Annotated in this window: 855 protein-coding genes, 4 tRNA genes, 3 other RNA genes, 9 pseudogenes, 1 CRISPR repeat array, 1 riboswitch and 1 other annotated feature (2 of these 874 running past the window's edge); of the genes and pseudogenes, 390 read left to right on the top strand and 481 right to left on the bottom strand. The window is 65.6% G+C overall.

Features of this window, described 5'->3' with window-relative positions; translation table 11 throughout:
* The 3 genes from AB3G45_RS14390 to AB3G45_RS14380 form a co-directional block, all read right to left on the bottom strand.
* A protein-coding gene (locus AB3G45_RS14390) for a phosphodiester glycosidase family protein (protein ID WP_367831214.1) crosses the window boundary here: on the bottom strand, positions 1–565 show its 5' portion. Its footprint begins 188 nt before the window's first position; the window shows 565 of its 753 coding nt (coding positions 1–565); it begins with the start codon at positions 563–565; its stop codon lies beyond the left edge, outside the window.
* 53 nt (positions 566–618) lie between these two features.
* On the bottom strand, positions 619–1,311 hold the full coding sequence (locus AB3G45_RS14385) for a ferredoxin (protein WP_367831213.1): 693 nt from the start codon (positions 1,309–1,311) through the stop codon (positions 619–621).
* A 107-nt stretch (positions 1,312–1,418) separates the two neighbouring features.
* Complete coding sequence (locus tag AB3G45_RS14380) at positions 1,419–3,002, bottom strand: trimethylamine methyltransferase family protein (protein ID WP_367831212.1); 1,584 nt, start codon at positions 3,000–3,002, stop codon at positions 1,419–1,421.
* Positions 3,003–3,372: 370 nt separating this feature from the next.
* Here AB3G45_RS14380 and AB3G45_RS14375 point away from each other — a divergent pair, with 370 nt between their 5' ends.
* Complete coding sequence (locus tag AB3G45_RS14375; RefSeq protein ID WP_069058441.1) at positions 3,373–4,068, top strand: B12-binding domain-containing protein; 696 nt, start codon at positions 3,373–3,375, stop codon at positions 4,066–4,068.
* A 51-nt stretch (positions 4,069–4,119) separates the two neighbouring features.
* Here the strand turns inward: AB3G45_RS14375 and AB3G45_RS14370 are convergent, their stop codons facing one another.
* Complete coding sequence (locus tag AB3G45_RS14370) at positions 4,120–4,254, bottom strand: entericidin (protein WP_367833583.1); 135 nt, start codon at positions 4,252–4,254, stop codon at positions 4,120–4,122.
* 41 nt (positions 4,255–4,295) lie between these two features.
* On the opposite strand from AB3G45_RS14370, the gene AB3G45_RS14365 reads away from it, so the two are divergent.
* The 8 genes from AB3G45_RS14365 (at position 4,296) to AB3G45_RS14330 (ending at position 11,416) form a co-directional block, all read left to right on the top strand.
* The gene (locus AB3G45_RS14365) at positions 4,296–4,937 is read left to right on the top strand and encodes a DUF1638 domain-containing protein (RefSeq protein WP_367831211.1); all 642 of its coding nucleotides are present in this window, start codon (positions 4,296–4,298) and stop codon (positions 4,935–4,937) included.
* 115 nt (positions 4,938–5,052) lie between these two features.
* Complete coding sequence (locus AB3G45_RS14360; protein WP_367831210.1) at positions 5,053–5,835, top strand: formyl transferase; 783 nt, start codon at positions 5,053–5,055, stop codon at positions 5,833–5,835.
* 110 nt (positions 5,836–5,945) lie between these two features.
* Positions 5,946–6,248 (top strand): virulence factor, encoded by a 303-nt coding sequence (locus AB3G45_RS14355; protein ID WP_367831209.1) that lies wholly within the window; start codon positions 5,946–5,948, stop codon positions 6,246–6,248.
* Complete coding sequence (locus AB3G45_RS14350; protein WP_367831208.1) at positions 6,241–6,828, top strand: methylenetetrahydrofolate reductase C-terminal domain-containing protein; 588 nt, start codon at positions 6,241–6,243, stop codon at positions 6,826–6,828. The genes AB3G45_RS14355 and AB3G45_RS14350 overlap by 8 nt, the downstream gene beginning before the upstream one ends.
* A gap of 3 nt (positions 6,829–6,831) precedes the next feature.
* Entirely contained in the window at positions 6,832–7,926 is a 1,095-nt protein-coding gene (locus AB3G45_RS14345) for a methylenetetrahydrofolate reductase (RefSeq protein WP_367831207.1), read from the top strand.
* A gap of 90 nt (positions 7,927–8,016) precedes the next feature.
* Complete coding sequence (locus AB3G45_RS14340; RefSeq protein WP_367831206.1) at positions 8,017–8,982, top strand: methyltetrahydrofolate cobalamin methyltransferase; 966 nt, start codon at positions 8,017–8,019, stop codon at positions 8,980–8,982.
* A 1-nt stretch (position 8,983) separates the two neighbouring features.
* A complete protein-coding gene (locus AB3G45_RS14335; RefSeq protein WP_367831205.1) occupies positions 8,984–9,307 on the top strand; it encodes a hypothetical protein in 324 nt (107 codons plus the stop codon).
* Between the two features lie 36 nt (positions 9,308–9,343).
* Positions 9,344–11,416, top strand: a complete 2,073-nt coding sequence (locus AB3G45_RS14330) for an ASKHA domain-containing protein (RefSeq protein WP_367831204.1) — start codon at positions 9,344–9,346, stop codon at positions 11,414–11,416.
* A gap of 170 nt (positions 11,417–11,586) precedes the next feature.
* Here the strand turns inward: AB3G45_RS14330 and AB3G45_RS14325 are convergent, their stop codons facing one another.
* Positions 11,587–12,504 carry a LysR family transcriptional regulator gene (locus AB3G45_RS14325; protein ID WP_367831203.1) on the bottom strand — a complete coding sequence of 306 codons (918 nt, stop codon included), beginning with the start codon at positions 12,502–12,504 and terminating at the stop codon, positions 11,587–11,589.
* A 116-nt stretch (positions 12,505–12,620) separates the two neighbouring features.
* Here AB3G45_RS14325 and AB3G45_RS14320 point away from each other — a divergent pair, with 116 nt between their 5' ends.
* Together AB3G45_RS14320 and AB3G45_RS14315 are read left to right on the top strand one after the other, a co-directional pair.
* A complete protein-coding gene (locus AB3G45_RS14320) occupies positions 12,621–12,839 on the top strand; it encodes a hypothetical protein (protein WP_367831202.1) in 219 nt (72 codons plus the stop codon).
* A gap of 105 nt (positions 12,840–12,944) precedes the next feature.
* Positions 12,945–13,148: a hypothetical protein gene (locus AB3G45_RS14315; RefSeq protein ID WP_367831201.1), complete on the top strand. Its 204-nt coding sequence runs from the start codon at positions 12,945–12,947 to the stop codon at positions 13,146–13,148.
* An 88-nt stretch (positions 13,149–13,236) separates the two neighbouring features.
* Here AB3G45_RS14315 and AB3G45_RS14310 read toward each other — a convergent pair whose 3' ends face one another.
* The gene (locus AB3G45_RS14310) at positions 13,237–13,845 is read right to left on the bottom strand and encodes a GNAT family N-acetyltransferase (protein WP_367831200.1); all 609 of its coding nucleotides are present in this window, start codon (positions 13,843–13,845) and stop codon (positions 13,237–13,239) included.
* 297 nt (positions 13,846–14,142) lie between these two features.
* On the opposite strand from AB3G45_RS14310, the gene AB3G45_RS14305 reads away from it, so the two are divergent.
* Positions 14,143–15,150: a GlxA family transcriptional regulator gene (locus AB3G45_RS14305; RefSeq protein ID WP_367831199.1), complete on the top strand. Its 1,008-nt coding sequence runs from the start codon at positions 14,143–14,145 to the stop codon at positions 15,148–15,150.
* 37 nt (positions 15,151–15,187) lie between these two features.
* Here the strand turns inward: AB3G45_RS14305 and AB3G45_RS14300 are convergent, their stop codons facing one another.
* The 5 genes from AB3G45_RS14300 to AB3G45_RS14280 form a co-directional block, all read right to left on the bottom strand.
* Positions 15,188–16,432 carry a diguanylate cyclase gene (locus tag AB3G45_RS14300; RefSeq protein ID WP_367831198.1) on the bottom strand — a complete coding sequence of 415 codons (1,245 nt, stop codon included), beginning with the start codon at positions 16,430–16,432 and terminating at the stop codon, positions 15,188–15,190.
* A gap of 222 nt (positions 16,433–16,654) precedes the next feature.
* A complete protein-coding gene (locus tag AB3G45_RS14295) occupies positions 16,655–17,482 on the bottom strand; it encodes a response regulator (protein ID WP_367831197.1) in 828 nt (275 codons plus the stop codon).
* 186 nt (positions 17,483–17,668) lie between these two features.
* Positions 17,669–17,932, bottom strand: a complete 264-nt coding sequence (locus tag AB3G45_RS14290; RefSeq protein ID WP_367831196.1) for a hypothetical protein — start codon at positions 17,930–17,932, stop codon at positions 17,669–17,671.
* A 146-nt stretch (positions 17,933–18,078) separates the two neighbouring features.
* Complete coding sequence (locus AB3G45_RS14285) at positions 18,079–20,532, bottom strand: mechanosensitive ion channel domain-containing protein (protein ID WP_367831195.1); 2,454 nt, start codon at positions 20,530–20,532, stop codon at positions 18,079–18,081.
* A 103-nt stretch (positions 20,533–20,635) separates the two neighbouring features.
* Positions 20,636–21,190, bottom strand: a complete 555-nt coding sequence (locus AB3G45_RS14280) for a DUF924 family protein (RefSeq protein WP_367831194.1) — start codon at positions 21,188–21,190, stop codon at positions 20,636–20,638.
* A gap of 152 nt (positions 21,191–21,342) precedes the next feature.
* Here AB3G45_RS14280 and AB3G45_RS14275 point away from each other — a divergent pair, with 152 nt between their 5' ends.
* Complete coding sequence (locus tag AB3G45_RS14275) at positions 21,343–22,740, top strand: M10 family metallopeptidase C-terminal domain-containing protein (protein ID WP_367831193.1); 1,398 nt, start codon at positions 21,343–21,345, stop codon at positions 22,738–22,740.
* A 123-nt stretch (positions 22,741–22,863) separates the two neighbouring features.
* Entirely contained in the window at positions 22,864–23,190 is a 327-nt protein-coding gene (locus AB3G45_RS14270; protein WP_367831192.1) for a DUF3307 domain-containing protein, read from the top strand.
* Here AB3G45_RS14270 and AB3G45_RS14265 read toward each other — a convergent pair.
* Entirely contained in the window at positions 23,185–24,114 is a 930-nt protein-coding gene (locus AB3G45_RS14265) for a hydrogen peroxide-inducible genes activator (protein WP_367831191.1), read from the bottom strand. The genes AB3G45_RS14270 and AB3G45_RS14265 overlap by 6 nt on opposite strands.
* A 168-nt stretch (positions 24,115–24,282) precedes the next feature.
* Here AB3G45_RS14265 and katG point away from each other — a divergent pair, with 168 nt between their 5' ends.
* Complete coding sequence (gene katG, locus AB3G45_RS14260) at positions 24,283–26,457, top strand: catalase/peroxidase HPI (RefSeq protein WP_367831190.1); 2,175 nt, start codon at positions 24,283–24,285, stop codon at positions 26,455–26,457.
* Positions 26,458–26,512: 55 nt separating this feature from the next.
* Here katG and AB3G45_RS14255 read toward each other — a convergent pair whose 3' ends face one another.
* Positions 26,513–26,692, bottom strand: coding sequence for a hypothetical protein (locus AB3G45_RS14255; protein ID WP_367831189.1), 180 nt, complete (start codon positions 26,690–26,692; stop codon positions 26,513–26,515).
* 427 nt (positions 26,693–27,119) lie between these two features.
* Between AB3G45_RS14255 and AB3G45_RS14250 the strand changes: the two genes are divergently transcribed.
* Positions 27,120–28,010 (top strand): DMT family transporter, encoded by an 891-nt coding sequence (locus AB3G45_RS14250; protein WP_367831188.1) that lies wholly within the window; start codon positions 27,120–27,122, stop codon positions 28,008–28,010.
* A gap of 88 nt (positions 28,011–28,098) precedes the next feature.
* Here AB3G45_RS14250 and AB3G45_RS14245 read toward each other — a convergent pair whose 3' ends face one another.
* A complete protein-coding gene (locus tag AB3G45_RS14245; RefSeq protein ID WP_367831187.1) occupies positions 28,099–28,710 on the bottom strand; it encodes a TerC family protein in 612 nt (203 codons plus the stop codon).
* A 307-nt stretch (positions 28,711–29,017) separates the two neighbouring features.
* Between AB3G45_RS14245 and AB3G45_RS14240 the strand changes: the two genes are divergently transcribed.
* On the top strand, positions 29,018–30,493 hold the full coding sequence (locus AB3G45_RS14240) for an NAD-dependent succinate-semialdehyde dehydrogenase (protein WP_367831186.1): 1,476 nt from the start codon (positions 29,018–29,020) through the stop codon (positions 30,491–30,493).
* 24 nt (positions 30,494–30,517) lie between these two features.
* Here the strand turns inward: AB3G45_RS14240 and AB3G45_RS14235 are convergent, their stop codons facing one another.
* Positions 30,518–33,604: an efflux RND transporter permease subunit gene (locus tag AB3G45_RS14235; RefSeq protein ID WP_367833582.1), complete on the bottom strand. Its 3,087-nt coding sequence runs from the start codon at positions 33,602–33,604 to the stop codon at positions 30,518–30,520.
* Between the two features lie 23 nt (positions 33,605–33,627).
* On the bottom strand, positions 33,628–34,845 hold the full coding sequence (locus tag AB3G45_RS14230; RefSeq protein ID WP_367831185.1) for an efflux RND transporter periplasmic adaptor subunit: 1,218 nt from the start codon (positions 34,843–34,845) through the stop codon (positions 33,628–33,630).
* Positions 34,846–34,957: 112 nt separating this feature from the next.
* Here AB3G45_RS14230 and AB3G45_RS14225 point away from each other — a divergent pair, with 112 nt between their 5' ends.
* Positions 34,958–35,635, top strand: a complete 678-nt coding sequence (locus AB3G45_RS14225; RefSeq protein ID WP_367831184.1) for a TetR/AcrR family transcriptional regulator — start codon at positions 34,958–34,960, stop codon at positions 35,633–35,635.
* Here AB3G45_RS14225 and AB3G45_RS14220 read toward each other — a convergent pair.
* Positions 35,626–35,949 carry a hypothetical protein gene (locus tag AB3G45_RS14220; protein ID WP_367831183.1) on the bottom strand — a complete coding sequence of 108 codons (324 nt, stop codon included), beginning with the start codon at positions 35,947–35,949 and terminating at the stop codon, positions 35,626–35,628. The genes AB3G45_RS14225 and AB3G45_RS14220 overlap by 10 nt on opposite strands.
* Positions 35,950–36,179: 230 nt before the next feature.
* Here AB3G45_RS14220 and AB3G45_RS14215 point away from each other — a divergent pair, with 230 nt between their 5' ends.
* Entirely contained in the window at positions 36,180–37,973 is a 1,794-nt protein-coding gene (locus tag AB3G45_RS14215) for an FUSC family protein (protein WP_367831182.1), read from the top strand.
* Between the two features lie 4 nt (positions 37,974–37,977).
* Here AB3G45_RS14215 and AB3G45_RS14210 read toward each other — a convergent pair whose 3' ends face one another.
* The 8 genes from AB3G45_RS14210 to ltnD all read right to left on the bottom strand — a co-directional run bounded on the left by AB3G45_RS14210 (position 37,978) and on the right by ltnD (position 46,172).
* Positions 37,978–38,877, bottom strand: a complete 900-nt coding sequence (locus AB3G45_RS14210) for a carbohydrate ABC transporter permease (protein ID WP_367831181.1) — start codon at positions 38,875–38,877, stop codon at positions 37,978–37,980.
* 16 nt (positions 38,878–38,893) lie between these two features.
* Positions 38,894–39,826, bottom strand: a complete 933-nt coding sequence (locus AB3G45_RS14205; protein WP_367831180.1) for a carbohydrate ABC transporter permease — start codon at positions 39,824–39,826, stop codon at positions 38,894–38,896.
* A gap of 72 nt (positions 39,827–39,898) precedes the next feature.
* Complete coding sequence (locus tag AB3G45_RS14200) at positions 39,899–41,206, bottom strand: ABC transporter substrate-binding protein (protein WP_367831179.1); 1,308 nt, start codon at positions 41,204–41,206, stop codon at positions 39,899–39,901.
* Positions 41,207–41,353: 147 nt separating this feature from the next.
* Complete coding sequence (locus AB3G45_RS14195) at positions 41,354–42,421, bottom strand: ABC transporter ATP-binding protein (protein ID WP_367831178.1); 1,068 nt, start codon at positions 42,419–42,421, stop codon at positions 41,354–41,356.
* Between the two features lie 99 nt (positions 42,422–42,520).
* Complete coding sequence (denD, locus tag AB3G45_RS14190) at positions 42,521–43,513, bottom strand: D-erythronate dehydrogenase (protein ID WP_367831177.1); 993 nt, start codon at positions 43,511–43,513, stop codon at positions 42,521–42,523.
* A gap of 46 nt (positions 43,514–43,559) precedes the next feature.
* The gene (locus tag AB3G45_RS14185; protein ID WP_367831176.1) at positions 43,560–44,330 is read right to left on the bottom strand and encodes a FadR/GntR family transcriptional regulator; all 771 of its coding nucleotides are present in this window, start codon (positions 44,328–44,330) and stop codon (positions 43,560–43,562) included.
* 104 nt (positions 44,331–44,434) lie between these two features.
* Complete coding sequence (gene otnI, locus AB3G45_RS14180; protein ID WP_367831175.1) at positions 44,435–45,250, bottom strand: 2-oxo-tetronate isomerase; 816 nt, start codon at positions 45,248–45,250, stop codon at positions 44,435–44,437.
* 1 nt (position 45,251) lies between these two features.
* Entirely contained in the window at positions 45,252–46,172 is a 921-nt protein-coding gene (gene ltnD, locus AB3G45_RS14175; protein WP_367831174.1) for an L-threonate dehydrogenase, read from the bottom strand.
* Positions 46,173–46,301: 129 nt separating this feature from the next.
* On the opposite strand from ltnD, the gene AB3G45_RS14170 reads away from it, so the two are divergent.
* Genes AB3G45_RS14170 through otnC form a run of 3 tightly spaced genes read left to right on the top strand, consistent with a single transcriptional unit; the run spans position 46,302 to position 49,244 of the window.
* Positions 46,302–47,300, top strand: a complete 999-nt coding sequence (locus AB3G45_RS14170; protein ID WP_367831173.1) for a LacI family DNA-binding transcriptional regulator — start codon at positions 46,302–46,304, stop codon at positions 47,298–47,300.
* 22 nt (positions 47,301–47,322) lie between these two features.
* A complete protein-coding gene (otnK, locus tag AB3G45_RS14165; protein ID WP_367831172.1) occupies positions 47,323–48,576 on the top strand; it encodes a 3-oxo-tetronate kinase in 1,254 nt (417 codons plus the stop codon).
* Positions 48,573–49,244: a 3-oxo-tetronate 4-phosphate decarboxylase gene (gene otnC / locus AB3G45_RS14160; protein WP_367831171.1), complete on the top strand. Its 672-nt coding sequence runs from the start codon at positions 48,573–48,575 to the stop codon at positions 49,242–49,244. The genes otnK and otnC overlap by 4 nt, the downstream gene beginning before the upstream one ends.
* A 36-nt stretch (positions 49,245–49,280) precedes the next feature.
* Here the strand turns inward: otnC and AB3G45_RS14155 are convergent, their stop codons facing one another.
* The 11 genes from AB3G45_RS14155 to AB3G45_RS14105 form a co-directional block, all read right to left on the bottom strand.
* Complete coding sequence (locus AB3G45_RS14155) at positions 49,281–50,750, bottom strand: NAD-dependent succinate-semialdehyde dehydrogenase (protein WP_367831170.1); 1,470 nt, start codon at positions 50,748–50,750, stop codon at positions 49,281–49,283.
* On the bottom strand, positions 50,747–51,517 hold the full coding sequence (locus AB3G45_RS14150; RefSeq protein ID WP_367831169.1) for a TSUP family transporter: 771 nt from the start codon (positions 51,515–51,517) through the stop codon (positions 50,747–50,749). Before AB3G45_RS14150 ends, AB3G45_RS14155 begins: the two co-directional genes overlap by 4 nt.
* Before the next feature lie 2 nt (positions 51,518–51,519).
* The gene (locus AB3G45_RS14145; protein ID WP_367831168.1) at positions 51,520–53,511 is read right to left on the bottom strand and encodes an alpha-glucosidase; all 1,992 of its coding nucleotides are present in this window, start codon (positions 53,509–53,511) and stop codon (positions 51,520–51,522) included.
* 11 nt (positions 53,512–53,522) lie between these two features.
* Entirely contained in the window at positions 53,523–54,281 is a 759-nt protein-coding gene (locus AB3G45_RS14140) for an SDR family NAD(P)-dependent oxidoreductase (protein ID WP_367831167.1), read from the bottom strand.
* Positions 54,282–54,289: 8 nt separating this feature from the next.
* Positions 54,290–55,174: an SMP-30/gluconolactonase/LRE family protein gene (locus tag AB3G45_RS14135; RefSeq protein WP_367831166.1), complete on the bottom strand. Its 885-nt coding sequence runs from the start codon at positions 55,172–55,174 to the stop codon at positions 54,290–54,292.
* A gap of 10 nt (positions 55,175–55,184) precedes the next feature.
* Positions 55,185–55,988 (bottom strand): HpcH/HpaI aldolase/citrate lyase family protein, encoded by an 804-nt coding sequence (locus tag AB3G45_RS14130; protein WP_367831165.1) that lies wholly within the window; start codon positions 55,986–55,988, stop codon positions 55,185–55,187.
* A gap of 10 nt (positions 55,989–55,998) precedes the next feature.
* A complete protein-coding gene (gene araD / locus AB3G45_RS14125) occupies positions 55,999–57,732 on the bottom strand; it encodes an L-arabinonate dehydratase (RefSeq protein WP_367831164.1) in 1,734 nt (577 codons plus the stop codon).
* On the bottom strand, positions 57,729–58,583 hold the full coding sequence (locus AB3G45_RS14120; protein WP_367831163.1) for a carbohydrate ABC transporter permease: 855 nt from the start codon (positions 58,581–58,583) through the stop codon (positions 57,729–57,731). Before AB3G45_RS14120 ends, araD (AB3G45_RS14125) begins: the two co-directional genes overlap by 4 nt.
* A gap of 3 nt (positions 58,584–58,586) precedes the next feature.
* Entirely contained in the window at positions 58,587–59,522 is a 936-nt protein-coding gene (locus AB3G45_RS14115) for a carbohydrate ABC transporter permease (protein WP_367831162.1), read from the bottom strand.
* Positions 59,523–59,596: 74 nt separating this feature from the next.
* Entirely contained in the window at positions 59,597–60,832 is a 1,236-nt protein-coding gene (locus AB3G45_RS14110; protein WP_367831161.1) for an ABC transporter substrate-binding protein, read from the bottom strand.
* 19 nt (positions 60,833–60,851) lie between these two features.
* Complete coding sequence (locus tag AB3G45_RS14105) at positions 60,852–61,928, bottom strand: ABC transporter ATP-binding protein (RefSeq protein WP_367831160.1); 1,077 nt, start codon at positions 61,926–61,928, stop codon at positions 60,852–60,854.
* Between the two features lie 241 nt (positions 61,929–62,169).
* Here AB3G45_RS14105 and AB3G45_RS14100 point away from each other — a divergent pair, with 241 nt between their 5' ends.
* Complete coding sequence (locus tag AB3G45_RS14100) at positions 62,170–63,210, top strand: LacI family DNA-binding transcriptional regulator (protein ID WP_367831159.1); 1,041 nt, start codon at positions 62,170–62,172, stop codon at positions 63,208–63,210.
* A 128-nt stretch (positions 63,211–63,338) separates the two neighbouring features.
* Here AB3G45_RS14100 and AB3G45_RS14095 read toward each other — a convergent pair whose 3' ends face one another.
* Complete coding sequence (locus AB3G45_RS14095; protein WP_367831158.1) at positions 63,339–64,448, bottom strand: Gfo/Idh/MocA family protein; 1,110 nt, start codon at positions 64,446–64,448, stop codon at positions 63,339–63,341.
* A gap of 263 nt (positions 64,449–64,711) precedes the next feature.
* Between AB3G45_RS14095 and AB3G45_RS14090 the strand changes: the two genes are divergently transcribed.
* From AB3G45_RS14090 to AB3G45_RS14065, 6 genes and pseudogenes are all read left to right on the top strand, one after another.
* On the top strand, positions 64,712–65,959 hold the full coding sequence (locus AB3G45_RS14090; protein WP_367831157.1) for an ABC transporter substrate-binding protein: 1,248 nt from the start codon (positions 64,712–64,714) through the stop codon (positions 65,957–65,959).
* 101 nt (positions 65,960–66,060) lie between these two features.
* Positions 66,061–66,116, top strand: a sequence feature (sul1 is cis-regulatory element that is thought to sense ions involved in sulfur or methionine metabolism; They are found in Alphaproteobacteria).
* A gap of 70 nt (positions 66,117–66,186) precedes the next feature.
* Positions 66,187–66,426 (top strand): annotated as a pseudogene (locus AB3G45_RS14085) (SulP family inorganic anion transporter); the annotation flags it as partial.
* A complete protein-coding gene (locus AB3G45_RS14080) occupies positions 66,351–66,719 on the top strand; it encodes an STAS domain-containing protein (RefSeq protein WP_367833581.1) in 369 nt (122 codons plus the stop codon). The pseudogene AB3G45_RS14085 and the gene AB3G45_RS14080, both read left to right, overlap by 76 nt.
* A gap of 48 nt (positions 66,720–66,767) precedes the next feature.
* Positions 66,768–67,514 carry a GntR family transcriptional regulator gene (locus tag AB3G45_RS14075; protein WP_367831156.1) on the top strand — a complete coding sequence of 249 codons (747 nt, stop codon included), beginning with the start codon at positions 66,768–66,770 and terminating at the stop codon, positions 67,512–67,514.
* Positions 67,515–67,583: 69 nt separating this feature from the next.
* Positions 67,584–68,270 (top strand): N-acetylmannosamine-6-phosphate 2-epimerase, encoded by a 687-nt coding sequence (locus AB3G45_RS14070; protein WP_367831155.1) that lies wholly within the window; start codon positions 67,584–67,586, stop codon positions 68,268–68,270.
* 5 nt (positions 68,271–68,275) lie between these two features.
* The gene (locus tag AB3G45_RS14065; RefSeq protein ID WP_367831154.1) at positions 68,276–69,130 is read left to right on the top strand and encodes an ROK family protein; all 855 of its coding nucleotides are present in this window, start codon (positions 68,276–68,278) and stop codon (positions 69,128–69,130) included.
* A gap of 74 nt (positions 69,131–69,204) precedes the next feature.
* On the opposite strand, the gene AB3G45_RS14060 is transcribed toward AB3G45_RS14065, so the two are convergent.
* The 7 genes from AB3G45_RS14060 to AB3G45_RS14030 form a co-directional block, all read right to left on the bottom strand.
* Positions 69,205–69,987, bottom strand: coding sequence for an amino acid ABC transporter ATP-binding protein (locus tag AB3G45_RS14060; protein WP_367831153.1), 783 nt, complete (start codon positions 69,985–69,987; stop codon positions 69,205–69,207).
* Between the two features lie 32 nt (positions 69,988–70,019).
* Positions 70,020–70,751, bottom strand: coding sequence for an ABC transporter permease (locus tag AB3G45_RS14055; protein ID WP_367831152.1), 732 nt, complete (start codon positions 70,749–70,751; stop codon positions 70,020–70,022).
* A gap of 11 nt (positions 70,752–70,762) precedes the next feature.
* The gene (locus AB3G45_RS14050; protein WP_367831151.1) at positions 70,763–71,431 is read right to left on the bottom strand and encodes an ABC transporter permease; all 669 of its coding nucleotides are present in this window, start codon (positions 71,429–71,431) and stop codon (positions 70,763–70,765) included.
* A complete protein-coding gene (locus AB3G45_RS14045) occupies positions 71,428–72,048 on the bottom strand; it encodes a hypothetical protein (protein WP_367831150.1) in 621 nt (206 codons plus the stop codon). The genes AB3G45_RS14050 and AB3G45_RS14045 overlap by 4 nt, the downstream gene beginning before the upstream one ends.
* 65 nt (positions 72,049–72,113) lie before the next feature.
* Positions 72,114–72,887, bottom strand: a complete 774-nt coding sequence (locus tag AB3G45_RS14040; RefSeq protein ID WP_367831149.1) for a transporter substrate-binding domain-containing protein — start codon at positions 72,885–72,887, stop codon at positions 72,114–72,116.
* Positions 72,888–72,910: 23 nt separating this feature from the next.
* Positions 72,911–73,096 carry a hypothetical protein gene (locus AB3G45_RS14035; RefSeq protein ID WP_367831148.1) on the bottom strand — a complete coding sequence of 62 codons (186 nt, stop codon included), beginning with the start codon at positions 73,094–73,096 and terminating at the stop codon, positions 72,911–72,913.
* Positions 73,097–73,139: 43 nt separating this feature from the next.
* Positions 73,140–73,607, bottom strand: coding sequence for an Lrp/AsnC family transcriptional regulator (locus AB3G45_RS14030; RefSeq protein ID WP_367831147.1), 468 nt, complete (start codon positions 73,605–73,607; stop codon positions 73,140–73,142).
* A 118-nt stretch (positions 73,608–73,725) separates the two neighbouring features.
* Between AB3G45_RS14030 and AB3G45_RS14025 the strand changes: the two genes are divergently transcribed.
* The 4 genes from AB3G45_RS14025 to AB3G45_RS14010 are packed head-to-tail and all read left to right on the top strand — an operon-like array spanning position 73,726 to position 79,165.
* Complete coding sequence (locus AB3G45_RS14025; RefSeq protein WP_367831146.1) at positions 73,726–75,804, top strand: transketolase C-terminal domain-containing protein; 2,079 nt, start codon at positions 73,726–73,728, stop codon at positions 75,802–75,804.
* 2 nt (positions 75,805–75,806) lie between these two features.
* On the top strand, positions 75,807–76,982 hold the full coding sequence (locus tag AB3G45_RS14020; RefSeq protein WP_367831145.1) for a dihydrolipoamide acetyltransferase family protein: 1,176 nt from the start codon (positions 75,807–75,809) through the stop codon (positions 76,980–76,982).
* The gene (gene lpdA, locus AB3G45_RS14015) at positions 76,979–78,379 is read left to right on the top strand and encodes a dihydrolipoyl dehydrogenase (protein WP_367831144.1); all 1,401 of its coding nucleotides are present in this window, start codon (positions 76,979–76,981) and stop codon (positions 78,377–78,379) included. Before AB3G45_RS14020 ends, lpdA begins: the two co-directional genes overlap by 4 nt.
* A 48-nt stretch (positions 78,380–78,427) precedes the next feature.
* Complete coding sequence (locus AB3G45_RS14010; protein ID WP_367831143.1) at positions 78,428–79,165, top strand: helix-turn-helix domain-containing protein; 738 nt, start codon at positions 78,428–78,430, stop codon at positions 79,163–79,165.
* On the opposite strand, the gene AB3G45_RS14005 is transcribed toward AB3G45_RS14010, so the two are convergent.
* The 9 genes from AB3G45_RS14005 to AB3G45_RS13965 form a co-directional block, all read right to left on the bottom strand.
* Positions 79,139–80,581, bottom strand: a complete 1,443-nt coding sequence (locus tag AB3G45_RS14005; RefSeq protein WP_367831142.1) for an MATE family efflux transporter — start codon at positions 80,579–80,581, stop codon at positions 79,139–79,141. The genes AB3G45_RS14010 and AB3G45_RS14005 overlap by 27 nt on opposite strands.
* 144 nt (positions 80,582–80,725) lie before the next feature.
* Entirely contained in the window at positions 80,726–81,559 is an 834-nt protein-coding gene (locus tag AB3G45_RS14000; RefSeq protein ID WP_367831141.1) for a prephenate dehydratase, read from the bottom strand.
* Between the two features lie 179 nt (positions 81,560–81,738).
* Positions 81,739–82,806 (bottom strand): 4-oxalomesaconate tautomerase, encoded by a 1,068-nt coding sequence (locus AB3G45_RS13995; protein ID WP_367831140.1) that lies wholly within the window; start codon positions 82,804–82,806, stop codon positions 81,739–81,741.
* 89 nt (positions 82,807–82,895) lie between these two features.
* Positions 82,896–83,402, bottom strand: coding sequence for a tripartite tricarboxylate transporter TctB family protein (locus tag AB3G45_RS13990; protein WP_367831139.1), 507 nt, complete (start codon positions 83,400–83,402; stop codon positions 82,896–82,898).
* Complete coding sequence (locus AB3G45_RS13985) at positions 83,399–84,388, bottom strand: tripartite tricarboxylate transporter substrate binding protein (RefSeq protein ID WP_367831138.1); 990 nt, start codon at positions 84,386–84,388, stop codon at positions 83,399–83,401. The genes AB3G45_RS13990 and AB3G45_RS13985 overlap by 4 nt, the downstream gene beginning before the upstream one ends.
* A gap of 26 nt (positions 84,389–84,414) precedes the next feature.
* On the bottom strand, positions 84,415–85,929 hold the full coding sequence (locus tag AB3G45_RS13980; RefSeq protein WP_367831137.1) for a tripartite tricarboxylate transporter permease: 1,515 nt from the start codon (positions 85,927–85,929) through the stop codon (positions 84,415–84,417).
* Position 85,930: 1 nt separating this feature from the next.
* Positions 85,931–86,815, bottom strand: coding sequence for a DUF1932 domain-containing protein (locus tag AB3G45_RS13975; protein ID WP_367831136.1), 885 nt, complete (start codon positions 86,813–86,815; stop codon positions 85,931–85,933).
* 46 nt (positions 86,816–86,861) lie between these two features.
* Positions 86,862–87,536 carry a 4-carboxy-4-hydroxy-2-oxoadipate aldolase/oxaloacetate decarboxylase gene (locus tag AB3G45_RS13970; protein ID WP_367831135.1) on the bottom strand — a complete coding sequence of 225 codons (675 nt, stop codon included), beginning with the start codon at positions 87,534–87,536 and terminating at the stop codon, positions 86,862–86,864.
* Positions 87,533–88,267, bottom strand: a complete 735-nt coding sequence (locus tag AB3G45_RS13965) for a PIG-L deacetylase family protein (RefSeq protein WP_367831134.1) — start codon at positions 88,265–88,267, stop codon at positions 87,533–87,535. The genes AB3G45_RS13970 and AB3G45_RS13965 overlap by 4 nt, the downstream gene beginning before the upstream one ends.
* A 111-nt stretch (positions 88,268–88,378) precedes the next feature.
* Between AB3G45_RS13965 and AB3G45_RS13960 the strand changes: the two genes are divergently transcribed.
* Positions 88,379–89,611 (top strand): LysR substrate-binding domain-containing protein, encoded by a 1,233-nt coding sequence (locus AB3G45_RS13960; protein ID WP_367831133.1) that lies wholly within the window; start codon positions 88,379–88,381, stop codon positions 89,609–89,611.
* A 55-nt stretch (positions 89,612–89,666) separates the two neighbouring features.
* On the opposite strand, the gene AB3G45_RS13955 is transcribed toward AB3G45_RS13960, so the two are convergent.
* The 5 genes and pseudogenes from AB3G45_RS13955 to AB3G45_RS13935 form a co-directional block, all read right to left on the bottom strand.
* Entirely contained in the window at positions 89,667–90,521 is an 855-nt protein-coding gene (locus AB3G45_RS13955; RefSeq protein ID WP_367831132.1) for a hypothetical protein, read from the bottom strand.
* Positions 90,522–90,597: 76 nt separating this feature from the next.
* The gene (locus tag AB3G45_RS13950; protein ID WP_367831131.1) at positions 90,598–91,218 is read right to left on the bottom strand and encodes an SH3 domain-containing protein; all 621 of its coding nucleotides are present in this window, start codon (positions 91,216–91,218) and stop codon (positions 90,598–90,600) included.
* Positions 91,219–91,372: 154 nt separating this feature from the next.
* Entirely contained in the window at positions 91,373–92,302 is a 930-nt protein-coding gene (locus tag AB3G45_RS13945) for an electron transfer flavoprotein subunit alpha/FixB family protein (protein WP_367831130.1), read from the bottom strand.
* A gap of 56 nt (positions 92,303–92,358) precedes the next feature.
* Positions 92,359–92,614: pseudogene (locus AB3G45_RS13940) on the bottom strand (electron transfer flavoprotein subunit beta/FixA family protein); the annotation flags it as partial.
* Positions 92,615–92,658: 44 nt separating this feature from the next.
* The gene (locus AB3G45_RS13935; protein WP_367829618.1) at positions 92,659–94,695 is read right to left on the bottom strand and encodes an FAD-dependent oxidoreductase; all 2,037 of its coding nucleotides are present in this window, start codon (positions 94,693–94,695) and stop codon (positions 92,659–92,661) included.
* Positions 94,696–94,840: 145 nt separating this feature from the next.
* On the opposite strand from AB3G45_RS13935, the gene AB3G45_RS13930 reads away from it, so the two are divergent.
* From AB3G45_RS13930 to AB3G45_RS13915, 4 genes are all read left to right on the top strand, one after another.
* Entirely contained in the window at positions 94,841–95,470 is a 630-nt protein-coding gene (locus tag AB3G45_RS13930) for a TetR/AcrR family transcriptional regulator (protein WP_367831129.1), read from the top strand.
* A gap of 186 nt (positions 95,471–95,656) precedes the next feature.
* Positions 95,657–96,544: an ABC transporter permease gene (locus tag AB3G45_RS13925; protein WP_367831128.1), complete on the top strand. Its 888-nt coding sequence runs from the start codon at positions 95,657–95,659 to the stop codon at positions 96,542–96,544.
* Complete coding sequence (locus tag AB3G45_RS13920) at positions 96,537–97,595, top strand: glycine betaine/L-proline ABC transporter ATP-binding protein (RefSeq protein ID WP_367831127.1); 1,059 nt, start codon at positions 96,537–96,539, stop codon at positions 97,593–97,595. Before AB3G45_RS13925 ends, AB3G45_RS13920 begins: the two co-directional genes overlap by 8 nt.
* A 75-nt stretch (positions 97,596–97,670) precedes the next feature.
* Positions 97,671–99,656 carry an FAD-dependent oxidoreductase gene (locus AB3G45_RS13915; protein ID WP_367831126.1) on the top strand — a complete coding sequence of 662 codons (1,986 nt, stop codon included), beginning with the start codon at positions 97,671–97,673 and terminating at the stop codon, positions 99,654–99,656.
* Between the two features lie 170 nt (positions 99,657–99,826).
* Here the strand turns inward: AB3G45_RS13915 and AB3G45_RS13910 are convergent.
* A pseudogene (locus tag AB3G45_RS13910) lies at positions 99,827–99,949 on the bottom strand (mandelate racemase); the annotation flags it as partial.
* Between the two features lie 520 nt (positions 99,950–100,469).
* Between AB3G45_RS13910 and AB3G45_RS13905 the strand changes: the two are divergent.
* The 7 genes from AB3G45_RS13905 to AB3G45_RS13875 all read left to right on the top strand — a co-directional run bounded on the left by AB3G45_RS13905 (position 100,470) and on the right by AB3G45_RS13875 (position 107,012).
* Entirely contained in the window at positions 100,470–101,750 is a 1,281-nt protein-coding gene (locus AB3G45_RS13905; RefSeq protein WP_367831125.1) for a tyrosine-type recombinase/integrase, read from the top strand.
* Positions 101,750–102,124, top strand: a complete 375-nt coding sequence (locus AB3G45_RS13900; RefSeq protein WP_367831124.1) for a hypothetical protein — start codon at positions 101,750–101,752, stop codon at positions 102,122–102,124. The genes AB3G45_RS13905 and AB3G45_RS13900 overlap by 1 nt, the downstream gene beginning before the upstream one ends.
* A 78-nt stretch (positions 102,125–102,202) precedes the next feature.
* Complete coding sequence (locus tag AB3G45_RS13895; RefSeq protein ID WP_367831123.1) at positions 102,203–102,421, top strand: helix-turn-helix transcriptional regulator; 219 nt, start codon at positions 102,203–102,205, stop codon at positions 102,419–102,421.
* Complete coding sequence (locus AB3G45_RS13890; protein WP_367831122.1) at positions 102,418–105,252, top strand: phage tail tape measure protein; 2,835 nt, start codon at positions 102,418–102,420, stop codon at positions 105,250–105,252. Before AB3G45_RS13895 ends, AB3G45_RS13890 begins: the two co-directional genes overlap by 4 nt.
* Positions 105,253–105,289: 37 nt before the next feature.
* The gene (locus AB3G45_RS13885; RefSeq protein ID WP_367831121.1) at positions 105,290–105,793 is read left to right on the top strand and encodes a phage baseplate assembly protein V; all 504 of its coding nucleotides are present in this window, start codon (positions 105,290–105,292) and stop codon (positions 105,791–105,793) included.
* Between the two features lie 2 nt (positions 105,794–105,795).
* Positions 105,796–106,446, top strand: a complete 651-nt coding sequence (locus AB3G45_RS13880; RefSeq protein WP_367831120.1) for a hypothetical protein — start codon at positions 105,796–105,798, stop codon at positions 106,444–106,446.
* A gap of 329 nt (positions 106,447–106,775) precedes the next feature.
* Positions 106,776–107,012, top strand: a complete 237-nt coding sequence (locus AB3G45_RS13875) for a hypothetical protein (protein WP_367831119.1) — start codon at positions 106,776–106,778, stop codon at positions 107,010–107,012.
* A gap of 103 nt (positions 107,013–107,115) precedes the next feature.
* On the opposite strand, the gene AB3G45_RS13870 is transcribed toward AB3G45_RS13875, so the two are convergent.
* From AB3G45_RS13870 to AB3G45_RS13860, 3 genes are all read right to left on the bottom strand, one after another.
* Entirely contained in the window at positions 107,116–108,231 is a 1,116-nt protein-coding gene (locus AB3G45_RS13870; protein WP_367831118.1) for a hypothetical protein, read from the bottom strand.
* Between the two features lie 89 nt (positions 108,232–108,320).
* On the bottom strand, positions 108,321–108,626 hold the full coding sequence (locus tag AB3G45_RS13865) for a hypothetical protein (RefSeq protein ID WP_367831117.1): 306 nt from the start codon (positions 108,624–108,626) through the stop codon (positions 108,321–108,323).
* Positions 108,626–108,811 carry a hypothetical protein gene (locus AB3G45_RS13860; RefSeq protein ID WP_367831116.1) on the bottom strand — a complete coding sequence of 62 codons (186 nt, stop codon included), beginning with the start codon at positions 108,809–108,811 and terminating at the stop codon, positions 108,626–108,628. Before AB3G45_RS13860 ends, AB3G45_RS13865 begins: the two co-directional genes overlap by 1 nt.
* Positions 108,812–109,001: 190 nt before the next feature.
* Between AB3G45_RS13860 and AB3G45_RS13855 the strand changes: the two genes are divergently transcribed.
* Positions 109,002–109,187, top strand: coding sequence for a hypothetical protein (locus tag AB3G45_RS13855; RefSeq protein ID WP_367831115.1), 186 nt, complete (start codon positions 109,002–109,004; stop codon positions 109,185–109,187).
* An 89-nt stretch (positions 109,188–109,276) separates the two neighbouring features.
* Here AB3G45_RS13855 and AB3G45_RS13850 read toward each other — a convergent pair whose 3' ends face one another.
* Entirely contained in the window at positions 109,277–109,624 is a 348-nt protein-coding gene (locus tag AB3G45_RS13850; protein ID WP_367831114.1) for a hypothetical protein, read from the bottom strand.
* Between the two features lie 70 nt (positions 109,625–109,694).
* On the opposite strand from AB3G45_RS13850, the gene AB3G45_RS13845 reads away from it, so the two are divergent.
* The gene (locus AB3G45_RS13845) at positions 109,695–109,922 is read left to right on the top strand and encodes a hypothetical protein (RefSeq protein WP_367831113.1); all 228 of its coding nucleotides are present in this window, start codon (positions 109,695–109,697) and stop codon (positions 109,920–109,922) included.
* Positions 109,923–110,094: 172 nt separating this feature from the next.
* Here the strand turns inward: AB3G45_RS13845 and AB3G45_RS13840 are convergent, their stop codons facing one another.
* Positions 110,095–110,439 (bottom strand): hypothetical protein, encoded by a 345-nt coding sequence (locus tag AB3G45_RS13840; protein WP_367831112.1) that lies wholly within the window; start codon positions 110,437–110,439, stop codon positions 110,095–110,097.
* A gap of 474 nt (positions 110,440–110,913) precedes the next feature.
* Positions 110,914–111,354 carry a hypothetical protein gene (locus AB3G45_RS13835; protein WP_367831111.1) on the bottom strand — a complete coding sequence of 147 codons (441 nt, stop codon included), beginning with the start codon at positions 111,352–111,354 and terminating at the stop codon, positions 110,914–110,916.
* A 133-nt stretch (positions 111,355–111,487) separates the two neighbouring features.
* Between AB3G45_RS13835 and AB3G45_RS13830 the strand changes: the two genes are divergently transcribed.
* Positions 111,488–111,715, top strand: a complete 228-nt coding sequence (locus tag AB3G45_RS13830; RefSeq protein ID WP_367831110.1) for a multiprotein-bridging factor 1 family protein — start codon at positions 111,488–111,490, stop codon at positions 111,713–111,715.
* Between the two features lie 71 nt (positions 111,716–111,786).
* Here AB3G45_RS13830 and AB3G45_RS13825 read toward each other — a convergent pair whose 3' ends face one another.
* From AB3G45_RS13825 to AB3G45_RS13810, 4 genes are all read right to left on the bottom strand, one after another.
* Positions 111,787–112,677 carry a hypothetical protein gene (locus AB3G45_RS13825; RefSeq protein ID WP_367831109.1) on the bottom strand — a complete coding sequence of 297 codons (891 nt, stop codon included), beginning with the start codon at positions 112,675–112,677 and terminating at the stop codon, positions 111,787–111,789.
* 487 nt (positions 112,678–113,164) lie between these two features.
* Positions 113,165–113,240: transfer RNA gene (locus AB3G45_RS13820), tRNA-Lys, on the bottom strand.
* Positions 113,241–113,356: 116 nt separating this feature from the next.
* A complete protein-coding gene (locus AB3G45_RS13815) occupies positions 113,357–114,274 on the bottom strand; it encodes a PhzF family phenazine biosynthesis protein (protein ID WP_367831108.1) in 918 nt (305 codons plus the stop codon).
* Positions 114,275–114,376: 102 nt separating this feature from the next.
* The gene (locus AB3G45_RS13810; protein WP_367831107.1) at positions 114,377–115,483 is read right to left on the bottom strand and encodes an endonuclease/exonuclease/phosphatase family protein; all 1,107 of its coding nucleotides are present in this window, start codon (positions 115,481–115,483) and stop codon (positions 114,377–114,379) included.
* Positions 115,484–115,650: 167 nt separating this feature from the next.
* Between AB3G45_RS13810 and AB3G45_RS13805 the strand changes: the two genes are divergently transcribed.
* Positions 115,651–117,270: a hypothetical protein gene (locus AB3G45_RS13805; RefSeq protein WP_367831106.1), complete on the top strand. Its 1,620-nt coding sequence runs from the start codon at positions 115,651–115,653 to the stop codon at positions 117,268–117,270.
* Positions 117,271–117,273: 3 nt separating this feature from the next.
* Here AB3G45_RS13805 and AB3G45_RS13800 read toward each other — a convergent pair whose 3' ends face one another.
* Positions 117,274–117,690, bottom strand: a complete 417-nt coding sequence (locus AB3G45_RS13800) for an Lrp/AsnC family transcriptional regulator (RefSeq protein WP_367831105.1) — start codon at positions 117,688–117,690, stop codon at positions 117,274–117,276.
* Positions 117,691–117,828: 138 nt separating this feature from the next.
* Between AB3G45_RS13800 and AB3G45_RS13795 the strand changes: the two genes are divergently transcribed.
* On the top strand, positions 117,829–119,472 hold the full coding sequence (locus AB3G45_RS13795; RefSeq protein ID WP_367831104.1) for a M20/M25/M40 family metallo-hydrolase: 1,644 nt from the start codon (positions 117,829–117,831) through the stop codon (positions 119,470–119,472).
* 181 nt (positions 119,473–119,653) lie between these two features.
* Here AB3G45_RS13795 and AB3G45_RS13790 read toward each other — a convergent pair whose 3' ends face one another.
* The 3 genes from AB3G45_RS13790 to AB3G45_RS13780 all read right to left on the bottom strand — a co-directional run bounded on the left by AB3G45_RS13790 (position 119,654) and on the right by AB3G45_RS13780 (position 123,170).
* Positions 119,654–120,877, bottom strand: a complete 1,224-nt coding sequence (locus tag AB3G45_RS13790; RefSeq protein WP_367831103.1) for a PLP-dependent aminotransferase family protein — start codon at positions 120,875–120,877, stop codon at positions 119,654–119,656.
* Positions 120,878–121,433: 556 nt separating this feature from the next.
* Positions 121,434–122,453, bottom strand: coding sequence for a ketol-acid reductoisomerase (gene ilvC / locus AB3G45_RS13785; RefSeq protein WP_367831102.1), 1,020 nt, complete (start codon positions 122,451–122,453; stop codon positions 121,434–121,436).
* A gap of 60 nt (positions 122,454–122,513) precedes the next feature.
* On the bottom strand, positions 122,514–123,170 hold the full coding sequence (locus tag AB3G45_RS13780) for a TetR/AcrR family transcriptional regulator C-terminal domain-containing protein (RefSeq protein WP_367831101.1): 657 nt from the start codon (positions 123,168–123,170) through the stop codon (positions 122,514–122,516).
* 394 nt (positions 123,171–123,564) lie between these two features.
* Here AB3G45_RS13780 and AB3G45_RS13775 point away from each other — a divergent pair, with 394 nt between their 5' ends.
* From AB3G45_RS13775 to AB3G45_RS13760, 4 genes are all read left to right on the top strand, one after another.
* Entirely contained in the window at positions 123,565–123,945 is a 381-nt protein-coding gene (locus AB3G45_RS13775) for a hypothetical protein (RefSeq protein ID WP_367831100.1), read from the top strand.
* A 132-nt stretch (positions 123,946–124,077) separates the two neighbouring features.
* Positions 124,078–124,377, top strand: a complete 300-nt coding sequence (locus tag AB3G45_RS13770; RefSeq protein WP_367831099.1) for a hypothetical protein — start codon at positions 124,078–124,080, stop codon at positions 124,375–124,377.
* A 10-nt stretch (positions 124,378–124,387) separates the two neighbouring features.
* Positions 124,388–124,750: a DUF4087 domain-containing protein gene (locus AB3G45_RS13765; protein WP_367831098.1), complete on the top strand. Its 363-nt coding sequence runs from the start codon at positions 124,388–124,390 to the stop codon at positions 124,748–124,750.
* Positions 124,751–124,952: 202 nt separating this feature from the next.
* A complete protein-coding gene (locus AB3G45_RS13760) occupies positions 124,953–125,162 on the top strand; it encodes a cold-shock protein (protein ID WP_367831097.1) in 210 nt (69 codons plus the stop codon).
* 71 nt (positions 125,163–125,233) lie between these two features.
* Here the strand turns inward: AB3G45_RS13760 and AB3G45_RS13755 are convergent, their stop codons facing one another.
* Positions 125,234–126,478, bottom strand: a complete 1,245-nt coding sequence (locus tag AB3G45_RS13755) for an FAD-dependent oxidoreductase (protein WP_367831096.1) — start codon at positions 126,476–126,478, stop codon at positions 125,234–125,236.
* 44 nt (positions 126,479–126,522) lie between these two features.
* The gene (locus AB3G45_RS13750) at positions 126,523–126,930 is read right to left on the bottom strand and encodes a winged helix-turn-helix transcriptional regulator (RefSeq protein ID WP_367831095.1); all 408 of its coding nucleotides are present in this window, start codon (positions 126,928–126,930) and stop codon (positions 126,523–126,525) included.
* A 156-nt stretch (positions 126,931–127,086) separates the two neighbouring features.
* Between AB3G45_RS13750 and AB3G45_RS13745 the strand changes: the two genes are divergently transcribed.
* Positions 127,087–127,974 carry an SDR family oxidoreductase gene (locus AB3G45_RS13745; protein WP_367831094.1) on the top strand — a complete coding sequence of 296 codons (888 nt, stop codon included), beginning with the start codon at positions 127,087–127,089 and terminating at the stop codon, positions 127,972–127,974.
* A 44-nt stretch (positions 127,975–128,018) separates the two neighbouring features.
* On the opposite strand, the gene AB3G45_RS13740 is transcribed toward AB3G45_RS13745, so the two are convergent.
* Entirely contained in the window at positions 128,019–128,771 is a 753-nt protein-coding gene (locus AB3G45_RS13740) for a pyridoxine 5'-phosphate synthase (protein WP_367831093.1), read from the bottom strand.
* A gap of 247 nt (positions 128,772–129,018) precedes the next feature.
* Here AB3G45_RS13740 and AB3G45_RS13735 point away from each other — a divergent pair, with 247 nt between their 5' ends.
* Positions 129,019–130,098: a hypothetical protein gene (locus tag AB3G45_RS13735; protein WP_367831092.1), complete on the top strand. Its 1,080-nt coding sequence runs from the start codon at positions 129,019–129,021 to the stop codon at positions 130,096–130,098.
* A gap of 325 nt (positions 130,099–130,423) precedes the next feature.
* Positions 130,424–131,104, top strand: a complete 681-nt coding sequence (locus AB3G45_RS13730) for a MerR family transcriptional regulator (RefSeq protein ID WP_367831091.1) — start codon at positions 130,424–130,426, stop codon at positions 131,102–131,104.
* Between the two features lie 79 nt (positions 131,105–131,183).
* On the opposite strand, the gene AB3G45_RS13725 is transcribed toward AB3G45_RS13730, so the two are convergent.
* Positions 131,184–132,311: an ATP-dependent RecD-like DNA helicase gene (locus tag AB3G45_RS13725; protein WP_367831090.1), complete on the bottom strand. Its 1,128-nt coding sequence runs from the start codon at positions 132,309–132,311 to the stop codon at positions 131,184–131,186.
* Between the two features lie 203 nt (positions 132,312–132,514).
* Here AB3G45_RS13725 and AB3G45_RS13720 point away from each other — a divergent pair, with 203 nt between their 5' ends.
* Entirely contained in the window at positions 132,515–133,546 is a 1,032-nt protein-coding gene (locus AB3G45_RS13720) for an AbrB family transcriptional regulator (RefSeq protein ID WP_367833580.1), read from the top strand.
* Here the strand turns inward: AB3G45_RS13720 and AB3G45_RS13715 are convergent.
* Genes AB3G45_RS13715 through AB3G45_RS13700 form a run of 4 tightly spaced genes read right to left on the bottom strand, consistent with a single transcriptional unit; the run spans position 133,543 to position 135,803 of the window.
* Positions 133,543–133,902 carry a nitrile hydratase accessory protein gene (locus AB3G45_RS13715; RefSeq protein ID WP_367831089.1) on the bottom strand — a complete coding sequence of 120 codons (360 nt, stop codon included), beginning with the start codon at positions 133,900–133,902 and terminating at the stop codon, positions 133,543–133,545. The two genes, AB3G45_RS13720 and AB3G45_RS13715, sit on opposite strands and share 4 nt — an antisense overlap.
* Positions 133,889–134,548: a nitrile hydratase subunit beta gene (gene nthB / locus AB3G45_RS13710; RefSeq protein ID WP_367831088.1), complete on the bottom strand. Its 660-nt coding sequence runs from the start codon at positions 134,546–134,548 to the stop codon at positions 133,889–133,891. The genes AB3G45_RS13715 and nthB overlap by 14 nt, the downstream gene beginning before the upstream one ends.
* Positions 134,545–135,174, bottom strand: coding sequence for a nitrile hydratase subunit alpha (gene nthA / locus AB3G45_RS13705; RefSeq protein WP_367831087.1), 630 nt, complete (start codon positions 135,172–135,174; stop codon positions 134,545–134,547). The genes nthB and nthA overlap by 4 nt, the downstream gene beginning before the upstream one ends.
* Positions 135,175–135,209: 35 nt before the next feature.
* Positions 135,210–135,803 carry a LysE family translocator gene (locus AB3G45_RS13700; protein ID WP_367831086.1) on the bottom strand — a complete coding sequence of 198 codons (594 nt, stop codon included), beginning with the start codon at positions 135,801–135,803 and terminating at the stop codon, positions 135,210–135,212.
* A 126-nt stretch (positions 135,804–135,929) separates the two neighbouring features.
* Between AB3G45_RS13700 and AB3G45_RS13695 the strand changes: the two genes are divergently transcribed.
* Complete coding sequence (locus AB3G45_RS13695; RefSeq protein ID WP_367831085.1) at positions 135,930–136,775, top strand: aldo/keto reductase; 846 nt, start codon at positions 135,930–135,932, stop codon at positions 136,773–136,775.
* A gap of 223 nt (positions 136,776–136,998) precedes the next feature.
* Here AB3G45_RS13695 and ilvN read toward each other — a convergent pair whose 3' ends face one another.
* Both ilvN and AB3G45_RS13685 read right to left on the bottom strand, forming a co-directional pair.
* Entirely contained in the window at positions 136,999–137,571 is a 573-nt protein-coding gene (gene ilvN / locus AB3G45_RS13690) for an acetolactate synthase small subunit (protein ID WP_367831084.1), read from the bottom strand.
* A 19-nt stretch (positions 137,572–137,590) separates the two neighbouring features.
* A complete protein-coding gene (locus AB3G45_RS13685; RefSeq protein ID WP_367831083.1) occupies positions 137,591–139,369 on the bottom strand; it encodes an acetolactate synthase 3 large subunit in 1,779 nt (592 codons plus the stop codon).
* On the opposite strand from AB3G45_RS13685, the gene AB3G45_RS13680 reads away from it, so the two are divergent.
* A complete protein-coding gene (locus AB3G45_RS13680) occupies positions 139,295–139,669 on the top strand; it encodes a hypothetical protein (RefSeq protein ID WP_367833694.1) in 375 nt (124 codons plus the stop codon). The two genes, AB3G45_RS13685 and AB3G45_RS13680, sit on opposite strands and share 75 nt — an antisense overlap.
* A 45-nt stretch (positions 139,670–139,714) precedes the next feature.
* Positions 139,715–141,781, top strand: coding sequence for an ATP-binding protein (locus tag AB3G45_RS13675; protein ID WP_367831082.1), 2,067 nt, complete (start codon positions 139,715–139,717; stop codon positions 141,779–141,781).
* A 17-nt stretch (positions 141,782–141,798) separates the two neighbouring features.
* On the opposite strand, the gene miaA is transcribed toward AB3G45_RS13675, so the two are convergent.
* Complete coding sequence (gene miaA, locus AB3G45_RS13670) at positions 141,799–142,716, bottom strand: tRNA (adenosine(37)-N6)-dimethylallyltransferase MiaA (RefSeq protein WP_367833579.1); 918 nt, start codon at positions 142,714–142,716, stop codon at positions 141,799–141,801.
* Here miaA and serB point away from each other — a divergent pair.
* On the top strand, positions 142,715–143,605 hold the full coding sequence (gene serB / locus AB3G45_RS13665) for a phosphoserine phosphatase SerB (protein ID WP_367831081.1): 891 nt from the start codon (positions 142,715–142,717) through the stop codon (positions 143,603–143,605). The genes miaA and serB overlap by 2 nt on opposite strands.
* A gap of 163 nt (positions 143,606–143,768) precedes the next feature.
* Here serB and AB3G45_RS13660 read toward each other — a convergent pair whose 3' ends face one another.
* The 6 genes from AB3G45_RS13660 to AB3G45_RS13635 form a co-directional block, all read right to left on the bottom strand.
* Positions 143,769–145,295 carry a DegQ family serine endoprotease gene (locus tag AB3G45_RS13660; RefSeq protein ID WP_367831080.1) on the bottom strand — a complete coding sequence of 509 codons (1,527 nt, stop codon included), beginning with the start codon at positions 145,293–145,295 and terminating at the stop codon, positions 143,769–143,771.
* Between the two features lie 126 nt (positions 145,296–145,421).
* On the bottom strand, positions 145,422–145,610 hold the full coding sequence (locus AB3G45_RS13655; protein WP_367831079.1) for a DUF2065 domain-containing protein: 189 nt from the start codon (positions 145,608–145,610) through the stop codon (positions 145,422–145,424).
* A 7-nt stretch (positions 145,611–145,617) separates the two neighbouring features.
* Positions 145,618–146,562: a protease modulator HflC gene (gene hflC, locus AB3G45_RS13650; RefSeq protein WP_367831078.1), complete on the bottom strand. Its 945-nt coding sequence runs from the start codon at positions 146,560–146,562 to the stop codon at positions 145,618–145,620.
* A complete protein-coding gene (gene hflK / locus AB3G45_RS13645; protein WP_367831077.1) occupies positions 146,562–147,692 on the bottom strand; it encodes an FtsH protease activity modulator HflK in 1,131 nt (376 codons plus the stop codon). The genes hflC and hflK overlap by 1 nt, the downstream gene beginning before the upstream one ends.
* A 155-nt stretch (positions 147,693–147,847) precedes the next feature.
* On the bottom strand, positions 147,848–148,369 hold the full coding sequence (locus AB3G45_RS13640; RefSeq protein WP_367831076.1) for a dihydrofolate reductase: 522 nt from the start codon (positions 148,367–148,369) through the stop codon (positions 147,848–147,850).
* A gap of 15 nt (positions 148,370–148,384) precedes the next feature.
* Positions 148,385–149,179, bottom strand: coding sequence for a thymidylate synthase (locus tag AB3G45_RS13635; protein WP_367831075.1), 795 nt, complete (start codon positions 149,177–149,179; stop codon positions 148,385–148,387).
* A 341-nt stretch (positions 149,180–149,520) separates the two neighbouring features.
* Between AB3G45_RS13635 and ssrA the strand changes: the two genes are divergently transcribed.
* The 4 genes from ssrA to AB3G45_RS13615 all read left to right on the top strand — a co-directional run bounded on the left by ssrA (position 149,521) and on the right by AB3G45_RS13615 (position 151,021).
* Positions 149,521–149,881, top strand: a transfer-messenger RNA (tmRNA) gene (ssrA, locus tag AB3G45_RS13630).
* A 110-nt stretch (positions 149,882–149,991) separates the two neighbouring features.
* Positions 149,992–150,513, top strand: a complete 522-nt coding sequence (locus AB3G45_RS13625) for an SspB family protein (RefSeq protein WP_367831074.1) — start codon at positions 149,992–149,994, stop codon at positions 150,511–150,513.
* 9 nt (positions 150,514–150,522) lie between these two features.
* Entirely contained in the window at positions 150,523–150,732 is a 210-nt protein-coding gene (locus AB3G45_RS13620) for a DUF4169 family protein (RefSeq protein ID WP_367831073.1), read from the top strand.
* A 67-nt stretch (positions 150,733–150,799) separates the two neighbouring features.
* Positions 150,800–151,021, top strand: coding sequence for a ribbon-helix-helix domain-containing protein (locus AB3G45_RS13615; protein ID WP_367831072.1), 222 nt, complete (start codon positions 150,800–150,802; stop codon positions 151,019–151,021).
* A 6-nt stretch (positions 151,022–151,027) separates the two neighbouring features.
* Here the strand turns inward: AB3G45_RS13615 and AB3G45_RS13610 are convergent, their stop codons facing one another.
* The 4 genes from AB3G45_RS13610 to AB3G45_RS13595 form a co-directional block, all read right to left on the bottom strand.
* On the bottom strand, positions 151,028–154,828 hold the full coding sequence (locus AB3G45_RS13610; RefSeq protein ID WP_367831071.1) for an AsmA-like C-terminal region-containing protein: 3,801 nt from the start codon (positions 154,826–154,828) through the stop codon (positions 151,028–151,030).
* Positions 154,829–154,870: 42 nt separating this feature from the next.
* Positions 154,871–156,292 (bottom strand): FAD-binding oxidoreductase, encoded by a 1,422-nt coding sequence (locus AB3G45_RS13605; RefSeq protein ID WP_367831070.1) that lies wholly within the window; start codon positions 156,290–156,292, stop codon positions 154,871–154,873.
* A 261-nt stretch (positions 156,293–156,553) separates the two neighbouring features.
* Positions 156,554–159,733: an efflux RND transporter permease subunit gene (locus tag AB3G45_RS13600; protein WP_367831069.1), complete on the bottom strand. Its 3,180-nt coding sequence runs from the start codon at positions 159,731–159,733 to the stop codon at positions 156,554–156,556.
* Positions 159,733–160,908 carry an efflux RND transporter periplasmic adaptor subunit gene (locus AB3G45_RS13595; protein WP_367831068.1) on the bottom strand — a complete coding sequence of 392 codons (1,176 nt, stop codon included), beginning with the start codon at positions 160,906–160,908 and terminating at the stop codon, positions 159,733–159,735. Before AB3G45_RS13595 ends, AB3G45_RS13600 begins: the two co-directional genes overlap by 1 nt.
* A gap of 303 nt (positions 160,909–161,211) precedes the next feature.
* On the opposite strand from AB3G45_RS13595, the gene AB3G45_RS13590 reads away from it, so the two are divergent.
* From AB3G45_RS13590 to AB3G45_RS13580, 3 genes are all read left to right on the top strand, one after another.
* Positions 161,212–162,033 carry a cyclase family protein gene (locus tag AB3G45_RS13590; RefSeq protein WP_367831067.1) on the top strand — a complete coding sequence of 274 codons (822 nt, stop codon included), beginning with the start codon at positions 161,212–161,214 and terminating at the stop codon, positions 162,031–162,033.
* 52 nt (positions 162,034–162,085) lie between these two features.
* A complete protein-coding gene (locus AB3G45_RS13585; protein WP_367831066.1) occupies positions 162,086–162,499 on the top strand; it encodes a carboxymuconolactone decarboxylase family protein in 414 nt (137 codons plus the stop codon).
* A gap of 102 nt (positions 162,500–162,601) precedes the next feature.
* The gene (locus AB3G45_RS13580) at positions 162,602–165,058 is read left to right on the top strand and encodes an ATP-dependent helicase (RefSeq protein ID WP_367833578.1); all 2,457 of its coding nucleotides are present in this window, start codon (positions 162,602–162,604) and stop codon (positions 165,056–165,058) included.
* A 54-nt stretch (positions 165,059–165,112) separates the two neighbouring features.
* Here AB3G45_RS13580 and AB3G45_RS13575 read toward each other — a convergent pair whose 3' ends face one another.
* From AB3G45_RS13575 to AB3G45_RS13565, 3 genes are all read right to left on the bottom strand, one after another.
* Positions 165,113–166,312: a DUF2778 domain-containing protein gene (locus AB3G45_RS13575; protein WP_367831065.1), complete on the bottom strand. Its 1,200-nt coding sequence runs from the start codon at positions 166,310–166,312 to the stop codon at positions 165,113–165,115.
* A 253-nt stretch (positions 166,313–166,565) separates the two neighbouring features.
* Positions 166,566–167,999 (bottom strand): amidase, encoded by a 1,434-nt coding sequence (locus tag AB3G45_RS13570; RefSeq protein WP_367831064.1) that lies wholly within the window; start codon positions 167,997–167,999, stop codon positions 166,566–166,568.
* Between the two features lie 49 nt (positions 168,000–168,048).
* Complete coding sequence (locus tag AB3G45_RS13565) at positions 168,049–168,540, bottom strand: DUF1772 domain-containing protein (RefSeq protein ID WP_367831063.1); 492 nt, start codon at positions 168,538–168,540, stop codon at positions 168,049–168,051.
* Between the two features lie 107 nt (positions 168,541–168,647).
* Here AB3G45_RS13565 and AB3G45_RS13560 point away from each other — a divergent pair, with 107 nt between their 5' ends.
* The 4 genes and pseudogenes from AB3G45_RS13560 to AB3G45_RS13545 all read left to right on the top strand — a co-directional run bounded on the left by AB3G45_RS13560 (position 168,648) and on the right by AB3G45_RS13545 (position 171,948).
* The gene (locus AB3G45_RS13560; RefSeq protein ID WP_367831062.1) at positions 168,648–169,256 is read left to right on the top strand and encodes a TetR family transcriptional regulator; all 609 of its coding nucleotides are present in this window, start codon (positions 168,648–168,650) and stop codon (positions 169,254–169,256) included.
* Positions 169,257–169,363: 107 nt separating this feature from the next.
* A pseudogene (locus AB3G45_RS13555) lies at positions 169,364–170,153 on the top strand (DUF1194 domain-containing protein).
* 200 nt (positions 170,154–170,353) lie between these two features.
* On the top strand, positions 170,354–170,584 hold the full coding sequence (locus AB3G45_RS13550) for a hypothetical protein (protein WP_367831061.1): 231 nt from the start codon (positions 170,354–170,356) through the stop codon (positions 170,582–170,584).
* Between the two features lie 164 nt (positions 170,585–170,748).
* On the top strand, positions 170,749–171,948 hold the full coding sequence (locus AB3G45_RS13545; RefSeq protein WP_367831060.1) for an SRPBCC family protein: 1,200 nt from the start codon (positions 170,749–170,751) through the stop codon (positions 171,946–171,948).
* A 55-nt stretch (positions 171,949–172,003) separates the two neighbouring features.
* Here AB3G45_RS13545 and AB3G45_RS13540 read toward each other — a convergent pair whose 3' ends face one another.
* The gene (locus tag AB3G45_RS13540; RefSeq protein ID WP_367831059.1) at positions 172,004–173,428 is read right to left on the bottom strand and encodes an aminotransferase; all 1,425 of its coding nucleotides are present in this window, start codon (positions 173,426–173,428) and stop codon (positions 172,004–172,006) included.
* A gap of 261 nt (positions 173,429–173,689) precedes the next feature.
* Here AB3G45_RS13540 and AB3G45_RS13535 point away from each other — a divergent pair, with 261 nt between their 5' ends.
* From AB3G45_RS13535 to AB3G45_RS13525, 3 genes are read left to right on the top strand one after another with little or no spacing between them, the layout of a single operon-like run.
* On the top strand, positions 173,690–174,607 hold the full coding sequence (locus tag AB3G45_RS13535) for an ABC transporter permease (RefSeq protein ID WP_367831058.1): 918 nt from the start codon (positions 173,690–173,692) through the stop codon (positions 174,605–174,607).
* The gene (locus AB3G45_RS13530) at positions 174,604–175,428 is read left to right on the top strand and encodes an ABC transporter permease (RefSeq protein ID WP_367831057.1); all 825 of its coding nucleotides are present in this window, start codon (positions 174,604–174,606) and stop codon (positions 175,426–175,428) included. The genes AB3G45_RS13535 and AB3G45_RS13530 overlap by 4 nt, the downstream gene beginning before the upstream one ends.
* A gap of 30 nt (positions 175,429–175,458) precedes the next feature.
* Entirely contained in the window at positions 175,459–176,553 is a 1,095-nt protein-coding gene (locus tag AB3G45_RS13525; RefSeq protein ID WP_367833577.1) for an ABC transporter ATP-binding protein, read from the top strand.
* Between the two features lie 165 nt (positions 176,554–176,718).
* Here AB3G45_RS13525 and AB3G45_RS13520 read toward each other — a convergent pair whose 3' ends face one another.
* The 3 genes from AB3G45_RS13520 to AB3G45_RS13510 are packed head-to-tail and all read right to left on the bottom strand — an operon-like array spanning position 176,719 to position 179,355.
* Complete coding sequence (locus tag AB3G45_RS13520; RefSeq protein WP_367831056.1) at positions 176,719–177,801, bottom strand: ABC transporter substrate-binding protein; 1,083 nt, start codon at positions 177,799–177,801, stop codon at positions 176,719–176,721.
* Positions 177,802–177,829: 28 nt separating this feature from the next.
* A complete protein-coding gene (locus tag AB3G45_RS13515) occupies positions 177,830–178,495 on the bottom strand; it encodes a TetR family transcriptional regulator C-terminal domain-containing protein (protein WP_367833576.1) in 666 nt (221 codons plus the stop codon).
* Between the two features lie 41 nt (positions 178,496–178,536).
* Positions 178,537–179,355 carry a methyltransferase domain-containing protein gene (locus AB3G45_RS13510; protein WP_367831055.1) on the bottom strand — a complete coding sequence of 273 codons (819 nt, stop codon included), beginning with the start codon at positions 179,353–179,355 and terminating at the stop codon, positions 178,537–178,539.
* A 142-nt stretch (positions 179,356–179,497) separates the two neighbouring features.
* Between AB3G45_RS13510 and AB3G45_RS13505 the strand changes: the two genes are divergently transcribed.
* The 4 genes from AB3G45_RS13505 to AB3G45_RS13490 are packed head-to-tail and all read left to right on the top strand — an operon-like array spanning position 179,498 to position 184,133.
* Positions 179,498–181,117 carry a phytoene desaturase family protein gene (locus AB3G45_RS13505; protein WP_367831054.1) on the top strand — a complete coding sequence of 540 codons (1,620 nt, stop codon included), beginning with the start codon at positions 179,498–179,500 and terminating at the stop codon, positions 181,115–181,117.
* Positions 181,104–182,660, top strand: coding sequence for a phytoene desaturase family protein (locus tag AB3G45_RS13500; RefSeq protein WP_367831053.1), 1,557 nt, complete (start codon positions 181,104–181,106; stop codon positions 182,658–182,660). The genes AB3G45_RS13505 and AB3G45_RS13500 overlap by 14 nt, the downstream gene beginning before the upstream one ends.
* A gap of 5 nt (positions 182,661–182,665) precedes the next feature.
* Complete coding sequence (locus tag AB3G45_RS13495; RefSeq protein ID WP_367833575.1) at positions 182,666–183,889, top strand: aminomethyltransferase family protein; 1,224 nt, start codon at positions 182,666–182,668, stop codon at positions 183,887–183,889.
* A gap of 1 nt (position 183,890) precedes the next feature.
* Positions 183,891–184,133 (top strand): hypothetical protein, encoded by a 243-nt coding sequence (locus AB3G45_RS13490; RefSeq protein WP_367831052.1) that lies wholly within the window; start codon positions 183,891–183,893, stop codon positions 184,131–184,133.
* On the opposite strand, the gene AB3G45_RS13485 is transcribed toward AB3G45_RS13490, so the two are convergent.
* From AB3G45_RS13485 to AB3G45_RS13445, 9 genes are all read right to left on the bottom strand, one after another.
* Positions 184,125–184,748 (bottom strand): TetR family transcriptional regulator, encoded by a 624-nt coding sequence (locus tag AB3G45_RS13485; RefSeq protein ID WP_367831051.1) that lies wholly within the window; start codon positions 184,746–184,748, stop codon positions 184,125–184,127. The genes AB3G45_RS13490 and AB3G45_RS13485 overlap by 9 nt on opposite strands.
* A 6-nt stretch (positions 184,749–184,754) precedes the next feature.
* Complete coding sequence (locus AB3G45_RS13480) at positions 184,755–187,892, bottom strand: multidrug efflux RND transporter permease subunit (RefSeq protein ID WP_367831050.1); 3,138 nt, start codon at positions 187,890–187,892, stop codon at positions 184,755–184,757.
* Between the two features lie 11 nt (positions 187,893–187,903).
* On the bottom strand, positions 187,904–189,163 hold the full coding sequence (locus AB3G45_RS13475) for an efflux RND transporter periplasmic adaptor subunit (protein ID WP_367831049.1): 1,260 nt from the start codon (positions 189,161–189,163) through the stop codon (positions 187,904–187,906).
* A 177-nt stretch (positions 189,164–189,340) separates the two neighbouring features.
* Positions 189,341–190,342: an ABC transporter ATP-binding protein gene (locus tag AB3G45_RS13470; protein ID WP_367831048.1), complete on the bottom strand. Its 1,002-nt coding sequence runs from the start codon at positions 190,340–190,342 to the stop codon at positions 189,341–189,343.
* A 74-nt stretch (positions 190,343–190,416) separates the two neighbouring features.
* Positions 190,417–191,481, bottom strand: coding sequence for a Gfo/Idh/MocA family protein (locus AB3G45_RS13465; protein ID WP_367831047.1), 1,065 nt, complete (start codon positions 191,479–191,481; stop codon positions 190,417–190,419).
* On the bottom strand, positions 191,478–192,317 hold the full coding sequence (locus tag AB3G45_RS13460) for a carbohydrate ABC transporter permease (RefSeq protein ID WP_367831046.1): 840 nt from the start codon (positions 192,315–192,317) through the stop codon (positions 191,478–191,480). Before AB3G45_RS13460 ends, AB3G45_RS13465 begins: the two co-directional genes overlap by 4 nt.
* A gap of 15 nt (positions 192,318–192,332) precedes the next feature.
* Complete coding sequence (locus tag AB3G45_RS13455) at positions 192,333–193,283, bottom strand: carbohydrate ABC transporter permease (protein WP_367831045.1); 951 nt, start codon at positions 193,281–193,283, stop codon at positions 192,333–192,335.
* Between the two features lie 314 nt (positions 193,284–193,597).
* A complete protein-coding gene (locus AB3G45_RS13450) occupies positions 193,598–194,857 on the bottom strand; it encodes an ABC transporter substrate-binding protein (protein ID WP_367831044.1) in 1,260 nt (419 codons plus the stop codon).
* Positions 194,858–194,900: 43 nt separating this feature from the next.
* A complete protein-coding gene (locus AB3G45_RS13445; protein ID WP_367831043.1) occupies positions 194,901–195,794 on the bottom strand; it encodes an N-acetylmuramic acid 6-phosphate etherase in 894 nt (297 codons plus the stop codon).
* A gap of 197 nt (positions 195,795–195,991) precedes the next feature.
* On the opposite strand from AB3G45_RS13445, the gene AB3G45_RS13440 reads away from it, so the two are divergent.
* From AB3G45_RS13440 to AB3G45_RS13410, 7 genes are all read left to right on the top strand, one after another.
* Positions 195,992–196,879, top strand: coding sequence for a BadF/BadG/BcrA/BcrD ATPase family protein (locus AB3G45_RS13440; protein WP_367831042.1), 888 nt, complete (start codon positions 195,992–195,994; stop codon positions 196,877–196,879).
* Positions 196,876–197,640: a GntR family transcriptional regulator gene (locus AB3G45_RS13435; protein ID WP_367831041.1), complete on the top strand. Its 765-nt coding sequence runs from the start codon at positions 196,876–196,878 to the stop codon at positions 197,638–197,640. Before AB3G45_RS13440 ends, AB3G45_RS13435 begins: the two co-directional genes overlap by 4 nt.
* 20 nt (positions 197,641–197,660) lie before the next feature.
* Positions 197,661–198,683, top strand: coding sequence for an SIS domain-containing protein (locus tag AB3G45_RS13430; RefSeq protein ID WP_367831040.1), 1,023 nt, complete (start codon positions 197,661–197,663; stop codon positions 198,681–198,683).
* Positions 198,680–199,840: an N-acetylglucosamine-6-phosphate deacetylase gene (nagA, locus tag AB3G45_RS13425; RefSeq protein ID WP_367831039.1), complete on the top strand. Its 1,161-nt coding sequence runs from the start codon at positions 198,680–198,682 to the stop codon at positions 199,838–199,840. Before AB3G45_RS13430 ends, nagA begins: the two co-directional genes overlap by 4 nt.
* Positions 199,841–199,924: 84 nt before the next feature.
* On the top strand, positions 199,925–200,980 hold the full coding sequence (locus AB3G45_RS13420) for a dipeptidase (RefSeq protein ID WP_367831038.1): 1,056 nt from the start codon (positions 199,925–199,927) through the stop codon (positions 200,978–200,980).
* A gap of 22 nt (positions 200,981–201,002) precedes the next feature.
* Entirely contained in the window at positions 201,003–201,749 is a 747-nt protein-coding gene (locus tag AB3G45_RS13415) for a copper homeostasis protein CutC (protein ID WP_367831037.1), read from the top strand.
* Positions 201,750–201,853: 104 nt separating this feature from the next.
* Positions 201,854–202,336 (top strand): CreA family protein, encoded by a 483-nt coding sequence (locus AB3G45_RS13410; RefSeq protein ID WP_367831036.1) that lies wholly within the window; start codon positions 201,854–201,856, stop codon positions 202,334–202,336.
* A gap of 55 nt (positions 202,337–202,391) precedes the next feature.
* Here the strand turns inward: AB3G45_RS13410 and AB3G45_RS13405 are convergent, their stop codons facing one another.
* Together AB3G45_RS13405 and AB3G45_RS13400 are read right to left on the bottom strand one after the other, a co-directional pair.
* Positions 202,392–202,754, bottom strand: a complete 363-nt coding sequence (locus AB3G45_RS13405; protein WP_367831035.1) for a hypothetical protein — start codon at positions 202,752–202,754, stop codon at positions 202,392–202,394.
* Positions 202,755–202,898: 144 nt separating this feature from the next.
* Positions 202,899–203,363 (bottom strand): chemotaxis protein CheW, encoded by a 465-nt coding sequence (locus AB3G45_RS13400; protein WP_023514279.1) that lies wholly within the window; start codon positions 203,361–203,363, stop codon positions 202,899–202,901.
* Between the two features lie 265 nt (positions 203,364–203,628).
* On the opposite strand from AB3G45_RS13400, the gene AB3G45_RS13395 reads away from it, so the two are divergent.
* From AB3G45_RS13395 to AB3G45_RS13375, 5 genes are all read left to right on the top strand, one after another.
* Positions 203,629–203,787: a hypothetical protein gene (locus AB3G45_RS13395; RefSeq protein ID WP_367831034.1), complete on the top strand. Its 159-nt coding sequence runs from the start codon at positions 203,629–203,631 to the stop codon at positions 203,785–203,787.
* Between the two features lie 113 nt (positions 203,788–203,900).
* Positions 203,901–204,500 carry an SCO family protein gene (locus tag AB3G45_RS13390; RefSeq protein ID WP_367831033.1) on the top strand — a complete coding sequence of 200 codons (600 nt, stop codon included), beginning with the start codon at positions 203,901–203,903 and terminating at the stop codon, positions 204,498–204,500.
* Between the two features lie 64 nt (positions 204,501–204,564).
* Positions 204,565–205,446, top strand: coding sequence for a 50S ribosomal protein L11 methyltransferase (locus AB3G45_RS13385; RefSeq protein WP_367831032.1), 882 nt, complete (start codon positions 204,565–204,567; stop codon positions 205,444–205,446).
* A 428-nt stretch (positions 205,447–205,874) separates the two neighbouring features.
* The gene (locus AB3G45_RS13380) at positions 205,875–206,399 is read left to right on the top strand and encodes a hypothetical protein (protein WP_367831031.1); all 525 of its coding nucleotides are present in this window, start codon (positions 205,875–205,877) and stop codon (positions 206,397–206,399) included.
* Positions 206,400–206,618: 219 nt separating this feature from the next.
* Positions 206,619–208,454: an aminopeptidase P family protein gene (locus tag AB3G45_RS13375; protein ID WP_367831030.1), complete on the top strand. Its 1,836-nt coding sequence runs from the start codon at positions 206,619–206,621 to the stop codon at positions 208,452–208,454.
* Here AB3G45_RS13375 and AB3G45_RS13370 read toward each other — a convergent pair.
* From AB3G45_RS13370 to panC, 4 genes are all read right to left on the bottom strand, one after another.
* Positions 208,444–208,755: an AzlD family protein gene (locus AB3G45_RS13370; protein ID WP_367831029.1), complete on the bottom strand. Its 312-nt coding sequence runs from the start codon at positions 208,753–208,755 to the stop codon at positions 208,444–208,446. The genes AB3G45_RS13375 and AB3G45_RS13370 overlap by 11 nt on opposite strands.
* Before the next feature lie 2 nt (positions 208,756–208,757).
* Positions 208,758–209,492: an AzlC family ABC transporter permease gene (locus AB3G45_RS13365; RefSeq protein WP_367831028.1), complete on the bottom strand. Its 735-nt coding sequence runs from the start codon at positions 209,490–209,492 to the stop codon at positions 208,758–208,760.
* A gap of 129 nt (positions 209,493–209,621) precedes the next feature.
* Positions 209,622–210,446, bottom strand: a complete 825-nt coding sequence (panB, locus tag AB3G45_RS13360) for a 3-methyl-2-oxobutanoate hydroxymethyltransferase (protein ID WP_367831027.1) — start codon at positions 210,444–210,446, stop codon at positions 209,622–209,624.
* Between the two features lies 1 nt (position 210,447).
* A complete protein-coding gene (gene panC, locus AB3G45_RS13355) occupies positions 210,448–211,317 on the bottom strand; it encodes a pantoate--beta-alanine ligase (RefSeq protein WP_367831026.1) in 870 nt (289 codons plus the stop codon).
* 281 nt (positions 211,318–211,598) lie between these two features.
* On the opposite strand from panC, the gene AB3G45_RS13350 reads away from it, so the two are divergent.
* From AB3G45_RS13350 to AB3G45_RS13335, 4 genes are all read left to right on the top strand, one after another.
* Positions 211,599–213,542 (top strand): DEAD/DEAH box helicase, encoded by a 1,944-nt coding sequence (locus AB3G45_RS13350; protein ID WP_367831025.1) that lies wholly within the window; start codon positions 211,599–211,601, stop codon positions 213,540–213,542.
* 177 nt (positions 213,543–213,719) lie between these two features.
* Positions 213,720–214,562, top strand: coding sequence for a TIGR02587 family membrane protein (locus AB3G45_RS13345; RefSeq protein WP_367831024.1), 843 nt, complete (start codon positions 213,720–213,722; stop codon positions 214,560–214,562).
* 7 nt (positions 214,563–214,569) lie between these two features.
* Positions 214,570–214,980 carry a TIGR02588 family protein gene (locus AB3G45_RS13340; protein ID WP_367831023.1) on the top strand — a complete coding sequence of 137 codons (411 nt, stop codon included), beginning with the start codon at positions 214,570–214,572 and terminating at the stop codon, positions 214,978–214,980.
* Positions 214,981–215,147: 167 nt separating this feature from the next.
* Positions 215,148–216,062, top strand: coding sequence for a M23 family metallopeptidase (locus tag AB3G45_RS13335; protein ID WP_367831022.1), 915 nt, complete (start codon positions 215,148–215,150; stop codon positions 216,060–216,062).
* Here the strand turns inward: AB3G45_RS13335 and ligA are convergent.
* From ligA to AB3G45_RS13205, 26 genes are all read right to left on the bottom strand, one after another.
* On the bottom strand, positions 216,049–218,208 hold the full coding sequence (ligA, locus tag AB3G45_RS13330) for an NAD-dependent DNA ligase LigA (protein ID WP_367831021.1): 2,160 nt from the start codon (positions 218,206–218,208) through the stop codon (positions 216,049–216,051). The two genes, AB3G45_RS13335 and ligA, sit on opposite strands and share 14 nt — an antisense overlap.
* A gap of 67 nt (positions 218,209–218,275) precedes the next feature.
* A complete protein-coding gene (recN, locus tag AB3G45_RS13325; protein WP_367831020.1) occupies positions 218,276–219,946 on the bottom strand; it encodes a DNA repair protein RecN in 1,671 nt (556 codons plus the stop codon).
* 18 nt (positions 219,947–219,964) lie between these two features.
* The gene (locus tag AB3G45_RS13320) at positions 219,965–220,831 is read right to left on the bottom strand and encodes an outer membrane protein assembly factor BamD (RefSeq protein ID WP_367831019.1); all 867 of its coding nucleotides are present in this window, start codon (positions 220,829–220,831) and stop codon (positions 219,965–219,967) included.
* A gap of 155 nt (positions 220,832–220,986) precedes the next feature.
* A complete protein-coding gene (gene lpxC, locus AB3G45_RS13315) occupies positions 220,987–221,943 on the bottom strand; it encodes a UDP-3-O-acyl-N-acetylglucosamine deacetylase (protein ID WP_367831018.1) in 957 nt (318 codons plus the stop codon).
* A 361-nt stretch (positions 221,944–222,304) separates the two neighbouring features.
* Positions 222,305–224,026: a cell division protein FtsZ gene (ftsZ, locus tag AB3G45_RS13310; protein WP_367831017.1), complete on the bottom strand. Its 1,722-nt coding sequence runs from the start codon at positions 224,024–224,026 to the stop codon at positions 222,305–222,307.
* 94 nt (positions 224,027–224,120) lie between these two features.
* Complete coding sequence (gene ftsA, locus AB3G45_RS13305; RefSeq protein ID WP_367831016.1) at positions 224,121–225,452, bottom strand: cell division protein FtsA; 1,332 nt, start codon at positions 225,450–225,452, stop codon at positions 224,121–224,123.
* Positions 225,449–226,369: a cell division protein FtsQ/DivIB gene (locus tag AB3G45_RS13300; RefSeq protein ID WP_367831015.1), complete on the bottom strand. Its 921-nt coding sequence runs from the start codon at positions 226,367–226,369 to the stop codon at positions 225,449–225,451. The genes ftsA and AB3G45_RS13300 overlap by 4 nt, the downstream gene beginning before the upstream one ends.
* On the bottom strand, positions 226,357–227,283 hold the full coding sequence (locus tag AB3G45_RS13295; protein WP_367831014.1) for a D-alanine--D-alanine ligase: 927 nt from the start codon (positions 227,281–227,283) through the stop codon (positions 226,357–226,359). Before AB3G45_RS13295 ends, AB3G45_RS13300 begins: the two co-directional genes overlap by 13 nt.
* Before the next feature lie 311 nt (positions 227,284–227,594).
* Complete coding sequence (gene aqpZ, locus AB3G45_RS13290) at positions 227,595–228,281, bottom strand: aquaporin Z (protein ID WP_367831013.1); 687 nt, start codon at positions 228,279–228,281, stop codon at positions 227,595–227,597.
* Between the two features lie 309 nt (positions 228,282–228,590).
* Positions 228,591–229,565 carry a UDP-N-acetylmuramate dehydrogenase gene (gene murB / locus AB3G45_RS13285; protein WP_367831012.1) on the bottom strand — a complete coding sequence of 325 codons (975 nt, stop codon included), beginning with the start codon at positions 229,563–229,565 and terminating at the stop codon, positions 228,591–228,593.
* Positions 229,562–230,977, bottom strand: a complete 1,416-nt coding sequence (gene murC / locus AB3G45_RS13280; RefSeq protein WP_367831011.1) for a UDP-N-acetylmuramate--L-alanine ligase — start codon at positions 230,975–230,977, stop codon at positions 229,562–229,564. The genes murB and murC overlap by 4 nt, the downstream gene beginning before the upstream one ends.
* On the bottom strand, positions 230,974–232,095 hold the full coding sequence (gene murG, locus AB3G45_RS13275; RefSeq protein WP_367831010.1) for an undecaprenyldiphospho-muramoylpentapeptide beta-N-acetylglucosaminyltransferase: 1,122 nt from the start codon (positions 232,093–232,095) through the stop codon (positions 230,974–230,976). The genes murC and murG overlap by 4 nt, the downstream gene beginning before the upstream one ends.
* A gap of 100 nt (positions 232,096–232,195) precedes the next feature.
* Positions 232,196–233,350, bottom strand: a complete 1,155-nt coding sequence (gene ftsW / locus AB3G45_RS13270) for a putative lipid II flippase FtsW (RefSeq protein WP_367831009.1) — start codon at positions 233,348–233,350, stop codon at positions 232,196–232,198.
* Between the two features lie 70 nt (positions 233,351–233,420).
* Positions 233,421–234,818 (bottom strand): UDP-N-acetylmuramoyl-L-alanine--D-glutamate ligase, encoded by a 1,398-nt coding sequence (gene murD / locus AB3G45_RS13265; protein ID WP_367831008.1) that lies wholly within the window; start codon positions 234,816–234,818, stop codon positions 233,421–233,423.
* Positions 234,819–234,825: 7 nt separating this feature from the next.
* Positions 234,826–235,926, bottom strand: a complete 1,101-nt coding sequence (mraY, locus tag AB3G45_RS13260) for a phospho-N-acetylmuramoyl-pentapeptide-transferase (protein WP_367831007.1) — start codon at positions 235,924–235,926, stop codon at positions 234,826–234,828.
* Positions 235,927–236,042: 116 nt separating this feature from the next.
* A complete protein-coding gene (locus AB3G45_RS13255) occupies positions 236,043–237,476 on the bottom strand; it encodes a UDP-N-acetylmuramoylalanyl-D-glutamyl-2,6-diaminopimelate--D-alanyl-D-alanine ligase (protein WP_367831006.1) in 1,434 nt (477 codons plus the stop codon).
* The gene (locus AB3G45_RS13250; RefSeq protein ID WP_367831005.1) at positions 237,473–238,924 is read right to left on the bottom strand and encodes a UDP-N-acetylmuramoyl-L-alanyl-D-glutamate--2,6-diaminopimelate ligase; all 1,452 of its coding nucleotides are present in this window, start codon (positions 238,922–238,924) and stop codon (positions 237,473–237,475) included. The genes AB3G45_RS13255 and AB3G45_RS13250 overlap by 4 nt, the downstream gene beginning before the upstream one ends.
* A gap of 64 nt (positions 238,925–238,988) precedes the next feature.
* A complete protein-coding gene (locus AB3G45_RS13245) occupies positions 238,989–240,737 on the bottom strand; it encodes a peptidoglycan D,D-transpeptidase FtsI family protein (protein WP_367831004.1) in 1,749 nt (582 codons plus the stop codon).
* Positions 240,737–241,126 carry a hypothetical protein gene (locus AB3G45_RS13240; RefSeq protein WP_367831003.1) on the bottom strand — a complete coding sequence of 130 codons (390 nt, stop codon included), beginning with the start codon at positions 241,124–241,126 and terminating at the stop codon, positions 240,737–240,739. The genes AB3G45_RS13245 and AB3G45_RS13240 overlap by 1 nt, the downstream gene beginning before the upstream one ends.
* A 3-nt stretch (positions 241,127–241,129) precedes the next feature.
* Complete coding sequence (rsmH, locus tag AB3G45_RS13235) at positions 241,130–242,155, bottom strand: 16S rRNA (cytosine(1402)-N(4))-methyltransferase RsmH (protein WP_367831002.1); 1,026 nt, start codon at positions 242,153–242,155, stop codon at positions 241,130–241,132.
* Positions 242,156–242,169: 14 nt separating this feature from the next.
* Positions 242,170–242,610, bottom strand: coding sequence for a division/cell wall cluster transcriptional repressor MraZ (mraZ, locus tag AB3G45_RS13230; protein ID WP_367831001.1), 441 nt, complete (start codon positions 242,608–242,610; stop codon positions 242,170–242,172).
* A gap of 420 nt (positions 242,611–243,030) precedes the next feature.
* Positions 243,031–243,426, bottom strand: an RNA gene (gene rnpB / locus AB3G45_RS13225) — RNase P RNA component class A.
* 41 nt (positions 243,427–243,467) lie between these two features.
* A complete protein-coding gene (locus AB3G45_RS13220) occupies positions 243,468–244,649 on the bottom strand; it encodes an NAD(P)/FAD-dependent oxidoreductase (RefSeq protein WP_367831000.1) in 1,182 nt (393 codons plus the stop codon).
* A gap of 73 nt (positions 244,650–244,722) precedes the next feature.
* Positions 244,723–245,385, bottom strand: a complete 663-nt coding sequence (locus tag AB3G45_RS13215; RefSeq protein WP_367830999.1) for a lytic transglycosylase domain-containing protein — start codon at positions 245,383–245,385, stop codon at positions 244,723–244,725.
* A 225-nt stretch (positions 245,386–245,610) separates the two neighbouring features.
* Positions 245,611–246,393, bottom strand: coding sequence for an N-acetylmuramoyl-L-alanine amidase (locus tag AB3G45_RS13210; protein WP_367830998.1), 783 nt, complete (start codon positions 246,391–246,393; stop codon positions 245,611–245,613).
* Positions 246,390–247,130 (bottom strand): TerB family tellurite resistance protein, encoded by a 741-nt coding sequence (locus AB3G45_RS13205; protein ID WP_367830997.1) that lies wholly within the window; start codon positions 247,128–247,130, stop codon positions 246,390–246,392. The genes AB3G45_RS13210 and AB3G45_RS13205 overlap by 4 nt, the downstream gene beginning before the upstream one ends.
* Before the next feature lie 238 nt (positions 247,131–247,368).
* Here AB3G45_RS13205 and AB3G45_RS13200 point away from each other — a divergent pair, with 238 nt between their 5' ends.
* The 3 genes from AB3G45_RS13200 (at position 247,369) to AB3G45_RS13190 (ending at position 250,341) form a co-directional block, all read left to right on the top strand.
* Positions 247,369–248,583: a pyrophosphate--fructose-6-phosphate 1-phosphotransferase gene (locus AB3G45_RS13200; protein ID WP_367830996.1), complete on the top strand. Its 1,215-nt coding sequence runs from the start codon at positions 247,369–247,371 to the stop codon at positions 248,581–248,583.
* A gap of 84 nt (positions 248,584–248,667) precedes the next feature.
* The gene (locus AB3G45_RS13195; RefSeq protein WP_367830995.1) at positions 248,668–249,297 is read left to right on the top strand and encodes a LysE family translocator; all 630 of its coding nucleotides are present in this window, start codon (positions 248,668–248,670) and stop codon (positions 249,295–249,297) included.
* 132 nt (positions 249,298–249,429) lie between these two features.
* Positions 249,430–250,341, top strand: a complete 912-nt coding sequence (locus tag AB3G45_RS13190; protein WP_367830994.1) for a transglycosylase SLT domain-containing protein — start codon at positions 249,430–249,432, stop codon at positions 250,339–250,341.
* A gap of 16 nt (positions 250,342–250,357) precedes the next feature.
* On the opposite strand, the gene AB3G45_RS13185 is transcribed toward AB3G45_RS13190, so the two are convergent.
* Positions 250,358–250,945, bottom strand: coding sequence for a GNAT family N-acetyltransferase (locus AB3G45_RS13185; RefSeq protein WP_367830993.1), 588 nt, complete (start codon positions 250,943–250,945; stop codon positions 250,358–250,360).
* Positions 250,946–251,028: 83 nt separating this feature from the next.
* Between AB3G45_RS13185 and AB3G45_RS13180 the strand changes: the two genes are divergently transcribed.
* Positions 251,029–251,430, top strand: a complete 402-nt coding sequence (locus AB3G45_RS13180) for a ketosteroid isomerase-related protein (protein ID WP_367830992.1) — start codon at positions 251,029–251,031, stop codon at positions 251,428–251,430.
* On the opposite strand, the gene AB3G45_RS13175 is transcribed toward AB3G45_RS13180, so the two are convergent.
* The 3 genes from AB3G45_RS13175 to AB3G45_RS13165 form a co-directional block, all read right to left on the bottom strand.
* Positions 251,415–252,821, bottom strand: coding sequence for a serine hydrolase domain-containing protein (locus tag AB3G45_RS13175; protein ID WP_367830991.1), 1,407 nt, complete (start codon positions 252,819–252,821; stop codon positions 251,415–251,417). The genes AB3G45_RS13180 and AB3G45_RS13175 overlap by 16 nt on opposite strands.
* A gap of 64 nt (positions 252,822–252,885) precedes the next feature.
* The gene (locus AB3G45_RS13170) at positions 252,886–254,277 is read right to left on the bottom strand and encodes a putative bifunctional diguanylate cyclase/phosphodiesterase (protein ID WP_367830990.1); all 1,392 of its coding nucleotides are present in this window, start codon (positions 254,275–254,277) and stop codon (positions 252,886–252,888) included.
* A complete protein-coding gene (locus AB3G45_RS13165; RefSeq protein ID WP_367830989.1) occupies positions 254,277–254,444 on the bottom strand; it encodes a hypothetical protein in 168 nt (55 codons plus the stop codon). The genes AB3G45_RS13170 and AB3G45_RS13165 overlap by 1 nt, the downstream gene beginning before the upstream one ends.
* A gap of 234 nt (positions 254,445–254,678) precedes the next feature.
* On the opposite strand from AB3G45_RS13165, the gene AB3G45_RS13160 reads away from it, so the two are divergent.
* From AB3G45_RS13160 to AB3G45_RS13145, 4 genes are all read left to right on the top strand, one after another.
* Complete coding sequence (locus AB3G45_RS13160) at positions 254,679–255,347, top strand: outer membrane protein (protein WP_367830988.1); 669 nt, start codon at positions 254,679–254,681, stop codon at positions 255,345–255,347.
* A 181-nt stretch (positions 255,348–255,528) separates the two neighbouring features.
* A complete protein-coding gene (locus tag AB3G45_RS13155; protein WP_367830987.1) occupies positions 255,529–256,308 on the top strand; it encodes a GH25 family lysozyme in 780 nt (259 codons plus the stop codon).
* A gap of 138 nt (positions 256,309–256,446) precedes the next feature.
* Complete coding sequence (locus AB3G45_RS13150) at positions 256,447–257,643, top strand: lytic murein transglycosylase (RefSeq protein ID WP_367830986.1); 1,197 nt, start codon at positions 256,447–256,449, stop codon at positions 257,641–257,643.
* A 149-nt stretch (positions 257,644–257,792) separates the two neighbouring features.
* Complete coding sequence (locus AB3G45_RS13145; RefSeq protein ID WP_367830985.1) at positions 257,793–258,722, top strand: DMT family transporter; 930 nt, start codon at positions 257,793–257,795, stop codon at positions 258,720–258,722.
* A 494-nt stretch (positions 258,723–259,216) separates the two neighbouring features.
* On the opposite strand, the gene metF is transcribed toward AB3G45_RS13145, so the two are convergent.
* The 4 genes from metF to AB3G45_RS13125 all read right to left on the bottom strand — a co-directional run bounded on the left by metF (position 259,217) and on the right by AB3G45_RS13125 (position 263,810).
* The gene (gene metF, locus AB3G45_RS13140; RefSeq protein WP_367830984.1) at positions 259,217–260,119 is read right to left on the bottom strand and encodes a methylenetetrahydrofolate reductase [NAD(P)H]; all 903 of its coding nucleotides are present in this window, start codon (positions 260,117–260,119) and stop codon (positions 259,217–259,219) included.
* A gap of 1 nt (position 260,120) precedes the next feature.
* Positions 260,121–261,128 (bottom strand): ArsR/SmtB family transcription factor, encoded by a 1,008-nt coding sequence (locus AB3G45_RS13135; protein ID WP_367830983.1) that lies wholly within the window; start codon positions 261,126–261,128, stop codon positions 260,121–260,123.
* A 149-nt stretch (positions 261,129–261,277) separates the two neighbouring features.
* Complete coding sequence (ettA, locus tag AB3G45_RS13130; RefSeq protein WP_367830982.1) at positions 261,278–262,927, bottom strand: energy-dependent translational throttle protein EttA; 1,650 nt, start codon at positions 262,925–262,927, stop codon at positions 261,278–261,280.
* A gap of 130 nt (positions 262,928–263,057) precedes the next feature.
* Positions 263,058–263,810, bottom strand: a complete 753-nt coding sequence (locus AB3G45_RS13125; RefSeq protein WP_367830981.1) for a ribonuclease — start codon at positions 263,808–263,810, stop codon at positions 263,058–263,060.
* A gap of 173 nt (positions 263,811–263,983) precedes the next feature.
* Between AB3G45_RS13125 and AB3G45_RS13120 the strand changes: the two genes are divergently transcribed.
* From AB3G45_RS13120 to AB3G45_RS13105, 4 genes are all read left to right on the top strand, one after another.
* The gene (locus tag AB3G45_RS13120; protein ID WP_367830980.1) at positions 263,984–264,943 is read left to right on the top strand and encodes an alpha/beta fold hydrolase; all 960 of its coding nucleotides are present in this window, start codon (positions 263,984–263,986) and stop codon (positions 264,941–264,943) included.
* On the top strand, positions 264,940–265,887 hold the full coding sequence (locus AB3G45_RS13115; RefSeq protein ID WP_367830979.1) for a DMT family transporter: 948 nt from the start codon (positions 264,940–264,942) through the stop codon (positions 265,885–265,887). The genes AB3G45_RS13120 and AB3G45_RS13115 overlap by 4 nt, the downstream gene beginning before the upstream one ends.
* Before the next feature lie 159 nt (positions 265,888–266,046).
* Positions 266,047–267,243 carry a CaiB/BaiF CoA transferase family protein gene (locus tag AB3G45_RS13110; RefSeq protein ID WP_367830978.1) on the top strand — a complete coding sequence of 399 codons (1,197 nt, stop codon included), beginning with the start codon at positions 266,047–266,049 and terminating at the stop codon, positions 267,241–267,243.
* Complete coding sequence (locus tag AB3G45_RS13105) at positions 267,240–268,889, top strand: thiamine pyrophosphate-binding protein (protein ID WP_367830977.1); 1,650 nt, start codon at positions 267,240–267,242, stop codon at positions 268,887–268,889. The genes AB3G45_RS13110 and AB3G45_RS13105 overlap by 4 nt, the downstream gene beginning before the upstream one ends.
* Before the next feature lie 189 nt (positions 268,890–269,078).
* On the opposite strand, the gene AB3G45_RS13100 is transcribed toward AB3G45_RS13105, so the two are convergent.
* Together AB3G45_RS13100 and AB3G45_RS13095 are read right to left on the bottom strand one after the other, a co-directional pair.
* Entirely contained in the window at positions 269,079–269,417 is a 339-nt protein-coding gene (locus AB3G45_RS13100; RefSeq protein ID WP_367830976.1) for a TIGR01244 family sulfur transferase, read from the bottom strand.
* A 132-nt stretch (positions 269,418–269,549) separates the two neighbouring features.
* Positions 269,550–270,404: a DUF4432 family protein gene (locus AB3G45_RS13095; protein WP_367830975.1), complete on the bottom strand. Its 855-nt coding sequence runs from the start codon at positions 270,402–270,404 to the stop codon at positions 269,550–269,552.
* A 270-nt stretch (positions 270,405–270,674) separates the two neighbouring features.
* On the opposite strand from AB3G45_RS13095, the gene AB3G45_RS13090 reads away from it, so the two are divergent.
* Positions 270,675–272,081: a L,D-transpeptidase gene (locus AB3G45_RS13090; RefSeq protein ID WP_367830974.1), complete on the top strand. Its 1,407-nt coding sequence runs from the start codon at positions 270,675–270,677 to the stop codon at positions 272,079–272,081.
* Between the two features lie 74 nt (positions 272,082–272,155).
* Here the strand turns inward: AB3G45_RS13090 and AB3G45_RS13085 are convergent, their stop codons facing one another.
* The 9 genes from AB3G45_RS13085 to AB3G45_RS13045 all read right to left on the bottom strand — a co-directional run bounded on the left by AB3G45_RS13085 (position 272,156) and on the right by AB3G45_RS13045 (position 282,822).
* A complete protein-coding gene (locus AB3G45_RS13085) occupies positions 272,156–273,679 on the bottom strand; it encodes a methyl-accepting chemotaxis protein (protein ID WP_367830973.1) in 1,524 nt (507 codons plus the stop codon).
* A 145-nt stretch (positions 273,680–273,824) separates the two neighbouring features.
* A complete protein-coding gene (locus AB3G45_RS13080; RefSeq protein ID WP_367830972.1) occupies positions 273,825–274,541 on the bottom strand; it encodes an AAA family ATPase in 717 nt (238 codons plus the stop codon).
* A gap of 220 nt (positions 274,542–274,761) precedes the next feature.
* The gene (locus AB3G45_RS13075) at positions 274,762–275,907 is read right to left on the bottom strand and encodes an iron-containing alcohol dehydrogenase (protein ID WP_367830971.1); all 1,146 of its coding nucleotides are present in this window, start codon (positions 275,905–275,907) and stop codon (positions 274,762–274,764) included.
* Positions 275,908–275,912: 5 nt separating this feature from the next.
* Positions 275,913–277,292 carry an aldehyde dehydrogenase family protein gene (locus AB3G45_RS13070; RefSeq protein ID WP_367830970.1) on the bottom strand — a complete coding sequence of 460 codons (1,380 nt, stop codon included), beginning with the start codon at positions 277,290–277,292 and terminating at the stop codon, positions 275,913–275,915.
* Positions 277,293–277,466: 174 nt separating this feature from the next.
* Positions 277,467–278,831, bottom strand: a complete 1,365-nt coding sequence (locus AB3G45_RS13065) for a glutamine synthetase family protein (protein ID WP_367833574.1) — start codon at positions 278,829–278,831, stop codon at positions 277,467–277,469.
* A gap of 79 nt (positions 278,832–278,910) precedes the next feature.
* Complete coding sequence (locus AB3G45_RS13060) at positions 278,911–279,966, bottom strand: TRAP transporter substrate-binding protein (RefSeq protein WP_367830969.1); 1,056 nt, start codon at positions 279,964–279,966, stop codon at positions 278,911–278,913.
* 129 nt (positions 279,967–280,095) lie between these two features.
* Positions 280,096–281,418, bottom strand: coding sequence for a TRAP transporter large permease subunit (locus AB3G45_RS13055; protein WP_367830968.1), 1,323 nt, complete (start codon positions 281,416–281,418; stop codon positions 280,096–280,098).
* Positions 281,415–281,924, bottom strand: a complete 510-nt coding sequence (locus AB3G45_RS13050) for a TRAP transporter small permease subunit (RefSeq protein ID WP_367830967.1) — start codon at positions 281,922–281,924, stop codon at positions 281,415–281,417. Before AB3G45_RS13050 ends, AB3G45_RS13055 begins: the two co-directional genes overlap by 4 nt.
* 133 nt (positions 281,925–282,057) lie before the next feature.
* The gene (locus AB3G45_RS13045; protein WP_367833573.1) at positions 282,058–282,822 is read right to left on the bottom strand and encodes an N-formylglutamate amidohydrolase; all 765 of its coding nucleotides are present in this window, start codon (positions 282,820–282,822) and stop codon (positions 282,058–282,060) included.
* Between the two features lie 167 nt (positions 282,823–282,989).
* Between AB3G45_RS13045 and AB3G45_RS13040 the strand changes: the two genes are divergently transcribed.
* The 6 genes from AB3G45_RS13040 (at position 282,990) to AB3G45_RS13015 (ending at position 288,763) form a co-directional block, all read left to right on the top strand.
* Positions 282,990–283,892 (top strand): MurR/RpiR family transcriptional regulator, encoded by a 903-nt coding sequence (locus AB3G45_RS13040; protein WP_367830966.1) that lies wholly within the window; start codon positions 282,990–282,992, stop codon positions 283,890–283,892.
* Positions 283,893–283,989: 97 nt separating this feature from the next.
* Positions 283,990–285,096 (top strand): ABC transporter substrate-binding protein, encoded by a 1,107-nt coding sequence (locus AB3G45_RS13035; RefSeq protein ID WP_367830965.1) that lies wholly within the window; start codon positions 283,990–283,992, stop codon positions 285,094–285,096.
* Positions 285,097–285,179: 83 nt separating this feature from the next.
* Positions 285,180–286,070 (top strand): ABC transporter permease, encoded by an 891-nt coding sequence (locus tag AB3G45_RS13030; protein ID WP_367830964.1) that lies wholly within the window; start codon positions 285,180–285,182, stop codon positions 286,068–286,070.
* Positions 286,067–286,849 (top strand): ABC transporter permease, encoded by a 783-nt coding sequence (locus AB3G45_RS13025; protein WP_367830963.1) that lies wholly within the window; start codon positions 286,067–286,069, stop codon positions 286,847–286,849. The genes AB3G45_RS13030 and AB3G45_RS13025 overlap by 4 nt, the downstream gene beginning before the upstream one ends.
* A 9-nt stretch (positions 286,850–286,858) precedes the next feature.
* Positions 286,859–287,920, top strand: a complete 1,062-nt coding sequence (locus AB3G45_RS13020; protein ID WP_367830962.1) for an ABC transporter ATP-binding protein — start codon at positions 286,859–286,861, stop codon at positions 287,918–287,920.
* 124 nt (positions 287,921–288,044) lie between these two features.
* Positions 288,045–288,195, top strand: a riboswitch (FMN riboswitch).
* A gap of 91 nt (positions 288,196–288,286) precedes the next feature.
* Positions 288,287–288,763, top strand: a complete 477-nt coding sequence (locus AB3G45_RS13015) for a 6,7-dimethyl-8-ribityllumazine synthase (RefSeq protein WP_367833572.1) — start codon at positions 288,287–288,289, stop codon at positions 288,761–288,763.
* Between the two features lie 268 nt (positions 288,764–289,031).
* On the opposite strand, the gene AB3G45_RS13010 is transcribed toward AB3G45_RS13015, so the two are convergent.
* Positions 289,032–289,829: a LuxR C-terminal-related transcriptional regulator gene (locus AB3G45_RS13010; RefSeq protein WP_367830961.1), complete on the bottom strand. Its 798-nt coding sequence runs from the start codon at positions 289,827–289,829 to the stop codon at positions 289,032–289,034.
* 193 nt (positions 289,830–290,022) lie between these two features.
* On the opposite strand from AB3G45_RS13010, the gene AB3G45_RS13005 reads away from it, so the two are divergent.
* The 5 genes from AB3G45_RS13005 to AB3G45_RS12985 all read left to right on the top strand — a co-directional run bounded on the left by AB3G45_RS13005 (position 290,023) and on the right by AB3G45_RS12985 (position 294,945).
* Entirely contained in the window at positions 290,023–291,102 is a 1,080-nt protein-coding gene (locus AB3G45_RS13005) for an ABC transporter ATP-binding protein (protein WP_367830960.1), read from the top strand.
* Positions 291,103–291,132: 30 nt separating this feature from the next.
* Positions 291,133–292,296, top strand: coding sequence for a spermidine/putrescine ABC transporter substrate-binding protein (locus AB3G45_RS13000; protein ID WP_367830959.1), 1,164 nt, complete (start codon positions 291,133–291,135; stop codon positions 292,294–292,296).
* Positions 292,297–292,487: 191 nt separating this feature from the next.
* Positions 292,488–293,354 (top strand): ABC transporter permease, encoded by an 867-nt coding sequence (locus tag AB3G45_RS12995; RefSeq protein ID WP_367830958.1) that lies wholly within the window; start codon positions 292,488–292,490, stop codon positions 293,352–293,354.
* Positions 293,354–294,178 (top strand): ABC transporter permease, encoded by an 825-nt coding sequence (locus AB3G45_RS12990; protein WP_367830957.1) that lies wholly within the window; start codon positions 293,354–293,356, stop codon positions 294,176–294,178. The genes AB3G45_RS12995 and AB3G45_RS12990 overlap by 1 nt, the downstream gene beginning before the upstream one ends.
* Positions 294,179–294,183: 5 nt before the next feature.
* Positions 294,184–294,945 (top strand): SDR family NAD(P)-dependent oxidoreductase, encoded by a 762-nt coding sequence (locus tag AB3G45_RS12985; RefSeq protein WP_367830956.1) that lies wholly within the window; start codon positions 294,184–294,186, stop codon positions 294,943–294,945.
* On the opposite strand, the gene AB3G45_RS12980 is transcribed toward AB3G45_RS12985, so the two are convergent.
* Positions 294,942–295,664: a L,D-transpeptidase gene (locus AB3G45_RS12980; RefSeq protein WP_367830955.1), complete on the bottom strand. Its 723-nt coding sequence runs from the start codon at positions 295,662–295,664 to the stop codon at positions 294,942–294,944. The genes AB3G45_RS12985 and AB3G45_RS12980 overlap by 4 nt on opposite strands.
* Positions 295,665–295,831: 167 nt before the next feature.
* Here AB3G45_RS12980 and AB3G45_RS12975 point away from each other — a divergent pair, with 167 nt between their 5' ends.
* Positions 295,832–296,431 carry a YdeI family protein gene (locus tag AB3G45_RS12975; RefSeq protein WP_367830954.1) on the top strand — a complete coding sequence of 200 codons (600 nt, stop codon included), beginning with the start codon at positions 295,832–295,834 and terminating at the stop codon, positions 296,429–296,431.
* 34 nt (positions 296,432–296,465) lie between these two features.
* On the opposite strand, the gene AB3G45_RS12970 is transcribed toward AB3G45_RS12975, so the two are convergent.
* The 6 genes from AB3G45_RS12970 to AB3G45_RS12945 all read right to left on the bottom strand — a co-directional run bounded on the left by AB3G45_RS12970 (position 296,466) and on the right by AB3G45_RS12945 (position 304,753).
* Complete coding sequence (locus AB3G45_RS12970; RefSeq protein ID WP_367830953.1) at positions 296,466–297,503, bottom strand: GH25 family lysozyme; 1,038 nt, start codon at positions 297,501–297,503, stop codon at positions 296,466–296,468.
* A gap of 121 nt (positions 297,504–297,624) precedes the next feature.
* A complete protein-coding gene (locus AB3G45_RS12965) occupies positions 297,625–299,286 on the bottom strand; it encodes a urocanate hydratase (protein WP_367830952.1) in 1,662 nt (553 codons plus the stop codon).
* Between the two features lie 174 nt (positions 299,287–299,460).
* Positions 299,461–300,552, bottom strand: a complete 1,092-nt coding sequence (locus tag AB3G45_RS12960; RefSeq protein ID WP_367830951.1) for a DUF917 domain-containing protein — start codon at positions 300,550–300,552, stop codon at positions 299,461–299,463.
* Positions 300,552–301,823, bottom strand: coding sequence for a Zn-dependent hydrolase (locus tag AB3G45_RS12955; RefSeq protein ID WP_367830950.1), 1,272 nt, complete (start codon positions 301,821–301,823; stop codon positions 300,552–300,554). Before AB3G45_RS12955 ends, AB3G45_RS12960 begins: the two co-directional genes overlap by 1 nt.
* Entirely contained in the window at positions 301,823–303,202 is a 1,380-nt protein-coding gene (locus AB3G45_RS12950; RefSeq protein ID WP_367830949.1) for a dihydroorotase family protein, read from the bottom strand. The genes AB3G45_RS12955 and AB3G45_RS12950 overlap by 1 nt, the downstream gene beginning before the upstream one ends.
* Positions 303,203–303,214: 12 nt before the next feature.
* Entirely contained in the window at positions 303,215–304,753 is a 1,539-nt protein-coding gene (locus AB3G45_RS12945; protein ID WP_367833571.1) for an aromatic amino acid lyase, read from the bottom strand.
* 132 nt (positions 304,754–304,885) lie between these two features.
* Between AB3G45_RS12945 and AB3G45_RS12940 the strand changes: the two genes are divergently transcribed.
* Entirely contained in the window at positions 304,886–306,046 is a 1,161-nt protein-coding gene (locus tag AB3G45_RS12940) for a LysR family transcriptional regulator (RefSeq protein ID WP_367830948.1), read from the top strand.
* Here the strand turns inward: AB3G45_RS12940 and AB3G45_RS12935 are convergent.
* On the bottom strand, positions 306,043–307,011 hold the full coding sequence (locus tag AB3G45_RS12935; protein WP_367830947.1) for a GlxA family transcriptional regulator: 969 nt from the start codon (positions 307,009–307,011) through the stop codon (positions 306,043–306,045). The genes AB3G45_RS12940 and AB3G45_RS12935 overlap by 4 nt on opposite strands.
* A gap of 114 nt (positions 307,012–307,125) precedes the next feature.
* Between AB3G45_RS12935 and AB3G45_RS12930 the strand changes: the two genes are divergently transcribed.
* From AB3G45_RS12930 to AB3G45_RS12890, 9 genes are all read left to right on the top strand, one after another.
* On the top strand, positions 307,126–308,040 hold the full coding sequence (locus tag AB3G45_RS12930) for a 3-keto-5-aminohexanoate cleavage protein (protein ID WP_367830946.1): 915 nt from the start codon (positions 307,126–307,128) through the stop codon (positions 308,038–308,040).
* A gap of 80 nt (positions 308,041–308,120) precedes the next feature.
* Positions 308,121–309,614: a carnitine 3-dehydrogenase gene (locus AB3G45_RS12925; RefSeq protein ID WP_367830945.1), complete on the top strand. Its 1,494-nt coding sequence runs from the start codon at positions 308,121–308,123 to the stop codon at positions 309,612–309,614.
* A 48-nt stretch (positions 309,615–309,662) separates the two neighbouring features.
* Positions 309,663–310,823 carry an acyl-CoA dehydrogenase family protein gene (locus AB3G45_RS12920; RefSeq protein WP_367830944.1) on the top strand — a complete coding sequence of 387 codons (1,161 nt, stop codon included), beginning with the start codon at positions 309,663–309,665 and terminating at the stop codon, positions 310,821–310,823.
* Between the two features lie 178 nt (positions 310,824–311,001).
* On the top strand, positions 311,002–313,065 hold the full coding sequence (locus AB3G45_RS12915; protein ID WP_367830943.1) for an acetate--CoA ligase family protein: 2,064 nt from the start codon (positions 311,002–311,004) through the stop codon (positions 313,063–313,065).
* A complete protein-coding gene (locus AB3G45_RS12910; RefSeq protein ID WP_367830942.1) occupies positions 313,062–313,844 on the top strand; it encodes a carnitinyl-CoA dehydratase in 783 nt (260 codons plus the stop codon). The genes AB3G45_RS12915 and AB3G45_RS12910 overlap by 4 nt, the downstream gene beginning before the upstream one ends.
* A gap of 275 nt (positions 313,845–314,119) precedes the next feature.
* On the top strand, positions 314,120–315,709 hold the full coding sequence (locus AB3G45_RS12905) for an ABC transporter substrate-binding protein (RefSeq protein WP_367830941.1): 1,590 nt from the start codon (positions 314,120–314,122) through the stop codon (positions 315,707–315,709).
* Entirely contained in the window at positions 315,694–316,818 is a 1,125-nt protein-coding gene (locus tag AB3G45_RS12900; RefSeq protein ID WP_367830940.1) for an ABC transporter permease, read from the top strand. Before AB3G45_RS12905 ends, AB3G45_RS12900 begins: the two co-directional genes overlap by 16 nt.
* Positions 316,815–317,642 (top strand): ABC transporter permease, encoded by an 828-nt coding sequence (locus AB3G45_RS12895; RefSeq protein ID WP_367830939.1) that lies wholly within the window; start codon positions 316,815–316,817, stop codon positions 317,640–317,642. The genes AB3G45_RS12900 and AB3G45_RS12895 overlap by 4 nt, the downstream gene beginning before the upstream one ends.
* On the top strand, positions 317,635–319,266 hold the full coding sequence (locus tag AB3G45_RS12890) for an ABC transporter ATP-binding protein (RefSeq protein ID WP_367830938.1): 1,632 nt from the start codon (positions 317,635–317,637) through the stop codon (positions 319,264–319,266). The genes AB3G45_RS12895 and AB3G45_RS12890 overlap by 8 nt, the downstream gene beginning before the upstream one ends.
* A gap of 211 nt (positions 319,267–319,477) precedes the next feature.
* Here the strand turns inward: AB3G45_RS12890 and AB3G45_RS12885 are convergent, their stop codons facing one another.
* Genes AB3G45_RS12885 through AB3G45_RS12875 form a run of 3 tightly spaced genes read right to left on the bottom strand, consistent with a single transcriptional unit; the run spans position 319,478 to position 321,152 of the window.
* Complete coding sequence (locus tag AB3G45_RS12885) at positions 319,478–319,828, bottom strand: hypothetical protein (RefSeq protein ID WP_367830937.1); 351 nt, start codon at positions 319,826–319,828, stop codon at positions 319,478–319,480.
* The gene (locus AB3G45_RS12880; RefSeq protein ID WP_367830936.1) at positions 319,825–320,244 is read right to left on the bottom strand and encodes an ACT domain-containing protein; all 420 of its coding nucleotides are present in this window, start codon (positions 320,242–320,244) and stop codon (positions 319,825–319,827) included. Before AB3G45_RS12880 ends, AB3G45_RS12885 begins: the two co-directional genes overlap by 4 nt.
* Positions 320,241–321,152, bottom strand: coding sequence for an alpha/beta hydrolase (locus tag AB3G45_RS12875; protein ID WP_367830935.1), 912 nt, complete (start codon positions 321,150–321,152; stop codon positions 320,241–320,243). The genes AB3G45_RS12880 and AB3G45_RS12875 overlap by 4 nt, the downstream gene beginning before the upstream one ends.
* 123 nt (positions 321,153–321,275) lie before the next feature.
* Here AB3G45_RS12875 and AB3G45_RS12870 point away from each other — a divergent pair, with 123 nt between their 5' ends.
* From AB3G45_RS12870 to AB3G45_RS12820, 11 genes are all read left to right on the top strand, one after another.
* On the top strand, positions 321,276–322,184 hold the full coding sequence (locus tag AB3G45_RS12870; protein ID WP_367830934.1) for a LysR family transcriptional regulator: 909 nt from the start codon (positions 321,276–321,278) through the stop codon (positions 322,182–322,184).
* Positions 322,185–322,315: 131 nt separating this feature from the next.
* Positions 322,316–323,476, top strand: a complete 1,161-nt coding sequence (locus AB3G45_RS12865) for an ABC transporter substrate-binding protein (RefSeq protein WP_367830933.1) — start codon at positions 322,316–322,318, stop codon at positions 323,474–323,476.
* A 312-nt stretch (positions 323,477–323,788) separates the two neighbouring features.
* Complete coding sequence (locus AB3G45_RS12860; RefSeq protein WP_367830932.1) at positions 323,789–324,784, top strand: ABC transporter ATP-binding protein; 996 nt, start codon at positions 323,789–323,791, stop codon at positions 324,782–324,784.
* On the top strand, positions 324,781–325,731 hold the full coding sequence (locus AB3G45_RS12855) for an ABC transporter permease (protein ID WP_367830931.1): 951 nt from the start codon (positions 324,781–324,783) through the stop codon (positions 325,729–325,731). The genes AB3G45_RS12860 and AB3G45_RS12855 overlap by 4 nt, the downstream gene beginning before the upstream one ends.
* Positions 325,721–326,536 carry an ABC transporter permease gene (locus tag AB3G45_RS12850; RefSeq protein WP_367830930.1) on the top strand — a complete coding sequence of 272 codons (816 nt, stop codon included), beginning with the start codon at positions 325,721–325,723 and terminating at the stop codon, positions 326,534–326,536. The genes AB3G45_RS12855 and AB3G45_RS12850 overlap by 11 nt, the downstream gene beginning before the upstream one ends.
* Before the next feature lie 23 nt (positions 326,537–326,559).
* Positions 326,560–327,987 carry a gamma-aminobutyraldehyde dehydrogenase gene (locus AB3G45_RS12845; protein WP_367830929.1) on the top strand — a complete coding sequence of 476 codons (1,428 nt, stop codon included), beginning with the start codon at positions 326,560–326,562 and terminating at the stop codon, positions 327,985–327,987.
* A gap of 108 nt (positions 327,988–328,095) precedes the next feature.
* Positions 328,096–328,269, top strand: a complete 174-nt coding sequence (locus AB3G45_RS12840; protein ID WP_367830928.1) for a DUF1328 domain-containing protein — start codon at positions 328,096–328,098, stop codon at positions 328,267–328,269.
* A gap of 141 nt (positions 328,270–328,410) precedes the next feature.
* Positions 328,411–330,585 carry a TonB-dependent siderophore receptor gene (locus AB3G45_RS12835; RefSeq protein ID WP_367830927.1) on the top strand — a complete coding sequence of 725 codons (2,175 nt, stop codon included), beginning with the start codon at positions 328,411–328,413 and terminating at the stop codon, positions 330,583–330,585.
* A gap of 100 nt (positions 330,586–330,685) precedes the next feature.
* Positions 330,686–331,348: a siderophore-iron reductase FhuF gene (fhuF, locus tag AB3G45_RS12830; RefSeq protein ID WP_367833570.1), complete on the top strand. Its 663-nt coding sequence runs from the start codon at positions 330,686–330,688 to the stop codon at positions 331,346–331,348.
* Complete coding sequence (locus tag AB3G45_RS12825; protein WP_367830926.1) at positions 331,345–332,454, top strand: ABC transporter substrate-binding protein; 1,110 nt, start codon at positions 331,345–331,347, stop codon at positions 332,452–332,454. The genes fhuF and AB3G45_RS12825 overlap by 4 nt, the downstream gene beginning before the upstream one ends.
* Before the next feature lie 58 nt (positions 332,455–332,512).
* On the top strand, positions 332,513–333,028 hold the full coding sequence (locus AB3G45_RS12820) for a hypothetical protein (RefSeq protein ID WP_367830925.1): 516 nt from the start codon (positions 332,513–332,515) through the stop codon (positions 333,026–333,028).
* On the opposite strand, the gene AB3G45_RS12815 is transcribed toward AB3G45_RS12820, so the two are convergent.
* Entirely contained in the window at positions 333,025–333,585 is a 561-nt protein-coding gene (locus AB3G45_RS12815; protein WP_367830924.1) for an isochorismatase family protein, read from the bottom strand. The two genes, AB3G45_RS12820 and AB3G45_RS12815, sit on opposite strands and share 4 nt — an antisense overlap.
* Positions 333,586–333,693: 108 nt before the next feature.
* Here AB3G45_RS12815 and AB3G45_RS12810 point away from each other — a divergent pair, with 108 nt between their 5' ends.
* Positions 333,694–334,137 (top strand): Lrp/AsnC family transcriptional regulator, encoded by a 444-nt coding sequence (locus AB3G45_RS12810; protein ID WP_367830923.1) that lies wholly within the window; start codon positions 333,694–333,696, stop codon positions 334,135–334,137.
* Positions 334,138–334,189: 52 nt separating this feature from the next.
* On the opposite strand, the gene AB3G45_RS12805 is transcribed toward AB3G45_RS12810, so the two are convergent.
* From AB3G45_RS12805 to AB3G45_RS12790, 4 genes are read right to left on the bottom strand one after another with little or no spacing between them, the layout of a single operon-like run.
* On the bottom strand, positions 334,190–335,728 hold the full coding sequence (locus AB3G45_RS12805; RefSeq protein WP_367830922.1) for a trimethylamine methyltransferase family protein: 1,539 nt from the start codon (positions 335,726–335,728) through the stop codon (positions 334,190–334,192).
* Complete coding sequence (locus AB3G45_RS12800) at positions 335,721–336,566, bottom strand: oxaloacetate decarboxylase (RefSeq protein ID WP_367830921.1); 846 nt, start codon at positions 336,564–336,566, stop codon at positions 335,721–335,723. Before AB3G45_RS12800 ends, AB3G45_RS12805 begins: the two co-directional genes overlap by 8 nt.
* Positions 336,563–339,010 (bottom strand): FAD-dependent oxidoreductase, encoded by a 2,448-nt coding sequence (locus AB3G45_RS12795; RefSeq protein ID WP_367830920.1) that lies wholly within the window; start codon positions 339,008–339,010, stop codon positions 336,563–336,565. The genes AB3G45_RS12800 and AB3G45_RS12795 overlap by 4 nt, the downstream gene beginning before the upstream one ends.
* Positions 339,007–341,457, bottom strand: coding sequence for an FAD-dependent oxidoreductase (locus AB3G45_RS12790; RefSeq protein ID WP_367830919.1), 2,451 nt, complete (start codon positions 341,455–341,457; stop codon positions 339,007–339,009). The genes AB3G45_RS12795 and AB3G45_RS12790 overlap by 4 nt, the downstream gene beginning before the upstream one ends.
* Positions 341,458–341,586: 129 nt before the next feature.
* Between AB3G45_RS12790 and AB3G45_RS12785 the strand changes: the two genes are divergently transcribed.
* Entirely contained in the window at positions 341,587–342,435 is an 849-nt protein-coding gene (locus AB3G45_RS12785; protein WP_367830918.1) for a LysR family transcriptional regulator, read from the top strand.
* 71 nt (positions 342,436–342,506) lie between these two features.
* Positions 342,507–342,761 carry a hypothetical protein gene (locus AB3G45_RS12780; protein WP_367830917.1) on the top strand — a complete coding sequence of 85 codons (255 nt, stop codon included), beginning with the start codon at positions 342,507–342,509 and terminating at the stop codon, positions 342,759–342,761.
* A gap of 47 nt (positions 342,762–342,808) precedes the next feature.
* On the opposite strand, the gene AB3G45_RS12775 is transcribed toward AB3G45_RS12780, so the two are convergent.
* From AB3G45_RS12775 to AB3G45_RS12750, 6 genes are all read right to left on the bottom strand, one after another.
* Positions 342,809–343,582, bottom strand: a complete 774-nt coding sequence (locus tag AB3G45_RS12775) for an SDR family oxidoreductase (RefSeq protein WP_367830916.1) — start codon at positions 343,580–343,582, stop codon at positions 342,809–342,811.
* A gap of 120 nt (positions 343,583–343,702) precedes the next feature.
* Positions 343,703–345,352, bottom strand: a complete 1,650-nt coding sequence (locus tag AB3G45_RS12770; RefSeq protein ID WP_367830915.1) for an OFA family MFS transporter — start codon at positions 345,350–345,352, stop codon at positions 343,703–343,705.
* Between the two features lie 237 nt (positions 345,353–345,589).
* Positions 345,590–347,602, bottom strand: coding sequence for a cache domain-containing protein (locus AB3G45_RS12765; RefSeq protein WP_367830914.1), 2,013 nt, complete (start codon positions 347,600–347,602; stop codon positions 345,590–345,592).
* Positions 347,595–348,989: a sigma-54-dependent transcriptional regulator gene (locus AB3G45_RS12760; RefSeq protein ID WP_367830913.1), complete on the bottom strand. Its 1,395-nt coding sequence runs from the start codon at positions 348,987–348,989 to the stop codon at positions 347,595–347,597. The genes AB3G45_RS12765 and AB3G45_RS12760 overlap by 8 nt, the downstream gene beginning before the upstream one ends.
* A gap of 149 nt (positions 348,990–349,138) precedes the next feature.
* A complete protein-coding gene (locus AB3G45_RS12755) occupies positions 349,139–349,360 on the bottom strand; it encodes a hypothetical protein (RefSeq protein WP_367830912.1) in 222 nt (73 codons plus the stop codon).
* A gap of 212 nt (positions 349,361–349,572) precedes the next feature.
* Entirely contained in the window at positions 349,573–350,130 is a 558-nt protein-coding gene (locus AB3G45_RS12750) for a hypothetical protein (RefSeq protein ID WP_367830911.1), read from the bottom strand.
* Positions 350,131–350,199: 69 nt separating this feature from the next.
* Here AB3G45_RS12750 and AB3G45_RS12745 point away from each other — a divergent pair, with 69 nt between their 5' ends.
* Complete coding sequence (locus tag AB3G45_RS12745) at positions 350,200–350,859, top strand: glutathione S-transferase family protein (protein ID WP_367830910.1); 660 nt, start codon at positions 350,200–350,202, stop codon at positions 350,857–350,859.
* A 77-nt stretch (positions 350,860–350,936) separates the two neighbouring features.
* Here AB3G45_RS12745 and AB3G45_RS12740 read toward each other — a convergent pair whose 3' ends face one another.
* Positions 350,937–351,320 (bottom strand): hypothetical protein, encoded by a 384-nt coding sequence (locus AB3G45_RS12740; RefSeq protein ID WP_367830909.1) that lies wholly within the window; start codon positions 351,318–351,320, stop codon positions 350,937–350,939.
* A 428-nt stretch (positions 351,321–351,748) separates the two neighbouring features.
* Here AB3G45_RS12740 and AB3G45_RS12735 point away from each other — a divergent pair, with 428 nt between their 5' ends.
* Together AB3G45_RS12735 and AB3G45_RS12730 are read left to right on the top strand one after the other, a co-directional pair.
* The gene (locus AB3G45_RS12735) at positions 351,749–351,946 is read left to right on the top strand and encodes a hypothetical protein (protein WP_367830908.1); all 198 of its coding nucleotides are present in this window, start codon (positions 351,749–351,751) and stop codon (positions 351,944–351,946) included.
* Positions 351,947–351,957: 11 nt separating this feature from the next.
* Entirely contained in the window at positions 351,958–352,140 is a 183-nt protein-coding gene (locus AB3G45_RS12730; protein ID WP_367830907.1) for a hypothetical protein, read from the top strand.
* 39 nt (positions 352,141–352,179) lie between these two features.
* On the opposite strand, the gene AB3G45_RS12725 is transcribed toward AB3G45_RS12730, so the two are convergent.
* The gene (locus AB3G45_RS12725; protein ID WP_367830906.1) at positions 352,180–353,394 is read right to left on the bottom strand and encodes an MFS transporter; all 1,215 of its coding nucleotides are present in this window, start codon (positions 353,392–353,394) and stop codon (positions 352,180–352,182) included.
* A 238-nt stretch (positions 353,395–353,632) separates the two neighbouring features.
* Here AB3G45_RS12725 and AB3G45_RS12720 point away from each other — a divergent pair, with 238 nt between their 5' ends.
* Positions 353,633–354,853, top strand: a complete 1,221-nt coding sequence (locus tag AB3G45_RS12720) for a helix-turn-helix domain-containing protein (protein WP_367830905.1) — start codon at positions 353,633–353,635, stop codon at positions 354,851–354,853.
* A 34-nt stretch (positions 354,854–354,887) separates the two neighbouring features.
* Positions 354,888–355,520 (top strand): glutamine cyclotransferase, encoded by a 633-nt coding sequence (locus AB3G45_RS12715; RefSeq protein WP_367830904.1) that lies wholly within the window; start codon positions 354,888–354,890, stop codon positions 355,518–355,520.
* A gap of 28 nt (positions 355,521–355,548) precedes the next feature.
* On the opposite strand, the gene AB3G45_RS12710 is transcribed toward AB3G45_RS12715, so the two are convergent.
* Entirely contained in the window at positions 355,549–356,409 is an 861-nt protein-coding gene (locus tag AB3G45_RS12710; RefSeq protein WP_367830903.1) for an urea carboxylase-associated family protein, read from the bottom strand.
* A 259-nt stretch (positions 356,410–356,668) separates the two neighbouring features.
* Here AB3G45_RS12710 and AB3G45_RS12705 point away from each other — a divergent pair, with 259 nt between their 5' ends.
* The 8 genes from AB3G45_RS12705 (at position 356,669) to AB3G45_RS12670 (ending at position 366,585) form a co-directional block, all read left to right on the top strand.
* On the top strand, positions 356,669–357,946 hold the full coding sequence (locus AB3G45_RS12705; protein WP_367830902.1) for an ArgE/DapE family deacylase: 1,278 nt from the start codon (positions 356,669–356,671) through the stop codon (positions 357,944–357,946).
* A gap of 211 nt (positions 357,947–358,157) precedes the next feature.
* A complete protein-coding gene (gene uxaC / locus AB3G45_RS12700; RefSeq protein WP_367830901.1) occupies positions 358,158–359,558 on the top strand; it encodes a glucuronate isomerase in 1,401 nt (466 codons plus the stop codon).
* 56 nt (positions 359,559–359,614) lie between these two features.
* On the top strand, positions 359,615–360,790 hold the full coding sequence (locus tag AB3G45_RS12695; RefSeq protein WP_367830900.1) for an extracellular solute-binding protein: 1,176 nt from the start codon (positions 359,615–359,617) through the stop codon (positions 360,788–360,790).
* A 78-nt stretch (positions 360,791–360,868) separates the two neighbouring features.
* Positions 360,869–361,969, top strand: coding sequence for an ABC transporter ATP-binding protein (locus AB3G45_RS12690; RefSeq protein WP_367830899.1), 1,101 nt, complete (start codon positions 360,869–360,871; stop codon positions 361,967–361,969).
* On the top strand, positions 361,966–362,844 hold the full coding sequence (locus tag AB3G45_RS12685) for an ABC transporter permease (protein WP_367830898.1): 879 nt from the start codon (positions 361,966–361,968) through the stop codon (positions 362,842–362,844). Before AB3G45_RS12690 ends, AB3G45_RS12685 begins: the two co-directional genes overlap by 4 nt.
* A 51-nt stretch (positions 362,845–362,895) precedes the next feature.
* Positions 362,896–363,738 carry an ABC transporter permease gene (locus tag AB3G45_RS12680; protein ID WP_367830897.1) on the top strand — a complete coding sequence of 281 codons (843 nt, stop codon included), beginning with the start codon at positions 362,896–362,898 and terminating at the stop codon, positions 363,736–363,738.
* Positions 363,739–363,916: 178 nt separating this feature from the next.
* Positions 363,917–365,137, top strand: a complete 1,221-nt coding sequence (uxuA, locus tag AB3G45_RS12675; RefSeq protein ID WP_367830896.1) for a mannonate dehydratase — start codon at positions 363,917–363,919, stop codon at positions 365,135–365,137.
* Positions 365,134–366,585 (top strand): mannitol dehydrogenase family protein, encoded by a 1,452-nt coding sequence (locus AB3G45_RS12670; protein WP_367830895.1) that lies wholly within the window; start codon positions 365,134–365,136, stop codon positions 366,583–366,585. Before uxuA ends, AB3G45_RS12670 begins: the two co-directional genes overlap by 4 nt.
* A gap of 27 nt (positions 366,586–366,612) precedes the next feature.
* Here AB3G45_RS12670 and AB3G45_RS12665 read toward each other — a convergent pair whose 3' ends face one another.
* The 12 genes from AB3G45_RS12665 to AB3G45_RS12610 form a co-directional block, all read right to left on the bottom strand.
* Complete coding sequence (locus AB3G45_RS12665) at positions 366,613–367,296, bottom strand: GntR family transcriptional regulator (RefSeq protein WP_367830894.1); 684 nt, start codon at positions 367,294–367,296, stop codon at positions 366,613–366,615.
* A gap of 5 nt (positions 367,297–367,301) precedes the next feature.
* Entirely contained in the window at positions 367,302–368,084 is a 783-nt protein-coding gene (locus AB3G45_RS12660) for an amino acid ABC transporter ATP-binding protein (protein WP_367830893.1), read from the bottom strand.
* On the bottom strand, positions 368,081–368,740 hold the full coding sequence (locus AB3G45_RS12655; protein ID WP_367830892.1) for an amino acid ABC transporter permease: 660 nt from the start codon (positions 368,738–368,740) through the stop codon (positions 368,081–368,083). The genes AB3G45_RS12660 and AB3G45_RS12655 overlap by 4 nt, the downstream gene beginning before the upstream one ends.
* Positions 368,737–369,402 (bottom strand): amino acid ABC transporter permease, encoded by a 666-nt coding sequence (locus AB3G45_RS12650; RefSeq protein WP_367830891.1) that lies wholly within the window; start codon positions 369,400–369,402, stop codon positions 368,737–368,739. Before AB3G45_RS12650 ends, AB3G45_RS12655 begins: the two co-directional genes overlap by 4 nt.
* A 57-nt stretch (positions 369,403–369,459) precedes the next feature.
* Entirely contained in the window at positions 369,460–370,296 is an 837-nt protein-coding gene (locus AB3G45_RS12645) for a substrate-binding periplasmic protein (RefSeq protein ID WP_367830890.1), read from the bottom strand.
* 181 nt (positions 370,297–370,477) lie between these two features.
* Positions 370,478–370,804: a cupin domain-containing protein gene (locus AB3G45_RS12640; RefSeq protein ID WP_367830889.1), complete on the bottom strand. Its 327-nt coding sequence runs from the start codon at positions 370,802–370,804 to the stop codon at positions 370,478–370,480.
* 9 nt (positions 370,805–370,813) lie between these two features.
* A complete protein-coding gene (kduD, locus tag AB3G45_RS12635) occupies positions 370,814–371,569 on the bottom strand; it encodes a 2-dehydro-3-deoxy-D-gluconate 5-dehydrogenase KduD (RefSeq protein ID WP_367830888.1) in 756 nt (251 codons plus the stop codon).
* Positions 371,566–372,408 (bottom strand): 5-dehydro-4-deoxy-D-glucuronate isomerase, encoded by an 843-nt coding sequence (gene kduI, locus AB3G45_RS12630; RefSeq protein WP_367830887.1) that lies wholly within the window; start codon positions 372,406–372,408, stop codon positions 371,566–371,568. The genes kduD and kduI overlap by 4 nt, the downstream gene beginning before the upstream one ends.
* Before the next feature lie 31 nt (positions 372,409–372,439).
* Positions 372,440–373,171 carry an ATP-binding cassette domain-containing protein gene (locus tag AB3G45_RS12625; RefSeq protein WP_367833569.1) on the bottom strand — a complete coding sequence of 244 codons (732 nt, stop codon included), beginning with the start codon at positions 373,169–373,171 and terminating at the stop codon, positions 372,440–372,442.
* Positions 373,171–374,190 (bottom strand): ABC transporter permease, encoded by a 1,020-nt coding sequence (locus AB3G45_RS12620; protein ID WP_367830886.1) that lies wholly within the window; start codon positions 374,188–374,190, stop codon positions 373,171–373,173. Before AB3G45_RS12620 ends, AB3G45_RS12625 begins: the two co-directional genes overlap by 1 nt.
* Before the next feature lie 79 nt (positions 374,191–374,269).
* Positions 374,270–375,220 (bottom strand): substrate-binding domain-containing protein, encoded by a 951-nt coding sequence (locus tag AB3G45_RS12615; RefSeq protein WP_367830885.1) that lies wholly within the window; start codon positions 375,218–375,220, stop codon positions 374,270–374,272.
* Between the two features lie 216 nt (positions 375,221–375,436).
* Positions 375,437–376,951 (bottom strand): aldehyde dehydrogenase family protein, encoded by a 1,515-nt coding sequence (locus AB3G45_RS12610; RefSeq protein ID WP_367830884.1) that lies wholly within the window; start codon positions 376,949–376,951, stop codon positions 375,437–375,439.
* A gap of 124 nt (positions 376,952–377,075) precedes the next feature.
* On the opposite strand from AB3G45_RS12610, the gene AB3G45_RS12605 reads away from it, so the two are divergent.
* The 8 genes from AB3G45_RS12605 to AB3G45_RS12570 all read left to right on the top strand — a co-directional run bounded on the left by AB3G45_RS12605 (position 377,076) and on the right by AB3G45_RS12570 (position 385,225).
* Complete coding sequence (locus AB3G45_RS12605; RefSeq protein WP_367830883.1) at positions 377,076–377,777, top strand: GntR family transcriptional regulator; 702 nt, start codon at positions 377,076–377,078, stop codon at positions 377,775–377,777.
* A 299-nt stretch (positions 377,778–378,076) separates the two neighbouring features.
* Positions 378,077–378,808, top strand: coding sequence for a FadR/GntR family transcriptional regulator (locus tag AB3G45_RS12600; RefSeq protein ID WP_367830882.1), 732 nt, complete (start codon positions 378,077–378,079; stop codon positions 378,806–378,808).
* The gene (locus AB3G45_RS12595; protein ID WP_367830881.1) at positions 378,805–380,391 is read left to right on the top strand and encodes an ABC transporter substrate-binding protein; all 1,587 of its coding nucleotides are present in this window, start codon (positions 378,805–378,807) and stop codon (positions 380,389–380,391) included. The genes AB3G45_RS12600 and AB3G45_RS12595 overlap by 4 nt, the downstream gene beginning before the upstream one ends.
* 84 nt (positions 380,392–380,475) lie before the next feature.
* Complete coding sequence (locus AB3G45_RS12590; RefSeq protein WP_367830880.1) at positions 380,476–381,435, top strand: ABC transporter permease; 960 nt, start codon at positions 380,476–380,478, stop codon at positions 381,433–381,435.
* A gap of 7 nt (positions 381,436–381,442) precedes the next feature.
* Positions 381,443–382,312 (top strand): ABC transporter permease, encoded by an 870-nt coding sequence (locus AB3G45_RS12585; RefSeq protein ID WP_367833568.1) that lies wholly within the window; start codon positions 381,443–381,445, stop codon positions 382,310–382,312.
* 20 nt (positions 382,313–382,332) lie between these two features.
* Complete coding sequence (locus AB3G45_RS12580; protein WP_367830879.1) at positions 382,333–383,250, top strand: dihydrodipicolinate synthase family protein; 918 nt, start codon at positions 382,333–382,335, stop codon at positions 383,248–383,250.
* Between the two features lie 8 nt (positions 383,251–383,258).
* A complete protein-coding gene (locus tag AB3G45_RS12575; RefSeq protein WP_367830878.1) occupies positions 383,259–384,275 on the top strand; it encodes an ABC transporter ATP-binding protein in 1,017 nt (338 codons plus the stop codon).
* Entirely contained in the window at positions 384,272–385,225 is a 954-nt protein-coding gene (locus tag AB3G45_RS12570; protein WP_367830877.1) for an ABC transporter ATP-binding protein, read from the top strand. The genes AB3G45_RS12575 and AB3G45_RS12570 overlap by 4 nt, the downstream gene beginning before the upstream one ends.
* Positions 385,226–385,245: 20 nt before the next feature.
* Here the strand turns inward: AB3G45_RS12570 and AB3G45_RS12565 are convergent, their stop codons facing one another.
* The 8 genes from AB3G45_RS12565 to AB3G45_RS12530 all read right to left on the bottom strand — a co-directional run bounded on the left by AB3G45_RS12565 (position 385,246) and on the right by AB3G45_RS12530 (position 393,173).
* Positions 385,246–386,229 carry an Ldh family oxidoreductase gene (locus AB3G45_RS12565; RefSeq protein WP_367830876.1) on the bottom strand — a complete coding sequence of 328 codons (984 nt, stop codon included), beginning with the start codon at positions 386,227–386,229 and terminating at the stop codon, positions 385,246–385,248.
* On the bottom strand, positions 386,226–387,350 hold the full coding sequence (locus AB3G45_RS12560) for a mandelate racemase/muconate lactonizing enzyme family protein (RefSeq protein ID WP_367830875.1): 1,125 nt from the start codon (positions 387,348–387,350) through the stop codon (positions 386,226–386,228). The genes AB3G45_RS12565 and AB3G45_RS12560 overlap by 4 nt, the downstream gene beginning before the upstream one ends.
* Positions 387,351–387,483: 133 nt before the next feature.
* Entirely contained in the window at positions 387,484–388,374 is an 891-nt protein-coding gene (locus AB3G45_RS12555) for a glycine betaine ABC transporter substrate-binding protein (protein WP_367830874.1), read from the bottom strand.
* 20 nt (positions 388,375–388,394) lie between these two features.
* On the bottom strand, positions 388,395–389,153 hold the full coding sequence (locus AB3G45_RS12550; protein ID WP_367830873.1) for an ABC transporter permease: 759 nt from the start codon (positions 389,151–389,153) through the stop codon (positions 388,395–388,397).
* Positions 389,150–390,265: an ABC transporter ATP-binding protein gene (locus tag AB3G45_RS12545; protein WP_367830872.1), complete on the bottom strand. Its 1,116-nt coding sequence runs from the start codon at positions 390,263–390,265 to the stop codon at positions 389,150–389,152. The genes AB3G45_RS12550 and AB3G45_RS12545 overlap by 4 nt, the downstream gene beginning before the upstream one ends.
* Positions 390,262–390,924: an ABC transporter permease gene (locus AB3G45_RS12540; protein ID WP_367830871.1), complete on the bottom strand. Its 663-nt coding sequence runs from the start codon at positions 390,922–390,924 to the stop codon at positions 390,262–390,264. The genes AB3G45_RS12545 and AB3G45_RS12540 overlap by 4 nt, the downstream gene beginning before the upstream one ends.
* Positions 390,925–390,946: 22 nt before the next feature.
* Positions 390,947–391,627 carry an isochorismatase family protein gene (locus AB3G45_RS12535; protein ID WP_367830870.1) on the bottom strand — a complete coding sequence of 227 codons (681 nt, stop codon included), beginning with the start codon at positions 391,625–391,627 and terminating at the stop codon, positions 390,947–390,949.
* Positions 391,628–391,637: 10 nt separating this feature from the next.
* Complete coding sequence (locus tag AB3G45_RS12530; RefSeq protein ID WP_367830869.1) at positions 391,638–393,173, bottom strand: trimethylamine methyltransferase family protein; 1,536 nt, start codon at positions 393,171–393,173, stop codon at positions 391,638–391,640.
* A gap of 227 nt (positions 393,174–393,400) precedes the next feature.
* Here AB3G45_RS12530 and AB3G45_RS12525 point away from each other — a divergent pair, with 227 nt between their 5' ends.
* The 4 genes from AB3G45_RS12525 to AB3G45_RS12510 all read left to right on the top strand — a co-directional run bounded on the left by AB3G45_RS12525 (position 393,401) and on the right by AB3G45_RS12510 (position 400,166).
* A complete protein-coding gene (locus AB3G45_RS12525; RefSeq protein WP_367830868.1) occupies positions 393,401–394,288 on the top strand; it encodes a LysR substrate-binding domain-containing protein in 888 nt (295 codons plus the stop codon).
* Positions 394,289–394,507: 219 nt separating this feature from the next.
* Positions 394,508–396,928 (top strand): FAD-dependent oxidoreductase, encoded by a 2,421-nt coding sequence (locus AB3G45_RS12520; protein WP_367830867.1) that lies wholly within the window; start codon positions 394,508–394,510, stop codon positions 396,926–396,928.
* 436 nt (positions 396,929–397,364) lie between these two features.
* Complete coding sequence (locus AB3G45_RS12515; RefSeq protein WP_367830866.1) at positions 397,365–398,420, top strand: dsDNA nuclease domain-containing protein; 1,056 nt, start codon at positions 397,365–397,367, stop codon at positions 398,418–398,420.
* Positions 398,421–398,471: 51 nt separating this feature from the next.
* Positions 398,472–400,166, top strand: a complete 1,695-nt coding sequence (locus tag AB3G45_RS12510; protein ID WP_367830865.1) for a hypothetical protein — start codon at positions 398,472–398,474, stop codon at positions 400,164–400,166.
* A gap of 130 nt (positions 400,167–400,296) precedes the next feature.
* Here the strand turns inward: AB3G45_RS12510 and AB3G45_RS12505 are convergent, their stop codons facing one another.
* The 10 genes from AB3G45_RS12505 to AB3G45_RS12460 all read right to left on the bottom strand — a co-directional run bounded on the left by AB3G45_RS12505 (position 400,297) and on the right by AB3G45_RS12460 (position 412,736).
* Positions 400,297–401,796 (bottom strand): TniQ family protein, encoded by a 1,500-nt coding sequence (locus tag AB3G45_RS12505; protein WP_367830864.1) that lies wholly within the window; start codon positions 401,794–401,796, stop codon positions 400,297–400,299.
* The gene (locus AB3G45_RS12500; protein WP_367830863.1) at positions 401,789–402,745 is read right to left on the bottom strand and encodes a TniB family NTP-binding protein; all 957 of its coding nucleotides are present in this window, start codon (positions 402,743–402,745) and stop codon (positions 401,789–401,791) included. Before AB3G45_RS12500 ends, AB3G45_RS12505 begins: the two co-directional genes overlap by 8 nt.
* Complete coding sequence (locus AB3G45_RS12495; protein WP_367830862.1) at positions 402,742–405,135, bottom strand: hypothetical protein; 2,394 nt, start codon at positions 405,133–405,135, stop codon at positions 402,742–402,744. Before AB3G45_RS12495 ends, AB3G45_RS12500 begins: the two co-directional genes overlap by 4 nt.
* A complete protein-coding gene (locus AB3G45_RS12490; RefSeq protein WP_367830861.1) occupies positions 405,132–405,902 on the bottom strand; it encodes a hypothetical protein in 771 nt (256 codons plus the stop codon). The genes AB3G45_RS12495 and AB3G45_RS12490 overlap by 4 nt, the downstream gene beginning before the upstream one ends.
* A gap of 76 nt (positions 405,903–405,978) precedes the next feature.
* Positions 405,979–406,137, bottom strand: coding sequence for a hypothetical protein (locus AB3G45_RS12485; protein WP_367830860.1), 159 nt, complete (start codon positions 406,135–406,137; stop codon positions 405,979–405,981).
* A gap of 1,278 nt (positions 406,138–407,415) precedes the next feature.
* The gene (locus AB3G45_RS12480; protein ID WP_367830859.1) at positions 407,416–409,143 is read right to left on the bottom strand and encodes an AAA family ATPase; all 1,728 of its coding nucleotides are present in this window, start codon (positions 409,141–409,143) and stop codon (positions 407,416–407,418) included.
* Positions 409,029–409,826 (bottom strand): hypothetical protein, encoded by a 798-nt coding sequence (locus tag AB3G45_RS12475; RefSeq protein ID WP_367830858.1) that lies wholly within the window; start codon positions 409,824–409,826, stop codon positions 409,029–409,031. The genes AB3G45_RS12480 and AB3G45_RS12475 overlap by 115 nt, the downstream gene beginning before the upstream one ends.
* 71 nt (positions 409,827–409,897) lie before the next feature.
* Positions 409,898–411,814, bottom strand: a complete 1,917-nt coding sequence (locus AB3G45_RS12470; protein WP_367830857.1) for a hypothetical protein — start codon at positions 411,812–411,814, stop codon at positions 409,898–409,900.
* A gap of 38 nt (positions 411,815–411,852) precedes the next feature.
* Positions 411,853–412,341 (bottom strand): hypothetical protein, encoded by a 489-nt coding sequence (locus AB3G45_RS12465; RefSeq protein WP_367830856.1) that lies wholly within the window; start codon positions 412,339–412,341, stop codon positions 411,853–411,855.
* Between the two features lie 161 nt (positions 412,342–412,502).
* A complete protein-coding gene (locus AB3G45_RS12460) occupies positions 412,503–412,736 on the bottom strand; it encodes a hypothetical protein (protein ID WP_367830855.1) in 234 nt (77 codons plus the stop codon).
* A gap of 207 nt (positions 412,737–412,943) precedes the next feature.
* Here AB3G45_RS12460 and AB3G45_RS12455 point away from each other — a divergent pair, with 207 nt between their 5' ends.
* On the top strand, positions 412,944–413,249 hold the full coding sequence (locus AB3G45_RS12455; RefSeq protein ID WP_367830854.1) for a hypothetical protein: 306 nt from the start codon (positions 412,944–412,946) through the stop codon (positions 413,247–413,249).
* Here the strand turns inward: AB3G45_RS12455 and AB3G45_RS12450 are convergent.
* Complete coding sequence (locus tag AB3G45_RS12450) at positions 413,224–413,592, bottom strand: hypothetical protein (protein ID WP_367830853.1); 369 nt, start codon at positions 413,590–413,592, stop codon at positions 413,224–413,226. The two genes, AB3G45_RS12455 and AB3G45_RS12450, sit on opposite strands and share 26 nt — an antisense overlap.
* A gap of 335 nt (positions 413,593–413,927) precedes the next feature.
* Between AB3G45_RS12450 and AB3G45_RS12445 the strand changes: the two genes are divergently transcribed.
* Both AB3G45_RS12445 and AB3G45_RS12440 read left to right on the top strand, forming a co-directional pair.
* The gene (locus AB3G45_RS12445; RefSeq protein WP_367830852.1) at positions 413,928–415,187 is read left to right on the top strand and encodes a hypothetical protein; all 1,260 of its coding nucleotides are present in this window, start codon (positions 413,928–413,930) and stop codon (positions 415,185–415,187) included.
* Between the two features lie 568 nt (positions 415,188–415,755).
* The gene (locus AB3G45_RS12440) at positions 415,756–418,584 is read left to right on the top strand and encodes an NACHT domain-containing protein (protein WP_367830851.1); all 2,829 of its coding nucleotides are present in this window, start codon (positions 415,756–415,758) and stop codon (positions 418,582–418,584) included.
* 149 nt (positions 418,585–418,733) lie between these two features.
* On the opposite strand, the gene AB3G45_RS12435 is transcribed toward AB3G45_RS12440, so the two are convergent.
* Positions 418,734–418,809: transfer RNA gene (locus AB3G45_RS12435), tRNA-Ile, on the bottom strand.
* Positions 418,810–418,963: 154 nt separating this feature from the next.
* On the opposite strand from AB3G45_RS12435, the gene AB3G45_RS12430 reads away from it, so the two are divergent.
* Positions 418,964–419,719, top strand: coding sequence for an SIMPL domain-containing protein (locus tag AB3G45_RS12430; protein WP_367830850.1), 756 nt, complete (start codon positions 418,964–418,966; stop codon positions 419,717–419,719).
* Between the two features lie 220 nt (positions 419,720–419,939).
* On the opposite strand, the gene AB3G45_RS12425 is transcribed toward AB3G45_RS12430, so the two are convergent.
* The 5 genes from AB3G45_RS12425 to AB3G45_RS12405 all read right to left on the bottom strand — a co-directional run bounded on the left by AB3G45_RS12425 (position 419,940) and on the right by AB3G45_RS12405 (position 421,814).
* Positions 419,940–420,323 (bottom strand): hypothetical protein, encoded by a 384-nt coding sequence (locus tag AB3G45_RS12425; RefSeq protein WP_367830849.1) that lies wholly within the window; start codon positions 420,321–420,323, stop codon positions 419,940–419,942.
* Between the two features lie 111 nt (positions 420,324–420,434).
* Complete coding sequence (locus AB3G45_RS12420; RefSeq protein ID WP_367830848.1) at positions 420,435–420,785, bottom strand: nuclear transport factor 2 family protein; 351 nt, start codon at positions 420,783–420,785, stop codon at positions 420,435–420,437.
* Positions 420,786–420,848: 63 nt separating this feature from the next.
* A complete protein-coding gene (locus AB3G45_RS12415) occupies positions 420,849–421,271 on the bottom strand; it encodes a secondary thiamine-phosphate synthase enzyme YjbQ (RefSeq protein ID WP_367830847.1) in 423 nt (140 codons plus the stop codon).
* Positions 421,272–421,281: 10 nt separating this feature from the next.
* A complete protein-coding gene (locus tag AB3G45_RS12410; RefSeq protein WP_367830846.1) occupies positions 421,282–421,407 on the bottom strand; it encodes a hypothetical protein in 126 nt (41 codons plus the stop codon).
* 53 nt (positions 421,408–421,460) lie between these two features.
* Positions 421,461–421,814 (bottom strand): DUF1428 domain-containing protein, encoded by a 354-nt coding sequence (locus AB3G45_RS12405; RefSeq protein WP_367830845.1) that lies wholly within the window; start codon positions 421,812–421,814, stop codon positions 421,461–421,463.
* A 262-nt stretch (positions 421,815–422,076) separates the two neighbouring features.
* Here AB3G45_RS12405 and AB3G45_RS12400 point away from each other — a divergent pair.
* A pseudogene (locus tag AB3G45_RS12400) lies at positions 422,077–422,362 on the top strand (GIY-YIG nuclease family protein).
* Positions 422,363–422,368: 6 nt separating this feature from the next.
* Here the strand turns inward: AB3G45_RS12400 and AB3G45_RS12395 are convergent.
* Complete coding sequence (locus tag AB3G45_RS12395; RefSeq protein WP_367830844.1) at positions 422,369–422,941, bottom strand: transglycosylase SLT domain-containing protein; 573 nt, start codon at positions 422,939–422,941, stop codon at positions 422,369–422,371.
* 300 nt (positions 422,942–423,241) lie between these two features.
* On the opposite strand from AB3G45_RS12395, the gene AB3G45_RS12390 reads away from it, so the two are divergent.
* Positions 423,242–424,348 (top strand): branched-chain amino acid ABC transporter substrate-binding protein, encoded by a 1,107-nt coding sequence (locus tag AB3G45_RS12390; protein WP_367830843.1) that lies wholly within the window; start codon positions 423,242–423,244, stop codon positions 424,346–424,348.
* 60 nt (positions 424,349–424,408) lie between these two features.
* Here the strand turns inward: AB3G45_RS12390 and AB3G45_RS12385 are convergent, their stop codons facing one another.
* Entirely contained in the window at positions 424,409–425,293 is an 885-nt protein-coding gene (locus AB3G45_RS12385; protein ID WP_367830842.1) for a branched-chain amino acid aminotransferase, read from the bottom strand.
* Positions 425,294–425,476: 183 nt separating this feature from the next.
* Between AB3G45_RS12385 and AB3G45_RS12380 the strand changes: the two genes are divergently transcribed.
* The 3 genes from AB3G45_RS12380 (at position 425,477) to tam (ending at position 428,033) form a co-directional block, all read left to right on the top strand.
* Positions 425,477–426,517: a zinc-dependent alcohol dehydrogenase family protein gene (locus AB3G45_RS12380; protein WP_367830841.1), complete on the top strand. Its 1,041-nt coding sequence runs from the start codon at positions 425,477–425,479 to the stop codon at positions 426,515–426,517.
* An 80-nt stretch (positions 426,518–426,597) separates the two neighbouring features.
* The gene (locus tag AB3G45_RS12375; RefSeq protein WP_367830840.1) at positions 426,598–427,248 is read left to right on the top strand and encodes a haloacid dehalogenase type II; all 651 of its coding nucleotides are present in this window, start codon (positions 426,598–426,600) and stop codon (positions 427,246–427,248) included.
* An 11-nt stretch (positions 427,249–427,259) separates the two neighbouring features.
* Entirely contained in the window at positions 427,260–428,033 is a 774-nt protein-coding gene (gene tam / locus AB3G45_RS12370) for a trans-aconitate 2-methyltransferase (protein ID WP_367830839.1), read from the top strand.
* Here the strand turns inward: tam and AB3G45_RS12365 are convergent, their stop codons facing one another.
* The 7 genes from AB3G45_RS12365 to AB3G45_RS12335 form a co-directional block, all read right to left on the bottom strand.
* Positions 428,034–429,680, bottom strand: coding sequence for an alpha/beta hydrolase (locus AB3G45_RS12365; protein ID WP_367830838.1), 1,647 nt, complete (start codon positions 429,678–429,680; stop codon positions 428,034–428,036).
* A 209-nt stretch (positions 429,681–429,889) separates the two neighbouring features.
* Positions 429,890–431,944, bottom strand: a complete 2,055-nt coding sequence (rpoD, locus tag AB3G45_RS12360; protein ID WP_367830837.1) for an RNA polymerase sigma factor RpoD — start codon at positions 431,942–431,944, stop codon at positions 429,890–429,892.
* 421 nt (positions 431,945–432,365) lie between these two features.
* The gene (locus AB3G45_RS12355) at positions 432,366–432,713 is read right to left on the bottom strand and encodes a GFA family protein (RefSeq protein ID WP_367830836.1); all 348 of its coding nucleotides are present in this window, start codon (positions 432,711–432,713) and stop codon (positions 432,366–432,368) included.
* Between the two features lie 47 nt (positions 432,714–432,760).
* Entirely contained in the window at positions 432,761–433,798 is a 1,038-nt protein-coding gene (gene tdh, locus AB3G45_RS12350; RefSeq protein WP_367830835.1) for an L-threonine 3-dehydrogenase, read from the bottom strand.
* Positions 433,799–433,831: 33 nt separating this feature from the next.
* A complete protein-coding gene (locus AB3G45_RS12345) occupies positions 433,832–435,019 on the bottom strand; it encodes a glycine C-acetyltransferase (RefSeq protein WP_367830834.1) in 1,188 nt (395 codons plus the stop codon).
* 37 nt (positions 435,020–435,056) lie between these two features.
* Positions 435,057–435,512 carry a GFA family protein gene (locus tag AB3G45_RS12340; protein ID WP_367830833.1) on the bottom strand — a complete coding sequence of 152 codons (456 nt, stop codon included), beginning with the start codon at positions 435,510–435,512 and terminating at the stop codon, positions 435,057–435,059.
* A 78-nt stretch (positions 435,513–435,590) separates the two neighbouring features.
* Positions 435,591–436,031: a hypothetical protein gene (locus AB3G45_RS12335; RefSeq protein WP_367830832.1), complete on the bottom strand. Its 441-nt coding sequence runs from the start codon at positions 436,029–436,031 to the stop codon at positions 435,591–435,593.
* On the opposite strand from AB3G45_RS12335, the gene AB3G45_RS12330 reads away from it, so the two are divergent.
* Positions 436,030–436,800 (top strand): SDR family oxidoreductase, encoded by a 771-nt coding sequence (locus tag AB3G45_RS12330; protein WP_367830831.1) that lies wholly within the window; start codon positions 436,030–436,032, stop codon positions 436,798–436,800. The genes AB3G45_RS12335 and AB3G45_RS12330 overlap by 2 nt on opposite strands.
* A 9-nt stretch (positions 436,801–436,809) precedes the next feature.
* Here AB3G45_RS12330 and AB3G45_RS12325 read toward each other — a convergent pair whose 3' ends face one another.
* The 5 genes from AB3G45_RS12325 to AB3G45_RS12305 form a co-directional block, all read right to left on the bottom strand.
* A complete protein-coding gene (locus AB3G45_RS12325) occupies positions 436,810–437,280 on the bottom strand; it encodes a VOC family protein (protein ID WP_367830830.1) in 471 nt (156 codons plus the stop codon).
* A gap of 73 nt (positions 437,281–437,353) precedes the next feature.
* Complete coding sequence (gene recQ, locus AB3G45_RS12320; RefSeq protein ID WP_367830829.1) at positions 437,354–439,192, bottom strand: DNA helicase RecQ; 1,839 nt, start codon at positions 439,190–439,192, stop codon at positions 437,354–437,356.
* A gap of 72 nt (positions 439,193–439,264) precedes the next feature.
* A complete protein-coding gene (gene dnaG / locus AB3G45_RS12315; RefSeq protein WP_367830828.1) occupies positions 439,265–441,253 on the bottom strand; it encodes a DNA primase in 1,989 nt (662 codons plus the stop codon).
* Between the two features lie 85 nt (positions 441,254–441,338).
* The gene (locus AB3G45_RS12310) at positions 441,339–441,677 is read right to left on the bottom strand and encodes a hypothetical protein (RefSeq protein ID WP_367830827.1); all 339 of its coding nucleotides are present in this window, start codon (positions 441,675–441,677) and stop codon (positions 441,339–441,341) included.
* Between the two features lie 244 nt (positions 441,678–441,921).
* The gene (locus AB3G45_RS12305; RefSeq protein ID WP_367830826.1) at positions 441,922–442,371 is read right to left on the bottom strand and encodes a GatB/YqeY domain-containing protein; all 450 of its coding nucleotides are present in this window, start codon (positions 442,369–442,371) and stop codon (positions 441,922–441,924) included.
* Positions 442,372–442,695: 324 nt separating this feature from the next.
* Here AB3G45_RS12305 and carA point away from each other — a divergent pair, with 324 nt between their 5' ends.
* Positions 442,696–443,904: a glutamine-hydrolyzing carbamoyl-phosphate synthase small subunit gene (carA, locus tag AB3G45_RS12300; RefSeq protein ID WP_367830825.1), complete on the top strand. Its 1,209-nt coding sequence runs from the start codon at positions 442,696–442,698 to the stop codon at positions 443,902–443,904.
* A gap of 50 nt (positions 443,905–443,954) precedes the next feature.
* Here carA and AB3G45_RS12295 read toward each other — a convergent pair whose 3' ends face one another.
* The 3 genes from AB3G45_RS12295 to AB3G45_RS12285 all read right to left on the bottom strand — a co-directional run bounded on the left by AB3G45_RS12295 (position 443,955) and on the right by AB3G45_RS12285 (position 447,794).
* Positions 443,955–445,343: an MATE family efflux transporter gene (locus AB3G45_RS12295; RefSeq protein ID WP_367830824.1), complete on the bottom strand. Its 1,389-nt coding sequence runs from the start codon at positions 445,341–445,343 to the stop codon at positions 443,955–443,957.
* Between the two features lie 150 nt (positions 445,344–445,493).
* The gene (locus tag AB3G45_RS12290) at positions 445,494–446,747 is read right to left on the bottom strand and encodes a TCR/Tet family MFS transporter (protein WP_367830823.1); all 1,254 of its coding nucleotides are present in this window, start codon (positions 446,745–446,747) and stop codon (positions 445,494–445,496) included.
* A 144-nt stretch (positions 446,748–446,891) separates the two neighbouring features.
* Positions 446,892–447,794, bottom strand: coding sequence for a LysR family transcriptional regulator (locus AB3G45_RS12285; RefSeq protein ID WP_367830822.1), 903 nt, complete (start codon positions 447,792–447,794; stop codon positions 446,892–446,894).
* Between the two features lie 104 nt (positions 447,795–447,898).
* Here AB3G45_RS12285 and AB3G45_RS12280 point away from each other — a divergent pair, with 104 nt between their 5' ends.
* Positions 447,899–448,897, top strand: coding sequence for an aldo/keto reductase (locus tag AB3G45_RS12280; RefSeq protein ID WP_367830821.1), 999 nt, complete (start codon positions 447,899–447,901; stop codon positions 448,895–448,897).
* Between the two features lie 120 nt (positions 448,898–449,017).
* Positions 449,018–449,233, top strand: a complete 216-nt coding sequence (locus AB3G45_RS12275) for a hypothetical protein (protein WP_367830820.1) — start codon at positions 449,018–449,020, stop codon at positions 449,231–449,233.
* Here the strand turns inward: AB3G45_RS12275 and AB3G45_RS12270 are convergent.
* On the bottom strand, positions 449,217–450,155 hold the full coding sequence (locus tag AB3G45_RS12270) for a neutral zinc metallopeptidase (RefSeq protein ID WP_367830819.1): 939 nt from the start codon (positions 450,153–450,155) through the stop codon (positions 449,217–449,219). The genes AB3G45_RS12275 and AB3G45_RS12270 overlap by 17 nt on opposite strands.
* A gap of 101 nt (positions 450,156–450,256) precedes the next feature.
* Positions 450,257–451,156 (bottom strand): LysR family transcriptional regulator, encoded by a 900-nt coding sequence (locus tag AB3G45_RS12265; protein ID WP_367830818.1) that lies wholly within the window; start codon positions 451,154–451,156, stop codon positions 450,257–450,259.
* 110 nt (positions 451,157–451,266) lie between these two features.
* On the opposite strand from AB3G45_RS12265, the gene blaOXA reads away from it, so the two are divergent.
* Positions 451,267–452,073: a class D beta-lactamase gene (gene blaOXA, locus AB3G45_RS12260; protein ID WP_367830817.1), complete on the top strand. Its 807-nt coding sequence runs from the start codon at positions 451,267–451,269 to the stop codon at positions 452,071–452,073.
* A gap of 139 nt (positions 452,074–452,212) precedes the next feature.
* On the opposite strand, the gene AB3G45_RS12255 is transcribed toward blaOXA, so the two are convergent.
* Entirely contained in the window at positions 452,213–453,394 is a 1,182-nt protein-coding gene (locus AB3G45_RS12255; protein ID WP_367830816.1) for an FAD-dependent oxidoreductase, read from the bottom strand.
* An 82-nt stretch (positions 453,395–453,476) separates the two neighbouring features.
* On the opposite strand from AB3G45_RS12255, the gene AB3G45_RS12250 reads away from it, so the two are divergent.
* Entirely contained in the window at positions 453,477–454,052 is a 576-nt protein-coding gene (locus AB3G45_RS12250; RefSeq protein WP_367830815.1) for a TetR family transcriptional regulator, read from the top strand.
* Between the two features lie 179 nt (positions 454,053–454,231).
* On the top strand, positions 454,232–457,714 hold the full coding sequence (gene carB, locus AB3G45_RS12245) for a carbamoyl-phosphate synthase large subunit (protein WP_367830814.1): 3,483 nt from the start codon (positions 454,232–454,234) through the stop codon (positions 457,712–457,714).
* A 57-nt stretch (positions 457,715–457,771) separates the two neighbouring features.
* On the opposite strand, the gene AB3G45_RS12240 is transcribed toward carB, so the two are convergent.
* The 3 genes from AB3G45_RS12240 to AB3G45_RS12230 form a co-directional block, all read right to left on the bottom strand.
* Entirely contained in the window at positions 457,772–458,737 is a 966-nt protein-coding gene (locus AB3G45_RS12240) for an SDR family oxidoreductase (protein WP_367830813.1), read from the bottom strand.
* A gap of 11 nt (positions 458,738–458,748) precedes the next feature.
* Positions 458,749–459,066, bottom strand: a complete 318-nt coding sequence (locus tag AB3G45_RS12235; protein WP_367833567.1) for a hypothetical protein — start codon at positions 459,064–459,066, stop codon at positions 458,749–458,751.
* 160 nt (positions 459,067–459,226) lie between these two features.
* Entirely contained in the window at positions 459,227–459,490 is a 264-nt protein-coding gene (locus AB3G45_RS12230) for a hypothetical protein (protein WP_367830812.1), read from the bottom strand.
* A 226-nt stretch (positions 459,491–459,716) separates the two neighbouring features.
* Here AB3G45_RS12230 and greA point away from each other — a divergent pair, with 226 nt between their 5' ends.
* Genes greA through AB3G45_RS12210 form a run of 4 tightly spaced genes read left to right on the top strand, consistent with a single transcriptional unit; the run spans position 459,717 to position 463,343 of the window.
* Complete coding sequence (gene greA, locus AB3G45_RS12225) at positions 459,717–460,193, top strand: transcription elongation factor GreA (protein ID WP_367830811.1); 477 nt, start codon at positions 459,717–459,719, stop codon at positions 460,191–460,193.
* 16 nt (positions 460,194–460,209) lie between these two features.
* Positions 460,210–461,286, top strand: coding sequence for a glycosyltransferase family 10 (locus AB3G45_RS12220; protein ID WP_367830810.1), 1,077 nt, complete (start codon positions 460,210–460,212; stop codon positions 461,284–461,286).
* A gap of 50 nt (positions 461,287–461,336) precedes the next feature.
* Entirely contained in the window at positions 461,337–462,407 is a 1,071-nt protein-coding gene (gene gmd / locus AB3G45_RS12215) for a GDP-mannose 4,6-dehydratase (protein ID WP_367830809.1), read from the top strand.
* Complete coding sequence (locus tag AB3G45_RS12210; RefSeq protein WP_367830808.1) at positions 462,408–463,343, top strand: GDP-L-fucose synthase family protein; 936 nt, start codon at positions 462,408–462,410, stop codon at positions 463,341–463,343.
* 13 nt (positions 463,344–463,356) lie between these two features.
* On the opposite strand, the gene AB3G45_RS12205 is transcribed toward AB3G45_RS12210, so the two are convergent.
* Complete coding sequence (locus AB3G45_RS12205) at positions 463,357–464,088, bottom strand: hypothetical protein (protein WP_367830807.1); 732 nt, start codon at positions 464,086–464,088, stop codon at positions 463,357–463,359.
* A 114-nt stretch (positions 464,089–464,202) separates the two neighbouring features.
* Between AB3G45_RS12205 and AB3G45_RS12200 the strand changes: the two genes are divergently transcribed.
* Positions 464,203–466,434 (top strand): glycosyltransferase, encoded by a 2,232-nt coding sequence (locus AB3G45_RS12200; RefSeq protein ID WP_367830806.1) that lies wholly within the window; start codon positions 464,203–464,205, stop codon positions 466,432–466,434.
* A 1-nt stretch (position 466,435) separates the two neighbouring features.
* Positions 466,436–467,419: a mitochondrial fission ELM1 family protein gene (locus AB3G45_RS12195; protein WP_367830805.1), complete on the top strand. Its 984-nt coding sequence runs from the start codon at positions 466,436–466,438 to the stop codon at positions 467,417–467,419.
* Here the strand turns inward: AB3G45_RS12195 and AB3G45_RS12190 are convergent.
* On the bottom strand, positions 467,391–467,858 hold the full coding sequence (locus AB3G45_RS12190; RefSeq protein ID WP_023516337.1) for an Lrp/AsnC family transcriptional regulator: 468 nt from the start codon (positions 467,856–467,858) through the stop codon (positions 467,391–467,393). The two genes, AB3G45_RS12195 and AB3G45_RS12190, sit on opposite strands and share 29 nt — an antisense overlap.
* A gap of 253 nt (positions 467,859–468,111) precedes the next feature.
* Between AB3G45_RS12190 and trxB the strand changes: the two genes are divergently transcribed.
* From trxB to AB3G45_RS12170, 4 genes are all read left to right on the top strand, one after another.
* Positions 468,112–469,086 (top strand): thioredoxin-disulfide reductase, encoded by a 975-nt coding sequence (trxB, locus tag AB3G45_RS12185; RefSeq protein ID WP_367830804.1) that lies wholly within the window; start codon positions 468,112–468,114, stop codon positions 469,084–469,086.
* A gap of 112 nt (positions 469,087–469,198) precedes the next feature.
* Positions 469,199–470,095 carry a LysR family transcriptional regulator VtlR gene (locus AB3G45_RS12180; RefSeq protein ID WP_367830803.1) on the top strand — a complete coding sequence of 299 codons (897 nt, stop codon included), beginning with the start codon at positions 469,199–469,201 and terminating at the stop codon, positions 470,093–470,095.
* A 501-nt stretch (positions 470,096–470,596) separates the two neighbouring features.
* Positions 470,597–470,902 carry an ArsR/SmtB family transcription factor gene (locus AB3G45_RS12175; protein WP_367830802.1) on the top strand — a complete coding sequence of 102 codons (306 nt, stop codon included), beginning with the start codon at positions 470,597–470,599 and terminating at the stop codon, positions 470,900–470,902.
* A 34-nt stretch (positions 470,903–470,936) separates the two neighbouring features.
* Positions 470,937–472,058: an alkene reductase gene (locus AB3G45_RS12170; RefSeq protein WP_367830801.1), complete on the top strand. Its 1,122-nt coding sequence runs from the start codon at positions 470,937–470,939 to the stop codon at positions 472,056–472,058.
* Positions 472,059–472,220: 162 nt separating this feature from the next.
* Here AB3G45_RS12170 and AB3G45_RS12165 read toward each other — a convergent pair whose 3' ends face one another.
* Both AB3G45_RS12165 and AB3G45_RS12160 read right to left on the bottom strand, forming a co-directional pair.
* Positions 472,221–472,460, bottom strand: coding sequence for a hypothetical protein (locus AB3G45_RS12165; RefSeq protein ID WP_367830800.1), 240 nt, complete (start codon positions 472,458–472,460; stop codon positions 472,221–472,223).
* 217 nt (positions 472,461–472,677) lie between these two features.
* Entirely contained in the window at positions 472,678–473,880 is a 1,203-nt protein-coding gene (locus tag AB3G45_RS12160; RefSeq protein WP_367830799.1) for a pyridoxal phosphate-dependent aminotransferase, read from the bottom strand.
* Between the two features lie 325 nt (positions 473,881–474,205).
* On the opposite strand from AB3G45_RS12160, the gene AB3G45_RS12155 reads away from it, so the two are divergent.
* The 5 genes from AB3G45_RS12155 (at position 474,206) to AB3G45_RS12135 (ending at position 477,984) form a co-directional block, all read left to right on the top strand.
* Positions 474,206–475,111 carry an EAL domain-containing protein gene (locus tag AB3G45_RS12155; protein ID WP_367830798.1) on the top strand — a complete coding sequence of 302 codons (906 nt, stop codon included), beginning with the start codon at positions 474,206–474,208 and terminating at the stop codon, positions 475,109–475,111.
* Positions 475,112–475,285: 174 nt separating this feature from the next.
* Entirely contained in the window at positions 475,286–475,486 is a 201-nt protein-coding gene (locus tag AB3G45_RS12150) for a hypothetical protein (RefSeq protein WP_367830797.1), read from the top strand.
* 74 nt (positions 475,487–475,560) lie between these two features.
* Positions 475,561–476,727 carry a PQQ-dependent sugar dehydrogenase gene (locus AB3G45_RS12145; protein ID WP_367830796.1) on the top strand — a complete coding sequence of 389 codons (1,167 nt, stop codon included), beginning with the start codon at positions 475,561–475,563 and terminating at the stop codon, positions 476,725–476,727.
* Between the two features lie 444 nt (positions 476,728–477,171).
* Positions 477,172–477,387, top strand: coding sequence for a cold-shock protein (locus AB3G45_RS12140; protein ID WP_023515606.1), 216 nt, complete (start codon positions 477,172–477,174; stop codon positions 477,385–477,387).
* A gap of 135 nt (positions 477,388–477,522) precedes the next feature.
* Entirely contained in the window at positions 477,523–477,984 is a 462-nt protein-coding gene (locus tag AB3G45_RS12135; protein ID WP_367830795.1) for a BA14K family protein, read from the top strand.
* Between the two features lie 57 nt (positions 477,985–478,041).
* Here the strand turns inward: AB3G45_RS12135 and AB3G45_RS12130 are convergent, their stop codons facing one another.
* From AB3G45_RS12130 to AB3G45_RS12120, 3 genes are all read right to left on the bottom strand, one after another.
* Positions 478,042–478,683, bottom strand: coding sequence for an MBL fold metallo-hydrolase (locus AB3G45_RS12130; protein WP_367833566.1), 642 nt, complete (start codon positions 478,681–478,683; stop codon positions 478,042–478,044).
* A 74-nt stretch (positions 478,684–478,757) separates the two neighbouring features.
* Positions 478,758–478,922 (bottom strand): hypothetical protein, encoded by a 165-nt coding sequence (locus tag AB3G45_RS12125; RefSeq protein WP_367830794.1) that lies wholly within the window; start codon positions 478,920–478,922, stop codon positions 478,758–478,760.
* A gap of 136 nt (positions 478,923–479,058) precedes the next feature.
* Positions 479,059–479,517, bottom strand: a complete 459-nt coding sequence (locus tag AB3G45_RS12120; protein ID WP_367830793.1) for an Lrp/AsnC family transcriptional regulator — start codon at positions 479,515–479,517, stop codon at positions 479,059–479,061.
* A 129-nt stretch (positions 479,518–479,646) separates the two neighbouring features.
* Between AB3G45_RS12120 and hppD the strand changes: the two genes are divergently transcribed.
* The gene (hppD, locus tag AB3G45_RS12115) at positions 479,647–480,750 is read left to right on the top strand and encodes a 4-hydroxyphenylpyruvate dioxygenase (protein WP_367830792.1); all 1,104 of its coding nucleotides are present in this window, start codon (positions 479,647–479,649) and stop codon (positions 480,748–480,750) included.
* Positions 480,751–480,997: 247 nt separating this feature from the next.
* Positions 480,998–481,267 (top strand): hypothetical protein, encoded by a 270-nt coding sequence (locus AB3G45_RS12110; protein WP_367830791.1) that lies wholly within the window; start codon positions 480,998–481,000, stop codon positions 481,265–481,267.
* Positions 481,268–481,340: 73 nt separating this feature from the next.
* On the opposite strand, the gene AB3G45_RS12105 is transcribed toward AB3G45_RS12110, so the two are convergent.
* Complete coding sequence (locus AB3G45_RS12105; RefSeq protein ID WP_367830790.1) at positions 481,341–482,228, bottom strand: branched-chain amino acid aminotransferase; 888 nt, start codon at positions 482,226–482,228, stop codon at positions 481,341–481,343.
* A 269-nt stretch (positions 482,229–482,497) separates the two neighbouring features.
* Here AB3G45_RS12105 and AB3G45_RS12100 point away from each other — a divergent pair, with 269 nt between their 5' ends.
* From AB3G45_RS12100 to AB3G45_RS12085, 4 genes are all read left to right on the top strand, one after another.
* Positions 482,498–482,974 carry a MarR family winged helix-turn-helix transcriptional regulator gene (locus AB3G45_RS12100; protein ID WP_367833565.1) on the top strand — a complete coding sequence of 159 codons (477 nt, stop codon included), beginning with the start codon at positions 482,498–482,500 and terminating at the stop codon, positions 482,972–482,974.
* Positions 482,975–483,006: 32 nt separating this feature from the next.
* Entirely contained in the window at positions 483,007–483,714 is a 708-nt protein-coding gene (locus AB3G45_RS12095; RefSeq protein ID WP_367830789.1) for a response regulator, read from the top strand.
* 97 nt (positions 483,715–483,811) lie between these two features.
* A complete protein-coding gene (locus AB3G45_RS12090; protein WP_367830788.1) occupies positions 483,812–485,194 on the top strand; it encodes an ATP-binding protein in 1,383 nt (460 codons plus the stop codon).
* Positions 485,195–485,202: 8 nt separating this feature from the next.
* Complete coding sequence (locus tag AB3G45_RS12085; protein ID WP_367830787.1) at positions 485,203–485,787, top strand: DUF1349 domain-containing protein; 585 nt, start codon at positions 485,203–485,205, stop codon at positions 485,785–485,787.
* 12 nt (positions 485,788–485,799) lie between these two features.
* Here AB3G45_RS12085 and AB3G45_RS12080 read toward each other — a convergent pair whose 3' ends face one another.
* The 4 genes from AB3G45_RS12080 to AB3G45_RS12065 all read right to left on the bottom strand — a co-directional run bounded on the left by AB3G45_RS12080 (position 485,800) and on the right by AB3G45_RS12065 (position 488,296).
* Positions 485,800–486,141, bottom strand: coding sequence for a tRNA-binding protein (locus AB3G45_RS12080; protein WP_367830786.1), 342 nt, complete (start codon positions 486,139–486,141; stop codon positions 485,800–485,802).
* 184 nt (positions 486,142–486,325) lie between these two features.
* Positions 486,326–487,144 (bottom strand): pyrroline-5-carboxylate reductase, encoded by an 819-nt coding sequence (proC, locus tag AB3G45_RS12075; RefSeq protein ID WP_367830785.1) that lies wholly within the window; start codon positions 487,142–487,144, stop codon positions 486,326–486,328.
* Between the two features lie 2 nt (positions 487,145–487,146).
* Positions 487,147–487,647 carry a YbjN domain-containing protein gene (locus AB3G45_RS12070; protein ID WP_024271243.1) on the bottom strand — a complete coding sequence of 167 codons (501 nt, stop codon included), beginning with the start codon at positions 487,645–487,647 and terminating at the stop codon, positions 487,147–487,149.
* A 391-nt stretch (positions 487,648–488,038) separates the two neighbouring features.
* The gene (locus AB3G45_RS12065; protein WP_367830784.1) at positions 488,039–488,296 is read right to left on the bottom strand and encodes an accessory factor UbiK family protein; all 258 of its coding nucleotides are present in this window, start codon (positions 488,294–488,296) and stop codon (positions 488,039–488,041) included.
* Between the two features lie 210 nt (positions 488,297–488,506).
* Between AB3G45_RS12065 and lgt the strand changes: the two genes are divergently transcribed.
* From lgt to AB3G45_RS12030, 7 genes are all read left to right on the top strand, one after another.
* Positions 488,507–489,355, top strand: coding sequence for a prolipoprotein diacylglyceryl transferase (gene lgt / locus AB3G45_RS12060; RefSeq protein WP_367830783.1), 849 nt, complete (start codon positions 488,507–488,509; stop codon positions 489,353–489,355).
* A gap of 12 nt (positions 489,356–489,367) precedes the next feature.
* Positions 489,368–490,468: a class I SAM-dependent methyltransferase gene (locus AB3G45_RS12055; RefSeq protein ID WP_367830782.1), complete on the top strand. Its 1,101-nt coding sequence runs from the start codon at positions 489,368–489,370 to the stop codon at positions 490,466–490,468.
* Between the two features lie 100 nt (positions 490,469–490,568).
* Positions 490,569–491,360 (top strand): peptidoglycan editing factor PgeF, encoded by a 792-nt coding sequence (pgeF, locus tag AB3G45_RS12050; RefSeq protein WP_367830781.1) that lies wholly within the window; start codon positions 490,569–490,571, stop codon positions 491,358–491,360.
* Positions 491,361–491,397: 37 nt separating this feature from the next.
* A complete protein-coding gene (locus AB3G45_RS12045; protein WP_367830780.1) occupies positions 491,398–492,549 on the top strand; it encodes a M24 family metallopeptidase in 1,152 nt (383 codons plus the stop codon).
* A 115-nt stretch (positions 492,550–492,664) separates the two neighbouring features.
* Positions 492,665–493,426 (top strand): hypothetical protein, encoded by a 762-nt coding sequence (locus AB3G45_RS12040; RefSeq protein ID WP_367833564.1) that lies wholly within the window; start codon positions 492,665–492,667, stop codon positions 493,424–493,426.
* A gap of 124 nt (positions 493,427–493,550) precedes the next feature.
* Complete coding sequence (locus tag AB3G45_RS12035; protein WP_367830779.1) at positions 493,551–494,483, top strand: ribose-phosphate pyrophosphokinase; 933 nt, start codon at positions 493,551–493,553, stop codon at positions 494,481–494,483.
* 75 nt (positions 494,484–494,558) lie between these two features.
* Positions 494,559–495,062, top strand: a complete 504-nt coding sequence (locus AB3G45_RS12030; RefSeq protein WP_367830778.1) for a Kazal-type serine protease inhibitor domain-containing protein — start codon at positions 494,559–494,561, stop codon at positions 495,060–495,062.
* Between the two features lie 17 nt (positions 495,063–495,079).
* Here AB3G45_RS12030 and AB3G45_RS12025 read toward each other — a convergent pair whose 3' ends face one another.
* The 3 genes from AB3G45_RS12025 to AB3G45_RS12015 all read right to left on the bottom strand — a co-directional run bounded on the left by AB3G45_RS12025 (position 495,080) and on the right by AB3G45_RS12015 (position 498,200).
* The gene (locus AB3G45_RS12025) at positions 495,080–495,454 is read right to left on the bottom strand and encodes a DUF779 domain-containing protein (RefSeq protein ID WP_367830777.1); all 375 of its coding nucleotides are present in this window, start codon (positions 495,452–495,454) and stop codon (positions 495,080–495,082) included.
* Positions 495,455–495,582: 128 nt separating this feature from the next.
* Positions 495,583–497,091, bottom strand: coding sequence for an aldehyde dehydrogenase (gene adh / locus AB3G45_RS12020; protein WP_367830776.1), 1,509 nt, complete (start codon positions 497,089–497,091; stop codon positions 495,583–495,585).
* Between the two features lie 149 nt (positions 497,092–497,240).
* Positions 497,241–498,200: a helix-turn-helix domain-containing protein gene (locus tag AB3G45_RS12015; protein ID WP_367830775.1), complete on the bottom strand. Its 960-nt coding sequence runs from the start codon at positions 498,198–498,200 to the stop codon at positions 497,241–497,243.
* Positions 498,201–498,409: 209 nt separating this feature from the next.
* On the opposite strand from AB3G45_RS12015, the gene AB3G45_RS12010 reads away from it, so the two are divergent.
* Positions 498,410–499,600, top strand: a complete 1,191-nt coding sequence (locus AB3G45_RS12010; RefSeq protein WP_367830774.1) for a benzoate/H(+) symporter BenE family transporter — start codon at positions 498,410–498,412, stop codon at positions 499,598–499,600.
* A gap of 3 nt (positions 499,601–499,603) precedes the next feature.
* Here AB3G45_RS12010 and AB3G45_RS12005 read toward each other — a convergent pair whose 3' ends face one another.
* On the bottom strand, positions 499,604–501,058 hold the full coding sequence (locus tag AB3G45_RS12005) for a hypothetical protein (protein ID WP_367830773.1): 1,455 nt from the start codon (positions 501,056–501,058) through the stop codon (positions 499,604–499,606).
* 233 nt (positions 501,059–501,291) lie between these two features.
* Here AB3G45_RS12005 and AB3G45_RS12000 point away from each other — a divergent pair, with 233 nt between their 5' ends.
* From AB3G45_RS12000 to pth, 4 genes are all read left to right on the top strand, one after another.
* The gene (locus tag AB3G45_RS12000) at positions 501,292–501,900 is read left to right on the top strand and encodes a 50S ribosomal protein L25/general stress protein Ctc (RefSeq protein ID WP_367830772.1); all 609 of its coding nucleotides are present in this window, start codon (positions 501,292–501,294) and stop codon (positions 501,898–501,900) included.
* Between the two features lie 238 nt (positions 501,901–502,138).
* Entirely contained in the window at positions 502,139–504,523 is a 2,385-nt protein-coding gene (locus AB3G45_RS11995; RefSeq protein ID WP_367833563.1) for an EAL domain-containing protein, read from the top strand.
* Positions 504,524–504,544: 21 nt separating this feature from the next.
* Complete coding sequence (locus tag AB3G45_RS11990) at positions 504,545–505,294, top strand: substrate-binding periplasmic protein (RefSeq protein ID WP_367830771.1); 750 nt, start codon at positions 504,545–504,547, stop codon at positions 505,292–505,294.
* 71 nt (positions 505,295–505,365) lie between these two features.
* Positions 505,366–506,082, top strand: a complete 717-nt coding sequence (gene pth / locus AB3G45_RS11985) for an aminoacyl-tRNA hydrolase (RefSeq protein ID WP_367830770.1) — start codon at positions 505,366–505,368, stop codon at positions 506,080–506,082.
* 52 nt (positions 506,083–506,134) lie between these two features.
* Here pth and AB3G45_RS11980 read toward each other — a convergent pair whose 3' ends face one another.
* Both AB3G45_RS11980 and clpS read right to left on the bottom strand, forming a co-directional pair.
* Complete coding sequence (locus AB3G45_RS11980; RefSeq protein ID WP_367830769.1) at positions 506,135–506,518, bottom strand: hypothetical protein; 384 nt, start codon at positions 506,516–506,518, stop codon at positions 506,135–506,137.
* A 41-nt stretch (positions 506,519–506,559) separates the two neighbouring features.
* Positions 506,560–506,871 carry an ATP-dependent Clp protease adapter ClpS gene (clpS, locus tag AB3G45_RS11975; protein ID WP_367830768.1) on the bottom strand — a complete coding sequence of 104 codons (312 nt, stop codon included), beginning with the start codon at positions 506,869–506,871 and terminating at the stop codon, positions 506,560–506,562.
* A gap of 158 nt (positions 506,872–507,029) precedes the next feature.
* Between clpS and ychF the strand changes: the two genes are divergently transcribed.
* The 3 genes from ychF to AB3G45_RS11960 are packed head-to-tail and all read left to right on the top strand — an operon-like array spanning position 507,030 to position 509,070.
* The gene (gene ychF / locus AB3G45_RS11970; protein WP_367830767.1) at positions 507,030–508,133 is read left to right on the top strand and encodes a redox-regulated ATPase YchF; all 1,104 of its coding nucleotides are present in this window, start codon (positions 507,030–507,032) and stop codon (positions 508,131–508,133) included.
* A 6-nt stretch (positions 508,134–508,139) separates the two neighbouring features.
* Positions 508,140–508,616, top strand: coding sequence for a MaoC family dehydratase (locus AB3G45_RS11965; RefSeq protein WP_367830766.1), 477 nt, complete (start codon positions 508,140–508,142; stop codon positions 508,614–508,616).
* Positions 508,603–509,070, top strand: a complete 468-nt coding sequence (locus AB3G45_RS11960; protein ID WP_367830765.1) for a MaoC family dehydratase — start codon at positions 508,603–508,605, stop codon at positions 509,068–509,070. Before AB3G45_RS11965 ends, AB3G45_RS11960 begins: the two co-directional genes overlap by 14 nt.
* Positions 509,071–509,138: 68 nt before the next feature.
* Here AB3G45_RS11960 and AB3G45_RS11955 read toward each other — a convergent pair whose 3' ends face one another.
* The 8 genes from AB3G45_RS11955 to AB3G45_RS11920 form a co-directional block, all read right to left on the bottom strand.
* Complete coding sequence (locus tag AB3G45_RS11955; protein WP_367830764.1) at positions 509,139–509,681, bottom strand: adenine phosphoribosyltransferase; 543 nt, start codon at positions 509,679–509,681, stop codon at positions 509,139–509,141.
* Positions 509,682–509,787: 106 nt separating this feature from the next.
* The gene (locus tag AB3G45_RS11950; RefSeq protein ID WP_367830763.1) at positions 509,788–510,669 is read right to left on the bottom strand and encodes a cytochrome c1; all 882 of its coding nucleotides are present in this window, start codon (positions 510,667–510,669) and stop codon (positions 509,788–509,790) included.
* Positions 510,670–510,696: 27 nt separating this feature from the next.
* Positions 510,697–511,965 (bottom strand): cytochrome bc complex cytochrome b subunit, encoded by a 1,269-nt coding sequence (locus AB3G45_RS11945; RefSeq protein WP_367830762.1) that lies wholly within the window; start codon positions 511,963–511,965, stop codon positions 510,697–510,699.
* A gap of 14 nt (positions 511,966–511,979) precedes the next feature.
* Positions 511,980–512,558 carry a ubiquinol-cytochrome c reductase iron-sulfur subunit gene (gene petA, locus AB3G45_RS11940; protein ID WP_367830761.1) on the bottom strand — a complete coding sequence of 193 codons (579 nt, stop codon included), beginning with the start codon at positions 512,556–512,558 and terminating at the stop codon, positions 511,980–511,982.
* Positions 512,559–512,821: 263 nt separating this feature from the next.
* Positions 512,822–514,690 carry an ABC transporter ATP-binding protein gene (locus AB3G45_RS11935; protein WP_367830760.1) on the bottom strand — a complete coding sequence of 623 codons (1,869 nt, stop codon included), beginning with the start codon at positions 514,688–514,690 and terminating at the stop codon, positions 512,822–512,824.
* 76 nt (positions 514,691–514,766) lie between these two features.
* Entirely contained in the window at positions 514,767–515,078 is a 312-nt protein-coding gene (locus AB3G45_RS11930; protein WP_367830759.1) for a type II toxin-antitoxin system RelE/ParE family toxin, read from the bottom strand.
* Positions 515,075–515,347: a type II toxin-antitoxin system ParD family antitoxin gene (locus tag AB3G45_RS11925; RefSeq protein WP_367830758.1), complete on the bottom strand. Its 273-nt coding sequence runs from the start codon at positions 515,345–515,347 to the stop codon at positions 515,075–515,077. The genes AB3G45_RS11930 and AB3G45_RS11925 overlap by 4 nt, the downstream gene beginning before the upstream one ends.
* Positions 515,348–515,459: 112 nt before the next feature.
* Positions 515,460–517,313 carry an ABC transporter ATP-binding protein gene (locus AB3G45_RS11920; RefSeq protein ID WP_367830757.1) on the bottom strand — a complete coding sequence of 618 codons (1,854 nt, stop codon included), beginning with the start codon at positions 517,311–517,313 and terminating at the stop codon, positions 515,460–515,462.
* A gap of 419 nt (positions 517,314–517,732) precedes the next feature.
* Here AB3G45_RS11920 and AB3G45_RS11915 point away from each other — a divergent pair, with 419 nt between their 5' ends.
* A complete protein-coding gene (locus AB3G45_RS11915; RefSeq protein ID WP_367830756.1) occupies positions 517,733–518,194 on the top strand; it encodes a tRNA (cytidine(34)-2'-O)-methyltransferase in 462 nt (153 codons plus the stop codon).
* A gap of 46 nt (positions 518,195–518,240) precedes the next feature.
* Here the strand turns inward: AB3G45_RS11915 and AB3G45_RS11910 are convergent, their stop codons facing one another.
* Complete coding sequence (locus AB3G45_RS11910) at positions 518,241–519,449, bottom strand: MFS transporter (protein ID WP_367830755.1); 1,209 nt, start codon at positions 519,447–519,449, stop codon at positions 518,241–518,243.
* On the bottom strand, positions 519,446–520,018 hold the full coding sequence (locus AB3G45_RS11905) for an NADPH-dependent FMN reductase (RefSeq protein ID WP_367830754.1): 573 nt from the start codon (positions 520,016–520,018) through the stop codon (positions 519,446–519,448). The genes AB3G45_RS11910 and AB3G45_RS11905 overlap by 4 nt, the downstream gene beginning before the upstream one ends.
* 98 nt (positions 520,019–520,116) lie before the next feature.
* Here AB3G45_RS11905 and soxR point away from each other — a divergent pair, with 98 nt between their 5' ends.
* A complete protein-coding gene (gene soxR, locus AB3G45_RS11900; RefSeq protein ID WP_367830753.1) occupies positions 520,117–520,551 on the top strand; it encodes a redox-sensitive transcriptional activator SoxR in 435 nt (144 codons plus the stop codon).
* Between the two features lie 19 nt (positions 520,552–520,570).
* Here the strand turns inward: soxR and AB3G45_RS11895 are convergent, their stop codons facing one another.
* Complete coding sequence (locus AB3G45_RS11895) at positions 520,571–521,851, bottom strand: hemolysin family protein (RefSeq protein WP_367830752.1); 1,281 nt, start codon at positions 521,849–521,851, stop codon at positions 520,571–520,573.
* 112 nt (positions 521,852–521,963) lie between these two features.
* Positions 521,964–522,221, bottom strand: coding sequence for a hypothetical protein (locus AB3G45_RS11890; protein WP_367830751.1), 258 nt, complete (start codon positions 522,219–522,221; stop codon positions 521,964–521,966).
* 179 nt (positions 522,222–522,400) lie between these two features.
* On the opposite strand from AB3G45_RS11890, the gene hemF reads away from it, so the two are divergent.
* From hemF to AB3G45_RS11875, 3 genes are all read left to right on the top strand, one after another.
* Entirely contained in the window at positions 522,401–523,312 is a 912-nt protein-coding gene (gene hemF, locus AB3G45_RS11885; protein WP_367830750.1) for an oxygen-dependent coproporphyrinogen oxidase, read from the top strand.
* Between the two features lie 85 nt (positions 523,313–523,397).
* Positions 523,398–523,646, top strand: coding sequence for a hypothetical protein (locus tag AB3G45_RS11880; protein ID WP_367830749.1), 249 nt, complete (start codon positions 523,398–523,400; stop codon positions 523,644–523,646).
* Between the two features lie 162 nt (positions 523,647–523,808).
* Entirely contained in the window at positions 523,809–524,000 is a 192-nt protein-coding gene (locus AB3G45_RS11875; RefSeq protein ID WP_367830748.1) for a DUF1059 domain-containing protein, read from the top strand.
* A gap of 215 nt (positions 524,001–524,215) precedes the next feature.
* Here the strand turns inward: AB3G45_RS11875 and AB3G45_RS11870 are convergent, their stop codons facing one another.
* The 3 genes from AB3G45_RS11870 to AB3G45_RS11860 are packed head-to-tail and all read right to left on the bottom strand — an operon-like array spanning position 524,216 to position 526,715.
* The gene (locus AB3G45_RS11870) at positions 524,216–525,472 is read right to left on the bottom strand and encodes a CCA tRNA nucleotidyltransferase (protein ID WP_367830747.1); all 1,257 of its coding nucleotides are present in this window, start codon (positions 525,470–525,472) and stop codon (positions 524,216–524,218) included.
* Positions 525,469–526,101: a CoA pyrophosphatase gene (locus AB3G45_RS11865; RefSeq protein ID WP_367830746.1), complete on the bottom strand. Its 633-nt coding sequence runs from the start codon at positions 526,099–526,101 to the stop codon at positions 525,469–525,471. The genes AB3G45_RS11870 and AB3G45_RS11865 overlap by 4 nt, the downstream gene beginning before the upstream one ends.
* Positions 526,098–526,715, bottom strand: coding sequence for a DUF1285 domain-containing protein (locus AB3G45_RS11860; RefSeq protein WP_367830745.1), 618 nt, complete (start codon positions 526,713–526,715; stop codon positions 526,098–526,100). The genes AB3G45_RS11865 and AB3G45_RS11860 overlap by 4 nt, the downstream gene beginning before the upstream one ends.
* Before the next feature lie 183 nt (positions 526,716–526,898).
* On the opposite strand from AB3G45_RS11860, the gene AB3G45_RS11855 reads away from it, so the two are divergent.
* The 4 genes from AB3G45_RS11855 to AB3G45_RS11840 are packed head-to-tail and all read left to right on the top strand — an operon-like array spanning position 526,899 to position 533,728.
* Positions 526,899–527,912, top strand: a complete 1,014-nt coding sequence (locus tag AB3G45_RS11855; protein ID WP_367830744.1) for an AAA family ATPase — start codon at positions 526,899–526,901, stop codon at positions 527,910–527,912.
* Positions 527,913–527,926: 14 nt separating this feature from the next.
* A complete protein-coding gene (locus AB3G45_RS11850) occupies positions 527,927–528,847 on the top strand; it encodes a DUF58 domain-containing protein (protein ID WP_367830743.1) in 921 nt (306 codons plus the stop codon).
* Entirely contained in the window at positions 528,844–531,654 is a 2,811-nt protein-coding gene (locus AB3G45_RS11845) for a DUF4159 domain-containing protein (RefSeq protein ID WP_367830742.1), read from the top strand. The genes AB3G45_RS11850 and AB3G45_RS11845 overlap by 4 nt, the downstream gene beginning before the upstream one ends.
* 1 nt (position 531,655) lies before the next feature.
* On the top strand, positions 531,656–533,728 hold the full coding sequence (locus AB3G45_RS11840; protein ID WP_367830741.1) for a hypothetical protein: 2,073 nt from the start codon (positions 531,656–531,658) through the stop codon (positions 533,726–533,728).
* 33 nt (positions 533,729–533,761) lie between these two features.
* Here AB3G45_RS11840 and AB3G45_RS11835 read toward each other — a convergent pair whose 3' ends face one another.
* On the bottom strand, positions 533,762–534,292 hold the full coding sequence (locus AB3G45_RS11835) for a GNAT family N-acetyltransferase (RefSeq protein ID WP_367830740.1): 531 nt from the start codon (positions 534,290–534,292) through the stop codon (positions 533,762–533,764).
* 284 nt (positions 534,293–534,576) lie between these two features.
* On the opposite strand from AB3G45_RS11835, the gene AB3G45_RS11830 reads away from it, so the two are divergent.
* Positions 534,577–535,563 (top strand): glutathione S-transferase family protein, encoded by a 987-nt coding sequence (locus tag AB3G45_RS11830; RefSeq protein WP_367830739.1) that lies wholly within the window; start codon positions 534,577–534,579, stop codon positions 535,561–535,563.
* A gap of 1 nt (position 535,564) precedes the next feature.
* On the opposite strand, the gene AB3G45_RS11825 is transcribed toward AB3G45_RS11830, so the two are convergent.
* A complete protein-coding gene (locus AB3G45_RS11825; protein WP_367830738.1) occupies positions 535,565–536,062 on the bottom strand; it encodes an NUDIX domain-containing protein in 498 nt (165 codons plus the stop codon).
* A 110-nt stretch (positions 536,063–536,172) separates the two neighbouring features.
* Between AB3G45_RS11825 and AB3G45_RS11820 the strand changes: the two genes are divergently transcribed.
* The 4 genes from AB3G45_RS11820 (at position 536,173) to AB3G45_RS11805 (ending at position 539,349) form a co-directional block, all read left to right on the top strand.
* A complete protein-coding gene (locus AB3G45_RS11820) occupies positions 536,173–537,075 on the top strand; it encodes a metallophosphoesterase (protein WP_367830737.1) in 903 nt (300 codons plus the stop codon).
* Positions 537,076–537,164: 89 nt separating this feature from the next.
* Complete coding sequence (locus tag AB3G45_RS11815; protein ID WP_367833562.1) at positions 537,165–537,776, top strand: hypothetical protein; 612 nt, start codon at positions 537,165–537,167, stop codon at positions 537,774–537,776.
* A 197-nt stretch (positions 537,777–537,973) separates the two neighbouring features.
* Positions 537,974–538,492, top strand: coding sequence for an RNA polymerase sigma factor (locus AB3G45_RS11810; RefSeq protein ID WP_367830736.1), 519 nt, complete (start codon positions 537,974–537,976; stop codon positions 538,490–538,492).
* On the top strand, positions 538,492–539,349 hold the full coding sequence (locus AB3G45_RS11805; RefSeq protein WP_367830735.1) for an anti-sigma factor: 858 nt from the start codon (positions 538,492–538,494) through the stop codon (positions 539,347–539,349). The genes AB3G45_RS11810 and AB3G45_RS11805 overlap by 1 nt, the downstream gene beginning before the upstream one ends.
* Before the next feature lie 83 nt (positions 539,350–539,432).
* Here the strand turns inward: AB3G45_RS11805 and leuA are convergent, their stop codons facing one another.
* From leuA to AB3G45_RS11780, 5 genes are all read right to left on the bottom strand, one after another.
* Positions 539,433–541,142 carry a 2-isopropylmalate synthase gene (leuA, locus tag AB3G45_RS11800; RefSeq protein WP_367830734.1) on the bottom strand — a complete coding sequence of 570 codons (1,710 nt, stop codon included), beginning with the start codon at positions 541,140–541,142 and terminating at the stop codon, positions 539,433–539,435.
* Positions 541,143–541,612: 470 nt separating this feature from the next.
* Positions 541,613–542,191 (bottom strand): ATP-dependent Clp protease proteolytic subunit, encoded by a 579-nt coding sequence (locus AB3G45_RS11795; protein WP_367830733.1) that lies wholly within the window; start codon positions 542,189–542,191, stop codon positions 541,613–541,615.
* Positions 542,192–542,328: 137 nt separating this feature from the next.
* Positions 542,329–542,793 carry a preQ(1) synthase gene (gene queF, locus AB3G45_RS11790; protein ID WP_367830732.1) on the bottom strand — a complete coding sequence of 155 codons (465 nt, stop codon included), beginning with the start codon at positions 542,791–542,793 and terminating at the stop codon, positions 542,329–542,331.
* Complete coding sequence (locus AB3G45_RS11785; RefSeq protein WP_367830731.1) at positions 542,780–543,700, bottom strand: cation diffusion facilitator family transporter; 921 nt, start codon at positions 543,698–543,700, stop codon at positions 542,780–542,782. The genes queF and AB3G45_RS11785 overlap by 14 nt, the downstream gene beginning before the upstream one ends.
* A 131-nt stretch (positions 543,701–543,831) precedes the next feature.
* On the bottom strand, positions 543,832–546,021 hold the full coding sequence (locus tag AB3G45_RS11780) for an anthranilate synthase (RefSeq protein ID WP_367830730.1): 2,190 nt from the start codon (positions 546,019–546,021) through the stop codon (positions 543,832–543,834).
* Positions 546,022–546,415: 394 nt separating this feature from the next.
* On the opposite strand from AB3G45_RS11780, the gene AB3G45_RS11775 reads away from it, so the two are divergent.
* The 3 genes from AB3G45_RS11775 (at position 546,416) to AB3G45_RS11765 (ending at position 548,144) form a co-directional block, all read left to right on the top strand.
* Positions 546,416–546,724 (top strand): hypothetical protein, encoded by a 309-nt coding sequence (locus AB3G45_RS11775; RefSeq protein ID WP_367830729.1) that lies wholly within the window; start codon positions 546,416–546,418, stop codon positions 546,722–546,724.
* A gap of 211 nt (positions 546,725–546,935) precedes the next feature.
* Positions 546,936–547,535, top strand: coding sequence for an extensin family protein (locus AB3G45_RS11770; RefSeq protein ID WP_367830728.1), 600 nt, complete (start codon positions 546,936–546,938; stop codon positions 547,533–547,535).
* Between the two features lie 102 nt (positions 547,536–547,637).
* A complete protein-coding gene (locus tag AB3G45_RS11765) occupies positions 547,638–548,144 on the top strand; it encodes a DUF1993 family protein (protein WP_367830727.1) in 507 nt (168 codons plus the stop codon).
* Between the two features lie 157 nt (positions 548,145–548,301).
* Here AB3G45_RS11765 and AB3G45_RS11760 read toward each other — a convergent pair whose 3' ends face one another.
* The 9 genes from AB3G45_RS11760 to AB3G45_RS11720 all read right to left on the bottom strand — a co-directional run bounded on the left by AB3G45_RS11760 (position 548,302) and on the right by AB3G45_RS11720 (position 558,600).
* Positions 548,302–549,981, bottom strand: a complete 1,680-nt coding sequence (locus tag AB3G45_RS11760; RefSeq protein ID WP_367830726.1) for a formate--tetrahydrofolate ligase — start codon at positions 549,979–549,981, stop codon at positions 548,302–548,304.
* Positions 549,982–550,204: 223 nt separating this feature from the next.
* Positions 550,205–551,353 (bottom strand): DUF2333 family protein, encoded by a 1,149-nt coding sequence (locus AB3G45_RS11755; RefSeq protein WP_367830725.1) that lies wholly within the window; start codon positions 551,351–551,353, stop codon positions 550,205–550,207.
* Positions 551,346–552,647 (bottom strand): DUF6638 family protein, encoded by a 1,302-nt coding sequence (locus tag AB3G45_RS11750; RefSeq protein WP_367830724.1) that lies wholly within the window; start codon positions 552,645–552,647, stop codon positions 551,346–551,348. Before AB3G45_RS11750 ends, AB3G45_RS11755 begins: the two co-directional genes overlap by 8 nt.
* Complete coding sequence (locus AB3G45_RS11745) at positions 552,644–553,066, bottom strand: endonuclease domain-containing protein (protein ID WP_367830723.1); 423 nt, start codon at positions 553,064–553,066, stop codon at positions 552,644–552,646. The genes AB3G45_RS11750 and AB3G45_RS11745 overlap by 4 nt, the downstream gene beginning before the upstream one ends.
* A complete protein-coding gene (locus AB3G45_RS11740) occupies positions 553,060–554,970 on the bottom strand; it encodes an AAA family ATPase (RefSeq protein ID WP_367830722.1) in 1,911 nt (636 codons plus the stop codon). The genes AB3G45_RS11745 and AB3G45_RS11740 overlap by 7 nt, the downstream gene beginning before the upstream one ends.
* 39 nt (positions 554,971–555,009) lie before the next feature.
* Positions 555,010–556,158 (bottom strand): hypothetical protein, encoded by a 1,149-nt coding sequence (locus AB3G45_RS11735; protein ID WP_367830721.1) that lies wholly within the window; start codon positions 556,156–556,158, stop codon positions 555,010–555,012.
* 184 nt (positions 556,159–556,342) lie between these two features.
* Entirely contained in the window at positions 556,343–557,431 is a 1,089-nt protein-coding gene (locus tag AB3G45_RS11730) for a hypothetical protein (RefSeq protein WP_367830720.1), read from the bottom strand.
* 174 nt (positions 557,432–557,605) lie between these two features.
* Entirely contained in the window at positions 557,606–557,983 is a 378-nt protein-coding gene (locus AB3G45_RS11725) for a cytochrome c family protein (protein ID WP_367830719.1), read from the bottom strand.
* A 29-nt stretch (positions 557,984–558,012) separates the two neighbouring features.
* On the bottom strand, positions 558,013–558,600 hold the full coding sequence (locus AB3G45_RS11720) for a thymidine kinase (protein ID WP_367830718.1): 588 nt from the start codon (positions 558,598–558,600) through the stop codon (positions 558,013–558,015).
* A 229-nt stretch (positions 558,601–558,829) separates the two neighbouring features.
* Here AB3G45_RS11720 and AB3G45_RS11715 point away from each other — a divergent pair, with 229 nt between their 5' ends.
* From AB3G45_RS11715 to AB3G45_RS11670, 10 genes are all read left to right on the top strand, one after another.
* Positions 558,830–559,789: a choline ABC transporter substrate-binding protein gene (locus tag AB3G45_RS11715; RefSeq protein ID WP_367830717.1), complete on the top strand. Its 960-nt coding sequence runs from the start codon at positions 558,830–558,832 to the stop codon at positions 559,787–559,789.
* Between the two features lie 148 nt (positions 559,790–559,937).
* Entirely contained in the window at positions 559,938–560,810 is an 873-nt protein-coding gene (choW, locus tag AB3G45_RS11710; protein ID WP_367830716.1) for a choline ABC transporter permease subunit, read from the top strand.
* Positions 560,807–561,847, top strand: coding sequence for a choline ABC transporter ATP-binding protein (gene choV, locus AB3G45_RS11705; RefSeq protein WP_367830715.1), 1,041 nt, complete (start codon positions 560,807–560,809; stop codon positions 561,845–561,847). The genes choW and choV overlap by 4 nt, the downstream gene beginning before the upstream one ends.
* 44 nt (positions 561,848–561,891) lie before the next feature.
* The gene (locus AB3G45_RS11700; RefSeq protein ID WP_367830714.1) at positions 561,892–562,656 is read left to right on the top strand and encodes a HugZ family protein; all 765 of its coding nucleotides are present in this window, start codon (positions 561,892–561,894) and stop codon (positions 562,654–562,656) included.
* A 181-nt stretch (positions 562,657–562,837) separates the two neighbouring features.
* Positions 562,838–563,176: an ArsR/SmtB family transcription factor gene (locus AB3G45_RS11695; RefSeq protein ID WP_367830713.1), complete on the top strand. Its 339-nt coding sequence runs from the start codon at positions 562,838–562,840 to the stop codon at positions 563,174–563,176.
* 176 nt (positions 563,177–563,352) lie between these two features.
* Complete coding sequence (locus AB3G45_RS11690) at positions 563,353–564,678, top strand: aspartate aminotransferase family protein (protein WP_367830712.1); 1,326 nt, start codon at positions 563,353–563,355, stop codon at positions 564,676–564,678.
* A gap of 106 nt (positions 564,679–564,784) precedes the next feature.
* On the top strand, positions 564,785–565,654 hold the full coding sequence (locus AB3G45_RS11685; protein WP_367830711.1) for an aldose 1-epimerase family protein: 870 nt from the start codon (positions 564,785–564,787) through the stop codon (positions 565,652–565,654).
* Between the two features lie 87 nt (positions 565,655–565,741).
* A complete protein-coding gene (gene ade, locus AB3G45_RS11680) occupies positions 565,742–567,436 on the top strand; it encodes an adenine deaminase (protein ID WP_367830710.1) in 1,695 nt (564 codons plus the stop codon).
* Between the two features lie 97 nt (positions 567,437–567,533).
* A complete protein-coding gene (locus AB3G45_RS11675) occupies positions 567,534–567,779 on the top strand; it encodes a DUF4160 domain-containing protein (protein WP_367830709.1) in 246 nt (81 codons plus the stop codon).
* The gene (locus tag AB3G45_RS11670; RefSeq protein ID WP_367830708.1) at positions 567,760–568,005 is read left to right on the top strand and encodes a DUF2442 domain-containing protein; all 246 of its coding nucleotides are present in this window, start codon (positions 567,760–567,762) and stop codon (positions 568,003–568,005) included. Before AB3G45_RS11675 ends, AB3G45_RS11670 begins: the two co-directional genes overlap by 20 nt.
* Before the next feature lie 3 nt (positions 568,006–568,008).
* Here AB3G45_RS11670 and AB3G45_RS11665 read toward each other — a convergent pair whose 3' ends face one another.
* On the bottom strand, positions 568,009–569,652 hold the full coding sequence (locus AB3G45_RS11665; RefSeq protein WP_367830707.1) for an alpha-glucosidase family protein: 1,644 nt from the start codon (positions 569,650–569,652) through the stop codon (positions 568,009–568,011).
* A 165-nt stretch (positions 569,653–569,817) separates the two neighbouring features.
* Here AB3G45_RS11665 and AB3G45_RS11660 point away from each other — a divergent pair, with 165 nt between their 5' ends.
* Complete coding sequence (locus AB3G45_RS11660; protein WP_367830706.1) at positions 569,818–570,822, top strand: Ldh family oxidoreductase; 1,005 nt, start codon at positions 569,818–569,820, stop codon at positions 570,820–570,822.
* Positions 570,823–570,840: 18 nt separating this feature from the next.
* Positions 570,841–571,755, top strand: a complete 915-nt coding sequence (locus AB3G45_RS11655) for a sugar kinase (RefSeq protein WP_367830705.1) — start codon at positions 570,841–570,843, stop codon at positions 571,753–571,755.
* 178 nt (positions 571,756–571,933) lie between these two features.
* On the opposite strand, the gene der is transcribed toward AB3G45_RS11655, so the two are convergent.
* The 3 genes from der to AB3G45_RS11640 form a co-directional block, all read right to left on the bottom strand.
* Complete coding sequence (der, locus tag AB3G45_RS11650; RefSeq protein WP_367830704.1) at positions 571,934–573,367, bottom strand: ribosome biogenesis GTPase Der; 1,434 nt, start codon at positions 573,365–573,367, stop codon at positions 571,934–571,936.
* A gap of 92 nt (positions 573,368–573,459) precedes the next feature.
* Positions 573,460–574,131, bottom strand: coding sequence for a tetratricopeptide repeat protein (locus AB3G45_RS11645; protein ID WP_367830703.1), 672 nt, complete (start codon positions 574,129–574,131; stop codon positions 573,460–573,462).
* 96 nt (positions 574,132–574,227) lie between these two features.
* Complete coding sequence (locus tag AB3G45_RS11640; protein ID WP_367830702.1) at positions 574,228–574,812, bottom strand: NnrU family protein; 585 nt, start codon at positions 574,810–574,812, stop codon at positions 574,228–574,230.
* A gap of 139 nt (positions 574,813–574,951) precedes the next feature.
* On the opposite strand from AB3G45_RS11640, the gene AB3G45_RS11635 reads away from it, so the two are divergent.
* Positions 574,952–575,965: a polysaccharide deacetylase gene (locus tag AB3G45_RS11635; RefSeq protein ID WP_367830701.1), complete on the top strand. Its 1,014-nt coding sequence runs from the start codon at positions 574,952–574,954 to the stop codon at positions 575,963–575,965.
* 9 nt (positions 575,966–575,974) lie between these two features.
* On the opposite strand, the gene sbmA is transcribed toward AB3G45_RS11635, so the two are convergent.
* The 8 genes from sbmA to glpK form a co-directional block, all read right to left on the bottom strand.
* On the bottom strand, positions 575,975–577,240 hold the full coding sequence (sbmA, locus tag AB3G45_RS11630; protein ID WP_367830700.1) for a peptide antibiotic transporter SbmA: 1,266 nt from the start codon (positions 577,238–577,240) through the stop codon (positions 575,975–575,977).
* 95 nt (positions 577,241–577,335) lie between these two features.
* Positions 577,336–578,526: a YbfB/YjiJ family MFS transporter gene (locus AB3G45_RS11625; protein ID WP_367830699.1), complete on the bottom strand. Its 1,191-nt coding sequence runs from the start codon at positions 578,524–578,526 to the stop codon at positions 577,336–577,338.
* Between the two features lie 74 nt (positions 578,527–578,600).
* Complete coding sequence (map, locus tag AB3G45_RS11620; RefSeq protein ID WP_367830698.1) at positions 578,601–579,353, bottom strand: type I methionyl aminopeptidase; 753 nt, start codon at positions 579,351–579,353, stop codon at positions 578,601–578,603.
* A gap of 23 nt (positions 579,354–579,376) precedes the next feature.
* Positions 579,377–580,459: an LLM class flavin-dependent oxidoreductase gene (locus AB3G45_RS11615; RefSeq protein ID WP_367830697.1), complete on the bottom strand. Its 1,083-nt coding sequence runs from the start codon at positions 580,457–580,459 to the stop codon at positions 579,377–579,379.
* A gap of 132 nt (positions 580,460–580,591) precedes the next feature.
* Positions 580,592–581,074: an SRPBCC family protein gene (locus AB3G45_RS11610; RefSeq protein ID WP_367830696.1), complete on the bottom strand. Its 483-nt coding sequence runs from the start codon at positions 581,072–581,074 to the stop codon at positions 580,592–580,594.
* 79 nt (positions 581,075–581,153) lie between these two features.
* Positions 581,154–582,410, bottom strand: a complete 1,257-nt coding sequence (locus tag AB3G45_RS11605; protein ID WP_367830695.1) for an RNA polymerase sigma factor — start codon at positions 582,408–582,410, stop codon at positions 581,154–581,156.
* Complete coding sequence (locus tag AB3G45_RS11600; protein WP_367830694.1) at positions 582,407–582,781, bottom strand: YciI family protein; 375 nt, start codon at positions 582,779–582,781, stop codon at positions 582,407–582,409. Before AB3G45_RS11600 ends, AB3G45_RS11605 begins: the two co-directional genes overlap by 4 nt.
* A gap of 313 nt (positions 582,782–583,094) precedes the next feature.
* On the bottom strand, positions 583,095–584,588 hold the full coding sequence (gene glpK, locus AB3G45_RS11595) for a glycerol kinase GlpK (RefSeq protein WP_367830693.1): 1,494 nt from the start codon (positions 584,586–584,588) through the stop codon (positions 583,095–583,097).
* A 196-nt stretch (positions 584,589–584,784) separates the two neighbouring features.
* Here glpK and AB3G45_RS11590 point away from each other — a divergent pair, with 196 nt between their 5' ends.
* Together AB3G45_RS11590 and xdhC are read left to right on the top strand one after the other, a co-directional pair.
* Entirely contained in the window at positions 584,785–585,558 is a 774-nt protein-coding gene (locus AB3G45_RS11590; RefSeq protein WP_367830692.1) for a 3-hydroxybutyrate dehydrogenase, read from the top strand.
* A 97-nt stretch (positions 585,559–585,655) separates the two neighbouring features.
* The gene (gene xdhC, locus AB3G45_RS11585) at positions 585,656–586,492 is read left to right on the top strand and encodes a xanthine dehydrogenase accessory protein XdhC (RefSeq protein ID WP_367830691.1); all 837 of its coding nucleotides are present in this window, start codon (positions 585,656–585,658) and stop codon (positions 586,490–586,492) included.
* Here the strand turns inward: xdhC and AB3G45_RS11580 are convergent.
* Complete coding sequence (locus tag AB3G45_RS11580; RefSeq protein WP_367830690.1) at positions 586,489–586,785, bottom strand: hypothetical protein; 297 nt, start codon at positions 586,783–586,785, stop codon at positions 586,489–586,491. The genes xdhC and AB3G45_RS11580 overlap by 4 nt on opposite strands.
* Here AB3G45_RS11580 and AB3G45_RS11575 point away from each other — a divergent pair.
* Positions 586,769–587,662 (top strand): LysR substrate-binding domain-containing protein, encoded by an 894-nt coding sequence (locus AB3G45_RS11575; protein WP_367830689.1) that lies wholly within the window; start codon positions 586,769–586,771, stop codon positions 587,660–587,662. The two genes, AB3G45_RS11580 and AB3G45_RS11575, sit on opposite strands and share 17 nt — an antisense overlap.
* A 134-nt stretch (positions 587,663–587,796) precedes the next feature.
* On the top strand, positions 587,797–589,104 hold the full coding sequence (gene guaD, locus AB3G45_RS11570; protein WP_367833561.1) for a guanine deaminase: 1,308 nt from the start codon (positions 587,797–587,799) through the stop codon (positions 589,102–589,104).
* 6 nt (positions 589,105–589,110) lie between these two features.
* On the opposite strand, the gene AB3G45_RS11565 is transcribed toward guaD, so the two are convergent.
* From AB3G45_RS11565 to puuE, 3 genes are read right to left on the bottom strand one after another with little or no spacing between them, the layout of a single operon-like run.
* Positions 589,111–589,605, bottom strand: a complete 495-nt coding sequence (locus tag AB3G45_RS11565) for an ureidoglycolate lyase (protein ID WP_367830688.1) — start codon at positions 589,603–589,605, stop codon at positions 589,111–589,113.
* A gap of 51 nt (positions 589,606–589,656) precedes the next feature.
* On the bottom strand, positions 589,657–590,154 hold the full coding sequence (uraD, locus tag AB3G45_RS11560; RefSeq protein ID WP_367830687.1) for a 2-oxo-4-hydroxy-4-carboxy-5-ureidoimidazoline decarboxylase: 498 nt from the start codon (positions 590,152–590,154) through the stop codon (positions 589,657–589,659).
* Positions 590,151–591,083: an allantoinase PuuE gene (puuE, locus tag AB3G45_RS11555; RefSeq protein WP_367830686.1), complete on the bottom strand. Its 933-nt coding sequence runs from the start codon at positions 591,081–591,083 to the stop codon at positions 590,151–590,153. The genes uraD and puuE overlap by 4 nt, the downstream gene beginning before the upstream one ends.
* A gap of 136 nt (positions 591,084–591,219) precedes the next feature.
* On the opposite strand from puuE, the gene AB3G45_RS11550 reads away from it, so the two are divergent.
* Positions 591,220–591,594: a PRC-barrel domain-containing protein gene (locus tag AB3G45_RS11550; protein ID WP_367830685.1), complete on the top strand. Its 375-nt coding sequence runs from the start codon at positions 591,220–591,222 to the stop codon at positions 591,592–591,594.
* 7 nt (positions 591,595–591,601) lie between these two features.
* Here the strand turns inward: AB3G45_RS11550 and AB3G45_RS11545 are convergent, their stop codons facing one another.
* The gene (locus tag AB3G45_RS11545) at positions 591,602–592,780 is read right to left on the bottom strand and encodes an NAD(P)/FAD-dependent oxidoreductase (protein ID WP_367830684.1); all 1,179 of its coding nucleotides are present in this window, start codon (positions 592,778–592,780) and stop codon (positions 591,602–591,604) included.
* On the opposite strand from AB3G45_RS11545, the gene mnmD reads away from it, so the two are divergent.
* On the top strand, positions 592,779–593,501 hold the full coding sequence (gene mnmD / locus AB3G45_RS11540) for a tRNA (5-methylaminomethyl-2-thiouridine)(34)-methyltransferase MnmD (protein ID WP_367830683.1): 723 nt from the start codon (positions 592,779–592,781) through the stop codon (positions 593,499–593,501). The genes AB3G45_RS11545 and mnmD overlap by 2 nt on opposite strands.
* 4 nt (positions 593,502–593,505) lie before the next feature.
* Here the strand turns inward: mnmD and AB3G45_RS11535 are convergent, their stop codons facing one another.
* Entirely contained in the window at positions 593,506–597,144 is a 3,639-nt protein-coding gene (locus AB3G45_RS11535; protein ID WP_367830682.1) for a PAS-domain containing protein, read from the bottom strand.
* Positions 597,145–597,391: 247 nt separating this feature from the next.
* Between AB3G45_RS11535 and AB3G45_RS11530 the strand changes: the two genes are divergently transcribed.
* Complete coding sequence (locus AB3G45_RS11530; protein ID WP_367830681.1) at positions 597,392–598,987, top strand: trimethylamine methyltransferase family protein; 1,596 nt, start codon at positions 597,392–597,394, stop codon at positions 598,985–598,987.
* 6 nt (positions 598,988–598,993) lie between these two features.
* Here the strand turns inward: AB3G45_RS11530 and AB3G45_RS11525 are convergent, their stop codons facing one another.
* Complete coding sequence (locus tag AB3G45_RS11525; RefSeq protein ID WP_367830680.1) at positions 598,994–599,446, bottom strand: host attachment protein; 453 nt, start codon at positions 599,444–599,446, stop codon at positions 598,994–598,996.
* Between the two features lie 484 nt (positions 599,447–599,930).
* Here AB3G45_RS11525 and AB3G45_RS11520 point away from each other — a divergent pair, with 484 nt between their 5' ends.
* Entirely contained in the window at positions 599,931–601,361 is a 1,431-nt protein-coding gene (locus AB3G45_RS11520; RefSeq protein ID WP_367830679.1) for a DEAD/DEAH box helicase, read from the top strand.
* A 69-nt stretch (positions 601,362–601,430) separates the two neighbouring features.
* On the opposite strand, the gene AB3G45_RS11515 is transcribed toward AB3G45_RS11520, so the two are convergent.
* Positions 601,431–602,315, bottom strand: coding sequence for a DMT family transporter (locus AB3G45_RS11515; protein ID WP_367830678.1), 885 nt, complete (start codon positions 602,313–602,315; stop codon positions 601,431–601,433).
* Between the two features lie 336 nt (positions 602,316–602,651).
* On the opposite strand from AB3G45_RS11515, the gene AB3G45_RS11510 reads away from it, so the two are divergent.
* The 3 genes from AB3G45_RS11510 to AB3G45_RS11500 are packed head-to-tail and all read left to right on the top strand — an operon-like array spanning position 602,652 to position 605,826.
* The gene (locus AB3G45_RS11510) at positions 602,652–604,046 is read left to right on the top strand and encodes a circularly permuted type 2 ATP-grasp protein (protein WP_367833560.1); all 1,395 of its coding nucleotides are present in this window, start codon (positions 602,652–602,654) and stop codon (positions 604,044–604,046) included.
* Between the two features lie 4 nt (positions 604,047–604,050).
* Positions 604,051–604,992 (top strand): alpha-E domain-containing protein, encoded by a 942-nt coding sequence (locus AB3G45_RS11505; protein ID WP_367830677.1) that lies wholly within the window; start codon positions 604,051–604,053, stop codon positions 604,990–604,992.
* Positions 604,993–605,004: 12 nt separating this feature from the next.
* Positions 605,005–605,826 (top strand): transglutaminase domain-containing protein, encoded by an 822-nt coding sequence (locus tag AB3G45_RS11500; protein ID WP_367830676.1) that lies wholly within the window; start codon positions 605,005–605,007, stop codon positions 605,824–605,826.
* 39 nt (positions 605,827–605,865) lie between these two features.
* Here the strand turns inward: AB3G45_RS11500 and araD (AB3G45_RS11495) are convergent, their stop codons facing one another.
* The 6 genes from araD (AB3G45_RS11495) to chvE all read right to left on the bottom strand — a co-directional run bounded on the left by araD (AB3G45_RS11495) (position 605,866) and on the right by chvE (position 614,197).
* On the bottom strand, positions 605,866–607,605 hold the full coding sequence (gene araD / locus AB3G45_RS11495) for an L-arabinonate dehydratase (protein ID WP_367830675.1): 1,740 nt from the start codon (positions 607,603–607,605) through the stop codon (positions 605,866–605,868).
* Between the two features lie 49 nt (positions 607,606–607,654).
* Complete coding sequence (locus tag AB3G45_RS11490; RefSeq protein WP_367830674.1) at positions 607,655–609,088, bottom strand: aldehyde dehydrogenase family protein; 1,434 nt, start codon at positions 609,086–609,088, stop codon at positions 607,655–607,657.
* A gap of 50 nt (positions 609,089–609,138) precedes the next feature.
* Entirely contained in the window at positions 609,139–610,134 is a 996-nt protein-coding gene (gene araD1, locus AB3G45_RS11485; protein ID WP_367830673.1) for an AraD1 family protein, read from the bottom strand.
* A gap of 127 nt (positions 610,135–610,261) precedes the next feature.
* Entirely contained in the window at positions 610,262–611,470 is a 1,209-nt protein-coding gene (mmsB, locus tag AB3G45_RS11480) for a multiple monosaccharide ABC transporter permease (RefSeq protein ID WP_367830672.1), read from the bottom strand.
* On the bottom strand, positions 611,470–613,005 hold the full coding sequence (mmsA, locus tag AB3G45_RS11475) for a multiple monosaccharide ABC transporter ATP-binding protein (protein ID WP_367830671.1): 1,536 nt from the start codon (positions 613,003–613,005) through the stop codon (positions 611,470–611,472). Before mmsA ends, mmsB begins: the two co-directional genes overlap by 1 nt.
* Positions 613,006–613,123: 118 nt before the next feature.
* Complete coding sequence (gene chvE, locus AB3G45_RS11470) at positions 613,124–614,197, bottom strand: multiple monosaccharide ABC transporter substrate-binding protein (protein WP_367830670.1); 1,074 nt, start codon at positions 614,195–614,197, stop codon at positions 613,124–613,126.
* A 255-nt stretch (positions 614,198–614,452) separates the two neighbouring features.
* Between chvE and AB3G45_RS11465 the strand changes: the two genes are divergently transcribed.
* Positions 614,453–615,460 carry a LysR family transcriptional regulator gene (locus AB3G45_RS11465; protein ID WP_367830669.1) on the top strand — a complete coding sequence of 336 codons (1,008 nt, stop codon included), beginning with the start codon at positions 614,453–614,455 and terminating at the stop codon, positions 615,458–615,460.
* Positions 615,461–615,471: 11 nt separating this feature from the next.
* Positions 615,472–615,963: a hypothetical protein gene (locus AB3G45_RS11460; protein WP_367830668.1), complete on the top strand. Its 492-nt coding sequence runs from the start codon at positions 615,472–615,474 to the stop codon at positions 615,961–615,963.
* Between the two features lie 10 nt (positions 615,964–615,973).
* Here AB3G45_RS11460 and AB3G45_RS11455 read toward each other — a convergent pair whose 3' ends face one another.
* From AB3G45_RS11455 to AB3G45_RS11435, 5 genes are all read right to left on the bottom strand, one after another.
* Positions 615,974–616,198, bottom strand: a complete 225-nt coding sequence (locus AB3G45_RS11455; protein ID WP_367830667.1) for a hypothetical protein — start codon at positions 616,196–616,198, stop codon at positions 615,974–615,976.
* Positions 616,199–616,259: 61 nt separating this feature from the next.
* Entirely contained in the window at positions 616,260–617,054 is a 795-nt protein-coding gene (locus AB3G45_RS11450) for a 3-methyl-2-oxobutanoate hydroxymethyltransferase (RefSeq protein WP_367830666.1), read from the bottom strand.
* 20 nt (positions 617,055–617,074) lie between these two features.
* The gene (locus AB3G45_RS11445; RefSeq protein ID WP_367830665.1) at positions 617,075–618,298 is read right to left on the bottom strand and encodes an NAD(P)/FAD-dependent oxidoreductase; all 1,224 of its coding nucleotides are present in this window, start codon (positions 618,296–618,298) and stop codon (positions 617,075–617,077) included.
* 28 nt (positions 618,299–618,326) lie between these two features.
* The gene (locus AB3G45_RS11440; RefSeq protein WP_367830664.1) at positions 618,327–618,641 is read right to left on the bottom strand and encodes a MocE family 2Fe-2S type ferredoxin; all 315 of its coding nucleotides are present in this window, start codon (positions 618,639–618,641) and stop codon (positions 618,327–618,329) included.
* A gap of 25 nt (positions 618,642–618,666) precedes the next feature.
* Positions 618,667–619,752, bottom strand: coding sequence for a fatty acid desaturase family protein (locus AB3G45_RS11435; RefSeq protein ID WP_367830663.1), 1,086 nt, complete (start codon positions 619,750–619,752; stop codon positions 618,667–618,669).
* 163 nt (positions 619,753–619,915) lie between these two features.
* On the opposite strand from AB3G45_RS11435, the gene AB3G45_RS11430 reads away from it, so the two are divergent.
* From AB3G45_RS11430 to iolG, 6 genes are all read left to right on the top strand, one after another.
* On the top strand, positions 619,916–620,947 hold the full coding sequence (locus AB3G45_RS11430; RefSeq protein WP_367830662.1) for a LacI family DNA-binding transcriptional regulator: 1,032 nt from the start codon (positions 619,916–619,918) through the stop codon (positions 620,945–620,947).
* Between the two features lie 162 nt (positions 620,948–621,109).
* Positions 621,110–621,922 (top strand): TIM barrel protein, encoded by an 813-nt coding sequence (locus tag AB3G45_RS11425; protein ID WP_367830661.1) that lies wholly within the window; start codon positions 621,110–621,112, stop codon positions 621,920–621,922.
* 257 nt (positions 621,923–622,179) lie between these two features.
* Entirely contained in the window at positions 622,180–623,109 is a 930-nt protein-coding gene (locus tag AB3G45_RS11420) for a sugar ABC transporter substrate-binding protein (protein ID WP_367830660.1), read from the top strand.
* A gap of 105 nt (positions 623,110–623,214) precedes the next feature.
* Positions 623,215–624,753, top strand: a complete 1,539-nt coding sequence (locus AB3G45_RS11415) for a sugar ABC transporter ATP-binding protein (protein ID WP_367830659.1) — start codon at positions 623,215–623,217, stop codon at positions 624,751–624,753.
* A 37-nt stretch (positions 624,754–624,790) separates the two neighbouring features.
* Positions 624,791–625,810: an ABC transporter permease gene (locus AB3G45_RS11410; protein WP_367830658.1), complete on the top strand. Its 1,020-nt coding sequence runs from the start codon at positions 624,791–624,793 to the stop codon at positions 625,808–625,810.
* A gap of 107 nt (positions 625,811–625,917) precedes the next feature.
* Positions 625,918–626,910 (top strand): inositol 2-dehydrogenase, encoded by a 993-nt coding sequence (gene iolG, locus AB3G45_RS11405; protein ID WP_367830657.1) that lies wholly within the window; start codon positions 625,918–625,920, stop codon positions 626,908–626,910.
* A 222-nt stretch (positions 626,911–627,132) separates the two neighbouring features.
* Here the strand turns inward: iolG and AB3G45_RS11400 are convergent, their stop codons facing one another.
* The gene (locus tag AB3G45_RS11400) at positions 627,133–628,353 is read right to left on the bottom strand and encodes an ROK family protein (RefSeq protein ID WP_367830656.1); all 1,221 of its coding nucleotides are present in this window, start codon (positions 628,351–628,353) and stop codon (positions 627,133–627,135) included.
* Between the two features lie 243 nt (positions 628,354–628,596).
* On the opposite strand from AB3G45_RS11400, the gene xylF reads away from it, so the two are divergent.
* The 4 genes from xylF (at position 628,597) to AB3G45_RS11380 (ending at position 632,206) form a co-directional block, all read left to right on the top strand.
* Positions 628,597–629,637, top strand: coding sequence for a D-xylose ABC transporter substrate-binding protein (xylF, locus tag AB3G45_RS11395; protein WP_367830655.1), 1,041 nt, complete (start codon positions 628,597–628,599; stop codon positions 629,635–629,637).
* A 216-nt stretch (positions 629,638–629,853) separates the two neighbouring features.
* Complete coding sequence (locus AB3G45_RS11390) at positions 629,854–631,167, top strand: sugar ABC transporter permease (RefSeq protein WP_367830654.1); 1,314 nt, start codon at positions 629,854–629,856, stop codon at positions 631,165–631,167.
* Between the two features lie 14 nt (positions 631,168–631,181).
* Positions 631,182–631,967: an ATP-binding cassette domain-containing protein gene (locus AB3G45_RS11385; RefSeq protein ID WP_367830653.1), complete on the top strand. Its 786-nt coding sequence runs from the start codon at positions 631,182–631,184 to the stop codon at positions 631,965–631,967.
* 162 nt (positions 631,968–632,129) lie between these two features.
* Positions 632,130–632,206: transfer RNA gene (locus AB3G45_RS11380), tRNA-Arg, on the top strand.
* Here the strand turns inward: AB3G45_RS11380 and AB3G45_RS11375 are convergent.
* From AB3G45_RS11375 to AB3G45_RS11355, 5 genes are all read right to left on the bottom strand, one after another.
* Complete coding sequence (locus tag AB3G45_RS11375) at positions 632,177–633,802, bottom strand: recombinase family protein (protein WP_367830652.1); 1,626 nt, start codon at positions 633,800–633,802, stop codon at positions 632,177–632,179. The genes AB3G45_RS11380 and AB3G45_RS11375 overlap by 30 nt on opposite strands.
* A gap of 18 nt (positions 633,803–633,820) precedes the next feature.
* On the bottom strand, positions 633,821–634,036 hold the full coding sequence (locus AB3G45_RS11370; protein ID WP_367830651.1) for a hypothetical protein: 216 nt from the start codon (positions 634,034–634,036) through the stop codon (positions 633,821–633,823).
* A gap of 4 nt (positions 634,037–634,040) precedes the next feature.
* Complete coding sequence (locus AB3G45_RS11365) at positions 634,041–634,304, bottom strand: hypothetical protein (protein ID WP_367830650.1); 264 nt, start codon at positions 634,302–634,304, stop codon at positions 634,041–634,043.
* Between the two features lie 133 nt (positions 634,305–634,437).
* A complete protein-coding gene (locus AB3G45_RS11360) occupies positions 634,438–634,674 on the bottom strand; it encodes a hypothetical protein (protein ID WP_367830649.1) in 237 nt (78 codons plus the stop codon).
* Positions 634,675–634,746: 72 nt separating this feature from the next.
* Positions 634,747–634,941: a hypothetical protein gene (locus tag AB3G45_RS11355; protein WP_367830648.1), complete on the bottom strand. Its 195-nt coding sequence runs from the start codon at positions 634,939–634,941 to the stop codon at positions 634,747–634,749.
* 306 nt (positions 634,942–635,247) lie between these two features.
* On the opposite strand from AB3G45_RS11355, the gene AB3G45_RS11350 reads away from it, so the two are divergent.
* The 3 genes from AB3G45_RS11350 to AB3G45_RS11340 are packed head-to-tail and all read left to right on the top strand — an operon-like array spanning position 635,248 to position 636,255.
* Positions 635,248–635,793 (top strand): hypothetical protein, encoded by a 546-nt coding sequence (locus tag AB3G45_RS11350; RefSeq protein ID WP_367830647.1) that lies wholly within the window; start codon positions 635,248–635,250, stop codon positions 635,791–635,793.
* Positions 635,780–636,013 carry a hypothetical protein gene (locus tag AB3G45_RS11345; RefSeq protein WP_367830646.1) on the top strand — a complete coding sequence of 78 codons (234 nt, stop codon included), beginning with the start codon at positions 635,780–635,782 and terminating at the stop codon, positions 636,011–636,013. Before AB3G45_RS11350 ends, AB3G45_RS11345 begins: the two co-directional genes overlap by 14 nt.
* Positions 636,014–636,045: 32 nt before the next feature.
* Positions 636,046–636,255 (top strand): hypothetical protein, encoded by a 210-nt coding sequence (locus AB3G45_RS11340; RefSeq protein WP_367830645.1) that lies wholly within the window; start codon positions 636,046–636,048, stop codon positions 636,253–636,255.
* A gap of 205 nt (positions 636,256–636,460) precedes the next feature.
* On the opposite strand, the gene AB3G45_RS11335 is transcribed toward AB3G45_RS11340, so the two are convergent.
* Positions 636,461–636,667: a hypothetical protein gene (locus tag AB3G45_RS11335; RefSeq protein ID WP_367830644.1), complete on the bottom strand. Its 207-nt coding sequence runs from the start codon at positions 636,665–636,667 to the stop codon at positions 636,461–636,463.
* A gap of 715 nt (positions 636,668–637,382) precedes the next feature.
* Between AB3G45_RS11335 and AB3G45_RS11330 the strand changes: the two genes are divergently transcribed.
* Together AB3G45_RS11330 and AB3G45_RS11325 are read left to right on the top strand one after the other, a co-directional pair.
* Positions 637,383–637,718, top strand: coding sequence for a hypothetical protein (locus tag AB3G45_RS11330; RefSeq protein ID WP_367830643.1), 336 nt, complete (start codon positions 637,383–637,385; stop codon positions 637,716–637,718).
* On the top strand, positions 637,715–639,619 hold the full coding sequence (locus AB3G45_RS11325) for a relaxase/mobilization nuclease domain-containing protein (protein WP_367830642.1): 1,905 nt from the start codon (positions 637,715–637,717) through the stop codon (positions 639,617–639,619). Before AB3G45_RS11330 ends, AB3G45_RS11325 begins: the two co-directional genes overlap by 4 nt.
* A 209-nt stretch (positions 639,620–639,828) precedes the next feature.
* On the opposite strand, the gene AB3G45_RS11320 is transcribed toward AB3G45_RS11325, so the two are convergent.
* From AB3G45_RS11320 to AB3G45_RS11305, 4 genes are all read right to left on the bottom strand, one after another.
* Entirely contained in the window at positions 639,829–640,482 is a 654-nt protein-coding gene (locus AB3G45_RS11320; RefSeq protein WP_367830641.1) for a hypothetical protein, read from the bottom strand.
* Complete coding sequence (locus AB3G45_RS11315; RefSeq protein ID WP_367830640.1) at positions 640,479–641,009, bottom strand: gamma-glutamylcyclotransferase family protein; 531 nt, start codon at positions 641,007–641,009, stop codon at positions 640,479–640,481. The genes AB3G45_RS11320 and AB3G45_RS11315 overlap by 4 nt, the downstream gene beginning before the upstream one ends.
* Before the next feature lie 136 nt (positions 641,010–641,145).
* Positions 641,146–642,510 (bottom strand): type II toxin-antitoxin system HipA family toxin, encoded by a 1,365-nt coding sequence (locus AB3G45_RS11310; RefSeq protein WP_367830639.1) that lies wholly within the window; start codon positions 642,508–642,510, stop codon positions 641,146–641,148.
* Positions 642,500–642,784: a helix-turn-helix transcriptional regulator gene (locus tag AB3G45_RS11305; RefSeq protein WP_276200643.1), complete on the bottom strand. Its 285-nt coding sequence runs from the start codon at positions 642,782–642,784 to the stop codon at positions 642,500–642,502. The genes AB3G45_RS11310 and AB3G45_RS11305 overlap by 11 nt, the downstream gene beginning before the upstream one ends.
* 266 nt (positions 642,785–643,050) lie before the next feature.
* Between AB3G45_RS11305 and AB3G45_RS11300 the strand changes: the two genes are divergently transcribed.
* The 4 genes and pseudogenes from AB3G45_RS11300 to AB3G45_RS11285 all read left to right on the top strand — a co-directional run bounded on the left by AB3G45_RS11300 (position 643,051) and on the right by AB3G45_RS11285 (position 646,267).
* On the top strand, positions 643,051–643,875 hold the full coding sequence (locus AB3G45_RS11300) for a hypothetical protein (protein ID WP_367830638.1): 825 nt from the start codon (positions 643,051–643,053) through the stop codon (positions 643,873–643,875).
* Between the two features lie 262 nt (positions 643,876–644,137).
* Positions 644,138–644,455, top strand: coding sequence for a HigA family addiction module antitoxin (locus AB3G45_RS11295; RefSeq protein ID WP_367830637.1), 318 nt, complete (start codon positions 644,138–644,140; stop codon positions 644,453–644,455).
* A 52-nt stretch (positions 644,456–644,507) separates the two neighbouring features.
* A pseudogene (locus tag AB3G45_RS11290) lies at positions 644,508–645,785 on the top strand (DNA methyltransferase); the annotation flags it as partial.
* Positions 645,786–646,075: 290 nt separating this feature from the next.
* Entirely contained in the window at positions 646,076–646,267 is a 192-nt protein-coding gene (locus tag AB3G45_RS11285; RefSeq protein WP_367830636.1) for an ATP-binding domain-containing protein, read from the top strand.
* A 118-nt stretch (positions 646,268–646,385) separates the two neighbouring features.
* Here AB3G45_RS11285 and AB3G45_RS11280 read toward each other — a convergent pair whose 3' ends face one another.
* Both AB3G45_RS11280 and AB3G45_RS11275 read right to left on the bottom strand, forming a co-directional pair.
* Entirely contained in the window at positions 646,386–646,721 is a 336-nt protein-coding gene (locus AB3G45_RS11280) for a response regulator (protein ID WP_367830635.1), read from the bottom strand.
* Entirely contained in the window at positions 646,684–650,736 is a 4,053-nt protein-coding gene (locus tag AB3G45_RS11275) for a chemotaxis protein CheB (protein WP_367830634.1), read from the bottom strand. The genes AB3G45_RS11280 and AB3G45_RS11275 overlap by 38 nt, the downstream gene beginning before the upstream one ends.
* A gap of 38 nt (positions 650,737–650,774) precedes the next feature.
* On the opposite strand from AB3G45_RS11275, the gene AB3G45_RS11270 reads away from it, so the two are divergent.
* The gene (locus tag AB3G45_RS11270) at positions 650,775–650,957 is read left to right on the top strand and encodes a hypothetical protein (protein ID WP_367830633.1); all 183 of its coding nucleotides are present in this window, start codon (positions 650,775–650,777) and stop codon (positions 650,955–650,957) included.
* A gap of 40 nt (positions 650,958–650,997) precedes the next feature.
* Here the strand turns inward: AB3G45_RS11270 and AB3G45_RS11265 are convergent, their stop codons facing one another.
* Positions 650,998–651,591 carry a general stress protein gene (locus AB3G45_RS11265; protein WP_367830632.1) on the bottom strand — a complete coding sequence of 198 codons (594 nt, stop codon included), beginning with the start codon at positions 651,589–651,591 and terminating at the stop codon, positions 650,998–651,000.
* 23 nt (positions 651,592–651,614) lie between these two features.
* On the bottom strand, positions 651,615–651,932 hold the full coding sequence (locus AB3G45_RS11260) for a PepSY domain-containing protein (protein ID WP_367830631.1): 318 nt from the start codon (positions 651,930–651,932) through the stop codon (positions 651,615–651,617).
* 263 nt (positions 651,933–652,195) lie between these two features.
* Between AB3G45_RS11260 and AB3G45_RS11255 the strand changes: the two genes are divergently transcribed.
* The 7 genes and pseudogenes from AB3G45_RS11255 (at position 652,196) to arsC (ending at position 659,214) form a co-directional block, all read left to right on the top strand.
* On the top strand, positions 652,196–653,098 hold the full coding sequence (locus AB3G45_RS11255; protein ID WP_367830630.1) for a hypothetical protein: 903 nt from the start codon (positions 652,196–652,198) through the stop codon (positions 653,096–653,098).
* A 138-nt stretch (positions 653,099–653,236) separates the two neighbouring features.
* Positions 653,237–654,325, top strand: coding sequence for a PHB depolymerase family esterase (locus AB3G45_RS11250; RefSeq protein ID WP_367830629.1), 1,089 nt, complete (start codon positions 653,237–653,239; stop codon positions 654,323–654,325).
* A gap of 105 nt (positions 654,326–654,430) precedes the next feature.
* The gene (locus tag AB3G45_RS11245) at positions 654,431–654,937 is read left to right on the top strand and encodes a ferritin-like domain-containing protein (RefSeq protein WP_367830628.1); all 507 of its coding nucleotides are present in this window, start codon (positions 654,431–654,433) and stop codon (positions 654,935–654,937) included.
* Positions 654,938–655,032: 95 nt separating this feature from the next.
* On the top strand, positions 655,033–657,180 hold the full coding sequence (gene catE, locus AB3G45_RS11240; RefSeq protein ID WP_367830627.1) for a catalase C: 2,148 nt from the start codon (positions 655,033–655,035) through the stop codon (positions 657,178–657,180).
* Positions 657,181–658,141: 961 nt separating this feature from the next.
* Complete coding sequence (locus AB3G45_RS11235) at positions 658,142–658,354, top strand: hypothetical protein (protein ID WP_367833693.1); 213 nt, start codon at positions 658,142–658,144, stop codon at positions 658,352–658,354.
* A 222-nt stretch (positions 658,355–658,576) separates the two neighbouring features.
* Positions 658,577–658,828: pseudogene (locus AB3G45_RS11230) on the top strand (arsenic resistance protein); the annotation flags it as partial.
* A gap of 2 nt (positions 658,829–658,830) precedes the next feature.
* Complete coding sequence (arsC, locus tag AB3G45_RS11225; RefSeq protein WP_367830626.1) at positions 658,831–659,214, top strand: arsenate reductase (glutaredoxin); 384 nt, start codon at positions 658,831–658,833, stop codon at positions 659,212–659,214.
* Positions 659,215–659,329: 115 nt separating this feature from the next.
* Positions 659,330–665,194: a CRISPR direct-repeat array (repeat unit 32 nt; unit sequence GTTTCAATCCACGCCTCCGCGAAGGAGGCGAC).
* A 216-nt stretch (positions 665,195–665,410) separates the two neighbouring features.
* Here arsC and cas2 read toward each other — a convergent pair.
* From cas2 to cas3, 7 genes are all read right to left on the bottom strand, one after another.
* A complete protein-coding gene (gene cas2, locus AB3G45_RS11220; RefSeq protein ID WP_367830625.1) occupies positions 665,411–665,701 on the bottom strand; it encodes a CRISPR-associated endonuclease Cas2 in 291 nt (96 codons plus the stop codon).
* A gap of 9 nt (positions 665,702–665,710) precedes the next feature.
* Complete coding sequence (gene cas1c / locus AB3G45_RS11215) at positions 665,711–666,745, bottom strand: type I-C CRISPR-associated endonuclease Cas1c (protein WP_367830624.1); 1,035 nt, start codon at positions 666,743–666,745, stop codon at positions 665,711–665,713.
* Complete coding sequence (gene cas4 / locus AB3G45_RS11210) at positions 666,742–667,413, bottom strand: CRISPR-associated protein Cas4 (RefSeq protein WP_367830623.1); 672 nt, start codon at positions 667,411–667,413, stop codon at positions 666,742–666,744. The genes cas1c and cas4 overlap by 4 nt, the downstream gene beginning before the upstream one ends.
* 3 nt (positions 667,414–667,416) lie before the next feature.
* Positions 667,417–668,367 carry a type I-C CRISPR-associated protein Cas7/Csd2 gene (gene cas7c / locus AB3G45_RS11205; RefSeq protein WP_367830622.1) on the bottom strand — a complete coding sequence of 317 codons (951 nt, stop codon included), beginning with the start codon at positions 668,365–668,367 and terminating at the stop codon, positions 667,417–667,419.
* Positions 668,364–670,148, bottom strand: a complete 1,785-nt coding sequence (gene cas8c, locus AB3G45_RS11200) for a type I-C CRISPR-associated protein Cas8c/Csd1 (RefSeq protein WP_367830621.1) — start codon at positions 670,146–670,148, stop codon at positions 668,364–668,366. Before cas8c ends, cas7c begins: the two co-directional genes overlap by 4 nt.
* The gene (gene cas5c / locus AB3G45_RS11195; RefSeq protein ID WP_367830620.1) at positions 670,145–670,813 is read right to left on the bottom strand and encodes a type I-C CRISPR-associated protein Cas5c; all 669 of its coding nucleotides are present in this window, start codon (positions 670,811–670,813) and stop codon (positions 670,145–670,147) included. The genes cas8c and cas5c overlap by 4 nt, the downstream gene beginning before the upstream one ends.
* 292 nt (positions 670,814–671,105) lie before the next feature.
* Entirely contained in the window at positions 671,106–673,346 is a 2,241-nt protein-coding gene (gene cas3, locus AB3G45_RS11190) for a CRISPR-associated helicase Cas3' (protein ID WP_367830619.1), read from the bottom strand.
* A gap of 212 nt (positions 673,347–673,558) precedes the next feature.
* Between cas3 and AB3G45_RS11185 the strand changes: the two genes are divergently transcribed.
* Positions 673,559–673,792, top strand: coding sequence for a hypothetical protein (locus AB3G45_RS11185; protein WP_367830618.1), 234 nt, complete (start codon positions 673,559–673,561; stop codon positions 673,790–673,792).
* Positions 673,793–674,115: 323 nt separating this feature from the next.
* Here AB3G45_RS11185 and AB3G45_RS11180 read toward each other — a convergent pair whose 3' ends face one another.
* The gene (locus AB3G45_RS11180; protein WP_367830617.1) at positions 674,116–675,234 is read right to left on the bottom strand and encodes a hypothetical protein; all 1,119 of its coding nucleotides are present in this window, start codon (positions 675,232–675,234) and stop codon (positions 674,116–674,118) included.
* 310 nt (positions 675,235–675,544) lie between these two features.
* Here AB3G45_RS11180 and AB3G45_RS11175 point away from each other — a divergent pair, with 310 nt between their 5' ends.
* On the top strand, positions 675,545–676,561 hold the full coding sequence (locus AB3G45_RS11175) for a LacI family DNA-binding transcriptional regulator (RefSeq protein ID WP_367830616.1): 1,017 nt from the start codon (positions 675,545–675,547) through the stop codon (positions 676,559–676,561).
* Between the two features lie 2 nt (positions 676,562–676,563).
* On the opposite strand, the gene AB3G45_RS11170 is transcribed toward AB3G45_RS11175, so the two are convergent.
* The 4 genes from AB3G45_RS11170 to AB3G45_RS11155 form a co-directional block, all read right to left on the bottom strand.
* Positions 676,564–677,607 (bottom strand): Gfo/Idh/MocA family protein, encoded by a 1,044-nt coding sequence (locus tag AB3G45_RS11170; RefSeq protein WP_367830615.1) that lies wholly within the window; start codon positions 677,605–677,607, stop codon positions 676,564–676,566.
* Positions 677,608–677,614: 7 nt separating this feature from the next.
* Positions 677,615–678,400 (bottom strand): ThuA domain-containing protein, encoded by a 786-nt coding sequence (locus tag AB3G45_RS11165; protein ID WP_367830614.1) that lies wholly within the window; start codon positions 678,398–678,400, stop codon positions 677,615–677,617.
* A gap of 107 nt (positions 678,401–678,507) precedes the next feature.
* Positions 678,508–678,849 (bottom strand): multidrug efflux SMR transporter, encoded by a 342-nt coding sequence (locus AB3G45_RS11160; protein ID WP_367830613.1) that lies wholly within the window; start codon positions 678,847–678,849, stop codon positions 678,508–678,510.
* Between the two features lie 41 nt (positions 678,850–678,890).
* A complete protein-coding gene (locus tag AB3G45_RS11155) occupies positions 678,891–679,451 on the bottom strand; it encodes a TetR/AcrR family transcriptional regulator (protein ID WP_367830612.1) in 561 nt (186 codons plus the stop codon).
* Positions 679,452–679,589: 138 nt separating this feature from the next.
* Between AB3G45_RS11155 and AB3G45_RS11150 the strand changes: the two genes are divergently transcribed.
* The gene (locus tag AB3G45_RS11150; RefSeq protein ID WP_367830611.1) at positions 679,590–680,006 is read left to right on the top strand and encodes a group II truncated hemoglobin; all 417 of its coding nucleotides are present in this window, start codon (positions 679,590–679,592) and stop codon (positions 680,004–680,006) included.
* Between the two features lie 4 nt (positions 680,007–680,010).
* A complete protein-coding gene (locus tag AB3G45_RS11145) occupies positions 680,011–680,376 on the top strand; it encodes a DUF423 domain-containing protein (RefSeq protein ID WP_367830610.1) in 366 nt (121 codons plus the stop codon).
* Positions 680,377–680,378: 2 nt separating this feature from the next.
* On the opposite strand, the gene AB3G45_RS11140 is transcribed toward AB3G45_RS11145, so the two are convergent.
* From AB3G45_RS11140 to AB3G45_RS11115, 6 genes are all read right to left on the bottom strand, one after another.
* A complete protein-coding gene (locus AB3G45_RS11140; protein ID WP_367830609.1) occupies positions 680,379–680,753 on the bottom strand; it encodes a bleomycin resistance protein in 375 nt (124 codons plus the stop codon).
* On the bottom strand, positions 680,750–681,064 hold the full coding sequence (locus AB3G45_RS11135) for an antibiotic biosynthesis monooxygenase (RefSeq protein WP_367830608.1): 315 nt from the start codon (positions 681,062–681,064) through the stop codon (positions 680,750–680,752). Before AB3G45_RS11135 ends, AB3G45_RS11140 begins: the two co-directional genes overlap by 4 nt.
* Before the next feature lie 15 nt (positions 681,065–681,079).
* Complete coding sequence (locus AB3G45_RS11130) at positions 681,080–681,349, bottom strand: hypothetical protein (protein ID WP_367830607.1); 270 nt, start codon at positions 681,347–681,349, stop codon at positions 681,080–681,082.
* Positions 681,346–681,741, bottom strand: coding sequence for a DUF2325 domain-containing protein (locus AB3G45_RS11125; protein ID WP_050744227.1), 396 nt, complete (start codon positions 681,739–681,741; stop codon positions 681,346–681,348). Before AB3G45_RS11125 ends, AB3G45_RS11130 begins: the two co-directional genes overlap by 4 nt.
* 392 nt (positions 681,742–682,133) lie before the next feature.
* Entirely contained in the window at positions 682,134–683,030 is an 897-nt protein-coding gene (locus AB3G45_RS11120; RefSeq protein WP_367830606.1) for a TonB family protein, read from the bottom strand.
* Positions 683,031–683,090: 60 nt separating this feature from the next.
* A complete protein-coding gene (locus tag AB3G45_RS11115) occupies positions 683,091–683,525 on the bottom strand; it encodes a hypothetical protein (RefSeq protein WP_367830605.1) in 435 nt (144 codons plus the stop codon).
* Positions 683,526–683,758: 233 nt separating this feature from the next.
* Between AB3G45_RS11115 and AB3G45_RS11110 the strand changes: the two genes are divergently transcribed.
* From AB3G45_RS11110 to AB3G45_RS11085, 6 genes are all read left to right on the top strand, one after another.
* Positions 683,759–684,805 carry a hemin-degrading factor gene (locus AB3G45_RS11110; protein WP_367830604.1) on the top strand — a complete coding sequence of 349 codons (1,047 nt, stop codon included), beginning with the start codon at positions 683,759–683,761 and terminating at the stop codon, positions 684,803–684,805.
* Between the two features lie 74 nt (positions 684,806–684,879).
* Entirely contained in the window at positions 684,880–685,821 is a 942-nt protein-coding gene (locus AB3G45_RS11105; protein WP_367830603.1) for a hemin ABC transporter substrate-binding protein, read from the top strand.
* Complete coding sequence (locus AB3G45_RS11100) at positions 685,808–686,929, top strand: FecCD family ABC transporter permease (RefSeq protein WP_367830602.1); 1,122 nt, start codon at positions 685,808–685,810, stop codon at positions 686,927–686,929. The genes AB3G45_RS11105 and AB3G45_RS11100 overlap by 14 nt, the downstream gene beginning before the upstream one ends.
* Positions 686,930–686,936: 7 nt before the next feature.
* Positions 686,937–687,725, top strand: a complete 789-nt coding sequence (locus AB3G45_RS11095) for a heme ABC transporter ATP-binding protein (RefSeq protein ID WP_367830601.1) — start codon at positions 686,937–686,939, stop codon at positions 687,723–687,725.
* 127 nt (positions 687,726–687,852) lie between these two features.
* Positions 687,853–688,251 (top strand): hypothetical protein, encoded by a 399-nt coding sequence (locus AB3G45_RS11090; protein WP_367830600.1) that lies wholly within the window; start codon positions 687,853–687,855, stop codon positions 688,249–688,251.
* Between the two features lie 64 nt (positions 688,252–688,315).
* Positions 688,316–688,747 carry a hypothetical protein gene (locus AB3G45_RS11085; protein ID WP_367830599.1) on the top strand — a complete coding sequence of 144 codons (432 nt, stop codon included), beginning with the start codon at positions 688,316–688,318 and terminating at the stop codon, positions 688,745–688,747.
* A gap of 31 nt (positions 688,748–688,778) precedes the next feature.
* On the opposite strand, the gene AB3G45_RS11080 is transcribed toward AB3G45_RS11085, so the two are convergent.
* From AB3G45_RS11080 to AB3G45_RS11070, 3 genes are all read right to left on the bottom strand, one after another.
* Positions 688,779–690,284 (bottom strand): sensor histidine kinase, encoded by a 1,506-nt coding sequence (locus AB3G45_RS11080; RefSeq protein WP_367830598.1) that lies wholly within the window; start codon positions 690,282–690,284, stop codon positions 688,779–688,781.
* 125 nt (positions 690,285–690,409) lie between these two features.
* Positions 690,410–690,964 carry an RNA polymerase sigma factor gene (locus AB3G45_RS11075; RefSeq protein ID WP_367830597.1) on the bottom strand — a complete coding sequence of 185 codons (555 nt, stop codon included), beginning with the start codon at positions 690,962–690,964 and terminating at the stop codon, positions 690,410–690,412.
* A 7-nt stretch (positions 690,965–690,971) separates the two neighbouring features.
* Positions 690,972–691,178: a NepR family anti-sigma factor gene (locus AB3G45_RS11070; protein ID WP_367833559.1), complete on the bottom strand. Its 207-nt coding sequence runs from the start codon at positions 691,176–691,178 to the stop codon at positions 690,972–690,974.
* 131 nt (positions 691,179–691,309) lie between these two features.
* Between AB3G45_RS11070 and AB3G45_RS11065 the strand changes: the two genes are divergently transcribed.
* Positions 691,310–692,104, top strand: coding sequence for a response regulator (locus AB3G45_RS11065; RefSeq protein ID WP_367830596.1), 795 nt, complete (start codon positions 691,310–691,312; stop codon positions 692,102–692,104).
* 526 nt (positions 692,105–692,630) lie between these two features.
* Here the strand turns inward: AB3G45_RS11065 and AB3G45_RS11060 are convergent.
* The 9 genes from AB3G45_RS11060 to AB3G45_RS11020 form a co-directional block, all read right to left on the bottom strand.
* Positions 692,631–694,214, bottom strand: a complete 1,584-nt coding sequence (locus AB3G45_RS11060) for an FGGY-family carbohydrate kinase (protein ID WP_367830595.1) — start codon at positions 694,212–694,214, stop codon at positions 692,631–692,633.
* The gene (locus AB3G45_RS11055) at positions 694,214–694,906 is read right to left on the bottom strand and encodes an HAD family hydrolase (protein WP_367833558.1); all 693 of its coding nucleotides are present in this window, start codon (positions 694,904–694,906) and stop codon (positions 694,214–694,216) included. The genes AB3G45_RS11060 and AB3G45_RS11055 overlap by 1 nt, the downstream gene beginning before the upstream one ends.
* Before the next feature lie 79 nt (positions 694,907–694,985).
* Positions 694,986–696,470, bottom strand: coding sequence for a mannitol dehydrogenase family protein (locus tag AB3G45_RS11050; protein ID WP_367830594.1), 1,485 nt, complete (start codon positions 696,468–696,470; stop codon positions 694,986–694,988).
* 57 nt (positions 696,471–696,527) lie between these two features.
* Positions 696,528–697,301 (bottom strand): L-iditol 2-dehydrogenase, encoded by a 774-nt coding sequence (locus AB3G45_RS11045; RefSeq protein WP_367830593.1) that lies wholly within the window; start codon positions 697,299–697,301, stop codon positions 696,528–696,530.
* A complete protein-coding gene (locus tag AB3G45_RS11040) occupies positions 697,298–698,299 on the bottom strand; it encodes an ABC transporter ATP-binding protein (protein ID WP_367830592.1) in 1,002 nt (333 codons plus the stop codon). The genes AB3G45_RS11045 and AB3G45_RS11040 overlap by 4 nt, the downstream gene beginning before the upstream one ends.
* A gap of 24 nt (positions 698,300–698,323) precedes the next feature.
* Positions 698,324–699,148, bottom strand: coding sequence for a carbohydrate ABC transporter permease (locus tag AB3G45_RS11035; protein ID WP_367828899.1), 825 nt, complete (start codon positions 699,146–699,148; stop codon positions 698,324–698,326).
* Between the two features lie 69 nt (positions 699,149–699,217).
* Complete coding sequence (locus AB3G45_RS11030; RefSeq protein WP_367828898.1) at positions 699,218–700,090, bottom strand: carbohydrate ABC transporter permease; 873 nt, start codon at positions 700,088–700,090, stop codon at positions 699,218–699,220.
* Between the two features lie 255 nt (positions 700,091–700,345).
* Positions 700,346–701,656, bottom strand: coding sequence for a sugar ABC transporter substrate-binding protein (locus AB3G45_RS11025; RefSeq protein ID WP_367830591.1), 1,311 nt, complete (start codon positions 701,654–701,656; stop codon positions 700,346–700,348).
* Between the two features lie 169 nt (positions 701,657–701,825).
* Positions 701,826–702,779, bottom strand: a complete 954-nt coding sequence (locus AB3G45_RS11020; protein WP_367830590.1) for a sugar-binding transcriptional regulator — start codon at positions 702,777–702,779, stop codon at positions 701,826–701,828.
* A gap of 246 nt (positions 702,780–703,025) precedes the next feature.
* Between AB3G45_RS11020 and AB3G45_RS11015 the strand changes: the two genes are divergently transcribed.
* Positions 703,026–704,387: an NAD(P)-dependent oxidoreductase gene (locus AB3G45_RS11015; protein ID WP_367830589.1), complete on the top strand. Its 1,362-nt coding sequence runs from the start codon at positions 703,026–703,028 to the stop codon at positions 704,385–704,387.
* A 15-nt stretch (positions 704,388–704,402) separates the two neighbouring features.
* Complete coding sequence (gene preA, locus AB3G45_RS11010; protein WP_367830588.1) at positions 704,403–705,716, top strand: NAD-dependent dihydropyrimidine dehydrogenase subunit PreA; 1,314 nt, start codon at positions 704,403–704,405, stop codon at positions 705,714–705,716.
* Positions 705,717–705,891: 175 nt separating this feature from the next.
* Here preA and AB3G45_RS11005 read toward each other — a convergent pair whose 3' ends face one another.
* On the bottom strand, positions 705,892–706,530 hold the full coding sequence (locus AB3G45_RS11005; protein ID WP_367830587.1) for an exopolysaccharide biosynthesis protein: 639 nt from the start codon (positions 706,528–706,530) through the stop codon (positions 705,892–705,894).
* A gap of 162 nt (positions 706,531–706,692) precedes the next feature.
* Between AB3G45_RS11005 and AB3G45_RS11000 the strand changes: the two genes are divergently transcribed.
* Both AB3G45_RS11000 and AB3G45_RS10995 read left to right on the top strand, forming a co-directional pair.
* Positions 706,693–707,622: a DMT family transporter gene (locus AB3G45_RS11000; RefSeq protein ID WP_367830586.1), complete on the top strand. Its 930-nt coding sequence runs from the start codon at positions 706,693–706,695 to the stop codon at positions 707,620–707,622.
* A gap of 79 nt (positions 707,623–707,701) precedes the next feature.
* A complete protein-coding gene (locus AB3G45_RS10995) occupies positions 707,702–708,925 on the top strand; it encodes an OpgC family protein (RefSeq protein ID WP_367830585.1) in 1,224 nt (407 codons plus the stop codon).
* Here the strand turns inward: AB3G45_RS10995 and AB3G45_RS10990 are convergent.
* Entirely contained in the window at positions 708,906–709,556 is a 651-nt protein-coding gene (locus tag AB3G45_RS10990) for a TetR family transcriptional regulator C-terminal domain-containing protein (RefSeq protein WP_367830584.1), read from the bottom strand. The two genes, AB3G45_RS10995 and AB3G45_RS10990, sit on opposite strands and share 20 nt — an antisense overlap.
* A gap of 269 nt (positions 709,557–709,825) precedes the next feature.
* Here AB3G45_RS10990 and AB3G45_RS10985 point away from each other — a divergent pair, with 269 nt between their 5' ends.
* From AB3G45_RS10985 to AB3G45_RS10935, 11 genes are all read left to right on the top strand, one after another.
* Positions 709,826–711,076: a Zn-dependent hydrolase gene (locus tag AB3G45_RS10985; protein WP_367830583.1), complete on the top strand. Its 1,251-nt coding sequence runs from the start codon at positions 709,826–709,828 to the stop codon at positions 711,074–711,076.
* A gap of 75 nt (positions 711,077–711,151) precedes the next feature.
* Entirely contained in the window at positions 711,152–712,606 is a 1,455-nt protein-coding gene (hydA, locus tag AB3G45_RS10980; protein WP_367830582.1) for a dihydropyrimidinase, read from the top strand.
* Complete coding sequence (locus AB3G45_RS10975) at positions 712,603–712,974, top strand: hypothetical protein (RefSeq protein WP_367830581.1); 372 nt, start codon at positions 712,603–712,605, stop codon at positions 712,972–712,974. Before hydA ends, AB3G45_RS10975 begins: the two co-directional genes overlap by 4 nt.
* 163 nt (positions 712,975–713,137) lie before the next feature.
* Positions 713,138–713,941: an ABC transporter ATP-binding protein gene (locus tag AB3G45_RS10970; protein ID WP_367830580.1), complete on the top strand. Its 804-nt coding sequence runs from the start codon at positions 713,138–713,140 to the stop codon at positions 713,939–713,941.
* Complete coding sequence (locus tag AB3G45_RS10965) at positions 713,941–714,276, top strand: hypothetical protein (RefSeq protein WP_367830579.1); 336 nt, start codon at positions 713,941–713,943, stop codon at positions 714,274–714,276. Before AB3G45_RS10970 ends, AB3G45_RS10965 begins: the two co-directional genes overlap by 1 nt.
* A gap of 3 nt (positions 714,277–714,279) precedes the next feature.
* On the top strand, positions 714,280–715,164 hold the full coding sequence (locus AB3G45_RS10960) for an ABC transporter permease (protein WP_367830578.1): 885 nt from the start codon (positions 714,280–714,282) through the stop codon (positions 715,162–715,164).
* The gene (locus AB3G45_RS10955) at positions 715,161–716,030 is read left to right on the top strand and encodes an ABC transporter permease (protein WP_367830577.1); all 870 of its coding nucleotides are present in this window, start codon (positions 715,161–715,163) and stop codon (positions 716,028–716,030) included. Before AB3G45_RS10960 ends, AB3G45_RS10955 begins: the two co-directional genes overlap by 4 nt.
* A 23-nt stretch (positions 716,031–716,053) precedes the next feature.
* Positions 716,054–717,046, top strand: coding sequence for an ABC transporter substrate-binding protein (locus AB3G45_RS10950; RefSeq protein ID WP_367830576.1), 993 nt, complete (start codon positions 716,054–716,056; stop codon positions 717,044–717,046).
* Positions 717,047–717,420: 374 nt separating this feature from the next.
* Positions 717,421–718,572, top strand: a complete 1,152-nt coding sequence (locus AB3G45_RS10945) for an efflux RND transporter periplasmic adaptor subunit (RefSeq protein WP_367830575.1) — start codon at positions 717,421–717,423, stop codon at positions 718,570–718,572.
* Positions 718,573–718,713: 141 nt separating this feature from the next.
* On the top strand, positions 718,714–722,025 hold the full coding sequence (locus AB3G45_RS10940; protein WP_367830574.1) for an efflux RND transporter permease subunit: 3,312 nt from the start codon (positions 718,714–718,716) through the stop codon (positions 722,023–722,025).
* Between the two features lie 149 nt (positions 722,026–722,174).
* The gene (locus AB3G45_RS10935; protein WP_367830573.1) at positions 722,175–722,858 is read left to right on the top strand and encodes a Crp/Fnr family transcriptional regulator; all 684 of its coding nucleotides are present in this window, start codon (positions 722,175–722,177) and stop codon (positions 722,856–722,858) included.
* Positions 722,859–722,878: 20 nt separating this feature from the next.
* Here the strand turns inward: AB3G45_RS10935 and ureG are convergent, their stop codons facing one another.
* The 22 genes from ureG to AB3G45_RS10825 all read right to left on the bottom strand — a co-directional run bounded on the left by ureG (position 722,879) and on the right by AB3G45_RS10825 (position 744,015).
* Entirely contained in the window at positions 722,879–723,490 is a 612-nt protein-coding gene (gene ureG, locus AB3G45_RS10930) for an urease accessory protein UreG (RefSeq protein WP_367830572.1), read from the bottom strand.
* Between the two features lie 94 nt (positions 723,491–723,584).
* Positions 723,585–724,247, bottom strand: coding sequence for an urease accessory protein UreF (locus AB3G45_RS10925; RefSeq protein WP_367830571.1), 663 nt, complete (start codon positions 724,245–724,247; stop codon positions 723,585–723,587).
* On the bottom strand, positions 724,240–724,704 hold the full coding sequence (ureE, locus tag AB3G45_RS10920; protein WP_367830570.1) for an urease accessory protein UreE: 465 nt from the start codon (positions 724,702–724,704) through the stop codon (positions 724,240–724,242). Before ureE ends, AB3G45_RS10925 begins: the two co-directional genes overlap by 8 nt.
* A gap of 106 nt (positions 724,705–724,810) precedes the next feature.
* Positions 724,811–725,644: a GGDEF domain-containing protein gene (locus AB3G45_RS10915; protein WP_367830569.1), complete on the bottom strand. Its 834-nt coding sequence runs from the start codon at positions 725,642–725,644 to the stop codon at positions 724,811–724,813.
* Positions 725,645–725,785: 141 nt separating this feature from the next.
* A complete protein-coding gene (gene ureC, locus AB3G45_RS10910) occupies positions 725,786–727,492 on the bottom strand; it encodes an urease subunit alpha (RefSeq protein ID WP_367830568.1) in 1,707 nt (568 codons plus the stop codon).
* Positions 727,493–727,494: 2 nt separating this feature from the next.
* Positions 727,495–728,139, bottom strand: coding sequence for a Urease operon accessory protein (locus AB3G45_RS10905; RefSeq protein WP_367833557.1), 645 nt, complete (start codon positions 728,137–728,139; stop codon positions 727,495–727,497).
* A 59-nt stretch (positions 728,140–728,198) separates the two neighbouring features.
* A complete protein-coding gene (locus tag AB3G45_RS10900) occupies positions 728,199–728,633 on the bottom strand; it encodes a lysozyme inhibitor LprI family protein (protein WP_367830567.1) in 435 nt (144 codons plus the stop codon).
* Between the two features lies 1 nt (position 728,634).
* Positions 728,635–728,940, bottom strand: coding sequence for an urease subunit beta (locus AB3G45_RS10895; RefSeq protein ID WP_367830566.1), 306 nt, complete (start codon positions 728,938–728,940; stop codon positions 728,635–728,637).
* A 10-nt stretch (positions 728,941–728,950) separates the two neighbouring features.
* Complete coding sequence (locus AB3G45_RS10890; RefSeq protein WP_367830565.1) at positions 728,951–729,205, bottom strand: DUF1272 domain-containing protein; 255 nt, start codon at positions 729,203–729,205, stop codon at positions 728,951–728,953.
* 3 nt (positions 729,206–729,208) lie between these two features.
* The gene (locus AB3G45_RS10885; RefSeq protein WP_367830564.1) at positions 729,209–729,511 is read right to left on the bottom strand and encodes an urease subunit gamma; all 303 of its coding nucleotides are present in this window, start codon (positions 729,509–729,511) and stop codon (positions 729,209–729,211) included.
* A gap of 98 nt (positions 729,512–729,609) precedes the next feature.
* The gene (locus AB3G45_RS10880; protein ID WP_367830563.1) at positions 729,610–730,458 is read right to left on the bottom strand and encodes an urease accessory protein UreD; all 849 of its coding nucleotides are present in this window, start codon (positions 730,456–730,458) and stop codon (positions 729,610–729,612) included.
* Between the two features lie 134 nt (positions 730,459–730,592).
* A complete protein-coding gene (locus AB3G45_RS10875) occupies positions 730,593–731,711 on the bottom strand; it encodes a branched-chain amino acid ABC transporter substrate-binding protein (RefSeq protein WP_367830562.1) in 1,119 nt (372 codons plus the stop codon).
* Positions 731,712–731,823: 112 nt separating this feature from the next.
* Positions 731,824–732,168 (bottom strand): DUF6867 family protein, encoded by a 345-nt coding sequence (locus tag AB3G45_RS10870; RefSeq protein ID WP_367830561.1) that lies wholly within the window; start codon positions 732,166–732,168, stop codon positions 731,824–731,826.
* A 20-nt stretch (positions 732,169–732,188) separates the two neighbouring features.
* The gene (locus AB3G45_RS10865) at positions 732,189–732,914 is read right to left on the bottom strand and encodes an ABC transporter ATP-binding protein (protein ID WP_367830560.1); all 726 of its coding nucleotides are present in this window, start codon (positions 732,912–732,914) and stop codon (positions 732,189–732,191) included.
* On the bottom strand, positions 732,911–733,801 hold the full coding sequence (locus tag AB3G45_RS10860) for an ABC transporter ATP-binding protein (RefSeq protein ID WP_367833556.1): 891 nt from the start codon (positions 733,799–733,801) through the stop codon (positions 732,911–732,913). Before AB3G45_RS10860 ends, AB3G45_RS10865 begins: the two co-directional genes overlap by 4 nt.
* 35 nt (positions 733,802–733,836) lie before the next feature.
* Positions 733,837–735,225 carry a high-affinity branched-chain amino acid ABC transporter permease LivM gene (gene livM, locus AB3G45_RS10855; RefSeq protein ID WP_367830559.1) on the bottom strand — a complete coding sequence of 463 codons (1,389 nt, stop codon included), beginning with the start codon at positions 735,223–735,225 and terminating at the stop codon, positions 733,837–733,839.
* A gap of 3 nt (positions 735,226–735,228) precedes the next feature.
* On the bottom strand, positions 735,229–736,131 hold the full coding sequence (locus AB3G45_RS10850) for a branched-chain amino acid ABC transporter permease (protein WP_367830558.1): 903 nt from the start codon (positions 736,129–736,131) through the stop codon (positions 735,229–735,231).
* Positions 736,132–736,414: 283 nt separating this feature from the next.
* Positions 736,415–738,841, bottom strand: coding sequence for an FAD-dependent oxidoreductase (locus AB3G45_RS10845; RefSeq protein ID WP_367830557.1), 2,427 nt, complete (start codon positions 738,839–738,841; stop codon positions 736,415–736,417).
* Between the two features lie 121 nt (positions 738,842–738,962).
* The gene (locus AB3G45_RS10840) at positions 738,963–739,517 is read right to left on the bottom strand and encodes a sarcosine oxidase subunit gamma (protein ID WP_367830556.1); all 555 of its coding nucleotides are present in this window, start codon (positions 739,515–739,517) and stop codon (positions 738,963–738,965) included.
* Between the two features lie 10 nt (positions 739,518–739,527).
* Entirely contained in the window at positions 739,528–742,485 is a 2,958-nt protein-coding gene (locus tag AB3G45_RS10835; protein ID WP_367830555.1) for a sarcosine oxidase subunit alpha family protein, read from the bottom strand.
* Positions 742,482–742,757 (bottom strand): sarcosine oxidase subunit delta, encoded by a 276-nt coding sequence (locus AB3G45_RS10830; RefSeq protein WP_367830554.1) that lies wholly within the window; start codon positions 742,755–742,757, stop codon positions 742,482–742,484. Before AB3G45_RS10830 ends, AB3G45_RS10835 begins: the two co-directional genes overlap by 4 nt.
* 7 nt (positions 742,758–742,764) lie before the next feature.
* On the bottom strand, positions 742,765–744,015 hold the full coding sequence (locus AB3G45_RS10825; RefSeq protein ID WP_367830553.1) for a sarcosine oxidase subunit beta family protein: 1,251 nt from the start codon (positions 744,013–744,015) through the stop codon (positions 742,765–742,767).
* A 203-nt stretch (positions 744,016–744,218) separates the two neighbouring features.
* Between AB3G45_RS10825 and cysQ the strand changes: the two genes are divergently transcribed.
* The 4 genes from cysQ (at position 744,219) to AB3G45_RS10805 (ending at position 748,129) form a co-directional block, all read left to right on the top strand.
* Positions 744,219–745,025, top strand: a complete 807-nt coding sequence (gene cysQ / locus AB3G45_RS10820) for a 3'(2'),5'-bisphosphate nucleotidase CysQ (RefSeq protein WP_367833555.1) — start codon at positions 744,219–744,221, stop codon at positions 745,023–745,025.
* A 195-nt stretch (positions 745,026–745,220) separates the two neighbouring features.
* Positions 745,221–746,630, top strand: a complete 1,410-nt coding sequence (locus AB3G45_RS10815; RefSeq protein ID WP_367830552.1) for a hypothetical protein — start codon at positions 745,221–745,223, stop codon at positions 746,628–746,630.
* Between the two features lie 24 nt (positions 746,631–746,654).
* Positions 746,655–747,446: an ABC transporter permease gene (locus tag AB3G45_RS10810; RefSeq protein ID WP_367830551.1), complete on the top strand. Its 792-nt coding sequence runs from the start codon at positions 746,655–746,657 to the stop codon at positions 747,444–747,446.
* Complete coding sequence (locus AB3G45_RS10805) at positions 747,446–748,129, top strand: ABC transporter ATP-binding protein (RefSeq protein WP_367830550.1); 684 nt, start codon at positions 747,446–747,448, stop codon at positions 748,127–748,129. Before AB3G45_RS10810 ends, AB3G45_RS10805 begins: the two co-directional genes overlap by 1 nt.
* A gap of 85 nt (positions 748,130–748,214) precedes the next feature.
* On the opposite strand, the gene AB3G45_RS10800 is transcribed toward AB3G45_RS10805, so the two are convergent.
* The 7 genes from AB3G45_RS10800 to AB3G45_RS10770 form a co-directional block, all read right to left on the bottom strand.
* Positions 748,215–749,627: a hypothetical protein gene (locus AB3G45_RS10800; RefSeq protein WP_367830549.1), complete on the bottom strand. Its 1,413-nt coding sequence runs from the start codon at positions 749,625–749,627 to the stop codon at positions 748,215–748,217.
* Between the two features lie 176 nt (positions 749,628–749,803).
* A complete protein-coding gene (locus AB3G45_RS10795) occupies positions 749,804–751,831 on the bottom strand; it encodes a capsular polysaccharide biosynthesis protein (protein WP_367830548.1) in 2,028 nt (675 codons plus the stop codon).
* A gap of 74 nt (positions 751,832–751,905) precedes the next feature.
* The gene (locus tag AB3G45_RS10790) at positions 751,906–753,123 is read right to left on the bottom strand and encodes a polysaccharide biosynthesis/export family protein (RefSeq protein WP_367830547.1); all 1,218 of its coding nucleotides are present in this window, start codon (positions 753,121–753,123) and stop codon (positions 751,906–751,908) included.
* Positions 753,124–753,574: 451 nt separating this feature from the next.
* Positions 753,575–756,634, bottom strand: coding sequence for an efflux RND transporter permease subunit (locus tag AB3G45_RS10785; RefSeq protein ID WP_367830546.1), 3,060 nt, complete (start codon positions 756,632–756,634; stop codon positions 753,575–753,577).
* Complete coding sequence (locus tag AB3G45_RS10780) at positions 756,631–757,701, bottom strand: efflux RND transporter periplasmic adaptor subunit (protein WP_367830545.1); 1,071 nt, start codon at positions 757,699–757,701, stop codon at positions 756,631–756,633. Before AB3G45_RS10780 ends, AB3G45_RS10785 begins: the two co-directional genes overlap by 4 nt.
* Positions 757,698–758,783, bottom strand: coding sequence for an efflux RND transporter periplasmic adaptor subunit (locus AB3G45_RS10775; protein WP_367830544.1), 1,086 nt, complete (start codon positions 758,781–758,783; stop codon positions 757,698–757,700). The genes AB3G45_RS10780 and AB3G45_RS10775 overlap by 4 nt, the downstream gene beginning before the upstream one ends.
* Before the next feature lie 542 nt (positions 758,784–759,325).
* The gene (locus AB3G45_RS10770; protein ID WP_367830543.1) at positions 759,326–761,647 is read right to left on the bottom strand and encodes a methyl-accepting chemotaxis protein; all 2,322 of its coding nucleotides are present in this window, start codon (positions 761,645–761,647) and stop codon (positions 759,326–759,328) included.
* Positions 761,648–761,985: 338 nt separating this feature from the next.
* Between AB3G45_RS10770 and AB3G45_RS10765 the strand changes: the two genes are divergently transcribed.
* Positions 761,986–762,939 (top strand): ring-cleaving dioxygenase, encoded by a 954-nt coding sequence (locus tag AB3G45_RS10765; RefSeq protein WP_367830542.1) that lies wholly within the window; start codon positions 761,986–761,988, stop codon positions 762,937–762,939.
* Between the two features lie 98 nt (positions 762,940–763,037).
* The gene (locus tag AB3G45_RS10760; RefSeq protein WP_367830541.1) at positions 763,038–763,595 is read left to right on the top strand and encodes an NADPH-dependent FMN reductase; all 558 of its coding nucleotides are present in this window, start codon (positions 763,038–763,040) and stop codon (positions 763,593–763,595) included.
* Between the two features lie 64 nt (positions 763,596–763,659).
* Here AB3G45_RS10760 and AB3G45_RS10755 read toward each other — a convergent pair whose 3' ends face one another.
* Both AB3G45_RS10755 and AB3G45_RS10750 read right to left on the bottom strand, forming a co-directional pair.
* A complete protein-coding gene (locus AB3G45_RS10755; protein WP_367830540.1) occupies positions 763,660–765,216 on the bottom strand; it encodes a VOC family protein in 1,557 nt (518 codons plus the stop codon).
* Between the two features lie 154 nt (positions 765,217–765,370).
* The gene (locus AB3G45_RS10750; protein WP_367830539.1) at positions 765,371–765,589 is read right to left on the bottom strand and encodes a hypothetical protein; all 219 of its coding nucleotides are present in this window, start codon (positions 765,587–765,589) and stop codon (positions 765,371–765,373) included.
* 660 nt (positions 765,590–766,249) lie between these two features.
* Here AB3G45_RS10750 and AB3G45_RS10745 point away from each other — a divergent pair.
* Positions 766,250–767,674, top strand: coding sequence for an efflux transporter outer membrane subunit (locus AB3G45_RS10745; RefSeq protein ID WP_367830538.1), 1,425 nt, complete (start codon positions 766,250–766,252; stop codon positions 767,672–767,674).
* Between the two features lie 86 nt (positions 767,675–767,760).
* On the opposite strand, the gene AB3G45_RS10740 is transcribed toward AB3G45_RS10745, so the two are convergent.
* The gene (locus AB3G45_RS10740) at positions 767,761–768,444 is read right to left on the bottom strand and encodes a GntR family transcriptional regulator (RefSeq protein ID WP_367830537.1); all 684 of its coding nucleotides are present in this window, start codon (positions 768,442–768,444) and stop codon (positions 767,761–767,763) included.
* A 113-nt stretch (positions 768,445–768,557) separates the two neighbouring features.
* Here AB3G45_RS10740 and AB3G45_RS10735 point away from each other — a divergent pair, with 113 nt between their 5' ends.
* Positions 768,558–769,397: a fumarylacetoacetate hydrolase family protein gene (locus AB3G45_RS10735; RefSeq protein WP_367830536.1), complete on the top strand. Its 840-nt coding sequence runs from the start codon at positions 768,558–768,560 to the stop codon at positions 769,395–769,397.
* 59 nt (positions 769,398–769,456) lie between these two features.
* On the opposite strand, the gene AB3G45_RS10730 is transcribed toward AB3G45_RS10735, so the two are convergent.
* The 3 genes from AB3G45_RS10730 to AB3G45_RS10720 form a co-directional block, all read right to left on the bottom strand.
* A complete protein-coding gene (locus AB3G45_RS10730; protein WP_367830535.1) occupies positions 769,457–769,618 on the bottom strand; it encodes a hypothetical protein in 162 nt (53 codons plus the stop codon).
* Between the two features lie 109 nt (positions 769,619–769,727).
* Positions 769,728–770,369 (bottom strand): hypothetical protein, encoded by a 642-nt coding sequence (locus AB3G45_RS10725; RefSeq protein ID WP_367830534.1) that lies wholly within the window; start codon positions 770,367–770,369, stop codon positions 769,728–769,730.
* Between the two features lie 150 nt (positions 770,370–770,519).
* Positions 770,520–771,116 carry a hypothetical protein gene (locus AB3G45_RS10720; protein WP_367830533.1) on the bottom strand — a complete coding sequence of 199 codons (597 nt, stop codon included), beginning with the start codon at positions 771,114–771,116 and terminating at the stop codon, positions 770,520–770,522.
* 665 nt (positions 771,117–771,781) lie between these two features.
* Here AB3G45_RS10720 and AB3G45_RS10715 point away from each other — a divergent pair.
* Positions 771,782–772,852 carry a hypothetical protein gene (locus AB3G45_RS10715; RefSeq protein ID WP_367830532.1) on the top strand — a complete coding sequence of 357 codons (1,071 nt, stop codon included), beginning with the start codon at positions 771,782–771,784 and terminating at the stop codon, positions 772,850–772,852.
* The gene (locus tag AB3G45_RS10710; RefSeq protein ID WP_367830531.1) at positions 772,842–773,855 is read left to right on the top strand and encodes a site-specific integrase; all 1,014 of its coding nucleotides are present in this window, start codon (positions 772,842–772,844) and stop codon (positions 773,853–773,855) included. The genes AB3G45_RS10715 and AB3G45_RS10710 overlap by 11 nt, the downstream gene beginning before the upstream one ends.
* Positions 773,856–773,880: 25 nt before the next feature.
* On the opposite strand, the gene AB3G45_RS10705 is transcribed toward AB3G45_RS10710, so the two are convergent.
* The 8 genes and pseudogenes from AB3G45_RS10705 to AB3G45_RS10670 form a co-directional block, all read right to left on the bottom strand.
* Positions 773,881–774,063 carry a hypothetical protein gene (locus tag AB3G45_RS10705; protein WP_367830530.1) on the bottom strand — a complete coding sequence of 61 codons (183 nt, stop codon included), beginning with the start codon at positions 774,061–774,063 and terminating at the stop codon, positions 773,881–773,883.
* A gap of 36 nt (positions 774,064–774,099) precedes the next feature.
* Positions 774,100–774,306: a hypothetical protein gene (locus AB3G45_RS10700; RefSeq protein ID WP_367830529.1), complete on the bottom strand. Its 207-nt coding sequence runs from the start codon at positions 774,304–774,306 to the stop codon at positions 774,100–774,102.
* Between the two features lie 107 nt (positions 774,307–774,413).
* Positions 774,414–775,175, bottom strand: coding sequence for a hypothetical protein (locus tag AB3G45_RS10695; RefSeq protein ID WP_367830528.1), 762 nt, complete (start codon positions 775,173–775,175; stop codon positions 774,414–774,416).
* The gene (locus AB3G45_RS10690) at positions 775,172–775,483 is read right to left on the bottom strand and encodes a cytochrome c (protein WP_367830527.1); all 312 of its coding nucleotides are present in this window, start codon (positions 775,481–775,483) and stop codon (positions 775,172–775,174) included. Before AB3G45_RS10690 ends, AB3G45_RS10695 begins: the two co-directional genes overlap by 4 nt.
* A gap of 89 nt (positions 775,484–775,572) precedes the next feature.
* Positions 775,573–776,065: pseudogene (locus AB3G45_RS10685) on the bottom strand (site-specific integrase); the annotation flags it as partial.
* The gene (locus AB3G45_RS10680; protein WP_367830526.1) at positions 776,062–776,352 is read right to left on the bottom strand and encodes a HigA family addiction module antitoxin; all 291 of its coding nucleotides are present in this window, start codon (positions 776,350–776,352) and stop codon (positions 776,062–776,064) included. The pseudogene AB3G45_RS10685 and the gene AB3G45_RS10680, both read right to left, overlap by 4 nt.
* A gap of 13 nt (positions 776,353–776,365) precedes the next feature.
* Positions 776,366–776,647, bottom strand: a complete 282-nt coding sequence (locus AB3G45_RS10675) for a type II toxin-antitoxin system RelE/ParE family toxin (protein WP_367830525.1) — start codon at positions 776,645–776,647, stop codon at positions 776,366–776,368.
* A gap of 73 nt (positions 776,648–776,720) precedes the next feature.
* Complete coding sequence (locus AB3G45_RS10670) at positions 776,721–776,978, bottom strand: Arc family DNA-binding protein (RefSeq protein WP_367830524.1); 258 nt, start codon at positions 776,976–776,978, stop codon at positions 776,721–776,723.
* A 105-nt stretch (positions 776,979–777,083) separates the two neighbouring features.
* Here AB3G45_RS10670 and AB3G45_RS10665 point away from each other — a divergent pair, with 105 nt between their 5' ends.
* From AB3G45_RS10665 to AB3G45_RS10645, 5 genes are all read left to right on the top strand, one after another.
* Positions 777,084–777,290 carry a DNA-binding protein gene (locus AB3G45_RS10665; RefSeq protein ID WP_367830523.1) on the top strand — a complete coding sequence of 69 codons (207 nt, stop codon included), beginning with the start codon at positions 777,084–777,086 and terminating at the stop codon, positions 777,288–777,290.
* A complete protein-coding gene (locus AB3G45_RS10660; protein WP_367830522.1) occupies positions 777,287–777,478 on the top strand; it encodes a hypothetical protein in 192 nt (63 codons plus the stop codon). Before AB3G45_RS10665 ends, AB3G45_RS10660 begins: the two co-directional genes overlap by 4 nt.
* Complete coding sequence (locus tag AB3G45_RS10655; RefSeq protein ID WP_367830521.1) at positions 777,475–777,972, top strand: hypothetical protein; 498 nt, start codon at positions 777,475–777,477, stop codon at positions 777,970–777,972. Before AB3G45_RS10660 ends, AB3G45_RS10655 begins: the two co-directional genes overlap by 4 nt.
* 174 nt (positions 777,973–778,146) lie before the next feature.
* Positions 778,147–778,452, top strand: coding sequence for a DUF6074 family protein (locus AB3G45_RS10650; protein WP_367830520.1), 306 nt, complete (start codon positions 778,147–778,149; stop codon positions 778,450–778,452).
* 252 nt (positions 778,453–778,704) lie between these two features.
* Positions 778,705–779,013, top strand: a complete 309-nt coding sequence (locus AB3G45_RS10645) for a hypothetical protein (protein WP_367830519.1) — start codon at positions 778,705–778,707, stop codon at positions 779,011–779,013.
* A gap of 3 nt (positions 779,014–779,016) precedes the next feature.
* On the opposite strand, the gene AB3G45_RS10640 is transcribed toward AB3G45_RS10645, so the two are convergent.
* Entirely contained in the window at positions 779,017–779,520 is a 504-nt protein-coding gene (locus AB3G45_RS10640) for a hypothetical protein (RefSeq protein WP_367830518.1), read from the bottom strand.
* A gap of 436 nt (positions 779,521–779,956) precedes the next feature.
* The gene (locus tag AB3G45_RS10635; protein WP_367830517.1) at positions 779,957–780,367 is read right to left on the bottom strand and encodes a hypothetical protein; all 411 of its coding nucleotides are present in this window, start codon (positions 780,365–780,367) and stop codon (positions 779,957–779,959) included.
* Between the two features lie 272 nt (positions 780,368–780,639).
* Between AB3G45_RS10635 and AB3G45_RS10630 the strand changes: the two genes are divergently transcribed.
* Positions 780,640–781,386 carry a hypothetical protein gene (locus AB3G45_RS10630; RefSeq protein ID WP_367830516.1) on the top strand — a complete coding sequence of 249 codons (747 nt, stop codon included), beginning with the start codon at positions 780,640–780,642 and terminating at the stop codon, positions 781,384–781,386.
* A gap of 387 nt (positions 781,387–781,773) precedes the next feature.
* Here AB3G45_RS10630 and AB3G45_RS10625 read toward each other — a convergent pair whose 3' ends face one another.
* Entirely contained in the window at positions 781,774–782,577 is an 804-nt protein-coding gene (locus AB3G45_RS10625) for a hypothetical protein (protein ID WP_367830515.1), read from the bottom strand.
* Between the two features lie 227 nt (positions 782,578–782,804).
* On the opposite strand from AB3G45_RS10625, the gene AB3G45_RS10620 reads away from it, so the two are divergent.
* Positions 782,805–783,104: a hypothetical protein gene (locus AB3G45_RS10620; protein WP_367830514.1), complete on the top strand. Its 300-nt coding sequence runs from the start codon at positions 782,805–782,807 to the stop codon at positions 783,102–783,104.
* A gap of 196 nt (positions 783,105–783,300) precedes the next feature.
* Here AB3G45_RS10620 and AB3G45_RS10615 read toward each other — a convergent pair whose 3' ends face one another.
* Positions 783,301–784,059: a hypothetical protein gene (locus tag AB3G45_RS10615; protein WP_367830513.1), complete on the bottom strand. Its 759-nt coding sequence runs from the start codon at positions 784,057–784,059 to the stop codon at positions 783,301–783,303.
* Between the two features lie 829 nt (positions 784,060–784,888).
* Between AB3G45_RS10615 and AB3G45_RS10610 the strand changes: the two genes are divergently transcribed.
* The 6 genes from AB3G45_RS10610 to AB3G45_RS10585 all read left to right on the top strand — a co-directional run bounded on the left by AB3G45_RS10610 (position 784,889) and on the right by AB3G45_RS10585 (position 792,854).
* Positions 784,889–785,272 (top strand): hypothetical protein, encoded by a 384-nt coding sequence (locus AB3G45_RS10610; protein WP_367830512.1) that lies wholly within the window; start codon positions 784,889–784,891, stop codon positions 785,270–785,272.
* Positions 785,273–785,274: 2 nt separating this feature from the next.
* A complete protein-coding gene (locus AB3G45_RS10605; RefSeq protein WP_367830511.1) occupies positions 785,275–787,518 on the top strand; it encodes a hypothetical protein in 2,244 nt (747 codons plus the stop codon).
* Entirely contained in the window at positions 787,512–787,940 is a 429-nt protein-coding gene (locus AB3G45_RS10600; protein WP_367830510.1) for a hypothetical protein, read from the top strand. Before AB3G45_RS10605 ends, AB3G45_RS10600 begins: the two co-directional genes overlap by 7 nt.
* Positions 787,941–788,135: 195 nt before the next feature.
* On the top strand, positions 788,136–789,398 hold the full coding sequence (locus AB3G45_RS10595) for a tyrosine-type recombinase/integrase (RefSeq protein WP_367830509.1): 1,263 nt from the start codon (positions 788,136–788,138) through the stop codon (positions 789,396–789,398).
* A gap of 319 nt (positions 789,399–789,717) precedes the next feature.
* Positions 789,718–790,890, top strand: a complete 1,173-nt coding sequence (locus tag AB3G45_RS10590; RefSeq protein ID WP_367830508.1) for an efflux RND transporter periplasmic adaptor subunit — start codon at positions 789,718–789,720, stop codon at positions 790,888–790,890.
* Positions 790,891–790,892: 2 nt separating this feature from the next.
* Complete coding sequence (locus AB3G45_RS10585; protein WP_367833554.1) at positions 790,893–792,854, top strand: MacB family efflux pump subunit; 1,962 nt, start codon at positions 790,893–790,895, stop codon at positions 792,852–792,854.
* A 236-nt stretch (positions 792,855–793,090) separates the two neighbouring features.
* On the opposite strand, the gene AB3G45_RS10580 is transcribed toward AB3G45_RS10585, so the two are convergent.
* From AB3G45_RS10580 to AB3G45_RS10570, 3 genes are all read right to left on the bottom strand, one after another.
* Positions 793,091–793,396 (bottom strand): hypothetical protein, encoded by a 306-nt coding sequence (locus AB3G45_RS10580; RefSeq protein ID WP_367830507.1) that lies wholly within the window; start codon positions 793,394–793,396, stop codon positions 793,091–793,093.
* A gap of 270 nt (positions 793,397–793,666) precedes the next feature.
* Positions 793,667–795,124, bottom strand: a complete 1,458-nt coding sequence (locus AB3G45_RS10575) for a helicase HerA-like domain-containing protein (protein WP_367830506.1) — start codon at positions 795,122–795,124, stop codon at positions 793,667–793,669.
* A gap of 45 nt (positions 795,125–795,169) precedes the next feature.
* Complete coding sequence (locus AB3G45_RS10570; RefSeq protein ID WP_367830505.1) at positions 795,170–795,409, bottom strand: multiprotein-bridging factor 1 family protein; 240 nt, start codon at positions 795,407–795,409, stop codon at positions 795,170–795,172.
* Positions 795,410–795,530: 121 nt separating this feature from the next.
* Here AB3G45_RS10570 and AB3G45_RS10565 point away from each other — a divergent pair, with 121 nt between their 5' ends.
* Genes AB3G45_RS10565 through AB3G45_RS10555 form a run of 3 tightly spaced genes read left to right on the top strand, consistent with a single transcriptional unit; the run spans position 795,531 to position 796,681 of the window.
* Positions 795,531–795,833: a hypothetical protein gene (locus AB3G45_RS10565; RefSeq protein WP_367830504.1), complete on the top strand. Its 303-nt coding sequence runs from the start codon at positions 795,531–795,533 to the stop codon at positions 795,831–795,833.
* Positions 795,834–795,848: 15 nt separating this feature from the next.
* Positions 795,849–796,232 (top strand): hypothetical protein, encoded by a 384-nt coding sequence (locus AB3G45_RS10560; RefSeq protein WP_367830503.1) that lies wholly within the window; start codon positions 795,849–795,851, stop codon positions 796,230–796,232.
* Positions 796,229–796,681 carry a hypothetical protein gene (locus AB3G45_RS10555; RefSeq protein WP_367830502.1) on the top strand — a complete coding sequence of 151 codons (453 nt, stop codon included), beginning with the start codon at positions 796,229–796,231 and terminating at the stop codon, positions 796,679–796,681. Before AB3G45_RS10560 ends, AB3G45_RS10555 begins: the two co-directional genes overlap by 4 nt.
* A 9-nt stretch (positions 796,682–796,690) precedes the next feature.
* Here the strand turns inward: AB3G45_RS10555 and AB3G45_RS10550 are convergent, their stop codons facing one another.
* From AB3G45_RS10550 to AB3G45_RS10535, 4 genes are all read right to left on the bottom strand, one after another.
* The gene (locus AB3G45_RS10550; RefSeq protein ID WP_367830501.1) at positions 796,691–796,894 is read right to left on the bottom strand and encodes a hypothetical protein; all 204 of its coding nucleotides are present in this window, start codon (positions 796,892–796,894) and stop codon (positions 796,691–796,693) included.
* Positions 796,895–797,066: 172 nt separating this feature from the next.
* Positions 797,067–797,143 (bottom strand) — tRNA-Met (locus AB3G45_RS10545).
* Positions 797,144–797,275: 132 nt separating this feature from the next.
* Positions 797,276–798,472: a tRNA 2-thiouridine(34) synthase MnmA gene (gene mnmA, locus AB3G45_RS10540; protein ID WP_367830500.1), complete on the bottom strand. Its 1,197-nt coding sequence runs from the start codon at positions 798,470–798,472 to the stop codon at positions 797,276–797,278.
* A gap of 170 nt (positions 798,473–798,642) precedes the next feature.
* Positions 798,643–799,392 carry a LuxR C-terminal-related transcriptional regulator gene (locus AB3G45_RS10535; protein ID WP_367830499.1) on the bottom strand — a complete coding sequence of 250 codons (750 nt, stop codon included), beginning with the start codon at positions 799,390–799,392 and terminating at the stop codon, positions 798,643–798,645.
* A 436-nt stretch (positions 799,393–799,828) separates the two neighbouring features.
* On the opposite strand from AB3G45_RS10535, the gene AB3G45_RS10530 reads away from it, so the two are divergent.
* On the top strand, positions 799,829–800,104 hold the full coding sequence (locus AB3G45_RS10530; RefSeq protein WP_023515011.1) for a DUF1153 domain-containing protein: 276 nt from the start codon (positions 799,829–799,831) through the stop codon (positions 800,102–800,104).
* Between the two features lie 71 nt (positions 800,105–800,175).
* On the opposite strand, the pseudogene AB3G45_RS10525 reads toward AB3G45_RS10530, so the two are convergent.
* Positions 800,176–800,657: pseudogene (locus AB3G45_RS10525) on the bottom strand (paraquat-inducible protein A).
* A 108-nt stretch (positions 800,658–800,765) separates the two neighbouring features.
* On the opposite strand from AB3G45_RS10525, the gene AB3G45_RS10520 reads away from it, so the two are divergent.
* Positions 800,766–801,047, top strand: a complete 282-nt coding sequence (locus AB3G45_RS10520) for a GNAT family N-acetyltransferase (RefSeq protein WP_367830498.1) — start codon at positions 800,766–800,768, stop codon at positions 801,045–801,047.
* A gap of 79 nt (positions 801,048–801,126) precedes the next feature.
* Here AB3G45_RS10520 and AB3G45_RS10515 read toward each other — a convergent pair whose 3' ends face one another.
* Positions 801,127–801,477 (bottom strand): flagellar export protein FliJ, encoded by a 351-nt coding sequence (locus AB3G45_RS10515; RefSeq protein WP_367833553.1) that lies wholly within the window; start codon positions 801,475–801,477, stop codon positions 801,127–801,129.
* A 482-nt stretch (positions 801,478–801,959) separates the two neighbouring features.
* Between AB3G45_RS10515 and ctrA the strand changes: the two genes are divergently transcribed.
* On the top strand, positions 801,960–802,658 hold the full coding sequence (ctrA, locus tag AB3G45_RS10510; protein ID WP_367830497.1) for a response regulator transcription factor CtrA: 699 nt from the start codon (positions 801,960–801,962) through the stop codon (positions 802,656–802,658).
* Positions 802,659–802,803: 145 nt separating this feature from the next.
* Here the strand turns inward: ctrA and AB3G45_RS10505 are convergent, their stop codons facing one another.
* Positions 802,804–803,166, bottom strand: a complete 363-nt coding sequence (locus AB3G45_RS10505; protein WP_244768362.1) for a PleD family two-component system response regulator — start codon at positions 803,164–803,166, stop codon at positions 802,804–802,806.
* A gap of 115 nt (positions 803,167–803,281) precedes the next feature.
* Positions 803,282–803,935, bottom strand: coding sequence for a histidine phosphotransferase ChpT (chpT, locus tag AB3G45_RS10500; protein WP_367830496.1), 654 nt, complete (start codon positions 803,933–803,935; stop codon positions 803,282–803,284).
* A gap of 198 nt (positions 803,936–804,133) precedes the next feature.
* On the opposite strand from chpT, the gene AB3G45_RS10495 reads away from it, so the two are divergent.
* From AB3G45_RS10495 to AB3G45_RS10485, 3 genes are all read left to right on the top strand, one after another.
* Positions 804,134–804,733, top strand: coding sequence for a DUF1134 domain-containing protein (locus tag AB3G45_RS10495; protein WP_367830495.1), 600 nt, complete (start codon positions 804,134–804,136; stop codon positions 804,731–804,733).
* 136 nt (positions 804,734–804,869) lie between these two features.
* The gene (locus AB3G45_RS10490) at positions 804,870–806,018 is read left to right on the top strand and encodes a hypothetical protein (RefSeq protein WP_367830494.1); all 1,149 of its coding nucleotides are present in this window, start codon (positions 804,870–804,872) and stop codon (positions 806,016–806,018) included.
* 24 nt (positions 806,019–806,042) lie between these two features.
* Complete coding sequence (locus AB3G45_RS10485) at positions 806,043–806,426, top strand: hypothetical protein (RefSeq protein WP_367830493.1); 384 nt, start codon at positions 806,043–806,045, stop codon at positions 806,424–806,426.
* A gap of 7 nt (positions 806,427–806,433) precedes the next feature.
* Here AB3G45_RS10485 and AB3G45_RS10480 read toward each other — a convergent pair whose 3' ends face one another.
* Both AB3G45_RS10480 and AB3G45_RS10475 read right to left on the bottom strand, forming a co-directional pair.
* Positions 806,434–807,264: a TrmH family RNA methyltransferase gene (locus AB3G45_RS10480; RefSeq protein WP_367830492.1), complete on the bottom strand. Its 831-nt coding sequence runs from the start codon at positions 807,262–807,264 to the stop codon at positions 806,434–806,436.
* 6 nt (positions 807,265–807,270) lie between these two features.
* Positions 807,271–807,663, bottom strand: a complete 393-nt coding sequence (locus AB3G45_RS10475; protein ID WP_367830491.1) for a hypothetical protein — start codon at positions 807,661–807,663, stop codon at positions 807,271–807,273.
* Positions 807,664–807,698: 35 nt separating this feature from the next.
* On the opposite strand from AB3G45_RS10475, the gene AB3G45_RS10470 reads away from it, so the two are divergent.
* Both AB3G45_RS10470 and rpoH read left to right on the top strand, forming a co-directional pair.
* Positions 807,699–808,721 (top strand): RluA family pseudouridine synthase, encoded by a 1,023-nt coding sequence (locus AB3G45_RS10470; protein ID WP_367830490.1) that lies wholly within the window; start codon positions 807,699–807,701, stop codon positions 808,719–808,721.
* Positions 808,722–808,978: 257 nt separating this feature from the next.
* On the top strand, positions 808,979–809,884 hold the full coding sequence (gene rpoH, locus AB3G45_RS10465) for an RNA polymerase sigma factor RpoH (protein WP_367830489.1): 906 nt from the start codon (positions 808,979–808,981) through the stop codon (positions 809,882–809,884).
* A 71-nt stretch (positions 809,885–809,955) separates the two neighbouring features.
* Here rpoH and AB3G45_RS10460 read toward each other — a convergent pair whose 3' ends face one another.
* Positions 809,956–812,142: a hypothetical protein gene (locus tag AB3G45_RS10460; RefSeq protein WP_367830488.1), complete on the bottom strand. Its 2,187-nt coding sequence runs from the start codon at positions 812,140–812,142 to the stop codon at positions 809,956–809,958.
* 69 nt (positions 812,143–812,211) lie between these two features.
* Complete coding sequence (locus AB3G45_RS10455; protein ID WP_367830487.1) at positions 812,212–813,516, bottom strand: adenylosuccinate synthase; 1,305 nt, start codon at positions 813,514–813,516, stop codon at positions 812,212–812,214.
* A gap of 222 nt (positions 813,517–813,738) precedes the next feature.
* Here AB3G45_RS10455 and AB3G45_RS10450 point away from each other — a divergent pair, with 222 nt between their 5' ends.
* A complete protein-coding gene (locus AB3G45_RS10450) occupies positions 813,739–814,632 on the top strand; it encodes a DMT family transporter (RefSeq protein WP_367830486.1) in 894 nt (297 codons plus the stop codon).
* A gap of 135 nt (positions 814,633–814,767) precedes the next feature.
* The gene (locus tag AB3G45_RS10445) at positions 814,768–816,579 is read left to right on the top strand and encodes a methyl-accepting chemotaxis protein (protein ID WP_367830485.1); all 1,812 of its coding nucleotides are present in this window, start codon (positions 814,768–814,770) and stop codon (positions 816,577–816,579) included.
* Positions 816,580–816,661: 82 nt separating this feature from the next.
* On the opposite strand, the gene serA is transcribed toward AB3G45_RS10445, so the two are convergent.
* The 19 genes from serA to ruvC all read right to left on the bottom strand — a co-directional run bounded on the left by serA (position 816,662) and on the right by ruvC (position 836,287).
* The gene (gene serA, locus AB3G45_RS10440; protein ID WP_367830484.1) at positions 816,662–818,257 is read right to left on the bottom strand and encodes a phosphoglycerate dehydrogenase; all 1,596 of its coding nucleotides are present in this window, start codon (positions 818,255–818,257) and stop codon (positions 816,662–816,664) included.
* Between the two features lie 76 nt (positions 818,258–818,333).
* Positions 818,334–819,515 (bottom strand): phosphoserine transaminase, encoded by a 1,182-nt coding sequence (locus AB3G45_RS10435; protein WP_367830483.1) that lies wholly within the window; start codon positions 819,513–819,515, stop codon positions 818,334–818,336.
* Positions 819,516–819,691: 176 nt separating this feature from the next.
* Positions 819,692–820,525 (bottom strand): outer membrane protein, encoded by an 834-nt coding sequence (locus AB3G45_RS10430; RefSeq protein WP_367830482.1) that lies wholly within the window; start codon positions 820,523–820,525, stop codon positions 819,692–819,694.
* Between the two features lie 207 nt (positions 820,526–820,732).
* A complete protein-coding gene (locus AB3G45_RS10425) occupies positions 820,733–821,566 on the bottom strand; it encodes an outer membrane protein (protein ID WP_367830481.1) in 834 nt (277 codons plus the stop codon).
* Between the two features lie 264 nt (positions 821,567–821,830).
* Positions 821,831–823,183, bottom strand: a complete 1,353-nt coding sequence (gene glmM, locus AB3G45_RS10420; protein ID WP_367830480.1) for a phosphoglucosamine mutase — start codon at positions 823,181–823,183, stop codon at positions 821,831–821,833.
* A gap of 368 nt (positions 823,184–823,551) precedes the next feature.
* The gene (gene ftsH, locus AB3G45_RS10415) at positions 823,552–825,474 is read right to left on the bottom strand and encodes an ATP-dependent zinc metalloprotease FtsH (protein ID WP_367830479.1); all 1,923 of its coding nucleotides are present in this window, start codon (positions 825,472–825,474) and stop codon (positions 823,552–823,554) included.
* A gap of 200 nt (positions 825,475–825,674) precedes the next feature.
* On the bottom strand, positions 825,675–826,961 hold the full coding sequence (tilS, locus tag AB3G45_RS10410) for a tRNA lysidine(34) synthetase TilS (protein ID WP_367830478.1): 1,287 nt from the start codon (positions 826,959–826,961) through the stop codon (positions 825,675–825,677).
* A 20-nt stretch (positions 826,962–826,981) separates the two neighbouring features.
* A complete protein-coding gene (gene ybgF / locus AB3G45_RS10405; protein WP_367830477.1) occupies positions 826,982–827,983 on the bottom strand; it encodes a tol-pal system protein YbgF in 1,002 nt (333 codons plus the stop codon).
* Positions 827,984–828,134: 151 nt separating this feature from the next.
* A complete protein-coding gene (gene pal / locus AB3G45_RS10400) occupies positions 828,135–828,671 on the bottom strand; it encodes a peptidoglycan-associated lipoprotein Pal (RefSeq protein WP_367830476.1) in 537 nt (178 codons plus the stop codon).
* A gap of 243 nt (positions 828,672–828,914) precedes the next feature.
* Positions 828,915–830,219, bottom strand: a complete 1,305-nt coding sequence (tolB, locus tag AB3G45_RS10395) for a Tol-Pal system beta propeller repeat protein TolB (RefSeq protein ID WP_367830475.1) — start codon at positions 830,217–830,219, stop codon at positions 828,915–828,917.
* Positions 830,220–830,237: 18 nt separating this feature from the next.
* Positions 830,238–831,350, bottom strand: a complete 1,113-nt coding sequence (locus tag AB3G45_RS10390) for a hypothetical protein (protein WP_367830474.1) — start codon at positions 831,348–831,350, stop codon at positions 830,238–830,240.
* A gap of 9 nt (positions 831,351–831,359) precedes the next feature.
* Positions 831,360–831,812, bottom strand: coding sequence for a protein TolR (gene tolR, locus AB3G45_RS10385; RefSeq protein WP_367830473.1), 453 nt, complete (start codon positions 831,810–831,812; stop codon positions 831,360–831,362).
* A 31-nt stretch (positions 831,813–831,843) separates the two neighbouring features.
* Positions 831,844–832,560, bottom strand: coding sequence for a protein TolQ (gene tolQ, locus AB3G45_RS10380; protein WP_367830472.1), 717 nt, complete (start codon positions 832,558–832,560; stop codon positions 831,844–831,846).
* 312 nt (positions 832,561–832,872) lie between these two features.
* Positions 832,873–833,349, bottom strand: coding sequence for a tol-pal system-associated acyl-CoA thioesterase (gene ybgC, locus AB3G45_RS10375; protein WP_367830471.1), 477 nt, complete (start codon positions 833,347–833,349; stop codon positions 832,873–832,875).
* On the bottom strand, positions 833,346–834,392 hold the full coding sequence (gene ruvB, locus AB3G45_RS10370) for a Holliday junction branch migration DNA helicase RuvB (protein ID WP_367830470.1): 1,047 nt from the start codon (positions 834,390–834,392) through the stop codon (positions 833,346–833,348). The genes ybgC and ruvB overlap by 4 nt, the downstream gene beginning before the upstream one ends.
* A gap of 40 nt (positions 834,393–834,432) precedes the next feature.
* On the bottom strand, positions 834,433–835,050 hold the full coding sequence (ruvA, locus tag AB3G45_RS10365; protein ID WP_367830469.1) for a Holliday junction branch migration protein RuvA: 618 nt from the start codon (positions 835,048–835,050) through the stop codon (positions 834,433–834,435).
* Positions 835,051–835,061: 11 nt separating this feature from the next.
* A complete protein-coding gene (locus AB3G45_RS10360) occupies positions 835,062–835,478 on the bottom strand; it encodes a type II toxin-antitoxin system VapC family toxin (protein ID WP_367830468.1) in 417 nt (138 codons plus the stop codon).
* Positions 835,459–835,719, bottom strand: a complete 261-nt coding sequence (locus AB3G45_RS10355) for an AbrB/MazE/SpoVT family DNA-binding domain-containing protein (RefSeq protein ID WP_367830467.1) — start codon at positions 835,717–835,719, stop codon at positions 835,459–835,461. Before AB3G45_RS10355 ends, AB3G45_RS10360 begins: the two co-directional genes overlap by 20 nt.
* Before the next feature lie 55 nt (positions 835,720–835,774).
* Positions 835,775–836,287, bottom strand: a complete 513-nt coding sequence (ruvC, locus tag AB3G45_RS10350; protein ID WP_367830466.1) for a crossover junction endodeoxyribonuclease RuvC — start codon at positions 836,285–836,287, stop codon at positions 835,775–835,777.
* Between the two features lie 169 nt (positions 836,288–836,456).
* Here ruvC and AB3G45_RS10345 point away from each other — a divergent pair, with 169 nt between their 5' ends.
* Positions 836,457–837,458, top strand: coding sequence for an LLM class flavin-dependent oxidoreductase (locus tag AB3G45_RS10345; RefSeq protein WP_367830465.1), 1,002 nt, complete (start codon positions 836,457–836,459; stop codon positions 837,456–837,458).
* A gap of 165 nt (positions 837,459–837,623) precedes the next feature.
* Here the strand turns inward: AB3G45_RS10345 and AB3G45_RS10340 are convergent, their stop codons facing one another.
* The 3 genes from AB3G45_RS10340 to AB3G45_RS10330 all read right to left on the bottom strand — a co-directional run bounded on the left by AB3G45_RS10340 (position 837,624) and on the right by AB3G45_RS10330 (position 839,882).
* On the bottom strand, positions 837,624–838,370 hold the full coding sequence (locus AB3G45_RS10340) for a YebC/PmpR family DNA-binding transcriptional regulator (RefSeq protein ID WP_367830464.1): 747 nt from the start codon (positions 838,368–838,370) through the stop codon (positions 837,624–837,626).
* Between the two features lie 165 nt (positions 838,371–838,535).
* Positions 838,536–839,030 carry a hypothetical protein gene (locus AB3G45_RS10335; protein WP_367830463.1) on the bottom strand — a complete coding sequence of 165 codons (495 nt, stop codon included), beginning with the start codon at positions 839,028–839,030 and terminating at the stop codon, positions 838,536–838,538.
* A 15-nt stretch (positions 839,031–839,045) separates the two neighbouring features.
* Entirely contained in the window at positions 839,046–839,882 is an 837-nt protein-coding gene (locus tag AB3G45_RS10330) for an MBL fold metallo-hydrolase (protein ID WP_367830462.1), read from the bottom strand.
* Positions 839,883–840,060: 178 nt separating this feature from the next.
* Between AB3G45_RS10330 and AB3G45_RS10325 the strand changes: the two genes are divergently transcribed.
* Positions 840,061–840,597, top strand: coding sequence for a pyridoxamine 5'-phosphate oxidase family protein (locus AB3G45_RS10325; protein WP_367830461.1), 537 nt, complete (start codon positions 840,061–840,063; stop codon positions 840,595–840,597).
* Positions 840,598–840,600: 3 nt separating this feature from the next.
* Here the strand turns inward: AB3G45_RS10325 and AB3G45_RS10320 are convergent, their stop codons facing one another.
* Both AB3G45_RS10320 and AB3G45_RS10315 read right to left on the bottom strand, forming a co-directional pair.
* Positions 840,601–841,425: a YmdB family metallophosphoesterase gene (locus tag AB3G45_RS10320; protein WP_367830460.1), complete on the bottom strand. Its 825-nt coding sequence runs from the start codon at positions 841,423–841,425 to the stop codon at positions 840,601–840,603.
* Between the two features lie 9 nt (positions 841,426–841,434).
* A complete protein-coding gene (locus AB3G45_RS10315; protein ID WP_367830459.1) occupies positions 841,435–842,019 on the bottom strand; it encodes a 5-formyltetrahydrofolate cyclo-ligase in 585 nt (194 codons plus the stop codon).
* Between the two features lie 191 nt (positions 842,020–842,210).
* On the opposite strand from AB3G45_RS10315, the gene AB3G45_RS10310 reads away from it, so the two are divergent.
* The gene (locus tag AB3G45_RS10310) at positions 842,211–842,432 is read left to right on the top strand and encodes a transcriptional regulator (RefSeq protein ID WP_367830458.1); all 222 of its coding nucleotides are present in this window, start codon (positions 842,211–842,213) and stop codon (positions 842,430–842,432) included.
* Positions 842,433–842,435: 3 nt separating this feature from the next.
* Here AB3G45_RS10310 and AB3G45_RS10305 read toward each other — a convergent pair whose 3' ends face one another.
* The gene (locus tag AB3G45_RS10305; protein WP_367830456.1) at positions 842,436–843,422 is read right to left on the bottom strand and encodes a sugar-binding transcriptional regulator; all 987 of its coding nucleotides are present in this window, start codon (positions 843,420–843,422) and stop codon (positions 842,436–842,438) included.
* A gap of 289 nt (positions 843,423–843,711) precedes the next feature.
* Between AB3G45_RS10305 and tal the strand changes: the two genes are divergently transcribed.
* Complete coding sequence (tal, locus tag AB3G45_RS10300) at positions 843,712–844,674, top strand: transaldolase (RefSeq protein WP_367830455.1); 963 nt, start codon at positions 843,712–843,714, stop codon at positions 844,672–844,674.
* Positions 844,675–844,904: 230 nt separating this feature from the next.
* Here tal and ssrS read toward each other — a convergent pair.
* The 3 genes from ssrS to AB3G45_RS10285 all read right to left on the bottom strand — a co-directional run bounded on the left by ssrS (position 844,905) and on the right by AB3G45_RS10285 (position 845,783).
* Positions 844,905–845,063, bottom strand: a non-coding RNA gene (gene ssrS / locus AB3G45_RS10295) — 6S RNA.
* Positions 845,064–845,115: 52 nt separating this feature from the next.
* Complete coding sequence (locus AB3G45_RS10290) at positions 845,116–845,487, bottom strand: cell division protein ZapA (RefSeq protein WP_367830454.1); 372 nt, start codon at positions 845,485–845,487, stop codon at positions 845,116–845,118.
* A 23-nt stretch (positions 845,488–845,510) separates the two neighbouring features.
* Complete coding sequence (locus tag AB3G45_RS10285) at positions 845,511–845,783, bottom strand: DUF4164 domain-containing protein (protein ID WP_367830453.1); 273 nt, start codon at positions 845,781–845,783, stop codon at positions 845,511–845,513.
* A gap of 329 nt (positions 845,784–846,112) precedes the next feature.
* Here AB3G45_RS10285 and tkt point away from each other — a divergent pair, with 329 nt between their 5' ends.
* The 3 genes from tkt (at position 846,113) to pgk (ending at position 850,422) form a co-directional block, all read left to right on the top strand.
* Positions 846,113–848,095 carry a transketolase gene (tkt, locus tag AB3G45_RS10280; protein ID WP_367830452.1) on the top strand — a complete coding sequence of 661 codons (1,983 nt, stop codon included), beginning with the start codon at positions 846,113–846,115 and terminating at the stop codon, positions 848,093–848,095.
* A gap of 64 nt (positions 848,096–848,159) precedes the next feature.
* A complete protein-coding gene (gene gap, locus AB3G45_RS10275; RefSeq protein WP_367830451.1) occupies positions 848,160–849,161 on the top strand; it encodes a type I glyceraldehyde-3-phosphate dehydrogenase in 1,002 nt (333 codons plus the stop codon).
* Positions 849,162–849,222: 61 nt separating this feature from the next.
* Positions 849,223–850,422 carry a phosphoglycerate kinase gene (pgk, locus tag AB3G45_RS10270; protein WP_367830450.1) on the top strand — a complete coding sequence of 400 codons (1,200 nt, stop codon included), beginning with the start codon at positions 849,223–849,225 and terminating at the stop codon, positions 850,420–850,422.
* A gap of 235 nt (positions 850,423–850,657) precedes the next feature.
* On the opposite strand, the gene AB3G45_RS10265 is transcribed toward pgk, so the two are convergent.
* Entirely contained in the window at positions 850,658–850,813 is a 156-nt protein-coding gene (locus AB3G45_RS10265; RefSeq protein WP_367830449.1) for a hypothetical protein, read from the bottom strand.
* Between the two features lie 150 nt (positions 850,814–850,963).
* Between AB3G45_RS10265 and AB3G45_RS10260 the strand changes: the two genes are divergently transcribed.
* The 3 genes from AB3G45_RS10260 to AB3G45_RS10250 all read left to right on the top strand — a co-directional run bounded on the left by AB3G45_RS10260 (position 850,964) and on the right by AB3G45_RS10250 (position 853,315).
* Entirely contained in the window at positions 850,964–852,241 is a 1,278-nt protein-coding gene (locus tag AB3G45_RS10260) for an MFS transporter (protein ID WP_367830448.1), read from the top strand.
* A complete protein-coding gene (locus tag AB3G45_RS10255) occupies positions 852,238–852,426 on the top strand; it encodes a DUF1192 domain-containing protein (RefSeq protein ID WP_367830447.1) in 189 nt (62 codons plus the stop codon). The genes AB3G45_RS10260 and AB3G45_RS10255 overlap by 4 nt, the downstream gene beginning before the upstream one ends.
* A gap of 370 nt (positions 852,427–852,796) precedes the next feature.
* Positions 852,797–853,315: a DUF1465 family protein gene (locus AB3G45_RS10250; RefSeq protein WP_367830446.1), complete on the top strand. Its 519-nt coding sequence runs from the start codon at positions 852,797–852,799 to the stop codon at positions 853,313–853,315.
* A gap of 294 nt (positions 853,316–853,609) precedes the next feature.
* On the opposite strand, the gene rpmE is transcribed toward AB3G45_RS10250, so the two are convergent.
* Positions 853,610–853,831: a 50S ribosomal protein L31 gene (rpmE, locus tag AB3G45_RS10245; RefSeq protein WP_023516320.1), complete on the bottom strand. Its 222-nt coding sequence runs from the start codon at positions 853,829–853,831 to the stop codon at positions 853,610–853,612.
* A gap of 190 nt (positions 853,832–854,021) precedes the next feature.
* Between rpmE and AB3G45_RS10240 the strand changes: the two genes are divergently transcribed.
* Positions 854,022–855,845: an ABC transporter transmembrane domain-containing protein gene (locus AB3G45_RS10240; protein WP_367830445.1), complete on the top strand. Its 1,824-nt coding sequence runs from the start codon at positions 854,022–854,024 to the stop codon at positions 855,843–855,845.
* Between the two features lie 8 nt (positions 855,846–855,853).
* Here the strand turns inward: AB3G45_RS10240 and AB3G45_RS10235 are convergent, their stop codons facing one another.
* From AB3G45_RS10235 to AB3G45_RS10215, 5 genes are all read right to left on the bottom strand, one after another.
* Positions 855,854–856,885, bottom strand: coding sequence for a peptidoglycan -binding protein (locus tag AB3G45_RS10235; RefSeq protein WP_367830444.1), 1,032 nt, complete (start codon positions 856,883–856,885; stop codon positions 855,854–855,856).
* A 2-nt stretch (positions 856,886–856,887) separates the two neighbouring features.
* Entirely contained in the window at positions 856,888–857,955 is a 1,068-nt protein-coding gene (locus AB3G45_RS10230; protein ID WP_367830443.1) for a flagellar motor protein MotA, read from the bottom strand.
* A gap of 109 nt (positions 857,956–858,064) precedes the next feature.
* Positions 858,065–858,865 (bottom strand): inositol monophosphatase family protein, encoded by an 801-nt coding sequence (locus AB3G45_RS10225; RefSeq protein WP_367830442.1) that lies wholly within the window; start codon positions 858,863–858,865, stop codon positions 858,065–858,067.
* A gap of 180 nt (positions 858,866–859,045) precedes the next feature.
* The gene (locus tag AB3G45_RS10220) at positions 859,046–860,188 is read right to left on the bottom strand and encodes a tetratricopeptide repeat protein (RefSeq protein WP_367830441.1); all 1,143 of its coding nucleotides are present in this window, start codon (positions 860,186–860,188) and stop codon (positions 859,046–859,048) included.
* 7 nt (positions 860,189–860,195) lie between these two features.
* Positions 860,196–860,849: a thiamine phosphate synthase gene (locus tag AB3G45_RS10215; protein ID WP_367830440.1), complete on the bottom strand. Its 654-nt coding sequence runs from the start codon at positions 860,847–860,849 to the stop codon at positions 860,196–860,198.
* An 89-nt stretch (positions 860,850–860,938) separates the two neighbouring features.
* On the opposite strand from AB3G45_RS10215, the gene AB3G45_RS10210 reads away from it, so the two are divergent.
* Together AB3G45_RS10210 and AB3G45_RS10205 are read left to right on the top strand one after the other, a co-directional pair.
* Positions 860,939–861,709, top strand: coding sequence for a sulfite exporter TauE/SafE family protein (locus AB3G45_RS10210; protein ID WP_367830439.1), 771 nt, complete (start codon positions 860,939–860,941; stop codon positions 861,707–861,709).
* A 73-nt stretch (positions 861,710–861,782) separates the two neighbouring features.
* The gene (locus AB3G45_RS10205; RefSeq protein ID WP_367830438.1) at positions 861,783–862,043 is read left to right on the top strand and encodes an ArsR/SmtB family transcription factor; all 261 of its coding nucleotides are present in this window, start codon (positions 861,783–861,785) and stop codon (positions 862,041–862,043) included.
* Between the two features lie 189 nt (positions 862,044–862,232).
* Here AB3G45_RS10205 and AB3G45_RS10200 read toward each other — a convergent pair whose 3' ends face one another.
* Positions 862,233–862,406, bottom strand: coding sequence for a YdcH family protein (locus AB3G45_RS10200; RefSeq protein ID WP_367830437.1), 174 nt, complete (start codon positions 862,404–862,406; stop codon positions 862,233–862,235).
* A 215-nt stretch (positions 862,407–862,621) separates the two neighbouring features.
* Between AB3G45_RS10200 and AB3G45_RS10195 the strand changes: the two genes are divergently transcribed.
* The 5 genes from AB3G45_RS10195 to AB3G45_RS10175 all read left to right on the top strand — a co-directional run bounded on the left by AB3G45_RS10195 (position 862,622) and on the right by AB3G45_RS10175 (position 865,435).
* Entirely contained in the window at positions 862,622–862,825 is a 204-nt protein-coding gene (locus tag AB3G45_RS10195; protein ID WP_024271181.1) for a YdcH family protein, read from the top strand.
* 50 nt (positions 862,826–862,875) lie between these two features.
* Positions 862,876–863,343, top strand: a complete 468-nt coding sequence (gene purE / locus AB3G45_RS10190; RefSeq protein WP_367833552.1) for a 5-(carboxyamino)imidazole ribonucleotide mutase — start codon at positions 862,876–862,878, stop codon at positions 863,341–863,343.
* Entirely contained in the window at positions 863,340–864,398 is a 1,059-nt protein-coding gene (locus AB3G45_RS10185; protein ID WP_367830436.1) for a 5-(carboxyamino)imidazole ribonucleotide synthase, read from the top strand. Before purE ends, AB3G45_RS10185 begins: the two co-directional genes overlap by 4 nt.
* A gap of 213 nt (positions 864,399–864,611) precedes the next feature.
* Positions 864,612–864,737, top strand: a complete 126-nt coding sequence (gene ykgO / locus AB3G45_RS10180; protein WP_024271182.1) for a type B 50S ribosomal protein L36 — start codon at positions 864,612–864,614, stop codon at positions 864,735–864,737.
* Between the two features lie 80 nt (positions 864,738–864,817).
* Positions 864,818–865,435, top strand: a complete 618-nt coding sequence (locus AB3G45_RS10175) for a hypothetical protein (RefSeq protein WP_367833551.1) — start codon at positions 864,818–864,820, stop codon at positions 865,433–865,435.
* Between the two features lie 74 nt (positions 865,436–865,509).
* On the opposite strand, the gene pyk is transcribed toward AB3G45_RS10175, so the two are convergent.
* Both pyk and AB3G45_RS10165 read right to left on the bottom strand, forming a co-directional pair.
* On the bottom strand, positions 865,510–866,949 hold the full coding sequence (gene pyk, locus AB3G45_RS10170; RefSeq protein ID WP_367830435.1) for a pyruvate kinase: 1,440 nt from the start codon (positions 866,947–866,949) through the stop codon (positions 865,510–865,512).
* Positions 866,949–867,338 carry a DUF1036 domain-containing protein gene (locus tag AB3G45_RS10165; protein ID WP_306414950.1) on the bottom strand — a complete coding sequence of 130 codons (390 nt, stop codon included), beginning with the start codon at positions 867,336–867,338 and terminating at the stop codon, positions 866,949–866,951. Before AB3G45_RS10165 ends, pyk begins: the two co-directional genes overlap by 1 nt.
* A 383-nt stretch (positions 867,339–867,721) precedes the next feature.
* Here AB3G45_RS10165 and AB3G45_RS10160 point away from each other — a divergent pair, with 383 nt between their 5' ends.
* The 3 genes from AB3G45_RS10160 (at position 867,722) to AB3G45_RS10150 (ending at position 869,187) form a co-directional block, all read left to right on the top strand.
* Complete coding sequence (locus AB3G45_RS10160; RefSeq protein ID WP_367830434.1) at positions 867,722–868,510, top strand: N-formylglutamate amidohydrolase; 789 nt, start codon at positions 867,722–867,724, stop codon at positions 868,508–868,510.
* 10 nt (positions 868,511–868,520) lie between these two features.
* Positions 868,521–868,826 (top strand): DUF1244 domain-containing protein, encoded by a 306-nt coding sequence (locus AB3G45_RS10155; protein WP_367830433.1) that lies wholly within the window; start codon positions 868,521–868,523, stop codon positions 868,824–868,826.
* 97 nt (positions 868,827–868,923) lie between these two features.
* Positions 868,924–869,187 (top strand): DUF2312 domain-containing protein, encoded by a 264-nt coding sequence (locus tag AB3G45_RS10150; protein WP_367830432.1) that lies wholly within the window; start codon positions 868,924–868,926, stop codon positions 869,185–869,187.
* Between the two features lie 75 nt (positions 869,188–869,262).
* On the opposite strand, the gene AB3G45_RS10145 is transcribed toward AB3G45_RS10150, so the two are convergent.
* Positions 869,263–871,023 carry a DUF882 domain-containing protein gene (locus AB3G45_RS10145; RefSeq protein ID WP_367833550.1) on the bottom strand — a complete coding sequence of 587 codons (1,761 nt, stop codon included), beginning with the start codon at positions 871,021–871,023 and terminating at the stop codon, positions 869,263–869,265.
* A 196-nt stretch (positions 871,024–871,219) separates the two neighbouring features.
* A complete protein-coding gene (locus AB3G45_RS10140) occupies positions 871,220–872,749 on the bottom strand; it encodes a sigma-54-dependent transcriptional regulator (protein ID WP_367830431.1) in 1,530 nt (509 codons plus the stop codon).
* A 173-nt stretch (positions 872,750–872,922) separates the two neighbouring features.
* Between AB3G45_RS10140 and AB3G45_RS10135 the strand changes: the two genes are divergently transcribed.
* From AB3G45_RS10135 to AB3G45_RS10090, 10 genes are all read left to right on the top strand, one after another.
* The gene (locus tag AB3G45_RS10135) at positions 872,923–874,770 is read left to right on the top strand and encodes a M3 family oligoendopeptidase (protein WP_367830430.1); all 1,848 of its coding nucleotides are present in this window, start codon (positions 872,923–872,925) and stop codon (positions 874,768–874,770) included.
* A 21-nt stretch (positions 874,771–874,791) separates the two neighbouring features.
* The gene (locus AB3G45_RS10130; protein ID WP_367830429.1) at positions 874,792–875,949 is read left to right on the top strand and encodes an aminodeoxychorismate synthase component I; all 1,158 of its coding nucleotides are present in this window, start codon (positions 874,792–874,794) and stop codon (positions 875,947–875,949) included.
* A complete protein-coding gene (locus AB3G45_RS10125) occupies positions 875,934–876,563 on the top strand; it encodes an aminotransferase class IV family protein (RefSeq protein WP_367830428.1) in 630 nt (209 codons plus the stop codon). The genes AB3G45_RS10130 and AB3G45_RS10125 overlap by 16 nt, the downstream gene beginning before the upstream one ends.
* Positions 876,560–877,453, top strand: a complete 894-nt coding sequence (locus AB3G45_RS10120) for a DUF3445 domain-containing protein (protein ID WP_367830427.1) — start codon at positions 876,560–876,562, stop codon at positions 877,451–877,453. The genes AB3G45_RS10125 and AB3G45_RS10120 overlap by 4 nt, the downstream gene beginning before the upstream one ends.
* 132 nt (positions 877,454–877,585) lie before the next feature.
* Entirely contained in the window at positions 877,586–879,037 is a 1,452-nt protein-coding gene (locus AB3G45_RS10115) for a homospermidine synthase (protein WP_367830426.1), read from the top strand.
* A 171-nt stretch (positions 879,038–879,208) separates the two neighbouring features.
* Entirely contained in the window at positions 879,209–879,580 is a 372-nt protein-coding gene (gene omp10 / locus AB3G45_RS10110; RefSeq protein ID WP_367830425.1) for an outer membrane lipoprotein Omp10, read from the top strand.
* A gap of 206 nt (positions 879,581–879,786) precedes the next feature.
* Positions 879,787–881,745 carry a 5'-nucleotidase C-terminal domain-containing protein gene (locus AB3G45_RS10105; RefSeq protein ID WP_367830424.1) on the top strand — a complete coding sequence of 653 codons (1,959 nt, stop codon included), beginning with the start codon at positions 879,787–879,789 and terminating at the stop codon, positions 881,743–881,745.
* Positions 881,746–881,900: 155 nt separating this feature from the next.
* Complete coding sequence (gene hemH, locus AB3G45_RS10100; RefSeq protein WP_367830423.1) at positions 881,901–882,932, top strand: ferrochelatase; 1,032 nt, start codon at positions 881,901–881,903, stop codon at positions 882,930–882,932.
* A gap of 97 nt (positions 882,933–883,029) precedes the next feature.
* On the top strand, positions 883,030–884,064 hold the full coding sequence (locus AB3G45_RS10095; protein WP_162852996.1) for an SPFH domain-containing protein: 1,035 nt from the start codon (positions 883,030–883,032) through the stop codon (positions 884,062–884,064).
* A 2-nt stretch (positions 884,065–884,066) separates the two neighbouring features.
* On the top strand, positions 884,067–884,525 hold the full coding sequence (locus tag AB3G45_RS10090) for an NfeD family protein (RefSeq protein WP_367830422.1): 459 nt from the start codon (positions 884,067–884,069) through the stop codon (positions 884,523–884,525).
* A gap of 65 nt (positions 884,526–884,590) precedes the next feature.
* Here the strand turns inward: AB3G45_RS10090 and AB3G45_RS10085 are convergent, their stop codons facing one another.
* The gene (locus AB3G45_RS10085) at positions 884,591–885,586 is read right to left on the bottom strand and encodes an SIS domain-containing protein (RefSeq protein ID WP_367830421.1); all 996 of its coding nucleotides are present in this window, start codon (positions 885,584–885,586) and stop codon (positions 884,591–884,593) included.
* A 569-nt stretch (positions 885,587–886,155) separates the two neighbouring features.
* Here AB3G45_RS10085 and AB3G45_RS10080 point away from each other — a divergent pair.
* Positions 886,156–887,673 carry an outer membrane beta-barrel protein gene (locus tag AB3G45_RS10080; RefSeq protein WP_367830420.1) on the top strand — a complete coding sequence of 506 codons (1,518 nt, stop codon included), beginning with the start codon at positions 886,156–886,158 and terminating at the stop codon, positions 887,671–887,673.
* 3 nt (positions 887,674–887,676) lie between these two features.
* On the opposite strand, the gene galU is transcribed toward AB3G45_RS10080, so the two are convergent.
* Positions 887,677–888,564 carry a UTP--glucose-1-phosphate uridylyltransferase GalU gene (gene galU / locus AB3G45_RS10075; protein WP_367830419.1) on the bottom strand — a complete coding sequence of 296 codons (888 nt, stop codon included), beginning with the start codon at positions 888,562–888,564 and terminating at the stop codon, positions 887,677–887,679.
* 218 nt (positions 888,565–888,782) lie between these two features.
* On the opposite strand from galU, the gene AB3G45_RS10070 reads away from it, so the two are divergent.
* Positions 888,783–890,003 (top strand): lytic murein transglycosylase, encoded by a 1,221-nt coding sequence (locus AB3G45_RS10070; protein ID WP_367830418.1) that lies wholly within the window; start codon positions 888,783–888,785, stop codon positions 890,001–890,003.
* A gap of 130 nt (positions 890,004–890,133) precedes the next feature.
* Positions 890,134–891,282 carry a DUF459 domain-containing protein gene (locus AB3G45_RS10065; protein WP_367830417.1) on the top strand — a complete coding sequence of 383 codons (1,149 nt, stop codon included), beginning with the start codon at positions 890,134–890,136 and terminating at the stop codon, positions 891,280–891,282.
* An 18-nt stretch (positions 891,283–891,300) separates the two neighbouring features.
* Here the strand turns inward: AB3G45_RS10065 and AB3G45_RS10060 are convergent, their stop codons facing one another.
* Genes AB3G45_RS10060 through AB3G45_RS10050 form a run of 3 tightly spaced genes read right to left on the bottom strand, consistent with a single transcriptional unit; the run spans position 891,301 to position 893,641 of the window.
* Complete coding sequence (locus AB3G45_RS10060; protein WP_367830416.1) at positions 891,301–892,644, bottom strand: sensor histidine kinase; 1,344 nt, start codon at positions 892,642–892,644, stop codon at positions 891,301–891,303.
* Entirely contained in the window at positions 892,641–893,306 is a 666-nt protein-coding gene (locus AB3G45_RS10055; protein ID WP_367830415.1) for a response regulator transcription factor, read from the bottom strand. The genes AB3G45_RS10060 and AB3G45_RS10055 overlap by 4 nt, the downstream gene beginning before the upstream one ends.
* Positions 893,306–893,641 (bottom strand): PepSY domain-containing protein, encoded by a 336-nt coding sequence (locus tag AB3G45_RS10050; RefSeq protein ID WP_367830414.1) that lies wholly within the window; start codon positions 893,639–893,641, stop codon positions 893,306–893,308. Before AB3G45_RS10050 ends, AB3G45_RS10055 begins: the two co-directional genes overlap by 1 nt.
* 111 nt (positions 893,642–893,752) lie before the next feature.
* On the opposite strand from AB3G45_RS10050, the gene AB3G45_RS10045 reads away from it, so the two are divergent.
* Both AB3G45_RS10045 and AB3G45_RS10040 read left to right on the top strand, forming a co-directional pair.
* On the top strand, positions 893,753–894,016 hold the full coding sequence (locus AB3G45_RS10045) for a PepSY domain-containing protein (RefSeq protein WP_367830413.1): 264 nt from the start codon (positions 893,753–893,755) through the stop codon (positions 894,014–894,016).
* Positions 894,017–894,068: 52 nt separating this feature from the next.
* Positions 894,069–895,023: the 5' portion of a calcium-binding protein gene (locus tag AB3G45_RS10040; RefSeq protein ID WP_367830412.1), read on the top strand. It continues 11 nt past the right edge of the window; only the first 955 of its 966 coding nucleotides appear in the window; its start codon is at positions 894,069–894,071; its stop codon lies beyond the right edge, outside the window.

Genomic DNA, 895,023 nt, shown 5'->3' with positions numbered 1-895,023 from the left:
AGGAGATCCGCCCATCGGGAAGGCTGCCCACGCCGTTGCGGATCTGCCGGCTCGTGCCGTCGACAAGAAAGCGGGGATGGATGTTCCCGTCGATGACCAGCATCGGCCCGGACTGCGTCGCCGCGCGCGGCGAAAGCGCGGCCCTGGCGAAGGCTTCCGTCTCCATCACGCCGGCCTCGCCCTCACCCACCCAGAACACGCCGTTCGGCTTCAGGAAGAAATTGCCGAACGCATCGCCCCGGTTGAGCGCGCCCGTCTCGCGCCCCTCCTCCACCAGGAGCCCGACCGGCCCGTAATCGGGATGATACATGCCGCCGTTCATGGCGAAGGTCATGTGCTGCCCGTTGCGCAGGAGATGGGTGTTGAGATGGTCATAGCGCGCGCCGCGAACGCCGAGCGTCGCCGCGCCGAAGAGCCGGATGGTCTCCTTCGCCGGGTCGAACGTGCAGACGGTGTAGCGGGCGGAGAGATGCTCGATCTCGGCGCATTTCGACGGTTCGGCCATGGCAACGCTCCGCAAGGTCAGGGCGGCGAGGAGAAAGGAGAGGAACAGGCGGGCGCGCATGCTTCTGGCTCCCTTGGCAATGCGGCGACATTAGCAGCAGGCTCGCGACAAGATCAAAGCGACAGCGCCGCCATGTGAAAGCGAAGCTGGGCCGCGTCATAGCGATAGGCGGCCCCGACGGGACAGGTGGCGCGGGACAGACAGCCAGCAGCCATGCAGCCGCCCTGCCCTTCCGGCGTGCGCAGATGCGCGCGGCAGGCGGGCACGTCGAAAAGATCGCGGCGGACGGCGCCGGCGGGACAGGCCGCCAGGCACGGCTTTCCGGGACAGTGGTCGCACGGATGCGGCGCGGCCGCCACCGGCGCCGTTTCGAGCGGCGCGGCAAAGCCGAGCGCGCCGCGATAGCCGTGCCAGAGGCCGTAGACGGGGTGAATGAGGATGCCGAGCGGCGAGGCCTTCAGGCCTTCCGCCCGCATGGCCCATTGCTGGAAGGGCTGCCAGGGCGGATCGGAGGGAAACCAGGCCGTCGCGCCGGCCGTCGCGGCGACGGCCCGGATGACCGCCTTCGACCAGGTGTCGAGCGGGTCGTTGCCGCCGCGATCCGCCTGCGCCGCCCGCCAGCGCGAAAAGGCCGGCCAGATCGAACCGCCGATATTGCCGACGAGGACGACGCTGGCCGCGGGGCGGCCGCCGGCAAGCTCCGGCGCCGCCTCGCCCGCGGCAAAGTTCACGGTGCCGCGCAAAAAAAGACCGTGCGGCTGGAAAGCCGCACGGATCGTGTCGAGATCTGGACGACGCGCCCTCACCGGGTCACGTCTCCCTTGAGTTCGTAGTGGGGACGCCAGACTTCCTTCTGGATCATGTCCGCCACCCGCGTTGCTCCGCCTTGCTCCCTGGCGCGATCGGGACCCTTTCAGGTGAAGGCGTCGGGCATCGAATCCTTGCGGCTCTTGACGTATGCGAGCAGCGCCTCGTCGATCGCCGGATCGAGATAGGGCGCCTCGTAGCTTTCAAGCCAGGTGCGGCAAAGCGCGTTGGCGCGCTCCTCGATGCGCTTCTGGCCCTCGATCTCCCACTGCTCGAACGAATTGTTGTCGGCGAGCGGCGAGCGGTAGAAGGCGGTCTGGAAATTGGCCTGGGTGTGGGCGCAGCCGAGATAGTGGCTGCCCGGGCCGACTTCGCGGATGGCGTCGAGCGCCTGCGCGTTTTCCGACAGGTCGATGCCCTCGGCCAGCTTCTGCATCATGCCGAGCTGGTCCTGGTCGATCATGAACTTCTCGTAGGACGAGACGAGACCGCCTTCCAGCCAGCCGGCCGCGTGCAGCACGAAGTTGGTGCCGGCGAGCAGGGTCATGTTGATCGTGTTGGCCGATTCGTGCGCCGCCTGCGCATCGGGAACCTTCGAGCCGCAGAGCGAGCCGCCGGTGCGGAACGGAATGCCGAGACGGCGGGCGAGCTGGGCGGCGCCATAGGAGACGAGCGAGGGCTCCGGCGAACCGAAGGTCGGCGCGCCCGACTGCATGGAGATCGAGGCGGCAAAGGTGCCGAACAGCACCGGCGCACCCTTGCGGATGAGCTGGGTGAAGGAAGCGCCGGCGAGAACCTCGGCGAGGATCTGCGTCAGCGTGCCGGCGACAGTGACCGGGCTCATGGCGCCCGACAGGATGAACGGCGAGACGACGCAGGCCTGGTTGTGCCGGGCATAGACCTTCAGCGCGCCGACCATGGTCTCGTCGAAGACCATCGGCGAATTGGCGTTGATGAGGTTCATCATCACCGTGTTGTTTTCGACGAACTCATCGCCGAAGACGATTTTCGCCATGGCGATCGAATCTTCCGCGCGTTCCGGCGCGGTGACGGACCCCATGAACGGCTTGTCGGAATACTTGATATGGCTGTAGACCATGTCGAGGTGACGCTTGTTCACCGGAACGTCGACCGGCTCGCAGACCGTGCCGCCGGAGGAATGCATGGACGGCGCCATATAGGCGAGCTTCACGAAGTTGCGGAAATCCTCGATCGTCGCATAACGGCGGTTGCCTTCGAGGTCGCGCACGAAGGGCGGGCCGTAGACCGGCACGAAGACGGTGGCCTTGCCGCCGATCTGCACGCTGCGCTCGGGGTTGCGGGCATGCCAGGTGAACTGCGACGGCGCGGTCTTGAGAAGCTCGCGGCAGAGTCCCTTGGGAAAATGGACGCGCTCGCCCTTCACATCGGCGCCGGCGTCGCGCCAGAGCTGAAGCGCTTCGGGATCTTCGCGGAATTCGATGCCGATTTCCTCCAGAATGAGGTCGGCATTGGCTTCGATGAGCTGCAGGCCTTCTTCGTCGAGGACTTCGTATTCCTTGATCTTGCGCGTGATGTAGGGAAGCGACGGGCCCGGGCCGCCTCCGGTGCGCGAGGCGCGCCGCGCGGCGGCGCCCCGACCCTCGCGCGAACGGCGGCCGCCGCCTTCACCAGCGCCCTCGCCTGCCACCTGCTGAATATCCTCGCTCATGATCCGTCTTTCCTTGTTGTCGCGGTGCCGAAAGGCGCCGTGGGCCTTGTTCTTTCCGGCGCCTGAATGCGCCTCTCGTCCTATGCTAGCAAGCCGCCGGGGCGGGGCGGTTCTCAATGCGCCAAGCGGTGGCGCACGCGGGATACCGGCACGCCCGGGACCATAGCGGGATTGCGCGGGACATCGTAGCGGCATTCGCCTGTTTGCACTGTCAATTCACCGCTTTACCGGCTATGCATGGCACAAGCGGGAGGCGGGTCGCTTTTCACCATAAGCGACGTCGCTTTCAACATCGGGTTCGCGCAAGAGGAACGCTATTTCTTGTAGGGAGAGCCTGCCGCCGCAGCGCCACTGGAGACGAGGAAACACCATGTCTGACGACGAAATCATTCTCGCCGATCTCTCCGACGAAGAGCTCGTGCAACAGATGCACGACGACCTCTACGACGGCCTCAAGGAGGAGATCGAAGAGGGCACGAATATCCTGCTCGAACGCGGCTGGGCACCCTACGACGTCCTGACCCAGGCGCTCGTCGAAGGCATGCGCATCGTCGGCGTCGATTTTCGTGACGGCATCCTCTTCGTGCCGGAAGTGCTGCTCTCGGCCAATGCGATGAAGGCCGGCATGTTCATCCTGCGTCCGCTGCTCGCCGCCACCGGCGCGCCGAAGCAGGGCAAGATGGTCATCGGCACCGTCAAGGGCGACATTCACGACATCGGCAAGAACCTCGTCGGCATGATGATGGAAGGCGCCGGCTTCGACGTCATCGACCTTGGCATCAACAACCCGGTCGAGAACTATCTCGAAGCCATCGAGCGCGAGCAGCCGGACATCCTCGGCATGTCGGCCCTCCTCACGACCACCATGCCCTACATGAAGGTCGTCATCGACACGATGAAGGAAAAGGGCCTGCGCGACGACTACGTCGTTCTCGTCGGCGGCGCGCCGCTGAACGAGGAATTCGGCAAGGCCGTGGGTGCCGACGCCTACTGCCGCGACGCGGCCGTGGCCGTGGAGACCGCCAAGGAATTCATGAAGCGCAAGCACAACATGCTTGCCGGCTGATCTTGAATTCGACGGCGCCGGTCTTGAATCGGCGCCGTCTTCTGACGACCTTTAGTTTGCGGCGTTGTCGATATCCTGGCCGGCGGCCTGCGTCGCATCCACGGCATTGGCGGTATCCCGACCCATGCCACGAATGGTGTTGCCGCAGGCACTGAGCGCCAGAAGCGCGGCGAGAACGATGGCCATACGGGTCAGGTTCGTCCCAGTCATGATTGGAGTCCCTCTTCATGGATATGGTTGACGCGGAACTTCAGAACGGAAGCTCGACCGGTGAACGCGTGAACGCGGAAAAAGTTCGCATCATCGCCTGCGGCGCTATCGCCCGCGAGGTGCTTGCGATCCGCCAGGCGAACGGGCTCTCCCATATCGACCTGCTCTGTCTTCCCGCCATCTGGCACGCCCATCCGGAAAAGATCGCCCCCGGCGTCGAGCAGGCCATCGCCGAGGCGCGCGCGGAAGGGTTTTCCCGCATCTTCGTCGGCTATGCCGATTGCGGCACGGGCGGGCTTCTCGACCGGCTCTGCGAGCGCGAGGGCGTCGAGCGCATCGCCGGACCGCACTGTTACTCCTTCTTCGCCGGCAACGAGGCCTTCGCGGCCAAGGACGACGACGTCACCTCCTTCTTCCTCACCGATTTCCTCGCCCGCCAGTTCCGCTCCTTCGTCATCGAGCCGCTCGGCCTCGACCGCTATCCGCAATTGAAGGAGATGTATTTCGGCAACTATGAGAAGCTCGTCTATCTCTCGCAGGTCGAGGACGAGTGCCTGCAGCAGAAAGCGAAGGAGGCGGCGGACTATCTCGGCCTCGCCTACGAATACCGCTTCACCGGCTACGGCGACCTGACGGCCGAATTGCTGCGAGCGCGGTAAGCCCCCCTCGGAGCTAACCGATATTTAGCCTTTCCGGGCAAATCCCTCCTGCCGGTTACCGCTTCCTAAGCTCTCGCGACGATGATGCCGCGACAGATTGGGCGAGGCTTGGGAAATGACGGAACGCGACGCACGAATGGAAACGGTGGCCATTGTGATCCAGCCCGGCCCCAACCCGGAAATCGTCGTCAATGCCCTCAAGGTCGCCTTCCCGAACGTCGTCGTCATCGAGGAACAGCCCGAATCGAAGACGCTGTTCATCCGCCGGCGGGCGAAAAAGCTCGGCTGGATACAGGCTCTCGGCCAGCTCGCCACCATGGTCGTCTCGAAATACGGCAAGCGTTTCACCGTGAAGCGGGCTCAGGAAATTCTTGAGGAATTCGGCGCAAACCCCTCGGCCGATTCGACAATCCGCCGTATCGCCGTTCCCTCGGTCAACAGTCCGGAACTACTGGCAGCGCTGGCGGATATCCGGCCGGCGGCGCTGCTCCTCGTCAGTTGCCGCATGCTGAAGGCCGCGACGCTCGCCGGTATCCCCTGCCCCGTCCTCAATTTCCACGCCGGCATCACCCCGCAATATCGCGGCCTGCAGGGCGGCTACTGGGCGCGCGTCGCCCGCGACGAGGAGAGTTTCGGCGGGACGGTGCATCTCGTCGATCCCGGCGTCGACACCGGCGACATCCTCTACCAGCAGCGCGTCACCCCCTCCAAACGCGACACGATGCACACCTATCCCCTGCTCCAGACGGCGGCCTCGACCGGCGTCATCGTCGCGGCGATGCGCGATGCGGCCGGCGGCGATCTCAAGCCTTTGAAAATAGCGGGACCGTCGCGGCAATGGTATCATCCGCCGGTCTGGACCTGGCTCCGGCACGGCATGACCCGCGGCATCTGGTAAAAGCGCCTGTATAGTCGAATCCCGCGTCGTTTTTGAGCATGGGGCAGTCGTGGCGGGTGAAGCCCGCGGCGCGGCAAGATCGCATTGTCAGCGCAAGGAGAAATTTCGACATGGCAGACCGCATCATCGTCTACTGGCGCGACATCCCCGCCCAGGTCATCATCAAGAAGGGCCGCACGAGCGCCAAGCGGGAACTGTCGCTGCGCTTCACCGAGGCGATCGACATGTGCGCCATGCGCACCGGCGCGGCCGAAACGGACGACTACCTCGCCGAATGGCGCAAGGCCGCTCCGGTCCCGGTCTCCGACGACCTGGAGGCGGAAGCGGACGCCGCTGCCGCCGAACTGGAAGCCGCCTATGACCGCGAAAGGCTCGTCGCCCTCGTCAAGGCCGGAGGCCGCGACAATGGCTGACGCCATCCAGAAGCCCGGCAATGCCGCCCCGGCGAAGAAGGCCGCCACCGGCGCCTTCACGCCGGCCGGCGTCTCGCCCAGCCGCCGGGCCCGCCGCAAATACACGATCCGCCTGTGGGCGGTGCGCAACTCCCGCTTCTTCGAATGGTTCTACCACCGTTTCGCCGAGGTCTTCCTGCTTCTCCATCCCGTCTGGAAGCTCTTCGGCTACCAGCGTGTGGAACGGCCGATCACCTTCGTCGAGAAGCATGTGAAGGGGTTCCTCTTCGACTGTCGCATGTGCGGCCAGTGCGCGCTGTCGTCCACGGGCATGTCCTGCCCGATGAACTGTCCCAAGCAGCTTCGCAACGGTCCGTGCGGCGGCGTGCGCGCCAACGGCAATTGCGAGGTGGAGCCGGACATGCCCTGCGTCTGGGTCCAGGCCTGGAAGGGGTCGCAGAACATGGTGAAGGGAAATGCCATCATGAACGTGCAGAAACCGGTGAACCAGTCGCTGCGCGAGACCTCGTCCTGGCTGCGCGTGACGGCCGAAGCCGCCGCGGCCCGGGAAGCGGCCGCCGCTGCCCGAAAGGACGCCTGATCCATGGCGCATATCGATGAAAACCCGCTCGGCCCTCACCTGCCGCTCGATCCCCTGCCCGGCCATTCCTCGCTCGGCCGGCTGGAGCGCATCCTGCGCCGCGGCGAGTTCGCCGTCACGACGGAGCTCAACCCGCCCGACAGCGCCAATCCGGAAGACGTCTACGAGCGCGCCGCGATCTTCGACGGCTGGGTGGACGGCATCAACGCGGTCGATGCCTCCGGCGCCAACTGCCACATGTCCTCGGTCGGCATCTGCGCGCTGCTGACCCGCATGGGCTATGCGCCGATCATGCAGATCGCCTGCCGCGACAAGAACCGCATCGCCATCCAGGGCGACGTCCTCGGCGGCGCGGCCATGGGCGTCACCAACATCATGTGCCTGACCGGCGACGGCGTGCAGGCCGGCGACCAGCCGGGCGCCAAGCCCGTCTTCGATCTCGACTGCATGTCGCTGCTCGAGACAGTGCGCATCATGCGCGACAATTCGAAATTCCTGTCCGGCCGCAAGCTGACGACGCCGCCGAAGGTCTTCCTCGGCGCGGCGATCAATCCCTTCGCCCCGCCCTACGACTTCCGCCCCTATCGCCTCGCCAAGAAGATCGAGGCCGGTGCGCAGTTCGTGCAGAGCCAGTATTGCTTCGACGTGCCGATGTTCCGCGAATACATGAAGAAGGCGCGCGACCTCGGCCTCAACGAGAAATGCTTCATCCTCGTCGGCGTCGGCCCGATGGCCTCGGCCAAGACGGCGAAGTGGATCCGCTCCAACGTGCCCGGCATCCACATCCCCGATTCCGTCATCGCGCGGCTGGAAGGCGCGCAGGATCAGAAGAAGGAAGGCAAGCAGCTCTGCATCGACATCATCAACGAGGTGAAGGAGATCGAGGGCGTTTCCGGCATTCACGTCATGGCCTATCGCCAGGAGGAATATGTCGCGGAGATCGTGCATGATTCCGGCGTACTGAAGGGCCGCAAGCCCTGGAAACGCGAGCCGAACCCGGTCGACCAGCTCGTTGCCGAGCGAATCGAGAGAACCCGCGAGGGCGTCGAGCAGAACCAGCAGCAGATGGCGGAGATCGCCGCCCAACACCCCCATTGACCGCCGTGCCGGCCGCCGCCGGCATGCAGCTTGTAACACCGCAAATCGCGCGCTAGACCAGACCCAGCGCCCCGCCCCAGAGGACCTTATATGACACGCACCATCGTCGCCTCGGCCACCCGCGAAATCGTCATCGGTTTCGACCAGCCCTTCTGCGTCATCGGCGAACGCATCAACCCGACCGGCCGCAAGAAGCTGGCCGCCGAAATGCAGGCCGGCAATTTCGAGACCGTCATCAAGGACGCGCTGGAACAGGTCGCCGCCGGCGCGACGATGCTCGACATCAATGCGGGCGTGACCTCCGTCAACCCCAACGAGACGGAACCGGGCCTGCTCGTCCAGACGCTGGAGATCGTCCAGGGCCTCGTCGACATCCCGCTCGCGATCGACAGTTCGGTCACCGCCGCCATCGAGGCCGGCCTGAAGGTCGCCAAGGGCCGGCCGCTGGTCAATTCCGTCACCGGCGAGGAGGAGAAGCTCGAAGCCATCCTGCCGCTCGTCAAGAAGTACGACGTGCCGGTCGTCGCGATCTCCAACGACGAGACCGGCATCTCCATGGACCCGGACGTGCGCTTCGCCGTCGCCAAGAAGATCGTCGAGCGCGCCATGGACCACGGCATCAAGCCGCACGACATCGTCGTCGACCCGCTCGTCATGCCGATCGGCGCGCTGGGCGATGCCGGCCGCCAGGTCTTCCAGTTGCTCTATCGCCTGCGCAACGAGCTGAAGGTCAACACGACCTGCGGCCTCTCCAACATCTCCTTCGGCCTGCCGCACCGCCACGGCATCAATGCCGGCTTCATTCCCATGGTCATCGGCGCCGGCATGACGTCGGCCATCATGAACCCCTGCCGCCCGCAGGAAATGGAGGCCGTGCGCGCCGCCAACGTCTTGAACGGCACGGATGCGAACTGCACCAACTGGATCATGACCTATCGCGACCACAAGCCCGCCGAGGCCGGTGCGGCCGCTGCCGCCTCCGCGGCCCCGGCAGCCGGCGGCGGCCGCCGCGGCGGCCGTGCAGCCCGCGCCGGCGCCGGCGCGGTGCGCGAATAACATGGCCGGCGGGCGCCAGTTTCGCCGCGACGCCTTCAGCCTCTGGCTGGAGGCACCCCTCGTGATCGCCATGCGCTGCCACGAGATGGGCATGGCGGCGCTGACGGGCTCGACGCAGAACACGGCCGAAATGACCCGGATGGTCACCGAAAAGATGGCTGCCGCGACGGAAAGCGTCGTGGCAGCCAATTTTGCTGTTGCAAAGGCCATGATGACGGCGGCCTCGCCCGAAGCCACGGCCCGCGCCGTCTCGCAAGCCGCGCTGAAACCCTATGGCAAGCGCGTGCGCCGCAATGTGCGACGCCTCTCGGCCAGGAAGGGCTGAGAAGCGTCGCTTCACGCCGAAAAGAGAGTACGACCGATGCGCATCGAAGGTGAGAACGAGATCAACATGACCGAAGCCTCGGTGAAGGAGCCGCTCGTCCTCTTCATGCCCTCCGGCAAGCGCGGCCGCTTCCCGGTCGGCACGCCCGTACTGGAAGCCGCGCGCAAACTCGGCGTCTATGTCGAGAGCGTCTGCGGCGGCCGCGCCACCTGCGGACGCTGTCAGATCGAGGTGCAGGAAGGCAACTTCGCCAAGCACAAGATCGTCTCCTCCCTCGACCACATCTCGGAAAAAGGCCCCAAGGAAGAGCGCTACGAGAAGGTGCGCGGCCTGCCCGAGGGGCGTCGCCTCTCCTGTTCCGCCCTCGTCCTCGGCGATCTCGTCGTCGACGTGCCGCAGGACACCGTCATCAACGCGCAGGTCGTGCGCAAGGCGGCAACAGACCGCGTCATCGAGCGCAACGCCGCCGTCCAGCTCTGCTATGTCGAGGTGGACGAGCCCGACATGCACAAGCCGCTCGGCGATCTCGACCGCCTCAAGGTCATGCTGGAGAAGGACTGGGGCTGGAAGGACCTGCTCATCGCCCCGCACCTCATCCCGCAGGTGCAGTCGATCCTGCGCAAGGGCAACTGGGGCGTCACCGCCGCCATCCACCGCGACATGGATTCATCGCGCCCCTTCATCGTCGCCCTTTATCCGGGCCTCAAGAACGAGGCCTACGGCATCGCCTGCGACATCGGCTCGACGACCATCGCCATGCATCTCGTCTCGCTGCTCTCCGGCCGCATCGTCGCCTCCTCGGGCACCTCCAACCCGCAGATCCGCTTCGGCGAGGACCTGATGAGCCGCGTCTCCTACGTCATGATGAACCCGGACGGGCGGGAAGCCATGACGAAGGCGGTGCGCGAGGCCGCCAACGGCCTGATCGGCAAAGTCTGCGCCGAAGGCGAGATCGACCGGCACGACATCCTCGACATGGTGTTCGTCGCCAACCCGATCATGCACCACCTCTTCCTCGGCATCGATCCGACGGAACTCGGCCAGGCGCCCTTCGCGCTCGCCGTGTCGGGGGCGCTGCAATACTGGGCGCATGAAATCGACATCGACGTGAACCGCGGCGCGCGGCTCTACACGCTGCCCTGCATCGCCGGCCATGTCGGCGCGGACGCGGCCGGCGCGACGCTTTCCGAAGGTCCCTACCGGCAAGACCGCATGATGCTGCTGGTCGACGTCGGCACCAATGCGGAGATCGTGCTCGGCAACAAGGACCGCGTCGTCGCCGCCTCCTCGCCCACCGGGCCCGCCTTCGAGGGCGCGGAAATCTCCTCCGGCCAGCGCGCCGCCCCCGGCGCGATCGAACGCGTGCGCATCGACGCCGCGACGCTGGAGCCGCGCTTCCGCGTCATCGGCGTCGACAAGTGGTCGGACGAGGAGGGGTTCGCCGAGGCCGCGGCCAGCGTCGGCGTCACCGGCATCTGCGGCTCGGCGATCATCGAGGTCGTCGCGGAAATGTACCTCTCCGGCATCATATCCGAGGACGGCGTGGTCGACGGCTCCATGGCGGAGAAGAGCCCGCGCATCCTGCAGAACGGACGCACCTTCTCCTACCTGCTGCACGACGGCGAACCGCGCATCACCGTGACGCAGAACGATATCCGCGCCATCCAGCTCGCCAAGTCCGCGCTCTATGCCGGCATCAAGCTGCTGATGGAGAAGCAGGGCATCGACCATGTCGACACGATCCGCTTCGCCGGCGCCTTCGGCACGTTCATCGATCCGAAATACGCCATGGTGCTCGGCCTCATCCCGGATTGCGACCTCGCCGAGGTGAAGGCCGTCGGCAACGCCGCCGGCACGGGCGCGCTGATGGCCCTCCTCAACCGCGACCATCGCCGCGAGATCGAGCGCACCGTCGCCCGCATCGAGAAGATCGAGACGGCGCTGGAGCCCAATTTCCAGCAGCTCTTCGTCAACGCCATGGCGCTGCCGAACAAGGTGGATCCGTTCCCCGAACTCGCCAAGGTCGTCACCCTGCCGGAACGCAAGGTGCTGGCCGACGACGGCGGGGGCGAAGGCGGCGGGCGACGCCGGCGGAGAAGCCGGGAGTAGGACTGCCGAAGCCTCCCGCCATGAAGGCCCTCTCTGCCGGCCGGCATCTCCCCCACAGGGGGAGAAAGGCTGGCAGCGTACTTTTCCCGAAAATTTTCCGCCGAGGGTGCCGCGATGTAAGTCCCTCCCCCTTGTGGGGAGGGATTTAGCGAGGGGCTTCAAGCGCCCCCTCAGCAGGCGACCTGCAGCATGTCCATCGGCCGGCGCTCGATGCGGGCGAAGGCGGCGCGGATATAGTCCGCCACGGCCTGTGCCGGCGTATCGGCCTCCTCGCTGACGACGAGGCCGATGAGGTAGTGGCCGAGATCCGGCAGGCCGTCCTTCTCGCCGAGCGCCACCATATCGTCGCCGACGAGGAAGCGGGCGAGCGGAGCGACCGCAAGGTCGGCGCGGATGGCGGCGCGCTGGCCCATGTGGTGGGCGCAGAAATAGGCGACGCGGAAATCGCGGCCGGACCGGCTCAGTTCCTCCAGCGCCCGCGCCCGCCAGATGCAGCCCTCTTCCCAGACCGAGACCGGCAGGGGGTTCTTCAGATGGGCGTTGCCGCAGTTCTTGCCCGCCCAGACGAGCTGTTCCTTCAGCAGGATCTCGCCGGGAACAGGAAGGACGCCGTCCGTCGCGTTGAAGATGGCAAGGTCGAGTCGCCGCTCGGCGACGGCGCGGCGCAGGTTGCTGCTCGTCTCGATCGATACGTTGACGGCGATGGACGGATAGGTCTCGGCGAAGCGGCGCAGCACTTCCGGAAGGATGAGCTCGCCCACGTCGTCCGGCGCGCCGAGCCGCACCAGGCCGTTCATTTCCGGCATCATGAAGCGCGAGACCGCCTCGTTGCTGAGCGCGATCAGCCGGCGCGCATAGGAAAGCAGCACCTCGCCTTGATGCGTCAGCACCACGGAGCGCGCGTCGCGGCGGAACAGCGTGCAGCCGAGCAGTTCCTCCAGCTTCTTGATCTGCATGGAGACCGCGGACGGCGTTCGGTGCACCGTTTCGGCCGCCGTGGTGAAATTGCCCGTCTCGGCGATCGCCACGAAGGTTTTCAGGATGTCGAGTTCCAGCAAGGGGAGCGTCTGGCGCATCAGCAGGTTCATGCCTACCTCCATGGATCAGAAAATCTGAAGCAAACTGTCACTTCATTTCGTTTGATTGAAAACCGAGATGGGCGGATAGTCAACCTCACACGCCAACGGGTGGAAGGAAAAACGTCATGAAAACGCAGAAATCCTATGCAGACGGCACCGATCTTGCCGTTTCGATCCGCGGCAATGGATTCTACTACGCAATACGGCGCTTCGTGGGCGACGTCATCGAGGCCCGCCGCCGTCGCAATGCGGCCCGCCACACGGCCGAGGAGCTGGCGCAATTGCCGCCATACCTCAAGGCCGACATCGATTGGCCCGCCCTCGCCGACCATGAAGAACGCTGATCAATTCAATCAAATATATTCGTTTGATTGATGCATGAGGTTGCGACATAGTCACGATCAAGGTCGCGACCTTTCGAAACCTCCCAAGCTCGAAAGGACCCTGAAATGGCAATCGCATTGCAACATCGCCCGCTTCGGCGCGCGCCCGGCATCCGCCATGCCGGCACCCCGTCCCATTCCGCCCGGGACCTCTTCGGCCGGATCGTATCGGCCTGGCGGCGCTATCGTATCGAGCGCGAGCTGGAAGGCCTGTCCTTCGACCAGCGCAAGGATATCGGCTTCCGCTCGTGGGACAAGACCACCCGATGACGGACGGCTGTAGCGGCAATCCGCCAAGGGAAGACGACGCCGGATACCGCCGGAGCTGACCGTCAAACGTCGCTCCGGCGGTTTTCTTTCAGGCCTGCAGGATCGGCACCTGGGGTGCCGCCGTCTCCGGCAGGAGGCCCGTCAGCCGCGGATCGTCGAAGACCTCCACCTGGCGCTTCACCGGGGTGAAGCCGGAGCGGATGTAGAACGACAGGGCCTGCGGCGCATCGAGCGTGCAGGTGTGCACCCAGAAGCGGCGGATCGGCGGATGCCCGTCGCGCGACCAGGCCCGCGCGATCGCCCGGTTCATCAGCCAGCGCCCCGCTCCATTGCCGATCGTCGCGGGCGTCAGACCGAAGAAGGCGAGTTCGCAACTCCCCTCCTCGCGAAAATCCAGCTCCAGCAGCCCCTCGCCGCGCCCGTCCTTCATCACGGCATGAACCTCGACGTCGGGGTGATGCAGGATGCCGGCGAGGTCGGCATCGGGGATAGCAAGGCGCGAGGCCCAGAGCCATTCGGCGCCGATGCGGCCATAGAGGTCGCGATACCAGGCGATTTCCGGCCGGGCGATGCGCTCCAGCGCGATTCCGGCCTGTGCCGGGTCGGCGCGCCCGGGCGGCGGCGCCCGCATTTCGAGGCAGGTCACCACGGCGGCGAGCTTTCCCGCCGGCACATCCGAATATCCATCTGGCAGCATCGACATCACCTTGCAAAAGTCCCGCCTTCTATGTCGCGCGGCAGGCGCGGTTGTCAAACGGCAGGGCGCCGCGTGGGGGCATCGGCCGGACTGTCGCAATCGGGCGACGTCGCCGAAAAGGTCGCAAATGCGCAAGTGCGATGGCGCGGCCGCAATTTCGCCTGAAGGCACTGGCATTTCAGCGATAGGCAGCGCCTCCCAGTCGTAACCATCCCTTTCGGTGTCGCAAAAATACTAGCGCGGCGGCTGGCATGCCTGCGACGATTGCGACATCACGCCCCCAGCATGGACACTCCGATGAACAAGCAAGACGTCAAGAAGCGCTCTCTCGTTTTCTTTCTGGTGCCCAACTTCTCCATGCTGCCCTTCTCGGCGGCGATCGAGACGCTGCGCATCGCCAACCGCATGCTCGGCTACGAGGCCTATACCTGGCGCCTCGCCTCCGCGGACGGCCAGCAGGTGCTGTCCTCCAGCGGCATCGGCATCGAGGTGAACGCCTCGCTCGCCGACGAGCGGAAGTATCTCGGCGGGGAGAACCGTCCCTCCATGGTGCTGGTCTGTTCCGGCATCTATGTCGAGGACTTCTCCAACAAGTCGGTCAATGCGTGGCTGCGCGAGGTCTACAACCGCGGCATCGCCGTCGGCTCGCTGTGCACCGGCGCCCATGTGCTCGCCCAGGCGGGCCTGCTCTCGGGCAAGCGCTGCGCCATCCACTGGGAGAACCTGCCGGGCTTTGCCGAGGCCTTCCCGCAGGTCGACGTCTATGCCGACCTCTACGAGATCGACGGCAACATCTACACCTGTGCCGGCGGCACGGCCTCGCTCGACATGATGCTGAACCTGATCGACCAGGATTTCGGCGAGAACCTCGTCAACCGCGTCTGCGAACAGGCGCTGACCGATCGCGTGCGCGGGCCGCACGATCGCCAGCGCCTGCCGCTGCGCGCGCGCCTCGGCGTGCAGAACGCCAAGGTGCTGTCGATCATCGAACTGATGGAAAGCAACCTTTCCGAGCCGCTGTCGCTGCTGGAGATCGCCGACAGCGCGGACCTCTCGCGCCGCCAGATCGAGCGGCTGTTCCGCCAGGAAATGGGCCGTTCGCCCGCCCGCTACTATCTCGAGATCCGGCTCGACCGGGCGCGCCACCTGCTCGTGCAGTCTTCGATGCCGGTGGTGGAGGTGGCGGTCGCCTGCGGTTTCGTCTCCGCCTCGCACTTTTCCAAGTGCTATCGCGAACTCTACAACCGCTCGCCCCAGCAGGAGCGCGCCGAGCGCAAGCTGACGCTTTCGGCCATCGCCCGCTGAACGGGGACATTCCGGCCGGGCCCCGCCAAGGCGGGGCTCAGCTTGCCAGCGCGCTCATCAGCGACAGTTCGGAGAAGACCCGGTTCCGGCCGGCATGCTTGGCCATGTAGAGGAACTGGTCGGCGGCGTTCAGGTAGTTGTCGAAGGTTTCCCGGCCGGAAATCGCCGCAAGGCCGGCCGAAACCGTGATCGTCAACGGCTCGCCGTCCGCATTGATCGGCTGGTCCGCCAGTTCCAGGCGCAACTGCTCGCAATGGCCAAGCGCCTCTTCCAGTTGCAGGCCGTTGAAGATGATCCCGAACTCCTCGCCGCCGAGCCGCGCCAGGAGATGGCGGTCCCCCACCCGGTGCTTGAGCCGGCGCGAGATGGCCTTCAGCACGATATCGCCGACCTCGTGGCCGTAGGTGTCGTTGAGACGCTTGAAATGGTCGATGTCGAGGATGGCGATGGACATGGGCTCGCCCCGGCGCAGCGCCTGGTCGACGAGCCGCGGCCCCGCCTCGAAGAAATAGCGGCGATTGTAGATATCGGTCAGATAGTCCCGCGCGGCGATGCGATGCAGCGACTGCACGCGCTTCTGGATCGCAGCGACGTGGAAGATGCGGCTGTTGAATTCCTCGATGAGGAACGGCTTCTGGATATATTCGTCGCCGCCGGCGCGCAGGAAACGGGCCGCCACCATGCGGTCCTCCGAGGTCGAGAGGCCGACGACCCGCACGGTATCGTCGCCGTGGCGCTGGCGGATCTCCCTCAGGAGATCGAAACCGTCCATGTCGGCAAGCGCCAGATCGCACACCACCATGTCGATGCCGCCATGCGAATCAAGCACGTCGAGCGCGGCAGCGCCGCTTTCGACCGCGATGATCTGGAAGCGCTGCTTGGCGATCAGGCTCACCTGCCGCTGCCGGCTCTCCGGGTCGGAATCGACCACCAGCACCTGCGTCTTGCCGCTCGTCAGGATTCGGTCGACGGCCAGCACCAGTTGCTGGATCGCCGACGGATTGTCCTTGACGACATAGTCGAGCACGTTCTTGGCGAGGATATGGTCGCGGGTCGCATCGCTGAAGGAACCCGTGAAGACCAGCGGGGCGATGCCCTTGGAGATCACGTAGTCGAGCGCCTCGCAGTTCGGCGCGTCGGGAAGGTTGAGGTCGAGCACGGCCAGCACGAATTCCGGCGCATCGGCCTGGAAGATCGCCCGGACGGCCGCCATGCTGGAACAATGGGTGACGCAAAGGCCGAGTTCCCGCTCGAGGCGGTACTTGAGCGCGGTGGAGAACATGCGCGAGTCCTCCACGAGCAGCACCTGCTGGCCCGAGTGGCGCGGAAATGCAGCCCCTCTCTGCGGATTTGGATCCACTCCCACGTCGCCCCGTACCCCGATGATGTTCCGGTCTGGAACGCATTACAAACCACCGGTTTTACCAACTGGTTAATTGGCGAAGAAATATCTTACGTTACGTAAGGGATATATTCGGGTGGTTCATGGAAGATGGGAAGAAAATCAGGCCTTCTGGCGGCCCCGGGCCGTCCTGATCTGGGTCAGCGTGTCGAGGTTCTGGTTGACGCGGCAATAGAATTCCTCGTCGATGAACGGACGCATGATGAAGTCGTTGCCGCCGGCCTTGAGGAAGCGGGCGGAGAGCAGCCGGTCAGTCGAAGACGACACGCCGATGATGCGCAACTGGTGCGAGCCGATCGTGCTGCGGATGCGCCGCGTCAGTTCGAAACCGTCGATGTCGGGCATGTTGTAGTCGGTGATCATCAGGCCGATATCCGGGTTCGCCTTCAAGAGCGCGAGCGCGGCCGAACCGTTCTCGGCCGTGCTGACGCGGAAGTTGTAGCGCTTGAGGCGCGTCGTCAGCAGCGCCCGGGCCGTCGCGCTGTCGTCGACGATCAGGACGTGGTGATTGTGGTTGGTGAGGAAGCGGCAGACCGATTCGGCCAGCATCTCGACGGCGAAGATATTGTCCTTCAGGATGTAGTCGACGATCTCCTTGGAGAGCAGCTGGTCGCGCGTCGTCTGCTGGAACGTGCCGGTGAAGACGATCGTCGGGATGCTGAGGTCGACCAGGTAGTTCAGCGCCTCGCCGTTCTCGGCACCCGGCAGGTTGATGTTCGAGATCGCGAGCGTGATCTTCTCGCTGGACTTGTCATAGGCAAGCTCCAGCTCCTCGAAGCTGCGGCAGATCTCGACGTCTATGTCGAAAAGTTCCTTCAGGCGCTTGGAGATCATGGATGTGAAGACATTCGAGTCCTCGGCAACAAGAATACGGTGATGCGAGAGAGACGCGCCGGAATACTGCATCCCGGAAATGCCGATAAATGCCATGACATGCCTTCGTAATATCAATGTTCCCCAGGTTAAGACCTAGCGGCAACCCTTTGCGAAAGCGTTAAAATTAGAGGGCATGAAAAAGCGGTAGGCGAAGTTCGCCCGTTGGCGCGTAAAGTGCGTCGCACGAAAGCAAAACGGCGCGGTTCATCTTCCGCGCCGCAGCAACGTTCGCATCCGACCTTACTTGACCGAGGCGGAGCCCCCTTCGATCTCGACATTCTCGCCGCCGTTCAGGGCGATCCGGTCGCCGTTCGGCAGGGTGACGAAGCAACCCGAGGGGCAGATCGTTTCCGTCGCACCCGGTTCCAGCGCGACCTCCATGCGGCTGCCGCCTTCCACCACGATGAGAACCTGGACATCGCCGTCCTTGTTGGTCACCGAGGCGGCGATCGCCGGCGCACACATCGCGGCCGACACCAGCAGCATCATGATCATTCGCTTCATCGTCGCCCGGCGCCGCGGCGCCGCCCCTGTTCACAAGCCCTTGGGTAACACTATCGTTCCTCGTCGGGATTTGCATGTGTTTTATGGCAAGGCGGCTGAATGCAGCGTGAATGCGGCGTTCATGTGCCGCAAATCGGACGCGGCGCTCAGGCTTCGGGCGCATCGTCCATCGGCGGACGGACCTTGCGCACCGCGTCGTCGAGGAGCGCGGTGATGAGACCGGCCCCTTCCGGCGAGATCTTGATCGGCACCTCGGCCGCCGCCGGCGCGCCGATGGCGATGCCCTCGGCCCGGAACCGTTCGAGGACGGCGGCGCGCAGGTCGGATTTCACGCCCGTGCCGTTGAGGATGTCGGCGAGGAAGGCGCGGATCTCGAAATCGAGCGTCGCCGAGGAGAAGGCCTGGAAGACCACCATGGGCTCGGGATTGCGCAAAAGCCCCTGCTGCGCCCGCACGACCTCGGTCAGCACCTCCTGCACCTGGCGCGGATCGTTGCTGCCGTGCACGCCGATCACCATGTCGATGCGGCCGAGCTTGTTGCGGTGCGTCCAGTTGCCGACCTGCCCGTTGATCAGCACCGAATTCGGCACGATCACCGTCTGGCGCTGGAAGGTCTCGATCTCCGTAGCGCGCACGGAGATGCGACGCACGAAGCCCTCGGTCGTGCCGGCCACCACCCAGTCGCCCACCTTGAAGGGCCGCTCGGCAAGCAGGATGAGGCCCGAGACGAAGTTCGACACGATGTTCTGCAGGCCGAAACCGATGCCGAGCGAAAGGGCGCCGGCCACGAGCGCGAGGCTGGACAGATTGATGCCCGCCGCCGATATGCCGATGAGGCCGGCCAGCGCCACGCCGGCATAGCCGACGGCGGTGCGGACGGAATTGCGCACGCCGGTATCGACCTGGCTGCGCGCCAGGACGTTGCCGTCCACCCATTTCTGGAACCAGCGCGTGACGACGAGGCCGGCGACGAAGAGCAGGATGCCCGCGAGGATGCCGACCAGCGAGATCGTGATGCTGCCGATGCGGATTTCCGTGAAGATGCGATAGGCCCAGGATTCGATGTCGGCGACCTGGAAGCCCCATTGCAGGAGCACCATCGGCACGAAGAACACGAAGATCAGGAGATAGATGCCGAGCCCGGCGGCAAGCCCCACCTGGTCGAGCGCCACCTGGCCGAGGCCGAAGCGTTCCTCCAGCCGCTTGCCGACCGCCGTCTCGGTGAAGGCATTGGGCGCGGAGACGGCGCGGCCGGACAGGAAGCCGATATACATGGTCACGACGATCGCGCCCGTAACGACGATCTGAGTTGCCACGAAGCGCGCCATGCCGACATAGCCGAGCAGCGAGGCGAAGACGAGCCCGAGGCCGGTCAGCGTCAGCAGGACGAAGATCGACCGCGGCCAGGGGCGCCCCTGCGAATCATGCCTTTCCCCCTGGTGCAGCACCGGCTTGATGAAGGCGGTGACGACGAGCAGCGCGCCGATGACGATGGAGGCGAAGAAGCTTTTGACCACCGTGAGGACGACCGGGGAGCCCAGCGCCTCGCTGATCTTGCCGAGGAAGTAGTCCGCGCCGTTGACGATGGCCATGCTGAAGATCAAAAGCCACAGAAGCTGCGCGCCGCGATCGGACACCCGCACCAGCCGCCAGTGCCCGTCGCCGGGCGACAGGACCGCATTGGCAAGCTGCGCCACGAAGAAGACCGCCACGATCACCCCCAGCGCGACGGAGACGATCGGCGCGATATCGGGGCGCAGCACGTTGAACGTATCGAGGAAGAAATAGCTGGTGCCGGCGAAGGCGCCGACGGCGATGCTCGGCAGGATCGTCGACCAGAAGGCGACGGAAAGCCGCGTGATATAGTGCGGCTTCTGCTGCTGCACCGCGCGCGTGATGAAGGGCGAGAACAGCCGATAGCCGCCGGACAGCAGCACGAGCGCCGCCATCAGGGAGAGCGCGACGGCGCCCAGAAGCTGCATGCGCTTGAATTTCCAGACGAACTGCAGCCAGGCCGTCACCGTGCGCCCGAAGGTGGACGTCTCGTTGGTCAGTGCGGCGGAGGCTTCCGTGAAGAGCGCGGTATTGACGCCCGTGCGCTTGAGGATCGCGTCGGTGAAGAGCTGCCGGCGGATTTCCGTGATGCGGTTGGAAAGCTTCGTCGCCTCGATGGAGAGGTTTTCCGCCTCCCCCGTCAGCGCGTTGATTTCGTTGCGCTCTCCGGCGAGCTTCTTGCGTTCCTCCACCACGACGGCGGCCTCGGCCGGCGCGCCCTCGGCCGGCGGGTCGCCAAGTTCGGCCTGGCGCGCCTTGATCGCCTCCAGCCGCGGCCGCGTCGCGACGGAAATGGCAAGGATGGTCCGGTTCAGCGCTTCCGCCTCGACCTTCAGTTCGACGAGCCGCGCATCGTCGTCCTTGAAGCGGTCCACCCGCTCGGCGATCGTACCGATCTGGCCGCCGGCCCGGTCGAGGTCACGGCTCGCCTGATCGAGCTGCGTCGCATCGGCGATGGCGGGCGCGGGCGCGGTCTGCGCGCGGGCCGGGACGGCCGCGAGCAGGAGGGCCGCGAGAAGGATGGAGAGAAGGCGGAAGATCGGCAACGGGCCATCCTCGGTTGAACGGAAACGGGCGACGCGGCACGGAGCATGCGACCGTCCCCTTCTACCCACGAATGCGGCCATTTTAAACCGGCCGCAAGCGGAACTAGAAGCCGGCCCCCGGCTCGGCGAGATAGGCCTCCTCCTCGCGGGTGGAGACCCGGCCGAGAAAGCCGTTGCGATGGGGGAAGCGGCCGTACCTGGCGATGACGTCGCGGTGGCGGATGGCATAGTCGAGATACATCTCGTCGCCATGCGCCTCGAAGAGCTCGACGCACAGGTCCTGGTCCGCGAGCGCCTCGGAATGTTCGAGCGGCATGTAGAAGAAGTGGCGGCGGTCGTAGGACACGGCCTTGTCGGCGCCGGCCTCCAGCGCAAGGCGCGCCTCGCGCCGGGCGATCCAGTCGGTGGCGAAGGCCAGCGGCGAGGCGCGGTACATGTTGCGGGGGAACTGGTCGAGCACGATGATGGCGGCAAGCCGCGCCTCCGGGCTTTCCCGCCACGGCGCCGTCACCTCCTGCGAAAGGGCGAAATGGGTTTCGGCGAAGGCCTCGCGCACATGCGCGTCGAGCGCCGGGGTCGATTGCCACCAGTCCTTGGCCGTCAGCGTCTCGCACCAGAAGCCGACGACCTCCCGCGGTGTCTTGATCGTTTCATGCATGCCATCTGTCTCCATTCGTTTCCGCGGCAATATGGCGGCGCGCCATCCGGTTGCAAGGGGCCGCGTTAGCAAAGCGTTTCCCGTTTTCGTGAGCGGCGCCTTTACCCTTGGCGCGCTAGGCTGCGCGCACGCGGCGAAATGCAGGGCCAACAATGCTGAAATTCACCGGTCTTTCCACCTCCGCCTATCGGAAGACGGGTTTCGACCTGCTCCTCGTGCTGGAGGGCTCCACGCGGCGCGCCTATCTCGACACGGCGGCCGATCCCGCGCCGACGATCGGCATCGGCTTCAACCTGCGCTACAATCTCGAACCCGTGCTGAAGGCGATTACCGGCAGCGACTGGAACGCGACGCTGCAGGCCAAGCTGAAGGCCGTCATCGAGAAGGGCTATGCGAAGGGCGAGACCGCGCTGCTCAACAGCCGGCTCGACAAGGTCATGGCGGACTGGAACGCGACGCGCGATCCGGACGTGCCGGCGACCTTCGCCTTCTCCTCCAATGCCGAGATCCGCACGGCGCTGACCGCGCTCTCGACGCGCTACGAGACGGCGATCGACAAGTGGCTCGCCGGCATTCCCAACTCCACCGAACGCGCCGTGCTCTTCAGCATGGCCTATAACGCGCCCTCCCTGCTCGGCCCGAAGCTGAAGGCCGCGATCCTCGATGGCGACCGGGCGGAAGCCTGGTACGAGATCCGCTACAATTCCAACGGCAGCGGCCATGCGGGCATCGCCAACCGGCGTTATGTCGAAGCCGAGCAATTCAAGCTCTTCGCCAGGGACGGCACGGCCACGACGGCGGAGGCGCTCGATGCGGGCCGCATGTACGCCGCGCACCGCGACAAGATCCTCATCTATGAAAGCCGTTTCGACGCGGATGCCGCCGGCCGCATCAAGGGCTTTTCCGGCATCGATCCGATCCTCGATGAATATGCCCCCGCCATCGCCCGGCTGAAGGCCGCCTACGGCATCGGCAAGGGCATGGCGCTGGAGGAATTGCAGGTGGCCTCGGCCAAACTCCGCAATCTCTCGGGCGACGGCACGGCCGACGATAGGGCCGCCAACGACGCGGACCTCCTCGTCGGATCCTCGCACGCCAACACGCTTTCCGGCGGCCGCGGCAATGACGCGCTCGTCGGACTTGCCGGCAAGGACAGGCTCGACGGCGGCGCCGGCAACGACTGGCTCCGCGGCGGGACGGGCGCGGACCGGCTGACCGGCGGGGCCGGCGCCGACACCTTCGTCTTCCGCAGCGCCGCCGAAATCGGCCTTGCGGCGCACGACCGCATCACGGATTTCACTCCCGGCCGCGACCGGATCGATCTCTCCGCCATCGACGCCAACGGCCCCGAGGCCGGCCACGCCTTCACCCTTCTGGCACGCGGCAAGGCCTTCACGGGCGATGCCGGCGAACTGCGCTGGTACACGAAGACAACGGACGGCAAGGCCGTCACCGTGGTCGAAGGCGACATCGACGGCGACAAGGCCGCCGATTTCCGCCTCGATCTCGACGGCAGGCTGGCGCTGAGCAAGGGCGACTTCCTGCTGTAGCCTGTTCCCCAGGGAACAGCGCGGCGCGGACGGTGCAATAAAACAACGGTTCATCCCGCCGATCGCACGGATTCCCGGCCACCGGCGGCATCACCATAACGTCCAGGCTGCGCAGTTCATTCGATGACGAACGAAATTCTGACCATGGGTCTTTTGCTGTGCGCCGGGCACTGGCTGGCCGATTATCCCCTGCAATCGGACTTCCTGGTGAAGGCGAAGGTCGAGGGCCCGCTGCGGGCCTACCACCTCGTCGCCCATGCCGGCATCCACGGCGCCGTGGTGCTGCTGGTGACGGGGCACGTCCTGCTCGGCCTTGCCGAATGGGTCCTGCATGTGCTGATCGACGAGGCCAAGATCAGGCGGAAGATCAGCTTTGCGCAGGACCAGGCCCTGCATCTCCTGTGCAAACTGCTCTGGCTGGTCGCCGCCGTCGCCCTCATGCCCTCATGAGGGGAGCGAGCGCCCTTCCCCGGCGCGTTCCTGTTTCTTGAGGCCGGCGTCGCGGATGATGCCGGCGATCGTCGCAAGCTGCGCCGAAAGCGGGTTGCTCTTGCGCCAGACCATGCCGATCGTCCGCGTCGGCCGGGGCGCGGCCAGCGCGGATATGCAGACGGCGGCGGAGCGCGTTTCCGTATCGACGGCCATCTGCGGAATGAGCGTCACGCCGATGCCCGCCCCGACCATCTGCACCAGCGTCGACAGCGAGCTTCCCTCCATCAGGTCGCGCATCGCGCTCGCCCCGACATTGCAGACCGAGAGGGCCTGGTCGCGGAAGCAATGCCCCTCCTCCAGCAGCAGCAGGCGCATCTCGTGAAGCCTGTCGGAACTCGGCACCGGCTTGCCGGCGTCCTCCAGCGGCCGCACCAGCACGAATTCCTCCTCGAACAGCGCGATCTCCTCGAGCGCCGGCTCCGAAATCGGCAGCGCGACGATGGCGGCGTCGAGCTTCGCCTCCGTCAGGTCCTCGATCAGCCGCTGGGTGATCGCCTCGCGCGGCCGCGGGTCGATGCCGGGATAGAGCCGTGCCAGCGACTTGATGATGTCGGGCAGGAGATAGGGCGCGACCGTCGGGATGACGCCGAGGCGGAGGCGTCCGGCAATCGGCCCGTTCGCCGCCCGGCCGAGATCCTCCAGCTCGTCGACCGAGCGCAGGATCGCCCGCGTCCGCTCGGCGAATTCCTCGCCGAGCCCCGTCAGCCGGATGCGCCGCCCGCCCCGCTCGACGAGCGGCACGCCCACCAGTTCCTCCAGCTCGCGGATCTGCACGGAGAGCGCCGGCTGCGAGATGGCGCAGCTCTCCGCCGCCCGGCCGAAATGGCCGATGCGGGCCAGCGCCTCGAAATAGCGCAGATGTTTCATTGTCAGCCCATTCATAACCTGAGCATATCGGAGACTTTAGTTTTTACAATTGGAGTTTATGGTTTGGCTTTGCTACGCCTTGGCAACCCGGAAGACGCTTCACCGCGGCGCCGACCCAAGAGGCGCGCCTGCAAGTTCCCTTCCGGTGTCCTGTCGAATCAAGAAAATCCGTTGGAGGACCAAATGGATACGAAGACGACCACGACCGGCAAGTGTCCGGTCATGCACGGCGGCAACACGGCGCTCGGCAAGTCCGTCATGGAATGGTGGCCCAACGCGCTGAACCTCGACATCCTGCACCAGCACGACACCAAGACCAATCCGCTGGGCAAGGACTTCAATTATCGCGAGGAGCTGAAGAAGCTGGACGTGGCGGCGCTGAAGGCCGACCTCCATGCGCTCATGACGGACAGCCAGGACTGGTGGCCGGCCGACTGGGGCAGCTATGTCGGCATGATGGCCCGCGTCAGCTGGCACGCCGCCGGCTCCTACCGCGTTACCGACGGCCGCGGCGGCGTCGGCACGGGCAACCAGCGCTTCGCCCCGCTCAATTCCTGGCCGGACAACGTCAACACCGACAAGGGCCGCCGCCTGCTGTGGCCGATCAAGAAGAAGTACGGCAACAAGATCTCCTGGGCCGACCTCATCGCGCTCGCCGGCACCATCGCCTACGAGGTGGCCGGCCTGAAGACCTACGGCTTCGCCTTCGGCCGCGAGGACATCTGGCACCCGGAAAAGGACACCTACTGGGGTGACGAGAAGGAATGGCTCGCCCCGAGCGACGGCCGCTACGGCGACGTCTCCGCGCCCGCCACGCTGGAAAACCCGCTGGCCGCCGTGCAGATGGGCCTCATCTACGTCAACCCCGAAGGCGTCAACGGCAGGTCCGACCCGCTGGCGACGGCCGCGCAGATGCGCGAGACCTTCGCCCGCATGGGCATGGACGACGCCGAGACCGTGGCGCTCACCGCCGGCGGCCACACGATCGGCAAGTGCCACGGCAACGGCAATCCGGGCGACCTCAGCGCCGATCCGGAAACCGCAGGCCCCGAGTTCCAGGGCCTCGGCTGGATGAACACCAAGGGCCGCGGCATCGGCCGCAACACGGTCGTCTCGGGCCTCGAAGGCGCCTGGACCACCAAGCCGACCAAGTGGGACAACGGCTTCTTCGACATGCTGTTCAAGCATGAATGGACGCTGACCCACAGCCCGGCCGGCGCGTCGCAGTGGGTGCCGATCACGATTGCCGAGGAAGACAAGCCGGTCGACGTGGAGGATCCCTCGATCCGCGTCATGCCGATGATGACCGACGCGGACATGGCGCTGAAGGTCGACCCGGCCTACCGCGCGATCTCCGAGCGTTTCCGCGACGACTTCGACGCCTTCTCCGACGCCTTCGCCCGCGCGTGGTTCAAGCTGACGCACCGCGACATGGGCCCGCGCAGCCGCTACTTCGGCCCGGACGTGCCGGCGGAAGTGCTGGTCTGGCAGGATCCCATCCCGGCCGGCCGCACGGACTACGACGCCGCGGCGGTCAAGGCGAAGATCGCGGCCTCCGGCCTTTCCGTCTCCGACCTGGTCGCGACCGCCTGGGACAGCGCCCGCACCTTCCGCGGTTCGGACGCCCGCGGCGGCGCCAACGGCGCGCGCATCCGCCTCGCCCCGCAGAAGGACTGGGAAGGCAACGAGCCCGCCCGGCTCGCCCGCGTTCTCTCCGTTCTGAAGCCGATCGCGGCCGAGACCGTCGCAAGCCTTGCCGACGTCATCGTGCTCGGCGGCAATTACGGCGTGGAACAGGCGGCCAAGGCCGCCGGCTTCGACGTGACCGTACCCTTCGCGCCCGGCCGCGGCGATGCCAGCGCAGAGCAGACCGATGCGGACAGCTTCGCGCCGCTGGAGCCGATCGCCGACGGTTTCCGCAACTGGCTGAAGACGGACTATGTCGTCAGCCCCGAGGAGCTGCTGCTCGACCGCGCCCAGCTCATGCGCCTGACCGCGCCGGAAATGACGGTGCTGATGGGCGGCCTGCGTGTGATCGGCACCAACCATGCCGGCACCGCCCATGGCGTCCTCACCGACCGTGTCGGGGCGCTGACGACGGACTTCTTCGTCACGCTCACCGACATGGGCTATTCGTGGGTGCCGACGGGCAACAACCTGTACGAAATCCGCGACCGCAAGACGGGCGCCGCCAAATACACCGCGACGCGCGTCGACCTGGTCTTCGGCTCGAACTCGATCCTGCGCGCCTATGCGGAAGTCTATGCCCAGGACGACAGCCGGGAGAAGTTCGTCAACGACTTCGTGGCCGCCTGGGTCAGGGTCATGAACGCCGATCGCTTCGATCTCAAGGCCTGACGGCCGGGACGACACGAAACGCCTTCCCCCGCCCGCGCGGGGGAAGGCTTGAAGACTATGAGGGTTTTGCCGGGCGCTTCGACTGCTCGTCTCCGGATTTCGGCTTGCGCCCCTCCGGCGCCTTCCCGGCGCGCTCGTTCGCATGCGCCTTCGGGCCGGCGACGATCACGCCGGACTTGTTTTCCTCCCGGCGCTTGTCTTCCTGCGACGTCGAAACCTGAGACTTCTTGTCCATGGCTGCCTGTTCTCCATTGATAGGTGACAGACTAACGATCTCGCCGCACGCCGGTTCCCTGTGGTTTTCGGCTACCGCCGCCAGGCGGACGCGATCGTCACGGACACGGTGTCGCCCGGCACCGGCTTTTTCCGGCTGAAGGCCCGGAGGGTCCGGCCGTCCGCAAGCTCCAGCGTCGAGCGGACCCGCGCCGCCCAGACGGACGTCCTCCGGCCGGACGAGGACATCGGCACCGCCATCGGCGGCTGCCCCCGGCCTTCCCGTTTGCGCGGGATCTTGTTTCGCCGGCACACCATCCCTCAAGGGTGCCCGGCGCCGAAAGTCCCTGTTGACGGCTGCAAGCCCCTCTGGACGAAAGCCGTCCGATCCCGCTTTAACGGCACGACACGCGATTTTCTCCCGGCCCGTCCCTACCGATCGGAAAACCATGCCAATCCACGAACTTGCCGCGCTGGGCGCGGCGACCTGCTGGGCTTTTACCGGCCTGATCTCGGCAGGCCCCGCCGGCCATCTCGGCGCGCCGGCCTTCAACCGGACGCGCCAGGTCTTCGTCACCGGGCTGCTGGCCTGCTACGTGCTCGCCACCGGCGCCTGGCGCGAACTGGACATGGCGAATGCCGGGCCGCTGCTCCTCTCCGGGCTGATCGGCATCTTCGTCGGCGACACGCTGCTCTTCGAGACGCTGAATCGCCTCGGGCCGCGCCGCTCCGGCGTCCTCTTCGCGCTGAACGCGCCGATCGCAGCCCTGCTCGGCTGGCTGGCGCTCGGCGAAACGCTGTCGGGCCTTGCGGTGGCGGGCATCCTGCTGACGGCCGCCGGGGTGCTGCTCGCCATCGTCTTCGGCAAGCGCCGGGCGCAGATGCATCAATGGGAGGCGATCAAGGGACCGCTGTGGGCCGGCGTGCTCCTCGGCATCGGCGCGGCGACGGGCCAGGCGATCGGCTCCATTCTCGCGCGGCCCGTCATGGCGACCGGCATCGATCCCTTCCTCGCCTCGCTGCTGCGCGTCGGCATCGCCGCCTTCTGCCTCAGCATCCTGATCCAGCTTCCCATCCCCTCCGTGAAGCCGAAGGGGCCGCTGACGCTGAAGGTCGCGGCGCTGACGGCGCTCACCGGCATCCTGGCGCTGGCCATGGGCATGACGCTGCTGCTCTTTGCGCTTTCCGGCGGCAAGGTCGGCATCGTCTCGACCCTGTCGGCCACCTCGCCGGTGATGATCCTGCCCATGCTGTGGCTGAAGACCGGCGAGCGGCCCGCCGGCGGCGCCTGGGCCGGCGCCCTCCTCGTCGTCACCGGCATGGGCCTGATCTTCCTGTGAGAAAAGGCCCGGAAAAGCGGACGCCCCGGATTCTTGTTCCTACCGCATCGTCCGACGCCGAAGCGATGCCGCTTCGGCTAAAAATGCTCTAGCCGAGCGCCAGATAGGGCATCACCTCCATCGCGCCGCGATAGATCATGTCGAGCGAGACATAGAGGATGATCACGAGACCGACATAGGCGATCCAGCGGTGCCTGTTGAGCAGGTTGGCGATGAAGTTCGCGGCGATTCCCATCAGCGCGATGGAAAGGGCAAGGCCGATGACCAGCACGCTCGGATGCTCGCGCGCGGCGCCGGCGACGGCCAGGACGTTGTCGAGCGACATGGAGACGTCGGCGACGACGATCTGCGTGGCGGCCTGGAGGAAGGTCTTCCTCGGCATGTCCTGCAGGCTCGCCTCTTCCTCGCCGCCATGGCCGGCATGCAGTTCGCGCCACATCTTCCAGCACACCCACAAAAGCAGGAGGCCGCCGGCGAGCAGGAGGCCGATGATCGCCAGCAGGTGCACCGCGACGAGGGCAAAGACGATGCGCAGCACGGTCGCCGCCAGGATGCCGACCAGGATCGCCTTCTTGCGCTGCTCGGCCGGCAGGCCCGCCGCCGCAAGCCCGATGACCACCGCGTTGTCGCCGGCCAGAACGAGGTCAATCGCGATGACCTGCAAAAGCGCCGTCAGACCGGCTGCCGTTAGAATTTCCATGCTCCCTCACCCATTGGTATGCGCCGGCTGGCAAGTGCCTCGAAAACGCCCGGCGGTCGGTAATTTCCCCATGCGCGAACGAATCCTTGCCCCGAAGGTCCCCGATCCTTCCCGCATCCCCATTCATCGCCGAAAGCCGGCACAAGGTCAAAGCGTTGTGTTAACAATCCAACGCCGTTTTCGCCGAGGCGACCGCAGGGGCGCCTTCGCCGGATCACAGTCCTGTCTCCGGGACATGATCCCGATTGCAGGCGGCCCGTTGCTATCCTATTGCATCGTCGAGGACGCATCACCGGGAGGATACCGTTTGGCCCTGTCTCACAATCTCACGCGCCGCCTGAAGAACCCGGCGCTGTTCGAGGCGATCGGCGATCCCGCCTGGCTCGGCCTTGCCGCGGACAATCCCACCTTCGCGGTCCTCGATCCGGCCACCGGCGCGCATCTGGCCGACATTCCCGACATGGGCGCGGCCGAGACCCGTGCCGCCATCGACCGCGCCGGCGAGGCGCAGACGGAATGGGCCGCGCAGACGGCGCGCGAGCGCTCCGACACGCTGTGGCGCTGGCACCAGCTGATCGTGCAGCACACCGACGATCTCGCCACCATCCTCACCGCCGAGATGGGCAAGCCGCTCGCCGAGGCGAAATCGGAGGTCTCCCATGCCGCGGCCTATCTGCAATGGTATGCCGAGGAGGCGAACCGGGTCTATGGCGAGACGATCCCCGCCCCCTCCCGCGACCGGCGCATGATCGTCATCAAGCAGCCGATCGGCGTGGTCGGCGCCATCACGCCCTGGAACTTCCCGGCCTCCATGGTCGCGCGAAAGATCTCTCCGGCGCTCGCGGCCGGCTGCACGGTGGTGCTCAAGCCGGCCGAACAGACGCCGCTCGTGGCGGGCGCGATGTTCGCGCTCGCCGAAAAGGCCGGCTTCCCGGCCGGCGTCGTCAACCTGGTCTATGCCAGCGAGGGCGACGCCATCGGGCGGGAACTCTGCTCCAACGCGACGGTGCGCAAGATCAGCTTCACCGGCTCGACCGAGGTCGGGCGGCTCCTGATGCGGCAATGCGCCGACCAGGTGAAGAAGCTCAGCCTGGAGCTCGGCGGCAATGCGCCCTTCATCGTCTTCGACGACGCCGATGTCGATGCGGCCGTCGACGGCGCCATCCAGGCGAAGTTCCGCAATGCGGGCCAGACCTGCGTTTCCGCCAACCGGCTCTACGTGCAGGCCGGCGTGCACGACGAATTCGCGCGCAAGTTCACCGAACGGGTGCGCACGCTCCACGTCGGCGACGGCTTTGCGCCGGAGACGGCGATCGGCCCGCTGATCGACACGCGGGCGCTCGCCAAGATCGAGGCGCATGTCGCCGATGCGGTGGCGCGCGGCGGCAGCATCCGCTGCGGCGGCGCGCGCATCGAGGGCGCCGGCACCTTCTTCGCGCCGACCGTGCTCACCGGCGTCTCCCGCGACATGCGCATCGCGCAGGAGGAGACCTTCGGCCCGCTCGCCCCCATCATCCGCTTCACCGACGCCGACGCGGTGGTGCGCGAGGCGAACGACACGATCTACGGCCTCGCCGCCTATTTCTACGCCTCCAATCTCAGCCGCGTCTGGCGGGTCGCCGAGGCGCTGGAATACGGCATGGTCGGCATCAATACCGGCCGCATGTCCTCGGAGGCCGCCCCCTTCGGCGGCGTCAAGCAATCCGGCATGGGCCGCGAGGGCTCCCGCCACGGGCTGGAGGACTATCTGGAGATGAAATATCTCTGCATGGGCGGCATCTGACGGGCGCACCGCCGCCAGGGGGGCTCAGCCGCGCCAGCGCCCGGCAACGAGCACGAAGAGCAGCGGCACGAAGAAGATGCCGAGCACGGTCGCCGCGATCATGCCGCCCATCACGCCGATGCCGATGGCGTTCTGCGCCGCCGAGCTTGCGCCGGTCGCAAAGGCGAGCGGCAGGACGCCGAGGATGAAGGCGAGCGACGTCATGATGATCGGGCGAAGGCGCATGCGCGCCGCCTCCAGCACGGCCTCGACGACGCTTCGCCCCTGGTCGCGCAGGTCCTTGGCGAATTCGACGATGAGGATGGCGTTCTTCGCCGTCAGGCCGATCGTCGTCAGCAGGCCGACCTTGAAATAGACGTCGTTCGACTGGCCGAAGGCCCAGGCGGCCACCAGCGCGCCGAGCACGCCGACCGGCACCGCCAGGAGAACGGAGAGCGGGATGGACCAGCTCTCGTAAAGCGCGGCGAGGCAGAGGAAGACGACGAGCATGGAGACGGCGTAGAGCATCGCCTCCTGCGAGCCGGCGAGCCGCTCCTGATAGGAAAGGCCGGACCAGGCCGCGCCATAGCCGCCGTCGAGGCTGGCGACGAGCGTCTCCATGCGGTCCATCGCATCGCCGGAGCTGGCGCCCGCCTGCGCCGCCCCGTTCATGGAGATCGCCGCCGTGCCGTTGAAGCGGGACAGCGAGGGCGAGCCCTGGACCCACTTCGTCGTCGCGAAAGCCGAGAACGGCACCATCTCGCCGCTGCCGTTGCGGGCATACCAGCGATCGAGGTCCTCCGGCTGCATGCGGAACGGCGCGTCGGCCTGCACATAGACGGGCTTGATCTCGCCGTTATAGACGAAGTCGTTGACGTTGCTGCCGGCAAAGGCCGTCGAGATCAACCCGTTGATGCCACCGAGATCGACGCCGAGCGCGCCGGCCTTCTCCTGGTCCACCTCGATCTTGAGCTGGCTTTCCAGCGTGCGGGTGTTGCCGCGTATATTGCCGACCGTGTCATCCGCCTGCGCGAGATCGGCAAGCCGGTTGCTCGCCGCCGTCAGCGCGTCGCGCCCGTTGTTGCCGGTGTCCTCCAGATAGAGGGAGAAGCCGTTGCTCTGGCCGAGCCCCTGGATGGCCGGCGGGGCGAGGACGAAGACCTCCGCATCGCGGATCTGGCGGAAATGCGCCGAGGCCCGCTGCGAGATGGCGGACGCCGAGAGCGGCGCGTCCTTGCGCGCGTCGAAATCCTTCAGCCGCACGAAGGCCATCGCGGCGTTCTCGCCGCTGCCGCCGAAGCCGAAGCCGAGCGTCATAAAGACGCTCTGCACGGCGTCCTTCTCCTCGGTGAGGAAATAGTCCTCGACCATGTCGATGACGGCCTGGGTGCGGGCGGCGTTGGCGCCGGCCGGCAGCGTGATCTGCGTCATCAGCACGCCCTGATCCTCCTCCGGCAGGAAGGAGGACGGCAGTTGCCCATAGACCCACCAGGCGCCGCCGAGCAGCGCGGCGAACAGCACGAGCATGCGCAGCGGCCGCAGCAGCATGGCGCCGACGGCGCTGACATAGCCGCGCGTCGTCTTCTCGAATCCCCGGTTGAAGCCGCCGAAGACACGCGCCGCCAGCCCGCCATGCGTCGGCTTCAGCAGCATGGCGCAGAGCGCCGGCGTCAGGATGATCGCGACGAGGACGGACAGCAGCATGGCGCTGGCGATGGTGACGGAGAACTGCCGGTAGATGACGCCGACCGAGCCCGAAAAGAAGGCCATGGGGATGAAGACGGCGGTGAGGACCAGCGCCACGCCGATGAGCGCGCCGGTGATCTCGCCCATCGACTTCTCCGTCGCCTCGCGGGCCGAAAGCCCCTCCTCCGACATGACGCGCTCGACATTCTCCACCACGACGATGGCGTCGTCGACGAGAAGGCCGATGGCGAGCACCATGGCGAACATGGTGAGCATGTTGATGGAATAGCCGAGCGCCGCCAGCACGCCGAACGTGCCGAGCAGCACGACGGGCACGGCGATCATCGGGATGATCGTCGCGCGCAGGTTCTGCAGGAAGAGCAGGAGCACGAGGAAGACGAGCACGATCGCCTCGATCAGCGTCTCCACGACCTTCTCGATCGACAGCTCCACGAAGGGCGTCGTCTCGTAGGAATAGGCGATCTCGACGCCCTGGGGCAGCGCGCCGGCAAGGCTGTCGAGCTCGGCATGCACGGCCTCGGCTGTCGTGATGGCGTTGGCGCCGCTCGCCAGTTGCACGCCGAAGCCGGCGGCCGGCATGCCGTTGAAGGTCGAACTCTGGCCGTAGCGCTCAAGCCCGATCTCGACGCGCGCCACATCGCCGAGGCGCACGACGGAGCCGTCCGTCGCCGTCTTCAGGATGATCTTCCTGAATTCGTCCGCCGAGGTCAGTTGCGTCTGCGCGACGATGCTGGCTTTCAGCTGCTGGCCGCGCACGACGGGCGTCGAGCCGATGGAGCCCGCGGCGACCTGGGCGTTCTGCGCCTGGATGGCCGAGGTCACGTCGGAGGGGACGAGCTGGTACTTCTGCATCTGGTCGGGATCGAGCCAGACGCGCATGGCATAGCCGCTGCCGAAGGACTGCACGGAGCCGACGCCATCGAGGCGCTCGATTCGCTCCTCGATGCTGCTCGACATGATGTCGGAGAGTTCGGAGGACGTGTAGCGGCCGTCGCGCGAGACGATGTTGCCGATCATCAGGATGCCCGAGGGCGAGCGCGACACGCTAACGCCGGAATCCTGCACGGCCTCGGGAAGCTGCGATTCGACGCGCGCCAGCTTGTTCTGCACCTCGACCTGCGCCAGTTCCGGATCCGTGCCGCTGGCGAAGGTCAGCGAGATGGAGGCCGAGCCGGTATTGGAGGTGGATTCCATGTAGAGCAGGCCATCGAGGCCGGTCAGCACGCTCTCGATCTTCGTCGTCACCGAGTTCTCGACCGCTTCGGCGGTGGCACCGGAATAGCTTGCGCCGATGCGCACGGTGACGGGCGCGACGTCGGGATATTGCGAGATGGAGAGCGAGTAGATGCCCATCACGCCCGACAGAAGGGTGGCGATCGCCAGCACGATGGCAAAGACGGGGCGGGCGATGAAGAAGCTCGCCAGGGCATTGCGCCGGAGGCCTTCGGTCATTGGGCGGCTCCCGACGCATCGCCCGTCGCGGCCGGGCCGGCGAGGGATTGCTTGACGACGCCGTCCTCGTCGATCGTCACGTCCACCGGCCTGACGGCGGCGCCGGCGGAGATCTTCTGGAAGCCGTCGACGATCAGGCGATCGCCGTCCTTCAGGCCGTCGGTGACGATCCAGTCGTTGCCGCTCGTGCCTTCGGTGGAAAGCGTGCGCTGCTCGACCTTGCTGTCGGCGGAAACCACATAGGCGATCGGCTCGCCCGCACCGCTGCGCTGGACCGCGCGCTGCGGCACCAGGAAGGTGTTCGGCATGGTGCCGAGATCGACGGAGGCGCGCACGAACATGCCCGGCAGCAGGATGCGCTCGGGATTGGGGAAGCTTGCGCGCAGCGTGAAGGTGCCGGTGCTTTCGCTGACATTGACCGTCGCCAGCGAGATCGTGCCGGCAGCCTTGTAGTCCGCGCCGTTCTCCAGCGTCAGCCTGACGCTCGGCGCGCCTTCCCCCTCACGACCGAGGCGCCCGGCCTCGACGTCCTGGCGGATCCGCAGGAGGTTGGCGCTGGTATCGACGAGATCGACATTGACGGGATCGATCTGGCGGATCGTCGCCAGCGCATCCGTCTGGTTCTGGGTGACGAGCGAGCCGACGCTGACGCCCGCCGTGCCGATGATGCCGGCGATCGGCGCCTCGATCACCGTGTTGTCGAGATCGATGCGCGCCGTCTCCAGGCTGGCCTTCGCCGCCTCCACGTCGGCCTTCGCCTGGAGCAGCGCCGCCCGCGCCTCGTCCAGCGACTGCTGGCTCACCGCGCTCTGCGATTGCAGCCGCTCGTTCCGGTCGAAGGCGACCTGCGCGGATTGCTCGGTCGCCTCGGCACGGGACAGGGCGGCGGCCGCCGCCGCATAGGCCGCGCGGAACTTCGCGTCACGCACCTTGAAGAGGATGTCGCCCGCCTTGACCTGCCGCCCCTCGCGGAAAACGATGCTCTCGATGATGCCGTCGATCTGCGGGCGGATTTCCGCCGTGGCACGCGCCACGACGCGGCCGGAAAGCTGCGCGTGGCGCGGCACGGATTGGCCTTTGAGAACCACGACACCCACCTCGATCGCGGAAGGCGCGCCCCCGCCGGGAGGAGCGCTTCCGCCGCCTTGATCCGAGCAGGCCGCCAGAAGGAGGCCGGCGGCCACCAGGCCGATCCTCAGGGTCTTCACGCGCATCGTGCACCTTTTCATTGGCGGCGGGTCTCGATCCTGCCGGCGTGTTATTTACAAAACTCATGAGTACCATTAATTTCCACCGGACGACATTGTCAATGGCCTCCGGAATCCCATGCCCGAAACACCCGCCTTCCCCCCCGCCGCCGCAAGCAGGACCCGCGGCCGGCCGAAACGTGCCACACCGGCCGAGCAGCGCGCGAAAATCGTCGCGGCGACGCGCGACCTGTTCCTCGCCCGCGGCTATGGCGGGACGACCATGAGCGACGTCGCCGCCCATTGCCGCGCCTCCAAACGCACGCTCTACGAACTCTTCCCTTCCAAGACCGACCTGCTCGGCGCGATCATCGAGCAGCATCGCGAGAGCATGCTGGCCCTTCCCGGGGACTATGAGGGGCTTGACCTCGCGCAAGCCCTCGAACGGATCTTCCAGGTCGATATCGGTGAGGAGGAAGATAAGGCGCGCGCGGCGTTTCTCAATCTCACCATCGTCGAAGCCGTGCGCTATCCCGAGGTCGGCGAGATGATGCGACGCCTCGGCGGCCTGCGGGCGCATGCCCTGCTCACGCAATGGCTGGAGGGGGAAAGGCTGGCCGGGCGGCTCTTCGTCGACGACACGGCCAGCGCGGCGCGGATGCTCATGGACATGATGTTCGGCGCGATCGTGACGAAGACGGGCACGGGCGCCGAATGGCCCGGCCTCGATGCGCGCAAGGATTATATGCGGCGCTGCATCCGCATCTTCGTCTACGGCATCGGCAACCCGCCGGTGCCCGTCCCCGGTCAGACGTAGAGTTCCCGCTCGCCGAAGGGATCGCCGTCCTCGAAGTTGCGCGTGCCGATGCGCGAAGTGTCTTCGTCCGCCGACCCCTGCGCCGTCTGCTGGCGGGCCGAGCCCGCCTCCCTTGCCGCCTTCAGCGCGGCGATCTCGGCCTTGAGGCTGGCGATGGCCTCCTGAAGTTCCGCCTTCGCGTCCTCGTCCTGCGCCTCGGCAAGCTCGCCTTGCTTGCTGGAGAGCTGCGCTTCGAGCGCGGAAAGGCTGCCGCCGCCCGACGAGGATGTCAGCGTCACGGCCGCCGATGTCGATGAGGAAACTGCTGCGACCATGTCGATCCACCAAACCGTTTTCGATAGGCTGACATTGATCACACAGAAATTGAGATACCCTCAGCACATCTTTCGTACCGGCCCGCACAGCGCGCCGGATTGCCAATCCGGTCCGGGCGAACTAGGTTCGGCCGGTCTGAGCGCCCTGGACCGCCATGCCTGAACCGAACCGGAAACCCGATATTCCGCCGCCGAGGGGGCCGGCCTTTCGGTTGTCATCCCTGTTTGCCATGAGCAAGCCGAGCGCCCGGCGCTGGCCGTTCGCGCTGCGCGCGGCCCTGGCGATGGGCGTTCCGGCCGCCGCCGGCTGGCTGGCCGGCGACCTGCCGGCGGGCCTGATGGCGACGATCGGCGGCTTCACCGCCGTCTATGGCAACGACCGGCCGTTCGTGAACCGCGCCTTCCATCTCGGCGCCATCGCCATCGCCTTCGCGCTTGCCGTCATGATCGGCGTGGCGGCGGGCGGCGCCGTATGGCTGACCATTCCGGTGATAGCGCTGATAGCGACCGCCGCCGCCTTCCTGTGCAGCGCCCTGAAGGTCTCGCCGCCCGGCGCCTATCTCTTTACGCTCGCGGTCGCCGCCGGCACGGCAATGGGCGCCGAGCATCTCGCCTGGTGGCATGTGGGCGCGCTCGTCTTCGCCGGCGGGGCCTTCGCCTGGATGCTGCATATGGCCGGCGCGGTCTTCGCGCCGCGCGGGCCGGAGGTGCAGGCCTTGAAGGCGGCCGCCCGCGCGGTCGGCGCCTTCCTTTCCGCCGCCGGAACGCCGCGCGCCGATATCGCCCGGCACCAGGCGGCCATCGCCCTGCATCTCGCCTGGACCGCGCTGGTCGGCCAGCAGCCGGTGCAGCCCCGCCCGGACGGCACGCTGACGCGGCTGCGCATGGAAGGCCGGGAACTGCACATGATCTTCGCCGAGGCGATCAACGCTTCGGTGGCGGGCGAACCCATCCCGCAGGCAAGCGTCGAGCGCGTGGAGGCCATCGCCCGGCAGGGGTCGATGCCGCGCGACGTCACCGATCCGGGCCACATCCCCCTCGGGCGCGTCAGCGGCTGGCAATTGCTGAGGGAAAGCGCAAGGCCGGGCGCGCAGCCGTTCGAGATCGGCCTGCGGGTGGCCGTGGCCGCGGCGGTCAGCGGGCTCATCGGCTGGGTGACGAATATCGAGCATGCCTACTGGATCACCGCCGCGGCCGTGCTGATGCTCTACCAGGGGCTCGACCGGGCGACGATGCTGGAGCGGGGGATCCAGCGGGTCGGCGGCACGCTGATCGGCACGGTGCTGGCCGGCGGCGTGCTGTTTCTGCATCCCCAGGGGCTGTGGCTCGCCGCGACCGTCATGGTGCTGCAATTCATCATCGAGATGCTGGTGCTCCGGAACTACGGCTTGGCCGTCGTGTTCATCACGGCGATTGCGCTGACCATCGCCGCCGGCGGCCAACCGGTGCCGGATATACCGCACCAGGTCTGGATCCGCGCCGAGGACACGATTTTGGGCTGCGCGATCGGCATCGCGGTGTTTCTGCTGCTGGCAAGGCGCGACGCCACCCGGGCGATCGCGCAGGCGCTGCTGCGCAGCTGGGGCGCGATCGACCTCGTCGCCCAGCGCCTTTCCTCCGGCGATGCCGATACGGCGGAGGCACGCAGCGCCCGGCGCAACCTCCAGCATCACACGATCCTCTTGCTGCAGAGCTTCGACACCGCCGTCGGCAGCAGCACGGACAGCCGCGTCGCCGCCGAACCGCTCTGGCCCGCCGTGGTCGCCACCCAGCGCCTCGCCTATCGCCTGCTTGCCGCCGCATGGCGGATCGAAGCCGCCGCGGCGACGGACGGGAATGCCGCCCTGGCGGAGGACCTGTTCGGCAAGGACGGCGCGGCGCAATTGCACGCCGCGCTCGCCGAAATCATCGCCGCGTTCCACAAGGGCGCCGCGCCGCCTCGCCTGCCGGGCCTTCCCGCCTTTCTCGATGCGGAAGTCCGGCTGCTCGGCAACTCGATCGTCGCCGCGGCCCACCGCGCGTGACGGGCTATTCCTTCACCGCGCCCGTCATGGACGAGACGTAGTAGTCGACGAAGAAGGAATAGAGGATGACGACCGGCAGCGAGCCGAAGAGCGCCCCCGCCATGAGCGATCCCCATTCGAAGACGTCGCCGCGCACGAGTTCCGTCAGCACGCCCACCGGCACCGTCTTGTTCTCCGAGGACTGGATGAAGGTGAGCGCGTAGATGAACTCGTTCCACGACAGCGTGAAGGCGAAGATGCCCGCCGAGATCAGGCCCGGCACGGCGAGCGGCAGGATGATCCTGATGAGGATCTGCCAGCGCGAGGCGCCGTCCACCAGCGCGCTTTCCTCCAGCTCGAAGGGGATGGAGCGGAAATAGCCCATCAAGAGCCAGGTGCAGAAGGGGATGAGAAAGGTCGGATAGGTGAAGATCAGCGCGAGGCGCGAATCGTACATGCCGAGCTTGAAGACGATGAAGGCGAGCGGGATGAAGAGGATCGACGGCGGCACGAGATAGGCGAGGAAGATGAGCAGGCCGACGGAGCGCGAGCCCGTGAAGCGCACGCGCTCGATCGCATAGGCGCCGAAGACGGAGGCGGCGAGCGACAGGACGGTCGAGCAGACCGCCACCAGCATCGTGTTCCACAGCCAGCCCGGATAGGATGTCTCGAAAAGCAGGTACTTGATGTGGTCGAGCGTCGGCCCGACGACCCAGAACGGGCTATAGTTGTTGTAGTCGGTGAGCTGCGCGTTCGGCTTCACCGCCGTGATCCCCATCCAGTAGAACGGGAAAAGCAGCACGAAGACGAAGACGGCCATCGGCAGGTAGAGCGTGACGACGCGGCGCGGCAGGCGGTTGAGATAGCTCATCCCTTCCTTGTCGTCGGTCAGGACGTCGGCGGGGATCGTGGTCTTGGTGCTCATGGTCTTCCTCCCGGTCTCAATCCTGGCCGCCCTGCTGCCATTTGCGGCGTTGCAGGCCGAAGAAACTGAACATGATGGCGGCGAGCAGGAACGGCACCATCGCCACGGCGATCGCCGCGCCCTCGCCGAGCTGCCCGCCGGGAATGCCGCGCTGGAAGGAGAGCGTCGCCATCAGGTGCGTCGCGTTCACCGGCCCGCCCTTCGTCAGCACGTAGATCAGCTGGAAATCGGTGAAGGTGAAGAGGACGGAGAAGGTCATCACCACGGCGATGATCGGCGTCAGCATGGGAAGCGTCACATAGCGGAAGCGCTGCCAGCCCGTCGCCCCGTCGAGCGAGGCGGCCTCCTGCAGCGAGGCGGGAATGGTCTGCAGGCCCGCCAGCAGCGAGATCGCGACGAAGGGAATGCCGCGCCAGACATTGGCGGCGATCACCGAGGCCCGCGCATTGTTGGCGTCGCCCAAAAAGTTGATGGGGCCGTCAATGACGCCGAGCCGGATCAGCGACCAGGAGATGATCGAGAACTGGCTGTCGTAGATCCACCAGAAGGCCAGCGCCGACAGCACCGTCGGCACGACCCAGGGAAGCAGCACGACGGCACGGAAGAAGGACTTGAACGGCAGGTTCTGGTTGAGAAGCAGCGCCAGCCAGAGCCCGAGCGCGAATTTCAGGACCGAGGCGACGATCGTGTAGAGCAGCGTGTTGAAGACCGAGAGCCAGAAGACCTTGTCCTGCGCCAGGAACGCGTAGTTCTCCAGCCCGATGAAGACGCCGTCCCGCCCGATCCGCGTGTCGGTGAAGCCGAGCCACACGCCGAGGCCGAGCGGATAGGTGAGGAAGCAGAGGAGGAATACGGCGGCCGGCACCATGAAGAGGAAGCCGAGCACATTGTTGTTCTGCATCAGCGACGCCATGGCGGATGGCGGCTTACCGGACGGCACGACGGACATGGCTTCTCCTCTCAATCTCGTCTGGAAACCCCGGCGGCGCGATGCCGCCGGGGCCTGAAGCGGTACGTCCCGTCAGACGCGATAGTAGCGGTTGGCGCGGCGTTCGGCTTCGGCCGCCGCCTCTTCCGGCGTCATCTGGCCGGTCACGGCCGCCGCGAACATGTCGACGAGCACGTAGTCGGCCATCACGCCGGCCGACGCATAGCCCAGCGGGCCGGCATAGCCGTTCGGGCGCAGCGTCTCGGAAGCCCGCGCATAGGGCGCGTGGATCGGATCGGCCGTCCAGATCGGGTTGTCGGCGAAGGCCTTGAGCGGCTGGCAGCAATAGGCGCTCGCCCCCGTGATCCAGGCATTCATCTGGTCGGCCTCCATCATGAACTTGATGTAGGCCTTGGCCGCTTCCGGATACTTCGTGTGGCTGAAGAGCAGGAGCGAGCTCGTCTGGTGCAGCTCGACGCTCTGGCCGACCGGGCCGATCGGGAAGTTGGTCGTGCGCATGTCCGCCGCGATCTCGGCCAGCGCCGGGTCCTTCTTCGCCGCATAGTAGGCCGAGACGCCGTTGGCGATCAGCGATACCTGGCCGGCGAGGAAGGCGCGGTTGTTGTTGATGTCCTGCCAGCTCTCCGTGCCGGGGATGAAGGTCTCGTAGAGCGCCTTGGCATAGTTGATCGCCTTGATCGTCTCCGGGCTGTTGATGGAGACGACGCCGCCCTCGTCGACCATCTTGCCGCCATGGCTCCACAAGAGCCAGTGGGCATAGTTGTTGCCGTCGCCGACGGCCTTGCCGTGCGGGAAGCCGGCGGGCGTGCCCTTGGCCTTCAGCGCCTTGCACAGTTCAAGGAAGCCGTCCGTGTCCTTCGGGAACTCCTTGAAGCCGGCGGCCTCCATGTGGCTCTGGCGGTAGACGACCGCGTTGCCGATGGCCGTCAGCGGCATGGCGATGAACTTGTCGCCGCGCATCGCATAGCCCTTCATGCCGTCGTACCAGCCGCCGTACTTGCCGCCGAGATAGTTGGCGAGATCCGTCAGGTCGACCAGCTTGTCGGGATACTGGTGGGCATCGTCGAACCAGCACATGACCATGTCGGGGCCGGAGCCCACATTGGCGGCAACGGCCGCCTTCGGGCGGATGTCCTCCCAGCTTTCCTTGTCGACGCGGACCTCGACGCCGGTCGCCTCGGTGAACTTCTTGGTGTTGGCGAGCCAGGCGTCCTCGTCGCCCTGCACGAACGGCGTCCAGCGCAGGAGGCGAAGGCTGGCGCCCTCCTCCGGCGTGTAGGTCGGCTCGGCCGCCTGGGCGAAGCTCGGACGGATGCCGAGGCCGGCAAGGCCGGCCGCAGCGGCGGATGCTGCAAGAAAATCGCGTCTTTTGAACGTCATTTGCACTCCTCCTAGGATGCGGGCTTTGCTCGTTCGAGCATCCGCCGTCCCGCTTGGGCGAATGCCTCGCATCGGTGCCCGGCCTGGCCGGGACCCAATCACCGCACATGCCTCCGGGCCCCTCCTCCCGACGGCGCAAGACGATGTTCAGTCGACGAGCCTGACGCCCGTCTCCGCATCGAACAGATGCACATGGTTCGCATCGATCGAAACGCGGATCGTCTCGCCGGGGCGCACGTTCACCCGCTCGCGAAAGACGCAGGTGACCTCCGCGCCGCCGAACCTGACGACCAGCTGCGTCTCGTAGCCGGTGGGCTCGATCACCACGACCTCCGCCGGCAGGCCTGCCGCGTCGAGGCTGATATATTCGGGCCTGAGGCCATAGACGAGGTTCTTGCCGGCGGCTGCGGCCGGCGGGCGCGCGACCGGCAGGCGCGTGCCGTCCGCCGTGACGAAGGCATGGGCATCGCCGGGGTCGAGCCGGCCTGAGATCATGGTCATGGCGGGCGAGCCGATGAAGCCCGCGACGAAGAGGTTCGCCGGGTTGTCGTAGAGATCGAGCGGCGCGCCGACCTGCTCGACGATGCCGTCATGCATGACGACGATCTTGTCGGCCATGGTCATGGCCTCGATCTGGTCGTGGGTGACATAGACCGTCGTCGTCTTGAGGCGCTGGTGAAGCCCCTTGATCTCCGCGCGCATGGCCACGCGCAGCTTCGCGTCGAGGTTGGAAAGCGGCTCGTCGAACAGGAAGACCTGCGGATCGCGCACGATGGCGCGCCCCATCGCGACGCGCTGGCGCTGGCCGCCGGAAAGCTGGCGCGGATAGCGGTCCAGGAGCTTGGACAGCCCGAGGATGTCGGCCGCCTTGGCGACGCGGCTGTCGATCTCGGATTTCGGGCTGCCGGCGAGCATCAGCGAGAAGGCCATGTTGGCCGCCACGGTCATGTGCGGGTAGAGCGCGTAGTTCTGGAACACCATGGCGATGTCGCGCTCTTTCGGCGGCAGCGTGTTGACCACCCGCTCGCCGATACGGATCTCGCCGGCCGTGATGTTCTCCAGCCCCGCCAGCATGCGCAGCAGCGTGGACTTGCCGCAGCCGGACGGGCCGACCAGGATCACGAACTCGCCGTCCTCGATCTTGATATCGACGCCCTTGATAACCGGAAAAGCGCCGAAGGATTTCCTCACATCGACGAAGTCGACACCTGCCATATGCGTTCCTCCCAGAACCGATTTGCCGTGCCGTGCCGGGGGCGGGTCCTCCTCAAGACCCTGCACCCCGGCCGGTCCGCCACGAACTATGCTTGCCCGTCAGCCATCTGCGATACGTCCCTGCAATTCATCCTCGATATGGATGCGGATGATCTCGTCGAACGTGCTTTCCGCCGTAAAACCCAGTTCGCGCGCACGCTGCGCGTCGAAGTCCGTCGCCCAGCCGGCGACGATCCGGCGGATCACCGGATCCGGCTCGCGCCGGATGAGGGCGACCGTCTTCGGCCCGGCGATCCGCCCCAGCGCCTCGATCTCCTCGCCGACGAGGGCGGAAAGGCCTGGCATGGTGAGATTGCGGCGCGGGCCGATGCGCGCGGTGTCCATGCGCGCGGCATGGACGAAGAAGCCGACCGCCGAGCGCGGGCTTGCAAACCAGTGGCGCACGTTCTCGTCCACCGGAAGCACGGCTTCCTTGCCGGCGAGCGGCTCGCGCAGGATGTTGGAGAAGAAGCCGGACGCGGCCTTGTTCGGCGTGCCCGGGCGGATGCAGATGGTCGGCAGGCGGATGCCGATGCCGTCGAACACACCCTTGCGCGTATAGTCGGCCAGCAGCAATTCGCTGATCGCCTTCTGCGTGCCGTAGCTCGTCAGCGGCGTGGTGAAGAACGTATCGCCGATCTTCTCCGGGAAGGGCTCGCCGAAGACCGCGATCGAGGAGGCGAAGATGACCCGCGGCGCATAGGGCGCCTGCAGGCCCTCCCGGCGGATCGCCTCGAAGAGGAAGCGCGTGCCGTCGAGGTTCACCTTGTAGCCGAGGTCGAAATCGGCCTCGGCCTCGCCCGAAACGATGGCGGCGAGGTGGAAGACGACGTCGGGGCGCCTGGCGACGAGGCTTTCGGCGACGCCGGGGTCCGAGACATCGAGCGCCAGCGCGGAGGCAATCGCCGAAAGCCCGGCCGGGACCGGCGGCGTCACGACGTCCACCAGCGTCATCGCCGCGACGTCGTAGCCGAGCACGCCGGGTTCGGCCGAAATCCTCTCCACCAGCTTGCGGCCGATCATGCCGGCCGCTCCGATCACCATTACATGCATGTGCGGCGGACCTCCCTGCGTCGTGCCTGCCCGGTGGACAGGACCTTCAATCCTGCTCCTGCCCGAAACCCTTCCCGGCTTTGCCGGCCTGTGCGACCAGTTCCCCGGTGGTCGCGTAGATGCGCTGCAGATGCGTGTGGAACGCCCGGGTGACCGCCTCGCGGTCGCGCCGGCGCAGCCCCTCGACGATCTCCAGATGATCGCGATAGCTCGCCTCGATCGCCCCCGGCCGCGACATGGCCGAGCGGCGGAAATCCATCATGTAGGTGTAGAGATCGGTGACGAAATCGGCGAGCAGCGGGTTGCCGCAGGCCCGATAGATCGAAACGTGGAACTCGCGGTCGCAGATGAGGAACCGCATGGCGTCGTCGCCGCCGGCCCGTTGCGCCTCCAGAAGGTCGTCGAGCTTGGCGAGGGTCTCCTCGTCGATGGTCTCGGCCGCATCGCCCACCACCTTCAGTTCGACATGCAGGCGCGCCGCATGCACGGCCTCCAGGTCGTAGTTGTTGATGGCGTTCGGCGAGACGATCGTCACCGGCAGGTCGCTGAGGTCGATCGCGGTGACGCGCGTGCGGCTGCCCTGCGCGACGTCGAGGATGTTGCGGGCGGCAAGCTGCCGGATGGCGCCGCGCACGGTCTCCCGGCTGACATGCATGACATTGGCGAGCTCGCGCTCGCCCGGCAATTCGTCCCCCGGCCGCAGCATGTTGGTCGCGATGAGGACCATGATCTTCTCGGCGATGAGGTCGCGCGCGGTGCGCCGGTCGAGCGCCTTGCCCACCTTCGGCATTTCGACCAGCACGGGACGTCCGCCCATCGCCATCTCGCCCTCCAACTGATCTACTGGTTGGTCCAGCAGATCAGTTGCCAGCAAAGCCGGAAAGGCTGGGCCCGTCAAGACAGCTTCGTCGCCGCGCCGCATCAAAAAGCCGCCCTCCGATTGTGCACCGCATGGTCGGCTCGCGGCGCGCGCGCACGCTCCAGCCAGCCGAGGCCGTCGAGGGTGGCGCCGGCGGGACGGTATTCGCAGCCGACCCAGCCGTCATAGCCGAGCGCATCGAGCGCCGCGAAGATGCGGAAATCGTCGAGTTCGCCGGTGCCGGGCTCCTGTCGCTTCGGCACGGAGGCGACCTGGACGTGGCCGATCACCGGCATCAGCGTTTCTAGGCCCGTCAGCACGTCGCCGTGCAGGATCTGGCGGTGGTAGATATCGAACTGGAGCCTCAGGTTCGGGTGCTCCAGCCGATCGATAATTTCGGCCGCCCGGTCGAAATCGTCGAGGAAATAGCCCGGCATGTCGCGCCGGTTTATCGGCTCGATGAGAAGCGTGCGCCCCGCCGCCCCCGCCGCATCGGCGGCAAAGCGCAGCGCGTCGAGATAGGCCGCGGCGGCGGCCGGATCGCCGACCGGGGCAAGGCCCGCCATCACATGCAGCAGCGGCGCATCCAGCGCCCGCGCATAGTCGAGGGCCGTCGCGACCGAGCGGCGGAATTCTTCCGCGCGCTCCGGCAGGGCCGCAAGCCCCCGCTCGCCCTTCGCCCAGTCCCCCGGCGGCAGGTTGAAGAGCACCTGCCGCAGGCCCGCCGCCCGCAGCGCCGCGGCGACGGCTTCGGTCGGATGGTCATAGGGGAACAGATACTCGACCGCCTCGAACCCCGCCTCCGCCGCCGCGCCGAATCGCTCCAGGAGCGGCCGCTCAGTGAACATCATGGAGAGGTTGGCGGCAAAGCGCGGCATCTCAGTCCTTCTCCTCCGGCCCCATGCCGGGAAGCGTGAGGCCGGATATGCCGGCGAGCAGCCGGGCGACGGACGAATCGTCGTCACGCCCCATGCCCGCCGCCTCCGTCATGACGAAAAGCTGCAGCGCGGCGCTCGTCACCGGCAGCGGGAATTTCTGCCGCCGTCCGAGATCGGAGACGATGCCGAGGTCCTTGGTGAAGATCGAGACGGCGCTCATCGGCGCATAATCGCCGGCCAGCACATGCGGAATGCGGTTCTCGAACATCCAGCTGTTGCCGGCCGATTTCGTGATGACGTCGAAGACGCGGGATATGTCGAGCCCGAGGCTCTTGGCGAAGGTGATCGCCTCGCAGGCAGCGGCGATGTGGACGCCGGCCAGGAGCTGGTTGACGATCTTGAACGACGAGCCGATACCGACGCTGTCGCCGAGCCGGTAGACGGTCTCGGCCATCGCGTCGAGCGCAGGGGCGGCGGCGGCAAAGGCCTCCGGCGACCCCGACCCCATGACCGTCAGCGCGCCGGCGCCCGCCTTCGCGGCGCCGCCGCTGATCGGCGCGTCGAGATAGAGAAGGCCGGCCTCCTCCGCGCGCCGTGCGAAATCCTGCGCCTCCTGCGGCGCCATGGTCGGCGAGGCGATGACGACGGCGCCCGGGCCGAGCGCCGCGGCGGCGCCGCCGGCGCCGAACAGCACGCTTTCGACCTGGGCCGCATTGACGACGACGAGGACGAGGATATCCGCCCCGCGCGCCGCCTCGGCGGCGCTTGGCGCCGCCCGGCCGCCCGCCGCCTCCAGCGCGCCCAGCGCATCGGGATTGGTGTCGTAGCCCGAGACGGAAAGGCCGGCGCGCAACAGCGACCGGGCCATGCCGATCCCCATGGCGCCTAGGCCGATCACTGCGACCGATTTCGCTGGATCCATCCCGTCCTCCCCGTCCGCTATTCTTATGACAGCGCTAACATATGTTCAGTCAAACACATTGACGGGAGGCTCGCAAGAAAAATATGTTAGCGCTGTCATTCGACCTGAAACCACCCTGAAAGACTGCGCATGCCGCCGACCAAACCCACCCTGACCGATGTCGCCCGCCTTGCCGGCGTGAGCGAGATCACCGTCTCGCGGGTCGTTCGCGGCAAGGGGCCGATCGCCGAGGAGACGCGCCAGCGCGTGCGCGGCGCGATCGAGGCGCTCGGCTATGTGCCGAACCGGGCGGCCGGCACGCTCGCCTCCTCGGCCTCGCTGTTCATCGGCGTCATCCTGCCCTCGATGCACAACATCGTCTTCCCGGAGGTGCTGCGCGGCATCTACGAGGGGCTGGCCGGCAGCCCCTACCAGCCGCTTCTCGGGGTCAGCGAATACGACCGCGAGAAGGAGCAGGAGATCCTCTCCTCGCTGCTCGCCTGGCAGCCGATGGCGATCATCACCGCCGGCTCGGACCACACGGACGTCACGCGCCGGCTGCTCAGGGAAAGCGGCGTGCGCGTCGTCGAACTGATGGATACGGAGGGCGATCCCGTCGATCTCGTCGTCGGCTTTTCCCACCGGCAGGCCGGTTACGACAGCGGCCGGCACCTGATCGCCCGGGGCTATCGTCGCATCGGCTATGTCGGCCACGACTGGGTCGCCGACCGGCGCGCGCGGCTGCGCTACGAAGGCCTCGTCGCCGCGCTCGCCGAGGCGGGCCTTACCCTTGCCGCGGAGGTGCATGTCGACGGGCCGAGTTCCGTCACCGGGGGGGCGGAGATGCTGGCCAGGCTGCTCGCCGGGGCGGATATCGACGCCGCCGTCTTCGTCAACGACGACATGGCGGTCGGCGGCTATTTCCACTGCCTTGCGGCCGGCATCGCGGTCAAGGAAGAGCTCGCGCTCTTCGGCTTCAACGGGCTCGACATCGGCCAGGCGATCCCCATGCCGCTGTCGACCGTCCGCTCCAACCGGTTCGAGATCGGCCGCATCGCCGCCGGGCGCATCATCGCCGAGCCGAGGCGGCCCGCCGAAACCGAGGTCGTGAATACGGGATACGAGATCATCGAGGGCGCGACCGCCTGAGGATAGGAAAGAAGGACGAGACATGTTCATAGGCGCCATTGCCGACGACCTGACGGGAGCGACAGACCTCTGCCTCATGCTGGCGCGCGGCGGCATGCGCGTGGTGCAGGCGATCGGCGTGCCGGACGCAAGCTTCGATTTCGGCGCGGCGGATGCCGTGGTCGTGGCGCTGAAATCGCGCACGCTTCCCAAGGCGGACGCCGTCGCCCAGTCGCTCGCGGCCGCCCGCCGGCTCCTCGATGCGGGCGCCCGGCAGCTCTTCTTCAAATATTGCTCGACCTTCGATTCGACCGACGAGGGCAATATCGGGCCGGTGAGCGAGGCGCTGCTGGAGGCGACCGGCGCCGCGCTGACCATCGCCTGCCCCGCCTTCCCGGCCAACGGCCGCACGGTCTACCGGGGCCACCTGTTCGTCGGCGACCTGCTGCTTTCCGACAGCCCGATGAAGGACCATCCGCTGACGCCGATGCGCGACGCCAACCTCGTGCGGGTGCTGCAGCGGCAGACGGCGCTGCCGGTCGGGCTCGTCGGCCATGAGACGGTGGAAAAGGGCGCGGGCGCAATCCGCGCGGCGCTCGACAAGGCCGAAGCGGACGGCCTGCGCATGCTCGTCGTCGATGCCGTGACGGACGACCAGCTCAGGGCCATCGGCACGGCCGCGGCGGGGCTGAAGCTCGTCACGGGCGGCTCGGGCGTCGCCATCGGCCTGCCCGCCAATTTCGGCTTCTCGCAAGGCGCGGGAAGCCACCGGCCCTTTCCCGCGCCGGCAGGGCGCGCGGCCATCATCGCCGGTTCCTGCTCCGCCGCCACTCGCCGGCAGATCGCCGCCGCGCGCGCCGCCGGCATTCCCGCGCTGAAGATCGATCCGCAGGACATCGCCGAAGGGCGGATGACGGCGGAGGCGGCGGCGCGCTGGATCATCGAGAGCGACCATGCCACGCCCCTTATCTTTTCAAGCGACGATCCCGCGGAGGTCGCAAGGGCGCAGGCCGCGCTCGGCCGGATGCGCGCCGGGGAACTGGTCGAGCATCTTCTGGCGGGCGTCGCGGTCCGGCTGAGGGATGCCGGCTTCCGCCGCTTCGTCGTCGCCGGCGGCGAGACCTCCGGCGCGGTCGTCAACGCGCTCGGCCCCGCCGCCCTTGCGATCGGGCCGGAGATCGACCCCGGCGTGCCCTGGACCGTCAGCCTCGACGGCGCCCCCCTGGCGCTGGCTCTGAAATCCGGCAATTTCGGCGCCGACGACTTCTTCCTCAAGGCATGGGAACTGCTGCAATGACCGCCATCATCTCCGAGGAAACCAGGACGCGCGACGCGATCGCCGCAGCCGGAAAATCCCTCTTCGACCGCGGGCTCACCTTCGGTTCGGCCGGCAATATCAGCGTGCGGCTTTCCAGCGGCGACATGCTGATGACGCCGACCAATGCCTCGCTCGGCGCGCTCGATCCGGCGCGGCTTTCGCGCTTTTCGGCGGAGGGCGTGCATACGGGCGGCGACAAGCCGACCAAGGAAGCCTTCCTGCACCAGTGCATGTATTGCAAGCGGCCGCAGAGCGCCGCCGTCGTGCACCTGCACTCCACCCATTCCGTCGCCGTCAGCATCCTTGCCGATACCGATCCGGAGGATGTGCTGCCGCCGCTGACCGCCTATTACGTCATGCGCGTGGGAGCCCTGCCGCTGGTGCCTTATTTCCCTCCAGGCGACGCGGCGCTGGCCGAGGCCGTGGCGTTGAGGGCGGAGAAGAGCCACGCCGTCCTGCTCGCCAACCACGGCCCCGTCGTCGCCGGCGCGACGCTCACGGATGCGCAGTACGCGACCGAGGAACTGGAGGAGACGGCCAAGCTCTTCCTTCTGCTCCGCGGCTCGGCGATCCGGCCGCTCACCGCCGGGCAGAAGGCCGCGCTCCTTCCGCAAGCGCCGCCGCCCGATCGCCACCGCCCGGAATGAGCCGGGCGATGGAGCGGGCGTCCCGCCGAAGGCCTGTCAGAGCCCCGCGACGCAGACATATTTCAGCTCAAGGAAGCCTTCGATGCCGTATTTGGAGCCTTCGCGGCCGAGGCCCGACTGCTTGACGCCGCCGAACGGCGCCATCTCGTTGGCGATCAGGCCGGAATTGACGCCGACGATGCCGGCCTCCAGCGCCTCGGCGACGCGCCAGACACGGGCCATGTCCCTGGCGTAGAAATAGGAGGCGAGGCCGTATTCGCTGTCGTTGGCCATGGCTATCACCTCGTCCTCGTCCCGGAAGGTGATGATCGGGGCGAGCGGCGCGAAGGTCTCCTCGCTCGCGACCTTCATCGCCTGCGTGACGCCGGTGATGACGGTCGGCTCGTAGAAGGTGCCGCCGAGCGCGCTACGCCTGCCGCCCGCGACCAGCTTGCCGCCCTTCTCCAGCGCATCGGCCACATGTTCCTCGATCTTGACGACGGCCTTGTCGTCGATCAGCGGGCCCTGGGTGATGCCGGCCTCGGTGCCCCGGCCGAGCGTGATGGCCGACACCTTCGCCAGCAGCTTCTCGGTGAAGGCTTCAACGACGCTTTCCTGCACATAGATGCGGTTGGCGCACACGCAGGTCTGGCCGGCATTGCGGAACTTCGAGATCATCGCGCCCTCAACGGCCGCGTCGAGATCGGCATCGTCGAAGACGATGAAGGGCGCGTTGCCGCCGAGTTCCAGCGACAGGCGCTTGATGCCGTCGGCGGCTTCCTTCATCAGCCAGCGGCCGACGCCGGTGGAGCCGGTGAAGGTGATCTTGGCGACCTTCGGATTGTGGCAGAACTCCTCGCCGATCGGCCGCGCCTCGCCGGTGACGACGGAGAAGACGCCGGCCGGCACCCCGGCCCGCTCGGCAAGCACGGCGAGCGCCAGCGCCGAAAGCGGCGTCTGCGAGGCGGGCTTCAAGAGCATGGAGCAGCCGGCGGCGAGCGCCGGGCCGGCCTTGCGGGTGATCATGCCGTTGGGGAAGTTCCAGGGCGTGATGGCGGCGCAGACGCCGACCGGCTGCTTCAGCACCATGATGCGCTGACCGGCATTGGCGCCGGGGATGATGTCGCCGTCGATGCGTTTCGCCTCCTCCGCGAACCATTCGAGATAGGCGGCGTTCGAGACCACCTCGCCCCGCGCCTCGGCCAGCGGCTTGCCCTGCTCGGCGGTCAGGATCAGCGCGAGGTCGTCGGCATTGTCGAGGATGAGATGGAACCAGGCATTGAGCACCTTCGCCCGCTCCTTGGCGCTGCGCCTGGCCCAAAGCTTTTGCGCGACCTCCGCGGCGTCGATGGCGGCGGCCACTTCCGCGCGCGACAGCGAGGGGACCTCGGCGATCACGGCGCCGTCGAAGGGATCGGTTACAGCGAAGGTGCGGCCGTCGACGGCAGAGGTCCAGCAGCCGTCGACGAAGGCCCTGTCGGCAAGCAGGCGTCCATCCTTGAGCGCGGTCTTGAGCGGGTGCGTCATGAGAGATCTCCGAAAAGCGTGAGGAAGGCGGGGGCGGCAAGCGAGATGCCGGACAGAAACAGGAGGCAGAAGGCGACGCGGCGAAGCCCCGTCGGCGTCAGCGGCGGCGGATAGCGGCGGGCAAGCGCCGTGAAGGCCATGACGGCCGGGATGCACAGAAGGCCCCACCAGAAGGAAGCCGAGGGCATGTCGCCCGCCCCGGCGACGAGCGCCAGGCGCAGCACCGCATTGACGGCGAAGACGGCGACGAGCGTTTCGCGGATGGCGGCGGGGCTGAGCGGCTGGCGATAGAAATGATAGACGAGCGGCGGCCCGGCCGTGGAGAACAGCCCGCCCATCACCCCTGCAATCGCCCCGAAGAAGGCGAAGGAGGCCGGCCCCGACGGCGTGTCCAGCGGCGCGGGTTTGAGGAGCAACTGGATGCTGGAGAGCACGATGATCGCGCCGAGCACCAATTTCAGCCATTCGAGCGAGGACGAGACCAGCAGCCCCAGCAGCCAGTAGCCGACGACGAGGAAGACGAGGCTGACGAAGATCACCAGCAGGAATTCGCGCTTGGCGATCTCGCGCCACCCCCTGGCGAGCACCTGCGCCGCATTGACGATGGCGAGGATGCCGACGAGCACGGCCGCATCGGGCAGCGGCACGACGCCGGTCAGCCCGACGCCGCCCATGAACAGCAGGCCGAGCGCAAAACCGGTCAGCGTCTGCACATAGGAGGCGCCCGCCGCCAGCAGCAGCAGGACGGCAAGGCTCGACACGTCCATGGTCAGAGCGTCCCGATGCCCGCGAAGAGGTTTTCGCGCGCCGCGCCGGCGCGGTAGAAGACAGCCGGCTGGCCGAGCGGGGCCGGAACGGTCGCCTCGCGGCCGCCCTCATGCGCCTTGCCGCTCCAGACATGCACCCAGTTCGCGCCCTTCGGCAGGTAGACGCTACGCTCCTCTTCGCCCGCCTTCCAGACGGGGGCGACGAGCAGGTCGGCGCCGTAGAGATAGGCGTCCTGGATGGCATAGGTGGCGCGGTCGTCCTCGTGATGCAGGAAGAGCGGGCGCTGGACGGGCAGGCCCGTCTCGGCCGCTTCCGCGGAAAGGCTTTTGAGGTAGGGCGCCAGATGCACGTAGATCGCCGTCATGCGGGCGAAATGGGAAAGCACCGCCGCGTCCTGGTCGATCTGCAGGTTGTCGCGCGGGCGGTTGCCCTCGTGGCTGCGCATGACCGACGTGAACGCCGCCATCTCGGCCCAGCGCATCAGGAGTTCCGGCGTGCGGACATTGCCGAAGAGGCTGGTGTAACCGCCGATATCGGAATGGTGATAGGCATTGCCGAGAAGGCCCGAGGACAGCGCGCCGCAGATCACCGTGACGAGGCCGTCATGGCGCGAGAAATCCACCGACTGGTCCCCGCCCCACAAAAGCGGGCAATGGGCCTGCACGCCGGTATAGCCCGCGCGCATGAAGAACAGCGCCTCGCCGGTCTTGCCGCGGCTCTCCACGGCCTTCGCGTTCACCTCGGCCCAGAGCGTCGGCCAGGCATTGTGCATCAGCTTGGCGTCGACGCCGTTCGAAAGCTTCACGTCGATCGGGAGATACTCGCCGAAATCCGCCATCCAGCCGGAAAGGCCGAAATCCAGCATGTTCTCGCCGATCACCCGGTCGGCGAACCAGGCGGCCGCGCCCGGATTGGTGAAATCCACCACGCCGCAATCGAACTCGCCGAAATCGACCAGCGCGGTCTTGCCCTCGGCGTTCGTCGCGAAATAACCCTTCACCTCGGCCTCCGGGAAGAGCGAGCCGTCGACGCACAGATAGGGGTTCACGTAGCCGAGGAAGCGGATGTTCTCGTCGGCAAGCTCGGCGATTTTCTGGCGCAGGTGCGGATAGCGCTCCTCATTGCCCACCCAGTCCCAGAAGAGGCGTGCGCCGAAGGTGGTGTGGCGCAGGCCCACCCAGTCCTCGCACCAGAGCCCCGAGACCTTCACGCCGGCGGCGCGCATCTTTTCGAGGCGCTCGAAGGAGCCCTTGCCGTCCTTGAGGCCGATGATCGCGCCCTGGTAGACCCAATCCGGCAACTGCGGCTGGCGGCCGAAGCGCAGCGAGAGCTTTCCGACGAGATCGCGGAAGGTGGCGGCCGCGAAGAACTCGATCCTTTCCGGCACGTCCCAGACTTCCACCTCGTGAAAGCCGTCGCGGCGGAAATCGAAGGCGGCATAGGCGGTCGTATCGACATGCAGCGCATAGCGGCGGGAAGAGACGTAGGTCGGCTGGGGGTAATTGGTGTTGTAATAGTCGCCGCCGGCCTTGCCGGTCACGTCGGACTGGAAGGTGATCGCCGTCGTCTTGTCGCGGCCGACGCCGGGCTCCGACGTCCAGAGCGGGAAGCGGCGGCCGCGCAGGTCGAAATAGGACATCTGCTCGCCGGCGCCCCAGACATGCTCGTCCTTTTCCGCGACGGTGCGCAGCCAGAGGCGGTTGATCGAGGCGTCCGGCGCTTCAAGGCGAAGGCTGTCGCCGCCGACCGTCACGACGAGGCGCACCGGCTGGCCGGGCGCGCTGGAAAGGCGGATCGTCTCGCCCTCGATATCGGCATGGGTGAGCGCCACACGCTCCACCACATAATCCTCGATGTCGAAATTGCCGCGATACATGTCCATCCGCTCCTCGCCGCGGCCGGCGAAGAAAGCGGGGTTTTCCGCCGTGTGGGCGATGATCGGACGGTCGTCGAGGGAGAGCGTGAAGCCGGTGGCGGTCTTTGCGAGGAGCATGGCGGAAACCTTCAGTTCTGCGTGAGGCCGGCGTCGACGATGAAATTGGCGCCGGTGCAGCCGCCGCTCTCATCGGAGCCGAGGAAGAGTGCGAGCCGCGCGACATGGCCGGCGTCGAGGCGGAATTTCAGGGATTGCAGGTCGATGAACTTCTGGCTTTCCTCCGGCCCCGCCCAGAGCGCCTTCTGCCGCTCGGTGACGATGGCGCCCGGCACGATGCAGTTGACGCGGATGCCGTCCGGCCCGAGGTCGCGGGCGAGCGTGCGCGTCATGCCGTTGATCGCGGCCTTGGCCGTCGTGTAGCCGACCATGACCGGGTTGCCGCGCATCCAGGAGACCGAGCCCATCATGACGATGGAGCCCCCGCCCTTCTCGCGCATGCCTTTCGCAACCGCCTGCGTGGCGAAAAACTGGTGGTCGAGGTTCAGCGCCAGCATGCGTCGCCAGTAATCCGGCTCCACCTCGTCCATACGGTGACGGTCGTCCTTGCCGGCATTGTTGACGAGGACGTCGACCGCGCCGTGCCGCACCTCGACCTTCGCCACCGCATCGCGCAGCGCCGGAATGTCCGTGAGGTCGCAGGCATGAAAATCCGCGCCCGTCGCCTCCGCCGTCGCCTTGCCGGCCGTCTCGTCGATATCGAGGAAGGAGACGCGCGCGCCCTGCGCGCGGAAGGCCGCCACCATGGCCTCGCCGATGCCGGAAGCGCCGCCGGTGATCAGCACATTGCGGCCTTCGAGCGAATGATAGCGGACGGTATCGTAGGTCATGGCATGCCTCAGCGGGCTGGGTTGAACAGGGGCCGAGCGAGGCCGGCGACGTCGGTGCGCATGGAGAACAGCGCGCCGGAAAGCGGATATTCGACAAGCTCCTCGTCGGGTCGGCCGATGGAGGCGCTGGTGCAATAGAGCGTCTTCAGGTCCGGGCCGCCGAAGGCGATCATGGTCGGGCATTTCGCCGGGACGGGATATTCGGCAAGCAGCCTGCCGTCCGGCGCATAGCGCTGCACCCGGCCGCCCTCGTAGAGCGCCGACCAGTAGCAGCCCTCGGCATCCACCGCCCCGCCGTCCGGCCGGCCCTTGTCCGTCTCGCTGCCGAAGCGGGCGAAGACCTGCCGGTTCGTCGCCTCGCCCGTCGCGGCGTCGTAGTCACAGGCGTAAAGCGTGTAGCGCAGCGTATCGGAATGGTAGAGCCGCCGGCCGTCCGGCGAGAAGGCGACGCCGTTGGAGGTGAGCAGCCCGGCGGCAAGGCACGTCAGGCCGCTTCTGTCGTAGCGGTAAAGGCTGGCTATGCCCTTTTCGCGCGTCTCGTCCACCGTGCCGGCGATGAAGCGGCCGGCGGGATCGACGCCGCCGTCGTTGAAGCGGCTGATCGCCTGGTCCTCGGGATTGTCCACGAGCTTCTTGCGCAGCGTACCATCCGCATCGATGAGCCAGAGGCCGGAGCGCAGGCCCGCGATGAAGCCGCCGCCCTCGGCAAGGCCGATGCAGCCGACTTCCTCGGGCAGCTCCATCGCACCGAGCGATTCCGTTGTCGGATCGTAGCGGTGGATGCGGCAGCGCTTGATATCGACGAAATAGAGCGCCTGTTCGGCAACCGACCAGAGCGGGCATTCGCCGAGCGCAGCCGTAAAATCGAGGACGGGGGCAAAACCTTGTTCCACCGCGCCGCCCTCAGTAAGCCGCCATGGGCGTTGCGGGCGCCTTCTCGACGCCCTTCATCTGGCCGAGCCATTCGCTGGCGCGGCCGGTCATCAGGGCGATGTCGGAGGCGATGGCGGCGTAGTCGTAGCCGTAGCCGATGAAGCGCTTCACCATGTCGGGATTCGGGCCGACGATGCCGACGGGCTTGCCGGCCGCATGGGCGTCCTTCGCCGCCTTCTCGATCAGCGCCTGCACCTCGGGATGGGCGATATTGCCGATATGGCCCATGGCGGCCGAGAGGTCGCCGGGGCCGACGAACAGCGCATCGATGCCCTCGACGGCGGCGATCTCCGGCAGGCGCTCGATGGCCTCCGGCGTTTCGAACTGCACGATGGTGCAGATGTCGTCGTTTGCGGATTTCAGGTAATTCGGGATCGTGCCGAAGCGCGAGCCGCGATGCACGGCCGCGACGCCCCGGATGCCATGCGGCGGATAGCGCGTATAGGACGCGGCGGCCCTCGCCTCCTCGGCATTCTGCACGAAGGGCAGCATGACGGTGCGCGCGCCGGCATCGAGCGCGCGCTTCACCAGCACCTGGTCGTTCCAGGCGAGCCGCACCACGCTGTCTGCCGGCGTGCAGCCGATGGCGCGCAGGATATGGGCGAGATCGGTGAACTCGACCGGCACATGCTCCATGTCGACCACGAGGAAATCGAAGCCGCCATAGCCGAGGGCTTCCGCCGTCGCGGGCGCGGCGGCCATCAGCCAGGTGCCGAGCGGGGTGGCGCGCGAAGCATCGCCGAGCCAGGACTTGAAGGGGTTGTTGCTGCTCATGGGTTGTCCCTCAATAGATCGGCGGTTCGGGCACGGCTTGCGTGCCGGTCAGGAAATCGAAGTCGCAGCCCTCGTGCGCCTGGCTGACATGGCGCTGGTAGAGGGCGGCGAAGGAGCGTTCGTAGATCGGCGCGGTCGGTTTCCATTCCGCCCGGCGGCGCGCCAGCTCGTCGTCGGAAACGCGCATGTCGATGGTGGCGGCGGCGACGTCGAGTTCGATGAGATCGCCGGTCCTGACCAGAGCCAGGGGCCCGCCGACGGCGGCTTCCGGCGAGACGTGCAGGATGCAGGTGCCGTAGTGCGTGCCGCTCATGCGCCCGTCGCAGATGCGTACCATGTCGCGCACGCCCTGCTTGAGCAGCTTCTTCGGGATCGGCAGGTTGCCCCATTCCGGCATGCCGGGCGCGCCGACCGGGCCGGCATTGCGCAGCACGATCACCGTGTCCTCGGTGATGTCGAGGTCCGGATCGTCGAGCGTCCGGTTCATGGTGCGCGGATCGTCGAAGACGATGGCCGGGCCGACATGCTTCAGGAACTTCGGATTGGCGGCGGAAGACTTCATCACCGCGCCGTTCGGCGCGAGATTGCCGCGCAGCACTTCCAGCGTCTTGCCGCGTTCGAGCGGCACGACGGGATTGTCCTCGCCGCGGATCACCTCGTCGTTCCAGCACTCGGCATCGGCGATGTTCTCGCCGAGCGTCCTGCCGTTGACGGTCGGCCGGTCGAGCTTCAGGTGCCGCGAGAGTTTTTTCAGCATCGCATTGACGCCGCCGGCGAAGTAAAAGTCCTCCATCAGATATTCGCCCGACGGGAAGACATTGGCGACGACCGGCACCTTGCCGGCCATTGCCGCCATGTCGTCCAGCGTCAGCTCGACGCCGACGCGCTTGGCCATGGCGATGAGATGCACGGCCGCATTGGTCGAGCCGCCGAGCGCCATATAGGCGACGAGGCCGTTGAGGAAGCTGTCGCGGTTCAGGATTTTCGACGGCTTCAGGTCCTCCCAGACCATCTCGACGATGCGCACGCCGCAGGCCGACGCCATGCGCGTATGGCCGGAATCGACGGCGGGGATGGAGGAGGCGCCGGAGAGCGTCATGCCCATCGCGTCGACGATGGAGGTCATGGTCGAGGCGGTGCCGATGGTGTTGCAGGTGCCGGGCGAGCGCGTCATGCGGCTTTCGAGGTCCACCCAGTCCTCGCGGGTGATGTTGCCGGCGCGAAGCTCGTCCCAGTATTTCTTGGTATGCGTACCCGCGCCGGTCTTCACACCGCGCCACTGGCCGTTCGACATCGGCCCGGCGGGGCAGAAGATCACCGGGATATCCATCGAGAAGGCGCCCATCAAAAGCGCGGGGGTGGACTTGTCGCAGCCGCCCAGCAGCACCGCCCCGTCGATGGGGTGGCAGCGCAGCAGTTCCTCACATTCCATGGCGAGGAAATTGCGGTAGAGCATGGTCGTCGGCTTCACCATGACCTCGCCGACGGAGATCGCCGGCAGTTCGACGGGATAGCCGCCCATCTGCCAGACGCCGCGCTTGACGGCCTCGGCCCGGTCGCGCAGATGCGCATGGCAGGGGCTCATCTCGCTCCAGGTGTTGATGATGCCGATGACGGGCCGGCCCATGAATTCTTCGCGGCGCATCCCCATCTGCTGGGTGCGCTGGCGGTGCGCGAAGGCCCGCATGTCGTCGGAGGCGAACCAGCGCTGGCTGCGCAGTTCGGAAAGCTCGCGCTTCGTCATCCCTTGATCCCCCCGGCGGTAAGACCAGAGACGACGCGCTCCTGGAAGATGACGATCAAGACGGCGACCGGCACGATGCCGACGACGAGGGCGGCGGAGATGACCGGCCAGGGGAAGGCGAACTCGCCCTGGTAGAGCTGGATGCCGACGGGCAGCGTGCGCAGCGCCGGGTTGGAGTTGAAGGAGAGCGCCAGCAGGAACTCGTCCCAGGCATTGACGAAGGCGAGGATGCCGGCGGTGAAGACGCCGGGCGCGCAGAGCGGCACGACCACCTTGAAGAGGGACCCCATGCGCGTGCAGCCGTCGATCATCGCGGCGTTTTCCAGATCGCGCGGGATGCCCTCGAAGAAGGAGACGAGCATCAAGGTGCAGACCGGCAGCGACAGCACCGTGTAGGGCAGCACCAGCGCGATCCAGGTGTTGAGCAGGTTCAGCGTGCGCATGATCTCGAAGAGCGGCACGAGGAGCGTCACCAGCGGGAAGGTGGAGACCGCGATGATCAGCGACAGGATGAGGCCGCGATAGCGCAGGTTCAGTCGCGCCAGCGCATAGGCCGCCAGCACCGAGACGAGCAGCGTCAGGCAGGTGGACAGCAGCGCCACCATGAAGCTGTTGAACAGGAAGATATGCAGCGGCTGGTCGGAAAAGGCCTGCATGTAGTTGGACAGCGTCGGGGCGTGCGGGATCCAGGTGATGGGCTTTGCGGTCAGCTCGGCTTCCGTCTTCAGCGAGGTGAAGAGGATCCACAGCGCCGGGAACATGCCGTTGACGATCAGCACGCCGCCGGCGATGAGGCGCAGCGGACGGCCGGACAGAAGGCCGGAAAATCCGGGAGAGGCGGCGGCGCTCATGGCTTACTCCTTGGTCCGGATGGCGCGGAGATAGACGGCGGTCACGCACATCGACAGGACGAACATCACGACGGCGAGCGCCGAGCCGTAGCCGAGGTCGAGGAATGAGACCGTGTTCTGGTGGATGTACATGGCGAGCGTGGCGGTCGAGGTGCCGGGGCCGCCGCCGGTCATCATGTAGGGGATGTCGAAGGTCTGCAGCGCCGTGATGGTGCGGAAGATCAGCGCGACGACGATGGCCGGCTTGAGCAGCGGCAGCGTGATCTCGAAGAACTGGCGGATGCGCCCGGCACCGTCGACGTCCGCGGCTTCATAGAGCGAGCGCGGGATCGTCTGGAGGCCGGCCAGGATGATCAGCGCCATGAAGGACGAGGTCTTCCAGACGATCGTCAGACAGATCGCGGCGAAAGCCCAGTTCGGCGAGTTGAACCAGATGATGCCCGGAAAGCCGAGGCGGTTCAGCACGTCGTTGACGACGCCGTATTCGGAATGGAAGAACCAGGCGAAGATCAGGCCGGCGAAGGAGAGCGGCAGCGCCCAGGGGATGAGCAGCGAAAGGCGCACCGGCCACTGCACGCCGAAGGGGAGGTTCGCGAGCAGGGCCAGTGCCAGCCCGACCAGGAGGGCGCCGGGCACGGTGATGAGCGTGATGAGCACGGTGTTCCAGGTGGTTTCCCAGAAGACCGGGTCCTCCAGCATGAGGCTGTAGTTTTCGAGCCCGACGAACTCCGCCGGCAGGCCCGACGTCAGCGACAGGCTGAAGAAGCTGGTATAGCCGAGGCGCAGCACCGGATAGACGATGATCAGCGCGAGCAGGATCGCCGCGGGCGCGAGCAGGACCACGGCCAGCGCCCGGTCGCCGAGATCGAGCCAGCGCGTCCAGGCCGGCGGGCCGCGGTCGGCAGGGCTTGCCGCATTGAGGGTGGAGGTCGTCGTCACGGGGCTACTCCCGACAATTCAGGTTGGGGAGGCGGAAGGGCGGGCAGGCCGCCCTGCCCTTCCGGCGATGGCGATCAGCGCAGGATGCGCTTCAGGCGCGCTTCGATCTGGCTTGCGCCGTCTTCCGGTGTCGTCACGCCCGCGAGCACGGCGTTGACGGTGGTGCGGATGACCTCGCTCACCTCGTTGTAGCGCGGCGTGACCGGGCGGGCCTTGGCGGTCTCGACCACCTGAAGGGCGTCGGCGAACCACGGCACGGCCTTCAGCACTTCGTCGTTCTTGTAGGCGGCTGCATAGGTCGGCAGCAGCGAGCCGTTGGCGGCCATGAAGACGGAGACCTCCTCGCCGGAGAGGTATTCGACCAGCTTCTTGGCTTCGTCCTGATGGGTGGAATAGGCCGAGACGCCCCATTCCCAGCCGCCGAGGCAGCTTGCCTGCTCGCCGGAGCCGAGCGCCGGCAGGCGCGTGACGCCGACCTTGCCGGCGACGGCCGATTCCGCACCCTGGAAATGCGTCCAGGCATAGGACCAGTTCACGGCGAAGGCGACGGTGCCGGCCTGGAACTCCTTGCGCGTGTCGTCGGTGGCGACTTCCGCGATGTTCTTCTTGGCGACGCCCTGGTCGACGAAGTCCTTCCACAACTTCAGCGCCGTGACCGCAGCGTCGTGGTCGAAGGTGAGCTTGCCGTTCTCGACGAGGTTCCTGCCCTGGCTCCAATAGGGCAGCAGGAAGGTGCAGACCGCGCCCTCAATGGCCTTGCCCTGGAAGGAAAGGCCCTGCAGGTCGGGGTTCTTCTCGCCTTCGGCGATCGTCCTGGTGGCGGTCGCCAGCTCTTCCCAGGTCTTCGGCGGGGTGATGCCGTACTTGTCGAGCAGGTCCTTGCGGTAATAGAGGAACATGGCGTCGGCGAAGGCCGGCAGGGCGACGATCTTGCCGTCCACCGTGTTGGCCTCGGCATAGGCCGGCAGGTAGACCGACATGTCCTTGCCCGAGAAATCGGAGGTCCAGCCGGCGGCGGCGTACTGCGCCGGGCGGATGACGTCGAGCATCAGCACGTCGAGATTGGTATCCTTGGCGGACATGACCGTGTTGAGATACTGCGCCTGCGCTTCCGACGTGTTGCCGCCCGTCTCGATCGCCACCTTGACGCCCGGATTGGCCGCCTCGTACTTGTCGAGCACCTTGCGCCAGACGTCCGGCTGGTGCTGGCTCGAAACGAAGATCTTCAGGTCCGTGTCGGCGAATGCCGGGACCGCGAAGGCAAGCATGCTGGTGGCGGCGAAGAGGCTCGCCGTGATCCTGATATTCATTCTATCCTCCCGTGGATGATCAGTTGATGACGCGTTCGCTCGAAGCGTCGAAAAGATGGATCTTGGCGGGGTCCACGCCGAAGCGGATCTCGGCGCCGGGCTCCAGCCGCGTTTCCGGCGGCATGCGCGCCGTCAAGACGTCGCCGCCGACGGAGAAATGGACGAGCGTATCGGAGCCGAGCGGCTCGACGACCTGAACGCGCGCCGAAAGGGCGGCGGCGGGATCGACATTCGCGCCGAAATGCTCCGGCCGGATGCCGACGATCACCTCGCGTCCGTCAAGGCCCGTCTCGCGCCCGGCCCTGACGGCCGAAAGCGCCAGCCTGTTGCCGTCGGCGAAGGAGAGACAGCCCTCCTCCACCTTCGCCTTCGCGAAATTCATCGCGGGCGAGCCGACGAAGCCGCCGACAAACACGCTCTGTGGCCGGTTGTAGACCTCGTCGGGCGTGCCGACCTGCTCGATATCGCCGCCCTTGAGGATGACGATGCGGTCGGCGAGCGTCATGGCCTCGACCTGATCGTGCGTGACATAGATGATCGTCGTGCCGATCTGCTGGTGCAGGCGCTTGATCTCGGTGCGCACCTGGCCGCGCAGCTTGGCGTCGAGGTTGGACAGCGGCTCGTCGAACAGGAAGACCTTCGGGCGGCGCACGATGGCGCGGCCCATGGCGACGCGCTGGCGCTGGCCGCCGGAAAGCTGGCCCGGACGGCGCTCCAGCAGATGGCCGATGCCGAGCATTTCCGCCGCGTCGTTGATGCGGGCATCCGCCTCGCGGGGCGCGACGCCGCGCACCTTCAGGCTGAAGCCCATGTTCTCGCGCACCGTCTTGTGCGGATAGAGCGCATAGTCCTGGAAGACCATGGCGATGTCGCGCTCGCGCGGCGGCAGGCTGTTGACCAGCGTGTCGCCGATGCGGATCTCCCCGCCGCTGATGCCTTCGAGCCCCGCGACCATGCGCAGGGTCGTGGATTTGCCGCACCCCGAAGGGCCGACGAAGACCACGAACTCGCCATCGGCGATCTCCAGGTCGACGCCCTTCACGATGCGCAGCGAACCGTAACTTTTTTCCAGCTTTCGCAGACTGACAGAAGCCATTCCTCTCTCCCAAGCGCGGCCGGACATCCGGCTGATCTGCACGAATAATAGCGCTACGATTAATTTGACGCAAGACATGTCCAGCAAAATGTTTTTCGCTGCGGAAACAAATGAAAGAGAAACGAAAACTGACAAATATGCCTTTATTTTCAGCATATTATAGATTCGCCCGACTGCGATTTTCATTGCGACGCGGTGAAAACTATGCTACTGGTACGATAATAGCGCTACGGAGACATCCATGGACAACACAATGCGAAAGCCGCCCCGCAATCGCCGGAAGATGCAGTCCGTCACCATGTCCGACGTGGCCGAACTCGCCAATGTCTCGCCCTCCACCGTCTCGCTCTTCCTGCGCAAGCCCGAGGCTGTCTCGGCCACCGCCAGCCAGGCGATCAGCCGGGCGATCGACAAGCTCAACTACGTGCCGAACCTGATGGCCGGCGGCCTGGCAGCCGCCTCCTCCCGCGCCGTCAGCATCCTCGTGCCCTCGGTGCGCAACGCCTTCTTCGCCGAGACGGTCTCCTCCATGCAGACGGCGCTCAAGAAGCAGCGCCTGCAGCTCATCCTCGGCCATACCGAATATGACGAGCAGGAGGAGGAGGAACTGGTGCGCATGGCGCTGTCCTGGGCGCCCGCCGCCGTCGTCCTGACGGGCCTGTCGCACAGCGCGGCGACGCGCCGGCTGCTCGCCAATGTCGCCATCCCCGTCATCGAGATCTGGGAGCTGGGCGGCCCGCAGATCGATACCGCCATCGGCTTCCACCACGATCAGGTCGGCGTGGCGGCGGCCGAGCACCTCATCGGCCAGGGGCGCCGCAACCTGCTCTTCCTCGGCGCCCGCATGCACCAGGACCGCCGCGCCAAGCAGCGCTGCGACGGCTTCCTGCAGGCCGCCCGGGCCGCCGGGATCGCCGTAAAGGTCGTCGAGCATCCCGATACGGCCTCGGCGGAAATCGGCTCGATGCTCCTCAGCGAAGCCCTGCGGCTCCATCCCGATACCGACGGCATCGCCTGCTCCAACGACCACATCGCGCTCGGCGCGCTGTTCGCCTGCGAGCGCCAGAAGATCGCCGTGCCGGACCGGCTCGCCGTGGTCGGCTTCGGCGATCTCTCCTTCAGCGCCGCCTGCAACCCGCCGCTCACCACCATCCGCCCCTCCGGCGACCTGATCGGCCGCGAGGCGGCACGCCTGATCGAGGCGCATCTGCACGGCGAAAGGACGGACGGCCCCCGGCAGATCGACACGCGCTTCACACTACAGCACCGCCGCAGCAGCTAAGACGTCAGGCACAGAGCGCGAACGAATGGAGCGCTTCCGCGGCTCGAACGGGCGAAAACGCTCCAGGATCATTGCAGGACCGGATCGGCAGACTTGCCGATCCGCTTGCCTTTTATGGGTTCGCCCCGTCAGTCCAGTGTCAATCCGTCGAGGGCGACGACGCGCTTTTCCCGGGCGGAACGCTCTGCCGCCAGGCCGATGGCGACCGCCTTCAGGCCATCCTCCAGCGTCACCTCGACAGGGCCCGCGCCCAAAATCGCCTGGCGAAACTTGCGGTGCGCGTAGAAGGTCGCGCCGTGATGGGCGCCGGCGTGCAGCACGTCCGCATCCACCTCGACGACGCGGCGCTCCGGCTGGCGCTTCTCTTCGCGAAAACTGACCTCGATCTCCGAATGCCTGTCGGCCTCGTGACCGCGATAGCCCGGCACGAAACATTCGACCCGGCCGAGCGAGCCGGTCGCGGAAAACTCCTCCTGCCAGAGCGCGCCCTCGGCGAACATGCAAAGGTCGAGCGAGGCACGGATCCCCGACTTGAAATCGACGGTCACGAAGGCGTTGTCGATGATATCGGGCCGCGCGCCGTCCTCGCGCCGCTCGTCGGCATGGTTGACGTCGATGCCGGCGGAGGCATAGACGCGCACCGCCTCGTCCTCAGCGATCAGTCGCATGAGATCGAAGAAATGGCAGCATTTCTCGACCAGCGTGCCGCCCGTGCGCGCCGCATAGCGGTTCCAGTTGCCGACCTTGGCCTTGAAGGGAAAACGGTGCTCGCGCAGCGCGATCATCTTGAGGTCGCCGACCGTCCCCTTGCGAACCTCCTCCACCAGTTCCGTGACCGGCGGCATGTAGCGGTACTCCATGCCGATCCACAGCGGCGCCGTGTAGCCGGACAGCGCCGACGACATCCAGGCGAGCTGCTCCGTCGAGGTGCAGGCCGGCTTTTCCAGAAGGATCGGCAGGCTGAGGCCGCGATCGAGGATCCTCGCCAGCACGTCGGCATGCGTATCGTTCGGGGTCGCTATCACCAGCGCGTCGACCGAATTGCTGGCGAGGAGCGCATCGGCCGAATCGAAAAGCTGCGCTTCCTCCGGCACGCATTCGGCCGCCAGCGACCGCGATCCGGCATCCGGATCCGCTATGGCGGTGATCCTGGAGCCGGGCGTCATGGCGATGTTGCGAAGATGCTCCCGCCCCATCATGCCGGCCCCGATCAGGCCGTAGCGTATTTGGTCAGACACTCTTATTCCTCCTCTCGATTGCGCCCCGCACGGCGATGCCGCCGGAAGCCCGTGACAGGGGAAACGTTACGCATGGGGATTGAGAAAATCAAACAAAATCGTAGCGCTATTATTAGCCGTCACACAAAAGCAAGCCATATCTAGCTGATATTACTTCAATAATTTGTGGAATCTGAACGATATCAGAATTTCAACTCTCGAATTGACGGATTTATGTGCAGCGCTATCATGGCGGCGGGAGTATGTTGGAGGAGGAACCACGCATGAAACACCCCATCCTTGCCTGGACCGCGATCGCCCTTGCGGCCGGCACGCAAACACCGGCCCACGCCGACACGACGCTGCGCATGTTCGTGTCGAGCCAAGGAAGCCCCGAAACCCATCGCAAGATCGCCGATCTCTACGAGCAGAGGAATCCCGGCATCAAGATCGAGATCGAGCTTGGCGGCGCCACGTCGGAATTGCAGGCCCAGTATCTCAACACGGCCCTGTCGAGCCGCGACCCGTCGCTGGACGTCCTGATCCTCGACATCATCCGCCCCGCGCAGTTCAGCGCAGCCGGGTGGATATCGCCGCTCGGCGATGCGGCCGAGGCCGCGCCCGTGCTCAAGGACTACATCAAGGCCTATGCGGATGCGAACACGGTCGACGGCAAGCTCGTCGCCCTGCCCTCCCATGCCGATGCGCTGCTGCTCTACTACCGCAAGGACCTTCTGGACAAATACGGCCTGCCCGTGCCGAAGACCTGGCCCGAGCTTGCCGAGACCGCCGGGAAGATCCTCGCCGGCGAAGGCAATCCGGAGCTGCAGGGCCTCTCCTTCCAGGGCAAGGCCATCGAGGGCGCCGTCTGCACCTTCTTCCTGCCCTACTGGAGCGCCGGTCACGACCTGACGAGGGACGGCAAGTTCGTGTTCGACAAGGACGGCGCGGTCGCCGCCTTCAACGTCTGGAAAGGCCTCGTCGATCAGGGCATCGCCAAGAAGAACATATCGGAGGTCGGCACCGACGACACGCGGCGGGAATTCCAGGCAGGTAAGGCCGTCTTCGCGTCGCTGTGGGGTTACGGCTGGAGCAATTTCCAGGGCGAGGATTCCGCCGTGCGGGACAAGGTCGGCGTCGCTGTCCTTCCGGCCGTCGAGGGCGGCAGGCCCGTCAGTTGCCTCGGCGGCTGGGAGTGGGCGGTGTCGGCCTATTCGCGCCACCAGGAGGAAGCCAGGAAGCTCGTGACCTTCCTCTCCGGCATGGAGGCCACGAAGATCAAGGCCATCGAAGCGTCCTACCTCCCGCCGCAGACCGCGCTTTATGCCGATCCCGACGTCCAGAAGGCGATGCCCTGGGTGGAAAGCGCCCGCGCCGTCGTGGAGAGCGCGATCCCGCGGCCCGTGACGCCGCGCTACAACGAGGTGAGCGAGGTCATCCGCACGCTGTTCAATGCCGTCATCGGCGGCTCGATGACACCCGAGGATGCCGCCGCGCAGATCGATGCGCGCCTGCGCCGCATCCTGCGATAGGATCGCACTGAACAACGCGGCCATGCCCCCCGAAACCGGGCCATGGCCGCCATGTGCCTGTTGCGCCGGCAAGCGCCGCATTCTATAGGGACGTCACTCACCACGGACCCGGTGAAAGCCCGGGTGGCTCTTCTGGCCGCCGATCCGCCAGACTACGCAAAAGCATCGACCCCGTTCACGAGATCGGACGCCGTCCGGCCTGGATGCACTCCTTTGCGGACCTTCCCATGTTCAATCTGACGACCTACAGGCGCGCGTGGTTCTTCAACATTCGCGCCGACATCCTCTCCGGCATCGTTGTCGCGCTGGCCCTTATCCCGGAAGCGATCGGCTTCTCGGTCATTGCCGGCGTCGACCCGAAGGTCGGCCGCTTCGCCTCCTTTACCATCGCCTGCGTCCCGGCCTTCGCCGGCGGCCGGCCGGGCATGATCTCCGCCGCGACGGCGGCGACGGCCGTACTGATGGTCACGCAACCTTCGACTGCGCGGAAAGCCTGCGCAAGGTAACGATCGACCTCAGCCAGGCCCATCTCTGGGACATCACGGCCGTCGGCGCTCTGGACAAGATCGTGCTCAAATACCGCCGGCAGGGCGTCGAGGTCGCCGTCATCGGCGTCAGCGAAGCAAGCGCCCACATGCTCGACCGCTTCGCGCTGCACGACAAGGACCATGCGGCCTTCTCCGCGCAGGGCGGCCATGGAGGAAACCCGGAGCACCCCACCGGCGCTGAAATTCGTTGCACGAAACCAATACCAGTTTAAGATCAGAAAAATAGTCCGCCGGCGATCCACTCCAGGGAGCGTGCCTTCATGACCGATCGGCCGATCCTCGCCTTCCTCGCCGGCGAGCTTTCCGCGCCCAGCGCCGAGCCGCTCTATAGACGGCTGGAAGCGGCCCTGAAGCAGGCCGTCGCCGCCGCGCATATCAAGCGCGGCGCCGTCATTCCCAGCGAGCGGGTGCTGAGCCAGGCGCTCGGCCTTTCGCGCGTGACGGTACGCAAGGCCATCGACGGCCTCACCTCGGACGGCATCCTCGAACGCCGGCAAGGCGCCAAGACGGTGGTCTCCTCCCGCCTTGAGAAGTCGCTGGCCACGATGACCAGCTTTTCCGAGGACATGCGCTCGCGCGAGCTCAATCCCGGCTGCGTCTGGATTTCCCGAGAAACGTCAAGGCCTTCACCGGTCGAGATGATGGCGCTCGGCATTTCCGGCAGCGAAAGGGTCGTGCGGCTGCGGCGCCTGCGCACCGCCGACGGCGTGCCGATCGCCGTCGAGACGGCCACCCTGCCCGCCCGCTTCGTGCCCGAACCGCAGGCCATCGGGGATTCGCTCTACGACTATCTCGAAATCACCGGCGCGCTGCCGGTGCGCGCGCTCCAGCGCATGCAGGCAAGACCCGCAACGCCGGAGGAGCGACGCCTGCTGGCCGCCCCCGACGACGCCTCGCTCCTCATCATGGAACGCCGGTGCTTCCTTGCCGACGGGCAGATCGTCGAGTTCACCCAGACCAAGTATCGCGGCGACGTCTACGACTTCGTCATCGAGCTGACGCGATAATACCAGTTTAAAGCCTGTTGCCATCTGGCCCTGTTTTGCTACCATCCTGCCGATGACAGGAGATAGCCGGTGCCGCTTGATTTCAAAGCCTTCGACAAGGGTCTGATCGTATCCTGCCAGCCCGTGAAGGGCGGCGCCATGGACAGGGCGGAGATGGTCGTCGGCTTCGCGCTGGCGGCGCTGGACGGGGGCGCTGCCGCCCTGCGCATCGAATCGGCGGACTATGTCGCGGCCGTCCGCGCGGCGAGCGACCGGCCGATCATCGGCCTCGTAAAGCGCGACCTCGACGACAGCCCCGTGCGCATCACCCCCTTCATCGAGGATGTCGACGCGCTGGCGAATGCCGGCGCGGACATCATCGCCTATGACGCCACGCAGCGCCCGCGCCCCGTTTCGACCCGCATACTGGTCGAGCGCATCCTTGCGCACGGCCGCATCGCCATGGCCGACTGTTCCATCCTGCCGGATGCCGAGCGGGCGCTCTTCGAGGGCGCCGACGTGGTCGGCTCGACGCTCGCCGGCTATACCGGACCGGTCGAGCCCACCGAGCCCGACCTCGCCCTCGTCGCCGCCATGCGCCGCCTGACGCCGCATGTCGTCGCGGAAGGCAATATCCGCACGCCGGCGCAGGCCCGGCAGGCGCTGATCGCCGGGGCGTCCATGGTCGTCGTCGGCTCCGCCATCACGCGGCCGGAATATGTCACCTCCTGGTTCCGCGCCGCGCTCGACGACGCCATCGCGGCTACGGGAGCCTGATAGCCATGCGCCGTCCCGACACCGTCCTCGCTCTCGATATCGGCGGCACCAAGATGCTTGCGGCGCTGGTGCGGGAAGACGCGGTGATCGAGGCGCACACCATGCCGACCCCGCGCGGCGGCGATCCCGAGGCCTGGCTTGCCGCCCTCTTCACGGCGATCGTCGGCTGGAGGGGACGCTACGACACCGTAGGCGTCGCCGTCACCGGTATTGTCGACGAGGGCTGCTGGTCGCCGCTCAACCGCCGGACCCTCGATATCCCCGACCGCTTTCCGCTCGTGGCATCGGTCGCCCGGCTTTCCGCCGTCGACCGGGTTCTGGCGACCAACGACGCGCAGGCCGCCGCCTGGGGCGAATATGCCTTCGGCGCCGGCCAGGGCCACGACCTCGTCTTCCTGACGGTCTCGACCGTCATCGGCGGCGGCATCGTCGTCAACGGCCGCCTGCTCGGCGGCCTCGCCGGCCATTTCGGCCAGTTCCGCAGCCTCGGCGAGGAAGGCCGGGTGCTGGAGGACAGGGTTTCCGGCCAATGGATCGCCGCGCAGGCCGCGCCGCACAAACCGGACGCCACCGCGCGCGACGTCTTTGCGGCAGCGGCCGCCGGCCAGGGTTGGGCGGAGGCCGTCATCCGGGCCTCGGCGCGCGAGACCGCGCTTCTGTGCGGCAACATCCAGCTCGCGCTCGATCCCGCCCGCATCGTCATCGGCGGCGGCATCGGCCTGGCGCCCGGCTATCTCCAATCCGTCCGCCGGGACCTTCAGGGCCTGCCGCCCCGGCTCACGCCGCAGCTCCATCCCGCCGCGCTCGCCGAAAAGGCCGGCGTCGTCGGGATCGCGGATCTCGCAAGACGTCGGACCTAGCCGGGGGAACGGGAACACGGCCTCTTGCCGCCTTGCCCGACGTCGAACCGATCCCGCTTCGGCTGGAAATGACCCTAGCGGAGGACCTGGGACAGGAAGTCCCGGGCCCGCGGGGTTTTCGGATTACCGAAAAACTCCGCCGGCGAGGCCTCCTCCACGATGGCGCCGCAATCCATGAAGACGACGCGGTCCGCGACCTCCTTCGCAAAACCCATCTCGTGGGTGACGCAGACCATCGTCATGCCGTCCTGGGCGAGGCCGACCATGGTGTCGAGCACCTCCTTGACCGTTTCCGGGTCGAGCGCCGAGGTGGGCTCGTCGAGCAGAAGGATCTTCGGCTTCATGCACATGGCGCGGGCGATGGCCACGCGCTGCTGCTGCCCGCCGGAAAGCTGCGAGGGATATTTCAGCGCCTGCTCGGCGATCCTGACCCGTCCCAGGAAATGCATGGCGATGCTCTTGGCCTCCTCGCGCGCCATGCCCTTCACCGACATCGGCGCAAGGAGACAGTTCTCCAGGACGTTCATGTGGGGGAAGAGGTTGAAGCTCTGAAAGACCATCCCCACCTCCCGGCGGATCCGGTCGCGGTTCGCGGTCGCCTTGTCGAGCGGGACGCCGTTGACGGCGATGGTGCCGCTGTCGTGGCGTTCGATGCCGTTCATGCAGCGGATGAGCGTCGACTTGCCGGAACCGGAGGGGCCGCAGACGACGAGCTTTTCCCCGGCTCGAACGCAGAGGTTGACATTGTTCAGGGCCTGGAACGACCCGAACCGCTTGCCGACGTTGCGGATGTGAATTTCCCCGAATCGATCCGGCTCGCCCGAAAGGGCTGCCGATCCGTTTGCGTGAAGGGCCATGGTGATCTCCGTATGGGTTTTACCCATGCCCCTCAGGCGTGGGCAGCTTGCGCGTTCTGCAGGGGCGTGCTCGCAGGCGTCTTCAGGTTTTCAATGGAAAGTCGCTGCTCGAGCCGCCGCAACAGCCAGGAAAGCGTCGTCGTGATGCAGAAATAGATCGCGCCGGCCGTCAGGAAGATCTCGTAGGGCGCGTAGGTGTTCGAGACTTCGAGGCGGGCGACGCCGGTCAGGTCCATCAGCGTCACGGTGCTGGCGAGCGACGTCGCCTTGACCGTCAGGATGATCTCGTTCTCGTAGGCCGGCAGCGCGGCCCGCACCGCAAGCGGGATCGTCACCTTGCGCTGGGTCTGGAACCAGGAGAGGCCCAGCGCATAGGCGGCCTCGACCGGCCCCTTGGCGATCAGGCGCAGCGCCCCGGAGATGATCTCGGCGGTGTAGGCGGCGGAGTTCAGGCCGAGGGCGATGATCACGCACCAGAACGGATCGCGCAGGATCGGCCAGAGCGCCGAGTGCCGGACGACGTCCAGCTGGCTCATGCCGTAATAGACGAGGAACACCTGGAGGAGCGAGGGAATGCCCCGGATCACCAGGATGTAGGCGTTCGCCGGGCCATGAAGGTATTTCGAGCGGGCGTTGCGGGCATAGGCGATCGGGATCGCGAGGACCATGCCGAGGATCAGGATCAGGACGGCAAGCTTGCCCGTCACGCCGACCCCCTCGATCAGCCGGGGAAAGGCATCGGACATCAGTTGGAAATCAAGCATTTCGGCCTCCCTCAGGCAAAACCGCGATCGGCGCGTTTGCGGGCAAATCGCAGCCCAAGCGACGCAACGCCCGTCAGGACGAGATAGATGGCCGCCGCCGCGCTGTAGACGTAGAACGGCTCCCGGGTCGCGCCCGAAACCACGGAGGAGGCGCGCAAGAGCTCCTCCAGCCCGATGACGGAGATCAGCGACGTCTGCTTCAGGAGGATGATGGACAGGTTGCCGTAGCCGGGGAGCGCCAGCCGCCACGCCTGGGGCATCACGACCTTGCGAAAGCAGACCCGGCGGCTGAGCCCGAGCGCCATGGCCGCCTCGGTCTGCCCGCGGGGAACCTGGCGGATGGCGCCGCGGAAAATATCGCTCGCATAGGCGCCGAAGATGAAGGCGAGCGCGCAGACGCCCGCCGTGAAGCCGTTCACGTCGACATAGTCGCCGGTGAGCTTCGTCAGGGCGACCGTGCTGCCGAAATAGATCAGGTAGATGACGATGAGGTCGGGAACACCGCGCACGATCGCCGTATAGGCCTCGACAAGGTAGCGAAAGGGCCGGCTGGCATATGTCTTCACCGAGCCGAGGAAGACACCGAGGATGGTGCCGACGAACAAGGCGGCAACCGTCACGGCGATGCTGATGACAGCGCCGTTCAGCAGTTGCACCCCGTAGCCTGAGAAGATCGTCATACCGCCTCCTTCTCTCCCCGGAATTTTGCGCCCTTCTCCCTGAGGAGACGGCGGATCGGGGCATCGCGCGACGCCTGGAGCTTTCCACCGGACGTCCGCTCCCGACCATAGACGATCCACACGTCGTCGGGGGATCCGAGGATCGCATCGACCCGCACGCGATCCGGGAACTGGGCGGCGTATTCCAGGTAGACCAGCGCGGAATCATAGGCGCCGTTAAGCAGGTTGTCGAAGATGATCGGCAGCGAGACGCCGGGGATCAGCGTTTCCCACCTGTCCGGCTCGATGTAGCTTTCGGTTGCGGGCGCCAGGAGGCCGATCGTCCGTGGCGTCTCCACTTCCTTTCGCGTCAGGATGGCAAGCTCCTTGCTGCGCGAAATGAAGGAATCCACCGCGAACATCCGGTGGAAATGGCTCCCCATGGTCTCCGGCGTTTCGGGATGGACGGCGCACTGGACGACGAAATCGAAGTTGCCGTTCAGGAGCCCCCGGGTCGCGTGCTCGAAATTGGGGACCAGTTCGATCCGGGCATTCTCGATACCGTGAAAGCGAATGTATTCGCCGGTCACGCGTTCGTGGTTCGTCCCTTTCGGGCCGAAGGTGGCGAAAGTGATCATGGAGCACCTTTTGGGAGGAAATGAAGCGGCGCCCTGGTCGCCGCTTCGCAAAAACGTGGCCGTGCTCACATCAGCTTGAACTTGAAGTATTTCGACGTGATCTTGTCATAGGTGCCGTTCGCCATGATCGCATCGAGCGCGCTGTTGACCTGGCCGAGCAGTTCGGTGTCGTCCTTGCGCAGCGCGATCGCGTTGCCCTCCCCCAGGACGCCGCCGGAATATTCCTCGCCGACCAGTTCGTAATTGGCCGCTTCCGGGCGCGTGAGGAAGTTGACGAGGGACGTCACGCGGTTGGCGATCATGAGATCGACGCGGCCGGCCATCAGATCCATCTCCGGATCGGTCGTCTTGTCGTAGCGAACGATCTCGGAATCCTTGTAGGTGTCGGTCAGGAAGCCGTCCTGGCTGCTGCCGCGCTGAACGCCGATACGCTTGCCCTTGAGCGCTTCGGGCGAGGTATCGGGATAGGTTCCCTTCTCGGCGACGAACTGGCTGGTGGTGTTCTTGTACTTCTTCGAGAAGGCGACCTGCTGCTTGCGCTTCTCGGTGACCGTCATGCTCGCGACGATCATGTCGTATTTCTTCGCATTGAGGCCCGGGATGATGCCGTCCCATTCCTGGGCGACGACCTCGCACTTGACCTTCATTTCCTCGCAGAGCGCATTGGCGATGTCGACGTCCCAGCCGGTGAGCGTGCCCTGCTCGTCGACGAAGCTCCAGGGCGCGTAGGTTCCTTCGGTGGCGATGCGCAGGTCCCGCGCCAGGGCGGCCGTCGACAGGGCGCCGAATGCGACGACGGATATCGCCAGGACTGACTTCAGCTTTCGAAATTCGATCATTTCCGTTCCCCTTTTGTGGCCCTTCATTGAGCTGCCACGATTGTTCGCAAAGAGAGCCGGCGGGTCAATTCTGCTGCAAATATTTTCATCTCAGGAAACAGGGCCTGATCGAAGGAAGAATGGAGAAAGCGATAAAAATATTTATATTCAATATCTTGTAAAAGTATTGAGACCTCGCCTGCCCGTGCAAACAGGGCCGCAATGCGCATCGGCCCTGCCGTTTCCACCTGCGCCTTGCGGCGGCGGCGTGGGTCAGGTGGGAAGCGCGGTCGTGTATTTCACCGCCTTCAGCGCGAAGTGGGACGACGACGTCAGGACGGCGTCATGCGTGAGGATACCCCTCATGAGGAGCGTTTCATATTCCCGCACGTCCCCCACCACCGCCCGGATTAGGTAGTCCCACTCCCCCGACATCGAATAGCATTCGAGCACTTCGCGATGGCTGTTGATGAACAGTTCGAAATCGTGCCGCGCAGCGGGATCGTGCGATTTCATCCTGACCTGGCAGAAGACGTTCAGCCCCTTCCCCACCGCGTCGGGGTCCACGAGGCGGACGGTCTTGCCCAGCACGCCGGCCTGTTCGAGCTTGGCGATCCGCCGCCAGCAGGAGGCCGCCGATGCCCCGACCCTCTCGGCCAGCCGGGCCTGGCTGATATCGCCCTCCTCCTGCAACGCGCGCAGGATCGCTTTGTCGACACCATCGAGGGCGACCTGTTCCATTCAATTTCCTCGCAAAGATGAAATGTCCATTTCATATCCTAGGGCGCAGGCGCAAAGATTGAAAGGAAAATCGCGCGGCAACCCGGTACACTGATCCCAGTGATTTTGGGAGGATCTCATGGACCAGGTTGTCGTGAAGGGCCGCGAGCGGAACGCACCCGATGACAAGATCGACTGGCGGCGGCTTGCCTACGTGCTGCACCTGTCGCGCACACTGGACGAGATGGAGGAAAGCCGTCTCGTGCCGGAGAAGAAGGTGCTCTATCAGTTTTCGGCCCGCGGCCACGATATGGCGCAGATCCTCTTGGGGATGCAACTGACCGGCGCGCACGATGCGACCTGCGGCTACTACCGGTCGCGGCCCCTCCTCCTGTCCCTCGGCGTCGATCCGGCCGATGCGCTGGGTTCCGCGATGGGACGCGCCGGCGGCTATTCGGACGGGCGCGACATCGGCGTGGTCTTCAACTACCCGAACCGCTCCGGCGCGTCGGCTTTGCCGATGTGCGGCGGCGTCGGCGCGCAGTACACGCCGACCGCCGGCTGGGCGCAGGCCATGAAATATTACGCCGATACGCTCGGACGCGCGGACTATGCCCGCGATATCGGCGTCGTGCTCGGCGGCGACGGATCGGTCGCGTCGAACGGCTTCTGGGCGGCCATCACCGCGGCCACGACCCAGGCGCTTCCCATGCTGTTCTATATCGAGGACAACGGCTTCGGGATCTCCGTGCCGTCGACGGTCCAGACGCCCGGCGGGAACATCGCCGCCAACCTGGCGAGCTGGCAGGGCCTGCGGATTTTCGATGGAGACGGCTGCGATCCCGCCGCCGCCGCGCGGCTGATCCGGGAGGCCGTGGCGTTCGTGCGCGACATGCGCAAGCCCGCCCTGCTGCGCCTGACCGTTCCGCGCCTTCAGGGCCACAGCTTCCAGGACACGCAGGCCTACAAGAGCGAGGACCTCGTCCGGCAGGAATGGGACCGCGACCCCCTGCCGCGCCTCCGCGAATTCCTCGTGCCCGCCGTCATGACCGCCGGGGAATGGGACGACGCCCGCCAGAAGGCGCACGACGATGCGGAGCTTGCCCGGCAGGCCGCCGAGGCCCGCCCGGTGGCCGATCCCGCCACGGTGACCGACAACGTCTTCTACAGCGGCGCGATGCAGGCCATGGGCGGCCAGCATCGCGACGGCTATGTCGCCCCCGCCGGCACGGAGATTCCCCAGCCTTCGGGCGCACGGATGAACATGGTCACGGCGATCCGCAAGACCCTCGAGCATGAACTGTCGATGAACGAGCGCGTCGTCGTCTTCGGGGAGGATATCGGCCCGAAGGGCGGCGTTCACGCCGTGACGCTCGGCCTTCAGGAGAAGTTCGGCGTCGGACGGGTCTTCGACACCTCCCTGTCGGAGGAAGGCATCATCGGCCGCGCCGTCGGCATGGCGCTGGCCGGCCTGGTGCCGGTGCCCGAAATCCAGTTTCGCAAATATGCCGAGCCCGCCACCGAGCAGATCAACGATTGCGGCACCATCCGCTGGCGGACGAACAACCGCTTCGCCGCCCCGATCGTGGTGCGCATGCCGGGCGGCTTCTTCAAATGCGGCGATCCCTGGCACAGCCAGACGAACGAGGTCGCCTTCGTCCACCAGCCCGGCTGGAAGGTCGCGGTCCCCTCCAATGCGGAAGACGCCGTCGGCCTGCTGCGCACGGCGCTGCGCGGCAACGACCCCGTGATCTTCTTCGAGCATCGCGCGATGCTCGACCACGCCTGGGCACGCCGGCCCTATCCCGGCGACAATTTTACGCTTCCCTTCGGCAAGGCGAAATTCACGCGCACCGGCAAGGACATCACCATCGTGACCTGGGGCGCCATGGTCCAGCGATGCGAAGACGCGGCCGAAGGCATCTCGGCCGACGTGATCGACCTGAGGACGCTCATGCCCTGGGATCGGGAGGCCGTCCTGTCCTCGGTCAGAAAGACCCGCCGATGCCTCATCGTGCACGAGGATCTCGGCTCCGCCGGCTTCGGTGCCGAAATTGCGGCCGTCGTGGCCGACGAGGCATTCATGGACCTCGACGCCCCCGTCTCCCGCCTGACCATGCCCGATATTCCAAGCCCGCATAATCCGGTCCTCCTGGATTGGGCGGTTCCGTCCGTGGAACGCATCGCCGAGCGGATCGCCGCACTCCTGGAGTTTTGAGCATGGACACGACGATCGATATCCTGGCGCCAATCGAGCAGGAGGGCACCAAAGCCGTCGTCCGGAACTGGCTGAAGCAGGTGGGAGACAGGGTCGCCGAGGGCGACGCGCTTGTCGAACTGGAAACCGACAAGGTCACCCAGGAGGTTCCCGCACCCTGCGACGGCATCCTGACCGAAATCGGCATGCGCAATGGCGACGACGCGGCGCCGGGTTCGATACTCGGCCGCATGTCCGCCCAAGAGGAACCCGCTCGTCCCATGCCCGCAGAACAGTCCCTCCCCGATCAAGCCGGCGTGCACTACTCGCCGGCGGTGCGCCGCGCCGCGGCCGAATACGGCATCGCCCCTTCCACGGTCAGCGGCACCGGAAAAGGCGGCCGCGTCACGCGGGCGGATATGGACCTTGCGCATGAACAGGAGACCGGTTCCTCGGGCTCCGCTCCGGTCGCCACGGCATCGATCCCCTCGGCCCAGGGCGATCTTTCGCGAAAGGTCCCGCATACGGCCATGCGCCTCGCCATTGCCGACCACATGCATCGCTCGCTTGCGACCGCGCCCCAGGTGACCGCCGTCTTCGAAGCGGATTTCACGGCGATCATGCGCCACCGGGATGCCCACAAGGCCCTCATGAAGGCGGAAGGCGTCAACCTGTCCTATACGGCCTATATCGTGGCGGCCTCTGTCGCGGCGATGCGGGTCGTCCCCGAGGTCAACAGCCGGTGGCACGCCGACAGCCTGGAGATCTTCGGCGACGTCAATATCGGGATCGGCACCGCGCTGGGCGACAAGGGGCTGGTGGTGCCGGTGCTCCGCGGGGCGCAGAACCTCTCGCTCCAGGGCATTGCGGCGCGCGTGCAGGACATGACGGCCCGCGCCCGCGGCAACAGGCTGAAGGCGGAGGACCTGAAAGGCGGCACCTTCACGATCTCCAACCACGGCGTTTCCGGCTCTCTTCTGGCCGCGCCGATCATCATCAACCAGCCGCAGTCGGCCATACTCGGCGTGGGCAAGCTGGAAAAGCGGGTCGTGGTCCGCGAGGTGGACGGGGTCGACACGATCCAGATCCGGCCGATGGCCTATGTGTCCCTGACCATCGACCACCGCGCGCTCGACGGCCACCAGACGAACGCCTGGCTCGGCGATTTCGTGAAAACGCTGGAGACCTGGCCCCGATGACGGCGACGTTTGATTTCGACGTGCTCGTCATCGGCGGCGGCCCGGGCGGCTATGCCTGCGCGATCCGCGCGGCGCAGCTCGGCCTTGCGACCGCCTGCGTCGATGCGCGCGACACCCTCGGCGGCACCTGCCTCAACGTCGGCTGCATCCCCTCCAAGGCGCTGCTGACGGCCTCCCGCCACTATCACGCAATGGCCCGCGGCGACTGGTCGAGCTACGGCATCGCTGCTGAGAACGTGTCGCTCGACCTTTCAAGGATGATGGCCGCGAAGGATGAAACCGTGCACGGCCTGACGAGGGGCATCGACTTCCTCTTCGGGAAGCACAAGGTCCAGCGGCTGCACGGACGGGCGACGTTTTCAGGACCGGACCGCGTGTCGATCGCCGGCAGGGAATTCACGGCAAGGTCCATCGTGATCGCGACGGGCTCCGACCCCTCGCCCTTTCCCTCCGTCGAGGTCGACAACGCGGGCGGTGTCGTCGTCGATTCTACCGGGGCCTTGGCGTTGAAGGGCGTTCCGGGGAAGATGGTCGTGATCGGCGGCGGCGTCATCGGCCTGGAACTGGGCTCGGTCTGGAGCCGGCTCGGCTCGCAGGTCGTCGTCCTCGAATATCTCGACGATATCCTTCCCGGCATGGACCGCGACGTCCGTACCCAGATGCGGCAGCTCCTGCGCAGGCAGGGCCTCGATATCCGGGCCTCCGTTCAGGTGCGGGCGGTCGAACGGAACGGTGCGTCCGCGACGGTCACGCTTGAAACCGGCGGTGCGCTGGAAACGATCCCGGCGGACACGGTGCTGGTCGCGACCGGGCGCCGGCCGAACACGACCGGGCTCCGCCTGGGAGCCGCCGGCATCGAGACCGACGAACGGGGCTTCATACCGGTCGATCATGCGGCGAAGACCGCGGCGAGCGGCATCTACGCGATCGGAGACGTCACGAAGGGTCCGATGCTGGCCCATCGCGCCGAGGATGAGGGTATCGCCCTTGCCGAACGCCTCGCAGGCATCCCGCGCGCCGTTAGTCACAGCATCGTCCCGGCGGTCGTCTACACCGATCCCGAGGCCGCCGGCGTCGGGCTGACGGAGGAAGCGGCAAAGGCCGCCCGACGCCCGTTCCGTGTCTCGACGTTCCCGATGGCCGCAAACGGCCGGGCCAAGGCGAACCGCGAGACCGACGGCTTCGTGAAGATCATCGCCGACGAGAAGACCGACGTGATCCTCGGCGCACATATCGTCGCTTCCCTTGCGGGAACGATGATCGCCCAGATCGCCCAGGCCATGGAATTCGGCGCGACGGCGGAAGACGTCGCCTATACCTGCCACGCCCACCCCACGCACAGCGAGGCGATCAAGGAAGCGGCCATGGGGATAAGGGGGCGTCCGATCCACGCCTGATGCGACCGGGCCGGGCGACCCTGTCTCCGGCAGCGAAAAGGTTCTACAATGAGCGCGAACTGGAGCCCCAAACCTGTGCACGATCCGAAGAAGAAGGTCGTAGAGGGCAAGCGCGTCAAGCGCGGCGCCCTCTCGATGATGATCCGCCCGGCCTCGCATGACGAGGTCGAGGAAACGACGCCCCCGCCGCGCGCGGCCGCAGCGCGTGGTCCAGGCGGCGAGACGCTGGCGATCGCGGTCGGGAAGGAGATCAAGAGCCTGCGCCTGAGCCTCAGCATGGCGGCAAACCAGCTCGCCGAGGCCGCGGGCCTGTCGAACGGCATGCTGTCCAAGATCGAGCGGGGCTCGACGACGCCGTCCTTTGCGACGCTCGTGGCCATTTCCAACGCCCTGAAGGTTCCCGTCGCCCGCCTGTTCGCAAGCCACGAGCAGCGCGCGGACTATTCGCTCGTCCGCGCCGGGAAAGGCATCTCGGTCCATCGGCGCGGCTCCAAGATCGGCCTGGACTACGAGCTTCTCGGCCACCTCCTGTCCGGCGAGAAATATGTCGAACCCTATCTCGTCACCTTGAGCAGCGAATCGAGCACCAGCCCCGGCTTCCAGCACACGGGGATCGAGTTCATGTATATCCTGCAAGGCTCCATGGTCTATCGCTATGCCGACGCGATCGTGGAGTTGCGGCCGGGCGACACGATGGTCTTCGACGCGAATTCCATCCACGGCCACGAGCGGCTGATCGAGACCCCCGTGAAATACCTCTCAGTGGTTTTCAATCTCCGTGCCTGACACGGCCGGGGTCGCCGCCGGCCCCGGCATCCCACCCGCCGTGCCGGTCCGCAGCCCGGCGAGCCGCTGCGCGAGCCTTGCGGTCAGGACGACGGAGACGATGGCGACGCCGATCGACAGGCCGAGATAGACGCCGTTTCCGCCGAGGCCCGCGACATTGGCCAGCACCAGCGACGCCGGGAAACCGAAGGCCCAGTAGCCCATCAGAACCAGCAGCAGCGGAACGACGGTATCCGACAGTCCGCGAAGGACATGCGAAACGATCCCCTGCAGCGCATCGAAGATCTGCATGACCGCGACGATATGGAGGAAGACGATCGCCGTCGCGACGACCGGCTGGTTTTCCGGCAGCGTCCTGTCGAGGAACAGCGAGATGAAGGCGACCGGAAACAGGGCATAGAGCAGCCCCACGCCTGCCGCGATAACCAGCCCGAGGGCGATGGCGGAAAGGCACGCGCGCGTGACGGCGGCAAGGCTCCCCGCGCCATAGGCCCACCCGACCCGCACCATCGCCGCAATGCCGATTCCCGTCGGAATCGCGAATGCGAGGCCGTTCAACTGCCCGGACAAGGCGTAGGCGGCAAGCACCGTCTCGCCCTGATGCCCCATCAGCAGCGAACTGGCGCTGAAGAACGCGACTTCGAGCAGGATCGCCCCGCCGATCGGAAAGCCGATCCAGGCGAGCGCCTTCAAGGCTGCCGTGTCGAGGCGCACCGCGCCGCTGTATGCCGATACCGAGGCCATCCGGGGACTGAGCGCGATATACAGCATGAGCACCACCGCGACGGCGGCATTCGAGATCGCCGTCGCATAGCCGATCCCGGGCAGCCCCAGCCCGGCGAGCCCCCAAAAATCCGCGACGATGAAAGAGCAGAGCACGAAGTTCAGCGCAGCGCCCGCGATCAGCGTCGCCAGCGCGAAATGCGTCAGGCCGTGCGCGGCAAGGAAGTTTCGCGCCACGAGCGTCAGCATGTACGAGGGCAGCACCAGGCACAGGGTCGCCGCGTACTGGCCGGCAACGGGCACGAGGCCCGCATCCTGCCGAAGGAAAGCCAGCGCGGCGTCGGCATGGTAAAGCAGCGGCACCGAAACCGCCGAGAGAAGGGCGCAGAGCCAAAGCCCCTGCTGGAAATAGACGCGCCCGCCGGACGTGTCGCCGGACCCGATGGCCTGTGCGGTCAGCGGCGCCACGGCCGTCAGAACGCCACCGAAACACAGCATCAGCGGATTGACCACGGCCAAGGCCAGCGTTCCCGCCGCCAGCTCCCGGGCTCCGAGGTGCCCCATCATGACGACGTTGACGATCACGATCAGCCGCTGGGACACCTGGCCGAGGATCAGCGGCCAGGACAGCGCCAATGTCGACCTGAACTCGGCAGGCCACGACGGCACGGGAACGGGCGATCGAGCATTCATGGTATTTCAATCCGCATTCGGCGTGACGCCGGGGCGAAACGCGCCCTCTGGAGACTGTCAGGTTCATTCTGAACCAGATAGACTCCAGGTTTCTTTGTTTTCGTTTGTCAGGGAAAACCGGTTCCCACTTTTCCCTGACAAACTCTAGTATCGCCGCGGATAGGAGCCCAGCACTCTCAAGCCCTCCGCACTCGCAAGCCGGGCGATGGCGGGGTGGGAGACGACGTGGCCTTCCACGTCGATGACATACTGATGGGCGTCGAGGCGTTCGCCGGTCGGCCGCTCGTAGATGTTGAGAAGGGTCAGGCCCTCCCGGACGAGAGCGGCGAGGATCGCATGCAGCGCCCCTTCGTCCGCCCGCAGGTGGAGCGTCGTCCGGTCGTGGCCCGTCGGCGCGGGCGTCGCCCTTGCGAGGACCCACCATCGCGTGACGTTGTGAAGCCCCTCTTCTATGCCCGTGCGCAGTTCCTTAAGATCGAAGAGCCGGGCGCCCAGCCCCGGCCCGAAGGCGGCGAGCAAGGGGGAATTCTGCTCGGCGACATAGGCCGTCGCGCCGGCGCGGACCTCGCGCTCGACATTCGGCATGTTCGCGTCGATCCATGCACCGACCTCATCGAGGGCAACGGAATGTCCCATGACCGTGCGGATCGAGGCGAACGTCGCCTCCTTGCCGGCGATCAGGCTGTAGCTGAGGATTTTCGGATATTCCGCGATGATTTTCACATCGCCCAGCGCCAGGACATTGTCGAGATAGGGCGTCGCGCCCACCAGCGACGTGGTGACCGGAACGCATATCGCGTCGACCGCGCCCGCCGCATAGGCCTCGAACAGGCCTTCCGTGAAGGGCAGCAGCCTGACGCCGCCGCGGAAGAGATCCAGCGCCGCCTGGTGCGTCCATGTCCCTTCCGGCCCGATATAGCCGACGGTCTCGATGCCCGTGATGTCCGCTATCGCCGGCGGCTCGATGGTGGCGTCCATGCATGAACCCTGTCTTCTCGGCATCATTGCCTGCGAAAGGGTTATCCAAGCCGTGCGCGCGCTTCAATCGCACCGAAAAAATTTTACTGTCATGAAATTCCGGCACGGCGGGCGGGCACCGTCCGCGCGGAACGGGACCTTCTTCATCCCGGACGCCGTCACGCTTCCCGCGTGGGAACCTAGTCCACGAACACCCGGCCGTCGAAGAGCTTGCGCGCTGTGCGCAGGAAGGAGCACTCCCCGAGGCCGCCCGGCGCGCTTGCGTCGAGCCGCAGGAGGATTTCCATGTTGCCGGTCGGATGCTCAACGGCGACGGTCTTGGCGTCTCCTTCCGGAAGCCTCGCGAGGGCGGCGGCGGGGCTTTCGGGGAACATGCAGGCCGTCGCCACGCTGAGCGCGCCGAAGACCCCGATGGACGCATGCACGCGGTGGGGAATGAAGCTGCGCGTCATGATGGCGCCGCCCCCTGTCGGGGAAGCGACGAGCGTCATCTTGGGCACGGACTTGCTCGTCACGTCGCCGAGATTCATCAGGGGGCCGGCGGCAAGCCGGATGCGCTCGATGCGCGCCTTCGCGGCCTCGTTCGCCTCCAGTTCCGCGCGGCTCTCATAGCCCGTGAGGCCGAAATCCGCAGCGCGCATCACGACGACCGGCATGCCGTTGTCGATCAGCGTACAGGTGACGCCGTCGATCTGCGTTGCGGCCGAACCGGTCGGCAGCAGGGCACCGCAGCTCGAACCCGCGGCATCCGTGAAGGCGAGGTAGACGGGCGCCGAGGTGCCGGGCACGCCGTCGATGCGCGCCTCGCCGGCATAGACGGGCCGGCCGTCCTTCGTGCGGATGCGCGCCACGGCGGATTGCGCCGTGTTCTCCATGTAGATGCGGATGGCGGTCTCGCCCTCCCCGGCCGGCACCAGCCCGCGCTCGACGGCGAAGGCGCCGACACCGGCGAGGATGTTGCCGCAGTTCTGGCTGTCGCTGACGAGCGCCTGGTCGACGAAGACCTGCAGGAACAGGAAATCCACGTCGAAACCCGGCCGCGCCGAGGCCCGCACCACCGCGACCTTGCTGGTCAGGGGATCCGCCCCGCCGATGCCGTCGATCTGGCGGGGGTCGGGCGAGCCCATGACGCGCAGGAGGAGCCGGTCGCGCTCCGCCGGGTCCGGCGGCAGGTCGTCGGCGAGGAAATAGGCCCCCTTCGACGTGCCGCCTCTCATCATCATGCAGGGGATGCCATCCGCCGTCATGTCCGTCACTCCTATCCGTCAGGGGTATATGCGGCCGGAGCGGTGCCGCTCCGACGTCGAGGATTGTGGTAAATCCGGAGCGCGTCCGGTCAGGGAAGCGGCAGCTCCAGCAGCTTGCCGAACAGTCCCCAGGCGATCAGCCAGAAGCCGGCGCCCGTCGCGACCGCCCGCACCAGCGGCTTCTCGCCGGGAAAGAGCAGCGTCGCCACGCCCGTGCCGACGCCGAGGCAAAGGGCAAGCCCCATCCAGTTCGCACTGAGCACCACCGCGACGAAGAGGCCGAGCAGGCCGGCCACGCGCGCCACGTCGATCGTCTCGCTCGACCCGCCGAGATCGGTGCCGCGCAGCACCTGCACGAGATAGACCGCCGAGACGACGAGGCCGAAGCCGGACACTTCCATGGGCAGCGAGCCCGGCCCGACATCGCCGCGCGAATGACCGGCCGGAAGCGCGAGGCTCATGGCGAGAAAGCCGGCATTCCACGCCAGGCAGATGCAGGCCGCCACGAGGTTCTGCCGGAAGTGCCGGCGGGGCGCCTCTCCCCCCGATGCGGGGGAGAGGTTCGAGCCCGGAACAGCCGAAGCCTGGTTGGTCATTGGGCGTATCCATTCGCTTTCAGGAATTCGAGCTGGTTGGCGAGATCGCTTTCAGCACGCTTGGTGAACTCCTCCTCGTTCCAGTCGGGGCTGTCCTGGAACTGCTCGGTCTGGAACTTCTTCCAGTCCTCGGAGGCCGTGACCTTGTCCACCGCGGCCTGGATCGTGCCGACGACGTCGTCCGGCGTTCCCGCCTTCACGGCGATGCCGCGCCAGACCGCGCCCTCGATGTCGTAGCCGAGTTCCTTGAAGGTCGGCACGTCGGGCAGGAAGTCGCTGCGCGTGTCGGTGGAGATGCCGAGCAGCTTGATGTCGCCGTTCTTGACCTGCGCCAGGCCGGTCGACGGCGTCATCATCGCGGCATCGATATGCTTGCCGAGCAGGGCGAGCGTGACCTTGCCGGATGCGTCATGCGGGATCCAGCCGCTCTCGAAGCCGCCCGCCTTCATCAGCTGGTAGAGCATGTACTGGTGGAAGCCGCCGGGCGCGTGGCCGCCGACCTTCAGCCCGCTCGGATTTTCCTTCATGTGTTTCACGAAGTCGTCGACCGACGTGTAGGGGCTGTCGGACAGGACGGCCAGCGAGGACGGCTCCGACTGCATGGCGCGCAGCATGCGGAAGTCCTTGAGCTCGAAGGGAATGAGGCCCTGGGCGATGCCGAAGGTCAGCGTTCCCGTGAAGACGAGGATGTTGTAGCCGTCGGCCGGCTGGGTCATGATCTGCGAGACGCCGACGGCGCCGCTGCCGCCAGGCCGGTTGTCGACCTTCACGCTCCAGCCCGCTTCCTTTTCCAGGAGTTCGGCGAGCTTGCGGCCATAGGTGTCGAGCGCCCCTCCGGCACCCGCCCAGACCACGAGCGTCACGGACTTTTCCGGAAAACCGGCCGCCGCGGCAGGGGCCGGCAGCGCGACGCTCGACAGCGCGAGCGCCAGTCCCAGGGCCGCACCCGCCATGCGTGTGCCGAATGTTCTTCTGTTGATCGTCATGTCTTCTCCTCCAGTTGATAGGCTGTCTAGCGCGCCGCGCCGTTCACCGTTTCGTCGGGCCGGCGCATGCGGCGTGCCTGGACCCAGCGCCACACCGGCGTCAGCAGGCTGACGAGGCTGAGGACGAGGAACAGCAGGCTGACGGGATCGGTGATGAAAATCGTATAGTCGCCCTGCGAAGACACCAGCGCGGTCCGGTAGTTCGATTCCACGAGATAGCCGAGCACCATGGCAAGGATGATCGGTGCGACCGGGAAGCGCAGCTTCTTCATGAGATAGCCGACGACGCCGAAGCCGAGCATCAGGTAGACGTCGAACATCAGGTTGCGAATGGCGAAGGCGCCGAGGACGGCAAAGGCCATGATGCCGACGGCGATCACCGCATCGGGCAGGCGCATCACCCGCGCCATCAGGGGCAGGAACAGCGAGCCCGCGGCATATTGCACCAGCGACGCGATGATCGTGCCGAAGAGGATCGAATAGACCAGCGAGGGCGCCTCGGTGAAGAGCTGGGGGCCCGGATGCAGGCCGTGCATGATCAGCGCGCCGACCATGATGGCGGTGGTGGGCGAGCCCGGCACGCCGAGGGCGAGCAGCGGGACGAGCGCACCGCCGACCGTCGCGTTGTTGGAGGCTTCCGGGGCCGCGATGCCGTTGGCCGAGCCGTGGCCGTACTCCTCCGGATGCGGATCGCGCGCCCGGGCATAGTCCCGTGCCACCCAGCAGGCGATGTTGCCGCCGACGCCGGGCAGGATGCCGAGCAGCGTGCCGATGACCGAGCCCGACAGCATGGAGCGCCAGGTCTCCTTCCACAGCGCCATGGACATGAAGACATGGCCGACCTTGTCCTTGATCGGCGGCGCCGCGATCACCCGGCTTTCGATCATGACGAGGGCTTCGGAGACGGCGAAGAGGCCGATGAGCGCGGCAAGGAACGGAACGCCCTCGTAAAGCTCGAACAGGCCGAAGGTGAAGCGCGGCGTGCCGGCGATGGGATCGATGCCGATCGTCGCGAGCGCGAGCCCGAAGGCCGCGCAGACGAGGCCCTTTACCAGCGAGCCGCCGGAAAGCGCCGCGACCGAGCTGAGGCCGAAGACGCCGACGGCGAAATAACCCGCCGGGCCGAACTTCAGGGCGAGCGAGGCGAGCGGCATGGCCAGAAGCAGGAGCGCCAGCCCGCCGAAGACGCCGCCGACGGTCGAGGCGGTCAGCGAGATCGAGATCGCCTCGTTGGCCCTGCCCTTGCGCGCCATGGCATAGCCGTCGATGGCGGTGGCGGCCGCCGCCGCCGTTCCGGGCGTCGAAAGCAGGATCGCGCTGATCGACCCGCCATATTCGGCCGAGGTGTAGAGCGAGATCATCATCAGCATGCTCAGCTCGGGGCCGAGATTGTAGGTGAAGGGGATGAGAAGGCTCAGCCCGATCGACGGGCCGAGGCCCGGCAGCGCGCCGATGACGATGCCGAGCAGGGCACCGGCAACGAGCGCGGCGAGGCCCGAAAGGCTGAAGATGACGCCGAGCGACTGGAGAATACCGTCCATCTCACAGATCCTTTGCCATGCGGCGTGCCATCACCGGCACGAAACCGCGATATCCGTCGGCCACGGCTAGGCCCTGGTCCTTCATCGCCGCGTGGGCGGCAGCGATGGTCCTGCAGGCGGCCCGCGACATGGAGGCTTCGAGGCCGAGCGATTCGATCGTCTCGGCCGCCTCGGTCATCTCGGTCACGCGGCGCGCGCCATGCTCGAAGGTTCGCGACAGGTAGTAGTCGGCCACCTGCCGCCAGTCGAGCCCGGGAAAGGTCTCCTGCACGGAATCGAGGATGCGCTCGGTCACGCCCGCACGCTCGGCCGAGGAGAGCGCCTCGATCAAAAGCGCCTCCACACCCTTGATCATCACCGAGCGGATCATCTTCAGCGACGAGGCCTGGCCGGGCACGTCCCCGACGACCTCCAGGTTCATGCCGAGCGCGTTCAGCCGCTCGGCCGCCTCGCCCGCCCGCGCGCCGGCGACGAGGATCGGCACCTTCTCCGCATAGGGCGGGACACGGGCCATGACGGCCCCTTCGACGAAGCTTCCCCTGCCGGTCGCGATTTCCCCGGCGGCGAGCGCCTTGGTGTCGGGGCCGACGGAGTTGAGATCGATGAAGATCGCCCGGTCCGAAAGGTGCGGCGCAGCCGAGGCCGCCACGGCCCGCGTCGCCGAGCCCACGACGAGCGACAGGATGACGTCCGCCGCGGCGATGCCGGCGATGTCGCCGAGCGGTTCCACGCCGCGCTGCGCGGCCCTCTCGCGCAGGCCGGCGGACACCGCGGGATCGGCAAAGCGCAGGTCGTAGGCGGCGAGCCTTGCCGCATTGCGGCCGGCAAGGCCGCCGGCGATGGACTGCGCCGCCTCGCCGAAGCCGATGAAAGCAATCGTGGTCATTCGTCCTCCCTTGCGGAAAAAGGTCCTCCCCCTTTCCCGGCTTCGATCAATCGATGTAAGTCAACCCCTTGGCGGCCAGCGCCTCGCGCATCTTGTAGATATCGAGGCCGAGTTCGCCGGCGGCGAGCCGTGCGCGGGTCTGCTGCTCCTTGTCGAGCCGCGCCCGCGAGGCCTGAAGCGCCTTCTCCGCCTCCGCCTTCTGCACGACCATCACCCCGTCGTCATCGGCGACGATGACGTCGCCGGGCGCGATCGCGGCGCCGGCGCAGACGATCGGAACGTTGACGGAACCGAGCGTCGCCTTGACCGTGCCCTGCGCGGACACGAAACGCGACCAGACGGGAAAGCCCATCGTCTCAAGCTCCGCGACGTCGCGAACGCCGGCCTCGATCACCAGGCCGCGCACGCCGCGCGCCTTGAGCGACGTGGCGAGCAGTTCGCCGAAATAGCCGGCATCGCATAGCGAGGTCGGGGCGACGACGAGAATGTCGCCCTCCCGGCACTGCTCCACGGCGACATGGATCATCCAGTTGTCCGCCGGCGGGATCGAGACCGTCACGGCCGTGCCGGCGATCCGCGCGCCGCGCCAGACGGGACGCATGTGGGAGCGCATCAGGCCGACGCGCCCCATGGCTTCGTGCACCGTCGCCGCGCCGCATTCGGCAAGGCCGTCTACGATAGCGAGCGGTGCCCGTTCGATGTTGCGATAGACGACGCTCATGCCAGGGCTCCATGGCCGAGCGTGCCCGTCACATGCGGGAACACCGCCTCATAGGCCTCGCCGTGGACGATCTTGTGGTCGGAATTGCGCGAGGCCTGCACGCCGCGCTGGAGGGCGACGCGGGTATAATATTCCCAGAGATGTTCCTGCCCTTCCATGCACTTGATCGCCGCCAGCTTCTTCTCCCAGTCCGCGCTGATGTCGAGAAGGAAATTGGGCTTCCAGTTGCATTGTTCGGGCTGGTGCGGCTCGAAGAGATAGACGGGCGGCGCGCCGAGCACCGGGACTTCGGGCTTGTGGCCATGGGCCTGCGCGATGACCCGCGCATGCTGGGCGAACTCGGTCGCCATCGGATGGTCGAAATTGTACGGGTCCTGCCGGGAATGCGTCAGCATGAATTCCGGGCGGAGCGCCCGATAGAGGTCGACCAGCCGGTCGAAGGCCTCCGGCGTGACCTGCATGGGGTAGTCGCCGAGATCGTAGAACTGGATCTCGTGGACGCCGAGCGCCCGGGCCGCGTTTTCCGCCTCGCGGCGGCGGTCCGCCTTCACGGCCTCAAGCGTCATGCCGGGCTTGCGCCAGAGCTTCGCCGATTCCCCCCTTTCCCCGAACGACAGGCAGACGACCGTGACGTCGTAGCCCTGCCGCGCATGCGCCGCGATCGCGCCGCCGGCCCTCCAGACAAAATCCGCCGAATGAGCGCTGACGACGAGTCCGGTCTTGTTCTGCATGTCCATGCTCCTCACATTTTCGAGGGGACACTGGCACCGATCGGGTGTCCGGTGCTAATACGAAAGCTGCACCCCGTTATAGCTTTTTGCGAATCCGTTTTGGGAACCCCCATGATCGCCACCGGCCTGAACCTTCGCCATCTGCGCGCCTTCATGCAGGTCTGCGAGACGGGCAGCCTCAACCGCGCCGCCGCGGAACTGAACGTCTCCCAGCCCTCCGTCACCGTGGCGCTGGCCGGCATCGAGGCGCGCTTCGGCGCAAAACTCCTCGAACGCTATGCCGCCGGCAGCCAGCCGACTTCGGCCGGCGCGGTGCTTCTCGCCCGGCTGCGCCGCATGGACGACCAACTCGCCGCCGCGCTCGGCCAGGCGCTCGGCGCCGGCTTCCAGCGCGACCCGGCCCTGATGTCCAAGACGCTGGCCCGCATCGGCTTTCGCCAGATCGAGGCGCTGATCGCGCTTTCCGGCAGCAGCTCCATAACGGAAGCCGCCCGCAGCGGCGGCGGCTCGCCGGCGGCGCTGCACCGGGTCCTGCATGAATTGCAGGCGAATGTCGGCAAGGCGATCCTCATGCGCGGCCCGAGCGGCGTGGCGCCGAACGCGGTCGGGCACCGGCTTGCCATGCGGTGGCGCGTCGCCCTGACCGAACTCGAACAGGCGGTCGACGAATTGCGGGAGCTCGAAGGCCGCATGGAGGGGCGCATCAAGATCGCCAGCCTGCCGCTTGCCCGCACCCTGCTGCTCGCCCGCGCGATCAACCCGCTGCTGGCGGCCCATCCGAATGCCCGGATCGAGATCGCCGACGGCTCCTACGACCTCCTCTCCCAGCAATTGCGCATCGGGGCGAGCGACATCCTCATCGGCGCGCTGCGCTCGGGGAGCGATCTTGCCGGCCTGAGGACGGAGGCGCTGTTCAACGATCCCTATGCTATCGTCGGCCGGCCCGGCCATCCGCTTGTGGCGCGCGACGCGGCCGCCTCGCTCGACGACCTTGCCGGACAGGAATGGGTGGCGCAGCGGCCGGGAACGCCCATCCGCGCCGCATTCGACGCCCTGTTCGAGAAATGTCCCGTTGCTCCGCGCGCCAGCATCGAGACGAGTTCCCTCGTCCTCACGCGCGCCATCATCCTGGAGAGCGACCGCCTCTCCATGCTTTCCCGCCGGCAGATCGCGATCGAGGAACGGGAGGGCCTGTTGAAATGCGTGCCGATCGCAGACGACGTGCGCCACCGCCTCGGCACGCGGACGATCGGCATCACCATGCGCGAAAACTGGCTGCCGAGCGGGCTGCAGTCCCGCTTTCTGGAGCAATTGCGATTGCAGCCCCATCGACCCGGGTTCTGAGCCCGCGTTTCGGGCTGCCGATGTCCATGGAGCGAGGCCGACGGCACGCCCCCTGTCAGAAACGCCGCTCGTTCTCGCGCGCCAAGACGTCGAACGCGTCCGAATCGGCACTGTAACGCTCACCGGCGGCATCCCAGCGATAGGTCACGGCGATGCTGCGCGTTCCCGGTTCCGGAACGGTCGCATCGCCGCATTGTCCCGCGGAAACCGTCGTGCGTTCGCTCACCGTGGCCCTGATATCGGCAAACGGCGTGCCCGTCCCCTGCCGGATGCCGAGCCGCTGCGTGCGCTCGAAGGCGCATGCCCTGTCGTCGAACGTGAAGATACTGTCGACGAGCGCGAACCGGTCGCCGCGCAGGAGTATCAGGGCCGTGGTCGCATAGCCCTGGCTGGAATTGAAATGCGTGCTCCGGGTGACCAGCAGGTCGTCCCCCTCCCCGACCGGAAGCCGGACAGGTTCGGCAAAGGCTGTCCAGCGGTCGAAAGCGATATCGGCCGCGTCGAGCAGCCTCGGCTTACCCGTGACGTCGAAGAGCGCGAGCACGACGAAGCCGGAGGCGCTCTCGCGCGCCGGGCCGAAGTCCAGCAGCAGCACCGTTCGATCCCGGCCGCCGGAGCGCACCGGGACGGCCGCAAGCGTCAGAAGCCTCATCACCTCCGGTCCGGGATCGCTCCATGCGTCGCCGCCGATGTGGCGGACGTCGATCGTCCCCTCGCCAGGCGCCGCTTCGCCGTTTGCGACGGCCCCGGGCGCGACGAGCCGGACGAGGTCCGCGAAGGTCACGTCCTTCCTGCCGGCGACCGTATCCGTCAGGTCGGGAAACGACACCGGCTCGGCAAACGCCCGGCCGGCCAGAATCCAGAAGAGCGCAAGCGCAAGCAGGGTCACACGCGATAGGACGACCATCATGACGGCTCCTCTCAGATCACCGCGACAGGATAGCCTTTTTCATCGGGCCGGCACAGGTCAGCAGGAAATGCCGGCGTCAGGGGCAGGTCGTCACCTGGTTCGAACAGGTTCCCGTCGTCCAGCCACGCAGGCGGGGTCCGCGGACAATACCGTCGATCGTCAAGACGCCCTCGACCTCCAGCCAGTCGCCCCGGCAGGCGTGGATGCGGTCGACCAGGATCGAATCCGGCCCGTAGGGCATGCCGTCGATCGTGCCCGCGAGCGTGGCGACCACGGGGGCGTCGTGCGCGGGACCGCGGCGCAGATGCCGGTTGTTGAGCCCGAGACCGATATGGCGCCCCGACACCCAGCCCACGCCCTTGAAGACGACCTCGGTCGGGTCGTCACCGATATAGTCGAGCACCCAGCCCTCCGATATCCGCAGCCAGCCGTCCTTCGAGCCCGTGATCGACACTTCGGTGGCGAAGCGCTCGCCGCCGACGTCGCGGGCCGCCGGAAGCGTGCCGATGATCGCCGCGTCGTCCTGCGGGGCGGCCCGCACGTTGAGTCCGTTCGGATCGGGATCGGTGCTCCAGGCGGAGATCGCGCAGGCTTCGTGCGCGCCCTCCGCCACAGCGTCATCGGCCGCCGCCGCCATGGGGATGAGGCAGAAGAGCGCGGCGGCGCGAAAGAGGATCTTCGATCGGTCCCGGGCCATTCCTCTCACCGCCTTTCCGCCATGTCTTGCAGGGATGCGAACCTGAGATCCGGGCCTCCGCCCGGCTTCTCCTCATCATTCCACCAGATCGTTCCTGCGCAAGCGTTTTCGTCCGATGGGGCCCCCGATCCGGCTTGCCCTTCAGGCTGACCGCTCACAGCGCCCTTTCGAGTTCGGGCAGAATGTCGAAGAGATCGCCGACGAGGCCGTAGTCGGCGACCTGGAAGATCGGGGCTTCCTCGTCCTTGTTGATCGCAACGATCACCTTCGAGTCCTTCATGCCGGCGAGATGCTGGATCGCACCGGAGATGCCGCAGGCGATGTAGAGCTGCGGCGCGACCACCTTGCCTGTCTGCCCGACCTGCCAGTCGTTCGGCGCATAGCCCGCATCGACGGCAGCACGGCTTGCGCCAACCGCTGCACCGAGCTTGTCGGCGACGGGCAGGATGACTTCCCGGAACTTTTCCGACGAGCCGAGCGCACGGCCGCCCGAGATGATGATCTTGGCAGACGTCAGTTCCGGACGGTCCGACGAGGAGAGTGCATCCTTGACGTGGGTCGAGAGGCCCGGGTTTGCTGCGGCCGAGACGGTCTCGATGGCCGCGCTTCCGCCTTCGCCGGCAGCGGCGAAGGACGCCGTGCGGACGGTGATCACCTTCTTGTCGTCCGTCGACTGCACCGTCTGGATGGCATTGCCGGCATAGATCGGACGCTTGAACGTGTCGGAAGAGACGACCTCGACGATCTCCGAGACCTGCGCGACGTCGAGCAGCGCGGCAACGCGCGGCAGCACGTTCTTGCCCACCGAGGTCGCCGCCGAGACGATGGCGTCATAGCTGCCGGCCAGCGAGACGATGAGCGCTGCCAGCGGTTCGGCGAGGTTGTTGGCAAGGTTTTGGTCGTCGGCGACGAGGACCTTCGTCACGCCGGAGAGCTTTGCCGCCTGCTCGGCGGCGGCCTTCGCATTGCTGCCGGCGACGAGCACATGCACGTCCGAACCGATCTTGCTTGCCGCCGTCAGCGCCTTGGTGGTCTGGTCGGAAAGGGTGGCGTTGTCGTGATCTGCCAGAAGAAGAATGGCCATGGTTTAGTTCTCCCTTTCCGGTCTCAGAGCACGCCGGCTTCGTTTTTCAGCTTGTCGACCAGCACGGCGCGGTCGGCGCCCATGGCAAGGGCCGTGCGCAGCGTCTCTTCTGCCTTGGCCGGGCCGATCGACACGACGACCACTTCCTCGGCCTTGCCGGCTTCTTCAGCCGCAGCGCCTCTTCCACGGAAATCTCGTCGACGGGTTCATCGACATCTTGACATTCGCAAGCTCGACGCCCGAGCCGTCCGCCTTGACGCGGATCTTCACGTTGTAGTCGACGACCCGCTTGACGGGGACCAGGATTTTCATCGTCATTTCCTCCCACGGCCGGCCAGCGCCGCCCGCTCTCGTCATCAAATGTCCTTGGCGAGGCGCAGAGCGTCGTAGATCGCGGCATGCGTGTTGCGGGCGGCCACCGCGTCGCCGATCCGGAAGAGCTGGTAGGTGCCCTCCTGATTGCGCTCGACCGTCTGCGGCGCGCCGGCCAGCAACTCGTCATAGGAGACCGCACCGAGGTTCGTCGAACCGGGCTTCAGCTCGAAATAGAGATCGTCCAGCGGAACGGTGCCGTGGTTGACGACGATCTGGTCAACCGTGCGCCGCTTGCTGACGCCGCCGTAGTCGCTGCCGACATGGGCGATGATCTGATTGCCGCTCCGTTCCGCCGCCTCCAGCCGGTATGTCACCGTGAAGGTCGTATCGAGCTTCTGCAGCGAGCGCATATAGGGCACGAGGTTCATCGCCATGACCTCGGGCGCGAAGGACCGGTCCGGCGTCATGATCTCGACCTTGCCGCCCGCCCTGGCGATGAACTCGGCGGCCTGCAGGCCGGCATGGTCGCCCGCATCGTCGTAGACGAGCACGTTCGTTCCCGGCTTCACGTCGCCGGAGATGATGTCCCAGGAGGAGACGACCAGCTCGTTGCCCTTCGTCAGCACCTCCGTATGCGGCAGGCCCCCCGTCGCGACGATCACGACGTCAGGGTTTTCCGCCGTGATCGTATCGGCCTCCGCCCAGGTGTTGAAGTGGAAGGTGACGCCCAGCTTCTCGCACTGGCTCATGCGCCAGTCGATGATGCTGATCATCTCGCGCCGGCGCTCGCTCTGCGCCGTCAGGCGGATCTGGCCGCCGGGAACGTTCGCCGCCTCGAAGACGACCACCTCGTGGCCGCGCTCGGCCGCAACGCGCGCCGCCTCCAGACCGGCCGGGCCGGCGCCGACGATCGCCACCTTCCGGCGCATGTCCGCCTTGGCGATCCTGTGCGGCATCGTCTCCTCGCGGCCCGTCGCCGCATTGTGGATGCAGAAGGCAAGGCCGCCCTGGTAGATGCGGTCGAGACAGTAGTTGGCGCCGACGCAGGGGCGGATATCGTCCTCGCGCTTCTCGATGATCTTGCGCACGATATGCGGGTCGGTCATGTGGGCGCGGGTCATGCCCACCATGTCGACCTTGCCGGCGGCGATCGCATGGCGGGCCGTCGCGACATCCGGGATCTTGGCGGCATGGAAGGTCGGGAACCTGGTCGCCGCGCGGATCTCGCCGGCGAAGTCGAGATGCGGCGCGTTCGCCATGCCCTGGATCGGGATGACGTCGGTCAGGCCGGGATCCGTATCGATATGGCCGCGGATGACGTTGAGATAGTCGATGAGGCCGCTATCCTTGAGACGGCGCGAGATCTCAAGGCCTTCGGCCTTGCCCGTGCCGCCGGGAAGACATTCGTCGGCCGTGTAGCGCACGCCGAGGATGAAGTCGTCGCCGACCCGCTCGCGCATCGCCCTGAACACGTCGAAACAGAAGCGCATGCGATTGTCGAGCGAGCCGCCATAGGGGCCGTCGAGCTCGTTGGTCAGCGGCGAGGTGAACTGGTCGATCAGGTGGCCGTAGGCCTCCAGTTCGACGCCGTCCATGCCGCCGGCCTTCATGCGCTCGGCCGCATCGGCGAAATCCTTGATGACGCGCTCGATATCCCAGTCTTCCATCTTCTTGGGAAAGGCGCGGTGCGCCGCCTCGCGGTGATGCGACGGCGCGACGACGGGCAGCCAGTCGCCCTTGTCCCAGCGCGTGCGGCGGCCGAGATGGGTGAGCTGGATCATGATCGCCGCCCCCTCCTCGTGCACGGCGTCCGTCATCTCCCGGATCCACGGGACGATCTCGTCCTTGTAGGCGAGCAGGTTGTTGAAGACCGGCGGGCTGTCCTTGGAGACGGCGGCCGAGCCCGCCGTCATCGTCAGCGCCACCCCGCCCCTGGCCCGCTCCAGCGTGTAGGCCCGGTAGCGCCCCTTCGGCATGCCGTCCTCCGGATAGGCCGGCTCATGCGACGTCACGATGATGCGGTTTCGCAAGGTAAGGTGCTTGAGCTGATAGGGCTGAAGCAGAGGATCGTTCGACATGCGACGGGCTCCAGATTAGAAACAACGGACCGACGCTACGCTTGAATGTACATATGTGTCAACTGAGAAAACAGTTCGGCTCTTCATTCTGACACTCATGTACATTTTTCTTGCATCGGCTTTCATCCTTTGCTAGGAGGCATTCATGGAACAGGCGACGAGCGACAGCGGCTGGCGAGGATCGCAGGAGGGTTGGTTGGAAGCTGCCTACACCTCCCTTCTGGAATCGGGGGTCGATTCCGTGAAGATCCTGCCGCTCGCCAAGCGGCTCAATCTGTCGCGCACCAGCTTCTATTGGTTCTTCAAGGATCGGGAGGAATTGTTGAGCGGCCTGGTCGCCCGGTGGCGCGACAAGAACACCGGCAGCATCGTCAAGCAGTCGGAAGCCTATGCGGAATCGCTGGCCGAAGCGATGCTGAACGTCTTCGACTGCTGGCTCAACAAGGAACTCTTCGATTCCCAGTTCGAATTCGCCGTACGAAGCTGGGCCCTTCAGGCTCCCGAGATTCTCGAAGAGGTCCACCGCGCGGATCAGATCCGGATGGAGGCCCTGAGGCGCATGTTCATGCGGTTCGGCTACGAGGAAGGCCCCGCCGACGTTCGCGCGCGCACCACCTACCTCGTGCAGATCGGCTACATCTCGATGCAGGCGAGCGAAGACATCGCGCTGCGCATGAAGCGAATCCCGGATTACATCGCGATCTACACCGGAGAGGTTCCGCAGCAGCGCGAACTCGACCGGTTCTTCGCGCGCCATGGCTACAAACCGGAGTAGAAAACGTGGAAGCGGCCGGAGGTTTGAGGATCGGCAAGGCCTGCGCCCGGCGGTTCCGCGGCGACCATGGAGACATAGCGGAGCCTGCCGAAAAGATCGAAGCGGCGCATGCAGGATGCGCCGCACTTCAACCGCCGGAAAACAACAAAAAGACCGAACGGCTTCTGTCCAAGATTGGGGAACCGAATGGAATGGTTTTACAAATTCCCGAACATGAACGACGGGGCGCTACGCGATCTCAAGAAGGTCATCGATAACGGGTTCCGCGCCTTCACGCGTGCCTATGGCGATGCCATCGAGGGCGTCTTCGCCCCCTTGCAGCACTTCCTGATCGCGGCCGATCGCTTCATGACCCAGACGCCCTGGCCGATCATCCTCGTCCTCGTTCTCGCCATCGCATGGCTTGCCAGCCGCAGCCTCAAGATCGTCCTGGGCTGTCTCGTGACCCTCATGCTGATCGGCTATTTCGACATGTGGATGGACACGATGCGGACCGTGGCGATGATCTTCGTCTGCACGGTGCTGTCGATTGCCATCGGCCTTCCCGTCGGCATCCTCATGGCGCGCTCCGACCGGGTTCAGCGGGTGGTCAATCCGATCCTCGACGTCATGCAGACCATGCCGAGCTTCGTCTATCTCATCCCGGTCGTCATGCTGCTCGGCATCGGCAAGGTGCCGGGCCTCATCGCCGTCGTCATCTACGCCATCCCGCCGATGATCCGCCTGACCAATCTCGGCATCCGCCTCGTCGACAAGGACGTGCTCGAAGCCGCCGACGCCTTCGGCGCCGACCGCAAGCAGAAGCTCTTCAAGGTCCAGCTGCCGCTGGCGATGCCCACCATCATGGCCGGCATCAACCAGACGATCATGATGGCGCTCGCCATGGTGGTCATCGCCTCGATGATCGGCGTGCAGGGCCTCGGCCAGCCGGTGCTGAAAGCCATCTCCAACCAGTATTTCACGCTCGGCATCTTCAACGGCCTCGCCATCGTCGGCATCGCCATCATGTTCGACCGCGTCAGCCAGGCCTACGGCCAGCGCCTCCAGAAGCACCGGGAGATCGTCCATGGCTGATCACGCTTTCGGCGGCATCAGGATCCGCCATCTCTACAAGATCTTCGGCCCGAATGCCGCAAGCCACATCGAGGCCGTCAGGAACGGCCTCACCAAGGCGGAGCTCAACGCGCAGTTCGGCCATGTGCTCGGCCTTCGCGACATCAATATCGAGATGCCCTCGGGCTCGATCCAGGTCATCATGGGCCTGTCCGGCTCCGGCAAGTCGACGCTGATCCGCCATATCAACCGGCTGATCGACCCGACCGCCGGCGAGGTGCTGGTCGACGGCGTCGACGTGGTGACGATGGGTGAGGCGAAGCTGCGCGAATTCCGCCGCCACCAGACGGCGATGGTGTTCCAGAAATTCGCCCTCCTGCCCCACCGCACCGTGCTCGACAACACGGTCTTCGGGCTGGAACTGCAAGGCGTTTCCCGCGCGCGATGCATCGACACCGCGATGCGCTGGCTGGAGCGCGTCGGCCTCAAGGGGTTCGAGGAAAAATACCCCAACCAGCTCTCCGGCGGCATGCAGCAGCGCGTCGGCCTTGCCCGGGCGCTTGCCAATGACGCGCCGGTGCTCCTGATGGACGAGGCCTATTCGGCGCTCGATCCGCTCATCCGCACGGACATGCAGACGGTGCTGCTCGACCTGCAGAAGGAGATCAAGAAAACCGTCGTCTTCATCACGCACGATCTCGACGAGGCGCTGCGCCTCGGCGACCAGATCGCCATCCTGCGCGACGGCGAGGTCATCCAGCAGGGCAGCAGGCAGGATATCGTGCTGCGGCCGGCGGACGACTACGTCGCCAATTTCGTCAAGGAAGTGAACCGCGGCCGGGTCGTTCAGGTCGATGCCGTGATGCGGCCCCTCGGCGCGCCGGCGGCAAGCGGGCCGGTCGTTTGCGCAGACGTCACGATCGAGGACGCCGTCCGCCTGCTCGCCGACGCGCCCGAAGGCGACATCACGGTGGTCGACGCCGCCGGCAAGCCCGTCGGCACCGTCACCTTCCGCCAGTTGGCCGGCGCCATGGTCAATGCACAGGAGAGCGGCCAGCGCGCCGCGGCATGACAGGAGGCCGGCGCGCGGCGCCGGCCCCTTCCTCTCCGCCTTCCGGAAAATCCTTGACCCGCAGGAACTTGCGCGATGTCGAAAAAATTTCCCCGCCTTTTCTCTCCGCTTGGACTGCGCACGAAAACGCTGAAGAACCGCATCGTCTTCGGCGCGCACACCGCCAACATGGCCGTCGAAGGCCTGCCCACCGAGCGCCACGCCGCCTATTACGAGGAGCGGGCGATCGGCGGCGCGGCGATGATCGTCGTCGAACCCATGCCCGTGCATGCCGCCGCCGTGCTCACCCGCAGCAATTTCCTCCACTCGGACGATGCCGTCATCCCGCATTTCAAGAAGGTGGTCGACGCCATCAAGCGGCATGGCACGGTGGCGATCCAGCAGCTCTACCATGTCGGCGCGCACGGCGATTCCGACAATTCCTTCCACCCGCACTGGTCGCCCTCCGGCGCGCCGAGCTACCATGACAGCGACGGCTCGCACCCGATGAGCGAGGCCGAGATCCGCGAGACGATCGACGGATTCGTGGAGGCCGCGCGGCGATGTCGCGACGCGGGCTTCGACGGCGTCGAGGTCTGGGCTGCCTATCTCGGCATGGTCGACCAGTTCTGGACGCCCTGGTGCAACCGGCGCGAGGACGAATGGGGCGGCTCGCTGGAGAACCGCACGCGCATGTCGCGGGAAATCCTGACCCGCATCCGCGCCGTCTGCGGTCCCGACTTCATCATCGGCCTTGCCGTTTCCGACGAGCCGGACGTGAAGGTCGCGCTCCAGCGCGACGAACTCGCCGAGATTATCAAGCTGCACGACGAGCTCGGCCTCATCGACTACGTCACCTGCGGTTCGGGCGGCTACCTCGATTTCTACAAGCTGATGCCGACCTTCCTCTATCCCGAAAAGCTCGGCGCGGACCTTGCCGCCGTGCTGAAGGGCGTCGTCAGGAATGCCGTCGTGATCGCCGAAAGCCATATCCGCACCCCGGAAAACGCCGAGACGGTGCTCGGCGAAGGCGCGGCGGACCTCGTCTCCATCGTGCGCGGCCAGATCGCCGATCCACATCTCGCCGCCAAGGCCGGCGAGGACCGCCCGGACGACATCCGCGGCTGCATCTCCTGCAACCAGATGTGCTGGGGCCGCCGCTCGCGGGACTACTGGATCAGCTGCCTGATCAACCCCTCCGTCGGCCGCGAGACCGAATGGGGCGGCGACCGCTTCTCCAAGGCGGGCGATCCGAAGCGCGTGCTGGTGATCGGCGGCGGCCCGGCCGGGCTGGAGGCGGCGCGTGTCGCCGCCGAGCGCGGCCATCGGGTGACGCTGGCGGAAGCCGCCCCTCGCCTCGGCGGAAATTTCCTTCTCGCCGGCCTGCAGCCGCGGCGCGCGCAGATCCTCGATCTCATCGCCTGGTATGAACGCCAGCTCGAAAAGCTGGGCGTGGAGGTCCGCCTCAACACCTATCTGGAAGCCGGGGAGATCGACCCGGCCGACTTCGACATCGTGATCGCCGCGACCGGCTCCTATTCGCCCGAGACGGGCTTCCAGAAGGCGCTACCGACGGTCGAGGCCATGCCGGGCATCGAAAAGGGCAATGTCTTCACCGTCGAAGCCGTCATGGCGCGACAGGCGCGGCCCGGCAAGCATGTGCTGCTGCTCGACGAGGGCGGCGGCTGGCGCGGCGGCGGCACCGCCTGGAAGCTCGCCGAGGAAGGCCACCGGGTGACGATCCTCACGCCCGATCCCTTCGTCGGCAAGGAGCTGCAAAGGACCGCGGCGGACGTTCCCATGCGCCAGGCGCTGCGCAAGCTCGGCGTCGACTGGATCGTCGAGGCCAGCATCACCGAATGGCACGGCAACGGCGCGACCATCGTCGAGCACAACACCGGCGAGAACCGCTTCGTCGAGGCCGATACGCTCGTGACCGCCACCACGAACGCCGCCATGGACTGGCTGATGCCGGGGCTTCGGGACCTCGGTGTCGCGACGCGCCAGATCGGCGACTGCGCGGCCCCGCGGCAGGCACCCTACGCGTTTTTCGAGGGCAGGAAAGCGGGACTGGAGGTTTGACCTCGCCGATGCGATCCAAGGCGCGGTCGGCGGCGACCGCCTGGTTCCCTCCCCTCACGCGTATGTCGCCACCGGCTCGCCCAAGGCATCCATCCGCGGCGTGATGCCGAGGCCGGGCATTCGAGCACGCTCCTCAGGTTCTTCTCGGGAACCGTCTGGCCGGGATGGACGATCGCCTCTTTGATGCGGTCGACCCGCCGCGGATCGCGCCCGATCAGGCTCGGTGCGATTTCCGCGATGCCGGCGCGCACCCCGCGGGCATGGAAGGCGATCCAAGTGGAACCGAAGGGCGTGCACCAGCTCATCCGAGCTGCGAGGGGCCTGCGTCCTGACCGGGCGGACAGGCTCCGCACCGAGCGACGCGCGATTTCGTCCGCGGAAGAGCGCTTCGCTCATCCGGCTTGCAGAAGTCACGGGAAGGGGAAGACGGCACGCGGGAGATGATTTGAGGTGATTTGGCGCAACTATCCAGGCGCGCGCCTACCATGCCCGCCTCGCTCAAAAGACATGCCTGCCACCGCAGGAAGAAAGGGTTGCGACCCGATCCATATCGGAGAGATCAATAGAAGAAATCAGCGTAACCATTTGCCTCATAAGAGGAAAATGGTGGGTGATCACGGGCTCGAACCGTGGACCCGCTGATTAAGAGTTATCAAAGTCAAGTTTCCCTGAATTTCCCCGTCTTTCATATTCTATTGTTTTTTATAGGATATTCACTATATTGGTTTCCATACCTTTCCACCAATTTCCGCCTGTTTTACCTCATGGTGGCGACTCGGTGGCGACTGGAATGGAAAATCAGAGGATCTGCAGTTGCCGACAATTAAGCTCACAAGGAAGGCCGTTGCAGCGATCGAGGCTGCGGCAAAGGCAACTACCTACTACGACACCGACGTCAAGGGCTTCGGCTTGAAGGTCATGCCGAGTGGAGCCCGATCGTGGATCCTGGAGTACCGCCCTGGCGTCGGCGGCCGGTCCGTCTCCAAGAAGCGCATTAAAATCGGCACGCCCGCGACGCACTCGCCTGAGGAAGCCCGCGACGAGGCTGCAAAAACGTTGGCAAGGGTCACGCTTGGAGCCGATCCTGCGGCGGCACGGGCCGAGGAGCGGGCGGCGATGACGGTAAAAGAGGTGGCCGAAAGCTACCTCGATAAGCATGTTTCGGAAAAGCGAAAAGGCAATACCGAACGGCTGTATCGATGGGTGCTCAACGATCACGTCTTGCCCGCTATCGGGTCGATGCGAGCTTCGCAGGTGACGCGTGCCGACGTTACGCGAATGCAGGCATCGATCACCCGCGGCCGCAAAGATTTACCCAATGGTGGCCGGACAACGGCGAACCGGGCGCTCGCCGTTCTCGGCGCCATGTTCAACTGGGCCGCTGGTGAAGGACTGGTGCCGGAAGGCTTCAATCCTGTCCCAAAGGTCGAGCGGTATAGGGAAAACCAGAAGGAGCGATACCTTTCCTCGGAAGAACTCGCGGCGCTTGGCGCAGCCCTGACAGAGGCCGAAACGACTGGACTGCCCTACGATGTGGATGAGACGAAGCCAACCGCTAAGCACGCCCCGAAACAGGAAAACCGCGTTACCGTCTTCTCGCCCCATGTCACAGGCGCGATCCGGCTGCTGGTCTTGACGGGATGCCGGCTGCGCGAAATCCTTGACCTCCGGTGGACGGACATTGATTTCGATCGGGGCTTGCTGTTGTTGTCGGATAGCAAGACCGGCAAAAAGGTGATCGTCGCCTCGACTGCCGCTATTGACGTGCTAACCGCCCTCCCCCGTGTCGGGAGATACGTCATAGCCAGTTCGAGTGCTGGAACCGAGAACGAGCGCCCGCGGCACGATTTGAAAAAGCCGTGGGAGGCGATCCGCGCCCGCGCAGGATTAGAGGGGGTTCGGCTTCATGATCTACGCCATTCCTTTGCGAGCGTTGGCGCCGGCAGTGGCTTGGGGCTCCCCATCCTTGGCAAATTGCTGGGGCATAGCCAGGCCGCGACGACCGCTCGGTATGCGCATCTAGACGCTGATCCCGTTCGCCGTGCCGCGGACGTCATCGCCGATCGGATCGCTACCGCTATGGGAGGGAAGTAATGGCACGCCTCCCCGATGGTTTCAGTCTTCAGGCGCTGCCCATTGAGGCGGCACTGTCCGAAGGGCGCACGGAAGATGCGAAGACCGCTATTGTTGCGTTGCTCAAGGCAGGAACGGCGGACAAGGTAGTCCAGAGGCTCGCGGCCGAAATGATCAAGCCCCCAAAGCGGAAAAGGGGCCGGCAGAAGGCGCATACTAGGTACTGGTTCGATATCGGGGAAGAGTTTCATTCTCTGCGGGGGCGCGGGGAGAAATATGAGGACGTGCTCCTGCTGCTTTCAAAGAAATTCTGCCATTCGGAGTCGCACATCCGAAAGGCCGTTGCGGAGTACAATGAGGCAAAGGCGGCGGCCGACGAAGCCTCCCGCGAGTAAATGGGATTTATTCGGCCTAAAAAGGCACCGGCAATTCAATCATATTCACGGCATCACCAACCTTGAAGAGGAGATGCCATGACAAATATCCGAACCCAAGAAGCCGCAGCCCATCTCGGGCTTTCGAAATCCACGCTTGACAAGCTGCGCTGCTTCGGTGGCGGGCCGCGGTTCTACAAGTTGGGACGCGCCGTTATCTATGATGTCGCCGATCTCGACGCCTGGAAGGCTGAGCGCGCGCGCACGAGTACGTGGCAGCCGGCCAATGATAACGGTAAACTGCGAGGTGCAGCATGAGCCGGCTGCACTCCATGTTGTCCTGGAGCATAGCCAGCCCGCAGCAGCGATCGGACTGGTTCTGGAAGTTCGCCGTTGCAGAGATCATCGCGCATCGCCGCTACCTCATCGAAGAAGGTCTGCATCATGGCGACGACCAGCCTCACGACTTCGAACTGAAGGCGATCGACAGTTTCTGCGATATCGTCATCCAGGGCGACAAGGACGATGACGCAGCGGTCGAGGCCGCGGTTCATCTCATATACTCGCTGGCGAATGCCACGCGGGGGCGCGTTCCCGCTGCACTGCTTTACAATCATGGAGCCGGCTCACGGGTTCGAGCGGCCCTTCTTAAGGGGGCGTGGATAGACGGGAAATCTGGGTCCGTTCTGGCGCTAAACGGTGGAAGCCTGACCTCTGTCGTAACATACTTCCAAGAGGTAGAGCGAAATCACCTGATGGATCCGGAGGAGATCGAAACGCTGTCGAGCTTGAGCGAGACGGTCCGCGTCTTCCGCGGCGCCAAGATGAAGGACTCCGTCAAGAGTACCGCATTCGCCCTGTCATGGACCCGCGATTATACTTTGGCGCGGAGTCTCACCGCTCCGGTCAAGGCCGCTGTCGCTTTCGAATCCAAGCTAGAGGACATTGGCCAGAAGGCCGACATTCCCCAGAAACGGCTGGCGGAACTGGGGAAACAGCTTCGCCTGATCGGCCGGCAGACAAACCAAGCAGGCAGCCAGATGGCGGAAGGGATGGACACCCTTCTCGGCCTCGGCGCCTCTGAGGGTGACGCGCTCAAGCTTTTGCCCAACATCGGCAAAGCCGCCTTCGCTTACAAGGCCAGCATCACTGACCTGTCGTCAGCCGGTTACGCCGCGCTCGACAACCTGAAGGTCCCCGCCGACCAGTTCGGCAAAGCTTTGGATGCCATGGCCCAGGCTGGCAAGGCTGGGGCTTTCGAGCTCAAAGATATGGCGCAATACTTCCCCGCCCTCGGCGCAGGATATCAGGCTCTCGGCCAGACCGGCGTGCCGGCTGTGGCCGACCTCTCGGCTGCTTTGCAGATCGTCCGAAAGGGCACAGGGGATTCCGCTTCGGCGGCAACGAACCTGTCGAACGTCCTGCAGAAGATCCGCGCGCCGCAGACGATCAAGGCCTTCAAAAAGATGGGCGTCAATCTTGAGCGCGAGCTGAAGAAGCGCGCCGAAGCCGGCATGAGTCCGATTGAGGCCATCGCGGACATCACGAATAAAACGCTCAAGGGCGACCTTGGGAAGCTCGGCGACCTCTTCAGCGACGCCCAGGTTCAGCAAGGCCTGCGGCCGCTGATCCAGAACATGGAGGAATACAGACGCATACGCGCCGAGGCCATGGCGGCGCAAGGGACGGTCGAGGCCGACTTTGCGCGCCGCATGAAGACTTCGGAAGGCGCGCTGCTGCGCATGCAGGCCGCGCTGGAAAACCTTTCCGCGTCCATTGGTGCCACCCTTCTGCCGGGCCTCAATGCGGTCATCGACAAGGTGGCCCCTATAGTCACCGGGATCGCGGATCTGGCAGAACGCTATCCGGAAGCTACCTCTGCCATCGTGGCCGCAACGGCTGCCGTTGTCGGCTTCAACATCGCCATGACCGCCACGCGGTTCGCGTTTTTGTGGACCAAGGGCGGCGTCCTGTCCATGGTCATTCCGGTAGCGCGCCTGGCTTCGCACTTCACTACGGCCGCCACGGAAGCGGTTGCGCTTCAGCGGTCCCTCAAGGCGCTCTCCACATCGAAGAACGCCGGCATGGCCGCCATGCTGGACGGAGGCCTCAACGGCGCGGGCCTAACCAAACTTGAAACGGTGCGCGCTGCGCTCGGCGGCATGGCAGCCGCCGTGCCCGGCGTTACCGCAATCGGTGGCGCCCTCACTACCGTTGGTGCTGCACTGGCCACCATCTCGGCACCGGCGTGGTTCGCCATCGGTGCGGGTGTTGCGCTTGTTGCTGGTGCCGGCTTGGCGCTCTGGCAGAACTGGGATCGTATCAGCAGCATCGTGACGGGCGTTGCCCGCGCAATCGGCGAAGAGCTTCAGCCAGCCATCGATTTCCTGTGGCCCGTGCTCGACCCGTTCGCGCAGTCGTTCTCCGCACTGGGGGATGCTGCGAAATGGGCATGGGAGCAGTTCAAAGAGGCGGCTAGCTGGCTCGGTTCGCTATTCCAGTCAAATGACCTCACGCGCCAGCATCAGATGGTGATTGAGGACAATGCCTATGCAGTGACGAGAAAGCTCATCGACGGTTTCAAAGCGCTGAACTCTGCGATGTTCCAGGCGGGCGTCGACATGATCCAGCGCATCATTGATGGCGTGACCGCGAAGGCGGGCGAGCTTCTGGCCTGGTTCACGTCCCTGCCTGACAAGATCAGGGCGGCGATCGGCAGGATCGATCTTAGCAACATCATCTCGTGGCCGAAAATGCCGTCATGGCTTGGAGGCGGCGAAGAGGCTCCTGCACAAAAGCCAGCCGTTGACGGCGCGCGCGCCAAGGGTGGCCCAGTCCGGAGCGGCGGGCTCTATGTCGTCGGCGAGCGCGGGCCTGAGCTGTTCAGTCCCGGCGCGTCGGGCATGATCTCGCCGCATGATGCATATCGGGCGGCTGCGGCGGGTTCGTCAGGTGGTGGCGGCCCGGTCCGGGGTGGTGGCCACACCTTCAACATTCAGCCCGTGATCCATATCCCGGTGAACGCACCGGTTGGCGGCGACCCGGACGCATTCGCGCGGAACGTTTCCGACGGGGTGGGCAGCTATCTCATCAGCCAAATGGAAGGCGCCTTCGGCTTCGAATTGGCTGACAACATGGTTTATAAGTGAGGCCTCATAAATGGCAGGAAATTTAGGAACAATCTTGATGAGCTTTGGCGAGCGGATCCATGAGAGCGAGCGCCGCGCAGCCAACAAGCGCCGAACCGGCACGGTAGCCGAAGGCCCCGACGACAAAGGCCGCTACCGGGTGGAGCTCTCCAGGCAGGGCGGCGTTCCCTATCTGACGCCCTGGATCCGCCCTAAAACGGTCGGAGCCGGCAACGTCAAGCTAGACGTGGTTTATGCCATCGGTGAGCAGGTCGATGTGGTTTCCGAAAGCGGCGATCTGACGGACGCGCGCATCGACTTCGGCACCTACAGCGACGACAACCCGCGGGAGAACGACGCTAACGCGCCCCTCAGGCTGAAGGTGGGCGACTCCATCATCGAAATCACTGGCGGCGGCATCACCTTGAAGGCCAGCAAGATCGTACTGGATGGCGAGGTGCATCTAGGCGGCGAAGGCGGCCAACTCCTGCACCGTAAGGGTGACGCGGATAGCGACGGGGATACGGCTGTTGGTTCGGCAAGCCGGGTTTATGCGGTGTAGCCATGTTGAAAATCGACATCAAGGGCGACGGCCTCGCCCTCTTCACCAAAGCGACGGCGGCCCTCAAGTCGCCGCGCAAGGCCGGTCAGGTCTTCAGCCGTGCGATCAACGAAACAGGCAGAGTTGGGGGCACGGCGGCAGGCCGTGCCCTTGCCGTCCAGACGGGTCTGCGGAAGAGCACGACGCTGAAGGCGGTGCGGCGGAACGTCACCAAGTCCACGCCGGCCACCCTAACCTACGTGATTCACGGTCAGGGTGGTGACATCAGTCTGAAGCACTTCAAACCCCGCGAGACCAGGATCGGCGTGAGCGCTGCGCCTCGTGGCGTTCGGCAGGTCTTCCCGTCCAGTTTTATGAAGGCAGGTTTTTGGCCAAAGAGAGTTGCCAAGCCCGCCTGGAATGGGCAGGTGTTCGTTCGCGCGAATACCGACGGGTATTCCTACAACTACACGAAGAACAACCCGTTCGTTAAGTCGGGTCTGGTCAAGCGGGAGCGCTCGGGGACGAAGTTCCTGAAGCAGAAATCAGGCGTTTTCATCCCCGTGGAGCTCTTGCGGGGAGAGGTGGCGAAAGTCTGGGACAAGACCGCCGAACGGCTTGAGCCGCGTGTCATCCACCACGTCAACAGGATGACGGGTGGGCTGTTCACCTGAGCAACGCCTCGGCAACACCGCAACAGCCCCAATACCCGGCATTTCGCCTCTCAAGCAACCCGTTGCCGAGGTTGCCGAGCTGTGCCTAGCCCGCCGCCGGGACTTCCGACCCGCATCGGTTGTATTTCGGCTGAAAAGGGACCCGTGGTGGGGGGGGGCGCCGGATCGACGAGCCCTACCGGTCAGGGCTGGCCGGCCGCGCCTGCTCTCTGATCTGCTCAGCGAGATGACGCAAGCGCGCCACGATCTCCTCCAGCGTTAGCTTTTGCAAATCCATCAAAGTATCCCCCGTTGCGCGCCCCGAACGCCCGCCGGGCAGAAAGGTTCCCTTGATCAAAATCACACATATGAATCCGTCCAGTGGACGGATTTCCTGCACCTTCACCGCAGAGGTCGGCGACCTGGTGTTGCCAGGCTGCGCGCTCTTCCGCCGTGGCGATGGCTATGTGCTGTCAGTGCCGCGGATAGGCGCGCCCGGCGAGACGCGGCCGGCGCCTCTGTCTGCGCTCATGGAGACAGAACTATTAAGGGTGGCAATCGCCCATCATGAGGAAAAAAGAACATGATCAATATTAGCAACATGCGGCCCGGACCAGGGGGTGCCAACGGCTCCCCCCAATATTGAGGACAGAATGGAAATTGCAATAAACTCATTCATTATACCCAACCTCAATCAGCACTGAGCACTTTTTCGATTTTCTTCGCGCGGTTCTCCAGTAGGCGACTTGGTGTACGATTCTTCATTTGTTCGAGGAAGTTCAAGACAAGCGGCATTTCTTTCCCATTTTTGGGTATTTTCGACGCCACGCCTAGTGCTTGGTTCTCTGTGACCTTGTGCCATCGAACCCAGTGCCGGGCGACATCCCTGTTCCATGACCGAACTTCTGAAGCTGCGCCCGCACGCGCATCTATGTAGTCGATGAGAACGTCGATTTCCTCTTCGGTTAAGGCACTGTCCGCGTTGGCGACCCAAACCAACATATCCAGACCAGAGCGAGCGCGACGCATGGTTGCTTCGTGTCCCATTTCATTTAGTTCCGCAGATCTAAGGAACCCACGAAAATACCTTAGGGGTTTTGCAATCTCGCTCCCATCTTGATGTCTTGCCAATCTAAGAATTCGGTCAGCGCGTAGCGTCCTCTCCTCGTTTCTAAGATAGCAAAACCCCTCCAGGATGATGTGCTGAAGATTATCGAAAACCCTGTTCAGCCTGAAGACGCGGGAGGTAATCTCACCGTCGCCGCTAACGTACTCCATCGAGTAGACTAAGCCAACCAAGCTGCCCGCGGGCGGTAGAGGGTACTCTGCAAAGTCGGGTGCCGTTTCGTGGCGGAGATATCCCGAGACATCTTTGTTGTCGATTGCAACACGGAACGCGTCAGGCTTGAAGCGTTTGCCGTCCCGCGCCCATTTGCACCTGTTATCCGCCGCGAACGTTTTTCTGCGTCCATCTATAATCGCGTTGACGTAAATTCTGGAGTCTTTTTCGACCAGAGAATGAACGATCATTCGATTGATTTCACGTCCGGATATCCTCTCTATGGCAGTGCCCTTGCCCGGCACGCCCCTCAATGACCACAAATCCCGAACGAACTGCTCGTACTCAGGATCGTCATCTTCGGTTATGATTACGCGGGTCTCGATGGTGAGCTTCGAGTAGTCTTTCCTCTTGTTCTCAATTGCAATGTGTTCGTTTGACGGAAGTTTTGAGCGGCTAGTCGATCGTCCCAGGACAATCACCAAAGACAGAGTCACCAGTATGAATGCTAAAATAATCCATAACATGATCGGCCCCACCCCTGCCGCAATCTAAGGGCGAGCAACGGAGCAGTGCAAGTCCTATTTTAGGGTTCATGGCACCGTGAGACCTCAGCTCAATCCCGCCCCATCTTCGCCAGCACGAAATCATTGGCCTCACGGTTGCCGCATCGCGTGGACCGCAGTTTCGGCTCAAGGGTGATGATCATGCACTTCTTGCCGAAGCGACGCGCCAGTTCCCAGCGATCCAGATAGCCGGCGTGCTTGCACCGGAAACACCGGGCGCCCAGCTCATACCATTGTGGAATGTCCTGAAAGGCGACGGAATGCTGGCGGCTGTTCACGTAGACGTTGACGCCGGTGAGCGTCGCCGGATCCATCGTATTGCCGGCCGTGATGTCTATGCCGCGCCGGTGGCGCATCACGGTCGTTCATACTGAGGCTTCCAACTGCGCGCGTATCCCTTCGAAACCAGCACAGACGCGGTGTATAACTGATCGCGCAGGAAGTCCGCATCAGCCAGCAATTCGCGCACCGCGGCCCGTGCGTCGCCGCCATAGGCTTCAATGACTGCGTCTATTTCCTGGGTGGCGGCCTTGGTGGACATGGGGAACCTCATAGGAATGGAGTCCGCTCGGCGGACTATGTTCCTATTTTGTTCTCATTTCGGAAGGAGTCAAGGTGGAACCTGAGCGGTCGCCACCCGCTTCCTGATTAACCTCAATTCTTTGGGTTAACGAGCTGATTAATTTGATCCGATCACGCTGCCGGCCGTATTGAGGGCAGGAGGTGATTTGATGAAGTATGAAACTGGCATGCACATCGTCTATGACGTTCTGGCCAAAGGCGTCCTAATCGAATTCCGCGGCAAGTCGCACTATCTGGCCGGCCCCTTCAAGACCCAGAAGGAAGCGATCGGCGCGGGTGAAGAGCTGTGCCGTAAGCTGGGCTGGGGGAAATCGGACGACGCAGGTGGCATCTAGGGCGATGCCCTCCCGACAACGATGGCCGATGACAAGAGATCAGATGGGCGCCGCCACTTTGCACGACGCCCGCCGCCAGAGCGAAGGCTCTACCGAGCAGCCTTTTCATCTCGTGCATAGTACTGTCGAGCGACAGCCTCGACCTCATCGAAATGCCGCTGTCGATCAAACAGACCAGCGGGATAGGTCGCAAACAGGTACTTCGCAAACCCTTTTTTCGCCTCTTCGGAGGGGCGAAACCAAATCTGCGACGTTATTTCGTCAAACGCCGCCTTGAGGGATGTCAGTTCCTCGGGCTCATAAGCTTGGCTAGTCCAGGAGACATTCATCCTGCCGCCTTTCTCGTGCTGGGCAAAAGCCATGGGGCTTTCAACGACGGCGCCCGTGTAAGCGACCGTCGCTATCCCAAGCATACGCTGTTGGGGCAGGATGTCCATTGCCGGGGGAGTATTCGGAACCTCGGGCCCGTGAGGAATGTTACGCTCGTCCGTTAATCGAGTGAGCGTAATGACTAGAAGCACCAGAACTCCCCTTCAACCCTGCAAGGACGCCGTGCTCGCCGAATTGACCGCGGTCGGATGCAGCGCCGACAATCCTGTCGACCTTTATCTGGTCGGACCGACGTTGATTGCGGCCGGCTATTCGCAGCAAGAAATCGTTAGTACTCTCGACAGCCTGGCCTATGACAAGCGCCTCGAATACGTCGGGGGAAATCGCGTGCGTTTGCCTCGGTGAGGAAAAGGGGGGCCGCCTGCTTCCCTTGACGGCCCCCGATGCGGAACGAAGCCATGCTCGGGCGAAGGGCTTCGCGTGGCCGCTGGCTTGAAACCGTGGCAAGGGCAGGTTGTTCCGCCCTTAAGAGAAAAACCGCCCGCTGGTGAGGGCGAGCGGTTTGGTGCGATGAACTTCAGTTCGCGGTCTTGCCGGCCGCAGATGCCGCAGCATCTGCCTCGCCGCGACGTTTGTTCGCCGCCTCTATGTCAGCGAGCGAGGGCCCCTTACTGCGAATGCCTGCCTCTTGCTTAAGGGTTTCCAGATGTTCGTGGTAGCCTTCTGGCATCGGATGTTCAGCCTTCGCTTCCGCAAGAAGCTTGATCAGCCCAGCCAAGCCGTCGCGCGCGCCTTCGATGCCGACCGACGCAGCTTCCACCTTCGAGGAAGGCTTCCCTGAACCACTCAGCGCGGCCTCGGCGGCTTCCAGGAAGGCTTTCACATGCTGTACTTCCAGAAGCAGTTCATTGATCTTGGTCATGTCATTCTCCTCATTGCTCGCCGCCAAGCAGGCGCGCGAAGTTGCTGATCCATGGCTCGGCATGAGCGCACAGTTTCCCAATGCTTGCCTCGGCAAGCGATACGTTGCGTTGAGAAGTCTCGCGAAATGGGTTGCGAGCGAGACATGGCCTCTCAGAAAGAGGCGAGTGGATCTTGGTCCACTGCACTCTCATAGCGCAACTTGCCCGTGCCGGTCAAGCCGGCCGAAGACCGTATGGGAGCGCCCCTGCAGTGTCGGAGCAGGTGGTGATGGGCGCTCCCCGGTGTCTGGAAACTGGTGGGTGCCGCCGGCGGACCGGCGACACCCGGCGCCCCGTGTTCACGCGAGGCGCCACCTCCTCTCGGAGGATAAAGACCGGGGCTGCCACGAAGGCGCCGCCGGCAAGTTGCCAGCCGACATGCGGCGACGGCTGGCGGGAAGTTTCAGTTGGGTCGATCGATCTTGGCGTAGTAGTCAGCTCCGCAATTGGAGCAGATCGCCATAAATCGTCTCAACCAAACCAAATCCTTCAGCGATCATTTCGCGGATCCGGTACGCCCCGAGGTCATGCAGTACGGCCTGCAGCAGGACGGTCTCGAGTGTCAGCGCCCCGCCTTCGTCGTCCTCGACGAGATCGGCGAGGACGCGGAGTTTGTCGGCAATCTCGCTAGACTTAGTGACTGGTGCCGCCGCAAGCGCCTCGACGACCGCTGTGTGGGCGTCGTTGAGGCCGTCCATCGCCTCGTCGGGCATCGGCTGAAGGTTGTGCATCGCGTCGTTCAATTGTAGCGCCAGCGCCGCCATGCGCGGGATCTCGGTTTCAGCGGCCTGGTCATATGGGAAGTGAGGCGGTCTTAACGGCAGGAGCCGGCGGGGTTCGAGCCTTCTGTCGGTTGCATGCGTGCTGGTCGTCATGGCTGGTCTCCTCGTTGTTGCTGTGGCGTCTATGAAAATAACCCTAGCGGTTATCTTTAGATACGTCAAGCACATAAATAACCGAGGCGGTTATTTTCATTGCCTTGAGGGTGGCTGAAGCGTATCTAAGGTCATGATTACAAACGCTCAAATTCGGGCTGCACGCGCCCTTCTGGACTGGAAGCAGACCGACTTGGCGAAAGCTGCCAAGGTATCCGAGATGAGCGTGAAGAACCTCGAAAAGGGTGACAAGGACCCTCGAGTCAGCACCGTCAAAGCGGTACAGACCGCCCTCGAGTCGGCCGGCATCGAATTCATTGAGGGCGGAGTGCGTAAAGTCGGTGACGTAGCTTCGCCATAATGGCGAAGCTACCGCCTCTTCCCGATCAGCAAGTCCGCGGCCGGAACCAGATCTGCGCTTTTCGATCGGCACTAAAATTCAAAGAGGTCGAAATGGAAGTCGATGGCCCCTTTGAAGCGAATTAGGAAATCGGCTCTGCCGTCACCATTGGTATCACCGGTAAGCAGGGTTTCCTTACCGCTCTTTTCGTAGCGCAATTCACCAGCGTCCTTCGAAAATTTCTGCTTTCCGATGAACTCGAAGTCTTGGGTACCCCTGCGATTGGAGTTTGCATCCCAAAGATGCAAGTCAATCTTGTCGCCCTGCTTTGCCGTGAAATCGTTGATGAGGTCCGCCGATTTCTTTGTCCTACCGGTATCGCCCTTGCGGAAAATGAATAGGTCGGCGTCTCCGCCGCCTGTCAGAACGTCTGCCCCCTTACCACCGGTTATGTGGTCGATCGCTTTTCCACCCTTCAGGACATTGGCTTTTGCATTTCCATTAATTTCCTTGGCGAACAGAACCTCCAGATTGACATAGGTGTCCTTGGTGAACGAACCGCCACGCCAGTCGATCAAGATCGAATCCGTTGTGATCAAGATGTCGGTCTTTTCCAGCGAATGCATGTTCGTGTCGAGCCGAACACCAGCAATCTTCGGCAGTTCCTTGTTCACATCGAGTATGTATGGGCCGTTTGGCGCATAGAGCGTGAAAAGTCCTGTCTCATAGAACTTGATGTTGATGGCACTCCCCGCGAAGTCCATCGAAAAAATCCCACCGGTAGGATTGGTTTCCCAGCCCTTGGGGCTTGTCGAAGGGCTTTGGGTTTCGGCCGCCGTGATCTCCTGTCCAACTCCAACTCGCTTGATCCCCCAGCCTGAACCGGGAAACGCCATACCCCACTGGTGGACTTTATCGACAACATTGCTGCCGTACTGATAAAACCAATAATCGATCTGAACCTGCTTGCCGTCGAATGACATCGTGTACGCCTAGACTTTCGAATCTCTCAGGCGACCGTACTAGTGTCATGGTTACCGGAAACTTAAAGGCCGCAATCAGAAGTAGGCCAGGCAAGCATGGGATTCAGGATGACCGCAGCGGCTGTGCGGTCGCCGCCTACGTCGAGATGCTCATCGTTGCAGATTCGGAAGCAAAGGGACTGCTCCCGAAAGCCTAAAGGCAGATGGCATTATCTTCATCGACCAGAACGGGAACGGGCCGGTCGCTGGGGCACTGGCTTCAGGCCGAGAGAGAGGTCCAGGAGGAGGATGAGGCGGAGGCGGCGAGTCGGGATGTGGTCGGTCTGGCTGCAGCGGTGAACCCTACGCATTGAGCGCCCCGCCCGGCTCGGAAAAGCCGGGCGGTTTTATGACATCACGTTGGACCGTAATGCCCGCCGCGTGGCGACTCGGTGGCGACTGGCCTTACGGAGAAAACAGGGAAATCAGCGTAACCTGTTGAAATATTTGGTGGGTGATCACGGGCTCGAACCGTGGACCCGCTGATTAAGAGTCAGCTGCTCTACCAACTGAGCTAATCACCCACTTGACCGCTCCAGCGGTCTGACCGGGCGTATAAAGGCCTTCGCGGGGCTTGTCCATAGCCAGCTCGAAAAAAGATGCATCGGCTGGGGAATTTCTTTTGCAGCGCAAAAAACCGTCACAGATCCAGCATTCCGGAAGCGATGCGAACCGCCTCGCCGCCGATGCGCGCGCCGGCGATCGTGCCGCCCGAAACGTCGAGATGAAGATGGATGAACGAGGGGCGGCCCATTTCGACGCCCTGTTCGATCAGGAACGGATGGTGGCCGTCCACCAGCCTGTCGAAGAAATGGATGGCGCCGGACATGGCGGCGACCGCGGCGCCCGTCGCCGGGTCCTCGGCGATACCCATGTCGGGCGCGAACATGCGGGCATGGAACCGCGCGACGTGATTGACGCCGCCGCGGCAGTAGAGATAGGCCGAGGCGAGCCGCCCCTCGGCGAAGGGCGCACAGCGCTCCCATAGCGCCGGGTCGAACTCCACCGCCGCGACGGCCGCAAGGTCGTGGACGGGGATTATCACGAAGGCGACGCCGGCGCTCCACAAGGAGGGAACGTGATTCTCGAAGCCGATCTGGCCGGGCTTCAGACTGAAGGCATCGGCAAGCGCCTGGCGGTCGAACGTCGCCTCCAGCCGCACCGCCTTGCGCGGCACGTCGAATTCGGCGAAGGCCGCCCTGCCGGCGCCAAGCTTCACCGCGCAGCGCACCGGCCCGACATTCTCCTCCAGCACGCTGACGAGGTCGCGCGGGCCGGCCTTACTGCCCTCGCCCGCCTCGGCGATCGCGATCGCCGCGCCCACCGTCGGATGCCCGGCGAAGGGTAGCTCCCGGCCGGGCGTGAAGATGCGCAGGCGCGCCGTGTGCGCCGGGTTTTCCGGCCTCTTCACGAAGACCGTCTCGGACAGGTTGAATTCACCGGCAATGCGCTGCATCGTGCCGCCGTCGAGATCGTCGGCATCGAAGACGACCGCCAGCGGATTGCCGGCGAGCCGCGTGTCGGTGAAGACATCGTAGATGGCGTAGCGGCGGGGCAAGGCATTCTCCCTGTTCAGTTCCTGCCGAAGGCATTTTCATAGAATTGCCCGAGGCATACCCTTACGGCAAGGGAAAATGGCACCGCCCGCCGCGCCGGTATTTCACATATCGAGAGTCATGACGACCGGGCAATGGTCGGAGGCCTTCGGCCGGTCCCAGCCGACGCGCGGATAGCGCTCCACCTCCTGGCCCGGCGGGAAGAGCGTGCGGAAGGGCTGGCCGGCGCGGATGATTTCGGGCACGCGCTCGGCGTTGCGCTCGGCAAGCGAGGGCGAAAGCCAGATATAGTCGAGCTGGCAGAGATGGCGCTCCTCCGGCCCCCGGCTGTGATAGAGCGTCCAGCGGTCGTCCACCGGCCGGCGCAGCATCGGGTTCACCGCAAAGCCGTCCGCGCTGAAGGCGTCGAGCGCGCTCACCGCCTCCTTGCGGGGGACGAAGCGGTAGCCGTTGCGCTTGTCGCCCTCGATGGCCAGTTTCTCCTGGTAGTCGTTCATGTCGCCGCAGATGGCGAAGGCCTTGCCCGCCGTGCGGCCGGCGCCGAATCGGTTCTCGATGATCCGCCGCACGGCCCGCGCCTCGGCCATGCGCACCGGCATGGTCGAATGGCGCCCGTCCATGCCCTCCCTGCCCGGCCCCATCGACTTGAAATGCACCACATAGAGCGTCAGCGGCCGGCCGCCGATGGTGAGGTCCATTTCCAGGCAGTCGCGCTTGAAGATCTTGTCGTCCGGATTGAGCCCCTGCCCGAGATCCGACGTATGGAGATTGAAATCGCGGTAGGTGACCGCGGCATGGCTGCGGATATCGACGCATTCGATGCGCTGGCCGTCGCGCGTCTCCTCGCGCATCAGCACGGACACGTCGATGCCGCGGCTGTCATTGCCCTCGATGAGGTATTTCTGCCGGTAGCCGTTGCCGACCATGCGGAAGAGATAGCCGTATTCGAACGCCTGGAGCGCCGCCATGTTGTCGGTCTCCTGCAGGCAGAGGATGTCGGCATCCGCGTCCGCGATGGCAAGCGCCGTATGCTGGCGGGTATCGTCCGTCTGGGCGATGGTGCGCGCCTCCTCCAGCCGCTGGTACTCCGCCTCGTTGCGGATGTCGAAGAGGCGCAGCACGCGGTCCTGGCGAACCTGGTTGCGAAAACCCGTGAAATCGAAACGGGTCATGAGGTTCTCGATATTGAAGGTGGCGAGGCGTAGCGACATGGGGGCTTTCGAGGTCCTTCCTGCAATGCCGGGCGAGTGTAACCGGCTGACCGGCGATGGAAAGCCGCTTTTCGCCCCGGCGCCCGCCCGCCGGCGGAATAAACCGGCTTGCCGCGCCGTTATCCAGCACGGATGATGCGCATCCGGTGGCGGGCGGAGGATCATGCATGGGGATTGTTTCCAGCACGGTACGGACATTCCTGGCCGCATGGCTCGCCGCCCTGCTGCTTTTTTCCGGCCCGCCCGCCCGCGCCGCGGAAAGCTACGTCACCGGCCCCGGCGAGGCCGCCCGCGCGGCGGGACGCATCGCCGAGGCGCTCGGCCGGACGCCGCAGGTGCACACGATCCGAATCACCGAGAAGGAAGTGAACCTCGTCGTCCAGGGGGCGGGAACCGGCAGCGTGGACGAATGGCGCGTGCGGCAGGCGACCCGCCTCGTCTTCTTCGAGGCCGAGACCGTCGGCGGCCCGACGGCACGCTCCGCGCCGGCCATGGTGTCCGATCTCGCAAGCGGGCTCTTCCCGCTCGACGCGATCCCGCTTGCCAAGGCCGACCAGGTCGCCACCCGCGCCATCGGCTATGCGAAGATCGAGGGCGGCGGCACGGTGCAGTCGATCGAGATCTCCCGGCGCGTCAACCTTCTGCCGACGCCCTCCTACGGCGATATCCGCTGGGCGATCTACGTCGCCTCGCCGCGCGAGAGCGCCACGGTCTATGCGGATGCCGAGGGCACGATCATCGGCGGCGACCTTTCCAACACCAACCGCGCCCGCCAGATGGATTTCTTCAAGGACGAGGACTGGCCGAAGGAGGCCGCTCTGGAAAGCCTCGCCTCCGTCATCGGCAGCAAGCCCGTCGTCCGCGATCTGACGATCTATCCGAAATCCGTGCAGGTGAAGGCCGACCATCCCAGCCTGCAGGAGACCACGGTCGGCTATTCCTGGGATATTTCCGGCGTCACGCGCTCGCCCATCACCTCGCCGATGTTCCCCGGCACCTCCGCCCTGCCCGGCTTCTCGATCGGCGACGTCGACCTGTCGAAGCTCTCGATGATCCGCGACAAGGCGAAGGCTGCCTGGCAGAACGACAAGTCGACGATGAGCTACATGATGCTGAAGCTCTCGACCGACGGGCCTGGCAAGCCGGAACTGCGCTGGGTGGTGCATCTCACCGATCTCGGCCAGCCGGGGGAAATGACGATGTTTACCGCCAGCGGCACCGTGGAGCTGACGACGGACGGCACGGTGCGCGCCGCCAACCTGCCCGACGCGCGCAAGCCGAAGCGCAACTGGCTCGATCCCGCCATGACCTGGCAGACGTTCGACACGGTCGGCGAGCAATTCGGCAAGAACGCCCGCTTCGCCGAGATCGTCGTCAGCAGGGATTCGATGAGTCTTCTTGCCGAAGTGCCCGACACGCCCGGCACCATGCGCGACTACAACGCCAACGACCGCGGCATCACCGCGTCCAGCATGATGATGCCGTGGGATGCCGAATTCCGGCCGGAACGGCTCTTCCGCCTGGAGGATATCGCCTTCTTCTCCGCCGAAAAGCTCGGCGAACTGACGGCACGCACCTTCACCCGCCTGCAGGTCGGCTCGGAAATGGCGGTGGCGCGCTACACCTTCTCCATCGGCCAGCTGATGTCGCCGGACGGCAGCTTCATGGTGCCCTCGCCGGACGGCAAGGTGACGCTGGAGATCCGGCTGGAAGCCGCCGACGGCTGGAAGGGCGGGCGCATCACCTATTCCTCGACGGGCGAGGAGATCGACATCGTGATGCCATAGGCCCTAAAGGGTCGTCAGCAGCAGGCTGGTTTCCGATTTCGAGACGCCGTCCATGGCGCGGACGCCGCGCAGCACGCGCTCGAACTCCACGAGATTGTCCGCATGGATCTCCGCCACCAGGTCCCAGGCACCGTTCGTCGTGTGCAGCGCATGGACTTCCGGCAGGCCGCGCAGCGCCTGGATGACGGCAAGCGTCTTCTGGCCGGTGATCTCGATCATCATGACGGCACGCACGGCATGCGGATCGTCGGCCTGCGTCACGCGCACGGAAAAGCCGGCAATGACCCCGTCGCGCGTCAGGCGCTCGATGCGGTTCTGCACCGTGCCGCGCGACACCGCCAGCGCCTGCGCGAGCGCCGAGAGCGAGGCGCGCCCGTCCTTGCGCAGAAGGGCCAGGAGTTTGCGGTCGATCGTGTCCATGTCACCTGCCGGATTGTCAGTTCTTGCTGGCGAAACGGCAATCGAAGCTGCGATTTTTCCAAAAAATTGCCGTTTCGCCTGCCACCGTCCTTGGCTAGCCTCGTGGCTCCTTCAATGCAACCGCTTTCGGCAGGTCCCATGACGAACGACACCGCACATGCCATCGCAACCGCGCGAACCCGCGACCTCTCGCTCCTGATGACCCGCTGGCCGAGCGTGACGGGCTCGCCGGACGAGGCGGACTTCTCGCAGAAGCTGCGGGCGCTCCTTGCCGATACGCCCTATTTCACACGCCATCCCGACCAGCTCGTCACCGTGGACAGCCATGGCGCGCCGCTAACACGGAGCGTCGCGGCGCTGGTGCGCGGCAGCGGGCGGCGCACGGTGGTGCTGGCCGGCCATTTCGACACGGTCTCGATCGCCAACTACGGCACGCTCGCGCCGCTCGCCTGCGATCCGGAGCCGCTGACCGATGCGCTGGTAAAAGAGCTGAAGAGCCGACCGCTGAATGCGGCGGAGGCCAGGGCGCTGAAGGATCTCGAAAGCGGCGACTTCATCGCCGGGCGCGGCCTGCTCGACATGAAGAGCGGCCTTGCCGCCGGCATCGCCGCGCTGGAGCGCTTCGCCGGGCTGGAGACGAAGGAGGGCAACATCCTCTTCGTCGCGACGCCCGACGAGGAGAACCGCTCGCGCGGCATGCGCAGCCTGCGCAACGCCCTGCCGGAGATCGCCCGGCGCTTCGACCTCGACATCGTCGGCGGCATCAATCTCGACGCTTCGAGCTGCGAGCGCGACGGCGAGGAAGGCCGCGCGGTCTATCTCGGCTCGATCGGCAAGTTCGCGCCCTTCGCCTTCGTCATCGGCCGGCCGACCCATGCCGGCTACCCGTTCAACGGCACCAGCGCCCACCGCATCAGCGCCGAGATCGTGCGCGCCATGGACACCGTGCCGGAACTCTCCGACGAGGCCTTCGGCGAGCGCTCCCCGCCGCCCGTCTGCCTGGAGGCGCGCGACATCCGCGACGGCTACGACGTGACGACGCCGGATCGCGTCTGGCTCTCCTTCAACTGGCTGACGCATCGGCGCAGCGCCCGCGATATCCTCGGCGAGTTCCGCGTCCTCGTCTCCGGCGCGCTGGAAGCCGCCCTTCGCACGCAGGACGCCCACGCCGCCCGCTACCGCGGGCACGACACGGGGAGGACGGACGGCATGGTGCTCGACTATGCCGAACTGCTGGAACGGGTGGCCGCGCGTGGCGGCAGTGCGGCGCTCGACCGGCTGAAGGCCCTCGACGCGGCGCTTGCAGGCGGCACCGATCCGCTGAAGGTCAGCCGCGAGATCGTCTCGGCGGCGGCGACCGAGGCCGGCATCGAGGGGCCGGCGGTGATCATCGGCTTCGGCAGCCTGCACTATCCGCTGGTGCATCTCGACCGGTCGGAGGCCGGGCGCCGGATGCAGGCGCGGCTCCGGCCTGTCATGGAGGAGGCCGCGGCGCGGCACGCCGCCTCGATCAAGTTCAAGCAGATCTTCGCCGGCATTTCCGACATGAGCTTCTTCGGCCACCGGCCCGAGGCCGGCGAAACGGGCCTGCTTGCCGCCAACACGCCGTCCGCTGCCTTCACCGACGACGCGCCGGAGGGCCTGCTCTCCTTCCCGACCGTGAATATCGGGCCGTGGGGGCGCGACTACCACCAGAAATGGGAGCGGGTGCATGCACCCTATACGTTCGGCGTCTTGCCGGACCTGGTGTTCGCCTCGGCGCTGGCCTGCCTGGAGGAATGACACGGTCGGGACCCATGCCTCTCATCCGCCTGCCGGCACCTTCTCCTTGGCTGCGGGGCGAAGGGAATATGCCGCCCTGATTTCCTCAAACAGCGACCGTTTCGTGGGCCACGTCCCCTCTTCCCGCTTGCGGGGAAAGGGTTAGGGTGAGGGGCAAGCCCCACCCGCAATTAAACGCCATTCAGGCCGCAAGCCGCTCGCCGGCGAGCAGCCGGCCGAGGCGGGAGATGCCCTCCTCGATCGTCGCGGCATCGGCGCAGGAGAAGCTGAGGCGCAGCGTGTTCGCGCCGCTGCCGTCCGCGTTGAAGGCCTGGCCGGGCACGAAGGCGACCTTTTCCGTCTCGATGGAGCGGGCGAGCAGCCTGGCGCCGTCCATGCCGGCCGGCAGCGTGACCCAGACGAACATGCCGCCTTCCGGCTTCGTCCAACTGACGCCCTCGGGCATGTATTTCTGCAGGGCGGCCAGCATGGCGTTGCGGCGCGCGCTGTAGGCCGCCTTGATCTTCGCCACCTGCGCGTCGAAGCCGCGCTCGGCGACATGGGCGATGGCCATCTGGTTGATGGTGGAGGAATGCAGGTCCGCCGCCTGCTTCATCAAAACGAGCTTGCGGATGACCGGCGCCGCCGCGACGACGTAACCGACGCGCAGGCCCGGCGCGAGCGTCTTGGAGAAGCTGCCGCAATAGATGGTGCGCGCCGCGTCGATGCCGCCCTTTCGGGCGATTTCCAGCGCCAGGATCGGCGGCACCGCCTCGCCGTCATAGCGCAGCGACTGGTAGGCGGCGTCCTCGATGACGGGGATTTCCAGTTCCTCGGCAAGGTCGAGCAGCCTTTCGCGGCCGGCCCGGTCGACCGTCTCGCCGGTCGGGTTGGCAAAATCGGCCGAGAGATAGGCGAATTTCACCCGGCCGCCGGCTTCCGCCGCCGTCGCCCGGTAGGCGCCCGGCGTGCGGTTGCCCGAAAGGTTCAAGCGGTCGTAGGTCGGCTCGTAGGCGTTGAAGGCCTGCAGCGCGCCGAGATAGGTCGGCCAGGTGACGAGCGCGGTGTCCTTCGGCGACAGGAAGAGCTTTCCGAGATAGTCGAGGCCCTGCTGCGAGCCGGAGACGATGAAGACGTTCTCCGCCGCACAGGCTATGCCGATCTTGCCCATCTCGCCGGCGAGCCACTCGCGCAGCGGCTTGTAGCCTTCGCTGACGGAATATTGCAGGCCCGCCGCCGCGCCCTCGCCGGCCAGGACGTCCGCATAGGCGGCGGAGAAGGCTTCCTTCGGAAACAGCGCCGGATCCGGAATGCCGCCTGCGAACGAGATGATGTCGGGCCGTTCCAGCAGTTTCAGCAGTTCACGGATTTCGGATGCCTTCATACGCGATGCGCGCGTGGCAAAGGCCTGTTCCCATTCGAACATAGGGGTTTCCTCGGGCGTTGTTGTTTGAACGCACCTCATCACGGCGCCGTTTTTATGTCAATAATACTGACCTAAATATCCGCACCAATAAAAGATGCCGGCGCCCCAAGGTTTCGCGCCGGCTTCATCTCGCCGGAGCGCCCGTGCCCCGACAGCCGTTTCAGGCACGGGTGGCGCTCAGGTGGCGCGGTCGCTGTAAAGGCTGAGCAGCACCAGCGTGGCTATACTGCCAAGGATCAACAGATCGAACCAGGCGAAGTATTGGATAATCGTGGACATCGCATTTTCCTCCCGACAGCGGAACGAAACACGCGCCCATCTTGTTCCCGTTCGCCCCGCGGCGCAAGTTTATTACTTGCTGCACCGCAAGGGAGCGGAAGGATGCACTGCATTATTTCAGAAAACCTGAAATAGAAAGCCGGGCGGATTTTCTCCGCCCGGCCCCTCACCCTGCTTAAGCAGGAGCGATCAGTTGACGGCCTTGTCGGCCTGCTTGTACCTGCCGATCCACGCGGTGCCGCAGGCATGCAGGCAGGGAACGGGGATCGGCAAGCCCTTAGTTGACAGCCTTGTCGACGAGCTTGTTCTTGCCGATCCACGGCATCATGCCGCGCAGCTTGGCGCCGACTTCCTCGATCTGGTGCGAGTCGTTGTTGCGGCGGATGCCCTTGAAGCGTGCGCCGCCGGCCTTCCATTCCTGCATCCACTCGGAGGTGAACTTGCCGGTCTGGATGTCCGTGAGGACGCGCTTCATCTCGGCCTTGGTTTCAGCCGTGATGATGCGCGGGCCCGAAACGTATTCGCCCCACTCTGCGGTATTGGAGATCGAGTAGTTCATGTTGGCGATGCCGCCTTCATAGATCAGGTCGACGATCAGCTTCACTTCGTGCAGGCACTCGAAATAGGCCATTTCCGGCGCGTAACCGGCCTCGACCAGCGTTTCGAAACCGGCGCGGATCAGCTCGACGAGACCGCCGCACAGGACGACCTGCTCGCCGAAGAGGTCGGTTTCGCACTCTTCCTTGAAGTTGGTCTCGATGATGCCCGAACGGCCGCCGCCGACGCCGCAGGCGTAGGAGAGCGCGAGATCAAGGGCGTTGCCCGAAGCGTTCTGGTGAACGGCGACGAGGCAGGGAACGCCGCCGCCCTTCTGGTATTCGCCGCGAACCGTGTGGCCCGGGCCCTTCGGCGCGATCATGACGACGTCGACCGAGGCCTTCGGCTCGATGAGGCCGAAATGGACGTTGAGGCCGTGCGCAAACGCGATGGCCGCGCCGTCGCGGATGTTGCCGGCGATCTCGCCCTTGTAGATGTCGGCCTGCAGTTCGTCCGGGGTCGCCATCATCAGGAGGTCGGCCCACTTGGCGGCCTCGGCGACCGTCATGACCTTGAAGCCGTCGGCTTCGGCCTTCTTGATGGTCGGCGAGCCGGCCTTGAGGGCGATCACCAGGTTCTTGGCGCCGGAATCCTTGAGGTTGAGGGCGTGGGCACGGCCCTGCGAGCCGTAGCCGACGACGGCGACGTTCTTCGCCTTGATGAGGTTGAGATCGGCATCACGATCGTAGTAGACGCGCATCGATGGTTCCTTCCCTTCGCTAGTCTGTTTGCGTTGAACCGGCGGGGTCTGCCTGCCGGCTTATCCTTTCACGCCATGAAGCGTCAGGAAGGCGTCGACCGCCTTCTCCGCGCGGGGCGAGAATTCCTTTTTGAGCGCTGCGGCATTCTCGCCGAGCAGCATGCGCAGATGCATGTCGGAGACGATCAGGCCGTAGAGCGTGCCGTATGCCTCGTCCGCACTGCCGAAGGCAAGCAACTTCGCCTTTCGGCCCGCCTCCAGAAGCGCTGCGGCGCGCTTGCCGATCTGCCGGCGGCCGCGCTCCTGCAACAGGCGGCCAAGGCCCGCGCCCTCGCGGCTCGCCTGGCCGATGGCCAGGCGGTTCAGCGCCAGCGACACGTCGCCCGAAAGCACGTCGATCAGATCGCTCGCGAAGGCGAGGAGATGCCTGCGCAGCGTCTCGGCCGTCAGCGCGCCGGCGCTTACCTCGACCGTGCGCACCTTGCCGGCCTGGTAGGTGATCATCGCCGAGATCAGCCCGTCGCGGTCGCCGAACCACTTGTAGAGGCTTTCCTTCGAACAGTTCGCCGCGCGGGCGACACCGGCCGTCGTCAACGCCCGCTCGCCGCCCTCCACCAGCAGGCCGAGCGCGCGCTCCAGCACCGCGCCCTGACGTTCCGTCAGTCCCGCGGCCGCAGCCCCTGCCTTTGCCTGCGCGAACCCCTGCAAGATAACCATCCACCCGATTGCGTACCGTACCGTACGGTTCGGCATCTTCTATCGGTCTGCGCACGGCTGGTCAACACTCTTTTGCAAGACAGGGAAGGACAGGGGATCTACCGGGCCGAATCACCCGCATATCCGGATCCCGCAGCACACAATTATCGCTGCAACGCACAACGAGCGGGAAATTTTCTTTCCGCTATGTCGCTGATTTGAAACATAACTCTACGCCAAGCGGGCAAGAGCCCCAGCCGGCACAAAATTTTTCGCTTCCCAATCCGTTTCCGCTCGTTAAGATTTGTGAGACCTGCGGTGCAGCAGGCCGCTCGCTTCGCGCGTCGGCACGCCGGCATCCGGGCTTTCAGTCAGGAGTACGAAGCCAACCGCCCTTACGCAAAGGAGACAGAAAATGATGAATTTCCTGCCAGACCTTCACGAGGGACATGCTCCCATCACCCTACAGCAATTGTTCGGCGCCGCCCTTGAGGCGCTCGTTGCCTGGGAAGACGAACGCGCCGAACCGATGGTGATCTACGAGGACCAGATCATTCCGATCGGCGTCGTGTTCGAAAGCATGCGGGCCTGCACCGATATCCTGCCGCGCACCCTGGCGGATATCGTTTCCGACACGCTCGCCCGCACGCCGGCCGCGGCCGGCGTCGAGACCGTCACCTTCGGCGATGCCGCCCACCTTGCCGGCGCCCTCGTCGAGCAGCGGCGCCTGTGCGGCGAGGCCGCCATCGCAGCCTTCCTCGATCATCACCGGGTCGACAAGCGTCGCCCGGCCTGATTGCCGATCGGTCCCGCCCAGGGCATGACGCGCCGGGCGGGACTTTTTCTTTCCCGGCCCCGTCGATACGCGAATAAGGGACGGGCGCTGCCCGTCATAGCTGCGCCTGCCCTCCTGCGACGGATCCGCGCCATGCTTCGTCTTCCTGCCTGCGCTCTCGTTCTCCTCGCCCTGCCCGCCCATGCCGCCGATGCGCCGCCCTATGTCGGCACCTGGGATTGCGAGGTCTCGACCTTCATCTTCACCGCCGACAGCTATGATTCCGGCGAGGGGCCGATGCCGATCCTGAAAAGCGAGAAGGACGGCGGCGCCTATACGCTGACCTTCGCCGACGACTATCGCATCGGCCTTGCCAACATTACCGCCGGCGAGATGGACTGGGCCTCCGGGGCCAGCGGCGACACGTTCCACTGCAGGAAGATCGGGAACTGAGGACGCAACGATGACGAAACCTCTCCTTTGCGCGGCGCTCGCGCTGTTCTCCACGGTCACGATCGCCGAAGCGGCCGAAACCCGCTGCGGCTGGCTGCAGAACCCGACGCCCGCCAACTGGTGGCTGGACGACAGCGCCGGGACCTGGACGCTGATGACGCAGGGCGCCGGCGACGAGCCGGAGGGTTTCGACCGGATTCCCGACATTTCCGCCGGCGACTATGTCCGCACCAACGGCAATTACGGCTATGCCTGCGCCTGCATGAAGGTGGAGACCGACGCGTCGCAAGGCCGGATCCTCGCCATTCACAGCTTCCGGCAACTGCCGATCGCGCAATGCGCCAACGATACGGCCCTGCCCGCGGCCGAGTGAAAACCGCAGGCGATCCGGGCCTCACGCATCTTGACCCGGAGCGCCGAACCACCTATTTCTCCCGCATCGAGATTTGAACGTTGACTTCTGCATTTGCAGGCGGTTCCGCTTGCAGTTACGAACCTCCCCTTCAAATTCGACCTCCCATGGTCGCCATTCCGGCGACCGAAGATTGATTTGACGGCTTAGGAAAGGTTTCGTCATGGCAACTGGTACCGTAAAGTGGTTCAACACGACCAAGGGCTACGGCTTCATTCAGCAGGACAGCGGTGAGCCGGACGTTTTCGTCCACATCTCCGCCGTACAGCGCGCGGGCCTCACTGGCCTCAACGAAGGCCAGAAGGTCTCCTTCGAGCTGATCCGCGACCGCAAGTCCGGCAAGATGTCGGCCGACCAGCTCGTCGCAGCCTGATCGGCCGCAAGAGTTCTGAAATTCGAAAGGCCGGAGCGATCCGGCCTTTTTTGCGTCCGTCGTCTGGCCGCTCACGCCTCCTGCGGCACGCGCTGCGGCCAGCGGCACTCCTGAAGCCCGGCCCGCGTGAACGGGTCGGCGAGCGTGCCGGAGACGATCGCCGCAAGGATCTGCGGCGCCGGGGGGATTCTCGCGACCGTCGCCACCAGCCGGTCGCGCAGCCAGGCGATCGCCTGCGAATCCGACTGGTAGAAGGGCGTGAAGACGTAGGAGAGCATCTGGAACAGCCGCACATGACTGCGCCGGGCGGCCGCATAGGCCGCAAGCCCCTCCTCCAGGGTGGCGGCCGAGGACAGGGCATGTGCCAGCGCCGCCGCATCGAGCAGCGCCATGTTCGCCCCCTGCCCGAGCTGCGGACTGGTCGAGTGGGCGCTGTCGCCGATGAAGGCGATGCCGTCCGCCACGGGCGGCAGCGTGGTGCGGTGGGCATAGCGGGCGAGCGTCAACTGGTCCCAGTCGGCAATCTGGTCGAGGAAGGGCGCGGTCTGCGGCCAGTAGGCGAGGATGCGCGCCTTCCAGCGCTGGAGGCCGGCCCGGCGGATCGCGTCGGCGTCGGCCGCCTTCAGGCTCCAGAAGAAGGCGGCCTTGCGCCCTTCGCCCGCCCCTGCCCGGCCGACGGGCAGCACGCCGATCATCACCCTGGCCGCGTCGTAGCGCTGCGCGAGCGCGTGCGCGTCATGCGCGATCCCCTCGCAATCGAGCGTCGCCCAGAAGGCGCCCCAAGGCAGTTCGCGGATATCGGGCGCAACGACGGAGGCGGCGGCAAGCTGCGAGCGGGCGCCCGTCGCGTCGACCACCAGGTCATAGTCGCCGACGATCTCGCCGTCGGGATCGTGCAGCGCCGTGCGGGCCTGCCGGGTTTCCGCCTTGGCGAGCGTGATGCCGGTGCGCACGGGCAGGCCTTCGGCCACGACCGCGTCGTGCAGCGTCGCAAAGAGCGCCGCCCGGTGCACGGCAAGGCCGTAGCGGCCGCCGGAAAGCGCATCGTAGCGCACGTCGAGCACCGTCCGGCCGCTGCCGGCATCGGCACCGTGCAGCCGGTCGATGCGGTTGCCGAGCGCGTGAATGGCCGGCGAGAGGCCCAGCGCGTCGAGCACGGTCAGGCCCGTCGGCTGCATCAGCAGGCCGGAACCGACGGGGGACGGTTGCGCGAAGCGTTCGATAAGCTCCACCCTGTGGCCGGCGCGCGACAGGAACAGCGCCGCCGCAAGCCCCGCGGGCCCGGCGCCGGCGATACCGATATCGAGTGGCTTCATGGCCCTTCCCCGCATGCGGCTCCCTTGGCCCTGCGGCCGGAGCGTCAGTCCTTGGCCGCGTCGTAGACCTGTCGGGCGGCCCGGATCGCGGCATGGTTCTCGGCAGACCAGTGCACGAGGGAGCGCAGGAGCGCAAGGAAGGAATGGCCGAGCGGCGTCAGGCGATATTCGACGCTCGGCGGCCGGGTGGGGTAGACGGTGCGGCTGAGATAGCCGTCGCGCTGCAGGTCGCGCAGCGTCTGGGTCAGCATGCGCTGCGAAATGTCGGGGATGAAGCGGCGAAGCTGCGAGAAGCGGCGCGGCCCGTCGGCAAGGCCGAGGATCATCAGCGACGTCCACTTGCCGCCGACGCTGTCCAGCACGTCGCGCACCGGACAATCGTCCATCGACATGGCGACGCCGTCGATGAGGATGACGCGCTCGCCCTCGGCGCGATCGACGATCCTGTTCATAGCCGGTTCCCTCCAGGTAACCACCGCAGAAGAAACTGCCTCCTTTACAGCTCCTATCAGATTACCAGATAAGAGCAAGTCTCGATTAGAGACCAATACGCCGCAGGACCGGGCACTTCCCCGCACACCTGCAGGAACGGCCCAGAAAGGCAAAACATGACCGACACAGTTCTCGTTACCGGCGCTTCCGGCCAGCTCGGCCGCCTCGTCATCGACGCGCTCCTCGCCTCCGGCAAGCTCGCCCCCGCCGATATCATCGCCACGACCCGCGACGTCGCGAAGCTCGCCGCCTATGCCGGCAAGGGCGTCACCGTGCGCACCGCCGACTTCGACGTCCCCGCCTCGCTCGACGCCGCCTTCGCCGGGGCAACCAAGGTGCTGATCATCTCCACCGACGCGCTCGACACCCCTGGCAGGCGCCTCGCCCAGCACAAGGCCGCCGTCTCCGCCGCCGCCAGGGCCGGCGCGAAACACATCCTCTATACGTCGATGCCGCAGCCGGACGATTCGCGCGTCACCTTCGCCCCCGACCATCTCGGCAGCGAGGAGGCCATCAAGGCGACCGGCATCCCCTACACGATCCTGCGCGACGGCTGGTATGCGGAAAACCTCTTCATGTCGCTGCCGCATGCGCTCCAGACCGGGTCCTGGTACACCTCGGCCGGCGAAGGCAGGATCGCCCATATCACCCGCGCCGACACCGCCGCCGCCCTTGCCGGCGCCGTGCTGAAGGCCGGCGGCGAGAGCCGGACCTACACCCTGACCGGCACGAAGGCGCGCACGGCCAAGGAGATCGCCGCCCTCGTCTCCAAGGCCACCGGCAAGCCGCTCGCCGTCGTGCATGTCACGGATGCCCAGCTTGCCGAGGGCCTGAAGGCCGCCGGCCTGCCGGAAGGCTTCGTGCCGACCATCGTCTCCTTCGACGCCAACACGCGCGAGGGCAAGATCGCGATGGTGACGGACGACGCGCAGGCGCTTTCCGGCCGCGCACCGACGTCCTTCGAGGACTTCGTCGCCGCGAACACGGCCGCGTTTCTCGGCTGATGCTATCTTAAGGTGCGGCGCTCGAAGGGGCGCCGCACGGGCCCTCAGATGTCCTGGCCGCAGGCGCGGCGGAAGCGCCGCACGGTTTCCGCCATGCCGTATTCCAGCGCGTCGGCGGTCAGGCCGTGGCCGATCGACACTTCGGCAAGGCGCGGAATGCGCGCGACGAGCGCCGGCAGGTTGGCAACGGTCAGGTCGTGGCCGGCATTGACGTCGAGGCCGAGTTCGAAGGCGATATCCGCCGTCTCGCCCAGCCGCTCGGCGATCCGCGCCGCCTCGGCCGGATCGTCGTAACAGCCGCCATAGGGGCCGGTATAGAGCTCGATCCTGTCCGCGCCGACCTCCTTCGCGATGGTCAGCGCCGCGCGGTCAGGATCGCCGTCGGCGAAGACCGAGACGCGCAGGCCGAGCTTCTTCAACCGGCCGACGATGTTGCCGAGGAGGTTGTGGTTCTTGCGGAAGTCCCAGCCGTGGTCGGAGGTCGCCTGGGAGGGATCGTCCGGCACGAGCGTCACCTGCTCGGGGCGGTGCTCCTCGACGAGCCGCATGAAGCCCTCCTCAGGAAAGCCCTCCATGTTGAATTCCGTGCCGGCGAATTCCGTATCGATAAGGCTGCGGATCGGCGCGAGGTCGGAAAAGCGCACATGGCGCTGGTCCGGCCGCGGATGCACGGTCAGGCCGCTCGCACCGGCCTGAAGGGCGACCCGGCCAAGGCCGGTGACGCTTGGCCAGGGCAGATCCCGGCGGTTGCGCAGCATGGCAATGGCATTGAGATTGACCGACAGTTTCGCAGGCATGGCGACGCAAACTCCTCTTGCTGGTGATAGGTCTAGCCTGTTGTTTCCACAAGAGCAATCGCCTCGAGGGCCCTGCCTGCCGCAGCCTTGCGGCTTTGTGGCGGGAGCCTGTGCATGCCCCCTTGCGGCCGTGCGGGAATCACCGGTAGAATCCCCTTGGTTTTTGGGGGGATGCCGTGCCGGCGTTCCGTCTTGGGGAACGGGAAGGAAAGCGGGCAACGGCGATGGCCTCCTCTTTGGCGACGCGATGACGAGGACCGACAGGCCGGCATGCGAGCGCGTGCGGCATGCGCTTGCCGCCGTTGTCGCGAGCGAGGCGTTCTCCCGGTCGGAGCGGCTGCGCTCGTTCCTCTCCTACATCGTCGAGAACGAGCTTTCCGGCAAAGCCGCCCAACTCAAGGGTTATACGATCGGCATCGACGTGTTCGGCCGCACGCCGGGCTTCGACGCCGGCAACGACCCGCTCGTGCGCGTGCAGGCGGGCAAGCTCCGCAAGCTGCTGGAGCAGTATTACGAGAAGGAGGGCGCGGGCGACGGCCTGCGCATCCGCGTGCCGCTCGGCAGCTACGTGCCGGAATACACCATCCCGAAGGACGCGGCACCCGACGCGCCTTCGTCCGTGCCGACGGCCCGGCACAAGCCGCAGCCCCGCCGCTCCTGGCTTCCCGCGCCGGTCTCCTCGCCGCTCGCCCTCTTCTCGCTGCTGCCGCTCTTCTTCCTCGCCCCTTCGGTCTATCCGGACACTACGAATGCGGCGATCGACAAGGCGCAGCTCGTGCTCTCGGTGCAGAACAAGCTGGCCGGCCTCGTCCAGGCGCTGCCGAGCCTCCACATCCTGCAATGCTGGCCGGCGGGCGGCGAATGCAATGCGCTGGCCCACGCCATCGCCGGGTCGGCCCGCTACCACAGGACCGTGCATCTCGTCGATTCGCAGGACACCGCCGAGCCGCCGCATGCGCTCTCCTACGCCATCCGCATCGAGAATCGCCCGAACGGGCAAGGCGTCTATGCCCGGCTGATCCACGAACCATCGGGCGCCACGATCTTCACCCGGCACTTTTCGCGCGAACAGCTTCGCAGCGAAGGCGGCATCGCCTACGAGGCCGTCGCCTTCGCCGCCCGCGCCCTGACCGCCACCGGCCCGCTCTATCGCCACGCCACGCGCACGGGCGTGGCCAGCAATCTCATGGAATGCCTCGCACAGGCGGACAGCGGCACGCCGCGCCGAACGGCCGCCGCCGGCAAGCCGGCCGCCTGCAACCTGCTGCCGGCGGCGCTTGCCGGGGTCTCACCGGGAGACGCCCCCAGTACCACCGTGACGCGCTGAGCCACCTGCACCCGGCCTATGGGCGGCGCCAGAAAATACATCCCTAGATATAACGATAGGCATGTGCCCGCCTTGGGTTTATTTTACGATGCAGGGCGGATGGGTAATGTGTGCCGCTCGGATTCAGGATCCCGCACGGTCGCGTTGCGAATGGGATCGGGAATCCCTGCATGATCGTATACAGTTTCATCGACCTGCACAGTCGGCGAAACGGTGAAAGGCATTGTCCGCCGGCTTGTCATCCAGCCTTCCGCGTGAAGCTGGCCCATGGCCCGGCGACCGGGGGTAAGCACATGACCAATCCACTTGTTTGCGAGCTGCTTTCATGATGACCAACGAGCCGAAGAAAGCCGACGGCCGGTCGAGCGCGCGCAAATCCATCCGTTTCCTGCCGGTCGCGCCCGTGCCGGAAAACCTGCCCGAGGGCCGCCTTGCCATCGCCGACATGGCCAACGCCTTCGGCGTGACCCATCGCACGCTGCATTTCTACGAGGAGAAGGGCCTCCTGACCGCGGCACGCGTCGGTCCCATGCGGGTCTACGGCCCGGATGAGATCCAGCAGATGGCGGTCGTCAACACCTGCCGCGAGACGGGCATGCCCGTCGCCGTGATCCAGGAACTGCTGGAGCAGCTTTCCGCCGCCCAGAGCCAGGACGAGGCCGACGGCGTCTTCCGCAGCGCCATGACCGCCCGCAAGCGCGAACTGGTGGCTCAGCAATCGACGATCCGCCGGCAGATGCAGCAGATCAACGAATTGCTCGATTTCAGCTCCGCCCACGAGCCGGAAACCAACGACAACACGCCCTGCGCCCATCTTGCGCCCGCCGAACTGCGCTGCCTCTCCCTGATGGCGGAAGGCTATCCGACGAGCCGCATCGCCCGCGCGCTCGAGATCGAGCCCGGCGAAGTGCAGGTGATGGAAAAGACCATCATCGCCAAGTTCGACAGCAACAACCGTTTCCAGGCCGTCGCCAAGGCGGTCATGCTCGGCATCGTCGGTCACTGAAACCGGCGGGACGGGCCGGACATGACGACCGGCCCCATCCATCCGCTTCCTGAAAAGCGGTCCGTCGTGCGGGTCCCCTCTATCGCACGATGGTGAGCGTTTCCGCGGCGCGCGTAATGGCGGTGTAGAGCCAGCGTTCGCGCGTGTCGCGGAAAGCGTAACTTTCATCGAACAGCACGACATTGTTCCACTGCGAACCCTGCGCCTTGTGCACGGTCAGCGCATAGCCGAAATCGAACTCGTCATAGCGCTTGCGCGTCGACCACGGAATCTCCTCGTCGAGATTCTCGAAGGCGGCCTTCAGAAGCTTGATCTTGGCCGCGCCGCGATCCATGTCGTCGTCTTCCGGACGGATCATCAGGTTGATGCCGGGCTTCACCGTCTCCTTGGACGAGCTCATCACCTGCCAGAGCGAGCCGTTGAGCAGGCCCTTGGCCGGGTCGTTGCGCAGGCACACCAGCTTGTCGCCGGATTGCGGATAGTCGGTGGTGAACCCCTTCAGTTCGCGCAGGCGCTGGTTGTAGCGCCGCCGCGTTCGGTTCGTGCCGACGAGCACCTGGTCGGCATCGAGCACGAGCGTCTGGTCCACCTCGTTGCGGCCGATGACCCGTGCGGCGCCATAGTCGCCATAGTCGATCTCCCGGCCCTCGCGCACCTGCATGGCAAGCTGGATGATCGGGTTGTCGCGCGCCTGCCGGTGGATATCCGTGAGCAGGTAGTCCGGCTCCTGGTTGGTGAAATAGCCGCCGCCGGAAACGGGCGGCAGCTGGCCGGGATCGCCGAGCACGAGGATCGGCGTGCCGAAGCTCATCAGGTCCTTGCCGAGCGCTTCGTCGACCATCGAGCATTCGTCGACGACGACGAGGGCGGCCTTGGCCACCGGGCTCTGGCGGTTGATGGAGAACATCGGCGAGATCGAGGTCTTGCCCGTCTCCTCGTCCGAAACCTCCTCCTCGCCGCGCGGGCGATAGATCAGCGAATGGATCGTCTTGGCATTGCTCGCGCCCTTGGAGCGCAGCACCTGGGCCGCCTTGCCGGTGAAGGCGGCAAACAGCACCTCGCCGTCGACATTCTCCGCGAAATGGCGCGCCAGCGTCGTCTTGCCCGTGCCGGCATAACCGAACAGCCGAAACAGCGGCGCGCGCCCGTCCTTCAGCCATCGTGCGACGGCCTTCAGCGCCTCATCCTGTTGGGGTGCAAATTCCATGTCCGGACTTGGCAGGATTCGGCGCCCGGAGGCAAGGGGGACGTGACCGTTTCGCACCATGGCGGACGCGATCGCCCTGCGGGCGATTTCCCCTGTTCGCCGGCGCCGCGCCGCGCTATGGAGGGCCCAGTTTTCCGGAGCGCCCCTTGTCCCGCCTCTCCCCAGTCTCGAAGAACACTGCCCCGCCGGCGGGAATCGGCAAGCTGCCCGGCGCCCTGCAATGGGCCGCGGTCGGCGCGCTGTCGGTCGTCACCACGGTGCCGCTGGAGATCGGCGGCTTTCCCGCCGCCCTCCTGATGGGACCGATGCTGGCCGGCATCGCCGTGGCGCTCGGCGGGGGAACGATCCGCCTGCCGCGCATCTTCTTCTTCGTCGTCCAGGTCGTGCTGGCGCTGATGATCGCCACCACGGTCTCTGAGGATTTCCTCGGCACCTTCCAGCGCAACTGGCCGCTGATCCTGTTCGTCGTGGTCTCCGTCATCAGCGTCAGCACGCTGTCGGGCTGGCTGATCACGCGCACCGGCATCCTGCCCGGCACCACCGCGATCTGGGGATCCTCCGCCGGCGCGGCTTCCACCATGATGATGATGGCCGAGGCCTACGGCGCCGATGCCCGCCTCGTCGCCTTCATGCAATATCTGCGCGTCGTCTTCGTCGCCAGCCTCGCCACGCTCGTCGCCCATTTCGGCGGGCACGACGGCGCGGCGGTGCCGCCGCATGCCTGGTTCGAGCCGGTGCCGCTGCCGCCGCTCGTCTCCATGCTGGCCGTCGGCATCCTCTGCGGCCTTGCCGGCCAGAAGCTGCGCATCCCGGCCGGCGCCTTCCTGGTGCCCTTCGCGCTCGCCGCCGTGCTCAACGCCTCCGGCACCGTCACCATCGAGCTGCCGCAATGGCTGCTCGTCATCGCCTTCACGCTGCTCGGCTGGAACATCGGCCTCGGCTTCACCCGCGCCATCCTGCTGCATGCGCGCCGGGCGCTCCTGCCGACAGTGCTCTCCATCATCGGGCTGATCAGCTTTTCCGGCCTGCTTGCCGGCCTGCTGATCCTGGTGCTCGGCATCGACCCACTGACGGCCTATCTCTCGACCAGCCCGGGCGGCCTCGATTCCATCGCCGTCATCGCCGCCTCCAGCAATGTCGATGTGGCCTTCGTCATGGCCCTGCAGACGGCCCGGCTCATCCTCGTGACCCTGTTCGGCCCGTGGCTCGCCCGCTTCGTCGCCGACCGATCTTAGTCCGGCACGTTTTCAAGGAGGATGGGCCGTCCGTGCGGCGTCGCCTCGGCGGCGCGGGCCCAGCGGTCGGCCAGCGCGACCTGCTCCGCTTCGCTCGCAACGCCCCTTGCGGCCAGCAGCGTGGAGAGCGCGGCGACCCAGCAGTCGAAATAGTCCGCGCCGTCGACGGCCCTTCCGGGCCGGTGGACCTCGCGCGACAAAGCCTCGGCCCATTCGCCCCAGGTGAAGACGCCCCGCTCGTGGAGGCGCACCGTCATTGCGAAGGCCTGCGCCTGCCAGGGCTCGGCGAAGACCGGATCGCCTTCCCGGGATTTCGGCAGGCCGGGCGAATCGGCGGGCGTCTCACACCGGCTCAAGATAGCTCTCCCAGGCGTCGATCGAGACGGTGAGGCCGGGGTCCGCCCCCTCGCCCCAGATCTCCGCGCCGTCGAAGACGACGGTATAGACCCATTGCGGGTTCTCGCCCCTGCCGTGCGCGTTGTCGTCCGGAAAGACGAAGGAACCCTGCACGGCCTCGACCACGCCGACCTTGCCGCGGGCATAGCGCGGCAGGCGGGTACGCGTCGCCGGATTGAAAGTGCGGGTGCGCACGCGCGCGCCGGCGGCAAACCGCGGCGCCGTGTCGAGCGGCCGGTCGCACGGCCCGCCCCTCGCAAGAACGGCCGACACCATCTCCGCCGTCAGAACGCGCTTCGGCGTCGCCCCTTTTTCCAGCATCCGGCCTTCGGCGCGCTCGGCGCCGCTGACGAAGCCGTGGCGTTCGAGCAACGTTTCGAGCGCGCGGATCCAGATCTCGTAGTAGCTCGCGGCAAGATAGGTGGCGGGCGGGATGTTCTCCCGCGCGTGGCGGCTCTCGTCGATGGTCCAGGCGCCGAAGGCGCCGCAGGAGAGCGTCACGCCGAGCGCCCGCTTTTCCCACTCGGCATGGAAATACGGCTCGTTCGCCTCCGGCGCGACGGGGCCAAAACCGTGCTGGCCGCCCAGATCGTGCGGCCCGTTCATGCCCGTGCCTCGGGCGAAAGCGCCAGCCCCGTGCCGATCATGGCATCGCGCGTCACGAGGTCCGCGAGGGCGTCCTGGTCCAGTCCCTCGCTGCCCGCCGGCCGCTCGGGGATGACGAGATAGCGCAGTTCCGCCGTCGAATCCCACACGCGGACCTTCCGGTCGGCCGGCAGCGTGACGCCGAACTCCTCCAGCACGCCGCGCGGGTCCATCACGGCGCGCGCGCGATAGGCCGGCGCCTTGTACCAGACGGGCGGCAGGCCGAGCACGGACCAGGGATAGCAGGAGCACAGCGTGCAGACGACGAGGTTGTGCGTCTCGCCGTCGTTGAACACCGCCCGCATATGCTCGCCCTGCCGGCCGGTATAGCCGAGGCTGGCGATCGCCGCCGTCGCGTCCCGCTTCAGCCAGGCGGCGAAATCCGGCTCCGCCCAGGCCTTGGCGACGACGCGGGCGCCGTTGCGCGGACCGATCTTCGTCTCGTAGATCTCGACGATGACGTCGATGGCCCTCGGATCGATCAGGCCCTTCTCCGTCAGGATGGTTTCCAGCGCCCGCACGCGCGCCTCCATCGGCGAGAAATGGTTGTCGTGATGGTGGTAGTCGTCGTGATCGTGGTCGTGCATGGCGGCCCTCCGCTCCGGTCTCTCCTTTTACGCCGCTAGCGCAGCATCGGCCAGAGGCTCGCGACGAGCAGGAGGGCCATCGTTATGTTGAACCATTTCAGCCGCGCCGGATCGGACAGCCACTGGCGCAGCGCCGAGCCGAAGCCGGCCCAGGTGGAGACGCTGGGGAAATTGACGATGGCGAAGGCGGCGCCGACGATCAGCACGCTCATCGCGTAGTTGGCCGAATTCGTATAGGTCGCCATGGCGGAGACGGCCATGACCCAGGCCTTCGGGTTGACCCACTGGAAGGCGGCGGCCTCCAGGAAGCTCATCGGCCGCGCCCCGGCCTTGCCTTCGCCGAGCGAGCGCGACGTGCCGATCTTCCAGGCGATCCACACGAGATAGGCGCCGCCGGCGAATTTCAGCGCCGTATAGACCAGCGGCACCGTCTCCAGCAGCGCCCCGAGCCCGAAACCGACGGCGAGCAGCAAGACGAGGAAACCGACGCCGATGCCGCACATATGCGGGATCGTGCGCACGAAACCGAAGTTCACGCCCGAGGCGAAGAGCATCATGTTGTTCGGGCCGGGCGTGATGGAGGTGGTGAAGGCGAAGACCAGAAGCGCCAGAAAAATCTCGATCTGCATGGGTGGTCCTGAAAATCCGGATTGTTTTTTCCGATTGATAATCCATCTCCTTGCAACGACCAGCCAATTCTTGTCATGCATGCAATTCGGCTGGCTGATGCATGGCCCTTGCAAGCGGAGCGTACCATGAAAGCGGAATTACCGGCAGTCACGTTCCCCGGCGGTCGGCAGGTGCCGGCCCTCGGCCTCGGCACCTGGCACATGGGGGAAAGCGACGTATCGAGGACGCAAGAGGCGAACAGCCTGCGCGCCGGGCTCGACCTCGGCATGACGCTGATCGACACGGCGGAAATGTATGCCGACGGCGGCGCGGAGACGGTGGTGGGCGAGGCGATCCGGGGGCGGCGCGATGCGGTGTACCTCGTCTCCAAGGTGCTGCCCCACAATGCCAGCCGCAGCGGCACGATCGCCGCCTGCGAGGCGAGCCTGAAACGGCTCGGCACCGACCATCTCGACCTCTACCTGCTGCACTGGCGCGGCAACCATCCGCTCGCCGAGACGGTCGAGGCCTTCGAGACGCTGAAGGCCGAGGGCAAGATCGGCGCCTGGGGCGTCTCCAATTTCGACCAGGACGACATGCTGGAACTGCTCGACGTCGCGGAACCCGCCCGGCCCGTCGCCAACCAGGTGCTTTACAATTTGTCCCGCCGCGGCATCGAGTTCAATCTCCTGCGCTGGAGCCAGGTGCAGGGCATCCCGATCATGGCCTATTCGCCGCTCGACGAAGGCCGCCTCGTCGGCCATCCCGTGCTGGAGGAGATCGGCCGCATCCATAAGGCGAGCGCCGCCCAGGTCGCCCTCGCCTTCCTTTTGACCAAGCCCGGCGTCATCGCCATCCCGAAATCCGGGACGCCGGACCGGGTGCGCGAGAATTTCCGCGCCGCCGAGATCCGCCTGACCTCGGAGGACCTGCGCCTCCTCGACGAGGCCTTCCCACCGCCGACGCGCAAGCGGCCGCTGGAGATGATCTGATCCGCATGAAAAAGGGCTTTCCCGTTTCCCGAAAAGCCTTCCCACCCGCGACGTCATCCTCGGCCTTGAGCCGAGGATCCATGCCACAAACTCAAGGCGTGCCGTGGGAATGTGGGTCCTCGGGTCAAGCCCGAGGATGACAAAGGAGAGGAAGCGGGCTTGCAGGAGGCTCCGAAGCGGAAGCACCGCCTCACGAGTTCGAGCCACCGCCCGCTTCGCCTATTCACATCCCCTGCGGGCCGCGGTTCATCGCGGCGATGCCCGTGCGACACACCTCGCTGAGGCCGAGCGGCTTCATGATCGCGACGAACTGATCGACCTTGGACGATTTTCCCGTGATCTCGAAGATGAAGTGCTCGGTCGTCGCATCGACGACCTTGGCGTGGAAGGCGTCGGCAAGGCGCAGGGTCTCCGCACGCATCTCGCCGGAGCCCGTGACCTTGACCAGCGCCACTTCGCGCTCGATCGGCCGCTCCTGGCCGAGCATCTTCGCGCGCACGGTGAGGTCGACGACGCGGTGGACCGGCACGATGCGCTCGAGCTGCGACTTGATCTGTTCGAGAACGCCGGGCGTGCCGCGCGTCACGACGGTGATGCGCGAAAGATGCGCCTCGTGCTCGGTCTCCGAAACCGTGAGGCTCTCGATGTTGTAGCCGCGGCCGGAGAACAGGCCGATGACCCGGGCAAGCACGCCCGGCTCGTTGTCGACCAGCACGGAGAGCGTGTGGCTCTCCGCGACCTGGGTTTCCTTGGCGATGAAATAGGCAGAGCCGGTGGGCTGAAGGTGTGCGTTCATGATTTTCTCTACCTCTACATCAAACGAGCTGGCGGCCCTTGGCGTCGATCGCATTGGCGACCGCTTCGTCCGTGGCCTCGTCGGGCAGCAGCATTTCGTTGTGCGCCTTGCCCGAGGGGATCATCGGGAAGCAGTTGGCAAGGTTCGCCACGCGGCAATCGAAGATGACAGGGCGCCTGACGTCGATCATCTCCTGGATGGCCCCGTCGAGATCGCCGGGCTTGTCACAGGCGATACCGACGCCGCCATAGGCTTCCGCGAGCTTGACGAAGTCGGGCATCGCTTCCGTATAGGAGTTCGACAGGCGGTTGCCGTGCAGGAGCTGCTGCCACTGGCGCACCATGCCCATATACTGGTTGTTCAGGATGAAGATCTTGACCGGCAGGTCATACTGAACCGCGCAGCTCATCTCCTGGATGCACATCTGGATCGAGGCGTCGCCCGCGATGTCGATGACGAGGCTGTCGCGGTGCGCGACCTGCACGCCGATCGCCGCCGGGAAGCCGTAGCCCATCGTGCCGAGGCCGCCCGAGGTCATCCAGCGGTTCGGCTGCTCGAAACCGTAGAACTGCGCCGCCCACATCTGGTGCTGGCCGACTTCCGTGGTGATGTAGGTGTCGCGGTCCTTGGTCAGTTCGTAGAGCCGCTGGATGGCGTATTGCGGCATGATGACGTCGTTGCTCTGCTTGTAGGCAAAGGAATTGCGCGCCCGCCACCGGGCGATCGACGACCACCAATCGCCCTGGATCGCCTTGTCGTAGTCCTTGCCGGCGGCCCGCCACTGGCGCACCATGTCCTCCAGGATCGAGCCGACATCGCCGAGGATCGGAACGTCGACGCGGACGTTCTTGTTGATCGAGGACGGGTCGATGTCGATGTGGATCTTCTTCGAGTTCGGCGAGAAGGCGTTGAGGCGGCCGGTGATGCGGTCGTCGAAGCGCGCGCCGATGCAGACCATGACGTCGCAGTCGTGCATCGCCATGTTCGCCTCGTAGGAACCGTGCATGCCCAGCATGCCCAGCCAGTTCTTGCCGGAGGCCGGATAGGCGCCGAGGCCCATCAGCGTCGAGGTGATCGGGAAGCCGGTGATCTCGACCAGTTCGCGCAGGAGGCGCGAGGCTTCCGGCCCGGAATTCACGACGCCGCCGCCGGAATAGATGACCGGCCGGCGGGCCGAGCGCATCAGGCTGATGGCGGCCGCGATCTGGTTCGCGTCGCCCGTGACCTTCGGCTGGTAGCTCTTCTGGATCGGCGCGGCGGAAGGCGGCGTATAGGTGCCGGTCGCGAACTGCACGTCCTTCGGGATATCGACGACGACGGGGCCCGGGCGGCCCGACTGCGCGATGCGGAAGGCCTCGTGGATGACGCCGGCGAGTTCGTTGACGTCCTTGACCAGCCAGTTGTGCTTGGTGCAGGGGCGCGTGATGCCGACCGTGTCGCATTCCTGGAAGGCGTCCGAGCCGATGAGCGTGGTCGGAACCTGGCCGGTGAGGCAGACGAGCGGGATGGAATCCATCAGCGCGTCCTGCAGGGGCGTGACCGCATTGGTGGCGCCCGGGCCGGAGGTGACGAGCATGACGCCGACCTTGCCGGTGGAGCGGGCATAGCCTTCGGCCATGTGGCCGGCGCCCTGCTCGTGGCGCACGAGAATGTGCTCGATGTCGTCCTGCTGGAAGATCTCGTCATAGATCGGCAGGACGGCACCGCCCGGATAGCCGAAGATATGTTCCACGCCGTTGTCCTTCAGGGCCTGCAGGACAATTTCGGCGCCCGTCATCTGATTTTCTGTTCCGCTCATCGGATTTCCGTCCGTCTCTTTGGTATTTCAGGTGTGATTAACGAATTTCTGGGCATAAAAAAAGGCCCCTTGGAGGAGCCTGCTTACCGCGCATGGGTGCTTTCGCCGGATGGTTACACCACCCTGCCCATGCGCCTTCCCACCACAAGAATGATAGCCGTCAGTTTTTTCATGGGCCGAAGTGTTACCGGCAAAGCCCGCGCACGTCAACGCCTTTCCGCCTGTTTCGAAACGGCACGGATTCGCGCCGATCCTCAAAATTGCAATCAAGGGGTGCATCACGACGAAACGTCTTATTAAGCGCCGGCCGTTAGACTTCGCCTTTGATGGCAAGGAGTGCCGTGATTGCTGAACAGTGATTTTCAAAGTTCCATCGTCGCCGGCGAGCAGGAACGTCGGGACGGCGTATCGGGCAACCGGCTGCTTGGGCGCGTCGTCGCGTGCAACGGCTCGCGCGCAACCATCAGCGCCATCGCCGAAGGCGGGGAAACGGCGCTCACGGAACTGTGGGCCGTCGGCCGGCTCATCTCCATTTCCGTCGGCCGCAACCGCATCGTCGCCCTCGTCTATTCCATGTCCACCGACCAGCAGAGCTGGGCGGAGAATCAGGACACGGTCTTCCGCATCGAGGTGGAGCTTCTGGGCGAGGTGCATGTCAGCGCCGACGGCCGCGAGGAATTCTCCGCCGGCATCACCGACTATCCCCATCTCGGCGCCATCGCCCACCGCATCCGCGCCTCGGACCTCGCCAAGGTCTACGACACCGGCAAGAACGACGTCTGCGCCATCGGCAAGCTGACGCAGGACGAGACGATCGACGCGACGATCCATGTGCCCTCCATGCTGGAGAAGCACTTCGCCATCGTCGGCACGACCGGCGTCGGCAAGTCCACCTCCGTCACGCTGCTGCTGCACAAGGCCATCCAGGCCGATCCGCGCCTGCGCGTGCTCATCCTCGACCCGCACAACGAATTCGCCTCCGCCTTCGGCGAGCTTGCGGTCATCGTCGACACCGACACGCTGGACCTGCCCTTCTGGCTGTTCCGCCTGGAGGAGTTCGCCGAGGTGATCTTCCGCGGCCGCCCGCCGGTGCCCGAGGAGATGGACATCCTGCGCGACCTCATCCCGGAGGCCAAGCGCGCCTTCCGCGGCACGAGCGACAACGGCCTGATGCGCCGCACGAGCGAGAAGAGCTCGGTGACGGCCGACACGCCGGTGCCCTTCCGCATCGCCGACCTGCTCGCCCTCGTCGACGAGCGCATCGGACGCCTCGAAGGCCGGGCGGAGAAGCCGCACCTGCGCTCGCTCAAGGTCAAGATCATGTCGGCGATCAACGACCCGCGCTACCATTTCATGTTCTCCTCGAACACGATCACCGACACGATCCTCGACACGATCGCCCGCATCTTCCGCATTCCCGGCGACGGCAAGCCGGTGACCACGTTCCAGCTCGCCGGCATTCCCTCCGAGGTCGTCAATTCCGTCGCCTCCGTGCTCTGCCGCATGGCCTTCGAGATCGGCCTGTGGAGCAACGGCGGCGTGCACATGCTCGTCGTCTGCGAGGAGGCGCACCGCTACGTGCCGGCCGACATGAAGCTCGGCTTCATGCCGACGCGCCAGGCCATCGCCCGCATCGCCAAGGAGGGCCGCAAATACGGCGTCTCGCTCGGCATCATCACCCAGCGCCCGGGCGAACTCGACCCGACGATCCTCTCCCAGTGCTCGACGATCTTCGCCATGCGGCTTGCCAACGAGCACGACCAGGAGATCATCCGCTCGGCGATCCCCAACTCCTCGTCCTCGACGACCAGCTTCATCTCCTCGATCGGCAACGGCGAGGCGATCGCCTTCGGCGAGGCCGTGGCCGTGCCGATGCGCATGCGCTTCTCGCGCGTCGAGGCCAGCCGCCTGCCGAAGGCGAACGGCACCGGCGTCAAGATCAGCGAGGAGACGCCGCAAAGCGTCGACCTGCGCTCCATCGTCGCCCGCATGCGCGCCATCACCGGACCCGACATTTCCGGCTTCCAGAATTCCTTTCTCGCCGCCCAGGGCCAGAACGCTGCCCTGCCGACCGGCTACGAGGACGCGCCCTACGAGGACGAGGAGGGCTATGTCGAGACGCTGCAGGCCGCCGCGGCCGCGCGTCCCGCCGCCCAGCCCTCCCTGCAGGAGCCGTACCGGCCGGACATGCTGCCGGGCGCCCAGGGCGCCTACGACCCCTCGCCCCAGGAACGTTTCGAGGCGATCCGCCGCGAACTGACCGCCGAGCCGCAGCGCCAGCCGCCGGCCGATCCCTATCGCCAGCCGGCCCGTCCCGCGCCCGCCTTCGGCGAGCAGCAGGAGCCGCGGCGCGACGGCTCCATCCGCGAGCAGCTTCTCAAGAAACCGCTGAGCAGCCTGATCCGCCGCTGAGGCCTTCGCGCCGGCCGCTACGCCGTCCCGCCGGCGGCCAGCGGATCGATGCGTCGCCAGCTCTCGTCGAGCTGGTTGCGGATCCAGGTCATCTGGCGCTTGGCATATTGTCGCGTGGCCGCCGCCCCGCGCTCGGCGACCTCCGCCGCACTCATCGTCCCGGCCAGCATGGCCGCGATCTGCGGCACGCCGATCGCCTTCATAACGGGCATGGCGGGCGGAAGGTCGAGCGCCAGCAGCGCCTCCACCTCCGCCACCGCGCCGGATGCCAGCATTTCGGAAAAACGCCGGTCGATGCGGGCGGCGAGCACCGCGCGGTCCGGCAGGACAACGATCTTCTCCGCCCTTTCCGCGTCGATGACGGCCGGCCCCGTCGCCGCCTGGAAGGCCGAGATCGAGCGCCCCGTCGCCTCCAGCACCTCCAGCGCCCGCACGATGCGCTGGCCGTCGCCCGGCTTCAGCCGCGCCGCCGTCTGCGGATCGCGCGCGGCAAGCGCATGGTGCAGGGCCTCGGCGCCCTCTTCGGCAAGCCGTTCGCGCAGGTGCGTGCGGATCGCCTCGGGGATGACGGGCATGTCGGAGAGCCCGCCCGTCAGCGCGCGGAAATAGAGCCCCGTGCCGCCGACGAAGACCGGCAGCGTCTCCCGCGCCCGCAAGTCCGCGACGACCGCTGTCGCCTCGCGCAGCCAGTCGCCGGTCGAATAGGCGGCACCGGCCGACACATGGCCGTAGAGCCGGTGCTCGATGCCGGCCATGTCGTGCGGGCGCGGACGGGCGGTGAGCACGTCCAGCGTGTCGTAGACCTGCATGCTGTCGGCATTCACCACCACGCCGCCGTGCTCGGCCGCCAGCCGCACGGCAAGCGCGGACTTGCCGCTGGCCGTCGGGCCCGTTATCAGGATCGCGTCCCGCTTTCGATCGAGGTTTCTCATCATGGCTTTCGTTGCCACGCTTGTCGCCAATCCGTCAAATCCCGTCCTGACGCCGTCCCTCGCCGAAAAGGCCGCCGACGCGGTCGAGGCCTCCGGCCTCTACTGGCTCGCCGACGGCATCGCCTGCGATATCGCGCTGCGCGACGGCAGCGACCTTGCCGCCGCCGAGAGCGCCATCCGCGCCGTCATCGGCAGCGAACCCGTCGACCTGGCCATCCAGGAAGCGGAGACGCGGCGCAAGAAACTGCTGATCGCCGACATGGATTCGACGATGATCGGCCAGGAATGCATCGACGAGCTTGCCGCCGAAGTCGGTCTCAAGGACAAGGTCGCGGGCATCACCGCCCGCGCCATGAACGGCGAGATCGCCTTCGAGCCGGCGCTTCGCGAGCGCGTCGCCCTCCTCAAGGGCCTGCCCGTCTCCGTCATCGACGAGGTGATCGAAAAGCGCATCACGCTGACGCCCGGCGGGCGCGAACTGATCGCGACCATGAAGTCGAAGGGCTATTACACCGCCCTCGTCTCCGGCGGCTTCACCGTCTTCACGAGCCGCATCGCCGCAACGCTCGGCTTTCACGAGAACCGCGCCAACCTGCTTCTCGACGCCGACGGCAGGCTGACCGGCACGGTGGCCGAGCCGATCCTCGGCAAGCAGGCCAAGGTCGACGCCCTCACCGAGATTTCCGAACGCCTCGGCATTTCTCCCGAGGAGGCCATGGCGGTCGGCGACGGCGCCAACGACCTCGGCATGCTGCATCTTTCCGGCGCCGGCGTCGCGCTGCACGCCAAGCCGGCCGTCGCGGCGGAGGCGAAGATCCGCATCGACCACGGCGACCTCACGGCCCTGCTCTACCTGCAGGGCTACCGCAAGTCGGATTTCGTGACGGCCTGACCCCCACCGTCGCACCCCGTGGCGTGAAGGGTCGGGTCAAGCCCGGCCATGACGAAGGAGCGGCAGGGCGGCTTTGCCGGCAAACGAAGGCCGCTGAAGCGATGCTCCAGCGGCCTGATTCATTATCTCGCCTTTTGCCCGCAAGCCCCTGAAGGGACTCGCCCTAATCGATGCGCACGGTGATGTAGCGCAGCGCCCCGCTGCGGTTGGCGATCATCATCAGCGCGTTGCGGCGGTCTTCCGATTTCAGCTTGGCGATGCGGGTGCGCACCTCCTCCGCCGTCGTCACCGCCTCCTGGCCGATCTCGACGATCACGTCGCCCGGCACGATGCCGCGCTCGGCGGCGGCCGAATCGGGCGCCACTTCCGTGATGACGACGCCCTTGACGCTTTCGACGATCTCGAAGGTCTTGCGCGCCTCTTCGCCGAGGTCGCTGATGCCCATGCCGAGCACCGTGTCGACCTTGCCAGGCTGGGCGTCGCCGGTCTCGGGCGTCGTGCCTTCGTCGGGCGTGCCCTCGTCCTGGGTGACTTCGTCGTCCTCCACCTGTTTCTCGCCGTCCTCAAGGCGGCCGAGCGTGACCTTGACGGTCATCTCCTTGCCGTCGCGCAGCAAGACGACGTCGACCGCCTTGCCGACCGGGCTTTCGGCGACGACGCGCGGCAGATCGCGCATCTCGTCGACATCCTTGCCGTCGAAGCGGGTGATGACGTCGCCGGTCATGATCGAGCCGTTGTCGACCGGCCCGCCCTTGATGATGCCGGCGACGAGCGCGCCCTTGGCCTCGCTCATGCCGATGCTTTCGGCAATGTCGTCGGTGACGGGCTGGATGCGCACGCCGAGCCAGCCGCGCCGCGTCTCGCCGAACTCGCGCAGCTGCTGGAAGATGTTCTGCGCCAGTTCCGTCGGCACCGAGAAGCCGATGCCGATCGACCCGCCCGAGGGCGAGATGATCGCGGTGTTGATGCCGATGACCTCGCCCTTCATGTTGAACAGCGGGCCGCCGGAATTGCCGCGGTTGATGGCGGCGTCCGTCTGGATGAAATTGTCGTAGGGGCCGGCATTGATGTTGCGCCCGCGCGCGGAAATGATGCCGACGGTCACCGAGCCGCCGAGGCCGAACGGATTGCCGATCGCCATCACCCAGTCGCCGATGCGCATGGTGCGGGAATCGCCGAAGGGCACGGCCTTCAGCGGCGCCTTCGGCTCGACCTTCAGGAGCGCCAGGTCGGTCTTCGGGTCGGTGCCGACGAGCTTCGCCTTCAGCTTGGAGCCGTTGGCGAAGTTCACCTCGATATCGTCGGCCCCCTCGATGACATGGTTGTTCGTGGCGATGAAGCCCGAGGGATCGATGACGAAGCCGGAGCCGAGCGAGTTGACGGTCTGGCCCTGGTTGGAGCCCTCGCCGCCCTCGCCCTTGAAGAACTCGTCGAAGAAATCCTGGAAGGGCGAGCCTTCCGGCACCTGCGGGATGGGCGCCTTGTCGTCGCTCTTGACGTTCTGCGAGGTGGAGATGTTCACCACGGCGTCGAGCAGGCTCTCGGCAAGGTCCGCGACCGATTCCGGGCCGGCCTGCCTGTTGGCCTGCGCCAGCGCCGGCCCTGCGAACGGCCCGCCCGCGACCAGCGAGAAACTCACCGCGAGCGCGAGTGCCGCATGGGCAACGCTGGACCTCATCTTCAAAGCCATGGTCGGCATCCTCTTTCGTCTGACTGTCGCGGCGAGTGTTTGCCGCGGATACGGCAAAAATCAGTCCGGCACGCTGAATTCATGTGAAGTCTTGCCCGTCTTCGCGGGCAGCCGCAAGGGCCGCGTTCACGCGCCGCGGATGAACCACACCAGGGCGACGCCGAGTGCCACGGCGACAAGCCCGGACGTGCGCAACTGGCTTTCCGGAATCTGCGGCAGCATTTGCGCCATGCGCTTCAAAACCGAAGGGGCCAGTGCGTACACCAGCCCCTCGATGATCAGGAAGAACGCGATCCCCGTCAGGAAATCGGACATGCCGTTCTCAGTCTGCGGTCGACGGCGTCGTCGTCGTGCCGGTGCCCGTTGCCGCGCCCGAGGTTGCGGGCGTCGTGCCGGCAGCGTCCTCGAAGTAGCGGAAGAACTCCGACTGCGGCGACAGCACCAGCGTGGTGTCGGACGCGGTCAGCGAGGTCCGGTAGGCGCTCATCGACCGGTAGAAGTCGTAGAAGGCCGCATCCTGCGAGAAGGCCTCGCCGTAGACGCGGCTGCGCTCGCCGTCGCCCTCGCCTCGCAGGATTTCCGAATCGCGCTGCGCGGCGGCGACGAACTCGACGACCTGTCGATCAGCGATGGCGCGGCGGCGCTGGCCGGCCTCGTTGCCGCGCGCGCGGATGAGTTCGGCTTCGGCAAGACGCTCGGCCTTCATGCGCTCGAAGGTCTGTTGCGAGACTTCCTGCGTGAGATCCGTACGGCGGATACGCACGTCGGAGATCGTGAGACCGAGGTTCGACGCGTCGTTCGTCAGCTCGCCGCGGACTTCGCGCATCATCGACGCGCGCTCTTCGGACAGGGCGGATTCGAAGCCGCGCAGACCGTAGACCCGGCGCAGAGCCGCATCGAGACGGGTGCGCAGGCGCGCTTCAGCCGATTCCCGGTCGCCCGAGACGGCTTCGCGGAAGCGGCGGGCATCCGTGATCTTGTAGACCACGAAGGCATCGACCTCGTAGAACTTGCCGCCCGAGACCTGGACGCGGATGTCGTCGAGGTCGAAGCGCAGCGCCTGGTCCTGGATGTACTGCACGCTGTCGGCATCCATGAAGCCGAAGGGCAGCTTGAAGTAGAGGCCGGGCTCGGCCTTGACGTCCTGGATCTGGCCGAAGCGGATGACGATCGCCTGCTGGCGCTCGTTGACGACGAACACCGAGGAATAGGCGATGAAGAGAAGAACGCCGACGGCGATCAGAATGGTCGGTATCCGGTTGCCCATTACTGCGTGCCTCCTACGCTCTGCTGCTGGGTCGCGTCGCGGCCCAGTTCGTGCAGCGGCAGGAAGGGAACGACACCCTGCCCGCCCTGCTTCTCGTCGATGATGACCTTCTTGGAGTTCTTCATCACCTCTTCCAGGGTTTCAAGGAAGAGACGCTTGCGGGTGACGTCGGGAGCGACCTTGTACTGTTCGTAGATGGAGAGGAAGCGTGCCGCCTCACCTTCCGCTTCCTTGACGACGCGGTCCTTGTAGGCGGCCGCCTCTTCGCGGATCTGCGCGGACTGGCCGCGGGCAAGACCCAGCTTCTGGTTGGCGTACTGGTTGGCTTCTTCGAGGAAACGGTCCTCGTCCTGCTCGGCGCGCTGCACCTCGTCGAAGGCATCGGCCACTTCGCGCGGCGGGGCCGCGTCCTCGATCGCGACGGTGTTGATCGAGATGCCGGCGCCGTAGGCGTCCATGGTCGCCTGGATCGTCGTCTTCACGCCTTCGGCAATCGCCTGGCGGTTGTCGCGGAAGATGTCCTGGGCGGGACGGCGGCCGACGACCTCGCGCATGGCGCTTTCGGCAACCTGTTGCAGCGTCTCGGCCGGGTATTCGAGGTTGAAGAGGTAGGACTGCGGGTCGGTGACCGAATAGAGTACCGAGAACTGCACGTTGACGATGTTCTGGTCGCCCGTGAGCATCAGGCCGGAATTGTCGGAGCCCGGAGACGCCGCGCGGCGGCCGATATTCTGCTGCTGCTCGGTGATCTTGACGAGCTCGACGGTTTCGAGCGGCCAGAGATGGAAATGCAGGCCGGGCATGGAGACTTCCTGCTTCGGCTTGCCGAAGCGCAGCTCGACGCCGCGCTCGTCCGGCTGGACGGTATAGATGGCGTTCATCAGCCAGAAGACGCCGACGAGAAGCAGCGCGATGACCACGACGCCGCCGTTGATGCCGCCCGGCATGACGTTCTTCAGCTGGTCCTGGCCGCGCCGGATGATGTCCTCAAGGTCGGGCGGGCCGCCATTGCCGCTGCCTCCGCCGCCACCGCGGGGCCGGTTCGGTCCCTGCCCCCATGGCCCCTGATTGTTTCCACCGCCGCCGCCGCCCCAAGGGCCGCCGCCGCCGTTCTGATTGCTCCAGGGCATCAATACCTCTTTCTTTAAATCCCTACGTGCCGCGCTTCGCGGAATGCTTCACCGCGCTGCGCGAGGTGAACCCGTTATAGGTATCCCTCCGGCACCTTTCAACAAATCCGCGTGGGCTTGCAGGCTTGTGCGGCAAAATAGTTCGTGATCGGGGTCTATGCGGCCGCTTTTCGGCGCCAGGTGACGAAATGCATGGCGTGGCTGTCCTTCTCGCCCTGCGGAATGGGCTCTTCCGCCACCTTCTCGAAGACGGCAGGGTCGATTGCGGGAAAGCGCGCATCGCCCTCCACATCCGCCTCCACATGGGTGACGTGGAGGATATCCGCCCGCTCGAAGACCTGGGCGTAGATCTGCCCGCCGCCGATGACGCAGACCTCGTCGACGCCGAGGGCCTTCGCCTCGCGGCTAGCGGCGGCCAGTCCCTCGTCGAGCGAGGAAACAACCTCGGCACCAGGGGCGGAAAAGGCCGTGTCGCGCGTGACGACGATGTTCGGCCGGCCCGGCAGCGGCCGGCCGATCGAATCCCAGGTCTTGCGCCCCATCAGCACCGGCTTGCCGAGCGTCAGCAGCTTGAAGCGCTTGAGGTCGGAGGGCAGGCGCCACGGCAGGTCGCCGTCGCGGCCGATGACGCCGTTCCGGGCGACGGCGACGACAAGGACGATCTTGGCTTCGGTCATGCGAATACCCGCAGGTCAGACGGCGATGGGCGCCTTGATGGTTGAATCGGCTTCGTAGCCGACCAGGGTGAAGTCCTCGAACCTGAAGGAGAAAAGGTCCTTCACATCGGGGTTGAGCTTCATGAAGGGCAAGGGCTTGGCGCGGCGCGTCATCTGGGTGCGCACCTGCTCGAAATGGTTGGAATAGATATGCGCATCGCCCAGCGTGTGCACGAAGTCGCCCGGCTGCAGCCCGCTCGCCTGCGCCACCATCATCGTCAGCAGCGCATAGGAGGCGATGTTGAAGGGCACGCCGAGGAAGATGTCGGCGGAGCGCTGGTAGAGCTGGCAGGAGAGCTTGCCGTCCGCCACGTAGAACTGGAACAGGCAGTGGCAGGGCGGCAGCGCCATCTCCTCGACCAGCGCCGGGTTCCAGGCCGAGACGATATGGCGGCGCGAGTTCGGATTGCGCCGGATGCTGTCGAGGACGGCGACGATCTGGTCGAGATGGCGGCCGTCATGGGTCGGCCAGGAGCGCCACTGGTAGCCGTAGACCGGGCCGAGCTCGCCTTCGGCATCGGCCCATTCGTCCCAGATGGTGACGCCGTTCTCGTGGAGATAGGCGATGTTGGTGTCGCCCTTCAGGAACCACAGCAGTTCATGGATGATCGAGCGAAGGTGCAGCTTCTTGGTGGTCAGCACCGGAAAGCCTTCCGCAAGGTCGAAGCGCATCTGGTAGCCGAAGACGCCGCGCGTGCCCGTGCCGGTCCGGTCGCCGCGGTCGGTGCCGTTTTCCATCACATGGGCGAGAAGGTCGAGATATTGCTGCATGGTCGCCGCCGATTCGTTGTCCAGCGTGCGATACTAGAGCGGGAACGGCGGCGGCCAAAGCGTGAAATCGGGTTGTCCCGGCTTTCCCCAGGACGTGCGCCTGGGTGGAAGTGCCGCCATCCTTGCACTTTCTGAAGGAATTGCGGGCAGAGAGGACGACGAAGGCCCGGTGGGGCCGCCCCGCAACGGGCATCGCCGCAGGTGAGACAGACCAACGACTATTCCGACCGCTTCCGCCGCGTCTATTCCACGGCCTCGCCTTCCAGGGCTTCTATTTCGCCGCCCCGTGCCGCTCGCCGAAACCGCCTGAGCCGAAAACTTTACCGATTCCCTGTCACAAAGCCCTTTTCTTGCGGGCCGGGAGCGCCTATATGAAGGGTGCTGCCTCGGCAGCTATGGCAATAAACGGGCGGTGTAATAAACCCATTGGACCCGGGGGCGGTACCCGGCGCCTCCACCAAAAACCGGTCTTTCCAAGCGGACCGGCTTTTGATGGGGGCGAAATAGGATCGACAAGGGCGTAAAGATCGACTTTTTGCTCGGCATTGTACCACCGTTATCGGGCTAAACTTGTAGTTGCAAACGACAACTATGCGGAAGCTCGTCTCGCTGCCTAATGGCGGTGTGACACTTCACTCAAAGTCCTGACGGGTCGCACCGGCAGGCGGGGTCCGAAGGCACCTGGCAACAGAAGCCTTCACCTTCTCCAATCCCTTGAAATGGTCTATAGCTGTGCCAGATGACTCGTGCTGAGAGGCGCGGTTAAACATGCAATGCCTGAATTACAAAGGCTGGAAGAAAGACAGGAACGGATGGCGCAAGACCACATTCGCTACGACATTCTCGCCCAGGACGCGCTGCGCAGCGTCATCCGCAAGGTTTTGTCCGAGGTCGCCGTCACCGGGCACCTGCCGGGCGAGCACCACTTCTTCATCACCTTCCTCACCAACGCCCCCGGCGTGCGCATCTCGCAGCACCTGAAGGCGAAATATGCCGAGCAGATGACCATCGTCATCCAGCACCAGTTCTGGGACCTCAAGGTCACCGAGAGCCTGTTCGAGATCGGCCTCTCCTTCTCCGACACGCCGGAAAAGCTCGTCATCCCGTTCAACGCCATCCGCGGCTTCTATGACCCGTCGGTGAGCTTCGAACTGGAATTCGACGTGCCGGCCGTCGAGGAGGAAGACGAGCATTCCGCCGAGATCACCGCCTATCCCGCCGCCGCGGAGAAGGTCGAGGACGGCGCCGAGGACCCGACGCCGCCGACCGGTGGCGACGACAACAACAAGGGCGGTTCCGTCGTCTCGCTCGATTCCTTCCGCAAGAAGAACTGAGGCTGCGCGATGAGCGGCGACGTCGTCAATCTCCGCCAGGTCCGCAAGCAGAAAGCCCGCTCCGAAAAGGAGAGGCAGGCCGAGCAGAACCGCATCAGCTTCGGCCGCACCAAGGCGGAGAAGACGGTGACGCGCGCGCTGAACGACAAGGCGCAGAAGGCATTCGAACAGGGTCGCCTGGAAGGGCCGGAAGACGGGCCCGAGGACAGCAAGGGCTGATCTTCCAAGCCCTTGCCGGCGGAACCGGGTCCGATCCGTCCTCACTCGAACGGTTTGCGAAGACGGCATGATCCGCAAATATTCCACCACGCTGCACGGCCACCGCACGAGCTTCTCGCTCGAACCCGCCTTCCATGACGAGTTGAAGGCCATCGCCGCGGAACGCCGCCTGCCGCTCGCCGCCCTCATCCGCGAAGTCGACGATGCCCGGGGCGTCGAAGGCAATCTCTCCTCGGCGCTGCGCCTCTTCGTGCTCGCCTGGCTGAAAAAGGCCGGCGAAGGACCGTAAGGCGGCTCAGTTGACGCCGGGCAGCGTGTCGAAATTCAGGCTTCGACCGCTGTCGAGGGGCGGCAGTTCGCCGCCGCGCTCGACGCCTTCTCCCGGCAGCACCGGCAGGCGGCGGCGCGCCGCCTCGTCCTCCGCCCGGCGGGCCTCGTCCGCCGCGCGCTGCTCGGCCAGGCGCCGGGCCTGTTCCTCTGCCTCCAGCAGGCGGCGCGCGTCGTCCGCGGCCTTGCGGCGGGCGCGCTCGGCGGCCTCCGCGGCCTCCCGCGCGGTCCGCTCGCGCTCGGCGCGCTCGCGCGCCTCGCTGCGGCGGCGCTCTTCCTCCTCCATCTGCAGGCGCATCGCCTCGGCCAGGGCGGCCCGCGCCTCGGCGCGCGAGCGATAGAGCGCCGCCTCGCGCCTGAGGCGCTGCTTTTCCAGCACGCTGGCCTGCAGGGTCTCCACCCGGCGGCGCTCCGTCTCGAAGCGGCGCAGCGACAGGAAATTGGCGAGCGGCTGCACGTCGAGCGTGACGCCCGGCGTCTCCACGAGGCCGCGATAGTCGAGCGCGACCTCCGGCTCGGCCCCCGCGAGCGCCGCCTCGCCCGCCGCATAGGTGACGGACAGGCGGCCCGTCATCGCATCGCCGGCGAGATCGATATCGGCATCGCCGGAGAAAGCGGCCTTGCCGTCCCCGGCGGTCACGCTCTGCACGCGCAGCTTGCCGCCGGCAAGCGCGAAGGGCACACGCACCGCGCCCAGCGCCGCCTCGCCCTTGAGGATCGCGTCCACGGCAAAGCCGGCGATACGCTCCGGCGTGATATCGCCCTCGATGCCGTCGGCCGCCGCCAGCAGCGCCGGCAGCGCGCCGGTGTCGACCCCGCGCACGGCAAGATCGGAGATCCGCGCCTCGCCCGAGCCGCTCGCGCCCTCGACCATGGCGCGCACGCTCTTGCCGGAGGCGTCGACGGCCAGCGTCACATCCGCCCTGCCCGTGGCGACGGCGCCTTGCGGCCCGGCCCAGACGATCCTGGCGAGATCGACGCCGGTCAGTTCCGCCCGCGCCTCGAACAGGCCGTTCTCCTCCGCATTGGCGACCTTGAGGCGCCCGGCGAGCCGGCCGCCCAGCCAGTCGCCCGCCATGTCGGTCAGCGTCAGCTCGCCGCCCTTCCACACGAGATTGCCCGAAAAGCCCTCCACCGCGCCGTAGAGCCCCGGCCAGAACGAACCGGCCGCGAGCCTGACGGACAGATCGGCGGCATCCCTGAGCGGCTGCACGAGCGGCGCCGCATTCAGCCCGCCGTCGAGGATATCGGTCACCGGCCCGGCGACGGCCTCGGCAAGGAAGGCGAAATCGACCGTGTCGAAACGCAGCGCGCCGGTGCCCCTCAGCGTCGGCGCCGTGCGGTCGAGCGTCAGGCGGCCGGAAAAGGCGTTGCGGTCGGCCTCTCCGGCAATGTCGGTGATCGCGATCGCCTCGGCATTCGTCGCGACGGACGCCTGCAGGGAGAGCGGCAGGCCGGCACCGGCCTGCGGCACGGCGATGCCGTTCATCATCAGGTAGGGCTCGATGTCGTCGCTCTTGGCCGACAGCGCAAGCACGCCCGCCGGGAAATCGGCCGCGGAAAGCGCCGCCGTGCCCTTGAGCGAGATCGTCGTGCTGCCGGCGCTGAAGGCCGCCGAGAGGTCGGCCGGACCGTCCTCCGGCTGCGTCACGCGGAAGGTGAGGCTGCCGTCGGGGTCAGCGTCGAAGGGCAGCGGGTCGAGGCCGAGCTGCCCGGCGAGCACGACCGACTGCGGATTGAAGAGGCTGCCGGCAAGCTCGAAATTGCGGCCCTCCAGCAGATCGGCGGGCGCCGCGGCGGAAAGCCTCATCTCGACCCGCCCGTCATTGACCGGGCCGCTCAGCGTCAGCGTGGCCGGATCGGCCCCTTCGCCGGAAAAGGCCAGCCGGACGGCGAGGTCCGCATTGTCGTAATAGCCGGCATTGGCGCGGAAGCGGGCGAGCACCGGATGATCCGGCAGATGCCGTGCGAGAAGCTCCGCCACCGGGGCCATCGCCGCCGCCTTCACCGTCATGTCCAGCCCGGCGCTCGGCGCAAGAAGCGAGCCGCCGAGCGTGCCGCTGGCCGACAGGACCGCGCCCTCCAGCGAGGCGATGTTGAGGCGGCTCAGCGTCAGGAGGCCGTCCTTGGCGCTGAGCGCCGCGTTGACGCCGGAGGCGCTCTCACCGAAGGCGAGGAAACGGTCGGCGCGGATGTCGAGCGCGATGGAATGGTCGAGCAAGGCCGACAGCGAAGCATCGCCCGCCACCAGGCCGGCAAGCGCCTGGAGCGATTCCAGCGCCACCTCGTTGCCGCGTAGCTGGAGCGACAGGGTGGGCGCGGCGTCCGACCGCGATTCGCGCTCCATGCGGCCGAGGAGCGAGGCGCCGCCGATGGCGATTTCGAGATTCTCGAAGCGCTGCAATTCGTCGGTCAGGCTCACCTCGGCGGAAAAGCCGGCCGTCTTGAGCTTGCGGATTTCCGGATCCACGGATCCGGCAAGCCAGGTCGCCAGCCCCGAAGGCTGGTTGGAGGCGACCAGCAGGTCGCCGACGAAGCCGCGGTTCTCCTTGAGCCGCAGCCGGCCCTTGGCCTCCAGCGTGGTGCGGCCGGGCAGAAGCGCGTCCGCCCGGTCGATCTGCCAGCCCTCGTTGTCCGGCTTCACGTCGAGGCGCACCTCGCGTACCGTCGTGTCGCCGATCACCACGGCCGGCAGGAAGAGGCTGGCACGGCCGGGCACCTGCGGGATGGGGATGTCGGCGGCGATGGCGAGCAGCGCCTGGAGCCGCTGGCGGGCCGATATCTGCGGGTTGCGGCCCGTCTTGCCGCCCTCGCCGCTGTTGCCGATGCGCGAGACGTCGATCTGCTGGCCGTCGGCGATCAGGAGGAATTCCGGCGCGCGGCCGGTGTCCAGCGTCGCCTCGCCGGTCACCACATAGGGATCTTCCGGCGGGCCGGCTTCCAGGCGGTATTCCGGCACGCGGATGCGCTCGTTGGAAAGCTCGAATTTCCCCGCGACGCGGATCGGATCGACCGGTCCCTCGCCCTTCGGTCGCGGCTTTTCCGCGATGGTGAACGCGCCGTCATATCGCGGGCGGAAGTCGACGACCTTCAGCGCGCCGTCGAGATCGGCCGTGAAGGCGAGCCGGTCGGGCACGATGCGGGCGCGCAGCGAGAGCGCGCCGTTCTCCACCTGGCCGCTTGAAAGCTGGAAGGCGCCGCTCTCGCCGTCGAGCGCCGCGCGCCCGTCGATGCGCCAGGGCCCGGCGAGCGACTTTGCCGAGACCTGCGCGTCAAGGCCGGTGACATGGCGGGTGCGGCCGGTCTGTGCATCGACGAATTCGATCTCGCCGCCGGAGATCGCGACGCTTTCGAGGATCACCGTGCGGGCCGGGATATCGGACTTGCGGCCGCGCGCCCAGTCCAGCGTGCCGTCCTCGAAAAGCCGGATCCGCGCCTTCGGCTCCTCGATGCGCATGTCGAAGATCAGCGCCTCGCCGGAGAGGAACGGCGCCAGTTCCGCGTCCATGGAGAAGCGCGCGACCTCGACCAGCGGCTTGCCGTCTTCCGGCCCGCCGACGCGCACGTCGTTGAGCGTCACGGAGGGGAACGGGATCAGCCGGGCATCGACGCTGCCGTGCACCACGACGGTGCGGCCCATGATCCGGCTCGCCTCGCGCTCGAAATCCTGGCGGAAGCTGGTCCAGTCGACGAAGAGCGGGGCGAGCAGCGCCGCAAAGAGCGCCACGACCACCAAGCCGCCAACGAAGAGCATGATTCTGGAAAGCACGCCGCCTGCCTTGAATTTCGTTTCACCGCCGCAGGATAACGACTAATTGCCCGGGAGGGTCGAAAAAATCTTGCCGGGGTTCAGAATGTTGTGCGGATCGAGCGCCTGCTTGATCTGCCGCATCAGATGGACCGTGCCGCCAAGCTCGCCCGGCAGGAAGGCCTGCTTGCCCTGGCCGATGCCGTGTTCGCCGGTGCAGGTGCCGTCCATGGCGAGCGCCCGGGCATTGAGCCGCCCGACGAAGGCCTCGACCTTGGCGACATGCGCGGGGTCCTTGTCGTCGAAGATGAGGCTGACATGGAAATTGCCGTCGCCGGCATGGCCGACGATGGGTGCCAGCAGTCCGTGCTCCTCGATATCGGCTTCCGTTTCGGCCACGCAATCGGCAAGGCGCGAGATCGGCACGCAGACATCGGTGGCGATCGCCTCCCAGCCGGGCCGCAGCGCCTTGGCGGACCAATAGACATTGTGCCGCGCCTTCCAGAGCTTCGCGCGCTCCCCGGCGTCCGCGCTCCACCGGAACGGCCCGCCGCCGCATTCGGCGGCGATGGCGCCGAACTCCTCCGATTGCAGGCGCACGCTCTCCTCGTTGCCGTGGAACTCGACGAAGAGCGTCGGCTGCTCCGGCAGCGTCAGGCCGGAATAGGCGTTGCAGGCCTTGACCTGCAGCGTGTTGACGAGCTCGATGCGGGCGACGGGAATGCCGAGCTGGATCGTCATGATGACGGCGTTGCAGGCATCCTTCAGCGTGGGGAAGCCGCAGATGCCGCCGGCGATGACCGCGGGGATGCCCTGCAGGCGCAGCGTGACCGAGGTGAGCACGCCGAGCGTGCCCTCGGCGCCGACGAAGAGCCGCGTCAGGTCGTAGCCCGCGGAGGATTTTCGCGCCCGGCGCGCGGTGCGGATCTCCTCGCCGGTGGCGGTGACGGCGGTGACGGCGAGCACGTTGTCCTTCATCGTGCCGTAGCGCACGGCATTGGTGCCCGAAGCGCGCGTCGAGGTCATGCCGCCGATCGAGGCGTTCGCGCCGGGATCGATCGGGAAGAACAGGCCGGTGTCGCGCAGGTAGGTGTTCAGCTCCTCGCGGGTGATGCCCGGCTCGACGGTGCAGTCGAGGTCTTCGGCATTCACCTCCAGAACCCGCTTCATGTTGCTGAAATCGATGGAGATGCCGCCGTTCGGCGCATTCACCTGGCCCTCCAGCGAGGAGCCCGTGCCGAAGGGAATGACCGGCACCTTCAGCTCCGCGCAGAGCGAGACGACGGCCTTCACCTCCTCGGCAGTCTCGACGAAGACGACCCCGTCCGGCAACTGGGCGGGAATGTAGGTGGTGGTGTGCGCATGCTGGATGCGGATCGCCTCGCCCGTCTGGAACCGCGCGCCGAAACGTTCGGCCAGGCGCGGCAGTGCCGCGGCGATGCCCTCTGCGTTGCGCGTGCCGCTGCTGATATCCGCCAATGCCATCGTAAGATCCTCAATTCCGTGAGGATTTACTCAGCAAATTGGCGGGCGGCTGTCCAGCCGCAATTGTGCAAAGGATAAAGTCTGGGGCGCCCCTCATCCCGCCCGCTGGCCACCTTCTCCCCGCAGGCGGTGAGAAGGGATATGCCGCACCGGCTTCCCCAAACAATGCCCGTTCGTGGGGCAATTCCCCTCTCCCCGCTTGCGGGGAGAGGGTTAGGGTGAGGGGCAATTCTCCAAAGGGATAACGAACGCCGCCGGCCTTCACTCCGCTGCCTGCGGCAATTCCTCCACCGGCGGCGGCAACGCCGCCTCGTCCTTGCGCTTGCCGAGCGTTTCCGCATGGGCCAGTTCCGCGGCGAGGCGCTTCTCCTCGTCGGCGTGCGGGCTGGTGAAGCGGGCGATGACCAGATAGGCGACGGGGGTGAGGTAGAGCGTGACGACGGTCGCAAGGCCGAGGCCGCCGACCAGCACCCAGCCGAGCGAGATGCGCGCCTCCGCGCCCGCGCCGCTCGCCAGGATCAGCGGCAGGGCGCCGACGACGGTGGCGATCATCGTCATCAGGACCGGGCGCAGGCGGATGTTCGAGGCGTTCTCGATGGCGCTGCGGATATCCTGCCCGCGGTCGCGCAGCTGATTGGCGAACTCGACGATCAGGATGCCGTTCTTCGCCATGATGCCGACGAGCAGCACCAGCCCGATCTGGCTGTAGATGTTCAGCGTCGTTCCCGTCACGATCATCGCGAAGACCGCGCAGGCCAGCCCCAGCGGCACGGTCACCATGATGATGATCGCGCTGACGAAGCTTTCGAACTGCGCGGCAAGCACGAGGAAGATGATGGCGAGCGCGAAGCCGAAGGTGACGAAGAGGCCGCTCGAATTCTCCTGCAGCGTCGCCGCTTCCGCCATCGGCATCAGGCGCGAGCCCTCGGGCAGCAGCGGCTCGGCCATCTCCTCGACCAGGGAAAGCGCGTCGCCGAGTGCAAGGCCGTCCTTCAGGCCGGCGGACAGCGAGACGGCGCGCAGCTGCTGCTCGCGCGAAAGCTGCGGCGCGACGGCCTTCTCCTCCAGCGAGGCGATGGACGACATGGGCACGATCTTGCCGTCGCCGGTCTTCAGGAAGATGTTCTCCAGGTCCATCGGGTCGTTGATCGGCTGCGTCGTGGAGGACAGCTTGACGGGATAGGCCTGGCCCTCGACATAGATGTCGACGACGCTCGTGCCCTCCAGCATCGCCTGGAGCGCCGAGGAAAGGCCGGTGATGTCGATGCCGAGATCGGCGGCGCGCTCGCGGTCGACGGTCACCGAAAGCTGCGCCTGGTTGGCCTCGTAGTTCAGCCGCACGTTCTGGAAGCGGCCGCTGTCCTCGATCTTGCGCACGAGTTCGGCCGCCGCATTGCCGAGCTTGGTATAGTCGTTGCCGACCAGCGCGACCTGCAGGCCGTTGCCGGCGCCGCGGATGCCGAGGCTGTTCGGCTGCATGGCGAAGGCGCGCACGGAGGGCACGGAACCGACCGCCGCGTTGATGTCCTGCACGATCTCCTGCTGCGTGCGCTCGCGCTCGCCCCAGGGCGCCAGCGTCAGCACCATGAAGCCGCTGTTCGTCGAGCCGCCCTGGCCGGAGATCGAGAAGATGTTGACGATCTCGCCGTCCTCGTAGAGCGGGCGCAGCTTGTTCTCGATCAGCTTCATCTGGTCCTGCGCATATTCCAGCGACACGCCCTGCGGCGCGTTCACGCGCAGCATGACCATGGACCGGTCCTCGCTCGGCGTCAGCTCGGACTTGATGGTGAAGAAGGAGGTGGCGCCCGCCGCGGTGAAGATGAGCGCCACGACGAAGACGATGACGGGCGCGCCGAGGCAGGCATGCAGGGTCGAGCGGTAGAGGCGCGAGGCCGCCCCGCCGATGCGCGCGAGAAGGCCCGTATGCCCGTGCGTCATGTCCTTGGTCAGCATGCGCGAGGCCAGCATCGGGCACAGCGTCAGCGCCACGAAGGACGACAGGAGGATGGCGAAGGCGAGCACGAAGCCGAATTCGCGGAAGAGCCGCCCGGCCTGGCCGGGAAGGAAGGAGAGCGGCACGAAGACGGCGGCAAGGGTCGCGGTCGTCGCGATGACGGCGAAGAACACCTCCAGCGTGCCGAGGATGGCGGCGGCGCGCGGCTTCAGGCCCTCGGCCCGGCGGCGCACGATGTTTTCGAGGACGACGATCGCGTCGTCCACCACGAGGCCCGTCGCCAGCACGATGGCGAGCAGCGTCAGGATGTTGACGGAGAAGCCGGCCATGTAGATGGCCGCGATCGTGCCGATCAGCGCAATCGGCATGCTGATCGTCGGGATCAGCGTCGCCCGCCAGTCGAGCAGGAAGAGATAGATGACGAGCGTGACGATGGAGACAGCGACGACGAGCGCGATCTCCACCTCGTGGATGGCGCCCTCGATGAAGACGGCGTCGTCGCTGGTGATCTTGATCTCGGTGCCCTCGGGCAGGATGCCGCCGAACTGCGCCACCATCTGCTTCACGCCGGCGGAGATGTCGAGCGTGTTCGACTGCGCCTGGCGGATGATGCCGAGGCCGATGCCTTGGCGACCGTTGGAGCGCAGCGCGGTGGACCCCTCGTCCGGCCCCAGCGTCACCATGGACACGTCGCCGAGGCGCACGCGGTTCTTCAGGATCAGGTTCTCGAAGTCGGCCGGCGTCTTCAGGTCCGCCGTCGCGCGCACCGTGATGTCCTGGCTCTGGCTCTTCAGCGAGCCGGCCGGCACGTCGAAGGCGGCGGTGGCGAGCGCATTGCGCAGGTCCGCGACCGTCAGGCCGCGCGCGGCGAGCTTCGACTGGTCGACGTCGACGCGGAAGATCTTCTCCTGGTCGCCATAGGCGACGACGTCGGCGACACCCTCGACCGAGGCGAGCCGGTCGGTGATCTCGTTTTCGGCGAGCAGCGTCAGGTCTTCGAGCGAGAGCGTGTCCGACGTCAGCGCCAGGCGCATGATCGGCTGGCTGTCCGCATCGGCCTTGACGACGCGCGGCTCGTCGGCGCCGTCGGGGATCTGGTTCGTCACGCGGCCGAGCGCGTCGCGCACGTCGTTCGCCGCCTGGTTGACGTCGGTCGTATCGGAGAATTGCAGGGTGACGCGGCTGCGGCCGAAGGACGAGGACGAGGAGATGTCCTTGATGCCCTGGACGCGCGAGACCGCGCCCTCGATCACGTCGGTCAGCTCGCGGTCGACCGTTTCCGGCGAGGCGCCGTCGAACGTCGTGGAGACGCTGATGACCGGCTGGTCGACGGAGGGAAGCTCGCGGATCTCCACGCCGTTGAAGGCGGCAAGGCCGGCGACGACGATCAACGTGTTGAGCACGAGGGCGAAGATCGGCCGGCGGATGAAAAGCGCGGTGAAGCCCGCCTTGCCCGAGGTGTTGAGCGCGCTCGCCTCCCCCGACATTACGAGCCCTCCGTCACGGAGGACGTCGTCCGGCGGTCCGGCTGTTCGGCGGCGGTGCGCACCGCGCCGCCGGGGCGCAGCGTCTGCACGCCCTCGGTGACGATCTGGTCGCCCTCGCCGATTTCGGCCTTCACGAGCACCTTGTCCGGGTTGCGCTGGACGATATGGACCGGCACGCGCTCGACCGTGTCGCCCTTCACCCGCCAGACATAGGAACCGTCGGCGCTCCACTGCACGGAGAGCGGATCGACGCTCGGATAGGGATCGCCGGCAAAGCGCATGGTCACCTGGAAGGACATGCCGGCGCGCAGCAGGTCCTCGGGATTTTCGATCTTGGCGCGCACGCGCAGCGTCCGGCTTTCCTGGTCGATGCGGTTGTCGATCGCCTGCACCGCGCCGGTGAAGGTCTCGCCCGGCCGGGCGACCGCCGTCGCCGTCACGGCGCCGCCGACGCGCACGCTGGTGACGAAGCGCTCCGGCACCCAGAAGTCGACGAGGATTTCCGAGCGGTCGTCGACGCGGGCGATCGCGGACGACATGGTGACGTAATCGCCGGGATTGACGGAGATGATGCCGACCACGCCGCTGTAGGGCGCGGTGATGTCGCGGCGGCGCAGCGCCAGTTCCGCGTTCTGCAGGGCGAGTTCCGCCGCCTGCACCGCCGTCTGGGCGTCCTGCAGTTCGGCGATGCTCATGGTGGACTTGAGGCTCTCGATGCGCGTCAGCTTCTGCCGGGCGCTTTCCCGCGCCACGCGCGCCTGGTCGGCGGCGATACGCTGCTCGTCGCTGTCGAGGCGGGCGATCACCTGCCCCTGCTCCACCCGGTCGCCCGATTCGACGAGCACTTCCGTGAGGTTGCCGGTCGAATAGGGCGTCACCGTCACGGTGCGGATCGCCTCGCCGTCGCCGATGGCGTTCAGCCGGTCGTTGACGATGGACATGGCGACGGGCTTGGTCGCGACCAGCGCCGGCCCGCCGCCGAAACCGCCGCGGCGACCGCCCTGGCGGCCTTCCTGCGCATCGCCGTCACCCGCCGGCGCGATGACCGCGACGAGCGCACCGGGCAGGCCCGTGGCCTCCAGCGTGGCGTTCGCGCCGGGCACGAAGCGCCCCCAGAGCAGGACGCCCGCCGAAATGGCGCCAAGGCTTATGAGGAGCTGTTTCCAAACCCGCATGCAATCTGTCTCCGAAGGAAGCGAACCGTCGCCTGTCCTGGTGGCGCGACATAGGCCAAGTATCCCGCTTTGAAAATGAACGGGCAATGAAAGAATGCATTCATTACCGAAATGTAAGATTGGCGGGCCGCTCTGTTACCGAAATGTAAGAAAAGGCGGAGAAATCTTCCCTTCCCGCCCCCTTTGCGCGCACGGGCATGGCTGGACGCCTCCTGCGCTTGTGATAGCATTTTCCCGGCCCCAGCGGCCGCGCGCGTTTCAGTATCCTTTCATCAACGCATTTGAACGACAGGGGGGAATTCCATGTGTGACGCCTGCGTCATCGATATCGTCAAGAATCGCATGCTTTCGAGGAGAAGCTTTTTCCGCGCCGCCGCCGCGGGCGCGGCAACGGTTGCCGCCGCAAGCTCCGGGGCGCTCAGCCCGGCGCTCGCCCAGGCGCCGACGACGGCCACGGACCTTACCCACGAACTCCACGAGGAATTCCCGACCTTCTTCGGGGAACAGCAGTTCTGGCGCGAGCAGAAGTTCAATTACAAGGAGCACAAGTTCAACCTCTTCGAACTGCGCGTCAACGAGCATACCGGCACCCATCTCGACGCGCCCTTGCATTTCTCCGAGGACGGCAAGTCGGTGGCGGAGATCCCGGTTGCCGATCTCGTCGTGCCGCTCGCCGTCATCGACATCCGGGAGAAGGCCGCCGCCAACGCCGATGCGCAATTGACGCCGGACGACATCAAGGCCTGGATTTCCGCCAATGGGGACCTGCCGGAACGGGCCTGCGTGGCGCTTCTCTCCGGTTGGGACAAGCATCTCGGCACCGACAAGTTCCGCAATGCCGATGGCGAGGGCAAGATGCACTTCCCCGGCTTCCATGTCGAAGCGGTGCAGTATCTTGCCGAGAATTCCAGCGCCGTCGGCATCGCCGTCGATACGCTCTCGCTCGACTACGGCATGTCGCCGGATTTCGCCACGCACTATTCCTGGCTGGCCTCCGGCCACTGGGGGCTTGAAGCGGCGGCCAATCTGGACCAGCTTCCGGCCAAGGGCGCGACCCTCATCGTCGGCGCGCCAAAAGTGCGCGGCGGCACGGGCGGCCCGTCCCGCGTCATCGCGCTGGCCTGATCCTTTTGTCCGGCCGGCGGCGCTGCCGCCGGCCACGCTTTCCGGAGGAACCATGAGCACCGTCAAGCCCGCCGACAACCTGGAAGCCGACCCGCGTGTGAAAGCGGTGTTCGACGATATCCGCGCCACCCGCAAATCGGACTTCGTCAACAACATGTGGCGCTACCTCGCCTTCGACCCGGCGCTGCTGGAGCGCACCTGGACGGAGGTGAAGGCCGTCATGGCGGCACCCTCGACGCTCGACCCGCTCGTCAAGGAAATGCTCTACATCGCCGTGTCGGTGACGAACGGCTGCAGCTACTGCGTCCATTCCCACACTGCCGCCGCGAAAGCCAAGGGCATGACGGATGCGCAATATGCCGAACTTCTGGCCATCGTCTCGCTCGCCGGCAAGACCAACCAGCTCGCAACGGCCCTGCAGGTGCCCGTGGACGAGGTCTTCGACGCCGACCGCCGAAAGCCCTGAACCGCACCGCTTTCCACAATCTTCCGGCCATTCTTCTTTCCCGCGGAATAAAAGCAGAACGGAAAACTGGCCTTTCGGGACCGAATCACTACATTGAGCCGCATGATCAGCGGTTACGACGACATTCCCTTCTTCGACGAGGACCCGCAGCTCGCCGGCAAGCCCGACGCACCGGCCAAGCCGACGGGCGGCATCGCCGCGCGCGCCATGGCGGCGCGCGACTCGCACCGGGCGCCGGATTACCTCTCCGGCCTCAATCCCGAGCAGCGCGAGGCGGTGGAAACGCTCGACGGCCCCCTTCTGGTGCTCGCGGGTGCCGGCACCGGCAAGACGCGCGTGCTGACCACCCGCATCGCCCATATCCTCGCCACCGGCCGGGCCTTCCCCAGCCAGATGCTGGCCGTGACCTTCACCAACAAGGCGGCGCGCGAGATGAAGGAGCGCATCGGCCTCCTCGTCGGCGGCGCCGTCGAGGGCATGCCCTGGCTCGGCACCTTCCACTCGATCGGCGTGAAGCTGCTGCGCCGCCATGCCGAACTCGTCGGCCTCCGCTCGGATTTCTCGATCCTCGACACCGACGACGTGGTGCGGCTAATCAAGCAGATCATCCAGGCCGAGGGCATCGACGACAAGCGCTGGCCGGCAAAACAGTTCGCCGGCATGATCGACACCTGGAAGAACAAGGGGCTCGATCCCGCGCAGATCCCCGAGGGCGACGCGCGCGCCTTTGCCAACGGCAAGGGCCGCGAACTCTACATCGCCTACCAGAACCGCCTGAAGACGCTGAACGCCTGCGATTTCGGCGACCTTCTGCTGCACCCGATCCGCCTGTTCCGCGCCAATCCGGACGTGCTTGCCGAATACCACCAGAAATTCCGCTACATTCTCGTCGACGAGTACCAGGACACCAACACCGCGCAGTACATGTGGCTGCGCCTTCTCGCCCAGCGGCCGAAGGGCACGCCGCAGAACGTCTGCTGCGTGGGCGACGACGACCAGTCGATCTACGGCTGGCGCGGCGCGGAGGTAGACAATATCCTGCGCTTCGAGAAGGACTTTCCGGGCGCCAAGGTCATCAAGCTGGAGCGCAACTACCGCTCCACCGCCCATATCCTCGGCGCCGCCGGCCATCTCATCGCCCATAACGAGGATCGTCTCGGCAAGACCCTCTTCACCGACCGGCGCGATCCCGACGACGACAAGGTCGTCGTGCATGCCGCCTGGGATTCGGAGGAAGAGGCCCGCGCCGTCGGCGAGGAGATCGAGCAGCTCCAGCGCAAGGAGCACAAGCTGAACGACATGGCGATCCTGGTCCGTGCCTCCTTCCAGATGCGCGAATTCGAAGACCGTTTCGTCACGCTCGGCCTCAACTACCGCGTCATCGGCGGCCCGCGTTTTTATGAACGGCTCGAAATCCGCGATGCGATGGCCTATTTCCGCCTGGTCAGCCAGCCGGCCGACGATCTCGCCTTCGAGCGCATCGTCAACACGCCGAAGCGCGGCCTCGGCGATACGACGATCCGCAACCTGCACGACTATGCCCGCGCCCGAGACATCCCCATGCTCGCCGCCGCGGCCGATATCGTCGAAACCGACGAACTGAAGCCGAAGGCGCGCAAGGCCCTCTTCGACGTCGTCACGGATTTCCGCCGCTGGCAGTCGCTGCTGGAGACCATGCCGCACACCGAGCTTGCCGAGCAGATCCTCGACGAGAGCGGCTATACCGCCATGTGGCAGGCCGACAAGTCGGCCGAGGCGCCGGGCCGCCTGGAAAACCTCAAGGAACTCATCCGCTCGATGGAGGCCTTCGAATCCCTGCGCGGCTTCCTGGAGCACGTCTCGCTGGTCATGGATGCCGAGCAGAACGAGAACCTCGACGCCGTCTCGATCATGACGCTCCACTCGGCCAAGGGCCTCGAATTCGAGACCGTGTTCCTGCCCGGCTGGGAGGAAGGCCTCTTCCCGCACCAGCGCTCGCTCGACGAAGGCGGCCGTTCGGGCCTGGAAGAAGAACGGCGCCTTGCCTATGTCGGCATCACGCGCGCCAAGCGCCGCTGCCATATCTGGTTCGTCTCCAACCGCCGCATCCACGGCCTCTGGCAGACCACCCTGCCCTCGCGCTTCCTCGACGAACTGCCGGAAGCCCATGTCGAGGTGGCCGAGGTGGAGCAATCCTATGGCGGTTACGGCCGCGGCGGCTACGGCCAGTCGCGCTTCGACAAGCAGGAACCCTTCCAGAACGCCTATTCGACGCCCGGCTGGCGCCGCGCCCAGGCCAACCGCACTGACGCGACGCGCGACAACTGGGGCTCACGCTCCGGCCACGCCGTCGAGCGCATCGGCTATGGCGAGAGCGGCCCGCGCGCCCGCACCATCGACGGCGAACTGGTGGCGAAATCGGCCGTGAGCGAGCCGTCGAAATTTTCGATCGGCGACCGGGTCTTCCACATGAAGTTCGGCAACGGCAACGTGGCGGCGGTCGAGGGCAACAAGCTGACGATCGATTTCGACCGCGCCGGCCAGAAACGCGTGCTGGATGGCTTTGTCCAGCGAGCCTGATACCGGCGGCATCTGATTTTTATCGTGTCCGGTGACACCCCACCATGAGAGCAATCAGGCGCCGGCCTTGCGGTAGAGCGCGGCAAGCTGGTTGCGCGAGGATGGCAGCTCCGGCACTACGACCATCATGGTGATATGCCCGCGCTTGAAGGCGTTGAGGAACGGTTCGTAGTTCTGGAAGGCGACGCAGCCGTGCGAGCCCTTCTGGCCGCGCAGGAGATTGGTATGCGTCAGGAGGCCCGTGCGGTTTTTCGGGTCGCGCCCGTCGATCGACGTCATGCGGATCGCCTCGACGCCGTGGAAGCGCCGCTCGCGCATCTTCAGGCGGTAGGTGCCGGCCGGCGTCGGCCCGCTCATCTTGACGTGCTCGTAGCGCGGATTGTCGCGCATCTTGCCGATGCCGGAATGGGCGCGCAGCTTCGTGCCGTCGGGCATGTAGACCGTCGCGTTGGAGACGTCGTAGATCGCGACCTTCGTGCCGCGGCCCGGCCAGCCGGTGCCGCTGCCGCCCTTGTTCTTGAAAAGGTCGCCGAACAGCGAGCGCTCGGGCCTGACGAGGGCGACGTTCTCCTTGTCCTTGTCCTTCGCCTTCTCGCGCCGGCTGCGGGCGACGGGCTTTTCCTCGACCGCCGGCTTTTCGATCGTCACCGTCTCCAGCGCGGGCCTTGCTTCCGGCAGCGGGATCTCGCCGAGGAGATTTTCCTCCTCTTCCTCCGGTTTTGGCATGACGAGGCCGAAGGGCTGGATGTCCTTGCGGGCGGAAACGTCCTCCACGAGCGCGGTCACCATGACCGGCTGGCCGGTGAGCCGCTTCTCGTCCTCGACGGAGCGCTCGGCGCGGGCGACGGCCGCCTCGATCATCGCGGCCTTGGCCTTCTCGCGCTTGACGGCGGCGGCAAGCTCGATGGAGATCCTGCGCTGGTGGGCGACCTGGATCGCCGCGGCCGTCAGTTGCTTCTGGCGCAATTCGCTTTCCGAGGGCTGCGAGAGACGCGAAAATTTCGCGACCTTCACCATGCGCTCGGCATGTTCCGTCTTCCGCATGGCGGGCTTGCCGTGCAGCGAGGCGGTGATGATCTTCCTGCCTTCGGAAAGGGAGGATGCCGCTTCCTGCATGCTGCCAAGCGTCGAGACGAGGGCGAAGGCCGATCCCGCGACGACGCCGCAGGCCAGCAAAGCGCTGAGAAGGATGCCGCCGGAGCGACCCCGACGGGATTTCGACGCGGAACGCGCGGAACTGTATACAGACGCCATGATACTCGTTACCCGATACTCGTTACTCGACGCGGCCGCGGAAAACACGCTCCGAAAGCCGTTACGCTTGCGGCAGGCGGCGGGACCACGCGTCCCGGGCTTCTGCCGAACGAGCAAAGAATGACGAAATATGGTAAGCAATTCCTAAACGGCGCCTCGCGTTTTTGAAGGAGTCCACCGGACTGCCCTCGACATCCGGCAAGGCTGCCTGTCACGAGAATGCGGCGCTGGCGTGTCCGGGCCGCCCGTATCCCTAGAGCTGGGGATGCCGGGCGAGCCATTCGGTGGCCGCCTCGTAGCGCGCGGCGACGGCCAGCACGTCGCGGTCGGCCCGCGGCCGGCCGACGATCTGGATGCCGGCGGGCAACCCGCCCGCGCTGAAACCCGCCGGCATGGCGGCGACGGGAAGGCCGGCCAGCGTCGGGCCGATCACCACCTCCATCCAGCGGTGATAGGTGTCCATCGCCCGCCCGGCGATCGCCTTCGGCCAGTCGAGCCCGGCTTCGAACGGGAAGACCTGGGCGGAGGGCAGGACCAGGAAATCGTAAGTATCGAACAGGCCCGTGACGTGGCGCAGCCAGTCGCTGCGGCCGAGCGAGGCGGCGTAGACCTCGGCCGCAGAAAGGCTCTGGCCGTTCTCGATCTCCCAGATCATCTCCGGCTTCATGCGCGCGCGGCGGACCGGATCGGCATAATCGGCCGCCTGGCCGTTGGCGACGAGGAAATGGCGCAGCGTGCGCCAGATCTGCCAGAGCCGCGCCATGTCGAAGCCCGGGGGCACCTCCTCCACGCGGCATCCGAGCCGCCGGAAGACGTCGAGCGAGGCGCGGCACAGTTCCAGCACGCCGGGCTCGAAGGGAAGGTAGCCGCCGAAATCGCCGAGCCAGCCGATGCGGGCGCCGGAAAGGTCGCGGTCGGCATCGAACGCAAGCCCTTCGCCGGCAAGCGACAGCGGGTCGCGCGGATCGTAGCCGGATTGCGTCGCCAGGAGAGCGGCGACATCGGCGACGCTACGGCCCATCGGGCCGTTGACGGCAAGCTGGCCGAGGAAAAGCTCGGTGTTGAGCGAGGGCACCCGGCCGAAGGACGGGCGGAAGCCGACGACATTGTTGAAGGCGGCGGGATTGCGCAGCGAGCCCATCATGTCGCTGCCGTCGGCGACCGGCAGCAGCCGGGCCGCCAGCCCCGCCGCAGCCCCGCCGGAGGAACCGCCGGCGCTCTTGCCCGTATCGTAGGGATTGCGCGTGACGCCGAAGACCGGGTTGTAGCTGTGCGAGCCGAGGCCCATTTCCGGCGCGTTGGTCTTGCCGATGACGATGGCGCCGGCCGCGCGGATGCGCTCGACATGGATGTCGTCGTAGTCGGGCACGAAATCCGCGTAATTGGCCGAGCCGAAGGAGCAGAGGATGCCCTTCGCCTCGGAAAGGTCCTTCACCGCGAAGGGCATGCCGTGCAGCCAGCCGCGATAGTCCCCTGCCGCAAGCGCCCGGTCCGCCTCCTCCGCCTCGGCCAGGAGCGCGTCCGCCGGGCGCAGGCTGACAATGGCGTTGAGGCGCGGATTGATCGCCTCGATGCGGGAAAGGTAGGCCGCCATGACGCTGCGGCAATCGAGCCGGCGCTCGGCGATGGCGGCGGAAAGGGCAAGGGCGGAAAGGTCGATGATGTCCTGCAAGGTCGGCTCCGGCATTCGTCTTGCCACAGAGCTAGCAGGCGGAAGGAAGGAGCGCCAGCCCGCCCTAGCCGGGCGGGACGCCCTGGCGGAAGGCGAGCGCAAAAAGCCCGACGGCGACGAGCGAGCCGAGCGTGCGCACATGGTTCCACATCGTCCAGACGTCGAGGTAGCGCTGCCAGAGGGCCGCCTGTTCGGCACTGCCGGCGGGCGCGGCGGCCAGCGCATCGTTGAGCGGCACGTTGAAGAGGATCGTCACGCCGAGGACGGCGAGAAGGAAGACGATGCCGCCCGTCGCGGCCATCACCCCGCCCGCCCCGCCCAGCAGGAAGCCGAGGAACGCCAGCACCAGCGAGAGCAGCGCGGCGCCGAGGAAGGCGGAGAAGAACCACGCGTTCTGGATGACGGCATCGACGGCGTTCATCGCCGCCGCCCCTTCCGCCGGCGGCAGGCGCGCGAGGGCCGTCATGATGCAGACCGAGAAGATGAAGAACAGCCCGGCATTCAGCGCCGCGGCGAGAACGGCAAGGAAGGTCAGGATGGGAAAGGCGCTTGCCATGCTCGGGTCCTCCTGAATATGAGTAATCCTCATATTTGCAAAATGTGAGAAATCCTCGTATTTGTCAAGCCCAATCGGAAACCCCTCGCACCCGCCCCGGAAGAACGATGAGCGAACCACAGATGCGCCGCGCACCGAGCCAGAAACGCAGCCGCGAACGGGTGGGCGCCATCCTCGCCACGGCGACGGACATGATCGCGAAGGCGGGCAGCGACGCCCTGCGCATGAGCGAGCTTGCCCAGCGCACCGGCATCTCCATCGGCTCGCTCTACCAGTATTTTCCCGACAAGAGCGCCGTGGTGCGCGCGCTGGCGGAGCGCAGCAACGAGGAAAGTCGCGCCTGCATCGCCGAGGGCCTCGCCGCCGCGGCAAGCATGGAGGCGCTCGCCGGCGCCTTCGCCAGCCTGGTCGACACCTATTACGGGATGTTCCTCGCCGAACCGGTCATCCGCGACATCTGGTCGGCCGTGCAGGCGGACGGCGCGCTGCGGGCCATGGAGGTGGCGGAGAGCCGCCGCAACGGCGCCCTGCTCGCCGCCCGGTTGCAGATGCTGCGCCCGCAGGCCGATCCCGCCCGGATCGAGGCGACCGCCCTCCTCGTCATGCATCTCGGCGAAGCGACGATGCGGCTCGCCGTCTCGGTCGACCGGGCGGAGGGGGACCGGCTGGTCGAGGCCTACAAGCGCATGGCGATCCGCGAACTGACGGCGCCGTAGCCGGCCGAGCGCCGCGCCATCACCGATTTTTGAAGAGCGCATGCCCTTCCCGCCCGCCGGCCGTGATACATTTTCTCCCATTCCGGATGCGCGGAGGGGTGATGGTCATGCTGACGACGCTTGCCTTGCTGATAAGCCTGATGCCCGGCGCGGAACTTGCCGCCGCGGACCTTGAAGTGGATGTGGAACTGGTGCTGGCGGTCGACGTCTCCGGCTCCATGGATATCGAGGAGGCGCAGGTGCAGCGCGCCGGCTATGTCGATGCCCTGCGCCATCCCGACTTCATCAATGCCGTGCGCGACGGCCTGACCGGCCGCATCGCCATCAGCTATTTCGAATGGGCGGGCACGATCCGCGAGGACTCCTTCGTGTCGTGGCAGATCATCTCCGGGCGCGAGGATGCGGATGCCTTCGCCGCCCGACTGGAAGCCCGGCCGATCTCCACGCGCCGCGGCACGTCGATCTCGGGCGCCATCGTCTATGGCGCGCAACTCTTCGATGCCAACGGCTATAGCGGCCTGCGCCGCGTCATCGACGTTTCCGGCGACGGCCCGAACAATTTCGGCCCGCCCGTCACCCCCCGCACGCGACGCGGCGACCGCGCTCGGCATCATCATCAACGGCCTTGCCATCATGATCCGCCCGTCGGCCGCCTACGGTTCGCTCGACGACTATTATGCCAATTGCGTCATCGGCGGCCCCGGCGCCTTCGTCCTGCCCGTGCAGGAGCCGGAGGATTTCGCCATCGCCATCCGCCGCAAGCTGATCCTCGAAGTCAGCGGCATCGAGCCGCCCGCCCGCCTCATCCCCGTCGCCGGCGCGCCGGCCGACTGCCTGATCGGCGAAAAACTGAGGCCGAGCTACATGGAGCGCTTCTACCCCGAACTCGACCGCTAGAGTTTGTCAGGGAAAAGTGGGAACCGGTTTTCCCGAAGAGACAAACGAAAACAAAGAAATCCAGAGTCTGTCAGATTCAGAATGAACCTGACAGACTCTAGGACCTGTTCCATCCGAAACAGCGCCGCCCGGTCCCGCATGCGACAGTCACCCTACTGGATGAAATGGTTCGTCCATCGACTGGTAGAGAGGAGACTGAAATGCGCAAGTTCATCATGTCCGCCGTTGTCGCGACCATCGCAGCGGTATCCTTCGCCGCCCCCTCGCAGGCCGGCGGCTTCTACATCGGCTTCGGCCATGGCTGGGGCGGCCATCACCACGGCTATGTCAGCCACTACTACGGCCATCACCGCCACTGCTTCTGGAAGAAGATCAAGCGCTACAACAAGTGGGGCCACGTCGTCTACAAGCGCGTGAAGGTCTGCCGTTAAGCCTCGGCGCCGGCGCGATTTTTCCCCGCAAACCATCCCTCCCCCGGTCGCTTCGCGGCCGGGGTTTTGCCATCCTGAAAACACACATCGTTCGCAACCTATTCCTTTTCAAGGAAAATCGTGCTTATATTGAATGAACGTTCAGCAAAATAATGGGGAGCGACATGAACGAGATGATCCGCGATATCAGCGTTCCGAACGACTGGGACAGGAGCGGACTTCCCGGCTGGTGTTATCACAGCCCCGCCCTCCTCGAACTGGAGAAGCAGCATGTCTTCCGCGAGCACTGGCAGATCGCCTGCCATGTCTCCGACATTCCCGAGCCCGGCAACTACCTCGCCATGGACGTCGTCGGCGAGCGCGCGCTCATCCTGCGCGGGCAGGACGGCGCGGTGCGCGCCTTCCACAACATCTGCCGCCATCGCGGCTCGCGCCTCGTCGCCGACGAGAAGGGCAGCTGCCGCAACGCACTGGTCTGTCCCTTCCACGGCTGGGTCTACAATCTCGACGGCACGCTGCGCGGCGCCGCCCGCCCGAAAAGCTTCCCGCCGCTCGACAAGGACGAATTCGCGCTGAAGGCGCTGGAATGCGAGGTCTGGCAGGGTTTCGTCTTCATCCGCTTCGCACCCGGCCCGCAGCCGTCCGTCGCCGACCTGATGAAGCCCTTCGAGGAGGAGCTGGCGCATTACCGCGCGGAAGAGATGGTGCCGACCGGCGACATCTGGACCCAGGAGACGCCGGTCAACTGGAAGTCCGTGCGCGATGTCGACAACGAGGGCTACCACGTCGCCATGGCCCACCCCGCTTTGCAGGACCTCTACGGCTCGACCTATTACGACGAGCCCTTCGTCGACGGCCTCTGCCGCTCCTTCGCCACCTACAACCCGCATGCCGGCCGGCGCTGGAGCGTGCGCAACTATGTGAAGATCTCGCCGGAGAACCGGGCGCTGCCCGAACGGCTGCGCAAGGCCTGGATCTATTTCGGCCTGTTCCCCAACGCCGTCATCGCCGTCACGCCGGAAACCGTGCAGTTCTACCAGGAATTCCCACTCGGCGTCGGCCGGACGCTGCTGCGCGGCGGCATCTATCGCTACAGGCAGGAGGAGCGCGCCCATCGCCTCGCCCGCTACCTCGCCTTGCGCATCGACCGCGACACCCAGGCCGAGGACGTCCAGCTCACCGTCTGGTCGAACGAGGCGATGACCTCCAACGCCTTTGCCGGCTTCTACCTTTCCGATCTCGAATACGGCGTGCGCACCCATCACGATCACCTGCGCAAGGTGCTGCCGGTGGTGACGTTGAAGGAGGCGCCGGAGGAGAAGGATATGGATGCGGTGAACAGGGATTTAGGCAGTAGGCAGTAGGCAGTAGGAATATTCCTCCCTACTGCCCATTGGCTACTGCCCAATTCCTCCCCCCTCACCCCTTCCAGAGCCCTTCGCGCACCAGGTCGTCCATCGTCAGCTCGATGCCACGGCGCAGGATCGCCGCGATGTCGTCGATCTGGGCCGTGGTGATGGTGAGCGGCGGCGACATCACGCACATGTTGATGAGCGGGCGCACCAGGAGGCCGAGTTCCTGGCAATGCCGGTCGATGCGCTTGCCGACCTCCAGATCGAGGGTCAGCGGGTTCTTGCTGACCCGGTCGGCGACGCATTCCACGCAGGCCATCAGGCCGAGGCCGCGCACCTCGCCGACCAGCGGCAGCTCCTCCAGTGCCTTCAGGCTCGCCTGGAAATGGTCGGTGACGGCGCGCGCATGGTCGAGCAGCCCGTCCTCCAGGATGTCGAGGTTCTTCAGCGCCACCGCGCAGCCGACCGGATGGCTGGAATAGGTCAGCCCGTGCGCGAACATCGCCTCCGAATGGTTCGAGCGGCGCAGTTCCTCGAAGAGGCGCCCGGCGATCATCACCCCGCCGAGCGGGAAATAGCCCGACGTCACGCCCTTGGCGAAGGTGATCATGTCGGGGTCGATGCCGAAGACGTCCTGCGAGGCGAAGACGTGGCCGAGGCGGCCGAAGGCGGTCACCACCTCGTCGGCGATGAAGAGGATGTCGTTGGCGCGGCAGAGTTCGCGCATGCGCTTGAGGTAACCGGCCGGCGGCACGATGACCCCGCCCGACGCCATGACCGGCTCGGCGATGAAGGCGCCGATCCGCTCCGCCCCCCTCTCCTCGATGACCGCGGAAAACTCCTCCACGAGGAAATCGCAGAAGGCCTCGACGCTCATGCCCTCCGGCCGGCGGAACGGATCGGGGCAGGAGAGCTTGACGACGAGATCGCCGGCGCTGTCCATCCAGTCATGGTCGCGCGGCCGCCCGTTGAGCGAGGCGGAGAGATAGGTCGAGCCGTGATAGCCGCCCTGGCGCGAGACGATCAGCTTCTTCTCCGGCCGGCCCTTCACATTGTTGGCGAACTGCATGAAGCGCAGCGCCGTCTCGACGGCCGACGAGCCGCCGGTCGTGTAGAAGACATGGTCGATCCCTTCGGGCGCATGCCCGGCAAGGCGTGCGGAGAGCACGGCGGAGGGCGCGTTGGTCGTGTACCAGGGCGAATTGTAGGAGAGTTCCATCGCCTGCGTCGCCATGACGTCGGCCAGTTGCCTGTTGCGGTGCCCCGCATTGACGCACCACATGCCGGCAGGCCCGTCGATCAGCCGGCGGCCGGCGGCGTCGGTCACGTAGATGCCCTCGCCCGCCTCGATGCGCCCGCGCGCCTCCGCGCCGATGGAGCCGGAAACCGGCCAGGGCTGCACGAGATGGCGCTCGGCCAGCCGGGTGACCTCGTCGCCGGCCGCCGCGTCGGCACGCAGGTCCTCGTTCGCCGTCTTCGGTATTGCCGCCATGTCCCTCTCCATCGATTATTCATCAGAAAGAATTTTCGAACAACGATATGAAAGATTTCGTTTTTCCATATCATATTGAATGTTCGTTCAATCAATATTGCAGAAACGGGGCTTGATTTCAACGAGGATTTCGGCGCATGCTGTCGATCAGGGAACAGGAGGGCGCCCGAGACGGAGCGCCCCCAAGCCGAAAAGGCGAAAGCGCATGGGAACGGGAAATCTCACGCTCCATGAAAGTTGTCGTCGCGGGAGCTTCGGCCGATGACGGCGGCGGCGTTCGGCGCAGTTGCCGACACGCCCTCCCCCGGGAGGCGAAAGGCCTGGATGCGCAGCGAGGAGGCCCGCGGCCTCGCCCTGATATCGCCGACCTTCCTCTATGCGCTGGCGCTGCTCTTCCTCCCGGTCCTCATCGTCATCGCCTACAGTTTCTGGACCCAGGATTATCTCGACATCGACCGCACCTTCACGCTGGAGAACTACCGGCAGGCCCTCACCGAGCCGATCTACCGCGACCTCTTCATCCGCTCGCTATGGATCTCGCTGACGGTCAGCATCGTCACCGTCGTCTTCTCCTATCCGATCGCCTGGTTCATCTCCTTCCACGGCGGGGTGCACAAGAACCTCTGGCTCTTCCTCGTCACCGTGCCCTGCTGGACGAGCTACCTTCTGCGCGTCATGTCCTGGAAGGTCATCCTCGGCTATGGCGGCGTCATGAACACCGGCCTCATCTCGATGGGCCTCATCGACAAGCCGGTGACCTCGCTGCTCTACAATTCCAACGCCGTGGTGCTCACGCTGGTGCATAGCTGGGCGGCCTTCGCCATCCTGCCGATCTACGTCTCGCTGCAGAAGATCGACCGCACGCTGATCGAGGCGGCGCGCGATCTCGGCGACAGCCGCCTCAAGGCCTTCCTGCGCATCACCCTGCCGCTCTCGCTGCCCGGCATTATCTCCGCCTTCCTGATCGTGATGATCCCGACCGTCGGCGACTATGTCACGCCGCGCCTCGTCGGCGGCAAGGACGGCGTGATGATCGCGACCGCCATCCAGGCGCAGTTCGGCAAGGCGGCCAACTGGCCGCTCGGCGCGGCCCTCTCCGTCACCACCATGGTGCTCGTCTCGCTGGCCGCCGCCGCCGTCGTGTTCGCGCTGAAATCCGCCGTCAGGAGGATCCGATGAGCCCCCTCATGCAGCGCCTGCGCTTTCTTCCGTTCCTGCCGGCCTATGTCGCGCTCTATTTCCTCTTCCTCTACTTGCCGATCCTGCTTCTGCCGGTCTTCTCCTTCAACAACGCGGCGACGACCACCTTCCCGCTCGCCGGCTTCACCACAAAATGGTACGCCTCGCTCGCCGGCAATTCGGTCATGCTGCAGGCGGCCTGGAACAGCCTCGTCGTCGGCGTCTCCGTCTCGCTGCTCTCCACCGTGCTGGGCATCTGCGCCGCCCGCGCCATCACGCGCTACCGCTTCCGTGGCCAGAAGGCGGCGGCAGGCCTCATCATGGCGCCGCTCTTCCTGCCGGAGATCATCGTCGCCGTCTCGCTCCTGATGATCGTGCTCGCCATGGGCGTCGAGCTGTCGCTGGTGACGGTCATCCTCGGCCAGACGGTGTTCTGCGTGCCCTATGCCATGTCGGTGCTGGTCTCCGGCTTCGAGGGCTTCGACCGCAGCCTGGAGGAAGCCTCCTACGATCTCGGCGAGACCGCGATCGGCACGTTCCGGCGCGTCACGCTGCCGGTCGTCGCGCCGGCCATCGTCTCCAGCCTGCTCGTCACCTTCACCATCTCGCTCGACGAGTTCATCCTCGCCTTCTTCCTTTCCGGCACCGAGCCGACGCTGCCGGTCTATATCTGGGGGCAGTTGCGCTTTGCGGCGAAGCTGCCGGGCGTGCTGGCGCTCGGCAGCGTCATGCTGGTCGCCTCCATCCTGATGCTCACCCTTGCCGAAATCCTGCGCCGCCGGGCCGAACGCCGCACGCAGATGGCATTCACGCTGCCTTAGAAACAGGAGCCCGCCATGGCCGACCGCCCGATGATCGAGATCGCCAACGTGTCGAAGTTCTACGGCATCTACAAGGCGCTCGACGACGTCTCGCTTACCATCGGCGAAGGCGAGTTCTTCTCGCTGCTCGGCCCGTCCGGCTGCGGCAAGACCACGCTCCTGCGTTCCATCGCCGGCTTCGAGACGCCGACGGCGGGCGAGATCTTCATCGACGGGATGCCCTCCCTCGCGCTGCCGCCGAACAAGCGCCCGACCAACATGGTCTTCCAGAACTACGCCATCTTCCCCCATCTCGACGTCGCGGAAAACGTCGCCTACGGGCTGAAGCGGCTGAAGCTTTCGGCGGAGGACGAGAGGAAGCGGGTCGGCGACGCGCTCGACCAGGTGCGCCTCTCGGGCCTTGGCCAACGCAAGGCACACGAACTCTCCGGCGGCCAGCGCCAGCGCGTGGCGCTCGCCCGCGCCCTCGTCATGCGGCCGAAGGTGCTGCTGCTCGACGAACCGCTCTCCGCGCTCGACAAGAAGCTGCGCGAGGAGATGCAGGTGGAGCTGCGCACGCTGCAGAAGGCCGTCGGCATCACCTTCATCCTCGTCACGCACGACCAGTATGAGGCGCTGGCGCTCTCCGACCGCATCGCCGTAATGTTCGGCGGCCGCATCGCGCAGATCGCCAGCCCGAAGGAGATCTACCAGCGCCCGCGCACGCGAAAAGTCGCCGATTTCCTCGGCGGCATGAATTTCCTGAAGGCGAAGGTACTGGGGGAACAGGGCAACGCCGTCTCGGTCGACGCCGCCCGCTTCGGCGCGGTCAATCTCGACAAGCCGCAGGGCTTTGCCGCCGCCAACGGCCATGTCACCGTCGGCATCCGCCCGGAACGGCTGCGGCTCCTGTGGGACGACGACCGCGCGCCGCACGAGCTTGCCGGCCGCATCGAGAACCGCGCCTATTTCGGCGAGGTCACCCACCTGACGGTCGGCGTGGACGGACTGGAACAGCCGCTCTCCATGGTCGAGACGAACAGTTTCGGCGCGGACGACCTGCCGGTCGGCGCAGAAATCCGGCTGGCCTATGATCCGGAGGCGTTCGTGCTTTTGGCGGAAGATCCGCCGGTTACGCGCGTGTGAGCGGCCCCTCATCCGGCCTGCCGGCCACCTTCTCCCCGCAAGCTGGGAGAAGGAACCGTGCCGCAGGGCTTTCCTTCGATCAATATGAAGACGTCGCCGCAGCCTCCTTCTCCCCGCTTGCGGGGAGAAGGTCGCGGCAGCGGGATGAGGGGCCGCCGCCCCCTCTCAATACCCCGACTTGATCTTCTCGAACTCCGCGATCATCTTCTGCCGCAGCTCCGTCGGGATCGGCGCCTGGAACAGCGTGTTGGCGACGAAGGCCTCGACATCCGCATAGCCCTTGTCGGCAAGGATCTTCGGGTCGACGGCGGCCATGCCCTTGGCGTTGGAATGGCCGTAGCCCCAGCTTTCGACCATGTAGGCCGCAACGGCCGGATCGGTGACGGCGTTGAGGTAGTCATAGGCAAGGTCGGGGCTGCCTTCGGCGCCCTTCAGCCGCGAATAGCCGCAGACCCAGGTGGACAGCCCCTCCTTGGTGTCCTTCTTGATGGCGACGGGCTGGCTTTCGGCCTGCAGCGTCGTCGCCGTCTCGTTCCAGGCCCAGGCAAGATCGACCTCGCCGCTCGCCAGCGCCTGGCTGAGATCGGTATTGTCGGTCCAGTAGAGCCGCACGTTCTTGTGCACCTCGCGCAGGAAGGCGGAGGCCTCCTCGAACTGCGCGTCCGTCAGGCTCGCCCAGTCCTTGACGCCGATGGCAAGGCTCGCCAGCGCATAGGCATCATCGACATTGTCGCCGATCGACACGCGGTCCTTGAACTTCGGATCGGCGAAGGCCCTGAGCGAGGCGATCTCCTCCGGCTTCACCGTGTCGGTGCGGTAGGTCAGAACCGTATTGCCCCATTCGAAGGGCAGGAACCAGGCCGTGCCGTCGTCCGAGGTCATCAGGTTCTTCATGTCCTTGAAGGCCGGCAGGATATCGTTCCACGCGGCGAGCCTGGACGTGTCGAGCGGCTCCAGCAGCCCGGCCTCGCGCCATTTGACGATGCTTTGCGCGCAGGGATGCGCGACATCGGCCTTGAAGCCGGAGCGCAGCTTCTGGAAGGCTTCCTCCTCGTCGCCGAAGAACGAGAAATCCGGCGAATTGCCGTGCTTTTCCGTATAGGCGGGGTGGAAGGCGGGGTCCTCGTAGCCGGACCAGTCGAAGACCGTGAGCGTATCGGCGGCAAGGGCTGGAAGGGCGGTGCCGAGGGCGAGGAAGGCGGCCAATGCCGCTATTCCCGTGCGTTTGGCCGTGTGTGCAGTCTTCATGCCGTGCTCCTTCCCCGTTTCGGGTTCCCTATTGTGATTGTGGTCCTTGCAAGGTGAGATGCTTCGGGAAGGTCGTGACGACGAAGGCGATCGCCGCCTCCAGCGCCTTTTCCCGCGTCGTGCCGTCGCCCATCATCAGGCGCAGCCACAGGCCTTCCAGCATGGCGCAGAGCGAGAGCGCCGTTGGCTCCGGCTCGTAGGCATAGCCGCCCTCCGCCTTCAGCGCCGTGCAGAGCGAGATCACGGTCTCCTGGTATTTCACGTCGCGCGCGCCGCACAGCGCCTGGTAGGTCGGCCGGGACTTGGCCTCGCCCCAAAAGGCGCACCAGGCGGCGAGCTTGCGCTTGGTGCAGATCTTGCGGTCGAAATCCGCATGAACCAGCGCCCAGACGCGGCTCGCCGCATCCGGCCCGGCCTTTTCCAGCGCCGCGTTCCAGTGGTCCGCATATTCCTCGGACATGAACTGCAGCGTGGCGATGAGCAGGTTTTCCTTGCTCTCGAAATGGAAGTTGACGATGCCGCGGGAAAGGCCCGCGCCGTCGGCGACGTCGGCGAGCGTCGTGTCGGAATAGCCGCGCCTTGCAAGCGAATCGATCGTCGCCTCGACGAGCTGCTGCCGCCGCGTCTCCTTGGAGGCCTTGCGCCCCCGCTTCTCGCCGTCGCCCGAGCCCTGTTCAGCCCCGCCTGCCCGCATCTTCACCGCCACCTTGCCCTTGGGATTGCGCATCGTCACGCTCACGGGCGCACTCCCGCGACCGGCCTGACGCCGCGCAGATGAGCCGGACAATGCTCCCCGCTGTCAAGAACCTTCTGCATGGCCGTCCAGGTGCGGATGTTCTTGGCCACATAGGCCTCGCCCACCGCCGCCACCGCCTCGGCATGGAGCGGCCCTTGCAGCCGCGCCAGTTCCCCGCGCGCCACCTCGCGATACCAGGCATTGCGGCTCTCCACCCTGCCATCGGCAAAGCCCGCCGCCGCCATGGCCGTGAGATATCGCTGCGCGGAGGCCATGCCGAAGCTGAGCCCTTCCGCGGCGATATAGTCCTGCATGTCCGCGCTCGGTTCGCCGTCATGGCCGATCAGCCAATCCGATGCGGCAAAAACCCCACCGGGTTTCAGCACGCGAAAAAGCTCGGCGAACAGCGCCTCCTTGTCCGGCACATGGATCATCGCATCCTTGGAGAAGACGACGTCGAATGCGCCGTCGTCGAACGGCAGCCGGCCCGGCGGGCTGGAAACGAACCGCGCGACGGCCGAAAGCCCCTCGCCTGCCGCAGCCGCCCGCGCCCGGTCGATGACGGGCTGCTCCACGTCATAGCCGACGATCTCCGCCGACCCATGGGTCTTGGCGATATGCAGCGTGATGCCGCCGGCCCCACAGCCGAAATCGAGAACGCTTTTCCCCGCAAGATCGACGCCCGAAAGCACGCGGTCGACCTCCGCCGGACCGCCGGGCGAGAGGTATCCCTCGCCCCACATCACGCCGAGGAAGCGGATCGCCGCCTCGTCATATTCCGGCTCCGCGCCTGCACCGTGCTCACCCGCTGCCGTCATGGCTTTCCCGGCCCGTTTTCCCTGGCTCGAAATTCTAGCGCATAATCAGGCGATTGCAAGATACTTGCTGAATGATCATTCAGAATATCTGGACAACATTTTGCTTTTGATGCAGCTTTTAGAAACAAGGGAGACATCAAGAATGCAAAAGTACGATGCCCTGATCGTCGGCGGCGGCCACAACGGGCTGGTCACGGCCTGTTATCTCCAGCGTGCCGGCCTCAATGTCCTCGTGGTGGAAAAGAACGGCTGGGTCGGCGGGGCGGCGACGAGCCGCGAGCTGACGCCCGGCTTCCTCTATTCCAACTGTTCCTATGTCTGCTCCCTCTTCCGGCCGGAGATCATGCGCGACCTGGAGCTGCCGAAACACGGCCTCCAGGTCATCGCCTACGAGGGCGGCGCGGTTTTCACGCGCGACGGCGACTATCTCGCCTCCTACCGCGACCACGACAGCCATCGCCGCGAATTCGCACGCTATTCGAAACGCGACGCCGAGGCCTACGAGCGCTATGCCCGCGACGTGACGCGCCAGTGCCGCTTCATCCAGCCGCTCCTGATGCGCACCGCCCCCGACCCCTTCGGTTTTCGCCCGCGCGACCTCTCCGAATTCTTGTACCTCGCCAAGAAGTTCGGCGAATTCAGCCCGCAGGAAATGGCCGAGACGCTGCGCTTCTGGACCATGTCGATCTCCGACTTCCTCGACGAATATTTCGAGACGGACGTCATCAAGGCCTATCTCGCGCTCTCGGGCATCATCGGCACCGCGCTCGGCCCCATGTCGCCCGGCACCGCCTATGTGCTGCTGCATCACTATATGGGCGAGGTAGACGGCTCCGTCGGCGCCTGGGGCTATGCGCGCGGCGGCATGGGCGCGGTGACGCAGGCCCTCGCCCGCTCCTTCGAGGCTTCCGGCGGCACCATCCGCACCGATGCCGAGGTCGCCAAGATCCTCACCCGCGGCGGCCGCACCACCGGCATCGTGCTCGCCAACGGCGACGAGGTGCGCGCCGACCTCGTCGTCTCGAATGCCGACGTGAAGCGCACCTTCCTGAAGCTCGTCGACGAGGACACGCTGCCCGGCGACTTCGTCCACCGGGTCAGGCATTTCAAGATGCGCGGCTCCTCCGGCAAGGTGAACATCGCGCTCGACAGCCTGCCGGAGTTCCCGGCCCTGCCGGAAGGCTCCTCCTGCATACGCGGCGACATGCATTTCACCGATTCGATCGAGCGCATGGAGCGCGCCTATGACGACTGGAAGGCGGGCCGCTGGTCGGCCGATCCCTTCCTCGACATGGTGATCCCCACGACGCTCGACCCGACCATGGCCTCGCCGGGAAAACACTTCATGAGCTGCTTCGTGCAGTACTGCCCGCCGAAGCTTGAGGGCCGCGACTGGACGGACGCCGACCGCGACGCCTTCGCAGAGACGGTGATCGGCCAGATCGCGGACTACTCGCCGGGCTTCCGCGAGCGCATCGTGCATATGGAGGTGCGCACGCCGCGCGAGATCGAGAATGAGGTGGGCCTGACGGAGGGCAACATCTTCCAGGGCGAGCTCACCTTCGACCAGCTCCTCTTCAATCGGCCCGTGCCCGGCTACGCCCAGTACCGCAGCCCGATATCCGGCCTCTACATGTGCGGCTCCTCCACCCATCCGGGCGGCGGGGTAATGGGCGCGCCCGGCCGCAACGCCGCCGCCGAGATCCTGCGCGACCTGAAGCGCTCCCCCGAACAGATGAGCAAAGCCCATGACGTCATTTGATGCCATCGTGATCGGCGCCGGCCACAACGGCCTTGCCGCCGCCACGCGCCTCGCCAAGGGCGGCCGCAAGGTCCTGGTGCTGGAGGCGGCAAGCGAACCGGGCGGGGCGACGCGCGGCCGGGAATTCGCGCCCGGCTTCCGCTCCGCCGGCCTCGCCCATCTCGTCAACCGGCTCGATGCGGACGTGGCGCGCGACATCGGCCTCGACCTTGCCGGCGCCGCTACCTTGCTGCCGACGGCGGTTCTCGACGGCTCGGGAAAGGCCGCCGTGCTGCACGGCGCCTATGGCGAGCGCATCGACGGCGTCTCGCCCGGGGAAGCGGAGGCCTTCGCGGCGCTGCGCGCGAAGCTGGTCTTCCAGGCCGGCATCCTGAAGCGGTTCCTCCGCCGCCCCCCGCCGCAGATCGGCGCGCTCTCGCTCGGCGACCTCTCCACCTTCGCTTCCGCCGGCTTCGGCCTCATCCGCAAGGGGCGCAGCGAGGGACGCGATTTCCTGCGCATGCTGCTGATGAACGTCGCCGACGTCGCCGACGAATATCTTTCGGACGACCGGCTGAAGGGCCTCCTCGCCTTCGATGCGACGCTCGGCATTCATCTCGGCCCCCGCTCGCCGACCTCCCTGCTCGGCCTCTACTACCGCCTGACCGGCGAGGTCGCGGGCAAGGCCGGCGGCCAGTTCGTACCGGCGGGCGGCATGGCGCGTGTCGCGCCCGCCTTCCTGCGCGCCGCGGAAAAGGCCGGCGTTACCATCCGCTGCGGCACGCCCGTCGGCCGCATCCTCGCCGATCGCGGCCGGGCGAGCGGCGTGGTCCTCGGCGACGGCACGGAGATCGCCGCCCCCGTCGTCGTCTCGGCGATCCACCCGCAGACGACCTTCCTCCACCTCGTCGATCCCGCCGAAAGCGGCACCGGCTTCGTGCGCTCGGTCAAGAACGTGCGCAGCCACGGCAATGTCGCCAAGCTCGACCTCGCGCTCGACCGCATCCCCGATTTCGCCGGCCTGCCGGCGGAAGCGCACGGCGGGCGCATCGTGCTGGTGCGCTCGATGGAGCAGGTCGAGGAAGCCTTCAACCCGGCGAAATACGGCGAATTCTCCAGCGATCCCGTCATGGAGGTGACGCTGCCGAGCCTTGCCGATCCGTCCCTGGCGCCAAGCGGCGGCTGCACGCTCTCGGCGCTCGTGCAATATGCACCCTATCGCCTCAAGGCAGGCTGGGAGAACGGCAAGCCGGCCTTCCTCAAGATCGTGCTCGACACGCTGGAGCGCCATGCGCCCGGCCTCGAAAAGTCCGTGGTCGCGGCCAGCCTGATGACGCCGGTCGATATCGAGACGGAGTACAACCTGCCCGGCGGCCACTGGCATCACGGCGAGCTGCAGGCCGACCAGCTCCTCGTCAACCGGCCGACCGCCGCCGCCTCCGGCTACCGCACGCCGATCGAAGGCCTTTACCTTGCGAGCGCCGGCGCGCATCCGGGCGGCGGCATTTCCGGCCTGTCCGGCTGGAACGCGGCCCGCCACATCCTTTCGGGAGCGAGCGCATGAACGCCATGACGAAATCCGCCGCGGACCTGCGCCGCGCCGCCCGCAACCATATCCTCGCGCCGCGGCTCGAAAGCCCGTTCCATGAACGCCTGATGGCGCTGAGCGAGGTCAACGACTGGTACAACTGGGCGGGCTACAAGGCGCCGCATGCGCTGTTCGACGGCGAGCTCGAATATTTCGCCATCCGTTCCACCGCCGCCCTCTTCGACATCTCGCCGATGGTGAAGTACCGCATAACCGGCCCGGACGCCGAGCGCTACCTCAACCGGCTGACGCTGCGCGACGTGCGCAAGCTCGGCGTGAGCCGCGTGCACTACACCGGCTGGTGCGACGACCACGGCCATGTGCTCGACGACGGCACGCTCTTCCGCCTCGGCGAGAGCGAATTCCGCCTCTGCTGCCAGGAACGCCACCTGCCCTGGCTCCTCGACAGCGCCATCGGCTTTTCCGTCGAGATCCACGAGGAGACGGAGGAGATCGCCGGCCTCGCCCTGCAGGGGCCGACCAGTTACGCCGTGCTGCGCGATGCGGGCTTTGCCGGCGTGGAGGCGTTGAAACCCTTCCATATCGGCACCTTCCCGCACGAGGACGGCGCGGTGACGATCTCGCGCACCGGCTTCACCGGCGATCTCGGCTACGAACTCTTCGTGCCCCGCGCCCGGGCGCTCTCCCTGTGGGACCGGCTGTGGCGCGCCGGCGCGCCGCACACGATTCGCGCCATCGGCTACGGCGCGCTCAACCAGGCGCGCATCGAGGCCGGCTTCATCGTCGCCAATACGGATTTCGTCACCGCCGAGGGAGCGCTGCGCGCCGACCGGGTGCGCATGCCCGACGAGATCGGCCTCGACTGGCTGGTCGATCCGGACAAGCCGAACTTCAACGGGCGCCGGGCGATCCTCGACGCGCGGCGGAATCAATCTCTGAAGCACATCCTCGTCGGCCTTGAAATCGAAGGGAATATTCCCGCCGAGCACGCCATCGTCTATCATCGGAAAAAGCACGAGGCGGGCCTCGTCACCGCCGCGATCTGGTCGCCGACGGCCAAGCGCAACATCGCCATCGCCAGCCTCGAACGGCCCTACGGGTCGAGGTTCACGGAGGACCTCTGGGTGGAGATCTATGCGATGCGGGAATTGAAATACCAGAAGCTGATGAAGCGGGCGAAGATCGTGCCGCGCCCCTTCGTCAGGCTCGCAAGGCGCACGGCGAGCCCGCCGGGCCTCACCTGACATGGACGAGGAGACCCGCCGCAACTGGGAGATCATCACTATCCCGCCCGGCGCCGAATGGTCCGGGCGCGCGCGCTATGCTGCGGCGATGTATTTCTGCCAGCGCGGCGAGATGGCGCCGGAGGTGCTGGAGGTCTATCGCATCTGCTCGCGGCTCGACGCGGAGGATCCCGTCTCGGTGCTTGAGCGGTGGCAGATCGGCGCGGAATGGATCGCGCGGCTCGAGGCCTTCCGCTCAGCGTGACGGCATCGGGCTCGCATAGGTCAGGAAGAGGCGGCGCAGGGCCTCCTTGCCCTCGCAGGCGATATCGAACCGGCGGCCGAACAGCAGCCATTCCGAGCAGAGCCCCTTGATGACCCAGCGCAGCATCGCGGCGGCCGAGCGCGGCGTCCAGGCTGCGCCGAGCTTGCCCTGCCCCTCGGCCTTCGCGAAAGCCGCTTCCAGCGCCTGCATGTGCTCGTCGTCTATATCGTTCTGCCGCTCCGAGATGGCGGCGAACTCGCCCGACGTATCGCAGCGCAGGAGGATCGACAGGATGCGCTGGCGGTGCTCGTCGGTGGCCAGCAGTTCCAGCCATTCCCGCCCGACCCGCTCCAGGACGGCAAAGACGTCGGCATTCTCCGCCTCCAGCTCGCGGGCGATCAGGTCCTCCTGCGGCATGGGCAGCGAGTTGTAGAGCTCCAGCACGAGATCCGCCCTATTGGCGAAGTGCCAGTAGATGGCGCCGCGGGTGACCCCCGCGGCGCGCGCCACATCCGCCATGGAGGCGTGGGCGACACCCTTTTCGTAGAAGACCTTCTCCGCCGCCAGCAGGATCTGCTGGCGGGTTTCCTCGGCCTCGGCCTTGGTCCGGCGCATGGCGGCCTACTCCGCCGGGTTTTCCGCCGGAGCCGTCTCCTCCTTCTCCTTCTTGCCGTAGCCGAACAGCTTCATCACGAAGACGAAGAAGATCGGCACGAAGAAGATGGCGAGCACCGTGGCCGTGATCATGCCGCCCATCACGCCGGTGCCGATGGCGCGCTGGCTGCCCGAGCTTGCGCCCGTGGCGATCGCCAGCGGCAGGACGCCGAGGGTGAAGGCGAGCGAGGTCATCAGGATCGGGCGGAAGCGCAGGTGGCAGGCCTCGATCGTCGCCTCCAGCAGCGACTTGCCCTCCGCCATCAGCTCCTTGGCGAACTCGATGATCAGGATGGCGTTCTTCGCCGACAGGCCGATGATCGCGATCAGGCCCACCTTGAAGTACACGTCGTTCGACATGTCGCGCAGGGTGACCGCGATGACCGCGCCGATGACGCCGAGCGGCACGACGAGGATGACCGAGAACGGGATCGACCAGCTTTCGTAGAGCGCCGCAAGGCACAGAAAGACCAGGAGGATCGACAGGCCGATCAGGATCGGCGCCTGCGAGCCGGACTGGATTTCCTGCAGCGACTGGCCCGTCCATTCATAGCCGAAGCCCGGCGGAAGCTGGGCGGCGAGCCGCTCCATCTCGGCGATCGCATCGCCGGACGAGAATCCCGGCTTGGTGTCGCCGCTGAAGCGCATGGACGGGTAGCCGTTGTAGCCGACGGTCTGCGTCGGCGCCATCGTCCACTCCGCGGTCGCAAAGGCCGAGATCGGCACCATGCCGCCCGAGGCGTTGCGCACGTTGAGCTTCATCAGGTCGGCCACCTGCATGCGTTCGTTCTGGTCCGCCTGGACCGTTACGCGCTGCATGCGCCCGGCATTCGGGAAGTCGTTGACATAGGTCGAGCCGAGGTTCGTCGAGATCGTCGAGTTGATGTCGGCGAAGGTCACGCCGAAGGTGTTGGCCTTCTCGCGGTCGATCACGACGTTGACCTGCGCGGCTTCCGGCATGCCTTCGACGCGCACGCCCGCCACCACATTGCTCTGGGCGGCAAGGCCGAGGAGCTGGGCGCTCGCGGCCGACAGCGCCTGCTGGCCGAGGCCGCCGCGGTCCTGCAGGCGGAACGAGAAGCCGCCCGTCGTGCCGAGACCCTGGATCGGCGGCGGCGACAGCGCGAAGCTGATCGCATCCTTGATCTGGCTCATGGCCATGCTGGCACGCCCGGCAATCGCCTGCGCCGAATTCTCCGGCCCGCGCTCGCTCCAGTCCTTCAGCGTCACGAAGGCAAGGCCGGCGTTCTGGCCGGCGCCGAAGAAGGAGAAGCCGTTGATGCCGACAATGGTATCGACCGCCGGCTCCTGCCCAAAAATCCTTTCGGTCTGGGCAAGCACCTCGTCGGTGCGGTGGCCGGTGGCTTCCGAGGGCAGCTGCATCATGACGATGACAAAGCCCTGGTCTTCGTCCGGCAGGAACGAGGACGGCAGCTTTACGAACATGTAGCCGAGGCCCGCCAGGATGGCGAGGTAGATCACCATGACCCGGCCGGTGCGGCGGATCAGCCAGCTGACGCTGCCGCTGTAGCTCCTCGACGTCTTGTCGAAACTGCGGTTGAACCAGCCGAAGAAGCCGCGCTTGGTGTGGTGGTGCCCCTTGGGAACCTGCTTCAGGAAGCTGCCGGCGAGCGCCGGGGTCAGCGACAGCGCGAGGAAGGCGGAAAACAGGATCGAGACGACCATCGTCAGCGAGAACTGCTGGTAGATGACGCCGACCGCACCGGGGAAGAAGCCCATCGGGATGAACACCGAGGCCAGCACCAGCGTGATGCCGATGACGGCGCCGGTGATCTGCTTCATCGCCTTGCGGGTCGCCTCCTTGGGCGGCAGGCCCTCCTCCGACATGATGCGCTCGACGTTTTCCACGACGATGATCGCATCGTCGACGAGGATGCCGATGGCGAGCACCATGGCGAACATGGTCAGCACATTGATCGAGAAGCCCATGGCGAGCATGACGGCGCAGGTGCCGAGCAGCGCGACGGGAACGACGAGCGTCGGGATGATCGTATAGCGGATGTTCTGCAGGAACAGGAACATCACGAGGAACACGAGGCCGACGGCTTCGAGCAGCGTGTGCAGAACCTTCTCGATCGACACCTTGACGAAGGGCGAGGTGTCGTAGGGGATCGAATATTCGAGGCCCGGCGGGAAGAACTTCGCCAGTTCGTCCATGCGCGCCTTGATGGCTTCCGACGTCTCCATGGCATTGCCGCTCGGCGACAGCTGCACGCCGATCGCCGCGGAAGGCTGGCCGTTGAGGCGGGTCGAGAAGGAATAGGTCTCGCCGCCCACTTCGACGCGCGCGACGTCGCGCAGGCGCACGGCCGAACCGTCCGCATTGGCCCGCAGCACGATGGCGCCGAATTCTTCCGGCGTCGTCAACTGGCCCTTGATGTTGACGGGGGCCGCGATCTGCTGGGTGATCGGGTTCGGCTGGGCGCCGATGCTGCCTGCGGCGATCTGGGCGTTCTGCGCCTGCACGGCGGCGGTGATGTCGGCCGCCGTCAGGTTGAGGCCGCGCATCTTGCCGGGGTCGAGCCAGACGCGCATGGAGCGCTGGGTGGCGAAAAGCTGCGCACGGCCGACGCCGGGCACGCGCTGGACTTCGCTGAGGATGTTGCGGTTGAGATAGTCGCCGAGGCCAATGGCGTCCATCGTGCCGTCGGTCGAGGTGAGCGAGACGATCAGGAGGAAGCCGGAGCCGGCCTCTTCCACCTGCACGCCCTGGCGACGGACCGAGTCGGGAAGGCGCGGTTCGACGCGGCTGATGCGGTTCTGCACGTCGACCGAGGCCTGGCTCGGATCGGTGCCCGGCGCGAAGGTGATGTTGATTTCGGCCGAGCCCGAGGCGCTCGAGGTCGATTCGAAATAGAGCATGCCCTCGACGCCGTTCAGCTCATCCTCGATGAGCTTGGTGACGCTCTGGTAGGTGTCCTGCGAGGAGGCGCCGGAATAGCTCGTCGAGACCGAAATCTGCGGCGGGGCCACGTCCGGATACTGCGAAATCGGCAGAAGCGGGATGGAAATGGCCCCGGCGATCATGATGAAGATCGCGACGACCCAGGCGAAAATCGGCCTGTCGATGAAAAAACTGGGCATCCTTCAGGTCCTCACTTCGCCTGCTCGGCCTTGGCGGCATCCTCGCCGCCCTCCGCCTTGCCGGCCTCGCCGGTTTCGGCGGCACCGCCCTCGGCAGCCGGCTGGGCGGCCTTCGCCACGGCGTTCGGGTCCCATTCTGCCGGCACGACCTCGCCGCCCGGCTGAACCTTCTGGAATCCTTCGACGATGATCTTCTCGCTGTCCTTCAGGCCGTCGGTGATGACCCAGTTCGTGCCGATGGCGCGGCCGACGCGCACGTTGCGGACGCCGGCCTTGTTGTCGGCCGAAACGACGTAGACGAGCGCGCTGCCCGAGGCGTCGCGCTGGACGGCCTGCTGCGGCACGACGACGGCGCCCTTCTCGATGCCCTGTTCGATCTGCACGCGCACATACATGCCCGGCAGGAGGTCGTCGTCCGGGTTCGGGAACTCGCCGCGCAGCGTCACCTGGCCGGTCGTCTCGTCGACGGCGGCTTCGGAGAAGAGGAGCTTGCCGGGATGCGGATAGGCGGAGCCGTCGTCGAGCATCAGCTTGACGTCGGCCGAATTGTTGTCGGCCATCAGCGCGCCGTCTTCCAGCGCCTTGCGCAGGCGCATCAGGTCGGTCGCCGACTGGGTGAAGTCGGCATAGACCGGGTCGAGCTGCTGGATCGTCGCAAGGTTCTCCGTGCCGTTGGCCGAAACCAGGGCGCCCTCGGTGATCAGCGCGCGGCCGATGCGGCCGCTGATCGGCGCCTTGACCTCGGTATATTCGAGATTGAGCTTGGCGGTCGCTAGGCTCGCCTCGGCAATCGCGACATCCGCGTCCGCCTGCGCGAGCTGGGCGACGGCGTCGTCATAGGTCTGCGCGGAGGCAACATTCGACTTGCGCAGCTGCTCCTGGCGCTCGGCGGTGTTGCGCGCCTGGGCCTGGACGGCCTTGGCGCGGCGCAGCGTGGCCTCGGCGCTGTCGACCTGCACCTGGAAAGGCGCGGGGTCGATGCGGTAGAGCACGTCGCCTACCTTGACCTGCGAGCCCTGCTCGAAGATGCGCTCGATGACGATGCCGGTCGCGCGCGGGCGCACTTCCGCCGTGCGGGTCGCGGCGATGCGGCCCGGCAGGTCGTTGGTGATCGGCACGTCCTCTGCCTTCACGGTGATGACGGCCACCTGCGGCGGCGGAAATGCAAAGCCGCCCTGTGGCGCCTGCTCGTCCTGACAGCCGGCGAGAATCAAAAGGGCGCCGAAGGTCGCAATCGAAATCGGTCTCGTGAAACGCATGGGTTCTTCCATAAGCGGTGCCGCCCGAAGCGCGGCAGGGTCCTGAAAACATGAAGATGCGGTGATCGCAGGACCACCGCATCGCAACATACAAACAACGCTGTATGTTAGTTTCTGATCTTTGACAATCGTAGACCACGGCACCGCAGGCCGCAATCCACCCCGATCACGGACTTGTGATGAGGGGCCTCAACGTATGGCTTGGCCATTTGCATCGAAGCGATGCATCTGGTTTTCCGCCGGCGTGGCGAAGACGGTATCGCCGGGCGCATAGTGATGTTCGCCGAACAGGCGGGCGGTGAAGGCGCCGACCTTTTCCGATTCGAGATAGACGATCGTATCGGCGCCGAGATGCTCGACATGCACGGCCTTCGCCTGCCATTCGCCACTCTCGCGCGACAGGGTGACATGCTCCGGACGCACGCCGACCGTCTTCGCGTCGGTAACGCCGAGGCGCTCCGCAGCGATGAAATTCATGCCCGGCGAGCCGATGAAGCCGGCGACGAAGAGGTTGGCCGGCCGGTTGTAGAGCTCCATCGGCGAGCCGACCTGCTGGATGACGCCGCCGTCGAGCACCACGATCTTGTCCGCCAGCGTCATCGCCTCAACCTGGTCGTGCGTGACGTAGATCATGGTGGCCTTCAGCTCGCGGTGTAGCCGGGCGATCTCCAGCCGCGTGTTGACGCGCAGCGCCGCGTCGAGATTGGACAGCGGCTCGTCGAACAGGAAGAGCTTCGGCTCACGCACGATGGCGCGGCCGATGGCGACGCGCTGGCGCTGGCCGCCGGACAGTTCCGCCGGGCGGCGGGCGAGATAGTTTTCCAGCGACAGCATGGCCGAGGCCTTGTCAACGCGCGCCTCGATCTCCGCCTTGGGCGCGCCGGCCTGCTTGAGGCCGAGCCCCATATTGTCCTTGACCGACAGGTGCGGATAGAGCGCGTAGGACTGGAACACCATGGCGATGCCGCGCTTTGCCGGCGGAACGGTCACCACTTCCGCGCCGTCGATGGTGATCGAGCCGGAGGTCGCATCCTCCAGCCCCGCGATGATGCGCAGCAGCGTGGACTTGCCGCAGCCCGAGGGGCCGACGAAGATGACGAACTCGCCGTCCTTCACGTCGAGGTCGATGCCCTTGATCACGTCGACCTTGCCGAAAGACTTGCGCACGGATTTGAGTTGAAGAGAGCCCACCTGATATCCCCTTGAAGCAATTCCAGCAAAAGTGTGTAGCGGCTTTGCGTTCGGAATTGCGTGAAAACAAATACTTACAGCTTGACCGTCTGACCGGTTCTGACACTTTCATCGGCCGCAAGGCAGATCCTCAGCGACTGCACCGCGTCGTCCATATGGCGCGTCAGGTCGATGTCCTCGCGGATCGCCTTCAGCACATAGGCCTGCTCGCGGTCGCACAGTTCCTGGTGGCCGGGCTCGCCGGCCATCTTCAGGTCCTCGTCCGGAGACAGGAACCGGCCGTCGGGGCCGGTGGCCGCGTTGTGCAGGCGGATGACGGCCGTCTTGGTGTGGGTGTCGATGTCGTCCGACTTGGCGTTCGGGTCCATGACGATCGAGACGGAGCCGTTGGGCGACATGACGTCCTTCACGAAGAAGGCGGTTTCCGAGATCATCGGCCCCCAGCCCGCCTCGTACCAGCCGAGCGAGCCGTCGTCGAAAAGCACCTGGAGGTGGCCGTAATTGTACATGTCGGGTGCGATCTCGTTCGACAGGCGCAGGCCCATGCCGCGCACCTCCACGGGTTTGGCGTCGGTGATCTGGCACATCACGTCGACATAGTGCACGCCGCAGTCGACGATCGGCGGGGTCGTCTGCATCAGCGCCTTGTGGGTCGCCCAGGTCGGCCCGCTCGACTGCTGGTTCAGGTTCATGCGGAAGACGTAGGGGCCGCCGAGCTTGCGCGCTTCCTCGATGAGCCGCATCCAGGACGGATGGTGGCGCAGGATATAGCCGACGACGAGCTTGCGGCCGTTCGCTTTCGCGCAGGCCACCACCCGTTCGGCATCCGCCACCGTCGTCGCCAGCGGCTTTTCGAGGAAGACATGGGCGCCGGCCTCCATCGCGGCGATCGCATATTCGGCATGGCTGTCCGAATAGGTGTTGATCGAGCAGAGCTCCGGCTTCAGCGCGCGCAGCGCCTCGTGGAAGGACGGATGGATCTCGTAGCCTTCCAGCCCCGCCGGGACCGGGACCTTCGAACGGTTGACGAGGCCGATGATCTCGAAGCCCGGATTCTCATGATAGGCGAGCGCATGGCTGCGGCCCATATTGCCGAGGCCGGCGGACAGGACGCGGATGGGGGACATGGCGGAACTCACTTGACTGCTCCCGAGGTGATGCCGCGGATCAGCTGCCGCGAGAAGATGAAGTAGAGGATGAGAACGGGCAGGATCGCGAGCGAGAGCGCGGCGAGCACTGCATTCCAGTTGGTGACGAACTGGCCGATGAAGATCTGCGATCCCAGCGTCACCGTCTTGGTCGCCTCGCTCGGCGCCAGGATCAGCGGGAACCACAGGTCGTTCCAGATCGGGATCATGGTGAAGACCGCGACCGTCGCCATGGCCGGCCTGACGAGCGGCAGGACGAGGCGGAAGAAGATCGCATATTCCGAAAGGCCGTCGATGCGCCCGGCATTCTTGAGGTCGTCGGAAACGGTCCGCATGAACTCGGAGAGGATGAAGACGGCGAGCGGGATGCCCTGCGCGGTATAGACGAGGACCAGCGCCGTCAGCGTGTTGACGAGCCCGGTCGCCACCATGCCCTGCAGGATCGCCACCGTGCCGAGGCGGATCGGGATCATGATGCCGATGGCGAGATAGAGCCCCATCAGCGTGTTGCCGCGGAAGCGGTATTCCGAGAGCGCGAAGGCGGCCATGGCGCCGAACAGCAGCACCAGCGCGATGGACGCCACCGTGACGATGAAACTGTTCTGGAAATAGGTCGCAAAGTCCCCCTGCCCCAGCACCGTCGTGTAGCCGACGAGGTCGAAGGTCTTCGGCGAGGGAAGCTGCATCGGGTTGCGGAAGATGGCGTTGCGATCCTTCATCGAGTTGATGATCGTCAGGAAGACGGGGAAGATCGAGATCGCCGCATAGCCGATCAGCGCCAGGTGAACGAGCGACGTGCGGGTCAGCGAGGTGCGTGGCTTGGACATGCGAGGTCCTCCCGGTCAGAACTGGTAGCGGCGCATGCGCCGCTGGATGGCGAAGAGATAGAGCGAGACGCCGGCGAGGATGATGAGGAACATGACCGTCGCGATCGTCGCGCCCATCGATCGGTCGCCGAGCTGGAGCTGGAAACCGAAGAAGGTGCGGTAGAGCAGCGTGCCGAGGATATCGGTCGACTTGTCAGGTCCGGCCAGCGCCCCCTGCACGGTGTAGACGAGGTCGAAGGCGTTGAAGTTGCCGACGAAGGTGAGGATCGAGATAATGCCGATGGCGGGCAGGATCAGCGGCAGCTTGATCTTCCAGAACTGGCTCCAGCCGGTGACGCCGTCGCATTCTGCCGCCTCGATCACCTCGTCGGGAATGTTGAGCAGCGCCGCGTAGATCAGCATCATCGGGATGCCGACATATTGCCAGACCGAGATCAGCGACACGGCGATCAGCGCCGAATTCGGCCTGCCGAGCCAGGGGGCGAACAGGGACTTCAGGCCGACGAGATCCATCAGGTAGGGCGAAACGCCCCAGATCGGCGAGAGGATCAGCTTCCAGATGAAGCCGACGATGACGAAGGAGAGCAGCGTCGGCAGAAAGACCGCCGTGCGGTAGAAGGCCGCAAATCGCAGCTTCGGGATCGACAGCATGGCCGCGAGCGCCACCCCGATCGGGTTCTGCACCAGCATGTGGATGGCGAAGAAGATGACGTTGTTCTTCAGCGCGTTCCAGAAATCGGCCGCCCAGCGCTCGTCGCCGAACAGCACCTTGAAATTGCCGAGGCCGACGAAGGCCGGCTGGCCGTCCACGGTGTTGAACAGCGACAGGCGCAGCGTCTCGATGAGCGGCAGGATCATGACCGCCGAATAGACGATGAAGGCCGGAAGCAGGAAGACGCCGATATGCCAGCGACGCGGCCGCCTGATCGGCCCCGTCGCCTCATGGGAAGAAGGTATGTCGCTCATGGCCAGCGTGCCCCGTCCGGTTGTTGTCGGTTTTCATTGCCTGTGCGGGTGCGGTTGCGTGGGCCTTCGCCCACACATGCCATACCCAGTCTACACGATTGGCTTGGGGCCGCTGCCCCGATTTGCCTTGCGGCGTGCCGACCTCTCCGCCTTCGGAAAGATCGTTCGGAGCTGGCGCTGTCCGCTCGGCCCCTCATCCGGCCTGCCGGCCACCTTCTCCCCGCAAGCGGGGAGAAGGAAACATGCCGCGCCCTCTCCGTCCCCCTCTCCCCGCCTGCGGGGAGAGGGTTGGGATAAGGGGCAACCCGATAGGCTTACTTCGCCGGCTTGTACCAGCTGTCGAGGCCCTTCTGGAGCTTCTCGCCGGCGACTTCCGGCGTGTCCGTGCCGTTGATGACGTTGGCCGATTCGGTCCAGGTCTCGTTTTCGAGGTTCGGCGTGCCGCGCGACAGGATCTGGTAGGTCGAGCGGATCGTCGGCTGGCACTTCTCACGCCAGGAGACGAATTCCTGCGCCAGCGGGTCGTTCATCTTTACCGCCGTCGAGTTGAGGCTGAAGAAGCCCGGCAGCGAGTTGGCATAGATGTCGGCGAATTCCGGCGAGGCGACGAAGGTCAGGAACGTCTTGGCGGCTTCCGCATTGCCGCTCTTGGCGTTGAGGCCGACGCCGATGTCGTTATGGTCAGAGATGTAGCAGGTGTCGCCGGCATTCTTCACCGGCGGCGGGAACGCGCCCATCTTGAACTGCGCCTGCGTGTTGAACAGGCCGATTTCCCACGAGCCGGCCGGGTAGATGGCGGCGCGGCCGAGCGTGAAGAGGTTCTGGCTGTCGGGATAGGTCTGCGCTTCGAAGCCGTCGCCGAGATAGTCCTTCCACTTGGCGAGCACGCGGTAGGGTTCGACCCAGCCCTCGTCGGTCAGCTTCTGCGTGCCGGCGATCAGCGCCTTGCGGCCTTCCTCGCCCTTCCAGTAGGTCGGGCCGATGTTCTGGTAGGCCATGGTCGCGGCTTCCCAGAGGTCCTTCGTGCCCATGGCCATCGGGATATAGTTGCCGTCCGCCTTGATCTTGTCGAGCGCGGCGAAGAACTCGGCTTCCGTCGCCGGCGGCGTGATGCCGAGCTGGTCGAAGGCGTCCTTGTTGTAGATGAAGCCGTGGATGACCGAGGCCATCGGCACGCAGAAGGTCGTCGCGCCGTCGTCCGTCGTCCAGGCGGACTTGGCGACGTCGGAGAAGTTCTCCATGCCCGAAAGGTCGTTAAGGCCGGCAAGGTGACCCTTGTTGAAGAGTTCGAGCGAGGCGTCGAACGGACGGCAGGTGATGAGGTCGCCCGCCGAGCCGGCATCGAGCTTGGCGTTCAGCGCGGCGTTGTACTCGGTCGGCGCGGTCGGCGCGAAGACGACCTTGATGCCCGGGTTCTTGGCTTCGAAGGCCGGGATGATCTTCTCCTGCCAGATGGAAAGGTCGTCGTTGCGCCAGCTTTCGACGGTCAGCGTGACGTCCTGTGCCTGGGCAAGCCCGGCGGTGCCGAGGATGCTCGTGGCAAGAAGCAGGCCTTTGATTGCGGTGCGTGTCATTTCCTTCTCCCCTTTTATGCGCATGGCGCGTTTTGAGACCAGTTTATCGAAGAGCTTTCAGGGCGCGCCGGAGGCTTTGCCCCGACCGGTCCAGCGCCGCCTCGGCCGCGCTGGCGTCCTCAACGCCCGCGGCGAGCAGCACGGCCGCCTTGACCGAGCCTTCGGAGCGCTGAAGAAGGCGTTCCGCCTCGTCGAGCCCGACACCCGAAATGTCGGAGACGATGCGGCAGGCACGCCCTCTCAATTTGATGTTGTCGGCCTTCAGGTTGACCATGTGGCCATCGTGCACATGGCCGAGATGCACGCCGACGAGCGTGGAAAACATGTTGAACGCGACCTTCTGCGCCGTGCCGGCGCCCATGCGCGTCGAGCCGGAAATCACTTCCGGCGGCGTATCGAGCAGGATCGCGGCATCGGCGCCCTCGAAGAGCGCGGCGCCGGGATTGTTGGCGAGCGCCACGACCCGGGCGCCCTTCTCCTTCGCATGGGAGGCGATCGCCAGCGCATAGGGCGTGCTGCCGCTCGCCGAGACGGCGATCACGCAGTCGCGCGGGCCGATGGCGGCGGCCGCGGCGTCGCTCAGGGCAAGCGCGCGATCGTCTTCATAGCCGCCCGCCAGGTCCACAAGGCTCGCGGCGCCGCCGGCGAGCAGGATGACGATGCGATCGCGGGAAATGCCGTAGGTGCCGGGAAGTTCGAGCGCGTCGGCCATGGCCATCAGGCCGGAGCTGCCGGCGCCGGCATAGACGAGGCGTCCGCCGGACAGGAGCGCATCGGCCGCAAGACGGGCGGCAGTGGCGATATCGTCCAGGGCGGCGTCGACGACGCCGGCCGCGGCTTTCTGGGCATCCGCCAGCACTTTCAGCACGTCGACGGGCCGACGTTCGTCCAGCCCGCTCGCCTGATCGTGTCTGCCTTCTGTCCTGCCTGCAGCCATTATGGTGTCTCCTCTGGCCGGAATTAATGCCAAAAAAATACCAATTGTCCATAGGAAATTAATTTTTGAGACCACTTTTTTAAGTTAGAATATTTTTATTATTTAAAAACATGATGTTGGGCGAAAGCTGATTTTCGATACCATCATGCCCCTTGGTTAATGGTATTTTTTTGGTATCGTTGTGCTCGGAGGTGCCCATGACGGATCTTATTCTCGGTATCGACGGCGGGGGGACGAGTTGCCGCGCGGCGGTCGCACGCCCGGACGGCACCATCCTGGGTCGCGGCAAGAGCGGCGCGGCCAATATCCTGACCGACCCCAACAATGCGATCATCTCCATCACCGAAGCGGCCAGCGCCGCCTGTCGCGACGCAGGCCTCGACGAGGCCGGCATCGACGGCGCCTCCGCCTTCCTCGGCCTTGCCGGCACCAATGTCGGCGATCTCGCCCGCTACGTGCACGACCGCCTGCCCTTCCGTCATACGGACATCGATTCGGACGGCCTGATCGCCCTTCAGGGCGCGATCGGCGATACGGACGGGGCCGTGGCGATCCTCGGCACCGGCTCCATCTATATGGGACGCAAGAACGATGTGGTCCGCTATATCGGCGGCTGGGGTTTTACCGTCGGCGATCTCGGCGGCGGCGCGCGCATCGGCCATGCCGCGCTCCAGGAAGCGCTGCTCGCCCATGACGGCGTGCATCCGCGCTCTCGCCTGACGGACGCCATCCTCGACGAGTTCAAGCACGATCCGCGCGGCATCGTCGAATTCGCCCGCCTCTCCAAGCCGGGCGATTTCGGCCGCTATGCCCCCCTCGTCTTCACCCATGCGAAGGACGGCGACGCGCAGGCGATCGCCATCGTCAGGGCGGGGGCGGCAAGCGTCAACGAATCGCTCGACGCCATCATGGCGCTGGCGGGCGCGCCGCGCCTCTGCCTGCTCGGCGGCCTTGCGCCGCTCTATCCGCAATGGCTGTCCGCCCACCATCGCGCGATCCTGGTGGAGGCCGAGGCCGACGCCCTGACCGGCGCCGTGGCGCTCGCCGCCAAGGCCTACAGAGAGCGGACGGGAGCTGCCGCATGACCACGCCCCTTGCCGCGATCCTCACGCCGGAAAGCCTGCAATCGGGCGTGCCCGGCCCGCTCTATGTCAAGCTGCGCCAGACGCTGGAGGAGGCGATTACCTCCGGCAAGCTGAATTACGGCGACGCCCTGCCCGCCGAGCGCGACCTCGCCGACCACGCCAATGTCAGCCGCGTCACCGTGCGCAAGGCCGTCGACGACCTCGTCAAGGACGGCCTCCTGGTGCGCCGCCACGGCTCCGGCACCTTCGTCGCCAAGCCTGTCGCCAAGGTGCAGCAGTCGCTGTCCCGCCTCACCTCCTTCACCGAGGACATGGCGCGCCGCGGCCTCACCACCCGCGCCGAATGGCTCGACCGGGGCCTGTTCCATCCCTCGCCGGACGAGATGATGATGCTCGGCCTTCCGGCCGACGCGCTCGTCGCGCGGCTCGGGCGCCTGCGCGTGGCCGACGACATGCCGCTCGCCATCGAGCGCGCCTGCATCTCGGCGGAATTCCTGCCCGACCCCATGCAGGTCACGACCTCGCTCTATGCGGCGCTGGAAAAGCGCGGCTGCCGGCCGGTGCGTGCCGTCCAGCGCATCTCCGCCTACAACATGAAGGACCCGGACGCGGCCATGCTCGGCGTGCCCGCCGGCTCCGCCGGGCTCTCCATCGAGCGCGTCTCCTATCTGCGCTCCGGCCGGGTGGTCGAATTCACCCGCTCCATCTATCGCGGCGATGCCTATGACTTCGTCGCCGAACTGACGCTTTCCGAGACGTGACCAACCGCGAAGGGACTTCCATGCAGACCAACATGCGCAAAGAGATCGACGAAATCCCGGACGCGGCGGCCCGCCTGCTCGCCAATTCCGCCAGCGCCATCACGGCCGCCGGCAGGGCGCTGCGCGAGCGCGATCCGCAGTTCTTCGTGACCGTCGCGCGCGGCTCCTCCGACCATGCCGCGCTCTTCCTGAAATATGCGATCGAACTGACCGCCGGCCGCCCCGTCGCCTCGCTCGGCCCGTCGCTCGCCTCCATCTACGGCGCGAAGCTGAAGCTTTCCGGCGCCGCCGCCATCGCCATCTCCCAGTCCGGCAAGAGCCCCGACATCGTCGCCATGGCCGAAGGCGCGACGAAGGGCGGCGCGATCTCGATCGCGCTCACCAACACCCTGCCCTCGCCGCTCGCCGCGGCCTGCGCGCACTCGCTCGACCTCTCCGCCGGCCCGGAACTTTCCGTCGCGGCGACGAAATCCTACGTCAACTCCATCGTCGCCGGCCTTGCCGTGCTCGCCGAATGGACGGGCGACACCGATCTTGACCGCGCGGTGAAAAACCTGCCGGAGCAGTTCGCCAAGGCCGTCGCGCTCGACTGGTCCGACCTTGCCGGTGACCTCAAGGATGCCCAGTCGCTCTACGTGCTCGGCCGCGGCCCAGGCCTTGCGATCGCCAGCGAGGCCGCGCTGAAGTTCAAGGAGACGTCCGGCATGCATGCCGAGGCCTATTCCTCGGCGGAAGTGCTGCACGGCCCCGTCGCGCTCGTCGGTCCGTCCTTCCCGGTCATCGCACTCGCCGCGCGTGATGCGGCGGAAGCGTCGGTCACCGGCATGGCCGACAGCCTCGCCGATCGCGGCGCCTATGCCTGCGTCACCGCCGCCGGCGGAAAAAGCGCGCGAAAACTGCCCTTCGTCGCCACCGGACACCCGATCACCGATGCGCTGGCGCTCATCGTGCCCTTCTACGGCTTCGTCGAGGCCTGGTCGCGCGGCAAGGGCCTCGATCCCGACAAGCCGGTCAACCTGAAGAAAGTGACGGAAACCCGATGACAGCCCTCACCGCCCTTACCGGCGCCCGCATCTTCGACGGCGATCTGTGGCATGAGAACAGCACGCTCGTCATCGCGGACGGCAAGGTCGCCGCCGTCGCGCCTCTTCGCGAGGTGCCGGCCGGGGCCCGCACCGTGCCTATGGACGGGCTGTCGCTCGTCCCCGGTTTCATCGACCTGCAGGTGAACGGCGGCGGCGGCGTGCTGCTCAACGAGCGGCCGGACCTTGAAGGCATCCGCACGATCTGCGCCGCCCATGCCCGCTTCGGCACGACGGCCCTCCTGCCGACGCTGATCACCGACAATGTCGAGGTGACGACGGAAACCATCGCCGCCGGCCTTGCGGCGCAGCAGGCGCAGGTCCCTGGCTTCCTCGGCCTCCATCTCGAAGGCCCGCACCTTTCGGTGGCGCGCAAGGGCGCGCACGACCCGCGCCTCATCCGCCCGATGGAAGAAGCCGACCTCGCCCGCACCGTCGAAGCGCGAAAGGGCCTCGATGCCCTCCTGATGACGCTGGCACCGGAAAACGCCGGCAACGAGCAGATCGCCGCGCTCCATGCGGCGGGCGTCACCGTCAGCCTCGGCCATTCGGATTGCACCTACCGGACTGCCGCCGCCGCCGTTTCGGCCGGCGCCAGCATGATGACCCACCTGTTCAACGCCATGAGCCCGCTCGGCCACCGCGAGCCCGCCATGGTCGGCGCGGCACTCGATCTCGGCCATGTCAATGCCGGCCTGATCGCCGACGGCTTCCATGTCGATCCGGCCTCCATCGGCGTGGCGCTCAGGGCAAAGCGCGGCCCCGGCCGCATCTTCCTCGTCACCGACGCCATGTCGACCATCGGCACCGACATGGCGAGCTTCTTCCTCAACGGCCGGGAGATCTTTCGCGAGGGCGGGCGCCTGACGCTTGCCGACGGCACGCTCGCCGGCGCCGATATCGACATGGCCTCCTGCATCCGTTTCATGCGCGACCATGTCGGCCTCAACCTGGAAGAGGCGCTGCGCATGGCCTCGCTCTACCCGGCCGAGGCCATCGGCATGACCGGCCGCAAGGGCCGCCTCACCCACGGCCACGACGCCGACTTCGCCGTCATCGACGGCGACGTCAATGTGGTCTCGACCTGGATCGCCGGAACGCCGGTCTTTGCCAGCTGATGCCGGCGCCGCGGTTCTTGCGGGCCGCGGCGGAATCGGCTCTACCCCGTCGGATCATCTGACCTATCGATCCGGGAGCGCCCCATGCAATTGATCTTCGACGGCCACAACGACGTCCTGCTTCGCCTGTGGGAGAATGCCCGGAAGGGCGCCGACCCGGTCGCCGAATTCGTCGGGGGAACGGAGCTCGGCCATATCGACGCCCCGCGCGCGAAGAAGGGCGGCCTTGCCGGCGGCTTCTGCGCCATGTTCATCCCGCCGGTGGAGGATTATCCGCCGCGCGAGGTCGACGAGAACGGCCACTACGATATCCGGATGGTCGGGCCGCGCGCCCATGCCGACGCGCTGGAGATCGCGCTCGAAATGGCCGATATCGCCGCCCGGCTGGAAGCGGCCGGCGGCCTTGCCATCTGCCGCTCCACGGCGGAAATCCGCGCTGCCATGGAGGCCGGCCGCTTCGCCGCCGTGCTCCATATCGAAGGCTGCGAGCCGATCGCCGCGGACCTGTCGAACCTGGAGACCTTCTACGAGAACGGGCTGCGCTCGCTCGGCCCCGTCTGGAGCCGCCACAACCTGTTCGGCCACGGCGTGCCCTTCGCCTATCCCTCCTCGCCCGACACGGGGCCGGGCCTGACGGCGGCCGGCATCGAGCTGGTGAAGGCCTGCGACCGGCTCGGCATCATGATCGACCTCGCCCATATCACCGAACAGGGTTTCTGGGACGTGGCGCGCGAAAGCAGCCAGCCGCTCGTCGCCACCCATTCCAACGCCCACGCCCTGACGCCGATCTCGCGCAACCTCACCGACCGCCAGCTCGACGCGATCCGCGAGCGCAAGGGCATTGCCGGCCTCAACTACGCCACGACCATGCTGAGGGCCGACGGCCAGGAAAGCCCCGAAACGCCGCTCTCCGACATGGTGCGCCACATAGACCACATGGTGGAGCGCATGGGCATCGACTGCGTGGCGCTCGGCTCGGATTTCGACGGCGCGACCATTCCCGGCGCGATCCACGACGCCGCCGGCGGCCAGGCGCTCGTCGCGGCGCTGCGCGAGGCGGGCTATGGCGAGGGCGACCTTGCCAAGCTCTGCCGCGAGAACTGGCTGCGGCTCCTCAAGACCGTCTGGCGCGAAGCCTGACCGAAACAACCGGAAGGACACCATGGCCAAGCCCCTCATCGAACTCTGCGTCGAAGGCATCGACGGCTTCCTCGCCGCGCAGGATGCCGGCGCCGACCGCGTGGAACTCTGCGCCAGCCTGGTGGAGGGCGGCCTGACGCCGAGCCTTGCGACGATCCGCGCCGCGGTGAAGGCGGCAAGGATCCCCGTCCATGTCATCATCCGCCCGCGCGGCGGCGACTTCCTCTATTCTCAGACGGAATTCGAGACGATGGTGGAGGACGTCGCCGCCCTGAGGGATGAAGGCGTTTCCGGCATCGTCATCGGCTGCCTGACGCCCGACGGCCGGATCGACGAGGCGCGCACGCGGCGGCTGGTCGAGGCCGCACGGCCGATGTCCGTCACCTGCCACCGCGCCTTCGACATGACGGCCGATGCCGGCGAGGCGCTGGAAGCGCTCATCCGCTGCGGCGTCGACCGCGTGCTGACCTCGGGCCAGCGCGACACCGCGCTGGAGGGCCTCGCCATCCTCAAGGCTGCCAACGAGCAGGCGGCCGGCCGCATCGTCGTCATGGGCTGCGGCGCGCTCGATGCCGAGAACATCCGGAAGGTTCGCGACGGCGCCAATCTCACCGAACTGCACTTCGCCGCGCTGAAGACGGTGCCGAGCGGCATGGCCTTCCGCAACCCGCATGTCGGCATGGGCGGCACGCAGAAGGACCGGGAATACGAGGTGACGCTGACCGACGGGAACGCCGTGCGCGCCACCATCGCCGCGGCAAAATCGTAAGGGCCCGGCTTGCACGAAGGCAGGGCATCCTTACCTGATAGAGCAGAAGGGTGCCCCCACCCGATGCGACGACCCTGCCTGATCGGAAAACGAGGAGACCCGCCATGACGCCGAAACTTCTTGCCGCAGCCGGCCTGATGGCCCTTGTCGCCCTGCCCGCCGCCGCCGAGACAGTCGGCAAGGTCGGCGTCGACTGGATCGGCAACGACATCTATGTCGATGCGGTGACCGATCCGGAGGTCTCCGGCATCACCTGCCACGTCACCTATTTCAACCGCAGCGTCATCGACCGGCTGAAGAAGGGCAACTGGTTCGAGGATCCCTCCAACAACGCCATCGCCTGCCGGCAGACCGGCCCGATCACCGTCGGCGACATCGAACTCGACAGGGAGGGCGAGGAGGTCTTCAAATCCGGCCTCTCGCTCATCTGGAAATCGCTGATCGTCACGCGCATCTACGACAGGAAGAACGACACGCTGATCTACCTCGCCCATTCACGCGAACTGACGGAAGGATCGGCGAAAATGTCGATCTCCACCGTGCCGCTCTACGGCGAGACGGTCACCTGGACCAACGGCAAGCCCTAAAAAAAACGCCCCGGCGCCTGAGGTTCCGGGGCGTTTTCGTTGAAAGGCCGGCGGCTTACTTGACATAGACGACCTTGCCGCCATCGCCCGCGGTCTGGATCTCGATGACGTTCTGCAACTGGACGTTCTTCGCGGTCAGGGCCTCCACCAGTCCCGGTTCGCCCTGAAGCTCGGCCTGGACCTTTTCCATGGTGATCGGATCGTTAGCCTTGAGGCTCAGGCGCTCGGCCTCGCCGCGCTTGCTGTCGTCGGCCTCCAGCGAGGAGAGCGTGACCACGTTCACATCGTCCGCAGCGATCGAGCCCGTGGACATGCTGTCCGAGGTCATGGGCATCGTGGCGTCCTGCGCATAGGCGACGCTCGCCGCGGGCGCGGCGGCAAGAAGCGAGGCAAGGGCGATCGTAAGGGTCTTCTTCATCGGAATTCTCCATGTTTTTCTATGGGAAGCATGGAGGGAACGGTGCGGGCCACGCATGGTTCCGGATAAATTTCCGCGAATGCCGAAGGCGCCCGGCCGAAAGCCGGCCCGGCGCCCTGGATGACGCAATCCCGGTTGCCGCGATCAGGCGGCCTGAGCGAGCTCGTCGGCGATGACCGTGTCGAGGTTGAGGAAGCAGACCATCGACTTCTCCAGCGCGACGATGCCGCGGCAGAAGGCGCGCTGGGCCTCCGGGATGATTTCCGGCGCCGGCTGGAGGGCTTCGCTCTTGATGGTCATCATGTCGGAGACCTGCTCGACCAGCAGGCCGACCAGCTTGCCGGCAATGTCCGTGACGATGATCGCCGAGCGCTCGGAGGGCTCGGTCATCTTCATGCCGAGGCGGCAGGCCATGTCGATGACCGGGATCACCGCGCCGCGCAGGTTGATGAGGCCCAGCACATAGGGCGGCGTGTGCGGCATCGGCGTCACCGGCGCCCAGCCGCGGATTTCGCGGATGGCCATGATGTCGATGCAGAACTCCTGCTCCCCGAGGTGGAAGGAGACGATTTCGAGATAGGCGCCGGACTGTTTCAGGGCATTGGACATGGTGAGACTCTTTCCAATCGACATGGACTTGGCGGAATGCGCTGCACGCCGTCTCCGGCGCACGGCGGACATCATGTCCAGCGGGTCTGACCGGCCCTTTGCGCGTCGTCCGAAAGTGGCAAAGAGAGATTAAACAATGGCTAAGGAACAGCACCGGAAACTTGTATTTTAGCCGCTTTCGATGAAATTCCGGGCCCGGAATACCTTCCGTTACGGCAGTCCGGGCCGGTTTGAAATCCCGCGATTCCAGTCTATACTCGCCGTCATGGACAAGACCGCCCGCCGATACACCGCCCTGCCCGCCGCGCTCATCGCGCTCGGCCTCGGCGTGATGGCCGCCACCGCCGCCTTTGCCGGCTGGCTGGAGCATGGCACGGCGATCTTCCTCAGCCTTGCCGACAGCGGCATGGCCTGGTGCTTCTGATCACAATTCCGCGAGACCCGCTCCTGCCCGCCCGTTGCGGCAATCGGCCCCTTTGCGCGCACCGGGGCGAAGGACTATGACACCGGCAGACATAGCCTGATCGAAGGACTGCCATGAAGACCCTGCGCCTCGTACTGTGGATTGCCGTCGCCCTCGTCGCGGCGCTGCTCGGCTGGCTGACGCTGGAAATGAGCGAGACGAAGGAGAAGGTCGCGAGCGGCCCGTTCGGCGTGCCCTTCGAACTCGTCGCCCAGGACGGCAAGCCGATCACCGAAAAAGCCTTCACCGGCAAGCCGACCGCCCTCTTCTTCGGCTTCACCCATTGCCCGGAAGTCTGCCCGACCACGCTGTTCGAGATGAACGGCTGGCTCACCAAGGTCGATCCCGACGGCTCGAAGCTGCAGGCCTATTTCGTCACCGTCGACCCCGAGCGCGACACGCCGGAACTGATCGGCCAGTATGTCGGCAACGTCTCCAAGCGCATCACCGGCATTTCCGGCCCGGTGGACAAGGTGCTGGACATGGTCAAGGGCTACCGCGTCTATTACCGCAAGGTACCGCTCGACGAGGAGAAGCCCGACGGCGACTATACGATGGACCACACGGCCTCCATCTTCCTGCTCGACGCGACCGGCCGCTTCGTCGGCACCATCGCCTATGGCGAGAACCCGGAGGTCGCCGAAGAGAAGCTCGCCAACCTGATCAAGGGCTGACGGTCCCTTTGCCCTCGGCCAGCGGACATGCTAGGCGGACCTGAAACAACAGGGACCCCGAGCCGTGAGCGAAATCCGCCTCTACATCACCACGACCGAGAAGCGGGCCGAGATCGCCCTCTCGCTGATGACCGACGCCTTCGAGGACGAAGGCTACGCCATCGCGACGATGGAGATCGACGAGAAGAACGACGTCTGGGAGGCCTCGGTCTACATGTTCCGGCCGGACGAGGCGGATATCCACGCGCGCTTCGCAGCCCTCCTCGCCGACGAATTTCCCGATGCGGTAATCGAGCGCGAGGAACTGCCCGATATCGACTGGATCGCCAAGTCGCTGGAAGGCCTGAAGCCCGTGCGCGCCGCGCGTTTCGTCGTGCACGGCTCGCATGACCGCGGCAAGGTGCGGGCCGGCGAGATCGCCATCGAGATCGACGCCGGCCAGGCCTTCGGCACCGGCCATCACGGCACGACGGCAGGCTGCCTGGAGGTGATCTCCGACGTGATGCGCACGCGCAAGGTGAAGCGCGTGCTCGACCTCGGCACCGGCAGCGGCGTGCTGGCCATCGCCGCGCGCAAGCTCGCGCCGGTCGCGGTGCTGGCAACGGATATCGACCCGATCGCCACCCGCGTCGCCAGGGAAAACGTCCGCCTCAACAACATCGCCTCGGGCATCGCGCTGGAGACGGCGCCGGGCTTCCATTCCACCGCCTTCGGCCGCCACGGCCCCTTCGACCTCGTCATCGCCAACATCCTCGCCCGACCGCTCATGCGCATTGCGCCGCAGCTTTCCGCGCAGCTTGCGCCGCAGGGCGACGTCATCCTGTCCGGCATCCTCGCCTCGCAGCGCTGGAAGGTGCTTGCCGCCTACAACGGCGCGGGCCTGCGCCATGTGCGCACGATCTGGCGCGAGGGCTGGGTGACGATCCACCTCGACAATCGGCGATAAGCCGCAGCTTGAAGCGGGGTGGCAACATCCCGCTCCAACGTCAGGAAATCGCGGGAAAAAGAAAAGGCGGTGCCAGAGGCACCGCCTATGGACCGGCGAACCGGCCTGCCCGCGAGCTTGAGGAGGAGGAGCGCTCAAGCGGGCCTATGTGTTCCGAGCGCCTTCCCGGAGGAGGGAGGAGGAGTGACCGGCAAGACGCCTGATCGGAACACCTAGCTTTTTGCCTTTCGGCAGTTCATTTTTGCGATCCGAAGGACTGGAGGGACTTTCACTTCGTTTCGCTTGAAGCGCATTTCGTTTCGCTTCGTTGGCGCCGCTTATACGGGATTCGAAAATTTGCGACAGGCCCTTTGGAACATGGGTGCCATGCGCAAGACGCATAAGTCCAATTGCAGACCTCTTCGCGCTACCAAAGGGTTCTTCCGGCCATGGCCGCCATCGTCATCCCCCTCGTCTGCCTCGCCGTCGTCGTCTTCGTGCTGTGGGTGGCGATCCGCGCCAATATCGCGGCGCACAGGCACCCCTACCGCGCCGAGAGCACGACCCGCACCGAGGCGGAGCGCCGCCGCATCGCCCAATCCCTGCGCGATGCCTTGAGCCGCCAGCCGCTCGGCGCGCCGCTCGCCGCGCGGCTCTGGGGCAAGCTGATGAACGCGATGCCCGGCCACGGCGTGATCTACGACCATCACCGGGATTTCTGCGGCCAGGGCCTCATCCGCACCGAAGACGGCGTCATGCTGGCCGACGTGCAGGACGGCGGCATCTATTTCGGCCCGCCCATCGCGGAGTGGAAGACCGAGGAGGACTTCGTCGCCTTCCTCGCCCGCCAGTCGGATTTCTCGATGAGCGGCTGGGATGCCGGCGAACCCGCCTTCTTCACCGAGGACGACTGGTATCGCAACAACCAGCGCCTGACCCGCGCCGTGCTGGAGCGCTACCTCTCCCGCCTTTGACGCGGCCGGCCGGTGGCTAAAGCGCGTCGCGATCTTCCCGATTCGCTCCTTGCGCTTTCGCTCTCAGGTTTTTCGCATGTCGTTAGCGCAAAACCGCTGCACACTTTTGCGCGACATGCTTTAGGTTTTTCGCATGTCGTTAGCGCAAAACCGCTGCACACTTTTGCGCGACATGCTTTAGATTACCGGCACGATTCATCGCCATACCGGAAGTCTCCCATGTTCCAGAGTTTCGACGTCACCTCCACGCCCCAGTTCGGCCGCGAACGCGCCGAGGCGCTGCGCGCCGGCTTCGATGCGCTCGGCATCGACGGCTTCCTCGTGCCGCGCGCCGACGAATACCAGGGCGAATACGTGCCGGCCTCGGCCGAACGCCTCTCCTGGCTGACGGGCTTCACCGGCTCGGCCGGCGTGGCGCTCGTCATGCGCGGTGCGGCCGTGGTCTTCGTCGACGGGCGCTATGTCACGCAGCTTGCCGAACAGGTGGACGGCAGCGTCTTCACCGGCGGCGACCTCGTCGGCGAGCCGCCGCATCTCTGGCTGCAGAACCATGGCCCGAAGGGTTTTCGCCTCGGCATCGACCCGTGGCTGCACACCGGCGCGGAGGTGCGTCGCCTCGAAAAGGCGCTTGCCGGCCTCGGCGGCGCCCTCGTCTTCCTGCCCCACAACCCGCTCGACAAGGCCTGGACCGACCGTCCGGGCGAACCGCTCGGCCGCGTGACGATCCAGTCGATCGAGCAGGCCGGGGAACTCGCCCGGGACAAGCTCGCCAGGATGGCGGAGGCGACCGCCAAGGCCGGCGCCGACGCCCTCGCCGTCACCGACCCCTCCTCCATCGCCTGGATCTTCAACATCCGCGGCAGCGACGTGCCGCACACGCCGCATCCGCTGGCCCGCGCCATCATTCCGGCGGAGGGCCGCCCGCAGCTTTTCCTCGACAAGCGCAAGACCGGCATCGAGCCCGAGGCCTACCTCACCCAGCTTGCCGACCTCGTGCCGCCCTCGCAGTTCGACGAGCGCATCGCGGCGCTCGCCGCCGAGGGCAAGCGCATCCTCATCGATCCCGACCAGGCCCCCTTCGCGCTCGCCGAGATCGTGCGCCGCAAGGGCGGCACGCTGGTCGAGGCCGCCGACCCGGCCCGCCTGCCCCGCGCCTGCAAGAACGCCGTCGAGATCGACGGCTCCGCGCGCGCCCACCTTCAGGACGGCGCGGCCATGGTGGAATTCCTCGCCTGGCTCGACGGCACGACGCCCGGCACGCAGACCGAGATGGCCGTCACGAAGAAGCTGGAGGCCGTGCGCGCCAGCGTCGGCGAGCGCCACCAGAATCCGCTGAAGGACGTATCCTTCGACACCATCGCCGGCGCCGGCGCCCATGCCGCCATCATGCACTATCGCGTCACGACCTCGACGGACGCGGTCATCGAACCCGGCACGCTGTTCCTCATCGATTCCGGCGCGCAATATATCAACGGCACGACGGACATCACCCGCACGGTGGCGATCGGCGCGGTGCCGGAGGAGCAGAAGCGCTTCTTCACGCTGGTGCTGAAGGGCATGATCGCGATCAGCACGGCGCGGTTCCCCAAGGGCACGCGCGGCTGCGACCTCGATCCGCTCGCCCGCATCGCGCTGTGGAAGGCCGGCGCCGATTTCGCCCACGGCACCGGCCACGGCGTCGGCTCCTACCTTTCAGTGCACGAGGGTCCGCAGCGCATCTCGCGGCTTTCGACGCAGGAGCTGCTGGCCGGCATGATCCTCTCTAACGAGCCGGGCTACTATCGCCCCGGCGCCTTCGGCATCCGCATCGAGAACCTGATCCACATCCTGCCGGCCGCCCCGGTCGAGGGCGGCGACATGGAGATGCTCGGCTTCGAAACGCTAACCTTCTGCCCGATCGACCGCCGGCTCGTCGTGCCCGCGCTGATGACGGACGAGGAGCTTGCCTGGCTGAACGCCTACCACGCGCAGGTGCGCGAGAAGATCGCGCCGCTGCTGTCGGACGAGGCGACGAAGCGCTGGCTGGAAACGGCGACGGCGCCGGTCAGCCGATGACGTGACGCAGCACCATCACGACCGCCCAGCCGATGGCCAGCACCGGCAGCAGTGAAAGGCGCAGGCCGATGAGGAAGGCGACGGCCATCGTCAGGCTGACGTCGAAACCGCCCGTCACGGCCGCCGGCGCCACCAGCGTGGTGAGCACGGCGGCCGGAACGGCGTTGAGCGCCGCTTCGGCGCGCGGCGGGATGCGCTTCATGCGCGTGATGAAGACATAGCCGCCGACGCGCGTCAGATAGGTCGCGATCGCGCCCGCGGCGATGATCAGCAGCGTCTGGGTGTGGAACAGCGTGTCCATGCTCATGCCTCCCCGCCCACGGTCTCGCCGACCGGTTCGGCCGGCGCCTTGTCGTCGAGCGGCATGACGGCCGCGACGAGCACGCCCGCCAGCGCCCCCAGGCTGACATGCCAGGGGGAACCGACGAAATGTAGCGCCAGGATCGAGCCCGCCGAGGAGGCGAGCACCACCGGCAGCCAGTTCGCCCGGCTGCGGAAGCCGAGCACGAGGCCCATGAAATAGATCGGCAGCAGCACGTCGAGGCCGATCGCCTTGGGATCGCCGATCAGGTTGCCGAGCAGCCCCCCGACGACCGTGAGGCAGAGCCAGGGCACATAGACGGTGAGGCCGAGCACCATGGACCAGACATAGCTGACGCGAATGCCCGCATCGGCGCGGCGTTCGGTTTCGGCGAACTGCGGGTCGGTGAGGAAGAACAGCGACGTCGCCTTCTGCCAGAAGGTCAGATGCCGGATATGGGCGGCGATCGCCGCCGAATAGAGCACATGCCGGAAATTGACCGCGAAGATCGACAGCACCACCAGCCAGGGCGCGACATTGTGGTCGAAAAGCTCGACGCCGACGAGCTGGCTGGCGCCGGCATAGAGCGTCGCGCTCATCAGCGCGGCTTCCGCGATCGTCAGGCCGTTGTCGATGGCGACGGCGCCGAACAGGACGGCGAAGGGTGCCGCGGCAATCGCGACGGCGCTGCCACGCCGGAAGGCGTCGCGGATTTCTTCTTTCGTGGCGGGGGTCATGGGTCTGCTCTATCTTGGGAGCCAACAGCCATAGAGCAGCAAGGGCCTGCCCGCAAACCAATATGGCTGATGGATCGTTCAGCGCCGTTGATCGATCAGCACCGAATTGCGTCCGGTGCTGATGGATGATCACCCCTTCTTGAGCTGGAACGTGTGCTCGGGCCCGGGGAAGCTGCGCGCCTTCACCTCTTGCGCATACGTCGCGAAGGCTTCGCTCATGACGGGGGCGAGATTGGCGAAATGCTTGACGAAGCGGGGCTTGAAATCCGTGAAGATGCCGAGCACGTCGTCGACGACGAGCACCTGGCCGTCGCAGGCGGGCGAGGCGCCGATGCCGATGGTCGGCACCTTGACCGTGCCGGTGATCTCGCGCGCCAGCGGCTCGACCGTACCCTCGATGACGATGGCGAAGGCGCCGGCCTCGTCGATGGCCGCGGCGTCCTTGCGGATCTTCTCGACTTCCTTGTCGTTGCGGCCGAGCGAGCGATAGCCGCCCGTCGTGTTGATGAGCTGCGGCATCAGGCCGACATGGCCGAGCACCGGAATACCGCGCTGGGTGAGGAAATGCACCGTCTCGGCCATTTCCGCCCCGCCCTCCAGCTTGACCGCCGAACAGCCGGTCTCCTTGAGCACCCGGGCGGCCGTCGCGAAGGCCTGCTCCTTGGATTGCTGGTAGGAGCCGAAGGGCAGGTCGACGACGACGCAGGCATTGGACGAGCCGCGCATGACGGCCTGGCCATGGGCGATCATCATCTCGATCGTCACGCCGACGGTGGAATCGAGGCCGTAGAGCACCATGCCGAGGCTGTCGCCGACCAGCATGAAGTCGACATGGGGATCCATCAGCTTGGCGACGGGGGTCGTATAGGCGGTGAGGCTGACGATGGGGCGCTCGCCCTTGAGGGCCCGGATGTCGGCGGGCGCCAGACGGCGCTTGGCGGTGTGTACGCTCATGTCAGGCTACCTTTTTCATGGTCTTCGGGCCGAGAACCCGGTTGTCGAGGAGTTTCGTGCTCCCAAAGCGCACGAAAAGCAACAAGAGAGCCGGCTTGTCGCCGACCGTGTCGATCCTGGCGAGCGTCTGCGGATCGCGGACCGCGACCACTTCCGGCCGGGCCAGCGGCTCGCGCGCAAGGAAGGCGGCAACGCCCGCCTCCAGCCGTTTTGCGTCCGTCTCGCCGGCCATAATCAGCCGCTCTGCCTCTTCCAGCGCCCGCGGCACGACGGCGGCGGCCGCGCGCTCCTCGGGCGTAAGATAGACATTGCGCGAGGAACAGGCGAGGCCGTCCGCCTCGCGCACCGTCGGCACGCCGACCACCTCGACCGGCTGCGCCAGGTCCTCGGCCATGCGGCGGATGATGGCGAGCTGCTGGAAATCCTTCTCGCCGAAATAGGCGCGATCCGGCTGGGCGATGTTGAAGAGTTTCGTGACCACCGTCGCGACGCCCGCGAAATGACCGGGCCGCACCGAGCCTTCGAGTTCCGAGCCGAGCGTCGGCACGTCGACGACGGTCTCCATCGGCCGCGGATACATGTCGGCAACGCCGGGCGCGAAGAGGTAGTGCACGCCTTCCCCCTCCAGCATAGCCCGGTCGCGGGCAAGGTCGCGCGGATAGCGCGCCAGATCCTCGTTGGCGCCGAACTGCAGGGGATTGACGAAGATGGTGGCGACGACGATGTCATTGTCGGCGCGGGCCCGCCGGGCAAGCTCCATATGGCCGACATGAAGATAGCCCATGGTGGGCACGAGACCGATGGTGCGGCCGTCCAGCCGGTGCGGCGCCAGCGCCGCGCGCAAATCCGCGATGGTGGTCAAGGTCTGCATCGACGGTTCCTCCTTGCTCTCGCCCTCTCCCGCGGGCGATGCCGCCCGCACGGCCTCTTGCGGGCCGTTTCAGGGTGCGCCGCTTTCTATCTTGTGCAGCGCAAAAAGACAATCGGCAAACACCCTTGCCGGCGATAGGCCCCGCCGCTGGGCAGGGTTGCATTTTGCGCACTGTACTTTTTACGCAAGGGCCAGTAGAGAGCGCACCAGCAAGCTCGTCGCGGACGGGCTGAGAGTGCGACGCCAGATCGTCGCGGAACCCGAATTCCGAAAGACCCTACATGACGAGTTTCGAAAGCCTCGCTCCGGCGATGGCAAAGGCGTTGGAAAAACGCGGCTATACCACCTTGACGCCGGTGCAGGTCGCCGTCTCCGACCCGAAGATCGGCGATGCCGACGCGCTGGTCTCGGCCCAGACCGGCTCCGGCAAGACCGTCGCCTTCGGCCTGGCGCTCGCCCCGACGCTGCTTGAGGGCGAAGAGCGCTTCGCCCGCGCGCAGAGCCCGCTCGCCCTCGTCATCGCCCCGACGCGCGAACTTGCCATGCAGGTCAAGCGCGAGCTGGAATGGCTCTACGAGATGACCGGCGCCGTCATCGCCTCCTGCGTCGGCGGCATGGACGTGCGCAACGAGCGGCGCGCGCTGGAGCGCGGCGCCCATATCATCGTCGGCACGCCGGGGCGCCTGCGCGACCACATCACCCGCGGCAACCTCGATCTGTCCGCCATCCGCGCCGTCGTGCTCGACGAGGCGGACGAGATGCTGGACCTCGGTTTCCGCGAGGATCTCGAATTCATCCTGGAAGCCGCGCCGGAAGAGCGCCGCACGCTGATGTTCTCGGCCACCGTGTCGAAGGAAATCGCCACGCTTGCGAAAAACTACCAGCGCGATGCGCTGCGCATCTCGACGGCCTCCGAGCGCGAGCAGCATGTCGACATCGACTATCGCGCCCTGCTGACCGTGCCCGCCGACCGCGAGAACGCCATCATCAACGTGCTGCGCTACTACGATGCGCAGAACGCCCTCGTCTTCTGTTCGACGCGCGCGGCGGTCAACCACCTGACGGCCCGCTTCAACAATCGCGGCTTCTCGGTCGTCGCCCTCTCCGGCGAACTCAGCCAGAACGAACGCACCCACGCGCTGCAGGCCATGCGCGACGGCCGCGCCCGCGTCTGCATCGCCACGGACGTGGCCGCGCGCGGCATCGACCTGCCGAACCTCGAACTCGTCGTGCATGCCGACCTGCCGACCAATCCGGAAACCCTGCTGCACCGCTCGGGCCGCACCGGCCGCGCCGGCCGCAAGGGCGTCAGCGCGCTCATCGTGCCGCTCAGCGCCCGCCGCAAGGCCGAGCGCCTGCTGCAGGCGGCAAACCTCAAGGCGAACTGGGCGACCCCGCCGTCCGCCGAGGACATCCTGCGCCGCGACGACGAGCGCCTGCTCGCCGACCCGATGCTGACCGACGCGATCGGCGAAGACGAGATCGAGACGATCGACGCGCTTGCCGCACGCTTCGACGCAAGGCAGCTTGCCGCCGCCGTCGCCCGCTTCTTCAAGGCCGGCCGCTCGGCGCCGGAGGACCTGGTCGAGGTCTCGCTCGAGCAGCGCAAGCCGCGCGAGCGCGGCAACGATTTCATTCCGGCCGAAACCAAGCGCCCGCGCGAGGGTTTCGGGGCGAGCGTCTGGATCTCCGTCTCGGTCGGCCGCAAGCAGCGCGCCGAGCCGCGGTGGCTGATCCCGATGCTCTGCCGCAACGGCAGCATCACCAAGAACGAGATCGGCGCGATCAAGATGCAGCCGGAGGAGACCTATATCGAGCTCTCCGCCGATGCCGCCGACGGCTTCCTCGGCCATATCGGTCCGAGCAGCATGCTGGAGCGCGGCATCCGCGTCACCGTGCTGGAAGGCCAGCCCGACCTGACGCCGCAGCCCTATACGCGCACGCCCGGCGAGAAGACGCAGCGCTACGACAAGCCGGAGCGCCGCGCCGACTGGAAGCCGAAGGGCGAGTTCGACAAGAAGCCGCGTTTCGAAAAGAAGCGCGATTTCGACAAGCCCGAGGGTGCCGCCGGCAAGCCGCACTGGAAGGACCGCGAGGATGGCGGCAAGAAGCCCGCCAAGCCGTTCGCCGGCACAAAACCCTTCAAGGGCAAGCGCGACGAGAAATTCGCCAAGCCCGACGGCGCCCCGCGCAAGCCGAACGGCAAGAAGCCGGATCGCGCCTGATCCCCTCTGCCTGCCCGCATGGGCAAAAAAGCATAGTGCCTGACCTCGCCCCTTCCTTCTCCCCGAGGGGAGAAGGAAGGGGCGGCAATACCGTGCCGTGAATTTGGCCTATACCCGGTTCGCGCGGAACCATCCGCCTCGCGCCGCGTTTCCCCCGCGCTTTGGCGAGGGGGGTTCATGGCACGCGACGAGACGCATGCGGCTAGCGACAAGGACGAGTTCGGCCGCTTCGTGACCGGGCTCGGCCGGGGCGTCGCCGGGGCGCTCCTGCTGGCGCTGCCGATGCTGATGACCATGGAAATGTGGTATCTCGGCTTCTACATGGCGCGCGAGCGCCTGTTCCTGCTGCTCCTTCTCAACATTCCTCTCCTTATCCTGCTCGCCCACCGCATCGGCTTCGAGGAGACCTTCAGCTGGCGCGAGGCGATGCGCGACGCGACGATTGCCTATGGCATCGGCATCCTCACCAGCCTGGTCGTGCTGACGGCGCTCGGCCTCCTGCGCGGCGGCATGCCGGCGAACGAGGTTGCCGGCAAGGTCGCGCTGCAATCGGTGCCCGCCAGCATCGGCGCCATGCTCGGCCGCAGCCAGCTCGGCCATGGCGAAGACGACGCGGAGGACGGAGAGACGCCCTATCACGGCGAACTGCTGCTGATGGCGGCCGGCGCGCTCTTCCTCTCGCTCAACATCGCGCCGACCGACGAGATGATGGTGCTCGCCTACAAGATGACGATCTGGCATGCCATCGTCGTCGCGCTCCTCTCCATCGCCCTCATGCATGGCTTCGTCTATGCGGTGTCCTTCACCGGCGGCCACGAGCTTTCGCCGCAGACGCCCTGGTGGCACGCCTTCGTGCGCTTCACCCTGCCCGGCTACGTCATCGCGCTGGCGGTCAGCATCTTCGCCCTGTGGATCTTCGAGCGCCTCGGCGACAGCTCGCCGGTCGAGATCATGCTGTCCGTCATCGTGCTCGGTTTTCCCGCCGCGCTCGGCGCCGCCGCCGCGCGGCTGATCCTGTGAGGCCGCCATGACCCGCTCCAGACAGGGCCGCCACCGGGAACGCCACGATCCGCACTGGATCGAGTGGCTGACCGGCCTTCTCTCCGCCCTGCTGATCGCCGGCATGCTCGGACGGATCGGCTGGGAGGCCTTCACGCGGGAAGCGACGCCGCCGGACCTCTCCGTCACCGTCCTGACGACGGAAAGGGCCGGATCCGGGCATCGCGTCGCCTTCGACATCGCCAATTCCGCCACCACTACCGCGGCGGCCGTCACCGTCGTCGGCCGTCTGCTGGAGGAGGGAAAGGTGATCGAGGAGAACCGTGTCGTCTTCGACTATGTCGCCGCCGAATCGAAATCGAGAGGCGCGATCCTGTTTTCGAACGACCCGGCCGGGCGGCAGGTGGATATCCGCGCCGCCGGCTATACCGATCCGTGACGGCCGGCTTCAAACGGGGAACCAATTCCGCGCCCGGGGATTGAACAGGACACGAGCGGTTCCGGCGACGGTGCAAAGCGGCCGCGCCCGGAATTGCGGCGAAACAAAAGATCTGAGCATCCATGTCCGCACAGGAAGGGGATGGCCGATCCCACAAGGTTCTACCCATGGAATGGCCCATTCTCATCCTGCTGACGACACAGGTTCTCCTGCCGGCCTTCTTCCTTTGCTGGCTCTGGCTGCCGCGCCCCGCCGACCGGCTCGGCTGGCTCATGCGCGTCGTCTACGGTGCGGCCTATTTCTCCTTCATCGCCGTCATCGGCCGCTGGGACTTTCTGGGCGCCGTCCTCGCCCTGCTCCTGCCGGCCGCCTTCGCGGCGGCCGCGGTGCTTTCCTACCTGCGCATGCGCCGCCGCCCATGGAGCCTGTCGCGCTCCGTGCTGCGCGCGCACGGCTTCACCGCGGCCATGGCGGTCTTCTTCCTGGCGCTGACGGCGCGGGCGCTTTCCGGCTACGGCTACGAGGAAACGGCGGTGGCGCTCGCCTTCCCCTTTTCCGCCGGCACCTATTATATCGGCCAGGGCGGCGGCACGACCGCGATCAACACCCACCATGCCGACCAGAGCCAGCGCTTCGCGCTCGACATCGTCGCGCTCAACGATTTCGGCATGCGGGCGAAGGGGCTGATGCCGAAGGCGCTCTCAGACTACGCGATCTATGACAGGGAGGTGAAGAGCCCCTGCACCGGCATCGCCATCGCCACCCGCGACGGCGTCAGTGACAACCGCATCTTCGAGACGAATACCGCAGCGCCCGCCGGCAACAACGTCATCCTGGCCTGCGGCACGGCCCGCATCCTGCTCGCCCATTTCCGCAAGGGGTCCATCGCGGTCGCCGCCGGCGTAATCGTGTCGCAGGGCCAGACGCTCGGCCGGGTCGGCAATTCGGGCAATTCCTCCGAGCCGCACCTGCACATGCACGCCTATCTCGGCGGCACGCGGGACTACGGCGAAGGCCAGGGCATGCCCATGACCTTCGGCGGGCGCTTCCTCGTGCGCGGCTCGACCGTCACGGCGCCTTGATGCGCTCGAACCAGCCGTCCTCGTCGATGACCTCGACGTCGAATTCCCGCGCCTTGTCGAGCTTGGAGCCGGCGCCCGGTCCCGCCACCACGAGATCCGTCTTCTTGGAGACGGAACCCGCCACCTTGGCGCCCAGCCGCTCGGCCATCGCCTTCGCCTCGTCGCGCGTCATCTTTTCGAGCGAGCCGGTGAAGACCACGGTCTTGCCGGCGACGGGGCTGGAACTTGCCACCACCGCCTCCGCCGCCTCCGGCGTCACCTCCTGCAGCAGCCGATCGATGACGTCGAGATTGCGCGGCTCCTTGTAGAACTCGACCATCGCCCGGGCGACGACCTCGCCGATGCCGTCGATGCTGTTGAGTTCGTTCCAGGCCTCGCCGGAAAGCGGCGCCGCGCCCTTCATCCCCTCCTCGAAGGCGGCATAGGTGCCATAGGCGCGCGCCAGGATCTTGGCGTTGGTCTCGCCGACATGGCGGATGCCGAGCGCATAGATGAAGCGGTTGAGCGCGATCGACCGGCGGGCGTCGATGGCGTCGTAGAGCTTGCGCACGCTCACCTTGCCGAAACCGTCGATGTTCTCCAGCTTTGTCAGCGAGGCGGCCTGCCGTTTCTCCAGCGTGAAGATATCGGGCGCGGTGCGGATCGCCAGCGACGGGTCCTCAGCCTCGAAGAAGAAGTCGATCTGCCTTGCGCCCAGCCCCTCGATATCGAAGGCGTTGCGCGCGACGAAATGCTTGAGGTGCTCCACGGCCTGCGCCCGGCAGACGAAGCCGCCCGTGCAGCGCGTGACGGAATCGAGCCGGCCCGTCTTCTCGTGGCGCTCGCGCACGGCATGGCTGCCGCAGACCGGGCAGGTCTTCGGGAATTCGTAGCGCTGCGCCTCCGCCGGCCGCTTCTCCATCACCACGTCGAGCACCTGCGGGATCACGTCGCCCGCGCGCTGCACGATGACGGTGTCGCCGATGCGGATATCGTGGTCCTCCGCGCGGATGCGCTCGCCGCTGTTGCCGATGCCCTCGATATAGTCGGCATTGTGCAGCGTCGCATTGGTGACGACGACGCCGCCGACGGTGACCGGCGTCAGCCGGGCGACGGGCGTCAGCGCGCCGGTGCGGCCGACCTGGATATCGATCTTCTCGACGGTGGTGAAGGCCTGCTCGGCCGGGAACTTGTGCGCCGTCGCCCAGCGGGGCGAGCGCGAGCGGAAGCCGAGGCGCTCCTGCAGCGCCAGCTCGTCCACCTTGTAGACGACGCCGTCGATGTCATAGTCGAGATCCGGGCGGGCAAGGCCGATCTCGCGGTAATGCGCGATGATGTCGTCGACATTGGAAAGCCGCCTCGTCAGCGGGTTGACGGGAAAACCCCAGTTCCGCAGCACGTCGATCATGCCGTGTTGCGTATCGGCCGGCATGGCCGACATCTCGCCCCAGGCATAGGCGAAGAAGCGCAGCTTGCGGCTCGCCGTCACCGTGGCGTCGAGCTGGCGCAGCGATCCGGCCGCCGTGTTGCGCGGGTTGACATAGGTCTGCTTGCCCTCCGCCGCCATCTTCTCGTTCAGCGCCAGGAAGTCGCTCTTGGCCATGTAGACCTCGCCGCGCACCTCGACGATATCGGGCGCGCCGGCCGGCAGGCGGTTCGGGATCTCGCCGATGGTCATGACATTGGCCGTGACGTTCTCGCCCGTCGTGCCGTCGCCGCGCGTCGCCGCGCTCACCAGCCGGCCGTTCTCGTAGCGGATCGACATGGAAAGCCCGTCGATCTTCGGCTCGGCGGTAAAGGCGATCGATGCGTCCGGCAGGCGGCCGAGGAAGCGATAGACCGAATTGACGAAATCCCGGACGTCCTCGTCGGAGAAGGTGTTGTCGAGCGAGAGCATCGGGCGCGAATGAACGATCGGCGCGAAGGTCGGCAGCGGCGCCGAGCCGACCCGGCGCGACGGGCTGTCGTCGCGCACGAGCGCGGAGAACCGCGCCTCGATCGCCTCGTTGCGCCGCTTCAGGGCGTCATAGTCGGCATCCGAGATCTCCGGCGCATCCTGGCCGTGGTAAAGTTCGTCATTGCGCGCGATCTCGGCCGCCAGGAAGGCAAGCTCGGCCGCCGCTTCTTCTTCGCTAAGGGTCTCGACGGGGGTCTTCACGTTTGCCATGGCCTGCTCCGGATTCTGCAACCGGTTTTAGAGAAAACGGGGTGAAAGGGAAGATGGAACAGCCCCGCTACACCCCGCCCGACAGCAGCCGCGCCGCGGCCGCCCTCGCCTCGTCGGTCACCGAAGCGCCGGCGAGCATGCGGGCGATCTCCTCGGTGCGGGCGCCGTCGTCCATCCGGGCGACGCGGGTAGCGACCGTCTCGCTGCCTTCGACAGGCCCCTTGGAGATGAGGAGATGCGTCGCCGCGCGGGCCGCGACCTGCGGGGCGTGGGTGACGGAGAGCACCTGCACGGTGGCCGAGAGCCGCTTCAGCCGCTGGCCGATGGCATCGGCCACCGCGCCGCCGACGCCAGTGTCGATTTCGTCGAAGACGAGGGTCGGCGCGGAGCCGCGGTCGGCGAGCGCCACCTTCAGCGCCAGCAGGAAGCGCGAGAGCTCGCCGCCCGAGGCCACCTTCATGATGGGCCCGGGGCGCGTGCCGGGATTGGTCTGGACGTGGAACTCGACCGTGTCGATCCCCTCCTCCGCGCCGCCTTCCGGATCGGTGGCGATCTCGACGGCGAAGCGCGCGCGCTCCAGCTTCAGCGCCGGCAGTTCGGCCATGACGGCGGCGGCCAGCGCCTCGGCCGCATGGTGGCGCTTTTGCGAAAGCGAGCGGGCAGCCAGGTCGAAAGCGGCGCGCGTCTCGGCAAGATGGGCCTGCAGCCGCACCAGCTTCTCCTCGCCGGCATCGAGATCGGCAAGATCGGCGATCATCTTTACGGCAAGCGCCGGAAGGCCGGTGACCGGCACGGAATATTTGCGGGCGGCGGCGCGCAGGGCAAAGAGGCGCTCTTCCGTGCGCTCCAGCTCCTTCGGGTCGTATTCGGTCTTGCGCAGCGCCACGTCGACGGCCATCTGCGCATCGGAAAGCTGGTTCAGCGCCTGGTCGAGCAGCTCGACCGTCTCCTCCAGGAGGCCCGGCGCCTCGTGGCTCTTGCGCTCCAGCCGGCGCACCAGCGCGGCGATGAGCGGCACGGGCGAGGCATTGCCGTTCAGGAACTCGCTCGCCTCGTTGATGTCGCCGGCGATGCGCTCGGCCTTCATCATGCGGGCGCGGACTTCGGCCAGCGCATCCTCCTCGCCGTCCTGCGGCGAGAGGGTTTCCAGCTCCTCGACGGAGGAGCGCAGGTAATCGGCCTCGCGGGCGGCCGCCTCCACCTTCTCGCGGTGGCGACGCAGCGTGCGGTCGGCCTCCTTCCACTGGTGATAGAGCGTGCCGACGTCGCCCGCCGCCTCGCCGAGGCCGCCGAAGGCGTCGAGCAGCAGGCGGTGCGCATCGGTGTCGACAAGCGCGCGGTCGTCGTGCTGGCCGTGGATCTCGACGAGGCGCTGGCCGGCCTGGCGCATCAGCTGCACGGAGACCGGCTGGTCGTTGACGAAGGCCTTGGTGCGCCCGTCGGCGGATTGCTGGCGGCGGAAGATCAGGTCGCCGTCGTCATCGATGCCGTTGTCGCGCAGCAGCATGCGGGCGGCGTGGCCCTGCGGCACGTCGAAGACGGCCGTCACCTGACCGCGCTCCACGCCGTGGCGCACCAGCGAACCGTCGCCACGCCCGCCGAGGGCGAGCGACAGGCTGTCGAGAAGGATGGACTTGCCGGCGCCCGTCTCGCCCGTCAGCACGGAGAGGCCCGGCTCGAAAGCAAGGTCGAGCCGTTCGATCAGGACGATATCGCGGATCGAAAGCTGCGCCAGCATCCGGTGTTTGCTCTTCGGTCAGACGCCGAGCAGGTTCTTGCCGGCGCGGGAAATCCAGGATCCGCTGTTCTCGCGCGGCTCAAGCCCCTTCGATTGAAGCAGCTTGTAGCTGTCGGCATACCACTGGCTGTCGGGATAGTTATGGCCGAGGACCGCCGCCGCCGTCTGCGCTTCCGTATCCACGCCCATGGCGTAATAGGTCTCGACGAGACGGGCGAGCGCTTCCTCGATCTGGTTGGTCATCGGGTATTTCTCGACGACGACGCGGAAGCGGCTGGCAGCCGCGATGAATTCCTTGCGCTCGAGATAGTAGCGGCCGACCTGCATTTCCTTACCGGCGAGCTGGTCGCGGGCAAAACGCATCTTGGTCTGCGCGTCCTCGACATATTCCGAATCGGGATAGTTCTCGACGACGGCCTGCATGGCTTCCAGCGTCTGCGCGGAGGCGCGCTGGTCCTGCGTCACGCTCGGGATCTGCTTCCAGTAGGCGAGGCCGACGATATATTGCGCATAGGCCGCGTCTTCCGAACCCGGATAGAGGTTGAGATAGCGTTTGCCCGCGGTGATCGCCTCTTCGTTGCGGCCCTGGCGATAATTCGTGAAGGCCGACATGACGAGCGCCTTGCGCGCTTCCTCGGAGAAGGGATGCTGGCGGTCGACGGCCTCGAACTTGCGGCTCGCCTCGCCCACCTTGCCGGCATTGAGGTTGGCAAGGCCCTGGTTGTAGAGCGTGCCGGCCGGCTCGGTCTCGCCGGTCAGCTTGGTGATGTCGATGTCCGGATCCGACTGGCACGCGGACAGAACGACAGGCGTAGCCGCCGCAAAAAGCGTAAGATAGACAATGCGCGCCGTCTTCTTCACACCAACAGACCCTGCAACAACCATGTGACAATCCCAGTTCAACGGACGCGGTGCGGTAACCCGCCGCGCGCGCCCCGCGTTGTATCTCCAAATGCCTGAAGACCGCAACGCCATGCCGGCGCATTAACGCATTTTTATGGCAAGGCCGTCTGGAAGGCTGCAGCTGGAAAAGATCCCCCTCAGAGGGACCAGGGTGCGAATTCCGGAGCGTTGACGGCGATCAGTTCACGCTGGCCGGCGCGCGAACGCGGCGCGGTGGCTTCGACGACCTCATAGGCCGCCCGATCGCCGAGCAGCGCTTTCAGCGCATGGGCGTTCATCTTGTGGCCGCCGCGATAGGAACGGTAGCAGCCGATGAACTGCGCGCCGGCAAGCGCGAGGTCCCCCACGGCGTCGAGCGTCTTGTGGCGCACGAACTCGTCGCCGGCATAGCGCAGGCCCTCGACATTGACCACGGTGTTGTCGTCGGAGATGACGACGGAGTTTTCCAGCGACGAGCCGAGCGCGAAACCGGCCGCCCAGAGCTTCTCCACGTCGCGCATGAAGCCGAAGGTGCGGGCACGCGACAGCTCGTTGCGGAAGGTCGCCGGCGTCAGGTCGCCCTTCCAGGACTGGCGGCCGATCAGCGGGCAGTCGAAATCGATCTCGACCTCGAAGCGCGTGCCGTCATAGGGCGAGAACTCGGCCCAGGAGGCGCCGGCCTCGACGCGCACCGGCTTGACGATGCGGATATAGCGGCGCTTGACGGCGAGCGGGATGAGGCCGACCTGGTCGATGGCGTCGATGAACGGCGCGGAACTGCCGTCCATGATCGGCATCTCGGCGCCGTGCACCTCGATGAGGACATTGTCGAGGCCGAGCGCATAGAGCGCGGCCATGACATGCTCGACGGTGGCGATGGACGTCGCAAGGGAGAAGCCGAGGACGGTGCAGAGATCGGTGTTGCCGACCTGCGCGGAGACCGCGCGGTATTCGCTGACGGTGCCGTCACCGTGCAGGCGCTGGAAGACGATGCCGCTGTCGGCTTCGGCCGGGTTGAAAATGATCGACACGGCAGCGCCGGAATGGACGCCCGTGCCGGAAATGGTCACCGGGCTCGCAATCGTCGTCTGGAAACCGAGCATACCGATCGTCATGTGCATTCGCCTCGTCTTGCTGCCGGCTCATTTCTCGCCGGCACTCTGTCCTTCACGGGCTCGCGGGAGCCCCGGTCTTTCATTGGCCCAAGGAAACCCCTGGCCGGGCGCGCCGCGCCCACCGACAAGTCCGCCTCAGCGTCTGGAGTGATTTGATGCGCTCCGGCGTGATGCCGGCATCCGATCCCTGACTGGCCCCTGTGCCTAGGCTGAATGTAGTAGGTCCCTCAGGGCTACACAAATCACTGTTTCTTTCGCTTTGTTACGCTTTATTTGCGGGGCAAGCGCTTGAAATCAGACGCGAATCAAAAATGCCCGGACCAGGGTCCGGGCATTTCGAAAACGGGGTCCGAGGAAGGCCTCAGTTCGACTGGCGGCGCAGGAAGGCCGGGATTTCGAGCTGGTCGTCCTCGCCGAGCGAACGCGGCTGCGGATTGGCGCGGCCATGGTCGTCGAGCTGGCCGCGGCGCGGGGCATAGAGGCTGGCCTCGGCCGAGAGCGGGCGGCGCTGCTGCTGCGGCTGGGCGACCGGCTCCTGGGCGGCCTGCGGCTCCTCATGACGGCCGAGCGAAGAGGTCAGGCGCTTCAGGAGGCCCATCGGGCCCCGCTCCTCGCCGTGCGAGGCGACCGGCTGCTGGGCGGAGCGGTGATCGATCTCGGCCTGCACGACCGGCGGGAAGTCCTCGATCTTCGGCATGCGCATCGCCTGCGGCTCCTGGCGGATGATCGGAGCCGACGGCTCGACGCGCTGCTGCATGACCGGGGCCTGCTGCACGGGCTGCTGCTGGACCGGGCGCTGCACCGGCATTTCGGCCGGGGCCGTGAAGAGGCGGTTCTGCAGGCGCGGTTCTTCCTGGAGGGAAGCGGCCGGCTGCTGAACCGGAGCCGGGCGGCCCGCCGGAATGGCGAGTTCCCGCTCGAGGGTCTCTTCCGACACGCGGATGGCTTCGGCGATCGGATCGACGACCGGCTGCTGGACAACCGGCTGCTGCAGGACCGGCTGCTGAACCGGCTGCGGCTGGGGCGCGACGGCCTGGACCGGAACGGCGGCGGACGGACGGGTTACCGGCTTGCTGAGGTTGCGAAAGTCAGCATTCCGTGCAGCCACCTCCGAGGCCGCGCGGTCGATACCGGTTGCAACAACGGAAACGCGGATCAGGCCTTCGAGCTCTTCGTCGAAGGTAGCGCCGAGTATGATGTTTGCGTCCGGATCGACTTCCTCGCGGATACGGGTCGCGGCTTCGTCGACTTCGAAGAGGGTGAGGTCGCGGCCGCCGGTGATGGAGATCAGGAGGCCCTGCGCGCCCTTCATCGAGGTCTCGTCGAGCAGCGGGTTGGCGATCGCGGCTTCCGCGGCGGCCATTGCGCGGCCTTCGCCCGAAGCTTCGCCCGTGCCCATCATGGCGCGGCCCATCTCGCGCATCACCGAGCGGACGTCGGCGAAGTCGAGGTTGATGAGGCCTTCCTTCACCATCAGGTCGGTGATGCAGGCGACGCCCGAATAGAGCACCTGGTCGGCCATCGCGAAGGCGTCGGCAAAGGTGGTCTTGTCGTTGGCGATGCGGAAGAGGTTCTGGTTCGGGATGACGATCAGCGTGTCGACCGACTTCTGCAGCTCCTGGATGCCCTCTTCGGCAAGGCGCATGCGGCGGCCGCCTTCGAAGTGGAACGGCTTGGTGACGACGCCGACGGTCAGGATGCCCTTGTTGCGGGCGGCCTGGGCGACGACGGGAGCCGCGCCCGTGCCCGTGCCGCCGCCCATGCCGGCGGTGACGAAGCACATGTGGGTGCCGTTCAGGTGATCGATGATCTCGTCGATGCACTCTTCGGCGGCGGCGCGGCCGACTTCCGGCTGCGAGCCGGCGCCGAGGCCTTCGGTGACCTGGACGCCCATCTGGATGATGCGCGAAGCCTTGGTCATGGACAGCGCCTGGGCATCGGTGTTGGCGACGACGAAGTCGACGCCCTCCAGGCCCGCGGTGATCATGTTGTTGACGGCATTGCCGCCGCCGCCGCCGACGCCGAAGACGGTGATGCGGGGCTTCAGCTCGGTGATGTCCGGCTTCTGGAGTTTGATAGTCATTGCAGTGTTCCTTTCGTTTCCGGCCGCTTCGCCCAGCCGGTCTATTCCCAATAAGCGTTGTCGGTCTCTCCCGGCGGGGCCGCCGGGAAACCCGTCAGAAACTTTCCTTCAGCCACTGGCCCATGCGGGCGATGCGGCCGTTGCCACCCGTGAGCTGCGAGAGCATGCCGCCCTGCACAGCGTGTTCCTCCAGTTCCGCGACCTGCGGATAGATCATCAGGCCGACCGCCGTCGAAAAGGCCGGGCCCTTGGCCGCCGTCGGCAGGCCGGACACGCCGAGCGGGCGGCCGATGCGGACATTGCGCGCAAGGATGCGGCGTGCGGCTTCCGGCAGGCCGGTGAGCTGGCTGGCGCCGCCCGTCAGCACGATCCGCTTTCCGACGATCGGCGAGAAGCCGGAGCGCTGGATGCGGTCGCGGATGAGTTCGAGCGTCTCGTCGATGCGGGCCCTGACGATGCGCGACAGCAGTGCGCGCGGCACATGGGTCGGCTGGTCGCGGTCGTCGTCGCCGATCGACGGAACGGTGACGATATCGCGATCGTCGCCGGCGTTCGGCAGCGCCGAGCCGTGCACGACCTTCAGCCGTTCGGCGTCCTCGATGCGGGTCGACAGACCGCGGGCAAGGTCCGTGGTGACATGGTGGCCGCCGAGCGAGACGGCATCGGAATGCACCAGCTTACCTTCGGCAAAGACCGAGATCGTCGTCGTGCCGCCGCCCATGTCGATACAGGCGCAACCGAGTTCGACCTCGTCGTCGACGAGGGCGGAAAGGCCGCTCGCATAGGGCGTCGCGACCATGCCTTCGACGGAGAGGTGGGCACGGTTGATGCACAGTTCGAGGTTCTTCAGCGCGGCGCGTTCGGCGGTCAGCACATGCATGTCGACGCCGAGCACGTCGCCGAACATGGAGAGCGGATCGCGGATGCCGCGCTCGCCGTCGAGCGAAAAGCCCGTCGGCAGCGAATGGAGGATGGCGCGGTCCTGGCGCAGCGACTGCTGGCCGGCGACGGCGAGCACCTTGCGCAGGTCGTTGGCGTCCACTTCCTGGCCGCCGAGATCGATGGTGGCGGTGTAGACGTCGCTCTGCAGGCGGCCGGCCGAGACGTTGACGATCAGGCTCTCGATGGTGAGGCCGGCCATGCGCTCGGCCGCATCGACCGCGAGGCGCACGACGCTTTCGGCCGCGTCGAGATCGGTGATGACGCCGTTCTTCACGCCGCGGGATTTCTGGTGGCCGATACCGATCACCTCGACATTGTGCGTGCGGCCGGGAAGGATCTCGCTCTCGGCGCGCGGCGTCAGCCGGCCGATCATGCAGACGACCTTGGTGGAGCCGATGTCGAGGACCGAAACGACATGCGTCCGCTTGGAGGAAAGCGGCTTCAAGCGCGGCAGGCCGAAATGGGACGAACCGAAAATGCTCATGTGCGCTTCGCTGCCTTCTTCAGATCCTTCGTCCTCTGCTCGACCGCCGCATTGCGGCGTTCCAGCGCCCCTTCCGTCAAACGGACCGTCGTGCGGTCTTCCAGCCGAAGATCGACGGCCGCGATGTCCCGCTCCAGGATCTCCTGCTCGGCCTGCAGCCTCGCCAGCGTGTCCATGGCGCGCGGCACGTCGTGCTCCGGCAGCTTGACGACGATGCCGTTGTCGAGGCGCAAGTCCCAGCGGCGGCCGGCGACCCGGATATAGGCCTTCACCCGCGCCTTGATCTCCGGCCAACTGTCGAACTCGTCGGCAAAGCCGGCGGCGGCGGTCTCCGCGTCGCGGCCGACGAACAGCGGCAGCGTGGAGAACTTGTTGTCGCGCAGCGGCGCGATCACGCTGCCGTTCTTCTCGATCAGCGAGAGGTCGGTGCCGTGCTGCCAGATGCCGAAGGCTTCCCGCTCCTTGAGCGCGATCTCGATCGTGCCCGGATACACCTTGCGCACGGAGGCGTCCTCGACCCAGGGCAGTCCGGTCAACTGCTTGCGGGCTTCCTTGACGTCGAGGGCGACCAGCGAGGTCGTGCCGTCGAGGCCGAGACGCTCGAGAATGTCGATTTCCGAGGTCTCGCGGTTGCCCGAGACCCTCACGTCCTCGATGGCGAAGCCGATCGCCGTCGTCGAGGCTTGCGCGACGTCCTGCGAATGGCCGCCGAGCGACATGCCGTAGAGGCCCGTCGCGCCGATGAACAGCGCGGTCGCGACGTTGCCGGTGTGGCGCGGAATATGGATGCGGCCGGCCGCAAGGCTGATCAAGAACCGGACGATCCGGCGCAGCGGGCGCGGCAGGACGCGGCCGGCTTCCGCTTCCGAAAACCCTTCGGGACGCACCCTGCTCTTCTTGACGCTCAACGCAAGCACGACGCGTCCTCCACCATCCACCGCAAGAATTCACCAAAGGAGTGGCCGGCATGAACGGCCATTTCGGGCACCAGCGAGGTCGGGGTCATGCCGGGCTGGGTGTTGATCTCCAGCCAGACAAGCTCGCCGTTTTCGGAGAACCGGTCGTCGTAACGGAAGTCGGAACGGCTGACGCCACGGCACCCGATCGCTTGATGCGCCTTGAGGGAGAGTGTTTGTACTTTTTGGTAAATATTCGGTGAAATCTGCGCCGGGATGACGTGTTTCGAGCCGCCTTTCACATATTTGGAATCATAGTCGTAGAAGGTGTGACCCTGCGGCACCACTTCCGTCACGCCCAGCGCCACGCCGCCCATGACGCCGCAGGTGAGTTCCCGGCCGTGGATGTAGCGCTCGACCATGACGCTGTCGCCATAGCGCCATTCCGAGGAGGCGATGATCTGCGGGGGATGCGACTGGTCTTCCTTGACCATGACGACGCCGAAGGACGAGCCCTCGCGCACGGGCTTGACCACATAGGGCGGCTTCATCGGGTGCGAGGAGGTGAAATCGAAGCGGTTCATCAGCCGCTGCTCGGCGACCGGGATGCCGGCGGCCTTGGCGACGATCTTCGCCTGCGCCTTGTCCATGGCAAGGGCGGAGGCGAGCACGCCGGAATGGGTATAGGGGATTTCGAGATATTCGAGGATGCCCTGGATGGTGCCGTCCTCGCCGAAGGGGCCGTGCAGGGCATTGAACGCGACGTCCGGCTTCAGGTCCGCCAGCACGCTGGCCACGTCATGGCCGGCATCGACGCGCGTGATCCTGTAGCCCTCGGCCTCGAGCGCATCCGCGCAGGCGTTGCCCGACGAAAGGCTCACCGGCCGTTCCGACGAAAAACCACCCATCAGCATCGCGACATGCTTTACGCTCATAGAACCCTCGACTGAATTCCACACATTGCCCCTCGCCCCTTGCGCGGACCTGATTTGCCCTGGCGATCCGACTCGGGGAGCGAGTTGGGATCACTAGAGCGCCATTAAGGTTAATGAAGCGTTTACTTTCGTTAACTTGCGCCGCCGGGCTGCTGATTTTCCTCACCCCGAATCAAGTCACGCTTCGACTCTCTCTTTGGAATCAGAGAGTTGCGGGCCGCGCAAGAGGCGAAACGGCCCGTGCCGCATCAGGACAAAGAAAAAGGGCCCCGCCAAGGCGGAGCCCTCCATACCTGCTGACGGCCGGCCGGTCAGTCGCTTTCGCCGACGACCTTCCAGATCGTGGCGCCGATCGCGGCGCCGAGAATCGGGGCAAGCCAGAACAGCCAGAGCTGCGACAGCGCAGCCGTATCGGCAAACAGCGCGACGCCGGTCGAGCGGGCCGGGTTCACCGAGGTGTTGGTGACGGGGATCGACACGAGATGGATCAGCGTCAGGCCGAGGCCGATGGCGATCGGCGCGAAACCCACCGGCGCCCGGCCATGGGTCGAGCCGAGGATGATGATGAGGAAGAACGCCGTCAGCACCACTTCGGCCACGAGCGCCGCCGTCAGCGAATAGCCGCCGGGAGAAAGGTCGCCATAGCCGTTCGAGGCGAAGCCGCCCGCCTGGAAGCCAGCCTTGCCGGAGGCGATGAGGTAGAGCACGAAGGCGGCGGCGATCGCACCCGCGACCTGCGCCGCGATATAGGGCACGAGGCTCGCGGCCGGGAATTTTCCGGCAACCGTCAGGCCGACGGAAACGGCCGGGTTGAAATGCCCGCCGGAAATGCCGCCGACCGTATAGGCCATGGTCAGCACCGTGAGGCCGAAGGCGAAGGAGACTCCGAGCAAGCCGATGCCGACCTCCGGAAAGGCGGCGGTCAGCACGGCGCTGCCGCAGCCGCCGAAGACGAGCCAGAACGTGCCGAGGAATTCGGCGGAGATTTTCTTGAACATGCGTGCCCCTCTCGTAAAAACCCCGCTGGAGCGAGGCTTGGTCGCGCAAACATTGCGCGATCAGGCATAGAATTCGCTAAACGTCTCTGAATGGAATCTGAATGGAATCTGAATGAAGAATCAAGTCTGCGCACTTTCTAATCAAGCACACAAATTCCCATTCGGAAAAGCGGAAATATCCGGCCCGGCGCCGAGCGTCGGGGCGAGCCAGAACAGCCAGAGGCGCGACGTAAACACAGTTTCGTTTCGATGAACTTGCCTGTGGGGGAGCGGGAGTTTCTCACCCCCCCCCAGCAAGAGTTTTGCGGATCAGGCCGTCGCGCGGCCGAGGAATTCCTTGACCTCGTAGCCCGGCATGAAATTGCCGAGGCGCTTGATCTCCCAATGCAGCATGATGCCCGAATGCTCCAGCACGCGGCTGCGCACGGTCTCGCCGAGATATTCCAGCTCGTAGCCGGTGGCCTGGCCCGTGTTGATCATGAAGTTGCAGTGCATCGGCGACATCTGCGCGCCGCCGATCATCATGCCGCGGCAGCCCGCCTCGTCGATCAGCTTCCAGGCCGAATGCCCTTCCGGGTTCTTGAAGGTCGAGCCGCCGGTCTTCTCCCGGATCGGCTGCACGGTCTCGCGGTGCTGGCGCACGGCGTCCATTTCCGCGCGGATATCGGCCTTGTCGCCGGCCGTGCCCTCGAAGATGGCATGGGTGAAGATCAGGTCGGCCGGCGCGGCCGAATGGCGGTAGGCATAGCCCATGTCGGCATGGGACAGCACATGCGGATTGCCCTTGCGGTCGATCGCATGAACCTCCACGACGAGGTCCTTGGTCTCGCCGCCGTTGGCGCCGGCATTCATGCGCAGCGCGCCGCCGATGGAGCCCGGAATGCCGTAGTAGAACTCGAAGCCGGCAATGCCGTGATCGAGTGCCATGGCGGCGATGTTCTTGTCCGGGCAGATCGCGCCGGCCTTGATGCGGTTCTCGCCGACCAGCTCGACGTCGCCGAAACCCTTGGCCGAAAGGCGGATGACGACGCCCGGAATGCCGCCGTCGCGCACCAGGAGGTTCGAGCCGACGCCGGTCACGGTGACCGGCATGTCCTCGGGCACGAGCTTCAGGAAGGTGGCGAGGTCCTCGGCGTCGTGCGGATGGAACATCAGCTCGGCAAGGCCGCCGGCGCGGAACCAGGTGACGCGGTCCATCGGCGCATCGGGCGTCAGGCGACCGCGGACCTCCTTGATCCCCTCGCCCAACGACGCCAGAAGTTTCGCACCATCCACCTGCTTCATGCCACCTGCCCCGAAATGCCTGCCAAGTCCTTCGGCAGCGCCTGCGCCCAATGCGTGATACTGCCAGCCCCCAAGAGAACCACAAAGTCACCGGGCTTTGCAATGCCGGCGACGAGAGGCGCCAGGGCTTCCGGCGAGGCGAGGAAGCGCGCGTCGCGGTGGCCGGCGGACTTGATGCGGGAGACCAGCTCCTCCGCCGAGACGCCTTCGAGCGGATCCTCGCCCGCCGCATAGATCGGCGCGATCATCACCGTGTCGGCATCGTTGAAGCAGCCGGCGAACTCCTCGAAGAGGCTCGCGACGCGGCTGTAGCGGTGCGGCTGGTGAACCGCGATGACGCGGCCCGCACAGGCCTCGCGCGCCGCGCGCAGCACGGCCTTGATCTCGACCGGATGGTGGCCGTAGTCGTCATAGACGTTGACGCCGTTCCAGCCGCCGGTCAGCGTGAAGCGACGCTTGACGCCGCCGAAGCCGGCAAGGCCCCGGGCGATCGCTTCCGGCGTGATGCCGAGGCGCTGGGCGACGGCGATGGCCGCGGTCGCGTTGGAAACGTTGTGGCGGCCCGGCATCGGCAGGCGCAGGTCCTTCAGCGCGATGACCTGGCCGGTGCGGCGGCGGCGGATCTCCACGTCGAAGACGGAGGTCGCGCCGTCCATGCGGATATTGCCGAATCGCACGTCGGCCTGCGGGTTCTCGCCATAGGTGATGACCTTGCGGTCCTCGATGCGGCTGACCATGGCCTGCACCTCGGGATGATCGAGGCACATGACGCCGAAGCCGTAGAACGGCACGTTCTCGACGAACTGGCGGAAGGCCGCGCGCACGGCGTCGAAATTGCCGTAATGGTCGAGATGCTCGGGGTCGATATTGGTGACGATGGCGACATCCGCCGGCAGCTTCAGGAAGGTGCCGTCCGATTCGTCCGCCTCCACCACCATCCACTCGCCCTCGCCCATGCGGGCGTTCGTGCCGTAGGCGTTGATGATGCCGCCGTTGATGACGGTCGGGTCGAGGCCGCCGGCTTCCAGCAGCGTGGCGACCATCGAGGTCGTCGTCGTCTTGCCGTGCGTGCCGCCGATGGCGATCGCGTTGCGGAAGCGCATCAGCTCGGCGAGCATTTCCGCCCGGCGCACGACCGGCAGCAGCTTTTCACGCGCCGCGACGAGTTCTGGATTGTTCTTCTTGATGGCGGTGGAGACGACGACCACCTCGGCCTCGCCGAGGTTTTCCGCCCTGTGGCCGACGAAGACCTCGATGCCCTTGTCGCGCAGGCGCTGCACATTGGCGCTGTCGGCCTGGTCGGAGCCCTGCACCTTGTGGCCGAGATTGTGCAGCACCTCCGCGATGCCGCTCATGCCGATGCCGCCGATGCCGATGAAATGAACGAGCCCTATGCTCTGCGGCATCTTCATGGCCGTTCTCCCTTGAATTGCGCAATCGTCCTGCCGCCCGCAATAGCCTCAACCATCGAGGCGAGCAAGCGCGCGGCGTCCGGTTTGCCCGCCTTTCTGGCGTTCGCGGCCATGTCCGTCATGCGGGTCGGATCGTGCATCGCCTTGGAAACGATGCCCGCCAGGCGCTCCGTCGAAAGTTCTCCCTGGGCGATCACCTTCGCCCCGCCGCCGGAAGCGAGCGCCGCGGCATTGGCCGCCTGGTCGTGATCAAGCGCATAGGGATAGGGCACGAGGATGGCGGGACGGCCGATGACCGAGACTTCCGACACCGTCGAGGCGCCGGAGCGGCTGATGACGAGATGCGCGTTGCCGATGCGCGCGGCCATGTCGGTGAAGAAGGGCGAGACGTCGGCCGGAATGCCGAGTTCCGAATAGGTGCGCACCACCTCGTCGCGGTCTTCCGGCCGCGCCTGCTGGGTGATCCTGAGCCGCGCCCGATCCGCCGGCTCCATGGCCGCGATCGCCGAGGGGATGGCCTTGGAGAAGAACTGTGCGCCCTGGCTGCCGCCGAAGACGACGAGGCGGAACTCGCCGTCCGTCGAGGCCTGGTAGGGGATCGTCGCGGCCTCCAGCACGGCGGGGCGGACCGGATTGCCCGTCGTCACCGTCTTGTCGGCATAGGAACCGCCCGTCTCCGGCAGGAAGCCGCCGGCAATGGCTTTCACGCGGCTCGCCAGCGCCTTGTTGGCGCGGCCCATAACGGCGTTCTGCTCGTGGATCATCGAGGGGATGCCCATGCCCGTCGCGGCAAGAAGCGGCGGCACGGTGGGATAGCCGCCGAAGCCGACGACCACCTTCGGCCTGAGCCGCGCCATCAGCCTGCGCGCGACGCGAATACCCTTCCACAGCGTCAGGAGCGATTTCACGACGCTGACCGGGTTCTTCGAACCGATCGTCGCCGAGGGGACGACGTGGATCTCGTCGGCCGGGAACTTTCCGGCGAAACGCTCGGCGCGGCTGTCGGTGACGAGATGCACCGACCAGCCGCCGGCCTTCAGCTCATGGGCCAGCGCCTCCGCGGGAAAGAGATGGCCGCCGGTGCCCCCGGCGGCGAGAAGAACGATGCCTTTGCTCATGGAGTGCATGCCTTGTGCGTTGCGGAGGCATTACCCCCCTCTGCCCTGCCGGGCATCTCCCCCTCAAGGGGGGTATCTCCCGCTTGCGCCATCGCGCCCGTCACTCCGCCGGAGTCATGATGCCGCCGCGGAAGAGGCTGCGCTCGGAGGCGCGCTTTTCCGGGCGGTGGCGGGTCAGGGCCAGGACGAAGCCGGCCGTCACGCAGATGGCGATCATCGACGAGCCGCCATAGGAGATCAGCGGCAGCGTCATGCCCTTGGCAGGCAGAAGTTCGAGGTTCACGCCGATATTGATCATCGACTGCGTGCCGATCTGCAGCACGAGGCCGGCGACGGCGAAGCGCGTGAAATCGTTGCGCTCCTTGAAGGCATGGTTGAGGCCGCGCATCACCACGAAGGCGAAGATCAGGACGATGACCATGCAGAACAGGATGCCGAACTCCTCCGCCGCGACGGAGAAGATGAAGTCGGTGTGGCTGTCGGGGATGATGCGCTTGACGGTGCCCTCGCCCGGCCCCTGGCCGAACCAGTCGCCGCGGATGATGGCCTCCCGCGCCGTGTCCATCTGGAACGTGTCGCCCTCGCCGGTCAGGAACTTGTCGATACGGCCCGCGACGTGCGGCAGGAACGTGTAGGCCGTCAGAAGGCCGCCGACGGCCGCGCCCCCGAGCACGATGATCCACAGCCACGGCATGCCGGCCATGAAGAACATGCCGCCCCAGACGGCTGCCGTCAGGATGGTCTGGCCAAGGTCCGGCTGGGCGACGAGCAGCGCGGCGACGATGCCGAAGAGGATGATGGCGAAGAGGTTGCCGGGGATTTCCGGCTGGCGCGCATGCTCGGCGAAGAGCCAGGCGCAGATGACGACGAAGGCCGGCTTCATGAATTCCGAGGGCTGGAGGGAGAAGTTGCCGATCGAGATCCAGCGCCGCGAACCCTTGACCTCGACGCCGAAGAACAGCGCCAGCACCATGGCGGCAAGCGAGACGACGAGAAGGATCATCGCCGCCCGGCGCACCTGGCGCGGCGACAGGAAGGAGATGCCGAACATGATGGCGATGGCCGGCAGCAGGAACACGGCATGGCGCTTGACGAAGTGGAAGCTGTCGAGCCCCAGGCGCTCGGCAACCGGCGGGCTTGCCGCGAAGGACAGCATGAAACCGAGCCCCATCAACAGGATGAAGGCCGCCAGGAAGAACCGGTCTATCGTCCAGAACCAGTCCGCCAATGCACCACGTTCGGCACGACTAACCATGTCTCGTTCCTCTGTTTCTGGCAGTTCAGAAAACGCCCGCCGCCGCACGCGTCACCGGAATTCCGCCCGTTCAAACCTCGACCAGCATGGACACGTCCGGCAGTGCGGAAACGTGTCTCACGAAGGCATCGCCTCTGACTTCAAAGTTCTTGTACTGGTCGAAGCTTGCGCAAGCCGGGGAAAGCAGAACGGCGACGGGGCCGTTTCCATCCTTTTCGGCATCCGCCGCCGCGTCCCGGACCGCCCGCTCCAGCGTGCCCGACAGGTCGAAAGGCACGGCCGCGCCGAGCGTCGCGGCGAATTCGGGCGCCGCCTCGCCGATGAGATAGGCCTTGGCGATCTTCGGGAAGAAGGCGGCGAGCGACGAAATCCCGCCCTCCTTCGGCACGCCGCCGGCGATCCAGTAGATGCGCTCGAAGCTCGACAGGGCGGGTGCTGCCGCATCGGCATTCGTCGCCTTGGAATCGTTGACGAACAGCGTCCCGCCCTTGCGACCGACCGGCTGCATGCGGTGCTTCAGCCCCGGGAAGGAGGCAAGGCCAGCGCGGATCTCGTCCTCGCCAAGGCCGACCGCAAGGCAGGCCGCGACGGCGGCGGCGGCGTTCTGCGCATTGTGCGCGCCGCGCAGGGTCTGAATCGGCGAAAGGTCCGCTATCACGCGGGTCGCCCCGCTTTGCGCCAGGACGAGCCGCGCGCCGTCGGCATAGATGCCGTCTGCCAGCACATGGCGCTTGGAGATGCGCACGACCCTGGTGCCGGCCCGTTCGATACGGTCGGCGATCATCGTGCAATGACTGTCGTCGACGCCGACGATGGCTGTCCGGCTGGCGGCGACGAGGCGTTCCTTGACGTCGGCATAGTGCTGCATCGAGCCGTGGCGGTCGAGATGGTCCGGCGTCAGGTTGATGAGGATGCCGGCGGACGGGTCCAGCGTCGGCGCCAGGTCGATCTGGTAGGAGGAGCACTCGACCACGTAGAAGCGCCCGGCCTTCGGCGGATCGAGCGTCAGCACCGCGGTGCCGATATTGCCGCCGAGCTGGGTGTCGCGCCCGCTCGATTTCAGGATATGGGCGATCATCGCCGTCGTGGTCGACTTGCCGTTCGTGCCGGTGATGGCGACGAAGGGGCAATCGGGCGCATGCGCCCGGCGCTCGCGCGCGAAAAGCTCGACGTCGCCGATGATCTCGACGCCTGCGGCGCGGGCAAGCTCCGCGCTCCAGTGGGGTTTGGGATGGGTGAGCGGCACGCCGGGCGAAAGCACCAGCGCGTCCACGGCCTTCCAGTCGAGCGTGCGCAGGTCGCCCGTCCGGATGCCGGCGGAGGACGCGTTCTCGACGCTCGCCGCGCTGTCGTCCCAGGCGATGACGTCTGCGCCGCCCGCGGCAAGCGTCAGCGCCGTCGCAAGGCCGGAGCCGCCGAGCCCGAAGAGCGCGACCGTCTTTCCCTTGAAGGTGGTGACGGGGATCATGGCCTCTTCACCGCAGCTTGAGCGTGGAAAGGCCGACCAGCGCCAGCACGACGGCGATGATCCAGAAGCGCACGACGACCTGGCTTTCCGTCCAGCCCTTCTTCTCGAAATGGTGATGGATCGGCGCCATCAGGAAGACGCGCTTGCCCGTCAGCTTGAAGGAGGCGACCTGGATGATGACCGACAGCGTCTCCATGACGAAGAGGCCGCCGATGATGGCCATGACGATCTCGTGCTTGGTGGCGACAGCGACGGTGCCGATGAGGCCGCCGAGCGCCAGCGAACCGGTGTCGCCCATGAAGATGGCGGCCGGCGGCGCGTTGAACCACAGGAAGCCAAGGCCCGCGCCGATGACCGCGCCGAGCACGACGGCAAGCTCGCCCGTACCGGGCACGAAATGGATCTGCAGGTAGTTCGCGAAGACCGCGTTGCCGGCGAGATAGGCGATGACGCCGAAGGAGGCGGCGGAGATCATCACCGGGACCGTGGCAAGGCCGTCGAGACCATCCGTCAGGTTCACCGCATTGCCGGCCGCCACAATGACGAAGCCGCCGAACAGCACGAAGAAGAGGCCGAGGTTGATCATGAAGTCCTTGGCGAAGGGGAAGGCGATGGACGAGCCGAAGGTCGAACCGGCGGCGCCCGTCGCGAGCGAGGCCCGCATCATGAAATAGGTCGCCGCGCCCGCGATGATGAATTCGAGGCCGAGGCGGGCTTTCCCCGAAAAGCCCTTGTCGGTCTGTTTCGTCACCTTGAGGTAGTCGTCGTAGAAGCCGATCGCGCCGAAGCCGAGGGTGACGAGCAGCGTGGCGACCACGTAGACGTTGGACAGGTCGGCCCAGAGCAGCGCGCTGCCGACGATGCCGGCGAGGATCATCAGGCCGCCCATGGTGGGCGTGCCGGCCTTCTTGAAGTGCGTCTGCGGCCCGTCGGCGCGGATCGGCTGGCCCTTGCCCTGACGGATGCGCAGGGAGGCGATGATCATCGGTCCGAAGAGGAAGACGATGGTGGCCGAGGTGAACAGCGCAGCGCCCGTCCGGAAGGTAATGTAGCGGAACAGGTTGAACACCTGCACGGTGTCAGCCAGTTCGACGAGCCAAAGCAGCATTGTCACCCTTTCCCCAAAAGGTTCCCCAAGTCATCCACGGCGTGACCGACCGCAGACGGAGATGTCGATTCCATAAAAAAGAAGGCCCGGCGGGCGTCTGCCCGGCCGAACCTCCCTCAAAGCTCGCGTTCCCTCTCGAAGAACGCCGGATATTTGTCAAGCAGGGCCGCCACGATACGGCTGAATCCCGTGCCTTTCGACGATTTCACGACCAGAACGTCGCCCGGGCGCACCGCATCGAGCGCGTGGGCGGCAAGCGCATCCGCCGTGTCGCGATATTCGGTCGAAACGCCCTCCGGCAGCACATCCCGCAACGCCGCCATGTCCGGCCCGCCGAGCCAGACGTCGCCGATGCCCGCTTCGAGAAGCGGTTCGGCAAGGCCGGCATGGACGAGAGGCGAATGCTCGCCCATTTCCAGCATGTCGCCGAGCACGGCGATGCGCCGGCCCCGGCCGTGCGGTTCGGCATCGCGCAGGAGCGCGATCGCCGCGCGCATCGAGGCCGGGTTGGCGTTGTAGCTCTCGTCGATCAGCGTGAACCAGCCGCCGTCCTTGGCGAGCCGGTAGCGCCGGCCCCGGCCCTTCTCGGCCTGCATGGCGGCAAGCCCGGCCATCGCCTTCTCGATATCGCCGCCGGCAAGGTGCACCGCACCGAGCACGGCGACCGCGTTTTCGGCGATGTGCCGGCCGGGCGCGCCCATCGGCACTTCCAGCGTCTGGCCGCCGACCGCCGCGCGCAACAGCCCGCCCTCGGCGCTCGGCATGAAATCGAGCAGGCGGAACTCCGCCTCGGGATCGGCGCCGAAACCGTGGATATGCGAGACGCCCGCCGCCTTTGCCGCCTTTTCCAGGAAGGCGAACTGCTCGTTGTCGCGGTTGAGAAGGACATGGCCGCCCGGCACAACGCCCTCGAAGATCTCCGCCTTCGCCGCGGCGATCTCTTCCAGATCGCGGAAATTGCCCAGATGGGCCGGCGCGATCGTCGTGACCATCGCCACATGCGGGCGCACCATGGCGACCAGCGGGCGGATCTCGCCCGGATGGTTCATGCCGATCTCGAAGACGCCGTAGTCGGTGGTCTCGGGCATGCGGGCGAGCGTCAGCGGCACGCCCCAATGGTTGTTGAAGGAGGCGACGGAGGCATGCACGCTGCCGGAGGGGCCGAGCGCCTGACGCAGCATCTCCTTCGTCGTCGTCTTGCCGACGGAGCCGGTGACGGCGATGATGCGGGCGGCCGTGCGGTCGCGCGCCGCGCAGCCGAGGTCGACGAGCGCCTGGAGCACGTCCTGCACCACGATCATCGGCGTGACGAGCCGGCCCAGCGCCGGCAGCTTGCCCTCGCTGACGACGAGCAGCGCCGCGCCGTTGGCGACCGCGAAGCTCGCGAAATCATGGCCGTCGACGCGGTCGCCCTTGATGGCGAAGAAGGCTTCGCCCGGCGCGATGTTGCGGCTGTCGATGGAAATGCCGGTGACGCCCTGCGGCAGGTTGCCGATGGGACGGCCGTGCAGCGCGGCGACGAGGTCAGGCGTGGTCCAGAGCCATTTCACCGGTCGAGCTCCTCCAGAGCCTTCAGCAATTCCGCATGGTCGGAGAACGGCAGCGTCACGGTGCCGACGGTCTGCCCCTCCTCGTGCCCCTTGCCGGCGACGATCAGCGTATCGCCGGGCTGCAGCATGCGGACGGCGCTGCGGATCGCCTCGGCGCGGTCGCCGATCTCGGTCGCGCCCTTCGCCGCGGCCATGATCTCCGCGCGGATGACGTCGGGCACTTCCGAGCGCGGATTGTCGTCGGTGACGACCACCACGTCGGCAAGGCGCGTGGCGATCTCGCCCATGATCGGCCGCTTGCCCTTGTCGCGGTCGCCGCCGCAGCCGAAGACCACGATGACGCGGCCCGTCGTGAAGGGGCGCACGGAGGTCAAGACGTTCTCCAAGGCATCCGGCTTGTGGGCATAGTCGACATAGGCGAGCGCGCCGTTCTTCGCATGGCCCACCAGTTCGAGGCGGCCGGAGGCGCCGATCAGCTTTTCGAGCGCGGCCATGGCGGTTGCGGCGGGAACGCCGGTCGACATGGCAAGGCCGGCGGCCACGAGCGCGTTCGCCACCTGGAAATCGCCGGCGAGCGGAATGTGCACCTCATAGATATCGTCGCCGACATGGATCTCGGCGGTCTGCTTGTGGCGGAAATGCTCGACGCGCTTCAAGGCGAGATAATCGCCCTTGCGGCCGACCGTGCGCACGTCGAGCCCGGCCTTCCGCGCCGCCTCGATCGCCGCGGCCGACCATGCGTCGTCGGCATAGACGACGGCGGGCGCGCCCCTGGCGAGCAGCGTGTCGAACAGGCGCATCTTGGAGGCCATGTAGTGCTCGACCGTCGGATGGTAATCCATATGGTCGCGGCCGAGATTGGTGAAGGCGGCGGCGGAAAGCCTGACGCCGTCGAGCCGCGCCTGGTCGAGGCCGTGGCTGGAGGCCTCCATCGCGGCATGGGTGACGCCGGCATCGGCAAGCTCGGCGAGCAATTCGTGCAGCGACACCGGATCGGGCGTCGTCAGCGAGCCGTAGTCGTTGCGGCCGGGCGCGACGACGCCGGTCGTGCCGATCATCGCGGCCGCATGGCCGGCATGGGCCCAGATCTGGCGGGTGAAGGAGGCGACGGAGGTCTTTCCGGCCGTGCCCGTGACGGCGACCATGGTCTGCGGCTGGCGGCCGTAGAACCTGGCGGCGGCAAGCGCGAGGAAGCGGCGCGGCTCGGCGACGGGAATGACCGGGACGGCGGCCTTCGCCATGCTGCCGGCGGCAACGGCGATGGCGGCGGCACCGCGGGCGACCGCATCGGCGATGAAGGCGCTGCCGTCGGCCTTCGAGCCGGAGAGCGCGACGAAGAGATCGCCCGGCTTGACCTTCCGGCTGTCGCTGGCGATGCCGGCGATGTCTATACCGGCTGCGGCGGAAAGGTCGTTGGTTTCGGGTCCGGCAAGGTCACTGATCTTCATTGTCCGCTCTGTTGCTTTCCAGTGGAAGCCGTATCGGTTCGAATCGGCGTCCTGTCTTCTCCATTCAATAAGACACAAGCAAGGCAGACCCGTCCTCGCCGAATTTCGGCTTCACACCGAGAAGAGCGGCCGAGCGGCGGATGATCTCGCCGACCATCGGCGCGGCGTTGAGGCCCGCGGTGCGGCCGCCGCCCTCGCCCGTCTGCGGCGCGTCGATGAAGGTGAGCACGACATATTTCGGATCGTCGATCGGGAAGGCGGAGAGGAAGGCGTTGAAGTTCTGGGTGTTGGAATAGCGGCCGTTGACGACCTTGTTGGCCGTACCCGTCTTGCCGCCGACATTGAAGCCGGGAACGAGCGCGCGGCGGCCCGAACCGTCGTTCGCGTTGAGCTTGAAGAGGTAGCGCATCTTGTCGCCGGTCTCCGGCTTGATGACGACCCTGGCCACCTCGTTCGCCTCCTCCGCCGTGCGCGGCAGGAAGGTCGGGTTGATCAGCAGGCCGCCGTTCATCAGCGCCGCCGCGGCCACCGCCGTCTGCAGCGGCGTCGTGGAGACGCCGTGGCCGAAGGAAATGGTGATCGAGTTGATCTTCTTCCATTCGCGCGGCTGCGTCGGGGTCTTCACCTCCGGCAGTTCCGTGTCGAGCCGCGTCAGGAGGCCGAGCCGCGTCAAAAACTCCTTGTGGCCGGCGATGCCGACGACGTCGGCCATCTTGGCCGTGCCGATATTGGAGGAATACTGGAAGATCTCCGGCACGGTCAGCACGCGGTGCTTGCCGTGGAAATCCTTGATGGTGAAGCCGCCGATGCGGATCGGCGCACGGGCGTCGAAACTGTCGGTGATCTTCACCTTGCCCGAATCGAGCGCCATCGCCGTCGTGAAGCTCTTGAAGGTTGAGCCCATCTCGAACGTGCCGTTCGACATGCGGTTCAGCCAGCCGTCCTTGGCGCCCTCGGCCGGATTGTTGGGATCGTAGTCCGGCACGGAAGCCATGGCGAGGATCTCGCCGGTATGCACGTCCATCACGACGGCGCCGGCCGCGAGCGCCTTGTACTTCTCCATGCCCGTCGCGACGACCTCGCGCACGATGGCCTGGACGCGCAGGTCGATGGACAGGCGCACCGGCTCCAGCTTGGCGTCGCTCGTCATGCCGATGGCGGCAAGGTCGGCAAGGCCCTGGCTGTCGATGTAACGCTCCATGCCGGCGATGCCGCGGTTGTCGATGTTGACATGGCCGACGATGTGCGAGGCGGTGACGCCGCCCGGATAGAAGCGGCGCTTTTCCGGCCGGAAGCCGACGCCGGGAATGCCGAGCGCCAGGATGCGGCTCTGCTGCTTGGGCGTCAGCTGGCGCTTCAGCCACTGGAAACGGGATTTCGAGGTGAGCTTGCGGTAGATGCCGCGCCGGTCGAGGTCCGGCATGACGGTCGCCAGCATTTCCACCGCCTCGTCCGCATCGACGATCTTGTGCGGCTCGGCATAGAGCGAGACGGTGCGGATGTCGGTGGCGAGGATCTCGCCGTTGCGGTCGACGATGTCGGGGCGCGAGGCCATCAGGTGGTCGGCCGGGCCGATCGAGGACACGGTCTCGGGCGAGGCCATGCCGTACTGCACGAGGCGGCCGCCGATGACGGCATAGACCATGCCGAAGCAGCAGATGATGACGGCGACGCGGCTGCGGGCCTGCGAGCCGGAGCGCTTGCGCGTGCCCTCGAAGGCGTGGCCGCCGTTGCCGCCGGCGCGGTTGTTGTTGCCGCCGGCGTTGAAATGCGCCTTGCTCTTCAGGTCCATGATGCGGGAGAGAAACGACATCAGTTGGCCACCGATCCGGTTTGGATTTTGTCCATGTCCCCGGCCTTCTTCTTGTTCTTGGCGATCTTCTCGTCCTTCTCCGGCGCCAGCGCCGGCAGCTCGGCCGTCGCCATGGGCAGTTCGTTCGGCTGGGCGAGCTGGGTCGATTCGGTCGGCACGAGCTTCAGGTCGGCCTCGAAGGTCGTCACCAGGCGGTTCAGGCGGTTCGGCTGTGTGAGCAGCGCCCAGTCGGCCTTCAGGAGGTCGATCGTGTCCTCCTCCAGCTTGATCTCGGCATCGAGCTTGCGCACCGTTTCCTGCTTGTTCTCGGCCTGGTGCTTGATCGAATAGGTGACGGTGGCTGCCGCGGTCATGACAGCGATCATCACGACATCAAGGGTACGAAACATCACTCAGCTTCCCATCTTCTCAAGGCCGGCAAGGTTGGGCAGGTTGAAAATGGACAGATCATCCGTCCCGGCGGGGGCGCCCGTGCGCTCGCCCGCCCTCAGCTTCGCGGATCGGGCGCGCGGGTTGACCGCACTCTCCTCGTCGCTGGCCGCCACCATAGGCCGCCCGACTGGTGCGAAGGTTGCGGCCCGGTCGTGGACTTCCGGCAGATGCCGGGAGCCCGACGCCTTGCCGGCGCGATCCTGGAAGAATTTCTTGACGATGCGGTCTTCCAGCGAATGGAAGGAGACGACGACGAGGCGCCCGCCCGGCTTCAATGCGCGCTCGGCGGAAAACAGGGCTTCGGCGAGTTCGCCGAGTTCGTCGTTGACGAAGACGCGCAGCGCCTGGAAGACGCGCGTCGCCGGGTGTATCTTGTCCTTGGCCTTGCGCGGCGTCGTCAGCTCGATGAGGTTGGCGAGCTGGCGCGTCGTGGTGAAGGGCTCCTTCTCGCGCGCCTTCTCGATGGCGCGGGCGATGCGGCCGGCCTGCTTCTCCTCGCCGAGGAAGCCGAAGATGCGGATGAGGTCGGAGACCTTGGCGCGGTTGACGACGTCGGCGGCCGACACGCCGGATGCGGACATGCGCATGTCGAGCGGGCCGTTCTTCTGGAACGAAAAGCCGCGCTCGGCCTCGTCGATCTGCATGGAGGAAACGCCGATATCGAGCACGACGCCGTCGAGCCCGCCCGCGGGCGCATGTTCCGCAAGCTCGGAAAAGCGCGAATGGATGAGGGTCAGCCGGCCGCCGGACGCCTCGACAAGCGCCTTGCCGCCGGCAATGGCGTTGGGATCGCGGTCGAGCGCGATGACGTCTGCCCCCGCATCGAGGATCGCGGACGTGTAGCCGCCGGCGCCGAACGTGCCGTCAAGGATGACCTGGCCGGGCTTGGGCGAGAGCGCCGCGAGGACCTCGGAGAGAAGAACCGGAATGTGACGGACCGGTCCGTCATCGGCATCAGAAAAACCTCCGCCAAGATCCGCCGCCATTCCGATTCTCCGTCTTACCCCGAGCCCAGACCTCGCGTCCTGAACTCTTCCCGGGCGGCCGCCTGCGTGGCTAAGAATGTCTGCGGCGCCCAGAGCTGAAAATGATCCGCCCGACCGACAAAGGTCACCTCCGCGGCGATGCCCGTATAGTCCCGGATGAAATCCGTGACCGGCAGGCGCCCCTCCGAATCGAGCTTCATGAAGACCCCGCCCCCGTGGACCAGGAGCGACATCCGGTTGGCTTGCGGCGAAAGAACATCCTCGCTGGCGATCTGGCGCTCGAAACGATCGAGCAAATCCAGCCCACCGACGCTGATCGCCGGAAACATGAAATCCTGGAAGCAGTACAGCTCCCGGATGTCGCGCTGCGACAGGACGGAGCGAAAGGCCGACGGAACGGAAACCCGTCCCTTGGCATCGATCCTGTTTGTCGCATTCGACAGGAACCGGTTCATGACGCGATACAGCCGCTTCCCGAGCCATGGCGCTGTGCATCCGCCCCGGCTCACCCAACACAACACCGCACACGCAAGCCAGCCCGGATGCGGCGCCCAAGCGCCGCGCCGTCCCCAGCCGGTTAGCCTCAAAGCTTTGCGATGATCGGACGCTCATGCGTCCTCGTGCGATGTGAGTTTGGGATATCATGGGACCATATGGGCGTCAATGGGAAGTGACCTCGTTCCCCGTGATGAGACCGTCAAATGTTTATAAGGCGTTAAGTTTAACAAATGGTTAGGAAAGCCCTGCCAACGCCTTGTATTTGCACGGCGCGCGAAGGGCGGCGCGCACGGTTGCAGGCGCCGCAAGGCATGCGCGAACCCCAAGGATTTCAGCGCATTAGCACATCTTAAAAAAACATTCCGCGGAAGGAGATTTTTGCCAGTTGGCCTGTAAGCCGGGTTCTGTATGGCTCCGGCTTTCGCCGGAACGTGGCAGCCATTCATCTGGGACCGGACTTGCGCCCGGCCTCTTGCAACCCACCCGGATGACCGGCCCGGAAACGGGCTGGGCCGCTTGCGCGACCCGCGTCATCCCTATTCGGTTTTGCTCCCGGTGGGGTTTACCGTGCCGACCATGTCGCCATGGCCGCGGTGGGCTCTTACCCCACCCTTTCACCCTTACCTTCCGAGGAAGGCGGTTTGCTTTCTGTGGCACTTTCCCTGGGGTCGCCCCCGCCGGACGTTATCCGGCACCGTGTTTCCGTGGAGCCCGGACTTTCCTCCCCCTGCGGCCTTTCGACCCTTGCAAGGCGCGGCTGCCCAGCCAACTGGCAGGCGCTGACTAGCCGATAGCGAGAGGAAAGACCAGTGCCTTAGCGGAAATGAACGGCGAAATCCGTCGTGTAGTCCGGTTCGTCCAGCTTTCCGCGAATCACCAGGTCCGCGCCGATGCGGCCGATCTCGTCGGAACTCTTCGCCGCCGCCCCGTTGCCGCCGGTCAGGAGCGCGATACGATCACCCTCCACGAAGCCGGCATAGGGATAGCCGTGCACCGTATAGGTCGTGACGCAGGGCGCCGAGACAAGACGCACCGGATCGAGATCGGGAATGGACCGCGCAAGCAGGCGCTTCAGGTGCACGATCGCCTCCGGCCGCCCCTCGCCGCGGAACCAGTCGAAAATCGCCTGCTCCTCCTCGATCGCGACCTCCGTCGGGTCGCCGCCGATCTTGAGATAGGAATGGCCGTCCGGATAGACGATCGGCGGCAGGAAGTAGAAATGGTCGGCCGGGTCGGCACTCTCGTCGATCCAGGACGGCATGGCGCGATAAGCCTCGGCCTGCTCGGGCGAAAGCTGCGCCAGCACCACGGTGCGCGCCTTGACGACGAGCGCCGGCACCTTGGGCAACAGCCCCGGCGCGCGGGAGAAGCCGCCGGTCGCCACCAGCACGCGCCCGCCGGTGACCGCCCCGCCCGACTTCAGCGCCACCGTGGCGCGGTCGCCGGCATCCGTCACCGAAAGGGCATCGTCGAGGATGGAAACGCCGCCGGCCTTTTCCAGGCAGGCGACCTGCGCGGCGACGAGCTTGCGCGGGTCGATATAGCCGGCTCCCCTCGCCTCGAACACGCCGGCCGCGTTTTCCGGCAGGGCGAACCAGGGGAACCGCGCCCTGAGCGCCGCCCGGTCGAAGAGCGGCGCCTCCAGCGCATTACGCTGCGCCACCGCCTGCACGGCACCGAGGACGTCGCCGCCAGCGGGGCCGCTGATCAGGCAGCCCGTCTCGCCGTAGAAGTCGATGCCGCTCTCGGCCTCGATGGCGCGGTAGCGGGCGATCGACCGCCTGGCGAGCAGCGCCCAGTCGGGATCCGGGTCGATGGTGCGGGTGATGCGGCCGCTGTCGTAGTGGCTGGCGAAGACGCCGTCGTGCTTCTGCCAGTCGGCCGGTTCTCCCCGTCCGACGAGCGCCACTGAGGCGCCCGTTGCGGCGAGGTGGCGCGCCGCCGCCGCCCCCATCATGCCCCTGCCCACGACGACGAAATCGAAATGTCGATCCATGCCCTACCCTCGCTTTTCACCGATGGCATAGCATGGCCGCGGGCCGATTCCAGCCCGCGAAACGCTGCGGCAGTCAGTCGATGATGCTCTGCACCTTGCCGCAATAGCGCTTGGAGACCGGGTTCATGCGCTTGGCGCCGTGGCCGGCATTGTAGCGCAGGATCGTGCCGCAGGTCGTGCCGCCGGAAAGGTCGTGGGCCACGGCGAGATACTTCATGCCGAACTTGATGTTGGTCTCGGGATCGTAGAGGCCCTTGGCGCTGCCGCGATAGCCCATCATGCGGGCCGTCGTCGGCTTGATCTGCATCAGGCCGATCTCGCCGGCGCTGCCGCGGGCCCGCGGGTTGAAGTTGCTCTCGACGCGCACCACCGCATGGGCAAGGTCGACCGGCACGCCATAGGCCCGGGCATAGGTCTGGATCAGGCCGGAATAGCCGGCCGTCTTGCGCTCCGCCGAAAGCGGGTTCTCCGCCTTGGGATAGCCGGTCGTGCTCTTGTAGGTCTTCAGCTTGCCGACGACCACGCCGTCCTTGTCGATGACGGTCTTGCGCTTGTTGCTGCGCTTGCCGGAAACCTTGCGCGGCTTTTCCTTACCGGCGGCCTCCTGTTTCTCGGAGGTCTGGAACAGATACTGTTTCTTGGCCGGCCCCCGGGAGGGTTCGGCATATGCCGTGGCGGCGGAAAGAACGGACACACAAAAGCAGGCCGCGCTGAAGGCGGCAAGAAGTCTTCTCATCTAGTCATCGTCTCCAAAAGGCGCAAAGGCACAGCCTCGGCGCGCGGCATCTCAAGCCGCGCAGCCCGCGCAAACGTCTCGATCCTCGTTGATCGCGGTCAGGCCCTGACCGCATGCTGCGCTGCAACGAACGCAGCCGGAAGAGACATGGCCAATCGGGTCAGGATGTGGCGAAACGGTAAACTTCTGTTACAGACCGTAATATTCGAATATTCGGATAGGCTGTCAGGCGGCCAGGCGCGGCAGCGTGGAGAGCAGCCGGTGCAGCGTGTCGATGGTCGAGAAATCGGCGATGCCGTCGACCCGCCCGGGCCGGAAATGGCGCTGGAAAGCGGCGACCGCACCTTCCGTCTTCTCCGAATAAACCCCATCGGTTTCAATGCCATAGCCATAGAGCGACAGCATGGTCTGCAGGGCTTCCACCGGCTGGCCGGCGTCCCCCTTCTGGAAGAAGCGCCCGCCGGCGATCGGCGCCGGCGCCACCCAGTGCCCGACGCCCCCGGCATGGAGGCGCCCCCAGGGGAATTTTTCACCCGGATCGACCTTGCGAACGGGGGCCACATCGGAGTGCGCGAGGACCCGTTCGGGCGCGATCTGCCACCTCTCGCCACAATCGCGACACAGTTCGACGACCGCCGCGATCTGCTTTTCCGGAAAATCCGGCAGCCCGCCGGGATGGCCGGCATTGGCGATCTCGATGCCGATCGAGGCCGAGTTGATGTCGGTCTCGCCCTTCCAGAAGCTCTTTCCCGCGTGCCAGGCGCGGTCGGCCTCGCGCACGAGCTGCTCCACGCGCCCGTCCTCGTGCACGAAGTAGTGACAGGAGACCTGGCTTTCGGGCGCGCAGAGCCATTTCAGCGCGCCGTCCGCCGTTTCCATGCCGGTATAATGCAGGAGGATGATATCAGGCGTGCGCCCGCCCGCCCGCTCGCCGAAATTCGGCGACGGCGCGGCGGTCGCGCCAGGATAATCGCAGTGAAATGCATAGTCACAGTTGAATGCGCTCATGCAGCGCAGCGTTCCTTCTCGATCGCCTCATAGGCAGCGTTGAGCGCGGCCATGCGGTCGTTCGCGATCTGATGGAACTCGGCCGGCACGCCACGCGCCACCAGCCTATCAGGATGGTTCTCCGAGGCAAGCACACGATACCGCTTGCGAATCTCCGCAAAGTCGTCGCTCGGCTTGACGCCCAGCACCTTGTAGGGATCGCGCCCGCTGACATGGACATGCCGCGCGGTGATCTGCTCGAAGCGCTCCTCCGCCATGCCGAAGATCTCGGCGACGCGGCCGAGGAAGGCCATCTCGTTCTCGTGGATCAGCCCGTCCGCCTTGGCGATATGGAACAGGCCGTCGACGATATCCTCCAGGATCGGGCAGTTCTTCTCGCAGGAGACACAGAGCGCCTTCATCTTCTCCGCATAGGCCTCGTAGCCGGCGACGTCCTGGCGCGCGAGGTTGTAGAGCCGGGCGACATTGGCCGCCTGGTTGTCGGGATACTTGAAGATGTCCTTGAAGGCGTCGACCTCAGCGGTCGTCACGATGCCGTCCGCCTTCGCCATCTTGGCGGAAAGCGCGATCAGCGCCACCGAGAAGGCGACCTGCCTGCGTGTTTCCGGGTCCCCTTCGAACAGCGTGCGCACGGCCTCGACCACGCCGGACAGCACGTTGCTGGCGGCATCGGAGACCATGCCGACGAGGCGATCCCACACGGCACTGATGAAGCAACTGGGCGAATTCTGGAACATAAGGTGATCTTGAGCAGACAATTGCAAGGAAAGCAAGGCAGGAATTGGTAGGATGACAAAATTTTGATGCCCCTCAATAAGTGGAGGCATGGGAATTCCGCGGGCGGAATTTCCGCCTCGCGCGCACGAGGATCGATCCGTCATCGAATGCGGATAAGTTCACCGCGCCGTTCCCCTGCCGGGGATTCTGCGCTAGAGCAACTGCACCATCGAGACGGGCTGACGCCGAGGAGGAATCATGGCCAAGCAGAAAGTCGCAATGCTGACCGCGGGCGGGCTCGCGCCCTGCCTGTCGTCCGCCGTCGGGGGCCTCATCGAGCGCTACAGCGACGTCGCACCCGACATCGAGCTCGTCGCTTATCGCTCGGGCTACCAGGGCCTGCTGCTCGCCGATCGCATCGAGATCACGAAGGACATGCGCGAGAAGGCACCCCTCCTCCACCGCTACGGCGGCTCGCCGATCGGCAACAGCCGCGTCAAGCTGACGAACGCCGCCGACTGCGTGAAGCGCGGCCTCGTGAAGGAAGGCGAGAACCCGCTGCGCGTGGCGGCCGAGCGGCTCGCCAAGGACGGCATCACCATCCTGCACACGATCGGCGGCGACGACACCAACACGACGGCGGCCGACCTTGCCGCCTATCTCGGCGCCAACGGCTACAACCTCACCGTCGTCGGCCTGCCGAAGACGGTCGACAACGACGTCGTGCCGATCCGCCAGTCGCTCGGCGCCTGGACGGCCGCCGAAGTCGGCGCCGGCTTCTTCGACCATGTCAGCAACGAGCAGAGCGCCGCGCCCAAGACCCTCGTCGTGCACGAGGTGATGGGCCGCCATTGCGGCTGGCTCACCGCCGCAACGGCGAGGGCCTATATCCAGAAGACCAGCGGCAACGACTATGTCGACGGCTTCATGATGAACAAGCAGCTGAAGAACATCGACGGCCTCTACCTGCCGGAACTGGACTTCAACCTGGAAGCCGAGGCCGAGCGCCTGAGGGGCATCATGGACCGCGCCGGCTTCGTCACGCTGTTCGTCTCGGAAGGCGCCTGCCTCGACGCCATCGTCTCCGAGCGGGAAGCCGCCGGCGAGACCGTCAAGCGCGATGCCTTCGGCCATGTGAAGATCGACACGATCAATGTCGGCAACTGGTTCTCCAAGCAGTTCGCCGCCCTGCTCGGCGCCGAGCGCGCCATGGTGCAGAAGTCGGGCTACTATGCCCGCTCGGCCCCCGCCAACCGCGACGACCTGCGCCTCATCCAGAGCATGACCGACCTTGCCGTCGAAAGCGCGCTCAACAAGGTCTCGGGCGTGACCGGCCACGACGAGGGCCAGGGCGGCAAGCTGCGCACCATCGAGTTCCCGCGCATCAAGGGCGGCAAGCATTTCGACACCTCGGCAAAATGGTTCGGCGAGGTGATGGACACCATCGGCCAGAAGTGGAAGACGGCGGCATAACGCCTTCCGGCGCAAAAACGCCGCTTGACGGCGAAAATCCGTAATGGCTTGCTCCCCGGATCGCACTCGGTCCGGGGAGTTTTCATGTCCTTCGAACATTGGCTTGCCTTCGCCGCCGCCTCCGCCGTCATGCTGGCCATTCCGGGCCCGACGATCCTCCTCGTGATCTCCTATGCACTCGGCCACGGCCGCCGCACGGCGGGCGCCACCGTCGCCGGCGTCGCGCTCGGCGATTTCACCGCCATGACCGCCTCCATGCTCGGCCTCGGCGCGCTGCTCGCCACCTCGGCGGCGGTCTTCACCGTGCTGAAATGGGCGGGCGCGGCCTATCTCGTCTGGCTCGGCATAAAATTGTGGCGCGCGCCCGTCGCGGCCGGCCCCGAGGGGGCGTCGCCGGCGGAGGAAAGGCCTTTCCGCATCTTCGCCCATGCCTATGTGGTGACGGCGCTGAACCCGAAGAGCATCGTCTTCTTCGTCGCCTTCCTGCCGCAGTTCCTCGACCTCTCGCGGCCCGTCCTGCCGCAGATGGCGATCTTCGAGGTCACCTTCCTCGTGCTCGCCACGCTCAACGCCTTCTCCTACGCCCTGCTCGCCTCCGCCGCGCGGAAAACCATCCGCAAGCCATCGGTCCAGAAGGTCGTCAACCGCACCGGCGGCACGCTGCTGATCGGCGCCGGACTGCTGACCGCGGGCCTCAAGCGGGCCACCGCCTGAGGCATGGCCAAGCCTACGGGTTGCCGCTTCGCGCCCGATCGGCTATGGACGGGCACGGCCCCGGCCGATTGATTTGCAAAGACACGAGGCGTTCCGGCGCCCGCGCACCCCGGCAAACCGAGAGCGACGACCATGGCCGATACCCCCGTTTCCCGTCCGGCGCGCATTGCAGCGCTCGCCTGCGCGGGCCTTCTTGCGACCCTTGCCGGCTGCGCCAGCGTCGCCGACGACGCGACCTCCGCCAGGACCGTGACGCCCGCACCGGCGCAGACCACGGACATCGCCGCCGCCGACGGGACGACGACGGACGTCGCCTATGCCGCCCTGCCCGCCGCCAAGCCCGGTACGGAGAATACGTCCGAGGCCCTGCCGACGCCGATCGCCGTCGCGGGCGATACGGCCGGCGTCCCCGTCTCGGCCCTCGCCGAGGCCAAGCCCGTGACGGGCGCCGCCGCGGCAACCGCCGCGCTTGCCGGCAACGACGTCGCAAGCGCGGCGCAGGGCGACGACACCGTCATCGGCGTTTCCGTCATGGAGCCGGGCTTCGACAGCGGCGAGCCGGAAGGCCTCGAACAGCTCGTCGCCAGCCGCAAGATCGTGCCGATGGCAAAGCCCGCCCTTGTCCAGAATGCCGTCCTGACGACGCAGACCCGCCTCCTCGTTCCGCAGGCCGAGCAGCCCTTCAAGAAATCCGGCACGCCGATCGACGCGATCATCTCCAAATATGCCGCGATCTACGGCATCCCGGAATCGCTGCTGCACCGCGTCGTCAAGCGTGAGAGCACCTACAATCCGAAGGCCTACAACCGCGGCCATTACGGCCTGATGCAGATCAAGTACGCGACCGCCAGGAGCATGGGCTACGAAGGCCCCGCCGAAGGCCTGTTCGACGCCGAGACGAACATCAAATATGCCGGAAAGTACCTGCGCGGCGCCTGGATGGTGGCCGACGACAAGAATGACGGCGCCGTGCGCCTCTATGCGGCCGGCTATTACTACCATGCCAAGCGCAAGGGCCTGCTCGACGAGACCGGCCTGAGGTAAGGTTCCGGCGCGCCCTTCAGCGCGCCGCCTTCAGCCAGAACGTCATCGGCTTTTCCGTCTCCTCAGCCTCGCCGATATCCTGCCAGGCGAGCATGGTGCGCAAATCGACGCGCCGTTCATAGCCGCGCTTTCCCCAGAATTCATCGAGCGGAACATAATCTGCCGGCCGCAGCGGGTGATCCGCCGGGCGATCGACGGCGCAGAAGGCGCACCAGTCAAAACGGCCGAGGCGGCGGGCATAGGCCTCGCGCTCCTCGAAGAACCGCACGCCGAGCCCCCTGCCCCGATAGGCGGAGAGCAGCACGGATTCGCCGAAATAGAACACCGTCGCCGGATCGACGCCCGCGGCGGCGAAGGGCGCGCGGAAAACCTCGGACGCATCCGTCATCGGCACGCCCGTCGAGGCGCCGACGATGCGCTCGCCGTCCAGCGCCAGCACGAAGAGGCTTTCGGGCGATTGCGCATAGGTCGCAAGATAGGAGGCCTCGTAATCCTCGCTGCCCTCGTAGAGATAGGGGAAGGCGCGGAAGACCGAGATGCGCAGGCGCGCGAGATCGGCGATATGCGGCGTCACCGCCGTGCCATGGACAATCTTGATCTGCATGATCGCGTGAATGTTCCCAAGAATTTGAACAATGCTATAAGGCGGACGGGCCTTGCCCGGAAGACAACGATATGAGGGATGACATGCCGGCAAAAGAGACGATCCGCGCCTATTACGACGCTTTCAACAGGCAAGACATGGAGGCCTTCTTCGACCTCCTGCACGAGGACGTCATCCACGACATCAACCAGGGCGGCCGCCAGGTCGGCAAGGACGCCTTCCGCGATTTCATGGCGCACATGAACCGCAGCTACCGCGAGACGCTGACGGACATGGTCATCATGTCGAACGACGACGGCACGCGCGGCGCGGCCGAATTCACCGTCAACGGCCAGTACCTCGCCACCGACGAGGGCCTGCCGGAGGCCAACGGCCAGACCTATGTGCTGCCCGCCGGCGCCTTCTTCGAAATCCGCGACGGCAAGGTGGCGCGCATCTCCAACACCTACAACCTCAACGACTGGGTCGCTCAGGTCGGCGCCTGACCGGCCTCAAGCTTGCCTGCGTCCAGGATGTCGAGGACGCCCTTCACCAGCGGCTGGGGCCGATAGCCGAGTTTCGACGGCGTCAGCCCCAGCCGGATCACCGCAAGCCCCTTCGAGGGGATGACGGCGGCCGACTGGCCGTCATGGCCGAGGATCCAGAACGCGTCGTCCGGCAGGCCGTAATCCGCGTCGCTCGTCTCGCCCGGCCCCTTCGCCCAGGTCTGCATGTGGCTGTAGGCGCCGCCGGAGGCCTTGGTCGGCATCGCCATGGCTCCGACGAAGCCGGCCGGCAGCAGCCGCTCGCCCTTCCACACCCCGTCCTCCAGCAGGAAGAGCGCGAAACGCGCCCAGTCGCGCGCCGTCGCGTACATGTAGGAGGAACCGACGAAGATGCCCGTCTCGTCCGGCTCCAGCACGGCGCTCGCCATGCCGAGCGGCGCGAACAGCCCCCGCGCCGGGAAGGACAGCGCCTCCCCGCGCCCGCCGAGCGCGCCCATCCAGAGGCGCGACAGGATCACCGCCGTACCGCTGGAATAGGTGAAGCGCTCGCCCGGATTGGCTTCGAGCGGCAGCGACAGCGCGAAGCGCGACATGTCCGGCTCGAGGAACAGCATGCGCGTGACGTCTGTCACGCTGCCGTAGCTCTCGTTGAAGGCCAGTCCGCTTTCCATGGCGAGAAGCTGAACGAGCGTGATTTTTGCGCGTGCGTCGCCGCGCCATTCCGGGAAGAGACCGTCCATGCCCGGCGCAAGCGCCCCGGCCAGCATCAGCCGGCCGATCAGCGCCGCATTGACCGTCTTCGTCATCGACCAGCCGAGCAGCGGCACCGTCTTGGAAAAACCCTCCCCATAGGCCTCCGCGAGGATGCGCCCGTCATGCACGACGACGATCGCGCGCATGCCGGGACCGGCAAGCGCCGGGTCTTCGAGCAGGGCGGCGATGCGTGCATCCTCGCTCACCGCCTCGCCTTCGGGCCAGGCGACGGCCGGATCGCCGGGCGGGATTTCCGGCAGGGCCACATCGGACACCGCCTGCCGCGCGGCCTCGAAATCGCCATCCGGCACGCCGGCGCAGCCGAAACCCTCATGCCAGACGGCATGGCCCGGCGCGAAGAGGCCGAGGAGGCGCGTCGTCACCGTCTTGCCGGCAAGGTCGACATCCTGCCGCATGAGCCTGAGGAGCGGATGGCCGGGCGCCTGCACGTCCTCGGCCAGCGCCTCTCCCGGATCGCGGCCGGAAACGAAGACGCTGGAGCAGACGATCTTGGCGGCATAGCCGGCGCCGACGCTGAGCAGCGCGGGCGGCGATACGATGAGCCAGCTCGCCCCCACCAGCACGACGAGGGAAAGGAGGGAAAGCGTCCAGGCGGCAAACCTGTAATATCGTCTCATACCGGCCTCTCCTTCGTGCCCCGAGACAATCAGGATTTGCCTGTCATGGAAAGTCATTTCGCAGTCATGCGGAAAGCCGGTCGTCGGTTTGCGCAAGCAGGCACGCCACCTCGGGCCCGGCCATCGGCGCCGATATCAGGTAGCCTTGCGCCTCGCAGGCGCCGCGCTGGCGGATGAAGTCGAGCTGGTCCTCCGATTCGATGCCCTCAACCGTCGTCGTCACCTGGAACGTCCGGCCGAGCTTCAGGATGATATCGACGAGGTCGGCGTCCCGCCTGCTCTCCATCATGGCCCGCGTGACGGACCGGTCGATCTTCAACTGGTCGATCGGGAAGGCGCTCAGGGTGTTGATCGAGGAGAAGCCGATGCCGAAATCGTCGAGCGCCACGCGCACACCGTGGCTGCGCAGCTCCGAAAGGCTTTCGCGGATCACCGCCGCATCGACCGAGAAGACCGATTCGGCCACCTCGATCGTCAGCCGCACCGGCGCAAGCCCCGTCTCCCTGAGGCACGCCTTGACATGGCCGACGAAGGCGCGGTCCCTGAACTGCTCGCCGACGACATTGATGGAGACGCCCGCGGGCGCCGGCCAGCGCGCCGCCTCGCGGCAGGCCTCGCGCACGACCCAGCCGCCGAGCGGCAGGATGAGGCCGGTCCTTTTCGCCGCCGGAAGGAAAAGGTCCGGCATGATCCGCCCCTTTTCGGGATGCCGCCAGCGCAGCAGCGCCTCGAAGGCGCGCACCGCGCCGCTCTCCACGTTGACGATCGGCTGGTATTCGAGGAAGAACTCGTCGGCACGCATCGCCCGCGCAAGGTCCTCCTCGACGGCCGCGCGGGCCTCCACCTCTGCCGCCAGCGCCGCATCGAAGAAGCGGAAGCCGCTGCCGGGCATCGCCTTCGCCTCGTAAAGCGCGTGATCGGCCCGCGCGAGGGGTTCGGACATGGACGTATCGCCCGCCTCCAGGAAGGTCACGCCGATGCTGCAGCCGCTGGCGACCCGGTGGCACCTTACATCGAACGGTTCGGCGAAGAGGTCGCAGATCGTGCGGCAGACATTCTCGACCTTGCCGTCGGAAGGCCGCCCGGCGATCGTCACGACGAATTCGTCGCCGCCGAGCCGGTAGACGCCCGCCGCCGCGCGCAGCGCGCGGCGCAGCCGCCCGGCGATCGCCGCCAGCAGCGCATCGCCCACGTCATGGCCGAGGCTGTCGTTGACGAACTTGAAGCGGTCGAGGTCGAGCAGCAGCAGCGCGGGCCGGTCCGCCGACCGACTGTTCCCGACAATCGCCTGGATATCGCGCTCCAGGCGGGAACGGTTGGCAAGGCCCGTCAGCCGGTCGTGATGGGCATCGCGCGTCAGCCGGCGCTCCGTCCTGCGACGCAGGCCCCGTTCGGCGGCAAGCTGCGCCTTGGAGCGGCCGACCTGGTAGAAGCCGGCACCGAAGGCGACGGGCATCAGCGCGAACGCCGCGGCGAGGTAGCGGAAAAACCGAAGGGGCCCGCCTGCATATCGGCGGGCAGGAGCCGGCCGGCGGCAAGGCAGAGGGTCGGCAGGAAGGCTCCGAAAACCGATCCCGCCAGCGCATAGCGCTGCTCGATCCTCGGCAACAAGGTTTTCAACATCATGTAACCCTAAAGCGTTGTTATCATGACAACCGGGTGCGTCGGGCCGATGCCGGCCTCGCGGATGTTTCTAGCGGACAAAGAATGACAGAGTGTTAAGAAGAGGTTGGCATTCCCCCCAAGATTCAAGGGGATTCCTTTTCTTCGGAACCTTCGCGGCGGTCGGACGTTCGAAACCTGTTGTCATTCGTGCGTGGGGCTTCGTGCGAGTATCCGAGTGGGAAGGACCATCAGATGAAATCCATGATTTTCGGTGCCGCGGGCATCCTCGTCGCGGCCGGCGCGCTCCCGGCCTTTGCCGCCGACATGACCATTGCCGAGCCGCCGGTGGGAACGCCGATCGTCGAGACGGCCGCCGGCGTCTATGACTGGGGCGGCTTCTATGTCGGCGTGAACACCGGCTACGCCTGGACGAATGCCAGTTCCGGCGGCCCGGCGCCCGCCATAGACGAAGGCCTCGACGATTTCGCGCTCGGCGCCTATGCCGGCTACAATTTCTTCAACAACGGCTGGGTCTACGGCGTCGAAGCCGACATCAAGCACGACTTCAACAACGAGCGCTTCTCCTCCGGCGGCACGCGCTACGAGGCGGAAACGAACTGGGGCGGCTCGGTGCGTGCGCGCCTCGGCTATGCCTTCGACCGAACGCTGGTCTACGGCACGGGCGGCTGGGCCTTCACCCGGGCGGAACTCGAAAACCGCGACACCGGCGTGAAGGAGAAGGACACGGCCCACGGCTGGACGGTCGGCGCGGGCGTGGAGCAGGCCTTCACCGACACGGTGGCGGGGCGCCTTGAGTACCGCTACACCGACTACGGCGATTCCGACATCTTCGATGCCGCCGGCCGTAGCGGCGACCTCGATTCGCATTCGATCATGCTCGGCGTCAGCATGAAGTTCTGACGCGGCCGAAGGCCCCTGCCCCCGCCGAGTGGACAGGGGCCTTCGCCCACCCGGCTTAACGGCCCGCTAACCGTAATTTTACGGAAATATGCGAGTGGTCTTCGATCCGTCTCGCGCGTCCTCTCTTTACGACCCGCCCCGTTCGAGGCAGGATTAGGAAACGCGCAACAACGGGACCTCCATGCGTCGGCTCATTCTGGCTCTCATGCCCCTCGCCCTTCTCGCCTCGTCCTGTTCCACCACCGACTACGACCTCGTGTCGACCGCGTCCGTTCCGCCGCGTTTCGACGACAAGGACCCGCAGGATTTCGGCACGCGCAATCCGCACCGCCACGACATCCACGGCATCGACGTTTCCAAGTGGAACGGCGACATCGACTGGCCGGCTGTGAAGAAGAGCGGCGTCTCCTTCGCCTTCCTGAAGGCGACCGAGGGAACCGACCGCCTCGACAGCCGCTTTGCCGAATATTGGCGCGGCGCGCGCGCGGCGGGCGTGGCGCACGCACCCTATCATTTCTACTATTTCTGCTCGACCGCCGATGCCCAGGCCGACTGGTTCATCGCCAACGTGCCGAAGGAGGCCGTGCAGCTCCCGCCCGTGCTGGATGCCGAGTGGAACCCGGCCTCGCCGACCTGCAGGATCCGCCCGCCGGCGGACGAGGTGCGCACGGCCCTGCAACGCTTCATGGACCGCCTGGAAAAGCACTACGGCAAGCGGCCGATCATCTACACGACGGTCGACTTCCACCGCGACAACCTCGTCGGTCATTTCGCGGGCTATCCCTTCTGGCTGCGCGCGGTGGCCGAACACCCGGAAAACATCTATTCGACGCGCAAATGGGCCTTCTGGCAGTACACCTCGACGGGCGTCGTGCCGGGCATAGCGGGCGATACGGACATCAACGTCTTCGCCGGCTCCGCGAAGAACTGGAACAGCTGGGTCAGGACGGTTTCCCGCTGACCGGCGGAGCGGCAAAGTCGCCCGAAAGGCACAATCGCATGAAAAGGGTGGCGGCGCAGCGCGGCCGCCTTTTTCTTCTTGCTTCGGTCACATTCATCTGAGACAGCCGGGCCAGCAACGGACCAAGGAGCATTCGAGATGCGGCTAAACCTGAAGACGAAATTTGCGGCGGGGCTTGCGGCCCTTCTTCTCGCCGGCAGCGCCCATGCCCAGTCGACGGCGGCCTGCGGCGGCGATTTCGACGCCTTCCTCCAGGGCGTGAAGGCCGAGGCGCTGACGCGCGGCGTTTCCGCCGAGGTCGCCGACCGGGCGCTCGCCGGCGCCGCCATCGACCAGAAGGTGCTCTCGCGCGACCGTGCCCAGGGCGTCTTCCGCCAGACCTTCCTCGAATTCTCCAAGCGCACGGTCAGCCAGTCGCGCCTCGATATCGGCCGCAAGAAGCTGAAGGACCTCGCCCCGGTCTTCGAGCGCGCCGAACAGGAATTCGGCGTGCCAGGCCCGATCATCGCCGCCTTCTGGGCGATGGAGACCGATTTCGGCGCCGTGCAGGGCGATTTCAACACCCGCAACGCGCTGGTGACGCTCTCGCACGATTGCCGCCGGCCGGAACTCTTCCGCCCGCAGCTTCTCTCCGCCATCGAGATGGTCGGCCACGGCGACCTCGACCCGAACGGCACGACGGGCGCCTGGGCCGGCGAAGTCGGCCAGGTGCAGATGCTGCCGAAGGACATCATCGAATTCGGCATCGACGGCGACGGCGACAATCATGTCAACGTCAAGCAGTCTTCGCCGGACGCCATCCTGACGGCCGCCAAGTTCATCCAGCATCTCGGCTTCGTGAAGGGCCAGCCCTGGATCCAGGAGGTCTCCGTGCCCGACATTCTGCCCTTCGAGAAGTCCGGCCTGCAGCCGGGCATGAAGGCCGCCGACTGGTTCGCGCTCGGCGTGACGCCGCGCGACGGCGACACCTCCTTCGGCAACCTGGAGGCCGCGCTGGTGCTGCCGCAGGGCCGCAAGGGCCCGGCCTTCATCACCTATCCGAACTTCAACATCTATCTCGAATGGAACCAGTCGTTCATCTACACGACCTCGGCCGCCTATTTCGCCACCCGTCTTGCCGGCGCCCCGCCCTATGAGCGCGGCACGCCGGAGGAAGGCCTTTCCGAGGACGACATGAAGCAGCTCCAGACCAAGCTGCAGGGCCTCGGCCACGACGTCGGCAAGATCGACGGCATCCTCGGCTCCGGCACGCGTGCCGCGATCCAGAAGGAACAGCTGCGCCTCGGCCTGCCCGCCGACGGCTGGGCGACCCGGACGCTGCTTTCCGCCCTCTGACGGAAATCGGGTGGCACCGCCGCGCCGCGGTGCTATAGGCAGGAAGAGACCCAGAGCGGCGGCCCGGTCGGAACCAGGTCGCCGTTTCGTCTCTTGCCCGCGCCGGCTGGCGCATCGCCGGCGGGCGGCGGATGCCCGGGAGAGAGAAAATGGAACAGCGAGCGACGGCAACGCGCATGAGCGCCGGGACCTGGGGCCTGCTCGCGCTGCTCGGCATGATCTGGGGCGGCTCGTTCTTCTTCGCCCGCGTCGCCGTCGGCCATGTGCCGCCGGCCACGCTCGTGCTGCTGCGCGTCGGCATCGCCGCCCTCGCGCTGCATCTCTATATTGCCGGCCGGTTCGACGTCTATGCGACGCTACGCGCCCGCTGGCGCGAATTCCTGCTGCTCGGCCTCATCAACAATGCCGTACCGCACATGCTGATCTTCCTCGGCCAGACGCAGATCGGCGCGGGGCTCGCCTCCATCCTCAACGCGACGACGCCGATCTTCACCGTGCTCATCGCCAACCGGTTCACGCTCGACGAGAAGCTCTCGCCGGAGAAGATCGCCGGCTGCCTGATCGGCCTTGTCGGCACCGCGGTGCTGATCGGCCCGCGCGCGCTCGCCCCCTTTACCGGTGACAGCGGCCCGCCGCTCTGGGCGGTCGTGCTGCCGGTGCTCGCCGCCGTCTCCTACGGCTTTGCCGCGACCTACGGCAAGCGCTTCCGCGGCACTGCCCCGCCGGTCATCGCCGCCGGCCAGCTCACCGCGTCGACCCTGCTGATGCTGCCCGTCTCCTTCGCCCTCGACACGCCCTGGCAGCTGGCCCTGCCGCCGCTTCCGGCCATCCTCGCGGTGCTGGCGCTGGCGCTCGTCTCGACGGCCTACGGCTACATCCTGTTCTTCCGAATCATGGCGGTGGCCGGCGCCACCAACACTTCGCTCGTCACGCTGCTCGTGCCGCCGAGCGCCATCCTCGCCGGCATGCTGTTCCTCGGCGAGAGCCTGACGCCGCTCGGCATGCTCGGCATGGCGCTGGTTCTCCTCGGCCTCGTCGTGCTCGACGGCCGGCTGTTCGCCCGCCTGCGCGCGCCCTGAAAAAGCCGGGAACAAAGCGCCGCGCCGGCCGTTTCACGGCAATCTGCCGAATTGCGTGCCCGACTTGCGCCACACTGGTAAATGAACAATGTCGGCATTCGTCATCCGGTAGGGATTGCGATTTTTTTGTGGCATCCACAATAAAGGAGGAAATTCAGCAGGTTAGCGTTGTGAATAAAGGCCCGTCGACGGGCTGATGTTGCAACGCAGCAACAAAACACCTTTCCAACACGCTTTTTTCGGTCGTAATATCGCACCGTAAACGCAAGGAGGTAGCCATGGGACTCACACATTCCTTGAATGTTCTGATGATCAGTGCCGCGTTCCTCTTCATCGCAACGATGATCTTCATCTGAAGGCGATCAAAGCGCAGTCCGGGAGGTCAGGGATAAAAGCAACAAACCCTGCCGAAGCCTATTTGAGAAAGATGCATGGCCCCGGAGACGGCGCCATGCATTTTCGTTTCGGGCACAGGTTTCACCGGGCGACGCCGGTCAGGCGGCCGCGCCCGTCGCGCGGCGCGCGATGCGGGCAAAGCCGACGCGATCGCAGACGGCCGAGACCAGTGTGGCACGGTTCATCGTGTAGAAATGGAACTCGCCGACGCCGCGGGCGATGAGATCCTCCACCTGCCGGGCGGCAAGGTCGATCGCCACTGCCGCGCGCTCCTGCGGGCGGTCGTCGAAGGGCGCCAGCCGCTCGGCGAGCCAGCCGGGCACGGACGCCCCGCACAGGCCGGCGAACTTCTGCACCTGGGAGAGGTTGTGCACCGGCAGGACGCCCGGCACGACCGGGATCGCGATGCCGGCCTTGCGCACGCGCTCCAGGTAGCGCTCGAAATCGTCGTTCTCGAAGAAGAACTGGGTGAGCGCCCGCGTCGCGCCGGCATCCACCTTGCGCTTGAGCATGTCGATATCGGCGGCGACGTCCGGGCTCTGCGGATGCTTTTCCGGATAGGCGGAGACGGAGATCTCGAAATCGGCAAGGCTGCGCAGCCCGGCGGTCAGCTCGGCCGCATTGGCATAGCCGCCCGGATGCGGCCGGTAGGCCGTGCCGACGCCGCCCGGCGGGTCGCCGCGCAGCGCCACGAAATGCCTGACGCCGGCCGCCTGGAACTCGGCGACGACGGCGTGCACCTCCTCCTTCGTCGCCCCGACGCAGGTGAGGTGCGAGGCGGCCGGCAGGCCCATCGCCAGAAGCCGGCGGACGGTGGCGAGCGTCGGCGCCTTGGTGGAGCCGCCGGCGCCGTAAGTGACCGACATGAAGCCCGGATCATAGGCCGAAAGCGCGGCGGCCGTCTCCCACAGCTGGCCTTCGGCCTCCGCCGATTTCGGCGGGAAGAATTCGAAAGACAGGCGGATGTCCTTGCGGGCTGGGATGGCGGTCGCCGGGTTCATGTCAACTCCTCCTGCGGATGGCAACGGTGCCGGCCGCCCGCTCGCGCTGGTCGCGGGCTAGCCAGATGGTGACGGTCAGCGCATCGGCGGCCGAATGCGCGGGCTTGAGATCGACGATCTCCTCGATGGCGAGCCCCGCCTTCTCCAGCCATTCGGCAAGGGTCTGGTGCGAGAAGCCGAGGCGGATATGGGCGTGCTCGTCGCGCAGGTGCTCCAGCGCGTGCGGAGCGAGGTCGATGATGGCAAGGCGCCCGCCAGGCGCGAGCATGCGCGCGGCCTCGGCCACCGCCGCCTCGGGCTCGTCGAGGAAGTGCAGCACCTGGTGGATCGTCACCACGTCGAATTCGTCGCGCTCCAGCGGCAGGTTGAAGATGTCGCCGTGGCGGATCGAGGCCTTGGTGATGCCGGCGCGGTCGAGATTGGCGCGCGCGACGGCCAGCATGTCGCGGCTGGCATCGACGCCGACGCCGCGCTGGTAGAGCCCTTCGAAAAGCTGCAGGATGCGCCCCGTGCCCGTGCCGAGATCGAGGAAGCCGTCGACCGGCTCCGTGCCGATCATCTCGGCGAGCTTGGCCTCCACCTCGGCCTCGCTGACATGCAGGCGGCGCACGGCGTCCCATTCGGCGGCGTTGCGGCTGAAATAGGCCTGCGCCTTGTCGGCGCGGATCTTCTTGAGCACCCGCAGCCGCTCGTCGTCGCGCGCGAAAACCGCGTCCGCCGGGTCGGCGGCATCCAGCAGGCGGCGGACGAGCGCGACGGCCGCGCCCCCCTGGCTCAGCCGGAAGAAGGCCCAGGCGCCCTCCTGGTAGCGATCGACGAGCGCGGCCTCGGCAAGCAGCTTCAGGTGGCGCGAGATGCGCGGCTGGGACTGGCCGAGGATATCGGTCAGGTCGGTCACGGTCAGGTCGCCGTGCGCAAGCAGCGCGAGAAGGCGAAGGCGCGTCGGTTCGCCCGCCGCCTTCAGGATCTCCACGATGTCGTCCAGTCCGAGTTTCTGCATGTCGCCCATGGCTTATCCAATCAAGACATAAAGATATGTTTATGTGATTAACCCGTGTCGCGCAAGGGTAAATCCGTGTCGCCGATCTTCCCATCAACAGGCCCAAAGAAAAACCCCGGCAAGCCGGGGTTTCTCAAGGGGTGCGGGGATGCCTTGCCTCAGCGCGTCAGGCGCTTGTAGGCCTGGCTGCCGGGGTTGAGAGCATCGGGGCCGAGCCGGCGAACCTTGTCCTCTTCGTAATCCTCGAAATTGCCTTCGAACCATTCGACATGGCCGTCGCCCTCGAAGGCCAGGATATGGGTCGCGAGACGGTCGAGGAACATGCGATCGTGGCTGATGATGATCGCGCAGCCGGCGAAGCTCTCAAGCGCGCTTTCGAGCGCCCCCAGCGTTTCCGTGTCCAGGTCGTTGGTCGGTTCGTCGAGCAGCAGAACGTTGCCGCCGGCCTTCAGCATCTTGGCAAGATGCACGCGGTTGCGCTGGCCGCCCGACAGGTTGCCGACCTTCTGCTGCTGGTCGCCGCCCTTGAAGTTGAAGGCGCCGCAATAGGCACGCGAGTTCATGTCGAACTTGCCGAGCTTGATGACCTCGGCGCCGCCGGAGATTTCCTCCCAGACCGTCTTGTTGCCGTCGAGCGCGTCGCGGCTCTGGTCGACATAGCCGAGGTGCACGGTATCGCCGATGCGGATCGAGCCGCTATCGGGCTGTTCCTGGCCGGTGATCATCTTGAACAGCGTCGACTTGCCGGCGCCGTTCGGGCCGATGATGCCGACGATACCGCCCGGCGGCAGCTTGATCGACAGGTCGTTGATCAGCGTCCGGCCGTCAAAGCCCTTCTTGACGCCTTCCAGCTCGATCACCACGTTGCCGAGACGCTCGGAGACCGGGATGATGATCTGGGCGTCGCCGGGCCGGATGTTTTCCGCCGCATCGACCAGCTGTTCGTAGGCCTTGATGCGGGCCTTGGACTTCGCCTGGCGGGCCTTCGGGCTGGAGGCGATCCATTCCTGCTCGCGCGACAGCGCCTTCTGGCGGCCGGCTTCCTCGCGGCTTTCCTGCTTCATGCGCTTGGCCTTGGCCTGCAGGTAGGCGGAGTAGTTGCCTTCGTAGGGAATGCCGCGGCCGCGGTCGAGCTCGAGGATCCAGCCCGTCACGTTGTCGAGGAAGTAGCGGTCGTGGGTGATCATCATCACGGCGCCCGGATAGTCGCGCAGGTGCTTTTCGAGCCAGGCGATGGTCTCGGCGTCGAGATGGTTGGTCGGTTCGTCGAGCAGCAGCAGGTCCGGCTGCGACAGCAGCAGGCGGCAGAGCGCGATGCGGCGGCGTTCGCCGCCCGACAGCGTCGTGACGTCGGCATCCTTCGGCGGGCAGCGCAGCGCCTCCATCGCCATCTCGACCTGCTGCTCCAGGTCCCACAGGTTCTGGCTGTCGATGACGTCCTGGAGTTTCGCGCCCTCGTCGGCCGTCTCGTCGGAATAGTTCATCATCAGCTCGTTGTAGCGGTCGATGATGGCGGTCTTGTCGGCGACGCCCACCATGACGTTCTCGAAGGCGGTCTTGGCCGGGTCGAGCTTCGGCTCCTGCTCCAGGTAGCCGACGGTCGCGCCGTCGGCGAGCCAGGCTTCGCCGGTATATTCCTTGTCCTGGCCGGCGATGATGCGCAGCACCGTCGACTTACCCGCGCCGTTCGGGCCGAGGATGCCGATCTTGGCATCGGGATAGAAGGACAGGTTGACGTTCTCGAGGATTTTCTTGGCCCCGTAGGCCTTGTTGAGCCCCGACATGTGATAGATGAATTGACGTGCCATGCAAACGTGCTCCGGATCGGACGAATTTGCCCGCTATGTAGGCGAATTCTCCGCCCGCGGCAATGTGAGAAAGCCGCTTCGCCCCGAAGGCCGAAAACCCGGCCGCGTCCTGCGGGGCCTGCGCAAGGCCCTATCCCGCCTGCCCTCCGCCCGTCACGCCTTCGGTACAGCGGGATTTCGTCGGGGATGCGGCGGCGATCAGCCCCGCCAGCGTCGGCGCGTCGCCGGCAAGGCCGATGGTGAGGCCGGTGACGACCGGACCGCCGTCCGTCTTGCGGCAGGCAAGGCGCACCCGCTCGCCGGCGCCCGCCCCGAAGGCGGCGTCGAAGGCGGCACGGACTTCCGCAAGGGTGAGCGCCGCCCCGGCCTTCCGCGTGAAGAGCGTGCGCACCGGCGAGGCGTTGAGCGCGTCGAGCAGGTCGAGCGAGCGGCCGTAATAGACCTCCGGCGAGGCGGCGATGCAGCTGCCGCTGCGCAGCCATTGCCGCCGGTCGAGGCCGAGGCGCGCGGCGGGCATCGCCGCCGCCAGGCGCGTCTTGGTGGCGGCGGCGAGCGCGATATCCGGCAGCTCCGTCCACTTGCCCTTGCGCGCCCGCTGCTTGAGCGCCGCCTCGATGCCGCAATAGGTCCTGCGCAGCTGGAAACGGTCGAGCAGCGAGAACTGCCGGGCGGCCGGCGCGCTCGCGGAAAAATCCGCGCAGCCGCGGCTCTTCGGCCGGGCGGTGCAATAGCCGGCCTGCCAGCCGACGGAGAGGATTTCACGCCCGCTCCCGTCCGCCGGCACCGACTGGGCGGCGGCGGGCCGGGAACCGGCGAGCAGGACGAGGCAGAGGACGGCGAGGGAAAGGGCGGCTTTGAAAGTCAGTGCGGCATTGGTCGTCATGACCGGCTCCCGAACAAGAACAAAACAAGATCATATACAACCAATAATCCGGAAAATGCAACCACCAATCGGAAAAATCGCGACATGCGGGAGGAAAATGAAAAATACACGCCGCATCCCGTTGTCTTTCAAGGGCAAATCGCGTTGACCTTGCCGAAACGGAGGACGGACCGGTGTTTTCGCAGGCTTCGACGCTGCAAAGCCCCAGCGGGGCGACCCTCGCGCTGCGGCACGAGCCCGCCCGGGGCGCCGCCCGCGGCATCCTCCTGATCAGCCACGGCCTTGCCGAGCACAGCGCGCGTTATGCGGATTTTGCCGCGCGCATGGCGTCCGAGGGGTTCCATGTCCATACCCACGACCATCGCGGCCATGGCCTCACCACCGCGCCGGATGCCCCGCGCGGCCAGTTCGCGCCGAAGAACGGCATTTCAAAAGTGGTGGCGGACATGCGCGCGGTGCGCGACCATGCCGCCGCGCGCCATCCCGGCCTGCCGGTCGTGCTCTTCGGCCATTCGATGGGCGGGCTCCTGGCGCTCGCCTTCGCCGAGGCGCATCCCGGCGCCATCGACGCCCTCGCCGTGTGGAATTCCAATCTCGCGCCGGGGCTTTCCGGGCGCGTGGCACAGGCCGTTCTGGCCGTGGAGCGCATGCTGAAGGGATCGGACGTGCCGAGCGGCGTGCTGCCGCGCCTCACTTTCGCGGCCTGGGGCCGCTCCATCGCGAACCGCCGCACGGATTTCGACTGGCTGTCGCACGATCCCGCCGAGGTGGACGCCTATGTCGCCGATCCCGATTGCGGCTTCGACGTCAACGTCTCGATGTGGATCGACATCTTCGCCGTCACATTCGCCGGCGCCGCGGGGCAAGGGCTCTCCCGCCTGCCGGGGCGGCTGCCGGTCCATCTTGCCGGCGGAGAAGAGGACCCGGCGACGGATTACGGCCGGGCAATCCACGCCTTCGCGAGGCGACTGAAGAAATCGCGGCTTGAGGACGTCACCACAACGGTCTATCGCGGCATGCGTCACGAAACGCTCAAGGAGAGCCGGCATCTGCGCGAGCCCGCCGTCGACGCCTTCGCCGGCTGGTGCCGGCTTGTGGCCGGCGAACGGACCCGCGCACCGGAACACGCATGACCACATCCGCCACCATCACGCCGCTGCGCAACGAGGTCGGCCTCGGGCTCGTCCTCATGGTGCTCTCGGTGCTCATCTCGCCGATCATCGACATCTTCGCCAAGCTCGCGGTCACCGCCGTGCCGGCGACGGAGATCACCTTCGTGCGCCTGCTCTTCCAGATGACCGTGCTGGGGCCGATCTGCCTCCTGCGCGGCACGCTCCTCGACGTGACCGTCCGGAAGATGGGCCTGCATGCCGCCCGCGGCCTGCTGATGGCGATCACCATGATCGCCTTCGTCACGCCGCTCGCCGTCATGGAGGTGGCCGACGCCATCGCCATCTTCTTCGTCGAGCCGATCATCCTGACCATCCTCGGCTCGATCTTCCTGAAGGAGACGATCGGCTGGCGGCGCTACACGGCCTGCGGCGTCGGCTTCCTCGGCTCGCTGCTGGTCATCCAGCCGAGCCTGCAGGAGGTCGGCCCCATCGCGCTGCTGCCGATCGTGGCGGCCTTCTCGCTCGCGCTGTTCTTCCTCCTCACCCGGCTCGTCGCCCAGAAGGAGGATCCCTGGTCCATGCAGTTCTATGCGGGCCTCTGGGGCGCGCTGTTTTCCGGCCTGCTGCTTCTTGCCGGCGGCAGGCTCGGCATCGCCATCCTGACGCCTATCGTGCCCGACATGGCCAACACGCTCTACATCGCCGGCGCCGCCGTCGCCGCCACCGTTGCCGGCGTTCTCGGCGTCTATGCCTATCGCTCGGCCCCCGCCTCCACGCTCGCCCCGCTGCAATATCTGGAGATCGTCTCGGCGACGATCCTCGGCTGGTTCGTGTTCGGCCACCTGCCGGATGCCGTAAAATGGCTCGGCATCGCCATCATCATCGCCTCCGGCCTCTACGTCATCTGGCGCGAGCGCAAGCTGAACAGGACGGCGACGACACCGCCGGTCTCCACGCCGATCTGACGCCGCGCGGACGGCACGGCAGGCATCATGTCAGTCTCAGCCGTCATGATCTCCCCGCGGGCGCCGTCTATCGTGCCCGCCAGCTTTTTGTTATCCAAAGGGAAACGGGCGAAAGCCCGGCGGGGCCGCATGCCGGCCGCGCGAAGGAGGGAGTGCACCATGGTAAAGCCGAACCTGCCGCTGTCCGGCATCAGGGTCATCGAGCTGGCGCGGGTTCTCGCCGGCCCCTGGGCCGGGCAGATGCTGGCCGACATGGGCGCCGACGTCATCAAGATCGAGAATCCCGACGGCGGCGACGACACGCGCGCCTGGGGCCCGCCTTTCGTCACCGGCAAGGACGGCGAGAACCTTTCGGCCGCCTACTACCACGCCACCAACCGCGGCAAGCGCTCGATCGCCCTCGACCTCAAGACCGAGGAAGGTCGCGCCACCGTGCACCGCCTCATCGCGACGGCCGACGTGGTCATCGAGAACTTCAAGGTCGGCGGCCTCGTCAAATACGGGCTCGACTACCAAAACCTCGCCAAGGCGCATCCGAAGCTCGTCTACTGCTCGATCACCGGCTTCGGCCAGGACGGCCCCTATGCCGCCCGCGCCGGCTACGATTACATCGTGCAGGGCATGTCCGGCTTCATGTCGGTGACCGGCGCGCCGGACGGCGAGCCGATGAAGGCGGGCGTCGCCATCGCCGATATCTTCACCGGCATCTATGCCGTCGCCGCCATCCAGGGCGCGCTCATCCACGTCATGAAGACCGGCCAGGGCCAGCATGTCGACATGGCGCTGCTCGACGTGCAGTCGGCCGTCATGGCGAACCAGAACATGAATTTCCTCGCCTCCGGCAACGCACCGACGCGGCTCGGCAATGCCCATCCGAACATCTCGCCCTACGAGGTGGTGCCGACATCCGACGGGCACGTCATCCTCGCCGTGGGCAATGACGGGCAGTTCCGCAAGCTCTGCGGCATCCTGAAGCTCGACGGCGTCGCGGACGACGAGCGCTTCGCCACCAACCGGGCGCGCGTCGCCCATCGCGGCGAGGTGCGCCGCCTCGTCACCGGGGCGACGGCCAGTGTCAGCAAGGCCGAACTGCTTGCCGCCTGCGAGCGCGAGGGCGTGCCGGCTGGGCCGATCAACTCCATCGCCGAGACCTTCGCAGACCCACAGGTGAAGGCGCGGGGCCTGCGCATCGACCTGCCGGATGCCGACGGCAATTCCATTCCCGGCGTGCGCACGCCCATCGTCTATTCGGGCACCCCCCTTACCTATGACCGGCCGAGCCCGCGGCTCGGCGAACATACCGACGCCGTGATGGCGGAACTCGATCGCCTCGAAGCAGGAAAGAAAAGCGCATGAAGACCGGTGGCCAGTTGATCGTCGATGCCCTCGTTGCCAATGGCGTGAAGCGCGTCGCCTGCGTGCCGGGCGAAAGCTACCTCGCCGTGCTCGACGCGCTGCACGACACCGATATCGACGTGCTCGTCTGCCGCCAGGAAGGCGGCGCGGCGATGATGGCGGACTGCTGGGGCCGGCTGACGGGCGAACCCGGCATCTGCATGGTCACGCGCGGGCCCGGCGCCACCAATGCCTCCGCAGGCCTGCACATCGCGCGGCAGGATTCGATCCCGATGATCCTCTTCATCGGCCAGGTGCAGCGCGACGCGCGCGAGCGCGAGGCCTTCCAGGAGGTGGAATACCGCCGCGCCTTCACCGAGGTCGCCAAATGGGTGGCGGAGATCGACGACGCCCGCCGCATCCCCGAATTCGTCACCCGCGCCTTTGCCGTCGCCACCTCCGGCCGGCCGGGCCCGGTGGTGCTGGCGCTGCCCGAGGACATGCTGACGGAGGCGGTCGAGACGGTCGATGCCAAAGCCTATGTGCCGGTCGAGGCCCATCCGGGCCGCAGGCAGGTGGAGGAGTTGGCACGGCGCCTTCAAGCCGCCGAGCGGCCGCTCGTCATCCTCGGCGGCACGCGCTGGTCGGAGGAGAGCGTCGCCGGCTTCACGGCCTTCGCGGAGCGCTGGGCGCTGCCGGTCTCCTGTTCCTTCCGCCGCCAGATGCTGTTCAACCACACGCATCCGAACTATGCCGGCGACAGCGGCATCGGCATCAACCCGGCGCTCGGCAAGGAGATCCGCGAGGCGGACCTCGTCATCCTGCTCGGCGGGCGCTATTCGGAAATGCCCTCCTCGACCTACAGCATGCTCAAGGTGCCCTACCCGGAGCAGGCGCTGGTGCATGTCTATCCGGATCCGTCCGAGCTCGGCCGCGTCTACCGGCCGGACCTTGCGATCTGCGCCGCGCCGGAGGATTTCGTCGCCGCGCTGGAGGGCCTTTCACCCAACGCCGCCCCGCGCTGGGCCGAACGCACCAAGGCCCTGCACGAATCCTACCTGAAATGGTCGACCCCGCCGCAGACCGGACCGGGCGGCGTGCAGATGGGCCCGATCATGGCCTGGCTGGAGGAGAACACGCCGGAGGACACGATCTTCACCAACGGCGCCGGCAACTATGCCACCTGGGTGCACCGCTTCCACCGCTTCCGCCACTTCGCCACGCAGGCCGCCCCCACCTCCGGCTCGATGGGCTACGGCCTGCCGGCCGCGGTCGCCGCCAAGCAGCTCTTCCCGGAGCGCGAGGTCGTCTGCTTTGCCGGCGACGGGTGCTTCATGATGCACGGCCAGGAATTCGCCACCGCCGTGCGCTACAACCTTCCGATCATCACCGTCGTCGTCAACAACGGCATCTACGGCACGATCCGCATGCACCAGGAGCGGGAATATCCCGGCCGCGTCAGCGCCACGGACCTCACCAACCCGGATTTCGCCGCGCTCGCCCGCGCCTATGGCGGCCATGGCGAGACGGTGGAGGCGACCGAGGAGTTCGCACCGGCCTTCCTGCGCGCCCGCTCGAGCGGCAAGCCGGCGATCATCGAGGTGAAGCTCGACCCGGAAGCGATTACGCCGACGCGCACGCTCTCGGATATCCGCAGCGGGAAATGATGCCTGGAGGGGTGTGAAAGCCCCTCATCCCCGCTGCCGCGACCTTCTCTCCGCAAGCGGGGAGAAGGCGGATAGGGCGAAGCCCCGTCCCTCCAAGGACATCATCGAAAATCGGGAAATCAGCGCGGCATTCCCCTTCGCCCCGCAGCCAAGGAGAAGGTGCCGGCAGGCGGATGAGGGGCCAGGCCCTCAGCCGCGGATATGCTGCGTCTGCTCGTAGGTCTTCGTCGAGCGCATGCCGGAGCGGCAATAGCCGAGCATGGGGCGCGGCAGTTCGTCGAGCGCGTCGACCATGCCGCTCACCGCTTCCGCGGTCACGCCCATCGGCCCGACGGGCACATGGGCCGTCTCGATGCCGAGCGCCTTCGCCCGGACGGCGATGGCCGAGAATTCCGGCTGGCCGGCCTCTTCATGGTCCGGGCGGTGGCAGACGATGGACTTGAAACCCAGGGCGGCGATGGCGTCGAGATCCTCGACGGCGATCTGGCCGGAGACGGAATATTCGTCATTGATCGCGCGGATATCCATGGGCGGTTCCTTCTAGAAAACAGGGTGTCCATCGTTTAAGCCCGCGCCGCGGAAGCGTCAATCATGCAAAATCTATAGCAATTCCAGAAAAGGTGCGAACCGCGGAAGCGCCGCGCCCTTGCCGCAATCGTTCTAGCGCACCTCGAAGGCAAGGCCGTAGCCGATGCTTTCGCCGGGCGCGAAATCCGGCGCCTCGCCGGCGGCGATCAACTCGGCACGCGGCACGAGCCGGTGCGAGACGGGCTCGATGCCGAGCACGGCCGAGCCGGGCGCAAGATTCCGCCATACCTGGAGATACGGCAGCGTATCGGTGCGGAAGCGGATATGGACACTGCGCCCTTCGAGGGCGGCGATCGGGCCGATGACGATCTCGGCCCAGCCATGCGTCGCCGTTTCATCCGCCGGCACGCAGAAGATCTCACGGTCGTCCGTCCCGAAGCGCCACGGCAGGCTACCGCCGGGCAGCATGGCCCCGGTCAGCCGCGTATCCGCGTCGAAGAGGCCGGTGCCGAAATTGATATGGTACATGCCGAAGGGCGGCCAGGACGTGTCGCCGGCATTGGTGACGGTATCGTCGAGCGTGATGTGGCCGGTGCGCCGGTCGGCGCGCCAGCGGCGGGCGAGATCGGCCCTGCCGCCATGGGCGAGCGAAACGGCGACGCGCCCCTCGCAGACCACCTCCCCCTCGCCCTCCTCGACCAGCACGTCGCGGGCCGGCGAGGACGAGAACGAGCCGTGCAGCGGGTAGAGCCGTCCGTCGGCCGCGCCCTCCACCGGTTCCGGATGGCGGATGTGATCCGGCCCGCAGGTGAACAGGAAGCCCGGCAGCGCCTTGTCGATGCGCGGGTCGCCGTCGGACGGCACGGCCGCGCCCGGCGCAAGGTCGACGCCCCGGAAGACGGCCCCCGCGACGTCGAGCACGGAGTGCGGTGTCAGGTCGAGGCGGAAGGACTGGTCGGGCGTCTGGGCGGCAAGGGAAAGGGTCATCCGGGGCTCCGGCAAAGGGACAATCGAAAGGCGGCATGCTAGAGCAATTCGCGCGGACGTGTGAAGTGGTTTTGCGTGCAGGCGGCCGGCGACAGGCGGTTTCGTCACCCGGCCTGAGATCGTCCCTCGCGCGGGAACCATCACGGCCGGTCACAAGTTTTTGCAAGGCGCGTTGACCTTACGTTCACCATCGATTCAGTTTTTTCATATTAAGGTCCGAATTAAAGTGTTCCGTCCGCGCGATATAGGCAAGCAGGCAGGTCAGGTGTCGTGAATTCCATTTTGAAAACAAGTCTTTCGCTCCTTGCCGCGGCATCTGTCCTCGGGTCTGCCGCCCTGCCGGCGCACGCCCAGCAGCGCTTCTTCGCGCGCGATACGGTCCTCGTCTCGCCGGAAGGCGATATCCTCGACTACATTCCCGACGACGGGAGCCTGCGCGCGATGCGCGACAACCGCGGCCGCACCGTCTATGTCGACGGCTGGGGCAACGTGGTCGCGACCGCCATGCAGGCCGACCGCTATTTCGCCCGCGGCGACGACTATCGCCCGCGCCGCGAGGCGCGCGGCTACCGGGAAACGAACCCCGACTATTTCCCGCCGGCGCCCGAGGCCGACTACGGCGACGACCTGACGACGAGTTCCGTGCCGGAAATGCGCGAGGGCCTGCCCGGCGATATCGAGCGCCAGCCTCTGCCGGATGCCGATTTCGGCGGCGAGCAGCCGCTGCCCGACTTCGGCGGCGAGAGCGCCTCCCTGCCGGAAAACGGCGTAGACCCGGACGCGGAATTCGTGCCCGGCCCGAAATTCGACCCGGCGATCGCGATCGGCAGGCTGTCCTCTGCCGAAGTCACCGCGCTGCAGGTCTTCCTCGACCGCGAGGGCTTTTCGCCGGGCGTGATCGACGGCAGGAAGGGTTCGAACGTCACCAAGGCGATCGAGGCCTGGCAGAACGCCACGGGCGAGACGCTCGACCCGAACAATGCCGACGACATCCTGGAGCGGCTGCGCCTGTCGGGCGGCCTTGCCTTCATCACCTACGAGATCTCGGCCGTCGACGCCGCCGGCCCCTATGTCGCCGCCATTCCCGACGACTACGCCCAGAAGGCGGCGCTGCCGCATCTCTCCTTCACCTCGACCACGGAAATGCTGGCCGAGAAGTTCCATATGGACGAGGCCTATCTGAAGGAGATCAACCCGGGCGTCGACTTCACCATTCCCGGCACGCTCATCAAGGTCGTCGATACGGGCGAGCGGAAGACCGGCAAGGTCGCCAAAATCCTCGCCGACAAGGGCCGCAAGCAGGTGCTCGCCTATGACGAGAACGGCACGCTGATCGCCGCCTATCCGGCCAGCATCGGCTCGGCCGACACGCCGTCGCCGTCGGGCACGGTGACCGTCGAGCGCATCGCGCTCAATCCGGGCTATACCTACAATCCGAGGATCAACTTCCAGCAGGGCGCCAACAACAAGGTGCTGACCCTGCAGCCCGGCCCGAACGGCCCGGTCGGCACGGTCTGGATCGCCCTGTCGAAGCCGACCTATGGCATCCACGGCACGCCGGAACCCTCCAAGATCGGCAAGACGCAGAGCCACGGCTGTATTCGCCTCACCAACTGGGACGCGACGGAACTCGCCAAGATGGCGAGCGCCGGCCTGACGGTGGAATTCGTCGACTGACCATCGGCGGTGAGGCTTGCAAAGCCGGCCCCCCGGGCCGGCTTTTTCGTGCGCGCGATAAAGCGGCCGGCGCGTCAGGCCGCGCGGCTGTAGCCGGAGCTCTGCGCCGGGCGGGCCTCGCCGCTGGTGCGGAAGGCGCTGAGCTGGGCGGCGATGGAGGCGGCTTCCTGCGTCAGGGCCTGGCTGGCGGCATTCGCCTCCTCGACCATGGCGGCGTTCTGCTGGGTGATCTGGTCCATCGCGTTGACAGCCTGGTTGACCGCCTGCAGGCCCGTCGCCTGTTCCGCCGTGCTGGCGCGGATCGCATTGAAGACGGCGCTGACCTCCACCACCTGGGTAACGATCTGGCGCAGCGACTGGGCGACCTCGCCGACCGAGCGCACACCGTCCTCTACCTGGCCGTGCGACTTGGCGATGAGGTTCTGGATATCCTTCGCCGCATCGGCACAGCGCTGGGCGAGCGCGCGCACTTCCGAGGCGACGACGGCAAAGCCCCGGCCCGCCTCGCCGGCCCGCGCCGCCTCGATGCCGGCATTGAGCGCAAGCAGGTTGGTCTGGAAGGCGATCTCGTCGATCACCTCGATGATGTTGGCGATGGCCGAGGAAGACGCCTGGATCTCGCCCATGGCGACGATCGCGTGCTCCACGACCTCGCCGCCGTGCTGCGCATTGTCGCGCGCGGCCATGACGAGGGCGTTCGCCTCGTTGGCGCTCTGGGCCGTCTGACGCACGGTGGTGGTCACCTGCTCGACGGCGGCGGCCGTCTCCTCCAGGTTCGCGGCCTGCCGTTCGGTACGCTTGGCAAGGTCGTCCGAGGCCGCCGCGATCTCCTGCGCGCTGAGATGGATGGAACCTGCGCCGGTGCCGATATTGCCGATCGCCTGGGAGAGCGTGGAGATGGCGTGGTTGAAGTCCTCGCGCAGCGCCTCGTAGGCCTCCGGCAGCGGGCCGGTGATGCGCGCGGTGAGGTCGCCGCCGGAAATGCGCTTCAGCGCGGCGCCGAAACTGTCGCCGATGATCTTGCGCTCCTCGGCAACGACCTGCGCCTGCACCGCCTGCTGCTTGGCGAGATCCGACATGTCGTTATAGACGGAGATGGACAGGTCCATGTCGAGGAACAGGGCCTTGAGCAGGCTGGTGAACCGCGCCGAAAATTCCTCCGGCCCGATCTCCGGCCGGGCAAAGAGGCCCGGCTTCGGCCACAGCGATTTGACGGCTTCCGTCAGGAGATGCTCGACGATCAGCGCATAGCCGCCGATATACCAGCGCGGCTCCAGGCCAATGCGCGCATGCACGCGTCCGATCGTCTGGACCTTGGCGGCATAATCCCCGGAAAAATCGCCGGCGGCAATGTTCGCCCAATGGCCGAGCTGGGCGTTCTTCGCCCGGTTGATATGCGCGTCGTTGGAAAAGAGGCGGCTCACCTCCGGGCTCTTGCGCACGATGGCATAGAACTTGTCCAGCGCCGGGCCGAGCTCCTTCTCGATGAAGGGCTTGAGCGTGCGAAGCCGCTTCAGCGCAGCCTCGTCGAGGCCGAGATATTCCAGGCGGCGCGCGATATCGTGGTTCTGGCTGGCGGTCTGCGGGGCTGGCTTCATTACGGGTATCCTGGGGATGGCTTTCTAACGCGATATCATTAGGTTAGGCATGGTAAATTGTTCATTACCAGCTTTGCCTTGCGACATGAAAAAACGGCTGCGCCCTTCGTCGCAGCCGTTCTTGTCATTCGTCAATCCTGAAGGCTCAGGCCGCCCGCTGCAGCGTGCGGAAGAAGCCGCGCTCGGCGGCGACGCGCTTGCGCGCCGGCAGGAGGCGCATCACCTCGTCGGCAAACAGCCGCGCATTCTCGCAGGCCTTGTCGAGATTGCTCACCCTGGCCGCATCCATCGTATAGAGCGAGCCGCCGCAATCGAAGATGTCGCGGAAGGCAGTGCGCTCGCCGATCGGCGTGTCGAGCACGGCCACGCCGCGCGCGGCGAGCAGCGCCTTGACGGCGCTCATCGCGCGGGTCGTCACCAGCGAATTCGTGCGGGTGAGCACGACCGAATGGTTGATGCGGATGCCCGCCTTCTCGTCGAGCTGCTTCAGGAGTTCGAGGATATGCGCCGCCCCCCGGGCGTCCATCGCACAGCCCTGCACGGGGATCATCACATGGTCGGAAAGGCCGATGGCGGTGGCGACCAGCGCATCGCGCGCGCCGGCAAGGTCGATGATGAAATAGTCGGTCGTCTGCCGGTTCTCGCGGATATGGCACTGGAGCGAGGCCATCGAGACCTCGGAGATGACGGCGATGTTGCGCTGGCGGCCGGACACCTCGTGCCAGTGGCTGATCCAGCGCTGCGGATCCGCATCCAGGATGGTGATGCGGTGGCCCCGGCTGGCAAGTTCGGTGGCAAGGATCAGGGCCGCGGTGGTCTTGCCCGCACCGCCCTTGGCATTGGCAAATGTGATGACTGGCATGTCTTTCCTCGTGAATGCTGCGAGCTTCCTCATCGCTCTCGTCAGACGACCCGGTGACAATGGCGCCCGCTGCATCAAACCTTTCAAAACATGGTTAACGAAATGGAAACATGCGTATCGCGAAGATTAACGAGAAAGGGGCGCCATTTGCGCCTTCTCAGCAAAAAGGCCCGGAAAACCGTGGTTTTCCGGGCCTCTATCATTTGTTAACGACAAGAATTCAGATGCACTCGACGAAGAGGCGCCTGGCCGCGTCCAGCGTCAGTTCCACAGGATTGCCGCCGGCCGTCGGGTCGACGATCGCCATGGCCGCCATCTCGTCGATCCGGTCGGTGGTCACGCCGAGCGCCGAAAGCTTGTCCGGCACGCCGAGTTCCTCGCGCAGGCGCAGCACATAGTCGAAGAAGCCGTCGAAGCCACCCGCAATGCCGAGATAGGCGGCGGCGCTGGCGATCCTCGCCTCGATGGCCGGGCGGTTGAAGGTCAGCACCGGCGGCATGACGACGGCATTGGTCATGCCGTGATGGGTGTTGTAGATGGCGCCGACCGGGTGCGACAGCGAGTGGATCGCCCCGAGCCCCTTCTGGAAGGCGACGGCGCCCATGGCGGCGGCCGACATCATGTTGGCGCGCGCCTCGATATCCGTGCCGTCCTTGTAGGCGCGCGGCAGGAACTCCTTGACGAGGCGCATGCCCTCCAGCGCGATGCCCTGGCTCATCGGATGGTAGAACGGCGAGGAATAGGCTTCGAGGCAATGGGCGAAGGCGTCCATGCCGGTGCCGGCGGTGATGACCTTCGGCATGCCGACCGTCAGTTCCGGGTCGCAGATCGTCACCGAGGGCAGGAACTTCGGGTGGAAGATCACCTTCTTGGTGTGCGTCTGCGAATTGGTGATGACCGAGGCGCGGCCGACCTCCGAGCCGGTGCCGGCCGTCGTCGGCACGGCGACGATCGGCGCGATGCCGTCGGAATTGGCACGGGTCCACCAGTCGCCGATGTCCTCGAAGTCCCAGACCGGCCGCGTCTGGCCGGCCATGAAGGCGACGGCCTTGCCGAGGTCGAGGCCGGAGCCGCCGCCGAAGGCGACGACGCCGTCATGGCCGCCGTCGCGGAACGCCTTGACGCCAGCTTCGAGGTTCTGGTCGTTCGGGTTCGGATCGACCTCGGCGAACATCGCCCGGCCGAGGCCGGCGGCTTCCAGGATGTCGAGCGCGCCCTGCGTGATCGCCATGGTCGAGAGGCCGCGGTCGGTGACGAGCAGCGGCTTCTTCATGCCGACGGCCTTGCAATGGTCGGCGAGTTCCTTGATGCGGCCGGCCCCGAACTTGATCGCGGTCGGGTAGCTCCAGTTGGCGGTGATGGTCATGCTCTTCAAGCTTTCCTGAAATGGTAGGATTTCGGTCTCGTGAGATTGTGGAAGCCGATGACGGAGAGCGAGCCGCCGCGGCCCGTTTCCTTGACGCCGGTCCAGCAGAGCGCCGGGTCGAGATAGTCGGCGCGGTTCTGAAACACGGTGCCGGTCTCCAGATCCCGGGCGATGCGGGCGGCGCGGTCGCTGTCCTTCGTCCAGAGCGAAACGGTGAGGCCATATTTGCAGTCATTCATCAGCGCGAGCGCTTCCGCGTCGCTCTTCACCCTCATGATGCCGACGGCCGGACCAAAGGTCTCTTCCGTCATGAACTCCATCGAATGATCGACATCGACGAGGATCTGCGGGGCGACATAGGCGCCGCCATCGTCGGCCGGGAAGAGTTTCGGATCGACCAGCGCCTTCGCACCCTTGGAGACCGCATCGGCGATCTGCGAACGCACGGTGGCGGCGAAGCGCTTGTGCGCCATGGGGCCGAGCGTCGTTTCCGGGTCGAGCGGGTTGCCGAGCTTGTAGTTCGAAACCCAGGCGACCGACTTCTCGACGAAGGCGTCGTAGAGCTTCTCGTTGACATAGATGCGCTCGATGCCGCAGCAGCACTGGCCCGAATTGTAGGTCGCGCCGTCCATCAGCGTGTCGACGGCGGCGTCGAGGTCCGCGTCTTCCATGACGTAACCCGGATCCTTGCCGCCGAGTTCGAGGCCGACCGGCGTGAAGGTGCCGGCAGCGGCGCGCTCGATGGCGCGACCACCCTCGACCGAGCCGGTGAAGTTGACGAAGTCGAACGCGTTGCCGGCGATCAGCGCCGAGGTCGTGTCATGGTCGAGGAAGACGTTCTGGAAGACGTCTTCCGGCACGCCTGCCTCGTTGAAGGCGCGCACGAGGCGCTCGCCGACCAGCAGCGTCTGGGCGGCGTGCTTGATGATGACCGTGTTGCCGGCCATCAGCGCCGGCGCGATCGTGTTGATCGCGGTCATGTAGGGGTAGTTCCACGGCGCGATGACGAAGACGACGCCATGGGCCTCGCGCTCGATGCGGCGCTCGAAACGGTCGCTCTCCTCGATGACGATCGGCGCCAGCGACGAGCCGGCGATCTCCGCGACATAGTTGGAGCGCTCGTTGAAGCCCTTGAACTCGCCGCCGTAGCGGACCGGGCGGCCCATCTGCCAGGCGATTTCCGGCACGATCTCGCCGGCCATCTCGTTGACGCGGGCGACGCCCTTGAGGACGAGCTGGACGCGCTCTTCGAGCGGGCGCTTCGCCCAGGCCTTCTGCGCCTTCTTCGCACGGGCGACGGCCTCTTGCGCGGCCGCCAGCGGCATCGCCTCGCGCTCGGCATAGACCGAGCCGTCCACGGGGGATATGCATTTGATCACAGTCATGATCGACTTCCTGTTGGTTCCATCGGAATTTCAGTTCTGGCGCAGATGCCGCCCCTCATCCGCCTGCCGGCACCTTCTCCCCGCAAGCGGGGAGAAGGGATTTGCCGCGCCGCCTCGTCTCCCTCTCCCCGCTTGCGGGGAGAGGGCGGGGTGAGGGGCAGACCTGCAACGCTTCTACGCCCTCTCGAAGCCGCGCGCCACCTCCCAGTCGGTGATGCGGCGGTCGTATTCCTCCTGCTCCCATTCGGCCGCTCGCACATAGTGTTCGACGACGTCGTCGCCGAAGGCCTCGCGCAGCATGTCGGATTCCTTCAATGCCGCCGTCGCCCCGCGCAGGGTCTTGGGAATCTCGCGGATGTCCCTGCCGCCATAGGCGTCGCCCTCGAAGGGCGCCTCCAGCTCCAGCTTCTGCTCGATGCCGGCGATACCGGCGGCCAGCAGCGCGGCCATGGCGAGATAGGGGTTGAGGTCGGAGCCGCCGACGCGGCACTCGATGCGGATGCCCTTGGTGCCCTCGCCGCACAGGCGATAGCCGGCCGTCCGGTTGTCCTTGCTCCACACCGCCTTGGTCGGCGCGAAGGTGCCGGCGACGAAGCGCTTGTAGGAGTTGATGTAGGGCGCCAGGAAATAGGTGATCTCGCCGGCATGGGCGAGCAGGCCCGCCACATACATGCGCATCATCTCCGACATGCCGTACTTGCTGTCCCTGTCGAAGAATTTCGCCTCCTTGCCGTCGAGGCTCCACAGCGACTGGTGGATGTGCGAGGAGGAGCCCGCCAGGGTGTAGTTCCACTTGGCGAGGAACGTCACGGCCTTGCCGCGCTGCCAGGCGATCTCCTTGGTGGCGTTCTTGATGATCGAATGCCGGTCGGCCATGGTGAGCGCCTCGGCATAGCGCACGTTGATCTCCTCCTGGCCGGGCGAGGCCTCGCCCTTGGAGTTCTCGACGGGAATGCCGGCGCCCTGCAGGCCGTTGCGCAGCGCCCGCATGACATCCTCCTCCTTGGTGGTCTGGAAGATGTGGTAGTCCTCGTTGTAGCCGGAGGCGGTGCGCAGGTCCCGGTAGCCGCTTTCGCGCGCGTCGTCGAAGGTCTGGTCGAACAGGTAGAATTCCAGCTCGCTCGCCATGAAGGGCTTCAATCCCAGGGCTTCCAGCCGCTTGACCTGCTTCTTCAGCACGGCCCGCGGCGAATGCGGCACCTCGGCATGGGTGTGGTGGTCGAGCACGTCGCACAGCACGAGCGCCGTGCCTTCGAGCCAGGGCAATTTGCGCAGCGTCGCAAGGTCCGGCTTCATCGTATAGTCGCCATAGCCGGCCGCCCAGCTCGTCGACTTGTAGCCGGGGACGGTCTCCATCTCCATGTCGGTCGCCAGCAGGTAGTTGCAGCTGTGCGTCTCCTCATAGGCGCCGTCGATGAAATACTGTGCGTGGAAGCGCTTGCCCATCAGGCGCCCCTGCATGTCGGCGAGGCATGCCAGAACGGTATCGATGCGGCCTTCGGCCACATCCTTCTTCAGATCGTCGAAACTATAGGTCACGGTCATTGCGGGCGGTCCTGGGGTTGCTGCTTCATGCCGGACCGGGCCTGCCGGCCCGGTCCGAAGCGGTTGCGCGATATCAGCCGTTGACGTAGGGCGGTCCGGCCTTGTTGATGATGGCGTTGTAGTCCTCGAAGACTTTTACGACCTTGGCAGCCGTCTCGCTCTGGCCGGCGATCTCCTTCCAGAACACCTTGGCCGCGTCTTCCACGACCTTCCATTCGGCGGCCGGGATGCTGGTGAGCTTGAGCTTGGTGCCTTCGGCACGCAGCTTCGCCTCGCCGCCCCAGTACCACTGGTCGCGGTAGTTGTTGCCGGCCTCGATCGCCGTCATGACCAGCTTCTTCAGGTGGTCCGGCAGTTCGGCCCACTTCTGCTCGTTGACGAAGAAGGAGCCGATCCAGGCGCCGGAGATGTTGTTGGTCAGGAAGTGGTCCGTCACGTCGGCCCAGCCGACCGTGTAGTCCTCGGTGATGCCCGACCAGGCCATGCCGTCGAGTTCGCCGGTCTGCACGGCGACCTGCGCGTCTTCGTAGGGGATCGTCACCGGCACGACGCCGAACTGGCTGAGGAACCGGCCGGCCGTCGGGAAGGTGTAGAGGCGCAGGCCGTCGAGGTCCTTGACGGAGGTGATCGGCTTCTTGGTGTTGAAGTGGCACGGATCCTGGCCCGACGAGGAGAGCCAGACGACGCCGCCGACCTTTTCGTAGGACGACTTCCAGATCTCGGCGAGGCCGTACTGCTTGAAGAGGACGGGCACGTCGAGGATCTGCTTGGTGGCGAGCGGGAAGTAGCCGCCGAAGGTGGCGACATCGGCCGGGGACGCCATGGAATCGTCGTCCGAATGCACCGCGTCGATCGTGCCGGCCTGGAGGGCGCGGAAGAGTTCGCCCGTCGGTACGATCTGGTCGGCGAAGTAGAGCTCGATCTCCAGTTCGCCCTTGGCGGCGGCATTGATCGCGTCGACGATCGGCTTGGTGACGTGCTCGCCGAGCGCGGCACCAGCATAGGTCTGGAAACGCCACTTGATGGCGGTCTGTGCCTTCACGATGGCGGGTGCGGAAAGCGTTGCGGCGCCGGCCGCGCCGATCGTCACTGCGCCGGCCCGTGTCAGGAATTGCCGTCTGTTGGTCATATCTCTATCCCTCTGGTTAAACGTCTGGCTTTTGCCGGGAACGGCCGTTCATCCCGGTCGGTCAATCGTCTTTTCTTCTGCCGGCCTCATTGCTTCCTGACGCCGGCGGCCCAGCCGCCGGCGAAATCCTCACTTGGAGTAGTAGTTGTTCGGCAGCCACGTCGCGATTTCCGGGAACACGCCGATGATGATCAGGCTGGCCAGCATGATGCCGACGAAGGGCCAGATCGATTTGTAGATATCCCGCATGCCGATTTCCGGCGGCGCCATCGCCCGCATCATGAACAGGTTGTAGCCGAAGGGCGGGGTGATGTAGGCGATCTGGCAGGTGATCGTGTAGAGCACGCCGTACCAGACGAGGTCGAAGCCGAGCTTCTGCACCAGGGGGATGTAGAGCGGCGCGACGATGACGAGCATCGCCGTGTCGTCGAGGAACATGCCCATGACGAGGAACGAGACCTGCATCAGCACCAGGACCTGCCAGGGTTCGAGGCCGAGGTCGCCGAGGAAGAAGCGCTCGATCGACTTGACCGCGCCGAGCCCGTCGAAGACGGCGCCGAAGCAGAGCGAGGCGATGAGTATCCACATGAACATGCAGGTGATGCCGAGCGTCTTCTGCAAGACGTCGTTCCACAGGCGCCTGCTGAGGCGCCCGCGCCACCAGGCGACCAGCGCCGACAAAATGGCGCCGACCGCCGAGCTTTCCACGAGGCTGGAGATGCCGCTAAGGAACAGCCACATCATGAGCACGAAAATGCCGAGCGGCACGATGCCGGCCGAAAGCAGCCGGACCTTCTCGCGGAACGGCACGTTGCGCTCCTCGACCGGCAGGGCCGGGCCGAGCGACGGGTTGATGCGGCAGCGCACGTAGACGTAGACCGCCATCAGCACGGCCATCAAGAGGCCCGGCAGAACGCCGGCGAGCCAGAGCTGGCCGACCGGCACGCGGGCGATCATGCCGTAGAGAACGAGCACGACGCTCGGCGGCAGGAGGATGCCGAGCGTGGAGCCGCCCTGCACGACGCCGGTCATCATGACCTTGTCGTAGCCGCGGCGCAAAAGCTCGGGCAGCGCGATGGTGGCGCCGATGGCCATGCCGGCGACGGAAAGGCCGTTCATGGCGGAGATGATGACCATGAGGCCGACGGTGCCGAGCGCAAGGCCGCCGTTGATCGGTCCCATCCAGACGTGGATGGCCTTGTACATGTCCTCGGCGATGCCGGATTCGGAGAGCATGTAGCCCATGAAGACGAACATCGGCACCGTCAGCATCGGATACCATTTGACGAGCTTCATGACGGAGGCGAAGCCCATTTCGGAGCCGCCCGTGCCCCATAGCAGGAAGGCCGCGACGACGCCGACGAAGCCGATCACGGCGAAGACGCGCTGCCCGGTGAGCAGCAGCACCATCATGCCGGCGAACATCGTGATTGCGATGAATTCATAACTCATGCGATGGGCCTTCCCCGCAATTCGGCGATGTCCTTGAAGAGCGAGGAAGTTGCCTGCGCGAGCATCATCAGGACGCCGAAGGTCATGGTGATCTTGATCGGCGCCATGTAGGGGGCCCAGGCTGTAAAACTCTTTTCCTTGAACTCGATGGCATAGGTCGTGCTGGCGATGCCGCCGTAGAGCATGAAGCCGAGGAAGACGATCAGCGCGATCGCCGTGATCGTGTCGAAGAGCGCGCGCTTCTTCGCCGACCAGGTGCCGTAGAAGAGGTCCATCCGGACATGGTCGCCGGTCTGCATCGCGAAGGCGCCGCCCAGCATGTAATAGGCCGCCATGGTGAACTGCGCCGATTCCAGCGTCCAGTTCGCCGGCAGGCGGAACGCCTTGGAAAGCGAGGAATAAAGCAGGATCGCGAACATCGCGAAGATCAGATACATCGCAAAAAGGCCGACACGCCGGTTGAACGTGTCGACGAAGCGAACATAGCTCTTGATGAAATCAGGCATGGCCTCTGCCCCCGTTCCGGGCGGCGGCAGTCTCAGCCGGGCCACACCTCTCTTGTAACAACGCAAGCATCCGCCTGGCCTCTCCTGTTCGTGTTCGTCTCCGTCTCCACGGATGTCGTTCCCCGGGTCCTTGTCATTGTACTGCCGGCAGGCTCTTCTTAAGCAGCCCCGCCAGATAGCCGGCCACGACCCGTTGGCCGGCTTCGTCCTTTATGAGGTCGTTGCGGACCTCGATCATCACATTGGCAAGGCCGTTGGAAAGGCCGTGCTCCTTCAGCGTGTGCGTCACCCCGTCTTCCGGCCCATAGGGCGCGTTGCGGCGGATGTCGTAGGGGCCGGCCTTCCCGGCCGCCGCCAGCATGGCGTCGGCAAGACGGGCATCGGCATCGTGCAGGATGCCGATCTCGACGGCGCGCGGCTGGCCGAAATAGACCGGCGTGAAACTGTGCATGGTCACGATCACCGGCGCCCTGCCCTCCGCGATCCGGCTCGCCACCAGGGCGGAAAGCCTTTCGCGGAACGGCAGGTAGAGCGCTTCGGTGCGGGCGTCGCGCGCCGCCTGGTCGAGGCCGGCATTGCCGGGCACGGTGAAGACCTCGCTCTTCTCCGGGATGGCGGCCGGCGATTCCGGCGGGCGGTTGCAATCGTAGACGAGACGGGAGAACCGCTGGAAGATGAGGGTCGCATCGAGGCTTTTCGCCATCAGGCGCGACACCGCAAGCGCACCGGGATCCCAGGCGATATGGCTTTCCAGCGCCTCCTCGGGCAGGCCGAGCGTGCCGAGCGCCTGCGGCAACAGGCGGGATGCGTGCTCGCAGACCAGGATGACCGGGCCGCGGGCAACAACATTCTCCAGGGCGACGGGGTCGCCCTCCTCTCCAGTCAGAATTCCCATCAGCCTGATCCCCTCGACCGGCTTTTATCGTTGATGAAGAGAATTCTTCACAGTCTTGCCGCTGTCAACCGGCTATTGAAAAAATCTCTTCAAAAAAACATTTGACTCGAATTGTGACAGCGCGCTTTATTTCCGAAACTTCGGCGAAGACCGGAGCGCAGGGGAACAATTTGACGCTCAACCAAGCATCCATGACGGTGTCGGATGTGATCAGTGCCCATTTCGACGCGTTGACCCGCGCCGAAAAGCAACTGGCCACGTCGCTGCTCGACAACTATCCCGTCTCCGGCCTCGGCAGCATCACCACGGTGGCGGAAAATGCCGGCGTGTCGACGCCGACGGTCGCCCGCATGGTGCAGAAGCTGGGTTTCCGCGGCTTCCCGGATTTCCAGGCGCGCCTCCACCACGAGCTGGAAGCCACCCTGTCGAGCCCGATCAGCAAGCACGACCGCTGGGCCGCCAAGGCGCCCGGCACGCATATCCTCAACCGCTTCGCCGACGCGATCATGACCAACCTGCGCCAGACGCTCTCGCAGGTGGAGACCGCCGAATTCGACAGCGCCGCCGCCCTTCTCGCCGATCGCCAGCGCAGCATCTACATCATCGGCGGGCGCATCACGAAGGCGCTGGCCGAATACCTCTTCACCCACCTCCAGGTCATCCGCCCGAACGTCACGCAGATCGCGTCCAATCCCAGTTCCTGGCCGCACTACGTGCTGAACATGCGCGCCGGCGACGTGCTCGTCATCTTCGACATCCGCCGCTACGAGCAGGAGATGGAGACGCTCGGCCGCGTCGCCCGCGAGCGCGGCGTGGAGATCGTGCTGTTCACCGACCAGTGGGCTTCGCCCGTCGCCAAGGCCGCGGCGAAGGTCTTCCGCGTGCATATCGAGGTGCCGTCCGCCTGGGATTCGTCCGTCGTGACGCTGTTCATCGTGGAGGCGCTTATCGAAGCCGTCCAGAGTTCGGGCTGGGAGGAGACCAGCGGCCGAATGAAAACGCTGGAGGGCCTCTTCGAGGCCAGCCGGCTGTTTCGCAAACCCCGACCGCAGGTTCCCGGCAGGCCCGGATAGACATTCGAAAAAAACGAAATAAAACTGTCACATAAGCTTCATCAGCCGCCAGTATCAGCTTCGCCGAAGTTGACTGACACACAAAAGGAGAACACCCGTGATGTCACATACGAAACGTCTGCTTTCGCTCTCCACCGCGCTGGCGATCGCCCTTCCCTCGCTCGCCCTGGCCGAGCCGAGCGCCGAGCTCATCGAAGCCGCCAAGAAGGAAGGCATGCTGACGACGATCGCCCTGCCGCACGACTGGTGCGGCTACGGTGACGTCATCGCCTCCTTCAAGGCCAAGTATCCGGAAATCCAGGTCAACGAACTGAACCCGGATGCCGGCTCGGCCGACGAGGTCGAGGCCATCAAGGCCAACAAGGACAACAAGGGCCCGCAGTCGCCCGACGTGATCGACGTCGGCCTGTCCTTCGGCCCGTCCGCCAAGGCCGAAGGCCTCCTGCAGCCCTACAAGGTGTCCACCTGGGACGAGATCCCGGACACCATCAAGGATCCGGAAGGCTTCTGGTACGGCGACTATTACGGCGTGATGTCCCTTCTGGTGAACAAGGATCTCGTCGAAAACACGCCGAAGGACTGGGCCGACCTGCTGAAGCCGGAATATGCCGGCCAGGTCGCCCTTGCCGGTGACCCGCGCGCCTCCAACCAGGCCATCCTCGGCGTTCTTGCCGCCGGTCTCGGCAAGGGTGCGAAGGCCGGCAAGGAAGCCGGCGAAGCAGGCCTTGCCTACTTTGCGGAAATGAACAAGGCCGGCAACTTCGTCCCGGTCATCGGCAAGTCCGGCACGCTGGCGCAGGGCTCGACCCCGATCGTCATCGCCTGGGACTACAACGCGCTCGGCTGGGCCAAGACCCTCAACGGCAACCCGCCGACCGAGGTCGTCGTTCCCGCGACGGGCGTTCTCGCCGGCGTCTACGTCCAGGGCATCTCGGCCTATGCGCCGCACCCGAACGCCGCCAAGCTGTGGATGGAGCATCTCTATTCCGACGAAGGCCAGCTCGGCTGGCTGAAGGGCTATTGCCATCCGGCACGCTTCAACGCCATGGCCAAGGCCGGCAAGATCCCGCAGGACCTGATCGACGCTCTGCCGCCGGCCGAATCCTACGAGAAGGCCTATTTCCCGACGCTCGAGGAAGTGGACGCCAACAACGCCGCCGTGACCGGCGCGTGGGACAGCGTCGTCGGCGCGAACGTGCAGTAAACGACTTCCCCGTCGCCCCGGCCCGCAAGGCCGGGGCGACGACTGCGGTATGCCAATGACGGCAACCCCATGAGGCCAACGCAATGTCATCAGACAGCCCAGCAGCACCGCCGCCCGCGCGGGCGCCCTTCCGCCTTCCGCTGCACTGGCTCGGTGCCGTGCCGTTCGCGATCTTCGTCCTGTTGTTCCTGATCATGCCGACGATGCGCATCGTCGTCGGCGCCTTCCAGACGCCGGACGGCGGCTTCACTCTGGACAACATCCGGGGCCTGTTCACCACGTCGATCCTCTCGGCCTACTGGATCTCGATCAAGATCTCCATCGCCTCCGCCCTGCTCGGCTGCCTGATCGGCTTTTCCGTCGCCGCCGCCGCGGTGCTCGGCGGCCTGCCGAAATGGATCCGCGGCCCGCTCCTGACCTTTTCCGGCGTCGCCTCGAACTTCGCCGGCGTGCCGCTCGCCTTCGCCTTCCTTGCGACGCTCGGCCCCGTCGGCCTCCTGACGGTGTTCCTGAAGACCCAGCTCGGCATCGACCTGCGCGCGCTCGGCTTCAACATCCTGTCGTTCTGGGGCCTGACGATCACCTACCTGTTCTTCCAGATCCCGCTGATGATCCTCATCATCACGCCCGCGCTCGACGGCCTGAAGCGCGAATGGCGGGAAGCGGCGCAGATCCTCGGCGCGACGAACGCGCAATACTGGCGCCTGGTCGCCTTCCCGATCCTGCTGCCCTCCTTCCTCGGCACGCTGGCGCTGCTCTTTGCGAACGCCTTCGGGGCCGTCGCCACCGCCATCGCGCTCACCGGCTCCTCGCTCTCCATCGTGCCGATCCTGCTCTTCGCGCAGATCCGCGGCGACGTGCTGGGCAACCCGCATCTCGGCTATGCGCTCGCCTTCGGCATGATCGTCGTGACGGGCATCGCCAACACGATCTACATCTGGCTGCGCGCGCGCAGTGAAAGGTGGCTGAAATGAGGAAGTTCTGGGCCTGGGGCGCCCTCGCCTTCGGGCTGCTCTATTTCATCCTGCCGCTGATGGGCATGACCAACTTCTCGCTGAAGATGCGCCGCGGCGTCTATTCGCTGGATGCCTATGCCGTCGTGCTCGGCGATCCGCGCTTCCAGCAGACCTTCACCTATTCGATCCTGATGGCGCTCGCGACCATCGTCTTCGGCGTGCTGCTGGTGGTGCCCACCGCCTACTGGGTGCGCCTGAAGCTGCCGGGCCTGCGTCCCTATATCGAGTTCATCACGCTCCTGCCGCTGGTCATCCCGGCCATCGTCATCGTCTTCGGCTATATCCGGCTCTACAACACGTCGAGCTGGCTGCCGCTGACGGGCTCGATCACCGGCACGAACATCCTCTTGATGTTCGGCTATGCGACGCTGGCGCTGCCCTACATGTACCGCTCCGTCGATACGGGCCTTCGCTCCATCGACATCGCGACGCTGACGGAAGCGGCCCAGAGCCTCGGCGCGGGCTGGACGACGATCCTCGCCCGGATCATCCTGCCGAACGTGCTGGTCGCCGTGCTGTCGGGCGCCTTCCTGACCTTCGCCATCGTCATCGGCGAGTTCACCATGGCCGCCCTGCTCAACCGCCCGGCCTTCGGCCCCTACATGCAGCTGCTCGGCGCCAACCGCGCCTACGAGCCGGCTGCGCTCGCGGTCATGTCCTTCGCGCTGACCTGGGGCTGCCTCGGCCTGATCCAGCTTGTTTCCCGTTTCCAGAAGGGCGCGCAGAGCGCGACTTAAGGATTTTCCATGAGCTTTCTGACCCTCACCAGCCTCCAGAAGTCCTTCGGCCCCGTCCAGGTCGTCAAGGATTTCAACATGTCGATCGAAAAGGGCGAGTTCATCTCGTTCCTCGGCCCGTCGGGCTGCGGCAAGACCACCGTGCTGCGCATGATCGCCGGCTTCGAGACGCCCTCGGGCGGCGCCATCACCATCGACGGCAAGAGCCAGGTGAACCTGCGCCCCAACCAGCGCAATATCGGTATGGTGTTCCAGGCCTACGCCCTCTTCCCGAACATGAACGTCGCCGAAAACGTCGCCTTCGGCCTCAAGGTCGCCGGCCGGCCGAAGGCCGAGATCGATGCGCGCGTGAAGGAAATGCTCGGCCTCATCAAGCTCGACCACCTCGCCGACCGCTACCCCTACCAGATGTCCGGCGGCCAACAGCAGCGCGTGGCGCTCGCCCGGGCGCTCGCGCCCAAGCCGCAGGTCCTTCTGCTCGACGAACCGCTCTCCGCGCTCGACGCCAAGATCCGCGTGTCGCTGCGCGAGGAAATCCGGCAGATCCAGCAGCAGCTCGGCATCACCACGGTCTTCGTCACCCATGACCAGGAAGAGGCCCTGTCGATCTCCGACCGCATCGTCGTGATGAATGCCGGCAAGGCGGACCAGATCGGCAAGCCGGCGGATATCTACAACCGCCCCGCCACCCGCTTCGTCGCCGGCTTCGTCGGCACGCTGAACCTCATCGAGGCGAAGGTCGTCGACGCCGCCGCCAGCCGCGTGTCGATCGGCGACCAGGGCGTGACGCTGCGCGAGCCGCTCGGCGATGCGAAGGCCGGCGACACCGTCTCGCTGGCGCTGCGCCCGGAGGCCGGCTCCATCGCCGCCGATGCCAGGGGCGACACGGCGCTGACCGGCGAGGTCGTCTCGACGAACTTCCTCGGCTCGGTCATCCGCACCCGCATGAATGTCGGCGGCAACGTCATCTCCTTCGACATGTTCAACAGCCCCGGCCTCGTGCCGCCGACGGTCGGCGAGACGGTCACGCTGCGCTTCACAGCCGGCGACCTGCTGGTCATCCGCGACTGAGCGTTCCGGGCCGGCCGCGAAGAAGTTTTCCACCCTTCGCCCGCGCTTTGGAAAAATCTGTCGTGAATTGCGCCTTTCGCGTCGCCCGCGGATTTGATCTGGGGGCCTTCGCCGGCTAGTCTCCCATCGTTCTCAGGGCGGGGCGAAACTCCCCACCGGCGGTATCGGGCCTTAAAAACCCGGAGCCCGCGAGCGCCTTGCCCCAAAGGCAAGGGTCAGCAGATCCGGTGCGATGCCGGAGCCGACGGTCACAGTCCGGATGGAAGAGAGCAAGCAGGAGAAACCCGCCGTCAACGGCGGGCCGCGTCCTGCGTGTTCGCCCAAGGGGACCGTTGCAAAATGGCTCAACCCTTGAAAGGCCTCGACATGAATGTGAATGCCACCCCCGCCGCCCGCATCGCCGTCATCCGTGCCCGCTGGCACGCCGGCATCGTCGACCGGGCGGTCGAATCGTTCATCGCCGAATGGACGGCGCTGGGCGGCCGCGCCGAGGAGGTCGATATCGTCGACGTGCCCGGCGCCCTCGAAATCCCGCTGCATGCCCAGCTTCTCGCCCGCACCGGCCGCTATTCCGCCATCCTCGGCGTCGCCCTCGTCGTCGACGGCGGTATCTACCGCCACGATTTCGTCGCCGGCACCGTGGTGGACGCCATTGTGCGCGTCGGCCTCGATACCGGCGTGCCGGTGCTCTCCGCCGTGCTGACGCCGCACAACTTCCAGGAATCGGACGCCCACATCGCCTTCTTCCGCGACCATTTCGTCCTCAAGGGCAAGGAAGCCGCCAACGCCGCCCGCCAGATCATCGGCGCCCGGGCGCAGGCCGCGCTGGCGACGGCTGGTTGAATCGGGAGTTGAAGGCGTAGAATCGGTCCTTAAGGACAGGACGACAAACATTTGAAAAGACTCACGGAAAGCCCGGCAGCGATGCCGGGCTTTTCCTTTTCCCCTTTTCCTTTTCCCTCCCTCTCCTCCGTCATCCTCGGGCTTGACCCGAGGATCCACGAGCCACAGCAGGGTGTTGCATTGTGGCATGGATCCTCGGGTCAAGCCCGAGGATGACGGAAGGAGGAAAGGAGTGCCCCCACCCTCGCCGACGCACCTGCCGCCCCGCCTATCCCTGAAGGTTCTTCAGATAGATCGACAGCAGCTGGATCTGCGAGGAGATGCCGAGCTTGCGGTAGACGTTGCGGCGGTGGACCTTCACCGTACCGGTGGAGATGTCGAGCTTCAGGCCGATCGATTCCGACGAATGCCCCTGCAGGACGAGCTCGATGATCGAGGCCTCGCGGTCCGTGAGGTTCAGCTTGCGCCACACCCGGTCGGCCGCGCTCAGCGGCTCGCTGCGCCGCCCCCGCCCCTGGCCGCTTTCAGCAAAGCGCCCGGCAAGCCCGCTCCAGGCGCGCCGCACGAAGGCGGCGACGAAGGGTTCGGCATCGCCGAGCAGGGCGAATTCCGACGCGGGGAAGACGCCGGTCTTTTCGCGCCGCATCAGCGAGACCACCACCGTCACGCCGTCGTCCACCGGCACGAAGAAGCCGATCTCCTCGGCAAGCCGCGTCTGCGAATAATAGGTGCGGAAATATTCGCTGGAAAAGAACCGGTCCGGCGCCAGTTCCCGCATGCGGAAGATGCCGGCGCGGCCGGCGCGCGTCGTGCGGTAGAACGGATCGAGCAGGTAGGGTCCGGCCTGGTAGAGCGTCACGAAGACATGATGGTCGTCCGCGTCGAACGTGCTGAAGAGGTCGATCGGCCGCGCCTTCTCGTGATAGGCGAAGATGACGATATCGTCGAAGCGCACCAGCGCCCGCATCATCGCAAGCAGGGTCTCGCCCGTCTGGCGGTCGGAGGCTTCCGGCGCACCGGTCCAGTCGGCCAGGGTGCGAAAAAGTGCCGTGAAATCGACCCGCATGACGCCGCTCTTCCCCCGCCTCCCCGCGGCAGCCGGAATGGGCTGTCGCCGGATATACTCCTTCCACAGCCGATTTACGGATAAAATACCTCTCTCGGGGTATATACCGCCCACCGGCCGCTGACTAGCATTCCCTTGACGGTGGCCAAGGCGGCAGAGATCGCCACGAGACCAACAACCGCAGGGAACAGACGTGACATCCGCCCCAACGAACGACATCGAGTTCCGTTCGGTGACCAAGCGCTATGGCGCGGTGACCGCGGTCTCCGACATCAATCTCTCCGTGCCGAAGGGCGCCTTCGTCGCGCTGCTCGGCCCGTCCGGCTGCGGCAAGACGACCTGCCTTCGCATGATCGGCGGCTTCGAGCAGCCGAGCGAGGGCGAGGTGCTGATCGCCGGAAAGGTCGCCAACGGCGTGCCGGCCTATCGCCGCCCGGTCAACATGGTCTTCCAGCACTATGCCCTCTTCCCGCATTTCGACGTGGAGAGGAACGTCGCCTACGGGCTGCGGCAGCTGCGCCCGAAGCTGCCGGCGGTGGAAATTACCCGCCGGGTCGGCGAGGCGCTGGAAATGGTGCGCCTGACCGGTTTCGCCCGGCGCCGCATCCATGAAATGTCCGGCGGCCAGCAGCAGCGCGTGGCGCTTGCCCGCGCGCTCGTCAACAAGCCCTCGGTGCTCCTCCTCGACGAACCGCTCGCCGCGCTCGACAAGAAGCTGCGCACCGCCATGCAGATCGAGTTGCAGACGCTGCAGCGCGACCTCGGCATCACCTTCGTGCTCGTCACGCACGACCAGGAGGAGGCGCTGTCGATGAGCGACCTCGTCTGCGTGATGAGCGCCGGCCGCATCCGCCAGCTCGCGACGCCGCAGGAGGTCTACGACCGGCCCGCCGATCTCTTCGTCGCCGATTTCGTCGGCAAGACGAACCGCTTCTCCGGCACGCTGGAGGCCGGCGGTGCCGTGCGCCTCGGCAACGGCGCGGCCCTGCCCGCCGCGCGGGCCGATCTTGCGCCGGGCGCCGTCACGGTCGCGCTCCGCCCGGAGGCGATCCGCCTTTCGCGCGGCGCGGCCGGCGCGACCACGCTGGAAGGCACGGTCACGCACCGCATCTTCCTCGGCTCGGCCGCCGAATATTCCGTCGCCGTCGACGGGCTCGGCGACCTGCTCGTCACCGCCGAACGCCACAGCCAATCGCAAAACGACCTCGTCGCGCCGGGCGAACGGGTCGCCATAAGCTTCGATCCCGGCCAGACGCATATCTTTCCGGCCTGAGGGAAACAGGCCCAACAGGGGAACAGCATCATGTCGAAATGGTTCAGAGAGAATGCCCCGATCAGCGCTCGGGAACTGACGGACGAATTCATGCGGCTGAAGCGCGGCTCCGTCACGCGGCGCCACTTCCTGGCCGTCACCGGCCTCGGCCTCGCCGCCGCGGTTCTCGCCCGCCAGCCGGGCCTCTTCACCTCCGAGGCACACGCGCAGGAAGACCTCGGCTCCGCCATGTCGCTCGCCACCTGGCCGAACTACCACGACCCGGCGACCTTCGAGGCCTTCACCGCCGCCACCGGCGTCGCCGTCGAGGTCAACGTCTTCGGCTCGAACGAGGAGATGCTGGCGAAACTCCAGGCCGGCGGCACCGGCTGGGACCTCTTCGTGCCCACCAACTACACGATCTCCACCTATGCCGGCCTCGGCCTGATCGACCCGCTCGACCTTGCCAAGGTGCCGAACTTCGACGCCAAGACCCAGAACACCCGCTTCACCAACGAGGGCACGGTCGACGGCAAGATCTATGCGCTGCCGAAGAACTGGGGCACGACGGGCATCGCCGTCAATGCCGACAAGGTGAAGGCGAAGGTGACGAGCTGGAAGGAATTCTTCGAGGTCGCCATGACCGAGGCGGACGGCCGGGCCATGGTGCACGACTACCAGCTCACCACCATCGGCAACGCCCTCGTCTCGCTCGGCTTCTCCTTCAATTCGGTCAAGCCCGAGGAACTCGCCAAGGCCGAGGAACTGCTGATCAAGGTCAAGCCGCATCTCTACGCCATCAACAGCGACTACCAGCCCTCCATGCGCGCCTCCGACGCCTGGATGACCATGTGCTGGACGAACGACGGCGCCCAGCTCAACCGCGACATCCCGGAAATCCAGTTCGCGCTCGGCTCGGACGGCGGCGAGATTTGGTCGGATTTCTACGCGGTGCCGAAAAGCGCCGCCAACAAGCCGGCCGGCTACGCCCTGCTCAACTTCCTGATGGACCCGCAGAACGCGGTGAAGGAGCACATCGCCAACGGCGCGCCGACGACGGACAGCCGCGTGCTCTCGCTGCTGCCGGCCGAAATCACCGGCAACAGGATCGTCTATCCCGACGAGGCTGCGCTGACCCCGCTCGAATTCGGCGCTGCCGTGACGCTGACGGACCCGGCCCGGGCGGAGCTGATGGCGCGGTTCAAGTCGGCCTAGCCGTCTCGCCCCTCATCCGGCCTGCCGGCCACCGTCTCCCCGCAAGCGGGGAGAAGGAAATGTTTGGCTGCGTCCCGTTTCCTCTCGAACGGAATGACACGGCGCCGCATACCCCTTCGCCCCGCTTGCGGGGAGAAGGTGGCGGCAGCCGGATGAGGGGCAATCCACCTATACGCAACAGGAAAACCGCAATGCCCCTGACGATGACGACGAAGAGACGGCTGGTGACGGTGGCGCTGCTGGCGCCGGCTTCCGCCTGGCTGTTCGTCTTCCTCGTGCTGCCCTTCATCGCCATGGTGGTCTTCTCCGTCGGCGAGCGGGGGCCTGCGGGCGGATACCAGGCGGCGTTCACCTTCGCGCAATATGCCAACCTGCCGGCCCGCGCCGCCGCCTACTGGAACACCCTCATGCTGGCGCCCGTCGGCGCCTTCCTCTGCCTCCTCGTCGCCTATCCGACGGCCTACTACCTCGCCGTCCGGGCGAACCCGCGCCACCGGCTGCTGCTCGTCTCGCTGGTGGTCGTGCCGTTCTGGACGAGCCTGCTCGTGCGCACCTATGCCTGGATGTACATCCTCGGCTCGCGCGGCATCCCGAACCTCCTGGACATGATCGGCATTGCGGACGTGCGCCTGCTCAACACGCCGGGCGCCGTGCTGCTCGGCATCGTCTACGGCTACCTGCCGCTGATGATCATGCCGATCTATGTCAGCCTCGAAAAACTCGACCGGCGCCTGCTCGAAGCCTCCGCCGACCTCGGCGCAAAACCCCTGTCGACCTTCTTCTCCGTCACGCTGCCGCTGTCGCTGCCGGGCGTCATGACGGGCGTCGCGCTCGTCACCATCCTGCTTCTCGGCGAATATCTCATCCCGCAGCTCCTCGGCGGCGGCAAAGTCTTCTTCATCGGCAATGCGCTGGTCGATCTCTTCCTGCAATCGCGCAACTGGCCCTTCGGCTCGGCCATCGCCGTCACGCTGGTCGCCGTCGTGGTCGTGGTGCTGACGGTCGCCATGCGCATCGCCTGGCGCATTTCCGGCACGAGACAGGTGGATCTCGTCTGATGCGCGCGCTGATTATCTCCGTCTATCTCTTCCTCTACGCGCCGATCGCGCTCGTCGTGCTGTTCTCCTTCAATGCGGGGCGCAATGCGAGCGAATTCACCGGCTTCTCCGTCGCCTGGTATGGCAAGGCGCTCGCCAATCCGTTCCTCGTCGCCGCGCTGCAGAACAGCCTGATCATCGCTTTCGTCAGCGCCACGCTCGCCGCCGTCTTCGGCACCATGGCCGCCCTCGGCCTCGAACGGCTGGGCAGCCGCGCCCGCGCGGTCTTCGACGGCCTGCTCGCCGCCGCCATCGTCGTGCCGGGCGTCGTCATCGGCATCGCGACGCTGGTCGCCCTCGTCGCCGTCTTCGGCGCGGTCAATCCGGCCATCGCCGCCCTCTGGCCCGGCGAAAAGCCGCCGCAGCTCGGCCTCGGCTACGGCTCGATCATCGCCGCGCACGGCCTCTTCACCATGGCGCTCGTCACCATGATCGTGAAGGCGCGCATCGCGACGCTCGGCCGCGACATCGTCGAGGCTTCGGCCGATCTCTACGCGACGCCGCTCACCACCTTCCGCGACATCGTGCTGCCGCAGATCCTGCCCTCGGTGCTGGCCGGTTTCCTCCTCGCCTTCACCTTCTCCTTCGACGATTTCATCGTGGCCTTCTTCGTCGCGGGCTCGAAGACGACGCTGCCGATCTACGTCTTCGCCTCGATCCGCCGCGGCGTGACGCCGGAGGTGAACGCCATCGCGACGATGGTGCTGGTCGCCTCGCTCATGCTGATCCTCGTCGCCCGCCTGCTGATGCGGGAAAAAGCCAGAAAATCGCCTGCCGGAGAGTGAGACCGATGATCCTGAACAACCGTGTCGCCATCGTCACCGGAGCGGGCTCCGGCATCGGCCGGGCCGGCGCGCGCATCATGGCGCGCGAGGGCGCCACCGTCTGCGTCGCCGATCTCAACGAGACGCGCGCCGCCGAGACCGTGGATTTCATCCGCGCCGACGGCGGCAAGGCCGAAACGGTCATCGTCGACGTCACCGACGACGTGGAGCTGAAGATGGCGGTCGCCGGGGTGCTGTCGCGCCACGGCCGCATCGACATCCTGCACAACCATGCCGGCGCGCAGGTCGCCGGCGACCTCGAAAGCGTCCCGCTCGACGGGCTCGATCTCTCCTGGAACCTCAATGTGCGCGCCCACCTGATAGCCGCCCGCCTCGTCATGCCGGCCATGAGGGCGCAGGGCAAGGGCGTCATCCTCAACACCGCCTCCTCCTCCGGCGTGCTCTACGACCGCGAGATGATCGCCTACACGACGACGAAACACGCCGTCATCGCCATGACGAAGCAGATGGCGGGCGACTATGCCGGCCACGGCATCCGCGTCAACGCGCTCTGCCCGGGCTGGGTGGATACGCCCTTCAACGCCCCCTTCATCAACCAGATGGGCGGGCGCGAGGCGATCGAGGCCTATATCAGGGAAAAGGTGCCGATGGGCCGCTGGGCCGATGTGGAGGAGATCGCCGAACCGATCCTCTTCCTCGTCTCCGACCGGTCAAGCTACATGACCGGCCAGATTCTCGTGGTAGACGGCGGCGAGACCGTAACTTAAACGCCGACGGCCGCGCCCATCGGTCCCTGATGCACGACGATGCGGGCGTGATAGGGCACGCGCTTGTAGAGATCGAGCACATCCTGGTTGATCAGCCGGACGCAGCCGGACGACGTCGCCTTGCCGATCGATTTCCAGTCCGGCGAGCCGTGCAGGCGGTAGAGCGTGTCCTTGCCGTTCTGGAAGATGTAGAGCGCGCGGGCGCCGAGCGGGTTCTTGATGCCCGGCTCCATGCCGCCGTTCTCGACGGAATATCTGGCAAGGCTCGGCGTGCGCGCGATCATGTCGGCCGGCACCTTCCAGCGCGGCCAGGGCTGGCGCCAGTGGATGATGCCCTCGCCTTGCCAGGCGAAGCCCTCGCGGCCGATGCCCACGCCGTAGCGCATCGCCGTGCCGCCTTGCTCCACCACGTAGAGGAAGCGGCCGGGCGTATCGATGACCACCGTGCCCGGTGTTTCGCCGGTCGGGTCCTTCACGCGCTGGCGGTAATATTTCGGGTCGATCTCCCTATAAGGGATGGCGGGGATGAGGTGGCCGCCATCTTCGACGGCGGCATAGCGGGCCGCCAGTTCCTCGTCGCTCGCCGGCACGATCGGATAGCTGACCTTCTGCGGAACCGGGGCATTCCTGACCGGCGTCTGCGTGGTCGCGCATCCCGCAAGCGTCGCGGAAGCGCCCAGGAAAAAGGCTCTGCGCGACAATGTGCACACCGTAGGCATTCTCTTTACGATCTCCTTGGGAAGAAAAGGAAGGTTTGTCAGATGGCTAGCCAAACCGCGGGCGGGCTGGCAAGAAACATCGGGATCACTTCTTCGGCATTAGTCCCTGCCCGGCCGGGCGGCCAGTGCACGAAGGACACGGCTCACCGGAAAACGGGGGAAACACGATGGCACCTGTGGAAATCAACCCTGCCCATGTCCGCGAATTTCCCGGGCAGGAAGAATTCTATCGCTGGCTGGCGGAAAACCACGCCACGGCGCCCGAGGTCTGGATAAGGATCCACAAGCGCGCCTCCGGCCTCGCCTCCATCAATCCCGAAGAGGCGATCGAGGTTGTGCTCTGCTGGGGCTGGATCGACGGCATCCGCAAGGGGCTCGACGAGAAGAGCTTTTTCCAGCGCTACAGCCCGCGGGGCAGGAAAAGCGTGTGGAGCAAGAAGAATGTCGAGACGGTGGGCCGGCTGATCGAGGACGGGCGAATGACCGAACACGGCCTGAAACAGGTGGAGGCCGCCAAGGCGGATGGCCGCTGGGACAAGGCCTATGGCAGCGGCAAGGACATGAAGATCCCGCCGGACCTGCAGGCCGCGATCGACGCCGAGCCGGCGGCAAGGGCGATGCTCGGCAGGCTCACCGAGCAGAACCGGTTCGCCCTCGCCTTCCGCGTCCACACGATGAAGACCGAGGCCGGCCGCAGGCGGAAGATCGAGACCTTCGTGGAGATGCTGAAGCGTGGCGAGACGATCTATCCGCAGAAGCGGAGATAGATCGTCCGGCTCATCCGCCCGCCGTCATCGACAATCAGTCGCGGCTGGCTGAGCGCTGGCCGGCGAGCCAGTTGTGCCAGTCGCTCACGCTGCCGTGGAAGACATTGAGGTCGATCTTGCCGGTGACGCCGTGCGACAGGCCCGAGCCGGAATACTGCCAGAACACCCAGCGGCGGTTCGGATAGCGCTTGGACGGATGCGCGGCGACCGAGCGCAGCCAGAACGGATGGTTCGTCAATTCGCCCGAAAGGTTGTCCTCGTAGAAATCCGGCGCGGTGTAGATGATCGGCCGCTTGCCGTAGTGGCGTTCCAGCATCTCGGAGAAGACGCGGATCTTCTCGACATATTGCGCCCGCGTGAGGCGCCTCTTGCAGCTCGAATCGCCGTTGTATTCGGCGTCGATGACCGGCGGCAGCGCGTCGGGATCCTTCGGCACGTTGCGGATGAACCATTCGGCCTGCGAGCTTGCGACGCGGCACCAGTAGAAGAAGTGGTAGGCGCCGCGCTTGATGCCGGCCTCCTTGGCCTTGCGCCAGTTCTTCTGGAACATCGGGTCGAGATGGTCGCCGCCGTCCGTCGCCTTGATGAAGGCGAAGTTGGCGCCCTGCATGCGCAGCTTCATCCAGTCGATCTCGCCCTGCCAGCGCGAGACGTCGACGCCGTGCACCTGGTAGTGCTTGGGCGCGCGCTTGCCGAAATTGATCGGATGGGCGTCGCGGAACTGCTGGCTGTAGACGCGCGAGCGCTTTTTCGAGCGGCCCTCGGAAGACGGCTCTTCCGCCGTCACGGCCTCCGCCGGCCGCTCGGCCGGGATGGCGGACTGCATCGTCACGCTCTCGAAGGCGCCGGCTCCCGGAACCGGACCGGCCCAGGCGAGCATGTCCGCCCCGTCCGCCGCCACCTTGCTTTCGCCGACGGCGACTTCCGGCACCGGGCCGCTCACCTTGGAGACCGAGGCGGTGGTTTCCGCCGACGGCTTGATGGCAAGCGCCGACACGGGATTGGAGCTCGAGGCACAGCCCGCCGTGGCGACACAGGCAAGCAGAGCCGTTGTAAGGACCGAAAGACGCATAGGCACTCGCACGCAAGACAAACCGAAGCCCCGCCCTTTCGACACCGGACGGAATTACTAACGGAAGATTACCGCGAAATGTTAAATGCAAGGTTTACGGCGCCGAAGACATTTCAGGACGTTAGCCGACCGCGACGTAGCCGATGTCCTTTCCGGCGATCTCGTCGAGCGCCTCCTCGTAGCCGGCATCGGCATAGCGGATGACGCCGAGCGACGTGTCGTTCGTCAGGGCATGCTCCAGCCGCTCCGCGCCGCCGGCCGTGCCGTCGGCAATGAGCGTCACGCCGCAGCTCGTCATGTAGCCCGCATAGCCGCCGCCGCCCGAATGGATGACGACGAGGTCGGCCATGGAGGAGGAGAGCAGCATGGCGTCGAGCAGCGGCCAGTCGGCGATGGCGTCCGAACCGTCCCTCATGCGCTCCGTCATGATGTTGGGATGCGCCATGGCGCCGGCATCGAGATGGTCGCGCGAAAAGGCGACAGGCCCCTTCAGGTCGCCCGCCGCCACCAGCCGGTTGACCGCCAGCGCGAGCGCCGTGCGCTCGCCGTGGCCGAGCCAGGCGATACGCGCCGGCAGCCCCTCGAACGGCACGTTCTCGCGCGCCAGCCGGATCCAGTTGGTGACGATCCTGTTGTCCGGGAACATCTCCATGACGAGATCGTCGATCCGCGCGATATCGCTCTCCTCGCCGGACAGCGCCATCCAGCGGAACGGCCCGATGGCCCGCGCGAAGAGCGGCCTGAGATAGGCCTCGGTGAAGATCGGGATGTCGAAGGCGTCGGCGACGCCCCCTTCGCGCGCCTGCGTGCGGATGAGGTTGCCGTTGTCGAACACCTCGGCGCCCTGCTTCTGGAATTCCAGCATGGCCGAGACATGCTCGACGATGGAGGCGCGGCTTGCCGCCATCAGCTGCCCCTGCCCGTCATCGCGCAGGCCCTTCACCTGATCGAGGCTCATGCCCTTCGGCACATAGCCGTAGACGAGGTCGTGCGCCGAGGTCTGGTCGGTGACGATATCCGGCACGATGCCGCGCCTCAGGATCTCGGGATAGACCTCCGCCGCATTGCCGACGAGGCCGATCGAGGTCGCGCGCTTTTCCTTGACGGCCGCGTCGATCATCGAAAGCGCCGCATCGAGGTCCGGCGCGACGTGCTCCAGATAGCCGACGGCCTTGCGCGCGGTGGCGCGCGCCGGGTCGATGTCGACGCACAGGATCGCCGCGCCCGCCATGCGGCCGGCCAGCGGCTGCGCGCCGCCCATGCCGCCGAGGCCCGCGGTCAGGATGAAGCGGCCGGCAAGGCTGCCGCCGAACCGCTTCTCCGCGATGCGCATGAAGATCTCGTAGGTGCCCTGGATGACGCCCTGGCTGCCGATATACTGCCAGGCGCCGGCCGTCAGCCCGCCCCAGCAGATCAGCCCCTTGCGCTGGAGCTCGTAGAAGACCTCGGCCTTCGCCCATTGCCCGACGATGTTGCAGTTGGCCATGATGACGAGCGGGGCCTTCGCATGGGTCTTCAGCAGGCCGACCGGCTTGCCGGACTGGATGACCAGCGTCTGGTCCTCGTCCATCTCGGTGAGCGCCTTGACGATGGCCCTGTGCGAGGCCCAGTTGCGCGCCGCCTTGCCGAGCGCGGCATAGACGATCAGGTTGTCCGGATCCTCGCCGACCGACAGGACGTTTTCAAGGAGCCGCAAAAGCCCCTCCTGCCGCCAGCCCCTGGCGCGCAGGATGTCGCCGCTCGGGATCGGATAATTCGGGTGGCGCGGATTGGGTTTTGGCATGGGTGTCTCCTGTTCGTTCGTGGGGCGCTGCCCCTCATCCGCCTGCCGGCACCTTCTCCCCGTAAACGGGGCGAAGGGATATGCCGCGCCGATTTCCCCAATCAGTACCCGTTCGTGGGGAAAGTCCCCTCTCCCCGCTTGCGGGGAGAGGGTCAGGGTGAGGGGCAGCCTGCATCATCCACCAAGCGCATACCGCGCCAGCTCGATCCCCATCGCCTTCTCCACCGAGGGATAGACCGTCGGGTCGAGCACGCTGGAGGCGAGCGGGATGACCGTCTTCGGCACATGCAGCACGAAGACCGTCATGCCGACCTCAAGCTGGCCGACGCTGAGCGGTTCGCCCTCCGGCGAAAGCGTGGTGATGACGTCCGGGAACGTCGCGAGCCGTTCGCCCCCGGCCGATTCCACCGCCATGTATTCGTTCATCACATGCAGCACCGCGGCGCTGTCGCCCTTGCCGAGCGTCACCGTGCCGATATCGAAGGCCTCCTTGGTATAGACCACCGATTTGTCGGTGATCACGCCCTCGCAGAGGATCGAACCGCCCGTCGTGCGAACGATGGCGTCGATGATCGCCGAACCGCCCTTGCCTTCCGCCGCGATGATCGCCTCGCCGAGTTTCAGCGCCAGCGAGATACCGCCGAGCGCCGCATTTTTCCGCACATAGGAGGCGCGCAGCGGGTTGCGGCAGGAGGCGATGAAGCCGCCGGACATGTCGGAGGCGGTGCGCAGGATGGGCGACACCTTCGCCGTCGCGCCGCGCACGACGAGCTCGATATAGCGGTTCTCCTCCCGGTTTCCGCCGACGGCGGTCTGGATCATCTGCTCGGGCGAGCCGGCCATGCCGATGGACCCCATGTCGCCGGTCGGGTGCGCGCGCATGTCGCCGACGGCGTCGAGCACCTTGGTGCCGAGGATGGCGGAGGGCAGCCAGCCGTTCAGCGTCGAGGATTTGCCGTTCTGCCCGACCATCAGCGCCGCGACCTTCTCGCCCAGCGCCTCCTGCAGAAGCTCCACTGCCTTCACATAGTCGACGCCGCGCATTTCCCAGGGCGTGGTCGAGGCCGGCGCGCCGATGGCCGCGGCCGTCGCCACCCAGTCGTCGTCGGACAGTTCGTCGATGGAGACCAGCTCCGGCTTGCCGATCGACACCGCGGCGTGGCCGAGCATGCGGCCATGGTCCGCCCAGCCGCCGCCGCCGGCGGCATAGACGGAGCCACCCCTAACCGCCGCCTCGACGTCTTTTTCCTTTAGAATCCGGCCCATCAGACGTCCTCCTCGCTCAATGTCTCATCCAGGTGAATCACCGCGTTAAGCAGCACGGCCGCACCGAGCGCGATATCGTCCGTCTCGGCAAACTCCTCCGGCGCATGGCTGCGCCCGCCAAGGCACGGCACGAAGATCATTGCGGAGCGCGTCACCTTCGCCATGAAGGCGGTGTCGTGCCCGGCGCCGGAGGCCATGCGGCGGTGGCGCGCGCCGGCCGCCGCGCAAGCCGCGTCCAGCACGTCGAGCAGCAAGGGATCGCCGGGCGTCGGCATGTTGTCGGAGATGCGGCGCGGCGGGGCGATCGTCACCCCCGTCTCGCGCGCGACCTGCTCGGCCATCTGCTCGACGGAGGCGGCGAAGACGTCCATCGCGGTGCGATGCTCCGCCCGCGCGTCTATCAGCAGGCGCGCGCGCGACGGCACGACATTGGCGGCGTTCGGCTCGATCGAGAATTCGCCGACCGTCGCCGTGAAATGCCCCGGCCCCTCGGACAGCGATCTTGCCAGCGCCTCGACGCCCGTCACCAGCCGCGCGGCGGCCGCCAGCGCATCCGCGCGCGCGCCCATCGGCGTCGTGCCGGCATGGTCCGCCCGGCCCTCAACGACGATCTCGATGCGCGTGATGCCGGAGATCGCCGTCACCACGCCGATATCGAGTTTCTCCGTTTCCAGCACCGGCCCCTGCTCGATATGCAGTTCGAGGAAGGCCGCGATGTCCTTGCGCGCCTCCGCCGAAAGGCGCGCCGGGTCGCCGCCCGCATCGCGAATGCCCTGTTCCAGCGTCAGGCCGTCGGCCTCCCGCACCAGCCAGTCCGCCGGCAAGACGCCGGCCATGCCGCGGCTGCCGATGCAGGAGACGCCGAAGATCGACACTTCCTCGGCAAGGAAATCGACGACCTCCAGGTCGTGGTCGAGTTCGATCCCCTGATCGGCAAGGGCCCGGGCGACTTCCAGCGCCACCGCCACGCCGGCAATGCCGTCATAGCGCCCGCCGTCCGGGACCGTGTCGGAATGCGAGCCGAGCATGATCGTGCCGCGGCCGGGTTTGCGGCCCGCCCGCCGGGCGATCAGGTTGCCCGCGGCGTCGATGCGCGTTTCGAGCCCGGCCGCCCGAAACGTCTCATCAAGAAAATCCCGCCCCGCCGGGAACAGAGCGGTAAAGGCACGCCGTGTATAGGGCCGGCCGGGCTCGGTGAGCCGGGCAAGCCCGTCGATCACATCCCTTATGCGGGACGGATCGACCGGCAGATTGGTTCGCGGCGCGGTCATCAGCGGCTCCCTCCGGAAACGAGCGTCGGCAGCGGACGCACGAAGGCGCCGGCGCCGGGTTCGGCGAGCACCCGCGTGCCGTCGAAGGCGAGCTTGCCGCGCAGATATGTGGCTGAAACGCGCCACGGCAGGCGGATGCCGTTATAGGGCGACCAGCCGACGACGTTGTGGCCGCTTGCCGCCGCGTCATAGAGATGGGGCTCCGGCGTCAGCACGGCGATATCGGCGTCCTTGCCGGCTTCGAGCGCGCCCTTCGCATGGTCCAGCCGGAAATGCCGGGCGGGGTTCAGCGCCATCAGCTCGGCGGCGCGGGTCAAGGGGATGCCGCGCTCCAGCGCGCCCTTGACGAAGAGCGGCACCATGACCTCCAGCCCCGGCACGCCCGAGGCGTTGGCCAGCATGTCCGGGTTCGTCTTGCGATCCTCCGACCAGCTCACATGGTCGGTGGAGACGAGCGTCACATTACCCGCCGCGACGTGCCGCCAGAGCTTTTCGACCTCGGCGCGCGGGCGGATCGGCGGGTTGATCTTCGCCTTGCCGCCGAGCCGCGCGACGTCGTTCTCCTCATCGAGCACCAGGTAGTGGATGCAGCATTCGATGGTCGCGCGAAAACCTTGCGCCCGGTAGGCCGCCGCGATCTCGTAGCCCCGGCCGAGCGAGCAATGCACCACATGGGCCGGGCAGCCGGTTGCCGCGCCCGTCTCGTAGATCTGGTTGGAGGCGATGAGCTCCGTCAGCGGCGGGCGCGACAAGCCGTGGGCGCGGTAATCGGTGATGCCCGCCGCTTTCACCCGGGCGATCGCGGCGCGCACCGCCTCGTCGTCCTCGTTGTGCACGCCGGCCGTCAGCCCCGTCGGGGCGATGGCGCGGAAACACTCCTCCAGAAGCGCCGCCGGAATGCGCGGAAAGCGTTTCGGGTCCGTGCCGAAGGTGGAGAACTTGAAGGCCGCGACGCCCGCCTCGACCATTTCGGCAATGCGCGCCGGCCCCTCCTCAGGGTCGATCGTGCCGTAGAGCGCGAAATCGACGCGCGCCTGCCGTCCGGCATGGTCCACCTTGCGCCGCACGGCTTCGGCGGAGCAGACGAGGTTGCCCTCGTCATAGGGCATGTCGACGATGGTCGTGACGCCGCCGGCCGCCGCCGAGCGCGTCGACCAGAGGAAATCCTCCTGGTCCTTCTGCGACAGGGAATGGACCTGCGCGTCGATGGCCCCGGGCAGGATCAGCGCGCCGGATAGGTCGTGCCGCTCCTTCGCCGCCGGCATCGCGCCCTGCCCGACATGCACGACCTTGCCGCCGGCGACGGCGACATGGCCGCCCTCGACGATGCGGTCCGTAAGGACCACGGTGCCTTTCAGGACGAGATCGAAATCGGCCATGGTCTGTCTCCGTCAGGGTTTGAGGGCGAAGAAGGCGTCGAACTCCGCCATGGGCGCGGCCTCGACGAAGGCGGCAAGCGCCTCGGGGCTGGCAAGGTCGCGGTCGAGCGCCTCGATCTCGGCGGAAAGCGGCCGGTCCTTGCGGTAGAACGGGCTGATCGCCCGCGTGCGCTGGTAAGCGATGGCGACGACACCCTCGGCATTGTCGCCGGCAAGGTCGATCGCCTGGGCGGAGAGCATGGCTTCGAGGGCGGCAAGCTGGCGCAGGTCCCGCACCTGGCTCTCCATGCGCTCGACGATGAGCGGCAGGAAGGTCGCCTCCTCCTCCAGCCCGCCGGCCACCACGATGGACTGCGCCGAGATCGGCACCGCCAGCGACTGGATGCGCATGTAGAGCTCCACCGCGAGCTTCAGGATCGGCCCGAAGCCCGTCGCCGTCTCGCCGGGCGCAACGAGATTGACCGGCAGGTTGCGGCGCACGCCGTTGGCGAGCAGCACGCAGCGGTTCAGCACGTTGCGGGCAAGGTGGGCGAAGCCCGTCTGCGCCGCCTCGACATAGAGCGTCGTCGACAGCGGCAGCGAGCCACCGGAGGCCATGACATGATTGTCGAGCACGACCGGATTGTCGTCGGACTGCGCCGTCGCCTCGACGATGCGCTCGGCGGCGTTCATCAGCGTGTCGAGGCAGGCGCCGAAGACCTGGGCGGTCATGCGCAGGCTGAGCGGATCGTGGATCGCCGACGGTTTCGGCCAGTGGCCGGAGGCGGCCTGCGCCTCGAACCAGGTGCCCGCAAGCGCCTCGCCATGGGCCGAGAGTCTCGCCGCCACCCGCCACGGATCGGCCGAGGCGCCGAGCGCCAGCGAGGAGAGCACGCCCGTCACCATGAGATTGCGGATCGCCATCGCCGCCTCGCGCACCACATTGGCCGCCGCGGCATGCGAGATGGCGTTGACGCTGAGGGCGGCCAGCGCATCGCGCGGCTGCATGCGGTAGGGCGTAAGGCCGGCGCGCGCCAGCGCCTCGGGCGCGGGCAGGCGCTCGCCGCCGTACCACGCCTCGCCCTCGCCGGTCAGCACCGCCGCGATCTGGCCCATCAGGCCGATATCGGCGCAACCCATCGAGCCATGCCGGCGCACGACGGGCACGACATCCCGTTCGAGCAGCCCGAGCAGGGCGTCGATCAGTTCCGGGCTGCAGCCGGAATAGCCGCCGAGCGCCGTGTTGACGCGGATGCCCATCGCCTTGCGCACGATGGGCAGCGAAAAGGGTTCGCCGGTGCCGAAATGGTGGGCCTTCACCAGATTGTTGTTGAACTCGACGAGGTCGTCGGCCGTCCAGAGCTTGTCCTTCATCGAGCCGACGCCGGTATTCGCGCCGTAGATCGGCAGGCCCGTGGCGAGGCGATCGGTGACGACGCGGCGCGACGCGCCGACGCGCGCCATGCCGATCTCGCAGGCCACCGGCCGGCGCGCGGCCGTGCCGATCATCTCCAGCGTCGCGAAGTCGAGCGGCTGGCCAGTCAGGTAGAGCGTGTCGGCGGAAGCGAGCATTTTCAAGAAGCCTGTTTCGAACGGCGTGACCGGATAGCGATGTTATGCGGAACGCGGCCCGAACCCATATCCCAAAATCCGTACAGTCCATGCTATGGATCGAACAGACACGAAACCCGAAGGACCCGCCCGATGGATCTGCCCACGCTCCGCCTCGTGCACAGTATTCTGGAAGAACGCGGCATCCGCAGGGCCGCGGCGGCCGAAGGACGCCCCGCTTCCAGCGCCAGCGCGGCGCTGCGCCGGGTGGAGGCCATGCTGTCCGTGCCGCTGGTGCGGCGCGACGGCCAGGCCCTCGTGCCGACGCTCGACGCCGAGGCCCGCCTGCCGCACTTCGCCGAGATCGCCGCCGCCGCCGCTGCGCTCTCCGCCCTCGGCGAGAGCGGAGGAAGGACGCCGGCCGTCTCGCTCGCCGCCCTCGCCCGCTTCACCGCCGCGGCGCGCGCCGGCAGCATCAGCGGCGCTGCGCGGAGCCTCGGCCTCGGCCAGCCGCAACTCACCCGCCAGCTCGGCCATCTGGAAGTCGCGGTCGGCCGCACGCTGGTCGAGCGGTCGGCGGCGGGCATAAGCTGCACGCCCGCCGGCCTCGAGGCGCTGGCGCTCGCCGAGCGCATCGGCGCGGCCTGGGAACAGCTCGCCACGGCCTCGGCCGAGCGCTTTCGCCGCAGCGCCGCCACCTGGCGGCTCGGCGCGATCATCCCCTTCGGCCACGAGAGCGTGATCGCCGCCATGCTCGCCCGCCTCACGGTCGCCTGGCGCGCGGCGCGGCCGCGCCAGCCGCTCTTCCTCTCCTCCACCACGGCGGATGATCTCATCTCCGGCCTGAAGAACCGCCGCTTCGACCTGATCCTGCTCGACACCGACCACTACCCCGCCGAATTCGAGGGACAACTAATCGGCCGCTCGCAACTGGCGCTCGCCGGCCCGCGCTCGCTTGACGAGGCGGAGCGACAGGACTTTGCGGCCCTGCTGCGGCGCTATCCCATCGCCGTGCCGAGCCCGCGCAGCGGCCTGCGCCAGATGACGGACCGCTTCCTCGAAGCGACGCTGACCCCGGCGGAACGCTCGCGCCTGACGCTGGTCGAAGTCGATTCGATCCCGGTCATCATCAACCTCGTGCTCCGCCACGGCCATCTGTCCGTGCTGCCGGAGCACTCCGTCGCCAACATCAACCTGCCGCCGACGCTGCTGCCGCTCGATACCGCCTACCAGCAATCGCTGAGCCTCGTCTGGCCGCGCGACGCGCTCTCCCGCAAGGCCGCCGAGACGATGCTGGCGCTTCTGAAAGCCTAGCCCTTCGCCCGCAGCCGCCGCCGGGTCTCCGTCGGGCTCTCGCGATAGTGCGCGCGGTAGCTGCGCGAGAAGGCGGAGGAGGAATTGAAGCCGGTGAGCGCCGCGATGTCGGCGAATTCGGTCTTCGTCTCGATGACCTTGCGCCGGGCGGCGTTGAGCCGGAGCGCCAGGTAGTGCCGGTGCGGCGCGACGCCCATCGTCTCCTGGAAAAGCTCCTGGAGGTGGCGCGCGCTGATGCCGACGCGCCGGGCGAGCCGCGCCAGCGTCAGCGGCGCGTCCACCGTCTCCTCCATCAGCCGTACCGCCTGGCTGACCCGCTGGTCGGCGACGCGCATGGTGCCGAGCGCGGGAACCTGCAGCAGCCCCCCCGTGCGCTCGTGCTCGTAGATGAATTGCCGGGACACTTCGAGCGCCAGCGAATAGCCCTGCCGGCGGCGGATGATCTCCAGCATCAGTTCGAGCGTCGGCAGCGAGCCGCCCGTCGTGATGCGCTTGCCGTCGATGACGTAGCGCGCGCGCACCACGCCGATATGCGGATAGGCGGAGGCGAAGTCCTCCATGTCCTCCCAGTGGGCCGTGGCGGAATGGCCGTCGAGCAGGCTCGCCTCGGCAAGCAGCCAGTTGCCCGATTCGATGCCCGCCACCATGCTGCGATAGCGCGCCGTCTGCGAAAGCTGGCGCCGCAACAGGGGCGTCGCACTCATCTGCCATTGATAGGAGGACAGCACGAAGAGCGGCTGCGTCTCCTTCTCCGGCCGGAACACGCCGTCGACGGGAACGGGGATGCGGCTGCGCGTCTCCACCGGCGCGCCGTCCGGCGAGAAGATCCGCCAGCGGTAGAGATCCTGGCCGGAAATGCGGTTGGCCGCGCGCAGGGGCTCGATGAGCGAGGCGACGAGGATGAGGTTCGTCTCGGGCAGGACGAGGATGTCGATGTCGAGCGTGTCGGAAGAGGGATCGAGCATAGCGCGAGCTTGTCCGCCCGTCTCTCAAATTGTCAAGGCTGGATCCGAAAAATGAAAGCATTGCGCCGTCTCTTGGCTCGTAATGGGTCCAACGAGAATACCGGGAGAACGACAATGCCCCTTGCGATGAACCGCGACGTCTTCATCACCTGCGCCGTCACCGGCTCCGGCGACACCGCCGGCAAGTCCCCCCATGTGCCGCGCTCGCCGAAAGAGATCGCCTTGTCGGCGATCGAGGCCGCCAGGGCCGGCGCCGCCGTCGTGCACTGCCATGTGCGCGATCCGGAAACCGGCGCGCCGAGCCGGCGCAACGACCTCTACCGCGAAGTGACCGAGCGCATCCGCGACGCCGAGGTCGACGTCGTCCTCAACCTCACCGCCGGCATGGGCGGCGACATGATCTTCGGCGGCACCGAGCAGCCGCTGCCGCTGAACCCCAACGGCACCGACATGGCCGGCGCGACGGAGCGCGTCTCCCACGTCGCCGAATGCCTGCCGGAAATCTGCACGCTCGATTGCGGCACGATGAACTTCTCGCTCGGCGACTATGTGATGACCAACACGCCGTCCATGCTGCGCGCCATGGGCAGGATGATGACCGATCTCGGCGTGCGCCCGGAGATAGAGGCGTTCGACACCGGCCATCTCTGGTTCGCCAAGCAGCTCGTCGAGGAGGGCGTCATCGAGGATCCGGTGCTCATCCAGCTCTGCATGGGCATTCCGTGGGGCGCGCCGGACGACCTCAACACCTTCATGGCGATGGTCAACAACGTGCCGCGGTCCTGGACCTTCTCGGCCTTCTCCATCGGCCGCAACGCCATGGCCTATCCGGCCGCCGCCGTGCTTGCCGGCGGCAATGTCCGCGTCGGCCTGGAAGACAACCTCTATGTCGGCAAGGGCCAGCTCGCCACCAATGCGCAGCTCGTCGACAAGGCGGTCAACATCATCGAGAGCATGGGCGCACGGGTCATCGGCCCGGCGGAGGTGCGCGAGAAGCTGAAACTGACGAAGCGCGCGCCGCGCGGCTGACGGACCGGGCACGAGGGCGGAACGCGGGTTCCCCCTCTGTCCTGCCGGACACAACTCGAATTCATGAAGGCAGCATCCCTATGACCACCATCCACAAGGCAGCCTGTGTCGGCGGCGGCGTCATCGGCGGGGCGTGGGTCGCGCGCTTCGCGCTGGCCGGCATCGACGTGAACATCTTCGATCCGCATCCAGAGGCCGAGCGCATCATCGGCGAGGTCATGGCGAATGCCGAGCGCGCCTATGGCATGCTCACCATGGCGCCGCTGCCGCCGAAGGGGAAGATCACCTTCTGCAGGAGCCTGGAAGAAGCCGTGGAAGACGCTGACTGGATTCAGGAAAGCGTGCCCGAGCGGCTGGAGCTGAAGCGCGGCGTGCTGACGAAGATCGACGCCGCCGCACGGCCCGATGCCCTCATCGGCTCCTCCACGTCCGGCCTGATGCCGACGGATCTCCAGCGCGACATGAAGCATCCCGAACGGCTGTTCGTCGCGCATCCCTACAATCCCGTCTACCTGCTGCCGCTCGCCGAACTGGTCGGCGGCCAGAAGACCTCGCGCGCCGTGCTGGAGGACGCCAGGGCCAAGCTCGCGCCGATCGGCATGAAGGGCGTGATCATCAACAAGGAGATCGAGGCCTTCGTCGGCGACCGCCTCCTGGAAGCCGTCTGGCGCGAGGGCCTGTGGCTGATCAAGGACGACATCTGCGACACCGAGACGCTCGACGACGTGATCCGCTATTCGTTCGGCATGCGCTGGGCGCAGATGGGCATGTTCGAGACCTACCGCATCGCCGGCGGCGAGGCGGGCATGCGCCACTTCCTCGCCCAGTTCGGCCCCTGCCTCTCCTGGCCCTGGACGAAGCTGACCGACGTCGTCGACCTCAACGACGAACTCGTCGAAAAGATCGCCGGCCAGTCGGACGCCCAGTCCGGCGCGCGCGGCATCCGCGAGCTGGAGCGCATCCGCGACCAGAACCTCGTCGGCATCATGCACGCGCTGAAGGCCGGCGACGAAGGCCGCGGCTGGGGTTCCGGCAAGCTGCTCGCGGATTTCGAGGCGCATCTGTGGGCCAAGGCCGGCAAGGCGAAGGTCGAGGTCTCCGCCACCGAACCGCTCCGCCTCGTCGATACCCGGGTCAACGCCGCCTGGGTCGACTATAACGGCCATATGACGGAGCACCGCTATCTCCAGCTCTTCGGCGACACCTCCGATGCGCTGCTGCGGCTGATCGGCGTCGACTTCGCCTATGTCGAGGCCGGCCACAGCTACTATACGGTAGAGACCCACATTCGCCACCTCGGCGAGGCCAAGCTCGGCCAGGCGCTCTATACCACGCTCCAACTCCTCTCTTCCGATGCCAAGCGGCTGCACTTCTTCACCCGCATCCACGACGCGGCGACCGGCGACGTCATCGCGACCGCAGAGCAGATGATGGTCCATGTCGACTCGAAGGCCGGCAGAAGCGTCGAGGCCCCCGCCGAGGTGCTGGCGAAGATCGCGCCGGTTGCGGAGGCGCATGCGGGGCTTCCGGTGCCGGAGGGCGCGGGGCGAAGCGTCGGGCAACGAAAGAACTGACGCGCAAGCCACCCCCCATGAAAGAAATAATACCGGGAGGACTTTTGCATGAATTTCGCATTGACCGACGAGCAGCAGATGATCGTGGACACGGTCCGCGCCTTCGTCGAGACGGAAATCTATCCGCATGAGAACGAGGTCGAGCGCACCGGCCATGTGCCGCCGGAGCTCGGCCGGGAGATCGCCCGCAAGTGCAAGGAGATCGGTTTCTTCGGCTGCAACATGCCCGAAGAGGTCGGCGGCGCGGGGCTCGACCACACCTCCTTCACGCTGGTCGAGCGCGAGCTTGGCCGCGGCTCGATGGCGCTGACGGTGTTCTTCGGCCGCCCCTCCGGCATCCTGATGGCCTGCAACGACGAACAGCGCGAAAAATACCTGCTGCCGGCCGTCAGCGGCGAGAAATTCGACGCCCTCGCCATGACCGAGCCGGATGCAGGCTCGGACGTGCGCGGCATGAAATGCTTTGCGAGGCAGGACGGCGACGACTGGGTCGTCAACGGCACCAAGCACTTCATCAGCCATGCCAATATCGCCGATTTCGTCATCGTCTTCATCGCGACGGGCGAAGAGGACACGCCGCGCGGCAGGAAGAAGCTCATCACCTGCTTCCTCGTCGACCGCGGCACGCCGGGCTTCGAGATCCGCGAGGGCTACAACTCCGTCTCGCACCGCGGCTACAAGAACTGCATCCTCACCTTCGACGAATGCCGCCTGCCCTCCGCGCAGATCCTCGGCGAGGTGCACAAGGGCTTCGACATCGCCAACGACTGGCTCTACGCGACGCGCCTGACGGTCGCCGCCACCTCGGTCGGCCGCGCCCGCCGCGCCTTCGACTACGCCCTCAACTACGCCGCCGAGCGAAAACAGTTCGGCAAGCCGATCGGCGCCAACCAGGGGGTCTCCTTCAAGCTCGCCGACATGATCACCGAGATCGACGCCGCCGACCTCCTGACGCTGTCCGCCGCCTGGCGCCTCGACCAGGGCCTGCCGTCGAATCGCGAGATCGCCTCGGCAAAGGTCTATGCGACCGAAATGCTCGCCCGCGTCACCGACGAGGCGATCCAGATTTTTGGCGGCATGGGCCTGATGGACGACCTGCCGCTTGCCCGCTTCTGGCGTGACGCCCGCGTCGAGCGCATCTGGGACGGCACGTCGGAAATCCAGCGCCACATCATCAGCCGCGACCTCCTGCGGCCGTTGGGGGCTTGAGGATGGTACATGGAACTGCCCCTCACCCTAACCCTCTCCCCGCAAGCGGGGAGAGGGGACGCGGCCAACGAAACGCAGCGATTGAGGAAACCGGGGCGGCATATCCCTTCTCCCCGTTCACGGGGAGAAGGTGCCCGGCAGGGCGGATGAGGGGCAAACCGGCAACGGAGGCTTCGCTATGACCGTCCGCCCCCTCGACCGCCTCATCCGCCCGAAATCCATCGCCGTCTTCGGCGGCAAGGAAGCGCGCCGCGTCACCTACCAGTGCGACAAGATGGGCTTTGCCGGCGAGATCTGGCCGGTACATCCGCGCGAGGACGAAATCCTCGGCCGCAAATGCTACCGCTCCGTCGCGGACCTGCCGGGCGCGCCGGACGCCTCCTTCGTCGGCGTCAACCGTGAACTCACCATCGAGATCATCCGCGACCTTTCCGCGCGCGGCGCGGGCGGAGCCGTCTGCTACGCGTCCGGCTTCCGCGAGGCCATCGGCGAGCTTGCCGACGGCGACGATCTGCAGAAGGCGCTGGTGGCGGCGGCAGGTAGCATGCCGATCCTCGGGCCGAACTGCTACGGCTTCATCAACATGCTCGACGGCGCCCTGCTCTGGCCCGACCAGCACGGCATGCTGCGGATCGACAAGGGCGTCGCCGTCCTCACCCAGTCCTCCAACATCGCCTGCAATATTTCCATGCAGCAGCGCGGCCTGCCGCTCGCCTATATCCTGACCGCCGGCAACCAGGCCCAGACCGGCCTTGCCGACCTTGCCTCAGCCGTGCTGGAAGACCCGCGCGTCACCGCCGTCGGTCTGCATATCGAAGGCTTCGACAGCCTCGAATCCCTGGAGCGGCTCGCCCTTCGTTCGCGTGAACTGAAAAAGCCCGTCGTCACGCTGAAGGTCGGCAAGTCCGAGCAGGCGCAGCTTGCCACCGTCTCGCACACCGCCTCGCTTGCCGGCAACGACGCCGTCTCCTCGGCCCTCCTTGCCCGCCTCGGCATCGGCCGCGTCGAGACGCTGCCGGAACTGCTGGAAACGCTGAAGCTGCTTCACGTCGCCGGCCCGCTGCCGAATTTCGACATTTCCTCGATGAGCTGCTCGGGCGGCGAGGCCTCGCTGATGGCCGATGCCGGCGTGAAGCGCAAGGTGAACTACCGCGCGCTGAAGGAGGCTCAGCGCCAGCCGCTGCGCGAAACGCTCGGCCGGATGGTGACGATCTCCAACCCGCTCGACTACCACACCTTCGTCTGGGGCGACCGCGGGAAGCAGACCGCCGCCTTCACCACCATGATGGAGGGCGGCTACGGCCTGAACCTCGTCGTCCTGGACTTCCCGCGCCTCGACCGCTGCGACGCGGCCGACTGGATCACCACCTGCCACGCCGTCATCGACGCCTCGAAGGCATCGGGCGCCAATGCCGGCATCGTCGCCTCGATGGGCGAGAACATGCCGGAGGAAACCGCCGAAATGCTGATGCGCAACGGCGTCGTGCCCTTCTACGGCATCGAGGAGGCGCTGGCCGCCGCGGACGCCGCCGCCGGCATCGGCGAGGCCTGGGCCAAGCCGCAATCCGCCCCTCTCCTCAAGGCTGCGGACGGGAAGGGCGAGCCCGTCACTCTCACGGAGCACGCGGCCAAGCAGGCGCTCGCCGCCCATGGCCTGCCCGTCCCGAAGGGACTGGTGGCCGAAACGGCCGCGGCCGCGGCCGATGCCGCGGAAGAACTCGGCTTCCCGGTCGTGCTGAAGGGCCTCGGCGTCGCGCACAAGACCGAGGCAGGCGCGGTGAAGCTGAACCTTGCGAGCCGCGAGGCCGTGCTGGAGGCAGCAAACGCCATGGCGGGCGTCGCCGCCGGTTTCCTCGTGGAAAAGATGGTGGGCAGGCCCGTCGCCGAACTCATCGTCGGCGCCCTTCGCGATCCGGTGGCAGGCCCCGTGCTGACCGTCGGCGCGGGCGGCATCCTCGTCGAATTGCTCGAGGATTCGGCGATCCTGACCCTGCCGACGGACGAAACGGCCATTCGCGCGGCGCTCTCCGGGCTGAAGGTGGCAAAACTCCTCGCCGGCTATCGCGGCGCGCCGAAGGGCGATATCGAGGCGCTTGTCGCCGCCGTCGCATCAGCGGCATCCTATGTCGTTTCAAACGCTTCAATAATCGAAGAACTGGACGTTAATCCCGTAATGGTGCTGCCGGAAGGCGACGGTGTCGTCGCGGCCGACGCGCTGATCCGTCTGAGGAAAAACCCATGACCGGACCGATAAGACAGCGCCGCGAAGGCGGCATTCTCGAAGTGACGATCGATCGTCCCAAGGCGAACGCCATCGATCTTGCGACCAGCCGCATCATGGGCAAAATCTTCGCCGATTTCCGCGACGACGAGAGCCTGCGCGTCGCCATCGTCACCGGCGCGGGGGAGAAATTCTTCTGTCCGGGATGGGACCTGAAGGCCGCCGCCGCGGGCGACGCGGTGGATGGCGACTACGGCATCGGCGGCTTCGGCGGCATGCAGGAACTGCGCGACCTCAACAAGCCGGTCATCGCGGCCGTCAACGGCATCTGCTGCGGCGGGGGCCTGGAAATCGCGCTCTCCACGGACCTCATCCTTGCCGCTGAGCATGCGACCTTCGCGCTGCCGGAAATCCGTTCCGGCACGGTGGCCGACGCCGCCTCGATCAAGCTGCCCAAGCGCATCCCCTACCACATCGCCATGGACATGCTGCTCACCGGCCGCTGGCTGGACGTCCAGGAGGCGCATCGCTGGGGTTTCGTCAACGAGATCCTGCCGGCCGACAGGCTGCTCGACCGGGCCTGGGAACTCGCGCGCCTGCTCGAAAGCGGCCCGCCGCTCGTCTACGCCGCCATCAAGGAAGTGGTGCGCGCCGCCGAGGGCGAGACCTTCCAGGCCACCATGAACAAGATCACCAAGCGGCAGTTCCGCACGGTCGATATCCTCTATTCCAGCGAGGACCAGCTCGAGGGCGCCCGCGCCTTCGCGGAAAAACGCGATCCCGTCTGGAAGGGCCGATGAGGCGCGCGCCCCTGCATCGGGCGCGATCCGCATCCCTCCATAAGCTGCACTTGTGGGGGGAATAGATAATTTAGGGCGTTACACGCAGCTTCTGCGTGGATAGCTTATGGATCACAAGCCGCGTCGCGGCACTGGGAGGAGGCTTTCGGGAGACGGAATACACTGCGGCCGGCATAAAATACCGGCTGTAAGGTTGCCTTAGAGGCGAAAACCAGAAATTCTGCCAATCATAACGACAAATGCCCACCAATGGGCCAGCGAAAGGGAACAGGGGAATGACTGATTACACCAAATACCTCACCAGCCAGGTCACGCTCGGCAAGATGAACCGCCGCGAGTTCATGGGCCGCGCCGCCGCCTTCGGCATCACGCTCGCCGCCGCCGGCACGATGTTCGACACCGCAGCCCGGGCGCAGGAGCCCAAGCGCGGCGGCAACCTCAAGCTCGGCCTCGAAGGCGCGGCCGCGACCGATTCGAAGGACCCGGCCAAGGCGCTCTCGCAGTTCATGTTCGTCGTCGGCCGCAACTGGGGCGACATGCTCGTCGAATCCGAGCCGCTGACCGGCAAGCCCGTGCCGGCGCTCGCCGAATCCTGGGAGCCCTCCGCCGACGCCTCGACCTGGACCTTCACCATCCGCAAGGGCGTGAAGTTCCACGACGGCAAGGAACTGACCGTCGACGACGTCATCAAGACCCTGCAGCGCCACACCGACGAGAAGTCGGAATCGGGCGCGCTCGGCGTCATGAAGTCGATCACCGAAATCAAGGCCGACGGCGACAAGCTGGTGCTGGTGCTGACCGAGGGCAACGCCGACCTGCCGCTGCTCCTGACCGACTACCACCTCGTCATCCAGCCGAACGGCGGCCTCGACGATCCGAACGCCATGATCGGCACCGGCCCCTACAAGGTGACGAGCTTCGAGGCGGGCGTGCGCGCCACCTTCGAGCGCAACGCGGACGACTGGCGCCAGGACCGCGGCTTCGTCGACACGATCGAGATGATCGCGATGAACGACGCGACGGCCCGCATCGCCGCGCTCTCCTCCGGCCAGGTGCACTACATCAACCGCGTCGACCCGAAGACCGTCGACCTCCTGAAGCGCGCGCCGACCGTGGAGATCCTGTCCACCTCCGGCCGCGGCCACTACGTCTTCATCATGCATTGCAACACGGCGCCGTTCGACAACAACGACCTGCGCCTGGCGCTGAAATATGCGATGGATCGCGAGACCATGCTGGAAAAGGTGCTCGGCGGCTACGGCAAGGTCGGCAACGACTTCCCGATCAACGAGACCTATGCGCTCTTCCCCGAAGGCATCGAGCAGCGCGCCTATGACCCGGACAAGGCGGCCTTCCACTACAAGAAGTCGGGCCACAGCGGCTCGGTGCTGCTGCGCACGTCCGACGTCGCCTTCCCGGGCGCCGTGGACGCCGCGGTTCTCTACCAGGAAAGCGCCAAGAAGGCGGGCATCGAGATCGAGGTGAAGCGCGAACCCGGCGACGGCTACTGGTCGAACGTCTGGAACGTGCAGCCCTTCTCCACCTCCTACTGGGGCGGCCGTCCGACGCAGGACCAGATGTATTCCACCGCCTATCTCTCCAAGGCCGACTGGAACGACACGCGCTTCCTGCGCGAGGACTTCGACAAGATGGTTCTGGAAGCCCGCTCGGAACTCGACGAGACCAAGCGCAAGGACATGTACCGCACCATGGCCATGATGGTGCGTGACGAGGGTGGCCTGATCCTGCCGATGTTCAACGACTTCGTGAACGCCTGCGGCAAGACCGTGAAGGGCTATGTCCACGACATCGGCAACGACATGTCGAACGGCTATGTCGCGACCCGCGTGTGGCTCGACGCCTGATGACCGACAACGGACCGGCGCACGGTCCGGAGCTGACAGCAACGGCGGCTGCGGGCGAAGCCCCGCAGTCTGCCGGCGTTGCCGGGTCGGTTGCGTCCACGGGAATTCCCATCGACGAAGGCGCCCCTTCGTTCTGGGCGAAACTCAGCAAGAGCAGCCCCCTGGTTGCGCTCATCCTGCAACGCCTCGCGCTCAGCGTGGCCTTGCTCTTCGCCGTGTCCCTGATGATCTTCGGGGGCGTGGAAGCCTTGCCGGGCGATTTCGCCACGACCTATCTCGGCCAGTCGGCAACGCCCCAGGCCATCGAGAACATCCGCAAGGATCTCGGTCTCGACCAGCCCGCCACGACCCGCTACTTCAAGTGGCTCGGCGGCGCCGTCCAGGGTGATTTCGGCTCGTCCTGGGCCTCGAAGAATTCGGTCAGCGAGCAGATCGGCAAGCGCCTCGGCAATTCGCTGTTCCTCGCCTTCTTCGCCGCGATCATCTCGGTGCCGCTGGCGGTCGGACTCGGCATGCTCGCGGTGCAGTACCGCAACCGCATGCCCGACAAGATCATCAACGTCATCTCGCTGGCGGCGATCTCCCTGCCGGAATTCTTCGTCGGCTACCTGCTCATCCTGTTCTTCGCAGTCCAGATGGGCGTCGCCACCTTCCCGGCGACGGTCTACGATTCGATGACGATCGGCCAGCGCCTCTCGGCCATCGCCCTGCCGACGGCAACGCTCGTCCTCGTCGTGCTCGCCCACATGATGCGCATGACGCGCGCCGCGATCCTCAACGTCATGTCCTCGGCCTATGTCGAGACGGCGGAGCTGAAGGGCCTCTCCGGCCTGCGCATCATCGCCAAGCACGCGGCGCCGAACGCCGTGGCGCCGGTCATCAACGTCATCGCGCTGAACCTTGCCTATCTGGTGGTCGGCGTCGTCGTCGTGGAGGTGGTCTTCGTCTATCCCGGCATGGGCCAGTACATGGTCGACGCCGTGACGGTGCGCGACATGCCGGTGGTGCAGGCCTGCGGCCTGATCTTCGCCGCCTTCTACATCTTCCTCAACATGTTCGCCGACATCCTCGCGATCGTCGCGAACCCCAGATTGAGGCATCCGCGATGAGACTTTCCTCCATCCCCATCAGCGCCTGGGTCGGCATCCTCGGCATCGTGCTCGCCCTGTTCTGCGCGCTCTTCGCCCCGCTCATCGCCCCCTATGGCGAAAGCCAGATCGTCGGCTCCGTCTGGCAGCCGATGGGCGGCGACCATCTGCTCGGCACGGACAATCTCGGCCGCGACCTCTTCTCGCGGCTGATCTTCGGCGCCCGCACCACGATCTTCGTGGCGCTGGCGGCAACGGTCCTCTCCTTCTCGCTCGGCATGCTGCTCTCCTTCACGGCGGCGGTGACAGGCGGGCTGGTCGACCAGGCCTTCTCGCGCTTCAACGACCTGATGATGGCGATCCCGACGCTGATCTTCGCCCTCGTCGTGCTCGCCGTGCTGCCGCAGCAGCTCTGGATCCTCATCCTCGTCATGGCGGTCCTCGATTCGACGCGCGTCTACCGAATCGGCCGCGCCGTCGCGCTCGACGTAGCGGTCATGGAATTCGTGGAGGCGGCGCGGCTGCGCGGCGAAGGCACCGGCTGGATCATTTTTCGCGAAATCCTGCCGAACACGCTCTCGCCGCTGCTTGCCGAGTTCGGCCTGCGCTTCGCCTTCTCGATCCTGTTCCTCTCCACCCTCTCCTTCCTCGGCCTCGGCATCCAGCCGCCGGCGGCCGACTGGGGCGGCATGGTGAAGGACAACAAGGACGGCATCATCTTCGGCATCTCGGCCGCCCTCATTCCGGGCGGCGCGATCGCGGGGCTGGCCATCTGCGTCAACCTTGTCGTCGACTGGCTGATGAAACGGACCTCCAGCCTCAAGGGAGGGCGCGGCGATGCCTGATCTGCTTTCCGTCAGAAACCTCAAGATCGAAGCGACCAGCTACCCGCCGGGCGAACCGCCCAGAACGGTGACGCTCGTCGAAGGCGTCTCCTTCGATGTCGAGAAGGGCAAGGTGCTCGGCCTGATCGGCGAATCGGGCGCCGGCAAGTCGACCATCGGCCTCACCGCGCTCGCCTACGGCCGCGGCGGGGTGCGCATCACCGGCGGCGAGGTCAAGCTCAACGGCGAGGACCTCCTGAAGCTCGGCCCGGCCGGCATCCGCAAGGTGCGCGGCTGCAAGGTCTGCTACGTCGCGCAATCCGCGGCAGCGGCTTTCAACCCCGCCCACCGGCTCGGCGAGCAGGTGATCGAAGCCTCGCTGAAGCATGGCATCATGAGCCGTGCGGAGGCGGAGAAGCGCGCGCTCTACCTCTTCAAGGTGCTCGGCCTGCCGAACCCCGAAACCTTCGGCCAGCGCTACCCGCACCAGGTCTCCGGCGGCCAGCTCCAGCGCGCCATGACCGCCATGGCGCTCTGCCCCAACCCGGAACTCATCGTCTTCGACGAGCCGACCACCGCGCTCGACGTGACGACGCAGATCGACGTGCTCGCCGCCATCAAGCACGCCATCGAGGAGACCCATACCGCCGCGCTCTACATCACCCACGACCTTGCGGTCGTGGCGCAGATCACGGACGACATCCTCGTGCTCCGACACGGCAAGATGGTGGAATACGGTTCGGTGAAACAGATCATCGAGGCGCCGACGCAGGACTATACCCGTGCGCTCGTCAACGTGCGCGGCACCAAGCGCGACGAGGCGCCTGACCAGTCGGATACGCTTCTGAAGGTGGAGAACATCACGGCCGGCTATTCCAACGGCTTCAAGGTGCTGCAGAACGTCTCGCTGCACCTGCCGAAGGGCCAGACGCTGGCGGTGGTGGGGGAATCGGGCTCCGGCAAATCCACCCTCGCCCGCGTCATCACCGGGCTGCTACCGCCGCAGGAGGGCACGATCAGCTTCGACGGCGACACGCTGCCGAAGGCGCTGAAGGGCCGCACGAACGACCAGCTCCGCCGCATCCAGATGATCTACCAGATGGCCGATACCGCGATGAACCCGCGCCAGACGGTGCGCGACATCATCGGCCGCCCCCTCACCTTCTATTACGGCCTGCGCGGCCGGGAGAAGACGGAGCGGGTGAAGGAGCTTCTGGAGCAGATCGAGATGGGCGGCCGCTTCGCCGACCGCTATCCGGCCGAGCTTTCCGGCGGCCAGAAGCAGCGCGTCGCCATTGCAAGGGCGCTGGCGGCCAAGCCCGAGCTCATCCTCTGCGACGAACCGACCTCCGCCCTTGACCCGCTGGTGGCCGAAGGCATCCTGAAGCTTCTCCTGAAGCTCCAGGACGAGACCCACGTCTCCTACATGTTCATCACGCACGACATCGCCATCGTGCGCGCCATCGCCGATTCGGTGGCCGTGATGCACCGGGGACGCCTCGTCCGCTTCGGCCCGAAGTCGAAGGTCCTCTCTCCGCCCTTCGACGACTATACCGACCTGCTTTTGAAATCGGTCCCCGAGATGGAGATCGGCTGGCTGGAACGGGTGCTGACGACGCGGCGCATGGAAAGCGCCGGCAACTGACCGGAGCGGGCGGCGGAGGCCGCCCGTTTCCTTTTGAGACGCCCTCAAACCTCTCTCCTCCGTCATCCTCGGGCTTGACCCGAGGATCCATCGAAACGGCACGCGCGGAATTTGTGGCATGGATCCTCGGGTCAAGCCCGAGGATGACGTCGGGGGTGGGGGGTGGGGTGAGGCGACGTTCTCAGCAAGACCGCCCGCGCCGCACCTTCCCTCAATTCTGCGTGCAGGTCACATCCCCGAGCCGGCTTGCCGATTCGCCCTCGGCCATCACCGTCTCCTCGCCGCGCGCCGCGCAATTGCCCTTCTCGCCGGCGCCCGAGCGGAACTTCACCATGGGCTGGCCCTCGATCATGATGCTCGGCACGATCTCGTAGAGTTCCGGCGGGCAGTTCACCACGTCGGAGAGCCTGAGCGCCGGCGCGCCGCCGATGAAGACGCTGTTGGCGCCCGACAGGGCGCAGGCGGGGATGGGTGCCGGCGCATCCTCCGCCATCGAGACGGACGGGCCCGCCATGCCGAAAGCCAGGGCAAGGAGGACGCCCGCAAGTCGCAAAGATCTCATCGCCTGTTTCCCTTTTCACGCGCCGCGCGGGAGAGCGCCCGCAGCGTTTCCAGCGCCCGTTCGCCATCCCGCTCCGGCACGAATATATGGTCGTGATGGTAGCCGGCAACCACGTTCGCGCTGATCCCCTGCGCGGTCAGGGCCGTCGCGAAGGCCGCCGTCAGCCCCACCGCCTCCAGCGAGGAATGCACGGTGAGCGTGATCATGCGCATCGGCGCGCCGGCGGCAAGGCCCTGCGCCGTCTCCGCCGGCAGGATCAGCGTCACGCCCTCCTCTTCCCAAAAAAGGCCGACCGGCCCGCGAAAAAGGTGTTTTTCCACATCGCCGGCCGGCACGCAGGCATAGGCGAAGCGGCCCTCCGCCAGCACCGGCTCCATCGTCGCCAAAAGCTCGTCGAGATCGGTGATGCCGCTCATGGAGTGGCCATCCGGCGCACGGCATCGCACAGCGCCGCAAAGCCGGCCGCCGCCCCCGCGCTCATGAAGCGGGCGCGCAGCCAGGCATGGATCATCTCCTTCTCCTCGCGAAACACGACCGGCACGCCGGAAAGCGCCAGGCGCGCCGCATAGGCCCGCGCATCGTCGCGCAGCGGATCGAAATAGGCACCGGTGACGAAGGCCGGTGGCAGGCCGGCCAGGCTTTCCGCCCGCAGCGGGAAGGCATGCGCGGCCGCCTCCGGCGCCTTGTAGACCTCCCGGTAATAGGCAACGTCGGCGGTGGAAAGGCCCGGCGCCTCGGCCATCTCGACATAGGAGCCGGAGACGAGGTCGCCGCCGAGGCCCGGATAGACCAGCGCCTGCCCGGCAATGCCCGTCAGCCCCTCGTCGCGCGCCTTCAGCGCGATGCCGGCCGCAAGGTTGCCGCCGGCGCTGTCGCCGATCACCACGACCGGATGGTTTTCCAGGAGAAGCTCGATCAGCACCGCCCAGCAATCGTCGAAGGCGGCGGGCCAGACATGTTCCGGCGACAGGCGGTAGTCGACGCCGACGAGTTCGGCCCCCGCAGCCTCCGAAAGCTCGGCGCAGATCGCATCGTGGCTGTTCAGCGAGCCGACGACGAAGCCGCCGCCATGGATGTAGAAAAGCCGCGTCGCGGTCGTCACCGTCGCCGGACGGTAGCGGCGCACCGGGATGCGCTCGGCAACGAGACCGTCCTCCTTGACCATGCCGGCCGGCGGCGGCGCGTCGAAGGCGGCGCAGAGCGCATCGTACCAGCCACGCTGCCGGGCGATATCCGCATCGACGGCGTCGGCGGGGTAGAAATCCTCGCAGCGCTTGTGGAAGGCCAGGATGCCCTCCTCGGTCGGCATGGGGCGTTCGGTCATGGCGGCTCCTCGTGTTGCGGGCGGATCATAGCAGCCTCGCTTCCCGCCGCCTGTCCCACCCGCGGCTTTCCCGGAGATTTTTCGCTGCTTGCCTCGCCCCCGCCGGGCATATTAACTGCCGCCATGGCATTCACCTTCCGGCAGTTGCAATATTTCGTCGCCGTCGCGGAACAGGGCTCCGTGACGCGGGCGGCGCAAAACCTCTCGATCTCGCAATCCTCGATCACCGAGGCGATCAAGGAACTCGAATCCGACCTCGGCGTCGAGCTTTTCGAGCGCCATTCGCGCGGCCTGACGACGACGCACAACGGCCACCAGTTCCTCCGCCATGCCACGAAGATCCTGTCCAACGTCTCGGATGCCCGTCGCTCCTTTGCCGACAACCGCACGCCGGAAAAAGGCCAGCTCAATCTCGGCGTCACCTCGCTCGTCGCCGGCTACGTGCTGTCGGACCTGCTCTCGCGCTATCGCCGCGCCTTTCCCGGCATCGATGTCAGCGCCATCGAGGACAACGGCTCCTATCTGGAACACCTTTTGGTCGGCGGCGAACTCGACGTGGCCGTCATGGTCATCTCGAACCTGCGCGACCGCATGGCCTTGCAGGCCGAGATCATCGAGACCTCGCCCTATCGGCTCTGGCTGCCGATCGGCCATCCGCTGGTCTCGGCCGATATCATCTCCGTCAACGACATCGCCAAGGAGCCGCTGATCATGCTGACGGTCGACGAAATCGAGGAGAACACCGGCAAGCTCCTCTCCGCGCTCGGCGCCCGCCCGCATGTCGCCTTCCGCACCCGTTCGGTGGAGGCGGTGCGCAGCCTCGTGGCCACCGGCGCCGGCATCGCGCTGCTTCCCGACCTCGTCTACCGCCCCTGGTCGCTGGAAGGCGACCGCATCGAAAGCCGCGACGTCTCCGGCGCGCTGCCGGTGGTGCAGATCGGCATGGTCTGGCGCAAGGGCTCCAGCCTGCCGCAGGCGGCGCGGGATTTCGTGGGCCTGGCCGAAGCGCTCAGGAGCGGACGCGGACGGTAGCGAAAAAGCGGAACTTTCGGAATTTCCGATACCGACATTCTGATTAATGAATTTGCGAAAGCGGCGAAAGCGCGGCACCTTTCCATCCGGGAACAATACCGCAGACAAGCGGACCAAACCGGGAGACTGTCATGAAGCGACTTCTGCATTCCTGCACCGCGCTTACCCTTTCGCTCGCCTTTGCCACATCCGCCATCGCCCAGGAGCCGCTGAAGGAGCTCGGGGCCGGTGAAGGCGAAGTGTCGATCGTCGCCTGGGCCGGCTATATCGAGCGCGGCGAGACGGACAAGGCCTACGACTGGGTCACCGAATTCGAGAAGAAGACGAGCTGCAAGGTCACCGTGAAGACCGCCGCCACCTCGGATGAAATGGTGGCGCTGATGAACGAGGGCGGCTTCGACCTCGTCACCGCCTCGGGCGACGCGTCGCTGCGCCTCGTCGCGGGCAAGCGCGTCCAGCCGATCAACACCGACCTCATCCCGAGCTGGAAGACCATCGACGAGCGCCTGCAGAACGCGCCGTGGCACACCGTGAACGGCGTGCATTACGGCACGCCCTATCTGTGGGGCCCGAACGTCCTGATGTACAACACGGAAGCCTTCAAGGGCGAGGCGCCGACGAGCTGGAAGGTCGTCTTCGAGGAGATGACGCTGCCGGACGGCAAGTCGAACAAGGGCCGCGTGCAGGCCTATGACGGCCCGATCCACATCGCCGACGCCGCGCAATACCTGATGGCGCACAAGCCGGACCTCGGCATCAAGGATCCCTACGAGCTCAACGAGGACCAGTACAAGGCCGCGCTCGACCTCTTGCGCGTGCAGCGCACGCTCGTCGGCCGCTACTGGCACGACGCCATGATCCAGATCGACGACTTCAAGAACGAGGGCGTCGTCGCCTCGGGCTCCTGGCCGTTCCAGGTCAACCTGATGCAGGCGGAGAAGCAGCCGATCGCCTCCACCTTCCCGGAAGAGGGCGTGACGGGCTGGTCGGACACGACCATGCTGCACGCCGAAAGCCAGCATCCGAACTGCGCCTATATGTGGATGGAGCATTCGCTGTCCGCCAAGGTGCAGGGTGATGCTGCCGCCTGGTTCGGCGCGGTTCCCTCGGTTCCGGCCGCCTGCAAGGGCAATGCGCTCCTGACCGACGAGGGGTGCTCGACCAACGGCTTCGACAATTTCGAGAAGATCGCCTTCTGGCGCACGCCGGTCGCCAAGTGCGAAAGCCAGGGCGAATGCGTGCCGTATCATCGCTGGGTCTCCGACTATATCGGCGTGATCGGCGGGCGATAAGCTCCGGCGCCCGTCGCTTTCGCTGCGAATGTGGCGATCGCATAAAGGCATGCCGATGCCGCACGTCCCTTCTCCCCTCGGGGAGAAGGTGGCCCGAAGGGTCGGATGAGGGGGCTTTCGCCTTCGGCGTCCCCCTCATCCCGCTGCCGCGACCTTCTCCCCGCTGGGGAGAAGGAGGCAAGACGGCCTCTCATAATTCCTATCGACAGCCCTGTGCCACGGGGAGGCCGGAAAGGCGCGCCGTTTTCTGCCGATGACAACTTCCGCGATGGACGCAAGTCCACCGCAAGGACCAAACACCGGGAGCCTTCCATGACCGCCGTCCTGTTCCAGCAAGTCTCCCGCCATTTCGGCGCCGTCCGTGCCGTCGACAGCGTGGATCTCGCGATAGCCGAGGGCGAGTTCTTCGCGATGCTCGGCCCGTCCGGCTCCGGCAAGACGACGTGCCTGCGCCTGATGGCCGGCTTCGAGCAGCCGACATCGGGCCATATCGAGATCTTCGGCGAGACGGCGGAAGGCGTGCCGCCCTATAGGCGCAACGTCAACACGGTGTTCCAGGACTACGCGCTCTTCCCGCATCTCTCGATCCTGGAAAACGTCGCCTACGGGCTGATGGTCAAGGGCGTCGGCAAGGCCGAGCGGCTGAAGGCGGCCGAGGAGGCGCTTGCCATGGTGAAGCTGCCCGGCTACGGCACGCGCCGGCCCGGTCAGCTCTCCGGCGGCCAGCGCCAGCGCGTGGCGCTCGCCCGCGCCCTCGTCAACCGGCCCCGCGTGCTCCTCCTCGACGAACCGCTCGGCGCGCTCGACCTGAAGCTGCGCGAGCAGATGCAGGAGGAGCTGAAGAGCCTGCAGAAGTCGCTCGGCATCACCTTCGTCTTCGTCACCCACGACCAGGGCGAGGCGCTATCGATGGCCGACCGCATCGCCGTCTTCAGCGAGGGGAGGATCCAGCAGCTCGGCACGCCGGAGGAGGTCTACAAGCGGCCGAAGACGCGCTTCGTCGCCGATTTCGTCGGCTCCTCCAACGTGCTGCCGCCCGATTTCGTCGAACGGCTCGGCTTCGGCAGGAACCATGCGAGCCTGCGCCCCGAGGCGATCGCGCTCGGCGACGGCCCCGGCCGCAAGCAGTTCTCCGGCCGCGTGACCGCGGCAAGCTTCCTCGGCGCGGCAAGCCGCGTGACGGTGGAAACGGCCGGCGCCCGCATTGCCGCGATGATCCCGGCCTCCCTTGCGGTCCCCGCGCAGGGCGAGACCGTCACCTTCTCCTTCCTGCCGGAGGACCTGCACACGATGGAGGAGGCTCCATGAGCATCCTTGCCGACACCTCCATCCGCGCGCGCCGGGAAGGCCCTTCCGGGCGGCTTTCGGATTTCTTCTGGCGCAACCCGAGGATCCTGCTGCTCCTGATGCTGACGCCGCCGCTCCTCTGGCTCGGCGTTATCTATCTCGGCTCGCTCTTCGCGCTCCTTCTGCAAAGCTTCTTCTCGATCGACGACTTCTCCGGGCTGATCAACTACGAGTTCACGCTCGCCACCTACCGGCAACTGCTCATCCCCTCCAACTTCGACATCATCCTGCGCACCGTGCTGATGGCCGTGCTGGTGACGCTCGCCTCCGCCGCCATCGCCTTCCCGATCGCCTACTATGCGGCGCGCTACGCGAAGGGCAAATGGAAGGTCGTCTTCTATCTCGGCGTCATGCTGCCGCTGTGGTCGAGCTATCTCGTGAAAGTCTATGCCTGGAAGCTGATCCTCGCCAAGGAAGGCATCGTCACCTGGGCCTTCGCGAAGCTGCATCTTTCCTGGCTGCTCGATGCATGGCTTTCGCTGCCCGTCGTCGGCGGCTCGTCGCTGTCGATCAGCTATACCGGCACCTTCATCGTCTTCATCTATGTCTGGATGCCCTTCATGATCCTGCCGATCCAGGCCGCGCTGGAGCGCGTGCCGGGCAACCTGATCGAAGCCTCCGCCGATCTCGGCGGCCACCCGGCGCAGACCTTCCGCCATGTGCTGTTCCCGCTCGCCCTGCCCGGCATCATCGCCGGCTCGATCTTCACCTTCTCGCTGACGCTGGGCGACTACATCATCCCGCAGATCATCGGCTCGTCGCGGCTCTTCATCGGCCAGGCCGTCTATGCCCAGCAGGGCACGGCCGGCAACATCCCGCTCGCCGCCGCCTTCTCCGTCGTGCCGATCGTCATCATGGGCCTCTATCTCTGGATGGCCAAGCGACAGGGGGCCTTCGATGCGCTCTGACCGGAACACCGCCGCTCCGCTCGGCCTCAAGATCGCCGCAGGCGCAGGCCTTCTCTTCCTGCACCTGCCGATCCTCCTGATCTTCCTCTACGCCTTCACGACGGAGGAGAAGAGCTACCAGTTCCCGCCGCCGGGCTATACGCTCAAATGGCTCACTGTGACCTGGAACCGGCCGGATGTCTGGGAGGCGATGGGGCTGTCGGTTCGCGTCGCGTCCATCTCGACCGCCGTCGCCCTGGTGCTCGGCACGCTGTGCGCCGCCGCCGTCAGCCGCACGAGGTTCTTCGGCCGGGAGACGATCTCGCTGCTCGTCATCCTGCCGATCGCGCTGCCCGGCATCATCACCGGCATCGCGCTGCGCTCGGCCTTCTCGTTTGCGGAGATCCCCTTCTCCTTCTGGACGATCGTGCTCGGCCACGCCACCTTCTGCGTCGTGGTCGTCTACAACAATGCCGTCGCCCGCTTCCGCCGGGTCTCGGGCTCGCTGATCGAGGCCTCGATGGACCTCGGCGCCGACAGCTTCCAGACCTTCCGCTACGTCATCCTGCCGAACATCGGCACGGCGCTGCTCGCCGGCGGCATGCTGGCCTTCGCGTTGTCCTTCGACGAGGTGATCGTGACCACCTTCACCGCCGGCCAGCAATCGACCCTGCCGATCTGGATGCTGGAGGAGCTGGTGCGCCCGCGCCAGCGCCCGGTGACCAATGTCGTCGCCATGGTGGTCGTGCTCGTCACCTTCCTGCCGATCCTTAGCGCCTACTATCTCACCCGCGACGGCGACCAGGTCGCCGGCGGCGGCAAATGAACCAACGACAAGGGAGAACCACGATGGACACCCAGATGCTGATCGGCTCGCGCTTCGAGGCCGGCACCGAGGTCGAGGAGCACATCCTGAACCCGAAGACCGGCGCCAGGATCGTCGACCTGCCGGAGGCCTCCCATGCGCAGATCGACGCCGCCGTCGACGCCGCCGAAAAGGCCTTCGTCTCCTGGGCGACCACGACGCCCGCCGAGCGCTCCGGCTACCTCCTGAGGATCGCCGACGCGATCGAGAAGGACGCCGATGCCTTCGCGGCGCTCGAAGCGCTCAATTGCGGCAAGCCGATCAACGCCGCGCGCAACGACGAACTGCCGGCCATCGTGGACTGCTGGCGCTTCTTCGCCGGCGCCATCCGCTCGCTGAGCGCCCCGGTCGCCGCCGAATACCTGCCCGGCTTCACCTCCATGGTGCGGCGCGACCCGATCGGCATCGTCGGCTCCATCGCGCCGTGGAACTATCCGCTGATGATGATGGCCTGGAAGCTGGCGCCGGCGATTGCCGGCGGCAACACCGTCGTCTTCAAGCCCTCCGAGCAGACGCCGCTGACGGCGCTGAAGATGGCGAGGCTGCTCGCCGACATCCTGCCCGAGGGCGTGGTCAACATCGTGCTCGGCCGCGGCGAGACGGTCGGCAACACGCTGATCAATCACCCGAAGATCAACATGGTCTCGATCACCGGCGACGTGGCGACCGGCAAGAAGGTGCTGGCCGCGGCGGCCAAGACCGTCAAGCGCACCCATCTGGAACTCGGCGGCAAGGCCCCCGTCGTCGTCTTCGACGATGCGGATCTGGACGCCGTCGTCTCGGGCATCCGCGCCTTCGGCTACTACAATGCCGGCCAGGACTGCACGGCCGCCTGCCGCATCTATGCCGAGGACGGCATCTACGAGAAGCTGGTCGCCGACCTCTCCGCCGCCGTCTCGACCATCAAGTACAACGATCCCGACGACACGCTGAACGAGATCGGCCCGCTGATCTCGAAACGCCAGCGCGACCGCGTGGCGAGCTTCGTCGAGCGCGCGGCGGACGTGAAGCACATCGAGATCACCACGGGCGGGCGGGCCGGCAGCGACGACGGCTACTTCTTCCAGCCGACCGTGGTGGCCGGCGCGACGCAGGACGACGAGATCGTGCGCCGCGAAGTGTTCGGCCCCGTCGTCTCCGTCACCCGCTTCACCGAGGCCGACCAGGCCGTCGCCTGGGCGAACGACAGCGACTACGGCCTCGCCTCCTCCGTCTGGACGAAGGACATCGGCAAGGCGATGAAGGCCGCCGCCCGCCTGCAATACGGCTGCACCTGGATCAACACCCACTTCATGCTGACGACCGAAATGCCCCATGGCGGGGTGAAGCAGTCGGGCTACGGCAAGGACATGTCGATCTATGCGCTGGAAGACTATACCGCCGTGCGGCATGTGATGGTCAGCCACGGCTGATCCTCCCAGCCGCCAAGGAGTACGGCCATCTTCCGGGGGGCGCTTGCGCCACCCGGAACATTTCCCCCCGCCGCGCGTCTTTACTCCGACACAATCGGAGGCATCGCCGTGCTGAAATGGGCCCTTATCTTCCTCGTCATCTCGCTGATCGCCGGCTTTCTCGGCTTTTCCGGGGTATCGGCCGCCAGCGCGACGATTGCCAAGGTGCTCTTCGCCATCGCGCTCGTCATCTTCCTGATCTTCCTTGTGCTTGCATTGATGGCGGGCAGCCTCGCCTTCTGAGTGCGGACGATCCACAGATCGTGTTGCATTCCGGCAACACAGGCTTATTCCTGAGCTTTTAAGTCATATAATTCGTTGCAGCAGGAAAAATCCTGATAAAACCGGTCACGTTATCGAACCGTTTCCTCAGGAAGTACCCGCATGCACAAGCCCTCCCGCACGATGTTCCGCCTGGCGCTCGCCGGCACGTCCCTCCTCACGCTCACGACCGTCGCGCTCGCGCAGGACCAGTCGGGCACGGCGGCGGGCGGCGCGACCGTCCTCGAAGACATCGTCGTCAACGGCGGCAGCGGCGGCGTCATCACGGCGGACGGCTATGTGGGCAAGAGCAGCGCGACGGGCGCCAAGGTCGATACACCCTTCATCCAGACGCCGCAGTCGATCTCCTCGATCACGCAGCAGCAGCTGGAGGACCGCAATCCGCAGACCCTGCTCGATACGATCGCCTATACGCCCGGCACCCGCGTCGGCGGCTACGGCTTCGACCCGCGCTTCGACAGTTTCACCGTGCGCGGCTTCGACGTGACCTATACCGGCGTCTTCCGCGACAACCTGCGCCAGCCGGGCGCCGGCTCCTCGCTTTTCAAGACGGAGCCCTATGGCCTGGAAGGCGTCTCGATCCTGCGCGGCCCGTCCTCGGCGCTCTACGGCGCCTCCGGCGCCGGCGGCCTCTACAACCTCGTCAGCAAGCGCCCGACGGAAGAGGCGCTGCGCGAGATCCAGGTGCAGTACGGCAGCCATGACCGCTACCAGGGCCAGTTCGACTTCTCCGGCCCGGTCAACGAGGAAGACCCGGTCTTCTACCGCCTGACGGGCCTCCTGCGCAGCGCCGACACCGAGCAGGTCGGCGTTCCCGACGACCGCGTCTACATCGCGCCGGCCCTCACCTGGAAGCCGGACGAGGATACGAGGCTGACCATCCTCGGCGAATATTCCCGCACCAAGACGGGCGGCACGGCGGCCTATTACTACGACCCGATCACCGGCAAGGTCAGCGACTTCTTCGCGGGCAACCCGGCCTTCAACGATTCGATCCAGAACCAGGGCCGCATCGGCTACGAGTTCGAGCACCGCTTCAACGAGGTCTTCACCTTCCGCCAGAACGCCCGCGCCTCCTGGCTGAACGTGGAGGCCGACTGGGCCTTCGCCTACCAGCCGAACGCCGCCGACCCGACGCTGCTCGACAGCAGCGCCGGCTCGTTCGAAGAGTGGCTGGACACCTATACGATCGACAACCAGGTCGAGGCCAAGTTCGAGACCGGCGCGCTGGAACACACGCTGCTGGCCGGCATCGACTTCACCAAGGTCTACTGGAAGTCGCTCAACGGCTACGGCGTCACGCCGCCGCTCGACACCACCGACCCGACGCGCGGCCGCCCGACGGACCCGATCGGCTTCCAGACGAAGAGCGTGCAGGACCAGTTCATCACCGGCCTCTACCTGCAGGACCAGATCCGCTACGACGCGCTGACCTTCACGCTCGGTGGCCGCTACGACTGGGTCTCGACCGACACCGACAACACGGACCTCGCCTCGGGCGCGGTCGACACGATCGACCAGAGCGACCGCGCCTTCACCTGGCGCGCCGGCGTGACCTACGAGACGGAATGGGGCATCACCCCCTATGCCAGCTACTCCACCGCCTTCTCGCCGAATGCCGGCGTGAACATGGCCACCGGCAACCCGTTCAAGCCGACCGAGAGCGAGCAGCAGGAAGTGGGCATCAAGTATCTCCTGCCCGACAGCAACACGCTGCTGACGGCCGCGCTCTTCAACATCGACCAGACGAACGGCCTCTATTATGAAGTCGTCGACCTGCCGACCGGCCCGGCCAACGTGCAGGTCCAGCGCGGCAAGCTGCGCTCGCGCGGCCTGGAGCTGGAGGCATCGACCAGCCTCGACAACGGCCTGTCGCTGATCGCCTCCTATACCTATACGCAGGCCAAGATCATCGACGGCCCGGCCGGCACCGTCAACAACGACGTCTCCTCCGTACCGCGCCACATGGCCTCGCTCTGGGCGCATTACAGGATGCCGGAAGACGGCGCGCTCGCCGGCCTCGGCTTCGGCGCCGGCATCCGCTTCACCGGCGAGAGCTACGGCGACGACGCCAACAGCATGAAGAACAAGGCCCGCGCCTTCGTCGATGCGTCGATCGACTACGATTTCGCCGCCATCGACAAGGACTTCGCCGGCCTGAAGCTGCAGGTCAACGCGACGAACCTCTTCGACCGCCAGGACGCCGTCTGCTCGGCCGGCTACTGCTACCGCGACCAGGGCCGCACGGTCATCGGCAGCCTGAAATATTCCTGGTAAGCGCTTGCCCGCGCTTCCCATCCAGAATGGCGAGACCGCTTTCCGGCCGGACGGCCTGAAGGCGGTCTTCAGCGGCGAGCATGCCTGGTGCGGCGAGAAGATGATGCTCTCGTCGGATCTCGACGACGCCGTGCCGCTCCGCGATTTCCTGGGGGGAGACGGGTTTTCCCGGACGATCGACCGCTATGCGGAGAGCCACGGCAAGGCCGACCGGCGCGCCGCGGCCTCCTTCTGGTCGCTCTACTATTTCTCCGCCCTCACCATCCCCTATGTCGTGGCGCGCCGCGCGGAACGCAGCCTGCCCGTCTCCTTCGAGGAGATGACCATCGCCATCGGCGAGGACGGCCTGCCGCGCGCCTTCGGCCTGCCGCACGAGGGCGACTGGAGCGAGGGCGACGACCTCGTCGATTTCGTCACGCCGCTGGTGGACTGCCACCTGTCCCGCGCCGTCGCCCTGTTCAGGGAAAAGACCGGCATCGCGCCGAAACTTGCCTGGAACAACGCCGCCGTCTATATCGACTATGCCTTCAACGCGACGGACCACGCGGCGCCCGAAGGCGACGACCACTGGCCGTCGCGCCCGCTCTTCGATTGCCCGCTGCTGGCGAACGGCAGCCGGAACCCCTTCCACGGTTGCCTGCGCCACGAGATGGAAGCGGGCGCCGTCCACTGTCGCCGCAAGGTCTGCTGCCTGCGCTACATGCTGCCGGGCATTCCCGGCTGCGGCGAGCTCTGCGCCCTGCCGGAACTGAGAAAACAATGACCGCACGCCTTTCCGCCCTCATCGCCGCCGCCTTCCTGCTCCTCGCCGCCCTGCCCGCCCGGGCCGAGGCGACCTATCCGCTGACCGTCACGGATGCCCTCGGCCGCGAGGTGACCATCGCCGCCGAGCCGAAGGCCGTGCTGCTCGGCAGCGGCTTCAACCTTGTCGCGCTGTCGCTGATCCACCCCGATCCGGTGAGCATCCTTGCCGGCTGGGCGAGCGACATGAAGGGCGACAATCCGGAGATCTACGCCCGCTTCAAGGAGAAATTCCCGAAGATCGAGGACGTGCCGATTATCGGCGACGGCATCACCGTCTCCTTCGAGGCCGCGCTTTCGCTGCAGGCGGACCTCGCCATCCTCGCCAACTGGCAGGCCGACACGGACCTCGGCAAGCAGGCGATCGACTATCTGGAGAGAAGCGGCGTGCGCGTCGTCGTGGTCGACTTCAACAGCGACGCGCTGAACAACACCGCGGGCAACATGCGCCTCCTCGGCAAGGTGCTGAACCGGGAGGAACAGGGAAACGCCTTCGCCGATTTCTACGAGGCGCGCGTCAAGCGCATCCGCGACCGGGTGGCCGCGCACAAGGAGCCCGGCCCGACCGTGCTGATGGACGCGTTCCCCAACCCGGAAAAGTGCTGCTACGCCTACGGCACCGGTGGGCTCGGCGCCTTCATCGCCATCACCGGCAGCCGCAACATCGCCGAAAGCCTGCCGGCGCAGGGCGGCATCGTCAGCTCGGAATTCATTGTCGCGGCCGATCCCGACGTCTATATCGCAACCGCCTCGCCGGGCGGCACCTACAGCACCTTCTCGGTCGGCCCGGGCGTGGCGCCCGAGGAAGCGCGCGAGACGCTGGCACGCGCCGTTTCCGGCCCGTTCCTGAAAAACCTCAAGGCGGTGAAGGAGGAGCGCGTGCACGGCCTGTGGAACTTCTTCAACGCCGTGCCGCTGAACATCCTCGCCGCCGAGGCCTTCGCCCATTGGCTGCGCCCGGAGATTTTCGCCGATATCGACCCGGATGCGACCTTGAAGGAAATCAACACGCGCTTCGCCGCCGTGCCCTTCGAGGGGGCCTATTGGATCAGCCTCGCGGCAAAGTGAGGGGGCCGGCCTTCCGGTCCCTTCTCCCGCAGGCTATATCATGCCCAGGAGGACCTGAATGATCTGGGCATTCGCAGTCGCGGCAGCGGCCATACTCTATCTCGCACTGCGCTTCCGGCGCTTCCAAAGCTGGGTCGAACCCGTCCTCACCATCGTGGTGGCCATCGGTCTTGCGAGCGCGCTCCTCATCTGGTTCGTCGAGGACCGCGCGCCCTCGGGCGACCCCGTCACGCCGAGCGCCGGCGTGCCTGCCTTCGCCGCCGACGAGGTGGAGCTGCTGGAGACGCAGGCCGAGGCCGGCCAGACGAAGACGAGTTTTCGCGTGACCGGCCGCCTTTCCAACAAGGGCACGCGGCCCATGCAATCCTTCCGCCTCGATGTCGTTCTGTCCGACTGCCCCGGCGGTACCTGCCGCGAGGTCGGCCGCGACAGCGCGCTCGTCGTGCTGCGCGTGCTGCCGGGCGAAAGCCAGCCCTTCTCCACCTTCGCCGTCTTCCCCGGCATCGACCTCACCCCCCTCACCGCGCCGCAATGGGATTTTGGCGTGCGCGAGGTGAGGGCGGCGACCCGCTAGGGCAACGCCACGACATCGGCCGTACGCAGTACCGTCGCAAATTCATGGCGAAGCGTCGCGACATGGGCGCGGTGCACGTCGCGGGCGGGGATCGTCCCGCCCTCGCCGTCCGGCAGGTCGAAACAGTCGCAGGCGTCCTCGACCAGGATCACCCGGTAGCCCATATTCGCCCCGACACGCACGCTGGTCGACACGCACATATCCGTGGAGACGCCGAACAGCACGACCGTCTCCGCCCCGATCCGGCGCAGGCGCAGGTCGAGATCCGTGCCGATGAAGGCGGCGTTGACGCTTTTGGTCACCAGCGGCTCGCCTTCGCGCGGCGCAAAGCCGGGACGGAACGCATGGCCCGCCGCCTCCGGCCGCAAGGTGGACCCGGGCTCCACGCTGTCATGGCACACATGGATGATCGGCCGGCCCGCCGCCCGCCAGGCGGCAAGAAGCGCAAGACCGTTCTCGTCCAGCCTCTCGTTCCAGCGCCGCGGCCAGGGCGCGGCGTCGAAGGCCTGCTGCATGTCGATCGGGATCAGGACGGTATTGTCCGGGAAGGTCGGCATCGGTCTCTCCTTGAAGCGATGCCCGACGAATAGTTGCTTTTCCGTCCGGTTTCGCGCAGCAAGAAGGTGGCCCGCCGGACGATCGTCCGGCCATATGGAGTTTTCCGGATGAACGAACTGGACGAGAAGGACAGGTTGCTGCTCGCGGCGCTCCGCGCCGACGCCCGGCAGAGCCTCGTGGAGCTCGCGCGCCATGCGGGGCTGTCGCGGAGCGCCGTGCACGAGCGCATCCGGCGGCTGGAGGCAAGGGGCGTCATCGCCGGCTATTCCGTGAAGCTCGGCATCGACCGGGAGCGGCCGGGCGTCGAGGCGCTGATCGCCATCGGCTTCCAGCAGGGCCGCAACTGCGATCACATCGTGCCGCATCTCACCGGGATTCCGAACGTCGTGACCTGCTGGTCGCTCGCCGGGCCGACGGACCTGATGCTGCTCGTCGAATGCGCCTCGAACGGCGAGCTAGACACCGTGCGCCGCCAGATCGCCACGACGCCGGGCATCGCGACCGTGCAGACGCATGTGTCGCTGCGCACCCATTTCGATAGGCGGGTCTAGTTTCAACGCAATTCCGGACGCAAAACCGCGCTGCACTTTTGCTGGAATTGCTTCAGAAATAGATCTTGAACTTCTCCCGCACCGCCCGGTCCGTCGCAAAATCGAACAGCGGGCCGCCGGCTTCGGAAAGAATGCGGTTCTTGCGCTCGATCGCCTTCTGCACGAGGTCCGGCCGGCCGATCTCGGCCCATTCCTTCGGGCTCGTGCGGTCGGCGACGGCAGGGTAGATATATTCCGTCTGCATCAGCGACAGGGTCTGCGGGTCGCCGAGATAGTGGCCCGGCCCTTCGAGGCAGACGGAGCGCATGGTCTCCAGCGAGACGGAATCCTCCGTCACGTCGATGCCGCGCACGCAGCGCTGCACCTGGCCCAAAAGGTCGTCGCCGAGCACGAGGCTTTCCAGGCAGAAGCCGAGCAGCGAGGCGTGCATGCCGACCGCCTCATAGACCATGTTGAGGCCGGACAGGCCCGCCATGACGTTGGAGATCGCCTGCTCCCAGCCGGCTTGCATGTCCGGCAGCTTGGCATCGGCGATGCCGGCCGCCGCACCACCGGGGAGCCTATAGAACTGGTGCATCTGCGCGCAGCCCGCCGTCAGCAGCGCCTGCTCGCCCGAACCGCCCGACATGGCGCCCGTCCTGAGATCCGAGACGAAGGGCCAGGTGCCGAAGATCGCCGGATGGCCCGGCGCCATGGCGTTGACATAGACGACGCCCGCAAGGCATTCCGCGACCGCCTGCACGATGGCGGTGGCGAGCGGCGCCGGTGCCGTCGCGCCCGCCTGCCCGGCCGAGAGCAGCAGGATCGGCATGCCGGCCCGGATGCAGGCCTCCATGGTGATGCAGCTTTCCTCCGCGAATTTCATCGGCGGCACGACGAAGCAGTTGGAATTCGACACGAAGGGCCGCGCCCGCCACTTGTCCTCGCCGCCCGCCATCATGTGGATGAGGTCGAAGCAGCCGGCGACATGCGAAGGATCGGAGAAGCTGGTGCCGACATGTTTCGACGTGCCGGCGCAGCAGCCGTAGAGCGTGTTGATGTCCATCAGGAAATTGTCGGCGACGTCGCGGCAGACCATCGCGCGCTGGAAGAAATGCACATTGTCGAGGTGATGGACGAGCTGGGCGGCGTTGAAGAGGTCCTTGGCCGTCGATTCGCGGTATTCCCGCTTCTCCACGTCGACGATATGCACCGCCGCGCCCGCCGTGCCGTAATAGACGCGGGTGCCGGAGAGTTCGAGGTCGTATTTCGGATCGCGGCCGTAAAGCGTGATGTCGCGCGCGGCGAGCGCCAGCATATCCTCCACCAGCGCGCGCGGAAAACGCAGCCGCCCGTCCTCGCCGAGGATGGCGCCGGCACCCGTCATGATCTCGACGCCGGATTTCGGCGCATTGGCAAGGCCGATATTCTCCAGCGCGTCCAGCGCCGCCTCGTGGATGCGGCGCACGCCCGCCTCCGTCAGCGGCTTGTACTGGCCGCCCGGAAGGCCCGGCCGCACCGGCCGGACGTTTTCCGCCAAGGGCGCGGCGCGCATCGCCACCCGCGCCGCACGCCCGCCGGAACGCCGGGACAAAACCGCCTGTTCACTCATGACCCGTCTCCCCCGCACCGGCGGCCAGCATTCTGTTGATGACATCCCCCGACGCAGCGGCGGATAATTTGGCAAAACTGCCGTCCTTCACGATGGCGTCCATCTGCTCGGCGATGGCGGCATGGGTGACGCGCGCGATCATGGAACCGAGCGAGATGCGGCGCACGCCGAGCGCGGCGAAGTCCGGCACTTTGAGCTGGCGCAGCGGACCCGCGGCCAGCCCGTTCACCGGCACCTTGACCGATTGCACGACACGCCTCAGTTCCTCCGGCCCCGGCGGCACCGGCACATAGACGAGGTCGGCGCCCGCCTTCTCGAAGGCCTGGATGCGCCGGATCGCCTCGTCGAGGTCGTAGACGCCGTTCATCACGCCGTCGGCCCTGGCGCACAGGATGAAAGGCCGGCCGAGCGACCGGGCGGCATCGGTTGCCGCGCGAATGCGCTCGACGGCAAGGTCGAAGGCATAGGCCGGGTTGCCCTCGACCATCCGCGTGTCCTCGATAGAGCAACCGGAAAGCCCGACCTCCGCGGCAAGCCGGATCGTCTCGGCCACGTCGTCCGGCGCATCGGCGAAACCGTTCTCGAAATCGCCCGAGACCGGCAGCGGCGTGGCGCGCACGACGTCTTCCGCATGCCGCAGCGCCTCGTCGCGCGTCACGCGGCCCATGTCGGGACGCCCGAGCGTGAAGGCGAAGCCGGCGGAGGTGGTGGCGAGCGCCACCGCGCCGGAGGCCGCCATCATGCGGGCGGAGCCCATGTCCCACGGATTGGGGATGACGAAGCAGCCCGACTGGTGCAGATCGAAAAATCGCTGGTGACGTTCGGCAAGGTTTTTCACGCGCGCACCCTTTCGGCTTTCGGATCGTACATCGGCGTCAGCGAGGCCTCGGCCTTCACCCGGACGCCGGCGATCTCTATCTCGTAGCTGGAGGCCAGCACATCCGCCTCGCTCTCGCCGGCGCATGGCACGTAGCCCATGCCGATCGCGCCGCCGAGATGGTGGCCATAGTTGCCCGAGGTGACGGTCGAGACGATCCGGCCGTCGCGCACCAGCGCCTCGTTGTGGAAGAGCAGCGGTTCGGGATCGGTCAGCCTGAACTGCACCATGCGGCGCTTCAACCCGTCCTCTTCCTTGCGCAGCACCGCGTCACGGCCGATGAAGTCGCCCTTCCTCGTGCGCACGGCAAAGCCGAGGCCGGCTTCCAGCACATGGTCCTCGTCGGTGATATCGTGACCGAAATGGCGGAAGGCCTTTTCGATGCGGCAGCTGTCGAGCGTGTGCAGGCCGCAGAGCTTCAGGCCGACATCGGCCCCCGCCGCCTCCAGTGCCTCGAAGACATGGGCCGTCTGGTCGGTGGAGACGTAAAGCTCCCAGCCGAGTTCGCCGACATAGGTGACGCGGTGCGCCCGGGCGAGCCCCATGCCCACCTCGATCTGCCGCGCCGTGGCGAAGGGATGCGCCGCATTGGAAAAATCGTTCGGGCTCACCTTCCGCATCAAGTCACGCGCCTTCGGCCCCATGACGCAGAGCACGCTTTCGGCCGCCGTCACATCGGTGATGACGACGAACTCGTCCGCAAGATGCTTGCGCAGCCAGGCGAGATCGCGCTGCAGCGTCGCGCCGGGCACGACGAGGAGGAAGGCATTTTCCGAAAGGCGCGTCACCGTCAGGTCGCTCTCGATGCCGCCGCGCGCGTTGAGCATCTGGGTATAGACGATCCTGCCCGGGGCGACGTCCATCTGGTTGGCGCAGAGGCGTTGCAGGAAGGCGAGCGCATCGCGGCCCTCGACGCGGATCTTGCCGAAGGAGGTCATGTCGAACAGGCCGACGCCGTTGCGGACGGCAAGGTGTTCTTCCCGCTGGTTCTCGAACCAGTTCTGCCGCCTCCAGGAATAGCGATATTCCCGCTCCTGCCCGTCCCTGGCGAACCAGTTGGCGCGCTCCCACCCCGCCACTTCGCCGAAGACCGCGCCACGGGCCTTCAAGTGCTCGTGGATGGGTGAGCGGCGCACGCCGCGCGCCGTCGCCATCTGGCGATAGGGAAAATGGTCGGCATAGAGCAGGCCGAGCGTTTCGGAGACGCGGTCCTTGAGATAGGCACGGTTCTTCTGGAACGGCTGGGCGCGGCGGATATCGACCTCCCAGAGATCGAAGGGCGGCTCGCCGTCGTTCATCCACTGGGCGAGCGCCATGCCGGCGCCGCCGGAGGAGACGATGCCGATGGAATTGTAGCCGGCGGCAACCCAGTAGCCCTTCAACTCCGGCGCCTCGCCGAGATAGTAGCGGTCGTCGGGGGTGAAGCTCTCCGGGCCGTTGAAGAAGGTGTGGATGCCGGCCGTCTCCAGCATCGGCATGCGGTGGATGGCGTTTTCGAGGATCGGCTGGAAGTGGTCGAAATCCTCCGGAAGCTGGTCGAAGCAGAAGTCTTCCGAAATGCCGTCCATGCCCCAGGGCTTGGCCTTCAATTCGAAGGCGCCGATCAGCATCTTGCCGGCATCTTCCTTGTAATAGGTGCATTCGTCCGGCACGCGCAGCACGGGAAGCCTTTGCAGGTTCGGGATCGGCTCGGTGACGATGTAGAAATGCTCGCAGGCGTGCAGCGGCAGGGTGACGCCCGACATGTCGGCGAGCGTACGGCCCCACATGCCGGCGGCGTTGACGACGTTTTCCGTCTCGATGGTGAAGGTCTCGCCGTTCTGCTCGCAGGCGACGCCCGTCACGCGGCCGTCCTTCGTCAGAACCGAGGTCACCTTGACGCCTTCGAGGACGGTCGCGCCGTTCTGCCGCGCGCCCTTCGCCAAGGCCATCGCGATGTTCGCCGGGTCGCACTGGCCGTCGAGCGGCAGGTGCACGGCGGCCTTCACATCCGCCGTGTGGAGATGCGGATAGAGCGCCTTCACCTCCTCGACGGTGATCTCGCGCACGTCGATGTCGAAGGCGCGGGCGAGCGAGGCCTGGCGGTAGATCTCTTCCTTTCGCTCCTCCGTCAGCGCAACGGTCATCGAGCCGCACTGGCGCATGCCGGTGCCGATGCCCGTCTCGGCTTCCAGCTTGACGTAGAGATCGGCGGAATATTTGGCGAGCCGCGTCATGTTCTGCGAGGCGCGAAGCTGGCCGATGAGGCCGGCGGCGTGCCAGGTGGTGCCGGAGGTGAGCTGCTTGCGCTCCAGCAGCACCACATCCGTCCAGCCCAGCTTGGCGAGGTGATAGGCGACCGAGCAGCCGGACACGCCACCGCCGATGATGACGGCTCTCGCCTTGGAAGGAATGGGCTTCGTCATGCGCGCAGTCTTTCATTGTTCGGGTCGAAGAGCGGGCCGTCGGGCTCAACGGTCGCCTTGAAGCGCTCGCCGTAGATTTCCACCTCGATTTCCGTTCCGGGCGCGGCGAGGTCGGCCTTCAGCATGCCGAGCGCGATGGATCTGCCGGTGCGATAACCCCAGTTGCCCGAGGTCGTCTCGCCGACGACCTTGCCGCCGTGCCAGAGCGTCGACATGTAAGGCGCGTCGCATTCGCCGGCGTCCACGGTCAGCGTCACGAAACGCTTGGTGACGCCCTGCTGCTTCTCCCGCTCCAGCGCGGCCTTGCCCTTGAAGGCGGGCTTGGTCCAGTCGACGAAGCGTTCGAGGCCGCCCTGCAGGATCGTGTAGTCGGTCGAAAGGTCGCCCTTCCAGGCGCGATAGCCCTTTTCGATGCGCAGGCTGTCGAGCGCCTCCATGCCGAAGGGCTTCAGGCCATGCGTCTGCCCCGCCGCCCAGACGGCGTCGAAGATGACGGCGGTGTCCTCGACCTTGGTGTGGATCTCCCAGCCGAGTTCGCCGGCAAACGAGACGCGCACCAGCTGGCACCAGCGGCCGGCGATCTCCACCGGCTGGTGGGTGAGCCAGGGCATGGTGAGGTCCGCCTTGCAGACATCCGCAAGGATGGCGCGGGAGTTCGGACCGGAGAGGATCTGGCACGAGAAGTTCTCCGTGACGTCCTCCAGCGTGAAGACGGGATTTTCCGGCAGGTGCTTTTGCAACCACTCGAAATCGTGCCACTGCGCCGTCGCGGCGGTGATGAGGAAGAAGAAATCCTCCGCCAGCATCATGACCGACATTTCCGTGACGATGCGGCCCTTGTCGTCGGAAAAATAGGCAAGGCCGATGCGGCCGGGTTTCGGCACGCGGCCGGTGATCAGCGAGGAGAGCCAGGCCGTCGCCCCCTCCCCCTTCACGCGGAAGCGCGAGAAGCCGGGAAGGTCGAGGATGCCGGCGGCCTCGGTGACGGCGCGGCACTCCGCCTCGATGCGCGGGCGCCACGGTCCCTCGCGGTTCCAGGTCTGGGTCGCGGCCTCCGACGTGTCGTCGCCGTCCTGCGCATACCAGTTGGCGCGCTCCCAGCCGTTATAGGGCTTGAACTGCGCGCCGAGCGCCGCGATGCGATCGTGGATCGGCGAGAGCTTCTGGTTCCGCCCCGCCGGCCAGGCGTGCTTGGGGAAATGCATGGCATATTCGTGGCCGTAGATTTCCATGCCCTTGGCCACGCAATAGTCCTTGTCGGCGGCGAAGGACGTGTAGCGGCGCGGATCGCAGGACCACATGTCCCATTCCGTCTCGCCCTCCGTCACCCATTCGGCCAGCACCTTGCCCGCGCCGCCCGCCTGGCAGATGCCGAAGGTGAAGACGCAGGCCTCATAGGCGTTCGGCACGCCGGGCATGGGGCCGAGCAGCGGATTGCCGTCCGGCGCATAGGGGATCGGGCCGTTGATCATGCGCGACAGGCCGGCGGTGCCGAGGATCGGCACGCGCTCGACGGCGTCGTTGAGATACCATTCGAGCCGGTCGAGATCGTCCGGGAAGAGCTGGAAGGAGAAATCGTCCGGCATCGGATCGTCGGGCGTCACCCAATGCGCCCTGCAGTTGCGCTCATAGGGGCCGAGGTTCATGCCGGTCTTTTCCTGGCGCAGATAGTAGGAACTATCGACGTCGCGCAGCAGCGGCAGCTTGTGGCCGGCCTCCTTCGACCAGGCGGCCAGTTCCGGGATTTCCTCGAACAGGATATATTGATGGCTCATCACCATCATCGGCACGTCGCGGCCGAACCATTTGCCGACTTCCCGGGCATAGTAGCCGGCGGCGTTGACGACCTTCTCGCAGCGAATCTCGCCCTGAGGCGTCGAGATCACCCATTCCTCGCCCTCGCGCCGCGCGCCGGTCGCCGGACAGAAGCGGAAGATCTTTGCGCCCATGTCGCGCGCACCCTTGGCGAGCGCCTGCGTGAGCTGCGCCGGGTCGATGTCGCCGTCATAGGGGTCGTAGAGCGCGCCGGTGAGATCATGCGTTTCGAGGAACGGATATTTGCCGCGAATCTCGTCGGGCGTCAGGATATCGAGGTCCATGCCCTGGTAGCGGCCCATGCCGACGACGCGCTTGAACTCCTGCAACCGCTCCTTCGAATGGCCGAGGCGGATCGAGCCCGTCACATGGTAGTTCATGGGGTAATCGACCAGCGCGCCCAGCTCCCGGTAGAGCGAGGCGGAATAGCGCTGCATGTTCATAATCGACCAGGAGGAGGAGAAGGTCGGCACGTTGCCGGCGGCATGCCAGGTGGAGCCGGCGGTCAGCTCGTTCTTTTCCAGAAGAACGCAATCCGTCCACCCGGCCTTGGCCAGGTGATAGAGCGCCGACGCCCCGACGGCGCCTCCGCCGATGATGACGACACGGGCATGGCTTGGCAGTGCGGACATTCTCGTTCCCCTTCTTCGCCCCGGATTTGTGGCAACCAAAGCGGCCCGCAGCAAGCGGATGGATTTTGCTTTATTAATCGACTTTATCGATTACACTTTGGCCGAACACTGGGAAAAATCGGCGCATTCATGCAAATTGTCCTGATTGAGACATTCCTCGACCTGATGGAAACGCGCAACTTCAACCGCACGGCGGAGCGGCTGAACATCACGCAATCGACGGTCACGCACCGCATCAACGCGCTGGAAGGGATGTTCGCGCGAAAGCTCTTCGCACGCAACAAGGGCGGCACCCAGCCGACGGCGGCGGGCCTGCGCTTCCTCGATCACGCCAAGGCGCTGCAGCACCAGTGGCACGAGGCGGCACGCGCGGTGGAAACGGCCGGCGCCTACGAGCGCTCCATGCGCATCGGCCTGCAACACGACCTTGCCGCCCATTTTGCCGGCGACTGGCTGGCGGCGGTGCGCCGGGACCTGCCGGGCACCTCGATCTATGTGGAGGTCGACTATTCCAACCAGATGAACCGCGACCTCGGCGCGGGCGACCTCGACCTTGCGATCCTCTTCACGCCGCACTACCTGCCGGACCTTGCCTATGAGCGCATCGGCGAGGTGCACTACGAGATGGTGAGCAACCGGGTGGCGCGGATCGAGGACGTCCGGCCGGAGGACTATATCCAGGCCGTCTATTCCCCTGCCTTCGACCGGCTGCACCGCGAGGCGCATCCGACTCTCTCGACCGCGCCCATCGCCAGCGGCGAGACGACGGCCGTCCTTGCCCTTCTGCAAAAACTCGGCGGCTCGGCCTTCGTCATGGCGGCGGATGCGAAGCGGCTGCTGCGCACCGGCGCGGCAAGCCGCGTTATCGGCGCCGAGCCGATCGCGCAGGCCGTCTATGCCGCCGCCAATGTGCGCACGCGCCACGCCCACCAGCACCGGCGCATCGTCGCCATCATGCAGGTCTTGCTTGCCGCGTGACGCCCCGGCCATTGAAACGCCGGCCCGCCCCGCCTATGAACGGTCCGCCGACATCTGACGAAGGAGTTTCCATGGCCGCCCGTGACCGCTATTCGCGCAAGCTCGAATGCGCCATGTGCGGCAATTCCGGTTATGCCGAGGTCTCGGAAGACGACATGCCGACCCGCAAGCATCCGGATTTCACCGTCGATTCGCTGCCGCACGGCTTCCTGACGGAGCGGCCCTCGAAATATCCGGACAGGCACATGCTGCGCTGCCGCTGCGGCCATGTCTTCAAGTTCCGGCAGAAGACCGTCTATGCCGAGGGCGGCGAGCCGCGGCGGTAAGGTTTCGGGGTGCACCGCAAGGCACGGCAGAGAACCGGTACGCGCCCCTACCCCCGCCCGACGAAGGGCATGGCGGTCGCCATGACCGTCATGGTCAGCACATTGGCGTCGAGCGGCAGGCTCGCCATGTAGACCACCGCGTCGGCGACATGTTTCACCGACATGGTCGGCTCGACGGCGGTCTCGCCGTTCGGCTGGAGCACGCCGGTGCTCATGCGCCGCGTCATGTCCGTTGCCGCATTGCCGATATCGATCTGGCCGCAGGCGATGTCGTATTTGCGCCCGTCGAGGGCGGTCGATTTGGTGAGGCCGGTGATGGCGTGCTTCGTCGCGGTATAGGGCGCGGAGTTCGGCCGCGGCGCGGTGGCCGAGATCGAGCCGTTGTTGATGATGCGCCCGCCGCGCGGATCCTGCGCCTTCATCAGCCGGAAGGCCTGCTGCGTGCACAGGAAGGCGCCCGTCAGGTTCGCCGCGACGATGCCGCTCCAATCCGCAAAGGAGATGTCCTCCAGCAGCCCCGCGACATTGGAACCGGCATTGTTGACCAGCACGTCGAGCCGGCCGAAATCGCGCTTGATCTCGGCGAAGACCGCGGCGACCTGTTCCGGATCGCCGACATTGCAGGCAATCGCACGGACCGGCTTGCCGGTTTCCCCGGTAATCTCCGCCGCAGCCTTCTCAAGCACCCCGGCCCGGCGGCCGGTGATGACGACCGTGTAGCCCTCGGCGCTGAGGCCGCGGGCGATGGCAAGGCCGATGCCCGTGCCGCCGCCCGTCACCAGTGCGATCTTCCCCATGCCGGTCCTGCCCCATTCGGTCATGCTGTCCTCCTCCTTTGACACGTCCTTCCGGTTTGCGCGAAAAGCGCCCCCGCTGCAAGCGATCATGAAAAAGTCCCCGGCACCGGCCGGGGACTTCGCTGCGTCGTCCTTGGGAGGAACTCAGAACAGGGCGGCCGTGCTCCGCAGCGTCACCCAGATGCCCCAGAGGAGCGGCAGGCCGACGACGGCCCAGGCGAGCACCGCCTTGGCGTCGAGCCCACCCGTGCCGATGCCGAAGGCGCCGGTCGGGCCGGAAGCGGCCGCCGACTTCGCCTGCAGGGACGCGACCTCCTCGTCCGACATGAACCATTTGTCGGAAAGCGGCCGCACCAGCATGTTGGCGACGAACCCGAGCGCCAGCATGCCGGCGAGGATGTACATCGTGCCGGTGTAGAGCGCCGGCCCCGGCGCCACGCCGGCGGCGATCTGCGCCTCGCGGATGTAGTTGACCACGACCGGGCCGACGATGCCGGCGGTCGCCCAGGCGGTCAGCAGGCGGCCGTGGATCGCACCGACGAACTGCGTGCCGAAGATATCGGCAAGGTAGGCCGGGACGGTGGAGAACCCGCCGCCATACATCGACAGGATGACGGCCAGGGCGAGCACGAAGAGCGCCTTGCTGCCCATGTCCGCCAGCGTCGGCGCGAGCGCGTAGAGCACGATGCCGAGGAGGAAGAAGGTGTAGTAGGTGTTCTTGCGGCCGATCTTGTCGGAGAGCGAGGCCCAGACGAAGCGCCCGCCGATGTTGAACAGCGACAGGAGGCCGGTGAAGCCGGCGGCGATCGCGGCGATGGCCGCCTTCTGGTCGGTATCGAGCTGGCCGAAGCTCAGTTCCGGCTGGCCGAGGAGGCGTCCGCCGAAGATTTCCTGCAGCATGGGCGAGGCCATGCCGATGACACCGATGCCGGCAGAGACGTTGAGGCAGAGCAGCAGCCAGATCAGCCAGAACTGAGCCGTCTTGTGCGCATCGCGCAGGTGGACGTGCCTGGTGGTGATCATCGTCGACTTGGAGGCCGGCGGCGTCCAGCCTTCCGGCCGCCAGCCGGCCGGCGGAATGCGATAGCCGAAGGCGCCGCCCATCATGAAGCAGAAGTAGATGGCGGCCATGACGAGGAAGGTCTGCCAGACGCCGGCCGTCGTGTCGGTCTTGAAGACGTTCATCAGGAGATTGGCGAGCGGGGCGCCGATCATCGCGCCGCCGCCGAAGCCCATGATCGCCATGCCGGTCGCCATGCCTCGCCGGTCCGGGAACCACTTGATCAGCGTAGAGACCGGGGAGATGTAGCCGAGGCCGAGGCCGACGCCGCCGATGACGCCCGCGCCGAGCCACATCAGCCACAGTTGGTGGCTCATGACGCCGAGCGCCGCGACGACGATACCGCCGCACCAGCAGCAGGCCGAGACGAAGCCCGCCTTGCGCGGGCCGACGCGCTCCAGCCAGCCGCCCCAGATGGCGGCCGAACAGCCGAGCAGCACGAAGAACAGCGTATAGATCCAGCCGAGATCGGCGACGCGCCAGTTGCAGGTCGTCGTGAAGAGCGCGGACAGAAGGTTGAGGTCGGCGCAAGCCGGATCGGCGGCGCCCGGAATGGACTTGGACAGCGGCAGCCAGAACACGCTGAAGCCATAGGCCATGCCGATGCAAAGATGGATGGCGAGCGCGGCCGGCGGCACGAGCCAGCGGTTGAAGCCGGGTTTGGCGATGATGCGCTCCCGGTCGAGGATGCTGCCGGAATAGCCGCCGGCATAGGTCTCGGTCGATGCAGTCATTGGGTCTCCTCCGCGACGCACCCCTCGGTGCGAAGATTTTCGTTATGGGGAGCCGGCGAAAACCGCCCTTCGGCGCCGGATGCCTGCATCCCTCTTGCAGACGGCCGGAAGCCGAACCTCCCGCGCGAAGCGAAGCAAGGCCTGTGCCAGAGTGGATTTTCCGTAAAATCAATGGCTTGCGCGAGGAAGAAGATTCAAGATGGACAGTTTGTCCTTCGCCTGGGACAAACTGTCCGGTCAGGCCGCCTCCGGCAGCCAGATCGTGAAGGTGGCGCCCTCGCCCGGCCGGCTCGCCACCGCGATGGCACCGCCCTGCCGCGTCACCAGCGTCTGGCTGATGGAAAGGCCGAGGCCCGTGCCCTCCTGCCGCTTTGTCGTGAAGAACGGATCGAAGACCTTTGCCACGAGATCCGGCCCCATGCCGACCCCGCTGTCGCTGACGACGATCTCGACGCCCGGGCGTCCGCCGCGCTCGCTGTCGCGGGTGACGATGGTGAGGCCGCCACCGTCCGGCATGGCATGGATGGCGTTGACGACGAGGTTGACGACGACCTGCTGCAATTCGGTGCGGTTCATCAGCACCAGCCGTTCTGCCGTGTCCTCCAGCCGCACGGCGATGGCCGCCTTGGCGAGCAGGTGCTGGACGAGCGGCATGCAATCGGCCACCGCCATGCCCGGCGCGTGGCGATCGACGAAGCCGGCGAATTCCTCCGGCTTGGCGAATTGCAGGAGCTTCGTGACGATCTGGCTGATGCGCTGGATCTGCTCGTCGAGGAGCTGGAACTCCACCCTGGCCAGTTCCGCCCGGTCGCCGACCACGGTGCGGATGACCTCCAGGTTGCCCTGCATGACGGCGATCGGGTTGTTGATCTCATGGGCGACGCCGGCGGTGATCTCGCCGATGGCGGCGAGCTTTTCCGACAGGATGAGCTGCTTGGTCGTCGCCTCCAGCCGGCGGTTGGCGAGTTGCAGTTCGCGCGTGCGCTCGTCCACGCGGGCGTTCAGCTCTTCGTTCCAGCGGCGCAGTTCCAGGTCGTTCTGCTCGAGCTGGTTCAGGAGATCGTCGAGATGCACGGCGACGCGGCCGATCTCGTCCTGGCTGTCGACAGGGCCGGTGCGCGCGCCGAGATCGCCGCTCTCCACCCGCGCGATGGTGGCGTCCACCCGCTCCAGCGGCTCGAAGATGCCGCGTGCCCAGCGCAGGAAGATCGGCACGCTGGCCGCCGTGATGGCGAGGAAGGCGGCGACGATGGTCAGCACCGTCTGGTACTTCGCCGCCGTGAACGGCGCTTCCAGGAAGCCGACATAGAGCATGCCGACGCGCTGGCCGTGGCTGTCGGTGATCGGCTCGTAGGCGGAAATGTACCAGTCGTTGACGACGAAGGCGCTGTCGAGCCAGGTCTGTCCCTCGCCCAGCACCGCCGAGCGCACGGCCGCGGAAACGCGCGTGCCGAGCGCGCGCCGCCCCTCGAACAGGCGAACATTCGTGCTGATGCGCACGTCGTCGAGGAACAGCGTCGCCGTGCCCTGGCTGCCCTCCGGCAGGCTCGCCTCGCGGTAGACGAGGTCGTTGATCGTGTCGATGAAGACGAGGTTCTGGTTGAGCAGGATGCCGCCGACAAGCACCGCCTTGCGCCCGTCGCCGAGCGTGACGGGGCTGGCGCTCTGCACGACCATGCCGCGCGCCTCCTCGGTGCGCTCGGTGGGCACCGCATTGGTCGTCGGCACCAGCGGCAGCCGCGCGCGGGCGGCAAGATCGGGCGAGAGCCTTTCGAGGTCGGCATTCTCGAAGATATCGATGCCCGTCGCCGGCTTTCCGGCCAGCGCGTCGCGGATGACCGGCCAGTCGGTGCGCTGCGTCTCCGCCGTGGTCGCGGTCACGGAGACGACGAGCCGGCCGTCGGGTGCGATGACATAGAGGAAATCCAGCTCCAGCCGCGCGCGCGCCTCGTCGAGCAGGGTTTTCAGCGCGGCGTTGTCGCCCGCGCTGTCGCGAAACCGCACGGAGCCGCCGAGCGCGGTAACGTGCTCGCCGGTATTGTCGAGGATGTGGGCGAGATACTGGTGCGCGATCGTCAGGTCGCCGTTGACCTTGGAGATCAGCGTCGCATCGAACTTCTCGTTCCAGCGATAGACGGTGATGCCGAGCAGGAGCGGCAGGATCACCAGCATCGGCAGGAGCGCGATGGCAAGCAGCCTGTAGCGCACCGAGCGCGCCGGGCGGATGACGCCCTGCCTCACCTCACCCATCCCAGGCCGCCAGCTTGCGGTCGATGGTCTTGCGGGAAATGCCGAGCCGGCGCGCGGCCTCGTCGCGCTGGCCGTTGCAGCCCGCGAGCACCGAGAGGATATGGCGCCGCTCGATATCGGCGAGCGAGCCGGCCTCCGTTCCGGCCGGTGCTGTAGCCGCAGCGCGCCCGAACCCTTCCGGGAAGCGGCCGAGGATCAGCGTGCGCTCGACGAGGTTGCGCAACTCGCGCACATTGCCCGGCCAGTCATAGGCCGAAAGCGCCCGGCGGGTCGCCTCGTCTATCGGCACGGCGGGCATGGCGAGCTGCGCCGACAGCTTCTTCATGAAGAGGCCGGTCAGCTCCACTGCGTCGCCGTCGCGGTCCTTCAGCGGGGGGAGATGGATCTGCATGACATTGATGCGGAAGAACAGGTCGGCGCGGAAGCGCCCGGCCTGCACCTCCTTCTCCAGCTCCGCATTGGTGGCGAAGAGGAAGCGCAGGTCGACCGGCACCTCGCGTTCGGAACCGACGGGCCGCACCTTGCGGTCCTCCAGCACGCGCAGCAGCTTGCTTTGCGTGGCCGGCGGCATCTCGCTGATCTCGTCGAGGAAGAGCGTGCCGCCCTGCGCATGCAGGAACAGGCCCTCGCGCGCCCGCTCGGCGCCGGTGAAGGCGCCCTTCAGGTGGCCGAACAGCTCGCTTTCGATCATGTCCGGCGGGATCGCCCCGCAATTGACCGGCACGAAGGGCTTTGCCGCGCGGTCAGACAGCGCGTGCAGCGAGCGCGCCGCCACCTCCTTGCCGGTGCCCGACTGGCCGGTGAGCAGCACCGAGGTCGGCAGCGGCGCGACCCGGGCGATGGTTTCGCGCACGCGGGCGATGGCGGCCGATTCGCCGATCAGCCGGTCGCGCAGGAGGATATGGTCCGACGTCGTCCTCAATTCGTAGCGCAGCACGTAGTTCTCGCGCTGCAGGCGGAGGCGGTCGAGGCAACGCGCCACGGCATTGAGCAGCTGGTTGGAGCGGAAGGGTTTCAGAATGAAATCGACCGCGCCGGCCCTTAGCGCCTGGATGGCGGTTTCGAGGTCCGCATAGGCCGTCATCAGGATGGCATCGGCGAAGAAGCCGATGGCGCGCTGTTCGGCGAGCCATTCCACGCCGTTCTTCTTCGGCATGATGTTGTCGAGGATGACCACGTCGAAATGATTCTGGTCGAGCTTGCGCGAGGCCTCGTCGGTATCGGCGGCCAGCTCCAGTTGCCGGCAGCGCGGCCCGAGCGTGCGCATGAGGAAGTTGCGCATGCCCGGCTCGTCGTCGACGACGAGAATGGAGGCTTGCGCCAGCCACGGCCCGAATTCCGGGTCGGTTGACGTGTCGCGCAGCACGCGCGCGGCTTCAGTCGGCACCTCGTCTCCTCCCGATGGTCAGGCGCGTCAGGATTGCGCGCCCGGATGCGAAAGCGCCGCGCGCTTTTGCCCGGACGGCTTGGACGCCTACCATAGAAAGCCGCCGCCGCAAGCACAAGGCGAGCGCGGCGGCGGAACGGGCGGAATCGTCAGGAGTGCAGACGAATGCGCTCGCGGCGTTCACGCATCGCCGCAAGTTCCTGTTCGACATGAATTTTCCGGGCATCCTCCATCGCCACGGCGATGGTTTCGCTGATGACGCGGACACTGTCTTCCGAGATAAGCGGCGATGCCCCACGGCACTCCGCCGCATGCAGTTTGCAAAGCGCGCTGGCGAGCAGCCGCGCATAGTCTTCCGGTTTGCGACCCATGTTCCCCACCTTTTTTGATTGGAGCCACAGAAAACCACACAATGAGGCAAAATGCCACAGCTTTCTCACATGCTAATGGAAAAAATTGTGGGTATTCCCATGGGGCTCTCCACGCGGGAATGCCGGGAAACGAGACTGTTCGGAAATGAGACGGGGCAAATGCCGGGCGGCGTCAGCGGACGGACGGAAACACGATGTCCGCCTGGAAACCATCAACACGCCCGGCGATGGGCGATGTGAGGACGAGGCTGGCGCGCATCCGCGCCAGAAGCCGCTCGGCGATGGAAAGCCTGAGACCGGAGCCCTCGGCACGCGTCCGGCCGCGGAAAAAGCGCGTGCGCACCGCCGCAAGCTCCGCCTCGGACAGCGCCGTTGCGGATGCTGGGGATGCCCGTTTCGGCAAGGTGGATCTCGACCGGTTCCTCCGCCCGCCCGTGCAGCAGCGCGTTCTCCATAAGGTTGCGCAGCACGATGGCGAAGGCGTCGGCCGTGCCCTCGCGCAGGGCCGGCCCCGCAAGGTCGTTCCGCAGCCGGATACGGCTCGCCTCGTGCGATGCGCGCTGGAAATGCGTGACGACGACGTCGAGCACGTCCACAAGGTCGAAGGTCGTCTCGCTGACGCCGATGCCGGCTTCGGCGCGGGCAAGCTGGAGCAGCTTCTCGGTGAGTTTCGTCAGCTTCTGCCAGGAGGCCTCGATCTGGCGGGCGAGCGGGAGATTGAGGGAGCGCAGGATCGGCTGAAGCTCCTGCGGCAGGCGCCGATACTGCATGGCGGGTGAAGAATCCGATTGCATTTTGCAATCGGATTTGCGACAACACCCGCAGACACGGAGGTTGCGATGAAACCCGTTCTCTACGCCCATCCCTTTTCCAGCTACTGCCAGAAGGCGCTGATCGCGCTCTATGAAAACGCCACCGATTTCGACTACCGCCTGCTCGACCACAAGGATCCCGAAACGCTGGCGGATTTCGAGAAACGCTGGCCGATCAAGCGTTTCCCGATCCTCGTCGACGGCGACCGGACGATCGTGGAGGCGAGCATCGTCATCGAATATCTCGGGCTCCATCATCCCGGGCCGGTAAAACTCATCCCTGACGATCCAAAGGCGGCGCTGGAGGTGCGTATGCTCGACCGCTTCTTCGACAATTACATCTCGACGCCGCAGCAGCGTATCGTCTTCAACGCCATCCGGCCGGAGGCGGAGCGCGACCCCTACGGCGACAGCCAGGCGCGCGACATGCTGGAGCGGGCCTATGCCTGGCTCGACACGCGTATGGAAGGCCGCACCTGGGCCGTGGGCGACAGCTTCACGCTGGCCGATTGCGGCGCCGCCCCCTTCCTGTTCTATGCGGACTGGACGCATGCCATAGCCCCGGCCTTCGCCCATGTGCACGCCTATCGCAGGCGCCTGCTCGCCCGCCCGTCCTTCGCCCGCGCCGTCAACGAAGCCCGGCCCTTCCGGAAGTTCTTCCCCCTCGGGGCGCCGGATCGCGACTAAAGCATTTCCAGCCGAAGCGAGCTCGCATCGGCGTCGGACAATGCGATAAAACAAGAATCCAGCGCTTTGCCGAGCGGCTAGTTGGCGCGGCAGTGCCGTCGTTCGTCGGCGGTGGCCTCGCCCGCGATGCCGGTGACGACGAGGACCGGCAGGCTCTGGCGCCGGCCGGCGATCTCCCGCTCGCGGTCCTCGACATGGCCGCGCAGCACCAGCCGGCCGTAATAGAGCGCATCCGTCTCGGCGATGCGCTGTCGGTCCGCCTCCGCAAGGCCGCCGATATCCGGGGAAACGCCGCGGTATTCCGCACCGCTGTCGAGATCACGGATGGTGGAGGACGGACACGGCGCCGTCACGCAGCGAAGGCCGTTGTCGCAGACGACATAGCGGCCCTCCGCCGCGGCGAGCGGCGCGGGCAGCAGCGACAGGGCGACAAGCGGCAGAGCAAGGGGTCGAAGGCGCATGCCTCATCCTTGCCGGGGAATGCGGCCAAATCGCGTTACGTGCGGCCACGCCGCGTCGGAGCGGTCTTACTTCAGCTTGGCGGCGACGGCCTCGATGCCGGCGCGGGCGCATTCGTCGTCGCTATCGCCGCTCGGCGACCGAAGCCGGCCGCATCAAAGGCGACGTCCGAACCATGGAGATGGGCATGGTAGAAGTAGAAGAAGGCGCGAAAGCGCATGTCGTGCAGGAAAGCCGTGGATCCCCACCGCGAAAGCTCGAAAGCCGAAGGGCGTACGCACCGCCATGCGCGCGCCCGGTTGATCGCTCGGAAAGCGATCAACCGAATCTCGGATCGACCGAGGCCCGCCCGATTTTTTCCCGCCCGCGCGGGAACAATCGCCCCCCTTGCCGGTTGAGGCCCTGTCACTGACAATTAGGCGTGATCCCTATGCCGGACCAATCCAAGCTCTTTCCCGACCACCGCAGGCTGTCGGGGGAACGCTACACGGTAGAAACCTTTCGCGCGGCCTACGACCTGCCGCTGCAGGAAGCCAAGCGCCTCTACGACAAGTTCGGCCCGTCCAAGCGGGAACTGGACCTGTTGATGCGCGCCCGCAAGAACCCGGCGCAGTTCCTGAATTTCTAAGGAGACGGACCATGACGAGCCCACGCGCGCAAAGCGATCCGAAGCGCCCTTCCCCCGGCGAGGAAAAGCCCCGGAACGACACGGAACCCGACGACACCACCGCCGAGCCGGAGACCGAGGAGGAGAAGGTCAGGCGCGAGCAGGCGACGAAGCCGGCGCTGATGCCGATCGGCGACCCGGCCGGCGCCGCCTGACGGTGGAGCCGGCCCCTTTGAGGCCCTCGCCAGGCCGGTTCACGCCGCCGCCGGGGCTTCGCGCGGTTGCGGCACCGGCTTGAAGGTCATGGCGATCAGGAAGGCGCCGAGGCCGATCCCCCACGAGCCGACATAGAGCCAGGTGTAGCTGGCGAAGGTGTCGTAGATCAGCCCGCCCGCCACCGGCCCCAGCGCCATGCCGAGGCTGCCGGCCATGGCCGTGCCGCCGATAACGGTGCCCATCATGCGCAGCGGAAAATTCTCCCGCGCGATCACCGCATAGAGCGGCATGACGCCGGCATAGATGAAGCCGAACAGGCCCGCCACGACATAGAAGGAGGCAAGCCCGCCGGTGAAGACATAGCCAAGCGCGCCGAAGGCCTGCGCGAAGAGGCCGAGCACCAGGATGTGCTTGGCGCCGAACCGGTCGCCGAGAAGGCCGAAGGCGATGCGGCCGCCCATGCCGGCAAGCCCCTCGATGCTGTAGATCGAGACGGCGGCGATCATCGGGATGCCGCAGGTGATGGCATAGCTCACCGTATGGAAGATCGGCCCGGAATGAGTGGCGCAGCAGAAGAAGTTCGTCAGGCACAGGATGATGAACTGCGGCGTCCTGACGATGTCGACCGTCGTCATGCCGGCCTGCGGCGCGCCGGCCGCGGCAGGGCCGTCTTCGACGGCATCCAGCGCCGGCGCGCGCCGCACCAGGAGGGAGGCCGGGATCATCACGACGGCGACGAGAAGCGCGATGATCTGCATCGAGGCGCGCCAGTCGTTGAAGGTGACCAGCCAGGCGGCGAAGGGCGACATGGTCATCGGCGCCATGCCCATGCCCGCCGAGACGAGCGAGACGGCAAGGCTCCTGTGCGTGTCGAACCAGCCCGTCACGCAGGCCATCATCGGCGCGAACACGGCAGCGACCGCCACCCCCGCGACGAGACCGAAGACGAACTGGAAGGCGACCAGCGAGGTCGTGAGGCTCGCCGCAAGCAGGCTTGCCGCCAGGAGAACCGAGCCGGACAGCACGACCGGCCGCGGCCCCCAGCGATCCGAAAGGCCGCCCCAGACCATGCTGGCGAACGCCATGGCGAGAAAACCAACGGTCATGGCCGTGGAAATGCCGGTCACCGACCAGCCGGTATCCCGGGCGATCGGCAACAGGAAGACCGGCAGCGAGAACATCGCGCCGATGGCGATGCAGCCGAGTATGCCGCCCGCGGCGACGATCACCCAGCGATAATGCGTATGGATCATTGTCCTCTCCTCTGCGCCCGCCGGCCGACCGGCCCGGGCCGCTCTTCTAAAAGACGCCGCCGCCGGCCGTTTCCGACACCGTGTCCGCAGAAATCGCGAAACGGCAAGACGCGTCATGGCCGATGCGCATGGGAAACGACTTGATTGCGCATCGTGAAACGCCTTTCTTCTGCTTCGACGCAGCGAGCGTAAGGGCAGGCCGCCCGGACGCGGGAGTGACAAATGTGACGGGAATTTCATGGATTCGATGATCACCGCCGCCGCCCGGGCGCTTGCCGGGGGCGATCCGCTCGGCGCACTGGGCCGTGTGGCGCTGCGCGACGACGCACCCGCACTGGCGCTGCGCGGCATCGCCATGGCGCAGCTCGGCGATCTCGAGCGCGCCAAGGCGCTGCTGACGTCCGCCGCCCGCGCCTTCGGCCCGCGCGAGGCGGTGGCGCGGGCGCGCTGCATCGTGGCGCAGGCGGAAATCGCCCTCGTCTCGCGCGATCTCGGCTGGCCGGTCAAGGCGCTTGCCGCCGCCGAGGCAACGCTCGCCGCCCACGGCGACAAGCTCAATGCCGCCCATGCGAGGACGCTCGCCATTCGCCGCCTGCTCCTGATCGGCCGGCTGGACGATGCCGCGGCCCTGCTCACCGCGCTCGATACCGCCGCCCTGCCGCCGCCGCTTCGGGCCGCGCATGCCCTTGCCGCCGCCGGCATCGCGATCCGCCGCCTGCACACGGCAACGGCGAGCGAGGCGTTCGCGCGCGCCGCCGAGGCCGCAAGGCAGGCCGGCATCCCGGCCCTGATCCGGGAGGTCGGGGACGCGGCGGCGATCCTGCGGCAGCCGGCCGCCCGCAAGATCGCCGGGGGCGCGGAGCACCCTCTCCTGCCCGGCGAGGTCGAGGCACTGCTTGCGACCGACAGGCTGGTGGTCGATGCCTGCCGCCATGTCGTGCGCTGCGGCAAGACCACGCTGTCGCTCGCCACGCGGCCGATCCTGTTCGCGCTGCTGCGCACCCTCTCCGAGGCCTTTCCCGGCGATGCCAGCCGGGAAAGCCTACTGCTGCGCGCCTTCCGCGCCCGGCAGGCAGACGAATCCCATCGCGCGCGCCTGCGCGTCGAGATGGGCCGGCTGCGGGCGGAACTGGCACCATTCGCCGGGATCACCGCCACGAGGGACGGCTTCCTTCTGGCGCCGCACGAAGGACGGGCCGTCGCCGTGCTGGCGCCGCCGCGCGACGAGCCCCATGCCGACATACTGGCACTCTTTGCCGACGGCGAGGCCTGGTCGAGCGCGGCGCTCGCCATCGCGCTCGGCACCAGCGCACGCACCGTGCAGCGCGCCCTCGGGCAGCTTGCCGAGGCCGGCAGGGTGCAGGCGATCGGCCGCGGCCGCAGCCGGCGCTGGCTGACGCCGACACCGGGCGCTTTCTCGACACTCTTGTTACTCCCGGGTCCGCTGCCCGGCGGTTAGGATCGCCCTATCGATGATCCCCAAGGAGATTGACATGACAACGTCCAAAGCAGAGATCCTGCGCGAATACGGCCCCTTCCCCGGCGTGGAGCAGGTCCACGGCGTCACTTATGACGGAAAGAACGTCTGGTTCGCCTCCGGCGAGAAGGTCAATACGCTGGACCCGGACGACGGCCGCATGCTTCACGCGATCGATCTTTCGGCCCATGCCGGCACCGCCTATGACGGCCGCCACCTCTTCCAGATCGCCGAAGACCGCATCCACAAGATCGACCCCGTCTCCGGCGCCGTCGTCGCCACCATCCCCGCCCCCGGCAATGGCGGCGATTCCGGCCTCGCCTGGGCGGAAGGCTCGCTCTGGGTCGGCGCATACCGCAGCCGGCAGATCCACGAGATCGATCCGGAAACCGGCACCGTCCGGCGCACCATCGAGAGCAACCGCATGGTGACGGGCGTCACCTGGGTGGACGGCGAACTCTGGCACGGCACCTGGGAGGGCGAGGAAAGCGACCTGCGCCGCCTCGACCCCAGGACGGGCGCCGTGCTCGACATCGTCACCATGCCCGCGGGCACCGGCGTGTCGGGCCTCGAATCCGACGGCGCCGACCGCTTCTTCTGCGGCGGCGGCAACAGCGGAACGATCCGCGCCGTCCGCCGCCCGCGCTGAAGGTGTCGCCGCGTTCTCCGGGAGCGTCCTAAAGACCGTGGGTGCCGTCGTAGCCGTTGATCGGCGGCGGCGCCCAGCCTTCCGGCAGGGTTTTCGGCTTGTATATCTCCACGACCATCGGATGACACGCCGCCGTATCGGAGGAGTGCTGCGCCGAGCAATCCCCGCCCGGGCAGGCCGACATGCAGCCGAGAAGGTCGATCTCGGCGAAGAATTCCAGATAGTCGCCCGGCCGCACCGGGCTCGCCTTCATGAAATACTGGCCCGTATCGCGCGTGAAGCCGGTGCACATGAAGACGTTCAGCACGTCGTGCACATAGGTCTCCGCCTCGCGCAGCGCCATGCCGGTTTTCGCGGCGAAGGCGCGCGTCAGGTTCGAGTGGCAGCAATGGTGGTACTGCCCGCCATGGCTGAGCAGGTTGTGCGTATAGGGGTCGCAGCGCGTGCCGATCACATCATGCACCGCGCCGCCGAAATCGTCGAACCCGTACCAGTCGAGCGTGTCGTGGGTGATGGTCGCGATGGGGCGCAGATAGGGAAAGCTGGAGAAGAGCTGGTCGCCGAGGCCGACATGGGTGCCGGCCAGCGCCCGCGTCTTGCCGGTATAGAGCCGCTCCTTCAGGTCCTTCGCATTGAAGAGGTTGAGGTCGCCGACCTGTGGCCCCTCGCTGCAGACGATGCGGCAGAAATGTCCTGCCGGCACCGACCAGGTCGTCGCCTCGCGCGGGGGCACGACCACCGTCTCGACAAGCGTCAGGTCGTCCCGCAGCGCGCGATAGGCCGCAAGGTCGGGACGCGGCAGGGTCTCGACCGGGTAGCAGATCACCGGCCGGATCGCCTTGCGGGCGGCAGCGTCGGCGGGCGCCGCCGTGATTGGGTTGGGCTTCATTTCTCAGTCTCCATGTCGTCTCGCGCCGCCGTGCCGGCCTTGCGCGCCGCCCGCGACTATAGCCGGTTCCGGCCGCCTGTCAGCCGCCCTTTGCCAGCCGCCCCCTCCGACCGGAGAGATTGCCCAGGGGAGCGGGCATATTTGGCCAAAGTCTCTGTGAAATCCCGCTCGCCGCGATTGCGCCGCCCCCCTGTTCTGCCGCATTGTCGGACGCCGTTCCCATCCTCGATCCTTCCTCCAGCTTCACTTCGGGCCGCCCATGAAATCCGTGCATGACCGCATCGCCGCCGCTGTCGACCGTCTTTTCGAGGAGGAGGTGCAATTCCTGGAAACGCTGGTGCGTTTCAAATCCCTGCGCAACGAGGAGACCGCCGCGCAGGATTTCATCGCGACCGGCCTCAGGGAACGCGGCTATGCGGTCGACCGCCTGCGCACCGATGCCGCGCTGATCGGAAAACATCCGGCCTTTTCGCCGGCCACGGTCGACTACGCCGAAAGCTGGAACGTGGTGGGGCGGAAGGCCGGGTCGGGCGGCGGACGCTCGCTCGCCTTCAACTCCCATGTCGACGTCGTGCCGGCGGGCAGCGACCGGCGCTGGACCGTCCCGCCGTTCGAGCCGGCCCGCGACGGCGACTGGCTCTACGGCCGCGGCGCCGGCGACATGAAGGCCGGCCTGGTCGCCTCGATCTTCGCCCTCGACGCCATCGCAGCGGCCGGGCTTTCCCTTCGCGGCGATGTCCAGGTGCAGTCGGTCGTGGAGGAGGAGATCACCGGCAACGGCGCCGCGACGCTCTTTGCCGCGGGCTTTACCGCCGATGCCGTCGTGAGCCCCGAGCCCACGGACGAACAACTCGTGCGCGCCAATGCCGGCGTCATCAAGTTCCGGCTGGAGACGAGAGGCCGGCCGGCCCATCCCCGCGAGCCGGAATCGGGCCAGAGCGCCATCGACCTGATGATCCGCCTGATCGGCCATCTGCGCACCCTGGAGCGCAAATGGACCGACGAGCGCGAGGGCAAGCGCTGGTTCGGCGATCTCGCCAACCCGGTGGCGCTCACCATCGGCACGATCAACGGCGGCGACTGGATCGCCTCCATTCCGAGCGACTGCGTCGCGGAGGGCCGGATCGGCTTCTATCCGGGCGAGGACCCGCAGGTCCGTGCCGCGGAGGTCGAGGCCTACCTCCGGCACATCCAGACGGAAGACCGCACCTTGTCCGGCGAGGGCCTGGTGAGGCTCACCTGGGTCGGCGTCATGCATGCCGGATACGAGCTTGCCGAGGACGGCGAGGCCGAAAAGACGCTGCGCGCCGCCCATGCCGCGACCCATGCCGGCACGGCCCTCCCCTCCTACGTCATGGCCTGCTATCTGGACGCCGCGGTGTTTTCCGTCCATGGCAACATCCCCTCGCTCGTCTACGGGCCGATCGCCGAGAACATCCACGGCATCGACGAGCGGGTGAGCCTGTCCTCGCTGAAGCGCGTCACGCAGACCCTCGCCCTCTTCGCCGCCGACTGGTGCGGGCTGGAAGAGGCGTAGAAAGACGGGCCGCCGTCGATACCTGCCTTCCCTGATCGAGAATAATGCCGAGGCCGGCGGCCGTTCGGCGCGCCGCCGCGCGCGCGGCATGCCGGCCCTTTCCGGAAAACGGCTGGAAAAATAATAGTCTTCCAAGTCCGGTTGACTCTTTTTTGCACACTAGTATACAACTCGTAGTGCGACCCAATAACCGCGGGAGGAGACGGCGGAAATGGCATTGCATCCCGACCGACTTCTGCCCGTGGAACCGGACGTCAGGACGATCGCCCGGCGCCTCTATGCGGGCGTGGCGGCGCTGCCGATCATTTCGCCGCACGGCCATACGGACCCCGCCTGGTATGCCGAGGATACGGCCTTCCCCGATCCGGCCGCGCTTTTCATCACGCCCGACCACTATGCCACGCGCATGCTCTATTCCCAGGGCGTGCGCCTGGAGGACCTCGGCGTGGCGCGGCGCGACGGCACGCCCTCCGTCACGGATGGTCGTCGCATCTGGCGGCTCTTCGCCGAGCATTTTCATCTTTTCGCCGGCACGCCGACGCGCCTCTGGTTCGAGCATTCGCTGGAACTCGTCTTCGGTATCGACGAGCGCCTCACGCCGAAGAACGCCGATGCGCTCTACGACCGGATCGCCGCGGCCATCGCCACCCCCGCGCTGCGCCCGCGCGCGCTCTACGATACGTTCGGCATCGAGGTGATCGCGACGACGGACGGTGCGCTCGACGATCTTGCCCATCACGATGCGGTCCGCCGCTCGGGCTGGCACGGCCGCGTCGTGCCGACCTATCGGCCGGATGCGGTGGTGGACCCGGAGGCGGCCGGCTTCGCGGGCAACGTGGAGCGGTTCCTCGCCCTGACAAACGAGCCTGCGACCTGGGCGGGCTATCTTTCGGCCCACCGCGCGCGGCGCGCCTTCTTCAAGGCGCATGGCGCGACGGCGTCCGACCATGGCCATCCCACCGCGCAGACGGCCGACCTGCCGACAGACGAGGCGGCCCTGCTGTTCGACAAGGTGCTGTCCGGCCGGGCGGACGCGGCGGACGCCGAGACCTTCCGCGGCCAGATGCTGACGGAAATGGCCCGCATGAGCCGCGACGACGATCTCGTCATGCAGCTTCATCCCGGCTCCTTCCGCAACCACAATCCCTCGCTCTTTGCCGCCTTCGGGCCGGACAAGGGCGCCGACATCCCGAAGGCGACGGATTACGTGCGGGCGCTGAAGCCGCTGCTCGATGCGGTCGGCAACGACCCGGCGCTGACGCTCATCCTCTTCACACTCGACGAGAGCGCCTATTCGCGCGAACTCGCCCCGCTTGCCGGCCACTACCCGGCGCTCCGGCTCGGCCCAGCCTGGTGGTTCTTCGACAGCCCCGAGGGCATGCGCCGCTTCCGGGAGACCACGACGGAGACCTGCGGCTTCTACAACACGGTCGGCTTCAACGACGACACCCGCGCCTATCTGTCCATCCCCGCGCGGCACGACATGGCGCGGCGGGTGGACTGCGCCTATCTCGCCCGCCTGGTGGCCGACCATCGCCTCGACGAGGACGAGGCGCACGATCTGGCCCGCGCGCTTGCCTACGGGCTCGCGAAGAAAGCCTATCGCCTGTGAAATGAAGACGCCGGCCGCCCCGGGAGACGGCCGGCACAACCATGGAGGAGAACGAAATGCAGATCACACGCAGAACCTTCGTCGGCGGCGTCGCCGGCATGGCGGGCCTCGGCCTGCTTCCCGCTCGCGGCTGGTCGGCCCTTGCGGCCCCTGCCAATCCCGTCACGATCACCATCGTCGACGTCGCGGGCAACCTGGCACTGACCCAGGGCATGTTCGAGAACTACGCCGCGGCCAAGCCCGAATGGGTATCGAGCTTCGCCTTCACCAAGGCGCCCGCCCCCGAGCTTCCCGCGAAGATCCAGGCGCAGCAGGCCGCCGGCCGCGTCGACATCGACCTGGTGCTGACCGGCACCGACGCGCTCTCCGCCGGCCTCGACCAGGGCCTGTGGGTCGACCTTTCCGCCCACAAGGCGGAACTGCCCGATCTCGCCTCGATCTACCTGCCGCAGGCCAACAAGATGCAGGCGCTCGCCAAGGACCAGGGCGTCGTCGTGACCTACTATCCCTCCGGCCCGCTGATCGAATACATGCCCGACCGCGTCCCTACGCCGCCGAAATCGGCCGAAGAGCTGCTGGAATGGGCCAAGGCCAATCCGAACAAGTTCATCTATGCCCGCCCGGCCAATTCCGGCCCCGGCCGCACCTTCCTGATGGGCCTGCCCTATCTCCTCGGCGACAGCGATCCGCTCGATCCCGTCAACGGCTGGAGCAAGACCTGGGAATACCTGAAGGCGATCGGCCAGTATGTCGAATATTACGGCACCGGCACCGGCCAGACCATGAAGGAACTCGGCGAAGGCACTCGCGACATCATCGTCTCGACGACCGGCTGGGACATCAACCCGCGCGCGCTCGGCATCGTGCCGGCGGAAGCGAAGGTGGGCACGCTCGCCGGCTTCCACTGGGTCACGGACGCGCACTACGCCGTCATTCCGAAGGGCGTTTCCGACGAGAAGGTGAATGTCCTCCTCGACATCATCAACTTCATCCTGCAGCCCCAGCAGCAGGCGATCGCCTATGACGAGGGCTATTTCTATCCCGGCCCGGCGGTCAAGGACGTGACGCTCGACATGGCGCCGCAGGCGAGCCAGGACGTGATCGCCGAATTCGGCCGTCCCGAATACGAGGACTGGATCGCCAACAACCCGCTGGAGGTTCCGCTGGAACCCGCCCGGATCGTCGATGCCTTCCGCATCTGGGACGAACAGGTCGGTTCGGCCAAGGGCTGAGCGGACATCCGTGCTCTTGCGGCGCCCTGGATCCCGGGCGCCGCAATTTCGACCGTGCCGTACAAACAGGAGGCGCTCTTGAGCCAGCAGGCCCAGACCGCAACGACAGCCCCTTCGTCCCGGCAGCGTGCCCGGCTCGAACTGAGCGGCCTGCGCCGTTCGTTCGGCGCCTACAACGCGCTCGACGGGATCGACCTTTCCATCGAGCCCGGGGAATTCATCGCCCTGCTCGGCCCTTCCGGCTGCGGCAAGTCGACCGCGCTCAATTGCCTGGCAGGCCTTCTGTCGCTTTCCGGCGGGGAGATTCGCCTCGGCGACCGGCGCATCGATTCTCTTGAGCCGGAAAAGCGCGGCTTCGGCATGGTTTTCCAGAGCTATGCGCTGTTTCCCCACATGTCGGTGCGCAAGAATGTCGGCTTCGGCCTTGCCATGCAGGGCGTGAAGGGCGCGGAGGCCGACCGGCGCATCGACGAGGCGCTCGCCCTCGTGCGCCTCGGCTCGCAGGCCGAGAAACTGCCCGGCCAGCTTTCCGGCGGCCAGCAGCAGCGCGTGGCGATCGCCCGCGCCGTCGTCATCCGTCCGCCGGTCGTGCTGATGGACGAACCGCTTTCCAACCTCGACGCCAAGCTGAGGCTTGAGATGCGCGCCGAAATCCGCGGCATCCACGACCAGATCGGCTCGACCACCATCTACGTCACCCACGACCAGGACGAGGCCCTGTCGCTCGCCGACCGCATCGTGGTGATGAGCCAGGGCCGCATCATGCAGATCGGCACGCCGGAAGACCTCTACCAGCGGCCGGACCATGCCGAGATCGCCGATTTCATGGGTTTCCGCACCCGGCTTGCCGGCCGTGTCGTCGCCGTCTCCGGCGACGAGGTGGCCATCGAGGCCGCCGGCGCGCGTCTTGCCGGTATCGCGCGCGAAGCGCTGAAGCCGGGCGACGCCGCGGTGCTTTCCGTGCGGCCGGAGGACCTGGTCGCCGTCGCGGAGGGCGAGGGCATTTCCGCTGTCGTGGCGAACATGGAATATCGCGGCCGCGCCTTCTTCGGCCTGGCGCATGCGGGCGACGGATCGGAACTGTTCTTCCGCGCCGACCAGGCCTTGCCGCGCGGCGCGACGGCCAGGCTCCAGCCGGTCGCCGGCCGGGCGCTCGTCTTCCGGGGGACGGCGCAATGAGCGGGCCGTCGCTCGGCACCCGCCTTGCCGCGCGCGGCATCGACGGCACGACGCTGCTCGTGCTGCCCGGCATCGCGGTCATGGCGGCGCTGTTCGTCTATCCCTTCCTCTACGGCATCGTGGATTCGCTCACGCCGAAGGAAGGCGTCTGGTATTCGAACTACGCGCGCTTCTTCAGCGACCGCTTCCAGTACGGCACGATCGCCGCCACGCTCTGGCTGGCGCTGCCCGTCACCATCCTCAACCTCGCCCTCGCCCTGCCCATCGCCTTCCGCGTGCGGCTGATGCGCCGGCAGCGGCTCTTGACGACCATCCTCGTCCTGCCGGTGACGCTCGGCACGGTCTTCGTCGCCGACGGGCTTCTGACCTATCTCGGGCCGCAGGGCTGGTTCAACCGGGTGCTGCTCCTCGTCGGCATCCTCGATGCCCCGGTCAAGCTCACCAACAATTACTGGGGCGTGTTCGCCTCGCTGCTGATCACCGGCTTCCCCTTCGCCTTCCTTTTGACGCTGTCCTACGTGACCGGCATCGATCCCGCCATCGAGCAGGCCGCCGCGACGCTCGGCGCGGGGCCGCGCAAACGCTTCACGCGGGTCTTCCTGCCGCTGCTCGTGCCGGGGCTCGCCGTCACCTTCTGCCTCGCCTTCGTGCAGGCCTTCGCGGTGTTCCCCTCCGCCGTCCTGCTCGGCGCGCCGGCGGGCGCGACGCGGGTGATCTCGATCGCCGCCTACCAGGCCGCCTTCGAGCAATACGACCACTCGATGGGCACCGCCATCGCGATCATCATGGGCATCGTCGAACTGGTCATCGTCGTGGCGGTGCTGGGCCTGCGCTCCCTGTTCTACCGCGGCCCCGCCGGCGGCACGAAGGGATAGGCCGATGCGAACCGCGATCTTTCGGACAACATTCATCGGAAAGGGCAAGCCATGATCCGCGACCAGGGCATAGGCTCGAAGCTGTGGCGCTTCGCCGTATGGGCGCTCGCCGGCCTTTTCGTGCTCAACCTCATCGCCGTCATCGCGGCGGTGCTGGTCAATTCCTTCGCCACCCGCTGGCTCGGCACATGGCTGCCCGTCGGCTGGACGACCCGCTGGTATTTCGACGCCTGGCGCGAGTTCCAGCTTACCAATGTCGTGCTCGTCACCTTCCAGATCGTCTTCACGGTGGTGCTGATCTCCGGCATCATCGGTGTCGTCACCGCCTATGCGCTGGCCCGGCGGGATTTTCCCGGCAAGCGGGCGGTCATCCTGCTGTTCCTGCTGCCGCTGCTCATCCCGCCGCTCACCTACGGCATTCCGCTCGCCACCGTGCTCTACCAGGTCGGCCTCGGCGGCACCTTCTGGGGCGTGGTCTTCATCAATCTCGTGCCGTCCCTGCCCTTCGTCATCCTGGTCATGATCCCCTTCATCGAGCAGATCGATCCGCGCATCGAGGCGGCGGCCCGGGTCTTCGGCGCGGGCACGGGCAGCCTCTTCCTGCGCATCCTGCTGCCGCTGCTCCTGCCCGGCATGCTGGCCGCGCTGCTGCTCGTGCTGGTGCGCACCATCGCCATGTTCGAGCTGACCTTCCTCGTCGCCGGCCCGACGAGCCAGACGCTGGTCGTCTCGCTCTACTATGCCGTCTTCGCCTCCGGGGTGCGCGCCGGCCAGTCGATCGACGCCATGGCGGTGGTCTACATGGTCACCACGCTGTTCTGGCTGGTGCTCGCGCTGCAATTCGTCAGCCCGACGCAGATCGTCGCAAGGGCAAAGCAGCAGCAGGCGACGTAGGGCGCCCGCCCGCCCGGCGGGCCCATGGTTTCCGACTGCCGGACGTGCCGGCAGTCGGGCGGGCCGCGAGGCGGCGATGGCCTCCATCCGCACGCTCCGGCTCCTATATTTCATCTTGCATACTAGTCGACCAATTGCTACCATCAGAGACAATTCAAGTACTTCTCAAGGGGTTGATATGCGTCAGACGTGGCGGTGGTTTGGACCGAAGGATCTCGTCTCGGTCGACGATATGCGGCAGGCGGGCGTCGAGGGTGTCGTCTCGGCGCTGCATCATGTACCGACCGGAACGGTCTGGTCGCCCGAGGAGATCGCCGAGCGCCAGCGCGTCGTCGGCCTGATGGCGGACGGCGCGCCCTCCGGGCTCGCCTGGGAAGTGGTGGAAAGCCTGCCCGTCTCCGAGGACATCAAGAAGCAGAAGGGCGACTGGAAGGCGCATATCGCCGCCTGGAAGGAAAGCATGACCAACCTCTCGCGCGCCGGGATCAAGGTCATCTGCTACAATTTCATGCCCGTGCTCGACTGGACGCGCACGGATCTCGCCTACCGCCTGCCGTCCGGCGCCACCTGCATGCGCTTCGACACGATCGATTTCGCCGCCTTCGACATCCACATCCTGCAACGGCCCGGCGCCGCCGAGAGCTTTCCCGCCGACGTGGTCGAGGACGCGGCGCGCCGCTTTGCCGGGATGGACGAGGAGCGGCGCCGGCAGCTTGCCGGCAATGTCGTCTTCGGCCTGCCGGGCGCCGCCGAATCCTTCACCCTCGCCGACGTGCGCGCCCATCTTGCCGAATATGCCGCCATCAGCGAGGAGAGCCTTCGCGGGCACCTCGTCGATTTCCTCGCCGAGGTCGCACCGCTGGCGCAAGAACTCGGCATGCGGCTCTGCTGCCACCCGGACGATCCGCCGTTCCCGCTGCTCGGCCTGCCGCGCGTCATGTCGACCGAGGCGAATTACCGCCGCGTCATGGAGGCGGTCGACCTCCCCGCGAGCGGCATCACGCTCTGCACCGGCTCGCTGGGCGCACGGCGCGACAACGACCTGCCGGGCATGATGCAGCGGCTGGGCAGCCGCGTGCATTTCCTCCACCTGCGCAACGTCCTGTGCGAAACCCCGCATTTCGGCGGCTCCTTCCATGAGGCCGGGCACCTGGAAGGCGGCACGGATATGGTGGCGGTGGTCGACGCGGTCCTCGCCGAGGAGCGGCGGCGCAAGGCCGCCGGCCGTGCCGACTGGGAAATCCCGATGCGGCCCGATCACGGCCAGGACATTCTCGACGACCTCAAGCGGCGGGCACAGCCGGGCTATCCGGCCATCGGCCGCCTCAAGGGCCTGGCCGAGCTTCGCGGCATCATGACCGCTCTCGCCCACCCGACCGTGCGCGGTGCGGCGCAATGAGGCTCACCGCGGCGGCGCCGCCGCTCGACGGCCACCCGGCGCGCTGGCCGGGCTATGCGCCCGAAGACAGGAAGACCGGGATCGTCCATCTCGGCCTCGGCGCCTTCGCGCGCGCCCATATCGCCGCCTATACCGACGGCGCGATGGCGGCCGCCGGCGGCGACTGGCGGCTCCTCGGCGTCTCGCTGCGCGGCGAGGACGTGGCGAACGCCCTCAACCCGCAGGACGGCCGCTACACGCTGATCGAGCGGGGCGAGAGGCCCGACGCCCGCATCATCGGATCGATCGCCGGCGTCATCGCCGGCGAGGACCTCGGCGCGCGCGCTCTCGCCGCCATGACGGATGCCGGGTGCCGGATCGTCAGCATCACCGTGACGGAAAAGGGCTATGGCCTCCTGCGCAGCGGCGGCTGCGACGAGAACCATCCGGCGGTCGCGGCCGATCTTCTGTCTCCGGCATCCCCCCGGGGCGTCCTCGGCCTCATCGCCCGGGGCCTCGCCCTCCGCTTTGCCGCCGGCCTACCGCCCTTCGCCGTCCTCAGTTGCGACAACCTGCCGGAAAACGGTTCTCTCCTGCGGGCTGCGGTCGTCGATTTCGCGCGGCGCGCGCACGGGCCAGCCCTTGCCGAGCGGATATCCGCGGAGGTCGCCTTCCCCTCGACGATGGTGGACCGCATCACCCCCGCCGCGACCGCGCGCACGCGGGCCGACGCCGCCGAGCTGACCGGCTACGAGGACGCGGCGGCCATCGAGACGGAGCCCTTCAGCCAATGGGTGATCGAGGACAGGTTCCCGGCGGGCCGGCCGGCCTGGGAAGAGGCCGGCGCGCTCTTCGTGCCGGACGTCGCGCCCTATGAGAAGATGAAGCTCCGGATGCTGAACGGCAGCCATTCGATGCTGGCCTATGCGGGCTTTCTCAGCGGCAGGACCTATGTCTGCGACGTCATGGCGGATGCCGCGCTCGCCAGGCTCGTCCGCCGCCACATGACCGCGGCGGCCGCCACCCTGCCGGCGATCGCCATGGACCTTGCGGCCTATGCCGACATGCTGTGCGCCCGCTTCGCCAATCCCGCCATCGCGCACGAGACCCGGCAGATCGCCATGGACGGCACGCAGAAGCTGCCGCAGCGCATCTTCTCCCCCGCCCTCGACGCGCTGGCGCGCGGCGACGACGTCGCGCCCTTCGCCTTCGCGACGGCGGCCTGGATGCGCTACGTGCTGGGCCACGGCGACCATGCGCTGAACGACCCGCGTGAGGGCGAACTCGTGGCCGCCCTGGCGAACACCCCGACCGACAATGCGGCGGCGGTGTTTTCCGCCCTTGCGGCGCTGCCGGGCTTCCTTCCCGAGCGGCTTTCCCACGGCGCGTTCGCCGAAGCGACGATCCTCCGGCTCGACCGGATGCTGTCGCCCGGCATCGAGAAGGCGATAGTCGCGGAGGCCGAATGAGGCGCCGCGCCGGCATCGGCGCGGCCGTCACATATCGTTGATGATGAAATCCGGATAGCGGGCGGAAAGCTGTTCCGTCACCTTCAGCACTTCCGAAAGATGGTGGCGCACGGCCTGTTCGGCGGCCTCTGGATCGCGGGCGCGGACGGCGGCGATCATCTTCTCGTGCTGTTCGATCAACACGGACACGGGCGTCACGTTGGGAAGGCTGAGGAAGCGCAGCCGGTCGAACTGCACCTTCTCGCGCTCCAGCACCGCCCAGATGTCACCGACCGAAATGCCGTCGGCGAAGGCGTGGTGGAAGGCGTCGTCGGCCTCGGTGAAGCGGATCGCGTCCTCCCGCGCCGCCTCCTGCTCGGCCATGATCGCGTCGAGCCTGGAGAGGACGGCTTCGGGCAGGCCGTCGATCGCGGCCTTGCGAAACACGGCGACCTCGATCGCCTCGCGCACGAAGCGGGCGCGCCGCACGGCGCGCAGCGAGATCGGCGTGATCAGCGTGCCGCGCTGCGGCCAGACCTTGACGAGGCCCTCGTCGACGAGCCGCAGCAGCGCCTCGCGGACCGGCGTGCGGCTGGTGTTGAAACGCCGCCCCAGTTCGTTTTCCGAAACCTTCGCGCCGGGCATGAGCCGCAACGTTATGATCTCGTCGCGGATGATATCGTGGATATCATCGACGCTCGAAGGCGCGCCGGGCGGGGTCCGTGCCCGCACGCCCGTCATCCGTCCCACCCGAGATGGCTGAGGAAGTCGCGGGTGCGCGCGGTCTGCGGCGCATCGAAGATCTGCTGCGGCGGCCCCTGCTCGACGATCTGCCCATTTGCGAAGACGACCACATGGTCGGCCACGCGCCGGGCAAAGGTCATTTCATGTGTCACCACCACCATGGTCATCCCGTCGTCGGCCAGCCGCTTCATCACGTTCAGCACCTCCCCGATCGTTTCGGGGTCGAGGGCCGATGTCGGCTCGTCAAAAAGCATGACTTCCGGCTCCATGGCAAGAGCGCGCGCGATGGCGACGCGCTGCTGCTGCCCGCCGGAAAGGTTGGCGGGGTAGTTGTCCGCCTTCTCGGAAAGGCCGACCTTGGCAAGCAGCGCCTCCGCCCGCGCCCGCGCCTTGTCCTCGCTGAGGCCGAGGACGGTCATCGGTCCCATCATGATGTTGCCGATGGCGGTCTTGTGCGGGAACAGCTCGAAATTCTGGAACACCATGCCCATGCGCTGGCGGATGAGCCGCGTCTTGCGCGGGTCCTTCGACAGCGGCGTGCCGTCGAAATAGACCTCGCCCGAGGTCATGGTCTCAAGGCCGTTGGTGCAGCGCAGCAGCGTCGATTTCCCCGAGCCCGACGGGCCGATCAGGCAGACGACCTGGCCGCGGCGCACTTCGAGGTCGACCCCGGCAAGGGCGACGAAATCGCCGTATTGCTTGCGCACGTCGCGGTATTCGATCACCACGTCGGGAAGGGCGGAGCCCTGCGGGAGTTTGGCGAGCGTCTCAGTCATTCGGTGACCCCGTATTTGCGGTGGATCCAGTCCACGACCTTGGCCTGCGGATAGCCGAGCAGCCAGTAGATCGCGGCCATCGCGGTGAGCATTTCGATAACCCGGAAGGACTGCGAGCGGATCTGCAGCGCGGTATGCGCGAGATCGCCGACGGCAATCACCGAGACCAGCGAGGTGTCCTTGAACAGCGTGACCCAGGTGGTGGCGAGGATCGGCAGCACGCGGCGCCAGGCCTGCGGCAGGACGATCTGGCGGAAGGCCTGGCCCTCGCTCATGCCGAGCGCGAGGCCCGCTTCCGTCTGGCCCTTGCGGATCGAGCGGATGCCCGAGCGGAAGGTTTCGGAATTATAGGCCGCGTTGTTGAGGACGAGCGCGACCAGCCCCGTCATGAACGGCGAGAAGCCGATGCCGGTCAGGATGGGCAGCACGTAGAAGGCCCAGTAGACGAGGAGGATGATGGGAACGTTCCGCATCAATTCGACATAGGCCGTGGCGGCCGCGGCCACCGGCTTCAGCCGGGATTCCCGCAGGAGCGCGACGACGATGCCGCAGGGAACGGCGACCACCATCGTCAGCACGGTGAGACCGATGGTGATGAGGGCTCCGTGCCAGAGCGCGCCCATGCTCTGCCAGATGATGGACCAATCGAACGTCATGACCGGCCCAGGAAGGAAATGCGGCGATAAATCATGTCGATGCCTCGGGTGAGCGGGAAGATGACGATGAAATAGAGGATCATCACGGTGGTGAAGACCTCGACCGGTGCATAGGTCTGGCCGGCGACCGCATCGGCGCGACGCATCAGTTCGGGAACGGCGATGACCGTCGCGATGGCCGTGTCCTTGACGGCGAGCGACAGGAGCGAACCGAAGGCCGGCAGCATGCGCACGACAGCCTGCGGCATGACGATCTTGCGCAGGATCTGGGCGCGGGTCATGCCGAGCGCCATGCCGGCGCGCACCTGGCCTGGGCGGACCGACTGGATGCCCGCCCGCACGACCTCCGCCACATAGGCGGCAAGATGGGCGGAAAGCGACAGGAGAGCGGACCAGAAGGGCGGAAGGTTGAGGCCCGTCGCGATCGGCAGGGCGAAATAGACCCAGACGAGCACCACGAGGACCGGGATCGCCCGCATCGAGTCGATATAGAAGACGATGACGGCGCTCAGCCAGCGCGAGCCGTAGAGCCGCCCGAGGGCGAGCAGCGTGCCGGCCACCGTGCTGAGCACGGTCACACCGGCGGCGAGCAGGAGCGTGACCCCGAGCCCGCTGAGAAGAAAACGCCAGCTATCCAGCACTGCGGAAAGGTTCAGTTCCATGGTCTTTCTCCAGAAGGAGCGCGGCCGGCGGTTTCGCCGGCCGCAGCCCGATGCCGCTTACATCTTGGCGACTTCGGCTTCCTCTTGCGCCTGCAGTTCGGGAAGCATCTTCTCGGCGACCGCGCGCAGCCATTCGACATATTCCGGCTGGTTCTTGTCGACGGCGAGACCGATCTCGTTGACGGCCTCGGTGCTGTCCTGGCAGTTGTTCTCGCGCGGCAGGGCCTCCAGGCCCTTCACCTTGCGCGCCAGCGCGACATAGGGAATGCGGTTGATCGGCGCGACATCGGCGCGGCCGGCCATGATCTCCTCGACGGGGGCGGCCGTACCGGCGCTTGTCACGCCGCGCAGGGTCGCCTTGGGGAAGCGTTCCTTCACCCAGTTCTCTTCGCCGCCGCCCGTGAAATAGGCGATGGTGACGTCGGGATTGTCGAAATCGTCGACCGACTTGGCATTGGCGACCTTCGGGTTGGACGCCTTGCCGAAGACGCAGAGCGAGGTGCGCGAATAGGTCACGAAATCGACGACCTCCATGCGCTGCTTCGTCATGGACAGCGGCGAGATCGTCATGTCGACCTGGTTGGCGGCCAGTACCGGCACCTTCGTCTCATGGGAAACGGCAACCGGCACGAGCTTCACGCCGAGCTTTTCCGCATAGGCGAGCGCCAGGTTCCAGGCCGGGCCGCGCCAGGGCTCGCCCGCGCCGGTCGTGTCTTCCACGAGCCACGGCGGGTTGGCCAGGACGCCGGCGCGCAGTTCGCCTGCGGCCTTGATCGCGTCGATCCGCGCGCTTACGCCGGCAGCGGGAACCTCCTGCGCAACGGCGGCCGAGGCCATGAGCGCCAGGCCGGCAACGGCGCCGGCGACGATGCGAAGCTTGCTGAAATGAATCATAATCCTCTCCTGTGAGCCTTCCGGGTTCCTCCCGAGGCACCATATGTATTCTAGTATACAAGATGGCGAATGAAAGCAAGTCGGGCGATCGGAAAAAACGGAAAACCCACGACGAAACGACGGGCGATCCTACGGACCGTCCGTCGCTCAACTGGCTTCTTCAGGCTCCGGCGGAGCCTTGCTAGAGAAAGTCGTCGCGCCGCGGCGTGAACGTGTCGATCAGGAGACCGGGGGCGAGCGCGACCACGCCGTGAACGAGGTTCGGGGCGACGATGAAGCTGCTTCCCGCGGCAAGGCGCGTCGTGACGCCGTCTATCGTGACGTCGAACGCGCCTTCGGCGATGTAGCTCACCTGCGTGTGGGGATGGGAATGCGGCGCCCCCACGGCGCCTTCATCGAAACGGAACGCCACCAGCATCATTTCCGGGCGATGGCTCAGCACCGCGCGGCGGTTGCCGGGGGCGACCTCGGTCCAGACGGCGTCTTCAGGACGTGTATAGGGTTGCATCTTGACCTCTCATCGGGCGAGCCATCCGCCGTCGACCGGCAGGATGGTGCCATGCACATAGTCTGCCGCCGGCGCCGCGAGGAAGATCGCGGCGCCGACCATGTCGTCCGGCCGCGCCCACCGGCCGGCGGGAATGCGCTTCAGGATATCGGCGTTGCGCTCCGCATCCGCCCTGAGCGCGGTCGTGTTGTTCGTCTCGACATAGCCGGGGGCGATGGCGTTGACGTTGATGCCGCGCGCCGCCCATTCGTTCGCCAGCAGTTTGGTAAGACCGGCAAGGCCGCTCTTGGCCGCCGTGTAGGACGGCACGCGGATGCCGCCCTGGAAGGAGAGCAGCGAGGCGATGTTGATGATCTTCGCGGGCCGTCCGGCGGTAATCGCCGCCCGGGCGAAGGCCTGGCAGAGGAAGAAGACGGATTTCAGGTTGGTGTCGAGCACCGCGTCCCAGTCCTCCTCCGTGAAATCCAGCGCGTCGGCCCGGCGGATGATGCCGGCATTGTTGACGAGGATGTCGGCTACCGCACCGGCCGCAGCCGCTTCGGCCATGACCTTGCCGGCGCTCTCCGCCCTGGAAAGATCCGCATGGATGGCGGTGAAGCGGCGGCCGGCGGCCGCGACGTCCGCTTCCGTTCCGGTCATGGCGGAGCGGCCGACGCCGACAATGTCGGCGCCCGCCCCGGCGAGCCCCGCCGCGATGGCGCGGCCGATGCCGGTATTGGCGCCGGTGACGATCGCCGTGCGGCCCGAAAGATCGAAGAGGGTCATAGAAGCGCTTCCATCGGCACCTTGTCCATGTCGGTGAAGCTCATGTTATCGCCCGCCATCGCCCAGATGAAGGCGTATCGGCCCGTGCCGGCGCCGGAATGGATCGACCAGCCCGGCGACAGCACCGCCTCGTGGTTCTTCAGGACCACATGCCGCGTCTCGCCCGGCTCGCCCATGAAGTGGAAGATGCGCGTCGCCGCCTCCATGCCGAAATAGAGATAGACCTCCATGCGGCGGTCGTGCACATGCGCCGGCATGGTGTTCCACACCGAGCCCGGCTCGAACATGGTGAGGCCGACGAGAAGCTGGCAGCTCTCGCAGACGTCGGGATGCACATACTGGTTGATGGTGCGGGCGTTGGATTCCTCCGCCGAGCCGAGATGCACCTTCTTCGCCATGTCGCGGGTGATGTGCACCGTCGGGCAGGCGCGGTGCGCCGGGGCGCTGAGGAGATAGAACAGCGCGGGGGCGGCCGGATCGTCGCTCGCAAAGCCGAGCGCGCCTTCGCCCATGCCGACATAGATCGCCTCCTGGAAGCCGAGCGCATGCTCCCGCCCGCCGACGCTGACCGTGCCGCTCCCGCCGATATTGACGATGGCGGCCTCGCGGCGTTCCAGAAAGCGCTCCGTGCCGGTCTCGGCGACACGGTCGATGACGAGCCTTTCGCGAACCGGCGCGACGCCGCCGACGATCATGCGGTCTAGATGGCTGTAGGTGAGATTGACCTCGCCCGGCTTGAACATCGCCTCGATGACGAAGCCCTCGCGCAAGCCCTTCGTGTTGCGCCTTGCGGCGTCCTCAGGCCCAACGGCCTGGCGTACGGATACGGAAACTGTCACGGCATCTGCCTCTTGCTTTCGGAAATGGACATCAGGTGAGCACGACATAGTCGGTGAGCTGGCTGATCGTCGTGTCGGCCTTGGCGACGTCGAAGACCTTGGTGCCGTGGCTCATGATCACGAACCGGTCGCAGACCTGATAGGCGTGGTAGATATTGTGGGTCACCAGCACGCTGGAGACGTTCTCCGCCTTCAGCTTCAGGACCTGGTTCAGGAGCGCCTCCGTCTCACGCACGGAGAGCGCCGAGGTCGGCTCGTCGAGCAGCAGCACGCGCTTCTTGAAGTAGACGGCGCGGGCGATGGCGACGGCCTGCTTCTGGCCGCCCGAGAGATTGCCGACCAGCGTATCGGGGGAATCGATGCCGGAGATGTGGACGGCGTTCTGCAGCACCTCCATGGCGATCTCGCGCATCTCCGCCTGCCGCAGGAAGCCGAAGCGGTCCGTCAGTTCGCGCCCCATGAAGATGTTGCGGGTGATCGAGAGGCTGTCGACGAGGGCCGTGTGCTGGTAGATCGTCTCGATGCCGGCCTCCGCCGAATCCGAGCGGCAGGTGAACAGCGTCTTCCTGCCGTCGACGCTGAGATAACCGTCCGTCGGCTTGTGGATGCCGGAGATGAGGTTGACCGTCGTCGACTTGCCGGCACCGTTGTCGCCGAGCAGGCCGACCACCTCGCCCTCGCCGATGTGGAAGCTGAGATTGCGCAGCGCCGTCAGCGCGCCAAAACTCTTGGAGATGTTGTGCAGTTCGAGGAGATTGGTCATCACGCAACGCCTCGCCGCTCGATGAGATGGTTGAAGATGGCGGCCAGCACGATCAGGGTCGCGATGAACATGTCGAGATAGAAGCCGGGTGCGCGCAGGAGCAGGAGCACGTCGGTAATGGTGTGGATCAGCAGCACGCCGAGGAAGATGCCGACGATCGAGCCGCGCCCGCCGCGAAGCGACAGGCCGCCGATGACGCAGGCGGCGATCGCCTGGAGTTCGAGGCCGGCGCCCTGCCCGGGCTGCACGCTGCCGACGCGGGCCGTGGCGAGGATGCCCGCGACCGCCGCCATGCCGCCGGCGATGGCGAAGGCGACGAGCTTGACACGGCCCGTATTGATGCCGATCGCCTCCGCCGCGCCGCGATTGCCCCCCGTCGCGAAGACGTGGTTGCCGAAGCGGTGGCGGTGCAGCAGGAAATGGAAGCCGACGACGAGGAGCACGATCCAGATGAAGGCGGCGTTGATGCCGAGGAGCGTGCCCGAAAACAGGCTGGTGAAGAGCGGTTCCGGATCGAAGCGCACCTGGACCGCGCCGTTATAGAGCAGCACGGCGCCGCGCCAGAACAGGAGGCCGCCGAGCGTGACGATGAAGGACGGCAGGCCGAAGCGCAGCGTGATATGGCCGTTGAGAAGGCCGATCATCAGGCCGACGACGATGCCGAGCGGCGCGGCGACGAAGGCGCTGACGCCCGCGCCGACGAGGCTCGCCATCAGCACGGCCGTGAAGGTATAGACGGAGCCTATCGAAAGGTCGAATTCGCCGGCGATCATCAGCACGCCCGCGCCGAGCGCCAGGCAGCCGAGCACCGGGATCGCCTTCATCAGGATCGTCAGATTCTGCGGCGAGAGATAGCGGAACTCATTGGGATAGAGGAGCGCGCCGGCGATGCAGACGATCTGCAACGTCGCGAAGACGAGGAAGATCGCACCGGCGGGCATGCCCATGATCTGCTTGAGGATGGATTGTCTCTGGGTCCGCGACCGGGGCGCGGCACTGTCTGCGGGAATAGGGGTCACGGTCTGGCACTCGATCGTTTTGGGAACAGGGAACCCGCCGGACAAACCGGCAGGTTCCCGCTCGTGGCGTCAGAAAGCGCTAGCGGAAGCTGCCGATCAGCGGCTTGACCGAACTGATGCGCGACTTGTCGAGGAAGGCGCCCTGCCCCGTGTCGATATCGGTCGGGGTCAGCCCGTACTTCTTGGACAGCGCGATCTGGGCGATCGGATAGTAGCCCTGGAGATAGGGCTGCTGATCCATGGTCGCGAACATCGCGCCGCTCTCCACCGCGTTGACGATCTCGACGGCAAGGTCGAAGCCGCCGAAGGGAATGTCGATGCCGGCATCCTTGATCGCGCCCGCGCCAACCGTCGAGGTCACCGAGCCCGTGCCGAACAGCGCCTTGACGCTCGGGTTGGCGATGAGGAACTGCGCCATGATGTTCTGCGCTTCCGCCGGATCGAGGCCGGCGCGCACCGTCTCCACCTTGATGCCGGCTTCCGTCATCGCCTTCTCGATGCCGCCGCCGCGGGCGACGGCGAAGCTCGCCTCGGGAATTTCGCGCGGGTTGAAGACGACATCGCCGGATTTCAGGCCGAATTCCTTGATCATGCGGTTGCCGAGTTCATAGCCGGAGGCGAACTCGTCCATGCCGACATAGGCCTGGCGGCAATTGCCCTTGGCACCTTCGAGGTCGTCGTTGTTGAAGCCGATGACGACGATGCCGGCCTTGACCGCCGCGCAGATGCTCTCGTCGAAAGCGTCCGACGAGGAAATGGCGACGGCGATGCCGTCGACGCCGCTCGCGGTCGCGCTTTCGATCAGGTCGTTCTGGCGCACCGGATCGTTGTTGGCATATTGCACGTCGAGATCGACGCCGAACTGGGCGGCTGCGTCTTGCGCCCCCTTCACCACCGGATTAAAGAACTGGACACTCGGATCGAGGTAGATGATCATCGTGGCCTTGACGTCTGCGGCAAGCGCCGAAGAAGCAAGCATGGTGGTCAGGCCCGCTGCCAGGGCAGCGGTTCTCAACCTGGTCAACTTCATTTGCGTATCCTCCCTTTGGATGTGCAATGCGGGTCCAAAAGACCCAAGTCTCGGCTGGCGGGCTCCGACCAAAGATCACGCCGGCCGAGATTTTCCTCCCGAGCCTTTCCGCCTTTCTGCGAAAAGCGAAAACGCTCTGTCTCTTTGTTTTTTCGCAATTCCGGACGCAAAACCGCTTCACACTTTTGCTGGAATTGCTCCTGCCGAAGCAGCCGGTTATGCGAACCAGGGCGCCGGGCGCCCGAGCGTGACATGCACGCCCTTGAACTGGGAATATTCGTCGAAACCGTAGCGGCCGAGTTCGCGGCCGAGGCCGCTCTTCTTGTAGCCGCCGATCGGCAGTTCCGGCGTGCCGTCGATCACGCTGTTGATCCAGCAGCGGCCGGCACGGATGCGGCGGATGCTCTGCAGCGCGTTTTCGAGATTGGTGGACCAGACGCAGGCCGAAAGGCCGAATTCGGTGGCATTCGCCATGGCGACCGCCTCGTCCGCCGTCTTGAAGGTGAGCGTCGAGAGCACCGGCCCGAAGATCTCCTCCCGGGCGATCGACATGTCGGGGGTGACGCCGGCAAAGACGGTCGGCGCATAATAGAGCCCGGCCTCCCTGCCGACCCTCTCGCCGCCGAGCAGCAGTTCCGCGCCGGCGGCGATGCCGGCCTCGACATAGGAATGCACCTTTTCCGTATGCGCCTCGGAGATCATCGCGCCGATCCTGGTGCGCTCGTTCAGCGGGTCGCCGAAGGTCACCTTGCGGGAAATGTCGAGGAGGCGTTCCATCAGCGCATCGCGCACGCTCTCCTCGACCAGCAGCCGGCTGCCGGAAATGCAGCACTGGCCGGCATTGTGGTAGACGCCGTAGGCGATGCCGTCGGCCGCCGCATCGAGGTCGGCATCGGCGAAGACGATCTGCGGCCCCTTGCCGCCAAGCTCCAGCCCGACGCGCTTGACGCTGCGCGCGGCGATCTCGCCGAGCTTGGTGCCAACGCGGACGGAACCGGTGAAGGCGACCATGTCGACGCCCGGGTCCTCCGCCAGCACCTGGCCGGCCGGATCGCCATAGCCCGTGACGACATTGAAGACGCCGTCCGGAATGCCGGCTTCGCGCGCCAGTTCCGCCAGGCGGATCGAGGTGCCGGAGGTGAATTCGGACGGCTTCAGCACCACCGTGCAGCCCGCGCCGATCGCCCACGGCACGCGCTCGCAGGCGATGATGAAGGGGAAGTTCCAGGGCGTGATGATGCCGACGACGCCGACCGGCTCGCGCAGCACGAGGCCGAGGCGATCGTCGCCGATATTGTTGTGGCTCTGGCCTTCGAGCGCGCGGGCCTGGCCGGCGGCATAGGACCACAGGTCGGCGCAGAAGCCGATCTCGCCGCGCGCCTGGGCGATCGGCTTGCCGACCTCCAGGCTTTCGGCCAGCGCCAGTTCTTCCTGATGCTGAAGGACGAGGTCCGCCACCTTGAACATCAGGCGCGAGCGCTCGGCGCCCGACATGCGCGGCCAGGGGCCGGTGTCGAAGGCCCGGCGCGCGGCATCGATCGCCAGGCGCACATCGTCCGCTGAAGCCTCCGGCCAGGTGCCGACCACGGCGCCGGCATGGCCGGGGCTGACGCGGTCGATCGTCCGGCCGGACGCCGCGTCCACGGACTTGCCATCGACAAGCATCCGATAGCGGGATTTAATATTCAGCCGCGGGTCACGGGAATCGGGAACAATGAAATTGGACAGCACTATCGTCTTAAGGCCGGCAGAATGGCGCCAGCCCCTCCCTGTTGATCCGGCCTCCAGGTTACCGGATTTCTGTTGCGTATGACTTGTATGGTACTGTATGGTGGCTTTAAATGGATGTCAACGCATGACGGCGGCAAAAGACGTGAACCTTGAATCCCTGAAGATCGACACCGGCGAAACCGCGGCAGCGCAAGTGGAGCGGGACCTGCGCGAATCCATCATCCGGCTGGAACTCGCCCCGGGCATGCGGCTTTCCGAACAGGAGATCGCGACCCGCATGGGGGTCTCGCGCCAGCCGGTGCGGGAGGCGCTGATCGCGCTGGGCAAATCGAAGCTGGTGAGCATCCGCCCCAACCGCGGCACCGTGGTCGTGCGCATCTCGGCGCGCCAGATGATGGAGGCCCGCTTCGTGCGCGAGGCGATCGAGACCGCCGTCGCCCGCCGCGCCAGCGAAGCCTTCGACACCTGGACCCGGCGCCGGATCGACGCGATCCTGACCCGCCAGAAGGCCGCGCGCGATGACGACGATCACAACGCCTTCCGCCGGGAAGACGAGCAGTTTCACATCGCGATCGCGGAGGGCGCCGGCTGCGCGCTGGCCTGGAACGCCATTTCCGACATCAAGGCCCATATGGACCGGGTCTGCAACCTGCAGCTCCGCCATCCCGATTCCATGACGCGGCTCGTCGCCGAACACGAGGCCATCATCGCGGCCATCGACACGCGGGACGCCGAGGCCGCCGCCGCCGCCATGCGCGGCCACCTCAACGGCATTCTCGCCGACCTGCCGCAGATCGAGGCGAACCACCCCGACCTGTTCGAGTAAGGTCCGGCGACGCATCCCTTCCTGACAAGCCCGTCACATAGGGAAAGAAACCCTCGCCTCCTCCCCCTTCTTCCCAGCGGGGAGAAGGGGAGAACGGCACCGTCCCAGGGCGATGCCCGCGCGAACGAACCCACCCTCTGAAAAAACATCAACAACCCATTTGCGCCGGGACCGCTTTGACGTATCCCGCAGGCGAACCGCTTATTGGCGGTTTCCATATCCAATTGACAGATATCCTACAAGTGGATAGACGTGGGCCCACTGTCTTTTCGGAGTCAAAAAGGCAACCGGAGACGAAGATGAACGTGAAGTCGATCAAGCCCCTGAAGCGCGCCCCCCTCCTGCATGTCTCGGTGCAGGAAAGCCTGCGCGCCTATATCGAGGACAACCGTCTCGATCCGGGCGCGCCCCTGCCGCCGGAGGGCGAGCTTGCAACCCAGCTCGGCGTAAGCCGCAACTCGGTGCGCGAGGGCATCAAGGCGCTGGAATCCGTCGGCGTGCTGGAATCGCGCCGCGGCATCGGCGTCTTCGTCAAGGCGTTCTCCTTCGAGCCCTTGCTAGAGAACCTCGCCTACGGCCTCGGCGGCGCGCTGAAGCAGATCGAGGAGGTCATCATCATCCGGCGCACGCTCGAGGTCGGCCTGATCGAGCGGACGCTGGAGGTAATCGGCGCCGACGACATCCGCGAACTGCGCGAGACCGTCGACCGGATGAAGGTCCGCGCGGAGAATGGCGAGAGCTTCCCGGAGGAGGACCGGCATTTCCACCAGCTTCTCTTCCGCTGCCAGGAAAACGAGGTCCTGCTGCGACTGATCGAGGTGTTCTGGCTGGCCTTCTACAAGGCGTCCGACTTCGTCAACCTCAACAATACCGACCCCATGCAGACCTGGCGCGACCACGCCGCCATCGTCGATGCCGTGGAGACGCGCGACCTCGCCGCCGCCAGGGACCGGCTCGACAAGCACTATGCCGGCATCACCCGCGTGATCGCCGACAACAAGACCACCGTTTCATCAGGGAGGATGACATGAATCTGAAGACCACACTTTCGGCGCTCGCCCTTTCGGCGGCCTTGCTCGGCGCCGTGCCCCTGGCACCGGGCAATGCCTTCGCCCAGGGCGGCACCATCTCGGGCGGCTTCGACGTCGGCCCGGGCGGCTTCCAGGGCAATTTCAATCCGCTGGCGGCGACGAGCGGCTTCACCTGGCTCGTCACCTATTTCGAGCCCCTGGTCATCTACGACGACAAGCTGGCGAAGATCGACGGCGCGCTTGCCGAAAGCTACGAGATCAGCGCCGACCAGAAGACCTATACCTTCAAGCTCGCCGACGCCAAATGGCACGACGGCAAGCCGTTCACCGCCAACGATGTCCGCTTCACGCTCGATCTCGCCCGCAACGAGAAGGCCGGCTCGGTCTTCGCCGCGCGCCTCGGCGTGGTCCAGTCCGTCGAGACACCGGACGACCATACGGTCGTCCTCACCCTGTCCTCGCCCGCGCCGAGCATGCTCGACACGCTGACCAAGGTGATGATGCTGCCGGAACACGCCCTTGCGTCGATCCCCGCCGAGCAGATCGCGAAACATGCCTGGTGGTCCACCGCGCCCATCGGCACCGGCCCGTTCAAGTTCACCAAATACGTTACCGACCAGTATGTCGAGCTCGCCGCCAATCCGGACTATCGCGGCGGCAAGCCGGCGGCCGACAAGCTGATCAACCGCTATTTCGCCGATCCGGCCGCCGCCATCGCGGCCCTGAGATCGGGCGAGATCCACTTCACCTATGTCGATTCCAACGACGTGTCGACCTTCAGCAGCGACAGCAATTTCAAGGTGATCGAAGGCGATTCCTACGTCGTCAACTATGTCGGCTTCAACCAGGAAGTGCCGCTCTGGCAGGACCTGCGCGTCCGGCAGGCCTTCATGTACGCGATCAACCGCGACGCCATCATCCAGAGCCTCTACGGCGGGGCGGCAAAGCCGGCGAACTGCGTCTACGTCGCCGACCAGCTCGTGCCCGGGGGTATCGAGACCTACGCCTACGACCCGGAAAAGGCCAAGCAGCTTCTCGCGGAGGCGGGCTGGGACAAGATCAACGGCGACAAGCCGATCACGATCCTGACCTACTATACCTCGCCGCTGGCCACCAACGTGCTCGCCGCCATGCAGGCCATGCTGTCGCAGGTCGGCATCAACATCGTGCCGCGCGCCGTCGACACGCCGACCTACAATTCGATCGTCTACCAGCAGTCGGGCAATGCCGGCGATTTCCCGCTGATCTATGCCGGCCTGCAGAACGGCCCGGACGCATCGAACATCAATATCGGCCTCAACGAGAAGCAGATCCCGCCGGCCGGCGCCAACATCATGCGCATCCGCATGGCCGCGGTGTCGGGCGCCCTCGACGCCGCCCTTGCCGAGACGGACGCCTTCAAGCGCGACGCCCGCTACCAGGACGTCTGCAAGGCGACCAATGCCGAGCTGCCCTGGGCGACCATGTGGGTCGCCAACCGCTACGGCGTCGCCTCGGCAAAACTCAAGGACTTCGCGTGGACCCCGGCCCCGGCCGGCGGCCCGTACCAGGCCCATGAGGAAAAGTGGTCGATCGCCGAATAGGCGCAGGCAAGAGGGCGCGGGGTCATCCCGCGCCCTTGCCGCCGGCCGCCTTCGGCCAGCCGCTCGATAAGGTGTTGAACCCGAATGCTACGCTACTGTCTCCATCGCCTCGTCGTGGGGCTTGCCATGCTGCTTGCGCTGACGGTGCTGATCTTCACGCTGTTGCAGCTGACGCCGGGTGATCCGATCGACGCCTATATCGATCCCAACGTCGCCATGACGAAGGAGGCGATGGACGCGCTGCGGGCGCGGCTCGGCCTCGACCAGCCGCTGCCCGTGCAATATCTCGCCTGGCTGTCGCAAGCCGCCCAGGGCAATCTCGGCCATTCCCTCCAGCGCTTCAACGAGACGGTGGCCGGCCTCATCCTCTCGCGCATCGGCCCGACCCTGCTTCTGATGGGCGCCGGGATATCCATCGCCATCGTCATCGGCATCGCCGGCGGCATCCTCGGCGCGGTGCGCCGCAACACCATGCCCGACTATTCCCTTTCGGTGCTGGCCCTGCTCGGCATATCGAGCCCCGCCTTCCTCACCGCTCTCCTCGGCCTCTACGTCTTTTCCGTGCGACTGAAATGGACGCCGTCGGGCGGCATGCTCACCCCGGCGACCGGCTTTTCGGTGGGCGACCTGCTGCACCACCTCATCCTGCCGGCGATCGTGCTGTCCATCGGCCATGCGGCGCTGATCATGCGCTACATGCGCGCCTCGATGCTCGAAGTGCTGAACCAGGACTATGTCCGCACCGCGCGCGCCAAGGGCGTCAAGGAATTCTGGGTCGTCACCAAGCATGCCCTGCGCAACGCGCTGCTGCCCGTCGTCACGCTGATCGGCTCGACCATCGGCCTTGCCATCGGCGGCGCCATCTTCGTCGAAAGCGTCTTCAACTGGCCGGGCATGGGCCTGCTGCTGATCAGCGCGGTGGAAACGCGAGACTATCCGGTCATCATGGGGGCCACCCTCGTCATCGGCGCCTGCGTCATCCTCGTCAACATCCTGACCGACCTTGCCTATGCGGTCATCGATCCGCGCATCAAGGTGGCCTGAGATGACGATGCCCGCCTCCCCTTCCTCCTCCGGACCGCTGGCGCGCGCCGCCGGCCGCTTCCTCCTCAACCGGGCGGCCCTCGTCGGCGTGGCGCTGCTCGTTCCGCTCGTCGCCGCGGTGCTGACCTATCCGCTGTGGATGCCCTACAAGCCCAACGACATCGACCTCCTGGCAATGAATACCGCCCCGTCGGCGGCCCACTGGTTCGGCACCGACGGCGTCGGGCGCGACGTGCTCGCAAGAACGCTGGAAGGCGGGCGGATCTCGCTGCTGGTCGCCGTCTCCTCCGTCGTCCTGTCGACGGCGATCGGCTTCCTCGTCGGCGCGGTCTCGGCCTTCGGCGGGCGCTTTGCCGATGCGCTCGCCATGCGCTCGGTCGACCTTGCCATGACGCTGCCGCCAGTGATCTTCCTCCTGGTCCTCGCCTCCATCGTCGGCTCGGGCATCTGGTCGACCGTCTTCGTCATCGCGCTCCTGTCCTGGCCGGTCCTGTCGCGGATGATCCGCGCGCGCCTTTTGGAACTGCGCGAGCGGGAATTCGTCATGGCCTCGCGCGGCATGGGCGCGGGCATCGGCCACCTGCTCTTCCGGCACGGCCTGCCCAATTCGATCGACATCCTCGTCGTCTACGCCACGCTGCAGGTCGCCAACGCCATCCTTTTGGAAGCCGGCCTTTCGTTCCTCGGCCTCGGCGTACCGCCGCCGGCGGCGAGCTGGGGCAACATGCTGAACACCGCGCGCTCCACCGCCGTGCTCGAACAGTTCCCCTGGCAATGGCTGTTTCCCGGCGGCGCGCTGGTGCTGGCCGTCCTTGCCATCAACTTCATCGGCGACGGTCTGAGGGATGCCTTCGACCCCCGCGCCGACCTCAATTGAAACCCTGGAAAGAGAAGCAAATGCCCCTGTTCTCCGGCGTCGTCCCCCCCGTCGTCACCCCCCTCAACGAGGATTTCTCCGTCGACTACGCCTCCTATACGCGCGTCCTCGAGCATCTGATCGACAGCGGCTGCCACGGCCTGTTCCCGCTGGGTTCGACCAGCGAGGTGGTGTTCTACGACGAGGCCGAGCGCCGCAGGATCCTCGAGCACACCGTGAAGGTGGCGAACGGCCGCGTGCCCGTCATCGCCGGCGCCATCGATCCGGCCACCGACCGCGTCATCCGCCATGCGCGCATCGCCAGGGAAGTGGGGGCCGATGCCGTCGTCGTCACCGCGCCCTTCTACACCATCACCAACCAAGCCGAGACGCTGGATCACTTCCGCATCATCCGCAACGCCGTCGATATCCCGCTGATCGCCTATGACATCCCGGTCTGCGTCCACACCAAGCTTTCCCGGCAGACCGTCGTGACGCTGGCGAAGGAAGGCACGATCGTCGGCCTGAAGGATTCCTCCGGCGACGACGGCAATTTCCGCTATGCCCTCAGCGACCTTGCCGGCACCCCGGACGTCTTCCTGATGACCGGCTCCGAGATCGTCGTCGACAGCGTGCTCGCCATGGGCGCGCACGGGGTCGTGCCGGGCCTCGCCAATGTCGATCCGGCCGGCTATGTCCGCCTGTGGGACGCCGCGCAGCGCGGCGACTGGCAGGCCGCCCGCAAGGAACAGGAGCGGCTCTGCCGGCTGTTCGAGATCGTCTGGGTCGCCGCCGGCCGCGTCAGCGGGGGGGCGACGGGCGTCGGCGGCTTCAAGACCGCCATGCGCAGCCTCGGCATCATCGCCACCAATGTCATGGCGCGCCCGCGCGCACCGCTCAACGAGGCCGAAGCCGGCCGGATCGACGAGATCCTGCGCTCCGTCGGCCTTCTTTCCTGAGGTTGCCGATGACGCCCGAAGCCATTCTCGAAATCAGCAACCTCAGGACCGTCTTTCGCGTGCGCGGCCGGGAGATCGCGGCCGTCGACGGCATCGATCTTGCCATCCACCCCGGCGAGACGGTGGCGCTGGTCGGGGAATCGGGTTCGGGCAAGTCGGTGACCAGCCTCTCCGTCATGCGGCTGCTGGCCCGCAGGATCGGCGTGATCGACCGCGGCGCGATCCGCTTCCGCGGCAAGGACGGCAGGACGAAGGACCTCGTCACGCTCGGCGAGGAGGAGATGCGGCAAATCCGCGGCAACGATATCGGCATGGTCTTCCAGGAGCCGATGACGAGCCTCAACCCCGTCTACACCGTGGGCGACCAGATCTCCGAATCGCTGCGCGTCCACCGGCGGACCGGCCGGCGCGAGGGCATCGAGGCGGCCGTCGGCCTGCTTGACAAGGTCGGCATTCCCGATGCGCGCCGCCGGGCGAGCCAGTATCCGCACGAACTGTCGGGCGGCATGCGCCAGCGCGCCACGATCGCCATGGCGCTCGCCTGCGATCCCACCCTGTTGATCGCCGACGAGCCGACCACCGCGCTCGACGTGACCATCCAGGCACAGATCCTCGACCTGATGCAGGCGCTGCAGCGCGAGCGCGGCATGGGCATGCTGTTCGTCACGCACAATCTCGGGGTGGTCGCCGAGATCGCCCACCGGGTGGCGGTGATGTATGCCGGCCGCATCGTGGAGAGCGGGCCGGTCGCCGACGTCTTCAGAACCCCGCGCCACCCCTATACGATGGGCTTGCTGAAATCGATGCCGCGTCTCGGCACGGCGAGCGCGATGAAACGGAGCGGCGAAAAGCTGCCCGCCATTCCCGGCATGGTGCCGAGCCTTGCCGAGCTTCCGGCCGGATGCGCCTTCGCGCCGCGATGTCCCTTCGCGATCGAGGCCTGCCGCCAGACCATGCCCGCGCTTTTGCCCGTCAACGACCGTCACGACAGCCGCTGCATCCGCTGGCAGGAGATTTCCGCATGAGCGCCGCGCCCCTCCTCTCCGTCCGCGGCCTCGCCAAGCACTACCAGACGCGCGGCGCGACGCTGAAGATCCTGGAAAACATCTCCTTCGACATCGCGAAGGGCGAGGTGGTGGGGCTGGTGGGCGAGTCGGGCAGCGGCAAGACCACCATCGGCCGTTCGGTCGTCCGGCTCATCGAGCCGTCGGCGGGCGCGGTCGTCTTCGACGGCGCCGACCTGACGAAGCTCTCGGGCGGCGAGATGCGCCGCCGGCGCCCGCGCATGCAATATATCTTCCAGGACCCCTATGCCTCCCTGTCGCCCCGCATGACCGTCGGCGAGATCCTGACGGAAGGCCTGAAGATCCAGGGCATCGGCTCGCGGGCGGAGCGGCTGGAGCGGGCAAGGAAGGCGCTCGAACAGGTGGAACTGCCGCCGGACGCCATCAACCGCTACGCCCACGAATTCTCCGGCGGCCAGCGCCAGCGCATCGGGATCGCCCGGGCCCTGACGCTGGCGCCGGATTTCATCGTCGCCGACGAGCCGGTCTCGGCGCTCGACGTCTCCATCCAGGCGCAGGTGGTGAATCTGCTGCGCGACCTGCAGCAGCGCCTGGGCCTGACCATGCTGTTCATCTCGCACGACCTTGCCGTCGTCGAATATATCTGCGACCGCGTCATCGTGCTCTATCTCGGCCGCATCATGGAGATCGCCACGAGCGAGGACCTCTATGCCCGCCCGCGACATCCCTATACGCAGGCCCTGATGTCGGCGATCCCCTCGCCCGACCCGGACGCCGCAAGGGCGCGCGAGATCCTGAAGGGCGATATTCCCAGCCCCGCCAACCCGCCGAGCGGCTGCGTCTTCCGCACCCGCTGTCCGAAGGCGCTCCCCGCATGCGCCACGGCCGTGCCGCCGCTGCGCGAAGTCGCGCCGGGCCACGTCAAGGCATGCATCCGCGACGACGTCTGACGGCGGGGCGTTCCCTCGCCTTAGCCGGGTGTCGAAAGCGCGACGGCCCTTTGCCAGAGATCCGCGTCGACCGCGACGGAGATATCGTCGCGCGATCGTCCGGGAAGCCGGACGCCCGCCGCGTCATGCGCGGCGACGAGGGCATCGACCGCGCCCGCAAAATGCTCCGCGGAGAAGGAACCGGGGTCGATCGCCAGCAGGAACTGGCCGACCCGCGGCGGTCCGCCCTCGTCGTTTCCGAACGGGCTCGCCTGCGCGCTGAGCGCCGAGCCTGCAAGCGCAGCGGCGAGGATTTCGATCAGCAGGGCGATATTGGCGCCCTTGCGCCCGCCGGCGGGCAGAAGCGTCCCGTCGAGACCGGCGGCCGGATCGGTCGTCGGCCGGCCGTGCCGGTCCTGCGCCCAGCCGGTCGGGATCGCCTCGCCTCGCCCGCGGCGCAGGATCATCTCCGTCTTCGTGACGGCGCTCATGCTCTGGTCGACGACGATGGGGGCGCCGTCCCGCACGGGCACGGCGAAAGCCATCGGATTGGTGCCGAACAACGCGCGCGTCGCGCCGGGCGGCGCGACGGAGGCGGGCGCGTTGGACAGGCAAAGACCGATCATGCCGCGCGCCGCGATCGGCAGGACGTGATGGGCGAGCGCGAGGCAATTGTAGGAATGGCGCACCGTCATGGCCGCAATCCCCATGGCCCGCGCCGCCTCGATCAGGGCCGGCGTGCCGGCCTCGATGGCAGGATGCGCAAAGCCGTCCCGCGCATCGACCGTGACCGCGGCGGACCGGACGGCCACGGAGGGAACCGCCTTGCCGTCGACCTTGCCGATCTGCAGGTGCCGGCAGAAGATCGGCAGGTAGAACAGGCCGCAGACCCGGTTGCCGTCCGCCTCGGCCTTCGCGATGGCGGCGGCGACGGGACGCGCATTTTCCGGGTCCGCCCCGTGGCCGGTCAGGGCCGCAAGGCAGACCGCCTCGATCTCCCCCTTCGAGACCGCGAGCGTGGTCATCGGCCTGCCGCGTAGCGCCGCTCACCCTCGGCGACGAGATCGTCCGCCAGCGCGAAGCCGAGGCCGGGCTTGCGGAATGCGTCGAGCCAGCCGTTCTTCGGGGCGAGGTCCGGCGTGGCGACGATATCCTTCTGCACGAGCTGCCACATGATCTGGTTGCCGTCGTCGAGATTGGGAATGGCAAGCCCGATATGGTGCTCGGCGCAGGTCGTGATGCCCGTCGTGAAGGACGAATGGATGCAGATCTTCAGGCCGGCCGATTCGGCGACGGCGGCCGCCTTCATCATCGGCTGGATGCCGCCGATCTCGCGCGGGCCGATGCAGATCATGTCGGCCGCGCGCTGGCGGCAGATCTCATAGACGTCGTAGAGCGTGAAGGCCGCCTGGTCGGCGACGATCGGTATGCCGACCTTCTCGCGGACATGGGCCATGGCCGGAATGCTCCAGCTGACGGTCGGCTGCTCGATGAACTCGATATCGTATTTCTCCAGCTTGCGACACATGTTGATGGCCTCGTGCACGCTCCAGCCCTCGTTCGCATCGAGGCGCAGGCGCGCATCGCCGATCTCGCGGCGGACGGCGGCGGTGATTTCGAGATCCAGCTTCTCGCCGCGGCCGACCTTCAGGTAGAAGACGCGCTCGCCGTTCGCATGGCCCGCGGCCGCGTCGCGGGCAAGCTCCTCCGCCGTCTCGCCCTGGAGGAAATAGAAGTAGCCGACCGCCTCGCGATGGGCTCCGCCGAGGAGCTGGTGGACCGGCAGGCCGGCAAGCTTTCCCTGCAGATCCCACAGCGCCATGTCGATGCCCGAGAACATCTGGTTGGCGGCGCGCATGATATTGGCGCCGTGGCCGAGATATTCCCGGTGGAAGATACGGGCGATGAGGGGCGCGACGTCATGGGGCGAATGACCGACGAGATGGCCGGCAAGCCGGGCGAGGATCGCCGCCGTGCCCGTCTGGTCCGGCGCGACCGTGCATTCCCCGATGCCGACCGTGCCGTCGTCCGCCTCGATCTCGATGAGGTTGACGGCAAAGGATTCGCGGATCCCGTAGGACCAGTGATAGGGCTGCCGCAACGGCAGGACCAGCGGGCGGACGCGGACATTCGTTATTCTGACCATTCCATCAATTCCTTGGAAATGCGATCGGCAGGGTCGGGCCGCCCAGCATGGGGCGGACGCGCGGTGGTGTTCACTGCGTCCGCCCGGCGCTGCGGGCGGGCGGACGCTGTTCCTTGTCGGCGAACTTCGCCGATCAGATGCCGAGCGATTTCAGATAGTCGGCAGCCACGGTCTCGATCGTCTTCTTGTCCACGTCGACCTCGCTGTTGAGGCGCTGCATCGTCGCATCGTCGAGCTTGGTGGACACGGCCTCGAGGAGGCCCTTGAGGTCGGGATTGGCGTCGAGCACCTCCTTGCGGACGACCGGCGTCAGCGCGTAGTTGGGGAAGAAGCCCTTGTCGTCCTTCAATGCCTTCAGCTTGAGGGCGGCGATCTGGCCGTCGGTGGCCTGCGCGGCGATGGTGTCGAGATCGCCGTTGGCAAGCGCATTGTAGGCAAGGCCGAGATCCATCGGCCGGACATTGGCGCGGCCCGCCTCGAAACCGTAGACCTCCTGCAGGCCGATCAGGCCGTCGGGACGCTTCGGAAACTCCGCCGTCGTGCCCATGAGGATTTCCTTGCCGTCATTATAGGCCTTGGCGAGATCGGAGATCGTCTCCATGCCCTCGGTCTTGGCATTGTCCGGCCGGATGACATAGGCATAGGTGTTGTTCGCCGCGGACGGCGCCAGCCAGACGAGGCCCTTCTCGCCGTCGAGCTGCTTGACGCGGTTGTAGGTCTCCTCCGGCGAAAGGCGTTCGGTCACCTTGTTGAAGGTGATGAGCGACGTGCCGGTATATTCCCAGTAAAGATCGACCTCGCCGTTCTCCAGCGCGGCGCGGACGATCTTGGTGCCCATGCCGTCCTTCTTGTCGACGGTATAGCCCTTGCTCTCCAGGAGCTGCTTGGTGAGCTCGGCGAGGATCAACTGTTCGGTGAAGTTCTTGCCGCCGACGGTCAGCGTGGCGGCAAGGGTCGAACCGGCAGCAAGCGCGATTGCTGCGGCCGAAAGCAGTGTCTTGGCGATTTTCGGTATGAAGGTCATTTCGGTTCCTCTCTCTTCTTTTATTTCAACGGATTTATGCCTCGCGGAACGAGGTGGTACTGGATCTGGCCGAACAGGAAGTCGACCAGGACCGCAATCAGCGCTGTCGGGATGGCTCCGGCCAGCATCATCGGCAGTTCGTCCAGGGAAATCCCGGTGAAGATCAGCTCGCCGAGCCCGCCGGCGCCGATCAGGAACACCAGGGGCGCGGAGCCGACGCAGATCGCCAGCGCCGTGCGGATGCCGCCGAAGATCACGAAAAGCGCATTGGGAAGCTCCACCCGCCAGAGCACCTGGCGCGGCGTCATGCCCATGCCGGTCGCCGCCTCGATGAGATAGGGCGGGACCGCACGCAGGCCGGCATAGGTGTTGCGCACGATGGGCAGCAGCGTCGCGGCCCACAGGCCGAAGACCGCCGGCACCGTCCCGATGCCGAGCACCGACATGGACAGGGCCAGGATCGCCAGCGTCGGCACGGTGCTGCCGATATTGAACACCTGCATCAGCCCTTCCGAGACGGTCCGGAAGGCCGGGCGCGACAGGACGACGCCCGCGGGCACGGCGGCGAGAATGGCAAGCCCCCCCGCCCAGGCAACCAGTTCCAGGTGCTGGACGGTCAGGAAGGAGATGTCGTCGGAATAGGCAAGGATCTCCTCTACCATGCCGCTCCACCAGAGCCAGGCGAGCGCGCCGGCGAGCACGACGGTCGCGACCGCGGGAGCGATCGCGACGCGGCGGCGCGGCGGCGAAACGCCAGCAAGGGTGGACGGTACGCTCATGCCCCCTCCCCGTGGCCGAGATGGTGCACGATGGACCGGTAGCTCATCACGCCCGCCATGCGGCCGCCTTCGTCCACGCAGGGAAGGAGCGGCATGTTGTGGGCGAACATCAGGGATACGGCCTGCCGCAGGTCCGCGCCCGTCGGGACCGCGGCCGCGACCGGCCCCGCATGGTCGGAGACGATGCCGGAGCGTTCCTCGGCCACCTCCGCCGTCAGGAGGAAGCGCGGGGCGCCCAGCTCGTCGAGCACGAAGGCGGCGGCGCTGCGGGCGGCGCGCATGCGCTGGAGCGCGTGCTCGATCGAATCCGATCCCGCCACGGTGACGAAACCGGTCTGCATGGCGTCTGCGACCGAAACGAGCCGCAGGCGCTTCAGCGCCCGGTCAGAACCGAGGAAGTCCTCGATGAAGCCGTTGGCGGGCCGCGCGAGCAGGTCGTCCGGCGCGGCATATTGCTCAAGCTTGCCGCTGCGGAAGATGGCGATCCTGTCGGCCATCTTCACCGCCTCGTCGAGGTCGTGCGAGACGAAGATGATCGTCTTGCGGATCGCCTGCTGCATCTTCAGGAACTCTTCCTGGATGACCTCGCGGTTGATCGGATCGATCGCGCCGAAAGGCTCGTCCATCAGCATGACCGGCGGATCGGCCGCCAGCGCCCGCAGGACGCCGACGCGCTGCTGCTGGCCGCCGGAAAGCTCCTTGGGATAGCGCTTGAGGAAGATGTCGGGCTGGAGCCCCACCAGTTCGAGCAGTTCCTTCGCCCGCGCCCGCGACCGGCGCCGGTCCCAGCCGAGCAGGTCCGGCACGACGCAGATGTTCTCCTCGATCGTCTTGTTGGGAAAGAGGCCGATCTGCTGGATCACGTAGCCGATGCTGCGCCGCAGCTCGATCGGATCGACCGCGCTGGTATCCCGGCCGTCGATGAAGACCTTTCCGCTCGTCGGCTGGATCAGCCGGTTGATCATCTTCATCGTCGTCGTCTTGCCGCAGCCCGAAGGGCCGAGCAGCACGCAGATCTCGCCGGTGGGAAGATCGAGGCTGATATTGTCGACCGCGACGAACGGGTCGTGTGCCGGACCGAACTGCTTCGTCAGGTTTTCCAAGCGGATCATTGTGCTGCCACTCCCTGGATGCCGCGCGAGGTGAGAAGGCGCTGCACCAACGCCAGGAAGAGGTCGGCGGCGATGGCGAGCAGGGAGACGGCCAGCGCGCCGGTCACCAGCTGGCGGGGATCGGACTGGCTGATGCCGCGCGAAATGAACGTGCCGAGGCCGCCCGCGCCGATATAGGCGGCAATCGCCGTGACGCCGATGTTCATCACCACGGCCGTGCGCACGCCGGCCATGATGACCGGGATGGCAAGGGGGATCTCGACATGGCGCAGGCGCTGCCATGTGCTCATGCCCATTCCCTGTGCCGCCTCGCGCAGCGCCGGATCGACATTGGTGATGGCCGTATAGGTATTGCGGATGATCGGCAGCTGCGAATAGAGCACCACCGCCACCACCGCCGGAACATAGCCGATGCCGTGGCCGATCGGCGAGAGAAGCGGGATCATCAGGCCGAACAGCGCGATGGACGGAATGGTGATCATCATCGACGCGATGTAGAGCACGGTATCGGCCGTGCTCTTCGACTGCGTGATGGCGATACCGATCGGAACCGCCGTCGCGATCGCGATCCCCACCGCCACGAAGACGATCGAGATGTGCTCGATCCCGCGCGCGGCGATGACGTTCAGGTTGGCGATGATGAAATTGACGATCTCCATTCGTAAGCGTGTGCCTTCCCCGCTAGAGTTGCTCGTAAAGTGTGGCGGCGTTCTCGAATGTGAAGCGCAGCGGCACCGATCCCTCGACCTGCCAGGCCTCGACGGTGCCCCCGTCCATGAGCGCGCAGGCGGCTTCCGTGTCGACGACCGCACCGCCGTAGAGGCGGTTCGCAAGGTTCAGGATGCCGGCCTGGTGCATGGCGATGCCGCCGCTGCCGCAGGCATCCTTGACGAGCAGCACGCGCAGGCCGTGATTGACCGCATCCTTCACGGTCGCGTCGACGCAGGCCTCGGTCCACACGCCGGCCACCGCCAGCCATTCCACGCCGCTTTCCCGCAGTTCGCCGAGGAGCGGGCTCTTGCCGAAGGCGCTCGCCTCGTTCTTGAGGAGGATGCGCTCGCCGTCGAGCGGCGCGACGTCGGGACATATCGCGGTCAGCGGGTCGTCCTTGTCGCTGAAGGCCGAGCGCCCATCCGCCCCGACCGGATGGAAGGGCCGGTCGAGCGTCGCGAGATCGACGATATAGGCGCAATGATAGACCGCAACGCCGTTGCGACGCGCCGCATCCTGAAGACGCCGGGCGTTCAGCAAGGTCGTGCCGTAGCCTTCGACGAGGTAGCGCGTATCGCGCCGATGCTCCTCCTGGAGATCGATGAACAGGGCGGCGGTCTTCGACGGGTCGAGCCGGAGCGGCTTCCTCATGCAGGCCTCCCTATGGTTCGCCGGCGCCGATTTCGGCGCGGCGGCGGATCATGTAGGTATCCAGTTCCTCGCGAACGGCCGGGTCGAGCACCGGCTCCTCGTATTCGCGCAGGGCCTGCTGCCAGATATCCGTCGCCCGCTCCAGCGCATCGCGCCCGCCCGCTTCCTGCCAGCTGCCGTAGTTCTGCCAGTTCGACAGCATCGGCTGGTAGAACGCGGTCTCGTAGCGCGCCATCGTGTGTTCGGAGCCGAAAAAATGTCCGCCGGCCGGCACCGACCTGATGGCCTCGAAACCGAGATCGTCCTCGGAGAACGGCATGGGTTCGAGGAAGCCCATCATGTTCTGCAGGATCTCCACGTCGAGCACGAGCTTTTCGTAGGAGGCCGTCAGCCCCCCTTCGAGCCAGCCGGCCGCGTGGTAGATGAGGTTCGCGCCGCCCAGCACCGCGCCCCAGGTCGCCATTTCCGTCTCGTAGGCGGCCTGGAGGTCGACCACGTTCGATGCATTGGCGTTCGACGTGCGGTAGGGGAGCTTGTAGCGGCGGGCGAACTGGCCGGCGATGATGTTCGCCTTGGCGTTCTCCGGCGTGCCGAAGGCCGGCGCGCCCGACCGCATGTCGACATTCGACGTGAAGGCGCCGTACATGACCGGCGTGCCGGGATTGACGAGCTGGGCCAGCGTGACGCCGAACAGCGCCTCGGCATTCTGCTGGCACAGCGCGGCGGCGAGCGTCACCGGCGTCATGGCACCCATGAGCGTGAAGGGCGTGATCGTGACCGGCTGGCCGTGTTCGGCCATGGCGATCAACCCGTCCGCCATCGCGTCGTCGAACAGCCGAGGCGAATTGACGGAGATGATGGTGATGACGCCGGGCGACCGGCGCATCTCCTCCAGGCTGATGCCGCGGGCGATGGCCATCATGTTGATGCCGTCGACCGCGCGCCCGCGGCCGATCGCCGTGCAGTGGAAGCACAGATCGCTGAGCGTGACGTTGGCATTGTAGGTATCGAGGTGGCGCGAATTGGCCGGCAGCTCGATCGGCGCACACACCTGGTTGCCGAGGATGTGGATGGCGTTGAAGTGGTGGGCGAGCCTGGTGAAGTTCCGGTAGTCTTCCAGGTTACCCTGCCGGCGACCGTTGATCCGGTCATGCACGTTCGGCGGCCCCGCGACGAGGCCGAACGCCATGGTGTTGCCGCCGATGGTCAGCCGTTTGGCGGGGTTGCGGCTCGTCAGCGTGAAGGAGGACGGCGTCGTCGCCAGCGCGGCATTTACGATGGATTCGTCGATCCGGATCGTCAGGTTGTCGCGGTCGACGATGGCGCCCGCCTTTTCGAACAGCGCCATGGCCTTTTCGCTCATGACCCGTATCCCGATGTCGGACAGGATGCGCATGGAGTTGCGGTGCAGCGCCTCGAGTCGCTCCTCGTCCAGAATCTGCATGGGCGGATAGGTGTTGACCACCTCCTGCCATGGCAGCTGCGTGATGCCGCCTCCGCCACGCCCGGCCCGCGATCGCCGTCCGCCGCCCCGTCTGTCGCTCATGAGAAGCTGCCTTTCCTGCGCTTTCACCCGTTGTCGGAAAGGGACCGGCCCGATCCCGGATGCAGCGCTCGTTATGTTCCACCTCGGCGAAACTATGGCCAATCCGGCACCGGTCTTCACACGATAAGTTCGGCGGCAATGACCAAGAAAAACGATGTCATGGCACAGGCACGACTTGCACCCGGCCGGGCCGGCGGACTAGCTTGCGGCAAAAAGGGGAATGCCATATGAAAACGCCGGCGCCGTTGAACTATATCCGATCCTTCGAATGCTCCGCCCGCCACCTCAGCTTCACCGAAGCGGCCAACGAGCTCGGCTATACGCAGGCCGCGATCAGCAACCATGTGCGCGCGCTCGAGCAGTATCTCGGCCGCCAGCTCTTCATCCGCTATCCGCGCAGCCTCAAGCTGACGGAGATGGGCGAGGCGTTCCTTCCCACCCTGCGGCAGGCGCTGAACCAGATCGATTTCGCGACGGAGGCCGTGCTTGCGGCGGCCCGCAACAAGACGGTGGTCATCTCCTGCCCGACCAGCCTTGCCGAGAACTGGCTGGCGCGCTGCATCGCGGGCTTCAGCCGGAAGCATCCCGATGTCGAGATCCTGCTGCACGGCACGATCTGGGAGGATTCGACGGAGCAGATCGCCGATATCCTGATTTCCATCCGCCGCTACGACAATATGCCGTCAAACGGGCTGCCCCTGTGGAACGACCGCCTCGTGCTCTTGTGCGCACCGCAGCTCGTGCACGGACAGAACCCGATCAAGACGCCGGAGGATGTCCTCAAATCGAACTGGATCGCCGTGCACGGGCGACAGGAATTCTGGCAGGAGATGGCCGATGCCCTTGGCATAGACGCCTCGGCCAACGACAAGCGGCTGTCCACCAACTCCACCAACATCGCGCTGGAAATGGCCGCGAGCGGCGCCGGCTGCATCGTCACCACGCAATCGCTCGCGCAGATCTATGTGGAACGCGGCTTGCTCGTCGAACCGTTCGAGACGAGGGCGCGCAGCGCGTGGAACTACTATCTCGCCGAAGGCCGGCCCTCGAAGGGAACGACCGCAGCCAGGGTGCGCGACTGGATCATCGCCGAGGCGCAGGCGGTCATCGGCTAGGCCGGACGCGCAAAGGCCCAGTTCAGACTAGCGCAGACCCTTCCGGCAACAAACGAAAATAGCGGGATCAATGACCTCGTTTTATTTGCCCATCACGCGCCGAAAGACGGCGTTTTCGCCCTCCGGCCGGCTTTTGGAAGAAACGGACCACCCCTAAACTGAAGCCGCCGGTGGAGGGCTGCCGGTCGCAGGCATCAATCAGTTCAAGGCTGGCATTTCATGCGCTCCCACGCTCAAGCGGTCGTCATCGGCGGCGGTCTCATCGGTTGCTCCATCCTCTACCATCTCACCAAGTTCGGCTGGTCCGACGTCGTCCTGCTGGAACGCAGCGAGTTGACCTCGGGTTCGACCTGGCATGCGGCGGCGAACATCCACGGCCTGCATGATTCCACCAATATCAGCCTGCTGCAGCACTATACGATGGCGCTCTACAAGGAGCTGGAGGTCGAGACGGGCCAGGGCTGCGGCATCTTCCAGCCGGGCTCTCTCTATCTCGCCCAGACGGAGGCGCGCGAGCACCAGCTTCGCCTGCAGGAGGCCAAGGCCCGCCGCTACAAGATGAATTTCCACGAGGTCAGCCGGGACGAAGCCGAACGCCTGCATCCCCTCGTCAATTTCGACGGCATCCGCTGCATCATGTACGAGCCGGATGGCGGCAATGTCGATCCGTCGGGCGTGACGATGGCCTATGCGGCCGGCGCCCGCCAGCGCGGCGCCGAGATCCACCGCTTCACCCCCGTCACCGCCACGCTGGCCCAGCCGGACGGCAGCTGGATCGTGCAGACGCCGAAGGGCGATATCCGGACCGACTGGGTGGTGAACGCCGCCGGCCTGTGGGGCCGCGAGGTCGCCGCCATGGCCGGGCTCGACCTGCCGCTGATCCCGACCGAGCACCAGTATTTCGTCACCGAGACCATTCCCGAGATTGCCGCGCTCGGCCGGCGCCTGCCCTCCGTCGCCGACCGCGACGGCGAATATTACCTTCGCCAGGAGGGGCTCGGCCTCCTCATCGGCGCCTATGAGCGTGACATGCGTTTCTGGGCCGAGAACGGCACGCCGCTCGGCTTCGGCCACGAACTCTTTCCCGACGACCTCGGGCGCATCGAGGAAAACATGATGCGCGCCATCGATCGCGTCGCGGTCGTCGGCACGGCCGGCATCAAGCGCGTGATCAACGGGCCGATGATCTGGTCCCCGGACAGCGCGGTCCTCTTCGGCCCCGTGCCGGAATTGAAGAATTACTTCTGCTGCAACGGCATCATTCCGGGCTTCTCCCAGTCCGGCGGAATGGGCAAGCTGGCGGCGGAATGGATGATCGACGGCGAGCCCTCGCTCGACATGTTCCCCTGGGACGTCGCCCGCTTCGGCCGCTGGGCGGACAAGGCCTTCACGAAGGCGCGGGTCGAGGATCAGTACAGCCATCGCTTCAAGATCCATTTCCCCAACGAGGAGCGCGCGGCAGGCCGCCCGGTGCGCACCCGCCCGGCCTACGAGACCCAGAAGGCGATGGGCGCCGTCTTCGGCCTCAATTTCGGCTGGGAACATCCCCTCTGGTTTTCCGCCGACGGGGAACCGAAGGAGGAGACGACCGGCTTCACGCGCCAGAACTGGTGGGCGCCGGTCGGCCGCGAGGCGCGCATGCTGCGCGAGAATGCCGGCATCATCGACATTTCCAACTTCGCCAAATACGCCGTGAAGGGACCGGGCGCCGCGGACTGGCTGAATGCCGTCTTCGCCAACCGCATGCCGCGCGAGACCGGCCGCTCCTGCCTGACGCCGCTCATCGGCAAGCGCGGCGGCATCGCCGGCGACTTCACGGTGACGAAGCTCGGCGAGGACGATTTCATGGTCTTCGGCTCCGGCATGGCCGAGCGCTATCACCAGCGCTTCTTCAACGCCGTACCCTTGCCGGAAGGCACCGGTTTCACCTCGATGACGGAACGCCTCTGCGCGTTCAATGTCGCCGGGCCCAAGTCGCGCGATCTCCTGACGCGCCTGACGAATGAGGATCTCTCCAACGAGCGCTTCCCCTTCCTGCGCTCCCGGCGAATGGTGGTCGCCGGCGTCGAGGTCGTGGCGCTGCGCGTTTCCTTCACCGGCGATCTCGGCTGGGAACTCTATTGCAGGCGCGAGGACCAGGTCGTCCTCTACGACGCGCTCCTGAAGGCCGGCAAGGATCTCGGCGCCGGCCCCGTCGGCTCGCGCGCCCTCGCCTCCCTTCGCATCGAAAAGGGCTACGGCAGCTGGAGCCGGGAATATTCGCCGGAATACTGGCCGCAGGAAAGCGGCCTCGACCGGCTGGTCAAGACCAAGGAAAACGCCTTCCTCAACGAGGAGGCCTACCGGAAAATTGCCGACAGGGAGCCCCGGCAGCGCCTTGCGATGATCTCCATCGACACCGCAGATGCGGATGCCACGGGCGGCGAACCCATCTTCCTTGCCGACGGCACGCCGATCGGCCAGGTCTCTTCCGGGGCCTACGGCTATACCGTCGGTCTCTCCCTCGCGCTCTGCTACATCAAGGCGGATGCGGCAGGACCGGGAGACACGGTCAGCGTCGCCATCCTCGGTCGCCCCCACGCGGCCACCGTCCTCGCCGGGCCTCCGTTCGACCCCGACGGCGTGCGGCTGCGGATGTAGGCGCATCGGAGCGCTTGGTCAGGCGCGGGCCGAACGCGCGCCCTCCATCGCCATCACATTCAGAAATTCGGCACCTAGATAAGTGTAGCTCGTCACATTCGACGATTTTCTCGCCTTTGAAAACATTGATCTTTCGTTGGGCTGTCGTCAACAACGCCGTACACCGTCGTCACATTCGTTGCTCCCACGGACCCGTTTTCTCACATTCGATAATCCCGATGGCCGCACTAGGTAAGATCGCCTGACATGCAGCGGAGAAACTGTTCTGAGAATCCGAATATTTTCTCAAGGTTGACGGCTCGCTTCGCCAATGGCAGCGGGCAACTCTTGCTTCCCTTATTCGGATAACTTGCGCTGAACGAAAAGGCCAATAAGGTGCGTTCTCAGCACGGGCTTGAAAACCGGCGGCAGACGCGAAGGCTGGGCGGAGGACTTCTTGACGATAATCGAAAACCTGCTGACGGTGCCCGAGCGGGAAAACGGTGGGCGGACGGCTTATGACCGGTTCGATTACCAGACCGCCTGGGGGCTTATGAAGGTGATCTCGCTGCATTCTTCCGGCGCGGATTATGCGGTGGCTTTTGAATTCCACGATGACATTGCCGAGTTGGACAATCTGTCGTCACCGACACGATTGAGCTTCTACCAAGTCAAGACGACGAAAAGCCCAAGTTGGAGCTTGGCGAAGATCGGCCAGCGCACAAAATCAGGCGAAACCAGAAAACCATCCTACGCAGGAAAGATGTTCGATAACGTAGAGCGTTTCGGACCAGCCGTGGACAAGGTGGTCTTCGTCAGCAACCGACCATTGTCAGAGATGTCCAGCGAACTGGCCGAGGCTCCGTTCAGTGCCGCCGAAAAAGCCAAGCTCGACAAATTCATTTCGGCGCTGGAGAGTGAGTGTTCAGGGTTTAAATCGACAGATCACCTGCAGCTTTTCCGTTTCTCGGATTGCGGTCTGCATCTCGACACTTATGAGCAAACGGTGTTGGGCGCTGTGACGAAGTTTCTTGAAGACACGATAGGAAGCGGGGTGGATTCCCGTGCGTTCAATTTTATCCTTGTCGACGAATGCAGGCAGAGGTCAAAGAAACTGGCCGACCTGACAGGCATCGACGAGCTGAAGTCGTCAAAGTTTCTGACCCGGGGCGATATAGCGGAGAAGTTGGAGTCGTTCCAGAAGCGTCGCCAGCATCGCCCTGAATGGAGTTCGGTGGTGCCGTACCTTTCTCTGCAATTCGCACAGGCTGCGCGGATCGAAAGGGAGTGGCGCAACTACGAGATGTCGCGTCTTGAAAGACCTTACGCGGCAGGTATCGAGTTCGCTGACGAGGTCAAGAATATTGTTGTCCCCATCATGGAAGCGGCTTCTACTATGTGGGAGGGCGTCTCACAGGCGTTACCCAGTGTCCGAAGCCTTATACGGCAAAGGTTCGGCGAGGTTACCGAGGATTTCGAGCGTGCCGTCATACTCTACGAGTTCAAGCGATGAGCGCGACTGACAAGTACCAGCTGCTGATACGAAATCTGAGAAGAAAAAACGATGAAAAACTTGCGCTTCGAAAAGCTGGAATTGTTGTCGCTCGTCGAGAGGACGGCGAGGACGATAAAGTTCCATCCGAAGCTGACGGTGATAAAAGGTCCGAATGACGTCGGCAAGTCGTCTGTAATCAAAAGCCTCTATTGGGCGTTTGGGGCAGCGCCCAAATCGATCCACAGGAAGTGGAATGAGGCCAAGGTGAAAGCCTTGGTTACCTTCACGATTGATGGTGTCAGGTATTCAATCCTTCGGAGCGGAGACACCATCGCGGTGTTTGACGATCAGGATCAGGTGCTCATCTGCACCAGAAATATCACGAAGGAACTCGGACCGTTCATCGCCGACAAACTCAGGTTCGGGCTTGTCTTTTCAAATCGGCAAGGCGAGCCGGAGATACCGCCACCGGCATTCGCGTTCCTTCCATTCTACGTGAACCAGGAAGGCGGATGGGAGAAACCCTTTAACTCCTTCGACCATCTCGGCCAGTACACCGATTTCAAGAATTCCGTGATCGATTACCACTCAGGTATTCTCGGCAACGAATATTACGAACTGGCCGCTGAGAGACGAAAGCTCAAGCTTGAACAGGAGGTACTTGCTGGCGAGCGTCGAACCATCGGTAAGGCTGTGGAAAAACTCGGACTTGAGGCTGATTTTTCAGGTCTTGAGCTTACCCTCGCGGACCATGAAGATGCCATAGAGGGATTGCTGGCCCGGCTCAAAGACATACGCGAAATTAGGCAGCGTCGTGCTGCTCAGCTTGCAGACGTGCTCGATCAACGAAGTGCATTGGACAGTCAGGTCCGCATCGCAAAACAGGCGATATCCGAACTTGAGAAGGATGCGAAATTTGCCGCTTCCCTGGATAGCACGGAAATTCTCTGCCCGACGTGCGGGACCCTTCATCAGAACGACTTTGCCAACCGCTTCGGCATTCTCGACGACCGCGAGGCGTGCTTCGAGTTTCTGACGCGTAGCCATCAAGAAATGCGTAAGTTGTCAGAAGCTGTGTTGCAGGCCCAGTTCGAAGTCCGTGACGCCGACAAAGCTATCGCGGAAATCCAGGGGCAATTGGACGAGAAACGAGGTGCCGTCAGCCTAAGAGATGTGATCGAGATGGAAGGTCGCCGCGCTGCCGCGGGGCTTTTTGACGAGCAACTGCGTGACCTTGATGAACAGATCGGTAACTTCGCCAGTCGCATCTCCGATATTGAAGACAAGCAGGAGACCTTCAAGGACAAGAGTCGCCGTGAGAAAATCGAAAGCTTCTATGCTCAGCTTATGTTGCGATATCTGAAGGAGTTGGATGTCGCGGCCATAGATCATGCAGCTGTATCCAAGATCAACGGCCGCATTAGCGACACCGGAAGCGATCAGCCGCGTGCTGTTTTGGCATACGATCTTGCGTTGCTCAGGACGATCTACGAATTCGAAGGGTCTTTCACCGCGCCCATGGTTTTCGACAGCCCCAACCAACAAGACCAGGACGCGGCGAACGTCGCTGCTATGATCAAGCTCATAATTTCGGAACGCCCGGAAACTGGTCAGACCATCCTTGGGACGGTATCGATGCATGGGGTGGAGGTGAAAGACGGTGACGTGCTGGAATTCAGCCAGAAGCTCTCAGTTCTGAGAGCGGAAGAGTTCGATCTGATGAATGATCGAATGCAGCCGTTCTTCAATCAGATGCAAGCCTGAACAAGAACCGTGAACGGGATGGAGTTGACAATTCTTATTTAAGCAAGCCTGCTTCGCTAACGGCAACGAGATTCTTCTGACTTTTAATAAAAAACGCACTGCGCGGACATAAGGATGGTCTTTCTATACTTTATTCTCCGTGCTTATCGCAGTTGATAACGATCATCAACTGATCTGGCTGGACTGCAGATCGATTGAAGCCGACGGAAACGTGGAGTCCGCGGAAGCCGGAGAGTTTCGGGTCGAGGCGCAAGACACCGATCTCTCCTTTCAGGACGGCGACCGCCACATCGCCAACGGGGCGTTTCTCGGCGCGGCAATAGGCACGGAATTTCCTCGACGCTCCGATTGCGACCCGGGGGATCGCGGCGATGGAGCTGAGGATGCCATCGACCTGACGACGCAGAAACCGCAGGCCGCGGCCAGCGTCGCCCGAGGCCCGTTCGACGGGGGTGAGATAGCCGGCCGCTACAAGCGGCGAGACTTCCCAGCTACGGATGCCGAGCAGTTCTCCGACCTCTTCCCTGGTCAGCATCGCCTCGACCTCGCGCCTGATCTCCACGACCTGGGACCTGTCGAAAGAAAGGCGGCGCTTGCCGCGCCTGCCGCCGTCGACAGCGCCAAGAGCGCTGACGAGGCTAGTCAGACCGCGGCGGTCCATCCCGAGATCGGCGGCCAGCGCGGTGAGGCTGACCATGCTGTCTTCGTCAGCGTCGACGGCGCGGTTTCCCGTCAGGGCGGCGACGTGCGCCTTTCGGAAGGCCGACAGCAGCACGCGGCGCGCAGACACGTCCGGCAGGGAACGGGCCTGGTTGTAGGCCCATCCGAACACGACGGAATAAGAGGCGTCGATCTCGGCGTTGGAGAGGTTGTCTGTCATCCAGCGGGCGATGACATTAACCAGATGGACCCGATCCCTACTCACGGCGCGATAGCCGACATCGGCGGTGCGGGTCTCCAGTTCGGGGATGGTATCCGCCTTCGGATTGGAGACGAGGCGGCCAACCAGATGACAGAGATCGATCACGACAGTCACGTCGAGATCGTCAAGCAGAGGTGCTTTCCAGGCATCCTCGTAGCCCATGCGCATCAGAAGGTAGGCCGCCAGCGTCCCCCTACGAAGTACGTTTGGACGGCGTTCGCCTGCCAGCGTGTTTCCGCTTTTGGTCACGTCGAACCTTGGCCACCACCAGCCGACAGGGCGGTTGTCAATATCACGGTCGGCAAGTTCGAGGTCGTGATAGGGGCAGCGACGCACCGCAACGATGTCCCACCAATTCCGGTGATAGGCTTTCTCGGCGAGGCAAGCCGCGCACCAGCGCCGTCCGCTGAACGACAGGTCGCGCTTGGCGAAGCGCTGACCACCGAGCCAGTACGATCCATCTCTTTCGACCGGGGTGGCATGTGCCAGCCGACGGCGCCGGTCGTCAGAGATAGGAAGGCCGCACACGACTTCCAGCAACGACGCAGGTACGATGTTGCGGCCGTTGACTTCGATCCACTTCGAGTAGACCCGCATACTGTCGTGTCCCTCATCGTCCACCAGACGGGCGAAATAGCCTAATGCGCCCTCGGTCTTCCCGGGTTCGATGGACCAGTTGCTGAACGGCATCGTCAGACGATCAAGCATGGCGGTCACCTCCACGACCAAATGGCACGTAGTCCGCGTCCACCGACAGACGCTCGGCGGCGGCGCGGCGCAGGTGCTGGAGGGTGATACGTGGGCTGTCGTCGTTGATGGCGAAGAAGGCGGCGGCCGTGATGACGTTCATCGGCCAGCCGATGGTGCCGCGGCAGATATGGAAGAAGTCGGCGACATAGTCGTTCTCGCCGAGACCCGACAGTTCGCGGAACGGCAGAAGGCGGTCGACGCCGTGGAGCAAGTACTGGAGCCGCTCACGATCCTCCACGCTGTTCTGGTCATACTTACGCATACGGAAACGAGGAAGACCGCCACGCCCCTCGATTTCCGGGATTTCCATCATCGCCTTCTCGATTGCGGGATGGCCCGCAAGCAGGATGTTGCAGAAGCGTCGGTCGGCGACATATTTGACCAGCGACATCGCGACGGTCCTGCGCTGGCCGCGATCGTTCAGGATCGCGTGCGCGTCGTCGATAACGAGAAGCTTGACGCCCATTTTCATGAGCCTGGTCGTCGCCATCTTGTTGATGGTCGCGGTGGACAGGTTCGGGATCGCGGCGGCAGCCGTCGCATCGTAGATTTCCCGTCCCAGCGACATCGAATTCCAGTCGCGGCGGGCTTCCACGTAAAGCACGGGATACTCCCAACCCGTCTCCGTCTGCACTGGAGGATGCTTGCTGGCGAAGTACTGAAGGACGAAAGACTTGCCGCTGCGGTAGTCGCCCAGCAGCGCTCCGACCTGACCGACATCGGGAGTGCCTCCGTCGACGGGCATGTGGAAGCGCTTGACGTCCTTGAGACGCGCGAGGAAGTCGTCGCTGCGGAACAGCACGTCGCGGACCATGGCCTGGCGCTCGGCCGGGGGACGGGATGCCGCCTCGGCGCGCTGTTCGGAGGTCACCATGGCGGTGACGTTGAACTGTGGAAACACCCTCATTCGTCGTCTCCTTCGCTGTGGAATTTGTTGAAGAGGTCCACCGCAGACGTACGGGCCTCGGCCTCTGTGCGACCATCGAGCGGCGGCGGGGCGACCTGCGTTAGCCGGGTGCGGGGCTCGATATCGGCGGCATGTCCGGCAAGGGGATCGCCCGGAATCGGGACAAAGTACCCGTCACTCGGAGCCTCGGGTCCTGCCGCGAAGATTTCCTTGGGCGTGCTGCCGCGCCGGGATTCGACATCGATGCGGGACCTGTTTGCAGGGGCGGGCTCGAACGGCTCGTCAATGCGCATGCGCTCGGAACTCGCCGCGGCGCTGTATACGGGATCAACGATGCGGCTTCGAGTGAACTTACGCTTGAGTCCAGCGAAGAAGCGCTCGAAGTGGTACTTGACGCGCATCGTCTTGCGGCGCTCATTCAGTTCCTTGATCTCGTCGGTCATCGTGTTGCGCAAAGCGAGAAGGTTCGTCACCGAGGCCGCGTCTTCTTCCATGCGCTCGCGGTAGACCTTTTGGATGGAGCGATGGCGGGCGAGCGTCATGCCGGTGGCGTAGGTGGAATCTGCCCCGCTGATCGGCACTTCGATGTAAGTCGGCGGATTGACGTGATGGTTGATCACCCAGATGCGGGCCAGATCGTTCGGATCGCGGACACATTTGTACCGCGTAGTTTCCGAGCGATCGGCCGCCGTGCGGTGTTTCGGGTCGGCGGTAAAGGCCGCCAGGCCTGGATCGGCATAGCGCAGGCAGTCCCACAGGATGCCGTCGTTCTGGATAGTCCTGTAAGTGACATCGCCCGCAAGGCGAGCGAATACAAGCGGATCGACGGGGCGGCGCGGAGGAGCCTGCTTGATTGTCGCCGCCCACTTGTCGTTCGGGATCGCCTTCATAGACCGAAGGACACCGATGCCCTTGACGGGACGCGTGTGATACTTCGTCGCGAAATAGGTCAGGAGCCAAGCTTCGAGTTCGGACAACGTCAAGACCGGCAGTCCCGCCTTTTTGGCTTCATCGTATTCCTTGCGACGCTGCGGATTGGATAACGTCGAACCGGGCGCGATGTGGAGTACGTCCTGATTGATGACCCTGAACGTGCGTTCGATGCCGCCTTTCTCCCATCCGTGGGAGCCGCGGTATTCCACGATCCGGAAGCCAAGCTCAGCGGCGGCAGAACGCATGTTCTCAGACAGGTTTTCCATCGCCAGATCGACGCCGACTTTCGTGGGCAGACCATACGGGAGATAGACCAGCCCGGGAAACGCGGACATGTCCTTGGGATAGATCGCGTGCTTCAACGCGGCGAGAGTGCCGATATAGCTCGGCCCTTCGAATGAAAGCGCAAACCCCACAACTGCGGCCGTGCAGCGATCTCGGAAGATGCAGAGCCAAGGTCTCTCCCAGAACACGGGATACACGTCGTCGATGGCCGTCACGTCGGCCTGCGTCCAGTCAACGTCCACCGTATCGAGGGCGCTATCCGGAAGAATCTGGCGGATGTAGATATTGAACTTCTTCTGTGCAGCCTCGGGACCATACCTGTTGGCATATTTGACGAAGCGGTCCACCTTGGCCCAGCGGCGCTGGATGGTGCTGTCGGAAGGACCACGATATTTACCGCTGCCGTCGAATACTTCCTTTCCGACCGCCTCGTTCTCAGGCAGGGCGGCCCAATGCAGGAACAGGGTCTTCACGTCGTCCCAGTCGCCTTCGGTCTGGTCGCTGACGTGATGGACGGCATCTTCCAGCAACTGTTCGGTGAACGACGAAAAACTCGTGACCCGGTTACCCGGCGGCACCTGCGGCGCGAGAGCCACAAGCGGGTCGTAGTGATTTTCGTAGTAGACGACGAGCTTCTGCCTGAGGCGGCTATAAGAGGGCGGCGGGCTATCCCCGACGCGGCTGGCACGGTCGACCGCAACCTGAAGGATCAGCGCCTTGTCCGCTTCACGACCGCGCCGTTCGGCAGCTTCCGCGATTTCGGCGACGTATCCCAGCCATTTACGGGCGCTTTCGATCTGCCAGTCCTTAAGAGCGAGGGTCTGGCCGTCGTTCACAATACCGCCCGACGATTTGTACGGCTTGAAGCGACCCTGCTGTTCGAGGGTCACGAGCTGGTAATTGGTGAGATAGAGGGTGCCGCCGCCATAGAGGTTGACGAGGGTAGCGACGGCACCGTGATAGTCGTCGGCATCCCATGACCGCACGGCGTAGTGCCCGACCTTGCTGCGGCCGGGACTGAAAATCATGTACTTCTCATCCACCGAGATCGAGACGGGCTGGGACAGCGGGGCCGCGAAATTGTGCTTAGGGACCTCCAATTCGACGGCGGTGATGGCGATGGGCAGACTTCCGAAGTTCAGAAAGTCGCTGGGTCTGCTGTAGATACTCATCGTAGGTTAACCTCCGGACGATAGCGCGGCCACCGAACGACAGAACGGTCGTCGTACGGACGCGACAGGTCGATCTCGATCTCGCCACGGTGGGCGAGTTGCATGAGGGCGGTGAAGTGGCGGTCAGTTTCGGCCAGCGTTCGCGAGAAAACGGCCTCGTCGTTCCGGCCGAGAACCTGATAGCAGGGTGACGGAAGGTTCACGGCGGCCCGGATAGCGCCGATCGTCGAAGGCAGGCTGTGACGGTAAAGCGCGTCCCGGACGGCCTCTAACGCGGGCGGATCGTCGACAAAGCTGTGCTCGTACTGACGGCGCAGGTTTGTCATCCTTGGTTCGATGTGGATCGAAAGCTCCGAATGCACCGCGTAACCGCAGCCGTGTTCCTCACGGTAGATTTCCCTGAGGGCCAGCACCCGTTCGGCGAACCCGACGCGCTCGTCCTGAATTGCAATGGGGACGTATTCAACGACAGTGATGTGCCCGTCGTCCTCCAGGACGGCAACGTCAGGAGACACGGACCTGACCTTCGATCGGCCAGAGAGATCGTGCCAGACAGAGTATTCGAGCTTGGGCGGATAAACCGCGATCCTGACGACACGCGGGTCGGTTTCCAGATGGATCAGGCCATCCGACATCAGCGGCAGCCTGGTCCTGATCCAAGGTGCTGAAGCCTTACGGGTGGGAAAGACCCCTGGAAGCGTCGCGTGTCGGGCTCGGTCCTTGATCTCGCGACCAGGGAGGTAGGGCTCTGTGAAGATGTGTTTCATTCTCCGCCTTTCCATGGCTCCGCCATTCGCGGGAATCACGGTCCCCGCGAATGGCAGTTTTCCTGGTTGATGCCGGTTAGATGCTGTTCCGATCCGGGCGATCCGAGACGCGGCAGAGCAGGCGCTGCAGTTCTTCGTCGAGGTCGACTGTGCCGATCTCCTCAAGACCCTCGAGGTCAAAATCGAGAGAACCGAGATGGATACGTTTCGTGAAAGCGTGCTTTACGAGAAACATGGACGCACTTCTCCTATTGCCGTCCGCTACCTGCGGCGGCTTGCGAGGAAATTGTCGGGCCTTCGATCCGCCCCCGAGGTCGGTCTTGGCCGTCGATTTGGTTGAGGCTTCGACCGCTGCCGCGCCTTGGCGAGGTCAGGTCGGAGCGAATGCGGTTAGGCATCGCCGCCCGCCTATTCGCCCCGCGCCAGAAACGCCCGTCCCGCGATCCGTTTCCGGGACGTACGCCCCGGAAACCGACAGCCGATCCGCTGGAAAACACAGCTCCGCCAGCTCCGTTAACGCTTTGGACGCTAACGAGCCAAGTGACCGGTTTTCCTGTTGAATTTCCGTCCTACCCGGGATATTTCTGCGCCATGGCTTTTTACCTCTAAGTTCGGGCCATGCGGCTGGTGCCTGCGTCAACAGGTCCAGCCACTTCGAAATGGGTCGTCCGGCAGGGCGACCCATTTTCATTTCCGGCATCGCGTTGTGGCCTTGAAATGTCCAGAGCTCGCTGCCGTCGAGACCCATATAGAGTTCATTCTTCTGCATAAGCAAGAATCCCTCAGCGCTGAAAAATCGCATACGGCGACCGAACGACAACCATGACGCGTATATCTATTTCACCTCCTTTGCCGCTCTCTCCACGGGCGGGATGGCATCAAAGGAAATTCAAGGTTTCAAAAATCATGTTGAATTCATTTGGAAATTCAAGAACTCGAAAATGAATCCTTCCGTTCTCAAATCACCATTATTCGAGACACCAGCCGGAAAGAATTCACGTTCCCAAACGCGCTGCTAGCCGTTCGACCACACGCATAGGATCGGTTCACCTGACGAGGGTCGATGTGATGACGGCGGGGCTGGGGAAAACGATCCGAAGCATGCCTGGCATGAATTTCCGAACTCATATACCCCCTCCACCTGAGACACGAGTTTGACGATTTTGGTGACTGGAACGAGGTGCACCACATCGACGAAAACATTGCTGCTCGTAACATCGCGAATCCTTTTCCCGTCCCTACTGTCGTCTTGTATTTCCCGCCGTCGCAAGGAATTGTGCTGAAATCCATTGCACCTGAATTCAAGGACGCGATGCAATTGTCGCGTCGACAATTCCTTGCAAGGAAGACCAGTGTTGAGCATCGACTCAAAGCCGAGTGAACCTCGCCGCATACAACTTATGCCGGCATTACGACGACGTTAACCGTATTTTGAACTGTCTCATTTTTCTCATCCTGGCATGTACGCGAGCATTGAACCTTGAGCGAAGGACAGAGCCTGAGCCGCTAGCCATCATGTCCTGACGGATGCTGTTTTCCTCCGCGGCGACGAAAGAAGCGCTCGGACCTCGTCTCCCTCGACGCGAAACTTCGTGACAAGCATTTCCACCAGGTGGTCGAGTTCAGCACGATGGTCGGAGAGGATTTCAATTGCTCGCGCAAACTGTAACTTCAGCCTAGCGTCGACGAGCCGTCGAAGTTCGGGATCACGGTCGCGGAGATACTCAAGCGGTCTCTCTCCCCTGCCCAGCTCGACCGATAAGCTCTCACCGAGACCGAAATGCCGTTCGAGCCTAGTGGCGATATCGCTCGCGATTGCGAGATCGGACGAAGGATCGCCTCCCGCGCTATCCGAGCCGCAGCCGTATACAAGTGTTTCAGCCGCGAGGCCGCCCAGCAACATCGCGATCCGCGTATCGTAGTAGACAGCCGTTTTTGCCGCCCTCTCGTCAGGTTCGAACTCGGCCAGCCCCACGACAAGTCTTGAGCCGTGCAGCGGAACGTCCCGCTCGATATGCACGCTTGTCAGTGTATCGCACGCGAGCAACACACCGATGATCGCATGCCCAGCTTCGTGCACAGCCGTAGCTCGAAGTTCAGCGGCGTTAAAAACATGACGAGCGGGCATCACCTCCATCAACAAATCCTCGGTGACAGCAACCTTCCGCCGCCGAGCGATACGGCGGGCATCGCGAGCAAGTTTCTCGAGGTCGGCACCGGACCATCCGCGCGTCGCCCAAACAAACCGCTTCAGGTTTACGTCGATCTTTTGGCCCCGCATGTGATGAAGCAGGATCGCCGCTCTGGCATCACCGTCAGGGAGTGGAATGCCGATGAGCTTTTCGAGGCGGCCGGAGCGCAGAAGCGCCGGATCGATTACCGAAGGATTATTGGTGGCCGCGACGACTACAACTCCGTCGCGCCCTTCAGACGGATCAAGGCACTCTAACAATCCGTTGATGACCTGCCTGCGATAGTCGCGATGGTGATCATCGCTGGTCGGCGCGTCTCTGCTACCAAAGCTGTCTGCTTCATCGATGAAAAGCAGGCAAGGCGCTTTTTTTCTCGCTTCATCGAAGGCTCCTCTCATAGCCCGCAGATAATCGCCGAGATGCCCCTTCGCCTGCCATTTTGCGGCAGACGCGAGGACAAGCTCGACTCCACAAGTGTTCGCCAAAGCCTTGGCATAACTTGTCTTCCCACACCCCGGAGGGCCATACAACAATGCACCGCGGTCGACATCCTCCCACCCGATTTCTCCCGCTTTCCATGCGCGCAGGTCCTCAGAAAGCTGGATACCCCAGTCTCGTGCGGCACCGTACCCGGCCATGTCCTCAAGACGAGGGCCTGACGGCTTCGCGGGTGCGGGTCCAGCCTTCGCGGCTTCCTGCTGCGCACGAAGGAGATGCCGGACAGAAGCGGCCAGAGGTCTCGAAACCCGAAACGCGGTTGCGACAGTGTCGAATGGCAGCGGTGCCAGAAACTCGGCGATCTCCTCGGTCATGCCTGCGACCTTCGCCTCTCTGGCTCCCGCACGATAATGCTCGGGGGTCGGAGGCGCGATCTCGCTGACGATATCGGCGGACGCGATCAGATCACTCGGCAAGCCGTCGAGTTTATTGGTGATCAGCACGATCCGACGCGCATACTTGAACCTGGTATAGACTGATCGTGCCTCATAGGAGTCCGCGGTGATCGCCAGCACGGCGACAAGGTCGCACCCATTCTCGTCGACGGGCATCGGGTCTTCGAGCAAAGCTGAAGCTGCTTTTCTATAGTAGTCGATGTCGTCCTCGTTGCAGAGCAGAATCGCAACGAATGCCGTGCCTTGTCGTCGTACGGGTCCCATGGCGAGATAGCTTTGAAGAGGACCGTACCAGAGCTGACGGTTCCCGAGATGGATTTCTTCGGGTTGCGATAGACGATGGTTCCAGCGCTCGGGTCGATAGCCATGGTGGAGCCGTTGTGGTCAAAGACGCTGCGATTGTCCGGGTCGTCGACGGATGTAGCGGCTCCATCCATCGATCTGCCGAGGGCCGGGTCGGCGATATAATGCTGATCCAGCGGCTGAGGACCGCAATTCTGCACCATCGTACCCGACGAATACAGCCTGCCGTCGTTCTGGATCGTCAGGTAGAAATAGTAGTTCCCGTAGGGATCATGAGCCACAGGTCCGCCGAAGCCCTTGTCATGGACTGCATCGACCGACCATGTGCACGTCTCGCCGTGCCCCTCGATGGAAAAGGTAATCTCCACGGTCTTCCGCGATTTCGTGTCATCGATGTCGAGATGGCATGTCTGGCCGTTGCCGCAGTCGCGGGACCAGCGCCCCCGAAAATCTTCGCGGCTGGCGGCAGCCGATGCGATGCTCGCCGAGGCGGCGACGGCAACCAAGGCCATGGATGCGACGATGATGGATTTCATGAGCAGGCCCCATTGTTTTCTGTCGCGCCGACCGTCATTCCCACGACGGTCGGCGTTTACACTGTGCAGGTTTACGGATGGCAGGCCGCATTGCGCATGATGCATGCGGTCACGATCTCCACCCGCGCCCCCTGTTTCGCCAGGATCGCCGATGTGCTCTCATCCTCGGTGCCGATAACCCAATCGGCACCGCCGTCAGCCGGACTGAGGACGAAGTGCAAAAGTTCTTCTCCCTTGCGGGCGCGGTCCATCTTCATGTCCATGGTATGCGATTTCCACGCCATGTATCCGCTTGTAGCAAACGAGAGCTGCGCGCCCGCTTTGGTGGCAGCGCAGATCAGGTCCTTCACGGGGACATTTGAGCTACCGTTGAATTCCAGGACGGACACCGTGCTTTCAAGCAATTCCGAAGACGCGCCCGACGAAGTGATCGCCTGCTCGCACTTCAAGGCATCCTGTTTTTCGGCCAACGTCCTTCTGGCATCCGAGCATACCTCGTAGACCTTCGGTGCCGCTTGGGTCGAAAGTTCCGATGAAAGCATATCGCAGAGCTTGGCAGCAGCCTCGGCCACAGGGGTGTCTGGCTCGGCATCGGCAAAGGCAGCGTTGATCTGGGCGACTGCCTGTTCGGCCTGCTTGTCGGCGATCACCTCGTTTGCGACTTCACAGGTCTGGCGGACCATGTCCCTCTTGTCGCCGTCCATGCCTGAAAGGCCGTTCAACACCTCGCAGGCACCGGTAACCGCCTTCACTACTTCAGGCTGCTCGATCGAATAGCTGGCCGACTGCTCCGAAATCGAGGCTAGGCTGACGTTCAGCAGTTCACCCCGTCGCGCATCCAGCGGAGAGCCGAAGAAGCGCTGGTAATCGCTCGAGTGTCTGGAGACTGATCGAACCAGTGCCTCCTCCGGCTGGAGGTTCTTCGTTTCGATCAGTGTATCCATCGTCACGGGCAAGGCCAGAAGCCGTGACTGCTCCTGAAGCAGTGAACGGACGAGTTTCTGCTTCTCCTGCATTTCCGGCCATTTTCTTGTCATCTGGTTGGCGTAGTCCTCGATCACGTTCTCGCAGACACGCAGCCCCGAGAGGAGGTCTTCCGCCACGGCGCGCGTCCAGTAGTCGGCGGGGACACCAGCCGCCAGTTCGAGTTTCGAGAAATTAAAATACGGGTCCACCTTCAGAATCTCCTGCATGCGTCGGCAAGCCCGTTCCTTCCCGGCATATAATCCTTCCGCAGGTGTCGCACCGCCTGCCGCATAACGATCCGCCGCCTGCTGCATCATCGCAAACATTGCTTCGAGCCCGTCGCGACGGCGCATGAAATGCGAAGGGTTGGAAAGGGCCGCGTCAAGGCGCTCGGCGAAAGCCTTCCTGTCCTGTTCGGCGGTAACCGGACGCGAAGCGATATCCTTGATCAGGCCTTCGCCGTAGCGTGTCCAGAAGGACTCCACCAGTTTGCCGTAACGTTGCATATAGGTTTGCCGATCCAGTTCGGGCAGCGCGTAGATAATCGGCGGGTACCGCGTCATATCCGCGACCTTCGCGGCGACTTCATCACCGGGTTCCGGTGTTTCCATCAGCCCGAACAGTTCATCGAAACGTTCCCTTGGGCTTTGGGAGCGACTGACCGTAAACGGGGCGCACTCGGAATCCGGCGCGCCCGCCTTCCATACGGCCCGGATGGTATCGCCGTCGGCAATGAGAGCGATACGCGGATTGCCGTTGGCATCGTAGAGTTGATGGCCATCGGACCCTTTGCGTTCGGTCAATTCAAGCCATTCCACCTGGTTCGAGTCGGTCCTTTGGAAATAGACCGTCGTGGCGACCTCGCCTCCCAGTCCTTTCGCCACGGACCAGTCCGTGGCGTATTCACGGTCGAAGCACACGAAGCTGCCCGCAAAATAGAGGTCTTCGGCTTCCTCGGCGCGAACGGAATTCGGGCAAGCAAGAAGGGTTGCGACGCAGACGGTCACGAGTAGGTTTCGCATTTGAAACTCCAGAATTCAGGATTTCTGCGCGGACGAGATCAACGTCTGCGACCGGACCAGACCTGCCAGGCGCTACCGAGGAGGAGGAGAGCGAGCGCAAACGTTCCGCTTGCGAGGGAAAGCCCGCGCATCGACGAAAACTGACGGGCGTTCGCGGAGCCGAGTAACTGCGCCATCTGCCGGTCAGCGTTGCTCAATTCGCTCATGCCGGTCATGAGCGTCATGGCGGCGTAAAGAGCGGTGCCAATGACGATTACGAGTCCGACAATTTCGACGATACGGACATGCGGCTGTGTCTGAGATGCAAATCGCACCGCGATCCCGACCAGAAAGGCGAGCGGCAGAAGATATGCAATGCCGCCGAGAAGATGCGGAGAAGCAAGTGCAAGGCCGCCGCCAAATCCCATGACCTTGATATTGATGATCGGAAGCACGATAGCTGCAATCGAGAGTGCGGCCAGTCCTCCGGACAGAATGATTCCGCTCTTGCCTGCGGAAGAAATTGAATTCGTATGAACGTTTGTCATGTCAGCCCCAAAGTCAGCATTTCGAGAGCGCCTTGCTCTCGGAATGCAACTTCCAGGAAGCCATTTAGGTTTGTGGAAATTTTCGAGGGGGAATCTACCCTCGCGGAGCAATCAGGACATCAGGCAATGTGGCCACGGTTAACGTGTTGTGAAATCCTTGCTTACGATGTCCGCTTATCTCGTCGTCGGGCATACAATGACGATTTCTGAACGCCCAGCTTGATAAGGATACACCGTCCCAGCGGCATGAAGCCGATCGTTTCCAGCATCCCACCGAGCGTTTCCGTATCAGTCGTTTTTTCAGACGACGTGAGATGGGTCTTCTTCATTACCCAGCCATACCGGGTCGTAGCGGACACATCAAGCAGCGGCTGTTGTGCTTGGAAATACTTCATGGTCACTCCCAAGTCGCCCGCCAGAATCGGTCAGCATTCCGATGATCTGCTCATCCGTAAACCGCGCCCGCTTCATTCCGTTCGTCTCCTTGATACGACGGACTCTCCCAAAATCTGAAGGAAGTCTAGGGGTTCATTTCATTCCAGTTGCGCCGGCGGAGAGATGAAGAAACCCTAGAATTTATCGAAACTTTCGGAAGCACTCCCATGGAAAAAAATTTGGCTACAACCCTCCTCGGCGCGATGATGAATTGCGAGGATCGCGGAGACTTCGAAACCATGCGAGGTCATCTAGAGTATTCAGGTCAAGAGGTCGCGACATCCGGCGATCTGGAAACGGTACGCGAGTTTGCGAAGCTACTGATGCGCGTCATTAAAGCAATTGATGAAGAATCACGTTTAGGTCGAGGTTCGTTGTTGAAGTTGGACCATCCACATAATATCGAATGGTCAAATTCACGGGGCTTCGAATTTAAAATGGTCAATTCTAATTTGATTGATCATAGACAATAACTTCTTTAGTAAGAAAATCTGTCGCAACGGATTTATTAAAGTAAATATTTTCCCACACAAAGCCAGCTGGGCCTTTAAGAATATAATATTTCGCCTCATAACCGCCATCATAGACCCCCAGCAGTACGTGTATTTTTTCATAGCCGAGAACTAACTCCTCTCGCGTTTCAAGAGATTCCTTTGGCAATTTATGCCCTGCCAAATGCTTTTGGTTTCTTGCAAAATGTGCTCGTATTTCTGCAAAATTGGGGAATGACAATTGATATACCTTTCCATCTATCACCACCCTATAGTAGGAAGAATTTTGTTTCTCAGAAGTCATTTTAATAATATCGATGGGCACAGTTCTCGTCCTTACAGCGATTGTCGCCACGATTACCCCGAAATAATTTAACATCACCTTTCATCGGGATGGGTCTGCCATTCGTCCGAGTTCTTTGTCCAGGCAGTGGCGCAAGATGCGGAAAGGTTTCCGTAGAACGCGAGAAGTCGCAGAGAAGACAACTTCTCAAGGCAAGGCAACCAAGGCCTACACAAGGAAATTTGGATACGTAGGTCCCGCACACAGCTCCCGAACGGGCAATAGAAGTAGCATCTGAGGAAAATTGTTCTGATTGGCTCTGGGGACAGACCTATTGAAACGTCAGGGACAAATCAGCGCTCGTAGGGACAAACCTTTTGAGCGATTCCATCTGGGAGGAGGATCATATTGTGGATCGTGAAGAAATATTTCAGGCTACAATTCGTCAGTACCTAGAGTCACGTGACTTCAATGGCTGGGGAACGTTTCATCTCGCGGACCCACAGGAAATCCAGGCCGTCATCGGCCTGATTGAAGATCGCTTGATTGATATAATCACGCATGAGGATGACGAGAACATCCACATCAAAAGGCACGACCCTCGTTTGCCTGACGTGCAAATTGAACGACTTCGGCGGCCCCGCGAACCTAGTCATGGATGCCTATATCCGACTCCAGAGGCCCTTCGTCGCTACGGCGTCGTTCACGATGCCACGCGTCCTTACACCTCCGCTCTCCGTGAGGGCGCGCCCCAGCTCGATTTCCGTGCTTTCCGCCTGGACGTGCTTGAACAGTACCGCAACGATCCGCGCTACCGATACGAGGTAGACGACATTCACGGAACTATTTATCGCGAGCATCCTAATGTGGAGGATGACGAGTTCCACAAGTTCGGTTTCGCCTTCGACCCCGAGATAAACAGGTACGTGGCAACCTTCCTTCGATACCTCAATCACCTCTCGCCAGAGCAGCAACAGAGTTGGCGTCGTTTTGAGGTCGAAGGCGATTTCGGTCTACATCCAGATTACTATCGAACATCAATCCTTGGACAGTTCCCGGAACGGGTTTCCGTCTTCGATGCCTTCCTGAAGGAAAAGCGTATCATTAATGAGATGTGTGCTTGCATGGGCAAACCAGCGCTTTTTCGATCTGACTACGATGCATATCGTCGTCCAGCAGGGTTTGGCTTCCTCATACGTCCTACCCGAGCTGAGTTCTCGACATTCTGCCTACTTCTGGATCAGTTGCTGTCTGACGACATGGACCGAGATTTCTTCCGAGGTGACATAGAAATGGATGAACGCGGTCGCATGGACAATGGGCGCGAAATCGTGCAGCCAAAGGGAACGATTAGGCTCCTGGACGAATGGATTGATGAGAACTTTCGGATGGATGACGAGGACTTCAAGCGGGACCTGATGACCGGCTTTAGATCGGTCCGCCAAGCTCGCCAGCGTCCTGCCCACCGAATCGAAGACAATGTTTTTGATGAAGCCTATTATCGGCAGCAACGCGAACTTATTCGCGGCGCGTACACGTCAGTGCGAACGCTTCGCCAGTGCTTTGCCAACCATCCTCGCTGCCAAGACGTAGAAGTGCCTGACTGGCTTTTTGAGGGGCGTATTTGGACCAGATAACTTGAGTCGGGGAATGCGATGGCGTGGGAGCCGTGACCAAGGGGCACCTCCTTCCAAAGCGGCTCATTCGGGGCCGGGTATAAGTTCATTCCTGCGTCCTTCGACTATTTCCTCTGCGGTGAGGCGACCGATGAGCGGCGCTAGAATGACGTCGGAATTCAGCCAATCGTGTCGGGTCGAGAGCGAAATCATTGTGGGAGGAGACCACGCATTCCGGCACACGGCGCAGACGCGGCTCCCATGCGGCGCCGACACTCCGTTTCAACAACTCGACGTCCTCACCCGCACACCGATACAGGTCGGCAAACTGCTCGGTCTCTTATGGTGTCGCTCTCCATATCGGCGAGCCGGCGCGGGCATCGGACGAGGCTTCCGGTAAGGACGCTTTCAGACGCTGATACTCGGGGGCGTTACGTCCGCTTCTGGACACCTCACATGAAACTAGAGGTACCAACGGACGTGGCGGTCAGGGCTGACTCTTGTTGCCGAATCCGTAGGTGAACAAATTTTGTGGCGACCTCAAATTCTCAGCTCTGATAATTTGTGTTCGGGAACAGCGAGAATCACCGTGATCGACATTTGGACAACGAGACATACGGTTTTCCAATCCGAGGCTGATGTCGAAACTCGTTTTGTAATGCCTCTACTCCAAGCGCTGGGGCATGACATCGCCAACATCGTCCCCAAGAAGCCAGTGCTGTTTCGGGAAGGCAGGAACAGCCGCCCTGGCAGAAAGCCAGAGGCCGACTTCGTCGTTTACGCTGACAAGCCGCACTGCCGTGCCACTGCCCTTTTGGTTGTCGAGACCAAGCATCCCAAAGAACCACTGGATCAGGGGCGGGAGCAGGCCGAATCCTACGCGCAAAACCTCAGGACACCGCTCTACATCTTGACAAACGGCCATGATCTCGAGGTTTGGCAGCTCCAGATAGTCGGAGAAAGCGAATTGGTCCATTCCGGCTTGGTCGAGAAAATAGCGTCTTCCCAGGGACTATTGGAAGGACTGGCGTCGCGCGATGCGTTGATTTCGCTGTGCTCGGGCCTGCGCTTCAAGAACATGGACGTTATCCGGAGAGACCTCTCCGAGTACGAGATTAACGAGACGGCGCGATGCCAGAGGGAGCTTCGCAATACCGTTCCCCGATTCCTGAGCCGGTCTGCGCAAGGGGATATGGCAGCTGAAGCGGTACTCGACGGCGATGACAAAGGAGCGATCGTTCTAGGCTCGTCCGGCTACGGAAAAACAACGCTCGGGAAGGCATTTCTGCTTGAGGTGTTGGAAAAGAGGCTCGAAGGTTCGGCGGCCCAATTGCCGTTTGAAGTGTTCCTTCCCGACGTCCCGGCGGGCGAAGGCGCGTTCGAAGCGTATCTCGTCAATCGAGTTGCTCCACATGTGCCAGGCTATACGCTCGCATCCCTCAGGGACGAAGCGAAGACAAACGGTGTTCTGATCATCGCGGATGCTTTTGACCGGGTTTCCAATTCGGCGCGGCAGAGTATCGCCTCGGAACTGCGGAATCTCGTTCGAGACTTTCCGAAGAGTCGGCTGCTTGTACTGTCCCGGCCTAACTGTGTGCCTGACATCGAGCTGCCGACATATCGTCTGAGCGGGTTCGACGAAAAGGACTTGCTCGCACTGCTGACTGCGAGGCAGGCGCGCTCGGACCGCTCAATTGCTAGGGTCAAAATCCCCGATCACCTGCGACAGCTCTGCCAAGTCCCTCTGCTTGCCAATCTGGTGGCGAACCATTCACGATCGTTTCAGCGTTTTCCGACGAACGTGAACACGCTCTACGAAGAATGGCTGGGCGAAATTCTCCGCCCATTCCCGGCTTTGGAGAAAGGAAGGCTTCGCGCCTTTCTCGAGGAACTCGCCGCCGAAACATCTGCTCAGCCTGTTCAAATCACCCGGTGCTGGGAACTGGCGAAGGGCATGGACATTTCGGCGGGATTGGAGCAACTGGCGGACGCCGACGCCATCACCATTCGCGGAACCAGTGTGGAGCTCGTTCACGAAGGCTTGGCCGACTTCTTTCGTGTTCAACGCCTCCTGCGACTTCCATTGAACGAATTGGAACTCGCGCTGGATGCAATCGATAACAGCGATTCTTCTCAGCTCCCGGGCCTTCTCCTATCGGGCGCTACGACGCCAGAAGCCAGTCGAGTAATTTGGCATTCCCTTGCTGAGCGCAATATCCAGGTCGCCCTCTCGTCTTTGAAGTTCACCATCGGCGACGGGGAACGGCGTCCTGTATCAAGTTCTCCCGGTGTTGTTGAGGGCCTTCTCTCCGATGTTCTGAGCGGTATCGATGCACTGCTGGAGCCGCATTTCTCTGCGCAGTTGACCGACGATGTTCGCATGTGCCTGGTCGGCAAGCCCGTTTCCATCCTTGGAATCGAGGGGAATGTCAGGACTGGATGGCTCGATTTTTCGTTTTTCGACGCGGGCGAAACCGGTTCGCGGGTGCGCCTCGGTGAGGCTGAGAGTCCGTTCAGGGAATGGGGAGTGTCACTGGAGGGTCAAGGTTACGACGCCGATGCGGGACGCATCCTGGGCGCACAGCAGGTGTCCAGTGCCATCAAGGAATTGATCGATTACCGTAGGCTGAGGGGAGGCCCGATCTGGAGAGAGGAAACCGTCTTCGGCCGACTGCGTCATCTCGGGCGTCGTCACGGATTGAAATTCGAGACCCCGTACGACCTCGAAGCTTGCAAGGAGGGCCTACGCTCTTTCGCTCATCGGCGATTTGGGCCGCGATTAAGGACGCGAGGACAGTTTGTTGACGTCGACGCGCTGATCGAGGACATCAACCAGCTCCTGTCTGATGGGGTGACGGTCCTGCATCCGTGGTGGGTGGAACCTTACGATGTCGATTTCACCGATCCCTCCGAGCGCGCGAGCCTCGCTGCGACCTTTGATGCGTTCTTTCGAAGACGCCAGCAAGCCTACGTGGAAATCGTGGAGCAGGAGATGCCGGGGTTGGCCGGCTGCCTCCCCGAATACGCGTCGATTCCTGTGAGATATAATCTGAAGGGATCGTTGTCTGACGTCCAGGGCACCACCAATCTGCATCTCTATTTTGAACGATGGCCGGTGGCGGAACTTGAAGATGCGGGTGCCGATCTAAGTTTTCCGGAGAGGCCCCAGACTGATTTCTCGAGCAACGCGATGGACGCCTATGTATCGAAAACGGAATTGATGCTCGCCAGGACTGGGCGTATCGGAACCAATTTCCATATCGTGAGAGGAGGAATGCCGGTCCCGCAATTCAACGGTCGTTCGTATCGGGCAAACGACCGCGAAGACGAAACGGCAGTGGTCTCTTCAGTGATGAAAATGCTCGGAGACGACTGCCAGAAAGTCTTCGGCGTGATTCCCGAGTTCAGATGGAGGTGATTTGCGCGACGACAGTCCGGATCGATGTGGCAATGAACACTTCAATTAAGGGACAGAACGAGAAAACGTCGTTTATTCAATGAAAACAACGATCGTCGGGACAATCGAATTGACGAAAAAATCATCGAGTCTGACGAACTAGAATAAGTTGGTGGGCCCGGAGGGACTCGAACCCCCAACCAAGCGGTTATGAGCCGCCGGCTCTAACCATTGAGCTACAGGCCCGGCCCGGCGGATGGCCGGGGGCGTCGGTCAATGGCGGCCGACGTGTAGAGATCGTCTAGACGAATTCGGCGGGTCTCACAAGCGCCGCCGCATTCTCCACACAATCACCGGCGAAGAACGGCCCCAGGGACACAATCATCAGGAGATCTTCTTCATGTTCCACGGAACCCCGGGTCGGCGCACGGGCGCCTGCCTTGTCGCGCTTTCGCTCGCTCTCGCCGCCGCCCTTCCCCTGGCCGCGCGGGCTGAGGACAGCGCCAAGCCGCGCGAGGCGACCATCGTCGTCACCGGCGAGGGCAGCGCGGAGATGGCGCCCGACATGGCGCTGATCGACCTTGGCGTCGTCAAGGACGCCAAGACGGCCCGCGAAGCGCTCGACGCCAACAACAAGGCCATGGCCGACATTCTTTCCGCCCTGAAGGAAGCGGGCATCGCCGAGCGCGACCTGCAGACCTCCGGCTTCATGATTAACCCGCAATACCAGTATCCGCAAAGCTCGACCGGCGAGAACCCGCCGCCGGTGCTGACCGGCTTCCAGGTCACCAACACGGTGACGTTGCGCGTGCGCGACCTCTCCAAGCTCGGCGAGATCCTCGATACGGCCGTCACGCTCGGCGCCAACCAGGGCAACGGCATCCGCTTCGTCAACGACAAGCCGGACACCGCCGTCAGCGCGGCGCGCAAGAAGGCGGTCGAGAACGCCATGGCCAAGGCGAAGGAACTGACGGATGCCGCCGGCGTCGGCCTCGGCCGCGTGCTGGAGATCTCCGAAACCACCTATCGCGCCGAACCCATGCCGATGATGCGCGCCATGGCCAAGGACTATGCCGAAGGCGGCGCCGTGCCGCTTGCCACCGGCGAGAACAGCTATTCCGTCACCGTCAACGTGACCTTCGCGCTCGGCAACTGAGCCGGGCGGCAGAAAGAAAGAGAGAGGGCCGGCGTCACGCCGGCCCTTTTCGTATCGTGCGCCGGACCGGCGCGCGGCCGGAATGCAAAAACCCTCCCGGCAGAGCCGGGAGGGCAGCCGTTCGCCGGCCGGGGGTGACAGGACGAACGGCGTTCCTCGGGCGCGCGGCCGGCGCGCCGCTGCCAAGGCATTGGCGGCCTTGCTCTTTGCTGGAGACGCCTCAGCGCCAGAGGATCGGGCAATGGCGGTCGTTGGCGAAGACGATGCGGCCGTAGCCGTCGCGGCGGAAGCCCTCGACGACGACCTTGCGCCCCGTCACGTCGGCGACACGGGCGCGGCGCAGGCCGTGGTCGCGGGCCTTGGCGACGGCGAAGCGGAGATCGCAGCGGCCCCCGCGGCCCCATGCGCCCGCACGCCGGTCGTGGCGGCGATCCCAGCGGTCGCCGCGCCCGTCCCGGTCGTGCACCGCGTAGAAGCCGTTGCGGTAGCCCACCTTCTCGATCGACAGCGTGATATCCGCAGCGGAAGCGGCCGGCATGGACGCGTTCAGCGCGCCGAGGCCGAGAACGACGGCAAGAAGGGATTTTCTCAGAAAGCGGCTCATCGGGGATCTCCTGTTCATACCGGCCGGGGCGTTGCGTCCGGCTGTTGGGGAGACCTTAGGGAAGCGAGGCTGAATGCAGGCCGAAGCCGACGTTCAGCCTCCGTTCAACTTTCATGAACCGGTAAAGAAGGCGATGCGGGTGATGAACCCGTCCTCAAGCTCGAGCAGCAGGATCTTCTCCTTCGAATAGGCATCGCCCGCCGCCGACCGGCCGCGCGCCGTCAGGCGGATCGCGACATTGTTGCCGAGCGCATCGCTCATCACCAGCGCATCGCCGTAGCTCTCGTCGAAGGCCTCGAAATGCCGGGCGAGACGGGCGCGCAGCGCAGCGCGGCCCGTGTCCATGCCCTCGCCGATGCCGGAGATCGCGACATCCTCGTGCGCCTTGCCGGCAAGGGCCGCGACGTCACGCGCGTTCAGCGCCTCGATGACGGCGTGGTTGAGGCTTTCGGTATTGGCCATGGGTCTCTCCTTGGAGCGTTTGCGGGACGCCGCAGGAACGTTCCATCGTTCGGACCGGTTCCGTCAAGGACCGAGATGCAGCACGATTTCACGCCGGTGCGGGCTGTCGCGGTGCTCGAAGAGATAGAGGCCCTGCCAGGTGCCGAGCGCGAGGCGGCCGCCGACGACGGGAATGCCGATCGAGACGGCGGTCAGCGCCGCCTTGATATGGGCGGGCATGTCGTCCGGCCCTTCCAGCGTATGGACGATCCAGCGCATGGCGGGATCGTCCGAGGGCGGCACGAGGCGGCGGAAGAACTGGTCGAGATCGTGCCGCACATCCGGGTCGGCATTCTCCTGGATGAGCAGCGAGCAGGAGGTGTGGCGCACGAAGACCGTCAGCAACCCTTCCTCCGTGCCTGCGCGCCGCACGAAGGCGGCGGCCTCGCCGGTGAATTCGTAGAGCCCCTGCCCTCGGGTCGGAACCGTCACGATCGTCTGCGGCATGGTGCCTGCCTCAGCCGATGGCCCAGAACAGGGTGCCGACGACCACGATGAAGGCGAGGATGACGCCCATGAAGCGCGCCAGGCCCATATTCGTGTCCGTCGTGGTTCCGACGATCGCATAGTAGAGGTTCGTCATGGCGCTTCCTTTCTTGCGGGTCCGGATGCGGGTTTAGCCTACCTCCCCGCGGCTCACAACTCGACGACCGCCTCGAAGCCGCCGTAGATCATGCGCTTGCCGTCGAAGACATCCTTCCAGTCGTCGCTCTTCAGGCGTTCGTCCGCCATCACCTTGGCGAGGATTTCGTCACGCTGCGCGCGCGAGGGATAGGTGATCCAGGCGAAGATCACCGCCTCGTCGTCCTTCGCCAGCACGGCGCGGGGAAACGAGGTGAGTTCGCCATAGGGCACGTCGTCGCCGATGCACTCGACATAGTCGATCGCGCCGAACTCCTTCCAGATGTCGCCCGCCAGGCGCGCCATCGCCTTGTACCGCTCCAGATTGGCCTTCGGCACGGCCAGCAGGAATCCGTCGACATAGGTCATGATCGTCTCCTTCCAGGGTTTGGACATGACAAAGACGTGTGGCGCGGGGGCGATCCGACAAGGGGGACGGGTTTTATTCGGCGTGACGGCGGAGGGCGGCGGTAGTGGGCCCTCGGGTCAAGCCCGAGGGTGACGGAGAGGAGGAGACGCAGCCCGTCTATCGAACGGTGCGGCATGTGGCGCCGCCGCCTTGGCCGTCATCCTTCCTACTTCCGTCACCCTCGGGCTTGACCCGAGGGCCCACCGCCGCGCAAACTGCCCCATGGCGGGATATGTCTACATCATGACCAACCACACGCATGGGACGCTCTATATCGGCGTCACCTCGGACCTTGAACGGCGTGTCTATGAGCATCGCGAGGGCATGTTACCCGGCTTCACGATGAAACACGGCTGCAAACGGCTGGTTTGGTACGAAGAACACGAGAGCATAGGCACCGCCATCCAGCGATGAGAAATCGCTCAAGCGGTGGTATCGGCAATGGAAGATCGAGCTCGTCGAAGCGCTCAACCCGCAATGGCGGGACCTGTATCCGGAGCTTGGCTAGCCCCCCTCACCACGCCCCGCAATTCTTCAACTGGCGCGAATAGCCGGCCGCCATGTTGGCCGCGCGCTTGGCGCCGGCCTTGGCCGTGCCGCTCCAGTTGCCGCGCGAATAGCCGGCATGGCCGTGGTAGTAGGCGATGTAGAGGCGGTAGGTGTCGTTGAGGGCGATGCCGTTCTTGCGGTTGCTCTCGGCGTGATACCAGGCGATGAAACGGATCGCATCGGAGAAATCGGTGCGGCTGGCGGCCCAGCGACCGGTCACGCGCTTGTACTGCGCCCAGGTGCCGTCGAGCGCCTGCGAGAAGCCGAGCGCGCTCGATTGCCGTTTCCAGGGGATGAAGCCGAGGAGCCTCGTGCGCGGCGGGCGCGCATTGTGGCGGAAGCCGGACTCCGTATAGATCGTCGCCATGAGCACGGGAACGGGCACGCCATATTCGCGCTCGGCGCGGTAGGCGGCTCGCCGCCAGTTGTCGAACAGGCCGTCACGTTGCTCGAAGATGGCACAGGCGTTCTGCGTCTGCCGTGGAACGGACGCACATCCGGCAAGCAACAAGAGGACGACGATCAAGACGCAACGCATCGCAGATCCTCAAAGTTTCCGGATATTTATGATTGGTAAATCTTAACAATCCGTTTTGATTCAAATGCCCCCCATTGCCTTCCATTCACACCGGTGATCCGCCCATCAACTATGCAAATGCATTATTTTGTTGCTCTTTTTCCCCTTCCGGCCTAATCAATCTGCAGCACGCCGGCCCTTCGCGAACGATTGTGCCGGACCGTGAGAGAACCCGCTCCGCATCGAAAACCGGCCTACGCCGTCCTCATGCGTGAGCATCTGCGACCGGGCCATTCCGCGGCCCCAGTTGAGGAGACATCCATGAAAAAGAAGATTTTTGCCGGCGCCCTGCTCGCCGCATCCGTCGCCTTTGCCCCGCTTGCCCATGCGGATATCGTCATCGGCCTCGTCGCCCCCCTGACCGGCCCGGTCGCCGCCTATGGCGACCAGGTGAAGAACGGCGCGCAGGCGGCCGTCGACCAGATCAACAAGAACGGCGGCATCCTCGGCGAGCAGGTCGTCTTGAAGCTGGCCGACGACGCCGGCGAGCCCAAGCAGGGTGTTTCGGCCGCCAACCAGATCGTCGGCGAAGGCATCCGCTTCGTCGTCGGCCCGGTGACCTCCGGCGTCGCCATCCCGGCCTCCGACGTCTTCGCTGAGAACGGCGTGCTGATGGTCACCCCGACGGCGACCGCACCGGACCTGACGGCCCGCGGCCTTACCAACGTGCTGCGCACCTGCGGGCGCGACGACCAGCAGGCCGAAGTCGCGGCCGCCTATGTGCTGGCGAACCTGAAGGACAAGAAGGTCGCCGTGATCCACGACAAGGGCGCCTACGGCAAGGGCCTGGCCGACGCCTTCAAGGCCGCGCTCAACAAGGGCGGCGTCACCGAGGCGCTCTATGACTCGGTCACCCCCGGCGACAAGGATTTCAGCGCGCTGATCACCCGCCTCAAGTCCGACGGCGTCGAGGTCATCTATTTCGGCGGCTACCATCCGGAAGGCGGCCTGCTGGCCCGCCAGATGAAGGACCTCGCGGTCAACGCCACGATCATCGGCGGTGAAGGCCTGTCGAACAGCGAATACTGGGCGATCGGCAACGAAGCGGCCGGCGGCACGCTGTTCACCAACGCCTCCGACGCGCTGAAGAGCCCCGATTCGCAGGCGGCCGTCGCCGTACTCAACGAGAAGGGCATCCCGCCGGAAGCCTTCACGCTCAATGCCTATGCCGCCGTCGAGGTTCTGAAGGCCGGCATCGAGAAGGCCGGCAGCGCGGAAGACTCCGCCGCTGTCGCAGCCGCGCTGAAGTCCGGCGAGGCCGTCCCGACCGCCATCGGCAAGCTGACCTACGGCGAGAACGGCGACCTCACCTCGCAGAGCTTCTCGCTCTTCAAGTGGGAAGACGGCAAGATCGTCGCCGCCGAATAAGGCGCGGGCAAACCGAAACGGAAAACGCCGGGGTGAAAGCCCCGGCGTTTTTGTTTGCCCTTACGCGTCGCCGTTGGAATGGGCCCAGTCGAAATAGAGGTCGCGCGCCTTGGCGGCGATCGGGCCGGGCTGGAGGTCGCGGCCGTCGAGGCGCGTCACCGGAACCACCTTGGAATAGTTGCCCGAGGTGAAGATCTCGTCCGCGCTCTCGAAATCGGCGACCGTCAGCGTCGTCTCGACCACCTCGAAACCGGCTTCCTTCAAAAGGCCGGTGACGCGGGTGCGCGTGATGCCGGCAAGGAAGGTGCGGTTGGCCGCCGGCGTGAAGACGACGCCGTCCTTGACCATGAAGATGTTGGACGAGGCGGTTTCCGCCACGTTGCCCAGCATGTCGCGCACCAGCGCATTGTCGAAGCCGCGCTTCCTGGCCTCCACCAGCATGCGGGCATTGTTGGGATAGAGACAGCCGGCCTTGGCGTCCGTCGGCATGCATTCCACCGTCGGGCGGCGGAAGGGCGAGAGGGTCAGCGAGGATGCGGCCTTCGGGTCGCCCATCGAGGCTTCGAACAGGCAGAGCGCAAAGCGGGTCGAGCCCGGATCCGGCGCGACCACGCTGGTCGGGGATCCGTGCTCGGCCCAGTACATCGGCTTGATGTAGATCGCCGTCTTGCCGTCGAACTTCTTGACGCCCTCCCAGGCGAGCACCTCGATCTCCTCGGCCGCAACGACCGCGCTGAGGCCCAGCGCCTCGGCGGACCGGTTGACGCGCTGGCAATGCAGGTCGAGGTCCGGCGCGATGCCGTCGAACCAGCGCGCGCCGTCGAAGACGGTCGAGCCGAGCCACATGGCGTGCGAGGTGGGGCCGATGAGCGGCGGGTTGCCTGAGACCCATTCGCCGTCCACGAAGGTCCAGGTCGTCGAGCGTGGTGAGGTATCGACTGGCATTTGCAAAACTCCTTTTCGCCCATCAAGGCCCGGTCGATCGGGCCGGTCAAGTCACAAATGCCTTCCGACAGCCGGCCGCGCTTGTCCATTCAAGATGTTGAATGGGTGCATCAGGCCTTATCATGGATGGTGCCGTTGAGGGCGTTCGAGGCGCATGCGATACAAGGCGGAAGGGAGATCATCATGCGCGCGATGTATTACGAGGCCTTCGGGGCAACACCCGAGATCCGCACCCTGCCCGACCCGACGCCGACGCCCGGCGGCGTGGTGATCAAGGTGGAGGCGACGGGGCTGTGCCGCTCCGACTGGCACGGCTGGATGGGTCACGACCCGGATATAAGCCTGCCGCATGTGCCGGGCCACGAGCTTGCCGGCAAGGTCGTGGCCGTTGGCGGGAACGTGCGTCGTTTCCGCGAGGGCGAGCGGGTGACGGTGCCCTTCGTCTCGGGCTGCGGCCATTGCGGCGAATGCCGCTCCGGCAATCAACAGGTCTGCGAGGAGCAGTTCCAGCCCGGTTTCACCCATTGGGGCTCCTTCGCCGAATATGTCGCCATCGATTTCGCCGACCACAATCTCGTGCACCTGCCGGAGGCGATCGACTATGCCACCGCCGCCAGCCTCGGCTGCCGCTTCGCCACCTCCTTCCGCGCCGTCGTCGACCAGGCGCGGGTGACGGGCGGCGAATGGGTGGCCGTGCACGGCTGCGGCGGGGTGGGGCTGTCCGCCGTCATGATCGCCGCCGCGCTCGGCGCCAAGCCCGTCGCCATCGACATTTCAGCCGAAAAGCTAGACTTCGCGCGCAAGATGGGTGCTGTCGCTGCCATCGATGCCCGCGCGGTCGCCGATGTCGCGGGGGCGGTGCGCGAGATCACCGGCGGCGGGGCACATGCCTCGATCGACGCGCTCGGCTCGCCCGTCACCTGCTTCAACTCGATAAAAAACCTGCGTCGGCGCGGGCGGCATGTACAAGTCGGCCTGATGCTCGCCGACCACGCGACGCCGCAGATCCCCATGGCCCAGGTCATCGGCCACGAGCTGGAAATCTACGGCAGCCACGGCATGCAGGCCTGGCGCTACGACGCCATGCTGGCGATGATCGAAAGCGGCAAGCTCGCCCCGCGGAGGCTGATCGGCCGGCATGTCAGCCTTGAGGAGGCCGTGCCCGCGCTGACTGCGATGGACAAGGCGACCGACCTCGGCATCAGCGTCATCACGCGGTTTTGAGAGGCATACGCCAAACGATTGACATTCAAACGCCGATGGCCGCCAATCGCCGTCGACAATGCCAGGAGGAATCGCCGCTCATGTCCCATGCCGCCTATGTCTTCGATGCCTATGGCACGCTGTTCGACGTGCATGCGGCGGTGCGCCGCCATGCGGGGGATGTCGGGCCGGACTACCAGCTCTTCTCCGAGATCTGGCGCGCCAAGCAGCTCGAATATTCCTGGACGCGGGCGCTGATGGGCGCCTATGCCGATTTCTGGCAGCTCACCGAGCAGGCGCTCGACTACACGTTCAAGCGCATCGGCGGCGTCGATCCGGCGTTGCGCCAGAAGCTGCTGGACGCCTACTGGAAGCTCGATTGCTATCCGGAAGTGCCGGCCGTGCTGAAGGCGCTGAAACAGCGCGGCGCGCATATCGCGATCCTGTCCAACGGCTCGCCCGCCATGCTGGCCTCGGCGGTGAAGAATGCCGCGCTCGACACCGTCATCGACGATATCTTCTCGGTCGATGCGCTGAAGACCTACAAGACCGCCCCCGCCGTCTACGATCTCGTGACGACGAACTACCGGCTCTATCCGAACGCCGTCTCCTTCCAGTCCTCCAACCGCTGGGATGTCGCGGGCGCGGCGAAGTTCGGCTTCCGCACCGTCTGGATCAACCGCAGCGACATGCCGGACGAGTATTTCGACCTCGGCCCCGCCCTGATCCTGCCGTCGCTCGATAGCCTCTGAACGGAGCCCGCATGGCCTGGTCCGCCGCGCAATACCTGAAATTCGAGGACGAACGCACCCGCCCTGCCCGCGACCTGCTGGCGCAGGTGCCGGCCGACCTCGTCGCCGGCACGGTCTACGACCTCGGCTGCGGGCCGGGAAACTCGACGGAACTGCTGGTGAAACGCTTTCCCGGCCGGGGCGTGCGCGGCGTGGACAATGCCGGCGACATGCTGAAGGCCGCGCGAAAACGCCTGCCGGGCGTCGATTTCGTCGAATGCGATCTTGCGAAATGGCGCCCGCACGAGCCGGCCGCCCTGCTCTTCGCCAATGCCGTCTTCCAGTGGCTGCCCGATCCGGCGGCGCTGATGGCGCGGCTGATGGACGGGCTGCGGCCCGGCGGCGTGCTGGCCGTGCAGATGCCGGACAACAGCAACGAGCCGTCCCATCTCCTGATGGAGGAAAGCGCCCTTGCCGGCCCCTGGCGGGACGCCTTTGCCGCGGGCACGCCGCGGCGCGGCCCGCTGCCCGCCCCGGCCGCCTTTCTCGACGCGCTCGGCCCGAAGGCCGCCCGCGTCGATGCCTGGCACACCGTCTACAACCATCCGATGGCCGATGCGGCCGCCATCGTCGACTGGGTGAAGGCGACCGGCCTGCGGCCCTATCTCGACCGCCTGCCCTCCGCGGAACGCGACGCCTTCCTCGCCGACTACGAGAACCGGATATCGGACGCCTATCCGCCGATGGCCGACGGGCGCCTGCTGCTGCGCTTCCCGCGGCTCTTCATCATCGCCGTCAGGGGCTGATCACCGCCCCGCGCGGAATTTCTGCTTGAGCCTTGCGATATCCGCCGCGTTCCAGTCCGTCGCGTCGGTCACTACGATCCACGGATCGATATAGTGTTCGCCGGCATAGACATGGCCAAGCCCCATCGGCGTCGTGGTCGCCATGGCCATGTCGAGCGTCAGTTGCAGGAAGGTGACGACGGGATACCATTCGAAATCCGGCGAAACATCCGGCCCGCGCGGCACGGTCATCCAGGCCGGCCGGCGGTAGACGGCATAGGGATCGTAGAAGGTGATGGGGTCGCTGGCATATTGCAGGTAGACGATGCGCATCGGCCCCCAATGGTCGCCCGCCGTTGGCAGCGCGTTCTTCTGGCTGGTGAAGCGCACATAGGAGCCGTCGCGGAAGCCCGGCAGCCAGGCGGGTGTTCCCGGATTGCGGTCCGCCGTCATCTTGCGCCAGATGCGGCTCGGGAAGGGCGGGCCGGCCCACAGCGCGCCCTGGTAGGGATCGCCGATCACCTCGAAGAGTTCGGCCGACTGTTCCGACGACAGCGCGCCGAGGCTGAGGCCGTAGAGATAGAGCTTCGGCCGCGTGTCCTTCGGCAGGCTCGTCCAGTGGCCGTAGACGGCGCGGAAGAGCGCCCGCGCAGCTTCCGCGCCATAGTCCGGCTCGGCGAGCAGCGAGAGCCAGCTTGCAAGGTAGGAATACTGGATGGCGACGCTGGCGATATCGCCATGGTGCAGGTACTCGACCGTGTCGATCCCCTCCGGGTCGATCCAGCCGGTGCCCGTCGGCATCACAATGACCAGCGTCGAGCGCTCGAAGCCGCCGACGCGGACGAGTTCGTCGAGCGCCACCTTGGCGCGCGCCTCCGGCGTCTCGGCGGCGTTGAGCCCGGCATAGACGCGCAGCGGCTCAAGAGCCGGCTTGCCGGTAAAGGCGGCGATATCCCTCGCCGTCGGCCCGCTCGCCACGAAGGACCGGCCCATGCGGCCAAGCGCGTCCCAGCGCACCAGCGAGGCGGCGCTGCCGGATTTTTTTGGATCGGAAGGCTCGGCGGTGTCGGGCTCGATCACCTGATCGAGCCGGCGGAAGGAGGAATCGGCCGTGTGCAGCACGAAGCGCACCAGAACGCCATCGGCCAGCGTCCAGAACAGCGTCGCGGCCAGCACCATGCCGATGACGGAGGAGAGCCGCCGCGGCGCCGCCCGGCGCGAGGTCCTGGCAAACAGCCGGGCGAGAAAGGCGAAAAGCCGCCCGAGGCCGAAGAGCAGGAGGAAGACGGCAAGCGCGATGAGCCCGACATAGACGGGATGCGCCGTCTTGATCGGCGGCAGGTGCATCAGCGTGCGGATGGAGTTCTGCCATTCGGCCGTCCGCCAGAGGAAGGTGAGCGCCACGACGCCGCAGAGGCCGCCGGCACCGGCCGAAAGCCAGAGGCGGACACGATCCTTCGGCTCCGGCAGTTCCAGCCAGAACCACAGCGCCGCAAGGGCGACGCCGAGCCCATAGCCGCACGCCATGGCGACACCCGAGAGAACGCCCTGCGTGACATAGGTGCGCGGCAGGAGGCTGGGCGTCAGCGAGGCGGCGAAAAGCAGCGTGCCGAGGACGAGGCCGGTCGCGGAAAAGGAGAGGAGCAGACGCCAGAACCATTCCCGCACGATCGACCGTTCCTCCGCTTGCACCGGCGCGAGCCTCGCATGCCGGCGGGGATGGCGCAACCGCGCGGCGGCGTGAAGGCCCCTCTTCTCCAAGCCGTCCTATAGCCCCTCGCCTATCCACGCCCGCAAGCAAAAAGCCCCGCGACCATTCGGATCGCGGGGCTCTGCATTCGTCGCACTGCCTCAGCTATCGAGGAACGTGCCTATTCTCAGCTATCCAGGAAGCTTCTGAGCTTCCTGGAGCGGCTCGGGTGCTTGAGCTTGCGCAGCGCCTTCGCCTCGATCTGGCGGATGCGTTCGCGCGTGACCGAGAACTGCTGGCCGACTTCTTCCAGCGTGTGGTCGGTGTTCATGCCGATGCCGAAGCGCATGCGCAGGACGCGTTCCTCGCGCGGCGTCAGCGAGGCGAGAACGCGCGTCGTCGTCTCGCGCAGGTTCGCCTGAATGGCGGCGTCGATCGGCAGCAGCGCGTTCTTGTCCTCGATGAAATCGCCGAGGTGGCTGTCTTCCTCGTCGCCGACCGGCGTTTCGAGCGAGATCGGCTCCTTGGCGATCTTCAGGACCTTGCGCACCTTTTCGAGCGGCATGGCGAGCTTCTCGGCCAGTTCCTCCGGCGTCGGCTCGCGGCCGATCTCGTGCAGCATCTGGCGCGAGGTGCGCACGATCTTGTTGATCGTCTCGATCATGTGCACCGGAATGCGGATCGTGCGGGCCTGGTCGGCGATCGAACGGGTGATCGCCTGCCGGATCCACCACGTCGCATAGGTGGAGAACTTGTAGCCGCGGCGATACTCGAACTTGTCCACCGCCTTCATCAGGCCGATATTGCCTTCCTGGATGAGATCGAGGAACTGCAGGCCGCGGTTGGTGTACTTCTTGGCGATCGAGATCACGAGGCGGAGGTTGGCTTCCACCATCTCCTTCTTGGCGATGCGCGCCTCGCGCTCGCCCTTCTGCACCATGTGCACGATGCGGCGGAATTCCGAGATGGAGATGCCGGTCTCGGTGGCCAGATTCTGGATCTCCTGGCGGATGTCGCGGATCGTCGTGTTCTCGCTGCGGGCGAACTCCTTCCAGCCGCGGGCGGCAAGGTTGGCGATCGACTTCATCCAGTTCGGATCGAGTTCCGCGCCGGAATACTGTTCGAGGAACGAGTCGCGCTTGACGCCGTAGCTCTCGGCAAGACGCAACAGCCGGCCCTCGTTCTGCACGAGGCGCTTGTTGATGTCGTAGAGCTGCTCGACGAGGCTATCGACGCGGTTCTGGTTGAGCGACAGCGACTTGACAGCCGTGATCAGCTCGTCCTTGAGCTCCTTGTAGCGGCGCTCCTGGGCGGGCGAGAGCGTGCCGGTCGCCTGCAGGCGGGCTTCCACCTGCTGGTCCTGCAGCTTGCGCAGCTTCTTGTAGGTCTCGGCGATCGTGTCGAGCGTTTCCATGACCTGCGGGCGCAGTTCCGCTTCCATGGCGGCGAGCGAGAGGTTCGATTCGTCGTCGTCCTCTTCCTCTTCCTCCGGAGGCATGCCGTCGCCGCCGACATTGGTGATGTCGTCGTCGTTGGCGGCGCGCGGCTTGCGGGTCTTTTCCTTCTCCTCGGCCGCCTTGCGGTCGGCCTCGATCTTCTCCGGCGACTGGAACTGCGGGGCAGCCTTCGCCTCAGGACCGGAATAGGTGGTCTCGAGGTCGATGATCTCGCGCAGCAGCGTCTGGCCCTCGTTGAGTTCATCCCGCCAGATGATGATGGCCTGGAACGTCAGCGGGCTCTCACAGAGGCCGGCGATCATCGTCTCGCGGCCGGCTTCGATGCGCTTGGCGATGGCGATCTCGCCCTCGCGCGACAGAAGCTCGACGGAGCCCATCTCGCGCAGATACATGCGCACGGGGTCGTCCGTGCGGTCGGTCGGCTCCTTCTTCTTGGCGGTCGCAAGCGCGGTGCCGCCGGAAGGGGCCAGTTCCCCGCCCTCGCTCTCGTTGTCGTCGTCGCCGCCGTCTTCCTCGCCGCCCTGGGCCGCCTCTTCGGCGTCCTCGTCCTCGATGACGTTGATGCCCATGTCGGAGAGCATGGCCATCGTGTCCTCGATCTGCTCCGAGGTGACTTCCTCGGAAGGCAGGACCGAATTCAGCTCGTCCATGGTGACATAGCCGCGCTTCTTGGCGGCCTTGATCATCTTCTTGACGGCATCATCGGAAAGATCGAGAAGTGGGCCGTCGGATGCGCCTTCGCGTTCGTTTTCGACTTCCTCGTTCTCTTTGACCTTTGTCGCCATTTATTTCGTCGCTTTCCTGAGCATCAGTTTCCAAGCGGTTAGGGGCTCGCAGTCGATCGCCTTCCGGCGTGCGTTGCCGCGATTCAGCGTCCCTGACCTAACGGATTGACAATTAAATCCCGATTAACCACCGCCCGGCCCTCGGGCATGTGGCGATGTTGCCGAAGCAACACAATTGACATGACTTCCCGATCCGCCGTACCCATTCCTTCTCAGCCAACAATGGTGATTCCCAGAATTTTCGGTTACGTCAAGCTTTTCCGGCAAAAAAGCCGGAAAAGGTTCCGATTCGGGTTCGCGGACAGGAAAGTCAGCGGATCCGGGTGATAGAGCCCACATGTAGGAGCCTTTCCTTAAAAGACAAGCCCCCCGATCCCCCGAGAGCGAACGCCTCGCTCCAACCGATTCGCCGCCGATACGATCAGAACGAACGGCCGTCGACCTTGGTGATGGCGAGCGCGTCCAGATCGACGGCCGGGATGCAGCGCAGGTTGACCGCCGCCATCCTGTTTCCTTTCGGGTCGGTTCCCTCGCCATAGGGCGCTATGCCGCATCTGGCACAGAAATGATGCTCGATGACGTGGCGGTTGAACATGTAGGTCGAGACGTTCTCCTGCGGCGTCGCCAGCACGAACTTCTCGCGCGGCACGAAGGCGAGCAGCGCGCCGCGCCGGCGGCACAGGGAACAGTTGCAGTCCAGCCCCGTATCGAAATCACCCTCCACCTTGAAGGCGATCGCGCCGCAGTGGCAGCTTCCCTCGTAGTTCATCGGTCGTTCTCCTCTTCCTGTTCTCCGGTCGTCTTTGCGCGCTCGCCTCAATGCCAGTCCATGACGACCTTGCCGGAATTACCCGAGCGCATCGCCTCGAAACCCTCGCGGAAATCGTCGATCCCGATGCGATGGGTGATGATCGGCGAAAGGTCGAGCCCGCCCTGCACGAAGGCGATCATCTTGTACCAGGTCTCGAACATCTCGCGGCCGTAGATGCCCTTCAGCGTCAGCATCTTGAAGATCACCTTGTTCCAGTCGATGCCGAACCCGTCCGGCGCGATGCCGAGGATGGCGATCTTGCCGCCGTTGTTCATCGTGTCGATCATCGAGCGGAAGGCCGGCGGCGCGCCGGACATTTCAAGGCCGACGTCGAAACCTTCGGTCATGCCGATCGCGGTCATGACCTCGGAAAGGTCCTCCTTCGAGGCGTCGACGACATGGTCGATGCCGACCTTGCGGGCAAGGTCGAGGCGGACGGGGTTGATATCCGTGATGACGACCTTTCGCGCGCCGGAGCGTTTCGCCACCATCGCGCCCATGATGCCGATCGGCCCGGCGCCGGTGACCAGCACGTCCTCGCCGACGAGGTCGAAGGACAGCGCCGTGTGGACGGCATTGCCGAACGGATCGAAGATCGCCGCCACCTCGTCGGGCACGTCGTCGGGGATCGGCACGACATTGTATTCGGGAATGCACACGAACTCGCCGAAGGAGCCCGGCCGGTTGACGCCGACGCCCTTGGTGTAATGACAGAGATGCCCGCGGCCGGCGCGGCAGTTGCGGCACTTGCCGCAGACGATGTGCCCCTCGCCGGAAACCCGCTCGCCGACACGGTACTTGGTGACGGCAGAGCCGACCTCGGCGATCTCGCCGACGAATTCATGGCCGACGACCATCGGCACGGGGATCGTCTTCTGCGCCCACTGGTCCCAGTTCCAGATATGCACGTCCGTGCCGCAGATCGCCGATTTCCTCACCCGGATCAGGACGTCATTCGGCCCGACCTGCGGCACCGGCACGCTCTCCATCCAGAGGCCGACTTCAGGTTTTGCTTTAACCAGCGCACGCATCATGTTCGACATGACGAAATCTCCGCAAGGGATTCAGACGATTCTCTAAATGACGCTGAGCTCGCGCCCGACCTCCGCAAAGACCGCGATCGCCTTGCGCACATCCGCCTCGCTGTGTGCCGCCGACATCTGGGTGCGGATACGGGCCTGGCCCTTCGGCACGACGGGGAAGGAAAAGCCGATGACGTAGACGCCCTTCGCCAGCATGCGGGCGGCCATCTCCTGCGCGAGGCTCGCATCGCCCAGCATGACCGGGATGATCGGATGCCCCTCGCCTGCAAGCGTGAAGCCGAGCTTCCTCATCTCGGCGCGGAAGAGATCGGCATTGGCATAGAGGCGCCGGCGCAGGTCATCGCCGTTGTCGATGAGGTCGAACACCTTGAGCGAGGCGGCGGCGATGACCGGCGCCAGCGTGTTGGAGAAGAGATAGGGCCGCGAGCGCTGGCGCAGCCACTCCACCACTTCCTTCCTCCCCGACGTATAGCCGCCGGACGCCCCGCCCAGCGCCTTGCCGAGCGTGCCGGTGACGATGTCCACCCGCCCCTCGACGCCGCAATGTTCGGCCGAGCCGCGGCCGTGTTTTCCCACGAAGCCGACGGCATGGCTGTCGTCGACCATGACCATAGCGCCGTATTTTTCCGCAAGGTCGCAGACGCCCCGGAGATTGGCGATGATGCCGTCCATCGAGAAGACGCCGTCGGTGGCGATCATCTTGAAGCGCGCGCCCTCCGCCTTCTTCAATTCCTCCTCCAGGCTCGCCATGTCGTTGTTGGCATAGCGGAAGCGCTTCGCCTTGGAGAGCCGCACGCCGTCGATGATCGAGGCGTGGTTCAGCGCGTCGGAGATGATCGCGTCCTCCTCCGACAGCAGCGTCTCGAAGAGGCCGCCATTGGCATCGAAGCAGGAGGAATAGAGGATGGTGTCCTCCAGCCCGAGGAAGGACGAGATGCGCGCCTCCAATTCCTTGTGCTCCTCCTGCGTGCCGCAGATGAAGCGCACCGAGGCCATGCCGTAGCCGTAGCGGTCGAGCGCCTGCTTGCCGGCCTCGGCCAGCTCCGCATTGTCGGCGAGGCCGAGATAGTTGTTCGCGCAGAAATTGAGAACGCGCGCTCCCGAGGTCACAGTGATCTCGCCGGCCTGCTTGGAGGTGATCACGCGCTCGGCCTTGTAGAGGCCGGCGGATTTCAGGCCATCGAGTTCGGATTTGAGATGGGTGATGAAGGCGGAGGTCATGGGCACGCACTCACGAAAAGGACGGAGGTTTCGGGGTTCAGGCCGCGCTCGCCGCATAGGCGCCGAGCAGCGTTTCATAATCCTCCATCGGCGGGAATTTTGCGTAGCTGTGCGCGGCGGGCGTGGTCGCCCAGGGGAGTTTTTCGCTGGCATAGGTCTCGATGAAGGGACTGTACCAGGCGGTGTCGTCGAGGAGCGTCGGGCGGATGTTGACGAAGAAATCGATCCCGGCCGGCCGGGTGAACATCCAGGTCATGCAATCCGGGCAGAAATGATGGCCGGCCTCCGCGCTCGCCCCGGCGATGACGGGCTCGCCCTCGATGACGGCAAAGCCCTCCGCCGGGATCGCTGCGCTCAGCGAATAGGCGCTGCCCGACATGCGCTGGCACCCGCTGCAATGGCAGGCCATGGTGAGCATCGGCGGCGCGCTGATGCGGATTTTCACCCGCCCGCAACGGCAGGCGCCGTCGAGCGGCAATTTCGGTCGCCCCATGGGCACGGCTCCCCTTCCGGTAAACGCCAGCGTGTCGTTTTGATCATGGTGCCGGCGAATTGCTCCACGACGATAGTTCTAGCGCAGCGGCAAGCGACGTAAAGGGTCGCCGCCGTTCTTTTCGCCGTTTCGGGGACGTTCGCAGGCGATCAGCAGGACCATCGGCCGGTTGCGTTCCACCTTCCATTCCGGATGGGCCGCAAGCTGCGCCTCGCTCGGCAGCCATTCCTCGACATGGCTGAGGACGAAGCCGGCTGTTGTCAGCGCATTCCGCGTCGTGCCGAGCGTGCGGTGATGCTTGACGACGCCCTTGGCGAGCCAGTCCGTCGTGCGCGGGCGATCATGTATTCCGAGAAGTCGAGGCCGAGCACGCTTTGCGCCCCCCGCCTCCGCCGCATGGCGCGCGAACCAGCCGAAACCGCAGCCGAGATCGACGATGCGCCTGCCCGCAAGCTCCGGCAGCAGGGTTGACAGCGGCGCCCTGCCCCTGTCCGGTGGCGGCACGAAAGGATGGGCCATGACGATATTGGACAGGTTTTCCCAGAAGGGCCGCGTGGCGCTGGTCACCGGCGGCGGCCGGGGGCTCGGCTTCGAGATCGCAAAAGCGCTGGCCGAGGCCGGCGGCCATGTGGTGGTGACGGGCCGCACGGCCGAAACGCTCGACAAGGCCGTCGAGAGGATCACGGCGGCCGGCGGCAGCGCCGCCGCGGCAACCTTCGACATTGCCGACCGGACCGCCCAGCGCGCCGTGCTCGCCGCGATCGAAGAGGCCCACGGCCGGCTCGACGTGCTCGTCAACAATGTCGGCGCCCGCGATCGCCGGCCGCTCGCCGAAATGGACGACGACGCCATCGATGAGTTGATCCGCACCGACCTTTCCGCCGCCGCCAGCCTTTCACGCGACGCCGCCGCGCTGATGACGCGCAACGGCCACGGGCGGCTGATCGCCGTCACCTCGATCGGCGGCCATGTGGCCATGCCGAACGACGGCATCTACCCCGCCGCCAAGCACGGCCTCACCGGCCTCATGCGCAGCATGGCCGTCGAATACGCGCCGCACGGCATCACCAGCAACGCCATCGCCCCCGGCTGGTTCGCCACAGAGACCAACGCGGCGCTCGCCGCCGACGAAGGGCTGATGCCCTTCGTGCGCCAGCGCATCCCCGTCCAGCGCTGGGCGCGCGCCGACGAGATCGCCGGCGCCGCCCTGTTCCTCGCCAGCGACGCGGCCTCCTTCGTCAACGGCCATGTGCTGGTGGTCGACGGCGGGATGACCGTGCGGATGTAGCGATACGACCTATCCCGCCGCAGCCGCCTCCAGCGGCGCGATGTCGAGCTTGACCATCTGGAGCATCGCCTCGGTGACGCGCTTGACCTTCGCCTGGTCCGGATCGCTCATCAATTCGCCGAGCCGCGTCGGCGCGATCTGCCAGGAGAGGCCCCAGCGGTCCCTCAGCCAGCCGCACTGTTCCACCGAGCCGCCGGCGCGCAGCGCGTCCCACAGCCGGTCGAGGTCGCCCTGCGTCTCGCATTCGACCATGATGGAGAAGCTGTGGTTGAACGGATCGAGCGGACCGGCCTCGATCGCCATGTAGCGCTGGTCGCCGAGGGTGAAGCTGGCGATCTTCACGCTGCCCGGCGGGCCGCTCGGGCTTTCGGCCGGCAGCGACGAGACCCAGTGGACCGAGGAGCCGGGAACGAGCGACGTGTAGAAGCCGATGGCGGCCTCCATGTCCTTTTCGAACCAGAGATTCTGCGTAACCTTCATCGAAGCGTCCTCCTTGCCTGAATGCACACAAGGACGAACGGGAACGAAACGTTCCGACGTCGGCGACAAAAAATCAGCCGCTGAACTCGTCGATGACGGCAAGGAAGGCATCGCCGAACCGGTCGCGCTTGGAAACGCCGATGCCGGGGATATCGAGCAGATCCTCCCGGTCGCGCGGGCGCGCCTTGGCAAGCGCGATCAGCGTCGTGTCCGGGAAGACGACATAGGGCGGCACGTCGAGGTCCTTGGCGATGGACAGCCGCTCGGCGCGCAGCAGTTCGAAAAGCTCGCGGTCGGAGCCCGCAAGGTTGGAGCGCTCGCGCGCGGCGGGCGAACCGCCGGCCTTGCCCTTGCGCCCCGCCGTCGGGCGGTCCTTGCGCAGGAGCACCTGCCGCTCGTGGCGGAAGACGGCGCGCGCCTCCGGCTCCAGCTTCAGCGCGCCATAGGCGGCATGGTCGACGCTGATGAGGCCGGCCGCCAGGAGCTGCCGGAAGATCGACTGCCAGACACGGCCGGCAATGTCCTTGCCCGCGCCGAAGACCGGCATCTCCGTATGGCCGAAGCGCTCCGTCTTCTCGTTGACCGCGCCCACCAGCACGTCGATGAGATGGGCGGCGCCGAAGCGCTCGCCGGTGCGGTAGACGGCGGCCAGCGCCTTGATCGCCGCCTCGGTGCCGTCCCAGGTCTCGACCGGATTGCGGCAGGTGTCGCAATTGCCGCAATGGCCGGAATGGCCTTCGCCGAAATGCGCGAGGATGGCCTTGCGCCGGCAGCCGGCCGTTTCGCAGATGGCGAGCAGCGCCGTCAGCTTGGCGCGCTCGATACGCTTGATCTCCTCGGCCGCCCCGCCCTCGTCGATCATCTTGCGGCGCTGCACCACGTCGGCCATGCCATAGGCCATCCAGACCTCGGACGGCAGGCCGTCACGGCCCGCGCGGCCCGTCTCCTGGTAATAGGCCTCCACCGAACCCGGCAGGTCGAGATGGGCGACATAGCGCACGTCCGGCTTGTCGATGCCCATGCCGAAGGCGACCGTCGCGACGAGGCAGAGGTTCTCCTCCTTCAGGAAGGCATCCTGGTTGGCGTCGCGCACCGCGCGCTCGAAGCCGGCATGGTAGGGCAGCGCGCGGACCCCTTGCGCGTTCAGCCAGTCGGCCGTGTCCTCCACCTTGGCACGCGACAGGCAGTAGACGATGCCGCTCTCGCCCTGGTGGCGCGAGAGGAAACGCAGCAATTGCTGGCGCGCCTGGTCGCGCTCGGCGATCTCGTAGGAAATGTTCGGCCGGTCGAAGCTGGTGGTGAAGACCGCCGCATCCTGGAGGCCGAGGCGCTCGATGATGTCGCCGCGGGTGTGCGGATCGGCCGTCGCCGTCAGCGCGACGCGCGGCACGCCGGGATAGCGCTCGCCGAGGACGCCGAGCGCCCGGTACTCCGGCCGGAAATCATGGCCCCATTGCGAGACGCAATGCGCCTCGTCGATGGCGAAGAGCGCAATGCGCGCGTCGGCGACGAGCTCGGCGAAACCCTCCGTGACGATGCGCTCGGGCGTGACGTAGAGGAGATCGAGCGCGCCGGCGCGCATGGCATCGCGCACGGCGAAGAATTCCTCGCGCGTCAGCGAGGAATTCAGCGCGGCAGCCCTGACGCCGAGCTGCTTCAGCGCCTCCACCTGGTCGCGCATCAGCGCGATCAGCGGCGAGATGACGATGCCGACGCCGTCGCGGCAGAGCGCGGGGATCTGGAAGCAGACCGACTTGCCGGCGCCGGTCGGGAACAAGACCACGGCATCGCCGCCGCCCACCACATGCTCGATTACCGCCTGCTGCTTGCCGCGAAAGGCATCGTAGCCGTAGACGCGCTTGAGCACGTCGAGCGGCGATGGGCGGGATTTCGTTGCAGGCGTATCGAACATGCGAATCCGTTTTCGTTTGCCGCGACTATGGCGTCGGGACGGGAGAGAGGCAACCCGGGAGCCTTACGCCCTCTACCTCCCCGCCGGCCCCTTCACGCGGCCGGAGAGCACGCCGAACCCCTCGATGATGGCCTCCTGGTTCTCCAGACGCACGGTCTCCATCTGCACCTCCTGCAGCGCGCGCAGGATCTGGGGAACGCGCTCGCCGTCGCCCTCTTCGGTCGCCACGGCAAGTTCGCGCTCCAGCTCGCGGCGCTGCCAGAGCAGGGCGCGGGTGCGCTTGTGCAGGGCGAGCGCCTGGAGGAAGCCCTCGCGGGCATCCTCGGGCGCGGCCTCCGACGTCGCGGTCCACAGGCGGGAATTGCGGATCTGCTGGTCGAGCCCGCGCAGCAGCGTGTCGAAGCCGGCCGCCTCAAGCTCCTCGACCAGCCGGTCGCGCTCCAGCTTCGCGCCGACGGAGCCGGCAATGCCGAGCAGCGCGGACCAGAGTCGCTGCAGGTCGCGGTTCTCGTATTCGATGATGGCGATCTCGTCGTAATCGCTGAAGAACAGGCCCGGATGGTTGACGACGGTGAGCGCCAGCACGCTCTCGCGCAGCGCCGGCAGCTCCTGCGCGCCGCGCACCAGCGCCGAACGCGCCAGCCGGTCTGAAATGCCGGAGGAGACGGCCATGCCCTGCGGCGCGCCGCGCCCGCCGCCCCGTGCCTGCCGGTTGCCGGAAAAGCCACCGCCGCCCTGCCGCTGCGCGGGGCGGAAGAAGGCGTTCAGCCGGTCGCGCATGTTCTGCTGGTAGTGGCGGCGCACGTCCTCATCGGCGATCACGCCCGTGACCTGGCGCAGGCGCGCCTCCAGCGCCGCCCGGCTTTCCGGCGTCTCGAAACTCACACCCTGCACCTCGCGGTTCCAGATCATCTCGGCGAGCGGCCGGGCGCTCGCCATCACCTTGTCGAAGGGCGCGCGGCCCTCGTGGCGCACGAGATCGTCCGGGTCCTTGCCGTCGGGCAGAAGGGCGAAGCGCACGGTGCGCTCCGGCTTGATGAAGGGCAGCGCGAGGTCGGCGGCGCGGTTCGCCGCGCGAATGCCCGCCCCGTCGCCGTCGAAGCAGAGCACCGGCTCCGGCGTCATCTTCCACAGGAGTTCGAGCTGGTTCTCGGTGAGCGCGGTACCGAGCGGCGCGACGGCATTCTCGATGCCGGCCTGGTGGAGCGCGATCACGTCCATGTAGCCTTCGACGGCGATCACCGTGCCGGCGGTCTTCTCGTCCTGACCGGCACGCCCCGCCCCCTGCGCGGCCTTGCGAGCGCGGGCGTGGTTATAGAGCACGTTGCCCTTGTGGAAGAGCTCGGTCTCGTTGGAGTTGAGGTATTTGGCCGGCGCATCCGGCGACATGGCGCGCCCGCCGAAGGCGATGACCTTCTCGCGCACCGAGAGGATCGGGAACATGATGCGGTCGCGGAAGCGGTCGTAGGAAACGGGGATGTCCGGTCCGTGCACGACGAGGCCGCAGGCCTCGATCGCCTCCTTCGGCACGCCCCTGCCGGCAAGGAACTCCTTAAGCGCATTGCGGCTTTCCGGCGCGTAGCCGAGCCGGAAGGTCTCGATGGTGCGGCCCGTCAGCCCGCGGTCGCGCAGATAGGCGCGCGCCTTCGCGCCGGCCGGCGTCTGGAGCTGGTCCTCGAAGAAGCGGGCGGCCATGTCCATGATCTCGACGAGGCCGGTGCGCTCCTTCTCGCGCTGCTCGGCCTCGCGATCCGGCTGCGGCATGGCGACGCCCGCCATGTCGGCGATCTGCTGCACCGCCTCAGGGAAGGACAGGCCGTCGAGATCGGTGAGAAAACGGAAATGATCGCCGGAGACGCCGCAACCAAAGCAATGGTAGCGGCCCTTGCGGTCCTCGCAGTGGAAGCTCGGCGACTTCTCGCCATGGAACGGGCAGCAGGCCCAGTAGTCGCCGCGCGACACGTTGGTCTTGCGGCGGTCCCACGTCACGCGTTTGCCGATCACCTCCGAAATGGAGACGCGGTCGCGGATCTCGTCTAGGAAGGCATTGGAAAAGCGCATGGGTCCCTCGGTCGGGGTCCATATAACCATGCGCAGCGCCCACCGCCAGCGATAGTCGCCCGCCCACAGCAATTCACAGGGCGCGTCAGAACCCCATGTCCGGCGCGTAGAAGCAGCGCGGCGTGTCCTCGGTCGGGTAGAGACAGAGGTGGTACTCGCCGTCCTGCGAGCGGCGCGTCATGTCCTGCGGCATGAGGAAGATGTGGCTGCGGGTGGCGAGACGGTGGTCGCCGGGCGCCAGCGTCACCCGATACCCGCCCGCGATGATGCGCACGGTCGTCGCCGGGATCATCTGGCAGTCGCCGTTATGGCTGTTGCCGTTGCAGCAGAAGGCCTCGTAGTGCCAGCCGCTTGCCGCGTCATGCGCAAGGCCCTGCCCCGCAAGAAGGAGCGGCGCAAGGGGAAGAAGGAACGTAAGGCGCATCGGCTCGGCCTCCCTTGGGCGGCCGCCGGGCATCAACGCAACACATATCCGGCGGCATCGCATGCACTTCGCCGGGGCGAGCCGATGGGCGATGACCGCCGCATCGTCGGGCTCCTGTCGGGCGGTACAACGGCATTCGGCGCGTTTGGTTCCGAACGCTGCACGGAATACGTGCGCGGGAAAACGCCACGCCAAACGAAAAGGGGCGGCCGAAGCCGCCCCGTCCCGTACAGGCCGCTGCGGCCTATTTCAGGAGGTCCTTCACCACGCCGGAGGCCTTGGCGAAATCCATCTGGCCGGGATAGCGCTCCTTGAGCACGGCCATGACCTTGCCCATGTCGCGCAGGCCCTGCGCGCCGATCTCGGCGATGGCGGCGGCGATGAGGGTCTTCATCTCGTCCTCGGAGATCTGCTCGGGCAGGAAGCCCTCGATGACCTTGATTTCCTCGCGCTCCTGCGCGGCAAGCTCCGGCCGGCCGTTCTCAGAGAAAATCTTGGCCGATTCCTCGCGCTGCTTGATCATCTTGGCGAGGATCTGCAGCAGTTCGTCGTTCTCGACCGGCCCCTTGCCGACACCGCGGTTGGCGATGTCGCAGTCCTTCAGCTTGGCCTGGATCAGGCGCAGCGTGGAGACACGGCAGGCATCCTTGGCCTTGAGTGCATCCTTGAGGGCATTTGCGATCGTATCGCGCATCATTTTCTCCATTGGAAGCCGCCGGCACCGGATGCACGGCTCGGGCTTCGATCGTCGTTCGATTGTGCATGCTCATAGACCGGCAGAGGGCCTGCCGGCAAACGGATTGCGCAAGCAATTGAATCTCAACGCTTTATATTTCGACGCAATCCACAGGCAACGGTTGACCCCGCCATCCGCTTTGTCTATTTTCCGACACCTGCACGAAAATCGGCAATCAGGGCGAACCAACGCGGGTTTTTCGCGCGCCTTTGCCTGCGCTCTTAAATGGTGCTCGGCGCCCTGGCTTTCAAGCCGGCGCCCGGCGCCGGAAACGGGATACTCATGACCTCCACCCCCGCATGGACCACCGAAAAGCCGACCGCCCTCATCGTTCTTGCCGACGGCACGGTCATCGAAGGCAAGGGCATCGGCGCCACCGGCAAGGTGACCGCCGAAGTCTGCTTCAACACGGCGCTGACGGGCTACCAGGAAATCCTCACCGACCCGTCCTATCTCGGCCAGATCGTCACCTTCACCTTCCCGCATATCGGCAATGTCGGCGCCAATGACGAGGACATCGAGGACCTGACGCCCGCCGCCCGCCACGGCGCCGTCGGCACGATCTTCAAGGCCGATATCACCGAGCCGTCCAACTACCGCGCAGCACAGCACCTCGACGGCTGGCTGAAGGCCCGCGGCATCATCGGCCTTTCGGGCATCGACACGCGCGCGCTGACCGCCTGGATCCGCGAGAACGGCGCACCGAACGCCGTCATCGCCCACGACCCGAACGGCGTCTTCGACATCGAGGCGCTGAAGGCGGAAGCGAAGGCCTGGAGCGGCCTCGTCGGCCTCGACCTCGCCAAGGTCGCCTCCTCCGGCCAGTCCTCGCGCTGGGGCGAGAAGCCCTGGGTCTGGAACGAAGGCCACGGGACCCTTGCCGAGAGCGACGCGAAGTACCACATCGTCGCGCTCGACTACGGCGTCAAGCGCAACATCCTGCGCCTCTTCACCGGCCTCGGCTGCAAGGTCACCGTCATGCCGGCGACCTCGAGCGCCGAGGACGTGCTCGCCCAGAAGCCGGACGGCATCTTCCTCTCCAACGGCCCGGGGGACCCGGCGGCGACCGGCGCATACGCCGTGCCGGTCATCAGGGCGCTGATCGACAGCGGCATCCCGATCTTCGGCATCTGCCTCGGCCACCAGATGCTGGGCCTTGCCGTCGGCGCCACGACCGAGAAGATGCACCAGGGCCACCACGGCGCGAACCACCCGGTGAAGGACCACACGACCGGCAAGGTGGAGATCGTCTCTATGAACCACGGCTTCGCCGTCGCCTCCGCCTCCCTGCCGAACGGCGTGGAGGAAACCCACGTCTCGCTGTTCGACGGCACGAATTGCGGCCTGCGCCTTGCCGGCAAGCCGGTCTTCTCCGTCCAGCACCATCCGGAGGCCTCGCCGGGCCCGCAGGACAGCCACTACCTCTTCCGCCGCTTCATCAACCTGGTGCGCGAGAAGAAGGGCGAAGCGGCCATCCCCGAACGGGCCTGAGCCGCCCCCACAGACAAAAGCCCCGGACGGTGTCCGGGGCTTTTGTCGTTTCAGAGGGGCCGCGCGGCGGGCATGCCCCGCGTCACCAGCCGGTAGAAGCGCCAGTTGAGCAGGACGGAGGCGGCCGACAGGCCGCAGAGGAAGCCGAACCAGACGCCGATGCCGCCGAAGCCGGCCGGGAAGGCGAAGAACCAGGCGGCCAGGAAGCCGATCGGCCAGTAGGAGATGAGCGCCAGGATCATCGGGATGCGCGTGTCCTTCAGCCCGCGCAGCAGGCCGGCGGCGATCGCCTGCAGGCCGTCGACGAGCTGGAAGATGCCGGCGATCACCACGAAGGGGCCGGCAATGGCCAGCACCGCGGCCGAATCCTTGCCCGCCTTGTCGAGGAAGATCGAGGCGAGCGCCGTGGGGATGGCGGCGAAGAGCACGCCTCCGCTGACGGCGATGACCGCCGCGACCGCCAGCACCGCCCAGGAGGCGCGCACCACGCCGAGATGATCGCCCTGGCCATGCGCCACGCCGACGCGCACCGTGCCGGCCTGGGCTAGGCCGAGCGGCACCATGAAGGCGATGGAGGCGAGCTGGAGGGCGATGCCGTGCGCCGCCAGTTCCAGCGTGCCGATATTGCCCATCAGCAGCGAGGCGCCGCTGAAGAGGCTGACCTCGGCCAGCATGGTCAGGCCGATCGGCAGGCCGAGATAGAGAACCTCGCGGAAGGCCAGCCAGTCCGGCCGCCAGAAGCGCACGAAGAGCTCGTAGCGCCGCATTTCGGCGCGCGACTGGATATAGGCCGTCAGGAGCAGGAAGCTCAGCAGGTTGACGCCGAACGAGACGATGGCCGCCCCCTCGATGCCCATGGCCGGAAAGCCGAAATGGCCGAGCACCAGCGCATAGGCGAAGAAGGCGTTGACCGTCAGGATGACGATCGTGACGTAGAGCACGATGCCGGCCCGGCCGTGCGCGCTGACGAGCCCGCGCAGCGTCATGAAGAGCAGCCCCGGCGCCATGCCCCACTGGGCGATCTTCAGGTAGCTGCCGGCCAGCGCCGCCACGTCCGGCTTCTGGCCGGCAAAGAGCAGGATGTTCTCCGCATTGTAGAAGAGCGGGATCATCAGCACGGAATAGAGCAGCACCACCCACATGCCCATGCGCACGGCGCGCCGCACGGAGACCGGGTCGCCGCGGCCATAGGCCTGCGCCACCATGGGCATCACCGCATTGGCAAAGCCGGAGCCGAGGATGAAGATGGTGAAGAAGAACGAGCTCGACAGCACGATGGCCGCCAGATGCGCGGCGCCGAGGCGGCCGAGGATGACCACGTCCGTCGTGTGAATGCCGAGCTGGGCGAGCTGCGCGCCGATCAACGGTACGCCGAGGGCGAAGGTCGCGCGGAAATGCGCGCCCCAGCCATTGTCCCCGCGGTGCGGTGCCATGTGCATGATAGTTCTCACTTTCGGATCGCTTCGGATCACAACTTCCACCCGCGATCAATCGAATTGACGTGATGCTTTCATCAAAAATGCCGGAATGGGGCTCCGCGCGACCGTTCCGCGCGGAAATTTCGTCGAAATGTCACGTTTGAAAGCGCTTCAGGCGCTTTCCGGCGCGAGATTTCCGCGCGGGCCGGTTCCCGCGCCGCGCAGCTTCACGACGAAGATGACGAGGCCCGCCAGGAGCATCAGGGCCGCGAGCGCGAACGGCGCCCCGGCGAAGACGACCGGCGCCGACGGTCCCGTGAAATGGCTGAACACCTGGGTGAAGATCAGCGGCCCGATGATCGTCGTGATGCTGGAGACGCTGGTCAGCGCGCCCTGCAACTCGCCCTGGGCGGAGGGCGGCACGCGGGCGGAGGCGATCGAACGCAGCGGCGGATCGGCAAGGCTCTCGAGCGCCGTCAGGAGGATGACCGCATAGACCATCCAGCCCTGGTAGGACGCGGCATAGCCGGACAGGCCGAGCACGGAGAAGGAAAGCCCGACGACGGCCGTGCGGAACTCGCCGAGCCTCGGCACGACGCGCGGCAGCACGAAGGCCATGACGACCGCGCCGCCGACCCCGAAGACGCCGAGCGACAGGCCGATCTGCCCCTCGCTCCAGCCATAGCGCAACGCCGAGACGAAGGACCAGACGGAGGGATAGACGGCATGCGCCAGCCAGTAACAGAAGAAGACGAGGCCGATCCACAGGACGCCGGGATAGTTGCGCATCTGCAGGAGCGCGCCGAGCGGATTGGCGCGGGCAAGCTCGAACCGCCGGCGATGGGCCGTCTCCAGGCTTTCCGGCAGGAGGAAAAAGGCCGCGACGAAATTGAGGAAGGCCAGCACCGCCGCCCCGTAGAACGGGATGCGCGGGCCGAACTCGCCGAGAAGCCCGCCGATGACCGGGCCGAGCGCGAAGCCGGTGCCGAAGGCGATGCCCATCAGCCCGAAATTCTTCGCCCGCGTCTCCTCCGTCGAGACGTCGGCGATGTAGGCGGCGGCCGTGCCGAAGCTGGCGCCGCTGATGCCGGCCAGCACCCGGCCGACGAACAGCATCCAGTAGGAGGTCGCCAGCGCGCAGATGAGATTGTCGATGGCGAAGGTGAAGATGCAGGCGAGCAGCACCGGCCGCCGGCCGAAGCGATCGGAGAGATTGCCGATGAAGGGCGCGAAGAGGAACTGCATGCCGGCATAGACCAGCAGCAGCCAGCCGCCGTCGATCGCCGCCTGGCTGATGTCGTCGCCCGTCAGCTCGCGCAGATAGGTCGGCAGCACCGGCATGATGATGGCGATGCCGATCACGTCGAGGAACATGATCATGAAGACGAGAAGGAGCCCGCGCCGGGTGGACCTGGCATCGATCATGGTTTCACCCTTGGTAAGGATAGCGCCCGGCATGCGCGGGCGAAAATGTCAGGCGAGGACTTCTATTTCACTTCTGCCCATGAAACAATCCGTGAACATCGCAAATTTTTTGATGGATCGGTTGCGATGCGCTGATGAAAGCCCTCATTCCGGCCAGGGATGCGCCTTCACGAAATCGACGAAGGCCCGCAGCGGCGCGGGCATCAGGGTGCGGCTCGGATAGTAGAGGAAGGGGCCGGAAAACGTCTGGATCCAGTCGGGCATGACGACCTGCAGCGCGCCGGAGGCAAGGGCCGGCGCCAGGAACTCCTCGAAGGTGCAGACCAGGCCGAGGCCGGCCGCGGCGGCGTGCTGCTCCACCTCGTTCGATTCGGAGATGAGGCAGGCCGGCGGCATCAGCGAGACCCTCTCCTCGCCGCGCTCGAAGGCCCAGGGCAGCACATGGCCGCTGGCGAAACGGTGCAGGATGCAGCGGTGCCGCATCAGGTCGCGCGGATGCTCCGGCGCCCCATGCGCCTCGATATAGGATGGTGCGGCGGCCACGACGAAACGCTGGCGGCGCGGGCCGATCGGCACGGCGATCATGTCCTGGTGTAGCGCCTCCTCGTAGCGGATGCCGGCGTCGAAACCCTCCGCCAGCACGTCCACCAGCGCGTCGTTGGAGGCGACCTCCAGCGTGATGCCGGGATAGGCCGTGAGGAAGGGCGTGGCGATCGGCGGCAGCACGAAGCGCGCGACGATGCCCGGCACGTTCAGCCGGAGACGGCCGACCGGCCGGTCGCGCAGGCTGTTCACGCCGTCGATCGCCGCCTCGACCTCGGCCAGCGCCGGCGCCAGCCGCTCCAGGAGGCGCGCGCCGGCATCCGTCAGCGTCACGCTGCGGGTCGTGCGGTTGAAGAGACGGAGATCGAGCCGTCCCTCCAGCCGCCGCATCGCCTCCGACAGCGCCGAGGCGGAGACGCCGCGCAGCTTGGCGGCGGCGCGGAAGCTCTTCACCCGGGCGATGGTGACGAAGGCGTCGAGATCGGCAAGGGGGACCTGGCTCATTGTTCGGAAAACCGCACGGCTTGTTCAGGAAAGATCGGATTATCGCACAAATGAGATGGCGGTAAAAGAGCATCGACCGAAAGGCAACGCACAGGAGAGACACCATGAAGACCACGCAACTCGGCAAGACCGGCCCCGTCGTTTCCACCATCGGGCTCGGCTGCATGGGCATGTCCGGCATGTACGGCCCGGCGGACAGGGCCGAAAGCATCGCCACCATCCACGCCGCGCTCGACGCCGGCATCACGCTTCTCGACACCGGCGACTTCTACGGCATGGGCCACAACGAGATGCTGATCGCCGAGGCGCTGAAGCAGCGCCGCCGCGAGGACGTGGTGCTCAGCGTGAAATTCGGCGCGCTGCGCGGGCCGGACGGCGCCTGGAGCGGCTACGATTCCCGCCCCGCGGCGATCCGCAACTTCCTCGCCTATTCCCTGCAGAGGCTCGGCACCGACCATATCGACATCTACCGCCCCTCCCGCCTCGATCCGGCGGTGCCGATCGAGGAGACGATGGGCGCGCTCGCCGATCTCGTGAAGGCCGGATACATCCGCCATGTCGGGCTGTCCGAAGTGGGATCGGAAACCATCCGCCGCGCCGCGGCCGTCCATCCGGTCTGCGACCTGCAGATCGAATATTCGCTGATCTCGCGCGGCATCGAGGACGACATCCTGCCGACCTGCCGGGCGCTCGGCATTCCCGTCACGGCCTATGGCGTCCTGTCGCGCGGCCTGATCAGCGGGCACTGGCAGAAGGGTGAAACGGCAGGCGGCGATTTTCGCTCCTTCAGCCCGCGTTTCCAGGAGGGCAATGTCGACACGAACCTGGCGCTCGTCGAGGCGCTGCGCCGCGTCGCGGACGAGAAGGGCGCGACCGTCGCCCAGCTCGCCATCGCCTGGGTCGCCGCGCAGGGCGCCGATATCGTGCCGCTTGTCGGCGCCCGCCGGCGTGATCGCCTCGCCGAGGCGCTGGGCGCGCAGCAGGTCGCCCTCACCGCGGCCGACCTCGCCGCCATCGAAGCCGCCCTGCCGAAGGACGCCGCCGCGGGCGAGCGCTACCCGGCCGCCATGCTGGCGCACATGGACAGCGAAAAGCGGGCCTGAGGCCGCAAGGCACGGGCCGCGCCGCGCGCGGCCCGTCAGGGACCTGTCAGCTTCGCCGTGAGAGAAGTGCCCCCAGGGGGCACGATTGTCATTCGCCGGTAACGATGGAAGGCAAGAAGCGTGCTTCCGGCCGCCCTTCTCCTTTGGGTGAAGGTGGTGCACCGGCCGTTCTTCTGGCAACTGCGCGGCAATCTGGCGATCGCCGTGCCGCTGCTTGCGGTCGCGCTCTCCATCACGCTGACGCACGCGACCAGATATGCCTCGATCGTCGAGGAGGACCTCAAGATCGCCGACGGCGGCAATGCCGCCGGCGCTTCCGTCATACGTCGCCCTTGAACGTGTCGCAGGCGTCGACCCGGCCGGTGTCGAAGCCGCGCTTGAACCAGCGGCGGCGCTGCTCGGACGTGCCGTGGTTGAAGCTTTCCGGCACGACATAGCCCTGCATGCGCTTCTGCAGCGTGTCGTCGCCGATCTGGGTGGCGGCGTTCAGCGCCTCCTGCAGGTCGCCGCGCTCCAGAAGGCCCTTCTGCTCGGTATACTTGCCCCAGATGCCGGCATAGCAGTCGGCCTGAAGCTCGACGCGGATCGACATCTGGTTGGCCTCCACCTCGCTCATGCGCTGGCGCTGCTGGTTGAAGCGCGGCAAAACGCCGGTGAGGTTCTGCACATGGTGGCCGACCTCGTGGGCGACGACATAGGCCTGCGCGAAGTCGCCGGAGGCGTCGAACTTGCCGGCGAGTTCGTCGAAGAAGCTCATGTCGAGATAGACCTTGCGGTCTCCCGGGCAGTAGAACGGGCCGGAGGCTGCGGAGGCGAAACCGCAGGCCGATTGCACGGAGCCGGAGAAGAGCACCATCTTCGGCTCCTCGTAGCGTTCGCCGGCCGCCTGGAAGATGCCGTTCCAGGTGTCTTCCGTCTCGGCGAGCACGGTCGCCATGAAAGCCTTGGTCTCCTCCTCCTGCGGGGAGGCGCGGCGGCTTGCGCTCTCGGTCTGCTCGAAGCCCGGCATGCTGACCTGCCCGCCGCCCTCGCCCATCACCTGCAACAGGTCGATGCCCATCGCCTTGAAGACGAAATAGATGACGACGAGGAAGATGATGGTGCCGATGCTCATGCCGCCGCCGGCGCGGCGTCCGCCGCCCATCGGAATGCGGAAACCGCCATTGCCGCGGCCGAACGGATTGCTGCCTCCCGCCGAGCGACCGGCTCCGCGCTGGTCCTCGATATTGCCCGACTGGCGACGACCTTTCCATTCCATGGCGCATTTCCCCGAATTGATTGCCGACGAACGCTCACCGCATGAATTCGTTCCTCAGCAACGACTTATAGGGCCTGCCGCGCCGGCCCGCAACGACGCCGTCACCGATCTTCCCGGCCCAGCCCCTCCTGCGCCACCGCCGCCTCCAGCCAGGCCGAGAAGGCGGCCATGGCGGGGGTGACGCTGCGCGATTGCAGGCGGGTCAGCCAGTAGCTGCCGAGCGCAAGGCTGGTCTCGAACGGCTGGACGACGGCGCCGGCCGCCAGAAGGCGCGAGAACATCAGCGGCGGGGCGAGGCCGACGCCGGCGCCCTGCAGCACGGCCTCCATCATGGCGAGCGAGGTGTCGAAGACGATGGCGTTCTGCGGCGGCGGCGTGCGCGGCAGGCCGGCGGCCTCGAACCAGCGGGTCCACTCGTCGCGCCGGTACGAGCGCAGCAGCGTCAGGCCGAGCAGGTCGGCGGGCTCGGCAAGGCCGCGCGCGACGGTGGGCGTGGCGAGCACGGAGAGCGGCGCATCGAAGAGGCGCACCGCATCCGTGCCGTGCCAGGCGCCGGCGCCGAAGCGGATGGCGAAGTCGAGCCCCTCGGCGGCAAGGTCGACGCGGTTGTTGTTGGTCGAAAGCCGCACCTCGACGAAGGGATGGCGCTCGCGGAAGGCGGCAAGGCGCGGCAGGAGCCAGCCGACGGCGAAGGTGCCGACGGCCCCGACCGTCAGGATCTCCCGCACATGGCCGCCGCGAAAACGCTCCACCGCATCGGCCATGCGGTCGAAGCTGTCGCGCAGCACCGGCATGAGGCTCTCCCCCTCCGCCGTGATCATCAGCCCGCGCGGCAGGCGCTTGAAGAGCACGACGTTCAACTGCTCCTCCAGGCTCTTGACCTGATGGCTGACCGCCGCCTGCGTGACATTGAGCTCGATCGCCGCCCGCGTGAAGCTGAGATGGCGGGCGGAGGCCTCGAAGGCGCGGAAGGCGTTTAGCGGCAGATATGGCCGAACCATGGCAAAGCCCCAGTTTTTCTAATGCGTGAGACCAATATTGATCTTTTGCCAGCGCATCAAGCCATGGCTATGGATAATGCACAAACCGTTCAAAATCCGAGGAAAACGTGATGAGCATACGTCTTTTCACGGCCGGCGTCCTGCTGGCCGCAGGCTTCGGCATGCCGGCCGAAGCCCGCATTATTTGTACGATCGTCGCCGATGCGGCGAGCGATGAGGTCATCCTGGAAAAGGGCGATTGCGAAAGCCGCGCGACGCCCGCCTCCACCTTCAAGGTGCCGCTCGCCGTGATGGGCTACGATTCCGGCTTCCTGGAAGACGCGAAGGAACCGGTTCTGCCCTTCCTGAAGGGCTATCCGGACTGGGGCGGCGAGGCCTGGCGCCAACCGGCGACGCCAGAGCGCTGGATGGAATTTTCCATCGTCTGGTATTCGCAGCGCATCACCGAATTCCTCGGCTACGAGCAGCTTCGCGACTATGCCGAGGCCTTCGGCTACGGCAATGCCGACATGACGGGCGATCCGGGCAAGGACAACGGGCTGGAGCGCGCCTGGATCGCCTCCTCGCTGAAGGTCTCGCCGCGCGAGCAGGTGGCGTTCCTGAAGAAGCTGGTGAACCACGACCTGCCGGTCTCCGCCGACGCCATGGACCGGGCGATGGCGATCCTCGAACGGCACGAACTTGCGGACGGCTGGGGCGCGCAGGGCAAGACGGGCATGGCCTATCCCCGCAAGGCCGACGGCGATTTCGACTATGCCCGGCCGTGGGGCTGGTATGTCGGCTGGGCCCGCCGCGACGACCGCACCGTCGTCTTCGCCCGGCTCGTCCAGGACGAGAAGAAAGAGCAGCCGCGCACGAGCCTGCGCGCGCGGGACAGCATCCTGAAGGAACTGCCGGGGCTTCTGGCAACGGAGTGAATGGGCGGCAGGGCACAGCCCCTCACCTGCCTGCCGGCATCCTCTCCCCGCAAGCGGGGCGAGGAGCGATGGGCGCGCCGTTCTGCTCCTTCTCCCCGCTTGCGGGGAGAAGGTCCCGGCAGGGGGCAAGCAACGCAACCTAGCGCCGGGGCACCATCCCGAGCCCCTTGCGGGCGAGGCCGGAGAGGTTGAGGGCCAGCTTGCGGCGGAAGACCGGCGATGCGCCGAGGAGGCGCAGGACGAGGTTGCGCAGGATACGGCCGGGAAAGCTGCGCACGGTCGCGATCCGCGTCAGGCGGCCGGCAAGCTCCAGCACCTCGGCCGCGGCGGGGCGGCGCTTCTCCTCGTAAAGGTCGAGCGTCGCGTCCGGCGCCCCGCCGGCGATGACGTCCGCCAGCAACTGTCCGAGCACGACGGCATCGACAAGCCCCGTATTCATGCCCTGCCCGCCGGCGGGGCTGTGCACATGGGCGGCATCGCCCATGACGAAGAACGGGCCCGAGCGATAGCGCGCGGCGACACGGTGATGCACGCGAAAGCGCGAACTCCACAGGACATCGCGGACACGGGCCGGGGCCTTGCGCGGGCCGCGGGCATCGAGCAGCGCCTGCACGAAAGCCGCATCCGGCGCTTCCGGCGCATCCTCGACGGGCGCCACGATGCGATAGCGACCGCCGGGCAGCGGCGCGACGACGCCCATGCCCTCCGGCGAGAAGAACAGCGTCACCTCGGTACTGAGGGGCCAGTCCATATGGACGTCGGCGAGAACGAAGGAACCGGCATGGCTCTCGCCGTCGAAGGCGATGCCGGCGGCCTCGCGCACGATGCTGTGCATGCCGTCGCCGCCGACGACATAGCGGGCGCGGACCGCCCGCTCCCCCTCCGGCGTGTCGAGATGGACCACCGCCCCCTCCGCGTCGCGCTCGACCCGCGTCGCCGTGACGCCGCGCGCAACGGTGCCGCCGAGGCTCGCCAGCCGGTCGGCAAGGATGGCCTCCGTCTCGTCCTGCGGGATCATCAGAATCTGGGCATAGCGCGAGGGCAAGGTCGAGAAGTCGAGCTCCAGCAACGCCCGGTCATGGTCGCGCAGGGCGAAGCGGGTGAGCGGCAGCCCGCGGCGCTCCAGGTCGTCGGTGACGCCGAGCCGTTCCAGCACCTCCAGCGTATGGGCATGGATGACCGCGGCGCGCGAAGTGTTCTGGCCGGCCTGAAGGCGGTCGACGATGACGGGGCGCGCACCCGCCTGTTGCAGGGTGACGGCCAGCGCAAGGCCCGTCGGCCCTGCTCCGACGATCAGCACATCGGTTTCCTGCGGTATCATGGCTCAGGCTCCAGAAATCAACATGTGTTGACTTTTATGCCCAGCGCTTGAATTTGTCAACACGCGTTGGCATTTTCAGGCAATGACCGATTCTCCCGCACGGAAAACCAAGTCCGACCGCACCCGCGAGGCCATTCTCGAAGCCGCGCGGCTGCTCTTTGCGCAGAAGGGCTATGACGGCACGACGGTGCGCGACATCGCCGCCGCCGCGGCGATCGACCCGGCCATGGTGATCCGCTATTTCGGCGGCAAGGACACGCTGTTCGCCCGCGCCGCGGATATCGACCTGCGGCTGCCCGACCTTGCCGCCCTTCCCCGCGATGCGGTGGGCGAGGCGCTTGTGCGGCATTTCCTGGCCATATGGGAGGGTGGGGGCGACGCCACCGCCCTGCCGATCGCCCTGCGCTCGGCCGCCTCGAACGAGCTGGCCGCCGCGCGGCTGCGCGAGATCTTCGCCACCCAGGTCGCCCCCGCCATCGCGCGGCTCGCCGGGCCGGACACGCCCGCCGTCGCCGGCCTCGTGGCGACGCAGATCCTCGGCCTTGCCTTCACCCGCTACGTGCTGAAGCTGCCGCCCGTCGTGGCGCTGCCGCACGAGCGGCTGGTCGCGGAGGTCGGCCGCTCGATCCAGGCCTATATCGACGGCGCGCGACCTTGAGGCCGCCCGCGCGAAGGGCCGGCATATTTCCTGTCGATTGCTCCATTTTCGGGGTTCCGCTCGCCCGCGCATATGCCTATAAGCCGCTTCTAGCCTTGAAAGACCTTTTTTGCGCGCCCGGCCGGTGAACCCATCACCATGGCCGGTTTTTCGCGCACGCGGATAGATCGGATAGAGAGATGCCCAAGCGCCAAGATTTGAAATCCATCCTCATCATCGGCGCGGGGCCGATCGTCATCGGGCAGGCCTGCGAATTCGACTATTCCGGCACCCAGGCCTGCAAGGCGCTGAAGGAGGAAGGCTACCGCGTCATCCTCGTCAACTCCAACCCGGCGACGATCATGACCGACCCGGGCCTTGCCGACGCGACCTATGTCGAGCCGATCACGCCGGAAGTCGTCGCAAAGATCATCGCCAAGGAGCGGCCGGACGCGCTGCTGCCGACCATGGGCGGCCAGACGGCGCTCAACACCGCGCTCTCCTTGAAGCGCATGGGCGTGCTCGACCGCTACAATGTCGAGATGATCGGGGCCAAGCCCGCCGCCATCGACATGGCCGAGGACCGCGCGCTGTTCCGCGAGGCCATGGCCCGCATCGGCCTCGAAACGCCGAAATCGCTGCTCGCCAACGCCACCGAGATCAAGGACCAGGACCGCAAGGTTCATGAAGTCCAGCGCGCGAAGCTCAAGGCCGAGCTTTCCGGCGACGCGCTCGACAAGGCGCTGGACGAGCTGGAAAACCAGTGGAACCTCGGCGAGACCGACCGCAAGCAGCGCTACATGAGCCACGCCATGGCCATCGGCGCGCAGGCGCTCGATGTTATCGGCCTGCCCGCCATCATCCGCCCGTCCTTCACGCTCGGCGGCACCGGCGGCGGCATCGCCTACAACCGCTCGGAATTCTTCGAGATCGTCAATTCCGGCCTCGACGCCTCGCCGACCACGGAAGTGCTGATCGAAGAGTCCGTTCTCGGCTGGAAGGAATACGAGATGGAGGTCGTCCGCGACAAGGCGGACAACTGCATCATCATCTGCTCGATCGAGAACATCGACCCGATGGGCGTGCACACGGGCGATTCGATCACGGTCGCCCCTGCCCTGACCCTGACGGACAAGGAATACCAGATCATGCGCAACGCCTCGATCGCGGTGCTGCGCGAGATCGGGGTGGAGACCGGCGGCTCGAACGTGCAGTTCGCCGTAAACCCCGAGAACGGCCGCCTCGTCGTCATCGAGATGAACCCGCGCGTCTCGCGCTCCTCCGCGCTCGCCTCCAAGGCGACCGGCTTTCCCATCGCCAAGATCGCCGCCAAGCTCGCCATCGGCTACACGCTGGACGAACTGGAGAACGACATCACCGGCGGCGCGACCCCGGCCTCGTTCGAGCCGTCCATCGACTACGTGGTCACCAAGATCCCGCGCTTCGCCTTCGAGAAATTCCCCGGCGCAGAGCCGACGCTGACCACCGCCATGAAGTCGGTCGGCGAGGTCATGGCCATCGGCCGCACCTTCGCAGAATCGCTGCAGAAGGCGCTGCGCGGCCTGGAAACGGGCCTCACCGGCCTCGACGAGATCGAGATTCCCGGCCTCGTTGACGGCAACGACAAGAACGCCATCCGCGCCGCGATCTCCACGCCGACGCCGGACCGCCTGCGCATGGTCGCCCAGGCGCTGCGCCACGGCCTGACGCTGGAAGAGGTGCACGAGGGCTCGAAGATTGACCCGTGGTTCCTCGAACAGTTCATGGCCATCGTCGACATGGAAGCCCGCATCCGCGAGCACGGCCTGCCTGAGGACGCTGAAAACCTCCGCATGCTGAAGGCCATGGGCTTTTCCGACGCGCGCCTCGCCACGCTTTCCGGCAAGCGCCCGAAGGAAGTCGCCGAACTGCGCAACGGCCTCAATGTCCGCCCGGTCTTCAAGCGCATCGACACCTGCGCCGCCGAATTCGCCTCGCCGACCGCCTACATGTACTCGACCTACGAGACGCCGTTCGCGGGCATCGCGCGCTCGGAAGCCGGCATTTCGGATCGCAAGAAGGTCGTCATCCTCGGCGGCGGCCCGAACCGCATCGGCCAGGGCATCGAGTTCGACTATTGCTGCTGCCATGCCGCCTTCGCGCTGAAGGATGCCGGCTATGAGGCGATCATGGTCAACTGCAACCCGGAAACCGTCTCGACCGACTACGACACCTCCGACCGGCTCTATTTCGAGCCGCTGACGGCCGAGGACGTCATCGAGATCCTGAAGGCCGAGCAGACCAACGGCGAAGTCGTCGGCGTCATCGTGCAGTTCGGCGGCCAGACGCCGCTGAAGCTCGCCGAAGCGCTGGAGAAGAACGGCATCCCGATCCTCGGCACCGCGCCCGACATGATCGACCTTGCCGAGGACCGCGACCGCTTCCAGAAGCTTCTCCAGAAGCTCGACCTCGCCCAGCCGAACAACGGCATCGCCTATTCGGTCGAGCAGTCGCGCCTCGTCGCGGCCGAGATCGGCTTCCCGCTGGTCGTGCGCCCGTCCTACGTGCTCGGCGGGCGCGCCATGCAGATCATCCATTCGGAAGGCCAGCTCCAGACCTACCTGCTCGACACCGTGCCGGAACTGGTGCCGGAGGATATCAAGCAGCGTTACCCGAACGACAAGACCGGCCAGATCAACACGCTGCTCGGCAAGAACCCGCTGCTCTTCGACAGCTACCTGTCGAACGCGGTCGAGGTCGACGTCGATGCGCTGTGCGACGGCAAGGACGTCTTCGTCTCTGGCATCATGGAGCATATCGAGGAAGCCGGCATCCATTCGGGCGATAGCGCCTGCTCGCTGCCGGTCCACACGCTGTCGAACGAGATCGTCGACGAACTGGAGCGCCAGACGAAGGCGCTCGCCAAGGCGCTGAATGTCGGCGGCCTGATGAACGTGCAATACGCCATCAAGGACGGCACGATCTACGTTCTCGAAGTGAACCCGCGCGCCTCGCGCACGGTGCCCTTCGTCGCGAAAACCATCGGCGCGCCGATCGCCAAGATCGCCGCCCGCGTCATGACCGGCGAGAGCCTCGATGCGGCGATTGCCGCCTATGGCGCGAAGCCCGACCCGCGCAACCTGAAGCACATCGCCGTCAAGGAAGCCGTCTTCCCCTTCGCCCGCTTCCCTGGCGTCGATACGCTGCTCGGCCCTGAAATGCGCTCGACCGGCGAGGTCATCGGCCTCGACACCGATTTCGCGCTCGCCTTCGCCAAGTCCCAGCTCGGCGCCGGCGTCGACCTGCCGCGCGAAGGCACGGTCTTCGTCTCCGTGCGCGACGAGGACAAGGAACGCGTGCTGACCGCCGTGCGCCTCCTGACCGAGATCGGCTTCAAGGTCATGGCGACCTCGGGCACCGCCCGCTTCCTCGCCGAAAAGGGCATCGAGGCGATCAAGGTCAACAAGGTGCAGGAAGGCCGCCCGCATGTCGAGGACGCCATCCGCAACCGCCAGGTCAGCCTCGTCATCAACACGACGGACGGCAACAAGGCGATCTCGGATTCGAAATCGCTGCGCCGCGCCGCGCTGATGCAGAAGGTGCCCTATTACACGACCATGGCCGGCGCGCTCGCCGCCGCCCAGGCGATCAGGGCGCTGAAGCAGGGCCAACTCGAAGTGCGGCCGTTGCAGTCCTATTTCTAAAATTGAATTGCCGAAATATCGAAAGCCGGGCGGCCCCACCGTCCGGCTTTTTCATGCTCAATACCCGCCGATGATCGGCAGCACCTCGCCGGTGATGTAGCTGGAGCATTGCGGCGAGGCGAGGAAGACATAGGCGGGCGCCAGTTCCTCCGGCTGGGCGGGGCGCTTCATCGGCGTGTTGGCGCCGAATTTCGCGACGTCCTCCGCCTCCTTGTCCGAGGGGTTGAGCGGCGTCCAGACCGGCCCCGGCGCCACCGCGTTGACGCGGATGCCGCGCGGCACGAGCTGCCCGGCCAGCGAGCGGGTGAAGGCGTGGATGCCGCCTTTGGTCGTCGAATAGTCGAGGAGGTCCTTGGAGCCTTCGAGGCCGGTGACGGAACCGGTATTGATGATCGCCGAGCCCGGCTCCAGATGCGGCACCGCCGCCTGCGCCATGAAGAAATAGCCGTAGAGATTGGTCTTCAGCGTCTCGTCGAAATGCTCTTCCGAAAGGTCGAGGATATCCTTGCTGTGCACCTGGAAGGCGGCGTTGTTGACGAGAATGTCGAGCCGCCCGAGATCGCGGACGACGCATTTCACCGTCTGCCGGCAGAAGCCCTTGTCCTTGACGTCGCCGGCAAAGGCGATGCAGCGCCGGCCCTCGGCTTCCACGGCGGCGATTGTGTCCTTCGCGTCCAGCCCTTCCGCCAGATGGCAGATCGCGATGTCCGCCCCCTCGCGCGCGAACAGCACGGCGACCGCCCGGCCGATGCCGGAATCGCCGCCGGTGATCAGCGCCACCTTGCCCTTCAGCTTCTCCGACCCCTTGTAGAAGGGCGCATCGTACATCGGGGCGGGATCGAGCCTGGCCTCATGACCGGGTTTCGGCTGGTGCTGCTTGGGAAAGGGCGGCACGGGATAGAGGCGCGCGCCGGCCTGCATGGCCTCCGGCTTCCCGCCGTCGCCCTTGCGGTCGGCCTTGGCCACCTCGTCTTGGATATCGCGCTGTTTTTCCGCCGTGCGGGCGGATTGGCTGCGGCTCATCGTGGCCTCCTTCAAAGTTCGGTGGGGCGGATATTGTCAACGCGCACGGTGCCGGCGACCACTTCCCGCGGGCCTTCGAGCGGATAGGACGGGTTAGTCTCGTCGACGACCGTGTAGAGCCTCTCGTTGCGGAAGGCGCTCGACGAGGCGGTCGAATTGCCGTCGGCCGGCAGCGCGTCGATCTCCAGATAATCGAGCTCGGCAGCGGCGGCAACGACCCGCGCATCGCCGCTGGAGCGGGCCCGCACCACGACCACGCCCTGGTTCGGCGCAAGGTCCCAGTTCGTGTCCGAGGCGGCGGCGACGGGCACGAGCCGGTAGAGCTTCAACTGCTCCGGATCGGAATAATCGGCGACGGGGCCTGTCGGCGCCGCGACGCCCGACGCCTGCCGGCGCCCCTCGTCGTGCAGCCTCTGGTCGCCCGACACCTCGCCGGCCAACTGTTTGAAATAACCGGAAATCGTCTGCATCACACTCATGGATCGCTCCTCATGTCCTGGTTTCGAGGCGGGCCATCGCAGCCTTCAGGATCGCCCGTATCTCGTCGTCGGCGATCTGCTGGGCGGCGAAGGCGGCGTCGGGCTCGACGCCCGGGTCCTCCTCGTGGTCGAAAACCGTCTCGTTGTCGCGCGCCATGGCAAGAAGCGCCGCGCGCGCCGCGGGGACGGCCGCCATCACCGAGACCAGTTCGACGAGCAGGCGCCGATGCGCGTTGATCCTGCCTTCCAGATGAATGGAACCGTCGATTGCCATGCCCGCCTCCCGCGATACCGGACTAACCGGGACCTGGGCCGATTGTTCCCGCCGCTGTGGGTGCCTGCCCGCCTGCGGCGAAAAAACTGGCTTTCGAACGGCGCGATCTGCTATAAGGCGCTTTCAAATGCTTTCGACGGTTCCGGGGAATCTTCTCCGGAGACCGTTTTCTTTTGCGTTCACGCAGGCGGGAGCCTGGGCGGCGCGGGCTGAAGGACGGGATAAAATGGTTGAAAAGGTGCCGATGACTCAGGGCGGTTTCGTCAAGCTGCAGGAAGAACTGCGCTGGCGCCAGCAGGAGGAGCGTCCGCGAATCATCGAAGCGATTGCCGAGGCGCGCGCCCATGGCGACCTGTCGGAAAACGCCGAGTACCACGCCGCCAAGGAGGCCCAGAGCCATAACGAGGGCCGCATCACGGAACTGGAGGACTTCGTCGCGCGCGCCGAGGTCATCGACCTTTCCAAGATGTCCGGCTCCAAGATCAAGTTCGGCGCCAAGGTGAAGCTCATGGACGAGGACACCGAGGAGGAGAAGGTCTACCAGATCGTCGGCGACCAGGAAGCCGACGTGAAGCAGGGCCGCATCTCCATCTCCTCGCCGATCGCCCGCGCGCTGATCGGCAAGGAAGTCGGCGATTCGATCGAAGTGAACGCGCCGGGCGGCTCCAAGGCCTACGAGATCCTCGCCGTCACCTGGGGGTGACGGACAAGGGAGCCCCATGCTTTCCACAGAGAAGAACGGCACCGCCGCGACGGTGGTCAAGGTCATGGACCGGATCGGCCGGAGCCATGGCATAAGCCCGCTCGCCCGGCAGGTGCCGTCCGGCTTCTCCGCCGCGCGCAATCTCGTCTTCACCTTCGATCCCGAGGCGCGCGACTACGACTGGCTGGCGGTCTACGAGAACCTGCCCGCTGCGGGCGACGAGCGGCGCTCGATGCGGGTGGAGGCGCTAGCCTGCGCGCCGGAAAACACCATCCTCTTTACCACCGAGCCCTCGGGCATCAAGATCTACGGCCGCGCCTTCACCCGGCAGTTCGGCCATGTGGTGACGAGCCAGGAGCCCTTCGCGCTGCGCCATCCCGGCCGCATCCGGAGCCAGGCGGGCCTGCGCTGGTTCTACGGCGACGGCAGCCGCCGCCTGATGACCGCCGACGAGATCGCCGGCCATTTTCCCGAAAAGACCAAGGTGCTCGGCACGGTCTGCTCGACCAAGCGGCAGGGCCATACGCTGCATCGCCTGCGCTACGATTTCACCCAGGCCATGGCCGCCCGCATGCCGGATCTCGACGTCTTCGGCCGCGGCCACACGCCGGTGGACGACAAGGCGGAGGCGATCGATCCCTACAAGTACCACCTCGCCATCGAGAACCACCTCGCCCCGCACCATTTCACGGAAAAGCTGGCCGACCCCTTCCTCGGCCTGTCGCTGCCCTTCTATTTCGGCGCGCCGAACGCCGCCGACTACTTTCCGGCCGACAGCTTCATCGCCATCGACATCCGCAAGCCGGACGAGGCCCATCGCATCATGCGCGAGGCGATCGACAGCAACGAATATGAAAAGCGCCTGCCCGCCATCCGCGAGGCGCGGCGGCGTGTGCTGGAAGATCACAATCTCGTCACGCTGATCGCCGATGTGGTGGAGAAGAACGGCACCGGGCAGAAGGGCGGCGGCACGGCCGTGCTGAAGAGCCAGCGCGCCGCCCGGCAGGGCCATCCGCTGCTGACGGCCGGCGATTTCGCCTTCCGCGAGGCGCTTCACCTGAAAAACCGCATCGCCGGGCTGCTGACGCGCTGAGCAATCCCGGCAAGGCCGCTCGAAACCCGCATTCATCCTGGAGAACAGACGTGTCCAAGAAACCGGTGGCTTTGATAACGGGCGTGACGGGCCAGGACGGCGCCTATCTCGCGCAGTTGCTGCTCGACAAGGGCTATGTCGTGCACGGCATCAAGCGCCGCTCCTCCTCCTTCAACACGGGCCGCATCGAGCATATCTACGAGGACCCGCACGAACCGGACCCGCGGTTCTTCCTGCACCACGGCGACATGACGGACGCGACCAACCTCGTGCGCATCGTGCAGCAGACCCAGCCGGACGAGATCTACAACCTCGCCGCCCAGAGCCATGTGCAGGTGAGCTTCGAGACGCCGGAATATACGGCGAACGCCGACGCCATCGGCACGCTGCGCATGCTGGAGGCGATCCGCATCCTCGGCCTGGAAAAGAAGACGCGCTTCTACCAGGCCTCCACGTCCGAGCTCTACGGCAAGGCGCAGGAGGTGCCGCAGAGCGAGACGACGCCCTTCTACCCCCGCTCGCCCTATGCGGCGGCAAAGCTCTACGCCTACTGGATCGTCGTCAACTACCGCGAAGCCTATGGCATGCACGCCTCGAACGGCATCCTCTTCAACCATGAAAGCCCGCTGCGCGGCGAGACCTTCGTGACGCGCAAGATCACCCGCGCGGTGGCCGCCATCACGCTCGGCCGGCAGGACCAGCTCTTCCTCGGCAATCTCGACGCCAGGCGCGACTGGGGCCATGCGAAGGAATATGTGCGCGGCATGTGGCTGATGCTGCAGCAGGCGGCGGCCGACGACTACGTGCTGGCGACCGGCGAGACGACCACCGTGCGCCAGTTCGCCGAATGGTCCTTCGCCGAGGCCGGCATCACCATCCGCTGGGAGGGCGAGGGCATCGACGAGAAGGGCTTTGATGCCGCGACGGGCAGACAGCTCGTCTCCATCGACCCGCGCTATTTTCGCCCGACGGAGGTCGACCTCCTGCTCGGCGATCCCTCGAAGGCGGAACGGGTGCTCGGCTGGCGCCATGAGACGGGCGCGCGCGAGCTTGCCCGCGAAATGGTGCGTGAGGACCTGAAGCTCATGCGGAAAGAGTTCTCGGAAAAGGACCGTCTCTGAATGTACGACCTTCAGGGAAAACGCGTCTTCGTCGCCGGCCATCGCGGCATGGTCGGCAGCGCCGTCGCCAAGCGTCTGGCGACGGAGAACTGCACGGTGCTGACCGCGCCGCGCGATACGGTGAACCTGGAGCGCCAGGCGGATGTCGAGCGCTTCTTTACGGCCGAGCGGCCGCAGGCGGTGGTGATGGCGGCGGCGAAGGTCGGCGGCATTCTCGCCAATGACCGTGAGCCCGTGGAGTTCCTCCAGCGCAACCTCACGATGGAGCTGAACGTCATCAAATCCGCCCATGAGGCGGGCGTAGAGAAGCTGCTGTTCCTCGGTTCGAGCTGCATCTATCCGAAATTCGCCGACCAGCCGATCGAAGAAAGCTCGCTGCTGACGGGCGCGCTGGAGCCGACAAACGAATGGTACGCCATCGCCAAGATCGCTGGCATCAAGCTTTGCCAGGCCTATATGAAGCAGCACGGCGCCCGCTTCGTCTCGGCCATGCCGACCAATCTCTACGGCCCGAACGACAATTTCGACCTTCAGACCAGCCATGTGCTGCCGGCGCTGATCCGCAAGGCGCATGAGGCGAAGCTTGCCGGCCTCGACCATGTGACGATCTGGGGCAGCGGATCGCCGCGCCGCGAATTCCTGTTCAGCGAGGATTGCGCCGATGCGCTGGTCTTCCTGCTCAAGCATTACGAGGACTACGAGCACGTCAATGTCGGCTCGGGCGAGGATATCGCCATTCTCGACCTGATGAGGCTCGTCGCCGAGGTCGTCGGCTTTACGGGCCGCATCGAGACCGACCCTTCGAAGCCGGACGGCACGCCGCGCAAGCTCATGTCGAACGCCAAGCTGGCGGCGATGGGCTGGAAGCCCGCAACCGCGCTGCGCGAAGGCATCGACCGCGCCTATCGCTGGTATCTCGACACGCTCGGGCAATAGAGGCAGGCGCGCCTCAGCGCCAGTTCTCGTCGATCCAGCGCGTCGGCCGGACGTGCTTGTAGGCCTTCTTCCACCAGGCCTTGACCGGCCACTGGCCGATCACGGCCTCGTCGGGATCGGGCTTGCCGGTGAAGGCGACGATTCGGGTGCCGGAGGGCAGCGGCACGTCCTTGAAGAAGTTCAGCGGCCAGCGCGGCAGCAGCGTGTGCTTGAAGCTGACGCACCATTCCGCCGGCCAGTAGGTCATGTTGTCGACGGCGGCGGAAACATAGCGCTGCGAGATCGTGTGCTTGTTCACCCTGGCATCCGGGTCGCGGATGAAATCGTCGTAGATGTGCGTGCTGGTGCCGACCGTCCAGCGATAGACCGAGGTGTTGCCGATGCCCTGGCCGGGCTGCGTCCAGTTCTCGGCGATGCAGAACTTGCCCGGCGCATAATCGAAGAAATCGTCGAGCGGCCCGGTGATGACCACGTCGAGATCGACGAACAGCACGTCGCCCGCGAGATCGGCCAGCGGCGCCTGGAACAGCGAGATCTTGCGCCACGGTTTCCAGGCGACCCGCTCGGGAATGGTGATCGGCGGCAGCGGGAAGACGGAGACCGCCGGATCGATGCCCTCGGCATCCTCCGTGAAGCAGACGAGCCGCGTCGGGCGAACCGTGTTGCGCTTTATCATGGACCACAAACGGTTGACATAGTCCGCCGGATAGCGCGTGCCCCATTTCATGCATACGATCGTCTGCATCCGCATCATCTCCACTGGAAGGCGCCAATCGGGCGCCGGCGCCTCCATAGACCATATCGGCCGGCGGTGATAGGAGTTCCGCGAACCCGCCGCATTTTCGAGCCCCAGCATCCCATGAACATCCTCATCCTCACCCAATGCTTCCCCCCCGTCGTCGGCGGGATCGAGAACATGATGGGCTCGATGGCGCTGGCCTTGCAGGAGGCCGGCCATGCCGTCACCGTGCTGGCCGACGGCGCGCCGGACGCCGGCGACAAAGACCGCCCCTACCGCATCGCGCGCTTCTCCGGCTGGAAGCCGCTGCGGCGCTGGCTGAAGGCGCGGGAAGCAGCCCGCCTCGCGCGCTCCGGCGCATTCGACCGGATCATCGCCGACACCTGGAAGAGCGTCGAGAACCTCTCCATAAACGCCGTCCCGGTCACCGTGCTCGCCCATGGCATGGAGTTTCCCGCCGCCCCCACGCCGCGCAAGGCGCAGCGCATCCGGGCGGCGATGGCCAAGGCTCAGGACGTCATCGCCAATTCCGGCTTCACCGCCGGCCTTGCCGCACCCTATGTGGCGGCCGGCCGGCTGCGCACCGTCACCCCCACCGTCCCGGCGCAGGCGGCCGCCGATCCCGGCCGGCTGGCGGCGCTGCGGGCGAGCCATGGCGAGGGACCGCATGTCGTGACGCTCTGCCGGCTGGAGCCGCGCAAGGGCGTGGACCGGCTGATCGAGGCCGTCGCAGCGCTGCACCCGGCCCATCCCGGACTGACGCTGCACGTCGCCGGCGACGGCGCAGACCGCGGCCGGCTCGAAACCCTCGCAAAAGACGCCGGCATCGCCGAAAGGGTGATCTTCCATGGCCGTGTGCCGGATGCGGAAAAGGCCGCCCTTCTGGCGCTAGCCGACGTCTTCGCCATGCCGGCGCGGCGCGAGGGCAACTCCGTCGAGGGCTTCGGCCTCGTCTATCTGGAGGCTGCCTGGTACGGCGTGCCCGGGCTTGCCGGCCGCGAGGGCGGCGCGGCGGACGCCGTGCTCGACGGCAAGACGGGGCTTCTATGCGACGGCGCCGATCCCGCCTCCGTGACGGCGACATTGGACAGGTTTTTGGGTGACCGCGACCTCCGGCTGCGGCTCGGCGAAAACGCCGCCCGCCATGCCCGCGAACAGACCTGGCAGCACAAGACCGCGGATTTCCTGACGCCCCCACAGGCGGGAAAGACGGCGGCCGGACCGCGCGTCCTCCAGCTCCTGCCCGCCCTCGGCGACGGCGGCGTGGAGCGCAGCGCCGTGGAGATGGCCGGCCATCTCGGCGAACGCGGCCTGCCGAACTGGATCGCCAGCGCCGGCGGCCCGCTCGTCGCCGCCGCCGAGGCCGTGGGCGCCCGCCACGTCACGCTGCCGGTCGGGAAGAAATCGCCCTTTTCCGCCGTTTCCGCCGCGCGGGCCATCGCGCGGCTGGTGGATGCGGAAGGCATCGACATCGTCCATGCCCGCAGCCGCGTGCCGGCCTGGGTCGGCCTCCTCGCCTGTCGCCTGGCGCGGCGGCCGGTGCGGTTCGTCACGACCTTCCACGGCGTCTACAGCCACGGCAACGCCCTGAAGCGGTTCTACAACAGCGCCATGCTGCGCGTGCCGCTGGTCATCGCGAATTCGCAGTTCATTCGCGACCACATCACGAAGGTCTACGGCTTTCCGCCGGCGCGCGTGGTCGTCGCCCCGCGCGGCGTCGAGCCCGACCTCTTCGATCCCACGGCCATTCCAGCCGAAACACGGGCCGCCCTGCGCGACGAACTCGGCGCCACGGAAAAAGGGCCGCTGGTGGTGATGGTCGGCCGCGTCACGAGGTGGAAGGGCCATGCCGTGCTGCTGGAAGCCGCCGCCCGGCTCGACCGTCCCGATCTTCGCCTCGCCTTCGTCGGCGGCGGCTCGGAGGCGCTGGTCGCCGAGCTTCGGCGCGACATGGCGCGCCTCGGCCTCGACGGCCGCGTCACCTTCACCGGCAGCCGGCGCGATATCCCCGTCGTCCTCGCGGCCGCGGACCTTGCCGTTTCCGCCTCGACGGATCCCGAAGCCTTCGGCCGCGCCGCGATCGAGGCGCAGGCGATGGGCACGCCCGTCATCGCGACCGATCACGGCGGCAGCCGCGAGACGGTGCTGCCCGGCGTCACCGGCTGGCTCGTGCCGCCCGGCGACGCAACGGCCCTCGCCGCCGCCCTGGAAGAAGCCCTTTCCGACCCGCACCGCCTGAAGGCCATGGGGGCGAACGGCCGGGCGCATGTGCTTGCCAACTTCACCACCCGGCAGATGCTGGAGAAGGAGTTCTCCGCCTATGAACGGCTGATGGCGGAGCCGCGGCGCTGAGATGGCGACGGGCGCCCTTCCCGTCGTCTGGGTCCTGACGGACGGCAAGGCCGGCGACGAGCAGCCGCTGATCGGCCTTGCGGAAGCCATGGGCGCGGCGCCGGTCCTGCGGCATGTGGCGCCGCGGCGCGCCTTCACCTGGCTGATGCCCTGGGGGCCGATCGACCCGAAGGACGCGCCGTCGAAGGCGGGCTCGCCGCTCGCCCCGCCCTTTCCGGATATCTGCCTTGCCACCGGCCGGCGGGCGGTGCCCTATCTTCGCCGGCTGAAGGCGCTCTCGCCCTCGACCTTCTGCGTGCTCTTCAAGGATCCCCGCACCCGGCGGCACGGCGCGGACCTCCTCATCGTGCAGCAGCACGACGCGCCGCGCGGCAGGAACGTCCTCGTCGTCACCACCGCCCCCAACCGCCTTCTGCCGGAACGGCTGGCAGAGGCGCATGCCGCGTTTGCCGACGTGCTCGCCCCCCTGCCCGCACCGAGGGTCGCCGTGCTCGTCGGCGGCAACGGCCGGCACCATCGTTTCACCGAGGCCGATATCGACCGGTTTCTCCAGGGCCTTAAAGCAAAACGTGAAGACGGCTGCGGGCTGATGATAACGACTTCGCGTCGCACGCCAGCCTTGCTCGCCAAGGCCTTGGCGGGACTCGCAAATCGCCCCGGCATGCATCTCTGGGACGGCACGGGGAGGAACCCGCTGCTCGCCTATCTCGCCTGGGCCGACGAGATCGTCGTCACGGCCGATTCGACCAACATGATCGGCGAGGCGGCCGCGCTCGGCGTGCCGGTGCAGCTCTTCCATCCGTCCGGCGGCCATCCGAAGATCGACAGCCTGATCGTCGCCCTGTCACGCGAGGCCGTCATCGGCCGGTTTCCCGACGCGCCCGCGCGCGGCCGCGGCAGCCCGGTCAATTCGACGCCGGGGCTGGCGGAGGAGATCCTGAAACGCTGGAGACTGTCTAAAGCTCCACCAGCCCGACCTTCTTGACCTGGCGGATCGTCAGCATGGTGCGCACGGTATCGACCTGCGCATTGGCGGTCAGTTCCTCGATGACGAAGTCCTGGAAGCGGGTGAGATTCTCGGCAACGCAGTGCAGCAGGAAATCGCTGTCGCCCGAGACCATCCAGGCCTGGCGCACCATCGGCCATTCGCCGGTGGCGGCCGCGAAGGCCTTGAGGTTCGCCTCCGACTGGTGCTTGAGCCCGACCATGCAGAAGGCGACGAGATCGTAGCCGAGCGCCGGCGCGTTCAGCATCGCGGTATAGCCCTCGATGATGCCCGCCTCCTCCAGCTTGCGCACGCGGCGCAGGCAGGGCGGCGCGGAGATGCCGGCGCGCGCGGCAAGCTCCACATTGGTCATCCGGCCATCGGCCTGAAGCTCCTTCAGGATACGGATATCGATGGCGTCGAGTTCTGCACGAAACATGGGAATTATCGGAACCTTTCAGGATGACGACCGGAAGTGACCCGAATCGCCGTATCAGCGCAACATTGTTACCTCAAGCGGCACAAATATGTCACGCGCCATCGCTTGTCTGTTGGCAAAGCGCCACGCGCTCTTGAAACTCGCGGCGCTCCCTTCATAAATGAGGGTCGAACAACGACACGCCGGCCGGACCCTTGCGCGCGCTTCGCGCGGGAACCGGTCCATTGGGGCGAAAACCCCGGAAGGAACGACCATGTCCACCCGCCACGTCAAGGTGCTGATCATCGGCTCCGGCCCCGCAGGCTACACCGCCGCCATCTACACCGCCCGCGCCATGCTGGAGCCGGTGCTGATCGCCGGGATGGAACAGGGCGGCCAGCTGATGATCACCACGGATGTGGAGAACTATCCGGGCTATGCCGATCCGGTGCAGGGCCCGTGGATGATGGAGCAGATGCTCAAGCAGGCGCAGCATGTCGGCGCCGAGATCGTCAACGACCTCGTGACGAACGTCGACCTCGACGCGCGTCCCTTCCGCATCTCCACCGACAGCGGCGCCGAATGGACCGCCGACGCGCTGATCATCGCCACGGGCGCCAAGGCCAAGTGGCTCGGCATCGACACCGAGCACAAGTTCATGGGCTTCGGCGTCTCGGCCTGCGCCACCTGCGACGGCTTCTTCTATCGCAACAAGGACGTCATCGTGGTCGGCGGCGGCAACTCGGCCGTGGAAGAGGCGCTCTACCTCTCCAACCTCGCCAAAACCGTGACGGTCGTGCACCGCCGCGACGGTTTCCGCGCCGAAAAAATCCTCCAGGAACGCCTGTTCGCCAAGGAGAACGTCAAGATCGTCTGGGACCACGAGGTCGTCGAATATCTCGGCGCCGATCCCAAGCCCCCGATGCCGGCCTCCGTCAACGGCGTGAAGCTGCGCAACGTCAAGACCGGCGGGACGCGCGACGTGATGACGGACGGCGTGTTCGTGGCGATCGGCCATGCGCCGGCGGTCGAGCTTTTCAAGGGCAAGCTGCGCCAGAAGCCGAACGGCTATCTGTGGACGGCGCCCGATTCCACGGCGACGGACGTGCCGGGCGTTTTTGCCGCAGGCGACGTCACCGACGACATCTATCGCCAGGCGGTCACGGCCGCCGGGATGGGCTGCATGGCGGCCCTCGAAACCGAAAAATACCTTGCAGGTCATATGCCTGTCGCAATTGCGGCCGAGTAGAAGCCGCCAACAAAGGGCGGCGGGATAGCCCGACCGCCCGCGTGGGAACAGTTGAATCAGCGACCGGGCGGGAAGCGCACGCTCCCCGCCGCAAAGACATATGGGGGACAGAATGCCACTCGATTGGGACAAGCTGCGGATTTTCCACGCCGCGGCCGAGGCCGGCTCGTTCACGCACGCCGCAGACAAGCTGCATCTGTCTCAATCGGCCATCAGCCGCCAGGTGAGCGCGCTGGAGCAGGATGTCGGCATAAAGCTCTTCCACCGCCATGCCCGCGGCCTCATCCTCACCGAGCAGGGCGAGATTCTCTACCGCACCGCCCACGACGTGCTGATGAAGCTCGAAAGCGTGCGCGTACAGCTGACGGAAAACACCGAGAAGCCGAGCGGCAAGCTGCGCATCACCACCACGGTCGGCCTCGGCCAGGGCTGGCTGACCGACAAGGTGCAGGAATTCCTCGCGCTCTATCCCGACATGCAGGTGCAGCTCATCCTCGACAACGAGGAGCTGGACGTGAACATGCGCCATGCCGACTGCGCCATTCGCCTGCGTGAACCGCAGCAGTCGGACCTCATCCAGCGCCGGCTCTTCACCGTGCACATGCACATCTACGCCGCGCCCTCCTACATCAACCGCTACGGCGAGCCGCAGTCGATCGACGGTCTCGACAACCACAAGATCATCACCTTCGGCGAGCCCGCCCCGAGCTACCTGCTCGACGTCAACTGGCTGGAGATCGCCGGCCGCGATTCCGACAATCCCCGCCCGTCGATCCTGCAGATCAACAGCCAGACCTCGATCAAGCGCGCCTGCCTGCTCGGCATCGGCGTCGCGATGCTGCCGGACTATATCGTCGGGCGCGATCCGGGCCTCATCCAGCTGCCGGTCAGCGCCGACATCCCCTCCTTCGACACCTATTTCTGCTATCCCAGCGAGATGAAGAACTCCGCCAAACTCAAGGTTTTCCGGGACTTCATCGTCGCCAAGGCACGCAACTGGAACTTCTGAGGAAGCGGCCCCGCAAGGCCTGCACCGTATGCATGGCTGGCATGCACATTAAAGGATTGATGTATGCCCGCAAAACCATCATATCGCACGCAGCTGATGCACTTTGGTGGCTTTTTCCTCCCAGTGCCACCGCACCAGCTGTTCCCCTCTGGAGGTTTTATTACCTTCAAAACTATAAAGGGCCCAGGTTGATCTTGCGGCCCTCTTTTTTTGCCTTTCGTTAACCAAGACGAAAATTTCAAGCTTCCCGCAAAACTTGGCATGCGCTTCTCTTGAAGAAACGCGGCGCCTTCCCCATATTCAGTAAAGCCGACGCACTTGCGGTCTTTCTCCTCCCAGTGCCGCGCGTTGGCTGTTCCCCTCTGGAGGTTCATACCTTCACACCTGCAGGGCCCAAGCTTCGCTTGCGGCCCTCTTTTTTTGCCGGCACCTCTTGTATCGAGCTTTCACGAACCCAATATCGGGATTTATCGATATATCCATCGCCGGACCACGATAGACATGACCCCGCTCAACACCGACGAAATCCTCAAGGCCCTCGCCCATCCCAAGCGGCTGGAGATCCTTGCCTGGCTGAAGGAGCCGCAGAGCCACTTTCCCGGCCAGGAGCATCCGCTGGAATTCGGCGTGTGCGCCGGCCAGATCGAGAAGCGCTGCGAACTCTCGCAGTCCACCGTCTCCGCCCATCTCGCCACCCTGCAGCGCGCCGGCCTCGTGACGACGCGCAAGGTCGGCCAGTGGGTGTTCTTCAAACGCGACGAAGACAAGATCGCGGCCTTTCTCCACCACATCAACGGGGCGCTCTGAGCCCCTGCCCTCCAAGCCTGAAGAAGGACTATCCATGACCTCGCTCTTCGACCCGCTCAAGATCGGCGACATCCAGCTTGCCAACCGCATCGTCATGGCGCCGCTGACGCGCAACCGCTCGCCGGGCGCCGTGCCGAACACGCTGAACGTCGCCTATTACGAGCAGCGCGCCAGCGCCGGCCTGCTCATCACCGAAGCGACCGCCATCAGCCACCAGGGCCAGGGCTATGCCGACGTGCCGGGCCTCTATACGCCCGAAGCACTGAAGGGCTGGAACGACGTGACCGACGCCGTGCACAAGGCCGGCGGCAAGATCGTCGTGCAGATGTGGCATGTCGGCCGTATCTCGCATGACACGCTGCAGCCGGACGGCGGCAAGCCGGTCGCCCCGTCGGCGATCCGCGCCAAATCCAAGACCTACCTCATCAACGCGGACGGCAGCGGCAGCTTCGCCGAGACCTCCGAACCGCGCGCGCTGGACAAGGCCGAGCTTCCCGGCATCGTGGAAGACTATCGCCGCGCCGCCCGCGCGGCCATCGATGCCGGTTTCGACGGCGTCGAGATCCACGCCGCCAACGGCTACCTGATCGACCAGTTCCTGCGCTCGGGCAGCAATACGCGCACGGACGAGTATGGCGGCTCCATCGAGAACCGCGCCAGGCTGCTCTTCGAGGTCGCCGACGCCATCACCCAAGAGATCGGCGCAGGCCGCACCGCGATCCGCGTCTCGCCGGTGACGCCCGCCAACGACGCCTTCGACCCGGACCCGCAGCCGCTCTTCACCCATGTCGTGGAGGGTCTGGCAAAGTACGACCTTGCCTATATCCACGTCATCGAAGGCGCGACGGGCGGCCCGCGCGACCACCAGCAGGGCGACAGGCCCTTCGACTATGCGGCGCTGCGCGCGGCCTATCATGCCGCCGGCGGCAAGGCGGCCTGGATGGTCAACAACGGCTACAATCGCGAGCTGGCGATCGACGCCGTGCAGGAAGGCAAGGCCGACCTCGTCGCCTTCGGCAAGCTCTTCATCGCCAATCCCGACCTCGCCCAGCGGCTGAAGAACGACACCGTGCTGAACGCGCCGGACAAGGACACGTTCTACGGCGGCGGCGCCAAGGGCTACACGGACTATCCGATCCTCGAAAACGTCGCCTGACACGGCGCGTCTTCCGGGCCTGTGACCCCCCCTCTGCCTGCCGGCATCTCCCCCACAAGGAGGAGAAGGCAAGCCGCACGCGCTTCCCCTGATTTTCTACGCCGAGGACGCGCGCCCCTCCTCCTTGTGGGGAGGGGGCCTGCCGGCTCCGGCAAAGGCCCGTTACGGCCGGTCGTATTCGCGGGTCAGGCCCTTGTAGTATTCGCCGGGATCGTAGCGCAGGGTGCGGGACTTGCCCGGATTGTTGAAGAAATAGTCGTAGAACGACATGTATTGCGCCCGCTCGCTGACGACGATCCGGCCCTGCGGCTCCACGCCGTTCCGGCTCCCGTCCGCGGCGAGCGCAGGAGCGGCAAGGGCGAGCGCCGCGAGGGCGGCAAGGGCGAGTGAGGTCTTTGTCATGGTCGTGCTCCGGGATTCGCTTCTCCCCAATATCGGCAGGGAAAGCGGAAATTTCACGGGGGGCCGCAACAAAAAACCCGCTCCCCCCGTCATGGTCGGGCTTGACCCGACCATCCACGCCCCGGATGCGGCTTTGGATCCTCGGCTCAAGGCCGAGGATGACGGCAGCGGGTGGGGCAGGGTTCTTCACCCTGCCCCACCCGCGAGCTTTAAGGGCTTACTTGCAGGCCGCGCAGAAGCGCTGGATGCGCTTGCAGGCTTCCTCGAGCTGGGCTTCCGAGGTCGCGTAGGAAATGCGGAAGTTCGGGCCGAGGCCGAAGGCCGAACCGTGCACGACGGCCACGCCCTCGGCTTCCAGCAGTTCCGAAACGAAATCCTCGTCCGTCTCGATGACCTTGCCCGACGGCGCGGTCTTGCCGATCAGCCCCTTGCAGGACGGGTAGACGTAGAAGGCGCCTTCCGGCGAGGGGCACTCGATGCCCTTGGCCTGGTTGAGCATGGAGACGACGAGGTCGCGGCGGCCCTCGAAGACCTTCTTGTTTTCCGGAATGAAGTCCTGCGTGCCGTTCAGCGCCTCGACGGCGGCCCACTGGGCAATCGAGCAGGCGCCCGAGGTCTGCTGGCCCTGGATCATGTCCATCGCCTTGATGAGGGCGAGCGGGCCTGCCGCATAGCCGATACGCCAGCCGGTCATCGCATAGGCCTTGGAAACGCCGTTCATCGTCAGCGTGCGATCGTAGAGGCCGGGTTCGACCTCGACCGGGGTGGCGAACTTGAAGTCGCCGTAGGTCAGGTGCTCGTACATGTCGTCGGTCAGCACCCAGACATGCGGATGGCGCATCAGGACGTCGGTCAGCGCCTTCAGTTCGTCATGGCTGTAGGCGGCGCCCGACGGATTGGACGGCGAGTTGAAGATGAACCACTTGGTCTTCGGCGTGATCGCCTTCTCCAGGTCCTCGGCCTTCAGCTTGAACTTGTTTTCCTGCGTCGTGGCGACGAAGACCGGCGTGCCGCCGCACAGCGCCACCATTTCCGGGTAGGACACCCAGTAGGGCGTCGGGATGACGACTTCGTCGCCCGGGTTCATCGTCGCCATGAAGGCGTTGAAGAGAATCTGCTTTCCGCCGGTGCCGACGATCGTCTGCGCGGCGGTGTAGTCGAGATTGTTCTCGCGCTTGAACTTCTTGACGATCGCCTCGCGCAGTTCCGGGATGCCGGAGACGGGCGTGTACTTCGTCTCGCCGCGGTTGATCGCCTCGATGGCGGCCTGCTTGATATTGTCGGGCGTGTCGAAATCCGGCTCGCCCGCGCCAAGCCCGATGACGTCGCGGCCTTTCGCTTTCAGTTCACGCGCCTTCTGGGAAACGGCGATGGTGGCGGAAGGCTTCACACGGGAAAGGGCGTCGGCAAGAAAGGCCATGATGGAGATGTCCTCATCGGGTTCAAAGACGGCGTGACGCCATGGACCCGGAGCGCCAGGCTCCATAGCGGTTAGGTCTATGTCGAATGTGGGCGGGTCTTGCAAGCGCGAAGGACGAAAAAAGCGGGAAATGCGGGCGCGAGCGCAAAATTTCATGAACCCCATCAACGGACGGAATGGATCGCGGCCTTCCCCGGAAAGGGATACACCAATTGGTTGAGACGACGTGCAACAACAAAGATTTTTACGCGAAGGATTAAGCCGGTATTAACGGATCGCGCCTATGATCGGGCAGGTCGGGACGTCCCAGCAGATGGTGCGCTGCATGAGCGAAAGAAGCATCTTCTCCAATCTCGTCCGGCAGCCGGACGGCGCCTTTGGCGCGACCTACGGCGCCTTCCTCCTGCAATCCGCCCTGCAGCCGATCTTTTGCGAGCGCGCCGACGGGCGCCTGCAGATCGCCGCGTTCAAGGGGCTGATCCGTGCCAGCGCCGGCGACATGCCGTGCTCCCCGACGGAATTCTTCGAGCGGGTGCCGGAGGACGAGCGCATGGCGGTGGACGGCCTTTGCCGCAGCCTGCACATCCTCAATGCCGGCGCGCTCGGCCGGCGGCAGGCCGCGCTCATCGTCCACTTCCACGCCGGCCTCTACACGACGCCTCAGGCGATCCGCCAGGAGGTGGAATGGCTGCGGCTCGCCGCGCACGAGGCGGGCCTGCCGCCGGCGCGCATCGCCTGCGAGATCCGCGAGCGCCCACAGGACGACCTCGACAGGCTGGTGCCCTTCGCCGCGCGGCTGCGCGACAGCGGCTTTGCCATCGCCATCGACAACTATACCGGCGAGGACCGTGACCTGGAGCGGCTGAAACGCCTGAAGCCGCAGTTCGTGACCTTCGACACCGCCTGGCTGCGCAGTTTCGTCGAGAACTCCGCCGGCCTCGCCCTCCTGCGCGTCGTCATCGGCCAGTTCGCGGAAAAGGGCATCCGCGCCATCGTCGGCGGCATCGAGGAACCGGAGATGATCGCGCTCTGCCGCGACATGGGCGGGCCGCTGATGCAGGGCTACCTGCTCGCCCGTCCGGAACCGGCCCCGACGAGCTTCAACCTGACCTTTCCGGAAGGCGAGGACGAGCCGGCGCATACGCCTGCCGCCGCCGCGCCACCGGGTTTCCCAGCGGCGGAAAACCGCGCCGTGCGCGCCGTGCGCCAGTTCGGCCGAAGGGGAACCTAAGACGGCGCAGCCCGGCGCTCTATTCGCTCGAACATGCTGGAAACCCGGCTTTTTCACCCTGCCATCTTTTCGCCATAATAAATGTCGGGCCTTGCCGCAATTCGGTCGTTCTCGCGCCGATTTCGGCGGGCTTTTTCGATGGCAAGACAAAGACGAGGACAGGAGGGGAAAACGATGTTTCTGGATGAGGACAAGGTGGGCAGGAAGCCGAAGGCACGGGAATCGCGCGCCATGTTCCTGATCGCGATGACGGCGCTTGCCGCCTGCGTCGCCATGGTCGTCAGCCTGATGTCGCCGCCCGCCGTCGCGCTCGACACGATCAACACCTCCGGCATTGCAAAGACGACATCACACATCCAGCCCACGCAAAAGTGAGCCGCCCGCCCCGACGCCGCCCTTGAAAGCCGCTCGCCTCTGGGCCAGTTAACGGCAGAAGACAGGAGACGGCGATGCGACAGGATATTCGGCCCGCAAGAGGCATTTCGGCAGGCGCTGTTGCGGCCCTCCTCCTGACCGCCGCGCTTCCGGCCCCCTCCGCCGCCGAAACCCGGGAAATCCCCAGCAAGAAGGCCGCTCTCGTCGTCGAGACGCTGGCAGAGGGCCTGAAACAGCCCTGGTCCGTCGAGGTCCTGCCGGACGGTGCCTACCTCGTTTCCGAAAAGGGCGGCACGCTCCGCCTCATCCGCAGCGGCAAGGTCTCCGCTCCCCTTCGCGGCGTGCCGGAAGTCTCCACCACCGGCCAGGGCGGCCTGCTCGACATCGCGCTCGCCCCCGATTTTCCCGAAAGCCGCACCCTCTACCTGACCTACAGCGCCCGCGGCAACGGGGGCTCCGGCACCGCGGTGGCCAAGGCGAGGCTTTCGGCCGACGGCACGGCGCTGGAGGACACGACCCGCATCTTCCTGATGAACCGCCTCACCTCGCGCGGCCAGCATTTCGGCTCGCGCCTCGCCATCGCCGGGGATGGCAGCCTGTTCTTCGGCATCGGCGACCGCGGCGAAGGCCCGCGCGCGCAGGACCCGCGCGATCATGCCGGCGCCATCCTGCACATCAACCCTGACGGCAGCCCCCATGCCGACAACCCCTTCCTCGGCAGCAGCGACGGGCTGGCGGAGATCTGGTCGAAGGGCCACCGCAACCCGCAGGGCCTCGCCATAGACCCGAAGGACGGAACGCTGCTCACCGTCGAGCACGGCGCGCGCGGCGGCGACGAGATCAACCTCCCGCAGCCCGGCCACAATTACGGCTGGCCCCTCGTCTCCTTCGGCCGGCACTATTCCGGCGCGGAGTTCGACCTCGGCTCGGCGGCGAAAGGCTATGAGCCGCCGCTCTACTACTGGGACCCGTCGATCGCGCCGGGCGCCATCGCCGTCTATCACGGCGCCATGTTCCCCGAATGGGAGGGCAACCTGATCGTCGCCGCGCTCAAGTACCAGCTCGTCTCCCGGCTGGAGCGCGACGAGAGCGGCGCGGTCGTCTCCGAAGAGCGGATGTTCGACGGCGAGTTCGGCCGCATCCGCGACGTGGTCGTGGCGCCCGACGGCGCGTTGCTGCTCCTGACGGACGATGCGGACGGCGCGCTGCTGCGCGTCTCGCGCTCGACCGCGACCGACTGACCTAAAGCGCCCGCAGCCGCCGAAGTATGACGGCATCGCATGCGCACCATCCTTTCTCCCGCGGCGCAATATAGATTGCGGGTAGACTGCAAAGCCCCGTAAAACCTGCGGGTTTTTTTGGCAATCGCCCGGAATTTGACCAAAGTGAGGCGCAGCAACCGCGCGCCAAAACTTTTGCTTGCCAATTTAACGCAAACACATCACTCTTGCGCCGTTCGGGCAATTTGCGAACACGGGAAGACCTTGAATAAAAGCGCGCCGGAGACGCGAAACAATTCCGGGCAGCCAAGATCCGGACGGTCCACGGGACTCGCTGGCTGGCTGGCTGCGGTGAAAACAGGACCCTTTCCTCAACCTCGAGAACTGCCTGCCTAACGCCCCTTGGGGCAAAACTGATATGCTGCCCGCCGCCAATATACGGGCAGAGAGAAAAGGACCTGACGCATGGCCGAAACTGGCATCGTAAAATTCTTCAACACCGAGAAGGGCTTTGGCTTCATTAAACCCGACAATGGTGGCGCGGATATCTTCGTACACATTTCCGCCGTACAGGCCTCCGGCCTGAACGGCCTTTCCGAAAACCAGAAGGTAAGCTTCGACACGGAACCCGATCGCCGCGGCAAAGGCCCGAAGGCGGTCAACCTGCAGATCGCCGGCTGAACCGGCGCCCATCAGGACTTTCAGTTGAAGCCCGGCAGAGATGCCGGGTTTTTTTGTTCAGCCACGGTTCAGCCGTGTTCTTCTAGTTTCCTCGTCATCAGCCGGCGTCGTGCCGGAGACCAGGGAAAGACGCCCATGAACAAAGTCCTGAAAACCCTCGCATTGTCCGCCGCCGTCGCCGCAACGACGCTCACCGCGACGGCCGGCGTCGTGGAAGCACGCGACCGCAATCGCGATGGCTACTGGCGCGAAGGCGACACCTACGAGTACCGCAAGCCGCGCCGCCATCACCGCGACCGCGACCATGGCCGTGACGCCGTCATCGGCGGCGCGCTCGGCCTTGCCACGGGCGTCATTATCGGCGGCGCCCTCGCCTCCCAGCCGCGCTACGAGGAACGCCGCGTCTATGTGGAGCCGGACTACTATCCGGAACCCGAGCCGCGCGTGATCTACCGCCAGCCGGTCGTCGTGCCGAGCTACGAGCCCTGGACCCAGTCCTGGTACGACTATTGCGCACGGCGCTACCGCTCGTTCAACCCGAACAGCGGCACCTTTGTCGGCTATGACGGCCGCGAGCACTTCTGCACGGCGGGCTGAGGCCGAACCGGACCGAAACCGGAGGCGGGCGCCATCACGGCGCCCGCCTCTCGTTTTTTAAAGGCCGCGCAGGAACGGGTTGCTGCGCCGCTCCTCGCCAATCCTGCCGCCCGGCCCGTGGCCGCAGAGGAAGCCGACCTCATCGCCGAGGGGGAACACCTTGTCGCGGATGGAGGCGAGAAGCTGCTGGTGATCGCCGCCCGGCAGGTCCGTGCGGCCGATCGACCCTTGGAAGAGCACGTCGCCGAGATGGGCAAAACCCTGCTTCCGGTTGAAGTAGATGACGTGGCCGGGCGCATGGCCGGGCGTGTGATAGACCTCGAATTCGTGCTCGCCGAAGGACACCGTGTCGCCATCCTCAAGCCAGCGGTCGGGCACGACATTGCTCACCTTCATCGGCACGCCGAACATCGAGGCCTGCGCCTCCAGCCCCTGCAACAGCGGCAGGTCGTCCTTGTGCGGGCCGACGATATCGATGCCCAGCACCTCCTTCAGCTCCTTCGCACCGCCGGCATGGTCGATATGGCCGTGCGTCAGCCAGATCGCCTTCACCGCGATGCCGTTGTCCTCGATCGTCTTGAGGATGACCTCGACATCGCCGCCGGGATCGACGACCACGCCCTCCTTCGTCTCGCTGTCGAAGAGAATGGTGCAGTTCTGCTGGAAGGGGGTGACGGGGATGATGCCCGCCTGAAGCATGCCCATGGGGTCCTCGCTCAAGGTGCCGCGTTGCGCCTGATATAGCCATTCCGGCGCCGCGCGCAAAGGACCGCTCAGCGCAGGCCGGCGATCTCCTGCGCCGGGGCGGTCGCCAGCGTCGGCGAGACCGTGGAGAAGAGCAGCGCCACGACCGCGATGTTGAGCGCGGCATAGAGATAGACGACCGGGCGAAGGCGGCTTGCGACCGGGTTTTCCTGTTTCGTCGTGTTCGTCTGCATGATCCTGTTCCCTGACTTTCGGCCGCGTTCGGCGCCGTCTCATCCGTTGGGGTCGGTTCTACAACGGCGGCAGAGTCGAGCGTGTTCCTGCGGGAACAGGGTGGCGAGGATGACTGTTGCAAGCCGGCAACAACGTTCAGAGCGGCAGCGCCATCGTCTCCTTCAGCGTGTCGAGCACGATGGCGGTCTTCACATGCGAGACGGATTCGTGCGGCAGCAGCACGTCGTTGACGAAGGCCGAGAGCGCCTTGAGGTTCGGCACCACCACCTTGATGACATAGTCCATCTCCCCCGTCAGCGAGAACGCCTCCAGCACTTCCGGCAGGTTGGAGATCAGCCGCGCGAAGCGCACCGCATTGTCGCGGTTGTGCGTCGAAAGCGTCACCGTGACGACGATGACGATGCCGAGATCGAGCTTTTCCCGGTCGAGTTCCGCGCGGTAGGCGCGGATGATGCCCTCCTCCTCCAGCCGGATGCGCCGGCGCGAACATTGCGAGGGCGAAAGATGGATGCGTTCGGACAGCTCGTTGTTGGTCAGGCGCGCATCCTCCTGCAGATGCGCGAGCAGCTTGCGGTCGAACTCGTCGAGTTGCATGCTTTTCCCTCCATCTTCGTGTTTCATGCACGAACATCGCATCGAACTGGCAAAACGCAAGTACTATGCACGCACATTGCACGACAAACGCGCCATACTTACCAAAATGACCATCGAGGAGGACGAGGGATGGGACCCTTCCCGCACGACGCGCCGCCGGCGCGGATCACCGCCCACAACCCGGCCGGCACCGACGGGTTCGAGTTCGTCGAATTCGCCCATCCGGAGCCGGAGAAGCTGGAAGAGCTGTTTTCCCGCATGGGCTACAGCAAGGTCGCGACCCATCGCATCAAAGCGATCTCCGTCTGGCGCCAGGGCGACATCAACTATGTCGTCAATGCCGAGCCCGGCTCGCATGCCATGACGTTCGCCGGCCTGCACGGCCCCTGCGCCGCCTCCATGGCCTGGCGCGTGGTCGATGCGAAACACGCCTTCGACCATGCCGTCTCCAAGGGCGCCACGCCCTATGAAGGCAACGACAAGGCGCTCGACGTACCCGCCATCGTCGGCATCGGCGGCTCGCTGCTCTACTTCGTCGAGAAATACGGCGCAAAGGGCTCCGCCTATGACGCTGAATTCGACTGGACAGGCGAGCGCGACCCCAAGCCGGAAGGCGTCGGCTTCTACTATCTCGATCACCTCACCCACAATGTCTATCGCGGCAACATGGACAAGTGGTGGGACTTCTACCGCGAACTGTTCGGCTTCACGCAGATCCACTTCTTCGACATCGACGGCCGCATCACCGGCCTCGTGTCGCGCGCCATCACCTCGCCCTGCGGCAAAATCCGCATTCCGCTGAACGAATCGAAGGACGAGACGAGCCAGATCGTCGAATACCTGAAGAAGTACAAGGGCGAAGGCATCCAGCACATCGCCGTCGGCACGGACGCGATCTACGACGCCACCGACAGGCTGGCCGAAAACGGCGTGAAATTCATGCCCGGCCCGCCGGACAACTATTACGACCGCTCCTATGTGCGCGTCGTCGGTCATGAGGAGCCGGTCGAGCGCATGAAGAAGCACGGCATCCTGATCGACGGCGAAGGCGTCGTGGACGGCGGCATGACGAAGATCCTGCTTCAGATCTTCTCGAAGACCGTGATCGGCCCGATCTTCTTCGAATTCATCCAGCGCAAGGGCGACGAAGGCTTCGGCGAGGGCAATTTCCGGGCGCTCTTCGAATCGATCGAGGAAGACCAGATCCGCCGGGGCGTCATCGCAGCAGAATAACAACCGCGGCAACCAAGCCACTGCGGGGAAGGAAGAGGCGGTCGCATCGCGGCCGCCTCTTTTCGTTTGAAAAACTCCGGTGCAGGACGTTCGCGGGGAAATTGACTTCTCCCGGTTTTGTCCGCACGTTGCGGGTGCCGGATTTTTCGGCAACGGCGCGCGGGCTCCAGGCCGCGCGCCGGTAGCAAGCCAGATGTCCTGCTCGGATCACTCTCTATTCCGGGCGGACCTTTTCGGAGGGGAAGCCATGGAAGCATTGATGCCCATCATCACGCAGCTCATCGCCGGTGCCGTTGGCGGCAACGTGGCCGGCGCCGCCCTGAAACAGGCGGCCGTGAGCGCGGTCGTCCGTACCATCGTCGGCGCCATCGGCGGCGTCGGCGGCGGCTTTCTCCTGCAGATGCTGGGCGGTGAAGCCGGCCTCTCGGGCCTCGTCGCCGACGGCATCGGCGGCCTTGTCGGCGGCGGCGTGCTGACGGCGATCGTCGGCGCGGTGCTCGGCAAGAAGCCGGCCTGAGCAAACGAAAGGCGGCCCGAAAGGGCCGCCTCTGCCTTCGATCATCCGAAGAGGACTTCCAGCCCCTACCCGCTCACGCCGCTGCGGCGGCGACCGGGTAAACTTCCTTCATGTAGTCGTTCATCAGCGTTTCGCAGATCGTGCCCGGCGTGAAGCGGTGGGGGCCGATTTCCGAGACCGGCGTCACTTCCGCCGCGGAGCCCGTCAGGAAGCATTCGGAGAAGCCCGAAAGCTCCTCGGGCATGATCGCGCGCTCGACGACCTTGTAGCCGCGGCGCTTGGCAAGCTCGATGACCGTGCGGCGCGTGATGCCGTCGAGGAAGCAATCCGGCACCGGCGTATGGATGACGCCGTCCTTGACGAAGAAGATGTTGGCGCCCGTGGCTTCCGCCACCTGGCCGCGATAGTCGAGCATCAGCGCATCCGCGTAGCCCTTGGCTTCGGCGGCATGCTTGGAGATCGTGCAGATCATGTAGAGGCCGGCGGCCTTCGATTTCGACGGCGCGGTCTTCGGGTCGGGGCGGCGGTACTCGGCGATATCGAGGCGGATGCCCTTCAGCTTCTCGGCCGGGTTGAAGTAGCTGCCCCACTGCCAAATGGCGATGGCGACGTTGATGCGGTTGCTCTGCGCCGAAACGCCCATCATCTCCGAGCCGCGCCAGGCGATCGGCCGCGCATAGGCTTCGGAAAAGCCCTGGCGCTTCAGGAGCTCGATCGTCGCCGCGTCCAGTTCCTCCACCGAATAGGGGATCTTGAAACCGAGGATCTCGGCGGATTTGTGCAGGCGCTGGTTATGCTCGGTGAGCTTGAAGATGCGCCCGCCATAGGCACGCTCGCCCTCGAACACGGCGCTCGCATAGTGCAGGCCGTGCGTCAGCACATGGATCTTTGCGTCCTTCCAGTCGACGAACTCGCCGTTGAACCAGATTTGTCCATCCAGTTGATCGAAAGGAACTGCCATCGTCTATCCTCCGGCGCGTCCGCGCCATTCTTTCAAGTTGATTGTCTTGCCTGTTACGGTCTAACCAGAAACGGGCCTGGATTACCCGATCGTTGAGCGTAATCCGGATTGGGAACGGGGAAACACCGGATTTCTTCGGCGCCCGGGAACCGCAATATGGGCGGGACCCTAACAAGGGCGGCAAAATATGTCAATAAAGCTGACATATTTTGCCATAAATTGCGCGGGGACGGCAAGGCATGAAAGGAAATGACAACGTGGCGCGACAGATGCCGGACAGGAACGGCGTGAGCGACCTGCACCACGACGCCATGACGGGCGACGGCCGCATCGATTTCGAGATCATCGAGGGCTTCTTCTTCGCCTATCGCGACTTCATTTCCGATCCCGACGCGATCCTGGAGAAGAGCGGCTTCGGCCGCGCCCATCACCGGGTCGTGCACTTCGTCAACCGCGAGCCCGGCATGACGGTGGCCGACCTGCTCGACACGCTGAAGATCACCAAGCAGAGCCTGGCGCGCGTCTTGAAGCAGCTCATCGATTCCGGCTATATCCAGCAGGTGGCCGGCCCGGAGGACCGCCGCCAGCGCAAGCTCTACCCGACGCGGGCCGGACGGGAACTGGCATTGGCGCTCGCCGAGCCGCAATCCCGCCGCATCGCGCGTGCATTCGAGGCGATGAGCGCGGACGAGCGGCGGGTGGTGATCCAGTTCCTCACCGGCATGCAGAACGCCAAGAGCGAATGAACGGCTGACAGGCAGAAAAGGGAGGACAGACGATGACCGCTGCCGGCACGCCCTCCGACGACGCGTCCCATCTCCTCGTCGTCGACGACGACACCCGCATCCGCGACCTCCTCAACCGCTATCTGATGGCCGAGGGTTTCCGCGTCACGGTCGCCGGCGACGCCGACGAGGCGCGGCGCAAGCTGCGCGGCCTGGATTTCGACCTCATCATCATGGACGTGATGATGCCCGGCGAAAGCGGCCTGTCGCTGACGAAGAGCCTGCGCGAGATCCGCCCGGTGCCGATCCTGATGCTGACGGCGCTGGTCGAATCGAAGGCGCGCATCGAGGGCCTGGAAGCAGGCGCCGACGACTACCTCTCCAAGCCCTTCGAGCCGCGCGAACTGGTGCTGCGCATCAACAACATCCTGAAGCGCAATGCCGCGCCGGTGACGCCGAAGATCGAGCAGGTCATGTTCGGCCCCTACACCTTCTCCATCGTGCGCAAGGAGCTGAAGCGCGGCAGCGACGCCATCCGGCTGACCGACCGCGAGCAGGAGATCATGCTGCTCTTCTCGCTGCGCGCGGGCGAGACCATTCCGCGCCACGAACTGATCGGCGAGGAAACAGAAGTGGGCGAACGCACAATCGACGTGCAGATCAATCGCTTGAGGCGTAAGATCGAGGACGACCCGTCCAACCCGGTGTGGCTGCAGACCGTGCGCGGCATCGGCTATCGATTGAGCGTGGAGCAAGGCTGACCGTGCGCTGCCGAAACCCATTGAAGCAAACGTTCAACGCGGCTTTGCGCGCGCATCCGCATGAGCGCCGCCGCCTCCTTGCGGGAAACCCGCGCCGATGACGACGTTCGAGACCTTCAAGCGGGATATCGAGCGCGCGCCGGCCGCCGGCTGGAAGCGCCTTGCCCGCTGGCTGCGCCGCCAGATGCCGACCGGGCTTTACGCCCGCTCGCTGCTCATCATCATCATCCCCATGGTGCTGCTCCAGTCGGTCGTCGCCTTCGTCTTCATGGAGCGGCACTGGCAGCTCGTCACGCAGCGCCTCTCCACCGCCGTCACGCGCGACATCGCCGCGATCATCGATCTCATCGAGACCTATCCGCAGGATGCCGACTATTCGGAGATCACGCGCATCGCGCGCGAGCGGCTCGAGCTCAACGTCGCCATAGAACCCGGCACGGAACTGCCGGCACCCCGCACAAAGCCCTTCTTCAATATCCTCGACGAGATCCTCAGCGAGGAGATCGTCCGCCAGATCCGCCGTCCGTTCTGGATCGACACGGTGGGCGAAAGCAACCTCGTCGAAATCCGCATCCTGCTCGACAACAAGGTCCTGCGCGTCTATGCGCGGCGCAACCAGGCCTATGCCTCGAACACGCATATCTTCCTGCTCTGGATGGTCGGCACCTCGCTGGTGCTGATCACCATCTCGATCCTCTTCCTGCGCGGCCAGATCCGGCCGATCCTGACGCTGGCGCAGGCGGCGGAAAGCTTCGGCAAGGGCCAGAAGATGCCGGAGGATTTCGCCCCGCGGGGCGCCGACGAGGTACGCCGCGCGGGCCTTGCCTTCATCCTCATGCGCGAGCGCATCGAGCGGCAGATGGAGCAGCGCACGGCCATGCTGACCGGCGTCAGCCACGACCTGCGCACCATCCTCACCCGCTTCAAGCTGCAACTGGCGCTCGCCGGCGACAATCCCGACCTGCAGGGCCTCCACAAGGACGTCGAGGACATGCAGACCATGCTGGAGGGGTATCTCTCCTTCGCGCGCGGCGATGTGGAGGAGGATGTCGGCCGGCTGCGGCTGGCGACCCTTTTCGACAAGTTCGCCCTGGAGGCGGAACTGCACGAGCGCACCTTCTCCAGCGAGATCGACGGTGAAGGCGAGGTGATGGTGCGCCCGAACGCCTTCAGCCGTCTCGTCGGCAATCTCGTGTCGAATGCGATGCGCTATGCCAAGACCGTGCATGTGGAGGCCCGCCACCGTTCCAAATGGCTGACCATCACCGTCGACGACGACGGCCCGGGCATTCCCGAGCGCTCGCGTGACGACGTCTTCAAGCCGTTCTTCCGGCTCGACGAGGCGCGCAACCTCGATGCCTCGGGCACCGGCCTCGGCCTTGCCATCGCCCGCGATATCGCCCGCAGCCACGGCGGCAACGTCACGCTGTCGGACAGCCCGATGGGCGGCCTGCGCGCCACCATCCGCATTCCCGCCTGAGGCTGTCCATGCGCCACTCCCCCTTCGACGGCCTGACCTGGCTAAACCCGCCCGCCGAAAGCCGCATCCGCGACGATCATCTCCACATCCGCACGGGCCTCAAGACCGATTTCTGGCAGCGCACCTATTACGGCTTCCAGCCGGACAGCGGCCATTTCCTGCATCGCCCGTGGAGCGGCGACTTCACGCTGGAGACGACCTTCGTCGGCCGCTACGAGACGCTCTACGACCAGGCCGGGCTGATGGTGCGGCACGACGAGACGACCTGGATGAAATGCGGTATCGAACTTACCGACGGCGCGAAGCATTTCAGCGTGGTGGCGACGCGCGGCCATTCCGACTGGTCCGCCTTCCGCATCGATCACGATTTCGAGGCGATGTCCGTGCGCGTCACCCGCAACGGCGATGCGCTCTTCATCCAGTACCGGACGGACGCCATGGCCGACTGGCGCATGGCGCGCCTCGCCTATTTCCCGCCGGCGCTTTCGGACGTGTCGGTCGGCATCATGGCCTGCTCCCCGCAACGCGAAGGTTTCGAGGCGGCGTTCACGGATTTCCGGCTGGGACCGCCGGCCTCGCGGGATATTCACTAGAGGACAGGCGGCTCAGCACATCTTCCTGCCGTTCGGCACAGGCTGGCCGACGCCGGCAAGCACGATCGCGCCGCTCTCGTCCTCGAAGCCAAGCGTCAGCACTTCCGAGCGCACCGGGCCGATCTGGCGCGGCGGAAAATTGACGACGGCGAGCACCTGGCGGCCGACGAGGTCTTCCAGCGTGTAGTGCACGGTGATCTGCGCGGAGGATTTCTTCGTGCCGATCTCCGGCCCGAAATCGATCGTCAGCTTGTAGGCGGGCTTGCGCGCCTCGGGGAACGGCAGCGCCTCGACGATGGTGCCGACGCGGATATCGACCCGTTCGAAATCGGCGTAGGTGATGGTGTCGGTCATGGGAAAATCCTTGTTCTATTCCGGCCCCTCATCCGCCTGCCGGCACCTTCTCCTTGGCTGCGCGGCGAAGGGGATATGCCGCACCACTTTCCCGGATCACTCACCCCGTGGGGCAAGTCCCCTCTCCCGTTTACGGGGAGAGGGCCGGGTGAGGGGCAAACTCGAAAGCGGGCGCCCGAAAAGATCAGCCCGCCAGTTCCTCGGCGCGTTTGCGGGCGGCGGCGATGGCCTTGTCGAAGAGCGGCTGCATGCCGTCCCCGGCCATGAGGACCGCGAGCGCGGCGGCGGTGGTGCCGCCGGGCGAGGTGACGTTCTGGCGCAGGCGCGCCGCGTCGTCGGGGGACTGGTGAAGCAGTTCACCAGCCCCCGCGACGGTTTCCCGTGCGAGCCGCATGGCGAGGTCCGCCGGCAGGCCGGCTTTGCGGCCTGCCTCCGCCATGCATTCGACGAGATAGAAGACATAGGCCGGGCCGCTGCCCGAGACGGCCGTGACGGCGTCGATATCGCCCTCGGAGGCGACCCATTCGACGGGACCGCTGACCTTGAGGAGGGCATGCACGAAATCGCGCTGGCCCGCCGAAACGCGGGCATTGGCGAAGGCGCCCGTGACGCCGCGGCCGATCATGGCCGGCGTGTTCGGCATGGCGCGCACGGTGGCGGCCCCGCCGAGATGGCTTTCGAGATTGGCGATGGTCTTGCCGGCGGCGACCGACACGATGACCGTCTCCGGCCCGACGAGCCCCTTGAGCGGCGGCAGGACCTGGTCGATCACCTGCGGCTTGACCGCGACGAAGATCACCCCGGCCTTCACGCCCTCGGGCGCCGAGGTCTCGTGGCGCGCGCCATTGTCGGCGATCAGCTTCGCCATGGCCGGCTGCGGGCCGGGATCGATGACGATGACCGAGGAACCGGAAATGCCGCTCTTCAGCCAGCCGGCCAGCATCGCGCCGCCCATGTTTCCGGCACCGATGAGAACGATAGGTCCCGAACCTGCAACTGCCATGCTCAGGCTTCCCCGACCGTCTCGAACAGGACGGCATCGACGGCGGACTGGGCATCCATGCCGGACCACACGACGAACTGGAAGGCCTGGAAATAGGCCTCGCAGGCTTCGAGCGCGCTGGACAGCAGCACCTCGACCTGCTTGTTGGTCGGCTCCGCCCCGCCGGCGAGCAGCAGCGACTGGCGGAAGATCACGACATCCTCGCGGCGCCACAGGTCGAAATGGCCCATCAGCACCTGGCCGTTCACATGCGAGAGCAGGCAATGCACCTCGTTGACGCGGCTTTCGGGAACCTTGATGTCGAAGGCGCAGGCAAGGTGCAGCGCCTCGAACTCCTCCATCCAAGAGAAGGAGACGTGGTAATCCGTCCACTTGCCCTCGACCGTCATCGCGATCTCGTCCTCGCCGGACCGTTCGAACGTCCAGTCATTGTTGGCCGCGACGAACTCGATCATGTCGACCGGGTTGGACTGACGCCCGATATCCAATTCCATAAGGCTCATGCATCACCTTCAAGGCCGGAAGGCATGCAGCATCGTGCTCACACACGCGACGCGGCAAACCGTACTCCGGATACAACACTGAATGATTGCTCGGCACCTTGCGCAATCTGGACGACTTACCCTGCCCGAAGCTTGCGCTGCCTGTCTCGAATCATCATTTAAAATCAGTGTATAACGCCGGAGTCACGACGCCAGCCCCCGGCCTGCCATTTTCTCCGCCCGGTTGTGGACAGAGGTTGTGAAAAAGATTCAGGTCGGAGGCTTAAGAGACTCTTCGAAAAGGGCTTTTCGCAAGTGTCCACAGGGGTAAAAATTTTATTAAAAAAAACGGTTGGCGCGAAGTGAATCACGCCAACCGAGTCCTGTCGGATAAAACCTGTGCCGGAACGGCTCAGCCGCCCGAGTTAAGGCGGGCTTCCAGCGCCTCGATGCGCTTCAAAAGCGCGTCGTTCTCGTCGCGCGCCTTGACCGCCATTTCGCGCACCGCCTCGAATTCCTCGCGCTTGACGAGGTCCATGCCGTTGATGAAGCGCTCGGCTTGGGCGCGGAACACGGTCTCGGCCTCCTTGCGCACGCCCTGGGCGGCGCCGGCGGCATCGGTCATCAGCTTGGCGAAGTCGTCGAGAATGCGGTTCGCACCGGTGGTCATGGTCTGCCCTCCTCGGGTGTCGATGGTCCTTTCGGGCGCCCGCGCCCGCGTCTTGCCCCTGAGGTAGGGTCTGATGCCGCCGCTTGCAAGCGGATTCCGGTGGATCGCCGCCGGTTCGGGCCGCCCCGCCGCCGCCAAACGCGATTTACCGCCTTGACCCTGCCCCAAGGCGCCTCCATCTTCCGCCCGAAAACGCAAAAAGAGCCTGTCTTGACGAACCTTGCCCAACTCCTCGCCATCATGCCCTACCCTGAGATCGACCCGATCGCCTTTTCAATCGGTCCGGTCGCGGTGCACTGGTACGGCATCGCCTATGTCGTGGGCATTCTCCTGGGCTGGGTCTATGCGCGCCGGCTGAGCGAGACGCCGCGCCTTTGGGCGGGCGAGGCGCCGATGAACCGCACCCAGCTCGACGACTTCCTCGTCTGGGCGGCCGTCGGCATCATCCTCGGCGGCCGCATCGGCTATATCCTGTTCTACGATTTCCCGAATGTCGCGGCCGATCCGCTGCGCGCCCTGCAGGTGTGGAACGGCGGCATGTCCTTCCACGGGGGCCTTGCCGGCACGACGCTCGCCATGATCCTCTTCGCAAGGCGCAACGGCATCCCGGTCTGGAGCCTCTTCGACATCGTCGCCGCCGTCGTGCCGATCGGCCTGTTCTTCGGCCGCATCGCCAATTTCGTCAACGGCGAGCTCTGGGGACGTTTTTCCGATGTGCCCTGGGCAGTCGTCTTCCCCGACACCAATGCCGGCCTGCTGCCTCGTCATCCGAGCCAGCTCTATGAGGCGGGCCTCGAAGGCATCGTGCTGCTCGTCGTGCTCGCCCTCGCCATCTACCGCTTCGCCGCGCTGAAGCGCCCCGGCCTCGTCACCGGCCTCTTCGTTTCGGGCTACGCCCTGTCGCGCATCACGGTCGAATTCTTCCGCGAGCCGGACCCGCAGCTCGGCTATCTCCTCGGCGGCTGGCTCACCATGGGCATGCTGCTCTCGCTGCCGATGCTCGCCCTCGGCCTCTGGGCGATCCTGCGCGCCCGGCCGGCCGCTGCTGCCAGCGCCTGAACGGACGCCGCCATGCCGACGCCCCTCGCCCGCAAGATCAAGGCGCTGATCCGCACCAACGGCCCGATCAGCGTCACCGACTACTTCGCCCTGTGCCTTGCCGATCCCGAGCACGGCTACTACCGCACCCGCGATCCCTTCGGCGCTGCCGGCGATTTCGTCACCGCGCCGGAGGTCAGCCAGCTCTTCGGCGAGATGCTCGGCATCTTCCTCGTCCATGCCTGGCAGAAGCACGGCGGGCCGGCGGATGTGCGCATCGCCGAGATCGGCCCCGGCCGCGGCACGATGATGGCCGACATGCTGCGCGTCGTGGCGCGGATCGCCCCGCAGCTCTACGAGAGCGCGACGATCCACCTGATCGAGACCAGCGCGAAGCTGCGCGCCGTCCAGCACGAGACGCTCGGCACCCATGCCGCGCGCATCGCCTGGCACGACAGTTTCGAGGAACTGCCGGACGGCTTCGTGCTGCTCGCCGCCAACGAGCTTTTCGACGCCATCCCGATCCGCCAGTTCATCAAGACGCCCGCCGGGTTCCGCGAACGCCTCGTCGGCCTCGATGCGAATGACGAACTGACCTTCGCCGCCGGTGTCGCCGGCCTCGATCCCACGCTTCTGCCGGAAAGCCACAAATCGGTGCCGAACGGCACGATCTTCGAGATCGCCCCGGCCCGCGAGGCCGTCATGGCGACGATCGGCGAGCGCATCGCCCGCTTCGGCGGCACCGCGCTCATCATCGACTACGGCCATTTCGTCACCGGCTTCGGCGATACGCTGCAGGCGGTCCTGAAACACGACTTCGACCCGCCGCTCGCCCATCCCGGCGAGGCGGACCTGACGAGCCATGTGGATTTCGAGCGCCTTGCCGGCGCGGCCGCAAGCGCCGGGCTCACCGTGCACGGCATGCTGCACCAGGGCGATTTCCTCGTCGGCCTCGGCATCGGCGAACGGGCCTCCGCCCTCGGCCGGCACCGCGACCCAGCCACGCAGCAATCGATTCTTGCCGACGTCGACCGGCTCGCCGGTTCCGGCGCCGGCAAAATGGGCGATCTTTTCAAGGTCTTGGCCGTCGGCAGCACGCCGCTTGCGCTGTTTCCCTTCCGCCAGCCGGATTGACACCGGCCGTCAGGCCGGACAACATCCGGCCCGATTTGCACCCCGCATGCCCCGGCCGGACCCTGGCCCGACGGGCCGCCCAAAGCCCAGCCGAGAGACCATGAAGGACGACGCGCTCCCCTCCCCGATCGAAAGCCCGCTCCTTGCCGAGCGGGCCGGAAAGGCCGCGCGGCACGGCTTCTTCACGCGCGCCGGCGGGGTTTCCGACGGCATCTATCGCGGCCTCAATGTCGGCCTCGGCTCGAAGGACGAGCGGGAAAAGGTCGAGGAGAATCGCGCCCGCGTCGCCCGCTGGTTCTCCGTAACGCCCGACCGGCTCGCCACCGTGCACCAGGTCCATTCGCCCGACGTCGTCCTGGTCGACGGCGCGTATGACGGCGCGCGCCCGCAGGCCGATGCGCTGGTCAGCGCCACGCCCGGCATGGTGCTCGGCGTCCTTGCCGCCGATTGCGGCCCGATCCTCTTCTGCGATCCTAAGGCCCGCGTCGTCGGCGCCGCCCATGCCGGCTGGAAAGGCGCGCTCTACGGCGTGCTCGAAAGCACCGTCGCGGCGATGGAAAGGCTCGGCGCCCGCCGCGAGGCGATCGTCGCCAGCCTCGGCCCCTCGATCAGCCGGCGGAACTACGAGGTCGGGCCGGAATTCGTCGAGCGCTTCCTGGACGTCGACACGGCCTATGAGCGCTATTTCACGGCGTCGGAAACACCCGGCCACGCCATGTTCGACCTGCCGGGCCTGACGACGCAGCGTCTGACCGACGCCGGCGTGACGGCGGAGAACCTCGACATCTGCACCTATCCGGACGAAGAGCGCTTCTTCTCCTACCGGCGCACCACGCACCGGCAGGAGCCCGACTACGGCCGCCAGATTTCGGCGATCATGCTACGGGGCTGAGGCCCCCAAAACGACACAGGACGAGGGAGACACCGCCATGGCACTTCACTTCGACAGCGAGGAGTACGCCAACCGGCTCCAGCGCCTCACCGCTCGCATGCGGGAGGAGAAGATCGACGCCATGCTGCTCTTCGCGCAGGAGAGCATGTACTGGCTGACCGGCTACGACACCTTCGGCTACTGCTTCTTCCAGACGCTGGTCGTCAAGGCGACCGGCGAGATGGTGCTGCTGACCCGCTCGGCGGACCTGCGCCAGGCACGCCACACCTCCAACATCGAGAAGATCGAGATCTGGATCGACCGCGTCAACGCCGATCCGACGATGGACCTGAAGAACCTCTTGTCCGATCTCGACCTGCTCGGCTGCCGCATCGGCGTCGAATACGACACGCATGGCCTGACCGGCCGCAATGCCCGCCTTCTCGACAACCAGCTCCAGAGTTTCGGCCAGATCGTCGATGCGTCCAACCTCATCAGCCGCCTGCGCCTCATCAAGAGCCCGGCCGAGATCGCCTATGTCGAGAGCGCCGCGGCGCTCTCCGACGATGCGCTGGCCGCGGCCCTGCCGCTGATCGCGCCGGGCGGCGACGAGGCGGCGATCCTGGCGGCGCTGCAGAACGCGGTGCTGGCCGCCGGCGGCGACTATGCCGCCAACGAATTCGTCATCGGCTCGGGCGCCGACGCCCTGCTCTGCCGCTCCAAGTCCGGCCGGCGCAAGCTGGATGCCGAGGACCAGCTCACCCTCGAATGGTCGGGCGTCAGCGCGCGCTACCATGCGCCGATGATGCGCACCGCCATCATCGGCGAGCCGACCAACCGCCACCGCGAGCTCTACAGCGCCTGCCGCGAAGCCATGCAGGCGATGGAGATGGTGCTGCGCCCCGGCAACACCTTCGGCACCGTCTTCGAGACCTTCGCCCGCATCCTCGACGAGCGGGGTCTTGCCCGCCACAGGCTCAACACCTGCGGCTATTCCGTCGGCGCGCGCTTTGCCCCCTCCTGGATGGAGCAGCAGATGTTCCTCGTCGGCAATCCCCAGGAGATCCAGCCGAACATGGCGCTCTTCGTGCACACGATCGTGCTGGATTCGGAAAGCGGCACGGCCATGACGCTCGGCCAGACCTACCTGACGACGACCGACACGCCGAAGCCGCTGTCGCGCTACGGGCTCGATTTCATCGCGGTCTGACGGGATCGACCGCAGGCCCCAAGATCCCGCAATTGACACGCCCCCGGGCGATACCCATAAATCGTTGCGGGGAACGGAGGAGGCAGGAGCCTTCCGCAGGACACGGACGTCAATGATGCAAGAGCTGATGAAGCGGCTGGCACTGATCGGCCTCATTGCCACCCTTTCCGGCTGCAACAGCACGGATGCGCTGACGCCGCAGGTCGATGTCGGCGGCGGCACCTTCAGTTCGCCGCCCGTCACCCAGAACGACCTCGACCAGATGAGCGCACAGACGACGCCGGTCACCTCCGTCACCCAGGAAACGGCCTTCACCCCTTCATCCGGCAGCGGCACCACGACGGGGGCCGACACCGCCGGCACGCTGCAGGGCCAGGCCGACGCGCTCGCCCGCAACACGGGGAACCGGACGGATGCGGAGCTTTCCCGCACCGCCGCCCGGCGCTCGCTGGCAGCCGAGACGCCGACCGGCGCGGAGGAAGTCGCCGCCGTCTCGCCCGCCGCCGCGACAAGCGAGACCATCCGCTTCCTGCCGATCATCGGCGCGCCGGTCGAGGCCGTGACGCCGCTCTCCAGGCGGCTCGGCGCGGAAGCGCGCTCCAACGGGCTGACGATCCGCAGCGCCTCGGACAATTCGAGCAAATATATCCTGAAGGGCTATTTCTCCGCCATGAACGACAACGGCAAGACCACCGTCGTCTATGTGTGGGACGTGCTCGACGGCAACGGCGCGCGGCTGCACCGCATCCAGGGCCAGGAGAGCGTCTCGGGCACGGCCTCCGATCCGTGGGCCGCCGTGCCGGCCCGCACGATGGAGGGCATCGCGCAGAAGACCATCCGCCAGTATCTCGACTGGCGCGGCGCCACGCGCGGTTAAGCACGTCGAGGGTTAATCACAGCGAAATGCGAAGAAACGCTTTTCGCAGATCGCAAAGCCCTTGCATTCGCGGATTATGCCGCTTAAAGCCCCCCCATCAGCATAATCCACAGGCGGACCATAGATGAAGGTTTTCGCGGGCAATTCGAACCGGCTCCTGGCCGAAGCGATCTGCAATTATCTGAATGTTCCGCTCGGCCGGGCCACGGTCAGACGCTTCGCAGACCAGGAAATCTTCGTTGAAATCCAGGAGAACGTGCGCGGCGAGGACGTCTTCGTCGTCCAGTCGACCTCGTTCCCGACCAACGACCACCTGATGGAAATGCTCATCATGATCGATGCGATGCGCCGCTCCTCGGCACGCCGCATCACGGCCGTGATTCCCTATTTCGGCTATGCCCGCCAGGACCGCAAACCGGGCCCGCGCACGCCGATCTCGGCAAAGCTCGTCGCCAACCTCATCACCGAGGCCGGCGCCGACCGCGTGCTGACGCTCGACCTGCACGCCGGCCAGATCCAGGGCTTCTTCGACATCCCGACCGACAACCTCTACGCCGTGCCGATCCTGGCGCGCGACGTGAAGGAGAGCTACAATCTCCAGAACGTCATGGTCGTCTCGCCCGACGTCGGCGGCGTCGTGCGCGCGCGCGCGCTGGCCAAGCGTCTCGATTGCCAACTGGCGATCGTCGACAAGCGCCGCGAACGCGCAGGCGAATCCGAGGTTATGAACGTCATCGGCGATGTCACCGGCAAGGACTGTCTGCTGATCGACGATATCGTCGATTCCGGCGGCACGCTCTGCAACGCGGCCGAGGCGCTTCTGAAGAACGGCGCGACCAGCGTCACCGCCTATATCACGCACGGCGTCCTGTCGGGCGGTGCGGTCGCCCGCGTCACCTCCTCCAAGCTGAAGGAACTGGTGATCACCGACTCGATCCAGCCGACCACGGCCGTCCAGTCGGCGCACAATATCCGCGTAATCTCGACGGCCAACCTGCTCGGCGAGGCGATCAACCGCACCAGCGCCGAAGAGTCGGTGTCGAGCCTGTTCGACTGACGGATTTTTGTCGGGGCCGATATCGGCCCCGTCATTTCTGCGCTAAGTTCCCCTCAGATTAGACAGGGGAAATCCATGATCTCGATGCCATTTCTGTCCGGGCTCGCAGGGCCCGTCGTCCTCCTTCTTGCAGCCGGCACGCTCGCCGCCTGCTCGGTCGAGGTCGACCAGCGCCCCGGCGGCTACGATCCGCGCCCGCCGCAGATGTGCACCCGCGAATACGCCCCGGTCTGCGGCGAGCGCGGCCGCGACCGCCAGACCTTCGCCAATGCCTGCGAGGCGCGCGCCAGCGGCTACGGCATCATCGGCCGCGGCGAATGCCAGGTCCGCCGTCCGGATCGCGACAGGGACGGCTGGAACGACGGGCGCGACGACCGCAACCGCGACAGGGACCGCCGGGATCGTGACCGCAACGACCGGGACGATCGCGAGCGCCCGCGCGACCAGCGCGTCTGCACGATGGAATATGTTCCGGTCTGCGGGCGCCGCGGCCCGGACTTCAAGGAATTCGGCAATGCCTGCTCGGCGGAGGCGGCCGGCTTCACGGTCTATCGGCGCGGCCAGTGCCCGATCGGCTGAGGCCGGCCTGAACCGCGTCAGCGTGCCGGCAGCGGGCAGGCCTCGCCGCCGGAAAAGAGGCGCGAGCGGGTGAGGAACCGTTTCTCCCGGCCGTTGTCGAGCGAGAACATGCCGCCCCTGCCCGGCACCACGTCGATGATCAGTTGCGTGTGCTTCCACACGTCGAACTGGCTCTCGCTGATATAGACCGGCACGCCGCCGATCTCGCCGAGCTTCACATCGCGGTCACCGACGATGTAGTCGTCCGCCGGATAGCACATGGGCGAGGAGCCGTCGCAGCAGCCGCCGGACTGGTGGAACAGGATATCGGGGTGATCGACCTGGATCTCCCGGATGAGCGCCAGCGCGGCATCGGTCGCCACCACGCGCGGCTCGGTCTCGACTTCGGTCATGGCAGCCCTCCTTCAAACGATTTTCCCTCCCCCCGAACGGGGAGAGGGATGGAGCGGGGAGCGACGGCGGACATGGCTCCCGCGCCCGTTGCACGCCTTCTCCGGGGGGTGGAGAAGGAGGCGGTCGCTCAGAAGAAACCGAGCGCCTTGGGAGAGTAGCTGACCAGCATGTTCTTGGTCTGCTGGTAGTGGTCGAGCATCATCTTGTGCGTCTCGCGGCCGATGCCGGACTGCTTGTAGCCGCCGAAGGCCGCATGGGCCGGGTAGGCGTGGTAGCAATTGGTCCAGACGCGGCCGGCCTGGATGTCGCGGCCGAAATGGTAGCAGCGGTTCGCATCGCGGCTCCACACGCCGGCGCCGAGGCCGTAGAGCGTGTCGTTGGCGATGGCGAGCGCTTCCGCATCGTCCTTGAAGGTGGTGACGGAAACCACCGGCCCGAAGATCTCCTCCTGGAAGATGCGCATCTTGTTGTGGCCGCGAAAGACGGTCGGCTGGACGTAGTAGCCGCCCGAAAGATCGCCGCCGAGATCGTTGCGCCCGCCGCCGGTCAGCACTTCCGCGCCTTCCTGCTTGCCGATGTCGATATAGGAGAGGATCTTCTCCAGTTGCTCGGAGGACGCCTGCGCGCCGATCATCGTGCCCATGTCGAGCGGGTTGCCCTGCACGATCTTCTCCACGCGCTTGACGGCCTTCTCCATGAAGCGGTCGTAGATCTTCTCATGCACCAGCGCGCGGCTCGGGCAGGTGCAGACCTCGCCCTGGTTCAGCGCGAACATCGCAAAGCCTTCGAGCGCCTTGTCGAGATAGTCGTCGTCCTCGTTCATCACGTCGGCGAAGAAGATGTTCGGCGACTTTCCGCCCAGCTCCAGCGTCACCGGAATGAGGTTCTGGCTGGCATATTGCATGATCAGGCGGCCGGTCGTCGTCTCGCCGGTAAACGCGATCTTGGCGATGCGCGGGTTGGAGGCGAGCGGCTTGCCGGCTTCGAGGCCGAAGCCGTTGACGATGTTGAGCACGCCGGCGGGCAGCAGGTCGCCGATGAGTTCGGCCCAGACGAGGATCGAGGACGGCGTCTGCTCGGCCGGCTTCAGCACGACGCAATTGCCGGCGGCAAGCGCGGGGGCAAGCTTCCAGGCGGCCATCAGGATGGGGAAGTTCCACGGGATGATCTGGCCGACGACGCCGAGCGGCTCGTGGAAATGATAGGCGATCGTGTCATGGTCGACCTCGCCGATCGTGCCTTCCTGGGCGCGGACGCAGGCGGCGAAGTAGCGGAAGTGATCGATGGCGAGCGGGATGTCGGCCGCCATGGTCTCGCGCAGCGGCTTGCCGTTGTCCCACGTCTCGGCTTTCGCGAGAAGTTCGAGATTGTCCTCCATGCGCTGGGCGACCTTCATCAGGATGTTGGAGCGCTCGGTGGAGGAGGTGCGGCCCCACTTGTCCTTGGCGGCGTGGGCGGCGTCGAGGGCGAGCTCGATGTCGGCGGCGTCGGAGCGGGCGATCTCGCAGAGCTTGCCGCCGGTGATCGGCGTGATGTTGTCGAAATAGCGGCCGGCGACCGGCTCTTTCCACTCCCCGCCGATGAAGTTGCCGTACTTTGCCTTGTACGGGTTTTCGACGATCTTCTGGTGCAGCATGTCATTCCTCCCATAAGGCCCACACTGGGCCGTCGGGAAGGATGGTGCGGCGTTTCGGCCGGCTGTGATAGAGGGTCGCTGACGATGGCGGCGCCGACTGTTTCAGAATTGAGACAGGCGGATGCGACAGCCTGCGCTGCGCCGCAACATCAATTGATCGAGAGCTTTTTCATCTTGCGGTACAGCGTCGCGCGGCTGATGCCGAGCAGGTCCGCGGCCTGGCTGACATTGCCGCCGGCGCGCGCCAGCACGCGGCGCAGCGCCGCGCGTTCCGCATCGTCGAGGTCGCGCCCGTCCTCCGCCCTGTCCTCGTGCAGGAGATCGGAGGCCGCGACGCCCGTGGCGATGCGCCGGTCGTCGAGGCCGAGCACCTGGCGCGCGGCGCGCGTCGCGCCCAGAACGAGATCGTCGCGGTCGACGGCCAGCAGCGCCGGCGCGGCGCGGCCCTCGACGGGCACGAGCAGGATGCGGGCGGCGGAGAAGGCGCGGCGGAACAGCCCCGCCTCGATGCGCGCGGCGGCATCGCGCACGGCCTGCGAGAGGATCGCCATCGTCATCTCGTTGGCGTCGTCCCGGCAGGTGGAGATATCGATGGCGGCGGCGATGCGCCCCCGGTGATCGCGGATCGGCGCGGTGGTGCAGGAGAGGCCGGTGTTCTGCGAGAGGAAATGCTGGTCACGCAGGATGAGCACCGGCCGCGCATCGGCCAGCGCCGTGCCGATGCCGTTGGTGCCGACGCTCGCCTCGCTCCACACCGTGCCGGACCAGAGCCCGACGCCGCGGAAATCGCGGTCATCGCCCGCCGCCCCGCGCCGTTCCAGCGCGATGCCGTTCTCGTCGGTCAGGAGCAGGCAGCAGCCGGCCCTGCCGACCGTGGCGAAGAGCCGGTCGATCTCGCCGCGCGCCTCCTCGATCAGCACGCTGGAGCGCGCCCGTGCCTGGCGGAATTCCGGTTCGCTGAGGCGCCAGGGCGTGCGCGTCTCCTCGGGCGAAAGGCCGTGCAGCGTGAGGCAGCGGCGCCAGGAGGCGGCCACGGGCGAGCTTGCCGCCGCCGACGCATGGGCCGCAACGCTCTGCACATGATCCGCATGATCGAAACGCATGGGCATCCGCTCTCCTCCCCGAAAGCTTCGACCGTTCGTCGCACCAGAATACAACGCTCGACGACTATAGCCTCGTTTGCGCCCGCGGGTCCAGCGGGACAAAGGTCCAAGACGGGAGCGGCACAGCCAAGCCCCCATGGCCCCGTCACAAGCCTGTTCCCAAGCCGCCCGGCGCCTGTTACCAGTGCACAATCCTTTCCAGCGTCGATCCTGCCATGCTCCGTGATTTTTCCGCCCAAGCCCTGTTCATGGGCCTGCTCACCGCCTTCGTCGGCTTCGCCAGTTCCTTCGCCGTCGTGCTGCACGGGCTGACGGGCGTCGGCGCCACGGAGGCGCAGGCCGCCTCCGGCCTGATGGCGCTGTCCGTGTCGATGGGCGTGTGCGCCGTCGTGCTCAGCGCCGCAACGCGGCTTCCCGTCTCCATCGCCTGGTCGACGCCGGGCGCCGCGCTGCTGGCAAGCTCCGGCGCGGTCGAGGGCGGCTTTGCCACGGCAGTCGGCGGCTTCCTCGTCTGCGCGGTGCTGATCGTCGTCGCGGGCCTGTGGAAGCCGCTCGGCCGCATGGTCGCGGCGATCCCGGCGACGCTCGCCAACGCCATGCTGTCCGGCGTGCTGATCGGCCTCTGCTTCGCGCCGGTGAAGGCCATCGCCTTCGATCCGCTGCTCGGCCTGCCGATCGTACTGGCCTGGGTGGTGGTCGGCAGCATCAACCGGCTCTACGCCGTGCCCGCCGCGCTTGCCGCCTTCGTCGCGGTGCTCGCCTTCGGCATCGACGTGCCGGAAGGCGCCCTTGCCGGGCTGGCCGACGCGCTGCTGCCGCGGCCGGAAATCGTCACGCCCGTCTTCACCGTCGCCGGCCTTGTCGGCATCGCGCTGCCGCTCTTCATCGTCACCATGGCCTCGCAGAACATTCCGGGCATCGCCGTGCTGAAGGTCAACCACTACGAGCCGAGCCCCGGCCCGCTCTTCGCCGTCACAGGCCTCTTCTCGCTGCTGTCGGCGCCCTTCGGCGGCCACGCGGTCAACCTCGCCGCCATCACCGCCGCCATGTGCGCGGGCAGCGACGCCCATCCCGACCCGGCCAGGCGCTACTGGGCGGCGATCAATGCCGGCGTCTTCTACGTGATCTTCGGGCTCGCAGCGGGCGCCGTCACGGCCTTCGTCAGCCTCGCCCCGCCGATCCTCATCCAGGCGGTCGCCGGCCTCGCGCTGATCAGCGCCTTCGCCAACTCCGCCCTCAACGCCTTCAAGGACGTCGACAGCCGCGAGGCGGCGGCGGTGACCTTCCTCGTCACCGCCTCGGGCGTCTCCTTCGCCGGCATTTCCGGCGCCTTCTGGGGGCTGATCGCCGGCGGGCTGATGCTGGCGCTCGCCCGCCTCACCGCAAGGCGCCGCGCCCGGCCCTGATTCCTATTGCTGGAAGGGCAGCGGCCGGCCGTTGACCAGCACCTTGCCGTCCTCGCCAACCGTCAGGTCCCAGGCCTGCGCGCCGCCGCCGGCATCGCGGGCAAGGCCCTTCATCATCAGCAGGCCGAAGGCGGCCTGGCCGAACTGCGGCACGGCGGCCGCGTTCTTCTGGAGATAGGCGACCGTCTTGTCGAAGTCGCGCATGGTCAGCGTCACCTCGGCGCTGTGGCGGTCCTTCTGGTCGGGATAGACCCGCATCCTGCCGGCAAGGTGCAGGTCGTAAACCGGCGAGACGGCGGAGACGTCCTCGAATTCCACGATCATCGCGCCGCCCGGCAGGACGATGCGGCCGATCTCCTTGTTCTGCGCTTCCGTCAGCGGCTCCGCCTTCGTGAAGTCCGCATGGTCGATGAGGTAGTCGACGGCGCCGGCAAGGTCGAGATTGGTCACGGCCGCCTTGAAGGTCGCGCGTTCCGGCACCGCCTCGGCGAAGGCCGCAGGCAGGATGCCGGCAGGCGGCCGCGGCTTGTCCACCCCGAAACCGAAGCCGACGCGGGTGGAATGGGCGATGCCGTTCATGTCTATGACATAGCTGACGCTCTCGGCCCCGAACGTGCCGTGTTGCGTGCCGACCGTCACGTTGGAGGCCTTGATCGTCTCCGTGAGGTTGTCGAAGACCGGCAGGGCGGAGCGCAGCAGTTCCTTCAGGCGCGCCGCATCCGCCGCCTCCAGCTTGTCCTTGTGCATGTTGTCGAGCACGAAGAAGACGAGGTCCTGCACCACCCTGTTGCGCGCGCCATCCATGCTGATGTCGATATCGACCGTGTCGGCGCTGATATCGACCCGGCCGTTCGCCCCGCCGGTGACCGTCTCGGCAAAGGCCTTCATGACGCCGGTGCTGGATATGTCGAGAATACCCTCGCCTCTCTTCTCGGCGGCAAGGCGCATCGCCGTCTCGCCGAAGCTCGCCGTGACGCTCTCCTGCGGCGAGGTGCTGGTGAAGGCGATCTTCTCGGCCTTCCAGTCGGCGGCGGTGAAATAGAGGATATCGGGATCGTAGATGCCGTCGAGCGTCATCGAGGCGATGACATAGGAGAAGGAATTCTTGCCGGGCGCCGCGTCGACCGAGCCGTTGATGTCGAAGCTGTCACTCGCCTCGACACGGTAGGTGCCCTCGGGCGTGGGCCGCAGATAGGCCGTCATCGGCTTCAGGCCCTCGACGGTCACCGCCTTGGACCTGTTCTTTTCCAGGAGCACGGCGGGGTTGAAGCGCAGCTCGTAGAAGGAGGTCGCCGCCTTGACGGTGACGAGGCCGGCCTCGATCATGTCCTGCGGCAGGTAGCGCGTCAGCTTGTGCTGGATGCTCTCGGCCGCGGCCGGCGAAACCTCCTGGGCGAGGACCGGGCTTGCGGATACAAGCGCAAATGCGGCCGAAGCCATCAGGATCTGTCGTCTCATCGCGGTTTCCTTCGCCGAACGGGTCTAGAAGCGAACATCCAATCATGACCGCATCGTGTCAATCGCCCGCGGGCCTTGCATTTCCGGGCGTTCTCGTTTATCGAGCCCCCGTCCGCGTAGACACCCTTGGAGGCAACGTGGATGAGGCTTTCACGAAATCCTCAAGCTTTTTGCAGCCGCAGGGCGTTCCCCGCGTGCGAAAGGCTCTCCAGTAGCACATGAAAGGTAAAGCCATGAGCCAAGACACTTACGAGCTCAAGGCCGAGACGCGCGAACGGGTTGGTAAGGGGTCCTCCCGTGAACTTCGCCGCAACGGCCTTATTCCCGCAGTCATTTACGGCGACAAGCAGGCCCCGCTCTCCATCGCCATCTCCACGAAGGACGTGACCCAGCGCATCCACGCCGGCGGTTTCAAGACCACCGTCGCAACGATCGACGTCAACGGCGAGAAGATCAAGGTCCTGCCGAAGGACTATCAGCTCGATCCGGTCCGCGACTTCACGATGCATGTCGACTTCCTGCGCGTTTCGGGCAACACCAACGTCGTCGTCGAGGTTCCGGTTCACTTCGTCAACGAAGAGAAGTCCCCGGGCATCAAGGCCGGCGGCGTCCTGAACATCGTTCGCCACGCCGTCGAACTGCACGCCCTGGCCGGCGACATTCCGGAATTCATCACGGCGGACCTCACTGGCCTGAAGGTCGGCGAAGGCATCCACATCTCGAATATCAAGCTGCCGAAGGACACGAGCCCGGTCATCACCGACCGCGACTTCACGATCGCCACGATCGCCGTTCCGGCCGCAGGCGTGAAGGAAGAGGAAGCAACGGAAGCCTCCGAGTAATCGGATCCGTCCGGCAAGACCCGAAAAACCCCGCATCCGCCGGATGCGGGGTTTTTCTTTGCCGCCGCCCCGGCGCTACCGTTGCGGGAAGCTTGAATTATCAGCACTTTTCCGGATCGCCATTTCAGCAACATTTAAGACTTTGATGAAAATCTAGGCCGCAAAGATCACATAAGCCAAAGAGGGGCGTTATGGGCGGCGGGCTTGGCATCATGGCAGGGGGGCGACCGGCATGAAAATGCATTCGGTGGAAAGCCGCTTCATCGCCATCGTCATCGGCGCCCTGCTCATTTTCGTCGCCCCGCTCTTCGTGCTCTTCCTGATCCTGTCGTCCGACCGCGTCGCGCGCGAGCGCCTGCAGAACACCGAAGTGCTGCTCGAAGCCAATGTCCAGGCGCTCGGCAAGCCGCTGTGGGATTTCGACAAGGAGAGCATCGACCAGATCGTCGGCGCGCTGCAGGCGGATGCCGACATCGCCTTCGTGCATGTGCGCGACACGTCCGACGTCATCGACATCAGCCAGCCCGCCAACCGCCCCGACCCGGACGAGGCCCGCTCCATCGTCAAGGCGGACATCCTCTACAAGGCCAGCGACGGCATCAAGAAGGTCGGCACGGCAGAGATCTGGATCCGCAAGAAGGGCCTCCTCTCGCGCTTCTCCACGGACGAGATGAGCATCTTTGCCATCTTCTTCTTCGCCGTGGCGACGCTCTTCACCGCCGCGATCATCGGCAACCGCATCACCATCATCCGCCCGCTGATGCGGCTGACGGCAGCCATCGAGGCGACGCGCCGGCTCGGCTCGCGCCACCATGTCGACTGGACGTCGAACGACGAGATGGGCGCCCTCGCCCACAATTTCAATGAGATGCAGAGCAAGCTGGAGCGCGAGGAGAACGAGCTGAAGCTCGCCCATGCCCGCGCCACCGACATCTACAACCTGACGCCGGCCATGCTGTTCTCCATCGACGCGGACAACCGCATCACCGCCGTCAGCGACTACTGGCTGACCGCGACCGGCTACCGCCGCGCCGCGGTGATCGGCCAGGAATTCACCGATTTCGTCGCCGAGGACTGGCGCGAGGCCTATCGTGCGCGCCATGCCGAAAACAGCGCGGACGGCGGCATCTGCGGGGCGACAGTGCGCTTCCGCTGCGCCGACGGCGGCATGATCGACGTGCTGATCCTGGAAACCGGCGTCGCGGCCAGCAGCCGCCGGCAGGCGCTGTCGCTGTCCGTCATGACCGACGTCACCGACCTGAAGGAGGCGGAGAACCGCAACCATCACCAGGCGATCACCGACCACCTGACGGGCCTGCTCAACCGGCAGGGTTTCGAATCGGTGCTCGATGAACTGATCGGCACGGCCGACAAGCTCGGCCAGCAGCTCGCCTGCCTCTTCGTCGACCTCGACCGCTTCAAGTGGATCAACGACAATCTCGGCCATGCGGCGGGCGACGAGGTGCTCTGCCAGGTGGCGACGCGCCTGCGCCGGCAACTGCGCGCGGGCGACCGCATCGCCCGGCTCGGCGGCGACGAATTCGCCATCCTGCTCGCCGCGCCGGACGCCCGCCAGCTCGCCATGGACGTCAGCGAGCGGCTGGTGGCGAGCCTGCGCACGCCGCTCACGATCAACGGCGCGGACCTCAACGTCAGCGCCAGCATCGGCATCGCCGTCTATCCCGACCAGGCCGAGACGGCGGCCTGCCTGCTGCAGAAGTCGGACATGGCCATGTATGCGCGCAAGCGCAGCGGCAAGAACGGCGTGCAGCTCTTCGACAACAACATGGTGGACATCGCCCGCAAGCGGCTGGAAACGGAGCAGTTCATCGACCAGGGCCTGCGCGACGACTGGTTCACCGCCCATCTCCAGCCGATCGTCTCGCTCGCCGACGGGCGCGTCGCCGGCTTCGAGGCGCTGATGCGTCTCAACCATCCCGAACGCGGCCTGCTGCCGCCGGCCGAGATCATCGGCATTGCCGAGGAGAACGGCTCGATCGGCCGCATCGGCGACAGCATCCTGTCGAAGTCGATCGCCAGCCTCGCCCTCATCTCCAGACTGGAAGGGCTTGCCGACAGCTATCTCGCGGTGAACTTCTCGCCGCTTCAGTTCGAGCCCGTCCTGCCGGCCCGCCTTGCCGCCCTGCTCCTGGAGCACGGCATCACGCCGTCGCGCATCGTCGTGGAAATCACCGAGGCCGTGCTGATGCTCGACAATCCCGTGGTGCGCGAAGTGCTCGACGCGCTCTCCGATCTCGGCTGCCGCATCGCGCTCGACGATTTCGGCACCGGCTATTCCTCGCTGTCCTACCTCAACCGCTTCCCCGTCGATATCGTCAAGATCGACCAGTCCTTCACCCGCTCGCTGTCCTCCGACCAGCCGGACGTGCGCCGCAAGAGCCGTATGCTGGTAGAAGGCATCCGCACCATCTCGCACCAGATGGGCTGCGCCGTGGTGGCGGAGGGCATCGAGACGACGGAACAGTGGGATATCCTCCAGTCCATGCATGTCGAATTCGGCCAGGGTTATCTCCTCAGCCGCCCTCTTCCGCTTGACGCGCTCCTGGAAAAGCTGGACGATTTCACGACGGCGGACAGGCCGGAACACCGGGCCGCCTCCTGACGAAGCATTGAGGACGAGACGATGAAGACGCTGCTTTTGACGCTTTGCCTGTCGCTCGCTCCCTTTTCCGCGCCGCATGCCGAAACCCTGCATTTCGTGACGGAGGAATACGCCCCCTTCAATTATTCCAGGGACGGCAGGATCACCGGCATCGCGGTCGAGCAGGTCGAAGCGATGGCGAAGGCGGCCGGCATCGACTACACGATCGAGATCATGCCCTGGGCCCGCGCCTTCGCCCTGGCCGAGAAACAGCCCATGAACTGCGTCTTCACGACCGGCTACAACCGAGAGCGCGCCGCTCGCTTCGCCTGGGTCAATCCACTCCTGAAGGACGAGATGGTGCTGCTGAAGCGCAAGGACGGCAGCAAGGGACCGGCAAGCCTGCGCGAGGCGCTCGCCATGAAGGTCGGCTCGCAGCGCGGCGACTTCGCCGTGGAGGCGCTTGAACAGCTCGGTTTCAAGGAGATCGACCTTGCCGCCGATATCGACATTTCGATGCGCAAGCTGCTCTCCGGCCGCATCGACCTGCTGCCGACGTCGATCAAGACCTACGAGAACCTGGTCAACCAGGGCCAGCCCGTCGAAAAGGCCATGCTGATGGCCGGCCAGGTCTACGGCATCGCCTGCCACAAGGACACGCCGCCCGACCTCATCGAGCGGCTGCAGGCGGCGCTCGACGCGCTCATCGTCGACGGCGGACAGGACCGCATCTTCACCGCCTACGGCCTGCCGCCGAACACGCGCACGGCCGACAACGGCACGAAGAAATAAGCGCGGACGGTTGACTTCCAGCCGCTTTCGCGGTGGTGAAGGCCGAAGAGATCCTTTTGGCGGACCAATCCATGCAGATCATCGCGGGGCTCGGCAATCCGGGCGCAAAATATGCGGGCAACCGCCACAATATCGGCTTCATGGCGCTGGACGCGATCCATCGCAAGAACCCGTTCTCACCCTGGTCGAAGAAGTTCAAGGCGGAAATCGCCGAGGGCGAGCTTGCCGGGGAGAAGGTGCTGCTCGTCAAGCCGCAGACCTTCATGAACCTTTCGGGCGAATCCGTCGGCGAGGCGATGCGTTTCTACAAGCTCGCCCCGAAGGACATCGTCGCGATCTACGACGAACTGGACCTCGCGCCCGGCAAGGCGCGCATCAAGGTCGCCGGCGGCCATGGCGGGCACAACGGCATCAGGTCGCTCGACGCCCATTGCGGCAAGGACTACCGGCGCCTGCGCCTCGGCATCGGCCACCCCGGCGTCAAGGAACTCGTCACCCACCATGTGCTCGGCGATTTCGCCAAGACCGACCACACCTGGCTCGATCCGCTGCTCGACGAACTCGCGCTCAATGCGGACATGCTGGTGCGGGGAGAGGATTCGCAGCTGATGAACAAGCTGGCGCTCGCCACCGGCGGCAAGCCGGAGGCGCAAAAGGCGCCCGCGCAGAAACCGGTCGGCCAGTCCCATATCCGCCAGGCGCGCAACCACGCCCAGCCGAAGATCCTACCCACGACCGGGCCGATGGCGGAGATGCTGAAGAAGCTGCTCGGCAACAAGGGCGAATAGAGCATTTCCAGCCGAAGCGAAGTCGCTTCGGCGTCGGACACTGCGGCTCTAGTCAGAGCCAGCGCAACGTTTCGATGCGGTAGACGAAAAGCTCCCACAACCAGGCGAGCCCGGTATCGAGGCCCTTGGCGACAAGGCCCGAGGCACCGTCGGAGAAGAGCATGACGGCGAGGCCGGCAAGGCCGCAGCCGACGGTCGCGTTCCGGAAATTCCGCCAGGAATCGAGCCTGTAGTAGCCGGCATCGTCATATTCGGTGCCGAAAATCCGGTCGTTCCAGTCGTAGCCGTCGCTGATCATGAGATCGAGCATCGGCCTGTCCGACAACCGGTCCGGAAAGACGTTGAAGACCGCGCGGCAGACATGCCCGATCGCCCCGAGGACGAGGCAGAGCACGAAGGCGACGGCATAGTGCCAGGTGGCGGCTTCTTCGACCATGCCGCCAGCCTAAACAGCAGCGGCTAATATCGGGTGAAGGTCTACTCCTCCGGCTCCGTCTGGAAGAGCAGCGGAAAGCCCGCCTCCCTGGCGAGGTCCGTCGCCTCCTTCGCCTTGGTCTCGGCAATGTCGCGCGCGCAGACGACGACCACACAGGTGCCCATCTTGTGCGCGGTCATCATGACGCGGTAGCTCGTCTCCTCCGCCATGCGGAACACCGCCTTCAGCACCAGCACGACGAATTCGCGCGGCGTATAGTCGTCGTTGACCAGAAGCACCTTGTAGAGCTTCGGCCGTTCGAGCTTCGGCTTGGTGGTGGTTTTGGGTTCAAGGGTCGTGTCACCATTGCTCATGGGAAGCTCCTCGTGAATTGGCTTCGAGCGGTGTAAGGCCCATTGTGCACCGCAGGAGAGGCGACTTCAAGGCCCCGCGGGGCCGAAGCCCTTGACCCTGCCCCCGCCATCCCCCATAGCGAGGGCAACGATTTTCTTGAGACGAACGGACCACCTCCATGGGCTTCAAATGCGGTATCGTCGGCCTGCCGAATGTCGGCAAGTCGACCCTCTTCAACGCGCTGACCAAGACGGCGGCCGCCCAGGCGGCAAACTATCCCTTCTGCACCATCGAGCCGAACACCGGCGAGGTGGCGGTTCCCGATCCCCGCATGAAGGCGCTTGCCGCCATCGCCGGCTCCAAGGAGATCATCCCGACGCGCATCTCCTTCGTCGACATCGCCGGCCTCGTGCGCGGCGCATCGAAGGGCGAAGGCCTCGGCAACAAGTTCCTCGCCAACATCCGCGAAGTCGATGCCGTCGTGCATGTGCTGCGCTGCTTCGAGGACGACGACATCACCCATGTCGAGGGCCGCATCAACCCGGTGGGCGACGCCGACACGATCGAGACCGAACTGATGCTCGCCGACCTGGAAAGCCTGGAGCGCCGCGTCGAGCAGACGCGCAAGCGCGCCACCGGCAAGGACAAGGAGTCCCTGGCGCAGCTTCCGATCATGGAAGCCGTGGTGAAGCTGCTCAACGAGGGCAAGCCGGCCCGCCTGCTCCTGAAGACGCTGGCGCCGGAAGAGATCGAGGTGCTGAAGGGCCTCAACCTCCTCACCTCGCACCCGGTCCTCTACGTCTGCAACGTCGCCGAGGCCGATGCCTCGACCGGCAACGCGCATACCGAGGCCGTGGCCGCCATGGCGAAGGAACAGGGCGCCGAATGCGTCATCATCTCGGCGGCGATCGAATCGGAAGTCGCGCAGCTTCCGGAGGAGGAAGCGGCCGAATTCCTCTCGGCGCTCGGCCTCGAGGAAGCGGGCCTCGACCGGCTCATCCGCGCCGGCTACCACCTGCTCGACCTCATCACCTATTTCACCGTCGGCCCCAAGGAAACGCGCGCGTGGACGATCGTGCGCGGCACCAAGGCCCCGCAGGCCGCCGGCGTCATCCACACGGATTTCGAACGCGGCTTCATCCGCGCCTTCACCATCGCCTATGACGACTACATCGCCTACAAGGGCGAGGTCGGGGCCAAGGAAGCCGGCAAGGGCCGCGACGAAGGCAAGGAATACGTGGTCGAGGACGGCGACGTCATCCATTTCCGCTTCAACACGTAAGAGACAATGACGGACGCGCGACTGGCCTTCGAGGACTTCACGCCCGGCCGCCGCTTCGCCTTTGCGCAGCGGACGCTGACGGCAGACGAGATCGTCGCCTTCGCGCAGGAGTTCGATCCCCAGCCGATGCATCTCGACGAGGCGGCCGGCCGCGCCAGCATCCTCGGCGGGCTCGCCGCCTCCGGCTGGCACACCAGCGCGGTCATGATGCGCATGCTCTACGAGGCCTATATCGCCGGCTCGACCTCGGAAGGCTCGCCCGGCGTGGACGTCATGGAATGGAAGCGCCCGGTGCTCGCCGGCGACACGCTGGGGGGCCATTGCGAGGTGCTGGAGGCGCGCGTTTCGCGTTCCCGGCCGGAGATCGGCATTGTGCGGATACGGGCCATGGTGACGAACCAGCGCGGCGAAACCGTCGCGCTCTGTGAATTCACCCACATGATGCGCCTTGCCGAAAAGGGAGCCGACCATGCGCATGGCTGAGCTCTACGCCTTCGGCGAGGCCGTCGAGATCGGCAGCCTCACCTTCACGGCGGAGGACATTATCCGCTTCGCGAAGGATTTCGACCCGCAGCCCTTCCATCTCGACGCGGAACTCGCCCGGCACGCCCTCTTCGGCGGCCTGTGCGCCTCTGGCTGGCATTCCGCCGCCGGCTGGATGAAATGCTTCGTGTCGTTCTGGACGGGCGAATACAGGCGGCTTGCGGGTGAAGGCATCGCCCCGCCGAACCTCGGCCCCTCGCCGGGCTTCACGAACCTGCGCTGGCTGAAACCGGTCTTCGCCGACGACACGATCACCTATTCGGTGACGCTGACGGCCTCGCGCGAACTCGCCTCACGGCCGGGCCGGCTGATCAATACGATCCTGTGCGCGGGGACGAACCAGAACGGCGAGCCGGTCATCCGGTTCGAGAGCACGGTTCTGGAATTCGTCTGAAGGCTCAAGCGCCAATCCGCATTGTCGGGGTGCCGCCGCCACAGATGATAGGTCGCGGGCGGCCGCCCTCAATGCCCGTCGAACGCCACCAGCGTGCGAACTTCCACGCCCAACGCCTCTAGCTTCTTCCGCCCGCCAAGCTCCGGCAGGTCGATGACGAAGCAGGCCGCCACGATATCCGCGCCGATCTGGCGCAGCAGCTTCACCGCCGCCTCCGCCGTGCCGCCGGTTGCGATCAGGTCGTCGACGAGGATGACCTTCTCGCCTGGCCTGATGGCGTCCTTGTGCATCTCCATCTCGTCGACGCCGTATTCCAGGCTGTAGGCGATGCGCACCGTCTCGTGCGGCAGCTTGCCCTTCTTGCGGATGGGCACGAAGCCGGTCGACAGCTGATGCGCCATGGCGCCGCCGAGGATGAAGCCACGCGCCTCGATGCCGGCGACCTTGGCGATGCCGATGCCCGCATAGGGATGCACCAGCTCGTCCACGGCGCGGCGGAAGGCGCGCGGATTGCCGAGCAGCGTGGTGATGTCGCGGAACATGACGCCGGGCTTGGGATAGTCCGGGATGTTGCGGATCGCGGCGACGAGTTCGTTTTCGAGTGTAGACATGAAAATTCCGGCTGCGGAGGGTTTTCCCGTTTATTGCAGGTGCGGCATCCCCCCACAACAAAAAAGGCGGCCCGAAGGCCGCCTTTCGACAGAGCGACAGGGCCGCTCAGTGTTCCTTGTTGGCGTAGACCGATTTCTTCGTCAGGTAGATCAGGCCGGTGAAGATCACCAGGAAGACCATGACCATGAAGCCGGTGCGCTTGCGCTCTTCCAGATGCGGCTCGGCGGCCCACATCAGGAAGGCGGCGACGTCGTGCGCATACTGGTCGACCGTCTGCGGCGCGCCGTCGTCATAGGTGATCTGGTCGTCGGAGATCGGCGGCGCCATGGCGAGCGCCGCGGCATTCGCGAAGTACGGATTGTAGTGCGTGCCTTCCGCGACTTCGATATGCGCCGGCGGCTCTTCGTCATACCCCGTCAGCAGCGAGTAGATATAGTCCGGCCCGCCTTCCTGGTACTGGGTGAAGATGTCGAAGACGAACTGCGGGAAGCCGCGGGTGATGCCGCGCGCCTTGGCGATCAGCGAGAAGTCCGGCGGAGCCGCGCCGTTGTTCGAGGCGGCGGCCGCCTCGTGGTTGGCGTAGGGCGACGGGAAGTAGTCGGACGGAACGGCCTTGCGGGTGAACATGTCACCGTCGCTGTTCGGACCGTCCTGCACTTCGTAGTTCGCCGCGAAAGCCTTCACCTGGGCTTCCGAGTAGCCGAGGCCTTCCAGCGTGCGGAAGGAGACGAGGCTCATCGAATGGCAGGCAGAACAGACTTCGGTATAGACCTTCAGGCCGCGCTGGAGCTGGCCCTTGTCATACTTGCCGAACGGGCCGGCGAACGACCAGTCCTGCTGCTTGGGCTTGTGGATCGGGTAGTGGGGCGTGGCGTGCTCCGCCTCCGCACCGCCGGCAGCGGCATGGTCTTCCTGCGCCGTGGCGAGGGAGACGCCGAGACCGGCGACGAGTGCGAGCGACAGAATGCCTGCAACAAGCTTTTTCATTGTCATGGTTCCTTTCGTCGCTCGCTATCAGGCCTTGACCGCCTTGGCGTTCTTCTTTTCCAGAACCGCTTCCGTGATCGAATTCGGAATGCGCTTCGGGGTCTCGATCAGGCCGAGAACCGGCATGAGCACGAGGAAGAAGCCAAAGTAGTAGAGGGTGCCGAGCTGCGAGAGGATGACGTAAATGCCTTCCGCCGGCATGGCCCCGAGCCAGCCGAGCAGGATGGCATTGGCGACGAACAGCCAGAAGAACAGCTTGTACCAGGGGCGGTAGACGGCCGAGCGAACCTTGGACGTGTCGAGCCAGGGCAGGAAGAACAGCACGATGATCGCGCCGAACATCACGAGGACGCCGCCAAGCTTGGAGTCGATCGGGCCGACATTGAAGGTGATGGCGCGCAGCATCGCGTAGAACGGCAGGTAGTACCATTCCGGAACGATGTGGGCAGGCGTCTTCAGCGGATCGGCCGGAATGTAGTTGTCCGGGTGGCCGAGGTAATTCGGCATGTAGAAGATGAACCAGGCGAAGACGATCAGGAAGACCGATACGCCGAGCGCGTCCTTCAGCGTGGCATAGGGCGTGAAGGCGACCGTGTCGGTCTTGGACTTCACCTCGACGCCGGTCGGGTTGGTCTGGCCGGTGACGTGCAGCGCCCAGACGTGCAGGACGACGACGCCGGCGATCATGAAGGGCAGGAGGTAGTGCAGCGCGAAGAAGCGGTTCAGCGTCGGGTTGTCGACCGCAAAGCCGCCGAGCAGGAACTGCTGGATCCATTCGCCGACCCACGGGAAGGCCGAGAAGAAGCCGGTGATGACGGTCGCGCCCCAGAAGGACATCTGGCCCCAGGGCAGAACGTAGCCCATGAAGCCCGTCGCCATCATCAGGAGGTAGATGACAACGCCGAGGATCCAGAGGATTTCGCGCGGCGCCTTGTAGGAGCCGTAGTAGAGGCCGCGGGCGATGTGGAGATAGACCGCGATGAAGAAGAAGGACGCGCCGTTGGCGTGCATGTAGCGCAGGAGCCAGCCGTGGTTCACGTCGCGCATGATCTTCTCGACCGAGTTGAACGCGACGGAGGTTTCGGCGGCGTAGTGCATGGCCAGCACGATGCCGGTCAGGATCTGCACGATCAGCATCACCGACAGCATGGCGCCGAAGGTGTAGGCATAGTTCAGGTTGCGTGGAACCGGGTAGGACACGAAGCTGTCATGGATCATGCGCGGCAGAGGCAGGCGCGAATCGACCCATTTTTCGATGCCAGTCGTCGGCTGGTAGGTGGAATGTTCAGCACTCATTATCAGGTGTCCCCTCAACCGATCTTGATGACTGTGTCGGATACGAACGAGAAGGTCGGCACGGGCAGGTTCTCGGGGGCCGGACCCTTACGAATACGACCGGCGGTATCGTAGTGAGAACCATGGCAGGGACAGAACCACCCGCCGAAATCGCCGGCCTGGCCGAGCGGAACACAGCCCAGATGCGTACAGGAGCCGATCATGACGATCCAGTTCTCCTTGCCCTCGCCGGCGGAGCGGTCGAGGTCCGTCGCCTGCGCGTCGGATGCGATATTGGCGTTGCGCGCGACCGGATCCTTAAGGTCGGCAAGCTGGACGGCCTTGGCCTCTTCGACTTCCTGGTCCGTGCGGTTGCGGATGAAGACCGGCTTGCCGCGCCACTTGGCGGTCAGCGACATGCCGGGCGTCAGGCTGGAGACATCGACCTCGATGGAGGCGAGCGCCAGCGTGGACGCATCCGGACGCATCTGGTCGATGAACGGCCAGGCAACCGCAACGCCGCCCACGACGCCCGCCATACCGGTGGTCAGGTAAAGAAAATCGCGGCGAGTGGGCTCGCCATGGGATTCGCTTGTTGTCTCGTGTTCGCTCACGGCTAAACCATCCTCTCACGCAAAGTCTGCGGAAACCGCAACGCCCCTTTGGAAACCGGCAATATCCGGACACAATGCGGCCATAGATTCCCCGTCAATCCGGCGCGTTCTATGCTTGATCGCAAATTATGTCCAGCCTTGGCAAGGGGAGGTGGGCACATTGTCGCGGGAAAAACGGGGCATCTTGACAAGGCACAGGCATCGCCTTGAACATCCAGCGGTTCCGGGCTTGGAAAGCGTGTGAGAAACGACGCTTTGCGGCGCTATTGCGCCGCTTCCTCATGACCGAGGAAGCCGCCGGACTGGCGCGTCCAGAGATCCGCATAGAGACCGCCGCGGGCAACGAGTTCCGCATGGCTCCCCTCCTCCACGATATGGCCGCGGTCCATGACGATCAGCCGGTCGAGCGCGGCGATGGTGGACAGGCGATGGGCGATGGCGAGCACGGTCTTGCCGCGCATCAGCCGCTCGAGGTTCGACTGGATCGCCGCCTCGACCTCCGAATCGAGCGCCGACGTCGCCTCGTCGAGCACGAGGATCGGCGCGTCCTTCAGCATGACGCGGGCAATGGCGATGCGCTGGCGCTGGCCGCCCGACAGCTTGACGCCGCGCTCGCCGACATGGGCGTCATAGCCCGTGCGGCCGCGCTGGTCCTCCAGCGAGAGGATGAAGTCGTGCGCCTCGGCCTTCCGCGCCGCCTCGATCATCTCGGCCTCGCTGGCATCGGGATCGCCGAAGAGGATGTTGTCGCGGATCGAGCGGTGCAGGAGCGCGGTGTCCTGGCTGACCATGCCGATATTGGCGCGCAGGCTCTCCTGCGTCACCGCCGCGATATCCTCGCCCCCAACGAGGATGCGCCCGCCTTCCAGATCGTAGAAGCGCAGCAGGAGGTTGACCAGCGTCGACTTGCCGGCGCCGGACCTGCCGACGATGCCGACCTTCTCGCCCGGCCGGATCGCCAGCGTCAGGTCGTCGATGACGCCGGACTGTCGGCCATAGTGGAAGCGGATGGCCTCGAAACGGATTTCCGGGCGCACCACCTTCATGTCCGCCGCATCCGGCTTGTCGACGAGGCCGATCGGCTGGGAAATGAGATCGGCCGAATTCTGGATCGTGCCGATGTTGCGCATGATGCTGTTGAGCTGCGTCATCAGCCGGTTGAGCAGGAAATTCAGCCGCAGCACCAGCGCCATGGTGAAGGCGACGGCGCCGGAACTGGCGACGCCGCCGAGCCAGAGATGGATGGAGAGTATCGCCATGGCGACGATCATCAGGCCGGAGACGAAGGCCATGGAGGCGCGCACCCCCGTCAGGAAGCGCGTGAAATCGAGCGTGGTCTTCTGGAAGATGTCGAAGCCGCTGCGCATGTAGCGGTCGTTCGCCTCGTCGCGGCCGAACAGCTTCAGGGTCTGGATGTTGGAATAGGCGTCGACCATGCGGCCGCTGAGCATCGAGGCCGCCTCGGCGGTCTGGCGCGAATGTTCGCGGATGCGCGGCACGAAATAGCGCGCGAGCACGGAGAAGACCACGAGCCACACGCCGAGCACGGCCGCGAGCCGCCAGTCGAGCTGGCCCAGGAGAACCAGCGTCGAGGCGGTGTAGATCGTCACGAACCAGACGCTCTCCATGAAGGAGGTGATGACGTCGCCGGTCGCCTGCCCCGCCGACCAGACCTTCGTGACGATGCGGCCGGAAAAGTCGTTCTGGAAAAAGGAGAGAGACTGGCGCGCGACATGCACATAGGACTGCCAGCGCACCAGATTGTAGAAGCCGGGCGTGATGACCTGCTGGTCGACCAGCGCCGTGAAGAACGTCACGACGAAGCGCACGAGGCCGATGAGACCGAGCATCAGCAGAAGCTCCGGCCCGTGGGCCGCCATGAGCCCGCTCCAGCCGTCTGCGGGCTTCACCGTCGCCAGGATATCGACGAGCCGCCCGACGAACCAGAAGGTCGCCGCCTCGATGCCCGCCGTGATGCCGCCGAGCACCAGCATCGCGGCGAACGGCCCCTTGGCCTGACCGACATAGAACCAGACGAACGCGGGCAGTCCCTGCGGCGGGCGAAGATCGTCGCGCCGCGCGAAGGGCTGGATCCAGTTCTCGAACCAGGAGAAAAGCGAGCGGAAGATCATGCCCCCGATATAGGCGGTTTTTGACGAGTGACAAATTAAAGATTGGAAAGGTGGTCCCTCTCGGAACGGCCGGACGCTATCCTTCCAGGATGCGCGCGATATCCCGGCGTCCATGGAGAATGCGGACTATCGCCACTTCATCCGGCGAGACCAGATAGTAGATTTTCAGATCATCGAAACCATCTATGGGCCAGGTCCTCAAACCAGCAAGCCGGCGATTTTTGACCGAGCGCGGCGCCCCCGCCTGCGGCGTATGGGAAATGTGATCGATGGCGGCGCGCGCGGCTGCAAGGAATCGATCGGCCACAAGGCTCTGCCCGATTTCGACGAAATAGTCGATCTGCCGGAGAATATCGGCGCGGGCCGATGGAAGGACGACCGTCTTCAACGCGCGTTGCTTTTGCGTGAACGTGCGGCGAGCAGTTGGGCAGCCTCCGCTTTCAAGTCCGTCCAAAAGGCATCATCGGGCACATCTCCCTTGCCGGAGGCGAGCCCTTCAAGCAGCAGGGCCTCAAGCCGGGCCTCGTTTTCCTTTTCCTGCGCATCGCGCAGGAGGCCGCGAAAATACTCGCTGACATTGCCGTAGCCCTTCGTCTCGATCTGGCTTTCGACGAAAGATTTCAGGGTATCCGGCAGGGAAATCGTGATGGTCGCCATGGGATGCTCCTTGTTCATTGCCATAGAATAGCACAGCACCTCAAAGAATCCCAATAGATAAGAACAGATATGAAGGCACCCCTTCTGCTGGAAAGGGGTGCCTTCCGCCCGGCTATTCCGCCGCCACTTCCGCCTCGGCGTCGTCGGCGATGAAGCCGCCGGACTGGCGGGTCCACAGGTCGGCATAAATGCCGCCCCTGGCGACGAGTTCGGCATGGGTGCCGGTCTCGTGGAGACGGCCCTTGTCGAGGACGACGAGGCGGTCCATCTCGGTCAGCGTCGAGAGGCGGTGGGCGATGGCGATCACCGTCTTGCCCTGCATCAGGGCAAAGAGGTTTTCCTGGATCGCCGCCTCGACCTCGGAATCGAGCGCCGAGGTCGCCTCGTCCAGCACCAGGATCGGCGCGTCCTTCAGGAAGACGCGGGCGATCGCGATGCGCTGGCGCTGGCCGCCCGACAGTTTCACGCCGCGCTCGCCGACCTGGGCATGGAGGCCCGTGCGTCCCTGCTGGTCGGTAAGGCCCTCGATGAAGTCCCAGGCATTGGCGCGCCTGGCCGCCTCGATGATCTCCGCGTCGCTCGCATCCGGCTTGCCATAGGCGATGTTCTCGCGGATCGAGCGGTGCAGCAGGGACGTGTCCTGCGTGACGACGCCGATCTGCGAGCGCAGGCTGTCCTGCGTCACCGTGGCGACGTCCCTGCCGTCGATGGTGATCCTGCCGGATTCAAGGTCGTAGAAGCGCAGCAGCACGTTCATCAGCGTCGTCTTGCCGGCGCCGGAGCGACCGACGAGGCCGACCTTCTCCCCTGCCTCGATCGACAGCGACAGATCCTCGATCACGCCCTTGTTCTTGCCGTAGTGGAAGCGGACATGATCGAAGTCGATCGCGCCCCTTGCGGCCGGCAGGGCCGGCGCCTGCGGCGCATCCTGGATGTCGTGCGGCCGGGTCATCATGCCCATGCCGTCATAGACCGTTCCGATGTTTTCGAAGAGCGCGGTCACTTCCCACATCACCCATTGCGACATGCCGTTGATGCGCATGGCAAGGCCGATGGCCACCGCGACGGCGCCGACCGAGACGTCGCCCGCCATCCAGAAATAGATGCCGATGGCCGCCGTGAAGAACATCGTGATGACGTTGTTGACGTCGATCAAGATGTTGAACAGCGTGATCAGGCGCATCTGCTTGTGGACGGTGACGAGGAACTCGTTCATGCCTTCGCGGGCATAGCTCTCCTCGCGCCCGGCATGCGAGAACAGTTTTACCGTCGCGATGTTGGTGTAGCTGTCGACGATCCGGCCCGTCATCATCGAGCGCGCGTCGGCCTGCTCGCGGGAGATCACCATGAGCTTCGGCACGAAGTAGCGCAGGATGCCGAGATAGACGACGAACCACACGAGCAGCGGCACGACGAGGCGCAGGTCCGCCGAGGCGATGACCGCGATCATCGAGACGAAGTAGCTCACCACGTAGATGAAGACGTCGATGATCTTCATCACCGTCTCGCGCACGGCAAGCGACGTCTGCATGACCTTGGTCGAGACTCGGCCGGCGAACTCGTTGGAGAAGAAGGTCATGCTCTGGCGGATGAGGTAGCGATGCATCTGCCAGCGGGCGATCATCGGGAAATTGCCCGCGAGCGCCTGGTGCATGGTCATCGTGTGCAGCGCGCCGAAGCCCGGAATGACGAGCAGCAGCAGCGCCGCCATCCAGACGAGCGTACCGCCCTCACGGGCAAGGAACGTGTTCGGATCGCTGTTGGACAGCCAGTCGATGATGTTGCCGAGGAACTGGAACAGCACGACTTCGGCAATGCCGAGCACCATGGAGCACAGGCCGAGCAACGCCAGCCAGGGCGCGGCCGGTCGCGTATAGTGCCAGAGGAAGGCGAAAAGGCCTTTCGGAGGCAGCGAGGGCGCCTCGGAAGGATAGGGATTCAAACGTCTTTCGAACCAGCCGAACATGGCTTTCTCCGTAATGGAAAGACGGAACCGGCGCGGACGACGCAGAAGGGGCGCGGTCTGGAACGGGGTTCCGGCAGGATTGCCGTGGGGTGGCGATAAGCGTCACACGGCGACGTAAAATGAAAAGGCGATTGGGAATCTGGTGGCGAAGCGCCTACGCGAGAAGAGGCGTAAATCCAGCCGGGAGGCGCGGTCGATACGTGGTATCCATGATGATCCTCCCTTTCTCGCGTTGAAGATGCGCCTTGGTAGCCCGAAACGGCACAATTTGCCAGCCACTTCGTCGCGATTCCGCCTTTCCGGCCAATTCTGTTGCCCCGCCGCCACATCCGCGACGGAGCGCCCGCCTTGCATCTTTTCGCGCCTCCGCCCGCAAAACCGCATCGCGCTCCGGCCGGAATTGCTGTAGGCGAAGCCGCATGTCCGCGCTCCGCATCGCCCTCTATCAGCCCGATATCGCCGGCAACACCGGGACGATCCTGCGTTTTGCCGCCTGCCTCGGTCTTTCCGTCGACATCATCGAGCCGGCCGGCTTCGACCTGTCCGACCGCAGCCTGAAACGGGCTGGCATGGATTACCTCGCCGCCGTGACGCTGACGCGCCATGTCACCTGGGAGCGCTATGAGGAATGGCGCAAGGAAAGCGGCCGGCGCCTCGTGCTCGCCTCCACCAAGGCCGCCGAACGCTATACGGATTTCGCCTACCGGCCGACGGATATCCTGCTTTTCGGCCGCGAAAGCGCCGGCGTGCCGGACCATGTGCATGACAGGGCAGACGGCCGGGTGCTCATTCCCATGCTTGAGGGACAACGCTCCATCAATGTCGCGCTTTCCGCCGCAATGATCTGCGGCGAGGCGCTGCGCCAGACGGGGTTTGCCTGACAGCACACGTTTCCGCTCCCTTTCGAACCGCAAAAGCGCCCCGCCCCTAGCCATCGCCCGGCCACAACCAGCGCAGGGCGAAGGCCACGATGCCGAAGGCCAGCACGACGGCGCCGACAAGGGCGTAGGCGCCGTCATATCCCGATGCGGCGATCAGCGGCTGCGAGACGAGGGGCGAGAGGAACTGGCCGGCAAAGATGCTGGACACCAGCAGGCCCGAAACGCGGCCGCGCCGGGCCGGCGGGGCGAGCAGCATCGCGGCGGCCGCGAAATTCGGCATGATCGTGCCCATGCAGACACCGGAGACGGCCATGGCCGCAAGCACGCCCGCATAGCTTTCCGCAGCCGAGAGCAGCAGGAACGACAGGCCGGCCGAGACGAAGCCGAGGCCGAAGACCCCCATGATGCCGGCGATGCGCCGGAAGGGCGCGAAGGCGAGCGCGCTCACCACGCCGACGAGCTGTCCCGCGCCGATCGCCGTGCCGGCAAGGCTCGGCGCGGCGAAGCCGAGCGATTCGAGGTAGAAGGGAAGCTGCGTCGGGATCATGTAGAAGGCGATCATGTTGACCGCGGCGGCGAGGAAAAGCAGAACGAGCAAGGCGGTGGCGCGCCCGCCGAGCCGGTCTGCGACTGTGGCAGGACCGGCCGGCCGCGCCCCGCGCGGCTCCGGCAGGAAGGCGAGCGCCGCCGGCACCAGCAGGATCGCCACCGTGTAGATGAGGAACGGCCCGCGCCAGTGGACTTCCGCAAGGAAACCGCCGCCGGTCAGGAAAAGCGTGCCGCCGACACCGACGAAGGCCTGCTGCAGGCCCATGTAGCGATCGCGCGCCGGCCCTTGAAAGAAATCGCCGACCAGCGCCGTCGTCGCCGTCATGATGCCGCCGACCGCAAGGCCCAGCACGGCGCGCCCGACCAGGAGGCCGGGCAGCGTATCGAGGACGAGGCCGGAGGCGCCTGCAATGGCGAACAGCGCGAGCGAGGCCGTCAGCAGCGGCTTGCGACCGAAACGATCGACCAGGAAACCGGCCGCCGGGGAGAACAGCGCGATGAAAACCGCAGGCAGCGTCAGCACCAGCCGGCTGAGCAGCGCGACATTCTCCACATCGGCAAAGCGCGCCGCGATGCCCGGCAGCGACGCGGAAATCGTCGCGCCGGACATGATGGTGAGCGTGCTGATGAAGAGCAGCGTCGCGTTGCGCCGGAATTCCGCCGGAGAGCGGGCGACTTCCGCTGTCGCATAGTGCTCCGGCTTCATGCCGCGACCTCGTCATAGCGGGTCGCGATGCGCGCCGCCTTCAGCGCGTTCGCCCACCAGGTCAGGCGCTTCATCAGGACGGCGAGCTGGCCGGTGAGCTGGCCCGGACGGAAGGGGTTGCCGACCGGGTCGAAATGCGTCCAGGCATGGGCAAGGCTCACCGTCTCGCGGATCGCCACCGCATGCAACTCGGCAAAGACCAGCCGCAACTGCTCGACGGCGCGCAGGCCGCCGGAAACGCCGCCATAGGCGACGAAGGCGATCGGCTTGGCATGCCACGGCCGGAAACAGCAGTCGATGATCGCCTTCAGCGCGGCCGGATAGGCATGGTTGTATTCCGGCGTGACGATCAGGAAGGCATCCGCCTGCGAGATCCGGCTCTCGACCAGCGCCGCCGAGGCCTCGTCGAGGCCGCCGGGCGTGAAGGTCAGCTCCATCGGGTCGATGCGCACGATGTTGAACTGGCCGAAGCCGGCGAGTTCCGGCTCCAGCCATGCCGCGATCGTATCGGCAAAGCGCCCTTCGCGGCCGCTGCCATAGATGAGGGCGATCGTCAGTCTGTCAGTCATGCGTGGGCTCCGTCTTGGAAATGCGGGGAGCCGCTGGTATAAAACCTCAACTTAAGTTGAGGTCAACAGCCATGACGGAAAAATGTCCGAAGACCGGCATGCCCCGGGAACTCAGCGTCGGCGAGGTCGCCGAGCGCAGCGGCATCGCGGTCTCCACCCTGCACTTCTACGAGACGAAGGGGCTGATCCACAGTCAGCGCAACCGCGGCAACCAGCGGCGCTATCCGCGCAGCATCCTGCGCCGCGTGGCGGTGATCAAGGTGGCGCAGCGCACCGGCATTCCGCTTTCGGAGATCGCCGACGCCCTGTCGGTCCTGCCGCACGACCGGCCGGTGACAAGTCTCGACTGGCGCAAGCTCTCGGAGATCTGGCACCGCCAGCTCGACGAGCGCATCGCCCGCCTGACGAAGCTGCGCGACCAGCTCGACGGCTGCATCGGCTGCGGCTGCCTGTCGATGCAGCAATGCCCGCTGCGCAATCCGCTGGACGAACTGGCCGCGGAGGGGCCGGGCCCGAGGCTGCTCGAGCCCTGACCTTCCTGACGGGATTGGCTCAATCCAGCCGCGTGGCGAGCAGCTTGTCGACGCGACGGCCGTCCATGTCGACGACCTCGAAGCGCCAGCCCTGCATTTCCGTGGCTTCTCCGGTTTTCGGCAGCTTCTGCAGCGATTCGATGACGAGGCCGGCGGCGGTCTGGTAGCTGCGGCGGCCCGGAAGCTGCAGGCCGAGGCGGTCGGCCATCTCGTCGATCGGCATGGAGCCGGCGATCAGCCAGGAGCCGTCCTCGCGCTGCACCGCATAGTCGTCGTCGCCTTCCTCGATATCGGCGCGGAACACGCCGGCAATCGCCTCCAGCACGTCGGCGGGCGTGATGACGCCTTCGAAGTGGCCGTATTCGTCGTGCACCAGCATCATCGGCACCTCGGCGGTGCGCAGCTTGTCGAGCACGCGCATGGCATCCATCGTATCCGGCACGATCGGCGCGGGGCGGATGAAGCTGCGGATGTCGAGCGACTGGCCGGTGAGCACGGCCGAGAGCAGTTCGCGCTTCTGCACGATGCCGACGATCGTCTCCGGCCCGCCGTCGGCGACCGGCAGGCGGGAATGCTGGCTCTCGTTGAGGGTCTGGTGGATTTCCTCCACCGTGTCGCCGAGGTCGATCCAGTCGACGTCGTTGCGCGGCGTCATGAGGCCACGCGCCTCGCGGTCGGAAAAGCGCATGACGCCGGCGATCATCAGCTTCTCGCCGCCCTCGATGACGCCGGCGGCTTCCGCCTCGGCGACGATCGTCTTGATCTCCTCGTCCGTGACGACGCTTTCGGCGACCTCGTGCTGGCCCAGCAGGCGGAAGATCAGCCGCGTCGAGGCGTCGAGAATCCAGACCGCCGGCGCGCCGATCCTGGAGAGCAGCGACATGGACGGCGCGACGAGCGCGGCGAAACGCTCGGGGTTCTTCAGCGCGATCTGCTTGGGCACCAGTTCGCCGACCACCACCGACAGATAGGTGATGACGAAGATGACGATGCCGTAGCCGAGCGGATCGGCCAGCCAGTCCGGCACGCCCTCGGCATAAAGGATGTCGCGCAGGCGCCGGCCGAGCGCGGCACCGGAAAAGGCACCGGCGAGAATGCCGATGAGGGTGATGCCGATCTGGACGGTGGAGAGGAATTTTCCGGGGCGTTCCGCCAGTTTCAGCGCCGCGGCGGCACCGCGCGAGCCCTGCGCGGCCATGGTCTTCAGGCGCGGCTTGCGGGCGGAGACGATGGAAAGTTCGGAAAGGGCAAAGACCCCGTTGAAGAGGATGAGGAAGACAGCAATCGCGAGTTCGAACAAGGACTGTGAGCCGTGCTTGAGAACCGCAACGGCGCCTTTCTGTTGATGACGATGGCTGCAAGATAGGGGCGCGGCGGGCCGCCGTCAATCGAACTTGCCGATCACGGTGCCGTCAGTCGGCGCTCGGCAGGCGGCGCATGGTGAACTCGATGCGGTCCCCCTCCATGGCGCGCCAGCTTTCCACCTCCGTCCAGTAGGCAGCTTTCGGCCAGAGGTCGAACCATTCGCGCGCCTTCTGCCGCGCCGCCTGCCGGTCGAGGCAGAAGGTCTCGCGGACGAAATGGCCCTCGCCGGCGGGCTTTTCGCGGCGGCGGCGCTCGATATGGCGCCGAAGCCCTTCGAGAGGCGGGGGACCGGGAACACGCGCCATGCAGATTTCCTCCTGGCAGCCTGGCAGCCCATTCGACGACAGAAACATAAGCCGCCGCCGCACGTTTTGCGAGTCCGGCCTTTCCCTCCGGGAACCCGCCCGCGGTTGCCAAACGGCGCAAAGTTCTGGACTGTGGCCGAAATGTGATTCGGCGGGACGGCCCGCCAGCGGGAAGCACCATGGAACGACCAGACCTGCCGAAAGGCCTGCCCGAGGATATCGAAGAGAAGAAGAACGCCGCGCGCGCCTGGTTCGGCCAGTTGCGCGACGCGATCTGCGCCAGCTTCGAGGCGATCGAGGACGACCTGCAAGGTCCCCTCTCCGACATGCAGCCGGGCCGCTTCGTCGGCCGGGACTGGCTGCGCGAGAACGGCGAAGGCGGCGGCGGGCGCATGTCGATGATGGAAGGCCGCGTCTTCGAGAAGGTCGGCGTGCACACCTCCACCGTCCACGGCGAATTCTCGCCGGAATTCCGCGGCCAGCTCCCCGGCGCCGGCGAGGACCCGCGCTTCTGGGCCTCCGGCATCTCGCTCATCGCCCATCCGGTGAACCCCAACGTGCCGGCCGTGCACATGAACACGCGCATGGTCGTCACCACCAGCCACTGGTTCGGCGGCGGGGCGGACCTGACGCCGGTGCTCGACCGCCGCCGCACGATGGACGACCCCGATACCGCGCTCTTCCACAAGGCGATGGAGATCGCCTGCGGCCGCCACCCCGTCGCCGACCACCGGAAATTCAAGGACTGGTGCGACGAGTACTTCTTCCTGAAGCACCGGAACGAACCGCGCGGCACCGGCGGCATCTTCTACGACTGGCTGCATTCGCCCGAGGAGCGCGGCGGCTGGGACGCCGACTTCGCCTTCACCCAGGATGTCGGCCGGGCCTTCGCCATGGTCTATCCGAAGATCGTGCGCGCGAACTTCAACAAGGGCTGGACGGAGGAGGACCGCGACGAGCAGCTCGTGCGGCGCGGCCGCTATGTCGAGTTCAACCTGCTCTACGATCGCGGCACGATCTTCGGCCTCAAGACGGGCGGCAATGTCGAGTCGATCCTCTCCTCGCTGCCTCCGGTGGTGCGCTGGCCGTGACCGGCCGCCTCCCCGCCTTGTGATTACGGTTTCTCCGCCTTGCGTGCTATGATGCCGCCTGCATGAGTCCATGGAGGAAGCAGTCATGAAGATTGCAGTACAAGAGGCAGTGCAGGCCCATCCTGACCGGAAATCCCCCGACAGTCTCGAGCGTGCCGCCGAAAGCGTGCGTGCCGAGAGCGGGCAGGACCTGCCGCACGCCTATTTCGTCGAAGAGGCCCGGCTGCGGCTCGCCAGCAGCGTGGTGCACCACCTCGTCGATCACCATACGACACCGGCCCAGCTCCAGTCGTCCTGCTGCTTCGACGCCTGGGCGAAGGACGACGCGGCCTGAGGACGGCCGTCCGGGAAAGCGGCGACGAACAGCGTCCGGGGGGAACTCCGGGCGGCTCTCGTCGTTTTCCGATGCGGCCCCTCGTCGCGGGGCCCGGCCCCGGTTTGGCCGATCGGGCCGCATCTGCTACACTGGTCCCCTTGAAACGACAGGAGATAGGTCATGAGACTTTTTGAATGCGGTTCACTCGTCCCCGGATGCGACTGGCATACGCGGGCCGCTGACGACGCCGAGGTCGTCCGCCGCGCGGTCGAGCACATGCGCTCCGCCCATGGCGAGGCAATCATCCGCGAAAGCATGGTCGATCACATCAAGGAACGCATCGTCGACGAAAAGGCGGCCGACGCCGCCTGACGGGCCGGCCTCTCCCTCGTGAGGGAAGGCTATATGCATATGGCTTGAAGGCCTTCCCCAACCCCTCCCCGCAAGGGGGAGGGACTTAACGTGCCGCACCCGCTGCGTGAAAAATCAAGGGAAGGGCAAGCCTTTTGCTTTCTCCCCTTGGGCGAGATGCCGGCAGGCAGGGGGTTCAGAGGCGATCCGCCCAGCCTCCCTTTTGTGAGGAGGCTTCAATCCGCAACCAGCCCCTCCAGCCGCGCCAGCAGCGTCGTCCGGTCGTTCCGGAAGTTCCCCGCCACCCATTCCTCTTCGATCGTCCCGAGCACCGCGCCGACCTTCGGCCCGGCCGGAACACCCGCGGCCAGCACGTCGGCGCCGTTGAGGGGGAAGGTCGGCTTCTTCCATTTCCCGGCGCGGGCAATAAGACGCTGGCAGAGGCCGGCGAAGGCGAGCGCCTCCGGATCGCCAAGGCCCCGCGCCCGGGCGGCGGCAAGCGCCAGCTTCAGCCGGATCGTCAGCCCCTGCGGGCCGTTGAGGTAGAGCAGCCGATCGAAGGTCGTCTCCGCGAGCTTCGGGGCGATTTCGGGCGCGGCGGCCCAATGATCCAGCACCGCCGCCTCCGCTTTCGACAGCCGCAGGCGCTCGGCAAGCGCCTTCAGGCGCGCGCGGTCCGGCGGCACCATGGCGGCAAGGCGCAGCAGCGCGTCCGGCGTCCAGCCGAACGCCCTTTCGGCGTCGACCAGGCCGGGGATCGCGTCGATGCCCCACTTTTCCGTCTCGGGCAGGATTTGCGTCAGCACGCCCGCCTGCCGCATCCAGAGCAGCGCCCGGCCCGGATCGGGCGCGGCGAGCAGCTTCTTCGTCTCGGACCAGACCCGCTCCGCCGAAAGCCTTGCAAGCGTGTCCTTCGCCCGCGCACAGGCCTTCAGCCCCTCGGCGTCCGGCCGCCCGCTGCCGTAGAGCGCGAAGAAGCGGAAGAAGCGCAGGATGCGCAGGTGATCCTCCGCAATGCGCATCGCCGCATCGCCGATGAAGCGCACCGTCCGGCTCTCGATATCCGGCAGGCCGTTCACGAGGTCGACGACCGTGCCGTCGCCGGTGGCGTAGAGCGCGTTGATCGTCAGGTCGCGCCGCTCGGCATCCATGCGCCAGTCCGTGCCGAACGCCACCTCCGCGTGGCGGCCGTCGGTGGCGACGTCCCGGCGCAGCGTCGTCACCTCGAAGGGTTTCCCATCGAGGACCAGCGTCACCGTGCCGTGCTCGATGCCCGTCGGCACCGCCTTGATGCCCGCCGCCTTCGCCCGCTCCACCACCTCTTCGGGCCGGAGCGTCGTCGCGATGTCGATATCGGCGACCGGCAGGCCCATCAGGCTGTTGCGCACGGCCCCGCCGGCCACCCGCGCCTCCCCGCCCTCGCCGTTCAAGAGCGCCAGCACGCGAACGAGCGCCGGGTCGGCGAACCACGCCTCGCCCGAAACAGACGTCATGCATAAAGCCTTTCATAGATCACCCGCACGATGCCGGCGGTGATGCCCCAGATATTATGCCCCTCATAGGGCATGCGATAATAATGCCGCTCGCCGCCGAGCCAGATACCGCTGCCCCGCTCGTGGTTGCGCGGGTCCATCAGGAAGGAGAGCGGCACGTCGAAGACGTTCTCCACCTCCGCCGGGTTGGGCGCAAGCGCAAAACCCGGCTGCACCACCGCCAGCACCGGCGTGATCGAGAAGCCCGAAAGCGCCTTATACTGCGGCAGCCGGCCGACCGGCTCGACGAAGCGGCGGTCGAGGCTGATCTCCTCCTCCGCCTCGCGCATCGCCGCCGCCTCAACATTCTCGTCCCCGTCATCCACCGCGCCGCCCGGAAAGGCGACCTGGCCGGAATGCTTGCGCAGCGTGGCGGTGCGCTGCGTGAAGATGACGCGCGCCTCCTCGCCGTCGTCGACGACGGGGATCAGCACAGCCGCATCGCGCAGCTTCATGTCCTCCAGATGCGGGATGACGCCGGGATTGAGCAGGCTGTCGCCATGCTCGCGCCAACTCTCCTCGCCGAGCGTCAGCATCTGGTCCAGCGCCCTGCGGCGGAATTCGGCGGCGCTATAGGGCGGAAAGCTCATCGCGACAGCGCATCCAGCTCGGCCGCCGGCATAATGGGGAAGGCCACGCCGCCGGAGCGCACCGCGAACATCTCCACGCCGTCGATCCCGATCGTCTCGCCGAGTGCGACCAGCTCGTACATCATCGCCCGCGAGACCAGGGCCTCCAGCCGGCCGCGCACGAGAAGATAGGGTTTCAGCTCGCTGTTCTCGCCTTTGACGACGAAGCGCAGCGGGTGATCCGGCCCGGCCTCCACCACGTCGCCGACATTGGTGCGGAAGGTGAGCTTTTGCGCCTCCCCCTCACCCGACGCGTTCATCTCGACGGCGAGGAACGGCGCGTCGGCAACGCGGATGCCGACCTTCTCGACGGGGGTCACCAGATAGGTCCTGCCGTCCTCGTCCTTGCGCAGCACCGTGGAGAAAAGCCGCACCAGCGGCGCACGGCCGATCGGCGTTCCCAGATAGAACCAGGTGCCGTCGGCACCGATCTCCATATCGATGTCGCCGCAGAACGGCGGGTTCCAGCGCTCGACCGGCGGCAGGCCGCGCCCGCCGGTCTCCGCCCCCGCGCGCGCGATCAGCGCGGCCAGTCCCGCCGCATCGCCGCTTTCGCGAATTTCGCCCGTTGCCATTGTTCCGTCCCGGTTGAACCCTATCTCCGCGAGAAGAAAGGGTGGATACACCATTTCTCACGAGATAGTCATTTCGTGGCCGCTTGTCAGCCACGGGTGAGCTAATAAGCTTTCTATCCATGAAGCGAACGCGGCAAGGCCCACGATTCGCGGAAGATTTTAGGACCGGTAGTGGAGAGACCCATGGGCGTTCAGAATTCCCCCGAGGCAGGCCTGGACGAAAAGGCGGTGATCGCCGCCGCCGAGCGGGCGCTCTCCGACATCGCGATCATCCGCAAGGAGGTCGGAAAGGTCATCTTCGGCCAGGAAAGCGTGGTCGAGCAGACGATGCTCGCGGTGCTGTCGGGCGGCCATGCGCTGCTCGTCGGCGTGCCCGGCCTTGCCAAGACCAAGCTCGTCGTCACCCTCGGCACCGTGCTCGGCCTCTCCTCCAGCCGCATCCAGTTCACGCCGGACCTGATGCCCTCGGATATCCTCGGCTCGGAGGTGATGGACCAGGACGAGAACGGCAAGCGCTCCTTCCGCTTCGTGCCCGGCCCGATCTTCACCCAGCTTCTCATGGCCGACGAGATCAACCGCGCCTCGCCGCGCACCCAGTCCGCGCTCTTGCAGGCCATGCAGGAATATCACGTCACGGTCGCCGGCCAGACCAACGACCTGCCGAAACCCTTCCATGTGCTGGCGACGCAGAACCCGCTGGAGCAGGAAGGCACCTATCCGCTGCCCGAAGCCCAGCTCGACCGGTTCCTCCTCCAGGTCGACGTCGACTATCCCGAGCTTGCCGCCGAGCGCCAGATCCTCCTGGAAACCACCGGCGTTTCCGAGGCGCAGGCGAGCGCCGCCATCTCGGCCGCGCGCCTCATCGAAATCCAGAGCCTCATCCGCCAGATGCCGGTCAGCGAGAAGGTGCTCGACGCCATCCTCTCCCTCGTGCGCTCCGCCCGTCCCGGCAACGGCGTCGCCTCCACCGACAAGCATGTCGCCTGGGGCCCCGGCCCGCGCGCCGGCCAGGCGATGATGCTGTGCGCCCGGGCCCGCGCGCTCTACGAAGGCCGCCTCGCCCCCTCGGTGGACGACGTGCTGGCGCTGGCCGAACCTGTGCTGCAACACCGCATGGCGCTGACCTTCGGCGCGCGCGCGGAAGGCATGTCGGTGCGCGACGTCATCGCGGGCCTCGTCCGCCAGGCCGGCGGCTGAGCGGGGCCGATCGCATGGCGACCGTCGGCCAGATCGTCCAACCGACCCCGACCCGCGACGTACTGTCGCGGGCGCAGGCGCGCGCCGCCCTCGTCCCCGATTGCATGGTCGAGGCCCAGCGCCTCGCCAACACCGTGATCGCCGGCTGGCACGGCCGCCGCAAGCGTGGCATCGGCGAGAATTTCTGGCAGTTCCGCCCCTATGTCGACGGCGAGAGCCTGTCGCGCATCGACTGGCGGCGCTCGGCCCGCGACGACCATACCTATGTGCGCGACCGCGAGTGGGAGGCCGCCCACACCGTCTGGGTCTGGGCCGATCTTTCGCCCTCCATGATGTACAAGTCGACCTTCGGCAGCGTTTCGAAGGAGAGCCGTGCGCTGGTCGTCATGCTGGCGCTCGCCGAGATCCTCGCCCGTTCCGGCGAGCGCATCGGCTGCCCCGGCGTCATGGAGCCGATCGCCGCGCGCAACGCCGCCGAACGACTCGCCACCGCCCTCATGCACAACGGCACCACGGGCGGCCTGCCGGATACGGGCATGATCCGCGGCAACAGCGACATCGTGCTGATCGGCGATTTCCTCGATCCGGTCGAGGAGATCATGGCGCGCCTCGGGCCGCTCGCCCGCCGCGGCCTCACCGGCCATGTCGTCGAGATATCCGACCCGGCGGAAGAGACCTTCCCCTATGTCGGGCGCACCGAATTCACCGACCCGGAAAGCGGCCGGAAACTCACCGCCGGCCGCGCCGAGACGCTGAAGGACGACTATACCCGCGCCTATCTCGCCCGGCGCGCGACGCTGGCCGACAACCTGCGCCATCTCGGCTGGAGCTTCGTGCCCCACCGCACGGACAGGCTCGCCTCCGAGGCGCTGGTCGCCGTACACATGTACCTCTCCGGCATGCCGGCGATGAAGGTGGAGGGCCGCGGCCGATGAGTGCCTTCGCCTTCGCTTTCCCCGCGGTGCTGACGGCGCTGGTGCTGCTGCCGGTCATCTGGTGGCTGTTGCGCCTGACGCCGCCGAAGCCGCTCACCGAGGTCTTCCCGCCCTTCGCCGTCCTCGCCGCGATCATGAAGCGCGAGGAGACGCCGGCGCAAAGCCCCTGGTGGCTGACGCTGCTGCGCATGCTGATGGCCGCCGCGATCATCTTCGCCATCGCCGACCCGGTCTTCAACCCGCGCACCAACACGCTGGCGGCAAGCGGCCCCCTCGTTCTCGTCGTCGACAACACCTGGGCCTCGGCCACCGACTGGCAGCAGCGCATCGACACCGCATCCGTGCTGATCGACGATGCCGAAAGCCGCGACGTGCCGATTTCGCTCGTGCTGACCGCCGAGCGCCAGCACGACGCCGTGCCGGTCGATGCCGCGACCGCGCGCAACCGCCTCGCCGCCGCCGAGGTCCGCCCGCTGCCGGCCGACCGCGCCTCGGCCGTCGCCTCGCTGCGCACCGCCCTCGACGGCACCGCGCCGGGCACCCTCGCCTTCATCAGCGACGGCATGGCGAGCGGCGAGACGGACGAGGCGGTAGCCGCACTCCAGGCCCTTGCCCCCGCCGACTTCCGCATCGTCGCGGGCGACGGGGCTCCCGCCGTCGCCGTCACCGCGGCGAGCAACGGCGCGGACGCGCTGTCCGTCACCCTCACCCGGCTCGACGGCGGCCCGGCGCGCAGCCTGCCGCTGACGGCGCACGATTCGCGCGGGCGGCCGATCGCGACGGGCACGGCCGATTTCGCCGCGGAGAGCGGCACGACCACCGGCACGATCACCGCGCCCTTCGAACTGCGCAACGATTTCGCCCGCATCACCATCGACGGCCTTGCCAATGCCGGTGGCACCTATCTCCTCGACGACGGCTTCCGCCGCCGCCGCGTCGCCTTCCTCTCCGGCGAGGTGATGGACGCCAGCCAGCCGCTGCTCTCGCCGCTGCACTACATCAACCGCGCCCTTGCCCCCTATGCCGACCTGATCGAGCCGAGCGTCGCCGACCTCTCGGTCGCCATTCCAGAACTGCTGGAACAGAACCCCTCGGTGCTGATCATGGCCGATATCGGCCGGCTGCCGGAGGACGCGCAGGGCGCGGTAGAGCGCTGGATCGAGGCCGGCGGCATGCTGGTCCGCTTCGCCGGCCCGCGCCTTGCGGCGGCGCCTGCGGACGATCCGCTCGTGCCGGTCCTCCTGCGCAAGGGCGAGCGGGCGCTCGGCGGCGCGCTCTCCTGGTCCGAGCCGCAGCCGCTTTCCGCCTATCCCGCAAACAGCCCCTTCGCCGGCATGCGCGCGCCGGAGGACATTCTGATCAAGCGCCAGGTGCTCGCCGAACCGACGCCGGACCTTGCCGAGCGCACCTGGGCAAGCCTTGCCGACGGCACGCCGCTGGTGACGACCGGCCCGCTCGGCTCCGGCCGCATCGTGCTCTTCCATATCAGCGCGGAAACCGGCTGGTCCAATCTGCCGCTGTCCGGCGATTTCGTCGAGATGCTCCGCCGCACCGTGCAGCTTTCGCGCGGCGGCGGCGTTTCGGCCGGCGACGGCGCCGAGACGCAGGGCCTGCCGCCCTACCGGCTGATGACCGCGAACGGCACGCTCGCCGCCGCGACCGGCGAGGCGAAGCCGCTTGCCGCCGGCAATGCCGAGAAGGCCATCGCCAGCTTCGACAACCCGCCCGGCCTCTACGGCACGGAGGACGGCTATGTCGCCCACAACCTCTTCCCGCCCGGCCACCAGATTCGCCCGCTGGCCGTCGCCGACGGCGCGGGCATGACGCGCGAACCGCTCGCCGGAAGACAGACCTGGTCGCTGAAGCCCCATCTCTTCACCCTCGCCGCCCTGCTGCTGCTTGCCGATTGCGCCATCGTGCTCTTCATGGGCGGCGCCTTCGCCGCCGCCGCCCGTGGCATGCCGAAGCGCGGCGCGACCGCCGCCGTGCTGCTCGCCCTTGCGGCCGGCGCGCTTGTCGCCGCCCCGCCGGAAAGCCGGGCGGCCGACGACAAGCCCGGCGACGAGGCGATCATGTCGCGGCTCGACACGACGCATATCGCCTATGTCGTCACCGGCGAGGGCGAGGTGGACCGCATCTCCGAGCGCGGCCTTGCCGGCCTCACGGAATTCCTCACCTACCGCACCACGCTGGAGCCCGGCGAACCCGTCGGCGTCGACATTTCCAAGGACGAACTGGCGCTCTACCCGATCATCTACTGGCCGGTGAGCGCCAGCGCCGAAATGCCGTCCAGCGCCGCGATCAGCCGCATCGACGCCTATATGCGCAGCGGCGGCACCGTGCTGTTCGACACGCGCGACCAGTATGTCTCGCTCGACGGCAATTCGACGAGCCCCAACACCGAGCGCCTCCAGGCGATCCTCGCCAATCTCGACATTCCGCCGCTGGAGCCCGTTCCGGCCGACCACGTCCTGACCAAGGCCTTCTACCTCCTGGCGAATTTCCCCGGCCGCTATGCCGGAAGCCCGCTCTGGATAGAGGCGGAGCTGGACCGCGCCGAGGACCCGAGCCGCCCGGCGCGCGCGGGGGACGGCGTGTCGCCGATCATGATCACCGGCAACGATTTCGCCGGCGCCTGGGCGGTCGACGCCAACGGCATGGCGCTGCTACCGACCGTGCCGCCGGACGAGGTGCAGCGCGACCATGCCTTCCGCGCCGGCGTCAACATCATGATGTACATGCTGACCGGCAACTACAAGGCGGACCAGGTGCACGTCCCCGCCCTCCTCGAACGGCTGGGGCAGTGACATGACCCTGCAATTCTCCCCCTTCCTGCCCTGGATCGCCATCACCGTCATCGGCCTTGCCGGCCTCGCGCTGGCCGCCCTCGGCCTGTGGCGCGGCCTGCGCGGCGCCTTCGTCCGCGCGCTGGCGCTTGCCCTCCTGGTCTTCGCCCTCGCCAATCCCGTCTTCCTGCAGGAGGACCGCGAGGCACTGTCGACCGTTGTGCCGGTCATCGTCGACCGCAGCCAGAGCCAGGACGACGCGCAGCGCACCGCCCAGACCAACGCCGCGCTGGAGGGGCTGAAAGCACGCTTCTCCCGCTACCCGCGCATCGAGCCGCGCATCGTGGAGGCCCGCGACGACGGCACGTCGGACACGCCCTCCACCCGCCTCTTCGACGCGCTCAACGCGGCCATCGCCGATGTGCCGCGCTCGCGCGTCGGCGGCGCGATCCTCCTCACCGACGGGCAGGTGCACGACATTCCCGAAGCCTCGGCCTTCTCCAGCTTCGAGGCGCCGGTGCACGCGCTCGTCACCGGCCGGCCGGACGAGTTCGACCGCCGCATCGAGATCGTCAGCGCGCCGCGCTTCGGCATCGTCGGCGAGCCGCAGGAGCTGAAATTCCGCGTGGTGGACGACGGCGCCGGCCCCGGCGGCACCGCCCGCGTGACCGTGCGCCTCAACGGCAACGAGATCGCCTCGGAAATCGCCCAGCCGGGCACCGAACAGCCGCTTCGCTTCACCGTACCGCGCGGCGGCAACAACATTCTCGAATTCGAGGTGGAGCCGGTCGAAGGCGAGATCACCGCGGCGAACAATCGCGCCGTCCATGTCATCGAGGGCATCCGCGAGAACCTGCGCGTGCTGCTGGTCTCGGGCGAGCCGCATGCCGGCGAGCGCGCCTGGCGCAACCTTTTGAAGTCCGACACCGCCATCGACCTCGTGCACTTCACCATCCTGCGCCCGCCGGAAAAGCAGGACGGCACGCCGATCAACGAGCTTTCGCTGATCGCCTTCCCGACGCGCGAGCTCTTCGTCGACAAGATCAACGAGTTCGATCTCATCATCTTCGACCGCTACCAGCACCGCGGCGTGCTGCCGATCCTCTATTACGACAACATCGCGCAATATGTCGAAAACGGCGGCGCGTTGCTGATCGCGGCGGGGCCGGAGCATGCAGGCAACGATTCCATCGCCGGCACGCCGCTCTCCGTCGTGCTGCCGGCCAACCCGACCGGCGCGATGAACGAGGCGCCCTTCTATCCCCGCCTTTCGGATGAGGGGAAGAAGCACCCGGTCACGCGCGGGCTGGAAGGCGCCGGCGAGGAACCGCTCCGCTGGGGCCGCTGGTTCCGCACCGTCGACGTGCAGCGCCCGGACGGCAATGTCGTGATGGAAGCCAATGACGGCAAGCCGCTGCTGGTGCTGAACCGCGCCGGCAAGGGCCGCGTCGCCATGCTGCTCTCCGACCAGGGTTGGCTCTGGGCGCGCGGCTTCGAGGGCGGCGGCCCGCATGTCTCGCTCTATCGCCGCACCGCGCACTGGCTGATGCAGGAGCCGGCGCTGGAGGAGGAGGCGCTGACCGCCCGCACCTTCGGCCGCACGCTGCAGATCAACCGCCAGACCATCGGCGACGCACCGGGCGAAGCGACGCTGAAGCTGCCATCGGGCGCGACGCAGCAGGTGGCGCTCACGGAAGCCGAGCCCGGCCTCTACCGCGCCGAGATGCCGACGGCGGAGACGGGCCTTTACGAGATCACCAATGACGACCTCACCGCGCTCGTGCATGTCGGCGCGGTCGACGCACCGGAATTCAAGGCGACGATCTCGACCACCGAAAGCCTGAAGCCGCTCGCTGTGGCCACGAAGGGCACGGTGCGCCGGCTGGTGGACGCGGAGGGCGAAGCCGTCTCGCTGCCGCCCCTGCTGCCGGTGTCGGGCCAGGTGCGCACCGTGGACGAGAACCGCCTGTCGCTGCGCATGACGGACGAGACGGTGCTGAAGGGCATCAACTCGCTGCCGCTCTTCGCCGGTTTCGCCGGCGTCGGCCTGCTACTCCTCGCCTTCTCGGCCATGTGGTATCGCGAAGGGCGGTAGGGCAAGGCCGGCGCCGAGCCGGGAAACTCCTCCTCAAAGGCCGGGGGCAGCTTCCTCATCGTTTCGCCAGCAGATCACACCCTTCAACCGCGCATGCGTGTCTTCCGCGAAAGGCATGACGAGCACCCGTGCGGGGTCGACGGGGCCGGGGAAGGCCAGCGCGTTCCAGGCGACCTTCTCGAAGCCGAGCGGACCGTAATAGGGCGGGTCGCCGACGAGGACGACGGCTTCGGACCCCTTGCGTTTCGCGGCGGCGCAAGCGATGCGCAGCAGTTCCCGGCCGATGCCGCGGTTCTTGTGCGAAGGCCTGACGGCGAGCGGGCCGAGCAGGTGCGCCTTGACGCCGCCTGCAAGGACCGGCGTCATGCGCACGGACGCGATCGTCTCGCCGTCGTCGGTGCAGATGAAGGACAGCGACAGGTCGTGCGGGCCCTGCTCGCGGATGCGCGCGGCCGCGCGGACATGCCGGCCGGGACCGAAGGCTTCTTCGTTGATGTGTTCGATGGCCGCGTCGTGGGAGGCATCTTCCGTCAGGTAGACGAGGCTGTGCTTGAGCATGTTCATGGATCGGGGAACCGGAGACGAAACGAGGGATGCGGGTGGTCGCGCCGCCGCCAGGGGGCGCAGCAGGGGCATCAGCGTCGTCGTGGGGTTCCGGTGTAGAACATGGAGCTTGTCGTCTTCCTTGCCGGCCTGAGCGCCGGTGCTGGTTTGCGCGGATAGCAGAAATTTCGCCTCTGTCAAAGCGCAAAACGCACTGTTCATCAAAATGCACCTATCCACGCCCCGCCCTTGCACTGATTATGGCGGCATGTTTTGGCCGCGAAGGGCGGCGGAAGGAGATCATCATGGGCATGCTCGTGGACGGCGTCTGGCATGACGTCTGGTATGACACGAAATCGACGAAGGGCCATTTCCAGCGCGCCGCTTCGCAGTTCCGCAACTGGATCACGCCGGACGGCGCGCCGGGGCCGTCCGGCGAAGGCGGTTTTGCGGCGGAGGCCGGGCGCTACCACCTCTATGTCTCCTATGCCTGTCCCTGGGCGCATCGCACGCTGATCTTCCGCAAGCTGAAGAAGCTGGAGGACATTATCACCGTCTCCGTCGTCGATCCCCTGATGCTGGCGCGCGGCTGGGAGTTCAAGGGCGAGAACGGCGGCACGCTCGACCCTCTGTTCGGTGCCTCCGCGCTCTACGAGGTCTATCTGAAAGCCGATCCGCACTATTCCGGCCGCGTCACCGTGCCCGTGCTGTGGGACAAGAAGGAGAACCGTCTGGTCTCGAACGAATCGGCCGAGATCATCCGCATGTTCAACTCCGCCTTCGACGGCCTCACCGGCTCGCGCGACGACTACTATCCCGCGCCGCTGCGCGCCGAGATCGACGCCCTCAACGAGGCGATCTACGACAGCGTCAACAACGGCGTCTACAAGGCCGGCTTCGCAACGACGCAGGAGGCGTATGAAGGTGCGGTGCAAAAGCTCTTCGAGATGCTGGACAGCCTCGACGCGCGGCTTTCGACGCAGCGCTACCTGACCGGCGACCGCCTGACGGAGGCCGACTGGCGGCTCTTCACCACGCTGGTGCGCCTCGATCCGGTCTATGTCGGCCATTTCAAGTGCAACATCCGCCGCATCGCCGACTATCCGAACCTCTCCGGCTACCTGCGCGAACTCTACCAGGTGCCGGGTGTCGCCGAGACGGTGAACATGAGCCACATCAAGGAGCATTATTACCGCAGCCACACGACGATCAACCCGACGGGCGTCGTGCCGGTCGGCCCGGACCTCGACCTGACCGTCCCGCACGGGCGGGAGCGTCTGAAAGCGGCCTGACCTACCAGACGTCCGCAAACGACGCCCGGCCGGCAAGCTCCTCCAGCCGCCGGCGGGTGGCGGCGGTCGTGGCGGCCGGCAGCGCGTCGAGCGCGAAGAAGCCGGCCTCGACGATCTCCCGGTCCCGGGCGCGCGGCGCGGACTGAGTGACCCCCTCGCAGCGGTAGAGAAGGACGTGGTCGCGCTTGCTGGTCTGCCGGTTGAAATAGACGTGCAAGAGCCGCGGCGGCGCGCCCATGGCGAGGTTGCCCTCCTCCCGCATCTCCTTGGCCAGCGCCTCCAGCGCCGTCTCGCCGCGCTCGATGCCGCCGCCCGGCAGATGCCAGCCCGGCACGTAGCTGTGGCGCACCAGGAAGAGGCGGCCGGTCTCGTCGAAACAGGCGGCGCGCACGCCCATCGTCATGCCGCGGGAAAGCGCGAAATAGAAGTGCAGCACGCGCGTCGCCAGCCGGTTGAGGCGGCTGCGGGTCGGCGGGGCGGCGGGCTCGTCCTGGTCCATGGCGGCACTTCGCCGGAAGCCTTCGGCCAAATCAAGTCCCAGCGGGTCGAAGGTCAGGGAATATCCACGCCTTGCGTTCCCCTTGCGCATCTTATGCTCTAAGGAGGGATATGTTCAGGCTTGCCCATATATCGGACGTCCATCTCGGGCCCCTGCCCGCCCTCACCTTCCTGGAGCTGTTTTCCAAGCGCATCACGGGCTTCGTCAACTGGCACCGCAACCGTCGCCGGCACCTCTTCGCCAATACGCTCGACATCGTGCTCGACGATATCGAGCGGCGCGATCCCGACCATCTGGCGATCACCGGCGACCTCGTGAACCTTGCCTCCTCGCTCGAGATCGCGGCCGTCAAGGCCTGGCTGGCGAAGGCCGGCACGCCGGAAAACGTCTCGGTCGTGCCGGGCAACCACGATGCCTATGTGCGCGGCGCCTACGAGAAATCGACCCGGGCCTGGTATCCCTACATGCGCGGCGACAACGGGCCGGCCGAATGGAACGAGGACTTTCCCGTCTTTCCCTATCTGCGGGTGCGCGGCCAGGCGGCGATCATCGGCTGCTCGACGGCGGTCGCCACGCCGCCCTTCTCCGCATCGGGCTATTTCGGCAGCCGCCAGGCGCGCGAGACCGTCAACCTCCTGCGCGCGGCCGAAGACGCCGGCCTCTTCCGCGTCGTGCTGATTCATCATCCGCCGATCCGCGGCGCGACCTCGTTCCACAAGCGCATGATGGGCATCCGCCGGTTCGCCGCGACCGTGTCGACCGGCGGGGCCGATCTCGTGCTGCACGGCCATACCCATCTCAACACCGTGCACTGGCTTGCCGGCCAGACGAAGCAGATCCCGGTCGTCGGCATCGCCTCCGCCTCGCAGGGTCCGGGCGGGCACAAGCCGCCGGCCGGCTACAACCTGTTCTCCATTTCCGGCGCCCCGGGAAACTGGAACGTCATGCGCGAGCGCTACGCGCTGACGACGGACGGCCTCGCGCTGGCCCTGGCGGAAACCACACGTTTCTGACAGGCCGCGCCCCGCGTGAATAAAACCCTCCCCTCGCCCGTACCATCTCCTCAGAGCGGCCGCGAACGATCGAGAGGGAACCCATGACCATGCTCCGCCACACCATGCTGCTTTCATTCTGCGCCGCCGTTTCGCTGACGGCGCTGTCGGCCGCACGCGCAGCCGATTCGGACACCACCACCCCACCGGTCGCGACCGAGACGACGACGACCTGCACGGACGGCAAGATCTGGAACGAGGAAAAGAAGGAATGCGTCGCGCCCGAGGACCTGAAGCCGGCCGAAGGCACGCCCGCGGAGGACGAGGCGACGCAGGAGGAAGAGAAGAAGACCGAGCGCGAGATCGACGACAAACTCTATCAGGCGGCACGCGAATTCGCCTATGCCGGCCAGCACGAGAACGCGCTGCGGGCGCTGCGCGCGGCCTACGACCAGGAGGATCCGCGCATCCTCAACTATATGGGCTACAACACCCGCAAGCTCGGCAACATGGCGCTGGGCATGGCCTATTACGAGCGGGCGCTGCAGAAGGACGAGAACTATATCCTCGCCCGCTCCTATATGGGCCAGGCGCTGATCGAGCAGGGCGATATCGAAGGCGCCCGCGTCCAGCTCGTCGAGATCCGCGATCGCGGCGGGGAGAAAACCTGGGCCTATCGCGCGCTGCTCCAGTCGCTCGGCGGCGAGCGCACCACTTACTGACACAGATGCCGGCGGCGCCGTGCGGAAACGGCACGGCGTCGATGGCCGACAGACCAATCGTTGAGGGAACGCAGGAAACTGCGCTCCGGGTTGCCGTTCATGCTTGCAGACCTTAGGAAGAATGTTTCATATCAGACGGTCGCCGCCCGCCCGGCAGCGAATAGAGTTTTGATCCCGAACGTTTCCTTGGAAAAGCAATGCGTCCGACGGCAGAATCGAATGAGTTCCGGCGAGAATTGGTCAATTTGCTGCCGAAGTTGCGCCGTTTCGCCATGACGCTGACGCGCAACGGCAGCGATGCCGACGACCTCGTGCAGGAGGCATGCGAGCGGGCCATCACGCGGAGCCATCTGTGGAACGGGGAAGGCCGGCTGGAAAGCTGGGTTTATGCCATGACGCGCAATCTGTGGGTGGACGAGATCCGCAAGCGAAAGGTCCGCACAGGGTCCGGAACGGTAGATGTGGCCGAGCAGGATAACCTGCATATCGAAGCGTCGGCCGACAAGGCGGTCTATGCCAAGCAGTTGCACAAGTTGATCATGACCATGCCGGAAGGTCTTTCGAGTGTCTTTCTCCTCGTCAATGTCGAAGGCCACAGCTATCGGGAGGCGGCGGATATCCTGGGCATACCGATCGGCACCGTGATGAGCCGGCTTTCGGCCGCCCGCATCCGCCTTGCGGCCATGATCTCCGAACAGATGGAAAGGAGGGCCTGATGGTGGAGAGCACACAGGGTCTTCCGCTCGAAGTCCGCCTGTCGGCCTATCTCGACGGCCAGTTGCCGGAAGCGGAAATGGACGAGATCAACGCGATCCTCGCCGAGGACGACGATGCGCGCATGGTCTTCGAGAAGCTGAAGCTCGGCAGCGAATTCGGCGCCCGCGCCTTCGAAAAGCTTTTGCAGGAGCCCATTCCGCTCGACCTCGTGCGCAACATCAAGGACGCCGGCAAGAAGGACGACGAGCCGCCGAAGGCGGGCTTTGCCACCATTCCGGTCGCCGCCGCCGCGCCGCGCCGCCCCTCCGCCCTCTGGCCGAAGGCGCTCGCCGCCTCGCTCGTGCTGTTCATCGCCGGCGCCGCCGGCGGCTATCTCGTCGGCGAACGGCAGGACGGCACGGCCGAACTTGCCGCTACCCAGTTCGCCCCCGCGCGCACCTGGCTGGACGACATCGCCGACTACCATCGCATCTATGCCCGCCAGACGCGCCATCTCGTGGAAGTGCCGGCGAGCGAGGAGGCACATATCGTCGAATGGTTGTCGGCCAGCACCGGCGTGCCCTTCAAGCTGCCCGATCTTTCCGACCAGAATCTCACCTTCGAGGGCGCGCGCCTGCTGGTCGCCGGCGGCAAGCCGGCCGCGCAGCTTCTCTATCGCAATGCCCAGAACGAGGTCTTCGCCATCTGCTTCGTGCAGAGCGACCCGGTGGAGACCGTCACGGCCCTTTCCGAAAGCATGCGCAACGATATCGGCCTCGTCTCCTGGCAGAAGGGCAGCGCGTCCTATGTCGTCGTCGGCCCCTCGGCCGATCCGGCCCTGGAGCGCATCGCCGAGGCGGTTTCCTCAACGATCTGAGCCGCCACGGATTTCCCGCCGCGCCCTATGAAAAAAGCCCGGCAACATCGCTGCCGGGCTTTCTGTTTGTCCGGGAGCGCCGCTCAGCCCCGAACGGCGAGCACGCGGTTGGCGGCCGAGACGATCGCTTCGAGCGAGGCCGTCACGATGTTCGTGTTGATGCCGACGCCGAACAGCTTGCCGCCCGGATGCTCGACTTCCACATAGGCGATGGCCGCCGCGTTCGAGCCGTGCTGGAGCGAGTGCTCGGAATAATCGGCCACCGACATCGGAATGCCGAGATAGATCGACAGCGCATGGATGAAACCGTCGATCGGGCCGGTGCCCTTGCCCTCGATGCGCTTCGTCTCGCCGCCGTCGGTGATTTCTGCCGCCACGATGCGCGTGCCCTTCTGGCCGGCATCGTCGGGATAGGTGTGATGGTCGACGAAGCGCAGGCGCGTGCCGGGCTGGGTGACGTAACGGTCCATGAAGCTCTGGTGGATGCGCTTCGAGGGGAGCTCGACGCCCTCCTCGTCGGTGATGCGCTGGATCTCCTCGCGGAACTCCACCTGGAGATTGCGCGGCAGGTTGATGCCGTAGTCTTCCTGCAGGATATAGGCGATGCCGCCCTTGCCGGACTGCGAGTTGATGCGGATGATCGCCTCGTAGGAACGGCCGACATCCTGCGGGTCGATGGGCAGGTAGGGCACTTCCCAGAGCGGCTTGTTGGCCGTCTTGATGGCCTTCATGCCCTTGTTGATGGCGTCCTGGTGCGAGCCGGAGAAGGCGGTGTAGACCAGTTCGCCGACATAGGGATGACGCTCCGGGATGGCCATCTCGTTGGAATATTCGTAGACGGACTTGATGCGCTCGATATCGGAGCAGTCGAGCTTGGGATCGACGCCCTGCGTGTACATGTTGAGCGCCAGCGTCACCACGTCGACATTGCCCGTGCGCTCGCCATTGCCGAACAGCGTGCCCTCCACGCGGTCCGCGCCGGCCATCAGCGCCAGTTCCGTGGCGGCGATGCCGGTGCCCCGGTCGTTGTGCGGGTGCAGCGAGATGATGACGTTCTCGCGGTTGTCGATGTTGCGGCACATCCATTCGATCTGGTCGGCATAGATGTTCGGCGTCGCCATCTCGACGGTGGACGGCAGGTTGAGGATCAGCTTGTTGTCGGCCGTCGGCTTCACGATCTCGACGACCGCGTTGCAGATCTCCAGCGCCACCTCCAGTTCGGTGCCCGTAAAACTCTCCGGCGAATATTCGAAGCGGTAGCCGCCACCGGCCCTGGCGGCCATGTCGGTGATCATCTTGGCGGCATCGGTCGCGATCTGCTTGATGCCGGCGACGTCCTTGGCGAACACCACGCGGCGCTGCAATTCGCTGGTCGAATTGTAGAAGTGGATGATCGGTTTGTGCGCGCCTTCCAGCGCCTCGAAGGTGCGGGTGATCAGCTCGGGCCGGCACTGCACCAGCACCTGGAGCGAGACGTCCTCAGGCACGTTGCCCTCTTCGACGCACCAGCGGGCGAAGTCGAAATCGGTCTGCGAGGCGGAGGGGAAACCGATCTCGATTTCCTTGAACCCCATATCGAGCAGGAGCTGGAACATGCGGGCCTTGCGGTCGTGGCCCATCGGGTTGACCAGCGACTGGTTGCCGTCGCGCAGGTCCACCGAACACCAGATCGGCGCCTCGGTGATCGTCCTGGTCGGCCAGGTGCGGTCCGCAATGTTGATGGTCGGATAGGCCTGGTACTTGACGGGCGCCTCGGGCATGCCCTGCTTGGGGGAATGGGTCTTCACAATCATCGTCTTCGTCTCTTCGTCGTCCCGGCATTCGCGAAAGCGTCATAACGCCTAACGAGGGCGAATGCACCGGAATTCATGCGTAGGGGTGAAACGAGGAGCTATTGCCGGACGGGCTTTTCGGCCGCCGGGCGCTCCTCAGCGAACCCGGCAACCGCGCGTAAGGCCGAGAAGAAGAAGCGAGGAGAAGCCGCGCGAACGCTCGCGAACAGCTGCGCTGCTGCGGGAAACGCGTTCGATGATGTGGGCGCTGGCTTTCAACATGAGGCGGCTTATAGCGGCGGGAGGAGGAAAGCGCAACCCACGACATGAAAAAGCCCTCCGCGAAGGGAGGGCTTCGTTTGTTCACGAGGTCCGCAAACCTCTCCTTCGTCATGCCGGGCCTGACCCGAGCATCCACGCCGCACCCGCCTTGTGGATCCTCGGGTCAAGCCCGAGGATGACGGAGAGGGCGGAGCAAACGGCTGAAAGCCTCAGATATCGGCCTGCGAGGTCACGATGCGCGAGACGAGGCCGTAGCCCTTGGCTTCCTCGGCGGAAAGCCAGTAGTCGCGGTCCGTGTCCTTGGCGATCTTCTCGATCGGCTGGCCGGTGGCGTCAGCGAAGATCCTGTTGAGGCGCTCGTTCATCTTGATGATCTCGCGGGCCTGGATCTCGATATCCGACGCCATGCCGCGGGTGCCGCCCGACGGTTGGTGCAGCAGGAAGCGAGTGTTCGGCAGGCAAAGGCGCTGTTCCTTGGGCGCTGCGACATAGATCAGCGCACCGGCCGAGGCGACCCAGCCCGTACCGATCATCCAGACCTTCGGCTTGATGAACTTGATCATGTCATGGATCGAATCGCCCGATTCGACATGGCCGCCGGGCGAATTCACGTAGATGCGGATGTCGTCGTCGCTGGCGGCGGCAAGCGCCACGAGCTGCGAGCAGACCTTCTGCGCCAGTTCCTGGTTGATCGGCCCGTAGATGAAGATCGAACGCGACTTGAAAAGGTTCGCCTCCGTTTCCTTGCCCAGGGGCAGTTCCGTCTTCTTGTCGTCTTCGTCGCTCATCCAAAGTCTCCGGATTGCTCGTCAATGTCCTGTCGCTGTCAGATAATGCGACTCACCGGCCAAGACAATGCAACAAAACCGATAGGCGGCGATAGAGCCTCGCCGTACCACCGGAAAACAGGGTAAATGCGCGCCGCCTAGCCGCGCCCGCGATAGGGCTGCACGCCCTGGTCCGGGATCCACACGCCCTTCGGCGCGTCTCCGGTCTGCCAGAACACGTCGATCGGAATGCCGCCGCGCGGATACCAGTAGGCGCCGATGCGCAGCCATTTCGGCTCCAGCAGATCGACGAGCCGCTTGGCGATGTCGATGGTGCAATCCTCGTGGAAGGCGCCGTGGTTGCGGAAGGAATGCAGGTAGAGCTTCAGCGACTTCGATTCGACCAGCCAGCCGTCCGGGATATAGTCGATGACGATATGCGCGAAATCCGGCTGGCCGGTCATCGGGCAGAGCGAGGTGAATTCCGGCGCCGTGAAGCGCACGACGAAATCCGTGCCGGCGTGATTGCTCGGCACCTTCTCCAGAACGGCGGTCTCCGGACCGGACGGCAGGTCGACCGCCTGGCCGAGCTGCGACAATCCCGATACGTCAGTCTTGCTCATTGCGAACCTCTTCGATCTTCACCCGGATTCCATGCGCCTTTTCCGTCTCGGGCTCGACATGGATGGCGATCCGCGCACCCGGCTGCACGGTACGGATGGCGTCCTCCAGCCGGTCGCAGATGTCATGCGCCTCGCCGACGGGCATTTTCGCCGGCACGACGAGATGGAAGTCGACGAAGGTGGCGGCCCCCGCCTTGCGCGTCTTCAGGTCGTGCACGCCGAGGGAGCCCGCGCCATGCGCGGCGATCGCCGCCTGGATGGCCTCGGCCTCCTCCGGCTCGACCGCGTGGTCCATCAGCCCGTCGACCGAATGGGCGATGACCTTCCAGCCCTGATAGAGGATGTTCAGCGCCACGAACACCGCGAGCAGCGGATCGAGCACCGCATAGCCGGTCGCGATGGCGAGAACGAGGCCGACGAGCACGCCGACCGAGGTGACGACGTCGGAGAGGATATGCTGCCCGTCCGCCGACAGCGCCGGCGAGCGATAGCGCTTTCCCGCGCGGATGAGCGTATAGGCCCAGACCGCATTGATGACGCCCGCGAGGAAATTGATGGCAAGGCCGTGCGCCGGCGCCTCCATGGGCGCCGGCGCGAACACCGCCGGCAAGGCCTCGGCGACGATGAGCAGCGCCGCCACGACGATCAGCACGCCTTCCAGGACCGCCGAAAGGTATTCTGCCTTGTGGTGACCGAAGGGATGCGTCTTGTCCGCGGGCTTGGCCGCATAGGTGATCGCCGCGAAGGCGACGATGGCCGCGACCACGTTGACGCTCGATTCCAGCCCGTCCGACAGGAGCGCCACCGACCCGGTCAGCCACCAGGCGACCAGCTTCAGCCCCATCACGAAAAGCGAGAGCGGGATGCCCCAGAGCGCCAGCCGCTTGACCCTGTCGGAATTTTCCATGCCATTCTCCATGCGCATGCAACCGAGTTGCAAAAAGCCTGGCCCATCAACGCAAAACCGCGCGCACGGGGTCGTGCACGCGGTTTTCTCTTGGGGTCGATATTGGCCAGTTCGGCCGTTTTGTCAAAGCCTCAGGCGGCTTTTACCTTCGCTTTTTTCGAAAGGTGCGCCACCACGTTCTCGATCATGCGCATGCCGGCGTCCTGGCCGAGCGTCATGATCGATTCCGGGTGGAACTGCACCGCGGCGACCGGCTCACTGGCATGCTCGATGCCCATGATCGTGCCGTCCTCGCTCTCCGCCGTGATGATGAAATCGCGCGGCAGCGTGGCGGGGTCGGCGAAGATCGAGTGGTAGCGGCCGACCGTCACCTCGCGGCCGAGGCCGGAGAAGACGACGCCCGGCTCCAGCACGCGGATGCGCGAGGGCTTGCCGTGCATGGGGATGGCGAGTTGGCGCAACTCCCCGCCATAGGCCTCGGCGAGCGCCTGCAGGCCGAGGCAGACGCCGAAGATCGGCAGGCTGCGCGCCCGCGCCTTCCGGATCGTCGCCTTGCAGTCGAAGTCCTTCGGGCTGCCCGGTCCGGGCGAAAGCACCACGAGATCCGGCTTGATCCGGTCGAACACCTCTTCGGGAACCGGCGTGCGCACCGTCGTCACGCTCGCGCCCGTCTGGCGGAAATAGTTGGCGAGCGTGTGGACGAAACTGTCCTCGTGGTCGACGAGCAGGATGTTCACGCCCGCGCCCACGGCCGCGACGTCGCGCTGGACTTTTGCGGAGTTGCCGGACCTGGCGTCGCGGATGGCTGCGATCATGGCGGAGGCTTTCAGTTCGGTTTCGGCTTCTTCTTCTTCCGGGTTGGAATCGTAGAGCAGCGTGGCGCCGGCCCGCACTTCCGCGATGCCGTCCTTGATGCGGATGGTACGCAGCGTCAGGCCCGTGTTCATGTCGCCGTTGAAGCCGACCATGCCGATCGCCCCACCATACCATGCCCGCGGGCTCTTCTCATGCGCCTCGATGAAGCGCATGGCCCACAGTTTCGGCGCACCGGTGACGGTGACGGCCCAGGCATGCGAGAGAAAACCGTCGAAGGCATCCATGTCGTCGCGAAGGCGCCCCTCGATATGGTCGACCGTGTGGATGAGGCGCGAATACATCTCGATCTGCCGGCGACCGATGACCTTGACCGAGCCCGGCTCGCAGACGCGGCTCTTGTCGTTGCGGTCGACGTCCGAGCACATGGTCAGCTCGGATTCGTCCTTCTTCGAGTTCAGCAGCTTCAGGATCTGCTCCGAATCGGCGATCGGGTCGTCGCCGCGCTTGATCGTGCCGGAGATCGGGCAGGTCTCGATGCGCCGGCCCGACACGCGCACGAACATTTCCGGCGAGGCGCCGACGAGATACTCCTGGTTGCCGAGATTGATGAAGAACGAATAGGGCGACGGGTTGATCGCCTTGAGCCGGCGGGAGATTTCCGACGGCTTGCTCTCGCAGCGCTCGAAGAACTTCTGGCCGGGCACCACCTCGAAAAGGTCGCCGCGGCGAAAACTCTCCTTCGCCTTGACGACCAGCTCGGCATATTCGCCGGGGCGGTGGTCGCCGTGCGGCGGGATCACGTCGACGGTCTGGAACGGTTCGGGAGCGATCGCCTCGCCCTTGCCTTCCGTCGAGACCCCGCCCTTGGCGAAGTCGTAGCGATCGATCCAGGCCTTGGCGGCGTAGTGGTCGACGACGAGGATCTCGTCGGGCAGGAACAGCACCATGTCGCGCTGGTCGTCCGGCCGCGTGAGCTTCAGGTCGATCGCATCGAACTGGAAGGCGAGATCGTAGCCGAAGGCGCCGTAGAGGCCGAGGCTGGCATCCTGGTCCGAATGGAAGAGGTCGGTGACGGCGCGCAGCACCGTGAAGACCGTCGGCATCTTGGAGCGCTCTTCCTCGGTGAAGACCCGGTCGGGCAGCTTCACGTCGAGATCGAGACGGTTTGCCGTGCGGGCGCCGAGCGCCAGTTCCGGCACCTCGGCCAGGCGATCGGCGATGAAGGCGAGCAGCACCTCGCCGCGCGCATTGTAGGCCTCGATCCAGACGGAGCGGCCGAAGGAGGAGATGGCGAGCGGCGGATCGACGACGGCGGTGTCCCAGCGGGTATAGCGGCCGGGATATTCGTAGTTCGACGAGAAGACCGCGCCGCGCCGTTCGTCGAGCTTGTCGACATAGGCGGAGATCGCATGCGCGTAGTCGGCGGCCCGGCGGCGGCGCGTGACGGTCACCCCGCCCTTCGTCTCGTAGGCTTCGGCGCCGTCTTCCAGGATTTTCGTGGCCATTCCCCAACTCCGTTTCAGGCCCGGTCCCGTGGCGGCGGCCCAAAAAGAAAAAGCCGCCTCGAAGGTTCCGAGCGGCTTGTCGTCTCAATCACGCATGACTGGTCAAGGCCGCCTCAGCGAGCCCACCACCAGCCAGCGATGATGATCATCTTGTTCATGAGCGGAGTGTTAGCGTGAAGTGCAGCCGCGCGCAAGGCCGATTGCAGGCCCCGCCGCAGGGCTTTGCGGATGTTGCGCGCCGGCATCACCTGCCATCGCGCTTGCTGCGCATCGCCCCTGCATGGCGAAACAATTCGTCGATATGGCGAATTTTCGCCATGTCCGGAAGTTTGCTCCTTTTGTGAGCACATGCTAATTGCGCTCTATAAAAATACCGATATCAAGGCAAGAATCCATGGTCCCCATCATGGTGGAACAGTTCCGCGAAATGCAGGCCCTGCTCGCGGAAACGATCGCAGATTACGAGACGCCGGAGTTCAAGAGGCTGGACGGCAGGATCGCCCATGCCTTCGACGCCCTCTACCGGCATGAGCCGCGCAACACCGACGAGGCCCACAGCCTGATCGGCCTGTTCCTCGACATTATCGAAGAGAATGACGGGGGCGACAGCGCCCACCTCATCCAGCGCGTGCGCGCGATCATCGACGATCATGCCGGCTGGTGCCGCCCGGCGATGGAAATCACGCACGGCGCGGGCATCTGACCCCGCCACCGGCAACCAAATCCGTTTTCCGGCGTTCTTCTGCTGACCGTGTCAGCCGGGAGACGGAACCATCATCACGCTTCAACGATTAGCCCTCCTCGCCGCCTTGCTTCTCCTGGCCGGCGCCGCCGACCTGCCGGAGGAAGGCCCCCTTCCCATCGCAAGACCGGACGTAACGGCCCCGGCAGAAACCACCGAGGCCGAACGGAAGGTGAAGCACGACGCGGAGAAGGCGAAGGAACGCCCGAAGGCGGACGGCGGGCAGGACGCCGCCTGCCGGGCGGCGCTGACGGCGATCGGCGCCCGCTTCCAGACGGCACCCGCCATCAACGACGGCAAGGCCTGCGGCATCGACAGCCCCGTCCTGCTCGAAGGCCTGCCGGGCGGCATTGCGGTCGAGCCTGCCGCGACGATCCGCTGCGAAACGGCGCTGCAGCTTGCCCGCTGGATGGAGGGATCGGTGAAACCCGCGCTCAAGGCGGCGATGCCGGGCGAGACCGTCACCGCGCTCTCGCAGGCCTCGGCCTATGTCTGCCGCAACCGCAACGGGGCCGATGAGGGCAGGATCTCCGAGCACGCCTTCGGCAATGCCGTGGACATTGCCGGCTTCACGCTGAAAAGCGGCAAGACCGTCACGATCCGCCCGGCGGACAGGGAACCCACCCTCGAAGGCGCCTTCCAGCGCGCCATCACGGAGGCCGCCTGCCTCTACTTCACCACCGTGCTCGACCCGGGCAGCGACGCGGCACACCAGAACCACCTGCATCTCGACGTGAAGGCGCGGCGCGGCGGCTATCGCTATTGCTGGTAGGGGCCGATTAAATTTCGCCCCGCTCCTGCAAAGGCCGGGCGCCAGCCCCTATCTCAGGCAGGACCGACCGTCCCGCATTCACAGCCAACGAGGTTTCCGCCCATGTCCATCACCCCCTACGAGCTTTCCATCCCGGCCTTCCAGCGCGGCTTTACCGTGCTCACCAAGCTGCTCGACAAGGCCGAGGCTTTCGCCGAGGAGAAGAAGATCAAGCCGGAAATCCTGGTGAATGCCCGGCTTGCGCCGGACATGCTGTCGCTCGCCGGCCAGATCCAGCGCATGAGCGACACCGCCAAGGGCGCCGCCGCCCGCCTGACCGGTACGGAGGCCCCGAGCTTTCCCGACGACGAGACCACGCTGGCCGACCTGCGCGTGCGCATCGCGAACACGGTGTCCTATCTCGCCACGGTGCCGGAATCCGCCTTTGAGGGCGCGGCGGAACGCACCGTCGTGGTGAAGACGCGCGGCGGCGAGACAGTTTCTGCCGGCAAGGACTATCTCCTCGCCTTCGCCCTGCCGAACTTCTACTTCCACCTGACGACCGCCTACGCGATCCTGCGCCACAACGGCGTTCCCGTCGGCAAGCTGGATTTTCTCGGCCGGACGTAAGACCTGCCAGATTGTCTTGAGCGATCCGGCTCTCTCTCTCTCTCTCTCTCTCTCTCTCTCTCTCTCTCTTCCTCCCTCCCCTCCGTCATCCTCGGGCTTGACCCGACCATGCCGGAGGGAAGGTTTGCGAGAGCGCCGACACGCCCGCCTCCCCGCCTCAGAACAACCCCTCGATATACCCCTCTTCATTGAGGAAGATCCTCTCCGACGACGGCACCTTGGGCAGGCCGGGCATTGTCATGATCTCGCCGGTGATGACGACGACGAAGCCGGCGCCGGCCGAAAGGCGCACCTCGCGCACCGGCACCGTGTGGCCGGAGGGCGCGCCGCGCAGGTTCGGGTCCGTCGAGAAGGAATATTGCGTCTTGGCCATGCAGACCGGCAGGTTGCCGTAGCCCTGCTCCTCCCAGATGCGCAGCTGGTCGCGCACCGACTTGTCGGCGATCACCTCGCCGGCATGGTAGATGTCCTTGGCGATGGTCTCGATCTTCTGGAACAGCGGCATCTCGTCCGGATAGAGCGGCGAGAACTGCGAGAGGCCGGATTCGGCAAGCTCCACCACCTTGTGCGCCAGGTCCTCGATGCCGGCCGAGCCGAGCGCCCAGTGCCGGCAGAGGACCGCCTCGGCCCCGAGCGTGGCGACATAGTCCTTCACCGCCCGGATCTCCGCATCCGTATCCGAGATGAAGTGGTTGATGGCGACGACGACGGGCACGCCGAACTTCTTGACGTTCTGTACATGGCGGCCGAGGTTGGCGCAGCCCTTCTTCACCGCCTCGATGTTCTCCCGGCCGAGATCGTCCTTCTTCACGCCGCCGTTCATCTTCATGGCGCGCACGGTGGCGACGATGACCGCCGCGTCCGGCTTCAGCCCGGCCTTGCGGCACTTGATGTCGAAGAATTTTTCCGCCCCGAGATCGGCGCCGAAGCCGGCCTCCGTCACCACGTAGTCGGCAAGCTTCAGCGCCGTCGTCGTGGCGACGACCGAGTTGCAGCCATGCGCGATGTTGGCGAAGGGACCGCCATGCACGAAGGCCGGATTGTTCTCCAGCGTCTGCACGAGGTTCGGCTGCATGGCATCCTTCAGGAGCACCGTCATCGCGCCGTCCGCCTTGATGTCGCGGGCGAAGACCGGCGACTTGTCGCGGCGATAGCCGACGATAATGCTGCCGAGCCGCTTTTCGAGGTCCTTCAGGTCCGTCGCAAGACAGAGGATCGCCATGACCTCCGAGGCGACCGTGATGTCGAAGCCGGTCTCGCGCGGATAGCCGTTGGCGACGCCGCCGAGCGAGGCGACGATGTGGCGCAGCGCCCGGTCGTTCATGTCCATGACGCGCCGCCAGGCGATGCGGCGGATGTCGATGTTCTGCTCGTTGCCCCAGTAGATATGGTTGTCGATGAGCGCCGAGAGCAGGTTGTGCGCCGAAGTGATGGCATGGAAATCGCCGGTGAAATGAAGGTTCATGTCCTCCATCGGCACGACCTGCGCATAGCCGCCGCCAGCCGCCCCGCCCTTCACGCCGAAGCAGGGCCCGAGCGAGGCCTCGCGGATGCAGATGATCGCTTTCCTGCCGATGCGGTTGAGGCCGTCGCCGAGGCCGACCGTCGTCGTCGTCTTGCCTTCGCCCGCCGGCGTCGGGTTGATCGCGGTGACGAGAATCAGCTTGCCGTTCTTCCTGCCCTTCTGCCCGGCGATGAATTCGGCGCTGATCTTCGCCTTGTCATGGCCGTAGGGCAGAAGATGCTCGGGCGGAATGCCGAGCTTCTCGCCGATCTCCAGGATCGGTCTCTTCTTCGCGGCGCGGGCAATTTCGATATCGGATTTCACGTCGGCCATGCGGTGTCGCTCCCTCTCGGCACAGCTACCGCAACCGGGTCTCCTCCCCCGAAGGCGGCGCTTCCCTCATTATTTGCCGCGCCATTTCATCGTGAAGCGGGGGGCAATGCCACACCGGGTTTTGCCGCCCGCTAGACCAGAAACGACACGGGGAGATAAATTTGCGGCGAAGGGCGAAAGAGATCTTGCCTCTATCCGCTCTTCGCAATGCGCTGTTCGCCCACTACCGCGCCAGCACGTCCCGCATCTCGACGAGGTTGGAGCGCACGCGCAGGATATAGAAGCCCATCGTGGCGAGATGCGTCGGCATGATCCAGCCGTCCTCGCGGCCGTTCGAGATGATCGCCGGCTGGATATTCAGCGCAGACCGCAACTGCTTGATGCTCTCGATCCAGATCGGCTCGATGCCGCGCGACTTGATGACGGCGTCGAAATCCGCGCCGGCGGCCGAAAGGATGCCGTAATAGCCGTAGAGCTGGCCGTAGGCGAACCAGTAGCGATCGTCGGCGCGCGTATCGAACCAGCCGCCGTCGTGGAACTCGGACCGCTCGCGAATGATGGCCGAGGTCGCGCCGATATCGTTGGCGATGCGGTCGAGGAACTCGATCAGGTTGTCCGAACGGCCGTCGAAGATCGCATCGCAGGCTTCGAGCGATGCATTGAACTTGCGCAGGTCCGCCATCGCCGTGCGGTAATAGGTCGGCGTCGGTGTCTTCGGCAGCAGCGAATCCGAGCCGAAATACCAGGTCTCCTCGTCGAACTGGATATTGCCGCGGGCCCGCTGGAGATCGGCGTTGATGCCCGAGGTGCCGCGCACGCGGCCGAGCGAATCGACGAGCTCCACCGCCGTGCGGCGGACCGCCTGGTTGATGCCGCGCTGGAACGAGGCCTTGTTGTCGAACCACGGCGTCTTGTCCCAGTCGAGCCCGAAGAGGCCGAGCTTGTAGAGCAGCATGGAGGAGATCCAGGCATTCTGGTCGACATTGTAGTCGATGAGGTCGGCGGTCACGTCGACGATGGCCGAGCGCACGCAGGTCTTCGGCTCCGGCTCGGCGGCCTCGCCCGCCGCCGGTGTCGTCGCTTGCGCGCCCGATGTGCTGCCGGCATCCTGCTTGCGCTGGGCGAGGTTGTAGCTGTTCACGTAGTCGGGGTTGAAGCCGCTCCACATCTGGGTCTGCCAGATGAAATAGGCATAGAAGCCGACGAGAAGCACAAGGCCGATACCGATCGGCCCCTTGATGATCCAGCCGCGGGCCCGATACCAGTTCGCCACCGTGAGGAACGGCCAGAGGATCCAGGCGATCACGAGGCCGATGCCCCGGCCGATGGCCGCGAAGATGCGCTGGAAAAACGCGACGATCGGGTCAAGCATTGGCGTCGTCCTCTCTGATACCGAATAGTTTCCTGCGGAAGGCAGCCTTGTCCTGCAGATAGGTCCGCGTCAACGTCGCCACAACATGGGCGCGGAACTTTTCGCTGTATTGCTCGTAGGAGGCGTAGAAGCCCTGCTTGTCGAAGACGAAGCGGGAGACGAAATCATAGGGAACCATCTGTGAAATCAGGCGGTTGACCAGCCACTGGTCCGGATGATCGGGCGCTGCGCGCACCAGCGTGAAGCGCCGCGCCGGCGGCACCTCGGCAAGCTTGATCTCGCCTGTCGACGCGACGGTGCGGATCGCCTCCTGCAGGAAGGGATAGGTGCCGTCGCGCGCCACGAGTTCGGCATTGCGATGCATCCAGGTCTGCAGCCAGATGCGGTCTGCCTTTTCGAGGTCGGCGGTCGGGTCGCCCCGGTTGACGAGGCCGACGACCGTCATCTCCGCCCGGTGCTGGAAGAGGCCGGACGGCTCCACCCAGGAGGCGCGCGGCAGTTCCAGCCGCTTGGTGGAGGCGAGGAAATCGAAGATGCGCTTGTGGTCGTCGAGCGCGATATAGCTTACCTGCCAGGGCCGCGAGCGGCGGAAGCCCGGCACGGTCGGGTCGCAGATGACCGTCGTCGTCTTGCCGTCGAGGAAGACGTAGACGCCGCCGAAATGGTTCGCCCAATAGGCCTCGTGGCGGAAGACGAGCTGGTCGGGCACCAGCGCATTGCGGCGGATGTCGCCGGTCTGTTTGGCAAGCTCCACCATGCGGTTCAGCATGGCGTCGTCCGCCCAGGCGTTCGGCACCGTCTTCAGCCGGTCGACGAGACCGCGCAGCTCCCCCGCCTTGCCGAGCATGTCCTCGGCCGACAGAACCTTGAAGCGCACCTCGTTGATCGACAGGAGGTCGTCGATGTCGTTGACGGCGGAGACGGAATCCTCGATCTCGCCATAGAGCGCGTCGCGGATAGTGATGGCGTTGATCGCCCGGGCATTGGCCGAGAAGAACTCGTGCATCAGCGCCGCGGTGTTGGAAAAGCTCGTATGCACGACCGGCAGGTTCACCTGCTCGGGCGTCATGATGACGAAGCGCCGGTTGACGCGGTTCGGATCGAGATAATCCCGGTCGCCGAGTTCGTCGGCGATCTCCGGCGAAAACCCCGTCATGTCGATGCGAAAGCTGGGAAGCGCCGTGCGGCGCATGCCGAACCCGTCCAGCGCCTTGTTGTAGCGCTCGACCAGATGCGGCTCATCGACCGGCAGCAGCCGGCCATAGATCAATTCGGCTTCGAGGAGGCGTTTCATCGGTTCTCCGCTGTGGGCAGAAACACGAAGTCCGCTCCGGATACACGCTCCGACAGACGACCCTCACATATCGCTACAATCGTCTCCAACACAGCCTCGCGCTCCGTCATCACGTCCATGTTCCAGAAACGGGCAACGGACCAGCCATTCATACCCATGAATTCATTTCGCTTCCGACCATATTCACTACCCGCATGCTGGCTTCCGTCAATCTCGGCCACCAGCATTTTCTCCCGACAGGCGATATTTGCGAAATAGGGGCCGATCGCAAGCTGCCGCACGAACTTGAAGCCGTTCAGGCGCCGCCCCCGCAAATCCGACCAAAGCCATGTTTCCGCATCATTATCGACTTGGCGCAATTGCCGTGCTCTTTCGGTCTTTTTACCGTCCGCGCCGCGCGATCTCCAAACGCCTACCACCGCCCCTCCGCCTTCATGGCCTCCATCTCGCGGATCGCCTTTTCGCGCTGGCGTTCGCGCCGGATGATGTCGGACACCGCTGCGTCGTCGGATTTGTCGGTGTAGCGGAATTCGCTGTCGGCGTAGCGGTTGATCTCCTGCAGCACCATCTCCATGGTGATCGGGCCGCGCAGTTCCTCGATCATCGCCTTCTTCTCGTCGTAGCCCTTGTGCATGAAGGCATCGGCGGTGGCGAACCAGTCGTCCGGCAGGTCGACGTCCATGGCGCGCATCTTGATCGCATCGGTAATGTTCTTGATGGCGCGGCCGGTGAAGCGCGGCTCGGCGATCTTGATGCGGTGCAGATAGGCACCGATATCGGCGAGCGACGTGATGGCGCCGTGCTCCTTCTCGTGCATCTCCCAGACGGCGAGCAGCCCCTCTTCCTGCGGCCGGGCATGCTGCCCGTAGGAGGTGGAGACGGCGCGCTTGATCTCCTGGCCTTCGAACAGCGTGTGCCCGCCGAGCGGGATCGAGTGGTTCTTGCCGACCAGCATGGCGAAGATGTCGATATAGTCGTCCTCGGTCTGCGGCCCGTCGACCAGCCAGCGGGCGCCGGCGCGCTGGCGCAGCGCATCGTCGACATTTTCCGGATAGTTGGAGAACATGCCGAAGGTGCAGTTGCCGCGCACCACGGTGGAGGCGCCGGCAAAACTTTCCATCAGCACCGCCGTCACCTCGTGCTGGCCGGCCGAGGCCCGGTCGTCCGAACGTTTCGCGGCGACCTGGTCGACGTCGTCGATCGTGCCGAAGCCGATCGCCTTCGGGTTGATGACGTTGTTGACGAATTCCTTGCAGTTCTGGCCGGATTTGCCCTGGTAGGAGGAAATCTGGTCGACGCCGAAATTCTCGTAGTGGAAGGCGTAGCCGGCGGTCTGGCAGTAATCGTTGACGAGGCCGGCGAGCATCTGGATGAGGATCGTCTTGCCGGTGCCCGGCATGCCGTCGCCGATAAAGGTGAAGAGGAAGCCGCCGAGCTCGACGAAGGGATTGAGCTGGCGCTCGAAATCGTAGGCGACGAGCATCTTCGCAAGCTTCATCGCCTGGTACTTGGCGATGTGGTTGCCGATGATCTCCTCCGGCTTCTTGAAGGTCATCGTGAGCGGCTTGCGCTTCTGGCCGGGCGCGACGTCGAAGCCGGAGAGGATGAAATCGTCCTGCTCGATGCGGATATGCGCGTTCTCGAAGCCGGCAAGGCCGGTGAAGCGGGCACGGCGGGAAATCAGCCCCTCGATGGCGACGCGCGAGAAGGCACGGGCGCGGGAAACGAGCGCCGCATCGTCGGGCGCGCCGGCAATCGTCCGGTCCAGGCCGGCGATCATGCTCTTCAGCGCATCCTGCGGCGTGTCGAAGAGATAGTCCGGCTCGCCGCCGTCCTCCACCGGCTCGCCCTCGCCCGGCAGCGTCGCGCCGAGATAGGCGGCGAAGGTGAAGGCGGCGATATAGGCGGAGGCCGACAGCAGCGCCTTGAACCGGTTGGCCTCGTCGCCGGCGAGCGGCGAGGCGAGGTTGCGCGCCTGCAGGCCCTCCAGATCGGTCTGGCGGGAAAAGGCGTCCGTCACCGCCAGCGCGACCTGGAGCCCGCGGCGAGAGCGGAAGAGAACGGCGTGCTGCTGGGGCGAGAGCAGCGGGTCGGCGGCGCGCACGGACTGGATGGTCCTTGCCAGTTCCACCTCGCGCGTGCGCCGCGCGCCGGCGGTCGAGACGGTGGAAACGAAGCGCCGGCCGGTGCCGGCAAGCGCCGCGCCCTGCCGGCCGTCGTCGCTTTCCAGGATGACCAGCCTGGTGACGAAACTCTGCGCCGCCGCCTGGTGCTTGGCGATATCGTCTTCATGGATCGTCGTCAGTCCGGCATTGAGGCTCATGGCGAGGGTCCTTCTAAGAGTTCGATGGCGAAGGGGCGCTTACCCCTCGCTGATCACCTGGTTTCCCGAGATCACATGGACCTTGAAGGCGCCGAAAATGCCGGCGGTCTCGCCGGCGGCATAGAGCGCCTGATAGGCATCGTGCGGCACCAGCGCGTGCTTCTCGTAGGCGCTGACGCCCATGCGGGCCGCTTCGAGATCGTTGGTCTCGATGTGGAACTCCTCCTGCGCGGGCGTGGAACTCCAGAAGCCTTTCTGCGCCGGACGCTCGGCCTTGGAGAACACCTCCTGCACCGTCCAGGTCAGAAGCCAGGCATTCTCCGGCTTGCGCACCTTGGAGAGGATCTCGTTGACCCGCTCGTTGTTCTCCGTGATGCCGGCCGAATAGAACGGGCCGAGCACGATGCGGCGCACCTGCTTGGGATGCAGCGTCGGAAAATCCTTGTCGAGATTGGTGGCGATCGTCGCGGGGGTGAGCGAATAGGCACTGTTCTTCAGGGCAAAATCGTCGAAGCGGCTGGCAAGCTCCGGATTGAGCAGGCCGCCGACCGGCAGCGGGATGTCGACGTCCGGATTGAGCTTGCCGTCCTTCGTCACCAGCATGTTGACGACGGTCTCGCTCGAATCCTCGATCGTCGCCATATAGACCATCGGCAGCGTCGCCGTGCCGTCGAAGGCGCCCCAGCAGACGACATAGTAGGGCCGCATGGTCTTCGGGTTGACCGCGACGCGGATCGTCTCCGGCAGCACGAAGGGCGAGAAGATGTCGCCCTTGCCGATCTGCTCCAGATAGAGCCGCTCGGCCATGCGGGACTGGAGATCGCCCGGAAAGGCCTTCTGGCGCAGGATGAAATCCGCCATCTCGCCGCGCAGCTCGTCAGCATTCGGGATCGCGGCAAGCCGCTTTTCCGCGCTCTGCCGGTCGTTCTCCAGTTCCAGCACGTTCTGGAACACCGGAAAGCCGCTCTCGGCGCGCGAGACGCGGAACTGGTCGATGAAGCCGATGCGGTTCTCCCAGCAGGCGAAGGACGCCTTCAGCCGGGCAAGGTAGGGCACCACGACCTCGCCCACCACGGAGTTGCGGTAGAGCGGCGAGTTGCGGTCGGCCAGGAAGATTTCCAGACCGCCGAGGGCGGCGCGGATGGTGGAGAAATATTGCGCGACGGCGCTGTCGGCGGGGGCGTTCATGGCGCAGCATCCTCACGGACGGTCCGGAAATGCCCCTCATCCGGCCTGCCGGCCACCTTCTCCCCGTAAACGGGGCGAAGGAGATATGCCGATCCGGTTTCCTCAAACAATGCGCGGGGCACGTCCCCTCTCCCCGCTTGCGCGGAGAGGGTTAGGGTGAGGGGCAATGGCATGCCTGCAACCATCACTGCTTCACGTAATTGGCGGTATTGTGCTTGTCCATCACCGCCTGGAAGCGCCGGGCGAAGGCGTCGTCGGCGAGTTTCTTGCGGCGCTGGATGTCCTGTGTCGCCAGCATGTTCTTCTCGTGCATTTCGAGGAGATCGCCGATATGGCGCTGCGAGGCCGAGCCGATGCCGGCCATGGTCTCTTCCGCGGCGGTATCGACCTGGCTGCCGAGCGTGTTGATCTTGTGCGCGACGTCCTGCTGGGCGGCCGTCTTCAGCGAATCCTCCAGCGCCTTGTAGAGCACGATGCGCTGCTCGGTATCGATGGTCAGCTTGTTGATCAGCGTATTCTGCGCGGCGATCTGGTTGTTGAGCGAATCGACGAAGGTCTGGAACATCGAGGTGTAGCGCTCCAGCGTCTGGCTTTCGGCCAGAAGCTCCTGCTCCTTCGCCTGCATCATGTTGTACTCGGTCGCCAGCGCCGAGCGCTCGCCCTCGAGGTCCGTGCGGGTCTTCTGGTCGGTCGAGGCGGCGATGCGGTTTTCGAGGTCCATCAGCATCGGGTTCAGTTCCTCGATGCGCTTCTGGGTGGCTTCGAGGTTGGCCATCGTGCCCTTGCGGCGCTCGATGACCTGCACGAGGCTCGCCTCGGAGGTCTTGTAGCGCTGGTCGAGGATCGACTTCTGCTCCTTGAGGATGCCGACGATCGTGTCGGACTTGGAGAGCAGTTCCTGCAGGTTCCCGGCCAGCGACATGTTGCGCACGCGGTCGGTGCGCATGCGCTGCATCTTCTGCTTGGAGAAGATGCCGATGAACTTCTCGTAGCCCGTATAGCTCTTCATGCTCTCGAATTCGGTGCCGAAGACGTTGGTCGCGTCCTCCAGCCCGATGATGAGATCGGCGATGTTGCCCTCCATCACCTTCTGCTGGTTGATGACATCCGAAATCCGGGCGTTCTCGATGTCGAAATTGACGTCGCCGAGCTTGGTGTCCGCCTTGGCGAACTGGTCGAGCACGACGCCCGACTGCTCCATCTTGCCGCGCATCTGGTTGACGACGCTACGGGTCTTCTCGATTTCCGCATCGAAGTTCTGAAGTGTGGCCATGCCTTGTCCCCTTGAAACTCTCCACGGCAGACGTCTGCGCCGCCCGATTTATTCCATCGCGGCAACACTATACGATTTCAGGCTGATAGGAACCTGCCCGACGGCGTTGCCGAACAACATGTGGGACAGGCCGGGCCGCCCGCAAGAGCGGCGCCCAAAATTTTCGGCGCGCGGCTAGTAGCCCGACGGCGCCTTCAGATAGGCGATGAGGTTGGCGATATCCTCCATCTTCTTCAGTCCCGCGAAGGCCATGGCGGTGCCCGGCACCATCGCCTTGGGCGACATCAGGTATTCGGCGATCAGGGCCTCGTTCCACACCCTGCCGCCCTCGGCGAAGGCCTGCATCCTGGCGGAATATCTGTAGTCCGCGACGGAGGCGACCGGCCTGCCGACGATGCCGGCGAGCGTCGGCCCGACGCGGTTGACCGGCTCGACGGAATGGCAGGGCGCGCATTTCTTGAACACCGTCTTTCCCGCGATCGCATCGCCCTCCGCAAGGGCGGGGGCGGCAAGACAGAGGAAGGCGGCCGTGACGAGAGAAAGCTGTTTCATCGTGTGTCCCCTGGCCGCCCTTTCCGCCGTCAGTCGGCGTTCATGATATCGTCCCAGTGGCGGCGGCAATAGGAAACGTACTTGTCATTGCCGCCGATTTCCACCTGCGCGCCTTCGCGCGCCACCTTGCCGTCCGCGCCGAGCCTGACGACCATCGTCGCCTTGCGGCCGCAATGGCAGATGGTGCGCACCTCGCGCAGTTCGTCGGCGATGGCGAGCAGCGCCTTGGACCCGGGAAAGAGCTTGCCCTGGAAGTCGGTGCGCAGGCCATAGGCCATGACCGGGATGTGCAGCCGGTCGGCGACGCGGGCGAGCTGCCAGACCTGTTCCTCGGAGAGGAACTGCGCCTCGTCGACGAAGACGCAGGCAATCTCCCCGCCGCCGTCGCCGTTCAGTTCCTCGACATGCTTGTAGAGGTCGTCGGCATGGTCGAAGGCGATGGCTTCCGAAGTCAGCCCGATGCGCGAGGAGATGCGGCCCTGGCCGGCACGGTCGTCGAAGGAGGCGATGAGGATCGCCGTGCGCATGCCGCGTTCGCGGTAGTTGTAGGATGCCTGCAGGAGCAGCGTCGACTTGCCCGCGTTCATCGTCGCGTAACTGAAATAGAGCTTGGCCATGATTTTCTCCGTCCCCGCCTCATGGCCCGGCAAGGCGCGATTTTCCAGTCCGAAAGGCCGGAAAACCACAGAAAACCGCGCGGCCCGCCTTCTGCGACATCCATGTGCAAAATTGCGAACAGGTCCGAAATTTATTGGACCTTTCAGAGGCTTCCGGCTACGCCAAGATGCTTGAAAGCATGTCGTTTTGATGATTGGCTAAACCATCAGTTATAAGGGGAGCAATAAAATGAAGTCTGCATCACCATTCAAGACCCTTCTTGCCGCAGCCGTATCCGTCCTCGCGCTCGGCGCGGCCAATGTGGCGGCCGCCGAAGCCGAAAGCTGTGGCAAGGTTCGTTTGTCGGACGTGGGCTGGACGGACATCACCGCCACGACCGCCACCGCGACCAGCATCCTGAAGAGCCTCGGCTACGAGACGGAAGTGACGGTCCTGTCCGTTCCGGTCACCTATACCTCGCTGAAGAACAAGGATATCGACGTCTTCCTCGGCAACTGGATGCCGACCATGGAAGCCGACATCAAGCCGTTCCGCGAGGACGGCTCGGTCGAGACCGTGCGCGAGAACCTGGAGGGCGCGAAGTACACGCTCGCGACCAACGCCAAGGGCGCCGAACTCGGCATCAAGGACTTCAAGGACATCGCCACGCAGAAGGAGGCGCTGGGCGCCAAGATCTACGGCATCGAGCCGGGCAATGACGGCAACCGCCTGATCATCGACATGGTCTCCGGCGACAAGTTCGGCCTTTCGGGCTTCGAAGTGGTCGAATCCTCCGAGCAGGGCATGCTGGCGGAAGTCGCCCGCGCCGAGCAGGACGGAACCCCGGTCGTCTTCCTCGGCTGGGAGCCGCACCCGATGAACGCCAACTTCAAGCTGACCTACCTGACAGGCGGCGACGACGTCTTCGGCCCGAACCTCGGCGGCGCGACGATCTACACGAACGTGCGCCAGGGTTATGTCGCCGAATGCCCGAATGTCGGCAAGTTCCTGGCAAACCTCAAGTTCTCGCTGGAGATGGAAAACCAGATCATGGGCAAGATCCTGAACGACGGGCAGGATCCGGAAACGGCCGCGACCGACTGGCTGAAGGCGAACCCCGCCGCCATCGAGCCGTGGCTCGCCGGCGTGACGACCAGGGACGGCAGCGGCGAGGCCCTGCCGGCCGTCAAGACGGCGCTCGGTCTCTAACGGACCAAAACAGGGCGGGAAGGAAACTTTCCCGCCCTTCTTGCCTCCGGATACGGCTGTTCCCGCAAGACTGCGCAAGCGGTTTGCGTTGCGGGTCGCCAGAGGCTCCGGCCGCGCATCGTCAACCTCCAGACTGGGGCTCACTACCGTGGATTGGCTCACCGTCTCCAAAATTCCGATCGGCCCGATCGCCAAGGAAGCCGTCAGCTGGCTGACGACCAACGGCAAGGGACTGTTCGATTTCCTGAAGGTCTTCCTGCAGGCCGGCATCGATGCCGTGCTCTTCCTGCTGCAGGGGCCGTTTTCCAGCGCCGGCGGCAAGTTCGGCTACGCGCTGTTCCTCATCGCGCTCGTGACGGGCCTGAGCTGGTGGTTCCGCCGCTCGATCGGGGTCGCCGCCTTCACCTTCCTCGGCCTCCTGCTCATCGTGAACCAGGGCTACTGGAAGGAGACGACGGAGACGCTGGCGCTCGTGCTGGCGGCAACCGGCGTCAGCATGGCCGTCGGCGTGCCGCTCGGCATCGCCGCCGCCCGCCGGCCCTGGTTCTATTCGATCCTGCGGCCGATCCTCGATCTCATGCAGACGATCCCGACCTTCGTCTATCTCATTCCGGCGCTCATTCTCTTCGGCCTCGGCATGGTGCCGGGCCTCATCGCAACGGTCATCTTCGCCATCCCCGCGCCGATCCGCCTCACCCGCCTCGGCATCATCTCGACGCCGCCCTCGCTGGTGGAGGCCGCCCAGGCCTTCGGCGCGACGCCCGGCCAGGTGCTGCGCAAGGTGGAGCTGCCCTATGCCACGCCGCAGATCATGGCCGGCCTCACCCAGACCATCATGCTCTCGCTGTCCATGGTGGTCATCGCCGCGCTGGTCGGCGCCAAGGGGCTCGGCGTTCCCGTGGTGCGCGCGCTCAACACCGTGAACATCTCCATGGGCTTCGAGGCGGGCCTGTGCATCGTGATCCTGGCGATCATCCTCGACCGTCTCTTCCGCGCCGCCGATGAGGGAGACGCCAAATGACCGACACCGTCGTCTTCAAGAACATCTCCATCATCTTCGGCGACAGCCCGCAAAAGGCGCTCGCCATGGTCGACGCCGGCAAGACGCGCGACGAGATCGGCGCCGAGACCGGCCTGGTGCTCGGCGTGGCGGACGCCACGCTGTCGATCACCGAGGGCGAGATCCTCGTGCTGATGGGCCTTTCCGGCTCCGGCAAGTCAACGCTCCTGCGTGCCGTCAACGGGCTTGCCCCGGTGGTGCGCGGCGACGTGCAGGTGCAGGCCGGCAGCGGCTCGGTGAACCCCTATACGGCCACGCCGAAGGCGCTGCGCGACTTCCGCATGCACACCGTCTCGATGGTGTTCCAGCAGTTCGCGCTGCTGCCCTGGCGCACCGTCGCCGACAATGTCGGCTTCGGCCTGGAGCTTGCCGGCGTGCCGGACGGCGAGCGCAAGGCGCGCGTCGCCGAGCAGCTCGAACTCGTCAACCTCGCCAAATGGGCGGACCGCAAGGTGAACGAGCTTTCGGGCGGCATGCAGCAGCGCGTCGGGCTTGCCCGCGCCTTCGCCACCGGCGCGCCGATCCTCCTGATGGACGAGCCGTTCTCCGCGCTCGACCCCTTGATCCGCACGCGCCTCCAGGACGAGCTTCTGGAGTTCCAGCGCCGGCTGAAGAAGACCATCCTCTTCGTCAGCCACGACCTCGATGAGGCCTTCCGCATCGGCAACCGCATCGCCATCATGGAAGGCGGGCGCATCATCCAGTGCGGCACGCCGCAGGAGATCGTCAAGAACCCGGCCAACCAGTATGTCGCGGACTTCGTGCAGAACATGAACCCGATCAACATGCTGACGGCCGGCGACGTGATGCAGCACGGCGCCTCCGGCGACGGCGGCGTGACGGCGACCGCCGCGCCCGAGACCCCGCTCGTCGATATCCTCGACGCCATGGCCCGCACGCCCGGCAATGTCGGCGTCGTCGACAACGGCACGGTCATCGGCACGATCAACGCGCAGGACATCGTCAACGGACTGACGCGGCACCGCCGGCGGGGGTGACGCCAGGCCAGAGGGGGTGAGCCGAGCAACGAAAGGACCGAACCATGGCACAAGAGGACAAGCCGAGCGTGCTGCGCGAAACCGACGACGACGCCCGGCGCCTTGCCCGCACGCTGCTACGCTCGGCCCGAAGCTGCGCGCTCGCCGTGAACGAGCCGGAAAGCGGCGCGCCCTTCGCCAGCCGCACGCTGACGGGCACCGATACGGACGGCACGCCCGTCATCCTCGTGTCGGCCCTTTCCGTCCACACCCAGGCGCTGCGGCGCGATCCGCGCGCCTCGCTGCTGGCGGGCGAGCCCGGCAAGGGCGATCCCCTCGCCCATCCGCGCCTGACGGTGCTCTGCACTGCCGAGGAAGTCGCGCGCGACAGCGCCGCCCATGCCGCGCTGCGCGAACGCTTCGTCCGCCGCCATCCCAAGGCGAAGCTCTATGTCGATTTCCCGGATTTCGCCTTCTTCCGCCTCGTGCCGCTGCGCGCCCATCTCAACGGCGGCTTCGGCAAGGCCTTCGTGCTGACGGCGGAGGACCTTGCGATCCGCTCCCCGGCCCGCGGCGCGCTTGCCGAGATGGAAACCGGCGCGGTCGAGCACATGAACAGCGACCACGCGGAAGCGGCCGGCATCTATGCCCGCCACTATTGCGGCGCGAAGGACGGCGACTGGATCATCGTCGGGCTCGATGCCGCCGGTATCGACCTTGCCAGCGGCGACAAATTGAAGCGACTGGAATTTTCACACGAACTTGATCAGCCCGCGGAACTTCGCGGCGAGCTTGCGCGTTTGCTTCGGCAAGCAAGGGCGGTGGGCTGAACCGCCTGGCTTTGCGCGCAATCCGCTTGGGGCGCCTCTCCCGGCCAGGGAAGGCGGCCGTCGTCCTGCGTGCGGCGTACCCCCATTTCTGACACTTGATGAGGGGTATTTTGTTTATATGCTAACAAGCGGATTCAAAAAAATTGATTGTTTGAAGCGGAAACGCCCAAAGGAGTTTCAGATGGACAAGATTTCAGACGCAGAACATGCGCAGGCCGAAGTTGCATCCGACTTTCTGTCCGCCATGGCCAATCCGAAACGTCTGCTCATCCTGAAGGTCCTGGTCGAGGGCGAAATCGCCGTCGGCGCCTTGGCGAACCAGGTCGGCCTCAGCCAGTCGGCCCTGTCGCAGCACCTGTCGAAGCTGCGCGCCCAGAATCTGGTGACCACCCGCCGCGATGCCCAGACCATCTACTATTCCAGCAAGTCGGACGCCGTGCTGACCATTCTCGACGCGCTGGAGCGCATCTACCAGGCCCCCGGCAACGGCGCCTCGGAAAAGAAGCTGCGCATCGCGTGAACACCTACGACGGACCCAAATCGCAACGCTCCGGCCGAAATCCGGGGCGTTTTGCATGGACCCATCCGCTTGACGGGTCCGGACACCTTGATAACTTGACCAGCGGGTAAAAATCCCGCCGCCGGAACGGCCCCGCTTCCCAAGGCCCGGTATTTCAAGGATCACGGAGAGACCGCATGTCCAACCGCCTCAACACCCCCAACGATCTGCGTGCCTTCTGGATGCCGTTCACGGCGAACCGGCAGTTCAAGAAGGAGCCGCGCCTCTTCGTCGGCGCCAAGGACATGTATTACACGACCCATGACGGCCGCCAGGTGCTCGACGGCACCGCGGGCCTGTGGTGCGTCAATGCCGGCCATTGTCGGCCCAAGATCACCGAGGCGATTCGCGAACAGGCCGGCGAACTCGATTATGCGCCCGCCTTCCAGCTCGGCCATCCGAAGGCCTTCGAGCTTGCCAACCGCCTGGTCGACATCGCGCCCGAGGGCATGGACCACGTCCTCTACACCAATTCCGGCTCCGAATCGGTGGAGACGGCGCTGAAGGTGGCGCTCGCCTATCACCGCGCCAAAGGTGACGGTTCGCGCTCCCGCCTGATCGGCCGCGAGCGCGGCTACCACGGCGTCAATTTCGGCGGCATCTCCGTCGGCGGCATCGTCTCCAACCGCAAGATGTTCGGCACGCTCTTGACCGGCGTCGACCACATGCCGCACACCCATTTCCCGGACAAGAACGCTTTCTCGCGCGGCGAGCCGGAACATGGCGGCGACATCGCCGGCGAATTGCAGCGCATCGTCACGCTGCACGACGCCTCGACCATCGCCGCCGTCATCGTCGAGCCGGTCGCCGGCTCCACCGGCGTGCTCATCCCGCCGAAGGGCTACCTCCAGAAGCTGCGCGAGATCTGCACGCAGCACGGCATCCTCCTGATCTTCGACGAGGTCATCACCGGCTTCGGCCGCCTCGGCGCCCCCTTCGCCGCGCAGTATTTCGACGTGAAGCCCGATATCATCACCACCGCCAAGGGCCTTACCAACGGCGTGATCCCGATGGGCGCGGTATTCGTGACCTCCGAGATCCACGACGCCTTCATGAACGGGCCGGAGCACATGATCGAGTTCTTCCACGGCTACACCTATTCCGGCAACCCGATCGCCTGCGCCGCCGCCCTCGGCACGCTCGACACCTACAAGGAAGAGGGCCTCCTGACCCGCGCCGCCGAGCTCGCCTCCTATTGGGAAGACGGCCTGCATTCGCTGAAGGATTGCCCTAACGTCATCGATATCCGCAATGTCGGCCTGATCGGCGCCATCGAACTGGCCTCCATTCCCGGCGAACCGACCAAGCGGGCCTTCAACGCCTTCCTCAAGGCCTACGAGAAGGGCCTGCTCATCCGCACGACGGGCGACATCATCGCGCTCTCCCCGCCGCTCATCATCGAGAAGCGCGAGATCGACGAACTGTTCGGCAAGCTGCGCGAGGTGCTGCAGAACAATATCTGATCCGAAAAGCCGCCCTCTCGCGAAGTGCTCCCGCGGCCGGACGGGCCTTGCAAGTCCGGCCGCTTTTAGCGCTATTGTGCGCGGCGAAAACCTCGAGGGCGAGCCCATGGCGACCATCACCCGCATCAAGAACGACCTCCTGTCGATCGACGTGTCCTCGCTCGGCGCCGAAATGCAGTCGATCACCACCCGCGACGGCGCGGCGTGGCTGTGGAACGGCGACGCCGCCTTCTGGACGGGGCGCTCGCCGGTGCTCTTCCCGATCGTCGGCAAGGCGCCGGACGATACGATCCTTGTCGACGGCAAGCCCCATGCGATGGCGCAGCACGGTTTCGCAAGGCGCCGGGAATTCCAGCTGACCGCCGCGAGCGACACGTTCTGCCGATACGGTCTGGAAGCCTCGGAGGAAACCCGCGCCGTCTATCCGTTCGAGTTCCGGCTTTCCGTCGAGCACCGCCTGGACGGGCGGGTCCTTACGGTCGCCGCCGAGGTGGAGAACCACGGCGAAACCACGATGCCCTTCGGCTTCGGCTTCCACCCCGCGTTCGCCTGGCCCCTGCCCGGCGCGGCGGGAAAGCCGCATGTCGTGACGCTCGACAATGGCGGGGAGCCGCGGCGCCAGCCCCTGGCAAGCGGGTTGTTGTCGCAGGACCGCACCCCCTCGCCCTTCGCGGCGGGCCGGCTCGCCCTCTCCCCCGACCTCTTCGCGAACGACGCGCTGGTCTTTCCGGACGGGGCGGGCGACGGTCTCGTCTACGGCGCCGAAGACGGCCCCGCATTGGCCTTCCGCTTCGAGAACCTGCCGAACCTTGCGCTCTGGACCAAGCCCGGCGCGCCGTTCCTCTGCGTCGAGCCCTGGCACGGCACGGCGGCGGAAAGCGGCGGATCGCGCGAATTGCGGGACCGCCCCTACACGAGCGTGCTTGCGGCCGGCGGGCGCGCCCGCTTCGCCTTCACCGTCGCCTTCCCGGCCTGAGCCGGCGGGCACAATTCGAAGCGATAGCCTTTTTCTCTTGTCGCCGCCCCGCTAGAATCTCCCGCAATGGAATCGGGAGACTTCGCCATGGCCGACTTGGAACGCTTCATCGATCAGGGAACCGGCCGGGAACCCGCCGATATCGTCCTGAAGGGCGGGCGGTTCTTCGATCTCGTGACGGGCGACCTCGTCGCCTCCGACATCGCCGTCTCGGGCGACCGTATCGTCGGCACCTGCGGCGACTATGAGGGACGCGCGGAAATCGACATTTCCGGCCGCATCGTCGTGCCCGGCTTCATCGACACGCATCTCCATATCGAATCCTCGCTCGTCACCCCGCACGAATTCGACCGCTGCGTGCTGCCCTACGGCGTGACGACCGTGATCTGCGACCCGCACGAGATCGCCAATGTGCTCGGCACCGAGGGGATCGAGTTCTTCCTCGACAGCGCGCTGGAAACGATCATGGACATCCGCGTGCAACTGTCGAGCTGCGTACCGGCGACGCATCTCGAAACGTCGGGCGCGGATCTGCCGATCGAGCGCCTGCTGCCCTTCCGCGACCATCCCAAGGTGATCGGCCTTGCGGAGTTCATGAATTTCCCCGGCGTCATCCACAAGGACCCCGTCTGCCTCGCCAAGCTGGAGGCCTTCCAGGGCGGCCATATCGACGGCCATGCGCCGCTGCTCTCGGGCAAGGATCTCAACGGCTATCTTGCCACCGGCATCCGCACCGAGCACGAATGCACCACCGCCGAGGAGGCGCTGGAGAAGATTCGCAAGGGCATGCATATCCTCGTGCGCGAGGGCTCGGTGTCGAAAGACCTGCTGGCGCTGCTGCCGATCGTCACCGAGCGCCTGTCGCCCTTCATCGCGCTGTGCACGGACGACCGCAACCCGCTCGACATCGCCGAGCAGGGCCATCTCGACTACATGATCCGCACGGCCATCGGCCATGGCCGCGCACCGCTCGCCGTCTACCGCGCCGCCTCGATCTCGGCGGCCAGGGCCTTCGGCCTGAGGGATCGCGGCCTCGTCGCGCCCGGCTGGCGCGCCGACCTCGTCGTCGTCGACACGCTGGAGACCTGCAAGGCCGAGATGGTCTTCTCCGCCGGTCGCAGGGTGGACGATGCGCTCTTCGCCACGCGCAGGCCCGTCGCCCCGGTGGGTCTCGACAGCGTCAAGGCCCGGCCGGTCGCCGCCGCCCATTTCGCCGTGCCCGTCACCGACGGCGAGACGCCGGTCATCGGCGTCCTGCCGGGCAAGATCATCACCGAGCACCGCCGCTATCGCCTGCCCGCGAAGGGCAACCAGACGACCGTCGATCTTGCGCAGGACATCATCAAGGTCGCCGTCATCGAGCGCCACGGCAAGAACGGCAACCATGCCAACGGCTTCGTGCAGGGCTTCGGGCTGAAGAAGGGCGCCATCGCCTCCACCGTCGGCCATGACAGCCACAATATCTGCGTCGTCGGCGTCGACGAGGACGACATGGCGCTCGCCGCCAACCGGCTGGGCGAGATCAAGGGCGGTTTCGTCGTGGTGGAGGACGGCAAGGTAACGGGCGAGATCGCGCTGCCTATCGCCGGCCTGATGAGCCTCGAACCCTACGAGATCGTCCGCGACACGCTGCACCACCTGCGCCAGGCCGCCTTCGCGCTGGGCGCCACGCTGGAGGAACCCTTCCTCCAGCTCGCCTTCCTGCCCTTGCCGGTGATCCCGCACCTGAAGATCTCCGACCGGGGGATGGTGGATGTGGACCGGTTCATGCTGATGGGGTGAAGAGCAGCGCGCGACGTCCGATCAAGGCACTTTGCGCCGAAGACGCCTGCTCGAAACTCGGGTAAATTCACCGGGGAAACCGATCCGGGAGACCGGAATGCCCATTGTCTTCACCCACAGGAACCTGAAGTTCTTCTTCTATTCGAACGAAGGCGATCCGAGGGAACCCTTGCACATCCATGTCCGGGGCGGTGGAGCCATCGCGAAAGTGTGGCTGGAACCGTTGATCGGCATCGCCGAAAGCCGCGGCTTCAACAGCAAGGAGCTTTCTGCTATCCTGCGCCTCGTCATCGACAACAGGCAGCTCATCGAGACAAGGTGGCATGAATATTTCGGCAACTGAGATTCACTTCGACGATGACACGATGTGGGTATCGCTGGAAGATGGCCGGACGCTCGGCATTCCACTTGCCTGGTTCCCTCGTCTTCTCACTGCCGACAAGGCCGCGCGCCTCGACTACGAACTCAGCCCCGGCGGTATTCACTGGGATCACCTGGACGAAGACATCTCGATCGCCGGGCTCCTCGCCGGTCGTGGCGACCAGACGCTGAAGCGTCCGGCCGCCTGATCTTCACAACCGCACGCAGGCCATATCCAGCCCGTCCAGCTCGATCGTCCCGTCCTTCAGCTTCGCCCCGAAGCCGGGCACCGACAGGGGCGCGCCGAGCTTCAGCGACTTGGCCGGCACGAATTCGGCCTTTTCATGCGTGAGGTTGAAGACGAAGAGCAGTTTCTCGCCGCCTTTCTCGCGGGTGAAGGCGAGAATGTCGTGGTTGGAATGCAGGAAGGACATGTCGCCGTCGTGCAGGGTCTCGTGTTCCCTGCGGAAGGCGAGCGTGGCGCGATAGTGGTTGAGCACCGAGCCGGCGATCTTTTCCTGCAGGTCGACGGCGAGCCGGACATGGTCCGGCGGCACCGGCAGCCAGGGTTTTCCCGTGCTGAAGCCGGCATGCGCCTCGCGGTGCTGCCAGGGCATCGGCGTGCGGCATCCGTCGCGGCCCTTGAAGGCCGGCCAGAAACGGATGCCGTAGGGATCGCGCAGGTCCTCGAAGGCGAGATCGGCCTCGGTGAGGCCGAGTTCCTCGCCCTGGTAGAGGCAGATCGAGCCGCGCAGGGTCGACAAGAGGGTGATGGCGAGCTTGGCGACGCGCTCGCGCTCTTCCGGCGCGCGGATGAAACGGCTGACATGGCGGTTGACGTCGTGGTTGGAAAAGGCCCAGCAGACCCAGCCGTCCGTCACCGCGCGCTGGAAGCTCTGCACGCATTTGCGCACATGGTCGGCGGTGAAATCCGGCCCGAGAAGGTCGAACGTGTAGCACATGTGCAACTTGTCGCCGCCGCTCGTATAGTCGGCGACGGTCTTCAGCGAGCGGGCGCCGTCGCCCACCTCGCCCACCGTGGCGCGCCCCTCGTATTCGTCGAGCAGATCGCGGAACCGCTTGAGGAAAGCCACGTTCTCCGGCTGCGTCTTGTCGTAGCGATGGGTCTGCATGCCGTAGGGATTGACGTCGGGCGCATCGAGGCCGGGCGCATCGGGATCGGGCTCGTGGGGCGGGTTGTCGCGCAGCTTCCTGTCGTGGAAGTAGAAGTTCACCGTGTCGAGGCGGAAGCCGTCCACGCCGCGGTCGAGCCAGAAGCGCACGGTCTTCAAAAGCGCATCCTGCACATGCGGATTGTGGAAATTGAGGTCGGGCTGCGAGATCAGGAAATTGTGCATGTAATATTGCTTGCGCACGCCGTCCCATTCCCAGCCCGGGCCGCCGAAGATCGACAGCCAGTTGTTGGGCGCCGTGCCGTCCGGCTTGGGATCGGCCCAGACATACCAGTCCGCCTTGGGATTGCTCCGGCTGGACCGGCTCTCGACGAACCAGGGGTGCTGGTCCGACGTGTGCGAGATGACCTGGTCGATGATGACCTTGAGGCCGAGGCGATGGGCCTCCGCCAGCATGGCGTCGAAATCGGCCAGCGTGCCGAACATCGGGTCGACATCGCAATAGTCGGAGACGTCATAGCCCATGTCGGCCATCGGCGACTTGAAGAAGGGCGAGAGCCAGATCGCATCGACGCCGAGCGAGGCGATGTGCCCGAGCCGCTTCGTGATGCCCCGCAGGTCCCCTATGCCGTCGCCGGTCGTGTCCTGGAACGAGCGGGGATAGACCTGGTAGATCACCGCCCCGCGCCACCAGTCGTCAGCCTTCTTGCGGGGCTTCGCCATGCCTCTTCGCTCCGGTTTGCAGTTGCCGTGGGCAAGATGTAACGCGGCCTCCGCCGGGCGTAAACGGCGGGCACCCCGATTTTTCGAAGCCCGATTTTTCGAAGGTTGACGCGGGCCGGGTCGATCGGGATGATGCCGACCAATTCCAGAGAGAAGGTTGACCCCATGACCGATGCCGTCACCCTTTCCCCGCAGGATGCGCGCGACCTCGCCCGAACGGCACTGGTGCGCGTCGGCATGGCGGAGGCCGCGGCGACGGCCCTCGCCGAGGCGACCGTCGAGGCGGAACTGGCGGGCAAGCCGGCCGTCGGCTTCAGCCACCTGACGGATTATCTCAGAAGCCTGGTGGACGGCAGGATCGAAGGCAAGGCCGAGCCGCTCATCACCTCGCCCGTGCCGGCCATCCTGAAATGCGACGCGATGGGCGGCGTGGCGCAGCACGGCTTCGAGGTTGCGCGGGAAGAGCTTGCGTCGAAGGCGAAAACCTTCGGCATCGCTGTCCTCACGGTCTGCAACAGCTACACGACCGGGGAACTGGGCTGGTATGCGGCAAGCCTTGCGAGCGAAGGCCTCGTCGCCGTCGTCGCGACCAACAGCCATGCGGTGATGGCCGGAGCCGGCAGCCGCCATCCGGTCTACGGCACCAATCCCCTCGCCTTCGCCGCGCCGCTCGAGGACGGCGGGCTCCTGCTGATCGACCAGTCGTCGAGCGCGACCGCGCTGGTCAACATCCGCGCCGCCGCCGCGCGCGGCGAGCCCATCCCCGACACCTGGGCGGTCGATCAGGACGGGCAGCCGACGACCGACCCCTTCGCCGCCATGCAGGGCGCGCTGACGGCCTTCGGCGGCAGCCGCGGCGCCAACATCGCCCTGATGGTCGAGATCCTGGCCGCCGGCCTCACCGGCGGCAACTGGTCGCTCGACGCCGCCGATTTCCAGGCGGGCGACACCTCGCCCGGCGTCGGGCTGTTCGTCCTGGCACTCTCGCCGCAACTCTTCGCCGACAATTTCCCGGCCCGGATGGCGCAGCAGGCGGACAGGCTGTCGGCGGACTACGGCGTGCATGTGCCCGGCCTCGACCGGGTGAGACGGCGACGCGAGGCGGAAAGCGCAGGCATCCGCTTGCCCCGCCAACTCTTTGACAGTATTTCCTCTTTCCGGCGGAACTAGCCGGGAGGACCTTGGAACATGACGGCACGATTGCTCACGATCGGCGAATGCATGGTGGAACTGATGCAGGCCGAGGGCGGCCTCATGCGCAAGAGCTTCGCCGGCGACAGCTTCAACACCGCCTATTATGCCCGCCAGTACCTGCCCGACGACTGGGACGTCGACTATTTCTCGGCCGTCGGCACAGACATGATCTCCGACGAGATGCTCGCCTTCATGGCCGGCCACGGCGTCGGCACGGGACATGTCGCACGCATCGAGGGCCGCTCGCCCGGCCTCTACATGATCCATCTGAAGGATGGCGAGCGCAGCTTCTCCTACTGGCGCTCCGCCTCGGCCGCAAAACTCCTGGCGCGCGACGGCGACCGGCTGCGCGCGGCCATGGACGCCTCCGATATCGTGGTCTTCTCCGGCATCACGCTGGCGATCCTGCCGGCCGAGGATGTCGAGACGCTGCTCGCCGAATTGCGCCGCGCGAAGGCTGCGGGAAAACGCGTCGTCTTCGACCCGAACATCCGCCCGCGCCTGTGGGACGACGCCGGGCGCATGCGCGCGACGATCACCGCGGGCGCGCGGGCCGCCACGCTGGTCATGCCGAGCCTCGACGACGAGACGACGCATTTCGGCGATACCGGGCTAAAGGAGACCATCGCCCGCTACCGCGCGCACGGCGTCGACGGGCTTGTCGTGAAGGACGGCGCCGAGGGCGCGACCCTCGTCTTCGGCGAAGAACGCAGCCATGTGCCGTCCGCGAAGGTGGAAAAGATCGTCGACACGACCAGCGCCGGCGACAGCTTCAACGGCGCCTTCCTCGCCCGCCTTGCGGTGGGCGCCACGCCGGAAGAGGCCGCCCGCTTCGCCGCCGATGTCGCGGCCGCGGTCATCCAGCATCACGGCGCGCTGGTGGCGAAGGACAAGCTGCCGGAGGGCTGAGGGCGGTCGTGACGCTTTGGAAGCAGGCGTTGCCGCCCCTCATCCGGCCTGCCGGCCACCTTCTGCCCGCAAGCGGGGCGAAGGGGATATGCTGTGCCGGTTTCCCCAACCAATGCCCGCAAGCGTGGCAAGTCCCCTCTCCCTGCTCGTGGGAGAAGGTTAGGGGCAAAGGGGGCGCTCAGCGCTTCTTCTTCGCCTTGCCCGCGAACGGGTTGTCCGAGGCGCGGAAGTGGATGCGGATCGGCACGCCCGGCAGGTTGAAGTCGTTGCGCAGGCCGTTCGTCAGGTAGCGGATATAGGATTCCGGCAGCGCGTCGGGACGCGTGCAGGAGATCATGAAGCCCGGCGGGCGGGCCTTCACCTGCGTCATGTATTTCAGCTTCAGGCGGCGGCCGGAGACGGCCGGCGGCGGGTGCTGCGTCTGCTGCGCATCCAGCCAGCGGTTCAGCTTGGCGGTGGAGATACGGCGGTTCCAGGTGCGGTCCGTGTCGATGACGGCCTGCATCAGCTTGTCGAGGCCGCGGCCCGTCTGGCCGGAGACCGGCACGGCGCGGATGCCGCGCGCCTGCGGCAGCAGGCGATCGGTCTTTTCGCGCAGTTCCGCCAGCACCGCCTGCGGGTCGTCGATCAGGTCCCACTTGTTGAAGGCGAGCACGGCGGCGCGGCCCTCGCGCAGCACGAGGTCGACGATCTGGAGGTCCTGCTTCTCGAAGGGGATGGTCGAATCGAAGACGATGACGACCGTCTCGGCAAAGCGGATGGCGCGCAGGCCGTCGGCGACGGAAAGCTTCTCCAGCTTCTCCTGCACCTTCGCCTTGCGCCGCATGCCGGCCGTGTCGAACATTTTTATCGTGCGGCCCTTCCAGTCCCATTCGACGGAGATCGAATCGCGCGTGATGCCGGCCTCGGGACCGGTCAGCAGCCGGTCCTCGCCGAGGAAACGGTTGATCAGCGTGGACTTGCCGGCATTCGGGCGGCCGACGATGGCGACGCGCAGCGGCTTCGTCTCGTCATATTCCGGCTCGAAATCCTCGTCCTCTCCGGCGCCCTCGGCGGCCGCCTCGGCGCGCAGATCGACGTCGGTGACGGCCTCGTCCTCCTCGGGGAAGGCCCTCTCCTCGCCGATCGCCGCGACGATGGCGTCGCGCAGGTCCAGCATGCCCTGGCCGTGCTCGGCGGAAATCGCCGTCGGCTCGCCGAGGCCGAGCGTGAAGCTGTCGTAGAAGCCGCCGTCGGAGCCGCGGGCCTCCGATTTGTTGGCGACCAGCACCACGGGCTTGCCCCTGCGGCGCAACATGTCGGCAAGCGCCTGGTCGACCGGCGTCAGGCCCATCTTGGCATCGACGACGAAGAGCGAGAGGTCCGCCTCGTCGATCGCCGCCTCCGTCTGGGCGCGCATGCGGCCCTGCAGCGTATCGGGCGCGGCCTCCTCGAGGCCGGCCGTGTCGATGATGCGGAACTTCAGGTCGACGAGCCGCGCATCGCCGGGGCGGCGGTCGCGGGTAACGCCCGGCGTATCGTCGACAAGCGCGAGCTTCTTGCCCACGAGCCTGTTGAACAGGGTGGACTTGCCGACATTGGGGCGTCCGACAATGGCGACGGTGAAGCTCATGGATGTGTTCCGTTTCGGTGGCCGGCTAAAGCAGTTCCGGTAAAAGGGCGAAGCGGTCTTTCATCCGGAACTGCGTCAAAAACGATACGAGATCAGGAGGACAGCTTGCCGCTTGCCGCGATCAGGTCAAGCAGCATCTGCGCCCGGTTGGAGACATTGCGCGGGCTCTCGGTGTCGGCCAGGATCGCATCGAACCATTCCTTGGCGCGCGCATAGTCCTCGTGCTTGTAGGCGGAGAGGCCGAGAACCTCGCGCGCGGAGTGGCGCAGCGCGCTCTGGGGCGTGGCAAGCTGCTCGGCTTCGGCGGATACCTGCTCGTAGGTGCCGGTATCGACGAGGAGATAGGCGGCGCGCAGGCGCGCGGCATCGCGCAGTGCCTGCGGCACGGAGCCATCCTTGGCGATCGCGGTGAAGGCGTTGACGGCGCCCTGCGCGTCGCTCGTCGCCAAAAGCGAGGCGGAGCGCATGCGCGCCAGCACCGGATAGGAGCCGAAGCTGTCCTTTTCCAGCGCGGCAAGGGCTGCGAGCGCCTCCTCGTTCTTGCCCTCGCGGGCGAGCGTCAGGGCGGCCAGGAAACTGTCGCCGGCGGCCGAGGCCTCGCTGTCGCGCCAGTAGTCGTAGCTCACCTTGCCGATCGTGCCGAGGACGACAAGGACGGCAGCGCCGATGAGGACGCGGCCGAAACGCTTCCAGATCAGACGCATCTGATCGGAGCGCAGTTCCTCGTTCACCTCGCGGATAAAGCTGTCGTCCTGATGTACCATTTCGCGCCCGAACTAACGTTTGAAGTTAGCGCCTTCTACCCCATTTTGGCGGCGTTGTAAGGGGGCAGGCACGAAAAGCCGGGGATCGGGCGATGATCACGGCAGCGGCGGAATACCGATCACCCATTCGTGAAGCTTGAAGACGATCGCCGCATAGAGCGCAAGGCCGACAACGAGGGCGATCAGGTCGTATTTCGCCGAGACGAAGACCGGCAGTTTCGTCTCGCCGGCGGCGATGCGCTTCTTCAGCGTGATGCGCAGGATGACCGCCCAAGCGAGGATCGTCACGAAAAGCAGCACGGAATAGCTCTCGCCGTTCGCCAAGAGATGGGCCAGCGCCCAGATCTTGATGGCGACGAGCAGCGGGAACTTCAGCTTGGTGCGGATATGCCCGGCCGGCAGGAGGCCGGCGACAAGACAGACCGAGGCGATCAGCATCAGCGTCAGCGCGATATGCGACAGGAAGGTCGGCGGGAAATAGAGCATCTCGCCGCCGTTCTCGCGCGCGTCGACGAAGCCATAGGCGATGAGCACGAGGCTGAGCAGCGAGACGGCGCCGTGCAGCGCCATCCAGCCCGGCCTGCCGAGGGCGGCGATGCCGGCATTGCGCAGGCCGGGCGCGACGGGGCGCAGAAGATGGGTGACGATGAAGAGAACGAGACCGGCGATGAGCAACGTCATGAAAATGCCCCTTGAAGAAAGGACGGCCCGCGGCCGTTTCCTCTGGAATAGCCCTCGCGACGCGACAATTCCAGCCCGATCAAAGGATTGCCGCATTCGCGAACCATGGAAACCCCTTTGCAAATTGTCGCGGGTAGCCATGTCGCCTTCAGTCTCGTCCCGATTAGCCCTCCTTTCCCTCGCCGCCGCGCTTGCCGCCGGCCCGGCCTTTGCCAAGGACGACGCGAGCGAGGCCGCACCGCGCAGGCAGCTCGTCATCGTCTCCTTCGACGGGGCGCACGACAACCTCCTGTGGGAGAAGAGCCGCGCCATGGCGAAACGCACCGGCGCGCATTTCACCTATTTCCTCTCCTGCACCTTCCTCTTCCCGAAGGACACGCGCGCGACCTACCAGGCGCCGCATGAAAAGCGCGGCCGCTCCAATGTCGGCTTTTCCCAGGACCGGGAGGAGACGATGCTGCGGCTCGGCGAGATCTGGCTGGCGAAGCTGGAGGGCCACGATATCGGCAGCCATGCCTGCGGCCATTTCGACGGCGGCAAGTGGAGCACGGAGGACTGGAAGAGCGAGTTCACCTTCTTCCACGAGGCGCTGAAGAACGCCTGGCAGAATGCCGGCGTCGGCGAGCGGGAACCGGCGGACTGGCAGCGCTTCGTCCGTGAGGACATCAAGGGGTTCCGCGCGCCCTATCTTTCGGCGGGCAGCGGGCTGGTCAAGGCGCTGGAGGCGCACGGCTTCACCTATGATGCCAGCCTCGTCTCGAAGGGTCCGGCCATGCCGGTCGCCAGCGGCAAGATCGCCCGCTTCGCCCTGCCCCTCGTGCCGGAAGGCGCTGCCGGGCGCCCGGTCATCGCCATGGACTACAACCTCTATGTCCGCCATTCCAAGGGCAAGGAAGCGCCGGAAAAGAGCGCCGCCTTCGAGGAAAGCACGCTTGCCGCCTATCGCGACGCCTTCACGAAGCAATATGACGGCGAGCGCATCCCCCTCCAGCTCGGCTTCCATTTCGTGGAGATGAATGCGGGCGCCTACTGGCGCGCGCTTGACCGGTTCCTGACGGAGACCTGCGGCAGGAAGGACGTCGCCTGCGTCAGCTATGCCGGGGCGATGGACATTCTCGCGAAGGAGAAGAAGGCGGCCGGAGCCGCCCTCTGATTGCCGGTCTTATTTCGCCAGTTCCTCGTTGCCGCCGGCCGCGATGAACTGCTGGTCGATGCTCGGCAGTTCCTGTCCGTCGATCGCCGCCTCGAAGGCCTTGAGGCGCTTGTGGATCGACTGCAGCTCGATGATCGTCGACCACGAATTCACCAGATACTGGAACGAGCTGGACACCTGGCCGAACGCCGTCAGGATCTGCTGCAGGATGCCATAGGTGATCTTGCCGGTGACGATGGTCGGCACCAGGATGAAGTAGACGAAGAGGTTGTCGGCCTGCAGGTAGAACATGCGGGCGACGTTGAAATAGAGATAGTGGAAATAGAGCCGGAAATAGTTCGTCCGCACATTGTCGAACAGTTCGCGCACCGTCGGGGGCTGCGCCTTGGTCTCGTCGTCCTCGCCATAGACCAGTTCCTTGCGGTAGGCGGCCTCGACGCGCTGGTTGCGGAATTCCAGCCCCGGCAGCTTGATCCCCACGAAGGCGAGCAGGAAGGTGCCGAAGGCCGACCAGAGGATCGCCGCCCAGAACAGCGCATGCGGCACCTCGCCGATGACCGGCAGCGGGCCGATATGCACGGAGAGGGCGAAGAGCACCGGCAGGAACGCGATCAGCGTCATCACGGCGTCGATCAGGCTGACGCCGAGACCCTCGGTGATCGTCGCGAACCGCATCGTGTCTTCCTGCACGCGCTGCGAGGCGCCTTCGATATGGCGCACGCGCGTCCAGAGCGACATGTAGTAGTTGTTCATCGCGGTGCGCCAGCGGAAGACATAGTGGCTGACGAAGAAGCGCGTGATGACGTAGACGAAGACGCTGATGAACGCGATCTGGCAGAAGATCAGCATCAGGTCGAAGAAGTTCTGCGTTGTCACGCCGCCCGTGCCCTGAAGGGCATTCTGCAGGGTGTCGCCAAAGGGCCGGCGCCAGTTGTTGATGGCGAGCGAGACCTGCACGCTGAAATAGGTCGAGAAGATGATGAAGGCCGAGCCCCAGATCGACCAGTTGATCCAGGGATGGTCCTTCGCGCGGATCTGCCAGAACAGGCCGAAGAGCCCGACGCAGATCAGGAAGTAGAGATAGAACCAGATATTGTCCGGCGTCACGAAATAACCGAGGCCGACCGGCGGCTCGGCACCGGCCGGCAGCGGCGGAAGGCCGATCAGCGCACCGAAATCGGCGCCGACCGTGTACCAGACCGCGATCGAAAGCAGCGTCCAGGCGACAAGGGAGGAAAAGAACAGCCTGGGCTGCGGGAAGAAGGCGTGGAACAAGGTGCGAAACTCTCGTTTGCATGGGGCGGCAGCGCCGCCGGTTCGCGCAGAACCTAGAGGAGTTTGCGCATCGCAACAATCGCCGGGCGCCCGGATTACCGAGATTTAATGGAAAGCGTCCCGCCGAGAACGGCGATGCCGGCGGCCAGGAACAGGATGCCGGCGGCCGCAAGGCTGGGCAGGACGTAGCTTCCCGTGCGCGCGGCCAGGAACCCCGCCCCGAGCGGCCCGAGGATCTGCCCGACGCCGAAGGCGGCCGTCATCAGCGCCAGGACCTGGCGCGGGCTCCGACTGGCGAGAACCCGCCCGAGCTGAAGGCCGTAGGCGGTGATCACCATGAAGGTGAGCCCGAGCAGCGCCCCGCCGATGAGCGCCGACCAGGGAGACGGCAGCGTCACCGTCGCCGCGACGCCCGCCGTCTCCACGAGGATCGCCAGCACATAGGCCATCGCCACGCCGCACCGTCGCTCCACGCGCTTCCAGGCGAAGAGCGAGAGCGCGGCGGCAATCCCCGTCACGAGCCAGGTGAGGCATTCGAGCAGCGGGCTTTGCGCCCCTTCCCGCGCGATGGCGACGATGAAGGTGGCCGTCACGACATAGCCGATGCCGAAGAGGCCGTAGCTTGCCGTCAGGGCGACGAGCGGCCGCGTCCAGACGATCGCCGGCTCGCGCAGCGCGGAGGCGCCGCCCTCCTGGCGCGGCAGGAGGACCAGGACGGCGGCAAGACCGGCAGCGCCGAGCGCCGCGCCGGCAAGCCAGTCGACCCGCCAGGCGGCAAGACCCGGAAGCGGGGCCAGCGACAGGAGATAGACGAGCAGGGCGGAGACCGCGATGCCGACGCCGACACCGGAGAAATGCGCCATCTGCACGCCCGGGTCCCGGTGCCTGAGGCCGATATTGAGCACGATGCCGGAGGTGAAGATCATGGCGAAGGCGCTGGCGAGGCCGGCAAGGAACCGCACGACGGAGAGCGCCGCGACGCCGGAGAGCACCCCCATGGCAAAGAGCAGCAGCACGGTGGACACCAGAGCGCCGAGCGCGAGACGCCGTTCCAGGCCGGCCGCCCAGCCATAGGCCGCCAGCACCGCGCCGAGGAGGTAGCCCGAAAAATTCGCCGCCGCGATGATGCCGGCATCGGCGGCATTCAGCCCGAGGCCGGCCATCATGCCGGGCAGCACGGGCGTGTAGAAGAAGCGGCCGAGCCCCATGGCGACGGCCATGGCGAGCGCGCCGGCGAGTGCCGCCCGGACGGGCTCGCGCGACAGGGCGGGTGTGTGATGCATCATGGCGCGACCATCGCACTGCAACATGAGCGCGGCAAACGACATTTATTGATCGCCCGATCAGCCGCGGTGAAGCGTCAGCCCGGCAGCGTCACCACCAGCGGCCCGTTGCGCGTGGCGACGACCGTGTGCTCGAACTGCACCGTCGGCGCGCGCGGCTCGCTGTAGAGCGTCCACTCGTCCTTGTCGCCGCCTTCCGCCCAGTTGGCGCCGAGCGAGAGGAAGGGCTCGACGGTGAAGACGAGGCCTTCCGTCATGCGGCGCTTTTCCTGCGGGTCCGGCCAGGTGGCGATTTCCGTCGGCTCCTCGTGCAGCGAGCGGCCGACGCCGTGGCTGGCGAGGTTGGCGATCAGCGTGTAGCGGTTCTTGCGGGCGAATTCGCCGATGGCGTTGCCCACTTCGGCAAGCGGCTTGCCGGCCTTCACCGATTTCAGCCCGACCCAGAGCGCGCGCTTGCCGTCGCGGCAGAGGCGTTCGACGGCGGGTGTCGAGCGCCCGACCGTGAAGGAGGCGCCGGTATCGGCGAAATAGCCGTCGCGTTCGGCCGACACGTCGATGTTGACGAGGTCGCCCTCGCCGATCACCCGGTCGCCCGGAATGCCGTGCGCGACCTCTTCGTTGACGCTGATGCAGGTCGCGCCCGGAAAGGCGTAGCAGCTTTCGGGCGCCGAGCGCGCGCCCGCCGCCTCCAGCATGCGCCGGCCGATCAGGTCGAGTTCGGCCGTCGTCATGCCCGGCCGGACGGCGGTCGACATATGCTGCAGCACATTGGCGCAAATCCGGCCGATGGCCTTCAGGCCGTTGAGGTCTTCATCGTTTTCCAGGGTCATCGCATCTCGCTTTCGCGGGCCTCTTAGCATGCCCGCGCGCCGCTGTCAGGCGGAAGGGGCACGCCATCCTTCGCGTCGTCCGCCAGCATCTCGCGCACCAGCGGAGCGACCTTCGTGCCGTAGAGCTCGATGCCGCGCAGCACCGCCTCGTGCGGCATCGGGCCGATCGCCATCTGCAGCAGGAACCGGTCGTTGCGGAAGATCCGGTGATGGGCGACGATCTTCCGCGCCACCGTTTCGGGATCGCCGAGGAAGAGATGGCCGGTCGGCCCGGTCGACTGGTCGAACTGCGTGCGGCTCGTCGGCCCCCAGCCGCGCTCGCGGCCGATGCGGTTCATCACCTCGGCCTGCGGGCCGTAGAAGATGTCGGCCGCAGCCGCGCCGGTATCGGCGATGAAACCGTGCACGTTGATGCTGGTCTTCAACTTGCCGGCATCCTGCCCGGCGCGGCGCGCGGCCTCGCGGTAGAGATCGAAGAGCGGCGCATAGCGCGACGGCGTGCCGCCGATGATGGCAAGCGCCAGCGGCAGCCCGTAGGCCCCTGCCCGCGCCACCGATTGCGGCGTGCCGCCGACGGCGATCCAGATCGGCAGGCGGCCATGCGCCGGGCGCGGATAGACGCCGAGCCCCGGCAGCGGCGAGCGCATCGTGCCGTTCCACGACACCGTCTCGCTCTCGTTGAGCGCCAGGAGCAGGTCCAGCTTCTCCTCGAAGAGCCGGTCGTACTCATCGAGCGCATAGCCGAAGAGCGGGAAGGATTCGATGAACGAGCCGCGCCCGGCCATGATCTCCGCCCGCCCGCCGGAAAGAAGGTCGACCGTCGAGAACTGCTGGAAGACGCGCACCGGATCGTCCGAGGAGAGCACCGTCACCGCACTCGTCAGCCGGATGGTTTTCGTGCGCGCCGCGGCGGCGGCCAGCACGACGGCGGGCGCCGATGCGGCATAGTCCGCCCGGTGATGCTCGCCGAGCCCGAAGACGTCGAGCCCGACCCGATCGGCAAGCTCGATCTCCTCCAGGAGGTCCTTCAGCCGCCGCTCCCCTTCCCGCCCCTTGTCGGCGGCTTTGGGATCGACGTCGGCGAATGTATAGAGGCCAAGTTCCATGGGATGTTCCAGGCAAGAGGGATTTGCCCAGAGATATGGCCGGCGCAGGCGAGTTGAAAGGGCCATGCGGGAAACAGTGTGTTCACGACAAGGAGGAGGATGGACGCTGGGCACCCATCCTCCCCACCTCCCTCAGAGCCGCGCGGCCACGGCTTCCAGCTGCGTCGCCACCTGGCCCCAGCCCTCGTGGAAACCCATCTTCTCGTGCATCTCGCAATCCTCGACGGTCCAGTGACGGGCAATGGCGGTGTAGCGGGTCCTGCCGTCGCCGAGGTCGTCGAAGAGAATCTCGGCGCTGAAGAAGGCCTTTTCGGTCGGCTTCCAGTCCGGGCCGAAGGCATCGGTCGTGATGATGCGCCTGTCCTTCTCCACCTTCAGGAAGATGCCGGTATTGTCCATGTGGAAACCGTCCGGGCCGGTCATGACGGTGCGGAACATGCCGCCGTCGCGCGGCTCGATCTCGATGACCGGCGTCTCGTAGGGTTTCGGCGCGAACCATTCTCTCATCAGGTCGGGCGTCGTCCAGGCCTTGAAGAGCTGGGCGGGCGTGGCGTTCAGCACGCGGGTCAGCACGAGTTCGCGGTTGCTCGCGGGCTTGATCTCGGCGTCGGTCATGTCTGTCTCCTCGTTGGATATGTTCGCGGGTTCGTCTCAAGGACGGGCGGCGGAGACCCAATCCGACATCCAAACCCGGTTATTTTTCGGCCGCGGCCCGGTCGCGCTGCAGGCTGTCGAGATGCTGGCGGATATGGGCGGCCTCGGCCGAGGTGGTGGCAAGCGCGATGGCCCGGTCGAAGGCCTCGTGCGCCTCGCTATAGCGGCCGAGCTGCTTGAGGAGGCCGCCGCGCAGGCCGTGGAAATAGAAATAGCCGTTCAATTTGTCGGCAAGCGGCTCGATCAGCGCCAGCGCCGCCTCCGGCCCTTCGCGCTTCGAGACGGCGACGGCGCGGTTGAGCCGCACCACCGGCGAGGGTTGCAGGCGCTCCAGCGTCTGGTAGAGCAGGTCGATCTCCCGCCAGTCCGTCTCCGCCGCCGTCTTCGCGCGGGCATGCAGCGCAGCGATCGCCGCCTGGACCTGGAAGGCGCCGGGCGCGCGGTGGCGGATCGCCTTGTCGATCAGCACCAGCGCCTCGTCGATCAGGCTGCGGTTCCAGAGCGAACGGTCCTGGTCCTCCAGCAGCACGATCTGCCCGTCCCCGTCGAAGCGGGCCGCAAGCCGCGAGTGCTGGAGCAGGAGCAGCGCCGTCAGGCCCATGATCTCCGGCTCGGCCGGAAAGAGTTTCAGGAGCAGCCGCGCCAGCCGTATCGCCTCGGCGCAGAAGGGCGTGTCCGCCTTGTCCGGCGCGCCGGCCGAATAGCCCTCGTTGAAGACGAGATAGATCATCGCCGCGACGAGGCCGAGCCGTTCGGCCCGCGCCACCGCATCCGGCGTCTCGAAGGGAATGCCGGCGGCGCCCACCTTCGCCTTCGCCCGGGTGATGCGCTGCTCCATCGCCGCCTCCGAGACGAGGAAGGCGCGCGCGATCTGCCGGACCGACAGGCCCGAGACGACGCGCAGCGCCAGCGCGATCTGCTGGGTCGCCGGCAGGTCCTTGTGGCAGCAGACGAAGAGCAGGCGAAGGATGTCGTCGCGGTAATGCGCGCCGTCCAGCCGGTCGGCGAGATCGCTTTCCGTATCCTCCAGGTCGGACAGCACCTCCTCGGGCGGCAGCGGCTGGTGCCTGGCGCGTTTCCTCACCTGGTCGATGCCGCTGTTGCGGCCGACGAAGATGAGCCAGGCCGCCGGATCGCGCGGCGTGCCCTTGTCGGGCCAGGTCTTCAGCGCGCGCAGGCAGGCCTCCTGATAGGCCTCCTCCGCCATGTCGAGGTCACGGAAGTAGCGCAGGAGCGCCCCCATGGCCTGCGGGCGCGCCGAGGTCAGCGCCAGGTCGACCCAGGCAAGCTCTGTCATCCGATCGGTGCTCCCGGATTGAAATACTGCAGCGGCCGGACCTCATAGGTGCCGTTCGCCGGATTGACCGCCGAAAGCTCGCGGGCGAAGGTGATCGCCTCCTCCAGCGTCTCCACGTCGAGCACGAAGAAACCGAGGAACTGTTCCTTGGTTTCGGCGAAGGGGCCATCCATGACGATATCGTCCGTCGCGCCCTTGCGCACGGTGACGGCCGCCGTCGTCGGCATCAGCCGCGCGACCGGGCCGAGCTTGCCGGCCTCGGCATAGCGCTGGTTGACCGTCGCGAGATCGGCCATGACCTTCGCGTCGAGCTCCTTCGACCAGGCGTTGACTTCACTTTCGGCGTCGTAGCAGAGAACGGCATACAGCATGGTGAACTCCCGTTGGTTGGAAGACGTAGGAGTAACGTCTCGCCCGACAGGGTGCACCGGAATATTTTTGATCGGGCGTGAAACAGCGACCGGGGCGATATGGCCGGGCGCGGCTCCTTCAGGCGTCCCCGTTTGGGCGGGCCTCCCTCCGTTGTTCATCCTCCGCCCTCTCCTGCGTCATCCTCGGGCTCGACCCGAGGATCCACCGAAACGGCACGCGCGGAGTTTGGGGCATGGATCCTCGGGTCGAGCCCGAGGATGACGAAAGAGAGCGACGCGCCAGCAGGAAGAACCCGCGAAGAACCGCCTGGACCTACCCCGCGCTCAGCGTCCGCCGCACCGCATCCTTCCAGCCCCTGATCTTCACCGCACGGGTCTTCTCGTCCATCTTAGGCTCGAAGCGCGTATCCCGCGCCCAGGACTTGGCGAACCCCTTGCGGTTCGGCCAGACGCCGGCGCGCTGGCCGGCGAGCCAGGCGGCGCCGAGCGCGGTGGTCTCCAGGATGGTCGGGCGGTCGACGGGGGCGTCGAGGATGTCGGAAAGGCGCTGCATGGTCCAGTCGGAGGCGACCATGCCGCCGTCGACGCGCAGCACCGTCTCCTTGCCGTTGGCCTTCCAGTCCTTGTGCATCGCGTCGAGCAGGTCGCGCGTCTGGTAGCAGACGGCCTCCAGCGCGGCGCGGGCGAATTCCGCCGGCCCCGTATTGCGCGTCATGCCGTAGATGGCGGCGCGGGCGTCCGGGTCCCAGTGCGGCGCGCCGAGGCCGGTGAAGGCCGGCACGAGATAGACGTTCTGCGTCGGATCGGCCCTGGCGGCGAGGTCACCGGTGTCGGACGCCGCCTTGATGACCTTCAGCCCGTCGCGCAGCCATTGCACGGCCGCGCCGGCGATGAAGATGGAGCCTTCCAGCGCATAGGTCGTCTCGCCGTCGAGGCGGTAGGCGATGGTGGTGAGCAGCCGGTTCTTCGAGCGCACCATGTCCGGGCCGGTGTTGAGCAGCGCGAAGCAGCCGGTGCCGTAGGTGGACTTCATCATGCCGGGCGCAAAGCAGGCCTGGCCGATGGTCGCCGCCTGCTGGTCTCCGGCAACGCCGAGGATCGGGATCTCCGCGCCGAAAAGGCTCTTTTCCGTCACGCCGAAATCGGCCGCGCAGTCCAGCACCTCGGGCAGCATCGCCTTCGGCACGCGCAGGATGTCGAGCAGTTCATCGTCCCAGGCATTCGTGCCGATATTGTACATCAGCGTGCGGCTGGCATTGGTGGCGTCGGTTACATGGGACCTGCCGCCCGTCAGCCGCCAGATCAGGAACGTGTCGATCGTGCCGAAGCAGAGGTCGCCCTTCGCACCCCGGGCGCGCGCGCCCTTCACGTTGGAGAGCATCCAGGAGAGCTTGGTGCCGGAGAAATAGGGATCGAGCAGCAGGCCGGTCTTCTTCGTGAAGGTCTTTTCAAGATCCTGCTTCTTCAGCTTCTCGCAATAGGAGGCGGTGCGGCGGTCCTGCCAGACGATGGCATTGTGGATCGGCCTGCCGCCCTCGCGCTCCCAGACGACGACCGTCTCGCGCTGGTTGGTGATGCCGATGGCGGAAATGTCGGAGGCGGCAAGGCCCGCCTTCTTCAACGCGGCCTTGACGGACCAGACGACGCTGTCCCAGATTTCTTCCGGATCGTGCTCGACCCAGCCGGATTGCGGGAAATGCTGGGTGAATTCCTTCTGGCCGGAACCGACGACCTTTTGGCTGCCGTCGAAGACGATCGCCCGGCTCGACGTCGTGCCCTGATCGATCGCGAGAACATATCCGCCCATCATTTCCTCCCAGCTGCGGGCCGCTCCCAGGCCCTTCGGAATCTTCAATACGATACAAAAACGAATGTCAAAGGAAAATAAAACGCAAGCTGTGCCGTGCTTCCAGCGGGATTGTACCGCGCGGAAAACGCAATTGTCATCGCGCGAGTTTTGGGCGTAGGCTACCGCAACGCAGCATGATCGGGAGACAGCAAGCATGAAAAGCGTCGTCGTCACGGGCTCCACCAGCGGCATCGGCCTTGCGATCGCCACCGCCTTCGCCGAAAGCGGCGCCAATGTCGTCATCAACGGCTTCGGCGCGGCGGACGAAATCGAGGCGATCCGCGCCAAGCTCGACGGGCTCGGCAAGGGCCGCGTGCTCTATCACCCGGCCGACATGACCAAGCCGCACGAGATTTCCGACCTCATCGAGACGGCGGTGGAAGAATTCGACGGCGTCGACGTGCTCGTCAACAATGCCGGTATCCAGCATGTCGAGAAGATCGAGGACTTCCCGGTGGAAAAGTGGGACCAGATCATTGCAATCAACCTCTCCAGTTCCTTCCACACGATCCGCGCGGCCATTCCGCACATGAAGCGCAAGGGCTGGGGTCGCGTCATCAACGTCGCCTCTGCGCACGGCCTCGTCGCCTCGCCGTTCAAATCCGCCTATGTGGCGGCCAAACACGGCATCATGGGCCTGACGAAGACCGTCGCGCTGGAAGTCGCCGAGAACGGCATCACCGCCAACGCCATCTGCCCCGGCTACGTGCTGACGCCGCTCGTCGAAAAGCAGATCCCCGACACGGCCAAGGCCCGCGGCATCAGCGAGGCCGAGGTGAAGACCGACGTCATGCTGAAATTCCAGCCGACCAAGGAATTCGTCGGGGTCGACGAGGTCGCGGCCATCGCGCTTTTCCTCGCCTCCGATGCGGCCAAATCGATCAACGGCACCCATATATCGGTGGATGGCGGCTGGACCGCCCAATAGGACGCACGCGCGGGCATCGTGCCGCGCCGCAGGCCGCCTCCACGCCCAAGGCGCGCGCCGGCCATCGGACGGCCGAGGGCCGCCAAAGAAGGATGACATGAACTTTCTGCAGGACAGTCTGGAGGGCTTTCTCGCCCGCGAATACCGCATCGTCATCGTCGAGGTCGCCGCTGCCAAGGGCTCGACCCCGCGCGACGAAGGCACGTTCATGCTGGTGGCGCCGACCGAGATCCACGGCACCGTCGGCGGCGGCCAGCTCGAATATGACGCGATCGAGAATGCGCGGAAGCTGCTGGCGGATGCCGGCGGCGAGGCGCGGCTCGACATCGCGCTCGGGCCCGAGATCGGCCAGTGTTGCGGCGGCCGGGTCGAACTCACCTTCACCCTTGCCGACGAAGAGGCCCGCCGCGCCCTCGACGCGCGCCTTGCGCAAGACGAACGCCAGAAGCCGCAGGTCTGGATCTTCGGGGCCGGCCATGTCGGCCGGGCGCTGGCGGATGCCCTGACCATGCTGCCGCTCAACGTCTTCGTGGTGGAGGCGCGCCAGAGCGAACTCGACCAGCTCACCTCCGAGGTGCACCACCGGCTGGCCGCCCTGCCGGAGGCGCTGGTCGCCGACATTCCGCCGGGCTCGGCCGTCGTCATCGTCACCCATGACCATGCGCTGGATTTCCTGATCGGGCAGGAAGCGCTCGGCCGCCCCGACCTTGCCTATGTCGGCATGGTCGGCTCGAAGTCGAAGCGCGGCGCCTTCCTGCACCACCTGGAGCGGCAGGGCATCGAGCGCAGCGCGGCCGACCGGCTGGTCCTGCCGATCGGCGACATGGCGGTGGGCGACAAGCGCCCGGAGGTCATCGCCGCGATGACCGCCTCCGAAGTGCTGCTCGCCTTCGCCGCCTGGCGGCAGAGGGACGCCGCACCCACCGCAGGCTAGCCGCGGCCGTCCAGAAAACCGAGATCGCGCTTCATGAAGTCGGACAATTCGCGCGGATCGAGGCGCGGGCCTGCCGCACCCTTTCGCCGGCGAAAGACACGGGAGAGCTTATGCCAAAACCTCTCCTTACGAAACGGCAGATGGCCCAAAGGGGCCTGATCGACGACGCATGACATGGTAAAACCTCGTAAATTCCATCCATTGCTTGCAGGATGCGCCGAAAGATGATGGAATTCCAATCGAAGCTTCGTCTGTATCCATAAAGAGAACTTGGCCTTGAAAATGTCGCGCAACTTCCCGCTCAACGCGCTTCGCGTCTTCGAGGCGGCCGCGCGGCATGCCAGCTTCACCCGCGCCGGCGACGAGCTGGGCATGACGCAGACCGCCGTCAGCTACCAGATCAAGCTGCTGGAGGAGACGCTCGGCGAGACGCTGTTCCTGCGCCAGCCGCGGCAGGTGATGCTGAGCGAGGCCGGCGAGCGGCTGGCGCCCAAGGTGGCCGAGGGTCTGACCAAACTCGCCGAGGCGGTGGCGGACCTGCGCGGGGCGGCCGAGCAGAAGCTGCACATCCATTCGACGCCCACCTTCGCCACGCAATGGCTGAGCCGCACGCTCGGCGATTTCCAGCTCAAGCACCCGACCATCGCCGTCCGGCTTTCCACCTCGCAGGACCTGATCGACTTTGCCCGGGACGAGGCGGACGTCTCGATCCGCTGGGGCAAGGGCGACTGGCCGGGCCTGACCTGCCACCGGGTCATGCGCATGGACTTCGCGCCCATGTTGAACCCGGCGCTGGCCGAGACGATCGGCGGCATAAGGGAGCCGGCCGATCTCCTGAAACTGCCGATCATCAGCCCGCTGGACATCTGGTGGCGCACCTGGTTTTCCGCCGCGGGCATCGACGATCCGGGCCTCGAACGGTTTCCCCCGAACGAACTCGGCGTGCAGACGATCGACGCGCAGGTGGCGATGGCCGGCCAGGGCGTCGCGATCCTCAATCCCGGCCATTTCCGGACGGAGGTCGCCGCCGGCCAGCTCTACCAGCCCTTCGAACTCACCTGTAACGACGGCCGCGACTACTGGCTCGCCTATCCGGAGAACCGCCGAAACATCGTAAAGATCCGTGCCTTCCGCGATTGGATCCTGGCGACCATGCCGACGGCGGTGTGACCGCCGGGCCGAAATATGGGATGCTCGAACGCGAAACGGCAATTGCCCTTGCCGCCCGCGAGATCTATCTGCAGGCGGGACGCAGCCATGCCTACCGCCTGGTTCGAAACCGCAGCAGAAGGAAGCCGACCGCCATGACGACAACCCTCATCCGCGGGCGCCTGCTCTCCTTCCGCCGCCGCCCGGTCGCGATCGACGATACGGCAAGCTACCGCTACGAGGAGGACGGCGGCCTGCTGGTCGAAGAGGGCAGGATCGCCGCCGTCGGCCCCTATGCCGAGGTCCGCGCGGCCGCGCCCGAAGGGGCGGAGGAGATCGACCATCGCCCGCGCCTCATCCTGCCCGGCCTCATCGACACGCACCTGCATTTCCCGCAGATGCAGGTGATCGGCTCCTACGCCGCCAACCTCCTGGAATGGCTGAACACCTATACCTTTCCGGAGGAATGCCGCTTCGTCGAAAGCGCGCATGCCGCCCGCATCGCCCGCCACTTCTACGACGAGATGATCCGCCACGGCACGACGACCGCCGTCGCCTATTGCTCCGTGCACAAGGCTTCCGCCGATGCCTATTTCGCCGAGGCGCTGAAGCGCGGCATGCGCATGGTCGGCGGCAAGGTGATGATGGACCGCAACGCGCCGCAGGGCCTGCTCGACACGCCTCAGACGGGCTATGACGAGACCCGCGCCGTGATCGCCGAATGGCACGGCAAGGGCCGCAACCACGTCGCCATCACGCCGCGCTTCGCCATCACCTCGACGCCGGCGCAGATGGAGATGGCGGCCGCGCTCGCCCGCGAGTTCCCGGACCTGCACATCCAGACGCATCTTTCCGAGAACCACGAGGAAATCCGCTTCACGAGCGAACTCTATCCCGATGCGATCGACTATACGGACGTCTATGCGCAATACGGCCTGCTCGGCCCGAAAAGCCTGTTCGGCCACTGCATCCACGTGTCGGAACGCGAGGCGGACGCGATGAGCGAGGCGGGTGCCGTCGCCGTGCACTGCCCCACCTCGAACCTCTTCCTCGGCTCCGGCCTCTTCCCGCTCAAGGCGCTGTCGCGCCGGGAAAGGCTGGTGCGCATCGGCGTCGCGACGGATGTCGGCGGCGGCACGAGCTACTCCATGCTGAAGACGATGGACGAGGCCTACAAGATCCAGCAACTGCTCGGCGAGCGGCTGAACCCGTTCGAGAGCTTCTACCACATGACGCTCGGCAATGCCGAGGCGCTGTCGCTCGAAGCCCATATCGGCACGCTGGAGGCCGGCACGGACGCCGACCTCGTCGTGCTGGATGCGGCAGCAACCCCCGCCATGGCGCTGAGGATGGAAGTGGTCCGCTCGCTGACCGACGAACTCTTCCTGCTCCAGACGCTCGGCGACGACCGGGCCGTGCGCGAGACCTATGTAGCGGGTCGGCCGATGAAGGCCGCGCTTTAAACCTTCCTACGGCGCTTCGATGACGAACGGGGTGTCGAAGAAGAACTCTTCCAGGTTGACGCCGCCGCCGAGGCGGTCGACCACGAGGAAATCGCTCACCGCGTCGAGGGTCATCAGGGGATGGTGCCAGACGTTGCGGCGGTAGTTGACGCCCTGCCGTCCGCCGGCGCGGAAGACCTGCGGCCGGCCCGGCCTGCCGCCCTCGTCCTCGGCCACCACGACCAGCCAGGGCCGATCGTCGAGCGGCGAGAAGCTCTGGCTGCCGAAGGGATGGCGCTCCATCATGTCGACGGCATAGGGGAAGGCCCGCGGGCTGCCGCGGAAGAGGTTGATGATGACCTTCGCGTCCTCGCCGGCGGCCTCGGCCTCGGCGAGCGCGTGGTAGCGCTCCGTATTGCCGCCGTTGATGTGGCGCATCGTGGCGGGATCGGCCTCGATCACCGTGCCGAAGGGCGCGAAAGCCTCCCGGGTCAGCGGCCGGATCGTCAGTTTCTCAGCCATCGGACAGCCCTCCCGGGGAGAGGAAGGGCGGTCTCTGGTGGTCGGGCATGTTCATTCTCCGGGCAGCGCGGCGGTCAATCTGAGGAGCGCGATGCGCTCCACCTGGGTTTTCGCGGTTTCGAACTCTACCGCCGCCGTGTTGCCGATACGGGTCTCGAAGGCGGCGAGGATGTCGTCCTTGGTAAGCCCTTTCACCGCGATGATGAAGGGAAAGCCGAACTTTTCCGTATAGGCGGTGTTGAACTCCGTGAAGCGGGCGTGCTCGGCCGGGGAAAGCCGGTCGAGGCCGGCGCCGGCCTGCTCGTTGCGGCTGTCCTCCGTCAGTTCGCCGGCGATCGCCAGCCTGCCGGCAAGATCCGGGTGGGCGCGCAGCACGCCGAGCTGCTCGGCATCGCTCGCCTTGCGGAACGCCGTGACGAGCGCGGCATGGATGCCCGCCGCCGTCAGCGGCGTTGCGACGGCCCCGGCATCGAGCGCGCGTTCGGCGATGAAGGGCGAATGCTCGAAGACGCCGCCGAAGCGGGCGAGGAAATCGGCTCGGTCGATCATGCGCCCCTCGCCTTCGAGGGATGATGGTGCTCGATCCAGTGACGCGCGATGTCGATGCGCCGCGGGATCCAGACCTTTTCGTGGCCGAGCACGTAATCGACGAAGCGGGCGAGCGCGGCGGCGCGGCCCGGGCGGCCGACGAGGCGGCAGTGCAGGCCGATGTTCAGCATCTTCGGGCTGCCTTCGGCGCCCTCCTGGTAGAGCACGTCGAAGGCGTCCTTCAGATAGGTGAAGAACTGGTCGCCGGTGTTGAAGCCCTGGGGCGTCGCAAACCGCATGTCGTTGGTTTCGAGCGTATAGGGGATGATCAGGAAGGGCTCGCCGTCGAGGCCCGGCACGAAATAGGGCAGGTCGTCGGCGTAGGAATCGGAGGAATAGACGAAACCGCCCTCCTCCATCACGAGGCGAAGCGTGTTGTCGGAAGGCTTGCCCTGGTACATGCCGAGCGGATGGGAGCCGGTCAGTTCCTTGTGCAGGCGCACCGCCTCGCGGATGTGCTCGCGCTCCTTCTCCTCGGAAAAGTCCTTGTATTCCAGCCAGCGATAGCCGTGGCTGGCGATTTCCCAGCCTGCTTCCTTCATGGCGGCCACGGCTTCCGGATTGCGCGCCATGGCGAGCGTCACGCCGTAGACGGTGGTGGTGACGTCGCGGCTGGTGAACAGCCGGTGCAGGCGCCAGAAGCCGGCGCGCGCGCCGTATTCGTAAATCGATTCCATGTTGAGGTTGCGCTGGCCCGGCCAGGGCTGCGCGCCGACGATTTCCGACAGCAGGTTCTCCGAGGCCGGATCGCCATCGAGCAGGCAGCTTTCGCCGCCCTCTTCGTAATTGATGACGAACTGCACGGCGATGTTGGCATCGCCCGGCCAGCGCACCTTGGGAGGCATGCGGCCGTAGCCGATCAGGTCGCGCGGATAGGTCTTCTCAGTCATTCGATCACCTCGACAATGAGCGGCACCGGGGCTGCGGGCGATCGGAAGCCGAATGGAATCCGATGCATACCCTCGCAAAAGGAACCATTACCGCCTTGTCCCGTTTCCTGTCCATCACAAGCAAGGAGAAACACCTATGGCCATGCAGGATGCAAACATTCGTGAAACCCAGGATCTGATCGCCAGCGACAAGGTGGAGGGCACGAGCGTCTATGGCGCCGATGGCAAGCATATCGGTTCAGTCGAACGCCTGATCCTCGACAAGCGCAACGGTCATGTTTCCTATGCGGTTCTCAGTTTCGGCGGCTTCCTCGGCCTCGGCCAGGATCATTATCCGCTGCCTTGGGCGAAGCTGAGCTATGACGAGGGCCTCGGCGGCTACCGCGTCGATGTGACGAAGGAGCAGGTCGAGCGCGCGCCGCACTACGAAAGCGATGCCGAATACGACTGGAACCGCCGCAACGGCAAGGTGATCCACGACTATTACGGCGTGCCGCCCTACTGGATGTAAGGCGGGATCATACGCGCGCGGCTTCCTCGACGTGGGCCGCGACGGTGAAGGAGGGCGGTACGCGGAGCGTGCCGCCCTTGATTTCGTCCAGCACCGCCCGCGCCAGTTCATGCGCCAGGCCGAAGCTCACCTTGAAGCCGCCGGTCATCAGGCTGACGGTTGGATGGTCGGGATGAAGGCCGACCATCGGCTCGCGGCCGATCGCCTTCGGTCGCAGCCCCGCCCAGCGCTCGACGACCGGCGCATCCGCCAGGACCGGCGCCATCTGCCGCGCCTTGGCAATCAGCGCGTCGAGAAGGCCGTCGGTGGCGCAGGGATCGGCAAAGCTGTTCTCGCTGGTGCTGCCGATGGCGACGAGGCCGTCCTCGTGCGGTACGATGTAGAGCCCGTCGGCAAAGATCACCGGCAGCGCCGGATCGACGGACGCCTTCAGAAGCGCCGCCTGCCCCTTCACCGCGCTTCCCATCGGCCTTGCCAGCGGGGGAACCAGCGGCGCGAGCAAGGCAAAGGTCTCGACGCCGGCCGAAAGCACGCAATGGCCGAAGGTCATGCTGGTTCCATCGTCGAACCGGGCGATGCCCGTGGCGGGGTCCAGCGACCGCAGCCCCGCCCCCTCGCGGATCGTGACATTCGGCAGGCGCGCGAGGGCGGCACGCAAGGCGGCAAGCAGCGCCCGCGGCGAAAGGCGGGCGGCGAGACGGTCGTGGACGAGGCCGCTAGCCATCGCCGCCCCGGCCGGCCATCCGCTGAAAGGCGTCGCATCCAGTACCTCGAAGGCGAAGGCGCGGCCGGGCGCCGTCCAGACGGAAAGCGCATCCTGCGCATGGCCGAGCGCAATGGCGCGGTTGTGCGGCCTGGGAAGGGGAATGAGGCGGCCGGAGCGGCGATAGCCGGCGGAAAGCCCGGTTTCGGCCTCCAGCGCCGCGATCTCCGCTTCGAGCGAGACCAGCGCGGCGAACTGGAAGGCCTTCTTGGCGTTCCAGCGGTCCGGCAGGTGCGGCATCAGCGCGCCGAGCACGCCGCCGCTGGCGCCGGCCCCGATCGCCCGCCGCTCGGCAAGATGCACGGACAGGCCCTGCTGGGCGGCGAAAAGCGCGGTCCACAGGCCCATCACCCCGCCGCCGGCGACGATGAGGTCCACGGCCGGTTGACCGGCGGGCTTCCCGCGACTATCGGCATTCGCCATGGCTGATCACAATCCTGAAAACGCGCCGCAGACCGAAGCCGTCCTCGACTGGCACGACGGCGATATGCCCTATTCCCGGGCCTTTGACGACCACTTTTATTGCCGCAGCGACGGCCGGCTGGAATGCGGCCATGTCTTCCTTGCCGGCAATGGCCTGCCGGACCGCTGGCAGCGGACAGAGCCGTTCCGCATCGCCGAACTCGGCTTCGGCACCGGCCTCAACCTCTGCGAGACCTGGCGGCAATGGCGCGAGACGGCGCCGCAGGGCGCACGCCTCCACTTCACCTCCTTCGAGCGCTTTCCCATGGCGCGCGCCGATATCGCCCGGGCGCTCGCGCACTGGCCGGAGATCGCGCTCGAGCGCGCCGCCCTCATCGCCAACTGGCCGGAAACGCCGGCAGGACGCATCGAGATAGACCTTGCGCCCGGCGTCCGCCTCACGGTCGTCTGCGGCGCAGCGCTCGAAAGCCTCGCGGCCGAGACGGTACCTTTCGACGCCTGGTTCCTCGACGGTTTCGCGCCGGCGCGCAATCCGGACATGTGGTCGGCCGAGTTGATGGCTGCGGTCTTCCGCCTCACCGTTCCCGGCGGGCGCTTCGGCACCTATGCGGCGGCCGGTTTCGTGCGGCGCAACCTTGCGGCCGCCGGCTTCGTCGTGGAGCGCCGGCCGGGCTTTGCCGGAAAGCGCGAGATGCTGTGCGGGGAAAGACCGGCGGCCTGACCGGTCAGGCCAGCGCGCCGGTGGCGGCTTCCCTGTCGCCGCGCTTCAGCCAGCGGTCGAGCTTTTCCTCCAGCTTCTCGATGCTGATCGGCTTGGTCAGGTAATCGTCCATGCCCGCGGCGAGGCAATCCTCACGGTCGCCGTCGAGCACATGGGCGGTGACGGCGACGATCGGCACCCGGCGGCCGGAGCCGCTTTCGATCGCCCGGATCGCGCGGCTCGCCTCCAGGCCGTTCATCACCGGCATGGAAATGTCCATCAGGATCATGCCCGGGCGGGCGGCGCGGAAGACCTCGACCGCCTCCCTGCCGTTCTCCACAAGCCGGAAGCGCAAGCCGGCGGCCATCAGCATCTGGGTGAAGAGGATCTGGTTGACTTCGTTGTCCTCGGCCACCAGCACATCCAGGATCTCGCCCTCGGCGGCCGCGGCGTTGCCGGCGGCCGGATGCGGGCGCAGCGGCAGGACCTTGCCCGCGGCCTGGGCCGGCGTCTTCGGTCCGCGCATCGCCCGCAGCACCTCCGACACCGTCTCGCGCAGGAGGTCGGCCCGCACCGGCTTCATGAGATGGGCCTGGATATCCGTCGAGGCGAGCAGCCGGTCGTCGGCCGGAAGGGTCATGGCGGTGAGCACGATCACGGCGATGCCGGCGGTCCTTGCGCCGTCGCGCAGGGCCCGCACGAAATCGGGCGCGCGATCCGGGTGATAATCGATGAGGACGGCGTCCACCGAGACGCCCATGTCGCCGGCCGCCGCGAGCACGGCAAGCGCCTCCGTCTCGGAGCCGACGGCGGTCGCATCGAAACCCCAGTCGAGCAGCATGTCGTACGAGGCCTTGCGGGACAGGTCGTGCCCGTCGACGACGAGGATGCGCGCGCCCGGCGCCCTGGCCGGCACGATGCGGGCCGGCAGCGCGGCGACGGCGAGCGCCATCGGCAGGCGCGCCGTGAAGGCCGAGCCGTTGCCGACCTCGCTGGTCGCCGTGAGCGTACCGCCGAACAGGCGCGTCAGCCCGTCGGTGATGGCAAGGCCGAGGCCGGTGCCCTCGTGGCGGCGGGTCGAGGAGGCGTCGACCTGCGAGAATTTCTCGAAGATCGATTCCATCTTCTCGGCCGGAATGCCCGCGCCCGTATCCTCGACGCGGACGACGATCTCCACGCCGTCATCCTCGCCCGCCTGCGAGGAAAGGTCGATGAGAACGTGCCCCCGATCGGTGAACTTGACGGCATTGCCGACGAGGTTGGTGACGATCTGGCGGAAGCGGCCCGCGTCCCCCATCACCATCGCCGGCATGTTGGCAGCGCCGCGCACGACGAGCTCGATATCCTTCTCCGCCGCCTTCGCGGACAGCAGCGTCGCCACGTCCTCGATCGCCTCCACCGGATTGAAGGTGACGGCACGCAGCGTCATCTGGCCGGCGTCGATCTTCGAGAAATCGAGGATGTCGTTGATGATGGTGAGCAGCGCGTTGCCGGATTTCACCATGATATCGATGAAGGTCTTCTGCCGCGTGTCCAGGTTCGATTTCGCGAGCAGTTCCGCCATGCCGAGCACGCCGTTCATCGGCGTGCGGATCTCATGGCTCATATTGGCCAGAAACTCCGACTTCGCCTTGTCGGCCGTCTCGGCGCGCTCGACGAGGCGGCGCAGCTCGTCCTCGCGGCTCTTGAGGTCCGTGATGTCGGAAAAGACCATGACGTCGCGGCCGCGGCTCGTCGGCGTCACGTCGAGGCGCAGCCAGCGCCGGTAGCCGCTGAAAACGGTCAGCGAGGCGGGCTTGCCGGTGAAGAGGATTTCTCCGAACCGGCTGGCATCGACGGGCTCCTCGCCGAGGAAGCCGTCGATCTTGCGGTCGATGCAGCTTTGCAGCACGTCCTTGACGAGCGCGCCCGGCTGCAAGAGTTCGCGCGGCATGGCGATCATCGTGGAGAGCGCCTCGTTGGAGAGCACCACCACGCCATCCTCGATGATCAGGAGGCCCTGGCTCATCGAGGAAACCGCATCCTTGACGAGGCTGCCGACCTCCTCCAGGGCGCTGCGGGTCTCCAGCACCTCGCGCTCGCGCTCGCGCCGCTCGGTAATGTCGATATAGGTCAGAAGGCAGCGGTCGCCGGAAATCGCGCAGCCGGCCTCGATCACCGTCCGCCCGCTGGCATAGGTGACCTCGCGCACCGGCGCGTGGCCGCCGCGGATGTCCGAAATGCACGCCGCATGTTCCGCGGCGTGCGGACCATCCTCGCCGCTGAAGCCGCCCTGCGCCTGCTGGAAGCGCAGGAGCTCATCGAGCGGCCTGCCCTTCATCGGCGGCAGCGCGCCGTCCCACAATTCCTCGAAGGCGCCGTTGACCAGTTCGATGGTGCCGGCCTCATCGACGACGACGATGCCGACGGGCAGCGATTCCACGATGCTTTCGAGGGCCGCCTTGGTGGCCTCCGCCTGGCGCTGGGCCTCGATGAGCTGGCGTTCACGCTTCTTCAGCACCGTGGTGTCGGTGATGGAGCCGATAAGGTAGTTCTTCTCGTCGAGCGTGGTGACCCGGTAGAGCCGCGAGATCGTCGGCAGCACCGAGCCGTCCGCCCGGATATACTCGATCTCGCTCTCGAGCAGTTCGCCGGTGTCGAGCACCGTCTGGTTCTGCGCGTGGAACTCCTCGCCCTGCTCCGGATACATCTCGCGCGTGGTGAGGCCGAGCAGTTCTTCCGGTTGCCGGCCGGTCAGCGCGACATAGGCGCGGTTGGCGAAGATCATGCGCTGGCTCTCGTCGCGCATGAAGCTTGCGACCGGCAACTCGTCGAGCAGCGCCCGGTAGAGGCTGATCTCCTGCGAGTGCTGCTTCAGCCGCCCCTCGCTCTCCTTCAGCGCGGTCACGTCGATGCGCAGCGCGACGAAGGTGCCGTCCGGCCGGCGCTGCGTGACGAGGCGCGTCCAGCCGCCGGCAAGGCGCACGACGCCTTCCTGCAGCGGCAGGTCGTAGCTGGCGATCCGCGCGGCGACCCAGCGCTCGCGCTCGGCTTCGGAAGCGTGCCCCACCTCGACATCGTGCAGCGCATGCGTGAGCGCGGCAAGGCTGACCGGGCCGTCCGCAAGATCGCCCACGAGCACCCGGTAGAACTCGCGCATGCTGCGGTTGGCGTAACGCAACCGGTTGTCCGCCCCGAACACGGCGACCCCCGCGCCGAGCGCGTCGAGCGCCCGTTCCACATGGTCGGCGGGCAAGGCGTCGTCGCGGTCCGGCCCGGCGGCTTCGCCGTTCCCATTGGCGACGGCGCCGAGGCTGGCGGCCAGCGCGTCGAGCGAGGGCGTGAAGAGGCCGACGAGCACCGACAGGCTCGCGGAGATCCGCTCGCGCTTCATGGCGACATCGAAGCTTCCGCCACCGAATGGGTGCAGATAACGGGCCCGCTCGGGGTTTCCGAAGATCAGGCAGCGGCGTTCCGGTTCGTCCCGGTCGCCATGGCCCGGCGTCTCGCCAATCTCCTCGCTGGTCAGGCCGATCATCTCCGCGCAGCCATGACCGAACAGGCGGGCATAGGCCTCGTTCACCGCCAGATAGCGCAATTCGCTGCTTTTGACGTATGCCGGATACGGGTGTTCGCGAACGCGCGCACAGGCCGCCACCAGCAATTCGTCTTGAGATTCAGCCACGCCAAGTGCTCCCCGAAGCGGGACGGAGGGAGAGATTGATACCCCTCGGGGAGTATCATCAATCCTTGAACGGATGGTTAACCCTTCGTTGCCGGAAGTCACGCATCCGGGACGGCGCGTGTCGAAAAGACGCGGCCGCGCCGCCACTTATCCACCAGGGCGCTTCGCTGTCGCAAATGGCGGGGGCGCATCGCCGCGGGATATGCGACAAGGGCAGGAGGCAAACCAGACCGGGGCTGCGCTGCACATGGGCGACGTGATCAAACTCGAAAATCACCTCGAACAACCGGAGGCGTCCGAGACGCCCGTTGAACGCCGGCGCCGCAGCGGCGGGCGCGGTGCCGAACGCACCCGCCGGGCGCCTACCACCTCCAGATACCTCAACCTCGTCAACACGACCGCTCCCTCCGCCGTGCTTTCCGAGGATGCGCTGGAGGCCGTGCACCAGGCCTCGCTCGCCATCCTCGAGGAGATCGGCATGGACATCATCCTGCCGGAAGCGCGCGAGCGCATGAAGGCGGCCGGCGCCGAGGTGACGCCCGGCACGGACCGCGTGCGCTTCGACCGCGGCCTCATCCTGGACATGATGGCCTGCGTTCCGCCCGCCTTCACGATGCATGCACGCAATCCCTCACGCAATGTGGCGATCGGCGGCAACAACCTCGTCTTCGCACAGGTCGCCTCCGCCCCCTTCGTCGCCGACCGCGAGGGCGGCCGGCGCGCCGGGAACCAGGAGGATTTCCGCAAGCTGGTGAAACTCGCCCAGTGCTACGACGTCATCCACACGACGGGCGGCTACCCGGTCGAGCCGGTCGACCTCCACGCTTCCGTCCGCCATCTCGACTGCCTGTCGGACCTCGTGACGCTGACCGACAAGGTGTTCCACGTCTATTCGCTCGGCCGGCAGCGCAATCTCGACGGCATCGAGATCGCCCGCATCGGCCGCGGCATCTCGATGGAGCAGATGGAGCGCGAGCCCTCGCTCTTCACCATCATCAACACCTCCTCGCCGCTGCGCCTCGACGGGCCGATGCTGCAGGGCATCATCGAGATGTCGTCGCGGGGGCAGGTCGTCGTGGTAACGCCCTTCACGCTGGCCGGCGCGATGGCGCCGGTGACGATCGCCGGCGCCGTCGTGCAGCAGAACGCCGAGGCGCTGGCCGGCATCGCCTTCACCCAGATGGTGCGCCGCGGCGCGCCGGTCATCTATGGCGGCTTCACCTCCAATGTCGACATGAAGACAGGTGCGCCCGCCTTCGGCACCCCGGAATACATGAAGGCGGTGATCGCCGGCGGCCAGCTCGCACGCAAGTACAACATCCCCTACCGCACCTCGAACACCAATGCCTCCAACACGGTGGATGCGCAGGCGGCCTATGAATCCGCCTTCTCGCTCTGGGCGCTGACTCAGGGCGGCGGCAATTTCATCATGCATTCCGCCGGCTGGAGCGAGGGCGGCCTGACAGCCTCCTTCGAGAAGTTCATCCTCGACGTGGACATGCTGCAGATGGTGGCCGAATACCTGGCGCCGCTCGACGTCAGCCCCGAGGCGCTCGGCATCGAGGCGGTGCGCGACGTCGGCCCGGGCGGCCATTTCTTCGGCACGCCGCACACGCTCGCCCGCTACGAGACGGCGTTCTATTCGCCGATCCTGTCGGACTGGCGCAATTTCGAGACCTGGACGGAAGCGGGCCGCCCGACCACCTACGACCACGCCAACCGGGTCTTCAAGGAAAAGCTCGCCGCCTACGAAAAGCCGCCGCTCGACCCGGCGATCGGCGACGAACTGGAAGCGTTCGTCGCCAGGCGCAAGGAAGAGGGCGGCGTTCCGACGGATTTCTAGATTAGGTCAGGCATTGAACATGATGGAGCGGACGGAGGAGATCAGCTTCTCCGTCGGCAGGTTGGAGAAATTCTTGTCGATCTCGGCCATGGTCAGCGTGCGCGACTTGTCGGAGAGCTTGTTGCGCAGGTCGCCGAGCGTCTGCGGCGCGGCGCAGACGACCAGTCGATCGAAAGCCCCCTCGGCCGCGTAGTCATCGATGCGGCCGGCGACTTCCGCGGTGAACTTCTGCTGCTCCTCGCGCACCGGATCGCTCGAATATTCCATGGCGGAACGGCCATGCCCCACGGAGGAGCGGCTGCGGCCGGGCTTGTCGGCCATGATGTCCTGTGCCTTCTTCGGCTCCCATCGAAAGACCTCCTGCTCCGGGCTCTGCTGGCCATCCTTCATCAGGTTCACGCCCTTGAGAAGGCGTGCCTGATTGCCGTCAGCGGCGAGAATCCAAGTCGTAGCGGTCATGTTTCACTCCCGTAGCGAGGTTCATGGACAGGCGGGCGAATCCGCCCTGCGCAGCATCCGACAGGATTGTGGCAGGATGCGCGTTGATCCAACGCACGGGTCGGGCGCATGTTCCGGCCGGCGCGGGCGGCACCCGGTCCTTTCGCACCTGCGAAAACTAGGACTTGACTTTTCCCCGCAAAACAACGACATGAGCCGCAGCGTCGCCCTTCGGCCGCCGCGTGAGCGAGCCTGAGATATCCCTGCAACGGGATGCTAAGAAGGACAAGCGCAAGAGAACGATCCGCCTCCCATTTGCGGATGACTGCGCAGACGATTGCCAACCAACCCACAAGTTCCCAATTCACGCGGGGTTCTTGACGCCAGACGAAACCGGAAGCGCATGGTGCGGTTCCGGCCCGGAGCAGTTCGAGCAAAGTGTGACGCGGTTTTGCGTCCCGACTGCGGATGGAAAAGTCGTTTGGCGCCCCGAAAGGTATTTGACTTGACCGCATTCCACGACCTCGGCCTCTCGAAGACCATCGTCGCCACGCTCTCCGCCCTCGGCTTTGAAAAAGCGACGCCGATCCAGGAAAAGGCCATCCCGCTCGTCCTCGAAGGCAGCGACCTGATCGGCCTTGCCCAGACCGGCACCGGCAAGACGGCCGCCTTCGGCCTGCCGATGATCGAAAAGCTCCTCGGCGATGCCCGCCGTCCCGATCCGCGCAACATCCGCGCTCTCATCCTCGCCCCGACCCGCGAACTGGTGAACCAGATCGCCGACAACCTGCGCGACTTCGTCAAGAAGACGCCGCTGCGCGTCGTGACCGTCGTCGGCGGCGCCTCGATCAACAAGCAGTCGGAAATGCTCTCGCGCGGCACCGACATCCTCGTCGCCACCCCCGGCCGCCTACTCGACCTCGTCAACCGCAGGTCCGTGACGCTGACCCAGGCCCGCTATCTCGTGCTCGACGAAGCCGACCAGATGCTCGACCTCGGCTTCATCCACGACCTGCGCAAGATTTCGAAGATGGTGCCGAAGAACCGCCAGACGCTGCTCTTCTCGGCGACCATGCCGAAGCTGATCGGCGAACTGGCCGGCGAGTACCTCGTCAACCCGAAGAAGGTCGAGGTCACGCCGCCCGGCAAGGCCGCCGACAGGGTGGAACAGTATGTCCACCACGTTCCCGGCAAGGACCAGAAGGCGCAGATCCTGCGCAAGACGCTCACCGACAATCCGGACGGCCTGTCGCTCGTCTTCTCGCGCACCAAGCACGGCGCCGAGAAGCTGATGAAGCATCTCGACCATATCGGCTTCAAGGCCGCCTCGATCCACGGCAACAAGAGCCAGGGCCAGCGCGAGCGCGCCCTCAAGGCCTTCCGTGACGGCGAGATCCGCGTGCTGGTCGCCACCGACGTCGCCGCCCGCGGCATCGACATTCCCGGCGTCACCCACGTCTACAACTACGACCTGCCGGAAGTACCGGACGCCTATGTGCACCGCATCGGCCGCACGGCCCGCAACGGCCGCGACGGCATCGCCATCGCCTTCTGCACGCCCGACGAAGCGCATCTCCTGCGCGACATCGAGAAGCTGATGGGCATCCAGATCGCGGTGGCGAGCGGCGAGCCCCCGGCCGTCGTGACGGCCGGCCCCGGCGGCAAGTCGGGCAAGGGCCGCGGCAATGGCGGCGGCCAGCGTTCCGGCAACGGCCGCGCCGGCCAGCGCCCCCAGCGCAAGCCCTTCGGCGACGGCACGCAGGCCGCTTCCGAGGGCGCGGCACCTGCCGCCGGCAAGCGCGCCCATGGCGGCCGCCCGCCGCAGAAGCAGGGCGAGCGCCAGAACCGCAACCACGGCGGCGGCAACGGCCAGGGCCGCCCGAACCACCACGGCAAGCCGCGCCGCGCGGAAGGCCAGCGCCGCGAACAGGCGTAAGCTATCGCTTTACGGATTGAGGAAACGGCGGGCTTCGGCCCGCCGTTTTCGTTTGGGCGAACCGCCACCCTACTCCGCCGGCGCGACGTCCTTGCGGTTGGTGAGGTAGACCCCGACCACGACGATGACCGTGCCGAGGATCATCGGGATCGTCAGTTCCTCGCCGAAGATGGCGGCGGCCTGGAGGGCGGCGATCGGCGGCACGAGATAGATGAGCGATGCCGCGCGCGAAACCTGGCCGCGGCGCAGAAGATAGAGCAGCAGCAGGATCGCCCCCATGGAGATGCCGAGCACCGACCAGGCGAGCAGCGCGACGAAGGCGAAGCCGAAATCGACATGCAGGTTCTCGAGGCACAGCGCCAGCGGCACGGTGACGATGAGCGCCCCGCCATATTGCAGGGTCGCGATGGCCCTGATGTCGCCGGCATGGAGATGCTGCTTCTGGTAGATCGTGCCGTAGGTGACGGCAGCCATGCCGATCATGTTGACGACGATGGCGAAGGCCGGGATCTCCCCCGCACCCGCGCCGAAGAATTTCGGCAGCACGGCCAACAACACGCCGAGGAAGCCGAGACAGAGGCCCGCCTTCTGCGCCAGACCCAAGCGTTCGCCGATGAAGAAGGGCGCGGCGAGCGCCGTCATCAGCGGCTGGAGCGCGGCGATGATGGAGGAAAGCGCCGCCGGCACGCCCTCGCCGATCGCCCACCAGACCGCCCCGAGATAGAGCCCGTGCAGGAAGGCGCCGGAGACGACGGCGTGCACGATCGTGTGCCGGTCGCGCGGCCAGGCCGCGCCGGTCACGATGCAGAAGGCGGCAAAGAGCACCGCCGCCGTCAGGTAGCGAATGGCAAGGAAGGTCAGCGGCTCGGAAACGAAGGTCGCGTATTTCGCGACGACCCAGCCGGTCGACCAGAGCAGGACGAAGATGGCCGGGGCCAGGCGATCGAGGGACATGGAACTTCCGGCGAAAGGACAATCGGTGCGCGAGCGATAGGCTCCGTCCCCACGATGGTCAAAGGAATTTCCTTGATGATTAGGTTCAACGAAAGACCGGGCGAAGCGGCTTTTCCGGCATCTGCCCATGTTTTTGGCAGATCGTGTCCCGCCCGCCTACCGCAAGCCGGAGCGGTGCACGGTCGTTTCGCGGAAAAACCGTCCCGCCGGCCGGTTCGGCCGCGTCCAAAGCGGTGTGAGAATTCTTTCCCGCTCATTGAGCATGGTTCTTGCTTTGCCCCTGATGTTGTACTCAAATGGCAAAAAAAGGGGAACACGCCTTTGGCATTTGACGAAATGATGAATGCGGACGCAGGCCCGCGGCAGCCATACGAAAACTACCATGACTGGTACGAGGGACAGGATCGGGCTCGCCTGATCGCCAAATCCAGGGACGCCGAGACCCTCTTTAGAAAGACCGGCATCACCTTCGCAGTCTACGGGCACGAAGACAGTTCCGAAAAGCTCATCCCCTTCGACATCATCCCCCGCATCATTTCCGGCCGCGAATGGCGCAGGCTCGCCCAGGGCATCGAGCAGCGGGTCATCGCCCTCAACGCCTTCCTCGACGACATCTATCACAAGCAGGAGATCATCAAGGCCGGCCGCGTGCCGCGCGAGCTGATCGAGCGCAACGTGGCCTTCCTGCCGCAGATGATCGGCTTCAAGCCGCCCGGCGGCGTCTATACCCACATCGTCGGCACCGATATCGTGCGCACCGGCGAGGACCAGTTCTACGTGCTGGAAGACAATGCCCGCACACCGTCCGGCGTCAGCTACATGCTGGAAAACCGGGAAACCATGATGCAGATGTTCCCCGAACTGTTCCACCTCAACAAGGTGCGGCCCGTCGAGGACTATCCCAAGCTCCTGCGCCAGAGCCTCGCCTCGCTCGCCCCGCCCGGCTGTTCGGGCAAGCCGCGTGTCGCCGTGCTCACCCCCGGCATCTTCAACTCCGCCTACTACGAGCACGCCTTCCTCGCCGACATGATGGGCGTGGAACTGGTCGAGGGCTCGGACCTGCGCGTCGTCGACGGCAAGGTGAAGATGCGCACGACCCGCGGCTACGAGGCGATCGACGTCCTCTACCGCCGCGTCGACGACGATTTCCTCGACCCCCTCACCTTCCGGCCGGATTCGGCACTCGGCATTCCCGGCATCATGGACGTCTACAAGGCCGGCAACATCACCATCGCGAACGCCCCCGGCACCGGCATTTCCGACGACAAGGCGATCTATTCCTACATGCCGGAGATCGTCGAATTCTATACCGGCCGCAAGGCGCTCCTGGAAAACGTGCCCACCTGGCGCTGCTCGGAGGAGGACAGCCTGAAATACGTGCTGGAGCACCTGAGCGAACTCGTGGTGAAGGAGGTGCACGGCTCGGGCGGCTACGGCATGCTCGTCGGCCCCACCGCCTCGAAGAAGGAATGCGCGGCCTTCGCCGAGAAGCTGAAGGCCCGGCCTGCGAACTACATCGCCCAGCCGACGCTCTCGCTTTCCACCGTGCCGATCCTCGTCAACAAGGGCATCGCGCCCCGTCATGTCGATCTTCGGCCCTATGTGCTCGTGTCCGACAAGGTGCAGATCATTCCCGGCGGGCTGACCCGCGTGGCGCTGAAGGAAGGCTCGCTGGTGGTCAATTCCAGCCAGGGCGGCGGCACGAAGGACACCTGGGTTCTGGAGGACTGAGCCGATGCTGGGAAGAACTGCAAACGGCCTCTACTGGATGTTCCGCTATATCGAGCGGGGCGAGAACATCGCCCGCCTCATCGATGCGGGCCTGCGCATGGCGCTGACGCGCTCCGGCTCGTCGGACGAAGACTGGGACGGCGTCCTGCAAAGCGCCGGCGTGCGCGAGGATTTCGACGCGGTGCATGGCAAGCTCACGGGCGCCGACGCGATCGACTACCTGCTGCGCGACTGCTCCAACCCGTCGAGCGTGATGTCCTGCATCGAATCGGCCCGCAACAATGCACGCATGGTGCGCACCGCGCTTACGCGGGAGACCTGGGAAGCGACCAACGAGTGCTGGATCGAATTCAAGGACATGCTGGCAAAGCGCATCCGCCCGGCGGAAATGCCCGAGGTGATCGACACGATCAAGCGGCGCACCGGCCTCATCCGCGGCGCCTTCCACGGCACCATGCTGCGCGACGATATCTACAACTTCTCGCGCATCGGCACCTTCATCGAGCGGGCGGACAACACCGCCCGCATCCTCGACGTGAAATACTACGTGCTGCTGCCGGCAATCGCGAAGGTCGGCTCGTCGCTCGACAACATGCAATGGGAATCGATCCTGCGCTCGGTCTCCGCGCACCGTTCCTATAGCTGGGTCTATGACGGCGACTATTCCTCGACCAACATCTCCGACTTCCTGATCCTCAACGACCGCATGCCGCGCTCGCTCGCCTACAGCTACGACAAGATCGTCAGCAATCTCGGCTATCTGGCTAAGCTCTACGGCGACAACCACGCGGCGCACGAAACGGCGTCCGCCACGCTGATGCTGCTTCGAAGCCGCACCATCGACGACATCATGGAACAGGGGCTTCACGAGTTCATCGAGGAGTTCATCGCGCACAACAACCGCCTCGGGGAGGAAATCTCCGAAGGCTACCGCTTCTATCGATAGGGCTGGCGAGCGATGCGACTGAAGATCAGCCACACGACCGAATATCACTATGACGACCCGGTGCAGTATTCCCTGCAGCGGCTTCGCCTGACGCCAAAGACCCAGCCGGGCCAGACGGTGCGCGCATGGTCGACCACCGTGCACGGCGCGCGGCTGGAGGCCGGCTATACCGATCATTTCGGCAACCATGTCGATCTCGTCAGCACCAATGCCGAGCAGGTGGGTATCCGCATCGTCGCCGAGGGCGAGGTGGAGACCGAGGACCGCGCCGGCGTCTTCGGCCCGCACCAGGGCTTCGTGCCGCTCTGGCTCTATCTCCGCGAGACGCCGCTGACCAGGCCCGGCAGGCTGTTGCGCGACCTCGCCGGAACCGCCAGCGGCGACAACGAACTGGGGCGCATGCATGCCCTGATGGGCGCCATCCACGAGACCGTCGCCTATAAGCCGGGCGAAACGGCCTCCGACACGACGGCCGAACAGGCGCTGGAGAAGAGGCAGGGCGTCTGTCAGGACCACGCCCATGTCTTCCTTGCCGCCGCGCGCCATCTCGGCCTGCCGGCGCGCTATGTCTCAGGCTACCTGCTGATGGAGACGCCGGAGCAGACGGCAAGCCATGCCTGGGCGGAGGTGCACCTGCAGGGCCTCGGCTGGGTCGGCTTCGACGCCGCCAACAAGATCTGCCCGGATGCGCGTTACGTGCGGCTGTCGGCCGGCCTCGACTACAAGGACGCCGCGCCCGTCTCGGGCATGGTGCTCGGGCGCTCGGCCGAGACGATGCGCGTCGCCATCACGGTGGAGACGGCCGGCCAGAGCCAGTCGCAGAGCCAGAGCTGACACAAAACGGGCGCGATCTCTCGACCGCGCCCGAAAAATTCAGTGGCTGTCCTTGCCGACCGCGTTGCCGCGGCACCCCTTCAGGAAATCGAGGTCCGCGCCGGTATCGGCGCCCTGGACGTGCTGCTGGTGCAGCCAGGCATAGCCGGAGGACGGCAACTCGTGGTTCGGCTTCCAGTCGGCGAGCCGGCTCGCCAGCTCCTCGTCGGAAATGTCGAGATGCAGGCGGCGGGTTGGCACGTCGAGCTCGATCATGTCGCCGTTCCTGACGACGGCGAGCGGACCGCCGACGGCCGCTTCCGGCGAGGTGTGCAGCACCACGGTGCCGTAGGCCGTGCCGGACATGCGGGCATCCGAGATGCGCACCATGTCGGTGATGCCCTTCTTGAGCACCTTCGGCGGCAGACCCATATTGCCGACCTCCGCCATGCCCGGATAGCCCTTGGGTCCACAGTTCTTCATGACCATGACGCAGGTCTCGTCGATATCGAGAGCGTCGTCGTTGATCTTGGCCTTGTAGTCGTCGATGTCCTCGAAGACGACCGCCCTGCCGCGATGGGTGAGGAGATGCGGCGAGGCCGCCGAGGGCTTCAGCACCGCGCCCTTGGGGGCGAGGTTGCCGCGCAGCACGACGATGCCGCCCGATTGCGTCAGCGCCTCTTCCGCCGGCAGGATCACGTCCTCGTTCCAGTTGACGACGTCCTTGACCTCGTCCCACATGGTCTCGCCCGACACCGTCAGCGCGCCCTTGTGCAGCAGGCCGGCCTCGCCGAGGCGCTTCAGCACCACCGGCAGGCCGCCGGCATAGAAGAACTCCTCCATCAGATACTTGCCCGACGGCATGAGGTTGACGACGGTCGGCACGTCGCGCCCGCACCGGTCCCAGTCGTCCAGCGTCAGGTCGATGCCGACGCGGCCGGCGACGGCGAGCAGGTGGATCACCGCATTGGTCGAGCCGCCGATGGCCGCATTGGTGCGGATGGCGTTCTCGAAAGCCTCTTTCGTCAGGATGTCCGAGGGCTTCAGGTCGTCCTTGACCATCTGGACGATGCGGCGCCCGGTGAGCTGCGCCATGACCTTGCGGCGGGAATCGACCGCCGGGATCGCGGCATTGCCGGACAGCGCCATGCCGAGCGCCTCGGCCATCGAGGCCATGGTGGAGGCCGTGCCCATCGTGTTGCAGGTGCCCGACGAGCGGCTCATCGACGCCTCGGCCTCGAGGAATTCGGCCTGCGTCATCTCGCCGGCCTTCACCATTTCGGAAAATTTCCACAGATGCGTGCCCGAACCGACGCGCTCGCCGCGGAAATAGCCGTTCAGCATCGGGCCGCCGGTGACGACGATCGACGGCAGGTCGACCGAGCTTGCGCCCATCAGCAGCGACGGCGTGGTCTTGTCGCAGCCGACCATCAGCACGCAGCCGTCCATCGGCTGGCCGCGGATCGCCTCCTCCACCGCGAGCGCGGCGAGGTTGCGGTACATCATCGCCGTCGGGCGGAAGGTGTTTTCGGACGCCGAGAACACGGGCACTTCGAGCGGGAACCCGCCCGCCTCCCAGACGCCGGCCTTCACCTTCTCGGCAAGCTCGCGCAGATGGCCGTTGCACGGCGTCATGTCCGACCAGGTGTTGAGGATGCCGATGACGGGGCGGCCGTCGAACAGGTCGTGCGGATAGCCCTGGTTCTTCATCCAGCCGCGATGATAGATCACGTCGCGGCTGGTGCCGCCGTACCATTCCTGCGAGCGCAGCCTGCGCGGCCATTCAGCTTTCTTCTTCATCTCTTCCAGTCCTCGAAGGGACCGCCCGAAAGATCCGGACGGCTTTGTCTCACGCCAGCGTGTAGGCGGTCTTGACGGTCGTATAGAATTCGTTGGCGTATCTGCCCTGCTCGCGCGGGCCGTGGGACGAGCCCTTGCGCCCGCCGAAGGGCACATGGAAATCGACGCCGGCCGTCGGCAGGTTGACCATGACCATGCCGGCCTCCGCATTGCGCTTGAAATGCGTCGCATGCTTGAGGCTGGTCGTCGCGATGCCGGAGGAGAGGCCGAAGGGCGTGTCGTTGGCGACAGCCAGCGCCTCCTCGTAGTCCTTGACGCAGATGACCGCGGCGACGGGGCCGAAGATCTCCTCGCGCGAGATGCGCATCTCGTTGGTCGCCTCGGTGAAGAGCGCGGGCGAAAGATAGAAGCCGGGCGTCTCTCGCTTCAGAAGCTCCCCACCGAAGGCGAGCTTCGCGCCTTCCTTTTGGCCGATCTCGATATAGTCCGTGTCCTGCTTCAACTGGCTCTCGTCGACGACCGGGCCGATATGCGTGCCTGCCTTCAGCGCGTCGTCGACGACAACACCTTTCAGCCGCTCGCCGACGGCCGCGACGAACCGGTCATGGATGCCTTCCGTGACGATGATGCGCGAGGAGGCGGTGCAGCGCTGGCCGGTGGAGAAGAAGGCCGAGTTGACGGCGGCTTCCACGGCGACATCGAGATCCGCATCGTCGAGCACGACGAAGGGGTTCTTGCCGCCCATTTCGAGCTGGTACTTGCGGTTATGCTCGACGGAGGCGAGCGCCACGCGCTTGCCCGTGCCGGTCGATCCGGTGAAGGTGATGGCGTTGACGTCGGGGCTGTCGAGCATGGCCTGGCCGACGACGGAGCCCTTGCCCATGACGAGGTTCAGGACGCCCTTCGGCAGGCCGGCACGCACGAGGATATCGACGATGGCCCAGGAACAGCCGGGCACCAGCTCGGCCGGCTTGAAGACGACCGTGTTGCCGTAGGCGAGCGCCGGCGCGATCTTCCAGGCGGGAATGGCGATCGGGAAATTCCACGGCGTGATGATGCCGACGACGCCGACCGGCTCGCGGGTGATCTCGACGCCGATGTTCGGGCGCACCGAGGGCAGCACCTCGCCGGCAAGGCGCAAGGTCTCGCCCGCGAAGAAATCGAAGATCTGGCCGGCGCGCACCGTCTCGCCGATACCTTCGGCGAGCGTCTTGCCCTCCTCGCGCGAGAGCAGCCGGCCGAGCTCGTCCTTGCGGGCGAGGATCTCGTCGGCGGCCTTGCGCAGGATCGCGTGGCGCTCCAGGATGCCCGAGCGCGACCAGGCCGGAAGGGCCGCCTTGGCCGCTGCGATCGCCGCCCTGGTGTCCTCGACCGAGGCACGGGCATATTCGCCGACCACGTCGCCCGTGTTCGACGGGTTGATGTTCCTGACGGCATCCGAGCCGACCCATTCGCCGGCAATCAGGTTCTGGTGGATCGTCATGGCCGGGGCCTCCTGTCACTCACGGCGCGGCCCGGGGGCCGACGCGTCGATTACAATTGACGGATTTCGATCTCTTCTTCCTTGGCAATCGCCAGGGAATTGCGCAGCGGCAGGCCGAAACCTTCCGCGCCGATCTCGAACACGTCGCCCGCCTCGGTGCGGATGCCGTCGCCAAAGGACAGCGTCGCCGTGCCGAACATGTGGACATGGATATCGCCCGGCGCGCGGAACAGGCCGTATTTGAAATGATGGTATTCGAGGTTGGCGAAGGTATGGGACATGTTCGCCTCGCCGGAGACGAAGGGTTTTTCCCACAGGACCGTGCCGCCGCGCACGATGCGCGAGAAGCCGCGGATATCGTCCGGCGGGCTGCCCACGCGGATCTCCGGGCCGAAGCTCGCCTGGCGCAGCTTCGAATGGGCGAGATAGAGATAGTTGATGCGCTCCGTCACATGGTCGGAGAATTCGTTAGACACGGCGAAGCCGATGCGGAAGGGCGAACCGTCGGCGGCAATCACGTAGATGCCGGCCATTTCCGGCTCCTCGCCGCCGTCGAGCGCGAAGGAGGGCGAGGTGAGCGGGCCGCCCGGCGCGACGGCCTGGCTGCCGTTGCCCTTGTAGAACCATTCCGGCTGCACGCCCTTCTCGCCCGGCTTCGGCTTGCCGTTCTCAAGGCCCATGCGGAACATCTTCATGGAATCCGTCAGGGTCTCCTCGGCCGCTTCCGACGTCTTCTTGTGCATGGAATCGCGCGTCGCGGCGGAGCCGAGATGGGTGAGGCCCGTGCCGGTCAGGTGGAGATGGGCGGCATCCGGATGGGTGATCGGCGAGAGCAGCCGGCCGGCGGCATAGGCCGCCGCGAGATCGACCGCCGCGCCGAGGCCCCTGGCCTGGATGGCGGCCTCCAGCGACTGCCCGCCGTTCGCCGCTTCCATGGCGAGCGCATAGACGCTTTGCGCGCCCTCTACCGCGCGGCCCTCGCCGCCCTCCTCGCGCACGACCACCGTGATCGAGCCGTCGGCATTCGCTACCTGAGATATCAGCATCTTCGTTTCCTTCCTGAAGCCCACTCCGGCCAAAGCTTCGCACCTGCGGCGGACGGACGTCACCGCACTGGCCGCGTCCGCAGCCGGTCAAACACGCTTGCAATCCTCGGGCTGACCGGTTCCCCGGTCAGCCCTTGTTCTTGTTGTAGACGTCGAAGAACACGGCGGCGAGCAGCACCAGGCCCTTGATGAGCTGCTGGTAGTCGATGCCGATGCCCATGATCGACATGCCGTTGTTCATGACGCCCATGATGAAGGCGCCGATGACCGCGCCGGTGATCTTGCCGACGCCGCCCGAGGCCGAGGCGCCGCCGATGAAGCAGGCCGCGATGACGTCGAGCTCGAAGCCGACGCCGGCCTTCGGCGTTGCCGAATTGAGGCGGGCGGCGATGATCATGCCGGCGAGCGCGGCGAGCGCCCCCATATTGACGAAGGTGTAGAAGGTCAGCCGCTCGGTGTTGATGCCCGAGAGCTTCGCCGCCTTCTCGTTGCCGCCCATGGCATAGATACGCCGGCCGATCGTCGTGCGCGTCGTCACGAAGGTGTAGAGGGCGATGAGCAGGCCCATGATGACGAGGACGTTCGGCAGCCCGCGATAGGTGGAAAGCTGGAAGCCGAGGAAGATCGCCACGGCCGCGGTGACGGCCATCTGCACGGCGAAGAAGGCGAAGGGCTCGTTCTCCGTCTCGTGCAGCGTGTTCATGCGCCGCTCGCGCAGGCCCGCATAGACGGCGTAGCCGACGAGCAGGAGAACGGCGACGAGCGCGACATAGTTCTTGATGAGGCTGGTCGCCGGATCGGTGAGCGGCAGGAAATCCGGCACGAAGCCCGTGGAGAGGATCTGGAATTCCTTCGGGAACGGGCCGACCGGGCGGCCGCCGAGCACGACATAGGTCATGCCGCGGAAGACGAGCATGCCGGCGAGCGTGACGATGAAGGACGGGATCTTCTGGTAGGCCACCCAATAGCCCTGCGCAGCCCCCATCAGCGCGCCGATGAGAATGGACAGCGGCACGACGACGATGGCCGGCAGCCCCCATTTCACCAGCATGATCGCCGATATCGCGCCGATGAAGGCGACGATGGAGCCGACCGAGAGGTCGATGTGCCCCGCCACGATGATCAGCAGCATGCCCAGCGCCATGATGACGATGAACGAGTTCTGCAGCACCAGGTTGGTGATGTTGACCGGACGGAAGAGCACGCCGTTGGTGATGACCTGGAAGAAGATCATGATGACGACCAGCGCGACGAGCAGGCCGTATTCGCGGATGTTCTTGCGCAGGTAGTCTCCCACCGAAGGCTGGGTCGTCTTGGTCGCGGTATCGGTGGCCATTAGTGTTTCTCCCCGGAGCGCATGATGGCGCGCATGATGGATTCCTGGCTTGCTTCCGCCTTGGAAAGCTCGGCCACGATGCGTCCTTCGTTCATGACATAGATGCGATCGCAGGTCCCGAGCAGTTCCGGCATCTCCGACGAGATCATCAGGATGCCCTTGCCCTCGGCGGCAAGCTGGTTGATGATGGAATAGATTTCGAACTTGGCGCCGACATCGATGCCGCGCGTCGGCTCGTCGAGGATCAGCACCTGCGGATCCGTGAAGAGCCACTTGGACAGCACCACCTTCTGCTGGTTGCCGCCCGAAAGGTTGACCGCTTCCTGATAGATCGAGTGCGAGCGGATGCGCAGCTTCTGGCGATAGCCGGAGGCGACCTTGGCTTCCTGGTGATTGTCGATGATCGTCGCCTTCGACACGCCGCCGAGATTGGCGAGCGTCGTGTTGTGCATGATGTTGTCGATCAGCACGAGGCCGAGCTGCTTGCGGTCCTCGGTCACATAGGCAAGGCCGGCCTCGATCGCCTTCGGGATCGTGCTGACGTCCACCGGCTTGCCGCGCATGGAGACCTCGCCGGTGATCTTGTGGCCCCAGGACTTGCCGAACAGGCTCATCGCCGTCTCGGTGCGGCCCGCGCCCATCAGGCCGGCAATGCCGACGACCTCGCCGGCGCGTACGTTGAAGCCGATATCGTGCAGGAACTGCCGGTCGCGGTGATGTTGGTGGAAGACGTTCCAGTTCTTCACCTCCAGCAGCGTCTCGCCGATCTTCGGCTCGCGCGGCGGATAGCGGTCCTCCATCTCGCGGCCGACCATGCCCTTGATGATGCGGTCCTCGGAGATATCCTCGTGATGACAGTCCAGCGTCTCGACGGTGCCGCCGTCGCGCAGGATGGTGATCTGGTCGGCGACCTTCTTGATCTCGTTCAGCTTGTGCGAAATGATGATCGAGGTCATGCCCTGCGCGCGGAACTCCACGAGCAGCTTCAGGAGCGCGTCGGAGTCCTTTTCGTTCAGCGAGGCGGTCGGCTCGTCCAGGATGAGCAGGCGCACCTTCTTGGACAGCGCCTTGGCGATCTCGACGAGCTGCTGCTTGCCCACGCCGATATCGGTGATCAGCGTCGACGGCGGTTCCTTGAGGCCCACCTTGTCGAGCAGTTCCTGCGTGCGGCGGAAGGTTGCCTTCCAGTCGATGACGCCGTTCATGGCCACCTCGTTGCCGAGGAAGATGTTTTCCGCGATCGACAGGAGCGGCACCAGCGCCAGTTCCTGGTGGATGATGATGATGCCGAGATGCTCGCTGTCAGCGATCGTGGAGAAGCGGCGGACTTCGCCGTCGAAATGGATTTCGCCCTCGTAGGAGCCGGCCGGATAGACGCCGCTCAACACTTTCATGAGGGTGGATTTGCCGGCGCCGTTTTCGCCGACAAGGGCGTGGATCTCGCCTTCGCGGACCTTCAGGTTGACGTTGTCGAGGGCTTTCACGCCCGGAAACGTCTTCGTGATGCCGCGCATTTCGAGAAGGGTCTTGGTCATGTATCAGTTTCCAGCGGCCGCTCATCCCCATCGGCGGGGAGACCGAGCCTAGTCGCTCTGCGATCCGGAGAAAAGAGGGTTCGCGCTGGCTGCGCGAACCCCGGAGAGGAAGAAGGGATCAGTTCTTCAACTGGTCGGCCGTGTAGTAGGCCGAGTCCGTGACGAGGATCTGCTCCGCGTTGGACTTGTCGACGGCGACAGGCTTCAGGAGGTAGGACGGAACGACCTTGACGCCGTTGTCGTAGGTCTTGGTGTCGTTCACTTCCGGCTCCTTGCCTTCCAGAAGCGCGTTGACCATGCCGACGGTGACCTTGGCCAGTTCGCGCGTGTCCTTGAAGACCGTGGAATACTGCTCGTCGGCGAGGATCGACTTGACGGACGGCAGTTCCGCATCCTGACCGGTGACGACCGCCATCGGCTGGTCGCCCGAGCCGTAGCCGATGCCCTTGAGGGCCGACAGGATGCCGATGGAAAGGCCGTCATAGGGCGACAGGACGCCATCGACGCGGCCGTCGGTGTAGGTCGAGGAGAGCAGGTTTTCCATGCGGGCCTGCGCGACGGCGCCGTCCCAGCGCAGCGTGCCGACGGTTTCCATGCCAGTCTGGCCCGACTTGATGACGATATCGCCGCTGTCGATCAGCGGCTGGATGACCGACATCGCGCCGTCATAGAAGAAGAAGGCATTGTTGTCGTCCGGCGAACCGCCGAACAGCTCGACGTTCCACGGCTTGGTGTCCGGGAACTTCGCCTTCAGGCCCTCCACGAGGCTGGTGGCCTGGAGAACGCCGACCTGGAAGTTGTCGAAGGTGGCGTAGTAGTCGACATTGCCCGAATCGCGGATGAGGCGGTCATAGGCGATGACCTTCACGCCGGCATCGGCCGACTTCTGGAGAATGTCGGAGAGCGTCGTGCCGTCGATGGCGCCGATGACGAGAACCTTGGCGCCCTTGGTGACCATGTTCTCGATCTGGGCGAGCTGGTTCGGGATATCGTCGTCAGCGAACTGCAGGTCCGGCGTGTAGCCGGCGTCCTTGAAGAGCTTCTCCATCGTCTCGCCGTCGGAAATCCAGCGGGTCGAGGTCTTGGTGGGCATGGAAATGCCGACCATGCCCTTGTCCTGGGCGAAGGACGGCGCCACGAACGACGCAACGCTGATGGCAGCGGCGGCGAGAAGCGAAGTGATCATTTTCATTGAAAGGTCTCTCCCTGGTGCGCGCTGGCCGAGATCGCGGCCAGGCATTGTTCTGTGCACGGGCGGGGTCGCATTCAGACGACGGCCTGGACTGGAGGGCAGAAAGCCCGCCGGCCCTTCTCCCAAGGACCCCAGCGCACATCGGCGCAACCTCTACCGAATTGCCATAACTGTCAAATGCAATAAGCTTCTAATTCAATATCAAAGTTGATATACAGAGCCGGATATATACTATTTTTATCGATCGAGGTAACCATGCGTTCAGACGAGGATATCGAGGCGCAACTTTTCCCGGGCGGCGGGGGGGACGACCTGCAGGGCGGCGCCCTGTTGCGCGGCGGCCTGAAGCTCAGCCACCTGCGCACGATCGTCGCCATCGAGGAGCACGGCCAGGTGAGCGCGGCCGCCGATGCGCTGAACATCTCGCAGCCCGCCGCCTCCCGCATGCTGACGGAAATGGAGACCATCCTCAAGGCGCAACTTTGCGAGCGCGTCTCGCGCGGCGTGGCCCTCACCGCCTTCGGCCGGGCCTTCGCGCGGCGGGCGCGCACCATCCTGCTGGAACTGCGCGAGGTCGACCGCGAGCTTTCCGCCCTGAAATCCGGCACCGGCGGCTCGGTCTTTCTCGGCTCGGTGACGGCACCGGCGATCAGCCTCGCCGTGCCGGCGATCCAGCAGGTCAGCGCCGCCTATCCCGGCATCGAGGTGAACGTGCGCGTGGAGACGAGCAACGTGCTCGCCCGCGAACTCCTGGCCGCGCGGCAGGACTTCATCATCGCCCGTGTGCCCGACGATCTCAACCCGCGGCTCTTCGACGTCACCGAGATCGGCATCGAGAGGGCCTGCCTCATCGTGCGCAAGGGCCATCCGCTGCTGGAAAAGCCCGTCGCCGGGCTTACCGACCTGCCGCATTACGACTGGGTCTTCCAGCCGGCCGGCACGTTGCTTCGCCGGCGTATCGAGGACCTGTTCCTGGCCGCCGGCGTACCGCTGCCCTCCACCGTGGTCAACACCTCGTCCATCCTGCTGACGACCGCCATCGTCTGCGGCTCGAACGCGATCGCCCCCGTCGCCCGCGACATGGCCGTCTTCATCGCCGAGGTTGGTGCGCAGGCGGGCGAGATCAGCATCCTCAACACCGATTTCGAGATCGACATCAAGCCGTACAGCCTTATCTCCGTCAAAGGCAGGGCGCTGCCGCCGAGCGCCAAACTGCTCTATGATCTGATCCTGCAACGCAGCCGGATGCTTTCGCCGGACTGAGGAGGCCTTTCATGTTCGGCATGACCGTTTTCGAATCCGTGCTGGAACGGCTGAAGGCCGAGGCGCGCCAGGCCGCCGAGGACGAAGCCCCCGACGACGACGGCCCGGCCGAGGTGCGCGGCCTGCCCTCCGGCTTTGCCGGCCTCGGCACGGGCGGGGTCTTCATGTCCGGCCCGCAGGCCGCCGCCGCCTATCTCGATCTCTACGAGGAGCCGGCCCCCGCCGCGCCGGAGCAGCCGGCGCCCGCCGAACCGCCGCCGCCCCCGCCGCATCTCCTGCGCATCGCGCCGGAGGAGGTGGCAAGCGACCTCGGCCTCACCGGTCGGGAAAGCGTGGAGGCGCTGCTCGCCCGCCGGCGCGGCTTCGCGCGGGAGAACCATCCCGACCGCGCGCCGGAGGACCTGCGCGCCAATGCGACCTTGCGCATGAAGATCGCCAACATGCTGATCGACGAGACGATCCGGCGGATCAATGTGGAAAAGAGCCTCGGCCTGTCGCGCTGAGGGTCGCGGCTCAGCTCTCCGGCTCGTGCTCCGGCGGCTTTGCGGCCGGGTCCGACGGTTTGAAGAAGAGGATGAGCTGCGCGAAGGCATAGGCCGAGACGACGAGGAAGATCGTGCCCCAGGTCTGCTCGCCATTGTAGAACTCCACCGCCGTCCAGGCGGCACAGCTCCCGACCAGAAGCAGCCGCCGCCAGAGCGGGCGGTAGAACGGGTGGTCGGGATCGATGAACTTCATGAAGGTCTCCTGGCGCTTGCCCGCCTACATAGGCGGTTTTCCCGCGGGAGGAAACCGGCTTTCAAGCATCGAGCCGCTCCAGGAACGCGACAAGCTCGGCGGGCGCGATATCGACGCCATGGCCCTTTTCCGGATAGGCGCCCGAGCGCACGTCGTCGGCATATTCGCGGAAGGCGGCGATGCGCTCCTGCTGCAGCCGGTCGTATTCGGCGGCGAAGTTGCGGTAGACCTTGGCATGGCGCGGAATGTGCCCGCGGTTCTGGCCGAGCACGTCCTCGGCGAAGAGATATTGCGCATCGCAGCCCGTGCCCGCGCCCATGGAGAGCATGACGAGCCCCGTCCTCGCGCTGATCGCCGCGGCGATCTCGCCGGGCACGACCTCGATCTCGGCCGCGAAGGCGCCCGCCTCCTCCAGCGCCTTGACCTGCCGGAAGATCTCCAGCGCGCTTTCCGCCGTCTTGCCGACGGCACGGAAGCCGCCGGTCCAAGTGGCCTTGGAGGGGATGAGCCCGACATGGCCGCAGACCGGGATGCCCTCCTCGCGCAGGCGCCGGACGGTGGAAAGCCCGGCCGCGCAATAGACGGCGTCGCCCCCCGCTTTCATCGCCTGGAAGGCGCCGCGCAGATAATCGTCCGCCGTGACGAAATCGCCGTATTCCAGCCCCGGAAAGGCGAAGACTGTGGGCGCCGCCTCGCGGAAGGCCGGGCCCAGCAGCGCCGGCGGCACGGAGACGAGGTCGATGCCCGCCTGTTCGGCGGCCTCCGCCTCCTCCAGCGTGACGACGCGCAGCATGGTGAGCTGCCGCTTGCCCTTCATCGCCCTGAGATCGGCAACGGTCGGTCTTCTGGTTTTCATCCTGTCCTCCGGGCCGCGCTTCAGGCGGCGAGCAATGTCTTCAACTTGGTTTCCGGCGCGGCAAGCGCGGCGGGATCGGGATGCCGGCGGGCGGCGATCAGCATTTCCGCAAGGCGGATGTCGCGGGCGACCGCATTGCCCCTGCCGATGCCGCTTACCGCGATCAGCCGGCCCACGGCATCGAGATGGAAGAGGATGAAGGCACCCTCGCCGAGATCGCGCCGAACCGTCGCCGCCGCGCCGTCGGCAAGCCCGGCGATCTGCAGCGTCATGTCGTACTGGTCCGACCAGAACCACGGCACGGCGCAATGCGCCTCGTCGCCGCCGAGCATGTTGGCCGCCGCAAGCTGGCCCTGCTCCTGCGCATTGCGCCAGGATTCGAGCCGGACGCGCCGGTCGCCGTAGAGCGGCAGCGGATAGGACGCGCAGTCGCCGGCCGCAAGAATATCCGGATCGGAGGTGCGCAGCAGGCCGTCGACGGCGATGCCGTTGTCCACGGCAAGCCCCGCCGCCTCCGCCAGTTCCGTGTTCGGCACCGCGCCGATGCCGACGACCAGCAGGCTTGCCGCGACGACGCGGCCGTCCTCCAGCATGAGGCGCACCTCGCCCGGCCGCTCCTCGATGTTCGCGACCTTCGCGCCGCACAGCACTTCGACGCCCTCTTCCGCATGGCGGCCGGCGACGATGGCGGCGATCTCCGCCGGCACGCCGCGGCTGAGGACGCGCTGCAGGCCCTCGACGAGCGTCACGCTCGCGCCCAGCTTGCGGGCGCTCGCCGCCAGTTCCAGGCCGATGAAGCCGCCGCCGAGAATGGCAATGTGGCTTCCCTCCACGAGATGGGCGCGGATGCGCTGCGCATCGTCATGGCTGCGCAGGGCGGCGATGCGCCCGCCGCAGGCCGTGCCCGGCAGGGCGCGCGGACGCGCGCCGGTCGCCAGCAGCAATTTGTCATAGGGGAGCGCCGCGCCGTCGCCGAGCAGCACCCGCCGGCCGGCCCGGTCGATCGCAAGCACCGTGCGGCCGGGCAATACCGCGATACCGGCGGCGGCATAGCGCCCGGCATCGGCGACGAGTTTCGGGCCGGCGCCGGCGACCAGCGCCTCCTTGGAGAGCGGCGGACGCTCATAGGGCAGATGCGTTTCGCTGCCGACCAGGGTGATCGTGCCGTCGAAACCCTTTTCCCTCAGCGCGAAGGCCGCGCGCGCACCGCATTCGCCGGCGCCGACGATGACGAAATCCGCCATGGCGTGATCCTCCCGAATATCGTGAAAGCTAGAGCCCGATGAAAACCGTGCCGCCCTCAACCTTGACCGGATAGGTCCGAAGGTCGATGCAGACCGGGGCGCCCTTGGCCTCGCCGGTCTTGTAGTCGAAGCGGCCGTTGTGCTTGGGACATTCGATGATGTGATCCATCACCAGCCCGTCGGCGAGGTGGATCTTCTCGTGGGTGCAGAGCCCGTCCGTCGCATGATAGGTGTCTTCCGGGCTGCGATAGATCGCAAAGGTGCGGCCCGCATGGTCGAAGCGGATGACGTCCTCTTCGTCGATCTCGTCCGCTGCGCAGACTTCTATCCAGGTATCGCTCATTGTCTCTTCTCCGGTGGCAGGCTGGTTATTCGGCGGCCGCGACGGCCGGCTCGCTGTGGAATTCTTCCTTGTAGGGCCGCGCCGTGGCGGGCAGGTCGCGCTTGAGGAAATAGTCCTCGTTGCGAAGCTGGCGCAGGAAGGCGGGGAGCATCTCCCGGTAGCCGTGCCACATGGACGGGTTCGGCGCCGGCAGGTCGTGCTTGATCATGGCGTGCAGCCGCGGCAGCGCATGGTAGGGCACCATCGGGAACATGTGGTGCTCCACATGGTAGTTCATGTTCCAGTAGATGAAGCGGCTGACCGGGTTCATGTAGACGGTGCGGCTGTTCAGCCGGTGGTCGATGACATTGTCGGCAAGGCCGCCGTGCTGGAGCAGTCCCGTCAAGACGTGGTGCCAGGCGCCATAAAGCCGCGGCAGGCCGATCAGCATGGCCGGCAGGATCGAACCGAGCGCGAAACAGAGGACGATGGTCGCGCCGTATATGGCGAGCCAGATGCGGGCGATACGGATCGCCTTCGGCTGCTCGGAGGCGGGAATGAAGGTCTTTTCCGCCGTGCTCATCACGCCCGCCGCATTGCGCAGCATGTCGACGACTGCGTGCCAGGCATCGAGCAGGCCGAAGAAGTTGAGCACGAGACGGGCAAGATCCGGCGGGCGCATCACGGCGATCTCCGGATCGCGGCCGACGATGACCGTATCCGTGTGGTGGCGCGTGTGGCTCCAGCGCCAGGTCACCGGGTTGCGCATGATCATGAAGCAGGCGATCTGGTAGACGGCGTCGTTCATCCACATCGTCTTGAAGGCCGTGCCGTGGCCACATTCGTGCCAGCGGCTGTCGGAGGCCGAGCCGTAAAGCACCCCGTAGACGAGGAAGAACGGCACCGCCCACCAGCTCCCCCACAGCCAGACGCCGGCAACCCCGGTCACCAGCATGGCGCCGAGCCAGATCGCGGTGTCGCGGATGGCCGGCGCGTCGCTGCGCTGCATCAGCGCCTTCATGTCCTTGCGGGCGATTTCGGTGTGATACCATTCGGCCGCGGCCAGGCCGTTGGCCACGGCAGCCTCGGCGTCGCGGCCAAGAAGGCTGTAGTCCCGCTTCGTCGGCTTCATCCCTCGTCTCCTCCCTGCGGCGGCGCTTGCAGGCCCCCGCCTCGTCTGATGCACGAACGATACCGCCCTTGCCTGCCTCTCTCAATCCTGCCATGATAGAATGCATCAAATTCTATCATTCGCCATCATCAAAGCTTGATGGAAAGACTTCAGGGAGGGGGACATGGCATCGCGGCCCACCATTACGGATCTCGCGAAAGCCGCCGGCGTCAGCGTGGCGACGGTCGACCGCGTGCTGAACGGGCGCCACAAGGTGCGCGAGGAGACGGCGCGGCGCGTCTATGACGCCGCCAATGCGATCGGCTACCACGCGATCGGGCTCATCCGGCAGCGAGTCTTCGAGGACCTTCCGCAATACCGGCTGGGCTTCAGCTTCCAGCGCCCGGGCCAGGCCTTCTACCAGAATTTCGCCCGCGAGATCGAAATCGCCTGCAATGCCTGCACCACCGCGCGCATTGTGCCGCAGATCGACTTCATCAACGCGCAGACGCCGGCCGCGATGACGGAGATGCTGCGGCAGCTTTCCGCCCGCAACCAGGCGCTCGCCGTCGTCGCGCCCGACTATCCGGCGACGACCAGCATGGTGGAGGACCTGAAGAACCGGGGCGTTCCCATGTTCTGCCTGCTCTCCGACTTCGCCATGGACGTGCGCCAGGGCTATATCGGGCTCAACAACATGAAGGTCGGCCGCACGGCGGCCTGGATGATCGCCCGCGGCGCACGACGGCCCGGCAAGGTGGCGATCTTCGTCGGCAGCCACCGCTTCCACGGCCACGAACTGCGCGAGATGGGCTTCCGCTCCTTCTTCCGTGAGAAAGGCCGGGATTTCGAGGTTCTGGATACGCTCGTCAATCTCGACACCAGCGAGATCACCCACGAGGCGACCGCCAACCTGCTCGCCCAGCACCCCGATCTCGTCGGCCTCTATGTGGCGGGCGGCGGCATGGAAGGCGCGATCTCCGCCATCCGCGAGGAGGGTTACGCCGGAAAGATCCAGCTCGTCGTCAACGAGCTGACGCCCGAATCGAAGGCCGGCCTTGCCGACGATGTCGTCACCATGGCGATCAACACGCCCCTGCCCGCCCTCTGCCGCGAGCTCGTCGCGCTGATGGTGACGGCCATCGAGAAGGGCGAGGCCGCCGTGCCCGGGCAGACCTTCCTGCCCTTCGACATCTTCCTTCCGGAGAATATCTGACGGGCCGGATGATGGCCTTCCATCATCCGGCCGATGAATCTGTCAGCAATGAGGGCGCCGGCGGCGCCTTCGCCTTTGACGCCCGTCAAGCGCTTCCCGATCCTCGTGCGTGCATGCGAGGCCGTCCTGTCGGCGGCCCCGAAGACCGGAGGACCCCATTCCATGCCGCCCCTTGATTTCGCCCTCAACCACATGACGGCGCCCGCGCTGACCCTCGACGCCTTCTTCGCCCTCGCCGTCTCGCTCGGCATGACGAAGGTCGAGATCCGCAACGACCTTGACGGCAACGCCATCCTGGACGGCACCACGCCGGCCGAGGTGAAGGCGCTCGCCGCGCGCCACGGCGTCACCATCATCTCGATCAATGCGCTCCAGCGCTTCAACGAATGGACGCCCGCTCGCGCCGCAGAAGCCAAGGCGCTGATCGACTACGCCGCGGCGGCGGGTGCCCTGGCGCTCGTGCTCGTGCCGAAGAACGACGGCACCGGCAAGGCCGACGGCGAGCGGCAGGCCAACCTTGCCGCGGCGCTGAGCGCCCTGAAGCCGATGCTGGAGGCCGCCGGAATCACCGGTCTCGTCGAACCGCTCGGCTTCGAGATCTGCTCGCTGCGCTCCAAGCGCGAGGCCGCCGAGGCGATCGAGGCGGTCGGCGGGAAACAGGTCTTCCGCCTCGTGCACGACACGTTCCACCATCACCTCGCCGGCGAGCCGGACCTCTTCGCGGCGCTCACCGGCCTCGTCCACATTTCCGGCGTCGAGGATGCCGACGTCACCGTTTCCGCCATGCGCGACGGCCACCGCGTGTTGGTCGGCCCGGGCGATCGGCTCGGAAATACCGGCCAGATCAAGGCCCTGGCCGCCGCCGGCTATGCCGGGCCGCTTTCCTTCGAGCCCTTCTCGCCTTCCGTGCACGACGTCGCCGATCCGAGAGCGGCCGTGGCAGAGAGCCTCGCCTTCATTCGCGAAAACATCTAGGCCGGGCGGTGCCGGCGACCCGTCCGCCGGCACTTTTCCCCAAAAGGACTGCGGGATTCCCGGCCGTGAAAATGGAACGGGCTTGACGTCCCGGACAGAAAATGGAATAAACATTCCGCAATACGGAATTCGCGGTTTGTTTATTCTGTTTTGGCCCTTTGCCTCCCGGGAGGAGCAAGGGGCCGGCTGCCCGCAAGGGCCAGCTTTCCGGGCAATCGGGTGGCGCTGCCGGACGCCACGTTGAGGAGGAGAACGACATGAAAAAATTCATTATGAGCTCGGCGCTTGCCGTGATGATGTCCACCGCCGCACATGCCGAGACGATCGGCGTGTCCATGGCGCTGTTCGACGACAACTTCCTGACCGTCCTGCGCAACGGCATGTCCGACTACGCCAAGACGCTCGACGGCGTGGAGCTGCAGATCGAGGACGCCCAGAACGACGTCGCCAAGCAGCAGAGCCAGGTGCAGAACTTCATCGCCTCGGGCGTCAGCGCCATCATCGTGAACCCGGTCGACACCGACGCCACCGCCGCGCTCTCCAAGGCCGCCGCCGATGCCGGCATTCCGCTGGTCTATGTCAACCGCGAGCCGGTCAACGTCAACGAACTGCCGGAAAAGCAGGCCTTCGTCGCGTCCAACGAGCAGGAATCCGGCACGCTGGAAACCGAGGAAGTCTGCCGCCTCCTGAACGGCAAGGGCAAGGTCGTCGTCATGATGGGCGAACTGTCCAACCAGGCCGCGCGCATGCGCACCCAGGACATCAAGGACGTCATCGCCACCGACGAGTGCAAGGGCCTCGAGATCGTCGAGGAGCAGACCGCCAACTGGTCGCGCACGCAGGGCTCCGACCTCATGACCAACTGGCTCTCCGCGGGCCTCGAATTCGACGCCGTCATCTCCAACAATGACGAAATGGCGATCGGCGCCGTCCAGGCGCTGAAGGCCGCCGGCCGCTCGATGGACAGCGTCGTCGTCGCCGGCATCGACGCCACGCAGGATGCGCTCGCCGCCATGGCGGCCGGCGATCTCGACGTGACGGTGTTCCAGGACGCCGCCGGCCAGGGCAAGGGCTCGGTCGACGCCGCGCTGAAGCTGGCCAAGGGCGAGAAGGTCGACACCAAGGTGTACATCCCCTTCCAGCTCGTGACCCCGGCCAACATCGCCGATTTCCAGTCGAAGAACTGAACCGGCTCTCGCCGGTCGCCGAATTCCGCTAGACTGCTGTGGACGCGCGCACGCAAGCGTGCGCGCGTCCGACCCGTTTCTGGTTGCTCCGGGAGGGAGGGGACGATGGTCAGTCCGACCACCATGGCCGCGGTTCGTGCAAGCGGCGCCATTCCAAATACCGAATACCTGCTGTCCGCGGAAAATATCCGCAAGGAATTCCCGGGTGTCGTGGCGCTCGACAATGTCGAGTTCAAGCTGAAGCGCGGCACCGTGCATGCCCTGATGGGCGAGAACGGCGCGGGCAAGTCCACGCTGATGAAGATTCTCGCCGGCATCTACACGCCCGACCAGGGCGAGGTGCTGCTCAAGGGCCAGAAGATCCGCCTGCAATCGCCGCTCGACGCGCTGGAAAACGGCATCGCCATGATCCATCAGGAGCTCAACCTGATGCCCTTCATGACGGTGGCCGAGAACATCTGGATCCGCCGCGAGCCGAAGAACCGCTTCGGCTTCGTCGACCACGGCGAGATGAACCGCAAGACGGCCGCGCTCTTCAAGCGCCTCAACATCGTGATGGACCCGGAAACCCAGGTGCGCGACCTTTCCGTCGCCAACCGCCAGATGGTCGAGATCGCCAAGGCCGTTTCCTATGAGAGCGACGTGCTCATTATGGACGAGCCGACCTCGGCGCTCACCGAGCGCGAGGTGGAGCACCTCTTCACCATCATCCGGGACCTGCGCTCCCAGGGCATCGGCATCGTCTACATCACCCACAAGATGAACGAGCTGTTCGAGATCGCCGACGAATTCTCGGTGTTCCGCGACGGAAAATACATCGGCACCCACGCCTCGACCGACGTGACGCGCGACGACATCATCCGCATGATGGTCGGCCGCGAGATCACCCAGATGTTCCCGAAGGAAGAGGTGCCGATCGGCGACGTCGTCCTCTCGGTGAAGAACCTTACCCTCAAGGGCGTCTTCCACGACGTCTCCTTCGACGTGCGCGCCGGCGAGATCCTCGGCCTTGCCGGCCTCGTCGGCTCCGGCCGCTCGAACGTCGCCGAGACGATCTTCGGCGTGACGCCGGCGACGTCGGGCACGATCGAGATCAATGGCAAGAAGGTCACTATCGACAGCCCGAACACCGCGATCCGCAACCGCATGGCCTTCCTCACGGAAGACCGCAAGGAGACCGGCTGTCTGCTAATCCTCGACGTGCTGGAAAACATGCAGATCGCCGTGCTTCAGGACAAGTTCGTGAAGAACGGCTTCGTTTCCGAGGGCGCGCTGACCAAGGTCTGCGAGGAGATGAGCAAGAAGCTGCGCGTCAAGACCCCGAACCTTCACGAGCGCATCGAGAACCTTTCGGGCGGCAACCAGCAGAAGGTGCTGATCGGCCGCTGGCTTCTGACCAATCCGCGCATCCTCATCCTCGACGAGCCGACGCGCGGCATCGATGTCGGGGCGAAAGCGGAGATCCACCGTTTCGTGACGGAGCTTGCCCGCGACGGCGTCGCCGTCGTCATGATCTCGTCGGAAATGCCCGAGGTCCTCGGCATGAGCGACCGCGTCATGGTCATGCACGAGGGCCGCGTCACCGGCATTCTCGACCGGGCCGAAGCGACCCAGGTCAAGGTCATGGAACTGGCTGCCCAGTAAGATTTACGGCGGCCGAGGGGCCGCAAGGGAGGTAATCATGAGCACGAATTCCGCCGCGCAGGCCCAGGCCGCCGCCCAGAAGTCTGCCCGCCGGCTCCCGCCGGAACTCAACATCTTTCTCGTCCTCGTCGGCATCGCGCTGGTCTATGAGATCCTCGGCTGGATCTTCGTCGGCCAGAGCTTCCTGATGAACCCGCAGCGCCTGACGATCATCATCCTGCAGGTCTCGGTCATCGGCATCATCGCCGTCGGCGTGACCCAGGTCATCATCACCGGGGGCATCGATCTGTCCTCCGGTTCGGTCGTCGGCATGACCGCGATGTTCACCGCCTCGCTGGCGCAGGCCTCCACCTGGCCGCGCGCGCTCTATCCCTCCCTCACCGACCTGCCGGTCATCGTGCCCGTCGCGCTCGGCATCGGCGTCGGCCTGCTTGCCGGCTTCATCAACGGCCAGCTCATCGCCAAGACGAAGATTCCGCCCTTCATCGCCACGCTCGGCATGATGGTCTCCGCCCGCGGCGTCTCCAAGTGGTACACCAAGGGCCAGCCGGTCTCGGGCCTCACCGAACAGTTCAATTTCATCGGCACCGGCATCTGGCCGGTCGTGATCTTCCTCGTCGTCGCCGTGATCTTCCACATCGCGCTGCGCTACACCCGCTACGGCAAGTTCACCTATGCGATCGGCGCCAATGTGCAGGCCGCCCGCGTCTCCGGCATCAATGTCGAATCCCACCTGGTGAAGGTCTATGCCATTGCCGGGGCGCTCGCCGGCCTTGCCGGCGTCGTCACCGCGGCCCGCGCCCAGACCGCACAGGCCGGCATGGGCGTCATGTACGAACTCGACGCCATCGCCGCGACCGTCATCGGCGGCACCTCGCTTGCCGGCGGCGTCGGACGCGTCACCGGCACGGTCATCGGCACCGTCATCCTCGGCGTCATGACATCGGGCTTTACCTTCCTGCGCGTCGATGCTTTCTACCAGGAGATCGTCAAGGGCGTGATCATCGTCGCCGCCGTCGTCATCGACGTCTACCGGCAGAAGAAACGCAAGACGTAGTCAATGAGCGAAGAGGGAATGGCGAATGGTTACCTGCGCAGACCACTCGCTCTTCCCTGTCGCCTACCCCCTATTCGCTATTCGCTCCCAGACATAACGAGGACAACATGACTGTAAGATTTGGTCTTCTCGGCGCCGGCCGCATCGGCAAGGTCCATGCCAAGGCCGTCACCGGCAATCCCGACGCCGTGCTCGTCGCCGTCGCCGATGCCTTCCCGGCCGCGGCCGACGCCATCGCCGGGCAGTATGGCTGCGAGGTCCGCACCATCGAGGCGATCGAGGCCGCCAAGGACATCGACGCCGTCGTCATCTGCACGCCGACCGACACCCATGCCGACCTGATCGAGCGTTTCTCGCGCGCCGGCAAAGCCATCTTCTGCGAGAAGCCGATCGACCTCGACGTCGAGCGCGTGCGCGCCTGCATGAAGGTGGTCGAGGAGACGAAGGGCAAGCTGATGGTCGGCTTCAACCGCCGCTTCGACCCGCACTTCATGGCCGTCCGCAAGGCCATCGACGATGGCAGGATCGGCGACGTCGAGATGGTGACGATCACCTCGCGCGATCCCGGCGCCCCGCCGGTCGACTACATCAAGCGCTCCGGCGGCATCTTCCGCGACATGACGATCCACGACTTCGACATGGCCCGCTTCCTGCTCGGCGAGGAGGTCGCCTCGGTCTCGGCCACCGCCGCCGTGCTGGTCGATCCGCAAATCGGCAAGGCCGGCGACTATGACAGCGTCTCCGTCATCCTGCAGACGAGATCCGGCAAGCAGGCCATCATCTCCAATTCGCGCCGCGCCACCTACGGCTACGATCAGCGCATCGAGGTGCACGGCTCGAAGGGCATGGTCGCGGCGGAAAACCAGCGCCCCGTCTCCATCGAGATCGCCAACGGCGACGGCTACACCCGCCCGCCGCTGCACGATTTCTTCATGACCCGCTACACCGAAGCCTATGCCAACGAGATCGCCGCCTTCATCGCGGCCATCGAGAAGGGCGCGACCATCTCGCCCTCGGGCGCCGACGGCCTCGCGGCCCTTGCGCTTGCCGATGCCGCGGTGAAGTCGGTCGAAGAAAAGCGCCAGATTTCCGTCGCCTGACGGAAACCACCTCCCAAGCAACTGGCCGGGCGATTTTTTCGCCCGGTCTTTTTGTTTTCGAACGCCACCCCCACCTCCGTCATCCTCGGGCTTGACCCGAGGATCCACGCATCACGGCATGCGTTGAATTTGTGGCATGGATCCTCGGGTCAAGCCCGAGGATGACGGAGGAGAGCGGGGGCGCCTCAACAGCGGATTTGGCATCTCACCGCTTTTGCGCCCTCAATCCCCGTCCGTCCTCGCGGCGATGACATCATGGTCCATCTCGGCCAGCGCCCGGGCAAGATGCCCCTCCAGCACCAGCGTCGCCTCCTCCGGCACGACGGAGATCGGCGGGGCGCCGAAGAGGCGGACCTGCTGGGATTGCGCCAGGCCCTCCTCGAGACCGCGCTGGATGAGGTCGAAATAGCGCGTGCCGGGGCCGGTGATGGCGATCGGCATGTTCTCGTAGAGGCTCACCACGCGCGACAGCCCCTGCCCCAGCGCCAGCCCCGCCTGGCGGAAGGCATATTCCGACATGCGGTGGCCCTGCCGGGCGCGCAGCGCGATCTTGTCCATCTCCGCAAGCGGCACGAACTGCGCCGGGATCGTATCCGGCGGCACCTCGAAGGCGGTGCGCAGGATGCCGTAGAAGCCGGCGGCGGCCTCGATGCAGCCCTGCGCGCCGCAGCGACACAGTTTGCCATCCGACGAGTTCAGCATGTGCCCGAAATTCGGCGCGGTGACGGAAAGCTCCCCCGAGCGGTCGAACCGCGCGATGCCGAGCCCGATGCTGTGGCCGAGCGAGAGCGCCGCGACCGCCTGCAGGTCGCGCACGCCCGCCTTCTCCATGCGCAGCGCCATGGCATGGGCGACGATCAGCGTCTCGTTGTTGAGCAGGATCTTCGCCCGCCACGGCGCCTGGAGCAGCGCGGCGAAATCCACCTGCTGCGCGCCGAAGACCGGCGACCAGACGAGCCGCGCCGTCACGGGATCGACGAGACCCTTGCTGCTGATCGACACGACCAGCACCTGCGCGCGGTCGATGCGGGACCGCTCCGCCAGCTTGTCCAGCGCGGCCACGAAGGCCTCGGTGAAGGGCCGCGTCGTGGTATCGGCATGGTTGCGCGGCTCCTCGAAACGGTCGAGCAGCGTGCCGCCGTAGTCGGCGAGCGAATATTGCACCATGTCGGAGGAGATGCGCACGGTGGCGAGATAGCCGGCGTCGCGCCGCTGGCCGAAGATGACGCGCGGCCGTCCGCGGGCGGTCGGGGCCTGCTGTTCGCGCCGCTCCAGCACCTCGGCCTTTTCCAGTTCCGCGGTGATCACGGAGACGGTCGCCGAGGCGAGCCTCGTGTGATGGGAAATGTCCGTATGGGCGAGCGGCCCGTGCCGGCGCAGCGAGGCGAGCACGAGCGCACTGTTCTGCTGACGCACAAGCTCCGTGCTCGACTTGGTCAGCATCGTCGGTTTCCGCTCGCTTTCACAGGATGCAACACATGCCCCTCCCAAAGCATCTGTCACGCCGTCGTTCAAGGCCTTTCAAGCCATGTTGACAGCCTTCGAAACTTCTGACATTTATTTTCTCGACTGTCGAGAAAAAAGTCCCGAGACCATCGGGAGGGGTATCGAGGCAGTAGATCGTGGCCGGTCGGTGATTGGACGGGAGGTTCGTCCAGGCGGCCGGTGTTCACTTGGGAGGATATTATGAAGTTCGTTCTGAAGCTGATGGCAGGGGCTGCCATCATCGTTTCCATGCATTCCGCCGTGCACGCCAAGGACCTCGTGGTCGGCGTCTCCTGGTCGAACTTCCAGGAAGAGCGCTGGAAAACCGACGAAGCCGCCATCAAGGCAGCACTCGAAGCCTCCGGCGACAAGTACATTTCGGCCGACGCCCAGTCGTCCGCCGCCAAGCAGCTGACGGACGTCGAATCGCTGATCGCCCAGGGCGCCAACGCCATCATCGTTCTCGCCCAGGACTCCGAAGCCATCGGCCCGGCCATCGAGAAGGCCGCCGCTGAAGGCATCCCGGTCGTCGGCTACGACCGCCTGATCGAGAACCCGGCCGCCTTCTACATCACCTTCGACAACAAGGAAGTGGGCCGCATGCAGGCCCGCGAAGTGCTGAAGGTGAAGCCGGAAGGCAACTACGTGTTCATCAAGGGCTCCTCGTCCGACCCGAACGCCGACTTCCTCTTCGCAGGCCAGCAGGAAGTGCTGAAGGAAGCCATCGACGCCGGCAAGATCAAGTCCGTCGGCGAGGCCTATACCGACGGCTGGAAGCCGGAACTCGCCCAGAAGAACATGGAACAGTTCCTGACGGCGAACGACAACAAGGTCGACGCGGTCGTCGCCTCGAACGACGGCACGGCCGGCGGCGCGATCGCCGCGCTCGCCGCACAGGGCCTTGCCGGCTCCGTCCCGGTCTCCGGCCAGGACGCCGACCACGCCGCGCTGAACCGCGTCGCGCTCGGCACGCAGACCGTCTCGGTCTGGAAGGACTCGCGTGAACTCGGCAAGCGCGCCGCGGAAATCGCCGCCTCGCTTGCCAGCGGCAAGACCATGGACGAGATCGAAGGCGTCACCGCCTTCAACGGCGGCCCGAAGGGCATCGAGATGAAGTCGGTCTTCCTCGCCCCGCTGCCGATCACCAAGGACAACCTGAACGTCGTCATCGAGGCCGGCTGGATCCCGAAGGAAACGGCATGCCAGGGCGTTGCCGCCGGCTCGGTCGCAGCCTGCAACTGACGGACAATGATCCGGTACTGACCTGACCATCACAAGGCGCCGCAACGGCTTCCGTTGCGGCGCTTGCGCAAGATGGACAGCGGGCAGAGGATAAGGCGGCGAAAATCCTCGAAGCGGAATGAGGACAAGGGGGGCGCGGTTTTCCGCTCCATCCCTCCGGAACCTCAAACCACGCCCGAACGACACGTTCAACAAGAGTGGGGGGACGGCAAAGCCATGGCCGACATCACGAATACCACGCATGCCAATCGCGCGCGATCGGCGGGCGAGAACCCGGTCAAGCGCTTCTTCCGCGCCACCGAGATCGACACGCGCCTGCTCGGCATGGTCGGCGCCATGCTGATCATCTGGATCGGCTTCAACATCCTGTCCGGCGGCCTGTTCCTGACGCCGCGCAACCTGTGGAACCTCTCCGTCCAGACCGCCTCCGTCGCCGTGATGGCAACCGGCATGGTGCTCGTTATCGTCACGCGCAACATCGACCTGTCCGTCGGCTCGATCCTCGGCTTCGTCGGCATGATCATGGGCGTGCTGCAGGCAGAACTGCTGCCGCAGTTGCTTGGCTTCAACCACCCCGCCACCTGGATCGTCACGCTGCTCGCCGGCCTCCTGCTCGGCGCGGGCATCGGCGCCCTGCACGGGGCGATCATCGCCTTCCTCAACGTGCCCTCCTTCATCGTCACGCTCGGGGGCCTGCTCGTCTGGCGCGGCGCGACCTGGTTCGTCACGAGCGGCCGCACGGTCGCCCCGATGGACGCGACCTTCCGCCTGATGGGCGGCGGCACGGAAGGCTCGATCGGCGCCACCGCCAGTTGGATCGTCGGCGTCATCGCCTGCATCGCCATCATCGCCACCATCGTCAACTCGCGCAAGCAGCGCCAGCGCTTCGGCTTCCCGCAGCGTCCGATGTGGGCCGAATATTTCCTGACCGCCGTCGGCTGTGCGCTGGTGCTCGGCGCCGTCGCCGTGGTCAACGCCTATCCCTGGCCCGTCGCCATCGCCCGCAAATATGCCGATGCCAACGGCATCGCCTGGCCGGAGGGCGGCCTCTTCATCTCGCATGGCATCGCCGTGCCGGTCCTGATCGCCATCCTCGTCGGCATCGTCATGACCTTCATCTCGACGCGCCTGCGCTTCGGCCGCTACGTCTTCGCGATCGGCGGCAACCAGGAGGCGGCGGAACTCGCCGGCATCAAGACACGCTGGGTGACGGTCAAGATCTTCGCGCTGATGGGCATGCTCTGCGCCATCGCCGCGGCCATCTCCACCGCCCGCCTCAATGCCGCGACCAATGCGCAGGGCGAGCTCGACGAACTCTACACCATCGCCGCGGCCGTCATCGGCGGCACCTCGCTTGCCGGCGGCATGGGCACAATCGCAGGCGCCATGCTCGGCGCCCTCGTCATGCAATCGCTGCAATCGGGCATGGTGCTGGTCGGCATCGACACCCCGTTCCAGCGCATCGTGGTCGGCATGGTCCTTGTCGTCGCCGTCTGGCTCGACACGGTCTACCGCGCCCGCGCCAAGTAAGAGGAGCCCTTCCAATGACGGACACCCGTACGCCCCTCGTGGAGATGAAGAACATCTCCATCTCCTTCGGCGGCATCCACGCCGTCGACAATGCCTCGGTCGATCTCTATCCCGGCGAGGTCGTCGCCCTGCTCGGCCATAACGGCGCCGGCAAGTCGACCCTGATCAAGATCCTCTCCGGCGCCTACAAGCGCGACGGCGGCGAGATCCTGATCAACGGCGAGCCCGCCGACATCGGCAACCCGCGCGACGCCAAGAAATACGGCATCGAGACGATCTACCAGACGCTCGCCGTCGCCGACAATGTCGACGCCGCCGCCAACCTCTATCTCGGCCGCGAATTGCGCACTCCGTGGGGCACGCTCGACGACGTGGCGATGGAGGCGAAGACGCGCGAGGTGATGGGCCGCCTCAACCCCAACTTCCAGCGCTTCAAGGAGCCGGTGAAGGCGCTTTCCGGCGGCCAGCGCCAGTCGGTGGCGATCGCGCGGGCCATCCTCTTCAACGCCCGCATCCTGATCATGGACGAGCCGACCGCCGCGCTCGGCCCCCAGGAGACGGCGCAGGTCGGCGAACTGATCAAGCAGCTCAAGAAGGAAGGCATCGGCATCTTCCTGATCAGCCACGACATCCACGATGTCTTCGACCTCGCCGACCGCGTCTCCGTCATGAAGAACGGCCAGGTCGTCGGCCACGCCCGCACCGAGGACGTCACCAAGGACGAGGTGCTCGGCATGATCATCCTCGGCAAGGTCCCGGAAAAGGCCATCCCCGGCCCCGGCGCCATGCAGACCGCCTGACCGCCCGACGGGGCCGCCGGTTTTCCCCGGCGGCCCGCCCGCCAGCCCGCCCGCCAAGCGCACCCCCAAACAGATTGCCCCTTCTCGCATTTTCCCGATTGAAGCCAGCCCCCAGCTAGGCTAAGAACCCATTCATCGGACAGGCGAGTCATCGCCCTGAGAGCACCCGTAGCTCAGCTGGATAGAGTGTTGGATTCCGATTCCAAAGGTCACAGGTTCGAATCCTGTCGGGTGCGCCATTTCCGAACAAAACTGGGAACTGCGTCGGGCGTGATGGTGTTGGCCATCACGAGCTGTTCGAGGACGGTTTTTCGGCCGTGGATTCGGATTTCCGTATCGTCGACTTCGACATTGTCGATCAGGGCGCGTAGCCAGGCGCGGCGGAAGGGGATCGGGCCGTCGAGGGCTTTTTCGCGCATGGTGCCGATGAAGGATTCGATCTTCTCGTCCGTGATGCGGGTCTGCGGTGACAGCTCGCCTGCCGCTCGTTCAAAGGCACTTTTAGCGATGTCGCGTTCGGTGCGCAGGCCGGCAAGGCGATCTTTGAGAGTATCGTCCGCTGGATCGGCGATGCCGTTTTCGATAGCGTCGTAAAGCCGCTTCAGGCGGGTTTCGGCGTCGATCAAGCGAGATTTGAGCTTGGCAAGGCGTGCGCTGTGTTCGGTGCTGCGCTGGGCCTGCCGGGCGATCAGGCCACCGAGCATCTTTTCAACGCGGGGCCGGGTGAGAAGCTGGCCTGCAAGGCTGTCGGTGACGATGGTGTCGAGCTTGTCCATCGGGATCGAGCGGCCCTTGCAGGCGCTCTTGCCTTTCTGGGCGCAGGTCGCGCAGGTGTAGTAGCGATATTTGCCGTATTTTCCGGTGCGCAGCGTCATGCCGCCGCCGCAGCTGGCGCAGGTAGCGAGCCCCGTTAGCAGGATCGGACCGGTGACCGTGCGGGGCGGCGTGTTTTTCGGATTGCGTTTTTTAAGCTGGGCCTGAACCTTGTCGAAGGTTTGCGCGTCGATGATCGCATCGATGGCAATCGCGATCTGTTCTGATTCCGGCTTGTCCTCCTTGGTCTTCCAGACTTTGCGGTTGAAGCGGTAGGTGCCTTTATAGGTTTCGCTGGTAATCAGCTTATGCAGCGGGCCGATGCCCCAGCGTGCGCCGGTACGCGTGCGGTAACCGTTTGTGTTGAGCCAGTCGGCAGTCGCCTTCACGCCCATAGGGCCGGAGGTACCGTCGCCTTGTGTGATCAGCTTGAAAATCAGGCGGACGGTCTCGGCTTCGACTGGGTCGATCGTAAGGCGCTTTTTCTGTTTGGTGCCGCGCTGTTCGGCGACGACAAGCGTATACCCGAAAGGCGGGCGGGCGCCGTTCCAGAATCCCTGCCGGGCATTTTCTTGCATCGCGCGCAGGACGTGCTTGGCGTTTTCCTTGGACTGATATTCATCAAAGAGCGCGAAGACCTGCCGGACCATCACGCTCATCGGATCATCGCCCAAATCCTGCGTGATCGAGGTCAGGCGGATGCCGTGCTTACGGAGCTTGCGCACATGGTATTCCAGCGCGAAGTGATCGCGCGCAAAGCGGCTGAAAGAATGCACCAGCACCACATCGAACGGCGCACCTGCGGTGGCCATATCAAGCAGGCGCTGCAGCTCCGGGCGTTTGTCATCAGTGCCGGATAGACCAGCATCAACAAACTCCGCAGTGACCTCCCAGCCCCTAGCCTTGCAGAAAGCCTGCAGCTGATGGCGCTGGTCCGGGATCGACAGATCGCTCTCCGCCTGGCGGCCGGTCGAAACCCGCATATAAAGCGCGGCGCGTGACATGGTCTGCGGGGCAGTCATGGGGAGGACCCTCGGGCTTTATGAAATCGTGGCAAGACTGGCCTGGATTTGTGGCTGTTTCGAGTCGTCATCTTTGAGAAGAGCCTGTATTTCCTGAAATAAAAAGGCTTCGAGGATATCGAGTTCTTCTTCTGTGATGGGGTGGTCGGCATCCATGTCCAGCACGACGCGCAAATCGGCAGGCGGTGTTTGCCGGTGCCTGTCTTTTGTCGTGATGGGGGATGCGCTGTGCATGATCTTAACCGCGCGGGCGCGGCGCGACAGGGCGGTCGATCGGGCAATCCACGATCTCTTCCCAGGCGGCGGTGTAGGAAATCATTGCATCGGCAAAGAGCGCATCCGTGGCCGCTTTCGAGAGCAAGCCGCCGGCAGCATGGTGGACAAGCGCCTGCAGGATGAAAGATTCGATACCGGGCATATGCTGCGGAGCCCGGGCGCGGCATTCGTGCTGGACCCAGTGCAGAAAGGATGGCGGGACGCGGATATGAAGAGTGGCTTGCATAGGTTTCTCCTGCGATTTGCAGGAGAATTTGACGGGCCTGGCGCGCGGGACTCCGCGTGGAAAGCACGAGGAAATGCGGCTTAGGCCATGACAAAGCCCGCAATCGGGAGCGATTGCGGGCTTTGTTGTGAGGTCAGTCTTCTATGGGATGGAGCGGGTCGAGCGTGCGCGCGAGGAAGGCACGATCTTGCGGGTTATTGAGCAATCCCCTGACGAGCGCGTTGATCAGTATTTGGAAGTCTTCTTCATCAGGCAGCATGTCGCGTTCGAGGAAATAGCAATGCACCCAGTGGCAGAAATCATCATCCAGCCCGTCCGGGCGGATCAGCGTTTCGTTCGCAAGATCGGTGAAGTCATCAATACGGCGCATAGCGGCTCTCCCCATGTTTGAGCAGGAAGTATCGCCAGCACATGCATGTATCTTCCGCGCCGAAACCCCGCGCTAGAAGCGCGGGGCAAGGCTGCGCTGCTTATGCAGGATCATGCAGCGAACAGCATCGAGCGCTGTACGCGTGTCGCGATGGGCGGCAGAGCCAGGCGTTGTGGTTGCGAGCATTTGCAGAAGGCGGTGCTGCAGTACCTGTAATTCGGCAAGCGTCATGCGGTGCAGAGTGGCGGAAGTGAACTGTTTAGACATTGTGTCCTCCTTTGTCGGAGGCCCCGCCCATCGGAGCCTATGCGGCTCAGGCACACATCATCAGCAACAGGCACGATGAGGCGGGCGGACGAGGAAAGGAAGGAGCAAAAAGGGCCAGTTCACGGCAGAAATCTGCGCTTAAAGCTTGCGAAAAAGGTAGGGGTTTTCGCGTTGCAACAGGGCCGCAGGCCTTGGAAACTCTGGATTTTGCCGTTTCAAATTTGCACGCGATTGCATGCAAGCGGTAGAATATACTTATAGTTGTTATGGCTATTATTTGATGATGATTACGAGCGGAATACGGAGATGCAGATACGATTTTTAGGAGAGTTAAGCCTGCAGGAAATGAAGCAGGCGCTTGCAGAGATATTGGGGGAGATTGAGGACGAATATGCGGTGCAGCACTCACAGGGCTGTGTGCTGTTTATCAATCCATCGGATGAGTTTGGCGAACGTGTAAAAGTCCGCAATCGCCTGGGCGGAGAGGTCAAGCGGGTCATCCGTAAAGGCCCTTATTGCACCTTTGGCAACGTGTTCCTGACTATTGATCGCCGGCGAGATAACACGGTCAATTCTCTGTTCCGGTGCCGGCGTGCCGGTATGGCCACCTCGTTCGCGATGGGATGTCCTCGACTGATTACGCCCCAAACTGACCGGGCGCGCAGCCGTTTCAAGGCCCTTACGGCCCTGACGGGGAAAACGCGGGTATCCCCGCCTTTCGGCAAGCCTGCAAGGCGGGCGATCCCCCTCCCGCGTTTCCACCTTGAACCGGCTGCTTTTCCGCCCGTTCCTCAATGTGGCGTGTCGAGGACAAACCCAAAGCGAAAGGAGCTTAACAATGGCACGCTATGAGAACCGTAACAGCAAACCCGCCCGCGAACCCAAAGGCCCGGCCTTCATCGCCTGGCACGTCGATGAAAAGGGCGAGAAATCCTTCTGGACCCGCATCGGTGCCGCCTGGGATCACAAGGACGGTGAAGGCTACACGCTGCAGCTCGACCTAGTCCCGGTCAATGGCGGACGCGTCGTCCTCCGGGTGCCCTCCGAAACCAGCGAAGAGGCGGGCGCGTAAGCGCCCCCTCACGCTTTGAAGGAGGATGTATCATGGATTGTGCCGTTCAGATCAACGCCGCTCGCGCCGCTCTCGCGCGGGCGGCATGGGCCAGAGGCCTTGCGGCATACTACGACGAAAACGCGATCATCGACCTCCTGGTAGACATCCGTCACTGGTGCCACGCCGCTGGGATCGACTTCGCCGCCAGCGATCAAGGCGCCGCGCGCCTCTATCACAACGAAGTCGGGAGCGCGTCATGACGCGCTCCACACCGAGGCCGATCGCCGAGCATGGAGGAAGCGGGAAGAGCAAGCGCGGCAGATGACATTTTTTTAGCCGCGCGCTGCGGACATCAATAACGGCGCGCCCCGCCGGTGCGCGCCGTTATTTTTTATTCTGCGGCGGCGATCATCGACACCATATAGTCGCCGCACATCAGGCGGGCATTTTGTTTTGCCCAGGCCTTCAGGTCGCATTCCGGGCAGCAATAGCGCAGGCGTTTGCCGCTCTTTCCGGCGGTCGGCGCTGCAATGTAATCAGCGCGTTCGGCAGCGTGCCGTCGAACAGTGCGCGATTGAAATGCTCGTAGGCCTGCTGGAGCCGGTCATAGGTGTCCTTGGTCGACCTCACCTGTAAACCGGGCTGTGTGAGGGGAGCGCCCTGCATATCCACCGTGCCATCTCCCGCACCGGCGTTCCTCGGGATTGTGATTTACATTCCAGAAATACTGGTGCTGCGTTTTTCGATGGTGCGTAATGTGATGATGGCAGCGGTCTGTTCTCCGCGTGAAACCTCGTGCAGGTCTTGCTGTCACCATGTAATGTGCATGACGATCCGCTTGCGGAAACGGCGTACATATTTCCATTTCCGTCCCGTCCTCAGCTATAATGAAAGAAAGCCGGGGCCGTTCGAATAGGGCCTTGTACAAGGTGTGCGTGGTAGTACCACGCGCACCTTGCCGGGGGGATTTCACATCCCCCGCGGACCCCCCGGTGGCATCCGTAAGGCTGCGAATCCGCAAGGGGCGGATTCGGTCCAACGGATGCTGTCAGCCGGTCGCAGAAGTTGGCGGGTATCGAACCCGCCCCGGCTGAAGCAACGTTTCGCCGTTGCGTCACGACCGGGGGAGATTGCTGCTCTCCCCGGACCCATCAGGCAGGGGGCTTCCGCGCCCTTGCAACCACGGTCAGGACTTTCGCGTCCTGAACCACGACCGGTGTTGCGGCACCGGCTTCGCGCAAAGGGCGATGTCGGCTCTCCCTTTGCAAACCCATCGATCAGGGGATGACGCTCCCCTGAACCCGCGTCGGCGGAACTGATGGGCGGCGATGATGGCGCGAGGAATGCGCGCGGCCGGCGATGCGGCGGCGCATTTATTTGATGTGCCATGACGGAGAAGAAGAAACGTGATGCCCCGATTTCCTATCGCCCGCCGGAAGCCCTCCGCGAGGAATTCCGCACGCGCGTGGAAAAATCAGGGCTCTCCGCCAATGCTTTCATCACGCACGCCATCTTCGAATCCTCAGCCCCCCGTCAGGTCCGGCGCGCGCCGATCGAGCAGCAGCAGATCGCACGGCTCCTCTCCGAAACTGCGCGCCTGCATGATTGCCTGCGGGAGCTGGGCCACACCGATGGCACAGATCCCGCGCTGCTCGAAGAGGCGGTCCGCGACCTTCATGAAATCCGCGCCGCATTGCTGTCGGCCCTGGGGCGCAAGCCATGATCCCCAAGGCCAGCCAGCGTGCCGGCGGGCAGGACCTCGCCACCCACCTTCTCAATGCCCATGACAATGAATATGTCGAGCTGGCGGAGGTCCGCGGCGCGGTCGCGTCCGATCTGCATGGCGCGTTTGCCGAATGGGAGGCGATCGCCCATAACCTGACCAAATGCCGGAATTACCTCTACAGCCTTTCGGTTAATCCTGACCTCGGTCAGGGGCAGCTCAGCCGCGATCAGTATCGCGATTATGCGCAGCGCGTTGAAGAGGCGATGGGCCTGACCGGCCAGCCGCGCGCCATGATCTACCATATCAAGAACGGGCGCGAGCATTGCCACATCGTCTGGTCACGCATCGATGCGCAGGCCGGCAAGGCGATCCATCAGGCCTTTGACCATGAAAAGCTGATGATGGTCACGCGGGAGTTTGCCCGCGATCATGGTCTTACGCTGCCCGCCGGTTATGAGCGCGGCGGCGATGACCGCAAGCGCAAATCGCTCTATGAAATGCAGCAGCAGCGGAATTCCGGGGTCACGAAGGAAGACCGCATGGCTGCCGTAACCGCCGCGTGGAAACACAGCGACAGCCCGAAGGCCTTCGTCCGGGCGCTGGAGGAAATGGGCTATGTCCTTGCCACGGGCAAGCGGCCCTATATCCTTGTCGATCTCTACGGCGATATGAATTCGCTGCCGAAACTGATCGATGACCGCAGCGTGCGGACGAAGGATATCCGCACTTTCCTAGAGGCGGAGTTCCCGCCGGAATCCCTTCCGACTGTGGACGAGGCGAAGGCGCTCGTCGCGCAGCATCGTCAGGCGCGAGAGGATTTCGCCAGAAGCCAGCGTGACGGCAAGGCGCTCGACAGGCTCAAGGCCGCCCAGGCGGCGCGGCGGCAGAAGGTGGAGGCCACGCAAGCGTCCTTGCGGGCGTGCCAACGTGATGAGCGGGCGGCGCTGGCGCGGGAGCAGCTTGCCGCGCGGCAGGCGCTGAAGGCGCGCTATCTCGCCGAAATGCGGCGGGTGAAGGCGGCGCGCGAAGCCGCGAAGCCGACCGGGCTTGCGGCCTTTCTCGGGCGGGTGACGGGCGTGAGTTTCGTTATCGCGAAGATCCACAAGCATCGCGACGCGCAGCGTCATGCGGCCTATATGACGGAGAAGGCCGCGCTTGCGGAGCGGCAGGCCGATGACAAACGCGCCCTCGCACACCGCCAGGCGTTGCAGGCCGTTACTATCGCGCGGGAAGTGCGGGCGCTCGCACAGATCGAGGCGCGCGAGCTGAAAAGCTACGAAGTCGCGCAGCGCCGCGAGGAGCGCGTGCGCCAGCGCGCAGGCCATGAGCACATGCCGGCGCTGACTCTGGCGCTGAAGCCCAAAGGCCGGTCCGCCGTGCCGCACAAGGCGAAGGACCGCTATCGCAAGCGCGATCATCAGCGTGATGATGATCATCATGATCGTCATGCTGATCGCGGGGTCCAGGATCAGGAGATCGTCATCACCGTCGATCGGCAGGAGAAGGAACAAGGCAGCGCGTTGCGTGAGGCCTTCGCCGGATCGGTGCGGCCGGCGGTGAAAGAGGATAAGCGCGGCGGGCGTGAGGAGGGCGAGCGTGGGGATGGCGGCGGCGGTGGTGGTGGTGATGGTCGCCGCCGCCGACGGCGGCGGCGGGCGCGGGAGGTGGCGGCGGAGGTGCCGGTGCCGCGCGGTCCCGATCCGGGCGCGCCCGCCACGGGTCTGCCGGAGGTGCACTGGACCGAACTGCCGCTCGCCGACAAGTTCCGGGACGCGGCGCGGGATAGTGATGGCGGCGGCGATGATGGCGGGTCCGGCGGGCGGCGGATCAGGCGCTCGCGTTCTGCCCGCGGGCCGGAGCGCGGTGACGACGGGAAGGATTTTGAGCGGGAGCGGTAGTCTTGGCGCGTCCCTGCCGGGTCAGGCTCTACGCTACCGCGCCGAGCCGCACAGCGTCTCGGCCCATCCGGGTGACGATCCTTCGCGCAGGTAACGAGGGCTCAGGAGTCCACCACCAAAGCAGGTCTCCGCTTCGGCTGTTGCCGCCGCCGCCCCTCAATTGGTGAGGGCGACGGGTGGCTCCAGACGAAGCAGGCGTGAAAAACATGCTATTCAAGACAAAGGCTGTTCATCCTTCTCTTGAAGGCGTCTTGGAGGGCGTTGTCGGTCAGCAGCTGCGCTCTGTAGTATTTCAGGAGGTCGTCAAACCCCTTCTGCAAGCTTTTGCGAAAGATAATTTTCCTCGCGGCGTCGATCATCGGGTCCGTGTCCTTGCCCGTGCGGATCAGCCACCCCCCTTTGGAGCGTGCTTCGTGCAATAGTCCGCACCGGACGTTGGCATAAAAATCTTCGGCCAATGGCTGATCAAAGACGCTTTTGAAGGGTGTGCGATTAACTAGGAAGGCGGCGAATATTTTTCCGCTCTCTCCATATTCATGCTCCGTTAGAGCGGGATCTTTTTTTCGTTTATAGCGATAGGTCTTGCCCTGGAAGGTGGACTCAAGAAACTCGACGAGCGAACAAAGAATGGCGACGATGGCAAATCCTTCGCCAAGATGCGCAGGGTTCTTCTCCAACGTCCTGATCGGCGAAAAATACCGGGATTCGAGCCGCGCAAGGAAAAACTCGTCGTAGGCCTTCGCCCACAGCTCTCGCGTTGGCGCGGTGTCTAGCTTGGCGCACAGGGCTTTCCAGTCCGCGACAGTCTTGGTGCCGGCGATCTTGGTAGCATCTGGTGTGGCAGTGTTGACGGTGACGGTCATGGCTTCTGCACTTTCTTCAGGAGGGCCAGCGCCTCACGCTGTGCCGGCCGATCCTGTATCGGGTCTGAGTTCGCGTGAACGCCGGCCAGCTCCTCAACGTAAGATTCCGGCAATGAGTGCTCCTTTGCGCCCGCGATAATCAGCTTGAGATACCAGTCGTACGGGGAGAGGGATGGATCAATGGCTTCTTCGCTAGCCAGATAGGTCATGGCCGTCACCGTTTCGCCGGTGGTGATGATTGTCACATCGATCGAGCGGCGATCGTAGCCGCTTCCATAGCCTTCGAAGCGATCCAGCGCTTCGAGGTCACTGCTATCTAACTCGTAGAGCACGCCGTAGACGGTTGCGTCCTGTTCCTCGGAGGGGGCGATTGATGCCTTTCCCGATCCGTCCTTGCTTCGCTTGTGAAATGAGAGCGTCCAGCCCTCCAGTCGTGCAACGGCGGTTGCTCGCGCGGACGGGGAGCGTTGCCGCAGCCGCTCTTCCAGCATGTTGGAGCCATAGGCAAAGTATGTGAGATTTCCCATTCCCTACGAGCCCTTTACGTCGAATCTGAGAAAACGCAGGGCCTTCGCCATGCGGCCGTTCATTGGCGGGCACAGTTCCGGAAACACGGTTCCGAAAAGTTCGAGGGCGCAGAACCGTCCGGGGCGTGTCACCATGTCAGGTGTTCCCGCCGATGAGGCCATTGCGGGCGGCACGGTAGACGTCCTGCAAAGCCTTGTGGCCTTCGAGCCCTACGAGCGCGTAGAGGTTGAGGAACTGCCGTCCGGCGAACAGTTTGCGGTCGACGGGGCTGAGCTGTGCTTCATCGCAGATCGCGGGCCAGTGACGGGCGATCGTTTCCAGTTGCTGTTCGATCAGCGCGGCGGCCTCGGCGTCCTTGAGATGGTAGTCGGGGGCGGCATTGAGGCAGGTGGCGAGCGTGCTGGCGCGGGCGTCGCCCTTGATCAGCATCGCCTGGGTGGCTTCGCTGCCGGTGCGGTTTTGCGGGCAGATGTCATAGGCCGGCGTGAGGGCCAGGTTCTGCCCGTCCCAGAAGGCGGCGTGATTGCGCGCGTGGTCGTCCGTATTGCCGCAGAGAATATTGAAGCAGATGCGGCCGTAGAGTTCCCGTAGCGTATCCTTCGGGTCGGTGAAACGGTGGCGGATCAGTTCAGCGAGGTCTTCGTAGGAGGCGTAGCGGGCCATCATCTCATCGAGGCCGAGCATGGTCAGCGCTGACACCATCGCGCGCCGGGTCCAGCCATTTTGGGTGCGGGTGCGGTCAAAGCGCTCGATCAGCAGCACGTCCTTCTGTGCGGCGCGGGTCATGAACACAGGGGCGACGTTCAGGCCGCAGCATGCGGCCAGCTTCATCGCGATGAATTCCGCCTTCACCACGCTGTGCGTGTCGTTGCCGGCCGAGAATTTGGCGATGAATTTCCTGTCGTCGTCATCGATCAGCGCCTTGGGGCGCGCGCCGCCGATCGAGGTGCCGTGATTGAGGGCCTGGTCGAGCGCCGGGGTGAGCGGCAGACCCTTTTCGATCAAAGCTGCCGCTTCCTGGAGTTCGGCGAGCGAAGCCTGTGCGGCAAGCCGGGGGACATACTCTGTCGCTGATTGTTGGAAATCCAGCGCGCCGATCCGGTCGGAGCCGGAATGCAGGAGATAGGTCAGCTCGCTGATCTCGGGGATGCCGGAGGCATCGGGCTTGCTGCCGGTGAGCCGGTTGATGATCACCCGGCGGCCCCAGGCGTCGGGCGAGCCGTCGCGGATGCAGCTGGCCATATTCAGGCCGTTGAGCGGGGCGATCGTGCCTTCCTGGAGCGGCAGCTCGGGCTCGTAGAGCGCGATCGCGTTGTCGCGGCGGCGGTAGCTCGCGCCGTAGGTGAAAAGCAGGCGGTTGCCATCCTGTACGAGACGGCCGGCCACCACCGGCGCCGTGGCGTCCGGCAGCCAGACCCAGACGAAGGCCTCGGTCGGGTCGATGTTCGTGGTGGCTTTCCTTGTCGTGGCTTTTCTTGTTGCGCCCGTCTTAGAAGTCATCATCGACCTCTTTCACACTGTGGCGGACGCTTTTGGGCAGCAGGGTCAGTTTTTCATCGAGGCGGGCATTGTGCATCTGGAGCGTGCGCTCGTCATAGTCGAACAGCCGCACACCCACGATGGAGGCGACCTCGAAGACGATGCCGATCTCAGGTCCGGGTGCGCCCTTTTCGATGCTGGAGAGAGTCGTGCGGCTGATGCCGGCACGGTCGGCCAGTTCCTGCGCGGTCAGGCCGCGCGCGGCCCGGCCGATGCGGATCAGCTTGCCGAGCATCGCCAGCGCCTGATGCGTCACCCTTGAATAGCTTCTCTTGCGCGGCACGTCTGTGATCCTGTCTGTTCACTGGTTTGGTCGTGAGGCACGTTGATGTGCAGAATTTTGTACATTATGGCATGGCGGGAGGTGGTGCGTCAAGTTTTGTTCATTTGAGTGGACATAAGGACAGTTTGCGACCAGAATTCTGGACGTTGAGGGAGGGTGGCTATGGGAAGCTATGAGCAGGAGCGTGTGGGGGCGCTGGATCAGCAGGTCGGGCTGTCATGAAGGTCGGGTACTCGGAATTCTCGTACGGTTATGCCTTCACCGAAAACCTGATCCGCGGTTCGGCTTCGGCCCCGACCGGCGCGCCGATCTTCCCGAACCTCGTGCAGGAGGCGAAGGCAGGCTATGACGTGCGGATCGACTATCCGGCAGTGCCGCTCTTTTTCCAGTACAAGCTGCCGGAACTGATGACGCGTGCCCGGGCCTTCGAGATCGCCGGCGGGCAATGTCCCGGGCTGACGCTCGACTTCTTCAGGATCGCGCTCATGCGCCGGGATGTGTCGGACCAGCACCAACTGCTAATCGATTGGGAAGGCCGCTATCCCGGCCAGGTATTCTATGCCGCGCCGTGCCTGAAGGATGGGGCGGCATTCAACAAAGCCTATAACGCTGTGGAGGTTGCGCGCAGCTCAGCCCTGTTTTCTCCTGACGAGATAGGGCCGCTGCCGGACGACAAGGTGCATACGATCGCCTACAAGCCGGGCTTGTCTTACGGGTATTTCTGCTCGGAGCCCAGAGAGATCGCGGTCGAGACCTTCGACAGCCTGACCGGGCGTCTGCCCACCCTGTTCAAGGACAAGCGCTTCGGGGATTTCAGGGGCACGGCGGGGGACGTGCGCAGCGCCGTGCGCGAGGCCGCATCGCCGGCCTTGCGTCAGGCGGAGAATGCCATTGCCGGAAGATTGCGGCAGGCGCTGCCGCCGGATGGTGCCGACGGCGCGGCGCCGCCTGATCGGGCGGAGGCCATCCTCGATGTGCTTGTTGCCCGGGAGATCGCTCGTATCGATCTGGGAATTGACCTCGTGATCGCGCAGCCACGCTGAGGATTTTGTCCGTCTGTTGGCGCGTCCGGCCGGGCCGGACCGGGCTCTAGCCTGGCGGCCCGAGCCGGTGTCTCGGCCCATGCGGGTGACGATCCCTCGCGCGGATCAAGGAGGGCTCAGGAGCCCACCAGACAAAGCAGGCGGGGACGCGGTATGTCCGCAATTCATGCGGACCGGTATTACGTCAACTGTCAAGTGACGGTTGACGGTCTTTGGACCCGACTGCTAGCCTTTGGGTTGAGATTCGGCGCTGGAGGTTGTCGTGACGCCCCGGAAGGACATCAGGCTGGCCGAACCTGCCCATCCCGGCAGTTTCGTGCGCGCAGAGATTATCGAAGGCCATGCCTTGTCCGTGACGGAGGCGGCGCGCGCTTTGGGTATCACCCGGGCGGCGTTGTCGGCCTTCATCAACGAACATTCCGCCCTGTCGCCGGACATGGCGCTGCGGATCGAAAAGGCGTTCGGCGTGTCGATGGAGACGCTGATGCGCATGCAGAATAGTTACGACATCGCGCAGGCACGCAAGCGCGAGGATGAGATCAAAGTTGAGCCGTTCAAGGGCCGGCCGCTGGCGTCGTGAAGACGCGCGGGACAGGGTTTGATGCGGACAGGGGACCAGGGGCAGACGATCGATGAACGCTGTTGAGATCGAAGAGGCAATTTCGGCGCTCGCGGAGCAGGCATTCGATCCTGTGGAATTTCCGTATGCGTTCCTCGAAGCGTTCGGGAACAAGGAAACGACCCTCAAGCGCCTGCGCAGCGGCGCGTCCAACAAGTCCGACTTTCCCGGCGGCGTGCTGCAAACCAACAACATCCACATCGCCGTCGCCCCGGCAGGCGATGTCACTAAGACCCTGCTGGCGCTGAAGGCCAGCCCGGCGACGGCCCGGGCGAAGGCCAAGTTTGTCCTCGCCACCGATGGCGAGGCCTTCGAGGCCGAGGACATCACCAGCGGTGAAACCGTCGCCTGCGCCTATCGCGATTTCCCGGACCATTTCGGCTTCTTCCTGCCGCTCGCCGGCATCACCACCGTCCGGCAAATCCGCGAAAGCTCCTTCGACATCAAGGCCACGGGGCGGCTCAACCGCCTCTACGTCCAGTTGCTGAAGGACAATCCCGACTGGGGAACCGCTGCGCGGCGGCCCGACATGAACCACTTCATGGCGCGGCTGATCTTCTGCTTCTTCGCCGAAGACACGGAAATCTTCGAGAAGGCCGACCTGTTCACCAAGACGGTCGAGCAGATGAGCAGTTCTGATTCCGCCAACACACATGAGATCATCAGCACGATCTTCCGTGCCATGAACACCAAGGCGGGCGCGCCCGGCCATGCCGACCTGCCCCGTTGGGCCAGCATGTTTCCCTATGTGAATGGCGGGCTGTTTTCCGGCACGACCGACGTGCCGCGCTTCAGCAAGATCGCGCGGTCCTACCTGCTGCATATCGGCAATCTCGACTGGAAGAAGATCAACCCCGACATCTTCGGATCAATGATCCAGGCGGTCGCGGACGACGAGGAGCGCGGCGCGCTCGGCATGCACTACACCAGCGTGCCCAACATCCTGAAGGTACTGAATCCGCTGTTTCTCGACGATCTGCGGGAGAAGCTGGAGGAAGCCGGCGACAATGCCCGCAAACTCCTGAACCTGCGCAACCGCATGGCGCGGATCAGGGTGTTCGACCCGGCCTGCGGCTCCGGCAACTTCCTTGTCATCGCCTACAAGGAAATGCGGGCGATCGAGGCGGAGATCAACAAGCGGCGCGGAGAGGAAGACCGCCGTTCGGACATCCCGCTAACCAACTTCCGCGGCATCGAGCTGCGTGATTTTCCGGCGGAGATCGCGCGGCTGGCGCTCATCATCGCTGAATACCAGTGCGACGTGCTCTACCGCGGGCAGAAAGAGGCGTTGACCGACCCGGCGCAGATCAAGCTTCTTCGTGATACGCCGTGGATGGAGGTCGATGTCTATCAGCCTGCGTCCACCTTGGCCGTCGAAAGCCGCACGAAGGGTGGTCTGCGGTGCATGGTGCAAGCCGGTCCGGCGAGCAACAATGGCTATGTAGTGGCGGCCGGCTCGCAGTGGACGCCGCGCGAGCTGTACATGCGGCTTTCACCGCCGCGCAAGTCACTGAGTTTGTGCGGGAGTCTGTGCGCAACCGTTCGCGTCTGGGCTTCCGGCAGCAACGCGGTCATATTGTTATGACAATCCAGCGCGCGAAGAACCGCGAGTTTCCAAACGTCATCGTGCTTTGGCCGCATACCGCTACAGGCGGCGCGGAACATCTGCGCAGGCTGCTATACAACGGCATCACGCGCGCGCAGAACCATTGCACAGTCATTGTGATCGGCCAGAATCGAATGAATGGGCCACCATTTGCGCTGACCGAATAGAACTCGCGCCGTGGGGCACTGGCATGATCCCTTGCCTCACCAGTGCGAGAGAGCCAATTTATATTTTACCTACAACGACATAGCGGTTCCCATCTTCATCCTCTCCGGCGCGCCAAATCTACACTAGTTCTCGGGGTTCGTAACGCTTGCGTAGGGTCGGCTGGGCGCGATATCTATCGACAAAGCCTTCGGCTCCATATCCGGTCGCGAACACGAAGGGGATGCCGCGTTGCCGCAGGATATCGGCGACAGGGAAGGACTTTCTCCCTGCCAGATTCACGTCGAGCACGACTGCGTCTATCTCGCTTCTTCGGGCAAGTTCCATGGCCTGGCCGATACGGGTGGCGGGTCCGACAACCTGATGCCCCATCCCCGTGAGCAGGTCTTCGAGATGCATGGCGACCAGAACTTCGTCCTCAACGATCAGGATCCGTTTCGCTGGCTGGTGGTTCACTTGGCCTCCCGACATCCCCCGCATGGGGCAACGGCGCGACGATCGTGCAGACCACTCCGGACGGCTTGTATTCAACGCGGACCTTGCCGCCCAGTTCCGTGGCCAGCGCCCGCCCGATCAGTCGCGAGCCGAAGCCCTTGCGTGTCGGCTTGATCACGTCCGGACCACCGCTCTCCCTCCAGCGCAGCGCGAGCCGGCGCATCTCACCGTCGCCTTCGACGCGCCAGAAAATCTCGACCCGGCCCATGTCGGTAGAAAGCGCCCCGTATTTCGCGGCGTTGGTCGACAGTTCGTGCAGCGCCATGGAGACAGCCAAAGCGGCGCTGGGTGCGAGCTGCAAGCACGGTCCTTCGATCCGGAAACGGGATTGTCCGCCAGCATGTGGCTTTATCGTGTCCGCGACGATGTCCGCCAGGTTCGCGCCGGTCCAGCTTTCGCGGGTCAGGACATCGTGCGTCTTGGCAAGGTTCATCAGCCGGGAACTGAAAGCGTCGCGGGCCTCCGCCATCGAGGACGCGCCGCCAAGGGTCTGCGAGGCGATCGACTGCACGACGGCCAAGGTATTCTTGACGCGGTGGTTGAGTTCGCCCACGAGGATTTGCCTATGCTCGTCGGCGAGCCGGCGTTCCGTCGTGTCGCGTGCAATCTTGGACGCGCCGATGACAACGCCTCGGGCATCCTGGATCGGCGAGATGGACAACGACACCCAGACGCTGCTCCCGTCCTTGCGCTGACGGATGGTCTCGTAGTGCTGGATATGATCACCGCGGCGGACGCGATCCATGATTCCCGCTTCTTCGGCATGGCGGTCCGGCGGAATCAGCGTCATGACGGATTTGCCGACGATTTCGTCGTTGGAATAGCCGAACAGCCGCTCCGCGCCTTGGTTCCAGCTGACGATGGTGCCGTCCATATCCTTGCTGATGATCGCGTCCTCCGACGATCGCACGATCGCGGCCAGCCGCTGGGCATGAAGCTCGCTTTCCCTGCGCTCGGTGATGTCTGCGACGATGCCGGACATGCGGGTCACAGTTCCGTCCGCCTCCCGCGCGGGGCGGCCGCTTACCTCGATCCAGCGGATTTCGCTGTCGAGTCGCTGGATGCGGCATTGGAAATTCCACTCATTGCCCGTTTCGATCGCCGTGCGGAACCGCCGGTCCACCTCATCGCGATCCTCCGGCAGGATGTGGCGCACGAATATCTGATAGCTCCATTCCGGCAGCAGCGTCTCATAGCCGAAGATCTCATCATGACGGAGCGAGCGAACGGCGGTGCCGGTCGTCACATCCAGCTCCCAACTGCCGAGCTGGCCGGCTTCGAGGGCAAGCCTCAGTCGCTCCTCGCTGGCAAGCGAGGCCTTGCGCGCCTCATTGACCGCACCGGCCGCATGCTTTTGGTCACTGACATCGTTGAAGGTGATCACAACACCGGCGATGCGGTCGTCCCGCGTGCGATAAGGCAGCATGCGCCGCGCATACCACCGCCCGGAATAGCCTGGCACCTCGACCTCTATCGTGGACAGCTTCTTCAACACCTCCTCGGCGTCCCGCAACAGGTTCTCGTCCGCGAATTTCTGCGCGAAATGCGCGACCGGGCGGCCGATGTCCGACGATACGAGATCGAACAGATCCTGTGTCGCGGGGGTGAACCATCGAATGCGGAAATCGGTGTCGAGGAACAGCGTCGCAATCTCCGAGCCGGCCAAGAGGTTGTTCAGGTCATTGGTCGCGCTTTCCAGCTCCCCGATCTTGTGCTGGAGCTGGCTGTTGATGGTGTTCAGCTCCTCCTTCGAGGTCTCCAGTTCCTCGTTGGTGGATTGAAGCTCCTCGTTCATCGACGTGGCTTCCTCGTTCGAAGCCTTCATCTCCTCGTATGCCGTTTCCATGTAATCGATGGTGTTCTGCAATTCGGCGCGGGTCGCCTTCAGTTCGTCCTGAAGGGCGCGTTCGCTGGCTGACGCTGCACCGGCGGTCTCGCGCGTCGGCGCGTGGGCAGGGTCGACAGGCGGGCCGGGAATGAAGCTGACGATGAGCAGGCCGCTGCCTTGCGACGAATCGGGAAGCGGCGCGGCCGTCATCTTGACTGGCCGACCGGATTTTCCGTCTCGCATGCGGGCGTCCACGGTAATGCTTTTCTCCTGCCGCGACGCCTCGCGGATCGCGTATCGCAATTTCGTGGCCAGCCCGTCGCGCGCCATGGTCAGCAGATGCCGTGTCGGCTCGCCCGGCGGGTTCTCGATATAGTCTCGGGTCGTGCCGTGGAAATAGAGGACGCGGCCCTTGCGGTCGATCAGCACCGAGGCGGGCGCATAGCGCTCCAGCAGCACACGCCGCGCCAGTTCGGCAGCCGGAGTGCTCGGTTCGGCAAGACGCCGCGAAGGCCCGCCCGCTCTGGGCGTCTCGTCCGTGCCGCGCGGCGGCGGATAGGTGACGAGATCGGGACGGGACGGGCCGATCCGGCGGTAGATGCGCCATTTCTTCGACACCGTCTCGAACAGATCGTCGTGCCGCCCGATCGTCTCTGCGTTGCCGAGGAACAGATGCCCGTCCGGCCGCAGCGCGAAATGACACAGCGCGATGATCCGCTGCTGCGCTTCCGGCTCCAGATAGATCAGGACATTGCGGCATGATACAAGGTCGAGGCGCGAGAACGGCGGATCGCCGAGAAGGTTCTGCGGCGCGAACACGACCATATCGCGCAGCTCCTTGGTCACCTGGAACGACCCGTCGAGTTTGGAAAAGAAGCGCCGGAGCCGGGGGGTGGGAAAAGCCACTGTGGCGGCTTCCGGGTAGATGCCGTCGCGCGCCTTTCGCAGATTGTCCTCATGGACGTCGGTGGCCAACACCTTCAGGTCGAACTGCTTCCCGGCCGCCTCCGCATGCTCGGTTATCAGCATGGCGATGGAATAGGCTTCCTCGCCGGTGGAACAGGCCGGGGTCCAGACCCTGATGGAAGCGCCACTGGCTCGCTCCGCAACCATCGGCGCGATCACCAGTTCGGCAAGAGCCTTCCATGCCTCGGCATCGCGGAAAAAGCCGGTAACGCTGATCATCAAATCGCCCACAAGCGTCAGCATCTCGTCCGCACTGGCCCGCAACACGTCCATATATTCGTCCAGGGTCGCGATGTTCCGGAGCCCCAGGCGGCGGTGGACGCGCCGTCCCAGCGTGGTTCGCTTGTAGCTGCGGAAGTCGCGTCCACCCCGCGCATGCAGCAATTCCAGCACATGCTCCAGCGTAGCCTTGCCCTCCGGCGACGTGGCCTCGATCTCGACCGGAGCGGCGACATAGCCGTGGCTCATATAGGCAAGCAGCGTCTCCGGCATCTTTTCGGGAGCAAGCACGTAATCGGCCATGCCCGCCGAAATCGCGCTCCTCGGCATGCCGTCGAACGTCGCGGTCTCCGGTGCCTGCACCAGGCTCATGCCGCCCGCGGCCCTGATCTCCTTCAGCCCCTGCGTGCCGTTGCTGCCGGTTCCCGACAGCACGACGGCGATCGCCCGTTCGCGCTGGTCGGCGGCGAGCGAGGCGAAGAGGACATCGACCGGATGACGCTGGCCACGGGTTCGCGACGGCCTCGACACATGCAGCCCGCCATCCCGCACGCTCAGATCGGTGTCGGGCGCGATGACGTAGACACGGTCGGGCGCGAGCCGCATTCCGTCCTCGACCTGCGCGACCGGCATCGCCGTGCGGGTGCCCAGAATATGCGCCATCTCGCTTTCGCGCTTCGGATCGAGATGCAGCACCACCACGAAGGCGCAGCCGCTGTCCGCGGGCATCGCATCGAAGAAGCGGCCGAGCGCCTCGATGCCGCCGGCCGACGCGCCCACGCCCACGCCCACGGCCACAACCGGGACGACCGTTGCCGTTACGGCGCCATCATCGACTGCTTTCGCAGGGCGCACGCCGCCGCTAGCCGCTCCTTCTGCTTCTTCGTCTCCTTCGCGCTTGGTTCCGGGTGACTTCGCGTCGGGCCTGCGCCTCGCGTGAGCCCCGGCCGGTTCGTCCGCCATACTCACAGCACCTAGGGGAGCCGACATCGGATTCTGCGATGATCCCGTTCGGTGACCACCGCACACCTCATCTGAAAAGCCCCGGTTCAGACATCGTCGCACATGCCGCCCGCTACCGCAATCAGACGACACGAATCGTATCGTTCGATGAAGTGAACGTCGGCGTTCACAAATTGGCCGCTGAAGACGACGGCATGGCGGGTGAGCCCGCCTCTGTATAATGTAAGAAAAGGCCGGCGGATGCCGGCCTCTCCTGGAAGTTCAGCGCCTGTAGCGCAGACGTTCCTGTTCGATTTCAGCGGACCCGTACGGATCCTGGGTGCCGTCGAAGCGGGACCAGCCCTCTTCTGCATAGGCGGCGCGCCGCTGATCAGGATCGACCCAGCTGGATGTGCGCAGGATGGCCTCGGCTTCGGCCTGAAGGCTTTCGTCCACCTTCGCCGTCACGAGCGTCCCGCCGCGGCGAACACCCTCGGCATAGACATGGGCATGCTCTTCGGAAACGCCGGCTTCCGTCAGCGCGCCTATAAGCCCGCCTGCGGCACCACCGGCCACCGCGCCGGCGACGGCACCCGCCGCCGTGGCGGCAAGCCAGCCGGCGGCCACGACAGGCCCGACGCCGGGAATGGCCATGATGCCGAGCCCGGTCAAAAGGCCGCCGACGCCACCGACGGCGGCGCCGATACCGGCACCCGCCCCGGCGCCCTCAGCGGCATTGGTTTCCTTGCCATGGCGCTCGTCCGCATTGTTGGAGACGATGCTGATGTCGCTGGACGGCACGCCGCGTGCCTCCAGGGCGCCGACGGCAGCGCTGGCGTCTGAATAGTCGTCGAAAAGTCCGGTTACGGTTTTCATAGGAAATCTCCTGAAAGCTGAAATTAGTTGGCGACGATGTTGCCCTGGTAATCGAGCGCGACATCTACGGTCTTGCCGTCCTTTGCCGCCTTTGCCCGCCAGACACCCTTGTCGTCGAGCGCAAGACCTGTGACCTCGGCGTAGCCGGCCTCAGCAAGACGTTCCTGCGCCTGGTCTTCGGTGAAGCTATTGGCGCCCTCGACGGGAGCGGCCGCATTCTTGGTGTCCGGCGTTGCAACCGCCGGCGTGTCGCCATCGGTTGCCGGAGCCGTCGATGTCTGAGCGAAGGCGCCAAAGGTCGATGCGCCCGCAAGCGCTGCGGCTATGAGAAGTTTTTTCATGATTTTTTCCTCGTTGAAGCCTGAGAGCAGGCCCCATAGGAACACCGTGCCGACCGCATGGTTCCACTGGCCGAAAAATAGATGATACGCCGCGCCCCTATGGAACCTCAGCCGATTCAAGGAGTTGACAGCGCATGCTGCGGGCATCCGCTCGCACGTCAAAGGAGGTCTTAAAAATGGGTCGCGGTATTCTTCTCTGGCTCCTGGGCATTCCCCTGCCGATCGTCATCCTGCTCGTTCTCTTCCTGCGATAGGAGGCGGACATGTCCCTTTTAAGCTCGGATGTTTCCGACGTCGGTATCGAATCCAACACGCCGGCCTTGGCCTGGGGTCCCGTCATCGGCGGCGCGGTCGCCGCGGCAGGCATCACCATAATCCTTCTTCTGCTCGGCTCCGGTGTCGGTCTCACCATGGTCTCGCCATGGGCAGGAGACAGCGCTTCCTTCACCACGGTCGGCGTCACGGCGGCCATCTGGTTCGTGGTCGTTCAATGGCTGGCCTCGGCACTCGGCGGTTATCTGACCGGCCGCCTTCGGACGAAGTGGGCGGGTCTCCATACGGATGAGGTGTTCTTCCGCGACACCGCGCACGGCTTTCTGAGCTGGGCACTGGCAACGGTGGTCGTGGTGGGACTGGCCGGCTCTGCCTTCACCTCGCTCACAGGAGCCGGCGTTCAGGCAGTCTCGACGACGGCGGCAACCGCGACTGTCGTAGGCTCGGCCGCCGCGGCAAACGGCAACGCGACCGCATTCGATGCCGCAACCGGCTACTTCACGGACCTGCTGCTGCGTCCGCGGGATCTGGCCACGCGCGCACAGGCCGACGATGCTTCGGCCACCGCCGAGATTTCCCGTATCCTGGTGCAGGGCGCGGTGAATGACGGCGTGCCGGAAACCGACCGCACCTATATCGCCACAATCGTCGCATCGCGCGCCGGCATCACGCCGGAGGATGCAAAAGCCCGCGTCGACCAGGTCCTCCAGCAGATCGAGGATGCGAAGAACACCGCGCTCAAGACCGCAGACGAGGCGCGCAAATCCGCCGCAACGGCAGCAATGCTCGGCGCCCTGTCGCTTCTCGTCGGCGCCTTCATCGCCTCTGCCGCCGCCGCCCTCGGCGGACGCCAGCGTGACGATGACGAAGCGGTTTTGGTCGTCGAGCGCTAGGCGCTTTCGAAGCCGCCCTCAGGGGCGGCTTCCTTTCTGTTCCGTCCGACAGACAAATTATTGTGCAGCGCAGCAACCAAATCGCCACCGAAGGGTTAGAGTGTATGCGCCAGTCCGGCGCACCATCTGGAGCCCTCCATGAGATCCCTATCCGACACATTCGAACGGCTTGCGCGGATGCGCTCCGTGAAGCCCGCCGTACCGACCGGCTCCATCCTGAGGAAGCTCGATCATTCCGGAGGCAATCCCGGCGCCCTGACGGCCTGGCATCATGTGCCGAAACAGTTGCCGGCCGCGCCGGCTCTGGTGGTCGTGCTGCATGGCTGCACGCAAACCGCCGCCGGCTACGATGCGGGCTCCGGCTGGTCGGCGCTCGCCGAGGACTACGGCTTCGTCGTGCTCTTTCCCGAACAGGCCAGGCAGAACAATGCGAATCTGTGTTTCAACTGGTTCAATGCCGCCGACACACAGCGCGACCGGGGCGAAGCGATGTCCATCCGGCAGATGATCGCCACTGTTGTCGCCAAACACGATATCGACGAGCACCGAATCTACATCACCGGCCTTTCCGCCGGCGGTGCGATGGCGAATGCCATGCTGGCCTGCTATCCGGACGTCTTTGCCGGCGGGGCCATCATCGCCGGCCTGCCATACGCCGCCGCCTCGACTGTCCCCGAGGCGTTCGACCGCATGCGTGGGCACGGTCTTCCCAGCACCGACAGATTGCAGGAAAGCCTGCGCGCGGCCACACGGCATGAAGGCGCATGGCCGCCGGTTTCGGTCTGGCAGGGAACGAGCGACCACACGGTGGTTCCGCAGAATGCCGCCGCGATCGTCGCGCAGTGGCGCGGCGTGCATGCCGTGCCGGACCAGCCGACCCAGGTCGAGACGACGGATCGACATCTACGATCCGTGTGGCGTGACGACCGCGGCATGGATGCAATCGAACTCTACACGATTTCCGGCATGGGGCATGGCACGCCCGTCGACGCATCGTCGGGATATGGCAGGAGCGCACCGTTCATGCTCGATGTCGGTGTCTCCTCGACAGTCCAGATTGCGAGAACATGGGGCCTCGCCGCCTCCTTCGAGCGCCGCGACCGTACACATGTGCCAGCATCCGCGGAGCGCCCGATCCCCCATCAAACGCCATCGAGCGGCGGTGCAGGCAACAGCATTCAGTCGGCCATCGAGAATGCGCTGCGCGCCGCGGGTTTGATGAAGTGAGAATGGGATCGGTCCGTACAGATTTATTTTCCGAACAACGGAACGTCGTCTCGGTTCCGCGGTTCTGTGAGTCCATCTCCCTCGAAAGTTTGATCGGACTCGCCAATGCCTACGGAAAAGACTTTGAACGACCTCTTCCTTGATACGCTCAAGGATATCTATTTCGCTGAAAAGCAGATTCTGAAGGCGCTGCCGAAAATGGCGCGTGCGGCCCAGTCGGAAGAAGGCAAGGCAGGCTTCCTACAGCACCGCGACGAGACTCAGGGGCAGATCGAGCGCCTCGAACAGGTGTTCGAGCTCCTCGGCAAGCCGGCCCGCGGCAAGACCTGCGAAGCCATCCAGGGCATCATCGCCGAAGGCGAGGAGATCATGGAAGACTACAAGGGCACCGCAGCCCTCGATGCCGGCCTCATCTCCTCGGCCCAGGCGGTCGAGCACTATGAGATCGCCCGCTACGGCACGCTGAAGGCCTGGGCGAAACAGCTTGGTATGAAAGACGCGATCCCGCTTCTCGACGCCAATCTCCAGGAGGAGATCGCCACCGACGAGAAGCTCACGGCGCTTGGCGAATCCTCGGCAAATGCCAAGGGTCTGATGAAAAAAGCCAGCTAGACTGCCGGCAACACGGATCAGGCCGCCTTCCGGGGCGGCCTTTCTGCTTTCGGCCCATCATTGCCCTTCGAACCGAGTTCATCAGGAGCCGTATCATGGCCAGGAAAACCACCGCTGCGTCGTCACGCGACACGACTGACACCGCCACGATCCACGACGTAAAGCTGAAACGGGGTGCGGGCGGCGAGCTTCACCAGACGGCCGAAGACGACACGCCCGTCATGACGACCGCCCAGGGCGGGCCGGTCGTGGACGACCAGAATTCGCTGCGCGTCGGCCCGCGCGGGCCGCTGGTCGTCGACGATTTTTATTTCCGCGAAAAGATCTTCCACTTCGACCACGAGCGCATTCCCGAACGCGTCGTCCATGCCCGCGGTTATGGCGCGCACGGCTTTTTCGAAACCTATGAATCGCTTGCCGCCTACACCAAGGCCGACCTCTTTCAGCGCCCCGGCGAACGCACGCCCGCCTTCGTCCGGTTCTCGACCGTCGCCGGCAGCAAGGGATCTTTCGACCTTGCGCGCGACGTGCGCGGCTTCGCGGTGAAGATCTACACGAAGGAGGGGAATTGGGATCTGGTGGGTAACAACATCCCGGTTTTCTTCATTCAGGATGCGATCAAATTCCCTGACATCGTCCACGCTGTAAAACCCGAGCCCGACCGAGGCTTTCCGCAGGCTCAGTCCGCGCATGACACTTTCTGGGATTTCATCAGCCTGACGCCGGAGAGCATGCACATGATCATGTGGGTCATGTCGGACCGGGCCATCCCCCGCTCGTTCCGCTTCATGGAAGGATTTGGCGTTCATACCTTCCGCCTCGTCAACGCCAAGGACGAGTCGACCTTCGTAAAATTCCACTGGAAGCCGAAGCTGGGTCTCCAGTCCGTCGCCTGGAACGAGGCCGTGAAAATCAACGGCGCCGATCCCGACTTCCATCGCCGCGACCTCTGGCAGGCGATCCAGTCCGGCAACTTCCCGGAATGGGAATTGCAGGTCCAGCTCTTCGACCAGGATTTCGCCGACAGTTTCGACTTCGACGTGCTCGATCCGACGAAGCTCATCCCCGAGGAAATCCTGAAGCCGCAGCCGATCGGACGATTGGTGCTCGATCGCATGCCGGACAATTTCTTCGCTGAGACCGAGCAGGTCGCCTTCATGACGCAGAACGTGCCGCCGGGCATCGACTTCAGCAACGACCCGCTGCTACAGGGCCGCAATTTTTCCTATCTCGACACCCAGCTGAAACGTCTGGGCAGTCCGAACTTCACCCACCTTCCGATCAATGCGCCGAAGTGTCCCTTCGCGCATTTCCAGCAGGATGGCCACATGGCCATGCGCAATCCTGTCGGCCGGGTGAACTATCAGCCGAATTCGTTCAACGAGGGGCCGCGCGAGTCTCCGATGCGGGGCCATCGTCCCTTCCCGGCCGATGAACAGGGCACCAAGGCGCGACTGCGCCCGGAAAGCTTCGCCGACCACTACAGCCAGGCGCGGCAGTTCTACATCAGCCAGACCCCGCCGGAGCAGCGCCACATCGCAGATGCCCTGACCTTCGAGTTGAGCAAGGTCGAAACGCCCGTCATCCGCGAGCGCATGGTGTCCCATCTCTTGAATATCGACGAGACGCTGGCGACGACGGTTGCCCAGAAGCTCGGCTTCCGGTCGATGCCGAAGCCCGCCGATGCGGCTGTCCCGACCCGTCAGGATCTGGAACCTTCACCGGCGCTCAGCATCTTCGCGAACGGGCCGAAGCGCTTCGAGGGCCGCAAGCTCGGCATCCTTGTCACCGACGGCGTGGACGCCGGGTTGCTGAACGGGTTGATGGCGGCGATCACCAAGGAGAAGGCAGTCTGCGAACTGATCGCGCCCAAGGTTGGCGGCGTTACGGCGGCGGACGGATCATGGATCGAAGCGCATCATATGATCGGCGGCGGACCATCCGTCCTCTTCGACGCCGTCACGCTTTTGACCTCCACCGAGGCAATCCAGGATCTGGTGAAAGCAGCGGCGGCCCGTGACTTCGTCGCCGATGCCTTCCAGCATTGCAAGTTCATCGGCTATGATACGTCGGCCTTGCCATTGCTCGAGAAGGCCGGTATCGGCGATGCCCTCGACGAGGGGACCGTTATCCTTCCCGGCGAGGAAGGACTTGCCGGCTTCGTGGCGGGCCTCCGCAAGCTGCGCGTCTGGGCGCGCGAGCCCTCGATAAAGCTTGGCAAGGCCTCACCGCCCGTCAAGTAGCCTTACGAACAGGCGGATGACCATAATCGGCAGCTTTCAGGATCGCAAAAAATAGAGCCAAATGGCAAAAATGAAGGCACATTTCTTTCTCTCGCAACATGGCGCGACAAGCGCAGATGCGGAACCCGATAAGATTGAAACCGCCTCGTCTTATCGGGCAATGTTGACGGCCCAGTCCGCATCCCCATCATCCTTGGTTCGCCAATATTTTCAGCTACTTACACAATATCCACCTTCCCGCTGAAACCTCGCAGGAATCACATAGGAAGCAGTGGGAGTTTTCCCCGTATGGCCAAAAAAGCGCAACGCCCCCAACTTCCCTCCCTCCCGGCGCCCTGCCGTTCGGCGAACTCTTCATGCGGTCCACGACGGCCGATACCGCGTGCATGCAGTTGGCAATGCGAAAGGGGGCCCGGTCCAGTCTGCTGAAAATCCCATAGCCTGTCTCCTCCGAAGAATTGCCCCCCGACCTGGGGGCACCAGGACTACAGTTGCATATTATCACGCATTTTCCTGTGTGCGCCGGCCGCTTGTAACTGGTGCTGCTGAAGGCGACCGACAAGACGTGGCGCGGCATGAGCCGGGCGAACAGATACAGGATTTCCGGCGTCGTGTAGGGTCGCCAGGATTTGCCGAAGGCGTTGCGGCGCTGCTGGGCGTCTTTGGCGCGCAGGAAGCATTCCTCGATCGTCCATCGTAGTCCGGCGGCGGCCGTCAGTTCCACCAGCGCAGTTTCGGCTGAGCGACCCAGAAGCGACTGAAGTCGATAAGGACGAGCAAAGCCGGCCTCTTCCGCCAGCATCCAGCCCGTCTTGCGCTCCGCCCGGGACAGAAGCCCATCAATAAAGCGCTTACTGATGCCCGCGGCTCCGCCCGCAGAAACGCCGGCGCCAGAATCCGCTTCATCTCGGCCAGCGCCTGTCGCCAGTCGAGACCCGGCCCGACCCAGTCCGATACCGCCATGATCGATCGTCCAGCGTCGCTTAAACCACGAACAGCGTGGATATCTGCGGCGACTGGCGGGCGCTCGGCTGATACGTCCTCGTGGATCGAGCAGGATCGTACCTATATCGACCGGCGCGGCTGGCCGGGCATGGTTGCCCTGCTCGGCACCTGGACGCGCTTTGGCGCGGTCGGCCCCGGTGGCGGCATCACGGGCTTGTTTGGGCTGTGACCTGGCAAGGCTCATCCGTGACCGCCCGAAGACCTACCCGACCGATGACGGAGACATGGTCGACGAGATCGCCTCGCTTGCCTATGGCGACCGGCCGGATGGCCTGACGTTGATCCTAAAGGCAAATCCCGGCCTTTGTCGCTATCCGAGATCAAGCAAATACTTATAAATCGATCAATTCAACGGCGACCCGACAGAATTCGAACCTGTGACCTTTGGAATCTCTTGAACCGGATGACCGGTGAGCGGCACTGTATTGCCGGTCCCTCTGCCTGATCGGTGCCAGCAACTTCTTCGAACTCGCGGTCGCAGCCGCCATCAGCCTGTTCGGCTTCCAGTGCGGCGCTCGCACCGTCATCGGCGTCCTCATCGAAGTGCCGGTGATGCTGTCTGTCGTGTGGATCGTGAACCGCTCGAAGAACTGGTATGAGGCTCCCTGCGATCTCCCGAGCTGCTCCGACCGAAAGGCATTGATTATGAACGTCACCATCTACCACAACCCCGCATGCGGAACGTCCCGCAACACGCTGGCGCTGATCCGCGCGGCCGGGATCGAGCCTGTTGTCATCGAATATGTGCAGGATCCGCCGACTCGCGAGCAGCTTGCGACGATGATTTCGGATGCCGGATTGACGGTCCGGGAGGCCATCCGCGAGAAAGGCACGCCCTATGCCGAACTCGGTCTCGACAACCCGGACCTGACCGACGACCAGTTGCTCGACGCGATGATCGCGACGCCGCTCCTCATCAACCGTCCCTTCGTCGTGACACCGCTCGGCACAAGGCTCGCCCGCCCGTCCGAGGCGGTGCTCGACATCCTGCCCGATATCTTCAACGGGCCGGCCGCTTCCTGCCGGTGAGCGCGCCGTACCCTCAGAGCCGAATAGGTAGAGGGGCACCTCCCTGAGCAATGCTGCTGATGTCCGATCCACGAGCCGAGCCAGATCGGGAACTCCAGCACGCCGTTCTTGATCGTTTCGACCCACGCCCCCGCCGAAGGAGGCGACCTTGATCGCTGGCATGACCTCGGTCGTGCCGACGTTTCAATCCACGCCTCCGCGAAGGAGGCGACGTGAAGGCCGGCCACGCCCACTTGAGATAGTTGACGTTTCAATCCACGCGCCTCCGCGAAGGAGGCGCCGCTGTTCGCCGCTGGCGCCACCACCTGACGGAACGTTTCAATCCACGCCTCCGCGAAGGAGGCGACACCGCCCCGCTCGACACAATCCCTGCATCAAATTTGTTTCAATCCACGCCTCCGCGAAGGAGGCGACCCGCAGGATAACCGGGCGGATCGCGCTTCCCAGAAGTTTCAATCCACGCCTCCGCGAAGGAGGCGACCGGGGCGGGAAAGCCCGTCATCTGGGCATAGATGTCGTTTCAATCCACGCCTCCGCGAAGGAGGCGACACATCCCGAGAGGGGGCTTCTCCATCGACCATTGGTTTCAATCCACGCCTCCGCGAAGGAGGCGACGAGCCAGCCGTTCGGCGGCCAATGGGTCCGCCAGTTTCAATCCACGCCTCCGCGAAGGAGGCGACGCCGGCCGCAGCGCGAGCAGGTGATCCGAAGGGTGGTTTCAATCCACGCCTCCGCGAAGGAGGCGACCCGGTGCTGTTCAAGTTCGCGCCGGGTGTCCATGCCGTTTCAATCCACGCCTCCGCGAAGGAGGCGACAAGCCCGTCAAGCTCGATCAAGGGACGGGAGGACGGTTTCAATCCACGCCTCCGCGAAGGAGGCGACGCGGATCGGGTACGCAACTGCCTGTCCGAGGTTCGTTTCAATCCACGCCTCCGCGAAGGAGGCGACCGGTGTCGCTGAGGGCGACGCTCGCCTCGATGTGGTTTCAATCCACGCCTCCGCGAAGGAGGCGACCCCTTCTGCAGGATGGAGCTCTTCCACTTGTAGGGTTTCAATCCACGCCTCCGCGAAGGAGGCGACGCCCCCGGTGCCAGACGTGCTTGGGGTGGTGCGTGTTTCAATCCACGCCTCCGCGAAGGAGGCGACCGGATGTGACCGTGTAGTTCGAAGCCCAACTGCTGTTTCAATCCACGCCTCCGCGAAGGAGGCGACGATCTCGACGTCGCCCTTCGTCTTCGCCTCCAGCAGTTTCAATCCACGCCTCCGCGAAGGAGGCGACACGCGAAAGTAATTGCCGTTCCGCGCAGGTCGTGGTTTCAATCCACGCCTCCGCGAAGGAGGCGACCTCGCCTGGTTTAGCCCCGACTGCAAGCATTTCTCGTTTCAATCCACGCCTCCGCGAAGGAGGCGACGGATCTGGATGACCTTGCGCAGGCACTTCACGTCGTTTCAATCCACGCCTCCGCGAAGGAGGCGACACGCGAAAGTAATTGCCGTTCCGCGCAGGTCGTGGTTTCAATCCACGCCTCCGCGAAGGAGGCGACAACCTGACCTGCGAACAACTTGCGCTGGAGGCGCAGTTTCAATCCACGCCTCCGCGAAGGAGGCGACCTCGCCTGGTTTAGCCCCGACTGCAAGCATTTCTCGTTTCAATCCACGCCTCCGCGAAGGAGGCGACCTTGCAGGTGGAGCGAGGCGCCGACTTCGATGTGGTTTCAATCCACGCCTCCGCGAAGGAGGCGACAGGCTGGCGAGGTCGCCCGCCTGAAGGGTGAAATGTTTCAATCCACGCCTCCGCGAAGGAGGCGACGTCCACGATGGCGGGGATACGAAAAGCTGGCGGCTGTTTCAATCCACGCCTCCGCGAAGGAGGCGACGTCCCTGTTCGGCGGTTCGTACTTCAGCGGCTCGTTTCAATCCACGCCTCCGCGAAGGAGGCGACCGCCGGCTGGACCGGGACGGGCCGATCTATGTGCTGTTTCAATCCACGCCTCCGCGAAGGAGGCGACATCTTCGACTAGGGCAGGGGCCACCCCCCCCGGGTGTTTCAATCCACGCCTCCGCGAAGGAGGCGACGACGACGGGCGCGAGCTGTGCAGCCATTTCAGGCGTTTCAATCCACGCCTCCGCGAAGGAGGCGACCATGTCGTCGCGCAGCTTGCCATGCTTGCGCGGGTTTCAATCCACGCCTCCGCGAAGGAGGCGACGCCGCGCAGGCAAAGTCCCGCCTTGCCAGCCTCGTTTCAATCCACGCCTCCGCGAAGGAGGCGACCAGCCGACCTGGAAGGCGCCGCGGGCGCCCATGGGGTTTCAATCCACGCCTCCGCGAAGGAGGCGACCATGCTCCGCGACGATCGTCGGCGGCGGATAGCTGTTTCAATCCACGCCTCCGCGAAGGAGGCGACTTGGGGGTTTCGCCCATATCCGCGGACCATTTGCGGTTTCAATCCACGCCTCCGCGAAGGAGGCGACCCGCCGAGACGATGCGTCATTGCCCCGCCGTGTCGGTTTCAATCCACGCCTCCGCGAAGGAGGCGACAATGTGGCGAACGAGGTTCAGCGCCGGCATTTCGTTTCAATCCACGCCTCCGCGAAGGAGGCGACTCGGTCTCGCGGCCGATCTCCGCCAGAGCGTCGAGTTTCAATCCACGCCTCCGCGAAGGAGGCGACGGGTGGCCGGCCATACAAGCCGATGAATGACGGAGTTTCAATCCACGCCTCCGCGAAGGAGGCGACCGGCGATTGCCTCGTAGGACATCATCAACGACATGTTTCAATCCACGCCTCCGCGAAGGAGGCGACCTTCCGTCGTGGGTGACGATATCGGGCTCGATGGTGTTTCAATCCACGCCTCCGCGAAGGAGGCGACCGACATACTGATCGAGGTTCGAAAGGGAGGTCGGGTTTCAATCCACGCCTCCGCGAAGGAGGCGACCTTCATCCAATACTTGCCGCCACCACTCGAGCGGTTTCAATCCACGCCTCCGCGAAGGAGGCGACAGGTCGCCCGCCTCCTGATCGACAGAGGAGAGACGTTTCAATCCACGCCTCCGCGAAGGAGGCGACGTCCCATCGACGCCGCGCCGGGCGCCGGAGAGGTGGTTTCAATCCACGCCTCCGCGAAGGAGGCGACGACGTGGTTGAGGAGGAATAAACAAAGCCCCGGCAGTTTCAATCCACGCCTCCGCGAAGGAGGCGACCGGCTGGGGGATCGACTTCGAATATGGCGCCGGCGGTTTCAATCCACGCCTCCGCGAAGGAGGCGACTGATCTCCACGACGAGCAGCGAGCGCCCGTTGCGTTTCAATCCACGCCTCCGCGAAGGAGGCGACTTTACAAGGGCGTCGTTCGTGAAAACCGTTCGATGTTTCAATCCACGCCTCCGCGAAGGAGGCGACGCAAGCGGCGGATCGTCAGGCCCGGCAGTTGAAAGTTTCAATCCACGCCTCCGCGAAGGAGGCGACCGCGAAAATATCCGCCGAGATCGCGCTCGACCGCGTTTCAATCCACGCCTCCGCGAAGGAGGCGACGGCCTGCCGGCCGCCCTGGTCGGCCTCTCCGAAGTTTCAATCCACGCCTCCGCGAAGGAGGCGACTTCATGGTGCCGGCCAACATTCCCGCGGGCACGAGTTTCAATCCACGCCTCCGCGAAGGAGGCGACGACTATGGCGGCAGCAGTTATCGCTGCCCAGCAGTTTCAATCCACGCCTCCGCGAAGGAGGCGACTCGGCAAGAACATCGTGCTCGTCGATGGGGACAAGTTTCAATCCACGCCTCCGCGAAGGAGGCGACCGTCTGGGGACAGGGCTATCGCCTCGAAAACCGGGTTTCAATCCACGCCTCCGCGAAGGAGGCGACATCGCAGGTGGGCCGAAGACGCCGGTTTCCGACGCGTTTCAATCCACGCCTCCGCGAAGGAGGCGACATCGGATCGCGCGCGAGCGCGGCGTGCAATTGGTCGTTTCAATCCACGCCTCCGCGAAGGAGGCGACCGCGCACGGCAGCCACCAGACGCGGGCGATGAGAGTTTCAATCCACGCCTCCGCGAAGGAGGCGACCCTTGCCCGGCACGGCAAGCCCGTGCGCGTCATCGTTTCAATCCACGCCTCCGCGAAGGAGGCGACCTCGATCTGATCGTGCAGCATCACGAGCTGCGAGGTTTCAATCCACGCCTCCGCGAAGGAGGCGACGCCCTCGCCTCGATCACATCGGAGAGGCGGTAGGGTTTCAATCCACGCCTCCGCGAAGGAGGCGACCGGCCGTGATCCTCGCCCGCGACAACGACTGGGCGTTTCAATCCACGCCTCCGCGAAGGAGGCGACCTCGTCCAGCCGCTCGATCCGCTCGACGAAGGCACGTTTCAATCCACGCCTCCGCGAAGGAGGCGACCTCTGATGGCGAATGCGATTTGCGTGAATGGGGAGGTTTCAATCCACGCCTCCGCGAAGGAGGCGACGATTGCGAGCCCGATATCCGTTCCATTGCGCAATGTTTCAATCCACGCCTCCGCGAAGGAGGCGACTCCGCCCCGCGCCAAGCCCGATCACTGGATGACGGTTTCAATCCACGCCTCCGCGAAGGAGGCGACATGAGTGGTCGACGCGGCAAGCAATACCGCAATCGTTTCAATCCACGCCTCCGCGAAGGAGGCGACAGGCGAAGGAGCGCAAGGAGCGACACTGGGACAAGTTTCAATCCACGCCTCCGCGAAGGAGGCGACTACATTATCGACACGGCGACGCACACCTACAACAAGTTTCAATCCACGCCTCCGCGAAGGAGGCGACATGCGGCCGGAGATGGTTGCGGGGCGGTATGCGGCGTTTCAATCCACGCCTCCGCGAAGGAGGCGACTCGCCTTGCTATCTCGCATGTCGCGGGCCTTGCCGGTTTCAATCCACGCCTCCGCGAAGGAGGCGACGGCGTGTCGCAGACTCAGGTGAACGGCATCGAGGGTTTCAATCCACGCCTCCGCGAAGGAGGCGACCACGTTCAGCGGCGACTTCATCATCTGATTTGCGGTTTCAATCCACGCCTCCGCGAAGGAGGCGACATGACCTTCGGTGGGTTCCTGCCGGAGATTTGAAAGTTTCAATCCACGCCTCCGCGAAGGAGGCGACGCCGACAAGGCCGCCCAGTCCAAGGCCAAAGACCTGTTTCAATCCACGCCTCCGCGAAGGAGGCGACCACCGAAGGCCAGCAGTTGGCCAGCCACACCGCGGTTTCAATCCACGCCTCCGCGAAGGAGGCGACGGCGGAGTTGGCGGCTTATCGCACACACGTTGCCGTTTCAATCCACGCCTCCGCGAAGGAGGCGACACCCAGGGCGAGGACGGCTCGCCGGGCTTCGCCGTTTCAATCCACGCCTCCGCGAAGGAGGCGACGCCGTTTTATGCGCGCAGGTTCCGCCCGCTCGTGGTTTCAATCCACGCCTCCGCGAAGGAGGCGACCCTCGTCGGCCTACAGCCAGTCACTCTATTGCTACGTTTCAATCCACGCCTCCGCGAAGGAGGCGACGTCATGCCCCTTCCAACGACGATTGATGCAAGCGTTTCAATCCACGCCTCCGCGAAGGAGGCGACGCGGCCTCCTTACGGATGATGCCGGCATCCCGCAGTTTCAATCCACGCCTCCGCGAAGGAGGCGACCTGGCGGGTGTGGACGTGAGCGCCCTGCAATCAACGGTTTCAATCCACGCCTCCGCGAAGGAGGCGACCCGGCGTCGTGACGCTGGTCAGCGACAAGCAGGAGTTTCAATCCACGCCTCCGCGAAGGAGGCGACGGCCGCCCGGCGCCATAGACGTGGATCTCTGGGTGTTTCAATCCACGCCTCCGCGAAGGAGGCGACCCCGCGCCGCGACAGTGCCACCACACCAAGAGGAGTTTCAATCCACGCCTCCGCGAAGGAGGCGACCATCATCGACACGGCCACGCACACCTACAACAAGGTTTCAATCCACGCCTCCGCGAAGGAGGCGACGGCCTCAGTGTAAAACATGGATTTTGTTGGTGGAAAAGGGGGCTGGGCGCGCATGGCGGGGAGCACCGGCACGGTTGAAGCATCAATAGCGCCTGCAAACGAGTGTTCTTTCACGATTTCAAAGATCTACACTCAGTGCGAACCAAGCGTATTTTCCCGGCACGCTTCAGGTTCGCACCTTGCCGGACACAGCCCATAGCCGTGAAGAAAAGCGGATCAAACGATCAGGGTGCCGTTCAGGTCGGAGGCGGGTTTTGCGCCGACATGTTCTACGCGCTTGTGCCAGTTGGCGCCGAGATAATAGTAGCGCAGACTGTCAAGCTCGGGGCGGATAAGGCTTTCCAGGCGTGCCTTGAGCTTCGTCCACTGCGCCGGATCCACCTCGATCTCGAAAACGGAGAACTGGACGCGCTGGCCGTAGTCGCGACAGGCTTTGGCGACGGCCCGCAGGCGCGCAGCGCCATTGCCCTCGCTCGTGCGCACATCATAGGTCACCAGAACGAGCATGGGGCGCCCTCACTTCCAGAACCAGGGGGGATAGGCATCGAGATCGCCGCGCAGATGGCGTGCCAGCATCTGTGCCTGCAAATAGGGAACGAGGCCGAGCGGCGCTCTTTCTTCCAGGAACGGATGGATGCGCTCCTCCCGCTTGCGCTCCTGCCAGGCGGTCAACACGGTTTTGCGCGCATCCTCCTGCATCATAACGGCGCCACCGTCCTGCACCGTGAAATCCCGCGCTCGCAACTGCCTCCGGTTGATGAGGGAAAGCGCCAGCCGATCGGCCAGCACCGGGCGCATCTCCTCCATGAGATCGAGCGCCAGGCTGGGGCGTCCGGGCCTGTCCCGATGAAGGAAACCCGCCGCCGGATCCAGCCCAACGCTTTCCAGCGCCGAACGGCAGTCATGGGTCAGCAACGTATAGAGGAAGGACAGAAGTGCATTCACCGGGTCCAGCGGCGGGCGGCGGGACCGTCCCCGCCAGCGCATTTCCGGATCGGGCGAACGGATCAGATGATCGAAGACGGAGAAGTAGAGATTGGCGGCTTCTCCCTCAGAACCGCGCATCTCCTCCACCGTATCGTCAGCGCGCTCCACCCGCCGCAGGATATGCGCAAGGCGATCCGTGACGATACCGATGGCATTGCGGGCGGTCTCGTCATAGGTCTCGCCGTAATCCCGAAGCGAGCGCATCAGCACCGCGCGCTGGTTCGCCACCTTGCCGATGACAACGGACCGCACCACGTCTTCCGGCGCATCGCAGAGGCGATATTGCGCGCGGCGCAGCAGGATATTGCCGCTGACGGGACCTTCCACCCTGGCCTGGAAACGGCCATTGCGGTCAAGAAGGGTCAGCGTGATGCCGGCAGCTGCAAGCGCGGCCATCAACGGCGGCGAAACCAACACGGCCCCGAACACGACCACGGCGGACAGCATATGCAAGGGAACACGGCTTCGCTCCATGCCGTCCACGTCGGCGACGAGGTTTTCGCCGTCCTTGCGCAGGGCGGCGCCTTCCGTCGTCACGTAGATCGTGTTGAGCATCTTCTTCATGGAAGAGGCTCCGCCGTAAGTGTCCGCTCCACCATGCGCGCGCGCCATGCGCGCACCGGTCGGGCGACGATGCCGGGCTGGCAAAGTTCCAGAAGCGAGCAGGCCCGGCAGCGCTCCCGCCTCATGGTCGGCGGCGGCGTCCGGCCGGAAGTCAAAACATCCGCCATTTCGCCGATCACGTCTTCCGTCTGCCGGCGCAGTTCGGCATCGAAGGGGACGACGAGACGGCGTTTCGTCTCGGCGTAGAACAGCGCGCCCTCCGGCACCGGCCTCCCCGTCATCTCCTCCAGACAGAGCGCCTGCGCGCAAAGCTGTACTTCGTCGGCGCGGTGTAGCTTCGGCTTGCCGCGCTTGTATTCGATGGGGAAGGCGGTTTCCCCTTCCGCATCCGGCAGGAATTCCACCACATCGGCAATACCTGAAATGTTAAGGCGGCGCGATGCGACGGGCAGCGACATGACGCGACGAAGCCCCCTCACCTTCCGCGATCCACCCTTGTCGGCCACGGCGTGCAGCACGTTGCCTTCCGCGGTGAACCGGTTGTCGGCCCAGAGCCGTTCGACATGGATGAGCGCCGCCTGACGCCGGCAGTAGACCGCGTGCTGAAGGGCGGAGAGCGGAATGGGCTCCCCACCACCCTGTCCGTCATCGCCCACGCCCGCCGTCATGGTTCAAAGAAACTCCCGGATTTCCACGCCTTCGGGCAGGGTGTCGCGATCGACGGTGACGATATAGTCCGAGAAAGCCCGCGCCGGCGGCAGGTTGTCGAGGCGCTGGTCGATGACGCGAAATTCGCCCTCGACATTGCGGCCGATCCGGATGCGGTCGAACAAGGCGTGCGCGGGCGCGTTTCCAAGCGCATTTTCGTGCTTGAACACGATCAGCTTGCGCGTGGCCATTTCACCGCGCGCGGCGGAGCGGTCGTGCTCGAACATGGTGCCGAGCGCCTCGAACAGCAAGGCAAGGTCGTTTTCCGAAAAGCCGGTACGTTCCGCGAACTTGGCGGAGATGAAGCCATGGGCGACATAGAGCCCATAGGGAACGATATGCTTGCGCCCCATGGTGCGATTGTCGGTGCGGTCGCTGGAATCGTCGCCTTCCGCCTTCTGCTTCTTTTCCGCCTCGTTGGTGGCGGCCATGCGGGTGATGGAGATTTCGAGCGGCAGGATCGGCTCGACCGAGCGTGCGAATGTCAGCTGCACCGGTCCTTTCACCTGTCCGGCATTCACACCGGTGGACATGACCGCGCCGAAGGTGCGCACATCGAAGAAGTTGGCGCACATGAAGGCCGTCACCGCCTTCGCCTCTCCGTCGTCCTTAGGGTTCAGCTTGGCGTCCTTGTCGACCTTGGGATCGTCCTTGCGGATGGCGCGATAGGCCTGGCGGTGCTTGTCGTTGAGGATGGCGCCCTCCTCGACATAGATGTGGAAACCGTCCTCGCCGTGACGGGCCAGATCGACATAGTTGCGGATCTTGCGCTTGAGGCTGACATCGCTCACCAATCCCTTGTTGGTCTCGGGATCGAGCCGCGGCAGGTTGCCCGCATCCGGATCGCCATTGGGGTTGCCGTTGACGACCTCGAAGATCAGCGCGAAATCATAGCGATTGGCAATCGTGGTCATGCGACGTCATCCTCTTCAGAAGTCGTGTCATTCGGCTTGCGGAAATTGAACTGATGATAATATCCGATGGCGAATTTGCCCTGGGAAGCCAGCGATAGAGAACTAGGCAGTTCAGCCGGCAGCAGATTTATAATTTCGCCGATCTGCCTAGACAAATAGATAGCCAATCCACGCTTGTTGTCGTCTTTTTCAGCTTTGCTCCGGTGATGCTGATTAAGCTTGAACAAAAGGGGAAAAACAGTTCTTGGGCTGACCGATGCGACTCCATAATACCGATCACGAATAGTCGCATTCAGTCTGCCGAGTGCCAGAAATTGCAGCTTCTCTAGAACCGCAAACAACCGGCCCAATACATAGGCCGGATCAGGGTTATCAACTTCGAGTGCCATCAGAGCCTCCTCCTTGGAGATCGCATGCCGGTCGTTGGCAACGGACGACCAGAAATTACGGATAAGAACAGCCTTGAGAATCCCGGCGCGCAGAGCGTTGATCTCCCCATCGGCGCGGATTCGCGTCAGCACCGACGACAGAAGCGTCAGGGGGTAGTAGGTGCCTGTCAGGATCGAGCGCATCCACTCGCCGGCAAGGTTCGGCGTGATGTTCTCGCCCTTGCCGAGAACGGCGGTTTCGCGAAGATAGCGCCAGAGCGGAGGAAACGGATCGCGCGGGGGCGGAGGCTCGATCCGCATGTCGGAAACGAATGTCTGGTAGTGCCGCGTCAGGTCCTCGAAACTGCCGGAATAGAAGAAGCGGACGGAGAGCCGGGCGGCATTGGGCGCAAGACCCAATACATGGAAGTGCACATCGCCGAGATCCGGTTCCACCTCCTCCAGCGGCATCCCCTTGCGGATCTGCTCCAGCCGCTCGCGAATGCGCTTCGTGTCGATCTTCTCCTCCTGCTGCATGTCCTCTATCGCATCGAAGAAAGCCGGAAACATCGCCTCCGCATCTTCCACGGCCGCAAGCTTCGACGCATCCGCCCAGAACACCGTCGAGGCATCGCCGATCTGAATGCGATGGCCGCTGCCCTTTTCCAGGAAGCGGTTGAGCGCCGTCGTGTAGGCAAAGGCGGCAGCTTCGGAGACGGGCGCATTGTCGCCTTGCTCGTGGCCGTAAGAAGTGAAGGCATCGAGATTGAAGGAGACGAGCGCCGCACCGGAAGACTGAGCCCCCCAGACACTCTTGATCGACGGATGAAGGCGCGCGACCGCGCCGGGCTCTCCGCGAACGAGGCAGATCTGTGGTTTGCCGCTTTCCTGCGAGGACAAGCGCTCCCACAGCGACTTGGCTGCCGGACGATCGTGAAGGAAAAGATTTGCGCGGCGATCGCTCTCCAGAGCGAAGGCAACGTTCTGGTCCTTCATGTCATCCTGCCAGGGCGCCGCTTCGAACTGGTCTGGCGACCAGTTTTTCAGGAACAGGGTGAAAGCGCGCAGGCCGGGATCATCGCTGTCGCCAATCTCTTCCAGATGCCTATCCACAAACGCCAGGTGCTCGTCTGCCGTGCGCCGCCCCTCGCCCGCAGTCACCCCGACCACGTAGGAGGTCTTGTCCCAGAGAAAGTTCGGTGCGATGCCGGCCGTGCGCTTCACGGGCTGCGGCACCAGCATCGCGCGCGGCCGCGCCTTCTTGCCCTCGCCCTCACGCCAATCAGTGACGCTCGCGATAGAGCCGTCTTCGTTCAGGCCGACGACGACACCGATCTTTTCCGACGAATACCCGAACGGCGGCGCATTCGGCAGGCGCTCGTATGCCTTTGCGAGGGAGGAAAGGATCGTCATCGCCGAACCTCCGGGGATTCCGGCGGCGGAATCCGGACCACGCCGTTATCCAGCGCCGCCCGAAAGAACAACGAGGGACGGCCGGCCGCGGCGTGATCGATATCGAACAGCATGAAACCGAGGTCGCGGCTCTCGGCAATCGCCGGCGGCAGCGCCGCCTCGGGCGGGAGCAATTCGAAATGCGCTGCGAATTCCCGCGTACCGAGACAGGGCTGGTGGAAGCACTGGCCTTTCGCCGCACGGCGATTGAAGATATCGAGATGCTTGCCCTCGTTGTCATCGGGGCCGGCATTCTTCGTCAGTTCGAAATGCGCCTCGATGATATAGGCCGGCTTCACCAGCACGGTCGCGGCGCGCTGCTGGCGGTCCTCGTCCACCAGCAGGTTCAGGCCCTCGAGATCGCCGCGCTTCATCGCCGACCTGATCTTGCCCGCCGGCGCCTTGTGGCCGACCTCGTTGCGCCGGATCGACTGGAAGCAGATGGGCTCCAGCACATGGATCGCGTCGATCACCCAGCGAATGGCCGGTTTCCAGTGAATGGCTTCCAGCAGGCCCCGCGCGGCGGAGGGCGTCATCACCTCATAGGAGACACGCTCGACCTTCATCTCCGGCCGGGTAAAACAGGCATAGTCTCCCCAGACTTTCAGGCGAATTCCGTAGGTCATCCATGTCCTCCCAGACGAAACCACTTAAAAATATGCTCGATACTCACCCGCAGCAAAGCGGGCGAGTATTTCCATGAGCTAAAGAATACAGATTTCTATCCGCGCCATCAGGCGACCGAAGAGACTTAGATTTGCCGGAATATGATCCGCAAGATCAGAGCCACAACCTCGAGCACAGGCTCGAGCCAACGTGGAAGACGATACTTAAGCATACGACCTCCCTTCACAACTAGGAGAATCATAAACATCTAATTAAGCGCTGTCAACGCTGCGGCATTCCTGTACTCTTTAGCTAAAAAATCATGTCCTCCACGCCGAGATAATCTGCATCCTCCCAAAGCAATCCGACATCCGGCCGATAGAGACTGCTCGTCTGCAGAACCGCAAACTGGTCCCCCCGCCATTGCGGCGCGACGAACGCGACATGACCGTTTTGGATCAACAGCGCTCTTGCCTTCGGCGGCACCTGCACTACCGAGGATTGCATTCTTCGCGCGAGCAATCCAGAGGGGATATTCTCTATCCCCAGATCATCAACAGCTTCCCTTGTATCCTCGTCCAACGCCACGATCACCGGCGCCAAGCCACTTTCGATGAGGCGGAAATCCTGTCCCACCGTGCGATAGTCGAAATGGCATCCGGTGCGATTGCTGAGTTCGAAGCGGGCAAGGATCTTCTTTGCGTCCATGCCCTCGCCCATGCGCCAGTAGACCTCGCCGAAGTAATCCTCCACGGCGGCAAGCGAGGTCAGATCGGGGTGTTTGCCGATGATCCGCTGCATGTCACCGATCAGCCCGCGGATTTCTGCGGGCGGGCGGTAGTCCGGTGGCTTGAACACCGTGACGATACTGTCGTCACGGTTGCGCCGGCCTTCCCTGTTGACCCTGCCTGCCGCCTGAATGATCTGGTCCAACCCCGCCTCCGCCCGCCAGGCGACGGGGAAATCGACATCGACACCGGCCTCGATCAGGCTTGTGGCGATCAGGCGACAAGGCCGGCCCTCCTTGAGCCGTTCTCTCACATCCGCAAGAATACGCCGCCGGTGCGCCGCATATTGCCGGGTCGTCAGATGGATGAGCCCCGCCAATCCGGCCTCCTGCGCCTGCCGATAAAGCTCCAGCGCGTGGCGTCGGCTGTTGACGATGACCAACGCCTGATCGCACGGCGCCAAAGCGTCGAGCAGCGCCGCATTGTCCATCTCGCCCGCATGGACGATGCGGGTGCGCGCCAGCTTCGCTGCAAGTCGGGTCGGATCGGGCGCAAGCTCCCGGCCTTCCAACGGCAGGCCACCCGGCAGTTCCGGCCGCCGCCCGAGTGCCGGCTGCGTCGCCGTACACAGCACGACGGTGCAGCCGTAGTTGCGTGCCAGTTCCTCCAGCGCCCGCATGATCGGCAGCAGCAAGGCCTTTGGCAGGGTCTGCGCTTCATCCAGGATGATGATGGAACCGGCGATATTGTGCAGCTTGCGGGCGCGCGAGGGACGGGCCGTGAACAGGCTTTCGCAAAGCTGGACGGTCGTCGTGACGACGACAGGTGCCGCCCAATCCTCCATTGCGAGCTTCAGCTTGTCCTTGTGCTCGCGCCTTCTCGCGTCGAAAGCCTCTTCCTCGATGGCGGAATGATGTTCGAGGACATTGCCTTCCCCCAGTACGGACCGAAAAATCTCCGCCGTCTGGTCGATGATGCTGGTGAAAGGAATGGAATAGATGATCCGGCGATGGCCGTGCCGGCGGGCATGATCCAGCGCGAAACCGAGGGAGGCCAGGGTCTTGCCGCCGCCGGTGGGCACGGTAAGGGTGAAAAGGCCCGGTTCCCTCTCGGCGCCGGCGCGCACATGGGTCAGCACGTCGCGGCGTAGCTGGTTCAATGCGCCGTCCCGCCCCGAGAGCGAGGCCATATGGACATCGAACCGTGCGACGAAGTCATCGATCACGGCGGACAAGGCCGGCCAGTCCCGGTCCGCCTCCTTCTCGCCAAGCGCTTCGTAAAACGTCTCGGTGTCCGAAAAATCCGCATCCACCAGCGCCGAGAACAACATTCGCCCCATGAACGCCAGAGAGAAGGCATGTCCGGCCTTGTCGGTCGGGAAACGATGGACCATATCGGGGACAAGCCCCGACACTTCGGCCTTCAACTCGTCCATCCAGACCGGATCGATCGCCAGCGGCTGCTTCATGCGATGGTCGAAGGTTCCAGGTCCATCCAGCCGGTCGGGCAGGCCCGCATGGTGCCCCAGAATGCAATAGCCGATGATCTGGGCCATGACGGCATCGCCACCTTTCGCCAGATCACGCAAGGCCTGCGCGCCGGCCGTGGAGTGATCGACCGCCTCCTTCGCCCCTTCCAGGCGTCGCTGAAAAGGCGGATTGTACTTTCCGAGATCGTGGAACAGTCCCGCGACAAAGGCCGCCGCTTCAAGACCGAAAAGACGCGCCCTGTCTCCTGCCGCTCGTGCAACGGCAAACAGGTGTTCCTTCAGGATCTGCCAGTCGGATTTGTCCAACTCTCGACCAGAATGTGCATAATAGTCCACGCAATCCCCCCATAGGTGTAGAATGCACGGTATATATCAGGCGCGCAACGCATCGAGCGGTGCGGCGAGGGTGCTTGGCCTCACGAGGGCCTTCAAAAGTGGATTCCATGGCCTAATCCATCGTCTCCCATTGACGAGGACGTTTTTCACCGGAATAGGGTCGAGCCCAGGAATGTGGTAAGCGCCGGCCAGGCAACAACGGGAGTATATTCGTGAGCGAACCGTCCGTAGAAGATGCGACAAACCGCATTTATGAATCGCTCCAGGCGGACAACGCCGACATCGACATGCATATCGCGGCCCTCAAGGCAGCGCTGCAGCGAGCGGGCCTGAAAGAGGCTGTCTTCGATCCGGCCAGGCTCGTGCAGAACAACCGTTCTGGCCGGAAACTCATGCAGGCCTACTTTCGGCAACGCGGTGTGACGGTGAAATTCTCGGCGCCGTGAAGCTTTCCAACGGCGTCAGACAGGTCGCGGCAGGAGGGCTGGGCGGATCGCTCCTGACGATACGACGCCGGGGCGATCTTCGGACGCGAATTGAATTGGCCGCTTCCAATCCGGGACGCGACGCTGCCGAAAGCAACCTGGCAACACCAGGCCCAAAGGGGACGTCGTGACTATCGAGCGAGATCGGACCACCGTCGCCGCTCGAAAGGGGGGGAAGAAAAGCCACCGCAACGCGCATTCTCTCGCATCGCGCTAAAGACCGGCGCCCCTCGCCGTCGAGGCGCCGAGATGCCCTCCTCGACCACATGATCGCCCGGCCCGTCTTAGGGCGAGGCCGGCGGGTCGAGGTTCGCAAGGCCGAGGGCGGCGCGCAGCGTCGCCTCGCTCTGGCGGGCGAAACGGGCGGCGGCGAGGCGCCCGCAGGCTTCGTCCCTCGGCGGCAGCGGGCCTGTGAGCCGCTCGGCGAGCCCGTCGGCGGTCGTCGGCACATGCGGGATGTTCTCGACGATGCACAGGCGATGGGCGACGGAACCATAGCGCACGACAACCGGGATGCCGAGCTGCGCCGCCCGGCCGAGAACCCCCGAGGCGTGATCGCCCAACGGCGGATAAAAGCACCAGACCGCATCGCTCGCGGCATAGACCCCGAGCAGCTCGGCATCCGAAACGCAGCGGTTCACCACAACCCCGCCCGCCTCGACGAAGGCCTCCGCATAGGCCTCGACCATGGGCTCCACCCTGCCGCAGGAAATGAACTGGAAACGGGTCCGGAGGGCCGCGAGGCGGACATAGCTGTCCGTGAAGAGATCGAACCCCTTGCGGCGGTTCTGCGTGCCGATCGCCGTCAGGACCTGGCGTTCGCCCGCAGGCCGCTCGCTGCGCAGCAGTTCCACCGCCTCCCGCTCCTCGTCCGTCAGGTCCCAGAGCTGGAAATCGTAGATCCAGCCCTTCGCGACGGCGGAAACGGCCGGGAACACGGAGAAGGGAAGGATGGTCAGGGTGTGGATGGCGCGAAAACGCTTCAGCCAGCCGAGAACGGCCCGTTTCCAGCGGCGGGACAGGTGGGGCGAGGCCGACAGCGGCATCGGCCGCAGCAGCAGGCCTACCGTCCGCCGCCCGGCGAGCGCCCGCAGCAGGCCGAGAACGACATAGGCCAGGAAGGCCTCCTCCACCATCAGGAACAGGACGGGCGCGGAGGAAAGGAGCAGTTCGCGAAGGCCGGCCCGGCGTGCGCCGAACAGGCGCGTGAGGACGCTCAGGTAACAAGGCCGGCGGCCCTCCTGCGCCCTGGAATAGACGAGCGGCGCACCGGTCTGCGTCCTGATTCGAACCTGCCGCGTCCACCACAGCCAGCCGCGCGCCGCTGTGCCGCGATCTTGAGGCTGCAGGTTCGATCGCGCGGACGAACCCGTTGCAGCCGGCACATCCGAGCCCGCCTGCATGACAATCCCCCGAAAGTGATCACCGGATGCATCCGGGCTGTCCCCGCCCGGGAGGAAAACGCAGGAGAGCCGGTTCATCGCCCGGCCACCCGCCAGAAGCCTCATTGCATCTGGCGCGATATGTGAGCCAGGCACAACCTTATCGTTAATATTTTTACCTTAGCGTGTTATTTTCAGAATTCAAGATGGCGTTGCAACCGGGGCGGACTGTCTCCCCGCGCACGGCTCCTTCCAGCCCGCACCAAACTTGCCGCCTTGGGCCGGAACGTTCATAAACGCCCGGAAGAACCGGCCGCGCCAGGGAGGCAGGATGAACCTCAAGGAATTTGCCGCCCGCATCGGCCTTTCGCAGACCACCGTCAGCCGGGCGATGAGCGGTTATCCGGAGGTGAGGCCGGAGACGCGTCGGCGCGTGCTGGAGGCGGCGGAGAAGCTCGGTTACCGGCCGAACATCAGCGCGCAGCGGCTGGCGACCGGCCGGGCCGGCACGATCGGCATCGTCTTCCAGGGCGGCGGGCGCTTCGGGCCGCATTCCAGCGAGTTCATGGGCGGGCTCTCCACCCGGCTGCAGAAGGACGGCATCGACATCCTGGTCTCGACCGTCGAGACGGAGGCCGACGAGGCGGCCACCTATCGCCGGCTTGCCGCCAGCAAGCGGGTGGATGCGGTGGTGGTGCACACGCCCGCCCGCACGGATGCCCGCATCGCGCTGCTGCAGGCGCTGGAGCTGCCCTTCGTCGTGCACGGGCGCAGCACGGCGGAAAGGCCCTTCGCCTTTCTCGATATCGACAATTTCGGGGCGATCGAGACGGCGACGGGCCATCTTGCCGACCTCGGCCACCGGCGCATCGCGCTGATCAACGGCGCCATGGCCGGCACCTATGCCCTCGACCGCGCCAGCGGCTACCGCACGGCGCTGGAGGCGCGGGGGCTCGCGCTCGACCCGGCCCTTGTCGGCCACGGCGAATTCACGGACGAGACGGGCTTCCGGCTGATGCAGGCCTTCCTCGCCCTTCCCGCCCCGCCGACGGCGGTCATCGCCGGCTCGATGATGTCGGCGCTGGGCGCCATGCGGGCGATCCGCATCGCGGGGCTTTGCGTGGGCAAGGACGTCTCGCTCATCGCACATGACGACGTCTTCCCCTATCTCAGCCCGGACAATCTCGTGCCGCCGGTCACCACGACGCAATCGCCGATCCGCGCGGCGGGCGCACGGATCGGCGAGATGGTTCTGCGGTTGCTGCGGGGCGAGGCGCCCGAGGCCCTGCAGGAGATCTGGCCCGTCGACTTCCGTATTCGCGGCTCGACCGGCCCTGCCCCGCCCTGAGATCAGACCTTCAGCTCGCGGCGCTCCCGTTCGGTCTCCATCGCAAGATCGAGGACCTTCTGCAACTCGGCCGCGTGGCGGAAGCCGGGCTCAACCTTTTCGCCCCGCGCCACGGCGGCGGCGAAACGCGCGTAGTTGGTCGGCACCGTGCCGGCATCGAGTTCACGCCAGACGGCCTGCTCGACATCCTCGCCGAGACAGCCGCGCAGGCGGGAGCCCTCGGGCGTCTGGATGACCTCCAGCGCGCCGCGGTCGCCATGCATGCGCAGGCGCAGTTCGTTGAGATGGCCGGTCGCCCAGCGGCTCGCATGGATGACGCCGAGCGCGCCATTGGCGAAATCGACCGTCATGGTGAAGCTGTCGTTCGCGTCGAGATCGTATTCGCCGATGCGGTTGTCCGGCGCCTTGTCGAAGGCACGCAGCCGCGCGAAGACGTGCTCCACCTCGCTCGCCGCGCCATAGCTGGCGAAATCGAGGATGTGGATGCCGACATCGCCGAGCACGCCGTTCGAGCCGTGCCGGGTGGAAAGCCGCCAGAGCCACTGGCTTTCCGTCGCCCAGTTGCCCCACGCTTTCGAGACGAGCCAGCTTTGCAGATAGGAGGCCTCGACATGGCGGACATGGCCGAGTTCGCCGGCCAGCACCATGGCCCGCGCCTTTTGCAGGGGCGCCACGTTGCGATAGGTGAGGTTGACCATGGTGACGAGGCCGGAGGCCTCGGCGGCGCGCGCCATCTCGTCCGCCTTGGCATAGTCTTCCGCCAGCGGCTTCTCGCACATGACATGCTTGCCCGCCGCCAGCAGCGCCAGGGTGGTCGGGTGGTGCGCGCGGTCGGGCGTCACATTGGTGGCGGCGTCGAAGCCGTTCCAGGCAATGGCGTCCTCCAGCGAGGTGAAGACGTTCGGAATGCCATGCGTATCGGCAAAAGCCTTGGCGCGCAGCGGGTCCACATCGACCGCGCCGACAAGGTCGACGCCGTCGATCGCGGCAAAGTGCTGGGCATGGGAATTGGCCATGCCACCGGTTCCAAGAACGAGCAGGCGCATGATTTCCTCAGCGATATCCGGCTTCGCCGGCTTCGTGCAGTTTCGGGCCGCGCTCGACGATCGGCTCCAGCGCCTTTTCGACCGGCACGTTCGGCGCGTCATGGATCGCCGTGTAGCTGCCCTGCGGGTTGAAGGCCCATTTCACGCCGTTGGCGAGCACCTTCTGCACGGTGGCATCGTGATAGGTCGGGTAGGTCTCGTGGCCCGGGCGGAAATAGAAGATGTTGCCGGCGCCACGGCGCCAGGTCATGCCGGAGCGGAAGACCTCGCCGCCGGCGAACCAGGAGATGAACACCGTCTCCAGCGGCTCCGGCACGGAGAACTGCTCGCCGTACATCTCCTCGTTCTCCAGCACGAAATTCTCGCCGAGGCCCTCGGCGATCGGGTGGCGCGGATTGATGACCCAGAGCCGCTCGCGCTCGCCTGCCTCGCGCCATTTCAGGGCGCAGGGCGTGCCCATCAGCCGCTTGAAGATCTTCGAGAAATGGCCGGAATGGAGCACCAGCAGGCCCATGCCCTCCCAGACGCGCCGCGCCACGCGCTCGACCACCACGTCGCTGACCGCGCCGTGGTCCTTGTGGCCCCACCAGACGAGCACGTCCGTCTCGGCAAGCCGCGCTTCGGCAAGGCCGTGCTCGGGCTCCTGCAGCGTCGCGGTGGTGGCGCGGATATCCGGGTCGCGGTTCAGCGCCTCGGCAATCGTCGTGTGCATGCCGTCCGGATAGATCGAGCGCACGATCTCGTTCGTCTGCTCGTGGATGTTCTCACCCCATACGATGGTGCGTATCGCCATGTGCCGTTCCTCTGAAGCCGGAATTGAAATCGCTTTCAATTCGACGGAATCGATAGAGACAGACCCGATTCTTGGCAAGCGGGGGCCTTTACGATTCCAGTCGCCTTTCAGTGGAATGTCGATTTGGAGAAAAGGTTCAACACAAGCACGCCGGCAATGATGAGACCGAGGCCGACAATGGCGGCGAAATCGAGCTTCTGGCCGAAGACGAAATAGCCGACGGCCGAGATCAGCACGATGCCGAGCCCGCTCCAGATGGCATAGGCGATGCCGACGGGCACGAAGCGCAGGCTCCACGACAGGAAGAAGAAGGCGATGGCGTAGCAGACCACCATCATGGCGGTCGGCACGAGACGCGTGAAATGCTGCGCGGCCTGCATGGCCGAGGTGCCCAGCACTTCGAAGACGATGGCGACGACGAGGACGGCGTAGACGGCGGAAAGGTTCATGGCGTTTCTCTGGCGCCCGCGGGCGCAAAGGATATCGGGGATCAGGCGCGCGTCAGCGCCAGCAGCCGGTGAAGCATGGCGGCGCGGGTTTGCGCATCCATGGTCGGCGCGCCGAGCAGATCGGCAAGCCACAGGCCATCGACGGCGTAACGCACCAGCACGGCGTCGAGCGCGGAATCCGTGCCGACATTCTCCGCAAGGTATCGCTCCACCCATTGTCGCCAGCGCTCGCGCAGGTGCGGTTCGGAGATGAGGGCGACGGTCAGCACCTTCCACTTCTCGCCGTCGGCGATCCCTTCCGGCAGGAAGAAGACCGAGACATAGGCGCGGGTGAAGCGGCCCTTCGGCTCGGGATCCTCGCGCATCCTGTCGGCGATCGTCCGGTCCAGCTTGTCCGTCAGGTCGGTGAAGAGGCCGTCGAGCAGAGCCAGCTTGTTGGGGAAATGATGGAGCAATCCCCCCTTGCTGACGCCCGCCGCCTGCGAGACCGCGTCGAGCGTCACGCTCCCCGGCCCCTTCTCCAGCGACAGTTTCGCCGCGACCTCCAGCAATTGCTGGCGGACGGCTTCCGGATGTTTCTTGCGGTGGTGCGCCTTGCTCATACTTAAAAGATACCGTCTGGACGGTTTCTTGTCAATATGAGCTAAGCTTGCGGCGGGCGGCGCCCTTCGTCGCACGCGGAGGGCTCCCATTGCGTGCCGCGGAAGCGGGCGCTAAGACCGGGGAAACGGGAAAGGCCGATGACGGAGACGACCGACGACAGGAACCGCCAGAGCGAGACGGTCACCCTCTACGAGGCGATCGGCGGCGATGCCGCCGTCCGGGCGCTGACCCATCGCTTCTACGTTCTGATGGACACCCTGCCGGAAGCCGCGCGCTGCCGCGCGGTGCACCCGCCGGATCTCTCCGGCAGTGAGGAAAAGCTCTACGAATACCTGACGGGCTGGCTCGGCGGTCCACCGCTCTACACGCAGAAACGTGGCCATCCCATGCTGCGCCGCCGCCATTTCATGGCCTCGATCGGCCCGGCCGAGCGCGACGAATGGCTGCTCTGCTTCGTCCGCGCGCTGGAGGAGACCGTCCCGAGCGAGGGCCTGCGCGCCGTCATCCTGGAGCCCGTCACGCGGCTCGCCCACCACATGCAGAACCAGGAATAGCCCGATGCCGTTTCCGCTCCGCTCCGCGAGCCTCCTCGTCGCCGGCCTGATGGGGGTGACGGGCGTCGTCACCGCCGCCGCGGCCTCGCATGGCAGCGATCCGCGCTTGATGGCCGGCGCCTCCGCCATGTGCCTTGCCCACGCCCCGGCGCTGGTGGCGCTATACGCCGCCTGGCCGGGCCTGCGCACGGCGGCGCTCGCCTCCGTGCTGCTGGCGCTCGGCACAGCGCTCTTTGCCGGCGATCTCGTCCTGCGCCATTTTGCCGGGCACGGGCTCTTCCCGATGTCGGCCCCGACGGGCGGCATCACCATGATGGCGGGCTGGCTGGCGGTGGCGCTCGGCGCCCTCCTGCCGCTCAGGGAAGGCTGAGATCAGCGCTGCGCAATGCGGCCGAAGCGCAAAAGATTGCCGTGCGGATCGTGGACGTAGAATTCCTCCATGTCCCACGCCCGCACCTCCATCGGCGACAGCGCCGGCACGCCCTTCTCGCTGAACTCGCGGTGAAGGTCGCCGATGCCGCCGCCGCGCAGGTAGACGGAGGTGCGCTCGCAGAGCGCCCGATCGTCGGTCCGCCAGAAATGCAGTTCCATGCCTGCGCAGCGGCGGACGATGAGATAGTCGTCCGCCCGGTACACGACTTCGCTGAAGCCGAGCAGCCGCGTGTAGAAATCCAGCGTCTCCTCGATATCGAGCGACGGCAGGACCGGCAGCACTTCGATACGATCGGGGTCTTCGCTCGCGCTCATGCCCCCTCGACGACGCTGAAGCCCTCGAACTTCGGCGGGCCGAGATAGACGCCCTTGTCGGCGGCGGCGTTCCTGTGCGCCTGCCGGAAGTTTTCCGATCGGGTCCAGGCGATGAAATCGTCCTTGCTCGCCCAGATCGAATGGGAGGCGAAGAGGGTGAACCCCTCCTCCGCATTGGTGTCGCCCCGAAGGAGGTGGAAGGACTGGAAGCCCGGCATCTCCTCAAGGCTGGAATCCCGCCCCTTCCAGATCGCCTCGAAGGCCTCCTCGTGGCCGATGGCGATCTTGAATCGGTTCATGGCGTAGAACATGGAAGACCTATCCCGTCAGAGCGAATCCCGCCGCAGGCGTCGCGGCTGCGGGAAGGCTACGACATTGTCGTTGCGCGCTTCAAGGGCGGACGCGCCTTCGAAGCTTGCGGCGCGCGCCGGCGGGCGAGCGCTTGCCAGCGGAAATTCCGCGACATTCTCGCTTTCCAGCATGTCCGCGCGGCGGGTCAGCAGGGCATAGAGTTCCGGCACGAGGCCGTCGCCATTCTGGGCGGCCAGCTTGTGCAGGCCGATCATCATGAAGGCTTCGGGTCTTTCGTCATTCACTGGGTGGTGTCTCCCTGGCTCATGCTCTGCAGGGCGCGCTCGAAGGAGGACTTGCTGCCGTTGCGCAGCGGCACGAAGGCCTTTTCCCACTTCTTGCAGCCCGTCTTCACGCGGATGCAGGCATCATGGCTGATACAGTCGATGGGGCAGAAGACGCAGTCCACCGAGGGCAGGACATTGTCGATGCGCGAGACCGCCTCGCGCAGGCCGCCGTCGTGATGGATGAGGTTGGCGCCGTAGGAACTGGCGATCTGGCGCAGATGCGCCACCTGGCAGTCCCGGCCGCCGACATAGAGGAAGCTGCGGCCCTCAAGGCCCGCCTTGCCATCCGCCTTGTCAGCCGTCTCCGTCTGCTGGCGGGCCTGCTGCTGCTGCCTGTGCTTCTCGCGCATCGCCTTCCTCTCCGCTTCGCCCGTCCGGCGCTTGACCTTGGTGACTTCCACGCTGCGGGGCGCCTGCGGTGCCCGTACCTCGACCCGCGGGGCCGCAGCCGTCGCCACGTCCTGCGGGACCGCGATCTGCTTCTTGAGTGCGGCGAGCTGGCGCTCCAGATCCGCAATGCGCCGGTCCCGTTCGGCGATCATCGATTTCAGGACCGCTTCCGCGCGGCCGGCAGTGACGTAGTTCATGCGTGCTTCCCCTTTGGCACTCCGCACGGGCGGAGCCTCCGTTCGAGGGCAACCTACAAAACTTGATTTTCAGAGTAAAGTATAAACATGACTAGGAAAGTCATATTTTCGCGCAAAAAATTCCCGCCGGCGGATGCATGGCGGGAAACGACGCCTCAGTTGAAGACGATCGGCACGTTGAAGGCCCAGGACGATTTGCCGGCGGCCTCCGGAATCTTGGCGAAGGGCGCGGCGCGCTGCACCGAATCGACCGCCGCCTTGTCGAGCGCGGCAACGCCGGAACTGCGCGCGACGCGAATGCCGCTCGCCGCGCCGCTGGCGCTGACGGTGAAGCTCACCACCACGCTGCCGCGGTCGCCGCCCGAGACACGCCGCTTGGCGCGGTTGATCTTGTTGCGCACCTTGCCCGGATAATTGGTGACGGCGGCATTGCCGGCGGCGGACGAATTGCCCTTCTTCTGGCCGCCGACCGCCGCGGTCTTCACGTCCGCCGAGCCATCGACCTCGCCGCGCGTCGCGTTCTGCTTGGCCTTGCCCTTCTCGCCCGCCTTGCGGATCGGCTTTTCCTTCGGCTTCTTGCGCTCCACCTTCTTGACGGGCTCTTCCTGCTTCACTTCCGGAACCGGCTTGATCTCTTCCTCCGGCTGGATTTCCGGCTTGATCTCGGGAACCGGAACCGCGGCGATCTCCACCTCGGCGGAGGGCACGAAAACCTCCTCGCCCGGCTCGGAGACGAGCGGGTCCGTCGGCGTCATCGCCTCGGTCACTTCGGGTTCGATCTCGGTCGGCTGGATTTCCGCCACCTCCTGCAGCACCGGCTCGGTCACGTCGGGCTGGATCGTCTCCGGCGTGATCGTGTCCTCGGGATTGCCGGATTCCACCGCCTCGAAGGCGCCGTTGCCCAGCATCGCCACCTCGGCGACGACCCCGCCGGCGATCAGCGCCTGCTCCTCTTCCGGCGCCGGCGCCATGGTGAGGATCGCGGCTGCGGTGGCATGCGCCAGCAGGGAAAGGGTCCCCGCGCCGAGCCAGAGCCACTTGCTTCCAGACATTATATCACCCGTCATTCCGTTTCATGCATCGCGACGCCTCATGCGCCGCACATCCGATCCTCAGCCTTCCAGGCCGGCCGCCGCCTTGCTGCGCGTCACGATGCCGTCCATGCAGCGGCCCTTGGCAAGGCCCTCGCCCTCGCAGACCGGCGCGTCGTTGATCAGGAGGTTCTTCACCGTTTCGCACTTGATGCCCGGCACGTCGAACTGGCGCACCTTGGACTTGCCCGCCGGCAGATCGCGGAAATCGAGCAGCGCCAGGCGCTCGACCGTGCCCTTGTCGTTGAAGATGACGAATTCGAAGGAGACCTTCGAGACGTTCTGCTCAAAACCGTTGGCCGCGACGAAGGTGAAGAGGCAGCCCTTCTGCGATCCGGCGAGCGCATTCAGCTCCACGTCCAGGCCCTTGGGCGCTGCGCCCTCCTGGGCTGCGGCACCGGTGACGGTGGCGGCGGAAAGCATCGCGGAAAGAAGAAGAAGAGTGCGTAGGGTCATGGGCTCGCCTGTCTCGCTATCGGTTTGCTGTCGGCCGAGAGCGACGGCCGCGGTCAATCTATCCGGTGAACGCCAGAATTAACATGACTTTATAGCACCGGTATTGCGTGCATAGATAAATATGAGTAATGAAGTCAAGATAGTAAACGCAAAATCCGCGTCAAACCCCTGTTCCGCCAACAAAATTTACTGCGACAGGTTCCACGACGGAACATTCGATCAAGGCCGCGCCCATGAGCAACACGACCCGCCCGACCCCCGCTGAAATCCGCGCTTTCCGCGCCGAGAACCCGAAGCTGCGCGAGCGCGACATCGCCGCCACGCTCGGCATTTCGGAAGCCGCGCTCGTCGCGGCCGAGGTGGGGCTGACGGCGGTGCGCATCGACGGCGACGCCAACCGCTTCCTCGAACGCTCGGAAGCGCTCGGCGAGGTGATGGCCCTGACCCGCAACGAGAGCGTGGTGCACGAGAAGATCGGCGTCTTCGAGAAGATAAACACCGGCAAGCACGCCTCGATCGTGCTCGGCGAGAACATCGACCTGCGCATCTTCCCCGGCACCTGGGCGCACGGCTTCGCCGTGACCAAGACCGACGGGGAGCAGGTGCGCCGCAGTCTCCAGTTCTTCGACAAGGCCGGCGTCGCGGTCCACAAGGTGCACCTGCGCCCCGCCTCCAATCTTGCGGCCTACGAGGCCATCGTCGCCGACTTCCGCCTGGAAGACCAGTCGCAGGACTTCGTCGAGGTCGTGTCGGAAAAGGCTGACGACACCGGTCCGGTGGACGTTGCCGCGCTGCGTGAGAACTGGGCGGCCATGACCGACACCCACCAGTTCTTCGGCATGCTGAAGAAGCTGAAGATCGGCCGCCAGGACGCCGTGCGCAGCGTCGGCGAGGATTTCGCCCGGCCGGTCGCGGCCGATGCCGTCGGCCACCTGATGCGCGCGGCCGCAGAGCGCGAAAGCGACATCATGTGCTTCGTCGGCAATCACGGCACGATCCAGATCCACACCGGTCCGGTGAAGAACATCCAGCCGATGGGTCCCTGGCTCAACGTCATGGACCCGACCTTCCACATGCACTTGCGGATGGACCACATCGCCGAGTGCTGGGTCGTGCGCAAGCCGACGGTGGACGGCCATGTCACCTCGCTGGAGGCCTATGACGCCGGCGGCGAGATGATCATCCAGTTCTTCGGCAAGCGCAAGGAAGGCATGACGGAGCGCGCGGACTGGCGCGAGATCCTCGACGACCTGCCGCGCCCCGACAGCGCCGCGGCCTGAGGCCGAGAAGACAGACGAGTGGCGCGGTTCTCAGGTTTGGGAAGCGCGCCGGTTACCCGCGAAGGACCACGATCATGAGCAAGAGCTTCGATTTGCGCCGCGCCCGCCCGTGGGAAGTGGCCCTCACCGTGTTCGCCCTCTCCGCCCCTCTCGTGCTGCCGCTCGCGGCCACCGGCCAGAGCGGCTTCATCCGCGAGGCCATCGCGCAGGAGATGCAGCAGGTCGACAGCTCGAAGCTGGTGGCGATCGGCGGCGCGGTGACGGAGATCGTCTATGCGCTCGGCGAAGGCGGCCGCCTCGTCGCCCGCGATTCGACCAGCACCTTTCCCGAGGAGGCCCTGCAGCTTCCCGACGTCGGCTACATGCGCCAGCTTTCGCCGGAGGGCGTGATCGCCGTCAACCCGACCGCGATCCTCGCCGTCGAGGGCAGCGGCCCGCCGGATGCGCTGGCAGTGCTCAAGAGCGCCGGCATTCCCTTCGAGACCGTGCCGGAAGGCTACGACCGCGCAGCGATCCTCAAGAAGATCGACGTCGTCGGAAAATTCCTCGGCGTGCCAGACAAGGCGAAGGAACTGGAGACGACGGTCGCGGCCGACCTCGACGCGGCCATCGCCGACGCCGCCGGGCGGCCGGAAAGCGAGCGCAAGCGCGTGCTGTTCATCCTCTCCTTCCAGAACGGCAGGGTGATGGCGGCCGGCGGCCACACCGCGGCCGACGGCATCATCGGCCTTGCCGGCGCGGTCAACGCGACGGAAGGCACGTTCGAGGGCTACAAGCCGCTCACCGACGAGGCCATCATCAAGGCGAGGCCCGATGTCGTCATGGTCATGACGCGTCCCGGCGCCGGCAGCAGCGACGAGGAGATCCTCGCCCATCCGGCGATCTCGGTGACGCCGGCCGCCGCCAGCAAGGCGATCCTGCGCATGAACAGCCTGCACCTGCTCGGCTTCGGCCCGCGCACCGCCTCGGCCATCCGCGACCTCAACAAAGAACTCTACGGCAATGTCTCTCAATGATGCCCTCGGCGGCAAGGATGCAAGGGGCTCCCTCCTGATGCGCTCCGCCCGGTCCCGGGCGGCCGGCGACCGCACGGCGATCGCACGCCTGACGCTCGCCGCCCTCCTCGCCGTCTCGGCCCTGGCGCTCGCCCTGTCGATCGCGACCGGCGCCTCGGATGCCTCCGCCCTCAACGTCATCGGCGCGCTCTTCAGCGGCGCGGAGGACACGGCGCTCAGCGTGCGCGACCGCATCATCGTCTTCGACATCCGCATGCCGCGCGCCCTGCTCGGCTTCCTGATCGGCGGGGCGCTCGCCATGTCCGGCGCGGTCATGCAGGGGCTCTTCCGCAATCCGCTCGCCGATCCAGCCCTCGTCGGCATCTCCTCCGGCTCCGCCCTCGGCGCGGTGCTGATGATCGTGCTCGGCGCCAGCCTGCCGGCGGGCGTGATGATCGCGCTCGGCGCCTTCGCCTTGCCGCTCGCCGCCTTCCTCGGCGGCCTCCTGACGACGCTGCTGCTCTACCGCATCGCCACGCGCGGCGGGCAGACCTCGGTCGCCACCATGCTGCTCGCCGGCATCGCGATTTCCGCGCTCGCCGCCGCCGTCACCGGCATCCTCATCTACATGGCCGACGACAAGCAGCTGCGCGACATCACCTTCTGGAGCCTCGGCTCGCTCTCCGGCATGACCTGGGCCAAGCTGTTCGCCGCCGGGCCGATCATCCTTGTCGCGCTCGTCGTCGTGCCCTTCCTGTCGCGCGGGCTCAACGCGATCACCCTCGGCGAGGCCGCGGCCTTCCACATGGGCGTCAAGGTGCAGCGGCTGAAATACATCGCCGTCGTCTCCGTCGCCGGCGCGGTCGGCGCCTCGGTCGCCGTCAGCGGCGGCATCGGCTTCGTCGGCATCGTCGTGCCGCATCTCCTGCGCATCGTCATCGGCCCGGACCACCGCTACCTGCTGCCGGCCTCGGCGCTGTTCGGCGGCGTGCTGATGCTCGGCGCCGACATGCTGGCCCGCATCATCGTGGCACCCGCCGAACTGCCGATCGGCATCATCACAGCGCTGGCCGGCGCCCCGTTCTTCCTCTGGGTGCTGCTGCGCGACCGCACGCGCAACGGCTGGTAAGAGAGCCATGATCACCGCAAGAAACCTCACCGTCGCCCTTTCGGGCAAGACCATCGTGCACGGCGTGTCGCTGGAGGCCAGAGCCGGCCAGCTCACCGCCATCGTCGGCCCGAACGGATCCGGCAAGACGACCATGATGAAGGCGGTCGCCGGCGAGCTGCCGAGCAAGGGCGAGATCACCATCAACGGCCATGCCCTCGGCACGCTCGAACCCTGGCAGCTTGCCGTCAAGCGTGCCGTGCTGCCGCAGGCCGCCACCATCGCCTTCCCCTTCACCGTGCGCGAGATCGTCCGGCTCGGCCTCACCGTCGGTCCGAACCGCCATGCCGAGCGCATCGACGCGATCACCGCCGAAGCGCTCGCCGCCGTCGATCTTGCAGGTTTTGCCGGCCGCTTCTACCAGGAGCTTTCCGGCGGCGAGCAGCAGCGCGTGCAGCTTGCCCGCGTGCTCTCGCAGATCTGGGAGCCGGTTCTCGACGGCGAGCCCTGCTTCCTAATGCTCGACGAGCCGGTCTCCGCCCTCGACATCCGCCACCAGCTGACGATCATGACGCTTGCGCGGCGCTATTGCGCCGGCGGCGGCGGCGTGATCGCGGTCATGCACGACCTCAACCTCACCGCCATGTTCGCCGATCACATGGTGATGATGAAGAGCGGCCGCATCGAGCGCGCCGGCCCGCCCGCAAAGGTGATGACCGACGATGCGATGGAGGCCGTCTTCGGCTGCCGCATGCGCATCAACGGCGTGCCGGCCACCGGCGTTCCCTTCGTGCTGCCGCACACCGCTTCGGCCTGATTTTCCAGCGCCTTACGGAACCTTTTGCCCCTGCCGCCGTTGTTTGACCCGGAAAGACCGTTCCGCCAAGGGGGTGGAGCGCTGTTCGGCCCGCGCATCCGCGGGCGACCGCAAAAGGAGAAACGGCATGGCCAACGGACTGTTTTCATCCCGCAGCAAGAGCCTTCGCGACGGCATCCAGGACGAGGCCCAGGCCGTCGAGGAGCAGATCGCGGACCTGCGCGCGGAGATCGCCTCCCTCGCCAAACTGCTCGCCGACGACGCATCGAGCGGGGCTAGCGGCATCCGCAGGAAGGCCCGCGCCGCGAAGGCGCAGGCGAGCGAGGCCGCGCACGACCTGAAGGACCGCGCCCAGGGCGACATCCGCGACATGATCGCCGCGGGCGAGGATATCCTCGCCGACTTCCAGGCGCGCTACGGGCATTCCGGCCGCCGCGCCCGCAAGGCGGTGAAGGAGCATCCGCTCGCGACCCTGGGGGTGGCGGCCGCCGCCGGCTTCCTGCTCGCCGCCCTCCTGCGGCGCTGACCCCTTCCATTCCACCCTCCCGGGGCGCCGGCCGGCGTCCCTCCCGATGCGGAGCGTCAAAGGCATGCTGTCACTGGGGGCCATTCTCCTGCAAAATCTCGTCACCCGCGTCACCGACCGGGTGGACGAGACTATGGACGTCGCCAAGCGCAATGCGATCGCGGGCGCTGCGATCGGCCTCCTGCTGGTAACCGCCTACGGTCTCGGCGTCGTCGCCACCGCCGTGCTGCTCGCGCAGCGCTACGGCGCCGTGCCGGCGCTCTTCGGCCTTGCCGGCGGCTTCCTGCTGCTCGCGCTCATCGTGCTGGCCGTCGTCGCCATGCGCAACCGGAGGGAGCGGGAACTGCGCCGCATTCGCCGCCAGCAGCTTGCCGCGCGCCGCGACCTGATGGCGGCGGCCGCCACCGTCGCGATGAAAAAGCCCCTCGCCGCGATCGCCGTCGCGCTCGCCCTCGGCTTCCTGCTCGCGCCGAAATCCCGCCGCGACGACGACTGATTTCCAGATATCCGCTGATCCGCATGCCGCCTCAGAGCGGCATGCGGATCAACGCCGTGACGCCCTTGGGTAGATATTCGACATGCACGCTGCTGCCGAGGACCTTGTCGAGGCTGCGCTCGATCAGCACCGAGCCAAAGCCGCGCCGGCCGGTGGGCTTGACCGGCGGCCCGCCGACCTCGTGCCAGGTCATGTTGAGCACGTTCTGGTCCTCTTCCTTCACGACGCGGGCAGTGATCACCACCTTGCCCGAGCGCACCGACAGCGCGCCGTACTTGCGCGCATTGGTGGCCAGTTCGTGAAGGACGAGCCCGAGGCCGACCGCTTGGTCCGGCCCCAGTTCCACCTCGTCCTTGTGGATTTCGATCTGACTGTCGAAGTCGAGCGCATAGGGCATGATCTGCTTTTGCAGCAGCATCTTGAGGTGGATGACGCCCCATTCGTGGTCGCTGAGCAGGCCGTGCGCCTCGGAGAGCGATTGCAGGCGCCCGGCGAAAGCATCCATGAACTCGACCGGATCGCTCGTCTGGCGAAGGGTCTGACGGGCGAGCGACTGCAGCATGGCCAGCGTGTTCTTGACCCGGTGGTTGAGCTCGCGCAGCAAAAGCCGCGTGCGCTCGGAGGCGAGCTGCCCCTCCGTCACATCCACATTGATGCCGAGGAAGACGGTCGGCCGGCCCTCCGCGTCCCATTCGTGCACGCGCCCGCGCCCGAGCAGCCAGCGGCCGGATTTCTCCGCCCGGAAGAGACCGTCATATTCCTTGCCGGAGGCGAGCGCATCGCGCAGGCGTCCGATGGTCACCTTGCGGTCCGCCGGATATACGGCGGTGAAGAACCGTCGCGCCCGCATGGGCCTGGCCGGCTTGACGCCGAGCATGCGATAGAAGGTGTCGTTGCCGGAGACCATGCCCGTCGACAGGTCCCACAGCCAGCTTGCGACATTGGCCGCATCGAGCGCCAGGGCATGGCGCTTCTCGTCGCGCGAAAGGGCTTCGGCAGCCAGCATGCGCCGCCGGGCCTCGTCCTTCAGCTTGATGAGCGAGGCGGCAAGCGAGGCCAGTTGCCGCAGCCGCGGCGGAAGGTCCGGGGCGGTGCGCGCATGCGGCTTCGTATCGAAAACGCAGACCGTGCCGATCGGCTGATCGTCCACGATGATCGGCACGCCGGCATAAAAGCGCAGGTGCGGCGGGCCGACGACGCTCGGCACCCCGGAAAACCGCGCATCCTTGCAGGCATCGGCGATGACGAGCGGCTCGGTGGGGTGTTCCGCAATCATGCGCGCGCAGAAGGATGCGTCCGACGGCGCCCTGATATCCGGCACGCCCTGGCGCGCGAGGAACCACTGGTCCGTGCGGCCGAGAATGGTGACGAGCGCGATCGGCACGTCGAAGAGGCCGGCGGCAAGGCCCGCGATATCGTCGAAATCGGGATCGGGGCCGAGGAAGACCGGCATCGCGGCATCGAGCGCCGCCAGGCGGTCCGGTGCGTCCAGAACCGCTGCAACATCGGACGATACTGTCAGAACGTTGTCCTTCATTCGCCTTCGGTATGCGATTCCGCGTCCGATTTCACCCCTGGCTTTCGCCGGCGGCCGCTGTTCGCCCCGATCCCCCTTGTTTTGCCGCCGTCCGCAAGGTCGCGGACGGCCCATGTTTCGTTACATCAGGATGCGAAGGCGCGCGAGGTGATCGGCGCGGAAACCGCATCCGGGCCATAATCGCTTTCGCCGCTCACCTGCAACAGTTCCTGCAGGCGCTGGCGGGCGCGGTTGACACGGCTCTTGATGGTGCCCAGCGCGCAGCCGCAGATCTCGGCGGCCTCTTCATAGGAGAAGCCGGAAGCGCCGACCAGGATGATCGCCTCGCGCTGTTCGTCCGGCAGCTTCTCCAGCGCCTTCTTGAAGTCCTGCATGTCGAGCGAGCCGTATTGCGAAGGGTGCTGTGCCAGGTTCTCGGTGAAGAGACCGTCGGAATCCTGCACCTCGCGGCCGCGCTTGCGCATCTTGCTGTAGAGTTCGTTGCGCAGGATCGTGAAGAGCCAGGCCTTCATGTTCGTGCCCATCTCGAACTGTTCCTGCTTGGCCCAGGCCTTCATGATCGTGTCCTGCACGAGATCGTCGGCCTGGTCGTGCCGGCCGATGAGAGAAATTGCAAAGGCGCGCAGGCTCGGCAGAACCGCCAGCAGTTCCCGTTTGAACGTCGTCTGTTCCTGATCCATCCTACCCTCAATCGGCCCGTTGCACGCGGTTTTCCACCGCATCCAGTTTCTCGAGAAGATCCAGGAACCTCTGGGGAAGCGCCTCATCCTGAACTTGATGGTAGAAGGCTCGAAGCTTCATCGCAATCTGCGCATTGGGGTCGTCGCTCGCGGAAGATCGTTTCCCGCTTCTTTTCTTGTCCACGCTATTCACTGTGCCACTCTCATCTTTCATCTGTCCGTGTGACGAATTCGGCGTGGAAATGCCCGGCGCCAAAAAAAGTTCCCGGTGCCGGAACCTTAATTTGGCTTTCGCGTTCAAACCCTCGACTGCCAACTCGAACACGACAAGAACAGGGGACCACCATGCCGATTTCCGACCGCATCGGACCGCACCTTCCGGCGCTGCGCCGCTATGCCCGCGCGCTGACGGGAACACAGCCCTCCGGCGATGCCTATGTGGCGGCGACCCTCGAGACCATCCTGATCGATCCCTCCGTCATGCCGGAGGGCGAGGACGACAAGGCAAGGCTCTTCGGTCTCCTCAGCCGCATCATTTCCTCCCTGCCGGTTTCCCTCAGCCGCGGCGCCGGCGCCATCGCGCCCGGCACGGAGGTCCCGTTCGATCTTTCCGGCGTGCCCCCGCTCGGCCGGCAGGCGTTGCTGCTGGCGACCGTCGAGGGCTTCACCGTCGAGAAGACGGCGGACATCCTCGACGCCGAGGCGACCACCATCCGCGCCCTGCTCGACGCCGCCTTCGCGGAAATCGCGGCGCAGGCCGAGACCGGCATCATGATCATCGAGGACGAGCCGCTGATCGCCCTCGACCTTGCCCACATGGTCAACGGCATGGGCCATCGCGTCACCGGCATCGCCCGCACGCAGGCCGAGGCCGAGACGCTCTGGAGCGACAGCCGGCCCGGCCTCGTGCTTGCCGACGTGCGCCTTGCCGACGGAAGTTCCGGCATCGATGCGGTCAACTCCATCCTCGCCCGCACCGACATCCCGGTGATCTTCATCACCGCCTATCCCGAGCGGCTGCTCACCGGCGAGCGGCCGGAACCGGCCTTCCTCGTTTCCAAACCGTTCAATCCGGAGCAGGTGAAGGTGCTCATCAACCAAGCTCTCCTCTTCACCCCGCAAGCGCGCGCCGCGGCCTGATCTCGCTCCCGGACGGCCGCAGCGGCGGCGCAGCCGGCGGCGGTGGGAGGCACGCCCACCGCCGCCTTTTCCTTGCCCGAAAACAGGGGCGGTGGGAGGCACGCCCACCGCCGCCTTTTCCTTGCCCGAAAACAGGGGCGGTGGGAGGCACGCCCACCGCCGCCTTTTCCTTGCCCGAAAACAGGGGGCGGTGGGAGGCACGCCCACCGCCGCCTTTTCCTTGCCCGAAAACAGGGGGCGGTGGGAGGCACGCCCACCGCCGCCTTTTCCTTGCCCGAAAACAGGGGGCGGTGGGAGATACATCCGCCGCCCTCTTCACGTTTCCGCCGATGCCACGAAAGAAAACAGCCAGCGTCTGGGAGACACTGGCTGCTTGAGTATCCACGGACCGGAGGGGGACACGGTATCGTGGTCGATCACCAGTCGAAGGCCTCGCATGTGGGGGACATGCGCTGACCGGTGATGCCTGAGAAACTTGCGAAGAAGGATTTGGTTCCCGCCCGTCGAATTTTTTTTCAGATCGTTTTCAGTCGATCGCTTCCAGCTCGGCGCGGTGCCGATGGAGCGCGAGAAAACGGCGATAGTCACGGTCGTAGCCGGCCTTGCGGGCCGGATCGGGAAGGAAGGCGCTGCTGCCCGGATACATCTGCCGGCCCGCCGCCGGAAGGTCGGCATGCAGCCCGCCGGCCACCGCCGCCGCCATGGCGGTACCGAGCAGCACCGCATCGGCGGTCTGCGGCACCACGAGACGGCAGCCGGTGACGTCGCGGTAGAGCTCCATCAGCAGCGGATTGCGCACATGGCCGCCGGCGACATGCAGCGTATCGAGCGGGTAGCCGTCCGCACCGAGCCGTTCGAGGATATGGCGGATGCCGAGCGCGATGGCGACCGAGGTCCGCCAGTAGAGGCGGCAGAGCCCATCGAAGGAGGCATCGAGCGAAAGGCCGCTGACCACGCCGAGGGCGTGCGGATCGGCCAGCGGCGAGCGGTTGCCGTGGAAATCCGGCAGCACATGCAGCCGCGCGGCGAAAGCCTCGCCCTCTTCCGCCTGCATTGCGCGGATGCGCGCGACGATGCGCGCATGGTTCGCCGCCGAAGGCTCGCCGCCCGCGCTGTGCGTGCGCACGACATGGTCGAGCAGCGCGCCCGTCGCCGACTGCCCGCCCTCGACCAGCCACCAGCCCGGCAGAACCGCCTCGTAATAAGGCCCCCACATGCCGAAGCCGAACCGCTTCTCGCGCGAGAAGGCGACGATGCAGCTCGACGTGCCGCCGATGAGGGCAAGCTGGCGCTCCAGCGTCTCCGGCACGCCGGCAAAGGGCCCGAGCACCCCGAACGCGCCGGCATAGGCATCGATCAGGCCGGCCGCGACCACGCAGCCCGTATCGAGGCCGAGTTCCGCGGCGGCCTCCGGCGCAAGGCGCCCGACGGCCCGGCCGACCGCCAGCGTTTCCTGCGGCAGCGCGGCGCGCTCGCGCAGGTCCCCAAGGCCGATCGCGTTCAGGAAGCCGTCGTTCCAGGGCTGTCCTTCATGGGAGAGATAGTTCCATTTCGCCGTCATCGTGCAGCGCGAGCGGACATTCACGCGGGTCGCCCGCCAGGTCATGAAATCGGCGAGGTCGAAGACATAGCCCGTCTTCGCCCATTGTTCCGGCCGATGGCGCTTCAGCCACATCAGCTTGGGCATTTCCATTTCCGGCGACATGACGCGGCCCGAATGGGCCAGCGCCGGGTGATCCGTCGCCGTGCAGCGGTCCGCCTCTTCCAGCGCGCGGTGATCGAACCAGGCGATCGTGTCCCAGCGGGCTTCCTCGCCGCCGGAGACGGCCAGAGGCCGTCCCGCCGTATCCCTGACCACCAGCGAGCAGGTCGCATCGATGCCGAGCGCAGCGATGCGCTCCGCCTCGACGCCCGCAAGCGCACGGGCTGCCCTCACCGCGGCGCAGGCCGCCCGCCAGATATCTTCCGAATCGTGCTCGGCATGGTTCACGCCGGGCCGGCGCAGGGCGATCGGGTGCTCGGAACGCCCCAAGGGAGCACCGCTCCGGTCGAAGACGCCGGCCCGGGCACTGCCCGTGCCGATGTCCACCGCAACGATCAGATCGCGCATCAATGTTCTTTCCCGCCGGCCTCTTCCTCGCGGACAAACTGTAACAATTCCCGCATGTCGTCAAACAGGACGTCGGGATTGAGGCTGAGCAGCGCCTCGCGGTGGCGCGGCGCGCGCGCGTGGGAGCCGCCGGTAAAGGCGACCACCCGCATGCCGGCGGATTTCGCCGCCGTGATGCCCGCAGGACTGTCCTCCACCACCACGCAATGGCCGGGCGCGACCCCCATCGCCGCGCTGGCATGCAGGAAGAGATCGGGCGCCGGCTTGCCGCGCGGGACCATGCTGGCACTGAAGATGTTCGGCTCGAACCTGTCGATGAGGCCGGTGACGGAAAGCGACAGGCGGATGCGCTCCAGCTGGCTGGAGGAGGCCACGCAATGGGCGATGCCGAGCCCGTCCACCGTTTCGGCGATGCCGTCTATCGGCCGAAGCTCCGTGCGGAAGCGCTCGTAGAGCACCTTGCGCATCGCGTCCAGGAAGGCTGCGTCGATCGCGAGCCCGTAATCGGCATGCAGGATTTCCGACATGCTCTTCAGGCTGCGGCCCAGGAAACGCTCATGGGCCTCCTGGGCGCTCATCGCGACGCCCGCCGCGGCCAGCGCCTCGACCAGCACCGCGATCGAAATCGGTTCGCTGTCGACGAGCACGCCGTCGCAATCAAAGATCACCAGTTCTGTCCGTTTGGCGGCCATGACGTCCCGTTCCATTGTCAGGCCTCCCTCGTACTGTCTGCTCCTGCGCTTGGAAAGCCCCGGAATTGTGGGGGTTTCCTCAATTGGCGAGCCTGTCGTCCAGATAGGCCTTGAGCGTCGCCCGCGTCCCCTTCTGCTGGAGGGATTTCAGGGCATTGGCAAAGCGCCTGCGGAAGAGATCCGACCCCGCCACCGCGCCAAAAATGTCCTTCAGCTCCAGGAAGGCGTCGGGATCGCTCTTGGCCGCCGTCGCCGCGGCGTGGATGCGGTCGATATTGGGATCGTTGAAGGTGATCGCCTTGCCGCTGTCGGTCGCGCCGGCGAGATAATGGCACCACAGCGCCGAGACGAGCGCGAGGCCGACGACGTCCTCGCCACGCGCCAGCCGGTCGGCGGTGGAGGGCAGGATGAACTTCGGCTGGCGGTTGGAGCCGTCCTGCGCCAGCCGCGGGATGGTGTCGGCGATCTTGGGGTTCAGGAAACGGCGCTCGATCAGCGAGAAATAGTCGTTGAGGTCCGTGTCCGGCACGGGCGGGATGACGGGAATGATCTCCTCGCGCTCCAGCTTGGCGAGGAAGGCGCGGATATCGGGATCCTCCATCGCCTCGTGCACGAAATGGATATCGAGCAGGGCGGCCGGATAGGCGATTGCCGCATGGCCGCCGTTGAGGATACGGATCTTCATGTGCTCGTAGGGCGCCACATCGGGCACGAACTGCACGCCGGCCTTTTCCAGCGCCGGGCGGCCCTCAGGGAAACGATCCTCCAGCACCCATTGCTTGAACTCCTCGCAGAAGACCGGCCAGGCGTCGTCGATGTCGTAGTCGTCCGCGACGATGCCGATCTCCCGCGGCCCGGTCGCCGGCGTGATGCGGTCGACCATGCCGTTCGGGAAGGCGACGTTGGCGTCGATCCAGTCGGCAAGAGCGGGATCGGAAAGGCGGGCGAGGCCGGAGACGGCGGCGTGCGTCACCTCGCCATTGCCCGGGATGTTGTCGCAGGACATGACGGTATAGGGCGCAATGCCCTTGTCCCTGCGCGCCTTCAGGCCGGCGAGAATGAGGCCGAAGACGGTCTTCGGATCGGCCGGGCTGGCGGCATCGGCGGCGATCGCCGGGTGGGCCGGATCGAAGACGCCGGAGGCGGGATCGATGAAATAACCGCCCTCGGTGATGGTCAGCGAGACGATGCGGATCGCCGGGTCCGCCAGTTGCGCGATGGTCACTGCCGGGTTGCCGGGCGCAAGGTAGCCGATCATCGCGCCGGTGACGCGCGCGCCGGAGCGATTGTTGTCCTGCTCGACGACGGTGGTCAGGAAGTCCTGGCCGGCCAGCTTGTCGCGCATCGCCGCATCGGAGGGCAGGACGCCGGCGCCGACGATCGCCCAGTCATGATCGAGGCCGAGATTGAAGAGATCGTCGAGATAGACCGCCTGGTGCGCCCGGTGGAAGTTGCCGACGCCGAAATGCACGATGCCCGCTGCAAGGCCGTCGCGCCCGTAGGCCGGAACGCCTGCGGTCCTTTCGACCGCATCGAGGGTGGCGAGCGACAGTTTCGTGGTCATGGTCCATTCCTTCCGGTTGTCCGGTCTATTCCGGGCCGGGTCCGCTTGCCGCGGGCCTCAGCTCATCCAGTTGCCGCCGTCGACATTGTAGGTCTGGGCGACGATGTAGTTGCTCTCCTGCGAGGCGAGGAAGACCGCCATGCCCGTCAGGTCCTCGGCGGTGCCCATGCGGCCGAAGGGCACCTCCTTGCCGACCAGCCGCTTCTTCTCGCCGAGCGGCCGGTTCTCGTAGCGGGCGAAGAGCGCGTCGACGCCGTCCCAATGCTCGCCGTCGACCACGCCGGGCGCGATCGCGTTGACGTTGATGCCGTGCGCGATGAGGTTCAGCCCGGCCGACTGGGTGAGGCTGATGACCGCCGCCTTGGTGGCGCAATAGACGCCGACCAGCGCCTCGCCGCGCCGCCCGGCCTGGCTCGCCATGTTGATGATCTTGCCGCCGCGCCCCTGCGCGATCATCTGCCTGGCCACCGCCTGCAGGGTGAAGAGCGTGCCGGCGACGTTTATCGAGAACAGTTTCTCGTAGCTCTCGCGCGTGATCTCGACGATCGGCGCCAGGTCGAACAGCGCGGCATTGTTGATGAGGATGTCGATGCCGCCGGCCTCCTTCACGCAGGCCGCGACGGCCGCGTCGATCGAAGCCTGCCGCGTCACGTCCATCTCGACCGCATAGGCGGCCGGGCCGATCTCGCGGGCCGTCGCCGCCGCCCGTTCGCTATCGATGTCGGCGATGGCGACGCGCGCGCCCTCGCGCGCATAGGCCTCGGCGAAAGCGCGGCCGATGCCGCGCGCCGACCCGGTGATCAGCGCGCTCTTGCCGGCGAGGCGTTTCATCGGATGGCCTTCCCGGCGTCGTCGAAGCGATGGATGCGCGTTTCGTCCGGGGTGAGGAAGACGGTGTCGCCGTGGGTGACGGGGACGTCGCCGCCGGCGCGCACGGTGAACATGCCGATGCCCTCGGCATTGACGTGCAGGAACGTGTCGGAGCCGAGATGTTCGGCGACCCCGACGACGCCCTTCCACGTCCCGCTCTGCCTGGACAGCGCGATATGTTCCGGCCGGATGCCGACGGTCGGGGCATTGTAGGGCCTGGCCGCCTCGCCCGTGACGAAGTTCATGCGCGGCGAGCCGATGAAGCCGGCGACGAACAGGTTGTCGGGCTTGTTGTAGAGATCGAGCGGCGAGCCGACCTGCTCGATATTGCCGGCGTTGAGAACGACGATCTTGTCGGCCATCGTCATCGCCTCGACCTGGTCGTGCGTGACGTAGACCATCGTCGTCTTGAGCTGGTGGTGCAGCTCGCTGATCTCAAGGCGCATCGTGCCGCGCAGCGCCGCGTCGAGGTTGGACAAAGGCTCGTCGAAGAGAAAGGCCGACGGCTCGCGCACGATCGCCCGGCCGATCGCCACGCGCTGGCGCTGGCCGCCGGAAAGCTGGCCCGGGCGGCGTTCGAGATAGTTGGTGAGGTTGAGCACACGGGCGGCCTCCGTCACCTTCCTGTCGATCGCCGCCGGATCCATCTTCGCCATCTTCAGCGGGAAGGCGATGTTATTCTTCACCGTCATGTGCGGATAGAGCGCATAGGACTGGAACACCATGGCAAGGCCGCGCTTTGCCGGGGCGGCGCCCGTCACGTCCTTGCCGTCGATCTCGATCGAGCCGCCCGTCGTGTCCTCCAGCCCGGCGATGAGGCGCAGGAGCGTGGACTTGCCGCAGCCCGACGGGCCGACGAAGACGACGAACTCGCCGTCCTCGATGGCAAGGTCGATGCCGGGAATGACCTGCGTGGCGCCAAAACTCTTGTTGACCTTTTTGAGAATGATCTTGCCCATGGCTGTCTCCCCGATCTCTCTTCGTTACTTCACGGCGCCGAAGGTCAGGCCGCGGACAAGCTGCTTCTGGCTGAACCACCCCATGATCAGGATGGGGGCGATGGCGAGCGTGGAGGCCGCCGACAGCTTCGCCCAGAACAGGCCTTGCGGACTGGAGAACGAGGCGATGAAGGCCGTCAGCGGCGCCGCGTTCGTCGTCGTCAGCCGGATCGTCCAGAAGGCCTCGTTCCACGCCAGGATGATGTTGAGCAGCATGGTGGAGGCGATGCCCGGCACCGCCATCGGCGTCAGCACGTAGACGATCTCGCCCCACAGCGAGGCCCCGTCCATGCGCGCGGCCTCCAGGATCTCGCCGGGGATCTCGCGGAAATAGGTGTAGAGCATCCAGATGACGATCGGCAGGTTGATCAGCGTCAGCATGACGGTGAGGCCGAGGCGGCTGTCGAGCAGGCCGGTGTCGCGGAAGATGAGATAGATCGGCACCAGCACGGCGACGGCCGGCATCATCTTGGTGGAAAGCATCCACATCAGGATGTCCTTGGTCCGCCGCGTCGGCGAGAAGGCCATCGACCAGGCGGCCGGCACGGCGATCAAGAGCGCCAGCAGCGTGGAGCCGACCGAGATGATCACCGAGTTCAGGAAGAACTTGAAGTAGTTGCTCTGCGCCTGCACGGCCGCATAGCTCTCCACCGTGCCGGAGGGCAGGAGGTCGAAACCCTGGATCGCCTCGGTCTCCGACTTGAACGAGGTGACGATCGTGTAGAGGATCGGGAAGAAGAGGATCAGCGCGACGATCCAGGCGGCGATGGTGAAGACGACGGTTCGTCTTGTCGAGACGGCGCGGGCCATGGTGTATTCCTCCCAAAAAGCAGGTCCGGGAAAAGTGTGAAGCGGTTTTCCGTCCGGAACTGCGATAAACTATTTGTCCAGGTTCTTGCCGACGGCGCGCATCAGGAAGAAGGCGACGATGTTGGCGAGGATCACGGCGATGATGCCGCCGGCCGAGGCGCCGCCGACGTCGTAGCCCAGAAGCGCCGTGCGGTAGATCAGGAACGGCAGGTTGGTGGAGGCATAGCCCGGCCCGCCATTGGTGGTGACGAGGATCTCCGCATAGACGCCGAGCAGGAAGATCGTCTGGATGAGGATGACGACGGTGATCGAGCGGGCAAGGTGCGGCAGCGTCAGGTAGACGAAGCGCGAGACGAAGCCGGCGCCGTCCATCTCGGCCGCCTCCTTCTGCTCGCCGTCGAGCGATTGCAGCGCGGTCAAGAGGATGAGGGTGGCAAACGGCAGCCATTGCCAGGCGACGATGATGACGATCGAGAACAGCGGGAACTGGGCGAACCAGTCGACCGGCTGGAAGCCGAGCGCCCGGTTGATGTCGGCCAGCACCCCGTAGCCGGGATGCATGATCATGTTCTTCCACACCAGCGCCGCCACCGGCGGCATGACGAAGAAGGGCGAGATGATCATGATGCGCACGATGCCCTGCCCCCACATCGGCTGGTCGAGCAGCAGCGCGATGCCGACACCGCCGACGACGGTGATCAGCAAAACCCCGCCGACGATGAGCAGCGTGTTCCAGATCGACTGGAAGAAGGCCGGGTCGGTGTAGAAATACTGGTAGTTGAACAGCCCCGCCCAGCTGACATTCGCCGGGTTCAGGAGATTGTAGTTCTGGAACGAGAACCAAAGCGTCATCGCCAGAGGCACGATCATCCAGACCAGAAGCAGCCCAACTGAGGGCGCCAACATCAGCCGCGCCAAGCCACGCGTGTTCTCCGTCGCCATCGTTTCCTCCCGAGAGCCGGTGTGCCGGCCGATGCTGTCATTCAAACAGGGCGTCAGCGGCCCCTCACCTGCCTGCCGGCATCCTCTCCCCGCAAGCGGGGCGAGGAACGATGGGCGCGCCGCCTTCCTCCTTCTTCCCGCCTGCGGGGAGAAGGTCCCGGCAGGGGGATGAGGGGCAAGCGCCGCACACGGTGTTCCCGAGTCCTCGGCTGCCCGGAGCGCATCCGGGCAGCCCGTCCTTGGGGAAGAGACGGATTACTTGATGTAGCCGGCGCGGGTCATTTCGCGCACGGCCGTCGTCTGGGCCTGGGCCAGCGCGTCCTCTACCGAGGACTGGCCAGCGAGCACGGCCGAGAAGAGCTGGCCGACCGTCGTGCCGAGACCCTGGAATTCAGGGATCGCCACGAACTGGCCGCCCGTATAGGGCACCGGCTTGACCGAGGGCTTGGTGATATCGGCCGCGTCCATCGCCGCAAGGGTCGGCGCTGCGAAGGCTGCCGCCTTCTCGTATTCGGCGTTCTTGTAGAGCGAGGTGCGCGTGCCCGGGGGAACGTTCGCCCAGCCTTCCTTGCTGGCGACGAGCTCGGTGTAGCCCTTGCCGGTCGCCCAGGCGATGAACTTCTGCGCGGCCTCGGCCTTGGTGGAGCTTGCCGGCACGGCAAGGTTCCAAGACCACAGCCAATGGCCATGGTTGCCGTTGCCCGTATCCGGGAAGATCGCGTAGCCGACCTTGTCGGCGACCGTCGAGTCCTTCGGGTTGGATACGAAGGAGGCGGCGACCGTGGCGTCGATCCACATGCCGCACTTGCCCTGCTGGAACAGCGTCAGGTTCTCGTTGAAGCCGTTCGAGGACGCGCCCTGCGGGCCGGCATCCTTCATCATGTCGACGTAGAACTGGAGGGAGGCCTTCCACTCCGGCTGGTCGAACTGCGGCTGCCAGTTCTCGTCGAACCACCGGCCGCCGAACGAATTGTTGAGCGCGGTGAGGAACGCCATGTTCTCGCCCCAGCCGGCCTTGCCGCGCAGGCACATGCCGCTGATGTCGGCGCCGCGATCCGTGATCTTGCGCGCGGCCTCGCCGATGAATTCCCAGGTCGGGGAATCGGGCATGGTCAGGCCCGCCTTCTCGAACAGGTCCTTGCGGTACATGATCATGGCGGATTCGCCGTAGAACGGCGCGGCGTAGAGCTTGCCGTCCACCGACAGGCCGCCCCGGATCGCCGGCAGCAGGTCGTCGGCGTCATAGTCGGCACCGAGCCCGTCGAGCGCGACGAGCCAGCCCTGCTTCGCCCAGATCGGAACTTCGTAATTGCCGATCGTGACGATGTCGTACTGGCCGCCCTTGGTGGCGATGTCGGTCGTGACGCGCTCGCGCAGCACGTTCTCTTCCAGCGTTACCCAGTTGAGTTCGATATCGGGGTTCTTGGCGGCGAAATCGTCCGTCAGCCCCTGCATGCGGATCATGTCGCCGTTGTTCACGGTGGCGATGGTCAGCGTTTCGGCATTGGCGAAACCGCACAGGAGCGCAGCCGAGCAGGTGCCCAGCAAAAGGGTCTTCAAGTACATCATCTTCCTCCCAGAAAGGCTTTGAGCATTTGCTTTGCTCATGGGCAATTACTCGCATATTGCCACGACAAGTCAACGGCCATTCGTTGCTGCACCGCACAAAGCAGGGCAGCGACCGTTGAATCTCATGGAGAAATTTTTCGGGGTGAGGGTCCGGCGGCGGTCCGGATCAGGCGGAAAGCAGGTGGCGGGCGGTCGCCTCGTCGGTGATGACGCCGTTGATCATGCGCCCGCGCAATGCCGCCAGCAGCGCCGCATATTTGCGCTTGCCCTTGGCAAGGCCGATGACCGTGGTGGTCTCGCGCGGCGGCAGCGGCACGGAGGCGACGCGCTCGTTGATGCTGCCGTCGAGCAGCTTGCCGTCGCGGTCGAACATCCAGCCGCAGATCTCGCCGGCGGCCCCCTCCTCCATCAGCCGCGCCATCTCCTGCGGATCGAGGAAGCCGTCGAGGCAGAGCGGCGCGTCCGCGCCAAGTTCGCCGATGCCAACGAAGGCGACGTCGGCCTCGCGGCCGAGTTGCAGGGTCGACTGCACGAGGCTCTGCTTGTGCAGGAGATCGCGCTCCTCCGTGGAGGAGACGAGCACCGGCAACGGCATCGGATAGTGCCGCGCCTTGACGGCATCGGCCATCGAGAAGATGACGTTGTAATAGGCCGCCGAACCGTCCGGCCCGATATTGCCGGTCAGCGACATGATGCGGTGCTGCGGACATTCCATCGCCGGAAGCTGGTCGATCGCCGCCTTCAGCGTGCGCCCCGTCCCGACGGCGAGCACGATCGGCTCGGATTTCTTCAGCCAGCGCTCGATCTCCGCCGCGCCCGCCTCCGCGATGCCGATCGTCGTGGAGGACGAGCCCGGATCGCTCGGCACGATATCGACATGCACGAGGCCGAATTTCTTCTTCAGCTCCTCGCCGAGCTCCAGGCATTCGGCGATCGGGTGGTCGAGCCGCACCTTGATCAGCCGCTCGGCGACGGCGAGCGAGACGAGCCGCTGCGCCGACTGGCGGGAGATGCCCATGGCGGCGGCGATCTCGTCCTGCGTGCGGCCCGCGACGTAATAGAGCCAGCCGGCCCTTGCCGCATCGTCGAGCCGCCCGGTCGTTTCCACCCGCTTCGCCATGGTTTTCCCCTGCTGTTCCAGAGGATTTGCTGCATCTTTTCCAGCGACCTGTCAAACGTCATCTAATGACGCGGCCGGAACAGCCCTCCGCAGGGCAGGAAGAAAACATAACCGCTTTCCTCATGTTTATTCCCGCTGTAACCGCTGAAAAACCAGCATTTCTTTTGAAGTTTTACCGTTTGATAAAAAAATAAACCTGAGTTACCGTTCTCCGATTCAAAAAGCCCACGCGAATGGGAGATAAAGATGGGAACGACGCAATCTGGGATTCATCGGGGGCGTCTTACGCCGGCCGAATACGAGACGAACTTTTCCGACCTTCATCCGCGCCTCGACGATCACGAGGCCCTGGTCGCCGCCGACCGCTGCTATTTCTGTCACGACGCGCCGTGCATGACGGCCTGTCCCACCTCCATCGACATTCCGATGTTCATCCGCCAGATCTCGACGGGCAACCCGATCGGATCGGCCAAGACCATCTTCGACCAGAACATCCTCGGCGGCATGTGCGCCCGCGTCTGTCCCACCGAGACGCTCTGCGAAGAGGCCTGCGTGCGCAACACCGCCGAGCACCGCCCGGTGGAGATCGGCCGCCTGCAGCGCTATGCGACCGACGTGGCGATGACGGAAAACAAGCATTTCTACCAACGCGCCACCCGCACCGGCAAGGCCGTGGCGGTCGTCGGCGCCGGCCCGGCGGGCCTCGCCTGCGCCCACCGCCTTGCCATGGACGGACATGACGTCGTCATCTTCGAGGCGCGCGAAAAGGCCGGCGGCCTCAACGAATACGGCATCGCCACCTACAAGGCGGTCGATGATTTCGCCCAGCGGGAAGTCGATTACGTGCTTTCCATCGGCGGCATCGAGGTGAAGAACGGCCTGAAACTCGGCCGCGATTTTTCGCTCGCCGACCTTACCGGCAATTTCGACGCCGTCTTCCTCGGCATGGGCCTTGCCGGCGTCAACGCGCTCGGCGCGGAGGGCGAAAACCTTCCCGGCGTCGTCGATGCGGTCGATTTCATCGCGGAACTGCGCCAGGCGGCGGACAAGGCGGCCATCCCGGTCGGCCGGCGCATCGTCGTCATCGGCGGCGGCATGACGGCCATCGACGCCGCCGTGCAGGCGAAGCTGCTCGGCGCCGAGGAAGTGACGATCTGCTACCGCCGCGGCAAGGAGCACATGAACGCCTCGGAATTCGAGCAGGACCTCGCCGCCTCCAGGGGCGTGATGATCCGCCACTGGCTGCAGCCGAAGCGCGTCATCGCACGCGACGGCCATGTCGCCGGCATCGAGGTGGAATATACCGAGATGCGGGACGGCAAGCTCACCGGCACCGGCGAGACCGGCGTTCTTGCCGCCGACCAGATCTTCAAGGCCATCGGCCAGACCTTCGAGGCGGCCGGGCTCGGTTCGCTCGCCATGGCCGGCAACCGCATCGCCGTGGATTCGGAAGGCCGCACCTCCGTTGCCAATGTCTGGGCGGGAGGCGACTGCGTGAAGGCCGGCGAGGACCTGACGGTCACCTCCGTCGCGCAAGGCCGCGATGCGGCCGATTCCATCAATCGCATGCTGGCCGCCTGTGCGCAGCCGGCCGTTGCCGTCGCTTGAAGGGGAGGATGAGACATGGCTGATCTTCGCAACGATTTCGTCGGCATCAGGTCGCCCAACCCGTTCTGGCTCGCCTCCGCGCCGCCGACCGACAAGGCCTACAATGTCGAGCGCGCCTTCAAGGCGGGCTGGGGCGGCGTGGTCTGGAAGACGCTCGGCGAGGAAGGCCCGCCGGTCGTCAACGTCAACGGCCCGCGCTACGGCGCGATCTGGGGCGCCGACCGCCGGCTTCTCGGCCTCAACAATATCGAGCTGATCACCGACCGCGACCTCTACACCAACCTGCGCGAGATGAAGCAGGTCAAGATAAACTGGCCGGACCGGGCGCTGATCGCCTCGATCATGGTGCCCTGCGAGGAGGAGAGCTGGAAGGCGATCCTGCCGCTGGTGGAAGAGACCGGGGCGGACGGCATCGAGCTCAATTTCGGCTGTCCGCACGGCATGTCCGAGCGCGGCATGGGCGCGGCCGTCGGCCAGGTGCCGGAATATATCGAAATGGTCGTGCGCTGGTGCAAGCAGTATACCCGCATGCCCGTCATCACCAAGCTGACGCCGAACATCACCGACATCCGCAAGCCCGCGCGCGCTGCCAAGGCCGGCGGCACGGACGCCGTGTCACTGATCAACACGATCAACTCGATCGTCTCCGTCGACCTCGACAATTTCGCGCCGAACCCGACGGTCGGCGGCAAGGGCACCCACGGCGGCTATTGCGGCCCGGCGGTCAAACCCATCGCGCTCAACATGGTGGCCGAGATCGCCCGCGATCCGGAAACCTACGGCCTGCCGATCTCGGGCATCGGCGGCATCACCACCTGGCGCGACGCGGCCGAGTTCCTCGCGCTCGGCGCCGGCAATGTGCAGGTCTGCACGGCGGCGATGACCTACGGCTTCAAGATCGTGCAGGAGATGATCACCGGACTTTCGAGCTGGATGGACGCCAAGGGCCACCGAACCCTCGACGACATCATCGCCCGCGCGGTGCCCAACGTCACGGACTGGCAGTATCTCAACCTCAACTACATCGCCAAAGCCCATATCGACCAGGACGCCTGCATCAAGTGCGGACGCTGCCACATCGCCTGCGAGGACACCTCGCACCAGGCGATTACGCAGTTCGTCGACGGCGTCCGGCATTTCGAGGTGATGGAGGACGAATGCGTCGGCTGCAACCTCTGCGTCAACGTCTGCCCGGTGGAGAACTGCATCACCATGGTGGGCCTCGAACCCGGCGTCCTCGACCAGCGCACCGGCAAGCCGGTCGACCCGAACTACGCCAACTGGACGACGCATCCGAACAACCCCGCGGCGCGGCAGGCGGCGGAGTAGACGAGAGGCCGGGTTTTTGCCCGGCCTTTTCACCTCCACATTGTGATCATCCTCATTCGTCACGCGCCTTCGTCATGCGCCGCCCTCTCCTCCGTCATCCTCGGGTCAAGTCCGAGGATGACGGAGGAGAGGTGTTCGCGACTATCGCAACGGGGTCGGAACGCTTGGCGACATCTCACCCGAAGAAATGGAAACTCTGCCCCGCGCTATAGGCCAGAAACGCCAGCGCGGCGAAATAGACGATCGTCAGCACCACCATGCCGTATCCCGCCAGCACCACCAGCCCGTCCCTCTGCGAAATGCCGGCGGCGAGCAGGAGGATGGCGACGCCGGGCAACGTGTTGGAGAAGGGAATGAGCCCGAGCGGCGCCATGAGCAGGACCCCAGCCCCCATCAGCACCAGCCCGTTGACCCGGTTCACCACGGCCCCGGTGGTGAGCCCCGTCAGGCGCGGCTTGAAGAACCGGTCGAACTTGCGCAGGAACGTCACGCCACGCTCCAGGACGGGCCTGAGCTTGCCGCTGTCGAGCCGCCGGTCGGCCACCTTGCCCGGCAGCCAGGGCAGCCGGTTGAACGTGATCGCCGCGCTGATCAGCACGATGCCGGCGCCGAAGACCGTCGAGACGCCGGGGATCGAGACGGGGAACAGGAAGGGCAGCGACAGGAAGGCGCAGAGCAGGAGCAGGCCGCTTTCGCCCATCATCGCGAGCAGGTCGCGCAGCGTGATGTGCTCGCCCCTGATCGACTGGATGATGTCCTCGAGCAGCTCGCTCGTCTTGCGGTCCGTATCCTTGAAGCCGATGGCCGTCGTCATGCAAAGTCCTCTCGCGTGCCGCCGGCCTATGGGCGGCGATTGCGGCTTTCCTGTGGGAGCGATGTACCCCGATTTTTCGCGGTTGCGGATGCGAAATCGCTACGCAAGCCTGCCGGAATTGCTCTATGAGCATACCGCGCCGCACACAATAGGGTGATTTTCTTGACGAAGCGTATGCCGGCCCGCGCGGGCCACTCCGTTCACGCGAAAGGCCGCGAAAAGCTGAACGGGCACCTCGCCATGCTGCTCTTCGCGGTGCTGATCGCCGGTTCCTTCTCCTTCGGCGGCCTTGCGACGCGCCATATGGAGGCCGAGCCGCTGATGCTCTGGCGCTATATCCTGACCGTCGCCGTCATGGCGGCGCTCACCTTCGGCGCCTTCAAGGTCCCGATGACCCTGCCGAAACAGGCCTGGCGCTTCCTGCTGCTCGGCGGGCTGATCGCCATCTACATGCTCACCATGTTCATGGCGCTGGAATTCACCAGCCCCGTCGCCACCGGCGCGGTCTTCACGCTGATGCCGCTCTTGAGCGCCGGCTTCGCGCTGCCGATCCTCGGCCAGAGGACGCGGCCGGGCGTGCTCGCCGGCCTCGTGATCGCCGCCGCCGGCGCCGTCTGGGTGATCTTCCGCGGCGATATCGCGGCCATCCTCGCCTTCGATGTCGGCGCCGGCGAGATGATCTTCTTCATCGGCGTCGTCTGCCATGCCCTCTACGTGCCGCTGATCCGCCGCTTCGACCGGGGCGAACCGGCCGTCGGCTTCGGCTTCTGGGTGACGGTCGGCGCGACGCTCTGGCTGGTGCCGCCCGGCATCCGCGGCCTCGTCGAGACGGATTTCTCCGCCCTGCCCTTCGCCGTCTATGCCGCCGTCACCTATCTTGCCGTCGTCACCACGGCCGGCACGTTCCTGCTCCTGCAATATGCCTCCATGCGCCTGCCCGCCTCCAAGCTGCTCGGCTACGGCTACCTGACGCCGAGCTTCATCATCCTGCTCGAAGGCATGCTCGGCCATGGCTGGGCGAGCCTGCCGGTTCTGGCCGGCGCCCTCGTCACCGCCTGTGGCCTTGCGCTAATGGCGCTGCTGCCGGATTGATTTTTTCCGGGAACGATCCGCGGTCTCATGCGTTGTCGACCCGTTGGGGCGCACCTTGAGTATCGACGGAGCGCATATATTGAAGCGATTTGAGATCATCGACGGCATGCGGGGCTATTTCCTCGTCTTCATGCTGATCAACCACCTCGTCTTTGTCGGCGGCTACTGGATGATGGAAGTGAACCATCGCCAGTTCGCCTTCGTGGAGGACGCCCAGGGCTTCGTGTTCCTCTCCGGCATGCTCATCGGCATGGTCTATGCCCGCAAGATGCTGAAATACGGCTATGACACCGGCCGCCAGCTCATCCGCAACCGCGCCTTCGAGCTCTACCGCTATGCCATGGGCACGGTCATGGCGGTGCTGGTGGTGCAGATGTTCCTGCCCGATGCCTACCGGCTCTGGTACAACTGGCTCGGCTATACGAATTTCGACGCGCCGCTGCGGCTGGCGGCGATCGCCACCTTCCTCTTCCAGCCCACCTTCATGGACATCCTGCCGCAATACATCGTCTACATGCTGTTCGCCCCGCCGCTCGTCCGGCTCTGCCTGAAGGGCAAATGGGTGCAGGTGCTGGCCGGCTCCCTCATCGTCTGGATGGCCGCGCAGCTCGGCCTGCAGCGCTTCGTCACCGATCCCCTGAACACGCTCTTCACCGGCACCGACGGCCAGGGCATCCGCGCCAGCTTCAACATGCTCGGCTGGCAGATCGTCTTCTTCTCAGCGCTCGTCATCGGCGTCCTGACCGCGCAGGACAAGGTGGACTGGAACCGCATCTTCTCCCCGGAGAAGACGCTATTGCCGAAGGCCGCGCTCGCCATCTGCCTGTTCTTCCTGCCGCTGCGCATCGTCACGGCCTGGGACCTCCTGCCGCAATCCGTGCTCGACAAGTTCGCGACCATGGAGATCCGCGCCGATTTCGGCCCGGTCTACCTGCTGAATTTCGCAGCCGTCGCCACCGGCCTCGCCTGGCTACTGATCGCCGGCCCGAGGCACCACAACCTGTGGGTCCGCAAGCTCGCGGATGTCGTCACCGGCGTGTTCACCCTGCGCTTCCTGCGCCTGCTCGGCCGCCATTCGCTGCAGGTCTATGTCTGGCACGTCGCCATCGTCTACGCGGTCTACTATGCGGACGGGCGCACGCCGGAGCTGTCGCAGCTCACCAAGACGTCGATCGCCGTCGTCTGCATCGCGCTCCTGGCGCTGCCGGCGCTGTGGCGCGAACGCGAGCAGATCGCGGCCGGCCTGTTCGGCCAGCCCAAGGCGGAGCCGGCCAAGACGAAACCTACGCCGTCTGCTCGCTGATGTTGAGACCGGTGAGGAAGAGTTGTTCGAGGAAGCGCGCCGCATCCTCGAACCGGCCCTCGCCGGCCTGGTTCTGCCCCAGCACGGCGCGCACCTGCACGTCGAAGTCGGCATAGTGCTGCGTGGTGGACCAGATGGAGAAGATGAGATGGTACGGGTCGCATCTGGCGATCTTGCCCGCCTTCGCCCAGGTGCGGATGACCTCCGCCTTCTCGTCGACGAGCGATTTCAGCGGCCCCTTCAGCTCGTCCTCGATATTCGGCGCCCCCTGCAGGATCTCGTTGGCGAACAGCCGGCTCTCACGCGGAAAATCGCGCGCCATTTCCAGCTTGCGCCGGATGTAGCTGCGGATCTCCGAGACCGGATTGCCCTCCGCGTCGAATTCGCGCAACGGGTCGAGCCAGGTGTCGAGCACCCGGGTGATCAGCGCCCGGTGCATCGCCTCCTTGGTGCGGAAATAGTAGAGCAGGTTCGGCTTGGACATGCCCGCCACCTCGGCGATCTGGTCGACGGTGGCGCCCCGGAACCCGTGCAGGGAGAAGACCTCCAGCGCCGCCTCGAGGATCTGCTCCTCCTTCGCCTCCTGGATGCGCGTGCGCCGCTGTGTCCTCGCCGCCCTTGGTAATGCCATCGTGCCCCCTCGGCCCCTCCCGTCGCCCGGAAAAGTGCCGCCAAATCCACCAGTTTTACCAGCCGCCATTTTCTTCGGCGCAGCCCAAGTTTTTGGTTTTTCGGCTTGAGTGCCGCAACGGAAGCTGTAATGTTTACCAACCGGTCAAATTATCAGTCAGTTATCGCCCAAAGGCAACTGCTGATCGGAAGGCGCAAAACAACAACGGCGCCGCCAGCCGGCGGGAACGAAAATGGGGCTGCAAAAGCCCGACGAATGGGAGCATAGACATGGCCGCACCCGGCGAGAACATGCGCGTCAACGCGGACCGCCTGTGGGATTCCCTCATGGACATGGCGAAGATCGGCCCCGGCATCGCCGGCGGCAACAACCGCCAGACGCTGACCGACGCCGACGCGCAGGGCCGCCGCCTGTTCCAGGCCTGGTGCGACGGCGCGGGGCTCAGCATGGGCGTCGACACGATGGGCAACATGTTCATGACGCGCGCGGGCACCGATCCCGACGCCCTGCCCGTCTATATCGGCTCGCATCTCGACACCCAGCCGACCGGCGGCAAATATGACGGCGTGCTCGGCGTTCTGGCCGGCCTTGAGGTCGTGCGCTCGCTCGACGACCTCGGCATCCGCACCAAACACCCGATCGTCGTCACCAACTGGACGAACGAGGAAGGCGCGCGCTTCGCCCCCGCCATGCTGGCCTCCGGCGTCTTCGCCGGCGTGCACACGCAGGACTACGCCTATGCCCGCAAGGATCCCGAGGGCAAGGCCTTCGGCGACGAGTTGAAACGCATCGGCTGGGTGGGCGACGAAGAGGTCGGCGCGCGAAAGATGCACGCCTATTTCGAGTACCATATCGAGCAGGGCCCGATCCTGGAGGCGGAAAAGAAGGACATCGGCGTCGTCACCCACTGTCAGGGCCTGTGGTGGCTGGAATTCACGCTGACCGGCCGCGAGGCGCATACCGGCTCGACGCCGATGGACATGCGCGTCAATGCCGGCCTCGCCATGGCCCGCATCCTCGAAATGGTGCAGGCCGTCGCCATGGAGAACCAGCCGGGCGCCGTCGGCGGCGTCGGCCAGGTGTTCTTCTCGCCGAACTCGCGCAACGTGCTGCCCGGCAAGGTCGTCTTCACCGTCGACATCCGCTCGCCGGACCAGAAGAAGCTCGACGGCATGCGTGCCCGCATCGAGGCGGAAGCGCCAAAAATCTGCGAGGCGCTGGGCGTCGGCTGTTCCGTCGAGGCGGTCGGTCACTTCGACCCCGTCACCTTCGACCCGACGCTCGTCGCCGCCGTGCGCAAGGCCGCCGAGGACCTCGGCTACAGCCACATGAACCTCATCTCCGGCGCCGGCCACGACGCCTGCTGGGCGGCAAAAGTCGCCCCCGCCACGATGATCATGTGCCCCTGCGTTAACGGCCTGTCGCACAACGAGGCGGAAGACATCTCGAAAGAATGGGCCGCCGCGGGCGCGGACGTGCTGCTCCATGCGGTGATCGAGACTGCCGGCATCGCCGAGTGACCGTCTGCCGCCCGGCCCGCCGGGCGGTTTCGCGCTTTGCGCGCCACCACAAATCGAGACAGGGAACGGACCAACATGAGCACAGTCATCAAGGGCGGAACCATTGTCACCGCCGACCTCACCCACAAGGCGGACGTCAAGGTCGAGGGCGGGAAGATCGTGGAGATCGGGCCGGACCTTTCCGGCGACGAGGTGCTGGACGCGGCGGGCTGTTACGTCATGCCGGGCGGCATCGATCCGCATGTGCATCTCGAAATGCCCTTCATGGGCACCTATTCGGCCGACGATTTCGAGAGCGGCACGCGCGCCGGCCTTGCCGGCGGCACGACCATGGTGGTGGATTTCTGCCTGCCCGATCCGGGCCAGTCGCTGCTCGACGCGCTGAAGCGCTGGGACAACAAGTCGACCCGCGCCAATTGCGACTATTCCTTCCACATGTCCGTGACCTGGTGGGGCGAGCAGGTCTTCGACGAGATGAAGGCGATCGTCGAGGAGAAAGGCATCAACACCTTCAAGCATTTCATGGCCTACAAGGGCGCGTTGATGGTGAACGACGACGAGATGTTCGCCTCGTTCCAGCGCTGCGCCGCGCTCGGTGCGCTGCCGCTGGTCCATGCGGAAAACGGCGACGTCGTCGCCGCCATGCAGCAGAAGCTGATGGATGAGGGCAATGACGGCCCCGAAGGCCATGCCTATTCCCGCCCACCCTCCGTCGAGGGCGAGGCGACGAACCGCGCCATCATCATCGCCGACATGGCGGGCGCGCCGCTCTATGTCGTGCATACCTCCTGCGAGCAGGCGCACGAGGCCATCCGCCGCGCCCGGCAGAACGGCATGCGCGTCTACGGCGAGCCGTTGATCCAGCACCTGACGCTCGACGAGAGCGAATATTTCAACAAGGATTGGGACCACGCCGCCCGCCGCGTCATGAGCCCGCCCTTCCGCAACAGGCAGCACCAGGATTCGCTCTGGGCCGGCCTTGCGAGCGGCTCGCTGCAGGTGGTGGCGACCGACCACTGCGCCTTCACGACCGATCAGAAGCGCACCGGCGCCGGCGATTTCCGGAAAATCCCGAACGGCACCGGGGGCCTTGAGGACCGCATGCCGATGCTCTGGACCAACGGCGTCAATACCGGCCGGCTCACCATGAACGAGTTCGTCGCCGTCACCTCCACCAACATCGCCAAGATCCTCAACGTCTATCCGCGGAAGGGCGCCATCCTCGTCGGCGCGGATGCGGATATCGTCGTGTGGGATCCCAAGCGCTCGAAAACCATCTCGGCGAAGAACCAGCAGTCTTCGATCGACTACAACGTCTTCGAGGGCAAGGAGGTGGTGGGCCTGCCGCGCTACACGCTGACGCGCGGCGTCGTCGCCATCGAGGAGAGCACGGTAAAAACCCGCGAGGGCCACGGCCAGTTCGTCAAGCGCGAGCCGTTCACGGCTGTCAACAAGGCGCTGTCGACCTGGAAGGAGATCACCGCGCCGCGCAAGGTGGAGCGCAGCGGCATTCCGGCGAGCGGCGTATGATCCATACCGGCCGCCTCGCCCTTCTCCTCGGCATCGCCCTCGCAGGTCCCGCGGGGGCAGCCGATCTCGTCGACGGCAGCTATGGCGACACGGAAGGCTGTCGCTATGCGGAGTCGGGCGACACCTCCGGCGCCGATTTCTTCTTCCTGTTGAACAAGGATGGCGTCACCACCGCCGCCGCCTCTTGCGAATTCAAGGGCGAAGGCCGTCCGGCCGGGAACGCGACGACGGTCGCCGCCGAATGCCACGAGGAGGGATACGAGGAGACCACGCCGCACGAACTGACGCTGACACCGGAGAGCGGCGGCTACACCGTGAGCTTTCCGGACGGCACGCGCTGGGGGCCGCTGATGCGGTGCAAGACGTGAAGGGTGCGTTCCCCCGCCCGCTAAACCGGCACCACCGCCATCGTCTCGCCCCCCGGTTCCAGCGTGAGAATTCCGTGCCCGAAGTGATACCGCAGACAATGCCGATTGCAATGCTGGGAATGGACATGCAGTCTGCCGCAACCCGCGCCGAAAGATGACCGCCATGCCCCATGCCACGCCTTCCAGCACCGTCGTTTCCGCAAAGGGCCTCGGCCTGACCTTCCAGACCGCCGACGGCCCGGTGACGGCGCTGACCGGCGTCGATCTCAATGTCGAAAAAGGCGACTTCGTCTCCTTCATCGGCCCTTCGGGCTGCGGCAAGACGACCTTCCTGCGCGTCATCGCCGATCTCGAAAAACCGACCTCCGGCGCGATCACCGTCAACGGGCTCTCGCCCGAAGAAGCCCGCAGGCGCCGCGCCTATGGCTATGTCTTCCAGGCGGCCGCGCTCTATCCCTGGCGCACGATCGAGAAGAACATCGCCCTGCCGCTGGAGATCATGGGCTATTCCAGGGCTGACCAGAAGGCGCGCATCGAGCGCACGCTCGATCTCGTCAACCTGTCGGGCTTCGGCAAGAAATATCCCTGGCAGCTTTCCGGCGGCATGCAGCAGCGCGCCTCGATCGCCCGGGCGCTCGCCTTCGACGCCGATCTTCTCCTGATGGACGAACCCTTCGGCGCGCTCGACGAGATCGTGCGCGACCATCTCAACGAACAACTGCTGAAACTGTGGGCCGCCACCGAGAAGACGATCTGCTTCGTCACCCACTCGATCCCCGAGGCCGTCTATCTCTCGACGAAGATCGTCGTCATGAGCCCCCGCCCCGGCCGCGTCACCGACGTGATCGAATCGCCCCTGCCGAAGGAGCGCCCGCTCGGCATCCGCGAAACCCCCGAATTCCTCGAAATCGCCCACCGGGTGCGCGAGGGGCTGCGCGCGGGACACAGCTATGAGGAGCACGCCTGATGAAGCTCTCCTATGTGCTCTGGCTCTTCGGCGCGACGGCCGTGTTCATCAGCGCGGCGACCGCTTCGCGTGCCTATATCGGCACCACGAACATCCTCTATCTCCTGTTCTCGCTGGCGCTCTATGTCGTCGGCAACCTGATGATGCTGAGGCTGATGCGCGAGGGCGGGCTCGGCATTGCCATTTCGCTTTCCGCCGTCACCCAGCTGCTGCTGATCAACATCATCGCCTTCCTGTTCTTCGGCGAACGGCTTAGCGGCATGCAGCTTGCCGGCGTCGCCCTCGGCATGCTGGCGATGGGGCTGATGCTGCTGCCCTCCCCGGCGAGGAACTGAGCCATGGGTGAGGCCAGCTTCCTTCGCGACCGCCTGCTGCCGATCGGCACCGTGCTGCTCGCGCTCGTCACCCTCTGGTACGTCTTCGTCGTTGTGCTCAACGCCCCTTTCGAGCGCGACCAGGCGGCGCGCGCGGGCGGGACGATCGGCTTCATGGAGCTGCTGCCGAAGACCATGGCGCAGGAGCGGCCGGTGCTGCCGGCGCCGCACCAGGTCATCGCCGAACTCTGGGACACGACCGTCAACAAGGCCGTCACCTCCAAGCGCAGCCTCGTCTATCATTCATGGATCACGCTTTCGGCGACGCTGCTCGGCTTTGCCATGGGCGCCGTGCTCGGCATCCTGCTGGCCATCGCCATCGTCCACAACAGGGCGATGGACCGTTCGCTGATGCCCTGGGTCATCGCCAGCCAGACGATCCCCATCCTCGCCATCGCGCCGATGATCATCGTTGTCCTGAACGCCGTCGGCATTTCCGGCCTGATGCCCAAGGCGCTGATCTCGACCTACCTCTCCTTCTTCCCCATCGTCGTCGGCATGGTGAAGGGCCTGCGCAGCCCCGAGCAGATCCAGCTCGACCTGATGCACACCTACAACGCCTCCGCCGCGCAGACCTTCTGGAAGCTGCGCTGGCCCGCCTCCATGCCCTATCTCTTCACCTCGCTGAAGGTGGCGATCGCCATCTCGCTGGTCGGCGCCATCGTCGGGGAACTGCCGACCGGCGCCGTCGCCGGCCTCGGCGCGCGCCTGCTCGCCGGCTCCTATTACGGCCAGACGGTGCAGATCTGGGCGGCGCTGTTCATGGCCGCGGCGGTGGCGGCGCTGCTCGTCGTCGTGGTCGGCTTCGCCCACGGCCTCGTCCTCAAGCGCATGGGGGCGCGGGCATGACCTACACCGTCCTCATCGCCGCCGTCGCCTTCTGGCTCGCCGCCTGGGCCTTCAACGAATGGCTCGTGCGCCGGAAATTCGCGAGTCCCGCCGCGGACCGGGCCGCCCGCCTCGCCGTGCCGCTGGTCTTCGGCATCACCATCCTCGTCCTGTGGGAAGGCATCGTCAGGGGCTTCAACGTCCCTTCCGTCCTGCTGCCGCCACCGAGCATGATCTGGACGCGGCTCATCAATTCGGTTCCGACGCTCTGGGTGGATTTTCGCCAGACATTCCTCAAATCCGTGCTGGTCGGCTATGCGCTCGGCTGCGGCCTCGGCTTTACCGTCGCGATCCTCATCGACCGCTCGCCCTTCCTGCAGAAGGGGCTCCTGCCGCTCGGCAACTTCGTCTCGGCGCTGCCGGTCATCGGCGTTGCGCCCATCATGGTCATGTGGTTCGGCTTTGACTGGCAATCGAAGGTCGCCGTCGTCGTCATCATGACCTTCTTCCCCATGCTGGTGAACACCGTCTCGGGCCTTGCCGCGACGAGCCACATGGAGCGCGACCTGATGCGCACCTATGCCGCCGACTGGTTCCAGACCCTCGTCAAGCTGCGCCTTCCCGCCGCCTGGCCTTTCATCTTCAACGCGCTCAAGATCAACTCGACGCTTGCGCTGATCGGCGCGATCGTCGCCGAATTCTTCGGAACGCCCATTGTCGGCATGGGTTTCCGGATCTCCACGGAAGTGGGCCGCATGAATGTCGACATGGTCTGGGCCGAGATCGCGGTCGCCGCGGTGGCTGGCTCCGTCTTCTACGGGATCGTCGCGCTCATCGAGCGGGTCGTCACGTTCTGGCATCCGTCTGTCCGCGGTGGACAGGCGTAAAATAAAGAAAAGAGGGAACTGACATGAAAACGAAGATCGCATCGCTCCTTTTGGCAAGCGCCTTCTCGCTTGCCGCGTTCCAGTCAGAGGCCGCCGACAAGGTGACGCTGCAACTCAAATGGGTGACCCAGGCCCAGTTCGGCGGCTACTATGTCGCGAAGGACAAGGGGTTCTACGAGGAGGAAGGCCTCGACGTCGAGATCAAGCCGGGCGGCCCCGATATCGCCCCCGCTCAGGTGATCGCCGGCGGCGGCGCGGATGTCATCGTCGACTGGATGCCGTCCGCCCTTGCCACCCGCGAAAAGGGCGTGCCGCTCGTCAACATCGCCCAGCCCTTCAAGTCCTCGGGCATGATGCTGACCTGTCTGAAGGAATCGGGCGTCACCGGCCCGGAGAACTTCAAGGGCAAGACGCTCGGCGTCTGGTTCTTCGGCAACGAATATCCGTTCCTCTCCTGGATGAGCCACCTGAAGATCCCGACCGACGGCGGGCCGGACGGCGTGACCGTGCTGAAGCAGGGCTTCAACGTCGATCCGCTGATCCAGAAGCAGGCCGCCTGCATCTCCACCATGACCTACAACGAATACGGCCAAGTGCTCGATGCCGGCATCAAGCCGGAGGACCTCGTCACCTTCAAATATGAGGACCAGGGCGTCGCGACGCTGGAGGACGGCCTCTACGTGCTGGAAGACAAGCTCAAGGACCCGGCCTTCAAGGAGAAGATGGTCAAGTTCGTGCGCGCCTCCATGAAGGGCTGGAAATACGCCGAGGAGAACCCGGACGAAGCCGCAGAGATCGTTCTCGAAAACGATTCGACCGGCGCGCAGACCGAGGCGCACCAGAAGCGCATGATGGGCGAGATCGCCAAGCTGACCGCCGGCTCCAACGGCGCGCTCGACGAGGCGGACTACAAGCGCACCGTCGCCTCGCTGCTCGCCGGCGGCTCCGACCCGGTCATTTCCAAGGAGCCGGAAGGCGCCTGGACGCATGAGATCACCGACGAAGCGCTGAAATAACAGCCCTTCCGTCGATGACGCGACGTGCGGGGTCCAAAGCCCCGCACGTTTCGTTTTGTGACGGTGAAAAACCGCGGCGGCCTGCGACAGCCTGCCGCGATTGCCATCGAAATGCCAAACGCATAAAATAATGAGGCACCATTTCGTTGCCTCTTGTAAGGGCAAGGCGCGCCGATTACATAGACCGCACGGTGGGAGTGGAGGAGCTGGGGAGCCGTTCCGTGTCCGCCACGATGCTCAGGGAATAGGGTCCGGCAAGAACCTCGAAAACAGGGCCCGGACCACGATCATAAAGTCATGCTTTTGGGAAAGTTCGGCCTATGGCTTCTGGACGCAGGAAAGTCCTCTCTTTTTCCGCCGCGACATTTTTGGCGATGACGCCGCTTTTCGCCTTCGCCGCCGATCCGGCCGAGGGTGACGCCGACAGGCAGCAGGCCCAGAACCTTCCGGCGATCGTCGTCATCGCCGCCGAAACGCGCACCCTCGTCGACCGGGTGCTTGCGACCGGTTCGGTCCAGGCGGTCGAGGACGTCTACGTCACGCCGCTCGTCGAGGGCCTTTCCATCCGCACCCTTGCCGCCGATGTCGGCGACCGGGTCGAGGCGGGCGGCACGCTCGCCACGCTGAACGACGATGCGCTCGTCCTGGAGAAGAGCCAGACCGAGGCCTCGCTTGCCAAGGCGAACGCCGCCCTCGCCCAGATCCGCGCCCAGCTTGTCGAGGCGCAGGCCAATGCCGACGAGGCCGTGCGGGCCCGGGACCGGGCCCAGCGGCTCGTCAAGTCCGGCTCGCAGTCGCAGGCCGCCGTCGACCAGGCCGTCGCCGCCGCGGACACGGCGCTCGCCCGCGTCAAGTCCGCCGAACAGGCCATCGCCGTCTCCGAGGCCGATATCAAGGTCGCCCAGTCGCAGATCGACGACACCGACCTGCGGCTTGCCCGCACCGCGGTGAAATCGCCGGTCGCCGGCATCGTCTCGGCCCGCACGGCCAAGATCGGCGCCATCGCCACCGGCAGCGCGGCCCCGCTCTTCACCGTCATCCGCGACGGCGAGATCGAGCTGAAGGCCGACGTTTCCGAGGACGGCATCCTCAAGCTCGCACCGGGCCAGAAGGCGACCGTGACGCTTGCCGGCGGAGCCGCCAGCCTCACGGGCACCATCCGCCTCGTCGAACCGACGCTCGATCCGGCAAGCCGCCTCGGCCACGTCTACATCCGCTTCGACGAGCCCGGCAAGGCGCGCGCCGGCATGTTCGCGAGCGCGGAAATCGTCGTCGAGGAGAAAGAGGGCATCGTTCTGCCGCTTTCCGCGATCACGACGGCGAACGGCAAGACGGTCGCCCGCAAGGTCGAGAACGGCGTGGTCAGGCTGGTGCCGGTCGAGACCGGCATCCAGGACGGCCAGGGGATCGAGATCGTCAGCGGCCTTGCGGCCGGCGACGAGGTGGTCGCCAAGGCCGGCGCCTATGTGCGCGACGGCGACCGGGTCAACCCCGTCCATGCCCAGCAGGCATCGGCCACGAAATGACGAGAAGAGGGCGCTGCGGCGCCTGACACTGCGGCAAAGCAATATCCCGGAGAGGACCCGCGCTGGCGCGCCTGGGTTTTCGCCCGGAACGGCACGGCAACATACGCAAACGTCTGGTCTCTTACCGAGGACTTTGGGGACATGAATTTTTCAGCTTGGTCCATTCGCAATCCGATTGCGCCGCTGCTCGCATTCTTCCTGCTGATGTATGTCGGCATCCAGTCCTTCTATGCCCTGCCGATCACGCGCTTCCCCAATATCGACGTCCCCCTCGTCGCCGTCACCGTGGAACAGAGCGGCGCGGCCCCGGCCGAGCTGGAAGTCCAGGTCACCAAGGAGATCGAGGACGCGGTCGCCGGCATCGAGGGTGTCGACGACATCATGTCGACCGTCACCGACGGCAGTTCCGTCACCTCGGTGCTCTTCGAGATCGAGAAGCCGACCAACCAGGCGCTGCAGGACGTCAAGGATGCGATCGACCGCATCCGCAGCGACCTGCCGGCCTCGGTGGAAGAACCCGTCGTCACCAAGATCGACGTCGAAGGCCAGGCGATCCAGAGCTTCGCCGTCTCCTCGCCCAACATGACGCTCGAGGAATTGTCCTGGTTCGTCGACGACAAGGTCAAACGCGCCCTGCAGGGCCGGCCGGGCATCGGCAAGATCGACCGCTTCGGCGGCGCCGACCGCGAGGTGCGCATCGCCCTCAATCCGGACAAGCTCGATTCCTTCGGCATTTCCGCCGCCGACGTCAACCGGCAGATCCGCAGCATGAACGCCGATGTCGGCTCGGGCCGCGGCCAGGTCGCCGGCGCCGAGCAGGCGATCCGTACGCTGGGCGACGCCCGCTCCGTCGAGAAGCTCAACGGCACGATGATTGCCCTGTCGAACGGTCGCTTCGTGCGGCTTTCCGAGCTCGGCACGGTCACCGACACCTACGAGGAGCCGCGCTCCTTCTCGCGCTTCAACGGCAATCCGGTCGTCACCTTCGCCGTCTTCCGCTCCAAGGGGGCGAGCGAGGTCACGGTCGCCGAATCCGTCGCCAAGTCGCTCGAAACGGTGCGCGCGCAATATCCCGACGTCTCGATCCAGCTGGTCGACGACGCCGTCTACTTCACCTACGGCAATTATGAGGCGGCGCTGCATACGCTGCTGGAGGGCGCCCTCCTCGCCGTCGCCGTCGTCCTGCTGTTCCTGCGCAACTGGCGGGCGACGCTGATCTCGGCCGTCGCGCTGCCGCTCTCGGCGATCCCCACCTTCTTCGTCATGGACATGCTCGGCTTCTCGCTGAACCTCGTCTCCTTCCTGGCGCTGACGCTGGCGACCGGCATCCTCGTCGACGACGCGATCGTGGAGATCGAGAACATCGCCCGACATATCCGCATGGGCAAGACGCCCTACCGGGCGGCGATCGAGGCCGCCGACGAAATCGGCCTCGCCGTCATCGCGACGACCTTCACCATCATCGCGGTCTTCGTGCCGGTCTCCTTTATGCCGGGCATTCCGGGCCAGTACTTCATCCAGTTCGGCCTGACGGTCGCGGTGGCCGTGTTCTTCTCCCTTGCGGTCGCCCGCCTCATCACGCCGGTCATGGCGGCCTATCTCATGCGCTCGGGCGACGCCGACGGCCACGGCGAGGAGAAGGAAAGCGCCTTCATGCGGGGCTATACCTGGCTCGTCGGCAAGACGACGCGCAAATGGTATGCCCGCTATGCGACGCTCCTTGCCGCCTTCGCCTTCCTCATCGCCTCGGTCATGCTGCTCTTCACCGTGCCCGGCAGCTTCCTGCCGCCGGAGGATGCGTCCCGCATCGTGCTGTCCGTCGAGCTGCCGCCGGATGCGATGCTCGACGATACCGACCGCACCACCACGCAGATCTACGATCGGGTCAAGGACATCGACGGCGTGGAAAGCGTCTTCGTGCTCGGCGGCTCCTCGCCGAAGGGCGACCTCGAACTGCGCCGCGCCTCGGTGACCGTTATCCTCGACAAGCTCGAACATTCGCTGACCCACAAGCTCTTGAACGACGTCCTCGGCCGCATTCCGGTCATCGGCGCCTATCTGCCGAAGATCGAGGCGAAGGGCCGCCTGCGCCCGCAATGGGATATCGAGCGGGAGATCTTCGCCGGCCTGCGCGACATTCCGGACGTGCGCATCATCAAGCTCAACGACCGCGGCGAACGCGACCTCGCCTTCAACCTGCTCTCCAACGACGAGGCGGACCTCAACAACACCGTCGCCGTGCTGGAATCGAAGCTGCGCGCCGATCCGGTGCTGGCCAATGTCAGCTCCGAGGGCTCGTTGCCGCGGCCGGAGCTGCAGATCCGCCCGCGCGACGAGCGGATGGCCCGCCTCGGCATCACCACGGCGCAGATCTCCGAGATCGTGCGCGTCGCCACCATCGGCGACATCGATTCCCAGCTCAGCAAGGTCTCGCTGGACGATCGCCTGATCCCGATCCGCGTGCAGGTCGACCGCGATTTCCGCGCCGACCTTGCGGCCATCCGCAACCTGAAGATCCAGACGGCGGGCGGCCAGCTCGTGCCGCTGTCGAGCATCGCCGACATCGATTATTCGGAAGGCCCGAGCTCGGTGAAGCGGCACAATCGCAACCGTGTCGTCTCCATCGGCTCCGACCTCAAGCCGGGCGTGGCGCTGGACACGGCCACCGCCCGCTTCAAGGAGATCGCGAACAGCATCGACATGCCGCCGACCGTGCAGTTCGCCGAGAGCGGCGACGCCGAGATCCAGGCGGAGATGCAGCAGTCCTTCGGCAATGCCATGCTGCTCGGCCTTTTGCTCGTGCTGATGGTGCTGATCCTGCTCTTCAAGGACGTCATCCAGCCCTTCACCATCCTCCTGTCGCTGCCGCTCGCCATCGGCGGCGTGGCCGCCGGCCTCATCCTGACGCAGAACGCGCTTTCCATGCCCGTCCTCATCGGCATCCTCATGCTGATGGGCATCGTGACGAAGAACGCCATCCTGCTCGTCGACTTCGCCATAGAGATGATGCATCACGGCATGGAGCGGGTGGAGGCGATGATCGAGGCCGGCCGCAAGCGCGCCCGCCCCATCGTCATGACCTCCATCGCCATGTCGGCCGGCATGCTGCCCTCGGCGCTCGGCGTCGGGGAAGGCGGCTCCTTCCGCTCGCCCATGGCGATCGCCGTCATCGGCGGCATCATCGTCTCCACGGTCCTCTCGCTCGTCGTCGTGCCGTCTTTCTTCCTCATCATGGACGACCTGTCCCGCCTGCTCGGCTGGCTCTTCGGCCGCTTCGTCGGCCGGAAGGACGATGAACTGCTGGCCATGGAGCCGGAAGCGCTGACCCGCCTTGCCGACCGGACCAGCCGCGAGGTCGCCGATCTCGAAAAGCGCATCGAGACGCTGGAGAAGAAAAACGGCGGGCGAAAGCCGTTCAGCGTGGTGCATCACTCGCCGCTCGCCGCGGAATAACCGAAAAACGAAACAAACGGCCGGTTCGACAGGCGTCGAACCGGCCGTTTTCGCGTTCATTGATCGAAATCAAATAAGACTTCCCCATCCTCGACTATCGTTCTGTCATCGAAGACCGATGATGCCTGCGGGAGCATGGAGTGAGATCGATGAACAGGCTGATGAAACCCGGTGCCAGGGAACGGGAAACCCTGCTGAATTCCGGCCTCCTGTCCGCCCTCGGCGTGGAGAGCGTGGCGGCGATGATGGAAATCGCGGCCATCGGCAACCTGCCGGCGCGCCAGATGCTGTTTCGCGAGGGCGAGCCGGCGGACATGCTGAATTGTGTTCTTTCCGGCTATGTGCGCGTCTACAAGCTCGACCCGGACGGCCGGGAGGCGGATGTGGAACTCTACGGCCCCGGCGACCTGATCGGCGCCAGCGTCGTGCTCGATACCGGCCGCTATCGCGCGACCGCCCAGGCCGCGGAACCCTCCCTCATCGCCCGTTTCGACCTGAAGCGCGTGCGTGACATCGCCGCCCGGCGGCCGGACCTCGCCATGGCGCTCGCCAATGCGCTCTCCGGCCAGCTCGCGCGCGCCTTTGCCAGCCTTGCCGACGACCGCCTGCACACCGCGCCGCAGCGCGTGGCGCGCTACCTGCTCGCCCAGTGCCCGGCGGAGGACAAGGCCACCAGCTTCCGCCTGCCCTACCAGAAGAGCCTGCTTGCCGGCAAACTGGGCCTTGCGCCCGAGGCGCTGTCGCGCGCTTTCTCGATGCTGCGAGGCCACGGCGTCAATGTCCGCGGCCGCCTCGTTCATATAGGCGACCCGGAAGCCCTCCGGCGGATCTGAAATGCCCTATGGGGGCGGGATCAGAGCCCGCCCTCGACGCGCAGGAAGTCGACGATGCGTCCGACGCCCTCTCCCCGCTTCATATCGGAGAACACGAACGGCCGGGCGGCGCGCATGCGCTCGGCATCGCGCTGCATGACGTCGAGATCGGCCCCGACATGGGGGGCGAGGTCCTTCTTGTTGATGACCAGCAGGTCCGAGCGCGTGATGCCCGGCCCGCCCTTGCGCGGGATCTCCTCGCCCTGGCAGACCGAGATGACATAGATCGTCAGGTCCGCGAGGTCCGGCGAGAAAGTGGCCGCCAGATTGTCGCCGCCCGATTCGATGAAGACCACGTCGAGATCGGGGAACCGGCGGTTGAGGTCGGCGATGGCCTGGAGATTGATCGAGGCATCCTCGCGGATCGCCGTGTGCGGGCAGCCGCCCGTCTCCACGCCGACGATACGGTCCGAGGGCAGCGCCTGCATGCGCACCAGCGCTTCGGCATCCTCCTTCGTATAGATATCGTTGGTGACGACGGCGACGGAAAATTCCCCGCGCATCGCCTTGCAGAGCTTTTCAGTGAGCGCCGTCTTGCCCGAACCGACGGGACCGCCGATGCCGACGCGCAGGGGACCGTTCTTCGATATCATGGGAAACCTCCGGAATATCCGGGGCGGCCGGCCGGGAACGCCGCCACCCCGTCGTTGAAACCCTGCACCGCGCCGCGCAGGCCCGCAAGCGCCGTCATGAGCGGAACAGCCGTGTCGCGAGCGTCTCGTGCCGCAGGCTGGCGATATCCGCCCGGATGGCCGCCGAACCGAGATCGTCGAGCGTCGAGCGGGCGGCGGCCGCGGCGAGCGTGAGGATCGTCCCCTCCAGGTCCGCCAGCACCGCCACGCCGCCCCGCTGGCCGACGATGCCGCAGCGGATGGCGACCGAAACGAGGTTCGAGGCGACCGCATGCAGATAGGCGGCAAGCGCCGCTTCGGCGGCGATGCCGTGGCCACCCGAAACCGCGCCGACGGCCACCGGATAGGCCGCCGCGCCACCGAGCGTCGCCAGCACCGGATGCGGCCAGCGCGCCGCGGCGGCAAGGAAGGCCTCGCCCTGCAGCATGGTCTCCCGGTGCCGCTCCGCCGAGCCGGCGAGGGCCTCGGCGAGCGCCGCCGCCTCGGCCAGCCGCCCGGCATCGCCGAAAGCCCGGTGCGCCTCGGCGAAGAGCACGGCGTCGTTCCACAAATTGCCGTGCGCAAGCAGGCTTGAGAGCCATTCCCCCAAGGTCCCGGCATCGTGCACGTCGCCGTCCGCCGCGACCTGTTCCAACCCGCCGGAATAGGAGAAGGCGCCGACCGGGAAGGCCGGCGACAGCCAGGTCATCAGCCGCAGGAGATCGATCGCCTCAGCCATGGCCGTGATGATGGTGCCCGTGGCCGTGATAGGCGCCGCGCAGCGGATGGAAAGGCTCGGATATCTCCCGCACCGTGGCACCGAGCCCGGCGAGCATGTCACGGATGACGTGGTCGCGCAGGATGAGGATGCGGGCGTCCTCGATCTGCGCCGGCAGGTGGCGGTTGCCGAGGTGCCAGGCAAGCTCGACGAGATGCACGCGGTCCTTCGGCGTGACCTCGTAGAGGTCCTCCACGGCGGCGACGACCTCGATCACCTCGCCCTCCTCCGTCAGCAGGCGGTCGCCGTGGGCAAGCTGGACCGGCTCGCGGAGATCGAGCATCACGACATCGTCGTTCCGCATGTGCAGGAGCTTGCGACGAACATGGCGCTGGTCGTGCGCAAGCACGACCACGTCGATCGGCGTGCGGGTTCCGCCGGTTCCGTGCGGCAGGATCTGGGTGGAGCGATGGGGCAAGGAGCGGCCTCGGGTCTTGCGGGATCGAATTGCGCCGACAAAAGCATGTTTGCCCGGCCAAGGAAACCGTCGAAGCGCCGGTCCGTCATCCGGCCCCGGTGGATCGTCAGCGCCGGCGCCCGCCGGCCGCGATCCGGCGGCTCGGCTCCAGCAGTTCCTCGCCCTCGTCCTCGTGGATCGTGCGGTCGCGGCCGAGCGACTTGGCGAGGTAGAGCGCGCGGTCGGCCGCCTCGAAGACGGCCTCGAACGGCCGGCTTGCCGGCCGATCGGCAATACCGGCCGACAGGGTGACGCTGACCGGGCCCCTCGCGGCCGCAATCCGGCGCGCGGCCACGGAACGGCGCGCCTCCTCCACCAGCAGGCTGCAATCGCCGCGGTCGTCGTTCTCGATGAAGACGGCGAATTCCTCGCCGCCGAAGCGCCCGACGAGATGGAGGGACGCGAACACCCGCTCCAGCTCCTCCGCGATGGCGACGATGACCGCGTCGCCCACCGCATGGCCATGCATGTCGTTGACCAGCTTGAAGCGGTCTACATCGAACAGCACGAAGAAGCCGTCGGCCGTCTTTCCTGCCATGCCTTCGATGAAGGCCCGCCGGTTGAGGAGGCCCGACAGCGGATCCAGCCGGGCGAGCCGCTCGTACTTGGCGCGAGACAGCGCCATTTCGCGGATTGCCATTCCGAAGAGCCAGGCGATCAGCGCCGATACGCTGGCCGCGATCAGCACGGTCGTGGGCGTGTCGAAGCCGAGGGGAGAGGCGAAGGGATGGGGGAGAAGATCGAAATTCGCAAGGACTGCCGCGACCATCAGGGAGCCCGCGGTAGCGAGCGTGATGGCCACCAGCACAGTGTTCAGCACGAACATCGAAATATCGGCCCGCGTCTGGAAGACACCCGCCTCCCACTGGGCCCTCAGCCAAAGGGCCAGCTTGCCACGCATAAAACTCTCCACAATGAACAAGGAGACCCTACGGCACTTTCTTTCAGATTCAGCTAATGCCTTCGCTAGAAGTTTAACTGTCCCGTTTTGAAACTTCCGTTAAGGAATTTTGCGGGAAGGCCGGGCCGGCTGCACGATCGCCTAAAAAAGGAAGTAGCGCTGCGCCATGGGCAGCACCGTGGCGGGCTCGCAGGTCAGCAACTCGCCGTCCGCCCGCACCTCGTAGGTCTCCGGGTCCACCTCGATATGCGGCGTCAGGTCGTTCAGCACCATCGAGGCCTTGGAGATGGCGCGGGTGTTGCGCACCGGCAGGAGCTGTTTTGCGATGCCGAGCCGCGCGCGCAGCCCGAGATCGATCGCCGCCTGCGATACGAAGGTGACGGAGGAGCTGGTGCGCATTCTGCCGAAGGCGCCGAACATCGGGCGGTAATGCACCGGCTGCGGCGTCGGGATCGAGGCATTCGGGTCGCCCATCGGCGCCATGGCGATCCCCCCGCCGAGCAGCACCATGTCCGGCTTCACGCCGAAGAAGGCCGGTGTCCACAGCACGAGGTCCGCCCGCTTGCCCACCTCGACGGAGCCGATCTCGTGGCTGAGGCCATGGGCGATCGCCGGGTTGATCGTGTATTTCGCGATGTAGCGGCGGATGCGCAGGTTGTCGTTCTCGCCCGTCTCGCCGGCAAGGCGGCCGCGCTGGCGCTTCATCTTGTCGGCGGTCTGCCAGGTGCGGATCGCTACTTCCCCGACGCGGCCCATGGCCTGGCTGTCGGAGGAGATGATCGAGAAGGCGCCGATATCGTGCAGGATGTCCTCCGCCGCGATCGTCTCCTTGCGGATGCGGCTCTCGGCGAAGGCGATATCCTCCGGGATCGACGGCGAGAGGTGGTGGCAGACCATCAGCATGTCGAGATGCTCGGCGATGGTGTTGGCCGTGTAGGGCCGCGTCGGGTTGGTCGAGGACGGGATGACATTGGCATGGCCGCAGACCTTGATGATGTCCGGCGCATGCCCGCCCCCCGCCCCTTCCGTGTGGAAGGCATGGATGGTGCGGCCCCTGATGGCGGCCATCGTGTCCTCGACGAAGCCGCTTTCGTTCAGCGTGTCCGTATGGATCATCACCTGCACGTCGTATTCGTCCGCGACGGAAAGGCAGCAGTCGATCGCCGCCGGCGTCGTGCCCCAATCCTCGTGCAGCTTCAGCGCGGAGGCGCCGGCCTTCACCATTTCCTCGATCGCCGCCGGCAGCGAGGCATTGCCCTTGCCGGCCAGCGCCAGGTTCATCGGAAAGGCATCGAAGCTCTCGATCATGCGCTGGATATGCCAGGCGCCGGTGCAGGTGGTGGCAAGCGTGCCGTGCGCCGGGCCGGAGCCGCCGCCGAGCATCATGGTGATGCCGCTGGCCAGCGCCTCCTCGATCTGCTGCGGGCAGATATAGTGGATATGGGCATCCATGCCGCCCGCCGTGAGGATCCTGCCCTCGCCCGCGATCACCTCCGTCGAGGGGCCGACGACAATGGTGACGCCGGGCTGCGTATCGGGATTGCCCGCCTTGCCGAGGCCGGCGATACGGCCGTCCTTCAGGCCCACATCCGCCTTGAAGATGCCGGTATGGTCGATGACCAGCGCATTGGTGATGACGGTATCGACCGCGCCTTCGGCACGCGTCGCCTGGCTCTGGCCCATGCCATCGCGGATGACCTTGCCGCCGCCGAACTTCACCTCCTCGCCATAGGTGGTGAAGTCCTTCTCGACCTCGGCGAAGAGCTCGGTATCGGCAAGGCGCACCCTGTCGCCAACGGTCGGGCCGAACATGTCGGCATAGGCGGCGCGGGACATTCTGTAGGACATGGTCAGCTTCCCCGGGAGGCAGGAGTCGTGTCGGGAGGGGCGGGCGCATCTCCGGCCGAAGCGCCATCGCTTCCGTGCCGTGAATGATCCAGTCGATCGAGGCGGCCGGCGGCGGCCTGGGCATCCACCCAGCGCCGTTCCGCGGCAAAGGGGTGCCATTGCCAGCCCTCATGGCCGAAGCCGGCGATGGAAACGCGGTCGCCCGCCTTCGCCACCGCGTCGAGCACATGGGCGATCACGATCAGCCCGGAACTCGGCACCACATAGGGCGGCGGGTCGAAGGCGGCGAGCGCGGCATCGAGCGCATGGTGCACCGCGGCCGGGATCACGCGAAGCTGCCGGCCGGTGGCCCGCGCGAACGTCTCGAAGCCGGGCGTGTAGTCGTCGCAGAAATCGTCGAGATCGGGATGGCTCACGGCAAGGGCCGGGCGCATGGCGGCGAACATCGCCGGCGTCCGCACGCACCAGATCTCGCGCGCCCGCCGCACAGCGGCGCTTGCCTTCCAGTGCCCGCCGCCCAGCATCGCCAGGGCCGGACGGCCCGTGTTGCAGACGGCGACGATGTCGGTTCTTTCACCGCCGCGCCCCATGGAGTGGCAATCGTTGAAGCGGATCACCACATCGGCGGCATCGATCGTCCCGGCCATCCCTTCGGGCACGGGACCGTTTCCGACGATGGCGATCCTGCGCGACACCGCCCGCCTCCTCAATTGCCGGAGACGGCGGAAATGGCCTTCAGCTCGGCCGTGCGCTTGCGCGTCAGGTCGGCAAGGCAGCCGGAGACCAGCATCGGCTCCATCGAGCCGCCGCGCGCCTCGAAGCCGGCCAGCGCACATTGGCCGTCCCGGTAGCCGATCCAGGCGCGCTGGGCGCGCTTCAGCGCATCGACGGCGCCGACATACTGATCGCCCATTTCCCTGGCCTGCTCGTCCATCTTGCGCGCCGCGGCCATGGTCACCTTGTAGGCGGCGTTCAGCTCATCGTCGGCGGCCTGATAATCGCGGCCCGTACAGATGTTCATCTCGATCTGCACCTGGGCGTTTTCGCAATCAACCGCCGGCTCGCCGTCCTGCGCGAAGGTCAGCGGGGCGGACAACAAGAGGAGCGCGGCGGCGGAGAGGAGCTGGGAGCGTATCGTCATGTCAGAGCGCGCCCATCACGCGCTGGCGGAAGCCGTAGACCGCGCGCCTGCCGGCAAAGGGGATGAGGCGGACCGCCCGGGTCTGCCCCGGTTCGAAACGCACCGCCGTGCCGGCGGGAATGTCGAGGCGCAGGCCCCGCGCCGCCTCCCGGTCGAAGGCAAGGCCCGGATTGGTCTCGTAGAAGTGATAGTGGCTGCCGACCTGGATCGGCCGGTCGCCGGTATTGGAGACATCGAGGGTGATGACCGGCAGGCCGGCATTGAGTTCGATCTCGCCCGTCGCGGCGATGATTTCCCCGGGGATCATGGTCTTTCCCTCACGCTGCGGCGGCCGGCCCGCAGCCTTCGGCTTTCAGGACCCGCCGGGTGGATGCCGGATATCTGGCGAGCAGCGCCGCGGGCCGGACCGGCCTTCGGACGAACTCGCCGCCGCAGTTCGGGCAGGCGCCGCCCAGAACGCCCGCCACGCAATCGGCGCAGAAAGTGCATTCGAACGTGCAGATCATCGCCTCCGGGCTTTCCGGCGGCAGGTCGCGGTCGCAGCATTCGCAGTTCGGTCGAAGGTCCAGCATGGTTCACCTGATCGGTTCGTGCACGGTCACGAGCTTCGTGCCGTCGGGAAAGGTCGCTTCTACCTGGATGTCGTGGATCATCTCGGGAATGCCCTCCATCACCTGGTCGCGCGTCAGCACATGGGCGCCCGCCTCCATGAGGTCCGCGACGGCGCGGCCGTCGCGCGCGCCTTCGACGACGAAATCGGTGATCAGCGCGATGGCCTCGGGGTGGTTGAGCTTCACGCCGCGCTCCAGCCGCTTGCGCGCCACCATCGCCGCCATGGCGATCAGCAGTTTGTCCTTTTCGCGGGGAGTGAGGTTCATGGGCGGTCCATCGCTTGCTTCCCGTCGTGCGATACCAGCCGGGTCTTGCGCGCACGACATGCGCAAACCGTCCCCTTCCCCCCGCAAACCGGCGCGGTTCAGAGAGTCCAGACTTTCGGCACGCCCGCCCCGCCGCGCAAGTGCGAAATGATCGGGACGAGCTTTTTTCTGAGCGCAAGGCCATCGGGCGCGACGAGGCGCAGGACGAGCTTGTCCTGCCACTGGCTGACGCCGCCGTCCCCGTCGGCCAATAGCCGGCGCAGCGGCTCCACATGCGCCTCACCGGCACGGCCGCAGAAGACCACGGTGGCAAAGGCGCGGGCGCCGGCCAGCACCGCCCTCTCGCCCGCCAGCGCCGCGATCCCGCCGGCAAGCGCGGTCTCCTCCGCATGGATCAGCCGGCCGGCGCGGCGGATGCGCCAGCGATCGCGGAAGAACCCCGTCTCCACGCGCTCGCCCATCGCCTTGCGGCCGAGCAGGATGGCCTCGACCGCAAGGAACGTGGCGTCCTCGGCAAGATCCGCCTCCAGCCGGCGGCTGAGTGCGGCCCGATTAAAAAGAATGGTCTCCTGCGGCAGCCAGTCCACCCGCGCCCCCGCGCCGGCAGCGACCCGGGTTTCCACCGTCGCCGCCGATGCCTGCGCCCTGTAGGCCCGCTCGCAGGCCTGCGTCGTCACCGTCAGGCGCGTTCCGGCGCGGGCCTCGAGGTCCCATGCTATGCGATCGCCGCCGGTAAGCCCGCCGGCCGTGTTGATCAGTATCGCCTCCATGGCGCCGTCGAAGGTCTTCGGCAGGCGGATGTTGGCGCAGCCGTCCTGGTAGAGCACGTCGAGCCGGGTGCCGGCGGCGGAGGCCTTCGCGGCAAGCCGGCCGTACCCCCGCGCGCGCTGGAGGCGCCCGGAGATCTCTCCTTCATCGCCGGACGATGGTTCCGCATTGACGTTCATGACATTCGGTCCGGATGCTTCGGGCCACGACGTCGCGCAGGCCCGGGCAGCGACAAAAAAGCCCGGCGCGAAGGCCGGGCTCGAGGTCAGGCGGCCGGGCGGCATGCGATGCGCCGCCCGTTCCGTAGCACAGACTACTCGTTCTGGACGTAGGTGTACTTGCCGTCGTCACCCTTCTTCCAGGTGTACAGGACGTAGTCCGGGCGGGTGATGTCGCCCTTCTCGTCGAAGCCGAGTTCGCCGATCGCGGTCTGGAACGGACCGTTCGACTTGATGGCTTCGGCAACGGCCTGCGGATCGGTGCCGCCGGCAGCCTTGGCGCCTTCAGCGATGATCTGGACGGCGGCATAGGCGTAGAGCGTGTAGGCTTCCGGTTCGAAGCCGGCCGTGCGGAACTTCTCGACGAGGTCCTTGGCGGCCGGGTTCTTGCGCGGGTCGGGCGCGAAGGTCATCAGCGTGCCGTCGACGGCGTCGCCGGCGATGGAGGCCAGCTCGTTCGAAACGATGCCGTCGCCCGAGATGAACTGCGCCTTCATGCCCTGGTCGGCAGACTGGCGCTCGATGAGGCCGAACTCGGTGTGCAGGCCGCCCCAGTAGACGACCGTGACGCCGGCTTCCTTCATCTTCGCGATGAGAGCCGAGAAGTCCTTGTCGCCGACATTGACGCCTTCATAGATGGCTTCGGTGATGCCGGCTTCGTTCGTCGCCTTCTTGGTTTCGTCGGCAAGGCCCTGGCCGTAGGGCGTCTTGTCGTGCAGGATGGCGACCTTGGCGTCCTTGAAGTTCGCCGCGATGAAGGCGCCGGCTACCGCGCCCTGCTGGTCGTCACGGCCGCACACGCGGAACGTGTTCCACAGGCCGCGCTCCGTGTAGGTCGGGTTGGTCGAAGCCGGGGAAAGCTGCAGAACGCCGTTTTCGGCATAGATTTCCGAAGCCGGGATGGAAACGCCCGAGTTGAAGTGGCCGACCACGAACTTCACGCCGTCGGCGACGAACTTGTTGGCGACCGAAACGCCCTGCTTCGGGTCGGAGACGTCGTCGCCGAGCACGATCTTGACCTGCTCGCCGTTGATGCCGCCGGCTGCATTGAGATCGGCAGCGGCCTGTTCGGCACCCTTCTGCAACTGCGCGCCGAAGGCTGCGTTCGGGCCGGTCAGCGGGCCGCCGACGCCGATCAGGATGTCGGCCCAGGCGCTGCCGCTGAAGGCGACCATTGCAGCCAAAGCAACGGCCGACATGAGAGACTTCTTCATATTGTTACTCCCAAATTTAAAAGCGGGCTTGTTTCAACCGGTCGCAACACCCGCATCATTGCGCCGATATCGTTGTCCCGCGCCCGAAGGCCGGCCGCGGGCTTCCCTCTGGTTATTTCGCTTTCCAGGAAAAGGGCGATGCCTTTTCATAGAGCCAGTAGTAGATATTGGTCATCTGCCGCGTGCGGTAGTAGCGGTAGCCGAGCGTAGCAAACAACAAAAGCACGACCGTGTCCACGACATAGTATTGCACCGTCAGCATGGTGCCGTGGAACAGCGCGTGATGGATGAAACGGATCGCCCCGCCGAGCAGAAGCACGTAGACCACCAGCGTTCCGTAGTTCTGCCAGTTCTCCGCAACGCTCTTGCCCGTGCGCCAGGCGGTCCAGCCGCCCATGATCACGGTGATGAAGAGAAACTGCCAGATGGACGGCTCTTCGTAGAGAATTCCCTGCATTTTTTTCTCCCTCGACCGCCCTAGTGGCGTCCGCCTTCCAGATAGGCGGCGCGCACTTCCGGATTGGCCAGAAGTTCCTTGCCCGAACCGCTCATCGTCACCTGACCGTTGACCATGACATAGGCCCTGTTGGACAGCTTGAGTGCGGCAAAGGCATTCTGCTCGACGAGGAAGACGGTCAGCCCCTGTTCCTCGTTCAGAACCTTGATGGCGTCGAAAATCTGCTTGATGATCAGCGGCGCAAGGCCGAGCGACGGTTCGTCGAGCAGAAGCAGCTTCGGACGCGCCATCAGCGCGCGGCCGATGGAGAGCATCTGCTGCTCGCCGCCCGAAAGCGTGCCGCCGCGCTGGCTCTGGCGCTCCTTGAGACGCGGGAAGAGGGTGAAGATCTTCTCCACGTCCTCGTCGAAATACTTCAGATTGTCGAGGCTCGCGCCCATCTGAAGGTTTTCAAACACGGTCATGCGCGGAAAAATGCGGCGCCCTTCCGGCGACTGGGCGATGCGGCGGCGCGCGATGAGATGCGTCGGCAGGCGCGTGATGTCCTCGCCATCGAAGGTGATGGTGCCGGTGCGGGCCTGCGGGCTGCCGCAGATCGTCATCATCAGGGTCGACTTGCCGGCGCCGTTCGCGCCGATCAGGCTGACGATCTCGCCCTTCTTCACATCGACATTGACGCCGGCGAGTGCGCGGATATTGCCGTAATAGGTTTCCACGCCCTGAACGCTGAGAAGCGTATCACTCATGCGTGCGACCCTCCCTGCGGGCCTTCGCTCTCTGCGATAACCTCGATTTCCTCGATCACCTCTTCGACCTCATCATCTTCAACACCGAGATAGGCCGCGATAACCCTCGGATCGTTCTTCACATGGTCCGGCGTGCCGTCGGAAATCTTCTGCCCGTATTCGAGCACGACCACATGGTCGGAGATCTCCATGACGACCGACATGTCGTGCTCGATGAGCAGGATCGACGTGCCGCTGTCCTTGCGGATGGAGCGCAGGAGTTCGTTGAGCGCCAGCGATTCGCGCGGGTTGAGGCCCGCCGCCGGCTCGTCCAGGCACAGGAATTCCGGCCCCGTGCACATGGCGCGGGCAATTTCCAGACGCCGCTGCGCGCCATAGGGCAGGTCGCCGGCCGGGTCGTCGGCGCGCTCGATGAGGTGGGCCTTTTCCAGCCAGTGCTTGGCGATCTCGATCGATTCCGCCGAGGCCTTCTTGTAGGCCGGAAAGCCGAGCAGGCCGAGGATCGTGTAGCCGGAGGCCTTCATCAGCATGTTGTGCTGAGCGACGAGCAGGTTTTCGAGAACCGTCAGGCCGGAGAAGAGCCGGATGTTCTGGAACGTGCGCGCCACCTTGGCGTCGCGGGTGATCTCGAAGTCGGTCATGCGTTCCAGAAGGAAGCTCTTGCCCGCCTTCTGGTGCATGGAGATCATGCCCATGGTCGGCTTGTAGAAGCCGGTCACGCAGTTGAAGACCGTGGTCTTGCCGGCGCCGTTCGGGCCGATCAGTGCCGTGATCTCGCCGCGCTGGGCCTCGAAGGACAGGTCGTTGATGGCCATGAGGCCGCCGAAGCGCATCGACAGATGCTCGACCTTGAGAATGGGATCGCCCGTCATCGTATTTGGCGTCATCGTGTTCATCGCTACCGTGTTCGCACCGAGGACCATCAGCCGTGCCCTTCCTTGGTGAAGCTGCCGGAGACCGCCTTGCGCTCCCGAAGGAAGGCGGTCGGCTCGCGGCTTCCCACGAAGCCGCGCGGTTTCCAGACCATGACCACGACCATGGCGACGCCGAAGATCAGCATGCGGTAGAGTTCCGGCGTGAAATCGGGCCCGAACACCTGCTTCAGGAAGGTCATCTCGCGCAGGAGTTCCGTGCCGCCGACCATCACGGCCGCAGCGACCGCAATGCCGACGAGCGAGCCCATGCCGCCGAGAACCACGATGGCGAGGATGATCGCCGATTCGAGGAAGACGAAGCTTTCCGGCGAGACGAAGCCCTGGCGCACGGCGAAGAAGGAGCCGGCGAAGCCGCCGAACATCGCGCCGATGGAGAAGGCCGTCAGCTTGGTCGTCACCGTGTTGATGCCGAGCGAACGGCAGGCGATCTCGTCCTCGCGCAGCGCTTCCCAGGCACGGCCGATCGGCATGCGGCGCAGGCGGATCGTCACATAGGCGGTGAGCAGGGCCAGCGCCAGGATGAGATAGAAGAGGAAGATCTTGTAATAGGCCGAGGACATCGGCAGGCCGAAGGCCTTGGCGAAATAGTTCGGCGCGCTGACGTCGAACGACCAGATGCCGAAGACCGAGGCCTTGGGAATGCCGGAGACGCCGAAGGTGCCGCGGGTCACTTCCGTCCAGTTGATGAGCACGAGGCGGATGATTTCCCCGAAGGCCAGCGTCACGATGGCGAGATAGTCGCCCTTCAGGCGCAGCACCGGGAAGCCGAGGATCATGCCCCAGAAGGCGGCAAGGATGCCGGCGAGCGGCAGCAGGACCCAGAAGGAGAAGCCGAAATGCTGGGAGAGCAGCGCGTAGGAATAGGCGCCCACCGCATAGAAGGCGACATAGCCGAGGTCGAGCAGGCCGGCGAGGCCGACGACGATGTTCAGGCCCCAGGCGAGCATGACGTAGATGAGGATCTGGATGCCGAAGTTGTCGACCCACTTCAGCGAGCCCTGCACGCCGAAGATCATGACCATCAGCGGCGGATAGATCAGCAGAGCGGCAATCGCGATCTTGCTGAAATTGCGCTTGAAGAAGCTTTCTTCGCCGTCCTGCGGGCGGGTGGAAGCCGCCGCCTTGCGGGCTGCGATCCAGGGGCGCAGGTAGGCGACGGAGAGGAAGCGTCCGACGGCGGCGATGGCCACGAAGATCGCGAGCAAGCCCCAGCGCTGGTTCAGCACGAGCTCGTTGCGGATGTTCTGCGTGGTTTCGAGACCGACGAAGAGGACGAAGAGGCCGAGCGCGACGAGGCCGGCATAAAAGCCCTCGCGCAGAGCCTGCGCCGTCAGGTTACCGCCGGCGCGCTCATGAGTGTTCGAAATGTTGGACATGGATCAAACCTTCTCGACTTCCGGTCGCCCGAGAATACCGGACGGCTTGAAGATCAGGACGATGGCGAGGATGGAGAACGTCGCGACGTCCTTGTAGTCGATGGTGAAGTAGGCGGACCAAAGGCTCTCGATGAGGCCGATCAGCATGCCGCCGAGCACGGCGCCCGGAAGCGAGCCGATGCCACCGAGGACCGCAGCCGTGAAGGCCTTGACGCCCGGAATGAAGCCGTCGGTGAAGACGGTCACGCCGTAATACATCAGGTACATCGTGCCGGCGACGGCCGCGAGCGATGCACCCATGATGAAGGTCACGGAGATCGTCCGGTCCACGTCGATGCCGAGCAGGGCCGCCATCTTGCGGTCCTGTTCCGTCGCGCGCTGGGCGCGGCCAAGCGAGGTCTTGTTGACGACGTACCAGAAGGTCCCCAGCAGGATGACCGTCAGCACCATGATGATGATCTGCTTCAGCGAGATCGAGATGCCGGAGACGTTGTAGACCGACGAGACCATCGGCGGGATCGGCTTGTTGCGCGGACCCTGCGTGACCTGAATGAAGTTCGACAGCGCGATCGACATACCGATCGCGGTGATCAGCGGCGCGAGCCGGAACGAGCCGCGCAGCGGCCGGTAGGCCATCTTCTCGATCGTCCAGTTCCACAAGGACGCCGTCAGCATGGCCGCGGCGATCATGACCAGCAGCAGAAGGACGACCGGAAGGCCGACGAACACGCTGGTGAGCACGAGGAAGACGATGAGGGCTGCGAATCCGCCAAGCATGAAGATATCGCCATGGGCGAAGTTGATCATGCCGATGATGCCGTAAACCATGGTGTAGCCGATGGCTATCAAACCATAAATAGATCCAAGCGTTAGCCCATTGACGAGCTGCTGGACGAAGTATTCCATTTGCTATCCCCCGGATGCGGTTCCCGAAGGCCGCATCTCTTGTTCTTGCCGCTCTTTTTCGAGCTTGTTTGACAGCCCGGATTCCATACCGCTTTCGCTACAAAAGAAAAGCCCAAAAAGCCCGGATCGACAATTTCTTTGGCAAGAACGGTTAAATGGCGCATTCGGCGCCATGAAAACCAAAAAATCGGCAGGAGGAGCGACGCTTTTGCCCAAAAAGATGCACGAATGTCGCAAGCGTCATTGTCCCGTTCCGGCACAGCGACGCGCCGGCCGGGACAAATCAGCCGCGCATGCGCGCCCCGGACGGATCGAACAGCGGCTCGGCCTGCAGGCGCGCCGGCAGCATCTCGCCGAGAAGCTCGATCGACCAGCCCGTCTCGATGTCGGCAATCTCCCTCGGCACATAGCCGATCGCGACGGACAGGCCCGTCGCATGGGCATAGCCGCCCGAGGTCACCCAGCCGCGCACCGCGCCGTCGAGATAGATGGGCTCGTCGCCGATGACGTCCGCATCCTTCGCCGCCACGACGAAGGTGCGCAGCCGGAGTGCGCCGCCCGCCTCCCGCTCCGCCGCCGCCGCTTGCCTGCCGATGAAATCCGCCGCCTTGCTCGTCGCCACGAAGCGCTCCAGCCCCGCCTCGACCGGCCCGTAGAGCGGACGATACTCGCGTGACCAGCTGCCGTAGGACTTTTCGAGGCGCAGCGCGTTCAGCGCCCTGAGCCCGAACAGGCGGATGCCGAACTCGGCCCCGGCCTCCAGGATGAGATCGTAGAGATAGCGCTGGTATTGCGGCTTCATCCAGATCTCGTAGCCGAGATCGCCGGTGTAGCTGACGCGCCCGACGACGGCCGGCGCCATGCCGAGATCCATCCGGCGCACCGCCATGAAGGGGAAGGCCTCGGTCGAGACGTCGAGATGCGTCAGCTTCGCCAGCACGTCGCGCGCCTTCGGCCCGGCAACCGCAAGGCCGACGAGCGAAAGGTTCAGCGCCTCCAGCGTCACGGAACCATCCCGCGGCAGGTGCGCCTCGAACCAGCGCATGTGGTAGTCTTCAGCGACGCCCGAGCCGATCAGCAGGTAATCGCCCTCGCCGAGCCTGGCGAGGGTGAAATCGCCGATGAGCTTGCCGTCGTCCTTCAGCATCGGCGCCAGCGTCATGCGGCCTTCCGCAGGCAGCCGGCAGGCGAGCAGCCGGTCGAGCCAGGCTTTCGCCCCCCTGCCCTTCACCGCGTATTTCGCAAAGCCCGAGGTCTCCATCAGGCCGGCGCTCTCGCGCACCGCGCGGGCCTCCGCGCCAACGGTCTCGAAATCCGTCGAGCGGCGCCAGGAGAACCGGTCCTCCACGCCTTCCGGCGCGAACCAAAGCGGCTGCTCCAGGCCGTAGGACGCCCCGAAGACGGCGCCCGCCGCCTTCAGCCTGTCATAGACCGGCGTCGTCTGCAGCGGCCGGCCGGCCGGCAGTTCCTCGTTCGGATAGCGGATCGAGAAGCGCCGCGAATAGTTTTCCCGCACCTTGGCATTGGTATAGGCGAGCGTCGCATAGTCGCCGTAGCGCGCGACATCCATGGCGAAGACGTCGAAGCCCGGATCGCCGTTGATCATCCAGTTGGCGAGCGCAAGGCCGACGCCGCCGCCCTGGCTGAAGCCGGCCATGACGGCGCAGGCCGACCAGAAATTCGTCATGCCGCGCACGGGCCCGACAAGCGGGTTTCCGTCCGGCGAGAAGGTGAAGGGGCCGTTGATGATCTTCCTGATGCCGGCCCTGTTGAAGGCCGGGAAGTGGCGGAAGCCGACCTCCAGCTCCGGAGTGATTCGCGCGATATCCTCTTCCAGCAGTTCATGGCCGAAATCCCACGGCGTGGTGAGCGGCGACCAGGGCCGGCAGGCCTTTTCATAGGTGCCCATCAGCATACCGTTGCGCTCCTGGCGGAGATAAATCTCCCCATCGAAGTCGACGCAGTGCATCAGCTCCTTGCCATGCGTGCGGTTGAACTCGACGACCTCGGGCATGTCCTCGGTGATGAGATACATGTGCTCCATGGCAAGGACGGGCAGTTCGAGGCCGACCATGCGGCCGATCTCGCGCGCCCAGAGGCCGCCGCAATTGACGACATGCTCGGCGACGATCTCGCCCTTGTTCGTGATGACGCGCCAGCTGCCGTCCTCGCGCTGCACGAGGTCCTCCACCTTGGTGTGAAGGTAGATCTCCGCGCCGTTCCTCTTGGCCGACTTGGCATAGGCATGCGTCGTACCATAGGGATCGAGATGCCCCTCGACGGGATCGAAAACCGCGCCGACGAACTGGTCGGGGTCGAGCAGTGGCATCAGCTCATGCGCCTCCTTCGGCGTCAGAAGATGCGCATCGAGGCCCATATAGCGGCCCTTGGCGAGGATCGACTTCATCCAGTCGAATCGATCCCTGGTCGATGCCAGCATCATGCCGGAGGTCATGTGCAGGCCGATGTCCTGGCCGGAATAGTCCTGGATCTCTTTATAGAGTTCGACCGTGTATTTCTGCAGCTTGGCGACGTTCGGGTCGCCGTTGATCGTGTGCATGCCGCCGGCCGCATGCCAGGTCGAGCCCGAGGTCAGCTCCGAGCGCTCGACGAGCACGACATCGGTCCAGCCGAATTTCGTGAGGTGATAGAGGACGGAGCAGCCGACGACGCCGCCCCCGATAACGACGACCCTTGCATGGCTCTTCATGGAAACTCCGGCTTTTCCGGGTTGAAGGGAATTCGATGCGGCGGAAAGCGCAGCCTATTGGGTTCCCCCGACGCCCGGCAAGCCCGAGGTGCGAAGCGCCATGTCGCTCCGAAGGTTTTTGTCAGCGCGTGGCGAAGTCGACGGAGAGATCGTGGCTGTGCGCCATGACCTTGAGATCGGCGACCAGCGCCTCGGCAAAGCTGCGCATCACCACAAGATCGAAGCGGTCGGCGCCGGTGCGGGCGAGATTGACCGAAAGATGGTTGCACAGCATGTTCGCCGCACGCCCGACGGCGAAGGCTTCGGGATGAAGATCGACGGCGATACCGTTCGCAAGGATGCGCGCGGCATCGGGGCCGGACAGCGTCAGCGCGACGCGGCCATGGCTCTGGTCGACCACGAAGGCGAATGCGCCGAGCCGGACGGACAGTTCGGCGAGAAGCGTCTCGGGCGCATGCACCTCCGACAGCACCAGCCATTCGCCCGGGCCGCAGAAACGGGCCTCGAACGCGCCGTCGGCGACGAGAATGCCGGCCGCCTCGGCACCGTGGCCGGGCGCCGCCAGCACCACGGCGATGGCCGTCGCGCGATGGACGGCGAGGTGGTTGGTCCGCTCGACCGGAGCGGCCCCGATCGTGCCGTCCAGGGGGTGTACTGCCTGATAGTCGTAAGCCATAGAATTTTCCTCACGCCATCAGCTTGCGGCTTTCCGGATCGACGAAGACCGGATCGCAGACTTCGGCGAATGTCTCCACGCCGCGCAACTGGTCCCACACGACGATCTTCTCGCCGTAGCGCTCCCGGCCCGATTTCAGGAAGGCAAGGGCGATATGGATCCCGAGCGTCGGCGAGAAGCAGACGGAGCTGACCCAGCCCTGGTCGTTGATCGTCGAGGGCTTGGCGCCGTCCTTCAGAAGGTGCGCGCCGGCGCGCATGTCCTTGTCCGCCTCCAGTGCCTTCAGGCCGACGAGCTGGGCGCGGTCGGCGGCCGTCAGGCCGAAGCGGGTGGAGAGCCGCTTGCCGATGAAATCCGGCTTGCCGGTGCCCATCATGCGGCCGAGGCCGGCATCGTCGGGCGTCACGCGGCCATCGAGCTCGGCATGGGTGACATGGCCCTTCTCGATGCGCAGCACGTTGAGCGCCTCGACGCCATAGGCGCAGAGGCCTTGCGGTTCGCCCGCCCGCATCAGCGCCTCGGCCACCGCCTCGCCATAGCCCGCCGGCACCGCCAGCTCATAGGCGAGCTCGCCGGAGAAGGAGATGCGGAAGAGCCGCGCCTTGAGGTTGCCCTTCAGCCGCACCTCGCGGGCGGCGAGGAACGGGAAGGCCGCATTCGAGAGATCGTCCTCGACGACGGCCTGCAGGATCGTGCGCGCCTTCGGCCCGGCGATCGACATCTGCGCCCATTGGTCGGAGACCGACAGGAAGCGCACGCGAAGCTCCGGCCAGAGCGCCTGCGCGGCAAATTCCATATGCGAGAGCACGCCGGCGGCCATGGCCGTGGTGGTCGTGACGAGGAAATGCTCCTCGGCCAACCGGCTCACCGTGCCGTCGTCATAGACCATGCCGTCCTCGCGCAGCATCAGCCCGTAGCGGGCCTTGCCGACGGGAAGCTTCAGCACGGGATTGCAATAGAGCCGGTTCAGGAATTCGGCGGCATCCGGCCCGAAGACCTCGATCTTGCCGAGGGTCGAGACGTCGCAGAGGCCGGCATGCTCGCGCACGGTACGGACCTCGCGGTCGACGCTCTCCCGCCAGGTCTTCTCGCCCGCCTTCGGGAACCAGGAGGAGCGATACCAGAGCCCGGCATCGATGAAGACCGCGCCGTGGCGCGCCGCCCAGCCATGCAGCGGCGAGCGGCGGACGGGCATGGCATGCTCATCGCGCGACGGGCCGGCGAGCGCGCCGAAGGAGACGGGCGTGTAGAACGGCCGGAAGGTGGTGGTGCCGACCTCGGCGGGGCTGACGCCGCGCATCGTGGCGAGGATACCGATGGCATTGACGTTGCCGAGCTTGCCCTGGTCCGTCGCCATGCCGCTCGTCGTGTAGCGCTTGGCATGCTCGACATGACCGAAGCCCTCGCGAAGGGCGAGGCCGAGATCCTTGCCGTGCACGTCGTTCTGGAAATCGACGAAAGCCTTCGATTTTGCGCCCGGCACATGCCAGAGCGCCGTGAAGGACGGATCGACCGCCGCGCCGACGACGGGGGGCTCGAAGCCGGCGACGGGCCGGCCGAGCGCCTCCACGATGGCCGACGCCTTGCGCGCGCCGTCCTCGAAACATTCGGAAAGCCGGTAGTGCCCGGCCGCGGCACCGGCCATGACAAGGCCGTCGCCCGCCTCCGGTGCCAGGAACGCCTGAAGGGCCTGCGACCAGACCGGCCTGCCGCCACGCTGGCAGGCAAGGTGGATGACCGGGCTCCAGCCGCCGGACATGGCCACGGCATCGCAGGCGATCAGCTCCTCGAAGCCGCCGCGATCGGCGAGTACGGCGCGGACGCGCCGGCGCCCCTTCGTGTCGACGATGCCGCCGCCGCGCACCACCCGTACACCATCGGGCGCGCGGTCCGCGGCGTCCGTGCGGCTGTCGATCAGCGCCGTAATCTCGACGCCCTGCGCGGCAAGGTTCTCAGCCGTGCGATAGCCGGACGAACCGTTGGTGAAGATCGCCACCGACCGGCCGGCCGCGACGCCGAAACGGTTGGCATAGGTGCTGACGGCGCTCGCCATCATTATGCCGGGACGGTCGTTGCCGCCGAAGACCAGCGGCCGCTCCTCCGCGCCGGTGGCAAGGATCGCGTGTTTCGCCACGATGCGCCACAGGCGCTCGACCGGCCGTGCCGCGTCGATCGTGGCGCTGTGCTTCTGTACCCGCTCCACGGCGCCGAAGACATTGTCGTCGTACCAGCCGAAGACGGTGGTACGCGGCAGCAGCGTGACGCCGGGATGGCTGTGCAGTTCGTCGAGCGCGTAGCGGGCGAAGACGAACGGCGCCTCGCCGTCGAGCCGCGTCGTCTCCGACAGGAGCGCGCCGCCGAGGGAAAAATCCTGCTCGGCGAGGATGACGCGCAGGCCAGAGCGGGCGGCGACCAGCGCCGCGGCGAGCCCCGCCGGGCCGGAGCCGACGACGAGGAGGTCGCAATGCGCCCAGCTTTTCTCATAGGCGTCGGGATCGCGCGGAAGATCCGTGCGGCCGAGGCCGGCGGCGCGGCGGATCAGCGGCTCGTAGACCTTTTCCCAGAGGGCGGCGGGCCACATGAAGGTCTTGTAGTAGAAGCCGGCGGATAGGAAGCGCGACAGCCGGTCGTTCACCGCGCCGATATCGAAGGCGAGGCTCGGCCAGCGGTTCTGGCTGGTGGCGGCAAGGTCGTCGTAGAGCTCGGCGACGGTCGCCTTCGTATTCGGATCGCGCCGCGCGCCGGTGCCGATGGTCACCAGCGCGTTCGGCTCGGAGGGCCCTGCCGTCACGATGCCGCGCGGGCGGTGGTACTTGAAGCTGCGGCCGACGAGCAGCCGGTCGTTGGCCAGCAGGGCCGAGGCGAGCGTATCGCCGGCATGGCCGGAAAGGTTCGCCCCGTCGAAGGTGAAGCCGATGGAATGGCTGCGGTCGATGAGGCCGCCGGAGGGAAGGCGATAGGCGGTCATTGCGCGCCTCCCCTTGCCGCCGCGGCATCCGTCACGGAAAACACCTCATGGGTAAAATTGTCCCGTTCGACCACTAGCCAGCGCCGGCAGCCGGCGACATGCTGCCAGTGCTCGCGGATGCGCCCGCGCGGATTGGCGCGGACATGGACATAGTCGTTCCACGCCTCGTCCGTGGCCATGGCCGCCGGGCGGACCGGCGTCGCATCGCCGCGGATCGAAAACTCTTCCTTGGGGCGCACCCCGCAATGGGGGCAGGAAATCAGGCTCGCCATGGCGTCCTCAATGCAGGTTCGGCTGGGTGCCGGCACCCGCCTCGTCGATGGGGAAACCGCGCTCGAAGCGGTCGAGCCTCAGCGCGCGCGCCACATGGTGGCTCTCGCCCTTGGCGATGAGATGCGCAAAACAGAAGCCGGAGGCGGGCGTCGCCTTGAAGCCGCCGTAGCACCAGCCGCAGTTGAGATAGAGGTTGTCGATCGGCGTGCGGTCGATGATGGGCGAACCGTCCATCGACATGTCCATGACACCGCCCCAGGCGCGCAGCACCCTGACGCGGGAAAGACCGGGGATCATCGTCACCCCCTCCTCCATGACATGCTCGGCGGTCGCAAGGTTGCCACGCTGGGCATAGGAGGAATAGCCGTCGATCTCCGCACCGAAGACGAGGCCGCCCTTGTCGGACTGCGAGATGTAGAAATGCCCCGCGCCATAGGTGATGACGTGGTCGATGCAGGGCTTCAGCCCTTCGGTGACGAAGGCCTGCAGCACATGGCTCTCGATCGGCAGCTTCAGCCCCGCCATCTCGCCGACGCGGGACGTGTTGCCGGCCGCCGCGAGCGCCAGCCTGTCGCAGCCGATGAAGCCCTTCGTCGTCTCGACGCCGGTGACGACGCCGTTTTCCCGGCGGATACCGGTGACCTCGCAGTTCTGGATGAGATCGACGCCGAGCCGGTCGGCGCCGCGCGCAAAGCCCCAGGCGACGGCATCGTGCCGGGCCGTGCCGGCACGCCGCTGCAAAAGGCCGCCGACGATGGGGAAGCGCGCATGGTCGAAATTGAGGAAGGGCAGCATCTTCTTCAACATCTCGCGGTCGAGCTGCTCGGCCGCCACGCCCTCCATCATCATGGCATTGCCGCGGCGGGTATAGTGATCGCGCTGGCTGTCATTGTGGTAGAGGCTGATGATGCCGCGCTGCGACAGCATGACATTGTAGTTCAGCTCCCGCTCCAGCCCTTCCCACAGCTTCAGCGAAAACTCGTAGAACGGCTCGTTGCCCGGCAGCATGTAGTTGGAGCGCACGATGGTGGTGTTGCGCCCGACATTGCCGGAGCCGAGATAACCCTTCTCCACCACGGCGACGTTGCGGATGCCGAATTCCCGGGCGAGGTAATAGGCCGTGGCAAGGCCATGCCCGCCGCCGCCGACGATGACCACGTCGTAGTGTGGCTTGGGTTCCGGCTCCCGCCAGGCGGGTTTCCAGCCGAGATTGCCGGCAAGGGCTTGCTTGAAGATCGAAAGGGCGGAGTAGCGCATGCGAAATCCTGCATCAGTCGCCCCACATTCGCATATGCAGCACAAACGGCAAGCCCGGCGTCATCTTGTCGCATCCCGACCCGGGACTTTCCCCCATGTTGCGGCCCCCGCCGGAAATCAGCGCATTTGCTTTCAGGCTGCCGCGCGGCTATGGCATCCGCAGAAACGCCGGACCCAAAAACATGCAGGCAGACAGGATGGAATTGAGGCAGGTCATGGAAAGCGCGGCGCTGGCCGCCGGCAGCGCCATCATGGCCATCCACAAGGCAGGGGCCGACGTGCAGTACAAGGCGGACCGTTCGCCGGTCACCGCCGCGGACGAGGAGGCCGAACGGCTGATCCTCGCCGCGCTCGCGCAGCATTTCCCGGACATTCCCGTCGTCGCCGAGGAAGCCGTGGCGGCCGGCCGCGTGCCGGACATTTCCGGCGGCACCTTCTTCCTGGTCGATCCGCTCGACGGCACGAAGGAGTTCATCGCCGGGCGCAGCGAATTCACCGTCAACATCGCACTCGTCCGCGACGGGGCGCCGGTCGCCGGCATCGTCTATGCCCCCGCGCTCTCGACCGGCTTCATCGCCGACGACACGGGGGCGGAACGCTTCGAGGTGACCGGCGACGAAGCCGTCACCCGGCGGACACCCATCGGCTGCCGTCCGTGCGGCGACGCGCTGACGGCCGTTGCCAGCCGCTCGCACGCCACGCCGGAAACGGCCCGCTTTCTCGACGACCACGGCATCGACGCCTGCACGGCGATCGGCTCCTCGCTGAAATTCTGTCTGGTCGCCGAAGGACTTGCCGACGTCTATCCGCGTTTCGGCCGCACCATGGAATGGGACACGGCCGCGGGCGATGCCGTGCTGCGCGCGGCCGGCGGGCAGACCCGAACGCTCGACGGCGCGCCCCTGCTCTACGGCAAGACCGGCCAGGCCGGCGACGCGGATTTTGCCAATCCGGATTTCATCGCGGCGAGCACCGGCTGGAGCCCTGCGTCGGCGGCGACCACAAAATAACCGGATTGCTCGACGAGGAATGCGCGCCGACCGGAAAGGGCGCAACAATCCGCTCTCGACCGCTGCGCGGGCGGCCTTTCCGGAGCCCGGGCCGACGCGGCATTTTTATTGTCTGTAAAGGCAATTTCGAATAAGTTGCGGCGACAAGCATTTAAGGCGACGCCCCCGTTTGCTGTTGGAAAAGAGTGAGCCGACGTGAAAGATGAGAAAGCGCCCCTCGTGGCGGAAACCCCGACCCACGTCGCCGACAACACGAGCAGCCTGCTCGAAATCGCCAAGCAGCGCGCGCGCCAGCGCGCCTCGGAACAGAAGGTCGTGAAGATCAAGCAGGGCGCGGCCAAGCGCCCGGTCGTCAATCCGGCCATCGACGACGACGAGAATCTGGGATCGCGAGCGGAAGTGCGCGCGCGCAAGCCCGCCGACCTCGTCAGCGCCGTCCTGACCCTGCCCGCGATGCCCAAGCAGAAGCGGCAGCTTCCCTGGCCGATCATCTCCTTCATGCTGGCGGCGATCCTGCCGACGATCCTCACCGGCCTCTACTATATCTTCATCGCCAGCCCGCAATACGTGGTCGAGACGCAGTTCTCGGTGCGCGGCTCGAACTCCTCCTCGCTCAACGCCCTCGGCCTTACCGCGCTTGTCGGTTCCAGCGCGCAGTCGGGCGATTCCTACGTGGTTGCCGACTACATCCAGTCCTCGCAGATCCTGCCGGATATCCGCGAGCAGACCGGCGTCGACATCCGCACCGTCTATTCCCGCCCGAACATCGACTTCCTCTACCGCGAGAACGAGAGCCGCCCGCTCGACGAGTTCCGCGACTATTGGCGGGACATGGTCAATGTCAGCTATAATTCCACGACCGGCAACGTGACGATGCGCGTCTTCGCCTTCTCGCCGTCAGACGCCAAACAGGTGGCCGACGCGGTGCTGGCCGTCTCGGAGAACCTGGTCAACACGCTCTCGGAAAAGTCGCGTCGGCAGTTCGTCGAGGTCGCCAACCAGCAGGTCGCGCGCTCGGAAGAGCGGCTGCGCAACATCCGCGGCCAGATCACCGACCTGCGCATCACCGAGCAGGCCGTCGATCCGACGGCGGTCGCCACCATGGAAGCGACGATCATCAGCACGCTCGAACAGGAACTGGCCTCGCTGCGCACCCGCTACAAGGCGCTGGTCGATTCGGTCAGCAGGGACGCCCCCTCGGCCCGCGTCATCGAGCGGCAGATCGTCGCCCTGGAGGAGCAGCTGGTCGAGCAGCGCAAGCGCATCAGCGGCGACAGCAACAACGACACCAGCAACAAGACGACGCGCAGCGGCCTGGATGCCGGCCGCGCCCTGCCCGAGATGATCGATCGCTTCACCGAACTCAGCGTCGAGCAGGAATTCGCCGTCAAGGCCTACACGACCTCGCTCGCCGCGCTGGAAACGGCCATGCAGGAAGCGCAGAAGCAGGAGCGTTACTTCGCCGTCTACGTGCAGCCGCGCGAACCGGAGATCGCTCTCTATCCGCTGGGCGCGATCAACACGCTCATCATGCTCGCCGCGGCGTCGTGCCTCTGGCTGATCGGTTACTTCGCCTTCCGGTCCGTGAAGGATCACGCGATCTGATCGCGACGAGGAGGACGTGGCGGAATGGCTCTGCTCGCTGAAAAGCCCTTAAGCTATGCACTGCGCGAAAACGCACGGGTGATTTCCGCGCTCGTCGTTCGCAGCGCGGTGACGCGCTTCGGGGAAAGCCGGCTGGGCTTCGTCTGGATCCTCGTCGAGCCCGCCGCCTATGTTGGCATCTTCCTCCTGATCCATACGCAGCTGAAGGCACACGTTCCCTTCGGCGACAATGCGCTGCTGTTCATCCTGGCCGGCGTTTTCGGCTTCCGCATGACGCGCGGCATCTCGCGCAAGACGGAACGCGCCATCATGAGCAACCAGCCGATGCTGACCTATCCGCTGGTCCGGCCGCTCGATACGCTGGTGGCGACATTCCTCCTGGAAACGACGATCTGGCTGATCATCTGCGGCCTGTTCATGGGTGGCCTTGCGATCTCGCTCGACCGGGACGTCATCGTCTATCCCGGGGAATTCGCCGAGGGCATGGCCGCGATCCTGTATTTCGCCTTCTCGTTTGCGGCCTTCAACGCGACGATGAGCGCGCTCGTGCCGCGCTACGACACCTTCCTCAGCATGCTGACCATGCCGCTGATGTTGATGTCCGGCGTGTTCTTCATGCCGGCGGAAATGCCGCCGGGCTTCCAGGCCGTGCTGTGGTGGAACCCGTTCCTGCACTGCGTCGAATGGTTCCGCACCTCGACCTATCTCGATTACCATGCGCTGCTGAGCAAGCCCTACCTGCTCGGGCTTTCCACCGCGCTGCTCACATCCGCGCTCATGCTGGAGCGCCTCTTCCGCCGAAAGATCATAGACTGATGATCATCTTCGACAATGTCAGCAAGGCCTTCCCTCGCCCCGGTGGCGGCAAGAAGGTTATCCTCGACCGGTTCACGGCGGCCTTCCGCCCCGGCACCAATGTCGGCATTCTCGGCCGCAACGGCGCCGGCAAGTCCACGCTGATGAGCCTGATCTCCGGCGCGGACATGCCCGATTCAGGGCGCATCCTGCGCGAGGGCAAGATCTCCTGGCCGCTGGGTTTCAGGGGCGGCGTGCACAGCAAGCTGACGGGCGCGCAGAACACCCGCTTCATCGCCGACATCTACGGCAAGAACCGCAACAAGGTGCTGGATTTCGTCGCCGACTTCTCCGAGCTCGGCCCCTATCTCGACATGCCGGTGAAGACCTATTCGGCCGGCATGAAGGCGCGCCTCTCCTTCGGCATCTGCATGGCGATCGGCTTCGAATACTACCTGATCGACGAGGTGATCGCCGTCGGGGACTCCACCTTCAAGAAGAAGTGCAAGGACGTGTTCGACGAGCGGCGCGAGAACGCCACCCTGCTGCTCGTCTCCCACTCCTCCGGCCTCTTGCGCTCGTTCTGCGATATCGGCGGCGTCATGAACAACGGCCAGCTCACCTTCTACAACGATATCGAGGAAGCGATCGAGGTGCACGAGGAGATCCTTCGCACCTCCGCCAGCCAGCGCCGCTCCGCCTGATTCCCCAAAACGCACGAAAAGCGCGCCCCGCGTCGTGTCGGGGACGCCCGCCTGTCGTGAAAGCCTTGAAAGAAGCCTGCCGCCCCTATTGCGACTGCGCCAGCAGCGGCATGACGTTCGACGCTTCGGGACGCCCTGCGAGCCGGCCTGCGGCATCCACGGCCCGGAGTTTTTCAAGCAGCGAATTCACCGCGATCTCGATGCCCTCATAGGCGTAGTAGTCGCCTGGATGCAGGCATTCCTGGGCGATCCAGTTCAGGTAGTCGCGCCGCTGCGCCACCGGCGCCACATGGCCGGACGACCAGAAACTGTCGAGTTCTATGCCCTTGTTGACGCAGAAGGCCAGCGAGGGATGCCGGTAGAAGGCCTGGCCGAGCACGGCGAGCGGAATGCCGTGCTGGAGCGCCGAGAGACCGGACGTGCTGTTGATCGTCACCATGCCCGCCGCATGCCGCGTCATCAGGCCCAGCGAGCCGCTGTCGAGGATGTGGATGCGCTCGGAGACGTTGTTGAGCACGCCGACCTGGCGGATGAACTGCTTGTCCTGGCTGTGCCCGCGCTCCATCGGATGGATCTTGAACACCAGCTGGTGCGTCGGCGGTGCGTTCCGCGCGAAGGAGACGATGGTCTTCAGGATGAGCTTCTGGTTGTTCCAGCCGCTCGCAGCCGCGCCGAGCTGGCTGTCGTCGTGCACCTGCAGCGGCACGATGTAATATTTCTTGTCATGGTGCTCGAGCAGCCGCTCCATGGTGCGGTAATTGCTGCCGAGATTGTGGAACTTCCGGTAGTAGTTCTTGATCCAGTAGAAGGCCTCGGGCGCCAGGGACCGCTTGTGCTTGTGGAAGAGCTTGCGTTCGCTCAGCGTCGAAAAGACGCCGCGCACCGAAAAATAGGTGAAGGCATAGGTCGCCATGGCGCCGAAAGACGACGGGAAATTCGTCCCGCGCGTGCGCTCGCGCGGCTTCTCGTCGTCCTTGCCGGGCGGCAGGAGACCGGCGATCGGCGAACGCCAGTTGTTGCCGCCGACCTCCATCGTCACGAAGCCCGGGCGGATATACCCTTCCTCGAGGCTGAGAACGGGGATGTTGAGCGTGGCGCACTGCTCGATCGCGATCTTGTGGACCTCGCGTTCGCAGCCGAAGAGCACGACATGGTCGAAGCCATGTTCGCCGACGATCTCGGTGAACCAGTCACGCCACACATCGGCCGTGCCGGAGAAGTGCAGGATCTTGCCGCCGCGGGCGAACAGCCGGTCGCCGGCGTTGAAACAGATGCGCCAGGCGTCGAAACCGTTGTCGTTGAGCAGCGCCTGGGCCTTGCGGAAGAAGGGGCCGACCGGCCCTTGCAGGAACAGGACGCGCGGCGCGCTCTTGGAAGGGAAACGCTTGGAGAGCTTGCGGCGCAACGCCAGATTGATCAGCCGCGACCCGCGTGTGCCAGCGACGCCCTCTGCGTCGGAGCGACCCGCCTTCGATTCGGTATCATGCTGTACGCTCATGACAGGTCGGCTCAACTCAAATTATGCTGCTGGATGGAATGGTATTCGCACAAAGGCGTCGTTTTAGCAACCGCATCTGCCATACTCCCCGATTTTGTCGCCGATCCCCCGGCACAAAGGCAACGGCCGCGCGCAGGACGCCGACTCGGATCCGTTCCCGTTTTCCCGACCGTCTTTTACCGCAACCGCGAGTCGCGAAGCAACACCGCTACGCGGTTGATTTGTTGCGCCGCACACAAAAAGACTTTCCGACCGACTCCCGGCGTTTTCATGGCAGAGCCGGAAATTTCTTCAACCAGATCCTCCGGCCGGCAGGGCAAGCCACTGAGAGGATGGACATAAAGCGGATAGCGGATGAGGCTTTCGGCCACCAGCGCCTCAAGATCGATACGGCGCGCGCGGCGGGGAATGGGCAGGCGGTCGTCGGTCAGGCCCCAGCCGGCATAGAAAGGCGCGCCATGGACGCCCACGGCCTTGCCGCGCAGCAGCGCCTCGAAGCCGGCCAGCGAGGTCATCGTCTCGATCCGGTCCGCCCAGCCGATCCATTGCAGGATATCGCCGCTGCGGACGACGAGATCGGCCTCCTGCGGTTCTGCACCACCGTCGCGCACGCCGGAAACCACGTCCGGATGTGCTTTGTAGACGATAAAGGCATCCGGGAAGAGTGCCCGCACGGCTCGCACGAGGTCGGCATTGGAGCGCACGACGGGGGAGCCGTAGCGGATGGAGGCATCCTTCTCCACCTGCCCGGGCACCAGGATTTTCAGCCGCCCCTCGGCAACGACCGGCAGGTCTGCGGCCGTGCCGAGATTGTACTTGGAGACGCCGCGCCGGACCAGCAGGCGCACGAGATCGCCCGCCCGCCGCCGCAGGTCTTCGTCGACCGTGCCGTGCACGATCAGCGCCTCCAGCCGGCTTTCGCCCCGTGCATCGTAATAGACGTGCTCGCCGTCGATCGCGATGGAGGACGGCATGGCGAGGTTCACGCCCAGCCCCCGGGAGCGGATGAAGCCGTCCTCGAGCCGCATGGCCGGCACGTCGGCCGGCAGCGCCGCGTCGCTGCCCCAGAGCGCGACGACACCATCCGCCGCCCGCGCCGCGGCGGTCGCCGCTTCGAGCGAACGGGCATGAACCGGATCGCCCGCCATGCCCTTCAGGAACGGCGCCATGGCCTTGCGCTTCCAGGGCGAGAAGCCGGCCGTGAAGACCTTGCGCTCGATGCGCGCCCGCTGGTCGCGCACGGTGATCGCCTGCTCGACCGCCCGTTCCGGCGTACAGGGCTCGCGCGTGTGCAGGTCGAGGTAATGCGAGTAATCAATGTAGGCCGCGTGAAAAACCTGTTCGAGCGAGGCCGGCGGGCGGACGGGCGACAGGAGATCGTGATCGACCGTGAGGCCGCGGCCGGAATAATAGGTCGTACCGAAGCAATGAACGGACCGCCCGGCCATCAGTGCCTCGAAGCCGAGCTGGCTCGATACCGTATAGACGCAATCGGCCTCTTCCAGCAGCGGCCAGGGGTTCATGCGAGAGGGCACGACGATGTCGACCCCGAGGGCGCCGGCCGCCTGCCGCAGGAGGCTGCGGTCACCGGCCGCCGGATGGGTGCGCACGACCAGCGCCTTGCCCGGATGATGGGCCGCCGCGTGCTCCAGCATGGCGCGGAAGCTTGCCGCGCTCGCCCCGGCCCCGGCAATGGAGGCGTCCCCGGCCACCTGGTCGACGAGCAAAACGAAGGGCCGGCCTTGCGGCACGCCGGCCGCGGTCGGCGTCAGCACGGGGCTGCTGTTGTATTTCGACAGACGCGCGCCGCGCAGCAGCGCCATCAGCCGGCTGGCGCGTGCAAGCGCCGCGGCATCGTTCAGCGGTTGCGACAGCAGCCGGTCGAGGCCGCTCGGATGGCGCCCATCGAAATAGATGCCCTCCCGGTCGACCACGTAGGAATGGCTCGGCTCCCCCCGCCCGGCCGCAAAGCCGCGCAGAAACCCATCCTCCAGAGTGACGGCCTCCTTGCCGGCGCGCGCAGCAAGCCGCACCGCCCGGCGGCCGGACGACCGGCGCCCCCAGCCGATGAAGCCGTCGATCCTGCCGGGGAGCGCGAAGGGCCAGGCGACGATCTCGGCATCGAGCAGGCGGGCGATGTCCGCCCGCTGCTGCCAGAGGCCGAAGGAAAGAAGCGCGTAGGTTTTGCGTGCCTGGCCGGCCATGCAGTCCTCGAGAGCAATTCCCGCCGGGGGCGCCGCACGGGCCTCGCCGCATCAGGCGGGCCGAAGCCCGCCCGTCAGAGCAGGTCGGCGGTGCGCTGGATATTGTAGGCCGCGCTCGAACCGCTGGAAACGATCGTCAGGAACTTCGCGAGGTCCGTCGCCACGTGGCGCGCCAGGTAGACGACGTCCTTGTTGCGCACGGGAAAGTTCTGCGCGACGATGTAGCTCTGCGTCGCGCCGAGATCGAGGCGATAGACGATCGGGTAGCGTCCTTCCGAATCCGACACCATGCCGCGCGCGATGAGGTCGCGGAAGCGATCGTCGCCGACGACGGCGCGGTAGACGCTCTCGTCCTCGTAGCGGAAGACGAAGTAGCCCTTCGGATCGGCCGTCGCGACATTGCCGCCGCCGGCGAGCGCCGCCGCCTCGACGAGGCTGAGCTTGGCCGCATCGAACCGGATCTTGCCGGGCTTCTTCGTCTGGCCGAGCGCCGCGAAGGTCTGCGGATCGTAGGTCAGGTAGATCTGGTCGTCCGGCTTGACGTAGATGTCGTCCTTCGGATTGTCGATGACCGACTGGAGCAGCACGCTGCGCATCTTGCCGCCGCGCTTGAGGCTGACATAGGTATCGTAGGGCGGCTTGGCGGCGCCGCCGGCCATGGCGATCACTTCGCTGATGTGCTGGCCGCTGAGGCCGAGCGGCACGATGCCCGACTTGTTGACGTCGCCCTGGATGGAGACGGTGCGCGAGGCATTGCCCGCCATGGAAACGATGACATCGGGCTCGACGGCCTTCGCCTTCAGCGCGTCGACGATGGTGGCGCGCGCCGAATCGATCGTCATGCCGGCGAAACGCACGGAGCCGACATAGGGGATCTGGCCGTGGCCATCCGGCTGCACGATGACGGGGATCGACGTCGACTTGCGCTCGGTGGTGGAGAACAGGCCGTCCGGACCCGCTTCGAAGATCGTGACCTCCAGGCGATCGCCGACGCCGATGACCGGCGTGCCGCCGCCGCCGCCGAAGCCGAAGGTGCTGGACAGGCCGTAACGCTTGGCCGCGCTGACGCTGTTGGCGACGCGCTGGTCGACGCTCACGACGTCGAAGATCAGCTTGGTCTGGGGAATCTCGTAGGACTTGCCGTCCGCGCCGGCCGAAAGCACCTCGTGGGTCAACGGGCCGTCGCTCGGAACCACGCAGCCGGCCAGCGTCAACAGGGCACCCGCCGCAAGAATCCGCGCGAATGCGCCCAAAAGCCTGCGCGGCGTGGCCACGTCTTCAATTGCGATCATCACTTAGCATTTCCCTTCGACCGTACCCAACAAGGTACGGGGCAAGAGCCAGCCGCTTGCCACGACAGGGCGCCATAGACATGCAGTTCCAATGTCTCGTCAAGTCCCATGACCAAACCTTGTCCCACTGCGCATATCCATGCGGCCCCCGCCGACACCATGGAGCAAATCCCTTGCACATTCGTTACGCTCTGAAAAGCCGGTCGGCGCTTTGGCGTTGAAAATCAACTTTTTCCACCAGCTTTTTCAAAGGGGTGCGACAAAAAGAACGCAACTTTTCCTCCGCCCGCCCGGCGATGAACGCGCCCCTGATCCCGCAGTTTATGCACATGCCTTGCCCGGCCCTGACCCTTCCGCAAGCGGCCCGGCGCTTAAGAGCAGTGACGGGGGAGATGGGCGAAAATATGGGAGGCCTCGCGCCACCGCCTCACCCCGCCTCCACCGGCTCCGGTTAGGGCAAAGGCGCCTCCGCCTCTTCCGGCCTGATGCGGAACCAGGCGATATAGAGCGCCGGCAGGAAGAGCAGCGTCAGCACCGTGCCGACGATGATGCCGCCCATCATGGCATAGGCCATCGGCCCCCAGAACACCTCGCGCGAAATGGGGATGAGCGCGAGGCTGGCGGCGGCCGCCGTCAGCATGATCGGCCGCATGCGGTGTTCCGTCGCCTCGCGCACGGCATTCCAGGCATGCATGCCCTCGCGCCTCAGGTCCTCGATCTGCACGACGAGGATGACCGAGTTGCGGATGAGGATGCCGATCAGCGCCAGCACGCCGAGGATGGCGACGAAGCCGAGCGGCGCCCCGCTGCCGAGCAGCGCAATGACCACCCCGATGAGCGCCAGCGGCGCCACCGCGAAGACAAGGAAGAGCCGCGAGAAGCTCTGGAGCTGGAGCATCAGGATCGTCGCCATGGCGAACAGCATCAGCGGCACGACGGCGATGATCGGCGCCTGGCTGTTGGCGCTTTCCTCCACCGTGCCGCCGACCGCGACCGCGTAGCCGGAGGGCATCTCCGCCCGGAAGGCGGAAACGTCCCTTTCCAGTTGCGAGACGATCGTCGCGGGCTGCACGCCGCCGGTGACGCTCGCCTTGACGGTGATGGTCGGCTGGCGGGAACGGCGCCAGACGACCGGCTGCTCCATCTCGTAGCGGAAGTTCGCCACCGCGGCGAGCGGCACGGAGGTGCCGCTCGCCGTCGGCAACTGGAGCTGGCGCAGCGTCTCGATGGACTGGCGCTCGGCGGCGCGTGCCCGGCCGATGACGTCGATCAGGTAGACGTCGTCGCGGATCTGGGTGACGGTGGTGCCGCCGACGACGCCGTTCAGCGCCGAGGCGATGTCCTGCGAGGTGACGCCGAGCTGGCGGGCCTTGTCCTGCAGCACGTCGACCTTCACCACGCGGGCCGGCTCGTTCCAGTCGTAGACGATGTCGCCGAGCCGGGTGTCCTTGCCGATGACTTCGCCGAAGGCGAGCGCCTGCTCGCGCACCTCCTGGATATCCGGGCCGCTGACGCGGTACTGGATCGGCCGGCCGACCGGCGGGCCGATGTCGAGCAGCTTCACCAGCGCATCCGTGCCGACGAAGGTCTCGCGCAGATAGGCCTGGAGATCGGCCCGAAGGCGGTCACGCGCCTCCAGGTCCTTCGTGACGATGACCGTCTGGCCGAAAGCGGGCGACGGCGGCTGCACGTCGAAGGACAGGAGGAAGCGCACCGCGCCCTGCCCGACATAGGAGGACCAGCGCTCGATATCCGGATTGCCCTTGAGCTTTTCCTCTTCCAGCTCGGCGATCTGCGCATTGGTCTCGGCGATCGAGGCATTCTGCGGCAGCGACCAGTCGATGACGAGCTCCGGCCGGTCGGAGGACGGGAAGAACTGCTCCTGCACGAAACGCATGGCGAAGACGGAAACGCCGAAGACCAGCACGGTCGCGACGATGGTCGTCCATTTCCAGCGCATGCAGATATCGAGCAGGCGGGCGAAGCCGCGGGCGAGCCGCCCTTTTTCCTCGTGATGCTTCTTCATCGTCTTCGGCAGGATCGTCACGCCGAGCAGCGGCGCGAAGATGACCGCGACGACCCAGGAGACGACGAGCGAAACGGCGATGACAACGAAGAGGCTGAAGGTGAACTCGCCGGCCGCGCTGTTGTTGAGGCCGATCGGGATGAAGCCGGCCACCGTCACCAGCGTGCCGGTGAGCATGGGGAAGGCGGTGGACGTATAGACATAGGTCGCCGCCTTGCGGAGCGAATCTCCCATTTCCAGCCGCGCCACCATCATCTCGACGGCAATCATCGCATCGTCGACGAGCAGGCCGAGCGCGATGATGAGCGCGCCGAGCGAGATGCGCTGCAGCGATATGCCGTCGTAATACATGAAGACGAAGGTGATCGCGAGCGTCAGCGGGATCGACAGCGCCACGACGAGGCCGGCGCGGATGCCGAGACTGACGAAGCTGACCGCAAGCACGATGATCACCGCCTCGAACAACGCCCGCGTGAAGCCCGACACCGCCTCCTCCACCACCTTCGGCTGGTCGGAGACAAGGTGCACGTCGACGCCGACGGGCAGGTCATGCGACAGGATCTCGATCTCCTTTTCCACCGCCGCGCCGAATTCCAGGAGGTTCGAGCCCTGCTTCATGCCGATGGCAAGGCCGATGGCCTGTTCGCCGTTGAAGCGGAAGAGCGCCGACGGCGGATCCTCGTAGCCGCGGGTGATCGTGGCGATATCGCTGAGGCGGAAGAAACGGTTGTTGACGCGCAGGTTGACGTCGCGAAGGCTCGCCTCCGAGGTGAACTGCCCGCCGACGCGCACGCTGACGCGCTCGCCGCCGGCCTGCACCACGCCGGAGGGCGCGACGGCATTCTGCGCCTGCAGCGTGGACACCACCTCTTGGGTGGAGATGCCGAGCGCGGCAAGCTGGCGCGTCGAGAATTCGAGGTAGATCACCTCGTCCTCAGCCCCGACGAGATCGACCTTGCCGATATTGGGCACGGTGAGGATGCGCCGGCGGGCATCCTCGACATAATCGCGCAGCTGGCGCGGCGAGAGACCGTCGGCGGTGAAGGCGTAGATATTGCCGAAGACGTCGCCGAAACGGTCGTTGAAGGCCGGGCCGACGACACCGGAGGGAAACTCGCCCCGGATATCGTTGATCATGTTGCGTACGGTCACCCAGGTGGGCGCGACGTCGCGCGCGCGGGTCGTCGGCTTCAGGTTGACGAAGATCAGCGTCTGGCCGGGCGTGGTGATGCTGCGGGTGAAATCGAGCGATTCCAGCTCCTCCAGCTTGCGCTCGATGCGTTCGGTCACCTGCAGCGTCGTCTCCTCCACGGAGGCGCCGGGCCAGGCGGCGCTGATCGTCATCGTCTTGATGGTGAAGGAGGGGTCCTCCTCGCGGCCGAGATTCTGGTAGGTGAAGAAGCCGAGCAGCGCGAAGACGATCATGAAGTACCAGACGAGCGATGCATGATCGAGCGCCCAGTCCGAAAGGTTGAACTTCTTCATAGGCCTGCCTCGTCTTCAACCTTGATTTTCTGGCCCTCTTCGAGGCTCTTCACCCCGGCGACGGCGATGCGGTCGCCGGCCTTCAGCCCGCCCGCGACCTGGAGGGCGCGCCCCGTGACAAGACCCGTCTCGATGGGCGTCAGATGCACCTCGCCCTTCTCGCCGTCGACCAGCCAGACATGCGGCTTGCCGTCCTTCTGAAGCACGGCAGTCTGCGGGATCATGATGGCGGTGACGTCCGGCCCTTCGAGCTCGGCGGTGATGGTGGTGCCGAGGCGGACCGTCTCGGGCGGGTTGTCGAGCGCGATCTTCACCCGCCGCGTGCGCGTGACGGCATCGGCGGACGGCGCGACCTCGCGCACCACGCCCCTCACCGTGATATCGGGGTTGATCTGCAGGGAGACGGTGAAGCGGCTGCCGAGCGCGATGGCCTCCGCCGTCTCCGGAATGTCGACCACGGCATCGCGCTCGTCGGGCCGCGCCACCGTGACGATCGCCTCGCCGGGCGAGACGGTCTGCCCCACCTCGGCGCCGGTGGCCACGACGACACCGTCGAATTCGGCGAGGATGCGGGTATAGGAAAGCTGTTCCGCCGCCTTCACCAGCGCCGTCTTCGCCCGCGTCAGGCCGGCATCGGCCGCCTCGCGCGACTGTTCGGCGCTCTCGACGGCGGCCCTTGCCGCGGCATTCGACTGGAGCAGCGTCTTCTGCCGCTCCTCGGTCGCAACCGCGCTCGAAAGCGTCGCCTCGGCGCTGGACAGCTCCGCCCGCGCCGAGCGCACGGCCAGCTCATAGGCCGTCGCATCGAGCACGGCCAGTTCGTCGCCCTTCTTCACGAGGTCGCCGACATGGACGGTGCGCGAGACGAGGCGGCCGGAAACGCGCGAGCCGAGCGCGGCCTGCACCTTCGCCTGCACCGTGCCGGCAAAGCGCGTGCCGGGCAGCGCGGTGGGCGCGACCACCATGGACAGGACCGGACGCGGCGGCGCGGCCGCCTCCTCCTCCTTCTTGCAGCCGGCAAGCGCCGCGGCGGCGATGACGGCGGCTGCGAACAGGACGGCTCTCATCGGGCGGCTCCCTCGATCGCGGTGACGGTCTGGCCGGGCCGCAGCAGCTTCGTGCCGTCGGCGACGTAGGTCTCCCCTTCCTCGATGCCGCCCGAAAGCAGCGCCGTGCCCGTCTCGAAGGAGAGCACCTCGACGGAGCGCAGGTCCACCGTGCCCTTCGCCGTGTCGACGATCCACAGCGCCGGCTTGCCGTCGAGGCTCGCCGACAGCGCCTGCCAGGGCACCACGGCCACCCGGCGCGGCGCCAGCGCCCCGACGCCGACGACGGAAGCGCCGAGCGTCATTTCCGGCGGCGTGCGGTCCATGGCGATCTTGACGCGCACGGTGCCGGTCGCGGCATCGATCGTCGGCGAGACCTCGCGCACATTGCCGGTCGTGCGCACCCTGTCGTCGCTGAGCAGGGTGACGACCACGCCGTCCTCCGCCGGCTGGGCGAAGAACAGCGATTCGTAGACGTCGAAGACGGCGTCGCGCGGTCCGGTATCGGCGATGGTGAACATGGTCTGCGCCGCCTGCGCGACCTGCCCCGTCTCCGCGAGGCGCGCGGTGACGATGCCGTCAGCCGGCGCGCGCAGCTCGGTATAGGACAGCACCTCCTTCGCCGTGTCGCGCTGGGCGATCGCCGCCTCGCGGGCGCTTTCCGCCGTGCGCAGGGCCGTTTCGGCGTCGTCGAAATCGCGGCGGGTGCTGATGCCGTCGCCGAGCAGGGATTTCTGGCGGTCGAAATTGGCGCGGGCGAGCTTGAGCTGCGCTTCGGCCGCGCGCACGCCGGCTTCCGCCGCCTCGACATCGGCCCGCTGCTCCTCGGGGTCGAGGCGCGCCAGCACCTGGCCTTCCCTGACCGCGCCGCCGACATCGACGAACCAGCCCGTGATGCGCCCCCCGACGCGGAAGGAGAGATCCGTCTCCACCCGTGCGACCACTTCCCCGGTGATGGTGACGGTCTGCTCACGCTCTTCGAAATGCACGGCGGCGGTCCGCACCGGCCGCGCCGCGCCGTCGGCCCATGCCGGCAAGGCGACCGCCGAAAGCGCAAGCGCCGCCAGCAGCCCCCTGCCCGCCCTGTTTCCCGCTGAAGTCATTGCCGTCTCCACCGCCGCAGAACACCCATTTAATATGGGCCCTCATTATATCGCGAAGATCTGACTGGCAAGCCCGCTTCCTTTGCAAACGCGACCCTGCCGCGGGCGAGTGTGGCGGAACCCGGGAAAAAAGCCAACCGGGAAGGCTGTTCGACAGAAGAATATAATAAATCATATTTCTCAGCATGCTATCGCCGGCCATGCCACCCCGCGCGGACAAGAAAGCCGCCGGCGGCCACGAAACCTTTCCGGTTCCCACAGGGCTGCACGGCGGCCTTATCGGAGCGTCATTCGTTGGACGCTTCTCTTTCGGTCCCCTCTGGACCTGCAAGAGACAAAGCAGAAAGCGTGCCAGACCGGCGGCGCGGAAAATACGCAAATGATTCCAGATCGTTGAAGGCGTCGCTCATGGAGAGGGAAACGAGCGGCCGCACGGGCATGGCCAAATTGTGTGCAGCGCACACGCCTTGTGCGCCTTTTTCATACAGCAAAAAGCGGCCCGTTTGACGGAGCCGCTCTTCGGGATTCGCTGTCGGGACGGTTCAGAACTCTTCCCAGTCCTGGGCCGCCGCATTGGCCGCGGCCGCCTGCCCACCGCCGCCGAAGGCGCGGGCCAGCGTGTTGCCGAGCGCCCGTGCGCCGGAAGGCGCCGGACGATGCTCGGCAGGCGTGGCGACCACCGGACGGGCCATGGCACCGGCACCGAGGCGGAACTGCGCGATCAGGGCATTGAGGGCGGCGGCCTCGGTCGCAAGCGCATGGCTTGCCGCCGTCTGCTCCTCCACCATGGCCGCGTTCTTCTGCGTGCCCTGGTCGATGGAGTTCACCGCCGCGCTGATCTCGTTGAGGCCGGTCGACTGCTCACGCGCCGAGCGCACGATCGCCGCGACGTTCTGGTCGATCTCCTGCACCTGGTCGACGATCTCCGTCAGCGCCGAGCCGGTCTCGCCGACCAGCGCCACGCCGAGATGCACCTGCTCGCCCGACTTGGTGATGAGCGCCTTGATCTCCTTGGCGGCATTGGCCGAGCGCTGCGCCAGTTCGCGCACTTCCTGCGCGACGACGGCGAAGCCCTTGCCCGCCTCGCCCGCCCGCGCCGCCTCGACGCCGGCATTGAGCGCCAGGAGGTTGGTCTGGAAGGCGATCTCGTCGATCACGCCGATGATGTTGGAGATTTCCCGCGAGGAATTCTCGATGCCGCTCATCGCGCTGACGGCGCGCTGCACCACTTCGCCCGATTTTTCCGCGCCGAGGCGGGTCCGCTCGACGAGCTGGCCGGCATCCTCGGCCCGCTTCGTGGCGTCCTTCAGCGAGGTGGTGATCTCCTCCAGCGCGGCGGCGGTCTCCTCGACGGAGGCGGCCTGCTGTTCGGTGCGCTTGGCGAGATCGTCCGAGGCCGAGCGGATTTCCGCGGAGCCGGCCTGGATGGCATTGGCATTGCTGCCGACGGAGCGCAGCGCCGATTGCAGCTTTTCCACCGAGGCGTTGAAATCATGGCGGACCCGATCGAGCGAGCCGGCGAAGGCGTGCTCGATGCGGTGCGTCATGTCGCCGTCGGCAAGCTTCTGGAGGCCGTCGGCGAGCGCCTCGACGGCGATGCGCGTCTGGCGTTCGCGCTCGTCCGCTTCGGCGGCGCGCTGGCGGCGCTCGTCTTCCGAAAGCGCGCGGTTCTGCTCCGCCTCGCCCTCCAGCCGCACCTTGGCGAGCGTCGCATCGCGCAGCACGGCCAGCGACCGGGCCATCTCGCCGATCTCGTCCTTGCGCTCGGATTCGCTGAGATCGACATCCGTGCGCCCATGCGCGATCTCGCTCGTCGCGACGATGACGGTCTCGAGGCGCTTGCGGAAGCGGGCGGCGAGCAGCGAGCCGATGACGATCATCAGGCCCGTGGCGATGGCGATCACGATGATCGAGGTGACGGCAAGGGACGACAGGTTGGCGAAGAGCACCGATTTCGGCACGGCGACCACCGTGTACCAGGTCGTGCCCGGCACCAGCGGCACCGGCACGGCCACCGCCATGGAGGTGAGGCCGTCGACATCGGTGATTTCCATGGCCTTTTCCGGATTGGCGATCAGCGCCTGCCAGGCCGCCGCATCGAGGCCGGAATCGCCGAGCGTCTTGCCGAGCACGGCGGCATCCGGATAGCTGACGATGCTGCCGCCCTGGCTGAGCAGCGCGACATAGCCTTCACCGAGCGGCTTCATCCGCGCCATGTCGGCAGCGAGCGCATCGAGCGCGATATCGACGCCGGTGACGCCCTTGAAGGCGCCGTCGAAGGCGAGCGGCACCATGAAGGAGGTCATCAGCACGTTCTTGCCGCCGATGACATAGCTGTAGGGCTCCGTCAGCAGGTCCTTGCCGGTGGCCTTCGGCACCTGGTAGTAGTCGCCCGGGCCGGGCTTGTCGTAGTCGACGAGCGCGACCATCTCGACCTTGCCCCCGTTGCGGACGAAATAGGGAATGTAGCGGCCCGTGGCGTCGTGTCCCGGCTGGTTCGCATATTGCGCGTCCTTGCCGTCGAAGGCGTCCGGCTCCCAGCCGGTGCTGACGCCGAGCGCGAAGGGGTTATCGGCCATCAGGCGGTCGAAGATGCCGTTCATCGTCTCGCGGCTCGGGGCGTCCGTTGCCTTCATCGCGTAGAGCGCCGAGCGCATGTTCCAGCTCAGCCCCTTGACCTGCGCGAAATAGGTCTCCACCTCGCCGGCGCTCGCTTCCGCCGCGTTGACCATTTCCGAAATGGAGCGCTCCTCCAGCGCGCGATAGGATAGAAAGAGCAGAACGCCCGCCGTCGCAACGGTCGTGGCAACACCGGCCGCCACGATGGCGAACATATTCCGGGCAGTCGCAGTCTTCGGCAGCATGACGTCTCCTCCCATCCGCGCGGGAAAATCCGCAGCGGCAGTCATGACAAAATGGCGGAACATGCCGACGGACGCGGCGAAACAGAGACGAAGTCATTTCGCAGGCCCGCAGCATAAGGGAATGCTGGTTTACGAAAGGATAAAATTTGAACCAATCGGTTGTGGCGCGGGTGCACTGGAGGCCATGGCGGAAAAGGGTGCCGTTCAGGATAAGTGAACAATCCGTTCGCCGGTCCCGATCTTCCGGCAGCCCCTGCGAAGGGCGATATTCGCCTCAACGCAAGGCCCCGAGGCGGGGCAGCACAGACAGCCCGGGCAGCCGGGAGAGGAGCGTCATCATGACCCTGCAGCTCACAGGCATCCACCACCTGACGGCGATCACCGCGAACGCGCCGGAGAACCTGCGCTTCTACACGCAGGTCCTCGGCCTGCGCCTCGTCAAGAAGACCGTCAACCAGGACGACACCAGCGCCTACCATCTCTTCTATGCCGACGGCCTGGCCTCGCCCGGCACGGACCTCACCTTCTTCGACTGGCCGGTCGGCCACGAGCGGCGCGGCACCCACAGCGTCTCGCGCACCGGCCTGCGCGTCGCCAGCCTCGCCACGCTCGAATGGTGGAAGGCCCGCTTTGCCGAACAGAAGGTCAGGGCCGGCGAGATCCGCGATGCCGGCGGCCGCGCCAGCCTCGATTTCGAGGACGGCGAGGGACAGCGCTTCCGCCTCGTCGTCGATGACGCCGGCGCGCCGGCCAATCCCTGGGACAAGAGCCCCGTTCCGGCCGAACACCAGATCAAGGGCCTCGGCCCCATCACGCTCAGCGTGCCGGATATCCGCAACACCGAGGCTGTGCTCGTGCAGGTCATGAACATGCGGGAGACCGCGACCTATCCCAATCCGGACGGCGCGGGCGAGGTGCATGTCTTCTCGATGGGCGAAGGCGGGCCGGCGGCCGAACTGCATGTCGCCGTCGAGCCGGACCTGCCGGCCGCCCATCAGGGCGCCGGCGCCGTGCACCACGTCGCCTTCCGCGCGCCGGACGAGGAGGCGCTGCATGCCTGGACGGAACGCCTGCGCGGCTTCCGCCTGCCCTCCAGCGGCGAGGTCGAGCGCTTCTACTTCCGCTCGCTCTATTTCCGCGAGCCGAACGGCATCCTGTTCGAGATCGCCACGGACGGCCCCGGCTTCGCCGTGGACGAGCCGCTCGAAACGCTCGGCGAAAGCCTGTCGCTGCCGCCCTTCCTCGAACCGCGCCGCGCGCAGATCGAGGCCCGGCTGAAGCCGCTCGTCTGAGCCGGCCGACGCCCCTCGGCCACACTTGAAGAAACCCCGGCGTGACAAACCGTCCGCCGGGGTTTTTTATGCGCCGTGTCTTGAAAAGGAGAGTCGGCATGACGAAACTGGTGGCAATCTCGGGGAGCCTGCGCAAGGGCTCCTACAACACGGCGCTGCTGCGCGCCGCCCTCGCCATGGCCCCGGAAGGCGTGACGATCGCCGAAGGCGCGATCCGCGGCATCCCGCTCTACGACGGCGACCTGGAAGCGGAGACCGGCGTTCCCGAAGCGGCCGTACGCCTGAAGGACCTCGTGGCAGCGGCGGACGGCGTCGTTCTCTTCACGCCGGAATACAACAACGGCATTCCGGGCGTCTTCAAGAACGCCATCGACTGGATGAGCCGTCCCTCCTCCGACATCGCCCGCGTCTTCGGCGGCAAGCCCTTCGCCATCACCGGCGCCTCGCCCGGCAATTTCGGCACGCTCCTGTCGCAGGAGGCCTGGCTGCCGGTCATGCGCACGCTCGGCACCGTGCCGTGGTTCGGCGCCAAGCTGATGGTCTCGCGCGCCGGCAGCGCCATCGAGGACGGCCGGATCGTCGACGGGACGACCGAGAAGAAGCTCGCCGACTTCATCGCCGGCTTCGCGGCCTTCGTGACGGACTACCGGCGATAGGCGGCCGGTCCGCAATAAAAAAGGGGCGCGTCCTGCGACGCGCCCCTTTTCCTTCGCCCCGGCCTCAGCCGACGAGGCGGTCCCTGTAGGCCTTTGCGACGTCCAGATCCGCCGTGCCGATATCGTGGCCCGCGGCAAGCACATGGCTTTCGACCGACGCGCCGGCTGCCCTCAAATGCGCCTCCAGTTCGCCGGCATAGGCCCCGTAAGGATCCGACCGGCCGGTGACCATCAGCACGTTCGTTCCCGAAAGGTCCGCCTGCGGCACGGTTTCCAGCACGTTCATGCCGCGCAGCAGCACCGCGTTGCGGATGATGCCGGGATGCAGCAGCATGATCGCGCCGATCATGTTCGCGCCGTTCGAATAGCCCACGAACAGCGTCCTGTCCGGATCGAGCCCGTAGGCGGCATTCGCCCCTTCCATGAAGGCCGCGAAGGCCTCGGCCTCCGCAGCAATGTCCTTCTGGTCGAAGGTGACGGCGGTCAGCCGGCGGAAGAAGCGCGGATAACCCTCGTCGACGCTGCGGCCGCGCGGGCTGAGCAGCACGGCACCGGTCGCCAGCCTGGCGCCGAAGGGCAGCAGGCTCGCCTCGTTGCCCCCCGTGCCGTGCAGGAGCACGACGGCGGTGCCGTCGGGATTTTCCGGCCGGTGCACCCGGTGGATGAAGGGCAGGTCTCGTTCGGTCATGCGTTCTTCTCCTGGCAGGGAAAACTGCGGAAGCCGTGCCCGGACGTCCTCCGGGTCGGCGCGGAAATGGCGGGGCACGAAGAGCGTCTCGCCGAGTGCCTCCAGCGGTTCGTCGATCGTCATGCCGGGGCCGTTCGTCGCATATTCGATGAGCGAACCGCCGGGTTCGCGCACGTAGAGCGAATAGAAGTACGTGCGGTCGTGCATGTTGGTGTCGCCCGCCCCCTCGGCCGCAAGCCGGGCGGCGACCGCCTCGACCGCCGGCCGGTCCGGTGCGCGCAGCGCGATATGGTCGATCGTGCCCGTGCCCGGCGCCGACGTCCAGAAGCCGCTCGCATCGCGGATGTCGAGCACGTCGGCCACGTCCCCCGCAAGCCGGGTGATGCCGTTCGCCGCCGCCGCCATGCGATAGCCGAAATGGCCGGCGATGAAGGCTGCCGTCTCAGCCGGCTTTTCGGAGAAGATCGTCGCGCCGCGAATGCGCTGGATGGCATCGGCCGCCGAAATCTCCTTCGTGACATGGGGCGCCGGGCCTTCCACATCCGCCTCGCCGACGAGCTTGACGATGATGCCGTCCGGATCCTTCAGCCGCAGCACGGGCTCGCCGAACTCCTGCGCCGGGCCGCTCGTCGCGATATTCCGCGTCAGCGCGCGCGTCAGCCAGAAGCCGATCGCCTCCGGCTTGATGGAGAAGGCGATTTCCGCCGGCTGGCCGAGGCCGACCCGGCCGGGCGAACCGTCCTCCCAGGCAAGGAAGGTGACCAGCGAACCGGGGCTCGCCGCCGCGTCGCCATAGAGGAGATGAAGCTGGTCGGCGTCCTCGTATCCCGCCGTGCGCTTGACGAGGCGCAGGCCGAGGAAGCCGACGTAGAAATCGACGTTCGCCTGGATCTTCCGGGTGATCGCCGTGATGTGATGGATGCCGCTGACCATGGGGCACCTCCTTTCGAGGGCTACACAACCAGCATTCGGCACCCCGCGCCAGCCGCCGCCCGGTGAATGCACTGTCCACAAAATGAAACCGGCCCCGCTGGCGGGCGGGGCCGGTGAATCCGGCGCCGAAGACGCCGGATCGTCCGAATTTGATTCAGGCGGCCGCGATACGGGCCGGCGACATTGCCCGCGTAGAGGCGGACGGACCGTTGAGGAGACGCCGGATCGCCACGCGTACCTCGTCAGCCGAGGAAAAACGCTGGGAATCCAGATCCCACACGGAATATTTGACGGCCACGAATTTCAGCCGATCCTCATCGGGAACGACGACACCGACGGCCTCACCACCGATTTCGATAACCTGCTTTTGCATAACAACTCCTGCCGCGCCAAAGGCACAGCTCATTCAAATCTTGCGCTAAAATCGAAGAGGGAAGTCAGATCACATTCGGCGGAGTACCGTATGCGCTTTCCCTGTAATCGTTTCACGACAGGAGCACGCCACACGCACGGAGGCGATGCAGTTGATATCGTACATGACACACTCCCTCTTGCTGGCGCTGACGCTCTAAAATGGACGCGTCAGAGGTGGACCGGAATAAACGCATGCGGTCCTCATGCGATGCTCCAACACATAGGCGCCCCTCCTTTCCTTGTCAATGGAATCCGCGGAATTTTGGAATAAATTACTGCCGGATTTGTGTGACAATTCGAATCGCAAAAATAATGTTCGCGCCCGCAGCATTTTTCAGGAAAATATGTCGCGAAGACGGATATTCCGGGGAAAAGCGATGACGCAACCTGGTCGCGCAGCCGCGGCCGCGCGCTTGCGCTTAACGAGCAAAGGCGAAAACCCTGGGCAAATGCTCCAGTTGCCCGGCGGACACACCCCTGAAATGAAGCGGGGAAAAAACGCTGTGGGACCATTCTTTTTTTGGGGAAAGGCTCGATCTTCCCCCCAAACATGAATAAAGAGTGAATCGCAATTTTGTTCTGTTAATAAGTACGCCACGACCGCTGGCAGGGTAGGCCCATGAATTTCACCAGGACGCTTTTTCCGCTGAGCATGCTTCTCCTGTCCGGCTGCGTCGTCGGCCCCGACTACCAGAAGCCCGACACCGCCCTTCCGGCCAAGTTCTCCGAAAGCAAGGCGACGAGCGGCGAAAACGTGACGCTCAATCCGTGGTGGGAATCCTTCCGCGACAGGCGCCTCAACGATCTCGTCCACCAGGGCATGGCCGAAAACCTCACCGTGCTGCAGGCGCTGGAGCGCATCACGGCGGCCGAGGCGAATGTCGTCGTCGCCGGCGCCGGCGCGCTGCCGAGCATCGGCGCCTCGGCGGAAGCCTCGGCAAGCGGCCAGGACGGCGACTACCTGCGCCGCACGTCCGGCCGCGATTCGTCTTCCTCCAAGGCGCTGAACGCCGGCGCGAGCGCCTCCTGGCTGCTCGACTTCTTCGGCCAGTACCGCCGCTCGAAGGAAGCCGCCAACGCCTCGCTCGACGCGGCCTATGACGACGTCAACGTCGCGCGCCTCGCCTATCTCTCGGACCTCGTGTCGACCTATGTCAATGCGCGCTACTACCAGGAAGCGCTGGCGCTCAACCGCAAGAACCTGGAATCGCGCCGCGAGACGCTGAAGCTGACCAACGAGATCAAGGAAGCGGGCGCCGCCTCCAGCCTCGACGTGCTGCAGGCCGAAGGCCTCGTCAACCAGACGCTGGCCGACCTGCCCGCGCTTGAGACCGGCTTCCACCAGTCGGCCAACCATATCGCGACCCTGCTCGGCCTGCCGGCCAGCACGATCACCTCCAGCCTGACCAAGGGTTCGGCCCAGCCGATGCCGCGCTATGCGACGCGCACCGGCATCCCGGCCGACCTCATCCGCAACCGCCCGGACATCCGCGCGGCCGAACGCCGCCTGCAGGTGGCGACCGCGCAGATCGGCGTGGCCGAGGCCGATCTCTATCCGAGCATCGAGCTCGGCGGCTCGATCGGCGCGACGCGCAACTTCACCAGCGCCGCCACCGGGAACCTGACGAGCTGGTCCTTCGGCCCGACGCTAACCCTGCCGATCTTCAACGGCGGCGCGCTCAGGGCGCAGGTCAAGATCGCCCGTTCGGAAGCCGAGCAGCAGTACCTGACCTGGAAGTCGACGGTGCTCAACGCCGTCGAGGAAGTGGAAAACGCCCAGACCGCGCTGATCCGCGACGGCCAGACCGTCGCCGCCCAGCGCAAGGTGGTCAATTCCTACGAGCAGACGCTGAACCTTGCTCGCGAAAGCTATCGCGGCGGCGCCAGCACGATCCTCGACGTGCTCGATGCCGAGCGCAACGTCGCGACGGCCCGCCTGCAGCTCGCTTCCGCAATCCGCCAGCTCGCGCGCGACTTCGTCTCGCTCAACGTGGCGATCGGGGGCGGCGCGGAGATCGGCGCGGCGACCGTCGCCAGCAAGTAAGCCTGAATGCCTTCCGCCGGGTAAGCACGCCCGGCACCGCAGGACCGATGGAGCGGCAGACGGATGTCAGCCGCTCCATTTTCTTTTCACGCTTCGCGAGGATGGAAGAATTCTTCGATCCCCGCGGCCGTCCTGCCATAGTGGTCGCGCAGCGCCGCGGCGGCACCTTCGGCGTCCCGCGCAAGCGCAAGCTCCATCAGCCGCCGGTGCTCGCCTGTCGCATCCCGCGCCGTGCCGACAAGGCTGACGGAGAGGCGCCGATACCGGTCGGCACGCGAAAACAGCTTGTCGCAGATCTCCAGCAGGATCGGCGAGCCGCAGGCCGAGATGAGAGCGGCATGAAAGGCCGCGTGCCGCGCCTCCCAGTCCTCGCGCATCGCCGAGGGGATATCCTCGCGCGCCTGCGGGATGCGCGCCATCAGGTGATGGGCGGCGATCACCCTTCCCTCCCAGTCGGCATCTCCCTGCAGCACCGAAAGCCGGAGCGCCTCGCCCTCGCAGAGCTGCCGCGCCGCCGTGATGTCGCGCAACTCCTCCAGCGACAGGCTTGCGACGCTGTAGCCGCGGTGGTCGTCCAGCACCGTGAACCCTTCCGCCGTCAGCCGGGCCAGCGCCTCGCGCACCGGCGTCACGCTCATGCCGCACAGCGCCTGGAGATCGGCGAAGCGCAGCCGGTCGCCGGGCTTGACCGCGCCGGTGCGGATCGCCTGGCGGATCGCCGCGTAGGCATCGCCCGCCAAAGTTCGCCCGCCTGCCTTCTTCTGCTCCATCACGCCCCGCCGAATTTACAAAAGCCGGATGATTTTCGAAAATCGTTGACTTGATGTAAAACCACGGGAAAGGTGCGCGCAACCGAAATCGGTGGCATCCAACGGAGGTTCTCATGAAACTGGTGCGCTTTGGCGCGGCGGGCGCGGAAAAGCCCGGACTGATCGATGCGGACGGCAGGGTCCGCGACCTTTCCGGCGAGGTGCCGGATCTGGCCGGCGACGTGCTCGGTTGCGAAAGCCTGAAGCGCCTTGCCGCCATCGATCCCAAGAGCCTGCCGCTCGCCCCGGACGGCAGCCGCTTCGGCGCCTGCGTCGGCCGCGTCGGCAATTTCATCGCGGTCGGCCTCAACTATGCGGACCACGCCGCCGAGAGCGGCATGGCCGTGCCGAGCGAGCCGGTGCTCTTCAACAAGGCCCCCTCCTGCATCGTCGGCCCCGACGACACGATCCTCATCCCGCGCGGTTCGGAAAAGACCGACTGGGAGGTGGAGCTTGCCGTCGTCATCGGCGAGCGCGCCTCCTACGTCTCGGAAGCCGACGCCCTCGACTATGTCGCCGGCTACTGTGTCTGCAACGACATTTCGGAGCGCGCCTACCAGATCGAGCGCGGCGGCCAGTGGACCAAGGGCAAGGGCTGCCCGACCTTCGGCCCGATCGGCCCCTGGCTGGTCACGACGGACGAGGTGGATACCGCCGATCTCGCCATGACGCTCTCCGTCAACGGCGAGCGCGTGCAGAACGGCTCGTCGAGCACCATGGTCTTCAAAGTGCCCTTCCTCGTCCACTACATCTCGCAGTTCATGGCGCTGGAGCCCGGCGACGTCATCACGACGGGCACGCCTCCCGGCGTCGGCATGGGCATGAAGCCGCCGCGTTACCTGAAGCCCGGCGACCGCATGGAAGTCTCCATCGCCGGCCTCGGCGTGCAGCGCCAGGTCGCCGCCGCAGGGTAAGCCGTCACCATCGGTGAAAAAGCGAGAGGGGCCTCAAGGGCCCCTCTTTCGTTTCGCGATCAGTGCACCGTGGCGGGCGAGGCTTCGTCTCCGAGGATGCGGAAGGCTTCGTCCAGCGCGGCCACGAGGATGTCCGTCAGTTCGTCCGCATCGTTTTCGAGGAGGAAGAGCGCGACGGTCGCATTGTCGGGATCGCTATAACGCTCAAGGTCGTTCGACATGTCATTGTCCCTTTCCAGCCGGCAACATCCCGGTTAACGGAAAGCATAGGGACGCAGGCTTGCGCCTGGCTTGTGCCGGAAAGGTACAGGTTGCGCAAGGACGAATCCGTCAACCGCACCAGGATTGATGCTTGCCCGTCCAGGGCCGCGCCAGCCCTTCCCCGACCAGCCGCCCGCCGATCGAGCGGCCCCCGCGCAGCACCAGATGCGGCGCCGCGCCGGCCTTGGCGGACGCACCGCCCTTCGCCACCAGCGTCACGTCGCCCTCGTTGAGGATCTCGCGCAGCCGCAGCTTCGCATCGCCCCCGCGCAGCCGCTCCGCGTCGCAGCGCGCCCCGGCGATGGCCGGCGTGTCGACATCGGCAAGCCGCACCTTGCGCCCTGCATAGAGGATCGTGCTGCCGTCCAGCACGCAATAATCGGTCTGCGTCGTGCAGATGAACCATTTGCCCGAGAAGGCGGGCAGCTTTTCCGGCATCGGCAGCGCCTGTTCGACGGCCTTTTCGGCCGGCCGGCGCTTCGGCAGCGCCAGCGCCGCCTCGCGGTCGGCCGGCTTCGCCCTGCGCTCGATCGAGGCCGTCCTGATTCCCGTCGCCGGCGTTTCCGACCCCGGCAGGCCACCGTCCATATAGAGAATGCCGCCGACCATCGCGGCGCCCAGAAGATACCAGGGCGCCATGCCGCCACGCCGCGCCGGCGCCGCCCGCTTCGATCCCGCCCGTTTCTTCCGCCTGCCCGCCGTCTTCGCCATCACCAGTCTCCTGCGCGCGACAGTGCGACGATCTCTTGAAGATATGGTTACCGACCGCACACGACGGCAAACCGCAAATATTTTGGGAAAATTTTGGTAGCGGAGGACCGATCTCTCCGTTAGCAACACTGCCACCTATTCCCTTTGAAATCACTGCTGCCGCATGATCAAGCCTACCCTCTCGCAGACCTTCTCCAGATGCGGTTCAGACCACCGGCTCCACTTGTTGAACTGAGGCGGAGCCAAGCTGGGGATGATGAAAACGGTGGTCCCGCCAACGACACACTCCAGCGGATCAGATGGTGCTGTAGGTGGCGCAGGCAGTCTGACTTGAAGAATGCGGCTCAACTTCTTCGCCGTGTCTGCACCATGCGAGATGAGCACGCGGGGCTGGATCAAATCGAGCAAAACGGCGAAAATCTCCTGACCACGCTCTGTCCCTCCCAAGTGGGCCAGCTTTCGGAGGTCAGAACTCATCGGGGTCGAGTAGCAGATGACATTGGTTTCTAGAACTTCAGATATGCCGTGGCTGCGAAGTTTCGTTACAAGAGCATCTGTGTTTTTGCGTGTGGGCGAAGGCGCGCCGACCATCCGATCATAAAGCTGACGACACGTTTCGGGACCTCGGTTAAACAGCGTGTTTACGTAGTGCTCGTGAGACCCAACGGTTGCTGCGTCGAACCCGTTGCGTTGGTTCTTTCCAACCGTGAAGACCGAGGCTGTTGTCGGGTCGGTGAGCGCCGTCATCCATGGTCTCGGGTACTGCCCATTTAGCGGTTGGGTCAGCGCGACTATCACTCTTTCTAAGCGCTGTGAGTTCTGGTTCGAGGACATCGCGACAACTCAAGGTTAGAACCTTCTTCACGAGGGTGGCGAAAGCTGTATAGTTTTGCAAGATCAATCATAAACGTTGGGCATAAACGGTTGATGCCCACTGCACCCAGTATTTTTTGAAATCACCGCCGTAGCCTAGAAATCACGGTGCTTCGCGGGACATTCCGACTACGCGGGGATGTAGCTTTCCCGAGTAGAGCACATGATCACCGAAACCTTCGAGCATTCAACGGGTTCTCTCCAGAAAGAAGCGTCAGACGGAAGCGATTGGATCAGGTGTCCCCCGCGTGTGAACGAAGGCCCATGTCGCGGAAAGACACGTCGCAGAGTGTGTGCGACATCGCCGATGTCTCAGACCTAATCCGTGCCCAGAAAGTTTATGCATTGCGCATGTGCGCGGCGTCACCGACCAGATCGACCACGACGAGTGCAGCCGTGATGTCGGCTGTCTTGACGAGGTTAACCATCCAGTCGGGAAGCCCTGAAATCTGGTCGTTTATGTTCGCAGGCTCCAGCCCTGTCGCCCACGTTGGCAGCGGGGTCGATGTTCGGCCCTCCCAGCTTTCGGGAGTTCCGCCATGCACGATCTTTTCACCGCCGCCGACCCCGCCCTCCAGCCGCTGGCGTCCGACTACGAGGTTCCGACCGTCGAGCCGTTACCTGTATCATCGTACATCGCCGCCTCGGCGGTCCAGAAGGCGATCCGGCGCGGAAACACCGATCTGGCTTTGCGTGCTGCCGCGACCCTGTTGAAATCCGACCCGGCGAAGCTCTGGCGTCGGTTGTGCGGCATAGTCTTCGAGGACGTGGGGCTGGCATCGGTCGATACGATCCGCCTCGTCATGGCGGCGACGAGAAGCAAGTCGTTACGCGAGGAGTTCGGTGGCGAGTGGGCTGTGGCCAGCAGGTTGGTGGAGCAGATGGCGATCTCCCCGAAATGCCGTTCCACCGATGATCTGCTCTGGACCATTGCCCAGCATCATGAGTTGAATGATCTGCGGGCCTCTCTGGCGGGCATTGATCTGCCCGAGCACCTTTCCCGCATCCGCGAGCGCGGCGCAGTTCTGGGGCTATCTCTGAGCGTTCTACACGCATCTGGTGTCAGGTGGACGGGGCATGTCACTGGCAAGTCCACCAGCGCCGCCGCAACGTTCGATGCGATGCGGGTTGCCGGGATCAATCCCCAGATCGTGACGCTGGCCGAGCAGGGGTTTCGTCGGACCAGAGAAGCGTTGCCGGTCCTGCTGCCATTGCTCAGCCTCGCCCTGCCATCCGGCGTCCTTCCTGCTCAAGACGACGAGTTTCCTCCCGTGGTGATCGGACACAATGGCCTGCCCACCTACGTCTACGATGCGTTCTCGTGGGAAGGGAAGTCGGCACTCTCTCGGTTCCTCAAACGCAACACCACGACAGGGCGCTGGTTGCGCCGCTACGTTCCTGCCGAACGTCGTATGGCAGTCTTGTCGGGTGGAGTGTTCGTCGTGGAAGGATCGCTGTGTCGTCAACGTGTAGAGTGGCCGTGCGCAGCTACTCTCAGATGGTTGGCCTCCAGCGGGTATCACGGCATGAAGCTGTCCGACCCAGCCGGGTTCCTCGACATGATCCGCGCTGACCTCCCCAAGCTGGACGAGGTTCGTCATGACCTTTGAGCGCCACCACGACGCCGGGACCACCATGTCGATGGCCGATAGTTACAGTTTGAATAAAAGTGAAATCAATTTCACAGCCCCAATGAGCGAGCGCCACCCACCGTCCAGCGTCCTGCCTGCGGGTGTTCAGCGCCTCGTGACGGCCTCATTGTCCGAGGCGAGCAAGAGGGCTTACCGTCTGGACATCGCCCACTTCGAGGGGACAGGCAGGCGGCTCCCGGCGACCCCGGAAACCGTGGCGTCGTATCTGGCCGAAGGCGCGGAGACCTACGCCGTGGCGACCTTGCAACGGCGTCTGGCCTCGATCAGCAAGGCCCACCGCGCTCTCGGGGTGGATGATCCGACCAAGAGCGAGTTGGTCCGCGCTACTCTACGTGGCGTGCGCCGCACCCTCGGGTTCAAGCAGCGGCAGGCACAGGCTCTGCTCCGTGCCGACCTGTTCGCCGTTCTCGACCTGCTTGGAGACCGGACGAAGGACCACAGGGACCGCGCCATGCTCCTGTTGGGCTGGGCTTGCGCCATGAGACGCAGTGAATTGGTGGCGCTGGATGTCGAGGACATCGAGTTCACCGGCCAAGGTGCTCTGGTCACGATCAGGCGCAGCAAAACCGACCAAGAAGGTCGTGGTCGCGAAATCGCCGTGCCATTCGGGCGTACACGTCATTGCCCCGTCGCCGCCCTGAAACACTGGCTGGAGGTCGCGGGGATCGAAACCGGCGCGATCTTCCCCAGCATGGACAAGCACGGCAACATTCTTCCCGAGCGCGTCACAGGCGAGGTCGTGACCGATGTGCTCAAGGCCCGTGTCAGCGCCGCTGGATACGATCCGAGCGGGTTCTCGGCACACTCCCTGCGCAGCGGGTTCGCGACCTCAGCGGCAATGGCGGGAGCCACGAGCCACAAGATACGTGAAGTGACGGGCCATCGCAGTGAGGCGGGCCTTGCGCCCTACCTGCGCACCGTCAACCTATTCACCGACAGCGCGGCGGCGAGAGTTCTGTGAAGGCACTGCGCGGAAGTCTGACGGTCTACCGGAACAGGTCGCCCGTCTTGGGGTTGACCTGCCGGTAGTGAGCTTTCGACGGCTTGGCCAGTCCGGACTTCTTTCGTCCGCCTCGTCGGGTCGCCGCGACATAGAAGATCGTGGCGGCGCTCGCGACGATCAACACGACCGCGATCAGCACTATCAGGTTCACCCATCCTGCCGACATCAGTTCCTCCCTGCATCGCACTGTTGGGTAGTTCTATCAGTAGCCCAGCCACGCCACGACGAGAACTGCGACCGCAAAGAGGGCGATGAACACAAAGCCGAAGACCTTGAAGGCGCGATCATCATGGTTCGAGACCATCTTGTCGTAGGCTTCGTCGCCCATTTCCTCACGAGCAAGCCGCTCCTGCAACAGGTGCCTCGCCTCGTTGTTCCCGTGCTGCATCTGCTCGTAGTATCGGGACATGATCGCTCCACGCTCTATTGTTGGAGTTCTACGAGCAGGCCGTCAACCGGGATAATCTCAATTAACGGGAGCTATAAACGCCGGGAAAAGCGGTGCTGTCGCCGCGTTCAGTGGATCGTCCCGCTCATCACCTTTGTGAAGTTGAAGTGCAGGAAACGGTCATAGAGCGGCGTCTTGCGGTATTGCAGTTCATGAAAGCCACAGTATCTCTCCGCGCCGGGATGACGTTCGATCATGCCCAGCCACGTCAGCGGGCGCACGAGGCGCGAGAGCAGATAGTAGCAGGCATCCTCCAGTGGGCTGAACCGATAGTTGGTGATGATGTCGATGGGCAGACACCAGCCCGCCAGTTCCGTCAGCGGCACCCAGTCATCAAGCCGGTTCTGGACCACTCCGAGGAAGTGCACGAAGTCGGGGTCGTCATGGTCGATGGGGAACCGCTCATAGGCTCCATGGTCGAGAGCAAGGAAGTAGGTGTCGAACAGTTCGGCCTGTAACGCGCCGTGGTCGCCGATCATTGCCTTTCCCGCCTTCGTCGGCACCGCCTTGCCCTTGTAGTGCCGCAGCAGGCGAGAGCCGACCAGAAGCTCGTGCATGATCGCCAGCGGCATGAAGTCCAGTTCGTTCAGCACCTTGTTGACGATGTATAGCCGATCCGGCCCGTATTCCGGCCACTGGAAATCCTCGGCAGCCCACGTGACGAATTTCCGGTAGAACGCGCCGGACTTGGTGAGCGTGATGCCGCCATTCTCATGGGCGCGGGTCAGCACCTTCATGGCGTTGATCGCCATCGGGCTGCCCGACAGGTCGGAAGCACCAAGGCTCTCGTTGAGGAAGATGATCGGTGCTATGCGTGACTGTCGGATCATGGCCGGGTCGCACCCTGCCGTTGCAGCGCCATCAGATAGGCGACGACATCGGCCTTCTCATGGTCGAACAGCCGGAACGTGGTCATGGGGAAATGGTCCTCCTGCATGAACCGCACGAAATAGGCTTCGTCACGCCCCACCCGGCGCACGACGTGCTCGAACGGAGGGGCCATGTCGCGGTCCGGTTTGTCCGTCACGCGCTGATGACACATGCGGCACCATTCATCGACAATGCCAGCGCCGCGAGTGGCGGCATCATCGGCATGGGCGACACCGGAAGCGCATAGCGTGACGATCATGCTCGCCATTGTCAGCCTGCCACCTGCCATTTTCGCCCTCCTGCTTCTCTCACACTCTGTAGCATGATCGGCGACCACGAATATGGTTGTCGCCCTTCCCGCCTGCCGCGCATCTCCTTGGCGGAGTTGCGGACGGTGAGCCCGCGCTCCTGCGCATCGGAAAGAATGCTGCCGAGAGAGCCAAGAACCTTCTTGATCATGGCCGGGGATCGCCCCTCGGCGCGGAGCCTGTCTTCGAAGTCGCGAATGGCTGGGACCGTAAGCTTCGACAGGAGTCGTCTGCCCGATCAGAGGAACGATGTGCAGATCCAGGTGGCGCTTGCGCTGGTTGAGGGACGAGCGCTCCAGCCCCGCGGCCTCGCCGGAGGCCATCCAGAACTGGCCCGCCTTCTCCACGGTGACGCTGGCGCTGTCGGCGACATGGACGCCCTCCCTCACCTCTACCGAAGCCGTGGCTGCGAACTGGTCAGCCTCTTTCTTCAGTCGGAACGTCTTGAGCCGGCGCTTGCCGGCCATGTCGAAATAATCGACCACCCAGGCGGATTTCGCTTCGCCCTTCGGTGCCGTCCATTCCCGCTTGCGGACGCTCACGCGGCTTCCAGAGGGCGGATATGCGACACGTCGACGACCTTGCTCGCCTCGGCGAGGTCATAAGCGCGCTGCAGGTTCAGCCAGAACTCGGGGGTGTTCCCAAAGAAGGCGGAAAGGCGCAGGGCGGTATCAGCCGTCAAGGCGGTCTCGCCCTTCACGATCCGCTCAATTCGGGTGCGCGGCACATCGAGGCGCTTGGCGAGTGCCCCGGCGCTCATGTTCAGTGGCTTCAGGAACTCTTCATCGAGGATTTCGCCGGGGTGGATAGCGAAAGCAAGCAGGGTCATGGCTATCTCTCCTTCAGTGGTAGTCGACGAATTCAACGTCTTCCGCATTGCCATCCACCCAGCGAAAGCAGAGGCGGAACTGGTCATTGACGCGGATCGAATGCTGGCCGACCCGGCCAGCTTTGAGGGCTTCAAGCCGGTTGGCCGGCGGAACACGCAAATCGTCAAGCGTGGCAGCGTTATCGAGCATGACGAGCTTGCGCCGTGCCACCTTGAGCAAATCAGCCGGGAAGCCTTTCGGGTTCTGCCCCTTCGCAACTTGCTCCGTCACCTTGTCCCTGAACGACCGTATCATGTGGGGTTATGTATCATGACGCGATACGGAATTCAACGCTTGGCCCAGGCTTCGGAAGAAATAGAGGAGCATTCTACACCTTTGCCCGGAGAAGCCGTTCGTCATGATCCCAAACCATTCTCTCGAGCTTTTCCAGTCTCTCTTCTAACTCCCCAGTAAAATCGTAAATGCTCTTATCAAAGCTATCTTCCTCGATAATCGCTCTTTCGAGACGACTGACAATCTCAGCGTTTAAGGAGCGCCCATTTTCCTTTCCTTTGTGAATTAGACGGTCGCGCAACGCGGCGGGCAGCCTCAACGTAAAGCGGACTTCCTCTGAAGGGTCGGTCAATATTTCCTCCGTAGCTTCCTATCTGCACCAAAATAACACCATATTGACACCGCAACGCTCACCGCACTACATTGACGTCAATATGACTACCAAAGGTGCAAAGCGATGGCAATCAATAGCGACGTGTCTGCCAGCTCTCTGGATCTCATTTGGGAGGTTTCAGAAATCGCGAAACTGATCGGCCGAACCGAGCGGCAGACCTTCCATCTCCTCAATGCAGGGCAGATTCCTCCGGCGCGCAAAGTCGGTGGCCGGTGGGTTGTAGAGCGCGGACGGCTGATCCGCTTCTTCATGGAGGGCGATGCAGCATGAATCTCACCCCTCCCGAGCACGAACACACCGCCGCCATCGACGAGGCCGCCCGCTGGCTGGCGACGTCCTCGCCGAGCGAGCGGTCCGGCCCGGTCATCCCCGATCTCCGCCAGCGGTTTGGCTTGACCGCGCTCCAGGCGACCGAGGCCTGCCGCGAGGCCACCCTGATCAGAGCGAGGGCGACGTGAGCAGTAAGCAGAAGCGTAGGAAATCGACCGGCGAGCACTGGACCCAGTTGCTCCGCCGCACGATGGAAGAACCCGCATGGCGGGCGCTATCATCGACCGCGCAAGCCCTTTATCCTTGGCTCAAGCTGGAATGGCGCGGGCCGAATGCCAACAATAACGGTAAAATCCAGCTCAGTGTCCGGCAGGCTGCCGAGCGTCTTGGCGTAAGGCCCGATACGGCTGCGGAAGCTTTTCGCGAACTGCAGCGCAAGGGATTCATCGTTCAAACCGAACATGCCTGCCTTGGCCTCGAAGGCGCTGCCAGAGCCCCTTCATATGAGATCACTGAGCTGAGAATGCCCCTTGCGGAAAAGGGCCGGGATGGTCGCGAACTCTACCGAAAATGGAGTGATGGCCACGATTACCCAGTGCAGGGATCTCGTCCGAATAATCCGTCCGGGCTCAACGGCAAAAAACAAAACCCTGTCACGCTTTCCGTGACGGTCCTGTCCTGAAAACCGTGACGAAAATAGGAGGCCTGTCATGAAAACCGTGACACGCTGTCCCAAAAACCGTGACGAAAATGCCCTTTTCTTCACTCCGTTCGTCACGGTTTCCGTGACATCCTTATTCTACCATATCCCTAGCAGCATTGGCGTGGGGGTGAGGACAGCAGGAAGGTACGTGCTATGACGCATGAAGACCTGCCCCTCTTTGCTTGGCAGCCTCCCCGAAAAACGATCATTTTCCCGATGAAGAGCCGTGTGGGTCGTATCCGCGATGTCGCGGTGAAAATGGTCGACAAGCAGACTCAGCGCTACGCGGATCACTATTTCCGGCAAGTCAACGACGCCATGGTGAAGCAGCTTTCTCGGATCGGTCTTTCCGAACTCGAAATTGACGAACAGGTCGGCGCCTTCTGGCTCGCCGTCGACCAAGAAATCACTCGCCTCGTCTATCAGCGAACAGGCGGCTATCCCGGAGGTGCAGCATGACGATGAAAAAGCGACGACCTGAAGTACGTTGCCTCCGTACCCAAGCGAGCGAGATCTGGCAGCCTTCACGGGTATGGCGCGCCGACAAATTTGGCAGGCGAAGAAGATCGCAGAAATTCCAGAGGACGAATTCGACCGTTTGGTTGAGAGTGACAACCCTCCGACGATTTCCAAACTTTTGAACGTGGCTCAGCACCGAGCCGGGTCCACCAGAAAAAAACGTATTTGCCCTCACTGTGGAGAGGCAATCTGATGACGAAGCGCATCCCAGGCCCCACCGACGTCGACGAGCGCCCCCCGATCCTGATTTCCGATGGCGACGCCATCGGGCTGAAACAGGCCCGGTATCTTGTTGGTAGGGACGCGAAAACGATAAAGCGTTGGTGCCGCGAGTACGGTATCGGCTTCAACGTGGTCCGCGGCGCGGAATGGGAAATCAGCGCCCCGGGCGTGGTGTTGGTGAGGCACGCCGACTGGGTCGGCCTCGAATTGCTGCGATCCGGGCAGCGCGAGCATCCCCGTGTCCGGCGGGTGCTTGAGCACCTTGGGATTGCACCGTAGGGGCTATTTGACCTGGCTTTCCATGCACGAGACAAGCGCCTGTCCGGCCTTGGTCGATCCCCTTGCGGTTAGCAGGTGTGGCCGATCGCTGATGCCATCCTTGATCGCCACCTGTTTCTTTGCCGCCGCAAACGCCTTCACGAAAGCTTCCGCATTTTCCTTCGAGAGCGTCGTTTGTGCTGCGGCGAGGTTGTCGCCGACCGCGCCTGTTTCGCCGCTCTGTCCCAATAAGCGTTGGCCGTCGAACGCGAACTCGATTTCCGGCGTCATTCCTCGGAGGGATTCCTCGAAAGTGAAACCAGGTATCGCTCGAACCATGAGGCCCGCTTCTGCTGTATCGCAGATCACAAGCACGCCTGACCGCAGCGAATTCATGAAGGAAACGGTGACGCGCTTCCCACCAGAAAATGGATCGGCTTCGGTATCTGCCGACCAAGTTTGAAAGCCTGCCGTAGCGGCGGAATATGACCCGACCAATAGCGCGGCGGTGACCAAAACAACTTTCATGTGCCCCTCCCCAAGGTGTCGCGACATGCTCGTAAAATGCAGGATCGGAGTCAACTGCGCCGTGTGGTCCTGGCTCCGGCATTTTGTAGGTCGGACAGGGGCATCGATGGGCATCTGTGGGCAACCATGACCAACCATGACCAACTGCGCCCAATAGCATCGGGGCCAGAACTGCGAAATAGTCGGCGCAGTTCCCAAGGAGAACAGCGATGTCTTCCCGATCCACACAACCGACACGGGTTCCAATTTTGCTCAACGGAGGGACCGTCACCCGAGAGTTCCGTGACGCCACATTCGACGCTGCCAATCGGCGCGGTATCTCCGCCATCTGCCGCGCGTGCCATCGTCATCGCGGCTCGCACCGCCCTGACCGAAATCGGCGTGCCGGGTTTTGGACCCCTTGTTGATGGAGGTGACGATGCTCGAGCTTGATGTCCTAGATGCCAAGCTCTTTGCCGCCCGGATCCGGCGCTAGAAACGAGAGGCTGCAGCGGCGGCCGATAACCAGCTTCGGACCGATGTCCAGGATCTGAAACGAGGCCTCGAGCTGCTTGGCGACGCTGTGGTCGACCAGGCCGAAACGATCCGAGCGCTGCGCGGTGAGGTCCAAAGCCTCCGCAATCATATCGCAAAGCTCTCCGCTCCCCGCGCCGTCCATACGCCGCAACCCCGCCGCCGCCGGGATGGTCTCGATGCCGACCTTGAGCGCGGCCTCTACGATTGAAAGGACAGACCATGCGAAACCACTTTCGTCAGCGCAGCGACTTTGCGATATCGACGCCGATCTGAAACGGCTCACCGATTGTAATACCTGCAACATCACCGCGCTTTGAGGATAGGCCAACATGAGCATTATTGAAAACATTGCCCCCGGATGAAGGGCCGCCCACCGAAGCCGAGGGAACAGGAGGTGACGCCGCTTGAGGCAGCGATGTCTGAGACGTTGCCCTCCCAGGTTCGTGAACTCGTCGCCGAGCTAAACCTCGCCTGCAAGGTAGTCGACAAAGTTCGCACCGCGTACCGCGAGACCGAAAAAACAGCACGAATGACGCCCGAGCACAGTCGTAAGGCAGCGCGTGGCGCCGTGGAAGCAGCCGAGCGGGCTGTCGACACAGCAGGATGAACCGGCAGGAGATCCACCTCGACATCAGCGCTGCGCGTATGCGGGTTGAGGAGGCCGAAGGTCTTGGCGCTAAAGGTGTCAAGTATCCTGGCGTGCAGCAAAGGGAGGACGACCGGCTATCGGAAGCTCGGAGGAACCTGGCAGAACTGCTCGAAGAAAAAGAACGAAACGATGCGCGTCTCGCAAGAGACGAAGAGCGCCTCGCCAAGGCAAGACGGGACGAGACGCTCCTCGAGAAAAGCCCGGAAGCAGCAGCATTCGACGCATGGCAGAGGGCGATCGCGAAGCGTGAGGTCGCAGAGCAGCTCGGCCATTCCGGTGACGTTCCGACCATCGAAGAGATCGACGTGCTTCGCGCCGCACACGAAAAGGCGAAGCTCGACGCTATCGCGCCTGCGAACCTTCGTCTCGAAGCGATCAGGGAGGAATATGAGCGTGCGCTGCACGTTGTTCGGGATCTGCAGCAGCGGCTACATGACCTCTTGCAGCCATATGCCGAGAAATGGCGTGCAGCCGCGGAGGAACAACTATCCACCGCTGTGAAACTGATCTCCCAGACGCAACAGTTGAAAAGCCTTTTGGCGGAAGACGGTGACGTCCACGACGCATTCTCGTTCCCCCGCATCGATAGCACAGGATTCCATCGAGGGGATCCGCGCATCGCAGGCGATGACAGCATGCGTGACGTCTACCTCGCCATGAGAGCCAGCTCCCGCGAAATGTCGCGGAGCCTCGGGACCTGATTGGGTCCACCGGCTCGTGCTGAGATCCTGAAATGGCCAAATCGACGAAAACCACGAAGCGCCCTGCGACGGCAGCATCCAGTTCCGGGACAAGGCGGTCGAAGATCTCTTCGACCATTCGAGAGGCGCTGCCGGAGACCTGCACGAAAGCAGATCTCTCGATCATCCTTGATGTCTCCATCAGAGCGCTGTCCGATCTGGACCAGCGAGGTCTGCTCGTTCACGGCCCGGTGCGCGGGACCTACCTGCTGTTGCCGACGCTCCACGCGTATGCTCAGAGGCTCCGGAATGCCGCTGCCGGCCGCGGGAGAGTGCGGAAACCCCGCTCCACGCCGAGCGCCTGGCCCGCGAGAAGATCGGGCGCCGGCGCGAGGAGATCGAGTTCGCTCAGATCGAGGGCGAAATCTTGACCTTGCAGGAGGTCACCGAGAACTGGACCGCGTTTGGGAACCAGGTAAAGGCGGCGTTCCTTGGCTTGCCTACCAAGTTCCGGCAGAAGCTGCCACACCTCACCGCCGCCGATGGCGAGGTGATGAGGAAAACGGTGCGCAATATCCTCCAGGACCTCGCCAAGGAGGTCGAAGCTTCCGTGATCGCTGCCGATCCCAAAGAAATCAAGGATTGATCAGAGACCTTGCCGTCATCGAAGTGGACGCCACCCTGCCACCCGATACCCGAATGGCGGGGTCTGCTTATTTCCGCCCCGGGGAAGTGATGATCCCGAACGCGAGCGCCGCGGAGAAAACTGCAAAAGCGAACAAAATACCGAAAGTGACGAAATCCAGCATTGGAGACCTCCTGTTTTGAGGTCCCCATCCTGTCGCATCGCTTCTCACGGGCGTTGATCTGGGTCAACTTTTCGATCTTCTGTTCCGTGGTCAGCGACTCAGCCTTGGGAAGCTTCGCCGCTTCCTTGGCCTCCGCTTCTGCCCTCTTCAGGTTGGGGGCGGCTCTCTTCAGCTTGTCCTCGGCCACCAATCGGCGCTGGGTGTCCTCGTCCTGCTTGGCGATGACGGCGGCGGCGGAGACGGAAACCTTGCCGGTTTCGACGGCATGGACGAGTTCCGAGGTGCCGTTCTCTTGGACCTGCTTTGCGGTTCTGATAGATCGGTCCGATACGTTGAGCATTCGCGCAGCATCACCTTGGGTCGGCAAACTTTCCGACCCTTCAGTGTGCTGGTTGCCGCCCATGGGCATCTTCGCCAACCGTGCCGCGACCATGGCCCTCTGGCTTTCGGTGAGGTGCCGGCGCTTCAGATTGACGCTGATGACGAAACCGACGGGATCGTCGCCTTCGTACTCGGTGCGCGGATATCGGTGTCACCGGTTAGGTCGGGGGATATTGGCAGATACGTGGTGACATTCCTCCAGATCGTTGTAGCTTCCCCCGAAAACATAAGCTGGATGGAAAAGACGAAATGGCTGAGCGCCGCCCTTCCGTAATCCCTTCCGGCTCCTGGCCGCCCCGCATGTTGGCCGACATGGCCGCCGGTTACTGCGGGGAGCGCCATGTCGAAGACTTCCTTGAGCGTGTCGGTACGATTTATCCGAAGCCGAGGGTAGTTGACACGACCCGCCGGAAGTTCTGGTATCGGGACGATCTGGACAAGACCATGAACATCGGCCCGGCGCCCGTCTCTTCTGGGCTCGGCGCAAAGTTCAAGGTTCCCCCGAGGCGCGGGAATCCCCCGAAAAGCTCCAAAGACAAAACCGAATGACCGTCTCATATCCGATTTGCTTTCAGTTCGCATATCTTGAGGAGCTTGCGAATAGAAATCTCGAACACAGCGATATTTCGATTGTCGGCGATGACATCGCGCAAAACATCTCGATATTTCAATGAGGGTTGTGTCGAGCCACCATTTGGAAGTTTCCAGCTCGAAAGCGCTGCAGCGAGGTAGTCAGGAGGACGAATTAAGAAATCCATCTATCGACGCCCGCCGGTGCCAGAACTAGTCTCGGCAAATCCTCTGAAGTCAAGCGTTTACGCATATGGGTAGCCCAACGCACTGCGCCGGTCAGAGCGAAGGTGTCCACCACATTGTTACTCCAGCTCATCAGTGCATCTCGGTCAGAACACCACGTTATGACCTTTGTTTTCGGGCGCTCACGATGGAGCAGCCCAATTATGAATGCGTAGCAACAGGTCAGGAGCATGATTTTATCGTAGATCTTGTGAGAGAAGCGATTTGCCATGCTCTGCTGTTTGAGGGCCTTCGCTGATTTTATGATCCACTCCGGCGCCTCGTGCTCTTCAAGATAAGCCAGCGTTTCGACGATTGATCGTCTGGCTGTTTCGAGCCTGCTTTCGCCCTCACGAAAGAGCATGCTGGTGTCCTTCTCAATGGCGAAGCAAAGGTGAAAGACGGCCCGTTGGCGACGAAAATAGCCGATCGCTTTATTGGATACGCGCTGGATATTTTTGAAGTCCGCCGGGAAACACGCTTTAATTGGCGCTGCGGCAGCGTCAATCGAGCCATTCAACGGCAGGATGGAAAAGGCGATCACATCAGTGGGGCGCGCGGGATCGCCAATGTTATAGTCAGAAATGAGAAGCCAGTTCTCGGTCCCTTGGTTTAGGGACAAGAACCGCCTGAAATGATGGATCTTCCGTTTGTAAAATTGGCGATCGATTTCTTGGGTGGTCACATGAACCAACGGTTTTTTTGTCATTCGGCCATACTTCGTCGGAAACCAGTCGAATCGGATGTGGCCATCATCGGAGACTGCGGGTATCGCTGGCGACTTTAGTTTGACGATTTCCCCGAGATTCACAGTTTGGAGGCGGGATAGCCGCTCAGCCAAGGTGATGCGGGAATTAGTTGTCTCGCATCGATTTCCGAAATCGAAATCGAAAACCGAAATCGGTAGGATTACCTCCCCGTCGGCCCTTGTGATCGCATGGCATCGTTTGGCTATTTCGGTCGGGCGGATCGATTGTGGCCGATCACCGTGGGGACGTAGCCGAGGATCATCACGCCACCGGCCCGCCAGCGGCCTCTCGCCAGCCCCGAGTGGGCATCCCCCACCACTGCCATACCGCCCTGCGCCACCCAATGTGTTGCGGGCGGGCAACGCCTGCGCTTGACACACACTGGCCCGCCAGCGAGCTCCGCCTCTCCGACGCCCATGCCCATAACACCCAGCCCTTGCCGCTGCGCGGCCCCAAGGTGCGCCGCCCTCGAAGCGTTTAGGGACCGTATGCGAGGGGTGCCCTCTGCGGGGCGCAGCATCGCGGTATGTCCCCGAATTTATTTTCTAGAGGGGGGTCATCCCCGCCTCGAAATAGCGTTTTCCGTCAATGGGTTATGGTCTGAACCCCCTCCCGCCGCGATCGCATTTCGGCCCGACCTTCTGAAAACGCCGAAAACACGTCCAAAATGGCTTTCTCGCCCTGCGCGTTGGAGCGGCAGGACCCAAAACGTATTTGTTTTGTTCTTTTCGGGAGTCCGGCAATCTGGTAGCTTGAAGGCAATCACCAACACCCTCCAGGAGCTCCGAAATGGAACCCGAAAGTGCCAGCCAGATCGAGGATGCGGTCGATGCTCCTCGGCCGGCCGCGACCTTCGTCTCGCAGGCGGACCGCGAAAAGTGGATTCCTCTTCAGTACCCTGTTGCGTTCGACGGAAAGGTCTGGGATCGGATCAGGATCCGCCGGATTTCGGCGAAGGAACTCCGCGACTTTCTCGGCGCCCTCGGGGATGGCTTTGTGATGCCTCCGGTCATTGATTGCCCCATTGAGGTCTGGGACGGCATGGACGCCGACGATCAGACCGAAGTCGACGAGGCCGCGATCGAGTTCATGCCGAAGCGTCTTCGCGCCGCGGCTGAAGCCTTGATTGCTTCGGGCTCCCAGCCGGCTCCGGCCGTTGAGCGGGAGGGCTGATCATGGCGCGCACTTTCATCGGCGAGCTCATCCTTCGAATGAAGGACACCGCCAGCAGCCAGGCGCAAACCACCGCCGGCAAGATGGAAACCTCCATGGACCGCATCAACCGGGCCGCCAAGCGGCTCGGCGATACCCCCTGGGGCGGCCGTTTTCAGTCACAGCTCGACAAGCTCGGGGCGTCGGCCAAGGATCTCGACCACCTTCGCACCTCGTGGGACCGGCTCCAGGCCAGTTTCCAGAAAGACAATCTGTCCAAGGCGATGCGCAACACCCAGATCGCGAACTGGAAAAATGCCGCCTCTGGTCATTTTGCCGCCGTTGCCGCCGGCATTCGCGATGCCGAAAAGGCTCAGGCGAAGATGAATTCGACGTTTCGAGACGCCGTTCGCCTCGGAATCTACAGCGTCGGCGCCGGCAGCGTTGCATATTTTGCGGGCCGCGGTGTCCGAGGCGGTGTTACCGCATCAGCGGAATGGCAACGCGAACAATTCCGGCAACAGATGGCGAACATCCCCGAGGGGGAGCGAGATCAGATTCTCGATCGCTCCGAACAGCTCGGCGCTCGGTATCCATCTGTCGGCATTGTTGACATCGCCGAAATGGGTCGCAAAGCCCGAAGCATGATGGGCGATACCGAGCGCGGGCTGGCCGTTCTCGAGGATCTCGTGCGGGGCATGGTTGCGCTCCAAAGTGCGAAGGGTCTCGACGCTGCTACCAGCGAACTTGAACGCCTGCTCAAGGGCATTGACAACGCTGGCAAGAACAGTGCCGGCCAGGTTGGGATAGATGATACGAAATCGATCATCGCCGGCTACATCCGCGCCGCCCAAGTGGAAGGCTCCGACCTCGATGCCGGGAAGTTCTGGGATTTTGCCCGCCGCGGCAAGATCGCCGTGCCCGGATTGTCGACCGATTTCCTCGCGACGACTGTTCCAGCCCTCAGCCAGGACATGGGAGCGGACCAGTTCGGCACAGCGCTTTCCAGCGCGTACCAGAGCTTTGTGATCGGGTCGAATGCGGTCGCGTCCAAGGTCAACTTGCAGGCTCAGCGAGACATCGGAATTCGAACAGGCGAAGGAAAAGGCTCCCTTGTCGGCGATGATCTCTTCGGGCGTAACCCATATCGATGGGTCAAGGAGGTGTTGGTCCCGGCGCTTCAGAAAAGTGGGGTCGACACCGAGAATGACGTTGAAACGGCGAAGGCTGTTGCTCAGCTCACGCGAAATACGAACGCGTCCAGCCTGCTCACCCGGATGATAGCGCAACAAGCGCAGATCGATCGCCTCGTCCAGCAGTATGGCGAAGCCATGGGACCAGAAGCGGCCGACGAGGCCCAGTTCAAGGATCCGTTCATCGGCGCGCGCGGGTTCGTCGAAAGCCTCCGCAACCTTGCCTCTGCCGTCGGCGAGGATGTCATGCCGACGGCAGTTCGAGGGCTGAACTCGCTCACTGGCGCGATCAACAGCTTCCAGCAGTCCTGGCGTGACGGCGATCCGATGGCCAAGGCTGGCATCGCCGCCGGTGCAGGCGCCGGCATATTCGCGACGTGGAAGGGGGGCTCAGCAATTTGGGCGCTGACGACGGCCGGCCCCGCCCTGAATTCCGCTGCAGCATCTCTACAAGCAGCGGCTGTCAGCTTGGGAGCTTCTGGTGCCGCCGGAGGAGCGGGTGGCGCCAACGGGGGCGGCGTGGCCGGGTGGGCCGGGGCGCGAGCCGCGGCCATTGGCACCGGCTTGCTGGCAGCATGGGGAACCTTGGTGCAGTCGCTCGGCGACACCCCCGGCGACACATTCGAGGACCAGGTCCGGAACCAGCAGCGCTACAAGGATGATCTCCAGCGGGTGGTTTCCAGCTTCCTCGGCGATGGCAAACCTGATGTCTCGAAAAACGAAGACGTGATGGCAGGCCAGCGCGCGGCATCCGGCGGCGGCAACCCTTTGCAGAACGCGGTCGACAATGCCACGCGTCTCGGTGGCGGGCCGGTGCTGGACACTACGTCGCTCGAAGAGGCCCGGCAGAAAGCTGCCGAGGCCGAACAGGCTATATCGAGCGCCGCATCAATCAGCGGGACACCGACGATCGACACGTCCAACCTGGAGCGCGCCCTCCGTTTGGCAAACGAGTTCAAGGCAGCGCTTCGGGAAGCGATGGCGGACGCCAATTCGGTGACCGCTCCATCCGGCAATTCGGTGACCCGCCAGATGAACCGCAATTTTACTGATGGAGTGCTCACGCAGTGGTGAAAGCGAATTCCCCCAAACAAGGCCGCCCGCATTCCCTCAAACGGCACCACACCGAACGGCTCCGCGGCCGTGAGCAGCTCTGGGCGGAACGCTGGACCAACGGTAAGGCGGCGACGATCGGCTTCTGGCTGGGGCAGCACAAATCGTCGATCGACGTTGAACGGATCCTGCGGGATGGCACCTCGTCGGCGACGGTGCGAGCAATGATCAAGAAATGGCGGATCCCAGTGGAACAAGCCCGCCGTGGAACCCTGGTCGGGCTCACGCCATACGCCCGCAAGCTCCTCGAGAAGCAGGCCGGCAAGCTGGGGATCACGCCCGAGCTCTTCCTCGAGCGCGTCTGTGATTGCGTGATCAGGGACCGGCTTTATAAGGCTGTCACGGATGGCCGCTATGACGAGAAGCCCAAAGCCGCTGCATGATATCTGCCTGGGTGATTGGCGCCATCGGCGCCACTCTCAATCCATGGGGGATGATCTGCTTGCGCTCCGACTAACGTATATCTGCAAATCCATGAGCCAATGGCGAGGCAGTGAAGCGGTTTCCTATTTCGGTGGCGTTGAATAGACCCCGCCCTCGCCCGACGATGGAGGCCCTGAGGATTGGTGAGGGATTCCATGCAAGTCGATTATCCGGGCCTGATACGGCAGCTCCTGCCGTCGGGCACGGTCATTTATCGGGTTCGCCCCAAGGGGCAACACGGGAAAAGAATACAGCTCTTTGCGGCCCCCGGTGATTCTGACTTCAGTCGCCAGTACGATCTTGCGCGCCGAGGCATAAAACCGGACCCGTTGAAGAAGCCGTCAGAACAGGAGAAGCCGCAGACCATCGGCTGGCTCGTCCATACCTATCTCGAATATCTCGAAGAGAGGGTCAAGGCTGGGACGACAAGTGCAAAAACGCTGAAAAAGAAGCGCAACCTCTTGGCGCGGCTCATCAAGAACCCGAATCGCAAGATGGAGGTACCCCGAGAGAAGCTGATCGAGTTGCAGGATGGTATGGGCGCTTCCCCAGCCCAGGCCGACGCCTTTATCGAGGCCGTTGCCGTGCTGTTCGACTGGGCGGTCGAGCGCAAATACATCAAGGAAAACACGGCCCGGGGCATCAAGTCGGTCTATCGCAAGGGGGACGGCGCGAAGCCTTGGAAGGCCGCGGATGTCACCGCTTTCTTCGCAGTCCATAAGTCCGGCAGCACACCGCACGTTGCGATGTCCATCTTGTTGTGGACCGGGTGCCGGATCGAGGATCTCACTATGCTGGGCCGCCACCACGAATGCGTCATCGACGGCGTCGATGCCCTCCGCTGGGTTCCGCTAAAGCGAGGGTCGACCGAAGTCTGCATCCCTATCCTAGAGCCTCTGAGAAGCGCGACGCGAGCGCCGAAGGTGCTGGGCGCCACCTACGTCACGAAGCGCGGGGGCAAGCCCTATTCCAGCGGGGGCGCGATGTCGGCGATGTTCAAGCGGTGGTGCCATGAGGCCGGCCTCTCCCACCTCTCCGCCCATGGGGTCCGAAAAGGCCTTGCCGAAGTCCTGGCCGAAAAGGGCTGTTCACAATACGAAATTATGGCCATCCTCGGCCATTCCGAAGCCAAGACGAGCGAGGTCTACACGCGACGCGTGGAGCGCTGGAACCTCGCAAGAGGTGCGCTAGCGAAGTTGGGTAAAAGGAGGGGGCAGAGCGAGGTTCATGATGCCTGGGAACGACTTCTTCGATTCAAATGGCGGCCTGAGACCGATCGGAAGCCATGGTTCGAAACGAACCCGCGTCATGCCCAGCCCCTCGCGCCGGCAGCTTCCGAGGGGCGCCGGGCGCGCTGGATCCTGATGGCTGGCATGGCCTCTGCGATACCCCTTGTCTTCCTGCTTGCTCTTTTTTGATCCCCCCGCATGGCTGTTCTCTCCGCCATGCTGCCGATTGAGTTCGGCTTCCCGATATGGTTCCTCTGGGCTATACGAGGACGTGTCACGGAACTGGCGTAGTCGGCCGCTTCCCTCATCCTGCCGTCACTTCTATCCAAGTGCTCCGTCCCACATGTATCTTGATTCCCGAGATACAGCTTCGCCAACCAAAGAGCTGCGACAAATCCTCTCAACAGGACAGGATGTCTTTAAAATCTAATCGCTGGACCCGACATTTGGTTCTTCCCGCATACGAGGCCCATGCAAGTTGAAAATTGGTAGATTCATTGGGGCAGCCGTGTTCGCTGCAGGTATTGTTGCGGCAGGCTATTTCGTCTGGGCTGAATATTTCAAGGCGCGGCAACCGTCCGTGCTGACGGCAATAGTCGCCATCGGCGATGTCGAAGAATCGGTTCTCGCCACCGGAACTTTGAAACCCGTCAAGCTGGTGGCCGTCGGCGCGCAGGTTTCCGGCCGCATCACCGCAGTCAGGGTCGCGCTCGGCCAGACGGTCACGACGGGCGACCTGATTGCCGAGATCGATTCCGTCACCCAGGCCAATGCGCTGAGAACCGCCGAAGCCTCGCTTGCCAATGTTAGGGCGCAGCGCCTGGAAAAGCAGGCGCAGCTCAGCCTCAACGAGCAAACGCTCGCCCGCCAGAAGCAGATGTTCGAAAAGCAGGCTGCCTCGAAGGCCGATTACGACAGCGCGGCCGCCGCCGCCGAGGTCACGCGCGCGCAGATCGAGGCGCTCGATGCCCTGATCGCGCAGGGCGAGGTCGCCATCGAGACGGCGAAGGCCAATCTCGGCTATACGAAGATCACGGCCCCCATGGACGGGACGGTGCTGGCCGTCGTCAGCCAGGAAGGCCAGACCGTCAACGCCTCGCAGTCGACGCCGACGATCGTCATTCTCGGGCAGCTCGACACAATGACGGTGCGCGCCGAGATATCGGAGGCCGATATCGTCAAGGTGCAGCCGGGCCAGCCAGTCTGGTTCACCGTCATCGGCAATGCCGACCGCCGCCACGATGCAGTGTTGCAGTCGATCGAGCCCGCTCCAGAATCGATCCGCAACGACAGTAGCATCTCGTCATCGACGTCCTCGACCTCGTCCTCCGAGGCGATCTACTATAACGGTATCTTCAATGTTCCGAATGCCGACGGACGGCTGAGGACCTACATGACCGCCCAGGTGCACATCGTGCTCGGGCGGGCGAGTGGCGTGCCCACCATTCCCGCTGCCGCACTTGGCGTGCGCGATACGGCCGGTCGCTACAGCGTCCGCATACTCGGTCCGGAGGGGCAGATTACAACGCGCAAGGTGGAGATCGGCCTCAACGACAAGGTGACGGCCGAGGTTCGCGACGGGCTTGTCGAAGGCGATGTTGTCGTCACCGGCGAGGGCACGGCGCAGTCGAGCTCGTCGCGCGGCCTGCGCGGGCGGGGCGGTCCGCCCATGGGGTTGTGATGATGGCGGAGCCGCTCATCGTCCTCAAGGACATTACGCGCGCCTATCCCTCGGGGGAAGGCAGCATCACGGTGCTGAAGAACGTCGACCTCACGATCGAGGCGGGCGAGATGGTCGCGATCGTCGGCGCGTCCGGTTCCGGCAAGTCGACGCTGATGAACATTCTCGGCTGTCTCGACCGGCCGACCGCCGGTAGCTACAGGGTCGAGGGGCGTGAGGCGTCCTCCCTCGACGAGGACGAGCTTGCCGAGCTGCGCCGCGAGCATTTCGGCTTCATCTTCCAGCGCTATCACCTGCTGGCCGAGCTGACGGCGCTCGGCAATGTCGAGATCCCGGCGATCTATGCGGGCACGGCGCAGGCCGAGCGCCGGGAGCGCGCTGCAGCCCTTCTCGGCCGGCTCGGCATGAGCGAACGCACGGCGCATCGCCCCGGCCAGCTTTCCGGCGGCCAGCAGCAGCGCGTGTCGATCGCGCGTGCCCTGATGAACGATGCGCGCGTCATTCTCGCCGACGAGCCGACCGGCGCGCTCGACAGCCATAGCGGCCAGGAGGTGCTGCGCATCCTCGACGAGCTTCACGCCGAGGGGCGCACGGTGATCATCGTGACACACGACAAGGCGATCGCCGCCCGCGCCGAGCGCATCATCGAGATCAGCGACGGCATGATCATCTCGGACGAGCGGACAGAGAAGCCGGAGATCGCGCGCGGCGGTGCGGACGCCGCCGCTGCTGCCCCTCCGGCATCCGGCCATTTGCTTGGCCTCCTCAACCGGTCGCGCGAAGCGTTCCGCATGGCCGTCCTGGCCTTGGGCGCGCATCAATTGCGCACCTTCCTGACCATGCTCGGCATTATCATCGGCATCGCCTCGGTCGTATCCGTCGTGGCGCTGGGGTCCGGCACGCAGCAGCAGATCCTGGCGAACATCTCCAGTCTCGGCACGAACACCCTGCAGATCTTCGCGGGCACGAGTTTTGGGGATACGCGATCCGGCCGCATCACGACGCTGGTCGTGGAGGATGCACATGCGCTGGCGCGCCAGTCCTATGTTGCGGCGGTCACGCCGACGGTCTCGACATCCGTCGTGGCGCGCTTCGGCTCCGTCGAAGCCAATGCACAGGTCACCGGCGTGGGCGAGCAATATTTCGACGCGACCGGCATGACGATCCTCGAGGGGCGCCTGTTCGATGCGGACGCCGTGCACGACCTGTCGCAGGTCGCGGTGATCGATGAGAACACGGAAGAAGCCATCTTCTCAGGGGACATGGTAAGTCCCGTCGGCAAGACCATCCTCGTCGGCAAGGTGCCGCTGCGCGTGATTGGCATCGTCAAGACGAGCCAGACGGGACCCGGCGGTAGCCAGAACCTCGGCATCTACACGCCCTACACGACCGTGCAGGCGCGGATGCTCGGGTCGATGTCGCTTCGCTCGATCACGGTCAAGGTTGCCGACGCGGTGGATACCGGCCTTGCCGAACAGGCCGTGACGGAGTTCCTGATACGGCGCCACGGCACAAAGGACTTCTTCATCATCAACAGCGACGATATCCGCCAGACCATAACCAGCACGACCCAGACCATGCAGATCCTGATCGCGGCCATCGCGCTCATCTCACTAGTGGTCGGCGGTATTGGCGTGATGAACATCATGCTGGTCTCGGTCTCCGAGCGGGTGTCGGAGATCGGGGTGCGCATGGCGGTCGGCGCAAGGCAGAGCGACATCATGCAGCAGTTCCTGATCGAGTCGGTGCTGGTCTGCCTGATCGGGGGCGTTCTCGGCATTGCGCTGGCGCTCGGTTTCGGGGCTGTCTTCACCCTGTTCAATACCGGCTTCGGCCTGATCTATTCGATGACTTCCATCGTGGCGGCCTTCGTCTGCTCCAGCCTGATCGGGGTTGCCTTCGGATATCTTCCCGCTCGCAACGCGTCTCAACTTGATCCCGTCGTGGCCCTTTCGAAGGGGTAATTGCGGGTGGACGCCGACAACTCTGAATGAGGATTACAACAAAAGCTGGTTCGACTTAACGTAGTGTCCGGGTACTATCGTCTGCAGCAGACAAGAGGGGGCAAACATGAAAATCCGCAGCTTCAGGTGTCGGCATCTGGGCGGGCGAATTTGAACGTCCTTGCGTCATCCGTGAAGCGCGCTGCGAATGATGGTGGGAACGACGGCTGATCACACGTCTGGCAGTTCAATTGCGGTTACTCGCATGCCTTCGGAACATCGATCGTGTAGGTAACCTTGCCGACGCCTGCCGGAGCATGCGGCACGAGGTAAACCTTCAGGTCGCATTCCTGTGTCCTGACTTCCCATTCGTTCGCGCCGTCCTCACGCGTCCCGGTATTGGAGACAGAACCGATCGGTGCCTGCCGTAGTGCATTTGCCACCGCCTCACTCGAAAGGATTGTCGAGATCTGCTCCCCGCTGTCGTAGAAGCCGGAGAGCGCCGCGGAAGCGGGCAGCACAGGAACGGCGAGCAGTATAGCGGCGATGGCGATTTTCTTCATGATGTCCTCTTGTCGTTGTGATTGAGGTGGTGGCGTCACGGCAGGCCGATGGTGATGCCAATAACAAGCATCATGGCGAGCAGGATGCCAACCGCCAGCCAGCGACGGGGCGACGAATAGAAAACTCTCATGCGTGCGAGATCCCCCAGGGCACCCATCTGACGAGCGCATGGCACCCCTAGGAGGTACAACGGCGTTCACTCCATGGTTGGCGGGATACAGGCGAGAGTCAAGGCATCAGGCGAGGCAACCGATGGCCCCGGCGGCTGATCAAAGCAGCAGGCTCGTCAGGCATCCCGAGAACAGCGCCAGCCCGAAATACATCCCGATCTTGGCAAGCTGTTTCTTGACGTCCATAGCCGGCCTGGCGCCACCGAGATTCGGAATGAAGTCGTAGACATTGAAATCCTTCCCGCTGTTCTTCGCCCGCTCCAGCGCCGGCAGCCCGCGCGCCGCGCGCTGGCGGTCTTCGAACGCGGCATACGCCTTTCCGTCCTCCATCGCATAGCTGTATTTCGCGCGGAGATCGGACGCCGCCATGATGGTGTCCCGTTCCAGATCGGAGACCGGACCGACCTGGCCGCGGGGCGGCAGGATGTCCACCTTCTCGACCTTGGTCGGGATTCCGGCATCATCCAGAACCGAAATCAGCGCCTCCCCAACCGCCAGCGTGGTGATCTCCGCCTTGACGTCGACCTCCCTATTCTCCCGGAAAGCCTGCGCCGCGGCGCGCACCATGCGCTGGTCCTTTGGGGTGTAGGCGCGCAGCGCGTGCTGCACCCGGGAGCCGAGCTGCGCCAGGACGGTGTCGGGGACATCAGCCGGCGATTGCGTCACGAAATAGACGCCGACGCCCTTGGAGCGGACCAACCTGACAAGCCGCTCGACCTGCTGCACCAACGCTTTCGGCGCGTCGGTGAAGAGGAGGTGGGCCTCGTCGAAGAAGAAGACGAGCTTCGGCTTATCGAGGTCGCCGGCCTCAGGCAGGATCCTGAACAATTCGGTCAGGAGCCAGAGCAAGAAGGTGGCGTAGAGCTTCGGTGCCTCCAGAAGGCGATCGGCCCGCAGCAGGTTTATGAAGCCACGGCCATCGTCGGCGACGCGGATAAGATCCATGATGTCGAACGGTGGCTCCCCGAAGAGACGGTCGCCGCCCTGCGCTTCCAAGGCGAGCAAATTGCGCTGGATCGTTGCAATGGATGCCGAGGTGACATGGCCGTACCGCTTCGAGATCTCCTCGCGATCATCCATCATGGCATCGAGCGCCCAGCGGAGATCGTCCAGGCTCAGATTGAAATCGGCGTCGTCCTCAGCCTTGCGGAACAGGACGGACAGAGCGCCTTCCTGGGTATCGTTGAGGTTGAGCATTCGCGCCAGGAGCTGCGCGCCCATGGCCTGGACCGAGGTGCGGATGGGGAGACCATGCTCGCCGAAGAGGTCCCAGAACTGCACCGGGAACCGTTCCGGATTGAATTGGCGGCCGAGGGATGCGGCACGGGCGGCCAGCGGTGAGGCCGCGTCACCGGCGGCAGCGACCCCGCTGAGGTCACCCTTGATATCGGCAGCGAACACCGGCACCCCAGCCGCGCTGAATTCTTCGGCGAGGCGCAGGAGCGCACAGCTCTTCCCGGTGCCCGTAGATCCCGTAATGAGCCCGTGCCGGTTCGCCTTTGCCAGCGGTAGCGACACCACCTTGCCGGATCTGGTTTGGCCGATTTCGATGTGCATGAAATCTTCTCCTTGCTCTCACCCATAGTGCCCGCAGGCCTGAGACTATCCCTTCAGTCTCACGCCCGGGCCGCCTTCGACCGTTTCACCGGTATCTTGGAATAGAACGCCTGCGTCCTCCATTGCCCGGCGCATGGCGGAAAGATTGTTGACGGAAGGCGTCCGCCGCCCTTTTTCAAAGTCCCTGACCGTGCTTTCGCTGAGGTTGGACATTTGGGCGAGCTTGGTTTGCGACCAGTCGAGCAACCCTCTGGCCGCGCGAGACTGACTCGGATCGATTGTCATAGGCATCCTCTCCATTCATTAAATTTCGTCTACCATAAACGAAAACCGTTGACAAAGGCCGTAATCAACGAAATATAAGAATGGTAAACGAAAATCGTTGAAACCTATTGGAGATTCACCAATGTCGAACCCCGTTTCGGCCGGCGGCGAAGCTATGCCCGGCCCGACCTCAGAAGCCCCGACCAGCCTCACCGCTGCGATCCATCGTTATCGCCGGGATTGTGCCACCTATTCTGCAGCTTGCGATCAGGCAGCCGCAGATGGGGGAAGCGATGACCTCCCCCGGTTCTATGAATTCACGTCGGAAATCATCTCCGCCTGGGATCAGCCGGCGGAAAGCCTTGCCGAGGCAAAGGCTGCGCTGACTCTCGCGATCGACGACTACGAGATCGGGAGGACGCCGCGGATCCCGGCCATGATGTAAGCCGTCCGCGGCTGGATGGTGAGACAGGAGGAGAGGTGCACGAGAACGGCGGATGCCATTGCCGCCCTCCCCGACCATGCCTCCCTTCGTCTCGCACAGACAGCTATCCTGACGCTGGTCGAGGTGACGAGCAACCTTGTCAGCCACCCCGCTATGAACTCCCGTGCTGGATGCCACGCCGGCGATCTCATCGATGCGATCAACCTGGATTTGATCAGCCAGGCAGAGGCGATCCTGAAACGCGCCCTGGATCTGCCGCCCCTGGACGCCGGCGGCCGCGCGAACCGGGCAAGGATTGAGATCAGCCACGCCCTCGCATTCCCATCGGACGACCAGACTGAAACGATCGCGCTCGCCTCCGCCGCGCTGGCCATGGCATCTGGAGGGCGGCTGTCATGATGATCGACTTCGCTGGCCCCCCGGCGCGTGCGAAGCGAGCTCGTATCGAACGCGAGATCGATCGCCTCATCGGGCTCCTTGACGCCATCGATGGCGATCTTGACCTGGAGCCCTCCCTGGGCTGGCCCGAGGACGGCCCGGATTGCCTCGCCGAGGATGTCAGTCAGGATGACATCGAGGAAGAAGACGAGCACGGCGGCGACGTCCAGGATGAGCCCCATGATGCCATCGATGAAGGCAACGACGAGCCCGATCTCGGATGGAGGAATCCCGGCGGTGGTGACGAGCTCCCATCGGACTGGCAACAGCCCGATGATTGTTTCTACCCCAGCGCAGAGCTCAGCTTTGATGGCAGCGGAAACCGTGAGGCGAAGCGGTTGCTGCGGGGCACTTCACGCGCGCTGCCAAGGAAAGCCCAGCGCCGACCCGTTTCTCGAAGAAACGCGTGAATATCTCACCTACCAATCTTCGGGGCCCTCATCCTCGACCACGGCCGCTTCATCATGGGACGCGCAGATGATCTCCAACTGGGCACCGACAACAACGATCTTTGAAACCGACAGGCCTTCGGCCTTCATTACCCTCAACGCCACCCTTAACGCCCTCTCGCGGGCGCGCACACGCCGGCTTGCGAGCCGGTCTAGGTTGGTGGAACTTGTCATCAATCGCCTCTCTACGGCATGTCGCCATGTTGCAGTCCATGTTGCATGGATTTGCCGAGCGTGACGGGGAGCCGTTGAAAATCAAGCGAAATCAGTTGCAACATGATGCAACATGGAAATTGAGCTTTCGAGAGGAAACTTCCTAATAGATTGATTTTTCTAAGGAAACCGGTGGTAGCGGAGGAGGGATTCGAACCCCCGACACAAGGATTATGATTCCTCTGCTCTAACCTACTGAGCTACTCCGCCGCCCGAAGGGACCAACAAAACCATGTCTGTTTCCGTCCGGTGCGCGGCTTATAAGGTGCTGTTCCCGCGGGTGTCAAGCGACGTTCGCACAAAAATCGCCTTGTTCACAAAGGCCTTGGCGAATGCCGCCGGTCAGGCCGCGGCCGGGGTGGACAGAATGCGCCGGAGGGCGTCTTCGGCGGCCGGTTCTCGCTCGGAACGCAGGATGAAGCCGCCGCCGTGGATGCGGGCGTCCGCGCCTTCACCGGAATAGAGCGCGCAGGCCTGGCCGGGCGCAACGCCCGGCTCCCGTTCGGCAAGCTCCACATAAAGGCCGCCGGGGCCGGACAGGAGGCGGGCAGGACGCGGCGGGCGCGTCGAGCGCACCTTGGCATAGCAATCGAAGCCGCCGGCGGCCACGGCTTCCAGGTCGCCGTCGCCGAGCCAGTTGATATCGCGCAGGTAGAGACGGCGCGTTTCCAGCGCCTCCTTCGGGCCGACGATGACGCGGCGCGAGCGGGCGTCGAGATAGACGACATAGAGCGGCTCGCCGGTGGCGATGCCGATGCCGCGGCGCTGGCCGATCGTATAGTGCAGGATGCCGTCATGGCGACCGAGCACGCGCCCGTCGATATGCACGATCTCACCGGCAAGCGCCGCGTTCGGCTTCAGCTTGTTGACGATGTCGGTATATTTGCCCTGCGGCACGAAACAGATGTCCTGGCTGTCGGCCTTCCTGGCGACGACGAGGCCCATGTCCTCGGCGAGCGCCCGCGTCTCCGCCTTCGAGAGATGGCCGAGGGGAAAGCGCAGGTAGTCGATCTGCTCCTGGGTCGTGGCGAAGAGGAAATAGCTCTGGTCGCGCTCGGCATCGACCGGGCGAAAGAGCGCGCGGCGCTGCGGCGCGTCCGACATCGGGTTCGGCCGGGAGCGGATGTAGTGGCCGGTGGCGAGCGCATCGGCGCCGAGCTCCCTGGCGGTGGCCAAAAGATCGGCGAACTTGACGGTCTGGTTGCAGGCGACGCAGGGGATCGGCGTCTCGCCGGCGATATAGCTCTCGGCGAAGGGATTGATCACCGTCTCGCGAAAGCGCTTCTCGTAGTCGAGCACGTAATGCGGGATGCCGAGCGTTTCGCAGACGCGGCGCGCATCGTCGATATCCTGGCCCGCACAGCAGGAGCCGGCGCGGTGCACGGCGGCGCCGTGGTCGTAGAGCTGCAGCGTGATGCCGAGCACGTCGTAGCCTTCGCGTTTCAGGATGCCGGCCACGACGGAGCTGTCCACGCCGCCCGACATGGCGACGACGACACGGGTATCTTCCGGCTTGCGATCGAAATCGAGACTGTTCACGCGAGGTCCGTTCCGGTGCTGCGCGCTCGCAAGGCACCTTTCACTGGGGGTTGCGCCCCGCATCCGGCGCGGCGTCTTTCGGGCGACATATAGAAACTTGCCGCACCGAGGGCAAGAGAAGGCCGGAAACCTCGTTTTCCCGGCGCGGGAAGCCCCCGGCACGAAGCAGATCAGATGAGACGCAGGCGCAGGGCGATGGCGATCGCCTGCATACGGTTGACCGCCTTCAGCTTGCGGGTCGCGCTCTTGAAATAGCTGCTCACCGTATAGGCCGAGATGCCGAGGATGATGGCGATCTCGTCGCTGCTCTTGCCGGCCGCCGCCCAGCGCAGGCACTCGACCTCACGGCTCGACAGTTTCTCCCGGCCCGCCGTCGCCGCCGCGAACGTCCTTTCGAGACACTCGAAAAGCTGGAGGGCCGCGAAATGCAGGTCCGCCAGTTCGCGGCGGACGAGCGGGGCCTGCGTGCCGGAAAAGGCCATCAGATAGGGATCGGAGGTCGTCGAATGCAGCAGGAAGGCCGTGGAGGCGGCAAGGCCGTGGCTCTCGGCCAGCGCAATGGCCTCGCCGGCCTGGCCATTCTCCCAGTCGGAGGGGGCGAGAAGCGAGCTGTCGCCCTGTACGGGCAGTTTCGTCACGCCCGTCTCGATCGCCAGCCGGCTGAGATGGAAGAGGTGCATCGCATCGTACTTGCGCACGAGATCGGCCGGCCAGCTGCTGACGAGCAGCCGCTCGGCGAAGCGCTGCTGCTCATTGGCCGGAAAGCGCGACACCAGGAAATGGCTGAAGCCGAAATGATCGGCGCACTGGCGCATGAGGTGCAGCACCTCGTATTCGGTCTGCACGGATTCGATACTGGCCGCGGACAGGAATTCAGGTGACCAGCCCTGCTGCCGGAGCACGTTGTCTGGATCTCTCATTTTCCGTTTCCAAAGCCGGCGTGAACGCCGGGCTCGTGTCTATTCTCGATCCGGAAAAGTTCAGGAGCACCCCTTCACGAAAGCGGCGACGAAAAACGCCGCGGCAGCCATATCCCCGTGGGGAACAGCTTGCGGAAGAAATTCATGGTGATGCAGCCTAGGGCTTCCGGTGGCATCCATCGACGCCGCCCTCAAATTTGAAGGGCGTATTAGCAGCATTTGAATAAAAGGGAAATGAAATATTTGCATGGCTCCCATGCGCGCGGCACGCGGTGGCATACCTGCCAAACGTAACGGGAACCAGCACTTCCGCTACCGCAGACAGTCGGCGAAGCCGCTCAAAAGATTAGAAAATTGTTAGCGTGCGTTTAGGCAAATCTTAAATGTGGCGGGCTACAGTCCCGCCATATGGTCTTGAGTTTATGTAGAGAGTCCAATGACCGATCTGATACGACCCCGCGTTAAATACGTCATCGGCCCCGATGGCAGCCCCCTGACGATTGCCGATCTGCCGCCTGCCAACACGCGGCGCTGGGTGATTCGCCGGAAAGCAGAAGTCGTCGCCGCCGTGCGCGGCGGGCTTTTGAGCCTCGAGGAAGCCTGTGAACGCTACACGCTGACCGTCGAAGAATTCCTCTCCTGGCAGTCCTCCATCAACGACCACGGCCTTGCCGGCCTGCGCACCACGCGCATCCAGCAGTACCGCCACTAGGCCGTTTCATTTTCGATCAAGACCCCTACGGCTGCGCCCCGCGCGGCCGTAGTTTCGTTTGAAGGCCCCGCTCAGTGCGGACGCAGCTTCATCTGCAGAAGGCCGGTCATGATCGCCGAGGCGGCATAGAACCACAGGCCGGCTGGGTGAAGGCCGAGGCCATGCCGCTCGTCTTCGCCGCGACGATGACGAGTGCCACGAGCATCACATCCATCATCGACCATTTGCCGAGGATCGGCAGCAGCCGGGCAAGCCGGCTTGCCTTGCCGTCGGGCGGGGCCGGCGCGGTCGCCTCCAGCGCGATCGCGAAAAGCTTGATCACAGGAAAGACGATGGAAAAGAGCGCGACGAGCACCGCAAGCCCTCCGCTGCCCTGCCCCCAGAGCGAGACGACGATATCGACCAGCGAGGGCGTCTCGTCGAAGAAATAGAGTTTCTCGAAACGCACCAGCGGCAGGACGAGACCGAAGGCGAGGAACAGGGCGGACAGCACGAGAAGGGCGGGAACGACGAGGATCATGGCAGGCCATCGCTGGTTTCGGTGCCCCTGCATAGCACCGTGGCGACGCGCACGCAGCACGGGTCCGTTCACATCCCGCGGACTTGCGGCACGGCGCCGGACAGGAAAGGATGGCGCAAAGCAACGAGAGCGAGGACCGTCATGGACATCACGAGCACAGAAACCGGCTCGAAGGGCCGCTACGCCGCCACCGTCGAGAGCCATGAGGCGGAGATGACCTATTCGCGCGCCTCGCCGCAACTCGTCATCGTCGATCATACCGGCGTGCCGGATGCGCTGCGCGGCAAGGGCGTCGGGCAGGCCCTCGCAGCCCATGCCGTGGAGGAGGCACGCAAGGGCGGCTGGAAGATCATGCCGCTTTGCCCCTTCTTCCGCGCACAGGCCATGCGCCACAAGGAGTGGCACGACGTCGTCAATCTCTGACGGGGCGTGAAACAACGCGAAGAGCCCTCGTGAGCGGTCTTGCGGTCGCTCGCGAGGGCTTTTCAGAAACCGGACCGGGTCAGGCGCGCAGCCGGACCGCGTTATCGCGCTCTTCGAGCGCCGAAGCCTTGGCGAATTCCGCCTCCGCCTCTTCCAGCGCCAGTTCGGCCGCGTCCTGCTGCACCTTCAGTTCCCGGATCGAGACCTGCAGGTTGTCGGAACGCTGGCGCGCCGCCTTGGCGAAGGTTGGATAGGCGAAGTGGCTGGGATCGGTGATCCCGGTCTTCTTTTCCTCGATGGCGATCTGGCTTTCCAGTTCCTTCGACATCCGTTCGAATTCGGACATCATCAACTGAAGCTGGGCCAGTTGCCGTCTCTTTTCTTTCACCTGAAATTCCTTCAGGCGAACTAGGCTCTCACGCGACTTCATACGCAATACTCCCGTGGATAGCGAGACCCCGGCATTGGAGCAAACGGCCGCCAACACACGACGCCCGTTCACCGGCATTCCCAATCAGTGCCCGCAACCCGGCAAAACACGCCGGATCTTAAAAAAAATTCAGCGATATTAATAAAACCCTACCGCTGGTAACCTTTCGTTTACGGGCATCGTTAATCATAGGTGCGATGATTTAAGGCTCAGTAAATGCGGTTCGCTAAAAAACAGGTGGATCACATTGATGAGTCGAAAGAGTCGGTTAACCGTGGTTCTTAAAGAGACAGTTTAAGAGACACATTTTCGATTCATCCATGAAATCAGGGAGCTGCCTAAAATAATTAACAGATCGATACACCTTGCCAAAGGGAATCAGGATTTGTTAACCAATTCGTGGCAGCCTCCAAATCAGGCAACGACTGGATCCGTATCGCGTAGGGGGCCAGGCACCTTGAGCGGCGGAAAAGGGGACAGATATGCGGGTTCTACTCATTGAGGACGATAGCGCGACGGCGCAGAGCATCGAATTGATGCTGAAGTCCGAAAGTTTTAATGTGTATACCACCGACCTCGGCGAGGAAGGTGTCGATCTGGGCAAGCTGTATGATTACGACATCATCCTGCTCGATCTCAACCTGCCCGACATGTCGGGTTACGAAGTCCTGCGCACGTTGCGCCTGTCCAAGGTCAAGACGCCGATCCTGATCCTCTCCGGCATGGCCGGCATCGAGGACAAGGTGCGCGGCCTCGGCTTCGGCGCCGACGACTACATGACGAAGCCGTTCCACAAGGACGAACTCGTTGCCCGCATCCACGCCATCGTGCGCCGTTCCAAGGGCCATGCCCAGTCGGTTATCTCGACCGGCGAGCTCATCGTCAACCTCGACGCCAAGACGGTCGAGGTCGGCGGCCAGCGCGTCCACCTGACGGGCAAGGAATACCAGATGCTCGAGCTGCTCTCGCTGCGCAAGGGCACGACGCTCACCAAGGAAATGTTCCTGAACCACCTCTACGGCGGCATGGACGAGCCGGAACTGAAGATCATCGACGTCTTCATCTGCAAGCTGCGCAAGAAGCTGGCGAATGCCGCCGGCGGCGCGAACTATATCGAGACGGTCTGGGGCCGCGGCTACGTGCTGCGCGAGCCCGACGGCGACCTCGCCGAAAGCGCCTGACGGACCCCTCCCCTTTTCCGCACGAGATATCGACCCGCCGCTTGCCGGCGGGTTTTCTTTTGGCGCGCGGAATGTCCCGAACGAAAAACGCGGCCGGCTCCGGACGAGCGGCCGCGCTCACGCAGTCAAAAAATTGCGGGGCGGTTCAGGCAGCCGCCGAGAGGCTGCCGAAGACCTGGGTGAGGATCTTGCGGTCGAAGGGCTTGAGCAGGAAGTCGTCCGCACCGGCGCGCTTGCCCATCATCATCTTCTTCAGGTCCGCCTCGACCACGCAGTAATAGATGCGCACCGACTTGCCCTGCGGCAGGTTGCGGACATTGCCGATCAGTTCGAGGGCGCCGTCCATCGTCGAATCGACGATGAGGATATTGGGCAGCTCCGCCTCGCAGCGCACCAGGGCCTCCAGCGAGCTCGACGCTTCCAGGACGAGGAAATCGAAGCCGGAGAGAATCCGCTTGCCGACCTTCCGGACGACGTCGGAACCATCGGCGATCATCAACCGCTGCATTCGCTGCTCCTAGGTCTCCCGCCCGCAGGACGGGAACAATACAGGATGCAACTCTACCGGCGACTGGCAAACAAAGCGTTAGCGGCCATGGTTAACACGCCATGGCCGCAACCGATTATTCCGAAGCCGGAACGATGCGGGCGGAGAAGACGATCTCCTCGGGGCTTGCGGCCACGTCGAGCTCCATGCCCGCCTCCTCGGCGAGCAGCACGGTGTAGTAGGGCTGGATGGAGTGGGCATCGACCCCCTCTTCCGGCGTGCCGGAGAGGATCTCGGTGAATTTCGGCGGCACGCGCAGCATGCGGCCCTTGGCGACGAGCTTGAAGGTCGCGTCGAATTCCGGGTTGTCGAGCGTCACGTCGATCGAGCCGCCGCGCGGAATGGCGCCGTAAGCGACGAGGAACAGGTTGAGCAGCAGCTTGACGCGGTTCTTCGCGACGATGGCGCGCGGACCGGTCCAGGTGATCTGCGTCTTCTTCTCGGCGGCCGCGAAATCGCGCGCGGCCTTTTCGGCCTCGCCCGTGTCGATCGACGCGCCGACAGAGCCGGAGGCGCCGAAGGCGAGCCGCGCGAATTTCAGCCGCACCGAGGCATTGAGCGCGCTGGTGCGGATGAGGTCCATCGCATCGGCGTCCGCACCGCCCTCGTCGAGCAGTTCCAGCCCGTTGTTGATCGCGCCGACAGGCGAGATGACGTCATGGCAGACGCGGCTGCACAGAAGGGCCGCCAGGTCGGGGCCGGTCAGCGTAAGGTTCGGATTTTTCGCCATAAATTTCTCCAAGATCCACGCATCGCCTCACGCGGACGGCCCTGTCGTGGGCACATTCGCGGGCATCCTGCGCGACGCATAGCACGCCGGAATTGCGCGAGGCGTGCCCGATTTTAAGACAGCCATAATGACACCACATTTGGTAAACCGATTGTTAAGACGATCGGATCAAATTGCGCCATGGAACGGAGCCGAGAGATGAAGAAAGGCGAACGGGACATGGGTGTTTCAAAACTGGTCACGATGGCGTCCAGCATCGCAGCAGCGGCGATCCTGGCGCTTCTCACGGTTCTGCCGGCACAGGCGCAGCAGAACGGCCAATATACCATGCAGGAGATCGTCGATGCCGGCCACGGCTTCTTCGGCTCTGCCGCCGGCGGCCTTGCCAAGGTGGTCGAGCGCGCCTTCGAGGCGCACGGCCTGCCGAACGGCTACATCCTCGGCCAGGAAGGCTCCGGCGCCTTCGTCGCGGGCCTGACCTATGGCGAGGGCACGCTCAACACCAAGAATGCCGGCCAGCATCCGGTGTTCTGGCAGGGCCCGTCGCTCGGCCTCGACTGGGGCGGCCAGGGCAGCCGCACGATGATGCTCGTCTACAACCTGCCCGACGTCAACTCGCTCTACGAGCGCTACGGCGGCGTCTCCGGCTCGGCCTATGTGATCGCCGGCGTCGGCATGCAGGTCAACGTGAACCGCGACGTCGTGCTCGTGCCGATCCGCACCGGCGTCGGCGCCCGCCTCGGCATCAATGCGGGCTACCTGAAGCTGACGCGCGAGCCGACCTGGAATCCCTTCTGAGAATGAAAGGGCACGCTCGTCCGTCAGGTTAACCGACAGTTGATTTCTGAAGGAAGGCCCTCCCGCACAGGCGGACGAGCCGCTATAGTGGGCGTGTTCGAACCCGTTTTGGGCCAGTTTTGCAACGAGTGGACCCGTGATCGAGTATGCCCTCCTCTTCGCGCTCGGCTTTCTCGCCGCCACGCTGACCGGCCTCCTCGTCGCGCCGGCCGTCCAGAAGCGCATCGTCAAGTTCACCGAGGACCGCATGCGGGCCACGATGCCGCTGAGCCCGCAGGAAGTGCGCGCGCAGAAGGACATGGCCCGGGCCGCCTATGCCGCCGAAAACGCCCGCCTGTCGGAAGGGGTGCGCCGCGAGCGGGAAAAACACACACTGGAAATGGTGCGAAACGAGAAGCTGCTGGCCCAGGCCGCGGCGATCGGCACGGAAAACGCCGAACTGCACGCCCAGATCGCCGACATGAACATCGAGGCCGGCGACATGCGCTCGGCGCTGCGGCGCGAGGAAATGAAGAGCGGACAGCTGAAGGCGGCGCTCGCGACGGCCGACCGGGAGATTCGCGGCAAGGTTGTCGATATCGAGGCGCTGCACGGCCGCATCAACCATCTCGAAGCCGAGCTAGACACGATGAAGATCGATCTGGCCACCCGCGACACGACGATGGAAAACCTGAAGAGCCGCATCGGCAATCTCAAGGACGAACGCGACAAGCTGCGCGAGGACATCAAGACGACGAGCCAGAGCGCCAAGTCGCTGGAACTGCGCCTGTCGCGCGAGGAGGGACGGGTGCGCCAGCTCGAGACGCGGCTGACGCGCGAGCTTGCCGGCAGCGCCGACAAGGACAATGCGATCGAAAGGCGCATCGCGGAGATCAGCCGCCTGCGCGACAAGGTGAAGACGTTGACAGCGGAAAACAAGGAAGCGGTGAAGGCCGTGCGTTCCACCGGGCTTGCCCGCACCATCGCCGCAAGCCGGCTCTCCCCCCGCCGCGCCGGCAAGGTGACCCCGCCGCCGATCGACATCGCCGCGCTGGAAGAGGACGTGCGCAACCAGGGCACGGCCCTTTCCGAACGGCTGTTGGCGGCCAAGACCGGCGAGAACGACGCCGCGCTGCGCGAGGAGATGGCCGATCTCGCCAGCAAGATGATCGTGCTGACCGCCACCCGCGAGGGCGCCGGATCGCCGGTGCACGACCTCATCGCCACCATCGACCCCGCCCTTGAAGGCGACGAGCGCAGCCTCGCCCAGCGCGTGCGCGAACGGATCGGCAGCGACGAAACCTGACGTCGCCGTACCGAGGAGTGCGAGATGAAGGCAGCAATCCTGGCCCTGCTCATCGGCGTCGCCGGCGCGACGCCCCCTTCCCCCCAACAGGCCGCCAGCATGGACGGGCGCTATTGCGGCCGGCTGTGGAGCAGCGGCGTGCTGGTCGAGGCGATCACCGTATTGAAGCTTGCCGGCGACGGCCGGCTGACCGGCAGCTACGAGTTCACGGACGGCGGCGCGCGGACAACGGGGACCCTGGCCGAGAACCCGCCCGGCAAGGGGCTCGTCCGCACGCTCGACTGGCAGGACATGTACGGCAGCGGCACGCTCTCCATCACCCTCCAGCCGGATTTCGGAAGCTTCACCGGCACATGGCGAGACCAGAGCGGCGGACCGAACGAACTGTGGGGCGGCGTGCGCTGCTGAAGGCCGCCTAGGCGATACGCCCCATGGCAAGCGCGATCTGGTAGAGCGCGATGCCGCTCGCCGTCGCGACGTTCAGGCTGTCGAGGCCCGGCCGCTGCGGAATGCGCGCCGTGCGGAAAGAAGACAGAATACTCTCGGGCAACCCCTCGCCTTCCGTCCCGAGCACGAGCGCGATGCGCCGCGCCGCCGGGATTTCCGCCGCCGGCACCGCCCCGCGCGGCGAAAGGCCCCAGATCTCGAACCCCGCCTCCGCAAGGCCGGCAAGCATGGCCTTGGCGCAGAGGCCGCGGGAAAACGGTACGCTCAGCACCGAGCCGACGGAGACGCGGACCGCCTTGCGGTAAAGCGGATCGCAGGAGGTCTCGTCGAGAAACACAGCATCCGCGCCGAAGGCCGCGGCATTGCGGAAGATCGAGCCGACATTGTCATGGTTGGAAAGCCCGCAGCAGGCAAGCACCAGGCTGGTTTCCGGCAGGCGGTCGACAAGCGTCGATCCCCGCTCCGGCGGCGGCTTGCGGCCGAGCGCCAGCACGCCGCGGTGCATGTTGAAACCGGCGATCGCATCGAAGACCGCGGCCGGGGCGACATAGACCGGCACCGTCTGCGGAAAGGAGGCGAGCACGTCCGCCACGCCCGCAAGCCGGCTTTCCAGCAGCAGGATGGCTTCGGCGGCAAAGCCGTTCTTGCGGGCCGAAGCCCCAGCCAGCATGCGCAGCACCACCGTGCCCTCGGCGATGAACAGGCCGTCGCGGCCCGTCAGGTCGCGCTCGCGGATCGACACGAAGCCCGCGATGCACGGATCGGCGGGATCGTCGATCGGAACCGGTGCCGCCGCCATGCCGGATCAGTTGCCCGCGACCGCGACCTCGGCAACGATGCGCCCGGCCGTAATGTCGAAGAGGAAAGCCTTGCGCGCGCCGTCGGCCATCGCGCCGTAGAACAGGATCTGGCCGCTGGAATGGGAGACCGCGGAAACGGCGAAGCCGTCGGGCAGCGTCGCGGTCGCCGTCACCGGCGCATCGCTCGGCACGGCAAGAGCCCCGCCGGAGGCCGCGACAGCTTCCGGCTTGCCATCCCGCGTGTTGATCTTGTAGACAATGGCCGCAAGCACCGCCATGAACATCAGCAGCATGATGCCGCCCGAGACAAGTTGCAGGCGCATCATCTTGCGGCGAACGTTTTCCATGATGGGATCGAGCGGCTTGTCTTCCTGATCGTCGGTTTCGATGTTGGACATGGCAGGCGCCCTTCCGGCAATGAGTGTAGTGAACGATGACCGACCCCTTTAAAGAAGCCGACGCCACAAGAAAAGTCCTGACGGTGTCGGAAGAGGCCGAGGGGCGCATCGACGCCTGGCTCGCCGCCACGCTCGCCGGCGATTTCTCGCGCAGCCGCATCAAGGCGCTGATCGAGGAAGGCGCCGTGCGCGTCAACGGCGCGGCCATCGGCGAGCCGAAGCGCAAGATCCATCCCGGCGACCGCGTCGAGATCGCCCTGCCGGAACCGCGCGATCCCGAGCCGAAGGCCGAGGACATCCCGCTCGACGTGCTCTACGAGGACGACGACCTGATCGTCCTCAGCAAGCCGGCGGGCCTCGTCGTGCATCCCGGCGCCGGCAACTGGACGGGCACGCTGGTCAACGCGCTCATCCACCATTGCGGCGCGAGCCTGTCGGGCATCGGCGGCGTGCGGCGGCCGGGCATCGTCCACCGGCTCGACAAGGAGACGAGCGGCGTCATGGTCGCGGCCAAGAACGACGCCGCGCATCGCCACCTCTCCGACCAGTTCGCCGACCACGGCCGCACCGGCCCGCTGGAGCGGGCCTACCAGGCCATCGTCTGGGGCCGGCCCCGCCAGCTCAAGGGCACGATCGACGCCCCGCTCGGCCGCAGCGCCGACCGCACCAAGCGGGCGGTGAAGCGCGAGGACGCCGACGCCCGCGAGGCGATCACGCATTACGAGGTGGTCGAGCGCTACGGCGAGACGGAGGACGGCACGAGCCTCGCCTCCCTCGTCGAATGCCGTCTCGAAACCGGCCGCACGCACCAGATCCGCGTGCACATGGCCCATATCGGCCATCCGCTGATCGGCGACCCGGAATATGGCGGCGCCTTCAAGACCAAGGCGAACCGCCTGCCGGAGGAGGCGCGCCAGGTGGTGAACGGCTTCCACCGCCAGGCGCTGCATGCTTTCCTCCTGCAGTTCGAGCACCCCTCGACGGGCGAGACCATGCATTTCGAAGCCCCGCCACCGAAGGATATGCACCGGTTGACAGAGGCGCTGCGGGCGCTGTGAATGCGCGCCAGCCCTTGATTTTCCGGCGCGCCGCCCCATTTTGAGCATGTGTCGCAAATTCCGTTCCGCCCTCTCCGCCTTCACGCAGCCGTGAAGCCTGCGGCGCCTTGAACCATTGTTTTGCCATACCTATCTATAGGATCGTGGGGACGTCATGCCCCACGGGGAGCATGGTTGCTGACGGGGATCCGGTTTTCAGGATCAAGCTCCGTACCAAGGCTTGCCGGAATGGAAGCCGTCTCAGAAAGGGGTGCTGAATGGCCCGCAATACGCTGCCGTCGATCGCGGCCGGAGAAGGTGGTCTCAACCGCTATCTCGATGAAATCCGCAAGTTTCCGATGCTTGAGCCGCAGCAGGAATACATGCTCGCCAAGCGTTACCAGGAGCACGGCGACCGCACCGCCGCCCATGAGCTCGTCACGAGCCACCTTCGTCTCGTGGCGAAGATTGCCATGGGCTATCGCGGCTACGGCCTGCCGATCGGCGAAGTCGTCTCCGAGGGCAATGTCGGCCTGATGCAGGCCGTGAAGAAGTTCGACCCGGAGCGCGGCTTCCGCCTCGCGACCTATGCCATGTGGTGGATCAAGGCTTCGATCCAGGAATATATCCTGCGCTCGTGGTCGCTGGTGAAGATGGGCACGACGGCCAACCAGAAGCGCCTGTTCTTCAACCTGCGCCGCATGAAGAGCAAGATCCAGGCGATCGACGACGGCGACCTGAGGCCCGACCAGGTGAAGGAAATCGCCACCAAGCTGAAGGTCTCGGAAGAGGAAGTCGTCTCGATGAACCGGCGCCTCACCGGCGACGCCTCGCTGAACGCGCCGATCAAGGCCGGCGAGGGCGAATCCGGCCAGTGGCAGGATTGGCTCGTCGACGACCACGACAGCCAGGAACAGACGCTGATCGAGCAGGACGAGCTGGACACGCGCCGTGCCATGCTGGCCCGCGCCATGGGCGTCCTCAACGAGCGCGAACGCCGCATCTTCGAAGCCCGGCGCCTCTCCGAGGATCCGGTGACGCTGGAAGAACTCTCCACCGAGTTCGACATCAGCCGCGAGCGCGTCCGCCAGATCGAAGTCCGCGCCTTCGAGAAGGTGCAGGAGGCCGTTCAGAAATACGCGGCCGAACAGGCTCGCGCGGTGCGCGTCATCGAAGACGCCTGATCGGCAAGACGAAAATGCGGAAAAGGCCCGGCATCGCTGCCGGGCCTTTTCGTTTTTCCCCGAATGTCCGCTTACTGGCCCGGCGCCCCGAGCGTCGCCCACGCCCTCATCACCGTGTCGAAGGCTTCCGTCCCGGCGGTGCCCTTGTCGAGGGTGATCAGCGCGCGGCGGCCGTTGCGGTAGGTGATCGGAATGTCGATCCAGCTGCGCGTGCGCAGGAGTTCCGTGTTCTTGGTGATCGCTTCCGGGAAATCGTTGAGTGCGATCATGTGGAAGTCGTCTGTGATCTTCGCCGGAACGGCGATCAGGGCGTCGCCGCGGTCCTGCTCCGTGCGCTTCATCGCCACGCGCTGCACGCTTTCGATGCCGCCGCCTTCGAAATTCTCCGGCAGCGAGAAGACGAGTTCCACCAGATGGCTTGCCGGCAGCGAGCGGTCGCCGTTGCGGCGGAAGGTGATCAGCGCCGTCAGGCCTTTGGAGGGCACGTTGACCTGCGCGCGCACCACGGGCTCGGCCTTGGCGTCGCCGCCCGGCGATTCTTCCGCGCTCGACCAGGCGACCGTGCCTTCGATCGCCGTCGGCGCGGTCTGGCCGAGGCGCTCTTCATAGAGGAACATCTTCTGCGTCACGCCGATGGCCGGCTGCTCGCCGGTCGCGGCGGGCGTGCCGCCCTCGGTCGTCGTCGCCTCGCCCGTGCCTGCGGGGGTCTGCGCCGCGCCGTCGGTGCCGGGGGTCGCCTCGCCCGTCGCGGTGCCGCCGGCGGCGTCTTCCGTCGTCACGTCGGCCGTGTCCGGCGTCTGGGCGGCGACCGACTTGCCCTCTTCCGGCGTCGCGCCGTCGAGCGCGGCAGCCGGCCCCTCGTCCACTTCGGTGCCGTCCGTCAGGAGGCGCTGGGTGAACTTGCCGTTGCCGCTCGGGGTCGCCACGGCGACCTCGGTGTTCGTCGTCGTGCCGGCGGCGCCGGGCGTCTGGGCGGTTTCGCCCGACGTGGCGTTCGACGGCAGATTGCGACCGCCCTCGGCGGTTTCGCTCGTCTGCCCGGTCTCGGCCGGCGTCTCGGTGGACGGCGCGGTGAACGCGGCGATGCGCTCGTTGACCCAGCCGTTCACCGTGTCCCGGTTGAACCAGTAGCCGGCGCCCACCCCGCCGACGATGGCGACCAGCGCCACCACCGCCGCAAGCGCCGCGACATTGAGGCGCGACTTGCGCGGCTCGGCTCGGAAGGAGCGCTGCGGCGCGCGGGCCGTCTCCACGACGGGCGTGGACGGCGCGGTATCGGCAAAACCGGCCTCCGTCATGACGGCCGCATCGGCAGCCGCCGCGCCGGCCTTCGGGCCGTGGCCGAGAAGTTCGTCGAGATCACCCCAGTCGCGAGAGGAGGAAGACGCCGCCTGTTCCGGCTCCGCCGCGGGCTGCGCGCCCTTTTCCTCCGGCCAGTCCCAGGCGAGCGGATCGCCGGCGGTTTCCGCCGGCTGGCCGTGGGGTTCCACGGCCACGTCGGCCGGGTGCGCCTCGTTCCAGTTCCACTGGGCTTCGGCGGCGGGCATGCGGGCATCGCCCACCGGCTCGGCCTCGGGCGCCTCTTCGTCATGCACCGGATAGGTCTGCGCCGACGGCTCGACGACGGCGGCCGCCTCTTCCGCCTCATGCGCTGCATCCCGTTCCGGCTCCTGCCAGGAGGGAACATAGTCCTCGGCCGGAGCGGCCTCGACGTGCCAGGACGGCTCGCCATGCGCCTCGACGGTGGCCGGCTGCTCGTGCTCTTCGGCCGGGATTTCGGCGACGGGCTCGGGGTGCGCGGGCTCGTCATACGCCTCGACCGGCGGGCTTTCTTCCACCGGCGTCTCGGCGGCGGGCTGTTCCTCGGCCGCCTCCACGTCCTCGTAGGGCTGTTCCACGGGCTCGGCGACGGGCGCCTCATGGAGTTCCGGCCCGGCCTCCGCAACCGTGTCTTCGGGCTCGGGAACGGCGGCGGGTTCCTCGGCCGCCGGCTCCGGCTGCAACACCTCTTCGACGGGTTCCGGCGCGATATCGTCGGCAGGCAGCGCCTCGACATGATCCGTCTCGACGCTGTCGATCGCCGCCTCAAGCTTATCGAGCTGGCGCTTCACAAGATCATCGGAAGGGCGCGGGTTCATGGATTCGAGCTGCCGGCGGACGGCGCCGCGGGCCTTATCGTAAACCTTCTGCCGCATCTCGGCATTGTTGTCCGAGAGGCCGTCCACGGCCCTTCGAATGACTGCTACAAAATCCGCCATCAGAACTTTCCGTCGTGTCCGCTCGCTATCTCGTTGGAATACGTCACGGAACTGGTGTTGAGCTTGAGATTAGTCCTCGAACGGGTCGGTCACAAGTATGGTGTCGTCCCGCTCGGGGCTGGTCGAAAGCAGGGCGACCGGGGCGCCGATCAGCTCTTCGACCTGACGGACATACTTGATCGCCTGGGCCGGCAGGTCCGCCCAGCTGCGCGCGCCGACCGTCGATTCCTTCCAGCCGTCGAGCGTCACATAGACCGGCTCGACGCGGGCCTGCTGGCCCTGGCTGGCCGGCAGGTGGTCGATCTCCTTGCCGTCGAGCTTGTAGCCGACGCAGATTTTCAGCTCGTCGAGACCGTCGAGAACGTCGAGCTTGGTGAGCGCGATGCCGGTGATGCCGTTGGTGGCGACCGACTGGCGCACCAGCGCGGCATCGAACCAGCCGCACCGGCGCTTGCGGCCCGTCACCGTGCCGAATTCACGGCCCTTCTCGCCGAGGAACTGGCCGATCTCGTCCTTGAGTTCCGTCGGGAACGGGCCTTCGCCGACGCGCGTCGTATAGGCCTTGGTGATGCCGAGGATATAGCCCAGCGAGCCCGGCCCCATGCCCGAACCGGCCGCGGCCTGGCCGGCCACCGTGTTGGACGAGGTGACGAAGGGATAGGTGCCGTGGTCGATATCGAGCAGCGAGCCCTGCGCGCCTTCGAACAGGATGCGCGCGCCGCGGCGGCGCTCCTTGTCGAGCATCAGCCAGACCGTCTCGCGGAACGGCAGCACGCGCTCGGCGACGGAGGTCAGTTCCTGCATGATCGCCTCATGCGTCACTTCGCTTTCGCCAAGACCCTTGCGCAGGGCGTTGTGGTGGGTGAGCAGACGCTCGACCTTGCCCGGCAGCGTGTCGAGATCGGCAAGGTCCATGATGCGGATGGCGCGGCGGCCGACCTTGTCCTCGTAGGCCGGGCCGATGCCCCGCCGGGTCGTGCCGATCTTCACGCCGGAATTGGAATTGGAGGCCGCATCCTCGCGAATGCCGTCGAGTTCGCGGTGCAGCGAGAGGATGAGCGTCGCATTGTCGGCGATGCGCAGGTTTTCCGGCGAGATCATGACGCCCTGCTTTTCCAGCTTGTCGATCTCGGCGATCAGCGCGTGCGGATCGACCACCACGCCGTTGCCGATGACCGCCATCTTGCCCGGGCGCACGACGCCGGAGGGAAGCAGCGAGAGCTTGTAGCTCGTGCCGTCGATGACGAGCGTATGGCCGGCATTGTGACCACCCTGGAAGCGCACGACAATATCGGCCCGTTCGGAAAGCCAGTCGACAATCTTGCCCTTGCCTTCGTCACCCCATTGAGATCCGACCACCACGACGTTCGTCATTTCATCTTTCCCGTTTTCGCGCGCGAGCGCTTTACTGTTACGCGCGCATGCGCGCGCGCCTGACACAAACCCGCGCATCTATACTGTGTTGTCTTGGGGAATGCGACCCTGTTATGACGGTCGCATTCCGCTTTTTGCATGACATCGCCCGCTTTTTCGCCTTATGTGAGGCACCTGTCGCCCGCCCCGCCTGCATCCTCCCACCCACCGGACCGAGCCGCCTTGAACAGCAGAGCCTATTTCTACCTGTGCATCACCGCGCTTTTCTGGGGCGCAAACTCGGTGGCCGGCAAGCTCGCCGTCGGCCATGTCAGCCCGCTGACGCTGACCACCTTGCGCTGGCTCGTCGCGCTCAGCATCGTCCTGATCTTCATGCTGCCGCAGGTGAAGCGCGACTGGCCGATGATCCGCAGGCACTGGCTGCAACTGCTGCTTTACGGCGCCTTCGGCTTCACCGCCTTCAATGCCCTGCTCTACACGGCCCTCGGCTATACCAGCGCCATCAACGCCGTCATCGAGCAGGCGGGCATCCCCATGCTCATCTTCGTCTTCAATTTCGTGCTCTTCCGCATCCAGGCCTCGCTCGCGCAGGTTCTCGGCTTCACCGTCACGCTGGTCGGCGTCCTGGTAACAGCCGCACATGGCGAATTCTCGGCACTGGCCGAACTCGAATTCAACTTCGGCGATGCGCTGATGCTGTGCGCCTGCATCGTCTATGCCGCCTATACGGTCTCGCTGCGCTGGAAGCCGGACATGCACTGGCAGAGCTTCATCGCCGCGCCCGTCCTCGGCGCGCTCCTCAGCGCCATTCCACTGTTTCTGTGGGAAGTGTCGCGCGGCGACGCCATCTTCCCGGATACGACGGGCTGGGCCGTCGTGCTCTATGCCGGCATATTCCCCTCGCTGCTCTCGCAGGTGCTTTATGTGCGCGGCGTGGAGATGATCGGCGCAAACCGGGCCGGCCTCTTCATCAATGCCATCCCGGTCTTCGGCACCATTCTCTCCGTCGTCCTGATCGGCGAGACCATGCATATGTTCCATGTCATCGCTCTTCTTCTCGTGCTCGGCGGCATCGCGATTGCCGAATGGGGACGGCCGAAAGAGAGAAAAACCTGACAAATGCAAGAAATTACCCGCAAGAACCTGTATTTCCAGCGATTTTATCCCTAAAACTGGGGCGGACGCTTAAATCTTGCTTAGATTTTTAATGTTGCACTCACCGGCAACATGGGTCTTTCCGAGTTTTAAGTCATGAAAAACATTCGCATTTCCACACGCATTTATCTCCTCACCGCCATGGCGCTGTTTTTCATGGCCGCCGCCATGATCTACAAGACGCAGGTCGCCAACGACGAGGTGAGCGAAGAACGCCGCCAGATGCTGCGCAACATCACGGAATCGGCGATCTCCGTCGTCGCCTCCTATGAGAAGCTCGCCCGGGACGGCGCGCTTTCCGAGGAGGACGCCAAGACGCGCGCCATCGCCGACGTCATGGCCATGCGCTTCGGTGAAGGCGGCTATTTCTTCATCAATTCCTTCGACGGCATGATGGTCGCCCATCCGCTGAACGCCAAGCTGATCGGCACCGACGTGCGCGGCCTGAAGGACACCCACGGCAAGGCCTTCAACATCGAGCTGATCCAGCTCGCCCAGAACCCCGGCAGCGGCTTCGTCAACTATTACTGGGACAAGCCCGGCCAGAGCGAACCGGTCGAGAAGTTCTCCTATATCCAGGGCTTCAAGCCCTGGGGCTGGGGCATCGGCACGGGCGTCTACGCCGACGACCTCGCCGCCAAGTATTACACCTCTCTGACGACCACCATCGTCATCACGCTGCTTGCCGGCATCGCGACGCTTCTTGCCGCCATCGCCATCGGTCGCTCGGTCAGCCGCCCGATCAACCGGCTGAAGGACGTGATGCTCGAAGTCTCGCGCAACGAAACGCAATCCGACGTGCCGGACACCGACCGCAAGGACGAGATCGGCAACATGGCCGATGCGCTCGTCCTCCTGCGCAACTCCGTCATCGAGCGCAACGAACTGGAGATTCGCCAGCGCGAGCAGCAGGGCCTGCTCGACGGCGAGCGCAGCGCCAACGAGGAGCACCAGGCCGCCGTCGCCCGCAGCCAGTCCCGCGTCGTCGAGACCATCGGCTCGGCGCTGGAACGCCTTGCGCAGGGCGACCTCACCGTCGATGTGCCGGATCTCGGCCGTGACTACGAAAAGCTCCGCCACGACTTCAACGGTGCCGTCGAGGCGCTGAAGTCCACCATCGCGGCCATCGCCGAATCGACCGCCGTCGTCAACGGCAGCGCCGGCGAGATCAGCCGCGCGGCCAACGACCTCTCCCAGCGCACCGAGCAGCAGGCCGCCTCGCTGGAGGAGACCGCCGCCGCGCTCGACGAGATCACCGCCGCCGTGCAGAACTCCACCACGCGCGCCGAGGAAGCCAAGCGCATGGTCTCCGAAGCCCGGGCCGGCGCCGCCAAGTCGAGTGAAGTCGTGCGCAACGCGATCGATGCGATGGGCCGGATCGAGCATTCCTCCTCCAAGATCGGCGAGATCATCGGCGTCATCGACGACATCGCCTTCCAGACGAACCTCTTGGCCCTCAACGCCGGCGTGGAAGCGGCCCGCGCAGGCGAGGCCGGCAAGGGCTTTGCCGTCGTCGCCCAGGAGGTGCGTGAACTCGCCCAGCGGTCGGCCAATGCCGCCAAGGAGATCAAGACACTGATCACCGCCTCGACGACAGAGGTTTCCGCCGGCGTCAATCTCGTGGAGGAGACCGGCTCCTCGCTCACCGATATCGAGCGCCGCGTCAACGATATCAACGAGCGCATCGTCGCCATCGCCACCGCCGCGCAGGAACAGGCCGTCGGCCTTCGGGAAATCAACACGGCCGTCAACCAGATGGACCAGATGACCCAGCAGAACGCCGCGATGGTGGAAGAGACCTCGGCCGCCAGCCAGACGCTCGCCCAGGAAAGCGGGCAGCTCGCCAGCCGCATCGCCCACTTCCAGCTCACCGGCTCGGGCCGTGGCGAGATGCGCCGCGCCGCCTGATCGGCGAACAAGATCAAGAAGAAAGGCCCGCCGGAGAGATCCGGCGGGCCTTTCTGTTTGTTCGTCTTGGGAGGACGATCGATCAGTCGACGTTGAAGACCAGCGACTTCACCTGGCGGATCGCCGGGTTGGCGCGCAGCTTGTTCAAGACGTCTTCCGACACGGCGGCATCGACATAGAGCAGCGCGATGGCGTCGCCGCCCTGCTTGTCGCGGCCGAGCTGGAAGTTGGCGATGTTGACGCCGCCCTCGCCCAGCGTCGTGCCGATGAAGCCGATCATGCCGGGAACGTCGGTATTGGTGATGTAGACCATGTGGCTGCCGACGTCGGCATCGAGATTGATGCCCTTGATCTGGATGAAGCGCGGCTTGCCGTCGGAGAAGACCGTGCCGGCGATCGAGCGGGTCTGGTTGGCCGTCGTCACCGTCAGGCGGATATAGCCGTCGAAGACGCCCGACTTGTCGCGCTTGACCTCGGAGAGGATGATGCCCTTCTCCTTGATCATGATCGGCGCCGAGACCATGTTGACGTCGGCGACCTGCGTGCGGATGAGACCGGCGAGCACCGCGCTGGTCAGCGCCTTGGTGTTCATCGAGGCCGTCGCGCCGTCATAGAGGATCTCGATCTCCTTGATCGCGCTTTCCGTGACCTGGCCGACGAAGGCGCCGAGCACGTCCGCAAGGCGGATGAAGGGTTTCAGGATCGGCGCTTCCTCGGCCGTGATCGAGGGCATGTTGATGGCGTTGGAGACCGCGCCGCGCACCAGGTAATCCGACATCTGCTCGGCGACCTGCAGGGCGACGTTCTCCTGCGCTTCCGTGGTCGAGGCGCCGAGATGCGGCGTGCAGACGACGTTGGGCAGGCCGAAGAGCGGACTTTCCTTGGCGGGCTCGACCTCGAACACGTCGAAGCCGGCGCCGGCGACCTTGCCGGACTTCAGCGCCTCGGCAAGATCCGCCTCGACGACGAGGCCGCCGCGGGCGCAGTTCACGATGCGCACGCCGTCCTTCATCTTGGCGATCGCCGCCGCGTCGATGATGTTGCGGGTCTTGTCCGTCAGCGGAACGTGCATGGTGATGAAGTCGGCCTGCGCGAACAGTTCGTCGAGCTCGACCTTCTTGACGCCCATCTCCTCGGCGCGCTCCTTGGAGAGGAACGGGTCATAGGCGATGACGTGCATCTTCAGGCCGATGGCGCGCGAGCAGACGATCGAGCCGATATTGCCGGCGCCGATGACGCCGAGCGTCTTGCCGGTGATCTCGACGCCCATGAACTTCGACTTCTCCCACTTGCCGGCCTGGGTGGAGGTATCGGCGGCGGGAAGCTGGCGGGCGACGGCAAACATCAGGGCGATCGCGTGTTCCGCCGTGGTGATCGAATTGCCGAAGGGCGTGTTCATGACGATGATGCCGCGGCGCGAGGCGGCCGGGATATCGACATTGTCGACGCCGATGCCGGCGCGCCCGATGACCTTGAGGTTGGTCGCCGCCGCAATCAGCTTTTCCGTCGCCTTGGTGGCGGAGCGGATGGCGAGGCCGTCATAATTGCCGATGATTTCGGCAAGCTTGTCCTTGTCCTTGCCGAGCTGCGGCTGGAAATCGACATCGACGCCGCGATCGCGAAAGATCTGGACGGCGGTTTCCGACAGTTCGTCGGATACGAGTACGCGAGGTGCCATGGGAGGCCTCCTTCAATGGGTCCGGGAAGATGAGATCAAAGGCGGCTTCGCCCGAAGGACGAAGCCAATCGCAAAATCAGGCCGCGGCCTTGGCGAGCGTCGCCTTCTGGGTCTCGAAGGCCCAGGAAAGCCAGGGCATCAGCGCTTCGAGATCAGCCGTGTCGATGGTGGCGCCGGCCCAGATGCGCAGGCCCGACGGGGCGTCGCGATAGGCGCCGATGTCATAGGCGACGCCCTGCTTGTCGAGGAGCGCGACGAGGCCCTTGGCGAAGGCGGCTTGAGCATCCGCATCGAGCGCCAGCACGTCCTTGTCGGCGATCGTCAGGCAGACCGAGGTGTTGGAGCGCGTCGCCGGGTCCCTGGCGAGATTGGCGATCCAGTCGTTCTTCTCGACGAAGTCGAAGATGACCCTGGCATTGGCGTCGGCTCGGGCCATCAGGCCCTTAAGCCCGCCGACCTGCTTTGCCCAGAGAAGCGCATCGATATAGTCCTCGACGCAGAGCATGGAGGGCGTGTTGATCGTCTCGCCCTGGAAGATGCCCTCGATGATCTTGCCGCCCTTGGTCATGCGGAAGATCTTCGGCATCGGCCAGGCCGGCGTATAGCTCTCCAGACGCTCGACGGCGCGGGGCGACAGGATGATGACGCCATGCGCGCCCTCACCGCCCAGCACCTTCTGCCAGGAGAAGGTGACGACGTCGAGCTTGGCGAAATCGAGGTTCTGCGCGAAGGCGGCCGAGGTCGCGTCGCAGATGGTGAGGCCCTTGCGGTCGGCCGGGATGAAATCGGCGTTGGGGACGCGCACGCCCGAGGTGGTTCCGTTCCAGGTGAACACCACGTCACGGTCGAAATCGATCGTGGAAAGGTCGGGCAGCAGGCCGTAATCGGCGGTGATCTTGCGGGTGTCGGGGAGCTTCAGCTCCTTCACGACGTCCGAAACCCAGCCCGAACCGAAGCTTTCCCAGGCGACCATGTCGACGCCGCGCGGGCCGAGCAGCGACCAGAGCGCCATCTCGACGGCGCCGGTATCGGAGGCCGGTACGATGCCGATGCGGTAATCCGCGGGCACTTCCAGGACGTCACGGGTAAGGTCTATGGCCTGCTTGAGCTTGGTCTTGCCGATCTTGGCGCGGTGCGAACGACCGAGCGGCGCATCGGAAAGCGCGTCGAGCGTCCAGTTGGGGCGCTTCGAGCAGGGGCCAGAAGAGAAATGGGTATTGTTCGGACGCACGTCCGGCGGTGTGACGGTCTTCGTCATGATCGCTATCCTTCCAGATAGATAGCCCTTCGTTGGGGAAGGGTGTCCCGCCGCCGGAAATATGGAAGAGCCTTTCTCAAGTCAAGCGGAATATGTCGGAAACGAAAAATTATCCGGCGCAAAGGAAACGGCGCGCCGGTTTCCCGACGCGCCGCCAAAGAGAACGAAGATGGGTCTCACCAGGTGGTGACGCGGATGCCGGCGCGGAATTCGTGCTTCTGGAACCCCTCGTCGCGTCCCTTGACGCTGACCGTGCCGACGCCGGGCACCTCGGCGCTGCCGCCGAAGGCCTTGCCGCCCGCCATGTCGGAGAAGCGGTAGCCGAGGTCGAGCTTGACGCGCTCGGTGAGGTCGATGGCCGCGCCCGCCATCAGCGCATAGGTGAAGCGCCAGCTATCGTCGCCCTTCACGCGCAATTCGTCGAAGGTCGCGCCCGCGCAGGATCCGGTTCCGTCGCGGCACTCCGCCTGGGTGCGGAAGCTGTCCCAGTTCATGTAGGTCACGCCCGCGCCCGCGCCGACATAGGGCGTGATCCCGGCATAGGTTCCAAGATCCACATAGGCGTTGGCGAGGAAATTGGCCGCGCTGTAATCCGCCTTCTGGCCGAGACGGCAGGTCGTGCCCGCCGGGGCCGTGATGCAGGGCGAATCGAGGTTCGTGCTGCCGCTCAGCGAGCCGTTGAAGAAATCCGTCGTCAGGTCGGCGCGCAGGAAATTGTTGAACTGGTAGCCCATGCCGACGCCGTAGGAGACGGGCTTGGAGAAGCGGGCATTGTCGAAATCGCCTTCCGCGAAGGTCGCGCCGAAGGCGTCGATCCGGTAGTTCGGCTTGTCGTGCTTGACCCAGCCGGAATAGCCGAGGTCGCCGCGGATGTACCAGCCCTCGGCCACCGCGCTGCCCGAAACGTCGATCTCCGGCGCGTTGATGATGTCGAGGTCGCTCGCCGCAGCGCTCGTCGCGATGAGGCCGGCAAGAACGGCAATACCAAGCGGTGCGATGCGGCGGAACATGGTCTCGATCCCTCAAGGCCGGGCGGGCCGGCGGTTGCGTGGCCGGCGCAAGGCGGCGCATCCTGGGAGATCGCCGTCCTACACCGTTGGTTAACCATAAATCTTAAGGCATGAAGAAACGGTTAAGTGACCGGCGCGAGGGCATGTCGCCAAATGCGGAAAGGCCGCCCGGGAGGCGGCCTTGCAAGGCGATCGGCGGAAAGCCGCTTATTTGTAGACCGGCTGCTCGATCGGGATTTCGACCGGCGGGATATAGGCCTGCTGGTCGCAGCCGTTGAAGGAATAGCGCAGGCCCGCGCGGGCCTCGTGGCTGTAGAAGCCCTTGTCATAGCCCGGGCCGCCGCCGTTGTTGTAGCCGAACATGTCGCCCTTGGTGACATGGCGGAAGCGGTAGCCGAGGTCGGCCTTCAGGTTGCAGGTGACGTCGACGGAGGCGCCGGCCATCAGCGCATAGGTGAAGCGCCAGCTCTTGCGGCCGCGGTGCTCGAAGGTCGGGTCGCAGTTCGTCGGATCGCCGGTCTCGCACGAGGTGTTCTTGAGGTTCTTCCAGTTCACGTAGGTGCCGCCGATACCCGCGCCGACATAGGGCGTGACGATGCCGTAGGTGCCGATGTCGACATAGGCGTTGGCAAGCAGGCTCAGGGCCGTCAGCGAGGAGACGTCGCTCGAGGTGCAGTTCGCGGCGACGCCGCAGCTGCCGGTCGTCGAGCCCTTGAACTTGGACTTGAACATGTAGTCGAGCGTCACGTCCGTGCGGAAGTGATCGTTGATCTGGTAACCGACGCCGCCGCCGAGGGTGAAGCCGCTCTTCAGGCGCGTGGAATCGAAGCTGCGATAGGTGTCGTTCGAGCCTTGGTAGAAGTCCGCACCGCGCATCTTGTTGTAGGACCAGCCCATGTCGCCGCGCAGATACCAGCCGCCCGTCTCGATGACGGCCTCCTGCACCGGTGCCTCGATGACCTCCGGCTGGTAGATATCGGCCGCATAACCCGACGTGCCCGTCAACAGGACGGCAACCACGCCACTCAAAACTTTCCTCATGGCCTTGCTCCAATAGGCTTTGCTTAGGGTTGGCCGGCGTGCCGGATTCCAAGTCCCTCGATCAGGCATGGATAATGGCGAGGAAAGGTTAAGGGCCGATTAACTACGAACATTTACTGTATTTGTTAATGGTCGTTCACGAATTCGGTAAATTATAAATAAAAAGCAAGTGATCTTCGCGCAAATCGCCAGCGTGACTTCACGGCAAAAGAAAAGGCCGAAGCAATGTTTCGGCCTTTTCGCAGAATGGGGCGTAAGGCGGGTTCAGGCGGCGTTGCGCACGGCGCCGATCACGGCCACCAGTTCGTCGACGATGCGCTCCACCTGCGCCCGGTCGTCGCCCTCCGCCATGACGCGGATCAGCGGCTCGGTGCCGGAGGGGCGGATGAGGAGGCGGCCACCCTTGGCCAGCTCGCTTTCGGCATCGGCGATCGCCTGGCGCACCACGGCGTCCTCCAGCGGCTGGCCGGCCTTGATGCGCACGTTCTTCAGCACCTGCGGCACCGGCTCGAAGCGGTTGCACACCTCGCTGACCGTCCTGCCGGAGCGCTTGACGCAGGCGAGCACCTGGAGCGCGGCGACGAGCCCGTCGCCCGTCGTGCCGAAATCGGACAGCACGATATGGCCGGATTGCTCGCCGCCGACATTGTAGTCGTGCTGGCGCATGTGCTCGACGACATAGCGGTCGCCGACCTTGGTGCGCTGCAGGCCGAGGCCCTGGCCGCCGAGGAAACGCTCGAGGCCGAGATTGGACATGACGGTCGCCACGATGCCGCCGCCGCGCAGCAGGCCGTCCGCCGCCCAGCTTTCGGCGATGACGGCCATCAGCTGGTCGCCGTCGATGATCTTGCCGTTCTCGTCGATGATCTGCACGCGGTCCGCATCGCCGTCGAGCGCGATGCCGATATCGGCGCGCACCTCGTGCACCTTGCGCTGCAGGGTCTCAGGATGGGTCGAGCCGCATTCGAGATTGATGTTGAGGCCGTCGGGCTCGTTGCCGATGGTCACGACGTCCGCGCCGAGTTCCCACAGCGCGGCGGGCGCGACGCGGTAGGCGGCGCCGTTCGCGCAGTCGATGGCAACGCGCAGGCCCTTCAGCGTCGTGTCGCGCGGCAGAGTGCGCTTGGCGTGCTCGATATAGCGGTCGTGCACGCCGTCGATGCGCTTGGCCCGGCCGATCTCGGCGGACTTGGCGAGTTGCGCCGTCATGTCGTTGTCGAGCAGGTCCTCGATCTCCATCTCGATCTCGTCCGACAGCTTGTAGCCGTCCGGGCCGAAGAGCTTGATGCCGTTGTCGTAGAACGGGTTGTGCGAGGCGGAGATCATCACGCCGATATCGGCGCGCAGCGAACGCGTCAGCATGGCGACGGCGGGCGTCGGGATCGGGCCGAGGATGAAGGCGTCGATGCCGGCGGCGGTGAAGCCCGCGACCATGGCATTCTCCAGCATGTAGCCGGAAAGCCGCGTGTCCTTGCCGATCACCACCCGGTGGCGGTGCGCCCCGCGGCGGAAGATCGTGCCCACGGCGATACCGACCCGCATGGCAAGGTCCGGCGTCATCGGGAAGATGTTGGATTGACCCCGGATGCCATCCGTGCCGAAATAACGACGTTTCATGTTCACTCCTGAAATTCGCCGGCCTGGGCACGCGCTTTCCGCTGCGCCCGGCATTCCAGCGTCCGTCCTGCCGCGCTCGCTCGTCCATCTCGGGGCAGAAGGCGGAGATAACATTATATCCGCTTGGTAAGCCAATCCTTAAAACGACGTAGAGCCATCCTCTTTCTTTGCCACAAAAGCCGGCAAAGAACATCCACCCGCCCATCAGAATTCATTACAGGCCGTTACCAAAGGAAAACGGCCGGGAAATACTTCCCGGCCGCCGAAGTACTGACCAAGCCAGTCCGACCTCTCCTTCGCCATCCTTACGCGGCGCGGGCGTGAATCCTCGGGTCAAACCCGAGGATACGAAGGAGGATGGATGGGGCCTATTGCGGCTGCGGTTCGAGCCCGCCTTCCGCTTCGCCGCCCTTCTTGTGGCCGGCCTTCGGCACGGCGGAACCGCGGTGCGGCGGCGTGTCGTCGCCGAGATCGCGCGCCGGCTTCTCGCCGCGGATCAGCGCCTTGATCTCGTCGCCCGTCAGCGTCTCGTATTCGAGCAGGCCTTCGGCGAGCGCCACGAATTCATGGTTCTGCTCGGTGATGATACGCTTGGCCTCGGAGTAGGCCTCATCGATCAGGCGGCGGATCTCGTTGTCGATCTTCTGCGCGGTCGCCTCGGAGACATTCTTCTGCTGCGCGACCGAATGGCCGAGGAAGACCTCCTGCTGGTTCTCGCCATAGGCGACCTGGCCGAGCTGGTCGGAGAAGCCCCACTGCGTGACCATCGCACGGGCGAGCTTGGTCGCCTGCTCGATATCGGAGGAGGCGCCGGACGTGATGTTATCCTTGCCGAAGGTGATCTCCTCGGCGACGCGGCCGCCCATCATGATGGCGAGGCGCGAGACCATCCACTTGTAGCTCATCGAGTAGCGGTCGCCCTCGGGAAGCTGCATGACCATGCCGAGTGCACGGCCGCGCGGAATGATCGTCGCCTTGTGCAGGGGATCGGCGAGCGGCACCTTGAGCGCGACGATGGCGTGGCCGGCCTCGTGATAGGCGGTCAGCTTCTTCTCCGCCTCGGTCATGGCAGAGGAGCGGCGCTCGGCGCCCATCATGATCTTGTCCTTGGCGTCCTCGAACTCCTGCATGGTGACGAGGCGCTTGTTGCGCCGCGCCGCCATCAGGGCCGATTCGTTGACGAGGTTCATGAGGTCGGCGCCAGAGAAGCCGGGCGTGCCGCGGGCAAGGATCTTGAGGTCGACATTCGGCGCCAGCGGCACGTTGCGCACATGCACCTTCAGAATGCGCTCGCGGCCGACAATGTCCGGGTTCGGCACGACGACCTGGCGGTCGAAACGGCCGGGACGCAGCAGCGCCGGGTCGAGAACGTCCGGACGGTTGGTCGCGGCGATCAGGATGATGCCTTCATTGGCTTCAAAGCCGTCCATCTCGACGAGCAGCTGGTTCAGCGTCTGCTCGCGCTCGTCATTGCCGCCGCCGAGGCCGGCGCCGCGATGACGGCCGACGGCGTCGATTTCGTCGATGAAGATGATGCAGGGCGCGTTCTTCTTGGCCTGCTCGAACATGTCGCGCACGCGGCTTGCGCCGACGCCGACGAACATTTCGACGAAGTCCGAACCGGAAATGGTGAAGAAGGGCACGTTCGCCTCGCCCGCGACGGAGCGCGCGAGCAGCGTCTTGCCGGTGCCGGGCGGGCCGACGAGCAGCACGCCGCGCGGAATGCGCCCGCCGAGACGCTGGAACTTCTGCGGATCGCGCAGGAACTCGACGATCTCCTCAAGGTCCTGCTTGGCTTCGTCCACGCCGGCAACGTCGGCGAAGGTGACGCGGCCATGCGCTTCCGTCAGCAGCTTCGCCTTGGACTTGCCGAAGCCCATCGCACCGCGCGATCCACCCTGCATCTGGCGCATGAAGAAGAGCCAGACCCCGAGGATCAAGAGCATGGGCAGCAGCGTGCCGATATAGCTGAGGAAGCCGGACGAACCGTCGGTCTCCGGCCGCGCGCTGACGACGACATTCTTCGCTTCCAGGCGCTGGACGAGCGTGTTGTCGCCGTTCGGCGCATAGGTCTGGAAGGTCGCGCCGGTCTCGACATAGCTGCCGACGATCTTGTCGCCGGTGATGACGACTTCCTTCACCCGGCTCGAGTCCACCTCTTTCAGGAACTGCGAATAGGGGATTTCCCGCGAGCCGGTCTGTGCCGGGCTCGTCTGGAACATGCTGAACAGCGCGATCAGCAGGAGGGCGATGATCGCCCACAGGGCGAAGTTGCGGAAATTGGGATTCATCGAACGTTCCGGGTACTTTCCCGGCCGGAATTTCCCGGCCGCTTCTCTATCGCCTAACATAGGGTCGCCATGCGGCCTTGCCAAGGCAAAGCGCACGGCCTCAGGGCTTTTCTCGCAATATCGTCAACGACGCGGACCGCCCTGCGGCCAGCCCGGCATCGCCATTGCCCCATCCTACCACAACGCTTTCATGCGCGCCTTCATTCGTTCGGCGGAGACGAAAAGGGCGCGCGGCCGACAAGGCCCGCCAGCACATCGGCAAGCGGCAGGTCGAAACGGGGCAGGAAGCGGGCATAGGGCGCGATCAAGGGTTCCATGGGGGCAAGGTCTGCGGGCACGCGCCCGCCGTCCTCGAATTCCAGGCGCGGCGCGGCGCGGCTGGCACGCAGGACGGGTCCGCCAAGCCGTGCACCCTCACCCCGCCCTCCCCCGCTGCCGGCGGCCGAGACGGTGAACGGCCGGCCGGACCGGTTGGCCACATGGTAGCGCCTGTCCCAGGCCGCATCCGCCCCCGCCGGCAGGCGGAGGGTTTCGATGCCGCGGCACTCGCGATAGAGAAAGAGGCCGTCCCGCCGGCGATCGAAGACCACGCGGCCGGCGGTCAGCCGCGACAGTGTGCCGCTGGAAAGAAAGTCACGCAGGCGCTCGGCCGACGCCGTTTCGAGGACATGGACCCGCCCCCCCGCCGTTGCCGCCAATAGCAGAAGGCCGCGCCAGGCCGCGGCATCGACGAGCAGTGAGCCGACGGCCGACGGCTCCAGCGCGAAGCCGGCGCCCCTCGCCCCGGCATTTTCGGCGAGGAAGGCGGCGGCGCGGCGGGAAAGCAGGGCCCTGTCCGCGCCCGAAGGATCGGCCGAGATGCCGCGCGCCCGGATGCGGACGCGCTCGAAATTGGGATTGTCGTTGCTCGGGTCGTCGCGCCAGCCTTCGCCCCGCGCGGCAAGGAAGGCGCGGATCGCCGCCCGGTCGACGGCGAGGAACGGCCGCAGCAGCCAGACGGCGCCGTTCAGCAGCACCGCATCCGCCATGCCGGAAAGGCCGATGCCCCCGGCCGACCGCGCGGCGCGCATGGCCACCGTCTCGCCCTGATCGTCGCGCGTGTGCGCCGCAAGGATGGCGTCGGCCCTCACCTCCGCGGCGGCGGCGGCGAGGAGATCGTAGCGCGCGGCGCGGGCCGCGGCCTGCAGGCCGGAATGCGGCTTCTCCCCCTCCCAGCGGCGGGCGACGTGCCTCACGTCATGGCGGGCGCAGAGCGCGCCGGCCCAGGCGGCCTCCTCGGCGGAGCCGGGACGCAGGCCATGGTCGATCGTGCAGGCGGAAAGGGTGATGCCGGGATGGCGCCCGGTGGCGCAAAGCGTGGCGAGGGCCACGAGCAGTCCGGTCGAGTCGCTGCCGCCGGAAAGGGCGACCAGCAGATGCGCGGGGCGCTTGAAACTGTTCAGGAAACGGCCGGCTGCCTCAAGGGCGGGATCATCCGCATGGGCCACGGCGCTTCTTTCGTCCGCAATCAGCAGGACAGGCGGCCCTGTTCGGAGGAGACTTTGCTCTTCACGGCCTTGGAGGCATCGGGATAACGCTTGCCCACCTCGCGCAGCGTGGCGCAGGCGGTTTCGCGGTTGTCGAGCGCGGCGAGCGACATGCCGAGCTTCAGGAGCATCTCCGGCGCCTTCTTCGACTTGCTGAAGGTCTGGTGCGCGTTGAGGAAGGTCTTTGCGGCGTCGTTGAAATTGCCCTGCGAATATTGCGCCTCTCCGAGCCAGAAATTGGCGTCCGCCGCCTTCTCGCCCTTCGGGAAGATATCGAGATAGTCGCGGAATTCGCGTTCGGCCAGCTGGTAGTCGCCGGACAGGACATGGCCATAGGCGACCTGGTAGAGGTCGTCGGGATTGTCGAGCGAGGCGGAAGACGACTGCGAGGCCGGCGGCAGGCCATCTTCGACGCCCGGCAGCGCATTGTCGTTGCCGATCGAGGCGCTCTGGTTGTCGAGATCCGGATTGGTCTCGGCACCGATCGGATTGCCGTTCTCGTCGAAGCGGATCGAGCCGAGTTCCTGCGGCAGCGCGCCGCCGCCCGTGTTGCGGTCGAGCGTGCCGGTTCCGGCGGTATCCTCCGCCGGCCCCCTGTTCGTGGCGATCTGCTGGTCGGCCGTGCCGCCGTTCACCGGCTTGTCGAGGGCGCCGCTCTTGCCGGATCCCCCGCCCTTGCCGCTTTCGAGATCCTGGAAACGGTATTCGTTGTCTTCCTGCGCCTTGCGGATCTGTTCCTGCATCTGCAGGAGCTGGTAGCTCATTTCCTCGATCCGGCCGTTGAGGTTGCGGATCTGCTCTTCAAGCTGCCCGACACGCGGGTCCATGGCCTGCGCGAGGATCACATCGCCCTTTTCAATCCGCTCGTTCTTTGCCGGCAGAAAACTATTGGCAAGCGGGAAAAGCGGCGATGCGCCGGTCGGCCCGACCATGCCTGCTACCGCTGCCAGACTGAAAACGCCTGCCGCGACAAGTTTCTTCATCTATCTTCGTCCTGTTGGTCCCAATATGCGCGAAGCGCTGCCGAAGAGTTTTCCAAATACTCTCAAAAAGCAACGGAGTTCGGCCAAAGTGTGTTGAAAAAAGAAAGGCGGCCGTGCGGCCGCCTTTTCACTCGTCCTTCCGGAGAAGGAATTACATGCCGGCGCCGCCGAGAACGGTGACGGCGCGGCGGTTTTGCGACCAGCAGGAAATGTCGTCGCAGACGGCGACCGGCTTTTCCTTGCCGAAGGAGATCGTCTTCATGCGGTTTGCCGGGATACCGCGCGAAGCGAGGTACTGGCGGGTCGCGGCAGCGCGGCGTGCGCCGAGCGCCAGGTTGTATTCACGCGTGCCGCGTTCGTCGGCATGGCCTTCGACCGTGATCGCGTAGTTCGCATACTTCTGCAGCCACTGGGCCTGGCGGTCGAGCGTCGCGGCGGCATCGGCGCGGATCGAGGTGGAATCCGTGTCGAAGAAGATGCGGTCGCCGACATTGACGGTGAAGTCCTGCTGCGAGCCGGGCGTCGCGGCGCCCGCGCCGCCGTTGAGACCGAGGTCGCCGGCATTGTTCGGCATGTTCTTCTTGGAAGCGCAGCCGGCGAGGGCCAGCGTCATGAACAGGGCGATCACTGCCGGATTGCGGGCGATGGTCTGCATGCGGCCAGCGGCCGGGGAATGAATGCGGCTCATGAGCCGGTCTCCTTGGTCAGTTCTTGCGTCAAGTTCATTGAGGCGTCGGTTTCAATCAGGGTTGCCAGACTGTAACCGCGGTCGGTTAATCCGCGTTCAACGATTATGGTTAACGATTGCTTGCAAGGCCGTCCCCGGCCCCCCGCGCAACAAATGGAAACGGGCCTGCCGCGTCTCGCTGCTGCCTGATTTACAGCACTTTGCGGCAAGAACGCGGCAGGCCCGCCTCATTCTGTCGGGACGCTATTCCAGAAGCGGCGACCAGGCCGGATCGGACGCGAAACCCTTCGTCTGCACGACCTGTTCGTTGTAGCCGGAAAGGTCGATCGAGTAGATCTGCGGACCGCCTGCGCCGGCCGCCTGGCGGAAGAACATCAGCACGCGGCCGTTCGGCGCCCAGGTCGGGCCCTCGTTGTGGAAGCCCGAGGTGAGGATGCGCTCGCCCGAACCGTCCGTCTTCATCACGCCGATCGAGAACTTGCCGCCCGACTGCTTGGTGAAGGCGATGAGATCGCCGCGCGGCGACCAGACCGGCGTGGAATAGGACCCGTCGCCGAAGGAGATGCGGCGCTGGTTGGAGCCGTCGGCGCCCATCACGTAGAGCTGCGGCCTGCCGCCCCGGTCGCTTTCGAACACGATCTGCGTGCCGTCGGGCGAATAGGAAGGCGAGGTGTCGATCGCCGCCGTGGAGGTCAGCCGCGTCGTGGTGCGCGAGCGCAGGTCCATCGTGTAGATGTTCGAATTGCCTTCCTGCTGCAGGCTCATGATGACCTTCTGGCCATCCGGCGAGAAGCGCGGCGAGAAGGTCATGCCCGGGAAGTTGCCGACCACTTCGCGCTGCCCCGTCTCCAGCTGGAGCAGGTAGACCCGCGGCTGGTTGCCCTCGAAGGACATGTAGGTGATTTCCTGGCGGCTCGGCGAGAAGCGCGGCGTCAGCACCAGTTCGTTGGCGTTGGTCAGCGCGCGGGCGTTGAAACCGTCCTGGTCCATGATGGCGAGCTGGCGCTTGCGGGCGGTCTTCGGACCGCTTTCGGCGACATAGACGATGCGGGTGTCGAAGTATCCCTTCTCGCCCGTCAGGCTCTCATAGATCGCGTCGGCGATGATATGCGCGACGCGGCGCCAGTTTTCCGGCTGGGTATAGAACTGCTGGCCGGTCATCTGCTTGCCGGCGAAGGTGTCCCACAGGCGGAACTCGGCGCGCAGGCGCCCGTCGCCCTCCTGCGTCACGCGGCCCGTGACGAGGGCCTGCGCGTTGATGACCTTCCAGTCGTCGAAGCGCGGCGCCTGGTCGGGATTGGAGATCTTCTCGATGAAGGCCTGCTTGCTGACCGGCGCGAAGAGGCCGGAGCGCTTGAGGTCCGCCGCGATCACGTCGGTGATGCGCTGGCCGAGATCGCCGGCGGCGATGAAATCGGTGACGGCGATCGGCAGCGGCTCGACATTGCCCTTGTTGATGTTGATTTCCACGAGCGCCCAGGCCTGCGGCAGAGATGCCGCAAGGCCGGTCAGCACGACCAGAAGTCGGAGAAGAGTGCGTCTGAACATGAATCTGCTTCCTGGTTCCTACATCATCTGGCTGGGGTCGAAGTTCACGACGACTTCGCTCCAGGCGTCATATTTTTCCGGCGGCAGGCCCTTGAAGGGGCGCGATTTCATGATGGCGCGACGGGCCCCGCCGGCAAGCGCCCGGCGTGCGGTGTCCGAACCGCCCGTCGCCACCACTTCCGGCTCGCCGATGATGTCGCCATTCTGGTCGAGCTGCATCTTGACCTGGATGCGCACGTCGGCCGCATCGGCAAGGCCGGGGATGATCGACCAGTTGTTCTGGATCTGGCCGCGCAGCGCGTCCATCTCGCTGAGAGACAGTTTCGTGCCGCTCGTCGTCTTCTTGCCGCCGAGCGCCGCCTGCTCCTGCGAGCGCTTCGCGCCGCCGCCGGCCGCCTTTTCCTTGTTGAGAAGCGCGGAGATCTCGTCGGCGTTGAAGTCGCTGTCGTTCAGCGAGCTCGCCTTCTCCTGCTTCTTCTTCTGGTCCTTCTTGCGATCCGGCGTCTTGGCGGTCTCGGCCTTCGCCGTCTCGACCTTCTTCTCGGCCGGCTTTTCGGCGGTTTCCGTCTTCTTCGTTTCCTGCTTCGGCTTCATCTCCGGAAGTGGGATCCTGTCCGGCAGCGCCTCGGCGTCCTCGGTCTCGGCCGGCTTTTCTTCCGACGGCGTCGCCTCGGGCTTCGGGTCGGGCTTGACCTCCTGCTTCGTCTCGGGAAGCGCGGCCACCTCGGTCGAGGGCTCGCTGGCGGGCTCTTCCTGCTTCACGTCTTCGACGGGCTTGGTGTCCGGCGTCTGCACGACCTTCTCGGCCTTTTCGGGCGCGGCGGCGGTCTCGATATCGCGCGGTTTTTCCTCCGGCGTCGGCAGGTTCTTCAGGTCGATGTCGTTGTCGCCGGCATTTTCCGCATTCTCGACCGGCGTTTCCTTCTTGGTCGGAATGGGCGCGGCCTTCTCCTTCATTTCGGCCTTCTTGTCGCCCTGCTGAATCTGCGTCAGCTCCTCGATCGACACGATATCGACCGGGATGGCCTCGACATTGGCGACGTCGAAGCTTTCAGGACTGCCGAGCGAGACCAGCGCCCAGGTGAGAACCAGGGAGTGGATGACGGCGGATGTGGCCAGGCTGCCCTTCATGGCGTGCGATCACCTGTCCGGTTTCTGCTCGGTGACGAGGCCGATATTGGTGAACCCGCCCGCCTGGATGCGCGACATCACGTCGGCGATGACGCCGTAGGGCGCCGTGCCGTCGCCGCGCACGAAGACGCGCTCGGTATAGCCCGTGGTCGCCACGGCCTGGAGCTTCGCGGCGATCTCGTCGATCGGGATCGCCGTTTCCTGCAGGTAGACCTGGCCGTCCGCCTTGACGGAAACGGTGATTGGCTGCGTGTCCGCGTTCAGCGCCTTGGCCTGCGTCTTCGGCAGGTCGAGCGGCACGCCGACCGTCATCAGGGGCGCGGCCACCATGAAGATGATGAGCAGCACGAGCATGACGTCGACGAACGGCGTCACGTTGATCTCGCTCATCGGGGCTCGCTTGCCCCCGCCGCGACGGCGACGGCCGCCGCCCGCATTCTTCGCTCCGACTGACATGCCCATGGCGTTGTCTCCGTCTACTTCCTGAGGCCGGTCACTGCGCCGCGGCGCGCGGCTGCAGCTTCTCATCGATCTGGCGCGACAGGATGGCGGAGAACTCGTCCGCGAACCCTTCCATGCGCGCCGTCAGCTTGCCGGCATCGGCAGAGAACTTGTTGTAGGCAATAACCGCCGGAATTGCGGCAAGAAGGCCGATGGCGGTGGCCAGCAGCGCCTCGGCGATGCCGGGCGCCACGACCGCAAGGCTCGTCTGCTTGGAGCCGGCGATCGCCTGGAACGAGGTCATGATGCCGACGACCGTGCCGAACAGGCCGACGAAGGGCGCCGCCGAACCGATGGTGGCAAGCGAGCCGAGGCGTGCCTCCAGCGTCTCGGATTCACGCGACAGCGTCACGTCCATCGCCCGGTCGATCCGCATCTGAAGGCCGATCGGCGATCGCGCCCCGCGCTCGAAACTCTTCTTCCATTCCCGCATGGCCGCCACGAAGATGGCGCTCATGCCCGTAGTCTGGCGGTCGGAGAGCGTGCGATAAAGCTCCTCCAGCGACTGGCCCGACCAGAAGACCTGTTCGAAGCTGTCGAGCTGGCGACGCGCCTTGCCGTAGCTCACCGTCTTGTCGACGACGATGGCCCAGGTCCATACGGACGCGGCGATGAGGCCGAGCATGACCAGCTTCACGACGAACCCGGCCTGCATGAAGAGACCCCAAAGGGTCACGCTGCCTGCCGCTTCCAAACCCACTTGTTCCATAGACCTATGTCCCCGAATCCAAATACCCGGCACGGGCCTTTGCGGCTCGAACCGGGTCACATTCACGCCGTCGCGGTCTCCTGGGAGGGGGTTTCCGCATCGGCATTCACAAACATGGCGTCGTCGGCAAGGATTCTTGTCCGCACCCGCTCCGCATGTCCGTCAAGAATGTCCGGTTGATGCCGCCGGCCGCCATGCCGGTCAAACGCTTACAGCCTGCCTTCTTGACGGCAATTTTGGTTAAAGGATGACGTGCAGTGCACAAAATCATCCCCGTGAAGCGAGTAAGACATCATTATGGTTAAGGGAGTGTTACCGCTTGTCCATGCCGGGCGTTTCCCGCGCCCCGGCAAGAAACCGCGTCGCAAGCCCCTCCGGCAGCCGCCGCGGACGGCCCGCGGCATTGATGACGGCGATGATGACGCGCGCGGCGATCAGCAATTGCTCGCCCCGGCGAATCTCCTGGTCGAGGATCATCTTCGCACCGCCCGCCTTCTCGGTGGCGGTGAGGATCGTGAGAACGTCGTCCATGCGGGCGGGCGACTTGAAGTCGATCTCCATGCGGTGCACGACGAAGACAAGGCCCTCGCGGTCCTCTTCCAGGACGAGGCTGCCCTGCTCGACGCCGAGCAGCCGCAGGTAGTCCGTGCGGCCGCGCTCCAGGAAATGCAGGTAGCGGGCGTGATAGACGACGCCGGAAAAGTCCGTGTCCTCGTAATAGACCCGCTGGGCGAGCCGGTGGCCCGCCTGCGTCAGTTCGCCGGAGAGGTGAAGGTTCGCGTCGCTCATGCTCGATCGTCTTCGGAGAAAAGCCGGAACTGCGTCGCTTCGAGATCCTTCGGCGGCGTCAGTCCGAGGTGCTTCCAGGCATTGGCCGTCAGCACGCGGCCGCGCGGCGTGCGCTGGATGAAGCCCTGCTGGATCATGTAGGGCTCGATGATGTCCTCGATCGCGTCGCGCGGCTCGGAAAGCCCCGCCGCAATGGTCTCGATGCCGACCGGCCCGCCGCCGAAATTGTGCGCGATCATCGAGAGATAGCGCCGGTCGAGCTGGTCGAGACCCATATTGTCGACGAGGAGGCGCGTCAGCGCGTCGTCGGCGATCTTCTGCGTCACGGCTTCCGCCCGCGCCACTTCGGCAAAATCGCGCACGCGGCGCAACAGCCGTCCGGCGATGCGCGGCGTGCCGCGTGCCCGGCGGGCGATCTCGCGCCCGCCCTCGTCCGTCATGCCGAGGCCCATCAGCCGCGCACCGCGGCGCACGATCAGCTCCAGTTCCTCGACGGTGTAGAAATTCAGCCGCACCGGAATGCCGAAGCGGTCGCGCAGCGGCGTCGTCAGCAGGCCGAGCCGCGTGGTGGCGGCGACGAGGGTGAATTTCGACAGGTCGATCTTCACCGAGCGCGCCGCCGGACCTTCGCCGATGATCAGGTCGAGCTGGAAATCCTCCATGGCCGGATAGAGGATTTCCTCGACGGCCGGGTTGAGGCGGTGGATCTCGTCGATGAAGAGCACGTCGCGCTCATCGAGATTGGTCAGCAGCGCGGCAAGGTCGCCGGCTTTCGCGATGACCGGGCCGGAGGTCGAGCGGAAGTTGACGCCGAGTTCCTTCGCCATGATCTGCGCCAGCGTCGTCTTGCCGAGGCCGGGCGGGCCGACGAAGAGCACATGGTCGAGCGCCTCGCCGCGGTTCTTCGCCGCCTCGATGAAGATCTTCAGGTTCGCGCGCGCCTCCGCCTGGCCGGTGAAGTCGTCCAGCGTCTGCGGCCTCAGGGCCGTATCGATGTCCTCGCCGCGCTTTTCCGGCGAAAGCAGTCTGTTCTCGTCGCTCATGAGCGCCTAATCCCATTGTCGGGCGCGGAAGGCAACCGCATCACCGCGACAATTCCTTGAGGCCGAGGCGGATGAGTTTTGCGCTGTCGGCCCCCTCCCCGCCATTCTTCAGCGCCGCGGCGACGGCATTGGCCGCCTGGTCGCGCGAATAGCCGAGATTGGTCAGCGCCGAGACGGCGTCGGCGACCGGCGCGGAGGCGACGCCCTCGCCCAGTTCCTGCTTGAGCCCGATCGATCCGGACGCCTCGCCGGCGAAGGCCGGCGCCTTGTTGCGCAGTTCCGTCATAATGCGCACCGCCACCTTCGGCCCAACGCCCGGCGCGCGCGACACCGCCGTCTTGTCCTGCAGCGCGATGGCGTTCGCCAGCTCCCCGGGGGTCAGCGTCGAAAGCACGGCCAGCGCCACCTTGGAGCCGACGCCCTGCACGCTCTGCAGCAGCCGGAACCATTCGCGCTCCAGCGCGGACAGGAAGCCGAACAGCCGGAACTGGTCCTCCCGCACATAGGTCTCGATGAACAGCACCGCCGCTTCGCCGCTCGAACCGAGCTTGCCGAGCGTGCGCGCCGAGCAGAAGGCGACGTAGCCGACGCCGTGCACGTCGATGACCACATGATCCTCGCCGATCTCGTCGATTGTGCCCTTGAGTTTGCCGATCATGAGAAAATCCGTCAGGGATGAGTTTCGGGGGAGATGATGTCGAGCGCGGGGAAATAGCTGCGGTAGCGCGCGGCGTCGCGGGTGAGCAGGCGGTGGCCCCGCGCCTCGGCATGCGCGCCGACAAGGAAATCGGGAAGCGTGCGCTCGCGCAACCCGCCCGCCCGGCGATAGGTATAGTGCGCCTTGCCGGCGGCGAAGGCGCTTTCGTAGGACAGAGGTTCGCGCCGCATGCGCAGCCAGCCGAAGGCGAGGTTGAGTTCCAGTTCGCTGAGCGGCGAGGTCGCAAGCTCCGACCATACGACGGGATTGAGAACCAGATCTCCTTCTTCCAAGCATCGCTTCAGCGCGTTGAAGGACCAGTCCCGCTGCGGCCGATCCGGGCCCAGCATGTCGATGAGGATATTCGTATCAACGACGGTCGAGGTCATCACGCGGCCCCCGCAGCCATTCGAAATATTCGTCCGGCGTCATGCCGTCCAGATCCCAGGTCCCCTGGACGCTGGCTGCCCAAGCTTCGAAATCATCGAAGCCGGGTTTGCCGTCGCCAACCTTGACGAGCATCACGCCTTCATCCGACACGACGAAATCCACTTCCGAACCAGGCTCGATGTCGAGCCGGTCGCGGATGGGTTTGGGGATCGTCACCTGGCCTTTTTCCGTCACGCGCATGGTAATACCTCTGCGGTATTACTTATCGGCCGGACCGGAACAAGTCAAGAACAAATCAGCCCGCGAGCTTGGCGAGGCGGCCGGAGAGGCCCTGGCGGTTGTGGGCGTGGCAGATAGCGATGGCGAGCGCGTCCGCGGCGTCGTTGCCCACGAAGGTGGCTTTCGGCATCAGCACCTTCAGCATCATGTGGATCTGCTGCTTTTCGCCGTGCCCGACGCCGATGACGGCCTTCTTCACCGCGTTCGGCGCATATTCCGCCACGCGCAGGCCCGCACGCGCCGGCACCAGCATGGCGATGCCGCGCGCCTGGCCGAGCTTCAGGGTCGCTGTCGCATCCTTGTTGACGAAGGTCTGCTCCACCGCGGCCTCATTCGGCTGGTAGCTGTGCACGACCTCGGCGAGACCGTCATGCAGCTGGCAGAGACGGGAGGCGAGGTCCATCTCGCCATCGGAGGTCACGGTGCCGGAGGCCACGAAGCGCAGCGAATTGCCGAGCGTCTCGATGACGCCCCAGCCGGTGCGGCGAAGCCCCGGATCGATGCCGATGATGCGAATCGTTTCCTGCATGGCAAAACCCTAACCCCGTCCCACGGACCCTGCCAGCGAAATGTGAACAAAACAAAAACAGACGGCCAATTCCCCGCCCCCTTCCGAAAAGCCCGGCGAGGCGCTTGGATTTCACGGAACTGAACCTACATGGGAGGACAATCAAATTCCCTTACAAAGAGGCCGCGCCATGGTGCCCTTCTCCATCCTCGATCTTTCCCCGATCATCGAAGGCGGCACCGTCGCCCAGTCGCTGGAAAACTCCCGCTGCCTCGCGCAGGAAGCCGAAGCGCTCGGCTACAAGCGCTTCTGGCTCGCCGAGCACCACGGCATGCGCGGCATCGCCAGCGCCGCCACCTCGCTCGTCATCCAGCATGTCGCGGCGGGCACTGAGAAAATCCGCGTCGGTTCGGGCGGCATCATGCTGCCGAACCATTCGCCGCTCGTCATCGCCGAGCAGTTCGGCACGCTCGCCGCGCTCTTTCCGGACCGCATCGACCTCGGCCTCGGCCGCGCGCCGGGCACCGACATGCGCACGGCGCAGGCGCTGCGCCGCAACCTCGACAGCGCCGCCAACAATTTCCCGCAAGACGTGGTCGAGCTGATGCAGCTGATGGGACCGGCAGGTCCGGAGCGGAACGTCGTCGCCATTCCCGGCGCGGACAGCAACGTACCGGTCTGGCTGCTCGGCTCCAGCCACTACTCGGCGCATCTCGCCGGCATGCTGGGGCTACCCTTCGCCTTCGCCTCGCATTTCGCGCCGGACATGCTGCTGACGGCGCTGGAAATCTACCGCGAGCGATTCGAGCCCTCGCAGTATCTGGACAGGCCGCATGTCATGGTCGGGGTGATGGGCGCGGCGGCCGAAACGGACGCGGAAGCCGACCACCTCTTCACCTCGATGCAGCAATCCTTCGTGCGCCTGCGCCGTGGCACGCCCGGCGCCTTCCCGCCACCGGTCGACAACATGGAGCCGCACTGGAGCGAGAACGAGCGCATCAATGTCGAGCACACGCTGCAATATGCCGTCGTCGGCGGACCGGACAGGATCAGGCGCCGCATCGCCGATTTCCTGGCGATCACCAGGGCGGACGAACTGATCGTGTCGATGCCGGTCCACGACATGGCCGCGCGGCTGAAATCGGTTCGGCTCTTCGCCGAGGCACAGCGGGAGCTGGCCGAAGCGGCGTAAGGGAAAAGGCTGTCTTGCGGCGCCCTACCTTCAGGCTGCCGATAAAGCCCGCCCAGCCTCCCCTCCGTCATGGTCGGGCTTGACCCGACCATCCACGCCGCGAGCGCCGCATGGGTCCTCGGGTCAAGCCGAGGAGGACGAAAGTGAGCGTTTGATCCAGATCGATCAGGCCGAAAGCTTGGCCATCACCTCGTCGGAGACCTCGAAGTTCGAGTAGACGTTCTGCACGTCGTCGTCGTCTTCCAGCGTGTCGATGAGCCTCATCAGCGACTGCGCCTTCTCCTCGTCGACCGGCACGGTGTTCTGCGCCTTCCAGATCGCCTTGACGGTCTCGGCTTCGCCGAGCGTGTCTTCCAGCGCCTTGGAGACCTCGCCGATATCCTCGAAGCCGCAGAGGATCGTGTGGCCGTCCTCGTCGGTGGTCACGTCCTCGGCGCCCGCCTCGATGGCGGCTTCCATGACGGCGTCCGCGCTGCCTGCGGAAAGCTTGTAGGTGATCTCGCCGACGCGATCGAAGGAGAAGGAGACCGAACCGGTTTCGCCCAGCGCGCCGCCGGCCTTGGAGAAGGTCGAGCGGACCGAGGAGGCAGTGCGGTTGCGGTTGTCGGTCAGCGCCTCGACGATGACGGCGACGCCGCCCGGGCCGTAGCCCTCGTAGCGGACTTCCTCGTAGTTCTCGCTGTCGGCGCCGGAGGCCTTCTTGATGGCGCGCTCGATATTGTCCTTCGGCATGGACTGCGCCTTGGCGTTCTGGATCGCCAGGCGCAGGCGGGCGTTCATCGCCGCGTCGGGCAGGCCCGTCTTCGCCGCCACCGTGATTTCACGGGCGAGCTTGGAAAACATTTTCGACCGCACGGCATCCTGCCGACCCTTGCGGTGCATGATATTCTTGAACTGTGAATGGCCAGCCATGGCACCCCTGTCTCATCTTGTTTGGCGCCCGTTCCGGTCGCCGGTCTCGGTACGGGGGGCGTCGTCGCGGTAAAGCGTCGGCCGTCCGCCCCGATTTTCGGAATGCCGCCTTATAATTTCATTGCCGCCGCACGTCCAGCAGTCCGGCGAACAAAGCGACGGGGCTCAGTCCGCGCGCAGGCGGGTGCGGCTCAGGAGGAAGGAGTGGCCGTCATCGCGCTTACAGGTCAGCCCCGTGCGCTCGGAAAAGCAGGTGAAGGGGCCTGCCGACCACGTTTCGCCGTAGGGGATGATCCTGTCGCCGCCGCAGCATCCCCGGTCGCCGACATTGGTGCGCACCACCGCCTTGCCGCTCCGGCCGAGCGTCGCACGCACATATTTCGGCTCCACCCGGTCGCAGGAAAGCTCCGGGCCGCCGTCTGCCGGCTCGTAGGTCGCGGTCCCGCCTTCGGGGATGTAGATGCAGCCGATATTGCCCGACGGCATGACGAAGCTTTCCGCCACGCCGAGCACGCGCACCGGCAGCTTCTCCACCGGCCCGGGAACCATTTCGCGCGGCTGGCCGGATTCCGCGCCGGGACCGCCCGGCGTCGGAGCGCTGCTTGCGAAGACCACGGCGGCGGACAGCAGAAAGACGGGCATGGCGAAAACAGGACGCATTCAAAAACTCCGGCATCAGACGCCGGAGAGAATATGGATCGTCGGTCGCCTGGGCAAGTTGCGGATGGAAACGGCGATCGTGGCGTCGTCGTCAGTCACCGCGTCGAAGCCCGTGCCGAACATGGAGAGGAACCGGCTGATCGGCGGTCCACGGCGATGCATCGGCAGGATCAGCGCGGAGCGCAGGCGCTGCACCACGCGGCTCATGCTTTCCGCGCCCATGGTCAGCCCGCCGTCGACCGGCACCATCAGCACGTCGAGCCGGCCGATCTCGGCATACTGCTTTTCCGTCAGCTCATGATGCAGGTGGCCGAGATGACCGATGCACAGGCCAGCCACCTCGAAGATGAAGACGGAATTGCCGTTCGGCTCCATACCCCCGCCCCAGCCGCGGATATCGGTCGGCACGTTGCGGATATAGGTGTCGCCGACGACGATATCGTGGTCAGCGCCCTTTTCAGAACCGTCCTGCCAGCCATGCAGCACATATTCGATGCCGGGTTCCGGGTTCGCCGTGTAGTGGCTGGAATGGGCCTTGTTCATGGTGACGACGGTCGGCAGCGCCGGCGGCTTGTACCAGCCGTTGTAGTCGGTCGCGATCTTCACGCCGGCCGGGGTCTCGATGAAGAAGGTCGAGTGGCCGACATAGGTGATGCGTACCTCCTCGTTCGCCGTCGCCTGGACCTTGAAGGCGACGCTTCCGGAAAAACTGGCGAAGGTGGCGGAGGGAAGCGAGCGCGCGATCATCTGGCACTGGCTGACCGGCGTTTCGGCCTGCGCGAGCGCGGGCCGCGGCGCGGCGAAAGCCGCAAGGGCGGCAAGGATCAACGGAATGAAGAGGAGATGCGGCATGGGCGGCTCCGTTCATCGGTCGGCGCGACTATGCGCCCGCGCGGCCGACGGGTCGAGATTATGCGGCCGGCGGAGCGATCACATTCCCTTGAGCGCGGTTCGGGCGGCGGGTGGGCGGAACCTTGCCCGCCGCCTCACGTTCCCCCTCCATCAACCGTAACCATGACGAGGAACAGCCATGTCCAATCTCACCCAGGCCCGCGAAAACCCGAAGGAGCAACTTTTCGACGAAATCGACAGGATCCATGCCGGCATGCTCGGCGTCGAGGGAAGCCATATGCATATGCAGCCCATGGCCCCGCAACTCGACCGCCAGAGCGCGACGGTCTGGTTCTTCACCAAGACCGATGCGGAGATCGTCGAGGCCATCTCCCCGGGCGCGCGCGCCCATTTCTGCGTGGTCGGCAAGGACCACGACTACCATGCCTGCCTTGCGGGCCGCATCTCGGTGCGCAAGGACCCGGTCAAGGTGGACGAATACTGGAGCTCCATCGTCGAGGCCTGGTTCGACCACGGCAAGGACGATCCGAAGCTCACCATGCTGGCGCTGGAGATCGAAGATGCGGAAGTGTGGGCCTCGACCGGCAGCAAGCTGAAATTCGGCTGGGAGATCGCCAAGGCGAACCTCAACGCCGACGAGGAACCCGACGTCGGCGTGAAGGCGTATCTCAACTTCTCGAACGGCTCGGCCGATCATCTGCGCCACATGGTGTGAGGGCTACGCCCAGAAGGCAGGCAGCGTTTCGGCAAGGCGCGGGCCGAGGCGAAGCGGCGCGATCTTCTCGGCAAGCCCCGTGCGGTCGGAAATCTCGACCGCCAGGCCGCAGATCGTCGCCGGCCCGGAGGCCGCCTCGAAGCGGCTTTTCGGCATCTTGGAGATGAAGCGGTTGAGCGGCTCCTCCTTTTCCATGCCAAGGGAGGAATCGTAGTCGCCGCACATGCCGGCATCCGACATGTAGCCGGTGCCGCCATTGAGGATCTGGCAGTCGGCTGTCGGCACATGGGTGTGCGTGCCGACGACGACGCTGGCGCGGCCGTCGACGAAATGGCCGAAGCACTGCTTCTCGCTGGTCGCTTCCGCGTGAAAATCGAAGATCACGGCATCGGCCTGCTCGCCGAGCGGGCAGGAGGCGAGGATCGTCTCGCCCGCGGTGAAGGGATCGTCGAGTTCGGGATGCATGAAGACCCGGCCCATGATGTTGGCGACCAGCACGCGCGCGCCGTTCTTCGCGATGAAGAGGTTCGCGCCGCGGCCGGGCGTGCCGGCGGGATAGTTGGCGGGACGCAGGAACTGGTCGTGCCGGCTGGCGAAGGTCACGGCCTCCTTCTGGTCCCAGACGTGGTTGCCGGTCGTCACGACGTCGGCACCGGCATTGATCGTCTGGAGGAAGATATCCTCCGTGATGCCGAAGCCTCCGGCCGCGTTCTCCCCGTTGACGACGACGAAATCCAGCTTCAGATCGCTGATCAGCCCCGGCAGGCTCTGCCAGACGGCCGTCCGTCCGGTCTTGCCCACCATGTCGCCGAGAAAGAGAAACCGCATCGATAAACCTTACGAAACCTGTTGGAACGAACGAAGCCCGCTTTCCGTGAGGATCGCGTCCAGCGCGACGTCATGCGGCTCCGCGGGTACTGATGCCACTTCCTGGCAATCGAAAGCAATGCCGATCAGTCTGGGCATATGGCCTTTTGCCTTGAGGCGGTCGATCGCCCGATCGTAATGGCCGGCGCCGTAGCCGATGCGGTGGCCCGCCCGGTCGAACGCCGAGAGCGGCACCAGCAGGACATCGGGATCGAGCGCCGCCGCCTCCGGCCCCGGCCCGGTCGTGCCGAAACCGGTCTTGATGACGGGCGCGCCGACGGCCAGCTCGCGGAAGATGATCGTCTCGCGGTCGAGCACGACGGGAAGGCAAAGCTGCGCCCCGCGCGTTCGCAGATGCGCCATCAACGGGCGGATATCGGCCTCCGAGCGGATCGGCCAGAAGCCCGAAATCACCGCGCCGGGCGCAAATTCGATGCGGTCGCCCGCAAGCTCCACCATGGCGAGGCTGCCCTCGATGCGCGCCTCCGGCGTCATGGCATCGCGCAGCGCCAGCCGCTCGTTGCGGATCGCCGCCTTCTGTTCCCTCGGTGTCATGTCGCCTCCAGCCTTGCTGGCCGTGGCTTACCAGTTCGCAGCGCCGGAAGGCAAATCCGCATCGCGGCGCGCCGACGGGCATTACCCCCTGTGCCGGGATGGGACAGTCGGGCGAAATGCCGCCCCGACCCGTTAAGCATCGGGACAGCTTGCGCTTTCGGCAACAGGTCTCAGCGTTTAAGCGGGGGCGCATGTCCTCGGAAAATGATCTTTCCCCCTTCCCCGAGCTGACCGAGATCGAAAAGCGGTGCCTCGAACTTGCCGCCAACGGCAGGACGCCGGCCGATATCGTGCTCGAAACCGACATCGCGATGGCGCGCGTGACGGATGTCCTGCGCAGCGCCATCGAGAAGCTCGGCGCCCGCAACGTCACCGGCGCAATCACCCGGGCCGTCCGCCTCAAGCTGATCTAGCTGTCAGGCGGCAGCGGACGCCTCCGCCAGCCGCAGCATGGCGAGCGCCGCCCCCTCGTCCGTGATCAGCGTGTTGCAGCCGACGCGGCGGATGGTGGCGCGGATCGCCGCCGCGCGGTGCGCGCCGCCCGAGACGAGCACGATATGGCGTGCCTTCTTCACGGTATCGAGGTCGATCGACATGACCCGGTGGCGGATCGGATGGTCGATCGTGTGGCCCTCCGCATCGAGGAAATTGCACATCGTGTCGCAGACGCAGCCGGCCGCGATCAGCTCCTCCAACTCATGCCGTGCGATGAAATCACGCGACAGCGAACTGGAGCGCGGGCCGATATCGCCGCAGCTGACGACGGCGATATCCATGTTCTCCGCCAGCTCGAACAGCGTCTTCAGCCCGCATTTCTCGATGAGGCTGCGCTTGGTCTCGCGCGAATCGACGAGCAGCGGCGCAAGGAACAGGTAGCACTCCGCGCCCAGCTGGCTCGCCAGCCGCCAGGTATATTCGATCGGGTTGATGTGATGCGCCTCGACGACGCCGCCGAGCAGCGAGACGACCTTCACCCGCTCGCGCCGCGCCGGGCGGAAACTGGCAAGCGAGGCGGTGAGCGTGCGCCCCCAGCCGACGCCGATGGTGCAATCGTCCGGGATCGCCTCGGTCAGGAACTGGCCGAGCGCAAGGCCGACGCCCTTGGCGGTCGTCTCGGCGCTGTCAGCCGCCGGTACCACCACGGCCTCGTCAAGCCCATAGGCCTTTTCCAGCCGCACGGCGAGTTCGACGCAATCGGCGATGCCCTCGTTGATCCAGATCTGCACCTCGGAACGCTTCAGCGCCTCGTCCAGCATGCGGATGACCGTAGTGCGGCTGACGCCGATCTTCTCCGCCACGTCCTTCTGGGTGAGGCCCTGGTTGTAATAGAGCCAGGCGGCCCTGAGGCGCAGGGCCGCCGATTCCGAATAGGCCGTATGTGTGTCGCGCCGAAGCCTTGCCACGTCGCCTCCATCCTTCTTCGCACTGTCCGGGCGCAGCATAGCACAGGAAACGAAATATGCGACATATGTTCAGAAGATTGATCAAAAGTGCTTGACTTTTCCCCGCGGAAGCGATGATAGTCCGCCTCATATCGGCTGGCGGCATTCCGTCGGCCGGTCGGTTGTGCCAGCCCGCGCGGTGACTGAAACAGGAAGCACGGTTACCGGGCGCGCTTTCACAGGCAACATGGAGGAAGGCCCGGCGTTCCGATGGAACGCGGCCCAGCAACAACCATTCGGGATATCGGATATGACGTCCAAGCTTGAACAACTCCGCGCGATGACGACCGTCGTGGCAGACACCGGCGACATCGAAGCCGTGCGCCGCCTGAAGCCGGTCGATTGCACCACCAACCCCACGATCGTCCTGAAGGCGCTCGGGACGCCTGCCTTCGCCGACGCCGTTGCGGAAGCCATCCGCTGGGGCCAGTCGCAGGGCGGCAACCGCGAGGGCGTCGTCTCGGCCGTGGCCGACCGTCTCGCCATCTCCGTCGGCGCCGCGCTTTCCGAACTCGTGCCCGGCCGCGTCTCGACGGAAGTCGATGCCGACCTCTCCTTCGACACCGAAGCCTCCATCGCCAAGGCCCGCGAGATCATCAAGGCCTATGACGCGCGCGGCATTTCGCGCGAGCGCATCCTCATCAAGCTCGCCTCCACCTGGGAAGGCATCCGCGCCGCGGAAGTGCTCCAGAAAGACGGCATCGACTGCAACCTGACGCTGCTCTTCAACAAGGCCCAGGCGATCGCCTGCGCCGACGCCGGCGTCTTCCTTATCTCGCCCTTCGTCGGCCGCATCCTCGACTGGCACGTCAAGGCGTCCGGCAAGACCTTCACGGCGGAAGAGGATCCGGGCGTGCTCTCCGTCCGCGCCATCTACGACTACTACAAGTCGAACGGCATCAACACGATCGTCATGGGCGCCTCCTTCCGCAACACCGGCGAGATCGAAGCGCTTGCCGGCTGCGACCGCCTGACGATCAGCCCCGCCCTGCTGGAAGAACTCGACGCCGCGACCGGCACGCTGGAGCGCAAGCTCTCGCCGGAAAAGGCCGCCAAGGTCTCGCCGGTCAAGATCGACGAAAAGATCTTCCGCTGGATGCTGAACGAAGACGCCATGGCCACCGAAAAACTCTCCGAAGGCATCCGCGCCTTCGCCAAGGATCTCGGGAGCCTCCGAGCCATGATCGACAAGGAACTGAAGGCAGCCGCCTGAGGCTTGTCTATGGGCTTTGTCCCTCACCCTACCCCTCTCCCCGCAGGCGGGGATAGGGGACGTGCCCCACGAACCGACAATGGTTGGGGAAGCCCGCGCGGCATATCCCCTTCGCCCCGCTTGCGGGGAGAAGGTGGCCGGCAGGCCGGATGAGGGGCTGGAAGCTCACCACGAAAACACGAAGGCCGCCCAAAGGGCGGCCTTTTCGTTTTTCCAACGATTTCAAGAAAGTGCGATCCGCGACGACCGATGGAGAGTTACGATCCTGGGTGCCTACAAACGTAGGTGGGCACCGTGTGACCAAGCCCACGGGCCGGGTCAGGGACAGCTCCCTTTGGATCGAGTATGGCCCCAGGGATTGTGGTTCCTGTCGGGACGCGCAGATCGCCTCCGATATATAGGCGCAAAACGGCCGCTTCGCCAGTGGCAATCGTGCGGGGGTCAGTTGACCGGCGGCTTGCCGGAAAGCTTGGCCGCCATGCCCTGGATCTGGCTGGTCAGATCGCCGAGCGCCTGGGCGATGGCGTCCTCGCTGCGCGAGACCTCGCTCATCACGCCCTCGCGCCCCTGGCGCAGGTCCTCGGTCTCCGCCTCCAGCCTGGTCAGCCGGCGCTTGACGTCGTTGAGCTCGTCCATGACCATGATGCCCGCCATGACCGTCAGGCGCAGGTCGCCGATCTCGCCGAACTGGCTCTTCAAGTGCCCGACATACTGATCGAAGCCGGAGGCGAGCTCTTCGAGATGCGCCTCCTGGCCTTCTTCGCAGGCCATGCGATAGGCCTTGCCATCGATCTGTACGGTTACCTGTGCCATGCGGACATTCCTGATTGCGGGGATTAGCGGTCGAGTACGGCCCGGATGGTTTCCATGGCCGTGACGAGCCGGCGGGAGACCTCGCGATTGACCTCCTCCAGGCGATTGGCACGGAATTCGGACTGGTCGAGCTCCTGGGCAAGCCGCGATCGGTCGGCATTGACCCGCCGCACCTCGCCCTCGACCTCGCCCTGGTCGCGCTCGCGGTCGAAGCGCATGTCGAGCGCATTGTCGAGAGTGCTGATCGCCCTGCGAAGCTCCTCGATCGCCGCCCTGACTGTTTCCCCGTTCGTCATAAAGCCTTCACCGGCACTCTCAAAAAACGCGAATCGCCGCCGCCGGCGCCGGTTCTCTCCCGTCGACAGTATTCAACAGCGGGCATGAGCGTCAACAGCGCGGCCATCGCGGCGGGAAAGCCGCTGTGGATCGCCGTCGCGGCGGGTTGCGCCGGGCGCCTCGCACACCCCCGCCGCCGCGGCAAAAAAGCCGCCGGAATCCCCCCGCAAAGGCCGGAAAAACCGCCGAATTCGTTGACTCCGACGGCTTACCTGCTATGTGTCAGCCGCTTCCTAACCGATGCCCGAAACGGCACCGGCCCTGACACCCCGAAGAATACGGAACAGTCATGATCTCTCGCGAAAAACACGACCGGATGGCGAACGCAATTCGCTTCCTTTCCATGGATGCCGTGGAGAAGGCGAACTCGGGTCACCCCGGCCTGCCCATGGGCGCAGCAGACATCGCAACGGTTCTTTTCACCCGCTTCCTCTCCTTCGATCCGAAGACCCCGTCCTGGCCGAACCGCGACCGTTTCGTGCTGTCGGCCGGCCACGGCTCGATGCTCCTCTATTCGCTGCTCTATTTGACGGGCTACGAGGACATCACGATCGACGAGATCAAGAATTTCCGCCAGCTCGGCGCGAAAACCGCAGGCCACCCGGAATACGGCCACGCCGCCGGCATCGAGACGACCACCGGTCCGCTCGGCCAGGGCATCGCCAATGCCGTCGGCATGGCGCTCGCCGAGCGCAAGCTGCGCGACGAGTTCGGCGCCGACCTCATGGAGCACTACACCTACGCCATCGCGGGTGACGGCTGCCTCATGGAGGGGATCAGCCAGGAAGCAATCTCGCTCGCCGGCCACCTGAAGCTGAACAAGCTGATCGTGTTCTGGGACGACAACAACATCTCCATCGACGGCCCGATCTCGATCGCCGACTCGACCGACCAGCACGCCCGCTTCCGCGCCAGCCAGTGGCACACGATCGCCATCGACGGCCACGATCCGGATGCGATTGCCGCGGCCATCGAGGAAGCCCAGAAATCCGACAAGCCGACCATGATCGCCTGCAAGACGACCATCGGCTTCGGCGCGCCCAACAAGGCCGGCACGCACAAGGTGCACGGCTCGCCGCTCGGCGCCGAAGAGATCGCCGCCACCCGCAAGGCGCTGAACTGGGAATCGGAAGCCTTCGTCGTTCCCTCCGACGTGCTCGACGCCTGGCGCCTGGCCGGCCTTCGCTCCGCCAAGGCTCACAAGGAATGGGAAGCGCGGCTCGACAAGACCAACGCCGAGAAGAAGGCCCAGTTCGTCCGCCGCTTCGCCGGCGAGCTTGAAAGCGGCCTGGATTCCGCGATCGCCGCCTACAAGAAGAAGCTTGCCGAAACCAAACCGAACCCGGCGACCCGCAAGGCGTCCGAGGACGCTCTCGAAGTCATCAACGGCGTTCTCCTCGAAACGGTCGGCGGCTCGGCCGACCTGACCGGCTCGAACAATACCAAGACCAGCCAGACCAAGTCGATCACCCCGACCGACTTCTCCGGCCGCTACATCCACTATGGCGTGCGCGAGCACGGCATGGCGGCGGCGATGAACGGCATGGCGCTGCATGGCGGCCTCATTCCCTATTCCGGCGGCTTCCTGATCTTCTCCGACTACTGCCGTCCGTCGATCCGCCTTGCCGCGCTGATGGGCATCCGCGTCATCCACGTCCTGACGCACGATTCCATCGGCCTTGGCGAGGACGGCCCGACGCACCAGCCGGTCGAGCACATGGCGGCGCTGCGCGCCATCCCGAACCTGCTCGTCTTCCGCCCGGCAGACGCCACGGAAACGGCCGAATGCTGGCAGCTTGCGCTGGAGAGCCACAACCGCCCGTCGGCCATCGCGCTGACCCGCCAGAACCTGATGCCCGTACGCCTGGAATACGAGGAAGAAAACCTCTGCGCCCGCGGCGCTTACGATCTCGTCTCGGCCAGCGACGCCAAGGTGACGCTGTTCGCCTCCGGCTCGGAAATCGAGATCGCGGTCAAGGCCCAGCAGGCGCTGTCGGCCAAGGGCATCTCCACCCGCGTCGTCTCGGTTCCCTGCGTCGAGCTCTTCGCCGAGCAGCCGGAAGCCTACCAGCAGGCGGTCATCGGCGATTCGCCGGTCAAGATCGCCATCGAAGCGGGCATCCGCCAGGGCTGGGATCACTTCATCGGTTCGGACGGCATCTTCGTCGGCATGTCCTCCTTCGGCGCCTCCGGCCCGTACAAGGAGCTCTACAAGCACTTCGGCATCACGCCGGAGGCCGTCGTCGCCGCCGCGGAAGCCAAGCTCGCCTGAGTGCGCAAGGCGCGGCCCGCCGCGCCCTGCCCCGCCAAACATCTACTGATAGGAGACACCCCACATGACTGTGAAAGTTGCCATCAACGGCTTTGGCCGCATCGGCCGCAACGTGCTGCGCGCCATCGTCGAATCCGGTCGCACCGATATCGAAGTCGTCGCCGTCAACGACCTCGGCCCGGTCGAGACCAATGCGCATCTCGTCCGCTACGATTCCGTCCACGGCAAGTTCCCGGGTACCGTCACCGTTTCCGGCGACACGATCGACGTCGGCCGCGGCCCGATCCGCGTCACCGCCATCCGCGATCCGAAGGAACTGCCCTGGGGCGACGTCGACATCGCGCTGGAATGCACCGGCCTGTTCACCACGAAGGAAAAGGCCGGTGCGCACCTTGCCAACGGCTCCAAGCGCGTCATCGTCTCCGCGCCGTGCGACAATGCCGACAAGACCATCGTCTTCGGCGTCAACCACAACACGCTGACCAAGGACGACCTCGTCATCTCCAACGCCTCGTGCACGACGAACTGCCTTGCACCGGTCGCCTATATTCTCGACAAGGCCTTCGGCATCGAGAAGGGCTACATGACGACGATCCACTCCTACACGGGTGACCAGCCGACCCTCGACACCATGCACAAGGACCTCTATCGCGCCCGCGCGGCGGCCCTGTCCATGATTCCGACCTCGACCGGTGCCGCCAAGGCCGTCGGCCTCGTCCTGCCGCAGCTTGCCGGCAAGCTCGACGGTTCGGCCATCCGCGTGCCGACCCCGAACGTCTCGGTCGTCGACCTGAAGTTCGTGCCGTCGCGCAACGTCACGGCCGACGAAGTCAACGCCGCCATCAAGGCCGCCGCCGAAGGCGAACTGAAGGGCATCCTCGACTACGTCACCGGCCCGCTCGTCTCGATCGACTTCAACCACGACAGCCACTCCTCGAACTTCGCCGCCGACCAGACCAAGGTCCTCGACGGCAACCTCGTGCGCATCCTGTCCTGGTACGACAACGAGTGGGGCTTCTCGAACCGCATGTCCGACACGGCCGTTGCGCTTGGCAAATTGATCTGACGAAATCCGTATGGCGCCTTCGCGGGCGCCATACCCCCTCTGCCCTGCCGGGAGACGCCCCATGACCTTCAAGACCCTCGACACCCTCACCGACATCGCCGGCAAGCGCGTGCTCGTCCGCGTCGATCTCAACGTGCCCGTCAAGGACGGCAAGGTCACCGACGCGACCCGCATCGAGCGCGTCGCCCCGACCATCCGCGAACTCTCGCAAAAGGGCGCCAAGGTCGTCCTGCTCGCCCATTTCGGCCGCCCGAAGGGTGAAGCCGTCGCCGAGATGTCGCTGGAGCAGATCCTGCCCGCGGTCAACGATGTCCTCGGCACGAAGGTGCATTTCGCCGCCGATTGCATCGGCGCGCCGGCCGCCGCCGCCATCGCCGCCATGGCGAACGGCAACGTCCTGCTTCTCGAGAACACCCGCTTCCACAAGGGCGAGGAGAAGAACGACGCGGACTTCACCGCCGCGCTCGCCGCAAATGGCGATATCTACGTCAACGACGCTTTCTCCGCCGCCCACCGCGCCCACGCCTCCACCGAAGGCCTGGCGCACCTTCTCCCGGCCTATGCCGGCCGCACCATGCAGGCCGAGCTGGAGGCGCTGGAGAAGGGCCTCGGCAACCCGGCCCGCCCGGTCGTCGCCATCGTCGGCGGCGCAAAGGTCTCCACCAAGATCGACCTCCTGATGAACCTCGTGAAGAAGGTCGACGCGCTGGTCATCGGCGGCGGTATGGCGAACACCTTCCTTGCCGCCCGCGGCACGAATGTCGGCAAGTCGCTCTGCGAGCATGATCTTGCCGAGACGGCCAAGCAGATCATGATCGAGGCGGCGACCGCCACCTGCGCCATCGTGCTGCCCGAAGACGGCGTCGTCGCCCGCGAATTCAAGGCCAATGCCGAGAACGCGGTGGTCGACGTCAACACCATTCCGGCCGACGCCATGATGCTCGACGTCGGCCCGAAGACGGTCGAGGCGGTCAATGCCTGGATCTCGCGCGCCACGACGCTCGTCTGGAACGGCCCGCTCGGCGCCTTCGAGATAGCTCCCTTCGACACCGCGACGGTATCGGCGGCCAAGCACGCCGCGGCCCGCACCAAGGAGGGCAAGCTCGTCTCCGTCGCCGGCGGCGGCGATACGGTCGCGGCCCTCAACCATGCCGGCGTCGCGGACGATTTCACCTATGTCTCGACCGCCGGCGGCGCATTCCTCGAATGGATGGAAGGCAAGCCGCTGCCGGGCGTCGACGTCCTCAGCCAGCAGAAATAGCGCAAGGGGGCTTGCGTTCAGCGGCGGAGCGCCTACATTTCCAGTCAGTGTCAACAACGGAAAGGAAGGTGATCCAATGTCGAATGAGATTTCGGTCTTGGCTTCGGGCATGGGAATTGTGGTGAACGCAACGAGGCAGCCCTCGTTCTGATCCCGCCTTCCTTCGGGTCCAAAGACCCGGGTCCACGCCGGACCAAACCTCATGGGGGCCACCTTCGGGTGGCCCTTTTGCGTTTCAGGGCCGGATCAGCACCGTCAGCATCATCAGCGCGATGGCGACGACCGCGATCTTCCAGAAATCCGCGCGCCGCTTCAGCCCCGGCAGGCCGAGGGGACGGATGAGATGCAGCAGCATCACGGCAAGCAGCAGGGTGGGAAGGATTTTCGACATGGCGGCCTTTCTCCGCCCTTCCTGTCACACCTCGGACGTTTTTCCAAGCGATGGACGCAAAGCTAAAATCGCGCGCCCGCTCGCTTTGCATCTGGCAATCGGCGACAGGTGCGCTATTGCTTACCCGCTGACGAAACTGACGAAAATCACATGCGTAAAAATCTCATATCCGTCTTCGCGCTTCTCATGGGCACCCTGTTCCTCTTCCTCGGGAACGGCCTGCACGGCCTCCTCCTGCCCATGCGCGGCGCCTTCGAAGGCTATGAGACGACGATGCTCGGCCTGCTCGGCACCTCCTGGGCGTCCGGCTTCGTGCTGGGCTGCCTCCTGGCGCCGACCGTGGTCAAGCGCATCGGCCATGTGCGCGCCTTTTCCGGCTTCGCCTCGCTGATCGCCATCATCGCGCTTCTGACCGGCATCCTGGTCGATCCCTTCTGGTGGATCGCGCTGCGCGCCGTCACGGGCTTTTCGATCGCCGGCACCTCGATGATCATCGAAAGCTGGCTGAACGAGCGCGCGACCAATGAAAGCCGCGGCCTCATCTTCTCGCTCTACATCGCCATCACGCTGATCGGCACCGTCGGCGGCCAGATGACGGTAGCGCTGGGTGACGTCACGACACCGCTGCTCTTCATGTTCGCCGGCATCCTCTACTGCCTCGCGATGCTGCCGACGACGCTGTCCACGGCCGCCTCGCCGCAGCCGCTGAAGCAGGTCAAGCTTGACATCCCGACCCTTTATCGCACCTCGCCCGTCGCCAGCGTCGGCATCGTGCTGATCGGCATCGCCAACGGCGCCTTCGGCACGCTCGGCGCGGTCTTCGGCGCCAATGCGGGCCTTTCCTCCAGCACGATCGCCGTCATGATGAGCGTCGCCATCTTCGCCGGCGCCGTGATGCAGCTTCCCGCCGGGCGCCTGTCCGACCGGGTCGACCGGCGCATCGTGCTCGCCTCGCTCTCGGCCATCGCTGCGGCGGCGGGCCTGTCGCTCGTCGTCTTCCAGCCGGCCTCCGTGATCGTGCTCCTGGTGCTGACGGCCGTCTACGGCGCGATGGCGAACGCGCTCTACCCGATCGCCGTCTCGCATGCCAACGACTTCGCCAGCCCCGAGGATTTCGTGAAGGTCTCCGGCGGCCTGCTCCTGCTCTATGGCGTCGGCACCATCATCGGACCGACGCTCGGCGGCCCGATCATGTCGGCGGTCGGTCCCTACGCGCTCTTCATGGTCACCTGCACGGCACATCTGCTGATCACCGTCTACGCCATCTTCCGCAGCCACCGCCGCGCCGCCCTGCCGGCCGAGATGCGCGAGAACTACACCACCATCAATCCCGGCACGCTCACCACGCCGGAAAGCCTTCAGCTTTCGCCGCGCGCCCTCGCCCAGCCGCAGGCCGCCGATGAGCAACAGGAGGAGCGCCCCACATGAGCTTTTTCGAAGAAGACCGCCCGGCACGGAAGATCGCCCACGAGATCGGCAGCGACCTCTCCCTGCTCTCCGTCGACGAGCTTGCCGCCCGGATCGACCTCCTGCGCGCGGAAATCGAACGGCTGGAAGCGGAGAAGCTGAAGAAGGGCGCCAGCCGCTCGGCGGCGGAGAATCTCTTCCGCTGATCCGGTTCCGGCTTGCCGAAAAGGCACAGGCACGAGCAAACCGCCAACAGAGTTAACCGGCCATTAAGGCTTCCCTGCTATTCCTTGAACATCCGGTCCTTCCGGGTTCAGACATTTTCACCCCTCGGGGTTTCGGTCTGATTTTTCTCCCTGTTTTACCTTGAGAGCCGCTTTCCGCGGCTCTTTTTTTGTCTGCCGCCGCCGCAAACGGAACCTGTCCCGAAAGAATTGTGGAGATTAACCCTTTCTTAAGAATACCCTTGCGCGAATTAGGTTATGGGATCATCCTCACGACATAGACCGGCCGATTGGAACACCACGGGCCGACCTTCCGTTACCTGCATGTGATGCGTTCAACAGGGATGAAACCATGTCCGAAAGAGGATTGAATACCGTCAGCTTCGCTGGCCACGTTGCGTCGTCGGCGCAATTCAAGTCCCTGTACGCCGAAGGCATGGGCCTGGTCGAAGAGACCGCAAGTTATCTCGACGGCGTCGGCCGCCAGGCCTCCAAGGTTCTGCCCCGCATGGCCTCTGTGCTCTATGCGGCCGAATCGATGCGGCTGACCACCCGCCTGATGCAGATGGCCTCCTGGCTGCTCCTGCAGCGCGCCGTCAACAACGGCGAGATGAGCCGCGACCAGGTGCTTTCGGAAAAGAACAAGGTCCGCCTCGACAGCTTCAACGTCGACAAGACCGCGCCCGGCTGGAACGACCTGCCGGAAGCCTTCCGAGACCTCATCGAACGCTCGCTGCGCCTGCAGAACCGCATCGCCCTGCTCGACCGCGAGATCTACCGCCCGCAGGACGTCCAGACTTTCGCGCCGGACAACCAGAACAGCGTGCAGGCCCAGATCAACCTGCTGCAGACCGCCTTCGGCAACAACTGAGCAAAGACGGCAACGCCTGATGGAACCCGGCTTCGGCCGGGTTTTTTATTTTGCGGAACCCGCCCCTCATCCCCCTGCCGGGACCTTCTCCTCGCAGGCGGAGAGAAGGGAGTGTCGCGCCGGTTTCCCTACTTCTGCGGGTAAGCGATTGTGGGAAGAGGACGCGCCCAGCCTTCCTCGCCCCGCTTGCGGGGAGAGGATGCCGGCAGGCAGGTGAGGGGCGATCATCTGCGCCATAGGCAACAAAAAACCCGGCCGAAGCCGGGTTCTTCAAAATCTGCCGAAGCAGAAGGCTTAGAGGCCGAGGCCTTCGAAGCGCTTCTTGAACTTGGAGACGCGGCCGCCGCGGTCCATGAGCTGCTGGTTGCCGCCGGTCCAGGCCGGGTGCGACTTCGGATCGATTTCGAGGTTCATCGTCGCGCCTTCCGAACCCCAGGTCGAGCGGGTTTCGTACTCGGTGCCGTCGGTCATCACGACCTTGATGGTGTGGTATGCGGGATGGATATCAGCCTTCATGACAACTTTCCTGCCTGTTCCGGGGGCCAATTGTCGCAACGGATTGCGGCAGCCGGGCCAAAGACGTAAATGAAGCCGCGGTCGGTCGGACCTACGGCTTCCCAATTCGATGGCGAGCCTATACAGGAAGGCCGTCTGGATAACAAGGGCCGAAAGACAATTCGTGCCGCAAGGTGCTGGAAACGGGGGTATGGTGTCCACAGACAGAGAAGAAGGCGTGCAGGAGAAAACCGCGCGCCGCAACATTCGTCCGCTGGGCAGGCTTGCTCCCTATATCGGCCGCTATCGCGGCCTCGTCGCTGGCGCACTGGCGGCCTTGGTTCTGGCCGCCGGCACCACTCTCGTCCTGCCGCTCGCCGTGCGCCGCATGGTCGACCACGGCTTCTCCGGGGCCGATGCCGGCTTCATCAACACCTATTTCACGATGCTCTTCGCGCTGGCCGGCTTGCTCGCGCTGGCGAGCGCCATGCGCTACTATTTCGTCATCACGCTCGGCGAGCGCATCGTGGCGGACCTGCGCCGCGACGTCTTTTCCCATGTGACGACGCTTTCGCCCGCCTTCTTCGACGTCAACCAGTCCGGCGAGATCGTCTCGCGGCTGACGGCCGACACGACGCAGATCAAATCCGCCGTCGGCGCCACCGCCTCCGTGGCGCTGCGCAACCTCATCCTCTGTTTCGGCGCCATCGCCATGATGGTCTATACGAGCCCGAAGCTGTCCAGCCTCGTCATCGCCGCCATTCCCGTCATCGTCTTCCCGCTCGTCGCCTTCGGCCGCTCGGTGCGTCGCCGCTCGCGCGAGGCGCAGGATACGCTTGCCGCGGCCTCCGCCTATGCCGGCGAGGCGATAAGCGCCACCCGCACGCTGCAGGCCTTCAACGCCGAAGACGCCGCCCGCGCCCGCTTCTTCGGCGAAGTCGAGCAGGCCTACGGCGCCGCGCGTTCCGCCATCCGCGCCCGCTCGCTGCTGACGGGCTTCGCCATCGCCATGATCTTCGGCTCGGTCGTCGCCGTGCTCTGGTTCGGCGCGCGCGACGTGCTGGCGGGCACGCTTTCGGCCGGCACGCTCGGCCAGTTTCTGCTTTATGCGGTCTTTGCCGCCGGCAGCCTCGGCGCGCTCTCGGAAGTCTGGGGCGAGCTTTCGCAGGCCGCCGGCGCCGCCGAGCGCCTGACCGAACTCCTCGCCGAGCCGCCGGCAATCGCCGCGCCTGCGAACCCCGTGCCCCTGCCGCTGCCCGCCCGCGGCGAAATCACCTTCCGCGACGTGCATTTCTCCTATCCCGCCCGCCCCGGCTATCGCAGCATCAACGGCCTGGACCTTGCAGTGAAGCAGGGCGAGACCGTCGCCATCGTCGGCCCCTCCGGCGCGGGCAAGAGCACGATCCTCTCGCTGGTGCTGCGCTTCTACGATCCCGATGCCGGCACCGTGCTTCTCGACGGCGTGGACCTGCGCGCAGCCGACCCGGAGGCGCTGCGCCGCCGCATCGCGCTGGTACCGCAGGACGTCACCATCTTCGCCGCGACGATCCGCGACAACATCGCCTTCGGCATGTCCGGCGTCAGCGACGAGGCCGTGCGGGCCGCCGCAAGGGCAGCGCAGGCGGAAGAGTTCATCGAACGGCTCGACAGGGGCTATGACACCGCGGTGGGCGAGCGCGGCGTGACGCTGTCCGGTGGCCAGCGCCAACGTATCGCCATCGCCCGCGCCATCCTGAAGGACGCCCCGCTGCTGCTGCTCGACGAGGCGACCTCCGCGCTCGACGCGGAAAGCGAGACGCTGGTCCAGAAGGCCCTCGACGGGCAGATGGGCAAGCGCACGACCATCGTCATCGCCCACCGCCTCGCCACCGTGCTGAAGGCCGACCGCATCCTCGTCATGGAGGCGGGCCGCATCGTCGAGGAAGGCACCCACGCCTCGCTCATCCGTCAGGACGGGCTCTATGCCCGCCTTGCCCGCCTGCAGTTCGACCATGGCGGTCAGGCCTTCCTCGGAGAGGACCGCGCAGCCGGCTGAAACCGGAATTATCGTTCGGTGAGCTTCAACTCGATGCGGCGGTTGGTTGCCCGCGCCGCATCGTCGCTGCCCTCAGCGATCGGCTGGAACTCGCCGAAGCCGGCCGCGACGAGCCGGTTGGCCGGAACGCCCTGTGAAATCAGGAACTTGACCACCGAGGTCGCACGGGCCGAAGAGAGTTCCCAGTTGTCGCGGTAGCGGCCCGTGCCGGACAGCGGCACATTGTCCGTATGGCCGTCGACGCGCAGCACCCAGTTGATCTCCGAGGGAATCTCGCGGGCAAGGTCGAGCAGCGCCGTCGCCAGCTTGCCCATCTCCGCCTGCCCCGCCTCGTTGAGATCGCTGCCGCCCGAGGGGAACAGCACCTCCGACTGGAAGACGAACCGGTCGCCGACGATGCGGATGTTCTCCCGGTCGGAGAGGATCTCGCGCAAGCGGCCGAAGAAGTCGGAGCGATAGCGGTTGAGCTCCTGCACGCGCTGCGCCAGCGCGACGTTGAGCCGCCGGCCGAGATCGGCGATCTTCGCCTGCGAGGACTGGTCCTTGGCCTCCGAGGCCTGCAACGCCTCCTCGACAGCGGCGATCTGGCTGCGCAGCGCGGCGATCTGCTGGTTGAGCAGCTCGATCTGGCTCATGGCCCGGGCGCTCACCTGCTTTTCCGAATCGAGCTCGCCCACCAGCGTGGTGACGCGGGCATTGGCGACGTCCGAGGCGCCCGTGCCGCTGTCGAGCAATTGCTGGAGGCGCGTGCGGTCGCTTTCCGACTGAGCAAGGGAAGCCTGGAGATTGGCGAGCGCGTCTTCGAGATCCTGCTTGCCGCTCTTTTCCAGCGCCAGGAGCTGGGTCAGCTCGTTGATCTGGCTGGTCAGCCGGTTCAAGACGTCGTCCTTGCCGGAAATCTCGCGGCTGAGGAAGAACTGCGCCAGCACGAAGACCGTGAGCAGGAACATGATGGCGAGCAGCAGCGTCGACAGCGCATCGACGAAGCCCGGCCAGTAATCGACGGCGCGCTGGCTGCGCCTGTTGCGGGCGAGCGCCATCCCTATTCGCCCCCGGTCTTGTGGGCCTTCTCCGTCACGCGCTCGACGGTCTTCTCGCCGCTACGCGCGGCGAGCCGGTCGAGCGTGCGGCGCAGCGCCTTCGATTCCTCCTGCTGCGCCTCGATCCAGTCGCGCAGCATCTGCTGCTCGCTGCGCATGTTCTTGACGAGGCCCTGGATGCCTTCGGCAAGGCTGGCCATGGCCGCCGTCGAGCGGCCGGGACCGCTCTCCTGCGCCAGTTTGAGGATCTGCTGGGCGAGCGCTTGGACGTCGTTTGCGGAGCCCGCCGCCACGTCGGCGGCCGGCTGCAGTTCCGGGCCGACATCGGTGACGGAGGAAAGCCAATTTTCCAGTTCCGTATAGAACCGATTCTGCGCACGGCCGGCCTGCAGGTCGAGGAAGCCGAGGATCAGCGAGCCGGAAAGGCCGAAAAGCGAGGTCGAGAAGGCCGTGCCCATGCCTTCCAGCGGCGCGGAAAGGCCCTCCTTCAGCGCGTTGAGAATGTCGTTCGCCGTGCCCGCGCCGGCATCGAGCGACTGGATGACCGCGCTGATCGAGCCGATCGTGCCGAGCAGGCCCCAGAAGGTGCCGAGCAGGCCGAGGAAGACGAGGAGGCCGATGAGGTAGCGGGACGTGTCCCGCGATTCGTCGAGGCGCGTGGCGATGGAATCGAGGATCGAGCGCAGCGCCGTCGTCGAGAGCGCAACGGAATGGCGCCGGCCGATCAGGGCGCGCATCGGCGCGAGCAGCACGGGATCGCGCCCGACCTTCTCCGCGCTGCCGGCGGCGCGGAAGGAATTGAACCAGCGCACCTCGGGCCTGAGCGCCAGCACATGGTTGAAGACCAGCAGGATGCCGATCAGGAGCACGCCGAGGATGAGGCCGTTGAGGCCCGGATTGCTCAAGAAAGCCGTCTGCGCCTGACGGAAGAGGATGGCGGCCACGAAACCGACGATGATGAGAAAGATCACCATCGTCCAGAAGAAGGCCATGGGGCTTGAGAGTTTGTGGGGATAATCCTCCCCGGTCTCGGGCGACCCTCCCCAGCCCGACAGCCCAAGCTTCGCCATATCGTCTTCTCTCCGCTTCCTCGTCGGGCGGGAGACTAGAGGAAGATTGCGCCGAATTGAAGGGGTTAGCGGCAAGAGCCGCGCGGAATGCGCCGCCCGTTTACCCCTGTCAGCGCGTCGGCACCGGACGGTGCACGACTTCGGTGAGCGCCTTGTGGATATATTCGTTGCCGGCGATGACCGTGCCGGTATCGAGCATGGCGCTGCCGCCGGTCAGATCGGTCGCGTAGCCGCCGGCTTCGCGAATCAGGAGGATGCCGGCCGCCAGATCCCACGGCGCAAGGTCGCGCTCCCAGAAGCCGTCGAACCGGCCGGCGGCGACATAGGCAAGGTCGAGCGAGGCGGAGCCGAGGCGGCGCATGCCCGCGACCTCGCCCATGACATGGCGCAGCTCGACGAGGAACTTGCCGTGGTTGCCGCGGCCGAGATGCGGCACGCCGCAGCCGATGACGGCATCCGACAGGTTCTTGCGAGCCGCCACGCGCAGGCGCCGGTCGTTGAGAAAGGCGCCGCCGCCGCGCTCGGCGGTGAAGAGCTCGTCCGTCGCCGGGTTCAGCACCACGGCCGCGACGATCTCGCCGTTGCGCTCCAGCGCGATCGAGATCGCGAAGGCGGGAATGCCGTGCAGGAAGTTGGTCGTGCCGTCGAGCGGATCGACGATCCAGCGATGCGCGCCGTCGGTGCCGGCGATCTCGTCGGTTTCCTCGCCGAGGAAGCCGTAGGTCGGCCGGGCCTTCATCAGGTCCTCGCGGATCAGCTTCTCCGCCTTGCGGTCGGCCTGGGAGACGTAGTCGCCAGGGCCCTTGAGCGAGACCTGGAGGTTCTGCACTTCGCCGAAATCGCGCGCGAGCGATTTGCCGGCCTTGAAGGCGGCCTGAACCATGACGTTGAGAAGAGCTGAACGAGCCATGTAGAAAAGATCCTTCGGGAATGTCCGGCGCTTCGAAACGGCTGAGCCGCGGCGCGAAAACGCGCCGGGACCGGAATATGCGGCCTCAAAACCACAAATCCCCTCAAGTTTCAAGTCTTCGCCCCCTGCAAGGGCTGCAATGCAGGGGGCCCGATGCTGCAAAGGGTAAACGGGACGGCGTCAGGACCCCGAGCGGTACTTGTTCGCCGCGTCGATCGCCGCCTTCTGCTGCGTGTCGCTGAGGCCGAGATAGAAGTCCTCGAGCGAGGGATCGTTGAGGCCGGCGCGGCGCGCCAGCACGAACCATTTGGCCGCCTCGACCGGATCGGGCCGCGTGCCGATGGCGTGTATGTAGAGCTGGGCGAGCTTGCTCTGGGCGACGGCATTGCCGCCGCCGGCCGCCCGCTTCAGCCACTTGAATCCGGCCTCGTAGTCGCGCTCGCCGCCCGTGCCGTTGATCAGCCACATGCCGAGATCGAGCTGCGCCGTGTCGAACCCGGCGCGGGCCGCGCGCAGCAGCCACTCCCGTGCGCGCCTGGCCTTTTCCTCCGGCAGGTCCTTCAGGTTGATATAGATCTGCGCGACGGCGTATTGCGCGTCGGCGATGCCCTGCTCGGCGGACTTCTCGTAATAGGGCAGCGCCGCGCGCAGGCCCTTCTCACCCGGGGAATCGGCCACCAGCACCTGGCCGTAGTTGAATTGCGCGGAGGCATTGCCGAGATCGGCAGCCTTCTTCATCAGCTCGTCCGCCTTGGCGCGGTCCTCCTTGGAGCGCGAGCGCTCCATCAGGAGGATTGCATATTTGAACATGCCGGTGGGATCGCCGCCATCGGCGGCCTGCCCGTACCAGAACATCGCCTGTTCGCGGTTACGCTTGACGCCGAGGCCGCGGTCGAGGATCTCGGCCACCAGCGTCTGCGCGGCCGGATCGCCAAGCTGCGCGCGCGGCAGGGCCAGTTCCATCGCCGTCAGGTAGCGGCCGCGCTGGAAGGCGCCGTAGGCCTCGTCGATCTTGCCGGTGAAAGGCTTTTCCGCCGGCAGCGCCGGCAGGTCCGCACCCATGCGATCGAGCACGGAAAGGCCGGTCGAGGGACCATCGGCCGGCTCGTCCTTGCCGGCATCCGCCTTCCCGGCGGGCTGGTCCTCGACGGAGGCGGGCTCGGCCTCGGCGGCCGGATCCTTCGCGACGGCCGTGTCGTCCGCCGTGACGGAGGGTCCCTTCTTCGCCGCTTCCGCGAAAGCGGGCGCAGCCGAGAAGATACCCGTGGCAAGAAGCGCCACCGGCGCGATACGGCAAGCTTGAAGGAGAACGGCCCTGATCATGCGCCTACTATTGCTCAAACCGTGGCGCTTTTTCGTCAAGGAGGGCATTGACCGCCGCCACCACATGGGGCGCCTGCGCCGGATCGGCGAAAATCGCCTTGTCGAGCGCCACGAACTCCGCGCCGGTCTCGGCCGCGGCAAGCGCGGACTGCGGGTCCGTGCCGCCGAGCACGATGCAGGGGATCTCCACCATCGAGGCCCACCATTCGGCAAGCGCGAGGTTCTTCGGATGGGCCTCCGGCTTGATGTCGCCCCCGATCTTGCCGAAGAAGATGTAGTCCGGCTGCGCCTCGCCGATCTCCAGCGCCTTGTGCCGGTCCGTCGCGTTGCCGCCGCCGACGATGAGCTTCGGCGTGAACTTCTCGATGGCCTCGCCCAGTTCCTCGATACCGCCGGTGATATGGATGCCATCGGCCTTCGCCCGGCCGGCAACGCGGGTATCGCCGGCGACGAGCGCCGCGGCGCCCGCCTGCTGGACGATCGGCACCAGCATTTCGGCATGCTTCTGGAACTGGCCGTCGTCCAGCCCGTATTGCGGCAGGATCACCGAGGCGACGTCGCCGCCCTTCAAAGCGCCCTCCAGCATCGCGGCGCGGGCGGCCAGGTCCTCGCCCTCGGGCAGGATCAACACCAGGCGGCAGCGGGTTTTGGCATCGGACATGGATGAACTTCCTTAGAACAGGGCACTCAGGCTCGTCATAACAGATCAAAGCGGATAGACGGAAGGACGAACAGGATCAACTGCCCTCCATGCCCATCGACCCCACAATCTATTATGCCGCAATCCCTGCGGTCCTCCTCGTCGGCCTGACGAAGGGCGGCATGGGCGAGGCGCTGGCCCTGATGGGCGTGCCGCTGCTCGCCATGGCCGTTCCCCCCGTGCAGGCCGCCGCCATCCTCCTGCCCATCCTCGTGGTGATGGACTGCGTCTCGCTGTGGATCTGGCGCCAGCACAACGACCGCACGCTGCTGAAGATGCTGCTGCCAGGCGCGCTCCTCGGCATCGCGATCGGCTGGGCGACGTCGGCCTATGTGCCGCGCGATGCGCTGCGCCTCATCATCGGCCTCATCACCGTCCTCTTCGTCGCCCGCTATTTCCATAACAGCTGGCGCGCGCGGCATGGCTATGTCGTCCCGGCGCGGCCGCACCGCCTGCTGCCCGCCGCCTTCCTCGGCACGCTGTCCGGCTATGGCAGCTTCGTCGCCCATGCGGGCGGTGCGCCCTTCCAGGTCTACGGCCTGCCCCTGAAGCTGCCCCCGCGCGACTATACCGGCGCGGGCGTGCGCTTCTTCGCCATCCTCAACGCCGTCAAGCTCGGCCCCTATTTCGCCCTCGGCCAGCTCGACACGACGAACCTTGCCATATCCGCCACGCTGGTGCCGCTCGCCATCGCCGCGACGGCCGTCGGCGGTTTCGCCGTCAAGCGGATGAAGCCGGACGTCTTCTATCCCTTCATGTACGCCATGGCCCTCATCGCCGGCCTGAAGCTCGTCTATGACGGCATCCTCGCCTGGTTGTAACAACTGGAAATCCGGGCTCTTCGCAACGCACAAAACCCTTGCCGCAAATGCTGCTTTGCCATAGCTTCCGGCCATGGCGCACCCGGACCCTTTCATGGCGATTGCCGATCCCAACCGCAGGTTCCTGCTGGAGGAACTGCGCCGTGCGCCACGGACGGTCAACGAGCTTTCCGAGGGCCTGCCGATCAGCCGGCCGGCCGTCTCGCAGCATCTGAAGGCCCTGCTCGACTGCAATCTGGTCAGCGTCCGGTCCGAGGGCACCCGGCGCATCTACACGATCAATGCGAAGGGCTTCGACAGGCTCAATCTCTGGCTCGACCAGTTCTGGTCGTAGGCCGCGGTTGTCCCATTCCGGAACAGAACGCCCCGGCGCGCCATCATGGCGGCCAGGGCGTCTCGACGTCCAATGTTTTCGTGTACCGGGAGCGGTTTCGCGAAATGGGCTCCTGCCCTGGTCCTGCCATCAGGACCGACTGTCCGCGACCCTCACCCCTTCTGTAACTTTGGAAAAATCCCTGTCTTTTCAGTGAGAGGACCCGCGAAGGCGCTCGATCTCATCCTTGATGCGCAGCTTGCGACGCTTGATGTCTGCAATCGCCTGGTCCTCCGAGGAGGGCTGGTTCATTGCAGCGTGCAGCTCTGCTTCCAGAGCGAAGTGCTTCTTTTCGAGCGTGGCCAGATGAGCCTCAATTGTCATGTGACAGTTCCTTCCTTTTGCTTGCACCCGGTCATTTGCATGCCGAGTGATCCAGGTTGCAACAGAAACAGTGTGCCATGTCATTTTTCATTTGTCGAAGGCGAAAACGTGGCAAGGGATAACTTCCCGTTACCAGGGGTTTCGTGGTACGAGCAGCCTTCATACAGGCGAGGAACGCAAGAAAGCCGCGCCTCCGACGACGGGGAAAGAACAGCATGGCAGATCAGGAACAGGCTGAATTGCGGCTTGCCGCCGCACGGCTTCGCCAGGAGCACGAAGACTACGATGCCGCCATCAACGCCATGATCCAGGTCGGCTGCGAAGCCCTCAGAATCCAGCGCATGAAGAAGAAGAAACTGGTCCTGAAGGACAAGATCTCCAAGCTGGAAGACCAGATCATCCCCGACATCATCGCCTAACCGGACGAGACGCCTTGGACACGACAGAAACGCCCCCCGTCGCCATCATCATGGGAAGCCAGTCCGACTGGGAGACGATGAAGAACGCCGCCGATACGCTCGATGCGCTCGGCGTCGATTACGAGGCCCGCATCATTTCGGCGCACCGCACGCCCGACCGGCTCTACAGCTTCGCGCGCGGGGCGAAGGCGGAAGGCTTCAAGATCATCATCGCCGGGGCCGGCGGCGCGGCCCACCTGCCCGGCATGGCCGCGGCGATGACGCCGCTGCCGGTGTTCGGCGTGCCGGTCCAGTCCAAGGCGCTGTCCGGCAAGGACAGCCTGCTCTCCATCGTGCAGATGCCCGCGGGCATTCCGGTCGGCACGCTCGCCATCGGCAAGGCCGGCGCCGTCAACGCCGCGCTGCTCGCCGCCGCCGTGCTGGCGCTCGGCGACCCCGAGCTCGCCCACCGCCTGGACGAATGGCGGGAGAACCAGTCGAACGCCGTTGCCGAATATCCCGTGGACGGACCGCTATGAGCACCCGCACGATCGGCATCATCGGCGGCGGTCAGCTCGGCCGCATGCTGTCCATGGCGGCCGCCCGGCTGAGCCTTCGCACCGTCATCCTCGAGCCGCAGGCCGGTTGTCCGGCCGCTCAGGTCGCCAACGCCCAGATCGTCGCGGCCTATGACGACGCGGATGCGCTTGCCGAGCTTGCCCGCGTCTCGGACGTCGTCACCTACGAATTCGAGAACGTGCCGGTCTCCGCCGCCGAGGCGCTCGCCGCGGCGGTCGCCGTCTATCCGCCGCCGCGCGCGCTGGAGGTCTCGCAGGACCGGCTCGTCGAAAAAAGCTTCATCCGCGACTGCGGCATCCTCACCGCCGATTTCGCCGCCGTGGACAGCCAGGCCGAACTCGAGGACGCGCTCGACCGCTTCGGCGGCGTCGGCGTGCTGAAGACGCGCCGGCTCGGCTATGACGGCAAGGGCCAGCGGCTCTTCCGCTCCCCCGCCGAGGAGCGCGACGGCGCCTTCGAGGCGCTCGGCGGCGTGCCGCTGATCCTCGAAAGCCTCGTACCCTTCGAGCGGGAGATCTCGATCATCGCCGCGCGCGACCGCGACGGCACGATCGCCTGCTACGACCCGGCGGAGAACGTCCACCGGAACGGCATCCTGCACACCTCCACCCTGCCCGCCCGGGTCAGCGAGGCGACCGCCGACCAGGCCCGCAAGGCCGCGCGCGCCATCCTCGACCAGCTCGGCTATGTCGGCGTCATCGGCGTCGAGTTCTTCGTGCTGCCGGACGGCGGGCTCGTCGCCAACGAGATCGCCCCGCGCGTGCACAATTCCGGCCACTGGACGGAGGCGGCCTGCATCGTCTCGCAGTTCGAGCAGCATATCCGCGCCGTCGCCGGCCACACGCTCGGCGATCCGCGCCGCCATTCCGACTGCGTGATGCAGAATCTTGTCGGCGACGATATCGAGGACGTTCCCGCCTGGCTCGCCAGGCCCGGCGTGCTCGTCCATCTCTACGGCAAGAGCGAAGCCCGGCCGGGTCGCAAGATGGGACATGTCACGCAGATCGTCAGCTGACGCGACGAAGGGAAAATCGTGCTCCAAGGCCGAAAAACCCGTCAAGGACGCTGGAAAACCGGCCTGCGGCGCGGAAAACCCGCCGCCAATGGTTGACAGTGGATAAGTGACACGGTACATGCCTGCCAACCCGAAAGCGCGCCCGCAACGGCGCGTTTTTGATTGAGGAAATCCGGCGAACTCAAGTCGCCCTGCAATACGCGGATCAGAAAAATGAAGATCAAGAATTCGCTCAAGTCGCTCAAGGCTCGTCATCGCGAGAACCGCCTTGTTCGCCGTAAGGGCCGCATCTACATCATCAACAAGCAGAACCCGCGCTTCAAGGCTCGTCAGGGCTGATTGGCGTCGTGGTCGCCGTCCCGCACAGGGATGCGATGATCGAAAAATATTGATTTGAAGTTGGGCCATGGCGGTTTACCATAACCGCCATGCGCTTTTTCATGCTTACAGCACTCTGCCTTTCCCTTGCCCTGATCGGTGCCGCACCGAGCGCAGCCCTTGCGCAGCCGGCGGACAAGGCCTCCGTCGATCCCGCTTCCGGCGCCTTCACGACACCCGCCCAGCGGCTCGAAAAGCTCTTTGCCGAACTGAAGCACGAGGCCGATGCGGACAAGGCCCGCGGCGTAGCCGACCAGATTCGCCGGGAATGGCAGGAATCGGGCAGCGCCAGCATCAACCTTCTCATCCAGTGGGCCGACAAGGCCATGTCGGAGGAACGGAACGCAGCGGCGCTCGATTTCCTCGACGAGGCGATTCGCCTGAAGTCCGACTATGTCGAAGGCTGGAACCGCCGGGCCACGCTGCACTTCAAGATGGGCAACCGCCGCAAGTCGATGTCCGATATCAACCAGGTTCTGGCCCTGGAACCCCGCCACTTCGGCGCGCTCGCCGGCATGGCGGCGATCCTGGCGCAAGCGGGCCGGGACGAGATGGCGCTGCGAGCCTGGGAGCGTTTCCTCGACATCTACCCGGCCGAACGGCAGGCGCAGAAGGAAATGGGCGATCTCGCCGAAAAGCTGACCGGCCGGCGCACATAACCCACCGCAAGCCCCTGGAATCGACAAGGCGGGCCGAAGCCCGCCTTGTGAAGGATCTCGTCAGGAATAGCGCCTCAGACGCCGCTGACGCCGTCCGCGCCGATATAGGCGATGCGCAGCATGTTCGTGGCGCCGGGCGTGCGCAGCGGCACGCCGGCCGAGATGATGATGCGGTCGCCCGGCTTGCCGAACTCTTCCGCAACGACGATGCGGCAGGCGCGGTTCACCATGTCGTCGAGGTCTTCCGCGTCGCCCGTGACGACGCAGTGCAGGCCCCAGACGACCGAGAGGCGGCGTGCCGTCTCGATGACCGGCGAGAGCGCCAGGACCGCCACCTCCGGCCGCTCGCGCGCCGCGCGCAGGCCCGTCGTGCCCGAGGACGTGTAACAGACGATGGCCGACAGCTTCAGCGTTTCGGCGATCTGGCGTGCGGCGAGCGAGATGGCGTCGGCACCGGTCGCTTCCGGCGTCGAGCGCTGGGCATAGATGATGCCCGGATAGTGCGGGTCGCGCTCGACCTTGCTGGCGATCGAGGCCATGGTGGAGACGGCCTCGACCGGATAGTCGCCCGAGGCGGATTCGGCCGACAGCATCACGGCGTCCGCGCCCTCGAAGACGGCGGTCGCGACGTCGGAGACCTCGGCGCGGGTCGGCACGGGAGCGGAGATCATCGATTCCAGCATCTGCGTGGCGACGACCACCGGCTTTCCGGCGCGGCGGCAGGCGCGGATGAGCTGCTTCTGCAAGCCTGGCACGGCTTCCAGCGGCATTTCCACGCCGAGGTCGCCGCGCGCCACCATGAGCGCGTCGGACAGTTCGATGATCTCGTCGATGCGCTCGATCGCCTGCGGCTTCTCGATCTTCGACATCAGGCCGACGCGGCCGCGGGCGACCTTGCGCACCTCGGCAAGGTCTTCCGGGCGCTGGATGAAGGACAGCGCCACCCAGTCGACGCTGCCGGTCGCCAGAACCGCATCGAGGTCGACGCGGTCCTTCTCGGTCAGCGCGCCGACGCCGAGCAGCGTATCGGGCAGGCTGACGCCCTTGCGGTCGGAGATCTTGGTGCCGGAGACGACGGTACAGACGATCGACTTGCCGTCGGAGCTTTCGGCGCGCAGGTGCAGCTTGCCGTCGTCGATCAGAAGACGATGGCCGGGCTTGACGGCCTCGAGGATTTCCGGATGCGGCAGGTAGACGCGCGTGTTGTCGCCCGGCACGTCCTTGTTGTCGAGCGTGAAGGTTTGGCCGGGCTTTAGCTCTTCCGAGCCGTTGGCGAACTTGCCGACGCGCAGCTTGGGGCCTTGCAGGTCGGCGAGGATGCCGATCGGACGGCCGCAGCGGGCTTCCACGGCGCGGATGCGGCTGATCAGCGTGCGCATCACATCGTGGCTGGCATGGCTCATGTTGATGCGGAACAGATCGGCCCCGGCCTCATGCAGCTTCTGGATCATCTGCTCGTCAGACGATGCCGGTCCGAGCGTGGCGAGGATTTTGACTTTTCTGTTCCGTCTCATCAGTTCTGGCTTTCCTGGGTCCCTGGCGTATCTGAGAGCTGCACCATCCAGCTCCCCTGTCGGCCCGTGTCATATTCCTTGAAGCCCATGCGCTGGAAGCCGCGTGCGAAGCAGTCCTGCACGCCCGTGATCTTGAACTCGTTCTCGGCGACGCACATGTTGACGTCGCCGGTCCAGCGGCCGCCGCGGGCGGCGTCTTCGGCATAGAGATAATAGTAGCGCGACTGCAGCTCGCCCTCGATCAGCGTGGCGCAGGTCGTCGCGGGAACCTGCCACCAGCCCTCGGTCATCCAGCCTTCCTTGGCGCGATAGCCGATGGCGACGCCGACGAGGTTCTGCGTGCCGTTGCAGACGCGGAAATCGGCTTTCGCCGTATCCGGCACGGACAGGGCAGCAAAGCCGGCAAAGGCGAAAAGACCGGCCTGGAAGAGGCCGCGGGCTTTCGGGAAAAACGGGCGATGGCTCTTGGCTCTCACGGCTTCCGATGCAACTCCGTTGATTTGGATACGCGCTTTCTTGCGACGGCAGGGCATGAATGTCAACGCAACACTACAGCGCCCTTGCGCGTCGTTCACGACGCGCAAGGGCGCTGTAGAGATTTGAAACCGCTGCCTAACTCTGCTGCATCGTTTCAGATGCAGCAGAGTTAGGCAGCGGTCGATTACAATTTCACGACGGCAGAAGGAATCTTTCCTGAAAGGAGAGGCTGTGCTTGCGGCTCCCATCCCCCCATGCGATCACTCGGCACGAGTGGCGCAATTCGGCAAAAGGCATGCAGGACCATCCCCCCTTTGAAATCATCGACGGCGACCTCGGCCTCGGGCTCGTCATCCTGGCGGACCACGCCACCAATCGTCTGCCCGAACGCTACGGCCGCCTCGGCCTGCCGGACAGCGCCTTCGAGCGCCATATCGCCTATGACATCGGCGTCGAGGGCGTGGTGCGCGGCCTTGCAGCCCGGCTGAACGCGCCGGTCGTCCTGAGCCGCTTCTCCCGCCTCCTGATCGACCCCAACCGCGGCGAAGACGATCCGACGCTCGTCATGCGCATTTCCGACGGCGCGATCATTCCCGGCAACCACCCGATCACGCCCGAAGAATGGCGATACCGGCTCGAAACCTTCCATCGCCCCTATCACGATGCCGTGTCCCGGACGATCAGTGCCGTCGCGGAAAAGACCGGCAGGGCGCCGCTCGTCCTCTCCATGCATTCCTTCACGCCGGCCTGGAAGGGCGTCGCCCGTCCCTGGCAGGTGACGGTGCTGTGGGACAGCGACCATCGCGCCGTCCGCCCGCTGCTGGCGGCGCTCGAAGCGCCCGGCGATGTCGTCGTCGGCGACAACGAACCCTATGACGGGGCACTGCGCGGCGACACGATGTTCCGCCATTGCATGAGGCTCGGCATCCCGCATGCCCTCATCGAGATCCGCCAGGACGAGATCGGCGATGCGGCAGGGATCGCCCGCTGGGTGGAGCGCCTTACGCCGGTCTTCGCCCGGTTGAATGCGGACGAGGCGCTGCACACATATGAGATATTCCCCTCCCGCACCGGACCCTATTGAGGCCAAGACGATGACCGAACTCAGCAAGGAACAGCAGACCGAGTTCGAGGCGGCCGCCTTCCGCCGCCTCCTGAAACATCTCAGCGAGCGCAGCGACGTGCAGAACATCGACCTGATGAACCTTGCCGGTTTCTGCCGCAACTGCCTGTCGAACTGGTATCGCGAGGCGGCGAACGAAGCCGGCGTGCCGCTCGACAAGGAGGCCTCCCGCACGATCGTCTACGGCATGCCCTATGAGGAATGGCGCGCCCGCCACCAGCGCGAGGCGAGCGAGGCGCAGAAGGCCGCCTTCGAGGTGAACCGCCCGAAGGAATGAGCTTACCCCCGTGAAAATCGGGGCGCAGGCCTTGATCTTGCCGGAAGTTCGCGGCAAGTCACGGCCTTCGAATTTTATTCCATCCAAGGAGACAAGCATGTCGGATGCCCACGGCGTCGCCCGCGACCAGCTTCGCGCGTTCATCGAGCGGATCGAGCGCCTCGAGGAAGAAAAGAAAACCATCGCCGACGACATCAAGGACGTCTATGGCGAAGCCAAGGGAACCGGCTTCGACACCAAGATCCTGCGCAAGGTCATCCAGATTCGCAAGCAGGACAAGGACGAGCGCATGGAGCAGGAAGCCATCCTCGACACCTACCTCCAGGCCCTCGGAATGATCGAGCTGCCGCCGGACGCGTGAGCGCCTCCCGCAAGAGCCAAACAAAAACCCGCCGGATCGCTCCGGCGGGTTTTTTATTGAAGTGATCGGCGAACCTCAGTTCCCGGCGCCCTGGAACTTGCGCACTTCCATGAAGTTCACCGCGGTGCCGCTGAAGCGGCCGGCGTCGATTGACTTGCCCTCCGGCTGGAAGCCGGCCATGTAGACGGTCGTCGGCGCGGCGCGCAGCGTGCGGCTGACGAAGCGCGGCGCCTTGACCGGCTTGGAGAGCGTGGCGACGCGGCCCTGGGTCAGCGCCCATTGCGAGATGATCTTCTGCGTCAGCTTTGGCTCGGTGCGGATCGCGCCGCGGCTTGCCGCATCGGCATCCTTCTTCTTTGGGCGTCCGCCCTTGGACATCGTCTCTTCCGCCGGCTTGCCGTCAAAGGCGTCAAGCCCAGAAAGCGAGCGTGCGCCGCCGGTATCGGTCGACACGAGCGCGGCCATTTCGATCGGGCCGCCGGCGGTCACGTCCCGCGTCGGATCGGCGAGCGCGGCAAGGCTGGAGCGGTCGGCGGCGGTCGGCAGCGCGACCTCGGCTTCCGCGGCGGCCATTAGCGCGGTCTGCGACTGGTCGAGCGAGACCTCGGGACGCAGGCCCGGCACCGGAACCATGGCGAGTTCTTCCGCATCCTCGACGGCCGCCTCCGCGGTCAGGACCGCGCCGGGCTCGACGTCGCCCGGCTCTGTGCGTGCGCCGAGCAGGACGGGAAGCGGGATCTTGTAGGCTGCGAGATCCTCGAATTCAGGCTTCTGCTCTTCGGTCGTCGCCGCTTCGAGGGCCGCGACCGCGCCGCTCGTCGCCGGGGCGACAAGGGCAAGCTCGCTGGTCGTCTCGGCGGCCTTGAAGGCGGGGCGGCTGCCCGGCACCGGCGCGTTGAAGGCAAGTTCCGTCTCGGCCTCGACGGCGACCGGCTTCTTCTCTTCGGCGACCTTCGCCTTCGCGCCGCCTTCATCGAAGTTGTCGGGGATGGCGGCGTTGCTGGCGATCATTTCGGGTTCTTCATCCTCGTCGCCACCACCGCCGAAGAGCGCGGCCAGGAAGCCGCCCTTGCGCTTGGAGGCCGACGGGTTGGAGCCGCCGCCGGCCACCTCGATCGTGTTCGCGCCGACGCGGCGCTTGTAGTCGGCGACCGCCTGCTGGTAGCCCGGCAGCGGCTTGCCGTCCGTCGGCACATGCATGGTCTTGCCGTCGGGGAAGAGACCGGCGAGTTCCTGGCGGCTCATGCGCGGCCAGGCGCGCACGCTGCCGACGTCGAGATGCACGAAGGGCGAGCCGGACGTCGGATAGTAGCCGACGCCGCCGACCTGGAATTTCATGGCGGTGGCGCGCAGCGTCGCGAGCTTGACGCCCGGAATGTAGAAGTCCATCGCCTTGCCGAGCATGTGCTGGCTCTTCTTGGCGACGCCCTTGGAGCGCGAGCGCAGCATGCCGTTGGTGGCCGGCGAGCGATAGGCAGAGACGACGTTGATGTAATCCTTGGCGCCGACCTTCTGGTAGACTTCCCATACGAGATCGAGGAGCCGCGGGTCCATCTTGGTCGGCTCGTTGCGGCGCCAGTCGCGCAGGAACTGGTTGATCTGCTTCAGGCCGCGCGCATCGTAGCGCCCGTTGCGCTTGAAGGTGATCTCGGCCTTTTCGCGGGTGTGGATGAAATAGAGCTTCAGCGTGCGATTGCCGCTCTCGGCCTGGACCGTCGCGGGAATGGCTGTGGGCAGGATGAGGGCAGCGGACAGCACAGCCGTGGACAAAGCCTTGGGCAGCTTTTGCAACACTGTCTTGCAGAGGCTGCCCAGGGAGGCCCCAGGGCGCTTCATCGATGCGAACAAATTTGCCAACTCTTTCCCCGTCCGAAGGACAACGAACGTCCGTTATCCCAGATGACTGCCAATTGCGGTGAGAGCATGGCAAATACGCCACACTCGTCGTTGCGCACCCGTTATAGTGAACAATCCACTAACAGGGAATAAACGGCAATCGAGAAAGTGCAAGTGGCCGGGATTCCAGGGGTTTTTACGCAGCTTCTTTCAACGGGTCGTCCGGGTCGATGCCATAGTCCTTCAGTTTGCGATAGAGAGTCGAGCGGCCGATGCCCAATTTGCGGGCAACCTGGCTCATCTGGCCATGATAGAACTTCAGGGCGAAGCGGATCAGTTCCTCCTCCACATCGGCCAGCTTGCGCACATGGCCGCCCTTGTCCACGCTGGAAATGGCGTTGTCCGGACCCGTCTCGGCGCTTGCCGGCTCGGCCGGACGGAAGTCGGGATAGACGCTCGGCAGGTGCGTTTCCGCCGGTTCGGGCGTGCGCGGCATCGCCGATTCCCAGGTGACGGCGCCGTCCTCGGAAAGGCCGTAGCCCGGAACCAGCGCGGCGATCTGCGGGAAGTCGGCGGCGGTGAGTTCTGCCCCTTCGGACAGCACGACGGCGCGGAAGATGGCGTTTTCGAGCTGGCGGATGTTGCCCGGCCAGTCATAGGCCGTCAGGAGCGCCATGGCGGCGGCGGAAACGCCGAGCGGGCGGGCCAGCTTCTGCTCGCCGGCGAAGCGCTGCACGAAGGCACGCACGAGAACCGGAATATCCTCCTTGCGCCTCCGCAGCGCGGGGATCGTCACCGGGAAGACATTCAGGCGATAGTAGAGATCCTCGCGGAAACGGCCCTCGCGCACCTCGTTGATGAGGTCGCGGTTGGTCGCCGAGACCAGGCGGACGTTCACCTTCTGCGGGAACCGGGCGCCGATCGTCTCGATCTCGCCCTGTTGCACGGCGCGCAGAAGCTTCACCTGTACTTCGAGCGGCAGGTCGCCGATCTCGTCGAGGAACAGCGTGCCGCCGTCGGCCTCCATGAACTTGCCGGTATGGCGCTCCGTCGCACCGGTGAAGGCGCCCTTCTCATGGCCGAACAGGATGCTTTCGACGAGATTGTGCGGGATCGCGCCGCAATTGACGGTGACGAAGGGTTTTTGCGCCCGGTCGCTGGCGGCCTGGATGGCGCGCGCGACCATTTCCTTGCCGACGCCCGATTCGCCCTCCAGCACCACGGGGATGTTCGACTGGGCGGCGCGGCGGCCGAGCTCGATGACGCGCAGCATTTCGGGGCTGGCAGAAACGATGTCGTCGAAATGCACGGCGTCGCTGCGACCCCGCCGCCCGCCGCGGCCGCGGCCTTCGCGCTGGTCCATCTTCAGCGCATTGCCGACCGCCACGTTCAGGCGTTCAGGCGACACCGGCTTCACCACGAAATCGAAGGCGCCGGCGCGCATCGCCATCACGACCGTCTCGATGCCGCCCTGCCCCGTCTGCACGATGACTGGAATGGTGTTCTCCCGCTCGGCAAGCGCTTCCAGGAAGGCCGAACCGTTCATTTCCGGCATCATCAGGTCGAGCAGGATCACATTGATCAGGCCGCCCTTGCGATCGAGCAGATCGAGGCCCGCACGGCCGTTTTCCGCCATATGGGCAACATGGCCGGAGCGCTCGATCATGTTCTTCAACAGCCTGCGCTGGACAGGATCATCGTCGATGACAAGAATATGGGCCGTCACTGGAACCTCCTTGCCTGAACGTGCGTCATGCACGCCAAGGGAACTCAACACCAGCGGACCATGGCAGAAAGGGTTGAACATGCCGTTTTGAGAAAGGCTTGCATTTTAACCAATGCCGACGCAAGCAAGAGGCATCCGCCCACCTGCCCGCCCCCCTGGAAGAAAGACAGACGATGACCCGATTTTCCCGCTTCTCCCGCATCGCCTTCGCGCCGGCCGACGCTGCCGCAAGCGCGGAACTGGGCGATCTTCCCGGCTGGAACCTTGCCGATCTCTATCCCTCTCAAGGCTCCCCGGAATTTCAGGGCGACATGAAGAATGCCGAAGCGGGCGCGCGCGCCTTCGAGGCGAGGTGGAAGGGCAAGCTGGACGCCGCGACGGAAAAGACCGGCGAGGAGGGCATCGGCGCGGCCGTGCGTGAATTCGAGGCGCTGGAAGACGTCATGGGCCGCCTCATCTCCTTTGCCGGCCTCACCTATTTCACCAACACGACCGAGCCGGCCAACGGCAAGTTCTATGGCGACATCCAGTCCAAGCTGACCGATCTTGGCGCCCACCTTCTGTTTTTCTCGCTTGAACTCAACAGGATAGCGGACGAGCGCATCGAGGCAGCGCTGGCGAATGACGCCCTTGCGGCGCACTACCGCCCCTGGATCGAGGACCTGCGCAAGGACAAGCCCTACCAGCTCGACGACAAGACGGAACAACTCTTCCTCGAAAAGTCGATGACCGGCGCGGCGGCCTGGAACCGCCTGTTCGACGAGACCATGGCCTCGCTGCGCTATACGATCGACGGCGAGGAGGTTCCGCTGGAGATCGCCCTCAACCAGCTCCAGTCGCCGAACCCGGACGACCGCCGGAAGGCCGCCCAAGCGCTGGCGAAGACCTTCAAGGACAATATCCGCGCCTTTACGCTGATCACCAACACGCTCGCCAAGGACAAGGAAATCTCCGACCGCTGGCGCGGTTTTTCCGACATCGCCGACAGCCGGCACCTCGCCAACCGGGTCGAGCCGGAAGTGGTCGCGGCGCTCGCGGAAGCCGTGCGCGAAGCCTATCCGCGCCTCTCGCACCGCTACTATGCGATGAAGGCGAAGTGGCTCGGAATGGAGCAGATGGAGTTCTGGGACCGCAACGCGCCCCTTCCCGAGACACCGGATGCGGTCATCCCCTGGACCGAGGCGCGCGACACCGTGCTCTCCGCCTATGGCGCCTTCGCGCCGGAAATGGCCGAGATTGCCAAGAAATTCTTCGACAAGGGCTGGATCGACGCGCCGGTGCGCCCCGGCAAGGCACCGGGCGCCTTCGCCCATCCGACGGTGCCCTCCGCGCATCCCTATGTGCTCGTCAACTATATGGGCAAGCCGCGCGACGTGATGACGCTCGCCCATGAACTCGGCCATGGCGTGCACCAGGTGCTGGCCGGCGGACAGGGCGCGCTGATGGCGTCCACCCCCCTGACGCTCGCCGAGACGGCCTCCGTCTTCGGCGAGATGCTGACCTTCCGCAGTCTCCTCGACAAGACAAAGGACAAGCGCGAGCGCAAGGCGATGCTCGCCCAGAAGGTCGAGGACATGATCAACACGGTCGTGCGCCAGATCGCCTTCTACGAGTTCGAGCGCAAAGTGCACACCGCCCGCAAGGAAGGCGAACTCACGAGCGACCAGATCGGCGAATTGTGGCTCTCCGTGCAGGAGGAAAGCCTCGGCCCGGCGATCCGGATTTCCGAAGGCTACGAGACCTACTGGGCCTATATCCCTCACTTCATCCACTCGCCCTTCTATGTCTACGCCTATGCCTTCGGCGATTGCCTGGTGAACTCGCTCTACGCCGTCTACAGCCAGGCCGAAGCCGGCTTCCAGGCGAAATATTTCGACCTCCTGAAGGCCGGCGGCACCAAGCATCACACCGAGCTTCTGAAGCCGTTCGGGCTCGATGCGAGCGATCCGTCGTTCTGGAGCAAGGGACTGTCGATGATCGAGGGGCTGATCGACGAACTGGAAGCGCTTGATAAGGCCTGACCTCGAAAAAGAAGAAGCCGCATGACCGACCGCGAACGCTTTGTGCTCCTCAGGGACGACCGCGAGGACCGGACGGTGGTTTTCGCCGAGCCGCTCAGCATCGTCACGGTGCGCGAGCGTGCCGGCTTCGAGCCGGCCTTCGTGGCCCTGCAGGCGGCGCATGACAAGGGCCACTGGATCGCCGGCTTCCTGAGCTACGAGGCCGGTCATCTCTTCGAGGAGAAACTGGCACCCTTCGCGCAAGAGAACCGCCCGACGCCGCTGATGAGCTTCGGCATCTTTGAAAAGCCGGCGGACGACCATACGCTGGCAAGGCCTCGCCAGCGCACCGAGAACGAACCCTTCCTCACCGAGCCGAAAGCCGGCTGGGATTTCGAGACCTATCGCAACCGCTTCGACCGCCTGCACCGGCACCTGAGGGAGGGCGACTGCTACCAGGCGAACCTCACCATGCCGATCCGCGCCCGCTGGACCGGCGATCCGCTCGCCGCCTTCTGGTCGCTGATCGAGCGCCAGCCCGTGCGCTACGGCGCCTTCGTCTCGCTCGACGGCCCGCTCCTCCTCTCCCGCTCGCCGGAACTCTTTTTCGACGTCGACAGGGACGGCTGGATCGAGGCCCATCCGATGAAGGGCACCGCACCGCGCGGGGCCAATGCCGCGGAAGATGCCGGGATCATCGCCGCGATGCAGGCCGATCCGAAGTCGCAGGCGGAAAACCGGATGATCGTCGATCTCCTGCGCAACGATATCTCGCGCATCACCGAGGTCGGCACGCTCCATGTGCCAAAACTCTTCGCCGTCGAGACCTATCCGACCGTGCACCAGATGGTGAGCCACGTTCGCGCGAAACTCACGCCCGGCCTCTCGATCCGCGACATTTTCGCGGCGCTCTTCCCCTGCGGCTCCATCACGGGCGCACCGAAGATGAGCGCCATGACGATCCTGCACGCGCTGGAGGACGGTCCGCGCGACGCCTATTGCGGCGCGATCGGCATGATCGCCCCCGACGGCACCATGCGCTTCAACGTGGCGATCCGCACCGTCTCCATTTTCGAAGACGGCAATGCCGTCTTCAATGTCGGCGGCGGCATCGTCTTCGATTCAACAGCCGCGGCGGAATATGACGAATGTCTCCTGAAGGCGCGTTTCGCGTTGGGGGATCAATGGATATCTCGCTGATCGAGACGCTGCGCTGGGAACCTCAAGGCGGTTTCGTGCGGCTGGAGCGGCATCTGGCACGGCTGGCGCGCTCGGCGGCGGCGCTCGGGTTGGCCGGGAGTGAGGAGGCAGAGCAGGCGTTGTTCGCTGCGCTACCCCCCTCTGCCCTGCCCGTCTTTCCCCTTCGCATCCGCCTCGAACTGTTCGCCGACGGCCGGATCGACGTGCAGGCCATCCCCTTCGCGCCCCTTGCGGCCGGCACCGTCTGGCGCCTCAAAATCGCCGACACCCGGCTTTCCTCCGCCGATCCCTTGCTGCGCCACAAGACCTCGCGCCGCGCCGACTATGCCGCGGCCCGCGCCGAGTTCCCCGCGGCAGACGCCGACGAGGTCCTTCTTCTCAACGAAGACGGCGCGCTTTGCGAGGGCACCATCACCTCACTCTTCCTCGACGACCGCACCGGCATCCTCAAGACGCCGCCGCTCGCCTCGGGGCTGCTCGCGGGCGTGCTGCGGGAGGAGCTGCTGGAAAGCGGCAAGGCCGTCGAACAGATCCTGCGGCCGGAAGACCTCGCCCAAGGCTCGGTCTTCGTCGGCAATTCCCTGCGCGGGCTGATCCGGGGCGATTTGACATGAAGCAGCCGGCCTACACGCCCTACGACGGCTCCGCCCGTCTCTTCACCATCGGCCTCGGCCCGCTCGACCCCGCTCGCTGGATCGAACCGGACGGCGATCTCGAACGCTACCTTCTCGAAAAGGACCGGCTGATCGCCGACCAGCGCGACGTCGTCTTCGTGGAGGAGGCCGGAACGCGCGAAGCGCAACGGGAAGTCCTGGAACTCCTTGCCGAGCACATCACGGCACGACATCCGTCCTTCTATCGCCGTGAGGGATCGGCGGTCGTCGCCGGGGCGCGCAGCGTCGATCTCGATACCGGCGAAGCTCCGCTCGTCACGGCCGGCGCGCTGGTGCAGGACGACCTCGTGCTGATGCGGCGCGACGACAGCGGCTGGCGGCTCGTCGCCGGCTATGTCGCCTTCCCCTCCTCCTGGTCGCTGCCGGAAAAGTTCGGGCGAAGGATGGAGGATATCCACGCGCCGGTGCCGGATTTCGGCGAGGGCACGCGCAACGCGCTGCTGATCAACCGTATGTTCGACAATCTCAAGGTCGAGCAGCCCGTCTTCCGCTTCAACTGGTCGATCAACCCGGATGCCGACCTGCACTATCCGGCGTCCAAGGCGCATGGTGCCCTGCCCGACGGGCACGCGTTGTCGCTCGAAACCACCTTCGCCCGCGTCGAGCGCCACACCCTGCGCAAGCTGCCGGTCTCCGGCGACATCCTCTTCACCATCCGCATCTACACCGATCCGCTCGCCGCGCTGCGCACGCTGCCGGATGCGCGGAGGGTCGCGGCCGTCTTCGCCGACCAGCTCGTGGCACTCACCCTGCCGCAGGCCGCCTACAAGGGGCTCGCCACGAAAAGGGCGGCGCTGGTGGCGGAATTGCGGGCGGTTGCGGCCGGTTAAGAATATCGCGACGGAAAACCGGGGCCACCCTTTATTGTGACAGAAAACTGTGCTCTAGCGCTGCCATATTATGCTATGGGGGCCGTCGCGGCCCTGATTTTACAGCAAAGCGGCCGTCCGCAGGAGAACCAAATGGCAGACAGCACCTATCCGGTTTATGGCGAGATCACCGGCCCGATCGTGATGATCGGTTTCGGCTCCATCGGGCGCGGCACGCTGCCGCTGATCGAGCGCCACTTCAAGTACGACCGGAACCGGCTGATCGTCATCGAGCCGCGCGAAGACGCCGCCGACGCGGAGATCTACGCCCGCCACGGCGTGCGCCACGTCAAGGCGCATGTCACCAAGGAGAACTACAAGGACCTCCTCAAGCCGCTTCTGACGGAAGGCGGCGGCCAGGGCTTCTGCGTCAACCTCTCCGTCGACACGGGCTCCGTCGACCTGATCAAGCTCTGCCGCAAGCTCGACGTGCTCTATATCGACACGGTCGTCGAGCCCTGGCTCGGCTTCTATTTCGACAAGGGCATGAAGAACGCCGACCGCACCAACTATGCGCTGCGCGAGACGCTGCGCAAGGAGAAGGAAAAGCACCCGGGCGGCACGACGGCCGTTTCCACCTGCGGCGCCAATCCGGGCATGGTTTCCTGGTTCGTCAAGCAGGCGCTGGTGAACCTTGCCAAGGACCTCGGCGTCAAGTTCGAGGAGCCGACGCAGGACGACCGCGAAGGCTGGGCCAAGCTGATGAAGAAGGTCGGCGTCAAGGGCGTGCACATCGCCGAGCGCGACACCCAGCGCACGAAGAACCCGAAGCCGTTCAACACCTTCTGGAACACCTGGTCGGTCGAGGGCTTCATCTCGGAAGGCCTGCAGCCGGCCGAACTCGGCTGGGGCACCCATGAGAACTGGGTGCCGAAGAACGCCAAGAAGCACAAGAAAGGCTGCAAGGCCGCGATCTACCTGGAGCAGCCCGGCGCCAACACGCGCGTGCGCTCCTGGTGCCCGACGCCCGGCCCGCAATACGGCTTCCTCGTCACCCATAACGAATCGATCTCGATCGCCGACTTCTTCACGGTGCGCGACAAGGACGGCCACGTCACCTACCGCCCGACCTGCCACTACGCCTACCACCCGGCCAACGACGCCGTGATCTCGCTGCACGAGATGTTCGGTAATGGCGGCAACCAGCAGCCGGTGCTGCATGTTCTCGACGAGAACGAACTGGTCGACGGCGTCGACGAGCTCGGCGTGCTCCTCTACGGCCACGACAAGAACGCCTACTGGTACGGTTCGCGCCTGTCGCTGGAGGAAACCCGCCGCATCGCCCCCTACCAGAACGCTACGGGCCTGCAGGTGACCTCCGCCGTGCTCGCCGGCATGGTCTGGGCGCTGGAAAACCCGAAGGCCGGCATCGTGGAAGCCGACGAGGTCGACTACAAGCGCTGCCTCGAAGTGCAGACGCCCTATCTCGGCCCGGTCGAAGGCCACTATACCGACTGGACCCCGCTCGACGGTCGCCCGGGCCTCTTCCCGGAAGACCTCGACGCCAAGGATCCGTGGCAGTTCAGGAATATCCTGGTCCGTTGAACGGGCTTTCACGCCCTGAGGGGACGCCCTCGGCAGACCCGCGGGCGTCTTCGCTTTCAATGGGATAATGGCCGTCGCCCCGGCCGCGCGTCTTGCTTTCGACGTCTCTTCGCGGCATGGTCTGCCGGAATGGACGGGTGGTTCGCGCCGCCGTGACCTTGGGAGACCCATATGAAGCCGATCACAGTCCTCAGCCTGCTGACCGCCGCCGTCGCGCTCGCCGCCTGCCAGTCGGGCCGCGCGCCGCGCGATCTGCCCGTCGTCCAGCAGCCTGCGGCGCAGGGCGTGGAAGGCGCATGGGTGGACCCGAACGGCATCGTCTCCACGTTCCAGGCCGGCACGTTCACGACGCGCACGACGGATACGAACCAGCTTCTCGCCTCCGGCACCTACATCAACACCTCGCCGACGCTGGTCGAGATCAACATGACCTCGCTGGTGCGCAACACCCAGTCCAAGGTCAATTGCGCGCTGGTCAGCCAGAGCCAGCTCAACTGCACGACGGCCGAGGGCGCGCAGTTCTCGCTCGCCCGACGCGCCTGAGCGAACGGCAGGTTTCCGGAAAGGCCCGCAAAGGCCCTTTTTTCGTTTCGGCTCATAAGCATGCGCGGCCTGCGGCCCTTCTTCTTTTCTCTTGAACTCCTCCGCGACCGGTGAAAACATCCGCCGGCCGGCTGTCATGTTTCCGGTCTATCGAGAAACGGAACGCCCCTCCCGCGCCACCGCGGGCAAACAAGGAGAAGAGGACCATGACGTTTTTCCGATCCGGCCTTCTGGCCGCCTCCATCATCGCGCTCTCCAGCGGCTCGGCGCTTGCCGATTATGAGCTGAACATCCTGCATATCAACGACCTGCATTCGCGCATCGAGGCGATCAACAAGTTCGATTCGACCTGCTCGGCCGAAGAGGAAGGCAAGGGCGAGTGCTTCGGCGGCGTGGCGCGCCTGAAGACGGCAATCGATACCCAGCGCCAGGCGCTGACCGGCAAGAACGTTCTGCTGCTGAACGCCGGCGACAACTTCCAGGGCTCGCTCTTCTACACTACCTACAAGGGCGCGGTGGAGGCCGAGTTCCTCAACCTCATGAAGTTCGACGCCATGACCGTCGGCAACCATGAATTCGACGACAGCGAGGACGGCCTCGCCACCTTCCTCGACAAGGTCGCGTTCCCGGTCGTCACCGCGAATGTCGCGGCCAGCGCAAGCTCGAAGATCGGCGACCGGATCAAGCCCTTCATCGTCCTGAACCAGGGCGGCCAGGGGATCGGCATCGTCGGCGCCGTCGCCAACGACACGGCGGAACTTTCCTCGCCCGGCCCGAACGTCCTGATCGGCGACGACGTCGCCGATATCACGGCGGCGATCGCCGAACTGAAGAAGCAGGGCGTCAACAAGATCATCGCGCTGACCCATGTCGGCTATCCACGCGACCTGGCGGCCATCGCCAAGATCCCCGACGTGGACGTGGTGGTCGGCGGCCACACCAACACCTTCCTTTCCAACACTTCGGACAAGGCGGAAGGCCCCTACCCGACGCTGGTCGACAATCCCGGCGGCTACAAGGTGCCCGTCGTGCAGGCCGCGGCCTACTCCAAATATCTCGGAAATCTCAGGGTCGTCTTCGACGACGCGGGCGTCGTGAAGGAAGCCTCCGGCGAGCCGATCCTCATCGACAGCTCCATCAAGCCCGACGAGGCGGTGCTTGCCCGCATCAAGGAACTCGGCGGCCCGATCGAGGAGCTGAAGAACAAGATCGTCGCCGAGAGCGCGGCGCCCATCGACGGCTCGCGCGAAGTGTGCCGTGCGGCCGAATGCGCCATGGGCAACCTGGTGGCCGACGCCATCCTCGACCGCACCAAGAGCCAGGGCATGACGATCGCCATCACCAATGGCGGGGGGCTGCGCGCCTCCATCGACGGCGGCCCGGTCTCGATGGGCGAAGTGCTGTCGGTGCTGCCCTTCCAGAACACGGTCGCGACCTTCCAGCTCAAAGGCTCCGACCTCATCGCCGCCCTCGAAAACGGCCTCGGCCAGATCGAGGAAGGCGCCGGCCGCTTCCCCCAGGTCTCCGGCATGAAATATTCCTTCGACAAGTCGAAGCCGGCCGGCAGCCGCGTCGTCTCCGTCGAGGTGAAGGAGGGCAACGCCTTCGTGCCGCTCGACGCGGCCAAGACCTATGGCGTCGTCTCCAACAACTACATGCGCGCAGGCGGCGACGGCTATTCCGTCTTCGCCACCGCCGGCATGAACGCCTACGATTTCGGCCCCAACCTCGAACTGGTCGTCGCCGACTATCTCGCCGCGCACCGCCCCTACCAGCCCTATACGGACGGCCGCATCACGGAAATCGCCGATGCCACGGTCGTCGAGACCCCGGCAACCACGGAGACGGAGACCGCAGCCAGCACCGAGATCAAGCCCGCCGCAGGCGAGACGGCAACCGCGACGGACACGGCTACCAAGTCGGCCGAGGGCGCGGCAACTTCCGGCGAGGCCGCATCGGACACCGCCACCACGACCACGACGGCCGAAACCACGACGGTGGCCGCCGGCAGCACGCATGTCATCGTCCGCGGCGACACGCTCTGGGATATCGCCAAGGCCGCCTATGGCGACGGCACGCTGTGGCGCAGGATCGCGGAAGCCAACGGCAATCCGCGCCCGCGCGCCCTGCATGTCGGCACGGAGCTGTCCATCCCGACCAAATAAGGACAATTTGTCTCCACTATTTCTGCCGGCCCGGGCTTTCCCGGGCCGGCATTTCTTTTTAGAACGGTTCTGAGCCGACCGGGCTCGCGTCCGCATGTGCAAGACGACGAAGCCCGAGAGCAATCAACCCCATCCCGCACGCCGAGGACCTCCCCATGCAGCACATCGCCGCCAAGCCCGCCGACCACGCGCCCGTCAAGCACGGCAAGGTCGGCGTGCTGCTGGTCAATCTCGGCACGCCCGACGGGACCGACTACACCTCGATGCGTCGCTACCTGAAGGAATTCCTGACCGACAAGCGCGTCATCGAATGGCCGCGCATCGCCTGGTATCCGATCCTGTTCGGCATCGTGCTCAACACCCGCCCCGGCAAGGTCGGCAAGGCCTATGAGACGATCTGGAACAAGGACAGGAACGAGAGTTTTCTGCGCACCTATACGCGCAGCCAGGCCGAGCTGATGGCGAAATCCTTCGCCGGTCAGCCCGATGTCGTCATCGACTGGGCGATGCGCTACGGCCAGCCCTCCATCGCCGCGCGCATGGAATCCCTGCAGAAGGCGGGCTGCGAGCGCATCCTCGTCTTCCCGCTCTATCCGCAATATGCGGCGGCGACGACGGCGACCGTCAACGACAAGGCCTTCGAGGCGCTCCTGAAGATGCGCTGGCAGCCGGCCCTGCGCACCGTGCCGCCCTATCACGACGATCCGGCCTATATCGACGCGCTCGCCGTCTCGATCGAAAAGCACCTGGCGACGCTCGACTGGGAGCCGGAGCGGGTGCTCACCTCCTTCCACGGCATTCCCAAGAGCTATTTCGACAAGGGCGACCCCTATTACTGCCAGTGCCAGAAGACCGCGCGGCTGCTGCGCGAACGGCTCGGCTGGTCGAAGGAGAAACTTCTCGTCACCTTCCAGTCCCGCTTCGGACCGGAGGAATGGCTGCAGCCCTATACGGACAAGACCGTGGAAAAGCTGGCGCAGGAGGGCATCAAGCGCATCGCCGTCATCAATCCCGGCTTCGTCTCCGACTGCCTGGAGACGCTGGAGGAGATCGCCGAACAGGCCGCAGAAAGCTTCCTGCACAATGGCGGCGAGAAGTTCGCGCACATTCCCTGTCTCAACGATTCGCCCGAAGGCATGGCGGTTCTCGAAAAGGTCGTGCGGCGCGAGCTTTCCGGCTGGGTCTGATCCCGGATATATCTTGCCTTCGTCCAAATAGACTGGCGTTGCGGCCCGTATTCCTTACAGTGGCGCGGCGCCGCGTTGTCTGTTGGAGAAAAGAACTATGGATTTGGCCGGACTGGATATCGTCGTCATCGCCCTCGTGGTGCTGGTCATCCTCATCCTCTTTGCCGGGATCAAGACGATCCCGCAGGGCTATCAGTACACGGTGGAGCGCTTCGGCCGCTATACGCGCACGCTGGAGCCCGGCCTCAACCTCATCATCCCCTTCATCGACCGCATCGGCGCGAAGATGAACGTGATGGAACAGGTGCTCGACATCCCCACGCAGGAGGTCATCACCCGCGACAATGCGAGCGTTTCGGCAGACGGCGTCGCCTTCTACCAGATCCTCAATGCGGCGCAGGCCGCCTACCAGGTCGCCCATCTGGAAAACGCCATCCTCAACCTCACCATGACCAATATCCGTTCGGTCATGGGTTCGATGGACCTGGACGAGCTTCTGTCCAACCGCGACGTGATCAATGACAAGCTGCTGCGCGTCGTCGACGAGGCGGCCAATCCCTGGGGCATCAAGATCACCCGCGTCGAGATCAAGGACATCGCCCCGCCGAAGGACCTGGTCGATTCGATGGGCCGGCAGATGAAGGCGGAGCGCGAAAAGCGCGCGCAGGTTCTTGAAGCCGAGGGGGCCCGCAACGCACAGATCCTGCGCGCCGAAGGCGCCAAGCAGTCGGCGATCCTTGAGGCAGAAGGTCAGCGCGAGGCCGCCTTCCGCGACGCCGAAGCCCGCGAGCGCCTTGCGGAAGCCGAAGCCAAGGCGACGAAAATGGTCTCGGAAGCCATCGCCGCCGGCAACGTGCAGGCGATCAACTACTTCGTCGCCCAGAAATACACCGAAGCCATGGCCGCCATCGGCAAGGCGCCGAACTCGAAGATCGTGCTGATGCCGATGGAGGCCTCCTCGCTCGTCGGATCGCTGGGCGGCATCGGCGCCATCGCAAGGGAAGTCTTTGGCGACGGCGGCTCCTCGCAGACCGCGGGCACGCCGCGCACGCGCCAGTCGACACCGGCCACGACCACCACCGCCTCGACGTCCGCCTTCCGCAACCCGTTCGATACGTCGCAGGGAAGCTGAGCATGATCCAGCGCATCGTCACGGAACTCGGTCCCTGGGCCTGGTGGGTGCTCGGCATCGTGCTCCTCATCCTCGAAGTGATGATGCCCGGCGTCTTCCTCGTCTGGATCGGCATCGCGGCGATCGTCACCGGCGCCCTCTCGCTGCTTCTGTGGGACGCGGCGTTCTGGACCTGGCATGCGCAATGGCTGGCCTTCGCCGCACTGTCGCTGGTGGCCGTGCTGATCGGCCGGCGCATCGTCAAGACGCGCGGCCAGACCTCCGACCAGCCGCATCTCAACCAGCGCGGCCAGAGCCTCGTCGGCCGCACCGCGACGCTGGAACAGCCGATCACCGAAGGCCGCGGCCGTATCCGGCTGGACGACACGATGTGGAGCGTGCAGGGTCCGGACCTTCCGGTCGGCGCGCGCGTGCGCGTCACGGCGAGCAACGGCCGCGATCTGACGGTCGAGGCCGCCTAGTCAAACAAAACCCCCGCATTTCCGGAAATACGGGGGTTTGAGCTTTATGCTTGTGGATGCGCCGGTCAGGCGACGCCGATGCGCAGCAGGTCGTGGAAGTGCACGACGCCGACCGGACGGAAGGTCTCGTCGGTGACGATCAGCGCGGAAATGTTGTACTGGTTCAGCAGGCCGAGCGCGGCAGTCGCCAGCGTCGTCGGCTTCACCGTCTTGGGCGCCCGCGTCATGATCTCGTCGACGCTGAGTTCGGCGAGGTTGCGCGACAGGTTGCGCGCAATGTCGCCGTCCGTGACGATGCCGACGAGGATGCCCTCGTCATTGACGACGCCGACGCAGCCGTAGCGCTTCTGCGACAGGAGCAGCACGGCATCCGGCATCGAGGTGCCGAGGGGAACGAGCGGCATGTTCTCGCCGCTGTGCATGATGTCGCCGACATGGGAAAGGCTGGCGCCGAGCTTGCCGCCGGGATGGAAGGTCTTGAAATCCGTCGCGGTGAAGCCGCGGGCTTCGAGGAGCGCGACCGCGAGCGCATCGCCGAGCGACAGTTGCATCAGCGTGGAGGTGGTGGGCGCCAGGCCGTGCGGACAAGCTTCCTGCTCCTTCGGCAGCAGCAGCAGCGTATCCGCCTCGCGGGCAAGGGCCGAGCGCTCGCCCGACGTGATGGCGATCAGCGGGATGGAGAAGCGGCGGGAATAGGAGACGATGCCCTGCAATTCGGCCGTCTCGCCGCTCCAGGACATGGCGAGGATGACATCGTCACGGCCGATCATGCCGAGATCGCCGTGATTGGCCTCGACGGGATGCACGAAGAAGGACGGCGTGCCGGTGGAAGCGAGCGTCGCGGCGATCTTCGCCCCGATATGCCCCGACTTGCCGATGCCCGTCACGATGACGCGGCCGCTGATGTCGCCGATGACGCGGACAGCTTCGCAGAACGCGTCGAAAAGCCGCCCCTGCAGCGCCGCCGAAAGAGCGGTAAGGCCGGCCATTTCCGTTTCAACGGTGCGGATTGCCGTGGCGATGGCGCCGGCACTGTCAACTTTTGCCTGTCTTTTGATCATGCGCCTCGTTAGCGCTTTTGCATTCCCCTGTCCATGCACGAAAGAAAGCAGATTGTTACGGCGAGTGACTTTGCCGCCGGCGGTCACGCGCCGGGCGATTTCACCATTTCACGCGGAAGCCGGCCTAAATGCCATAAGCATGGAGCCGGCTTGTCAGGCCGCGGGCATTTCGCCATGTGGCGTCACGGACCAGCCGTCCGCAACGACACGCCTTCCGCCCTCCAGCGAAAATACATAGCCGAACGCATCGTTTCCGTTGACAAGGGTGCGGCTGGCGGCAACCGATCGCAGGTCCGACCTGGCTGTCGAGATAGAAGCCTTCCGTCCCATACCTGTTAACGATGATTGAAAAAATGTTCGGGCGGAAAAGGGCGCGCCCAAAAGCGCATTTTCAGGGCTTCACCATCTGTTAACCATAAACTAACCCTTCGCCAATAGAGTGTAGGCGAGCACAAGGGCGCGAAGAACAGCGATATTTTTCAAAGGCTTGCTCGCTAGAGCCCATGCACGCACACAGCGCCGGGCGTTCCGCTCGCCCGAAAGATCGAAAAGGTTCGCAGGCCGCAATCATGGCAGAGGCAAAAGCAAGAGATCACGAAGCGGCGGTGCCGCGCCCGGCATGGCGCCTGGCCGGTCTTCTGCTTGCCGGCACCGTGCTTGCCGGCGCGCCCGCCGTTGCCCAGCAGCGAACGGTGAGCGAGACCCCGACATTCCAGGAGCCGTTGAATCCCCTCGTCGAGAACGCCGGGAACGGCGCGGCGGACGCAGCGACAGGGCTGCCGGGCGCCGAGACGACGGCATCGATCGACGGCTCCATCGACCCGGCCCTGACGGGCGACCAGGCCGACGCGCTCGCCGAGACCGCGCGCGACAACGAAGCCGTCCGGCGCTCGGCTCGCGATGGCGAGCGGCTGAACCTGCGGGAAGGCGGCCCGGAAACGGCCCGGAGCGAACTCACCGATCCCTATCAGCCACCCGGCATTCGCGTCGGCACGTTCCTGCTCCGGCCCTCGATCACCCAGAGCATCGGCCATGAACGCACAAAATCCGGCAGCACGACCAGCCGGACCTATTGGCAGACCGGCTTTCGCGGCTCGCTGACCTCCGACTGGGCACGCCACCAACTGACCATCGACGCCGAGGGCATCTACCAGCGCAACATCAGCGGCACGGGAGAGACGGAACCGCAGGCGCGCATCGACAGCGACCTGCGCCTCGGCCTCAGCGACGACACCATCGCCAATCTCACCGCCGGCTACAGTTTCGAGCGCGAGGACGCGGCCGATCCCAACGCCATCGACGGCGCCAGCGCCCAGTCCGGTGTCCATAATTTCACCGCCGGCGCGCGCGTCCAGCGGGATTTCGGTGTGATCCGCGGCACGATCGGCGCGCAGATCGAGCGCGAGATCTATGGCTCGGCAAAGCTCGCCAACGGCGACAAGCTCAGCCTTTCCGACCGCAACTTCACGGAAGGCACCCTGACGGGGCGTGTCGGCTTCGAACTGTCGCCAGCGTTGATCCCCTATCTCGAAGCCTCGATCGGTCGCGCGCTCTACGACGAGGAGCGCGATTCGCTCGGCTATGAGCGCTCCCGCTCGACAATGGGCGCCCGTGCGGGCGTGGAAATCGATCTCGGCGAGAAGCTGCGCGGCGATCTCGGTATGGGCTACCGGCGCGCCGCCTTCGACGACAGCCGCCTGAAATCCATCGCCGCCCTGGCACTCGACGGCACGCTTATCTGGTCGCCGCAGCGCGGCACCGAACTCCGGCTCGGCCTCGTAACGCAGATCGAGCCGTCGACCACCGCGGGGGAAAGCGGCTATGTCGCCTATACGACCACGGCCGACCTGACGCATGAACTGCGCGAGAACGTCGTTGCGCGGCTGAGTAGCGCCTATACCTGGCGGGACTTCTCCACGTCCGGCAGCGCCGACCAGAACGTCTATCTCGTCGGCACGGGCCTCACCTGGGACCTCAACCGCCGGCTCGCCCTGACGGGCGACATCTCCTACGAACTGACCCGCCCGGCGCGCGGCACCGACACCGGCATCACGCGCGCCGGCATCGGCCTCGTCCTGCGCCGCTGACCGTTACGACAGCTTGGCGACCAACTCCTTCAGCGGGCCCTCGACGGCCGGGCGGATATCCGCACGGGCCAGCGCGAAGGCGATGTTGGCGAGGATGAAACCATCCTTGGCGCCGCAGTCGTAGGTCTCGCCGCGGAAGTGATAGGCGGCGAATTTCTGGGCGTCGGCGAGCTTCACCATGGCGTCGGTAAGCTGGATCTCGTTGCCGGCGCCGCGCTCCTGCGTGGAGAGGATCGGGAAGATTTCCGGCTGGAGGATGTAGCGGCCGTTGATGAAGAAGTTGGAGGGCGCGGTGCCCGGCGCGGGCTTCTCGACCATCTTCGTGATGGCAAAGCCCTCGCCGATCGTCTCGCCGACGCCGACGATGCCGTATTTGTGCGCCTGGTCGGGCGCGCATTCCTCGACGGCGATGATGTTGGCGCCGCTTTGCTCGAAGAGTTCCACCATGCCCTTCATGCAGCCCTTCTCCGCCTTCATGATCATGTCGGGCAGGAGCAATGCGAAAGGCTCGTTGCCGACGAGCTCGCGGGCGCACCAGACCGCGTGGCCGAGACCGAGCGGCTCCTGCTGGCGGGTAAAGCTCGTCGAGCCGGCGACCGGCAGGATGCTTTCGAGCAGCGTCAGTTCGGCGGTCTTGTTGCGCTGACGCAGCGTCTGCTCCAGTTCGACCTGGATGTCGAAATAGTCCTCGATGACCGCCTTGGAGCGGCCCGTCACGAAGATCAGGTGCTCGATGCCGGCATCCAGCGCCTCGTCCACCACATACTGGATGACGGGCTTGTCCACGATGGTCAGCATTTCCTTCGGCACGGCCTTGGTGGCCGGAAGGAAGCGGGTGCCGAGACCGGCCACTGGGAAGACTGCTTTGCGAACCTTGCGTGCCTGCGACATATTCACCTCGTTGCGCCCGTCGCCGTCATGGCCGGGACGTAGTTGTACGGGGATAGGATCCAATTGCTATTTTTTTGCGAAGGAAGACTTTTTTGCGAAGGAAGACGGGGCAAATTTTTGATGGTAAAGAATTTGTTGACTTCGTTTTTATAAGTTTTGCGTTCAGCCGATGGTTCCGCGCCATCGTACCGAAATTTGAGAAACGGACACGACAGCCGATGACACAGAATCTGAAAACCGTTCTGCGCCGATCCGCGCTCACTCTCCTCCTGTCGGCCGGACTTTTCGCCCAGGCCACCGCCGCCCGCGCGGACACGCGCTTCCAGCAGTGGATCGCCGATTTCTATGCGACGGCATCCGAGGCCGGCATCAGCAAATCGACCTACCAGAAGGCGTTTTCCGGCGTCAAGACACCCGATCCCGACGTTCTGGAAAAGGCCGCCTACCAGCCGGAATTCAAGCACAAGATCTGGGACTATCTCGATTCGCGCGTCAACCCCTACACGGTGCGTATCGGCCAGGAGATGGCCGCCAAACATGGCCGAACGCTTGCGGCCATAGAGCGGCATTTCGGCGTCGACCGCAACATCCTGCTGGCCATCTGGTCGATGGAATCGAACTACGGCGCGGTGCTGGAGAAGGACGACCGGCTGCACTATGTGCCGCGCGCGCTGGCAACACTCGCCTATGCCGACAAGAAGCGGGCGAAATATGCGCGCACGCAGCTTGTCGCGGCGCTGAAGATCCTCCAGCGCGGCGACATCGCGGCCGGCAAGATGACCGGTTCCTGGGCCGGCGCCATGGGCCACACCCAGTTCATCCCGACGAGCTACATGATCTATGCCGTCGATGCGGATGGCAACGGCCATCGCGACATCTGGAACTCGGTGCCGGACGCGCTGGCGACGGCCGCGAACCTGCTTGCCAAGAACGGCTGGCAGGCGGGCAAGACCTGGGGCTACGAGATCGTCGTGCCGCAGGGCGGCAGCAAATATTCCGGCCAGACCAAGACGCTCGCCCAATGGGCGAAACTCGGCTTCACGCGTCCGAGCGGCAGCGGCTTCAACAACGGCGCCGACCGCGCCGAGCTGAAGCTGCCGGCCAATGGCGGCCCGGGCTTCCTGATGACCAAGAACTTCTTCGTCATCAAGCGCTACAATGCATCGGATTCCTACGCCATGGGCGTCGGCATGCTGGCCGACCGGCTCGCCGGCTACGGCGGCGTCAAGCAGCGCTGGCCGCGCCCGGACGGCGCGCTCGACATCACGGAGAAGTTCGAACTGCAGACGCGCCTCAAGGAACTCGGCTATTACGAGGGCGAGGTCGACGGCAATTTCGGCTCCGGCTCCAAGGCCGCCATCCAGGCCTTCCAGAACCGCATGGGCCTTGCCGCCGACGGCCAGCCGAGCCAGCAATTGCTGCGCGCGCTGCGCCGCTAGATCATCGGGAAAGACGAAGAGGGGCGCTACGGCGCCCTTTTTGCTGCCGGGCTTTCGCCCGGCGCGCACATTTGCCATCATGCCGCCACCACGATCCCGCAGGATCGCGGGCAAGACGGGAGCCCTCGCGATGAGCACGACGACCACCTTGCGGATTGTGCGCCTCGGCCTTGCCCTCGTGGCCGCGGCAAGCGTCGTTATGACCGCCCTTCCGGCCGGCGCGCAGCAGCGCAAGGAGCGCAAGACCATCCTGGAACTGCTCTTCGGCAAGCCGAAGCGCGAGGAGGTGGCCCCGGAGCGGCAGGTCAGGAAGCCGCGCACCGTCAACCGCAAGAAGAAGCAGGCCAGCGCCGTCGCCGCGCGGCCCGAGCCGGCGGCGATCGAGAAATCGCCGGACGCCAAGGTCGTGCTCGTCGTCGGCGACTTCATCGCCAGCAGCCTCGGCGAGGGCCTTGTCGCCGCCTTCGAGGCCACGCCCGGCATCGTCGTCGAGCGCCGCACCAATGGCTCCTCCGGCATCGTGCGCGAGGACTATTACGACTGGCCGGCGTCCCTGCCCGGCCTGATCGCCGAAACCAAGCCCGCCCTCGTCGTCCTCAGCATCGGCGCCAACGACCGCCAGCAGATGGCGGTGGCCGGGGAAAAGGAAAAGTTCCGCTCCGAGGCCTGGACCCGGGAATACGAAGCGCGTGTCGATCGCCTCGCGATGCTCGCCCGCGCGGGCGGCAAGCCGATGATGTGGATCGGCATGCCGGCCTTCCAATCCTCGGCCATGACGGCCGACATGACGACGCTCAACACGATCTACCGCGCCGGAGTCGAAAAGGCCGGCGGCGAGTTCATCGACATCTGGGACGGCTTCGTCGACGAGAACGGCAAGTTCGTCATTTCGGGCTCCGACATCAACGGCCAGCAGGTGCGCCTGCGCGGCTCCGACGGCATCAACTTCACCAAGGCCGGCAAGCGCAAGCTCGCCTTCTATGTAGAAAAGGAAATCCGCCGCGTGCTGGGCGATGCCGCCGCCGACGGCCCCGGCCTGCAGGGCGATCTCAAGGACCTCGTGGTGACCGCGCCGGCCGAGGACACGGAGATCACCAAGACGCTGCCGATCAGCCTCGCCGACCCGGCGCTCGACGGCGGCACGGCGTTGCTCGGCGGCGCCGCGATCAGGGGCAACGGCAAGAGCCTGCGCGAGAAGCTGGTGGAGAAGGGAGAGATCGCCGATGCGCCGCTCGGCCGCGTCGATGATTTTCGCCTGAACAAGGCCGCGACACCCTGATCGACGTCCTTTGCCGGCTCAGGTAGCAACGCGCGGCAGCGTGATGCGGGCGCAAAGGCCGGGCTTGCGGTTTTCCAGCGCGAAGCTGCCGCTCGCCTCCTCGACGAAGCTCTCGGCGATGGCCAGCCCCAATCCCGCGCCCTCGCTGGTCGTATCGAGGCGGCCGCCGCGCTTCAGCACGAACTCGATCTCGCCTTCGGGAATGCCCGGACCGTCGTCGACAACCTCGATGACCGCCGCCGCGCCCTCCGCCCGGGCCAGGATGCCCACGGTGGTCCTGGCATAGCGGGCGGCATTTTCCGCAAGGCTGCCAAGGATTTCGGCGAGGTCCTCCGCATCGATGCGCAGGAGGAGGCCTGGCTCGATCTCCTGCTGCCAGTCGAGATCCCGTCCGGCCGGCGTGCGCGAGACGACGCTGACGACCTGCGCGGCGACGCGGGCGAGATCGCTGCGCGCCGTATGCCCGCGCTCGGCCTGGCGCGCGCGCGCCATCTCGTGATCGACATGGCGACGCATGCGCAGGATGATCGCCTCGATATCGCGGGCGACATCCTCCTCGCCCCGCTCGCGCAGGCGCAGCACATCGCCGGACAGGATCTGGAGCGGCGTCTTGAACCCATGGGCAAGGTCGGCCGCCCGCTCGCGCGCCTTACGCAACTGGTTCTCGCGCGATTGCAGGAGGGCGTCCACCTCGCCGGTGAGCGGCAGCACCTCGTCCGGAAAATCGGTGCCGAGCCGTTCCGCCTTGCCGGCGCGGATGGCCGAAAGGCGTTCCGTCAGCGTCGCGAGCGGGCGGAGGCCGACGAAGATCTGCACGAAGCTCGCCACCAGCAGGAGCACGGCGAGCGCCTGCAGATAAGGCAGGAGGTCCCCCTCGAACTCGTCCGTCGCGCGGGAAATGTCCGTGCGGTCGATGGCGACGGCGACGCGCAGGGGCAGCGCCCCGGCCCGCTCGCTGGTCACCACCTCGCGCTCGACGAGCAACAACGGCGCGTCGCCCGGGCCCCTGACGGTCGCCGTATGGACACCGCCGGCCGGGATATCTGGCAAAGCCAGCACATCGTCCCAGAGCGAGCGGGAACGCAGGCGCCTTCCCTCGCCCTCGATCTGCCAGTAGAGGCCGGAAAGCGGCCGGTCGAAACGCGGATCGACCGGCGGCTTGACGAGATGCAGGCTCGTGCCCGGCTGCTCGGCGAGGCCGGCGATCACCTGGTTGAGGTGCAGCACCAGTTCGGCGGCGATGCGGCGCTCCACATGCCGCTCGAACAGCGTCGACAGAACGAAGAACGCCGCCACGAGGGCGGCGATGATGGAGGCGGCGCCGGCAAGCGCCAGGCGAAGGCGCAGCGAGCGGCGCGTCACGGCGCGGTCTCGCCCATGTAGTAGCCGAAGCCCCGCCGCGTGCCGATGGCGACGGCGCCGAGCTTCTTGCGCAGCCGCGCGACGAGCGCCTCCAGCGCATTGGCATCGCGCGAGAAATCGTCGCCGTAGAGATGTTCCTGCAACTCGGTCGGCGGCACGATGCGGTCGCGGTGGTGGCCGAGATAGCTGACGAGCCGGTATTCCAGCGGCGTCAGCGACTGCGGCACGCCGTTGACGCTGACGCGCATCGCCCGCGTATCGATGGTGACAGCGCCGACGGCAATGGTCGCCGCGCCATGGCCGACGGAGCGGCGGATGAGCGCGCGGGCACGGGCGAGCAGTTCCTCGAACTGGAAGGGCTTGGGCAGGTAGTCGTCCGCCCCCGCATCGATGCCCTCGACGCGCTCGGCCCAGCTTCCGCGGGCCGTCAGCACCAGCACCGGCATGTGCCGGCCGTTGGCGCGCCAGCGCTTGAGGAGCGACATGCCGTCCATGCTGGGCAGGCCGAGGTCGAGGATGATGAGGTCGTAGTCCTCGGTGTCGCCGAGGAACCAGGCGTCCTTGCCGTCCGAGGCGGTCTCGACGGTATAGCCGGCCCCCGTCAGCACGGCGGAAACATCGGCCGCGATGCGGGCATCGTCCTCGACGAGAAGCAGGCGCATCAGTCGTCGTCGTCCTCTACGATCGCCATCGTCTTGGCATCGAGCTGCAGCTCGATGATCTGGCCGGACGGCTGGATGAATTCCAGCTCATATATATAGCGATCGTTCTCGCGCTCAAGCTCGACTTCGATGAGGTCGCCCTCGACATGCTTGCGCGCCTCCTGGATGATCTGTTCGAGCGGGCGCACGAGACCCTGCTCAAGGGCGCGGCGGGCTTCCTCGTGCTCGACCGCGTCGTCGTCGTCATCCGCCTGTGCGCCCATCGGCGGGGCAACGGAAAGGGCGACGAACAGGGCGAGCGCCAGCGGAAAGGGGGTCAGTATCTTCTTGATCATGGGCCTACCTATACGCGCATCAAGCTGACAAATCGCTGACAGCGCCTGTCAGGCAAGCGACAGGCGGCCTGTGCGAAACCTCTCCTCACAACGACAGGAAAGGACTTCGCCATGCGCCTCATCACGACCGGCCTTCTCGCCACCGGCCTCCTGGCCCTCGCCGGGCCGGCCCTTGCCGAAACAACCACCGCCCCCGTGCGCAAGACGCTGGAGCAGGTCGCCACCGAGCTTTCGGCCAAGGGTTACGTCATCCGCGAGATCGAGATGGACGACGGCCATTTCGAGGCGAAGGTCATCGATGCGAAGAACGTGACGAGCGAAGCCAGGATCGACAGCTACACCGGTGAGATCCTACGCCTCGAGCGCGAAGACTGATCCCGCCCCTTTTCCACCTCATTGACCTCCCAATCGAACAAGGACATCTCTCATGGTTAAGATCACCGGCACCTCCACCGCCAACACGCTCAAGGGCAAGTCCACGGCGGACGACATCTACGGCAAGGGCGGCAACGACAAGCTCTTCGGCTACGGCGGCAATGACGACCTGGAAGGCGGCACCGGCAACGACTGGCTGCAGGGCGGCACCGGCAACGACGAATTGACCGGCGGCTCGGGCCGCGACACCTTCGTCTTCTCCGCCGGCCGCGACGAGATCGACGATTTCTCCACGAGCGCCGACAAGATCGTCATCGACAGCGCGCTCGGCGTGAAGAGCTTTGCCGAACTGAAGGCGATCGCCAAGTCCGTCGACGGCGGCGAGGACGTGCGCTTCGACTTCGGCGACGGCAACACGCTGACGCTCGAGGACACCAAGCTGTCGAGCCTCAAGGAAAGTCACTTCTCCTTCAAGGCCGTCGACACCGACGAGCCGAAGGACCCGCTCTCCGGCGATAACGTGCTGAACGGCAACGGCAAGGCCAACACCCTCTCCGGCGGCGACGGCAATGACCGGATCTCCGGCCACGGCGGCAACGACAAGCTTTCGGGCGACGCCGGCAACGACAAGATCTGGGGCGGCTCGGGCCATGACGACCTTGAAGGCGGCTCTGGCAACGACAAGCTCTACGGCGGGTCGGGCAATGACGACCTCGAAGGTGGCTCCGGCAAGGATCGCCTGGACGGCGGCTCCGGCAACAACGAACTGGAAGGCGGCGCCGGCCGCGACACCTTCGTCTTCAAGACCGGCAAGACCGAGATCGAGGATTTCCAGACCAATTTCGACAAGATCGAGATTGCGAAAAGCCTCGGCGTTTCCAGCTTCGCCGACCTGACGGACGTCGCCCGCACGGCCGATGGCGGCAAGGACGTGGTGTTCGATTTCGGCCAGAGCGAACTGCGCCTCGAAGATACCAAGCTCGCCGATCTCTCGGCATCGGACTTCC

This window comes from Shinella sp. S4-D37, from assembly GCF_040812195.1.
Lineage (GTDB): Bacteria > Pseudomonadota > Alphaproteobacteria > Rhizobiales > Rhizobiaceae > Shinella.
The sequence above is the reverse complement of the archived record's forward strand: the minus strand, read 5'-3'. Positions and strand labels throughout refer to the sequence as shown.

What these genes read in the sequence shown, in the direction of transcription:
- AB3G45_RS14380 (WP_367831212.1), bottom strand. Translation starts at nt 3,002, where the DNA reads ATGAGCGAGGATATTCAGCAGGTGGCAGGCGAGGGCGCTGGTGAAGGC.
- AB3G45_RS14375 (WP_069058441.1), top strand. Translation starts at nt 3,373, where the DNA reads ATGTCTGACGACGAAATCATTCTCGCCGATCTCTCCGACGAAGAGCTC.
- AB3G45_RS14370 (WP_367833583.1), bottom strand. Translation starts at nt 4,254, where the DNA reads ATGGCCATCGTTCTCGCCGCGCTTCTGGCGCTCAGTGCCTGCGGCAAC.
- AB3G45_RS14365 (WP_367831211.1), top strand. Translation starts at nt 4,296, where the DNA reads ATGGATATGGTTGACGCGGAACTTCAGAACGGAAGCTCGACCGGTGAA.
- AB3G45_RS14360 (WP_367831210.1), top strand. Translation starts at nt 5,053, where the DNA reads ATGACGGAACGCGACGCACGAATGGAAACGGTGGCCATTGTGATCCAG.
- AB3G45_RS14355 (WP_367831209.1), top strand. Translation starts at nt 5,946, where the DNA reads ATGGCAGACCGCATCATCGTCTACTGGCGCGACATCCCCGCCCAGGTC.
- AB3G45_RS14350 (WP_367831208.1), top strand. Translation starts at nt 6,241, where the DNA reads ATGGCTGACGCCATCCAGAAGCCCGGCAATGCCGCCCCGGCGAAGAAG.
- AB3G45_RS14345 (WP_367831207.1), top strand. Translation starts at nt 6,832, where the DNA reads ATGGCGCATATCGATGAAAACCCGCTCGGCCCTCACCTGCCGCTCGAT.
- AB3G45_RS14340 (WP_367831206.1), top strand. Translation starts at nt 8,017, where the DNA reads ATGACACGCACCATCGTCGCCTCGGCCACCCGCGAAATCGTCATCGGT.
- AB3G45_RS14335 (WP_367831205.1), top strand. Translation starts at nt 8,984, where the DNA reads ATGGCCGGCGGGCGCCAGTTTCGCCGCGACGCCTTCAGCCTCTGGCTG.
- AB3G45_RS14330 (WP_367831204.1), top strand. Translation starts at nt 9,344, where the DNA reads ATGCGCATCGAAGGTGAGAACGAGATCAACATGACCGAAGCCTCGGTG.
- AB3G45_RS14325 (WP_367831203.1), bottom strand. Translation starts at nt 12,504, where the DNA reads ATGAACCTGCTGATGCGCCAGACGCTCCCCTTGCTGGAACTCGACATC.
- AB3G45_RS14320 (WP_367831202.1), top strand. Translation starts at nt 12,621, where the DNA reads ATGAAAACGCAGAAATCCTATGCAGACGGCACCGATCTTGCCGTTTCG.
- AB3G45_RS14315 (WP_367831201.1), top strand. Translation starts at nt 12,945, where the DNA reads ATGGCAATCGCATTGCAACATCGCCCGCTTCGGCGCGCGCCCGGCATC.
- AB3G45_RS14310 (WP_367831200.1), bottom strand. Translation starts at nt 13,845, where the DNA reads ATGCTGCCAGATGGATATTCGGATGTGCCGGCGGGAAAGCTCGCCGCC.
- AB3G45_RS14305 (WP_367831199.1), top strand. Translation starts at nt 14,143, where the DNA reads ATGAACAAGCAAGACGTCAAGAAGCGCTCTCTCGTTTTCTTTCTGGTG.
- AB3G45_RS14300 (WP_367831198.1), bottom strand. Translation starts at nt 16,432, where the DNA reads ATGTTCTCCACCGCGCTCAAGTACCGCCTCGAGCGGGAACTCGGCCTT.
- AB3G45_RS14295 (WP_367831197.1), bottom strand. Translation starts at nt 17,482, where the DNA reads ATGGCATTTATCGGCATTTCCGGGATGCAGTATTCCGGCGCGTCTCTC.
- AB3G45_RS14290 (WP_367831196.1), bottom strand. Translation starts at nt 17,932, where the DNA reads ATGAAGCGAATGATCATGATGCTGCTGGTGTCGGCCGCGATGTGTGCG.
- AB3G45_RS14280 (WP_367831194.1), bottom strand. Translation starts at nt 21,190, where the DNA reads ATGCATGAAACGATCAAGACACCGCGGGAGGTCGTCGGCTTCTGGTGC.
- AB3G45_RS14275 (WP_367831193.1), top strand. Translation starts at nt 21,343, where the DNA reads ATGCTGAAATTCACCGGTCTTTCCACCTCCGCCTATCGGAAGACGGGT.
- AB3G45_RS14270 (WP_367831192.1), top strand. Translation starts at nt 22,864, where the DNA reads ATGACGAACGAAATTCTGACCATGGGTCTTTTGCTGTGCGCCGGGCAC.
- AB3G45_RS14265 (WP_367831191.1), bottom strand. Translation starts at nt 24,114, where the DNA reads ATGAATGGGCTGACAATGAAACATCTGCGCTATTTCGAGGCGCTGGCC.
- katG (WP_367831190.1), top strand. Translation starts at nt 24,283, where the DNA reads ATGGATACGAAGACGACCACGACCGGCAAGTGTCCGGTCATGCACGGC.
- AB3G45_RS14255 (WP_367831189.1), bottom strand. Translation starts at nt 26,692, where the DNA reads ATGGACAAGAAGTCTCAGGTTTCGACGTCGCAGGAAGACAAGCGCCGG.
- AB3G45_RS14250 (WP_367831188.1), top strand. Translation starts at nt 27,120, where the DNA reads ATGCCAATCCACGAACTTGCCGCGCTGGGCGCGGCGACCTGCTGGGCT.
- AB3G45_RS14245 (WP_367831187.1), bottom strand. Translation starts at nt 28,710, where the DNA reads ATGGAAATTCTAACGGCAGCCGGTCTGACGGCGCTTTTGCAGGTCATC.
- AB3G45_RS14230 (WP_367831185.1), bottom strand. Translation starts at nt 34,845, where the DNA reads ATGCGCGTGAAGACCCTGAGGATCGGCCTGGTGGCCGCCGGCCTCCTT.
- AB3G45_RS14225 (WP_367831184.1), top strand. Translation starts at nt 34,958, where the DNA reads ATGCCCGAAACACCCGCCTTCCCCCCCGCCGCCGCAAGCAGGACCCGC.
- AB3G45_RS14220 (WP_367831183.1), bottom strand. Translation starts at nt 35,949, where the DNA reads ATGGTCGCAGCAGTTTCCTCATCGACATCGGCGGCCGTGACGCTGACA.
- AB3G45_RS14215 (WP_367831182.1), top strand. Translation starts at nt 36,180, where the DNA reads ATGAGCAAGCCGAGCGCCCGGCGCTGGCCGTTCGCGCTGCGCGCGGCC.
- AB3G45_RS14210 (WP_367831181.1), bottom strand. Translation starts at nt 38,877, where the DNA reads ATGAGCACCAAGACCACGATCCCCGCCGACGTCCTGACCGACGACAAG.
- AB3G45_RS14205 (WP_367831180.1), bottom strand. Translation starts at nt 39,826, where the DNA reads ATGTCCGTCGTGCCGTCCGGTAAGCCGCCATCCGCCATGGCGTCGCTG.
- AB3G45_RS14200 (WP_367831179.1), bottom strand. Translation starts at nt 41,206, where the DNA reads ATGACGTTCAAAAGACGCGATTTTCTTGCAGCATCCGCCGCTGCGGCC.
- AB3G45_RS14195 (WP_367831178.1), bottom strand. Translation starts at nt 42,421, where the DNA reads ATGGCAGGTGTCGACTTCGTCGATGTGAGGAAATCCTTCGGCGCTTTT.
- denD (WP_367831177.1), bottom strand. Translation starts at nt 43,513, where the DNA reads ATGCATGTAATGGTGATCGGAGCGGCCGGCATGATCGGCCGCAAGCTG.
- AB3G45_RS14185 (WP_367831176.1), bottom strand. Translation starts at nt 44,330, where the DNA reads ATGGGCGGACGTCCCGTGCTGGTCGAAATGCCGAAGGTGGGCAAGGCG.
- otnI (WP_367831175.1), bottom strand. Translation starts at nt 45,250, where the DNA reads ATGCCGCGCTTTGCCGCCAACCTCTCCATGATGTTCACTGAGCGGCCG.
- ltnD (WP_367831174.1), bottom strand. Translation starts at nt 46,172, where the DNA reads ATGGATCCAGCGAAATCGGTCGCAGTGATCGGCCTAGGCGCCATGGGG.
- AB3G45_RS14170 (WP_367831173.1), top strand. Translation starts at nt 46,302, where the DNA reads ATGCCGCCGACCAAACCCACCCTGACCGATGTCGCCCGCCTTGCCGGC.
- otnK (WP_367831172.1), top strand. Translation starts at nt 47,323, where the DNA reads ATGTTCATAGGCGCCATTGCCGACGACCTGACGGGAGCGACAGACCTC.
- otnC (WP_367831171.1), top strand. Translation starts at nt 48,573, where the DNA reads ATGACCGCCATCATCTCCGAGGAAACCAGGACGCGCGACGCGATCGCC.
- AB3G45_RS14155 (WP_367831170.1), bottom strand. Translation starts at nt 50,750, where the DNA reads ATGACGCACCCGCTCAAGACCGCGCTCAAGGATGGACGCCTGCTTGCC.
- AB3G45_RS14150 (WP_367831169.1), bottom strand. Translation starts at nt 51,517, where the DNA reads ATGGACGTGTCGAGCCTTGCCGTCCTGCTGCTGCTGGCGGCGGGCGCC.
- AB3G45_RS14145 (WP_367831168.1), bottom strand. Translation starts at nt 53,511, where the DNA reads ATGCTCCTCGCAAAGACCGCCACCGGCTTCACGCTCTCCCTCGACGAC.
- AB3G45_RS14140 (WP_367831167.1), bottom strand. Translation starts at nt 54,281, where the DNA reads ATGACCTACGATACCGTCCGCTATCATTCGCTCGAAGGCCGCAATGTG.
- AB3G45_RS14130 (WP_367831165.1), bottom strand. Translation starts at nt 55,988, where the DNA reads ATGAGCAGCAACAACCCCTTCAAGTCCTGGCTCGGCGATGCTTCGCGC.
- araD (WP_367831164.1), bottom strand. Translation starts at nt 57,732, where the DNA reads ATGACGAAGCGCGAGCTTTCCGAACTGCGCAGCCAGCGCTGGTTCGCC.
- AB3G45_RS14120 (WP_367831163.1), bottom strand. Translation starts at nt 58,583, where the DNA reads ATGAGCGCCGCCGCCTCTCCCGGATTTTCCGGCCTTCTGTCCGGCCGT.
- AB3G45_RS14110 (WP_367831161.1), bottom strand. Translation starts at nt 60,832, where the DNA reads ATGAATATCAGGATCACGGCGAGCCTCTTCGCCGCCACCAGCATGCTT.
- AB3G45_RS14105 (WP_367831160.1), bottom strand. Translation starts at nt 61,928, where the DNA reads ATGGCTTCTGTCAGTCTGCGAAAGCTGGAAAAAAGTTACGGTTCGCTG.
- AB3G45_RS14100 (WP_367831159.1), top strand. Translation starts at nt 62,170, where the DNA reads ATGGACAACACAATGCGAAAGCCGCCCCGCAATCGCCGGAAGATGCAG.
- AB3G45_RS14090 (WP_367831157.1), top strand. Translation starts at nt 64,712, where the DNA reads ATGAAACACCCCATCCTTGCCTGGACCGCGATCGCCCTTGCGGCCGGC.
- AB3G45_RS14075 (WP_367831156.1), top strand. Translation starts at nt 66,768, where the DNA reads ATGACCGATCGGCCGATCCTCGCCTTCCTCGCCGGCGAGCTTTCCGCG.
- AB3G45_RS14065 (WP_367831154.1), top strand. Translation starts at nt 68,276, where the DNA reads ATGCGCCGTCCCGACACCGTCCTCGCTCTCGATATCGGCGGCACCAAG.
- AB3G45_RS14060 (WP_367831153.1), bottom strand. Translation starts at nt 69,987, where the DNA reads ATGGCCCTTCACGCAAACGGATCGGCAGCCCTTTCGGGCGAGCCGGAT.
- AB3G45_RS14055 (WP_367831152.1), bottom strand. Translation starts at nt 70,751, where the DNA reads ATGCTTGATTTCCAACTGATGTCCGATGCCTTTCCCCGGCTGATCGAG.
- AB3G45_RS14050 (WP_367831151.1), bottom strand. Translation starts at nt 71,431, where the DNA reads ATGACGATCTTCTCAGGCTACGGGGTGCAACTGCTGAACGGCGCTGTC.
- AB3G45_RS14045 (WP_367831150.1), bottom strand. Translation starts at nt 72,048, where the DNA reads ATGATCACTTTCGCCACCTTCGGCCCGAAAGGGACGAACCACGAACGC.
- AB3G45_RS14040 (WP_367831149.1), bottom strand. Translation starts at nt 72,887, where the DNA reads ATGATCGAATTTCGAAAGCTGAAGTCAGTCCTGGCGATATCCGTCGTC.
- AB3G45_RS14035 (WP_367831148.1), bottom strand. Translation starts at nt 73,096, where the DNA reads ATGCGCATTGCGGCCCTGTTTGCACGGGCAGGCGAGGTCTCAATACTT.
- AB3G45_RS14030 (WP_367831147.1), bottom strand. Translation starts at nt 73,607, where the DNA reads ATGGAACAGGTCGCCCTCGATGGTGTCGACAAAGCGATCCTGCGCGCG.
- AB3G45_RS14025 (WP_367831146.1), top strand. Translation starts at nt 73,726, where the DNA reads ATGGACCAGGTTGTCGTGAAGGGCCGCGAGCGGAACGCACCCGATGAC.
- AB3G45_RS14020 (WP_367831145.1), top strand. Translation starts at nt 75,807, where the DNA reads ATGGACACGACGATCGATATCCTGGCGCCAATCGAGCAGGAGGGCACC.
- lpdA (WP_367831144.1), top strand. Translation starts at nt 76,979, where the DNA reads ATGACGGCGACGTTTGATTTCGACGTGCTCGTCATCGGCGGCGGCCCG.
- AB3G45_RS14010 (WP_367831143.1), top strand. Translation starts at nt 78,428, where the DNA reads ATGAGCGCGAACTGGAGCCCCAAACCTGTGCACGATCCGAAGAAGAAG.
- AB3G45_RS14005 (WP_367831142.1), bottom strand. Translation starts at nt 80,581, where the DNA reads ATGAATGCTCGATCGCCCGTTCCCGTGCCGTCGTGGCCTGCCGAGTTC.
- AB3G45_RS14000 (WP_367831141.1), bottom strand. Translation starts at nt 81,559, where the DNA reads ATGGACGCCACCATCGAGCCGCCGGCGATAGCGGACATCACGGGCATC.
- AB3G45_RS13995 (WP_367831140.1), bottom strand. Translation starts at nt 82,806, where the DNA reads ATGACGGCGGATGGCATCCCCTGCATGATGATGAGAGGCGGCACGTCG.
- AB3G45_RS13990 (WP_367831139.1), bottom strand. Translation starts at nt 83,402, where the DNA reads ATGACCAACCAGGCTTCGGCTGTTCCGGGCTCGAACCTCTCCCCCGCA.
- AB3G45_RS13985 (WP_367831138.1), bottom strand. Translation starts at nt 84,388, where the DNA reads ATGACGATCAACAGAAGAACATTCGGCACACGCATGGCGGGTGCGGCC.
- AB3G45_RS13980 (WP_367831137.1), bottom strand. Translation starts at nt 85,929, where the DNA reads ATGGACGGTATTCTCCAGTCGCTCGGCGTCATCTTCAGCCTTTCGGGC.
- AB3G45_RS13975 (WP_367831136.1), bottom strand. Translation starts at nt 86,815, where the DNA reads ATGACCACGATTGCTTTCATCGGCTTCGGCGAGGCGGCGCAGTCCATC.
- AB3G45_RS13970 (WP_367831135.1), bottom strand. Translation starts at nt 87,536, where the DNA reads ATGAGCGTCGTCTATCGCAACATCGAACGGGCACCGCTCGCTATCGTA.
- AB3G45_RS13965 (WP_367831134.1), bottom strand. Translation starts at nt 88,267, where the DNA reads ATGCAGAACAAGACCGGACTCGTCGTCAGCGCTCATTCGGCGGATTTT.
- AB3G45_RS13960 (WP_367831133.1), top strand. Translation starts at nt 88,379, where the DNA reads ATGATCGCCACCGGCCTGAACCTTCGCCATCTGCGCGCCTTCATGCAG.
- AB3G45_RS13955 (WP_367831132.1), bottom strand. Translation starts at nt 90,521, where the DNA reads ATGATGGTCGTCCTATCGCGTGTGACCCTGCTTGCGCTTGCGCTCTTC.
- AB3G45_RS13950 (WP_367831131.1), bottom strand. Translation starts at nt 91,218, where the DNA reads ATGGCCCGGGACCGATCGAAGATCCTCTTTCGCGCCGCCGCGCTCTTC.
- AB3G45_RS13945 (WP_367831130.1), bottom strand. Translation starts at nt 92,302, where the DNA reads ATGGCCATTCTTCTTCTGGCAGATCACGACAACGCCACCCTTTCCGAC.
- AB3G45_RS13935 (WP_367829618.1), bottom strand. Translation starts at nt 94,695, where the DNA reads ATGTCGAACGATCCTCTGCTTCAGCCCTATCAGCTCAAGCACCTTACC.
- AB3G45_RS13930 (WP_367831129.1), top strand. Translation starts at nt 94,841, where the DNA reads ATGGAACAGGCGACGAGCGACAGCGGCTGGCGAGGATCGCAGGAGGGT.
- AB3G45_RS13925 (WP_367831128.1), top strand. Translation starts at nt 95,657, where the DNA reads ATGGAATGGTTTTACAAATTCCCGAACATGAACGACGGGGCGCTACGC.
- AB3G45_RS13920 (WP_367831127.1), top strand. Translation starts at nt 96,537, where the DNA reads ATGGCTGATCACGCTTTCGGCGGCATCAGGATCCGCCATCTCTACAAG.
- AB3G45_RS13915 (WP_367831126.1), top strand. Translation starts at nt 97,671, where the DNA reads ATGTCGAAAAAATTTCCCCGCCTTTTCTCTCCGCTTGGACTGCGCACG.
- AB3G45_RS13900 (WP_367831124.1), top strand. Translation starts at nt 101,750, where the DNA reads ATGGCACGCCTCCCCGATGGTTTCAGTCTTCAGGCGCTGCCCATTGAG.
- AB3G45_RS13895 (WP_367831123.1), top strand. Translation starts at nt 102,203, where the DNA reads ATGACAAATATCCGAACCCAAGAAGCCGCAGCCCATCTCGGGCTTTCG.
- AB3G45_RS13890 (WP_367831122.1), top strand. Translation starts at nt 102,418, where the DNA reads ATGAGCCGGCTGCACTCCATGTTGTCCTGGAGCATAGCCAGCCCGCAG.
- AB3G45_RS13885 (WP_367831121.1), top strand. Translation starts at nt 105,290, where the DNA reads ATGAGCTTTGGCGAGCGGATCCATGAGAGCGAGCGCCGCGCAGCCAAC.
- AB3G45_RS13880 (WP_367831120.1), top strand. Translation starts at nt 105,796, where the DNA reads ATGTTGAAAATCGACATCAAGGGCGACGGCCTCGCCCTCTTCACCAAA.
- AB3G45_RS13870 (WP_367831118.1), bottom strand. Translation starts at nt 108,231, where the DNA reads ATGTTATGGATTATTTTAGCATTCATACTGGTGACTCTGTCTTTGGTG.
- AB3G45_RS13865 (WP_367831117.1), bottom strand. Translation starts at nt 108,626, where the DNA reads ATGCGCCACCGGCGCGGCATAGACATCACGGCCGGCAATACGATGGAT.
- AB3G45_RS13860 (WP_367831116.1), bottom strand. Translation starts at nt 108,811, where the DNA reads ATGTCCACCAAGGCCGCCACCCAGGAAATAGACGCAGTCATTGAAGCC.
- AB3G45_RS13855 (WP_367831115.1), top strand. Translation starts at nt 109,002, where the DNA reads ATGAAGTATGAAACTGGCATGCACATCGTCTATGACGTTCTGGCCAAA.
- AB3G45_RS13850 (WP_367831114.1), bottom strand. Translation starts at nt 109,624, where the DNA reads ATGGACATCCTGCCCCAACAGCGTATGCTTGGGATAGCGACGGTCGCT.
- AB3G45_RS13845 (WP_367831113.1), top strand. Translation starts at nt 109,695, where the DNA reads ATGACTAGAAGCACCAGAACTCCCCTTCAACCCTGCAAGGACGCCGTG.
- AB3G45_RS13840 (WP_367831112.1), bottom strand. Translation starts at nt 110,439, where the DNA reads ATGACCAAGATCAATGAACTGCTTCTGGAAGTACAGCATGTGAAAGCC.
- AB3G45_RS13835 (WP_367831111.1), bottom strand. Translation starts at nt 111,354, where the DNA reads ATGACGACCAGCACGCATGCAACCGACAGAAGGCTCGAACCCCGCCGG.
- AB3G45_RS13830 (WP_367831110.1), top strand. Translation starts at nt 111,488, where the DNA reads ATGATTACAAACGCTCAAATTCGGGCTGCACGCGCCCTTCTGGACTGG.
- AB3G45_RS13825 (WP_367831109.1), bottom strand. Translation starts at nt 112,677, where the DNA reads ATGTCATTCGACGGCAAGCAGGTTCAGATCGATTATTGGTTTTATCAG.
- AB3G45_RS13810 (WP_367831107.1), bottom strand. Translation starts at nt 115,483, where the DNA reads ATGTCGCTACGCCTCGCCACCTTCAATATCGAGAACCTCATGACCCGT.
- AB3G45_RS13805 (WP_367831106.1), top strand. Translation starts at nt 115,651, where the DNA reads ATGGGGATTGTTTCCAGCACGGTACGGACATTCCTGGCCGCATGGCTC.
- AB3G45_RS13800 (WP_367831105.1), bottom strand. Translation starts at nt 117,690, where the DNA reads ATGGACACGATCGACCGCAAACTCCTGGCCCTTCTGCGCAAGGACGGG.
- AB3G45_RS13795 (WP_367831104.1), top strand. Translation starts at nt 117,829, where the DNA reads ATGACGAACGACACCGCACATGCCATCGCAACCGCGCGAACCCGCGAC.
- AB3G45_RS13790 (WP_367831103.1), bottom strand. Translation starts at nt 120,877, where the DNA reads ATGTTCGAATGGGAACAGGCCTTTGCCACGCGCGCATCGCGTATGAAG.
- ilvC (WP_367831102.1), bottom strand. Translation starts at nt 122,453, where the DNA reads ATGCGCGTCTACTACGATCGTGATGCCGATCTCAACCTCATCAAGGCG.
- AB3G45_RS13780 (WP_367831101.1), bottom strand. Translation starts at nt 123,170, where the DNA reads ATGGTTATCTTGCAGGGGTTCGCGCAGGCAAAGGCAGGGGCTGCGGCC.
- AB3G45_RS13775 (WP_367831100.1), top strand. Translation starts at nt 123,565, where the DNA reads ATGATGAATTTCCTGCCAGACCTTCACGAGGGACATGCTCCCATCACC.
- AB3G45_RS13770 (WP_367831099.1), top strand. Translation starts at nt 124,078, where the DNA reads ATGCTTCGTCTTCCTGCCTGCGCTCTCGTTCTCCTCGCCCTGCCCGCC.
- AB3G45_RS13765 (WP_367831098.1), top strand. Translation starts at nt 124,388, where the DNA reads ATGACGAAACCTCTCCTTTGCGCGGCGCTCGCGCTGTTCTCCACGGTC.
- AB3G45_RS13760 (WP_367831097.1), top strand. Translation starts at nt 124,953, where the DNA reads ATGGCAACTGGTACCGTAAAGTGGTTCAACACGACCAAGGGCTACGGC.
- AB3G45_RS13755 (WP_367831096.1), bottom strand. Translation starts at nt 126,478, where the DNA reads ATGAAGCCACTCGATATCGGTATCGCCGGCGCCGGGCCCGCGGGGCTT.
- AB3G45_RS13750 (WP_367831095.1), bottom strand. Translation starts at nt 126,930, where the DNA reads ATGAACAGGATCGTCGATCGCGCCGAGGGCGAGCGCGTCATCCTCATC.
- AB3G45_RS13745 (WP_367831094.1), top strand. Translation starts at nt 127,087, where the DNA reads ATGACCGACACAGTTCTCGTTACCGGCGCTTCCGGCCAGCTCGGCCGC.
- AB3G45_RS13740 (WP_367831093.1), bottom strand. Translation starts at nt 128,771, where the DNA reads ATGCCTGCGAAACTGTCGGTCAATCTCAATGCCATTGCCATGCTGCGC.
- AB3G45_RS13735 (WP_367831092.1), top strand. Translation starts at nt 129,019, where the DNA reads ATGACGAGGACCGACAGGCCGGCATGCGAGCGCGTGCGGCATGCGCTT.
- AB3G45_RS13730 (WP_367831091.1), top strand. Translation starts at nt 130,424, where the DNA reads ATGATGACCAACGAGCCGAAGAAAGCCGACGGCCGGTCGAGCGCGCGC.
- AB3G45_RS13725 (WP_367831090.1), bottom strand. Translation starts at nt 132,311, where the DNA reads ATGGAATTTGCACCCCAACAGGATGAGGCGCTGAAGGCCGTCGCACGA.
- nthB (WP_367831088.1), bottom strand. Translation starts at nt 134,548, where the DNA reads ATGAACGGGCCGCACGATCTGGGCGGCCAGCACGGTTTTGGCCCCGTC.
- nthA (WP_367831087.1), bottom strand. Translation starts at nt 135,174, where the DNA reads ATGCACGACCACGATCACGACGACTACCACCATCACGACAACCATTTC.
- AB3G45_RS13700 (WP_367831086.1), bottom strand. Translation starts at nt 135,803, where the DNA reads ATGCAGATCGAGATTTTTCTGGCGCTTCTGGTCTTCGCCTTCACCACC.
- AB3G45_RS13695 (WP_367831085.1), top strand. Translation starts at nt 135,930, where the DNA reads ATGAAAGCGGAATTACCGGCAGTCACGTTCCCCGGCGGTCGGCAGGTG.
- ilvN (WP_367831084.1), bottom strand. Translation starts at nt 137,571, where the DNA reads ATGAACGCACACCTTCAGCCCACCGGCTCTGCCTATTTCATCGCCAAG.
- AB3G45_RS13680 (WP_367833694.1), top strand. Translation starts at nt 139,295, where the DNA reads ATGTTCCACGCCGTTGTCCTTCAGGGCCTGCAGGACAATTTCGGCGCC.
- AB3G45_RS13685 (WP_367831083.1), bottom strand. Translation starts at nt 139,369, where the DNA reads ATGAGCGGAACAGAAAATCAGATGACGGGCGCCGAAATTGTCCTGCAG.
- serB (WP_367831081.1), top strand. Translation starts at nt 142,715, where the DNA reads ATGGCTTTCGTTGCCACGCTTGTCGCCAATCCGTCAAATCCCGTCCTG.
- miaA (WP_367833579.1), bottom strand. Translation starts at nt 142,716, where the DNA reads ATGATGAGAAACCTCGATCGAAAGCGGGACGCGATCCTGATAACGGGC.
- AB3G45_RS13660 (WP_367831080.1), bottom strand. Translation starts at nt 145,295, where the DNA reads ATGGCTTTGAAGATGAGGTCCAGCGTTGCCCATGCGGCACTCGCGCTC.
- AB3G45_RS13655 (WP_367831079.1), bottom strand. Translation starts at nt 145,610, where the DNA reads ATGTCCGATTTCCTGACGGGGATCGCGTTCTTCCTGATCATCGAGGGG.
- hflC (WP_367831078.1), bottom strand. Translation starts at nt 146,562, where the DNA reads ATGGGCAACCGGATACCGACCATTCTGATCGCCGTCGGCGTTCTTCTC.
- hflK (WP_367831077.1), bottom strand. Translation starts at nt 147,692, where the DNA reads ATGCCCTGGAGCAATCAGAACGGCGGCGGCGGCCCTTGGGGCGGCGGC.
- AB3G45_RS13640 (WP_367831076.1), bottom strand. Translation starts at nt 148,369, where the DNA reads ATGACCGAAGCCAAGATCGTCCTTGTCGTCGCCGTCGCCCGGAACGGC.
- AB3G45_RS13635 (WP_367831075.1), bottom strand. Translation starts at nt 149,179, where the DNA reads ATGCAGCAATATCTCGACCTTCTCGCCCATGTGATGGAAAACGGCACC.
- AB3G45_RS13625 (WP_367831074.1), top strand. Translation starts at nt 149,992, where the DNA reads ATGGCGCAAGACCACATTCGCTACGACATTCTCGCCCAGGACGCGCTG.
- AB3G45_RS13620 (WP_367831073.1), top strand. Translation starts at nt 150,523, where the DNA reads ATGAGCGGCGACGTCGTCAATCTCCGCCAGGTCCGCAAGCAGAAAGCC.
- AB3G45_RS13615 (WP_367831072.1), top strand. Translation starts at nt 150,800, where the DNA reads ATGATCCGCAAATATTCCACCACGCTGCACGGCCACCGCACGAGCTTC.
- AB3G45_RS13605 (WP_367831070.1), bottom strand. Translation starts at nt 156,292, where the DNA reads ATGGCATTGGCGGATATCAGCAGCGGCACGCGCAACGCAGAGGGCATC.
- AB3G45_RS13600 (WP_367831069.1), bottom strand. Translation starts at nt 159,733, where the DNA reads ATGTCGGGGGAGGCGAGCGCGCTCAACACCTCGGGCAAGGCGGGCTTC.
- AB3G45_RS13595 (WP_367831068.1), bottom strand. Translation starts at nt 160,908, where the DNA reads ATGCGGGTTTGGAAACAGCTCCTCATAAGCCTTGGCGCCATTTCGGCG.
- AB3G45_RS13590 (WP_367831067.1), top strand. Translation starts at nt 161,212, where the DNA reads ATGTGTGACGCCTGCGTCATCGATATCGTCAAGAATCGCATGCTTTCG.
- AB3G45_RS13585 (WP_367831066.1), top strand. Translation starts at nt 162,086, where the DNA reads ATGAGCACCGTCAAGCCCGCCGACAACCTGGAAGCCGACCCGCGTGTG.
- AB3G45_RS13580 (WP_367833578.1), top strand. Translation starts at nt 162,602, where the DNA reads ATGATCAGCGGTTACGACGACATTCCCTTCTTCGACGAGGACCCGCAG.
- AB3G45_RS13575 (WP_367831065.1), bottom strand. Translation starts at nt 166,312, where the DNA reads ATGGCGTCTGTATACAGTTCCGCGCGTTCCGCGTCGAAATCCCGTCGG.
- AB3G45_RS13570 (WP_367831064.1), bottom strand. Translation starts at nt 167,999, where the DNA reads ATGCCGGAGCCGACCTTGCAGGACATCATCGACCTTTCCGCCCTTGCC.
- AB3G45_RS13565 (WP_367831063.1), bottom strand. Translation starts at nt 168,540, where the DNA reads ATGGCAAGCGCCTTTCCCATCCTGACCTTCCTTGCCGTTCTCGCCGCG.
- AB3G45_RS13560 (WP_367831062.1), top strand. Translation starts at nt 168,648, where the DNA reads ATGAGCGAACCACAGATGCGCCGCGCACCGAGCCAGAAACGCAGCCGC.
- AB3G45_RS13550 (WP_367831061.1), top strand. Translation starts at nt 170,354, where the DNA reads ATGCGCAAGTTCATCATGTCCGCCGTTGTCGCGACCATCGCAGCGGTA.
- AB3G45_RS13545 (WP_367831060.1), top strand. Translation starts at nt 170,749, where the DNA reads ATGAACGAGATGATCCGCGATATCAGCGTTCCGAACGACTGGGACAGG.
- AB3G45_RS13540 (WP_367831059.1), bottom strand. Translation starts at nt 173,428, where the DNA reads ATGGCGGCAATACCGAAGACGGCGAACGAGGACCTGCGTGCCGACGCG.
- AB3G45_RS13535 (WP_367831058.1), top strand. Translation starts at nt 173,690, where the DNA reads ATGACGGCGGCGGCGTTCGGCGCAGTTGCCGACACGCCCTCCCCCGGG.
- AB3G45_RS13530 (WP_367831057.1), top strand. Translation starts at nt 174,604, where the DNA reads ATGAGCCCCCTCATGCAGCGCCTGCGCTTTCTTCCGTTCCTGCCGGCC.
- AB3G45_RS13525 (WP_367833577.1), top strand. Translation starts at nt 175,459, where the DNA reads ATGATCGAGATCGCCAACGTGTCGAAGTTCTACGGCATCTACAAGGCG.
- AB3G45_RS13520 (WP_367831056.1), bottom strand. Translation starts at nt 177,801, where the DNA reads ATGAAGACTGCACACACGGCCAAACGCACGGGAATAGCGGCATTGGCC.
- AB3G45_RS13515 (WP_367833576.1), bottom strand. Translation starts at nt 178,495, where the DNA reads ATGCGGGCAGGCGGGGCTGAACAGGGCTCGGGCGACGGCGAGAAGCGG.
- AB3G45_RS13510 (WP_367831055.1), bottom strand. Translation starts at nt 179,355, where the DNA reads ATGACGGCAGCGGGTGAGCACGGTGCAGGCGCGGAGCCGGAATATGAC.
- AB3G45_RS13505 (WP_367831054.1), top strand. Translation starts at nt 179,498, where the DNA reads ATGCAAAAGTACGATGCCCTGATCGTCGGCGGCGGCCACAACGGGCTG.
- AB3G45_RS13500 (WP_367831053.1), top strand. Translation starts at nt 181,104, where the DNA reads ATGACGTCATTTGATGCCATCGTGATCGGCGCCGGCCACAACGGCCTT.
- AB3G45_RS13495 (WP_367833575.1), top strand. Translation starts at nt 182,666, where the DNA reads ATGACGAAATCCGCCGCGGACCTGCGCCGCGCCGCCCGCAACCATATC.
- AB3G45_RS13490 (WP_367831052.1), top strand. Translation starts at nt 183,891, where the DNA reads ATGGACGAGGAGACCCGCCGCAACTGGGAGATCATCACTATCCCGCCC.
- AB3G45_RS13485 (WP_367831051.1), bottom strand. Translation starts at nt 184,748, where the DNA reads ATGCGCCGGACCAAGGCCGAGGCCGAGGAAACCCGCCAGCAGATCCTG.
- AB3G45_RS13480 (WP_367831050.1), bottom strand. Translation starts at nt 187,892, where the DNA reads ATGCCCAGTTTTTTCATCGACAGGCCGATTTTCGCCTGGGTCGTCGCG.
- AB3G45_RS13475 (WP_367831049.1), bottom strand. Translation starts at nt 189,163, where the DNA reads ATGGAAGAACCCATGCGTTTCACGAGACCGATTTCGATTGCGACCTTC.
- AB3G45_RS13460 (WP_367831046.1), bottom strand. Translation starts at nt 192,317, where the DNA reads ATGTCCAAGCCACGCACCTCGCTGACCCGCACGTCGCTCGTTCACCTG.
- AB3G45_RS13455 (WP_367831045.1), bottom strand. Translation starts at nt 193,283, where the DNA reads ATGAGCGACATACCTTCTTCCCATGAGGCGACGGGGCCGATCAGGCGG.
- AB3G45_RS13450 (WP_367831044.1), bottom strand. Translation starts at nt 194,857, where the DNA reads ATGACACGCACCGCAATCAAAGGCCTGCTTCTTGCCACGAGCATCCTC.
- AB3G45_RS13445 (WP_367831043.1), bottom strand. Translation starts at nt 195,794, where the DNA reads ATGGCTGCAGGCAGGACAGAAGGCAGACACGATCAGGCGAGCGGGCTG.
- AB3G45_RS13440 (WP_367831042.1), top strand. Translation starts at nt 195,992, where the DNA reads ATGACGGATCTTATTCTCGGTATCGACGGCGGGGGGACGAGTTGCCGC.
- AB3G45_RS13435 (WP_367831041.1), top strand. Translation starts at nt 196,876, where the DNA reads ATGACCACGCCCCTTGCCGCGATCCTCACGCCGGAAAGCCTGCAATCG.
- AB3G45_RS13430 (WP_367831040.1), top strand. Translation starts at nt 197,661, where the DNA reads ATGCAGACCAACATGCGCAAAGAGATCGACGAAATCCCGGACGCGGCG.
- nagA (WP_367831039.1), top strand. Translation starts at nt 198,680, where the DNA reads ATGACAGCCCTCACCGCCCTTACCGGCGCCCGCATCTTCGACGGCGAT.
- AB3G45_RS13420 (WP_367831038.1), top strand. Translation starts at nt 199,925, where the DNA reads ATGCAATTGATCTTCGACGGCCACAACGACGTCCTGCTTCGCCTGTGG.
- AB3G45_RS13415 (WP_367831037.1), top strand. Translation starts at nt 201,003, where the DNA reads ATGGCCAAGCCCCTCATCGAACTCTGCGTCGAAGGCATCGACGGCTTC.
- AB3G45_RS13410 (WP_367831036.1), top strand. Translation starts at nt 201,854, where the DNA reads ATGACGCCGAAACTTCTTGCCGCAGCCGGCCTGATGGCCCTTGTCGCC.
- AB3G45_RS13405 (WP_367831035.1), bottom strand. Translation starts at nt 202,754, where the DNA reads ATGAAGAAGACCCTTACGATCGCCCTTGCCTCGCTTCTTGCCGCCGCG.
- AB3G45_RS13400 (WP_023514279.1), bottom strand. Translation starts at nt 203,363, where the DNA reads ATGTCCAATGCCCTGAAACAGTCCGGCGCCTATCTCGAAATCGTCTCC.
- AB3G45_RS13395 (WP_367831034.1), top strand. Translation starts at nt 203,629, where the DNA reads ATGGACAAGACCGCCCGCCGATACACCGCCCTGCCCGCCGCGCTCATC.
- AB3G45_RS13390 (WP_367831033.1), top strand. Translation starts at nt 203,901, where the DNA reads ATGAAGACCCTGCGCCTCGTACTGTGGATTGCCGTCGCCCTCGTCGCG.
- AB3G45_RS13380 (WP_367831031.1), top strand. Translation starts at nt 205,875, where the DNA reads ATGGCCGCCATCGTCATCCCCCTCGTCTGCCTCGCCGTCGTCGTCTTC.
- AB3G45_RS13375 (WP_367831030.1), top strand. Translation starts at nt 206,619, where the DNA reads ATGTTCCAGAGTTTCGACGTCACCTCCACGCCCCAGTTCGGCCGCGAA.
- AB3G45_RS13370 (WP_367831029.1), bottom strand. Translation starts at nt 208,755, where the DNA reads ATGGACACGCTGTTCCACACCCAGACGCTGCTGATCATCGCCGCGGGC.
- AB3G45_RS13365 (WP_367831028.1), bottom strand. Translation starts at nt 209,492, where the DNA reads ATGACCCCCGCCACGAAAGAAGAAATCCGCGACGCCTTCCGGCGTGGC.
- panB (WP_367831027.1), bottom strand. Translation starts at nt 210,446, where the DNA reads ATGAGCGTACACACCGCCAAGCGCCGTCTGGCGCCCGCCGACATCCGG.
- panC (WP_367831026.1), bottom strand. Translation starts at nt 211,317, where the DNA reads ATGCAGACCTTGACCACCATCGCGGATTTGCGCGCGGCGCTGGCGCCG.
- AB3G45_RS13350 (WP_367831025.1), top strand. Translation starts at nt 211,599, where the DNA reads ATGACGAGTTTCGAAAGCCTCGCTCCGGCGATGGCAAAGGCGTTGGAA.
- AB3G45_RS13345 (WP_367831024.1), top strand. Translation starts at nt 213,720, where the DNA reads ATGGCACGCGACGAGACGCATGCGGCTAGCGACAAGGACGAGTTCGGC.
- AB3G45_RS13340 (WP_367831023.1), top strand. Translation starts at nt 214,570, where the DNA reads ATGACCCGCTCCAGACAGGGCCGCCACCGGGAACGCCACGATCCGCAC.
- AB3G45_RS13335 (WP_367831022.1), top strand. Translation starts at nt 215,148, where the DNA reads ATGGAATGGCCCATTCTCATCCTGCTGACGACACAGGTTCTCCTGCCG.
- ligA (WP_367831021.1), bottom strand. Translation starts at nt 218,208, where the DNA reads ATGGCAAACGTGAAGACCCCCGTCGAGACCCTTAGCGAAGAAGAAGCG.
- recN (WP_367831020.1), bottom strand. Translation starts at nt 219,946, where the DNA reads ATGCTGGCGCAGCTTTCGATCCGCGATATCGTCCTGATCGAACGGCTC.
- AB3G45_RS13320 (WP_367831019.1), bottom strand. Translation starts at nt 220,831, where the DNA reads ATGGTTGTTGCAGGGTCTGTTGGTGTGAAGAAGACGGCGCGCATTGTC.
- lpxC (WP_367831018.1), bottom strand. Translation starts at nt 221,943, where the DNA reads ATGACGATCGGTATGCTCGGTTTCCAGACGACGATTGCGAGCCCGGTG.
- ftsZ (WP_367831017.1), bottom strand. Translation starts at nt 224,026, where the DNA reads ATGACTATCAAACTCCAGAAGCCGGACATCACCGAGCTGAAGCCCCGC.
- ftsA (WP_367831016.1), bottom strand. Translation starts at nt 225,452, where the DNA reads ATGAGCATTTTCGGTTCGTCCCATTTCGGCCTGCCGCGCTTGAAGCCG.
- AB3G45_RS13295 (WP_367831014.1), bottom strand. Translation starts at nt 227,283, where the DNA reads ATGAGCGTAAAGCATGTCGCGATGCTGATGGGTGGTTTTTCGTCGGAA.
- aqpZ (WP_367831013.1), bottom strand. Translation starts at nt 228,281, where the DNA reads ATGTTCAAGAAAATCTCCGCCGAATTCCTCGGCACGTTCTGGCTCGTC.
- murB (WP_367831012.1), bottom strand. Translation starts at nt 229,565, where the DNA reads ATGAAGCAGGTGGATGGTGCGAAACTTCTGGCGTCGTTGGGCGAGGGG.
- murC (WP_367831011.1), bottom strand. Translation starts at nt 230,977, where the DNA reads ATGAAGATGCCGCAGAGCATAGGGCTCGTTCATTTCATCGGCATCGGC.
- murG (WP_367831010.1), bottom strand. Translation starts at nt 232,095, where the DNA reads ATGAGCAAAGGCATCGTTCTTCTCGCCGCCGGGGGCACCGGCGGCCAT.
- ftsW (WP_367831009.1), bottom strand. Translation starts at nt 233,350, where the DNA reads ATGGTTAGTCGTGCCGAACGTGGTGCATTGGCGGACTGGTTCTGGACG.
- murD (WP_367831008.1), bottom strand. Translation starts at nt 234,818, where the DNA reads ATGATCCCCGTCACCACCTTCAAGGGAAAGACGGTCGCGCTCTTCGGG.
- mraY (WP_367831007.1), bottom strand. Translation starts at nt 235,926, where the DNA reads ATGCTGCTTTGGCTCGTCGAACTGGCTGACACCGTGCAGGTGTTCAAC.
- AB3G45_RS13250 (WP_367831005.1), bottom strand. Translation starts at nt 238,924, where the DNA reads ATGAAGATCAGTGACCTTGCCGGACCCGAAACCAACGACCTTTCCGCC.
- AB3G45_RS13245 (WP_367831004.1), bottom strand. Translation starts at nt 240,737, where the DNA reads ATGTCGTTTCTCTCCCGCATCATGGACCTGAAGAGCAAGGCGCATTTC.
- AB3G45_RS13240 (WP_367831003.1), bottom strand. Translation starts at nt 241,126, where the DNA reads ATGTTTCGTACCCTTGATGTCGTGATGATCGCTGTCATGACCGCGGCA.
- rsmH (WP_367831002.1), bottom strand. Translation starts at nt 242,155, where the DNA reads ATGGCGGCGGATCTTGGCGGAGGTTTTTCTGATGCCGATGACGGACCG.
- mraZ (WP_367831001.1), bottom strand. Translation starts at nt 242,610, where the DNA reads ATGAACCGGTTCCTGTCGAATGCGACAAACAGGATCGATGCCAAGGGA.
- AB3G45_RS13220 (WP_367831000.1), bottom strand. Translation starts at nt 244,649, where the DNA reads ATGGATCGACATTTCGATTTCGTCGTCGTGGGCAGGGGCATGATGGGG.
- AB3G45_RS13215 (WP_367830999.1), bottom strand. Translation starts at nt 245,385, where the DNA reads ATGAGAAGACTTCTTGCCGCCTTCAGCGCGGCCTGCTTTTGTGTGTCC.
- AB3G45_RS13210 (WP_367830998.1), bottom strand. Translation starts at nt 246,393, where the DNA reads ATGAGCGCATTCAACTGTGACTATGCATTTCACTGCGATTATCCTGGC.
- AB3G45_RS13205 (WP_367830997.1), bottom strand. Translation starts at nt 247,130, where the DNA reads ATGTTCCAGAATTCGCCCAGTTGCTTCATCAGTGCCGTGTGGGATCGC.
- AB3G45_RS13200 (WP_367830996.1), top strand. Translation starts at nt 247,369, where the DNA reads ATGGCCAAGCAGAAAGTCGCAATGCTGACCGCGGGCGGGCTCGCGCCC.
- AB3G45_RS13195 (WP_367830995.1), top strand. Translation starts at nt 248,668, where the DNA reads ATGTCCTTCGAACATTGGCTTGCCTTCGCCGCCGCCTCCGCCGTCATG.
- AB3G45_RS13190 (WP_367830994.1), top strand. Translation starts at nt 249,430, where the DNA reads ATGGCCGATACCCCCGTTTCCCGTCCGGCGCGCATTGCAGCGCTCGCC.
- AB3G45_RS13185 (WP_367830993.1), bottom strand. Translation starts at nt 250,945, where the DNA reads ATGCAGATCAAGATTGTCCATGGCACGGCGGTGACGCCGCATATCGCC.
- AB3G45_RS13180 (WP_367830992.1), top strand. Translation starts at nt 251,029, where the DNA reads ATGCCGGCAAAAGAGACGATCCGCGCCTATTACGACGCTTTCAACAGG.
- AB3G45_RS13175 (WP_367830991.1), bottom strand. Translation starts at nt 252,821, where the DNA reads ATGAGACGATATTACAGGTTTGCCGCCTGGACGCTTTCCCTCCTTTCC.
- AB3G45_RS13170 (WP_367830990.1), bottom strand. Translation starts at nt 254,277, where the DNA reads ATGCCCGTCGCCTTCGGTGCCGGCTTCTACCAGGTCGGCCGCTCCAAG.
- AB3G45_RS13165 (WP_367830989.1), bottom strand. Translation starts at nt 254,444, where the DNA reads ATGTTGAAAACCTTGTTGCCGAGGATCGAGCAGCGCTATGCGCTGGCG.
- AB3G45_RS13160 (WP_367830988.1), top strand. Translation starts at nt 254,679, where the DNA reads ATGAAATCCATGATTTTCGGTGCCGCGGGCATCCTCGTCGCGGCCGGC.
- AB3G45_RS13155 (WP_367830987.1), top strand. Translation starts at nt 255,529, where the DNA reads ATGCGTCGGCTCATTCTGGCTCTCATGCCCCTCGCCCTTCTCGCCTCG.
- AB3G45_RS13150 (WP_367830986.1), top strand. Translation starts at nt 256,447, where the DNA reads ATGCGGCTAAACCTGAAGACGAAATTTGCGGCGGGGCTTGCGGCCCTT.
- AB3G45_RS13145 (WP_367830985.1), top strand. Translation starts at nt 257,793, where the DNA reads ATGGAACAGCGAGCGACGGCAACGCGCATGAGCGCCGGGACCTGGGGC.
- metF (WP_367830984.1), bottom strand. Translation starts at nt 260,119, where the DNA reads ATGAACCCGGCGACCGCCATCCCAGCCCGCAAGGACATCCGCCTGTCT.
- AB3G45_RS13135 (WP_367830983.1), bottom strand. Translation starts at nt 261,128, where the DNA reads ATGGGCGACATGCAGAAACTCGGACTGGACGACATCGTGGAGATCCTG.
- ettA (WP_367830982.1), bottom strand. Translation starts at nt 262,927, where the DNA reads ATGGCACGTCAATTCATCTATCACATGTCGGGGCTCAACAAGGCCTAC.
- AB3G45_RS13125 (WP_367830981.1), bottom strand. Translation starts at nt 263,810, where the DNA reads ATGACGACCAATGCCGCACTGACTTTCAAAGCCGCCCTTTCCCTCGCC.
- AB3G45_RS13115 (WP_367830979.1), top strand. Translation starts at nt 264,940, where the DNA reads ATGACCACATCCGCCACCATCACGCCGCTGCGCAACGAGGTCGGCCTC.
- AB3G45_RS13110 (WP_367830978.1), top strand. Translation starts at nt 266,047, where the DNA reads ATGGTAAAGCCGAACCTGCCGCTGTCCGGCATCAGGGTCATCGAGCTG.
- AB3G45_RS13105 (WP_367830977.1), top strand. Translation starts at nt 267,240, where the DNA reads ATGAAGACCGGTGGCCAGTTGATCGTCGATGCCCTCGTTGCCAATGGC.
- AB3G45_RS13100 (WP_367830976.1), bottom strand. Translation starts at nt 269,417, where the DNA reads ATGGATATCCGCGCGATCAATGACGAATATTCCGTCTCCGGCCAGATC.
- AB3G45_RS13095 (WP_367830975.1), bottom strand. Translation starts at nt 270,404, where the DNA reads ATGACCCTTTCCCTTGCCGCCCAGACGCCCGACCAGTCCTTCCGCCTC.
- AB3G45_RS13085 (WP_367830973.1), bottom strand. Translation starts at nt 273,679, where the DNA reads ATGAAGCCAGCCCCGCAGACCGCCAGCCAGAACCACGATATCGCGCGC.
- AB3G45_RS13080 (WP_367830972.1), bottom strand. Translation starts at nt 274,541, where the DNA reads ATGCCAGTCATCACATTTGCCAATGCCAAGGGCGGTGCGGGCAAGACC.
- AB3G45_RS13075 (WP_367830971.1), bottom strand. Translation starts at nt 275,907, where the DNA reads ATGACCATCACCGCCAACTGGAGCTACCCGACCGCGATCAAGTTCGGG.
- AB3G45_RS13070 (WP_367830970.1), bottom strand. Translation starts at nt 277,292, where the DNA reads ATGACTGTGATCAAATGCATATCCCCCGTGGACGGCTCGGTCTATGCC.
- AB3G45_RS13060 (WP_367830969.1), bottom strand. Translation starts at nt 279,966, where the DNA reads ATGACCAACAGACGGCAATTCCTGACACGGGCCGGCGCAGTGACGATC.
- AB3G45_RS13055 (WP_367830968.1), bottom strand. Translation starts at nt 281,418, where the DNA reads ATGAGTTATGAATTCATCGCAATCACGATGTTCGCCGGCATGATGGTG.
- AB3G45_RS13050 (WP_367830967.1), bottom strand. Translation starts at nt 281,924, where the DNA reads ATGCCTGATTTCATCAAGAGCTATGTTCGCTTCGTCGACACGTTCAAC.
- AB3G45_RS13030 (WP_367830964.1), top strand. Translation starts at nt 285,180, where the DNA reads ATGTCATCAGACAGCCCAGCAGCACCGCCGCCCGCGCGGGCGCCCTTC.
- AB3G45_RS13025 (WP_367830963.1), top strand. Translation starts at nt 286,067, where the DNA reads ATGAGGAAGTTCTGGGCCTGGGGCGCCCTCGCCTTCGGGCTGCTCTAT.
- AB3G45_RS13020 (WP_367830962.1), top strand. Translation starts at nt 286,859, where the DNA reads ATGAGCTTTCTGACCCTCACCAGCCTCCAGAAGTCCTTCGGCCCCGTC.
- AB3G45_RS13015 (WP_367833572.1), top strand. Translation starts at nt 288,287, where the DNA reads ATGAATGTGAATGCCACCCCCGCCGCCCGCATCGCCGTCATCCGTGCC.
- AB3G45_RS13010 (WP_367830961.1), bottom strand. Translation starts at nt 289,829, where the DNA reads ATGCGGGTCGATTTCACGGCACTTTTTCGCACCCTGGCCGACTGGACC.
- AB3G45_RS13000 (WP_367830959.1), top strand. Translation starts at nt 291,133, where the DNA reads ATGTCGAAATGGTTCAGAGAGAATGCCCCGATCAGCGCTCGGGAACTG.
- AB3G45_RS12995 (WP_367830958.1), top strand. Translation starts at nt 292,488, where the DNA reads ATGCCCCTGACGATGACGACGAAGAGACGGCTGGTGACGGTGGCGCTG.
- AB3G45_RS12990 (WP_367830957.1), top strand. Translation starts at nt 293,354, where the DNA reads ATGCGCGCGCTGATTATCTCCGTCTATCTCTTCCTCTACGCGCCGATC.
- AB3G45_RS12985 (WP_367830956.1), top strand. Translation starts at nt 294,184, where the DNA reads ATGATCCTGAACAACCGTGTCGCCATCGTCACCGGAGCGGGCTCCGGC.
- AB3G45_RS12980 (WP_367830955.1), bottom strand. Translation starts at nt 295,664, where the DNA reads ATGCCTACGGTGTGCACATTGTCGCGCAGAGCCTTTTTCCTGGGCGCT.
- AB3G45_RS12975 (WP_367830954.1), top strand. Translation starts at nt 295,832, where the DNA reads ATGGCACCTGTGGAAATCAACCCTGCCCATGTCCGCGAATTTCCCGGG.
- AB3G45_RS12970 (WP_367830953.1), bottom strand. Translation starts at nt 297,503, where the DNA reads ATGCGTCTTTCGGTCCTTACAACGGCTCTGCTTGCCTGTGTCGCCACG.
- AB3G45_RS12965 (WP_367830952.1), bottom strand. Translation starts at nt 299,286, where the DNA reads ATGCCAAAACCCAATCCGCGCCACCCGAATTATCCGATCCCGAGCGGC.
- AB3G45_RS12960 (WP_367830951.1), bottom strand. Translation starts at nt 300,552, where the DNA reads ATGGGCCGGATTCTAAAGGAAAAAGACGTCGAGGCGGCGGTTAGGGGT.
- AB3G45_RS12955 (WP_367830950.1), bottom strand. Translation starts at nt 301,823, where the DNA reads ATGACCGCGCCGCGAACCAATCTGCCGGTCGATCCGTCCCGCATAAGG.
- AB3G45_RS12950 (WP_367830949.1), bottom strand. Translation starts at nt 303,202, where the DNA reads ATGGCCGATTTCGATCTCGTCCTGAAAGGCACCGTGGTCCTTACGGAC.
- AB3G45_RS12945 (WP_367833571.1), bottom strand. Translation starts at nt 304,753, where the DNA reads ATGCTCGCTTCCGCCGACACGCTCTACCTGACTGGCCAGCCGCTCGAC.
- AB3G45_RS12940 (WP_367830948.1), top strand. Translation starts at nt 304,886, where the DNA reads ATGGATCTGCCCACGCTCCGCCTCGTGCACAGTATTCTGGAAGAACGC.
- AB3G45_RS12935 (WP_367830947.1), bottom strand. Translation starts at nt 307,011, where the DNA reads ATGCTCGATCCCTCTTCCGACACGCTCGACATCGACATCCTCGTCCTG.
- AB3G45_RS12930 (WP_367830946.1), top strand. Translation starts at nt 307,126, where the DNA reads ATGCCCCTTGCGATGAACCGCGACGTCTTCATCACCTGCGCCGTCACC.
- AB3G45_RS12925 (WP_367830945.1), top strand. Translation starts at nt 308,121, where the DNA reads ATGACCACCATCCACAAGGCAGCCTGTGTCGGCGGCGGCGTCATCGGC.
- AB3G45_RS12920 (WP_367830944.1), top strand. Translation starts at nt 309,663, where the DNA reads ATGAATTTCGCATTGACCGACGAGCAGCAGATGATCGTGGACACGGTC.
- AB3G45_RS12915 (WP_367830943.1), top strand. Translation starts at nt 311,002, where the DNA reads ATGACCGTCCGCCCCCTCGACCGCCTCATCCGCCCGAAATCCATCGCC.
- AB3G45_RS12910 (WP_367830942.1), top strand. Translation starts at nt 313,062, where the DNA reads ATGACCGGACCGATAAGACAGCGCCGCGAAGGCGGCATTCTCGAAGTG.
- AB3G45_RS12905 (WP_367830941.1), top strand. Translation starts at nt 314,120, where the DNA reads ATGACTGATTACACCAAATACCTCACCAGCCAGGTCACGCTCGGCAAG.
- AB3G45_RS12895 (WP_367830939.1), top strand. Translation starts at nt 316,815, where the DNA reads ATGAGACTTTCCTCCATCCCCATCAGCGCCTGGGTCGGCATCCTCGGC.
- AB3G45_RS12890 (WP_367830938.1), top strand. Translation starts at nt 317,635, where the DNA reads ATGCCTGATCTGCTTTCCGTCAGAAACCTCAAGATCGAAGCGACCAGC.
- AB3G45_RS12885 (WP_367830937.1), bottom strand. Translation starts at nt 319,828, where the DNA reads ATGAGATCTTTGCGACTTGCGGGCGTCCTCCTTGCCCTGGCTTTCGGC.
- AB3G45_RS12880 (WP_367830936.1), bottom strand. Translation starts at nt 320,244, where the DNA reads ATGAGCGGCATCACCGATCTCGACGAGCTTTTGGCGACGATGGAGCCG.
- AB3G45_RS12875 (WP_367830935.1), bottom strand. Translation starts at nt 321,152, where the DNA reads ATGACCGAACGCCCCATGCCGACCGAGGAGGGCATCCTGGCCTTCCAC.
- AB3G45_RS12870 (WP_367830934.1), top strand. Translation starts at nt 321,276, where the DNA reads ATGGCATTCACCTTCCGGCAGTTGCAATATTTCGTCGCCGTCGCGGAA.
- AB3G45_RS12865 (WP_367830933.1), top strand. Translation starts at nt 322,316, where the DNA reads ATGAAGCGACTTCTGCATTCCTGCACCGCGCTTACCCTTTCGCTCGCC.
- AB3G45_RS12860 (WP_367830932.1), top strand. Translation starts at nt 323,789, where the DNA reads ATGACCGCCGTCCTGTTCCAGCAAGTCTCCCGCCATTTCGGCGCCGTC.
- AB3G45_RS12855 (WP_367830931.1), top strand. Translation starts at nt 324,781, where the DNA reads ATGAGCATCCTTGCCGACACCTCCATCCGCGCGCGCCGGGAAGGCCCT.
- AB3G45_RS12850 (WP_367830930.1), top strand. Translation starts at nt 325,721, where the DNA reads ATGCGCTCTGACCGGAACACCGCCGCTCCGCTCGGCCTCAAGATCGCC.
- AB3G45_RS12845 (WP_367830929.1), top strand. Translation starts at nt 326,560, where the DNA reads ATGGACACCCAGATGCTGATCGGCTCGCGCTTCGAGGCCGGCACCGAG.
- AB3G45_RS12835 (WP_367830927.1), top strand. Translation starts at nt 328,411, where the DNA reads ATGCACAAGCCCTCCCGCACGATGTTCCGCCTGGCGCTCGCCGGCACG.
- fhuF (WP_367833570.1), top strand. Translation starts at nt 330,686, where the DNA reads ATGATGCTCTCGTCGGATCTCGACGACGCCGTGCCGCTCCGCGATTTC.
- AB3G45_RS12825 (WP_367830926.1), top strand. Translation starts at nt 331,345, where the DNA reads ATGACCGCACGCCTTTCCGCCCTCATCGCCGCCGCCTTCCTGCTCCTC.
- AB3G45_RS12820 (WP_367830925.1), top strand. Translation starts at nt 332,513, where the DNA reads ATGATCTGGGCATTCGCAGTCGCGGCAGCGGCCATACTCTATCTCGCA.
- AB3G45_RS12815 (WP_367830924.1), bottom strand. Translation starts at nt 333,585, where the DNA reads ATGCCGACCTTCCCGGACAATACCGTCCTGATCCCGATCGACATGCAG.
- AB3G45_RS12810 (WP_367830923.1), top strand. Translation starts at nt 333,694, where the DNA reads ATGAACGAACTGGACGAGAAGGACAGGTTGCTGCTCGCGGCGCTCCGC.
- AB3G45_RS12805 (WP_367830922.1), bottom strand. Translation starts at nt 335,728, where the DNA reads ATGAGTGAACAGGCGGTTTTGTCCCGGCGTTCCGGCGGGCGTGCGGCG.
- AB3G45_RS12795 (WP_367830920.1), bottom strand. Translation starts at nt 339,010, where the DNA reads ATGACGAAGCCCATTCCTTCCAAGGCGAGAGCCGTCATCATCGGCGGT.
- AB3G45_RS12790 (WP_367830919.1), bottom strand. Translation starts at nt 341,457, where the DNA reads ATGTCCGCACTGCCAAGCCATGCCCGTGTCGTCATCATCGGCGGAGGC.
- AB3G45_RS12785 (WP_367830918.1), top strand. Translation starts at nt 341,587, where the DNA reads ATGCAAATTGTCCTGATTGAGACATTCCTCGACCTGATGGAAACGCGC.
- AB3G45_RS12780 (WP_367830917.1), top strand. Translation starts at nt 342,507, where the DNA reads ATGGCCGCCCGTGACCGCTATTCGCGCAAGCTCGAATGCGCCATGTGC.
- AB3G45_RS12775 (WP_367830916.1), bottom strand. Translation starts at nt 343,582, where the DNA reads ATGACCGAATGGGGCAGGACCGGCATGGGGAAGATCGCACTGGTGACG.
- AB3G45_RS12770 (WP_367830915.1), bottom strand. Translation starts at nt 345,352, where the DNA reads ATGACTGCATCGACCGAGACCTATGCCGGCGGCTATTCCGGCAGCATC.
- AB3G45_RS12765 (WP_367830914.1), bottom strand. Translation starts at nt 347,602, where the DNA reads ATGGGTGAGGTGAGGCAGGGCGTCATCCGCCCGGCGCGCTCGGTGCGC.
- AB3G45_RS12755 (WP_367830912.1), bottom strand. Translation starts at nt 349,360, where the DNA reads ATGGGTCGCAAACCGGAAGACTATGCGCGGCTGCTCGCCAGCGCGCTT.
- AB3G45_RS12750 (WP_367830911.1), bottom strand. Translation starts at nt 350,130, where the DNA reads ATGCAGTATCGGCGCCTGCCGCAGGAGCTTCAGCCGATCCTGCGCTCC.
- AB3G45_RS12745 (WP_367830910.1), top strand. Translation starts at nt 350,200, where the DNA reads ATGAAACCCGTTCTCTACGCCCATCCCTTTTCCAGCTACTGCCAGAAG.
- AB3G45_RS12740 (WP_367830909.1), bottom strand. Translation starts at nt 351,320, where the DNA reads ATGCGCCTTCGACCCCTTGCTCTGCCGCTTGTCGCCCTGTCGCTGCTG.
- AB3G45_RS12735 (WP_367830908.1), top strand. Translation starts at nt 351,749, where the DNA reads ATGCCGGACCAATCCAAGCTCTTTCCCGACCACCGCAGGCTGTCGGGG.
- AB3G45_RS12730 (WP_367830907.1), top strand. Translation starts at nt 351,958, where the DNA reads ATGACGAGCCCACGCGCGCAAAGCGATCCGAAGCGCCCTTCCCCCGGC.
- AB3G45_RS12725 (WP_367830906.1), bottom strand. Translation starts at nt 353,394, where the DNA reads ATGATCCATACGCATTATCGCTGGGTGATCGTCGCCGCGGGCGGCATA.
- AB3G45_RS12720 (WP_367830905.1), top strand. Translation starts at nt 353,633, where the DNA reads ATGGATTCGATGATCACCGCCGCCGCCCGGGCGCTTGCCGGGGGCGAT.
- AB3G45_RS12715 (WP_367830904.1), top strand. Translation starts at nt 354,888, where the DNA reads ATGACAACGTCCAAAGCAGAGATCCTGCGCGAATACGGCCCCTTCCCC.
- AB3G45_RS12710 (WP_367830903.1), bottom strand. Translation starts at nt 356,409, where the DNA reads ATGAAGCCCAACCCAATCACGGCGGCGCCCGCCGACGCTGCCGCCCGC.
- AB3G45_RS12705 (WP_367830902.1), top strand. Translation starts at nt 356,669, where the DNA reads ATGAAATCCGTGCATGACCGCATCGCCGCCGCTGTCGACCGTCTTTTC.
- uxaC (WP_367830901.1), top strand. Translation starts at nt 358,158, where the DNA reads ATGGCATTGCATCCCGACCGACTTCTGCCCGTGGAACCGGACGTCAGG.
- AB3G45_RS12695 (WP_367830900.1), top strand. Translation starts at nt 359,615, where the DNA reads ATGCAGATCACACGCAGAACCTTCGTCGGCGGCGTCGCCGGCATGGCG.
- AB3G45_RS12685 (WP_367830898.1), top strand. Translation starts at nt 361,966, where the DNA reads ATGAGCGGGCCGTCGCTCGGCACCCGCCTTGCCGCGCGCGGCATCGAC.
- AB3G45_RS12680 (WP_367830897.1), top strand. Translation starts at nt 362,896, where the DNA reads ATGATCCGCGACCAGGGCATAGGCTCGAAGCTGTGGCGCTTCGCCGTA.
- uxuA (WP_367830896.1), top strand. Translation starts at nt 363,917, where the DNA reads ATGCGTCAGACGTGGCGGTGGTTTGGACCGAAGGATCTCGTCTCGGTC.
- AB3G45_RS12670 (WP_367830895.1), top strand. Translation starts at nt 365,134, where the DNA reads ATGAGGCTCACCGCGGCGGCGCCGCCGCTCGACGGCCACCCGGCGCGC.
- AB3G45_RS12660 (WP_367830893.1), bottom strand. Translation starts at nt 368,084, where the DNA reads ATGACTGAGACGCTCGCCAAACTCCCGCAGGGCTCCGCCCTTCCCGAC.
- AB3G45_RS12655 (WP_367830892.1), bottom strand. Translation starts at nt 368,740, where the DNA reads ATGACGTTCGATTGGTCCATCATCTGGCAGAGCATGGGCGCGCTCTGG.
- AB3G45_RS12650 (WP_367830891.1), bottom strand. Translation starts at nt 369,402, where the DNA reads ATGGAACTGAACCTTTCCGCAGTGCTGGATAGCTGGCGTTTTCTTCTC.
- AB3G45_RS12645 (WP_367830890.1), bottom strand. Translation starts at nt 370,296, where the DNA reads ATGATTCATTTCAGCAAGCTTCGCATCGTCGCCGGCGCCGTTGCCGGC.
- AB3G45_RS12640 (WP_367830889.1), bottom strand. Translation starts at nt 370,804, where the DNA reads ATGCAACCCTATACACGTCCTGAAGACGCCGTCTGGACCGAGGTCGCC.
- kduD (WP_367830888.1), bottom strand. Translation starts at nt 371,569, where the DNA reads ATGACCCTCTTCGATCTTTCGGGCCGCACGGCGATCGTCACCGGCGCC.
- AB3G45_RS12625 (WP_367833569.1), bottom strand. Translation starts at nt 373,171, where the DNA reads ATGACCAATCTCCTCGAACTGCACAACATCTCCAAGAGTTTTGGCGCG.
- AB3G45_RS12615 (WP_367830885.1), bottom strand. Translation starts at nt 375,220, where the DNA reads ATGAAGTTGACCAGGTTGAGAACCGCTGCCCTGGCAGCGGGCCTGACC.
- AB3G45_RS12605 (WP_367830883.1), top strand. Translation starts at nt 377,076, where the DNA reads ATGACGGCGGCAAAAGACGTGAACCTTGAATCCCTGAAGATCGACACC.
- AB3G45_RS12600 (WP_367830882.1), top strand. Translation starts at nt 378,077, where the DNA reads ATGAACGTGAAGTCGATCAAGCCCCTGAAGCGCGCCCCCCTCCTGCAT.
- AB3G45_RS12595 (WP_367830881.1), top strand. Translation starts at nt 378,805, where the DNA reads ATGAATCTGAAGACCACACTTTCGGCGCTCGCCCTTTCGGCGGCCTTG.
- AB3G45_RS12590 (WP_367830880.1), top strand. Translation starts at nt 380,476, where the DNA reads ATGCTACGCTACTGTCTCCATCGCCTCGTCGTGGGGCTTGCCATGCTG.
- AB3G45_RS12585 (WP_367833568.1), top strand. Translation starts at nt 381,443, where the DNA reads ATGCCCGCCTCCCCTTCCTCCTCCGGACCGCTGGCGCGCGCCGCCGGC.
- AB3G45_RS12580 (WP_367830879.1), top strand. Translation starts at nt 382,333, where the DNA reads ATGCCCCTGTTCTCCGGCGTCGTCCCCCCCGTCGTCACCCCCCTCAAC.
- AB3G45_RS12575 (WP_367830878.1), top strand. Translation starts at nt 383,259, where the DNA reads ATGACGCCCGAAGCCATTCTCGAAATCAGCAACCTCAGGACCGTCTTT.
- AB3G45_RS12570 (WP_367830877.1), top strand. Translation starts at nt 384,272, where the DNA reads ATGAGCGCCGCGCCCCTCCTCTCCGTCCGCGGCCTCGCCAAGCACTAC.
- AB3G45_RS12565 (WP_367830876.1), bottom strand. Translation starts at nt 386,229, where the DNA reads ATGACCACGCTCGCGGTCTCGAAGGGGGAGATCGAGGCGGTCTGCCTT.
- AB3G45_RS12560 (WP_367830875.1), bottom strand. Translation starts at nt 387,350, where the DNA reads ATGGTCAGAATAACGAATGTCCGCGTCCGCCCGCTGGTCCTGCCGTTG.
- AB3G45_RS12555 (WP_367830874.1), bottom strand. Translation starts at nt 388,374, where the DNA reads ATGACCTTCATACCGAAAATCGCCAAGACACTGCTTTCGGCCGCAGCA.
- AB3G45_RS12550 (WP_367830873.1), bottom strand. Translation starts at nt 389,153, where the DNA reads ATGAGCGTACCGTCCACCCTTGCTGGCGTTTCGCCGCCGCGCCGCCGC.
- AB3G45_RS12545 (WP_367830872.1), bottom strand. Translation starts at nt 390,265, where the DNA reads ATGATCCGCTTGGAAAACCTGACGAAGCAGTTCGGTCCGGCACACGAC.
- AB3G45_RS12540 (WP_367830871.1), bottom strand. Translation starts at nt 390,924, where the DNA reads ATGGAGATCGTCAATTTCATCATCGCCAACCTGAACGTCATCGCCGCG.
- AB3G45_RS12535 (WP_367830870.1), bottom strand. Translation starts at nt 391,627, where the DNA reads ATGAGGAAGCCGCTCCGGCTCGACCCGTCGAAGACCGCCGCCCTGTTC.
- AB3G45_RS12530 (WP_367830869.1), bottom strand. Translation starts at nt 393,173, where the DNA reads ATGAGCGACAGACGGGGCGGCGGACGGCGATCGCGGGCCGGGCGTGGC.
- AB3G45_RS12525 (WP_367830868.1), top strand. Translation starts at nt 393,401, where the DNA reads ATGAAAACGCCGGCGCCGTTGAACTATATCCGATCCTTCGAATGCTCC.
- AB3G45_RS12520 (WP_367830867.1), top strand. Translation starts at nt 394,508, where the DNA reads ATGCGCTCCCACGCTCAAGCGGTCGTCATCGGCGGCGGTCTCATCGGT.
- AB3G45_RS12510 (WP_367830865.1), top strand. Translation starts at nt 398,472, where the DNA reads ATGAAAAACTTGCGCTTCGAAAAGCTGGAATTGTTGTCGCTCGTCGAG.
- AB3G45_RS12505 (WP_367830864.1), bottom strand. Translation starts at nt 401,796, where the DNA reads ATGCTTGATCGTCTGACGATGCCGTTCAGCAACTGGTCCATCGAACCC.
- AB3G45_RS12500 (WP_367830863.1), bottom strand. Translation starts at nt 402,745, where the DNA reads ATGAGGGTGTTTCCACAGTTCAACGTCACCGCCATGGTGACCTCCGAA.
- AB3G45_RS12495 (WP_367830862.1), bottom strand. Translation starts at nt 405,135, where the DNA reads ATGAGTATCTACAGCAGACCCAGCGACTTTCTGAACTTCGGAAGTCTG.
- AB3G45_RS12490 (WP_367830861.1), bottom strand. Translation starts at nt 405,902, where the DNA reads ATGAAACACATCTTCACAGAGCCCTACCTCCCTGGTCGCGAGATCAAG.
- AB3G45_RS12485 (WP_367830860.1), bottom strand. Translation starts at nt 406,137, where the DNA reads ATGTTTCTCGTAAAGCACGCTTTCACGAAACGTATCCATCTCGGTTCT.
- AB3G45_RS12480 (WP_367830859.1), bottom strand. Translation starts at nt 409,143, where the DNA reads ATGCCCGTCGACGAGAATGGGTGCGACCTTGTCGCCGTGCTGGCGATC.
- AB3G45_RS12475 (WP_367830858.1), bottom strand. Translation starts at nt 409,826, where the DNA reads ATGAAATCCATCATCGTCGCATCCATGGCCTTGGTTGCCGTCGCCGCC.
- AB3G45_RS12470 (WP_367830857.1), bottom strand. Translation starts at nt 411,814, where the DNA reads ATGCGAAACCTACTCGTGACCGTCTGCGTCGCAACCCTTCTTGCTTGC.
- AB3G45_RS12465 (WP_367830856.1), bottom strand. Translation starts at nt 412,341, where the DNA reads ATGACAAACGTTCATACGAATTCAATTTCTTCCGCAGGCAAGAGCGGA.
- AB3G45_RS12460 (WP_367830855.1), bottom strand. Translation starts at nt 412,736, where the DNA reads ATGAAGTATTTCCAAGCACAACAGCCGCTGCTTGATGTGTCCGCTACG.
- AB3G45_RS12455 (WP_367830854.1), top strand. Translation starts at nt 412,944, where the DNA reads ATGGAAAAAAATTTGGCTACAACCCTCCTCGGCGCGATGATGAATTGC.
- AB3G45_RS12430 (WP_367830850.1), top strand. Translation starts at nt 418,964, where the DNA reads ATGTTCCACGGAACCCCGGGTCGGCGCACGGGCGCCTGCCTTGTCGCG.
- AB3G45_RS12425 (WP_367830849.1), bottom strand. Translation starts at nt 420,323, where the DNA reads ATGAGCCGCTTTCTGAGAAAATCCCTTCTTGCCGTCGTTCTCGGCCTC.
- AB3G45_RS12420 (WP_367830848.1), bottom strand. Translation starts at nt 420,785, where the DNA reads ATGGCCAATACCGAAAGCCTCAACCACGCCGTCATCGAGGCGCTGAAC.
- AB3G45_RS12415 (WP_367830847.1), bottom strand. Translation starts at nt 421,271, where the DNA reads ATGCCGCAGACGATCGTGACGGTTCCGACCCGAGGGCAGGGGCTCTAC.
- AB3G45_RS12410 (WP_367830846.1), bottom strand. Translation starts at nt 421,407, where the DNA reads ATGACGAACCTCTACTATGCGATCGTCGGAACCACGACGGACACGAAT.
- AB3G45_RS12405 (WP_367830845.1), bottom strand. Translation starts at nt 421,814, where the DNA reads ATGACCTATGTCGACGGATTCCTGCTGGCCGTGCCGAAGGCCAATCTG.
- AB3G45_RS12395 (WP_367830844.1), bottom strand. Translation starts at nt 422,941, where the DNA reads ATGCGTTGCGTCTTGATCGTCGTCCTCTTGTTGCTTGCCGGATGTGCG.
- AB3G45_RS12390 (WP_367830843.1), top strand. Translation starts at nt 423,242, where the DNA reads ATGAAAAAGAAGATTTTTGCCGGCGCCCTGCTCGCCGCATCCGTCGCC.
- AB3G45_RS12385 (WP_367830842.1), bottom strand. Translation starts at nt 425,293, where the DNA reads ATGCCAGTCGATACCTCACCACGCTCGACGACCTGGACCTTCGTGGAC.
- AB3G45_RS12380 (WP_367830841.1), top strand. Translation starts at nt 425,477, where the DNA reads ATGCGCGCGATGTATTACGAGGCCTTCGGGGCAACACCCGAGATCCGC.
- AB3G45_RS12375 (WP_367830840.1), top strand. Translation starts at nt 426,598, where the DNA reads ATGTCCCATGCCGCCTATGTCTTCGATGCCTATGGCACGCTGTTCGAC.
- tam (WP_367830839.1), top strand. Translation starts at nt 427,260, where the DNA reads ATGGCCTGGTCCGCCGCGCAATACCTGAAATTCGAGGACGAACGCACC.
- rpoD (WP_367830837.1), bottom strand. Translation starts at nt 431,944, where the DNA reads ATGGCGACAAAGGTCAAAGAGAACGAGGAAGTCGAAAACGAACGCGAA.
- AB3G45_RS12355 (WP_367830836.1), bottom strand. Translation starts at nt 432,713, where the DNA reads ATGAACTACGAGGGAAGCTGCCACTGCGGCGCGATCGCCTTCAAGGTG.
- tdh (WP_367830835.1), bottom strand. Translation starts at nt 433,798, where the DNA reads ATGTCGAACATGATGCGTGCGCTGGTTAAAGCAAAACCTGAAGTCGGC.
- AB3G45_RS12345 (WP_367830834.1), bottom strand. Translation starts at nt 435,019, where the DNA reads ATGACCTCCGCCTTCATCACCCATCTCAAATCCGAACTCGATGGCCTG.
- AB3G45_RS12340 (WP_367830833.1), bottom strand. Translation starts at nt 435,512, where the DNA reads ATGGGGCGACCGAAATTGCCGCTCGACGGCGCCTGCCGTTGCGGGCGG.
- AB3G45_RS12330 (WP_367830831.1), top strand. Translation starts at nt 436,030, where the DNA reads ATGACGATATTGGACAGGTTTTCCCAGAAGGGCCGCGTGGCGCTGGTC.
- AB3G45_RS12335 (WP_367830832.1), bottom strand. Translation starts at nt 436,031, where the DNA reads ATGGCCCATCCTTTCGTGCCGCCACCGGACAGGGGCAGGGCGCCGCTG.
- AB3G45_RS12325 (WP_367830830.1), bottom strand. Translation starts at nt 437,280, where the DNA reads ATGAAGGTTACGCAGAATCTCTGGTTCGAAAAGGACATGGAGGCCGCC.
- recQ (WP_367830829.1), bottom strand. Translation starts at nt 439,192, where the DNA reads ATGTTCGATACGCCTGCAACGAAATCCCGCCCATCGCCGCTCGACGTG.
- dnaG (WP_367830828.1), bottom strand. Translation starts at nt 441,253, where the DNA reads ATGCGCTTTTCCAATGCCTTCCTAGACGAGATCCGCGACCGCGTCTCC.
- AB3G45_RS12310 (WP_367830827.1), bottom strand. Translation starts at nt 441,677, where the DNA reads ATGCGCCTTACGTTCCTTCTTCCCCTTGCGCCGCTCCTTCTTGCGGGG.
- AB3G45_RS12305 (WP_367830826.1), bottom strand. Translation starts at nt 442,371, where the DNA reads ATGCGCGATACGATCGCAAATGCCCTCAAGGATGCACTCAAGGCCAAG.
- carA (WP_367830825.1), top strand. Translation starts at nt 442,696, where the DNA reads ATGACCTCCACCCCCGCATGGACCACCGAAAAGCCGACCGCCCTCATC.
- AB3G45_RS12295 (WP_367830824.1), bottom strand. Translation starts at nt 445,343, where the DNA reads ATGCACATGGCACCGCACCGCGGGGACAATGGCTGGGGCGCGCATTTC.
- AB3G45_RS12290 (WP_367830823.1), bottom strand. Translation starts at nt 446,747, where the DNA reads ATGATCGATGCCAGGTCCACCCGGCGCGGGCTCCTTCTCGTCTTCATG.
- AB3G45_RS12285 (WP_367830822.1), bottom strand. Translation starts at nt 447,794, where the DNA reads ATGAGCCAGGTCCCCCTTGCCGATCTCGACGCCTTCGTCACCATCGCC.
- AB3G45_RS12280 (WP_367830821.1), top strand. Translation starts at nt 447,899, where the DNA reads ATGAAGACCACGCAACTCGGCAAGACCGGCCCCGTCGTTTCCACCATC.
- AB3G45_RS12270 (WP_367830819.1), bottom strand. Translation starts at nt 450,155, where the DNA reads ATGGAATGGAAAGGTCGTCGCCAGTCGGGCAATATCGAGGACCAGCGC.
- AB3G45_RS12265 (WP_367830818.1), bottom strand. Translation starts at nt 451,156, where the DNA reads ATGGTTCGGCCATATCTGCCGCTAAACGCCTTCCGCGCCTTCGAGGCC.
- blaOXA (WP_367830817.1), top strand. Translation starts at nt 451,267, where the DNA reads ATGAGCATACGTCTTTTCACGGCCGGCGTCCTGCTGGCCGCAGGCTTC.
- AB3G45_RS12255 (WP_367830816.1), bottom strand. Translation starts at nt 453,394, where the DNA reads ATGATACCGCAGGAAACCGATGTGCTGATCGTCGGAGCAGGGCCGACG.
- AB3G45_RS12250 (WP_367830815.1), top strand. Translation starts at nt 453,477, where the DNA reads ATGACCGATTCTCCCGCACGGAAAACCAAGTCCGACCGCACCCGCGAG.
- carB (WP_367830814.1), top strand. Translation starts at nt 454,232, where the DNA reads ATGCCCAAGCGCCAAGATTTGAAATCCATCCTCATCATCGGCGCGGGG.
- AB3G45_RS12240 (WP_367830813.1), bottom strand. Translation starts at nt 458,737, where the DNA reads ATGAGCCGCAGCCAATCCGCCCGCACGGCGGAAAAACAGCGCGATATC.
- AB3G45_RS12230 (WP_367830812.1), bottom strand. Translation starts at nt 459,490, where the DNA reads ATGGCAATCGACGGTTCCATTCATCTGGAAGGCAGGATCAACGCGCAT.
- greA (WP_367830811.1), top strand. Translation starts at nt 459,717, where the DNA reads ATGGTTGAAAAGGTGCCGATGACTCAGGGCGGTTTCGTCAAGCTGCAG.
- AB3G45_RS12220 (WP_367830810.1), top strand. Translation starts at nt 460,210, where the DNA reads ATGCTTTCCACAGAGAAGAACGGCACCGCCGCGACGGTGGTCAAGGTC.
- AB3G45_RS12210 (WP_367830808.1), top strand. Translation starts at nt 462,408, where the DNA reads ATGTACGACCTTCAGGGAAAACGCGTCTTCGTCGCCGGCCATCGCGGC.
- AB3G45_RS12205 (WP_367830807.1), bottom strand. Translation starts at nt 464,088, where the DNA reads ATGCAGACGATCGTATGCATGAAATGGGGCACGCGCTATCCGGCGGAC.
- AB3G45_RS12200 (WP_367830806.1), top strand. Translation starts at nt 464,203, where the DNA reads ATGAACATCCTCATCCTCACCCAATGCTTCCCCCCCGTCGTCGGCGGG.
- AB3G45_RS12195 (WP_367830805.1), top strand. Translation starts at nt 466,436, where the DNA reads ATGGCGACGGGCGCCCTTCCCGTCGTCTGGGTCCTGACGGACGGCAAG.
- AB3G45_RS12190 (WP_023516337.1), bottom strand. Translation starts at nt 467,858, where the DNA reads ATGTTTCGTGCAGAACTCGACGCCATCGATATCCGTATCCTGAAGGAG.
- trxB (WP_367830804.1), top strand. Translation starts at nt 468,112, where the DNA reads ATGTCCACCCGCCACGTCAAGGTGCTGATCATCGGCTCCGGCCCCGCA.
- AB3G45_RS12180 (WP_367830803.1), top strand. Translation starts at nt 469,199, where the DNA reads ATGCCACTCGATTGGGACAAGCTGCGGATTTTCCACGCCGCGGCCGAG.
- AB3G45_RS12175 (WP_367830802.1), top strand. Translation starts at nt 470,597, where the DNA reads ATGACCCCGCTCAACACCGACGAAATCCTCAAGGCCCTCGCCCATCCC.
- AB3G45_RS12170 (WP_367830801.1), top strand. Translation starts at nt 470,937, where the DNA reads ATGACCTCGCTCTTCGACCCGCTCAAGATCGGCGACATCCAGCTTGCC.
- AB3G45_RS12165 (WP_367830800.1), bottom strand. Translation starts at nt 472,460, where the DNA reads ATGACAAAGACCTCACTCGCCCTTGCCGCCCTCGCGGCGCTCGCCCTT.
- AB3G45_RS12160 (WP_367830799.1), bottom strand. Translation starts at nt 473,880, where the DNA reads ATGGCCTTTCTTGCCGACGCCCTTTCCCGTGTGAAGCCTTCCGCCACC.
- AB3G45_RS12155 (WP_367830798.1), top strand. Translation starts at nt 474,206, where the DNA reads ATGAGCGAAAGAAGCATCTTCTCCAATCTCGTCCGGCAGCCGGACGGC.
- AB3G45_RS12150 (WP_367830797.1), top strand. Translation starts at nt 475,286, where the DNA reads ATGTTTCTGGATGAGGACAAGGTGGGCAGGAAGCCGAAGGCACGGGAA.
- AB3G45_RS12145 (WP_367830796.1), top strand. Translation starts at nt 475,561, where the DNA reads ATGCGACAGGATATTCGGCCCGCAAGAGGCATTTCGGCAGGCGCTGTT.
- AB3G45_RS12140 (WP_023515606.1), top strand. Translation starts at nt 477,172, where the DNA reads ATGGCCGAAACTGGCATCGTAAAATTCTTCAACACCGAGAAGGGCTTT.
- AB3G45_RS12135 (WP_367830795.1), top strand. Translation starts at nt 477,523, where the DNA reads ATGAACAAAGTCCTGAAAACCCTCGCATTGTCCGCCGCCGTCGCCGCA.
- AB3G45_RS12130 (WP_367833566.1), bottom strand. Translation starts at nt 478,683, where the DNA reads ATGCTTCAGGCGGGCATCATCCCCGTCACCCCCTTCCAGCAGAACTGC.
- AB3G45_RS12125 (WP_367830794.1), bottom strand. Translation starts at nt 478,922, where the DNA reads ATGCAGACGAACACGACGAAACAGGAAAACCCGGTCGCAAGCCGCCTT.
- AB3G45_RS12120 (WP_367830793.1), bottom strand. Translation starts at nt 479,517, where the DNA reads ATGCAACTCGACGAGTTCGACCGCAAGCTGCTCGCGCATCTGCAGGAG.
- hppD (WP_367830792.1), top strand. Translation starts at nt 479,647, where the DNA reads ATGGGACCCTTCCCGCACGACGCGCCGCCGGCGCGGATCACCGCCCAC.
- AB3G45_RS12110 (WP_367830791.1), top strand. Translation starts at nt 480,998, where the DNA reads ATGGAAGCATTGATGCCCATCATCACGCAGCTCATCGCCGGTGCCGTT.
- AB3G45_RS12105 (WP_367830790.1), bottom strand. Translation starts at nt 482,228, where the DNA reads ATGGCAGTTCCTTTCGATCAACTGGATGGACAAATCTGGTTCAACGGC.
- AB3G45_RS12100 (WP_367833565.1), top strand. Translation starts at nt 482,498, where the DNA reads ATGCCGGACAGGAACGGCGTGAGCGACCTGCACCACGACGCCATGACG.
- AB3G45_RS12095 (WP_367830789.1), top strand. Translation starts at nt 483,007, where the DNA reads ATGACCGCTGCCGGCACGCCCTCCGACGACGCGTCCCATCTCCTCGTC.
- AB3G45_RS12090 (WP_367830788.1), top strand. Translation starts at nt 483,812, where the DNA reads ATGACGACGTTCGAGACCTTCAAGCGGGATATCGAGCGCGCGCCGGCC.
- AB3G45_RS12085 (WP_367830787.1), top strand. Translation starts at nt 485,203, where the DNA reads ATGCGCCACTCCCCCTTCGACGGCCTGACCTGGCTAAACCCGCCCGCC.
- AB3G45_RS12080 (WP_367830786.1), bottom strand. Translation starts at nt 486,141, where the DNA reads ATGACCGACACCATCACCTACGCCGATTTCGAACGGGTCGATATCCGC.
- proC (WP_367830785.1), bottom strand. Translation starts at nt 487,144, where the DNA reads ATGGCAGTTGCAGGTTCGGGACCTATCGTTCTCATCGGTGCCGGAAAC.
- AB3G45_RS12070 (WP_024271243.1), bottom strand. Translation starts at nt 487,647, where the DNA reads ATGAGCCTTATGGAATTGGATATCGGGCGTCAGTCCAACCCGGTCGAC.
- AB3G45_RS12065 (WP_367830784.1), bottom strand. Translation starts at nt 488,296, where the DNA reads ATGACCACCGGTGCGAACCGCATTCTCGACGACTTCGCCAAGCTGATG.
- AB3G45_RS12055 (WP_367830782.1), top strand. Translation starts at nt 489,368, where the DNA reads ATGCCGACGCCCCTCGCCCGCAAGATCAAGGCGCTGATCCGCACCAAC.
- pgeF (WP_367830781.1), top strand. Translation starts at nt 490,569, where the DNA reads ATGAAGGACGACGCGCTCCCCTCCCCGATCGAAAGCCCGCTCCTTGCC.
- AB3G45_RS12045 (WP_367830780.1), top strand. Translation starts at nt 491,398, where the DNA reads ATGGCACTTCACTTCGACAGCGAGGAGTACGCCAACCGGCTCCAGCGC.
- AB3G45_RS12040 (WP_367833564.1), top strand. Translation starts at nt 492,665, where the DNA reads ATGCAAGAGCTGATGAAGCGGCTGGCACTGATCGGCCTCATTGCCACC.
- AB3G45_RS12035 (WP_367830779.1), top strand. Translation starts at nt 493,551, where the DNA reads ATGAAGGTTTTCGCGGGCAATTCGAACCGGCTCCTGGCCGAAGCGATC.
- AB3G45_RS12030 (WP_367830778.1), top strand. Translation starts at nt 494,559, where the DNA reads ATGATCTCGATGCCATTTCTGTCCGGGCTCGCAGGGCCCGTCGTCCTC.
- AB3G45_RS12025 (WP_367830777.1), bottom strand. Translation starts at nt 495,454, where the DNA reads ATGACCGAAGTCGAGACCGAGCCGCGCGTGGTGGCGACCGATGCCGCG.
- adh (WP_367830776.1), bottom strand. Translation starts at nt 497,091, where the DNA reads ATGCTGCACCAGAAGATCGTCGAAAACCCGTACAAGGCAAAGTACGGC.
- AB3G45_RS12015 (WP_367830775.1), bottom strand. Translation starts at nt 498,200, where the DNA reads ATGCCCATGCGTTTCGATCATGCGGATCATGTGCAGAGCGTTGCGGCC.
- AB3G45_RS12010 (WP_367830774.1), top strand. Translation starts at nt 498,410, where the DNA reads ATGCTCCGTGATTTTTCCGCCCAAGCCCTGTTCATGGGCCTGCTCACC.
- AB3G45_RS12005 (WP_367830773.1), bottom strand. Translation starts at nt 501,058, where the DNA reads ATGAGACGACAGATCCTGATGGCTTCGGCCGCATTTGCGCTTGTATCC.
- AB3G45_RS12000 (WP_367830772.1), top strand. Translation starts at nt 501,292, where the DNA reads ATGAGCCAAGACACTTACGAGCTCAAGGCCGAGACGCGCGAACGGGTT.
- AB3G45_RS11995 (WP_367833563.1), top strand. Translation starts at nt 502,139, where the DNA reads ATGCATTCGGTGGAAAGCCGCTTCATCGCCATCGTCATCGGCGCCCTG.
- AB3G45_RS11990 (WP_367830771.1), top strand. Translation starts at nt 504,545, where the DNA reads ATGAAGACGCTGCTTTTGACGCTTTGCCTGTCGCTCGCTCCCTTTTCC.
- pth (WP_367830770.1), top strand. Translation starts at nt 505,366, where the DNA reads ATGCAGATCATCGCGGGGCTCGGCAATCCGGGCGCAAAATATGCGGGC.
- AB3G45_RS11980 (WP_367830769.1), bottom strand. Translation starts at nt 506,518, where the DNA reads ATGGTCGAAGAAGCCGCCACCTGGCACTATGCCGTCGCCTTCGTGCTC.
- clpS (WP_367830768.1), bottom strand. Translation starts at nt 506,871, where the DNA reads ATGAGCAATGGTGACACGACCCTTGAACCCAAAACCACCACCAAGCCG.
- ychF (WP_367830767.1), top strand. Translation starts at nt 507,030, where the DNA reads ATGGGCTTCAAATGCGGTATCGTCGGCCTGCCGAATGTCGGCAAGTCG.
- AB3G45_RS11965 (WP_367830766.1), top strand. Translation starts at nt 508,140, where the DNA reads ATGACGGACGCGCGACTGGCCTTCGAGGACTTCACGCCCGGCCGCCGC.
- AB3G45_RS11960 (WP_367830765.1), top strand. Translation starts at nt 508,603, where the DNA reads ATGCGCATGGCTGAGCTCTACGCCTTCGGCGAGGCCGTCGAGATCGGC.
- AB3G45_RS11955 (WP_367830764.1), bottom strand. Translation starts at nt 509,681, where the DNA reads ATGTCTACACTCGAAAACGAACTCGTCGCCGCGATCCGCAACATCCCG.
- AB3G45_RS11950 (WP_367830763.1), bottom strand. Translation starts at nt 510,669, where the DNA reads ATGAAAAAGCTTGTTGCAGGCATTCTGTCGCTCGCACTCGTCGCCGGT.
- AB3G45_RS11945 (WP_367830762.1), bottom strand. Translation starts at nt 511,965, where the DNA reads ATGAGTGCTGAACATTCCACCTACCAGCCGACGACTGGCATCGAAAAA.
- AB3G45_RS11935 (WP_367830760.1), bottom strand. Translation starts at nt 514,690, where the DNA reads ATGATCTTCCGCTCGCTTTTCTCCTGGTTCGAGAACTGGATCCAGCCC.
- AB3G45_RS11925 (WP_367830758.1), bottom strand. Translation starts at nt 515,347, where the DNA reads ATGGCGACCATCACGATTTCCCTGCCGGATACCCTGAAATCTTTCGTC.
- AB3G45_RS11920 (WP_367830757.1), bottom strand. Translation starts at nt 517,313, where the DNA reads ATGTTCGGCTGGTTCGAAAGACGTTTGAATCCCTATCCTTCCGAGGCG.
- AB3G45_RS11915 (WP_367830756.1), top strand. Translation starts at nt 517,733, where the DNA reads ATGTCCGCGCTCCGCATCGCCCTCTATCAGCCCGATATCGCCGGCAAC.
- AB3G45_RS11910 (WP_367830755.1), bottom strand. Translation starts at nt 519,449, where the DNA reads ATGAAGCCGGAGCACTATGCGACAGCGGAAGTCGCCCGCTCTCCGGCG.
- AB3G45_RS11905 (WP_367830754.1), bottom strand. Translation starts at nt 520,018, where the DNA reads ATGACTGACAGACTGACGATCGCCCTCATCTATGGCAGCGGCCGCGAA.
- soxR (WP_367830753.1), top strand. Translation starts at nt 520,117, where the DNA reads ATGCCCCGGGAACTCAGCGTCGGCGAGGTCGCCGAGCGCAGCGGCATC.
- AB3G45_RS11890 (WP_367830751.1), bottom strand. Translation starts at nt 522,221, where the DNA reads ATGGCGCGTGTTCCCGGTCCCCCGCCTCTCGAAGGGCTTCGGCGCCAT.
- hemF (WP_367830750.1), top strand. Translation starts at nt 522,401, where the DNA reads ATGGAACGACCAGACCTGCCGAAAGGCCTGCCCGAGGATATCGAAGAG.
- AB3G45_RS11880 (WP_367830749.1), top strand. Translation starts at nt 523,398, where the DNA reads ATGAAGATTGCAGTACAAGAGGCAGTGCAGGCCCATCCTGACCGGAAA.
- AB3G45_RS11875 (WP_367830748.1), top strand. Translation starts at nt 523,809, where the DNA reads ATGAGACTTTTTGAATGCGGTTCACTCGTCCCCGGATGCGACTGGCAT.
- AB3G45_RS11870 (WP_367830747.1), bottom strand. Translation starts at nt 525,472, where the DNA reads ATGACGTCTGTTTCGGGCGAGGCGTGGTTCGCCGACCCGGCGCTCGTT.
- AB3G45_RS11865 (WP_367830746.1), bottom strand. Translation starts at nt 526,101, where the DNA reads ATGAGCTTTCCGCCCTATAGCGCCGCCGAATTCCGCCGCAGGGCGCTG.
- AB3G45_RS11860 (WP_367830745.1), bottom strand. Translation starts at nt 526,715, where the DNA reads ATGGCAACGGGCGAAATTCGCGAAAGCGGCGATGCGGCGGGACTGGCC.
- AB3G45_RS11855 (WP_367830744.1), top strand. Translation starts at nt 526,899, where the DNA reads ATGGGCGTTCAGAATTCCCCCGAGGCAGGCCTGGACGAAAAGGCGGTG.
- AB3G45_RS11850 (WP_367830743.1), top strand. Translation starts at nt 527,927, where the DNA reads ATGGCGACCGTCGGCCAGATCGTCCAACCGACCCCGACCCGCGACGTA.
- AB3G45_RS11845 (WP_367830742.1), top strand. Translation starts at nt 528,844, where the DNA reads ATGAGTGCCTTCGCCTTCGCTTTCCCCGCGGTGCTGACGGCGCTGGTG.
- AB3G45_RS11840 (WP_367830741.1), top strand. Translation starts at nt 531,656, where the DNA reads ATGACCCTGCAATTCTCCCCCTTCCTGCCCTGGATCGCCATCACCGTC.
- AB3G45_RS11835 (WP_367830740.1), bottom strand. Translation starts at nt 534,292, where the DNA reads ATGAACATGCTCAAGCACAGCCTCGTCTACCTGACGGAAGATGCCTCC.
- AB3G45_RS11830 (WP_367830739.1), top strand. Translation starts at nt 534,577, where the DNA reads ATGGGCATGCTCGTGGACGGCGTCTGGCATGACGTCTGGTATGACACG.
- AB3G45_RS11825 (WP_367830738.1), bottom strand. Translation starts at nt 536,062, where the DNA reads ATGGACCAGGACGAGCCCGCCGCCCCGCCGACCCGCAGCCGCCTCAAC.
- AB3G45_RS11820 (WP_367830737.1), top strand. Translation starts at nt 536,173, where the DNA reads ATGTTCAGGCTTGCCCATATATCGGACGTCCATCTCGGGCCCCTGCCC.
- AB3G45_RS11815 (WP_367833562.1), top strand. Translation starts at nt 537,165, where the DNA reads ATGCTCCGCCACACCATGCTGCTTTCATTCTGCGCCGCCGTTTCGCTG.
- AB3G45_RS11810 (WP_367830736.1), top strand. Translation starts at nt 537,974, where the DNA reads ATGCGTCCGACGGCAGAATCGAATGAGTTCCGGCGAGAATTGGTCAAT.
- AB3G45_RS11805 (WP_367830735.1), top strand. Translation starts at nt 538,492, where the DNA reads ATGGTGGAGAGCACACAGGGTCTTCCGCTCGAAGTCCGCCTGTCGGCC.
- leuA (WP_367830734.1), bottom strand. Translation starts at nt 541,142, where the DNA reads ATGATTGTGAAGACCCATTCCCCCAAGCAGGGCATGCCCGAGGCGCCC.
- AB3G45_RS11795 (WP_367830733.1), bottom strand. Translation starts at nt 542,191, where the DNA reads ATGAGCGACGAAGACGACAAGAAGACGGAACTGCCCCTGGGCAAGGAA.
- queF (WP_367830732.1), bottom strand. Translation starts at nt 542,793, where the DNA reads ATGAGCAAGACTGACGTATCGGGATTGTCGCAGCTCGGCCAGGCGGTC.
- AB3G45_RS11785 (WP_367830731.1), bottom strand. Translation starts at nt 543,700, where the DNA reads ATGGAAAATTCCGACAGGGTCAAGCGGCTGGCGCTCTGGGGCATCCCG.
- AB3G45_RS11780 (WP_367830730.1), bottom strand. Translation starts at nt 546,021, where the DNA reads ATGGCCACGAAAATCCTGGAAGACGGCGCCGAAGCCTACGAGACGAAG.
- AB3G45_RS11775 (WP_367830729.1), top strand. Translation starts at nt 546,416, where the DNA reads ATGGTCCCCATCATGGTGGAACAGTTCCGCGAAATGCAGGCCCTGCTC.
- AB3G45_RS11765 (WP_367830727.1), top strand. Translation starts at nt 547,638, where the DNA reads ATGTCCATCACCCCCTACGAGCTTTCCATCCCGGCCTTCCAGCGCGGC.
- AB3G45_RS11760 (WP_367830726.1), bottom strand. Translation starts at nt 549,981, where the DNA reads ATGGCCGACGTGAAATCCGATATCGAAATTGCCCGCGCCGCGAAGAAG.
- AB3G45_RS11755 (WP_367830725.1), bottom strand. Translation starts at nt 551,353, where the DNA reads ATGCTTGACCCGATCGTCGCGTTTTTCCAGCGCATCTTCGCGGCCATC.
- AB3G45_RS11750 (WP_367830724.1), bottom strand. Translation starts at nt 552,647, where the DNA reads ATGAAACGCCTCCTCGAAGCCGAATTGATCTATGGCCGGCTGCTGCCG.
- AB3G45_RS11740 (WP_367830722.1), bottom strand. Translation starts at nt 554,970, where the DNA reads ATGAGCCTCAATGCCGGACTGACGACGATCCATGAAGACGATATCGCC.
- AB3G45_RS11735 (WP_367830721.1), bottom strand. Translation starts at nt 556,158, where the DNA reads ATGAACGCCCCCGCCGACAGCGCCGTCGCGCAATATTTCTCCACCATC.
- AB3G45_RS11730 (WP_367830720.1), bottom strand. Translation starts at nt 557,431, where the DNA reads ATGGCCACACTTCAGAACTTCGATGCGGAAATCGAGAAGACCCGTAGC.
- AB3G45_RS11725 (WP_367830719.1), bottom strand. Translation starts at nt 557,983, where the DNA reads ATGAAACAGCTTTCTCTCGTCACGGCCGCCTTCCTCTGTCTTGCCGCC.
- AB3G45_RS11720 (WP_367830718.1), bottom strand. Translation starts at nt 558,600, where the DNA reads ATGGCCAAGCTCTATTTCAGTTACGCGACGATGAACGCGGGCAAGTCG.
- AB3G45_RS11715 (WP_367830717.1), top strand. Translation starts at nt 558,830, where the DNA reads ATGAAGTCTGCATCACCATTCAAGACCCTTCTTGCCGCAGCCGTATCC.
- choV (WP_367830715.1), top strand. Translation starts at nt 560,807, where the DNA reads ATGACCGACACCGTCGTCTTCAAGAACATCTCCATCATCTTCGGCGAC.
- AB3G45_RS11700 (WP_367830714.1), top strand. Translation starts at nt 561,892, where the DNA reads ATGGCACAAGAGGACAAGCCGAGCGTGCTGCGCGAAACCGACGACGAC.
- AB3G45_RS11695 (WP_367830713.1), top strand. Translation starts at nt 562,838, where the DNA reads ATGGACAAGATTTCAGACGCAGAACATGCGCAGGCCGAAGTTGCATCC.
- AB3G45_RS11690 (WP_367830712.1), top strand. Translation starts at nt 563,353, where the DNA reads ATGTCCAACCGCCTCAACACCCCCAACGATCTGCGTGCCTTCTGGATG.
- AB3G45_RS11685 (WP_367830711.1), top strand. Translation starts at nt 564,785, where the DNA reads ATGGCGACCATCACCCGCATCAAGAACGACCTCCTGTCGATCGACGTG.
- ade (WP_367830710.1), top strand. Translation starts at nt 565,742, where the DNA reads ATGGCCGACTTGGAACGCTTCATCGATCAGGGAACCGGCCGGGAACCC.
- AB3G45_RS11675 (WP_367830709.1), top strand. Translation starts at nt 567,534, where the DNA reads ATGCCCATTGTCTTCACCCACAGGAACCTGAAGTTCTTCTTCTATTCG.
- AB3G45_RS11670 (WP_367830708.1), top strand. Translation starts at nt 567,760, where the DNA reads ATGAATATTTCGGCAACTGAGATTCACTTCGACGATGACACGATGTGG.
- AB3G45_RS11665 (WP_367830707.1), bottom strand. Translation starts at nt 569,652, where the DNA reads ATGGCGAAGCCCCGCAAGAAGGCTGACGACTGGTGGCGCGGGGCGGTG.
- AB3G45_RS11660 (WP_367830706.1), top strand. Translation starts at nt 569,818, where the DNA reads ATGACCGATGCCGTCACCCTTTCCCCGCAGGATGCGCGCGACCTCGCC.
- AB3G45_RS11655 (WP_367830705.1), top strand. Translation starts at nt 570,841, where the DNA reads ATGACGGCACGATTGCTCACGATCGGCGAATGCATGGTGGAACTGATG.
- der (WP_367830704.1), bottom strand. Translation starts at nt 573,367, where the DNA reads ATGAGCTTCACCGTCGCCATTGTCGGACGCCCCAATGTCGGCAAGTCC.
- AB3G45_RS11645 (WP_367830703.1), bottom strand. Translation starts at nt 574,131, where the DNA reads ATGGTACATCAGGACGACAGCTTTATCCGCGAGGTGAACGAGGAACTG.
- AB3G45_RS11640 (WP_367830702.1), bottom strand. Translation starts at nt 574,812, where the DNA reads ATGACGTTGCTCATCGCCGGTCTCGTTCTCTTCATCGTCACCCATCTT.
- AB3G45_RS11635 (WP_367830701.1), top strand. Translation starts at nt 574,952, where the DNA reads ATGTCGCCTTCAGTCTCGTCCCGATTAGCCCTCCTTTCCCTCGCCGCC.
- AB3G45_RS11625 (WP_367830699.1), bottom strand. Translation starts at nt 578,526, where the DNA reads ATGATGCATCACACACCCGCCCTGTCGCGCGAGCCCGTCCGGGCGGCA.
- map (WP_367830698.1), bottom strand. Translation starts at nt 579,353, where the DNA reads ATGACCCTGGAAAACGATGAAGACCTCAACGGCCTGAAGGCCATCGGC.
- AB3G45_RS11615 (WP_367830697.1), bottom strand. Translation starts at nt 580,459, where the DNA reads ATGGAACTTGGCCTCTATACATTCGCCGACGTCGATCCCAAAGCCGCC.
- AB3G45_RS11610 (WP_367830696.1), bottom strand. Translation starts at nt 581,074, where the DNA reads ATGACCGACGCCGAGATCAAGCCCGCGAGCAACCGCGAACTCGTGCTG.
- AB3G45_RS11605 (WP_367830695.1), bottom strand. Translation starts at nt 582,410, where the DNA reads ATGACAGAGCTTGCCTGGGTCGACCTGGCGCTGACCTCGGCGCGCCCG.
- AB3G45_RS11600 (WP_367830694.1), bottom strand. Translation starts at nt 582,781, where the DNA reads ATGCTGTATGCCGTTCTCTGCTACGACGCCGAAAGTGAAGTCAACGCC.
- glpK (WP_367830693.1), bottom strand. Translation starts at nt 584,588, where the DNA reads ATGGGCGGATATGTTCTCGCGATCGATCAGGGCACGACGTCGAGCCGG.
- AB3G45_RS11590 (WP_367830692.1), top strand. Translation starts at nt 584,785, where the DNA reads ATGAAAAGCGTCGTCGTCACGGGCTCCACCAGCGGCATCGGCCTTGCG.
- xdhC (WP_367830691.1), top strand. Translation starts at nt 585,656, where the DNA reads ATGAACTTTCTGCAGGACAGTCTGGAGGGCTTTCTCGCCCGCGAATAC.
- guaD (WP_367833561.1), top strand. Translation starts at nt 587,797, where the DNA reads ATGACGACAACCCTCATCCGCGGGCGCCTGCTCTCCTTCCGCCGCCGC.
- AB3G45_RS11565 (WP_367830688.1), bottom strand. Translation starts at nt 589,605, where the DNA reads ATGGCTGAGAAACTGACGATCCGGCCGCTGACCCGGGAGGCTTTCGCG.
- uraD (WP_367830687.1), bottom strand. Translation starts at nt 590,154, where the DNA reads ATGATCGACCGAGCCGATTTCCTCGCCCGCTTCGGCGGCGTCTTCGAG.
- puuE (WP_367830686.1), bottom strand. Translation starts at nt 591,083, where the DNA reads ATGACTGAGAAGACCTATCCGCGCGACCTGATCGGCTACGGCCGCATG.
- AB3G45_RS11550 (WP_367830685.1), top strand. Translation starts at nt 591,220, where the DNA reads ATGGCCATGCAGGATGCAAACATTCGTGAAACCCAGGATCTGATCGCC.
- mnmD (WP_367830683.1), top strand. Translation starts at nt 592,779, where the DNA reads ATGGCTGATCACAATCCTGAAAACGCGCCGCAGACCGAAGCCGTCCTC.
- AB3G45_RS11545 (WP_367830684.1), bottom strand. Translation starts at nt 592,780, where the DNA reads ATGGCGAATGCCGATAGTCGCGGGAAGCCCGCCGGTCAACCGGCCGTG.
- AB3G45_RS11530 (WP_367830681.1), top strand. Translation starts at nt 597,392, where the DNA reads ATGGGCGACGTGATCAAACTCGAAAATCACCTCGAACAACCGGAGGCG.
- AB3G45_RS11525 (WP_367830680.1), bottom strand. Translation starts at nt 599,446, where the DNA reads ATGACCGCTACGACTTGGATTCTCGCCGCTGACGGCAATCAGGCACGC.
- AB3G45_RS11515 (WP_367830678.1), bottom strand. Translation starts at nt 602,315, where the DNA reads ATGTCCCTCGATCGCCTGGCCCCGGCCATCTTCGTCCTGCTCTGGTCG.
- AB3G45_RS11510 (WP_367833560.1), top strand. Translation starts at nt 602,652, where the DNA reads ATGATGAATGCGGACGCAGGCCCGCGGCAGCCATACGAAAACTACCAT.
- AB3G45_RS11505 (WP_367830677.1), top strand. Translation starts at nt 604,051, where the DNA reads ATGCTGGGAAGAACTGCAAACGGCCTCTACTGGATGTTCCGCTATATC.
- AB3G45_RS11500 (WP_367830676.1), top strand. Translation starts at nt 605,005, where the DNA reads ATGCGACTGAAGATCAGCCACACGACCGAATATCACTATGACGACCCG.
- araD (WP_367830675.1), bottom strand. Translation starts at nt 607,605, where the DNA reads ATGAAGAAGAAAGCTGAATGGCCGCGCAGGCTGCGCTCGCAGGAATGG.
- AB3G45_RS11490 (WP_367830674.1), bottom strand. Translation starts at nt 609,088, where the DNA reads ATGACGATCCACCAGAACCTGATTGCCGGCGAATGGGTCGGCTCGGAT.
- araD1 (WP_367830673.1), bottom strand. Translation starts at nt 610,134, where the DNA reads ATGCTGATATCTCAGGTAGCGAATGCCGACGGCTCGATCACGGTGGTC.
- mmsB (WP_367830672.1), bottom strand. Translation starts at nt 611,470, where the DNA reads ATGGCCACCGATACCGCGACCAAGACGACCCAGCCTTCGGTGGGAGAC.
- mmsA (WP_367830671.1), bottom strand. Translation starts at nt 613,005, where the DNA reads ATGACCAAGACCCTTCTCGAAATGCGCGGCATCACGAAGACGTTTCCG.
- chvE (WP_367830670.1), bottom strand. Translation starts at nt 614,197, where the DNA reads ATGAAAATGATCACTTCGCTTCTCGCCGCCGCTGCCATCAGCGTTGCG.
- AB3G45_RS11465 (WP_367830669.1), top strand. Translation starts at nt 614,453, where the DNA reads ATGCGTTCAGACGAGGATATCGAGGCGCAACTTTTCCCGGGCGGCGGG.
- AB3G45_RS11460 (WP_367830668.1), top strand. Translation starts at nt 615,472, where the DNA reads ATGTTCGGCATGACCGTTTTCGAATCCGTGCTGGAACGGCTGAAGGCC.
- AB3G45_RS11455 (WP_367830667.1), bottom strand. Translation starts at nt 616,198, where the DNA reads ATGAAGTTCATCGATCCCGACCACCCGTTCTACCGCCCGCTCTGGCGG.
- AB3G45_RS11450 (WP_367830666.1), bottom strand. Translation starts at nt 617,054, where the DNA reads ATGAAAACCAGAAGACCGACCGTTGCCGATCTCAGGGCGATGAAGGGC.
- AB3G45_RS11445 (WP_367830665.1), bottom strand. Translation starts at nt 618,298, where the DNA reads ATGGCGGATTTCGTCATCGTCGGCGCCGGCGAATGCGGTGCGCGCGCG.
- AB3G45_RS11440 (WP_367830664.1), bottom strand. Translation starts at nt 618,641, where the DNA reads ATGAGCGATACCTGGATAGAAGTCTGCGCAGCGGACGAGATCGACGAA.
- AB3G45_RS11435 (WP_367830663.1), bottom strand. Translation starts at nt 619,752, where the DNA reads ATGAAGCCGACGAAGCGGGACTACAGCCTTCTTGGCCGCGACGCCGAG.
- AB3G45_RS11430 (WP_367830662.1), top strand. Translation starts at nt 619,916, where the DNA reads ATGGCATCGCGGCCCACCATTACGGATCTCGCGAAAGCCGCCGGCGTC.
- AB3G45_RS11425 (WP_367830661.1), top strand. Translation starts at nt 621,110, where the DNA reads ATGCCGCCCCTTGATTTCGCCCTCAACCACATGACGGCGCCCGCGCTG.
- AB3G45_RS11420 (WP_367830660.1), top strand. Translation starts at nt 622,180, where the DNA reads ATGAAAAAATTCATTATGAGCTCGGCGCTTGCCGTGATGATGTCCACC.
- AB3G45_RS11415 (WP_367830659.1), top strand. Translation starts at nt 623,215, where the DNA reads ATGGTCAGTCCGACCACCATGGCCGCGGTTCGTGCAAGCGGCGCCATT.
- AB3G45_RS11410 (WP_367830658.1), top strand. Translation starts at nt 624,791, where the DNA reads ATGAGCACGAATTCCGCCGCGCAGGCCCAGGCCGCCGCCCAGAAGTCT.
- iolG (WP_367830657.1), top strand. Translation starts at nt 625,918, where the DNA reads ATGACTGTAAGATTTGGTCTTCTCGGCGCCGGCCGCATCGGCAAGGTC.
- AB3G45_RS11400 (WP_367830656.1), bottom strand. Translation starts at nt 628,353, where the DNA reads ATGCTGACCAAGTCGAGCACGGAGCTTGTGCGTCAGCAGAACAGTGCG.
- xylF (WP_367830655.1), top strand. Translation starts at nt 628,597, where the DNA reads ATGAAGTTCGTTCTGAAGCTGATGGCAGGGGCTGCCATCATCGTTTCC.
- AB3G45_RS11390 (WP_367830654.1), top strand. Translation starts at nt 629,854, where the DNA reads ATGGCCGACATCACGAATACCACGCATGCCAATCGCGCGCGATCGGCG.
- AB3G45_RS11385 (WP_367830653.1), top strand. Translation starts at nt 631,182, where the DNA reads ATGACGGACACCCGTACGCCCCTCGTGGAGATGAAGAACATCTCCATC.
- AB3G45_RS11375 (WP_367830652.1), bottom strand. Translation starts at nt 633,802, where the DNA reads ATGACTGCCCCGCAGACCATGTCACGCGCCGCGCTTTATATGCGGGTT.
- AB3G45_RS11370 (WP_367830651.1), bottom strand. Translation starts at nt 634,036, where the DNA reads ATGCACAGCGCATCCCCCATCACGACAAAAGACAGGCACCGGCAAACA.
- AB3G45_RS11365 (WP_367830650.1), bottom strand. Translation starts at nt 634,304, where the DNA reads ATGCAAGCCACTCTTCATATCCGCGTCCCGCCATCCTTTCTGCACTGG.
- AB3G45_RS11360 (WP_367830649.1), bottom strand. Translation starts at nt 634,674, where the DNA reads ATGCGCCGTATTGATGACTTCACCGATCTTGCGAACGAAACGCTGATC.
- AB3G45_RS11355 (WP_367830648.1), bottom strand. Translation starts at nt 634,941, where the DNA reads ATGTCTAAACAGTTCACTTCCGCCACTCTGCACCGCATGACGCTTGCC.
- AB3G45_RS11350 (WP_367830647.1), top strand. Translation starts at nt 635,248, where the DNA reads ATGCAGATACGATTTTTAGGAGAGTTAAGCCTGCAGGAAATGAAGCAG.
- AB3G45_RS11345 (WP_367830646.1), top strand. Translation starts at nt 635,780, where the DNA reads ATGGCACGCTATGAGAACCGTAACAGCAAACCCGCCCGCGAACCCAAA.
- AB3G45_RS11340 (WP_367830645.1), top strand. Translation starts at nt 636,046, where the DNA reads ATGGATTGTGCCGTTCAGATCAACGCCGCTCGCGCCGCTCTCGCGCGG.
- AB3G45_RS11330 (WP_367830643.1), top strand. Translation starts at nt 637,383, where the DNA reads ATGACGGAGAAGAAGAAACGTGATGCCCCGATTTCCTATCGCCCGCCG.
- AB3G45_RS11325 (WP_367830642.1), top strand. Translation starts at nt 637,715, where the DNA reads ATGATCCCCAAGGCCAGCCAGCGTGCCGGCGGGCAGGACCTCGCCACC.
- AB3G45_RS11320 (WP_367830641.1), bottom strand. Translation starts at nt 640,482, where the DNA reads ATGACCGTCACCGTCAACACTGCCACACCAGATGCTACCAAGATCGCC.
- AB3G45_RS11315 (WP_367830640.1), bottom strand. Translation starts at nt 641,009, where the DNA reads ATGGGAAATCTCACATACTTTGCCTATGGCTCCAACATGCTGGAAGAG.
- AB3G45_RS11310 (WP_367830639.1), bottom strand. Translation starts at nt 642,510, where the DNA reads ATGACTTCTAAGACGGGCGCAACAAGAAAAGCCACGACAAGGAAAGCC.
- AB3G45_RS11305 (WP_276200643.1), bottom strand. Translation starts at nt 642,784, where the DNA reads ATGCTCGGCAAGCTGATCCGCATCGGCCGGGCCGCGCGCGGCCTGACC.
- AB3G45_RS11300 (WP_367830638.1), top strand. Translation starts at nt 643,051, where the DNA reads ATGAAGGTCGGGTACTCGGAATTCTCGTACGGTTATGCCTTCACCGAA.
- AB3G45_RS11285 (WP_367830636.1), top strand. Translation starts at nt 646,076, where the DNA reads ATGACAATCCAGCGCGCGAAGAACCGCGAGTTTCCAAACGTCATCGTG.
- AB3G45_RS11275 (WP_367830634.1), bottom strand. Translation starts at nt 650,736, where the DNA reads ATGGCGGACGAACCGGCCGGGGCTCACGCGAGGCGCAGGCCCGACGCG.
- AB3G45_RS11270 (WP_367830633.1), top strand. Translation starts at nt 650,775, where the DNA reads ATGATCCCGTTCGGTGACCACCGCACACCTCATCTGAAAAGCCCCGGT.
- AB3G45_RS11265 (WP_367830632.1), bottom strand. Translation starts at nt 651,591, where the DNA reads ATGAAAACCGTAACCGGACTTTTCGACGACTATTCAGACGCCAGCGCT.
- AB3G45_RS11260 (WP_367830631.1), bottom strand. Translation starts at nt 651,932, where the DNA reads ATGAAAAAACTTCTCATAGCCGCAGCGCTTGCGGGCGCATCGACCTTT.
- AB3G45_RS11255 (WP_367830630.1), top strand. Translation starts at nt 652,196, where the DNA reads ATGTCCCTTTTAAGCTCGGATGTTTCCGACGTCGGTATCGAATCCAAC.
- AB3G45_RS11250 (WP_367830629.1), top strand. Translation starts at nt 653,237, where the DNA reads ATGAGATCCCTATCCGACACATTCGAACGGCTTGCGCGGATGCGCTCC.
- AB3G45_RS11245 (WP_367830628.1), top strand. Translation starts at nt 654,431, where the DNA reads ATGCCTACGGAAAAGACTTTGAACGACCTCTTCCTTGATACGCTCAAG.
- catE (WP_367830627.1), top strand. Translation starts at nt 655,033, where the DNA reads ATGGCCAGGAAAACCACCGCTGCGTCGTCACGCGACACGACTGACACC.
- AB3G45_RS11235 (WP_367833693.1), top strand. Translation starts at nt 658,142, where the DNA reads ATGATCGATCGTCCAGCGTCGCTTAAACCACGAACAGCGTGGATATCT.
- arsC (WP_367830626.1), top strand. Translation starts at nt 658,831, where the DNA reads ATGAACGTCACCATCTACCACAACCCCGCATGCGGAACGTCCCGCAAC.
- cas2 (WP_367830625.1), bottom strand. Translation starts at nt 665,701, where the DNA reads ATGCTCGTTCTGGTGACCTATGATGTGCGCACGAGCGAGGGCAATGGC.
- cas1c (WP_367830624.1), bottom strand. Translation starts at nt 666,745, where the DNA reads ATGAAGAAGATGCTCAACACGATCTACGTGACGACGGAAGGCGCCGCC.
- cas4 (WP_367830623.1), bottom strand. Translation starts at nt 667,413, where the DNA reads ATGACGGCGGGCGTGGGCGATGACGGACAGGGTGGTGGGGAGCCCATT.
- cas7c (WP_367830622.1), bottom strand. Translation starts at nt 668,367, where the DNA reads ATGACCACGATTGCCAATCGCTATGATTTCGCGCTGATCTTCGAGGTC.
- cas8c (WP_367830621.1), bottom strand. Translation starts at nt 670,148, where the DNA reads ATGACGATCCTTTCCTCCCTCGCAAAGGCATACGAGCGCCTGCCGAAT.
- cas5c (WP_367830620.1), bottom strand. Translation starts at nt 670,813, where the DNA reads ATGACCTACGGAATTCGCCTGAAAGTCTGGGGAGACTATGCCTGTTTT.
- AB3G45_RS11180 (WP_367830617.1), bottom strand. Translation starts at nt 675,234, where the DNA reads ATGCAGGCGGGCTCGGATGTGCCGGCTGCAACGGGTTCGTCCGCGCGA.
- AB3G45_RS11175 (WP_367830616.1), top strand. Translation starts at nt 675,545, where the DNA reads ATGAACCTCAAGGAATTTGCCGCCCGCATCGGCCTTTCGCAGACCACC.
- AB3G45_RS11170 (WP_367830615.1), bottom strand. Translation starts at nt 677,607, where the DNA reads ATGCGCCTGCTCGTTCTTGGAACCGGTGGCATGGCCAATTCCCATGCC.
- AB3G45_RS11165 (WP_367830614.1), bottom strand. Translation starts at nt 678,400, where the DNA reads ATGGCGATACGCACCATCGTATGGGGTGAGAACATCCACGAGCAGACG.
- AB3G45_RS11160 (WP_367830613.1), bottom strand. Translation starts at nt 678,849, where the DNA reads ATGAACCTTTCCGCCGTCTACGCCGTCCTCGTCGTCGCCATCGTCTTC.
- AB3G45_RS11155 (WP_367830612.1), bottom strand. Translation starts at nt 679,451, where the DNA reads ATGAGCAAGGCGCACCACCGCAAGAAACATCCGGAAGCCGTCCGCCAG.
- AB3G45_RS11150 (WP_367830611.1), top strand. Translation starts at nt 679,590, where the DNA reads ATGACGGAGACGACCGACGACAGGAACCGCCAGAGCGAGACGGTCACC.
- AB3G45_RS11145 (WP_367830610.1), top strand. Translation starts at nt 680,011, where the DNA reads ATGCCGTTTCCGCTCCGCTCCGCGAGCCTCCTCGTCGCCGGCCTGATG.
- AB3G45_RS11140 (WP_367830609.1), bottom strand. Translation starts at nt 680,753, where the DNA reads ATGAGCGCGAGCGAAGACCCCGATCGTATCGAAGTGCTGCCGGTCCTG.
- AB3G45_RS11135 (WP_367830608.1), bottom strand. Translation starts at nt 681,064, where the DNA reads ATGTTCTACGCCATGAACCGATTCAAGATCGCCATCGGCCACGAGGAG.
- AB3G45_RS11125 (WP_050744227.1), bottom strand. Translation starts at nt 681,741, where the DNA reads ATGCGCGAGAAGCACAGGCAGCAGCAGCAGGCCCGCCAGCAGACGGAG.
- AB3G45_RS11120 (WP_367830606.1), bottom strand. Translation starts at nt 683,030, where the DNA reads ATGTCTGGAAGCAAGTGGCTCTGGCTCGGCGCGGGGACCCTTTCCCTG.
- AB3G45_RS11115 (WP_367830605.1), bottom strand. Translation starts at nt 683,525, where the DNA reads ATGACCCTACGCACTCTTCTTCTTCTTTCCGCGATGCTTTCCGCCGCC.
- AB3G45_RS11110 (WP_367830604.1), top strand. Translation starts at nt 683,759, where the DNA reads ATGAGCAACACGACCCGCCCGACCCCCGCTGAAATCCGCGCTTTCCGC.
- AB3G45_RS11105 (WP_367830603.1), top strand. Translation starts at nt 684,880, where the DNA reads ATGAGCAAGAGCTTCGATTTGCGCCGCGCCCGCCCGTGGGAAGTGGCC.
- AB3G45_RS11100 (WP_367830602.1), top strand. Translation starts at nt 685,808, where the DNA reads ATGTCTCTCAATGATGCCCTCGGCGGCAAGGATGCAAGGGGCTCCCTC.
- AB3G45_RS11095 (WP_367830601.1), top strand. Translation starts at nt 686,937, where the DNA reads ATGATCACCGCAAGAAACCTCACCGTCGCCCTTTCGGGCAAGACCATC.
- AB3G45_RS11090 (WP_367830600.1), top strand. Translation starts at nt 687,853, where the DNA reads ATGGCCAACGGACTGTTTTCATCCCGCAGCAAGAGCCTTCGCGACGGC.
- AB3G45_RS11085 (WP_367830599.1), top strand. Translation starts at nt 688,316, where the DNA reads ATGCTGTCACTGGGGGCCATTCTCCTGCAAAATCTCGTCACCCGCGTC.
- AB3G45_RS11080 (WP_367830598.1), bottom strand. Translation starts at nt 690,284, where the DNA reads ATGAAGGACAACGTTCTGACAGTATCGTCCGATGTTGCAGCGGTTCTG.
- AB3G45_RS11075 (WP_367830597.1), bottom strand. Translation starts at nt 690,964, where the DNA reads ATGGATCAGGAACAGACGACGTTCAAACGGGAACTGCTGGCGGTTCTG.
- AB3G45_RS11070 (WP_367833559.1), bottom strand. Translation starts at nt 691,178, where the DNA reads ATGAAAGATGAGAGTGGCACAGTGAATAGCGTGGACAAGAAAAGAAGC.
- AB3G45_RS11065 (WP_367830596.1), top strand. Translation starts at nt 691,310, where the DNA reads ATGCCGATTTCCGACCGCATCGGACCGCACCTTCCGGCGCTGCGCCGC.
- AB3G45_RS11060 (WP_367830595.1), bottom strand. Translation starts at nt 694,214, where the DNA reads ATGCGCGATCTGATCGTTGCGGTGGACATCGGCACGGGCAGTGCCCGG.
- AB3G45_RS11055 (WP_367833558.1), bottom strand. Translation starts at nt 694,906, where the DNA reads ATGGCCGCCAAACGGACAGAACTGGTGATCTTTGATTGCGACGGCGTG.
- AB3G45_RS11050 (WP_367830594.1), bottom strand. Translation starts at nt 696,470, where the DNA reads ATGACCACGAAACTGTCGCTCGCCACCCTCGATGCGGTCGAAAGGACC.
- AB3G45_RS11045 (WP_367830593.1), bottom strand. Translation starts at nt 697,301, where the DNA reads ATGAAACGCCTCGCCGGCAAGAGCGCGCTGATCACCGGGTCGGCGCGC.
- AB3G45_RS11040 (WP_367830592.1), bottom strand. Translation starts at nt 698,299, where the DNA reads ATGGGCAAGATCATTCTCAAAAAGGTCAACAAGAGTTTTGGCGCCACG.
- AB3G45_RS11035 (WP_367828899.1), bottom strand. Translation starts at nt 699,148, where the DNA reads ATGGCCCGCGCCGTCTCGACAAGACGAACCGTCGTCTTCACCATCGCC.
- AB3G45_RS11030 (WP_367828898.1), bottom strand. Translation starts at nt 700,090, where the DNA reads ATGGCGACGGAGAACACGCGTGGCTTGGCGCGGCTGATGTTGGCGCCC.
- AB3G45_RS11025 (WP_367830591.1), bottom strand. Translation starts at nt 701,656, where the DNA reads ATGTACTTGAAGACCCTTTTGCTGGGCACCTGCTCGGCTGCGCTCCTG.
- AB3G45_RS11020 (WP_367830590.1), bottom strand. Translation starts at nt 702,779, where the DNA reads ATGGCGAAGCGGGTGGAAACGACCGGGCGGCTCGACGATGCGGCAAGG.
- AB3G45_RS11015 (WP_367830589.1), top strand. Translation starts at nt 703,026, where the DNA reads ATGGGAACGACGCAATCTGGGATTCATCGGGGGCGTCTTACGCCGGCC.
- preA (WP_367830588.1), top strand. Translation starts at nt 704,403, where the DNA reads ATGGCTGATCTTCGCAACGATTTCGTCGGCATCAGGTCGCCCAACCCG.
- AB3G45_RS11005 (WP_367830587.1), bottom strand. Translation starts at nt 706,530, where the DNA reads ATGACGACGGCCATCGGCTTCAAGGATACGGACCGCAAGACGAGCGAG.
- AB3G45_RS10990 (WP_367830584.1), bottom strand. Translation starts at nt 709,556, where the DNA reads ATGGCATTACCAAGGGCGGCGAGGACACAGCGGCGCACGCGCATCCAG.
- AB3G45_RS10985 (WP_367830583.1), top strand. Translation starts at nt 709,826, where the DNA reads ATGGCCGCACCCGGCGAGAACATGCGCGTCAACGCGGACCGCCTGTGG.
- hydA (WP_367830582.1), top strand. Translation starts at nt 711,152, where the DNA reads ATGAGCACAGTCATCAAGGGCGGAACCATTGTCACCGCCGACCTCACC.
- AB3G45_RS10975 (WP_367830581.1), top strand. Translation starts at nt 712,603, where the DNA reads ATGATCCATACCGGCCGCCTCGCCCTTCTCCTCGGCATCGCCCTCGCA.
- AB3G45_RS10970 (WP_367830580.1), top strand. Translation starts at nt 713,138, where the DNA reads ATGCCCCATGCCACGCCTTCCAGCACCGTCGTTTCCGCAAAGGGCCTC.
- AB3G45_RS10965 (WP_367830579.1), top strand. Translation starts at nt 713,941, where the DNA reads ATGAAGCTCTCCTATGTGCTCTGGCTCTTCGGCGCGACGGCCGTGTTC.
- AB3G45_RS10960 (WP_367830578.1), top strand. Translation starts at nt 714,280, where the DNA reads ATGGGTGAGGCCAGCTTCCTTCGCGACCGCCTGCTGCCGATCGGCACC.
- AB3G45_RS10955 (WP_367830577.1), top strand. Translation starts at nt 715,161, where the DNA reads ATGACCTACACCGTCCTCATCGCCGCCGTCGCCTTCTGGCTCGCCGCC.
- AB3G45_RS10950 (WP_367830576.1), top strand. Translation starts at nt 716,054, where the DNA reads ATGAAAACGAAGATCGCATCGCTCCTTTTGGCAAGCGCCTTCTCGCTT.
- AB3G45_RS10945 (WP_367830575.1), top strand. Translation starts at nt 717,421, where the DNA reads ATGACGCCGCTTTTCGCCTTCGCCGCCGATCCGGCCGAGGGTGACGCC.
- AB3G45_RS10940 (WP_367830574.1), top strand. Translation starts at nt 718,714, where the DNA reads ATGAATTTTTCAGCTTGGTCCATTCGCAATCCGATTGCGCCGCTGCTC.
- AB3G45_RS10935 (WP_367830573.1), top strand. Translation starts at nt 722,175, where the DNA reads ATGAACAGGCTGATGAAACCCGGTGCCAGGGAACGGGAAACCCTGCTG.
- ureG (WP_367830572.1), bottom strand. Translation starts at nt 723,490, where the DNA reads ATGATATCGAAGAACGGTCCCCTGCGCGTCGGCATCGGCGGTCCCGTC.
- AB3G45_RS10925 (WP_367830571.1), bottom strand. Translation starts at nt 724,247, where the DNA reads ATGGCTGAGGCGATCGATCTCCTGCGGCTGATGACCTGGCTGTCGCCG.
- AB3G45_RS10915 (WP_367830569.1), bottom strand. Translation starts at nt 725,644, where the DNA reads ATGCGTGGCAAGCTGGCCCTTTGGCTGAGGGCCCAGTGGGAGGCGGGT.
- ureC (WP_367830568.1), bottom strand. Translation starts at nt 727,492, where the DNA reads ATGTCCTACAGAATGTCCCGCGCCGCCTATGCCGACATGTTCGGCCCG.
- AB3G45_RS10905 (WP_367833557.1), bottom strand. Translation starts at nt 728,139, where the DNA reads ATGGCCGGGACGATCGATGCCGCCGATGTGGTGATCCGCTTCAACGAT.
- AB3G45_RS10900 (WP_367830567.1), bottom strand. Translation starts at nt 728,633, where the DNA reads ATGACGATACGCTCCCAGCTCCTCTCCGCCGCCGCGCTCCTCTTGTTG.
- AB3G45_RS10895 (WP_367830566.1), bottom strand. Translation starts at nt 728,940, where the DNA reads ATGATCCCCGGGGAAATCATCGCCGCGACGGGCGAGATCGAACTCAAT.
- AB3G45_RS10890 (WP_367830565.1), bottom strand. Translation starts at nt 729,205, where the DNA reads ATGCTGGACCTTCGACCGAACTGCGAATGCTGCGACCGCGACCTGCCG.
- AB3G45_RS10885 (WP_367830564.1), bottom strand. Translation starts at nt 729,511, where the DNA reads ATGAACCTCACTCCCCGCGAAAAGGACAAACTGCTGATCGCCATGGCG.
- AB3G45_RS10880 (WP_367830563.1), bottom strand. Translation starts at nt 730,458, where the DNA reads ATGAACGTCAATGCGGAACCATCGTCCGGCGATGAAGGAGAGATCTCC.
- AB3G45_RS10875 (WP_367830562.1), bottom strand. Translation starts at nt 731,711, where the DNA reads ATGAAGAAGTCTCTCATGTCGGCCGTTGCTTTGGCTGCAATGGTCGCC.
- AB3G45_RS10870 (WP_367830561.1), bottom strand. Translation starts at nt 732,168, where the DNA reads ATGCAGGGAATTCTCTACGAAGAGCCGTCCATCTGGCAGTTTCTCTTC.
- AB3G45_RS10865 (WP_367830560.1), bottom strand. Translation starts at nt 732,914, where the DNA reads ATGAGTGATACGCTTCTCAGCGTTCAGGGCGTGGAAACCTATTACGGC.
- AB3G45_RS10860 (WP_367833556.1), bottom strand. Translation starts at nt 733,801, where the DNA reads ATGACGCCAAATACGATGACGGGCGATCCCATTCTCAAGGTCGAGCAT.
- livM (WP_367830559.1), bottom strand. Translation starts at nt 735,225, where the DNA reads ATGTCCAACATTTCGAACACTCATGAGCGCGCCGGCGGTAACCTGACG.
- AB3G45_RS10850 (WP_367830558.1), bottom strand. Translation starts at nt 736,131, where the DNA reads ATGGAATACTTCGTCCAGCAGCTCGTCAATGGGCTAACGCTTGGATCT.
- AB3G45_RS10845 (WP_367830557.1), bottom strand. Translation starts at nt 738,841, where the DNA reads ATGAAGAGCCATGCAAGGGTCGTCGTTATCGGGGGCGGCGTCGTCGGC.
- AB3G45_RS10840 (WP_367830556.1), bottom strand. Translation starts at nt 739,517, where the DNA reads ATGGCTTACGACTATCAGGCAGTACACCCCCTGGACGGCACGATCGGG.
- AB3G45_RS10835 (WP_367830555.1), bottom strand. Translation starts at nt 742,485, where the DNA reads ATGACCGCCTATCGCCTTCCCTCCGGCGGCCTCATCGACCGCAGCCAT.
- AB3G45_RS10830 (WP_367830554.1), bottom strand. Translation starts at nt 742,757, where the DNA reads ATGGCGAGCCTGATTTCCTGCCCCCATTGCGGGGTGCGCCCCAAGGAA.
- AB3G45_RS10825 (WP_367830553.1), bottom strand. Translation starts at nt 744,015, where the DNA reads ATGCGCTACTCCGCCCTTTCGATCTTCAAGCAAGCCCTTGCCGGCAAT.
- AB3G45_RS10810 (WP_367830551.1), top strand. Translation starts at nt 746,655, where the DNA reads ATGGCTCTGCTCGCTGAAAAGCCCTTAAGCTATGCACTGCGCGAAAAC.
- AB3G45_RS10805 (WP_367830550.1), top strand. Translation starts at nt 747,446, where the DNA reads ATGATCATCTTCGACAATGTCAGCAAGGCCTTCCCTCGCCCCGGTGGC.
- AB3G45_RS10800 (WP_367830549.1), bottom strand. Translation starts at nt 749,627, where the DNA reads ATGAGCGTACAGCATGATACCGAATCGAAGGCGGGTCGCTCCGACGCA.
- AB3G45_RS10795 (WP_367830548.1), bottom strand. Translation starts at nt 751,831, where the DNA reads ATGGCCGGCCAGGCACGCAAAACCTACGCGCTTCTTTCCTTCGGCCTC.
- AB3G45_RS10790 (WP_367830547.1), bottom strand. Translation starts at nt 753,123, where the DNA reads ATGATCGCAATTGAAGACGTGGCCACGCCGCGCAGGCTTTTGGGCGCA.
- AB3G45_RS10785 (WP_367830546.1), bottom strand. Translation starts at nt 756,634, where the DNA reads ATGAAGAAGTTCAACCTTTCGGACTGGGCGCTCGATCATGCATCGCTC.
- AB3G45_RS10780 (WP_367830545.1), bottom strand. Translation starts at nt 757,701, where the DNA reads ATGAGAGCCGTCCTGTTCGCAGCCGCCGTCATCGCCGCCGCGGCGCTT.
- AB3G45_RS10775 (WP_367830544.1), bottom strand. Translation starts at nt 758,783, where the DNA reads ATGACTTCAGCGGGAAACAGGGCGGGCAGGGGGCTGCTGGCGGCGCTT.
- AB3G45_RS10770 (WP_367830543.1), bottom strand. Translation starts at nt 761,647, where the DNA reads ATGCTGCCGAAGACTGCGACTGCCCGGAATATGTTCGCCATCGTGGCG.
- AB3G45_RS10765 (WP_367830542.1), top strand. Translation starts at nt 761,986, where the DNA reads ATGACCCTGCAGCTCACAGGCATCCACCACCTGACGGCGATCACCGCG.
- AB3G45_RS10760 (WP_367830541.1), top strand. Translation starts at nt 763,038, where the DNA reads ATGACGAAACTGGTGGCAATCTCGGGGAGCCTGCGCAAGGGCTCCTAC.
- AB3G45_RS10755 (WP_367830540.1), bottom strand. Translation starts at nt 765,216, where the DNA reads ATGGTCAGCGGCATCCATCACATCACGGCGATCACCCGGAAGATCCAG.
- AB3G45_RS10750 (WP_367830539.1), bottom strand. Translation starts at nt 765,589, where the DNA reads ATGCAAAAGCAGGTTATCGAAATCGGTGGTGAGGCCGTCGGTGTCGTC.
- AB3G45_RS10745 (WP_367830538.1), top strand. Translation starts at nt 766,250, where the DNA reads ATGAATTTCACCAGGACGCTTTTTCCGCTGAGCATGCTTCTCCTGTCC.
- AB3G45_RS10740 (WP_367830537.1), bottom strand. Translation starts at nt 768,444, where the DNA reads ATGGAGCAGAAGAAGGCAGGCGGGCGAACTTTGGCGGGCGATGCCTAC.
- AB3G45_RS10735 (WP_367830536.1), top strand. Translation starts at nt 768,558, where the DNA reads ATGAAACTGGTGCGCTTTGGCGCGGCGGGCGCGGAAAAGCCCGGACTG.
- AB3G45_RS10730 (WP_367830535.1), bottom strand. Translation starts at nt 769,618, where the DNA reads ATGTCGAACGACCTTGAGCGTTATAGCGATCCCGACAATGCGACCGTC.
- AB3G45_RS10725 (WP_367830534.1), bottom strand. Translation starts at nt 770,369, where the DNA reads ATGGCGAAGACGGCGGGCAGGCGGAAGAAACGGGCGGGATCGAAGCGG.
- AB3G45_RS10720 (WP_367830533.1), bottom strand. Translation starts at nt 771,116, where the DNA reads ATGACGGCGCTCACCGACCCGACAACAGCCTCGGTCTTCACGGTTGGA.
- AB3G45_RS10715 (WP_367830532.1), top strand. Translation starts at nt 771,782, where the DNA reads ATGCACGATCTTTTCACCGCCGCCGACCCCGCCCTCCAGCCGCTGGCG.
- AB3G45_RS10710 (WP_367830531.1), top strand. Translation starts at nt 772,842, where the DNA reads ATGACCTTTGAGCGCCACCACGACGCCGGGACCACCATGTCGATGGCC.
- AB3G45_RS10705 (WP_367830530.1), bottom strand. Translation starts at nt 774,063, where the DNA reads ATGTCGGCAGGATGGGTGAACCTGATAGTGCTGATCGCGGTCGTGTTG.
- AB3G45_RS10700 (WP_367830529.1), bottom strand. Translation starts at nt 774,306, where the DNA reads ATGTCCCGATACTACGAGCAGATGCAGCACGGGAACAACGAGGCGAGG.
- AB3G45_RS10695 (WP_367830528.1), bottom strand. Translation starts at nt 775,175, where the DNA reads ATGATCCGACAGTCACGCATAGCACCGATCATCTTCCTCAACGAGAGC.
- AB3G45_RS10690 (WP_367830527.1), bottom strand. Translation starts at nt 775,483, where the DNA reads ATGGCGAGCATGATCGTCACGCTATGCGCTTCCGGTGTCGCCCATGCC.
- AB3G45_RS10680 (WP_367830526.1), bottom strand. Translation starts at nt 776,352, where the DNA reads ATGACCCTGCTTGCTTTCGCTATCCACCCCGGCGAAATCCTCGATGAA.
- AB3G45_RS10675 (WP_367830525.1), bottom strand. Translation starts at nt 776,647, where the DNA reads ATGATACGGTCGTTCAGGGACAAGGTGACGGAGCAAGTTGCGAAGGGG.
- AB3G45_RS10665 (WP_367830523.1), top strand. Translation starts at nt 777,084, where the DNA reads ATGGCAATCAATAGCGACGTGTCTGCCAGCTCTCTGGATCTCATTTGG.
- AB3G45_RS10660 (WP_367830522.1), top strand. Translation starts at nt 777,287, where the DNA reads ATGAATCTCACCCCTCCCGAGCACGAACACACCGCCGCCATCGACGAG.
- AB3G45_RS10650 (WP_367830520.1), top strand. Translation starts at nt 778,147, where the DNA reads ATGACGCATGAAGACCTGCCCCTCTTTGCTTGGCAGCCTCCCCGAAAA.
- AB3G45_RS10645 (WP_367830519.1), top strand. Translation starts at nt 778,705, where the DNA reads ATGACGAAGCGCATCCCAGGCCCCACCGACGTCGACGAGCGCCCCCCG.
- AB3G45_RS10640 (WP_367830518.1), bottom strand. Translation starts at nt 779,520, where the DNA reads ATGAAAGTTGTTTTGGTCACCGCCGCGCTATTGGTCGGGTCATATTCC.
- AB3G45_RS10635 (WP_367830517.1), bottom strand. Translation starts at nt 780,367, where the DNA reads ATGTTGGCCTATCCTCAAAGCGCGGTGATGTTGCAGGTATTACAATCG.
- AB3G45_RS10630 (WP_367830516.1), top strand. Translation starts at nt 780,640, where the DNA reads ATGAACCGGCAGGAGATCCACCTCGACATCAGCGCTGCGCGTATGCGG.
- AB3G45_RS10625 (WP_367830515.1), bottom strand. Translation starts at nt 782,577, where the DNA reads ATGGGCGGCAACCAGCACACTGAAGGGTCGGAAAGTTTGCCGACCCAA.
- AB3G45_RS10620 (WP_367830514.1), top strand. Translation starts at nt 782,805, where the DNA reads ATGGCTGAGCGCCGCCCTTCCGTAATCCCTTCCGGCTCCTGGCCGCCC.
- AB3G45_RS10615 (WP_367830513.1), bottom strand. Translation starts at nt 784,059, where the DNA reads ATGACAAAAAAACCGTTGGTTCATGTGACCACCCAAGAAATCGATCGC.
- AB3G45_RS10610 (WP_367830512.1), top strand. Translation starts at nt 784,889, where the DNA reads ATGGAACCCGAAAGTGCCAGCCAGATCGAGGATGCGGTCGATGCTCCT.
- AB3G45_RS10605 (WP_367830511.1), top strand. Translation starts at nt 785,275, where the DNA reads ATGGCGCGCACTTTCATCGGCGAGCTCATCCTTCGAATGAAGGACACC.
- AB3G45_RS10595 (WP_367830509.1), top strand. Translation starts at nt 788,136, where the DNA reads ATGCAAGTCGATTATCCGGGCCTGATACGGCAGCTCCTGCCGTCGGGC.
- AB3G45_RS10585 (WP_367833554.1), top strand. Translation starts at nt 790,893, where the DNA reads ATGGCGGAGCCGCTCATCGTCCTCAAGGACATTACGCGCGCCTATCCC.
- AB3G45_RS10580 (WP_367830507.1), bottom strand. Translation starts at nt 793,396, where the DNA reads ATGAAGAAAATCGCCATCGCCGCTATACTGCTCGCCGTTCCTGTGCTG.
- AB3G45_RS10575 (WP_367830506.1), bottom strand. Translation starts at nt 795,124, where the DNA reads ATGCACATCGAAATCGGCCAAACCAGATCCGGCAAGGTGGTGTCGCTA.
- AB3G45_RS10570 (WP_367830505.1), bottom strand. Translation starts at nt 795,409, where the DNA reads ATGACAATCGATCCGAGTCAGTCTCGCGCGGCCAGAGGGTTGCTCGAC.
- AB3G45_RS10565 (WP_367830504.1), top strand. Translation starts at nt 795,531, where the DNA reads ATGTCGAACCCCGTTTCGGCCGGCGGCGAAGCTATGCCCGGCCCGACC.
- AB3G45_RS10560 (WP_367830503.1), top strand. Translation starts at nt 795,849, where the DNA reads ATGGTGAGACAGGAGGAGAGGTGCACGAGAACGGCGGATGCCATTGCC.
- AB3G45_RS10555 (WP_367830502.1), top strand. Translation starts at nt 796,229, where the DNA reads ATGATGATCGACTTCGCTGGCCCCCCGGCGCGTGCGAAGCGAGCTCGT.
- AB3G45_RS10550 (WP_367830501.1), bottom strand. Translation starts at nt 796,894, where the DNA reads ATGACAAGTTCCACCAACCTAGACCGGCTCGCAAGCCGGCGTGTGCGC.
- AB3G45_RS10535 (WP_367830499.1), bottom strand. Translation starts at nt 799,392, where the DNA reads ATGAGAGATCCAGACAACGTGCTCCGGCAGCAGGGCTGGTCACCTGAA.
- AB3G45_RS10530 (WP_023515011.1), top strand. Translation starts at nt 799,829, where the DNA reads ATGACCGATCTGATACGACCCCGCGTTAAATACGTCATCGGCCCCGAT.
- AB3G45_RS10520 (WP_367830498.1), top strand. Translation starts at nt 800,766, where the DNA reads ATGGACATCACGAGCACAGAAACCGGCTCGAAGGGCCGCTACGCCGCC.
- AB3G45_RS10515 (WP_367833553.1), bottom strand. Translation starts at nt 801,477, where the DNA reads ATGAAGTCGCGTGAGAGCCTAGTTCGCCTGAAGGAATTTCAGGTGAAA.
- ctrA (WP_367830497.1), top strand. Translation starts at nt 801,960, where the DNA reads ATGCGGGTTCTACTCATTGAGGACGATAGCGCGACGGCGCAGAGCATC.
- AB3G45_RS10505 (WP_244768362.1), bottom strand. Translation starts at nt 803,166, where the DNA reads ATGCAGCGGTTGATGATCGCCGATGGTTCCGACGTCGTCCGGAAGGTC.
- chpT (WP_367830496.1), bottom strand. Translation starts at nt 803,935, where the DNA reads ATGGCGAAAAATCCGAACCTTACGCTGACCGGCCCCGACCTGGCGGCC.
- AB3G45_RS10495 (WP_367830495.1), top strand. Translation starts at nt 804,134, where the DNA reads ATGAAGAAAGGCGAACGGGACATGGGTGTTTCAAAACTGGTCACGATG.
- AB3G45_RS10485 (WP_367830493.1), top strand. Translation starts at nt 806,043, where the DNA reads ATGAAGGCAGCAATCCTGGCCCTGCTCATCGGCGTCGCCGGCGCGACG.
- AB3G45_RS10480 (WP_367830492.1), bottom strand. Translation starts at nt 807,264, where the DNA reads ATGGCGGCGGCACCGGTTCCGATCGACGATCCCGCCGATCCGTGCATC.
- AB3G45_RS10475 (WP_367830491.1), bottom strand. Translation starts at nt 807,663, where the DNA reads ATGTCCAACATCGAAACCGACGATCAGGAAGACAAGCCGCTCGATCCC.
- AB3G45_RS10470 (WP_367830490.1), top strand. Translation starts at nt 807,699, where the DNA reads ATGACCGACCCCTTTAAAGAAGCCGACGCCACAAGAAAAGTCCTGACG.
- rpoH (WP_367830489.1), top strand. Translation starts at nt 808,979, where the DNA reads ATGGCCCGCAATACGCTGCCGTCGATCGCGGCCGGAGAAGGTGGTCTC.
- AB3G45_RS10460 (WP_367830488.1), bottom strand. Translation starts at nt 812,142, where the DNA reads ATGGCGGATTTTGTAGCAGTCATTCGAAGGGCCGTGGACGGCCTCTCG.
- AB3G45_RS10455 (WP_367830487.1), bottom strand. Translation starts at nt 813,516, where the DNA reads ATGACGAACGTCGTGGTGGTCGGATCTCAATGGGGTGACGAAGGCAAG.
- AB3G45_RS10445 (WP_367830485.1), top strand. Translation starts at nt 814,768, where the DNA reads ATGAAAAACATTCGCATTTCCACACGCATTTATCTCCTCACCGCCATG.
- serA (WP_367830484.1), bottom strand. Translation starts at nt 818,257, where the DNA reads ATGGCACCTCGCGTACTCGTATCCGACGAACTGTCGGAAACCGCCGTC.
- AB3G45_RS10435 (WP_367830483.1), bottom strand. Translation starts at nt 819,515, where the DNA reads ATGACGAAGACCGTCACACCGCCGGACGTGCGTCCGAACAATACCCAT.
- AB3G45_RS10430 (WP_367830482.1), bottom strand. Translation starts at nt 820,525, where the DNA reads ATGTTCCGCCGCATCGCACCGCTTGGTATTGCCGTTCTTGCCGGCCTC.
- AB3G45_RS10425 (WP_367830481.1), bottom strand. Translation starts at nt 821,566, where the DNA reads ATGAGGAAAGTTTTGAGTGGCGTGGTTGCCGTCCTGTTGACGGGCACG.
- glmM (WP_367830480.1), bottom strand. Translation starts at nt 823,183, where the DNA reads ATGAAACGTCGTTATTTCGGCACGGATGGCATCCGGGGTCAATCCAAC.
- ftsH (WP_367830479.1), bottom strand. Translation starts at nt 825,474, where the DNA reads ATGAATCCCAATTTCCGCAACTTCGCCCTGTGGGCGATCATCGCCCTC.
- ybgF (WP_367830477.1), bottom strand. Translation starts at nt 827,983, where the DNA reads ATGAAGAAACTTGTCGCGGCAGGCGTTTTCAGTCTGGCAGCGGTAGCA.
- pal (WP_367830476.1), bottom strand. Translation starts at nt 828,671, where the DNA reads ATGAGCCGCATTCATTCCCCGGCCGCTGGCCGCATGCAGACCATCGCC.
- tolB (WP_367830475.1), bottom strand. Translation starts at nt 830,219, where the DNA reads ATGTTCAGACGCACTCTTCTCCGACTTCTGGTCGTGCTGACCGGCCTT.
- AB3G45_RS10390 (WP_367830474.1), bottom strand. Translation starts at nt 831,350, where the DNA reads ATGAAGGGCAGCCTGGCCACATCCGCCGTCATCCACTCCCTGGTTCTC.
- tolR (WP_367830473.1), bottom strand. Translation starts at nt 831,812, where the DNA reads ATGGGCATGTCAGTCGGAGCGAAGAATGCGGGCGGCGGCCGTCGCCGT.
- tolQ (WP_367830472.1), bottom strand. Translation starts at nt 832,560, where the DNA reads ATGGAACAAGTGGGTTTGGAAGCGGCAGGCAGCGTGACCCTTTGGGGT.
- ybgC (WP_367830471.1), bottom strand. Translation starts at nt 833,349, where the DNA reads ATGAGCGACGCGAACCTTCACCTCTCCGGCGAACTGACGCAGGCGGGC.
- ruvB (WP_367830470.1), bottom strand. Translation starts at nt 834,392, where the DNA reads ATGAGCGACGAGAACAGACTGCTTTCGCCGGAAAAGCGCGGCGAGGAC.
- ruvA (WP_367830469.1), bottom strand. Translation starts at nt 835,050, where the DNA reads ATGATCGGCAAACTCAAGGGCACAATCGACGAGATCGGCGAGGATCAT.
- AB3G45_RS10360 (WP_367830468.1), bottom strand. Translation starts at nt 835,478, where the DNA reads ATGACCTCGACCGTCGTTGATACGAATATCCTCATCGACATGCTGGGC.
- AB3G45_RS10355 (WP_367830467.1), bottom strand. Translation starts at nt 835,719, where the DNA reads ATGCGCGTGACGGAAAAAGGCCAGGTGACGATCCCCAAACCCATCCGC.
- ruvC (WP_367830466.1), bottom strand. Translation starts at nt 836,287, where the DNA reads ATGCAGGAAACGATTCGCATCATCGGCATCGATCCGGGGCTTCGCCGC.
- AB3G45_RS10345 (WP_367830465.1), top strand. Translation starts at nt 836,457, where the DNA reads ATGGTGCCCTTCTCCATCCTCGATCTTTCCCCGATCATCGAAGGCGGC.
- AB3G45_RS10340 (WP_367830464.1), bottom strand. Translation starts at nt 838,370, where the DNA reads ATGGCTGGCCATTCACAGTTCAAGAATATCATGCACCGCAAGGGTCGG.
- AB3G45_RS10335 (WP_367830463.1), bottom strand. Translation starts at nt 839,030, where the DNA reads ATGCGTCCTGTTTTCGCCATGCCCGTCTTTCTGCTGTCCGCCGCCGTG.
- AB3G45_RS10330 (WP_367830462.1), bottom strand. Translation starts at nt 839,882, where the DNA reads ATGCCGCATCTCCTCTTCATTCCGTTGATCCTTGCCGCCCTTGCGGCT.
- AB3G45_RS10325 (WP_367830461.1), top strand. Translation starts at nt 840,061, where the DNA reads ATGTCCAATCTCACCCAGGCCCGCGAAAACCCGAAGGAGCAACTTTTC.
- AB3G45_RS10320 (WP_367830460.1), bottom strand. Translation starts at nt 841,425, where the DNA reads ATGCGGTTTCTCTTTCTCGGCGACATGGTGGGCAAGACCGGACGGACG.
- AB3G45_RS10315 (WP_367830459.1), bottom strand. Translation starts at nt 842,019, where the DNA reads ATGACACCGAGGGAACAGAAGGCGGCGATCCGCAACGAGCGGCTGGCG.
- AB3G45_RS10310 (WP_367830458.1), top strand. Translation starts at nt 842,211, where the DNA reads ATGTCCTCGGAAAATGATCTTTCCCCCTTCCCCGAGCTGACCGAGATC.
- tal (WP_367830455.1), top strand. Translation starts at nt 843,712, where the DNA reads ATGACGTCCAAGCTTGAACAACTCCGCGCGATGACGACCGTCGTGGCA.
- AB3G45_RS10290 (WP_367830454.1), bottom strand. Translation starts at nt 845,487, where the DNA reads ATGGCACAGGTAACCGTACAGATCGATGGCAAGGCCTATCGCATGGCC.
- AB3G45_RS10285 (WP_367830453.1), bottom strand. Translation starts at nt 845,783, where the DNA reads ATGACGAACGGGGAAACAGTCAGGGCGGCGATCGAGGAGCTTCGCAGG.
- tkt (WP_367830452.1), top strand. Translation starts at nt 846,113, where the DNA reads ATGATCTCTCGCGAAAAACACGACCGGATGGCGAACGCAATTCGCTTC.
- gap (WP_367830451.1), top strand. Translation starts at nt 848,160, where the DNA reads ATGACTGTGAAAGTTGCCATCAACGGCTTTGGCCGCATCGGCCGCAAC.
- pgk (WP_367830450.1), top strand. Translation starts at nt 849,223, where the DNA reads ATGACCTTCAAGACCCTCGACACCCTCACCGACATCGCCGGCAAGCGC.
- AB3G45_RS10265 (WP_367830449.1), bottom strand. Translation starts at nt 850,813, where the DNA reads ATGTCGAAAATCCTTCCCACCCTGCTGCTTGCCGTGATGCTGCTGCAT.
- AB3G45_RS10260 (WP_367830448.1), top strand. Translation starts at nt 850,964, where the DNA reads ATGCGTAAAAATCTCATATCCGTCTTCGCGCTTCTCATGGGCACCCTG.
- AB3G45_RS10255 (WP_367830447.1), top strand. Translation starts at nt 852,238, where the DNA reads ATGAGCTTTTTCGAAGAAGACCGCCCGGCACGGAAGATCGCCCACGAG.
- AB3G45_RS10250 (WP_367830446.1), top strand. Translation starts at nt 852,797, where the DNA reads ATGTCCGAAAGAGGATTGAATACCGTCAGCTTCGCTGGCCACGTTGCG.
- rpmE (WP_023516320.1), bottom strand. Translation starts at nt 853,831, where the DNA reads ATGAAGGCTGATATCCATCCCGCATACCACACCATCAAGGTCGTGATG.
- AB3G45_RS10240 (WP_367830445.1), top strand. Translation starts at nt 854,022, where the DNA reads ATGGTGTCCACAGACAGAGAAGAAGGCGTGCAGGAGAAAACCGCGCGC.
- AB3G45_RS10235 (WP_367830444.1), bottom strand. Translation starts at nt 856,885, where the DNA reads ATGGCGCTCGCCCGCAACAGGCGCAGCCAGCGCGCCGTCGATTACTGG.
- AB3G45_RS10230 (WP_367830443.1), bottom strand. Translation starts at nt 857,955, where the DNA reads ATGGCGAAGCTTGGGCTGTCGGGCTGGGGAGGGTCGCCCGAGACCGGG.
- AB3G45_RS10225 (WP_367830442.1), bottom strand. Translation starts at nt 858,865, where the DNA reads ATGGCTCGTTCAGCTCTTCTCAACGTCATGGTTCAGGCCGCCTTCAAG.
- AB3G45_RS10220 (WP_367830441.1), bottom strand. Translation starts at nt 860,188, where the DNA reads ATGATCAGGGCCGTTCTCCTTCAAGCTTGCCGTATCGCGCCGGTGGCG.
- AB3G45_RS10215 (WP_367830440.1), bottom strand. Translation starts at nt 860,849, where the DNA reads ATGTCCGATGCCAAAACCCGCTGCCGCCTGGTGTTGATCCTGCCCGAG.
- AB3G45_RS10210 (WP_367830439.1), top strand. Translation starts at nt 860,939, where the DNA reads ATGCCCATCGACCCCACAATCTATTATGCCGCAATCCCTGCGGTCCTC.
- AB3G45_RS10205 (WP_367830438.1), top strand. Translation starts at nt 861,783, where the DNA reads ATGGCGCACCCGGACCCTTTCATGGCGATTGCCGATCCCAACCGCAGG.
- AB3G45_RS10200 (WP_367830437.1), bottom strand. Translation starts at nt 862,406, where the DNA reads ATGACAATTGAGGCTCATCTGGCCACGCTCGAAAAGAAGCACTTCGCT.
- AB3G45_RS10195 (WP_024271181.1), top strand. Translation starts at nt 862,622, where the DNA reads ATGGCAGATCAGGAACAGGCTGAATTGCGGCTTGCCGCCGCACGGCTT.
- purE (WP_367833552.1), top strand. Translation starts at nt 862,876, where the DNA reads ATGGGAAGCCAGTCCGACTGGGAGACGATGAAGAACGCCGCCGATACG.
- AB3G45_RS10185 (WP_367830436.1), top strand. Translation starts at nt 863,340, where the DNA reads ATGAGCACCCGCACGATCGGCATCATCGGCGGCGGTCAGCTCGGCCGC.
- ykgO (WP_024271182.1), top strand. Translation starts at nt 864,612, where the DNA reads ATGAAGATCAAGAATTCGCTCAAGTCGCTCAAGGCTCGTCATCGCGAG.
- pyk (WP_367830435.1), bottom strand. Translation starts at nt 866,949, where the DNA reads ATGAGACGGAACAGAAAAGTCAAAATCCTCGCCACGCTCGGACCGGCA.
- AB3G45_RS10160 (WP_367830434.1), top strand. Translation starts at nt 867,722, where the DNA reads ATGCAGGACCATCCCCCCTTTGAAATCATCGACGGCGACCTCGGCCTC.
- AB3G45_RS10155 (WP_367830433.1), top strand. Translation starts at nt 868,521, where the DNA reads ATGACCGAACTCAGCAAGGAACAGCAGACCGAGTTCGAGGCGGCCGCC.
- AB3G45_RS10150 (WP_367830432.1), top strand. Translation starts at nt 868,924, where the DNA reads ATGTCGGATGCCCACGGCGTCGCCCGCGACCAGCTTCGCGCGTTCATC.
- AB3G45_RS10145 (WP_367833550.1), bottom strand. Translation starts at nt 871,023, where the DNA reads ATGAAGCGCCCTGGGGCCTCCCTGGGCAGCCTCTGCAAGACAGTGTTG.
- AB3G45_RS10135 (WP_367830430.1), top strand. Translation starts at nt 872,923, where the DNA reads ATGACCCGATTTTCCCGCTTCTCCCGCATCGCCTTCGCGCCGGCCGAC.
- AB3G45_RS10130 (WP_367830429.1), top strand. Translation starts at nt 874,792, where the DNA reads ATGACCGACCGCGAACGCTTTGTGCTCCTCAGGGACGACCGCGAGGAC.
- AB3G45_RS10125 (WP_367830428.1), top strand. Translation starts at nt 875,934, where the DNA reads ATGGATATCTCGCTGATCGAGACGCTGCGCTGGGAACCTCAAGGCGGT.
- AB3G45_RS10120 (WP_367830427.1), top strand. Translation starts at nt 876,560, where the DNA reads ATGAAGCAGCCGGCCTACACGCCCTACGACGGCTCCGCCCGTCTCTTC.
- AB3G45_RS10115 (WP_367830426.1), top strand. Translation starts at nt 877,586, where the DNA reads ATGGCAGACAGCACCTATCCGGTTTATGGCGAGATCACCGGCCCGATC.
- omp10 (WP_367830425.1), top strand. Translation starts at nt 879,209, where the DNA reads ATGAAGCCGATCACAGTCCTCAGCCTGCTGACCGCCGCCGTCGCGCTC.
- AB3G45_RS10105 (WP_367830424.1), top strand. Translation starts at nt 879,787, where the DNA reads ATGACGTTTTTCCGATCCGGCCTTCTGGCCGCCTCCATCATCGCGCTC.
- hemH (WP_367830423.1), top strand. Translation starts at nt 881,901, where the DNA reads ATGCAGCACATCGCCGCCAAGCCCGCCGACCACGCGCCCGTCAAGCAC.
- AB3G45_RS10095 (WP_162852996.1), top strand. Translation starts at nt 883,030, where the DNA reads ATGGATTTGGCCGGACTGGATATCGTCGTCATCGCCCTCGTGGTGCTG.
- AB3G45_RS10090 (WP_367830422.1), top strand. Translation starts at nt 884,067, where the DNA reads ATGATCCAGCGCATCGTCACGGAACTCGGTCCCTGGGCCTGGTGGGTG.
- AB3G45_RS10085 (WP_367830421.1), bottom strand. Translation starts at nt 885,586, where the DNA reads ATGATCAAAAGACAGGCAAAAGTTGACAGTGCCGGCGCCATCGCCACG.
- AB3G45_RS10080 (WP_367830420.1), top strand. Translation starts at nt 886,156, where the DNA reads ATGGCAGAGGCAAAAGCAAGAGATCACGAAGCGGCGGTGCCGCGCCCG.
- galU (WP_367830419.1), bottom strand. Translation starts at nt 888,564, where the DNA reads ATGTCGCAGGCACGCAAGGTTCGCAAAGCAGTCTTCCCAGTGGCCGGT.
- AB3G45_RS10070 (WP_367830418.1), top strand. Translation starts at nt 888,783, where the DNA reads ATGACACAGAATCTGAAAACCGTTCTGCGCCGATCCGCGCTCACTCTC.
- AB3G45_RS10065 (WP_367830417.1), top strand. Translation starts at nt 890,134, where the DNA reads ATGAGCACGACGACCACCTTGCGGATTGTGCGCCTCGGCCTTGCCCTC.
- AB3G45_RS10055 (WP_367830415.1), bottom strand. Translation starts at nt 893,306, where the DNA reads ATGCGCCTGCTTCTCGTCGAGGACGATGCCCGCATCGCGGCCGATGTT.
- AB3G45_RS10050 (WP_367830414.1), bottom strand. Translation starts at nt 893,641, where the DNA reads ATGATCAAGAAGATACTGACCCCCTTTCCGCTGGCGCTCGCCCTGTTC.
- AB3G45_RS10045 (WP_367830413.1), top strand. Translation starts at nt 893,753, where the DNA reads ATGCGCCTCATCACGACCGGCCTTCTCGCCACCGGCCTCCTGGCCCTC.